At 34.5% G+C, this 676,063-nt stretch carries 530 protein-coding genes, 5 tRNA genes and 2 rRNA genes (1 of these 537 cut by a window edge); 286 read left to right on the top strand and 251 right to left on the bottom strand.

The features are described from left to right. Both HGP29_RS09190 and rrf read left to right on the top strand, forming a co-directional pair. Positions 1–976 (top strand): 23S ribosomal RNA (locus tag HGP29_RS09190); the annotation flags it as partial. 121 nt (positions 977–1,097) lie between these two features. Next, positions 1,098–1,209, top strand: a 5S ribosomal RNA gene (gene rrf, locus HGP29_RS09185). Between the two features lie 290 nt (positions 1,210–1,499). On the opposite strand, the gene HGP29_RS09180 is transcribed toward rrf, so the two are convergent. Continuing rightward, positions 1,500–1,940 carry an HNH endonuclease gene (locus tag HGP29_RS09180; protein ID WP_168882067.1) on the bottom strand — a complete coding sequence of 147 codons (441 nt, stop codon included), beginning with the start codon at positions 1,938–1,940 and terminating at the stop codon, positions 1,500–1,502. Positions 1,941–2,243: 303 nt separating this feature from the next. On the opposite strand from HGP29_RS09180, the gene HGP29_RS09175 reads away from it, so the two are divergent. From HGP29_RS09175 to HGP29_RS09075, 21 genes are all read left to right on the top strand, one after another. After that, positions 2,244–4,286 (top strand): sigma 54-interacting transcriptional regulator, encoded by a 2,043-nt coding sequence (locus tag HGP29_RS09175; RefSeq protein ID WP_168882066.1) that lies wholly within the window; start codon positions 2,244–2,246, stop codon positions 4,284–4,286. 431 nt (positions 4,287–4,717) lie between these two features. After that, positions 4,718–5,881, top strand: coding sequence for an arginase family protein (locus HGP29_RS09170; RefSeq protein ID WP_168882065.1), 1,164 nt, complete (start codon positions 4,718–4,720; stop codon positions 5,879–5,881). Positions 5,882–5,912: 31 nt separating this feature from the next. Continuing rightward, positions 5,913–6,683, top strand: coding sequence for an SDR family NAD(P)-dependent oxidoreductase (locus tag HGP29_RS09165; protein WP_044221200.1), 771 nt, complete (start codon positions 5,913–5,915; stop codon positions 6,681–6,683). Between the two features lie 74 nt (positions 6,684–6,757). Beyond that, positions 6,758–7,903, top strand: a complete 1,146-nt coding sequence (locus HGP29_RS09160) for an Ldh family oxidoreductase (RefSeq protein WP_168882064.1) — start codon at positions 6,758–6,760, stop codon at positions 7,901–7,903. Positions 7,904–8,043: 140 nt separating this feature from the next. Then, a complete protein-coding gene (locus HGP29_RS09155; protein WP_168882063.1) occupies positions 8,044–8,844 on the top strand; it encodes an SDR family NAD(P)-dependent oxidoreductase in 801 nt (266 codons plus the stop codon). A 57-nt stretch (positions 8,845–8,901) separates the two neighbouring features. Further along, positions 8,902–9,642 (top strand): SDR family NAD(P)-dependent oxidoreductase, encoded by a 741-nt coding sequence (locus HGP29_RS09150; RefSeq protein WP_168882062.1) that lies wholly within the window; start codon positions 8,902–8,904, stop codon positions 9,640–9,642. 21 nt (positions 9,643–9,663) lie between these two features. Further along, entirely contained in the window at positions 9,664–10,272 is a 609-nt protein-coding gene (locus HGP29_RS09145; protein ID WP_168882061.1) for a nucleoside deaminase, read from the top strand. 1 nt (position 10,273) lies between these two features. After that, positions 10,274–10,915, top strand: a complete 642-nt coding sequence (locus tag HGP29_RS09140; RefSeq protein WP_168882060.1) for a TMEM175 family protein — start codon at positions 10,274–10,276, stop codon at positions 10,913–10,915. A 9-nt stretch (positions 10,916–10,924) separates the two neighbouring features. Further along, positions 10,925–11,671, top strand: coding sequence for a hypothetical protein (locus tag HGP29_RS09135; protein WP_168882059.1), 747 nt, complete (start codon positions 10,925–10,927; stop codon positions 11,669–11,671). A gap of 33 nt (positions 11,672–11,704) precedes the next feature. Further along, complete coding sequence (locus HGP29_RS09130) at positions 11,705–13,090, top strand: diaminopimelate decarboxylase family protein (protein WP_168882058.1); 1,386 nt, start codon at positions 11,705–11,707, stop codon at positions 13,088–13,090. Positions 13,091–13,189: 99 nt separating this feature from the next. Then, positions 13,190–15,298, top strand: coding sequence for a CehA/McbA family metallohydrolase (locus HGP29_RS09125; RefSeq protein ID WP_168882057.1), 2,109 nt, complete (start codon positions 13,190–13,192; stop codon positions 15,296–15,298). A gap of 13 nt (positions 15,299–15,311) precedes the next feature. Beyond that, positions 15,312–16,946, top strand: a complete 1,635-nt coding sequence (locus tag HGP29_RS09120; protein ID WP_168882056.1) for an MFS transporter — start codon at positions 15,312–15,314, stop codon at positions 16,944–16,946. Between the two features lie 81 nt (positions 16,947–17,027). Continuing rightward, positions 17,028–17,237 carry a hypothetical protein gene (locus HGP29_RS09115; protein ID WP_168882055.1) on the top strand — a complete coding sequence of 70 codons (210 nt, stop codon included), beginning with the start codon at positions 17,028–17,030 and terminating at the stop codon, positions 17,235–17,237. Between the two features lie 50 nt (positions 17,238–17,287). Continuing rightward, positions 17,288–18,058: an NAD kinase gene (locus HGP29_RS09110; protein WP_211093236.1), complete on the top strand. Its 771-nt coding sequence runs from the start codon at positions 17,288–17,290 to the stop codon at positions 18,056–18,058. 3 nt (positions 18,059–18,061) lie between these two features. Continuing rightward, entirely contained in the window at positions 18,062–19,522 is a 1,461-nt protein-coding gene (locus HGP29_RS09105) for an alginate export family protein (protein ID WP_168882054.1), read from the top strand. Continuing rightward, positions 19,522–20,091 carry a hypothetical protein gene (locus HGP29_RS09100; protein ID WP_168882053.1) on the top strand — a complete coding sequence of 190 codons (570 nt, stop codon included), beginning with the start codon at positions 19,522–19,524 and terminating at the stop codon, positions 20,089–20,091. Before HGP29_RS09105 ends, HGP29_RS09100 begins: the two co-directional genes overlap by 1 nt. Continuing rightward, positions 20,092–21,192: a BamA/TamA family outer membrane protein gene (locus HGP29_RS09095; RefSeq protein ID WP_168882052.1), complete on the top strand. Its 1,101-nt coding sequence runs from the start codon at positions 20,092–20,094 to the stop codon at positions 21,190–21,192. Between the two features lie 84 nt (positions 21,193–21,276). Then, entirely contained in the window at positions 21,277–23,025 is a 1,749-nt protein-coding gene (locus tag HGP29_RS09090; protein WP_168882051.1) for a glycoside hydrolase family 9 protein, read from the top strand. Positions 23,026–23,161: 136 nt separating this feature from the next. After that, on the top strand, positions 23,162–23,632 hold the full coding sequence (locus tag HGP29_RS09085) for a hypothetical protein (protein WP_168882050.1): 471 nt from the start codon (positions 23,162–23,164) through the stop codon (positions 23,630–23,632). Between the two features lie 37 nt (positions 23,633–23,669). Next, the gene (locus tag HGP29_RS09080) at positions 23,670–24,137 is read left to right on the top strand and encodes a hypothetical protein (protein WP_168882049.1); all 468 of its coding nucleotides are present in this window, start codon (positions 23,670–23,672) and stop codon (positions 24,135–24,137) included. Between the two features lie 175 nt (positions 24,138–24,312). Then, entirely contained in the window at positions 24,313–25,704 is a 1,392-nt protein-coding gene (locus HGP29_RS09075; protein ID WP_168882048.1) for a PKD domain-containing protein, read from the top strand. A 41-nt stretch (positions 25,705–25,745) separates the two neighbouring features. Here HGP29_RS09075 and HGP29_RS09070 read toward each other — a convergent pair whose 3' ends face one another. Beyond that, complete coding sequence (locus tag HGP29_RS09070; protein ID WP_168882047.1) at positions 25,746–26,900, bottom strand: BamA/TamA family outer membrane protein; 1,155 nt, start codon at positions 26,898–26,900, stop codon at positions 25,746–25,748. A gap of 339 nt (positions 26,901–27,239) precedes the next feature. Here HGP29_RS09070 and HGP29_RS09065 point away from each other — a divergent pair, with 339 nt between their 5' ends. Then, positions 27,240–27,737 (top strand): GNAT family N-acetyltransferase, encoded by a 498-nt coding sequence (locus HGP29_RS09065; protein WP_168882046.1) that lies wholly within the window; start codon positions 27,240–27,242, stop codon positions 27,735–27,737. Between the two features lie 59 nt (positions 27,738–27,796). Here HGP29_RS09065 and HGP29_RS29065 read toward each other — a convergent pair whose 3' ends face one another. Beyond that, positions 27,797–31,075 (bottom strand): AsmA-like C-terminal region-containing protein, encoded by a 3,279-nt coding sequence (locus HGP29_RS29065; RefSeq protein WP_168882045.1) that lies wholly within the window; start codon positions 31,073–31,075, stop codon positions 27,797–27,799. A 268-nt stretch (positions 31,076–31,343) separates the two neighbouring features. Between HGP29_RS29065 and HGP29_RS09055 the strand changes: the two genes are divergently transcribed. From HGP29_RS09055 to HGP29_RS08975, 17 genes are all read left to right on the top strand, one after another. Further along, positions 31,344–32,063, top strand: a complete 720-nt coding sequence (locus HGP29_RS09055; RefSeq protein ID WP_168882044.1) for a hypothetical protein — start codon at positions 31,344–31,346, stop codon at positions 32,061–32,063. A gap of 148 nt (positions 32,064–32,211) precedes the next feature. Next, positions 32,212–33,195: an NAD(P)H-dependent flavin oxidoreductase gene (locus HGP29_RS09050; protein WP_168882043.1), complete on the top strand. Its 984-nt coding sequence runs from the start codon at positions 32,212–32,214 to the stop codon at positions 33,193–33,195. Between the two features lie 164 nt (positions 33,196–33,359). Continuing rightward, complete coding sequence (locus HGP29_RS09045; protein WP_168882042.1) at positions 33,360–33,728, top strand: DUF423 domain-containing protein; 369 nt, start codon at positions 33,360–33,362, stop codon at positions 33,726–33,728. A 1-nt stretch (position 33,729) separates the two neighbouring features. Next, positions 33,730–35,430, top strand: a complete 1,701-nt coding sequence (gene recJ, locus HGP29_RS09040) for a single-stranded-DNA-specific exonuclease RecJ (RefSeq protein WP_168882041.1) — start codon at positions 33,730–33,732, stop codon at positions 35,428–35,430. A gap of 41 nt (positions 35,431–35,471) precedes the next feature. After that, the gene (locus HGP29_RS09035) at positions 35,472–36,275 is read left to right on the top strand and encodes a rhomboid family intramembrane serine protease (protein WP_168882040.1); all 804 of its coding nucleotides are present in this window, start codon (positions 35,472–35,474) and stop codon (positions 36,273–36,275) included. A 249-nt stretch (positions 36,276–36,524) separates the two neighbouring features. After that, positions 36,525–37,445 carry a rhomboid family intramembrane serine protease gene (locus tag HGP29_RS09030; protein WP_168882039.1) on the top strand — a complete coding sequence of 307 codons (921 nt, stop codon included), beginning with the start codon at positions 36,525–36,527 and terminating at the stop codon, positions 37,443–37,445. Between the two features lie 233 nt (positions 37,446–37,678). Next, positions 37,679–39,139 carry an Asp-tRNA(Asn)/Glu-tRNA(Gln) amidotransferase subunit GatB gene (gatB, locus tag HGP29_RS09025; RefSeq protein WP_168882038.1) on the top strand — a complete coding sequence of 487 codons (1,461 nt, stop codon included), beginning with the start codon at positions 37,679–37,681 and terminating at the stop codon, positions 39,137–39,139. Between the two features lie 46 nt (positions 39,140–39,185). Then, positions 39,186–40,289, top strand: a complete 1,104-nt coding sequence (locus HGP29_RS09020; protein ID WP_168882037.1) for a redoxin domain-containing protein — start codon at positions 39,186–39,188, stop codon at positions 40,287–40,289. Between the two features lie 222 nt (positions 40,290–40,511). Beyond that, positions 40,512–45,695 carry a T9SS type A sorting domain-containing protein gene (locus HGP29_RS09015; RefSeq protein ID WP_168882036.1) on the top strand — a complete coding sequence of 1,728 codons (5,184 nt, stop codon included), beginning with the start codon at positions 40,512–40,514 and terminating at the stop codon, positions 45,693–45,695. A 305-nt stretch (positions 45,696–46,000) separates the two neighbouring features. Continuing rightward, positions 46,001–51,736 carry a fibronectin type III domain-containing protein gene (locus tag HGP29_RS09010; protein ID WP_168882035.1) on the top strand — a complete coding sequence of 1,912 codons (5,736 nt, stop codon included), beginning with the start codon at positions 46,001–46,003 and terminating at the stop codon, positions 51,734–51,736. Between the two features lie 128 nt (positions 51,737–51,864). Then, entirely contained in the window at positions 51,865–52,236 is a 372-nt protein-coding gene (locus HGP29_RS09005; protein WP_168882034.1) for a hypothetical protein, read from the top strand. 69 nt (positions 52,237–52,305) lie between these two features. Beyond that, positions 52,306–53,214: a bifunctional enoyl-CoA hydratase/phosphate acetyltransferase gene (locus HGP29_RS09000; RefSeq protein WP_168882033.1), complete on the top strand. Its 909-nt coding sequence runs from the start codon at positions 52,306–52,308 to the stop codon at positions 53,212–53,214. Positions 53,215–53,216: 2 nt separating this feature from the next. Beyond that, positions 53,217–54,296 carry a butyrate kinase gene (buk, locus tag HGP29_RS08995; protein ID WP_168882032.1) on the top strand — a complete coding sequence of 360 codons (1,080 nt, stop codon included), beginning with the start codon at positions 53,217–53,219 and terminating at the stop codon, positions 54,294–54,296. A 65-nt stretch (positions 54,297–54,361) separates the two neighbouring features. Next, on the top strand, positions 54,362–55,555 hold the full coding sequence (locus HGP29_RS08990; protein WP_168882031.1) for a class I SAM-dependent methyltransferase: 1,194 nt from the start codon (positions 54,362–54,364) through the stop codon (positions 55,553–55,555). Between the two features lie 13 nt (positions 55,556–55,568). Then, entirely contained in the window at positions 55,569–55,823 is a 255-nt protein-coding gene (locus HGP29_RS08985) for a hypothetical protein (protein WP_168882030.1), read from the top strand. A 151-nt stretch (positions 55,824–55,974) separates the two neighbouring features. Beyond that, the gene (locus tag HGP29_RS08980) at positions 55,975–56,439 is read left to right on the top strand and encodes an FKBP-type peptidyl-prolyl cis-trans isomerase (protein ID WP_168882029.1); all 465 of its coding nucleotides are present in this window, start codon (positions 55,975–55,977) and stop codon (positions 56,437–56,439) included. A 258-nt stretch (positions 56,440–56,697) separates the two neighbouring features. Then, on the top strand, positions 56,698–57,717 hold the full coding sequence (locus HGP29_RS08975; protein ID WP_449401706.1) for a phenylalanine--tRNA ligase subunit alpha: 1,020 nt from the start codon (positions 56,698–56,700) through the stop codon (positions 57,715–57,717). Positions 57,718–57,806: 89 nt separating this feature from the next. Here HGP29_RS08975 and HGP29_RS08970 read toward each other — a convergent pair whose 3' ends face one another. Further along, positions 57,807–58,340, bottom strand: coding sequence for an acyl-CoA thioesterase (locus HGP29_RS08970; protein WP_168882028.1), 534 nt, complete (start codon positions 58,338–58,340; stop codon positions 57,807–57,809). 209 nt (positions 58,341–58,549) lie between these two features. Between HGP29_RS08970 and HGP29_RS08965 the strand changes: the two genes are divergently transcribed. From HGP29_RS08965 to HGP29_RS08935, 7 genes are all read left to right on the top strand, one after another. Beyond that, a tRNA-Cys gene (locus tag HGP29_RS08965) sits at positions 58,550–58,620 on the top strand. Positions 58,621–59,225: 605 nt separating this feature from the next. Next, on the top strand, positions 59,226–60,476 hold the full coding sequence (locus HGP29_RS08960) for a c-type cytochrome (protein WP_168882027.1): 1,251 nt from the start codon (positions 59,226–59,228) through the stop codon (positions 60,474–60,476). A 60-nt stretch (positions 60,477–60,536) separates the two neighbouring features. Beyond that, positions 60,537–63,755, top strand: coding sequence for a TAT-variant-translocated molybdopterin oxidoreductase (locus tag HGP29_RS08955; protein ID WP_168882026.1), 3,219 nt, complete (start codon positions 60,537–60,539; stop codon positions 63,753–63,755). A gap of 67 nt (positions 63,756–63,822) precedes the next feature. Continuing rightward, entirely contained in the window at positions 63,823–65,250 is a 1,428-nt protein-coding gene (nrfD, locus tag HGP29_RS08950) for an NrfD/PsrC family molybdoenzyme membrane anchor subunit (RefSeq protein ID WP_168882025.1), read from the top strand. A 13-nt stretch (positions 65,251–65,263) separates the two neighbouring features. Further along, the gene (locus tag HGP29_RS08945; protein ID WP_168882024.1) at positions 65,264–65,878 is read left to right on the top strand and encodes a DUF3341 domain-containing protein; all 615 of its coding nucleotides are present in this window, start codon (positions 65,264–65,266) and stop codon (positions 65,876–65,878) included. Between the two features lie 26 nt (positions 65,879–65,904). Then, positions 65,905–66,600, top strand: coding sequence for a c-type cytochrome (locus HGP29_RS08940; protein ID WP_168882023.1), 696 nt, complete (start codon positions 65,905–65,907; stop codon positions 66,598–66,600). Positions 66,601–66,634: 34 nt separating this feature from the next. After that, entirely contained in the window at positions 66,635–67,981 is a 1,347-nt protein-coding gene (locus tag HGP29_RS08935; protein ID WP_168882022.1) for a flagellar basal body-associated FliL family protein, read from the top strand. Positions 67,982–68,055: 74 nt separating this feature from the next. Here HGP29_RS08935 and HGP29_RS08930 read toward each other — a convergent pair whose 3' ends face one another. The 8 genes from HGP29_RS08930 to pbpC form a co-directional block, all read right to left on the bottom strand. Next, the gene (locus tag HGP29_RS08930; RefSeq protein WP_168882021.1) at positions 68,056–68,655 is read right to left on the bottom strand and encodes a hypothetical protein; all 600 of its coding nucleotides are present in this window, start codon (positions 68,653–68,655) and stop codon (positions 68,056–68,058) included. Positions 68,656–68,742: 87 nt separating this feature from the next. After that, the gene (locus tag HGP29_RS08925) at positions 68,743–69,408 is read right to left on the bottom strand and encodes a hypothetical protein (RefSeq protein ID WP_168882020.1); all 666 of its coding nucleotides are present in this window, start codon (positions 69,406–69,408) and stop codon (positions 68,743–68,745) included. A 112-nt stretch (positions 69,409–69,520) separates the two neighbouring features. Beyond that, the gene (locus HGP29_RS08920; protein ID WP_168882019.1) at positions 69,521–70,660 is read right to left on the bottom strand and encodes an alpha/beta hydrolase-fold protein; all 1,140 of its coding nucleotides are present in this window, start codon (positions 70,658–70,660) and stop codon (positions 69,521–69,523) included. 85 nt (positions 70,661–70,745) lie between these two features. Further along, a complete protein-coding gene (locus tag HGP29_RS08915) occupies positions 70,746–72,401 on the bottom strand; it encodes a tetratricopeptide repeat protein (RefSeq protein ID WP_168882018.1) in 1,656 nt (551 codons plus the stop codon). Positions 72,402–72,418: 17 nt separating this feature from the next. Then, positions 72,419–73,714 (bottom strand): OmpP1/FadL family transporter, encoded by a 1,296-nt coding sequence (locus HGP29_RS08910; RefSeq protein WP_168882017.1) that lies wholly within the window; start codon positions 73,712–73,714, stop codon positions 72,419–72,421. Further along, positions 73,698–74,429, bottom strand: coding sequence for a type III pantothenate kinase (locus HGP29_RS08905; protein ID WP_168882016.1), 732 nt, complete (start codon positions 74,427–74,429; stop codon positions 73,698–73,700). The genes HGP29_RS08910 and HGP29_RS08905 overlap by 17 nt, the downstream gene beginning before the upstream one ends. Positions 74,430–74,544: 115 nt before the next feature. Further along, the gene (locus HGP29_RS08900; protein ID WP_168882015.1) at positions 74,545–76,365 is read right to left on the bottom strand and encodes a cation:proton antiporter; all 1,821 of its coding nucleotides are present in this window, start codon (positions 76,363–76,365) and stop codon (positions 74,545–74,547) included. A gap of 55 nt (positions 76,366–76,420) precedes the next feature. Continuing rightward, entirely contained in the window at positions 76,421–78,757 is a 2,337-nt protein-coding gene (pbpC, locus tag HGP29_RS08895) for a penicillin-binding protein 1C (RefSeq protein WP_168882014.1), read from the bottom strand. 252 nt (positions 78,758–79,009) lie between these two features. Here pbpC and HGP29_RS08890 point away from each other — a divergent pair, with 252 nt between their 5' ends. Then, complete coding sequence (locus tag HGP29_RS08890) at positions 79,010–80,602, top strand: hypothetical protein (protein WP_211093234.1); 1,593 nt, start codon at positions 79,010–79,012, stop codon at positions 80,600–80,602. 136 nt (positions 80,603–80,738) lie between these two features. After that, positions 80,739–82,010: a Glu/Leu/Phe/Val family dehydrogenase gene (locus HGP29_RS08885; protein WP_168882012.1), complete on the top strand. Its 1,272-nt coding sequence runs from the start codon at positions 80,739–80,741 to the stop codon at positions 82,008–82,010. Between the two features lie 37 nt (positions 82,011–82,047). On the opposite strand, the gene HGP29_RS08880 is transcribed toward HGP29_RS08885, so the two are convergent. Beyond that, the gene (locus HGP29_RS08880; RefSeq protein WP_168882011.1) at positions 82,048–83,214 is read right to left on the bottom strand and encodes a DUF4421 family protein; all 1,167 of its coding nucleotides are present in this window, start codon (positions 83,212–83,214) and stop codon (positions 82,048–82,050) included. Between the two features lie 131 nt (positions 83,215–83,345). Between HGP29_RS08880 and HGP29_RS08875 the strand changes: the two genes are divergently transcribed. The 3 genes from HGP29_RS08875 to HGP29_RS08865 all read left to right on the top strand — a co-directional run bounded on the left by HGP29_RS08875 (position 83,346) and on the right by HGP29_RS08865 (position 85,172). Further along, positions 83,346–83,969, top strand: coding sequence for a peroxiredoxin-like family protein (locus HGP29_RS08875; protein WP_168882010.1), 624 nt, complete (start codon positions 83,346–83,348; stop codon positions 83,967–83,969). Between the two features lie 32 nt (positions 83,970–84,001). Further along, positions 84,002–84,340 carry a hypothetical protein gene (locus HGP29_RS08870; RefSeq protein WP_168882009.1) on the top strand — a complete coding sequence of 113 codons (339 nt, stop codon included), beginning with the start codon at positions 84,002–84,004 and terminating at the stop codon, positions 84,338–84,340. Positions 84,341–84,422: 82 nt separating this feature from the next. Then, entirely contained in the window at positions 84,423–85,172 is a 750-nt protein-coding gene (locus tag HGP29_RS08865; RefSeq protein WP_168882008.1) for a cytidylate kinase-like family protein, read from the top strand. Between the two features lie 61 nt (positions 85,173–85,233). On the opposite strand, the gene HGP29_RS08860 is transcribed toward HGP29_RS08865, so the two are convergent. From HGP29_RS08860 to HGP29_RS08845, 4 genes are read right to left on the bottom strand one after another with little or no spacing between them, the layout of a single operon-like run. Then, positions 85,234–85,647, bottom strand: coding sequence for a cytochrome c maturation protein CcmE domain-containing protein (locus tag HGP29_RS08860; protein WP_168882007.1), 414 nt, complete (start codon positions 85,645–85,647; stop codon positions 85,234–85,236). Positions 85,648–85,658: 11 nt separating this feature from the next. Continuing rightward, on the bottom strand, positions 85,659–85,910 hold the full coding sequence (locus tag HGP29_RS08855; protein WP_211093233.1) for a CcmD family protein: 252 nt from the start codon (positions 85,908–85,910) through the stop codon (positions 85,659–85,661). 12 nt (positions 85,911–85,922) lie between these two features. Continuing rightward, positions 85,923–86,588, bottom strand: coding sequence for a cytochrome c biogenesis protein CcsA (ccsA, locus tag HGP29_RS08850; RefSeq protein ID WP_168882006.1), 666 nt, complete (start codon positions 86,586–86,588; stop codon positions 85,923–85,925). 24 nt (positions 86,589–86,612) lie between these two features. Continuing rightward, positions 86,613–87,287, bottom strand: coding sequence for a heme exporter protein CcmB (locus HGP29_RS08845; RefSeq protein WP_168882005.1), 675 nt, complete (start codon positions 87,285–87,287; stop codon positions 86,613–86,615). A 197-nt stretch (positions 87,288–87,484) separates the two neighbouring features. Between HGP29_RS08845 and HGP29_RS08840 the strand changes: the two genes are divergently transcribed. Next, the gene (locus HGP29_RS08840) at positions 87,485–88,453 is read left to right on the top strand and encodes a hypothetical protein (RefSeq protein WP_168882004.1); all 969 of its coding nucleotides are present in this window, start codon (positions 87,485–87,487) and stop codon (positions 88,451–88,453) included. 126 nt (positions 88,454–88,579) lie between these two features. On the opposite strand, the gene ccsA (HGP29_RS08835) is transcribed toward HGP29_RS08840, so the two are convergent. The 3 genes from ccsA (HGP29_RS08835) to HGP29_RS08825 form a co-directional block, all read right to left on the bottom strand. After that, positions 88,580–91,186: a cytochrome c biogenesis protein CcsA gene (ccsA, locus tag HGP29_RS08835; RefSeq protein WP_168882003.1), complete on the bottom strand. Its 2,607-nt coding sequence runs from the start codon at positions 91,184–91,186 to the stop codon at positions 88,580–88,582. Positions 91,187–91,339: 153 nt separating this feature from the next. Continuing rightward, the gene (locus HGP29_RS08830) at positions 91,340–92,521 is read right to left on the bottom strand and encodes a hypothetical protein (protein WP_168882002.1); all 1,182 of its coding nucleotides are present in this window, start codon (positions 92,519–92,521) and stop codon (positions 91,340–91,342) included. Positions 92,522–92,544: 23 nt separating this feature from the next. Beyond that, on the bottom strand, positions 92,545–93,537 hold the full coding sequence (locus HGP29_RS08825) for an OmpA family protein (RefSeq protein WP_168882001.1): 993 nt from the start codon (positions 93,535–93,537) through the stop codon (positions 92,545–92,547). Between the two features lie 183 nt (positions 93,538–93,720). Between HGP29_RS08825 and HGP29_RS08820 the strand changes: the two genes are divergently transcribed. Beyond that, on the top strand, positions 93,721–94,461 hold the full coding sequence (locus HGP29_RS08820) for an OmpA family protein (RefSeq protein WP_211093232.1): 741 nt from the start codon (positions 93,721–93,723) through the stop codon (positions 94,459–94,461). Positions 94,462–94,541: 80 nt separating this feature from the next. Here HGP29_RS08820 and sucD read toward each other — a convergent pair whose 3' ends face one another. Further along, positions 94,542–95,420, bottom strand: a complete 879-nt coding sequence (gene sucD / locus HGP29_RS08815; protein ID WP_168881999.1) for a succinate--CoA ligase subunit alpha — start codon at positions 95,418–95,420, stop codon at positions 94,542–94,544. 174 nt (positions 95,421–95,594) lie between these two features. On the opposite strand from sucD, the gene yidD reads away from it, so the two are divergent. From yidD to HGP29_RS08795, 4 genes are all read left to right on the top strand, one after another. Continuing rightward, complete coding sequence (yidD, locus tag HGP29_RS08810) at positions 95,595–95,816, top strand: membrane protein insertion efficiency factor YidD (RefSeq protein ID WP_168881998.1); 222 nt, start codon at positions 95,595–95,597, stop codon at positions 95,814–95,816. 97 nt (positions 95,817–95,913) lie between these two features. Beyond that, complete coding sequence (locus tag HGP29_RS08805) at positions 95,914–97,026, top strand: C1 family peptidase (protein ID WP_168881997.1); 1,113 nt, start codon at positions 95,914–95,916, stop codon at positions 97,024–97,026. A gap of 75 nt (positions 97,027–97,101) precedes the next feature. Continuing rightward, on the top strand, positions 97,102–97,554 hold the full coding sequence (locus HGP29_RS08800; protein ID WP_168881996.1) for a sugar 3,4-ketoisomerase: 453 nt from the start codon (positions 97,102–97,104) through the stop codon (positions 97,552–97,554). A gap of 183 nt (positions 97,555–97,737) precedes the next feature. Then, positions 97,738–99,066: a tetratricopeptide repeat protein gene (locus HGP29_RS08795; RefSeq protein WP_168881995.1), complete on the top strand. Its 1,329-nt coding sequence runs from the start codon at positions 97,738–97,740 to the stop codon at positions 99,064–99,066. Between the two features lie 53 nt (positions 99,067–99,119). Here the strand turns inward: HGP29_RS08795 and HGP29_RS08790 are convergent, their stop codons facing one another. Then, positions 99,120–99,851, bottom strand: coding sequence for a porin family protein (locus tag HGP29_RS08790; protein WP_168881994.1), 732 nt, complete (start codon positions 99,849–99,851; stop codon positions 99,120–99,122). A 113-nt stretch (positions 99,852–99,964) separates the two neighbouring features. On the opposite strand from HGP29_RS08790, the gene HGP29_RS08785 reads away from it, so the two are divergent. Further along, complete coding sequence (locus HGP29_RS08785; RefSeq protein WP_168881993.1) at positions 99,965–100,849, top strand: fructosamine kinase family protein; 885 nt, start codon at positions 99,965–99,967, stop codon at positions 100,847–100,849. Between the two features lie 240 nt (positions 100,850–101,089). Here HGP29_RS08785 and HGP29_RS08780 read toward each other — a convergent pair whose 3' ends face one another. Further along, complete coding sequence (locus HGP29_RS08780; RefSeq protein WP_168881992.1) at positions 101,090–101,950, bottom strand: NAD(P)H-binding protein; 861 nt, start codon at positions 101,948–101,950, stop codon at positions 101,090–101,092. A 272-nt stretch (positions 101,951–102,222) separates the two neighbouring features. Here HGP29_RS08780 and HGP29_RS08775 point away from each other — a divergent pair, with 272 nt between their 5' ends. The 5 genes from HGP29_RS08775 to HGP29_RS08755 all read left to right on the top strand — a co-directional run bounded on the left by HGP29_RS08775 (position 102,223) and on the right by HGP29_RS08755 (position 112,494). After that, positions 102,223–108,216: a starch-binding protein gene (locus tag HGP29_RS08775; RefSeq protein WP_168881991.1), complete on the top strand. Its 5,994-nt coding sequence runs from the start codon at positions 102,223–102,225 to the stop codon at positions 108,214–108,216. 264 nt (positions 108,217–108,480) lie between these two features. After that, the gene (locus HGP29_RS08770) at positions 108,481–110,388 is read left to right on the top strand and encodes a helix-turn-helix domain-containing protein (protein WP_168881990.1); all 1,908 of its coding nucleotides are present in this window, start codon (positions 108,481–108,483) and stop codon (positions 110,386–110,388) included. 103 nt (positions 110,389–110,491) lie between these two features. Next, positions 110,492–111,595, top strand: a complete 1,104-nt coding sequence (locus HGP29_RS08765) for an Mrp/NBP35 family ATP-binding protein (protein WP_168881989.1) — start codon at positions 110,492–110,494, stop codon at positions 111,593–111,595. 36 nt (positions 111,596–111,631) lie between these two features. After that, positions 111,632–111,886, top strand: coding sequence for a NifU family protein (locus HGP29_RS08760; protein ID WP_168881988.1), 255 nt, complete (start codon positions 111,632–111,634; stop codon positions 111,884–111,886). A 176-nt stretch (positions 111,887–112,062) separates the two neighbouring features. Next, a complete protein-coding gene (locus HGP29_RS08755; protein WP_168881987.1) occupies positions 112,063–112,494 on the top strand; it encodes a hypothetical protein in 432 nt (143 codons plus the stop codon). Positions 112,495–112,567: 73 nt separating this feature from the next. Here HGP29_RS08755 and HGP29_RS08750 read toward each other — a convergent pair whose 3' ends face one another. After that, positions 112,568–113,860, bottom strand: coding sequence for an aminopeptidase P family protein (locus HGP29_RS08750; protein WP_168881986.1), 1,293 nt, complete (start codon positions 113,858–113,860; stop codon positions 112,568–112,570). A gap of 108 nt (positions 113,861–113,968) precedes the next feature. On the opposite strand from HGP29_RS08750, the gene HGP29_RS08745 reads away from it, so the two are divergent. From HGP29_RS08745 to HGP29_RS08695, 11 genes are all read left to right on the top strand, one after another. Then, complete coding sequence (locus HGP29_RS08745; RefSeq protein WP_168881985.1) at positions 113,969–115,495, top strand: S8 family serine peptidase; 1,527 nt, start codon at positions 113,969–113,971, stop codon at positions 115,493–115,495. 31 nt (positions 115,496–115,526) lie between these two features. Further along, positions 115,527–116,099 carry a hypothetical protein gene (locus tag HGP29_RS08740; RefSeq protein WP_168881984.1) on the top strand — a complete coding sequence of 191 codons (573 nt, stop codon included), beginning with the start codon at positions 115,527–115,529 and terminating at the stop codon, positions 116,097–116,099. Between the two features lie 282 nt (positions 116,100–116,381). After that, positions 116,382–118,163, top strand: a complete 1,782-nt coding sequence (locus tag HGP29_RS08735; protein ID WP_168881983.1) for a DEAD/DEAH box helicase — start codon at positions 116,382–116,384, stop codon at positions 118,161–118,163. Positions 118,164–118,292: 129 nt separating this feature from the next. Continuing rightward, a complete protein-coding gene (locus HGP29_RS08730; RefSeq protein WP_211093231.1) occupies positions 118,293–118,682 on the top strand; it encodes a GtrA family protein in 390 nt (129 codons plus the stop codon). A 2-nt stretch (positions 118,683–118,684) separates the two neighbouring features. Then, positions 118,685–119,071, top strand: coding sequence for a hypothetical protein (locus HGP29_RS08725; RefSeq protein WP_168881982.1), 387 nt, complete (start codon positions 118,685–118,687; stop codon positions 119,069–119,071). A gap of 140 nt (positions 119,072–119,211) precedes the next feature. Beyond that, positions 119,212–121,056 carry a M1 family metallopeptidase gene (locus HGP29_RS08720; protein ID WP_168881981.1) on the top strand — a complete coding sequence of 615 codons (1,845 nt, stop codon included), beginning with the start codon at positions 119,212–119,214 and terminating at the stop codon, positions 121,054–121,056. Positions 121,057–121,075: 19 nt separating this feature from the next. Then, positions 121,076–121,390, top strand: coding sequence for an FtsB family cell division protein (locus HGP29_RS08715; protein ID WP_168881980.1), 315 nt, complete (start codon positions 121,076–121,078; stop codon positions 121,388–121,390). Positions 121,391–121,592: 202 nt separating this feature from the next. Then, entirely contained in the window at positions 121,593–122,873 is a 1,281-nt protein-coding gene (locus HGP29_RS08710; protein ID WP_235958278.1) for a M16 family metallopeptidase, read from the top strand. A gap of 38 nt (positions 122,874–122,911) precedes the next feature. Then, positions 122,912–123,967: an endolytic transglycosylase MltG gene (gene mltG / locus HGP29_RS08705; RefSeq protein WP_168881979.1), complete on the top strand. Its 1,056-nt coding sequence runs from the start codon at positions 122,912–122,914 to the stop codon at positions 123,965–123,967. A gap of 68 nt (positions 123,968–124,035) precedes the next feature. After that, positions 124,036–124,734: an endonuclease V gene (locus HGP29_RS08700; RefSeq protein WP_168881978.1), complete on the top strand. Its 699-nt coding sequence runs from the start codon at positions 124,036–124,038 to the stop codon at positions 124,732–124,734. Between the two features lie 110 nt (positions 124,735–124,844). Then, the gene (locus HGP29_RS08695) at positions 124,845–125,693 is read left to right on the top strand and encodes a hypothetical protein (protein ID WP_168881977.1); all 849 of its coding nucleotides are present in this window, start codon (positions 124,845–124,847) and stop codon (positions 125,691–125,693) included. 40 nt (positions 125,694–125,733) lie between these two features. Here the strand turns inward: HGP29_RS08695 and glgX are convergent, their stop codons facing one another. The 4 genes from glgX to HGP29_RS08675 all read right to left on the bottom strand — a co-directional run bounded on the left by glgX (position 125,734) and on the right by HGP29_RS08675 (position 131,514). Continuing rightward, positions 125,734–127,812, bottom strand: a complete 2,079-nt coding sequence (gene glgX / locus HGP29_RS08690) for a glycogen debranching protein GlgX (RefSeq protein ID WP_168881976.1) — start codon at positions 127,810–127,812, stop codon at positions 125,734–125,736. A gap of 98 nt (positions 127,813–127,910) precedes the next feature. Continuing rightward, positions 127,911–129,224 (bottom strand): UDP-N-acetylglucosamine 1-carboxyvinyltransferase, encoded by a 1,314-nt coding sequence (murA, locus tag HGP29_RS08685; RefSeq protein WP_168881975.1) that lies wholly within the window; start codon positions 129,222–129,224, stop codon positions 127,911–127,913. A gap of 265 nt (positions 129,225–129,489) precedes the next feature. Continuing rightward, a complete protein-coding gene (locus HGP29_RS08680; protein ID WP_168881974.1) occupies positions 129,490–130,128 on the bottom strand; it encodes a peroxiredoxin family protein in 639 nt (212 codons plus the stop codon). 180 nt (positions 130,129–130,308) lie between these two features. Further along, positions 130,309–131,514, bottom strand: coding sequence for a chorismate-binding protein (locus HGP29_RS08675; RefSeq protein ID WP_168881973.1), 1,206 nt, complete (start codon positions 131,512–131,514; stop codon positions 130,309–130,311). A 173-nt stretch (positions 131,515–131,687) separates the two neighbouring features. Between HGP29_RS08675 and HGP29_RS08670 the strand changes: the two genes are divergently transcribed. From HGP29_RS08670 to HGP29_RS08650, 5 genes are all read left to right on the top strand, one after another. Continuing rightward, positions 131,688–133,610 (top strand): DUF885 family protein, encoded by a 1,923-nt coding sequence (locus tag HGP29_RS08670; protein WP_168881972.1) that lies wholly within the window; start codon positions 131,688–131,690, stop codon positions 133,608–133,610. Positions 133,611–133,724: 114 nt separating this feature from the next. Further along, positions 133,725–134,480 carry an alpha/beta fold hydrolase gene (locus HGP29_RS08665; RefSeq protein WP_168881971.1) on the top strand — a complete coding sequence of 252 codons (756 nt, stop codon included), beginning with the start codon at positions 133,725–133,727 and terminating at the stop codon, positions 134,478–134,480. 176 nt (positions 134,481–134,656) lie between these two features. Then, positions 134,657–135,328 (top strand): CBS domain-containing protein, encoded by a 672-nt coding sequence (locus HGP29_RS08660; RefSeq protein ID WP_168881970.1) that lies wholly within the window; start codon positions 134,657–134,659, stop codon positions 135,326–135,328. A 2-nt stretch (positions 135,329–135,330) separates the two neighbouring features. Then, positions 135,331–136,230, top strand: coding sequence for an NAD kinase (locus tag HGP29_RS08655; RefSeq protein WP_168881969.1), 900 nt, complete (start codon positions 135,331–135,333; stop codon positions 136,228–136,230). A gap of 147 nt (positions 136,231–136,377) precedes the next feature. Then, positions 136,378–138,510, top strand: a complete 2,133-nt coding sequence (locus tag HGP29_RS08650; protein ID WP_168881968.1) for a M3 family metallopeptidase — start codon at positions 136,378–136,380, stop codon at positions 138,508–138,510. Between the two features lie 85 nt (positions 138,511–138,595). On the opposite strand, the gene recQ is transcribed toward HGP29_RS08650, so the two are convergent. The 6 genes from recQ to miaA all read right to left on the bottom strand — a co-directional run bounded on the left by recQ (position 138,596) and on the right by miaA (position 146,734). Further along, positions 138,596–140,770 carry a DNA helicase RecQ gene (gene recQ, locus HGP29_RS08645; protein WP_168881967.1) on the bottom strand — a complete coding sequence of 725 codons (2,175 nt, stop codon included), beginning with the start codon at positions 140,768–140,770 and terminating at the stop codon, positions 138,596–138,598. A gap of 288 nt (positions 140,771–141,058) precedes the next feature. Next, complete coding sequence (locus tag HGP29_RS08640) at positions 141,059–142,111, bottom strand: response regulator (protein ID WP_168881966.1); 1,053 nt, start codon at positions 142,109–142,111, stop codon at positions 141,059–141,061. An 11-nt stretch (positions 142,112–142,122) separates the two neighbouring features. After that, the gene (locus HGP29_RS08635; RefSeq protein WP_168881965.1) at positions 142,123–143,775 is read right to left on the bottom strand and encodes a sensor histidine kinase; all 1,653 of its coding nucleotides are present in this window, start codon (positions 143,773–143,775) and stop codon (positions 142,123–142,125) included. Positions 143,776–143,796: 21 nt separating this feature from the next. Continuing rightward, complete coding sequence (locus tag HGP29_RS08630; protein WP_211093230.1) at positions 143,797–144,225, bottom strand: response regulator; 429 nt, start codon at positions 144,223–144,225, stop codon at positions 143,797–143,799. Between the two features lie 52 nt (positions 144,226–144,277). Further along, complete coding sequence (locus HGP29_RS08625; protein WP_168881963.1) at positions 144,278–145,801, bottom strand: PAS domain-containing sensor histidine kinase; 1,524 nt, start codon at positions 145,799–145,801, stop codon at positions 144,278–144,280. Between the two features lie 27 nt (positions 145,802–145,828). Further along, the gene (gene miaA, locus HGP29_RS08620; RefSeq protein WP_168881962.1) at positions 145,829–146,734 is read right to left on the bottom strand and encodes a tRNA (adenosine(37)-N6)-dimethylallyltransferase MiaA; all 906 of its coding nucleotides are present in this window, start codon (positions 146,732–146,734) and stop codon (positions 145,829–145,831) included. Between the two features lie 134 nt (positions 146,735–146,868). On the opposite strand from miaA, the gene HGP29_RS08615 reads away from it, so the two are divergent. The 3 genes from HGP29_RS08615 (at position 146,869) to HGP29_RS08605 (ending at position 151,307) form a co-directional block, all read left to right on the top strand. Further along, positions 146,869–147,471: a thymidine kinase gene (locus HGP29_RS08615; protein WP_168882098.1), complete on the top strand. Its 603-nt coding sequence runs from the start codon at positions 146,869–146,871 to the stop codon at positions 147,469–147,471. 63 nt (positions 147,472–147,534) lie between these two features. Then, positions 147,535–150,777 (top strand): PAS domain-containing protein, encoded by a 3,243-nt coding sequence (locus HGP29_RS08610; protein ID WP_168881961.1) that lies wholly within the window; start codon positions 147,535–147,537, stop codon positions 150,775–150,777. A 59-nt stretch (positions 150,778–150,836) separates the two neighbouring features. Next, a complete protein-coding gene (locus HGP29_RS08605) occupies positions 150,837–151,307 on the top strand; it encodes a peptidylprolyl isomerase (protein ID WP_168881960.1) in 471 nt (156 codons plus the stop codon). A 151-nt stretch (positions 151,308–151,458) separates the two neighbouring features. Here HGP29_RS08605 and HGP29_RS08600 read toward each other — a convergent pair whose 3' ends face one another. Continuing rightward, entirely contained in the window at positions 151,459–151,800 is a 342-nt protein-coding gene (locus tag HGP29_RS08600) for a hypothetical protein (protein WP_168881959.1), read from the bottom strand. Positions 151,801–151,903: 103 nt separating this feature from the next. Further along, positions 151,904–153,562: an alpha-glucan family phosphorylase gene (gene glgP / locus HGP29_RS08595; RefSeq protein WP_168881958.1), complete on the bottom strand. Its 1,659-nt coding sequence runs from the start codon at positions 153,560–153,562 to the stop codon at positions 151,904–151,906. Between the two features lie 706 nt (positions 153,563–154,268). Between glgP and HGP29_RS08590 the strand changes: the two genes are divergently transcribed. After that, a complete protein-coding gene (locus HGP29_RS08590) occupies positions 154,269–157,310 on the top strand; it encodes a PD-(D/E)XK nuclease family protein (RefSeq protein WP_168881957.1) in 3,042 nt (1,013 codons plus the stop codon). A gap of 105 nt (positions 157,311–157,415) precedes the next feature. Next, the gene (locus HGP29_RS08585) at positions 157,416–158,681 is read left to right on the top strand and encodes a tetratricopeptide repeat protein (protein ID WP_168881956.1); all 1,266 of its coding nucleotides are present in this window, start codon (positions 157,416–157,418) and stop codon (positions 158,679–158,681) included. Between the two features lie 28 nt (positions 158,682–158,709). Here the strand turns inward: HGP29_RS08585 and HGP29_RS08580 are convergent, their stop codons facing one another. From HGP29_RS08580 to HGP29_RS08545, 8 genes are all read right to left on the bottom strand, one after another. Next, positions 158,710–159,474: a LytR/AlgR family response regulator transcription factor gene (locus HGP29_RS08580; RefSeq protein ID WP_168881955.1), complete on the bottom strand. Its 765-nt coding sequence runs from the start codon at positions 159,472–159,474 to the stop codon at positions 158,710–158,712. A gap of 9 nt (positions 159,475–159,483) precedes the next feature. Next, positions 159,484–160,518, bottom strand: coding sequence for a sensor histidine kinase (locus HGP29_RS08575; protein WP_168881954.1), 1,035 nt, complete (start codon positions 160,516–160,518; stop codon positions 159,484–159,486). A 101-nt stretch (positions 160,519–160,619) separates the two neighbouring features. Next, positions 160,620–161,951, bottom strand: coding sequence for a TolC family protein (locus tag HGP29_RS08570; protein WP_168881953.1), 1,332 nt, complete (start codon positions 161,949–161,951; stop codon positions 160,620–160,622). Between the two features lie 12 nt (positions 161,952–161,963). Beyond that, entirely contained in the window at positions 161,964–164,999 is a 3,036-nt protein-coding gene (locus HGP29_RS08565; protein ID WP_168881952.1) for an efflux RND transporter permease subunit, read from the bottom strand. After that, on the bottom strand, positions 164,999–166,054 hold the full coding sequence (locus HGP29_RS08560; protein WP_168881951.1) for an efflux RND transporter periplasmic adaptor subunit: 1,056 nt from the start codon (positions 166,052–166,054) through the stop codon (positions 164,999–165,001). The genes HGP29_RS08565 and HGP29_RS08560 overlap by 1 nt, the downstream gene beginning before the upstream one ends. Before the next feature lie 173 nt (positions 166,055–166,227). Beyond that, positions 166,228–167,028: a polyphosphate kinase 2 gene (gene ppk2, locus HGP29_RS08555; RefSeq protein WP_168881950.1), complete on the bottom strand. Its 801-nt coding sequence runs from the start codon at positions 167,026–167,028 to the stop codon at positions 166,228–166,230. Positions 167,029–167,059: 31 nt separating this feature from the next. Then, on the bottom strand, positions 167,060–167,707 hold the full coding sequence (locus tag HGP29_RS08550) for a ribonuclease H1 domain-containing protein (RefSeq protein ID WP_168881949.1): 648 nt from the start codon (positions 167,705–167,707) through the stop codon (positions 167,060–167,062). A gap of 29 nt (positions 167,708–167,736) precedes the next feature. Then, positions 167,737–168,249 (bottom strand): GNAT family N-acetyltransferase, encoded by a 513-nt coding sequence (locus tag HGP29_RS08545; RefSeq protein ID WP_168881948.1) that lies wholly within the window; start codon positions 168,247–168,249, stop codon positions 167,737–167,739. 217 nt (positions 168,250–168,466) lie between these two features. On the opposite strand from HGP29_RS08545, the gene HGP29_RS08540 reads away from it, so the two are divergent. Then, positions 168,467–168,613: a hypothetical protein gene (locus tag HGP29_RS08540; protein ID WP_168881947.1), complete on the top strand. Its 147-nt coding sequence runs from the start codon at positions 168,467–168,469 to the stop codon at positions 168,611–168,613. 86 nt (positions 168,614–168,699) lie between these two features. On the opposite strand, the gene HGP29_RS08535 is transcribed toward HGP29_RS08540, so the two are convergent. Then, positions 168,700–169,320, bottom strand: coding sequence for a response regulator transcription factor (locus tag HGP29_RS08535; protein WP_168881946.1), 621 nt, complete (start codon positions 169,318–169,320; stop codon positions 168,700–168,702). Positions 169,321–169,507: 187 nt separating this feature from the next. Then, complete coding sequence (locus tag HGP29_RS08530; RefSeq protein WP_168881945.1) at positions 169,508–172,474, bottom strand: sensor histidine kinase; 2,967 nt, start codon at positions 172,472–172,474, stop codon at positions 169,508–169,510. Between the two features lie 188 nt (positions 172,475–172,662). On the opposite strand from HGP29_RS08530, the gene HGP29_RS08525 reads away from it, so the two are divergent. Beyond that, complete coding sequence (locus tag HGP29_RS08525) at positions 172,663–173,982, top strand: MFS transporter (RefSeq protein WP_168881944.1); 1,320 nt, start codon at positions 172,663–172,665, stop codon at positions 173,980–173,982. 62 nt (positions 173,983–174,044) lie between these two features. Here HGP29_RS08525 and HGP29_RS08520 read toward each other — a convergent pair whose 3' ends face one another. Both HGP29_RS08520 and HGP29_RS08515 read right to left on the bottom strand, forming a co-directional pair. Then, positions 174,045–175,133 carry a transglutaminase domain-containing protein gene (locus tag HGP29_RS08520; protein ID WP_168881943.1) on the bottom strand — a complete coding sequence of 363 codons (1,089 nt, stop codon included), beginning with the start codon at positions 175,131–175,133 and terminating at the stop codon, positions 174,045–174,047. Between the two features lie 195 nt (positions 175,134–175,328). Continuing rightward, a complete protein-coding gene (locus HGP29_RS08515) occupies positions 175,329–177,014 on the bottom strand; it encodes a zinc-dependent metalloprotease (protein ID WP_168881942.1) in 1,686 nt (561 codons plus the stop codon). A gap of 132 nt (positions 177,015–177,146) precedes the next feature. On the opposite strand from HGP29_RS08515, the gene pyrH reads away from it, so the two are divergent. Next, positions 177,147–177,851 carry a UMP kinase gene (gene pyrH / locus HGP29_RS08510; RefSeq protein WP_168881941.1) on the top strand — a complete coding sequence of 235 codons (705 nt, stop codon included), beginning with the start codon at positions 177,147–177,149 and terminating at the stop codon, positions 177,849–177,851. A 47-nt stretch (positions 177,852–177,898) separates the two neighbouring features. Beyond that, on the top strand, positions 177,899–178,462 hold the full coding sequence (frr, locus tag HGP29_RS08505) for a ribosome recycling factor (RefSeq protein WP_168881940.1): 564 nt from the start codon (positions 177,899–177,901) through the stop codon (positions 178,460–178,462). 70 nt (positions 178,463–178,532) lie between these two features. Here the strand turns inward: frr and HGP29_RS08500 are convergent, their stop codons facing one another. From HGP29_RS08500 to mfd, 6 genes are all read right to left on the bottom strand, one after another. After that, on the bottom strand, positions 178,533–179,309 hold the full coding sequence (locus HGP29_RS08500; RefSeq protein ID WP_168881939.1) for a TerC family protein: 777 nt from the start codon (positions 179,307–179,309) through the stop codon (positions 178,533–178,535). 112 nt (positions 179,310–179,421) lie between these two features. After that, a complete protein-coding gene (locus tag HGP29_RS08495; protein ID WP_168881938.1) occupies positions 179,422–180,345 on the bottom strand; it encodes a universal stress protein in 924 nt (307 codons plus the stop codon). A gap of 101 nt (positions 180,346–180,446) precedes the next feature. Beyond that, positions 180,447–181,271 carry a purine-nucleoside phosphorylase gene (locus HGP29_RS08490; protein ID WP_168881937.1) on the bottom strand — a complete coding sequence of 275 codons (825 nt, stop codon included), beginning with the start codon at positions 181,269–181,271 and terminating at the stop codon, positions 180,447–180,449. Positions 181,272–181,337: 66 nt separating this feature from the next. After that, positions 181,338–183,614, bottom strand: coding sequence for a Tex family protein (locus HGP29_RS08485; protein ID WP_168881936.1), 2,277 nt, complete (start codon positions 183,612–183,614; stop codon positions 181,338–181,340). Positions 183,615–183,938: 324 nt separating this feature from the next. Continuing rightward, positions 183,939–185,168 carry a gliding motility lipoprotein GldJ gene (gene gldJ, locus HGP29_RS08480; protein WP_168881935.1) on the bottom strand — a complete coding sequence of 410 codons (1,230 nt, stop codon included), beginning with the start codon at positions 185,166–185,168 and terminating at the stop codon, positions 183,939–183,941. Between the two features lie 153 nt (positions 185,169–185,321). Next, on the bottom strand, positions 185,322–188,690 hold the full coding sequence (gene mfd, locus HGP29_RS08475) for a transcription-repair coupling factor (RefSeq protein ID WP_168881934.1): 3,369 nt from the start codon (positions 188,688–188,690) through the stop codon (positions 185,322–185,324). A 202-nt stretch (positions 188,691–188,892) separates the two neighbouring features. Here mfd and HGP29_RS08470 point away from each other — a divergent pair, with 202 nt between their 5' ends. Continuing rightward, positions 188,893–190,758 carry an LTA synthase family protein gene (locus HGP29_RS08470; protein ID WP_168881933.1) on the top strand — a complete coding sequence of 622 codons (1,866 nt, stop codon included), beginning with the start codon at positions 188,893–188,895 and terminating at the stop codon, positions 190,756–190,758. Between the two features lie 61 nt (positions 190,759–190,819). Here the strand turns inward: HGP29_RS08470 and HGP29_RS08465 are convergent, their stop codons facing one another. The 4 genes from HGP29_RS08465 to HGP29_RS08450 all read right to left on the bottom strand — a co-directional run bounded on the left by HGP29_RS08465 (position 190,820) and on the right by HGP29_RS08450 (position 192,654). Then, positions 190,820–191,461, bottom strand: coding sequence for a phosphatase PAP2 family protein (locus HGP29_RS08465; protein ID WP_168881932.1), 642 nt, complete (start codon positions 191,459–191,461; stop codon positions 190,820–190,822). Positions 191,462–191,517: 56 nt separating this feature from the next. After that, entirely contained in the window at positions 191,518–192,411 is an 894-nt protein-coding gene (locus HGP29_RS08460) for a diacylglycerol/lipid kinase family protein (RefSeq protein WP_168881931.1), read from the bottom strand. A gap of 77 nt (positions 192,412–192,488) precedes the next feature. Further along, a tRNA-Pro gene (locus tag HGP29_RS08455) sits at positions 192,489–192,563 on the bottom strand. A gap of 6 nt (positions 192,564–192,569) precedes the next feature. Continuing rightward, a tRNA-Ser gene (locus HGP29_RS08450) sits at positions 192,570–192,654 on the bottom strand. A gap of 245 nt (positions 192,655–192,899) precedes the next feature. Between HGP29_RS08450 and HGP29_RS08445 the strand changes: the two genes are divergently transcribed. Beyond that, on the top strand, positions 192,900–193,874 hold the full coding sequence (locus HGP29_RS08445; protein WP_168881930.1) for a vWA domain-containing protein: 975 nt from the start codon (positions 192,900–192,902) through the stop codon (positions 193,872–193,874). A 57-nt stretch (positions 193,875–193,931) separates the two neighbouring features. On the opposite strand, the gene prmC is transcribed toward HGP29_RS08445, so the two are convergent. Further along, positions 193,932–194,762, bottom strand: a complete 831-nt coding sequence (prmC, locus tag HGP29_RS08440; RefSeq protein ID WP_168881929.1) for a peptide chain release factor N(5)-glutamine methyltransferase — start codon at positions 194,760–194,762, stop codon at positions 193,932–193,934. Between the two features lie 201 nt (positions 194,763–194,963). Between prmC and HGP29_RS08435 the strand changes: the two genes are divergently transcribed. After that, positions 194,964–195,452 carry a hypothetical protein gene (locus HGP29_RS08435; protein WP_168881928.1) on the top strand — a complete coding sequence of 163 codons (489 nt, stop codon included), beginning with the start codon at positions 194,964–194,966 and terminating at the stop codon, positions 195,450–195,452. Positions 195,453–195,888: 436 nt separating this feature from the next. Here HGP29_RS08435 and HGP29_RS08430 read toward each other — a convergent pair whose 3' ends face one another. Beyond that, complete coding sequence (locus HGP29_RS08430; RefSeq protein WP_168881927.1) at positions 195,889–197,190, bottom strand: Y-family DNA polymerase; 1,302 nt, start codon at positions 197,188–197,190, stop codon at positions 195,889–195,891. 638 nt (positions 197,191–197,828) lie between these two features. Here HGP29_RS08430 and HGP29_RS08425 point away from each other — a divergent pair. From HGP29_RS08425 to HGP29_RS08415, 3 genes are all read left to right on the top strand, one after another. Continuing rightward, positions 197,829–198,194: a hypothetical protein gene (locus HGP29_RS08425; protein WP_168881926.1), complete on the top strand. Its 366-nt coding sequence runs from the start codon at positions 197,829–197,831 to the stop codon at positions 198,192–198,194. 128 nt (positions 198,195–198,322) lie between these two features. Further along, positions 198,323–198,823: a DinB family protein gene (locus HGP29_RS08420; RefSeq protein WP_168881925.1), complete on the top strand. Its 501-nt coding sequence runs from the start codon at positions 198,323–198,325 to the stop codon at positions 198,821–198,823. Further along, entirely contained in the window at positions 198,784–199,020 is a 237-nt protein-coding gene (locus HGP29_RS08415) for a hypothetical protein (protein ID WP_168881924.1), read from the top strand. Before HGP29_RS08420 ends, HGP29_RS08415 begins: the two co-directional genes overlap by 40 nt. On the opposite strand, the gene HGP29_RS08410 is transcribed toward HGP29_RS08415, so the two are convergent. The 4 genes from HGP29_RS08410 to HGP29_RS08395 all read right to left on the bottom strand — a co-directional run bounded on the left by HGP29_RS08410 (position 199,009) and on the right by HGP29_RS08395 (position 202,434). Beyond that, a complete protein-coding gene (locus HGP29_RS08410) occupies positions 199,009–200,283 on the bottom strand; it encodes a PP2C family protein-serine/threonine phosphatase (protein ID WP_168881923.1) in 1,275 nt (424 codons plus the stop codon). The genes HGP29_RS08415 and HGP29_RS08410 overlap by 12 nt on opposite strands. Before the next feature lie 255 nt (positions 200,284–200,538). Continuing rightward, positions 200,539–200,835, bottom strand: coding sequence for a DUF6787 family protein (locus tag HGP29_RS08405; protein ID WP_168881922.1), 297 nt, complete (start codon positions 200,833–200,835; stop codon positions 200,539–200,541). Between the two features lie 58 nt (positions 200,836–200,893). After that, the gene (locus HGP29_RS08400; protein WP_168881921.1) at positions 200,894–201,691 is read right to left on the bottom strand and encodes a hypothetical protein; all 798 of its coding nucleotides are present in this window, start codon (positions 201,689–201,691) and stop codon (positions 200,894–200,896) included. After that, entirely contained in the window at positions 201,691–202,434 is a 744-nt protein-coding gene (locus HGP29_RS08395; RefSeq protein ID WP_168881920.1) for a ThiF family adenylyltransferase, read from the bottom strand. The genes HGP29_RS08400 and HGP29_RS08395 overlap by 1 nt, the downstream gene beginning before the upstream one ends. A 267-nt stretch (positions 202,435–202,701) precedes the next feature. Here HGP29_RS08395 and lepA point away from each other — a divergent pair, with 267 nt between their 5' ends. Then, positions 202,702–204,495, top strand: coding sequence for a translation elongation factor 4 (gene lepA / locus HGP29_RS08390; RefSeq protein ID WP_168882097.1), 1,794 nt, complete (start codon positions 202,702–202,704; stop codon positions 204,493–204,495). Positions 204,496–204,571: 76 nt separating this feature from the next. Here lepA and HGP29_RS08385 read toward each other — a convergent pair whose 3' ends face one another. Both HGP29_RS08385 and HGP29_RS08380 read right to left on the bottom strand, forming a co-directional pair. Beyond that, positions 204,572–204,883: a hypothetical protein gene (locus HGP29_RS08385; RefSeq protein WP_168881919.1), complete on the bottom strand. Its 312-nt coding sequence runs from the start codon at positions 204,881–204,883 to the stop codon at positions 204,572–204,574. Positions 204,884–205,014: 131 nt separating this feature from the next. Beyond that, positions 205,015–205,383 carry a hypothetical protein gene (locus HGP29_RS08380; protein ID WP_168881918.1) on the bottom strand — a complete coding sequence of 123 codons (369 nt, stop codon included), beginning with the start codon at positions 205,381–205,383 and terminating at the stop codon, positions 205,015–205,017. 170 nt (positions 205,384–205,553) lie between these two features. Between HGP29_RS08380 and HGP29_RS08375 the strand changes: the two genes are divergently transcribed. Continuing rightward, positions 205,554–207,176, top strand: a complete 1,623-nt coding sequence (locus HGP29_RS08375) for an ArnT family glycosyltransferase (RefSeq protein WP_168881917.1) — start codon at positions 205,554–205,556, stop codon at positions 207,174–207,176. 9 nt (positions 207,177–207,185) lie between these two features. Further along, entirely contained in the window at positions 207,186–207,758 is a 573-nt protein-coding gene (locus HGP29_RS08370) for a phosphatase PAP2 family protein (protein ID WP_168881916.1), read from the top strand. Here the strand turns inward: HGP29_RS08370 and HGP29_RS08365 are convergent. The 13 genes from HGP29_RS08365 to HGP29_RS08305 form a co-directional block, all read right to left on the bottom strand. Beyond that, positions 207,755–208,606: a hypothetical protein gene (locus HGP29_RS08365; RefSeq protein ID WP_168881915.1), complete on the bottom strand. Its 852-nt coding sequence runs from the start codon at positions 208,604–208,606 to the stop codon at positions 207,755–207,757. The genes HGP29_RS08370 and HGP29_RS08365 overlap by 4 nt on opposite strands. After that, on the bottom strand, positions 208,581–209,384 hold the full coding sequence (locus HGP29_RS08360; protein WP_168881914.1) for an EI24 domain-containing protein: 804 nt from the start codon (positions 209,382–209,384) through the stop codon (positions 208,581–208,583). Before HGP29_RS08360 ends, HGP29_RS08365 begins: the two co-directional genes overlap by 26 nt. Positions 209,385–209,389: 5 nt before the next feature. After that, entirely contained in the window at positions 209,390–209,989 is a 600-nt protein-coding gene (locus HGP29_RS08355) for an IMPACT family protein (protein WP_168881913.1), read from the bottom strand. Between the two features lie 4 nt (positions 209,990–209,993). Continuing rightward, positions 209,994–210,827 carry an alpha/beta hydrolase family protein gene (locus HGP29_RS08350; RefSeq protein WP_168881912.1) on the bottom strand — a complete coding sequence of 278 codons (834 nt, stop codon included), beginning with the start codon at positions 210,825–210,827 and terminating at the stop codon, positions 209,994–209,996. Positions 210,828–211,240: 413 nt separating this feature from the next. Continuing rightward, complete coding sequence (locus tag HGP29_RS08345) at positions 211,241–213,109, bottom strand: DNA topoisomerase IV subunit B (protein WP_168881911.1); 1,869 nt, start codon at positions 213,107–213,109, stop codon at positions 211,241–211,243. Between the two features lie 152 nt (positions 213,110–213,261). Beyond that, complete coding sequence (locus tag HGP29_RS08340) at positions 213,262–213,768, bottom strand: C40 family peptidase (protein WP_168881910.1); 507 nt, start codon at positions 213,766–213,768, stop codon at positions 213,262–213,264. Positions 213,769–213,817: 49 nt separating this feature from the next. Then, positions 213,818–214,444, bottom strand: coding sequence for a C40 family peptidase (locus HGP29_RS08335; RefSeq protein ID WP_168881909.1), 627 nt, complete (start codon positions 214,442–214,444; stop codon positions 213,818–213,820). A 284-nt stretch (positions 214,445–214,728) separates the two neighbouring features. Next, complete coding sequence (gene rnc / locus HGP29_RS08330; RefSeq protein WP_168881908.1) at positions 214,729–215,472, bottom strand: ribonuclease III; 744 nt, start codon at positions 215,470–215,472, stop codon at positions 214,729–214,731. A 211-nt stretch (positions 215,473–215,683) separates the two neighbouring features. Beyond that, complete coding sequence (gene fabF, locus HGP29_RS08325; protein ID WP_168881907.1) at positions 215,684–216,937, bottom strand: beta-ketoacyl-ACP synthase II; 1,254 nt, start codon at positions 216,935–216,937, stop codon at positions 215,684–215,686. Between the two features lie 125 nt (positions 216,938–217,062). Further along, complete coding sequence (locus tag HGP29_RS08320) at positions 217,063–217,299, bottom strand: acyl carrier protein (protein ID WP_168881906.1); 237 nt, start codon at positions 217,297–217,299, stop codon at positions 217,063–217,065. A gap of 136 nt (positions 217,300–217,435) precedes the next feature. Beyond that, positions 217,436–217,861 (bottom strand): hypothetical protein, encoded by a 426-nt coding sequence (locus HGP29_RS08315; RefSeq protein ID WP_168881905.1) that lies wholly within the window; start codon positions 217,859–217,861, stop codon positions 217,436–217,438. A gap of 16 nt (positions 217,862–217,877) precedes the next feature. Then, on the bottom strand, positions 217,878–218,285 hold the full coding sequence (locus tag HGP29_RS08310) for a phage holin family protein (RefSeq protein ID WP_168881904.1): 408 nt from the start codon (positions 218,283–218,285) through the stop codon (positions 217,878–217,880). Between the two features lie 113 nt (positions 218,286–218,398). Next, positions 218,399–218,866 (bottom strand): hypothetical protein, encoded by a 468-nt coding sequence (locus HGP29_RS08305; RefSeq protein ID WP_168881903.1) that lies wholly within the window; start codon positions 218,864–218,866, stop codon positions 218,399–218,401. Positions 218,867–218,928: 62 nt separating this feature from the next. On the opposite strand from HGP29_RS08305, the gene HGP29_RS08300 reads away from it, so the two are divergent. From HGP29_RS08300 to HGP29_RS08290, 3 genes are all read left to right on the top strand, one after another. Further along, on the top strand, positions 218,929–222,468 hold the full coding sequence (locus HGP29_RS08300) for a caspase family protein (protein WP_168881902.1): 3,540 nt from the start codon (positions 218,929–218,931) through the stop codon (positions 222,466–222,468). Positions 222,469–222,569: 101 nt separating this feature from the next. Beyond that, on the top strand, positions 222,570–224,540 hold the full coding sequence (locus tag HGP29_RS08295; protein ID WP_168881901.1) for a 1-acyl-sn-glycerol-3-phosphate acyltransferase: 1,971 nt from the start codon (positions 222,570–222,572) through the stop codon (positions 224,538–224,540). A gap of 2 nt (positions 224,541–224,542) precedes the next feature. Next, positions 224,543–225,157: a GDSL-type esterase/lipase family protein gene (locus HGP29_RS08290; protein ID WP_168881900.1), complete on the top strand. Its 615-nt coding sequence runs from the start codon at positions 224,543–224,545 to the stop codon at positions 225,155–225,157. A gap of 40 nt (positions 225,158–225,197) precedes the next feature. Here the strand turns inward: HGP29_RS08290 and metE are convergent, their stop codons facing one another. Further along, positions 225,198–227,513, bottom strand: coding sequence for a 5-methyltetrahydropteroyltriglutamate--homocysteine S-methyltransferase (gene metE / locus HGP29_RS08285; protein ID WP_168881899.1), 2,316 nt, complete (start codon positions 227,511–227,513; stop codon positions 225,198–225,200). A 158-nt stretch (positions 227,514–227,671) separates the two neighbouring features. On the opposite strand from metE, the gene HGP29_RS08280 reads away from it, so the two are divergent. Then, positions 227,672–228,133: an Lrp/AsnC family transcriptional regulator gene (locus HGP29_RS08280; protein ID WP_168881898.1), complete on the top strand. Its 462-nt coding sequence runs from the start codon at positions 227,672–227,674 to the stop codon at positions 228,131–228,133. A 49-nt stretch (positions 228,134–228,182) separates the two neighbouring features. Here HGP29_RS08280 and HGP29_RS08275 read toward each other — a convergent pair whose 3' ends face one another. The 3 genes from HGP29_RS08275 to HGP29_RS08265 all read right to left on the bottom strand — a co-directional run bounded on the left by HGP29_RS08275 (position 228,183) and on the right by HGP29_RS08265 (position 229,861). After that, positions 228,183–228,485: a hypothetical protein gene (locus tag HGP29_RS08275; protein WP_168881897.1), complete on the bottom strand. Its 303-nt coding sequence runs from the start codon at positions 228,483–228,485 to the stop codon at positions 228,183–228,185. A gap of 118 nt (positions 228,486–228,603) precedes the next feature. Beyond that, positions 228,604–228,753: a DUF2256 domain-containing protein gene (locus tag HGP29_RS08270; RefSeq protein WP_168881896.1), complete on the bottom strand. Its 150-nt coding sequence runs from the start codon at positions 228,751–228,753 to the stop codon at positions 228,604–228,606. Between the two features lie 10 nt (positions 228,754–228,763). Beyond that, on the bottom strand, positions 228,764–229,861 hold the full coding sequence (locus HGP29_RS08265; protein ID WP_168881895.1) for an FAD-binding domain-containing protein: 1,098 nt from the start codon (positions 229,859–229,861) through the stop codon (positions 228,764–228,766). A 211-nt stretch (positions 229,862–230,072) separates the two neighbouring features. Between HGP29_RS08265 and HGP29_RS08260 the strand changes: the two genes are divergently transcribed. From HGP29_RS08260 to HGP29_RS08235, 6 genes are all read left to right on the top strand, one after another. Beyond that, complete coding sequence (locus HGP29_RS08260; protein WP_168881894.1) at positions 230,073–230,885, top strand: hypothetical protein; 813 nt, start codon at positions 230,073–230,075, stop codon at positions 230,883–230,885. Between the two features lie 89 nt (positions 230,886–230,974). Further along, entirely contained in the window at positions 230,975–231,595 is a 621-nt protein-coding gene (locus HGP29_RS08255) for a TerD family protein (protein WP_168881893.1), read from the top strand. 272 nt (positions 231,596–231,867) lie between these two features. Then, positions 231,868–232,431 carry a TerD family protein gene (locus HGP29_RS08250; RefSeq protein WP_168881892.1) on the top strand — a complete coding sequence of 188 codons (564 nt, stop codon included), beginning with the start codon at positions 231,868–231,870 and terminating at the stop codon, positions 232,429–232,431. Positions 232,432–233,100: 669 nt separating this feature from the next. After that, a complete protein-coding gene (locus HGP29_RS08245; RefSeq protein WP_168881891.1) occupies positions 233,101–240,852 on the top strand; it encodes a type I polyketide synthase in 7,752 nt (2,583 codons plus the stop codon). A gap of 408 nt (positions 240,853–241,260) precedes the next feature. Then, positions 241,261–248,196: a beta-ketoacyl synthase N-terminal-like domain-containing protein gene (locus HGP29_RS08240; protein ID WP_168881890.1), complete on the top strand. Its 6,936-nt coding sequence runs from the start codon at positions 241,261–241,263 to the stop codon at positions 248,194–248,196. A 298-nt stretch (positions 248,197–248,494) separates the two neighbouring features. Further along, complete coding sequence (locus HGP29_RS08235; protein WP_168881889.1) at positions 248,495–250,126, top strand: PfaD family polyunsaturated fatty acid/polyketide biosynthesis protein; 1,632 nt, start codon at positions 248,495–248,497, stop codon at positions 250,124–250,126. Positions 250,127–250,205: 79 nt separating this feature from the next. Here HGP29_RS08235 and HGP29_RS08230 read toward each other — a convergent pair whose 3' ends face one another. The 3 genes from HGP29_RS08230 to HGP29_RS08220 form a co-directional block, all read right to left on the bottom strand. After that, positions 250,206–252,359: a hypothetical protein gene (locus HGP29_RS08230; protein WP_168881888.1), complete on the bottom strand. Its 2,154-nt coding sequence runs from the start codon at positions 252,357–252,359 to the stop codon at positions 250,206–250,208. A 406-nt stretch (positions 252,360–252,765) separates the two neighbouring features. Then, the gene (locus HGP29_RS08225; protein WP_168881887.1) at positions 252,766–253,446 is read right to left on the bottom strand and encodes a hypothetical protein; all 681 of its coding nucleotides are present in this window, start codon (positions 253,444–253,446) and stop codon (positions 252,766–252,768) included. Positions 253,447–253,785: 339 nt separating this feature from the next. Then, a complete protein-coding gene (locus tag HGP29_RS08220) occupies positions 253,786–254,673 on the bottom strand; it encodes a LysR family transcriptional regulator (RefSeq protein WP_168881886.1) in 888 nt (295 codons plus the stop codon). Positions 254,674–254,787: 114 nt separating this feature from the next. Between HGP29_RS08220 and HGP29_RS08215 the strand changes: the two genes are divergently transcribed. Next, positions 254,788–255,522: an SDR family oxidoreductase gene (locus HGP29_RS08215; RefSeq protein WP_168881885.1), complete on the top strand. Its 735-nt coding sequence runs from the start codon at positions 254,788–254,790 to the stop codon at positions 255,520–255,522. A gap of 88 nt (positions 255,523–255,610) precedes the next feature. Here HGP29_RS08215 and HGP29_RS08210 read toward each other — a convergent pair whose 3' ends face one another. The 3 genes from HGP29_RS08210 to HGP29_RS08200 all read right to left on the bottom strand — a co-directional run bounded on the left by HGP29_RS08210 (position 255,611) and on the right by HGP29_RS08200 (position 257,275). Then, positions 255,611–255,901, bottom strand: a complete 291-nt coding sequence (locus HGP29_RS08210) for a DUF3817 domain-containing protein (protein WP_168881884.1) — start codon at positions 255,899–255,901, stop codon at positions 255,611–255,613. A 202-nt stretch (positions 255,902–256,103) separates the two neighbouring features. Next, positions 256,104–256,763: a hypothetical protein gene (locus HGP29_RS08205; RefSeq protein WP_168881883.1), complete on the bottom strand. Its 660-nt coding sequence runs from the start codon at positions 256,761–256,763 to the stop codon at positions 256,104–256,106. Then, positions 256,763–257,275, bottom strand: coding sequence for an RNA polymerase sigma factor (locus HGP29_RS08200; protein ID WP_168881882.1), 513 nt, complete (start codon positions 257,273–257,275; stop codon positions 256,763–256,765). The genes HGP29_RS08205 and HGP29_RS08200 overlap by 1 nt, the downstream gene beginning before the upstream one ends. Positions 257,276–257,615: 340 nt before the next feature. Here HGP29_RS08200 and HGP29_RS08195 point away from each other — a divergent pair, with 340 nt between their 5' ends. The 3 genes from HGP29_RS08195 (at position 257,616) to HGP29_RS08185 (ending at position 261,992) form a co-directional block, all read left to right on the top strand. After that, a complete protein-coding gene (locus tag HGP29_RS08195; protein ID WP_168881881.1) occupies positions 257,616–259,046 on the top strand; it encodes an MATE family efflux transporter in 1,431 nt (476 codons plus the stop codon). Positions 259,047–259,242: 196 nt separating this feature from the next. Continuing rightward, positions 259,243–260,391: a toxin-antitoxin system YwqK family antitoxin gene (locus HGP29_RS08190; protein WP_168881880.1), complete on the top strand. Its 1,149-nt coding sequence runs from the start codon at positions 259,243–259,245 to the stop codon at positions 260,389–260,391. A 245-nt stretch (positions 260,392–260,636) separates the two neighbouring features. Continuing rightward, on the top strand, positions 260,637–261,992 hold the full coding sequence (locus HGP29_RS08185; protein WP_168881879.1) for a hypothetical protein: 1,356 nt from the start codon (positions 260,637–260,639) through the stop codon (positions 261,990–261,992). 128 nt (positions 261,993–262,120) lie between these two features. Here HGP29_RS08185 and HGP29_RS08180 read toward each other — a convergent pair whose 3' ends face one another. Next, entirely contained in the window at positions 262,121–262,927 is an 807-nt protein-coding gene (locus tag HGP29_RS08180; protein ID WP_168881878.1) for a hypothetical protein, read from the bottom strand. A gap of 462 nt (positions 262,928–263,389) precedes the next feature. Between HGP29_RS08180 and HGP29_RS08175 the strand changes: the two genes are divergently transcribed. Beyond that, a complete protein-coding gene (locus HGP29_RS08175) occupies positions 263,390–264,091 on the top strand; it encodes a hypothetical protein (RefSeq protein ID WP_168881877.1) in 702 nt (233 codons plus the stop codon). A gap of 7 nt (positions 264,092–264,098) precedes the next feature. On the opposite strand, the gene HGP29_RS08170 is transcribed toward HGP29_RS08175, so the two are convergent. Next, a complete protein-coding gene (locus tag HGP29_RS08170; protein WP_168881876.1) occupies positions 264,099–264,482 on the bottom strand; it encodes a nucleoside 2-deoxyribosyltransferase in 384 nt (127 codons plus the stop codon). 183 nt (positions 264,483–264,665) lie between these two features. Further along, complete coding sequence (locus HGP29_RS08165; RefSeq protein WP_168881875.1) at positions 264,666–265,523, bottom strand: hypothetical protein; 858 nt, start codon at positions 265,521–265,523, stop codon at positions 264,666–264,668. 258 nt (positions 265,524–265,781) lie between these two features. Between HGP29_RS08165 and HGP29_RS08160 the strand changes: the two genes are divergently transcribed. Further along, positions 265,782–266,177 (top strand): hypothetical protein, encoded by a 396-nt coding sequence (locus HGP29_RS08160; protein WP_168881874.1) that lies wholly within the window; start codon positions 265,782–265,784, stop codon positions 266,175–266,177. A gap of 82 nt (positions 266,178–266,259) precedes the next feature. On the opposite strand, the gene HGP29_RS08155 is transcribed toward HGP29_RS08160, so the two are convergent. From HGP29_RS08155 to HGP29_RS08135, 5 genes are all read right to left on the bottom strand, one after another. Then, entirely contained in the window at positions 266,260–267,138 is an 879-nt protein-coding gene (locus HGP29_RS08155; protein ID WP_211093229.1) for a pirin family protein, read from the bottom strand. 91 nt (positions 267,139–267,229) lie between these two features. After that, complete coding sequence (locus tag HGP29_RS08150; protein WP_168881873.1) at positions 267,230–268,087, bottom strand: helix-turn-helix domain-containing protein; 858 nt, start codon at positions 268,085–268,087, stop codon at positions 267,230–267,232. A gap of 76 nt (positions 268,088–268,163) precedes the next feature. Then, complete coding sequence (locus HGP29_RS08145) at positions 268,164–270,812, bottom strand: glycoside hydrolase family 19 protein (RefSeq protein WP_168881872.1); 2,649 nt, start codon at positions 270,810–270,812, stop codon at positions 268,164–268,166. 149 nt (positions 270,813–270,961) lie between these two features. Beyond that, entirely contained in the window at positions 270,962–271,879 is a 918-nt protein-coding gene (locus HGP29_RS08140) for a zinc-dependent peptidase (protein ID WP_168881871.1), read from the bottom strand. 117 nt (positions 271,880–271,996) lie between these two features. Continuing rightward, on the bottom strand, positions 271,997–272,512 hold the full coding sequence (locus HGP29_RS08135) for a hypothetical protein (protein WP_168881870.1): 516 nt from the start codon (positions 272,510–272,512) through the stop codon (positions 271,997–271,999). Between the two features lie 182 nt (positions 272,513–272,694). Here HGP29_RS08135 and HGP29_RS08130 point away from each other — a divergent pair, with 182 nt between their 5' ends. From HGP29_RS08130 to HGP29_RS08120, 3 genes are all read left to right on the top strand, one after another. Next, positions 272,695–273,405, top strand: coding sequence for a Crp/Fnr family transcriptional regulator (locus HGP29_RS08130; RefSeq protein ID WP_168881869.1), 711 nt, complete (start codon positions 272,695–272,697; stop codon positions 273,403–273,405). Positions 273,406–273,550: 145 nt separating this feature from the next. Further along, positions 273,551–274,222 (top strand): recombinase family protein, encoded by a 672-nt coding sequence (locus HGP29_RS08125; RefSeq protein WP_168881868.1) that lies wholly within the window; start codon positions 273,551–273,553, stop codon positions 274,220–274,222. Between the two features lie 189 nt (positions 274,223–274,411). Continuing rightward, on the top strand, positions 274,412–275,815 hold the full coding sequence (locus HGP29_RS08120) for an MFS transporter (RefSeq protein ID WP_168881867.1): 1,404 nt from the start codon (positions 274,412–274,414) through the stop codon (positions 275,813–275,815). A 556-nt stretch (positions 275,816–276,371) separates the two neighbouring features. Here the strand turns inward: HGP29_RS08120 and HGP29_RS08115 are convergent. After that, positions 276,372–277,856, bottom strand: coding sequence for a Do family serine endopeptidase (locus HGP29_RS08115; RefSeq protein ID WP_235958277.1), 1,485 nt, complete (start codon positions 277,854–277,856; stop codon positions 276,372–276,374). A gap of 585 nt (positions 277,857–278,441) precedes the next feature. On the opposite strand from HGP29_RS08115, the gene HGP29_RS08105 reads away from it, so the two are divergent. Next, on the top strand, positions 278,442–278,771 hold the full coding sequence (locus tag HGP29_RS08105) for a thioredoxin family protein (RefSeq protein WP_168881865.1): 330 nt from the start codon (positions 278,442–278,444) through the stop codon (positions 278,769–278,771). After that, the gene (locus HGP29_RS08100; protein WP_168881864.1) at positions 278,764–278,904 is read left to right on the top strand and encodes a hypothetical protein; all 141 of its coding nucleotides are present in this window, start codon (positions 278,764–278,766) and stop codon (positions 278,902–278,904) included. Before HGP29_RS08105 ends, HGP29_RS08100 begins: the two co-directional genes overlap by 8 nt. A 27-nt stretch (positions 278,905–278,931) precedes the next feature. Here the strand turns inward: HGP29_RS08100 and HGP29_RS08095 are convergent, their stop codons facing one another. From HGP29_RS08095 to HGP29_RS08070, 6 genes are all read right to left on the bottom strand, one after another. Then, positions 278,932–280,362, bottom strand: coding sequence for a PepSY domain-containing protein (locus HGP29_RS08095; protein ID WP_168881863.1), 1,431 nt, complete (start codon positions 280,360–280,362; stop codon positions 278,932–278,934). Between the two features lie 2 nt (positions 280,363–280,364). Further along, complete coding sequence (locus HGP29_RS08090; RefSeq protein ID WP_168881862.1) at positions 280,365–282,659, bottom strand: TonB-dependent receptor; 2,295 nt, start codon at positions 282,657–282,659, stop codon at positions 280,365–280,367. Positions 282,660–282,889: 230 nt separating this feature from the next. Continuing rightward, positions 282,890–283,285 (bottom strand): hypothetical protein, encoded by a 396-nt coding sequence (locus HGP29_RS08085; RefSeq protein WP_168881861.1) that lies wholly within the window; start codon positions 283,283–283,285, stop codon positions 282,890–282,892. A gap of 213 nt (positions 283,286–283,498) precedes the next feature. Beyond that, on the bottom strand, positions 283,499–283,783 hold the full coding sequence (locus HGP29_RS08080; RefSeq protein ID WP_168881860.1) for a hypothetical protein: 285 nt from the start codon (positions 283,781–283,783) through the stop codon (positions 283,499–283,501). A 164-nt stretch (positions 283,784–283,947) separates the two neighbouring features. Then, positions 283,948–284,727, bottom strand: coding sequence for a porin family protein (locus HGP29_RS08075; RefSeq protein WP_168881859.1), 780 nt, complete (start codon positions 284,725–284,727; stop codon positions 283,948–283,950). 330 nt (positions 284,728–285,057) lie between these two features. Beyond that, on the bottom strand, positions 285,058–289,071 hold the full coding sequence (locus HGP29_RS08070) for an AAA domain-containing protein (protein WP_168881858.1): 4,014 nt from the start codon (positions 289,069–289,071) through the stop codon (positions 285,058–285,060). 145 nt (positions 289,072–289,216) lie between these two features. Here HGP29_RS08070 and HGP29_RS08065 point away from each other — a divergent pair, with 145 nt between their 5' ends. Then, the gene (locus tag HGP29_RS08065) at positions 289,217–290,251 is read left to right on the top strand and encodes an FAD:protein FMN transferase (RefSeq protein ID WP_168881857.1); all 1,035 of its coding nucleotides are present in this window, start codon (positions 289,217–289,219) and stop codon (positions 290,249–290,251) included. Between the two features lie 123 nt (positions 290,252–290,374). On the opposite strand, the gene HGP29_RS08060 is transcribed toward HGP29_RS08065, so the two are convergent. Continuing rightward, the gene (locus HGP29_RS08060) at positions 290,375–290,782 is read right to left on the bottom strand and encodes a DoxX family membrane protein (RefSeq protein ID WP_168881856.1); all 408 of its coding nucleotides are present in this window, start codon (positions 290,780–290,782) and stop codon (positions 290,375–290,377) included. Positions 290,783–291,050: 268 nt separating this feature from the next. Between HGP29_RS08060 and HGP29_RS08055 the strand changes: the two genes are divergently transcribed. Further along, positions 291,051–291,230, top strand: a complete 180-nt coding sequence (locus HGP29_RS08055) for a hypothetical protein (protein WP_168881855.1) — start codon at positions 291,051–291,053, stop codon at positions 291,228–291,230. Here the strand turns inward: HGP29_RS08055 and HGP29_RS08050 are convergent. Continuing rightward, entirely contained in the window at positions 291,227–292,282 is a 1,056-nt protein-coding gene (locus tag HGP29_RS08050; protein ID WP_168881854.1) for an MBL fold metallo-hydrolase, read from the bottom strand. The genes HGP29_RS08055 and HGP29_RS08050 overlap by 4 nt on opposite strands. Before the next feature lie 39 nt (positions 292,283–292,321). Continuing rightward, positions 292,322–293,242 (bottom strand): oxidoreductase, encoded by a 921-nt coding sequence (locus tag HGP29_RS08045; protein WP_168881853.1) that lies wholly within the window; start codon positions 293,240–293,242, stop codon positions 292,322–292,324. Positions 293,243–293,450: 208 nt separating this feature from the next. Between HGP29_RS08045 and HGP29_RS08040 the strand changes: the two genes are divergently transcribed. Next, the gene (locus HGP29_RS08040; RefSeq protein ID WP_168881852.1) at positions 293,451–294,638 is read left to right on the top strand and encodes a phosphoglycerate kinase; all 1,188 of its coding nucleotides are present in this window, start codon (positions 293,451–293,453) and stop codon (positions 294,636–294,638) included. Positions 294,639–294,701: 63 nt separating this feature from the next. Here HGP29_RS08040 and HGP29_RS08035 read toward each other — a convergent pair whose 3' ends face one another. After that, positions 294,702–295,187, bottom strand: a complete 486-nt coding sequence (locus HGP29_RS08035; protein ID WP_168881851.1) for a GNAT family N-acetyltransferase — start codon at positions 295,185–295,187, stop codon at positions 294,702–294,704. Next, positions 295,165–295,644 (bottom strand): YciI family protein, encoded by a 480-nt coding sequence (locus HGP29_RS08030; RefSeq protein ID WP_168881850.1) that lies wholly within the window; start codon positions 295,642–295,644, stop codon positions 295,165–295,167. The genes HGP29_RS08035 and HGP29_RS08030 overlap by 23 nt, the downstream gene beginning before the upstream one ends. Before the next feature lie 203 nt (positions 295,645–295,847). Between HGP29_RS08030 and HGP29_RS08025 the strand changes: the two genes are divergently transcribed. Then, the gene (locus HGP29_RS08025; protein ID WP_168881849.1) at positions 295,848–296,390 is read left to right on the top strand and encodes a DUF308 domain-containing protein; all 543 of its coding nucleotides are present in this window, start codon (positions 295,848–295,850) and stop codon (positions 296,388–296,390) included. Between the two features lie 61 nt (positions 296,391–296,451). Here the strand turns inward: HGP29_RS08025 and HGP29_RS28990 are convergent, their stop codons facing one another. Next, complete coding sequence (locus tag HGP29_RS28990) at positions 296,452–296,580, bottom strand: hypothetical protein (protein ID WP_262889525.1); 129 nt, start codon at positions 296,578–296,580, stop codon at positions 296,452–296,454. A 259-nt stretch (positions 296,581–296,839) separates the two neighbouring features. Here HGP29_RS28990 and HGP29_RS08020 point away from each other — a divergent pair, with 259 nt between their 5' ends. After that, positions 296,840–297,451: a response regulator gene (locus HGP29_RS08020; RefSeq protein ID WP_168881848.1), complete on the top strand. Its 612-nt coding sequence runs from the start codon at positions 296,840–296,842 to the stop codon at positions 297,449–297,451. A 37-nt stretch (positions 297,452–297,488) separates the two neighbouring features. Next, a complete protein-coding gene (locus HGP29_RS08015; RefSeq protein WP_168881847.1) occupies positions 297,489–299,318 on the top strand; it encodes a sensor histidine kinase in 1,830 nt (609 codons plus the stop codon). Here HGP29_RS08015 and HGP29_RS08010 read toward each other — a convergent pair whose 3' ends face one another. Then, on the bottom strand, positions 299,319–300,524 hold the full coding sequence (locus HGP29_RS08010; RefSeq protein ID WP_168881846.1) for a DEAD/DEAH box helicase: 1,206 nt from the start codon (positions 300,522–300,524) through the stop codon (positions 299,319–299,321). Positions 300,525–301,324: 800 nt separating this feature from the next. Here HGP29_RS08010 and htpG point away from each other — a divergent pair. The 3 genes from htpG (at position 301,325) to HGP29_RS07995 (ending at position 304,381) form a co-directional block, all read left to right on the top strand. Then, on the top strand, positions 301,325–303,199 hold the full coding sequence (gene htpG / locus HGP29_RS08005) for a molecular chaperone HtpG (RefSeq protein WP_168881845.1): 1,875 nt from the start codon (positions 301,325–301,327) through the stop codon (positions 303,197–303,199). Positions 303,200–303,382: 183 nt separating this feature from the next. After that, complete coding sequence (locus HGP29_RS08000) at positions 303,383–303,877, top strand: TlpA family protein disulfide reductase (protein ID WP_168881844.1); 495 nt, start codon at positions 303,383–303,385, stop codon at positions 303,875–303,877. An 84-nt stretch (positions 303,878–303,961) separates the two neighbouring features. Beyond that, entirely contained in the window at positions 303,962–304,381 is a 420-nt protein-coding gene (locus HGP29_RS07995) for a secondary thiamine-phosphate synthase enzyme YjbQ (RefSeq protein WP_168882094.1), read from the top strand. Here the strand turns inward: HGP29_RS07995 and HGP29_RS07990 are convergent. The 3 genes from HGP29_RS07990 to HGP29_RS07980 all read right to left on the bottom strand — a co-directional run bounded on the left by HGP29_RS07990 (position 304,368) and on the right by HGP29_RS07980 (position 308,154). Next, positions 304,368–306,131 carry a DUF748 domain-containing protein gene (locus tag HGP29_RS07990; protein ID WP_168881843.1) on the bottom strand — a complete coding sequence of 588 codons (1,764 nt, stop codon included), beginning with the start codon at positions 306,129–306,131 and terminating at the stop codon, positions 304,368–304,370. The two genes, HGP29_RS07995 and HGP29_RS07990, sit on opposite strands and share 14 nt — an antisense overlap. A gap of 88 nt (positions 306,132–306,219) precedes the next feature. Then, positions 306,220–307,173 carry a YeiH family protein gene (locus HGP29_RS07985; protein ID WP_168881842.1) on the bottom strand — a complete coding sequence of 318 codons (954 nt, stop codon included), beginning with the start codon at positions 307,171–307,173 and terminating at the stop codon, positions 306,220–306,222. A gap of 81 nt (positions 307,174–307,254) precedes the next feature. Then, positions 307,255–308,154: a LysR family transcriptional regulator gene (locus tag HGP29_RS07980; protein WP_168881841.1), complete on the bottom strand. Its 900-nt coding sequence runs from the start codon at positions 308,152–308,154 to the stop codon at positions 307,255–307,257. 224 nt (positions 308,155–308,378) lie between these two features. Between HGP29_RS07980 and HGP29_RS07975 the strand changes: the two genes are divergently transcribed. Both HGP29_RS07975 and HGP29_RS07970 read left to right on the top strand, forming a co-directional pair. Next, positions 308,379–308,768 (top strand): arsenate reductase family protein, encoded by a 390-nt coding sequence (locus HGP29_RS07975; protein WP_168881840.1) that lies wholly within the window; start codon positions 308,379–308,381, stop codon positions 308,766–308,768. A gap of 29 nt (positions 308,769–308,797) precedes the next feature. Beyond that, positions 308,798–309,913: a DegT/DnrJ/EryC1/StrS family aminotransferase gene (locus tag HGP29_RS07970; protein WP_168881839.1), complete on the top strand. Its 1,116-nt coding sequence runs from the start codon at positions 308,798–308,800 to the stop codon at positions 309,911–309,913. On the opposite strand, the gene HGP29_RS07965 is transcribed toward HGP29_RS07970, so the two are convergent. The 3 genes from HGP29_RS07965 to HGP29_RS07955 form a co-directional block, all read right to left on the bottom strand. Then, positions 309,894–310,601: a DUF2490 domain-containing protein gene (locus HGP29_RS07965; protein ID WP_168881838.1), complete on the bottom strand. Its 708-nt coding sequence runs from the start codon at positions 310,599–310,601 to the stop codon at positions 309,894–309,896. The two genes, HGP29_RS07970 and HGP29_RS07965, sit on opposite strands and share 20 nt — an antisense overlap. Before the next feature lie 90 nt (positions 310,602–310,691). Continuing rightward, positions 310,692–311,315 (bottom strand): hypothetical protein, encoded by a 624-nt coding sequence (locus tag HGP29_RS07960; protein ID WP_168881837.1) that lies wholly within the window; start codon positions 311,313–311,315, stop codon positions 310,692–310,694. A gap of 167 nt (positions 311,316–311,482) precedes the next feature. Further along, positions 311,483–313,480 (bottom strand): alpha-amylase family glycosyl hydrolase, encoded by a 1,998-nt coding sequence (locus HGP29_RS07955; protein WP_168881836.1) that lies wholly within the window; start codon positions 313,478–313,480, stop codon positions 311,483–311,485. 362 nt (positions 313,481–313,842) lie between these two features. Here HGP29_RS07955 and HGP29_RS07950 point away from each other — a divergent pair, with 362 nt between their 5' ends. Together HGP29_RS07950 and HGP29_RS07945 are read left to right on the top strand one after the other, a co-directional pair. After that, positions 313,843–316,251 carry an ATP-binding protein gene (locus tag HGP29_RS07950; RefSeq protein ID WP_168881835.1) on the top strand — a complete coding sequence of 803 codons (2,409 nt, stop codon included), beginning with the start codon at positions 313,843–313,845 and terminating at the stop codon, positions 316,249–316,251. A 120-nt stretch (positions 316,252–316,371) separates the two neighbouring features. Then, positions 316,372–319,302 carry a ligand-binding sensor domain-containing protein gene (locus HGP29_RS07945; protein ID WP_168881834.1) on the top strand — a complete coding sequence of 977 codons (2,931 nt, stop codon included), beginning with the start codon at positions 316,372–316,374 and terminating at the stop codon, positions 319,300–319,302. On the opposite strand, the gene HGP29_RS07940 is transcribed toward HGP29_RS07945, so the two are convergent. Both HGP29_RS07940 and HGP29_RS07935 read right to left on the bottom strand, forming a co-directional pair. Next, positions 319,295–320,257, bottom strand: coding sequence for a glycosyltransferase family 2 protein (locus tag HGP29_RS07940; RefSeq protein ID WP_168881833.1), 963 nt, complete (start codon positions 320,255–320,257; stop codon positions 319,295–319,297). The two genes, HGP29_RS07945 and HGP29_RS07940, sit on opposite strands and share 8 nt — an antisense overlap. Continuing rightward, the gene (locus HGP29_RS07935; protein ID WP_168881832.1) at positions 320,241–321,344 is read right to left on the bottom strand and encodes an AMP-binding protein; all 1,104 of its coding nucleotides are present in this window, start codon (positions 321,342–321,344) and stop codon (positions 320,241–320,243) included. The genes HGP29_RS07940 and HGP29_RS07935 overlap by 17 nt, the downstream gene beginning before the upstream one ends. Before the next feature lie 94 nt (positions 321,345–321,438). Here HGP29_RS07935 and HGP29_RS07930 point away from each other — a divergent pair, with 94 nt between their 5' ends. The 3 genes from HGP29_RS07930 to HGP29_RS07920 all read left to right on the top strand — a co-directional run bounded on the left by HGP29_RS07930 (position 321,439) and on the right by HGP29_RS07920 (position 323,695). Then, positions 321,439–323,010: a toxin-antitoxin system YwqK family antitoxin gene (locus HGP29_RS07930; protein WP_168881831.1), complete on the top strand. Its 1,572-nt coding sequence runs from the start codon at positions 321,439–321,441 to the stop codon at positions 323,008–323,010. A gap of 5 nt (positions 323,011–323,015) precedes the next feature. Next, the gene (locus tag HGP29_RS07925; protein WP_168881830.1) at positions 323,016–323,324 is read left to right on the top strand and encodes an RNA-binding S4 domain-containing protein; all 309 of its coding nucleotides are present in this window, start codon (positions 323,016–323,018) and stop codon (positions 323,322–323,324) included. Between the two features lie 125 nt (positions 323,325–323,449). After that, positions 323,450–323,695 (top strand): hypothetical protein, encoded by a 246-nt coding sequence (locus HGP29_RS07920; RefSeq protein ID WP_168881829.1) that lies wholly within the window; start codon positions 323,450–323,452, stop codon positions 323,693–323,695. On the opposite strand, the gene HGP29_RS07915 is transcribed toward HGP29_RS07920, so the two are convergent. After that, positions 323,692–324,177 (bottom strand): tetratricopeptide repeat protein, encoded by a 486-nt coding sequence (locus HGP29_RS07915; protein ID WP_168881828.1) that lies wholly within the window; start codon positions 324,175–324,177, stop codon positions 323,692–323,694. The genes HGP29_RS07920 and HGP29_RS07915 overlap by 4 nt on opposite strands. A gap of 159 nt (positions 324,178–324,336) precedes the next feature. On the opposite strand from HGP29_RS07915, the gene HGP29_RS07910 reads away from it, so the two are divergent. The 10 genes from HGP29_RS07910 to HGP29_RS07865 all read left to right on the top strand — a co-directional run bounded on the left by HGP29_RS07910 (position 324,337) and on the right by HGP29_RS07865 (position 345,349). Continuing rightward, on the top strand, positions 324,337–325,656 hold the full coding sequence (locus tag HGP29_RS07910) for a M28 family metallopeptidase (protein ID WP_168881827.1): 1,320 nt from the start codon (positions 324,337–324,339) through the stop codon (positions 325,654–325,656). A 148-nt stretch (positions 325,657–325,804) separates the two neighbouring features. Continuing rightward, a complete protein-coding gene (locus HGP29_RS07905; protein ID WP_168881826.1) occupies positions 325,805–326,932 on the top strand; it encodes a DUF3179 domain-containing (seleno)protein in 1,128 nt (375 codons plus the stop codon). 78 nt (positions 326,933–327,010) lie between these two features. Beyond that, positions 327,011–328,267, top strand: coding sequence for a glutamyl-tRNA reductase (gene hemA, locus HGP29_RS07900; protein WP_168881825.1), 1,257 nt, complete (start codon positions 327,011–327,013; stop codon positions 328,265–328,267). A gap of 254 nt (positions 328,268–328,521) precedes the next feature. Further along, positions 328,522–331,461, top strand: coding sequence for a T9SS type A sorting domain-containing protein (locus HGP29_RS07895; RefSeq protein ID WP_168881824.1), 2,940 nt, complete (start codon positions 328,522–328,524; stop codon positions 331,459–331,461). A gap of 94 nt (positions 331,462–331,555) precedes the next feature. Continuing rightward, on the top strand, positions 331,556–335,320 hold the full coding sequence (locus tag HGP29_RS07890; RefSeq protein ID WP_168881823.1) for a sulfatase-like hydrolase/transferase: 3,765 nt from the start codon (positions 331,556–331,558) through the stop codon (positions 335,318–335,320). 10 nt (positions 335,321–335,330) lie between these two features. Next, a complete protein-coding gene (locus HGP29_RS07885) occupies positions 335,331–335,969 on the top strand; it encodes a hypothetical protein (protein ID WP_168881822.1) in 639 nt (212 codons plus the stop codon). Positions 335,970–336,048: 79 nt separating this feature from the next. After that, positions 336,049–337,281 carry a threonine/serine exporter family protein gene (locus HGP29_RS07880; RefSeq protein WP_168881821.1) on the top strand — a complete coding sequence of 411 codons (1,233 nt, stop codon included), beginning with the start codon at positions 336,049–336,051 and terminating at the stop codon, positions 337,279–337,281. Positions 337,282–337,957: 676 nt separating this feature from the next. Then, positions 337,958–339,358 (top strand): sulfatase, encoded by a 1,401-nt coding sequence (locus HGP29_RS07875; protein WP_168881820.1) that lies wholly within the window; start codon positions 337,958–337,960, stop codon positions 339,356–339,358. Between the two features lie 582 nt (positions 339,359–339,940). Then, complete coding sequence (locus tag HGP29_RS07870; protein ID WP_168881819.1) at positions 339,941–344,608, top strand: sulfatase-like hydrolase/transferase; 4,668 nt, start codon at positions 339,941–339,943, stop codon at positions 344,606–344,608. A gap of 102 nt (positions 344,609–344,710) precedes the next feature. Next, complete coding sequence (locus tag HGP29_RS07865; protein ID WP_168881818.1) at positions 344,711–345,349, top strand: hypothetical protein; 639 nt, start codon at positions 344,711–344,713, stop codon at positions 345,347–345,349. A 43-nt stretch (positions 345,350–345,392) separates the two neighbouring features. Here HGP29_RS07865 and HGP29_RS07860 read toward each other — a convergent pair whose 3' ends face one another. The 9 genes from HGP29_RS07860 to HGP29_RS07820 all read right to left on the bottom strand — a co-directional run bounded on the left by HGP29_RS07860 (position 345,393) and on the right by HGP29_RS07820 (position 365,683). Continuing rightward, entirely contained in the window at positions 345,393–346,781 is a 1,389-nt protein-coding gene (locus tag HGP29_RS07860; RefSeq protein WP_168881817.1) for an endo-1,4-beta-xylanase, read from the bottom strand. A 63-nt stretch (positions 346,782–346,844) separates the two neighbouring features. Then, complete coding sequence (locus tag HGP29_RS07855; RefSeq protein ID WP_168881816.1) at positions 346,845–348,308, bottom strand: sulfatase; 1,464 nt, start codon at positions 348,306–348,308, stop codon at positions 346,845–346,847. A gap of 124 nt (positions 348,309–348,432) precedes the next feature. Then, positions 348,433–350,073, bottom strand: coding sequence for a sulfatase family protein (locus HGP29_RS07850; RefSeq protein ID WP_168881815.1), 1,641 nt, complete (start codon positions 350,071–350,073; stop codon positions 348,433–348,435). A 497-nt stretch (positions 350,074–350,570) separates the two neighbouring features. After that, on the bottom strand, positions 350,571–352,205 hold the full coding sequence (locus HGP29_RS07845; protein ID WP_168881814.1) for a sulfatase-like hydrolase/transferase: 1,635 nt from the start codon (positions 352,203–352,205) through the stop codon (positions 350,571–350,573). Positions 352,206–352,346: 141 nt separating this feature from the next. Next, positions 352,347–356,240, bottom strand: coding sequence for a hybrid sensor histidine kinase/response regulator transcription factor (locus HGP29_RS07840; RefSeq protein WP_168881813.1), 3,894 nt, complete (start codon positions 356,238–356,240; stop codon positions 352,347–352,349). 106 nt (positions 356,241–356,346) lie between these two features. Beyond that, on the bottom strand, positions 356,347–358,170 hold the full coding sequence (locus HGP29_RS07835) for a hypothetical protein (protein ID WP_168881812.1): 1,824 nt from the start codon (positions 358,168–358,170) through the stop codon (positions 356,347–356,349). A gap of 12 nt (positions 358,171–358,182) precedes the next feature. Then, on the bottom strand, positions 358,183–360,951 hold the full coding sequence (locus HGP29_RS07830) for a sulfatase-like hydrolase/transferase (RefSeq protein ID WP_168881811.1): 2,769 nt from the start codon (positions 360,949–360,951) through the stop codon (positions 358,183–358,185). Positions 360,952–360,966: 15 nt separating this feature from the next. Then, positions 360,967–362,505, bottom strand: a complete 1,539-nt coding sequence (locus HGP29_RS07825) for a RagB/SusD family nutrient uptake outer membrane protein (protein WP_168881810.1) — start codon at positions 362,503–362,505, stop codon at positions 360,967–360,969. A gap of 10 nt (positions 362,506–362,515) precedes the next feature. Then, positions 362,516–365,683 (bottom strand): SusC/RagA family TonB-linked outer membrane protein, encoded by a 3,168-nt coding sequence (locus HGP29_RS07820; protein ID WP_168881809.1) that lies wholly within the window; start codon positions 365,681–365,683, stop codon positions 362,516–362,518. Between the two features lie 471 nt (positions 365,684–366,154). On the opposite strand from HGP29_RS07820, the gene HGP29_RS07815 reads away from it, so the two are divergent. The 5 genes from HGP29_RS07815 (at position 366,155) to HGP29_RS07795 (ending at position 373,847) form a co-directional block, all read left to right on the top strand. Next, positions 366,155–368,533, top strand: a complete 2,379-nt coding sequence (locus tag HGP29_RS07815; protein WP_168881808.1) for a glycoside hydrolase family 3 N-terminal domain-containing protein — start codon at positions 366,155–366,157, stop codon at positions 368,531–368,533. 103 nt (positions 368,534–368,636) lie between these two features. Then, entirely contained in the window at positions 368,637–369,560 is a 924-nt protein-coding gene (locus HGP29_RS07810; RefSeq protein ID WP_168881807.1) for an alpha/beta hydrolase, read from the top strand. Between the two features lie 3 nt (positions 369,561–369,563). Next, positions 369,564–370,973, top strand: coding sequence for a sulfatase (locus tag HGP29_RS07805; RefSeq protein ID WP_168881806.1), 1,410 nt, complete (start codon positions 369,564–369,566; stop codon positions 370,971–370,973). A 31-nt stretch (positions 370,974–371,004) separates the two neighbouring features. Then, positions 371,005–372,423 carry a sulfatase gene (locus tag HGP29_RS07800; RefSeq protein WP_168881805.1) on the top strand — a complete coding sequence of 473 codons (1,419 nt, stop codon included), beginning with the start codon at positions 371,005–371,007 and terminating at the stop codon, positions 372,421–372,423. 2 nt (positions 372,424–372,425) lie between these two features. Next, the gene (locus HGP29_RS07795) at positions 372,426–373,847 is read left to right on the top strand and encodes a sulfatase (RefSeq protein ID WP_168881804.1); all 1,422 of its coding nucleotides are present in this window, start codon (positions 372,426–372,428) and stop codon (positions 373,845–373,847) included. A 59-nt stretch (positions 373,848–373,906) separates the two neighbouring features. Here HGP29_RS07795 and lgt read toward each other — a convergent pair whose 3' ends face one another. The 3 genes from lgt to tsaD all read right to left on the bottom strand — a co-directional run bounded on the left by lgt (position 373,907) and on the right by tsaD (position 376,206). Beyond that, positions 373,907–374,758 carry a prolipoprotein diacylglyceryl transferase gene (gene lgt / locus HGP29_RS07790; protein WP_168881803.1) on the bottom strand — a complete coding sequence of 284 codons (852 nt, stop codon included), beginning with the start codon at positions 374,756–374,758 and terminating at the stop codon, positions 373,907–373,909. Positions 374,759–374,853: 95 nt separating this feature from the next. Continuing rightward, complete coding sequence (locus HGP29_RS07785; protein WP_168881802.1) at positions 374,854–375,180, bottom strand: hypothetical protein; 327 nt, start codon at positions 375,178–375,180, stop codon at positions 374,854–374,856. A gap of 6 nt (positions 375,181–375,186) precedes the next feature. Then, a complete protein-coding gene (tsaD, locus tag HGP29_RS07780; RefSeq protein ID WP_168881801.1) occupies positions 375,187–376,206 on the bottom strand; it encodes a tRNA (adenosine(37)-N6)-threonylcarbamoyltransferase complex transferase subunit TsaD in 1,020 nt (339 codons plus the stop codon). Between the two features lie 104 nt (positions 376,207–376,310). Between tsaD and HGP29_RS07775 the strand changes: the two genes are divergently transcribed. Further along, the gene (locus tag HGP29_RS07775; RefSeq protein WP_168881800.1) at positions 376,311–376,760 is read left to right on the top strand and encodes a hypothetical protein; all 450 of its coding nucleotides are present in this window, start codon (positions 376,311–376,313) and stop codon (positions 376,758–376,760) included. Positions 376,761–376,820: 60 nt separating this feature from the next. On the opposite strand, the gene HGP29_RS07770 is transcribed toward HGP29_RS07775, so the two are convergent. From HGP29_RS07770 to HGP29_RS07740, 7 genes are all read right to left on the bottom strand, one after another. Beyond that, positions 376,821–379,001 (bottom strand): S46 family peptidase, encoded by a 2,181-nt coding sequence (locus HGP29_RS07770; RefSeq protein ID WP_168881799.1) that lies wholly within the window; start codon positions 378,999–379,001, stop codon positions 376,821–376,823. Between the two features lie 91 nt (positions 379,002–379,092). Then, positions 379,093–380,367, bottom strand: a complete 1,275-nt coding sequence (lepB, locus tag HGP29_RS07765; protein WP_168881798.1) for a signal peptidase I — start codon at positions 380,365–380,367, stop codon at positions 379,093–379,095. Between the two features lie 10 nt (positions 380,368–380,377). Further along, positions 380,378–381,103, bottom strand: coding sequence for a 4-hydroxy-tetrahydrodipicolinate reductase (gene dapB, locus HGP29_RS07760; RefSeq protein WP_168881797.1), 726 nt, complete (start codon positions 381,101–381,103; stop codon positions 380,378–380,380). Between the two features lie 8 nt (positions 381,104–381,111). Beyond that, positions 381,112–381,825: a DUF5683 domain-containing protein gene (locus HGP29_RS07755; protein WP_168881796.1), complete on the bottom strand. Its 714-nt coding sequence runs from the start codon at positions 381,823–381,825 to the stop codon at positions 381,112–381,114. Beyond that, a complete protein-coding gene (locus HGP29_RS07750; protein WP_168881795.1) occupies positions 381,825–382,772 on the bottom strand; it encodes a ParB/RepB/Spo0J family partition protein in 948 nt (315 codons plus the stop codon). The genes HGP29_RS07755 and HGP29_RS07750 overlap by 1 nt, the downstream gene beginning before the upstream one ends. 78 nt (positions 382,773–382,850) lie before the next feature. Further along, positions 382,851–383,630 carry a ParA family protein gene (locus HGP29_RS07745; protein WP_168881794.1) on the bottom strand — a complete coding sequence of 260 codons (780 nt, stop codon included), beginning with the start codon at positions 383,628–383,630 and terminating at the stop codon, positions 382,851–382,853. Between the two features lie 79 nt (positions 383,631–383,709). After that, positions 383,710–384,351 (bottom strand): polysaccharide deacetylase family protein, encoded by a 642-nt coding sequence (locus tag HGP29_RS07740; RefSeq protein ID WP_168881793.1) that lies wholly within the window; start codon positions 384,349–384,351, stop codon positions 383,710–383,712. 436 nt (positions 384,352–384,787) lie between these two features. On the opposite strand from HGP29_RS07740, the gene ilvE reads away from it, so the two are divergent. From ilvE to HGP29_RS07700, 8 genes are all read left to right on the top strand, one after another. Further along, a complete protein-coding gene (gene ilvE / locus HGP29_RS07735; RefSeq protein WP_168881792.1) occupies positions 384,788–385,681 on the top strand; it encodes a branched-chain-amino-acid transaminase in 894 nt (297 codons plus the stop codon). Positions 385,682–385,718: 37 nt separating this feature from the next. Next, positions 385,719–387,401, top strand: coding sequence for a dihydroxy-acid dehydratase (gene ilvD, locus HGP29_RS07730; protein ID WP_168881791.1), 1,683 nt, complete (start codon positions 385,719–385,721; stop codon positions 387,399–387,401). A gap of 38 nt (positions 387,402–387,439) precedes the next feature. Next, the gene (gene ilvB / locus HGP29_RS07725; protein WP_168881790.1) at positions 387,440–389,179 is read left to right on the top strand and encodes a biosynthetic-type acetolactate synthase large subunit; all 1,740 of its coding nucleotides are present in this window, start codon (positions 387,440–387,442) and stop codon (positions 389,177–389,179) included. 12 nt (positions 389,180–389,191) lie between these two features. Beyond that, positions 389,192–389,734 (top strand): acetolactate synthase small subunit, encoded by a 543-nt coding sequence (gene ilvN, locus HGP29_RS07720; protein ID WP_168881789.1) that lies wholly within the window; start codon positions 389,192–389,194, stop codon positions 389,732–389,734. A 58-nt stretch (positions 389,735–389,792) separates the two neighbouring features. Beyond that, on the top strand, positions 389,793–390,857 hold the full coding sequence (gene ilvC / locus HGP29_RS07715) for a ketol-acid reductoisomerase (RefSeq protein WP_168881788.1): 1,065 nt from the start codon (positions 389,793–389,795) through the stop codon (positions 390,855–390,857). A gap of 100 nt (positions 390,858–390,957) precedes the next feature. Next, positions 390,958–392,226: a threonine ammonia-lyase gene (gene ilvA, locus HGP29_RS07710; protein WP_168881787.1), complete on the top strand. Its 1,269-nt coding sequence runs from the start codon at positions 390,958–390,960 to the stop codon at positions 392,224–392,226. A 148-nt stretch (positions 392,227–392,374) separates the two neighbouring features. Beyond that, a tRNA-Asp gene (locus HGP29_RS07705) sits at positions 392,375–392,451 on the top strand. Between the two features lie 35 nt (positions 392,452–392,486). Continuing rightward, a tRNA-Asp gene (locus tag HGP29_RS07700) sits at positions 392,487–392,563 on the top strand. Between the two features lie 39 nt (positions 392,564–392,602). Here the strand turns inward: HGP29_RS07700 and HGP29_RS07695 are convergent. Next, positions 392,603–393,541: an RluA family pseudouridine synthase gene (locus HGP29_RS07695; protein WP_168881786.1), complete on the bottom strand. Its 939-nt coding sequence runs from the start codon at positions 393,539–393,541 to the stop codon at positions 392,603–392,605. A 50-nt stretch (positions 393,542–393,591) separates the two neighbouring features. Here HGP29_RS07695 and HGP29_RS07690 point away from each other — a divergent pair, with 50 nt between their 5' ends. Then, positions 393,592–394,785, top strand: a complete 1,194-nt coding sequence (locus tag HGP29_RS07690; protein WP_235958276.1) for a site-2 protease family protein — start codon at positions 393,592–393,594, stop codon at positions 394,783–394,785. Here the strand turns inward: HGP29_RS07690 and cas6 are convergent. The 4 genes from cas6 to HGP29_RS07670 form a co-directional block, all read right to left on the bottom strand. Then, the gene (cas6, locus tag HGP29_RS07685; protein WP_168881785.1) at positions 394,782–395,498 is read right to left on the bottom strand and encodes a CRISPR-associated endoribonuclease Cas6; all 717 of its coding nucleotides are present in this window, start codon (positions 395,496–395,498) and stop codon (positions 394,782–394,784) included. The two genes, HGP29_RS07690 and cas6, sit on opposite strands and share 4 nt — an antisense overlap. A 328-nt stretch (positions 395,499–395,826) precedes the next feature. Further along, complete coding sequence (gene asnB / locus HGP29_RS07680) at positions 395,827–397,716, bottom strand: asparagine synthase (glutamine-hydrolyzing) (protein WP_168881784.1); 1,890 nt, start codon at positions 397,714–397,716, stop codon at positions 395,827–395,829. 119 nt (positions 397,717–397,835) lie between these two features. After that, on the bottom strand, positions 397,836–399,002 hold the full coding sequence (gene chrA / locus HGP29_RS07675; RefSeq protein ID WP_235958275.1) for a chromate efflux transporter: 1,167 nt from the start codon (positions 399,000–399,002) through the stop codon (positions 397,836–397,838). 276 nt (positions 399,003–399,278) lie between these two features. Next, a complete protein-coding gene (locus HGP29_RS07670) occupies positions 399,279–399,785 on the bottom strand; it encodes a metallophosphoesterase family protein (protein WP_168881783.1) in 507 nt (168 codons plus the stop codon). A gap of 129 nt (positions 399,786–399,914) precedes the next feature. Between HGP29_RS07670 and HGP29_RS07665 the strand changes: the two genes are divergently transcribed. Beyond that, positions 399,915–400,529: a DUF4251 domain-containing protein gene (locus HGP29_RS07665; protein ID WP_168881782.1), complete on the top strand. Its 615-nt coding sequence runs from the start codon at positions 399,915–399,917 to the stop codon at positions 400,527–400,529. A 278-nt stretch (positions 400,530–400,807) separates the two neighbouring features. Continuing rightward, positions 400,808–401,314 (top strand): YciE/YciF ferroxidase family protein, encoded by a 507-nt coding sequence (locus tag HGP29_RS07660; RefSeq protein WP_168881781.1) that lies wholly within the window; start codon positions 400,808–400,810, stop codon positions 401,312–401,314. Here the strand turns inward: HGP29_RS07660 and HGP29_RS07655 are convergent. Beyond that, complete coding sequence (locus HGP29_RS07655; RefSeq protein ID WP_211093226.1) at positions 401,311–402,669, bottom strand: N-acetylmuramoyl-L-alanine amidase family protein; 1,359 nt, start codon at positions 402,667–402,669, stop codon at positions 401,311–401,313. The genes HGP29_RS07660 and HGP29_RS07655 overlap by 4 nt on opposite strands. 226 nt (positions 402,670–402,895) lie before the next feature. On the opposite strand from HGP29_RS07655, the gene tatC reads away from it, so the two are divergent. Further along, complete coding sequence (tatC, locus tag HGP29_RS07650) at positions 402,896–403,729, top strand: twin-arginine translocase subunit TatC (RefSeq protein WP_168881779.1); 834 nt, start codon at positions 402,896–402,898, stop codon at positions 403,727–403,729. A 56-nt stretch (positions 403,730–403,785) separates the two neighbouring features. Here the strand turns inward: tatC and recR are convergent, their stop codons facing one another. Together recR and HGP29_RS07640 are read right to left on the bottom strand one after the other, a co-directional pair. Beyond that, positions 403,786–404,391, bottom strand: coding sequence for a recombination mediator RecR (gene recR, locus HGP29_RS07645; RefSeq protein ID WP_168881778.1), 606 nt, complete (start codon positions 404,389–404,391; stop codon positions 403,786–403,788). A gap of 25 nt (positions 404,392–404,416) precedes the next feature. Next, complete coding sequence (locus tag HGP29_RS07640; protein ID WP_168881777.1) at positions 404,417–404,707, bottom strand: ATP-dependent Clp protease adaptor ClpS; 291 nt, start codon at positions 404,705–404,707, stop codon at positions 404,417–404,419. Positions 404,708–404,843: 136 nt separating this feature from the next. On the opposite strand from HGP29_RS07640, the gene HGP29_RS07635 reads away from it, so the two are divergent. From HGP29_RS07635 to porG, 3 genes are all read left to right on the top strand, one after another. Beyond that, positions 404,844–405,752: an SDR family oxidoreductase gene (locus tag HGP29_RS07635; RefSeq protein ID WP_168881776.1), complete on the top strand. Its 909-nt coding sequence runs from the start codon at positions 404,844–404,846 to the stop codon at positions 405,750–405,752. A 221-nt stretch (positions 405,753–405,973) separates the two neighbouring features. After that, complete coding sequence (locus tag HGP29_RS07630; RefSeq protein WP_168881775.1) at positions 405,974–406,744, top strand: DUF6089 family protein; 771 nt, start codon at positions 405,974–405,976, stop codon at positions 406,742–406,744. 83 nt (positions 406,745–406,827) lie between these two features. Next, positions 406,828–407,532: a type IX secretion system protein PorG gene (porG, locus tag HGP29_RS07625; RefSeq protein WP_168881774.1), complete on the top strand. Its 705-nt coding sequence runs from the start codon at positions 406,828–406,830 to the stop codon at positions 407,530–407,532. A gap of 62 nt (positions 407,533–407,594) precedes the next feature. Here the strand turns inward: porG and HGP29_RS07620 are convergent, their stop codons facing one another. Continuing rightward, entirely contained in the window at positions 407,595–408,194 is a 600-nt protein-coding gene (locus HGP29_RS07620) for an outer membrane beta-barrel protein (RefSeq protein ID WP_168881773.1), read from the bottom strand. Between the two features lie 172 nt (positions 408,195–408,366). Between HGP29_RS07620 and HGP29_RS07615 the strand changes: the two genes are divergently transcribed. The 3 genes from HGP29_RS07615 (at position 408,367) to HGP29_RS07605 (ending at position 411,124) form a co-directional block, all read left to right on the top strand. Then, positions 408,367–409,155, top strand: a complete 789-nt coding sequence (locus HGP29_RS07615) for a S1/P1 nuclease (protein WP_235958274.1) — start codon at positions 408,367–408,369, stop codon at positions 409,153–409,155. A 116-nt stretch (positions 409,156–409,271) separates the two neighbouring features. Continuing rightward, a complete protein-coding gene (locus tag HGP29_RS07610; RefSeq protein ID WP_168881772.1) occupies positions 409,272–410,456 on the top strand; it encodes an MFS transporter in 1,185 nt (394 codons plus the stop codon). Continuing rightward, on the top strand, positions 410,456–411,124 hold the full coding sequence (locus tag HGP29_RS07605; RefSeq protein WP_168881771.1) for an HAD family hydrolase: 669 nt from the start codon (positions 410,456–410,458) through the stop codon (positions 411,122–411,124). Before HGP29_RS07610 ends, HGP29_RS07605 begins: the two co-directional genes overlap by 1 nt. On the opposite strand, the gene HGP29_RS07600 is transcribed toward HGP29_RS07605, so the two are convergent. Next, a complete protein-coding gene (locus HGP29_RS07600) occupies positions 411,114–411,776 on the bottom strand; it encodes a histidine phosphatase family protein (protein ID WP_168881770.1) in 663 nt (220 codons plus the stop codon). The two genes, HGP29_RS07605 and HGP29_RS07600, sit on opposite strands and share 11 nt — an antisense overlap. A gap of 179 nt (positions 411,777–411,955) precedes the next feature. Here HGP29_RS07600 and HGP29_RS07595 point away from each other — a divergent pair, with 179 nt between their 5' ends. From HGP29_RS07595 to HGP29_RS07575, 5 genes are all read left to right on the top strand, one after another. Next, positions 411,956–412,339 (top strand): hotdog fold thioesterase, encoded by a 384-nt coding sequence (locus HGP29_RS07595; protein ID WP_235958273.1) that lies wholly within the window; start codon positions 411,956–411,958, stop codon positions 412,337–412,339. Between the two features lie 127 nt (positions 412,340–412,466). Further along, a complete protein-coding gene (locus tag HGP29_RS07590; RefSeq protein ID WP_168881768.1) occupies positions 412,467–413,000 on the top strand; it encodes a hypothetical protein in 534 nt (177 codons plus the stop codon). Between the two features lie 4 nt (positions 413,001–413,004). Further along, positions 413,005–414,195, top strand: coding sequence for a sensor histidine kinase (locus tag HGP29_RS07585; protein WP_211093225.1), 1,191 nt, complete (start codon positions 413,005–413,007; stop codon positions 414,193–414,195). Positions 414,196–414,690: 495 nt separating this feature from the next. Continuing rightward, a complete protein-coding gene (gene nadC, locus HGP29_RS07580) occupies positions 414,691–415,548 on the top strand; it encodes a carboxylating nicotinate-nucleotide diphosphorylase (RefSeq protein WP_168881767.1) in 858 nt (285 codons plus the stop codon). Between the two features lie 13 nt (positions 415,549–415,561). Beyond that, the gene (locus HGP29_RS07575; RefSeq protein ID WP_168881766.1) at positions 415,562–416,104 is read left to right on the top strand and encodes a hypothetical protein; all 543 of its coding nucleotides are present in this window, start codon (positions 415,562–415,564) and stop codon (positions 416,102–416,104) included. 50 nt (positions 416,105–416,154) lie between these two features. Here the strand turns inward: HGP29_RS07575 and HGP29_RS07570 are convergent, their stop codons facing one another. Next, complete coding sequence (locus tag HGP29_RS07570; protein ID WP_168881765.1) at positions 416,155–416,958, bottom strand: alpha/beta fold hydrolase; 804 nt, start codon at positions 416,956–416,958, stop codon at positions 416,155–416,157. A 63-nt stretch (positions 416,959–417,021) separates the two neighbouring features. On the opposite strand from HGP29_RS07570, the gene HGP29_RS07565 reads away from it, so the two are divergent. Then, positions 417,022–417,927 (top strand): MerR family transcriptional regulator, encoded by a 906-nt coding sequence (locus HGP29_RS07565; RefSeq protein ID WP_168881764.1) that lies wholly within the window; start codon positions 417,022–417,024, stop codon positions 417,925–417,927. Here the strand turns inward: HGP29_RS07565 and folB are convergent. From folB to HGP29_RS07540, 5 genes are read right to left on the bottom strand one after another with little or no spacing between them, the layout of a single operon-like run. Further along, positions 417,914–418,270, bottom strand: coding sequence for a dihydroneopterin aldolase (gene folB / locus HGP29_RS07560; RefSeq protein ID WP_168881763.1), 357 nt, complete (start codon positions 418,268–418,270; stop codon positions 417,914–417,916). The two genes, HGP29_RS07565 and folB, sit on opposite strands and share 14 nt — an antisense overlap. After that, positions 418,271–418,924: a DivIVA domain-containing protein gene (locus HGP29_RS07555; RefSeq protein ID WP_168881762.1), complete on the bottom strand. Its 654-nt coding sequence runs from the start codon at positions 418,922–418,924 to the stop codon at positions 418,271–418,273. A gap of 38 nt (positions 418,925–418,962) precedes the next feature. Further along, a complete protein-coding gene (locus HGP29_RS07550; protein WP_168881761.1) occupies positions 418,963–419,184 on the bottom strand; it encodes a hypothetical protein in 222 nt (73 codons plus the stop codon). A gap of 2 nt (positions 419,185–419,186) precedes the next feature. Next, positions 419,187–419,684 carry a hypothetical protein gene (locus tag HGP29_RS07545; RefSeq protein WP_168881760.1) on the bottom strand — a complete coding sequence of 166 codons (498 nt, stop codon included), beginning with the start codon at positions 419,682–419,684 and terminating at the stop codon, positions 419,187–419,189. Between the two features lie 5 nt (positions 419,685–419,689). Then, positions 419,690–421,156 carry a hypothetical protein gene (locus tag HGP29_RS07540; protein WP_168881759.1) on the bottom strand — a complete coding sequence of 489 codons (1,467 nt, stop codon included), beginning with the start codon at positions 421,154–421,156 and terminating at the stop codon, positions 419,690–419,692. A 177-nt stretch (positions 421,157–421,333) separates the two neighbouring features. Here HGP29_RS07540 and HGP29_RS07535 point away from each other — a divergent pair, with 177 nt between their 5' ends. Together HGP29_RS07535 and HGP29_RS07530 are read left to right on the top strand one after the other, a co-directional pair. Then, positions 421,334–422,209 (top strand): hypothetical protein, encoded by an 876-nt coding sequence (locus tag HGP29_RS07535; protein WP_168881758.1) that lies wholly within the window; start codon positions 421,334–421,336, stop codon positions 422,207–422,209. Between the two features lie 4 nt (positions 422,210–422,213). Continuing rightward, complete coding sequence (locus tag HGP29_RS07530; RefSeq protein WP_168881757.1) at positions 422,214–423,314, top strand: S41 family peptidase; 1,101 nt, start codon at positions 422,214–422,216, stop codon at positions 423,312–423,314. A gap of 223 nt (positions 423,315–423,537) precedes the next feature. Here HGP29_RS07530 and HGP29_RS07525 read toward each other — a convergent pair whose 3' ends face one another. Further along, entirely contained in the window at positions 423,538–425,202 is a 1,665-nt protein-coding gene (locus HGP29_RS07525) for a 2-oxo acid dehydrogenase subunit E2 (RefSeq protein WP_168881756.1), read from the bottom strand. 321 nt (positions 425,203–425,523) lie between these two features. On the opposite strand from HGP29_RS07525, the gene HGP29_RS07520 reads away from it, so the two are divergent. From HGP29_RS07520 to HGP29_RS07510, 3 genes are all read left to right on the top strand, one after another. Next, the gene (locus HGP29_RS07520) at positions 425,524–429,087 is read left to right on the top strand and encodes an LpqB family beta-propeller domain-containing protein (protein ID WP_168881755.1); all 3,564 of its coding nucleotides are present in this window, start codon (positions 425,524–425,526) and stop codon (positions 429,085–429,087) included. Positions 429,088–429,105: 18 nt separating this feature from the next. After that, a complete protein-coding gene (locus HGP29_RS07515) occupies positions 429,106–429,492 on the top strand; it encodes an Ig-like domain-containing protein (protein ID WP_168881754.1) in 387 nt (128 codons plus the stop codon). 95 nt (positions 429,493–429,587) lie between these two features. After that, a complete protein-coding gene (locus HGP29_RS07510; protein WP_168881753.1) occupies positions 429,588–430,271 on the top strand; it encodes a VOC family protein in 684 nt (227 codons plus the stop codon). Positions 430,272–430,301: 30 nt separating this feature from the next. Here the strand turns inward: HGP29_RS07510 and HGP29_RS07505 are convergent, their stop codons facing one another. Further along, the gene (locus tag HGP29_RS07505; protein WP_168881752.1) at positions 430,302–431,378 is read right to left on the bottom strand and encodes a M42 family metallopeptidase; all 1,077 of its coding nucleotides are present in this window, start codon (positions 431,376–431,378) and stop codon (positions 430,302–430,304) included. Between the two features lie 156 nt (positions 431,379–431,534). Between HGP29_RS07505 and pncA the strand changes: the two genes are divergently transcribed. Further along, the gene (pncA, locus tag HGP29_RS07500; protein ID WP_168881751.1) at positions 431,535–432,167 is read left to right on the top strand and encodes a bifunctional nicotinamidase/pyrazinamidase; all 633 of its coding nucleotides are present in this window, start codon (positions 431,535–431,537) and stop codon (positions 432,165–432,167) included. Positions 432,168–432,207: 40 nt separating this feature from the next. On the opposite strand, the gene HGP29_RS07495 is transcribed toward pncA, so the two are convergent. After that, a complete protein-coding gene (locus HGP29_RS07495) occupies positions 432,208–432,768 on the bottom strand; it encodes a ferritin (protein WP_168881750.1) in 561 nt (186 codons plus the stop codon). 246 nt (positions 432,769–433,014) lie between these two features. On the opposite strand from HGP29_RS07495, the gene HGP29_RS07490 reads away from it, so the two are divergent. Continuing rightward, positions 433,015–433,746 carry an electron transfer flavoprotein subunit beta/FixA family protein gene (locus HGP29_RS07490; protein WP_168881749.1) on the top strand — a complete coding sequence of 244 codons (732 nt, stop codon included), beginning with the start codon at positions 433,015–433,017 and terminating at the stop codon, positions 433,744–433,746. A 43-nt stretch (positions 433,747–433,789) separates the two neighbouring features. Beyond that, positions 433,790–434,743, top strand: coding sequence for an electron transfer flavoprotein subunit alpha/FixB family protein (locus tag HGP29_RS07485; protein WP_168881748.1), 954 nt, complete (start codon positions 433,790–433,792; stop codon positions 434,741–434,743). 236 nt (positions 434,744–434,979) lie between these two features. Here HGP29_RS07485 and HGP29_RS07480 read toward each other — a convergent pair whose 3' ends face one another. The 3 genes from HGP29_RS07480 to HGP29_RS07470 all read right to left on the bottom strand — a co-directional run bounded on the left by HGP29_RS07480 (position 434,980) and on the right by HGP29_RS07470 (position 440,604). Further along, positions 434,980–435,384 (bottom strand): tetratricopeptide repeat protein, encoded by a 405-nt coding sequence (locus tag HGP29_RS07480; protein ID WP_168881747.1) that lies wholly within the window; start codon positions 435,382–435,384, stop codon positions 434,980–434,982. 183 nt (positions 435,385–435,567) lie between these two features. Then, positions 435,568–439,146 carry a chromosome segregation protein SMC gene (gene smc / locus HGP29_RS07475; RefSeq protein WP_168881746.1) on the bottom strand — a complete coding sequence of 1,193 codons (3,579 nt, stop codon included), beginning with the start codon at positions 439,144–439,146 and terminating at the stop codon, positions 435,568–435,570. Positions 439,147–439,281: 135 nt separating this feature from the next. Further along, positions 439,282–440,604: a tetratricopeptide repeat protein gene (locus HGP29_RS07470; protein WP_168881745.1), complete on the bottom strand. Its 1,323-nt coding sequence runs from the start codon at positions 440,602–440,604 to the stop codon at positions 439,282–439,284. 205 nt (positions 440,605–440,809) lie between these two features. Between HGP29_RS07470 and HGP29_RS07465 the strand changes: the two genes are divergently transcribed. The 4 genes from HGP29_RS07465 to HGP29_RS07450 all read left to right on the top strand — a co-directional run bounded on the left by HGP29_RS07465 (position 440,810) and on the right by HGP29_RS07450 (position 444,217). Beyond that, entirely contained in the window at positions 440,810–441,223 is a 414-nt protein-coding gene (locus HGP29_RS07465) for a hypothetical protein (RefSeq protein ID WP_168881744.1), read from the top strand. Positions 441,224–441,283: 60 nt separating this feature from the next. After that, entirely contained in the window at positions 441,284–442,777 is a 1,494-nt protein-coding gene (locus HGP29_RS07460) for an acetyl-CoA carboxylase biotin carboxylase subunit (protein ID WP_168881743.1), read from the top strand. Positions 442,778–442,783: 6 nt separating this feature from the next. Next, positions 442,784–443,173: an outer membrane protein assembly factor BamE domain-containing protein gene (gene bamE / locus HGP29_RS07455; protein ID WP_168881742.1), complete on the top strand. Its 390-nt coding sequence runs from the start codon at positions 442,784–442,786 to the stop codon at positions 443,171–443,173. Between the two features lie 378 nt (positions 443,174–443,551). Beyond that, positions 443,552–444,217, top strand: coding sequence for an AlbA family DNA-binding domain-containing protein (locus HGP29_RS07450; RefSeq protein WP_168881741.1), 666 nt, complete (start codon positions 443,552–443,554; stop codon positions 444,215–444,217). Positions 444,218–444,252: 35 nt separating this feature from the next. Here the strand turns inward: HGP29_RS07450 and porX are convergent, their stop codons facing one another. Further along, positions 444,253–445,803 (bottom strand): T9SS response regulator signal transducer PorX, encoded by a 1,551-nt coding sequence (porX, locus tag HGP29_RS07445; RefSeq protein ID WP_168881740.1) that lies wholly within the window; start codon positions 445,801–445,803, stop codon positions 444,253–444,255. A 263-nt stretch (positions 445,804–446,066) separates the two neighbouring features. Between porX and HGP29_RS07440 the strand changes: the two genes are divergently transcribed. After that, the gene (locus HGP29_RS07440) at positions 446,067–447,284 is read left to right on the top strand and encodes a hypothetical protein (protein ID WP_168881739.1); all 1,218 of its coding nucleotides are present in this window, start codon (positions 446,067–446,069) and stop codon (positions 447,282–447,284) included. Between the two features lie 69 nt (positions 447,285–447,353). After that, positions 447,354–447,647 carry a Dabb family protein gene (locus tag HGP29_RS07435; protein WP_168881738.1) on the top strand — a complete coding sequence of 98 codons (294 nt, stop codon included), beginning with the start codon at positions 447,354–447,356 and terminating at the stop codon, positions 447,645–447,647. Between the two features lie 79 nt (positions 447,648–447,726). Here HGP29_RS07435 and HGP29_RS07430 read toward each other — a convergent pair whose 3' ends face one another. From HGP29_RS07430 to HGP29_RS07420, 3 genes are all read right to left on the bottom strand, one after another. Further along, entirely contained in the window at positions 447,727–448,374 is a 648-nt protein-coding gene (locus HGP29_RS07430; protein WP_168881737.1) for a hypothetical protein, read from the bottom strand. 222 nt (positions 448,375–448,596) lie between these two features. Beyond that, positions 448,597–449,310 carry a phosphoadenylyl-sulfate reductase gene (locus tag HGP29_RS07425; protein WP_168881736.1) on the bottom strand — a complete coding sequence of 238 codons (714 nt, stop codon included), beginning with the start codon at positions 449,308–449,310 and terminating at the stop codon, positions 448,597–448,599. 156 nt (positions 449,311–449,466) lie between these two features. Then, positions 449,467–450,654, bottom strand: a complete 1,188-nt coding sequence (locus HGP29_RS07420) for a hypothetical protein (protein ID WP_168881735.1) — start codon at positions 450,652–450,654, stop codon at positions 449,467–449,469. A 300-nt stretch (positions 450,655–450,954) separates the two neighbouring features. Here HGP29_RS07420 and HGP29_RS07415 point away from each other — a divergent pair, with 300 nt between their 5' ends. From HGP29_RS07415 to HGP29_RS07400, 3 genes are all read left to right on the top strand, one after another. Further along, positions 450,955–452,091 carry an SPOR domain-containing protein gene (locus HGP29_RS07415; protein WP_168881734.1) on the top strand — a complete coding sequence of 379 codons (1,137 nt, stop codon included), beginning with the start codon at positions 450,955–450,957 and terminating at the stop codon, positions 452,089–452,091. 119 nt (positions 452,092–452,210) lie between these two features. Then, positions 452,211–453,551, top strand: a complete 1,341-nt coding sequence (locus HGP29_RS07410) for a tetratricopeptide repeat protein (RefSeq protein ID WP_168881733.1) — start codon at positions 452,211–452,213, stop codon at positions 453,549–453,551. A gap of 649 nt (positions 453,552–454,200) precedes the next feature. Next, positions 454,201–454,671, top strand: a complete 471-nt coding sequence (locus HGP29_RS07400; protein ID WP_168881731.1) for a hypothetical protein — start codon at positions 454,201–454,203, stop codon at positions 454,669–454,671. A 46-nt stretch (positions 454,672–454,717) separates the two neighbouring features. Here the strand turns inward: HGP29_RS07400 and HGP29_RS07395 are convergent, their stop codons facing one another. Together HGP29_RS07395 and HGP29_RS07390 are read right to left on the bottom strand one after the other, a co-directional pair. Then, positions 454,718–458,074, bottom strand: a complete 3,357-nt coding sequence (locus HGP29_RS07395; protein WP_168882089.1) for a methylmalonyl-CoA mutase family protein — start codon at positions 458,072–458,074, stop codon at positions 454,718–454,720. A 37-nt stretch (positions 458,075–458,111) separates the two neighbouring features. After that, positions 458,112–459,245 (bottom strand): sensor histidine kinase, encoded by a 1,134-nt coding sequence (locus HGP29_RS07390; protein ID WP_168881730.1) that lies wholly within the window; start codon positions 459,243–459,245, stop codon positions 458,112–458,114. Positions 459,246–459,554: 309 nt separating this feature from the next. On the opposite strand from HGP29_RS07390, the gene HGP29_RS07385 reads away from it, so the two are divergent. The 5 genes from HGP29_RS07385 to HGP29_RS07365 all read left to right on the top strand — a co-directional run bounded on the left by HGP29_RS07385 (position 459,555) and on the right by HGP29_RS07365 (position 464,384). Continuing rightward, positions 459,555–461,774 (top strand): NADP-dependent isocitrate dehydrogenase, encoded by a 2,220-nt coding sequence (locus HGP29_RS07385; RefSeq protein WP_168881729.1) that lies wholly within the window; start codon positions 459,555–459,557, stop codon positions 461,772–461,774. Between the two features lie 261 nt (positions 461,775–462,035). Beyond that, positions 462,036–462,680 carry a class I SAM-dependent methyltransferase gene (locus HGP29_RS07380; RefSeq protein WP_168881728.1) on the top strand — a complete coding sequence of 215 codons (645 nt, stop codon included), beginning with the start codon at positions 462,036–462,038 and terminating at the stop codon, positions 462,678–462,680. A 40-nt stretch (positions 462,681–462,720) separates the two neighbouring features. Continuing rightward, the gene (locus HGP29_RS07375) at positions 462,721–463,254 is read left to right on the top strand and encodes an OmpH family outer membrane protein (protein WP_168881727.1); all 534 of its coding nucleotides are present in this window, start codon (positions 462,721–462,723) and stop codon (positions 463,252–463,254) included. 71 nt (positions 463,255–463,325) lie between these two features. After that, positions 463,326–463,841, top strand: a complete 516-nt coding sequence (locus HGP29_RS07370; RefSeq protein WP_168881726.1) for an OmpH family outer membrane protein — start codon at positions 463,326–463,328, stop codon at positions 463,839–463,841. A gap of 36 nt (positions 463,842–463,877) precedes the next feature. Further along, positions 463,878–464,384: an OmpH family outer membrane protein gene (locus tag HGP29_RS07365; protein WP_168881725.1), complete on the top strand. Its 507-nt coding sequence runs from the start codon at positions 463,878–463,880 to the stop codon at positions 464,382–464,384. 58 nt (positions 464,385–464,442) lie between these two features. On the opposite strand, the gene HGP29_RS07360 is transcribed toward HGP29_RS07365, so the two are convergent. After that, a complete protein-coding gene (locus HGP29_RS07360) occupies positions 464,443–465,309 on the bottom strand; it encodes an SDR family oxidoreductase (protein WP_168881724.1) in 867 nt (288 codons plus the stop codon). Positions 465,310–465,554: 245 nt separating this feature from the next. Between HGP29_RS07360 and HGP29_RS07355 the strand changes: the two genes are divergently transcribed. Further along, entirely contained in the window at positions 465,555–467,966 is a 2,412-nt protein-coding gene (locus HGP29_RS07355) for a TonB-dependent receptor (RefSeq protein WP_168881723.1), read from the top strand. A 45-nt stretch (positions 467,967–468,011) separates the two neighbouring features. Here HGP29_RS07355 and rsmH read toward each other — a convergent pair whose 3' ends face one another. Both rsmH and HGP29_RS07345 read right to left on the bottom strand, forming a co-directional pair. Next, positions 468,012–468,947 carry a 16S rRNA (cytosine(1402)-N(4))-methyltransferase RsmH gene (gene rsmH / locus HGP29_RS07350; protein ID WP_168881722.1) on the bottom strand — a complete coding sequence of 312 codons (936 nt, stop codon included), beginning with the start codon at positions 468,945–468,947 and terminating at the stop codon, positions 468,012–468,014. A 5-nt stretch (positions 468,948–468,952) separates the two neighbouring features. Further along, positions 468,953–471,268 carry a cache domain-containing protein gene (locus HGP29_RS07345; protein ID WP_168881721.1) on the bottom strand — a complete coding sequence of 772 codons (2,316 nt, stop codon included), beginning with the start codon at positions 471,266–471,268 and terminating at the stop codon, positions 468,953–468,955. Positions 471,269–471,575: 307 nt separating this feature from the next. On the opposite strand from HGP29_RS07345, the gene rimO reads away from it, so the two are divergent. Both rimO and HGP29_RS07335 read left to right on the top strand, forming a co-directional pair. Then, positions 471,576–472,892, top strand: coding sequence for a 30S ribosomal protein S12 methylthiotransferase RimO (rimO, locus tag HGP29_RS07340; RefSeq protein ID WP_168881720.1), 1,317 nt, complete (start codon positions 471,576–471,578; stop codon positions 472,890–472,892). A 137-nt stretch (positions 472,893–473,029) separates the two neighbouring features. After that, complete coding sequence (locus HGP29_RS07335) at positions 473,030–473,896, top strand: hypothetical protein (RefSeq protein WP_168881719.1); 867 nt, start codon at positions 473,030–473,032, stop codon at positions 473,894–473,896. A gap of 39 nt (positions 473,897–473,935) precedes the next feature. Here HGP29_RS07335 and HGP29_RS07330 read toward each other — a convergent pair whose 3' ends face one another. The 5 genes from HGP29_RS07330 to HGP29_RS07310 all read right to left on the bottom strand — a co-directional run bounded on the left by HGP29_RS07330 (position 473,936) and on the right by HGP29_RS07310 (position 477,732). Continuing rightward, positions 473,936–474,754: a hypothetical protein gene (locus HGP29_RS07330; RefSeq protein WP_168881718.1), complete on the bottom strand. Its 819-nt coding sequence runs from the start codon at positions 474,752–474,754 to the stop codon at positions 473,936–473,938. Then, the gene (locus tag HGP29_RS07325; RefSeq protein ID WP_168881717.1) at positions 474,754–475,800 is read right to left on the bottom strand and encodes a Rieske 2Fe-2S domain-containing protein; all 1,047 of its coding nucleotides are present in this window, start codon (positions 475,798–475,800) and stop codon (positions 474,754–474,756) included. The genes HGP29_RS07330 and HGP29_RS07325 overlap by 1 nt, the downstream gene beginning before the upstream one ends. A gap of 1 nt (position 475,801) precedes the next feature. Then, positions 475,802–476,167 (bottom strand): hypothetical protein, encoded by a 366-nt coding sequence (locus HGP29_RS07320; protein ID WP_168881716.1) that lies wholly within the window; start codon positions 476,165–476,167, stop codon positions 475,802–475,804. 1 nt (position 476,168) lies between these two features. Further along, complete coding sequence (locus tag HGP29_RS07315) at positions 476,169–476,372, bottom strand: hypothetical protein (RefSeq protein WP_168881715.1); 204 nt, start codon at positions 476,370–476,372, stop codon at positions 476,169–476,171. A 100-nt stretch (positions 476,373–476,472) separates the two neighbouring features. Next, positions 476,473–477,732 (bottom strand): asparagine synthetase B, encoded by a 1,260-nt coding sequence (locus HGP29_RS07310; protein ID WP_168881714.1) that lies wholly within the window; start codon positions 477,730–477,732, stop codon positions 476,473–476,475. Between the two features lie 245 nt (positions 477,733–477,977). Between HGP29_RS07310 and HGP29_RS07305 the strand changes: the two genes are divergently transcribed. Further along, a complete protein-coding gene (locus HGP29_RS07305; protein ID WP_168881713.1) occupies positions 477,978–479,210 on the top strand; it encodes an ABC transporter permease in 1,233 nt (410 codons plus the stop codon). Between the two features lie 792 nt (positions 479,211–480,002). Here HGP29_RS07305 and ndk read toward each other — a convergent pair. The 6 genes from ndk to HGP29_RS07275 all read right to left on the bottom strand — a co-directional run bounded on the left by ndk (position 480,003) and on the right by HGP29_RS07275 (position 489,458). Further along, the gene (ndk, locus tag HGP29_RS07300) at positions 480,003–480,476 is read right to left on the bottom strand and encodes a nucleoside-diphosphate kinase (protein ID WP_168881712.1); all 474 of its coding nucleotides are present in this window, start codon (positions 480,474–480,476) and stop codon (positions 480,003–480,005) included. 274 nt (positions 480,477–480,750) lie between these two features. Continuing rightward, positions 480,751–482,532, bottom strand: a complete 1,782-nt coding sequence (locus tag HGP29_RS07295; RefSeq protein ID WP_168882088.1) for an ABC transporter ATP-binding protein — start codon at positions 482,530–482,532, stop codon at positions 480,751–480,753. Between the two features lie 197 nt (positions 482,533–482,729). Continuing rightward, positions 482,730–484,145, bottom strand: a complete 1,416-nt coding sequence (locus HGP29_RS07290) for a SpoVR family protein (protein WP_168881711.1) — start codon at positions 484,143–484,145, stop codon at positions 482,730–482,732. A 40-nt stretch (positions 484,146–484,185) separates the two neighbouring features. After that, positions 484,186–485,370, bottom strand: a complete 1,185-nt coding sequence (locus tag HGP29_RS07285; RefSeq protein ID WP_168881710.1) for a YeaH/YhbH family protein — start codon at positions 485,368–485,370, stop codon at positions 484,186–484,188. A 72-nt stretch (positions 485,371–485,442) separates the two neighbouring features. Then, entirely contained in the window at positions 485,443–487,383 is a 1,941-nt protein-coding gene (locus HGP29_RS07280; protein ID WP_168881709.1) for a serine protein kinase, read from the bottom strand. 185 nt (positions 487,384–487,568) lie between these two features. Continuing rightward, complete coding sequence (locus HGP29_RS07275) at positions 487,569–489,458, bottom strand: WG repeat-containing protein (RefSeq protein WP_168881708.1); 1,890 nt, start codon at positions 489,456–489,458, stop codon at positions 487,569–487,571. 393 nt (positions 489,459–489,851) lie between these two features. On the opposite strand from HGP29_RS07275, the gene HGP29_RS07270 reads away from it, so the two are divergent. The 5 genes from HGP29_RS07270 (at position 489,852) to HGP29_RS07250 (ending at position 494,493) form a co-directional block, all read left to right on the top strand. After that, complete coding sequence (locus HGP29_RS07270) at positions 489,852–490,637, top strand: LuxR C-terminal-related transcriptional regulator (RefSeq protein ID WP_235958272.1); 786 nt, start codon at positions 489,852–489,854, stop codon at positions 490,635–490,637. Positions 490,638–490,646: 9 nt separating this feature from the next. Next, positions 490,647–491,453 carry a LuxR C-terminal-related transcriptional regulator gene (locus HGP29_RS07265; protein WP_168881706.1) on the top strand — a complete coding sequence of 269 codons (807 nt, stop codon included), beginning with the start codon at positions 490,647–490,649 and terminating at the stop codon, positions 491,451–491,453. Positions 491,454–491,642: 189 nt separating this feature from the next. After that, positions 491,643–492,512, top strand: coding sequence for an NHL repeat-containing protein (locus tag HGP29_RS07260; RefSeq protein WP_168881705.1), 870 nt, complete (start codon positions 491,643–491,645; stop codon positions 492,510–492,512). A 227-nt stretch (positions 492,513–492,739) separates the two neighbouring features. After that, positions 492,740–493,207, top strand: coding sequence for a hypothetical protein (locus HGP29_RS07255; RefSeq protein ID WP_168881704.1), 468 nt, complete (start codon positions 492,740–492,742; stop codon positions 493,205–493,207). Between the two features lie 173 nt (positions 493,208–493,380). Then, on the top strand, positions 493,381–494,493 hold the full coding sequence (locus tag HGP29_RS07250) for a DEAD/DEAH box helicase (protein WP_168881703.1): 1,113 nt from the start codon (positions 493,381–493,383) through the stop codon (positions 494,491–494,493). 74 nt (positions 494,494–494,567) lie between these two features. Here the strand turns inward: HGP29_RS07250 and HGP29_RS07245 are convergent, their stop codons facing one another. Then, positions 494,568–495,221, bottom strand: coding sequence for a hypothetical protein (locus tag HGP29_RS07245; protein WP_168881702.1), 654 nt, complete (start codon positions 495,219–495,221; stop codon positions 494,568–494,570). Between the two features lie 61 nt (positions 495,222–495,282). Next, positions 495,283–495,687 carry a hypothetical protein gene (locus tag HGP29_RS07240; protein WP_168881701.1) on the bottom strand — a complete coding sequence of 135 codons (405 nt, stop codon included), beginning with the start codon at positions 495,685–495,687 and terminating at the stop codon, positions 495,283–495,285. A gap of 358 nt (positions 495,688–496,045) precedes the next feature. Between HGP29_RS07240 and HGP29_RS07235 the strand changes: the two genes are divergently transcribed. The 13 genes from HGP29_RS07235 (at position 496,046) to HGP29_RS07175 (ending at position 511,968) form a co-directional block, all read left to right on the top strand. Continuing rightward, positions 496,046–497,035 carry a helix-turn-helix transcriptional regulator gene (locus HGP29_RS07235; protein WP_168881700.1) on the top strand — a complete coding sequence of 330 codons (990 nt, stop codon included), beginning with the start codon at positions 496,046–496,048 and terminating at the stop codon, positions 497,033–497,035. A 153-nt stretch (positions 497,036–497,188) separates the two neighbouring features. Beyond that, positions 497,189–498,583: a DUF1254 domain-containing protein gene (locus HGP29_RS07230; RefSeq protein ID WP_168881699.1), complete on the top strand. Its 1,395-nt coding sequence runs from the start codon at positions 497,189–497,191 to the stop codon at positions 498,581–498,583. A gap of 46 nt (positions 498,584–498,629) precedes the next feature. After that, positions 498,630–498,818: a hypothetical protein gene (locus HGP29_RS07225; RefSeq protein WP_168881698.1), complete on the top strand. Its 189-nt coding sequence runs from the start codon at positions 498,630–498,632 to the stop codon at positions 498,816–498,818. A 573-nt stretch (positions 498,819–499,391) separates the two neighbouring features. After that, positions 499,392–499,574 carry a hypothetical protein gene (locus HGP29_RS07220; RefSeq protein ID WP_168881697.1) on the top strand — a complete coding sequence of 61 codons (183 nt, stop codon included), beginning with the start codon at positions 499,392–499,394 and terminating at the stop codon, positions 499,572–499,574. Positions 499,575–499,653: 79 nt separating this feature from the next. Then, entirely contained in the window at positions 499,654–500,826 is a 1,173-nt protein-coding gene (locus HGP29_RS07215) for a BamA/TamA family outer membrane protein (protein WP_168881696.1), read from the top strand. Between the two features lie 140 nt (positions 500,827–500,966). Beyond that, entirely contained in the window at positions 500,967–501,164 is a 198-nt protein-coding gene (locus HGP29_RS07210) for a hypothetical protein (RefSeq protein ID WP_168881695.1), read from the top strand. 126 nt (positions 501,165–501,290) lie between these two features. After that, positions 501,291–502,718 carry a basic amino acid/polyamine antiporter gene (locus HGP29_RS07205; protein WP_168881694.1) on the top strand — a complete coding sequence of 476 codons (1,428 nt, stop codon included), beginning with the start codon at positions 501,291–501,293 and terminating at the stop codon, positions 502,716–502,718. Positions 502,719–502,966: 248 nt separating this feature from the next. Next, a complete protein-coding gene (locus HGP29_RS07200; RefSeq protein WP_168881693.1) occupies positions 502,967–503,509 on the top strand; it encodes a hypothetical protein in 543 nt (180 codons plus the stop codon). A 193-nt stretch (positions 503,510–503,702) separates the two neighbouring features. Continuing rightward, on the top strand, positions 503,703–506,042 hold the full coding sequence (locus tag HGP29_RS07195; RefSeq protein WP_168881692.1) for an Orn/Lys/Arg family decarboxylase: 2,340 nt from the start codon (positions 503,703–503,705) through the stop codon (positions 506,040–506,042). Between the two features lie 218 nt (positions 506,043–506,260). Then, a complete protein-coding gene (gene clcA, locus HGP29_RS07190) occupies positions 506,261–507,580 on the top strand; it encodes a H(+)/Cl(-) exchange transporter ClcA (protein ID WP_168881691.1) in 1,320 nt (439 codons plus the stop codon). 216 nt (positions 507,581–507,796) lie between these two features. Further along, positions 507,797–510,070, top strand: a complete 2,274-nt coding sequence (locus HGP29_RS07185; RefSeq protein ID WP_168881690.1) for an Orn/Lys/Arg family decarboxylase — start codon at positions 507,797–507,799, stop codon at positions 510,068–510,070. Between the two features lie 116 nt (positions 510,071–510,186). Then, positions 510,187–511,335 carry a hypothetical protein gene (locus HGP29_RS07180; protein WP_168881689.1) on the top strand — a complete coding sequence of 383 codons (1,149 nt, stop codon included), beginning with the start codon at positions 510,187–510,189 and terminating at the stop codon, positions 511,333–511,335. Between the two features lie 72 nt (positions 511,336–511,407). Further along, positions 511,408–511,968, top strand: a complete 561-nt coding sequence (locus HGP29_RS07175) for an HdeD family acid-resistance protein (protein ID WP_168881688.1) — start codon at positions 511,408–511,410, stop codon at positions 511,966–511,968. 43 nt (positions 511,969–512,011) lie between these two features. Here the strand turns inward: HGP29_RS07175 and HGP29_RS07170 are convergent, their stop codons facing one another. Next, on the bottom strand, positions 512,012–512,875 hold the full coding sequence (locus tag HGP29_RS07170) for a glucosaminidase domain-containing protein (RefSeq protein WP_168881687.1): 864 nt from the start codon (positions 512,873–512,875) through the stop codon (positions 512,012–512,014). 284 nt (positions 512,876–513,159) lie between these two features. Between HGP29_RS07170 and HGP29_RS07165 the strand changes: the two genes are divergently transcribed. The 3 genes from HGP29_RS07165 (at position 513,160) to HGP29_RS07155 (ending at position 516,112) form a co-directional block, all read left to right on the top strand. Then, on the top strand, positions 513,160–514,071 hold the full coding sequence (locus HGP29_RS07165) for a cation diffusion facilitator family transporter (protein WP_168881686.1): 912 nt from the start codon (positions 513,160–513,162) through the stop codon (positions 514,069–514,071). Positions 514,072–514,200: 129 nt separating this feature from the next. Then, a complete protein-coding gene (locus HGP29_RS07160; RefSeq protein WP_168881685.1) occupies positions 514,201–515,148 on the top strand; it encodes a helix-turn-helix domain-containing protein in 948 nt (315 codons plus the stop codon). Position 515,149: 1 nt separating this feature from the next. Beyond that, positions 515,150–516,112, top strand: a complete 963-nt coding sequence (locus tag HGP29_RS07155) for a helix-turn-helix domain-containing protein (protein WP_168881684.1) — start codon at positions 515,150–515,152, stop codon at positions 516,110–516,112. A gap of 39 nt (positions 516,113–516,151) precedes the next feature. Here HGP29_RS07155 and HGP29_RS07150 read toward each other — a convergent pair whose 3' ends face one another. The 8 genes from HGP29_RS07150 to HGP29_RS07115 form a co-directional block, all read right to left on the bottom strand. Continuing rightward, positions 516,152–518,242: an FUSC family protein gene (locus HGP29_RS07150; protein ID WP_168881683.1), complete on the bottom strand. Its 2,091-nt coding sequence runs from the start codon at positions 518,240–518,242 to the stop codon at positions 516,152–516,154. A gap of 178 nt (positions 518,243–518,420) precedes the next feature. Continuing rightward, positions 518,421–519,800, bottom strand: a complete 1,380-nt coding sequence (locus HGP29_RS07145; protein ID WP_168881682.1) for an efflux transporter outer membrane subunit — start codon at positions 519,798–519,800, stop codon at positions 518,421–518,423. A gap of 12 nt (positions 519,801–519,812) precedes the next feature. Beyond that, positions 519,813–520,949, bottom strand: a complete 1,137-nt coding sequence (locus HGP29_RS07140) for an HlyD family secretion protein (RefSeq protein ID WP_168881681.1) — start codon at positions 520,947–520,949, stop codon at positions 519,813–519,815. A gap of 37 nt (positions 520,950–520,986) precedes the next feature. Next, positions 520,987–521,193, bottom strand: a complete 207-nt coding sequence (locus tag HGP29_RS07135) for a DUF1656 domain-containing protein (RefSeq protein ID WP_168881680.1) — start codon at positions 521,191–521,193, stop codon at positions 520,987–520,989. A 459-nt stretch (positions 521,194–521,652) separates the two neighbouring features. Then, the gene (locus tag HGP29_RS07130) at positions 521,653–522,699 is read right to left on the bottom strand and encodes an autotransporter domain-containing protein (RefSeq protein ID WP_168881679.1); all 1,047 of its coding nucleotides are present in this window, start codon (positions 522,697–522,699) and stop codon (positions 521,653–521,655) included. Between the two features lie 235 nt (positions 522,700–522,934). Next, complete coding sequence (secDF, locus tag HGP29_RS07125) at positions 522,935–525,895, bottom strand: protein translocase subunit SecDF (RefSeq protein WP_168881678.1); 2,961 nt, start codon at positions 525,893–525,895, stop codon at positions 522,935–522,937. A gap of 131 nt (positions 525,896–526,026) precedes the next feature. Beyond that, complete coding sequence (locus HGP29_RS07120) at positions 526,027–526,410, bottom strand: hypothetical protein (RefSeq protein ID WP_168881677.1); 384 nt, start codon at positions 526,408–526,410, stop codon at positions 526,027–526,029. A 124-nt stretch (positions 526,411–526,534) separates the two neighbouring features. After that, a complete protein-coding gene (locus tag HGP29_RS07115) occupies positions 526,535–527,980 on the bottom strand; it encodes a caspase family protein (RefSeq protein ID WP_168881676.1) in 1,446 nt (481 codons plus the stop codon). A gap of 118 nt (positions 527,981–528,098) precedes the next feature. On the opposite strand from HGP29_RS07115, the gene HGP29_RS07110 reads away from it, so the two are divergent. After that, positions 528,099–528,830 carry an SGNH/GDSL hydrolase family protein gene (locus tag HGP29_RS07110; protein WP_168881675.1) on the top strand — a complete coding sequence of 244 codons (732 nt, stop codon included), beginning with the start codon at positions 528,099–528,101 and terminating at the stop codon, positions 528,828–528,830. On the opposite strand, the gene HGP29_RS07105 is transcribed toward HGP29_RS07110, so the two are convergent. Genes HGP29_RS07105 through HGP29_RS07095 form a run of 3 tightly spaced genes read right to left on the bottom strand, consistent with a single transcriptional unit; the run spans position 528,827 to position 531,468 of the window. After that, complete coding sequence (locus HGP29_RS07105; protein ID WP_168881674.1) at positions 528,827–529,948, bottom strand: glycosyltransferase; 1,122 nt, start codon at positions 529,946–529,948, stop codon at positions 528,827–528,829. The genes HGP29_RS07110 and HGP29_RS07105 overlap by 4 nt on opposite strands. A gap of 9 nt (positions 529,949–529,957) precedes the next feature. After that, positions 529,958–530,770 carry a lytic transglycosylase gene (locus HGP29_RS07100; protein WP_168881673.1) on the bottom strand — a complete coding sequence of 271 codons (813 nt, stop codon included), beginning with the start codon at positions 530,768–530,770 and terminating at the stop codon, positions 529,958–529,960. Between the two features lie 17 nt (positions 530,771–530,787). After that, positions 530,788–531,468, bottom strand: a complete 681-nt coding sequence (locus tag HGP29_RS07095) for a DUF4905 domain-containing protein (protein ID WP_168881672.1) — start codon at positions 531,466–531,468, stop codon at positions 530,788–530,790. 169 nt (positions 531,469–531,637) lie between these two features. Here HGP29_RS07095 and HGP29_RS07090 point away from each other — a divergent pair, with 169 nt between their 5' ends. Continuing rightward, positions 531,638–532,984 (top strand): NfeD family protein, encoded by a 1,347-nt coding sequence (locus HGP29_RS07090; protein WP_168881671.1) that lies wholly within the window; start codon positions 531,638–531,640, stop codon positions 532,982–532,984. A 168-nt stretch (positions 532,985–533,152) separates the two neighbouring features. On the opposite strand, the gene HGP29_RS07085 is transcribed toward HGP29_RS07090, so the two are convergent. From HGP29_RS07085 to HGP29_RS07065, 5 genes are all read right to left on the bottom strand, one after another. Then, positions 533,153–534,463: an ammonium transporter gene (locus HGP29_RS07085; protein WP_168881670.1), complete on the bottom strand. Its 1,311-nt coding sequence runs from the start codon at positions 534,461–534,463 to the stop codon at positions 533,153–533,155. Positions 534,464–534,649: 186 nt separating this feature from the next. After that, on the bottom strand, positions 534,650–535,750 hold the full coding sequence (gene aguA, locus HGP29_RS07080; RefSeq protein ID WP_168881669.1) for an agmatine deiminase: 1,101 nt from the start codon (positions 535,748–535,750) through the stop codon (positions 534,650–534,652). A 4-nt stretch (positions 535,751–535,754) separates the two neighbouring features. Then, positions 535,755–536,660 (bottom strand): N-carbamoylputrescine amidase, encoded by a 906-nt coding sequence (gene aguB, locus HGP29_RS07075; protein ID WP_168881668.1) that lies wholly within the window; start codon positions 536,658–536,660, stop codon positions 535,755–535,757. Between the two features lie 834 nt (positions 536,661–537,494). Continuing rightward, positions 537,495–537,941 (bottom strand): GNAT family N-acetyltransferase, encoded by a 447-nt coding sequence (locus HGP29_RS07070; protein ID WP_168881667.1) that lies wholly within the window; start codon positions 537,939–537,941, stop codon positions 537,495–537,497. Between the two features lie 95 nt (positions 537,942–538,036). Next, positions 538,037–538,345: a rhodanese-like domain-containing protein gene (locus HGP29_RS07065; protein WP_168881666.1), complete on the bottom strand. Its 309-nt coding sequence runs from the start codon at positions 538,343–538,345 to the stop codon at positions 538,037–538,039. An 86-nt stretch (positions 538,346–538,431) separates the two neighbouring features. Here HGP29_RS07065 and HGP29_RS07060 point away from each other — a divergent pair, with 86 nt between their 5' ends. Both HGP29_RS07060 and HGP29_RS07055 read left to right on the top strand, forming a co-directional pair. Continuing rightward, entirely contained in the window at positions 538,432–538,857 is a 426-nt protein-coding gene (locus HGP29_RS07060; protein ID WP_168881665.1) for an OsmC family protein, read from the top strand. A gap of 58 nt (positions 538,858–538,915) precedes the next feature. Beyond that, entirely contained in the window at positions 538,916–540,091 is a 1,176-nt protein-coding gene (locus HGP29_RS07055) for a trans-sulfuration enzyme family protein (protein ID WP_168881664.1), read from the top strand. Positions 540,092–540,162: 71 nt separating this feature from the next. On the opposite strand, the gene HGP29_RS07050 is transcribed toward HGP29_RS07055, so the two are convergent. Beyond that, positions 540,163–543,240, bottom strand: coding sequence for a GAF domain-containing SpoIIE family protein phosphatase (locus HGP29_RS07050; RefSeq protein ID WP_168881663.1), 3,078 nt, complete (start codon positions 543,238–543,240; stop codon positions 540,163–540,165). Positions 543,241–543,482: 242 nt separating this feature from the next. Then, positions 543,483–545,696 carry a RelA/SpoT family protein gene (locus tag HGP29_RS07045; protein ID WP_168881662.1) on the bottom strand — a complete coding sequence of 738 codons (2,214 nt, stop codon included), beginning with the start codon at positions 545,694–545,696 and terminating at the stop codon, positions 543,483–543,485. A gap of 441 nt (positions 545,697–546,137) precedes the next feature. On the opposite strand from HGP29_RS07045, the gene tig reads away from it, so the two are divergent. Beyond that, positions 546,138–547,472 carry a trigger factor gene (gene tig, locus HGP29_RS07040; RefSeq protein ID WP_168881661.1) on the top strand — a complete coding sequence of 445 codons (1,335 nt, stop codon included), beginning with the start codon at positions 546,138–546,140 and terminating at the stop codon, positions 547,470–547,472. Between the two features lie 153 nt (positions 547,473–547,625). Here tig and HGP29_RS07035 read toward each other — a convergent pair whose 3' ends face one another. Together HGP29_RS07035 and HGP29_RS07030 are read right to left on the bottom strand one after the other, a co-directional pair. Further along, complete coding sequence (locus HGP29_RS07035; protein ID WP_168881660.1) at positions 547,626–548,891, bottom strand: glycosyltransferase family 4 protein; 1,266 nt, start codon at positions 548,889–548,891, stop codon at positions 547,626–547,628. Next, on the bottom strand, positions 548,888–550,051 hold the full coding sequence (locus HGP29_RS07030) for a glycosyltransferase (protein WP_168881659.1): 1,164 nt from the start codon (positions 550,049–550,051) through the stop codon (positions 548,888–548,890). The genes HGP29_RS07035 and HGP29_RS07030 overlap by 4 nt, the downstream gene beginning before the upstream one ends. Before the next feature lie 253 nt (positions 550,052–550,304). Between HGP29_RS07030 and HGP29_RS07025 the strand changes: the two genes are divergently transcribed. The 5 genes from HGP29_RS07025 to HGP29_RS07005 all read left to right on the top strand — a co-directional run bounded on the left by HGP29_RS07025 (position 550,305) and on the right by HGP29_RS07005 (position 556,192). After that, positions 550,305–551,078: a hypothetical protein gene (locus tag HGP29_RS07025; RefSeq protein WP_168881658.1), complete on the top strand. Its 774-nt coding sequence runs from the start codon at positions 550,305–550,307 to the stop codon at positions 551,076–551,078. 144 nt (positions 551,079–551,222) lie between these two features. After that, positions 551,223–552,821: an NAD(P)/FAD-dependent oxidoreductase gene (locus tag HGP29_RS07020; protein WP_168881657.1), complete on the top strand. Its 1,599-nt coding sequence runs from the start codon at positions 551,223–551,225 to the stop codon at positions 552,819–552,821. A gap of 9 nt (positions 552,822–552,830) precedes the next feature. Continuing rightward, positions 552,831–553,472, top strand: a complete 642-nt coding sequence (gene pdxH / locus HGP29_RS07015; RefSeq protein ID WP_168881656.1) for a pyridoxamine 5'-phosphate oxidase — start codon at positions 552,831–552,833, stop codon at positions 553,470–553,472. A 299-nt stretch (positions 553,473–553,771) separates the two neighbouring features. Next, positions 553,772–555,082, top strand: a complete 1,311-nt coding sequence (locus tag HGP29_RS07010) for an ammonium transporter (RefSeq protein ID WP_168881655.1) — start codon at positions 553,772–553,774, stop codon at positions 555,080–555,082. Between the two features lie 204 nt (positions 555,083–555,286). Next, a complete protein-coding gene (locus tag HGP29_RS07005) occupies positions 555,287–556,192 on the top strand; it encodes a Ppx/GppA phosphatase family protein (protein ID WP_168881654.1) in 906 nt (301 codons plus the stop codon). A 49-nt stretch (positions 556,193–556,241) separates the two neighbouring features. Here the strand turns inward: HGP29_RS07005 and HGP29_RS07000 are convergent, their stop codons facing one another. From HGP29_RS07000 to HGP29_RS06980, 5 genes are all read right to left on the bottom strand, one after another. Beyond that, positions 556,242–557,297, bottom strand: coding sequence for a M23 family metallopeptidase (locus tag HGP29_RS07000; protein ID WP_168881653.1), 1,056 nt, complete (start codon positions 557,295–557,297; stop codon positions 556,242–556,244). Positions 557,298–557,512: 215 nt separating this feature from the next. Further along, complete coding sequence (gene trxB, locus HGP29_RS06995; RefSeq protein ID WP_168881652.1) at positions 557,513–558,451, bottom strand: thioredoxin-disulfide reductase; 939 nt, start codon at positions 558,449–558,451, stop codon at positions 557,513–557,515. Positions 558,452–558,480: 29 nt separating this feature from the next. Further along, positions 558,481–559,956, bottom strand: coding sequence for a trypsin-like peptidase domain-containing protein (locus HGP29_RS06990; RefSeq protein WP_168881651.1), 1,476 nt, complete (start codon positions 559,954–559,956; stop codon positions 558,481–558,483). A 51-nt stretch (positions 559,957–560,007) separates the two neighbouring features. After that, positions 560,008–560,616 carry a beta/alpha barrel domain-containing protein gene (locus tag HGP29_RS06985; protein WP_168881650.1) on the bottom strand — a complete coding sequence of 203 codons (609 nt, stop codon included), beginning with the start codon at positions 560,614–560,616 and terminating at the stop codon, positions 560,008–560,010. Then, positions 560,616–561,329 carry a pyridoxine 5'-phosphate synthase gene (locus HGP29_RS06980; protein ID WP_168881649.1) on the bottom strand — a complete coding sequence of 238 codons (714 nt, stop codon included), beginning with the start codon at positions 561,327–561,329 and terminating at the stop codon, positions 560,616–560,618. The genes HGP29_RS06985 and HGP29_RS06980 overlap by 1 nt, the downstream gene beginning before the upstream one ends. A 316-nt stretch (positions 561,330–561,645) precedes the next feature. On the opposite strand from HGP29_RS06980, the gene HGP29_RS06975 reads away from it, so the two are divergent. The 4 genes from HGP29_RS06975 to HGP29_RS06960 all read left to right on the top strand — a co-directional run bounded on the left by HGP29_RS06975 (position 561,646) and on the right by HGP29_RS06960 (position 565,016). Further along, positions 561,646–562,095, top strand: coding sequence for a GatB/YqeY domain-containing protein (locus HGP29_RS06975; RefSeq protein WP_168881648.1), 450 nt, complete (start codon positions 561,646–561,648; stop codon positions 562,093–562,095). 25 nt (positions 562,096–562,120) lie between these two features. After that, positions 562,121–562,681, top strand: coding sequence for a CvpA family protein (locus tag HGP29_RS06970; RefSeq protein WP_168881647.1), 561 nt, complete (start codon positions 562,121–562,123; stop codon positions 562,679–562,681). A gap of 71 nt (positions 562,682–562,752) precedes the next feature. Continuing rightward, complete coding sequence (locus HGP29_RS06965) at positions 562,753–563,319, top strand: anthranilate synthase component II (protein ID WP_168881646.1); 567 nt, start codon at positions 562,753–562,755, stop codon at positions 563,317–563,319. 224 nt (positions 563,320–563,543) lie between these two features. After that, positions 563,544–565,016 (top strand): hypothetical protein, encoded by a 1,473-nt coding sequence (locus HGP29_RS06960; RefSeq protein WP_168881645.1) that lies wholly within the window; start codon positions 563,544–563,546, stop codon positions 565,014–565,016. Positions 565,017–565,096: 80 nt separating this feature from the next. Here the strand turns inward: HGP29_RS06960 and HGP29_RS06955 are convergent, their stop codons facing one another. The 3 genes from HGP29_RS06955 to prfB form a co-directional block, all read right to left on the bottom strand. Beyond that, positions 565,097–565,507, bottom strand: coding sequence for a response regulator (locus HGP29_RS06955; RefSeq protein ID WP_168881644.1), 411 nt, complete (start codon positions 565,505–565,507; stop codon positions 565,097–565,099). Between the two features lie 262 nt (positions 565,508–565,769). After that, on the bottom strand, positions 565,770–567,320 hold the full coding sequence (gene amaB, locus HGP29_RS06950) for an L-piperidine-6-carboxylate dehydrogenase (RefSeq protein ID WP_168881643.1): 1,551 nt from the start codon (positions 567,318–567,320) through the stop codon (positions 565,770–565,772). A 110-nt stretch (positions 567,321–567,430) separates the two neighbouring features. Beyond that, a complete protein-coding gene (gene prfB, locus HGP29_RS06945; RefSeq protein WP_168881642.1) occupies positions 567,431–568,504 on the bottom strand; it encodes a peptide chain release factor 2 in 1,074 nt (357 codons plus the stop codon). A 214-nt stretch (positions 568,505–568,718) separates the two neighbouring features. Between prfB and HGP29_RS06940 the strand changes: the two genes are divergently transcribed. From HGP29_RS06940 to HGP29_RS06925, 4 genes are all read left to right on the top strand, one after another. After that, a complete protein-coding gene (locus HGP29_RS06940; protein WP_211093224.1) occupies positions 568,719–569,627 on the top strand; it encodes a hypothetical protein in 909 nt (302 codons plus the stop codon). Between the two features lie 153 nt (positions 569,628–569,780). After that, on the top strand, positions 569,781–571,133 hold the full coding sequence (locus HGP29_RS06935) for a peptidylprolyl isomerase (RefSeq protein WP_168881640.1): 1,353 nt from the start codon (positions 569,781–569,783) through the stop codon (positions 571,131–571,133). A gap of 192 nt (positions 571,134–571,325) precedes the next feature. Next, a complete protein-coding gene (locus HGP29_RS06930; RefSeq protein ID WP_235958271.1) occupies positions 571,326–572,306 on the top strand; it encodes an AAA family ATPase in 981 nt (326 codons plus the stop codon). 107 nt (positions 572,307–572,413) lie between these two features. Further along, positions 572,414–573,202: a formylglycine-generating enzyme family protein gene (locus tag HGP29_RS06925; RefSeq protein ID WP_168881639.1), complete on the top strand. Its 789-nt coding sequence runs from the start codon at positions 572,414–572,416 to the stop codon at positions 573,200–573,202. Here HGP29_RS06925 and HGP29_RS06920 read toward each other — a convergent pair. Continuing rightward, positions 573,173–573,580, bottom strand: coding sequence for a hypothetical protein (locus HGP29_RS06920; RefSeq protein WP_168881638.1), 408 nt, complete (start codon positions 573,578–573,580; stop codon positions 573,173–573,175). The genes HGP29_RS06925 and HGP29_RS06920 overlap by 30 nt on opposite strands. Positions 573,581–573,691: 111 nt before the next feature. Between HGP29_RS06920 and HGP29_RS06915 the strand changes: the two genes are divergently transcribed. From HGP29_RS06915 to HGP29_RS06890, 6 genes are all read left to right on the top strand, one after another. Further along, the gene (locus HGP29_RS06915; protein WP_235958270.1) at positions 573,692–575,203 is read left to right on the top strand and encodes a sodium-dependent transporter; all 1,512 of its coding nucleotides are present in this window, start codon (positions 573,692–573,694) and stop codon (positions 575,201–575,203) included. 42 nt (positions 575,204–575,245) lie between these two features. Next, on the top strand, positions 575,246–576,052 hold the full coding sequence (ispE, locus tag HGP29_RS06910; RefSeq protein WP_168881637.1) for a 4-(cytidine 5'-diphospho)-2-C-methyl-D-erythritol kinase: 807 nt from the start codon (positions 575,246–575,248) through the stop codon (positions 576,050–576,052). A gap of 358 nt (positions 576,053–576,410) precedes the next feature. After that, on the top strand, positions 576,411–577,085 hold the full coding sequence (locus tag HGP29_RS06905) for a succinate dehydrogenase cytochrome b subunit (RefSeq protein WP_168881636.1): 675 nt from the start codon (positions 576,411–576,413) through the stop codon (positions 577,083–577,085). Between the two features lie 58 nt (positions 577,086–577,143). Further along, positions 577,144–579,072: a fumarate reductase/succinate dehydrogenase flavoprotein subunit gene (locus HGP29_RS06900; protein ID WP_168881635.1), complete on the top strand. Its 1,929-nt coding sequence runs from the start codon at positions 577,144–577,146 to the stop codon at positions 579,070–579,072. Positions 579,073–579,182: 110 nt separating this feature from the next. Then, entirely contained in the window at positions 579,183–579,947 is a 765-nt protein-coding gene (locus tag HGP29_RS06895) for a succinate dehydrogenase/fumarate reductase iron-sulfur subunit (RefSeq protein ID WP_281614731.1), read from the top strand. A gap of 163 nt (positions 579,948–580,110) precedes the next feature. Beyond that, positions 580,111–580,338 carry a TM2 domain-containing protein gene (locus HGP29_RS06890; protein WP_168881633.1) on the top strand — a complete coding sequence of 76 codons (228 nt, stop codon included), beginning with the start codon at positions 580,111–580,113 and terminating at the stop codon, positions 580,336–580,338. 55 nt (positions 580,339–580,393) lie between these two features. Here HGP29_RS06890 and HGP29_RS06885 read toward each other — a convergent pair whose 3' ends face one another. From HGP29_RS06885 to HGP29_RS06870, 4 genes are all read right to left on the bottom strand, one after another. Next, complete coding sequence (locus HGP29_RS06885) at positions 580,394–581,209, bottom strand: aldo/keto reductase (RefSeq protein ID WP_235958269.1); 816 nt, start codon at positions 581,207–581,209, stop codon at positions 580,394–580,396. Continuing rightward, complete coding sequence (locus HGP29_RS06880; protein ID WP_168881632.1) at positions 581,209–582,366, bottom strand: AGE family epimerase/isomerase; 1,158 nt, start codon at positions 582,364–582,366, stop codon at positions 581,209–581,211. The genes HGP29_RS06885 and HGP29_RS06880 overlap by 1 nt, the downstream gene beginning before the upstream one ends. A gap of 173 nt (positions 582,367–582,539) precedes the next feature. Next, a complete protein-coding gene (locus HGP29_RS06875; RefSeq protein WP_211093223.1) occupies positions 582,540–585,095 on the bottom strand; it encodes a beta-mannosidase in 2,556 nt (851 codons plus the stop codon). Positions 585,096–585,453: 358 nt separating this feature from the next. Then, positions 585,454–587,862 carry a TonB-dependent receptor gene (locus HGP29_RS06870; protein ID WP_168881630.1) on the bottom strand — a complete coding sequence of 803 codons (2,409 nt, stop codon included), beginning with the start codon at positions 587,860–587,862 and terminating at the stop codon, positions 585,454–585,456. Positions 587,863–588,038: 176 nt separating this feature from the next. Between HGP29_RS06870 and HGP29_RS06865 the strand changes: the two genes are divergently transcribed. Next, complete coding sequence (locus HGP29_RS06865; protein ID WP_168881629.1) at positions 588,039–589,259, top strand: alkaline phosphatase family protein; 1,221 nt, start codon at positions 588,039–588,041, stop codon at positions 589,257–589,259. 58 nt (positions 589,260–589,317) lie between these two features. Here the strand turns inward: HGP29_RS06865 and HGP29_RS06860 are convergent, their stop codons facing one another. Next, entirely contained in the window at positions 589,318–590,265 is a 948-nt protein-coding gene (locus tag HGP29_RS06860) for a helix-turn-helix transcriptional regulator (RefSeq protein ID WP_168881628.1), read from the bottom strand. Positions 590,266–590,434: 169 nt separating this feature from the next. Then, positions 590,435–591,055 carry a hypothetical protein gene (locus HGP29_RS06855; protein WP_168881627.1) on the bottom strand — a complete coding sequence of 207 codons (621 nt, stop codon included), beginning with the start codon at positions 591,053–591,055 and terminating at the stop codon, positions 590,435–590,437. Between the two features lie 237 nt (positions 591,056–591,292). On the opposite strand from HGP29_RS06855, the gene asnS reads away from it, so the two are divergent. Then, on the top strand, positions 591,293–592,723 hold the full coding sequence (asnS, locus tag HGP29_RS06850) for an asparagine--tRNA ligase (protein WP_168881626.1): 1,431 nt from the start codon (positions 591,293–591,295) through the stop codon (positions 592,721–592,723). A 57-nt stretch (positions 592,724–592,780) separates the two neighbouring features. Here the strand turns inward: asnS and HGP29_RS06845 are convergent, their stop codons facing one another. Further along, positions 592,781–593,995: a TlpA family protein disulfide reductase gene (locus tag HGP29_RS06845; RefSeq protein ID WP_168881625.1), complete on the bottom strand. Its 1,215-nt coding sequence runs from the start codon at positions 593,993–593,995 to the stop codon at positions 592,781–592,783. A 149-nt stretch (positions 593,996–594,144) separates the two neighbouring features. On the opposite strand from HGP29_RS06845, the gene HGP29_RS06840 reads away from it, so the two are divergent. Continuing rightward, positions 594,145–594,489: a TfoX/Sxy family protein gene (locus HGP29_RS06840; protein ID WP_168881624.1), complete on the top strand. Its 345-nt coding sequence runs from the start codon at positions 594,145–594,147 to the stop codon at positions 594,487–594,489. Here HGP29_RS06840 and HGP29_RS06835 read toward each other — a convergent pair. Continuing rightward, positions 594,486–594,929 carry a hypothetical protein gene (locus HGP29_RS06835; protein WP_168881623.1) on the bottom strand — a complete coding sequence of 148 codons (444 nt, stop codon included), beginning with the start codon at positions 594,927–594,929 and terminating at the stop codon, positions 594,486–594,488. The genes HGP29_RS06840 and HGP29_RS06835 overlap by 4 nt on opposite strands. Positions 594,930–595,023: 94 nt before the next feature. Then, complete coding sequence (locus HGP29_RS06830; protein ID WP_168881622.1) at positions 595,024–595,488, bottom strand: hypothetical protein; 465 nt, start codon at positions 595,486–595,488, stop codon at positions 595,024–595,026. 335 nt (positions 595,489–595,823) lie between these two features. On the opposite strand from HGP29_RS06830, the gene HGP29_RS06825 reads away from it, so the two are divergent. The 5 genes from HGP29_RS06825 to HGP29_RS06805 all read left to right on the top strand — a co-directional run bounded on the left by HGP29_RS06825 (position 595,824) and on the right by HGP29_RS06805 (position 600,199). Beyond that, positions 595,824–596,300 (top strand): GNAT family N-acetyltransferase, encoded by a 477-nt coding sequence (locus tag HGP29_RS06825; RefSeq protein WP_168881621.1) that lies wholly within the window; start codon positions 595,824–595,826, stop codon positions 596,298–596,300. 1 nt (position 596,301) lies between these two features. Further along, the gene (locus tag HGP29_RS06820; RefSeq protein WP_168881620.1) at positions 596,302–597,258 is read left to right on the top strand and encodes a YheT family hydrolase; all 957 of its coding nucleotides are present in this window, start codon (positions 596,302–596,304) and stop codon (positions 597,256–597,258) included. Between the two features lie 10 nt (positions 597,259–597,268). Continuing rightward, positions 597,269–597,499, top strand: a complete 231-nt coding sequence (locus tag HGP29_RS06815; protein WP_168881619.1) for a hypothetical protein — start codon at positions 597,269–597,271, stop codon at positions 597,497–597,499. 219 nt (positions 597,500–597,718) lie between these two features. Continuing rightward, positions 597,719–599,599, top strand: a complete 1,881-nt coding sequence (locus tag HGP29_RS06810; RefSeq protein ID WP_168881618.1) for a glycoside hydrolase family 13 protein — start codon at positions 597,719–597,721, stop codon at positions 599,597–599,599. Positions 599,600–599,743: 144 nt separating this feature from the next. Then, entirely contained in the window at positions 599,744–600,199 is a 456-nt protein-coding gene (locus HGP29_RS06805; RefSeq protein ID WP_168881617.1) for a hypothetical protein, read from the top strand. Between the two features lies 1 nt (position 600,200). Here the strand turns inward: HGP29_RS06805 and HGP29_RS06800 are convergent, their stop codons facing one another. Then, entirely contained in the window at positions 600,201–601,004 is an 804-nt protein-coding gene (locus HGP29_RS06800; protein WP_168881616.1) for an inositol monophosphatase family protein, read from the bottom strand. Positions 601,005–601,157: 153 nt separating this feature from the next. Between HGP29_RS06800 and HGP29_RS06795 the strand changes: the two genes are divergently transcribed. Further along, positions 601,158–601,784 (top strand): DUF4251 domain-containing protein, encoded by a 627-nt coding sequence (locus tag HGP29_RS06795; protein WP_168881615.1) that lies wholly within the window; start codon positions 601,158–601,160, stop codon positions 601,782–601,784. A 57-nt stretch (positions 601,785–601,841) separates the two neighbouring features. On the opposite strand, the gene HGP29_RS06790 is transcribed toward HGP29_RS06795, so the two are convergent. Continuing rightward, a complete protein-coding gene (locus tag HGP29_RS06790) occupies positions 601,842–604,088 on the bottom strand; it encodes a transglycosylase domain-containing protein (protein WP_211093222.1) in 2,247 nt (748 codons plus the stop codon). 254 nt (positions 604,089–604,342) lie between these two features. Here HGP29_RS06790 and HGP29_RS06785 point away from each other — a divergent pair, with 254 nt between their 5' ends. Continuing rightward, entirely contained in the window at positions 604,343–604,933 is a 591-nt protein-coding gene (locus tag HGP29_RS06785; RefSeq protein WP_168881613.1) for an NAD(P)H-dependent oxidoreductase, read from the top strand. Between the two features lie 73 nt (positions 604,934–605,006). Here the strand turns inward: HGP29_RS06785 and HGP29_RS06780 are convergent, their stop codons facing one another. Next, positions 605,007–606,245 (bottom strand): aminotransferase class I/II-fold pyridoxal phosphate-dependent enzyme, encoded by a 1,239-nt coding sequence (locus HGP29_RS06780; protein WP_168881612.1) that lies wholly within the window; start codon positions 606,243–606,245, stop codon positions 605,007–605,009. Between the two features lie 232 nt (positions 606,246–606,477). Next, positions 606,478–610,728, bottom strand: coding sequence for a CHAT domain-containing protein (locus HGP29_RS06775; protein ID WP_168881611.1), 4,251 nt, complete (start codon positions 610,726–610,728; stop codon positions 606,478–606,480). 255 nt (positions 610,729–610,983) lie between these two features. On the opposite strand from HGP29_RS06775, the gene HGP29_RS06770 reads away from it, so the two are divergent. Beyond that, entirely contained in the window at positions 610,984–611,694 is a 711-nt protein-coding gene (locus HGP29_RS06770; protein WP_168881610.1) for an NUDIX hydrolase, read from the top strand. 67 nt (positions 611,695–611,761) lie between these two features. Here the strand turns inward: HGP29_RS06770 and HGP29_RS06765 are convergent, their stop codons facing one another. The 3 genes from HGP29_RS06765 to HGP29_RS06755 form a co-directional block, all read right to left on the bottom strand. Further along, on the bottom strand, positions 611,762–612,259 hold the full coding sequence (locus HGP29_RS06765) for a SanA/YdcF family protein (protein ID WP_168881609.1): 498 nt from the start codon (positions 612,257–612,259) through the stop codon (positions 611,762–611,764). A 248-nt stretch (positions 612,260–612,507) separates the two neighbouring features. Then, positions 612,508–612,885, bottom strand: a complete 378-nt coding sequence (locus HGP29_RS06760; RefSeq protein WP_211093221.1) for a group III truncated hemoglobin — start codon at positions 612,883–612,885, stop codon at positions 612,508–612,510. 5 nt (positions 612,886–612,890) lie between these two features. After that, a complete protein-coding gene (locus HGP29_RS06755; RefSeq protein WP_168881608.1) occupies positions 612,891–613,094 on the bottom strand; it encodes a hypothetical protein in 204 nt (67 codons plus the stop codon). Positions 613,095–613,274: 180 nt separating this feature from the next. Between HGP29_RS06755 and HGP29_RS06750 the strand changes: the two genes are divergently transcribed. Together HGP29_RS06750 and HGP29_RS06745 are read left to right on the top strand one after the other, a co-directional pair. Then, positions 613,275–613,979, top strand: coding sequence for a Crp/Fnr family transcriptional regulator (locus tag HGP29_RS06750; RefSeq protein ID WP_168881607.1), 705 nt, complete (start codon positions 613,275–613,277; stop codon positions 613,977–613,979). 121 nt (positions 613,980–614,100) lie between these two features. Beyond that, positions 614,101–616,032 (top strand): tetratricopeptide repeat protein, encoded by a 1,932-nt coding sequence (locus HGP29_RS06745; RefSeq protein WP_168881606.1) that lies wholly within the window; start codon positions 614,101–614,103, stop codon positions 616,030–616,032. Position 616,033: 1 nt separating this feature from the next. Here the strand turns inward: HGP29_RS06745 and HGP29_RS06740 are convergent, their stop codons facing one another. Further along, positions 616,034–616,828, bottom strand: coding sequence for a murein L,D-transpeptidase catalytic domain family protein (locus HGP29_RS06740; protein WP_168881605.1), 795 nt, complete (start codon positions 616,826–616,828; stop codon positions 616,034–616,036). Between the two features lie 301 nt (positions 616,829–617,129). On the opposite strand from HGP29_RS06740, the gene HGP29_RS06735 reads away from it, so the two are divergent. Continuing rightward, positions 617,130–617,513 carry a DUF4248 domain-containing protein gene (locus tag HGP29_RS06735; RefSeq protein ID WP_235958268.1) on the top strand — a complete coding sequence of 128 codons (384 nt, stop codon included), beginning with the start codon at positions 617,130–617,132 and terminating at the stop codon, positions 617,511–617,513. Positions 617,514–617,538: 25 nt separating this feature from the next. Beyond that, positions 617,539–618,336 carry a class I SAM-dependent methyltransferase gene (locus HGP29_RS06730; RefSeq protein ID WP_168881603.1) on the top strand — a complete coding sequence of 266 codons (798 nt, stop codon included), beginning with the start codon at positions 617,539–617,541 and terminating at the stop codon, positions 618,334–618,336. 102 nt (positions 618,337–618,438) lie between these two features. Here the strand turns inward: HGP29_RS06730 and HGP29_RS06725 are convergent, their stop codons facing one another. From HGP29_RS06725 to HGP29_RS06715, 3 genes are all read right to left on the bottom strand, one after another. Then, positions 618,439–618,897 carry a hypothetical protein gene (locus tag HGP29_RS06725; protein ID WP_168881602.1) on the bottom strand — a complete coding sequence of 153 codons (459 nt, stop codon included), beginning with the start codon at positions 618,895–618,897 and terminating at the stop codon, positions 618,439–618,441. A gap of 112 nt (positions 618,898–619,009) precedes the next feature. Further along, positions 619,010–620,014: a helix-turn-helix transcriptional regulator gene (locus HGP29_RS06720; protein WP_168881601.1), complete on the bottom strand. Its 1,005-nt coding sequence runs from the start codon at positions 620,012–620,014 to the stop codon at positions 619,010–619,012. Continuing rightward, positions 620,014–620,739: a tRNA1(Val) (adenine(37)-N6)-methyltransferase gene (locus tag HGP29_RS06715; RefSeq protein ID WP_168881600.1), complete on the bottom strand. Its 726-nt coding sequence runs from the start codon at positions 620,737–620,739 to the stop codon at positions 620,014–620,016. Before HGP29_RS06715 ends, HGP29_RS06720 begins: the two co-directional genes overlap by 1 nt. Positions 620,740–620,921: 182 nt before the next feature. Between HGP29_RS06715 and manA the strand changes: the two genes are divergently transcribed. Further along, on the top strand, positions 620,922–622,127 hold the full coding sequence (gene manA / locus HGP29_RS06710) for a mannose-6-phosphate isomerase, class I (RefSeq protein ID WP_168881599.1): 1,206 nt from the start codon (positions 620,922–620,924) through the stop codon (positions 622,125–622,127). A gap of 107 nt (positions 622,128–622,234) precedes the next feature. Continuing rightward, on the top strand, positions 622,235–622,681 hold the full coding sequence (locus HGP29_RS06705; RefSeq protein WP_262889523.1) for a BLUF domain-containing protein: 447 nt from the start codon (positions 622,235–622,237) through the stop codon (positions 622,679–622,681). 66 nt (positions 622,682–622,747) lie between these two features. On the opposite strand, the gene HGP29_RS06700 is transcribed toward HGP29_RS06705, so the two are convergent. The 3 genes from HGP29_RS06700 to HGP29_RS06690 all read right to left on the bottom strand — a co-directional run bounded on the left by HGP29_RS06700 (position 622,748) and on the right by HGP29_RS06690 (position 628,016). Beyond that, complete coding sequence (locus HGP29_RS06700; protein WP_168881597.1) at positions 622,748–623,401, bottom strand: LolA family protein; 654 nt, start codon at positions 623,399–623,401, stop codon at positions 622,748–622,750. A 74-nt stretch (positions 623,402–623,475) separates the two neighbouring features. Further along, positions 623,476–626,505 carry an FtsK/SpoIIIE family DNA translocase gene (locus HGP29_RS06695; protein ID WP_235958267.1) on the bottom strand — a complete coding sequence of 1,010 codons (3,030 nt, stop codon included), beginning with the start codon at positions 626,503–626,505 and terminating at the stop codon, positions 623,476–623,478. 41 nt (positions 626,506–626,546) lie between these two features. Continuing rightward, entirely contained in the window at positions 626,547–628,016 is a 1,470-nt protein-coding gene (locus HGP29_RS06690) for a nicotinate phosphoribosyltransferase (RefSeq protein WP_211093220.1), read from the bottom strand. A 148-nt stretch (positions 628,017–628,164) separates the two neighbouring features. Between HGP29_RS06690 and HGP29_RS06685 the strand changes: the two genes are divergently transcribed. Together HGP29_RS06685 and HGP29_RS06680 are read left to right on the top strand one after the other, a co-directional pair. Continuing rightward, on the top strand, positions 628,165–629,532 hold the full coding sequence (locus HGP29_RS06685) for a GAF domain-containing protein (protein WP_168881596.1): 1,368 nt from the start codon (positions 628,165–628,167) through the stop codon (positions 629,530–629,532). Between the two features lie 161 nt (positions 629,533–629,693). Further along, a complete protein-coding gene (locus HGP29_RS06680) occupies positions 629,694–630,203 on the top strand; it encodes a hypothetical protein (protein ID WP_168881595.1) in 510 nt (169 codons plus the stop codon). A 67-nt stretch (positions 630,204–630,270) separates the two neighbouring features. On the opposite strand, the gene HGP29_RS06675 is transcribed toward HGP29_RS06680, so the two are convergent. Then, positions 630,271–630,678, bottom strand: a complete 408-nt coding sequence (locus HGP29_RS06675) for a hypothetical protein (protein ID WP_168881594.1) — start codon at positions 630,676–630,678, stop codon at positions 630,271–630,273. Positions 630,679–630,925: 247 nt separating this feature from the next. Here HGP29_RS06675 and HGP29_RS06670 point away from each other — a divergent pair, with 247 nt between their 5' ends. The 4 genes from HGP29_RS06670 to HGP29_RS06655 all read left to right on the top strand — a co-directional run bounded on the left by HGP29_RS06670 (position 630,926) and on the right by HGP29_RS06655 (position 637,228). Further along, positions 630,926–631,078, top strand: a complete 153-nt coding sequence (locus HGP29_RS06670; RefSeq protein WP_168881593.1) for a hypothetical protein — start codon at positions 630,926–630,928, stop codon at positions 631,076–631,078. A gap of 103 nt (positions 631,079–631,181) precedes the next feature. Then, positions 631,182–632,363, top strand: a complete 1,182-nt coding sequence (locus HGP29_RS06665; protein ID WP_168881592.1) for a T9SS type A sorting domain-containing protein — start codon at positions 631,182–631,184, stop codon at positions 632,361–632,363. A 99-nt stretch (positions 632,364–632,462) separates the two neighbouring features. Next, positions 632,463–633,698, top strand: a complete 1,236-nt coding sequence (sbcD, locus tag HGP29_RS06660) for an exonuclease subunit SbcD (protein WP_168881591.1) — start codon at positions 632,463–632,465, stop codon at positions 633,696–633,698. Between the two features lie 5 nt (positions 633,699–633,703). Further along, the gene (locus tag HGP29_RS06655; protein ID WP_168881590.1) at positions 633,704–637,228 is read left to right on the top strand and encodes an AAA family ATPase; all 3,525 of its coding nucleotides are present in this window, start codon (positions 633,704–633,706) and stop codon (positions 637,226–637,228) included. Between the two features lie 37 nt (positions 637,229–637,265). On the opposite strand, the gene trhA is transcribed toward HGP29_RS06655, so the two are convergent. After that, positions 637,266–637,964 (bottom strand): PAQR family membrane homeostasis protein TrhA, encoded by a 699-nt coding sequence (trhA, locus tag HGP29_RS06650; RefSeq protein ID WP_168881589.1) that lies wholly within the window; start codon positions 637,962–637,964, stop codon positions 637,266–637,268. A gap of 266 nt (positions 637,965–638,230) precedes the next feature. Between trhA and hutG the strand changes: the two genes are divergently transcribed. From hutG to HGP29_RS06630, 4 genes are read left to right on the top strand one after another with little or no spacing between them, the layout of a single operon-like run. Beyond that, the gene (gene hutG / locus HGP29_RS06645; RefSeq protein ID WP_168881588.1) at positions 638,231–639,220 is read left to right on the top strand and encodes a formimidoylglutamase; all 990 of its coding nucleotides are present in this window, start codon (positions 638,231–638,233) and stop codon (positions 639,218–639,220) included. A 4-nt stretch (positions 639,221–639,224) separates the two neighbouring features. After that, positions 639,225–639,887 (top strand): uracil-DNA glycosylase, encoded by a 663-nt coding sequence (gene ung, locus HGP29_RS06640; RefSeq protein WP_168881587.1) that lies wholly within the window; start codon positions 639,225–639,227, stop codon positions 639,885–639,887. A gap of 23 nt (positions 639,888–639,910) precedes the next feature. Then, the gene (locus tag HGP29_RS06635) at positions 639,911–640,777 is read left to right on the top strand and encodes a cell division protein FtsX (protein ID WP_168881586.1); all 867 of its coding nucleotides are present in this window, start codon (positions 639,911–639,913) and stop codon (positions 640,775–640,777) included. Positions 640,778–640,804: 27 nt separating this feature from the next. Beyond that, entirely contained in the window at positions 640,805–641,161 is a 357-nt protein-coding gene (locus HGP29_RS06630; RefSeq protein WP_168881585.1) for a translation initiation factor, read from the top strand. A 35-nt stretch (positions 641,162–641,196) separates the two neighbouring features. Here the strand turns inward: HGP29_RS06630 and HGP29_RS06625 are convergent, their stop codons facing one another. After that, a complete protein-coding gene (locus tag HGP29_RS06625) occupies positions 641,197–642,504 on the bottom strand; it encodes a cryptochrome/photolyase family protein (RefSeq protein WP_168881584.1) in 1,308 nt (435 codons plus the stop codon). 126 nt (positions 642,505–642,630) lie between these two features. Between HGP29_RS06625 and HGP29_RS06620 the strand changes: the two genes are divergently transcribed. Then, on the top strand, positions 642,631–644,211 hold the full coding sequence (locus HGP29_RS06620) for a S8 family serine peptidase (RefSeq protein ID WP_168881583.1): 1,581 nt from the start codon (positions 642,631–642,633) through the stop codon (positions 644,209–644,211). 24 nt (positions 644,212–644,235) lie between these two features. Next, positions 644,236–645,264, top strand: coding sequence for a UDP-glucose 4-epimerase GalE (galE, locus tag HGP29_RS06615; protein WP_211093219.1), 1,029 nt, complete (start codon positions 644,236–644,238; stop codon positions 645,262–645,264). A gap of 54 nt (positions 645,265–645,318) precedes the next feature. Here galE and HGP29_RS06610 read toward each other — a convergent pair whose 3' ends face one another. Next, positions 645,319–646,197 (bottom strand): YicC/YloC family endoribonuclease, encoded by an 879-nt coding sequence (locus HGP29_RS06610; protein ID WP_168881582.1) that lies wholly within the window; start codon positions 646,195–646,197, stop codon positions 645,319–645,321. Positions 646,198–646,438: 241 nt separating this feature from the next. Between HGP29_RS06610 and HGP29_RS06605 the strand changes: the two genes are divergently transcribed. Beyond that, positions 646,439–647,278 (top strand): alpha/beta hydrolase, encoded by an 840-nt coding sequence (locus HGP29_RS06605; RefSeq protein WP_168881581.1) that lies wholly within the window; start codon positions 646,439–646,441, stop codon positions 647,276–647,278. 65 nt (positions 647,279–647,343) lie between these two features. On the opposite strand, the gene HGP29_RS06600 is transcribed toward HGP29_RS06605, so the two are convergent. From HGP29_RS06600 to HGP29_RS06575, 6 genes are all read right to left on the bottom strand, one after another. Beyond that, positions 647,344–648,966: an aspartate:alanine exchanger family transporter gene (locus tag HGP29_RS06600; protein WP_211093218.1), complete on the bottom strand. Its 1,623-nt coding sequence runs from the start codon at positions 648,964–648,966 to the stop codon at positions 647,344–647,346. A gap of 260 nt (positions 648,967–649,226) precedes the next feature. Continuing rightward, positions 649,227–650,147 carry a universal stress protein gene (locus HGP29_RS06595; protein WP_168881579.1) on the bottom strand — a complete coding sequence of 307 codons (921 nt, stop codon included), beginning with the start codon at positions 650,145–650,147 and terminating at the stop codon, positions 649,227–649,229. 174 nt (positions 650,148–650,321) lie between these two features. Further along, positions 650,322–653,465: a hypothetical protein gene (locus HGP29_RS06590; RefSeq protein WP_168881578.1), complete on the bottom strand. Its 3,144-nt coding sequence runs from the start codon at positions 653,463–653,465 to the stop codon at positions 650,322–650,324. Between the two features lie 141 nt (positions 653,466–653,606). Further along, positions 653,607–653,867 carry a hypothetical protein gene (locus HGP29_RS06585; protein WP_168881577.1) on the bottom strand — a complete coding sequence of 87 codons (261 nt, stop codon included), beginning with the start codon at positions 653,865–653,867 and terminating at the stop codon, positions 653,607–653,609. Between the two features lie 255 nt (positions 653,868–654,122). Next, positions 654,123–655,811 carry a DUF6909 family protein gene (locus tag HGP29_RS06580; protein WP_168881576.1) on the bottom strand — a complete coding sequence of 563 codons (1,689 nt, stop codon included), beginning with the start codon at positions 655,809–655,811 and terminating at the stop codon, positions 654,123–654,125. A gap of 228 nt (positions 655,812–656,039) precedes the next feature. Next, positions 656,040–656,789, bottom strand: a complete 750-nt coding sequence (locus HGP29_RS06575; protein ID WP_168881575.1) for a class I SAM-dependent methyltransferase — start codon at positions 656,787–656,789, stop codon at positions 656,040–656,042. 276 nt (positions 656,790–657,065) lie between these two features. Between HGP29_RS06575 and HGP29_RS06570 the strand changes: the two genes are divergently transcribed. Continuing rightward, positions 657,066–657,371: a Dabb family protein gene (locus HGP29_RS06570; RefSeq protein ID WP_168881574.1), complete on the top strand. Its 306-nt coding sequence runs from the start codon at positions 657,066–657,068 to the stop codon at positions 657,369–657,371. 4 nt (positions 657,372–657,375) lie between these two features. Here the strand turns inward: HGP29_RS06570 and HGP29_RS06565 are convergent, their stop codons facing one another. From HGP29_RS06565 to tgt, 3 genes are all read right to left on the bottom strand, one after another. Further along, a complete protein-coding gene (locus HGP29_RS06565) occupies positions 657,376–658,992 on the bottom strand; it encodes a hypothetical protein (protein ID WP_168881573.1) in 1,617 nt (538 codons plus the stop codon). A 187-nt stretch (positions 658,993–659,179) separates the two neighbouring features. Then, positions 659,180–659,737 (bottom strand): hypothetical protein, encoded by a 558-nt coding sequence (locus HGP29_RS06560; protein ID WP_168881572.1) that lies wholly within the window; start codon positions 659,735–659,737, stop codon positions 659,180–659,182. Between the two features lie 74 nt (positions 659,738–659,811). Beyond that, positions 659,812–660,948: a tRNA guanosine(34) transglycosylase Tgt gene (gene tgt / locus HGP29_RS06555; protein ID WP_168881571.1), complete on the bottom strand. Its 1,137-nt coding sequence runs from the start codon at positions 660,946–660,948 to the stop codon at positions 659,812–659,814. 410 nt (positions 660,949–661,358) lie between these two features. Here tgt and HGP29_RS06550 point away from each other — a divergent pair, with 410 nt between their 5' ends. Further along, positions 661,359–662,168: a hypothetical protein gene (locus HGP29_RS06550; RefSeq protein WP_211093217.1), complete on the top strand. Its 810-nt coding sequence runs from the start codon at positions 661,359–661,361 to the stop codon at positions 662,166–662,168. 34 nt (positions 662,169–662,202) lie between these two features. Here the strand turns inward: HGP29_RS06550 and HGP29_RS06545 are convergent, their stop codons facing one another. Next, positions 662,203–662,703 carry an acetyl-CoA carboxylase biotin carboxyl carrier protein subunit gene (locus tag HGP29_RS06545; RefSeq protein ID WP_168881569.1) on the bottom strand — a complete coding sequence of 167 codons (501 nt, stop codon included), beginning with the start codon at positions 662,701–662,703 and terminating at the stop codon, positions 662,203–662,205. A gap of 202 nt (positions 662,704–662,905) precedes the next feature. Between HGP29_RS06545 and HGP29_RS06540 the strand changes: the two genes are divergently transcribed. Both HGP29_RS06540 and HGP29_RS06535 read left to right on the top strand, forming a co-directional pair. Continuing rightward, on the top strand, positions 662,906–663,673 hold the full coding sequence (locus HGP29_RS06540) for an outer membrane beta-barrel protein (RefSeq protein ID WP_168881568.1): 768 nt from the start codon (positions 662,906–662,908) through the stop codon (positions 663,671–663,673). Continuing rightward, complete coding sequence (locus HGP29_RS06535; RefSeq protein WP_168881567.1) at positions 663,673–664,170, top strand: hypothetical protein; 498 nt, start codon at positions 663,673–663,675, stop codon at positions 664,168–664,170. The genes HGP29_RS06540 and HGP29_RS06535 overlap by 1 nt, the downstream gene beginning before the upstream one ends. Before the next feature lie 39 nt (positions 664,171–664,209). Here the strand turns inward: HGP29_RS06535 and HGP29_RS06530 are convergent, their stop codons facing one another. Next, on the bottom strand, positions 664,210–666,657 hold the full coding sequence (locus tag HGP29_RS06530; RefSeq protein ID WP_168881566.1) for a bifunctional UDP-N-acetylmuramoyl-tripeptide:D-alanyl-D-alanine ligase/alanine racemase: 2,448 nt from the start codon (positions 666,655–666,657) through the stop codon (positions 664,210–664,212). 231 nt (positions 666,658–666,888) lie between these two features. Here HGP29_RS06530 and HGP29_RS06525 point away from each other — a divergent pair, with 231 nt between their 5' ends. The 5 genes from HGP29_RS06525 to hemF all read left to right on the top strand — a co-directional run. Continuing rightward, complete coding sequence (locus tag HGP29_RS06525) at positions 666,889–668,271, top strand: MATE family efflux transporter (RefSeq protein WP_168881565.1); 1,383 nt, start codon at positions 666,889–666,891, stop codon at positions 668,269–668,271. A 4-nt stretch (positions 668,272–668,275) separates the two neighbouring features. Further along, positions 668,276–668,827, top strand: a complete 552-nt coding sequence (locus tag HGP29_RS06520; protein ID WP_168881564.1) for a 5-formyltetrahydrofolate cyclo-ligase — start codon at positions 668,276–668,278, stop codon at positions 668,825–668,827. Between the two features lie 86 nt (positions 668,828–668,913). Continuing rightward, positions 668,914–670,056 carry a phytase gene (locus tag HGP29_RS06515; protein WP_168881563.1) on the top strand — a complete coding sequence of 381 codons (1,143 nt, stop codon included), beginning with the start codon at positions 668,914–668,916 and terminating at the stop codon, positions 670,054–670,056. 703 nt (positions 670,057–670,759) lie between these two features. Next, complete coding sequence (locus tag HGP29_RS06510) at positions 670,760–675,322, top strand: translocation/assembly module TamB domain-containing protein (protein ID WP_168881562.1); 4,563 nt, start codon at positions 670,760–670,762, stop codon at positions 675,320–675,322. Continuing rightward, on the top strand, positions 675,303–676,063 hold the 5' portion of the coding sequence (gene hemF, locus HGP29_RS06505) for an oxygen-dependent coproporphyrinogen oxidase (RefSeq protein WP_168881561.1). Its footprint extends 151 nt past the window's final position; the window shows 761 of its 912 coding nt (coding positions 1–761); its start codon is at positions 675,303–675,305; the stop codon falls past the right edge of the window. Before HGP29_RS06510 ends, hemF begins: the two co-directional genes overlap by 20 nt.

Here is a 676,063-nt window from a genome sequence, read left to right as displayed (position 1 = left end):
GGCGGCCGTAACTATAACGGTCCTAAGGTAGCGAAATTCCTTGTCGGGTAAGTTCCGACCTGCACGAATGGTGCAACGATCTGGACGCTGTCTCGGCCATGAGCTCGGTGAAATTGAAGTAGCGGTGAAGATGCCGCTTACCCGCAACGGGACGAAAAGACCCCATGAACCTTTACTGCAACTTAACGTTGGCCGTTGGCCAGGAGTGTGTAGGATAGGCGGGAGACTGTGAAGGAGCGTCGCCAGGCGTTTTGGAGTCATTGTTGAAATACCGCCCTCTCCTGTTCGACGGTCTAACGGGCTTAAAGTCCGGACATTGTTTGGTGGGTAGTTTGACTGGGGTGGTCGCCTCCAAAAGAGTAACGGAGGCTTTCCAAGGTTCCCTCACGACGGTCGGCAATCGTCGGAAGAGCGCAATGGCATAAGGGAGCCTGACTGCGAGAGAGACATCTCGACCAGGCACGAAAGTGGGACATAGTGATCCGGTGGTACCGCATGGAAGGGCCATCGCTCAAAGGATAAAAGGTACTCTGGGGATAACAGGCTGATCTCCCCCAAGAGCTCAAATCGACGGGGAGGTTTGGCACCTCGATGTCGGCTCGTCACGTCCTGGGGCTGGAGAAGGTCCCAAGGGTTGGGCTGTTCGCCCATTAAAGTGGCACGCGAGCTGGGTTCAGAACGTCGTGAGACAGTTCGGTCTCTATCTGTTGCGGGCGTTGGAAATTTGAGAGGCTCTGACTTTAGTACGAGAGGACCGAGTTGGACACACCTCTGGCGTACCGGTTGTTCCGCCAGGAGCATCGCCGGGTACCTATGTGTGGAGCGGATAAGCGCTGAAAGCATCTAAGCGCGAAACCCACCTCGAGATGAGATTTCCTTATAAGGGTTGTTGTAGATGACGACGTTGATAGGCTTCAAGTGTAAGTTCAGAGATGGATTCAGCTGAGAAGTACTAATCGCCCAAAAGCTTTTCTACGGTTGCTACCTTTCTTGATGAGAGGTAGCGACAGAGTTTTTCCTTTTCGCTGTCAATGAAGTTATAGTACAACTTTATGATAGTGATTAGATTCAAAAAATCATTAGATCATTAAGAAATTGATGGTGCCAATGACGTAGGTGTTCACCTCTTCCCATTCCGAACAGAGCAGTTAAGCCCTACAGTGCTGATGGTACTGGGTTAACCCCCGGGAGAGTAAGTCGGCGCCACATTCATTAAATATAGAAGGTTAGTTAACACAAGATGTTAGCTAACCTTTTTTTTACATCAATTATTCACAGGTAAACTAAATAAGTAGTCTATTGTTGATAATTATGTTTAAACTAAAAAATCCTTGTTGATAACTTTGTGTATTATTCTTTTGTATACATAGTTTATCAACAAGAATTTAGAATAGATACTGATAATTTTACGATGAAATAAAGTTATCAAAATTATTGGTGTTGTTAAGATTGAACTTCACTGAAGATTGTGAATATCTTAAATTCAACTCCTACTATTATTAGAGGGTGAGATTTTTCTTAGCTACAGGCTTTTTAATTTTGCCAAATAGTTTTTCAGAAGCCTCTTGATAGGCTTCACTAGCTTCTTCAGCAGTTTTATAAACTCCTATATCTACACGGTCTCCATCGATGTAAAGCGTTGCCTTAAAAGAATTACTACTAAGTTGAGTAACACCCCTAAAACCTGTTTTATTACGATGTTTTTGCCTTCTTCGTAAATCAGCCATGGTAACCCATTCTAGATTGTCTTCTCTAAGATCTAGTAGATTACCATTTTTAATGTGTACAAAGAGTTTCTTATCGGAGTCTACCTTTGACACAAAGTGTTCTGCAATGATTTTATGGAGGTATAGTGTGATATTCTTGTATTTTCCATTAGGTTGAGGATAATTTTTTTGAAAGAAAACATACCCATTTGAATGTATTCTTAAATTTTCCATCAGATTTATCTTTTTAAAATAAGGGTGGTGTTCTAGTAATTCTAAAGTGTTTGTTGAAATAAGCACACTACTATCAATATTTTTCAATTTAATTCTACACAGCATATCTTGAAAGTTAGATTATTTAATACCAGTATTATTAATTGAACGATTGAATAGTGTTTAAGGATTCATACTTAATTATCTTTTAGAATTTTTTAATATCATATTACTCAATGTTATTGAAATCTATCAAAGAAGCTTGCTTTGTTACTTTATCATAGAGTATATTATATATTGTGTTAACCTGAACGAATAACCTGAATGAATTTTCTGCAACAAATAAATTTTATCCTTATTGGATTATTCTTATCCTTATCAATATTCTATTTCATATTTTTCTTGTTTAAGAAGAAGGAGAAAAATAAAATCATATATGCTGGCATGAGTATTATGTCGGCTATCTATATCTATTCTAGTACTCAGTTACATACCAAAACGGAAATATTGGATTACCAGAATTACTTGACAATAACAATGGTTATTTATTTGTCTTTAATTCAACTGGTATTTTTAGCACTATTTGATTTAACAAAATACAGAGTAAATAAATCATTTTATGGAATCACAGGGATTACGTTACTGTCGATTCTCTTAATTATTTATTTTAATAATGAATTTGTAATCACAGGAAATGAAACAATAAAAAGAATCGAAATTTCAGCCAATAGCTTTTACTATATTTTGGTAGGCAATACTAATGAAGTTTATGAGTGGGTTTCTTCTATTTTTTACCTGAGTTGTCTGGTTTTCTTTGTTAGGTTGATCATCTATTCTTACAAGAATTCTAAAGTCGTTTTTGTGAGTTGTTTATTTCTTTGTTTCACTTTAGGCGGAATATATGATGTAATGATTGATGTTGGTGAAATAGAGGGAGTATATATTTCTGAGTATATGACAGCTTTAATAGTGATGCTACTTTCGGTTGATCTACTTCTACATTTCAAGAAAAAAATTGATGCAAATAGAGTATTGTTGAACATCAATGGAAGTTACGAAGACCTTATTGAGAATATAGATTTATATGTAATTGGTCACGATCAGAATCAAAAAATTAATTACCTCAATAGATTTACAGAGAAGAAATTTTATGGTAAGAAATGGGAAATCATCAATAAGAACTTAAATACCTTTTTTGAGAAGGAAGAAAATTCAGAGAACCAAGGGAAGTTGCAGTTAACAAGTGACGAAGTGAGGAATATCGAATATTCAAAAGTCAAGGTATTAAGAGGTAAAGGAAAGTATGTAGATTTTATAGTAGGGTATGATATTACTGACAAGCTGAATGAACACAGACAATTGGAGCAGACACTGCTGCAATTAAAAGATGCTACAGAGAAACTTGAAGAAGAAAACACTTTTTTAAAACAGAATGCACAGCGTAAAAGTGTTTCTAATATATTATATGTAGAAAGTACTTTCGCAAAGTCAATAGATAAAGAGCTCGACCGAATTGCTAATTATAAAACAACAGTACTAATAGAAGGAAATAAGGGTGCAGGAAAAACTTTTTTGGCGAATGAGCTGATTAAGAAAGGAGACCGTAAAACGAAACCACAAATAGAATACCGTTGTCACAAAACTTTGAATGGGATATTTAGGTCCAAGTATTATGATGATAATACCTATAACCAAGGGTATAACAAAAGCATATTAGATGTAGCGAATGGAGGAACATTAATTCTAGAAGATATAGATGAGTTATCCCATGAGGATCAATTGGATTTATTGGACCTTTTGAAGCGACAGGATGATCTGGAACAGCAAGAATATGATGTTAGAATTTTAGCTACTACGACTAAAGACATAAGGAAGTTGGTAGAAGAAGATGAATTTAATGGAGAGCTACATAAATACCTTTCTATTTATAGAATTAATCTACCCGATTTAAAATACCGCATGTCTGATATTCCCTATTATGTAGATCTTTTTATTGAAGACTATTGTAAGAAAAATGCAATTCCTTCGCTGAAGGTTTCTTTAGCCACAATCAAAAAGTTACAGTCTTATGATTGGCCAGAGAATATCAAAGAATTGAAATATATCGTAAAGAAAGCGGCAGTGTCTTCTCATGGAAAGACATTGCGTCTTTTAGATTTTGATACTTATAAAGAAGAACACAAAGCAGTAGTTACTGAATTTTTATGTCTCGATGAGTATGAAAAACAATATATAACCAAGACGTTGGAGCATTGTAAGTGGAAGGTAAGTGGAAAGAACAGTGCATCGGAACTTTTGAAAATTAATGAAGCAACTTTGAGATCGAAATTGAAAAAATTGAATATTCATAAACCTAAGAAAATTTAGGTAAAGTACACTGTGTTTAAATACTTAAGTGATATATAACGAAAAAAGTCTACTTTTTTTTCATTATTATTTTAGTTAAGTGTCTGAAAATAAATTCAATACGAATTATTTAAGCTTTTTTTTAATTCTTTTTCATGTTAACAAATATTATTTATTAACATTGTGAAGTCATCGACATATTACGACAATCTAATTACGGCCCTTTTATATAAGGGAGATATTTATTGATAACCTACATTATTATTCAATGTTATTAAGAAATTTTTATAACCCACTTTTGAAACTTAATTCATCCTAAGACGTTATTGAAATTGAAATCGCTTTTAAACAGCGGTTTTTTAATCGAAGAATAATTAATTCGAACGATTGAATAATAATTTATCTTCTTCAAATACGGAATAAAATATTCATTACTATAAAATCATTCAACTATGAAAAAGGAAATCAAAAAGTACCCTGCTATCCCACAAGAGAGATTAGAAAAGTACCAAGACTTATGGAAGAACTCAACAAGTAGAGATGGTGTTCATCCAGACGTTAAAGCTCACTTGGAAAGAGTAAAAACTATGGGTGGCGGACAAGGTATCGAGTTTTTGAGTAACATCAACAAAGATTACCTAGGTGCTTTTATGGCTCCATTCTCAAGAGACTTGGAAGAAGCAGATATTGCTATTATTGGTATGCCATTCGAAAAGTCTGCTCCTATGAATGCTTCACATAAATATGGTCCAAAAGCATTAAGAGAATTATCGAAAAACTTCATGGGTACAACAGAGCCATGGATTAATGGTGAGTTCGATATTCCTTTCGATTTTGCTAACATTATTGACTATGGTACAATTGATACGTATGGTCAGTTTGATTTGTCAAGTGAAATGGAACATGCTATTGAACACTACAGAAAAATTGTTTGTGACAATCACATTGTTCCATTTATGTGGGGTGGTGACCATACTGTTTCAGTAGCTCCTTTAATGACGTTGGGTGAGACTTACGGTCCACTTTCAGTAATTCACTTTGATGCTCACTATGATTTGGTAACGGAAGCTGACTTCCCATATCCATATCACTCAGGTAACATGTTTACTCAAAACTTTGCAAAAGGTAATGTAGACCCTGAAAGAATGATCCAAATTGGTATCAGAGGTAGAATGACTGGTCTTGTAGGTGGTCACGCGAAAAACTTCGGTACTAATGTATACTTCGCTGATGAAGCTAGAGTAATGTCTCCAAGAGAAATGGCGGACAAAATTATCGAAGTAGTAGGCGACGGCCCAACATATATCTCACTAGACTTGGATTCATTAGACCCTGTATACAACTCAGCTTCTTCTGCTGTTGAGCCATTTGGTTTGGATGCCAATTGGGTACATGATGTATTGAAATTAGTGAGAATGTCAGGTAAAGTAAATCTTGTAGGTGCTGATGTTGTTGAATACGCTCCGCAAAATGACCCTGCGAAAACATTTGGTTACATCGCTGCAGGTCTTAGCTGGAAGATCCTTTGCTGGTTAGCGGCAGATGTGAAACGTAGAAATGGTGGTGAAAATCATCCTACAAACTGGCCTCAAGCGTTTGGTAACGTTACACTTTAATCACTCAGAACTTTAAAACATTAAATATATCATGGCAAATTTCTTTTCATTAGAAGGACAAGTTGCAATCGTAACAGGCGGTACTTCTGGTATCGGTTTGAAAACTGCTGAGCGTTTTATCGCTGCAGGAGCGAAAGTTGTAATCTCAGGTCGAAAAGACGGAACAGAGATCGCTGAAAAAATCGGAGCTACTTTCGTTCAATGTGATGTTTCTAGTGCGGAATCAGTAGAAGCGATGGTCAATAAAGCTGTTGAGACATACGGTAAAATTGATATTCTAGTAAATAACGCTGGTGCAAACTTTGGTTACGACACCATGATGGAAACAGACATCGAAAATTTTGATAAGAACTTTGCTATCAATACTAAAGGTGTTGTTCATGGTATCAAGTTCGGTGTTCCTCAGATGAACGACGGTGGTCGTATTGTCAATGTAGCTTCTGCTGCCGCAGTTCAGGGTGTGGCTTATTTAGCTCCATATGTAGCATCGAAGTGGGCAGTAGTAGGTATCACAAAAACAGCTGCAGTAGAATTGGGTAGCCGTGGTATCAGAGCTAACGTAATTGCACCAACTTCAGTAAATACACCAATGGCAAACACGCCAGAAGGTCAACCGCAATTGAGAATGGAGCACAAAGCAGTACCTCTTGGACGAATTGCTGAACCTGAAGAAGTAGCTTCATTAATCCACTTCTTATCTGCAAAAGACTGTGATTTTGTAAACGGTCAAGTAATTGGAGTCGATGGTGGCTTCACAGCAGGTATGAGTATCGATGCTTACAATACATTAGCAGCGGAATAATTAAAAAAATTAAAGGGTGTGGTTAAAAAGACTGCACCCATCAAAATATAATCTCAATCAAAAAAATTACTACTATGGGAGCACAAGGAAAAACTAAATCGACTAATGCTGATTTCTTAAGATATGCTTTAAAAAGAACTTGGATGGCAGCAGGTGCATCAGAAGAACATGGAGATGCGGTTGCAGATGCCTTAATGTTAGGTATCCGTCAGGGTAAATTAAACCAAGGTTTAGGTGTTTATGAGGCCATTGATATCATGCACCAATCAGGTTTATTAGATATTAAAGCTGAGCCAGAAGTTGTAGCAGAAGGTGATACTTGGGCATCAATCGATGGTAAAAGATCTTCAGGGTATTGGACGCTAACTAAGATGGCCAATATGGCAATCGAAAAGGCGAAAAAGCATGGTATTGCTATCGTTTTCGGTCATAACCATAACGACGCAGGTTCATTCGGTGCTTATACTTGGATGGCATCAAAAGCAGGTTGTGTAGCGTTAACTTCTAACAACTCAGTACCAATGTGTTCACCTCTAGGTGGTATGTCAAATACAATTTCTGTACCTCCGTTTGATGGTATCGGACCTGCAGGTGATAAACCTCCAGTATGGATGTCAACAAAACTTTGTGAGTGGTATGATGCAGATACTGCACAAGCGGTTCTTCAAGGGACAAAGTTAAAAGGTGATTATGTAATTGACCCTGAAACAGGTGCTTTATCAAATGACTTAGCTCCTTACGCTCAGCCAATCGAAGGTTACGGTCGTGTATACAACCAATCGGCTTTCCAACAACTTTCTAATCCAAGAGTATACATGTTGAACTTATTCAACGAATTACTTTCTGGTATCATTAACCCAGGTGGTATCATCACTCCAGAGGTTCCATCACTAGGTGATATTGTGGACAAAAAAGCTGACGGTACTTCAGTAGGTGGTTCTTACTTTATCTGTATCGACCCTTCAGTATTCGGTCCTTTAGGCGAAGTTTTAGCAAAATCAGACCGTTTTGCTCAAGCTATCGAAGATTCTCCTGCTCGTCCAGGTCAAAGAAAACCAGGTATGCCAGGTGCTAGAGGTTATGAATCAATCATCAAAAATGAGGAAATCGTTGAGGTATTGGATTCTCACTGGGAGCCATTCTTCCAAACTCAAGCAGGTAGATACGGTCTTTCTGAAGAGAGCTTAAGAGAAGAGTGGGAAGCACAAAGAAACAAATAATCAATCAGAAATAATGTAGGCTCTCAAGAGTTTCAATAGGTTTCAACCTGTTGAAACTCAAACTTCCACCACCTACGATTTCAATCGTGGGCACACAGAAGTATCTACAAAAGAAAGCCTTCAAAAAATATAAATCAGAAATGAAACTTCTTGAAAACAAAGTCGCTCTAGTAACAGGAGCAACAAAAACAAAAGGTTTAGGTAGAGCAATTGCTGAGAAATTGGCAGAGTTAGGTGCAAAAGTAGTTTTAACTGGCCGTAACAGCTCTAAAGAGGGGATGGAAGCAAACGTTGCAGCAATCAAAGCAAATGGTGGCGAAGCAATGGGTGTTTTAGTAGATGTTTCAGATGCAGCTCAAGTAGATGCAGCTATTCAACAAGTATTGGATGCTTACGGTACGCTTGATATCGTAGTGAACAATGCAGGTGTTGGTTTTGGTTCTGCTTTATTGGACGAAAACACTGACAAAGATTGGGATGCAAACTACGCTGTAAACGTAAAAGGTGCTTTAGCAGTTTGTAAAGGGGCTATTCCTGCCATGGAAAAATCTGGTGGTGGAGCCATTGTAAACGTTGCTTCAACAGCAGGTATCGCAGCGGGTATGGGTATGCCTTATCCTTATGTTGCAACAAAACACGCATTAGTTGGTGCGACTAAAGTTTTGGCTATTGAGCAAGCAGCGAAAGGTATCCGAGCAAATGTTGTCGCTCCGGGTGCAATCAATACAGACATGTTGCAAGAAGCTTATAAGGCAATTGCAGAAGCTGAAGGTTGTTCTGTAGAAGAGGCGGCAGCGAAAGAGAATGCAGGTATTCCATTGGGTCGTCCTGCTGAGCCAAGTGAAATTGCTGAAGCAATTGTGTACTTAGCTTCTCCTGCAGCGAGTTACATTACAGGTATTGTATTGCCGGTTCACGGTGGTATGGCACCAGGTTTATAAGATCTTATTTAGCATCATCGACTCTTAGGAGTTGATGATGTTTTAAAGAAACTGAAAATGAAGAAAGTTGCCTTAATTACAGGAGCTGCCCAAGGAATTGGATTCGAAACAGCAAGGCTTTTAGGAGAGAAAGGATATGCAGTGATACTAGCTGATGTTCAAGATGCTTCTTCAAAAGTCGAGGAACTAGAAGGGAAGGGTATTGAAGCCAAAGCCATATCGTTTGATTTAGGAGATAGTACTACTTTTCATCAAGTAGTGGAATTTATGGATAAGCATTTCGGTAGATTAGATGTATTGGTAAATAATGCAGCTATGTTGGTAGATATGGGAAAACATCCATCAGATTTATCAGAAGAACTATTTAGAAAAGTAATGGAAGTGAATTATATCGGACCATTCCTTTTCACTCAAAAGTTAGTTCCTCTTTTAAAGAAAAGTGAGGCAGGCAGAATCGTTAACCTTTCCACTCAAGTGGCACAATTGGCCCAATTATCTGATATGAATTCTCCTTTAAGAGATGATATCTGTGCCGCTTATCAAAGTTCTAAGATTGGAGTAAATGCCATGACAGTGCTTTTTGCGAAGGAGTTGGAAGAATTTGGTATCAAAGTAAATAGCTGTTGCCCTGGTTGGGTAGACAGTGCTATGAATACCGACGAACTACCTGATTACGGGGATGAGGCTCGACCAAAAACACCAGTAGAAGGAGCTGATACATCGGTATGGTTAGCTACGCTACCACAAGATGGACCAACTGCAGGTTTCTTTACAGATCGTGAAAAAATCAATTGGTAACTAAACATTAATCATTCTACTATGTGTAACAATACTGAAAAACCCGTTTTAAAGTTCGAAACTCCAAAATTCAATTACGATGAATTGGAGCAACAACTGAACGATTATGAAGCAAATCCAGAAGGTTATAAACATGATGGGCCATCGATTATTTCAGTTCGTCAGGGGATTCGTGCCGGAAGAGCTGGTAGTGTTGCAGTAGGAGGTTGTTTGCTTCATCATGATGAAGTTATTGCAGAAAATATGTCAAAGGCAAATTCACCTTATCATCGATTGGATTTACACGCAGAGATGGTGCTCCTGAATGAGTTGGAAGATAGATTATGTGATAATAAAACTCCTAGAATGAGAGACTACACTTTATTTACTTCCCAAGAACCTTGTCCGATGTGTTTGGCTAGAATCTGTTGCAGTCAAGTAGGTAAAACCTATTATGTCTACAGAGATGCGAATAGTATTGAAGCAGGTGCACAGACTAATTTCGAAAGACTTCCAGAAGGATTTCAATTATTAGGATCAAGGTTGGTTGTAGAAGAAGCAGATTGTTCTCCTAAGTTAAAGGAAATTGCTAGACAAGTATGGTTGAATTCCATTGATCACTGTGTTGATGAATGGTTAGAAAGATATTAATATGACATCACAAGAAACAAAACCTAGAGACCATACTTACTTTCTGGAATATGTCAGGCATTTGGGGATGCTCCTTTTCGCAATTAGTATGACTACCCCTGTATTAGGACTGATTGTATTCGATGTTGAAACAGAAATTGTAGAAGGTGAAAAAGTGATGGAATCTCAATTGATTTGGGATAAACCTTTTCTTCCTTATGTAGCCGGTTTCTTGATATTAGTAATCCATTGGTTCAAGTTCGTCGAAGTACATCATTCGATGAGAACGACCAATCTCAATCAAATATTAATCACCTTTGGTTATTTCTTTCTACTGTGTCTCTATCCTTACTTTGAAATGAACATTGAGTTCACTTCAGAACAGCCTCATTCCAGAGCTATATTCAGTGGTGTATGGGGATTACTTGGCATCTTTTCATATTGGAAGCTACATCATGCAAAGAAAAACGATATGCTAAAAGAAGACATGACCAATGAAAGAATCAAAGTATTATCCAATGAAATTTTAGCTGACCCGATAGTAGCCATAGCTTGTGTAGGATTATCTTATGTGAGTTTCTTGGCATGGTTGGCAGGCATGGTTGCTTTAGTACCTATTGCCAATTATTTATTAGCAAGAACCAGTATTCGAGCTGGTCATTAATTTACAATCATGAAAAAGTCTTTCATCTGTATCATTTTTCTACTTCTTTCTAACTTCCTTTTCGCACAAGACGAAGAAATAGACGCTTCAAAACCAACAAACTTTTATACTCAATTGTACAACCATTTAGAATACAACTATTCTAAAAATGGAGCAGATACTTATGGGTATAGAGCGGAGTTTATGTTTGCCCCGAGTGAAGCACATCTAATATTGGCAGAGATGCCATTGTTACATAACACCGAAACGGGAAAAACAGGAATTGGAGATTTTAGAGCGAGATATTTTTATCTCCCATACAAGAATTACGACAAGTTCCTTGGTGCATTTGGTCCTTCGGTTGACATTTTTGCTCCAACTGGAAATTACGATAGCGGTTTAGGTACAGGATCTTGGTTGATCCAGCCAGGTGTAACAGTAGGTTTAATGATTGCAGATTGGATTCAAGCCTTTCCAATTTTATCCTACCAATATACATCTTCTCCTGTAATTGAGCGCCCAGGTTTGTTTCAAGATCCTCAACATGGTATCTCTTTTCAAATAATCACACCGATTATCTTAAGTGAAAAGATGTTCCTACAGGTTACGCCAATTTATTCGGCAAGTAACATCAATCTGGAAAGAAACGACCGATATATACAAGAGTTTATTGCACAATATGCTTTGTCAGAAAAACTACAAATTAGCGGCTTTTATAGAGGTGTTTTTAAAGATGATAATCACACTGCTCGATTAGCCCTTGTAGTATTCCTTTAATCAGACATTAAAAAACTTTAAATACAAAAGACCATGAGTGATATCAAAATGAATCCGTTGTTAAGCGTGAAGGATGGTGATTTATACATCGAAGACGTTAACACTGTAGAAATTGCTGAAAAGTTTGGTACTCCTTTATTTGTTGTATCAGAAAATATTTTAGTAAAAAACTATTTAGCCTTCCAAGATACTTTCCAGAAGTTTTACCCTGAAGGGCGTATTCGAGTAATGGCAGCGGTGAAGGCAAACCCAACAGTTGCAGTAAGAAGAGTACTTACAAAAGCGGGTTGTGGATGTGATACTTTTGGTGCTGGTGAATTGGAAACAGCTATCAGAGGAGGTGTGCCTTACGAAGATATTGCTGTAAACGGTTCTATCAAACCTGATAGTATCATTCGTAAAGCGATTGATCTAGGTATTCATATCGTTTTGGACAACAAGGATGAGTTGGGGACATGTGAAAGAATTGCAAAAGAATTAGGTAAAGAAGCACATGTGATGTTACGTATCAAGCCTTACATGAAAGACTTGGATGAGCCATCAGATTTCTTCCCAGCTCGATTGATTCGTGAGATGACTCAAACTGTAAAGTATGGTATCCCTACATCGGAAGTAAGAGAAATGTTACCTCAATTTTCAGATTGTCCAAATGTAAAATTAGTAGGAGTTCATACTCATGCGGGCCGTCACTCTAAGAAGCCAATTTTCTGGCAATCATTAGTACAATCAGTTGTAGATATGATCAAAGAAATCCATGATGGTATTGGTAATAACTGGTCACCTGAAATTGTATCTGTTGGTGGTGGTTTCCCTGCTGAAATGGATAAAGAATCTAGAGTAGCAGTAACAGATTACGAAACACCTCATATGGAAGATTTTGCGAAAGTAATTACTGAAACTTTCAGAAATGGAATGAAAGCAATTGGTCTTTCTTCTGACGGTGTGATTCTTGAAATCGAGCCGGGTCGCGCGATGTACAATGAAAGTGGTATCCACTTATTCAAGGTACATAACATGAAACACGAGACGGCAAATGGTATGGATTATCAATGGGCTGAAACAGATACATCAGAGACTTTTTTAAGTGTTGGTGGTTTGAACGTTGTTCCTCCATTTGATTTGGTAGCATGTAACAAAGCTGATAAAACATATGATACTCCTGTTGATGTAGTTGGTATTACTTGTAACTATGATTGTTTGGCAGAACAGTACAAAATGCCTCAATTAGAAAAAGGAGATACACTAGCTTTCTTAAATACAGGTTCATATATCGAGCCTTATACATGTAACTTTAATGCTTTACCTCGCCCAGGAATGGTGATGGTCAAAGGAGATACCGTAGAGTGGGTGAAAACGCCGGAGACGCAAGAAGAGGTATTCTCAAGACACGTTGTACCAGAAAGATTGAAAGATATCTAATTCGAAAAATATGCTATGAAAACATCATTAACCCAGGACATATGTTCTGGGCTATTGATGTCTTAATAACCTCTCTATTTGATTACTACTAAGAAGAGAATGAAAAAAATACTACTAAGTTTATGTTGGTTGCTGACATTGCCCGCTTTTGCTCACCATCCTGATAATGCTTCAGGAACTTTTGAGTTAGACTGGCACACAAGTCAGATTGATAAAACCATTGCTACAGGTGTGTTCCAAACTATGGGATTACGTGTGGATAACGATCCATCAAGAGCAGGTGTAAAGGAAGAAGGAGGAGAAAAAATACTTTATGGTATCGCCTTAGGATTTAGTATTGCAGATCAGTTTGCATTTGATATTGATCAACAAGTAAAAGTTACTGTTGAGTTGAATGCAAGTAATTTAAATGAGTTTTTCTATGCTTATGATAGAAATGGCGTAGTAGAATCGGTACATAGGGTGGAGATTCCAGAAGGCACAAAGGGGTGGCAAACCTATGAATTTGTATTAGACCGAGCTCGTTTTGCAAATAGAGGTTATAGTGAAACGGATTTCGCTATTTCAGCAGGATTAGATATGTCAAATAAGCTACTTTTTATTCGAGATATTCAGTTCGAATTGATAGGGAAAGCAGCTAACCATAATCCTACAGGTAATCTTCAGCTAAATATCTTTGAAAAGAAATCAAAAGAAAGAATTGCTGCTCAAATCGGTTTGTATGATGCCACAGGAAGAATGCCACTTCCTACTGAAAATGCTATTGAACTACAGTTTTTTGAAACAAAAGTAAGATCTGTTGAAATCAGAGAAGAACTAGATCAGATTAACTGGCCAAATAAGAATCACTATACGATGTATGTGGATGGTTTCTATCAGGCAAATATACCAGCAGGTAAGTATACTCTGGTAGTGATGAAAGGACCAGAATATCCCATACTTCAAAAAGAAATCGAAATTAAAGAAGGCAAAGAAAACCCGATCAATATTCATCTAGAACATGTATTGGATATGCCTTCTAAAGGTTGGTACTCTGGAGATGTACATAACCACTTTTCAAGACAGAATGCAACTGCAAACCCGAATCAAATCGCTCATGCAAGAGCTGCAGATTTACATATGCATTGGCTGTATGCTTTGGGTAATTCGGTAACTACTCATTTTGATCAATATGCTTGGGGTAAAGAAGGACAATACAAAGAAAAAGATTACTTCATCGCTTCGGGGCAAGAAGATCCAAGAACAGACTTTTTAGGTCATGTATTGGCAATGGGACAAAATGAATTTGTCCGTTACCCTGATGAGTATTTCCATTATGATAAAGTATCAAAAGAAGTGCATAAACAAGGTGGTGTATTTGGAGTAGCACATATGGACTTTGCACAGTTCCAACAAAATATTGCTTTGGCCATGTTGGCGCCTGAAAATGAAATTGACTTCGTAGAAATTTTCCAATATCACTCACTTAACCTAAATGATTGGTATGCTTTCTTAAACTTAGGTTTTAAACTAAGTGCAGCTGCTGGATCCGATTGGCCTTATATGTCATTGCCAGGGGCAGTTAGAACTTATGTGAAGGTAGATGAGTTTACACCTGATAATTGGAACAAATCATTACAAGAAGGAAAGTCTTTCGTTTCTAATGGTCCTATGATCGATTTCAATGTGAATGGTCAAGATATTGGATCTACTTTAAAAGTGAAGAAAGGAGAGAATTTATCAATCAAAGCAAAAGGATATATTGTTCCTAGTTGGGATTTACTGAAGTATGCAAGTATCATCGTTAATGGTGATGTAGTGAAGGAGATCGAACTAGAAAAAGGACAAAAAGAAATAGATATTGATTTAGAATTACCGGCAGATAAAAGCTGTTGGATAGCGATAAAAGTGCATGGTGAGAAAGCACATGATATTGTGTTCCAAAGTGACTTCACCAAAAGAATCCAAGCCCATACTTCACCAATCTATATAGAAGTAGACGGTCAACCTACTTGGTCGAAAGAAAAAGCACCTCAGATTATTGATATGCTGATCGAAAGAATGGATCAAGTGAAGGAAATGAAGTATGAACGTCATGATAATGAAGCTTGGGAAAGTCCTGATCGTACCGAAGAAATGCTGGATGCTTTTCGTCCTTATTTAAGAACATGGATCGATCAGACCAAAGAGTTTTATATCAATAGAAAGAAAGAAACTGTGAGACCATAAATGAACTAAACAAATGAGCACACAAGAAAAAATGAATTGGAAACCGTTAATCGTAATCATCTTATCGATGGTGATGATGTACATTACATCCTTTAGTATTAACGTATTGATTGGACCAATTGTACAGGAATTAAATTGGTCGGTTTCTGGATTGCAGATGGTGATTGTATCTGCTTCATTGATCGCAGGAACATTAATGGTGACAGCGGGTAGATTAGGTGATAAAATAGGGAAGAAGAAAGTTTTCTTGATTGGTTCTATAATCTATACCATTGGTTTAACAATTGTGGTTCTAGCACCCAATTCTACAATTTTCAGTATCGCTTGGGCATTAATTTGGCCTTTCGGTATGGTGATGGTTATTCCAACGTCCATTGCCTTGATTATGTACTTCTACGAAGGAGCTCAAAGAGCTTCAGCATTCGCAATATATGGTGCAGTATTATCAATTATTTCAGCATTGGCACCAGTAGTAGTAGGTTATTTAGCTTCGATTGTATCATGGAGAATAGCTTTAGGTTTATCGCCAGCATTTGGTGTTTTGACCGTCATTGCAGCATTTACATTGCCTGAAACGGAGAAAGATTCTTCAATCAAAATTGATATTGTATCTGTATTCCTATCTGTTATTGCTTTCGGTACTTTCTTGATCGCAACAACAATGGCATCAGAGTTTGGATGGTTAATGGAAAAGCGACCGTTTGAAATTGGAGGAACAGTAATTCCTTTAGGTGGGTTATCGATTGTACCTATCATGTATGCGATTGCTGTTATTTTATTAGTCATTTTCTTCAAGAGAGGAGCAGCGTTAACAGCTAAAGGAGAAACTCCATTATTAAGTGCTTCTATCTTAAAGAACATTCCATTCTCAATTGGTATGACCGTTCAAGCTTTATTGTACTTCTTAATTGCAGCCGTATTATTTACAGTCTCAGTTTTTGTACAATCAGCTGCAGGGTTAGATTCATTTGATACAGCTTTAACCACTTTACCCATTTCAATTGGTGTGGCATTCACAGCTTTTGGAACCGCTAGTTTAGGGGAGAAAATTTCTCCAAAACTAATTGTGATCGTTGGTTTCATTATCATTTTGGGAGGATCATTCTTATTGACTCAACAAGCATCAGTAGATATGAGTTGGACTTCTACAGCATCTGGAGCCTTAGTTTTCGGTATTGGTTGTGGATTGGTTATGGCTCAAATTGCAACATTAACGATGATCAAAGTACCTTCATCACAAGATGGAGAAGCTTCAGGTTTGTCTGAAACGATGAAAGAAATTGTAGGGCAAGGATTTGCAATAGCCTTTGCTGGATCTATCTTATTTGGTTCTGTCTATTCAAATATGGTAGATGGTTATGAGACTACTGAAGAGTTACAACTTTCTTCTACAGATAAAGAAGAAATTATCATAGAACTGGAAGATACCTTTATGGAAATAACTCCAGAGCAAGAAAAAGTTTGGGTGGAAGAAAACTTACCGGAAAAAACAAAGGCAGCTTACCAAGAGATAGTGAATAACTCAGCGGAAAAAGCTTTCCAAGATACGTTTTTAATAGTAAGTATTTTCACTGTGATTTCTTTACTCCTGAGTTTCTTTTTACCTGGTGAAAAACTAGGTGCAACTGAAGAAGAGACTACAGCATAATAACTACCGTATCATAAGCCTTGGATGTATTTCTTTAGGCTTATGATAGTATATTTTTTCACAAAAAATCTCAGATAACTAATGAAAACATTCAAAGGAGTATCTATCATTGATACAGATGGCAAGAAAAAAGAATTTATTATTGGAGCTCCATTTTTAGGAGATGAATCTAGAGAGATCGAAGAAGTCTATGTAGAAGATTGGCATCAGTACCCGCTCGTTATTGTAAAAACAAGCCTAGGTGAACAACATTTTGCTGATGTAGCATTTGAAATGTTGTACGAAGAATAAACAATTTTTAAATAATACGATCCATTCAATCCATTCATTCAAAACTTATTATGAAATATCAAAAATTAGCATTCTTAAAGTCAGGAAGTCCAAAATCAGAAGAGGCCTATAATTTATTATTAGCAAAACATGAGAACCATTCTCCTGAAGATGCAGATGTAATTGTAGCCTTGGGCGGTGATGGCTTCCTACTACAGGTTCTGCATACTTATCCTCATTTAGATAAACCAATTTTTGGTATGAATCGAGGTACATTAGGATTCTTATTGAATGAGTATAAAGATGATGTTGATTTACTTGAAAGAATTAATCACTCGCAAGATGTTCATCTATGCCCGATTTCAGTAGATATTGAAGATGATCAAGGTGAGCATTTTCATTATAAAGCATACAATGAAGTATCCGTGATTAGATATTCTGGTCAGAGTGCTAATCTTCAAATTTCTGTGAATGGAAAAGTAACTTTAGAACATTTAAATGCAGATGGGGTTTTAGTGGCTACCCCTGCAGGAAGTACAGCATATAACTTCTCTGCTCATGGCCCTATTATTCCACTGAATGCAAATTTATTAGCACTCACACCAGTTTCGCCTTTTAGACCTAGAAGATGGAAAGGGGCATTATTACCCAACGATGTAACGATCGAAATTAAAAACTTAGATCCTACCAAACGCCCTATTGGAGCTGCGGCCGATTCTAAAGAAGTAAAGAATGCAGTTCATGCTAAAGTTTGGCAAGACAAAAAAGATACACGACACCTACTATTTGACCAAGATCAATCCTTAGAAGATAGAATAATGTTAGAACAGTTTAGTATCTAATTCATGGTAAACTCTAAATGGAATATTTGTTTCCTTCTGATTTTTTTGATTCCACTTTTTTCAGAAGGACAGGATAGTCTTTCTTGGCCTTTGGAAAGTTATCAGGATCGTCGATATAAAGAAAATTGGAAATTAGATGATTGGTCAGAAAGAAGATCAAGAGCACAAGATTGGTCTGATTTAATCAAGAATGTACCCCTTTCTAATAATCACAAGATATGGGCTTCTTTTGGTGGACAAGTAAGATTACGTTACATGCCTACAGTAAATGAAGAGTTTATGTCTCAGAATTCTGGATTGTTCACTTTTAGAACAAGGGCACATGCTGACATTCACTTTGGAGACAATTTTAGAGTATTTGCCGAAGGTATTTATTCCAATACTACCAAAGATAATAGCGACCGTTTAGGAGCAGGAACACCCGTAACTGATGGTGCTTTTTTAAATCTCTTTGCAGAATATAGATTTGATCTCTATAACAATACATTTATGGGTGTATGGGCAGGTAGAAGAGAACTTCAAGGCGGGCATGAAAGGTTACTTTCACCAGGAAACTGGCTTATTACAAGACGTTCTTTTGATGGGGCAGGGTTTTATGTGGGTAATAAAAGTGATAAGCTTGTTGCCTTTGTGAGCAAACCTGTCATTCCTGTTCCAGATGGATACACAACAAGAGATGAGAATACAACATTTTGGGGAGTAAGGTATGAATCTATGGATGTCGCTTACTCTACAACTGCTGGATTTGGAGTGCCAAGTTGGTCTTCTTTTGATCGTACCTATTTTGAACCTTACTTCTATGGTTTACATAGAAATAATGCTGTTTATGAAGAAGGAACTGCCAATGAACAAAGGTATACAGCGGGTTTTCTACTTGCGGGTCCTATCAAAAGAATCTTTAACTATGAAGTAGAAGCGATGTATCAATTTGGTTCCTTCGGAGATCAAAACATTAGTGCCTACTCAATCACAACAGAGTTTGGTGTCTCTTTTCCTAAAGTACCACTTCAACCTCATGTATGGGTAGGATTTGATTATTCTTCGGGAGATCAAAACAAAGGAGACAATACCCTAGGAACATTCAATCCACTTTTTCCACAAGTCGCTCAATTTTTTGGTGAACATGGAGCGATGGATAGAAAAAATCTGACATCTATTTCTGCAAATGTTGATTTTACTGTTTTCAATATTGTAAAATCGAGGTTGACCTATTGGAATTTTCAAAGGTCGAGCTTAAATGATGCGGTTTATAACACATCAAATGGTATATTAAGAACAGGGGAAAGTAATTCTAGAGATTTAGGCGATTCTATGCAATTGTCCTCAGTGATTACTTTAAACCGACATTGGGAGATTTGTGCAACTTATAATTTTTGGGTTCCTGGACAGTATTTCTGGGAAACACAATCAGGAAATGCACATACTCAACATTTCTTTATGCTTACAACACAGTTTACCTTTTAATGGATAAAAGACCAGTAAAAATCAATCAAAAGTATTTTAAGGAGTTCTTCTCTGTATTATTTGGGGTGATGTTCGCCTTATTTATCGATACTATGTGGAGTAATCACGAGCATAGTGTATTAGCTGAAAAAGCAACCCATGATATCTTGTTAGAAGTAAAAGAAAACCATGACAAGATGGATTCTTTAATCACTAGACATGAAGCAACCCAAAAAAAGATCCGACATCTGATAAAAGTAATTGAAGAAGAATTAGATACTGTGAATGTCGATAATGATTTGTCATTAGAATTTGAGTTGATAGAAGATACAGCATGGGAAACGGCTCAAATTTCAGGAGCGGTGACCTATATAAAATTGGAGAAACTTTCTAAATATAATTCACTCTATAAAATGCAGGCTCTTTATCTAAATTTTATAGAAAAGTTTATGGAGCACTCATTTACAGGAATGCAATTGTTGACAGAGAGAGAGAAATTGGGTCAAATGGACTATTTCATTGAAAATACATTAATGACAGAAAAACGATTACTGCTACAGTACGAAAAAATATTAGAAGGTAAAAAATAGATGAAATCCATCTGTGTACATATTTTTCTTTTTGTTTTAAGTATCACTTTGTCAAAAGCACAAGTAGATTCTGTAGAACAAAAAGTGTATAAGAATAATATCTTACCTTCCCCTACATTTACTTACAGTCCAAGAACTGATGTGGTGTTGGGGTTATACTTGTTGTATCAGTTTAAGTTTGATAGAAAAGATCACAACACAAGGCCTTCAAATATCAATATCTATTACGGGTCTTCGTATAAAGGGCAAAATTATTTGTCTTCCGAGCATACGATTTTGACCAATCATGAACAATATTATTTCAAAGGAATTTTTGAATATAAAAAAACACCTGAAAAACTATATCGCTTAGGCCCAGATAGCCCAAACGAAGAATGGGTAAATGCAGAGTATCATTCAATTGAATTTAAAGAAAGGTTTTTGAAACAGATCCAGCCCAAAATATTTATGGGAGCAAGAATACGATCTATCAATATTTTTGATGTCTCTTACCAAAAAGACTCTGGTGAAGCCATTGAACCTCCACCAGAATTACCTTATGCAGATGGTGGTAGTTATTTAGGAATTGGCCCTGTATTTATGTGGGACAAGCGAAACAGTATTTTAACTCCTACTAAAAATTACTATCTAGATGTAGCGGCTGTTTTCTATAAAAGCTTAATGGATAAAGGTTCCTTTTTTACCTTAGAAATAGATGGAAGGAGATATCATGATTTAACAAATGACGGAAAGAATGTATTGGCTTATCATCTACTTTTTAAGTCCACTTTTGGCGATGTTCCGTTTCATGAGCTTTCTATGATTGGAGGAAAACAGATCTTACGAGGATATGAATTAGGACGATTTCGTGATGACCATGCCATACAGTTACAAGCCGAATTCAGAAAGAATATTATAGGAAGATTTGGTGCTACTGCTTTTGTCGGTACCGGAACTGTATTTGATGAATTCCAGGATTTTCAACACCTAAAGGCTGCATTAGGAGGTGGATTAAGGTTTAATATCAATAGAAAAGATCCAACGAATGTCAGAATTGATTTTGCTTGGAGTGTAACAGATTACAATAAAGGTTTGTATATCACATTGGGTGAGGCCTTTTAAAAATGTAAGGCTTGTCATCAAAAATATCGCGATAATTGATCAAATTGCAAGGAAAACTAATGACAACTTTATCGTGAACTACTTATGAAGTCAAAACACCTTATTATCACTGTATTCGTACAACTTTTATTTATAACGAATATTTGTGCTCAGGAACACCTTTACTTATTTAATCAAGTGGGGTATTATCCTAATGCTAAAAAAATAATTACAGTCAAAACAAACAGTCCAAAGAAATTTAAGATTCTATCTGAAGATTTAAGCAAGGTGGTACTTAAAGGAACAACTACAGATATTGGACGTTGGAAGTATTCAGAGGAAAGTTATGGTATGATCGATGCTTCTTCCATTAAAAAAGAAGGAAAGTATATTATCGAATTGGAAGGAGAACAGGCTTCTTATCCATTCGAAATTGTAGAAAATGCAGGAGAAACCTCATTATTAGCTAGTATTCATGCTTTCTATTTACATCGATGCTCTTCTCCTATCTTGGAAAAATTTGATACTAAATATGCCAGAAATGGAGGTCATGATGACACCAAAGTATTGGTTCATCCTTCTGCATTAAGAAATGGTCAAGATCCATCGACCACTATTTCTGCACCAAAAGGGTGGTACGATGCTGGGGATTATAACAAGTATATTGTTAACTCAGGGATTACAACATACAGCATGTTATTAGCTTATGAGCAATACAATACTACTTTGAATCAATTAGATTATAGTATACCAAAAGAGGAAAGTACTTTACCGCATTATTTGGATCAAATAAAATGGAATTTGGATTGGATGATGGATATGCAAGACCCCGTGGATGGAGGAGTATACCACAAGCTGACCAATGCTAATTTTGATGGTTTTGTAATGCCCGATCATGCTCAAAAGAATCCTCGATATGTTATTCAGAAAACAACTGCTGCAGCATTAGACTTTTCTGCGGTGATGTCTGTGGCCGCTAGAACTCTGGGAAAATTCAATAAAGACCTAAAACAACAATATACGAGTGCAGCCGTAGCAGCTTATCAATGGGCATTAGAGAATAATAATATAATCTATGATCAGAATAAACTGAACGAACAGTATTCTCCTAAAATTACGACGGGTGCATATGACGACAAGTACTTAGCAGACGAGTTTAATTGGGCTGCAGTCGAACTTTATATTTTAACAGGTGAGGAGAAATATTATGAAAAAGTAGATTGGAAGAAAGGAAAGTATAACCAAGTACAATCTTGGAGTAATGTTTCTTATTTACCAGTATACTCGTTATTACTTCATCAAAAGGAATTAAAAACTTTACCAAAGGCAGATCTTAATTACGTGGAGAATGTCGTACTGAAGAAAGCCAATGCTTTGATAAAAGAATATGAGCAATCGCCGTTGAAAGTATCCATGGGACAATTAGAAAGTGATTTCGTTTGGGGATCTAATAGCGTGGCTAGTAACCAAGGGATGTTATTATTGAATGCTTATACCATTTCAAAAAATAAAAAATACTTAGAAGCTACAGTAGCATTATCGGATTACATTTTGGGAAGAAATGCATTAGACTTATGTTTCTTGACTGGTTTTGGTAAAAAATACCCGATGAACCCTCATCATAGGTTGTCATCTGCAGATGGTATCAAAGAGCCTGTACCAGGTTTTTTAATTGGAGGACCACAAAATAATAGTAATCATGATGGTTGTAATTATTCTTCAAATTTACCTGCGACAAAATATATTGATGAGGAGTGTAGTTATTCGACCAATGAAATTGCAATTAATTGGAACGCATCTTTTGTGTATATGATGTCTGGAATCAACAATTATTTTAATCAGAAAAAGAAATAAACTCATAAATAAGTGAGAAAAAGACTTCAAACCCATAAGTCTTTTTCTTAATGAAATTAAATAGTTCGAACGATTGAATAACAAAGCCGTTACTATTATTACAAACTCTCTTTGTTCAATGTAGACCTTAAAAGTCATGAAAAGATTAATAATAAATATCGTATTGGGTTTATGCTTTGGTTTCATTTTCACCTCTTGTGGAGGAAGAAATATCAACAGTGTAGTACCAAAAAGTACATCATTTGAATTTTCTCATGGAAGTGAACCAAGGTTAATTAAAGGACAAGTAAAAGACACCCTAATTACAACAATATATGTTCCTGGTAAGATTGTCTCTTTGGATGTAGAGATGCCTTACAAGAACGATTATTTACAGATAAATCTAGCAGAAAAAACAAAATCTCATTTCGAAGAGCAAGTACACAGCAGTTTACTTAGAAACAGAACGTACATGAATGTAAAAGGAAATGATGAGGCTGTAGTTTACTTAAATCCTGATGTTCTAAATGAATGGGAGGAAGGTAGACACTCTGTAACATTTGCCGTTTTAGATGAGAAAAACACATTTAAACAGATCGATTTATATGTAAATATTATTTCAAAATAACGCTTAAGATATCATTTAACCATTTATCATTATTACTATGAAAAAGATTCTAATTTCAGTACTTACTTTATTCACTTTAGTTTTTGCGTCGTCTTGTTCTAAAGATAACCCAACACCGAAGAATTCACCTACAATTAATTGTAAGACCATAGGTATATCTACTGCACAAGGTAATTTCACAAGAGGTATTTCTTTTGATGTACATGTGCCTAATCAAGTAGAAAACTTAATAGTTACATTCCCTACTTTGGCAGGGCATGAAAATATCGTCAATTTGGCATTACCACCACAAGACCAAGAAGAATTTGAAGCACATGATATTTTGCTATCTGGCAAAGTATATTTAGATGTTAAAGGAGCAAAATATGTGAACGTTGAAGTTCCTATGGAATATTTGAATAATCTGAAGCCAGGTGGATATCAAGTGATTCTTCAAGTAGAAGATAACCAACATGCTGCGGCAAAACATACAGTCGATTTAGCAATTAGTTCAAACTTGAATTAAGAGAACTTAATTTGATAATAAAAGATGGACGCTTACAATAGGTAGGTGTCCATTTTTTTGATATAGATCAATGTATTTTAAATAAAAGTTAGAATTTAAACAACATTTATTTTATTGAAGTCGTATACAATGTTACTACTACAGTTTACAATTACAAAAAATACTATTGTTGTTTATGAAACATATACTATACTTTATTGTTGGTGTTCTATCAATTTTCGCATTTTCATGTTCAAAAGATGAGCCACAGGCAAATTTACCTGCTAAAGCTCAAGCTACCTTAAGTGGAATAGATCATAATGCATTAGAATTAGTTTTAGAAAATAGATCAGAGAATCCGCCAGCTGAGGTTGATTATAAGTGGAATTGGGGAGATTCTGAAGAGTTTACCTCTGATAATAATATCAACGTATCTCATACTTATGAAACTCCTGGTGAATATATTGTCACATTAAAAATGATTGATATTGCCATTGATCAAGAAGTATCTTCAGTAACATATGATGTTACAATTGGCGAAGAGGTAAATGAGAATGGTATTCAAATTCAATTCAATCAATTGGAAGCAGGAGCATGGGATTACTCATTAAATTGGGAATATGTTCAAGGTTCTGAACCTAATCATGTTAAGGAAATGTATGTTAGTTTGGCAACTGATGAAGCATTTACCCAGTTATTAAACCCATTAAGAGGTATTGAAATAGGAGCAATTGGGGAAGAAGTAAAGGTAGAACCTTCTCAAGGCTTTGATGTTAATAATTTAGCTTCAGAGAGCACTTACTATTTCAAAATTAGATTTGTTGATATTTATGATCAACCTTCTGAGTACACAGTTGAATTGAATACAAGAAAAGTTGAAAAACCAACAATACGATTGGAAAATACAACGAATATGGTCCGTGTGTTTGTTCAGTCTAATAACCTCGTAAATAAATTAAACAAGGATTTTAATGAGATAATTGTTACTCCTAGTATAGATCTAGAGTTATTTGAAAAATCTGAAGACGGACTATCATTAACCTATTACAAGAATATTCAGGAGACAATTATTTTTGATGTTGAAGAGCAAGCCTATAATAGAGCTACAGTAGAAAAAGCAACAAGTTCTGATGGTATTCCTACGGGGTCTAAATCGTTATATTTTTCTCAGTCGGAGAATGGTCCATTAACAGAGACTTCTAAAGTAAGTTCTTTTGTAGAAGGAGATAAAAGGTTCATATATATTGGCGATGAAGAGAATAATAGCGCTACGTCAGCAGTCGGTATCTATTTCGAATTGAATGAGTCTTCTATTAAGAAAGGTGAAGTGATCGCGTTGAATTCTTCAAATACATTTGTGGTTACTGATGAAACTAATGGAGCACAAATAAGTTTGGAAGCGAACCCTGATGGTATAGAATCTTTCGGTTTAAGAATTATTGAAGAGGAAGAAAATACTTTTGATGCAGCTGTAGAATCAACTTCTAATGAGAATGGGAAAAATCACTTGCTTTATTTTTCTCAACAAGATATTGCTCCTAATGTAGAAGTGATGATCAACCAATTGATATTTCAGGTCAATAAATAAAAAAAAGTTCACTTGGTAATTATTACCAAGTGAACTTTTTTTTATCTAAACCAATTACTACCAATGGTTAAATACCAAGCCCAAATTTCAGGGCCTTTTGCCACATCTATACCGGCATGGAGACCATAATCACTAGCTATTAGGTATCGGAATCCGCCACCTCCAGCAACTTTAGGATCTCCAAAGTCGAAAGCATTAATTTTTGGAGCAACAAATCCTGCTCCTACAAATCCTACAGCACTCCATCTTTTAAAGACTTGCCACCTCCATTCTGTTTCTAGTGTTAAGGCATTATGTTCTTGATACCTCAAAGCAGGGATACCCCTTAATGATACAAATGGTAATTCATAAAAAGGAACATTGTCTCCCCATTTGCTATCAAACTTTACTCTATAACCAGAGAAGAGTTTTTCTTTAACGATCGGTTGATAGAAATAAGTACGGTGACTAAAGTTCCAATAGTCGTTATCCCCGCCTAATGCTTTGGCAAAAATACCAAACTCAGTAGCAGTCATTATCCCTTTAAAAGGTGTAAAAGTATTATTCCTAGTATCCCACATGGCTACTATATTCATTCCTCCAAGGTTGGTTTCATCCTGTAGGGGTTCTACTTCTGGAATTTGCGTATCGAAGGTAATATTGTTATTGAAGTACACATAGTTTAATCCAGTGAAAAAAGGAAGCTTTGCAACAGGTCGAAATAAAAATTCCTGAAAAGTAAGAAACCCTTTCATGTTGAAAGCATATTTATCTTCAGAAATAAGTCCTGCACCATAAAATGTAAGGTTAATGTTCATATAGCCCAAAGCACCTGTATACCTTAACCGGTCATTAAGGTAAGATCCTTGGTGCGCTAACATCGTTACCCAAGTTCCATTTTCTGTATACATGCCAGCAACTGCTGTTAATACTGGTGGTAGGTTTTTACTGTTTTCAAAGTTGTTTTCCCCTTCTTCTACTACTCTTTCTTTTTGATTACCATGGAAGTAGATACCAGCAAGTCCTCCACCAAAACCTACAGCAGGTTCGGTGATAACAATTGGAACAGGTAAGAAGCCGTACCCTGCATTTAGAAAACCACTTACATCAATAGCATGGTCGGTGGAATCGATAAAATATTCTTGAAATTTGCTTTGTGCTTTGATAAGCGTCGTCGCCACTAACAGTATACACAGAAGAAAGAAAGTTTTGTTCATATTGAAGTAAAACAATTAGGCAAAATGAATGATAAAGAGGAAGTATAAAGATAATCAACTATTAGAGATAAAAAATGCCTTTTCGTGATTTAGAAAAGGCATTAAATGTGTTTATTTATTTTGTTGTGATTGAATTCTTTTTTGATGATGGGACATAATATCAAAGGAGATGACAATGGCCTTACATGATAATGAAGCAATTTTAATACAATTAGAAAATATAGATTTCATGATTATTATTAATTATATAAATAGTATAGTATTATAGTGTATTGTTTTTTACGTTGTTAGTCGAACGATTGTTCAATTGAATTAATACTTTTAACATTAATTACCTAAATGATGCAAACAGACCGAGTAAAGCTTTCATTACTAACCGAAGTCGATTTAGATGAACTGATAGTATTATTTAAAGAACCTCATGTTATGGATTTCATCTTTCCAATGATTGATTTATCAGATGAGGAAAGAAAGAAAACACTTCAATCTAAAATAAAAGAGATAGAAACTGATGTGGGGTATTTCTGGACTGTTCGAGATCCAAAAACTAAAGAATTAATGGGAATTGTCAATTTAAATCCAATACCAAGAACTCCTGAGAAGATGCAAATTGGTTGGATTTTCAGCCCACGTTTTGGCGGGAAAGGTTTAGCCTATGAGGCATCAAAATTGATATTTGATTATGGAGCTAACATCAAAAAAGTATCTCCAATATATGCTGTCATTGAAGAAGGGAATTTACCTTCTGTAAAGCTTGCCAATAAGCTAGGTCTTACTTGGTTTGACTATTATATGGAAGAGGATCTTAAGGTCAATCTATATAAATGGGAAGTATAAAAAAGTCCACCTATGTACAATGAAACATAGGTGGACTTTATTTTATTACAGACTAAAGCTTATTTACTTTTTTTGTCTTTTTTCTTCTTGTCTTTTCCTTTACCAAGTTTAATGCTGTAGTCGTCGATATTTCCTTCGATACGGACAGCAACGTACTTACCTCCTTCATCTTTTTGGATTTCGTCTTCTTCATCATCTTTCTTTTTCTTACCTCCTGTCAGTGTATTCCAAGCCACTGATCGAACAAGTTTAAATGGTACCTCTACCATATACTTCATGTTCATATCCAAGTGTTGCTCGCCCGTAAGATAAATTTGTCCTATGGTAGAGGCGATATCCATTCTTGGAATATAGAAAACACCATCTTTAACAGTGAAGTTATTTTCTACCTTATCGAAACGGATATTACTCATATCTTTATTCCCAAAGTAACGAGCCATTGCTTCTAATGGACCAAAGTTAACAATACGTCCATCTTCTAAAGTCATATTAATATCTGCTGTAGTATGAGCTATATCTATAGTCAGATCATCATTTAAGCGAGCATTGGCCTTCATGGTACTATTTAAGATGCCATCAAAGTTTTTAGAGACATTGATCTTTTCACCTTCGTACTCTACTTCAAAATCAATTTTAGATAAATCGACATTTTTAAGAACGGCATCACCATCAAGGGTTACATTTTTAGGATCCTTCATATTTGCTAGGCCGGACATTTTCATGTTACCGATATCACCTAACTGTACTGAAATACCATCTAGTTTAACGGTCTGATCTCTCGAAGTAGATACTTTTCCATCAAAGTTTTTAATGTGCATATCCATTAACAGCATCTGATTTACTTTTACATCTAATTCTAGATCAGGATACTTGATCGCAAAAATGTCAACAGGTTCTTCTTCTTGTATTTCAGTAGAACGAGAGGAAGATGACTCGGCATAGGTTTCTTCAGGTAGTGTCAGTTTTAGTAGCTCGTTAAAGTTTAGCATTTTGGCATCAACCTGGAACTTACCACTAAAGTCTTTTCTTGTGCTATCAGAAACGTTGTATAATTGAGCATTGAATGTCATATCACTTTGGCCAACTTTACCTGTAAAGTCATTCAGCATAATATTATCCCCTTTCTTCACCAATTCAAATTTAAAATCTCTAAATAGAAGTGGAGTGATACTTAAACGCCATTTCAAACCTTTCATCCAAATTTTAAAATCAGGTACTTTTTTACCAGAAAACAATTCTTGGTTGATAATATCAATACCTCCTTGAATTTGGAAGTTATTCATTTTTTCATCCTTAAATGTCTTTGGCACCAATAGAGAATCTCCGTATGTAAAGAAATCAACTACTCGCATAGAGCTTGAACGAATGTCAAATCCCGCATGAATTTGAATTGTTGAATCCTTGTAAATTACTCCATCATAGTTATCAAAACCACCTCTAAAATAGAAATCTGATTTACCTATGTTTCCTTTTAAGTGATCGATACCAAGTGCTTTTGGAGTAATACCCATTAAACCAGAAACATTATGTATGGGCTGGAACTTGTCGAAGGATGTTTGAAGATTATTGATCGTTAATTTACCATAAGGTACGATCTTATAATTTTTTAAACTCTTACTGTTCGTTTCTAATGTAAAATCGATATCAATATCATGTAAGTTGTCGGCTAATGCGGCTGCAGCAGTATCTTGATACATCAAAAGTTCTTTTACTAAGAAGTGCTTCGACTGTAATTTTACATCAGCTTTAATATCAGTATCCATTCCTAATGCATAGAAAATCAGGTTATCGATATTACCGTTGAATTTAAAATCACTTCCCGCCATATTTGCGGATAAATCTTTAATACCTAAGTGGTTTTCCCAGATATAGAAAATACCGTTGATATTTTTAGGTACTAAACCTGTTGGTACGTGTCTAACATAGACATCATCAATTTTCAGATATATTTTTTGCGAATTTTTTCCCGTTTGTAAGAATTGCTTTTTCTCTACATCAATATCATACTTTACTTTCGCATTGAAAGTGATTTTACCACCAAGACTATCAAAAGGAATATCTGTTAATAGGTCGTCGAAGCTTTCAAGAGAAAGATTAGCATCCCAATCTAATTCGATGTGTGGCTGTTTGATACCATTGGTAACATCCAAGCTTCCTCTAGTGTATCCATTCGTTGTTTCTAGGTTAAACTTATCTAAATGGAATTGCAGTTGAGATAAATCTGTTGAATCTCCAGTATTCAATGAGGCAGTAAAACTAAAATCTTTTACCCCATACGGTGTTTTTAAACTCTGAAGCGTAAATTTATCTAGACGAACGTTGGCCACAACTTTTGGTAAAGTAGCTTTAGATTTACCTGTAATCTTAGCATCGAATTCTAAACCACCCAAAGTACTCGAGTAGCTTTCTTTAATTTTTTCAACATCCATTTTACCATTAGCCAATAGGTTAACGATGTTCAGGTCTTTTTGGGATGCTTTTACATTAATATCAAGATCGAGATCATTAGGGATATCTACTGTACCATCAAGATCAAACTCAGCTCCTTCAATAGCCATATGGCATTTTTGGATATTGATGATCTTTTGAAGGCGGTCAAAACTTAGATTTGTTTTCATTTCTAAGTGTTTATTACGCCACATCAATTTTTCTTTGTCTTTGATACCAAGTAATTCAACATTGACATTTAAAGTATTTGAAATAATATTCTCATTATACGTCAATGAAGTTTTGATCTTATTGACCTGCATTCCAATACCTTTTTCAGTCAGTCCATTGTAAGCAATCACTTTGATATTCTTAAGGGAGAACTTATCCAATTGAACCGCAAAAGCTGGAGGAGCCGCTGTTGTAGTATCCGCAGGCTCTTCAACTTGTGTTGTGTCTGTAAGATCAATACCTAATGCATTTGTTAAGTTGAAGGTACTGTCTTTATAAGAAAGTAAGTTCAATTCGCCATCATGTAGTTTGATCGCTCCGATTTTTACATCGCCTTCAATCAAGGCAACGACATCAATAGAGACAAAGAACTTATTTAATGCTGCAATAGGTCTCCCTTCTTCAGCTTCTGTTCTTATCGCTGCTTTCTTTTCATGATAGACAATACTATCTAACTGGAGAGTGAAATTGGGGAAATCCTCAAACGGAGCAATACCAATTTGCCCTATTTGTAAATCACCATTTTGTTCTTGATTGACGGCTTCAATAACTTTTGCCTTAATGGTAGCTCTATTAGCATAAAATAAAATGACGCCAATAATGAGTATCGCGAAAACGCCTAAAAGAGTAAAACCGAACCATTTTGCCAGTTTCTTTCCAATGCTGCTTTTTTGTTTCACAGTATAATATTTAAGGGTTTTATCTATTTGTGTTGATAGATTATTAAAAGTTCATTTATTATCATCAAAATAATAAATATCCTCGTTGTAGACATTTAAATTTAATACCTAAAGTGATTGATTACGAAGAGTGTGGTCATTATTTGATATAATTTTAATTTTGAAGAGGAATAATATTAGAAATTTATAAAATATATGTAATCGAAAAGAAGAATTTTTCGTAAAACACAATAGACATTACTCAAAAATCAACTTTTACCATTAAATAATGAGAAACTATACTAATCAATATGTTACTGAATCACAATCATCTAAAAAATGGAGCTGGAAATGGGAACTGACTAAATTTACTGTTCAGATTATCTTTATCATGTTTAGCCTTTCATTGCCTTTTTTATTTTTGATACGAGGTGCTATTTACTTATATCATGAGTACAATATAAATACTTGGATTGGCTTAATGGGAGGGATTACAATGTCAGCATTATGTATTTGGGCCTATTTTTCGATCATCTCTTTGATGATAGTGAATATTAAAAAAATAAGGTTCTCTCATTTAAAATGGTCAGCAATCTCTGTAGCATTAATAGTCTTATCCTATGTTGTTTTTGCTTTGTTTTCATTCACAGGTAATAATGCAAAAAATGAAAAGATAAGAGCAGAATATACACAATTGCACCCTTACCTTAAAATTAGTGTAAGAACTTTCCTGTTTCTTGATAAAGGGATGTTGATAACAGATCTGTCTCGAACTCCTGATGATTATACTTCTATGAGATTACAGAAAAAAGGCAGATCGCTACATTACAAACAAAATACTGGTTATGTACATGCTATGGATTTAAGAACTAAAAATAGACCGTTTTGGATGGTATGGATGGCACAGTTGTATTTTAAGTCTTTAGGGTTTAATGCGGTCCGCCATGGGGGTACAGGTGACCACCTCCACGTATCTCTATCTATTTATGAAAGGCAAGGTTCATGGTAAATAAGAACCATTGAAAATCAATAAGATTCAGTTCTATTTATTCATAATACCGTTTTTATTTTTTCTAAAAATTGTTGATCTTGTAGAAAATAAAATAGTATGCATGCATACTATTTTTTGATTAACTTACCAATTACACAACAACACTATGGAAAAAATTTCCACACCACTAACCGAGATGTTAGGGATTAAGTATCCTATCATAATGGCTCCAATGTTTCTTGTATCCAATGCTGATATGCTAATTGCTGCGATCAATAGCGGAATAACAGGTACAGTTCCAGCCTTAAACTATAGAACAGATAAGGAATTTAGAGCAGCTATTCAACAAATTAGGTCAGCAGCAGACGGTCCAATAGGGATTAACCTTATTGCTAACAAATCGAATGTGAGACTGAAAGAACAATTGGACACTTGTGTTGAATTGAAGGTAGATTACATCATCACTTCTTTAGGATCTCCAAGAAAAATTATTGAAAAGTGTAAGCCTGCAGGAATCAAAGTATTTTGTGATGTAGTAGATATACATTATGCTAAAAAAGTAGAAGAACTTGGTGCAGATGCTGTCATTGCGGTAAATAAAGAAGCAGGTGGACATGCGGGGCCAACAAAAGCGGCAGAACTTGTACCTGCTTTGGTAAACGCCTGTAACATACCAGTGATATCTGCTGGAGGGGTTGGAAATGGATTCCAATGGAAAGAAAAGTTGGATTTGGGAGCTGTAGGTATTTCTATGGGAAGCCCATTTATTGCAACAACCGAAGCGGGTGTATCACAAGATTACAAACAGGCATGTGTCGATTATGGTAGTAAAGATATTGTGATGACGACAAAGTTATCGGGTACGCCATGTACTGTAATCAATACTCCATACATGAAAGAGATTGGTACAAAGCAAAATTGGCTTGAATCAATTCTTAATAAAAATAAGACTCTCAAGAAGTTCGCTAAGATGTTGACTTTCTATAAAGGAATGAAAATGCTTGAAAAAGCAGCCTTTGGAGCGACTTATAAATCGGTTTGGTGTGCTGGTCCTTCTATTGAATATGTAAATTCAATTCGACCAGTAAAAGAAGTTGTTGATCAAATGGTAGAAGAATTTGCTTCTGTAGGTGTGAAAAATCAAGCATAGGAAGTAACTTTACTAGAAATAAGATATGAATAACATTTTTGAAAAACGATTTTCTTTCGAGGAAGTCGTTTTTCTTGTTTCATAAGAAGAATATATTGAATCCTATGTATCTTGCATGGTAAACTAAAAAGATTAATTCTTTCAGGACAGCAATAACAAACAAAATGAGTAGAAATATCATTATCGTAGGTAGCATTTTTTGTGCTTTAGCAGTAGCGATTGGAGCATTTGGAGCACATGGTTTAAAAGGAGTTCTCGAAGCCAATGGTCGTTTAGAAACTTTTGAAACAGGTGTGAAATATCATTTTTACCACGGTTTAGGACTCTTACTTTTGGGAGCACTGGCTGATAAAATAGAACAAAACTGGTTAAAATGGGCTGCTGTATTTATGGTGATTGGTATCTTAATTTTCTCAGGGAGTTTATACATTCTATCTATCACAGGCATTAATTGGTTAGGTGCGATTACTCCAATTGGAGGTGTAGGTTTTATTGCGGCATGGATTGCATTGGCATTAGGTGCAAAAAAATAATATGAGTAAAAAATGGAACGTGGCTGCAGAGCCAGAAGATAAATATATAAAAGAGTTGATGAAGCAACCTAATGTGCCCATCTTGATTACCAAGTTATTGGCACAAAGGGGAGTGAAATCTTTACATCAAGCAAGAGATTATTTTCGACCTACTCTAGAGAAGTTACATGATCCTTTTCTAATGAAAGATATGGATGTGGCCGTGGCGAGATTAACCTTAGCCATAGAAAAGGGGGAACGAATTTTATTCTTTGGCGATTATGATGTCGATGGCACTACGTCCGTAGCTCTTTTTATGCATTTCTTTAGAGGAGTTTATGATAATGTAGATTTCTATGTTCCAGATAAATATACAGAAGGTTATGGTGTTTCTGTTCGTGGTGTGGAGTATGCAGCGAAAACAAACTGTCAGTTAATTATTTCTCTGGATTGTGGTATTATGAGCCATGAAGCAATTGATAATGCTATTCATAGAAATATTGATTTTATTGTTTGTGACCACCACCAACTCGGAGATACTATACCTAAAGCTACGGCAGTTTTAAATCCTCAAAGACCAGATTGTGATTATCCTTTCAAAGGATTATCGGGTTGTGGTGTCGGATTTAAATTTCTTCAAGGATTTTGCCAGAAACATGGAATTGACCCAACGCCATTGTGGCAACATTTAGATCTTGTTGCTTTAGGTACAGCTTGTGATGTTGTACCCATGGTGGAAGAAAATCGAGTATTAGCACATCAGGGAATTTCTTACTTGAAAAAAAGTACTAAACCTGGAATTATTGCTTTACTACAAGTATTAAAAAAGGATCAAGCTACAGTTCAACTGACTGATTTAGCCTATAGTATTGGGCCAGTGATTAACGCAGCCGGTAGAATTGCTCATGCACAAATTGCAGCAGAATTATTGGCAACAGAAGATCCTAAAGAGGCTAATGAATTAGCCAATGAGCTGAATCGATTAAATCAGTTAAGGAGAAATTATGACCAAAAGATCACAGAAGAAGCACTAGAGATTGCTTCTAGTGAAGAGAGTAAGTCAGGATTAGTTTTGTACAAGGAAGATTGGCATAAAGGTGTATTGGGCATTGTTGCTTCTAAGGTAGCTGAGAAAATTGGAAAACCGACAGTATGTCTTACCTTATCACGAGGAGAAGTGACAGGTTCGGGAAGAGCGATCGGAAAATTTGATTTACATGATGTTTTAAATTCATGTGGTGACTTACTTTCTCAGTTTGGCGGACACACTTCAGCGGCAGGGTTGTCATTAAAAGAAGAAAATTTGTCAGCCTTTTCCGACAAATTTGATGAAGAAGTACAGAAAAAATTGAATGGAAAGGAATTTGTTTCTGAATTAAATATCGATTTGGAAGTTGAACTGACAGATATTACACTTTCCACTGCTAGTATCATCGATAAGATGAAACCTTTTGGGCATGAAAACCCAATGCCTCTGTTTGTTGCTAAGGGAGTAAAATCAACAGAAGTACCTAGGATACTAAAGGAAAGACACCTGAAAATGAAACTAATACAAAACGATGGAGATCAAGCCATCGATGCTATTGCTTTTAATCAGGCCGATCAATTAGAAATCATTACTTCAGGAAGTTTTGATATTGCTTTCAGATTAGAAATAAATGAATTCAGAGGAAGTAAAATACTTCAATTGAATATTAAAGAAATTCGTTCTAGTGTCGATTAACAAGTATATTAGAACTCATCTACGTTTACATATTACATTTTATGGGACAAAATCTCACTCCTAACGTTAAGATATTATTATTGATAAACCTGCTCATCTTTGGTGCAGTGAATTTAATTCACAGTATAGATGTAGTTGCTTTGTTGGGGTATCATTACCCTAAATCGGAATACTTCCAAGTGTTCCAACCATTTACATATATGTTCGTCCACAGAGATTTCGCACATATTTTTAGTAATATGTTTGCCTTATTCATCTTCGGACCAATGTTGGAAAATGTGTTGGGTTCAAAAAGATTCTTGATTTTATATCTTGTCACAGGTCTTGGTGGCGGTGCGTTGTATGGATTGGTCAACTTTGTTGAAATTCATCAAATGGAAGCTTCTGCAGCACAGTTTATTTTAAGTTCAACACCAGAAAACTTCTTGGCTTTCTGTCAAGATCATGCAGAAGTTTATTTACAGCACAATACAACTTTGTATAACTTTGCTGAGAGTATTTTCCCTGCAGACCCTAATAATCCTGGGTTACAAAAAGAAGCAGTTGAATTTGCCCGTAAGATTACAATAGATAGAATGAATATTCCTATGATTGGAGCATCAGGAGCGATCTTCGGTATATTATTTACGTTTGCGTACTTATTTCCAAATTTACGTTTGATGTTGTTGTTCCCTCCAATTCCAATAAAAGCAAAATACTTGGTAGGTGCTTATATTTTATATGAAACATATGAGCTTATCAATCAGAACCCAGCAGACAATGTTGCTCACCTAGCTCACTTGGGCGGTGCATTATTTGCTTATCTATTGATGAGACACTGGAAATATCAAAGTTACCAGAATTAGAAATACATAAAGTAGTGATATTCAAAGAACAATAATCTATGGATATCACTATTTTAAGAAAATTATTTGGGATATTTTTAAACAAATTATCTACAAATCAAATATCTAATAATAAACTGTACTTGTCCGATGATTGCATGAAATCACTTTTATTACTTGTTGATTTTATGTAAATTAAGTTACCTAATAAATAACCTTATAGAACAGTACAACATCACAGGTTGTCATTAAACCATTACAATATTACTTATGAACGGTTTTATCTCAGATTTAAAATATACATGGAACAAGCCGGGTAGTGGACTACTAAGATTGATCATTGTCAATGTAGTTGTTTATGTCTGTATGAGCTTACTGCTACTAGCACTTAAACTATCAGGTCTTGTTGACGTTTACTATGAATACATTTTTCCTAATGTAGCACTACCACCATCTGCTATTGACTTTGTTAAAGCACCTTGGACTTTAATCACATACTTCTTTATGCATAGTATGTCGGATTTCTTTCATATCCTTTTCAATATGTTAATCATGTATTGGTTTGGAATGATCTTCACAGAATTCCTCGGAGATAAAAAAGTGGTGGCTATCTACTTCCTTGGAGGTATTGCAGGTGGACTTGCTTATTTGTTTATGTACAATGTAATTCCATACTATAATGCTCGTATGGATATGGTAAGTGGACTTATCGGTGCCTCAGCAAGTGTATATGCTATTGTTGTCGGTTCTGCTGCAATTGCTCCAGATTATAAAATCAATTTACTATTTGTTGGCCCAGTAAAGATCAAATACTTGGCGGCGGTATATATTTTCTTGTCCTTAATTCAAACTGCAGGTGCAAACGCTGGTGGTGAAATTGCTCACTTAGGTGGAGCCCTAATGGGGTATGGCTATGTAGCTATTCTTAAAAAAGGAACTGATTTGGGAACGCCACTTTATAAAATTTCAGATTTCTTCTCTGATTTAATGTCTTCTGAAAAGAAATTGAAAGTAGTTCACAGAGGAGGAAAAAAGAAAGCAAGTAAGAAAACTACTACTGCTAAAACAGGGGCTCAACCATCACAAGCAACAGTAGATGAGATATTGGATAAAATTTCTGATAAAGGCTATGAAGGATTAACTCAAGAAGAAAAACAAATCCTTTTCAAGGCAAGTCAACGAAAACACTAGAAATTGTATTGAAAAATAGATATTTTTATTAATATTGTAATAAAATTCATTAAAAGTTATTTCTTTTTGTAAGGAATAACTTTTTTTGTTGAAAATATTTCAAATTGATTATCAATAGAACAGAAAAGAGGTAACCAAGGTTTAAAGATGTGATTATTGTCTAATGCTAACTACAAACGCTACAAATTACACTTCCTAAAAGGTTCATCTCTATTCGAGAAAAATATATAAGCATGATTGATCAGGCCATTTTAGAAAAGTATGAATTGGTTGTGGGTTTGGAAGTGCACTCACAATTAACAACAGCAAGTAAAATTTTTGCTTCAGATCCTACCACTTTTGGTGAAGATCCGAACGTAAATATTAGTCCAATCACTTTAGCTTTGCCGGGAACGCTTCCTAAGGTAAATAAAGGTGTGATTGAATCTTCTATTAAAATGGGATTGGCTTGTAATTGCCGTATCTCAGAATATCAGTTCTTTGATAGAAAAAATTACTTCTATCCAGACCTTCCAAAAGGATATCAAACAACACAAGATAAAACACCTATTTGTATTGGTGGGCATGTTGATGTAGTTACAAAAAATGGGGATCCGTTTACTGTTGTGCTTAACCGAATTCATATGGAAGAAGATGCCGGTAAGTCAACACACTTAGAAGGAAGTCCTGATACTTTGGTAGATCTAAATAGAGCCGGTGTTCCATTAATGGAAATTGTAACGGAACCTTGTATTCATGATTCTGCAGTGGCAGCTGCTTTTGTTGGTGAGATCAGAAAAACCGTTCGTTACCTTGGTATTGGTGATGGGAATATGGAAGAAGGATCTTTAAGATGTGACGCCAATGTTTCTGTTCGATTAAAAGGGTCTACTGAACTTGGAGAAAAATGCGAGATCAAAAACATGAACTCAATGCGTAATATCCAAAAGGCCATTGAATATGAAATGCAACGTCAGATTCAACTTATAGAGAAAGGCGAGGAGATCATTTCTGAGACAAGAACTTTCAATGTAGATACAGGAAAGACGTATGGTATGCGTACAAAGGAAACATTAAACGATTACCGTTATTTTCCTTGTCCTGACCTTCCTCCAATGATTGTAAAACAGGAGTTGGTAGAAAAGATCAAGGCGGAGATGCCTAGCTTACCAGCAGAATTGATTAAGAAATTTACATCAGAATATAAATTACCAGAGTACGATGCCCGTTTATTAACAGAGGCAAAAGATTCAGCTCAGTACTTTGAGGAACTATGTTCTTCTACAAAAAATTATAAAGCGGCTTCCAATTGGATGATGGGCCCTCTGAAATCATTATTAAATGAGACAGGTGGTGACTTTGATGCTTTTCCAATTCGTCCAAAACAAGTAGCGGAAATGATTGCATTGGTAGATGCTAAGAAAGTTAGCTTTGCCGCTGCATCACAAAACTTATTGAAAGCATTAGCTTCTAAGCCGGAAGTATCTGTAGAAGGTTTAGCCAAAGAATTGGATTTAATCCAAGATAGTGGCGATGATTTCTTACTTCCTTTAATTGATGAAGCAATTGCTAAATTCCCTGATAAAGCGAAAGCATACAAAAAAGGGAAAAAGAACTTACTTGGTTTGTTTATGGGTGAAGTCATGAAAATGGCAAAAGGTAAAGCAGATCCTCAAAAAACAAATCAATTACTTCGCGAAGCATTGGAAAAGTAAAGATCTGTGTATATTGCATAATAATAAATCATGTAAACAGACAGAAGTGAAAACATTTAAGTATAGTCTAATTTTATTACTAGCATTATTTGCTATTAGTTGCGGTTCTTCAAAAGAAAATGATACTAAAGCGGAATATCCTGCAAAGATTAGTATATCTGGTCAATTAGAAGGAATAGAAAAAGGTGCTAAAGTAATCTTATATTCAATTGAGAATGTTGGAGGCAAAAGAAACGTTGCTGAGACAACAGTAGATGAAAAGGGAAAGTTCTCTTTTGATTATACTGTTCCTAAAATTGGACTTTACACAATAAATATTGATAACCAAGCAGAAGAGATTCTGGTATTAGAAGATAAAGATTTATCTGTAAGCAGTGCTCCTGTAGGTTATGAAATTTCTGGTTCAAGAGAAAATGAGCTTCTTCATGGACTAAAAGAAATGTATGATAAGTACTCTGAAGAAGGTTCAAAACTTCAGCAGGAGTATGCGTCATCAGAAAATAAAGAAGAGGTAATCAAGAAGATAAAAGCAATGCAAGATGCTCAAAAGGCAGAATTGCAGCAGAAATTAAAGAAATTTGATGGTGCTTATGTATCTTTGGTGGTGCTTAACTTCTTAAACGATAAAGAAGCTTACTTTGATGTAATCAATGAAACTGTTGAAAAACTGGAGAAAAACTTTCCTGATGACCAATTAGTGAAAGAAGTATCTAAAAGTATTGATGCAATCAAAGCCACTAGAATTGGTGCTATGGCCACAGAGATTAATTTACCATCTGTTGAAGGTAAAAACATTGCGTTATCCGATTTTAAGGGAAATTATGTAATGATCGATTTCTGGGCATCTTGGTGTAGACCATGTAGAATGGAAAACCCTAATGTATTAAGAGCTTATAATAAATATAAGTCTAAAGGATTTGAAGTATATGGCGTATCTATCGACCAAGATCAAAATGCTTGGAAACAAGCAATTCAAATAGATCATATTTCATGGACTCAGGTGCATGATACAAATAATGAGGCCGCTAAAGCTTACGGTGTAGAATCTATTCCTTTCACTCTATTATTAGATAAAGAAGGAAAGATTATCGCTAAAAACCTGAGAGGTAATGCTTTAGAGGAGAAGTTAGAAGAATTACTAGGAAAATAAACATATGCTTTACAAATCACTGAGGTGGTTTGATGAATTTTAGAAAGGATATACTGTCACCATGCGGTATATCCTTTTTTGTTTTTGATCAGTTTCTTATTGTGGGTAGAGTGTGAAAAAAACTAAATTAAAGTAATAGCTTACGTAATAAATGTTATTGCATATGATTCATTTAATTTAGCTAAGACAATTTTTTCGCAAACTTTAAACATTTACCTACGAATGAGAGTAAATTCACTTTACTTACTCCTGTTCATCTTTACCATCAGTTTACCCGTTGACGCTTATAACGACATTACAATTACTGGTGATGCAACTATTGGAGGTTGGGATACAGACTACCCACTCACGGTACAAGATGACGATCCAAACATTTGGACACTTGAGAACTTTTCACTGAAAAGTGGATATTTAAAATTTAGAGCAGACTATTCATGGGATAATAATTGGGGAGGTGACACTTTCCCATCAGGAATCCTAGTCTCTTACGGAAATGATATTTATGTAGATGTACCCGGAAGGTATGATATCACTTTCGATTTAAATGATAATTCATATAACATCGTTTATGTTGGTGAATTAAAATACAAAGAAGGATTGCTATTGACGGAATACAATGCCTTAAAAGACTTGGTAGAAAACATCTATTCTATCCAAGATGCTCCTGGTTACAATTGGTTCGACCCTCACACTACAATCTACGGTTGGAGTGGCTTAACATTAAGAGATTCTGTCGATGAAGACGGGGTAAATTTTAGTGTAGTTGAAGGTATCGAATTTATTCAAAGTGATTTAGATGGTGGTGGATTTATGTCTTCAATAGGAGATCTTAAACACCTTAAATCTCTTCAATTGAACTTTAGAGGAGATGTATTTTTAAATGATTTTGATAATTTATCTGCTTTAACTCAGCTCAAGCATTTAAGGTTATCTGGATCATATATTGATACCAGCAATTTAAGCTTCTTGTATAGCTTTCAAAATTTAGAAACTTTAGATTTATCAAGATGCTACATTGATTTTGAGGCTATCAATTTATTGAATGAAAATGGAGTATTGGATAACCTTCAATCTTTCTTGTTTGACAAGGATGCTAATAACAGGTTTTGGCCAGATCATGAATCAAGTGGAGATAATGCTGCTGTTACTTTATCTGTCTCAGGATACCCTGAAGATGAGTATTTGGTGAAATGGTTTAAGAATGGAGAATACCTTTCTGGAGAAGATAGTACGCATTATACTTACTCTGTGAACGAAAACATTGGTAACGTTTATTATGCAAGGATATATCAGAATAGCCTTCCTGAATATGGGATTCCAACAAGAGAGTCGAAAGAAAGGGGAGCTTCTATAACGTTAATTATCGATGGTTTTCCAGAAAATACTCCTCAAGGGTATAATATCTCTATCATTGGTAAAGTAGGTATTGATCATGAAAATGATGTATACTTTGATTACAACGAAGACAGTACTCTATTAATAGGCTATACAAATAGAATTATTGGTAATAATACGCTTAGCATTAGTATTAATAATTTTACTCCTTTTGTAGAGGTAGATGATATAGGAAATCCGGTGACTAAAAACCTTTTATTAGATACTGTAGCTGATTTTGGGACAATTTACCTTGAAGATATTTATGCATGGAAAAACGTACCTACAACTCCTACTTCTACATGCGAAACTGCGATAGATATTTTAGCTGGTAAGAATGAAATATTAGGTACACCAAATTGGTATAAATATGTTGCACCTTTTGATGAGCATCTTACAATTAGATATTTAGATGATACAGAAACGATACACCAGATAGCTTATATCGATATCTTCAGCGACTGTGATGAAACTTATAGAGGTGGTGTATACGGTTTTAAGGAGCAAACAATGGAGGTGAGTGAAGGTGAAATCCTTTACTTTAAAATCAACGCTGCAGAGTATGTTGCTTTTGAATTGGAATTAGAAGAGAAAGAAATTATTCGTCCTTCGGTTACATTTAATTTTGATGAAATTCCTGCAAATACACCTTCCCTAGATCAAAATACTGTCTATGCTATAGGTTTTAGAGATGGAGTGGAATTTATTGAACCATTAAATATTAATGAAGACTCTACTGGATACCAATTGATATTTCCAGAGTATACAAATGAGGTGTCATTTAAGTTACATATCGAGAATGATGAATTGTATAGAGCAGTAGATTCAAATGGTGATGAAGCTTTCTACCTTGTGAATTTCTTCGAGGAAAAGCATCAAACACTTGAAATCACAGATTGGAATTTTATCCCAAGGTTTGACAACTCTTTCGAAAACCCTGAAGTGATAGCTGAAGGTAGTAATATTAAGACGTTTGGATTAACATCATGGTTCAGTTATCAAGCACAAGATGATAATATTATCACAATTGAAACTTTTGATAATACTTATAACAAAACACTTACAATCTATAAAAATGGAGGGTACGAATCCCAAAGTTTTGGAGCAGACCTAAAAGCATCATTGGATGTGAAAAATGGGGATGTTTTAATCTTTTCTTGGGGATATGATAATGAACCAAATTCGGTAATTCGTCCATTTGGCTTTAATCTAGAAGTAAAGAGTTATCCAACAATCGTTGTTCAGAATTTACCAGAGAATACACCAGAAAACACAAAAGTTTGGGCAACAGGTGACTTTGATGGATGGAACCATAATTTTGCAACTAAAGAGTTGATCTTTAATGCAGATAGTAACTACTATGAGATCAAACTTCCATTAACAGAAGATAATCCAAACTTTACTTTCTTCTTGAAAGGTGGATCAAAGTTTATTGAATTAGATCAAGAGAATGAGGAAGTGGTAAGAAATATCTTAGATACACCTTATGAACCAAGAGTCTTTGTAGACGATATCTATCAATGGGCGGCTTTACCACAAGCAGCAAACACATGCGAAACAGCATGGGATGTTGAATTGGGACCACAACATGTAGAAAGTACGGAACAATGGTATGCGTTTACAGCGCCTTCAGATGGAGAATATTACATTAGAGAGAAAGGTGTTAATGTTGTCAATGGTCACGTAATGGCAGAGCAAGTATCAATTTTTGCTAATTGTAATGATGACCAACCATTAGCATCAGCAAGAGGAGCTTTATTGTATACTTTATCTCAAGGGGAAACGGTTTATATCAAATGGGAACATTACCAAGGAGAGGATGTTGCTTTCGATTGGTGGTTAGAACTGTATGACTTGTCTCTTTTATCTGAAGCAAATGGCTATCATTGGTTACACCCTAAATTAATGACAAGAACTGGTGAAAACGAATACTATGTTGAGGAGTACTTTAAAGAAGGATCAGCTACATTCAACTTAAAAGATGTTTCTAATGCTTACATTGGTTATGATCAAGGTTCAGAGAAAATCGCTCAAGGTTTTTATGATAACATTCCGATGGAAATTGAAACATCAGGTATTTATGGGTTAACTGTAAATATTGCAGATGGTAGTTATTCTTATTCTTACATTAAAGAGTACATTACTCCTGTTTCTATTTCACCAAAATATTGGAGTCCAGATGAGGAAATAACTGTGACGATTGATTTAAAGCAGGAAGGTAGCATTCAGAATTATGAAGAGTTATATATATGGTCATGGGTTGATGCTGTAGATACAGTGTACAGTGCTATCACAAATAACGATTTTAATTTAAGTGATGTTGAAGCTCAGATGATGAAGAAAGAAAGAGGGGTATTTGAAATGACATTTATTCCTACTGAATTCTTTAATACAACAGCTTCAGAGATAAAAGATCATGGGTTTAAGTTCTTAGTAAAAGACCAAATGGGTTACGCTCAAACAGCTGATTTAGGTCCATTCTACAGCAGGGATATTCCTACAGTTACTGTTGATTTTAACCTAAATATGAATGTTTATATTACTGAGCAACTATTTGATACAGCGAGTGATCAGGTATCTGTTTTTGCTTCTCATGAAGATGGAACAGATTTCCTAATTATGCTGTCAGATACAAATAATGATGGTATTTACACAACTTCATTAGAAAATGTAAATATTGGTGACTTAGAGTACACCTTTAGACTGTATCAAGATAACGACAGTATTGAAAACAATTCATCGTTCGATGTAAGCTTAGAAGAAGGTAAAGATGAATCATTCACACATTACTTCAATAATAAATCAGAAGCCAACCCTGAAGTGATCTTGGCAGTAAATATGTCTAGACAAGTGGAGTTGGATAACTTTAATAAAGCTGACCATACTGTAGCAGTTGAAGTAACTATTGATGAGGAAAAACTCACATTACCTTTAGAAGAAGATCAAGACGGAAACTTCTCAACAACACTTTTCAGATTACCATCTGGAGAAACTTACCTATACAGGTTTATCACATTAGATACAGATGAGAATACAGTTTTAGAGGAGTCGGAAAATAGATCATTTGTAATTGGAACAGGACAGCAAACACAACTGCATTGGTTTAATGATGAATTACCAGAAGAGAAATTTAATGCAACTTGGCTTGTGAATGTCAACCCAGCTATTTTAACGGGACAATTTGATCCAGCTACAGGTACAGTAGAAATACTGGGTAGTTTCAATGGGTGGTCGGAAGCAATTTCTCTAACTAGAGTAGAAGAAACTTCTGTCTATACTACTTCCATGGATCTTCCAAGCACAGTGATTTACTATAAATTAATAGTAGATGGTGTCGAAGAAGAATTTATCGGCCAAGGTCAAAGTGACAATAGATCTCACTATTTAACTTCTGAAGATACTACAATCAGTGTAGTTCACCAGTTTGAAGAAACTGTAAAAGTAGATGAAGAACAGATCCAAGTAGTGACTTCTGATGATGGAACCGTACAAGTAGAAGTAGCGATTGAAGCTTTTGAAGAATTAGAAGGAGAGGTTACTTACCAAGTAATGTTAGCAGATGGTAGTCCATTGCCAGATTGGGTGATTTTTGATCCTGAAACTTTAACATTCTCTATTGACCCTTCTAAAGTTCCTTCTGGTACTAGAACGAATACTAGTATTGAAGACCTTGATATTATTGTATTAGCTAGTGATGAAGCAGGTAAGTCTGTGGCCGTAGAAGTCACATTGCCGACGGAATCAATTATTAGTGATGCAACAGATGAAGAAGATATTACATCTGTAGACGAATTATTTGACAACCCTTGGAAAGTATACCCTACTGAAGTGGATGCATCATTTAGTATTGAAAACCATACTAATGTAAATTATGAATATCAGGTTATTAATTTGAATGGTATAACATTGATTACAGGGTCTACAAATCAATGGAAAAAAGAGATTAATATCAGTACACTACCAAGAGGTATGTATGTGATTAAATTAAATAATGGAGACCAAAGTAATAGTTTTAAGGTGTTGAAAAAATAGAGACTTTTCGAACATTAAAATTATAAATTCTTATGGCAGTCTTATGATACATAGGGCTGCCATTTTTGTATCTAAACCTTTATTATTCACTATTTAAAGTCTTTGTTTTACTTATCTAAGGAAGTCAACAGCTTGTTTAGTAGTGTATTAAAAGATTTATTAAATTAAACTAACCCAAATTTTATCCCGGACTCAATCGTTCGACGAAGAATTGTATTTAACCTAATTTATTAACTCATTCCTTGTGACTGTTGTGGTTATGTTTAAAAAATCACAATGCACATTGTTAGACCTATACTCTACCCATGAAATTAACTCGCCAACAATGCTTAGGTGGAATCGTTGTATTCTTCCTATTGTTTGAGTTGACAACTATCTCAAATGCACAATCAACATCTCCTATCGATCACATAGAAGAAAAAGGGATGGTTTACTCAAAGTTCAAACGACAAAAAGATGACCCCGAAGCAAGAGCGAGGTTTGAACACATGCTGATTGAAAATCCCGAGACCCATCTGATTCCAGAAAATATAGAAGAACTAGAACATGCTTTTGCCGAAAGTGTGAAATGGAAAAATAAGAATTCTAGGTTTCGTTTAATCCCTCATTCACCTTGGAGACAAAGAGGACCGTTTAATGTAGGTGGTAGAACAAGAGCTTTGGCAATGGATAAATACAATGAAAATGTACTTTTTGCTGGAGGTGTTGCAGGTGGATTATGGCGTTCTATAGATGCAGGCAAATCATGGGTTAAAGTAACCACCCCAACCGATAGACAATCGATTACTTGTATAATTCAAGATCCCCGACCAAGTTATGCGAACATATGGTATTATGGTGCAGGAGAAATATATGGAAACTCAGCATCAGGTGGTGGAGCATCCTACAGAGGTAATGGAATTTTTAAATCAACAGATGGTGGTATTTCATGGAACCCAATAGCCTCTACAGAAAGTGATCCTACCATTACTGAAGGTAACTTCCAATATGTATCCAGAATAGATATTACAGGGAATGGAACGCTGTTAGTAGCTCATTCAAATGGAGTTTCTCGTTCTACAGATAATGGGAAAAATTGGGAGGTTGTTTTAGATTACGAAAGTGTCAGATTTACTGAAGTATTGGTAAGAGGTGAAGGTACCGTTTTTGCAACTATCGCTGGGTATGGAATTTTCAAATCAACTGATCATGGACAAACTTGGAACGATATCACACCAACAAATTTATTGTCAGGAAATTTCCAAAGAATAGTAATGGATTACGCTCGATCTAATCCAAATGTTGTTATGTTTTTTGCTCATACTCCAGGTGGGGGTATCAATAATCACAAGTTGCTAAAACTACTGGATAATACAGGCAGCTGGCAAGACTTATCTCAGAACCTTCCTGCATTTGGAGGATATGTAGGTAATCTATCACAAGGTTCTTATAATCAATATGTGAAAATTAAACCTAATAATGAGAATGTAGTTTTTATCGGAAGTACCAATCTTTATAGATCTGACAATGGTTTTACTTCACCCAATAATACGTATTGGATTGGTGGTTACTCTACAAAAAATAACGTAAGCATTTATGAAAATCATCATCCCGATAACCATGAACTGATCTTCTTTTCATCTAACCCTGACCGAGTGATCACCGCTCATGATGGGGGAGTATCGATTACTTCTAATGTGATGAATGAAAAAGTAGAATGGGAATATCTGAATAATGGTTATTATACTACACAAGCATATGCAATTGCTATTGATGAAAAAACGGCTGGAGATAATCGCCTTATGGCAGGGTTTCAAGATAATGGCAAATGGTATAGCAATACAACAGATATTAAAGCCAATTGGATTGAAGAATATGCAGGTGGAGATGGTTGCTATGTAGCAATAGTTCCGGGAGAAGATACGCGATATACAAGTACTCAGTATGGGAAAATATTAAGATTTAAAGGTGAAGATCCTCAAAACCCAACAGACTTTGATGGCATTCATCCTAGAGATGCAAGAGGACAGCTATTTGTTAATCCTTACATCTTAGACCATAATGATCATAATGTGATGTATTACCCTGCTGGAAATAAACTGTGGTTAAATAGAACTCTTGGAGACATCAACTCTGGGTATACATTTAATGGCACAAGATCTGGATGGAAACAATACAGTAATGTCGCTACAAGTGGAACAATTACCGCATTAGACGTATCCACTTCATCAGCAAATAAATTATATATAGGAACAACCAACGGGAGTATTTATAAAGTAGATAATTCACTGAGTGAAACATCACAAGTAAGTAATATATCTGTTGATAAAGGACTGTCTAAAGGGTATGTATCTTGTATAGCAGTAGACCCCAAAGATGAAGACCATGTTTTGGCAGTATTTTCAAACTATCAGGTGCGAAGTGTTTTCGAAACAAAAAATGCCGGACAAACTTGGGTACATGTAACGGGTAATTTAGAAGAAAATGAAGATGGTTCAGGAGCAGGACCTTCTGTTCGTTGGATTGCTTTCCATCAACCCGAAAATGGTGAGTCAGGAATATTTTTAGGGACTTCAGTCGGTTTATTCTATACCTCAGCTCTATCAGAAAATACGGTGTGGAAACAAGAAGGGGAGCAGGAACTTGGAGATGCTGTAATTAGCATGATTAAAACTAGAGAAGATGGTTTGGTAGCTATTGGTACTCACTCCAACGGAATTTATACGGCTTACTATGGGATTTCAGATGTTCCGCCATCAGTGAAGAATCAAATTAGTAAAAGAGAATATACTGTAGGTGATATTAAAGAATCTTTTTTATTGAGTGATTTATTTGAAGATCCTAATGCTGATAAAATTACTTATCAAGTATCATCATCTAATGATCAGGTTGCTACAGCTCAAATCAATGGTGAATATTTAGAAATAATTCCATCAAAAAATAATGTAGGAGAAGCAGAAATTACATTAACAGCATCTGCAAACAGCTTATCCACTGTGATGTATATTGATATAACTGTAAGTTCTATTACAGCCACTTTGGTGAGACAATCTTTGGATCAAGGATCAACCTATAGATCTCAATTTTTTACAGATTTTGAAGCTCCCATTTATAGTGCAGATGATTTTATAGTACCAGAAAATACAGAATGGGAAGTAACGGGAGTGAAAGCCTATGGCCATAGTTCAAACGATAATGAAACTATAGTAAGAGTATTTATTTGGGAAGATGATAATGGAAAACCATCAAGTAATGCCATCTACTCTTCAGATGATGTTACGATTACTCAAAAGACAGGTAGTGATATATTACATATGCTTGATACGCCAATTGTATTGCCTTCAGGGAAATATTGGATTACGGTCGCAGCCGTAATGTCTTATGCTAAAGATGGAAGCTGGTATTGGAAAGGGTATAATGGAGCATCTACAAAAGGCAGTCCTTTTCATATTATAGACCCTGCAGATTTATACAGAAGAGATTATATCCAATGGACTTCAAGTGCAGAAATATCGTATGCAAATACAGATTTAGCTTTTGATATTTTTGGAACATCTGAAAATGGAGAAAAACCATTAGCTATTTCTATCCTCAATGCTGTAGCTAGAGATAATGATGTTGTTGATTTATCTTGGGAGCATATATCAGAGGTTTCTGGGTATAATGTTTATAGATCATTCTCACCAGATAATGGTTTTGAAAAAGTAAGTACTGTAGATCCAACAAGCAATACTTGGGAAGATCTATCACAAAAGAATGAAGGAGCTACTTATTACTATCAAGTAAAGGCGTTTAATGCCAGTGGTGTTTCAAACACATCGCCAATTGTATCAGCAAGAATAAACCGAATTCCAAATCAAGTAACGGAATTGAAATCTTCTTTCTCATTAAATAGAATTGAAGTAGAATGGAAAGACGAAAGTAATGATGAAGATGGTTTTATTATTGAATATTCACTACACCCTAATAAAGGTTTTGTCCCATTAGAAAGAGCCAACAGAAATGCAACTTCATATGTAATAGATAATTTACCATATGGCGCGATGCAATATTACATAAGAGTTGCAGCATTTAATGGTGCGGGAGTATCAAGTTATAATTATACTTCTAGTTACTCATTGTTGGAAACACCTGGAAATATCTATTATGAAGAAATTTCTCCATCATCATTATTTATTTCTTGGAAAGATAATTCCGCTTTAGAAACAGGTTTTCTCATCGAATACTCCATTGATGAGGGAAAAACATTTCCATTTAGTTTTACGACGAATGTAAATACTGAGAATATTACGTTAACGGATTTACTTCCCAATATTACTTATTACTTCAGACTGAGTGCTATTAACGGAACAAATAATGGAGGTTTAAAAAGTCTGAGTCAGTTATTTGTGTATACAATGGGAGGAAGCTCAGGTCCACTAGCTCCGAAGAACCTGATTGCTTCAAAAAGTGCAGATAGTGTTCGTTTACTTTGGGATGATGTTATCATCAATGAATTGGGATTTACAGTTCTTAGAAAAGGTGTAAACGAGGTCGAATTTGAAGAAATTGCTGGATTGCCTTACAATACTACACAATTTACTGACCGCCAAATTGAAGAAGGTGAAATCTATGATTATAAAGTTAGAAGCTTTAATGAAATAGGAGAAGAGACTTCGGATACTATCACTGTTGAGTTGCCGATTTTCGCACCAACTGATTTTACTGTGATGCGAAAAAACAATGCTAATTATCTAAAATGGAAAGATAATTCTCAAAGAGAAGAAGAATACCGTGTTTACAGAAAGCACAGAGATGGTAGTTTTATGAAATTAAAATCATTACCTGCTTCAGAAGTTAGTTTTGTAGATTATGCCACCCAAGAAAATTCAGTGTATACCTATAAAGTCGTAGCACTATTTAATGGGGCAGAGGTTTCATCAAATACGTTTACGATTTCAACATCGGATAATGTGCCACAGGGGTTACATTCATTTAATGCAGTTGAAAATACTGATGGCAAGATAACACTAAGTTGGATCGATGATCAAAAAGATGGAGATACGTATAAAATCTTCAGAAAGATTCAGGGTAGTTCAGACTCAACTTTTATCGTTCAGTTGGAGGCTTCCCAAGTTACAGCTATAGACAATACTGCTGCTCCGAATATGACCTATATCTATTATATTATTGAATTTAATGGAGCAATGCCAAGTTCAGCAGTGTCAACATCTATCATGACCAATATTGATGCAACTTTACCATCAATGCCAGCAAATTTCACGGTTACCGAAGATGAAAATGGAGTGATGCTCACTTGGAAAGATATGGCTGAAAATGAAATGGGATATAATTTATACAGGGCCAATTTATCTGGAGGTACTGCCAAGAAAATAGCCAACCTAAATCCAAATGCTGAAAGTTACTTGGATATTTCTGCTGATAGGGATGATGAGTATAGATACCTTCTTACTGCTTATAATTCAAGAGGATATGCTCCACAAGTTGAAACAATTTTTAGTATGCGTACAGACGAAGATTTGGTATTAACACCACCATCAGGTTTTAAAGCAATTGATGCAAATACGTATGTACGTCTTGTTTGGGCAGATGATGTAAATAATGAGCATGGATTTAAATTGTATAGAAAACAGGAAGATGGTCAAGATACATTGTGGATCGGTTCAGTAACTGAAAATGTAAGAAGTTTCCATGATGAAGAAGAGCTCCTTATTGGGGACTATACTTACTATATCGCTTCATATAATGCTAAAGGAGAATCAGCCTTATCAGAATATAATTTCACTAAAGAAGCAATTTTAGCCAACGACGAATCGATGGTGATTGGAAGTTCTAAGATCTATCCCAATCCAAGTTCAGGTTATTTTAATTTGATTTTGAAAGATTCATGGAGCCAAGGAGCGTCTGTAGATGTTTTTGCAAATGATGGACGTAAGGTATTTCAACTAGATATATCCACTATGTTTGCTGAGTTAGACCTTAGTCATCTATACCAAGGAACATATATTTTATTAATTCATGATGGAGAAAATCAAGAGCATATAAAAATTGTGAAGGAGTAGAGGAATGTAATGGAAGGAAGTTATTTTTTATGAAAAAGAAGACTTCCTTTACTGCAAATAGTATTCAACATAATAAATGTATCAATTCCATATTTTTCTTACTTATCTTCGTGGCAAATATGAAAAATATGAGAAATAGACTTAAATGGTTATTTTTTGTTGTACTTATCATGATGATAAGTTGTAGGTCTGCATCCCAAGTACAAATCGTAGGAGGAAGCGATGCAGATCAAGTAACAGGAAACAACAAGGGATTAAGGGTATCTCCGGGAACATGTGTTTTTTATGGAGAATTACTGACTGTTGAAGGAAATGGTGTCATCATCGGAGTTCAGTCTTTAGATGGTTGTGGTCCAGGTGTTACCAGATATCCGAAAGTAGGCACTAAGATATCAGCCCGATTTAAAGGTGAACTTGGCGCCTCAGTAGGTCAAAAAGTTCATGTGAAAGTGATGGAATTTGAAAAATCATTTTCTATCCTAGAGATTATCCCATTATAATATAGAAACCATAGAGCACTTTCGCTCAAACATATAAGCATAAAACCATTTTACTAACCATTAAATATTATGTTGAAAAGCATTTCTGAACTTGTAGAAATTCTCAATAATCAAACTACAAAAAGAAGACTTGTTCTTTGTGCAGCAGCAGATGATAATGCCTTGGAAGCTGTATATAAGGCATACAAGGAAAATATCATTGAGCCAGTTCTTGTCGGTAATAAAGATGATATCAAAACTTTATGTGAAGAACTCGGATTTGAGTTCGGAAACGATGTTCAAATCATCCATAGAGTCGATTACAAGGAAATGGTGAAAGCAGCAGTTTCATTAATTCATGACGGTAAGGCTGACTTTTTAATGAAAGGTCATATTTCTACAGCAGAATTAATGAGGGGTGTTTTAAACAAAGAATGGGGACTTAAGAAAAGTAGAGTAATCTCTCATTTAGCTCTTTTTGATCTTCCAGCTTACCATAAGCCATTAGCTTTAACAGATGTGGCAATGAACATTGCTCCAGATTTGGATACAAAAATTGGTATCTTGAATAATGCGATCGGTTTCCTTCGTAAAATTGGTATCAAAAAACCTAAAGTCGCAGCTTTAGCAGCAGTGGAAATGGTTAACGAAAAAATGCCAGCCACTTTAGATGCTGCGCTTCTTACTATTATGGCCAATAGAGGGCAAATCAGAAATTGTGAAATTGATGGCCCATTAGCTTTTGATAATGCAATTAGTCAGGAATCGTCATCTCATAAAGGAATTAAAGGAGCTGTGGCAGGGAATGCCGATCTTTTACTTGTTCCAGATATCGAAGCCGGAAATGTTTTATACAAGGCTTTTGTCTTCTTTGCAAGTGCAAAAGTGGCGTCGATAATTTTAGGAGCAAAAGCACCGATTGTCTTAACATCAAGAGCTGATTCAATGGAAACTAAATTGAATTCTATCCGTTTGGCAGCTGCATCTATTGAGTTTTAATTATGAGTCATAAAATATTAGTCATCAATCCTGGATCCACTTCAACAAAAGTGGCGGTCTATGATGGTGAAAATGAGCTTTACACTCAAACATTACGACATTCTACTGAAGAACTGAACAAGTTTCAGGAAGAAGATGAACAACTAAATTTCAGAAAGCAAAAAGTGATTGAATTTTTAAAGGAAAAGTCTGTTGCTCTTTCTGATTTAGATATTGTGATGGCGAGAGGTGGCCTATCAAAACCTATTGAATCTGGGGTGTATCTAGTAGATGAAGATCTACTTCACGATTTAAAGGAAACACCAAGAAAGCATGCTAGCAATTGGGCGGCTAAAATAGCATTTGATATCGCACAAGAAGGAAATGTACAGGCATGTATCGCAGATCCAGTAGTCGTAGATGAATTATCAGATGTTGCTCGTATATCTGGACATCCTAAGTTTCCAAAAGTGTCTGTTTTTCATGCATTAAATCAAAAAGCTGTAGCTAGATCATATGCGAAAAAGATCAACAAATCTTATGATGAATTAAGATTAATTGTTGTTCATTTAGGTGGAGGTATTTCTGTAGGTGCACACCTTTTAGGTAAAGTGGTAGATGTTAATCAGGCATTAGATGGTTCAGGGCCATTTTCACCAGAAAGGTCAGGTTCTTTGCCTGTAGGAGATGTAATTAGAGCTGCATTTAGTGGTGCATATACTCAGGAAGAAATGATTAGCATGTTAGTAGGTAAAGGGGGAATGACCGCCTATTTAGGTACTAACGATGCAAAAGAAATAGAGGATAAAGCGAAAGTAGGTGAAGAGGAAGAGTTAGCGGTAATGGAAGCCTTGATCTACCAAGTAGCAAAAGAGATATGTAGTATGACTGTCCCATTAGAAAATAAAGTAGATGCAATTCTTATAACAGGGGGAATGGCCTACGGGAAATGGTTGACAGATAAGATTACAGAAAAAGTAGCTCATATTGCTGATGTTGAAATTTTCCCTGGGGAAGATGAAATGTGGGCATTAGCTCTGAATGGTAATAGAGTGTTGAATAATGAAACAACACCGAAGAGATACGGCTCAACTGAATTTTAGAAACTTATATACATCTGATGAAAATTTACACTGATCATCAGATGTATATTTATTTTTTATAATCAATGATAAACAAAGCAACCAAAGAATTTATTTTAAACAATGAAAAAGCCAATCCAACGGATGTGGTATTGATGTCTCAGAAACTAATTGATGTAGATAGCAAGGTAGCTGCACATCAAATAGTATCAAGACAAAAAGCCAAGAAGAAACTTCCGGCTTGGTATAACAACATTGATATAGAATATCCTGCAAAGGTACCTTTGGAACAGAGTTCATCAGAAAGAGCAGCAAGGCATAAAGCAAGCTTAATCAAAGGAAAAACACTTATCGATCTCACAGGTGGAATGGGTGTAGATGATTGGGCCTTTTCATATTCTTTTGATCAAGTGATATATGCTGAAAGACAAGAGGATTTATCAGAAGTAACACAAAGGAACTTTAACGTCTTAGGACGAGAAAACATTACTGTGATCAGTGGTGATAGTTTGCAGTGGTTAGCAGAAAGTGATGTTGAGTTAGATGCTATTTATATAGATCCGGCAAGAAGAGATAAGGAGAATAGAAAACTTGTTCGCATTGATGAATGTGAGCCAAATGTTTTAGAACACATTGACCTCTTTCAACAAAAGTCAGCGACTTTATTGATCAAGTTATCTCCAATGATTGATATAAAACACACTTTACGTCAATTAGAGAAAGTAACGGATGTTTGGGTAGTGGCAGTAGATGGAGAATGTAAAGAAGTTTTGTTCTTGGTCGATTTTCAAAATCAGTTGGATAAAACCAATATTCATTGTGTCGATTTAAAGGGAAAGGAAGAAACTGTTACTTTTTCGTTTATTCATGAGGATGAAGAGTACTTAGAAGTAGAATTGGCAAGTGAATTGCAACAATATTTATACGAACCAAATGCTTCTGTCATGAAAGGTGGTGGCTTTAAAGTAATCGCAAGTCAATTTGGCTTGAAAAAATTACACCTAAACACACACCTCTATACATCGGATACTCTTTTAGAAAACTTTCCTGGACGAAGGTTTTTAATCAATAAAACAGTGCCTGTACAGAAAAAAGCGGTGAAGAAAGAAATCCCTAACGCTAAGGCAAATTTATCTGTGCGTAATTTTCCTCAAACAGTAGATCAGTTAAAAGCAAAACTGAAATTAAAAGATGGGGGAGATACCTATATTTTCGCTACAACAATACTAAACAACGAGAAAATTTTAGTAGTATGCGAACGTGTTACAACATCACAGTAAACTATCAAATCTTATGTACAAAACGGTATACTTAAAAACAAAGAAAGAATCTAGACGTACTACTTCTGATCGTCTAAGATCAGTGAAAGTAAGCGGAGACGGTACGGCTACTTTATTAGAAGAATGTGTGAACAAATATGCTGCAAAAGGTTATAAACTTGTAAGTGTAACGCCAATATCTTCAGCAAGTTCATCGAACGTAGGTTCAGGTGGCTGGGGTTTCAGTTATACGGATGGTTTAGTAGTACTTTTTAAAAAGAAAAAGTAGTTAATTGATTGATTACTAGTGCTGAAGGGATAATTTTTCATTATACTTTTAAATAACTATTAATCAACTATTGTAAACCTTTGACATCTTTGTATTTTTGCACACGATTTTAGAGCGGGTGTTCGCTCTTAACATTCTAAAGTATAGACAAATGTCAGTAGCTGAAAAGGGAAAAAAAGTTAAAGTACATTACTTAGGTACTTTAAACAATGGTGATAAATTTGATTCATCTTATGACAGAAATGAACCAATCGCTTTCACTGTAGGTGCAGGTCAAATGATCAAAGGATTTGACGCAGCTGTAGAAGGTATGAAAGTTGGTGACAAGAAGTCAGTAAATATCCCATGTGACGAAGCTTACGGTCCTGCTCGTGAAGATTTAATCATCGAGTTCAAGCGTAGCGACATCCCTGCAGATATGAACCCTAACGTAGGTGATCAAATTGGTTTACAAAGCCCTCAAGGTCCAATTCCAGCAACTGTTGTTGAATTGACTGAAGAAATCATCAAAGTTGATGCTAACTCTCCAATGGCGGGTAAAGACTTAAACTTCGATATCGAATTAGTTGAAGTTTGTGACGACGCTGAGTGTGAGGACGGAAACTGCAACTGCTAGTTAAAGTGATTTATCGGGATTCGATTCCCTTTGAATATAAAAAACGCTTCATTACCGCTTGGTAAGGAGCGTTTTTTCTTTTTTATAAGAAAAGATTCATAAAAAAGTTGAACATAAATAGGTTTTTATGACCTAACTCGTGTTATACCATAAGAAAGTTTTTAAATTTGCGAGTTGAAGTGGGATGGTATTATATCTTACTTACTAATAAATTGAATTTTGTGTGGTTTGACCACTCTCAATATATAATTGGAAATTATGCTTGAGCAGATAAAAAAAATTGAAGAACAAATAGAGAAGGCTACAGCTGCAACTAAAGAAGAGCTGGAAGAATTCCGTGTAGGTGTTGTTGGTAGAAAAGGTATTATCGCTGATCTTTTTTCAAAAATGAAAGAAATCGCTCCAGAAGAAAGAAAGACTTTTGGACAAACAGTGAATGCTTTAAAAAACGCTGCTCAAGATAAATTTAATGAGCTTCAAGATACTTTAGAGTCTTTACAAGCTTCAGATATTGAGCACAGTGATTTAACGTTGCCAAATATTCCTAACGAAATGGGTTCTGTTCACCCAATTACAAAAGTTCGTGAGGAAATTTCAAGAATCTTCGAGCGTGTTGGCTTCAATATCTCTGAAGGTCCAGAAATCGAAGACGATTGGCACAACTTCTCTGCTTTAAATTTTCCTCCAAATCACCCTGCTAGAGAAATGCAAGATACTTTCTTTATCGAGAAAGATCCTGATATTGCTCTTCGTACTCACACTTCTTCAGTGCAAGTACGTGTGATGGAAAATCAAAAGCCTCCAATTAGAACTTTATCTCCTGGTAGAGTATACAGAAATGAAACTATTTCAGCTAGAGCACACTGTATCTTCCACCAAGTAGAAGGTTTATATATTGATAAGAATGTATCTTTCAAAGATTTAAAAGATACTTTATATTATTTCGCAAAAGAATTCTTCGGTCCTAATACTAAAATTAGATTAAGACCATCATACTTCCCATTCACAGAGCCATCAGCCGAACTTGATGTGAGCTGTACTGTTTGTAGTGGTAAAGGATGTAACATCTGTAAGTATACTGGATGGGTAGAAATTGGAGGATGCGGAATGGTAGATCCAAACGTATTAAAAGCTTCGGGTATTGATCCTGAAGAATATACAGGTTTTGCTTTCGGTATGGGTATTGAACGTATGACGATGTTGAAATACAGAATCAATGATTTAAGGTTATTTACTGAGAATGATCTTAGATTCTTACGTCAATTCTCAGCTTTATAAGCAAAATTATAAATTAGATGAAATTAAAAAGGTCACCTTGTAAAAGGTGACCTTTTTATATATAAGATTAATGGTGAAGAATAGCTTTTCTATTCCGCTCCATTCTTGTAATCTTCAAATATTGAATGTAATGATGTGGCATCTTTTGCTTTGATCCTACCAGCCATCATCAACCTAACTTCTCTTCTCTGTAAAGCCCCCTCATAGAGTCTTTTTTCTTCCTTTGTTTCAGGTATAAGCTTTGGTACTGTGATCGGTCTTCCAGATTGATCTACAGCCACAAATGTGAAAAATGCGTTGTTTGTTTCTACCTTGGTCCCATTCGGAATATTTTCGCTCCAGACCCTAATAAAGACTTCCATAGATGAGTTAAATGCTCTTGTTACATGAGCTTCTAGAGTAACTGTATCGCCTAGTGCAGGAGAATGTTTAAAAGAAACATTATCTACTGAAGCAGTTACGACAATTCTATTGGAATGTTTCTGAGCAGAAATAGCTGCGACCACATCCATTAAATGTAATAATCTACCACCCATTAGATTATTTAAAGGGTTCGTGTCGTTAGGAAGTACCATTTCGGCACTTGTTACAAATGATTCTTTTGCTTTTTTCTCCAATTTCATATGTGTTTAAATATATAGTTGGGCAAAAATAGATATTATAATTTAGTTCTAAATATGAATTATATCCCCGAATAACAATAAAATCAATTTATATACGAAATTACTGTTTTGGTATACAGAAACTTAAATTTTATTTACTCTTTTTTTTGAATATTCGTTTGGGAGATTAAAATTGATGTATTACTTTTGCATCGTCTTACAAGGTAAAGGGTGCCATGGCCGAGTGGCTAGGCATCGGTCTGCAAAACCGCGTACGGCGGTTCGAATCCGCCTGGCACCTCTACAAAGGCCCGATCTAGAAATAGTTCGGGCCTTTTTTATTTGCACTAATTTCTTTCCCGTTACACATTTTAAAGTGCAAAACATAAGTTGATTCAGTGAGGATTTTCTAAGTTGAAACTTAGTTCACTTTTAAAAAAAATGGAAGTATTATTTTAAGATATTGATAACTTATTAGAGTAGTATATTTAGTTTATAGTGTGTTCATTTCTTGCTTCCAAATTCCTTTGATTAGCGATATCAACCCGTTGTTATTTTCAATATACCCTGTTTTTAATCTATTAACTTGAATATTTGTTCAACCGAGTATTTAAGCTTGTTAGCAAAATTTAAGAGTGTTGACACATTTTACTGATATTGATTATTAGTAAAAAGATGTCAAATGTCATTAAATTTTGTAATTTGGAATTATTCTAAACAAGAAAATATTGCACTATTTTACTCGTAAGTTGCTGAAATGAAAATGATTAGCGGTTAATATTTGTGTTTTTATCATTAAATGCCAATTTGTTTACAAGTTTGAAATAAGTTGTACCCGTATTAGTTTTGCACTCGAATGTACAATTGCATATTTCATCTAATTTTTTGTATAAAAACTTCAATGGTATGAGTATCGGCAGAAGTGTATTAAGGTTGCGTTCTATATTGGCAGTAGTATGCGGATTACTCTTGGCAAGCACATCAGTGTTTGGACAGGGTGATGGCATTCCTACTGATGAAGCAGCAATCTCGGCCGGGATGGAACTTTTCGATGGAAACTGTTCTTCCTGTCACCAAGTACACGAAAAGGGCGTCGGGCCGGCGCTGAAGAATGTTTATGAGCGTCGTGATGTCAAGTGGCTGACTAACTTTATCAAACATCCAGGTAAAACAATTGAAAGTGGTGATGCTTACGCAGTAGCATTATACGATCAGTTCAAACCTACTATTATGCCTAACCAAGATCTTTCAGATGAAGAGATCTTACAGGTTTTAGCATATGTTAAAGATGCGACGATAAAAGGTCCAGCTAAACCGGCAGCTGCAGCAGCAGACGCTACAGGTGAGGCAGCAGCAGCTCCTCAAGGTATGGTAGTTTCTTCTAACTTATTAGTTGGAGTGATTATCGGTTTACTAGTTTTACTAGGTGTAGTCTTAATTGTATTAGTAGTTTTAGCTAACGTTTTAACTCAATACTTAAGACAACAAAAAGGTCTTGATCCAGAAGATGAGGCATACATCAATGAGAAGTTTAGCTTAGCAGCTATCTTCAAAAGCCAAATTTTCATCGGACTATCTTCTTTTGTATTCGTAATGGTAGTAGCTAAAGTAACTATTGATGCTTTATTCGCTATCGGTGTACAACAAGGATATGCTCCAGATCAACCAATCAAATTCTCACACAAGCTTCACGCAGGTTATTACGAGATTGATTGTAAGTACTGTCACACAGGTGTAGAAAAATCTAAAAACGCGAACATCCCTTCAGCGAACATCTGTATGAACTGTCACAACAGTATCCGTCAAAACTCGCCTGAGATCCAAAAAATCTATGCAGCGATTGAGAATGACGAGCCTATCCAATGGGTACGTGTTCACAACTTGCCAGATTTAGCGTATTTCAACCACTCTCAACACGTAAAAGTTGGTGGTGTCGAGTGTCAAACTTGTCACGGTGAAATCGAGAAGATGGAAGTAGTACAACAACATTCATTATTAACAATGGGTTGGTGTATCGACTGTCACCGTAAGACAGATGTAAACGCAAAAGGTAATGCGTATTATGACAAGATGGTAGAAATGCACGATGCTACTTCTAAAGAACCAATGAAAGTAAAAGACATTGGTGGTTTAGAGTGTGCTAAATGTCACTACTAATTTGTCGCTTTTTGGACCTTTTGTTCACTAAGCTTTCAACAGATTTTCTACAACAGAGAAATGGCAAAGAAAGAATATTGGAAGGGTGTTGAGCAACTAACCAACAACCCTGAATTTGTAAAATATGCTGACAAAGAATTCCCAGAGCACCTTCCTATTAAAGATGCTTACGGAGATAACTCGGAAGGGGAATTCAAAAGCAACAGACGAGACTTCTTAAAAGTAATGGGATTCTCTGTAGCTGCGGTTTCTTTAGCAGCTTGTGAGGCTCCAGTTAAGAAGGCTATTCCTTACCTAAATAAGCCAGAAAACGTTGATCCAGGTGTAGCAAACTATTATGCTTCAACTTTCTTCAACGGTTCTGATGCAATGCCTGTAGTAGTTAAGACTAGAGAAGGTCGTCCTATCTTTATTGAAGGTAACACATTCTCTAAGTATTCAAACGGAGCTATTACTGCTCGTGCGAATGCATCTATTATGGGACTTTATGATGAGTCTAGAGCAAAAGATCCTTCTAAGGGTGGTGTAAAAACTACTTGGAAAAAGGCTGATGCGGAAATCATCAAAGGTTTAAATGCAGCTGGTAAGGTAGCGGTAGTTTCAAACTCTATCGTATCACCATCAACTAAGAAAGTTTTAAATCAATTTGCAGATAAGTTTAATGCGGAAGTAGTAACATACGACCAAGACAACAACTCTGCAATTATTGAAGCGAATAAACAACAGTTCGGTAAAGCAGCTGTTCCTTCTTATGCATTCGGAAAAGCAGATGTAGTAGTTAGTTTTAATGCTGACTTCTTAGGAAACTGGGTAGCACCTGGTATTTTCTCTACAGACTTTTCTGCAACACGTAAAGTAGGACCAAACAAGAAGAAAATGTCTCAATTGTTCTCTTTTGAAACAATGTTGACATTAACTGGTGCTGCAGCAGATTACCGTTCACCTTTAAAACCTTCGCAAGAAGGATTAGCAGTAGCAGCTCTTTACAACGCAGTTGCAAAGGCTACAGGTAACGCTACTGTAAAAGGTACAATCAAAGACGCTAATATTTCACGTGCTGCTAAGGCATTGTTGAAAGCAAAAGGTAAGTCTTTAGTAGTTTCAGGTATCAATGATATCAATGTTCAACTTTTAGTGAACGGTATCAACCAAATGTTATCGAACTACGGTAAGACTATCGATTTAAATACTCCTCTTTACACTCGTCAAGGATCAGATGTTCAAATGAACAAATTTGTTGATTCATTGAAAGCTGGTAAATATGGTGCAGTTGTATTCTATAACTGTAACCCTGTTTATGATTACGCTAGAGGTAAAGAAATTGCAGCAGGTATTAAGAAAGCTAAGCTTTCTGTAGCGACAAATGATCGTTTAGATACAACAGCTGCTCTTTGTACGTTCAATGCACCTGATACTCACTTCTTGGAAGCATGGAATGATGCAGAATTTAAGAGAGGATATTTCAGTGTAGCACAACCTACAATCAACAAAATCTTTAATACTCGTCAAGCTCAAGATTCATTCTTAACTTGGATGGGTTCTGAAGAAGAGTATGATGAGTTAGTGAAATCATTCTGGAAAAAAGACATTTTTGCACTTCAGTCTAGCGAAGGAAATGCACAGTCATTCTGGGTGAGATCATTACACAATGGTATTTTCGAAACAGAAAATACAGGTAGCTATAAATCTGTTCATGATGCGGGCTCAAGTGATGTAGATTATTCTGCTTCATTCGATGCTGCTTCAGCAGGTAACAAAGTAGCTGCTAAATTTAAAACTTCTTCTGATTGGGAATTTGTAGCTTACTCTGCTTCAGTAATGGGGCATGGTGCAATGGCTAACAACCCTTATATTCAAGAAACTCCTGATCCAATCACAAAAGTGACTTGGGGTAACTTCGTAGCAATCTCTCCTGAGGATGCTAAAAAGTTAGAAGCTCATCAAGAGTTTGAAACTCAGAAGAAAGTTGTTGAGGTTACTACAAAAGCTGGTAAGTTTAAACTACCAGTAATTATGCAGCCAGGTCTTGCATCTGGTGTAGTTGCTGTAGCTTTAGGTTATGGTCAAGAAAAAGTAGGTAAAGTAGCTGCTGAGGCTGCTGGTTTCAATGCAATGTCATTATTATCAGCAAAAGGTCTTACTACTTATGCTATTACTTCAGGTGTTTCTGTTGTAGCAACTGGTGAAACTGAGCAAGTAGCTCAAACTCAAACTCATGAAACTATCATGAGCCGTGAGTCAATCATCCAAGAAACTACTTTAGCAGAATATGTGAAGAACCCTGCTGCTTCTCGTCATGAGGTAATGATTTCTACTTATAATGGAAAAGAAAAACCTACAGATATCTCAGCTTGGGATATTAATAATGACGGTTACAAGAAGGATGATCACAGACCGAAAGAACAAAAGCCAGGTACTGCATTATTGTGGAACTCTGTAACAGGAATCGAAGCTGATGTTCATGAATACCCTAATCACCACTGGGGATTAGCAATTGACTTGAACTCATGTGATGGTTGTTCGGCATGTGTAACTGCTTGTCATATTGAAAACAATGTGCCAATCGTAGGTAAAGAAGAAGTAATCAACCGTCGTGAGATGCACTGGTTACGTCTTGACCGTTACTACAGCCAACGTCCAGAAGAAGAATTTACTGAGGAAGAAAATGCATCATTAACGGATTATGCTAAAATGGAGCGTGCTGCACGTAACCCAGAAGTAGTATTCCAACCAATGATGTGTCAGCACTGTAACAACGCTCCTTGTGAGACTGTATGTCCAGTAGCTGCAACTACTCACTCTTCTGAAGGATTGAACCAAATGACTTACAACAGATGTATCGGTACTAAATACTGTGCGAACAACTGTCCTTACAAAGTACGTCGTTTCAACTGGTTCAAATACCATAACAATGAGGAGTTTGACTATCACATGAATAACGATTTAGGTAAGATGGTATTAAATCCAGACGTTACTGTTCGTTCTCGTGGTGTGATGGAAAAATGTTCTATGTGTGTTCAAAGAACTCAAGCAGGTAAGTTGAATGCTAAGAGAGAAGGCCGTCCATTGGTTGACTCTGACGTTTCAACAGCTTGTGCTTCTGCATGTGCGACTGGTGCAATCAAGTTTGGTGACTTGAATAACCCAGAATCTGGAGTTCGCCAACTATTAGAGGGTGAATTGAAAGAGCGTGCATACAATGTATTAGATGAAATCAATACACGTCCTAACGTTTACTACCTAGCTAAGGTAAGAAACAAAGACGCCAAGCACTCATAGAAACCTTCGAGTTAATCTCGAGGGTCTCGCAAATTAAGTTTAGTATTCATACTCTACATAAGATAAAATGCAGATTGTATCGAAAGTCCGTGAACCACTGGTAACTGGTGGTAAAACATACAAGGACATAACAGAAGATGTCTGTCGACCAGTAGAAGGTAACCCATCTATGGGATGGTTTGCTGGAATGGGCTTATCGCTTGTTCTTTTACTCGCAGGAGGTTACTATTTAGGTGACTTGTTGTGGTCAGGTATTGGTCGCTGGGGTCTTAACAAGACAGTTCAATGGGCGTGGGATATCACTAACTTCGTATGGTGGGTAGGTATCGGTCACGCAGGTACACTAATCTCAGCGGTATTGTTGTTATTCCGTCAAAAATGGAGAACATCAATTAACCGTGCTGCAGAAGCAATGACAATCTTTGCCGTAATCTGTGCCGCTATCTGGCCAGTAGTACACATGGGTCGTCCTTGGATTGGTGGTATTTGGGCATTACCATTGCCAAACACTTACGGTTCTCTTTGGGTGAACTTTAACTCCCCTTTACTTTGGGACGTATTTGCGATCTCGACGTATTTCTCGGTTTCATTAGTATTCTGGTTCATTGGTTTAGTTCCTGACTTTGCAACTATCCGTGACCGTGCTATTAAGCCAGTTCCTCGTCTGATCTACGGTATGCTTTCAATGGGCTTTAATGGTTCAGCGAAAACATGGATGCACTATGAAGCAGTTTCATTGATCTTAGCAGGTTTATCAACACCTCTAGTACTTTCAGTACACACAATTGTATCAATGGACTTTGCAACGTCAGTAATTCCAGGATGGCATACAACAATCTTCCCTCCTTACTTCGTAGCAGGTGCGATCTTCTCAGGTTTCGCCATGGTACTAACACTAATGTTAGTAACTCGTAAGTTGTACAAGTTGGAAGACTATATCACAATGGAGCACATCGAAATGATGTCACTAGTAGTAACAATTACTGGTTCTGTTGTAGGTATCGCTTATATTACAGAATTCGTTATCGCTTGGTACTCAGGTGTAGAATACGAACAATATGCATTCGTAAACCGTATGACTGGCCAATACTGGTGGGCATACTGGTCAATGATGGCATGTAACGTAATCTCTCCTCAAGTATTCTATGTGAAGAAATTAAGGACTAATATTCCATTTATCTTCTTTATTTCTATCGTAGTAAACATCGGTATGTGGTTCGAACGTTTCGTAATTATCGTAACTTCACTACACCGTGATTACTTACCATCATCATGGTTATACTTCCATCCAACGATTTATGATGTGATGTGTTATGTATTTACTTTTGGATTGTTCTTTACATTGTTCTTAGCATTTGCGAAGTACTTCCCAGTAGTAAACATGGCAGAGGTAAAATCAGTATTGAAAGATTCTGATTCTAAGGTGTACAAGTCTCGTCGTACTATTTCTAACGAAGTAGTTCCTGAGGCAGATAGAGTTCCAGTTGATCTATAAAAAGCATTTTGAGATGGAAAAAAACACAAATTATTTAGTAGGCGTTTTTGGTGATCAAGATGTACTTGTTAAAGCGGTAAAAGCTTTAAGAAAGAAAGGTGTGAAAATCTATGAGGTATTCACTCCATATCCAGTTCACTTCTTAGAAGATGCTTTAGGATATAAGCGTTCTTGGATGCCAAGAGCTGCTTTCGGATTCGGTGCTCTAGGTACAACTTGTGCTATCTTATTACAATCTTGGATCATGGGCTTTGATTGGCCAATGATTATCGGTGGTAAAGGATTTATCGCAATTCCTGACTTTGTGCCAATCACATTCGAATTAACAGTATTATTCTCAGCTTTTGGTATGGCGGGTTCGTTCTTCGTATCTCAAGATTTGAAACCTCACAAGGTTCCTCAAATTTTTGACCGTCGTCAATCTGATGATAAACATATTATGGCTATTGACTTAGCTACTAATTCTTTATCAGAAGATGAATTGAAAGCGTTGTTGCAAGAAGTAGGTGCTGAAGAAGTAAACAACAAAAGCTTCACTGAAAAAGAAAAGAAAGCCTCTTTCCTTGAGTATGTTGTTGACTTGTTTACTAAAGGAGTTACCGATTCTGCAAGAGAGTTAAAAGGATAATTGTTCACGAATTAAATTACGCAAACATGCGACGCAATAAAGTTGTAATGAAAGCGATAGCAATTGGTGCAGCAGCATTGGCGATGACAGGATGTAAGATTCAAGGTGACGGTAATTTTACTGGTCTTGAATATGCTCCTCAAATGTACCATTCTGTACCTTACGAGCCGCTTTCTCAGTTCACGTATGAGGGAATCGCGGGTGGCGTTTTGGAAGAGTTCTACTATCCAGACTTCATCAACTCAAACCCTTATAATGATTACTTCTCAAAAGGTGAGAAAAAAGTAATCAACGTTAAAGATCCAGTTGCTGGTACTGTAAAACGTCAAAACTTTACAGCAGTAACTAAGGAGGCTGCAGCTACTCCTGATCAAGAGTTATTATATTATATGGATATCTCAAAAGATCAAGCAGATTGGGCAGCAGAAAACTTGAAAAACCCATTGGAGGCAACTCCAGAGGTAGTAGCTCAAGGTAAGCACCTTTTCACAGCTTACTGTATGCCTTGCCACGGTGAGGCCGGTGACGGTAAAGGTAAAGTAGGAAAAGTGTACGGTGGTGTTGCTAACTTGAAAGGTAAGTCTATCAAGAAAGCCACTGACGGGCATATTTTCTTTGTAATTACTCACGGTAAAGGACGTATGTGGGCTCACAAGTCTCAGCTTAACCCACAAGAGCGTTGGGCTGTCGTGAAATATGTTAGAAAACTTCAAGGTAACTAGGTCGTCCCAACGATCCTAAACTATATTTAGAGATATGGCACACGTAGATGTAGATCTTAAGAATATTCAAGAACAGTTTTCTTTTGAAGGAAAACTGAAGAAGAACGTGTTGCTCATCGGCGGTATCGGTGTGGTACTGTTTGTGTTGGGTGCAATCTTCTTGATGATGGGCGGTGGTCATGATGATCATCATGCTGCAGTAGAGCATGCAACTGAGGTGGCTTCGGTTCACTCAGGTGACGCTCACGGTGACGCTCATGGCGGTGGACATCACGCTGAATTCCACTGGTATGATCGTATTATTGTTGATGTCTGGATGAGTGGTGTATTCTTCACAGGTGTAGCATTATTAGGATTTTTCTTCTTTGCTCTTCAATATGTTGCTAACTCAGGTTGGCCAACATTAATTATGAGAGTGATGTTGAACTTCCGTCAGTTTATTCCTGTAGGTGGTGTTGTTTTATTACTTACTTTTTTAGTAGGTTCTCATACAATCTTCCACTGGACACACGATGGTATTGCAGATCCTAATTCTCCTGCTTATGATGCGATCATTGCAGGTAAGACGGATTTCTTAAATACTAAATTCTTCTTGTTCAGAATGGTTCTATTCGTTTCTGTTTGGACGTTCTTCGGTTTTGTTCTTAACAAAATCACTAAGCAAGAAGATTTAGACATGTCAGGTACTACAAAGTACTTTAGAAAAGCTCAACGTATTTCAGTTGCTTTCTTAATTTTCTTTGGTATCTCAGAGTCAATCACTTCATGGGATTGGATCATGTCTATTGATACTCACTGGTACTCAACATTATTTGGATGGTATATCCTTGCAGGTTGGTTAGTTACAGCTGTGGCATTTATGTCATTGTTTGTAGTTACTCTACAAGAGATGGGATACTTGAAACATGTAAACGAGAATCACTTACACGATTTAGGTAAGTTCTTGTTTGGTTTCTCAATTTTCTGGTCGTACTTATGGTTCTCTCAATTCTTATTGATTTACTATGCGAACATTCCAGAAGAAACAATCTACTTTATTGATCGTTTGAGAAGCTCAACATATTCTCCTTTATTCTTCACTATCCTAATTACTAACTTCTTGTTCCCATTCTTCGTATTGATGACAAGAGATTCTAAGCGTAAGACTTTATTAATGAAAATTGTTGCTGTAGTAGTAATTTTCGGTCACTTCTTAGAATATGCGTTATTAATCATCCCAGGTACATTGAAGGAAAACGGTGGTTTCGGTCTTACTGAGATCGGTTCAGGTTTAATCTTCCTTTCTATCTTCTTATACTTGTACTTTACAGGTTTAAGCAAAGGCGGTTTAATTCCTCAAAATCACCCAATGATTGAAGAATCGGTTCATCACCATACTTAACAGGTGAGAACTTCGCTGATACTCAAAAAAACCTCATTCTCGTAAGAGTTTGAGGTTTTTTTTATTTCGAGATTTTAATTGAATCTAAAACCAGCACTTAGACCTATCATATTATAAAATCCTCCAGCATGTTTAATACTAGATATATTACTTAATACTCTCTGTCCGATATAAACATTTGCAGTAGGTACTAGTCTTAGAAGTTTAAGTTCATTCAATTCTATCCCAAAAGTCGCTCTATACATGATTCCCTCAAGGTATTTGTCCATAAAACAGCCTCCTAAATCAAGTTCTACATATAAACAGTATTTACTATCAAAATCATCTCCTGTTCTGAAATGTAGATAATAAGTATTCATAGGCGCGAGCATATCGCGACCAGTAAAATATTGATTTTGCCAACCTATACCTATTAGTGCGGCTTTATCAATCGTATAATTTAATTGGAAATCGAATCCTCCAGAAAAGAAAGCATGGGGAATGTCTTCTTCTTTTCTATCTTCTAATGGGATATTATACCAGTCTTCATCCTCGTCATCAAAAGGACGCCATTGACCAGCAATTTCTGTAATAGCGAGACAGCTAAAGCTGACAGAATTGAAAAAATCTTGCTTTTGTTCTTGAGCGAATAGAATACTCGAGCTGAATAAAAATAGAATAGTAATGGGTTTCATGAAGAGTTGTCTAAAAAGAGATTTATAATTCTACTTATTTAGACAACTCATACATTATATAGATCAAAAACTCCTTTAAGAAAATGTCTAAGAAGTTGTTTTTTTAGATATCTCAGTCTTTAAAAGGTTAATTTCTTCTTTTAAAATAGATATTTCTTTGACCAGTTGATCATATTCTAATTGATAATTATCTCTTTCTTTTTGAACTCTTTTGATATCAAATTCATACCATTCGGCAGAAGGGTTTTCATCAATGATTTTTTGATAATCCTCCATTCTAATTTGATATTGAGCAATTAATGAAGTGGTCTTCTTTTTTCCTTCTAGAGGCTTGATGTATTTTGTATTAATTGTAAGCGCCTGATCATTACTTGCTAACAAGGTATAAGTATGTTTTGAGTGATTAATGAGTTGAACGGTATCTCCTTGGTTAAAGAAATAATCCTTTTCTTCTTCTCTATTATTAATACTTATATCTTTTTTGATTGTTCCAAATACATGGTTGCTAGGAACAATAGAGGCTAAGTAATCTTGTACAGAATCTCTCTCTTGTTCGATGGTCTTTATTTGACGATTGAGTCCATAGATCATACTGTTTAGTGTAAGAGAATCAATACTGAAATGCTCTTGTAGCTCGTTAAGCTTACTTTCTTTTTCTGCTAATAGTTTCTCATTTGAACGGTAATTTTGAGCTTGTAGTGAACTAGTATATAAGCAGATAATGGTGAATATATAATATATATATTTTCTCATTTGATACTTTTTTGATGATATGAATTTTAAGCGGTACAGATAAGGGAATAAAATAAGCCCCTTAACTCTGCAAAATTAATAGAATTAAGGGGCTTATTGTTTGAAATAAAACTTATTGTTTCTTAAAAAATATTTCTATTGCTTTCGGAAAGCGTTTAGCCCAATCTCCTTCGGAATGTCTGGCTTGTTTATCAACAACTACGAACAAGTCTTTATTGAGCTTATATCCTTTGTTTAGTAAAACTTTTTCCATTTTCTCAACTCCAGGTTGAAGAACGATATCAACTTGTTTTCCACCGTTATCAATATATAAAACAAGGTCTTTTTTAGGATCTTTGATGATGGAGTTGATGTAATCAAATTCTTCATATTTGAATGCTGGTGACATACAAATGGCCCCTTTGAATACATCTGGATATTCCCATGCAATCATAAAACTGACCAGTCCTCCCATAGACGATCCTGCTACTAGTGTATTTTGCTTATCAGTCTTAGTTCTATAATTATCATCAATAAACTTTTTAAGATCAACAGCGAGTGATTTACGATATAATTTACCTTTTTCAGTATCGCCATAGTCATCTGTTCTATCTTGTGTACAGTAGGAGCCGACGATAATGATTTCTTCAAGTTGATTGGCTTGAATTAAACTGTCTACAGTTTCATCAACCTGCCAGTCTACACCAAATGAACTTGTTTTAGGGTCGATGATATTTTGACCATCATGCATGTAAAGCACCGGATACCTTTTATCTTTTTTCGTATTGTAAGAAGGAGGGAGCCAAACGATAATATCTCTGTCGATTAGACCATCATAATGAAATTTTTTATGGTATTTGACATGACCAGTAATTTGTCCTTGTATCTTTTTTTCTTCTCCTGTTGTCCATTGTGGAATATGAGTAACTATCGTAGTGTCCTTTTTAGGAGCAATAAACTCTTCATTTTGTTTTTCGACACCATTTCCATCAGCTGCTTGAAATTTCCAATCACCTAAAGCATATTTAAATTCAATTAATTTACCTTTTTCAACACTGTGGGTGAATTCCCAATGAAGTTCATCCACCTTTTTCATGGTAACCACTGAAGGGTTCCAATATCCAAGGTATTCTTGATTACCAACAATATGGATTATTTTATCGGTTGGGTGGTTTAATTCTACTTTCCATGTGACAGTAATCTCATCTTTATTGGAAGAGTTACAGCCAAAGAATAATATGAAAAGGAATGGTAGTATGTAATAATTTTTCATTTTCAATAGAGATAAAAGGTTATTAAAAGAAATAAGCCTCATACTGAAGTAGTATGAGGCTTATTAGATCTATTCAAATTTTGAATTATGGACGAAGACGGATAGTTGTAGTACCGCCAATCCAACATCCAACGTTGATTGTTTTACCTTCAGCATAACCCTTTGCAGCTAATGTAAATACATCAGATTTAGTAGGGAATTGCTTTTGAGCTTGAGCCATTTTAGAAGAGTTACCTGCTTTTTTGTACATATCGTACGCAGCTAAGTAACATCCTTTTTCTTGTACGTTGTCTTCAGAAGACTCGAAACATTGTTTGAATGAAGTCATATACAAGTCACCAATGAAAGTATAAGCTTCAGAAGCAATATTTGAATCGTACTCAACAGCTTTATAAGCTTGTGCGCGAGCTTGAGATTTTAAACCTTTCTTGTTGTAAAGTTTTGCAAGGTCGATAGAAGTTTCAGCTTGTTTAGCTGGATCTTCAGAATATAATTCGATTGCTTTCTCTTTCCACTCGATAGCTTTGTCAGTGTCACCTTTTTTGATGTATTGACCTGAGATTAAGTTTGCATATGCTGGAGTAGGCTCAGCATTGTAAACAACCTCTGCAGCTTGTAAGAAGTAAGGACCGTCCATACATTTCTTACGGATAGAGTAACCAACAATTTTCTTAGCAGTTGCTAAATCCTCAGGGTTAGCCTTGAATTTAGCACCTAATTTGTTGTTGATGAAGTCACAGTCAATGTTCAACATACCCATAATGTACTTGTCAGCCATTGTTTGGATACGTGACCATGCTTTTACGTCTTTTTCTTTTTTAGCTGCTTCAGCAATCTCTACGTTTTTAGTAGCAATTTCAGAAATGAAATCATACTCGTCCATTAACCAATCTTCGTTGTAAGACTTGTATTTTTTGAATTCTGGATCGTTTGCTTCAAAGTTTGCTTCTAAGTTTACTAACTCTTTTTCAGCAGCAGTTTTCTTAGCAGTATATTCTTTGATTTGAGCATCTGTATATTTTCCATCAGCATTTTCAATTACAGAGTTTGCAGTAAGAATTGCTGATTTTTGTGCTTTTGTCTTAGGATCTTTGTTGAAACCTTGAACAGCTTTTTTGTAAGCAACATGTAATTTTGCTACGATAGCAACGTATGCAGACATGTTAGAGTCGTCAGTTTTAACGCCATCTCTTTCTGCGATTTTGTGGTAGAAATCGTAGTAAGTAGGAAGGTTGTCGTTAAAGTCAGGACGATCTTTGTAATATCTGTAAAGGTATTTACCTTTTTCTGATTCCCATTTGTCAGCTGAACCGAAGTATTTACCTCTGTCATCATATAATTTAAGAACCATATCCTCATACTTAACGATAAGGTCTTTGTCCGCTGCATCCTTTTTCTTTGATTCCGAAGAAACTAAAGATTTATATAATTTTAATCCGTAGATATAAAGATTCTTGTGGATATATGGAGCGTTAGTATAAAGGTAATCGAAAGCATCTAGCGTTTCTTTGCTATAATTTTTTGCTTTCATGTTATCTGAGAAGAAAGTGTACTTAGATTTTGCTTCCTCTACATTTTCACCCCAGCAATAACCTCTTGCATCACATCCTTTTTTTACGCTACCATCGGCAGCTTTTTGTTCTGTTAAGCCATTATCTTTTGACTCAGTTGACTCCTCTTGTGCTTGAGCTACACCAGCTACAAACAAGAAACCTAATAGAAAAGTTGCTAACTTATTCATGTTTGAAATTCGATTGATTAGTTGATTCGACGCCTTACGAACCAGCGATCATTGATTGTTACACCTATATTTAATCTATAATGACGGTCTTCAAACGAAGAGACAGTTTGAATATCAGATCTCATCCATCCGTATTCACCAGATACTGATAGCGAAGAGAATCCCATTGGGAACTCAATACCTGCCGTCACTACATACTCTTTAATTTTTTCACCGTATGCTTGATAAGGGGTTTCTCCATATTGGAATCCACCTCTCCAAGTCAATCTCTTCCAATAACTTGAAGCTGATAAATAATCAGGAGTGTATTCAAAACCGAGGCCTACCTTAAAAGCATCGTATAAATCACTGGTACCGTCGTAATTAACGAACTCAGACCAGCTTTGTTTTTTGTAATCAATAGCGACTGCTAATTTTCCGACTAATTCGTAACTAATACCTACTGCGATTTCAGAAGGCATGGTTGCATTCTGAGAGTTATCAACAATAAGTGTATCACGATTTAATACTAAATCAGTTGTCGATCGTGTTTGTATATCCTCTAGACGTTTTACGCCAATTTGTTGCTCAAAAGTATATGTACCACCGAAGTTAATACGATGACCTTTTTCTTTAGGACCGAAGTGCTTTGAAAGATAGATACCAGGTTTATAAACCAACCCTCTATAATTTAGACGAATACCTCTTGCTGAAATGAAGTCACTACTTCCGTTTAGCAATTCAGTCTTCGTTACTTTTTCAATAACACCTACGTTATATCCTAACTCTAAACCAACAGATAGCCATTTTGCTACTCTAAAAGCATTACTGAAGTAAACTTGGTTAATACCTCCTTTACCTTCATTCTGGATACCGTAATATCCAGCAGGAATGTTTTGTCCGTTGATTGGAGCATATAAAGTATCTGCTTGTGAGAATTTATAACTAACAACAGAGTAAGGCTTAAAACCAACACCCATTGTCCATCTTTGACTCACTGGAAAAGCAAATGTCATGTAGCTAAGGCCTCCACCGTAATCTTGTTGTGTTTGACTCTCCGCAACTAAATCTCTTTGTTCCACATACATACCCACTTCGAATAAAGTAAGGTTGTTGTAAGTTAGAGTTGCAGGGTTTAACAAGTTAGAGTGACCATAACTAGCAAGACCTACACCTGTATATCCCATTCCCATATTTCTTACAGAAACAGGTTCTACTGGTTTACCTACTCCTAATGCTGTAAAAGGAGCGTTACCTTGTTGTGCTTCTACCTTATTAGTGAAAGCGATGAATGCAAGGCAAGTGATTATGATATAATTAATTCGTTTGTACATGTAATCTCAGAATACTATCGATTCCTTTGAGAACCAGATTTCGGTCAGCAAAGATGCTTGAATTTAATTTAGATTCAAAAGTATTTGCTACTCCACCACACAACAAAGTATTAATTCTGCCAAATTTTTTTTCATAACGAAGGATTGTTCCTTCTATTTCAGCAGTTAATCCATTGATAGCTCCAGAGAGCATACAATTTGTTGTGCTATTACCGACTAATTCTTGATCAAGATGTTCTACAGATATCATAGGCAATTTTGCCGTAAACGTGTGCATCGCCTTTAGTCGCATGTCAATACCTGGGGATATCGCACCACCAAGATATTCATTACCTTCTGTAATGAAATCAAAGGTTACACACGTTCCAATATCTATAACAAGACAGTTTGAATTAGGATAGATTTCTTGAGCAGCTGCAATTGCGGCTATTCTATCAACTCCTAAAGTAGTTGGAGTGGCGTATACATTCTTAAAGGGTAGGTGACTACCTGATGTTATCTCCAATACTTTGAAATCTTTTTTTAGCTGCTGAATCAAATTATTATCGTTTGAACCAACATTTGCGACCCCTATCCATTCACAAGAGAAACCATATAGTGCTTGAATAAGTTTAACGTCATCATCATAGACACCAACTTCTATTAATTCGTTGTCTTTGAAATAACCAACTTTAATCAAGGTGTTACCTATATCAATGGCTACTCTCTTGTTCATTCTTAACTATCTAAACTTATCTTATTGATAATTAGTAGTGTGCATTCTACATAATTACCTTTATCAAGTCTTTAATCAAAATTATTTCACACTAATTAACCTTAATAACAATGCTTTACGAATTTGTGAATTCTAAGTAAATTATTTCATCACCTTCGTTGATTTCACTTAAAGAATCCGTTACAGGAGTGATATAATGATTAGCGTGAAGTATAAATATTGGTAAATCAAATGTTGATAACAATTTTAATGATTCCTCTTGATCATAATACTGCTCTGATTTAACATTCTTTACAATATGTTTACGTCGTATAAGATGTGTTAAACCTATAAAGTCGTATTTGCCTTGGAATAATAGATGTTGGGGTTTTTGAAGCGTATTCATTCGAACTTCATTTCTCGAAGCAAGTCTAAAAACTTTGTTCATGCCCAATTCTGATGAGATCGTTCTATTACCGAGAATATTGATTTCATCGTTTGATGTAGTCGAGAAAAGTTGGCCATAAGCAGAGAAGTCAACAAATTCCAAAGCTCCTTCTGAAAGGATACTTCCTTCGTAAGTTTTAATTCCTTGTCCCTGGGCTTCTCGAATATTAGGTTTTGAAGTATCCGACATCATTACTGGAATGTCGTATTTCTTAAGAATTTTAGCAATGAATCGCCCTACTTCACTTGCTCCTAAGAATAGTATACCATTAGGTTCCTTTCTAGTTACCTTTAATGCTTTTGCTAATGGTTTTGCCGTAAGTCCTTGTATCACTACTGTACCCACAATAATCATAAATGTTAGTGGAAGAAGCATTTTGGCTTCCTCAACTTGCATTTCATTGATTGGAACACTACCTGTTGTTAATTTAATAGTAAACAATGAAGCGACACCTGCAGCAACAATCCCTCTTGGTGATATATAAGAGATGAAAATTCGTTCTCTCCAGGAAAGTGATGTCCCGATCGTACTACTTAGCACAACTAAAGGTCTTATCACATATATTATAACGATAAATAATAATGCACTTTTTGTGTTGACTAATGCCAAAAGGTCATCCACCTGCATTCTTGATGAAAGCATAACAAACAAGAAAGAGATTAGGATAACAGTAATATCTTCTGTGAAATGTAATATAGATTTAAGGGATGCAACTTTAGAGTTTCCTATAATCATCCCATATACCGTTACTGCTAATAACCCAGATTCTGCATGTAACATATCGGATAAGGCGAAAGTGCCAATTACAGCTCCAAGAATGATGGTGTTTTTTAAATGTTCGGGTAAAATATTCCGATCATTCAACATCTTTATGGTGATAAAAGAAGCTACTCCTCCAACAAATAACCCGGCTAATGTTAGAAGAATAAAACCTTTTAATGCGAAAAATGTGAATAACTCGTTGGGTTGCCCTGATAAGACAAAGTCAAAAATTAAGATGGCTGTAAGTGCCCCGATAGGATCTATTAATATACCTTCCCATTTGAGAATTGTATTTATTCTATTATTGGGTTTAATATTCCTTAGCATCGGTCCTACTACTGTAGGGCCAGAAACGATGATTAGTCCTCCGAATAAAAAAGCAATGCGATAGCTAAAGCCCATGATATAGTGGGTCGCTAATGCACCACCTATAAGTGTTATGATAGTACCAAAGATTAATATTCTCCATATCACGCCACCTAGGTTTTTGGTTTCCTTAATCTTTAATGTCATTCCACCTTCAAACAGGATTAAGCCTACTGATAAGTTGACCACATCGAACATTAAATCACCATGGAAAATTTTATCACCATCGATAAACTTAGCACCATCAGGTGTAAAGAGTGTAGATACTGGTCCAACTAGAAGACCAATTAAAATTAAGGGGAGGATAGCAGGTATTTTTACCTTCCATCCAAGCCATTGTGCAAAAAAGCCTAAGCCAATTAATGAGGCAAGTTCTACCATTCTAACTGATTAAGTAATAGTTTTTGTCTGATTTTAACGATAATGAAATCTATTCCTAATTAACAAATATAAAAATCTCGTTGGTTCTTCCCTTATCATCAGTGCAGGATATTTTATTTTTTCCCACTTCAAATTGATAAAAAAATGAAGATTCTATATTTACCTTAGCCACATATTGGTCATTTACATACCAATAAATATAATCTACATCATTAGCCGTAATCGCCTGCAATTCTAGTTCAGTATTATGATCTAGGATATAATAAGTACGACCATCTACAGGGCTTGAAATCGTAGGAGGTTTACCTGAAATTGTATATTTGCATTCAGGGTTATGAGGTGGAGGAGTTTCAAAAGGTATTTTTTCATCGTTATAAAAACGTACCAATTGTTCTGGATAATTGTTGTAAAACTTCTTTTTATACCCACCTTCTTTAGGCAAACATTTTCCACAATATGAGAAGGATTCTATCGGATTAATAAAATATAGTTTTCGATGTGAACATTTCTTGGTTAATGATACAGTAGGGATATAGCTATCTTCTATAGTATGATCACAGAAATATTCTGGAATTAAACCTGTACTGCTACATACTAATCTTTCGAAAAGTTGATCTGGTATTTCAAATTCTTCTTTTTTTGAATTTACTGTTGGATATAAAGTTCTGAAAATATTAAAAAGCAGTGGTGTCGCTGTCTCTGCACCCGTTAAATCAGGAGAACCTTCGTTATTGAAGTTACCACACCATACTCCAACAGTATATTCTTTATTGTAACCAATACTCCATGCATCTTTTCTACCATATGAAGTTCCTGTTTTCCAAGCAATGTTAGGAGCATTATTACTGTTTTGAGGATTATTAGGTAAATCGGGACGTTTTAAATTAGAAAGTATCTCATATATCATATAATTACTTTCAGGACTTATTATTTGATAGTTAGTGGAATCCTTGTCAAAAGTACTTTTTCTTAGGGAGGAATATGTTCCTTTATTTCCCAATGAGGCATATAAACCCGTTAATTCTTCTAAAGTTACACCACAACCTCCTAGTGCGACAGATAACCCCAATCTATTTTTTTGTTGTGCTATACTGTTAAAGCCAGCTGTGATTAATTTGTTAGTGAAATGATCCACACCAATTTCTTCTAATGTTGCTACTGCAGGTATATTCAAAGACTTTCCTAGAGCATCCTCAACAGTGATATAGCCTCTAAACTTTTCATCATAATTAAGTGGACTATAGTTTCCAAAATCCGTAGGTACATCTAATATTTTAGTTTTCGGTGTGATTAAACCTCTGTCGAACCCAATCCCATAAATTAATGGTTTTAATGTACTTCCAGGTGATCTTTTCGCCTGAATTCCATCAACCTGACCAGCAAATTTATCATCGAAGAAGTCTTGAGAACCAACATAGGAGATGACCTCTCTAGTATGATTATCGATAATGATTGCGGCAGCATTATTAATCCCAATACTCCTTAATCGTCGAGCATATTTTTTTACTAAATCTTGCGTTTTTAATTGTGTATTAATGTTGATGTAAGTTTTGATTCTAGATTCATCATAAAACCTGTTTGTCAGTTGTCTACTTAAGTGAGGAATTATTTTAGGGATACTTGTACGTTGAAGATTTATAGGTTCAACCTTTGCTGATTCTAAAGCATTCTCATCAATTAAACCACCTTGATAGTATCTTTCTAACCACTTATTTCTTTCTGAAACGATAAGGTCTTGCTGTTTTCCTAATGCTAATGATGTAGGGCGATTGGGAATAATAGAGAGCATACATGCTTCTGCAGGGCTTAGAATTCCAGGGTTCTTTTGTAGATATAAAACAGTAGCAGCTTTGATGCCTTCTATATTACCACCAAAAGGAATGATATTGATATACATTTCAAGTATTTCCTTTTTTGAGTAAGTACATTCAAGCTGTAATGCCCTAAACATTTCGATAATTTTATTGTAGTAGGTTCTTTCTTTTGGTTCTAGCAATCGAACAACTTGCATACTAATTGTGGATGCACCTGATGTTCTTTTATTACTATAAATATTATTGAAAAAAGCTCTAATTATTGCTAACGGATCTACACCTAAATGGTAATAAAAGTGTTGGTCCTCTTTGTGTAAAATATTATCAATAAATAAAGGGTCTACTTCATCTAGGCTAGAATATAATCTCCATTTATCTTCATTATTGAGTGTTGCACCAATAACTTCATTATTAGAAGAATAGAGTACTTGTCCATAATGTATTTTCTTTGGATAGGGAAAAAGGAAATGAACTACCCCGAAGATTAATAATTGTACTAAACTAAGAAACGTTAAAGTTTTAATTAGTTTTGTAGTTAACTGCTTGATTTTTATGCTTGTAAATTTAGTTTCTTTCAATATTACTCTTAATTTGAAGAATATCATTCTGTAAACAACAAGAGAGGAAACTTCTATTACTATGGAAGTAAACAAAGAATAAGAATAGTACAATTATCGTCAGTCTATAAAACAGCATACTATTCTCTTGTAAATGTACATATTTTTATTCTACCCTGTAATAACCTAGTTAATTATTCTCATCAACTATCACACGCTTGGCCCATGAAGACATCGATAACACGATACACAACTATTAGTATATTAACCTTAATGCTTATCTCATCATCATTATTCTCTCAGACTTTTGAAGAACACACTATTCAGTTTCCAATGTTACATGAATATGATGGTTCTTACAGGTTAAATGAAATGGGAGAACAAGGTTTACTCGTTTTAAGAAATCGCTACGGAGGAGAAAAGAAAAATATCATTTCAGATATAGAGGTTACTTATGTTCAAACTGATTTTCAGAAAAAGTGGACAAAGCAGATCAAATTAGACCATTATGGAGATGTAATTTCAGATGGTTACGATGATGATTATGCTTATTTCTTAATGAAATCATCAGAATTGAATTATCAGGTTCTAAGAATTAGATTAGCTGATGGAGCCCAAAAAGTTTTCTACTACAAGAACGTAGAGAAAATGAAAGTAGACTATTTCTCTGTTGAAGATAACATTGCTTTCTTAGGTGGTTCAGCAAACAATTTACCTATCATAACTCATTGGGATCTAGAAGTAGGAACGCGCAGAGTATTGTCATCAGTACACCAGATAAAAGGGGGAATTGTTTGTATGGAATACGATAGAGACGTCGATATGCTTACAGTTGTAATAAAAGCTCAAATGTCGAGTATACATCGAGGACTATATGTAATTGATTATTCTATAGATGGAAATATTCATAAACAATATTTTGAAGAAATTCAGAGAGAGTACAATTATCAAACTTTTAGACCTTATCATAATTCAAGAGGTGAATTAGTAATGATTGGTACTTATGGTTTAGGTAATGAATCTGAATCTACGCAAGGAGTTTATTCAATGATTTTATCAAATAGAGGTTATCGATTAAATCCAAAATTTTATGACTTCTCATTCTTTAATAATTTCTACAGTCACTTAGACCCAAAAACGAAAGAAAAGAGCCAAGAGAAATTCCAGAAAAGACGTGAAAAGGATAAAGTTGTTCCTTTACGTTTAGAAGTGATGCCTAATAGACTTCAGTTTATGAATGGTCAGGTAGTCTTTGTAATCAATGAAGTGAGTTTTATTTACCCATTTAACGAAACTGCAAAATATGCTGGTGATGGCTTTTATTCTAAAGCTGAAGTGCCCACTTTCTCAGGTTTTGTTCAGGATTATGACAATATGATTGTTAGAAAAGGGGAATACATTCCAAGTATGCTTGTGAATGAGAAGATGAAAGAAAACTATCCTTTCCCTATCGAATGTAATTTCAAAAGGGCTTTAGCTTGTGGTTTCGACTTTGAAACAGGAGAAATGCGTTGGGACAATACCTACTTGACAAGAAACCTGAAAACAGAACTACCTGTTGAACTTGTTGGTGCATATGCAGATAATAGAAAGGTAGCATTCTTACATGTTAGCAGAGATAGTTATTTCTATAAAGTATCTGAAAGATTAGAGTATAAACACGATTGTCAGGTGATTTCATACAAGGATTATTCACCTGCTTATGAAATTGAAAAATATACAAATGGAGGGTTGACGCATTGGTACGGTAATCATTTTATCCATACCGGAACTAAGAAAATTCAGAATCGATTATCGAAGAATGAATCCGATCAATACTTCTTTTTAACCTGTTTGTCCTACAGTAATAGATCATTAACTGATTAGTTTAATTAGTTGATATATAGACTTTTAAAATATTTGTTGATTGAAATTTTACTAAATAGTTTGTTTATGTGACTACTTTTTTGAGTAATTTGTGTTATAAACGTACTATTTACACATATATAAACACACACTTGCGATGGGTTACATTGAACCAGCTCCGATTACAGACAAGGAGAATCCCTTTGAGTCGATGATGGAGCGATTTAATATTGCCGCTGAAAAACTAGGTCTCGATTTAGAAACTTACGAAGTCTTAAAAAGTCCAGCAAAACAGGTAATTGTTTCATTACCGATTGTGATGGATGATGGACATAAAAAAGTATTTGAAGGATACCGTGTAATCCATTCAAACACTCTAGGTCCTTCAAAAGGTGGCGTCCGTTATGATATGGATGTGAACCTTGATGAAGTAAAAGCATTGGCAGCTTGGATGACTTGGAAATGTGCTGTAGTAGACATTCCATATGGTGGAGCAAAAGGAGGGATTAAATGTGACCCTTCGAAAATGTCTAAAGGTGAATTAGAGAGGCTAACAAGAGCTTATACGGTAAAAATGTATGAGATCTTTGGGCCAGATATCGATATTCCAGCTCCAGATATGGGGACAGGTCCTCAGGAAATGGCTTGGATTATGGATGAATATTCTAAAGCTCAAGGTAAAACTGTTCAGGCTGTTGTTACCGGTAAGCCTCTAGTATTGGGAGGATCTCTAGGTAGAGTAGAAGCAACAGGTAGAGGAGTGATGGTTTCTGCAATGGAAGCATTGAGAAAAATCAAAATCTCTCCAAATGATGCAACTTGTGCTGTCCAAGGATATGGTAATGTTGGTAGTAATGCTGCAAAACTTTTACACCAGAAAGGATTGAAAATTGTTGCTATCAGTGATCACACAGGAGCATTTTATAATCCTGATGGAATTGACCTCAGAGAGGCAAGTGAATACAGAGAAACATATAAAACATTAGAAGGCTTTACAGGTGGAGAATTGATCACAAATGATCAACTTTTAGAACTTGAAGTTGATGTTTTAGTACCTGCAGCAAAAGAAGATGTAATCAACAATAAAAATGCTGAGAATATTAAGGCAAAATTAATTGTTGAAGGAGCCAATGGTCCTACTGGAGCAAAAGCGGATAAGATTCTTCATGATAAAGGTATTGTTGTAGTGCCAGATATTCTAGCAAATGCTGGAGGCGTAACTGTTTCTTATTTCGAATGGGTACAAAACCGTTTAGGGTATAAATGGACTCGAGATAGAGTAAACAGGAGATCAGATAGAATTATGAAAGAAGCTTTTGAGAAAGTATTTAAGATTGCAGAAAAACATAATGTATCGATGAGAATTGCCTCATATATGGTAGCCATTACTAAAGTTGCTGATACTTATAAATTAAGAGGAAGCTTCTAAGAAATTTTAATAAATCAGTATGTAAGACCCTTTGGAGTTATTCTTCATTGGGTCTATTTCTTTTAGAATGAGTGCCTTTTCCACCCGTAAGCACTGTATTTATTGTGCTGTTGATAACATCATTAGCCCATAAAACAGCTTTGTGTAAATTAGGTCCCATGTTAAATCGATAACCACAATTGATCTCAAAACTTGTAAAGTAACTGATTGCTAAAAACTCTTGATTAAAAGTGTTAGGTAATGCACTATAACTAATTTCAGAGTTAATCTGCATCGTGATAAATAGCCTTTCTGTATTATATCCACCTGATGCTTTAAAGTCTAGTGCAGGAAGAAAAGAATAATGTCCATCACTGCCATCTTGTAAAGTGAAGGTTTGGTATTGACCTCCAGCTCCAATTCCAAGCATTCCTCCAACATAAAAACCTTTATACACTAGTACACCTGCAACACCTCCAATTGCTGTTAAATCAAACATTCTTAGCTTAGTCATTGTTCCATATGTAGAATCAGGGTTTCTAGCTAATGGAGGTAAGAATGGTTCTAGGGCATTATAGTTTTCAGATCTGAATCTAAATTTATAATAAGTAGTGAATGCACTTCTTAATTGAATTTCCTTCTGTTTGAAAATAGCCTTATAACTAAATTTCTTATTATTAAATCGTACACCATGAAGGTTAATCGATCTAGTAATTATATCATCTCTAATTAATGGGGCAGGTGTGGTTTGTAAACTATCATAATACTGAGGAGTAGAATCTAAGAATCCTGAGTAACGATAATATTCAGCATCTAAATACCATTTCTTTACAAAGCCATCTACTCTTAAACGGAAAACACTTGATTTGCCATAAATGCTTTCATCGTATTGGGAATAAGGCGTTTGAATACTGGCTCTTACTCCAAGGTTACCAAAAGAGAAACCGAGCCCAACCAAATAACTATTATTCGGTCTATAAACAATGTCATTGGGTCTATTTCTACGGGTTAAACCATCATTATCCCACCATGATTTTGGGGGGTAATTATTAAAAATAAGATTCAACTTTGAATTCGAGAAGTAAGCACTAAGACTTACTTTATCCATTATATCTCTAACATGAGAATTGTTTTGATGCAGCGAATCCATTGTACTTTGACCAAAAGTAGAACTTGTAGACAACCAAAATAGATAAAAAAGTAGCGTTTTAAGTATTTGCTGCATAATGGAAAAAATCAGAATACTCTCAAATTACATGATTTCATACTTTAATGAAAAAATATAAAAGATAATTTTTAACTTGATAAATAATTTTATAAACTCAATTACGGACAATAAAATAATCAGCTTATACCATGTTTAAACAATCTATCATTTCGATAACTTTTTTCCTGCTTTCATTCAATTTATTTGGTCAAGATGTTCCAACTAATGCTAATGATATATCGCCTCTACTAATTGGTGAAACTGTTCCACAAGTCTCCTTAAGAGATGTAGAGAGCAACTTGGTTGATCTATCAAAAATGATCAAGAAGAAACCTACAGTACTAATTTTCTACAGAGGGGGATGGTGCCCTTACTGTAATAAACAGCTTGCTGGCTTAGGAGAGGTATCAGACTACTTAGTGAGTATTGGTTATCAAATCATTGCTATTTCACCTGATACTCCAGACCATTTATCACTAACTTATGATAAACACATGATGAATTACATGCTTTTATCTGACAGTGATATGGAAGCTTCTAAAAAGTTTGGTTTGGCTTATGAATTGGATGATAAAGCATTCAAAAGATTTTCAAACTTAGGAATGGACATTGTTACAACTACTGGAGAAAAACACCAAATGTTACCAGTTCCTGCGGTTTTCTTTGTAAAACAAAATGGAGAAATTAGCTTTGAGTATATCAACCCTAATTTCAAAAAAAGAATCAGTTCTACATTATTAGTAACTGCAGCTGAAACAATGGGAGGAGAATAACGATTTTATATATATCATAATTTAATTTTCAAATGCAACAGTTAGATCAGGAAGAAAAACAATTAGGAGGGAAAAGCTTTATTTCAGAAGCTTTAGGAAGTCATTTAATGGGGCTAAAAGAAAATGAGTTGAATGATACACGTTTACTCTACCTAAAAAGAAACGGTTATAATGCTTCAAAATTAAGTGTGGCATATCAAAAACAACAAGAATTGATCGAACAACATAAAGAGGCTTTCGTAAAGGAGATGAATCCTCCGATTGAAGAACACATTCCTCCGATGATCAATTCTATGTTAAATCCCTTGATGATTGATATTTTTACTTCTGAAGAAGAATTAGGAAAATATATCTTAGATAAGATCATTTAGGTTTGGTGATGACAGTCAATGTAAAAAAGTATATAAGTGTTTAAATTACATTTATATAAAAACACCTTAAAACATAACTGTCATGAAAGCGAATGTCCTCAATCAATTGATTAAGAATCTTGAGATGGAATTTAATCGTTCTTCTCATTATCGACCTAACTCTCAAGGAATAGTATTAACGATCTCTAGAGAGTATGGCTCTTCTGTAAAAAAAGTAGCTCAACTTTTGGTAGATCGGTTAAATAAGGAAGAAATAGGGTTTGACCTTTGTCCTAAAAAGTGGCTCCTTATAGATACCTCTGTGATCAGAGATTTATCTGAAGAATTGCATCTTGAATACAAAGATATTGCAGAATACGTTCCACAAGAAAAGAAAGGACTTATTGAGCAGTTGATTCATTCGTTTAGTCCAAGCTATAATAAGTTGGATGGTAAATTGGATAGTACATTAAAGTCTATAATTCATGCCTACTTTGAAAGAGGTAATGTGATAATTTTAGGCAGAGGAGGAGGATTCTATGCTGAAGGGTTATCGAATGCTCTAAGGATTAAGGTGAATAGCAATTATCAATTTAGAGTTGCAAAGATTATGGAAAATCACAATTTGGGCTTTCAAGATGCAAAACTCAAAATGTTGAAGTACTCTAAATTGAGAAATGATTTTCTAGAGCATATCGGAAAAGGTAAGAGAGAATCTTATGATACTGTAATTGATAGAACAAGACTTGATGATAGTACTTTAGCAGATTACCTTTTATCTTTTACAAATGCAAAAGTGAAAGACCTGAGAAGAGAAAAAGAAAAGGAACAGAAGCAAAAAGTTTCTGTATAAAATAGATAAGGCTCAATACGTAAATTGTATTGAGCCTTTTTATATTCTAGTATTCTTTGTCTTAAAGTTGTGTCTCTTCGTATTTAGAAGGACATTTCATTAAGATTTCTGAAGCAATAAAATCACCGTCTTTCTTTGCTCTACCGATCACTACTACTTTTTCAGATTTTTCAAAATCTCTCATTGAAGCAGGAGGAGAATAACAAACGACTCTCTTCATTACATTCTTGTCATCGACAAGGTTAAAAGCCAAATAATTGGCGTCTTGAGCAGGATCGTATTGGATGCCAATAACGTTTCCATTTTTGTCTTTTTGAAGTTCACCAATAACATGAACTTTGTTTTCATCACCATCATGAGCTAATTCATAAGCTGTAGAGAAATCTACATATGCACTAGCATCTCCTGCAGTAACTACAAGGATACTAATCATAATACCAATGATGATCAAACCGAAAATATGTGACTTTTTCATGGGTGTAATTTTTATTTGTCGTTAACCAATTGTTCTAGCTTCTTTAATTTCTGGTCAGTATTGATCAAGTAAACAATCAATCCTACCCATAAAGTAACAATCACTGCAACTACTACATAGATTTTGCCATCAGCTCTCATAGCATCAGCCATTTCTACGCTATTATTTACATAATCACTTTCTGTTGTAGGGATTTTACCTTGAGCTAAGGTATTGACTATCATCATACCCCAAAGAAGTAAACTGGAAAATAACTTTTTCATCTATTATATACCTTAATCGTTTTCTAAAATAATATTCTCAATTTTTTTGGCTCTTACTCTTAATTGAGCGAACCAGACGCCTATTAGTGTCCAACCTATTACTGCAGGGTAAAATACCATACGTAATTTACTATCCATGTCATAAGCATTAAAACCAGGGTTTCCACCATTACCAGGATGTAACGAATCAGTTAAACGAGGTAAGACGAAAATTAGTGGAATAAAAACAGCAAAAGCGAAGATATTCCAAATAGCACTTATTCTTGCCTTTTGCTCTTCATCTTTAAAAGCACCTCTCAGAATTACATAAGCGAAGTAAAACATTAAACCACCAGCAGCGGCGTTTTGTTTAGGGTCTCCACTCCACCAGTCACCCCAAGTGTATTTGGCCCAAACGGCACCAGTTAAAATACCTAATATACCGAATACTATTCCTGTATTTGTTAATTCATTAGCCCAGATATCGTCCTCAATTCTGTGATGTCTCAAATATTTAATTGAATATACCATTGAACCTAGAAGAACGAGAATCATTCCGAACCACATTGGAACGTGGAAGAATAAATTACGAATCGTTTCATTTAAAATCGCTAATCTAGGAACGTCCATCAGGAGTCCGATAATCAGAGTGTAAGCGAGAAGAACTATTGCGGTGATTTTCCACCAAGCACTTTTCATTTGTGAATTGTTTAATTTATTAATTTAACTCCTCCAAAGATACGGAAAGAGGAGATAAGAAACCGTAATTACAATAACATCAATAGCAAAAATAACTAAGAATTCGTCCATACTTTGACTACGGGCTATTCCGTCCATCGCATTTTTAGAAATTTTAATAAGCATTAATATCATTGGAAGGATTGCTGGTAGCCCTAATATTGCCATTAATGTATTGTTTCCTTGAACCTTGGAAGCAATACCAGATACCATCGTCAGTGATGATGCAAAACCAATGGCTCCTAAACACACACTACCATAGAATAATAAAGGGTCTTGTACAGGGTTGCCAAGTACAACACTATAAACCCCTAATCCGAGGAATGCGATGATTAACATTAAGAAGGCATTGTAAATCATCTTGGACAAGATGATGGATTGGGGGCTTACCATTTGGTAGTAATAGAAGAATCGCCCTTTTGCCTCTTGGTTGAAACTTTTAGCTGCTCCATTTAAGGCAGCAAATAATTGGATAATCCAAAAAAGAGTATTCCAAGTAATTGGCGATAGCTCCACTCTTTTTTGATTGAAACTCAGGTAACAAACAAAAATAGTGCTTACTGTAAATAATAATAAACCATTAAGATTAGACCTTTCTCTCCATTCTAACTCAACCTCTTTTCGGACTAATATTCCTATTTCTGCTATTATTGATTTCATAATCTTCTTTTCTGCTTCGCAAATTACCAAAAAATCAACAATACATCCAATTACAAAGCAACTGAACTTTTTTTGGCACTTTATATGCGATGAACATTTAAATATTCTTTAAAATTGATAGAATATTTTTCTCATAATTTGATTGAAGCGGAAAACTCCATCAATTTTGCTGTTGTAATGGAGGTATTAAATATTTTATGAAACAAACTTTTTTATACTTTGGTATTGTCTTTTGCTTGCTATTAGATGGATGTGTGCCCAAGGTTTGCCCAGCCTATGTGAGTGTCTTCTATCAAAAAGATGATCCCAATAGTTTGTATTACGTGAATAAGGCATCTAACCCTGATGGCGACTATTTTCTTCCTTTAGGAGATGATTCGACCATGACGGTTAAAGGTTCGTATTCCTATATTAGCTACTTCGTAGATGACTCTACTGCGAAGGAAGAAGAACTGTATGCTTCAAGAGAAATGGAGTGGAGTGGTACAGTGAAACCTAGAGGAGGCTTCTATGGAAAGCTAACAAACAAAGAAGAAAAACTGAGCAGTAAAAATTATCCTAACTATATTATTGGTTTAACAAAGAACCCTTATCCAGTAGTTGATGAGGATTCTACCATTGAATTTATAGCAGAAGATAGTGTATACCTGGTAAGTTCTAGTGATTCTCTTGAAAACTTAATGTTTGGTGGAGGTCCAGGTTATGATGATTCTATTGTAGCAAAGGAACTTCCTGATCAAAATGATGATGATGAAGACCTTATTGTCAGTGACTCTATGCCTCCAATGATGTATGATGCAGAAGTATATCTACAGAAGTATGGTCATATTGTAGCAAGGGAAGATAGTATGAGAGCTGGTTTCTTTATTGTACCTGATTCAATGTATTTAGTAAAAAGAAAATGGTACGAGATCTGGAAACCTAAAAATTATATGATTCCAAAAAGGGTTCTGGATGAAAAATATAATAGTCAGTTAGCAAAATATGAATCAGATTCTTTATTGAAAGTAGCGAAAGAAGATTCATTAGAGCAGATCAGACTACAAAAGGAATTAGAAAAAGAGGAAGCAGCTGCAGCTGAAAGTCAAGAGGAAAATCCAATGGATAGTTTACCAGATGATGAACAAGATGCAAATACACCTGCTAAACCTGAAGAAGATTGGTAGTCAAAATATTTACTATTTCTTCTCAACTTAAGTATCCATAGGGTATTGTAGATACAAAAAAGAGCAATGAATTACTAGATTCATTGCTCTTTTTTATGTCTATTTATTAATTGAATGTTGTATAGATTATACTAACACATTCTCTTTTTTATCAGAATTGATAGCGTTTTTACTTCCTTTATTCTTCTGTTTTGCCTCTTTAAAGCGTCTGTATGAAGAAATACCTGTACCTATACCTAATAAGATAGTACCAATCCAAAGGATACTGATGAATGGTTTTTCAACAGCTTTCATGATTACCCAATCCTTTTGAGTAGTTTCAGCAGTAAATACAAAAGAGTTTTCTTTAGGGAGAATTTCTTTTAAGACAACTCGTAAACCAAGCTCTCTATCTGTTGAAGGTAGCATACCTGCTTCCCAATCTTCCATTACACCATCAATACCCATACGTTTTACTTTTGTAAGAATATATGAAGGTTTTAAATCGATACTTTTGTTATTTCCTACTAAAACTCTAAGTGTTGCTTGTAAAGCGACATCTTCTGGTTTGATGTTATAGCCTGGAGCTTTTTCAAGTGGTTTTACACCATCAAAAATTACTACATAATCATTTAGGTAGGTAGTATCACCTATAGACATTTTCAGAGGGTCTTGCATTGTCCATTCTACTTCTTCATCACTTACAGCTAAGTTTGTGATGTGAGTATACATGTCCTTGTTCCAGAATGAGGCAATATCTGGAGATGGGATAGGTCCCATATCTTCATTGTCTTGAACTCTAGGGAATAAGGAGAACATTTCTCCATCATCACTCTTATATTCGATCTCGTAGTAGATATTTTCATTGTAAATTTGGATTTCATCGCCAACTTGGGCTTTAGTTTCACCATCTACAATAATATCTTCAACAACTACTGCCTTATAAGGATCTGATGCCTTTTGCTTCACAAAGTCTTTATTGAAATATCCAGGGACATCTTGAGAAGTTAACCTTGGACCTTTGTATGTTAAGTAGTATTTACCCATTCTTTTCGAGTGACCTCTAAAAAGAAGGACATTCTCTTTGTTCATTTCCTCAGGGAATTCACTATTATAAATTCTACCTGAAGTATTCAACGAGATCACTTGTTCGTATCCAGAAGAACTTAAGATACCTAATAACATCAATGCAACCCCGATATGGCTGACAGAACCTCCAGATACAGCAATTTTACCTTTAGTATACTGAATCAATACTTGAGTATTTGCTACTAAACTGAATATTGCAGCGGTTAAAAGGATGATGTATGTAGGTTGGTGTACATTGCCTAAAATGATGATTAATGCTGTAATCAACATAGTTGCTACATAAGGTATTGATAATGTACTCCAGATGTTTTCTTTATTTAATCTCTTCCAGAAGAAGAATTGTGTTGTACCTGATACTAATGCTAATGCTACCGCAAACCAAAGTTGGAATTTAGTATAGAAAGCTACTGCATCAGCTGGAGGAGCAACATTTGATTCTATTCCAAAGTTAGAAAGAAGTGCATTCCAAGCAGGAATTGAAGTAGGTACTAACACTTGGAAACTCATAAGAGTTAATACTGTAGAACCTATGAATAACCAGAACTCTGGGCTATATGCAGATGCTTCTTCAGGATCTGAAGGCATACTTTTCCATCTTCCTACAAATAATACAATGGCAATTGCCGTAAAGAAGATAAGGTATAATAATAGTTGTCCTGAAAGACCTAAGTCTGTAAACGAGTGGACTGAAGCCTCTCCCAATACACCAGATCTTGTAAGAAAAGTTGAATATAAAATTAAGATAAAAGCACTTACCACTAGAATCATACTAGTTTTTAAAGCAGCAAAGCTCTTATGTTGAATGATCATTAAATGAAGACCTGCTACTAAAATTAACCAAGGTACATATACTGCATTTTCTACTGGGTCCCAGTTCCAATAACCACCAAAGTTTAAGGTTTCATAGGCCCAGTAAGCACCCATCATAATACCAATACCTAAAACGGAGATAGCTAGGATTACCCATCCCATACTTGGTTTAACCCAACCTTGGTAATCTTTTTTCAATAAAGCTGAAATTACAAATGCAAATGGAACCAATGTAAGAGCAAAACCCATAAATAAGGTAGGAGGGTGAATCACCATCCAAATATTTTGTAGTAGTGGATTTAATCCAGTACCATCTTCGGGAACAAAATTCGGATTAGTAGCGAATACCGGAGCTTCAATAGCGTCTCTTAATAATATAAATGGAGAAGAGCCTATTTTTGATCCAAAAACTGTAATACCAAGCACCATTGAAATAAGGAAAGCTTGAACAGCAGCGACAATGAACATAACATCAAATTCCCAATCACCAGACTTTCTAATGATGAAAAAGGCAATTAGAACATGCCAAAACGACCAAACTAAGAAACTACCTTCTTGTCCTTCCCAGAAACTTGATACTATATAATATGCCGGTAAGTTGTTTGAAGAGTGACTCCATACATAATGATATTCATAGTAGTGATTGAAAATCATGTAGAATAGAATACATACAATACTGAAAACGGAAATACCATGGATGGTAAAAGAGCCTCTAGCAAGACTTTTCCAGCGTTGTTTCTCAACCTCGTTTTTTTCTATTGCTGTAAGGCGATATGAAATGGCAGCAATTATTGCAGTAACGAAAGCTACAATAATTGAAATATGCCCTAAATCACCAATGAAAGAGTGAATCATTTTGATTGTTATTTGATCTTGTGGGGTGTACGATCCCTTTTTTACAAAACTACAAAAGAGGTCAATGAACCCCTAATACCCTATACGTTATTAACTTTCCTTTTGATTTGAAAGTTTGATTGTTGTTGTAACGACTACAAATATAACATTTGTTTAGTCTTCTTGTTCAAATGGAAGGAAAATAGAGTGCCCTTCGACAACTTGTGGATTGAATTCTTGTATCAATTGAATACCTTCCTTCTGATTGTCATAATACATATCAGCAATCTTTTTTAAAGTTTCTCCTTTTTGAACCAGGTGTGTGCCTTTTACAGGTACGATAAACCAGTTCTCATCCATTACCACTTTTGCTTCAATAGCTAATGGATTATAGATATTGAATTTTTCAGCTATCTGGATTCTGTTGAAACGACTTCTTGTATCTCTAAAAAGAGCATACATTCTATAGCGTTCGTTGTCAAAAGCATCAAAATCTCTTTCTGCGATAGATTGAATATGTTGTTTCTGATACCTTCTAAAAGCTTCAATTTCTTTTTCGGCTTTATTGAGTTTTGTCTGTAAAGAAGCTAACTCTTTATCTTTATTGGTGAGTTCTCCTTTCCAATTTACCTTATTTTGTGTGTACATGAAGATCACAAGGAGGGCAAAAAGTAAGAACCCAACAAAATTGTAGATTTGATTTTTCTTTTGATTGGGGTTTGCTAGTTTTTTGTCGGCTTCTTTTTCATATGGAAAAACTTCTTGAAGCGCTTTTTCTCTATTTCTACTTGGAGCATTATCTCTTAAAAACTCGCAAGGCAGAACTCCACAAAAAGCAATATTGTTATCCGTATTGTTCTGAATTAAGCTTTCGGCAATTACTTGCGGAAGGGAAGATGTGAATACCTGTTTTAAAGTCTTTGGTGGGGTATTAAAAAGTAGAGAAGCATTGCCTATAATTAGTATATCATCCTCATTTAATAAAAAAGGTGTAGCAACATTGGTGTTTTTTGTATGTGGAGGAGATAAAAAACGACCTTCTCTAAACACAAAAACTCTTAATTGACCATTTCTAGTGTGCCACATTCTACGGTCTTTTAAATAGACAAGCACATAGTCATCACCTGCAAAATTTTTAATCGTATTTGCGGCTTCCTTTAAGGCTAATTGTGGTTTCTTACTTTCTTTGAAAGCACTGTCAACCGTTGATCTAGTTTGTTCGTCGTTATTTTTTGAAAGCATACAACCGCCGATTACAAGGCTGTCGTTACTTTCTTCTTGTAGCCAAACATGGGTGATATCTGCATTAGATGAGCTATCACCTAGAGTATATTTTTGTGTGGTTGCGATCGTCATTCTTGATGTGAAAAAATAAGTAATTATTCTAAATCACTTATTGAAAACATATATTCCACTCTACGGTTTTCTAGGTGCTTTGCATTTGAACATTTTACATTGTTTTTGCACCCATTTAGCAAGCGGTTTTCTCCAAACCCATCTGCAATAATCCGCTGAGGTTTTATCCCATACGAAATTAAGCAGTTTTTGAGAGAGTTTGCCTGTTTTTTTGACAATTTTAAATTAAAATCGTCATCTCCTCTAGAGTCTGTATGACAGTTGATGATCAGTCGGTAATAAATATTTGACTTCATCTCACTAGCTATTGCTCTTAATTCTGTTTCTGATGATGCCGTTAACTTATCGGTATTAACTTCAAAAGGATACTCTTTAAGTTGTGTAAAGAGTGAAGTTGGTAGTTGAATATCATGATCTATCTTGGTAGCCTCCACTTTGATCCGTTCTTGGAAAAGTAACTCACCGTCTTCACTTTTTAGGATGATGTGATAAATTCCATAATGCCCTACAATAATCTCAAAAGCGTTATTGTTTGATAATTCGATTTGGAAGTATTGATTTAATCTTACATCAAAAAGAGTACATTTTATATTTTGTTTGGAAGGAGGGTTTATAATCTTACCAGTGATGTTTGCATATCCATCACTCTTCTTCATGATAAACTGAACACTAATTTTTTGTTGTGGGCTAATATTATTCGTATTGATACTAAAAGCATCGTTGGTAGTTTCCCATCCATTTTTTTGACATAAAATTACAAACTTCTGATGATGGGGTAATTCTAGATTGAATTTACCATTTTTATCAGACTTACTTCGTTGATAGACTTTTAGGCCATTGGTTCTTTGCGATGTATCTGCAACAAAAACAATCACATCTGCTTCATTTATAGATTTGTGTTTTTCAGAATAAACAGAACCAATAATTGAGATTTTTTGACTGCCAAAAAGTGAATTTGACGTAAGAGCAAAGGCTAAAAAGCAAAAAAAAGATAGGATTTTATATGAGTTAAACATTATCATTTATGGAGTCTGACTTATTTAAGCTTTCTTTTTTACCGTCTTTGGAAGATTTGAGAAAAGGCTGAATTGTAATAACTTGAGTAAGAAAATTTTATATATTACACAACTTATTATATTAACATACGTTATAAGTTTGTATATTTGACTTTGACTTCAAAATTATCCTATACCTAAAAAATGGTACTTTCTGTTATGCGATTTTCTCATTGTTATTATAGAAGAGCCCTACTTTTATGTGTTGCGTTGCTATCATCTTTTGCCTTAACTGAAGCTTCCAACAAAGAATTTACACTCAAAGGAATTTACGTTGATAGTGACAACGGGAATACCATTGAGGGCGTAAAGGTTTGCATTCAAAATATCAAAAGTGGTGCCAAGACTACGATCTATACCGACCAAAATGGACAGTTTGTGATTACTCTAGAAGGAGAGGCAGAGTTTAAAGTATATGGTACAAAACCATTGTATTTTGATCAAGAAGAACATAATCTGACAACTATAGGTCTAACAGACGAAGAAATTATTGAAATGTCTTTTGCTATCGAAGAAGTACATTTTAATACACTTTATACATTGACGAACTTAGAGTTCGAAATCAATAGTCATTTTAATGTCATCAATGGTGAAGAACAAATCACTTTCCTATCTGATTTATTAAGAACAAATCCAGATGTTAAGGTGACCATTCGAGTACACTCTGATTCAAGAGGTGCAGATATCTATAATAAAGAAATGACACAAAAGAGGGCAGATTATTTAAGAGAAGTCTTGATGTCCAAAAAAGTAGCTGCTTCAAAAATAGACGCTGAAGGAATTGGTGAGGAAGAATTACTTAATGATTGTGGAAATGGTATTAAGTGTTCAGCAGGAAAACATTTAGAAAATAGAAGAATAGAGTTTATTCTTAGTAAAGGGTAAATCAAAAAAATATATTTAATTCAATAAAAAAGACCTTGATTCAAAAATCAAGGTCTTTTTTCATGTGCAGAAACTAGTAATTAAGCTTCTACTAATAATTTTGCAAGTGTTTCTCCGATATCAGCAGGAGACTTAGAAACAGCGATACCACATTCTTCCATGATACGCATTTTTGCTTCAGCTGTATCCTCAGCGCCGCCAACGATAGCTCCAGCATGTCCCATTCTTCTACCTTTTGGTGCAGTTTGACCAGCGATGAAACCTACAACCGGCTTAGGGTTGCCTTGTTCTTGGATCCACTTAGAAGCTTCAGCTTCATAGTTACCACCAATTTCACCAATCATTACGATAGCATCAGTGTCAGGGTCAGCCATTAGTAACTTAACAGCTTCTTTAGTAGATGTTCCAATAATTGGATCACCACCAATACCGATAGCTGTTGAAATTCCGTAACCCGCTTTTACGATTTGGTCTGCAGCTTCATAAGTTAAAGTTCCTGATTTAGAAACGATACCTACTTTACCTGGCTTGAAGATGAAACCTGGCATAATTCCTACTTTAGCTTCGCCTGGAGTAATTACACCCGGACAGTTTGGTCCGATAAGAGTAACGTCTTTGTCTGCTAGGTAGTTTTTCGCTTTAACCATGTCTGCAACTGGGATACCCTCAGTAATTGCAATAATTACTTTGATACCAGCATCTGCAGCTTCCATAATCGCGTCTGCAGCAAATGCAGGAGGAACGAAAATGATAGAAACATTGGCACCTGCTTGTTCTACCGCATCAGATACAGTATTGAATACAGGACGATCTAGGTGAGTTTGACCTCCTTTACCAGGAGTTACACCACCTACTACATTTGTGCCGTAAGCAATCATTTGCTCGGCATGAAAACTGCCCTCAGATCCAGTAAATCCTTGAACAATTACTTTTGAGTCTTTATTGACCAATACACTCATGGTTGTGTTGGTTATTTGTTAGTAAATATTAATATTACCTTTTCGGTTGCAATTTATACAATTAGATTGTCAAAGTGAACAAAGATCATTCTTTTTCTTTGAAATTATCATTGTATAGTCGCTATATATGCGAAAATACGATTTTTAGTACAACTTATACCCGAATAAGCAAATATGAAAAAGGTTTTAACGCAGTTTTTTGTGATTTTAGTGAGAGGTTATCAATTATTAATCTCTCCTTATACTCCATCTTCTTGCAGATATACTCCGACTTGTTCTGAGTATACAATACAAGCTTTGAAAAAGCATGGTTTAATTAAAGGAGGAAAGTTAGCGATCAAGCGAATTAAAAGCTGTCATCCTTGGGGAGGAAGTGGGTATGATCCAGTGCCTTAACTTTTTTTGTGTTAATGATTAGAATTTAAGCTAACGTTTTTGTATTTTTAGTCTTATATCCATTAAATGTGATTATTTTATAGAAAAATATAAATAAATGAAGATTCTTTCGTTCAAAAACGTAATTGCTTCAGTTTTATTAGCCAGCGCATCAACATTGGGAGTAGTAGCCCAAGACAATTTGGTAGATGGGACTAAATTAAAAGTAGTTAACCAAGTCAAAACCACACCTGTAAAAAGCCAAGGAAGAACAGGTACATGTTGGAGTTTCTCAACAACGTCATTCATTGAGTCAGAATTAATGAGAAAAGGGAAGGGGGAATACGACCTTTCTGAAATGTACTTTGTAAGAAACACTTACCCTGTTAAAGCAGATAAATATGTTCGTCGTCAAGGGAAAACTCAATTTGGCGAAGGAGGATTAGCTCATGATGTCATGAACATTATTAAAGAGAACGGTTTTGTTCCTAATAATGTCTATGATGGAAAAGGTGGAAGCAAAGGTGGATATGATCATCAGGAACTTTTTGGTGTAATGGAAAGTATGTTGAAGACATTAGCTTCTTCAAAAACAGTTTCTCCAAAATGGAAAAATGCATTAGAAGCAGTATTGGATGCCTACATGGGAGCAACACCAACATCTTTTGAGGTAGATGGCAAATCGTATACACCTCAGCAATTTGCTGATGAAATGGATTTCAATCCAAGCGATTACATTGAGTTAACATCATTCACTAATTTTGACGATTATTCTCCATGTGTCTTAGAAATACCTGATAACTGGTCAAATGGTATATATTATAACTTACCACTTGCAGACCTGGAAAGAGTTATGGATAATGCTTTAGATAAAGGTTATTCTTTAGCTTGGGACGGTGATGTATCAGAGAAATCTTTTTCACACAAACAGGGAAAAGCAACCATTGAAGAAGAAAATGGTAAAGAAATAAAAGTAACTTCAGAATTAAGACAAGAAGCTTTTGATTCTTACGTTACCACTGATGATCATCTTATGCATATCGTAGGTATTGTAAAAGATAATGATGGTAAAAAATATTATGTCACTAAAAATTCATGGGGGGCTAACTCAAATGATTTTGGTGGATACTTATATATGTCTGAAGGTTATATTCAAATGAAAACTGTATCTGTTATGGTCCATAAAGATGCAATTCCTTCTGACATCAAAAAGAAAATAGGATTAATTTAATCTGTATAGCTACTTAAATTACACTGGGACATCGGTCTCAGTGTAGACTTTTTTAATTTTTAGTAATTACGTGCGATGACTCTCAAGAAAAAAAGAATGATGAATACTGTGCCTAGGGTGATTGAACTTGAAGAGCATGGGTCATATAATATGGGTTTTCTAACTCCTGTCAATGAAAATAAGCAAATACCATTTGCTATTAAAAGAGTTTTCTGGACACATGGAGCTAACAAAGATACAGTTAGAGGAAACCATGCACATAAAGAAACAGAAGAAGTAATTGTTGCTATTAATGGTTCTGTTGAGATTGAGGTAATTATGGAAGATATGAAGAGACAGGTGTTTATCTTAGATAATCCATGTCAAGCATTATATCTACCACCAAGAGTATGGAGAACTATTTATTTTAGCAAAGATGCAATTACATTAACTTTGGCATCAACTGACTACGATCCGGAAGATTATGAAAAGGATATGGTCAATTGGTTACAAAGAGACTATTCTGATGAGAAATTTTATGATCAATAATTGGATTTTGGAATAAAATTTGATTTTATTATTTAAATTTTCTTAATACTACTTCACTTAGGGCTGTATCGCTAGGTGTTTTTTTCCGGTAGAAAATTGCTATCTACCAATAATTAGTTTCGGTAACACATGAAATGAATTTATTTGAACTTATACATTCATGTTCTTTTCTTTAATTATACCATGACTAGGACACTATTATATAAGATATTACTTACCTCTACACTAACTTTTTTTACTTTGAATGCTGCATTCTCACAAGAAAGTAAAGCTTTAGAGCATTTTGTAGAGGCGGAAAACTTACGAAAAGGAAACAAATTGATAGAAGCTATCGATGAATATACTCTTGCCATCAAATACGATTCAATGCAAGAACAGTATTATCTGATGAAAGCTAAGTGTCAAGTTTCTGTTAATCAGTTTAATAATGCTATCAATACGTTTGAACAAGCGTTGGAATTCTTTCCTGAAAATGGATTTATGAATTATCAATTGGCTCGTTTATACATGCGTAAAGATTATTATGATGAAGCTATTGAGTATTATGATCAAGCTTATAAGCATTTATCAAATAGTAATAAGTCGCAGCGTATTAACTCCAAGAATCAAATCATTATGATTTTGTTTAAGGAGGAAGAGTACGATAAGATTCGTCCACATATCAACGACGTATTGAGTTTATCTGATAATAATTACATCGCATTATATTATTCAGGTAAGCTTCATAATATGAACGGTGAATATGAAAAAGCGGTTGAAGACATTAAACAGGCATTAAATTTCACTCCTAACAATAATAGTCAGACAGCAAGATTCTATTATGAACTTGGGTATGCTTATTACAACTTGGAGGAATATCAATTGCTGAATTCTGTGATAGAGAAAGCCAATTATGGATCATACCGAAAGTTAGTGGCTAAACTTACACCAGAATATAAGTATTGGATTGCAATGTGTTACTACCAAATATATGATTTTGATAAATCAACAAACTTACTGTTTGATGCATTGAAGCAAGATCATTCAAATGTTAAAGCACATGAACTTCAAATAAGAATTGCTGAAGTGACATCAGATAAGTCAGAACAGATTGATAAGGCATATATGATGATCGATAATCTTCAGGATAAGCATAGGAAATCAAAAATTTATGAAGATATTGCTAACTGGCAATTATCATCACAATTATATGATGAATCTGTTGAATCTTGTGATTCAGCATTAATCTTAGACGAATACAATTACAATGTGAAGTACACAAAGGCTGTAGCTTTATTTAAAATGAATAAACTACAAGAATCAATTGATGTACTGAACGAATTGGTAAATTATAATGGGTTGGATGTAAAGACGAAAGCAAAATATCACTTTACATTAGGAATTGCAGCAATGAAGAATGAGAAAGTTGATTTAGCGATCAACTCATTTAAAAGTGCAAAACTCGATAAGAATTTTAAGATTGCGGCAGATGATGCGCTTACTTACTTAGATACTAAAAAAGACAGTATCTAAAACTTTTACTATCAATAAAAAATCTCTCAAAATTAAAGTATGAGGGATTTTTTTTAGTCTCTTATTTCCCAACCACTATCTGAGGCTGGTTCTTCTTTTGGTTTTTCTTTCCAACCACTAATTGGTAAAATATAGGAGAGCGTTACTCCACCAACAGTTGCTGTGGTTCTATTTGTAGAAGATCTATCTGCATTTTTGAGAACATCTGTCATACTTGCAGCAAATCTGCCTTCAAATTGAAAATGCCCAAATTTTGTCAAAATATTAAAACCAACACCACCTGCTAAATAAACGACAGCAGGGTTAGCTTCTCTTTCGTAATAATCGTAACGTTGATCGTTCAAGTCGCCAATCACATCCTTTTGTTCTCCTACAAGAAAATCGAATTGCGGTCCTAATAGAATAACAAATTGAAAGTTCTTCTTTCCAATATAGATGTTGGTTAGTGCTGGGACGGATATATAATTCATTGAGCGATCATATACGAATTCCGTCAGATTTTCTTGATTATATTCTTTCCAGCCAATTTTATTGTAAGTTGCTTCTAGCTGTAACCCAAAAAACTTCTCAGCATTGTATTTAAAAACAACACCAAATGTTGGAGCAGCTACAGGAGCCTGACTAATAGGAGCAGTTGTAAAAGCAACAGCAGATGAATAATAACCTCCTTTTATGCCCGCAGCAATCCTAGGAGGATCTAACTTATTTTTTTGAGCATAAATGGTGGAGATACTTATCAAAATCAAGCCACAAGTAAAAAGAAACTTACGGAATATGGATTGCATGAATTAAAAAATCAAATTTGATGAACAAGTAAAGATAGTTATCTAATTAGTATATTCGTTAATACCGAAAGAAATTATTCTGATTTGAACCTCTAATTATTACTGAATCTTAGATGAACACCATAAATAAAGCAGACCTCTATCAAAAGATATTAAACCAACATTTTGGGAATGATGTAAGGCTATCTGATACTTCTTCAATTACTGGTGGTTGTATTAATGAATCGATAAAACTGGATACCAATCAAGGGTCATTTTTTATTAAGCATAATAATGAAATGCCACTCTCATTTTTTGAAGCTGAGCGTAAAGGTTTAGAGTTGTTGAAGAAAAACTCATCATTTACTGTACCTAACGTACTAGCATTAGGTGAAGAAGAGAGGTTTAGTTACTTAATATTAGAGTATGTTGAAAGTAAGCGATCGACAGAAAATTATTGGAAAGATTTAGGTGAGAAGTTGGCAGAGATGCATCAGGTATCGTCAGTAGAGTTTGGTCTAGATAGTGACAATTATATTGGGAAGTTACCGCAATCCAATACTACAACAAAAGAATGGCTTCCTTTTTTTATACATGAAAGGCTTTTACCACAAGTGCATTTAGGAATAAAAAATGGTTTTTTATCATCAAGCTATATTGATAAAATAGAGCGTTTAAGTGATCAATTAAAAGGTTATTTTCCAATTGAGCAACCCTCATTTTTACATGGAGATTTATGGAGTGGTAATACAATGGTAGGAAGCCAGGGTGAGCCTTGTTTAATTGATCCAGCTATTTATTTTGGCCATAGAGAATCAGAACTGGCTTTTACAACTATGTTTGGTGGTTTTGATGAGTCGTTTTTCCATGCTTACTACGATGTTTTTCCTTGGGAAGAGGGGATTAAAGAAAGATTAAAGGTTTATAATCTTTATCCTTTGTTAGTTCATCTCAATTTATTTGGAAGAGGCTATTTATCTGAAATTGAAGATGTTTTGAATGTTATAGATAAATTCTAGCTTTTTTATCGATATGATTTTGTTATTCATCGAAAAAAAGTGGCCCTTAACCGAAATTAAATCTTTGTAAATAAAATATAATGTACTTTTGAATATGCTTATTAGAAAAGCATCTAGGGTGACACCCGATGTAATGCTCTCTGTGGAGAATAGTTAAAAAAGATATTTAAGGATTATTTGGTTTAATTGTTAAGGGGAAAGAAACTTACTTTTTTAAGGTAAGTTTCTTTTATTTTTATATCATATAGAGTTTTCATTGTAAATAAACTCTAAAGGATTTTCGTAGATAAAATTAAACCCAATCTTATTGACAATTTTATCACTATTAATGATCTTGAAAGGAGGGGCTTTATCTTCCGAAGAAAAAGTAGGCATAATGTAATCACCATATTTTAATGATGCTTCATAAACAGATTTCTTTGGAGGATGTTCAGGAGCAACAACATTAAAGACCTTATTCCAGCTGTTATGATCATTTACTTCTAATATTTTCATAATTGATCTTACCGCATCATCTCTGAAAGTGTAGTTCACAGGAATATCACCATAGCTAAGGTCCTTTTTGCCATCAACATATTTTGCAGGAATTCTATCATATCCCATTAAACCTCCAAATCTTAAAATAGTAGCATCCAAGTCTGTATTGATCCTTAAGACTTCTTCGGCCATAGTAATTGCTTTGGATTTAGAGTGATGTGAAACTTCTGCATTCTCATTTATTTCCTTATTACTATTTTCATAAACACTTATAGAACTGCTATAAATTACCTTATTGACAGGCAAGTCTTCTATCAAGTCTTTAATAACTTTTATTTGTTCAGCATGATAAGTAACCATATTATGCTGTCTAAATCTTGGGGGTAGTAAAATAATGACTACATCAGTGTCTAGAAGGTCTTTTAGAGCCTCCATATCTTGACAAGTCGGAGTGAATTTTAGTAGATAAGCTTTTGCTCCTTTTGTGCGAATATCAATGAGTTTTTCTTCTGTACTTGTTGATGCTTTTACATTGTACCCTGCCTCTATTAATTGATCAATTAAAGGCATGCCCAACCATCCAGCTCCAATAATACTAACATTTTTTATTGCAGAGAATTCCATAATAGTCTGTCAAGTTTGAGTTTCTTATTTGATGTATGGAAGATAATAAATTCAGCATTACAAATTACCCTATCCTTCTGAAAAGTAACTGAAAACACTCAAAATGTATTAATTAGACCGTACCGGTTCTTCAAATGGTACGTTTTCATTTATCATGTACATCAAAAAATAATACCGGAGCGATTCAAGAAAATCAATCTTCTACATTGCGGAGTGTCCTTTACAATCCATGCCAACTGATTGGTATATCTTTTTAACTAAATGAAATGAAAATGAAAAAACTAACGAAAGGAGTGATAGGTATGCTCTGCTATTTGCTGTGCCTTTCCTATCAATCCGCTTTTGCTCAACAGGCAGATGGAACCGAAGTATATTTACAAGGTTTCCATTGGGAATCAGCAGATGCTGAGAAAATGGACTGGTGGGCAAACTTAGACTCTAAAGTAACGGCTATTAAAGCAGCTGATATTGATGGTGTGTGGTTACCACCTTCTTCTGATGCAGCAGATCGAGCAGGCTACCTTCCTAGAAAATGGTACGATTTAAATTCAAACTATGGTACTCAGCAAGAATTGATAGACTTAATTGCTCATTTAAAAAGTGAAGGAATTATTTCTATCGCAGATATTGTGATAAATCACAGAGTAGGCTGTACCAATTGGGCTGATTTCTGTGAACCTGCCTTGGGGTGTAATGCAATCACCCAAGATGATGAAGTAAACGAACAATTTCCTGGACAAGGATGTGGAGATTGGGATACAGGAACGCCTTATAGTGCTGCTAGAGACATCAACCATAATGATAATGAAACAAGACAGGCAATTAAAGATTGGATGAATTGGTTGATCTCTGATATTGGTTATGCCGGTTGGAGATATGATTTTGTTCATGGTTTTGGAGCAGGTTTCTTTGCTGAATACAATAATGCAACATCACCTTATATTTCAATTGGAGAAAACTGGACAGGTGATACACAAGCGATTGTTAATTGGATGGATGGAGCACAAGGTACTTCTACAGCTTTTGACTTTCCTTTGAAGTTCGCATTGCATGAAGCAATGACTGGTAATTATGGAGCTTTAAATAATGGTGGTAAAATGCCAGGTATTGCAGGCGTTTGGCCGCAAAACTCAGTAACTTTCTTGGAAAATCACGATACTGAGCCAGTACGTCAAGGTGATCATCCTGGTAGTGCTTTCCCTAATGATCCTTCTTCAAATTCTCAAATACTTCAAGGATATGCCTATATCTTAACACATGCTGGATCTCCAATGGTGTTCTATTCTCATTTATTTGAGTATGGTTTGTATGATGATATTGCAAATATGGTAGCCCTTAGAAAAGCGAATGGTATTCATAGCACAAGTGCTGTGAGTATCCAACAAGCTGATGGAAGCGGATATGCTGCAATTATTGATGATAAGGTGGCTGTGCGTTTAGGAAATACAAATTGGTCTCCTTCTGGATCAGGTTGGGTATTACAATCTGATGGATTAAATTATGCGATTTGGGATAAAGGTACAGGGGTCAATCAATCACCTATTGTAACAATTAACCCTCAAGTTTCTCAATCAGATAACCCTTTAGAAGTAGAATTAACAGTTTCTGATGATAGAGATACACAATTAGATATTTTTTATACGCTAGACGGTACAACGCCATCAGTGTCTTCAACAAAATATAATGGAACTTTTATGCTCGCTTCTACTACGACAGTAAAAGCAATTTCTTTTGATGCTGATGGTAGGTCAGGGTACGATGAAAAGAAATTCTACATTGGTGAGCAATTACCGGAAATGTCTGTTTATGTTCGAAAACCATCAGGGTGGGGAACATTATATGCACATCATTGGGCAGCAGTACCAGCAGGAGTTGTTGATGATACAGAGTGGCCAGGAGTTACAATGCAAAAAGTTGATGGTACTGCAAGCTGGTATAAAATTACTTTAGCAGGAGCTGAAAGTGCAAGCTTTGTTTTCCATGATTATAATGCCAATCAAGACGAAGATGTCACAATAAGTGGTTCATCATGGTATGATGGAGGAGTAGTAACTTCTACTTGCCCAGGAGACTGTCCGCCTATTGATGAAGATGTAACTGTTGAAGTGAATATTGCTCCATCATCAACTTCATTTGACAATCAAATAGAGGTTGCTTTAAGTGGAACCCAAGGAGCAACAATCCATTATACTTTGGATGGAACAACGCCTAGTTCATCATCAGAAAGTTATACATCCCCAATCATAATTACTGAGACAACTACAGTAAAAGCTTTAGCGGTTTTTGGAGAAAATACATCAGAAGTAATTACGGCAACTTATAGCAAGAATGATATTATAGAAGATGATAAGCCAATTGCAAAAACTTCAGGTTTTACTTGGGATAATGCAACGGTATACTTCACTATGACCGACCGTTTCTATGATGGCGATCCATCAAATAATAATTCTTATGGTAGAGGAATGAATGGTAATGGACAAGGTTATACTGACGATTCGTCTGCTGGTGAATTTCATGGAGGTGATTTGAAAGGTATGACAGCCAAGCTAAAAGAAGGTTACTTTGAATCGATTGGTGTCAATGCTATCTGGATTACTTCTCCAGTAGAGCAAATGCATGGATGGGTTGGTGGTAGTTCTGATGGTTCATTCAGACACTATGGTTACCATGGGTACTATGCAATGGACTGGACAGAAATTGATCAGAACATGGGTACTGAAGCAGACTTTCAAGAGTTTATTGATGAAGCACATAGCAGAGGAATCCGTATTGTAGTGGATGTGGTTATGAACCATACAGGATACGTAACGATGCATGATATGGAGCAGTACAATTATGGTACTGTAGATCCGGCATGGAGATCTTGGCAGCCGTCAGGTAGCGAATCTTGGCATTCGTATCATGAGAAGTTTATTAATTACGCAAATGGTGGTACTTGGATGACAAACTATTGGGGTTCTGATTGGATGCGTCATCCGGATATTGAAGGGTACGATGACTGTTCTTCAGGCGGAGGAATTGATAATTGTGTGGGTTTCTTACCTGATTTGAAAACAGAAGATATTGCACCGGTCAATATTCCTCCAATTCTTGTCAATAAATGGTCTCAAGAAGGAACACTTAGTCAAAAAACGGCGGAATTAGACGCCTTCTTTAATAAAACAGGTCTACCAAGAGTAGTGTCAAACTATATGATATTCTGGTTGACGGATTGGGTGAGAAAATATGGTATTGATGGTTTCAGAATAGATACAGCAAAGCATGTTGAATTAGAGAGGTGGTCAAGGTTAAAGCAATATGCTATCGCAGCATTGAAAGATTGGAAAGCTGAACATCCTGATCAGGCTATGGATGATGAGGAATTTTGGATGACAGCCGAAGTATGGGGGCATGGTAAGAACAAATCAGAGTACCATACTGTAGGTGAGTTTAACTCTGTAATCAATTTTAACTTAAAAAATGATGCTAGAGTAAAAAGTAGAGATGCTTCTTCATTAGAATCTTTATTTACAGAATATGCGACAATTAATGATGATCCAACGTGGAACTCTTTAAGTTATTTGTCATCGCATGATGTTGCTCCATTATTTGATAGAAATAGCTTGAAAGCTGCAGCTCCTGCTTTCTTATTATTACCAGGTGGTATTCAGATTTTCTATGGTGATGAATCGGGTAGACCTAGTGGTAATTGGGCTGATGAAGAGCAAAATACTCGTTCAGACATGAACTGGGGTAATTTTGATAATGCTCAACATGAAGTGTGGAAGAAATTAGGAACGTTCCGTAGAGATCACCCAGCAGTAGGAGCTGGTACCCATCAAAAAATTGGGGATGCACCATATACATTTGTAAGAGATTACAATAACCAAGAAAAGAGTATTGCAGATCGAGTAATAGTAGCAGTTGGAGCCTCAGGAAATGTTGAATTCAATGTTGGAGATTATTACATGGAAGGAGATACTATTGTGGATCACTACACTGGAGCAACTGATGTTGTAACTAATGGTAAGGTTCAATTTACTGCAGATGCAGAAGGAATTATACTATTGTATAATCGTAATTATGTATTTGTATCTCGTCCAGTTGTAAGTATATCTCCAGATTCACAATATGATCCGAATAGTATTACGGTATCAATTTCTGCAGTCGATGCGGATGATCCTAACCCTACTATTTACTATACAACTGAAGAGAATGCAGATGCATCTAATTATTTAAATTGGAATGTTTACACTGCTTCATTTGATCTAACAGCTTCTGCAACAGTTACAGCAGTAGCAGTAAATGCAGAAGGGAGGTCTGGTTCAGCTTCGAAAAAATACGCTATTGGTCAGATCGACCCTATCAACATCTACTATTATAAGCCCGCTGCTTGGGGTAATGCCAATATGCATCATTTTGATGCTACTCCTGTGGGTGTTACCGAGGATACTGTTTGGCCGGGAGTCAGTATGACGCCAATAGGTGAAGGCTGGTACCATGCTACTGTAACTGCCTTATCAACGGGTATAGTATTCAATGATAATGGAGGAGCACAATCAGATGACCTTTCAAGAGATAGAGATGGCTGGTATAAAGATGGTCAATGGACAGATACTTGTCCCGGAAATTGTCCAGGAGAACAACCTCCAACAGTTGCTATTTCTCCAAATGGAGGAAATTACCCAGAAGGGAATGTCTCAGTAGGTATTTCAGCTACAAATGATGGTATTATCTATTATACGATAGATGGAACAACACCAACAACGTCATCATCTGTTTACCAAGGTAGTATAGCGATCACTGGAAGTGAATTGGATGAAGTAACAGTTAAGGCAATTGCAGTCAATGAGGTAGGAACAAGTTCAGAAGTTGAAGCAACATTTACATTCAGACAAATCTCAACTCATATAGTTTATGTGAAGAACTATACACATATCTATTATTGGGATGTTGAAGAAGGTGGTGTTGTAACAGAAGCAAATCCTGTACAATGGCCGGGTATTGCCTTAGAAGATGCTTCAGAATTGGGTTCAGGTTGGAAAAAAATTACAATTGAAGGAGGTACATGTTCGAATGTTATTTTTAATAACTCGGGAAGTGCTCAGACAGGTGATTTATCTACTTGTGGAAATGAAGGTAAAGGATATGACAATGGGGTATGGGTTGAAATTGGAGAAGATACTACTTCACCTACTTTAGGTATGACTCCTTCCTCATCTTTTTCAGGTCAAGGAGTAGTGACAATCACAGCAAGTGATAATAGAACAACTTCACCGCAGATTTTCTATACAATTGATGGTAGTTCACCAACTACTTCTTCTTTGTCAGGTAATGGAACGGTTGAAATTACTTTAACTGAGGTTGGACAACATACAGTGAAAGCTTTTGCACAGGATGACGCTGGAAACGTTTCAGAGGTACAGTCTACTACTTACACTGTTGAAGAAGTTATTGGTGGTTTCAAAGTATATTTCCAAGGAGCTGAGAATCCATTGATTCATTATTGGAATGCTGAGCCAGTTGGAAGTATTGCTTCTACAACTTGGCCAGGAGTAAGTCTAACCGCCGGTACAGATGGATGGTGGTATTTTGAATTTCCATCAAATGTCACTTCTGTAAATTTACTTTTTCATAATAACTCAGGTTACAAGTCTGCAGATTTGTCAAGAGATAAAGATGGATGGTACCGAAATGGTCAATGGTACGATGTTAAACCTGTAGACCCAACAGGGTTAACAGTTCATTTTAAAAGTGGTTGGGGTGATGCTACAAAAATTCATTACTGGAACGCTTCAAATGGTGATGCAAGTGCATGGCCTGGAGAGAATATGATTTCAGAAGGAAACGGATGGTACCGTTATACTATTGAGGGAGCTACATCAGCAAATCTTCTATTTCATAATGGTAGTGGTTCACAAACTTCTGATCTATTCAGAGATATAGAAGGTTGGTATAAAGATGGCGTTTGGTACAATACTAATCCAGAAGATAGTGGTGCTAGATTAATCACTGCTTTACCATTGGAAGAAGAAATTGAATTAAACGTTTTTCCAACAATGGTAGACCACGAGTTATCGGTAAAATTAAAATTACCATTTGCTCAAGATATTGCATTATTTATGTATGACCTGAATGGTCATTTATTAGAAAAGAAAGAATATAACAATGTAGCACAAGGTGCTCATGTTTTCCAATTAGATATGAAAGATTTCACGACAGGAGTCTATATCATAAGGATGAGTTTGAATGATGAACTCATAACCAAGAAAATCATTAAGAAGTAATAGCTGAAGAGTGTACGGAATTTTTCTGTGCACTCTTTTTTATTTACCATGATTATGGAAGGTCTTGTATTGTAATATTTTACGTTGTTAAGAGTTACTCAAAAGACTGTTTTATTAAATTATTCATGTAATTATCACATCTAATAATTATTTATCGGAAATCTTTTGAAACAATACCAAAGAAAAGCTTAAATTGTGTAACATTTTGGAAATGAAATAACAACACATCCTCTTGTCTTTTTTGAAACTAACGGTACTTTTTGAATGAAAAGATTAACTACAATATTCCATTTTACGTTCACTCTCGTATTTTCTACTTTATTTTTCACCTCAACTTATGTGACTGCAGAAGATCGAATTATTTTAACAGTAAAACATCTTCCAGATTACACACCAGAAAACTCCGCAATTTATTTAGTTACCTCTTACAATAATTGGGAGCCTAGTGATGAAAAATTCCAGCTAAAGAAAAATAAAAATGATGAGTATTTTATAGAAATACCATGGAGAGATCAACCCTTCCAGTATAAATTTACAAGAGGTTCTTGGGAAACTGTAGAAGGAAATGATATCGGAGAAATCAAACAAAATAGATGGTTCGATCCAGAAGGGCCAGAAAACATAGATGTAGTTATCTTGTCTTGGCAAGATATGGCGAAGAAATACCTCAATAGAGTTAAGGTAGTAGTCACTTCAGTTCCCGAGTCAACACCCTATGATGCAACATTGTATTTAGCAGGAGATTTCAATAATTGGAATCCAAGAGATCATGAAAGTAAAATGTCTTTGCAACCCGATGGAACTTATACCCTCACTTTACCTTTAGGATTACATGAGTTTGATTACAAAGTCACAAGAGGTTCTTGGGAGTCTGTAGAAGGTAGAGCAAATGGTAGAGCAATTATCAACCGACATGTCAATATAAAAGAAGAAGGCTGGCGTTATGATATCAAAGTAAAAAGTTGGGAAGATCTTTCAGGAAACACCATGACTCCATACATGTTCTTATTACTGCTTGGAGCTTTTCAAGGAATAGTATTGATCTTATCCATGTTTGGAATTCAGGCCAATAACAGAGCTGCTAACGTAGTGTTAGCTACTTTAATTTTTATCACTTCAGTGGCATTGATTTCTAAGGTAGGAATGTATTATAGAGACTTCTTCCAGCAACTACCAAAAATGTATTTAATGCCTGAGTTGATTCTGTTTTTATACGGACCAATATTCTATTTATACATTAATCAATTGATAGTTACAGAAAGTGTATCTTCTAAAGATTATTTTAAAGGTTTAGCACCGTTTTTTATACAGCTTACAGTATACTCACCTTTGTTAGCCATGCCGAAAGATGACTTTATTGATGCAATTGTTAACTATGATCTTAATTGGATTTTTAAAGTTGTAGGAGGTTTGGGGCTAATTTTTAATGCATATTATTGGTGGAAATGTCGCCATGTATTATTACAGCAAGAAAGAAATAGTGTAGAGGTTTTATCTGAAGATAGAAACCTTAATTATCTAAATGGTGTAATGACAGTATATGCTGCATGTTTATGTATTTGGGTAATTCTATATGTTGTAGGTGGAATAGGCGAAATGTTATCTATGGATACTTTGCCATTAGTTGAATTACTTACAGATACGTTATGGTTAATCATTGCTTGTATTTCTTTTGTGATGGGATATTATGCTATGAATCAGCCTGAAATATTAAGAGTTTCTGAAGTGTTGTCATTAGATAAACTACCAATAAAAGAGAATACCACCGAAGAGGTTAAACCTGAGAAAAAAGCAGAAGGGCTAACACCGGAATTAATTGAGATTAAAGATGCCTTAGCAGAGGAAATGAAAACAAAGTATTTGTATACAAACCCTCGCTTAACGTTACCGGATCTAGCTAGAACATTAAATACAAATACTCACGATTTATCTAAAGTGATTAACGAAGGGTATAATAAGAACTTCTATGATTACATTAATGGTTATAGAGTGGAAGCATTTGTAAAAGAAGTGCTTTCAGACGAAGCTCAAGAACTTACTTATTTGGGACATGCGTATAACGTTGGTTTTAATTCCAAAACAGCATTTAATAGAGCTTTCAAAAAAGAAACAGGTAAAACACCAACGCAATATTTTAATCAAAAAACGACCTATTCGCCTGTATCCAAATAAATTATTGTTGTTTAAACAGAATAAATCTAAATAAAGGTAAGGTTTACAAATTGTTTTGTGTTAATTTTGTGGTAATTAAACTGCAAAGGAATAGAACATTAGCATGGCTTACACGCAAGAAGATATATTAAAGGCTTTATCCACTGTTGAAGAGCCGGATTTAAAGAAGGATTTAGTTACGTTGAACATGATACGTGACGTAGAAGTTGAAGGAAATAAAGTATCTTTTACTGTAGTATTAACTACTCCTGCTTGTCCATTAAAAGAGCTTATTCGTCAACGTTGTGAAGATGCGATTAAAAGAGATGTTGCAGAGGATCTTGAGATCACTGTAAATATGACTGCCGAAGTAACTTCATTACAACAGAAAGGTCCTGTTTTACCAGGAGTTAAAAACGTAATAGCTGTATCATCTGGTAAAGGTGGTGTAGGTAAATCAACTGTTACTGCTAACCTAGCATTAGCATTAGCAGAAACAGGAGCAAAAGTAGGTGTTATGGATGCTGATATCTATGGACCTTCTATTCCTACCATGTTTAATTGTGAAAATGCCCAGCCTGGTGTAGTCGTAAGAGACGGAAAGAATGTAATTATCCCAATCGAAAAGTATGGTGTGAAATTACTTTCTATTGGTTTCTTAACTCCTCCTGATAATGCTGTGGTATGGAGAGGACCAATGGCAAGTTCTGCAATTCGTCAGTTCTTTATGGATACGGATTGGGGAGACTTAGATTACCTTTTAATTGACCTTCCTCCAGGAACAGGTGATATTCACTTATCATTAGTTCAAACAGCTAAAGTAACAGGAGCAGTAATTGTTACTACCCCACAAAAAGTAGCCCTTGCAGATGCAGTTCGTGGTTACAAGATGTTTGCTTCAAAAGATGTAAACGTTCCAATTTTGGGTGTTGTAGAAAACATGGCCTATTTTACACCTGCTGAATTACCAGAAAATAAATACTATTTATTTGGTAAAGACGGAGGTAAAACTTTTGCTAGAAGATATGAAGTGCCATTTATTGGTGAAGTACCTTTAGTACAAAGTGTTCGTGAAGGCGGAGATGATGGTGTGCCAGTAGTAATGGAAGAAGGAAACCCAGCTGGAGGTGCCTTCGTAAAAATAGCTGAAGAATTAGCAAGAAATGTTGCTATTCGAAATGCAGAACTTCCTGAGACAGATAAAGTAGAAATTAAAACTTGGGAATAATTAAAACAGAATAACCACCTTTTGGGTACTATATATATGAGTCAAACACTATTAGAAAGAGTAGAGAAAGCTTTGGACACGATTCGTCCTTATTTAGAAGCTGATGGAGGGAACGCAAAGGTTGTTGAAGTTACTGAAGACGGCATTGCAAAAGTTGAACTTTTAGGTGCTTGTGGTTCTTGTCCAATGTCAGCAATGACTTTAAAAGCAGGAATTGAACAAGCTATCGTTAATGCTGTTCCTGAAGTAAACAAAGTAGAAGCAATTAATATGGAAGAGTTTGAAAGTTAATTTCATCTCAACATCATAATATATTAAAAGCATGTACGTTAAAACGTATGTGCTTTTTTTGTTTCAATATAATATGCTCGTAATCTGATAGTTTATGATTGTTTTATGAATGTTCTAAGCGTATGGATACCGTTGGATATAATACGTTTAGGATGAACATTTTACTATAAGATATTATGAAACAATTTTTGTTGCTGACTACATTTATATTTTTACAGCATTTCGGTTTTTCACAAGTGATTTCACAATTTAATTCTACAGAAGAACCGTATTATTTATTACAACATCCAGTAGTAAATGTCTTAGAAGATAATGCTCCCATTTCCACTTTTGATTTAGAATACATCAGCATTTATGGTAATGAGTTAATACTTATGGATTCTAATAAAGAATCAAAAGAAGTATTTACATTGGAATATATGTCTGATATTAAGTTTGGAGAGGAAGTAGATGTAGATTATAAATTGGACAATAATTTCCATCTAGTAGTAAAATACATACAGAAAGAAAACAATGTGAGTTGTGTGATCTCGATGTATGATGAAAATGAAGAATTAGTAATGAGAGTCAAATCAGACAAACTCTTTGATTCATTTTATTACATGTAGAATATAAATTCAATAAAAAAGCCTATTCAACTAAAATTGTTGAATAGGCTTTTTTTATTAAAGTGTGATTAGATTATTTGCCCATAATCGATTCGATATCACTTACTTCAATTGGAATATTCTTCATTAAATCGAATGGTTCACCTGATTCTTGAATCACATAGTCATTTTCGATTCTGATACCCATGTTTTCTTCGCGGATATAAATTCCTGGCTCAACAGTAAATACCATTCCAGCTTCAAAAGTTTTATATCTATGTCCATAATCATGAACATCAACACCAATATGATGAGATGTACCGTGCATAAAATACTTTTTGTATGCAGGCCATTTTGGATCTTCGTTAGCTACATCTTCTTTAGAGATTAACCCTAAACCAATAAGCTCTTCTGTCATCAACTTACCAACTTCTACATGGTAATCTACTAAGTTATTACCAGGTACAAGCATTTTTGCTGCCGCTTTATGTACTCTTAATACTGCATTGTAAACAGCTGCTTGACGCTCTGTAAACTTACCATTTACTGGGATGGTACGAGTTAAATCAGAAGCATAGTTACCGTATTCACAACCAAAGTCCATTAATAGTAAATCACCATCCTGACAGATCTGATCGTTGTCGATATAGTGAAGTACACATGCATTAAAACCTGATGCAATAATTGGAGTATATGCATGGCGTCTAGAACCATTACGAACAAACTCATGAGTTACCTCAGCTTCAATTTCGTATTCTTTCACACCTGGTTTTACAAATTCCAATACTCTTCTGAAACCTTTTTCAGTGATATCACAAGCTTTTTGCATCACATCGATTTCATATTGAGATTTCACCGTTCTAAGATCATGCATGATCGGAGAAAGGCGTTCATATTTATGAAGAGGGTACATTTTTCTACACTCTTCAATAAAACGATCGTCAGGAGTTTGAACAGTTGTATCTGCTCTTAGGTGTTCGTTGGTATTTAAATAGATATGCTCACTATCAAATACCAAACCTTTGAAGATAGTATTGAACTCAGACAACCAGAAAACTGTTTCTATACCAGAAACTTCAGTTGCTTGCTCTTTCGTTAGTTTTGCACCTTCCCAGATAGCAATCTCCTCATTAGTTTCAATAAGGAATAGGATTTCTCTATGGGCAGGGTCTTTCGCATCTGGGTTAATTACCAAGATACTTTTTTCTTGATCGATACCACTTAGGTAGAAGATGTCAGTATGTTGGATGAAAGGCATAGTACCATCAGCACTTGTTGGCATGATGTCGTTAGAATTGAAAACCGCAACAGAATTTGGTTTTAAACGTTCAACGAAGCGTTTACGGTTCTCAATAAACAAGTTTTGATCGATTTTATCGTATCTCATCGGAAACTATGTGTTTATATGATTTTATTTATTTATTTTACTTTGAATTCGAATTTACTTCTTCCATTGATTTTTTAAAACTACATGACTAATAGACTGAAGAAACCGATGAATATTTTTTACTCATCGAGTTCATTATTAAATACACTCTTTTTGCTATTTTCTTGCTTAATGATCAATACAAGTGCTTTTTCTGAAGAATCAGAGCGCTATTGGATCATTTTTCAAGATAAATGTGATACTGAAAAGTTAGATTTTTTTAACCAATCAGTTTGCCAAAATTATCTTGATAGTTTAAATAATATAGGCTTTCAAGAAGAAACAGTATCCAATTGGTTGAATGCTGTAACGGTAGACCATGTTTCAAAATCAGATGCGAAATATCTAAAATCACTGTCTTTTATCAAAGAAGTTCGATCAGTCAATACACAATGGAAGTTAGGAGTAACAAGTACTGAGGAAACTTTAAAGGAACAGAAGCAACAAGCGGCTTATGCCATCAAACAATTAAAACCAGATCCATTATATGAAGAACAACTGAATGGAGAAGGAGTAGCAGTTGGTGTAATTGATGCAGGTTTCTGGAATGCTAAAAAGAACGATTACCTAAAAACATTGTTTGATGAAGGAAGGGTAAAAGGATTTAGAGATTTTATAACTCCAGATAGACATGAGACCTCTTTTTATTTCACTAAAGAAACAGGAAGTGATAGCCATGGAACGACAGTTTTACGTATGATTGCTGGAAAAGAAGGAAATATGCGTTATGGTTTGGCAGATCATTCTTCATTTTACTTAGCAAGAACGGATCATGGCGATTCGGAAACGAGGACAGATGAAGAAAATTGGATTGCAGCATTAGAATGGATGGTTGATTCATTGCAAGTGAAATTGATCAATAGTTCTTTAGGTTATACCAATGGTTTTGATGATCCTTCAGATAATTACTCTCCTAAGGAAATGGATGGAAAAACAAGTATGGTTACTCAAGCAGCGGAGTTTGCTGTAGAAAATAAAGGAGTATTACTCATATTGTCCGCAGGAAACGAAGGTGATAACAATGCATGGAAAGTGATAAGTGCTCCGGCAGATGCTAAAGGAGTACTGAGTGTTGGAGCGACGACAAAGAGTGGATCTAAAGCTAGCTACAGTAGTATTGGTCCAAAAACGCTACCGTATGTGAAGCCTGAAGTCTCATGCTATTCTTTATTTGGGACATCTTTTTCAGCACCAGTTATTACAGGTTTAGCAGCTTGTTTATGGCAATATCAGCCAGAAGCTAGTGCAGAAGAAATTAAAGAAGCGATTATTGAGTCATCCAGTTTATATCCATATGCTAATAATTATATTGGCTACGGAGTTCCTGATGCAGGAAAAGCAATGCAGCTTCTAAAAGAAGAGAAACCTAAATCAGTAGTTAAAGAGTTAAAAGCAACAGGTAAGAAAAAAATTACTTTGGGGGCTATTCCTGAAGAACATAGTATGGCCGTTTTGTTTCATAAGAAAGAGAATACTATTGTTATTAAGCAGGAATTTATATATTTGGAAAGAGATTCATGGAAGATCAAAAAAGTGAAAAAAGCTGAAAGCACTACTTTATGGACAGGAAAAAGACATATAGAGGTTTTTTGGTAAAATAAACACAAGCTTAACTTAATTATTATTTATGCATTTGTTCGTTAGAATCAGCCTAATTATTACTAGCATCAGTTTACTAACCAATTGTTCACAACTAGAGACCTTCGATAAGCAAGATCAAGTTTATTATTTTGATTTGAAGGAAATTATTGAAAACACTTCTACAGCTTTAGCGTCTTCATCAGCAAAAGTGAACAAAGAGGTAGAATATGATGGTAAAAAGAATGTGATATCTTCTGATGAAATTGATTGGGAGAATGAATTAGAAATTTTTGCAGAAGCAGATATTAATCGTCCGATTTTTAAAGATAGTTATGCTGTCATAAAAAAAGAGGAGGGTAAAAACCATATCACAAGGTACGAAGCAAGTGGACCAAGAGAAAGTGTCCGTTGGCTCGAATTGAAAAAAAATACAGAAGGAAAAATCTTAAATGTTTCTTTCAAAATCAGAACAGATAATTCATTGTTTGAAACAGAAAAAAATGGTGAATTAGTTTTTGATGAGAATGAGATGCTTCAGCGTTATACACTCAAAGGGTCACAATCAATTGTGATATTAGGTGATAAAAATTATGAAATTATTGCTGATGTAGTGTATTAACAACGCTTTAGTTAAAACTGAAATTTCAGTTACCTTTTGAAAATATTTGATTAATGAAGGGCCTCAGAAGAGGCCTTTTTTTGTTAATAAGGAAAAATTTTGCCAATAATTTTACTGAAAAACAAACGATTGTGAAGCTTAGACCTAAAACCAATAATAAAACAATTACCTTTGTGGCCTATTAGATAAAATTCGTTAGCGCTTTTATCCGCATCTCATAGTTGTAGCTAGTCCGCTACAAACATAGCATTGTAAGGAGGGAAGCGTTCTAAAAAACACAACATGGCAAAATTTAGTGAATTAGGGCTGAAGCAAGAGTTATTAGACGCTGTTTCTGAGCTCGGTTTTGAACAACCAACACCAATCCAAGAAGAAGTAATTCCAACTCTTTTAACGGAGGAAACAGACTTGGTAGGTCTAGCTCAAACAGGTACTGGAAAAACTGCAGCTTTCGGCTTGCCTCTATTACATCGCGTTGATGTATCAGATAAAAGAACGCAAGGGTTAGTATTATGTCCCGTACGTGAATTGGGACTTCAGATCGCAAGAGACTTAGAAAATTTTTCAAAACAAATTCCTGGTTTAAGAGTAGTAGCTGTATATGGTGGCTCTCCAATTGACCAACAAATCCGTCAGATCAAAAGAGGAGCTCATGTAATTGTAGCAACTCCAGGTCGTATGGATGACCTTTTAAAAAGAGGTAAAGCAGACATTTCTCAAGTAGAGACAGTAGTTCTTGATGAAGCTGATGAAATGTTGAAAATGGGTTTCAAAGATGAGCTTGATGCAATCTTAGAAGGAACTCCAGAAGACAAAAACGTTTGGTTATTCTCAGCAACTATGCCTAAAGAGGTAGCTAGAATTGCTTCAAACTATATGTCTGAACCAAAAGAAGTAACTGTAGGTACAAAAAATACAGGTAACAAAAATGTAAAACATTATTGCTACTCTGTAAAAGCTAGTGATCGTTATGAAGCACTTAAGCGTATTGTAGACTACAATCCAAATATTTATGGTATCGTTTTCTGTAGAACACGTCAAGAAACTAAAGACGTTGCAGAAAGATTGATGCAAGATGGTTACAATGCGGATGCATTACATGGCGACTTGTCTCAAGCACAACGTGATTATGTAATGGGTAAGTTCCGTCAGAGAACACTACAATTACTTGTAGCAACTGACGTAGCAGCTAGAGGTCTTGATGTAAATGACCTTTCACACGTAATTAACTACAACTTACCTGATGATATCGAAACGTACAATCACCGTTCAGGTCGTACAGGTAGAGCTGGTAGAGATGGTACTTCAATTGCAATTATCCACATGCGTGAGAAGCACCGTTTAAGATCTATCGAAAGAGTATTAAAGCAAAGTTTCATTATGGATCCTGTACCAACAGGTCCTCAAATTTGTGAGCGTCAGTTATTCCACCTAGTGGATAGAATCCATGACGTTGCAATGGAAGAAGATGAAATTGCTGCATACTTACCAAAAGTATACGAGAAGTTAGAAGACCTAAGCAGAGAAGAAATCATCAACAGATTTGTTGCTTTAGAGTTTAACCGCTTCTTAGATTACTACAGAGGGGCTAGAGATCTTAATGTTCCTGACAGAAGAGATCATACAAACAGCCGCGAAAGAGGTGAGAATAATCGTAGAAATGCTGAATCAGGCTTTACAAGATTCTTTATTAACCTTGGTAAGCGTGATGAAATTAGACCAAAAGACCTTATTGATTTAATCAACAAAGGTGTACAAGGTGACCGTATTGATATTGGACGAATCGATCTTAAGCAGAATTTCTCATTCTTTGAATTAAAAGAAGGTAGAGAAACAGATGTTGTCGGTGGAATGAGCAAATTAGATTTCAAAGGCCGTAAGATTGATGTTGAAGTTTCTAACACTGGTGGTGGCGGTGGAGACCGTCGTCGTGGTGGCGGAGGTCGTAGAAGACCATTCAACGGAGGTGACCGCCGCGGAGGTGGTGGAGGTTACAGAGGTGGAGATCGTCGCCGTCAAGGTGGTGGCGGTGGAGACCGTGACCGTCGTCGCAGAAGCAAGTAATTATAGATAAAAGTAAATGATGGGTAGTTAACTATTCATCATTTACTTTTTTGTTTGAAATGTAAATTTCATCTATTTTTCTAGTTCAATCAAACTGATTTATTCTTCGATTTTTTTAAAATAAGAGAAATGCAAGGAGAGGTCTTGTTTTGGAAATTCATCAAATTTGGTATGGTGGGTTTTTCAGGTCTATTTGTGGACTTCGGTATTACTTATTTAGTTAAGGATATACTAAAAGGACATAAATATTTAGCCAATAGCTTAGGTTTTATTTTTGCGGCAACATCCAACTATATCTTAAATAGAATTTGGACATTTGAGAGTAATGCAACAGATGTTGGTGTTCAGTATATAAAATTCTTCTCGGTATCACTTGTAGGACTTCTATTTAGTAATGCTATTATTTGGATCCTTCATGAAAAAGTGAAGATGAACTTTTATTTAGCCAAAGTAGTTGCTATTGGTGTCGTCGTAATATGGAATTTCTTTGCTAACTTGTTATTCACATTCACGGAATAAACATGTTACAAGACAAAAGAGATTATATCAAAAGACTGATCAAAGATTTAGAGAAAATGATACTTCGTTTTCAAGGTCTTGATTGGGTAAAATATAGAGAAGAAGTTGCTACTTCAGTAGAAAAATATTTAAAAGAAATTGTACAAATAGACCAAGAAGATGATGCCAAGGAAATGGCACTGAAGGTAATGGATCTATCACCCAAACTTAGGTACAATGAAATTGAGCTTTTAGTAGACGCACTCATTATCAAAGGAAAAATAGAAAATGACCCTAAATTTCTAGAATCAGCATTAATGATTTTAGAAAAGTTAGAAGTGGTCGATGTAATGACTTTTTCCGTTGCCCGTCATCAAAAAATCGAAGAATTAAAAACACTCCTGACTTAATTCAATTAAAAAAATAAAAAATTAATATTGATTACATCAAATTTAAATGAGAAAGCACTGTTAACTATCCATCGAAGTGTTTTCTTTTGTATTTTGCGTGATCAACTTGATTAACAAATAAAAGAGGAACTTTCATTCCCATGAAGCAGTATTTTTTCGCAGCAGTATTATGCACATTTAGCTTGATAGGTTTCGCACAACCTGATCGTTGGCAACAAAGGGCCAACTACAAAATGGACGTAGAGTTAGATGTAAACACTAACCGATTCCAAGGAACACAGAAAATAGATTATTATAACAACTCTCCTGATACACTAACAAAAGTGTATTATCACTTATTCTTGAATGCTTTCCAACCTGGAAGTATGATGGATGTTCGTTCAAGAACAATTGAGGATCCTGATGGTAGAGTAAAAGACCGTATTTCAAAATTGAGCCCAGATGAAATTGGTTACGAAAAGGTTATTTCATTAAAACAAAATGGTAAACCTGTAAAACACCAAACTGTAGGGACAATTTTAGAAGTTACCTTGAATAAGCCAATTATGCCTAAGTCAAAGGTTACTTTATCAATGGAGTTTGAAGGTCAGGTACCGGTTCAAATCAGAAGAACAGGTAGAGATAACAAAGAAGGCGTAAGATATTCTATGTCTCAATGGTACCCGAAATTAGCGGAGTACGATTATGAAGGCTGGCATCCAGACCCATATGTTGGTAGAGAATTTTATGGTATTTGGGGTGATTTCGATGTGAAATTAACTTTGGATGCTAAGTATATGGTAGCCGCGACAGGTTACTTACAGAATGCAGAGCAAGTTGGACATGGTTACGAAGGTATCAAAAAAGGTAAGCCAAAAGATGGAAAGTTAACTTGGCACTTTGTTGCACCTGAAGTACATGATTTTACTTTTGCTGCAGATCCTGACTATCAACATAAAATTGTAAAAATGGATGATGGTCCGGAGCTTCATTTCTACTGGAAAAAAGATCAAGGTATTGATGATGTATGGAATAAATTACCTGCATACCTAGAGCAAGCCATCAAGTATACAAACAAGAGAGTAGGTAAATACCCTTATAAAGTTTACAATGTAGTTCAAGGTGGTGATGGCGGTATGGAGTATGGTATGCTTACGCTAATCACAGGAAAAAGAAATTTAAATAGCCTTGTTGGTGTAACAGTTCATGAAATGTTACATAGCTGGTTCCAGTTTGTATTAGCAACAAACGAAAGCCTTTATGCTTGGATGGACGAAGGTTTCAACTCTTACATTGGAAATGAGATAGAAGCACATGTGAATGGAAAAGAAAATGCACATGGAGGTTCATATAATTCATATTTCTATGTGGTAAAAAGAGGAATTGAAGAGCCGTTAAGTACTCATGCAGATCATTTTGAAAGAAATGCAGCTTATTCTATAGCATCTTATTCAAAAGGTGCCGTATTCTTACACCAGTTAAGCTATATCATGGGGCAAGAAACGTTTGATAAAGCATTCAGAAGATATTATGAAGAGTGGAAGTTCAAACACCCGAATGTAAATGATTTCATGAGAATCATGGAGAAAGAATCAGGACTTCAGTTACAGTGGTACAAGCAGTATTTTGTTTACAGTACTAAAACGGTGGATTATGGAGTAAAGAATACTTTCACTGAAGGAGATACAACGTATATCACTTTAGAGAGAGTAGGACAAATGCCAATGCCAACAGAGGTAAAAGTAACTTTAGATAATGGTGATGAAACAACATATTATATGCCTCTAAGACTAATGAGAGGAGGGAAAGAAAAGGAAATTGAAGGTAATTGGGTACAATTATCTGACTGGCCTTGGACACACCCGACATATACTATTGCGGTTCCAACAAAAGGTACTAAATTGAAAAGAGTTGAAGTTGACCCTACACACAAGGTGGCAGATATCGATAGATCTAATAATATCTTAGAGGTATCTTATGTTGTTGAAGAAGGGGCAGGCTTATAATTTTTGAAAGATATTCAGAATGGCAGAAACACCTAATAACCCGGAATGGTTAAAGTATTTCAAGAACTTTTATATAATAACTGGACTCTTATTTTTTATTTGGATAGCCTTCTTTGATAATGATAATTTGATAAAAAGAAGAAATCAGAAAAATAAAGAACAAGAATTGAAGAACCAGGAAGAATATTATGGAAAGGAGATTCTTGACTTAGAACGTAAGATGAAGGAATTAAAGTCTAATAATCAGACGTTAGAAAAGTTTGCAAGAGAAAAATACTTTATGCACAGAACAGGTGAGGATGTTTATGTGATAAAAGAGCTTGATGAAGATTAAATCAAGTAGATATAGAAAAGCCTTGTTTTTACTTAAAAGACAAGGCTTTTTTGTGTCTGATTACCAATAGATTTTATGAGCTTCTAAAATATTCATAACAAAAGAACTGAAACGATATTATTGATCTAATGTACTTCATTATTAAGATCTTAATAACTAAATTTGCAGGCTCATTAATGTGAGGTAGAGAATATAAAACCCAATGGATTGGGTTATTAACGGAGGGAAAATCAACTCGATGGATAAGAATTTTCAGATACACCGTCTTGATAACGGTATCAGAATCATACATAGACAAGTCAAAAGTACTAAACTGGCACATTGTGGTGTGGCTTTGAACGTTGGTAGTCGTGATGAAACCTTGGAACAACAAGGCATTGCACACTTTTGGGAGCATATGGCTTTTAAAGGAACCAATAAAAGAAAGGCGTATCATATTCTTAACAGTATAGATGCTGTTGGAGGTGAGTTGAATGCTTATACTTCTAAAGAGAAGATTCATTTTTATGCATCAACGTTAGTACAACATTTTGAAAAGTCGGTTGATATCTTATCGGACTTAACATTTAATTCTAGTTTCCCTCTAAAGGAAATTGAGAAGGAACGTTCAGTTATTTTAGAAGAAATGTCTCTTTATAGAGACGACCCAGCTGATGCGATTGGAGATGAATTCGATGAGATCATCTTCCCAAATCATCCTCTTGGTAGAAATATTTTGGGTACAATAGATAGCGTAAAGAGTTTCCAACAACAAGACTTTTTCGATTTCTTAGAACAGAATATTGATACGCATGAAGTCGTTTTTTCTTCTATCTCTAATCTTCCCTTCGAAAAGGTTGTAGCACTTTGTGAGAAATATTTTTCACATATTCCTGAAATGAGGAAAGATCGAACACGTATACCATTTACAGGTTATACACCGATCACAGTGGAAAGGAAAAAGCCTATTACACAATGTCATGTAATGTTGGGTGCAGAATCTTATGAGCTACACCACTCAAAGAGAATGACCTTCTTTCTTTTGACAAACCTTCTAGGTGGCCCTGCCATGAACTCTAGATTAAATTTAGGAATCAGAGAGAAATATGGATATGTATATGATATTTCTGCAGGATCTTCAGCTTATTTAGATAGTGGACAATTCAGTATCTATTTTGCTACAGAAGAGAAAAGTCTCAATAAATGTCTAAAACTAGTAGATAGAGAGTTGGGTAAGCTAAGAGATAAAAAATTGGGTGTTCAACAACTAAGGTCTGTAAAGCAACAAATAATGGGACAAATTGCGATGTCTGGCGAATCTAACCTATCTATAATGTTAGGTATGGGTAAAGCGCTGTTAGACAAAGAGAAATTTGAAACCATAGAAGAAGTATTTACGCAAATTCAGAACATTTCGGCGGAGGATTTATTAGAAGTTGCCAATGAAATGTTTGCAAAAGACCGCATAAGTACGTTGATTTACCGTCCTGAAACAAAACAGTAACCTCTAACCTAATTTTATAGAGGCTAAATAAGAGCAAAATGGTATCAAAGAACTTACGTATTTTTTTATTTGTAGGCTTTTCGGTGTTTACAATATCGATGATTGTCTATTTTTATCAAGTATTTTATACACCTAATGTTCAAGTAGGAAAACAAGCAGCAGTAATTAGAATTCCAAATGACGCAACGATAGATAATGTGTCGGATACCCTAATGAAGTACGATATACTTTCTGAGTTAGTTCCTTTCAGATTTGTATCAAAAGCTTTGAAATATAATGAGAATGTAAAACCCGGTTTGTATGTATTAGAGCCAGATATGACCAACATTGAGGCGGTAAGATATTTACGATCAGGGGCACAAACTCCCATCAAAATCACTTTCAATAATGCAAGAACATTGGATGATGTTGCCGAACGTTTTACACAGCGTTTAGAGATTACTCCAGATGAATTATTGGATGCAATGTATGATGAAGAATTAAAGGCAGAATTAGGTCTTGATTCTTTAACGATGAAAGTGATCTTTTTACCAAATACCTATGAGGTGTATTGGACAATCTCAGCAAAGAGCTTGGTGAAAAGAATGAAAAAAGAGTATGATAAGTTCTGGGATGACGCCCGTAAGAAAAAAGCGGAAGCCGTAGGACTTACTCCATTTCAAGTATCAGTGCTAGCATCAATTGTTGAATCTGAGACAATAAAGGCTGATGAAATGCCAAAAGTAGCTGGTTTATATATCAATAGACTAAACAAAGGTTGGGGCCTACAATCTGACCCAACTGTAGTCTTTGCAGCTGTTGAAACTGGAATGGTGAATGACTTTACTGATGTGAAAAGAGTTTTAAACAAACACTTAGCCATCAATTCTCCTTACAATACGTATAAGCATACTGGATTGCCTCCAGGACCAATTAGAATTCCTTCAACTCAAGCGATAAATGCAGTGTTAAACGCAACAAAACATAAGTACATGTATATGGTTGCTGAAGCAGATTTTTCTGGATATCACCATTTTTCAAAAACATTGAAAGAGCATAATTATTATGCTCGTAAATACCAGAATGCATTAAACAAAGCAAGAGTTTATAAATAAGAAATAAGAAAAAGCAGTAAGTTAATCCTACTGCTTTTTCCTTTTTTAGTAGAAGGGAAGAAGTAACTATGCGAAACCAAGAAAGAGATAAGGAACAAGAAGAATTAGCAGCTCAAGTAATTATATATGAAGACACAAATCACCGAATAAAATTTAAAGGAGAAGACGCTGTTTGTAGTATGGATGTGGCGTATACTGAAGATTGTGCTTTTGTCTCTTGTGATATTATTCGAGGAAAAACAGGTGAATGGATCAATACCTTTGTTACGGTTCATCCATTGCCGGCAACTCCTTATGAATCGGGTTATTTTGCATATTATGAAGGTCCATTATTAGAAGAATGCCTTCAGATTTTAAATAAGAAATATAAGTTTGTTCCTTCCCTAGTGATTGTAGATGGTCATGGATTAGCACACCCTAGAAAGTTTGGAATAGCTTGTTGGTTAGGTCTAAGATTAAATATACCTACTATTGGTGTTGCAAAGAAGCCAATGTTAAAGTACAATACTCAACTAGGAGATGGGAAAGGAAGCATTGCACCGATGCTGTTGGACGATGAAGTAGTTGGTGTTGCATTTCGCTCGAACAAAGGAGTAAAACCGATTTTTATCAGCCCAGGCCATCTGATTAGTTTAGAGACATCTATTTATATGATCAAGAGGTTTCATGGTGAGTATAGAATCTTCGAACCTATTAGAAGAGCGGATCAAGCAGTGCGAAAAGCATCAAAAGGAGAAGAAGGAGACTATGAACTTATTGATTATTAAGATTTTTTATTGCTAAAAACTTTAAATAGTTTAAACTGAAACTACTCTTTAGAAGTATATTTGTTGCATATCAATCAAAATGTACACTATCACGAAAAGAGCTAGTTACCATGTTTGAAGTTACAAAAAATAAAGAGGTAAAAAATAGTAAACCTCGCACTATCTATTCTCAAAAAAATAAGATCCCTAAAGAATATCAACCTTTTATATTAGCGGTTGTATATGCTTTATTGATAACTTTTACGTCCTTAATTTTCAATAGTATTCTTGAGGTGGTTTTTAATGAGTCAATTTTATTTAAAACACCATTCTATATCACAGTATTCTTTATTGTGACGATGAGTCTATTATTGCCCATAAAAAAAGGAGATGATTTAAGTGATGAACAGTTTCAAACAGAGGAAATAAAAGGATTTTCTGTTGAAATCAAGAAAGTATCAAATAGAAAAAAATGGACTTCTAAAGAAGTAATCACCAACTTGTTAGCTAGGTCTTTAACTATTTTCATATCCTTTACGGTTTTCCTTTATTTTTATATTGGAGGCCAGCAAGTAGATAAATATGAAAGGCTTACATTCCATAATGTACACATTAAAGGTGTAGACAGTGTACAAGTAGCGATACGATTGTCAAGAAATACAAGAGATTCAGCTACTCCAGGAAGGTTTAAGGTGTTTAAAGACCCTTCTGTATCAGAGAAAGGAACATATATTTATGAGGAATATACTTATGGTTTTCCTTATGAAATGATAGCTCCTGATAAAAACAAAGATGCTCAAAATGGTAAGAAATATCTAAAAGCCAAAAGAGCAAAAATCTTTGTAAAATGGTATGGTGAAGAATTATCTCCAGAGCAAGTGAAGGGAGCTTTGAAAGAAGTTTTACACAAAGAAGATATGAATAATTTACTACTTGAAAACTTTGGTGAAGTAGTAAAAATCGAGCATAAAACGATATAAAAATAAAAGGTCATCTTGCAATAAGATGACCTTTTATTTTTTAAGTTGATTTTAAAACAACAACCGACCTAGGTTGAAGATGTTTATGCCCTGGTTTAATAACAGGGGCATCATCATACTCAAATATATCATGAGGCATTCTGTTGCCAGTATCTACAATACATTTCCATTCGGGTTGACTTGTGAATATTGTTGGTTCTGGAATCTCAAAATCCAGTGCTTCCCAGAATGTGTTGACAATAATAAATATCTGCTCTCCAGTATTTGGAGAAGTAAGCATGTAGGCAATAGCATGCGAATTACCAGCCCAGTCAGGATTGTCGAAATCGACTCCATGCCATGTAATGATTGGACGGCGCGCTCTTGCTTTAGAACTCCAGAAACGCTCTGTTTGGAAGACCTGATGTTGTAAATTGAACTTGATAATTTTCTTTACAAAGTTCAACATCTCTTCATGGTGAATAGGATCATTCCAATTGAACCAACTCAATTCATTATCCTGACAGTAGGCGTTATTATTACCATTTTGAGTCCTTCTCACTTCATCCCCCATTAAGATCATAGGAGTACCCTGAGATAATAATAGCAATGTGAAGAAGTTCTTTATTTGCTTTTGTCTTAAGTGATCGATCTCTCCATTATCTGTATCACCCTCATGACCATGGTTCCAGCTGAAGTTATCGTTAGAACCATCGTTGTTATTTTCACCATTGGCCAAGTTGTGTTTTGAATTGTATGATACGAGGTCATTCATTGTAAAACCATCATGACAAGTGATGAAGTTGATACTTCTATTAGGATCTCTTTCTTCTTGATTTTGGAAAATGTGATGTGAGCCTTCAACACAACCCGCGAAAGAGCCAATAAGGTCATTATCTCCTTTTACAAATCGTCTTAAAACGTCTCTATAAACTCCATTCCATTCACTCCAACGATCACCAACAAAAGATCCTACTTGGTATAGACCAGCGGCATCCCATGCTTCAGCAATCATTTTAGTACCTGCAAGGATTGGATCAGATTCAATTTCCCATAAGATTGGAGGGTTGTCTGTCGGATTACCTTCTTCGTCTCTTGATAAAACGGAAGCTAAATCAAAACGGAAGCCATCAACATGCATTTCAGATACCCAATAGCGAAGAGAATCCATAATCATTCTTCTCACTACGGAGTGGTTTGCGTTGAATGAGTTTCCACAACCAGAGAAATCTAAGAATTTGTAGTTATTTTTCTTATCGAGGATATAGTATGTACTAGCATCTAATCCTTTAAAGTTTATCGTTGGCCCCTCTTCAGGGTTTACTTCAGTAGTATGGTTGTATACAACATCCAGAATAACTTCAATACCTGCTTTATGTAAAGCTTTTACCATATCCTTGAATTCTCTTACTGGGCTCGTTGGATCATTTTTATCCATAGCATAAAGAGAGTGAGGAGCAAAGAAGTTAATAGGACTGTATCCCCAGTAGTTGATGCGGTTTTTTGGAGCATCATATGGATCAAACTGATAAATAGGTAAGAGTTCAACTGCTGTAATGCCTAATTCTTGTAAATAAGGAATCTTCTCAATCAAACCTTCATAAGTACCTCTTTTTTCATCAGAAAGGCCAGAAGAGGGGTCTTTGGTAAATCCTTCAACATGCATCTCATAGATGATAGTTTTCGAATAAGGTTTTGATAACGGTTTATCTCCCTCCCAATCGTATTCAGAGTCGTCAATAACGATACTCTTTAGTGCATGTAAGCAATTGTCTCCGGGGCGAATGCATGCTTTTCTAGAGTAATTCTCTGTCATGCATACAGCCTTCGCATAAGGATCCACTAAAACTTTACTACCATCAAACCATGAACCTTTTTCTGGAATATAATCACCAAATGCTCTATATCCATAAACCTGACCATGTCCAACTCCCTCAACAAATACATGCCAATAATAAAAAGTCTTATTTGTTTCAGGGTTTAAACGGATCACATGAAACGGACGTGGACTATCCTTGTCTGCAAATAAGAGCAGTTCGATAGCGGTCGCACCTTTAGAATATATACAGAAGTTTGTTCCTTTATTAGTTACAGTAGCTCCTAAAGGGTAGCTCGAACCTTTGGAATGTTTAATGCTCATCGCACAATAATGTTTTAGTTAGTAATTGAGGCGCTTCTTATAAAAACGCCTCAATAAATATTTAGATAGCAAGTTTTATAATTGAATTTTGCTACTTCTTATCTTCTTTCGATTTTAGCTCCAAGAGCTTTTAATCTTCCTTCGATATCTTGGTATCCTCTGTCGATTTGATCAATATTAGAAATAACAGAAGTACCCTCGGCAGAAAGTGCAGCAATTAATAATGCCACACCAGCTCTAATATCTGGAGAACTCATTTTGATCCCTTTAAGATTTGACTGTCTGTTCATACCAATAACAGTAGCTCTATGAGGGTCATTTAAAATAATTTGTGCACCCATGTCAATCAGTTTATCCACGAAGAATAAACGCGATTCGAACATTTTCTGATGCACAAGAACAGTACCTTTAGCTTGAATGGCAGTTACCAATACAATACTTAAAAGGTCTGGTGTAAACAATGGCCAAGGACCATCTGCTACCGTTAGAATAGAGCCGTCGATAAAACGATCTAATTGATAAGATTCTTGAGAAGGAATATAGATGTCATCACCTCTAAATTCCATTTGAATACCCAAACGCTTGAATACGGTTGGAATTTGTCCAAGTTCATCAATACGACAGTTTTTGATAGTAATCTCAGACTGAGTCATGGCAGCTAAACCAATAAAACTACCAATTTCGATCATATCAGGAAGCATAGTATGAGTAGTGCCACCTAAACGTTCAACACCTTCAATCGTGATAAGGTTAGAACCATAACCTGAGATGTTTGCCCCCATTCGGTTCAACATTTTACACAACTGTTGGATGTAAGGCTCACATGCTGCATTGTAAAGAGTAGTTTTCCCTTTCGCCATTACAGCACCCATAATTACATTGGCTGTACCTGTTACAGATGGTTCATCCAATAAGATGTATGTACCATGCAAATCGGTAGCATCAATTTTAAAATACCCATCTTCAGTATATTCAAATTTTGCTCCTAGCTTTTTGAAGCCTAAGAAGTGAGTATCTAATCTTCTACGGCCAATTTTATCCCCACCCGGTTTAGGGATTTTACCCTGTCCGAAACGAGCTAATAATGGACCTAGTACCATAATAGAACCTCTTAATCTTGAAGCCTTTTGTGAATAGTCTTCAGAATGTAAGTGGTCAATATTTATATCTTTGGCTTCAAATTCATAAGAACCTTCACCTAACTTTTCAACTCTTACTCCAAAATCTGCAAGGATGTCAATTAATTTCATGACATCAATAATATTTGGAATATTATGTATAGTCACTTTTTCTTCGGTAAGCAGTACCGCACATAGAATCTGTAGTGCTTCGTTTTTTGCACCTTGAGGAGTAATCTCACCGCTCAAACGGTGTCCTCCCTCAACAATAAATTCTCCTTGTCCTGTTGACATAGTAGTTTATAATTATTTTGAGATGATATCGATTTCAATGAAAATTTGATGAGAATAATGATCCGAATAGGACTCCGACTACTGGGTGAATAGAAAAGAGTACAATCATTATTTATATCAATTTTCTTAGGTTTCTTCTAAACAAAAATGTGAGATACTCAACTTAACGAATATCTCACATCAATATTAATCAATTCATCAATAAAACACTATTTAGTGATTTAAACTTTTAACGAATTCACTCAAAATGTTTAATGTCTTCCTTTTATTCTGATGTTAATGCTTGTACAATGGCTGTAGGCGACATTCTGACAGAATATTGAGGGTTATATTGCTTGGCTATTATTTTCTGATCTTTTCCAATAATATATGTGGCAGGTACCGGCAATGACGCTTGATGTATCGCATTGTTTGCCGCGATATCGGTAAATAAAAAGGTCTTAATTTTCTTCTGATATTTTTCAGTTACTTCGAAAGTAACTTTATAGTTGTTCATGATACTCATGTCAACATCTGAGATCATCGGAAAAGTAAAGTTTTTCTTTTTAGCAAAGGCATCTAGGCTTTCTTTTTCTTCAGGACTTACCATAATTATTTTAGCACCAGTAGCATAAATATAGTCTAGAGAATCACGAATACTTTTAAGATGCTTATAACAAGAAGGACACCAACTACCTCTAAAGAAATTGACCACTACAGGACCTTCTTTAATGGCTTCTGATAAGGTAAAAGTATTTCCATCTTGATCAACTCCTGTAAAATCAGGTGCTATATCTCCAACTTCTAATCCTGGTTGTAATGTTTCTACTTCAATTCCATATTTAGCATAAATATCTTTTTCTTGTGCATAAGTAGAATATGTGAAAAGTAATGATAGTAAGATAAACTTGAGTAGTACTTTCATGATCTATGTCTTTAATCTGAATATTTAATGTAGGTGCATAATTTATTTATCAATTGACTTAGAAAGATAAATAAAAAGAACCGTAAGTATTAGTTAGACAACTAAAACCACGGTTCCTTACAAAATATCTTGAAATTTATTGATATAAAATATCAACGATCTGATAATCATGATTTAGGATTATGCATTCAAATGTTTGAGCATAGTATCCATTTTTAATTCTGTCTCCTTCCATTCTTTCTCCGGATCCGAGTCAGATGTAATACCTGCACCAGCATACAGTAATGCATGATCTGTGAATAATTGAAGACACCTTAAATTGACAAAAAGATGCTGACTATTTTCTAAACCAATAGGCCCGATATATCCACTATAAATGGATCTATTGTAATGCTCATTGTCTAGAATAAACTGTGTTGCAATATCTTTTGGCATACCACAAACAGCAGAAGTAGGATGTAATAAGTCTAACATCACTGTACCTAATTGTGGGAAGTTTGTAGCTTTTGTATCTACTTTAAAATCCGTTTTTAAATGAAGTAAATGAGCAGCAGCAACAGTACGAGGCCCTTTTTCTTCAAATTCTCTTAAACGTATTTTCTTAAAACAATTAATGATGTATCTGCTTACTAATGCTTGCTCTTCAATTTCTTTACTTTTCCAAGAAGCGTCCCTTGGGTGTATGCCATTACTAGCTTGAGTACCTGCTAGAGCTACAGTACGGAAAATACCATTTTCGTCAACACTAATTAATGTTTCCGGAGATGCTCCCATCCACAGTCCAACATTAGGTATATAGCACATTGATATAAATGCAGTCGGATAAGCTTCACTTAATCGGTGAAAGAAATCGATAGGGGAGAAATCATCTTTTAATCCAGCTTCTTTTGTTCTTGACAATACTACTTTTAAGAACTCTTCATTTTGCATTGCTTTGACACTCTCACCAACAATATTTACAAAATGTTCTTTGGAGGTTGGTGGGAAATGCTCTTTTAGCATGTTTCTTTTCCACTTTCTAAGTGGCTTAGAGGGATCAAAAGTGTTGATTGCTTTCTCTACTCTAACTTTGGTATCGTAATCATAATCATTAGAAAAATCGATATGATCCATTTCAGTGGTATAGTAGATGTCAGCGGGGATCAAATAAGCTTTTTTACTTGTATCATGAAAAGGATGTGCTAAAAAACCATTCGGTAACTCTTCTAGATCGGGAGTAACTCTCATGGCTTCCTTTTGCAATGAAACTACGATGCTTTTTGTATTTTCGTTTGGCATTTTCCAAGTAGCAAAGGGCTGTCCACTTTCGAGTGCAACGGATAATAAACTATCGAAGTCTAAAGTCTTTAAAACTATTTGATCTGTATGATGATAACTCTTTTTCAATTTCTTAGTAACGAAGTTCTATATTATTGTAACTTATAATTAATCTATAAGTTCAACTGATTTAAGAATTATTAGCCTAGTATTTGCAAATGTATTAGAATATCATCGATTATTGCTGATGAATCCTTCAATTCTTGTTAATCATCTACAGGATAAGAGTTTTTTAAGAAAAAATGAAATTCAATAAAATATATAAAGAGTTTTACTGGGAAAAAATTAGATTTCATTTCAGAAATCATTGGTTAAGGTATCTTCAATCTGCAATTCTTGTTTTTCTAATTGTATTAGTAAGTGATCGTATTAATACTTGGTTTTTCCGCCCATCCAAGATGTATACTTTATTGGATCGCTTCTTTTATGATTATACATTATCTCATCCTGAACTATTAACAAAAACGAAAGCATTTAAATGGCCCTATGCTTCTTCTTCTTTAGAGGGAAGCTTAAACAACGAGTCATTAATTCAGACTGAAAAAGATTTTGAATACCTGAAAGATGAGTTGGAATTCTTATCAAGATATGACAGAAAAAAATTAACGAAAGACGAAAAACTTTCAAGAGATATATTTGAGTTTTTAATGGAGGTCAATATTCTTGACCGTTGGATTTATGAGCATGTAAAATATCCAATTGATCATATTGAAGGCATTCAAGTCCAATTACCTCTTTTCATGATCAATTGTCATTCCATCGAAAATGTGAATGAAGCTTACAACTACATTTACCGTTTGGAGGAAGCTCAAGATAAAGTTTCAGAATTGATCTCTGGGAAGCCTTTGTTTCCTAGCGAGGTTGAAAACCGACAAACTTCAAAAGGAATTCTGTACAGAAGGGAAAATGAGTCGTTGGAAGAGGCAATACATCACTTTAATATTAACGAAGACCATGCTTTGCCTCCAAAAGTAATCCTAGCTTTAATTCACAAACAATTAGAGGCATTTTTAAGTGTACCATTAGAAGAGAATATCTTTTATAAAGATTTTATGTCTAAAGTAACACAACTGGATAATGATGATATCAAACAGAAACTTCCTGAGCTAGAATATCAATTGAAAAAGGCTATTGAAGGTAGTGTTATTCCCTCTTTTGATGCTTTAATGAGAACTGTCGATGAGGTGTATATGCAAGCCGAAGAAGAAATCACATTAATGCGATTTGAAAAGGAAGGAGATGATTATTACAGACATTTGATACAATATACTTGTGGCCTAAACCAAGAGGAAATTGAAAATGATTTTCGTCCTAGAAACCTTAATTATGAAGCAAGAAAATTAGTATCTAGAGAAAAGAAAAAATTAGGCGTTTTATTCGATTCTTTAGGCTTAGAAGGAACGACATTGAGAGAGCAATTTGAGTCCTTTTATCAAAAGCAAAATATCGATCAGAAATGGTTTGTCCACAATGATTTTCAGAAGTATTTTCAAGCTGCTCCCTTTATCAAAAACCAACACGAGCCAATAGAAATTCGAAGACTCCCTCATTTTATGAGCAACTTCGATCTTGAACCTTTTTACTATGAAGGTAGTTTTGATAGTAGTAGAGCAGGTAGAGTTTATCTATGCGATTCACTGAGTAAATACCAAGAGATGATGATGCCTGTTTTTGCAATATCTTCTGCAGCCCAAGACGAATGGTCAAAGTATAGATTAGAGAATAAAAAACTACCACTTTTCAGAAGAGAATTAAGTTTTAACTACATCGTTGAATTTTGGAAAAATATTTATCTATCCACATATTATAAAAGTGCAACGTTAGAAGAGAGAGCACTTTATCAAATTTGGAGATTAAATAACGCTATCATGATGCGTTGCGATTTGGGTATCCATCACTTTTTATGGACAAAAAGAGAAGCGGTAGAATATGTTTTTGAAAACTCAATATTAAATTTCAGAGATTCTGAAAAAATTGTAGAAAAGTCTACATCTCTTCCTGCAAGCTTTGTTGCTAAAGGCTTTGCTATGAAATTGGTAGATCAGATTTGTAAAGAACGTGACATATATATTGATAATCAGATAGGTAGAGAGGTAATGAGTGAGTTGTTTATTCAAGGAGGGTTAACATATAGTAGCTACAAAGAAATTTTAAAAGCAGAGTAGCTCAGATGATTGTCATCATATTCTTTTTGTCCTATTGATAAATAGTTCACAACTTAAAATTAAATCGTATCTTTGCACGTAATTTTTTAAGCAACGATTACAGTAAGAATTAATATGAATTTAACTGTTCGAGAAAAACACGGATTTAAATATATAGATGAAGGCGAGGGAGAAGTATTAATACTTTTACATGGCCTGTTCGGCGCATTGAGTAACTGGGCAGATGTATTAAGTTACTTCTCAGGGAGATACCGTGTACTCATTCCTATGTTGCCTATCTACGATTCACCAAGAAACGAATCTAATTTAGAAGGACTTGTAACTTACACTGAAAAGTTTGTTGCTGATTTCGAATTGGAAGAGTTCTCATTACTAGGTAATAGCCTAGGAGGACACGTTGCTTTAATGTATACTTTAGCAAATGCTGATAAAGTAAAGAAGTTAATTCTTACTGGATCATCAGGTTTATATGAATCAGGTATGGGATTATCATATCCTAAACGTGGTAGCTACGATTTTATTAAAGATAGAGTAGCTTATACTTTCTATGATCCTGAAGTAGCAGCTAAAGAATTAGTAGACGAAGTGTATGAAGTAACTTCAGATAATGCAAAGTGTTTACGTATTGTATACTATGCAAGATCTGCTCAGAAGCACAACCTTCGTGATGAATTAAAAAACATTTTGAGCCCTACATTGTTAATTTGGGGACTGAACGATACAATTACACCTCCTTCGGCAGGGCATGAATTCAACCGTTTAATACCAAACGCTGAATTACACTTTATTGATAAGTGTTGTCATGCTCCAATGATGGAACATCCGAACAGATTCAACATGTTAGTTGATGATTTCTTGAGAAATAACTAACAATAATGTAGTTTAGAGAAACCTTCACTCGATTTCTCTGGATTTACATCTTGAAATAGAGTCTGTGAGGAAACTCATAGTTTAAAATGGGAGGTAAATGTTGATGTATTTCAACACATTTATCTCCCATTTTACGTATATACACATATCTTTTCATCAAACTACTTATAGATGATATGCAAATAGCGAAAGATTTGTTGACAACGACATTACCAAGCATAACCCCAGATACAAGTTTGGAGTGTGTGTTTTCATATTATGAAGAATTAAATATTCTATCACTGCCGGTTATTAAGAATGATAAATATATCGGTATGGTGATGGAGCAGGATTTCTTTGACCTTGATTTATCTGAAGGAGTAAAATCTGTTAAACTACCATTATCAAACGAAGAAGTATCTGTTTTACCGACAACTCACTTGTATGACTGTCTAAGAATAGTTGATGAATTTGATGTTGAAATCATCCCTGTTGTCGATAAAGAAAATAAATACCACGGCACCATTATCGTAAAAGATATGATGGACGAAGTGGCAAGAATGCATGCTGACCAAATTGAAGGTAGTGTTGTAGCATTAAGAATAGAAGCTATCCATTACTCATTGGAAGATTTGAGCAGATGGGTGGAATCAAACAATGTAAAAATATTGTCAGCTTTTGTTGAAGTTGATACTAACGATGCCAAAATGGTAATCGTTACTTTGAAATTAAATACAATGAATGTAGAAGCTGTATTGGCGACATTTGAGCGTTTTAGCATGAATGTGATATTCTCTTCTGCGTTTGCTGAAGGAAAAGACGAAGGTCGTGATCGATTGGACAACCTGATGCGATACTTAGAACTGTAAAAATGAGAATTGCTTTACACAGCCGTAAACTAGAAAAAGAAAGAAGCGAATTTTTAATCAATTCTATTTATGAGATTATTAATCGTCCTGAATTGGAATTAATGATTTCTGATGGGTTAGCACTCTATCTTGAAAAAATAGAACCTGAACTTTTCAAACAGCTTGAAGTTTTTAGTACTACAGAAGAATTGAGAGGAATAGATTTCATGATCTCAATCGGAGGTGATGGTACTTTGCTGCAAGCACTTACTTATGTTCAGGAATTGGAAATTCCAATAGTAGGTGTTAATGCAGGTAGATTAGGCTTCTTGGCTTCAATAAGAAGAGAGAATTTTTCTCAAACGATTGATGCTTTGATTAATGGTTATTACTCCATTGAAGAAAGAACAATGCTTACAGTGGTCAGTGATAGAGAAGATCTTTTTGGAGGCATTAAATTTGGTCTAAATGAGTTTACGATTTTAAAAAGAGATACCTCTTCAATGATCGTGGTACATACCTACCTTAACGGTGAGTACCTTAATTCTTATTGGGCTGATGGATTAATCGTATCAACACCATCTGGTTCAACAGGATACTCACTAAGTGTAGGAGGGCCAGTAGTAATTCCAGGATCGGAAAACTTTATTATATCACCAGTTTGTCCCCATAACCTAAATGTAAGACCATTGATTGTGTCGGATCAAAGTGTAATTTCATTTGAGATCGAAGGACGAACGAAAAACTTCTTAGTTTCATTGGACTCTCGTTCAGAACCAGTAGATGCTACCATTGAATTGGCAGTAAAAAAATGTCCATTTAAAGCAAAATTGGTTAATACTGGTGGAGGTGAAAAATTTTTAGATACCTTGAGGAAAAAACTAAACTGGGGATTAGATAACCGGAATTATGCAAAAGAATAGGTAGATATTACCTGAATGAAAATAAAAAAAACGAGAAAGAGTCATCTATTATTTATTATGGATGACTCTTTTTATATTCGCCTTATAATCTTAAGTAGATTGAAGTAGCAAACAACCATCGAAACTTATTTTATTATTTAAACCATCATGAGAAAATCAATTTTATCTCTCATTGGAGGCGTGGCTTTAGCATGCTTAACAATAGGGTGTAGTGATCAACAAGAAAATCAGCATTCATCGAACAATATGCTATTACAAGAATGGAAAGGCCCGTATGGAGGTGTACCTGCTTTTGATAAAATGCAGTTATCTGATCTAAAAAGTGCGATTGAAGAAGGAATGGAAATGAAATTGGCAGAAATAGATGCAATTGCCAATAGTACAGAAGAACCTACTTTTGAGAATACCATAATCGAAATGGAAAAGTCTGGTGCAGCATTAGATAGAGCCTTTACTTATTATGGTATTTGGAGATCTAATAAATCCACTCCTGAGTTAAGAAAAATCAGTAAAGAATTAGCACCAAAGATCTCAGCATTCTCCTCTAAAATCAGTCAGAATGAACAACTCTTCAAAAGAGTGAAAGCGGTGTATGAAGCAAGCCAGAAAAAACCTTTAGAAGCAGAAGCACAAAGAGTAGTGGAGCTTACGTATAAAGGGTTTGTAATGAGTGGTGCAGATCTCGATCCTGCAAAGAAAAAACGTTATGCTGCCATTCAGAGTGAGTTGTCAACTTTGTACACAGACTTTTCTAATAATGTATTAGCTGATGAAGAAAACTATGTTGTTTATCTGAACAAAGATCAATTAAGTGGATTGCCTGATTCATTTATCAAGTCATCAGCAAAGCAAGCAGAAGATAGAGGCCATAAAGGAGAGTATGCAGTACCAAATACAAGATCTTTTATGGAACCGTTCCTTACGTACTCTGACGAAAGAGCTATCCGTAAAGAAGTTTGGACCAACTATATCAAAAGAGGCGATAACAGAGATGAGCATGATAATAATGCCATCATTGCAAAAATCCTTAAGCTAAGAGATGAAAGAGTGAAGCTGATGGGGTATAGTAATTATGCTGCATGGCGTTTACAAGATCGTATGGCAAAAACTCCTGATAATGCTATGGATTTGATGGAAAAAGTATGGGAAGCCTCAGTGGAGACAGTTCATCGCGAAGTGGCCGATATGCAAGCTGTAGCCAATAAGAGAGGAGATAAGATTACAATTGAACCTTGGGATTACCGCTACTATGCAGAAAAGGTCAGAAAAGCTAAATATGATTTGGACTCTGATGAGGTAAAACAATATTTACAGCTTGAAAAACTAAGAGAAGGAATGTTCTTTGTCGCAGGTGAGTTATTCAACTTTAATTTTAAAGAACTTCCAAAAGGAGAGATTCCTGTATTTGATGAAGATGTTCGTGTTTGGGAAGTAAATGACAAGTCTTCAGGTAAAGTAATTGGCCTTTGGTATTTAGATCCATATGCAAGAAAAGGTAAACGTTCTGGAGCATGGGCAACAACATACAGAAGTTTTACTTCTTATCAAGGAGAGAAGATTGTATTGGCATCAAATAACTCGAACTTTATTAAGCCAGCACCAGGTGATGTGGCGTTAGTTTCTTGGAGTGATGCAGAAACATTTTTCCATGAATTTGGACATGCACTGCACTTCTTATCAGCAGATGTGAAATACCCTACATCAAATAGCGGAGTAAGAGATTATACAGAGTTCCAGTCTCAATTATTAGAAAGATGGTTGCCGACTGATAAAGTTATCAATGGTTTCTTGACGAATGTAAAAACAGGTAAACCAATGCCTCAATCATTATTAAAGAAAATTGAAGCAGCATCTACTTTTAATCAAGGGTTCTCAACAACGGAGTATTTGGCGTCAGCTTTAATGGATATGAAATATCATACAACAGATCCTAAAAATATTGATCCAGTTACCTTTGAAAAAGAAACTTTAGAAGCTCTAGGTCTTCCTAAAGAAATTGTAATGCGTCACCGCTCTACGCAGTTCGGTCATATTTTCTCAGGTGAAGGATATGCAGCAGCTTATTATGGGTATATCTGGGCAGATGTGTTAACAGCAGATGCTGCAGAAGTGTTTGAAGCATCACCAAATGGATACTATGATAAAGAAATTGCAGATCGATTAGTGAAATACTTATTTGCTCCTAGAAATGCAATGGATCCTTCAAAAGCATACCGTTTATTTAGAGGTAGAGATGCTGATTATAAAGCATTAATGCGTGATAGAGGATTTATGAACTAAGAGTCAATTCAGTATATATGAAAAAGAGTTACCAATCAATGAATTGGTAACTCTTTTTTTATATCTCAAGAGGTTAAAATTTCTACTAGTTTGCTACTTCAGATAAGAACTTAACACGTACTAGTCGAATTTCATCTTCTCCGATATCTTCATCTAGCTCATCAAAAGCATCATCAATAGAATCGGATTCAGCAGACATGAAATAATCATAAATCTCCTCAATTCGATCATCGTCCATGATGGTTTCTATATAGTAATCAAGATTTAATTTTGTACCAGAATCACAGATGTTTTCAATCTCATCCAATACATCATCAAAAGATACTTTTAAGGATTCGGCAATATCTTCAATATCTTGTTTTCTATCTATTTGCTGAATGATAGCAATTTTAGATTTTGACTTATTGACTGTTGACTTTACTACTACATCTTTTGCCGTAGTAATCTCATTTTGCTCAACATAGTCTGCAATGATATCAATAAAAGGTTTACCAAACTTTTTAGCCTTACCTGCACCAACGCCATTAATTTGCATTAATTCTTCATTCGAAACAGGGTAAGTCGTTGCCATTTCTTCCAACGAAGGTTCTTGGAAAATAGCATAAGGTGGAATACCTTTTTGGTGTGCTAACTTCTTACGTTTTGCTTTTAATAAGTCGAATAACTCTTTATCGAAAGCATTGGTAACAACAGCTTCTTCATTTAAAGCTTCTAACTCTGAAGGCCACTGATAATCCTGAGTGTAATCAATATCAAAAGGACTCTTTTGGAATTTCTTCCCTTTTTCAGAAACCTTTATGATAGTAACATTATCAACATCTTTTCCCATGAAACTGTTGATCATGGATTGTCGGATGATGGATTCCCAATATTGTATATCATGATCGCTTCCTTTACCAAAAGTTTCAAGCTCATCATGATGATAACTAGTTACATAATCCGATTTAGTTCCTGTGATAACATTACAGATATGTTCAATTCCAAAACGTTCTTCTGTTTCCTGAACAGCTTGTATTGCAATAAGAATTTGTTCCTTAGCATTAAAGGAAGCATGTTTTGTTTTACAATTATCACAATGTCCGCAATTGTGCTCCACATCTTCTCCAAAGTAATGTAGAAGTTGTCTAGTACGACAAACAGAAGAGTTTGCATAGTAACTCATTTCCTGTAGGAGAATATGCACATTTTCTCTTTCAGTAACAGATTTGTCTTTGTGGAACTTCTCTAACTTAGAGATGTCATCAGGGCTAAAGAGCATCATACAGAAAGACTCTAAGCCGTCTCTACCTGCTCTACCTGTTTCCTGATAATAACCTTCCAGAGACTTCGGTGCGTCGTAATGTACTACGAACCTCACATCGGGTTTGTCGATACCCATACCAAATGCAATCGTAGCAACTACAACATCACAGTCTTCATTAAGGAAGGCGTCTTGATTTCCCATCCTCACAGAAGATTCCATACCGGCATGGTAAGGAAGTGCATTGATACCATTGATTCTTAAAAATTCAGCTACTTCTTCAACCTTTTTACGGCTTAAGCAGTAGACGATTCCTGATTTATTCTGATGTTTCCGAATAAATTTAATCAGTTGAACTTTAGGATCTTTTTTCGGGTGAACCTCATAATAGAGGTTATCTCTATGGAAAGAAGATAGGAAGATGTTAGCATCCTCCATCTTTAAGTTTTTCTGAATATCAGCCCTCACTTTAGGAGTTGCTGTAGCGGTTAAGGCAATAATTGGAAAATCACCAATTGCTTCTATTATTTGCTTAATCTTTCTGTATTCAGGACGGAAATCATGTCCCCATTCAGAGATACAGTGAGCTTCATCAATAGCGATAAATGAAATCTTAGACTTTTTAAGAAGTTGAATGTTGTCTTCTTTTGTTAAAGATTCGGGAGCAACATAAAGTAGCTTAGTTTTTCCTTCTAGTGTCTCTTCCTTAACTCTGTTTGCTTCACTTTTTGATAAAGTAGAATTAAGAAAACTAGCATGCACACCTAAAGCTTGAAGTTGGTCTACTTGGTTCTTCATTAATGCAATCAAAGGAGAAATCACAATTGCGGTTCCTTCTTTCATCATTGCAGGAAGTTGGTAACAAAGTGATTTACCAGCGCCAGTAGGCATGATGACAAAAGTATTTTTACCTTCAAGTATGTGCGTAATTATTTTTTCCTGATTACCGCGAAATTGATTGTAACCAAATACTTCCTTCAGTTTATCTTTTAACTGTGATTGTACCTTAGTACTAGCCATATAACTTCGTTGTCAATGAATTATTTGGCAAATAAACATAAGCCAAAATAATTGAATGTCTAATAGTTGTAAGTGGAATAAAAGTGTATTTTTTCTATAATTTCTTCATCCCGCATATGAATATACAAAATCAGTATTAGTTTTCATAGCAGATAATCTTAACCATTTTGAATAGTTGATTTTTTGTTTTGTTAACATTGCCGTTAGTTTAGAAAATGAGAGAACATTAAAAAAGGCTTGTGATAATTATTCACAAACCTTTTTGCTACATCAAATATAATGAAATTATTAATGACTTAGTCTTTCTAATTTCGCTAAATCGATAATTGTAATATTTTTATCCTTGATTTCAATAAGACGCTCATCTTTAAAATCAGATAAAGTACGAATCAAAGTCTCTTTTGCTGTACCAACGATTTTAGCCAAATCATCTCTAGTAATTGACATTCTTTCGTTTGGTCCTTGCTGATATCTCTTATCTAATTGAAGTAAAACTTCTGCTACACGTTGTCTTACAGAACCGTAAGCTAACTTTAAAAGTTTTTCTTCTTGCTCGATCACTTCTCTAGTTAATAGTTTAATGAAAGAGTGAGATACGTCTCTATTATTATGAATCAATGAGAAGAAATCTTCTTTTGGAATCATAGTGATTTCACATTCTTCCAATACCATGGCCGACTCTGGGTAAGGAACATCTTTTAGTAATGCTACATAGCCTAGGAAGTCGCCAGGTCCATGAATACCTGTGATATATTCTTTACCGTCTTCGTTTGTCTTATAAGTTTTAACTTTACCACTTACAATCTGAAGTAATGCGTTCGGGTGGTCACCTTCATAGAATAAAACACTTTTCTTTTTGTAAGAACGTGATTTTCTATTTTCAGAAAGTTTTTCCAAGTTATTCATACCGCGAGCATCGCTAATAAAAGAGTCAAACCCATCAGCAGACTGCTCGTAGCGTTTTTTCACTATGTCACTTTTCTTTAAACGGCTTTCAATAGCGTCCAATAATTCAACATCATCAAAAGGTTTTGAGATGTAATCATCAGCACCATGGCTCATGCCTTTTCTGAAATCAGATTTTTCAGCTTTAGCCGTTAAGAAAATAAATGGTATACTCGCTGTATTCGGATCTTTACTCAAAGCAAAAAGAACACCGTAACCATCTAATTCTGGCATCATAATATCGCAAATAATCAAGTCGGGGTTGGTTGTTCTAGCTCTTTCAACACCCACTTTTCCATTCTCTGCCGTAATAACATCATAATTAGATAACTCCAGAATCTCAGATGTATTCTCTCGCATTTCAGGGTTATCCTCTATCAGAAGTATCTTTTTCATTTTTATATTAATTAATTCGGTATTTGTATAGTGAAAGTTGTTCCTTCATCCTCTTTGCTTTCAAAAGAAATGTCTCCATTCAGCATTTCGAGATATTTAAGAACAATATTTAATCCTAGGCCAGTTCCTTGAATATTGATGGCATTTTCAGCTCTAAAGAATCGAGAAAATAAGTGTACTTGATCTTTTTTCGGAATTCCCATTCCCTCATCTTTAATACTGATTTTTATGTTGTCCTCACCCATTTCAGAATGAACCCAAATACGGTCACCTATGTTGGAGTATTTTATGGCATTTGACAATAGGTTGATGATAATATTTTTTAGAATTTGAGGGTCTGTTTTTATACTCGATCCTCCTTCATGCGAAATGAGAAATTTTTGCCCTTGTTTAGTCACAGGAATCATCTCATCACAGATACCATCTAAAAATGTATCTATCTGAACAGTTGATAAATGTACCTTTGCTTTTCCTTCCTCTAATTTACTAATAGAAAGGAAATCATTCAAAATTTGTGTAAGATTGTTAACGCTTGATTTGATACGTTTGATATGTTTCTCTCTTTTCTCTAGATGTGACTCCGAAGTATACCTAGAAATCAGTGAAACTGACGATAAAATCGTACTTAAAGGAGTTCTAAATTCATGAGATGCCATTGATACAAAACGGCTTTTCAATTCGTTGAGCTCTCTTTCTTTTTTGAGTGATTTTAGAATTTCTGTTTCTGCTTTTCTTTGCTGAGTGATGTTTAACATCACTACCAAAAGTTGTTTAGTCTGTTTCCTACTATTTTTAATAGGAACGATGATCGCAGAATAATTCAGGTCTTTATATCCAAATTCAAAAATGGTTTCCTCACCCGTGGTGATCACATCTTTAGCAAGGAAAAACTTTTGTTTGTATTCTTCTTTTTTAGAAGGGTCGTTACTGCTAAGGAATTGGAAAAACTGTGCACCAATAATTTTTTCTCCATCCAACTCAAGGTCTTTAAATCCTTTACCGTCTGCGAAAATGTATTTCAAGTTTTCATCAAGAACAGCAACAATACCGTATGGGAAATTATGTGCGATAATTTTATAGATCGCCTGGCTTTTCAGTAATTCTTCTTCTGCTTTTTTTCTTTCGCTGATTTGAAGCTCAAGATCTTCATTTGAGCGTTGTAAAGTCTTAATGGCTTTGTCCAATTGGCGGGTTCTGTCTTGAACACGTTGTTCCAATTGTTCATTAAGATCTTTAATATGATTGATGTGCTGACTATGTAAAATACTGTGACGAATAGCTCTTTCTAATTGTTGAGGAGTCATCTGTCCTTTTACTAAATAGTCTGAAGCACCAGCATTCATGGCTTCTTCATCCACTTTTACATCACCTTGACCAGTAAGTAAAATAAAAGGGACATGTTGTTCTCTGTCTGACAAAGACTCTTTGATCAGGTCTAAGCCGCTTTTCGCACCGAGTAAATAATCAACAACATATACATCGTGAGCACCTTTTTTAATGTACTCTAGTGCCGTTTCATAATTAGAAACCCAATCAAGATGGTATTCTCTATAGGGGATATCGTCCAAAATATCCTCTGTGATGATGTAGTCATCTTCATCATCGTCAATAAGGAGTACTCGAATGGTCGAACTCGGGTGCTCTATTAAATTAGAAAAAGGCATTTATAGTTATCTTTCTTTCAGTTATTTGTTTGGTAATCGAACGATCTGAAACCAGTACTGATTCAAGGATTTAACAATATCAACCATTGAATCAAATGTTACAGGTTTTGTGATGAACGAACTGACCCCTAAGTTATAAGTTTTTAGGACATCTTCTTCATTATTTGAAGTTGTTAATACAACAATTGGAATATTTTTTACTTCCTCGATTTCCTTTATTTCTTTTATACATTCTCTACCATCTTTTTTGGGCATATTCAAGTCCAAAAGAATCAGGTCAGGAAGTGGATATTCTTTTGTATCACTATATTTTCCTTCGTGATTAAGGTACTCCATTAATTCCTCTCCATCCTCTACAAAAAAGAGTTGAGATGCTAATTTACTTTCTTCGAAGGCCTCTTGTGTTAACATTCGATCTTCGGGATCGTCATCAGCATAAAGTATTGTCATTAGATTTTGTGAAAACATTATGAGGGTATATTTAAGTGTAATATTTAAAAAATTATGCGTTAATATCCAGGTTCTGATTCTCCAGGTCTGTTCTTAACGTAATATAAAAAGTGGTCCCTTTTCCTATATTGCTTAGTGCAGTGATATCACCACCATGTCGTTGTGCAATTTTTTTACAAATGGCTAATCCTATTCCTGAACCATTGTATTTTCTTCCTTCTAATCGTTGGAAAATTTGGAAAATTCTGTCGCTATATTTCTGATCAAAACCAATCCCATTATCTTTCACAGCAATTTGAATAACGTCTTCACCATGATCTTCTGGTAGGTACTTTACCTCAACAATTGGTTTGGCATCATCTCTTTTGAATTTAATAGCATTGGAAATGAGGTTTTGGAACAATTGTCTCAGCTGAGTACTGTCTCCTTTTAGGTTAGGTAAGTGATCGATACGAATTTCAGCTTCTGCTTCATTAATTGCAATTTCAAGATCAGAAATAACATCAGTTAACACATTGTTGAGATTAATCTGTTCGAAATCTTTGGCTTTTGAAGTGATTCTAGAAAAGCGTAATAAGTCAGAGATAAGTTGTTGCATTCTCTCTGCAGAACTCAACATTCTATCTATATAATCTTGTCCTTTCTCAGAAAGCTTTTCTTTCTCTTTTGTTTTTAGACGATCACCAAAAGCACGGATTTTTCTAAGTGGTTCCTGTAAATCGTGGGAACTCACATAAGCAAAGTCTTCTAGCTCTCTATTTTTTGCTATAAGCTCTTGAAGGTAGAGTTTTACCTTCTTTTCATTTTCTACTCTTTCTGTCACATCCTCAGCAAAAACAATAATGCCGCTAATTTCGCGATCATTATTATACCAAGGGTGCGCTTGCCATTCAATACAGGCCGTTTTATTGTCTCTTCGCTTTACATAGTCAAGTTGGATACCTGATTTTTTCCCTTTGACTACTTCTTCAAAAATAGGAATCCATTCTTGGGAAAAATATTCTATAGGATCAAAGATCTTCTTTCCAATTATTTCTTCATTGATGTCCCCTAAAAAGGTTTTTTTCCAACGCGTACTGGCTACAAGATATCTAAAATCTTTATCCAACATCGTAATCGCCGCCGGAGCATAGTCAGCATAATATTCTAAAAGCTGTCTTTGTTCGATTACTTCTTTCTCAGCTTCTTTTCTTTTAGTGATATCATTGATAAACGCAGCAACATGCAATTCTCCATCTAACTGTAATGAGCTGATGCTTATTTCAACAACAAACTGTTCTTTGTTTTTTCGTTGAGCTAAAAATTCTTTTCCGAGTCCTTTTGTTCTAGTCTTCGGGTTCTTGATATATCCATCTCTTAATCCGACATGCATTTTTTTCATACTGTCGGGTAAAAGAATTTCTAATGGTTCATTGATCAACTCACCATCTTCATAACCGAAAATTTTATCGGCCATAGGATTGGCTGTGACAATGATTCCTTTCTTATTACAAATGATAATTCCTTCAGATGCAGCGTTAAATAAAGCTGCTAATGGGTTTGAATCTTGATTAAAAATTGATTTAATGTCGCTCATTATTCAGTGATTGATTTCGTTTATTTATTAGGCTTTGTGGATAAACTCGATAGTCTCTTTTAATTGGTCTGGATGTACCCAAAATGTATTTTCATCTCGTCTAAACCAGGATAATTGTTTTTTAGCATATCTTCGACTGTTTCTTTTAAGTAGCTCAACAGCCTTGTCCCAATCGTGTTTACCATCCCAATGGTCAAATATTTCTTTATACCCTACAGTTTGTAGCGCGTTTTTATCTTTATGGGGCAACATACTTTTTACCTCTTCTACCAAACCATTGTCTAGCATTAAATCCATTCTGAGGTTAATACGATCATACAATTCTTGTCGATCACGATCTAAACCTATCTTGATGATTTTAAAAGGTCTTTTAGCAGTGTAAGTACTTCGTTGGCTAGAGTAAGGTTCTCCAGTTATAGCCATTACTTCTAGTGAACGGATAACTCTCTGGTAGTTGGCCCTGTCTACTTTATCGTAATATTCAGGATCTTTTTCTTTAAGCTCCTTTAGTAGCGGTTCTAGTCCTTCTTCCTCATACTTTTTGTTATAAGCATTTCTGATTGCAGGATCACTAGTTGGCATCGGATCGATACCTTTACACACAGCATCTACATACATACCAGAACCTCCAGAAAGTATAACATATTTATGATGTTGGAAAAGTTGTTCCAATAACGCTAAAGCATCTTTTTCATAATGTCCGAAACTGTATTCTTCGTCGATAGATAAGTGTCCAACAAAGTGATGAGGAACACCTTGCATTTCCTCTATAGTTGGCCTTGCTGTTCCGATTTGTATTTCCTTAAAAAATTGACGGGAATCAGCATAAACTACCTCTGTTTCTAATGATTTTGCTAACTGGACACAAAAATCTGTTTTACCTACCGCGGTTGGTCCAACCACTACGACTAATACATTTTCTTTATCTGACATTTAATGTGATTTGATACTGGATTTTTATCATCACACAAAGTTAACAATAACTAGGAAAGCATTTACAAATAATGTGAGGATTGATGCAAACAAAAGTGTACCTTTGCCCACTGAATTTTCAAGATATTAATACTATGTTTGTAGAACCTAGATTCCAAGACCGTACAGAAGAAAAGCAAATAGGTTGGATAGAAGTTGTTTGCGGATCTATGTTTTCTGGTAAAACAGAAGAGTTAATCAGAAGAGTAAATAGAGCAACAATTGCTAAGCAAACGGTTCATATTTTTAAACCTGCAGTCGATACCCGTTACCACGACTCAAACGTCGTTTCTCACAACTCTAATTCAATTATTTCCACTCCGGTTAAAACTGCTGACGAGATTACACAATATGTTAGCGAAAATGAAGTTATAGCTATTGACGAGGCACAATTTTTTGATAACAAACTCGTAGATGTTTGTGTTGAATTAGCCAACAAAGGTCATCGTATTATTGTATGCGGTTTAGACATGGATTTTCAAGGAAAACCGTTTAAACCAATGCCAGAACTTATGGCAATTGCAGAATACGTTACAAAATTGCACGCTATTTGTGTACAATGTGGTGAGCCGGCGTTGTATTCTTATCGCCTTTCTGCTTCAAAAGAACAAGTACTTCTAGGGGAAACAGATTCCTACGAAGCAAGATGTAGAAAGTGCTATCAAAAAGGAATGTCATCACGTCAAGCAGAATCATAATTGCAGAGTCTCAGTTTTCTACCTGATGACTCTACGTTATCAAGCTGAAAAATAGACTTCTCAATGAGAAAACAAATTGATAAAGAGACGCTTAGACGTCAGATAATACGTTATTTTAGTTTTAGGACAATCCAGGGTAGAAATGTGCTATTAACCGCATCCTACCTTCTGATTTTGATCACTTTTACTATTCTTGTAGTTTATCAAAATAAATTGGTAAGTGATGTTGGTGATAGGGTAATTCAAACTAGAAACCCTATCACTGTCATGACTTCAAGAATAAATGCAGGTCTGGATCGTGTTTCTGCGGCTCAAAGAGGTTATTTTCTAACAAAAGATGATAGCTACAAAGATGAAAGAAACTCACTTTGGGATACTGATATCCTGCCAGCATTAGAAAAACTCGAAGAATTAGGAAAACAACTGACTTCACAAGACCGACGTTCAATTGATGCCCTTGGTATCTTATTGAAAGAATACAAACACGGTCAAGATGACTTGGAATTATATTTTGAACAGCATATCACAGATTTTGCTGCTATTCAAGAAGACGTTGAGGAACTAGATTCCTTGACCTTAAGGCTCAAACTAGAAAGTTTTAAAAAGAAAACAGAAGTAGACGAATACATTGTAGACTACCTGTTAAATAATATCTCCCCACTAAAAGCAGAAATTCGAGAATATCTTGGTCCATTATCTCAACAGCAGCAAAAAGCCATGTTGGATGATGTTAAGAGAATTAATGAAGATATCGATAGTGCGAACTCATCTATTGCTTTTGTTACGGCATTCTTCGCCATTTTAGCCATTGGATCATCACTTTTAGTAATCAGAACATTAAATACCTCACTCCAAAAACCGATCGATCAGTTGGATAGATTGTCCGTTGGTGATTTAGGTGAATCAATTGATGAAACCACTGATGAGATGAATGATATCATTCTATCATCTAATAAATTGAGGGATAATTTGGATAGAGCCTCAGCATTTGCATTAGATATTGGTGAAGGGAATTTCGAAGCTAATTTCAATCCTGCTAGTGAGCATGATATGCTAGGTAATGCTCTTGTGCAGATGCGTAGTCGTTTGAAAGATGTAGCTGATGAGGACGAAAAGCGTAACTGGATTACAAAAGGTATGGCTCATTTTGGCGATATTCTTCGTCAGAATTCAGATATTAAAGAATTATCAAATTCCATCATTTCAGAATTGGTAGGTTATTTATCAGCCAACCAAGGAGAGCTTTACTTCATGGAAGAAACGGATGAGGGAGAGCACTTTCTGAACCTTGAAGCCACTTATGCTTTCGAGAGAAAAAGAATTATTGAAAAGAAAATACATATTGATGGCCGTTTTGCTGAAGGTTTACTAGGTCAGTCTTACCTTTTAGGCGAAACTATTTACCTCAATGATGTACCACAAGGATATACAGACATTACTTCCGGCTTAGGTGATGCAACACCAAGAGCAGTGCTTATCGTTCCATTGAAAATCAACGATGAGGTAGAAGGTGTTCTTGAAATTGCGAGCTTTAAAGAAATCGAGAAGTTCGAAGTGGAATTTGTTGAGAAAGTGGCAGAATCAATTGCTTCTACATTAAGAACAGCAAAGAACAACGAAAGAACTAAGACTTTACTACTTTCTTCTCAAGAGCAAAGGGACCACCTAAGAAGCCAAGAGGAAGAAATGAGACAGAATTACGAAGAACTTCAGGCGACTCAAGAAGAAATGGAACGTCGTCAGAAAGAACTTGAAACACTTCGTAATAATCTTCAAGAGCAGGTAAAAGAAAGAACGACAGAGCTAGAGAAAACATTAGAGCGTTTTGATCTTGCTTTGCAAGGAACAACAGAAGGTATTTGGGATGCAGCTTTAATTAATGGAGAGCTAAATAACGATACGCAATTCTGGTGGTCATCAAGATTTGAAGAATTATTGGGTTATGAAGAAGGTGAACTAGAAAATAGCTTAGAAACCTTTATTTCTAATATTCACCCATTAAATCGAGATAAGACTTTAAAAGTATTTAATAGCTTAATTGCAGACCATCTTGGTATTGCACAAAATGCTATCGATGTAGAGCTGAGAATGAAAGATGGTACTTATAGATGGTTCCATATTTCAGGAGCAGTAAAACATGATGAAGATGGCAAGGCGACTCGTTTTGCAGGTGCTATTAATGATATTTCTTCGACCAAAGAATTAGAACATAGTCAGAAATTACTTTCTATCAGAGAAGCGAACTTGAAAGCATTCTTGGATGTAACTCATGATTATGTATTAGCAATTGATCAGAAGATGGTCGTTACCTTGGTAAACAATGCGATGAAAGAGGCATTGAAATCAAGAGGATTACAAATTGTTGAAGGAGAAACAGTAATATTAGATATGGTACGTCCAGAAAATAGAGACAGATACCATACAAATATTAGAAAAGCATTAGACGGTAATATCTTTACCGATGAAATGGTCATTCAGGTAGGAACTTCTAAGCAGATTATGGATACAAGATACTATCCAATATATGCTGAAGATGGTTCTATCGTTGGAGCAACAGTAATGTTCCATGATATTACAGATACAAAAAATAGAGAAAGCGAATTAGAAGAATCAAGACGTCAGTTAAAGGCAATTTTTGATACTTATGATGCTGAAGTGTATATGAAAGATCTTGATGGTAAATACATCATGGCAGATCAAACCTATATACAATCTATTGATGTTGATTTTGATATCATTGGAAAAACAGATGTTGAGATCTTTGGACCAGAGAAAGGTGAAGAGATTTGGGAAATTGATGAAGCTATTTCTGAACAAGAAACAGAGATTTCATTTATAGACTCTCGAGAAGATGGCACAAAATACAAATGTGTGAAGTTCCCAATGGTGAATAGTGCAGGTAAGATTTATGCCATCTGTAGTATTGCTTCTAAACTAGAATTTGAAGGATCTATGGATTCTGGGGTAGAAAAAGTACCAGTACCAATTATATATAGAGATTCAAATAATCCATCACACATTGTGAAAAATGGGGGTTCTTGGAAAAACTTCTTTGGTGAAGACACTACTTTAGATAGATATGTTTCCTCTAAAGATCAGTTGAGATATGAAGTAGCGATGAATAATATATCAACTGCAATAGCAAATGGTAAGTCATACTTTGAAACCTACACACTGACTTTAGATAATAATGATAGAATCTTAGTATTGGAAAAAGGAAATTCTGTAGAAAGAACATATGATGATCAGAATGTTGTTGTTTCAGCAATGATTAACATCACACCTTTACGACCAAACCATGGTTAAGCGGTAGAATTTATTACCTTTGCAACGCTATTTTATTAATCATTTATAAAATTTTAGAAATGAAAGCAATCATCAAGACTGAAAAAGGAGACATGACAGCTGAATTGTTTGTGAACGATGCTCCAAACACAGTAGCAAATTTCGTAGATCTTGCAGAGCATAACTTCTATGATGGTTTAAATTTCCATAGAGTAATCCCTAACTTCGTAATTCAAGGTGGTTGCCCTAACGGTGTTGGTAATGGTGGTCCTGGTTACAGAATCGCATGTGAATTAGATGGCGATAACCAATATCATGATAGAGGTGTTCTTTCAATGGCACATGCAGGTAGAAATACAGGTGGTTCTCAATTTTTTATCTGCCACAGCCGTGACCAAACTTCTCACTTAGATCGTAACCATACTTGTTTCGGTAAAGTAATTGAGAATGTAGACATCGTTGATGATGTTCGTCAAGGAGATAAAATTCTTTCTATCGAAATCGTAAGAGAGGAAGGAGATCCTGAATTAGGAGAAGTAAAGAAAATGTAATATCAGCTTATTGATATATCATAAAGATATGAAAGCCGTCTCATTAGAGATGGCTTTTTTTATTTCAACTTATCAACAGAATACAACTTATTCACAATTAAGAAAGTGTAAATTGTTTGTGGTTTTGTTGATTTTAAAAAGTTATCAACATTTAGAGGTGTTTAAGCCATGAAAAACGATTCCTTGTTGATAAATAATTGATATTCCCCTCATTTTTGTAAGCTTCTCTTTCAAAACTAATATTTCTGTAAGCCTCATTAGAATTCTTGTGGATAACTAATCGAATGAAATACTCAATCACATACCACAAGTAGAAAAATATCAACAGTAATTCTTTTTGTTGTTCAAAATGTATCTTCTCGTGTCTGATAAGTATTTGCCAGCGCTCAGAGTGTTGATAACTTTTACACTCTGAACGGACAAATATAAAAGGATAAACAGCCATTGCGGCAAAACCCTTTACAGGAATAAGTTTGTTAAAAACTAAGAACATTTTTCAATTGGGCTGCGAATATAAAAAAAGCGAGCCTAATAAAATAGACTCGCTTAATATTAATAACAAATTGTACGATTTTAGCTTAAAAAACTAATAAATCTTACTCATTGTATAGTTTTTCATAGTACTGTAACGCCATACGGTTAGCGTCGAAGTAAGGAAGAACATCACGCATAGAGTTTTTCACACGCTCGTTCCACTTTTCTGGCTCATCATAATACATAGGAATGATTTCATTCTCTAAGATATCTAATAAGCTATTTAAATCTTGTTCGTCTTGTTCGTGAACAGGAGCATTCAAGTCAGCTAATGGAAGAACGAATGAGTTCTCACCGTTAGCAAATTCAGGAATCCAACCATCATCAGTAGAAAGGTTGATACCACCGTTCATTGCTGAAGTCATACCTGAAGTACCAGAAGCCTCACGAGGTACACGAGGGTTGTTCAACCAAACATCAGAACCTTGCTTTAACTTACGAGATAATTTCAATTCGTAACCTACTAATACAGCCATGTTACCATAGTCCTTAGAAAGGTGTACTAATTGGTTAAATACTGAAACAGCACCGTAGTCCATAGGGTAAGGCTTACCTGCCCAAATGATTTGAACTGGACGATCAGGGTTGTTCATGATACGGTTGAAACGCTCTTTATCACGAGTGATTAAATCAGCACGCTTATAAGCAGCGAAACGACGAGCCCAAACGATAGTTAAGACCTTAGGGTCCATTAATTTACCAGTTTGGTCAGCAACAGTTTCGAATAATTTCGATTTTAAGTATTGCTTACGCTCGATTAATTTATCGTCATCTTCTTTGTGAAGTGCAGAATAAAGTTGCTCATCAGCCCAGTAAGTACGGTTTTGAGCGTTTGTGATAGATGTGATACGGCAAATGTTACCATATTTGTTCCACATATCGTTAGATACCTCACCGTGTAGTTTTGATACACCGTTTGCAACTCTTGCAAGACGAAGACAAGCTAATGAGTGATCAAAAGTATCACCATCGATGCCAGTAATACGTCTTACTTCATCTAAAGAAATACCATTGAAGTATCCTAATTTATTAAGGAAGTGGATATCGTGTTTTTCGTTACCCGCTTCTTCTGGAGTATGCGTAGTGAATACTAATAAGTCTTTCACTTTTTGCATATCACCATCAAATTTCTTTGTTAAGTGGAATGCTGCAGGAAGAGCGTGAGCCTCGTTGAAGTGGTATACTTCAGCATTGTACTCTAACTCATCTAATAATTTAGCACCACCTAAACCAAGAAGCATATATTGAGCTACTTTCGCAGATGCATCAGCGTCATAAAGACGGTGAGAAATTGATTGCGATAAGTAATCGTTTTCTGGAAGGTCAGTTGTTAAGAAGAACATCGGCACAGTATTGAATACGCCTGGACGTAAATACTTAGCTGTAACCCAAACTGGGTGACCGTTTACTTGAATAGTAAACTTAATGTTTGTGTCTTCTAAGAAGTTGTTGATTTTCTCTTGGAAAAGAGCATCCATTTCTTGGTTACCCTTACGAACTTGATCGTAGTAACCATATTTCCAAAGGATACCAATTCCGATAAAGTTTTGGTTTAATTCAAAAGCAGAACGCATGTGTGAACCTGCAAGGAAACCAAGACCACCTGAATAGATTTTAAATGGTTGATCAATGGCAAACTCCATACAGAAATAAGCTACACGCTTTTTATACTTTGGATCGTATGCATATGGGTGTTTGAAGTTTTCTTCGAAACGTGACATATTATTTGAATTAGATGATTTTATGATATTACAAAACAAATTTTGCTAAGAGTTGTCGATTTGACATCTCTTAATGCACTTGCAATTTTTATAAATTTATTCTCTAATGTTATGATGTAGGTCACCAAAAAAAGAAAGATTTCCTGTAACCGGTTGCGAAACCGTTGTAATGTTGAAATACAAACATTTTTTCTAGAAAAATTTACATTTTTAAACATTAACATGATAAAAATTACAAATTTTAATTAATTGGAAATTTATAAATAGATGGAAAATGACATGTATTCACAATCTATTTATGAACTTTTTATTAATACTGGGATTTTTTCATTTTTGAAAGTGGATTGATAGAAGGATTTCACTCTAAAAACTAGCCCAATAATTAAAGCAAGTGTTGTCATAAACGTCCAAGCTACCATTTTCAAAATGTAGTTGATAATATAGTATACAATTCTAAAGATTGGAAGAAGTAGAAAAGATGCAATAACAATGATAATGCTACCTATTATTGTGCTTAAGTTCATGCGATAAGTGAGATGTCATAGTGATTATTAAAGAAACACAATTTTTAGAACGTATATATTTAATTAAAGTTTGGTTTTTTATACAATTTGTTACAAAAATTTAAATCCTTTCCTTTTTTAACTTCAATTCCGGTTCGTATTTTCGATGATTATTTAATTGAAAGACCTTCATACGAATCGATATGTCTCAACCTTATCAAATTCCATTTTTACAAACCGTTGCTCAAAAGATTCTAGATAATCACTCGGGAAATCTAAACAATATCCTTGTTGTGTTACCTTCTAGAAGAGCTGGGATGTATTTTAAGCAGTACTTTGGAAATGTAATTACGAAAGTAACTATAGCTCCTCCTGTTTTATCGATGGAAGGTTTCGCCGAAAGGTTTTCGAAATTGGTAAAGGCAGATAATGTGACCTTACTGTTTGAACTTTATAAAGTATATAAAGAAGAAAATAAGGATATCACAATCGAGAAATTTGCTCCTTTAGGAAAATCATTGCTTTCCGAATTCAACATGATTGATAATAACATGACGGAGGAAGAAGCTCAGAAAATGTTTGAACATTTAAATGAGTCAAAAGCGATAGATCATTGGGCAGAGGGACTTTCAGAAGAAGAAGCAGAATCGTTTAAAAAGAATTGGAAAAACTCTAATTCATCGATGACAGATTTTTTAGCCTTTTGGCAAAATTTGTCTTCTTCTTATACCAAGTTTAAAGCGTCATTAGCTGCAAAAGGGATTGCCTATGGAGGCATGCTTTTTAGAGAAGCTTATGACCACTTAGCAGAGAGAATCAATGAGTTAGGAATTGATAAAGTAATATTTGCTGGTTTTTCTCAAATGAGTGGTATTGAACAGAGTATTGTTCAGTATCTAACAGATTTAGGAAAGGCTCAAACCTATTTTGATACAGACAAAAGGTATCATCACTCTAATAAGAAACATGAGGCAGGTTACTATTTAAGAAGGTATGTTAATGGTTTTGCAGCACAGCACCATGATTATGCTGTCGATCAATTTTCATCGCATGAAAAGAAGGTCAATTTTAAGGCAGTAAGTAGTATTGTTGGTGAAGTGAAATTTGCAGGAGAATGGCTTGCTTCATTATTAGATACCCCAGATAAAAGAAAAGAGTTTGTAGAAACATTAAATCATACAGCGATTCTTTTACCTGATGAAACGGTTTTACCTGCGTTGCTAAAATCTCTACCTGATATACCGTTTGAGAACGGTAAAACGCTAGCAGAACTTACCAATATCACGATGGGTATGAGTTATGAAAAAACTCCTTTCTTTGATTTGATTACAGAGATTTTCAAGTTAAAAGAAAGAGTGATTTTTAAAGATGGTCAGTATTGTGCTTACTTTAAAAATGTACAGAATATACTCCGTCACCCATTCTTTAATAGTAATTACAGAGAGATTGACGTGATTACAGGTAGCATCCTTGAAGACATCACTAAGAAAAACTATATCAATGTACCTTTAGATTACTTGGTGGAAGCTTCGGGTAGTCTTGATATTTTTAAAGTAGTCTTTAAAAATTGGGGTAACGACTATGTTAGCTACATTGAACATTTCCAAGAGTTGATCAATGCATTATTAGAAATGTTTAAGGATGTTTTAAAAATAGAAGCTCCAGATCCTTCTCGATCAATCAAGATTTCTGATTCTACATTTAGTTATGAAGAAGAGTTGTTAAGTATTCTGTATGATCACCTTAAGCATTTGTACAGAGTGTTGCCTGCATTCTTTCCAGAGAAGAAAGAACTACCCATTTTTGTCTTTAAAACATTACTGATGGAGTTATTACGAGGAACGAAAGTACCTTTTACAGGGGTTCCAATTGCTCCATTACAAATTATGGGTATGCTAGAAAGTAGAGCACTAGATTTCAAAAATGTACTGATTTTATCATGTAATGAAGGAATACTGCCTACCAAAAAATCTGTAGAAGCAATTATTCCATTTGATGTTCGAGCACAATACGGTTTACCTACGTATCAAGATAAAAACGCAGCATTTGCTTATACTTTTTACCGATTATTCCATCGCTCAGAAAATCTAATGTTTAGCTACCTCGATGCCAATGCAGGAAACGACATTGGAGAAATGAGTAGGTTATTATTACAGGTAAAAGAAGAAATGTTGGATGATCCTCAATTTCGCCTAACTACTTCAGATACATCTGCCGCATGGATGTTGGCAAAAGCAGATAAAACTATGGGAGCCCCTGTAGAAATTGTAAAATCTGATGTATTGAAAGAAAAGATTCTTCGACGATTGAAAAGAGGTGTCAGTCCATCTGCCATAAATTCTTTTATTCGAAATCCACTAACATTTATCGATGAAAAAGTAATTGATTTAAAAGAAGAAGACGAAATCGAAGAAGACTTGGACAACCGTAGTTTTGGTAATCTAATTCACTTGTCTTTGGAATGGGGATTAAGAAGAATGGCAGGGCTAGACGATAAAGATGAAAACACCCCTTTTGTTTTAAGAAAAGAAGACTTTGATAAAGCATTAAAGGATAAAGAGTTTATTCCCAATGTAATTCAAGCAGCAGCTTTAGAAGAAAAGGTGGAGTTGGTGAAAGGGCAGAACTTATTACTTAAGGCTGTAGCAGAGAATTTACTCCAAAGGTATTTTAAAAAGCAAATTGAAGAGATTGAAAAATCGACCTCAAAAGCTATAGGAATTATAGGGCTAGAAAAATACGTGACGCATAACTTAAAGGTTGATGTGGAAGGTGAAGAAATTGAAATTCGTCTTTCGGGTATGGCAGATAGAATAGATGTTATAGACGGACAATTAAGAGTGGTAGATTATAAATCTGGGGGCTACCAAAGATCAGATATGGACGTTAGTGATTGGAATGATATTTTGGAGGACGATCATAAAGGTAAGTTTTTACAGCTTTCATTATATCAATATTTATTGACATCCGCATCGGCTGATAAATCTAATGAGGATTTTCATAAATTAATTGGTGCAGCAAACCGTGTTTTAGTAAAGAATGGGCTTCCAGAAGTTGACCTATCGCTAGCTATAAAATCAGGTTTTTACTTTTTCAGAAAAATCAATGATGGTTTGATTGTTTGTAAGGAAGGACAACCTATTGGAGGCGAAGAAATGGAGTTTTTACCTAAAACAGAGAAGCTCCTCGAAAATTGGACAAAAAGACTACTTGACACATCATCTATTATAGAAGATGTAATTTGAATTGTAAAAAAACTTAAAATATGACAGGTAGAGGAGGCAATTTTACTTGATTATTGTTTTAAGAATATATCTTGAGTAAGTCTTTGTAGTGACCATCTACCTAATATGTCTTCTATACCTATCGATACATTAAAATGTAAGTATAGTTTTGTCATCTATCTCATCACTTTTCTTGGTGTTTTTTCCTTCCAAGAAGCCAAATCGCAGACGAGTTTACCTGCTTTGGAAGATGTAGATATGCTAATGACAAATTTAACGGTGCAATTAGAAATTACATCGGGTATTGATGCTATGTACAACTTTGACTTTAAAGTTGCAGAAGGACAATTCCATTGGCTAAAAAGCCATTATCCAGAACACCCCCTCCCGTACTTTTTATTAGGACTGACTCAATGGTGGAAAATTGTTCCAAATATTGAGAACACAGCCTATGACGAAGCATTTTTTACTTATATGGATTCAGCTATCTATTATGCTGATATCATGTATAAAAAAGACAAAGATGATCCTGAAGCTTTATTTATCCTTGCAGGTACATGGGCTTTTGAAGGACGTTTAAATGGTGAAAGACATAATTGGACTAAGGCAACGTTTTCAGTTCGTAAGGCACTGAATTATTTTGATAAGCTGAAGTCTATGCCTAAATCCGAACTCACTCCTGAGCTTTTATATGGTGATGGCCTCTATAATTATTATGTAGAGTGGATTAAAGAAAACTACAAAATGCTTCGAGCAGTAATGTGGATGTTCGATAGTGGAGACAAAGAATTAGGAATCGAGCAATTAGAAACTTGTGGTAAAGAAGCATTTTATACCCGAATAGAAGCGATGTATTATTTAATGAAAGTACATTCTTCGAAAGGAGGAAAGATGATTCGAGCGATTCAGATTTCAGAATACTTGCATGAAAAATATCCCAATAACCCTTATTTCCAAAGGTATTATGCTAGGCTACTCTACTACAGTGGAAGATACCCTCAATTGTATAAAGTGAGTAAATCTTTATTGGAGAGAGTCGAACAACATCAGGTGGGTTACGAAGAAATGAGTGGCCGTTATGCTTGTTTCTATTTGGGTGCTTATTACAGGGACTACCTCGGAGATAGAAAAACGGCAGCAGAATATTATAGAAAAGCCATTGAGTATGTTGAGGCCATTAAAGATTATGGCTCGGGTTATTATCATTATTCATTGGCAGCTTTAGCAAGAGATGCTAAAAAAGATGGAGACTTTGAATTGGCCAATGAATACTACTCTAAACTACAAATGTATGCTGTAGGTAGAAAGAAACTACAAACAGAGGCTAAACAGTTTAAGAAAGAGTATAAGAAGCTTAGAAAGCAAAGAAAAAAAGAAGAAAGGAACAGCTAGTTTATTATCATTTAAATTAGCTGTTTTTTTATTGATCAATCCACATTTTAAAAGTATTAGCCTTTAATCGGCTTATCATAATTTCGGGTTGTTCTTTTGTCGTTAAAAATACAGCCAACTTACCTCCAAAATGATTTTCGAAACTCTTAATACTTTGAATATTCACAATACAACTTCGGTTAACTCTAAAGAAATCTTTAGGATCTAACTGGGATTCTAAGCTTTCCATAGTATGGTGAAGAATAAATTCTTTTCCGTTAAAAAGTACTGCTGTTGTGATGTTCGATTCACTTTTTAAATAAGCAATTTCGTTGACATCTAATTTATAAAATGCCTGTGCTCCTTGAATAAGAAAGCGTTTACGGTATTCCTTTTTCTCTCCTTGAATTGCAGATAATATCAATTGATAATCAATCTCGTCGGACTTATTGGTAGTGATACTCGCTTCTAGTTTATCGATAGACTTTCCTAGTTTAATTTCATCTACAGGTTTTAATAAGTAGTCTATACTATTTACTTCAAAAGCCTGAATGGCATATTGATTAAATGCTGTAGTAAAAATGATAGGTTGCGGGATATGTACTTGATCGAAAATAGAGAATGATATTCCATCTTTGAGCTGTATATCCATAAATATAACATCACAAGAGTTGGGATATTTTGTAAACCATGCAATGGCTGTACTTACTTTATCAATTTTTTCTACTAAAGTCCAATTTGGGCGAAGTGTCTGAACCATTAGTTCCAGCATTTCGGCATTATACATTTCATCTTCTATAATTAAATATTTCATTTTTATGGTTTAGACTAGTGGTAATTTTACGGTGAAATGGGTAGAGGATTTTTCTATTAAGATAGGTTTATCAACAAGAATCGCAAATCTATTCTTTAAGTTTTCTAGTCCCTTTTTCGTTGAGTAAGCAGAAGGTTTTTCATTCAACGTATTCTGAACGACCATCTGTTGATCATCTTCAAAAATCTTAATTTTTAAAGGGGTAGTTTCATCGGCTATATTGTGTTTGATGGCATTTTCTATAAGTAGTTGTAAAGTCATCGGGGGCAATTCTTTATTCAAGCTTTTATCAGAAAGTTCTATCTCTAAAACGATACTATTTTTTGCTCTTTCTTGATGTATAGATGTATACTGCTTTACAAATTCAATTTCTTCTTTTACTTGTATAGTTACCCAATCAGAATGCTGTAAGGCATATCTACTGATGTTGGAAAAATTGGTGATAAAGTCTTTGGCCTCTTCTTCTTTTTTCAGAAAAATCAATGATTTTAAGATACTCAGATTATTAAAAAAGAAGTGGGGGTTAAGCTGATCCTGTAAAGCCCTATAACTCATCTCAAGTTTCTCGACTTTCAATTTTTCTACTTCCGAAATCATTTCAATTCCTTTATTGATGATACGAAACAAAAGGAAGATAAAACTTATGGAAATAAATACGATAATGGAAACTAAGAAAAATAAAACTGTAGCAATGATGGTATCTCTTTCATAGTTCGGAAATCGAATTAATAGCATTAGAGCACATAAGATAATTATGGCCGAAATGGAAGAGTACCCAAGCTGACTAAGAATTCTTCTTCGAAAGTTTTTTGGCGTAAAAGGAATCTTTTTCTCTAATTGTTTATCAATCCATATAACAGATTCTACTAAGATTACATAAAATATGGTTCCTGCTATAAATGGGGTTAAAACATTTATTCCTTCGGGAGGTCCTCCCATTAATTCTAGTAGTCCATAGTTTGATATAATTCCTAATATCACTGTAAGTAATATTCTATTACAGATTGATTTATAGGTATATATATTATCAGGTTTGTGAATCATATTATCTAATTTAAAAACACTATACCAAAAGTAGAAAAACTTTCGGTATAGTGATATTTACTTACTTGGATACTACGATTATCTAAATACCAATTAAAAAATTAATTGATAGGAGGGTTTTCAATTTGTCCTGTTGCTCGAAGCCATTTTGTTTTTAGAACTTCGTGATTTTTTAATGCTAAGATTAATTCAAATTGCATTTTTAGTAACTCAGATTGAGATTGTAAAACATCTGTAGTTGTATTTAATCCTGATGAAAAACTGATTTTTGTTTCTTCCAAGCTCTCTTGTGCCTGTTCGATATTTTCTTTAGCAATGGCTATCGACCTTCTATTTTCTTCTAATTGATATCCAATTTGACGGATTTCAATTGAAATCATTTCTGTAGCATTGTCTTTATTATGGATAGCCTCTTGAGTTTTTAATCGGGCAACATTCATTTTTTCTTTACTTTCTTTGAAATGGAAGATGGGAATTTTTACTGCACCACCAACAATTCCAATAGGATCAATATTGTCGAGACCATTATTGCCATAGATATAGGCTCCTCCAGCCATTACCCCAACTTGTGGCAAATAGTCAGCTTTTGTAGACTTTTGTTCTAATACACTGATTTGAACTTGGTTCTCTAAAAGTTTCAGTTCAGAACGTTGAGATAATCCAGTTTCAATACCTTCTTGTACATCGACCTGAGTTATATTGTAGACTAAGTGATCTAGAAATTCTACCTTATTCTCATCTTCTATACCGATAATCTGGCTTAAAAACAGTTTGGCCAATTGTACTTGGTTTTCGGCTTTTACCTGTTCTAGTTCAGCCTGATTTTTTTGTACATTCACTTTCAGTTTTTCACTCAATGGAAGGAGCCCTTCTTCATACATTAAGTCCATCTGAGAAGCTAAGCTATCTAACATTTCTACATAAGTACGAGTAAGTTTTACTCCTTCTTTAGCAGCTATGACATTCCAATATGCTTCGTCTGTTTTTTCTATCAATTGGGTATAAGTCAATTTGTAGTTTTCCTGACTCATCGCCTTTCCTAATTTAGCTTGTTCATTAATGGCTTTTATTTTACCTCCAGTATAAACAGGCTGGACAGCAAAAACACCAGCAGTTAAAATACTAGGTTTGTCTACACCTATTGCAGGAATACTTGGACCACCAGGGATAGCCATTCCAGGAAAGAGTTCTAAATCTAATGTTGGCATCATTATACCTGTAGCAGAACCTTCTATACTTGGTAAGTAAGCTTTCTTTGCCAACTTATAATTGGCTTCTGCTTCCTGAATTTTTAAAGCAGCAGTCTTTAGATCTCTGTTATGTGATAAAGCCATGGCTCTACAATCTTCTAAAGACAAAGTTTCTTGTGCTTGTACATTTGAGGTGATCATTAACCACCCCAAAGTGTACAGCAATAATTTATAACTACTCATGATGTTTCTTAATTATTTAACTTCGATTCGGTACATAAATGCATAGAGTACTGGAATGACCATTAAGGTGATTAGGGTACCTACTAGTAATCCAGACATAATTGTTAGTGCTAATGCTCCAAACATTGGATCAGATAGTAATGGAATCATTCCTAGAATTGTAGTCATAGAAGCCATCATCACAGGACGCATTCTTGACATTGCAGCATCCACTGTAGCATCCAAACGACTTTTACCTTCTTCTAAGCCTAAATTGATTTCATCCAACAGTACAATTGCATTTTTAATGATCATACCAATTAAACCTAATGCTCCAATGATGGCCATAAAGTTGAAGAACATGCCCGTGAGGTTAAACCCTATACTAACACCAACAAAGGCAAATGGAATCATCATAAACACAATCAAAGACTGTTTCAGATTATTGAATAAGGCAATGGTTATGATTACAATAAGACCAATCGCTAAAGGGAAGTATTTGAATAAAGCTTTGTTCGCATCGTCTTGGACACCAACCATTCCACCATAAGTAATACTATAACCATGAGGTAAATTGATAGCCTCTATATCCTTCTTGATATCATTCAGTAATTCTACACCAGTACTTCCTTCTTGAACGTCACTTTCTACGCTCAGACACCTTGTTCCATCTTTTCTTTTGATAGCATAATCTTCTAATTCGACACGTACAGAATCTGTAACTTGAGCCAATGGAACACTAAATTGAGCTCGTTCTCCCCATACAGGAATACTCCCGATATTCTCAATATTTTTATCTAAGGTTGATTTACTTTTTAGAACAATAGGAACTTGGTTCTTTCCTTCGTATAGTGCTCCAATGGGGATACCTTCTGTCTGAATTTGTAAAGATCTACCTAAGTCTAACCTTGTGATACCTAAGCGTTGTGCATGTTCCAAAGAATATTCAGGCGTGATTCTTTTTGATTTATTACCCCAATTGTCTGTGACATTCTTAGACATTGGGCTTTCTAATAATATCAGCTTGGCTTGGTTGCCGAGTTCTCTTAACACAGCAGGGTCTGGTCCTCTAAATTCTATGGCTAACTCAGAACTTTCAAAAGAAGCTCCATATTCTAACAACCTATAGTTCGCATGAGGATAATTGTTATCTAAGTACTTTTGAACTTGTGGAATTACCTTGCCGACACTTTCTACGGTTTTAGTCTCAATAATAAATTCACCATAGTTGGATCCACCATTCGACATAGGACGCATTAGAGTAAATCTTGCTGGAGGTCGTCCTAAAGAAAGTGTGATATTTTTGATATCCTCTATTTCTCTAAGTTCGTTCTCAATAGCAGTCATTTCTTCCTCAACCGCTTCAAGATTACTTCCTTCCGGCAATTTATATTCAACAACAAATTGGTCGTATGGAATCTTTGGCATAAAGTCGACACGCATATATTGCATACCGTATAATGATCCTACTAATAAGACCGTAATACTACTCAAGAAAGCCTTATTGTATTTAAGTGAGTAGATCAAAGACGATTTAAACATCTTGTATATGCCATTATCATAAGGTGTGGTTTGTCCTTCTTTTCTTTTATTGCCTTCTTTTCTGTAGAAGAATTTTGCCATAAAAGGTGTTTGAATCATGGCAAATACCCAACTAAGCAATAAGGAAATAACTAATACTGTAAATAATGAGCTTAAAAATTCGCCTGCTGAGTGTGGTGCCATAGCCAATGGGAAAAAGGCAAGAATGGCAATTAAGGTTGCTCCTAAAAGTGGCAATGCTGTTTTCTTAGCGGTATTGACAAAGGCTAACTTTGGATCTACTCCTTTTTTAAGGTCTACTAAAATACCATCAGCAACAACAATAGAGTTATCTACTAACATTCCCATCGCTAAAATAATTGCTGCTAATGTTACTCTATGAAGGGGCAAATTGATCATTAACATGACAATCAATGTCCCAAGAATAGTAAATAGCAATCCACTCGAGATTAATAAGCCAGATCGGTAACCCATGGCCAAGAGTAAAATCACTATAACGATAGCAATAGATACTACAAGGTTAAATACAAAATCATTAACCGCTAATTCTACTCTTTGTGGTTGTGAGTATATTTCTTTGATTTGTATACCGGCAGGGAGTTCATCTTGTAATTCCTGCATTCTATGATCAAGACGTTCTCCTAATTCTACGACATTGATACCCGACTCATTAGAAAAACCTAAGGCAAGAGCTTGATCTCCATTGAAATAAACTCCTTCTCTTTTGGGAGCAAAGAACCCTCGTTTTACTGTAGCAATATCACTCAATCTAAACGATCCTCCTTGAGGAACCTGAATAATTAAATTCTCTACATCAGAAATATCATTGAATTTGCTTTCTACGTTAATACGCATGGATAAGGCATCTACCTCCAAGTTACCAGCATTAGCAATTTCGCTTTGGTTTTTCATCGCCAATGCAATAAACATTGGATTGATTTTCATACCGGCCAACTTTTCTTGGTTGAAAAGTATCTCGATTGATTCCGTTTGTGTACCAAAGATTTGTGACCTTCTTACACCATCAATTTTTAATATTTCTCTCTCAACTAATTCAGTATATTTCTGTAACTCTGGTAAAGTATATCCTTCTGATGTGATAGCATACAACATACCATATGTATCTGCGAAATCATCATTAACGATAGGAGTGTATGCTCCTTGGGGTAGAAACATTTCTACATCCTTCACTTTTCTCCTTAGGTGATCCCAAAGTTGAGGAAGGTCTTCTGTATCTACCGTTTGCTGGATATCAATTTGTATTACTGATAATCCTGCAGATGAAGTAGAAGTGACTTTATCTATATTTTCAAGCTTCATGATGCCTCTTTCTAGAACATCAGTAACTTCTAATTCTACTTCATGTTGTGTTGCTCCAGGGTAGGCTGTAACAACAATCGCTGATTTAATAGGAATTTCAGCATCCTCTAATTTTCCGATATTGAGGTAAGAAAATACCCCTCCTATAAGCACTGCTACCAATAAAGAAGTAATTAGTGCTTTTTGATCTAGTAATTTCTCTAACATTATAATAGCCCTCCAATATTAGTTTTAGATGCTTTTTGAATAGGTGCGACTTTCTGGTTTTCTAAAAGATCATAGACACCTGCGACCACAATTTTTTCATTGGTTTGTAATCCAGAAAGTACTTCAACTCTACCATCTTTTAAAGGCTTTCCTAAAACAACATTACGTTGCTTAAGTGTATTTCCCTTTTTTATTACCCACACAGAAGTCTTTTTATTTCCATCGAATACGGAAGAAAGTGGTACTGATAGAGGAGTGTTTTTGCTTTCAAGTTTTACAGAAGTAATCCCTAACATTCCTGATTTGATTCTCTCGTCTTTACTATCCAATAAGAAGGTTAACTCATACAAGTCGTCTTGCCCAGCTTTCTTGCTGATGGTTTTAAATTGTAAGGGCAAGTTTTCTAAATGTAAACTTTGGATATCTAGTTTTGCTTCCTTGATGTATTGTACTAGATATAATTGGGATGAAGGTACTTTTGTACTTACTTCTAAAGTCGATACATCGATCATGGAAACGACCGGAATACCAGGTCCAATTGTCGTATGGTCATTAATAAATTTTGCTGAAATATATCCTGAAATAGGTGCTCTTAAATCTGTATCATAAAGTTGATTTTGGGCATTTTCATAAGCGATTTTCGCTAATGTTACACCAGACTTTATTTTGTCATATGTATTTTCTGGAAGCTTATTTTTATCATAAAGCTTTTGATAACGATCTAATTCTTTTTGAGCCTGTAGGTATTGTGTTTTGGTTTGTTCTAACTGTAGTAAATAATCACGCTGGTCTATTTGAGCAATGATTTGCCCTTTTTTTACATAATCACCTTGTTTTACTCTAACTCTCTGAACGGGTCCACCTACTCTGAAAGATAAATTGATTTCGGTCTTTTCCTTTACCTGACTATTGAAAGTAATATTCGATGATAAATGATGATTCGAAATTGTTTCCGTTTTTACGTACTTAACTTTTTCTTGAGAAGTGTCTTCGGCTGCTTGATTGCAACTCATTATAAATGCTCCCATTAGTAGTAATCCAAGTATTTTTTTCATGATTGATATTTTTTGATCTGTCAATATGACGTCTCAAAAGTATCTGAATAGAGGGGAGTATTTTTTTGAAATTCACTGAAGTGATAGAATCGCTAGGTGAAGTGATAGAATTTTGAGTTGAAAAAAATCCTGTAAAATCATCTTTTGACTTTACAGGATTTATTACTGACATATTAATATTTATCCGGTACAAATGTTTGTTCATCCATTGGTGGTCGAACATACCCTTCTTTATTAATAGGTGGCAGCTTTATTTTTTTATACTTGATCTCTTTGTAAGGAACTTTTGATAGGAAGTGAGTGATACAATTAAGTCTGGCTTTTTTCTTATCATCTGCTTTAACTACATACCATGGAGATTGTTTGGTATCAGTGTAGGCAAACATATCGTCTTTTGCTTTTGAATACTCAATCCACTTTGCTCTAGACTCAAGATCCATTTCACTAAACTTCCAACGTTTGATAGATGAATTAATACGCTCAGCAAATCTTTTTTCTTGCTCTTCATCTGATACTGAGAACCAATACTTGATAAGGATGATACCTGATCGGATCAACATTTTTTCAAACTCAGGACATGTTCTTAAAAATTCTTGATATTGGGTATCTGTACAAAACCCCATCACTCTTTCTACACCTGCTCTGTTGTACCAACTTCTATCAAATAAAACAATTTCGCCAGCAGCAGGTAAGTGGGGTACATATCTTTGGAAATACCACTGAGATTTCTCTTTTTCTGTAGGTACACCTAAGGCAACTATTTTCGCTACTCTTGGGTTTAGTTTTTCTGTAATTCTTTTAATAACGCCACCCTTACCAGCAGCATCTCGGCCTTCAAAAATAACTACAACTTTTAATCCTTCTTGCTTCACCCATTCCTGCATTTTTACTAGTTCAGTTTGCAAGTGTTCAAGCTCAGCTTCGTAATAGCTTTTAACAAGTTTTCCTTTTTTGGTGTATTTTTCTTCTTTCATTGTAAGGCAACAGGAATTGATTGATAGAACTTTATTTTCTTCCAAAATCGGCAGGAATTTCACCCCATGCTTTTGTTTCCCATTTTCTGATTGGGTTCATGTAGGTATTGTTTTCTAGCCAATTTATTGCTCTATCAATATACTCAAAAAGAACTGCGTTTTTATCATTTTTAGGTAGGGTAGTTTTAATTTTTTTATCTCTTACCCATTTCATCGCTGTTCTACTATCTGTATAAATGATAGTACTATCATAACCGTGTTGTTTTAGGTAGGCCAATGCATGTACGATGCCTAAAAACTCACCAATATTATTGGTACCATCTTCATATGGACCTTTAATAAACAATTGTTGTCCTGTTTCAATCCATACGCCTCTATACTCCATAGGACCTCTGGCACCGCTGCAGGCAGCATCTACCGCTATACTATTGTTGGTGATAGGAAGACCAACTGATGGATCATAAGCTTTGGGAGTAGTTTTTCCATCTTTCTTTTTAAATATATATTTGGCAGGGTCGCTCTTAAAGGCCAATTCTGCATCTGCTTTGGAGTCAAATGATTTATATTTTGCTCCTTTTACACCTTGAACATGTTTTTGACAGTCTGCCCATGAGGAGTAAATCCCTGGAGTCCCACCTGACCAAACAACATAATATTTCTGTTTCTTACTTCCTGCCATTGTTTTTTTACTTTTGAGCGATGAATTTACTAAAATTCAATTTGATATTGATACCACTCATTTTGATTTTCTTCGAAGGATTTTAAAAATTGAAAACCAAGTTTAGCAATAACCTTTTGCGATGCTATATTTTCATGGTGACATCGAGCAATAATTTTATTGATATTCTGTGATTTACCCCATTCAAGGCAAGCAAGTCCTGCTTCAGTTGCATAACCTTTATTCCAATGTTTTCTGATTAATCTAAAACCTAAATCAACTTCTTTTGTATCAGGATGAAACTTTAGGCCACACCATCCTAGGTAATCATTATCGCTTTTCCTTCTTACAGTCCATCGTCCCATTTTAAATTCATGGTATGCTGTATATTGAAGTATAAACTTTTCAGCCTCATCAACAGAAATAAAAGGGTGATCACCAGTGTACTTCATCACTTCAGTATCATTGTTCATATCATAAAATGGAGGTGCGTCATCTATGGAGAATTCTGTAAGTAATAGTCTTTCCGTTTCAATTTTGAAGTTATTTTGCTCAGATGTCATCAATTGAAAAGTTAAAAATTAAAGAATAACAATTATTTATTTTCGATAAAATATTGAAAAACAGTAGCATTAAAGCACTTTTGTTTTAAAAAAATGAATTTTTTAGATATCTATTGTGTAAATGACTTGAACAATAGATAGATATAAGTTAAATTTGCACGCTCATAATTTTAGGATTATGATCTAAACTTTGTAATTGATTTAATAAAATATAGTCATGGGATATACAAAACTTATTAGAAAGAGTAGAAGAAACAAGACGATTGCTCTTAAGCGTGTAAATACTATCCAACGTATGAATGCTAAGCCAGTAATCAAGAAAGTTGACGTTGAGGCTGTAAAAGCTGAGTGGGCTGCAAAGTAATTTTTGCTTCTATTCTAAAAAAGCAGTTTGAAAAACTTAATTTTTCAAACTGCTTTTTTTTTTTATGCTTGTACTTTTCTTTAGGGCTAAATAAATCCTTCGCTTTTTGCTTTGGTAACTGCTTCGATCTTGTTTGATACTTGCAGTTTTAGGTATATATTTTTAATGTGGAATTTAACGGTGTCCTTAGATACTGAAATTTGATCTGCAATATCCATATAACTTTTACCTTCTGCTAAAAGGTTAAGAACATCTGTTTCCCTACTTGTTAGTGGAGACTCACTTTCTCTTCTAAATGATTTAACTACTAGTTTGGCAATATGTGTACTCATGGGAGCACCGCCTGCAGAAACTTCATCTAATGCTCTTAACAGCTGTGTATGATTACTGTTTTTAGTGATGTAACCTGTGGCACCTGCGCACAAAGCATCAAATACATATTGACTATTTTCATGTACCGAAATAATTAAGATGTCTGTTCGAGGTAAATTTTGACGAATATGTCTAGTTCCCTCAATTCCATTCATTCCGGGTAAATCAATATCCATTAATACGATGTCGGGTAAATCAGTTTCAAGGTTTTCAATTGCATCTTCACAAGTATCATAGGCTTTGATAACTTGGTAGTTAGACGTTTTTGTTTCTATTAGCAATTGAAATGCTTCTTGAACATCTTTATTGTCTTCTACGATGATAATCTTTTTCATATCCCTATAGTAATAAAAAAAAAGAGGTGAAACAATTATAGATGTCACCTCTTTTTTGAATTTCAACAATAAGAATGAGTTCCCCAACTCAGTTGAGGGTTATAGTCCGGATTTGTACTGCTTAACGATTCATTATTTCAAAGGTACTTGAATAAGCAATACTCCGTACTACCCTTTCGGGTAGTTTTTATTCGTAATTACCGAACTTCCTTGAAAAAGTGATAAAAACTGAAGTGCCTTTACCCTCCTCACTCTCAATATCAAAACTACTTCCAGTTATTTTTTTAGCTCTAGATTTCATGTTTTTTAGGCCATTCCCTTTGCTTTTATCAGGAATGTCGAAACCTAATCCATCATCTTTTACTTCAATTCTTATCATATCATCATCACTCTCAATAATGGATAAATACACATGTTTTGCTTGTGCATATTTGGCGATGTTGGTCATGGCTTCTTTAAAAATCAAGACCAATTGTAAACTCCAAGAATGGGGGAGAGTAAGTTGTTCGGTGTTATGTGAAATATTCTTTTTAGAATGATATCGAATTTCTAACTCATCAAAAAACTCTTCACCAAAATCTTTAATGTAATCGTAGATCATTCCTAGCTCGTCATTTTTCGCGTCAATCGACCAGATGAAATCTCGTGTTCCATTATACAATGACTTGGATTGTCCTTCAATTCTAAGAAGGATTTTTTCTGTATCAGCATCTTTTCCTTTTAGTTTCATAGATGCTAAATCGGCAAGCACTGTGATACTAGCGAGTTTATTACCCATTTCATCGTGGAAGTCTTGTGCAATTTCCTTCCTGATCCTTGCTAGCTTCTTCTGAGTTTCCGCCCTTGAGCGAATAATTTCTTTCAGCTTATCAGATTTGAGTTTTTCTTCTTTAATCTTAATGTTAGAATAGTAAATAATACCGCTCAGTAAGATCAGAATTATACTCACCTTAAAAATGTTACTTTCCCAGAAATAACCATTAATGATTAGTGCACTTTTAGAAGGTTTGCTCCATTCTGAACCAATCGTTTTACCTCTTAAGAAAAGGGGATACTCTCCGGGAGACTTATTGGTAATATTTAATCTGTCGGTATACGTAAAGTTGATCCAGTCGCCTGCTTTTCCAATTTTATATTGCAATCGAATAGATTCCATTTCACTTAACGAATTGGCAACTAGAGGCAGCTGTATAGTACTATATTTACTGTGTGATTTATAAACTTTGTCTTTCCAATGTACCGTTGGAGGAGCAATAGGCAGAGCAATCTTGTTGTTAGGCATCGACATAATTCCTTGGTGTGTACCAATCCAAAGGTTATGATCAGATGATTCAAATATTTCAGTAATGTAATTACTAATAAGACCTGACGACTTGTTATATCGCCTCTTTAAATTTCCGTTTCTTAATACACTTAGGCCATTTGAAGTTCCTACCCAAAGCTGCCCAAAGTGATCCTTGTATAGCTTAGTACAGTTTGTATTTTCCATAGAAGAAATCTTCTGTAGTAGAGCTTCTTTAGGGCGATTAGCATCTAATGTATAAAGACTATAATTGGTCGCCACCCACAGCAAAGTATCTTGTGGGTCTAAGAGAATATCATTGATACGTTCTCCACTTGCTAATTGCTCAATCCAAACATTTACAGAAGTCAGCTTATAATTGGGAGAATAATCATAATAACTTAAAGCTCCTTTTGTGGCGATCCATAATGAAGAATCACTAATGATGGCTTGTGATATCTTGGGCTGAGTAATTTTACCTTCAGGAAATTTATGGAAAGCTTTGATGATTTTATTTTTTTGATCAAACACCTTTAAAGTATCTTCTTCTATAAACCAACGACCTCCATAATTTCTTCCTACATATTTAGAATACTGAATATCGATAGAATCGCCACTTTCGAATATAGATCCATTATTCGAGGTAAATGCGATAGATTTATCTTCAAAAATATTGACTATGGCTCTTTTAGCAGGATATTTTATTTTAAGTTCTTCTTCGTTAGTGTTGTATTCATAAACTTGGTTGGTCGTAGAGAATAAGATGGTAGAGTCATTTTTCTCATTGATAGAAAGAATGTGAGGTATAGAAAGGTCTTCAATACCAATGTATCTACATTCTGTGTTATGTATAAGAAACAGACCATCACCTTGTGTAGAAACCCAAATACGATCTTTTTTATCAACTAATAATGAAGAACTTGAAGACTTACTTTTGACCAACTTTTCCAGTTCAATAATTTTTTTACTTTTCTTTTTGATCAAAATATTTTTCTGATGATCCATGGTCTTATTAATGGATGCGACCATATCACCAGTAGATAATTCATAGACATCGCTAGCATAAAAGGCAGGATCGAAATCGAACGTGTCTTGTATAATGCCTCTTGGTGAGAGTTTGATGATCTTCCCCATTGTACCAACTATCAATCCTCCATCTTTGGCTTGGTTAGCACAGGATAATACTATATCACCTAAAGCATTTTCAAAGAAGTCGTCAGTTACTTTATTACCTTCCAATACTTTTAAGCCTTGGGTATCATATCCCATGACCAATATTTTATTTTGGAATCGAACAAGATTAATAGGAACTAACGTTGTTTTCTTTATAATATAATGGGGTACGGGTTTATTAACTGAAAAGAATAATTCCTTTTTTCCATTTTCTTGTTTAGAATAGGGTGATAGTTTATATCCTTTTTTTGTGTTGGTATTGAAATGATAAATGTAGCTCCATTGCCACCCATAAACGTCATCTGATAATACAATTCCTTTATGAAGTTTATTGGCTGCTTTATGTTGTAGATATGGATAGGTATGTATCGAATCTTGTTCAGTGTTAAATACATGGATACCGCCTTTCCAGGTAAATAAGAAAAGTGAGTCACTATAATTTCTATTAAACCCAATAACATAAGGAGACTTAAGACCATCCTTAGTACTGTAAGTTTTAAACGAATGACCATTAAATATACTTAACCCATCATCCGTACCAATCCATAGCACATTGTTATCTTCTTTTAGATGATAAATGAAGTTGTGTGGTAATCCGTCTTTTGTGGTCCAATGGTGTATGAAAGCATCTTGTGCATTACACCAAAGAGATATAAAAAATACGATATGTAGAAAGCAATATTTGAATTTCACTGGCATATCTACCTAAAATAAAAAATATTTTTTTTAAAACGTTTTATGCAACCCGTTGTTATTTAAAATTATCAATTTATATCCTATTATATGCTAAATATCACTTATTTCAGTGCTTTGACTATATATATTTGTTTGAGAAATGAAAATGAAATAAACAACAGAACTTTAATGCCTATAAATAATTAAATGATATGCTAGAAATACAGAAAAAATTAAAATCTTCATTCTTTGTAATTTTAAGTTTACCATCAACCGCGATGGGTTTTGCTTTATCCATTCAAATAGCCGCATTAAGCTGGATTTTAAATACTAAATATGGTTTTGATATTCATGAAGTAGGTATTGTATGGGCAGCGGGTCCAATTGCAGGTATTATTGGTCAGCCTTTAGCTGGTTTGGCTTCAGATAAAGTATGGTTTCTAGGCGGTCGACGAAGACCATTTATATTAATTGGGGGTGTATTAACCGCTTTAATGCTATTAGCATTGCCCAATATCCATGTAATTTCAGATGCTTTAGGTTTTCAACCAACAAAAGCTGCAAGTGAGCTTGGAGAAGGACAAGTACCAGCGTCTATTTATGTAGCCATTGCAGTAGCACTAATTTTAGATCTATCCATAAATATTAGCTTTAACCCGACAAGATCAATAATAGCCGATGTAACAACAGATGATACAGTAACAAAAGGGTATACTTGGATGCAAACGATCTCAGGTACTTTTGGTGTATTAGCATATTTCATTGGTTCTGTATTAGGCAACATTGAATTGATCTATGTAGGTGTTATTTTAGTCTTCGTCTTTTCTGTGATTCCGGTATTCTTCATTGAAGAACCAGAAGTGTTAAGTCAAGGTGAAGAAAACAACGAAGAAGGAGGGAGAAAAGAAACAGATATTGCAGGTTTTGTAAAAGTATTACTGGCTCATGCACCTACTTGGGTAGGGATTCAAACGATGTTTGTATTTATGTTTGCTTATGTACAACAAGAATACCCGGATTTTAGTAGTAAAGAAGTTGGCTCTGTAATTAACTGGTCTTTCCTAATCTTTAATGCTGTTGCAGCAGTTCTACCGGCCTTCATTTTAGAGCCTATTACACATAAAATAGGTCGAGTGAAAACCCACGCTATTTGTATTGCTATTATGGCTGTTGGATATGCAGGGATGATTTTCCTAGGGAGTACATCAGAATATATGATTTATGGGATGATGGTTATTCTAGGTATTGGTTGGGCAGCAACAGTATCTCTTCCATTTGCGATTATGTCAGAAAAAGTAGCAAAAGCAAAAATGGGCTTCTTTATGGGTATCTTTAACTTATCTGTAGTATTACCACAATTAGCCGTTTCTGCTTTCATTGGTGGTATCTTAGCAGAAGCAGAAGATAAAACGTTGATGTTCTACATTGCGTCCATTTCATTAGCGATTTCAGCTGTATTATGGTTCTTTGTAAAGGATAATGGGCCTGTTGGGAATAGTAATTCGGCTCCATCAGGTGGTGGACATCACTAAGAATAAATAGAAAAAGGGAGCTTAATTGATTAACATTAAGCTCCCTTTTTATTCAATAAAGGTTAGATTCCTTTCATATCTTTAATGTATACCAACCCTTCGTCTATCTTTTGTTTTATCTGCTTAAATCTGTCGATGTATTCGTTGATTTTCATTTTTAATTCAGGTTCATCAACGTCGATATTATTGAAGATATCATAAGCGATTTCAATATTATCTTTGGCTTCGACAAGTTTTGCCTTGGCATTTACTGCAGACCACTTTTTTCCTTTAAAGTGTTTATTTCTCGCTTCAACATAGAAGTTGAAACCTTCGATAGCATTACTTCCCGCTTCTTTTCCTTTTTCTAAGAGTTCTCTGTTGCTTGTAACACCATGGATACTCATATTTCGAAGAGTTAACTTTCTCCATTCTTTCACAAGGTTTATCGTATTGCCTAATTCTTCTGATCTAGCTACTTCCGCTTCCATTCTACTCTTATCATCTTTTTTTAGATGCTCTGCTATAAGAGTATTGTAGTCATATTTTGGTTCTTGTGGAGTAGGAATGGTGTTTTTATTGAAGTTTTCATAAGTGTAAGGAGTATCCAATAATTGCCAAATGGGATCATAAGGCATATGTCTTTCAATCATTTTTTCAGGAGCTACATCGTACCAATTGAGATCGTAATTTTGATGAAATTTTTTACCATTCTCTACTGTTCCTGCACCCCAAGTTGGATCGTATAGCTTCCATTCTCCATTCACTTTAATAGCATTCCAAGTATGTCCAAAAGCACCTCCAATCGAACCATCTTTCCTTTTAGTGTATCCTTTGATGATATACGATTCATAACCCAGTTCCTTCATAATCACATCCAGTAATAAAGAGTAATCTTGGCATACTCCAGCTTTTTTCTTTACTACTTGATCAATAAGATAAACATTACGCTCATTTGTGGTATAGAACTTCATTTTACCGGTAGGACTTTTACCGTTTTTAATTTTCTGAAGTTTGTTGACATCATATTTGATGTTTTTTACGATCCAATCGAATACAGATTTTACTGTATCTTCTTGAATGTCGATTTTTCCAATGGTTTGACTTACTAGTTTGCTTTGTCCAAAAGAAACATGAGAAATTAGTAGACACAATAGTATAAGTTTTTTCATCACTTTTTGTAAGGTAAAATAATATTGAGTTTCTGAGAGTTTGTGGACGTGAAGATAGGAATGGAAATAAGGAATACAAAATTCATTTCCTGTGTAATGTGCCCTGAGGTAAATGATTTGACTTCGGATGTAAATGCCTTGTAATTGAGATAGTAAAAAAAGGCTACCTTTTTTAGATAGCCTGATAATATTTTTTTAATTTTTGATACACCTCTGTGTGAAGATACCAAGGTCACTACTAAATCGCATAATATAAGTTCCTCTACTTTGCTTGGAAAGGTCAACCTCAATTACCATCTCATCTACAGAAATATTTCTACTATAAATCATCTTTCCTGTGGTAGAATAGACTTCAAGAAGGCCATTCTGACTTACATAGTCTTGAAGATTGACTGTAAAGATACCTGTCGAAGGATTAGGGTAGATTTTAAATGCATCTTTTGTGACTTTATCTATTCCAACTACACCATTGGTAATGCTAACAATATTAGACCCCATAGAGAAGCCAGATGAATTTACAGCATATACTTTATATGAAATTTTCTTTGAAGTGTAGCTAGCCGATGGAAGTACATCTTTATATGATCGAACAGTATTGCTTAAGATCGTTGAGATGTATTGATATCCATTACCATCTACTTCTCTTTCTACAATATAACCGGCTATATCAATTTCTGAATTATTGACTTCTGACTGCCAAAAGATTTCATTGTATTCTGTATTCGAAACAGTTTTACTGTCCTCCATGGTGATACTTACATCTGGTGCTCCTTCATTTAATGTTCTACGGGCAGGAGATAAGGTTAATACAGTATCAACTCTGTATCTCTGATCAGCAGTGAAAAGCGTCATACAAGAATCGTTCGTATAATCCATGAAATTTTGATACATCGATGACGAGAAATTTTCCGTATCACATAAATACTGTGTCAGAAATTCTGTATCCTGATCACAGAAAATGATATTATTCGGATTGTCTGCATGTGTTCCGTTTACTCTTGGTGTGTCATCACAAAAGTCGTCTTTTGGAGTTTTCTCATTTCCATTTTCATCAACATAGGCATCTCCACCACAGTTACCTGCATTACCAACCCCCCATGGGTGTAGAATACCTAAATAGTGTCCTAACTCATGTGTTGTTGTTCTACCTAAGTGAAATGGGTAGTCGAGGTTGTAATCTCCTCCAAACTCATTAGAACCAAAGTATTCCGTATTAATCACAACACCATCAATATCATCTGAGGCTAATTCTCCCTGGCTAACCCATCTTAGTCCACCTAATTCTAGAAAATTCGGAAAGTAAGCATAGCCTAGTAAATCTCCGGATAATTTGATCACCCAGATATTGATATACTTTTCAGGGTTCCAGATATTATCTGAGATGATTTTATCTACTTCACTTGTAGTAAAATATCCTTTAGAACCAGGGTGTTTGTAGAATCTATTTACACCAGGTTCTTCCATTGTATTTCCATCTTCATCATACAATGCCATTTTGAGGTTGACTTGCATGTTGGATGCGACAGATTTGAATTCTTCTAAAGTTTGCTCTTTGTTGGAATTATCTCTGTTCCAATCTTTGTTAGTTGTTATAATCTGTGACCAAATTTGATCAGAACTAATGTTATCACCGGTTCCAATGTTAGCATTTTCTGTAGTGTAAATAACATGTACAACCGTTGGCAAATTGGCCTGGTAGAAGCGTTCTACGTTCTCAAAATAACGAGCTTGAGAGAAAGTTTGAGGTAAAGCAGATATATGGGTAGGGGCATGTAACGTATTACCACATCTTCTGAAAGGTGCTTTCTCTTGAGAAAAAACGGTGAAGTTTGAGATAAAAAACAGAGAAAAAAGCAGTATAAATTTATTAATTGATAACATATTTAAATGGTAACTTGTACGAAAAATGCTATATTATTGTATTGCAATATGATAAGTTTTTAGATAAGGTGCATATTTTATAACATCATTTCCTTGACTTTTTTATATTTGCAAAACTTCAAATTGCCATATATGAAATTCAAAAGAGTTCTCCTTAAGTTAAGTGGTGAAGCCCTAATGGGTGAGCAACAATACGGTATTGATCCAAAGCGTTTGGAACAATATGCAAAAGAAATTAAAAAAGTAGTAGACGAAAAAGTGGAAGTCGCTATTGTAATCGGTGCAGGAAACATTTTTAGAGGCATGCAAGCCGGCAAAATGGGTATCGATAGAGTACAAGGTGACCACATGGGAATGTTGGCTACTGTAATCAACGGTATGGCACTACAAAGTGCTTTAGAAGGCGAAGGTGTCTATACACGTTTGATGTCAGGTATACAAATGGATCAAGTTTGTGAACCTTTTATTAGAAGAAGAGCAGTACGTCACTTAGAAAAAGGTCGTGTTGTTATCTTTGGAGCGGGAACAGGTAACCCATACTTTACAACAGATTCTGCAGCATCTTTGAGAGCTGTTGAAATTGATGCAGATGTTGTATTAAAAGGTACTCGTGTTGACGGTATCTACACTGCAGATCCTGAAAAAGATCCCAATGCAGAAAAAATTGATGAGTTAACTTTTGATGAGGCTCTTCAAAAGAACTTAAAGATCATGGACCTTACAGCGTTTACACTTTGTAAAGAAAATGATTTACCTATCATTGTATTTGACATGAATAAGCCGAATAACTTATTTGAGTTAATGTCAGGAGAGCAAGTGGGTACAATTGTATCGTAAATTAGAATTTTATATAATCGATTTTTATAATCAAAAAAAATATAACAATGGAAGAGGAAATAGGAATGTACCTAGATGACGCGAAAGAAATGATGGATAAAGCCATCAGCCATACTGAAAACGAATTACAAAAAATTCGTGCAGGTAAAGCTTCTGCGTCAATGTTGGATGGTTTAATAGTTAGCTATTATGGTGCTCCAACTCCTATTAACCAAGTAGCTTCAGCTTCTACTCCTGATGCTCACTCTGTAGTGATCAAACCTTGGGAGAAAAATATGTTGGCTGAAATCGAAAAGGCAATCCGTGATTCTGATTTAGGTGTTAACCCAATTAATGACGGTGAGCAAGTTCGTATTAACATGCCTCCTTTAACTGAAGAGCGTCGTCGTGAATTAGTTAAAAAGGTGAAATCTGAAATTGAAAAAGGTAAAATCAGTATTCGTAATGCTCGTAAGGACACTAACGATGGCTTGAAAAAGTTATTAAAAGATGGTGCTTCTGAAGATGCAATCAAAGATGCTGAAGCTTCAGTTCAAGATTTAACAAACAAATACACTGCAAAAATCGATGCTGTATTTGTAGCTAAAGAAAAAGATATCATGACTGTATAATTCAGTTTTGGTTCCATATAAAAAGCCCCTGATCTTGATAGGTCAGGGGCTTTATTTTTATGATCATATTCTATGATTCTGTAATGTTATGATGTTGATGAGCAAGTTTAGTCCTATTTGGGTTTTTCTTTCTACTTCTGATATTTAATAGCTCAACAATAAAGGCAAATGCCATAGCGAAATATACATAGCCTTTTGGAACATGTACCCCAAAGGCTTCGATGACCAATAAGAACCCGATCATAACTAAGAATGATAATGCAAGCATTTTTATGGTAGGGTTACTATCAACAAATTGGGCAATCTTCTTGGAGAAGAAAAGCATTATACCTAATGAGATTACAACTGCAGTAATCATGATTTCAATCTCTTTTACAAGTCCAACAGCGGTGAGGATAGAGTCGAATGAGAATACGATATCAATCATGACAATTTGTAAAACACCACTCCATAGAGACTTGACTCTTTTGACTTGCATTTCTTCTTCAGGGTCTCCTTCTACATTGTTATGGATTTCACTTGTTGTTTTTGCAATTAAGAAGAGTCCACCACAAAGCAAGATTAAATCTCTTCCACTTAATGCTCCGTCTACATCTAAATGCTCAACAAATGGAATAGTAAAAAGAGGGTCTTCTAATCCCACTAACCATGAAATTGAAAATAACAAAGCAATACGTACAAATAAGGCAAGGATAATTCCTAGATTTCTAGCTTTATCCTGTTGTTCTTTAGGTAATTTACTACTGACAATCGAAATGAAAATCACATTGTCAATACCTAGAACAATTTCTAAAAGAGTTAATGTTACAAGGCTGATTAACCCAGCAGTTGTAAAAAGCGATTCCATAAGAATAGTTGAAAGTTGCAGAAAAAAATATTTACGTTAGTATATAAAAAATAAAACTCTTCAAAATGTAACGACTCACACTTTGAAGAGTTATTTAAAAAGTGTCCTTCGATTATATCTCTAATAATGCACCAAATAAACCTAGGTTTCTCACGCGGTCTTTTACCACTAATGTTGAAACGGTGGTATTATGTTGCTTCATTAAGTTTTCAGTAGTACTGCCAATAAATGTAGCTGCTAATGCAGAACGTCCTCTTGATCCCATAACAATTAGATCAGCATCTTCTACTAGAGAAATATTTGAGATGATCTTCGCTTCATTGTTACCATATAAATCAAAGTGAAGTCTGATTTTATACTTCACACCTTCCATATCAAACTGCTTTAAAAAGTTCTTACACCTCTTTTCGGCATGGAGGTGAAGTACAGAAGCATACTCTTCCGGAGTTTTACCAGAAGTATGATAACCGGTAGGAAGTGCATAGATATGCAAGATGATTAACTCCATATGGTTTCTCTTAGCGATTTCAATACCTTCCAGCATTGCTCTTTTCGACATTTCAGAGAAATCAATAGGAATAATAGCCTTTTTGATAGGTACTTGAGGGTTTTCAGATACCGTAAGTACTGTACAGAAAGCATATCTAGTTAGTAGTCTGGCAATATTACCACTACCTTCTGCGATATTCTTTTTACCCGCTATAATAAGGTCTACTTTATGTTTCTTAGAAGCCTTTAATATTTCAGATGTGACATCCTTAGCTTCTGTTATAATATATTCAAAAGTAATATTACGATCATTCAAATTGGCATGCTTCTCAACAAGGTCACGCATTTTTTGCTCTGCCATGTCTTTTCTTGTAAGCAATTTGCCGTTGTATTCTACCTCTTCACTTGCTGAATTATCAGTGAGGATATGCAATAGAATAATTTTCTCTACTAAAAAAACAGGTGAGGCTGTTAGAGAATATTTGATGATTGCATCATCGATATAAGTAAGGTCAAGAGGCAATAAAGCCGATAATTTCTTATCCATGATTAAGTTTTATGGTATAAGTAGTAAAGAAGTATTGTTCCGTAAACTCTTAGGTTTAACTACGCAATTAACGTGCTTATTTGAATAAGTTAACAATTAATTTAGAATTTTTGTATAATTCCACCAATTAATTTAGACAAATGAGGTTCTGCATTACGAGCGTTTTCTAGGATTTCTTCCAATTGAACAGGTTTTAAAGCTCCTTCGTAACAAAGGTCTGTTACTACAGATACTGCAAACACTGGAAGTTTCATTTGTACGGCAACAATTACTTCTGGTACTGTAGACATTCCGACTACATCCGCACCAATAATGCTTAAGTATTTATATTCAGCTTTTGTTTCCAAGTTAGGGCCTGTTACTGCAGCATAAACGCCTTCATGCACAGGAAGATTATTCTCTTTTACCACTTGGTTGGCAAGCTCTCTTAGTTGAGTGTCGTATGGCTCAAACATATCTGGGAAACGGTCTCCCCATTCATTGATATTAGTACCTGTTAAAGGATTCGCTGTCATTAGGTTGATATGATCATTTAAGATCATCAAATCACTTTTATTGTACTTAGGGTTGATACCTCCTGCTGCATTAGAAATAACCAATGCTTTGATTCCTAGTAGTTTTAATACTCGAATAGGGAATGTAACAGTTTTCATATCATACCCTTCGTAGAAATGAAAACGACCCTGCATAGCTACAATCTTTTTACCATTAAAATAGCCAAAGATTAGTCGCCCTTTATGAGACTCAACAGTTGATAATGGAAAATCATTTAGTTTCTCATAGGCTAAGTCGTATTTTATGTCAAATTCTTCTACTAACCCACCTAGGCCCGTACCTAAAACGATACCTACTTCAGGTTGAAATCCGTCTATTAGTGTCTGTATTTGTTGAACACATGCTTCAACTTTTTCTTTATATGCGATCATATGTTGAGACAGTAAGAGTAATATGAAAAAATGCCTGTACTTTTTAGGCACAGGCATCCTTGTTGTTTATTTAAAACGATTTTGTAACATCGCTAATTTATCAGCCATAGACATGTTTTCGTCGTTTTCTTCTCTCTTATTTTGTCTTTGAGAAGAAGGACGCTTATTTGTATTCGGCTTGCCTTTTGATCCTTTTGGAGCAGATGAGTTGCCGTCCATTCCTTTCATAGATAAAGCAATTCTTTTTCTTGCAATATCTACGTCTGTGACTACAACTTGTACCTTTTGGTGTACTTTCACTACTTCATTAGGATCAGAAATATAGCGATCAGCCATTTGACTTAAGTGAACAAGTCCGTCTTGGTGAACACCAATATCTACGAATGCACCGAAGTTTGTAATATTTGTTACAATACCCGGAAGCTTCATACCAATTGAAAGGTCTGAAATTTTTTCAACACCTTCTTGGAATTGGAATGCTTCAAACTTCTCACGAGGGTCACGACCTGGTTTGCCTAATTCTTTTAGAATATCAGTTAAAGTAGGAAGACCGACAGTGTCTGTTACGTAATCTTCTAACTTAATCTGCTTATGGAAGTTTTCGTCTGCCATTAACTCTTTAACAGTTACACCAAGATTTTCAGCCATTTTCTTAACGATATCATAGCTTTCTGGGTGAACCGCACTAGAATCCAATGGGTTTTTAGCATCTCTGATTCTTAAGAAACCTGCACACTGTTCGAATGCTTTTGGTCCTAAACGAGGTACTTTCTTTAGTTGTGCTCTAGATGTAAATGCACCATTTTCATTTCTAAAGTCCACAATATTTTTTGCGATACTTGGACCTAATCCTGAGACGTACGAAAGTAATTCTTTACTCGCAGTGTTCACTTCTACACCTACTGCGTTTACACAACTCATCACAACGTCATCCAAACTTCCTTTTAAAGCTGTTTGGTCTACATCATGTTGGTATTGACCTACACCGATTGATTTAGGATCAATTTTTACAAGTTCAGCAAGTGGATCCATTAGTCTTCTACCAATAGAAACTGCACCTCTTACTGTTACATCTTTATCAGGGAATTCATCTCTAGCTGTTTCAGATGCAGAGTAAATAGATGCTCCACTTTCATTAACAACAACTATTTGTACACCTGATAATCCTAAGTTTCTTGCAAAAGATTCTGTTTCTCTACTAGCCGTACCATTACCTACAGCAATCGCCTCGATATTGTGTTTAGCTACTAAATGAGAAATCAATGCAGCAGACTCAGCTACTTTTCTTTGAGGTTCGTTAGGGTAGATTACAGCATCTTCTAACAGTTTTCCTTGACGATCTAAGCAAACTACTTTACAACCTGTACGGAAACCTGGGTCTAATGCCAGTACTCTTTTTTGTCCTAATGGAGCTGCTAATAATAACTGACGTAAGTTTTCAGCAAAAACACCAATAGCTTCTTCATCAGCATTTTTCTTTGACGCTAAACGAGATTCTGTTTCCATTGATGGCTTCAGAAGTCTTTTATAAGCATCTTTTACTGCTAATTGAATTTGATCTGCTGATGGAGTTCTCTGATCTACATGTAGATCTTCTAATAAGAATAATGCATCTTCTTCTTCTGGTGAACAATCTAAAGAGATAATCATCTCTTTTTCTGCTCTTCTCATTGCTAAAACTCTATGTGATGGAGCTTTCTCAACATTTTCTGTCCAGTCGAAGTAATCTTTATATTTTGCACCTTCATTTTCTTTACCAGGAATTACTTTTGCTTTGAAGCTACCTTTTTTCATAAATAGCTTACGCATTTCTGCTCTAGTTTCCTGGTCTTCATTCAGACGTTCTGCAATAATATCTCTTGCCCCAGCTAAAGCTTTTTCTACATCTGTAACGTCTTTTTCTGGATCGATGTATTTTTTTGCTTCTTCAACAATATCTGTAGATAAGTCTGGTGAAGCAATAGTATCTGCTAAAGGTTCTAATCCTCTTTCTTTTGCGATACTCGCTCTAGTCTTACGTTTTGGTTTGTAAGGAAGGTACAAGTCTTCTAGCACTGACATTGTTTCAGTAGCAAGAATTTTATTTTTTAAAGCATCTGTTAGTTTGCCTTGATCTTCAATACTTTTTAGAATACTCTCTTTACGTTTTTCGAGTTCTCTAAGTTGTTGGGCTTTATCTCGGATTTCTGCTACCTGCACTTCGTCCAAACTTCCCGTTACCTCTTTTCTATATCGAGAGATAAATGGAACTGTAGCTCCATCATCTAACAATTCAAGTGTCGCAGACACTTGCTTCTCTGAAATGCTCAGCAGTTGAGCGATTTTTTGTGTGATATTCACCATGGTATACCGCGCTATCCAAAGGTTTTCAAAACAACTTTCTAAAAGTAGAAAGCTACGCTAAATCAATCAAATTTAGCTTATTTACAAACTACGAAAGTAAGGTTTTTCTTATGAAGAATGAAACAATATTAAAGAAGAATTTGAAGAAAAAACGTTAAGAAGAATAGGGGAGTTGGTAATAAAAAATAAATGCTTGAAACTGATGATGTAGAGGAGTAATTACAATTTCTTTCAAAGTGGTTATTTCTTATACATAAAAAAAGTCCTTACTCCATTGCTGAAGTAAGGACTCTTATATTTTAATCGCTTTAGGCGATGTGAATTCTAGTTTTCACCCGGGTTGATCATTGCACAACGGAAACCGATAGTTGCTGTTGCTGAATCTTGATCTAAGAAACGACGAGTACCTGCTGCCATCCAGTAAGCAACGTCTTTCCATGAACCACCTTTGTATACACGGATAGAGTTCGAGATGAACGTATTGTACTGACGTACATAACCGTATGATTGGTAGTTGTAACCGTGTTCAGGACCATCTAAGTAGTCATTCTTACGAACTGGGTTTAAATCATCCATATCAGAGTATGAAAGTGGACGGTAGATATCTTCAACCCATTCTGAAACGTTACCAGCCATGTTGTATAAGCCGAAATCGTTTGGAGGGTTGTCATAGATCCATGAAGTAATCATCGCACCGTCATTCAACTTACCACCGATACCAGCGTAGTCACCACGACCACGTTTGAAGTTTGCCATCATATCACCCATGTGCTCACCGTAAGGGTTACGAACTGAGTGACCTGACCAAGGATAGATACGACGCTCAGAGTAGTTTTCGTCGATATCTTGTAAACCAATCAAAGCTTGTGATGCATAATCCCATTCTGCTTCAGTAGGAAGACGGAATGCTGGTAATACCACACCTGATTCTAATGGAATTGGTTCACCGTTTTCTGCAGCTTCTGCTTCTTCATCAGTACCATTGTTAATTGCTAAGTTCTTATTAACAACGTTTGTACGCCATGCACAGAAGTTTTGAGCTTGAGTCCATGTAATACCTACTACTGGGTGGAAACGGAAACCAGGGTAACGTAAGTAGTGATCTACATACTGATCGTTAAATGCTAGTTGCTCTGCCCATACTGTTGTATCTGGAAGTGCCTCTTCATAAGATACACCTGATACTGATGAGTCAGTACTTACATAATGTAAATATTCTAACCAGTGAACGTTTGCTACTTCTGTTTCATCCATCCAGAACGATGCTACTGATACAGTTCTTTCTACATTATCACGAGATTTCATTAAGTCCTCTTCGTATGAACCTAATACGAAACGTCCACCCTCAATGTAACGCATGTTTGGTACTTCTGGCATACCGTTGTATTGGCGTACAGAGAAAGTATTGTCATCCTTTCCGTTATACTCTAAACCAGTCATTGTACTATAGCCTCCTGGATTGTTAGCGTCAGGTTTTGAACTTTTTGCACATCCTGATACTACAAGTGCAGATATCAATGCAGAAGCCAAATAAAGAAGATTCCTTTTGCTCATGATATTCAGATCTCTATTTTTTAAATACACAGTTAAGTGTAAAGTAATTTCAAAAAAAGCGTTTCCTCACCGTCGTGAAACGTCATCCAAAAACAATTATCCAATAATTGTACCCAAAAAGTAAAAGTGTGAATATTTTTAAAAATAAAGTCCTTATTTCTCTAGAATATGTAATACTTCTAACGCCCTATTTATGTCTGTAACTTCTTCTATATTAAGTATTAAACGCTTTTTTGTCTCCTTTATCTGACAAATTTTTGGATGTGATTGGACATACATCAAAATTTTACCAAATTCTTCAGATTGATAATAAGATGCCTGCGTATGCTCTAATAAATAGGCTTTTAGCATATCATTTTTAAGAATAAGCTTCTCAATTCCCAACTTTTGTGACACCCATCTCATTCTTACGGTTTTTAATAGATCCACTACAGGCTGTGGCATGGGGCCAAATCGATCTTGTAAGTCTTTGGAGAATTTTTCAATCTCTTTTTCATTCTTGAGTTTATCTGCTCTCATATATAGGTTTAATCTTTCAGAGATGCTAGATACATAAGAATCAGGAATTAAGATCTCAAAGTCGGTTTCAATGACAGTATTTACACTAACAGTTTGTGCTTGGAGCTCTTCTTTAAATAGGTCAGCAAATTCTGTTTGTTTGATTTCTTGAACCGCCTCTTCCAGGATGTGATTAAAAGTGTCGAAACCTAAATCATTAATAAAACCAGATTGTTCCCCTCCTAATAAATCTCCTGCTCCTCGAATGTCGAGGTCTCTCATAGCTACTTTAAATCCATCACCTAAATCAGAGAATTCTTCTAAAGTAGATAATCTTTTACGAGCATCAGAAGACAGTCCGATAGTTGGTGGGGTTAATAAATAGCAGTAAGCTTTTTTATTGGAACGTCCCACTCGGCCTCTCATTTGGTGCAAGTCGGATAAACCAAACATATGTGCTTGGTTAACGATGATAGTATTTGCATTCGGAATATCTAAGCCTGATTCAATAATATTAGTAGAAACCAATACATCATATTCTCCTTGAATAAAGCGTAACATTACTTTCTCTAATGTAGGACCATCCATTTGTCCGTGTGCATAAGTAACCCTTGCATCAGGTACTAGTCGCATAATATTATTAGCAAAGTGTTCGATGTCTGCTACTCTATTATGTACAAAAAAGGCTTGGCCGCCTCTCATTAATTCATGATGTACAGCATCTCTAATTACCTCATCGCTAAATGTAGAAATTTTTGTAGTGACCGGTTGCCTGTTTGGTGGTGGTGTTTCGATTACGGATAAATCACGAGCGCCCAATAATGAGAAGTGAAGTGTTCTTGGGATAGGAGTGGCTGTCAGTGTTAGTGCATCTACATTTATCCTCATTTCTTTGAGCTTCTCTTTTGTTTTTACACCAAATTTTTGTTCTTCATCGATGATCATCAAACCTAAGTCTTTAAACTCGACATCCTTACTAGTGATTCGATGTGTCCCGATGAGAATATCAACCTTTCCTTCTTTTACCTTCTTCAGTGTTTCTTTGATTTGCTTCGTTGTTCTAAAGCGGTTGATATAATCGATATTACAAGGCAAATCTTGCATTCTCGCAATGAATGTTTTGTAGTGCTGCATAGCAAGAATGGTGGTAGGAACTAAAATAGCTACTTGTTTACTATCACAAACAGCTTTGAAAGCTGCCCTTACTGCTACTTCAGTTTTACCAAAACCAACATCACCACAAACTAATCGATCCATTGGATATGGCTTTTCCATATCTTCTTTGACTTCTTGTGTCGCTTTTGCTTGGTCTGGTGTATCCTCGTAGATAAAAGAAGATTCTAGTTCTGCCTGTAAGTACCCGTCTTTATCAAATTGATAACCTTGGGATTCTCTTCGTTTTGCATATAAAGAGATTAATTCAGAGGCAATATCTTTAACTCTTTTCTTGGCTCTTTTCTTTTTATTCTCCCACTCTGGAGATCCTAATTTACTAACCGTTGGTTGTCTACCTTCTTGTCCAGAATATTTTGATATTTTATGGAGTGAATGTAAACTGAGGTAAAGTAAATCATTGTCTCTATACACCAAACGAATGCTTTCTTGTTCTCTGCCATTGACTTCCGTTTTTTCCATCCCTGCAAATCGACCCACTCCATGGTCCATGTGTACTACAAAGTCGCCCGCTTTTAGTTCTCTCAACTCTTTAAGCGTCATGGACTTCGATTTGGAGTATTTCTTTTTCGATTTAGCAGCATGGAATCGTTCGAAAATCTGATGATCTGTGAACAGAGCAATATCCATTTGGTTGTCGATAAATCCACCTCTTAAACTTAAGTTTAATTCTTGTACGAATAAATCTGGCTTGATCTCTTCAAAGATGGTTTGCAAGCGTTCTAATTGCTTCGGTAGGTCTGAGGCAATGATATTACGCGTTCCTGCTAACTGTTGTTTTTCTAAAGTTTCTCCAAGTAGATGGAAATTTTTATTGAAAGAAGGCTGTGGTTTAGTATCAAAAGTGATGGTTTGGGCAGAACGTAAGCCTTTTCTATTACCGAAAAGAACTCTGTTTATATTGCTAAGCCTTTTTGTGAAATCTTTTTTCGTTTCAAATATTTCTTCTGGAGAGTTGATAACTTGTGTACCATCACTCATGCTTAATATATCCTCGAAAGTTTCTGTGGCTTTCTCAAAATATTGATCAATGGTATCTACAAGTAACTCGTAGTCTTTGATCCACATTGTAGAAGTAGGAAGAAATTCTAATAATGATTCCCTTACTTCTTGCAATAATTTATTGTGGACGTTGGGAACAATTGGTGCATGATCCTTTTCCCCTTGAGAAAGCTGTGTGATGGGATCGAATGTTCTAATACTTTCAATTTCATCACCGAACAATTCTATTCTAAATGGCAGTTCATTGGCATAAGAAAAAATATCGATGATACCTCCTCTAATAGCAAACTGTCCTGCTTCGTAAACAAAATCAGAAGGTTCAAACCCATACTCTATGAGGAGCTCTCTAATAAAACTTTGGTCGATGTCTTCACCTACTCTTGCGACATAAGTGTTTTCAACTAAAGATTTTTTATTGATTACTTTTTCGGTTAAAGCTGCAGGGTGAGTCACTAAAATTGCTCCCTTGTTTTTTACTTCATTTAGAGCACTGAGTGTTTCAGCTCTTAGTAATACATTGGCGTTTTCTACAACAGTAAATTCAAAAGGTTTTTTGTAAGAAGAAGGAAAGTAAAAAATATCTTCTTTTGGTAGTAAGTTTTGTAGATCGTTGAGGAAATAAATGGCTTCCTCTGCATCATGCATCACAAAAACATGACATCCTTTCAATTCGTTATAAGTTGATGCCGCAATAATAGCATCCAAACTTCCTGCTAAACCTTTTAGGTATGTTGCATAAGGTTTATCTTCTTTTAATTGATTAATGAGTAATGCGGTATTGCTATCGTTTTTATAAGCTTTGATTAAGTCTTTTAACTCAATCTGACGAATGTGGTGTGACTCTGCCATGAATAACTTTTGATCTGTTGTATACACTATAAGTGTAATGACAAAAATAGGAGAGTTGTTTTAGTTTTAATATCATTTTCTGAATTCTTTTTTTTTACCTTTGAAAGCTTAAACAGGAAATAGAAATTTTCAAATTATTATGCTTCAAAATATAAAATCACAAAACATTTTCGGGGTAACCTTATATCGATTCATACTTATTATGCTCTTGTATACTTTAAGCAGAGCAATCTTTTACCTTTTTAATACTTCTTATTTTCCTGGAGCAGATCTTTTTGAATTATTCTTAGGCGGATTAAAGTTTGATTTGCCTGCAGTTATCTATACGAATGGAGTTTTTATTTTGATGAGTTTGTTGCCTATTACTGCTCGTTACAATAAAACCTATCAAAATGTAATTAAGTGGTTTGTGTATATAGTGAATGCTATAACACTTGCTGCTAACCTAGCAGATGTGATTTTCTTTAGATTTACTTCTAAAAGGACTACTGCTTCTATTTTTGATGAATTTTCTCACGAACAAAATGGAGCAACACTAGCTTTTAGATTTTTATTCGTTGATTACTGGTATATGACTCTAATCTGGGTTGCTTTGATGTTCCTGTTTGTTAAAGCATACTCATTAGTTGATGTAGAAAAACCAAGACGCAGAATCAAGATGTCCTCTTACCTGATGAAGCATGTTTCAATTTTATTGGTTTGTGGCGTATTGATTTTTGGAGGAGCAAGAGGTGGATTTGATGGGACTACCCGTCCGATTTCATTAAATAATGCAGGTGAATTTGTGAAGAAGCCTTTAGAGATGGCGATTGTTTTAAACACTCCATTTTCTGTACTTCGAACTTTAAATAAAAAGGTAGCAAAGAAACAAGAATTCTTCACTAAAGAACAGTTAGAGGAAGTATATTCAGCATATCATCATGGAATAACTGGAAAACCACAGAAGAAAATGAATGTGGTAACGATAGTGATTGAAAGTTTCGGTAGAGAGTATGTCAGTACATTAAATCAGAATTCATTAGATGAAGATTATAAAGGTTATACACCTTTTACTGATTCGTTGATTCAACATAGTAGAACATTTGCTAACGCCTTTGCTAATGGTAGAAAATCTATCGATGCATTACCATCAGTAGTTGCCAGTATTCCTGCATTTTATTCACCATATGTACTGTCTCATTACTCTACTAATACTATTAATAGTATGGCCTCGGTTTTAGATAAAGAAGGGTATAAGACGGCATTTTTCCATGGAGCCCCTAATGGTTCAATGGGTTTTCAGGCTTTTATGAATTTGGCGGGATACCAAGAGTATTATGGTATGACCGAGTACAATAATGACGATGATTTTGATGGGACTTGGGGGATTTGGGATGAACCTTTCCTGCAGTTTTTTGCTGAAACAATGAACACTTTTGAGGAACCTTTCCATACTTCTTTATTTACACTTTCATCTCATCATCCTTTTAAGATTCCAGAAGAATACGAAGATAGATTCAAAGGAGGACCGCTTCCATTAAATAGAGGTACTCAGTATACAGATTACGCTTTACAGCAATTCTTTAAAACGGCGTCGAAAATGCCTTGGTTTAAGAATACATTGTTTGTGATTACAGCGGACCATACCAATCAAGTGCATTATCAAGAGTATTCTACTAGTTTAGGCCTCTTTAAAGTTCCAATTATTTATTATGCACCTTCTGATGATGCTTTGGTAGGAATAGATTCGACGGTCACTCAACAAATAGATATCTTTCCAACAGTGATGGATTATTTAGGAGTAGAGCAAGATTTTGTGGCTTTTGGTTCAGATGCTATGGATTCTACAGCTTTACATTTTGCAGTGAGCTTTATTGGACCAAATGTTTTTCAGGTGGTTGAAGGAGATTATGTTTTAGGCTTTGATGGGAAGGAAGTGAAGTTTATGTATAATTTCAAAACTGACAGAATGCAAGAGCATGATCTAAAAAATACAGGACTACCTGAAGAGAAAAAACTAACCGACCTTGCTAAAGGTATTATGCAAGAATTCTCATCAAGAGCTATTGATAATAAGATGACACCTTAAAGCAAATGAGGTGTATATTAAAAAAGGGAAGTGACTTCAAAAATCACTTCCCTTTTTCTATTTATTTTTCCCAAGGTTTTAATTTTATCCAACCTTTTTTATCACAGATATACCAACATAGCCATACAATTGCGAAAGCGGAAATACCTCCAAAAGATACATCAACTAAGAAGTGTTGGCCTAGATACATTCTAGAGATAGCTACTATTAATCCATAAGACATACCAATAACGAAACCTTTCCAGTTGGGTATGATTAACATGAACATGGCACCAATAACAAATCCTGTTGTAGCATGTCCAGAAGGGAACGTATCGATTAAATGCATATGAACATCTAATATCTGATTAAATGCGTCTGCACCATGTAGCCCTGCGGGTCTTAATGCAAAGTCAGTTCCTTTTAAGATAATTTCTTTGCCAACATATACGAAAATACCATGAAGGGCAGAAGCCATTACCAAAACAGACCAATATTCTTTTCTAACGATTAATAATATTACTAAGAACGGGATCAACGCTAGACCATCTCCCAAGTTAGTAGTATACTTAAAGAAGTAATCAAAAAACTCTGTATGGTTATCATTCAGTAGATGTACACACCAGGCATTTTGAGTCTCATGTGTAACTAACGATATAATATAAGGTACAAACATGATCAACATTGAGTAGATCAATAGTTTTGATTCTTTGCTTTGTTGCATTTTCTTGTTTTTAGTGATAGCGTAAATATATTTATCTTTTTATTAATGTGATGAATTTATATCTCATCAGAATTTACAATAACATTTAGTGTTCTTCCTTCATTGATACTAAATTCCAATGGGAAGCTCCACTGATCTGGTTCTCCATCTCTATGACCGTTGACTACTTTTTCATCTGTTGTAGTATCAATAGTCAATTTTTTTGTGGAGAAGTATTTGGTATTTGGTCCTTTATGAATGTTTCCCATAAATAAACGGATACCCCAATTCATCGCTGTTATAAGTGATGGTTTCTTCAAGATTGTTACATCTAGTTGACCATCTTTGATAGATGCTAAGGGAGTAATTATCGCTTCGTTGCCATATTGAGCAGCATTACCCACAGTAATCACAAAAGCATGATCAGTTTCTGTTTGATTGTTATACGCTAAAGTGTAGTTGCCGGCTTTGTGGCTTCCATACTCTTTAAAAATGGCTTTAACATAATTCGATAGCCCACGTCCACTCATTTTACTAAAGACATGTGATATATGTGCATCGAAACCTATACCAGCAGTACAAAAAAAGTGTTTTCCATTAATAGTAGGAGTATCAATAGATGTTTTCTTTTCCTTGTCAATACACAGAGCTGCACTTTTGGTGTTCATTGGAATTTTTAGATGCCTAGCCAGACCATTCCCAGATCCAGTAGGTATTATTCCAAGTGTTTTGCCTGATTCGATTAAACCTTGAGCAACTTCATTGACAGTGCCATCACCACCTACTGCAACTACAATATCATATTGTTGGCTAAGATTTTGGGCAAGTGTAGTTGCATGGCCTGCATGTTTTGTGTACTCAATATGTACATCATGATTTTTCTGATCCAGTACTTCTTTTGTGAGAAGTGCGGCTTTTTTTGCTTTTCCTTGTCCTGAGATAGGATTGGCAATTAGAACAATCTTTTTCATATGTTTTAGGTTATGGTGCTATGAAAGAGATAGAAGGATATAAAAAAAGCGATCTCCTTACTAGAAGATCGCTTTTGTCGGGATGGCAGGATTCGAACCTGCGACCCCCTGGTCCCAAACCAGGTACACTAACCGGACTGTGCTACATCCCGAACTTGCGGAGAGTATGGGATTCGAACCCATGCATCGGTTTCCCGATGACGGTTTAGCAAACCGCTCCATTAACCACTCTGGCAACTCTCCTTGCACAACTTAGATCGTCATTTCTGACTGCCTTTTTGTTTAATGCGATGCAAATATGTTCGATGAGGTCGATTAATCCAAATCGTTTTAAATAAAAAAGTGTTAATTAAATTTATGTTTTATGCATTGTATTGATTGTCAATTATAAAAAACTTCAATTTTTTTTAGCATTTTCCTTTACATCAATAAATCTTTTAAATTAGCATACATTTTTACTGAAACAGGGTAAACACTTTATAACAAACATGACATTTGCAGGAGAGCTCAGTAGTGTAGAATTGCTTTTAATTGCAGTTTTTATCGTGCTTTATGGATTGTATCTGGTTCGAATCATTAGAGCTAGAAAATCTTTTAGAGCAAAAGGCGGCGCCACTTTATATAAATTGATCTTAAGATCGCTTTATTTTTCATTATTCATTTTTGCTCTTTTAGGTCCATCCTTTGGAGAGATGAAAAAAGAAGTAAAAGCGATTAGTAAGGATATTTACATATGTGTTGATTTATCTAAGTCGATGGATGCTGTAGATGTAAAGCCTTCGAGGTTGGCCAAATTAAAATTTGAACTAAAGCAGATCGTTAAATCATTCAATTCCGATCGTATCGGTTTAATTGTATTTACCAGCGACGCTTTTTTACAATGTCCATTGACATATGATGGTAATGCACTCAATATGTTTATTGAAACAATGAGTACATCACTTATCTCGAATACAGGCACTGACTTCGCTCCACCACTTGAAATGGCAATTACTAAACTTAATGATGCAGAAGAAGGACTTCCAAGTGCTAAAAAAGCATCGAAAGTAATTATCTTAATTAGTGACGGAGAGGATCATGGTAAAAATACCAATGATGCGGTGTACAACATCAAAGAAGAAGGCGTTCGTCTATTTACTTTGGGGATTGGTACAGAAGAAGGAAGTAAGATTCCTGCAGGTTACCGCTTTAAGAGAGATAAAATGGGGAATGATGTAATTACAAAACTCAACTCAGCCTCTTTAAAAGAATTAGCTAAAGAAACTGATGGTAAATATTTTGAGATTAGTGATAAGCAGAATGATATAAACCGTTTGATTTCGTCTATTAATGATATCGAAGGAGAGCTAAAAAGTTCTAGAATGGCCGATGTGGGTGCCAATAAATATTATTACTTCTTATTAGTTGGCTTATTATTGCTTGCATTGGATGTGATGCTAGCTGTAAGAGTAATTAAAATATAATCTAAGAGAAGGATAAAAAAAAGGGTAAGCTTTTCAATTGAAGCTTACCCTTTTTTATTACAGTATACCTTTTACTATTCTATCTTTTCCTTGGAAATCTTTGATAATTTCGATGTTTTTAAATCCATCTTTTTTCATCAAGTCTGCGGTTTCTTGACCGAACTGCTCATTGATTTCGAAATATAGCTTTCCTCTCTCTGTAAGTTTTTGTGATGCTAACATTGAAATCCGTCTATAAAAAATCAAAGGATTGTCATCTTCTACATAAAGGGCTAATTCTGGTTCGAACTCGACTACATTTTTATCCATCACCTCTTTTTCTTTATAAGTAACATACGGTGGGTTGCTTACGATAATATCTAATGGATCAAATGAGCTTAGGTCTTGTTCTAGAATGTCTAGTAATTGAAATTTTGTAGTGCTATTTAAGCTATGAGCGTTTTCTTTTGCCTTAGTTAAGGCAGATGCGCTCACGTCTATACCGAATGTAATGATGTCGCTTTCAAGCCCTATTGTAATAGGAATACACCCCGAACCTGTGCCAATATCTAACAACTGACCAGATTTATTTTCTTGTAAGATCAGGTGAACTAATTCTTCGGTTTCAGACCTAGGAATCAAAGTATCTTTATTTAGTTGAAATACCCGCCCATAAAAGTCCCCTTCTCCAATTATATACTGTATTGGCTCATGTTTTTGAAGCCTTTTAAGGTCTTGTTGAAATAGTTCTTTATTAAAATCGATGGCCTCTTTTTGTAGAATCACATCAGTACGGCTTAGCTGAAGCCTTTTTTCTAACCATAAATAAGCAATGCTATTTGCTTCATTCTCATCATATACTGTTTCAAGTGATGTATATATTAATTGATGTATTTCTTTCGCGGTCATTCTTTTTTCTTTACTGTTGATGTTCCAATCACCTATACAATGCTAGTTGTAGCAAAGTACAATAATGATGTTTTTAACAAAAATATTCTTTAGTAATGGTGTTTTTTTACATAAATTAAATGATATTTGAAACAATGTTTCATTTAATCTAATGAAAAGCTACAATAAGACAATACGATTATCTAATATACCTAATTGATTATGTTAAAAGTAAGAAAAAACGCTGCTCCTACTAAGGATGCTATGATTGAAATGTCAATTCAATACATTCTTGATGGTGGCGAGTGGTCGTTAAGAAAACTAGCAAGCCACTGTGGTACTACAACTAAAGTTTTTTATACTAGATTCGACGGAGAATACGGCCTTGTTGATTCTATTGTGAAACTTATTGGTGAGAAAAAAGCGAAACAATATAGAGAATTGGATCAGACTATTGAGTCATTCTACCGTTTTGAAATCGACTTTTTTTATGAGTACTCTACGATTATCCAATTCTTAGAATCGAAGGGTAGAGGTGGAAATCCTTTTATGCTTTATGTAAGGGATGCTTATATGAGCCTTTTTGATAATGATACTAATAAGATGATTTTTGCCGGTACTGTAATGCTCGGTGTACAATCTATGCTGTCTAAAGATATTGATGTTGATCACGATCTCATCGTCAACTATATGACAAAAGGTTTAGCGTAATAGCTCTCTAAAAAAAATAGGTATAAAAAAAGAAAAAGGTCGTGCTCATAGAGCAGGACCTTTAACAACTTAGCTAAAAACTAAAACCAATTAAAAATGAGTTCTTTATAAATATCCTTTCAATTTCTTGAAAGTACGTTTATGACTTGTTTCATATTGTACCTATCTAACTAGATTAATCTCCTTTTTGTTCCGTTTTTATCAAAACATTAGAAGCTATTAACCACTTCTTTGATAAGTACATCACAAAAGTGAGAAAAATCCTATGAAAAACAATGATTTTATACGAAAAAAAAGGAGGTATGTGATATTTCTGCGTTTTTTTAAGATTATCACAGCATATTATTGGGTAATTAAGCTTTTATTACTCTAATTTTTAACTAAAATTTTACAGGTAGATGTACTTTGTTATTCTGATTAAACCGAAGTAATTCAATTATCTAACAGACAGTAATTCATCGATTTTTGTTGTAAAACCTGCCGATTTGTGCTCCTGCTTCATGTCAAACGCATTTCTGCTTTCTATACGCTGAGAACCAAAGACTACTGTATTTTTTCCCATTTTTCGGTTAAGCTTGTCAAGTGTGTCTAACAATTTACTTCGCCGTGTAAGAATTTCCTCAGAACAGTAATTTTCTATAGATAACTGGCGAGAATAATTAGGAGTAATGTCCATAATATAGATACCAGCCTTTTTATAATTGTGTTTTTCGAAAAAAATCGACTTTAAAAGTGGGATAGCTACTTTTATCAATAAAGCGGTATCGTCTGTGGGTATATCGAGTTTTATACTTTTACTTCCGTAATAGGGATGTTGCTCTCTATGTTTGTCTGTTGATACAAAAACGGAGATGCGTTGGGTACAAGAGTTTTGTTTACGCAGCTTTTCCGCCACCAAGGCAACAAAGCCAGAAAAAATTTCTTTTAGCTTATCCCAATCATTGACAGGTTTAGAAAATGTCCTGGCTGTACCGATCCCTTTTTTAGCGGCGACTTTAGCAGAAAATTCATTACATCGCACCCCTTGAAGTTCCTTATAGATACGCCATACTGGAATATGCCATTGATTTTTGATTTTCCCTTCAGGAAGATCCATAAAGCTACCGATAGTTCGTACATTATATTCTTTTAGAGATAAGGTATGTTGTCGGCCAATCCCCCAAAGCTCATCGACACTCCAATGAGCAATGTACTGTTTGTCTTTGTAATAATTCTCAAACTCACATACTCCATTAAAGCGATCGTCTTTTTTAGCAACATGATTGGCCAGTTTTGCAAGTGTTTTGGTAGTACCAATACCCACAGCGACAGGAATACCGGTTTCTTCCCAGATACGATGACGTATAAGTTGTCCAATTTCCTCGCTGTTCTCTGTAGCTGTTAAATCTAAAAAAGCCTCATCAATGGAGTAGACTTCAATTGCATGAGCGTATTCTTTAAGGATACTCATTACTCGTTTAGAAAGGCTGGCATATAATGCATAGTTGGACGAAAAGACAGATACCTGATGTTTATGAATGATATTTTTGACCTTAAAGAAAGGTGTTCCCATTTTTAGTCCAAGCTTCTTTGCTTCTTTACTACCGGCGACAACGCATCCATCGTTATTAGAAAGTACTACTACAGGTAGGTGAGAAAGGTCGGGGCGGAAAACTTTTTCACAGGAAGCATAAAAACTATTACAATCCACAAGGGCATATTTATGTTGTGTTCTTCCTAGGGTATCTACTTTTGTCATTTCTTACTATCAAACATATTCTGAAAAAAAAACTCAAAAAGGTAGGGAGGGGTGTATTTACCTATTTTGATAATTATTTAAACAAAAATATGCATTAAAGTTTAAAAAAAACATCATAAGGTGAAATTTAATGTTTAAAATGTTGTCAATTTTATAATCTATTTGTGAAATGTTATAGTGTTGCTTTTATTTTATGTAATCAATTTAAATTTTAACAAATTTTTAAATATTAAAAGGTAGGGAGAGTTATAATTGAGGTGTATAAGTTATGTAATCAGATAGAAATAGTACTCAATTAAGTTTGAGTTGTAAAAATATTAGAGATGAGGTAATGTAGTAATTATCTCTATCCAAAGAGTATAGCAATGAGAAATAGTTAGTTTTTGGGTTGGAAAAGAGCTTTGCCTTGTGGAGCTCTTTTTTTTATTCCCTATTTTATCGGTTAAAAAAGTAAGACAACATATACTATGTTCTGAAATTCGGAGTTAATACAATAGAAACTGCGAAAAATAATACTTTTATATTGCATTGTTAATACAGATTAATAAACCGAACAGAAAACGATGAGATCAAGTTTAACTAATAGAAAGAAGATCAATCAGTCTTACAAATTATTGTTGCTTAAAAATTCTAATACTATGAATATCTCATCATCCTTTCTTGTTGAAGTTCTGAAAGAAAAATTCACAGAATATAGTCAAACAGCAGATTTAGTTGAAGGTCTAAAATTAGCTCAGGTAGCTCATGAGGGTCTTTCGTACGATGATCAGGAAGAGTTGAAGAAATATATCAAGGACAATAAGTTTCCACATTTAGATGCTATTATTGAAGAAATGGAGCGTCGAGTGACATTAAAAAGTAAATTGGCAGAATTACAACAAGAGTTGGATCGATTAGTCAATATACAGTTCAATAAAGACTTAGATTACGATGTAGAAAACGAAATAAACTTATTTATGGATAGGATCATTTTACTAGAAACATGCAAGATGAATGAAAACTAGTGAATTGATATTCAGTTAAAAAGCCTTTATTATTTTTGATAATGAAGGCTTTTTTATGTCCTAAAAAATTAGATGTAGAAAATAATTTTTGTACTTTAGACACTTGTAAAGTATAACCTCTATATCTTATGTTTAACACATCTAGAAAGCTGCGTAAACGCTTTATTTCTTTGGTAGAAAGTATGTCTATTGAAGATCTTAACTACATCCCAGAAGGCTACAATAATAATATTATCTGGAACTTTGGCCATAATATTGTTACCCATCAATTATTGTGTTACAACAAGTCCGGGCTTACCCCAAGAATCGACGAAAAATGGATCAAACTATTCAGGAAAGGTAGCAAACCCGAAAGAGACCTTACCGAAGATGAGATCCACGAACTAAAGAAACTCTCGATTACATTGCTTGAAAAACTGGATGAAGACCTTGTAAAAGGCGTTTTTAGAAAGTATGAAAAGTACGTATCTGGACTTGGAGTTACGATTACTACAGTTTCAGAAGCGATCAAATTTAATAATGTACATGAAGGTGTACATATTGGATATGCTTTAGGGATGAAACGCGTTATTGAGCATCAAAGAAAATCATGGGAAAATCAAACTCCGACAATAGCTATCGCCCAATAAGTTGTACAGTGTACGACCATTATGAAATATGGGCCATGAGAGGAACTCTATTGGCTATCTCGTACAACAACCACTCTGTACAAACGAAAATCCATACCTTAAAAGTAGTGGATAAAGTGGAATATGCTGTTTTGGATAACGGTGATACAGTGCGTTTGGATGAAATCGATAAAATAGCACCTGTATCAGAATCTTAAACCCATAACCAACACATCATCAACTTGGAAGGATGCTTTTGATGGGGTGTCCTTCCATTGTTTGAATTCTTGTTCAAGCATTATTTTTTGTTCATTACAAGTCTTGTGAGAAATGCCTTGAAGCAAAGTTCTAAACTGAGCAGCTTTATATTTTTTATTCTTTTCCCCACCAAACTGATCTTCAAAGCCATCAGAATACATATAGACAAGCATATCTTTTTCGATATTGACGGTATTGTTATGGCATTTTTCATGAAGGTCGATATCTCCACCTATATAGTATCTACTGCCTCTGAAGAATTCAACTTTCTCATTTTTTATGATTAGCAAAGGACTTTTGGCCCCTGCAAATGTGAGTGTATTCTTTGTGGTATCAAGTGGTACACAGATGATTGATAAAGCCATGCCATCATTGTTGTGCTCTGTGTTTTTAAGTAAGTGATTGATCTCTCTGTGCAGTCTTTCGATAATCACTTTAGGGTTATCCACTTTTTCTGTATTGACAATTCTGTCTAGTAGGGAGATACCTAACATACTCATTAACGCCCCCGGTACACCATGCCCAGTACAGTCTCCTGTAGCAATTACTTGATGCTCTTGAGTGGTTCCATGCCAATGAAAATCACCACTTACAAGGTGTTTTGGTCTATTGTAAAGGAAAGCGTCTTTTATTCTGGATAGTGTTAGGGATTGAAAAGACGGTAAAAGAGCACTTTGGATATTAGAGGCATACTTTAAACTGTCTTCAATTTCATGAAACTGAGAAGAAAGAAGGTTTTTCTGCTGCTCGATTTTAAAATTTTGCGTAACGAGTGTCTTGTTCTGATTCAAGGTGATGTCGTATAGCTTTTGATTTCTATTTCTTTCATTTTCTAGCAAACAATAGTTGACAAACCCTTGATAATGATTCTTGTTTTTAATGATAAAAATAAAAATCATCGCAATATGAATGGCTATGAAATTAGGCAGCAACGAAAAGGTCGATAAGATATGAAAGTTCACTTCTAGCAATGTAGAAAAGGTGAAAAGTCCTCCGAGAATAATACTAGTAATAACGGCAGATGGTAATACACTATATGTAAAGAAAACCATTTCCATCGCAGTGATAATGTAAAGACCAGCTTCAAATAGAGGGTGATTATATGCAAGGAAAGTGATAGCATATAAGCTATAAATAATAGAAGTTATAGTAATGCTGTAAAAGTATTGCCAATATCTGTGGGTACTATTTCTGAATTTAGGAATCCATGATAATAGAATCATAAAAATAGATAATAGTATAGAGGGGCTTCTTACAGCAGTAAAGTTTATTGGATTAGAAAAGCTGCTATAATCATTGTAGACAAAAAATGATATTATTAGTATGTAAATACTAAAGAAGTATGGTGATGCAGATTTAATCTTATGGATACACTCTAAACGGTATTTATGAAGAATGTATTTATGGTTGTTGTTATACTGATAGGTAATATTGAAAATCACAATAAAATGAATAAGGGTAAAGGAGGCAAAGTTGATTTATTTTTTTCCAATCATTCGTCTAAACATTCGTTTTTCAAATTCCCAGAAAAACTTGAATTGACCAAGTAATGTTCCCCAAATAAGTAGAAGTACTTGATAGCATGGAAGTCCTATAAAAAAGAAGGCTAAAATACGAACCCAAGTAGCACTTTCACTAGTAATCCCGAAGATTGGATATACATAAGGTTTGATAGTGTACATAAACGTAGTCCCTGTTAGTGCAAAGACTAAGAGGATGATGATAACATCTGTGTTACTCTTAACATTCCAACGTTTTTTTAGCTTATTTATCATTAAAGAATAATCTAGTACAAATGCAATATAAGTTATCTTCCTATCTTTAGTAAGAGAATTACTTTATTTTGTACCTCAAGAATTTTAAATATATCCAAACTTTAAGGAATGATCGTAGTGAAAATTCTCCAATTTGAATAACGTCCTCTTGTTTTTTATAATTTATCCAAAGTTTGCAAAATAGATTATACTTTAAGCTATCTGCTTTTGGAATTGAATCAAATGATGTATTAAATCCCATTTCTTGTGAAGATGATCTCAAGATAAAGCGCTTCTCATCAACAGTTATTGTCTCATTTTTTGGAAAAAACACATTAATATATTCCTTTTTTAAAGTTCTCAATATTGACCTATAATGCTTATTAGGAGTTCTAAGGTTTGCATTAGGAGATGGCCAAATATTTTTTCCTCCAAACTTAGAAAACGATTCAACTATAGACGGAGTACTTGTTATGTTAGTAGAAAAAAAGGAACGAACTTTTAGATGCTTGTAAACAAAAAAAGCATTTCCAGCGCCTAAAATAGAAATTGCATTATTTCCTAAATAATTGCGATTCATTACGATAAGACCTGCATGAAAAATATAAGTATCGTTGATTGGAGATTTTAATACAGGACAAAAAATAAATCCATTATACTTTTCTTTATAAGAAGTTAATGCAATAACCATATGTTTCGTCATTTCTCTAAATTGTTCAAGAGAATTGTTGACTGAAATTAAAGCATGGTTAATTCTGTCATTATTTATGTAAGTAATATTTTTTTGTAGTTGTTCTAATTCGATGTCATTTAGATACTGACCAGGGAATAAAAAACGCTCTACTATGACTTTGCCATATGATTCTGTCTTTTGCATTATTTTATAATCGATAATGGGTCAAATGATATTGTATCAGGGAATGTTTTGATATTTTCTCCTAATAATATAGAAACGATTGTTGTTGTAATTAATATGGAACAACTTAAAGAGGCAGAATGTAACTGAGGATCATGTTCAGGTGGAGAAGTTTTATACTCATTAAATTTAATCAGCATTTTTTCACTAAAGGAATTATTGATGACAACATCGTTAAGTATCATCATTTTTATTTTATTATGATCGGATGACTTATAATAATCATCCCAAGAAGGACTTGATTGTGTATTTAAGATTAAGCAACCTCCAAATCCTAAGTTAATGGGAAAGAGTTCATATTTTTTATACTTTTTACATAGAGTGTGGCATTCTAAAAATGCCGGTTGATCAAAATCAATTGTATTAATTACAAAATCAACAGTTAATATTAAAGCTTGGAGATCAGTTTTGACTAGAAACTTATTTACTATTTTAAGCTTGAGTTTTGGGTTAATGCTCAAAAGTCTCTTTTCCAGTGAATTAACCTTTTGTTCATTTAAATCATTTGATGTAAAGTTCTGACGGTTAAGGTTTGATAATTCTACTATATCGCCATCTGCAATAATTAGGTTACAAACACCTAAACGTACAAGGCTTTCTGCAACGACACTTCCCATACCTACTCCACAAAGTAAGATGTCAATTTGTGATAATTTTTTTTGTATTTCTTCTGGGATAAAGAAACTATTTCTACTGAAGTCCATAGGTGATTTGTATAAAATGAATAGTTTGTTAAAAGTTGATATAATAATAAAATAACACGAAAAAATACAAAACAGAAAATTTTTTTAATGTAAAATTAAATCAGTTTCACATAATAATGTAAGGTGAAGGTATGTTCAATTGATCTTTTCCCATATTTTTGTGATTATTTTTTCAGACACTGTATAATTTCGTTAATAGTTTTGTTAGATATATACAGAGTCATAGAGAGTTAGAGAAATACACGTAACTTTGTCATTATGGACAAGATGGAGAATATTCGCAACTTTTCGATTATTGCACATATCGACCATGGTAAGTCAACATTAGCCGATCGTCTTTTAGAGTCGACGCAAACTGTTGCACAAAGGGATATGCAAAGTCAGTTGCTAGATAATATGGATTTGGAGCGTGAGCGAGGTATCACTATCAAGTCGCACGCTATTCAGATGAACTACCTTCATGAAGGTGAAGAGTATGTTTTAAACTTGATTGATACACCTGGTCACGTTGACTTTTCATACGAGGTGTCAAGATCAATTGCAGCCTGTGAAGGAGCGTTACTAATTGTCGATGCTTCTCAAGGTATCGAAGCACAAACAATTTCGAACCTTTACTTGGCGATGGAACATGACTTGGAAATTATTCCAGTGATGAATAAAATTGACTTACCACATGCCAACCCTGAAGTGGTAGCGGATCAAATCATGGACCTTTTAGGTTGTGAGAGAGAAGATATCATTGAAGCGTCAGGTAAGACAGGTTTAGGTGTGGAGAATATTCTTGCAGGAATTGTAAATAGAATCCCTGCTCCAGAAGGAGATCCAAAAGAACCATTACAAGCACTAATCTTTGATTCAGTGTATAACTCATTCAGAGGTGTAGAAGTATACTACCGTATTTTGAATGGTACATTGAAAAAAGGTGACCTTGTAAAGTTTGTCAATACAGGAAAAGAATATAAAGCTGACGAAATTGGTGTACTTAAGTTAGAACAAGAATCTAGAAAAAGTATCTCCGCTGGTAACGTAGGCTATATCATTTCTGGTATTAAAGAAGCAAAAGAAGTAAAAGTAGGTGATACAATTACTTTAACAGAACGCCCTTGTGAAGAAGCAATTCAAGGTTTTGAGGATGTGAAGCCAATGGTATTCGCTGGTATTTACCCTGTAGATACAACAGAATACGAAGACTTGAGAGCATCTCTTGAAAAATTACAGCTGAATGATGCATCACTAGTATGGGAGCCGGAAACATCAGTTGCCTTAGGTTTTGGTTTCCGTTGTGGTTTCCTAGGTATGCTTCACTTAGAAATTGTACAAGAGCGTTTAGAGCGTGAATTCAATATGACGGTGATTACTACTGCTCCATCAGTACAATACCATGCATATATGAACAATGCTACTAAAGATGAAGTGGTTGTAAATGCTCCTTCTGATATGCCAGATCCATCTAAATTAGATAGAATCGAAGAGCCATATATCAAGGCGAATATTATATCTAAGGCAGAGTACGTAGGCCCAATTATGAGCTTATGTATGGAAAAAAGAGGAGAATTGAAGAATCAAGTATACTTAACAACAGATAGAGTAGAGTTGATCTTTGAAATTCCTTTATCAGAAATTGTATTTGACTTCTTTGATAAGTTAAAGACGATTTCTAGAGGATACGCTTCACTTGATTATGAATTGATCGGTTTCCGTCCATCTAAATTAGTGAAATTGGATATTCTATTGAACAATGATCCTGTAGATGCATTCTCTGCAATTGTTCATAGAGACGGTGCTTATGATCGTGGTAAGAAGATTTGTGAGAAACTACGTGAAGTAATTTCTCGTCAGCAATTCGAGATTCCAATTCAAGCAGCTATCGGAACAAAAATTATCGCCAGAGAAACAATTAAGGCTTTACGTAAGAACGTAATCGCAAAATGTTATGGTGGTGATATCTCTCGTAAGCGTAAGCTATTAGAGAAACAGAAAAAAGGTAAGAAACGTATGCGTCAGTTGGGTAACGTAGAAGTAACTCAAGAGGCGTTTATGTCAGTATTGAAGGTAGACTAATTTTACCGGAGAGTATATAACAAGAAAGCGATAGGAGAATTTAATCTTCTATCGCTTTTTGTTTTCTACTGATGATTTATCTTAATTTCTTTAAGAAAGAAATACCGTATTGAGTACGCATTCTTTCCAGTAGCCATTTTCTTGCTTCAATATTGTCATTTCCTCCTACCAAGTGATAATAGAGCCAATCCTCGGTATGAATATGACAAAATTTGTAGGTTCTACACATCGGTTTTTCATCGTAATTGTTGATGAAATAGTAGACATGCATATATAAAACACCCTTTATTTCATCTTTTCCATCGTGAATTAAACTAAACTCAACCCGGTTAACTTTTACCTCTCTATTTCCGCTTTCTTCTGTAGAAATAAAGTCTGTAACTTTCATAAAATAGTTTTCTAAAAGTATTTGAATCAAGAAGTTACATAATTAATTTTAATTCTCAAGGAAAAAAATAAAGTAATATTCTTGAATAGAAATACCTGAAGATCAAATTGTAATACTTTATGAAAATTGTACTATTTCACTTCTGGTGTAATAAATAAAACGGTCACTGAGTCTTCTTCTATAGGTACAATATATGTTTGATCTACCACGCCAATGCTTGGAGTATTGATGATCTCGGGGTCTGGAGTTTCATGAATTACTAAGTTTCCTATTACTTCATTAAAATTGATGCCCTCTTGATCTGGTTTTACAATAAGTTCTGCCGCAGCTGATTGATGTGAAACTCTTAATACTGCTGAATCTAAACCGGCAAGGTTGGCAGCAGACCAATCAAAGTTTACGCGTACTGTTCTTGGAGGGGTAGAGTTGACGTCATCAACGCAGGATACAAGAATACTTGTGATAAAAAACAGGAACAGAAATTTGACAGTAGATTTCATATGGGCTAGAAGTTTATTAATGAAAGTATAAAGAATTTAAGAAATTCATTAAGGTAACTTACGGATATAATGATGCAATGTTGACTATAGAAACATTTTTTAAGCTTTGTTGTTTTCGAAAAATTCAAAAAGTTCATGTGCATTGGCGAATAAAAAATTAGATTTGCAGCATGGAAACAAAAAGTATTACAGAAAGTAGAGCTACTAGCATTGTTCTTCGTTTGATTGTTATTAGTTCTATAGTCCGAGGATTTATTGGAGGGACTATGGAATTTAGTAATGATGAGGTGTATTATTGGACATACGCTTTATATCCTGAATTGAGCCATTTTGATCATCCTCCAATGGTAGGTTGGGTGATTCAACTTTTTACATTCAATTTAGCATTGCCCTACGAATTTTTTATGCGATTAGGAGGGGTTGTGTTTGCAGGGATAAATACATTTTTAGCATTTAAAATCGCATCCAGGTTAAAAGATAATATTGCAGGTATATATGCTGCTTTTTTATATACATCATCTATTTACGCATCGATTTTGGCAGGGATATTTATTATCCCTGATACTCCACAGACCTTGTTTTGGATGTTGAGCTTGTATTTTCTGATGGAATCTTTACCTAAAGAGAAAATCGATAGTAAGACAAGATTAAACTTGGTTTTAGGTGGTTTGATGATCGGTTTGGCAGGTTTGTCGAAATATCATGGAGCCTTTATCGGAATAGGTGTTGCTTTATATGCAATCATTGCAGATAGAAGATGGTTGAAAGATTGGAGCTTGTGGGCTGCGGGGTTAGTAGCCGTTTTATGCATGACTCCTGTGTTGTTGTGGAACTATGGTAATGATTTTATCAGTTTTACATTCCATACAGAAAGAGTAACGCCGGCTTTGGAAGTAAGATTAGACTACTTTTTTACTGAAGTAGGTGGACAAATCGCATACAATAATCCTTGGAACTGGTACTTGATTATCGCTGCATTGGTGGGTATTTTCAAAGGGAAGAAGGTGATGGAGAAGAAACAATTGCAAGTATTGTTATATAATGGCTTGCCATTGATTTTAGTATTTACATCTTTCGCGATTTTCAGAAGAACACTTCCCCATTGGACAGGCCCTGGATATTTACCATTAATCATCATTGCTGCAGTTTATTGGAGAGTGAAATTGATTGATTCAAAAGCGAAAAATGCTTGGAGACTTTGGAAACCAAGACGAATTGTCGGTTCAACTACCTTCTTAACTGTTTTATTAGCCATTGCATATTGGTTGATAAATTATAGTCCGATTCAATTAGGTAAAAATGATATCAATAAGCCGGAAGTATTTGGTGAGTATGACTTCACACAAGATATGTACGGTTGGAGGCAGATAAATAAGAAAATTATTCCAATTATTGATAAAGATGTAGAAGCCGGAAACATGCCTAAGGATGCCAAATTCGTAGGTTTCGAATGGTTCCCAGGTACACATATAGATTTTTATATTGCCTACCCTAATCATCATAAAATGATCATGATGGGCAATTGGGATCAGATTCATAAATATGCCTGGATCAATGAAGATAGAGGTGGATTGGAAAAGGGAGAAGATGTTTACTTTATCAATGTGACGAATTGGGAGAGAGACGTTCACAAACAGTTTGGTAACTATTTTGAAAAAATTGAAGAAGTAGATCGAGTAGAAGTAACAAGAAGTGGAGTATTGATGCGTTATGCATATCTCTATAGATTGAGAGGATATAAAGGAAATTACGACTTCCCGAATCCTCATGAAAAGAAACATAAACTCAAATAGATATTAGATATGCAGCCTTTTGAATGGGAAAGAGAACTATTCCTTTTTCTAAATGGACATCATAATGAAGCATCAGACGCTTTTTTTTGGTGGTTAACAACACCAGTTAATTCTTGGCCTTTGTATGTATTTCTTATAGGTTTTTCTTATTGGAAATTTGGCTGGAAAAATACTCTAATGACATTAATAGGTGTAGGAATAGCTATTGGTTTAGCAGATGTGATAGCTTCACAAATCTTCAAGCCATTAGTCAATAGACCAAGACCTTCGCATGATAGTGCAATAGCAGATTTGGTCCACACATTACATGGTTATAGAGGTGGGCCATTAGGATTTGTCTCTTCACATGCCTCTACTTCTATGGCAATAGCCTTGTTTTTCTTTCTGGAATGGAAGAATAAAGTAAAGGGAGCTGCTTTATTATTTATCTGGACAGCGTTGTATTCTTACAGCAGAATTGCCGTAGGTGTACATTTTGTTGGAGATATTTTAGGTGGATGGATAGTAGGTATTCTTGCCGTATACTTATCAAGACTTATTTTGAGAGAAGTCACAAAAAGGTATCCCCAGCTAAAAACTTAGAAAGGAGAGCTATCTCCCACATATGATATAGAATGAATGATCTGATGGAATGCACTATCCTGAATCGAATAAATCATTGAGATGGTTTTAGGGTAAGTGTATTCATTTAGGATTGATCGGAATTCTATTTTTGTACTGTCATTTCTCGTGAAATATCTATTGATATCATTTACAGAATGTGTTGATGTAGATAGTTCGTTTGTCAGACGATAATCCTCAATTTCATTAAGTATAAGAATAGATGATAAAGGTAAAAATGTAGCAAAGATAGAAGTACCGTAATTACTATAGGAGTAGACACTTCTTAAATCTGGAGCATTATCCAAATCATCAATAATTTCTAGAAAAATTGTTTTCTGGGCTAAATTACCGTCTTCATAAGTATAAAAGGTAGTAGTGTTAGTGCCCAAATTCTGAACACTATAAAGAAGATCTGAGTTACTATGGTAGGCAACATTCATATAGGGTTTGCCATCTTTTAAAACCAACGATCTTTTGTCTGTGACTTTGGTAAAAGAGTAATTGTGCAGGATAGTTCCTTGAACATTACTTACCTCTATATAATCTAATAAGTCATTGTCATCATAAGAGAAGAGCATAAAAGAAGAAGAATCGTTGATGAAGTTCTGCCCAACAGATAGTAGCTTATTACTATCATAAGTATAGAAAATAGCTCGTAATGCATCTCCGTCAGGATCTGCAAGATTGTATTCTAATTCTATCGAAGACACAATCTGTTCCACTAATTCACCAGTACCAGGAGTGTCATCTTCTTCAAAAGCACCACATGATGATAGTATAAATAGAACGGATAATAGGCAATTATATGTCGTTTTTGAAAGTCTCATAAACTTCTAATTCTTTTAATATTAACCCACCAGCAACGATGCTTAATGCAGGAGATAAAACTCCTCCAATGATAGGTATCATAGCAATTAAGCTTCCCCCAAGACCTGTACAGATCGATACTTTCTTATGAGAACGTATAAATCGCTTACTTTGATCTACTTTGATGTTCCAATTCTCAAAATAGTTATCTAAAACGTCAAAACCCAAATAATAGGCGTTGATCGATATAGATATGACAACTACTAACGGACCAATGACAGGGATAAAAGAAAAAGGAAGGAGAATCAAAGAATAGATAATACTCTTGAAAGCATTAGGAATTGTGATTTCAAAAAACATGTTCATCATTCGCTTGAGATTCATGCTTGAGGTCGCATCGGGTTCAAACAAAATGGTATTCACTTTCTCTGTCAAACTATCTAGAATAGGAAAAGTAATGGTATTGAGAATTACAGGGAAGACAAGAAACCCAGAAATGAGTATAGGAACTTCAATCAAGAAAAATAACGACCAATAAACTAAAGAGTCGGCAATAGAAGGAAAAGAGGAAGCTACCCATTCTTTAAAAGAAATGACCATACTAAACTGTTCAACTGCTTGTATAGTTTGATGACTCAGGTATAAACCACCACTGATAATCAGAAAACTTAAAAGAAGAGCAAAAAAACTGATGTAGATATAATACTTTGTCAGTTGATGTTCTTTGATAAACTGAAATGCTTTTGAATAATTCTTTAAGCTTAAAGATACCGTTTTATAGTAGTTTAATGGTTTCATATAGTTTACAATTCTGAAAAGATAAGTTCGTTAACGTCTTCTAGTTTTTCTTTCACCTGAGGGAATAAACTTTCCCTAACTAAAAATTCAATATGACAAAGTTCATCAAAAGATTGTTGTCCAAAGTCTAATTCGTATTGCTTGGCAACTTTCATTACATCATTCATCTCGGGGTAGGCAAATGTAATTTTAATCTTGCGTTGTACGAACTTCTCCTCGATATCTGCAAGTTCTAGAGCTTCGGCAGCCGACGTTTTGTAGGCATGAATTAGACCAGGAACTCCTAGTTTAGTCCCTCCAAAATAACGAATGACAACAACTAAGGTATCAGTGACATTGCTAGAGCGTAGTTGACCTAAAATAGGAAGACCTGCAGATCCACTAGGTTCTCCATCATCATTGGCCCTATACTTTGCTTTATCAGCACCTAGAATGTAAGCGTAGCACCAATGTCTAGCATCATAATATTCTTTACGGTAGCCTTTGACAATAGCTTTAGCTTCTTCCTCTGTAGTAACATGATGTGCTAGAGCAATAAACTTACTACCTTTTTCTTTGTAAAGGCCTTCGCTGGTACCTTTGATCGTTAAGTATGCGTCTTCCATAAATCTATTTTCCGAAATGCTCTAATACTTTATTGATAGCTACTTGTAAATGTTCAGGTAGGTTTTCTTCCGTCCATGGATGTTTGGATCCAAAGGTATGAGAAGCTCCTTCTATCACTACAGTTTCGGCATTGGGTTGAAAAGCTTTTAGCATATCTAGACTTTGTACAGGAACGGTTTCATCCTGATCTCCATGTATTAATAAGATAGGTGTTGCAACTTTACTGATATTTTCGCCGATCGATAAGCGACCTTTATTAGCATTAAAGTCTTCTACTGCTTGGTAAAAAAGAGGAAGTTCTTCTTGTGTTCTTCCATTAACAACATGAATAACACCTTCTGATTTCCATTGTTGCATTACTTCTTCAGAAAAAGAATCAACTCTCGGGATAGAGGCTAAAGTAGCTACTTTTTTGATACGTTGATCCTCGGCAGTTTTCAATAGAGAAACTCCGCCACCTCTACTGTGCCCTAAGAGATATAAAGCATTTGTATCAACACACGATAAAGGACAGCTTTCATGATGAAGCCAATCGATAAGTACACCGAGGTCGTCTAATTCTTTACTGAAATTATTGTTACCAAAAGCAGTATGGTCGACTACTTCGTAAGGCATATCGAGTGTTGTTCCATCGCTATGGAAGTTTAATTTAATGCAGCAGTATCCTTGTTGAGCAAAAGTATCGGCTATTAAATTAAAAGCACCCCAATCTTTGAAGCCTTTAAAACCATGTACAAGAATAACAGTTGGGAGTTTTCCTTCATTTATCCATCGAGCATCTGCTAAAAATCGTTGTTGATTATAGTTAGATGGTAATACAAATTCTATCTTTTTCATAAGTATAAAATTATGAAATAAATATTGAAGTCGAGAGTGTGGCCTCAAAATTACAAGTAGAAATTCATAAATAAATGCTTATGAAAAATGTACATTTTCGGACAAAGTGATTGGTAATGATACAGTGGTAAAACAGTGTTTAGAGTGATGAATATTTGTAAATATCTGAATATTAAATATTTGTTTTATTTAGACCAAACCTTGTATAAATAGGTAGTATAGTGTCATGAAAAAAAGTAGTATTAGTAATAAAAAGTTAAGCGAGCTTAACTCTCTAAAGATTTTAAATAGTTACACGTTAGTTATAGAGGGAAGACAGGATGTTTCATCTTACTCTTCTTAGTCCTAAAAAAAGAGGTAGTTCATTTCATTGAAATGACTACCTCTTTTTCTTTATATCATAAAAATGAAAATTAAGCTTCCGCTTCTTCTATTTCATCTTTTTCAACTCTTAAATTGTTGATGATAAATTTCTGACGATCCATAGTGTTTTTACCCATATAGTAAGTCAGAAGCTCTTTGATATTACTGTCTTGGCTTAGAATAACAGGATCCAAACGGATATCTTCGCCAATAAAGCCAGCAAATTCATCAGGAGAGATCTCACCTAGACCCTTAAATCGAGTAATCTCAGGCTTATTTCCTAATGCATTAATTGCTTTGTTCTTTTCCTCTTCAGAATAACAATAGATTGTTTTCTTCTTGTTTCTTACTCTGAATAAAGGTGTTTCAAGAATATAAACATGTCCTTTTTCTACCAAGTCAGGGAAGAATTGTAAGAAGAAAGTTAGAATAAGCAGACGGATGTGCATACCATCTACATCGGCATCGGTAGCGATGACAATTCTATTGTAACGAAGGCCGTCGATTCCATCTTCAATATTCAGTGCATGTTGAAGTAAGTTGAACTCTTCGTTTTCATACACCACTTTCTTCGTTAGACCAAAAGAGTTTAAAGGCTTACCTCTAAGACTGAAGACAGCCTGACTCTGAACATTTCTCGATTTTGTGATACTACCAGATGCAGAATCACCCTCGGTAATAAATAGAGTGGTATTTCTTTTATTTTCTTCTTCACCTTTTTTGTCGTTGAAGTGAAGTCGACAATCTCTTAGTTTTTTATTATGAAGATTGGCTTTCTTTGCTCTTTCATTTGCAATTTTCTTTACACCAGCGATTTCTTTACGCTCGCGTTCAGATTGCTGAATACGTTTCAAGATAGCCTGAGCTACTTCTGTATTTTTATGTAAGAAGTCGTCCAGTTCTTTGTGTACATATTCGTTGACAAAAGTACGAAGAGTAGGACCATCAGGAGCAATATGAGTAGAACCAAGTTTAGTTTTCGTTTGTGATTCGAAAACAGGTTCTTGAACTCTTACAGAAACAGCTGCAATAATAGATGCTCTAACATCCGTTGCATCAAAGTTTTTCCCGAAGAAATCTCTTACTGTTTTTACGATCGCCTCTCTAAAAGCAGATAAGTGAGTACCACCTTGCGTTGTGTTTTGACCATTAACGAAAGAGTGATAGTTTTCTCCATATTGGTTGGCATGAGTAAATGCAAATTCGATATCATTACTCTTAAAGTGAATGATAGGGTATCTGATTTGCTCAGCATTTGTTTTTCTTTCTAGAAGGTCTTTTAGACCATTTTTAGAAAAGAATGACTTTTGATTTAGTTTTAGAGTAAGTCCTGCATTTAAGTAGGCATAGTTCCAAAATAAATCATCTAAATAATCAGGAAGGAATCGATAGTTTTTAAAAATGGAAGCATCCGGTTTAAAGTAGATCGTTGTTCCATTTTTTTCATTAGAAGAAGCTACAGGGAAATCATTAATTAATTTACCTGCCTCAAATTCTGCTACTTTCTTTTCTCCTTCTCTTACAGATTGAACTCTAAAAAAGTTAGATAATGCGTTAACAGCTTTTGTACCAACACCATTAAGACCTACAGATTTTTGGAAAGCATTAGAGTCATATTTTGCACCTGTATTGATTTTAGATACACAGTCTACCACTTTTCCTAATGGAATACCACGACCGTAATCCTTAACCAAAACAGAACCATCCTCCACACTTACATCGATCTGTTTACCGAATCCCATCATGTGTTCGTCGATACTGTTATCGACAACTTCTTTTACTAGTACATAAATACCATCATCAGGAGCAGATCCGTCTCCTAATTTACCGATATACATACCAGGGCGAAGTCGTATATGTTCTCGAGGGTCTAGCGATTTAATGCTACTCTCGTCGTAATTATGCTTATTTTCTGCCATAGTTTGTTATCCTTACTACACAATAATAGCTTTAAAATTAAACAAAATAAACTCTCGACGGTTAAAATGTCTTATTATTTAGCATAATGGTGTAAGAATTAGAACCTAAATTTTGATTCGTAATTACTTTTCACCAATCGAAAAGAAATAGATTATCCTACTCTTTTGATAACGACTAACCTGTCTTTCCAGTAAGGAGAAAAAGCAGTTTCTTTTACACCATCTTTTGAAGAAGTGTAGATAAAGTTAAATCCTTGAGCTGTCTTTTTTGTAACGATACCACAAAGACTTACTTGTTTTCCGCCTTTATTTTGAGCAAAAAATACAAGGTCTCCAGAAGAAACTTGATCCATTACCACTTGCTGCCCCTGACGAGATTGTTCTTGCGCAATTCTAGCCAATTTAACACCTGCAGCTTTCCAAGATAACATTGTTAATGCACTTGCATCTACTCCTTCTTTATCAACACCTGCACTTTTGTATGGAGTACCGATATAATCTTTGGCAGTAGAAACAGCTAAAGCAGCTTTTTCTGTTTGAGCCATTGAAGACCCAGAGTTTGATGAAGTTTCGTTTGTTTTTTGGTTATCTCCACATGAGAAAATTACAAGACTAAAAAATAACCCAATGATTGCTTTTAATATGGTTGTCTTTTGCATAAAAAATAAATGATATGTTGTTGTTTTGTTTTAAAAAAGAGAGGGGTGATTAATCTACTCTACGCCCTAATTTGTAATATTTTTTCCAATATACTTCTGAGATTTCATCTTCTCTTACACCATGGCTACTAGCATGGATAAAGTAGTTTTTTCCATTGACCACTTTAGAAATCATTCCAACATGTTTGATGCTATTTGTACCTGGACCTGAGAAAAAGACAAGGTCTCCAGGCTTTAAGCTGGCAAAAGGAACATACTTTCCTGTTTTTGCTTGTTGTTGAGATGTTCTTGGTAACTCTACATTGGCTGCTTGCCATGAAACTAACATAAGTCCACTGCAATCCATGCCTTTTTTAGTTGTACCTCCAATTTGATACCTAACACCTTTGTAAGAATGAGCTGTTTTTAATGCTACCTCAGCTTTACCTTTTGCAGATAATGTTTTTACAATATCATCGGTAGTTGTCATCGTAGGAACATTGTCTTCTGTAGTTACAGATGCAGTATTTGTGTTAGCATTAGATTGATATCCAATTTCCTGTAACTGCTTTTGTTCTACATCTTGTATTCTATCTTGACGGGTAGTGTAAGTATATTGTTTTCCAAATTGGCATGATTGAAAAAACAGGGTGAAAAATCCTAAGGTAAGAGTAATATAGAGTTTGTTGATTTTCATATTGATCTTTGAATAAAAACTGAATTTTTTCTCGAAAGAAGCTCAATAAATGTACAAAAAATGAACTACAAGTGTCAAATCTCATGTGATGAAACTCTCTGTTTAATGCCATTTTAAGTAGATATAGTAGTATTATGTTGCTTTCTTTCTAGATAGTATTCTTCGTTTCCAATATAAATATTGAAAGCTGGAATGGGATGATTAAAGCAAAAATAATGACAAAATAAAAAGCCCTCTTAGATTTTTTTGATCTAAAAGGGCCTTCTTACTCATTTAGAGTGCCACTAAATTAGGGTTAGCGATTCGCAAGTTTTACGGGCAGCGTCTTGCTCGGCTTTTTTCTTACTATAACCGGCTCCTTCTGCTTGCACTTCTCCGTCAATTGTTAAGTTCACTTTGAACTGCTTTCCGTCTTTTCCTCCTTGCTTAGAAACAGTGAAATCAACTGCTTTACTGTTTTTCTGAGCCCATTCGATAATGAGGCTTTTAAAATTGGTAGTAGTGACAATCAACTCTTCAATATCATAATGTCTCATTAGAAGTTTATGAATAATGAAGCGCCTTGTAAAATGAAAACCTCTATCTAAATAGATAGCACCAATAAAAGCTTCCATCGCATCTCCATAAATTGATTTATGGCTAAGAGCGGAATTTTTTCTTCCTTCAAATGCTACCATTTGACTTAACCCAATCTTAACAGCTAATCGGTTTAAAGATTCTCTGTTTACAATTCTGGAGCGAATTTCAGTTAGAAACCCTTCATCTTTATAAGGGTATCTTTTAAAGAGGTATTCGGCAACGACAGCCCCTAGTACTGCATCACCAAGGTATTCCAATCGTTCATTGGATTCCTTAAACCCTTTTACTGAATTGTTCTCAAAAGCAACAGAAGTATGTTGCATTGCGAGATGATACAGCTTGATGTTGTAAGGTTTTTTACCTGTGATTTGTCGAACCACATGATCCAATTCTTTTTCCTTTTCATTATACGAAGAGACCCATCGTTTAAAGATTTTTCCTAAAATCATAAACAGATGTGTTCTTTGTCTCGATACATCTCGAGGAATAAAATTGATACTTCAAAAATGTAAAAAATATCTAAACTTTCAGTGTTTTTTCGAATAAATCTTTCATTCAAAAATAGTTGAAATACAATTATTAAGATTTTTGTACAAATTTAAAGGTAAAAAAAACCCGTTAGAAGTTGATTCTAACGGGTTGATCTATGTAAAGTCTAATTTACTCAGCGTACTTTTTGAATACCATTGAGAAGTTGTGACCACCAAATCCGAACGTATTAGACAAAGCGATATTTACATCACGCTTTTGTGCCTCATTGAACGTACAGTTTAATTTAGGATCAAGGTTCTCGTCAGGAGTTTCAAAGTTGATTGTTGGAGGAATAACACCTCTTTCAACCGACATTAGACAAGCTAATGCTTCAACTGCACCGGCAGCACCTAAAAGGTGACCAGTCATTGATTTTGTTGAAGAAATATTTACATCATAAGCTGCTTCACCAAATACTTTCTTGATAGCATTGATCTCGCCAATATCACCAAGTGGAGTAGATGTTCCGTGAACGTTGATGTAATCTACATCTTCTGGAGTAATTCCTGCATCTTTAAGTGCTTCAGCCATTACTCTGCTTGAACCTTCACCTTCTGGGTGAGGAGCAGTCATATGGTAAGCATCAGCAGTCATACCACCACCAATTACTTCAGCGTAGATTTTAGCACCTCTTGCTTTCGCATGCTCTAATTCTTCGAAGATAAATGCACCTGCACCTTCTCCAAGAACAAAACCATCTCTTGTAGCATCAAATGGTCTTGAAGCTGTTTCAGGAGAGTCGTTACGAGTAGATAATGCTCTTAAAGCATTAAAACCACCAATACCAGCCTCACATACAGCGGCTTCAGATCCACCTGTTACAAACAAGTCAGAAATACCAAAACGGATGTAATTGAATGCGTCTACCATTGCGTTTGTTGCCGAAGCACAAGCAGAAACGGTAGTGAAGTTAGGTCCTTTTAATCCCCATGTCATAGAAATATGGCCAGGAATTAAATCTGGGATCATTTTAGGAATGAAGAAAGGATTGAATCTAGGAGTACCGTCGCCAGTAGCGAAAGTAGAAACTTCGTCTTGTAAAGACTTAAGTCCACCGATACCTGAACCCCAAATTACACCAAAACGCTCTCTGTCTACTGCTTCAAGATCGATTTTAGAATCTTCTATAGCTTGTTTAGCAGTGGCAACACCGTATTGGCTTACAAGGTCCATTTTACGAACCTCCTTTCTGTTAATATAATCAGTTGCTACGAAGTCTTTTACTTCGCAAGCAAATTGTGTTTTGAATTTTGAAGCGTCGAATTTAGTGATAGGGGCAGCACCGCTAACACCTTTCTCTAGATTGTTCCAGTATTCTTCGACACTATTACCTAGTGGTGTGATTGCACCAATACCAGTAATAACAACTCTTCTCGGTTTCATGGAAATTTATCTTTTGGAATAGCCCAAAAATAAACAAACCTGACAGATTTAGCATCCTTTTTTCGAGGCGCTTGCTCTATCAGGTTCGCTAGCGTTTGATTCGCTTATTTTAAAGGGAGTGTAAACTAGTTTACGTTCTCCTCAAGGTATGCGATCGCGTGACCTACAGTTGTGATGCTTTCTGCTTTGTCATCAGGAATAGAAGTGTTGAATTCCTTTTCGAATTCCATGATTAACTCAACAGTGTCAAGTGAGTCTGCACCTAAGTCGTTTGTGAAGCTAGCTTCAGGAGTTACATCTGATTCTTCAACGCCTAGCTTATCAACGATAATTTGTTTTACTTTTTCTGCAATTTCGGACATCTTAATAACTTTTAGTTGACCAATTGAGTTGCAAAGAAATGAATAAGAATCTATAAGTCCAAATATTCAACCGAGAAACACCCCGATTATATTATGTATGCATACTTAAAGAAACTTAATTAACTGATAGTCAGTTTCATTTTTTACCCCTTCTTTCCTTTCTGGTTTGTAAATAATTTATTAGTTCTTCTTTAGCGACGCCCATTAGGAATACCATTGCTTCATCTCGAAGCATTTTACCAAATGATGGAACTTTGCTGTTTTTGATCTTTACGTCTCCTCCGGCAGCATTTTGGGCATTGGCTTTTGCTAATTTTTTAAGGTATTTCTTCTGGCTACGTTTATTACCAACTTTAAAAGCCCAATTCGAAAGATTGTAGGTAATAACCAATGCTGCACCATATGTAAGTACTTTCTTCACATCAGTACGCATGCCCGAAACAGTCTCAGAGGCAACATCTACTAAGTCGTCTCTATATTTTTTTGTGTCCTTTTTTAATTGAGCTTTCTCCTCATTGAGGCGATCTCTGATTTCGTTGGACTTATTTAATATATCACTCATATCTTTGGGAAATTGACTAATCGTTCTCTTCGTTAATACTGTCTACTGCTTGATCAATCCATATAAGGAATTGATTTCTAAGTTTCTTGGCGTTTTTAATGACAACACCAAATAGAGCTATACAGAATACACCAACAATACTAAAACCTGCAAATGAAGGCCAAGAGAATATATAATTTACAAATAAAGCAAATGCTAATGCGAAGAAACTAAAAGCAAGTGTTAAAAAGGTCAATAAGATGACGGCCATCGCTAAAATTGCCAGCATACCCGAAAGACCAGTTTTTAACTGAATAGTAAATAATTTCGCATACGTTTCAATCAGTTTCACAATAGACTGAATCACTTTGTCAAAGCGTTCTTTCTGAAACTGTTGTTCTTCTTCCGTAAAAATTCGACTTCTTAAAGATTTCCTTCCTGACATATCTTTTGTGGCCTTTCTAATTTTAGATAAAAAAATGAGAGGTTGATGTTTCTATTGTCAAAAATAGAAACTTCTAATTAAGATGAATAGGCTTGAAAGCATATTTATTCAAATTATTTTATCACAATAAAGTGATTCCGCTGTGGATGAAGGGGTGAACTTTCAATTTTCTTTCGGTTGTAAAATAGAATATTGATAAGTTCTGTTTGGTCTTCTAATGTATTTTTCTTTACTGAGATCGTGTCTATAATATCTTCATACTGTATGTAATACGTTTCCGTAGGATCGTTGATTTCTGATGTGAATATTCCTTTATAAGGAACTTTGCTTTTTAATGAATCACTAGAGACAATGTCATATTGAATATACTGTTTCTCCTTATTCTCCTTAATTCTGAAAATAGATAGATGTGAAATATGATTATTCTTTACCTCTTTTAATAAATTTTCGCCAAATTGATCATATAATTCAATTAAGATGTGGTCATCTACAAATGGAGCAGGTTCTTTAGAAGAAAAGCTACAAGCATCCAAACAGATTAAGAACAGAGATAAAGGAATCGTATACAATAGTTTCTTCATATGTAGGTGATGGGTATTACATCAATATACAAAATCTTCGGTATTCAAAGGACAAACTTGCAGTGAGAAAAACATTTTTTCTATATATCGTTTTATTGTTTTCAATCTCCCAACTTGCTACAGCACAGCGTAAACTTCATCTTACATTGTCACAAGGGCATGTGGGTGAGGTCGTTGATATGGCTTTATCAAATGATGCTAGGTTATTAGCAACAGTAGGAGAAGGTGGCGCTTTGAAAATATGGAACATCAATGAAAAGAGATTATTGGACACATTTTACCCTCATACTTATGGGGTAGCTACTTTATGCTTTTCAGAAGATGCAAACTATATGGCTACGGCCGGAAAGGACCATTCTATAAAGGTGTGGGACTTAAGTACCGGTGAAATGGTCTTTAATTATGATAATCTGCATGACGATGTTTTTAAAATGGAGTTTGTGCAGGAGTATTTACTCTTTATCACTAACGGTGGCGCGATCTATCGATTTGATTGGAATAATCAGGGTGATGCACCGGATGGTCAGGCAGTAAAGTCAGATTTTGGGAATTTTTCTGCAATCAAATATAACCCTCATGTAAAATGGTTAACTGCTGGTTATATGAACGGTAGTATATTGACTTGGAGAGGTTTTGATAAAGAAAATATTAGAAAGCAGTTACATACAGACTGGGTATCTGCCATCGATTTTATTGAAGAGGATTCATTAATTGTTACAGGATCATGGGATAAAACGATTAAAATTTGGGATATCAACAGCGATTCTATCCGTTCAGAATTGGCGTCGCCAGATGGGTTGCCTATCGTCGATTTAGTGTATACGTCTTATTTCAAAATTCTATGTGTAAAAACGAAAAGTAACAAAATATACTTTTATGAAGTAAAAGATGGTGTTATCAATCCGACGCCTGCAGGAGTGCGAGATGATTTTCTTTCAATGAAATTTACCCAAGATGCTCGGCATGCAGCATTTACCCATAGCGATGGCTCTTTTTCAGTCTGGTCTCTTGAAAAACAAGGGAAATCAGTAGAAGATATTCGTTGGAAACCTATGAAAGGATACCCTGTTGATGGCTTTCTAAATGGTTTAAATGGAGCACTGACGTTTCTGACTTCTAACGGAAATATCCATTTGTGGATTCCTAAAAAAAGAACAGTATCTATTGTAAAAAAAGCACATAGAGGAACGGGAGTAGCGTTGACATTTTCAGTAGAAAATGATGCGTATTTCACCTGTGGTACAGATAGTTTAATTAAACGCTGGGACCGTAAAGGAAACCTAGTAGATAGTGTGAAAATAAACTCAGTACCGACTTCAATAGCAGAAATACCTACGCGAGAAGAAATAGTTTTTGCAGATGAATCAGGGGATGTGTATTTATGGAATTCTGCAAAGGAAATTCTAGAGAAAGTATATGGACACCAAAGAGAAGTAATTAAAGTAGTTAATTCTAGAGATGGTAAATTATTAGCCTCGATCTGTAGTGATAGGACTTTGATTGTTTATGATATTGATGCCCATAAAGTTATTTTCGAGACTAAAATTCGAGATATATCATTGTACGATCTTAGTTTTTCAAGTAATGCCTCTAGTTTATTGGTTTCGGGTAAGCATAATCTATTTCTATACGATATCGATAACTGGCAACTGAAAAAACAGAAAGAGTACAATGAAGGGGCTAATATTATTAAGAACTACCCTTATAATAATGGTTGGGTGATTAGTGATCTATCAGGTACAATTACCTTATGGGATAATCAGTTAGAGGAAATATTGAATAAGTTCGATCAAAATTCGACGCCTATAATAGAACTTTTACCCTATGATGATCAACCGTCATTATTTGCAATCAGAAGAAATATGACTTTTGAAATCTGGCAGACACAATTGGATGAACAGTTAGGAAAAGTAGCCGTAACAGAATCTGGTGATTGGGTATTAGAGCATAAATCAGGATTGTTTGATGTAGGCGATCTCAATATGGATAATATCTATTATGTATATGGAGAGGAAACTATCGATTTTGAACAACTAAGAGAAAAGTATTGGGAACCTGGTTTGGCTATTCAGCTTTTAGAAGGAAAATCACTTAGAAAAGTACCTCCTTTGAAAAGTGTAGATCTGTTTCCTAAAACAACAATTCAAGAATTGGAAAACTACTTTTGGATTGAAGTCATTGATAGAGGAGGTGGAGTTGGTACTATTAGCTTATATGTCAATAATAAAGAGGTGATTCATGATTTAGAAAAATCTGCTCAGAAAGCGTTTCTAAATGATGAATTGTACTATAAAGTTAAATCAGAAGATATTGCGAAGCATTTTATCAAGGGCAAAGAAAACAAGATAAAAGTAATCGCGACCAATTCTCAAGGAACGTTATCAGGAAGAGGGTTAACCTTAAATCATAAAGATGATACAGGGTTGGAAGAAAGAGAACCAACAATGTATGGTGTAATGGTGGGTGTTTCTGATTATAGAGGCAGATTAATGGACCTTAAATATGCGGCCGATGATGCCTCAGCAATAGCTACTTCATTGGAACTGGGTAGTGAGAAGTTGTTTGGAGTTAAAAACACCAACATTTTATTACTTACAACGGACAGTGATTCTTTACAGCCGACTAAAGAAAATATTAAAAATGCATTTAAGAAAATATCGGAAGAAGCATCAGCCTCGGATATTTTATTTGTGTTTTTGGCAGGACATGGAGCGGTACAGAAGAATCATAATGGAAAAGATGACTTTCACTTTCTAACGAAAGACATGATCAACAGTGATCTAACGGATCCAAGTGTAAAAGAAAACTATACCATCAATGGAACAGAATTGATGCAATGGATACAAGATATACCTATTTCTAAACAGGTTTTTGTGATTGATGCTTGTCATGCGGGCTCTTTTTCTACGGAGTTGATTACTTCGAGAAATGATAACGAAGAAGGGATGAAAAAAAGAGCATTAGAAAGAGTGAGATCAAGAACAGGTATGTTTATGTTATCTGGTGCTTCTTCTGATAAAGTAAGTTATGAATCCAGCTTTCTGGAACATGGTCTTTTAACCTATTCATTATTAGATTATCTGAAAAGTGGAGACTTAAAAAATGGAAGGTTTATCGATGTTCAGGAGCTGTTTACCTATGCTGTAGAAACTGTACCAGAACTCGCTTCAGAAATGCAAGGAGAGCAACAACCAGAATATAGAATGCCTTTAGGAGCTGGCAGTTTTTATATCGGCGAACTGGACGAGGAGGATAGAGATAACATTTCTTTATCATCACAAAAGTACCTGATCTCAGATATAGATTTGGAAGATGGAGGAACATGGGCAGACCAATTAGAGTTAAGTAAAGCACTTATTCAGCGATTAAATATAGAAAGCGAGTTGAAATCGTTGAATTTCAAATTTAGAAAAGGAGCCCAAGGTACTTCTACTTATAAATTAAGAGGAAAGTACAAGGTGGTAAAGAATACCATTACAGTAAAACTTCATTTGATCCATGAGAAAGAAGTGATTCAGAAATGGCAGGTGAAGTCAAAAAATACAGAAGAATGTTTAAGAGAAATGATTCAACTTTTAGAAAACCATTTTTCAGAAAACTAGTCTAAAGGTAAGGTTAAGTGTATTTTGTCCTTTTGTTTATATGAAGTGAAGTGAATAACTTAAAGTTTCTAAAAACAACTAATCAACTATTTATACTGCAAATGACACTGACCAAGACTTTACATAATTTACCGTTTGCTGACAGATTAACTCAAAAAGATTTAGGACTTCTAGCCCAATTGGCTGAGCTAAAAAGCTACCAAAATGGAGAGGTCATTACCTTACAATTTGCGACTGCTGAAAAATTTTCAGTGCTCTTTAGTGGTGCTGTAACTTATCATTTAAATGTCGGTGACCAAAGAGGGGCATTGGAAGTAGGGAAGAGCAAAGAAAAATGGACTCCGATTGGTTGGTCAGGATTTAGAGAACCTTATCGTTTTGCGACAACAGCAATAGCATCTGGAGAGACGAAAGTAATCCAGTGGGATAATAAAGAACTAAGAGCATTATTTGATCAACACCCTGAGATTGGGATGCATGTTTTGTCAAGTAGTTTAATGCTAAGTACGAGCTTGTTGAGCGATGCCAGAGAAGCATGGATGTCGGGTGCAGTACCTTTAAATGCATCTGATTATCAAAATGCCATGTCCTATACTTCTTTTCAGGACAAAGGACCTCATGAAAGTACTATGGATTTTTTCCGTCAAAGTGCATTTTTCAATCCGTTTGCCGATTGGCACCTTACCAAATTGGCTGAAGTAAGTAAAACAATACATTACCAAGCAGGTAGTAAATTGCTTTGCAAGGGGCAGTTTTCAGATAAGTTTATGGTCTTAAAGAGTGGTAAGGTTGCGCTTAATTATGTAACCCAAAAAGGAGAATCGTTTACTTCAGATATCTTACAAGAAAGAGGTCAAGTGATCCTATGGAGTGGTGCCAGTTATGATCCTATTCCTAATAATATGGAGTTGATCGTATTGGAGCCTGTTGAAGTATTGGAGATCAATAGAATTGACTTATTAGTATTGTATAAAGAGTTTCCGACATTAGGAATGGTCTTTATGTACCGCTTACTGTGGTTGTTGGGTAGTGCATTAAAAGCGATTAGGGCACAGGTAATTACACAGACTTTTGACAGAGAATTATTAACGATACAGACGATGATCGAACAAGCAGGAGCCCAGATCTCAGTTTGTTCGGATTTATATAAATTACCTATTCTTTTAGCTGAGAAAGTAACTCAGGGAGATGCTTTTGATTTAATAGATAGATTAGCAGAAGAAGGAGAGAATATTGAAAAGAATTTAGCGAATCTATTTCGAAAGATCACAATGCCTCTCAGAAGAGAATTCTTATTTCTTGAGGGATTAAGAAGAATGACAGATCATGTGATTACAGCTCCCAAAGACATTTCGTCGGCTGAGTTGAGAAATCAATGTTCACAACTTTTTGAAAGAGCCGTATCATATGTAGATATTAAGATTGATGGACTAGAGAATATTCCGAAATCATCAGGCAATATTTTTATTTATAATCACTTACTCAATCATCCATATTATACTCTTCCCAATAGTTTTCAGATTACTCTGGATAGTCATTTTATTTCTATGCTACTGTATAAGTTTTATAAAGACTCAGGATTGAGAGTAGTGAGAATAGGAAAAGGGCCGGAGTATGGACACCAGGATTATTATAATAAATTAGGTCACCTTGGAGTAAAAACACAAGATTCTGATCCTACTCAACAAACTGCCGAAGAACGAAGACAAGTACGTAACGAGTTCTTTAAAGAGGCAGGGGACAAGTTGAGATCAGGAATGAATTTGATTTTAAGTCCTGAAGGTACAAGTAGAGAAACGCAGCAATCTCCTGTAGATTTTAAGCCTGGAGCATTTATGATCGCTGAAAAATCACAAATAGATCCTTTAATTGTTCCAGTTGCTATTGCCTTTTTTGATAAGAGAATCAGTAAAACTAAATTGGGAGTCGTTATTAAAAAACCTTTTAGACTTTCAGAAGTAATAGATAAAGAGAAACCTTTTAAAGAGGAATTAAGATCTTTTTTAGAAAGGTATTCTAAAGAATATAGAACATACGTAGAAGAAGCTATAGAATTAGCAGAAAAACAATAGGCATGACAGCAGAAGAATTTCAGTTTTATAAAGAAGAAGGATTGCCGGAATTGGCAGAAAACATTGACAAACAACCTAAGATAGAACAACCCATAGTTTTTTATGGAAGTTCGTCTTTCCGATTATGGTCTAAAGTTAGAGAAGACCTACAATGCGATCAAATCCTAAATATGGGATTTGGTGGTTCTACCTTAGAAGCTTGTGCCTATTATTTTGAGGAGTTATTTGAGCAAATAAAAACACCCAAAAAGATCTTTATCTATGCAGGCGATAATGATCTGGGCGGAGGAAAACAAGCAGAGGATATACTGTCTTATTACAATGATTTATATTCTAAAATAAGAAGTAGATATGGTAATGAGTTACCAATCATGTATTTATCAATAAAGCCGAGTCCAAGTAAAGACCATATTCAAGGTGAAATTGAAAAATCAAATGATTTGGTGAAGGAGAAGATTGTAGAACATGAAAATGTAACTTATATAGATATCTACCATCCAATGCTTGATGCAGAAAGAAAAAGTAGACCTGACCTTTTTGAAGAAGATATGTTGCATATGCGACCAGAAGGATATCAGATTTGGATTGATACCATTCAAGAATCGAAGGTTTTATAATAAAAAATCGGACATGAAAATACATCATGTCCGATTTTGTTTATACTGCGATTTCAAATAATTCTCTTGCTTTTTGTGTGGCTTCAACCATCACTTCCAATGCTGCTTTTGTTTCTTTCCAGCCTCTTGTTTTTAGTCCACAATCTGGGTTAACCCAAAGTTGATCAACAGGAATTCGCCTTTTTGCTTTATTGATGAAATCAATAATATCATATTTTGAAGGAACATTAGGCGAGTGAATATCATACACTCCAGGCCCAATTTCATTCGGGTACCTGAAATCAGAAAAAGCATCAAGCAATTTCATCTGAGCCCTCGAACATTCTATCGTAATTACATCAGCATCCAAATTAGCGATATGCTGAATGATATCATTAAACTGAGAGTAGCACATGTGTGTGTGAATTTGTGTCGCATCGTTTACTCCACAACTAGAAATTCTAAAGGCATTTACTGCCCAAGTTAGGTATTCTTCCCATGCATCTTTTCTGAGTGGTAACCCTTCTCTTAAAGCAGGTTCATCAATCTGAATGACTTTAATTCCTGCCGCTTCAAGGTCAAGAACTTCATCTCTAATCGCTAAGCTGATTTGTTCACATGTTGTTTTTCTAGGTTGATCATCTCTTACAAACGACCATTGTAAGATTGTAATGGGTCCAGTCAACATTCCTTTTACTGGCTTATTAGTAAGAGATTGGGCGTAGGAAGTCCACTCGACTGTCATTGGCTTTTTTCTAGAAACATCACCAAAGATGATTGGAGGTTTTACACACCTCGAACCATAACTTTGCACCCATCCAAAGCTGCTAAAAGTAACTCCTTCTAGTTGTTCTCCGAAGTACTCTACCATGTCATTCCTTTCAAATTCACCATGAACTAATACATCCATGTCAATCTGTTCTTGAAATAGAATAGCTTCTTTAATTTGCTCTTTTAAGAAAGTGTCGTATTCATTTTTTGTGATTTTACCTTTGATAAAAAGGTTACGTTGCTGTCTCACCTCTTTAGTTTGAGGAAATGATCCTATTGTAGTAGTAGGTAGTAGTGGTAACTGCAGTATATTTTTCTGTATTTCTTTTCTTTCTTTAAAAGGACTCGATCGAAGTGCATCAGTGTCTATCAAGGTGTCCACTCTATTTTTTACTTCTTGATGATGCACCTGATCAGAATCCTTTCTAGATTGAATGATTTCTTGATTTTTAATAAATAATGGGTGGGTGTAAATACTTCCACTTTCAACAATTTCTTGTAGCTCTTTCAGTTCTTGTAACTTTTGTTTTGCAAAGCTTAACCAAGGAATGATAGATTGATTTATTTTGGTAGATGATTCTTCTAGTTCCAAATCATAAGGAACATGTAATAACGAGCAAGATGTACTGATTTCAATTCTTTCCTTACCAACTACATCTATTGCAGAGGAAATAAACTGAAGGGATTTCTTAAAATCATTCTTCCAGATATTTCTTCCATCAACAACTCCTAACGACAGCGTTAAACTATTATTTAAGTATTGTGATGATAAGACATCTTTTAATTGTTCTCCACAACGAGTTAAATCTAAATGAAGTGAGCTAAGTGGTAATTGAAGAATAGTTGGTAGGTAATCGCCATAGCAATCGAAAAAATTAACAACGCACACATTGATTTTTGAAGCTCTTTTTTTGAACTCATTATAGACCGTTTTTAAGGCAAAATTGATTTCCTCATTATAATCTTTTGCTAAAATTGGTTCATGAAACTGAACTTCAGTAGCACCTAAGTCACATAATTTATTTAAAAGTTTGATGTACTCTTCTTTCAGTTGGTGGATGAGTTCAAGTCTATGGAATCCTTGCTCTTTTTCTTTCCCTAATAATAGAAAACTTAATGGTCCAATAAGAGTCACCTTAGTATCTATTCCTATGGCTTTAGCTTCGGTATATTCTTGAACTGCTTTGGGGCTTTCTGAGAGTTTGAAATGTGTTTTCTTATAGAATTCTGGTACGATATAATGATAATTGGTATCAAACCATTTGGTCATTGACATAGCGTTGATATTCAATTCGTTATCCTGGTATCCCCTTGCTAAGGCAAAATACTTTTGTAATGGACTAAGGTGATGAATAGGCTGAAAACGCTTGGGAATACAGTTAAAGTCAACGATCAGGTCTAGAACTTGATCATAGAAAGAAAAGTCGTTGGAGGTAGGTTGCTCCACAAGGTTTTCCTTTTGAATGTTCCAATGTTCTGCTTTTAATTCAGAAGCGACGGTTTGAAGTTCCTGTTCATTAATTTTCCCAGCCCAAAATTGCTCATTTGCTTTCTTAAGCTCTCTTTTTTTACCGATTCTAGGGTAACCTAATGTTGTGATTTTCATAGTATAATTAGTTTTAAACTGAGAGCAAAGTTATATTTGCAAAACTTTAAAACTGTTATCTCATATAACATTCAGAAATCAAAACTTATTTGGCGGGGACGAAGGGAAAATTAATCTTAATTTGCTCAAAATAACCACCCATAAAAGAAAAAATAACTATGAACGAACTAGACCAGATGGACTTAAAAATCCTGAGATTACTCCAATCTGATGCTAACATTACTAACAAAGAAATCGCAAGACGAGTACATTTATCTACGACACCTGTATATGAAAGAATCAAAAAACTAGAGAAGGGCGGATTTATTCAGAAATATGTTGCTGTATTAGATAAAGAAAAGCTGGATAAAGGATTGATCGTATTTTGTAATGTGACTTTAAAAGAGCATACAAAAAACATTGGACATCAATTTGTCAATGAAATTACTTCCTTGGATGAAGTAGTGGAGTGTTACAACATTTCCGGAGATTTCGATTTTCTATTAAAAGTAATAGTACAAGATATGAAGGCCTATCAGGATTTTGTCTTGAATAAATTAGGAGAGATAAAAAATATTGGTAGTGCACACAGTACATTTGTGATGAGCGAAATAAAGCAATCATTTAATGTACCGATATAAAAAATAAAAAAAGGATAGCTTAATGCTATCCTTTCTTTTTGTACAATGACTATTCTCCCTTGTTAAAGTAGTTAGGATTTTGTTGTAGAAATGTTTCCGCATCTTCTGGAGACATTCTGAATTTCTTCATAAGCTTTTCCATATCAGCAGTAATCACTTTCTTCGGAGCAGCTTTTCTTCTAGCAGATGTAGCTCTTTTCTTTGTCTCCTTGTTTTTCTTTTCTCTAGCAACAGATTCTTCAACTTCAGAGGTTACTACAGATCCACCACTTCCATCACATCTAACTAAATGTGATAAAAATTCTGAATCTGGGATTCTACCCTTACATCTTGGACAGGTTCTCGTAGACATACTTAAGAATTAATGATTTGATGAGTGTCTGCAAATATAAGTGATATTTTAAGGAAAATACGCCTCAAAATCTTCAACTTTAGAATCATTCAATAAATTGATTTTTATATACAATTTTTTAAATCTCAATTTTGATTTTCGATCTATTTGACCTACATCTTTTGCTACAGTATTGCACCTCTTCCCAAATGCTTTTCCATTTTTTTCTCCATGAGAAAGGGCGGCCACAAACTTTGCAAACTTTAGAAGGTAAATGTTGTTTTTTCATGTTTGAAAGATTAAACCAATACTTGCATTTCTTTTCTTACTTTTTTCCAGAATTTAAAGAAAGATGTGTGATAACCTTTTACCGAAGATATCCACTCTCTTTGTTCTTCAACTCCTTCATATAAATTCGCTAGTGGGTGTTCTTTATAATAAACAGTACTTTCACCAAGCAAAGGTTTTAATTCTCTAAACTCACCTACGAATATTTGAATCCCTTGTATGTTCTTGCTAAGATTCAAAATAAAGTCCATGACTTTGTTGCTTATAGGGTACTCGTTAAAATGAGAAGGTTCAAGAAGTAGGATCCTATTGGCAGAAATATGATTGTTCCATTTAGGATCCAGTTGGTAGCTATTGTATATTAAAGTAGGAAGGCTTTGGTCTATTATTATTTCATCACTGTCTGGTAATTCAGTATGTAATTCGAGTGACTGACTTTCCTTTAGTGACTGAGGTATTTCAATCTCATTCAAATGATCATAAGTAGTGTCTAAATAAGTGTTTAACTGATCGGAATGTGTATACTTATTAATATTGGATTGGTTTGCAAAATACTTTTTATTAGCATTGGCACCAGCAACCCATTGCCAACTTAAAGCATTACTTGCCCAATCTCCATCTAATAAATGGTAGTACATCCATTTTGCTGGTAACCACCAGTGAGACTGGCTTATATTACAGGTAACCATTGCAATATACATGCGCATGTGGTTGTGCATGTACCCAGTGTTATATAACTCTTCTACTCCTTTGTCAAGTGCATGGATTCCACTATTTGGAGTAACAATATTTTTTGGAATTCCATAGTGAGCAACATTTTCCTGGGCTCTTTTTAGGTCTTTATTAATTTGATCATTTTTCTCTATCCAGATCAATTGCCAATAGTCTCTCCATGCTAACTCTTGGATAAACTTTTCGATGTGATAAAAGTCGTACCCTTTTTTCATCATTAACTCAAAGACGTATTTTGTAGAGATCACTCCTCTGGAAATGTATGGAGATAAATAAGAAACATTCCCGTCGATATAATTTCTTGTCGCTCCGTATTTTACAGGAGAAAATCGCTCAATTCGTTCAATGATCTCTTCGTATGTGGTTGGAAATAGCATTACAAATAGTGATTATATTTTTCTTAACCTTTTCATTATTAATTAGTTGATCACTATTTTGTTTATAAAAATGGAAGAAATTGAAACATTATTATTAAATCAACGTCTTTTATTCTTAAACATTAATTAATCATGAAGTATATAAACACTAAATGAAAAATGAGTTTATAAAGTCAAACTAATCATTAGCTATAAAATGTATCAATAAAAAATGTGGAAGTCGATTAGGAGTATTTTAACCAATCATAAACTAGAGGATAAAAAAGTACTAGAGGAATTGGTTTATCAACTGAAACAGCAAAAGTTTAAAAAAGACAAGCAGTTAAAGGAGATAAAATACAACCACAAATTAATTCTTGATAAAGTCCCTGTTATTCAAAAACAGATAACTAAAGAGACTTTTGAATTAAAATCAAGGTTATCAAATAATGATCGGTCTTCAGCACTTTTGATACAGGATAATATTGCTAGACTTAATAAAGAAAAGGAAAGTTATGATCAGTTAAGTGATCAGTTACAACATGAGATTACTGATGTAGAAAGGCAAGTTCTCATTTTGAAGCTACAGATTGAAAAGATCGATTTTCAGGTTCTTCTATTAAGAAATAAAACAGATGATAGTTTTGATTTAGATGACTTTATGGGTGCTGTACAGGATATCGAACTTATGGATTATAACCATGACCTGACGTCCTTGGAAATTGACTTGGCATTAGAAAATTCGCCACAAGAAGAAAAGAATGAATCTAAAATTTCAGATTTCTTCGAAAAAGGTACAGCTAACAAGGAGCACATGACTCCAATGGAGGGTGAAGTAGAGTTAAAGAAAAAGCTTCAAAACTTCTTTAATACAGAGAGTGAAAAAGAAGATATAAAACATATTAAACTGAATAAACGTATTGCAGACTTCTTCCATCAAGAAGGAGAAAGCAAGTCAAATGATATAGAAAACAAAATAGACTCTTTTTTTAAGAACAAATCTTCGGACCAACAATCCAAGATCGATTCGTTCTTTAAAAAATAGGTCCAATTCATTGCGGAAAAACTAATTATAAACTCTTGTTACAGGGTTTAACGATTTAATTTTTTTTACTTACTTATAATACATCAATAATGAGCGTTACACTCACAAAAAAAACTGGCATTTCTCTTAAAAAAGGTAGTAGCATTTCTCTTATTAAAGATGAAGGGAACGCCATTGACTACTTAAGAGTTGGAGTAAACTGGGGAGCAATTGAAAAGAAAACACTTTTTGGTTTATTGAATACAAACTTACCTGTAGATCTTGATGCTAGTGTTACAGCATTTGATCATAACATGAAGGAAGTTTACACAGTATATTACAATAAACTAAGATCTACAGATGGTGCAATTATCCATTCTGGAGATGACTTAGATGGTGATATCGGAGGAGATGATGGTTACGATAATGAAACAATTCAATTAGAATTGGATAGAATAAACAAGAATGTCAGCCAAGTATTTTTATACTTGAATTCTTATCAAAAACAGGATTTTGCAGATATTCCATTTTCACAAGTGAGAATTTATTCAAGAGAAGATCAGATAGCTCACTTCGATCTATCTTCCACGAAAGAATATGCAGGACGTGTCTCTATGTTAATGGGGAGGTTGTATAAAATAGGTCAAAATTGGAAGTTTGAAGCGATCGGACAACCTATTGCAGCTTTGGATATCAATGAGACAATTCAGCATATTCAAAGAAACTATTAAATAGGTTTACTCTCATTTTGGGTTGAAAAACAATTTCCCAGAATGAAAAGTTATAATTATACGATGTTAATAAATTAAGATTCCAAGTTATCTAATTGTAGATAATGGAAAATTATTGAGTTGGAATAAAAATTATTTAATTTCGTTTGACATTTTAAATCAATTACTGAAAAGCTAAGCGACCAAATTCTATTAAATAACTGGTATGGTAGAATGGTTTTGCAATTACATTAATAATTACATCAACAAACATCTTATTTCACATTAGTATTATGGCTATCAATCTAAAAAAAGGGTCACAATTTAACCTGACCAAGGAGAATACCTCTTTAGACAAAATAATGGTGGGTCTTGGTTGGGACATGCATCTTATTAAGACGATAGACTTAGATGCATCTGTTTTTATGGTAGGACCAGATGGTAAGCTGCCTGCAGATGAGTTTTTTATCTTTTTCAATAATTTGAAATCACCCGACGGTAGTGTAGAACATACTGGTGATAACCGTACAGGTAAAGGAGATGGTGATGATGAAATGATATTGGCCAACCTATCAAGTATTTCAGAAGAAGTGACTGAGTTGATTTTTGTAGTATCAATTCATAATGCAGAAATTTTACATCAACACTTCGGAATGTTGGAAAACGCTTACATAAGAATCGTTGATATCGATACACAAAGAGAAATCTTAAAATATAAACTTGAAAGTAAAAACTTCAAAGGTGTAACGGATATGGAGTTTGGTCGATTAGTAAAAAGAGGAAACGAATGGACTTTCCATGCTTCAGGCAATGGAACAAAAATCGGTTTACAAGGATACGTTGATCAATACGCTTAAGAAGAAAATGTATTTATAAACTCAAGCCAACTGAGAAGATCTCGGTTGGCTTTTTTTATTTCTTGAATTTTTTTCATGCATTAAATACATAAAAATAACCTCATTTTATATGTTCTGAATCTATTCATTTAAGAAGAGTATAAGACAAGTAAAAGTTAGACCAATTCATGATATTATAAGTATGTAGTTACTGTACCTATTAACATTTTATGCTGTTGAAAAAGAGGTCTATTAAAACTAAAGTGGCACTGAAATCTATTTTGCTATACATATTTCCCAAGGATTGTGCTATTCCATATTATCAGGACATTTTTCTAAAATGTGACAAATTGAAATTATTTTCACATTTTTTAATTATTACCCTACTAATGTTAAAATAAAGGTATGAATGAATACTCACTTCTATAATGCATTTTGTAATAAATATTTATTGCATTTTTCCAATACATGAATGAAAGGTTATTCATTTTTTAATAATATCTAATTTTTATTTTTTTCGAAAAGTCTGTCACAAATTTGAAAAATGACTTGTTATACAAGCGAATTTCGAAATAACTGCGTAGTCAAATTGAACAAATAACAACAACTGATAGAGTGTATTTCGAACATACTTTAGAAAACTAATGAACCTTACAGTGTAAAAATTGTAAGATTCCAAGAATAAAAGATATGACAGACACAAACCAACTGCTCAAAGAAACACCGATTGCCATTGTAGGTATGGCATCAGTTTTTGCAGACTCTGAGAACCTAGAGAAGTATTGGGAAAACATCATCCAAGGTGTAGATTGTATCAAGGAAGTTCCTGACGATCGTTGGAAAATTGATGACTATTACGATCCCAACCCATTAGCAGAAGATAAAACTTACTGTAAAGTAGGTGGCTTCGTTCCAAAAATCGATTTTAATCCAATGGAGTTTGGTTTACCACCAAACATCTTAGAAGTAACTGATGCTTCTCAATTATTGGGTCTTGCTGTTGCAAAAGACGCTTTAATCGATTCAGGTTATGCTCCAGGTTCAGACGCTTTAAAAGCTGAATTAAGAGAAAGAACAGGTGTAATTCTTGGCGTTGGCGGTGGTCAAAAGCTAATTATTCCTTTGACAGCTCGTTTACAGTACCCTGTATGGAGAAGAGCATTAGAGTCAATGGGAATGCCAGAAGAGCAAATCGCAGTAGCTATTGAGAAAATGAAGGCAGCATTTGTGCCTTGGACAGAAAACTCATTCCCAGGTTTATTGGGTAACGTAATTTCTGGTCGTATCGCCAACCGTTTTGACTTTGGTGGTATCAACTCAGTAGTAGATGCAGCTTGTGCCGCTTCTTTATCTGCTATCAAAATGGCAGTAGCTGAATTGGTAGAAAAAAGAGCTGACATGATGATTACAGGTGGTGTTGACACAGATAACTCACCATTTATGTACATGTCATTCTCAAAAACTCCTGCATTCTCTCGTAAAGGTAGCATCCGTCCATTCGACCAAGATGGTGACGGTATGTTGATCGGTGAAGGTGTGGGTATGATGGTCATGAAGCGTTTAGAAGATGCTGAACGTGACGGAGACAAAATCTATGCTGTTGTAAACGGTATTGGTGGTTCTTCAGATGGTCGTTATAAGTCAGTATATGCACCTCGTCCTTCAGGTCAAGCTTTAGCGATGAGAAGAGCATATGAAGAAGCAGGTTATGATCCATCAACAGTTGGTCTAATTGAAGCTCACGGTACTGGTACTAACGCAGGTGATGCATCAGAAGGTGTATCAATGGGGATGGTATTCGGTGACGATGGTGTGAAAACAAATCATATCGCCTTAGGTTCTGTAAAGTCTCAAATTGGTCATACAAAAGCAGCAGCAGGTGCAGCAGGTATGATTAAAGCAGCTTTAGCCTTACACCACAAAATCCTTCCAGGTACAATCAATATCACAAAGCCGAACCCGAAATTAGAGATTGAGAAGAAAGCATTCTATATCAACTCTGAGACTCGTCCTTGGTTCCAAAAGGATTCTGCTACTCCGCTTAGAGCAGGTGTATCAGCATTCGGTTTTGGTGGTGTCAACCTTCACTTCTCATTAGAAGAGTATAAAGGTCAATCAATCGAGAAAAATAGAGTTCACAACATCCACAGACAATGGTTACTTTCTGAAGTATCAGCATCTGCTTTGGTTGCTTTGGCTCAAAAACATGTTGCAGGTCTTACAGGTGCAGATGCTAAAGCATACTACAAAGAAGTATCAGCAACAGCATTCGCAGAAAATGTTCCTGCTAACCAGCCAAGAGTTGGTTTCGTTGCTTCATCAATTGAAGAGGCTACGAAAAAATTAGAAGCATTTGTTGCAGCATTATCGAAAGATGCGAACGCAGCAGAGTGGAAAAACCCAATCTTAAATGTTTGGTATAGAAATGCCGCTTATAATGGTAAGGACAATGTTGCTGCTTTATTCGCAGGACAAGGTTCTCAATATACTAACATGGGTAACGAGATCGCTTGGTCATTCCCTCAAGTTCGTGAAGTATTCGCGAAAGTAAACGGAGAGTTCGAAGCGAGCAACAAAAAACCTTTAACTGAGACTGTATATCCGATTCCTGTATTCAGTGATGAGGAGCGTAAACAACAACAAGCGGTACTTACTCAAACGGAAAATGCTCAGCCAGCAATTGGTGCATTGAGTGTAGGTATGTATCACATTTTACAAAATGCAGGCTTCAAAGCAAACTATTTTGCTGGTCACTCTTATGGTGAACTTTCAGCATTATATGCATCAGGTGCCATTGACTTAGCGACATTCATCAAACTTTCGAAAGAAAGAGGACAAGCAATGTCAGCTCAAGCAGGTGTAGATGCAGGTACAATGATGGCTGTGAAAGGTGATGTAGTAGCTGTTCAACCTTACATTGGTAAATACCAAAATGTACAAGTTGCGAACATCAACTCAGGTACACAAACGATCTTAGGTGGTGCGAAGAACGAATTGGAAGCACTAAAAACGGAATTAAAAGCAGCAGGCTTATTAGCGACTATCCTACCAGTTTCTGCAGCATTCCATACACCTTACGTAGGTCATGCGTCTAAGCCTTTCGCTGAAGTATTAGATCACACAAATATCGCTGCCCCTCAAGGAAAGCTTTATTCAAATACTTTAGGTTCTGCTTACCCAGCACAACCACAGTTCATCAAAGAAACATTAAAGAGACACATCTTAAGTCCAGTTAAATTCAAAGAGCAAATCGAGAAAATGTACCAAGAAGGTGCAAGAGTGTTCGTTGAATTTGGACCAAAGAATATTCTATCCAACTTAACTTCTGAAATCTTAGCAGGTCAAGATCACCAAGTGATTGCATTAAACCCTAATCCTAAGAAAAACTCAGATGTTCAGTTGAGAGAGGCAGCTATCCAATTGGCTGTAATGGGTATCCAAATCCAAAACTTTGACCCTTATGCTAGACCAGTTCAAGCAGGTGGAGCGAAGTCTAAGATGAATGTTCAGATCTCAGGTACAAACTACTTGACTGATGGCTTCAAGAAGAGATACCAAGATATATTAGCGAAGGGAGGAAAAGTGCTTTCGCAAAAAGCACCGTTAGTTGAGGAAATCGAGACGGTGATTGCTGAGACAACAGACATGTCTCAAATTATTGAAGAAAAATTACGTCAGAAACAAAATTCAGCTTCTATGGCAGAGAAGGCAGTATTGGATCAAATCCAAGCAGATATTCAGCGTTTAACTGAACAACAAACTAGAATTGAGCAAATGTTGGCATCGTTGTTCAACATGCAAACAAATAATCAATTAGCTTCAGCAGCAGCTCCTGCTACAGAGCAGTTACAAGCTCCAGTTGAAGTGCCAACTCCAGCGCCAGTAGCTGAAACTCCAGCTCCAGCTCCTGCAGCGGCTCCAGTAGCAGCAGCACCTGCACCAGCTCAAGGTGGTGTGTCAAATGCAGAAATCGAAGCATCTTTATTAGAAGTAATCGCTGAGAAGACAGGTTACCCTTCTGAGATGTTAGAAATGAGCATGGATATGGAAGCTGACTTAGGAATTGACTCAATCAAACGTGTTGAAATCTTCGGTGCGATGACTGAGGCTAACCCATCAGTTCAAGGAGTAGATCCACAAGAATTAGCAGAGTTAAGAACATTAGCTCAAATTGCTGAATATATTTCAGGAAAAGCAGGTGCAACTTCAGCTCCAGCGGTAGCTCCTGCACCAGCAGCGGCTCCAGTAGCAGCAGCACCAGTTCAAGAAACTGCAGCACCAGCTCAAGGTGGTGTAACAAACGCAGAAATCGAAGCATCACTTTTAGAAGTAATCGCTGAGAAAACTGGTTACCCATCAGAAATGTTAGAAATGGGCATGGACATGGAAGCTGATTTAGGAATTGACTCAATTAAGCGTGTTGAAATTTTCGGTGCGATGACTGAGGCTAACCCATCAGTTCAAGGAGTAGATCCACAAGAATTAGCAGAGTTAAGAACATTAGCTCAAATTGCTGAATACATTTCAGGAAAAGCAGGTGCAACTTCAGCACCAGCAGCAGCCCCTGCACCAGCAGCGGCTCCAGTTCAAGAAACTGCAGCTCCAGCAGCTCAAGGTGGCGTAACCAACGCAGAAATCGAAGCATCACTTTTAGAAGTAATCGCTGAGAAAACTGGTTACCCATCAGAGATGTTAGAAATGGGAATGGACATGGAAGCTGATTTAGGAATTGACTCAATCAAGCGTGTTGAAATCTTCGGTGCGATGACAGAGGCTAACCCATCAGTTCAAGGAGTAGATCCACAAGAATTAGCAGAGTTAAGAACATTAGCTCAAATCGCTGAATACATTTCAGGAAAAGCAGGTGCAACTTCAGCACCAGCGGCAGCTCCTGCACCAGCAGCGGCTCCAGTAGCAGCAGTACCGGTTCAAGAAACTGCAGCTCCAGCAGCTCAAGGTGGCGTAACAAATGCAGAAATCGAAGCATCACTTTTAGAAGTAATCGCTGAGAAAACAGGTTACCCAGCAGAGATGTTAGAAATGGGTATGGATATGGAAGCTGATTTAGGAATTGACTCAATCAAGCGTGTTGAGATCTTCGGTGCGATGACTGAGGCTAATCCATCAGTTCAAGGAGTAGATCCACAAGAATTAGCAGAGTTAAGAACATTAGCTCAAATTGCTGAATATATTTCAGGAAAAGCAGGTGCAACATCAGCACCGGCAGCAGCTCCTGCACCAACGGCGGCTCCAGTAGCAGCAGCACCGGCTCAAGAAACTGCAGCTCCATCAGCTCAAGGTGGTGTAACAAATGCAGAAATCGAAGCATCACTTTTAGAAGTAATCGCAGAGAAGACAGGTTACCCAGCAGAGATGTTAGAGATGGGTATGGATATGGAAGCTGATTTAGGAATTGATTCTATCAAGCGTGTTGAAATCTTCGGTGCGATGACAGAGGCAAATCCATCAGTTCAAGGAGTAGACCCACAAGAATTAGCAGAGTTAAGAACATTAGCTCAAATTGCTGAATACATTTCAGGTAAAGCAGGTGCAACATCAGCACCGGCAGCAGCTCCTGCACCAGCGGCGGCTCCAGTAGCAGCAGCACCAGCTCAAGGTGGCGTAACAAATGCAGAAATCGAAGCATCACTTTTAGAAGTAATTGCAGAGAAGACAGGTTACCCAGCAGAGATGTTAGAAATGGGAATGGATATGGAAGCTGATTTAGGAATTGACTCAATCAAGCGTGTTGAGATCTTCGGTGCAATGACTGAAGCAAATCCATCAGTTCAAGGTGTAGATCCACAAGAATTAGCCGAGTTGAGAACGCTAGCTCAGATTGCTGAGTATATCTCATCGAAGGCGGGAGCGTCCACCCCCAGTGTAGAGGCGAATACTAATTCGTCAATCGAAAAAAAAAAGTCTACTAATGAAGTAGCTGAAACAACAGTAGCAGAAGATCATACTTCATTCCTTTCAGGAAACTATGATCGAGTAGCTCGTTATTCAGTTGCCTTGAAATATATTCCCGAGCCAGATCAATTGGTGATCGAGAAAAATGCAGATGCATGGACAGTCATTACAAATGATGGCTCGGGATTAACAGTTTCTTTAGCTCAAGAATTATTGGCTGAAGGAAGAAAAGTAGCTGTATTGACAATGCCAGCTTCATTGGTTCGTCAATCAGCAGTGACTTTACCAAACGAGGTAAAGGAGATTGCTCTAGCTGAAATTTCTGATGATGCGATCAAAGCAGCATTAGCACAAATCGGTGGAGTAGATCAATTTATTAATGTACATCCTCACTTTAGATTCCCGTTAGGTCAATGGGGTATGCACTTCGACAAGGAAAAAGAATTGTTGAAAGCGGCTTACTTATTGGCGAAGCACTTAAAACCTACTTTAAATGAATATGCTTCTAAATCAACTAGAGCTTCATTCATGACGGTAACACGTTTAGAAGGTGCTTTCGGAACGAAGAACCCTGGTAATGTTTCAGTAATCGGAGGTGGATACTTCGGATTAACGAAATCATTAAACTTAGAATGGACAAACGTATTCTGTAGAGGTGTAGACCTTTCTCCTCAATTGAAGGCGGAAGTTGCAGCGAAGAAAATCGTAGCGGAATTAAATGACGCTGACGTTTCTACTACTGAAACTTCTTACAACGATGAAGGAAAACGTTTCACTCTTGCAGCAGTTGAGCAAGCACATACAGCAGGTACAGTTCGTACTTCTGGAATCACTTCTCAAAACGTATTCTTAGTAACAGGTGGTGCCAAAGGTGTAACGGCGGATTGTGTTAGAGCAATGGCGAAAACGTACAAGTCTAAGTTTATCTTAGTAGGTCGTTCGGCATTGACTACAGAAGAGCCAACATGGGCACAAGGTGTAGCAGAAGAACCAATCTTGAAAAGAAATGCTATGATGTTCTTGAAGGAAAGCGGTGAGAAACCACTTCCTAAGACAGTGAACAGAATGGTAGGTGCGGTACTTTCTCAAAGAGAAATCCAAGAGAACTTAGCGTACATTCAAAGTGTTGGAGCGGAAGCACATTACACTGCGGCAGATGTTACAGATGCTGAAAAATTAAAAGCAGCTGTAGCGCCAATCGTTGCGAAAACAGGTGCCATTACAGGAATCATCCACGGTGCAGGTCGTTTAGCAGACAAACTGATAGAAAATAAAACAGCAACAGACTTCGATAACGTTTATGATGTGAAGATCTCTGGTTTATTAGCAGCGGTAGCCGCTGGTAGTATCCACGATATCCAACACGTTGTATTGTTCTCTTCTGTAGCCGGTTTCTACGGTAACGTTGGTCAAACAGACTATGCAATTGCCAACGAGGTATTGAACAGAGTAGCACACTTATTCAAGAAAAACCATCCAGACGTACATGTTGCTTCTATCAACTGGGGTGCATGGGATGCAGGTATGGTAAGCGGAGAATTAAAGAAATTATTCGAAGCGCATGGTGTTTCTCTAGTTCCTTCTGATGAAGGTCCTGTAGCAATGGTGGATCAATTAAGTGATGCTTTTAAAGCACAACCTCAAGTGATTTTAGGTGGTACTTTGCCACTTGCAAAAGCAGATATTTCAGGTGATTTGAAAAGTTTTACGATCAAGAGAAATATGACAGAAGAGAAGAATCCTTTCCTTCAACATCATATGATCCAAGGTAATGCAGTATTACCAATCGTAAACGCTTCTACTTGGATGGTACAAACAGCGACGGATTTATATCCTGGTTTCAATGTGCTAAGAGTAGATAACGCTAAACTTTTCAAAGGAATCGTATTTGATGGTACTCAGGCGGAAGACTACACAATTAAAGTAACAGAAACGTCAAAATCAGAAAATACTGTAACGTTGACAGTGAACGTTTCTAGTGAAAATGGAGGTAAACTTCCGCTGAACCATTACCAAACACAGATCACCTTAACTTCTGAGCCTGTTGAAGCACCAGTGATGGAATTACCTAACGGTTCAATTACACCAGCGGTAGCGGATGCAACTTCAGTATATACAGACGGAACACTTTTCCATGGAGCTGATTTCAACGGTATCAAGTCTATTCTTGAGATGAACGAAAACAGCATGTTGTTCAAATGTGAGCATGAAGGTGTCACTGAAGAACGCCAAGGTCAAGTGCCAGTGAAAAAGGTAAATCCTTACTTAATGGATATCATGTATCAAGGAGCAGTCGTTTGGGTACGTCGCTTCCACGGTGCAGCAAGCTTACCATTAAGCACTGATTACGTTGAGATCTTCGACGCTTTACCTTTCGGTAAGCCATTCTATGTGAAGATCGAGGTGAAAAAAGCAGATGACTTCTCAATGGTTTCAGATATCACAGCTTATGATGCTGAAACTGGAAAAGTTTATATGAAAAGTTACGGAGCGGCAATGACAATCAGCCGTGAATTAACTTGGTCGTAAGGCCACACACATCAAACAAAATCTGGTTCAAGTTTTAACGCTTGAGCCAGTAACTATAATGGTTCAGGTCTTTCGTTAGACCTGAGTCATCTAAGTGATAAAGTTGAAAAGCTGAATCATTTGTCTAAGTGAAAATCTTAGACACCAAAATTGAAAGTAGGAAGGAGTAATAACTTCATCTTATATCGCAAGTGTTAAGCCGAAAGGCGTCACTTGTGATGACACATTGACGAAGTCTCCTGACTTCGAAATGGATAAAGATGTAGTGATTATGTTCGAAGTCGGGAGACTTCGCCAATGATAAGTTCCAAGTGACGCTCACGCTTAACACTTGAAATATTGATGGAGATAACCTACCAATTAAACTTCTAATCTCATAAAAAGAGAAAGAAGAAAATAAGATATAGAATGAGTAAAAAAGACAAAATAGCGGTCATTGGTATGGGAGGTTTATTCCCAGGTTCATCCACACTAGATGGATTCTGGAACAACCTACTTGATAACAAAGACCTCGTAACTTTATCTGATGAAAAGACGTTTGGACAAGATCCCTTGCGACTTTATCATACAGAAAAAGGTAAACTGGATAAATGTTATGCGATTCGTGGTGGTTATGTTCGTGATTTCGAATTTGACCCATCAGACTATAAAATCCAGAAAAACTTACTAGCTAAACAAGATGATCAATTCAAATGGTCATTATATGTAGCTCAACAAGCTTTAAAAGATAGTGGTTACTGGCAAAACACACAGGATAAAAACTGTGGTGTTATTGTGGGTAACTTGTCTTTCCCTACGCGTCGTTCCCGTCAAATCTTCTCGCCTATATATGCTGATATGGCAGGGAAAGTATTCACTGAATTAACAGGAGAGGAAGTAAAAGTTCCTTTCGCAAATACGAACTACGATGCAAATATTCATGAGACATTATTGACGAATTCACCTTCTGCCTTGATCGCTCAAGCGGTAGGATTGACTTCGACCAACTATTCATTAGACGCTGCTTGTGCCTCTAGTTTATATGCAATTAAATTAGCAATTGATGAATTACAATTGGGTAAAGCTGACATGATGTTAGCGGGTGCTGTAAGTGGTGCCGATCCATTGTTTATTCACATGGGGTTCTCTTATTTCCATGCGTATGCCCGCATGAATGAGAAGTCAGCTCCTTTGGATAATACATCCGGAGGATTGACTTCATCTGAAGGTGCAGGTATGGTTGTATTAAAGCGATTAAGCGATGCAAAAAGAGACGGTGATAAGATTTTAGCCGTTATCGATGGTGTTGGTTTATCGAATGATGGTAAAGGTAAATTCCTTTTAAGTCCAAACCCTAAAGGACAAAAACTTTCTTTCGAGAGAGCTTACAAAGGAACTGACCTAACACCAGCTGAAATTGATTACTTAGAATGTCATGCAACAGGTACGCCTCTTGGTGATACGACGGAGATCAATTCAATTAGTGATTTCTTTGCACAAGAAGAAGTAAGACCTCCATTCTTAGGGTCTGTAAAATCAAACATGGGACACTTGCTAACAGCTGCCGGTATGACGGGTATGTTGAAGGTGATCCTTGCCATGCAAAAGAAGTTTATTCCAGCGACTATCAAAATTGATGGTGCTGTACATTCTAACGATCAGAAGGTAGGAAGAGACCAAATGATGTTAGAAAATAAAGAGTGGCCATTAAAAGGAGAGCAACCACATGCAGGTATTAATGCTTTCGGTTTTGGTGGTACCAATGCCCATATGATCTTATCGGCTTACGATGAGAAAGTAGAGGTAGCAAAAGAACAGATTACATCACCCAAACAACCTCTTTCAATTGTTGGTATGGATCTTCACTTCGGTGGATGTGCCAGCTTGGAAGATTTTTATTTATCTCTTTATCAGGGTCAACAATTCTTCAAAAACTTACCGGCTAACCGTTGGAAAGGAATGGAAGAGTTGGAGACTTTGAAGAAAGGGCTTGGGTTAGAAGATATAAAACGCTTGAAAGGAGCGTGGTTGGAAGAATTTGACTTAGATATTCTTCGTTTCAAAATCCAACCGAAAGAAGCAGAACGTTTAACGTTACAGCAGACTTTAATGCTTACTGTAGCTGATAGAGCATTGCATGATGCAGGCTTAAAAGAGCTGGAAGGTAAGGGAGCAAACATTGCCGTATTGACAGCAATGGAATCTGAATTAGAAATCCATCACCGTATGGGACGTTGGGATCTAATTTGGCAAGTAGAGAAAGCATTAGAAATGGCAGGTCTAGACATGGATGTGCAGAAGAAAGATTCACTTTCTGATGTTTTAAAGAACTCTGTATTCCAAGCTTTCGAAGATCACTCTCCATCGGAACATACTGGTTTTATCGGTAACATTATTTCGAGTAGAGTTTCTGCACTTTGGGATTTTACTGGTCCTTCATTCACTATTTCATCGAACGAAAATGCAGTATATAAAGCATTGGACGTAGCGAGAAATATGTTGGCTTTAGGTGAAGTGGATGCCGTAGTGGTAGGTGCGATCGACTTAGCTGGAAGTATGGAAGGTGTATTGAGCCGTCATGTTTTAAATCCTGTAAATACAGGAGATACTTCATTCGGTTGGAATACAGAAACGAATGGATGGAACATTGGTGAAGGTGCAGGTGCAATTGTAATCAAGAGAGCGGAAGATGCGAAAAATGATCGCGTGTATGCTCAAATTGATGATGTAGCGATTGTACAATCTGACTTATCTTCATTGAATGGTGAAATCAACAGTCAAGCAGTAGCGAAGGGTGCAGAAGAGTTATTACAAAGTAATGGTTTGGATGCTTCTGATATCGGATTATTAGAAGTATCAGCATCAGGTATTGCTTCTGAAGATAAAGCGGAAATTGAAGGTTTAACTTCAGTGTACCAATCAAAAGAAGAGAAATTAACTTGTGCCTTAGGTTCTGCGAAAGCAACTGTAGGTCATACATTCTCTGCTTCGGGTATCGCTTCTATCATTCGTTCAGCTTTAGCTTTATACCACAGATTTATTCCTGCTACTCCACAGTGGTCGGGTCCTAAGTTTGAGGAGAAATTTAAAAACACACCTTTCTACGTTCCTCAGGTTTCATCACCTTGGGTAATCGAAGAAGGAAAAGATACATTAAGAGCGGCGATTTCAGGTCTAGCGACAGATGGTTCTTCGGCACATGTTTTAATGTCTGAAGCTTCTCATCCGAAGTTAGATGATCGTAGCCCTTACTTAGCCAAAGGAGGAGAGCGTTTATTCCCACTTTCTATTGAAAGACCTGCAGGAATTAACGAACAACTTTTAGGTATTTTGACTGATGTAGAAACGTTAGGTTTCAATGAAACATCAGACAAACTTTGTGAAGCATTTAACCCTGCAGCACCAATTAAGCCTATTTTCGTTGCGAAAAACGAAAAAGAATTAATGCGTGATGTAGCGTTCTTCCAAGCACATATGAAAGATGCTTACAAAGGAAAGAAAGCTTTACAAATGCCAACGGGTAGCTACTACAATCCTAACCCAATTGCGAAGGATGGTAAAGTAGCCATGATGTACCCTGGTTCTGGTGCGGCATACCAAGGTTTTGGAGCTTCTTTATTACAGATGTTCCCTAGCTTGTATGATCACATCAAAAATTCTGTAAATCACCCGAACAGAGCGTTCTTTACAGAATATTTATACCCTAGAACATTGAAAAAGCCAACGGCTGAAGAAGTGAAAAAACAAGAGGAAAATCTTGGTACAAATGCACTTCCAGTAATGGCGATCGGTGTTGCCTTTGCTTCAGCTTACACTACACTTTTACAAGATGTATTAAAAGTGAAAGCAGACTCGTTAGCGGGTTACAGCATGGGCGAGACTTCAAGTTTATGGTATTCTCAAGGTTTCTGGGATGCTCATTTAGTTGATGAGAAATTCTTAGAGTCGAATATCTTCTCTGAAATTGTAGGTGGTGATATGACTATTCTTGGTGAAGAATGGGGCATGGATGCTGCCACTGCAAAATCGAAATGGAGAAGCCGTTTGATTACCTTAAATGCTAAAACTTTAGGGTATGCTACTTTAGAAGATTGGTTCAGAGGTGAAGTAGAAGGAAAGTACGAAAGAGTGTACTTGACATTCATCAACACAGATTCTGAAATCATCATGTCTGGTGATAATGACATCTTGGAAGAAATTATGCAGAAGCATGCTCTTTCATCGGTGACATTAACCATCAACAACTGTGTACATCATCCGTTTATCAGTCGCGTAACGGAAGAGTTTATCACTATGCATCACCTTCCATTACAGAAGGCGATTCCACAGACGGTATACTCTGGTGTAACACAAAAGCCTTTAGCTTTAAATGAGGATGACATCGCTAAGAATGCGAAAGATGTATGCTGTGAGGAAGTGAATCTTCCAAAGCTGATCAGAAGCATGAAAGAAGATGGTCACAAATTGTTTATTGAAGTAGGAGCGAATGCAACGCTTTCTAGATGGATCGGTGAGATCTTGAAAGGTGAGGAGTTTGCAACGATTGCAACAGACCGTAAGGGTTCTGATTCTTTAAAGAGCTTTATGGGAATGGTGGCTCAGTTATTAGGTCAGGGTGTTGAACTGGACTTAGGAGCTATCATTGCAAAGACTTCTGCGAAAGGTATTCAAAGAAAGAAAATCTATAAAACATTACATACTGGAGGTAACCGTTTTGAAGAATTCGCATTTACTGCGGAAAACAAAGCAGCCTTCATTAATTCTACAAACAGAGTCAACACAACAGAGCCTGTAATAGCAGGAGAAGAGTTTGACATGTTTGCTTTATCAGAAAAAGAAGAAGAACAAACAACAACCAAAGATATGGATAAGAATTCAGCCTTAGATGTGATTGAAAATAAGGTGAAACAAAAGATTGCTGAGAATGGCTTAGCGCTTTATGATTTCGATGCACCTGATTACAAAGCAAGCAAGAAAGATGCGATCTGGAACGAACAAGATCTATTGACTTTTGCTACTGGTAAAATCTCAGATGTATTCGGTCCTGAGTACTCTATCATCGACACTTACCCTTGTCGTGTAATGTTACCAATGCCTCCATACTTATTGGTGAGCCGTGTAACGAAATTGAATGCTAAGACAAATGAGTACAAGTCTTCAAGCTTAACAACAGAGTACGATATCCCTTACAACTCTTGGTTCGCAACTGACGGACAAATTCCTTGGGCTGTAGCGGTAGAGTCAGGTCAGTGTGACTTATTATTAATTTCATATTTAGGGATTGACTTCCAAAACAAAGGTGAGTACAAATACCGTCTATTAGACTGTACTCTTACTTTCTTGGATGATCTTCCTTTCGAAGGACAAACGTTACGTTATGACATCAGCATTGATAGCTATGTACGTAATGGTAACAACCTTTTATTCTTCTTCCGTTACGACTGCTATGTTGAGGACAGAATGGTGCTGAAAATGCGTGGTGGTTGTGCTGGTTTCTTCAACGAAGCAGACCTTGCAGAAGGTCAAGGTGTAGTATACAAGCCAGAGGAATTAGAAGAAAGAAACAACCGTAAGAAGCAATTCTTTGAGCCATTATTACACTGTGATAAAACTACTTTCAACCAAGAGGAGCTTTTAGCGTTAACTCAAGGTGATTTAGAAGGTGTATTTGGTTCGGATTACAATACATTAGGTAGAAACAAATCATTACGTCTTCCTCCAAAAGACATCTTAATGTTAGACCGTATCACTAAGTTAGATATCAAAGGTGGTCATGCTGGTCTAGGATGGATTGAAGCTGAGAAAGACTTGAAGGCAGACGATTGGTACTTCCCTTGTCACTTCAGAGATGACGAAGTTTTAGCAGGTTCATTACAAGCTGAAGGCGGTGGACAGTTATTACGTTTCTTAATGTTATACATGGGTATGCAGCGTTTAACTAAAGATGCTCGTTTCCAACCTGTATTAGACATCCCTCAAAAAGTAAGATGTCGTAAAGAGGTAAATGCCAAAGATGGTAAGCTAATTTACCGTATGGATGTGAAGGAAGTAGGTTTAGTTCCTGAGCCATACGTAGTAGCTGATTTAGAAATTATCTATGACGGATTGTCGTCTGTATACTTTGAAAACTTAGGTCTTCGTTTACAAGAAAAAGACAACCCTCAATATAAAAAGGACTTAGCGAACACTAATCATGGTGTGTATGTGAAGCCAGTGAACAAGCCAGTTCTATTAGACGAAGGTGATATCACTCAATTCGCATTAGGTCCAGTTTACAAGTGTTTCGGTGATGAGTACAAAGTATTCGAAGGACGTTCGTTATCGCGTCAGCCAAACACTGACCTACAAGTAATCTCTAGAGTTTTATCAATCAGCAATGAGAGACATGACTTTAGTAACAACCCTACAATCATCTCTGAATATGATGTTCCTGTAGACGCATGGTACTTTAAGCAAAATGCTTCACCAGTAATGCCTTATTCAGTATTGATGGAAGTAGCCTTACAACCATGTGGTTTCTTAGGTGCTTACTTAGGTTCTACTTTATCAGTGCCAGACAAAGACTTATTCTTCCGTAACCTTGACGGTGATGGTGAGATGTTAGTTGACATTGATCTAAGAGGAAAAACGATTACAAATAAAGTAGTAATGACGTCACATACAAACCTTGCAGGTACAGTATTACAACGTTATACATTCGAACTTTCAGTAGATGGTACAGTATTCTATGTAGGTCAATCTTCATTCGGATTCTTTACAGTAGCTGACCTTTCTAGCCAAGCAGGTCTTGACTCAGGTGAAAAAGTAGCAGCATGGAAAGACGTGACGGATTACGACAAGAAGAATGCTATCACTTTCAACTTAGATTCATTGTTCGGTAAAATGAAGTTGTACAAGTCGACCAACCCAGCTTCTCCAAGATTACACTTGGCAGAAGATCAGTTGAACTTGTTAGATAGTGCAACGATCATCAAAGAAGGTGGTAAGTATGGCAAAGGTTATATCCATGCCACTCGTGCCATCCATAACTATGATTGGTTCTTCACTTGTCACTTCTACCAAGATCCTGTAATGCCAGGTTCATTAGGTGTTGAAGCAATCCACCAAGCAGTTCAAGTTTGGGCGTTGCAAAACAACTTAGGTGAAGGCATGACAAACGTTGGTTTCAACCACCATGCACCAAACAAAACAGTTTGGAAATATAGAGGTCAAATCCTTCAAGGTGACCCAACAATGAACCTTGATTGCCATATCAAAGAAGTAACAAAGGAAAACGGTAAAGTCGTAATCCTTGTAGATGCGAACCTTTGGAAAGGTGATTTAAGAATCTATGAAATTACTGACCTTTCATTAGTGATCAGCTAATTTCTGAATCGAATAGATTCAAAATTGGGTTACCCATGACTGAAGTCATGGGCTAGTGATATAGGAAAACATTATCGACTGAAGTCGAGATGTTTTATGAGATGTAAGAACCGATGAAGACTTTAGTCTTTATAGGTAGAAATATTACCAGCCCACGACTTCAGTCGTGGGGTATATATCGAACCCGACTTTGGTTTACTTCGAAGTCAGGAGACTTCGCCAATGACTTAGTTCCAAGTGACGCTAACGCTTAACACTTGAAACATTTTGATAACACTTAATTATTCATTCAAACAAGATGAATACAACATTGATTAAAAATAGCGGCTTAAAATCGACAGCTAAATCTACTTCAAAGTGGTTTGGTGCTTCAAGCTTTGCAAAATATACAACGGAGGAGATCAAGCAGCAGTTTGAGAAATTAGACAAACAGCTTTTTGTGATCAGAAACCAAGAAGGTACAGTAGGTGTAGCGGATGGAATGGGAACAGCCACTTCATCGGATTTACAGTCTGCTGAATTATTAGCGAACATTCCAGCTTATGCTCCAGAAGCATTGGGTGATCCTTCATTCAGAGCAGCGTATGGTTTGAAATATAACTATATGGGCGGTGCAATGGCGAATGGTATTTCTTCGGAAGACCTAGTGATTGCTTTAGGTAAAGCAGGTATGTTATGTTCATTTGGTGCAGGTGGATTGATTCCTGCAAGAATTGAGCAGGCAATCGATAAGATTCAAGCGGCATTACCAAACGGACCGTATGCATTCAACTTAATTCACTCACCAAATGAGGTGGCCTTAGAGCGTGAAGCTTGTGAGTTGTTCTTAAAGCGTGGAGTAAAAGTGATTGAAGCGTCTGCATTTATGGACTTAACACCATTTGTAGTGAAGTTCAGAGCGGCAGGGTTACGCAAAAATGCGGATGGATCGATCCATATGGAAAACAAGATCATCGCAAAAGTATCTCGTTTAGAAGTAGCGGAGAAATTCATGCGTCCAGCACCAAAGTCGATCTTAGACAAGTTGGTAGAAGAAGGTCAGATTACTGCTGAGCAAGCAACATTGGCGTTATCAGTTCCAATGGCAGACGACATCACTGTAGAAGCGGATTCGGGTGGACATACAGACAATAGACCGTTGGTATCATTATTACCTTCAGTGTTATTGTTAAGAAACAGAATCCAAGAAGAATTGAACTACCCTGAGCAAGTACGTGTAGGTGCAGCAGGTGGTATCTCAACGCCTCAATCGGTATTAGCGGCTTTCGCTATGGGTGCGGCGTTTGTAGTAACAGGTTCAATCAACCAAGCATGTTTAGAGTCAGGTGCATCAGACCACTCTCGTAAGGTGTTAGCACAAGCGGGAATGACAGATATCATGATGGCGCCAGCATCGGATATGTTTGAGTTAGGAGTGAAATTACAAGTGTTGAAGAAGGGAACATTGTTCGCTTTAAGAGCACAAAAATTATATGATACGTACATCGCTTATGACGGTATCGATGCGATTCCTGAAAAAGAGCGTACAACGTTAGAAAAGACAGTCTTCCAAGATTCATTAGAGAACATCTGGAAGATGTGTATTGAGTTTTTCCAAGAGCGTGATCCAGAGCAAATCACAAGATCAGAAAACAATCCAAAGCGTAAGATGGCATTGATCTTCCGTTGGTACTTAGGTCTTTCTTCTTCATGGGCTAACCGTGGTGTGAAAGGTAGAGAGTTGGATTACCAAATCTGGTGTGGTCCTGCAATGGGTGCATTCAACGAGTGGGTAAAAGGTACTCCTCTTGAAAACTGGGAAAACCGTAAAGCAGTAGACGTTGCTCATGCATTGTTCAACGGCGCTGCGTACTTGTACAGATTGCAATACTTAGAAATGCAAGGCGTACAAATCGACGGCAAATTCAAAGCAGCAAGTGTGAAATATTAGGCATCACACTTCGCTGTTCATTCATATCTTATTTATTCTGATTGACCCCATAGCTTTTGGTTATGGGGTCTTTTGTTTACTAAGCTAGGTTTTTTAAATTTATTTTAACTTCTTTTAAATCTTTACAATCCTCAGGAATTTCTAAATTTTTTTTGAAGTTTTCAATGTTTGAATGATTTCTATATTTACCATATAAAGTTGGAATGGTAATTTTTGTGAGTATAAATCCAAAAATTGACATAATAATACTTATCCAAAAATTAGCTTTTATTTCTAAGATATCAGTTTGAACTTTATCTAGGCTAAAGTCAGAAGTCCAAAATAAATATAAAAACCAGCTAAGAACGATACCTACTAATAATAAAAATTCACCCCAACTTTTTAAACGCCATTTCATTAACTCTTTATGAATAAAATCTTTTCGTTTAATTTTTATTACTTTATTTTGTTCATCTAGTAATGCCTTTTCAAGAATATTGTTGTTTTTTTGATATTCACTAGTTTCTGCTTCTAATTTCTCTAATTTTTTCTTCTCTTTTTCTTTCTTTATTTCTTGTTCTCTAGTTTTAGCCCTTAATTTTTTTAATTCATCATCTTTTAGTTGATCATTTTTTTCTATTTTTTCTTTGGCATTGTAAAAATGTTCAGCTTTTTGAGCTAATTCATTTACTGATGCTTCAAGCATTTTAAACCTTTTATTATCTATTATTTGTTGCTTTTTAGCTTCTTCTTTAAGTCTGCGAACAAATTCTTCTTTATTATCACTTGCTAATGTATTAACTGATTCGATATCTTTTAATTGTTTACTAGTAATTCGAGTTGCAATTCTTAAGATGTCGTTATCCGAAATTTCAGATGATGAGTATTTATGAATATTATCATCTAATTCTCTAATTACTGAAGTGGCTGGTAATTCTTTATTTAAGGCTAATGATATTAAAGAAGATAAACCTATATCTGACAACTCATCGTCACTAATATCTATTGAGGATTGAGGGTTACTTAGCCATAATATATTTAATAAATCATCAGCTTTAATAGTTTCAGGTTGTTGTCCGTTAATTATATAACCACTTTCTCCTTCACGTGAAATAGAATTGTTTACAAACCAACAATTTACCTTGTCAAATTCATAAATCTTTTTTCCTCTTTTTTCTCTTACATAGACTAGAGCTGTAGCATCATGTAGTGCAGCTTTTTTAGTATTTCTATGCTCTATTAATGTGAAATATTCATTAGTGTATTTCGCTTTGTTTTGAATTTTAGAGGTATCATATATTACATCTATACCAAGTTTTCTTATCTCATCCTCTAAATTGTCAATAATTAATTCAATGTCAGCTTTATTTAATTTTCTTCTTTCACAGGCATTATATATATCTTCAGGATATACAACTTTTTGTAAAAAACTACTATTAAAGTTATTTGCTTTAGCCTTTAATAAGTTTGTAATTTCATCAATGGTTATGTTCATAACCTTACATATATAACCTTGATCTTTGGCTATTTTTAATAATGTAGTGCATGTATGAGTAGATTCTGAAGTATTAAGGTCTAATGCAGCAATTATAAAATTAGTATCTAATAAAAGTTCAACCTTTACAGATGCTTCAGAAGTATGATATTCAATATAACCAGAAATTATTGACCCTAAAAAAATTTTTTTTATAAGGTTGTAAACGGGAGTAATTGATCTAAAATAATCTATGAATTGAGCTTCAATAGAAAAATTATCCCTTATATCAGAATCCTTATTTGCTAAATATTTAGATAAATCTAATTTGCTCTTTTCTATAAAATCAAAAATAGATTTGTTTTTATACTCTTCAAATCCTGAAGAATCACAGAAATCTTTAAAAAGTTTTTCTAAACTTTTAACTTCTTGTTTATGATTTCTTATTTCTTCTTCAAATTCAGTAAAAACATATTGATTAATTTCAAAAGCTTTATCTTGGTAAAATGAGAATTTTATTTCTCCATCTATATTTACTTCTTTTTCAATTATCCTTAATATGTTTTCTATTACAGGTAATGGAAAGTCAAAAGAATATAGCCTGTCAGAATATGTTTTTATTTCAATAATACTTTTCCCACTAAATATTCCATCCTCATTCATTTTTGATAATACCCTTTTAATTAAGGGGACAAATATATCAAGAGGACCTTGGATTAAGGTTGAATTAGATCGAATATGCGATAAAAGACTGTAAGTAATAGCTTTGTTAATATTCATAAGAATAGTATTAGTAATAGTTTATATTTTGCCAATTAGAAAACTGAATAAGAGTTGAACAGGAAAGGATTTTGTGATTATTTTCATCTTTTGAAAAAATTCTTCACCTTCAATTCCAGATGTTAATGTTGAAAAAATTGGTTGTGCATTATTGTAATTTTCTTCTTATATCATTTTTAATCTTTTAACTGCTGAGTTGTAATAACTTTTTATTTCTAGAAATGAATTTTCAATTTTTTGTTCTGTTAACTCTATAAATTTATAATCAATAACACTGTTTTCATTAACTTGAAAAAATAAAATAACCGGAAGATTATATTCACAATTAAAATCAAACAATATTTTTAATGTTGGATAAATTTTCACACTTCTATGAAGGAGCTGTATTACCTTTGGTTACTATTTCTCAGATTATATAATTTTTTTTTATAATACCTGACTTTTTATCTACTTCATATTTTATACTTAATGTATTCTTATTTTCTAGTTCAATACTTTTACTTAATTCAATAGCATCTATTAATTGTCTTCGTGAACTATTACTTTTTAAGTAAGAAGATATACCATTAATTTGTTCTTGAATTACCTTAAAAGTTGTATCAGACATATACTCACCTGTAGAGTAACCAACACTTTTTGAATATAATGTTTTACCTAAGTTGGTTAGAATTGGTATTTTTGATTTCATGCATCTAGTTCCTAATTCACACCATAATCTAGAAATAATAGGATCAATTTTATAATTACCATTAGTTCTTACTTTGACTAAGGTCATAGCATTTTGAACCGTTACTATGATTGTATATGTTTTAATATTAATATCATCATGTTGATCTATATCATTCATGAATCTATCAATTTCTGCATTAAACCTATCATCTTTTTCATTTTCATATTTTTTTTCATCTAGATTGACAACTCTTTCTTGTTGATCAATACCCATTTTCATGATTTGATTTCTTTCATCTTGTAATTCTTTTACACTTTTAGCAATTGTATTACTTTCGTTACGTAAAAACCAATAGGCAAAACTACTTCCTATTGAAAAAATCAAAGCAATAATTGAAATTATGATTTCTAGATTCATTGTAATGTTCTATTATAAATGAGTGGTCTTAGAATGCTGTAAGGTTCTCTAAATTTACCCCAATATCATTAATAAAACAAAAATATCTTCGCAATACAAAAAATAGATAAAAAGTATTACACTAACGATTATTACTGTACACTATCATTCTATTAAAACAGTAAAGAATAAAAGATTATTATTCATCCCATTCCATCACCAGCTTCACAAAACCTTATTTCAAAGCAGCTTGTCTATCGTAAAAATGAGTAGCGTAACTCGGGTCAGTACTCATGCCTACAAAATGTTGTCTTGAAGGGAAAAAGACGATGCTGATTTTATTCTATCCCCATCAAAAAATCATTTCTGAAAAATAGACTTCAAAATAGTAAAGAAAGGTTCTTGTTTTTTATGTGCAATTAGATAGTAATCTCTGATTGGATAATCATTGGGTTCCCAAATTAATTGTAGTTGTTTCTGATCTAAAAATTCTTGAGCATTATGTTTTAATGTTACAGCGACCCCTTCGACTTCAGTTAATTCTTGTAACATGAAATATTCATTTGGGATGATATAGTTTGTGAAAATCTTCGGTCGCTTTTTGTTAAAGCAATGCATCCATAACAACTTAATAAATGGATTTGTAGACATGTGTGAAAACCAAACTTGGCCTTCTAACCACTTTTGAATTTTGTTCAATTCATTTTTACGAATGAAATCTTTGAGGTTATGGGTATCAATATTTGGGTGTCCAACTACGATTAATTGTGATTGCATAATTCTTTCAGACAATACATCAAACGTTTGTATATCCTCTTTAATTATAGCTGCATCAATTTGTTGATTATTGACCATGTCAAATAACTTTTGATTATCAGCTTCAAAATGTACGGTCAAGTGCTTGAAAGTTTCTAATAAGTCTTTAGAAACAAAGCTTTTATAAAGGTTTTCGTTAAGGCCGAAAATATATTGTTTGTCCTCTTTTTTGACTGATTTGCTATAGCTTGCCTCAACTTTTTCCAGCGTATCTAAAGATTCAATAATCAAATTATTCAGAAACTTCGCATGATCTGTTGGTACAACCCCTTTTGATTTTCTAGTAAATAATTTATGCCCAACTGCTGCCTCTAACATATTCATTTGATTGCTGACGGTGGGTTGCGTTAAAAATAATTCTTCAGCAGCTTTAGAGTAACTCTGATGTTTATATACTGCTTTGAAAGTTCTATACCATTCTAAATTAATCATAGTGATATTAATTTATTTATATCATGACTAAAATTAAACGATTTCATTTTATATCACAAGCCCTCTACATTTGTTACATCATCATTCAATCTTTAAATATTAAACTTTAGTAAAATGAAAAGAATAGCATTAGTAACAGGAGCGAACAAAGGATTAGGTTTTGAAACTGCTCGTCAATTAGGGGCAAAAGGTATCAAAGTACTGATGGCTTCTAGAGATAAATCGAAAGGAGAGACTGCAGTAGAAAAGCTGAAATCTGAAGGTTTGGACGTTGAATTAGTCCAATTGGAAGTGACCAGTAACTCTGAAATCAAAACGCTAAAAGGCTATATTGAAAGTCAGTATGGAAAGCTTGATATCTTGGTGAATAATGCAGGTATTATGCATCAAGATGAACCACTAGGAACGAACACATCAGAAAATATTTCTTCAAGTACTTTACAAAATACATTTGATGTCAATTTCTTCAGTGTAGTGAATTTAACACAGGAATTGTTACCATTACTGAAGAAAAGTGATGCAGGAAGAGTTGTCAACCTGTCAAGTATTTTGGGATCTAATACCGTACAAAGCGATACCGAATCTCCTTATTATAGTGTAAAACCGTTTGCTTATGATGCTTCAAAAGCCGCTCTTAATTCATTTACTGTTCATTTGGCAGCCGCTTTAGAAGGGACAAATGTCAACGTAAATTCAGCACACCCAGGATGGGTAAAAACTGATCTAGGTACAGACGGTGCACCAATGGAAGTAGTAGATGGAGCGAAAACATCAGTAAGTCTTTCTCTTGAAGAAGAAACAGACTTTAACGGTAAATTTATTCATATGGGCGAAGAAGTCGCTTGGTAATTTTTAGTTATATCATAAGTCAGTTTATGATGCTGACTTATGATATTTTTTTATTGTTATACTTTTGCTGGATTTGAATAACCAAAGTCTAGTTATCATAACCTTTAAATATCTTCTTATCTGCCACAAAAGTTCCAAATGGAATCAGTGATGCTGCAAATGCCCAAGCACTATTTTTGAAGCCCCATTTTATAGTGAAGTGAATGTATAAGACAATGGCTACATATAGAATAAATAATACGCCATGCCCCATTCCAATAATTTTATTTGGCTCATGTATATCTGCAATGTATTTCAATGGCATTGAAACAAACAGAATTAATAGGAAAGAGATCCCTTCTAGAAGACCTATAAAACGAATTGCTTTTATTCCTGACATATTTTTTAGTGGTTAAATAAGTTTGTTGTGGTGAGGGCAAATTTAGGGATAATTTGTGATTATATTCTTTGTTAGTCTTAACACAATACTTTCCCTCATCAGCCCAGGACTTAAGTCCTGGGCTGATGAGGGGGAAATAAATCTATTTCAACTCCCAATTCATAAAAAAGGAGCATTATTTTTCACTGTAAGATGTAAATATTTACTTCTCAAACTCCTCAATTTCGTTTATAGCTTCCAAAGCCTCCATTGTTTTAGAGCCAGTAAATACTTTGATTGTCGTTCTTACCCATTTAATATGTAAATTTTTGTGTGATAACTTATTAAAGGCCCATACAATTGGGATAACCAAAAGGAAATTGGCGATGAAATATCTTTGTACGAAACCTGGCTCTAAATAAGGATATAGATCCACTCCAAGGATGACATTAATACCTACAATTGCATAAGCCCACCAAACAGGAGTAGAAAGGAATATCAATTTTATAAATAATAAACCATGTGCATTAACAAGCTCCGTTTTTTTCCTGATTTCAACAATAGGTTTTGAGAAATCAATTTGTCGTAGGAGCACAACTTGGCCTATGCTTCCCACAAGAGCAACTATTGCAAATAGGTGTACAATAATTCCGCTGATAACTAAATGTGTTTGCCCCCAATGGTTAGCAATATATCCGCCCAATAATAGCACAATGATACTAAAAGTTGCTACTTCAATACTTCTAAATCTTACGATACGATCTCTATTTTTTTTAGATTTATCAAGTGGCAATGAATCGATTACAGCGTCATTTACCTGAAGCATTTTATCCAGCTTTGAATCGTATGCGGCGAATAATTTTTTTAGTTCTATATCTTCCATTATCTATTATTTTTTTGAAACTCTTTCTTTAATTTTAATTTAAGTCTACTGATTTTTGTCGCTACATTAGTTTTTGAGATACCTAAAATCTCTGCGATTTCAACGTACGACTTCTCTTCCAAATACAACAGCATCAGAGCTTTATTTAATTCATCTAAATCATTAATGAATTGTTGTAACAACTTTATATTGTTGTCTAACTCCGTCTCGTCTTCATTCTCATCAACGACATTGTAAATAGATTCTACGCTAGAAAAATCATTATTGGCTAGCCATTTCTTTTCCTTCCTGTAAAATGAAATAGCTACATTTAGTGCAATCCGATACATCCAAGTAGAGTATTTATATTCTGGGTTATACTTATCAAAAGCATTCCATAATTGAATGATGATTTCCTGCTCCAAATCTTTTCGATCTTCAATATCCTGACAATAAGAATTCACAATCTTGTAAATGATTTTTTTGTGTGAATTGATTGTCGATATGAATTTATTTTTTCTGTTTGTCTCCATTCAATTCGTTTTAGTTGAATGTGATTTTATTGTTTTCATGGTCTGAACTTTTAATGTTTATCTTATTATTCGCAGGGTTTTCTAAAAGTCACACTTTTCCTTAAATATTTTTTTGATAGGGTACTTCTTCTCCGAATAAGACTGTTCCTTTAGCTAATAATAGTTAAGCCGATCAGTCAAATTTTTTCCAACTATTGACAGTAATTTTAAAACTCCTATATTCGCGCCATCAAAATCTAGAATAGACCAAAAATAGCTTTAAATCAGAGTGTTAGGGTTTTGATTTTAGCCCGTTAAAATCTCAAATTTTTGCTTTAATAACCATTTTATCAATACAAAAATGTCAACAGGTGCAGTAGGAATACCTAAAGCTTCTATGAACACTAAGAGTGCATTCAGAAAGCAGTTTTATCGTTTTGCTTTGCCATCGGCATTAGGAATGCTTGTCAACTCATTATATGTGGTGGCAGATGGAATTTTTATCGCTAGAGGAATTGGAACTGAAGCCATCGCTGCAGTCAATGTAGGGTATCCAGTGATCAACCTGTTAGCCGCAATGGGTTTAATGTTTGGTGTAGGTGGGGCTACATTGGTGGCACTTCATCCGCATGAACAAGATAAGAAAAACCGCATTTTTACTTATACATTATTACTCAACCTTGCTGTATATGGTGTGGTTGCTTGTATCGTTTTTTTATTCCCAAATGAAATACTTTATGCATTTGGGGCTACAGACCGTTTGTTACCTTTGGTCAAGGATTATTTATACCCTTGCCTGTTAGCAGCATTCTTTTTGATGATTTCCTTTTCACTCAATGCATTTGTAAGAAATGATAATGCACCTAAAAAGGCTATGTACTCTTTAGTACTCGGTGCAGTAACCAACGTGATTTTGGACTACTTCTTTATCTTCCAATTGAATATGGGGATCAAAGGAGGTGCCTATGCTACTGCAATTGCACAAGTGGTTTCTGCTTTATACTTAGTGACTCACTTCTTTACATCTTCTTTTCAATTGACATTAAAAGGAAAAGGCATCGATTGGAAATCGATCTACAGAATCAGTAGCCTTGGTTTTTCTTCTTTTATCTTGGAAGCAGCTGTAATGGTAATTACAGTTTTAGTCAATTTAGCGTTGATCAAAACAGAAGGAGAAACTGGCGTTGCTGCGTTTGGGATTATCGCTTATGTTTTTGTGATTCCTCGTATGTTCTTTATCGGATTAGCTCAGGGTATCCAACCACTTGTAAGTAAATACTTTGGCTTAAAAGAATATAAGAGAGTAATAGAGATCTATAGATATGGACAAAAAGTCGCTTTTACATTGACGCTTGTCGTGTTGCTGTTAACTGTCTTTTATGCTGAATATATTGTTGGCGTATTTACTGGGGAGGAAGCAATTATTCCTTATACTGCCAATGGTCTTTTATTATACACAAGTGCAGTTGTTTTTGTAGGAGCCAACTTTATGAATATCTCCTATTTACAAGCAATGAATAGAGCTAGTTTAGCTAATGCGATTTCAATTTGTAGAGGAATTGTATTTATGGCCATTAGTATTTCTGTCCTTCCCAAATTTTGGGGAGTTAATGGGATATGGTTGGCGTTGCCTTTGGCAGATGTGCTTACTTTCTTGCTGACCATTTTTTTGTTCAAGGCATTGAAGATTAATGATAAATTGGTCTTACCAATAGTAGATGCTGCGAACATTCAAATTCCTCAACCAGATTTTGAAGGGTTGAAATTTCCTAGAAGAACAAAAATGTTTTAAGAGAACAAAGGTTTGAAAATGTTATTGATGCGTTTTACAAACCTTTTTTTATATCCTATACTCTGATAAATATCTGTATTAATGTAGTGTGTGTTAGTTTTCCATTTTATTGGAATGTTTTTTCAATGATGAGATGTTTTGATATTGATGTTAAAGCGATAAATTTAATTATTCATCACCCTCAATACTTTTCTATATGTGTTTTCAAAACAAATTCATTGGTTTTGTCTTTCTAGTTTTTTCTCTATTGTCTATTACCACTTACGGACAGGTTGTTCAAGATAGTTTAGAGGAACAGGTCAATTATACCGGAGGAAAACTGTTGAAATCAAAGGGAAATCTTTTGAACGGTCAAAAGCATGGAGAGTGGACGTATTACTTTAAATCTACTCAATACAACCACTTGGTTTATCGTATTGAAAACTATGATAGAGGAGTAAAACATGGTGTTTTTAAAAAATTCACCAATGAAGGAATTGTCATTTCAGAGAAAGAATATGATCATGATAAATTATCAGGTGATCATAAAAAGTATTATGATGATGGTACACTAAGGTACATGAGGCATTATGAAAATGGTATTCCTGAAGGGAAAAGCTACTACTATTTTGAAGATGGAAAAGTAGAAGAGCAATCGTACTTTAAAAATGGAAAGTTAGAAGGGGTGTATGTAAAATACTACAGTGATGGAAACCCCAAAGAGAAGATAAATTATAAAAATGGACTCAAAGATGGAAAGTATTTCTACTACAATAAAAACAACCAATTATTTGTAGAAAGGAAGTACAAGGAAGGAAAAAGAATGGGAACGGAATTAACGTATTATGACAATGGACAGTTGCAAGAGAGTATACGTTATGAAGATCAAAAGAAAGTAGGGAAGTACGAAGAGTTTCATAAAAATGGGAAAGTAAAAACACTATGTTTTTATAAAGAAGGATACATTGAAGGGGCATATCAATCATTCTATGATAATGGATTTAAAGATGTAGCATGTGAGTATCAAAAGGGTAAACTCGAAGGAAAATATATTGAGTATTCTGAGGAAACGGAGAACAAAGTGTACAGTGAGAAATTTTATAAGAATGGTGTATTAGATGGACAGGAAGTCTTTTACTTTGATAATACCAATACTTTAGAAACACTGATCACTTATTCAAAAGGTCTGAAAAATGGAGATAGCAAGAAATGGTATCCTTCTGGTCAATTAAAAATCCATAGAATCTATAACAACAATAACTTAGTTTACAATTCTTCTTACAACGAAAATGGAGTATTATTAAAAGAAGGTAAACTAGATAGTAATACGAATAAAATGATTTATAAATCTGGAGAAGATTTGTAGGAATCTAACTAGATGAATAGTTAAAATTGATTTACATGAAATCGAAATAATAGATAGTCACGATCCAAACTATAAAAAATAATAATTCTTGATAACAGAATAACATACTGCATATTCCAATGTGTGGTATGTTATAAATCAAGAAGTATACACTGTGAAATAACGATCAATTAAATTTATTGTATCACTTAATACATGTGTATATTTGCTGCATATCTAATTTTATTGAACTAACTCAGACTAAAATGACAAAGCAGATATTTGTATTACTAGTGATCGTATTCTCTTCATGTATATCATCATCTCAGAAGAACTTTAAGAAAACAGCATCTCTAAAAGGAGAAGTGGTTAAAATCATAGAAAAAAAATACGATACCAAGCTGAAAAAAGGGGTTTTTAGAATTGTCTACCAAGCAGACTTATCGCAAGATATCTATCATTATAACCAAGCGAATAGTATCACTCATACTCAATTTCTAGATTATAAAGGGAAAGAGATGTGGCGTTATGAAAATTCTTTCGACAAGAATGGGAATATCATATCGTCCTCAGTTTTTATGAAAAATGAATTAAATAATACCTTCGAAAATAAGTTTGTTGATGGTGAAAATATAGAGAGTGTATACCTTGATGCGGATGGTAAGAAATTATACACAACTTTGAAAGAGTATGAAGGTAAAGCACTCAGTAAAAAGACAAAGGTTAGCATTGATGGTGAAGTATTGTTGATTACTGAATATGATAATAAAGATGGGGTGTCAAAATCCATCACAGAAAAACTACCCAATGGAAAAGTAAAGCGTTTTACAAAGTATGAGTACAACCATTTTGGAGATCTGACGAAGGAAGAAGTTGTCATAGAAGATTTCAATCAAAAAGAGAACGACATAAGATATTTTGAATACGAATATGATCAGAATGGGAATTGGACCAAGAAGTTTTATTATAACGATGAAAGTGTATTAGAGGATGTTTCCATTAGAAATATATTTTATTCAGACGATCAAAAACTAAAACTATCGAAATCATTACTTCTTGGAGAATGGTTTGTATTTGGAAGAAAAATACAAAGCTTCGTCTTTAATGAGGACAATACATTTCAACTAATACATGAAAATAGATCTAAGGCTTCAGGTATTTGGTCTTTCGATGCGAAGAAAAGTAATATCACCTTAACACAAGAAAGTGAAAAAGACGAATTGGTTCTGAATTGCTTTTGGGCCGGAGGCTTATTACACCTTTATCCAGAAGACATTACTGACCAAGTGATGCAATTAGAAAGACGTACTCCTAATATCGATCAAAAGTTTACTCAAAAAGTGGCCGAAAAACCATTTCTAGGTAAATGGCAGGTCGTAGGAGAAGACGAAATGTATATTGAATTTACACCTGAGAATCACTTCTTGACTACTCAAAAAAGCAAAACTCCAAAGAAAGGAACATGGGAAATTAATATCGATAATCGTTTGATTACATTCACTGAGAACGGAAAAGAGGAGTCAAAGAAATACCATTACTTCTTCGAAGAGGGGCAACTTAAATTTTATAACTATTCATTAGAAGTAGTCCAAACCTTGAATTTTGTAGGGAACGAAATGTAGAATTGTAATATGTGACTCCACCTAATAATAATCTTACATTGACATTGTATTTGAAAGTTAGTTATTAGGTGGATTTGTAATGTTCCTCAGAATTTAAAGATACTATTGAAATACAATAGAGGTCCCTATTAATTTAATGATTGATAGATATAAGTAGCTCTCACAGTAACTTCGTTATCACTGTCTGTTGATGTTCTTGTCATAGTATATGAAATAGGGTAATTATCTTTATCATATTTATGATCATAGTTATCATAAATAGTAATATTAAGCTGAGAATTACTATTATATTCTTTGAATATAGATGATACAGTATTATTCTGTGACGAGAATATATTTGATTTATTTTTATTTGGGTTTAGTTTATTATCATAGGTTTTATCCCTTTCAAAGGATAGAAGATATCCAGAGCTAGTTTTATCAAAATACTCAACTTTAATTATATTTTCGTTTTGCCAGCTATATATTCTTTTTCCTACTTCAGATTCATTTATATATTCTTTTACTTCAATTGGTCGATCGTTTTCATCTAATAAAGTTATCGTTTTAGCTTTTGAAGTTGCTAAATTTGTTTCACCAATTCTTTGGTGATTGTTGTAATCATAAGTCACATATTCAGTAGTAGGACTAAGAGTACTAGTATATAGAGGCCAACTAGTCTCAATCTGATATGAAGAAACTCTACCATCTTCTAAATATTTATAGTTTGTCTCTTCTTCTATATACTCTAATTCGTCATTTGAATTAAACCTGTTGTGCGTAGTATGTGTTAATTGATTTTTCGAATTATATTCATATAAAGATTGAACTCTAAAATTATATGAATCATAATATGTATTTTTTTCAATTAGATTTTTTTGTTCCGTTATGCCATCTTGATCAGTACAAGACATTAAACAGATAGAGGAGATAAGTATTAAGAAGATATATTTCATGAGTGTAAGTTTACTTTAAGAGTTTAACAAAGAGAAATAATATAGATAGTAATTACATACTAAGGTTGAAGTCCATTTTCAGTTTAAACTATGTAATTATATAATGTGAAAAATAATTTAACTACATAAAAATAGTTATGTAGTAATCTATTTAAACAAGTGACTTTTCGCCTCATTTTGTCCTTGATTAAATGCCTCTATTAGCCCTTCATAATTAGTAATCACTTCAAATACAAAAACAGAGCAAATGCCTAAGGCGAATAGTAGAAGATCCCTTTTGGTTAGTTTTATTTTGTTCATAGTTCACTTAATTATCAGTTTATTTGTATTACAATTTATGATATTAAATTGAAATATTAAAAGCGTGAGGTTACTTTGCTCTATTTTCCGCCTTAGAGTGGTTGGATTACAATACAGTTCTTTATTATTGAGGAATAATTAATAACTAAAAAACAAACTATCATGATACAGAATTCTACTAATGAGGAAAAAGAAAATAACAATAATCATGAGCCAAAGATAGAGATGAGGCGTATAAGGCTAGTTCTTGGTTCTTTTGGATTACTACTTCCAGTATTATTATTTGTGGGAAACGGTAATCGTTTAATGCCTTCCATGAGTCATTTTTATTATACCCCTTCAGCCGTATTTTTGATTGGTATGGTGATGTCATTAGGAGTGGTATTAATCGCTTATAAAGGGTATAAGAAAACCGATAAAGAGTGGTTTAGTGATCATGCTATTACATCAACAGCAGGTATTAGTGCTATTGTTTTGGTACTGTTTCCTGCTTATTCTATCAATGTATGTTCAGAAGTATCTTTTCATGGATATCCTGCAGATAATTATTTGTTTGGTTCAATGAGTGATAAGTTCGTGAATACCATTCATTTTTTCTCCTCTGCTTTGTTTGTGATTTTACTAGGAGTGATGAGCTTTTTTAAATTCCCAAAATCTAAAAAGAACGTTTGGATTTACAGAACTTGTGGTATACTGATCGGGTTGTCTGTATTAGGTATTGGGGTATTGGAAACGGTGGAAAGCTTAAGGAAATATTTTCCCAACTATGTGTTTTGGCTAGAAACAGTAGCTGTTTGTTCATTTGCTATCGCGTGGTTAGTAAAGTCTAAGCCAATACAGACCTTTTTAAGTCTTTTCAAGTAAAGTAATCTTATACACCTAGGTCTTTAATTTCAATATCTTCAATATTATCATATTCAATAATGGTGCTTGCACAGCCTGCTGCAGTTGTAGAATATTCACTTCCTTTCTTAAGGAGGTAAACAACAGGTATTCCTTTTGCATAAGCGTATCCTAATTCAATTCCTACTCCAATAGCTTTTGTAGTTAACTCTGCAATAAATAGGTCAGAGTTATCAATTTCTTGAAAAGCCGTTGCCATCATTTCTTGTTCCTGCTGTGGTTGAAAATGGTAATGGTCAACAAAGACAAAAAGATGGTAGTTGTGTTGTTTTAGAAGTAATGATAAAGTTTCAATTTCTTTATCAAACTTTTTTCTATTTGAAAAGCTGATGCCTAAGTATGCCTTTTTCATGATAATCTAAATGTTTTATTCTAGATGATGTAATGGTAAAATTAATACTTCGTACTAGAATTTGAGAAGGGTTATAAAAAATAAAAGAGGTGAGAATAATAATAAATTCTCACCTCTTTTGATGATTGCTTTTTGTGCACTACATGATACGAAATAAAGTATGTAGCTCAACAATCTTATTGTTTATTCTTCCGTTTGATATTCAAATATTTTTTCATGCTCAATGATAAAATGATCACTCGAATGTGTTGCATTTCGTGAGTAACTATAGAAGTATGAAATAGGATACTCTTCTTTATCATATTCATATTGTAATGATGCACTTGATGTATACCCGTAGTCATCATTATAATAAGTCTCTAAGATAGTTAATGGATTATTTGTGGTTTTAAGGTTCTCTGTAGTATATCTAATTTCATTTAGATCTTTAAGGTAGGTATAAGGATTATGGTAGGTATCGTAAGTGATACTTACTTCTCTAACCAAGTATTCCTCCTCACCTGAGTACTCGTAATTTTTGATACTCGTAATGTTCCCATCTTTCCAAGTATATGTTTCTTTCGTTATAGGTTTTTCTAAATCGTAATATGTTACCTTTTCAACAGGTTGACCGTAAGTATTTAAAAAGATGTCAATCTTGTGGTTACCATAATCGTTGGTAACATATTCCGTAATGCTATTCTCATCATAAGATACCTTAACCTCTCGGATAGTATTTTTATGGGACTGATCTATATAAATTTGCTTCTGAATATAACTTATGATTTTTCCTTCTTCATCGTAGGTCATATTTGAAGTTTCGTTATAAAATCTTATTTCATCTTCATAGCCTGTTGAAAATCGATTAGATAGGATATTAGAAGGTTTTTTATTGGAGTTATACTCCACTGTTAGACGAGCTAGAATTCGACCTTTCGAATTATTTGTTGTGACTGTTTGTAGGTATTTGATTACAGGTTCTTGAGATATGAGTTCAGGCTCAGTATTATCACAAGAAAAAAATAACATACCGAAAAGTAAGCTAAAGATAAGTCGTTTCATTGTACAATAGTTTGCGAAGTTTTTTAGTAGTCCTTCAAAATTAATTACAAAAGAATAACATCAAAAGGAAAAAATAATAATAAGGCAGGGTAGCGTAAAAAAAACAGTGTACACTATCTAGGTAAAACTTCCGTTCGTTGAAAAAAACGGCCCTTTCGTTTAAAAACAGTCCTTTCATTTACACCTTTTTCGGCGGTAATGTATCTATCTTTTTAGAAGAGGCTATAGGCCTAAAACATTAATCAATCGAAATATATTATGCATTTAAAAGTGAGCATCACTACTCTATTTCTTTTCGTTTTTTGTTATGTAAATGGACAAAATAATGACCGTAAACCAATGGGAACACCGGAAGAAATGGCAACGGAAACATTAGGAAAAATAGAGGAGGAGGTAGAACTGACCAATGACCAAAGAAAAGGAGTATACGATATTCATGTTGCCTTTTTTACAGATGCACAAGAAGCAATGAAACAACGCGACAAAGAAAAAATGGAAGAATTGGAAACGGTAAGGAATGAACGGGTAAAAGAGCTTCTAGGAAAGAAATTATACCGAAAATATATTACTGTCATGGAAAGCAGTAAGCCACAGCGACCTTCAGGAGGAAGACCTGGTGGAAGAGGAGGAATGAGAGGAGGTCCTGGAATGTAGTACACCTATTGTCAATATCATATATTAGACAAGTCTTATTGTAGAGTAAACCCACCTGTTGTTAATAGGTGGGTTTCTATTTTTATACTTCCATTGGTACTTCCATCAATAAAACTTTAGCACCTTTATTGGCTTTCACAGTAAGTTTCTCCGTATCCCAAATACCAAATCCATCTCTTTTATTTAATTTCTGCCCATTAATTTCTATATCACCTTCTAAAACAAAAGCATACACACCATTGGCTTTATCGTTAATAGAATATTCAGTAGTGGTATCTTGATCAAAGGTCCCCATATTGAACCATGCATTTTGATGAATCCAAACCCCTTGATCTGCTTCATTGGGAGATAATATCTGGTTGAATTGATTTGGTTTAGATATCCCTTCTATAGATATCTGATCATATCTTGGTGTTACTCCTTTTTGGTTGGGAAATACCCAGATTTGAAGAAACTCAACATTCTTATTTAAGTTCTTATTGTATTCTGAATGATAAATTCCTGTTCCAGCACTCATCACCTGAATTTCTCCTTCTTTAATGGTTGCTATATTTCCCATACTGTCTTTGTGTTCTAAATCACCAGACATAGGTATAGAAATAATTTCCATATTATCATGTGGGTGTGTACCGAAACCTTTACCTTCAGCCACTTTATCGTCGTTTAATACGCGTAAAGCTCCAAAGTGTACTCTTTCTGGATTGTAATAATTGGCAAAGCTAAAGGTATGATGTGAATCTAACCATCCATGATTTGCATGACCTCTAGTATCGGCTTTGTGTAATACAGTATTCATTGTTTTATGTTCTTTATTTGGAATGTGATTAAAACCTACTTGCTTCATCAGTTGATCATAATCTGACTGCTTTAGTTTGATATTCTTTGCCTTTACCATTGCAGGAGAGACAATACCTAAAGCGGCAGATTTTAATGACGTTGAAAGGAATTTTTTTCGATTCATTTTCTTACTGATTTGATGTATTACAAAGTACGTACATACAACCAATGGAAGGAATATGAGAAAACGACAAGAACTTATGAAAATCCGTTATCTAGATATTTTTCTTGAATTGAGAGGGAGAAACACCTACACACTTCTTAAAAAATGCACTGAAATTAGCAGGTTCTGAGTAGCCCAATTGATGCCCGATTTCTTTATTACTTAAGTTAGAGAAATACAATAATCGTTTGGCAGCAATAATAATTCTACTTTGAATATGTTCTTTTGCTGATTTACCACTTTGTGATTTGACGACTTTATTTAGATGATCTGGAGAGATATGTAATACCTCTGCATAAGTACTTGTGTGATGCCACTCTTCGTAGTGCGTATTGATCAAGGCTTTAAATTCTCGAACAACATGGTTAGTATTTTGGATTTCTTCAGAAGGAAGGTCACAGGTATTGTAACAAAGAATCAGGATTAATTTTAGTAATGAACCTATGGCCTCTTCTTTAAATTGTAAGTCGGAGTGGTAAATTGAATAAATATCTTCTAGGTAGGATTGTATCTGTTGAAATCGCTCCTCTGTAGGGTATAGTGGAGGCGTTTCACTAAAATCATTGAACAGATTGAGATCCTGAATAAAGGAAACAGAGATATTATTGAGCATCAAAAAATCGGAAGTGAACACTAGGGCAAACCCTTCAGATTTCTCTTCTTCAATAATTTGATGTACCTGTCCAGGAGAGATAAAATAGATTTGATGACTTTCTAATGGATAGGATGTAAAGTCGATATTATGCTGTCCTTTTGCCTTTATTGTAAATATGAAAGTAAAGAAATCATGTCGATGGGGATCATCTACTTTACCATTTCTTTTCTCATAGATCTCCTCCATTTTGGAGATTCCAAAATGTGATTTATGATCATTTTTATTGACAGAGGCATAGGTTTTTACAGCTTTCATAAAATAAAAATATGACAATCTTTTGAATCATTCTACTGATTAAAGGATTGTCATATTTTTAATTGAAAAGAAGAGATTACTTAATCAACTTTTGTGATAGTATTCCTTCAGGTGTTTCAATTTTTAAAATGAATACTCCAGAAGGAAGGTGTTGAAGATTCAGTTGATGGTTTTTCTCAGATGTTTCAAATACTAATGCCCCCGTCTCATTGAAAATTTTCAACCCACTCCATGAAATAGAAGAGTTGATGATAATATAGTCTGAGAATGGATTAGGATAGCAAAGAGCATCAGCAGATCTTGTGTTGAAAGTGATATTTCTTGCGTTAGAACTTCCACATGGACCAATAGTTTTCCACCAATGTTCAGCAGTTCCTGGAGTAACATTATATAAATTATTTACAGCTGCTTCATAAAGGATACCATTGTAACTTACAATGTCACCACTTTGATAAATATTAGGGTAACCAGAATAAGTTGGTGTGTTATCACAAGTACTAGACACTTCTTCAGTTACAGTAATGACTACTGAAGAAACCCCTTGTCCACCCTCATTATCTGTTACAGTTGAAGAAATAGTAAATTCCCCAAATTGAGAGGGTGTAAATGAGAAATTAGAAATAGTATAAACGGACCCATCTACAGTTGTTGTATAATCAGTGATTTGTCCATCAGTATCAGCAGCTACAATTGAGACATTAATAGGCGACAGTGTGGATTGTATGATGTCAGTACCTCCGTCAACGGTAATTGATACAGTAGGAAGTTGATTTTCATTGACTTCTTCTACAAAGGAAACAGTTATACTTGAAGTGGTAGATTGACCTTTTGAGTCAGTAGCAGTAGCTTCAAAAAGGTAATCACCATATCCATTGGGTGTAAAATTGAATGTTGTGGACGTACTTACTTCTACTCCGTTTGCATTGACAACAATACTTGGCGTTCCTTTGTCATCTTCAGCAGACAATTGAATACCGATTGATTGAAGCCCTACTATTTGAGTAGTATTAGACGGAGTAATAAATGATAAACTAGGAGGAGTATCAACATCGCCACCACTTGAAGAACAATTGCCAAGCAATGTCCAAGTACTACTGTCTAAATCAGGCTGATTTCCAACCGACCACCATTTATTGAATACATAGATTTTCCCTTGAAAAACCACTTGCATACCATTGGTCTGATAAGTCTTAGAACTACTCCATTCTTCTATTCCTGTACAATCAAAAGTGAATCCAGGACATGTAGATTGTAGTTTCCAAACATTTGCTACACCCGGAACATCACTGCTTTTAGTTTCCCAACCTGCAGTATAGATAATTCCTTCATAGACTACTTCTTCATTGGCAGTATAAACTTTTTCTTCCCATGGAGTACCACAGTTTTCTTTAGGATCAATGACCTCAAAACTATAGTTTAAAGTACTTTCTTCTCCGCTATTATCTACAGCTTTTATTAGGAGTGTATAAGTTTTATAAGCATTTGGAAGAAATGTGGTAGAAGTGGTATTAGTAGCAATGGTAGTACCATCGATTGCAATACTTGAAGCCGTTAAGTTTTGATTGTCTTTATCTAAAATAGAAACGTCTATTGCGATCGCAGAGAAATTCTCTTGTCTGATTTCTGTGGATGCAGGACTTAATAGGCTGATTCTTGGTTTTACGGGAGTAGGTTCTGGTTCTATACCTCCAAAAGGCTTTTGTGATGCACAACCACAAGCATTACAACTAGATTGTCCGTCTAAATCCGTTGAAACACCAAGAATTTGTGAATGACGTTCATAATGTCCAATTCTGCTTAATACTTTACTTTTTTCAGTACCAGATCCACATTCTAGACCTCCATTAATGATATTAACAGTTACACCAAAACCAGGGTTACGGTTGTTTTCTAAATCAAAAGAAGTGGGAATCCAATTTCCTACCATAACATCATGAGCGGAAGGCTTAGGAAATTGTGGTGTCATCCAGAACCAAATGGCTGTTTGAAAAGCTAATGCTCCATCTTGGATCACACTTTCAGGGTTGGCCAAAAGGATGTTTTTGTCTCCATATAAAAACTGACTGACCTGACCATAATTGTAATTCCAAGATAGTTGAATTGGGCCTCTGCCATGGTAAGATTTACCCGCTACGGCAGGGTAATCTGGATGATTTTGTGCGACATATCCAATCAAATCAGTACCTTCATAACTTACTTCTTCTCTAAAGTATAATCCCCAAGAGTATTTTCCTCCCGGAGCGGTATCCCATCCGCCTGTAGTTTCTTGTGATATATTGGCTAAGAAAGCAGAAAGTTCTCGTTTTTGTTGATCAGCAGATCCTTCAGCTAAGAAGTTTCCATAATCTACTTCTTGTTGAATAATACTCTTTTGGCTATTCCAAGAGTCGTTAAATCCTTCATCTACACGGATTACTTTCTGTTCACCTGTAGTTTTATTTTCTCTTGTAACTCTATAAAGGTTTGTTCCCTCTCTTCGTTCCATATATACCTTAATTAGCTTCATTCGTTGAATAGCTTCTAAGAAGTTATCATAGGAATAGAAGTCGTTTTCAGGTAATAAAATATATCCACCATCTGGTGAAGGTTCTGTTCCAAAACGGTAAGGAAACAGCTCATTGTATTCTGCCTCAGTAAGAGGTGCTGTTTGAGCATTTGCTTTTTGGGAACAGAGTAGTAGAAGTCCCAAAAAGAGAGAGGTAGTAATTGTCGATAAATAATTCATTTCAAAAAAATATTACTGAAAATAGATAGTAATGAGTGGTGACTCATGTTCAGCAAACATCTTTGAAAAGTGAAGAATAATAAAAATTATATGGGGTACAATTAGGGTAACAATAAAGGAATTTTAGGGGTACAAAACTCTTATACAACTTAGTTATTCTCTGTCCCACAGCAGTTTTTGTACTTTTTACCACTACCACAAGGACAAGGATCATTTCTATTGATTTCAGTTTTTTTCTTATTCCTTTGATAATCTTTCTCCTGCTTGGCCATGTCTTGATTAAAAATCAATTCAAGCTTTTTATACAACTCAGGATGCTTCTTTTTTAGTAAGTTGGGGCGTTCAAAGAAATACTCTGAAGTGACCGTTAAAAATTCTTTTTCATTGGTGGCTCCATAAGGGTTAATATCAGATTCTTTTTCTAATATCTTCTGAGTTTCTTTATGCATTAGTTTGATCCAAGGAAGTGTGTAGCTTTTCTGAAGAAGTATTTCAGGAATACCGTCTGTTGATCCATCCGCCATATCTATCAAATGGACAAACTCATGAATACCAACATTCTTTTTATCATTGTCGTTTCGGAATCCTTCTCTTAATGCTCCTTTTGATAGCAACATTCTATTTTTCAATCTTCCTTCTCCTACCATTCCGAGTACATGTCCTTCTCCAAATTCTTTCACAAATACTGTATCATTAAGATCAGATTCAAGAATGATCACTTCTTTCAGATTAGGATATTCCCAATTCGGGTAGCCGAAAATGGGTATAATAGCACTACAACCCACTAATAAACGGTCTAGATCTTCAATCTCAGTTTCAATCGGAGTAATCTTAATATTATCTAGAAAATGAAGTACTCTTTGTTCGAAGTTATCCTGTTTTTCCTTGGGCAATTCGTTATAATAAACAACATGCTCTTTTAAAATTGACCTCCATTCAGAAGGGAATTCTTTTCTGGTAAACTTCTTTTTATCACGATCTTTTCTCGAAGTCTTAATTAAATACCTAAAGATTTCGATGATGATAATGATACTAAGCAGAGAGGCAACTAAAATTCCAATATTCATAAACTGTAGTAGTAAAAGGTTTAGAAAGTAAAGGAGGTAAATAGAAATTTGGTAAACACTCAAGATAATAAAAAAGCCTTCCATAAAGAAAGGCTTAAGGTCTCTAGCAAAATTGTTTTATTTCTTGAATTCAAGTCGGGTATCCGAAACGATGATCGAAGTAATCCCTGTTTGAACTCTCGTAATGTTAGTATTTATCGTTAAGACCATTTTATTTTCAGTAATCTTGTCTATTGTATATTCTTCAATACCTTCTATTGTAGTGAGAATTAGTTTCTCCTCATCGATTAACCAACTACCATTAAAAGTCGAAGGAACATTCTTTAGTTTGGTTGTATTCTCAATACCATTAATAAGACTAGTTACATCAATATTGGAAGCCCCTTTTGATGTTACAGAATTATCTTCCTTAAAGGTGGTTGTTACTCGGATATTATGGTGAGAATTTTTTGTCATAGTTTGTTCGCTGGTACCATTGATTTGAAAAGTATTCATCGTAGACGATTCCGCTGATACCAACTTCCATGAGCCAAGAATTAAAGAATGATTAGGGTGAATATCATCGTCTTCTGAACAAGATGATAGGAAGAATGCTAAGACAATAAGAGTAATGACAAATTTAGATTTTGACATAGTAAGTTTGCTTAAGTTACGATTATAAGATAGTGTTTGCTTTAGATTGATTATATAAAGATGTTCAATATTAATATATTTTCAAATCTTAAAGAATTATGTGTGCATAAAAATTGTCTTCTTTTATTTAAAATGTTAAATACGTATATTTACGTAATTAATTATCAAGACTTAACTAGCAAATGAATAATAAAGTTGATTGTCAAGCTTGCTCAAACGAGAATTGTATCATCAAACAAAACTGTCTGACTGAAGTAGCTAAACCGTTTTTGGAGAAGAAGCTAAACGTAAATGCAAGAAAAGGACAACCTTTTATTTTAGAAGGGGCTCCTGTACATGGATTATATTTTGTGCAAAAAGGCAAAGTAAAAGTTGGAAAAACGGGGATTAATGGCCGTGAACAAATAGTTAGATTATGTCATGATGGTGAAATTATTGGGCATAGAGGATTCGGCGTTGGTCAATTTTATCATATTAGTGCAGTAGCAATAGAAGATGTTGTATTGTGTAACTTCTCAAATGAAGTGATTAATGATATGTTGAAATCCATTCCAGAATTATCATACTCCATGATGCTCTTTTACGCGGAAGAACTAAATAGAAGTGAAAATAAAGTGAGGAAAATTGCTCAGATGACTGTACGCGAAAAAGTCATCGATGCTATACTATATATCAATAGAAAGTTCGGTATGACAAAGTCTTTCTTAAATATTCAATTGTCTAGAAAAGAAATTGCTGATTTTGCAGGAACCACTGATGAACAAGTAATTAGAGTGATTTCATCTTTGAAAAAAGAAGGGATTGTCGTTGCTCAAGGCAAAAAGATCGGTATTGTAAAACTAGATAAGCTGAAAAGAGAAATCGCAGAACATAATTTCTTTATAGATAGTTGACTGACAGATGTTTAATGTGATTTGATGAAAATGTAACACTTGAAATAGTGAAAAAATCAGAAAAAATCCGTAAAATGTGAAATCAAATGGCATACTCTAAAGTGTGTTTATTTTTTCGGCACTGAATCTTTATTTTTTAATCAGCATGTCAACTTTTACTTATCTAAGAGTATCTACAGTAGCTCAATCAAAGTTTCAACAACAGGCAAAGATCAAAGGAAAACCTTATATCGATAAATGTCCTGTTACACTTCCATTTGTAGAAAGACCTAGAGCAAAAGAATTGCTAGAGATTTTATCTGCAGAAGACACCTTATATATTGGAGATATAGATCGTTTAGGAGATAACCCTAAAGATATATTAGATGCCTTGAAAGCATTGTATGCGACAGAAGCAATCGTAAATATCTACAAGTTTGAAACTACGGACGAAGAAGCAAGAGTAGGTATAAAGGCTGTGATTTCTGCTTTTGAAACAATGCTTCATATGAAGGAATACCAGGTACATGAAAAAACTGTTGAAGGTATTGCTAGAGCAAAAGCCGAGGGTAAATATAAAGGAGGTAAAAAAGGCCGTAAGATGAATTACGATCGTTGGTCTGATAGAAATAAAGATGTTATAGAAGGGCTTCAGAGTGGTTTAACAACAAAAGAGATTTCGGAACTAACAGGTGTTGGTAAAACACAAGTCTCTAGAGTGCGTAAACGTTTAAGAGAAATTGAAGCTGAAAAAAGAGAAGCACTTCAAGAGCAAACACAATCACTACAAGATTCAATTGAAGAGTACCAATCTGAAAGAAATTTAATGGAAGTTTAAGTACCATTAATTATAAATAAGAAGACCATTTATACGTAGTAACGAGAGTTATTTACTTGTAAATGGTCTTTTTTTATACCCAAAATACGTATTTACGTAAAAAATAGGCTTAAAATGTTTTTAAAATAAGTAATAATACGTAGTATTGTGTACGTAAAGAAAACAAAGCGTAGAGAAATACTTACAATTATGCAATCAATCACATCAAATGAAAAAGCTACAAAGATCAACTTGTTTGATTTCAGTAGTATACAAATGAGAACATTTCACCTTAGCTGGATCGCATTCTTTTTATGCTTCTTTGGTTGGTTCTCTCATGCACCATTAATGAAATCTACAATCGCTCCAGATTTAGATTTAACTAAAGCACAAACAACTTTAGCATTTATAGCATCTGTTGGTGTGACCATTTTTGCAAGATTAGGTATCGGAAACCTTTGTGATAAAATTGGGCCAAGAAAAAGTTATGTATACTTATTAATCTTTGGTGCTTTTGCAGTAGCAGGTTCATCATTTGCAACGACATGGGAAACTTACTTACTTTCTCGTTTAGCTATTGGTGTAATCGGTGCTTCTTTCGTAATTACTCAATATCATACTTCAGTAATGTTCGCTCCAAACGTAATTGGTATTGCAAATGCAACTACTGCAGGATGGGGTAACTTAGGTGGTGGTGTTACTAACGCTACTATGCCATTAATTGCTTCTGGTGTTGCTGCATTTGGTTTAGCAGAAGCGACTGAATCATGGAGAATTGCTATGTACATTCCTGCTGCTATCATGTTGTTAGTAGCATACTTATATTGGAAATATACAACTGACTGTCCAAAAGGTAACTATACAGATTTACCAGAAGAAAGACCTCAATCTAAAAAAGGAGAGAAGAGTTTATTCTTAACAGCAGCTTCAGATAAAAGAGTTTGGATTTTATTCCTTATGTATGCAGGATGTTTCGGTATGGAACTTTTTGTAACAGGAAAAGCCTCTACTTATTACCAAGAAAAATTTAGCTTAAGCCAAGAAGCTGCAGGTTTTGTAGTATTATTCTTTGGTGCAATGAACTTGTTTGCTCGTTCAACAGGTGGTTGGATTGCAGATAAATTTGCTAAAAACTCAGGTTTGAATGGTAGAGTGAAAATATTAGTATATGTGGTTATTGCAGAAGGTTTAGCCTTATTAATATTCTCTCAGATGAATGTATTAGGCTTTGCGATTGCAAGTATGGTATTCTTCTCATTATTTGTACAAATGGCGGAAGGAGCAACCTATTCTGTAGTACCATTTATCAACAGAAAAGCTTTAGGAGCAGTATCTGGTATTGTAGGTGCAGGTGGTAATGTGGGTGCAGTATTATATGCACAATACTTATTAAGAAGTGGATCTTCTTTACAAGATGCTTTCTTCGCGTTCGGATTCGTAGTTGCAGCAGTAGGTTTCTTAGGATTATTAATTAAGTTCTCTGAAGCAGATGAGGCAGCAGCTATTGAAGAACAAAAGAAATTAGAAGCTTTTGAAGCTTCTTTAAAAGAACAAGAACTAATAAACAAAAATAGAATAGACGACAACATGGAAGGGCCTGCAGTTGCATTGTAGGTTCAAAGTAAAATAGTGTTCCGAGTAAAAAAATACTCTTATAATTCCAAATAGCAGCTTCATCCTTTTAGGGTGGGGCTGCTTTTTTATATCGAAAATTTAAGTGTAGTGATCCATAGAATACAAATGAGTATACTTTCACTGGAAGTATCAATAATAATGAGATATTAAAGGGAGTAATAAAACAAAAAACAAACAGTCTTCTGGTTGTGGTAGTAGTGAATTTTCATCGATGTTTTGTGCTCAAAAAAGTATAGACAAAAAAGAAGGGAACCCGCATCGCGAATACCCTTTCCCCATTACTTAAAGCAAACTATTGTGTCTTTTGTAAATCGATACCAATGTTCAATCATTGCTATCTATTACTAATGTTTTTGTCTTTCTGACTTACACTAATACAAACGTCAAAACCATGGTAAATAGTTTCATTTGATTAGTTAACAAGTGAAAATAGCAGAAAATATTTTTATTTCCTAATTTTTTCTTATCAAAATTCAATTTTTATAACACTGTACACGTAAAAACGTGTACAGTGTGCAATTTAGTAACGGAATTCTTATAATCCAATTCCTACGTACTCTCTTTGACCATCAGGGTACATTCCTTCGATTAATATACCTCCACTTTTGCCTCTTAAGGCATTTCCAAGATCATCAAGATTTGTTACTTCTTCTCTATCTACACTGGTAATAATGAAACCTTCTCTAATACCAGCATTATATAATTTTCCGTTCGGTTGAAGCTTTGTTACTGCAAGTCCTCCATTTAATCCTAGAGCTGCAGCCTGCTTCTCAGAAATAGGTTTTACATCAGCACTAAGTGCTGCAATAGCTTCACTAGAATTCTTTGGAGCAGAAACAATCTCTGTAGTATTATTGGTGTTCTTCAGTTTTACATTGAAGTCTTTCTCTTTACCACTTCTGTTAACCGTTACTTTTACTTCATCACCCGGACGTTTACGAGCAATATATTCTTGCAATTCAGAAACACTTTCAATCTTCTCATCATTGATCTTAATGATAATGTCTCCTGCTTCAATACCTGCTTCGTCTGCTGCACCTTGAGGATTTACATCTACGATAGCAACACCTGCAATGTCTTCGAGTTTTGCTTCTTCAGCAATTTTCTGATCGACATCTTGAATTTGAACACCAATTAGTGCTCTTTGAACCGCTCCATATTCTCTTAGGTCATCCATCACTTTCTTTACAAGTTCAGAAGGAACAGCAAACGAATATCCTGTAAAAGATCCTGTTTTAGAAGCAATCGCTGTATTTATACCAATTAATGCACCGTTTAGATCAACTAGTGCACCGCCAGAGTTACCTGGGTTTACAGCTGCATCTGTTTGAATAAATGACTCAACAGATAAACCGGTCTTTGATCTAAGAATATTAATGTTTCTTGCCTTTGCACTGACAATACCAGCAGTAACTGTAGAAGTTAATTCATAAGGGTTACCAACAGCAAGTACCCACTCACCAACTTTTACATTATCAGAGTTACCAAATGCTAAATAAGGAAGGGAATTATCAGTTTCTATTTTTAATAAAGCCAAATCTGTGGTAGGATCCGTTCCAATAAGATTGGCAGTATAAGTATGTTTATCTTCTAATACGACCTCTATTTTTGACGCTCCATCTACAACATGGTTATTGGTTGCAATATATCCATCTGCTGAAAGAATAACTCCAGAGCCAGATCCCAATTGACCTTCTCCATTTCCTCCTCTTGGATCTCCAAAAAACTCATGGAAGAAACGAGGTGTATTTCTTGGAACTCTTGAGGATACATCAACATACGTTTTAATATGAACTACGGCTGGAGTAGCTTTTTCGGCAGCACTAACGAAATTCATCCCATCAGGAATGACATAGTCAGCTCGTTTTGGAGAATTTTCGTATTTGGTAAATGCAACAGGTTTGTTTTCCTCTTTTTGTTGTATATCCATTTGTGGAGCAATAAAGGTAGTATAAGCTCCCACGGAGATGACTCCACCTATAATTGAGGCCGCCATCATGGAAAAGAATTGTTTTTTCATGATATGATAGTCTAATATGTTTTTAATTCTGAAACTCTGAGAGAGACTAATTGTTCAAGTCTAGAGTTTCTATTTGTACACTAGTATGTACAAGTAAGACAAACTCCATACAAAAAAACAGTCTATTAAAATTTTTTATCAAAAAAGTGGAGGAGTGCAAACAAATCTAAATTACCGTAATAAAGTGAAGTATCATTCAAGAATGGTGATGGTCATCAATATTTATTCAATTTTATTCCACCACATTTGTAATGTCATAAGCAAGAAAGCTTTTAAAATTTTATTGTTTAAAAGCATCTTATGTGATTCAAATACTTGTAATAAAGTATTGTTATAGAACTGAGAGTTTCTGTCCTGTTCAGAGGGCAGATCAATTTTCATAGTGTTTAAAGTTTGGGTGTAAATTGAAACGGGGCTCGTCAATGACGGGCCTTGTTTTTTGTATTTAGTTTTTTTGACAGACAAGTTGACTTATTTATTTATGACAATATGACACAAATAGCTTTCATTGTTATCAGTTTTGAACAGAATTAACTTTAAGTATTGAATTTGTGTTTATTGAATTGTTACTTACCAACGTAAAATATGTTTGAAATACCAAATACAGTAATGACTGTTCAAAATATAGATGAATTGAACTTGGCAATTCAGGAAAACAAAAAGGTAATTCTTGATTTCTCCACAGAATGGTGTCCGCCATGTAGAGTAATGAAAGGTACAATCAGTAATTTATCATTTGAGTTGGAAGGGGTTGCAAAAGTAATTAAGGTGGACCCAGAGAAATTGGAAGCTGTAGCGAAGAATTACAATATCAAAGGAATACCTTATTTTATTGGTTTAGTTGATTCAAAAGAAACGGGAAGGGCACATGGTATTGTTCCTATTCAACAATTAAAAAGATTAATTCATGAGTAAATCGAAATTAATCAGACATATAAGAGAATGGTTAAAGAGAAAATACCAATCTCCAAAAACATCTTACAATAGTTGCTGTACCGCTTCTGTTGAGAGGTTTGAAAAAGAAAAAGATAAAAGCCGTACTTATTGATATATAAGTACGGCTTTTATCTTTTTATTAAGAGACTAATACTTTGTCTCTCTTTCTCCCTTTTCTTTTCTTAGACTTTGTGTTGAGATACATCCAGAACCCCAAAATACCCACCATGAAATTACCTAAAGCAAAAAATGACATGATAGTATCTCTAATTGGTTTTCCTAGAAAATCAAAAACATGATATTTATGGAAATAGGCAAAAATAAACCCTGAGATAGCAGACTTATCTTCGATAATTGCTCCTACAAAACTTGTTTTGGTATCAATATACCACCTTGGGTTGCCTTCACCCTCAAATTGTACTTTTTGTACTGGAAGTAATTTGTTGATAAAGCCATACTCATTTGCAAACTTGTTTACCGGAGTGATATTTCTGATACTCTTTAATCCACTGTAACGTTGGGCTAAATGTACTGCATAGATACTATCTCCCTGTGAAAGCTCCTTCTGAGTTGCTACATTATAGTACCTTTTTGAGATACTACGTCCTTTTTTATAATGTACTTGATAGTACACTTTATCTTTTAATTTTATAGGTTGAATATTCATCCATCCTTTTGGAATACTATCAAAGTCGAAAGTAAGTTCTTCTGGCGTAAATGATGTTGGGCTAGTAAAACTAGTTTTATCGAGAGCATTGTATTTTGGTAACATGTGCATAAATGCACTGAAAGCAAATAGTAATAATGAAAATGATAAACCAATACCTAATGAGCGGTGCAACCTTCGTTGCCAAGGAACCTTGGATATCTGTTGACGCTGATAGGTTTTTCTAAATTTAGTATACACTAATATTCCAGATACACCTGCTAAAAAACAAATTGTAATAAATACTCCAAGAACAAATAGTCTAAATGTAGTATTGAAATCTAGGAAACTCCAACTATGAGCCCATAAGAAAAATGCTTGATAACCACTTCTCAATGTATTTGTAGCATACGTCATCTGATCTGTGTTTGTATCAATAAATACTTTTAGTCCATCCATTCTTTGATACTCGACTTTATATACGGGAAGGATTCTTGCAATTTTTACATACTCATTATTGAACGTTTTCTGTTCAGTGATTGTAGCGATTTTGTCTTCACTCTCACCAGAATATAAGCTGGCAAGATAGGAGATATAAACATTTTCTCCATTTGGAAGAATATCACCATTTTTTGTATTTACATAAATGTTACCTTCTGACTTTTTGAATTGGTAATATAAGTTAGAGTCAATATTAACCAAGCGGAAAGATTGTATGTCTTTCCAGTGATTAATTTTAATAATTGAATCTGCAGTAAATAGTAATTGATCCGCATCTTTTTCCTCTTGATTTACCACCAAACGTTGATTTACTTTTGGTTTAAAATTAGACATAAGAGGGTGCATTACTCCACTTAGTGTCCATGCTAATAGAGGTAATAATGCGATAAGACTTAACTTTCGATGAAATTGATACAAAGTCATGATTATTTATTCTTACTGATTGTATAGCCGATACCTAATTGGAAAGTACGAGGGGCACCTAAATTATAATTTTCTCCCCAAGATGACTTGGAAACTCTTGTGGCGTATAGCTCATCGGTTAAGTTCATGATGTTAAACCATGTATCTAAGCCTTTAAATTGGTAACCAAATCGTAAGTTGAATACATGGTATCCATCGTACTTTTTCGTATTCTGATTATCCATATAGTACACACTCACTTTTTGAAACTCTAATGATGTTCTAAATCCTTTTAGGAATCGAGGCTTAAATGTTAATTCCATGTTGGCAATCCAATTGGGAGCATTGGCCATTGTATTTCCTGAAAAGTCTTCTTTACCTGTATTAAATTCTTCAAAAGTATGCTCTGCATAGGTACCACCAACCCGAACAAAAAGTTGAGAAACGGGCTTAAAGTGTAAGGCCATTTCTACACCTTGATGATTGGTAGAGCCAGCATTCTGATTTTCATAAGAACCATCTTCCTGAAGTACTGAAACGATTTCGTTTTTACCCGACATATTGTAGTAAGCACCTTCCACATAGCCAAATCCACTTGGTAGGGTATACCATGTTCCTACTTCAAAGTTATTGTAATAAGAAGGTTCCAATGTAGGAACTTTTACACCTCTGTATAATTCTGAAACTTGTGGAGGCATAAAACCTACACTATAGTTAGAGTAGAAACCAAGTCCATTAAGCATAGTGTAAGTAGCACCTACTCTTGGAGTAATGGCATTAAAATAATTGACTGAATTTGGAGCACCTGAAAAAGCTTCCTCACCCAAGTTATTCGTATAGTCATACTTGAAATGATCCGATCGAACTCCTGCCGTAATAAATAATCGATCAATAGGATTAACTTCTACTTGAGCATAAAGGCCAGTATTCAATAAATTAGTTTGGTAATCTGTAAGTACAGAATCCGTTGAAGTGTACCCTACATATCTACCATTTTCATCTCTTTGTACATCAATGTAGTTTGCCCAGAAAGTAGTTGGACTGTAATCTACACTTGCTCCAACTCTTATTGTTGTTTTTAATGAAGGAATCTTTTGGTTATGTTGTATAACAGCTCCATAACTTTGGAAAGCACTTTCATTTACTTCTCCCTTAGCAACACTTGGATTTCCCCAATCATTCTTAATTCTGTAACTAGGAATTTGTCCTAATGTATTCGTACGGAAAAAAGCTTTAGCGACTGTTTTACTGTTTTCAGACCAAGTTTTATCAGCAGTGAAAGTTGATCTCCACAATTTAATTTCTCTTTTAGTAAAGTTGTGTAATGAAGTGAAATCTCTATCATAAAAAGATGTACTGTCTAAAGAAGAGCCCATATCTGAATAATACTTCATATAAGTAGTATTAGATTTTAAGACTAAACTTTCGTTGACCTTGTATTGTAAAACAGCGGTAACGATAGTTTTATCAAAATCACTGTGATCTAAGTATCCGTTCTCTCTTTTTGCAGCATAGCCTCCAATGCTAGCACCAAACTTACCATTTTTAGATGTTCCTTCAACTGTTACGTCAACTCTTCTGTAACCATAAGAATCACCTCTTAATTGTACTTGGGCAGTAGGCACTAGTGATGGAGTTTTTGTAATAAGATTTATCGCACCTCCAATGGCTTCAGAACCATATAATGCTGAAGCAGGCCCTCGTATTACTTCAATATTTTGAGCGACTGCCATATTCATCTCATTCAAGGCATTATGATTAAAAATACCTGTAGGACGGATAGGTAAACCATCTTCTAAATATAAGAAAAGGCTTTTTGTTGATATCGGTTGACGAATAGCCATCATATGTTGTTCGCTACCAAGATCGGCCATTAATACACCTGGAACTTTATTGATGACCTGATCTAATGACTGTGCTTTTGTTTCCTCAAGCATTGTCCTACCAATAGATGTAATAGCTATTGGTGCTTCCTCTCTTTTTTGAGCATCTCTACTGGCTGAAACAACAACTTGGTTAAGCACATAATCATCTTGAGATAAAGAGATGACAGATTTGATTGAACTGGCTTTCATCGTTGTACTTAAATAACCTAAGTACTTGAATTCAATCATATCATTTTGATCTACACTGATGCTATAATTTCCTTCGCTATCAGTGATAGTATACTTACTATCTTTTTGATTGATAACAATGACACCAACCAAAGCTTCTTTAGATAATTTGTCTTGAATTTTACCTGATAACTCTAAAGTTTGGGCATGAAGAGAAGGGATGCTCAAAATCAATAGAAGAGCTCCTAACAATTGCGATTTCATTACTGTTTTTTATTTGGACATAACGATTAGCTAACACTTTTGATAACACCAAAAAGGAGTGTTACCAATAGCCTAGTATTAATGTTATGCGATGATTTTTAAATTTTTGAATGTAACGACCTAGAGGTATAAAAAAGTTACCTCGAAAAAGTATTATTGAATGTCTTGACACAACAATACATCCATCAAAAAGAAATGATGTTTAAAAAAGTCGATAATTAGAAAAGCAATTATGCTATCGGAGGATGGAAGATTGAAGAAGTATAGTTTCCTTCCACTTTTTCGTCTATCAGCATTGGTAATTGATCGATAGAACGATGTACACTCTTTGTAGAAAACATAAAAATGGAAAGTGAAAGTGGTTCAGAAACTACTTCCTTGAGTTTGTTTTCTTTACTGCTACTTTCTGATTCTGGAGAAGTAGCATCAGCCAACTTAGACTTTAATTGACAGCGCCCACCACAAACCTGTGGAAGGTCTGTTCGGTTTTTATTCACGCACAAAACTTCGGCATAGAAATCCTTGCGCATATTATAATCCATCCAAATGAGAGGAGTAGATATGCATTGGATCAATACGATTGTTGCTAGAATAAATGTAACTGAGATGTTCAGTTTGTTCATCATTAGGGTGCTTATTTAAAGAGCTGTGCAAATATACAAACGTCCTTCAAATTCAATATACTTTGATGAATAATTTTTCATTGAAATACTATGTTTTCAATTTCGACTTTGTAGTAGGTGAAAATAATAATGTATAGAAGATAGTGGGGAGCATAAACAAAGAAGCCGTTTCTATAATTGATTACAGAAACGGCTTCTTTTTTTTAATAAAGTCTTTTACTTTTTGTTATTGATATATCGAGTAGAAATTAAATGACCACATTCTGTTTCGTGATAATTTACTCTTGCTTTATACTCAATTTTACCTTCTATATGTGGGATTTTTTTTACTTCAATTTGACTGCCTTTGGGCATAAAACCTACTCGTTTCATTTTGCCATCCACGACCTTATATAAGGGTGTTTTAGCTTTGGTCGTAATTGTTTCTACTTCATCTGCAAAAGATGCAAATGACAGTGACATCATCAATATGGAAGTTAGTACAGTTATTATTCTTTTCATAAATGTTTACTTTCAGTTTAGTATGTATAAATTTTATAATTGGTTTGTAGCATTTATACTTAATACTACCTTTAGTCTATCAAAAAGGTTGCCTATTTAGTGGTAAAAAAACAAAAAAAGGAAGCCAAGACTGACTTCCTTTCAATTATCTACTTCAATTTGACTTATTTATGTCCCCATAAGGCATAAGTAGCCGTAAATTGAATGTTCATATTGTTCATATAGTCTTTTCCATTTAGTTCTGGATCAGGACTATTGTTGATGTCAGTTAACCCATAATTTACTCTGAAATCAAGACCAAATGGTGAATCACCAAATTGGTAAGATGCACCAAATACTACAGAAATATCAATGTTTTTAAATTCTTGACCTTCTGCGACTGCTTGCATTTGTTCATCTGTGTAAGGAATCATCATTCCTGTTTGTTCATAGATTGCTTTTGCAGCTTCTGGTAGCATATGAGAGGCATCCTCACCATTAGCTGTCAATGTATATTCACCATCAGACCATTGTACATCCTGGCTTAATTTAAAGCCAATCTGTCCACCACCAAATAGTTTGAAGTTACCATTATCACCAAATGCATATTTTGCAACAATAGGAATATTGATGTAGTGTAATTTAATATCAGTTCTACCTGTCATTTGGTAAGATACATCTAACATTTGGTCGGGAGTCATTGGTATTGATCCTGCCATAGTTTCATCTGTTAAACTATACACTCCTTGTTGAGCATAATTTACCTCAATTCCCAAACTAAATTTTTGACTCATTGGAACATCATAAGTGATACCTCCAACAAATCCATGAACTAACCCGCCATTCGGATCTTCTACTAATAACCCAGAAGAAGATAAACCACCTCTGACTCCTAAAACTCCTTGTGCGTAGATAGATAATGTACAACCAAAAAATACGGTAATTAGCGTTAAAACTTTTTTCATTTCTTATTTAAATAGGATTCTAAAATTAGGTAAGATTGAATCGTCAACGTTTTCGATAACACAAAGGTATAGGCGTTTCTTTTAGGGCTACAAATTTTGATATTTAATAAGGGTAAACAATAAAAGCGCAGTTTTTTATGGTTATTGTTAAAATAAAAAAATGAGGTTTTTAATGCTGTTATAAAATATGAAATACATAAATACTATTTCATATAAATGATTAAATGTAAAATTATATTCTTTGAAATTATTTTCACGCAAAATAAATGAATGAATATTCATTTTAATTATTATTCTGTTTTTACTCAATTTGACATAAAAAAAGACCCATTAAGAGGGTCTTTCTTGATCAATATCTTCAACAAAAAGAGCAACGTTTTTCTTAAATTTCTTTTTGTTTTTCCAAAGGTTTCGACTGTAGAAACGATTAAATTTCCAATCCTTCTTTTTCAATTCGATAGGGAAATAACCATGAGCATCTTTCGCTGAAATAAACTGATGATAATTTTCATCATCGGTCATCAATAAAGCAGTAGGAACTGCATTTTGTACAACAGTTAATGAAGAGAAAGGAAGTTGTTCTGTCATATCTTCTTCTTTCTTAATTTTATCTTTTAGTGTTTTACCAAATTTCCAGCTTTCATCAGAATATGGAGTAGGTCTATATCCTTGCTCACTAACTTCTTTTGCATAGTGAAGAAATTCTTTCAGTAACTTAGGACCTTCATTCTTTACTTCCTCGGTTTTTAATTGATGGGGGAGAATGCTGCTAAATATATATTCTTTTTTTCTAGCTCTTGTAATGGCTACATTAAGCCTTTTTTCTCCTCCTTCTTGACTTAGAGCACCGAATTGTAAATTGAATTTTCCATTTTCATTAAAGGCATAAGTAACAGAAAGTAAGATATGATCTCTTTCATCTCCTTGAATATTCTCAATGTTTTTAACGATGGTATCCGAAGGCCAATTGACATTGATTCTATCCATGATCTCTTGAATCAATTCTTGTTGTTTATGATTGAAAGTGATAATACCAATGCTTTTTTCTCCTTCATCGACGAGTCTCTTGGCTTGTTTTACCACAGCCACAGCTTCTTCCTGGTTGACACCCTTCTTCCAAATTCCATTTTCTATATGATGAAACTCAATACCTCTATCGTTGAACTTCACCTTATTGTAATAAGGTATAAAGCGAAGTTTATTTTTATAGAAATACTTATTAGAGAAATCAATAAGATCAAACGATTCACTTCTGTAATGTCCCATCAGATAGTGTTCTGATAGATATTGCTTACCAAGATCTAGTAAACTATCGACTTCTAAGGCAGGGTCTAAATCGTATTCATCGTCTTCTTCCCACCTTGGCTTGTACAAGTCAAATGGAGGTAATTGTTGAGAATCGCCTAAGATAGCCACTTGTGCACCTCTATACATGGCAGGAATTCCCTTCTCGGCAAAACACTGTGATGCTTCATCAAAAATAACAAGGTCAAAGAACGGAATCAGAGGGAATATAGCTGATGCTGCCTCCGGAGAAGTTAACCAACAAGGAAGAAGGTCTAAGATTTCATCCTGGAACTTATGGAATGTTTTTCTTAAAGGCCAAATACTTCTTTTCTTATTTACTTGATGGTATAAGTCTCTATATGTGACTCTATTGTTTAATCGATTGTATTCTACTTTGTCGTACGTTCTTTCCTTTAATCGAACCAAAGTCATATCATTGGCAATAGATCTTTTTTCAAGAATAGCTTCCTGTAAGTTACTTTCCAATTGTTCCATCGCACCATTGGATACAATTCTTAATACAGGGTGTTTGGTTTCAATATGGTACAACCAGCTAATGTTAAGGCTATTTTCAAAATACTCGATCACTTCATCAATAGGGTATTTGTGTACCCCATTCATATGCCCATCTATCAGTCGGAGTGCAGCCCATTCATGTGGTTCAAATGATTCCTTTAAGGTATCAAAACGACAAATTTCATCGAAATCTTCTTCTAACGTTTCTTTTAGATGATCAAGCTCGATTTTATTATTTAGGATATCTTCAATTTCCAGTGGCGACAAGTATTTTTCCCATCGTTGTCTCGCTTCAGGAATTTTATTGATGACTTTGAAAAGTTGATCAATTTTAGTCCACAGTTCATCATAGCTAAAATTATGTAGTTCGATAAATTGGACGCTAGAACGAAGAGAAGTATAAATTTTTCTTGCTTCAATTGCTTTAAGGCCTGCTTTGAACCACTTGTCCCAAACACTTTCTTCAAATGCTTCTGGGAACTCTGTTAGCCATTGGTATTTACGCATCTCATTTTTATGATGCGTCAGGTTCATTCTATTTTCTAAACGATCTCTTAACTGTTGTAATCCCTTGACAGTATTAGGTAAGTTATTCCTTTCCAATAGGGTAATTACTTGTTTCTTATGTTTAGAGAATTGCCATTTAATAATCAGTAATGGGTTACTTCTATCCGAAATAGCATCCGTTACCCATTCGATGGTATTACCTAGCTCATCTTCACTGATGGTTTTTTCGATGTCAGTTCCTTTGTATGAAAAAGCAGAAAGACACCCCTTTTTATGATTATTCCAATCTTGTTGTGTCGGTACTCTCCCTCTTTTTTTGATGATGCTATTGAACATTTTATAGACATCAGGGTCGGAAATAATTTCCATAAATTTATTGACCTGTTCTTCCTGTCTTAAAATCCATAGGCATTCATCAAAAGACAATTCAACCTGAATATTGTCTTCTATCTTTTTTGCTACTTCGTCTCTGAAAGGAATTATTTCATCAATAACTTCTTTCATATGAACAATCGCACTACTATCAAAATGACTAAATGGAATTCTATCTTTCCATATGTAATCTTCATGATCTAGTTTTTGTGCGAACCCTAAATAGGTTTTCAGACGTTTTTTGTATAGTTCTAAGTCTGATAAATCAAATTCCTGATAACACCCTTTTAAATGTGTGTGCTCTGCTTTTAGGTTACATCTCAAATAAAGTTCTTTGGCAGAAATACCACATTCTTGTGTATCGTATAGTGCTTCTCTAAATTCTTCTAATTGTGTAAGAGAACTGTCGATTTGTTTAGACCTTAATGCAAAATTTCTTTCCAATTGCATTGCTCCAAGACTATTATTGTCTTCTCGGAATTTATCTAAAGCATCGATTTGATCTTTTATTTTTTGATAGATATACCCTCTGTCATATCGATGGTCATGTACCATGGCACAGAACGACCCCAAAGCGATATCTTTCATTCTTTTATAAACGACATCTAAAGCGGCTCTTTTTTGTGATATCACCAATACATTTTTCCCTCTTGTAGTAAAGTCAGCGATCAGATTACAAATTAGCTGGGATTTACCACTACCTGGAGGGCCTTGTACCACAACAGACTGTCCACCTTTTATTTCTTTAACGACCTTTTCCTGTGAAGCATCCATAGGATAAGGCGATAATAGTTCTTCTTCTTGGTTGGCTTTTCCAACATAGGTTTCTTTTAGCCCAAGTTCATCTAAATGATCACCTGCAGTTCCAAAAAAGCCTTCTAAATCTTTAATCTCATTTTTATTGAGAAGGTTATCATAATCAGGCATTAGGTAAGAATCCGATTGAGGGAAAATACCAATCAATGCTTCTGAAAATAACTTCATTTGCCCCTCACCATATTCCTCTTGGAAGTGTACTTTATTCAGTGGCTCAAATTCTTTGATAAACTCACCAAATGTATCTTGGTTAAAGTTTAATTCGAGATTGGATTCCTCTAAAGTATGATACAACATGGTAAGAAACTCTGTTGGATCTTTAGGGAAGTCTTCAAAAGTTAATTCCAGGAAGTCATCACTAAACTGTACATTATTGTGATGAGAAATGGCCAACAAAAGTGTTTTATTGAAAGTAACTTCCGTATCCTCTCGAAGCTGTAAATACCAATTACCATTATCTACTATTAATCGAATTGGAAAGAAAAGTAGTGGACCTCTAAGATTACCTCCTGTCATTAACCTACCATGAACAAAAGGGTACCCTAAAAATAGGTCGTGTCTACCGCCTTCTTCTAAGACAAACTTCGCAGTTTTACCCACCTTTCGGATTTGTGAACTCATCTTATTGGCTTGAGTATCTCTACTATCCGCAACAGGGCATAATGGAATATTTTTCTTACCACGAATTACATCTTTAATAATATCATGAGAAGGAGAATGCATTAAATGATCTAAATGAGCAAGATCAACATACTGTCCGGTGTAAGCCTTGGGCAAATACAAGGACTTGTTTCTAGCAGATAGATTAGCAAGCCTTTTTTGGTAGGTTTTTAAGGTCTTTTGCACAGTTTACTTCCTTTTGTTGGTTTTAAACACTGAATCTTTCCAAAAAAATGTAAAACAATAGGTAGATAAGTGTACACTTACGCACCTTTGTAGATAATTGATTCAGAATATTGATCAAGATACGCATTGATAAATTAAAATCGTAATGGATAACAGGAAGAAAAATATTATTTATTCGATAATTCTAATAGTTTTTATCGGACTAACTTATTTATACAGAAGTTACAATCCTCCAGTAAATACACATTTACATGTTCGAGGTGTTACTTTTGGTGTAGTTCCTTACAACGTTAAATATATAGATGAAAAAGGAAGAGCATTAGATCAAGAGATTAAAAATGTACTAGAGGATTTTAACCAGTCGTTATCCACTTATATTCCATCTTCAGAGATTTCAAGGTTTAACTCAGGAATGTCTTTCACTTATGAGACAGATTTCTTTTATCCTGTGTTGGAAGATGCTAAAAAAGTTTACGAAGCTACCAACGGTTCTTTTGATCCTACAATTCAACCTTTAGTAAAAGCTTGGGGCTTTGGACCAGGTAAAACACCGACTATTAAAGATGATCAGGTGGATTCTATCAAGGCATATGTTGGTTTTGATAAATATATCACATTTGATAAAAAGGAAGTAAAAAAGTCGAAGGCAGGAGTAGAGCTTGACTTTGGTGCAATTGCTAAAGGTTATGCTGTAGACGTTGTTGCTAACCTATTAAAAGCACAAGGAATTAAAAACTTTATGGTTGAAATAGGAGGTGAGGTAGTTTGTAGTGGTGTAAATGAAAAGGACACTACTTGGAAGATCGGTATTGATAACCCAAAGTTTAAAGAGGGTACAGGCGAAGCCATTTCTATTATTATTTCATTAGACAATAAGGCCTTAGCTACTTCTGGTAACTACAGAAACTTCTATGTAAAAGATGGAAAAAAATATGCACATACTTTGGATCCAAGAACAGGTTACCCTGTACAGCACTCGTTATTAAGTGCTTCAGTATTTTCATCTTCTTGTATGTCTTCTGATGCTTATGCGACTGCATTTATGGTAGCAGGATTAGAAGAAGCAATTAAAGTAGTAGAAAGTGATGATGATTTAGAGGCCATCTTTATCTACGATGATGAGGGTACAATGAAAAATTATATATCCAAGGGAGCTGAAAAATTTATCATTCAGAAATAGAAAAAAAAGACCGGACATTGAAACAACGTCCGGTCTTTTTGTAGTAAGCAGAAATGAGTAAATATATATTAAAAGCAATTATTATTCTTTGTTAGATAAGGGTTCTTAGGTTACAGGAAAGAGTTAGTTATTTACTTTATAAGCAATCTGATTGAAATAAGGAATACTGTCTTTTTCGTTCCAAAAAACAATACCAGCACTTAATTCTGTAATTAAAGCCAATAAAAATAACGTTCCTCCATCGCCGTTTACTTCTATACCTAATATGGTAAGGTGCATCATAATAGCTCCACCAATAATCCCTAAAGTGAGTACAGCTCCAAACCAAGTTGTACGAGGTATCAAAATAAGTATACTAGCTATTAATTCTAAAATGCCAATACTAATTCGTCCAAAAGGTTCTAATCCTACTGTTGTAAATATATAAACACTATCAGGGTGAGCTGTAAACTTAAATCTTAATGTTTGTATTAATATTATCGCTACTAAAAGCCTTAATCCTATTAACGCATATTTTTTTATGGTTTCCATCTTTTGATATTTTGATTGAGTAATAATTTCTATTACAAAGATGTAGGATAAGGTCTCCATGGTATGTGAACCACGTCACATTTGAGAAAAAATGTCAAAAAAAATCAATTGATTTGATGTATTTTGTTGTAAATAAGCTTTTTATGAATCAATAAAGCCGTTTTTTAATAAAGTCTTAACAGTTTTTAATGATCTCAGTCACTTTTTAAGATTTGCCGTTATAAAATTTACCTACACTTTATTATTCGTAATCACTTAACTTTTCACTATGCAGTTATTAGGTCAATTTAGAGGTATTCTTAGAACTTTATTCTTTTGGTTAAAATTAACGTTATCGTTAACAGCTAGTACTACGTTAGCAACAAATTCTAATAATGATGCTAACGCAGATGATAGCTTTTACATTGGAAAAAATGTAGTTGAAATTTTTAATTACGTAGTTGATTAATCCAAGACAGTCCACCAATCATAGAGTTCATCATTTTTACCCATTTCAATGATCTTTCCAATTTTTGCAGTGAAAATGGGTTGATCTTTTTTACGAGATTCATCCACAAATCTTTCTATAGGATCTTTCCAAGTATGTAAGGCCAAAGTAAAACCTCCCCAGTGTACAGGAAAAGCTTTTTTTACTTGAGCATCTTTAGCTGCTTGAATGCTCTCTTCAGGAAACATATGGATTAGATGCCAATTTTCATTGTATTGACCATTTTCCATAAATCCCCAATCAAAAGGACCTAGTTTCTCACCAATTTCTTTAAAGTGCTTACCATAGCCACCATCGCCACTCCAGTAAATTGAGTGGTTATTTGTTTTTATAACAAATCCACCCCAAAGAGATTTAGCCCTATCGTTGAGCCCTCTTCCAGAGAAATGTCGAGATGGAGTATATGTAATTTCAAAGTCTAATATATTTAGTGTATCCCACCAATCTACTTCCGTAATTAGTTTTTCATCATGTCCCCAAGATACAAGGTGTCTTTTAATCCCAAGCCCTACTACGTATTTCTTCACTTTACCCTTTAGTTTCTCATAAGAGTCTAAATCCAAGTGATCGTAGTGGTCGTGAGTTTGTAATAGGATATCAATATCAGGTAATTCATCAATCACCTTTAATGAGTCATTACTATACCTTTTGGTGTTTACAGGTCCAATTGGTGATGCATTGGAACCTAACATAGGATCAATAAGTATATTCTTACCATTTAGTTGTAGTAATAAAACCGAGTGTCCATACCATATACATTTTGGATTATCGAGTTCTTGGTTATATACTTCTGGATTAAAAGGAAGAATACATAGGTTATTTTTTGGAGCCCTTCCCGCTCTATTGGTTAATTGCTTTTTGAGTAACCCTGGAATATTCCGAATGTTGATATTCATCATCGTTTCTTCTAGGTTCTCAAATTTATCATCTTTCCAGTTTGGTGACTTTTCCAGCTTTTCTTTCTCTTCTTCAGTAAACTTTCCACCAAATTGAGGGCTAAGTAGATGTAACATATTTAGAATTTTAGTTGAGGTAATGAATTTAATAAATATCTATTGACTCACTTTAGTTTCTTGAATCATTTTTTCGGTTTCTTCCCAAAGTCTTTGTGCTAAATCAATACGATGAGAATACTTTGTTGATTTTACTTTTACCGCTTTACTTCCTTTGATCTCCGTAAATCCATTAGGACCGGTATAATCACCTCCTTTTATATCTGCACCTAATGCAGCATAAACAGTAGGCAATGCACCCATTTTGGAAGAATTAAGAAATGGTGCACCTATTTTCTCTACAATATTATTGATGAATTGTGGAGCATATTGTCCTAAATTCGTCATGGATCCACCGGGGTGAGCCACTACTGCAATTGTACTTTTTCCTTCTTTTTCAAGTCTACGTTGTAACTCATACGTAAACATCACGCAGGCTAATTTGCTCAATGAGTAAGCTTCGAATTTTACATACCTTTTTTCGGCATTAAGGTTGTCAAAATCTAACTTTCCTTGGCGGTGAGCTAAGCTTCCGAGGTTCACTATTCTTGCCTCAGGAGTATTATTTAGCAGTGGTAAAAGCAATTGAGTGAGATAAAAATGAGCAACATAATTTACCCCAAACTGACTTTCAAATCCTTCTTTCGTTCGTTGTAATGGCGGAATCATTAGACCAGCATTATTTATAAGAAGGTCTAACCGCTGATATTTCTGAGAAAATTGTTCAGTAAAAGTATGTACTGAATCGAGATCATTTAAATCTATTTTTAGGATATCTAAATCTGCTGTAGGGTAAGAGTTCTTGATATCCAATAATGCTGCTTCTGCTTTCTGTAAGTTTCGACAGGCAAGTACAACGGTAATATCTTTTTGAGCTAAATATCTGGCAGTTTCTAAACCTAATCCAATATTGGCCCCAGTAACAATTGCTACACGACCTTTTTGAGATGGAATTTTTTGAAAATCGTTTAAGTTCATCATTTAAAATTGATTCATTTTGTTTGATTGGTCTATTCTGATTAACAATTTATAAAAAATATAGCCTAATAGAATCAAAATCGTCCTTTTTACGCTTTATCGAATAATTTTTTTCCTCTGATTTTAGTCATTTTTTTAATGAAAATATAAGTCTAGTTTGCATCCGCAATTTAAAAAATCACATTATATCTATTAAACGTAGTTTATTAATATGAAAACTATCGATAATTATAATTTCGAAGGTAAGAAAGCGGTTGTACGTGTTGACTTGAACGTACCTTTAAATCCAGATTTTTCAGTTCGTGACTTTACTCGTATCAACGCAGTAGTAGCTACAGTTAAGAAAATCGTTGCTGATGGTGGATCTGCTATCTTGATGTCTCACATGGGTCGTCCAAAAGATGGTTTTGAGGATAAGTTCTCGTTAAAGCACATCGTTGCTCCTTTATCTGAAAAATTAGGTATTGATGTAAAATTCGGTGGTGATCCAATTGGTGCTGAAGCTGACGAAATGGCTGCAAACTTGCAACCAGGTGAAGTAATGTTATTGGACAACTTACGTTTCTACAAAGAAGAGAAGAAAGGTGACGAGGAATTTGCTAAGAAACTAGCTTCTCGTGGTGATGTTTGGGTAATGGATGCTTTCGGTACTGCACATAGAGCTCACGCTTCTACAGCAGTTATCGCTAAATTCGTAAAAGATAAAGTATCTGGTTACGTAATGGGTAGAGAAGTAGAAAACGCTAAGAAAATTACTGAAAACCCTGCTCGTCCTTTCACTGCAATTATGGGTGGTGCTAAGGTATCAGATAAGATTTTATTAATTGAGCGTATTATGGATGTTGCTGATAATATTATTATCGGTGGTGGTATGGCTTATACTTTCTTCAAAGCACAAGGTGGTACTATCGGTAACTCTTTATGTGAAGAAGATAAATTAGACTTAGCTTTAGAATTGATCGAAAAAGCAAAAGCAAAAGGTGTAAACTTGTTATTACCAGTTGACTCAGTTTGTGGTGATAAATTCGGTGAAGATGCAGCTGTAGCTTCTTACGATTCTAATGCAATCGCAGACGGTTACATGGGTCTTGATATTGGACCAAAAGCGGCTGAGGAATTCTCAAAAATTATCAAAGAATCTAAGTCTGTTCTTTGGAACGGACCAATGGGTGTATCTGAATGGGCTAACTTTGCTAACGGTACTACTACTGTTGCAACTGCAGTGGCTGAAGCTACTGAAGCTGGTGCGTTCTCATTAATCGGTGGTGGTGATTCTGCTGCTGCTGTAAACACTTTAGGTTTCGGTGACAGAGTATCATACATCTCTACAGGTGGTGGTGCAATGTTAGAATTAATGGAAGGTAAAGTTCTTCCTGGTATCGCAGCTTTAGAGGACTAATCATTGATTAGTAATTAATATAAAATCCCTGTTTAGTACTTCTAAACAGGGATTTTTTTATGGCTAAGGATAATGAATTTTTACTGCTGATAAAGTAGGTATTTCCAAACGTACATCAGTGGCTATACGAAACCCATGTCTTAGATAAAATGCCAATGGTGATACATATTTTTCTCCATCTAGCCTATAATATCTTTCATGGTCAATTACCCATCCATTTAAAGGAGCAAATTGCTTCTTGGCTAGTTTTATCAGGTCACTCCCTAAACCTTTTCGTTTATATTCATTGTTGATAAGGATAGCAAACCATCTTTCACCATCTCTTTCAAAGCTAAAGAACCAACCGATCACTTTATTTGTTGGAGTCTTTACAAGAATATGTTTTTTATGATGTAATGCAGTCAAATATTCCCTAATACAATCAAGATCTTTATAAGCTAATTGCATAGGGTATACACTATTCCAAAGTTGGAATAAATCATTAATTTCAAAAGGGTTTAGTTGTTCTGATAGATAGAACATTAAATTATCTTTCTCCTTCAGTAACATTTTTCTTTTCTAGTTTTTTGTGAAGGTCCGGGATTGCCATTACTGCAGCAGATCCGTACCACTCTTTTAAATCCATCACTAGACTACCTGCTTGAATTGCAGGGTCTGTTTTTGTTAATGCTTCTGCTTCTTCAATACTTTCCACATCAAATATATAGATTCCTCTAATATCACCATCTCCGAAAAAAGGTCCTGCGAGTACTAATTTTCCTTCTTCTGCCATTTTATTGATATTTTCTAAGTGAGCTTTCTGAAGTTGGAATGCGTCCTCTTTTGAGAGGTTCCTGTTCGGACCTTTCTTTAAAAATGCCATTACAAACTTTTTCATACCGTAATCATCAGCACCATACTTTAATGCTAAACTTGCATCATAATCATTATGATTGTTTGGTGATGTAGGTGTTGTGCATCCAATAAAAAAAGTAGATAGTAATAACAGGAGAAGAATATTTTTCATAGTATGAAGTGATTGATGATCTATTCATTACAACAATGCGTAAGATCTAACAAATGCTTCACAATTTCAAATTAAAGTAAATGAGACAATTGAGAAGATATGTTTGACGTTAAACCTTTGTTAAAAGTCTTGAAAAAGAAACTAATCCAACCTACTTACGTTAATAAATAGGTAAAATCAATAAGAATTAAATGAAAGCGGTCATGTTCAAACAAAGCAGGTTCTTATCATCTTCTCGAAATGTTATTTCTATTGTAGGAATATCATACCTGATTATTGGTACCCTGTTGTTAGTGATACCTTTTAGCAAAGAGTTTTCTTTAACGCCAATATTTGCGAGTTTATTAATTCCTGCAGGTGCTATTGAACTTTATATAAATACTAAGTATAGAGATCAGATTTATAGTTGGGGTGTAAGTGCTTTGAATAGTCTCAATGATATATTTATGGGATTAGCTTTAATTATTGCAGCAGGTAATCGATTAACTTTATTGTATTTTACGGGATTCTGGCTGATGATAAAGGCTATTTACGGCCTGAGCTATGCCTTACAGATGAAGAAAGCATCAATGCTTAAGCATATCACTTTCGTTGTAGGCATTGTTGTTTTGTTTGTTGCCATGTTTCTAGTTGTCAATCAACTTTTCCCATACGATAAGGTGAGATCATTAATAGGGCTTACGATGTTATTATTGGGAACACACCAATTATTAGGGTTTAAGCTCGACGATATCAAGAATTATTAGTTTTATACTTAATATATTAGATGAAAAAAAAGTGACCGATGTACGCATCGGTCACTTTTTTTTATTTGAATTTCTTTAAGATTGAGATGTATTGCTCTTTTGCCAAGTCCTTGTCAAAGTGCTCAAGGTTTTTAATAGCGTCATTAAACTTATTGATGTAATTGTTTTCTTTGTGTTTGTTTTTTTTCATATCCGTAGCTTTATTTATTCTTCTGCAATATAGGAAGCTGAAGAGAAAAATATATTGCTGAATTGTGAATAGGTTTTAAGGAATTGTAAATGATTGTTCATTCGAATGATTAGTCTGTTTTTCGTTGATTTACTAGAAATTGCACTTGAATAACATAGTGGTAAATAAAAAATAAGTATATTTACAGCTATTAACGAAAATCTATGTTACTACTATTATTTCTATTTCTATCTATTCTTCAACTTTCAAAAACATCAGCATGCCTACACCAAAAATTTTAATCGTTGATGATCACATTCTTTTTTCAATAGGTATAGAGCAATTTTTACAGAAAAGACTTAATGCTATTGTTGTGATTATAAACAATCCACTAGATGCTCTGAATGAACCATTGGATCAGTATGACATAGTACTTGTTGATATGGATATGCCTCAGATGAAAGGGTATGAGTTTATCAAAAGAGCAAGGCAACAGTTCGAGAATCAGCGTTTTCTGATAGTATCAATGCATAAGAAACAGTCGTTATTAAAGAAAGCGATGAATTCTAATGTCAATGGATATATCCTTAAAGATGACCATCCAGATAATTTTATAGATGCAATAAAAACGATTGTTGCAGGAGGCAAGTTTTTCTCACCAAGTTTAGAAATGCTTCTTCAACAACAAGATATACATCAATTGTTTCTCTCACCAAGAGAAGAAGAAGTATTGAGGTTACAGGCAACAGGTAAAAGTATGGCTGAAATCTCTGAACAGCTTTTTATCAGTCTCGAAACGGTAAAAACTCACATACGAAACATTAAAATTAAATTAGAGCTTGATAACAAAGCGGATGTAATTAAATATGCAATAGACAATCTATTAGTTTAAATCAACCAGCATTCCCCAAACCTAAATAATCTGATCAATGAGGAAAATACTTCATGTTTTTCTTTTAATTTTTTTTCTGCTAAAATATCAATCAATACCAGCAAAAACCATTTTAGTAGATACTGCAAAAACAACTGTAAACTGTACCAATGCTGTAGATATTTATCAAGATAAAGTACCGTTATTTATAGATAATGATCCTTTTTTTCTTGATGAATGGAATGATGTGCCTTTAGATGGCCTTTCAGAAGGACCTTTTAGTAAAGGAAATTGGCATCGACTAATATTGGAAAGTGAAGTGGATGTAGAAAAACTGATGTATTTTAATTATGTGTTGATACCCAATATTCATATTTGGGTGAAAGAAGAAGGAAATAACTCTATTGAATATTTTTCATTTGGGACGAACTCAGATTATTACACCACAGAACAATCTAGAGATTACCGGGGGTATGTAGTGCCACTTTCTTTTAAAGCAAACAAGATCAAAGAAATATACTTCTTTATGGAAGGACATGGTTGGCCTACCCATTCAGATATCTATTTATATGATCCTGGAGTATATCGTAATAATTTCGAGAGAGATAATTATGTACTTACTATTTTAAGAGTAGTAGTGCTAACAATGCTTACCATTGGATTGGTAATAGGTATCATTAGTAGGCAAAATGTTTTCTTATACTATGCTTTATCTTTTTATAGCGGAGTACTCTTTGCAGAAGTAGAGTTGGGAATTTTTGTCAAGTTTTTAGATGTAAATTACCATCACTTAAGTTATTATATCAGACACTTTGCTAACATTGCTTACATCACTTCATTGCTTTACTTTTATAAGTATCTAATAGGGAATGATAATTCGAGTTTCAATGCGGTTTTAAAGTGGTTTGCACCATTCATCCATATTTATTCTGTAATTACATTTTTACTTTTCTTATTCTCAGACAATCCAACAATGATCGCTATTATTTTCCTTTCGATCGTTGTCGTGTCATGGTTAAGCTTCCTGATCTGTTTTGTGTTGTTATTAAGGTCAGTTAGGAAGAATAATATCTATGCAAAATATGCGTTTTTCGTCTTGGTAAGCCGACTGATTGTTATTGCTATTTTTGTGTCATTACCTCATTTGGGCTTAATCGAAAGGTCAATTTATACAGACTATTTATATTACCTATTTATTGGTTATGAATCAGTATTCTATTTTATCATGCTGATGAAAAAGGTGATTAATATTTATGATGAAAGGATTGAACTGCTCTCAAAACAAAAACAATTAGAGAAAGCATATTCTGAAGCAGTACTTAAAGGCCAAGAAGATGAGCGTAACCGAATTGGTAGGGAGCTACATGATTATGTAGGAGGGAACCTTGCTTTGGTCAATAAGTCAGATCATCTTGATGGGGAAGAGGTTAAGAGTATAATTACTTCAACGATCAAGACCGTAAGGGAAATGAGTCATGGTTTAATCACCCCAACATTTAATGATGTACAAAATTTTGAAGATGCCATTTTCGATTTATCATCAAAGTACAATTCAGATGATATGAGTGTGTTTATCAAATTTGTAGATTGGCCTGACTCAAATAAAAAAGAGCTGTTGAACCATTGTTACAGAGTAGTACAGGAGTTACTTTATAATGCAGAAAAACATAGTGAAGCGAACTCTGTACATATACAGTTCTTTTCTGATAATAATATTGGAAGGATTTTCTATGAAGACAATGGAATAGGTTTCAATGTCAATGCTTCAAAGAATGGTGTCGGTTTGGCTAATATACGCTATAGATCCAATGCCATGGGAGGAAAATCCATTATTGAATCTTCCTCATATGGTACTGTAATAAGGATAGAAGATATCCACTTGGATTAATTATCGTCTAGATGACCTTCTATTATTCTTTTGTTTCTTCTTGATCATCCTATTGCGGTCTTGTTCCGCCTCCATCATTGGAAAGTCATGTTCTTTCACTTCTTCAATGGAGTGCTTAATTAGCTTCTCTATGTTTTTTAGACTATCTAATTCGGTTCCGTCTGCTATTGATATTGCTTGTCCAGATTTACCCGCTCTACCTGTTCGACCAATTCTATGAACGTAAGTTTCTGCAGCTGGTGGAATTTCATAGTTAATCACAAAATCTAAACTATCAATGTCAATTCCTCTAGCAGCGATATCAGTGGCTACCAAGATGTCAATCTTTTTCTTTTTAAAATAGGATAGCGCCTTTGTTCTTGCTTCCTGAGATTTATTACCATGAATTGCTAAACTTTTAATCCCAGCTTCACCTAAAGCCTTTACGATAAAGTTTGCTCCTCTCTTTGTATTAGTGAATATGAGTGCGTTGTTAATATTGTTATTCTTGATAACATCAATCAGTAGCCTTTTCTTATTTCTTTGATCGACGTAATAAATTTTTTCATCAATGGCTACAGCTGTTGAAGAGACTGGTGAAACCTTAATTTCTTGGGGTTGATTTAATAACTTACTTGCTACATCAAGAATTTTATTCGGCATGGTAGCAGAAAACAATAAAGTTTGATGAGTAGGAGATAGATAGGACTCAATAGTGAAGATTTCTTTCACGAAGCCCATGTCTAGCATTTTGTCAGCTTCATCCAAGACAAAATGTTTTACTTGTGACAGTTTAATATGTCCTTTTTTTACAAGGTCAATTAATCGACCAGGAGTTGCTGTAATTATGTTTACACCTTTTTTTAGCCTTCGAATTTGTTTGTCAGCAGGAATGCCACCAAAAATGACAGCTTGTTTTAATGGAGTTTGATGGATGAGTCTCCCTATATTTTCAGAGATTTGGGTAGCCAACTCTCTTGTTGGAGTTAATATTAAGGTAGAAACGGTTTTATTATGTGTGGTGTGCTCCTGAAGTAATTGTTGAATGATAGGTAAACAAAAAGCTAAAGTTTTACCTGTACCAGTTTGTGCACAACCAAGCACATCTCTATTTTCGAGGATTACAGGTATACTTTCCTTTTGTATAGGTGTAGGATCATTGTAGTCTAAAATGTAAAGCTTTTCTAGTAGATCCTCGTTATTTATTCCTATCTCTTCAAATGACATATCTCAAATTATTGTTTAATCGAACAAAAGTAAGTGATGGATTGTTTAAATCTTAGAATTTATTAGAACTTATAAATGACTTTAAGTTCTATTTAGAGAAAACACTATTAATTTTAATATCTTGATATAAGAAGATTAAATAACCCGATTATCAATTGAACTATCCCCAAAAAAAATACGCATAAAAAAAGCTGTCGAAATATTCAACAGCCTTTCTATTATGATGTGTGACTACTTATACAAATTTGAAAGGTAAGATGTAATTACATCTTACGACATATGAAATCTCATTGAATACTATAAACCAATAGGGAATAACTCACACAAGAAACAGTGGAGTTTAGATTCATGTTTATACGTTTAGAATGACATAATATTAAAAAGTGACAGTCAAAACGGTTAGCCCATTAGATTACATTTAGTAAGAGAGTATTTCATTTAATATTAGTGGCCTAAATTAATTAGACAGATTATTTTAGTTTTATTTTTTATGACACAAAGTAACTATGGATAGATTAGCATAGCAGTATATCGTTGTTAGTATTGTGTTGTAAAAATAATTGACTGTCTAATTGACGCCAATAACATTTACACAAATCTATGATTTTTTTTTAATGAAAACCAAAAGTTTCATCCTAGAATATAATATGATTGTCATTCTACTGACAATTCGACAGAAATAGTGTCAAATAATCATATTTTATCGGATTGGAATACAATTTGGAAAAAGGCTTAACTGTAAAACAATTTTTTTAGTTGTTTTTTAAACTGATTTATAATTAAAAAAAGACATAGATAACATGGCGGCAAAAGGTTCTATTTCAGTGAATACTGAAAATATCTTTCCTATCATCAAAAAATTCTTGTATTCTGATCACGACATTTTCTTACGTGAATTAGTGGCGAATGCAGTTGATGCGACTCAAAAATTACAAAAACTTGCATCGATGGGTGAATTCAACGGAGAACTTGGTGATGTAACTATCCAAGTAGACGTTGATACTGAAAAGAAAACAATCTCTATCACTGACCGAGGTATCGGTATGAGTGAGGAAGAAGTTGAAAAATATATCAACCAAGTAGCATTTTCTGGTGCGACAGAATTCGTTGAGAAATTTAAAGATGTAGATACATCTACAATCATCGGTAAATTCGGTTTAGGTTTCTACTCAGCATTTATGGTCGCTGACAATGTAGAAGTAATCACTAAATCATTCAAAGATGAGCCTGCAGTAAAATGGACTTGTGATGGTTCTACTGAATATGAAATCACAACTTCAGATAAAGCAGAAAGAGGTACTACAATCGTTCTTCATGTAAATGAAGACTCTGAGGAGTTTGTGGACGAAGCTCGTTTACGTCAAATTTTAAACCGTTACTCTAAGTACATGCCAGTGCCAATTCAAGTTGGTGTTGATAAGCGTACTGAAAAAGAAGGTGAAGGTGACGACGCAAAAGACGTAGAAATTGTTGAGCCACACGTAATCAACAAAACTGAGCCACTTTGGGCTAAAGATCCTAAATCTTTAACTGACGAGGATTACTTAAACTTCTATAAGGAGTTATACCCAATGTCAGAAGAGCCAATGTTCTGGATTCACTTGAACGTTGATTTCCCATTCGAGTTAACTGGTATTCTTTACTTCCCTAAAGTAAAAGAAGATGTAACTCCTCATAAAGACAAGATTCAATTGTACTCTCGTCAGGTATTTATTACTGACAATGTAGAGGAAATCATGCCTGAGTTCTTACGCTTGATGCATGGTGTAATTGATTCTCCAGATATTCCATTAAACGTATCTCGTTCGTACTTACAATCTGACGCTAACGTGAAGAAGATTTCTTCTTATGTAACTCGTAAGGTGGCAGATAAGTTAAATAGCTTATACAAAAACGATCGTGAGAACTTCGAGAAGAAGTGGGAGTCTATCGGATTATTCGTAAAATACGGTATGATGACAGACGATAAATTCTTCGACAAAGCGAAGAAGTTCTGTTTATTGGAGACATTGGATGGTAAATTATACAACTTCGAAGAGTATAAAGAGCAAATCCAAGCGAATCAAAAAGATAAAAACGACAAGTTCGTATTCTTATATTCAACAGATCAAGGTACTCAAGATACTTATATTCAAGCTGCACAGAAGAAAGGGTATAGCGTATTGAAAATGGATACATTGATTGACGCTCACTTTATCAGCAATACTGAGCACAAGTTCGAGGACATCACTTGGAAGCGTATCGACTCTGATACTGTAAATAACTTAGTAGAAACTGATGACAAAAATGAGTCAGTTTTAACTGAAGAAGAGTCTAAGAAATTGGTTGATATCTTCAAGAGAGCATTAAACGACGATAAATTGGAGCCTAAAGTTGAAGCAATGACTGCTGATGAGCTTCCAGTTATGATCACTAAGCCAGAGTTTATGCGTCGTATGGAAGAAATGGCTGCTATGCAAGGCGGCGGTATGGGAATGTTCGGTGGTTTCCCTGGTGGTGATACAATTACTATCAACGGGAACTCTGAGTTTGTTTCTCGTATCTTAAAAGAAGACAAGGAAGGTGAACAAGATAAGTTAGTAAAACATGCTTATGATTTAGCAAAACTTTCTCAAGGTAACTTGAAGGGAGCTGACTTAACGGCATTCATCAACCGTTCATTGGATATCCTATAATTTGAATCATACCATTGATTTATACATTAAAGGTCGGTAAGATTATCTTGCCGGCCTTTCTTTTTCGGGAAGTTTTCTGATATATTCGGGAAAAATGTACTGTGAAAAATAGAAGAATTGTATCATTTTTGTCGTTATGTAAACAAAAGGAAAGTACAATTATTCATAAATCATCAATTTGACATGAAAAATAAATTATTCTCAATTTTAGCACTCATTATCTCAGTTACACTATTTAGTTTTACAAATACACCCAAAGGAGACGGTGACAAAGAGTCATTATATGTATTTAAAGATTTAGAAGGTAATACTGTAGACTTAACAGAATTTGAAGGTAAATACGTATATATTGATGTTTGGGCATCTTGGTGTGGACCTTGTTTAAGAGAAATCCCTTCGCTTCAAGAGATTGAGAAAAAGTATGAAGGAAAAGATATTGTATTTGTTTCACTATCTGTAGATCAAAGTACTGATGCTTGGAAAGCAATGGTAAAAAAGAAAGACTTACATGGAAATCAACTTCATTTAGGTACAAACTTTAAATTCACAGATAAGTTTAATATCACTTCTATTCCAAGATTCATCTTATTAGATAAAAAAGGAAAAGTAGAAAATGCTAATGCACCTCGTCCGTCAGAAGAGGCGTTAGTAGCATTGTTTAAAGATCTTGGTTTATAATCCTATAATAAATTAAGTATCATAAGAAGCCAATGGGTTGTAGAACCTGTTGGCTTTTTTTAATTTCAAGATCAAAATTTATTGATTATGGTTATTCAAAAGACAATACGTTTACGTCCTTACTCTAGAGGTTATCATATTATCACAGAAGATGTGTTTGAACACCTTCCTGAGTTGAGAGGTAAGTCAGGAATTCTTCAGGTATTTATTCAGCATACTTCAGCCTCTTTGACGATTAATGAAAATGCAGATCCATCCGTTCGAGTAGACTTTGAGAGTCATTTTAATAAAGTATACCCAGAAAATGCACCTTATTATGAGCATACCTATGAAGGTCCTGATGATATGCCTGCACATCTAAAAGCATCAACACTAGGTGCGTCTGTAAGCATTCCTATTGGGAATGGAAGACCACTATTAGGTACATGGCAGGGGATTTACTTAGGTGAGCATAGAAATAGAGCTTCAGGAAGAAGTCTAGTACTTACTTTTATTGGTGAGTAGCGTGTTTTTTATGCTTCTTACTTGCTTTTTTTCTGTCTTTATATTTCTGTTTGGTTTCTTTTCGTTCTTCCTGAGGAATATGAGTATAGGTACCAACAACAGAAGTTTCTAGACCAGACATAATAGTATGAATGATATAATGAATGACAGATTTATATTGTACTCTTTTAAAGTATAGGGGAGCATGTCTTGCTTTGGGACCAGGATTGTTGTTTTTGTAAGCGACCATATTGTTGGCGGCAAAGTTGGCAATACTTTCAACAAAGTTAGATTTCTCATCATTCTTTCCTGTCAGCTTAATTTTTAGATCGTTATAATAAAAATCTAAGTTTCCACGACCTACCTGATCATAAAGATCGATATCAAAGTCAATAGATCTTGCTCTACCTTCTTGAAAAACAACTCCTGCATTATTATGGGTAAATGTATTGAAGTAAGACAATGGGAAGCCATCAATATGCCCTTTTACATCCATAAGGTTTTTAGCAGTACTGTCGGTATGTAATGTACAGTCAATCCTTGTTGGTGTTTTACCAAAGAGTTTACATTTAAGGTGAAGGGCAATATTTTCAATAGAATCTGTGTTGACTGTAGGGACGTCAATGGTAATATCTGTGAGTGTAATTTCACCTGGTAAGTTGGCATCCTTACTTTTTTCCTTATAGGTCAGTGAGCTATTAGTGACATTAAATTTATCTAAAGCAATCGTATAATTTAAGGCCTGTATTGACCGGTTGGGCAGATTTTTTACTACAGTAGTATCTTCAGGATAGTTTTTATCTCTATAGATTTGAGCTTGTAAGCTATCAATTTTTATGTCGTTAAGGTGAATTTTATTCTGATCGAAAAGTTCATCTGCATTAAAACCAATACCACTTACATACCCGATGGATAAACTCATCATGTCGGTTTGTTTACCGACAGTCTCAAAGAAATTACGCTCAGATAATTGAGGTTTTACATCCAACCCTTTTAATTCAAAAATATTCTTTTCTTTTGAAATGACGATGCTGTCAAATTTGTATTCATAGAGTTCATTGACACCCTTCATAAATGATGGCCCACACTCAAAAGCCAATTCATCAACATTGATGATATTCTTTTCTTTGTCTTCATCATATATTAATTGTATACCAGATATATGAAGGTCTTGAGAAGTATGAAACACATGTTTGTGTACACCACTTTTTGTGATTTGATAGCCATTGAACTTCATATCTGTGAGGTTGATAGAAGTCGCACCAATTTGTTTTAACCTTTGTCCTAATACACTAAAACGTATTAAAGGAGACTTACGGTCAGCAATCTTTTTACTTGGCTGCTTTTCTTTTGGTTGTGTTTTTTCTTTTTGAACAAGGCTATCTTTCCAGAAAAATTGGAAATTGGGTTTAGTAAGTGTCACCTCTTTTACCGTAAGGTTTCTAGAGAAAATGATTTTATGAAGTTGTGGTAACTTTATTTTAACGGTATCCACCGTACCATTTATCCAACTAATTTTTTCTTTTTCCTTATTGGGGATAATAACAATACCGGTAGCTCTTAGTTTTCCTTTAAACCAGTTGATATTGAAATTATTAAAAGTGACAAAATAACCATCTCCATTTTTACCAAGAGCAATTTCTTTGACTGTATTGGCAGCAAAGTCTTCTAATTTTTTCTGAGTATAATCTGATAAAAAGAAAAATAGTAATGGTATTAATATCAGAAGAGTAACTTTTATATTTTTAGATTGCTTTTTTGTAGGAGACATCAATATGAAGTGATAATAATGAGATAAAAAATTAACCCCTTATAATCAGATATAAGAGGTTATATAATTTACAAATTTTTATCGAAAACTAGAAGATATTCATCACAGCAATTAGTGAAATACTTGAAATAATTACCCATAATGAAATCCCTTGGTACATAGGTTTAGTACCTACATGTTTTACACTTTCAACATCTAAAGTACAGCCTACAGTGAATAATGCTAATGATAATCCTTTGTGAGCAATAAAATTGAAGACATGAGAATACTGTTGGAAGAAAGGAACGTAAGTATTCAATAACATGGCAATCACAAAACCAATAATAAAAGTAGGCATTGTCTTTAAACTAATTTTACCTGATTGAGTAAGTGAAGCAATTAATGAAACGGGAACAATCCATAATGCTCTTGTTAACTTGACTGTTGTTGCAATTCTTAGTGCTTCTTCACCATACGCCTGTCCTGCTCCCACAACAGCACTTGTATCATGGATTGCTAAAGCAGCCCACCAACCGAACTGCTCTTGTGTTAGATGTAAGTATTTACCAACTACAGGGAAAGTAACCAATGCAACAGCATTTAGCACAAAAACAGTAGCCATAGCGACTGAAATCTGTCTTTCATTAGCTCTTAATGCAGGTGCCATAGCTGCAATAGCACTACCTCCACAAATCGCAGTACCTGATGCAATTAATCGATAGATGGTCTTATCTAAACCTAATTTTTTACCTAAAAATGCTCCAAATAATAACGTAAAGACAATACTTGAAAAAGTGATTAATGAGCCTTCAGAACCTGTTTCTAAAGCATCGACTGCATTTAAGCCAAAGCCAAGGAAAACAACTGACCATTTTAATAAACTTGAACTAATTTTTTTATTTAATGTTGGGTTAGGGATTTTAAACAACAAAGCGAAAAATATTCCTGAGAATAAGGCAGTTGCTGTAGATACCCAAGGAGTTAAAGTAGATAAAGCTAAAAGGAAGTAAATAATTTTTGCTATTGTAGGATTTGATTGAAATGTCGTTAAGGTCTTTTTCATTTTCTTAATTGTTATACTTTTTGAACATTACAAATGTCCACACTTTGTATATGAAAATGAATTCCTAAACTGAATCAGTTATTACTTTTTGTTATAATGAAGCATGGCGTAATCCATAAAACGTTGCCCTAGGCCTATTGATCCCCCTTCCTTTATTACAAAATGTAAATCTCTATTGATTTCTAGGTGATCGATATCGATGATCTGAAGTTTATCTCTGTTGAGCTCATCCAAGATGGAATAGATAGACAGAATAGCATAATTAGGAGAGGCTGCGATATACCTTTTTATACTTTCTGTGGTATCTAAATACATAATGATATTTAGGTCATCTTCATTAATCCCTCGTTTCTCTAATTCATTCTCGATAATCTTTCTTGTACCAGACCCCTGTTCTCTCATCACAAGAGGCTTTTTGAGGAATTGAGGAATAGTGATATTATTATCCTTTGCATCATCAAATTTTGTTGAGGCTACTAATACCAATTCATCATTTAGAAAAGGAATGTATTTTAATCCACCTCTATGAGGATCTCCTTCAATCATTCCTATATCAATAATATCTTCTAACAGCCATTTTTCAATAGCTTCTGTATTTCCACTTTTTATTTCAATATTAACGTCCTTGATCTTTTGTTGGAAGTTGGCGATCACATCGGGGATGATATATTGAGCAATAGTTGTACTTGCTCCAATTCGGATTGTACCTCCTTGGTTATCTTTTATCGCATCAACATCAAATTTCAATTGTCTTTCAAGGCTAAAGATTTTCTCACAATAAGTTTTCAGCACTTCTCCAGCAGCAGTGAGATGAATAATCATCCCTTTTCTTTCTAATAAAGGAATACCGTATTCTTCTTCCAATGCTCTTACATGTTTTGTTACAGCAGGTTGAGAGATATGCAATGACTCTGCAGCTTTTGTAAAACTTTGTCTTTGTACCACTTCGTAAAAAACATGTAGTCTGAAATGTGATTTCATAAATTGATTATGATTTAAAAAATGTGTATTTTGTATTGATGAAGATAATAAACACTTTCTTTATTTGTTTTTTGTAGCCCAGTATATTTTCTATTCATTTTAACTTTAGTGACTTATATCAATTTTTGTAGATGACCAAAATGCCTGAAAACAATTTGATTAATCATTAATTTTAAATAAAAGTAAATAACACCACATAATTCACAGTCCAACAGATTATTTCTATGTCACTATCATTCACTAGCCCGAACAAAACTATCTTTATTTATGATAGCACTAAAACCTCTGAAGTTGCCTTATTGCAACATGTAAAAGACCAGACGTCAAAACTTACAGAAGTCCCTATTAATATTACTTCTGTAACACCTCAATTGCTCAATAGTATATTAACTAGAATGGAACCGGGTACTTCTAGTCTATTGATCAATAAGACCTCGCCATGGTACAGATGTTTTTGTGAAGATTTTAGCGAGATGAACGATTTCATCTTGAAAAAGACGTTTGTAAAATTTCCTTCATTGATTCAAACGCCAATCGTGATTCATCAGGATGAGGTATATGTAAATCCTTCAATGAAGCATATTTTTGATATTTATGAGGAAATCTACGTCTAAAATTGTATCTATGAGAAAATAATTTTTCTATGGAGATACCATTTCTATCGTTACATCACATTCATCAAAAAATTAGAACAGAAGCTTTGGCTGAATTCACTTCGGTATATGATTCTATGCATTATATACTTGGGGAGAAAGTCAAAGCTTTTGAGCATTTATATGCTTCGTTTTCTAATACAAAATATTGTGTTGGCGTAGGGAATGGCAACGATGCGATAAAGATTTCATTAATGGCATTGGAAGTAAAAGAAGAAGATGAGGTAATTATTCCTGCTTCAACTTTTTATGCTACATTACAAGCGATCTTAGAAATAAAAGCGAAGCCAATCCTAGTAGATGTAGATCCTTTTTCGGGGTTAATGGATTTAGAAAAGACAAAAGAGGCGATCACATCAAAAACGAAAGTGATTCTGCCGGTACATTTGTATGGGTATCCAGTAGATATGTCTACTTTGAGTGAGATAGCACAGCAAAACGATATTTATCTATTAGAAGATAACGCCCAAGCTCATGGAGCAAAATGGAACCATCATCCCACAGGCGGTATTGGAGATATTAATGCTACAAGCTTCTATCCAGGCAAAAACTTAGGTGCAATAGGAGATGGGGGAGCAATTACTACAAACAATAAAGATTTATACGAGCGTTGCCTTAAAATTCGAAACTATGGTTCTTCAGAGAAATATAGACATGAACTTTTAGGAGTGAATTCGAGATTAGATGAATTGCAAGCTGCTTTTTTAAGTGTGAAGTTGAAGTACATCACCGAATGGAACAAAGAAAGAAATAGTCTTGCACAATTATATCTAAAGTATTTAGAAGATATAGAGCAAATTGAAATTTTAAAACCAACCTCTAATAGCTATGCAGTATACCATCTCTTTACAATCCTGTGTGATGAACGAGATCGCTTACAAAACTATTTGAAGGAAAATGGAGTAGCTACCCAAATACATTACCCCATACCTATTCATTTACAAGAAGCTGCAAAAGATTTAGGGTACAAAAAAGGCGATTTCCCCATTTCAGAGAAAATCGCCCAGAAAACGTTAAGTCTTCCGATGTATATAAGTTTATCGAATATTCAGATTGAATATATTTGTTTGAAAATCAAGGAGTTTTTTATTTCTCAAAATCAATAGAGTGTCTTACTGCCAATCGTAAGATATTTGAATATCTTACAGACCCTTGTTGATGTTTAAAACTATCTTCTCGAATATATTGAGCCTCCAAAGATACTTTTTCACTAACCTGACGGTTGATCAACATGATAAAACGGTTTTTGTTAGTAAAGGGATCATTTGACTTATCTCTTAGAACAAAGAAGAGTTCAGTACCAATACCTGCCATCCATTTTTCTGCAAACTTTTTACGGAAAATGATAGAGTATCTAAGTCTATTGAGGTAATCTTTTTCATTTTGGCCTTCATAAAATATATCCATGATCTGTTGTTCCAGTCTGAATCTATATTTTACAAAGAAGGATTTATCTTTAGTAAGATTATGTTTACCAATAAAATCTTGCATTGGTCGGATTTCAGAAATGTTCTCACCTTCTGGATCAAAAACATAGAAATAACCTAGACCAGCACGAACAGAAAAGTTGTTATTGATCTTGTACGTTAAACCAGAACGAACCTGCAGCCTGTTGGCTGTTAGATCAAACATGTGTAAGTAGGCACCGTCAGTTGATAGGCTCCATTTGTCATTAAACTTAGCTTTGTTGAAATAGTGTAACCACAAACGAGGATCTCCCTGAGATTGAGCATGTACTAACTGATGCTGCCACACAAACAAAAAAGTCAGAAGTACAATCTTGATAAATTTCAAAATATTGATAGTTAAATGTTAATTTATTTAACTACAAATATATTGTACTCTTCTTTATAATCAGAAAGGTTTAACAATTAAGTGCTTTGATTAGAAGCATTTGCCAAAAGAAACACCTAAACTCCATGCATCATACACATTTCCTTTAATATCATATTGGAATGAAGGAGATAATGCCCAATGTCCAGGAAGTTCAAATTCTTTCTCAATAATGACTTTACCCACAAAGAAATTCTTATTTTTTTCTAGTTCGACACCTGGGCCAATACCGATATTCCAGCCTTCTAAAGGTGAATAGTAAAGTATTACAGCACCAACATAAGCAAATTCACGTTCTAGCTCTTCAGTTGCTCCTCCATGTTCACCATGGCTACCGCCTTCAGCAGGAATTTCGACCATATATTGTGCGATTTCAATATCGTTGACTACCCCAATTGAAAACTTTTTGGAAAGTTTATAAGTGTAGTCGATACCAAAAGTAGGTACTAAAAGAAGGTCATGTGAAGGAACAGCTTGGGGTACCATTGTATATCCCATATAGAAAGACACTTTATGTTTTTTATGTCCTTCATGCTCATTTTCATGTGATGCAAAATGATGCTCTGTTACTTGATGGTGTTCTTCAGATTTAGTATGATTTTCTTCAGTTTGTGCTTGTAAGTGATAGGACAATGTTGTGAGAATTGCCACTACTGATAGTATAATCTTATTCATATCAATTGCTCGGTTATTAATAGAACAAACTTAAAAGTTTGATTTTAAACTAAATATTATTTTAACCTAACAAAGTTCAATGATCATTAAAGAGTGTAAAGTAAAAAATAAAGCCCTTTTCTCAATTTTAGAGAAAAGGGCTTACTATTTATACTGAGGAATTAATCTCAGATAATTTTCTTGATTTCAATGATTAAACATTGACCTGCTTCTAATGTTGCAGACATCCAATTATCTACAAAACTGTATTCTTTTTGACCTAAAAAGTCCCAATAAGTACCATTATTAGTACCTGGAATATTTAGGTAGAAGTCTTGAGAATTGTTCCAGTCTGTATTAGCGATAACCAATATAGAATGATCAGGATGCCAAGGGTCGAAACGTTCAAAAGCGATAACACTTTCGTATTCTGTATCTGGATAATGAATAGTCATTGAGCTATCATTACCTCTCAAATGTTCATTATTTAACATCCATCCAAAGTGATTATAGATGTTATTAATGTACTTGATATACCCAATTAAGTTGTGATCATTATTCCAACGAAGTCCAGACTTGAAGAATAATGGTAACCTTTGTTGGCTATAATAATCAGTTTCAGATTGTAAGAAATTAAGACCAGTATTTACAGGCCATTCTTCTAACAATTCAAAACCTTGATGTATAAATGGAATTGAGTTCGGTAAGAACTTATTCAATACATAGGAAACTTTACAGTGAGGTTCTCCACCTCTCATCATTGCTCTTGGCGTATTGTGAGTTTCAGGAGTACCATAATATGGTAAAGCAAGGTATTCATTAGAATCTTGTACAATTCTTTGAAGACCATCTCTTTTCTCTCTAGCTGTTACTCTCCATTCATGACCTAATACTGCATTGAAACCTTTGTCTCTACTTTGTTGAGTAACATCAAAGTTTTCTTCACAGAAAGCAAAATCAGGATCGTTATTACGTGCCTTGTTGATGATTTCTTCCATCAATTGTTGAGGAAGTGCATGTCCCATATCAATCATTACACCGTCGATACCAAATTTTTGGTAATGAGGAATAACACCATTAATCTTATCCCAAAGTGGTCTATTGATATGTGGTGGTTGTGCCAACTCCGGATTATAATATCTAATCGTATCATAAGCGATGTAATTATAATCATTTGGAGTATGGTCGTAAGGGAAGTTGTACATTCTAAGGTACGTAACATCCGACCAAGCTGGCTGAATATCATCTGGCGGCCAGTCCGCAAAAGCACCAGGAATAATTAATTCACCTTCGTCTGTATAAGCAACGAATTTTCCATCCTCTACCTTAATTTGTTCAGGTGTAGGTGGTTTTTTGAATAGTGAACGGTATTCTTGACTTGGTGCGAAGTGGAAGCCTCCACCATCAGGAATTTTTTTGATTTCTGCTAACTCATGAGCAGGGAACTCTGGAGAATGGTATTCATGAGCTCTTTTTCTATCGATCCAGTAGAACCACTCAGGGTTAGAAGTTACCCAGTCTCCACCAAGAGAAGAAGTACGCAATACAAATTCCATAATTACTCTCATTCCCATCATATGGGCAGCTTCAACAAATGCCTCGAACTGTTCTTCAACAGTAAAAGGAACTAGTGGATCTGCCAAATTCGGGTCGATTTGATACTGGTCTTTAATTGCATAAGGAGAACCTAGGTCGCCACGGTTACCATCTTCACCAATACTAGTGATAGGTAACATATAAACTGTATTACAACCTAAATCTCTGATATATTTTAGCATAGCGATACATTTTAAAAGCGTACCGGTTTCACGGAAGCCATTATCGCTACTGGTAATGTCCATTCTATGTCCAGACCCAACATGACCATCATTATCATGATCATATGCAGCCGTTAGACGAGGGAATAAATTGTAGAAACTTGAGAAATATGTCCAATCTCCACCATTGCCATGTACATCATTTCTAAGCTTCGACAAAGAATGATTATAGTTGACATTTTTATCAGTTGGTGCTGTAATTTCTTTGATTGCGTTCTTAAAGAACGTCATTGGGTTGGTTTTAACAGGATGAGAAGGCCCCTGTTCTTGTCCGAGCCAAAGTGAAGGCACATAGTATTCTCTAGTTTCTTTTGCCTCATTTGCCTCTAAGTACTCAAGAATTTTGAGCAATTTAGATTCTTTTTTCATACTTACTTGTTCAAAAGAATTGAAGGTAAATCTTAGTAATTTTAATTACGTTGTAGTCTAATTTACAATCTTTTTATTGATAAGCTGAAGATAAAAATCATAGTTTTTGTTAACATTTGATTGCAACCCGTTTCGATACAGCTTTTTATTATAAAATTTATGTAAAAGATATTTAATAGCCGTTTTTTGGTCTACTTTCCTAGCATTAGTGAAGGTAGAACTACTTATGTGAAACTTTTTATTTAAACTTTATTAAAAAGGTCCTAAATATCTAGAGATTACCTTAAATGATTGATAACTTTGTGAGTTTGAATGTGAAAATAGATTTTACATCAGAATAACTATCAATAATTGAAGAACAATTGAATTCACAGTCGAGATCTATATGGGGGGTTATCGCTCTTACCACATTTAGTTTTCTGATCATAGGTTACAAAGTATACGAAAACGGTGGAAGTCAATCTAAGAAGCTTGCTTTTGAAGTTACAAAAGAAAGAGCTGTTAGATATGGTGAGACGATTGAATCCAGACTACAAACCCTTCTTTCCGAAATGCGATTGATAGGTAATACCATGCGACTTATCGGTGCCAATAAACAGGAAACTGATAATGTAATGACTGGTTTGCTTAACAATACTGTGGTTCATTATTCTAACATTGAGTACTTATGGATGGTCTTAATGGACAGTTCAGATAGTAACCAATTAGTGTACAATCCAATTTTCTATGATCAAGAAACCGAAAAATTGGATGGTAAGATTCATCATGAAATCCATCAAGGAGAGTTGGATTGGGATAATTTCTTCCTAAAAAAGAGGATTCTAGCTTCAAAAGAGTCTTTTGTTACCTTACCCAAACACATCAAGAAAAGTACAGAGAAAAATGCCTTCGCTGTCCATGTTGTTTTACCTTTTTTCAATGAAAACGAAACTTTTATTGGGGCAGTAGGAACGGCTATTCGATTATCATTTTTCCAAAACTTCATCCATGAAAGTGATCATATTGATCATCGTTATGTGTGTATTGCGGCACCCAATGGTCAGATTGTTGGTTCCGTTAATCCTGATGATATCGGAAAAAATGACGGTATACCAGCGTATTTGTTCGCATCCTTAAGAAATGATCAGAAAGTATCTAGGATCGTTGAAAATGCAGAAACAGAAGAAAGCTATTATGAAATGTTGTTCCCTATTAAAATACAAGGAATGACAGAACCATGGGTAATTACCACAAGAGTTCCGCTTAAATCTGTATTGAAAAGCTCTATACAATCCAGAAACTTTACAATGGCTTTAGTTTTCTTATTATGGATTGTCATTACTTCTTCACTGACATTTATGGTGAGTAAATGGAAGAATGAGCTAAAACAAAGAAAAATTGTAGCAGAAGAGTACAAGAAAACAAACGAACTATTACGTAATATTCTTGATAACTCGGACCATATTATGATGTATACTCTTGATCGAGATAAACGATTGTTGAGCTGTAACAATAAGTTTATGAAAATTACAGAGATGCTAACAGGTAAACGCTTGGAAAAAGGAGATTACCTTTTGGACATTTATAATGAGATCAAGGAAAACAATAAACACATTTTACAAGGGGAGTATTTCGATCGATGTATTAAAGGAGAAGACCTTGTAGTTGTAGATAAATTTAAAGGGTATTATTTCGAACAGTTCTTTAACCCTTTTAGAAATACCCAAGGGAACATTATTGGTGTAACAAGTTTCTTAGTAGATGTAACAGAGTTGAAAGATGCACAAAAGCAGTTAGAAGTGCATAAAAATCACTTAGAGTTATTGGTTGAGAAACGTACCAAGCACATCGAAAGACAAAATGATGCCCTAAGAACACAGTCTGATAAGTTAAGAATTGCCCATGATGAAATCAGGGTACAAAACGAAGAAATCCAGACGAAAAATGTGGCATTGCAAGACTCGTTAAAACAGACGGAGAAAACACTATTGCAATTAAAAGAAATGCAGGATCAATTGGTAAGTTCAGAGAAGCTTGCTTCAATTGGTCAATTAACAGCGGGTATTGCTCATGAAATTAATAATCCAATTAATTTTGTGGCAAACAACGTACTTCCGTTAAAAGATGATATTGAAGACTTGACCATTGCTTTCAATTTGTTGAAGAAACATGTGGAATCTGAAGTAGTTCAAGGGATAGAAGACGAGTTCGAAGTTTCTTTTGTCATTGATGAGATTAAAGACTTGCTTAATGGCATTGAAGAAGGTGCGAAAAGAACGACTCAAATTGTCATGGATCTGAAAACATTTGCAAGAATGGATTCAGCTTTATTCAAAGAAGCAAACCTTGAAGAAGGTATCGATACCTCATTGACTCTACTAAATAACAAACTGAAAAATAGAGTCGAAGTTCATAAAGATTATGGTAATATTCCATTGGTTTCTTGCAATGAAAGTAAGGTAAACCAAGTGTTTATGAATATCCTAAATAACGCAGAACAAGCCATTACCGATGAGGGTAACCTTTACATCAAAACTTGGAATGATGATGAGTTTGTATATGTACAAATTCAAGATGACGGTAAAGGAATGGATAAAGAAACGGTAAGTAAAATATTTGACCCTTTCTTTACCACTAAACCTGTCGGATTAGGTACTGGCCTTGGGATGTCAATCTCATTTGGTATTATTCAAGACCATCATGGAGACATAAAAGTAGACTCAGCAATAGGTAAAGGAACAACATTTACAATTAAGCTACCTATAAAAGGTATTTCAAATACTGACGCTTAATCTTAGAATGTTGATAACTTTTTGAAAACGATGAATGGAAATCAAAAAGTTATCAACATTTTTTCTTTTCTGTGAGATATTATTGTGAGTATGTGAATAAGTTTAAAGTAAGAACATTTCATGAATCGATTTTTACAACAAATAATAAATATTTTTCTCTTTGCTTTAAGTATTTCCTTTACTTATTCACAGTCCTTGGATTTTATCTACTATCCTGTTGATGCAGGATTGATTTCGGGGCAATTAAAATCGATTACACATACTTCAGACGGTATTATTTGGGGAGCAACAGATAATGGAATTTTAAGGTTCGATGGTAAAAAAGTAGACCTTATTAACCATACTCTTCCCAGTCATTATATCAAATCATTTACTCACCTAAAGGATGGAAGAGTGCTTATCGTTCATGATTTAGGTATTGGTATTCTTTCTTCAAATTATGATGAGTATTCTATTGAATCATTTATTGATGGATCTACAAATAGAAGTGACCAAACGAAAATACATTATCCCAAAAGTATTTATGTTCAAAATGATTCTACCTTTTGGATAGGTGAGGATTCTTCGATTGTCTATTATCAATTGGGACAGCCTATCAAGCGATATACACTTCATTTTAAATCGCAATCACCACATTATGTAAGAACGGTACTCTTTGAGATTGATGGCTTCAATAATCCATGGGTTTTTAGTTATAACGTTGGTATTTTCAAGTACGACAATCAAAAAGATATTTTTACCAAAGTGTCTCTTCCTCAAAAACTATCTAATATTTCATGGGTTGAAAAAGTGAGTTTTAAAACCTTTTGGGTAGGAGGTGAAGAAGGAGTCTTTGAAATGGAAGTAGATAGACAAGGAAATATCGTTAATTGGACTCAGGTAACTACCATTGAAGGAGTGTCATCTGGAAAGAAGATTGGAGATCATCAAATGATTATTGGTACTTGGTCTGATGGAGCTTATTTCATTGATTTTTCTAACTCAACACGCATCCAACATCCTATCGATTTACAAGGAGTGAAAGATATTCTTTCATTGGATTATCAAAAAGAACTTGGTTGGTGGATTGGTGGTACAGAAAGTATCGGATTGTTAAAGAAAGTACCTTTCCAATGGGTTGACTTAGTATCTAATCATGTATTGATTGAGGCGGCAAAAGAGACCCGAAAAGGGAATGTGATAATTTCTGAGGGTGATAGTCTTCGTCAGTTGGAGTGGTTAGAAAATCGATGGAAACAAACGTTCGTCTATCATTTTAAAGAAAGGGTACGAAGCTTCATTGAATACAACGGAAAGGTCTACATAGGAACTTATGAAGGACAGTTGTACTCTACATCCTATAATCAAAACTCATTTACAAAAGTAGAAGGCATTAAGATGAAAGGAGCAGTAGTTTCTTTCTTTATTGATGAAGAAAATCACTTGTGGTGTTCAGGGGAGTATCAGAATGGTGTTTTTAAGGTTGATCAAAATGATAATGCTCAACATATCCAAGGTGACGCACTTAATGGAGTCCAAGTAATTAAAGGAATTAATAATGGTACTTTCTATTTAGGGGGAGATAAAAGACACTGCTTGTTACAGAAATACAATTATACCAACCAGAAATTTGAAAAGGTCAATGTAGTTTTCCCAAGGGAAGTGGAGGAGAATATTGTCGTTTGGGACTTGTTGATTAAGAAGGATGTTATTTATTTGGCAACATCAGATGGTTGCTTTTATTTTTCTTCAAAATCTACACAAGAAAAAATTTTACTCAGCGAGCTTTTACCTGTTGGGCTTGATGCAAATACATCATTTAAAGCAATAGAAATGACGGATGATGGAGCACTTTGGTTGGCATCATTTAAAGGGTTGTATCGAGTGAAAAATGATGAAGCTCAATTATTTGATAAGACCAATGGTTTACCTTCGAATGCAATAAAAATCCAAGGATTATCAAAGGACTCAGATGGTAGGTTATGGATAGCTACTGAAAAAGGGTTAGTGGTAGCCACAGAAAGTAGGGACCTAGATAAAAAGACGAAAGCACCTGAAATATCAATGGTTATATTGAATGCTGATGGTTCTGAAACGTTAGTGAGTGATTTTACTGAAAAAATACCATATCAGAGTGATGTGGAATTAAAGTTTAATACTCAAAAGTTTCCCACATCAAATATCTCTTATCAATACCGAATGCTTTCTTCAGATACAGTGTGGGTGAATTTAGATAAAGTAGATCAATTGAGTTTTCTGAACTTGATGAATGGAAGCTATACGCTAGAAGTTAGAGCTACTTTAAAAGGATATCAATCCAGCGATATTTCAACCATGAAATTTGAGGTAAAAACACCTTTTTATAAAGCACCTGCATTTTATGTTATTCTAGTCTTATTATTGGCAGTACTGATCTTTTTTATTTTTAGACAACACAATAAGAACCTAATTGAAAAGGGTAAAAGGCTAGAACATCTTGTAGAGATTAGAGCAAAGGAAATTACTTCTCAGAAAACTAAGATAATGGAGCAGCAACAAGAGATCTATCAAAAGAAACAGAAGATCATTGAAGCTGAAAAATCAATTGCTGAAGCTGATTTAAAAAATGCACAATTGAGAGAAGAGAAACTACAGGAAATGTTGGAGCAAAAGAACAAACATCTAACTGTGGTAACGCTTAATATTGTGGAGAAAAATAACTTCATGCATACTTTAAAAAAGCAACTGAAAGATATAGAAGGGCAATACCCAGATGTGGCAAGTCCTATGAAGCACCTTTACAGAACTATAGAAAAGAGCGATAAAACAGATAAAGATTGGGAAGAATTTCAACACTATTTTGAGGGAGTACATCAGAACTTTAATCAACATCTTAAAGAAAAGCATCCGTCGTTAACTGCTCATGACTTAAGACATTGTGCTTTGATCCGATTAAACTTAAGTTTAATTGAATGTGCGAATCTTTTAGGAATCTCTCAAGACAGTATTAAGACCTCAAGATACCGATTGAAAAAGAAGTTGGCGTTAAGTGCAGAAGAGAATTTGCAGGATTATATTCTTGCTTTTAAATAATTCTGAAAAGCAGCTTTAAGATCATCTTAGGAACAAGTCTAAACGTAAGGAACACTTTTTCTTTTTGAGTTAAAGTGATGTATTGAATAAGTTTTTTAAAGTTGATGGAAGAAAGACAAACTTCACTCATTTGACAGATCGTTTGATACTCTTCAATAGAAAACTTCTTTCTATTTTTTTCAAGTTTATGTTGAGTACCATAAGCAATCATCAAACTACTTTTATCATTGATACTTTTGATACGTTCTGGTAATTCTACTTCTTTGATAAATCGGTCAAGTTCTATTTGTAACGTTAATAAATCTGTGATATTTCCGTTAATGATACTAGTTATTGATGAAGGATGTTGTCTGTAAAAATATGTCCCTTTATTGATACCAATTCTATTGGAATAATACAGTAATAGCCTCGCTTCAAACTCGTCAGCATGTATTCCAACAATCTGATTTTTTATCCTTTTTAAAAGCTCAGTTTTATAGATTCCAAAACTTGAAAGTTTCCAATTATCTAAGCTAAGAGATAATGCTTCTAGGTTTCCAAATATGGGAGTTGATGTATTTGTTACAAGATCAATATCACCTGTTGGGTAATGGTAAGTAAGTTGATATAAAGAGCAGTCTAAATTCTTAGTGAGTATATCATTCATCCCCAATGCTAAAGCATCTTCAGAGATAAAATCGTCACTATCAATCGAGGTGAAATAAGATGTGTTTACTTTAGATTGGGCATAACTTTTAGTAGCAATATTACCAGAATGTTCTTTTTGATATGCTCTTATTCTTTCGTCTTTTTGAGCAAACTCTTTAATAATATTCCAGCTATTATCTGATGAAGCATCATCCACAATAATCAATTCGAAGTCTTTATAGGTTTGGTTGAGCAAACTATAAAAGTATTGATGTAAAAACCTTTCAGAATTGTATACTGCAGTAATAACACTAAGCATCGGTTGCATCTAAGTATTGTTTGATGGTTTGTTTACGCTGAATTTTTAGGGTATTGGTTTTAACAAAACTACCTACTGATACCACTTTCTTTGGTAATTCATATCGACCTAACTCATTCTTTAATTTCAGTAATAACTGATGTTCATCTTCTGCAGATAAAGAAACTCCTTCAATAAATAGAGTGACTTCTTCCCCAAGTAGATCATTCGGAACACCTCCAACAAATAGGTTGATATTATGATATCCTAGATCAAAAAGGTGGTGTAAAGTAGCTTTTTCTACTTTTTCTGCCTGAACTTTTACACCTCCACTGTTGATGATATTATCAGCTCTACCAATCCATTGAAATGATGTTGAAGAAATAATCTTGACAATATCATTGGTTTGAATTTTCTTATTGTCAGTCATTGGTGCTGTAATATTTAAACAATTACGATGATCAACGCCAATTAGAACATTATTTAAGGTATGATACAGTTGGTCAGAAGTAGCTGAAACTTCTCTCAGTGCAATATGAGAAACCGTTTCTGTCATACCATATGTCATATATACTTTAGTATTTACCATCTGAAGTATGATTTCATCTTCTTGACTTTCTGCCATTGGAGCACCACCAATAATCAACTTCTTAGTATTTAGAAAACGATCTTTGGAGCCCACATCTTCTAAGCTAAGTTGTACTTGAATAGGAGCCATCGCTGTAAAATCAAAATCAACAGGAAATTGATGTTCTTTAAAAGGAGTTGAAGTAGGAGGTACGATCCAAGTATCTAATTTTAATTCTAACATACGGACCAACATCATTTTACCTGCAATATAATCAGTATTCATACAGATTAGAGCCGTATCGTTTCTCTGAAGTTTTAGTATAGCACCAGTTGCTTTGGCACTTTCATACATCTGTTGGCGTTTAACTGTAATAGTCTTAGGAGTACCGGTAGACCCAGAAGATTGCATGCTGAATGCTTCTTTACCATTGAGCCACTCAAAGCAAAAAATGAGAACATTATCAATGAATTCATCCCCTTCAAGTGAGAAGTTTCCATTTTTTAAATCATTGATAGTGAATTCTTTATTGAGTATGTGTAAAAGCATGTTATCTACTAAAATTTGTTTTCTCTATCGAATAAGTTGTCATTATAGGAATGATAATTGATCTTTGTCTTCTTAGAATAATCATAATTGCCTTATGGACACCATTAGAATCAACAAATATACCTTACTTATTTGTCTAATTACAATTTTTAAATTAACTGCAATTGCTCAGTCGAATCAAAAAACTTTGATTAAAACGTATTACGACGATTGGGCAGGGATTGTAGCCGAAGAATTTTATGTGATTGATGGAGACTCGAATCGCATAGATGGAGAGTATAAGCGATATTTCCCAGGTAGTGATAACCTAATTGTAAAATCGACTTATAAAGATGGTGTTTTGAACGGTCCATTCTTCGAATATTTCGAAAATGGGAGAGTGCATTTTAAAGCCAATTATAAAAACGGTTTAAAACAAGGAGGGTACACTTCATACTATGTAGAAGGTATGAAAAAGACAGAGGCTCAGTTTAAGGCGGATAAAATGGTAGGAACAATGAAGAAGTATTTTCCTACAGGTGTCGTTCAGATTGAACATAATATCAAAGCGAATATTTGGAAAGAGTTTTATCCTTCGGGCAAAATTATGTCTACTTCCGAGATGGAAGGTGAACTAAGAAACGGTTCAACTACTGTATACGATGAAGAAGGTAACATCAAACAAAAAGGCAATTATGTAGAGGGCAAAATTGATGGTATCTATTATACATATTTTCCAAAGTCTGAATCATTACAGAAAGAAAGTGCCTTCGTTTTGGGGGAACTTCAGGGGGAATCCAAAGAATATTATATTTCTGGACAGGTGAAACTTCTAATACCTTTTGATCATAATCTTGAACACGGTTTAAGAATAGAATATTATGAATCGGGGCAGGAAATGTCTGAAAACAAAATGGTCGAAGGGAAAAGTACTGGTAATTACAAAAACTACTATGAAAATGGTCAGTTAAAATCAGAGATGATTACAGCTTTAGGAAAAGAACAGAAAGGTGTTTTTAGAGAATATGCTGAAGATGGTACTTTATTGAAAGAGGGACATATGCAACAAGGAAAAATGCATGGTGTTACCAAAGTTTTTTATGCTACAGGTAATTTAAAACAAGAGTTTAATTATCAGAAAGGTATCAAGAAAGGTAACCAACAACTGTTTTATGAAGATGGTAAAAGTCTGAAACAATTAGAAATTTATGCTAAAAATGCTACTGAGGTAGCTTATAAAGCATATTTTGAAAATGGAAAAATTTCAGAAGAAGGACAGTACACCAAGAAACAAAAAAGTGGTCCTTGGAAAACATATTACAATGATGGTCAGTTAAAAATGACAAAGACTTTTGTAAATGGCTTTGAGGAAGGTGATGCGATGATTTATAATCATAAAGGCGCACTATTAACCAAAGAAAAATACCGTAAAGGTAGATTAGTGGGTATTCGTATCGAATATTTTGATGATGGGAAAACTGTATTAATGGAAACGCCTTACGATAAAGGATATATTTACGGAGTAGTAAAGAAGTACTATCGAAATGGGCAAATCAGAGAAATCGGGAAAAAATACAAAGAAAAGAAACTCGATACTTGGAAATATTTCGACGAAAATGGACTTCTGGAGAAAGAAGAAATTTATAATAAAGGTACTTTGCTAGAAGTGAAATACCCTAATGAGTAAAAAACATGAGAGTTGATAAATACTTGTGGTGTGTTCGAATTTTTAAAACTAGAACAATAGCTACAGATGCTTGTAAAAAGGAAGAAGTGATATTAAATGGAAGTATTCCCAAACCTTCTCAGAAAATAAGTGTTGGTGATATCGTTGAGGTGAAAAAAGCTCCTATTTGGCGTAAATTTAAGGTTTTACAAGTCATTGATAAAAGAGTTGGAGCCAGTTTGGTTGCGGAGAATGTAGAAGAAATTACTTCTAAGGAAGAACTCGATAAGTTGAAGGAGTATATCGATGAAAAGAGATTCTACCTCAATAAATAAGACAAATTATTAAATACAAAAAGGCAGTTTTTTACACTGCCTTTTTGTATTTATTTACATTTATTAATATATTCAAATTATAAATTACGATACCTACTGATGTAAACTTACAACCTAAAGAAATCATGGAATATTTACATATTATGTTGCTACTCATGTACTTCGCTATCGGTCTTGCTATTTGGTCTTTTTATCATACTTATCTTGAAAGAAAAGATTTTGACGATTCCTCATTTAATAGCAATGACGATGATGATAATAATGGCGGATGGCCAGTTTCACCTAATGAGCCAGATCTAGATTTACCTCCAGGTATATTTATCTTACCTCCAGGTGCTCCAGATCCAAGTAAGCGAGAAGTAGTGATCTAATTCTTTCGCAAATTTTTTCTGATATTCTTCGCCTGTAAGCTTAAGCCTTCCTTATTAGGAACAATACGCAATAACTTCTCGATAGTCATTAATGTATGTAGGTCCAATTTTAATTCTCTATAAATCGTACATAACCCAGATAGGGCACCGAAGTGTCTAGGCTCCAGAGATAATACTTTCTTAAGATCATCAATTGCTTTCTTAAATTCCCCTCTCATATAATAACAGATTGCTCGTTTATTATAGATTTCTGCATGATTCTTCGAAAAGATTAATGCATGAGAAAAAGTAGCAATGGCGTCTTTATATCTTTCTTTAGAAATTTGTTCTAAACCTAATGCGATAACATCGTTAATAAATGGATCATCGGTTTTCTGCCAAATCTCTAAGATTGAGTTTTCAATATCTGATATTTTATTTTTATCTGTAGCAAGTTTCAATTTCGAGAACAGTACGTCTACTTCCGTTGTATATTCTTTCATGATCGTTGATGCTTAATATTAAGTAAATTTCCTTTACTTTTATACTTTGAATCGTGTTTTATACGATGTGCCTGTCACATTATTAAATACACTTCCTAAAGTAAAAAGTTTCTAACAATTAAATTCATTAGGGAAAAACTTAACATATCTTCAAAGTTCATGAGAATAGTACAAACTTTTAGCCTTGTTTTTGCATTTTTCTTAGTCATACAAAAATCAGCTAACGCCCAAATTTCAGTTGCAAGAACCCAAGAAATCATTGATACGTTAGCTAGTGACCATCTCAAAGGAAGATATGCTGGTACTGAAGGGGAATATATTACTACGGAATACATCAAAGATCAGTTCGAAAAAGTCGGATTGAAACCTGCAGGTGAAAACGGAACATATTTCCAAACCATCACAAAATACTATAAGTCAGTTCAGGTCGAAGAACTGTTTCTTAATAAAATCTTGATCTCAAAAAGTGATTATTTTATAGACACGAATGAAAAGTTAGTCATCCTAAAGAAAGCCAAAGGCGTTAAGGTGGTTGACTTGCCTGAAGATCAGTCATTCTTAACTTTTAGAGACGAGTTGATTAAATCTAATGAGCTTACTCTAGTTTGGGTAAAAGGCGATCAGCACATTCAGGCCATGAGAAACTCAAAAGATAAAAACACAACAGGAAGATACACAGATAAACTGGAAGCTGACCATACTATTATCTGGGTGAAAGAAAACGAAAAGGTTAAAGAGAAATTCAAGAAAATGCTTTTGCATTACTCACAAAACGTTGAAGAAGTGAAGATGCGTAATGTAATGGCTAAAATTGAAGGAGGAGCTAAACCTAATGAAGTAGTCATGATTTCTGCACATCATGATCATATCGGTATTTTAAAACCTATTCAAGGGGATTCTATTGCCAATGGAGCCGACGATAACGCCTCTGGTGTATCTGCAGTGATTCAGTTGGCTGAACATTATGCTAGAAGAAAGATGAAATACCCTAGAACCATATTGTTTACAACATTCACAGCAGAAGAAATGGGCTTGGTAGGATCATCTTACATGGCTGACCATATGTCTGAAGAAGAGCTTAAGAGTATTGTAGCAATGGTAAATATTGAAATGATTGGTAAAACATCAGCTAACGGTAAACGTAAAGCATATATCACAGGCTATGATAAAACCAATTTAGGTAAAATCATGGCTCAAACGGTACTGAAGAATAAAATGAACTTTAAGTTCTTCCCAGATCCATACGATGAGCTTCATTTATTTATGCGTTCGGATAATGCTCCGTTTGCAGCAAAAGGAGTTCCTGCTCAAACCGTTTCTTCAACAGATATAGACTTTGATACCTATTATCATACGGTAAACGATGAAATTAAAACATTAAACTACCAAAATATCGTAGATGTGATCCAAGGGATCGCTATTGGTATTGAGCCTGTTATTAAGGGAAGAAGTACACCGACTAGAGTGAAACAAAAGTAGATAACACTTCCAAAAATATAGGATTACGGACATTTTCTATTTGACATTATCTTTTTAAAATTGATGTTAATTAACGAGAAGATGTCCGTAAATTTTTACCTTTGTATTTTTAGATTTTAGAAGTAAAAAACCTAATTGTTTTAGAACAATGAGAAAATTCGGTCTCCTTATATGTGTGATGATAAGTTACCTGAGTGTGAGTGCTCAAGTAAATCGAGTTGGCGTAAACAGTGAGTGGAGTACTGATATTAATAAAGCAAACTTCAAACTTTGGGAATATGAGTCTTTAGTCCCCAAAGATGCTTTTAAGGCCATAGATTATCCTCGTTTTTATAACGAAGAAAGAGCACAGGAAAAATACAACCCTAATGAAAATGTTGTGGTTGTTAGTAAAGGACGTGAACACAAGGCATATCCAATGGAAATATTGATGTTCCATCAGGTGATTAATGATAGAATTGGTGGAATGCCTATTGCTATCACATATTGTCCTTTGTCGGATGCTGTAAAAGTCTTTGAAAGAAGATTTGAGCATAAAGGTGTTCAAAGAGAGTTAGAGTTTAGTCCATCGGGAATGATAAGAATGAGTAACATTATTCTTTATGACAGACAGACGGAATCTTGGTGGCAACAATACAATGGCAAAAGTGATACAGGCTTTTTCAGAAATAAAGTTCTTACAGAAAGAATGGCAGTGCGTATGACCATGCAACAGTTTTATGATAACTGTAAATACGGATTGGTCTTACGAGACGATGAAAAAGATGCATTATTACCATATGGTGTTAATCCTTATTACAAGTACGATAATGTATTGGTAGAAAAGCCTTTGTACCTGAATCATATGCCAAGTGAGCGTTTGATGCCTATGGAGCGTATTCTAACAGTAAACCTTAGAGGCAAACATATGGTTTACCCTATGGAAGAGGTAAAGAAGCATAAGGTGATTAACGATACACCATTAGATATGTATGTAGCTATTTTCTACATGGAAGGTAGTACTTCTATGTTGGGAGATAGAGATATAAAGTCAGCAAAAGATATTGGGTCTGCTGTGGCTTATTCAGCTTTTTACGATGGACAATGGCTAACTTTTTCAAAAGAAGGAGATCTTTTTGTAGACGATAGAACGAGTTCAAAATGGAATTTTATGGGAAAATGTGTGGAAGGAAGTTACGAAGGAGGACAACTTGAAACCATATTATCTACCGAAAGTTTTGCATTTCCGGAATTAGAGTTTTATACTAATAGCCTTATTTACAGTATCAATTGGTAATCAAATTAAATAAAAAGAACAACTGACGATTCTAAGTATTAAATTTACAAACTAGAAAACACTTCTTTTTTAAACGGTATGAAAGATTTCAAAGCAATTAGATTATCTTATAAAAATACACCTTTGGAAGTAAGAGGTAAATTATCACTGTCTCAGGATGATTGTGAAACTTTATTGTCTAATTTTCAAAAAGACTCTCGTATTAATGAGCTTTTATTTGTTTCGACATGTAATAGAACGGAAGCTTATTATATCGCAGAAGAGGATTTATCAGATGACTTAATTTCACAAATCAGTACACTCAAAGAAGTTGATACTCAAGAATCCAATCAATATTTTGAATCATTATGTCAACCTAAGGATGTTCAAAACCATCTTTTTAGAGTGGCAATGGGATTAGAGTCTCAAGTTGTTGGAGATATTCAAATTTCCAATCAAGTAAAAAGAGCGTATCAATGGACTGCCGATTACAATATGGCAGGACCATACCTTCACCGTTTGATGCATACCATTTTTAACGCCAATAAAAGAGTTCAGATAGAAACTGAATTTAGAGATGGTGCTGCTTCTGTGTCTTATGCCGCAGTAGAAATGATTGATGAAATCACTACTGATATCAACGATCCAAAAATCTTAGTGGTTGGATTGGGTGAGATTGGAACTGATGCCGTTAGAAATCTTCAAAATACGGAGATTTCTGATGTAACTATCATGAACCGTACTTTCTCAGTAGCTGAAGAATTGGCAACAGAAACGGGTTATAAGACCAGACCTTTTGAAGAACTTTGGACAGCTGCAAAAGAAGCGGATGTGATTATCTCTTCTTTACCAATTGCCGATTACTTCCATAAAGAGAATGTTGCTGATTTAGATATTTTGGCGTTCAAGTGTTTCTTGGACTTGTCGGTACCTAGATCGGTTGCTGTAGATGTAGAGACAATCCCTGGAGTATTGGTATATACTGTAGACGATATCAATGCTAGAGCAACTAAAGCATTAGAAAGAAGATTAAATTCGATTCCTCAAGTAGAAACGATTATTGAAGCCTCTCTAACGGAGTTCAATAAGCGTACACAGGAAATGGAGTTTTCTCCAATTATTAAAGGGTTGAAAAACACACTTGAAGAAATAAGAGAAAAGGAAATTGAAAAGTACTCTTCAGATCTTTCTAACAAAGAGAAGAAGCAAGTGGATAAAATCACAAAGAACTTACTAAATAAAATCATGAAGGTTCCTGTTCTTCAGTTGAAAGCGACAGCTTCAGCCAATAAAAAAGAAGGACAAAAAATGGGTAAAATAATTACTGACCTTTTTGATCTAAATATCAATAGTTAATTGATAAAAAATAAATGAAAAGGCCTCTAATTCAGGAAACTGAGTTAGAGGCCTTTTTTATTGAAAATTTCATTGAAACGTCTCAAATCATGTCAAAATCAATGATTTAGCGATAATTAGAACCATTTTCAACCCTGTGAGAACGAAAAATACACCTGCTAAAAACGTTAATCCTCGACATTTGAGTCATCGATTATTACTTATAAACACAACAAAAACTTTAATCTCTCTAAGCATTTAAAACTAGTATGAATATGAAGAATATTATATCTACAGTATTTTTTTTATTGACCTTGATTTGTACTCAAGGTTTCTCACAAAATAATTTAATAGATAATGGGAATTTCGAATCAACAGAAGCTCCTTGGATTGTTACTAATAAGAGCGGTATTGCTAACCCACCTGTAGGTTCATTAATTACTCATAAAGACAATGCATCGGGTGCTTATCAGATCGCTATTCCGGTGAACGAGGAAAACGAAAAATTAAACCTCTCAAATATTCAGTTGAAGTCTGGAGGTTTTGTAAACTTTACAGAGGCATTGGCTGAAGAAACAGTTTTCCAATTATCTGCAGATGTGTACGGCTCACAAGAAGGAAGATTGAAATATATGATTCAGTGGGAGTCGGGATCAAATAAAATCCAGTCAGAAGAATTTACAATAACAACAGACAATCAGACATTCACGTCTCAGTTAGCGGTACCTGCAGGGGCAACAAAATGGATTGTTTTACTTCAGTTAGGAGGTACAGTTGATGATGTAGTTGTTGATAATATTGTACTAGAAGTTGCTCCAGAAAAAACGGATGAAGAATTAGTACAAGAAGCTATTGAAGATCTGAAAATTACTTTTGATAACAATGATCCAAAAGATGGTTTAGGAATTATGTATGATGTATCGCTACCTACTGTAGGACTAAATAATACAACAGTAGCGTGGGAGTCATCTCATTCTGATGTGATTAGTGCTAACGGAAATGTTGTGAGAGGAGATCAAACAACAGAAGTGACATTGACAGCTTCAGTAACACTAAATACGACTACATTAGATAAAGATTTTACAGTAAGCGTATTACCTTATACAGATGAAAGTGGTAATGCAATAATAGTAAATGCAGACCTTGAGTTAGGGGAGACTGTAGGTTGGGAAACAAGCTTTAATGCTGGACAAGTAAGCGAATCTGATTTTACGTACAGTAGTACTGTTCATGCAGAAAACGCTTCGAATGCTGGAAAGTTAGAAATCACAAATGGAGGAGCATCGTTACCTAACTTAGTGATAAGGACTCAATGGTACCCATTTAATGAGGCTACTTTAGAAAAAAAATATTTCGAAGTAACTTCAAATGTATATACAGCCATCGATGAAACGATCACTCTAAGATATCAGGTGTCAGGAAGAGATGCAGAAAGCAACTACATCAACAGTAACAGTAGAAACATGGAAGTTACGCCAACAGCCGCTGATGTTACTTCAGTAGTTGAAACACCTGCTGGTTTAACATCTTGGAGATTGTTATTACAAGTAGGTGGAAATACAGGAACATTTGTTTTTGATAATGCTGTTTTAAAAGAAGTAAGTGCAAATGAAGGGCAAGCAAAATTAGTAGCAGAGAGTTTATCACTCACTTTTGCAGATGGAGAAACAGCCACAACCATCGAAAGTGATTTTGAAGTGGTTATTACGGATGCATTAGGTTATGGTACTTCTATAGCTTGGGTATCTAGTAATACAGATGTTATTACAATTACAGATGGTTCTGCTGTGGTTACAGAAATTGTAGAAGACACAGAGGTCACATTAACAGCTCAAATTTCTCAAGGAGATTTTTCAATCAATAAAGAATTTAAATTAACTGTGTTAGCCTCAGACAATGCAAAATTAGCGGCAGCTAAAGAAGATGTTGCTATTGAGTTTGCTGAAGGTGATGCTGCTGATCAAGTATCTGAGGACATAGTATTGCCAACGACATCTTTATATGAGACAACAGTTAATTGGGAGAGTACTCATACAAACATCACTGCTGAAGGAGTAGTAACATTAGGTGATGAAACAGTAACAGGAAAGTTAACAGCAACAATTTCATTAGGAGATTTATCTACAACAAAAGAATTTGATCTGACTACAGTAAGAAGCAATTCTTCTTTGCTAAATGAAGCAGTAGAAGCAGTAGAAATTACATATGCCAATGAAGAAGATGCTCAATCAGTTGAGTCTGATGTTACGCTACCTAGCACAGGTTTAAATGAAACAACAATTTCTTGGGTCTCTGATAATGAAGAAGTAGTTACTTCTGCAGGTGTGGTGACCCCACAGACGACTAATCAAACTGTGAAATTAACTGCTACAGTGACTTTAGGAGAGTTGTCAGATACAAAAGAATTTACATTAACAGTATTGAATAATGCTTCAAAAGTAATCAGTGATAGCAAAGAACATTTACAAGTAGGATTTGCAGATGGTGAAGAAGCAAGTCAAGTAACTTCTGACCTTGAGTTGATCACTTCTGATGGTGATGTAACGATTACATGGGCTTCGTCAAATACAGATGTTGTTACAGCAGATGGAAAAGTAACACAGCAATTATATGATGAAACTGTAGAGTTAACCGCAACTTTAGTTTTAGGTGATGAACAAGAAACGAAGACTTTTACTGTAGTTGTCGCTAATAATGCAGAAGAGGTAGTTAACGATGCGTTAGCTAACGTTCAAATCACTTATGCTAACGGGGAAGATAATACTTCTGTAATCAGTGATATTACTTTATCAGGCGATGTAAATGAGGTGACAGTGTCTTGGTCTTCATCAGATGAAGAAGTGATCACAAACGCTGGTGCTGTAACGAGAGCAGAAGAAGATAAGAATGTAACAATGACGGCTACACTATCTGCAGGTGACGCGACAACTACAAAAACCTTCGATCTAACAGTATTAATGGAAGAACAAATACCAACAAGCGTAGAGGACGAATTACTAGAATTAGTAGTTTTTCCTAACCCATCATCGGATTTGATTACCATTAGATCAGAAGTACAAATTAACACTTTGGAAGTATTCGATATGTTAGGAAGACAGATTGAACTTTCAAAAGAAGGAACTGAATTCTTGAAGAAAATTAATATATCAGGTTTACCAAAAGGAAATTATATCCTTAAAGTAAATCAACAATCAAGAGTATTTATTAAACAATAATAGAAACTCTAGAAATAACGACACCGACACAAATCAGCTGTTGAGGCGTAAGCCTCAACAGTTTATTACAGACAAGAAATCAATTATTATTTGTATGAAAGAATTACTACTAACGTTATTATTATTATCATTTTTTACTAAAGACTACGCACAAACACCAGCACATGAAATGGCTACTCGACTAGGAACTGGCTACAATTTTGGTAATGTGATGAGTGCTAACAATGAAGGAGACTGGGCTGCCCCAATCGAAGAATTCATGATGGATGATGTGGCAGAAGCGGGCTTTGATCATATTCGACTTCCTGTGCGTTGGGGAAGTCATACTTCAGAAAATGCTCCATATACAGTAGATCCAGCTTGGTTGGAAAGAGTAGAAGAAGTGGTCGATTGGGCATTGGAGAGAAATCTTATTGTGGTTTTAAATGCTCACGGTGAACATTGGTTTATTGAGGAAGTGACGAAAGATGTAGATGTGTACCCTCATCCTGAAAAGTGGGATAGAATGTTAGAAATCTGGCGTCAAATCAGTACACATTTCAAAGGAAAAAGTCATGATATTGTTTTTGAGTTGATCAATGAGCCTTACTTCAATATGAACAAAAAGTTAGTGGATCAGCTAAATGTAGAGTTGTTGGAGATCGTTAGAAAAGATCACCCAGATAGAATTGTCATGCTAACGGGAGGTGGTGATAACGCTATTTATGCACCCCAACAAATGGATCCTGCTATTTTTGAAAATGACGATAAATTAATTCCTTGGTTTCATTTTTACTGGCCAAATACCTTTACAAAATATCCTGAAATTGAAGGGAGTAAACCTACTTGGGGATCCAAAGAAGAATATGAAAGTTTAAGAAGTGATTTTGAAAATGTAAAAAGTTGGGCAGACCAACTGAATGTCCCTTTATACCTAGGGGAATTTGGTTCTAATAATGTTTGTGATCCGGTAAGTAGAGCAAAATACCATAGTGCTATTGTAGAACTTTCTCAGGAGTTGGATTTTCCTAGAGCTATTTGGTGTGCAGGGCCAAAGGCCAATAAAATGATCTACAAAAGAGTAGAAGGTGAGTGGGATAAGGGACAGTTAGCTCCATTATTCCCTAAAGAAAATAAAAAGAATGTCGTATTAATCATGATTGATGATTTAAATACCGATTTATTCGCATTTGGTAATGAAGAGGTAATTACTCCTAACATTGATGCATTATCAGAACAAGGTATTCAATATACAAATACACAATGTTCATATCCTGTTTGTGGTCCTTCGAGAGCAAGTTTGCTTACAGGTACCTATCCGGAAAGAAATGGTGTAACGAATCTAACGTTACAACTAAATGAAACAGCTCCGGAATTAACAACCTTACCAGAGTTATTATCACAAAACGGATATAAAACAGCGGCAGTAGGAAAAATATTTGATCCAAGAAATGTAGATAATGGACATCATGAACAGGCTTGGACAAGTGATTATACAGACCCATCGCATTATACATATCCCGATGAATATGGAGACTTTGTCTCAGGGAATAAATACAGAGTTGAAGATGGAATGTCGTATGAAATTGGTCCTGAAAATGTAGGAGATGATGGGTACCAAGATGGTCAGTTTACTGAGCATGCATTAGAATTACTAGATGAGTTTTCTGCTTCATCACAACCGTTCTTCTTGGCAGTAGGGTATAAAAAACCTCACTTACCTTTCGTCGCTCCAAAAAAATATTTCGATCTATATGAAGGGAAGGACATTTCTTTAGCACCCTACCAAAAGATGCCTGAAGGAGCTGATGAGATTTCATATAAAGAACCAACCGAATTAACGGGTTATAAAGATATTCCAGAAGTATGGGAAGATACGTACCTAGAGTTTGAAAATGTATTGAATCCGGATAAGCAAAAGGAATTGGTTTTAGCATACTATGCTTGTGCTTCTTATATCGATGCACAGATTGGACAAATTGTAAACCGCTTAGAGCAACTAGGGGAAAAAGATAACACTTTGCTTATAATAACTAGCGATCATGGTTTTAACCTTGGTGACCATAATATGTGGGGAAAGCATAATTTATTAAGAAATTCTGCTCAAGTTCCTATGATAATTATTGATCCATCAGAGTTACTTCCTACAACTACAACAGATAGGGCTACTCAGTTAATAGACCTCTATCCCACGGTGTGTGACTTTACTTATACTCCAAAACCCTCATTTCTTCAAGGCAGTTCGTTGTTCTTGGGAAATGAGGTAACTACCCAGTACCCGTTAGATTTATCTGTAACATATTACAAGAAAAATAGTAAGAATGGTTACACCTTTAAAAGAGGAAATTATAAGTATACTTTATGGACCTCTGATAAAGGGATGACTCCAATGTTGGTGCCTTATCAAAATGTAACAGCTTATCACGAAGAATTTTATGTATACAATGGTATTCAGGATTTAGAAAGAGAAAATCAGATCAATAATAGTGCTTACGCATCAGAAATTGCAGCAATAAAAGATGATGTGGCTAAGTGGTGGTCGGTATACTTTTCACATGTAAATGCAGAGAGTTCATCTAATATTATTAGAATAAATAATGATTTTGAGCAAGGAGTGGAAACAGGTTGGACGGCAACTTTTAAGAAAGATTTTGGTATCGATTTTAGTTTGGTAGCAGAAGAGCATCCTGTAAATAAGACTACCGCAGCAACATTTCATATTACACAAAATGGAGGTAATTTTTCTAACCTTGCTTTAAGGTCTGAAGAATACTCAATAGGTTATACAACGGAAGAGGAAAAGACTGTAAAAGTTACTTTCGATGTCTATTCTACTACCGATACTGAAATCCGTTACCAGTTACAGTGTAATGAAAGTACGGTTAAACTAAACAGTGAAAATATTACTGTAGCTAAAAATCAACCTGTGGCTGTTGAAAGTGAGATTGTGATAGGAGAAGGTATTTCCACAATGCAGATTGCCATTCAAATAGGAAAAGTAACCGGTACATTCTATATCGATAATGTAGTCTTAAAAATTGATGGTGATGAAGATAAATCACAGAAGTTAAAGGAAGCTGTAGATGCAGTAGAAGTGACTTATCAAGGAGGAGATTCCAAAAATGCTGTAACCAATAATCTTATTTTATCAGAAAGCAGTTTGCATTCATCAACAGTAACATGGAAAAGTAGTAACTCCGATGTAATAAAAATCAATAATGAAGAAGGGGTAGTCACCAGACAAGATACGGATCAAACAGTGGTTTTAGATGCTGAAGTAGCTTATGAAAACCTAGTTGAGACAAAGACTTTTGTGGTTAAAGTTCTGGCGAAACCTACTGATAAGTTACAGGAAGCTTTGGATGAGATAAACATAACTTACCAAGGAGAGGATAACGAAAGTGCCGTAACACAAGATATTACTTTGGTGAATAGTAGTAATGATGAGGCTAAAGTGACTTGGACTTCCAGCAATAAGAATGTGATCGAAATTCTTGAAAACCAAGGTGTGGTGACTAGAGATGAAGAAGATCAAGAAGTAAAAATTCTAGCAAAGGTAGAACTTAATGGTGAGTCCGGACATAAAGAGTTTACACTTCATGTGGTAGGGACAAAAGAGGAAGCAGAGCCTCCAACACCACCGACTTCATTGGATCCTGAATTATCACAAATAAAAGTCTATCCGAATCCTGCACATCAGGTGGTACATATTATCACTGATCAACAGGCAGGGGAAGAGCTGAGACTATATAACATTAGAGGAGCATTAATCTTAAATCAAAAACATCAGTCCAAAACTCAACTGGATATCAGTGGATTACCGAAGGGTGTTTACATATTAAAAATAGGTTATCATATAAATAAATTAATAGTAGAATAAGTATAAACACATGAAAAAGTTATTATTTCTGATCTGTTTCATCTCATCTTTCAATGCTTGGTCACAAAATAAAACAGTAGAAACTGAAGCAAAGTATTTTACAAATTGGATGGATAAAATTATTCACCTATCTGTAGATCAAAAAAATGAGATGATAGCATTAAGAACCAATTATATTTTGGAGAAAAATGCTTTGAAAAAGAGTAAAGTGGCAACGACTTTTGATCGTCAGCAATTGGATAGAGATTATTGGAAAAAAAGAGATCGTATCCTAACAAGAGATCAAAGTATTCTTTTGGCAACTCACTTGGTGACAAGTAGAGAGGTGGAAGAACTTAATCACATTGTAGCTTTACATAAAGATCAGAAACAATCTTTTTATGATACTTATAAGATCGTTAATTATACCTTAATGAAAGACAAGAAAGATTATGGTAGATATAGCGATAAATATATTAAAACGGATCAATCAGCTATTGCTAGAAAAAAGGAGATCATTAATGATTTATTGATAGCTGAACAAAAAGAGACATATGATACCTACTTCGAGGATTTAAAGAAAAGAAAGAACAATGCTACTTTTCATGCTACCGAAGAGGAAGATGTAGAAATCGATGGTTATAATATCTTAGAACCTATTGGGTTTTAATTCTCTGAAATCTATTTTTTCTTCCAGATTATCTTATTATCATTGCTGAATATTAGCCAAATAATATTCTGATTACTGGATGAAAAATTTTGAAGAGAAATATAAATTGATAGTAAAAATAGGTAATGCGTTGCATAAATTTGGTTGTTCTTCATTAAGAGTGGAGACTTATATCCAAGATGTGGCCAAACACATTGGGGTAGAAGTTTCTTGTCAGGTAACAACCAACACCTTGAACTATCAGATAGAAGATCCGGAAACCAATGAACGACAGGTGATCTTACAATACATTCCTTTAGGAAGTAATGATCTCGGGAAATTGGCAGATCTTCATAAAAGATTAAGACAGGCTTTTAAAGATGACCATGACTATGAAACCATCACCAAGAACATTGATGAAGTAATGGTCTCTAAAAAGTTGTATGGGGAATTGTTACTTGCCTTTGCTTACACTGTAATTCCACCTTCATTTTTGGCCTTGATTGGTGGAAGTATAATTACATTACTCTTCAGTTTCTTAATGGGATTTCTAGGGTATGTAATAACGAAAGCAGTGGGCAAGTTCAATACCTCAAAGTATACCTTGGAGTTTTATACCGCTTTTATTTGTTCTATGATGGGATGTTTATGTAAATGTTTCATCCCAGAATTAGATGTAATAGAGCTCAGTTTAGCTTCAATAATTCTATATGTACCCGGACTTACAATATCCATAGCATTAGAGGAGATATCATTTAATCAATTTAATTCAGGAACAGGATTCCTATTTAATGCAGTGATGATTTTCTTAAAGCTTTTCATTGGGGTGTACTTAGGAATGTCAGTCGGCAATTACTTATTTGATCTTCCTGAAGATATATATGTGAATGAAATTCCAAAATGGGGCCACTATATCGCATTACCTTTCTTATCAATAGGATTGGGGATTGTCTTTAACACTAAGTTCAAAGACATGATGATAGGTTTGGTATTAGCTGCAATTGCTTTTTGGGGTCCGATGGTTTTTACAAATAATTTGGGGTGGATATTCGGAACATTTATTAGTGCTTTCCTTATCACATTTTTAAGTATTGTCGTAAGTAGATGGAGAGATGTACCTCCTTCGGTTTATTTGTTACAAGGTATTGTTATTTTGGTACCTGGTAGTAGATTATTTATGGGGTTATCTAATCAGTTTAATGATGATCCTATTATTGATAATCCAAGTATTGGTACTTCAGGACTGCTAATGTTCTGTGCAATTGTAGTAGGTATGCTGGTAGCATATAGTACGTACTATCCAAATCTAGATAATAGAAATGAAGTAGTATAGATGGACTTCATTAAATATATAAATCCCACCTTACATAAGTGATTGTAAGGTGGGATTTTTTGGTTAGGCCATTTTACCTTTTTTAAAGCTTAATTTTGCACTTTTTTAAGTATAGCTCACTTCTTACAGCGAAAAAAGTGGACTTTAATTAAAGACAAAAAGGTCTATTAATGCTTATTTTATCCCTAAAACATCATTATTTTTTATAACAAAATACACATCAACTTATTTACTGAATATCAATAAATTAAGTGTTTTTGTGTTTGGAATATTAATACTAAAATCCTAAATTAAACTTATAATCAATTACAAAATGTAGATACTTATTGATTAATAAACTGTGATTACTTACAATTAAATTTTCTCTTCACCTTTAAAATGATTATTACTTTCGATAACCATTTAATAATATGGTTGTCATTAAATTTATTCTTAATAACTTTCAAGTAGTTGACATCTGGATATATATATTAGTTTCAATTTTTGTCAATAGGTCCGTTATATTTTAGATAAAATTGACTGATTAAATAACCTTTTCTATTAGATGTTATTTTAAATGCACATATAAAAATATGTATGAAATCTTATATCCCATTGTTTTTGAAATGAGTGTATTATAAAACGAGGAGCACCATTTTAATTACTTCAACTACTTATGACCAAAAAATTCTATTGTATGAAAAAGCTATCATTATTTTTAGCTCTTTTGTGTACGAACTTTGTTTTTGCACAACAGAAAAATGTTGTCTTATTTTTAGTAGACGACTTAGGATACTATGATTTATCCCTTCATAATTCACCTTTATACGAGACTCCTAACATTGATCAGTTGGCTCGTGATGGTATCGATTTTAGGAATGCATATGTTGCTCATCCAAGGTGTTTACCTTCTAGGTACGGCTTACAAACAGGTAGGCATCCTGCAAGAGCAGGTATTCCAGCGAAGAACTCTAATACTATAAAAGGAAAGAAGTTTTATGACAACGAAAAGACCATCGGTCAGGCTTTTAAAGAGCAAGGCTATAAAACTTTTTTTGCAGGAAAGTGGCATTTGGGAGAAACTGAAGATGAATGGCCTGAGAATAAAGGTTATCATAAAAGTATTGGAAGTGGAGCAGCAGGTGCCCCACAGACCTATTTTTTCCCATATAACGAACCTGAAGATCCTAATAAATTAAATGGCAAAGCGTTAATTCCAGGATTAGATGAGGGAGAGGTAGGTGAATATCTAACTGATCGTCTGACAGATGAAACGGTGAAGTTTATTAAAAATAATAGAAATGAGCAGCCATTTTTCGTCATTTTATCTCATTATGGAGTCCATACTCCATTTGAAGGTAAACCTGATTATGTCAAAAAGTATAAGGAAAAAGTAAAAGGAATGACCTTTGAAGGACCAGAGTATTTGGATATAGATGGGGCTACAAAGACGCATCAAAATAATGCAGCTTATGCAGCTATGGTTCAATCTATTGATGAAAGTTTAGGTAAAATTGTCGAGATCTTAAAAGCCAAAGGGGTGTATGATAATACGATCATTGTTTTTACATCAGATCATGGAGGATTATCCAATAGGGCTAAGAAAAATACAAGAACTTTAGCGACTTCTAACTTACCGTTAAGAGGAGGAAAAGGGCATTGTTTAGAAGGAGGTATTAAAGTTCCATTAGTATTTGGAGGAGCAAGAATTTCCTCTCATTCTGAAAATTATCAGGTAACAACCAATACAGATTTATATCCAACTTTATTATCACTTTGTAATTTAAATCTATACCCTGATGAACATTTGGATGGAATAGATATCAAAGAGAATATAGTTACTGGAGAAACACAGAAAAGAAGGTTATTCTGGCATTCTTCAAGAGCAAGACCCAATTCAACAGGAGATTTGAACTGTTCTGTAATAAGAGACGGGAACTACAAAATGTATCATTATTTCGATGCAGGAATTTATGAGGTGTATAACCTTAAAAAGGATCCTGAAGAAGCAATAAACATCTTTGATCCTCAGAAAGAAAGACATATAAAAATGATGCGTATTTTAAATGAATGGAAAGATGAAGTTGATGCAAGTTAATATAGTAAATTATAATTATTTTAAACTGAAATAATATCATTATATATTTTAATAAATATTCATTAATTTAATTCAAAATAGTATTGATTTATTAGAATATTTATTTTAAATTAAATTAGTTAATCACGTAAATTTATTTGTCTTAATATTGATTATTTTATCTGTTATATCAATGAAATAATATTTAAATATTTGATCTTTATTCTAATCTACTTATTAAATTTTAATTACCAGTTATAAATGATGTGTGACTCTCTTTTCAATGGAATTAGCGCTGCCATTGATTCACTTCAGTTAGATCACTTTAAATCATTATTTCAGTTATAGCACATAAATAATAGTATCACAGTTTATCTATCTACACAACCATTAGAAATGCTCTCAAATAATCACTTAAAATGATTTATGCACTACTTGTCATGGCTTGATGAAATGAATGAAATAGTTACAATTCGCATACACTTCTTAAAACTATTGATAGCCAATGATAAGGTCATGTTATCTGAAAAGATAATTAATCACGACTACTTTCAACATCCTGAAATGGGATGTATAGAACACATCTTAGAAAATTAAATCGTTATGAAAGAATTATTATTCATACTATCATTGATCTTAATAGTAGATCACACTAACGCCCAAACTCCAGCACAAAGAATGGCTGATCGATTGGGAACAGGATATAATTTTGGAAATGTAATGAGTGCACCAGAAGAAGGACGGTGGGCTGAAGCAATCCAAGAAGGCAATGTTGAAGATATTGTAAACGCAGGGTTTAAACATATACGCTTGCCCGTTAGGTGGGATGGTTATACAGGTGCAAATGCTCCCTATACTATCGACGAAGATTGGTTAAATAGAGTCGAAGAAGTGATCGATTGGGCTACAGAAAGAGACCTGATTGTGATCTTAAATGCGCATGGAGAACATTGGTTTCTCAATGAGGTGACTAGGGATGATACTGTATACCCTGACCAAAATAAATGGAATAGAATGTTGGCGATGTGGGAACAAATCGGCCATCATTTTAGAAACAAAAGTAATGATCATTTGATTTTTGAACTGATTAATGAACCCTATTTTAAAATGGGACAATCTTTAGTAGATGAATTGAATGTTCAACTATTGGATATTGTTAGGACAGAGAACCCGAATAGAATAGTGATGCTTACAGGAGGAGGCGATAATGCTATTCATTCTCCACAGCAAATGAATCCATCTACTTTTCAGAATGATGATAAGTTGATCGCTTGGTTTCATTATTACTGGCCCAACAAGTTTACAAAGTATCCTGAAACTACAGGAAGTGTTGATACTTGGGGTTCAGATGCCGATTATGAGTTTATGGAGAATAACTTCCTAGAAGTAAAAACATGGGCTGATAATAATAATATCCCATTGTATTTAGGTGAGTTTGGTACTAACAATGAATGCGAGGAAGCTTCTAGAATTAAATACCATAGAGCAGTGGTTCAGACATCTGAAAATTTAGGTATACCAAGAACCATCTGGTGCGCAGGGTCTAAGGCAAACAAAATGATCTACAATAGAGTAGAAAGAGAGTTTGTACCAGGGCATGTAGAGGCGTTAACTGAATATACAAGAAGGTCAACGATGCCTGCTGGAAACAGAAATGTCTTATTCATTGTTGTTGATGATCTAAATACAGATTTATTTTCATTTGGAAATACTGAAGTGATTACTCCGAACTTTGATAGATTGGCACAAGAAGGAATTCAATATCAAAATGCACAGTGTTCTTATCCGGTATGTGGCCCGTCGAGGGCATCGATGTTAACGGGAACCTATCCAGAAAGAAATGGGGTCACAAATTTGTCAACCCTATTGGATGATGAATCTCCTGAGCTGACAACTTTACCAGAGTTATTAAAAGATAATGGATATAATACGGCTGCAATAGGAAAGGTATTTGACCCTAGGAATGTAGATGATGCACATAATGGAGATTCTTGGACAGAGGCATATAAGGATCCTAATTCTTATGATTACCCTCAGGAATATGGGGATTTTGTACAAGGATCAAAGTACAGAGTCCAAAGCGGTACTTCCTTTGAAGTAGGTCCAGATAATGTAGGTGATGATGGCTATCAAGACGGGCAATTTGCAAATCATGCTATGAATTACATTGAGCATATGGGAAATCAAGATCAACCATTCTTCTTAGCTGTTGGTTTCAAAAAACCACATTTACCATTTATTGCTCCCAAAGAGTACTTTGACCTTTATGAAAACGCTGAATTGTCATTAGCTTCAATTCAAGGCTTGCCAGAAGGGACAGCAGACTTTGTTCAAAAAGCACCTACAGAAATTAAAGGCTATTCAGATATCCCACAAGAGTGGAGTGAAACTTACAATGGGTATTCTCAGGTGCTAGAACTTCAAAAACAAAGAGATTTAATCAAAGCCTACTATGCATGTGCATCTTATATTGATGCTCAAATAGGCAAGGTGATCGATAAATTAGAAGAAACAGGACAGAAAGAGAATACACTGGTCATTATTACTTCTGATCATGGTTTTAATTTGGGTGACCATAATATGTGGGGAAAGCATAACTTATTACAAAATGCTGCTCAGGTGCCTATGATCGTTATTGATCCTTCAAATAACCTAAGATCATCTAATCGATCAGTGCAATTGATAGATTTATATCCTACTATTTGTGATTATACATCAATTGATAAACCAGAGTTTTTACAAGGTAACTCATTGTTCCATGACGATACTGATGCTACTTATTACCCGATGGATTTAGCGGTTACGTTTTATAAAACAGATGGCTCTAATGGATATTCTTTTAAAAGAGGTAATGAGCGATATACTTTATGGACTGATAGAAAAACCATGACGCCAGCAGGTGTAGAGTTTGAAGATATCACTATCCGTCATGAAGAATATTATAGATATTCGAATGCACAAGAGTTAGAATCAAGTAATGCTATAAATAATTCAGCCTATCAGAATAATATACAAGAATTAAGAGATCTTGCTGCTGTATGGTGGAATAAATATTATAACCATGCACATGGAATTCATACTGTAGAACAGCAAAAGATTGATCTTGGTGGTGAGATACCTGAAATTGTAACAGAGGTATTGGATCCGAATAATTTCATTCGTTTAAATCCAGGTTTTGAGATTGGTATTCAAAATGGTTGGACTTACTCAGCGAAAGAAAATATCGGAATTGTAGCATCAGCAAGTGCTGGGTATTTTCCGGGTACCGAGAGTAAAGCAGCTGCTTTTGAAATAGAAAGTAATGGTGGATCTTTTTCGAATATGACATTAAAGTCGAACCAGCATAATTTAGAAAATTCAGATGCACATGAGTTATTTATTGCTTTTGATGTTCACTCTACTTCAAATTTTGAAATGCGCGTACAGATTCAAGGGGATAATGAAGATAATGTAAATACAGAGCCTATTATTATCAATGCGAATACGACCCAGAGAGTGAATACTTCTATTATGACAACAAACGGGATGAATGCTTTTAAGTTCTACTTCCAATTGGGTAAAGCTGAAGGAAATGTTTATTTAGATAACGTCTATGTTTCAGATGTAGAAGAACAGACGGAGGTAGAGGAAGAGGTAAACCATGAAGAAGTACTTCTTGCCGAATTAAATGAGTTAAGCGATCAGTTAAGCATCACTTTTAATGCTCAAGATCCTCAAGATGGAAACGGTATTCAGTATAATATTGAAACTTTACCAGAAAGTATCGGAGATGCTACAATCACTTGGACTTCTTCAAATGATGAAGTGATTAATTCAAATGGGGTAGTAACACAATCTTCTCAAGAGGAGAGTGTGATACTCACTGCAAATATCGCAAAAGAAGGTTATGCTGTGAATAAGGAGTTTCCGATTACCGTACTTCCTAGAGAGGTTGTTGAAGAACCTGAACCAATCAATAATCTAATATTGACCAATGCGTCTTTTGAAGATGGTATTGATATTGGATGGGAAACTTCGGTAAAATCAGGGGTTGGAATAGAGTATAATGCTGCCTCAAGTACTTTCCCAAATACATCAGATTTAAGTATGAAGTATACCATTACGAGTGATGGTGGTAGTTTTTCTAGTTTCAATCTAAAATCTGATGTCTACCCACTTCCTTCTTCATCGGTTTCTAAAACACTGTATATTTCTCTGGAGGTATATACGAATAGTGCTACTCAAATTAAGTTGCAATTGAAGGGCGACAATGGAGAAAAGGTAGAAACTGAAGGAATTGATATTCCAGCTTCAGCAGTCACAAAAATAAACCGTTCTTTAGTGGTTTCATCAGCTATGAATGAGTTCCAGTTATTTATTCAGTTGGGAAAAACTACAGGAACAATCTACTTTGATAATGCAATCGTATCTACAGCACCAATCGCCGAAAACAATAATGTTTCTGATGGAGCTGTTGAGGAAGAGGAGGTTGTTGAAGAAGAAGTGGCTGATAATTCAACGGTGCCTGACAATGGTAATTTAATTCTTTATAATTCGGACTTTACGGATGGAACAAATAATTGGTACATCAATTATAATTCTAGTTTTATTGCAGAAAGTGATTTTGTATTCAAGAATGTAGAACATAAAGTTTCTGGCGATGCTGCTTTAAGAATTAATGTAGAGAATGGCGGACAATCAAAGTCAAATCTGATGGTGAAATCAGAGATATATCGTTTAGACCAAGTGAAACCTGTAACTAGACGATTTAAAGTAGTTGCCAACGCATATTCTTCAAAACAATCTGAAATAAGATTCCAATTAGAGTCTACGGATGAGAATGGAACAACCAATATGATCAAAGGAGAGAGCATTACTTTAACGTCTACTCCTATAGATATTGAAACATATGTGGAATTATCTCCTAATGCAGAGTACTTCCAATTGTTTGTTCAGATTGGTCAGAACATTTCCTATTTCACTTTCGATTATATCGAATTATATGAAGTGACAGAGAGTTCATCTAGCCGAACGACTGGGTTAGAGCATCAGATAGAGGATATATCAGAAGGTATTTTCCAGGTTTATCCAAATCCTGCTTCTCATACTATCCATGTTAAAACTTCAGAAGTTATTACAGAACTGAAGATATATGATTTACTAGGAAGGGAGGTGATGTCATTGGAAGACGACTTAGGTTCCAATTTATGGACAGTAGATATCTCGACCTTAAAAAGAGGAAACTACATTATTAAAGCTGTAAATAATTCATCCCTCTTCATAAAAAAATAAATAGTTAGTAAACTAAATACCAAGGGCTACACTACAGCTTAATTAATGTGTAGCCCACTTTTTAAGACAATTCAATTATCAGTCATATAAAAATCTTTACTTATGAAAAAGCTATTATTCTTAATCTGTTTTATAGCATCGATTAATGCATGGTCACAAAAGAAAACAGTGGAAAACGAGGCGAAGTATTTTACAAATTGGATGGATAAGATAGTCCATTTATCAGAGGAGCAAAAAAAGGAAATGATTACACTGAGAACCAATTTTATTTTAGATAAACATGCATTAAAAAATAGTAAAGTATCCACAACTCTGGACCGTAAGCAATTGAACAAGGAGTATTGGAAAGAACGAGATAAAATTCTAACGAAAGATCAGAGAATATTACTTTCCACTCACTTAGTAACTAGCCGAGAAATAAAAGAAATCAATGAAATTGTAAGTTTGGATAAAGATCAAAAGCAGTCTTTTTATGATACATATCAGATTGTAAATTTTAAATTAATGAAGGATAAGAAAGAATATGGCAGGTATAGTGATAAGTATATTGAAACGGCTCAGGTAGCTGCAATCAAGAAGAAAGAAATTATCAATGATTTACTATTAACAGGTCAGAAGAGTAAATATGATTCCTATTTCGATGATCTAAAACAGAGAAAGAAGCATGCAACTTTTGCTACTGCTGAGGAAGAAATTGAAATTGATGGATACAATATTTTAGAACCGATTGGTTTTAAATAAAAGATCCCTCATGATAAATGATATATCATGAGGGATTTTTATTTTATCCTTCATTTGGAAGGACTGGAGGGTTTTCTAATAATTTTTGAACTTCATAGTAGGATTGAGTAGGTTCCAATTGTCTATTCCATAACCCAATTTTTACCTTTGGAATTCTTGCTCTAGTATGATCTGTATTTTGTATACTCCAAATATTCCAAGTAACAACTCCAGTATGTCGATGTTCCAATAAAGTTTTGACAATACCACTAAAAATAGGTGCTTGTTCTTCTACTTTATTTTCATTCTCTGGTTTTACATGGATATTATTTTCTGTGACATGAAATTCTAAGTCATTCTGATGTGCCCATGAAATAAGCTCTGATAACTCTTTAGTATTGACCGAATTGGTTTCCCATTGGCTAGGATCATCTTTGATCAATTTAATATGAGCTTGCCAGCCAATACCGTCTACTCTTAGACCAATAGAGCGTAAATAAAGCACCATGTCTTTTACTTTATTCCAAGCAGATTCTTCCATTCCTAAATGTTGGTTCAGCACCAGCTTGATATCGGGTGCCTCTTTATTAGCAATTTGAAACGCTTGAACAATATATTTTGGAATACTATCTCCTAGGTGTTTAAATGTTGCAGGCGTTTTTATGTATCCCATTTTTTCCCAAGGAACCTCCCATGTAATACCAGGCATGGCTTGTTTCCATGTACCATCTGGATTAACAGTTTCGTTGACTACATCCATCCAAACTACATTTTTCTTGCCGTTATAACGTCTACATAAAGCAGTCATAAACTCTTGTAAGTTTTGTTCTAGTTCTTCAGGTTTTCTCTCATCATTCATTGCCCATTTAGAACATTGAGGAGAGATTGGTCCATGTATTCTTACCAGCTGATTGTTTTTTTCTGCAAATTCAATCCAGCCATCAGGGAAATCCCAATTCCAAACTCCAGGCTCTGGATGAATATGTGTTTGCTTGAATTCGTTGGCAGGGGTAATATATCTAAACTCTGAACTGAGTAGTTGACTAATAGGCCCTGTAGCCTCAAGAAATCCACTTGTTGCACCAACAAACACATTGTTGTTAGGGTATTTATCTTCAATAATTTCTTTGTAGCGTCTACCTTTAGGAGATGTAAAGGACTTGTTTAAATTCACCCATTCTAAAATAAATTGTTTATCCTCCTTAGAGAATTCCGATAACTCTTTATTTATGATTTTCAAGTCAACTTTTCGCAGTGCTACGATTTTAGTTTTCTTATTATAAGAAAAAATCTGAGCTCTAATCTTCCTTCCATTTTTTAATGAAAACGGTCTTACCACTAATTTACTTTCGACTGTATTTATTGAAGTGGTTTTTGAAATGATCTCTTTTTCTTGTGCTTCAATTTGAATAAAAGAGACAAAGAATAATAAGTATAGGATAGTTCTTTTCATTGGTATTCAATTTATTTCATCAAAGTTTGTAATCACACCTTCTCTTAAGAGAAGTACTTTTTATTACAGCCCTAAAATGTTTCGACCATAGCTACTATGTAACTGACGATGTAGCTGCCTTACAATGTCTGAGTGCTCAGGTAGTTCAGCTATATTTTCATTTTCATCAGGATCTTGGTAATGATCGTATAACATACGGGCAAATGTTTTATTATTTTCTGGATCGATATATTCTGTATAACTATATCTCGGTGTTTTTATCGTATATCCATTAGAGTTATTAATAAATACATGAGGCTTTCCTTTTGAGGTGAGATCATTTAAAATTGGTACTAAACTCTCACCTTCTAATTGATGATTAGGTAGATCTAATTGTGAAAGAGAAGCCAGGGTTGGAAAGATGTCTACCAACTCTACTAAAGCATCTGTAGTACCGGTATTATTAATAAAGGGCGAGGAAATAATTAGAGGAACTTGCATCGAAGTACGGTGACTTGTCCATTTTGCCCATTGGGCATGTTCTTGTAGGTTGTAACCATGGTCAGAAACTAAGACGACGATTGTATTTTTATCTAATCCTGTTTCCTCCAACTTTTTAAGAATTTTTCCCACTAAAGTATCTACATAGCTTACTGTTGCATAATAACCATGTATCAATTTGATAGCAGTAGTATCATTCACCCTTTCCCCCTTGGGAGGGATACCCGTATATTGTCGTAACTCATTAGAAGCACTAATGGATATTTTGGGGGCGTTAGTAGCTACGAAATTATTATACGGTTGTTTAATACTACTTTCCTCATACTTTTCCCAATGATGAGCTGGAGCATTAAATGGTAAGTGTGGACTGATAAACCCGGCAGTTAAGAAGAAAGGGGAATCATTTTCCTGAAGACGCTCTAAATCTTGAATTACTTTTTCTGTTAGGATGCCATCAATATATGCTGTATCACCTACATTGGCTTTTTCATAGGCAGGCCCTCTGTTCGTTTCCATATAGTGCTTTTTATTCTCTGGCAATTGATAATCTCTCCATAAGCTTTGCCACCAATCTGTAGGGGCAAGTCCTTTAGGGTTTTTATCAAAAGCATATGGACGCCACACTTCATTCCAATCTTCCATTCTGTCATCGAGGTGATGAAATACCTTTCCGTTGGAGATAGTTAAGTAGCCATTTTCTTTAAAAAATTGAGGAATGGTGATAGCATGTGGTGTATCATCTTGTACAAATACTTTGTAGTCTCTAAAAATATTTTTTGTTGGACGCATCCCTGTAAGCATGCTTGCTCTTGAAGCACCACAGACAGCTACATTACAATATGCATTGTTAAATAGAACACCCTCTTTCGCTAGTTTGTCAATGTTAGGTGATTGTATTTGGGAATAACCATAGCATCCTAATTGAGGGCGGAGGTCATCCATGTACAATAGTAATATGTTTGGTCTTGAAGTTTGAGTAGTCTCACATCCTACCAATAGCCACCCGAATAAAATGCCTGTCGATATTCTTAATAATAATTTTTTCATAAGATTATAATTCTAGTATATCCATTTCTATAGAGTTAGTGATGTTGTAGTAAGTAGTTTTATAAAAAAGCCACTTGCTATAAGCAGTGGCTTTTGTTTCAATGAAATGTAAACTATTATTGCTCTATTTCGAATATTTATTATGTTCATACACTCTGCCGATTTTTACATCAGTTTTGTGCATCATCTCTTCTTTTGAATCTTCTTGATACTCTTTCTGTAACTCTACAAGTTTAGCTTTTAGCTGAGCTGTAATTTCTTTGTATTCAGGGCGTCCATAAAGGTTATTCAACTCATTTGGATCTTTTTCTAAATCAAATAATTCCCAATCATTTTCTCTCCACTGATCCTTCGCAATTTCAGGATTATAGTAGTAGTGAATTAATTTATATTTTTCAGTTCTTACTCCGTAGTGAGGTAAAACATGGTGCCACCACGGGAACTCGTAGTAGTGGTAGTATACTGCATCTCTCCACTCATCTTCTCCGTTACCACCTTCTAAGATATTACGGAATGATTTACCTTGCATATCTTCTGGTACTTCAACACCAGCGAAGTCTAATAGAGTTGGAGCAAAGTCCACGTTCATAGCTAATTTTGTAGACTTAGATTTTGGTTGAATATGATTTGGATACTTGATGACGAAAGGCATTTTGAAAGACTCTTCATACATCATACGTTTATCAAACCAACCATGCTCACCTAAATAGAAACCTTGGTCAGAAGTATAGATCACTATAGTATTCTCTGCTAAACCACTTTCTTCTAAATAATCTAACATCTCACCGATATAGTGGTCAACACCTTTTACACAACCTAAATATTCTTTCATGTACTTTTGGTACTTCCACTTTTTCAAAGCCTGACCTTTTAACTCATCATTTGGAGACCAAGGCTCTTCATTGTTGTTACCGTATTTGTACCAAGCGTTAATTTCTTGCTTAGTCATTTTTTCAGGATGTTCTGGATGAACTTTAAGATCTTTTCTGTTTAAGTTTCTTTCAATAGTCATCCAAGTGTTACCTGCAGCAATTTTATTTTCGTAAGTATCATTGAATGTTTCTGGTTCAACAATTTCTACATCATCAAAGACATGTTGGAATTGCTCGTCAGGAGTCCAAGGTCTATGAGGTGCTTTAAATTGGTACATCAACATAAAGGGTTTTTTATCGTCTCTACCTTTTGTTAACCATTTCTTCGCATCTTCCCAAACTTGTCTAGATGAATGGAAACGTGTTTCTTTAATTGTATCTTGTCCATTCTCTAAGAATACTGTATTATGATATGTTCCTTGTCCACCATGGTTGATCATCACTTTCGAATAATCAAAACCTGTAGGAACTGTACCTAAGTGCCACTTACCAATTACTGCAGTTTGGTATCCTGCTTTTTGAAGAAGCTTAGGGAATGTTTGCTGAGAACCGTCAAAATCACCACCACTTTCATTCTTGAAAAATCCATTTTGGTGAGAGAATTTACCTGTAAGGATAGCTGCTCTTGAAGGTCCACAGATGGCGTTTGTACAGAAAGTATTTTGCATGATCATACCTTCATTTGCGATACGATCAATATTAGGAGTTAGGTCTGGGAATTGTTCCGCTAATCTTCCACCATAAGCACTGATTGCGTTAGTCGCATGGTCATCACTCATAATGAAAATAATATTTGGCTGCTTGTGCTCTGTTGTTTTTTGTTGAGTCGACGAACACCCAATGATAGACAATAATGATGTCCATCCAATAAGGTTGATAATGATTCGTTTCATTTGCATAATTTTAATATTCTCTTTTGATATTATCGATGTAAATAGTTCTCCACTTGATTCTGGAGCTTTACGTTTTGTTTGCGTTTAACTAATGAATCAATGAAATTCTCTTATGCAATATTAATAGATAGCTAGGTGTATAGTAGTTGAGAAATCGTTCTCCTATGTTAGTAAATAGTTCTCGATTGAATAGTTTGTTTTTGATAAAATGTTGATTTTGTGGTCAAAATATACCTTTTGAGAGGTTGATTGATTTTCTTACCTATATGAACAATAACTAACCATGTATATGTAAACACTTGTGTATATTTGAATATCAATAAAGCAGTTAGACTATAAAAGACACTGTAAGAATATATTTGTTGTGTGACGCTTAAAGGTGTGACTTGTAATAGAAAGAATATAATTTTTTCTATACAGTCACATTTTTTTTTACACAAAAAATCCCTCACTCAGAAAGCGAAGGATTTATATCGTATTCAATAACTATATGCTTGCTATATATGAGCTTTTCTTGGAAACTCTATTGCTAATTGATTCACAGTAGATTCTTTGTATCCAATTCGAATTGCCTTTGTTTCCAAAACACAATTCTTAGTTATTTTGATGGGTTCGTGGTATAGTAACCATTCCCCATTATTGATTCTGTATCCTATAGATGCACCACCTGTTTTACATGATAGCGTAATTGTTTGATCATGTTGATCGATGGTAACTTTCTCTGTAGAAGGTTGCTTACCATTCGGCCACATACGTTCAATCATTTTGGCTTCTGGTTCAATACACATATCAGGAGTATTTTTCCTCCATTTCGAAAGCTGTTTGCTTAATTTTTTTTGTATTGAAGCGTACTTAGGATCATCAATTAAGTTGATGGTCTCATAAGGATCCTTTTCTAAATCGAATAACTGTTCCTCTCCTGATAAAGGTGTAAACCATACAGATTGTATCTCATTGAGTGTGCCGTTATCATAAGCCTCTTTTAATACTTTCATGGTAGGTACTTGCATTCGGTATTCGATATCTTGATAAGGAGATGGAATAGGGAAGAGGTATTTTACATATAAGTATTTGCCATCTGTAATACTTCTTCTTGCCGAAGTAAATTCATCCATTCTATCTCTTGCTGCAAAAGAATATTTCCTTTCTTTTGAGAAAATACTATTACCCTGTAAATGCTTGGGAGGTTTTACTCCTGCGATTTCTAACATGGTAGGAGCAAGGTCGACAAAGCTGACAATTTGATCGGAGAAACCCGTAGTTTTACTTTCAGGGTACTTGATATAAAAAGGGACATGTAACCCAGAGGCTATGACTTCTCTTTTTTGTCTAGGCATCGGTCCTCCATGATCACTGAATAAGAAAATATAAGTGTTCTCATATAGCCCATCCTCTTTAAGTTGCTGAATGATTTTTTCCACTCGTTGATCAAATAACTCAATATTTGAATACATTCTTGCTAGATCTTTCCTCGTAACATCATTATCGAGGTAATATGGAGGAACATCAACTTGATCTTTATCAACTGTTAGAGGCAGTTTATTATGTTTCCAAATTTTAGATTCATGTGTTTCATTGAAGTTGAAAACTGCAAAGAACGGTTGATGATCAGGTCGGTTTCTCCAATGTGCTTTTGGGTCATTTTGATCCCATGCCGTAAAAGGGGCAGCAAATTGATAATCTGTTTTTGCATTATTGCTACAGTAATAACCTGCTGCTCGTAAATACTCCGTAAAGCATTTCACTTTTTCAGGTACTACAGCACTATATTCTCTAACATTATTTCCTTCTCTATCGCTTACATTTTTATTCTCTCTGTAAGTTTTCTGTCCTTGTCCCATGATATCTCTACCTGTACGCATATGATTGGTACCAATACTCATTGGGTACATTCCAGTAATGATAGCACTTCTACTTGGTGCACAAACACCAGCATTAGAAAAAGCTTGAGAATACACGACACTCTCTTGAGCTAATGCATCTATATTTGGTGTTTTAGCGGTACTATCACCATAGCTACTAAGGTAAGTTCCTGTATCCTCAAAAGTGATCCAGAGGATATTCGGTTTATCTTGTGCGGAACCTAAAGACCACACTAAGAATAGAAGTAAAGTTGTTTGTAATATTTTCATACGTTTCGACCAAGTAATAATTATTCAAAACAAATAAATAATTGTCGCTTAGTTGTAGAAAAAGCGTTCTAATAGGTTGGAAAATCGTATTCCCAAGAGCTACTAAAACGCTTTTCAAAATATTGATAATAGAATATGAAATTACTCTGCAGTTGTATTTTCTTTAGGTAGTTTTAAAAAGTCACTAGGGCTCATACCAAACTGTTTTTTAAATACCGTAGAGAAATATTTAGGATCAGAATATCCACTTTCATAAGCTATTGTACTAATGCTTTCGTTGGTTTCTATTAGTAGTTTCTTCGCATGGGTAAGACGTTTGGCTTGAATGTATTCTTTCGGAGAAAGCTTCGTTAACGCCTTGAGTTTTCTATATAACACAGGTCTACTCATACCAATATCTTTGCAAATCTCAGAAACATTATAGTTGGCGTTCATCAAGTTTTTCTCAATTAACCCATCTAACTCGTCTAAGAATTTTGAATCCAACGAATCTGCTTTTGCATGTATTTTTGTAATAACAATCCCATCCTGAATCTTATTCTGATAGAAAGTACTAAGTGCTTTTCTGTTTTCAATCAGACTAATGATCCTGTACTTCAACATACGGATATCAAATGGTTTGATGACGTAATGATCGGCACCATGCATATACCCTTCAGCTTTATACATTGATGCATTGAGTGCAGTCAATAAAATAATGGGTAAGTGAGAGGTTTCAATGTTGTCTTTGATTTTATCACACAATTCATAACCATTCATTTCAGGCATCATTACATCTGAAAGGACTAGATCATAATCGTTTTCTAATAAAGCATCATAACACACTTTACCATTTTCGAAGGTGTCTATTTGGAAACTATCAGATAATGATGATTGAATAAAGTTTCTTAGTTCTTCATTATCTTCAGCTACAGCTATGCGGTAATCGTATTTCTGTTTTTCTTTCTCTGAGAACTCTTCTCCATAATGAGAAATAGCACTAGGGACAGTATCGCTCATTAGTCCTTCTACTTTTATAGGAAGTTCTAGGAAGAAGGTCGTTTGTTTGTTCTCTTCACTTTCAAAATACAGTTTGCCATTCATCATAGCGGTGTATTTGTAAGAAAGTACCAAGCCTATACCAGAACCAATTTTTTGGTTTTTCATCACATTTTCAGCTCTATAAAACCTTTTGAAAATGTGTTTTTGATTCCCTTTAGGAATACCAATACCATGATCCTCAATACTAAAGTTTAGGTGTTCTCCAGTATGTGTAAGACTGATTTTAATATTATCACCTTCCTTAGAGTATTTGATAGCATTAGAAATCAAGTTATAAATGATTTTCTCTACCTTATCAAAATCAAGTTTTACAGGAAGCTCTTTTAATGAGGTAGTGATACCAATATGAATCTTTTTCTTTTGAAGCATTGGTTCATAATCTCGTATGAGCGTTTGTACCATCTTCAAGAAATCAAACTCTTTGACATAGAGTTCTTCATTTACTTGGTTTATTCTTTCGTAATCCAGTAACTGTGTGATTCGTTTGTTCAAACGGTCTAGGTTACTACGAATCATATTTAATAGCCTAGAGGCAGCATCATCCAAATTAGTTTCTTGCTCTAACTTCTGTAATGGTCCCTGCATCAATGTTAGAGGAGTTCTCAGTTCATGAGCGATTTCAGCAAAAACGGCATTTCTCGCTTTTAGATTCTTTTGCTGTAAGTAGTCATAGTACGATTTATACATCATCCATAAAAGGAAAGCTACAAAGATGAAGTACACCACTTTAGCCCAGGTGGTATTCCAGAACGGGGGTTTTACTTCTACTTGCAATGTTCTGGTTGCGAGCTTTTTCATCTTTCGAGAAGAAAACATCTGTACTTCCAGAGTATACGTACCATAGGGTAAATTCTGATAACTAATTTTTTGTGATGAAGTTTTTGAAATAAAGTTTTCTTCTAAACCCACAAGCCTCCAATTGTATAAAAGTGCATCGTTTCCGTATTCAGGCGATACCACATTCAGTGAAAACCCTTTATGAGGAGGAGATAAAACAATACTTTCAGTGCGATTGATGTTATCTTTTAAGATAGCATCATCTTCATCTGAAGGAACCATTATTTTATCATCTACGATTAGGTCGTCGAAAATGATTTGTGAGTTTCTAGAATAAGCATCTTTAAAGTTCAATGGGAACTGATAGAAACCATCATATGATCCTAAAATAATGGAATTGTTATTTAGACATGAAGCGCGTTGATGTGCTTCGAATTTGACGAGAATCTCTTGAATATCTTCAGCTTTTCCGTTGTTATAGTTGAAGGTGAAAAGTCCATTATCGCCAATTACAATGTACTCATTAAAGCCATTTTTGATAATCTGTTTCACATGTGATGGAAGTACATTGTTTTCTCCTTGATCTAGCGGAACTACTGTCTTTTTATTAAAATCGAAGATCAATAAACTTTGTGATTCTGAACCAAGGAGGAAGGTATTTTCATCTATAGCTACCATGTCTGTTTCTGAGACATTGTTCATTCTCACTAATGCTGTAATCTTGTCATTTTTTAGCATTACAATGCCATCATGGTTGCTGATCAGTAAACAGCTATGCTTTTCGTCGTATTGAATATAGGATACACTTCTGATAGGAATCTGTTTTAAAGAGTTCTCTTTTGTATCCATTTCAAAGACTAACCCTTTAATCAGCTTAAACCAAAGTTTATCACCATACAATTCTATTTGAACAATAAATTTACTACTGAACTCTTTTCCGTCAATATTAAATTTTTTGATACTTTTTAAAACCTTAAAGTTTTTTCCATCTAAGTAGAAGAGACCAAAACCATAACTAGAGACCCAAAAATTATGATGCCTATCTTCAATAATATTATTGATAACAAAGCTTTCGTTTTTGCTTAATTTCTTAATGAAGTGTTGTGGTCTTAAGAATCTTTTTTTACCATTTTTGTCTTTAATGACTAACCCTTTATTGGTACCTAATAGAAGTCTTTTTCGACTATCTCTATACGAGCTGTAACCATGGTTAGCAGCGGTATACGCATCTGGGTGAATATTGATTTTTCGTAGATAGGGTTTATGCGGATTGTGTAAAAACAAACCTCTACCGTAGCTACCTACCCAAAACCTTTGATGTTGGTCTATATTGATCTTATTGATAGGCATTCCCAGCAGAGTTTTTAGGGACGAATTACTGTCCTCATGGCCATCCATATCAAACACGATAATTCCATAGCCATCTGTTCCTGCTAGTATCTTATTTTTATAACTGGTAAAGCTTGAAATTTTATAATCAATATCTGGTTTTATGTGCTGGATCTTATTGTTCTTAATTAAGAAAATACCTTTGTTATATGTACCGATCCAAATACTATTGTCTGTGCCTTTATAAAGTGTGGTGATACCTGCTCCTTTAAGGTTGATTCCATACAAATGGAAATCTTTTACTTCATTATCTTTAATAAGTTGTAAACCATCAGGACTAGCGATTAGTAGGCCTTGAGCACCATAATCACATGCATCAGCAATACGTTTTTTTAAGAATATCTTTTTGAAATTATTGGTTTTAGGGTTCCATCTAACAAGCATTTGCCATGATATAAAATAGTAGTACCCATCATGTTCTTTTATAGAGATAAAGGCTTTTTCATTAAGTAATCCTTTAATCTTAAATTCAATGAATTGATCAATTTTGGGATCATATTTAAAGACTCCGAATTGGTTGTGAGTCCATAAAGTATTTTGCTTGTCTAAATAAAGGCCAGAGTTGTTTTTATAATAATGAATTGACTTCCCTGAAGCTTTGGTGATAGTATAGTTTTTAAATTGTGCACCATCAAAACGTTGCACACTGTTTGGAGTAATAATCCATGTAAAATCATTATTGTCGTTGACCATGGAATAAACAATGTGACTGCTTAGACCATTTTCAACATTGAAATTGTCGAATTGTAAATTTTCTTCCCACTGAGCAAAACTTAGCTGGTATATCAGTATAAGAAGGGTGGTTAGTAGTATTCTTTTCAATTTCATTTCTATTTAAGCATTGTCCTGAAATATGGCAAAATGCATTTTTGGCGAAAAAAGGGAAGAATAAAGGTAAACTTATTCTTCCCCAAATATAAAATTTAATTATCTATTATTCGATAATTGCTGAATACTTATCATAAACGGTAATTACAACGTTGGTAAATGCTAATGTATGTCCTGTCTTGTACTCATCAGGAGTGTTTTTCATGTCTTTATGTACAAGCCATGAGATATTTAATTTACCGCCTGTGTAGTACTGAGAAGGAATTTCTAAAAGACCTGAACTTGTCATTGGTCCTTCATCCATTTCATTACCAATACCTGTTGTAGAGAAGATGGCGTTCTCATCTTTATTCCAAGTAAAGCTATGAACATCACTGCCTCCGTCATAATCTGTAGAGTAATTAACACTAAAGAAATCTTCTTTGTAGGTACCATAATCGTTAAGATCTTTATTGACACCATTATCAAAAATTAGTGTAGCTCTCTTAATGTCACCTACTGAAAGGCTAAGTGCTAAATACGACCATCTTTGGTAATTACCACCCCAAACATTGGCTTGTGCTCTAGCAAATTCTCTATCAGCATTTGTATTAAGGTTGGCACCACTTCTTTCGTTGTCGTCAATCACATATTGATGACTTACATACTCTGCTCTTAGTTTACTGTCAGTGAAATCATCTTCGAATAGCACAGAACCTTTAGACTCAATGACAATTTGAACAAGGTTTTCTAAACGAGTGGTTCCTAAAGGAGTAGTAGCTACCATTGTGATATCATATGTAGCATCTGTGAAATTTTGATCCTCATCAATAGTTATCACACCAGTTGCAGCATCAAATGACATGCCTTCTGGTAGTACTGTTTCTAATGTTACAGTAGTATTTCTAGGTAATGAGAATAACTCTGGAGTTAATGTATATGGAGTCCAAGGTGATAATGTCACTTTATTCTCTGTAAATGAAACTTCAGGTTGAATTTCAGCAACAATTTCAATTGTCAATGCGTTTTCGAAAGTAAATTCTTGATCATCTAAAGTCGCTACAACATTAATTACATAAGTGTCGATAGCATTGTTGTGGTTCTCAGGTAATGAAATAACACCTTGAGCATCGATACTTAAGTTATTTAATGTTTTACCATCTTGAATGACTAATTCGTAGGTTGCACCCTCTAGGAAATCCTGAGAAGCAGGTGTAGCTACTAAATCATATTCAGGTTGGATCTTATATAAAGAAGGTTGGTAAACTAACTCAGGGTTCCCATATAATGAAAGTACTGCAGCTTCATCAATTACTGTAATACCACCTTCAGTAATTACTTGTACTGCAATGGTGTAGTCGCCAGCTTCCATAAATTCAGTTTTACTGATGTTACCTGTTTCACTGTCAATAGCTAAACCTTTAATAGGTGTGGCAAAACTGTAAGTTACTGCATTGTTGCCTTCTCCAAAGTAAGCACTATCTAGTTGGAATACTTCGCCTTCATAATAACGCTCATATTGTGTTTCAGAAGAAGAATAAAATAACTCACCAGATACTTCAGTAACTGACATTGTCCAAGCTTTTGAGTGGATACGTTTACCACTTACTGTGAAAGAAGAAATATCAGCATAATATTGTTTGTCTACTTCTAAAAGCGTTGGATCAAGAATTAAAATGACACCTGTTGTTTTATCAACGATAGCGTTTTCCCAGATCGAACTATCTGCAGGATCATCACTGTAGAATCTTTCTAGTAAGAAGTTAACTCCATAGGTATTTTCATACTCTGGTAAGGCTGATTCCATTGTATCTAATGGAAAGAACAATCCTGGAGCATAGTATAATGAATCTAAGTATTCTGTACTGATTTGATTCAATGGATCTTGTTTCTGACATCCTACAGCGGATAACAGAAGTCCTATTATTGTAGCGTAAAATAACTGTTTCATTTCAATGTCTTTTTAGTTGGCAAGTTCAGTGAGTTTTACTGTAATAGTATTTTCAGGCTGGTCAACTTTAAATACTTTTGTATATGTTTTCCCTTTTTTAGTGATGCTAACTTTATACGTTCCTTTATAACCTCTAAAATTTGCAACACCAGATTTATCTGTAGATAAGGTTTCTTTTGTAGACCATTCTGCTAATTGAGATTTCCATACTTCTGCTTCTGCTCTTGGATTACCATCCAAATCATAAAAGGCTTTTCTGTCTGTACCAAATGGAGTCCAAACATAAAGTCCTTCTACCATAGGGTGAGAGAAGTAAACAGTCATCACTTCTCTTGTGATGTTCTTTCTATCTTCTTCAGTAAACTTTTGATAGTTGGAATCGACAATCTCAAATTCAGTCCCTAGCATTGGTAAACCGAATTCAGCGAAGATATTTAGCCTGTCATAGATATCTGCAGGGTGGATGTGTTGTTTCATTCTAGATTGGAAGCCTAGCGCCTCCAATGGAGCACCTTCTGCAAGAATATCTTTTATGACTTTATAATGAAAAGAGATGTTTTTCTCGGCAGTTTTATATGGAGAAGAAATCACTTTGTTCTCATTTAAGTAGAACTTTACGTTTTCATTTGTTCTGATTTGTTCTGCATATTTAAACCAGTGAGCCCAAGAATTTCTTTTTGTTAAGTCTTGTACATCATGGCACTCTCTAGGTTCATTCAAAACATCCCATTCAATGACATTATAGTTTTCAAGACCAAACTTTACATACTCTTCTAAAGAAGCGATCAGTTGTGTTGTGTCTTTATCAGAAACAAACTTTTGAACTTCCTTCGGCATGTTCTTTTGTTTTTCCCAAACTAAAGCATGACCTCTTAGCGAGATATTGTTTTTCTTTAGAAAAGGATCAATTTGATCATGACGTTTTTCGAAAGCTTTCTTATGCTTAATCTTTAGAGCATTTTCATATCCTGCATGCTCAAAGACAGAGGCAAATGTTTCTTCGTAAATTTCTTTTTTATCACTAGTAAATAATTGAGAGTTGACAATGCCACCAAAACGAAATTGGTGGCCTATCTGTTCAACTTTTACTTCACCAGAAAATGGCTTTCCTTTCTTGTCCAAGACAGTTAAGGATACATCTCCTTTTCTATGTTTTTCGATACGAGCTTTAGCATCTTTTAACCAATTATCTTTAGAAGATTGAGTTTGTCCGACACTAAATTCTTTGTACTCTCTTTCGTTCATAAAGAAGTCTAAAAATAATGTACGCATTGCTTCTAACTTCTTTTTATAAGCTTTATGATTAGCTAGATTCTTTGTTTCCAAAGGATCTGCAGCGTAATCGTACAATTCTTCTGCAACTCTTTTAGAACCTTCTAAAGACTTTTTAGTACGAGGGTTTTTATCGTACCAAACTGTATACCTTAAGTCTCCAGATTTTAAAGAGTATCCAGTAATTTGTCCTCTGGCAATCTGAGTTACCGCATAATCTTTAACTACTTTTTCTGAACCATTTAATAATGGCTTTAAGCTAGTTCCTGATAAATGAGTTGGTACAGGAATATTTGCTAAATCAGAAAGGGTAGGGTAGATATCTACAAATTCAGTAACACTATTTACTTGTTTTACTGTTTTCTGAGTAGGATCTACAATCAACATTGGCGAACGAGTTGCCTGCTCAAAGTTGGAGTGCTTGTTCCATAGTCTATGGTCACCTAAATGCCAACCATGATCACCCCAAAGAATAATGATGGTATTTTTATCTAAACCGCTTTCTTTAAGTTGACCGATAAGTTTTCCAACTAATGCGTCTACATATGATGTAGCCGCGTAGTATCCGTGGATTAATTTTCTTTGGCCATCTTCTGAAATAACTGCTAAACCGTCTTCTTGTCCAACTTCTAAGCCTTCAGTTTTGTATCCTCTTAGTTCGTTGGAAGTATGGTAGGCTTTATCGTAACCACCTTCTACTTTGTGTTGGAACTTGGCTAGAGGTACTTCATTCTCTTGGTATAAATCCCAATACTTTGTTGGAGCAGAAAAAGGTAAGTGAGGTCGCTTATAACCTACAGCTAAAAAGAAAGGTTCTTTTTTGTTTGAAAGTTCTTTTATGTACTCAATACCTTGGTTAGTAATTGCTCCATCAATGTATGCATCATCTGGAACGTCAGCCTTTTCGTAGGCAGGTTTATAGCGGCTTTGTACCCACTTATTTATTTTCTTTTTCTCTATTCCCTTTGCTTCAGCTTCTTTACGTAAAGATCTAATCTTCTTAATATTTTCAGGGTTTTGGTAGTAAGAGAATACAGGCTCTTTAAACCCTTCAGGGTATTTTAAATTTTGAGGAAGTGTATACTCTGTCCAAGAGGTAGCGTCTTGTTGTTTATCAACACTTCTAGGATCGTAAATTTTACCTACACCATAAACCAAGTAACCATTATTCTTAAAATGTTGAGGTAGTGTTACAACATCAGGTCGCTTGTTACGAATCTTTGTTTTTAGATCCCATACTTTTACAATATCTGGACGTAATCCAGTTAATAAACTGGCTCTCGATGGACCACAAACAGCTTGCTGACAGTGGTTGTTCAAGAAGACAGTCCCTTCATCCGCTAATTTATCGATGTTTGGTGTGATGGCGTAATCATCACCAAAGCTACCTAAGGTAGGCTTAAGGTCATCGACAGCGATGAATAAGATGTTCTTTTTTTCCTGCTGCTGAGCATGGCCCAAAGACCATGCTGCAGTTAGTAGGAAAAAACTTAAAATATATTTTTTCATGATAATAAGTATCGATTAATAACCTGGATTTTGATCATCACTACCAATTTGTAAGTTGGTATTGATTTCAGTCAGAGGAATTGGAAGAAGCATCGCTTTTTCAGCATCATCATAAGTTACATCAAATCCTTGGTTGCCATCTAGAGCTACACGATCATTATGAACGTTTACTACTTGTGTCGTAAAATATTCTAGTCCTCTACGGCGGTTTCTAAACCATTCGCCACCTTCACCTAGAAGTTCATATTGATATTCTCTCATAATTCTCATTCTGAATTCATCTTGTGATAAACCAGTGATATTTTCTGGTTGAATACCGTCTCCTCCTTCAGAATTCCTAGCTCTTGTCAGTACTTCGTTAATGTAAGGCTCTGCAGCTGCAGGACCGTCGATCTCGTTAGTAATTTCAGCTAACATGATCAATAACTCAGAGTATCTCATGACTGTTAGGTTGGCATCAGAATAAGGTGTAGGAGTTTTAGGATCCCAGATCCAGAATTTACCTACAAACGGGAATGCTTTTGATTTACTTGTTCTTGCCACCATTGGGTAAATCTTTTGCTCACCATTCTCTGTTCCATCAGAATTGTACTTGATGTAGTTGTACATTACAGTAGCTTCAAAACGAGGATCGTTAGGGTATTGTCCCATGTGCTGATCAATTACTTCTGGGTTAAGTAAAACTCGTCCCCATGATTGGCCTACAAAAGCATTACTAGGTGTATGTAAACGAATTACATTACCACTATTCGCTTGGTTGTATTGGATTTCGAAGATTGATTCCGCGTTATTGTTTCTTGTGCCTTCATGCCAAAGTGTGTTGTAATCACTTACTAGCTGATAATGACCGTAAACTTTTAATGCTTCTTCTTTGGCCATTGCCCAATATTCTGAACCACTTTCGTTACCTGCTAAAGTAACATACACCTTAGCTAATAACATGTTGGCAGCTTGTTTACCCGGACGACCGATATTTTGAACTGATTTATCAAAAAGGTTCGTTTCAGCAAGTTTTAAATCACTGATGATTAATTGATAAACACTGTCTTTTTCAACTCTTGGAGCATCTAAGTTTTCAATGTTTAATTTATCCGTTCTTAAAGGTACATCGCCATATAAACGAACTAAATTAAAGTAAACTAGTGCTCTGATAAAGTGTGCTTGCCCCAATTCATTTAATGCAGTTTCCGAAGGGTCTTCTTGGAATTTGGCAATACCCATGATCGTTTCATTCGATCTGTTGATCGCTTGGTACGATGCTTTCCAAACATTCTCTACAAATGTATCATTAGGAAGCGGGTTTAAGGCTGCAATAGCGTTTTGATCTTGTGCTCTTGTAGATTGTAGCATCCCTGAGTGGAAGTCTACCAATTGCATTAAATCAGAACTATAGTAATTAAATCCAGCAATAGAAGAGTAAATACCGTTTACTGCTGTTTTTATTCCTTCATCTGTAGTGAATAAGTTTTCATCACTTAAAAATGGAGGATCTTCTTTTAAACAACTTGTGGATAAAAGTACAAACGATAAAAATATAATGATTTTATTTTTCATGCCTGTATGTTTAGAAAGTGACGTTTAGACCTAATGAGTATGTTTTTGCATTCGGGAATGAGTTCCAATCAACTCCCATAATACTACCATCGCTCATAAATGAAGTGACCTCAGGGTCATAACCAGAATAGTTAGTTAGAGTAAACAGGTTTCTTCCCGCAAAGAATACATTCATTCTTGAGATACTGTTTGATTTGATCGGTAGGTCATATCCAATTGTTAAGTTGGATAATCTTAAGTAGTTACCGCTTTCAACTATTCTATCAGTGAATAATGTGGCATCCGGATGATCTAATCTTGGAGCAGAAGCATCACCTACACCTGGTCTCCATGCATTGTAATATGCTTCAGGTCTTACGTTCTTATTATTTTGGTAAGCATCTGATTCGATCAATAAGTTACCGTTAACAATGTCGTTGCCGAATGAACCAGTGAACAATGCACTAATTGTAAGGTTTTTATACGTGATTTTAGTATTGAAACCGAAGATGAAATCAGGGTTAGGATCACCAATGATTGTCATGTCTGAAGCATCAATATTACCATCACCATTTTGGTCTACAAAAGCGATATCACCTGCAGAAGGAGCATTACCATTTACACTTGGACCATTGGCTGCATCTTCAGATGTTTGGTAAATACCGTTGGTTTGATATCCCCAGAATACACCTACAGGTTGTCCTACCATAAAGATGTTAGCAGGTTGCTTAAAGTAAGTACCCGTTGAGATGTTGTTGCCTAAGTAATAAGAGGCCATTTGCTCTTGACCGTTGATATATACAGGAGCTTCAGGAATACCTAAATCAAGTACTTTTGATCTAACTACAGAGATGTTACCACCTACCGTAATTGTTAAGTCTTTCTTAGAATAAGCAACTGTCTCTAGCATAAAGTCGATACCTTTATTTTCAATACTACCTCTGTTGGTTAAGTAACTAGTAAAACCTGTTGAAGTAGGAATCATAATCTCTTGAAGAAGGTCATCTGTTGTTTTATAGAAAGCATCAAATGAACCATAAATCTTTCCTTCAAATAAACCGAAATCAATACCTACGTTAGACTGCTGCGTTGTTTCCCATTTTAGAGTTTCATTACCGATGTTATTAGGTCCTGCACCAATGATAGTGTTGTTGTTGTAATCTGTGTAGTAAACAACACCGTAATTATCGTAAGTTTGGTAAGGAGTGATTGCTTGGTTACCAGTAAGACCCCAAGATGCTCTAAGCTTTAGGTTAGAAACAACGTCTGAAGTTTTTAAGAAATTCTCTTCAGAAATATGCCACGCTGCGGCCGCTGATGGGAAGTAACCAAATTGGTTTTGTGATTTGAATTTTGACGACCCGTCCGCTCTCATTGTAGCAGTTAAGGTATACTTATTATCATATGTGTATGAGAATCTACCTAAACCAGATAACAATAATTCTGAACTCGTCATTTCAGTGTAAGGAGTTACAATAGTTTGTCCTAATTGTGGGGCTCTTGCTTTTAATGTATGTACCGGGAAGTTTTCCGATTCTGAATTGGATTGAGTACTCGTTACACCATCTACAACAAAACCAACTACTGCATCAATTCTATGTTTCTTATTGAAGTTCTTATTAAACATAAATAAGTTATCAACCACATAAGAATATCTGCTTAATCCAGAAATACCTAATGCACCGTTTGTCTGACTACCTTTTTGAGTATTGCTACCGTACCAAATAGATCTTTCTTTCGATCTATAGTTAGTACCCGCTCTCATTTGGTATTTGAAATTCTTATTGAATGAATAAGTAGCATTCATTGAAGCGAATAATTTTAACTCTTGCGTTAAATCTTCGTAGTCTTCAATAAATGATAGTGGAGATGATAAACCAATGTCTGAGATTTCAGCATCATGCTCATAGAATGGTTGGAAGTTGACTACCGATTTTGTGAATGAACGGCTACTACCACCTTTTGAACCACTTTGAGCAAACTGACCTTGTGAGTAATACATCGACATACGGCCATCCACTTTTAACTTATCCGTTACTTTAGTTTGTAGGTTCATTCTTAAGTCTCCAGACTTCATATTAGAATTTTCTACAATACCATTCATGTCATTAAAACCACCAGAGATATAGTACTTTGTGTTATCAGTACCACCTGAAGCGGAAAGTTGAGCATTGGTACTTACACCTGGTTGGTAAATTTCATCTTGCCAATTTACTTGTGTCAATGGAACAGTGCTAATTGAACCGTTTCCATCTACACCGTAAATTTGACCATTATTGATGTGGTATTTAGGAAGCTGTCCTTTCATCATAGATACCTCGTTGGTCATTTGTGCAAATGCTTGGGGATCTAATACATCAATCTTTTTAGAGATCATTGCTACTTCTGTATTTACAAAAGCATTGATTTTAGCTTTTCCTTTATTACCTTTTTTTGTCGTGATTAAAACTACACCATTGGCACCTCTTGAACCATAAATAGCTGTAGCGGAAGCATCTTTAAGTACTTCTATCGATTCAATATCTCTTGGGTTAATACCTGCAAGACCATTTTGAACTCCTTGGTCTTCGTTTCCATCAGAAAAAGCAGAATTAGTATCTTCACCTGCTGAACTAATAACGATACCATCAACAATATATAATGGTTCGTTGTTACCTCTTAATGAGTTTGTACCTCGAATTTTTACACTAATACCCGAACCTGGCTGACCACTGTTACTAGTTACTTGAACACCGGCCATACGTCCTTGTAGTACTTCGTCAACACTATTGTATTGTCTCACTACATCGTCAGACTCTTTTAATTGTGATACAGAACCGGTAAGGTCACTGGCATTTTGACTACCATATCCTACTACGACGATTTCGTCTAATAATTCCATGTCCTCTTTAAGCACAATATCTAAATTTCTATTGGTTAAATCGAAAGGATTTACTTCGACTCTTTTCGTCTTCATACCTATGTAAGAGAAAACCAAAGTAGCGGTCTCTTCTAGGTTGATTGAAAATTTTCCATTGAAGTCGGTTTTGACTCCGTTCCTTGTTTCTCTAACGTATACATTCACTCCAGGTAGAGTGATTCCACTTTCATCTTTTACAATACCTTCTACAGTGTAAGTTTCTTGGTTTTGTGCAAAAGTGAAGTTATTGGATAGCGTTAGTAAAAACAGAATAAAGAGTAGATTTATACACTTCATCATACTATGTGTTATTCAACTGAAAAAAATCTGTTGAAGTTGATATCAATATTAACGTACTTATTTAATTCATTAAATTTTTTCTCGATTAGTTAGTAGTCTCGAAACTACTTGATTTAGCGATTTAATGAACTTGGCTGATTCTACATTACTGATGTTTCATTCCTTAAGGTAATAATTTTCCATGTGATTTCTTATTAATATTTTATAATTCATTTTGTTGGCCTTGATGTAACAAATGTATAAAGTGTATATATCACAATAGACGAGTAATAGTTCTTGTAGGTTTGAAAAACGTTCAATGTTTAAAAAAAGTAATAAAACCTTTATTTTGACTATATTAAGAGGGTTGTAAGTACTGTGAACGCTTTTTTATTGAACCATTTTTATAAGTGTAAGATTAATAATTAAACTACATTTTTTTAGATCTTTTCGAGATTTGTGATATCAATAATTTAATTTTTTGATACGACAATGAGAAACTTAATCAAAGGTGCTGTTGCTCTGGCATTAGCTGTTGGCATCATCGGATGTGAAACAAAAGCAAGCAACGATCAACCTATCTACAAAAACACAAACGTAGCGATTCAAGATCGTGTGGCAGACCTGATGTCTCAGATGACATTAGAAGAAAAAGTTGCCCAAATGGCCCAATATGTAGGCCTAGAACATATGAAAAAAGCAGAGGAAGATTTGTCTCCAGATGACCTGCATAATAATGATGCATTAGGTTTTTATCCTGGACTTCATTCTTCGGATATTGCAAAAATGACTGAGGAAGGAAAAATCGGTTCATTTTTACATGTTATCTCTGCTGAGGAAGCAAACCACTTACAAAAACTAGCTCAAAAATCTAGATTACAAATCCCATTATTAATAGGTATTGATGCCATTCATGGTAATGGTTTAAACTATGGAGCAACTATTTATCCTACTCCAATTGGTTTAGCAAGTACTTGGGAAGAGCAATTATCTAACAGAATTGGTGTAGAAACTGCCAAAGAAATGAGAGCTACTGGTTCGCATTGGGCATTTACGCCAAATATCGATATCGCTAGAGATGCCCGTTGGGGTAGAGTTGGCGAAACTTTCGGTGAAGACCCATACCTTGTAGGTAACATGGGTGTTGAAATGATTAAAGGTTTCCAAGGTGAAAACTTCACAGGAAATGAGAAAGTAATTGCTTGTGCAAAACACTTAATCGGTGGTGGAGAGCCTATGAATGGTACCAACGCTTCTCCATTAGATATCTCAATGAGAACAATTAGAGAAGTACATTTACCTCCTTACAGAAGAGCTGTACAAGAAGCGAATGTATTTTCTATTATGACAGCACATAACGAAGTAAATGGTATTCCATGTCATAACAGTAAGCTTTTAATGACAGATATTGTTAGAGAAGAATACGGCTTCCAAGGTTTCTATGTATCAGATTGGATGGATATTGAAAGAATTCATACACTTCATCACCAAGCTGAAACGATGGATGATGCCTTCAGAACTTCTGTAAATAATGGTATGGATATGCACATGCATGGTCCTAAGTTTACAGAATCGATCGTAGAAGCGGTTAAGAAAGGTATAGTTCCTGAAGAAAGAGTAAATGACGCTTGTGCTAAGATATTAGAAGTAAAATTCCGTCTTGGTTTATTTGAAAATCCTTTTGTTGATGAGAAAAAAGCAGAAGAAATTGTTTTCAACCAAGAGCATCAAGCAACTGCATTAGAAGTAGCAAGAAAGTCAATCGTTTTATTAAAGAATGATGGTATCCTTCCTTTAGCAGGAGGTAAGTATAAAAAAGTATTCCTAACAGGACCTAACGCTAACAATGAAACAATCTTAGGCGATTGGCACTGGTACCAACCTGAAGACAGAGTTGTTACTGTAAAAGAAGGTTTAGAAGCTGTTTCAAAGCAAAAAGGATTTAAATTAGATTACTATAATAGCGGTGAAATTATTGGTCAAACTTCTGATAAATCAATCAGAGAGGCGGCAGTAAGAGCATCTAAGTCTGATTTGGCAATTGTAGTTGTAGGAGAAAATTCATTAAGATACGATTGGAAAAACAAGACTTGCGGCGAAAATACAGATAGAGCTCATATCGATCTACCAGGTCGTCAGTTAGAGTTAATCAAAGCGATTAAAAAAACGGGTACACCAGTAGTAGCAGTATTAGTAAACGGTAGACCAATTGGTGAAGAGTGGTTAGAAGACAATATGAATGGTATTCTTGAAGCATGGGAGCCAGGTAGCTTTGGTGGTCAGGCGATCACAGAAATCTTATTTGGTGATGTGAACCCAACAGCAAAATTACCGATCACAGTACCAAGAACAGCAGGTCAAATCAAGTTATATTATAACCATAAGCCTTCACACTACTTCCATAAGTATAAGTTTACGGATAAAAATCCATTGTACTCATTTGGTTTTGGTCTTTCATACACTGAGTTCAAAACTTCAAATGTTGCCATTGATAAATCAACAATTAAAGGAGATGAGCCATTTACTGTCTCTTGTGATGTTCAAAACATTGGTAAAAGGGATGGAGATGAAATTGTTCAGGTTTATATCAGAGATAATTACTCTTCAGTAACAAGACCAATCAAAGAATTAAAGGCATACAAAAAAGTATCTTTAGCTGCAGGTGAGAAAAAATCAATCTCATTTGAGTTGAATACTCAAGACTTAGCCTTCTTTGATCAAGAAATGCAATGGATCGTAGAAAAAGGCGACTTCACAATTATGGTTGGTTCTTCATCAAGAGATAAAGATCTAACAAAGGTTAAATTGGAGGTTTCTGAAACAAAAAAATTAGACCTTAACAGTTACAAGCCGAATTATCCGGCCATGTAATCTGTAAGTATAATAAAGTATCAAAAATTAAAATGATTGAGGGTCCATAACTGTGTGACTATTTTAAATCATGGACCCTCACATTTTTTAACCTCTTTATGAAATGAAAGCAAAATTATTACTACTAGTTATCTCTGTATTTATCCAATTTTCTGTAGTTGGACAAACCATTCAACCTACAGAAAAAGAGGTATATAAAACAGTAGATGACCTACAACTATCATTACATATTTTTAAGCCAGAAAAACAGGCCTCTTCCAAAGGAGCAATTATTTTTATCCATGGTGGTGGTTGGAACTCTGGAAGCCCCAAAGCTTTCTATAATCAGGCAAAACATTTTGCAGATAGAGGTCTTGTTGTGTTCTGCCCAGAATATAGGGTAAGGAAGAGAAACAATACAACAATCTACGAAGCTGTCGAAGATGCACAAGAAGCAGTAGCTTTTGTAAGAAAAAATGCAAAGAAATACGGAATTAAGAAAAATATGATCGCTATTGGAGGCGGTTCAGCAGGGGGACATCTAGCAGCAAGTACTGCATTTATTGATCCATTGAGTACTTCCATTACGAAAAAAGATTACCAACCGAATTTACTATTGCTTTTTAATCCAGTATTGGATGTAAGTGATAAGGGTTATGGATTCCGTTTAGTAGAAAAAGAACTATCCGCAAAAGGTATTAAATGGGAAACATTTAGTCCAAGACCAAATATGAGTAATGCTTTTCCTTCCACTTTAGTACAGTTAGGGGACTTAGATAAGGTTATACCATTAGATATCGCAAGAGATTTTGAGAAGAGAGCACAAGAAGCAGGTGTAGATATAAAAATGATAGTTTACACTGGTGCAGAACACTCTTTTTTCAATAAAGGATATGGGAAAAAACAAGGATACCCAGCAGGAACGGTGAGTAGATGGTATTATGATACACTACAAGCAACAGATGATTTCTTAGTGGAGCAGAACTACTTAAAAGAGAATTTTAAAGTAGAGATTCCGTCTGATGCTATTTATCCAATAAGACAATAAGTGATGAGAACATTATTACTTTTTATATTCAGCTTTACTATTTTATCTTCTGTTTTTGCTCAGAAGAAAAATGTAGTTGTCTTTGTAGTAGACGATTTGGGATTTTATGATATTAGCCTTCATGGCTCCAAGTTTTATGAAACGCCAAATATTGATGCATTAGCTAAAGAAGGTGTAGATTTTTCTAATGCTTATGTTTCACATCCTAGATGTGTTCCTTCAAGATACGGATTACAGACGGGTAAATATCCTGCAAGAGTAGGTGTTCCGGGTTTCCAAGGGAAAGATGAATGTAACTTATCGGATAACGAAATAACAATTGGTCAAGCATTTAAAAACAATGGCTACACTACATTCTTTGCTGGAAAATGGCATCTGGGTAAACTACCAGAAACATGGCCCAACAATAGAGGGTATGATGTTAATATAGCAGGTTGTAGTGCAGGAGCACCAAAATCGTATTTTTATCCTTACAACACCCCAAAAGATCCAAAGAGATCAGGAAATCATAAGGTGATTGTAGGTTTGGAAGAAGGAAATGAAGGAGAGTATTTAACTGATCGCTTGACAAAAGAAACAGTTCAATACATTAATGGAGAACACAAAGATCCTTTTTTCTTGATGCTGTGCCATTATGGTGTACATACTCCATTAGAAGCGAAAGAACAGCTAGTTCAGAAGTATAAAAAGAAACTTAAGGGAATGTCTTTCGAAGGACCTGAGTTTATTCATAAAGATGGAGAAACAAAGCAACATCAAAATGATCCAGTTTATGCTGCAATGATAGAATCTGTAGATGAAAGTTTAGGTGCTATTGTGAAAGCATTGAAAGATAGGAACTTATATGATAACACAATTATTGTCTTTACTTCAGATCATGGAGGTTTATCGAACAGAGGTGTAGGTAACAAAAGGAAAATCGCTACTTCGAATTTACCTTTAAGAGCCGGAAAAGGACATAATTATGAAGGTGGAACTAAAGTACCTTTAATTATCGCAGGTAATGTTCCGAATGCATCACAAAAGTCGGAGCAATTGACAACAAATACAGACCTTTATCCTACACTTCTTGATCTTTGTGATTTGCCATTGATTCCTTCTCAACACAAAGATGGGGTGAGTATCAAAAAAGCGATCACAAAAAATAAGAAGATAAAAAGGACAATTTATTGGCATTCTCCAATGGCGAGACCTAGGTCTACGGGAGATACTAATTGTACTGTAGTGAGAGAAGATAACTACAAGTTGTTTTATTTCTATGATGAGGAAAGATTCGAAATGTATCAAGTAGATGAAGATCCTTATGAAGAGAATAATGTCTACCACGAAGATCACAAGGTAGCGAAACGATTGAAGGAGAAAATTCTAGCTTGGCAGAAAGACGTCAATGCAGTAAGAATACCTTCAAATTAAAATAAGATTAACAACATCAATTATATTAATCATGAGATATTTGAACTTATTATTTAGTTTATTTTTATTCTGTGCTAGCAGTGTAATAGCTCAGGACAAAAAAAATGTATTGATATTTTTAGTAGATGATTTGGGATACTTTGATATTTCACATCATGATGCTGATTTTTATGAGACTCCTAACATTGATGCCTTAGCAGAAGAAGGAGTAGACTTTACGAATGCTTATGTAGCTCACCCTAGATGTTTGCCATCAAGATATGCTTTACAGACGGGTCGTTATCCGGCAAGAGCAGGTATTCCAGCAAAAAATGAGAATACCATCAAAGGGAAAAAGTTTTATGATAATGAAAAGACAATTGGTCAAGCATTCAAAGATCAAGGGTACCATACTTTCTTTGCTGGTAAATGGCATTTAGGTCATGAGGAAGATGAGTGGCCACATAATAAAGGGTATGATATCAATATCGCAGGTTGTGCAGCTGGAGCTCCTAAATCTTATTTCTTTCCATATAACACTTCAAAGAACCCTAAAAAGATCAACAAGAAAGGCCATGGAACAATCATTGGATTGGATGAAGGTGAAGAAGGAGAGTATTTAACTGACCGTCTTACAGATGAAACAATTGATTTTATTACTGCTAATCATGATAAAAAGCCATTCTTTGCAATTTTAAGTCACTATGGAGTACACACTCCTTTCCAAGCAAAGAAAGAAATGATTAAGAAATACAAGACGAAATTGGAAGGAATGACATTTGAAGGTCCTGAGTACACTCAGAAAGATGGACAGATGAAAATGCATCAAAATAATCCTGTATATGCTGCCATGGTAGAGTCTGTGGATGAGAGCTTAGGAAGAATCGTTAAAACCTTAAAAGAGCAAGGTATCTATGATAATACGATCATTGTATTTACTTCTGATCATGGTGGTTTATCCAATAGAGGTTTAACAAGTAATAGAGATTTAGCTACTTCTAATTTACCATTAAGAGCAGGTAAAGGCCACTCTTATGAAGGTGGAACAAAAGTTCCTTTGATCTTCTCAGGAGCAAAGATTTCTAGACATAAAGTGATTGATCAGGTGACTACAAATACAGATTTATACCCAACTTTATTAGACTTATGTGATTTGAACTTATACCCAAGCGAACACCTTGATGGTATGAGTATTAAAACTAATATCGAAAAAGGTAGATCTAAAGACCGAGTATTGTTCTGGCACTCTTCAAGAGCAAGGCCAAACTCTACAGGCGATATTCATGTAACTGTAGCAAGAGACGGTGACCTTAAAATGATGTACTTCTATAAAGAAGAGCGTTATGAGTTATACGACTTAAGCAAGGATCCATATGAGGCAAATAATATTTTCAATGCCAACGATCCTAAAAATGCTGAGTTGATGAAAATGATTAAGAATTGGACTGCTGAAGTTAAAGCTGCTAGTTAGTTATGTATAAAAAAATTAAAAGTTTGATAGTAGGAGCAATGTTGCTACCTACTATCACCTTCTCTCAAGAGAAGCCGAATGTTTTATTAATTACAGTCGATGATCTTCGACCTGAGTTGGGGTGTTATGATAATAAAATAATTCAAACACCATCCATAGATGCATTAAGTAAGCATGCGACAACATTTTATAATGCGTTTTGTCAAGTGCCAGTTTGTGGAGCATCAAGAGCTTCTATGCATACAGGCGTAAGACCTACTGTAACTCGATTTGTAGATGCAGGAGCTAAAATTGATAAGGATTATCCTAATGCCGTTACCATTGGTCAACACTTTAAAGAAAACGGTTATTACACTTTTTCTGCAGGTAAAGTAATTCATGGTAAGAAAGATGCTGTTGAACGTTCTTGGACTGAATTTCATCCTGCAGAGGATATGTTTGAGTGGCATGACCCAGCTTTAGTAGCTGATAAGGAAAATCCACAGAAACCTTATAAGAAGTCATTACCTTATGAAATCGTAGAGAACAGTAAGGATACCGACTTTTTGGATGGTAGAACTGTTGATCTAGCAAAAAAGAAACTTAAAGAGTTCAAGAAAAAAGATCAGCCTTTTTTTATGGCAGTTGGTTTAGCTAGACCTCACTTGCCTTTCGTTGCTCCAAAACGTTTTTGGGATTTATATAATGAAGAGGAAATAGCCATGGCAGAAAATCCATTCTTGCCAGAAGGAATGCCTAACATCGCAAAAACGACATGGGGTGAACTTAGAGCGTACAGAACAGTACCGCGTAAAGGAAACGTGAGTGATGAAATGGCTAGAAAGCTAAAACATGGATATTATGCTTCTGTAAGTTTCTCAGATTACCTTTTAGGTGAACTTATTCAAGAACTTAAGGAGCAAGGTTTGTACGACAATACAATCATTGTACTCTGGGGTGACCATGGATGGCAATTGGGTGAACATACCTTCTGGGCAAAACACTCAACATTTGATATAGCGTTGAACGTTCCATTAATTATCAAGCCACAGTCTTCTAAAAAAACAAAGAAGGCAAAAGTAGAAGGCTTTGCAGAGATTGTAGATATCTTCCCTACGTTATGTGAATTGGCAGATATTAGCCAACCTCAACAATTACAAGGGCAATCTTTATTACCAATTTTAAAGAATCCTAAGGCATCAGTTAAAGACTATACTTTGAGTAGATGGAAACAAGGTGATTCTATTAGAACTAAAGGTTTTAGATATACATTATTCAAAAACAAACAAGGAGAAGTGATTGCTGAAATGATGTATGATTTAATCAAAGATCCTCAAGAAAATAAAAATATTGTGAAGGATCCTGCTTATGCAGATGAAGTAAATAAGCATAGAGATTTTTTAGCTTCAGCTTTACAAGAATATAAACTAGAAGAGTCTAGATAATTGAAGTATTGGATCAAATAAAAAACTCCACTGAAAATACATTCAGTGGAGTTTTTTATTTATTTCTTTTTTCCTTCATTAGGATTAACCTCTGGATATGGAGGAGGAGCAGCGGCAGGAGTTGTTGATCTCCAGATAAAGAATAAACCAGCTAATACAGCAGGAATACTCAACCATTGTCCCATGTTTAATTCCATATTTGCTTCAAAAGCAACTTGGTTTTCTTTAAAGAATTCCCAAACAAATCGCATACCGAAGACAAGTACTAGGAATAAACCGAATAACCTTCCTTGCGGTAATTTAGGACCTTCTTTTTTATAGATTGCACCTAAAATAAAGAAGATACATAAGTAAGTTAAAGATTCGTACAATTGTGCTGGATGACGTGGAGTCATAGGATCTTCAACATATGCTCTTTCAAAGATAAATGCCCAAGGTACATCCGTTGCTTTACCGATAATCTCAGAGTTCATCAGGTTACCAAAACGAATAAAACAACCCGCTAATGCTACTGGAATTACAATTCTATCCAGTATCCATAACCAAGGTTGATCAGGTCGGTTTTTAGCATAAAAATACAATGCGACGATAATACCAATCGCACCACCATGACTGGCTAAACCACCTTTCCAGATTTGAATAATTTCTATAGGGTGGGTTAAATAATAATCAGGTTGATAGAAAAATACATGGCCAAGTCTTGCTCCGATTATTGTAGCGGCTACCATGTAAATTAAAATTGCGTCTGCATCAGACTCAGGTCTATTTTCTCTAACAAAAATTTTGGCCATAATCCATGTGCCAATGAAAAATCCTAGTGAGAAAAGTAAACCATACCATCTCACAGGTAAAATACCTGGGAGGATCTCAGGATTGACATCCCAGTTTATGTATGCTAGTAGTGATTCCATACTACAAATATGTAAAAGCATTTATAAACAAAAAAGCCTTTTGATATGTAATCAAAAGGCAATTTTAAAATCAGTGAAGATGTATCGTATTACATTTACTTTTTATCAAGCAAAGAGGTATCACTGATCATATATTTTTCAGTTCCATTTTCTCCAATAGACAAATGTAAAATGCCCTCAGATCTCAGTTCTTCCAATTTTTTCTTTGCTGCTTTTGCAGAAGATTTGGTTTTAAGGCAGAGTGCCGCAACACTTATCCCGTCCTCATATTGGCTTGCTAAACTAATAACGTTGGCGTCGTTTAGTTCAGGTGTCGAAGTGTGGTCTGGAGAATTTAATTTATTCTTTTTTGCATTAATACTTAAATAAGAGCCTAGACCAATCGCTATAGCAAATGAAAATAGGACAATAAAAATGCTCATTAGTTCTTACTTTTCTGATCCTGTAAATTTTAATCGAGGATTAGGAGATGTATTTAAAGCTTCGAAATCTTTTCCTTCGTATTGATAGTGGGCAGCCATAGCAATCATAGCAGCATTATCAGTACAATGTTCAAATTCAGGGATAAAAACATTCCACCCTCTCTTTTTTCCTTCCTCTAATATAGTATTTCTTAGTGATGAATTTGCAGAAACACCACCGGCAATACCAATTTCTTTAATATTTAAATCCTTAGAAGCTTTAATCAATTTCTTCATAAGAATTTTAATAAGAGTGTATTGAATACTAGCACAGAGATCTGCCATATTATCTTTCACAAAGTTTTCATCCTTCTGAGATTCCTTTCTAAGGAAGTTCAAGAATGCCGTTTTAATTCCACTGAAAGAGAAATTATACTCTGGAATATTTACATTAGGGAATTCATATTTTAGCGGGTCACCCTCTTTCGCATATTTATCAATCAATGGACCACCAGGATAATCTAATCCCATGATTTTGGCTGTTTTATCAAAAGCCTCACCAACAGCATCATCTATTGTTTCACCTACAATTTCCATATTTAGAGGAGAGTGAACTACAACCAATTGAGTATGGCCTCCACTCACTGTTAAACATAAAAATGGGAAGTTCGGTTTTGGATCATCAATAAAATGAGCAAGAATGTGTGCTTGCATATGGTTTACTCCAATCAATGGAATATCAAGTGCCATAGCCATACCTTTAGCAAATGAAGTACCTACCAGTAATGCTCCAAGAAGACCAGGTCCTTTAGTAAAAGCAACAGCATCAAGGTCCTTTTTCTCAACACCTGCATCATCTAAAGCAGCACTGACAACAGGAAGAATATTTTTTTGATGTGCTCTAGAAGCCAATTCAGGAACTACACCACCATATTTTTGGTGTACTTCTTGTGTAGATACTATATTACTAAGTACAGTACCATTTTTGACTACTGATGCTGATGTTTCATCACAAGATGATTCTATAGCTAGGATTGTTCCGCTCATTCTATTTAACTTTGCTTTGAAAGGCAAAATTACTATTATAGTTTTGAACACCCTAACAATTTTCTCACACATTAACTGACATTGAAAACTATTTTGAAATAACTATGAGTGCACACAAAAAAACAGAAGAGCTCTACGCACAATATATAGCTACTAATAATGTTGACATTTCAAGAGAACATTTTCAGACACTATTTACTTATTTCCCATGTTTATTGATTGTTGCCTCTGATGGGGTAGTCGATGAAGAAGAATGGGTCTTTGTAAAGTATTTGTCAAAATTTATGGCTGATGCTTACAAAAGCTCTTTAACAAAACCTGAGTTGGATAGTCTCCAAAAAACATATTTTCAGGAGCTTGAATACTTAGTGAAATCTCTAGATAAGTGGAAAGAACCATTTTTGGATACTTTACATAGTTATCTGGAGGAAAACGATGATGAAAAAGAAGATATCTTGGATATCCTTCATTTGTTTGCTGAAGCTTCTGATGGAGTTTGTGATGATGAAGAAGAAGCAATTGAAGAATTGACAGAAAGATTAAATTTAGAATAAAAGAAAAAAGCCTTGATCGTAACATTAACGATCAAGGCTTTTTTATAAATGAAAATTAGATTACTGTTTCACTAATGTCATTTCTTCAATTAAACGAGGGCAGTTACCAAATTTATCCACAACAAATAAAACATAGCGGATATCAACAATAATGTTTCTACATTTCACTGGGTCAAACATTAAGTCTGACATTGTAGATTCCCAAGTTCTATCAAAGTTGATACCGATGAGTTGTCCTTCCGCATTAATTACTGGAGAACCAGAGTTGCCGCCAGTAGTATGGTTCGAACCTGTAATACAAACGATCATTTTTCCATCTTCTCCATACTGCCCATAGTCTTTTGATTTGTAAAGATCCATAAGCTTTTGAGGAACATAGAACTCATGTGTCATTGGTACATCAGTTAACCTTTTTTCCATAACACCTTCTAGAGTAGTGTAATATTTAAATTCTACACCATCACGAGGTTCAGAGCCTTCGATCTTGCCATATGTAACTCTAAGAGTAGAATTGGCATCCGACCAATATTTTTTGCTGGCTCCTTTGTTGTTAGCAACGTATTCTCTATTAGGGAAAACTTCTCTTAATGCTTTTACATATGTACGCATAGATAAGTCAATCTCTTCTGTCAATCTACGGTAATCAGGAACAATTTGAGTCGCATAGATGTCATAAATCTCTTTTGCTAAAACAAAAGCAGGGTCTTTTTTAATTTTAGCATAGATAGAAGCTTCAGAACCATCTAATAGTGTCATTAATTTCTCTTGATTAGCGAAAATACTCTTCTTATAAATAGATCCAGCTAGTTTATCAAATGACCCTTTTTCTTTAGCTTTTAAGAATTCATCTGGTAAGAAACTGGCATCGATTGCTCCAGAGTAAAGTGTAGAAGCAGAAACAAATATTTCTTGATCCGTTGCTTTATCATAGTTTTTATAAAAACCTTTTGCTTTATTCTTTAATGCAGCAATTGTTTTTGTCATTTCAGGGCTACCTGCTTGTAAAGATTTCAGTTCACTAAAACCTAGAGCAAAGCGTAAAACTTCTGGGCCATAATACATTTCTTCAATGTATAGGTCTCTGGCAAGTTGGTATTTTTCAACCTCAGCAAATTCTTTCTTGAAGCTTTCTAATAAAGAAGCATATTCTGGCTTATTTTTAACTGCTTCTTCGAACATTTTTTCTTGTTCTTCTTTCTTATTGATGGCATCAAGACGTTTTAGTCCTTTACTTTCACCAATCCATTTTTTATAAGCATTAGCTACTCTTGCTTTTTTAGCAGAATACTTGATTCTTACTTCGTCACTAGCAGCCATGTTTTTATCTAAAATCTCGATAGTTTTTTCACGCATCGCGATTTTAATAGGATTAGAAGTATTCACTACATAAGAAACGCCTTCCGATGGTAAGTACTGTTGCGTTCTTCCAGGGAAACCATAAACCATAGTAAAGTCGTCAGGTTTAACACCATTCAATGAAATTGGGAAATGGTATTTAGGTTTGTATGGTACGTTATCCTTTGAATATTCTGCAGGTTTACCATCTTTATCAGCATAGATTCTAAAGATAGAGAAGTCACCTGTATGACGTGGCCATACCCAGTTGTCGGTATCACCACCAAACTTACCAATTGAAGATGGAGGAGCAAACACTAAACGGATATCTTTGAAAGTTTCCATTGTAAACATGTAGTACTCGTTGCCATAAAAGAAAGGCTTGATGATGTAATTGTAATGTGTTCCTTTTACAGCTGCATCACCTACTTTTTTAATGTTTTCGTCTATAATTCCTTGACGTTTGTCTTCTGGCATTCCGTCTTTAACTCCTGCAAGAACTTTAGATGTTACGTCATCAATTCGAACTACAAAAGAAACTGTTAACCCAGAGTTAGGAAGCTCTTCTCCAAAAGATTGAGCAGCGAAACCATTTGTAAGTAAATCATCTTTTACAGTGGAATGCGATTGGATTTGTCCATAACCACAGTGATGGTTGGTTAAAATTAGGCCTTGATCTGAGACTACTTCGCCTGTACAACCTCTACCAAACCAAACCACAGCATCTTTCATACTGGACTTGTTTACAGAGTAGATATCTTCAGCAGACAATTTAAAGCCATTAGCTTTCATGTCTTCCTCGTTAAGTTGTTGTAGGAGTGACGGTAGCCACATCCCTTCATGTGCAAATACCGATGAAGGTACGATCACACATGCAAATAGGAGAATGTGAAAGTATTTTTTCATTTCAAATATTGTTGGTTATATATGATGGTTGTTGTGTAAAAAAGCCGAAGCTATTCTTCTAATAGCTTCGGCGTAAGTATAAAGTATTACCTTATAGGTTGTTGTTTTTCTTTCTATTATCTCTGATTGAGAAGAAGATAATCATTCCAAAGAATAAAGCTCCGATAATAAACTTCACTGCTACAGGAAGTTGGAAGTCACTATCAATGATGTGTAATAATCTGTTCCAACGGATGCTTCCAGTTTGAGGATTTGGATCGTTTGACATCCAAACCATCACAGCTTTACCAATAATATGATCTTCAGGAACAAAACCCCAGAATCTAGAATCCAGTGAGTTGTGTCTGTTATCACCCATCATAAAATAGTAATCTTGTTGGATGGTATAGCTTTCTTGAACCTGACCACCAATATAAAGTTTACCATCTTTAAATTGAGGGTTTTCATTTTCCTCATATTTTTGGATGATATCCTTGTAATAAGGCCAGTTACTTTCATTAATGCTCACCGTTTCTCCTTCTTTTGGAATATGTAATGGACCAAAGTTATCAGTTGTCCATTCGTTTACAGCATTACCAAAGATTCTGAAACGTGAATTGTCAATCATTTTTTCAACAGCTACAACAAGTTCAGAGGCTTTAAGAGCAGCCACTTGTTCATCTGTTAAGTTCAAGTGATGATATGTATAAATACCATCTTTAGATTTAGTCAAGTTACCATAGAAGTTGGTAGCACCTTGACGAATCATATATTCTCTTAATGCTGCCTCGTTCTGAAGAGTAGGGAACCTAGCTATATTGTCGATGTTGTAATAAAGGTTGTTGTCCTCTAAAAACTTAAGACCTAGCGGTTGTTTTGTTTTTACCGTATAATCAGTTTGTAGTTTGATATACTCAGGGTAGTCTACAACCTGACCATTGATAGAAACCACTTGGTCTTTGATTTGAATATCATCACCAGCAATACCAATACATCTTTTGATATAATTGGTTTTTAAGTCTGATGGATAATCATTTTCTTCAGCAGGGTAGTTGAATACAACTACATCATTGTTTTGTACTGAACTAAATCCAGGTAATCTAAATTGAGGCAATTGAATTAAATCAGAAAATGAATTAATGTCAGTTCCCCAGATTTTTTGATGTGTTAAAGGTACTTGAAGAGGAGTTTTTGGCGTTCTTGGTCCATAATGTAACTTACTTACAAATAAGTAATCACCAATGTAAAGAGACTTCTCCATTGATGAAGTAGGGATCGTAAACGCTTCAAAAGCAACCCAACGAATAAATGTGGCAGCAACTACAGCAAAAAGTAGTGCATCTCCCCATTCTTTTAAAAATCCTTTCTTAGTTTCTTTTTTACTCATTATCCCTTTATTATAAGTCAAGCATATCTTCCATTCCGAAAATACCTTCTTTTTGGTGTAACCATTCTCCAGCTAAAACAGCTCCTAAAGCAAAACCTTTTCTTGAATGAGCAGTATGCTTAATATCGATACGATCGATCTCAGATTCGTAAGTTACTTCATGGGTACCTGGTACCTCTGGTTCACGAACCGCTTCAATCTCAATACCATTGTCAACAGCAGCGTCTTCACCTTTTAATGTCCACTTGTCTACTCCTGCAAAGTTTTCAATTACACCTTCAGCTAGAGTAATTGCTGTTCCAGAAGGAGCATCTAACTTTTGCGTATGGTGAATTTCTACCATTGAAGATTTATATTCTTTATTGAATGCAGACATCATTTTTGCTAATTTTTTATTTAAAGCAAAGAAGATATTTACGCCTAAACTATAATTTGAAGCATAGAAAAATGCTGTCTTATTATTTTTAGTCGTTAATTCAATTTCATCTTTTTTATCTAACCAGCCTGTAGTACCAGAGACTACACGGATTCCTTTATCAAGACAAGTTTTAATATTGCCATATGCAGAGCTAGGTTGAGTAAATTCAATCGCTACATCTACAGTTGCAGGATCTAATGTCTCTAAATCAGCACGATTATCCATATCGATAACCATTACTACACGATGACCTCTTTCTTGTAATATACCCTCAATGGTTTTACCCATTTTACCGTAGCCGATTAATAAAAAATTCATTTGTTTTATTATTTAGTGTTCAATTGTAATGTTAACCTTGCGCCCAATGCAGGAAGTCCACTGTAAGGATCTTGAATAGCAGAAGGAGCAATTTTAAGTGATAAATCTTCACTTACATCATAGTATCTCATGTGTTGATCTACAGCAGCATCTAATGCTCCAAGTAGGTACCAACCACATGCTACAATAATCATGAAGTCTCTATCCCTACGAAAACGATCCCTTCTTGAGCTTAAGTTGTCTTCCGAAAGACCTCTATATTCTTCTGGAATAAGATCGTCGTTTGTCGGATCAGCATCCGATTTGTAAGCCAACCAATGACTACTCTGTATATAGTTGGTATGGTTGAACTTAATAAAGTATCCAAAGACAGCAAAACCACCATATAAGATAGGGATTTTCCAGGCTTTGTCGTTATAAATCTGACCGAGTCCAGGAATTACAATCGTATAAAACGATGCTTTCGTAGGCTCGGTCAGAGATTTGTACTGAGTCTTTTTCTTTCGCTTCCTCTCATTTGGATCAATATGATTCGGAACCTGTTTAATAGAGGTCAAGGAATCAATTGATTTTTGATTTAATTCTCTTTTTTCTTCCGCAGTTAACTCTTTCTCTTCTACTGTTGTTGAATCGGTAACAGTTTGAGAATAAGAGGAGTTAATAGTTAAAAAGAATAGACTAAATAATGATAGAATAATATAATAAGTGCGATTGCTCGACATCAGTGAGTTTTTAGAATGTCTAAAATACGGTTAAGGTCTTCAACAGATTGGTATGGAATTTTAATTTCGCCTTTACCTTCTGATGAGTTTTTGATTTTAATTTGTGTTCCAAAATGTGTAGATAAGTCTCTTTGTAATCGACTAAACTCAAAGTCTAAAGGTTGATTCTTCTGAGCTGTCTTATTATTTACAAGATCTTTACCTTGAATGACATCACGTACTAGGTTTTCAGTTTTTCTTACAGAAAGCTCATTTTTTACGATCATATCAAAAAGTGCCAATTGCACTTCTATACTATTTACATTTACTAATGCTCTAGCATGCCCCATACTAATAGTGCCTTTTCTTAAACCAGACTGAATTTCTGGTGGCAACTTTAATAAACGTAAGTAGTTGGCTACTGTAGATCTTTTCTTGCCTACTCTGTCGCCAAGTTCTTCTTGCTTTAGATCACATTCAGCGATAAGTCGTTGGTAGGAAATCGCAACTTCAATAGGGTTTAAATCCTCTCGCTGAATATTTTCAATCAATGCCATTTCTAGCATTTGTGTATCATTGGCACCTCTTACATAAGCAGGGATCTTTTCCAGTCCTGCCATTTTTGAAGCTCTCCAACGTCTTTCACCGGAAATAATCTGATATTGATTTTCCGTTAATTTTCTTACTGTGATAGGTTGAATTATGCCTTGAACTCGAATAGAATCGGCAAGTTCTCTTAATGCCTCATCTTGAAATTCAAGCCTTGGCTGAAATGGGTTTCTATCTATATGCTCAACAGCAATTTCATCTAGTTTCTCAACTATATTTACAGATACAGCTTCTGTTTCCTTTTCTGATGTTGAAGAGGAAGTAGATTCTGCTTTGTTTGAATCTCCAAGTAATGCACCAAGTCCTTTGCCCAATGCATTTCTTCTTTTTAATGTTTTCTTTTCTGGTTTATCAGGCATAATAATTCAGCCGAATCAATAAGTTAATCAAATTGTGTAAATAATCGCTGTACTATTTCAGGATCATTTTGGGGTTATTTAAGCTTTTACTTCGATCTTGTTTTTTGAAAGGATTTCCTGAGCCAAATTCAAATAGCAAACAGCTCCTTTACTAACAGCATCGTGTGCAATTACAGGAACACCAAAACTAGGTGCCTCACTTAATTTAATATTTCTAGGAATAATAACATCAAACACCAAGTCACCTAAGTGCTTTTTCACTTCTTCAATAACCTGATTGGATAATCTTAAACGAGTATCATACATGGTCATTAAAATTCCTTCTATTAATAAATTAGGATTCAAACGAGATTGAATCAGCTTAATAGTATTAAGTAATTTGTCTAAGCCTTCAAGTGCATAAAACTCACATTGTACAGGAACAATAACAGAGTCTGCAGCTGTAAGGGCATTTACTGTAATAAGGTTAAGAGATGGCGAACAGTCAATAATGATAAAGTCATATTTATCTTTAATTTGCTCTAAAGCTCTTAGCATTCTGTTCTCTCTGTCTTCAATATCAATCATTTCAATCTCCGCACCTACCAAATCGATATGTGAAGGGATAATGTCTAAATAATCAAACTCAGAGTTAACAATTATATCTTCTACATTGATGTCTTCCACCATGCAGTTATAAATACTTTTTCTTTCTTCTTTAGGATCAAGGTTTAATCCTGAAGTAGAGTTTGCTTGTGGATCGGCGTCTACCAATAATGCATTAAATTCCATGGCAGCAAAACTTGCTGCTAGATTAACTGCTGTTGTGGTTTTACCAACACCGCCTTTTTGATTAGCTACTGCTATGATCTTACCCATTGCGTATCCTTCTTAAATTCTTAGTAAACACAAATATAGTTTTTTTCACCATCTACTTTAAAAAATATATTCTCTTTATTTAAAGTGAGGCAAAATGATAACCTTTTTTAGAAAAATGAGCTAAAAATCGAGGTAAAACATACTTGAGATTCTTTTCTGCTTTAATACTATCATGAAAAACTACAATCGAACCGTCTTCAGTTAGCTTGATTGCAGTAGACAAACATTTCTCTTTTTTGAAGTTTTTATTATAGTCTCGAGTTAACACATGCCACATGATCATCTCATAGTTGGGTAGAATTTCTCGAATCATCTTTTTTCCAACTTGACCATGTGGAGGTCTAAAAAGATTCTTTTGTGATTGACCTTTAAATAAGGTGTTACTTTCTAGCCATTTTTGGCACTCCTCAATATTTTCTAAATATTTAGTTAGACCATTTTTCCAATATTGTAAATGATTGAAAGTATGATTGCCAACGGTATGTCCTTCACTTAATACTTTCTGATATATTTCAGGGTGTTTCCTAATATTATCACCCACACAGAAAAATGTGGCCTTAGCATTGTAATTAGAAAGTTGTTCAAGCACCCAAGGTGTGATCTCTGGAATCGGTCCATCATCAAATGTAAGATAGATTGTAGGCTGATCTGTTTGCTCTTTCTTCCAAGTTAGACTCGGGAATAGTTTATCTCTAACGATACTACCGACTTTTTGAATCATTTTTATAGTTTTTCTAATACACCTACAAATATAAGATCTTTAATATTAAGCTTAGGAATGATATTTATTTTTTGTTTAAAATGCTGTATATCAGTATTTGTAGTGTAAAAAATATGATAAAATACCCTTAGACTTCGTAATTATTTATAAAAACGGAGCGATTCCTAATTTGATTATTTGCAAATAAAAAAATAAGATCTTTATATTTGAATCAAACAATGATTGAAAATGTTGAATAAAACGCAAAATATCGTCCTAGTTATTATTAATATTACGATTGTCGTCCTGATTAAGGAGAGATAATGGTCCAGGATCGTATTTTGTTTTAGAAAATATATAGAGGCCATTGTCAAAGTAAAACTATCTTGACAGTGGTTTTTTTATTATCAGCATTTATAATAGTCGGAATTAGTAAAGTTTTAAACTCTTCATGCGAATGAAATATTATGATAAAGACACAGTAATTTTCCATAACGGAGAATTTATCAAGGCTGAAGAGGCAAAGGCAGATTTATTTTCTCAGTCTTTGCACTATGGGAATGGTGTTTTTGATGCCATGAGAGCTTATGATACAGCTCTTGGTCCACATATCTTCAAAGCAAAAGAACATATTACTCGTTTTATCGAAGCAGCAAAAACAATGCACCTCGATATTGACTATAATGTGGATGAGCTCGTTGGAGTGTCTTATCAACTACTTGAAGAAAATGGCTTTACTGATGCTTATATCCGTCCATTAGTTTATGCTGATGAGAATATGGATTTAACACCAACTAAAAAGCATAACTTATTCATTGCTGCTTTCCGTTGGGATAAATTCTTAGGAAAAGACTTGTTGGATATCACTATCTCAGCATATACTCGTCCTAGTCCATATTCATTTAATGTAGAAGCTAAAATTTCAGGTCACTACATTAATTCAATTGTTTCTATCGCAGAAGCAAAAGAAAGAGGTTTTGATGATGCGTTATTATTGGATGTAGATGGTTTCATCTCTGAAGGTACAGGTGCTAACTTCTTTTTTGAAAAAGGTGGAAAACTTTATACTTCTCAAAGAGGACACATTTATCCAGGTATTACAAGAAATGTAGTATTTGATATTGCAAAATCTTTAGGAGTTGAAGTAGTAGAAGGACAATACAAACCAGAAGATCTTAATGATATTGATGGAGCTTTCTTCACCGGAACTGCTGCACAAATCACAGGAATTAATAGTATTGATAAAAAACCAATGAATAAAGATTGGGAAAATACTATCGGTTGTGAAGTGTTTGAAAAGTACAGACAGTTCGTTACACAGAGTGAGTATGACAATTACTCAATTATCTAATTACGGAATTATAACAGACAAACAATAATCAGGAATTATGGCAGAGATGTTAAATAAGCACAGCCGCACTATTACTCAAGATGATACACAGCCTGCAGCACAGGCCATGTTATACGGTATTGGTTTAACTGAAGAGGATATGGATAAGCCTCAAATCGGTATTGCTAGTACTGGTTATGAGGGAAATACATGTAATATGCACTTGAACGGTTTAGCTGCAGAAGTTAAAGTTGGTGTTCAAAAAGCAAATATGGTGGGGTTAGTATTTAATACAATTGGCGTAAGTGATGGTATTACTAACGGTACAATTGGAATGCGTTACTCTCTTCCTTCAAGAGATATTATTGCTGACTCTGTTGAAACAGTTACAAACGGACAATTCTACGATGGATTAATTACTGTTGTAGGTTGTGATAAAAATATGCCAGGTGCTATGATGGCAATGTGTCGTATTAACCGTCCAACTATCATGTTGTATGGTGGTACTATTGCATCAGGTTGCTGGAAAAAGAAAAAATTAAACATTGTATCTGCTTTTGAAGCTCTAGGTGAAAAAATCGCTGGTACAATTTCAGATGAAGATTATAAAGGTGTAATTAAAAATGCTATTCCAGGAGCTGGTGCTTGTGGTGGTATGTACACAGCAAATACAATGGCTTCAGCTATTGAAGCAATGGGTATGAGTTTACCATATTCTTCATCTAACCCTGCAGTAAGTACTAATAAGAAAGATGAATGCCAGAAGTTAGGACCTGCTATTCGTAACTTATTAGAACTAGACTTAAAACCTTCTGACATCTTAACTAAAGCATCTTTCGAAAATGCATTAGCAGTAATTATGGCATTAGGTGGTTCTACAAATGCTACATTACACATGTTGGCAATTGCTAAAGCTGCAGACATCGAATTAACTTTAGATGATATTCAAAGAGTTTCAGATAAGGTACCATTCTTTGCAGATCTTAAGCCTTCAGGTAAATACCTAATGGAAGATGTGTTTGCAGTGGGCGGTATCCCAGCAGTAATGAAAACTCTTCTTAACTGGGGGTTATTAGATGGTTCTTGTATGACTGTAACAGGTAAAACAATTGCTGAAAACTTAGCAGATGTTGATCCTCTAGGTTCAGAACAAGACTTAATGAGACCTCAAGATAATCCTATTAAGAAAACAGGTCACTTACAAATTTTATATGGTAACCTTGCAACTGAAGGTTCTGTAGCAAAAATCACTGGTAAAGAAGGTGAGAAGTTTGTTGGTCCTGCGAAGGTATTTGATAACGAGTTTGCAGTTATCGATGGTATCTCAAACGGAGAAGTAGAGAAAGGTGATGTAGTTGTAATCCGTTATGAAGGACCAAAAGGCGGTCCTGGTATGCCAGAGATGCTGAAACCTACATCAGCAATTATGGGTGCAGGTCTTGGTAAAGAAGTAGCCCTAATTACAGATGGTAGATTCTCAGGTGGTACACACGGTTTTGTTGTAGGGCACATTACTCCAGAAGCTGCAGTAGGTGGTAATATCGCACTTCTTAAAGATGGTGATATGATTACTATCGATGCGGTAACAAACAAAATCGAAGTAGATTTATCTGACGAGGAATTGGCAGAAAGAAGAGCAAAATGGGTTGCTCCAGAGCCAAAATTCAAGAAAGGAATCCTTTATAAGTATATAAAAACAGTTTCTTCTGCATCTGAAGGATGTGTAACTGATGAATTTTAATCAGTGATTAAGAAGTAGTACGAAAAATTGTTTCAATAATGAGTACAGCGACAAAAGAGTTCACACAAGAACAAGGCGCCAAGCAGAAAACACCAAAAGTAACTGGAGCTGAAGCTTTATTAATGGCTTTAGTAGAAGAAGGGGTAGATACTATTTTTGGTTACCCGGGTGGAGCAATCATGCCTGTGTATGATAAGCTTTATCACTATGATGACAAGTTAAAGCACATTCTTGTGCGTCACGAGCAAGGAGCTACACACGCAGCTCAAGGATATGCTCGAGTCAATCATAGAGTAGGGGTTTGTATGGCAACTTCTGGTCCTGGTGCAACAAACTTAATCACAGGTTTAGCGGATGCAATGATCGATTCTACTCCAATGGTAGCAATCACTGGTCAAGTAGCATCTCACTTATTAGGTACAGATGCATTCCAAGAAACTGATGTTGTAGGTATTTCAACTCCTGTAACAAAGTGGAATTATCAAGTAACAAAAGCATCTGAAATTCCTGAAGCGATTGCGAAAGCATTTTACATCGCAAAAAGTGGAAGACCAGGTCCTGTGTTAATTGATATCACTAAGGATGCTCAGTTTGAAGAGTGTGATTTTAAATACAAACCTTGTACTAAAATCAGAAGCTATCAACCTGTTCAAACAGCAAAAGAAGAAGCTATTGATGCTGCAGCTGCTTTGATCAATCAATCCAAAAAGCCATACATTTTAGTAGGTCACGGAGTGATGTTATCAAAAGCAGAAAAGGAATTGATTGCATTTGCAGAAAAAGCAGGCATTCCAATGGCATCAACTTTATTAGGTTTATCAGCTGTACCAACCGACCATCCTCTTTATGTAGGATATTTAGGTATGCATGGTAACTATGGTACAAATGTAAAAACCAACGAATGTGATGTTCTTATCGCTGTAGGTATGCGTTTTGATGACCGTGTAACTGGCGATTTGAGTAGATATGCAAAGCAGGCAAAAGTGATTCATATTGAAATCGATCCTTCTGAGATTGATAAGAATGTGAAAGCGGATGTAGCTTTAATTTCTGATGCAAAAGAAGCGTTAGAACGATTGATTCCTAAAGTGAAAGAAGCAAAACACGACGAGTGGTTAGCAGAATTCCATGCTTGTGATGATATCGAAAAGAAAGAAGTATTAGACTATGCTTTGGGCGACAGTACTGAGAAAGTAAAAATGTCAGAAGTAATCAAAATGCTTTCAGATAAAACAAAAGGTGAGGCGATCATTGTAACAGATGTAGGACAGCACCAAATGGAAGCATCTAGATATTATGAATTTAAAATTACTGACAGTATTGTAAGTTCTGGAGGTTTGGGAACAATGGGTTTTGCCCTTCCTGCAGCCATGGGTGCAGCAGTTGGAGCTCCCGATCGTTTGGTAGTATCTATCTCAGGTGATGGTGGTTACCAAATGACTGTTCAAGAATTGGGAACAATATTCCAATATAAAATTCCTGTGAAGATTCTTGTTTTAAATAACAGTTTCTTAGGAATGGTAAGACAATGGCAAGAGTTATTCTTCGATAGAAGATACTCATTTACAGAGATGGTAAACCCTGATTTTGTAAAAATGGCAGAGTCTTATTACATCAAAGCTGACAAGTCTGAATCAAGAGAAGACTTAAGTGCTAAGATGGATCAATGGTTAGCTACTGAAGGGCCTTGTTTCCTAGAAGTAGTTGTTGAAAAAGAATCAAATGTATTCCCAATGATCCCTACGGGAGAATCGGTTTCAAATGTTCGTTTGAAGTAAAATCATAAGATCATGGAGGAGAAACAAAGATTTACCTTATCAATATTTACAGAAAACGTAGTAGGTCTAACGAACCGTATTTCAATCATCTTCACTAGAAGAAAATTAAATATTGAAAGTTTAACTACATCAGCATCAGAAGTGGACCATGTCCATAGATTCACTATTGTGTTTAACACTGGTAAGGATCAGGCTGAAAAGGTAGCAAAACAAATAGAAAAACAAATAGATGTACTTCGTTGCTATCTGTATGAAGATAGTGATACCATCTATCAAGAAATAGCTTTATATAAAGTGGCTGTGGATAGCCTTACAAACTCTGATGCAGTAGAGGAAATTGTAAGAAAAAACCACGCAAGAATTTTAGCCGCTAAAGCTGACTTCATAGTGATCGAAAAGACAGGTCATGAAGAAGATACTCACGCTTTATATGAGGCGCTTAAACCTTTTGGGTTGATGCAGTTTGGACGTTCAGGAAGAATTGCATTGTCAAAGGAACGTCAAGAAATCAGTGCATTATTGGCAGAATTTGAACAAGAGGATGCGATTGTATAGATCCATAGGGTCTTAAAATAACTTTCAAACTAATAAAGAATCACAACTTTTAATTATTATGGCAGAGATCAATTTCGGAGGAGTAGTAGAGAACGTAGTAATGCGTGAGGAGTTTCCATTAGAGAAAGCTCAAGATGTACTTAAAAATGAAACTATTGCAGTTATCGGTTACGGTGTACAAGGACCAGGTCAAGCGCAAAACATGCGTGACAATGGTTTAAACGTTATCGTTGGTCAACGTAAAGGTGGTGCTTCATGGGATAAAGCTGTTGCTGACGGTTGGGTACCAGGTGAAACACTTTTTGAAATCGGTGAAGCTGCTGAGAAAGGTACAATTATTTGTTACTTACTTTCAGATGCTGCTCAAATTGCAGTATGGCCACAATTGAAAGAGAAATTAACTCCAGGTAAGGCACTTTATTTCTCTCATGGTTTTGGTGTTACTTACCATGAGCGTACAGGTATCGTACCTCCAAAAGATATTGACGTAATCTTAGTTGCTCCAAAAGGTTCAGGTACTTCATTAAGAACAATGTTCTTAGAAGGTCGTGGTTTGAACTCTTCGTATGCAATCTACCAAGATGCTTCAGGTAACGCTTACAACAGAACTATCGCTTTAGGTATTGGTGTTGGTGCTGGTTACTTATTCCCAACTGACTTCAAAAAAGAGGTTTACTCTGATTTGACTGGTGAGCGTGGTTCATTAATGGGTGCTATCCAAGGTTTATTCGAAGCACAATATGACGTACTTCGTGAGAACGGTCACTCTCCATCAGAGGCGTTCAACGAAACTGTTGAGGAGTTAACTCAATCATTAATGCCATTAGTTGCTAAGAACGGTATGGACTGGATGTATGCTAACTGTTCTACAACTGCTCAAAGAGGTGCATTAGACTGGAAAGATAAATTCCGTGATGCAGTTCGTCCAGTAGTTGAAGATTTATATGAGTCTGTAGCAACTGGTGAGGAAGCTCAACGTTCAATCGATACTAACTCTCAACCAGATTACCGTGAGAAGTTAGACGAAGAATTACGTGTATTACGTGAGTCTGAAATGTGGAGAGCAGGTGCAGCAGTAAGATCATTGCGTCCTGAAAACCAAGAAGTAGAACAAGAAGCTTAGGCTTTAATCATATTCATTGAAAAGGGGGATTGCTTCGGCTTTCCCCTTTTTCAATCTTTAAGTATTAGTCTTAACTAATGCTTTGTAAAATATAATCCTTATGTCAGAAGTAAAAGAAGCAGTGGCTTTACCCAGTGTAGAGTCAGTTGTAAAAGCACATAGAAAGCTCAAAGATGTAGTGACAAGAACTCCTTTGATGCGAAACATGAATTTATCCGAAAGATATCAAGCAGACATCTGGTTGAAGCGTGAGGACCTTCAAATTGTACGTTCTTACAAGCTTAGAGGTGCTTACAACAAAATCTCCTCATTGTCTAAAGAAGAGAAAGAGAGAGGTATTGTATGTGCCAGTGCTGGTAACCATGCACAAGGTGTTGCTTATTCTTGTAAACAATTGGGTATTCATGGTGTGATTTACATGCCTGCTCCTACACCAAACCAAAAGGTAAATCAGGTAAGGATGTGGGGTAAGGACAAAGTAGAAGTTGTTCTTATAGGAGATACTTTTGATGATGCTTATGCAGCTGCAATGGAACGCTGTGAAAGCGAAGGACGTGTATTTATTCACCCTTTTGATGATCCAAAAGTAATCGAAGGTCAAGGTACTGTTGGCTTAGAGATATTGGAGGATGCTAAAGAAGAAATAGATTACTTAGTAATGCCTATTGGAGGTGGAGGCCTTTCTTCTGGTGTAGGTAGCTATTTTAAACAGATTAGCCCTAATACCAAGTTAATTGGAGTAGAACCTGAAGGAGCTCCAGCGATGAAAGCATCTATTGATAAGGGTGAGGTAGTAACGTTAGATAAAATAGAAAAGTTTGTTGATGGTGCTGCCGTTCAGAGAGTAGGAGATAACACTTTCCAAATCGCAAAGCAATTCTTAAAAGATGTAGTACTTGTTCCTGAAGGAAAGGTCTGCTCTACTATCTTAAGATTATACAACGAGGACGCTATTGTAGTGGAACCAGCGGGAGCTTTGTCTATCTCAGCATTAGATGCTATAAAAGACGAAATAAAGGGCAAAAAAGTAGTATGTGTAGTATCTGGTTCCAATAATGATATTGGACGTATGGAAGAGATTAAAGAACGCTCTTTATTATACGAAGGATATAAACATTATTTTATGGTAAGATTCCCTCAAAGAGCAGGAGCTCTTAGAGAATTCTTAGCAGAAGTACTTGGTCCAAATGATGACATTGTGCACTTCGAATACACAAAAAAGGTAAATAGAGAGAAAGCTCCTGCCATTGTTGGTATAGAAGTGAAGTACCCATCTGACTTTGATAGCTTAACTCAAAGGATGAAAAAAGGTGGTTATAAGTACGAATTACTAAATGAGAATCAAGATATGTTTAACTTTTTGATTTGATAAGTTACTGATTTAATATTGATCATCAGTATTTTATAATTTCATTAAGAATAGATTACATTTTTAATCTCTTTAATCCTTGTTTTATAAAAATCAAGGGTGCATATTTGCATCGCTTTTTAGGAAACCTCTCCTGTAAAAGCGAACTGGAGCAGTAGTTCAGTTGGTTAGAATACCTGCCTGTCACGCAGGGGGTCGCGGGTTCGAGTCCCGTCTGTTCCGCCAACAAGTCTTCATCAGACTTTCAAAAACAGATGACTGGAGCAGTAGTTCAGTTGGTTAGAATACCTGCCTGTCACGCAGGGGGTCGCGGGTTCGAGTCCCGTCTGTTCCGCCAACCAATTCAGAAAGGCAAGTTCATTTGAGCTTGCCTTTTTTATTTTATTAGATCTAACATTTCTTCAGGTAGGTCATTTTCAAATTTTAATAATTCTTTATTTGAGGGAGAAGTGAAATGTAATGTTTTAGCATGTAATAAATGTCTGCCTACCTTGTTTTGTAATGCATTGTCATATGTCAGCATGGGTACTTCATATCTTTTATCACCAACAAGAGGATGACCAATAAATTGCATATGTACTCTAATTTGATGTGTGCGTCCGGTTTCTAAACGACATTCCACCAATGAAAACTTCTTATGTTCCTTAATCACTCGATAATGTGTGATAGCTTCTTTTCCAAAAGATTTATCCTTTGATACTTCAATACTTCTCTCATTTGATGGATTGCGTCCAATGAATTCCTGTATCACCCCTTCTTTCTGCTTCAGTTGCCCCCAAACTATAGCTTGGTATATTCTGTAGGGTTTGAGTGATTTAAATTGCTCTGAGAGGAATTCTCTTGCTTCAATTGTTTTAGGAATAACAACTATACCGCTAGTATCTTTATCTAATCGTTGCACCAAGCAATCTTTAACCAGTGAATCTTTCTGATTAGATATTTGGTAATGGTGTAAAAGAGCGTTTTGTAACGTATGATCATAATGCCCCAATCCAGGGTGCATTGGCATTTGAGCAGGTTTATTGACTACGATAAAATCTTTTTCTTCATATATAATATCAAGAGGAAAGTCATAGGGTTCTAGTTCAACTCTTTTTCGGAAATATTCAAACCATTCAATTTTATCACTAGGTTTTAATTGATAGCTTGATTTAGATTTTTTACCATTAACTAAAACAAGTACATCTTTTATGTGTTTCTGAATTACATTTCTACTTTTGTTAGGAAGTTGTAAAGAGAGGAAGTGATCTAAACGCGTAGACTTTCCTCCGTCGGGAATAATAAACGATTCATGTAAATGTTTTACAGTAGGCATAACTTTATTTTAAAATGCTAACTTGCAAAGCTAATTTTTAGAATTGAAATATGGAGGAAAATAATAGATCTATTATCGATCAGAATAATAATATCAATAAGTCAAAAGCACCACAAAAGAAAAAAACAGTTGGAATGGTCTGGTGGAAACACCTATTGTTATTTATCTTAACAGTGATGGCAACTACTTTTGCAGGAGCTGAATGGATCTACGGTAAATCGGTGTTATTTTCTGAGTTAACACCCGAAGAATGGAAAGGGTCTTTAATGTACTCGATTCCATTTGTAGGTATACTCACGATCCATGAATTTGGACATTACTTTACAGCAAAGTATTACAAATTAAAAGTGACACTTCCTTATTTTCTTCCAGTATGGTTTTTAAGTTTAGGTCCTTCTTTAGGTACATTTGGTGCATTTATTAGTATCAAGAGTCGGTTAAAATCAAGAAAGGAGTTCTTTGACGTTGGAGTATCTGGCCCTATTGCAGGCTTTTTGGCAGCTTTAGTCGTCTTATTTTATGGTTTTACTCACCTTCCTCCTCCAGAATATATCTTTCAGATTCACCCTGAATATCAACAATGGGGATTAGACTATGCAAAATATGCCTACGAGAATTTAAATGAAGGAGAAAATTTAACTATTGGAACGAACCTATTATTTCAGTTTTTCACTTATTATGTTGCTCCGGACCCAAGTTTAGTACCTAATGGACATGAATTAATGCATTACCCTTTTTTATTTTCAGGGTTACTTGCTTGTTTCTTTACTGCATTAAATCTAATGCCATTTGGTCAGTTAGATGGTGGGCATGCTTTATATAGTATCATAGGAAGAAAATGGTTCAATAAGATCTTACCTTATACTTTTGCGGCATTGCTGTTTTGGGGAGGTTTAGGTTTATTTTCTGCGATAGATAGCAATGAAATATTAATTACCTATGCTCCTTTTTATGTGATTTATTTGTATTTGGTTTCGATGAAACTATTCAAAGATAAAATAACAATAGCTCTGTATGCGATGTCAATATTTACATTGCAATTTGTAATCACTACGATTTATCCTGATGTAGTAGGCTATGAGGGATGGTTATTTTGGGTATTTATTCTTTCTAGATTCCTAGGTTTACATCATCCACCTGCAATAAATGAAAAAGGTGTTGATACCAAACGTAAATTTTTCGGCATCATCACCTTGATCATATTTATATTATGTTTTACTCCAACCCCTTTTATTATTAATTAGGGTTGTTGTGTTTCTTCGTCAAAAATGTATGGTTGTTTACCTGGGTTGAAGTTAGGGATGTCTAACATACCAAAACCATGGGTAGTTAATTCTCCAAAACCATTGTTATAGATAAACTCTTGTACTTCTGGAGCAGCTAATACTTCAAAAGGAAGTGTGTAGCCTCTTGCTTCAAAGATTTCACCACCTTTAATAACAGAGTAAATACGGGCAAACTTCTTGTCCATACGATTAATTCTAGCCAAATACTGTTCATCAGGAATTACCTGAAAACGGAAAAATGAAGAAATCTGTTCTGTAGTATATTTTCCAGATTTTTCCATTCTAAACATTGTAGAATCGTAAAGCATATCAGAGAAGTCATCACTCATTGGATTGACGAACATTTTATTGTTCAAGCCTTCTATTTGGTGAAAAGGTACAATGGGTGAAATACATAAATACTTCATAGATTCTTTGAATGTAGGGGCATCTTCAATTTCTACAGAATCTGCTTGGAGCATTAAATTGCCTAACAAAATATGTGATTCTTGAAAAAGACCTTGAACTACTCTATCTATGAAAGTTTTACTAGGACTCGTTAAAACGATGGTTGCTTTTTTTGAAAAATAATGTAATCCTTCACGACCTACTTTAGTCTGACCTTTAAGACCAGAAAAAGTGAAATTCGAGGACTCAAATAACTCATTGTCAGCACATACTATTCTAAGCATGTTTTGAACAAGTTTTTGGTGATGAAAGGGTAATATTGCACCCTTATTTCTGAGATTGAAGATTATTCTTATGCGCACCTTCTAAAAAATTTGTAGTTGGTAACAAAAAGGATAAATCCTAATTAGATTAAAAAATTAAACATTTAGAGCTAAAAGCGATCAAAATATTAGGCTCTAACTAGATACTTTGTATATGCTTTTGATTAAGTGTACACTTGTTTAACGGGTAATTGTTAGAATAACAAAGTACGCTTGACCATTAATATCATTATATTAATCAAAAAAAAGTAATTTTTTCGATAAAAAGATAAAATAATTGCATTGAATGCTATGGATTATATTTTTTCCACCAATGTTGCAATACTAAAATACTCCAAACTTGGTTTTGGTCATAATTACTTGAATTGAAAATCATATTCTTTAATTGTTGAACGTAAATTGGATTAAAAATGTTCTGCTCCCTCACAAAATCATCATCCAACATTTCATTCACCCAAGATCTCAAGGCAGTTTTATAACCTTTCATTAAAGGTACTTCAAAGCCATGTTTAGGCCTTTTATAAAGTTCTTCAGGTAATAAATCCCTGAAGGAGTCTTGTAATATTCGCTTTTTCATTTGTCCGTTGATTTTGTATTCAGCTGGTAACTTCATCGCAAATTCAACGACATTGTGATCTAAGAAAGGAACTCTTACTTCAAGGCTATGATACATAGACATAGAGTCTACTTTATGTAACATATCGTTGACAAGTAGTCCTTGGATATCGGCTAATAAAACATCATTAATTCCATCTCCTGTGATTGATTGTGTAATAGTATTTTTTCTAGATAAAAAGGCTTCTTGATCTACAGAATTTAGAAAAGTATCAGAAAGGATTGAGTTTGTAGTAGGAGTATCTCTCCAGCAGCATTGAAACCAATACCTTTCTTGGGGTGATAACTTAAGTCCATCACCAAATTTTATAGCTTGTCTTACTTTATTTCCTAAAACTGAATTCCTACTATTTGGAAGTTGTTTTAGAATAGGTAAAAGTGAAGATATTACAGTCGCTAGTGTTCCTCCTTGTCGAGATTTCCATTCTCCTAAATGTTTATTGTACCCGGCAAACATCTCGTCGGCACCATCACCAGACAATGCAACTGTAACGTTTTTCTTCGTTTCTCTACAAAGTATATTTACGGCTAATGCGGAGGCATCAGCAAAAGGTTCACCATAATGATCCAACATTCCAAACAAGTGATTATAGAAATCATCTTGAGTTAATTTGAAGGCAGTATGTTGAGTTTTGTATTTTTTTGCAACTAGTTCTGCGTAATATGTCTCATCAAAAAGAGGTTCATCTTTATAGCCTATCGAAAAAGTTTGAAGCTGATCAGTATATTTTGATGCTAAAGCAACAACTGCAGAGGAGTCTATACCACCACTTAAAAATGCACCTAATGGAACATCTGACACCATTCGTTCTTGTATTGATTGATCCATAAGACGAAGCAACTCTTTTTGTGCAGCATCATATGAAATATTTAATGGTGTCGTTATTTTTTCCTCTATCGAATAGTATTGTTTTATTTCAACATTCTTATTCTTGATAAAGATATAATGCCCCTGTGGTAGCTTTTTAATCCCTTTGTAAATAGAATCGGGAGTAGGAATATACGTCAATTGTAATAATTGATAGATAGATGTAGGATCGATCTCTTTTTCTATTCCAAATTGACGTAAGGCATTCATTTCACTGCCAAATACTACTTTATCTTCATCAACAGCATATAAAAGTGGTTTTATACCTAATCGGTCTCTAGCAATTAGTAAACTGTCGTTTTCATTATCGTAAATAGCGAATGCAAAAAATCCATGAAGCATATCCAAACATTTTACACCAAAATGAATGTATGCTTCTAATAGAACTTCTGTATCTGATGTAGTAGTGAACTGAACGCCCTTTAATTCTAATTTTTGACGAATGCTTTTGTAATTATAGATTTCTCCATTGAATACAATAGAATACCTTTTTGAGGTACTGTGCATTGGCTGATTTGCTCCTTCAGATAAATCGATAATGGATAACCTTCTATGACCTAAATGTGCAAAATGACTATTGTATATCCCTGATGCATTTGGTCCTCGATGTGCAATGCTTTCATTGGCTTTGTGAAGGTGAATCGCTTGCATTCGACCTATTTCATTAAACGCATACAGTCCGGTAATTCCACACATAAACGATGAAAATCTATTGAGTATTTAGTTGAAAAAATTAGTTAGTTCGAAATTACAATAATTTATATTTAGATAATAAAAAAAGCACTTCTTTTGGAAAAGTGCTTCTCTATATCTTTTTATATAAGCTGAAGTAAATATCCTAAAACAGCCCCACCAAGTATCACATGCATTGCGTTTGCTTTTTTTACTTTGAAAGTGACAAATAAACTGAGACATGCTATAATTATACTTTGCCAATCTACCAATGATGCTTTACACATGGAAAGTAATACACTAATCATTAAAGCAACAGCAGCAACATTTACGCTGTCCAAGAAATATCCTACCTTTTTATTATTTCTTAATTTAGGTATTAACGGATTTAAGGCGATCACTAAAATAAATGAAGGAGTAAAAATGCCTAAGGTTGCTAAAATAGCTCCCTGAAATCCTCCAAGTTGATACCCAATAAAAGTAGCAGTAGATAAAACAGGACCTGGTGTAAATTGTCCCATTGCAATAGCATCCATTAATTCTTGTTGACTTAAGAAGCCTTGTTGTACTAATTCGGCATCTAAATAAGCAAAAAGAACATACCCACTTCCGTAGAGAACTGTTCCTACTTTTAAAAACTTGAAGAAAATGGTTGAACCTGATATAGTTTGTATTGTAGGAAGTGAAATTGATGAAAGTAATAAAGGTTGAAATGATTGTTTTATCTTCTTCTTTTCTTTGAATGAGAAATAGATGATGCCTAATAACCCTGTTCCCAACAAAGAAATAATTTCATCCACACCGAGTAAACTTAATATTAATGTGATTGCTCCTATGAACCCTAATTCTTTTGTCTTGATTGCTTTCTTGCCTAGTTTGAATATTGCAGCAATAATTACGGAAAGCACAGCTGGTTTAATGCCTAGTATAAATGGAGCGATATTAGGAGTTTGTCCATATTCGACATACAAAAAACCTAGAAAACCAGTAATTACTACTGCAGGGAAAATAAAACATAAGCCAGCAACAATTAGCCCTAAAATACCAGCTCTTTCATGGCCAGCATGCATTACCATTTCAGTAGAATTAGGACCAGGAATAAGATTGGTTGCACCTATTAAATCTAAAAAATGTTCTTGGGTAATCCACTTTCTTTTTTCAACAATTTCTTCTTCTAACATGGCAATGTGAGCAGCAGGGCCTCCAAATGCAAAACAGCCAAGTTTAAACATAACAGCAGCAACTTCACTGAGTTTATTTAATTGATTCATGATCGTTAATGAATTATCGTTAATTAGTTTGTAATGCAAAATTAGGGTAAAGAGAATAAAGTAGTGTTGGACATTTGAAAAAAATCACTGAAGAAATATACGATATAAAAAAACAGGCATAGAACACTTTTCCCGTTCTATGCCTGTCTGTGTCACGCTTTTAGAAACTGATAATTTTATTTCAAAATTCGTTCAGTTTGCTAGCATTATCTCATCTCATAACTTTCAAGTACAAATTAAGCGTAAAATGCACACATGACTTGATGATGTAGATTTAGTTTTTGTTGATTATTGTCATTGCTTTATTAAATAACATTAATCAATTGAAGCTCTTTTACCTAGCTCAACAACTTTTAGGTCTTTGGGTTTTCCATCATCCAATACCATTTTAATAATTGTTCTTTGATGATGGAACCCATGCCTCCCTGCTGCTCCAGGATTAATATGAAGTAAATTTCTTTTTTGATCTGGTATAACCTTGAGAATGTGTGAATGCCCACAGATAAAAATATTAGGATTAACTTCGTTTAATCTCTTTTTTAACTTTGTGGTATATCGAGGTGGGTATCCTCCAATATGTATCATATAGATTTTTAAACCTTCCAGTGTGAATATTTGTTCCTCAGGATACTCCATTCGAAGTTTTCCATTATCAATATTCCCATAAACAGCTCTTACTGGTGCAATTGCTTTTAATGCACTCATCACTTCTTCAGTACCTATATCACCTGCATGCCATATCTCATCACAATCTTTTAGATGTTCAATAATGCGGTCATCAATATAACTATGTGTATCAGATATTATTCCTACTTGTATCATTCAATCGATTAATAATAAATGTAAATATTGCCAACTCTAAAGACTATTCGAACGTTCAGTTAATTGTATTCGAAATAAAGTAATAACCTAGAGTTTGTTTTTTAGCAAGCTCGCAAAAATTGAATTACTATGAAAAATATAATCAAAATCTTCGTGGCAGTTTTTACTTTATTCTTTTCATTAGCAGTAACTGCACAAGATACTCTCGATATAAATAAAACACTCTCAAAGAAAGAAATTAGAGTTCAAAAAAAATTAGCAAGACAGAAAGCTAAAGAAGAAAAGAAAAGACAGGCTGAAATCTATGAAAGAATCTTACATGAACAAGCCGTGTCAGGAATAGATAGTCAAGCTTTTGTATTAGAAGCTACTCAGGTGTATGATAGATATGGTCATACAGAAAATGTTTCTAGTAATATCAACTTTGTAAAAGTATCAGGTGATGTTGCCGTTTTCCAATTAGGCTTCGATGGTGTTGTAGGGTTGAATGGAGTAGGAGGTATTACCATGGAAGGTAAAATTTCAGATTATCAAGTCATTGAAGAAAAAAACGGTAGAAAGACAGTAAAATTCAACGTTATGGGACCACTTATGTTAGCAAATATGCAATTCAGTGTCGATGGAGCTGGTAATTATGCTAATGTTAAAGTCAGAGCCCAAACAGAAAATATTGAGTTAAACTTTAGAGGTGTTGTTAAGCCAACAAACCATTCTACAGTTTACGAAGGCATGAAATTGTTTTAAGTTTAAATTATGTGTAGTAGATGATGTAAAATAAAAGAGCGACTTCTTTGAGGTCGCTCTTTATATATAGTTACTTTTCTCTTTTCATATTTCTACAGCAAATTTCTTCATTCTGACCTTGAGAAAGTATGATAACTAGAGTTTTTTTACATGATTGTCGTCATTGGTAGTGTTCTAGATATTGATGAATTTGACTTGTATAAAATACACTTGTATATTTATAATGAATTGTAAATAGGCGAGTTATGTAAATTTTTATACCCTTAAATGAAAATGTTATGAGACCATTAGAAGACTTAAGAGGTCTTTTCATACATCAAATGAAAGATCGCTATGATGCAGAAACTCAACAACTAGAAGTGTACCACCAGCTCAAGGATAAAGTACATTCGATTACTTTAAGAAGAGTGATTGAAACATGTGAAAACAGTGCCCAAAAACATTTAGAATTTTTAGACCAGCTTTTTGCTCAAATCGGAGAAAACCAAGTAGGAGATATTTGTGAGTGTAGCCTAGGATTGATCAAAGAAATGAATAAAGTGATTGATAGAGCAACCAACGAAAATGTTTCAGATATGGCCATTTTATCAACAATCAAACAATTACATTCCAACGATGTTGTAGGTTATCAAATTATATCCTCATACGCACATCAAGTTCATGATGATGCTATTATGGATATTTTAGATGTTATGCTAAGAAATGAACAAGACTTAGACCTTTTGTTAGATGAAACAATAACATCACTAATCGATAAAGAAATTGAAGAATTATCTATTGTTTAGTTATTCTTCGGAATATATTGATCTAAGGATTCTCTTGCCTCACTTTCTGGAACAGTAACGATAAAGGCATCAGGGAATCCTTTTTTTCTTACCTTCTCTTTTACTTTTTCTGCCTGAGACTTAACATAATACTTACCCACTAAAACTTGATATTTATATGGATTTTTAGAAGTGTCGTCGTCATCATAGAATAGATAGACTGCTTCTTCTAATTGAGTGAATTCCCTTTTGTTAAGGTCCAATTTTCTATCGGAAGACATAATCTGAATTCTATAAAATACCAACGAGTCGTTGACTACTCTCAATGAATCTGTTTTTTTTGCCAGTATAGTTGTTGTAGAGTCGCTGGCAGCAACAACAACTGGGGTAGCTTGCTCAACTACTTCTACTTTTTTGGGAGGAGGAGTAGTTTTGGTCTGTGGTTTTGAAGTTGGAGCATTAAATGTTCTCACATAAGCATCTTTAAAACCTTTCTTTTTTACTTCATCAAGTAGTTTGGTTGTATACCTTTTTTCATATTCTCTACCTACCAATAAACTATATTTCCCATTTTCTTTTAATGGGTCAATTTTCATATTTAGACGTTTATACTTTTTATAGGTAATCTCTTTTTTATTCGTTGTAGTTCCTATTTGAACTCTGTAATAAGGATATCTCTTATCTGGAGCTGGTTTGTGTGGTGAGTTTTCAAAGTCTCTAATTGCTCTATATAAAGCTGATGCAATGTATGTTTGTCCTTTTCCAGAGTTAAGGAATAATTCTTCCTTAGGGTTGCTCATAAAACCACATTCGATTAAGACGCCAGGCATTTCAGTGTACTGAATAACCTGCAAATTATGGCCTCTATCGTTTTGATCTTTTATACCTCTACTCGTTCTACCTGCTCTTTTAAATTGATAATCAAATGATTTAGCTAATCCATAGGAGGTAGGGAATTTCTTGCTTTGGATATGTACTTGAGTACCATGATAGCTTTTATTGTGGAGTGAGTTACAATGGATACTGATAAAGTAATCTGCATTAACACTATTTGCATAGTCAACTCTTTCATCTAAAGTTACTGTGCGGTCCGTTTTTCTAGTGTATAGGACTTCAACATTTTTGACCCTTTCTTCTAAATATCCTCCAAGTCGGAATGCGATATCTAAGTTTAGGTCAGCTTCGTTCTTTAGGTGTGTACTCTGACGGCTTTTGGGTTTTCCAACATCCTCACCACCATGTCCGGGGTCAAGTACAATCACTACTTTTCTTTTAAAAGAATGTTCTTTGTATTTCTCACTTTGTGCAAAAGAAGTGATTGTTGTCAGGATGATGACAAATGGTAATATAAAGTATGAGTTGATAAACGGTCTCAAAAAAATCATAATTTAAATGATGTGCTCTACATTCATTTCTATTTTCAATGAGAAATATGAATGTATTAATATCTTATGTTGAGTCTCTCAATATTGAAATTACGAAATTAGAAAGAATACTCTCTTATTTACAAGTATTCTAATATAGATATTTAGTAAAATTATGCGAATTGCCTCAAATTAACGACCTTTGCATCGTTTCACAAAAGTTGAAATAAACAAACAAATGGCAGAAAATAAAGAAGAACAAGAAATGTCGTTCTTAGATCATTTAGAAGAACTAAGATGGCATATTATGAGAGGGGTAGGGTCAATTTTCATCTTTTCAGTAATTGCCTTTCTTTCAAAATCATTTGTATTTAATGTAATTATATTAGGACCGTCTCGATTAGATTTTCCTACTTATCAATGGTTATGTGAATTGTCGCATTATATGAACACTGATGCTTTATGTATTCAGAGTCTGCCATTTACGATTCAGAGTAGGACAATGACCGGGCAGTTTGCTATGCATATAATGTCTTCGGTAGTGATTGGATTAATTTTCGCTTTCCCTTACACTTTCTGGGAGGTTTGGCGATTTGTAAAGCCAGCATTATATGATAATGAACAGAGTGCTACTACAGGAGCGACTTTCTTTGTAAGCTTCCTGTTTATCGTAGGGATTTTGTTTGGATATTATATTGTATCGCCATTAGCTATTAATTTCCTTTCGAATTATCAAATTGATGAAACGGTCTTAAATGAATTTGATATATCCTCTTACATTTCCACATTATCTATGATCGTTCTATCAAGTGGAGTAATGTTTCAATTACCAATGGTGGTTTTTGTGTTATCAAAATCAGATTTGGTAACACCAGAGAGTATGAAGGATTATAGGAGACATGCAATTGTGATCATTCTTATTATTTCAGCTATCATCACTCCTCCAGATCCTATCACACAGATATTAATTGCAGGTCCAATAATGTTATTGTATGAAATTAGTATTCATATTAGTGCAAGAGTGCTGAAAAGAAAAGAGAAGGCCGCAAAGAAAGCTTTAAGAAAAATCTAGAAATTAGAAATAAATAAAAAGCCGAACACGATATTAAAAGTGTTCGGCTTTTTACTTTATAGGTTTGTTCTTTCGGAGATCGACCTACCTAAGGTAAGCTCATCAGCAAATTCTAATGCTCCACCTACTGGAATACCTCTTGCGATGTTACTCATTTTCAAGATAGTAATAGGTTCTAATTGCTGACGAATAAAAAAGGCGGTGGTATCTCCATCTAAACTTGCGTTTAATGCAAAAATAACTTCATTAATGTCTTCATTATGTACTCGTTCAATGAGGTGTTCAATAGTTAAGTCAGCGGGTGTGATTCCTTGTAATGGAGATATTACACCATTTAATACATGGTATAAACCTTTGTAAGCACCGGTTGATTCTATTGCGAGGACATCAGACATATTTTCAACAACACACAAGGTATGGATATCCCTAGAGGGATTGCTACAAATTCCACAAATTTCATGATCAGAGATGTTGTGACATTTCTTACAGAACTTTACATTAAGCTTTAAGCTTGCAATTGATGTAGCTAAATCTTTAGCATATAATTCATCCTCTTTTAAAATGTGTAATGCCAATCTTAGAGCAGTTTTTTTACCTATACCCGGAAGTTTAGACAAATTTTCTACCGCTTGTTCTAACGATTTAGAAGGAAGGTTTAACACAATGGATGCAATTTATATGAGATAATTAAAGAATTTCGGCAGATATGCCACGATCAGACATAGATCTACGCATAGGAGCAAGTTCGTCGAAAGTACCGTTTTTAACAGCACATTTCCCATTATAGTGAATAATCCACGTACATTGTTCTGCTTGGTGTGTAGTGTGTTTACAAATTTGAATCAATGCATCAATAACATGATCAAAAGTATTCACATCATCATTAAAGACCACAAGTTCGCGGTTAAATTCTGAGTCAGTTTCTACCTCTTCTAACTCTTGAACTTCAGTATCACTTTGAGTTGCAAATTTTACCATAAGAAAGTAATAAGATTTGAAGTTGCAAATTTACAAATCATCATCATAAATTTCTAATTACACATACCATAACAATTATAATAATTGTATAGTTTGCGTTAATAGTACAAAATGATAAAAATTTAATTTACAATATATGGAAAATAGAGTACTTATCACAGGATCAAATGGTTTACTTGGTCAATCCTTACTGAAATTACTAAAATTAAGGGGAAATATAGAGGTATTTGCAACCGGAAGAGGAAAAGATAGATTTAATGAAAAAGGTTATAAATATCACAATGTAGACTTGGTTGATAAAGTACAGATTGATAATCTTATTCGTGAAGTGAAACCCGATGTGATAATTCATGGAGCTGCTATGTCTAGAGTTGAAGATTGTGAAGACAACCCAGAGCTAGCAATACAAGTAAATACAAAGGCAACCGAATTATTATTAAATGCTTCCCGCGATAACAATGTAAAACAATTTATTTTCCTTTCTACAGATTTTGTTTTTGAAGGAGATAAAGGCCCTTACAGTGAAGAGGATGATTGTAATCCACCCAATTTTTATGGTGAAACTAAATTAAAAGCCGAACAATTAATATTAGAGGATACCTCTTCGATCATTAAAACAATCATTCGTACATGTTTAGTTTATGGTCAAGTAAAAGACATGAGTCGTTCTAATATTATGCTATGGGTTAAGGGGAAGTTAGAAGCAAAAGAACCAATAAAAGTAGTGGAAGACCAATTGAGAACTCCTACATTTGTAGATGATTTAGCGGAAGGCTGTATACTTTCTTATGAAAAAAAAGTAGGGGGGATTTTTCATATTTCAGGGAAAGATAAATTAACTCCCTTTGATATTTCTTTAAAAGTGGCAAGTTTCTTAAATTTAGACGATAATTTAATTGAACCTGTTAATGCAAGTGTGTTTAAAGAGCATGGACGACGTCCTCTGAAAACCGGTTTTGACATTAGTAAAGCAATTGAAGTATTAGGCTATGAACCAATAGGCTTTGACGAAGGGATGTCGAAAGTATTAGAAAATAAAGTGTGACATTTAAGAAAAAAATAACTACTGAAATAATATATTTGCACTATTATGTGCATTCATTTGGCTTTTATTTTCTTCATCATCAATAGTTTTTTTGGGTAAAAGAGAATTTTTTTGGCACAAAACGTGTGTTATAATATAAACGGTGAATAATATAATTACTGTTTAGTCTGATTAAGCGTCCTTGAAATAAGGATTTAGAATAAAAGTTTATCTGTTCTAAAATGAATATCAAGAACTGTTATAAAGTTGTATTGTTCTTCGCAATTTTATTTTTCGCCATGTCTGAAGTTTCAGCACAAGGTGTAAAAGGTAGAGCGAGATTTACAGCTAAGAAAAGGTATTGGAGTTATGGTGGTATGATTACGACAACCAGTTTTATGGGAGACCTATCACCAACACCAAGTAAAGGTAGTATCGATTGGAGTAACACTAGAGCCAATTTTGGCGGTTTTGTTCAAAAGAGATATGCACCGAGAATTACAGCAAGAGCATCACTAGGTAATAACTTTTTTGCCGGTAGTGATAAAGATGCTGGAAGAAATGAAAATAGAGGCTTAGAGTTTAACTCTTATGCCGCCCAGTTAAACCTACAAGGACTTATTGATTTGTTTCCCAATGCAGGTGTATACTATAGAAGACCAAAAATTCCGATTCCATATATTGGTTTAGGTGTTGGTGCTTTGTTCGGTACGTCTACAGTGAAACAAAACCCTGACCCTAATTATCAAGGAGAGATACTTTCTGGAACACAAAAAGAATCTTTTGTTACTTATGTAATTCCTGTATCTCTTGGTATAAGATATAAATTATCAACACACATGGATATTGGTGTTGAGGCAGCGTTTAACTATTCTGGAAGTGATAAATTAGACGGAATTGATAACAGTATTAACGGTAGTACTTTTGAGGAACTTAATGACGTTTTTATGACATTAGGTGTGAATCTAAGTTACATCATGGGAGGTACGATTAAGATGCCTAAATTCCGTTAAACCTAAAAAAATTCAACACAAAAGTCCGTTCAGATGTTATCTGTACGGGCTTTTTTGTACATTTAAACTTTAAATGATTAAGTATGAAAAGAAGCTTTTTTAAATTATTACTATCAACTTTTTTACTTCTTCTTGGTTTTAATAATGTATCAAATGCTCAATATTGGGTTGTTGGAGGTGCGGTTGGTGCAACAGGATACTCTGGAGACGTTTCTCCGGTACCTCATCCCGCAGATTATAGAGTAGGAGTAAAAGCATTTGGAAAGTATAATATGAATAACTTTCTGCAGTGGAGAACAGACTTGAATGTTTCTTGGAATGCAGGGAGTGATATACATTTCGATAAACCTATACATCAAGGTAGACAAGCATCATTTCAGAATGTGATGATTAATGTTGCTACAGGTTTTGAATACAACTTTTTAGATTTCAGACAGGATAAAAGAAAGAAAGATAATTTTACTCCTTATTTCTTTATGGAATTAGGAGGTGGGGTATTCCCAGTTATTGAAACAACTTACAGTGGAGCTGAATTGCCTTGGGCTATTACACTACCTTTAGGTATTGGTTTTAAAAAGAGAATATCAACTTATTGGGACTTCGGGATGGAGTTTAGTATCACAAAACCGTTATGGACAGATAATACTGATACAATCTATCGAGGAGGACCAGATGCTCCAGTTGGAGAACAAACTGTCTACCCATCCTGGAGAGATAATTATTACTTCCTTGGCTTTACACTCAGTTATAACATACTCAATGTAAATTGTCCAGATACACCAAGATAAAAAAAGACCTTCTTGAAATAGATCTCAAGAAGGTCTTTTTTATTGTAATACTTTGTGGGTTTTTAGTCGTCTCCACCACCAAAGAACCAACCTAATGAAACAATCCATTGTGTTGACTTGATAGAAGGAGCACCAGTTTGTTCAGTAATTAAATCTGAACCTGCTTCATACTTAACGTCTACAGTTAATTTTCTGATATCTGCACCGATACCTGCTTGCCATCCCCAAACGAAGCTTTCAGTTTTGATGTCGCTTGAGATGTCACTAAAGTTGTCCGATAAGTTAGCTTGAGCTACAGCACCACCGAAAACTCTACCGCTAATTCCTAATAAACCAAATTTTAAACCTGCTACGATTGGCACATCAAATCTATTGATGTAAGTGTCTTGCTCAACACCACCAGCGATAGAGATTTTACCACCAACTCTTGAGTATAGTGCTTCTACCTGAGCATAAATTGGTAATACAGGAATGTTTGTTCTGAACATACCACCAACATGCCATGATGCTGTTCCTTCTGTAGAAACACCAGCAGCGTTGCTTAAGTCGTAGTTAGATGCACCAATACCACCTTTAACACCAAGGCTAATAAGACCTGATTGTGCATTGGCTGTCGCGCCGATTAAGAGTAATCCGCAAATAATTGCTAGAATTTTTTTCATGATTTTTAATAATAAATTGATAGAGTAATAATCTATACTAAGACAAATAGTTGTAACTATATGTCAATTTTACAAAGATTAATTGAATAATTCTAGGTTTTTTTTGATGGCCTATTACTACCCTTTATCTTGTGTCCGTTTTAAGAACAAAAATTTAACCAATCAATTTAAAATGTTCCGTATTAAATCTACATTAACCCTATTCTTTGCTTTTTTAATGATGTTAACAACAGATATGAAAGTATTTGCTTGGGGACAAAATGGGCATAGAGCAGTAGCTGAAATTGCAAATAATCACTTAAATAAAAAGGCAAAAAAAGCTTTACAAGAAATATTAGGTGACTCTGCATATTTACCAATGGTAAGTACTTGGATGGACGATATTAAGTCCGATAAAAAATATGCATTTATGTCTCCATGGCACTATTTCAATATCGATGAAGGGGAGAAATTTGAAGATGTTGAAAGAAACCCTAAAGGTGATATCATTAAAGCAATTGATGATATGGTAGCCATTTTAGAAAATGAAAATTCTACTAAAACACAAAAAGCTAGAGCAATTAAAGTGCTCACTCATTTAGTTGGAGACCTTCATCAACCCTTTCATGTAGGTCATAAAAGTGACTTAGGAGGAAATAGAGTAAAGGTAACTTGGTTTGGAAAGCCTTCTAATATTCATAGAGTATGGGATTCAGAAATGATTACCTCAAAAGAATTGAGTTTTACAGAGATTGCAAGATTTGCAGATCATGCTACTCCAGAACAAGTTGAAGAGCTACAAAAAGCAACAACAATTGATATGATGAATGAGTCCCATGCATTATGTACAAAGTTTTATGCTGAAGTAGGTGATGGAAAATTAGGATACAGATATATGTACGATCACTATAAAACTGTAGAAGAGAGAATAATGAAAGGTGGAATTCGATTAGCAGGTATACTTAATAAAGTACTTGGCTAAATAAGAAATATATCCTTTATCGGAAGAGGTAAGCAGCAATGTTTACCTCTTTTTTTATTAGTGTTTAAAATTATTTGTGCTAATATCTCAATTAATTTGTAGAGATTTGTGCCACTATGGAAAAACAAACAGTTCAGAATATCTACACATTACAATTCTGGTTACTTTGCACTAGTTCCCTATTATTTTTTACAAGCTTCAATATGATAATCCCTGAACTTCCGGATTATCTAACCTCATTGGGAGGAGAAGAATACAAGGGTTTAATCATTTCATTATTTACAGTAACGGCAGGGCTATCAAGACCTTTTAGTGGTAAACTGACAGATAGAGTTGGTAGAGTACCTGTAATGGTTTTTGGTGTATTAGTTAGTTGTGTCTGTACATTGTTTTATCCATTTGTAGGATCAGCGTTTGCATTTTTATTAATCCGTTTTTTACATGGATTCTCTACAGGGTTTAAACCAACGGGGACATCGGCATATTTAGCAGATATAGTACCTTTTGATAGAAGAGGAGAAGCTTTAGGAATTCTAGGTTTTTGTTCGTCAACAGGTATAGGGTTAGGGCCTATTATTGGTAGTTGGTTAGCAATGGAAACAAGCTTGGATATGATGTTTTATGCTTCCTCAGCAATATCATTAGTTTCTATTCTAATTTTATTTGGAATGAAAGAAACCTTAGAGAATCCAGAGCGATTAAAATTGGATCACTTTATTATTCGAAGAAATGAGGTGATCGATAAAAATGCCTTGCCACCTGCCATTGTAATGCTCTTATGTACCACTTCTTATGGAGTGATTCTAACATTGATTCCAGACCTTTCAAAACAATTAGGTATTGAAAATAAAGGGACCTTTTTTATGTTTTTTACTGGAGCATCTATGTTAGTTAGAGTTTTCGCAGGAAGGCTATCTGATAAATATGGAAGGGTACCCGTACTTAAGTTTTCTACAATCTTACTGGTATTTGCATTAAGTTGGATTGGAGTAGCTTCTTCTGCAACAGAATTATTTGCAGCAGCCATATTACTTGGATTGGGTATAGGAACGAACTCACCGACGGTTTATGCGTGGACAATAGATCGTAGTGATCCTTTGCATAGAGGTAGAGCTATTGCAACCATGTATATCGCTTTAGAAATAGGTATTGGTGTAGGTGCATTCCTTTCAGCTGAAATTTATAATAATATAGAAGAGCAAATAGGTTGGTCATTTATAGCTTCTGCTGTAGCCTGTATGTTTGCCTTTTTATATGTTGTAATGGCACCATTAAATGAAAAATCAATAAAAGATAAATAATGAAGTTTAGCTATTTTTTCTCCGATTGTGATGGAGTAATTATCGATAGTGAGATTATTGCGGCCAATGTAATGGTTAAATATATCAATGATTTTGGCGTTGAGATTGACCTTGATACCTATCTGAGAACTTGCTCGGGCAAGACCTTTAGTGGTATTATGACAAACTTATCTAAAGAGCATGGACTTGTATTAAGTGATAATTACTTAGATGAAATTACGTCACTTTATATGGAGGCTGCAAAAACTCAAGAAAAAGCAATTGAAGGAGCGAAAAAAGCTTTTGAAGAAATAGAGCTTCCCAAAGCAATTATTTCGAATGGCTTCAAAGCACAGATTAATCATGCAGTTGATTTAGTGGGCTTAAGAAACGAGTTTGAAGATCGAGTTTTTTCAGGGGTTGAAGATGTTGAAAACCCCAAGCCAGCACCAGATATATATCTTTTTGCAGCAAAAAAAATAGGGATAGACCCTAAAGAAATAATTGTAATCGAAGATAGTAAAAGTGGAGCAAAGGCTGCTGTGGATGCAGGCATGTATGTAATTGGATTTACTGGAGCATCTCATATTTTGGAGGGTCACGAACAAGTTTTGAATGATGTTGGTGTAAAACATGTTATTCAAAACATGTCCGATTTACCTCCTCTGATCAAAAAGATCAATGGTTAATAATATTATTTTTAAGTGCATGCTCTTTTTTAGTGATATGTGCTAAATGTCTAGTATCGTTACCTTGAATTATTCTGAACTTACCGTTATTGTATGCTAAATGATACAATGCCAAGTTAGAGTGTTCATACTGATCCATGTTTTTTAATGGCTCTTTCATTAGTAATGATACTAATATTTTCATGGCTCTACCATGAGTGACAATCAATACATTCTTTTCATCAGTATTGGAAAGAATGTGTTGCATTGTTTTATTTTGGCGATCTGCAACTTCGTTTGGTGATTCTGCATCATCTAATTTATAATCATAATTACCATTATTCCATTCAGAAAGTAATTTTGCATGATTTAAATTGTCTTGATCTGTTAGAGGTCTTCCTTCTTTTTCTCCCCAGCTAATTTCATTCAAACCTGCGTGGCTTTCAAATGGTATACCGGTATTGATAAATGGAAGAGCACTTTGATGTGTTCTTTTTAATGAAGAAGTATATATCTTATCAAACGAGATATGTTTATATTTTTCGAAAAATGCATTCGCCTGCTCTTTACCTAAATCATTTAAGTTAGAGTCGATACTGTTTCCTTGAACGTATCCTTTTTTGTTGAAATCAGTCTCGCCATGCCTGATTATGTAAATGTGTTTTGTAGCCATAACTTTTCTTTTTAATCTTTAATAAAATCATCCTTTTGTAATGATTTAAAGGTGAAACAATTGTAAAATTGCAGACAAGAAGTCCACACTATAATTTTACGTAAAAACTTCTTGTTTAGTATATAAATTTAATTGAAGCATGTATGTTTAATCACAAATTTACAATAAAATCCCTTAATATGCTCAGAAACAATATGCTTGGACATGTTGGAATAGAATTTTTAGAAGTAAAAGATGGATTTATTAGTGCCAAAATGCCTGTTGATAATAGAACGAAACAACCTATGGGTTTGTTGCATGGAGGAGCGTCTGTAGTGTTAGCTGAAACCCTTGGAAGTGTAGGAGCTTTAGCCCATATTGATTCGGAAACACAAGTTCCTGTAGGACAGGAAATCAATGCCAATCATATAAAAAGTGCAAAAGAAGGAGAAGTTGTTGGTGAGGCGACACCTATTCATATGGGAAAAAAATCTCATGTATGGGAGATTAAAATATATGATGAACAAAGAGATTTAGTTTGTATTTCTCGAATGACAGTGGCTATAATCACTAAGAAAAAGTAAAATTAGGTAGCATTTTTTTGTGATCATGTGATTTTTTTTATCACATTAAAGTAAGAATTTGGAACCATATCGAGAAATTATAATCTCCATTAAATAATTCAATTAAATTTTTTAACTAATCAATAGTATGTCTACAGGGTTTGGAAACCAGAAATGGTTATTTATTCTTTTAGGATTTATCAGTTTTGGTATTGTAGCAATCTTATCAGGAGTATTTGCAGATGTAGTGGTAAAAGAACAGAAGTCGGAGGGATGGACAATCATTGGAATTGAATATAACGGGGACTTAAACTCTAAAAAATTTATTCATTTATACGATTCAATCATTCAAGAAAAAGAAGAAGGGAAGCTAAAGGGTGAATTAGCAGTTTTGTTTTTTAGTCACCCAAAAGATGAAAAAAAGGGAAATGCTTTGGTTGGTGTAATTGATAAAGGAACTGATGAAGAGATTAAAAAGTCTTTTGTAAATTACCAACAAGGTCCATATAAAGAAGTGTACTCTGAAATTAATTTAGGAGAGTTATTTACTCCTAACCCTAATAATGTAATTGAAGAAATTGATTCATATATTTTAAAAAACTATGAAACAACTTCGGAAAAATACCTTGAATATTATCCTAAAAATGGAGTAGTTATACAATCTGCTATTCTTCAAAATTAACACATTGAAAGCTAGAATATATTCCAACCGAACAACATTAAAAGTTTTAGTAGTCGTAACAGGACTTGTTATTGGTGTCATCTCAATAATTTATACTGAATTATTGGTCGGAGAACTAAGACAAAGAGAGTACGATCAAATAGATTTCTTTGCCAAAGTACAAGCTAAAATGGCTACGATGTCAGGTCAAGACAATGCAGATGTTACTTTCCTATTGATGGAAGTAATAAAAGGCAATGATCTGATTCCTGTGATTCTCGCAGACGAGCATCAAAATCCTATTAGCTCGAAAAATATTGAGATACCCAAGCGGTTTTCGCAAGAAGAGCAGTTGGCCTTTCTTCGAAAACAAATCATTGAGATGGAAAAAGATTACAAACCCATCAAGATAGATTTTTCAAATGGTGAGGAGCAATACATTTATTATGCAGATTCCCATTTGGTAAAAAACCTTAGGTATGCTCCTTTGGTTCAAATATCACTTTTCGGAATTCTAGCCATTGCTGCTTACTTGGTCTTCTCAACCTCTCGTAGAGCAGAACAAAACCAAGTATGGGCAGGGTTAGCCAAAGAAACAGCTCACCAACTAGGTACACCGATTTCTTCTTTAGTAGCTTGGATAGAATACTTCAAAACTGATGATGATTTTGACCATAGTATTATTGAAGAACTGGAAAAGGATGTTCATAGATTAGAAATGATTACGGCGAGGTTCTCTAATATTGGATCTGAACCCGTATTAAAACCTAAAAACCTTGAGCCTTCTGTAAGAGGTGCAGTCGACTATATGTCGAAAAGGATTTCGAATAAGGTGAAAATGTCTGTCGAATACGATATTGATAGCCAAGTGCAAATAAATATCAGTAGACCATTATTTGAATGGGTAATAGAGAATTTATGTAGAAATGCTGTAGATGCCATGAACGGGGTAGGAAGTATTGACATTAAAATGTCACTTACTCAGCATAAGAATACAGCGGTTATCGATGTAAAAGATTCGGGTAAAGGAATCCCTAAAAATAAAATTAAGAAAGTATTCTCCCCTGGGTTTACCACCAAAAAACGTGGTTGGGGCTTAGGATTGACACTGGTAAAAAGGATTGTAGAAGAATATCATGGAGGAAAAATATTTATTTTGGAGTCAATACCTGGAGAAGGAACAACTTTCCGAATTATGATGCCTATAGTTGTCTAGAAGAGACTTGAATTGTTCCAAGTTAAGGCAGAGAAATACGACTAATGCAATACGGTAATTATATATAACGAATTACTTATTTTAATAGAGTAGACGTGTTTTTTTAACACATTTAGTGTGAATATTTCTTGAATCAATAATTGTAATTCATCAACAATTTTATGACATTTGTGATGGGTCGGTCACATATTGGATTTTTCAACGTGAACTAATATAAGGTGTACCGAGTTTTGAAGAGCAGGCCTCAACTTTACTTTGTAAAGTCATTCTTTTGAATGTTAACAGTGGAAGGTCGACATAATGAGGGAAGCCTAAACCTGTTATAAAAGGAGAAATTCCAACCGACCCTTTTTACTTTGAAAGCGATGCATTGCATGGCTTTTTTTATTGTTCGACAATTTTGTCGGTATTAACAAACATGAATTGAAGATATTTTTTGTTTTAACTCACCTGATAGTTACTGAACAATTAATTCAATTCATTACTTTTGTGTCCGTGAAACCAAAATACTTAACAGAACAGGCAATCGACGCCTTCATTCAGAGTGGATTGAAGGAAGATATCGGAGATGGAGATCATTCAACATTATCTGCAGTACCAAAAGATGCTGTAGAATCTGCTCAAATGATTTTCAAAGATGAAGGAGTGATCGCAGGAATCGAGGTCGCTAAACGTATTTTTTTATCGATCGATCCCAACATGGAGATCGAGACTTTTGTAGAAGAAGGCGATACCTTGAAATATGGAGATATCGTGATGAAAATTAAAGGTAATGCTCAGGCCATTTTAATGGGAGAACGCCTTGCTTTAAACTGTGCTCAAAGAATGAGTGGTATCGCAACTCATACCAATAGAGTCGTTAATTTAATCAAAGAAACGAATACTAAGATTTTAGATACACGTAAAACTACACCAAACTTCCGTCTAATGGAGAAGTGGGCAGTTCATATCGGTGGAGGACAAAATCATAGGTTTGGATTATACGATATGGTCATGCTAAAAGATAATCATATTGATTATGCAGGTAGCATTGAAAAAGCCGTTAGTGGTACAAAAGAATATTTAGCAGAAAAAAATAAAGATTTGAGAATTGAAGTAGAAACAAGAAATCTACAAGAAGTTCAAGAAGCAATTTCTGCAAATGTTGATGTTATCATGTTAGACAACATGGATTTGGAAACTATGTCGAAAGCAGTAAATATGGTTAACGGTCAGTGTCAAACAGAAGCATCTGGAGGTATTACTGAAGATGTTGTGCTCGATGTCGCAAAAACGGGAGTAGATTTTATCTCTCTTGGAGCATTAACACACTCAAGTTTAAGTAAAGATATCAGCTTAAAAGCTGTGAAATAAGAATTACAAAAAAATGACAATCAAAACAAAGAAGTATCAACTGGAAGCCAACACATATGTTAAACTAGGTTTAATGGGTGTAATGAAAGAATTATGGTGGTTCTGGTTAATTCCTGGTGCTATCGCAATTGCAGGTGCAGCTTGGGAGCCAGGTCGTTGGTGGTTAATTGGAGGAGCAATTTTTCTATCTGTATTATATGTTTTATTCTGGTGGGCTCAATTTATGGGAGCTACACAAATGGAACAATCTAAAGTGTTTTTCGAGAAATTATCATATGAAATCGATAGTAGATTTATCATGATGAAGAAAAATGCAAAAGAAGGAATGCCATTAAAATGGGAAATGGTAAAAAGCGTAAAAGTTGAAAAAGATGCTTTTGTATTAATTTTAGGTAACGACAATATTGAGGCATCAAAGATTCAAAAATTCTTTGCTTCAAAGTTAGGAATGCCATTATACCTTCCATTCTCTATTTTTAATAATGGACAAGAGAAGTTTATGATGAAATTATTAGAGCGTAAAGGATTTGTAGCAGCTACAAGTACTGAGGCTTAATAAAAAAGAATATATAAGAGAACCGTCATTTGTAAGAAGTGACGGTTTTTTTAGTCTTCATTTTTTAGGCGTTTTTCTTTAAACCACTGAAAGAATGAAGTGAGGACAGATACATGATTAGCAGGTAAGGCTATCACCCTATATACAGGTGCTTTTTTTGTGAATCCTCTTAGCTTTTTTGCTGTTATGATTTTATCAAATTTCCCTCTAACCAGAAAGTAGGGGGTATTGTATTCTTCGAGGTAGTACAATAATTTTGAATTAGAAATTTTAGCTTTTCTAAGAGCAATCCATGTATTTGCTACTTTCTGTGATTGTTCTTTTGATCCTATATTTTGTTGGGCAAATGATGACAAGGATGCTGAAATTACTCTAGTTTTACGGATGAGTTGAATACTTTTAATTAATAAGTCGCTTCGTTTCATCACTTTCTTAAATAAAGGATTAAACAAACGATGTGTTACAGTAGAGAAAAAGTAATTTTGACCAACTCCATCTGGAGCCACTAAATATAAGGCATCACACTTTTTGGGATTTTGTGTATAACAGAATTGTGCTAATCTAGCTCCAATTGAATAGCCACAAATTTCCCAGCTGTTGAATTGATGTTTCTTAGCGAAATATAAAATGAAATGATAGATCCCTAACGGGTAATTGACACTAAGCTTTCTATCCAAAGCATAGTTATCACTATGATAGGGTAGAGCAATAGATAACAGAGTGTACTTATCTTGCATCTTAGAAAGAGGGGAAAAAACATCTACTGTTTGACCATACCCATGAAAACAAATTAATAGTCTTGGACCTGTGCCCATTACACGGAATCCTTGAAAATTTGTTTGAATATTTTTCAATAAATAAAACAATTGATCGATTCTAGTTGTTTAGAGGTTATCAATTTTTAGTAATATAATAATATGAGTAACTATTCAATAAAAGACTTAGAACATTTAACAGGAGTGAAAGCTCATACTATCAGAATATGGGAACAAAGATACAAAATTATAACCCCGAAACGATCAGAAACAAACATTAGATATTACAATGATGACGATTTAAAATTGATGTTGAATGTGTCATTACTTAATAATAACGGATTCAAAATTTCAAAGATCGCAAAACTCACCGAAGCAGAAATTCATGAGGAAGTATTGAAGGTTGTTGATGTTAATGACAACTATTTTGATCAGATCAGTGCTTTAACAATGGCTATGCTTGAGTTCAATGAATCTCATTTCGAAAAGATTATTGCGAGCAATATTCTTAAAAGAGGATTTGAAGAAAGTATGATACACATTATCATGCCTTTTATGCATAGAGTTGGTGTATTATGGTTAACAGGTTCAGTGTCCCCCGCTCAAGAACATTTCATATCACACCTGATACGTCAAAAAATAATAGTCGCAATTGATGCACAAGTAGTCGATCCTGATCCTCAGAAATCGGAATTTATGCTTTTTCTACCAGATGGAGAGTTGCATGAAATATCACTTTTATTTGCTGCCTACATGATTAGGGCAAGAGGTTTCAAAGTGATTTATCTTGGTCAATCTCTTCCAATGGTTGAGTTAAAACAAGTGTACGACAGTAAAAAGGCTGATTTCTTGTTAACTGTATCTACTTCAATTGCACAAATCGGTGATATGCAAAAATATATTGATGACTTAGGTGATACATTCCCCGAATCGAAAATACTTCTTACAGGTAGACAAATTGTAGGCAATGACTACAAAATGAAAGATAATATGGAAGTACTTCCTTCACTACAATACTTTAGAGAATTACTTGAAAGTATCAGTGAAGTAGGAGTTACTGTTCGATAGTAATCACAGACGCTGTGCACACACCTCCGATAGGAGGGTTAAATTTTTTAATTTTTACTACTACTTTAAATACGTTGCTACTCCACTTTTCATACACATCATCTACAACATTCTGAGCAATGTTTTCTAATAGTTTTGTAGAAATGCTCATATGCTTCTTAATAATCTCATATAGATCCATATAGTTAATAGTTCCATCAAGATCATCCTCTTGGGCTGCTTTTTTAAAGTCAGTATCTACGAAGATATCAACCCCATATTTGTTGCCTATTTTTCTTTCTTCTTTAAAGAAGCCATGATATGCAAAAAACTCTAATCCTTCTAGAGCAATAGTATGTTTCATCTATGATTGCTTTGCTAAATTCAAATCTTCGAAAAAGCTTGTTTCAGTAGACTCATCTACTATCACTTTTTCTAACATTGTTTTTGTACGCTCTTTCTGAATTTTCACCGCTGCTTGGTTGTTGTGAGCCATATCTTTAATAGCTTGTAATCTACGAGCTTCAGATAAAGTCTTTTCAGCCATGTCGCTAAGTGCATTTAATAGTTTATCAGAATAATTATCGATCGCCTGATAATCTCTTTTCATTATAGTTGTGTCTTTACGAAGTTTATCCATTTCGCTTCTATAACGTTTTTGGACTTCATTCATCGCATGATCTGCTCTTTCTTCTGCCTCTTTTAGTATAAAATCAGCTCTTTGTTGTGCAGTTTTAATGATAGTATCTGCATGTTTTTCCACATCTCTTAGTGCCTTTTTCTTAGCTACTTCTGCAGAGTTGATAGAGTCTATCATTTTCTCCTCAAGTTTTTCAAACTGCCCTAGACGTTTTTTGTGATCATCCAGGTCCATCAATAGTCTATCGTTTTGTTCTCTTAAACCTTCGATTTCTTTTGCAACAGTATGTAACATGCGTGTTACATCTTTAGCGTCGTAGCCACCGAAAATTTTCTTTTTGAAGCTTTGATTTATTAGATCATTTGGTTCAATACTCATGGTTTTATTGTCTAGTAGTAATAGAAAGTACCTGTAATTTAACTGTCTTCATTACATTTCTCCAAATTTTTCTCCAGATCTTCCCAATAAGAAGTATCTGATTCTGGAACTGCAATTGCTTCGTTTCCTGTTTGGATTCTCCAGTAATTAGAATTGTACAGACACTTTTTCTGGTAGTCAGAAAGTTTATTGTATTGGGCAAAGTTTTTAGAATTACCTTTTTCAGATAAAAGCTTTAAATATATTTCTTTTGGTTTCATGATTAAATCAATCTATTTTTCAAGGTTAAGCGTTCAAATCCGACTTCAAATATACCTTCTTCAATCCAAAAACCTTCTAAAGTTTCATCATCAATACTTTTGTAGATCACTACTCCTTTGTAAGTCTGTTGGTTGTCTTTGTAGTCAAAATTCACAACAAAGAAATTTTTAATCCATTGGCCAGTACCTTTTTGATAATAGTCACTAAAACCTACTGTCCAATCAATGTGAAACTTATTTTTATCCAATTCCTGAATAGAAACATTGCCCGTATACTCACTTGTACTATCCCAAGGATTATGCCCAAAAACAGCATAGTTTCCAATGATGTTTGTAGGTTTACTGTTTCGTTCTCGAAGTTCTTTTTCGTCGTGTAGTAAATTATAAGAGGTTTGAAGTTCTTCAAAACGATGTCGAACATTATTTTCATCAAATTTTCCGTCCCAATAATTTACATCTTCTTTTTTGAAGAAACGAATAAACCTTTCCCAGATATTCATGCTGTTTATTTCTCCTGACCAATATTATAAGTAAATCCAAGAAACAAGCTGAGTGTATTTTCTCTCATATTCATGCTATTATTTCTATGACCTTGCAAAACTATTCGATCGGAAGGAGAAAATTCAACAGGTTCACTAAAATTAGCAACCTGTCTTAGGTTTTTACCTTGGGCAAATGACCATTGAATCCCTGTGATGATATCAGTTTTTAGAATTGTAAACTGTCCACCAATTGTAGTGTGATATTGGTCAACAGAGAATGTTGTAATTTTCGAGGGGTATTGATTATCATACCCGCCATCATATTTGTCGTAAGAAAAATCGGTTCGAAAACCAGCCATAAGCTCTATTTTATCTGTTAGAATATTCCTGTACCCAAAAGCAAAGTTGGTGACCTGATTGTTTTGAGCATAATAATCCAGCCAGTTGTCAGTCCTAATACTTAACTGATTGTTAGAAACGAATGGACCAGGAGCCATATCTTTGATATTTAAGTAGCTATCTAATTTTCCGAAATATTCTCCAGTGAAATAATAAGACGAAGTTTTATGTGAGAAAGTAGCTCCAAATGAGATACTGAATGGATCTTTAAAGTTAGTGACTAAATCTTCTTGATATTCACTGACTAACATATTTGGAATCAGTTCATTGTTTTGGTTGTGGACATTCTGTAGTGAAACTTCTCTGTAAACGTTAGACTCACCGGCGTATTTAATAGAAGGAGACTGTATCGCTAGACCAAAGTTCCATTTGTTCCATTCATACTTCAAACCCAGTTTAAACAAGAGCCTAGAGGTATATCCTGTGATACTTTGTGAGTTTTTGAATTGAGCTACATAAAATTCATCAGTATTTTGGTTATCTAAATTGTAGGCATTGGCTTCGATGATATAATCATATTTAATGGAGATATAAGAGTGATAACCACTTAGTCCAATGCTGAAATTATTGGAAAACTTTTTTGCAATACCAATACTTAACCAATAATCTTCGTAATCCATTCGATAATAATAATCTCCCAAATATTCTTCAGGCCCTGGGGTAATATCTATAAAATCTAATTGTTTGTTTGTTCTGCTTCGTAGTTCAGTATTTACATTGTCTCTGGTAAAACTTGCTAACTCAATACTAGTGTTTGTCCAGTTTTTAGGACGTAATAAGAAAGCTACAAATCTTGGTTGTACCTGAAAATTCCAATCCCCATAATGATTGCCTCCTCCCAGTCCGTTTTCATATCGGAAAATGTACATACTGAAGATATTGGCTGAAATAGAGAACTTCTGATAATCAATATCTGCGATTTGAGCAGGATTATAAAAAATGGCTGCAATACCACTACCGCCACCAACAACAGCCCCCGACAAAAGACTTGCATCAGTATTAAAGCTATTGGACCAATAACGTCCTGTTTGTGATTTTGATGTGAATGCTATTGATAATAGTAAGATGAATAAGATTTGTTTTTTAGGCATTAGATAGAGAGCTGTTAAGTAAAAGTCTTTCAAGAAAATTATTAAAAGAGATCAGAACATTCTTTTCATTTATCAAAACGTTCGTTATTTTAAATATATATTCTCTCAATTACAATAGAAAAAATCAGCTGAACTTTTCCAGTGATTTATTTTATTCAAACTATTATCAATACACTGATGAATAAATTATCAGGCTTTTGGCCTATAATATTACTACTCTTTTTGACCTGTTACTCAAATCTATTCGCTCAAGAAGAGAGTACTACTAGACCTAAAAAGACACATTATATTCTTCTAGGGGTAAATACAAATCCTAGCACTACTTCAAAGGATCAAGCTTTTTCACCATTAACCTACAAAGGTTTTGGTATAGGAGGTACGACCGGGTATTTGGCGACTTCAGATGATTTTGAATTTTTAATGGATGGAGGTTTTGATTTGGGACGTATGTTCACAGACCTTTCAGGAACCACAGATACAGGTGGTAACATATTTTATTATGTTCCTGTTCATATTCATGCATTATGGAAAGTGAACCCGGTATTTAAGAATACAAATAATGCATTTTTAAAAGTTGGTGGAGCAATAGACTTCTCTGGTAATTACAGAGGGAATTTCTCATATACTAACTCAGCTTTAAATTTTGAATATGTAAGTGGCTATGGTATATCAGGTCAGTTAGGATGGGATGTTTCTTTGAAACAGAATGGAAAGTTCTTTAGGAAGCGTGATAGAGATATGACATTTCAATGGACAATATCGCTTCCGCTATTTGGTACTTATATGCGGCCTAGTTATAATACGATTAGTGATTTTACTACAGGAGCTAATTTTATCTCTGGAGGAGGAAAACATGAATTCGCTTTTATTGGTGAACTAGTGCAGTTTGATTCCCGATTAGACTTCTATTATCATTTACATAATAAAAATGCCTTCCGTTTACAGTATGAGTGGAAATATTGGGCGGTTAATGAAGGCAGTAGTGGTAAAACTCAAGGAGCTTATCATAGACTCGGATTAGCATTTATGTTTAATGTAACAGGAAAGAAATAGAAACATGAAAAAGTTTAAAATATTAAGTATTTCATTATTTGCTCTCCTTATTACAAGTAGCTGTGAGAGTTTATTTATTGAAAAAGATCCATCCTCGGGTCATAGAGCATCTTTTGAGTATTTATGGCAAAAGACAAAAGACCAATATTCATATTTTGATTTAAAGAACATTGACTGGGATAGTGTGTATACAGTTTATAATCGTAGAGTTTCTGACGATATGTATGCAGAAGAATTTTTCCATGAAATGTTTAACATGATGAAAACACTGGAGGATGGTCATGTTAATTTATATTCTCCATTCAGTGTATCAAGGTATCCTGAATTAGCTGTTCCTGATTCTAATTATGATACAAGAACAATCAGAGCCAATTATTTAAGTGATCAATACTATCAGACAGGCCCTTTGACTAATGATCTTATCCACGTTATTGATACAGCAGATAATGAAAAGAAAATCTTAGTTAAAGAGATAAATGGTGAAAATAAAGGTATAGCATATGTGAGATATAGTAGTTTTTCTTCTATGATTTCTAGTTATGATATAGACTACGTTATCTCAAGGTATGGTTCTGTTACAGAAGGGATGATATTTGATGTGAGAAGTAATGGAGGAGGATCTCCTTTGAATATTTTTAAATTATGTAGCAGGTTTATTCCTAAAGATGCCGGTAATACTACTTTATACTATAGTAGAAATAAGGTGGGTCCAGGACCTAATGATTTTGATGATTGGATTCCTGCTGATATTGATCCTGAAGGCTTGTATTACCCTGGTAAAATTGTGGTATTGACTGATCGTGGGTGTTACAGTGCAACATCGTACTTTGCGACTGCATTACAAGCTGTAAAGAAATTAAGACCAGTGAAAATCATTGGAGTTCCTACTGGAGGTGGTTTGGGAGCTCCAAGAGGAGGACAGTTACCAAACGGATGGTATTACCGAATGTCTGTGACACAAACCCGTTCAGTAGATGGAGATTTAGATTTTGAATTGGGAGTTCCTCCAGATATTTATGTTACGCAGCAACCTTCTGATAATGAAAAAGGTAAGGATACTTTGGTAGAAGCGGCAATTCTAGAGATTTTCGAAGGGCAGTGGTAAATGTAATTTTTATCATTTTTTTCGTAACTTTTTCTTTGTAATACACGTTACTATAAATGCGAATAATACTATAAATTCTTACCGTCTAACGGACAGAACGATAATCCATTTCTAATAAGAGGCGCAACGTATGAAAATACGTTGCGTTTTTTCTTTGTCCATAAAAAAAACCGATCCCTTTTCAGGAATCGGTTTATATGTAGAAGTCTAAAGACTAATTTTCTTATACCAAGATTCTTACAGGATCTTCAAGTAATCCTTTTAATGTATGTAAGAACGCAGCACCGATAGCACCATCAACTGATCTATGGTCACAAGTTAAAGTAATCTTCATTACATTACCTGGAACAAGTTCACCATTCTTCACTACTGGCACTTGTTTGATACCACCAACAGCTAAGATACATGATGCAGGAGCATTGATGATTGATGTGAACTGCTCGATACCAAACATACCCAAGTTAGAGATAGTGAATGTAGCACCTTGCATTTCATCTAAACCAAGCTTCTTGTTTTTTGCTTTACCAGCCATATCCTTCACTGCTGAAGAAATTTGTGATAATGACATCATATCAGTGTGCTTGATTACAGGAACAACCAAACCGTCAGGAATTGCAACTGCAACACCAACGTTTACATGGTTTGCTACTCTGATTACATCACCTTCTACAGTTGAGTTCACCATAGGATGTTGCTTTAATGAAGCTGCAACAGCCTTAACAACGATATCGTTGAATGAAATTTTAACGTCAGGAAGTTCGTTCATAGATTTTCTTGCTTTCATAGCATTCTCCATGTCGATATCCATCGTTAAGTAGAAGTGAGGAGCACCAAATTGAGATGCGTTAAGGTTTCTAGTGATAGCCTTACGCATGTTGTTCATTGGTTGATCATCGAAGCTTTCAACACCTGCAGGAGCAGCAGCAACTGGAGCAGCGGCAGCAGTTTGCGTAGGAGCTGGAACATAAGCTTCAACGTCTCTCTTAATTACTCTACCATGCTCACCAGAGCCTGGAATCATAGCGATGTTAAATCCTTTGTCTTCAGCCATTTTCTTAGCTAAAGGCGAAGCAAATACACGCTTACCGTCATGTTCAGGAGCAGGAGCCGCATCTCTAGATTGAGCTACAGCTGGAGCAGCAGGAGCTGCCTTTGGAGCTGGTGCAGCTGCTTTAGGAGCAGGAGCCGCAGCTTTTGGAGCTTCAGCAGCTGGAGCAGGAGCCGCAGCTGGTGCTTCAGATTTTTGAGCCTCAGCTTTTAATAAAGTTTCGAAGTCAGCACCTGATTCACCGATGATAGCAATTACACCGTCTACAGGAACAGAACCTCCATCCTCAACAGCAACATAAAGAAGAGTACCTTCGTCATATGATTCAAGTTCCATTGTTGCTTTGTCCGTTTGAACTTCAGCAAGGATGTCACCTGCATTAACTTCGTCACCAACTTTCATTAACCATTGTGAGATAGTACCATCAGTCATTGTATCTGACATTTTTGGCATTTTTACTACAGTTGCATTGATACCTGAAACATCGATTGCTTCTGCAGCAGGTGCTGGAGCAGCAGCAGGGGCCTCAGCTTCAGCAGCTGGAGCCGCTTCTGCAGGTGCAGCAGCATTATTTCCATCAAGAAGAGATTGATAATCTTCTCCCTCTTCTCCAACAATTGCAATAATTCCGTCAATTGGAACAGCTTGTTTTTCTTCTACGGCGATGTACAATAAAGTACCATCCTCGTAGTTTTCTAATTCCATTGTTGCTTTGTCTGTTTCAACTTCAGCAATGACGTCACCAGATGAGATCTGGTCGCCTACTTTAACTAACCAAGATGCGATGACACCTTCTGTCATAGTGTCGGACATCTTAGGCATTCTGATTACTTCTGCCATAATCTTATTAAGACTTCTTTTTTATTTGTCTCTACATTTTTCGTTTTCGTGCCAAAAATAAACAGAATAATTTAATAATAAGTAATTAAAATGGATTTAGTCTCCAATAAATAATGATGTTAATCTGTTTCTGTGCGAACTTTTTAAAAAAACTATACCTTAGCATCGTTTTTTTTATTAATTTGAAATAGGCTTCAATGAAATTTTTTTGTAAATTTTTATTGATCACCTTATAGACTATGACTTATTAACTCTTGTGATCGTCAAGTACAGAACTATTGTACTTTTTTGATTAGCTATTTAATCTGACATCCTCTTTAGATGAGGCTTAATAATATGCACCAACAATACAAATTATTACTCTCTATTCTGTTCTTCTTTACGTTTATAGAAGCTCAGGCACAACATTTCTTTCATTTAGACAAATTTGGAAAGAACCGTGTTCAGTATGAAGTCTTCGATTGGAGCTATATTGAAACCGAACATTTCGAATTGTACTATTATGGTTATGGAATCACCATTGCAAAAATGGCAGGGGAGATTGCTGAGCGTGAATACCAAAGTATTACAGAGACTATTGGGTACGCTCCTTTCTATAAAACCAAAGTACTTGTGTATAATTCTGTTCAGGATTTAAGACAAAGTAATATTGGCCTATTTCAGCAAGGTTATAAAATCACTGGACAGACCAGTTTTATTCGTTCTGAGGTAGAAGTAGCATTTAGTGGTTCAAAACATCTTTATGAAGAGGACGTAAAAAGAGCAATTTCTGATGCATTGATTTTTGAAATGATGTATGGTGGGTCATTAAAAGATATGATCAAATCATCTTACTTAATGAATCTTCCCAATTGGTTTGTTGTAGGTGCTTCAGATTATATAGCAAGAGGCTGGTCTAGAGAAATGGACGATAAAGTAAGAGATTTCTTTTCTAGACACCCTAAAAAATTTCCCAATATCAGATATATAGAAGGAGAGAATGCAAAGATTGTTGGTCAGTCGATATGGAATTACCTTGTAGAAAAATATGGCAGAAGCAATATGGCCAGTATTCTTAATCTTACAAGGATTGTTAGAGATGAAAAGGTGGCGATCCAAAATACTTTAGGAATTTCTTATGAAGAGTTTATCCAAGGTTGGAAAGATTTTTATCTAAATGAGCAAGAAACATTAAATGCAAGCTATAAAGAGATTGATAGAAAAGAGGCCATCAAGAAAAATAGAAAATCTAGAGTTTACAATAAAATTAATGTAAGTCCTGACGGTACCCGATTGGCGTATACTGAAAATGAGAAAGGGAAATATAAAATCAATATTTATAACCTAGAAAAGAAAAAAGTACAAACAGTATTTAAGAGTGGTTATAAAGTAGTCAATCAACAAATTGATTATGATGTGCCATTAGTTGATTGGATTAGCCAAGATGAATTAGTGGTGTTCTCTCAGAGTAAAGGACAGAATCATATGTGGATTTATAACTTATCCAGAGGTGGTTTTAATACGTTTTTTAGGTACTTAAAGCGTAAGATTGAATTCAAATTTGATCATATCAATGATATAGCGGTGTCTCCTGACGGAAAAAGGATCGTGATGAGTGCAGAACGAAGAGGACAAACAGATATCTATGAGCATAACATTGCAAGAAGGCGTACAAGACAAATCACAAAAGACTATTTCGATGATTTGAGTCCGTCATATATGAACAATAGTACTGATATCATCTTTAGTTCTAACAGAACAGTAGATTCTACTAAAACTAGAAAAGGAGACATTGAGGATATTACTGCTACTTTCAACCTTTTCCAATACAGTAAAAGTAAGCCTGCAGAACTTAAAAGATTAACTAATAATCTTGGTCAGGATTTTAAGCCAAGAATGTTGAATGATTCTACCATACTATTTTTAAGTGATAGAAAAGGTATTACGAATTTCTTTGTGTATGATCTTGCAGATTCTTTGACAAGACAAGTATCTAACTTTAAATATTCAATTAAAGATTTTACTACCTATAAGAATCAAGTAGCATATGTTGCTTACAGTGATGAAAAGGAACATATATATACAGGAAGGGTCAATGCAACCAAAAACGTTTTTACGCCAAAAACAAAAAGGCAACAAATCATGGACCTTAGGGAACTAAGGGAAATCAAACGTAAGAAAGAACTTCAAGAAAAACGTAGAAAAGAAGAAGAGGCAAGAATGGCTCTATTTAGAGAGCAACAAAAGCAAAAAGAACTGAAGAGAATTCAAGATTCTATCTATCAAGCCAAATTGGATGAAGAGCAAGAGCGTTTATTATCTATGAGTGATAGTGTTCAAGAGGTTGATGGTTCTGATATCATGTGGGATGATTCTGAGGCGTCAGCTGCTCAAGATACAACTGTAATTCAAGTAGAAGAAAAAGTAGATCCATCAATTATTCAAGAAGAAGAGTTGGCTAAACTTGACGACAATAAAGATCCAATGGATGAAGAAATCGACATTGATAACTTTACTTTTGCAAGTGTGGAGGCAAAAAGTAATTCAGGAGCACCAGATTCTGGCTTATTACCTCAGAAACCTACTTATTCCGAAAGCGAAAATGGAGAAACAGCGAATACAGATAATTATAAGTTTTTCTCTTACAGTAAAACCAAACGAGATGCCTTTTGGGATAAATACAATAACAGGTTAAAAGCGAAAGAAGAAGCATCTTCTTCTAAATCAATGTTCTCCAAATCAAAAGATTATGAAACAAGGTTCTCTGTTGATGGTTTTAATACAAATATGAGATTTGATCCATTGTATGGTTCAGGCCTTCAGTTTGAAGTGATGTTGACGGATCAAATGGAAAACCATAAAATCAATGCAGGTCTATTTGGTACATTCTCTTTAAACAATGGTAACTTCTTTGCTGAATATTTGTATTTACAAAGACGATTGGATTTTAGTTTAAGGTTTGAAAGAAATACACTAGAAGTAGAACAACTTTTACATAAATACAGCAAAACATACTACGAAGGTGGTGTGTCATTACCAGTAAGTATCAGAAGTAGAATTGAGGTACAACCTTTCTTAGCCTTCACAAGGTTTACAGATACATCAATCAACCCTGGTTTAAGTACACCAGATGTTAAAAGAGCATGGACAGGTTTCAATTTGGAATATGTATTTGATAATAGTCTGGAACGAGGAAAAAACATGTTGATCGGTACTAGAGCAAAGGTACGCTATGAAAATTATGTGGGTCTTTCTAGTATTTCAGAAAGCTTCCAAAATATATCCTTTGATATAAGACATTACCAAAAAGTACTTCGCTCGATGACCTTAGCATTAAGAGGTTCGGCAGGTAAATTCTGGGGGCAAAATCCTCAGACATATAGAATGGGTGGTATGGATAACTGGGCATTCGGCCAGATGGATAATGATCCAAGAGGCGTACCAGTGGAAAATGTAAATGATATTCCAGATCTGACAGATTTAATGTTTACTCAATTTGTAATGCCAGTTAGAGGTTTCAATTGGAACAAATGGGAAGGAGAAAACTATATGGTAGCTAATGCAGAATTAAGAATGCCGGTGATGAAGTTTTTAACAAAGAAGCCTGTGAAATCTAAATTGTTAAGAGATTTACAGTTTACAGTTTTCTTTGATATCGGATCAGCATGGACAGGAGTAAATCCATTTGAGGAAGATAATGCATTAAATACTGAAGAGATAGGACCTGTCGGTTCATTTGATGCAACAGTGAAAAACTTCAGATATCCATTCTTAATGGGACACGGTGTAGGTGCTCGAACTACATTATTGGGCTACTATTTAAAATTGGATGTTGCATGGGGAATCGAAGATGGATTTAGACAATCAAAACCAAAGTATTATGTATCTTTAGGTCATGATTTCTAATCGAAAAAAAGTATTTTAATGAAAACAACTAACAAAATCACCTTATTCTTACTATTCGCAATAGTAATGATAGGATCATCATTTTCGATGATAGACAACAACACAGTGACTAAGCTTCTAGTAAATCCAATGCTTCAAGTAACCGTTCTTGATGCTAAAGGAAATGTTGTACAAGGAGCAGAAGTAACACTTTATGCAAATGAAGATGATGCTTGGGATGAAGAGAATGGCATTCCAGGAAAAAGTAAAAGTAACCAGAATGGTAGAGTGAAATTTACTAAAGGTTTAAAAGAGCAAACTTATTATATCATCGCAAAAAAAGGAAACTTGGTTTCAGAAGATGGATTGAAGTCTTCTAAGCTACAGAAAAATAAATTGAACAAGGTCAATGTAATAATTAAATAGTATGCGATATACTAGATGATTTTATCATTGATTTATCATACAAAGGATGTTTTTGCTTAATGTAGAAACATCCTTTTTTATTAAATGAACTTACTATGGAAATAAAGAGATTGGAATTGTTTTCAAGAGACATTAATGCTCAGAAAGAGTTTTATACCAAAATTCTTGAGTTACCATTAATTGAAGAACACTCTAAAAGCTTTACTGTGAAAATAGGTCACTCTGAATTACGGTTTTCAATGAATAAGAAAGCTACTCCTTATCATTTTGCTATTAATATTCCAACCAATAAAGTTTTAGAAGCAGTAACATGGTTAGAGGAAAGAGTAGTTTTATTAAAAGATGGTGATGATAAAATTATTGACTTTAGAGCATGGAATGCAGAAGCTTTATATTTCTTTGATAAGGATGAAAATATTGTGGAATTTATTAGTCGACATCGTTTGGAGAATCAGATCGAAAGCAATTTTTCATCAGAAGCATTATTAGAAATATCAGAGATAGGAATGCCCTTGAAAGATATTGAAAGTGGGTATAAGCAATTAAATGAAAAAGTAGCTCTTCCAATATTTGATGGTAGTTTTGATCGTTTTTGTGCTATTGGAGATGAAAATGGTTTATTTATATCGATCAATCCTGAAAAGAAAAAAGATTGGTATCCTACCAATAAAACTCCAGAACAATCAAGTTTTAATATCACCTTTAAGCAGGGGACAGATTTGTATGCTATGTCTTTTAATGAAGGAGAAATTGAAATAAAAAAAAGTAGTAACATTTAAGCTACTACTTTTTTCTTATCAAAAATGACTCTATTTGATATATCTAAAGTCGTGGTTATTTTCTAATTGCTTGATAAACTCATGCATTAATTTAATTATATTCTCAATATCATCAGCATGTGCAGTTTCTACAGTAGTATGCATATACTTTAAAGGTAATGAGATTAATGCTGATGGTACACCTCCATTAGAGTAAGCAAAAGCATCTGTGTCTGTTCCAGTTACTCTAGATGAGGCAGCTCTTTGGAAAGGAATTTCTTTCTCATTGGCAGTGTTGATCAACATCTTTAATAAATTGTTTTGAACTGCAGGAGCAAATGTTAATACAGGGCCTCTTCCTCCTTTAGTATCACCTTCCAGTTGCTTATTATACATTGGTGCAGAGGAATCATGACATACGTCTGTAACGATGGCAACGTTAGGCTTAATAGTCTGAGTAATCATCTCAGCACCTCGTAGGCCTACTTCTTCCTGAACAGCATTAACGATATATAGACCAAATGGAGGAGTGTAATCTTTTTCCTCTTTGATTCTTCTTGCCACTTCAGCAATCATAAATCCACCAATGCGGTTATCTAAAGCTCTACCAGAGTAGTAACGACCGTTGAAGAGTTCATGTAATTGATCTTCATAAGTAATTACTGTCCCAACATGGATTCCAAGTTCTTCAACCTCTTCTTTGCTTTCTGCACCAACATCAATAAAGATATTTTCTAAAGTAGGGTTTGCTTCTTTACCAGGTTTACGAGTATGGATTGCAGGCCAGCCAAAGATACCTTCTACAATACCTTTTTCACCATGTAAAAGCACTCTTTTAGAAGGAGCGATCTGATGGTCAGAGCCACCATTTCTGATCACATAAATATATCCTTCAGGAGAGATGTAATTGACGAACCAAGAGATTTCATCAGCATGAGCTTCGATGACCACTTTATATGGAGCATCTGGGTTGACTACACCTACTGCAGTGCCATAGTTATCTACAAAAGTATCGTCTACATAGGGTTTGATATAATCCAACCAGATTTTCTGTCCTTCCGCTTCGTAACCTGTTGGTGAGTGATTATTAAGGTATTTATATAAAAAGTCTTTACTGTGTTGATCCATATTAATTCTATTAAAAATCTAAAAAAATAAAACTTTGAACTTATTCTTTTACGTTAAGTTACATAGATCAATTTATTCTTATATCATCTTTATGAATTTTTTTGATGATATATTAAATTGAGCAACTGTGGAAATACATTAGACTAAAATAAAGATATGCGTGCGTTATTGATTGTTGATGTCCAAAATGATTTTATACCAGGTGGAGCATTGGAAGTTCCAGAGGGAGATCAGATCATTCCGGTCATTAATAGTATTATTCCAAAGTTCGATCTCGTAGTAGCTAGTCAGGATTGGCATCCTGCTGACCATAAAAGTTTTGCTATAAGTCATTCAGATCGAGATATTGGAGAAATTGTAGATTTAAACGGACTTCCTCAGATTCTATGGCCTGTTCACTGTGTAGAAGGATCTAACGGAGCAGAATTTGTCGATGCCTTAGATCAATCTTCAATTAAAAAGGTATTTAAGAAAGGGACAGATAAAGAAGTAGATAGTTATAGTAGTTTTTATGATAATGATAAAAGACATGATACAGGTCTAAATCAATATTTAAAAGACAACAACGTTGAAGAAGTGTTTATTGTAGGTTTAGCAACAGATTATTGTGTTAAGTATACCGCTTTAGACGCTAAGTCTTCTGATTTTAAGACATATGTGATCGAAGATGCTACAAGAGGGGTTAACTTAAGAGAAAACGATGTGGAAAATGCCTTTACTGATTTAAGGGTATCCGGAATCAAAGTAATTCAAAGCACAGCATTAGAAAGTGTTTTTGAAGGAGAATAAAAAAAAGCATTGAGAAGGTAATCTCAATGCTTTTTTTTATTTATTGGTTAATGTCTCCCATATCAGAATCAACACCTTCGGCACCAATTCTACCAATTTCTTGGTCGATTAACCATAACCCTTGAGGTGAATCTTCACCAATTAAATCAAAGGCATCTAATATAGTACGAGCTGTTTCTTCTTCTTCTCTTTGCTCTGCAACAAACCACTGTAAGAATTGGAATGTACTAAAGTCTTTAGATTGGAAGCAGCAATCTACGATTTCATTAATCGCTTTAGTTACTTTCACTTCATGCTCTAACACCAATTCAAAAACTTGACGTAATGAATCAAATTCATGTGGAACAGCTGTGATTTCAGCAGCCAATGCATGTCCACCTACAGCATTAATATATTTGAAGAATTTCAACATATGCTGACGTTCTTCTTCAGCATGTTCATATAAAAATTCCGCAGCTTTTACATATCCTTCTCTCTCACACCATGAAGCAAAAGATAAGTAATACTGTGATGACTGATCTTCTAATTGTACTTGTTGGTTTAACATTCTTTCGACTTCAGAGTTCAGCGAAGTCTGTAAACGTTTTCTTTCGTTTCCCATGTTATAAATTTTAAGTATCGGGTGTTTTTATCTTACCTCTTGTAAAATAAAGGTTTTTAGACCGATTTTGTTTTATTGATGTTCAGAAATATCTTTTCTAGAAGTTTTTTAATATTAATCTAAATAAAGTTTGGAATTTATTATGCTTGCATACTATTTTAGCTAAACCAATAAAACAGAAAGATTAAATATTACTTGTTTCTATACTTAAATTAGGCAAGTGATCACCAATTAACAACATAACACATGAAAATTTTAGTTTGCATTAGTCACGTACCTGACACAACTACTAAAATCAAGTTTGCAGATAATAAACTTGATACAAACGGAGTTCAATTTATCATCGGACCTTATGATGATTTCGCATTGGCTCGTGCCGTAGAAATCAAAGAAAAAGAAGGTGGTACGGTTACGGTTCTAAATGTAGGACTTGCAGACACAGAGCCATCTATCAGAAAAGCATTGGCAATTGGAGCAGATGATGCAGTACGTATCAATGCTGAGCCTGTAGACTCATTATTTGTTGCTAAACAAATTGTAGAGTATGCAAAATCACAAGATTATGATATGATCTTAATGGGTCGTGAATCTTCAGATTATAACTCTGGATTAGTACACGGTTTAGTAGGAGAACTAATGGATTGGCCATCGATTGCACCAACAATGCGTCTTGATATCGATGGATCAACGGCAAAACTGCACAGAGAGATTGAAGGTGGTCATGAAGAAGTTGAAGTGGCTATGCCTTTTGTTGCAGGTTGTCAAGAACCTATTGCAGAGTGGAAAATTCCAAATATGAGAGGAATCATGATGGCTCGTAAGAAACCACTTCAAGTTGTTGAGCCAGTAGCGGTAGAAGGTGTCACTACATACCAATCATTTGAGTTACCAGAAGAGAAAGGTGACTGTAAAATGGTAGATGCAGGACAGATGGATGAGCTTGTTGGTTTATTGAAAAACGAAGCACGCGTACTTTAATCCTTCTTATCTAAACTTAAACACACATAAAATCAAATTAGACATGTCAGTATTAGTATTTATAGAAGCAGATAATGGAGTGATTAAAAAATCTTCATTAGAAGCAGTTACATATGGTTCAAAAGTAGGAGATGTTGTTGCTGTGGCAATGGGAAGTATAGATGCTTCTGAATTGGCTTCAGTGGGAAAATATGGAGCATCTAAAGTGCTACATTGCTCTGATGAACGCTTAAATGATGGAGTAATTTCTGCAACAGCAAAACTTATTGCAGAGGCAGTAAACCAATCTGGAGCAGATTTAGTCGTGATGTCAAGATCATCTCTTGTTGATGCAGTTGCAGCTAGAGTAGCAATAAAAGTAGGAGCTTCTGTTGTTGCTAACGTTCAAGATTTACCAGACACTTCAAATGGTTTCGTTGTAAAAAGAGGTGTATTTACAGGTAAAGCGTTTGCTAACGTATCTATTCCAGAAGGTAAGAAAGTACTAACGGTTTCAAAAAATGTTGTTCCATTAGAAGAAACAGGAAGTGATGCTGTAGTTGAGGAATTATCAGTTGCATTTGCAGACAGCGACTTTGGTGTGAAAAGAATATCTGTACATAAGCAAGATGGAGATATTTTACTTCCAGAAGCTGATCGTGTAGTTTCTGCTGGTAGAGGTATGAAAGGACCTGAAAATTGGCAGATGATCGAAGATTTAGCTTCTACACTAGGAGCAGCTACAGCTTGCTCTAAACCAGTTTCTGATATGGATTGGAGACCACATCACGAGCATGTTGGACAAACAGGTATTAAGGTAGCTCCGCAACTTTATATTGCAGTAGGTATCTCAGGTGCTATTCAGCATTTGGCAGGGGTAAACTCCTCTAAAGTAATCGTTGCGATTAATAAAGATCCTGAGGCTCCTTTCTTCAAAGCTGCTGATTATGGGGTCGTAGGGGATGCTTTTGAAGTTGTTCCTAAATTGATAGAGGCTATAAAAAATAATCAGAATTAACTATTCTGTAAATAGATGTAAATAAATTTTAAAGTTTATTTGTTAATATTTAACGAATTTATTGATATTTATTAATAGTTCCCTATATTTGTAATACTTCGGAGATATTATTGTCTTATTTGAAGATTTTTTAAACTTAGTCGGATACTTTTTCCTTTTCTGGCGAACTACTGATGAAAATCGTATAAAGAACCTCAACATGAAAGTGTTGAGGTTCAGTTTTTTATAAAGTTTTTTTATTTCAAGCGATTTCTAATCCTTGTTAATTTCTTTTGGACTCTTTTCTTGTCTTTCTCCTCATCGTATTCTTCTTTATCAAATAATATCGCTTTTTGATAATGAATTATAGCTTCTTGAAGATCTCCAATTTTAACATAATAATCGCCTTTGATTTCTAAATTCAGATGGTTGATTTCTATATCCAAGCTGTGGTCTATCCACTCTAATGCTTCTTGTATCTTATTTTTATCATCAAGGCATTCTTTAGCATTATTCGCAAAAAAGTACCACTTACCATGATGAATAAGCTTAGATTTTCTTTCTCGTTTACTATTGTCCTTCAATGTATCATCTTGAAAATCAAAGGAACATAACAAAGGGAGCACACTTAATAATAGTAAGTAAAGGGACCGATAGTTCATCGCGTTAAATTTTGAGAGTAATTGTATAACATGAGTTTTAATACAATATCTAACTCAAAATCTATATGAAAATAATTTAACACACTGATAGTCAGATATTTATTTATTATTGATGATTGGTGTTAATGTACGTAAACGGACGTTGTTGTCAATTTAGTACACTTACTGTACGCTAACTCTCAGTTATTTAGAAGTGAATGCATCCAATTGAGGTGTATTTCTGATGTCTACAGGAACTACAGTAGTAACTCCTTGTTCGATCATCGTAACACCATAGATAACATCGGTAGAAGCCATAGTTCTCTTATTATGTGTAACCATAATAAATTGGGAATTTGATGAGAACTTATTAATAATTCTACAGAACTTATCAACATTGGCGTCATCTAAAGGAGCATCTACCTCATCAAAAATACAGAATGGGGCAGGCTTTAATAGGTAAATAGAGAACAATAATGCCGTAGCTGTTAGTGTTTTCTCACCACCTGATAATTGATTGATTGTTAAAGGACGTTTACCTTTTGGTTGTGCAAGGATCTCAATTTTTGAGTTAAGTGGATCATTGTCATCTGCCAATCTTAAATCACAGTTATCTTCTTCTGTAAATAGAGATCGGAATACCTCCATAAAGTTGTCTCTAATTTGGGTAAAAGCAGTCATGAACTTTTCTTGAGCGATATTATCTATATCTTCAATTGTTTTCATGAGTTGTTCCTTCGCTTTATTGAGGTCTTCTCTTTGTCCTAATATAAATGCATTTCTTTCTTTGATCTCATTAAATGCATCAATAGCAGTATGATTAATTGCACCTAATGAATTTAGCTTTCTTTTTGACTCCTCACTTATATGTTCTAATTCATGTATTGGAGTGTCTTTATATTCATTTTCCTCTTCCTGTTCTTCTTCAGAAGGTTTGATCAATAGTAATTGCTCAAGATCTACCTCAAACTCAACCGCAATTTTTTCTTTTACAGACGTCAATGAAAGTCTTAAAGCATTGATGCGTTCATTTGCTCCCATCAATTCTTGGTCAATACTTTCTTTTCTAGTTTGTTGCTGCTTAATCTCGATTTCTGTGTCTTCGATTAAAGCTTTGGTGCCTTTGTAGTTTTCTTCTGCTTCTAATACGCCTTGTTCAATATTCTGGCGTTCAACCTCCATCTTTTCAAGAGCCTCAGCACCTTCTTCATCAATAGAATCAGATTGAAGTAAATCTCTATCGACATTTTCAATTTCTTCTATATTCTGATCAATTCTATTCTGTGCCTTGACTAGCTCTTCATCTTTGAAGTCAATTTCTTTCCTAAGTGAATTGTATTGATTCTCTTGCTGTAAAAAATTGATATGAAGTTGATTGTACTTACTAGATAATTCGACTTTCTTCTCTTTTTCAATGGTCAAATTATCTTTCATTTCATCCAGTTGTTCCTCCATATACTCTAAAGAATAAGTTTCATCTTCGAGTAGAGGTTTACTTTCTGAAATAGTAATTTCGGCTTCTCCAATTCGCTCAAGTATTTCTTCTTTCTTGTTACTACTTTGTTCCAAGAATTTCGCAAATTCCTCTTTTTGAGTTTTAATTTTGATTAACTCCTGAGTAACAACTTGAGCATTATGTTGAGCACTTTCAAGTTCATGCTGTAGGTTGATTTGTAATAGCGATTTATGTTCCGCTTGTTTCTCAACCTTTGTGATATGTATGTCTTCTGCTTCCTTTTCTAAAGCATTAATTTCTTCAGTCAGCTGTTCTAAGTGTCGGATTCTACCTAAAGATTTCCCTTCAAAGGATCCTGTAGAGCCACCTGTAATTGCCGATTTCCTTCGGATAGCTCTACCATTTTTAGTGACTAGAATAACACTATCATTCTTTGGAAGGTTATTTTGATTCCTATGCACAATATAGACCCCATCTAACAAATACATGATAAGGTGTGCATACTTGTCGTCATAGTCTACTAATTCAAGTGCAGGAACAGCATCATCCACAGACTTTCTTGGAGAAGGTGAGTATCCTTCGAATTTATCTAAAAGAAGGAAATTGGCCTTTCCTTTTTTCATCTCTTCTAAAAGGTTGACTGCTCTCCAAGCTTCCTCTTCATTTTCTAATACGAAATAATTAAGATAGGGAGATAAATACCCTTCAATTGCTGCTCTATATTCATCTTCACAATGAAGTGTATCTGAAAGCATCGGAGCCTCTTTAGCCCATTCAGTATTTTGTTTTAAATACTTAATCGCTTCAGGATAGCCTTCTAAATTGTCGACTAATGACTTTGTGAGTTTATGTTCGTTTTTCTTGGCATCAAGAATTCTATAGATCTCAGATGAGCGATCTTTTATATTCTCAAGGTCTTCTCTACAAAGTTTAAGTTTTTCCTGATGTGCATTATATTTTTCTTTTACCTCTTCATATTCCGTAGTGGCACTTAAACGCTCACTTTCTAAAGAGGCAAACTGAGTATCAAATTCAGCAAGGCTTGAGGCTTTGTCAGATGATTCTTCATGTGCTCTTTCTAACTCTTGCTTCAGAGCTGAAAGTTGTACCTCGTTGATTTCAATTTTCTGTTTTAATTGGAAAATTGTTGCCTGTTTGCTTTTTACCTGTTGTTCAAACTCATTCGTCTGAACTTCTAGTTCATCGGACTTTTGTGTTTGACTATCTCTTTGATGTTGGGTAGTAGTTAATTCATTTTCTACTTCCATCACCATTTTCTCAATGGAGTTGAGTTGAATTTGCAAACCTTCAATCCCTTGTTGAGCTAATGCAATAGCTTCTCTATCAATAGTGGATTGATTTTGTAGGGTTGCCTTCTTTTCTTCTAAAAACTTGCGACGTTCTCCTTTAATACGCTTTTCAGATTCTATCTGACGCATTTTAAGGATATGTTCATTTAATGTCTTTTGTCTTGAGGCTAGAAGTTGCTCTTTATCAATAGACTCCTTTTTTTCTTTTGATATTGAAGCTTCTAATTCTTCAATTCTTTTAAGAGTATTGTTTCTTTCTTCATTACCATTCGTCATAGTATCAGCGAGCTTGTGCATTTCGTCAGCTTGTGTTGATACTTTTTTTATGGCTAATTGAATACTGGATTCTCTATATGTTTTCTTTAGTTTAAGATATCTCTGGGCTTGCTTGGCTTGTCGTTCGAGTGAACGCATATTTTTTTCAACCTCAAACAATAAGTCATCAACACGTTCTAAATCAGCATCGGTATCTTTTAGTTTTTTTAGCGTCTCTTTCTTACTCTTTTTAAACTTTGAAATACCTGCAGCCTCTTCAAAGAGTGTTCTACGGGCATTTTGAGTGTCATTAAGTAACTCATCAATCATTTTTAACTCAATGATTGCATAACTATCAGAACCAATACCTGTATCTAGAAATAAGCTATGAATATCTTTCAGACGACAAGGAACACCGTTGAGAGAATATTCACCTTCACCAGAACGATAGAATCTACGACCAATTGTTACTTCTGTGTATTCTGTCGGTAAAAGGTTTTTGTTGTTTATAAAAGTAAGGTAAACTTCTGCCATTTGTAATGGACGTCTAGACTTAGTACCATTAAAAATGATATTGTCCATTTTTTCAGATCGAAGAGCTTTAGTACTTTGCTCTCCCAATACCCATCGTATAGCATCAACAACATTGGATTTACCACTACCGTTGGGTCCAACTACAGCAGTAATACCTTTGTCAAAGTTTAGCGTAACTTTATCGCCAAAACTTTTAAAGCCTTTTATTTCTAGTTTCTTTAGTAACATTTGGTCTATTTAGTAACTACCAAATGTAACTAATCTTAGTTTTTATTGCACAACAAAGCCTCCCAAAATTGAGAGGCTTTTCTATAATTATTTAATTTAAGTAAGTATTATTAGGGATGTCTATGTGAATAGAATTTACTTCTTAGTGGTAGTGGCCCCACTATTTTCATATTTTGTGATAAATTTTATTTGCTCTCTTGCGGCAACATTAAATTCACCAGGATAATTCTGAGAGAAAGTCATTTTAGCTTCTTTCCATTGCCCTTCTTTGATCTGAACTAAGCCTAGTAAGAAATTCGCTTTATAGCTCGTTTTCGATACTTTATTGTTTCTCAAGTCCGTTAAGATCTCTGTAGACTTTTCATACTCATGGGCTTTCATGGCTGCAACGCCTTCCATTAAGCGTACATCTGGTAATGGAATCCCACATTGTTCAAATTCCTTAATGTGTTTATTGGCTCCATTGAGATCACCAAACTTTAATTCAAGATCAATAAGGTCAGCTAAGATTTTTACCTTTTGAGTGTTTTCAGGTTGAATGGAAACTTTATGCTCTAATAGAACAACAATATCATGTCTATTTAAACTGTTTTCTTTAATCTCAATTAGTAAATCATAAGCGGGTTCAAAGTTAGGATCCATCTTGATGACATTAGTTAAGATCTCTTCTGATTTTTGAATATCATACAATTGGTAATGAGCCCATGCGATCTGATATTGATATTCGGGAGTCATCGTATTCACCTTACTTTTTAACTTACCATCTGTTACTTCTTTAAAAGCAATATTCGCATTTTTATAATCTTCTAAAGAATGGTGTGCTACACCTAATTCATAGTAATAATGATCATGTGCCTTACCTTTTTCCTTCTCCATTTGAGCAATAGCTTGTTGCATACTGGCTTTTGCTAGTTCATGGTTTTTAGTGATGTAATTATTGTACTTTGCATCCATGTATAGGATGTAATCATCTTGTGGATTAATGTTTTTGGCGTCGGCGATGTGTGGTCCAGCTTTTTCAAATTGTTTAGTTTTATCAAGGATATTGATAATTCTTGTTTTGTACTTTAACTTTTTGTCTGAATCAGTGACAATAGAATATGCAGCATCTAAGTGCTCTACAGTTTTGTTGTAATCTTTTTTCTCTTTGTAGAGTAATGCAAGTTTAAGATGTGCATCTAAATAGTTGGGATCTACCTTCGTTGCTTTTTCAAAAGCCTTTAATGCATCTTTTGTCTTTTTCGTTTTTAGGTAGACGATACCAAGTTGATATTGGTATTTCGGGTTATCAACATCTTTAGCAATAGCGACCTCATAAGCCATAATTGCTTCGTTGAATTTTCCCATCTCCGCATAAACTTCTCCTTTGACAAAATAATCTTCAGCACTGGTATCTTGAGCATAAGAGAAATTAATTAGAATTAAAGATGCAAAAAGAAAAGAGTAAAGTTTTTTCATTTCGTGCTATTTTAGTGGATAGTATTGGATTATTTAAATATTAAAGTCTATATAATTATAACGTTTTTGGGTGTTATATCTTTCAGAATTTAATAAGAATTTTAGACTAAAGTATGATTTTAAGATAAAAGTTACTTTTTTAAATAATTGACTATTAATATTTTATGAAATAGTATCACTTGAGGAATATACTGAAGAAGAAGTTATGAGTTGGAAGGAAAGGTTTAATGAATTAGAAATTAAGACATATGATAAAAAAGCATTAGTAGACCTATTAGAACAGGTAGATCTTTATTTATCAAATCAACAAATTTCAGATAAAAATATTGTTGCAGGAACATGGGCTTCATTGATGTTGAAACCACCATTTTTTGGATTGATGCTACTCACTGATAACTCACTATATTTTGTTGGTGTTGATCAAAAAACAAAAAAGTTGGAGAGTTTTGAATGGATGTTCTCTGAAACGGAAAAAATAGAAAAATTAGAAGATTCTAAATTGGGAATCACTAAAGCTATCGATATATTTTTCGATGGAAAGCAAATTAGATGGGCTGGTATGAAAGGATTTATACCTTCATCTTTTATATTGAAACTAGAAAAGGTTTGGCATACTTAAAAGTAAAATCCAAATTGAAAACTACCAAAACATAACAACACATATACTTTACACACAAACATGAAGAAAATTAAAAGGTTGCTTATTGCTAACCGTGGTGAAATTGCATTAAGAATTATCAGGTCTGCAAGAGAAGAGGGAATCTACACTTTAGCGGTATACAGTGAGGCAGATATTGATGCTCCACATGTACTCGCAGCAGATCAGGCTGTTTGTATTGGTCCTCCTGCGTCTTCACAGTCTTATCTGGATATGGAGAAAATTTTAAAGGTTTGCCATGAATACAAAATTGATGCGATACATCCAGGATATGGCTTTTTATCAGAGAATGCCACGTTTGCAAAAAGGGTAGAAGAAGAAGGAATCACATTTATTGGACCATCACCAAAAGCTATTGAAGTGATGGGGAGTAAGCTGGAAGCCAAGGCCACCGTACAAAAGTTTAATGTACCATTAGTTCCCGGAGGAGATGAAGCCATCGATGATATAGAAAAAGCCGAGAAGATGGCTTTAGAGGTAGGTTATCCGATCTTAATAAAAGCCAGTGCTGGAGGAGGAGGAAAAGGAATGAGAGTGGTGGAAGATCCTAAAGATTTTACATCACAAATGGATAGAGCGGTGAGTGAAGCAATGTCTTCTTTTGGCGATGGAGCTGTTTTTATCGAGAAATATATCCAAAAGCCAAGGCACATAGAAATTCAGATTTTAGCTGATAAGCATGGAAATGTCGTTCATTTATTTGAAAGAGATTGTTCAATTCAACGTCGACATCAAAAAGTTATTGAAGAGGCTCCATCAGCAGTGTTATCGGATCAGCTTAGAGCAGAAATGGGAGAATGTGCAGTGAGGGTCGCCCAATCTTGTGATTATGTTGGAGCAGGTACAGTAGAATTTATTTTAGATGTTGACAATTCTTTCTATTTCCTTGAAATGAATACTCGTTTGCAGGTAGAGCATACTGTAACGGAAGAAATCACTCAGCTTGATTTAGTAAAAGAACAAATTAGAATTGCTGAAGGAGAGGAGTTGGGTTATGCACAAGAAGATCTCAAAATTCAAGGACATGCTATTGAAGTGAGAGTTTATGCAGAAGACCCTTATCAGAATTTCCTACCCGATACAGGTAAATTAATTCGATACCAAGAGCCTGCTGGTATGCGAGTAAGAGTAGACAGCGGTTATAGAGAAGGAATGGAAGTAAGCATGCACTATGACCCAATGATGGGTAAACTGATTGTTTGGGGCAAGGATAGAACTGAAGCAATTGCAAGAATGTTAAGAGCAATTGATGAATATAAGATCACAGGCCTTGAAACTACACTTCCTTTCTGTAAGTTTGTATTCCAACACGAGGCCTTTATAAGTGGAAACTTTGGGACTAACTTTGTGGGGGAATATTTTAAACCTGAATTTTTAGAAGAATCGTTATCAGAAGAAGAGGAGTTAGTAGCAATCGCTACAATTGCAGAACTTTTTTATAAAAAGAAAAAGTCAGAGGAAACATCTGAACTGACAAATTTGTTAACTCCATGGAAACTGAGAAGGTTGACATAGATAATAATGAAATATTTAAAACAGATTACTTTTTTAGGCTTAATTGCTTGCAACTCATTAATGTTTTCTTGTGCAAAACCATCTGGAATAACACAAGATGAGTTTGATATGAAAACATGGAAAAATGATCCGAATGCTTGTCATGGTGATAGAGAAAAATTAGAAAAAGACTTTATCTCTGTGAAAGATAAATTATTAGGATCAGGTATCTCTGAAGTAAGATCTGTTTTAGGAAAGCCTGATAGAGTAGATTTAGACAAACGTTCTACTAAACAATATGTCTATTATGTGACATCAGGTTCGCAGTGTGGATCAACGGGTAATGTAGAGGGGAAAAGGTATAAAATTTATTTTGATGCACTTGAAACTGTACGTGAAGTAGCTCCAATACTGTAAAAAACTATTCACTCTCAATACTTGGTTTGAATGAAATATGGTATTATAGAACGATAGAGAGTGAATAGTTTACTAACTAAATTGAGTGAAGTTATTAATCATCAAATTTACTTTCAGGACGTGTGATTTTTCTTTTTCGATGTTTGTCATACATCCAACAAATTGTAAGCTGACAGCTAATGAGAATTGATTTTAGCAGTGATACATAGTAAGTTGTTAAAGTATCTGTACGATTTCACATAAAAAATATGTGATGTTTAAAGTTCGATAAAAAAAATTAAACAATAAAGTCTTAATTAATATTATAATTGCTTTTTTGTTTATACATGAAATGTTACTTCGAAATGTATAATTAGTTGTTTTATTAATTATATCACAATGGATCTCAAGTTTTTAAAACAGTTGGTCAATCAAGGAGAGGGGTTTAAGATTGAGTTTAAGAAGAAAGCGGCCGACCCTTTAAAAATAATGAAAGAGGTAGTTGCCTTTGCCAATAAGTATGGTGGCTACTTGATAGTTGGTGTTGCAGACGATGGTAGAATAGATGGTTTTACTGATGTAGATGGAGAATTGTTTGTGTTAGAAAAAGCCATTAAATCAAGGTTGTCTGTAAAAATCGATTATACTGTTTATAAGGTACAAGTTTCTGCAATGCGTCAAGTATTGGTAATCGAAATCCCGCCAAGTACAAAGCAGCCTGTATTCTTACTATATAATCTAAAAAGAAGAATAGGTAAACCTTATATTAGGGTAGAAGATAAAAGTGTTCAGATGAGTAAAGTGATTCGAAGATTACTTAAAGAAAGAAGTAAATCGGAGGAACATGTTGTCTCATTTGGAGAAATTGAAAGGAAGGTACTCCAATTAATAGATCAGAAAGGGTATGTAACTGTTGATGAACTAGTAAAATTGGATATGGATGAAAGTGAAGTTGTTGAGGCCATCATTCATATGTGCCTAGCAAATATATTACAGGAAGTTCCTAGGGAAGTAAATGATAGGTTTATTATACATCCATCATCTAAACTTGCTTGGAATACATAAAAAAAGGAGTAGCTTTTAAACTACTCCTTTTTTTATTATTTCTTACCTAATTCAATAAATGGTATAATCATTTCATCAATAGAAATGCCTCCATGTTGGAATGTATCCTTGTAATAACTAACATAATAGTTGTAGTTATTAGGGTAAGCAAAGAAATAATCTTCTGTTGCAAAAACATATGAGGTAGATACTTCAGTTTTTGGCAAGCCAAAGTCTTCTGGATGTCTGGCCACTAAAACATTCTTTTTATTGTAAGAAAGGTTTTTACCTTGCTTGTACCTCAAGTTGGTATTGGTTTCTCTATCACCAACAATTTTGTAAGGTTTACGCGTTCTTACAGTACCATGATCAGTAGTGATAAAGACCTTACAATCTTTTTCTGAAAGCATTTTTAGCATTTCATAAAGTGTGGAGTGCTCGAACCATGATTTTGTGATAGAGCGGTAGGCAGCTTCATCTGGAGCAAGTTCACGAACCATATTGGTGTCTGTTCTTGCATGTGAAAGCATATCAACGAAGTTATACACTACAGCATTGAACTTCTTATGCATTAAGGCATTGATTTGATCATTTACCTGCTTGCCTTGTGAAGCTCTAATAATCTTGTTGTAAGAGTATTTATCTTTGATACCATGACGAAGTAGTTGTTCTCCTAAAAGTTCTTCCTCATAGTTGTTTTTACTTTCTTCATCGTTATCATTTACCCACCATTCAGGATATGTAGCTTCAATTTCTGATGGCATTAAACCAGAGAAAATAGCATTTCTAGCATACGCTGTGGTTGTTGGAAGAATTGGACAATAAACATCTTCTTTTATTGAGAATAAGTCTGCAACTAATGGCTCAATTACTTTCCATTGATCATAGCGAAGGTTATCTATCAGGATAAAGAAAGTACTATTGTCATTTTCTTTTACGTATGGGAATACTTTTTCGGCAAGTAACTCATGAGACAATATAGGTCTTTCATCTGGCTCTTCCATCCAGTCGATATAATTGTCTTTGATAAACCGACAGAAGTTATGATTCGCTTCATTCTTCTGCATTTCAAAGACCTCACTCATACTTTTATTTTCTGTCTGATTGATGGCAAGGTCCCAGTATACAATCTTTTTATAAGTTTCTACCCAATCTTCCCAATCCATATCATTCATGAAAGACATCATGATGCTTTGGAAATCTTGTTGATAGGCAGAATTGGTTTTTTCGTCGACTAATTTTTTCTTATCCAGTAGTTTTTTTACAGATAATAGTATCTGTTTTGGATTGATAGGTTTAATAAGGTAGTCAGCGATTTTTGCACCAATAGCATCTTCCATAATGTATTCTTCCTCACTTTTAGTGATCATTACTACAGGAAGACTAGGTTTAATTCGTTTAATCTGCTCTAAGGCTTCAAGGCCTGTCATACCAGGCATGTTTTCATCCAAGAAAATGATATCAAATTCTTCTTCCTCACATTTTTCGATTGCGTCGAGACCACTTAAAACAGGAGTTACATCATACCCTTTTTTAGTTAAGAAAAGAATATGCGGTTTTAATAATTCAATCTCGTCATCGGCCCATAAAATACGTTGTTGACTCATTCTTTTGGGATGGTTTATCTATAATTATTTTTTAATTATTACTTAAGACACGAACATAAAGTTTCGGTTGTAATATAAAAATATGGATTTATAACAAAATAAGAAATCTCTTAACTAATCCACTTAAAGATATTCGTAAAACGAAAATATTATTATCTTCTTAAAATTATTAGTAGAATATTGCGTTAGAAAAGAGAAGTGCTCGTCACTTGGTCAAAAACTAAGATAGAAAACCTACTTAAACCAAGAATAATAAAAATGTTATGGAGGAAAACTCAACAACCCCAAAGAAAAACTTACTCATCATCTTAGGTTCAGTTTTCGGTGGAATTCTCCTGATCACAACAATCGCTTTCTTTGTCTTTAGTGGAGACGATGATGAAATCCATCCGGATTTAGTGGTTATTGATGAATATATTAAAGACAATACAGTTTGGAACCTAAATGGAGATGCTGTAGAAGGTAGTGCGGTAGCTATATCTATGCGATTACCCAATATGAACATTCAAGAAGTGGAAGAAGCTGTAGAGAGAGCTGATCAGAATGTTCGACAGGTAGATGCAGACATCAAACAGTTAAAAGGTAACTTTGGCGATGATACAGGACAGTTGGAAGAAAGTTTAAGAAACCTTCAAGCAGAGCTGTCTAACATGTCTGATATTTACCATTATACTGAAATTTTATCCGATAATATATCACAAAGTGATGCAAGTGGTCAGAGTGGGGCAGTACAAGCTGCATTAACTAGATTATTAGCTACTAGAGATGGATATATTAGAGATATCAATATCATGCAGGAAAATATCGACAAGGTTTTATCTGCAATGGAAAGTATGAGAAACCAAAGTGGGACGATTGGAGGAACAAAAGAAGCTATAGAAGAGCTAGAAGTGGCTAATAAAAGACTTTTTGAAGAAGGTCGATCACTATTAAGAACACTTTTTTCTTTTGAATATATCTATAACCAACACCGAAAGGCAGGGGCCTCTGGGGAAAGTATTGATGTATTTTATATCGCCTTACAAGATTATCTGTATGATAGAATCATTGTAGAGAAATCACAGAAGAGCTTTTATGCTAAGAAAGGAAAGTTTGATCGCGTAGTAGAAGAAACTAAAAATAGATTAGGTTCACTTGATGAAATTGTTGCTTTACAGCAAAAAAGAGAAGTGAAACTAAGTGAATATAATAAGCTTTCAGAGCACTTGGGAGCCTTAAATGAACTGTATTCAGATGCAGGCATTACCTTAACAAGTAGTGGTTATAATGAAATGGAGTTTGTTACTGATGAAGATTGGGAGTTTTCTGTTTCAGATGATGGAGATAATTCTCCATTAGTGGTTGTTTACAGAGTAGAAGGAACTCCACTGACTTCAGGGCTAGTTGTTGCCAAGGCAAAATATAATTTATCATTTGAGAATGAAGACGGAGATGAACTTCTTTTAAATGGTAAACTAGAAAATGAAATAAGTGCACAGTAAAAAGCGGAGATTTATTGCTAGATTTGGGCTTATCGTTTGTAAATTCGCACAAACTAAAAGAACAATCATATGATAAATCACACGGTTTTATTTAAAATTAAAGATGAGGCAACTTCATCTCAAGTTACAGCAATGATTAATGCATTAAACGCATTGGGTAACAAAATTGAAGAAATTAAGGAAATCCACGTTAAAGAAAATTTCTCGGATAGAGCAAAAGGTTTTAGCGTAGTACTTTATTCAATTTTTGAAACTGAGGAAGCATTGAATAAATATCAAGTGCACCCTGCTCATGTTGAAGTTGTTACTGACCATGTAAAACCTATTCTTGAGGATATTTTAGTGGCAGATATTGATTACTAATAACTGCACAAATGATAAGGTTCCTGTTGCAAAATGTAACAGGAACCTTTCTATTTAAATAATGAACTAATCTAACTATTTATTTTCTTTTTCCACCTCTATGGTGTCCTTGTCTACCTGCTTGGCGTTGTTCCATTTCTGCTGCTAATTCATCAACAGATTTCGTTGGGTCCATTAGCAAGAACATAGGAGCTTTATTTTGGTCCATCATCATACCCATTTTACCATGACGACCTCCTTTGCCTCCTCTTTTACCTTCAGCTCCTTCAGGCTTGTATTTGTCAAAGATAGCCTTCATATCAGCTTTCCACTTTTCCGCATTTTCTTTGTTACCTTCTTTTAATGCTTCGAAGTCAGCTTCATGATTGTCTACAATTGCCCAAGCATCTGTCATGATTAAACGCATTTCTTTTTTAGCAGCTTCAAATGCTTTACGTTGTTCTTCAGTAGGCTCTTGTGAACGATCTCTTTTAGGCATATTTTCTTTTTGTGCCTTTAGGGTGTTGATTCTTGCTCTTAAAGATTCAATTTCTTTTTTCTCAGAAGATGAAAGCTTCTTATCCAACTCTTTACGTTGTTCAATCATAACTGGAAGTACATTCGCTTTCATATATGCATTGATTTCCTTTTTTGCTTCCTCTCTCTTTTTAGGATCTCCTTTACCTTGACAAAATGCGAAGAATGATACTGACACTAGAGCTAATACGATTAATGATATCTTTTTCATGGTATTTAATTTTTTAAGCAAAGAACCTTTTCTGTTTGTTCTTGCTGATTGAATGATTTAATTATTGATACTTCAAAGGTGGAGGAAAGGATGCATTATTTATAAATCTTTCAACGAACGATAAGTTTTTTTCAACGAACGAACCCATTCAGAAATAAAAAGGCAAAAAAAGAGGTCATCCTATTAAAGATGACCTCGATTGTTCCTTAAGTATTACGGTAGTTATTTTCCTAATGTAGTATGTAAACCACATTCTGTTTTACCTTGTCCTGACCAACGACCAGACCTGTCGTCAGACCATAAAGGTTTTGTAGGGTCTGCTTTTGCTGTACATGGCAAACATCCTACGCTAAAATACCCTTTAGCAACTAATGAGTGTAGCGGTAGTTTTCTTTCATTGATATATTGAAATATCATTTTAGAATCCCAATCTAAAATTGGATGATAACGTAACACACCGTGCTTACCTTCTTCTTCCTTCTGCATTTGTGCTCTAACTGCAGATTGACCTTTTCTAATGCCATTGATCCAAACGTCATGTTCTTTTAAAACATCTTCAATTGGTTCAACTTTATTAATGTGACAACATCTGTCAGGTTGGTTTTTATATAAAGGTTCACCATTCTCGTCTACTTGTTCTGAGACAGGAATGTTCGATTTAATATCAATTACGTTTATCCCTAGTTGTTCTGCTAGTTGATCTCTGAATTCTATTGTTTCTGGAAAATGATAATTTGTATCCAGGAAATAGACAGGAATAGACTTATCTATTCTACTGATAATGTCTAACAGAACTACGCTTTGTGGCTGAAAAGAAGAGCTAGCAAAAATACGTTTGCCCTCCGCTTTGTATTTCGCCAATTGCTCCGCAATCTCATCAATGCGTTCATCAAAAGATGTTGCAGAAGCTTGTGATATGATACTTTGCGATGACATAGCTGTTAACTTTTATTTAATCTACTAATTATATAGGATAAATGCGAAATAATGAAAAGTTCCTCTTTTTTCAAAATATTAGCACAAAAAAAAAGGATTCAATTGCAAATTATGTTGAATCCTTTTTTGGTATTTTTTTAGCTGTATATCAAAAGATTAAAAACCTCTTTTAAGTTCAATACTAGCTCTAATAGGCCTAGAAACATTGCCTGCGTTGTCCTTAAAGCGAATATAGACATGTTTCATTCCATCAGTTTCTCCTTTTAAAACCCAATTTTCAAATTTTGTTGATGCTTGCTGCCATTTTCCTCCGCTAAACGAAGAACTGTTGCTAATCATCATAAATTTTGCACCATCAGGTTGTATATCTAAAGTCACTTGCTTATTGATATCAGTGGTAGATTTTTCTCCATGGTTAATGCTCAAGCTGATGTTTTGTGGTGCTTGAGTGTCAATATCAATAGAAGCAGAATACGTCTGTGTCTGATTACCGGCTAAATCTTTATATCTAACGTAGATCATTTTTTTGCCATCACCATCTGTCAGTTTAATGGTTTTCTTTCCGTTGAACAATTCCCATTTACTATCAATAAATTTTGGATCTTGAGCAACGATCATAGAATCTACCTGACGACAAGTGAAGCTAACATTTACAGTACGATCTTGTCTGTTGGTGATTTTTGCACCGTCATTTATTTTTATGCCTCCAGCAAATGGAGCTGTTCTATCAACGGTAATTTCATCAGAAACAACAGGGGAAACATTACCTGCTTGATCTCTATATCTAGCATATATTTTTCTGATCCCATCATCGCCAGCAGTTAGTTCCCATTCTACGTAGTCATCTTGAATAAGACGCCACTTATTACCGTGGAAAGATGTTGTATTCCCTAATTGGTAATATTTTGCTCCTTTTGCAGAAAGAATCACACCTACTTTTAGACTGTTTTGGTCAGTTAAGTAATTAGAAGGAACATCCATCTTTACTCCAATGTCTGTAGGAGGTTCTGTATCTAAAATGATTTTTTTCATTAACGTTTTAGATTCGTTTCCATCTACATCCTTGAATTTGTAGTAAACGCTTTTAGTCCCGTCACCAGCAGACAATGTATAATTGAAAGGTGTTTGAAAACGGATCCATCTAGAACCTTCAAAAGATGGGCTGCCACTAGCCATCATTTGGGTAATTCCAGTTCCATGAATCTCAACAATAATTTTTGTTGAATTTGTATATTTTCCGGACTTATAAATTATTCTAGTTCTATCCAAAGGTGTTTGGGCAAAACTAATTTGACTACAAAGAATAAAGAATGAGAGAAAAATAATTCTCGTTAGAGTACTCATTTTAAGTATTTTTTATCAAATAAATGATGTAATTTTTCTAATTAACGTTTCAATAGCAAAAATAGTACTCAATTAAAACGCATTAACGGAACAAGATTTGTTAGTAATAGAAAAGAACAGAGGTTTACGCGGTTACACTATTATCATTATATCAATTTAACTAGCAGAAATTGACAGTAATGAGTAAATTTTAGAACTATTTTAAGTAAAGTACCGTATAAGTCTTATTAGTTTAGATAACAATTGTTAATTTATCAAGAGTTAGGTTATAACTAGTACTCTATTATTGGGATCATTAATATGATGAACAAAGAAAATATATTAAATATTTCATTAAGGTATTTAATAGTCTTTTTTACTGCAGTTTTCTTCTTTTTTGATTTAGAATCTCATGCACAGGAAGTGGTCGAAGGAGCGACATATTCACCGAGTTCACTTTCTCAGGAAGCAGTTTCAGTTAAAAGCGAATTATTTCCAACTAGCTCTGCAGAAGTAGGAGATACAACATTTACGATTTATGGAGATGCTTCTATTCCTTTTAAAATTTATTTTGTGAATGGAGCAGAGTATGACAACATCTTCAACCCCAATCCAACGGGGATAATATTGAATGGCAGAGAATTTAATTTCTTCTGTTCAATGGAAAAATCTATTAGACAAAATTACTCTAACGTTTTAGAGGCAAAAGAATTCGATTATTTAGGTAAATCTTATTTAATGCTGATCTCTTTTAGAGAAGATTGTTTAGGAGAAAATTGTAGATATCGTTGTTACAACGTTTTTGACATTACAGATAGAAATTCAATCCGTCAGACATCGTTCTCGAGTTTATTCCAAGGAACTGATAGTTTTGGTGACTTTAATAATGATGGTAAGCTAGATTTTGTTCGTGTGGCTCCTAAGCCTCCGAAAGATCATGTAGCTGGAGAGCCAGTAATTAATTATTTAGTTACAGCTTATACCATGAGAAGAGGTTTACCAAAACAACTTACGGATCAAGGAAATACATATTACCTATATGTAAAAGGAGATGAAGAAGCTACTTCGTTTTCTGTATTACAGGCATATTGGTTCTTCAATATCAAAGACTTTGAAGGAAAAGATGCTGAACCTACTACGTATTTTGCCGAGTACATCTCATTTGACCCAATGTACCGTTATTTATATAATCCTAACGGTGTGCGTATTGAGAAAAATAGATGGTCTGTCTTAATTACAGATGTGGGTGATTTAGAATCTGCTCAGGAGCAATGTCAAATTGTGAGGGAGTACGATATCGAGGATGTATATATCATGATTGATCAATACAGTGGAGATATCACTTATCAAGTATTTGCTGGAAATTTTGTAAGTAAGGAAGCTGCTGAAGCCTACCAAAGAAAATTAAATCAATATGGGGTAGATGGACAGCTTACTGATTTCTTAAATTCATATTAGTCTGGTAAATAACTGTACCGCTTATACTATTTTTTTATTTATTCAGTTGTATCATAAAAGGCATAAATTTTTCAAGCTTTTTATACAATAGAAAAAGAGTTCTTCAACATTAGAAATCTATGAAACTATCTAAATTTCATATCATCTTAAAGTTAGTTTGCTCCTTGTTAGTAGTGAGTCCTGCATTTTCACAAAGTGCTGCAGACTATTTAGAGAAAGCAGATTTTTTATTAGCAAACAACCGTTACAACGAGGCTTTGGATATGTTGGATCAAGCAATTAATGCTAGTCCAAATGATGGGAGTATTTACTTCAAAAAGGCAAACACATATTTAGCAGTTACAAAGTTTGGTGATGCGATCCAAACACTTGAAGCTTGTGTGAAAGCAGATCCAGGATTCTTTAGAGCTTATGAGATGTTGGGCGATTTATATTCTCAACGTAAGCAGCCAATTAAAGCTGTAGAGTTCTATGATTTGGCTTATCAAAAAGATGGAGCAATTGAGCAAAAATATCTATACAAATTAAAAATATTAGATATTCTTGATCAAGCAAATAGACACAGGTTCTCCAAAAAACATATTGATGACGTAAGAAAATTAAACCTTACAGAATCATTTGACTTAGACTATTATGAGTCGATGTATTGGAATGAAATGGGTCATCCTGAGAAAGCGGAAGAACTAATGGCTAATATCATTGGTGATATTGAACCTTTATCGGGTAACGAAAGATACTATTATCAGTACGTTTGGGCTTTGTTTGAGCAAGCTAAGTATGCTGAAGCAAAAGAGTGGATGGACAAGATTACTACAAGCGAAGCAGAATCTATGTTTATGATCTTCCAAGAGGATTACTACTTTAATTTAGCACAAACTTACTTTACTGTTATGGATTATGAAAAGTCGCAACATATGATTGACGTGACTTTAGGAATTAATTCATCTTATATAGAGGCCTTCGATTTACAAAAGCAGTTGGCTGCTATCAGAACTGATAAAACAAAAGTAATTGCTGCTCAAGATAGAGCTTTAATGGCTGAGAAAGACGTTAAAAAGCGTTCTGCTAAGTTGTTAGATTTAGCGACACTGAACTATCAAGCAATGGACTATGCAACAGCATATATTCATATGGAAGAGTTCCAAAAAGCATTGCCTCAAAATGAAAGAAACATTAATGTGATTTTCATGAAGACAATGTGTGAAAAGAACCTTAGTGAAATCGGAGTAGCTACAGAGAAATTAAAGAAGGTAATTCATAATCCTACTATTAATCCTCCAACAAAAGCGAAATACAATTTTGCAATTGCATTGGTTTACAAAGAAATTGGAGATTATAAAACTTCAGAGAGTTTCTTAAAAGCGGCATATGGCGGTTCATTTAAGAATGCAGTTCGATATGAGTTTGCAGATATTCAGAAGTTAAAAGATATCAAGGAGTTGGAAGCTTTAAATAAATAAAGTTCCAGACTTTTAAGAAAGGCCATCTCAATTCAATGAGGTGGCCTTTTTTTGTAGTGATATTTCTTATGGATTGATATTAAAATATAGATAATATACTCTTCAATTTTAATCAATTCATCTATTATGTTAGAACTTCAATTAAAACAATTTGGTAGCTTACTAAGAAAATCAAAATTATCCCTAATAGGGTTGTCAATTTTAAATATACTGATGATTTCTCTTGAGAATGGAGACTTATCAGAGAAGGTTATTTCTACTCTATTAAGCATTTTATACATAGTAGTTGCTTTACGGATGGGAAATCACCCGAAAGCATCATTGGTATTTTTGGTGATAGTACATCTACTATTTAATTCTTTTCTATTAAGTGTAGATGTAAGTTACTTTATTCAACAATGTGTTGGAACAGGGGTAGAGTTATTCGTCATCATATATTTTATTAAAAAAATTAACGCAATTGAACTATCAATTGTGTCCTTGGAGAAAATTTAATCTTATATAAATTCGTAATATTGAAAGAGTCACTTCCCTAAAGAAGTGGCTCTTTTATTTTTTTTGAAAAAAAATGAATTTATCAGGTGACATTTTAATGATTAGGAAATAAGTAAGTGAAAATAAAAACTCAATCATTAAAAAGTTTACAACAATGAAAAAAGCTTTATATCTATTCATCACTTTAATTACATTAAGCTTCTCAAATCTTTACGCTCAAGCTCCTGCAAATGGGGGAGGAAACTTTAAAGGTCCTGGTACTTTAAATATTGGTTTAACCACTGGTTTCTCAAATAATACCATAGGTTTTATGGCCGATTATGAAATTGCTCAGTTAGGGAGGGATTTTACAGTAGGTGCATTTGTTGATTATCAATCTTGGTCTGGAGACGGAAGTACTTTTGGTGCTGGTGCTAGATTTAGATGGTATGCAGATAGAGTATTAAATATTACGAATCCAAAATGGGATGTATATGCTGTGGGTGATATTGGATTTGATTTTGGTCATGCCAATCAATTACACTGGGGTATTGGTGTAGGTGCTAAGTATCATATCTCAGATAAAATCGGTATTCAAGGTAATATTGGATCTGGAGCACAGATCGGTATTAGTTTAGGTTTGTAATAAATAAAAAGGCCTCTGAGTAATTTCAGAGGCCTTTTTGTATCTATTACATATTTCTTCTGTATTGCCCACCAACTTCAAATAAAGCGGAGGTGATTTGCCCAAGAGAACAATATTTAGTGGCTTCCATTAAGGCTGCAAAAGTATTATTCTGATTTAAGGCATCTTCACAGAGCTTCCCAAGTGCTTTTTTACCATTACTCTCTAAAACTTGATGTAATTGTTCGAGCGCATGGATTTGCCCATTTTTTTCTTCTTTAGTAGATCTAATTACTTCATCAGGGATCACTGTTGGTGATCCATTTTTTGATAAGAAAGTATTTACACCAATGATAGGGAAATCTCCATTATGCTTCAATGTTTCATAGTATAGAGATTCCTCTTGGATTTTAGAGCGTTGGTACATTGTTTCCATGGCTCCAAGTACACCACCTCTTTCAGTAATTCTATCAAATTCAGCCATTACCGCTTCTTCAACTAAGTCAGTAAGCTCTTCAATGATAAAAGCACCTTGAATAGGATTTTCATTTTTGGTTAATCCCAACTCCTTGTTGATAATCAACTGAATAGCAACGGCTCTTCTAACGGATTCTTCTGTTGGTGTGGTAATCGCCTCATCATATGCATTTGTATGTAGTGAATTACAGTTGTCATAAATAGCATATAAAGCCTGAAGAGTGGTTCTGATATCATTAAAAGCAATTTCTTGAGCATGTAATGATCTACCAGAAGTTTGAATGTGGTACTTTAACTTTTGTGATCGATCACTTGCTTTGTATTTGTACTTTAATGCTTTTGCCCAAATTTTCCTGGCTACTCTACCTATTACGGCATATTCTGGATCGACTCCATTTGAGAAGAAGAATGAGAAGTTTGGAGCGAAATCATCAATCTTCATTCCTCTATTTAAATAGTATTCTATAAAGGTGAATCCATTTGCTAAGGTAAATGCCAATTGAGATATTGGGTTGGCTCCAGCTTCAGCAATATGATACCCTGAGATCGATACAGAATAGAAGTTTTTAATACTTTGATTAGTGAAATACTCTTGCATATCACCCATCAAACGTAAAGAAAACTCCGTTGAGAAAATACAAGTGTTTTGTGCTTGATCTTCTTTTAGAATGTCTGCTTGAACCGTACCTCTTACTTTCTGTATTGTGGCTTTCTTTATTTCCTCATAGACATCAGTTGGAAGTACTTGGTCTCCGGTGACACCTAAAAGCATTAATCCTAATCCATTGTGATTTTTTGGAAGTTCACCTCTATATTTTGGAGCTGTTGATCCTTGGTAGATTTCGTCAATTTTATTCTGAACATCTTTTTCAAGACCTTTTTCCTTAATATATAGCTCACATTGTTGATCAATGGCAGCATTCATAAAGAAAGCTGTCATAGCAGCAGCTGGCCCATTGATCGTCATAGATACAGATGTAGAAGGAGCACAAAGGTCAAAACCTGAATATAACCTTTTTGCATCATCTAAACTGGAGACGTTAACACCTGAATTGCCAATTTTACCATAAATGTCAGGTCTGAACGCAGGATCTTCACCGTATAAAGTGACCGAATCGAATGCTGTAGATAGTCGAGCAGCAGGTTGCCCTTCAGATAAATAATGGAATCTTCTGTTGGTACGTTCTGGGTTTCCTTCTCCTGCAAACATTCTAGTAGGATCTTCACCTTTTCTTTTGAAAGGGAATACACCGGCAGTATAAGGAAATTCTCCAGGTACATTTTCCTGCATTGACCATTTTACAATATCACCCCACCCTTTATACTTTGGTAAAGTCACTTTCGATATTTTATTACCAGACAATGTAGTTGATTTTGTATCCACATAGATATCTTTTCCTCTTACCTGATAAGTGAAAACATCACTAGCATAATTGTCAACTTTTTCTTTCCAACCTTCAATAATATCTAAAACTTCATGGTTGGTCTGCTTTTTAATATCTTCAAAAGCTTTTTGAAGTACACCTTTAGTTTGGTTGTCATGATCTACAACTTCAATCGCTTTTTGAAGTCCATAGAGCTTATCCGCTAATTCAGCTTGTTCGTCTACTGAAGCATTATAATTTCTGATTACCTCAGAGATTTCAGACAAGTACCTTACTCTTGAAGGAGGGATAATGTGAATTCTATTTCCTTCAATGTTATTTTCAACTTTTGATAAAGCAAGATCTTTCTTCTTTGCGTTAATTAGCTCAATTAATTTGTTGTAGAGTTGATTGACTCCTGTATCATTAAATTGAGAGGCCATTGTACCAAATACCGGTGTATCATCATCTGGTAATTCAAATAAGTTGTGGTTTCTACGGTATTGTTTTGCAACATCTCTCAGTGCATCTTGTGCACCTTTCTTATCAAACTTATTTAAAGCAATAACATCGGCATAATCCAGCATGTCAATCTTTTCTAATTGAGTTGCTGCGCCATATTCGGGAGTCATCACATATAATGAGACATCACTAAAGTCAATAATTTCAGTGCCCGACTGACCGATACCTGATGTTTCTAGAATAATCAAGTCGAACCCAGCGACCTTAACAAGGTTCAATACTTCTTGAATATGTTGTGATAAAGCGATATGTGCCTGTCTTGTTGCTAAAGAACGCATATACACTCTACCATTGGAAATAGCATTCATTCGAATTCTATCACCTAGTAGTGCTCCTCCAGTTTTTCTTTTGGAAGGGTCGACAGATATAATCGCAACTTGTCGATCATCAGATGAAAGGAGAAATCTTCTAATTAACTCATCTACTAATGAAGATTTACCAGCACCGCCTGTCCCAGTAATACCAAGGACTGGAGTAGTAATATATTCTGCTTTTTTAGCAAGATCACTTAAAAACTCTTGATGATTACTTTTGAAGTTTTCAATAGCAGAAATAACTCTACCAAGGTTTTTATGAGACTTCTTGTCAATATTTAGAGACTCCTTCTGTATATTTTTTCCAGTAGGAAAATCACATTGTATTAAAATGTCATTGATCATTCCCTGAAGGCCTAGTTTTCTTCCGTCATCAGGTGAATATATTCTATTGATACCGTATTGGTGGAGTTCTTCAATTTCAGTAGGTAAAATAGTACCTCCACCACCTCCGTAGATACCAATGGTGTCAGCTCCTCTCTCTTTCAGTAAATCATAGATGTATTTGAAATACTCTAAGTGCCCTCCTTGGTAGGAAGTGATTGCAATACCTTGTACGTCTTCTTGAATAGCACAATCTACAATCTCTTGAGCAGATCGGTTGTGACCAAGGTGAATGATTTCAGCGCCAGTTGACTGCATGATTCGACGCATGATGTTAATAGACGCATCATGTCCGTCGAATAAAGAACCAGCCGTTACTAACCTTATTTTATGTTTAGGTTGATACGGTTGACTCGAATTCATTTGTGAAGTCATTTTAGTGTGTTTAATGTTTAAGTGTTTATGATGTGTGTAATTCTAATGTAACCGAGAACCTATCATGGGTCTCATTGATGGTTAATATGTGTTTGTTTTTATACTGCAAGGTGAGACGTTTTTTTACATTCTCCAAACCAATACCGCCTTCTTTGTCTTTGCTTATTTTTCTTGAAGGTTTTGAATTGGAAACATTGAACAGTATAGTATTGTTTTTTTCGGTTTCTAATGAAATACTGATCCATCCATTTTGCTCATCTTCGATATGACTATGTTTGAAAGCATTTTCTATGAAAGGAGCAAAGAGTAGTGGAGCTATTTGTAAGTGATGTGATGAAATATTGATATCATATTTAACTCTTTCTTGTAGAGTGTCATCTTTCAATAAATGTAATGATATGAAATTTTGCAAATACTCAACTTCTTTTGATAAAGGAACAGTTTCAGTCCCAGTATGGTACAACATGTATCGTAACATGTCTGATAGTTGGAGTACTACATCAGGTGTTTTGTCAGATTTTAAGAAGGATAATGAATAGATATTATTGAGTACATTAAATAAGAAATGAGGATTGACTTGAGATTTTAGAAAACTCATTTCGGATTTTACCTTTTCTTCTCTTAATAATGTTGCTTCATTTTCTTTTTTTAAACTATATACTGTCATTCTATAGGCAGTACTTAATAATGCAACTACACTAAATAAGATGAAGTTGTAGAGTGATTCGAAAATTTTTGGAGGTGTAAAGAATCTTTTTGCTCTGTTTTCACCTCTCATTCGATTTCTATTGTATTGATTCTGTTCCTCTTCGGGAGCATCAAATGGAAACAATCTTTCAGATTTCGCTTCAACTCTCCAAGAATCCATTACTCTTTTTTCGCTTCTATTGTATAAGGTGGCAATGCTTAAAGTAATTATGAATAATGCAGCCCCATAAAATAGATACTTCTTTTTTAGTAAAAGTGATGGTATTAAAAATTTTAAATTGACCTGCCATAGTATGATTTGAGCTCCAATTAGAAGACCTGCTTTGATAAGTGCATAGGTGTGTCCGAACCTCTGATCAAAAAAGTTGAAGGTTAAAAAAAAGTAGGCTATCACTAAAAGGAATTGCCATACTTGGTCTTGTTTGATGTTATACTTCGACAAAAAACTCATACTGTAATAATCCTAATTATCTATAAAGATATAATTATTTATTCAATGAAAATCTAGTAAAGTGATAGTGAAAATGGTAAATGTTGTTATATATTAATAATCGCATAAACGAATTAAGAGGTTTATTAAAAATGAAACTTAAGTCATTTTTTCATTCCAAAATTGCAAACATTTATTAAATTCGCACATTGGAACAAAAAAATGCTCAATTGAGAGTTAATTACTTTATATAATTAGCTAGCGTAACAACAAATTTCAGCAATAGGTAGCATTACGTGTGTTTCCTTATCATCACATAAGTTAAAAGACATGACAAAAGCGAAAATTATCTACACCAAAACAGACGAGGCTCCAGCTTTAGCCACTTACTCTTTCTTGCCAATCGTAAAAGCATTTACAGGCGTTGCAGGAGTTGAAGTAGAAACTAAAGACATTTCCTTGACTGGACGTATTTTAGCGAATTTCCCAGAACAATTAACTGATGAGCAAAAAATCGGTGATGCTTTAACAGAGCTTGGAGAATTAGCAAAAACTCCAGAAGCTAACATCATCAAGCTTCCAAATATTTCTGCTTCTATTCCTCAATTACAGGCGGCAATCAACGAATTACAAGCACAAGGTTATAATGTGCCTGATTTCCCAGCTGAGCCACAAAATGCAGAGGAAGAAGAGATTAAAGCACGTTATGCAAAAGTATTAGGATCTGCTGTAAACCCTGTTTTACGTGAAGGTAATTCAGATCGTAGAGCTCCTAAAGCTGTGAAGAACTATGCTCGTAAACATCCACATTCAATGGGTGCATGGACTTCTTCATCAAAATCACATGTTGCAAGTATGCCTGCAAACGATTTCTACGGTTCAGAGAAATCAGTTACAGTTGATAAAGCAACTGATGTGAAAATCGAATTTGTAGGTGCAGATGGATCTACAAAAGTATTGAAAGAAAAAGTAGCCTTATTAGACGGCGAAATTATAGATGCAGCTGTAATGAACATGAAAGCTTTAAAAGCGTTTATTGCAGAGCAAGTAAAAGATGCTAAAGATAGCGGTGTATTGTTCTCATTACACATGAAAGCGACAATGATGAAGGTTTCTGATCCTATCATTTTTGGTGCTGCTGTTGAAGTATTCTACAAAGATGTATTCGAAAAGTATGCTACTTTATTCGAAGAGTTAGGTATTACTGCTACTAACGGTATTGGTGATGTTTATGCTAAGATTAAAGGTCATGATAAGCAAGCTGAAGTAGAAGCAGCTCTTGCTGCAGTTTATACAGATGCTCCTGATTTAGCAATGGTTGATTCTGACAAAGGAATTACTAACCTACATGTTCCTTCAGATGTGATTATTGATGCTTCTATGCCAGCAATGATCCGTACTTCAGGTCAAATGTGGAACAAAGCTGGTCAACAACAAGATACTAAAGCTGTTATTCCAGATAGATCATATGCAGGTGTTTACCAAGCTACAATCGACTTCTGTAAAGAAAACGGTGCATTAGATCCAACAACTATGGGTTCTGTTGCTAACGTTGGTCTTATGGCTAAAAAAGCAGAAGAGTATGGTTCTCATGATAAAACTTTCCAAATGTCAACAGCAGGTACTGTTAAAGTTGTTGACGCAGCAGGTACAGTATTGATTGAGCAGGCAGTAGAAGAAGGTGATATCTTCAGAATGTGTCAAGTGAAAGATCTTCCAATTCAAGATTGGGTGAAGTTAGCTGTGAAGAGAGCAAGAGCAACACAAACTCCAGCTGTTTTCTGGTTAGATGAAAATAGAGCACATGATGCTGAGTTAATCAAAAAAGTAAATACTTACTTAAAAGATTATGATACTGAAGGTTTAGAAATCCTTATCAAAGCTCCAGTAGATGCTACTAAATTCTCACTTGAGCGTATCGTAAAAGGATTAGATACAATTTCAGTAACAGGTAACGTATTACGTGATTACCTAACAGATTTATTCCCAATTTTAGAATTAGGTACTTCTGCTAAAATGTTATCTATCGTACCATTAATGAATGGTGGTGGATTATTTGAAACAGGTGCAGGTGGATCAGCTCCTAAGCACGTTCAACAATTTGTGAAAGAAGGTTACTTAAGATGGGATTCATTAGGTGAGTTCTTAGCATTAGCCGTTTCATTAGAGCACTTAGGTGATACATTTGACAACCCTAAAGCGAAAGTTTTAGCGGAAACTTTAGATGCTGCAACGTCTAAGTTCTTAGATAATGATAAATCTCCAGCTCGTAAGATTGGTAGCATTGATAACAGAGGTTCTCACTTCTATTTAGCTTTATACTGGGCACAAGAATTAGCAGCTCAAGATAAAGATGCTGAACTTAAAGCGAAGTTTGCTGAGTTAGCAGAAACGTTAACAAGCAACGAAGCGAAAATCAATGATGAATTGATCGGTGCTCAAGGTAAAGCACAAGAGATTGGTGGCTACTACCATCCTGAGTTTGGTGCAGCTTCTAAAGCTATGCGTCCAAGCTTTACTTTAAATGATGCTTTAAATCAATTGGTATAATTACCAAGTAGATATATTAAAACAAAACCCCATCTGTACAGATGGGGTTTTGCCCTTTTATACGATTTGCTTTTTGAGAAAGAAAACTGCTCTTTTTTGAACTTATTCAAGAAATAACGGTATTGATAGATACTTTCGATATGATTATTTCGTTCTAGTCAAGATAATCGAATTGAAGTAGTAAGCTTGCATAGTTTTTGACGTCAATTTGGGTGGAAAAATTTCCTGTCTGTACGTAATAAATTTTTTAAATCTCGAAATATGAAAGAGGGTAATGTTGCTTTCTATCAAAAGATGCCTCTAGATATCTTTAAAGGTTTTGCCGATCAAATAGGTTTAGCTGGTGGAGAAGATCTGCAACAAGTATACGCTACGATCCAAGAAGATGCTGTGATCATGGAGTTGGGTTCGGGTTACGGCCGAATCATTAATTCACTTAAAGCAAATAACTTTAAAGGTAAAATTATTGCTGTTGAGATCGTTGATACATTGGTCGACATCTTAAAGCAAAATTCCTCTGATGATATTCAGGTGGTACAAGCTGATGTTTGTGCCCTAGATTGGGAAGAAGAAAGTGTAGACATCATACTTTGGATGTGGTCAGGTATTCTAGAACTTTCTGCTGATGATCAGAAATTAGCTATTGAGAAAGCTTATAAATGGTTAAAAAAAGGTGGTAGAATGATCATTGAATGTCCTTATAACGATTCGATTTCCAAGGTAGGAATGTTATCAAATGATAAAAAAATTGTCGTAGAAGAGGAGTGGGGTGTCTTAAATGCAACACTTGTAGAAGAACAAGATGTGGCTTTTTATTCATCTAAAGCGGGTTTTAAGGAGTATTCATTAGATACTTATGAAACAACAACTCAACTTACACGCGCTATCTACACTTTGATAAAGTGAATAATATAAACATCTTTAAGGTGTATTAAACTAAGGAATAATGAAGAAAATACTCTTTGTAGGTCTGTGCTTTCTCATTAGTTTATCAAATTCATATGCCCAGCGATTTGGTTATATAGATTCTCAGGTCATTATTGAACAGCTTCCTGAATATAATGAGGCTGAACAAAAACTAAAGAAACTTACAGACAAATGGTTGACGCAATTGGATGGTATGAAAGCTGAGATTGCTGATTTGGAAAGAGCTTACGCTCATGAAGAAATCCTTTTAACTCCGGAAATGAAAAAGGAGAAATTGGATAAGATTGCAGACCTTAAAAAGGAAATGCGAGAGTTCCAAACCAATCATTTTGGTTACGAAGGATTGCTTTATTCGAAACGTATGGAATATATGAAACCCCTTCAAGATAAAATCGCTCAAGCTTGCCAAACTGTGGCTCGTCAAAAAAAGCTAAATTTTATATTTGATAAGGCTTCAGATATTACATTAATCTATTCAGATCCTAAATATAATTATACTGATTTCGTTTTAGACGAACTTGGTGAGGGAGATCCTGAGGATTCTCCAAGATAATTTATATTTTTGCATCGAAACTTTCCTTAGAGTATAGTTTTACATATAAACGAAGAAATTTTTAGTAAAAAATGAAGAAAATCTTATTTGCGATTTGGTCGTTGATGATGCTGTCTTCTGTAGCTATGGCCCAACAAAAAGTGGCTTATATTAACGAGGATAGTGTGATCACCTCAATGCAAGAGTTCAAGACGCAGCAAAAGATTATCGAATCTTATGCTAAGCAGTTTCAAACTCAAATTGAGATGAAACAGAAGTCTATGCAGGAGAAGTACCAAACGCTTATGCAGGGACAACAAACAATGTCTCCTCAGCAGTTGGAAGAAGGACAGAAGGAGTTACAAGAACTTCAATTAGAAGTAGAACAACTTCAGCAAAGAGCTCAAGAAGGGATTGCTAAAAAGCAAAATGAAGCTATGGCACCTCTTATGAAAAAACTTGAAGAACATGTTGCTGCTGTCGCTAAAGAAGGAGGATACTCTGTGGTAATTGCAGAAGGCATAATGGCAAGAGTGGGAGCATTCTTGATCGATGCTAATGGTGAAGATATCACAGGTAAGGTGATTGCTAAAGTGAATGGTCAATAATCTAAGTTAATATAAAAGACTTACAAACAAGAAATTATGAAATTAAGAATTTTATTCGCATCACTTTTCGCTGTGATGTTAATGGGTTTATCTACTGAGGGTACTGCTCAAACAAAAATATTTGCTTACGCTGACCTTGATAGCGTAGTACGTTCAATTCCCGAATTTGAAACAAAAATGAAAGAATTGGAAAGCTACCAAAATCAGTTGTATGCTTCAATGCAACAACAACAGCAAGAGTTCCAAACAAAATATGCTGATTTCCAACAAAACCAACAAAACTGGTTACCAGAAATTATTCAGCAAAAAACACAAGAGTTACAGTTGTTACAAAGAAACTTACAAGAGTTTCAACAAAACGCTCAACAAAACTTACAGAAGCGTCAATTCGAAGCTTTCACTCCACTTCAAGACAGAGCTAGAGCAGCTCTTGCAGAAGTAGCAAAAGCCAAAGGTTACCAATATGTAATTCCATTAGATATGTTATTATATAACGATGGTGCTGACGATATTACTGCTTCAGTAATTGAAAAAGTAAAATAGTAGGATAACTACTAAAAAAGCCGTTGATCATTTTATGGATCAACGGCTTTTTTATTTCTTATACTTTAATATCCCATTCTAGGTAATCGGAAAGTTCCTTTTGAGCTGATAAACACTCCTTGTTGATTGCTACTGTTCCAATACCTTTTAATAATGGATCAACTGTTGTTCTCAAGGGTCTTTTGCCTTTTTCCATTTCAATCAAATCCATAATCGCCTCAGGGATAAGTTGTGGACTTGGTAAAAAGTCTTTCTCTTCACCTGGGTTTCCCCAGATATCGTTGGGAGCATTTTTTAGTTCTCCATATTCTAAAAGGCGATCCCTATCATAGGGACCACTTTGTTTTGATTCGAAACTGGTTTTAAATCCTCCAGGTTGTAATAGGATAATATCGATACCTAAAGGAGCCAATTCATAATGATAGCTTTCTGTTAATCCTTCAAGGGCAAACTTAGAAGCAGTGTAAATTCCTGAATAAGGGAATACAACTCGTCCTTGAATGCTAGAAATATTGATAATCAACCCTTCTTTTCTTTCTCTCATACTGGGGAGTACGCCTCTCATCATTCTCTGTACACCAAATACATTTACATCAAAAATTTGTTTGTATTGTTCTTCGGGAAAAGCCTCAGTCCATCCTGTACCACCAATTCCTGCGTTATTTATCAATACGTCAATTTGACCTATCTCACTTTCAATTTGGGAAATTGCGAGATTGACAGAAGTAGTGCTAGTAACATCTAATTCAATAATAAATAAAGTACCTTTTGTCTGTTTGGAAAATGCCTCTAGTTCTTTAACTATCTGAATTCCTTTTGATTTGGAGTCTCTCATCGAAGCAATCACATTGTAACCACTCTTTAAAAGAGCCTCTGTAGTAACTCTACCTAAACCACTTCCTGCTCCAGTTATTAAAATATTCATATCATTTCTCATCATGTGTTTTTCAAATATAGCTTTAAGCAAAAGCAGAAATGTTTGTTTATATCGTTTGAAGTAAGGATGACGTAGTAAGGTGTAGGAATGTGATATTGTATTTCTAATTCAAACAGTTTTATCATTTGATAATGATCAATATTATTTAATGACAATGATCAATCGTTTGTGAAGATATCTTAAATACATTTGCTGTTATTAATAATTAATCTAAATAATAATAAGCTAATACTTTGAAAACTATCTTAAGATTCAATCTGTTACTACTATTTGTAAGCACTTCTGTATTTAGTAATACCATTAAGGTAAAAGGGCATATTACATGTGGAAATGAGCATATACCTTTTGCCAATGTTTCTATTAATGATGGACAGAAAGGTGTTTATTCAGATGATCATGGACATTTCCTTATTGAGCTAGAGGAAGGAAAAACGTATACTTTTTTAATCTCTGTAGTAGGGTATAAAGACATGATTAAGGAGTTTAAACCCACTCGAAGCAATCATGATATCCATTTTAATCTATCCAAAGACTATTTAGAACTTAATGAAGTGATCGTATCGAGTAGTAGAAGATCACAAAGCAGACAAGAAACCTCAAGTGTTGTAAATGTTGTTGGAAGTGATTTTCTCATTAAAAATAACTTTAAAGTTGTAGCAGAAGGATTAAACTACATTCCAGGTACAAGAGTAGAAAGTACTTGTGGAAATTGTGGCTCATCTCAACTTAGACTAAATGGTTTAGAAGGCCCTTATACCCAAATCCTTATTGACAGTAGACCATTATTTAATGGTTTAGTAGGTGTTTATGGTTTAGAACAGATACCTGTAGCAATGATCGATCAAATAGAAGTTGTTCGTGGTGGGGGATCCGTACTTTATGGAGCTAACGCAATAGGTGGTACGGTTAATATTATCACAAAATCTCCTCAATTTAATTCTTATGAGGTGGGGACAAATTTTGGGACAATAGATGGTAAATCACATGATTATAGTGCTTATTTCAACACTTCGTTAGTCTCTAAGAATGATAAAACATCTAGCTATATCTATGGATCTTATAGAAATAGAGATGCTTGGAATGCTAACCCGAATGATATTTATTATCGATTAGATGAGGATGGAAATACAATTGGTGAGCCAATAAAAGATGACTTTTCAGAATTAACAGCAATGAAAACACTTTCATTAGGGACTAAAGTATATCATCAATTTTCAGAGTATAACAAAGTATCCATGGATGTAAAATATACTCATGATAAAAGAAGAGGAGGTAATAAGTTAGATCAACCAAAAGAAGAGGCTGATATTACTGAAGCTATCGACATGCATATTGGTACTGCGATGCTAAATCATGATTGGTATAGTAAGTCAAATAAACTTCATCTGAATAACTATTTTAGTGGACAATATGTACACAGAGATAGCTATTATGGTGCACATCAGCAAAAAGATGGATTTGGTTTGACAACTGGGAAGACGATAGTAGCCGGATCTCAGTTGAATATTAATCTTGGTAATGTCTTGAATGGGAGATCCTATTTTGTAACAGGAGTTGAGTACATCAATGACCAAATTAATGATAAGAAGCTGTCTTATTTTGATGAAGAATTAGGGAAGGTAACGGATGATGCTACAGTTTCGGATCAGATATCAAATACTTATGCTGTGTTTGCACAAAATGAATGGATGAGCAACCGATGGTCTGTATTGATAGGTGCTCGTTGGGACTTTGTTGATATAGTTGATAATCAAAACCAACAAAATAATAAAAGTGTAAATTCTATTAACCCAAGGATAAATTTAAAATACAAACTGAATGATAATATGCAGTTGAGAGGAGGATTTGCTACAGGGTTTAGAGCCCCTCAAATGTTCTCTGAAGACTTGCATATTGAAGTAACAAGTGGTCAAGGAGTACGAACACAGTTGGATCCTAACCTGAAACCAGAGTCTTCTATTTCATATAACTTAGCTTGGGATTTTGATAAGACTTTTGGTCATGTTCAGACTTACTTTTTGATAGAAGGTTTTTACACAAAAATAAAGGATCGATTTGATAACCAATATGATTATTTGGAAGATGGAACACTGATTCTCTTCAAAAGAAATTCAACATCAGATGCAGTGGTTCAAGGGGTAAACCTTGAAGGTAGAATTGCTCCTAATGAAAAATTATCTTTTCAAGCAGCTTATACTGTTCAAACCTCTATGTATGAAGAGGAGAATCAATGGGGTGATGAAGAAACTAGTACTTCAAAACATATTTTGAGAACACCGAATCAATATGGGTCACTAAGTGCAGATTATAATATTACAAGTCAATGGTCAGTTTCAATGACTGGTGTTTATACAGGTAGTATGTACGTACCTTATCTTCCTGGCGGGTTTATCGATGGGGAGCTGACAACTGATGAAGAACTTATAGATACTGAACAATTTTTCGATATGGGGATAAAGGTTTCTTATTTAACAAAGTTATCGAAATCAGCTAATATACAGATTGGAGCTGGAGTAAAGAATATATTTAATCAAATGCAGTCTACATTTGTAAGTGGTATCGATAAGGATGCTGCATTTGTATATGGCCCAATTACTCCAAGAATGTTTTACATTGATTTAAGAATTGGAAACTTATTAAATTAAGAGACCAAACAAAAAAGCCTTTCTGTTATCGAGAAAGGCTTTTTTTTATATATCACTTTTAGGATTATTATTTTCTGCGAGTTTTACTCCAATCCTTAATTTTGCACTTCTAGCTCTTCTATTCTGAGCAATTTCAGCGTTAGAAGCAGTGATAGGTTTACTTTTTAAAGGTTTTAATGGACGAAGGATATTGCCATAAAAATCTTTTTCATGTTTACCTTCAAAGTTACCAGCTTTAAAAAAGTTTTTAACAAGGCGGTCTTCTAAAGAATGATACGATTCAATAACAAAATGACCTCCTTCTTCTAATACCTCAGCCCCTTGTTCTAACATCTCTCTGAGTGTTTCTAGCTCTTCGTTTACTTCGATACGAATCGCTTGAAATACTTGAGCAAAGAAACGGTTTTCTTTTCCTCTTGGAGCCATCGGTCGAAGAGCATTCATTAAGTCAAGTGTAGTTTCTATTGTTCCTGCACTTCTTGCATGGATGATTAAACTTGCTGCTTTTCCTGCATGTGTAATCTCTCCATACAACTTAAATATCTCTTTCAATTTTCCTTCGTCATATTCATTAATGACTTCTTTGGCTGAAATAGAGCCAGACTGTGCCATTCTCATATCTAAAGGAGCTTCTCCTCGAGTGGAGAATCCTCTAGATGTTTCATCAATTTGATGTGATGAAATACCTAAATCACCCAAAATACCTGCAACACTTTTAATGCCGTGAAGTCTTAAATAACGTTTTAAGTATCTGAAGTTAGCAGCACAGAATATTAAGCGATCATCATTGATAGCTTCTGCGTTTTTCTTAGCATCAGGATCTTGATCGAATACAACCAATTTTCCTGTTGTTAAGTGTTTTAATATTTCTCTTGAGTGACCACCACCGCCAAAAGTTACATCAACGTAGGTTTTGGTAGGGTCGATATTCAGTCCTTCAACACATTCGTGAAGCATTACAGGAACATGATAATCGCTCATAGTATTTATCTCTGTTTTTCTAATTCGTTATTACCTTTAATAGGAAGTGTAATGGTGAACTCAGTAAAAGATGAAGTATCTTCTTCATTGTCTTTTGGCTTACTTGAAACCATAATGCGACCACCATGTTTCTCGATAATACCATATGATATTGAAAGACCAAGACCGGTACCTTCTCCTACTTCTTTTGTTGTGAAGAACGGATCAAATATCTTGTCAATCACTGCTTGGTGCATTCCTTTACCATTATCTTTTATCGAAATACTGATATGGTCGTCACCTTGTGTGAATCTTGTCTTCACCTCAATGATCCCTTTATCTTCATCGACAGCTTGAATTGCATTGTTGATGATATTCATAAAGACTTGATTTACTCTACCTGGTAAACATTCGATTTCCGGTAGGTCATCTTGTAAATCAACATTGATGGTTACATCTTTCTTTTTCGCTTTATTATTAAGAATAGTCAAAGTAGACTGCATGCCGTCATTGATATTGGCATGTTTGAATGTATCCTCGTCTAATCTTGAGAAAGTTCTTAACCCTAAAACGATTTCTTTTGTTCTTTGTGCACCTTCTTCTATACCATTGATTAATTGCTTGATCTCATCGGTAAGAATATCCACTTCAATTTCTTCTGCCAATACATTGATCTCTTTTACTTTATCTTTAATGTCTTCACCCTTTTCATACATATTGATCAGGTGATTACATTGATGTAGTAAAGTGATGATATCGTCGATATCGTCTTTCAATGGTTGAACATTAGAAGACACAAAGTTAATGGGATTATTGATCTCGTGAGCGATTCCCGCTGTTAATTGACCTAAAGAGGCCATTTTTTCTGAATTAATCAGTTGAACTTGGGTCGCCTTCACTTCTTTCATGGCTTCTTCCAACTTCTGGTTAGTATAAAGGAGGCTTTCCGACTGTTGTCTTAGCTCTTCTTCAGAAGTTTGAATTTCATGGTAAGCTTCAATAATTTTCTTCTTATCGTTTTCTCTCTCGTCTAGCATTTTATTGGCTAGATTGGCCAATTGATCAAATTCTGCATAGGCTAAACGATCTTTATTGATCTTTACATGTTCTTTCGATGCTGTATCAAAGAAAGAAGCAAATTCATGAATATTATTTGTGATGCCTGTTGCTACTTTTCTTAACCTCCACCATAAAATAGCAATCAATAGTGTAGATAAAGATAGAATTCTAAACAACTCTGTGGTTAGCTCATTAATTAATAGAGTTCTTTTAGCTGCAATTTGTTCGTCTAATTCATCTAAATAAACACCAGCACCAATAGTCCAGTCCCATTCTTTGAAATAGAGGATATAGGAGAACTTTTTGGTGACCTCCTGACTGTTTGGTTTTCTATAGTTATAATAATAAAACCCTCCATTCTTTTTCTTATTCATCATTTCGAATGGGATATCTTTGAAATAAGTGGTATCGCCATTTTCGTCTGTGATAGGTAAAGAATTGAGTTGCTTTGGTGTGATGGTCTTAGCCTTTTCATAGTACTTCCATCTTTGAAGCAATGGATGTCCTCTTTTATTGACAAACAGGTAGCCATCTTTTCCAAAATGCACTGAAGACATACGTTCTAAAGCTTGTTTTTGCATGTCTTTAGTAACATTGTCCATATATTCTCCAGTACCTATGACTAAGCCTAAGGGCTTGAAATATCTTATATATGATGTTTTAGGATACTGTTCCTCGTCTTTTTGATCTGGTTTTTTCCAATAGTAATTGAAATAGCCACTACCTTTTGTCTTGGCAATTTCCATTTGTTCCCTAATAAAATAGTTTCCTTTAGCATCTTGGTAGTCGAGAATGTACTCACCGGCTGCATCTGGTTCTGAGGCATTCATTACAGAGTAACCACTAATGTGATCAATAAAATAATAACCTCTTTTATTGTTGAATCGGATAGGGTAAAGCGAGTCTTTTATCAATTCAACAATTACCTTTTTAGGGAGTTTGTTTTTATTTCTTTCGTAGATGTTAGTCATAATAAGATAAGCCTCATCTACTCTATTTTTTAATGTTTTCCTTAAATGCTTTTCAGTATTTTTTTCTAGGTAACGAATGTATTTGGCAGAGTTTTCAACCTCATTTCTAGTAACACGCTTTTGATTTTCTGTAAATTCGGTTTCAAGCCGCTCTACATCAGCTTTATAGTCACTTAATTCTTTAATAGACCATATGCCGACAAGGAAGGTAATTGCAATTACTGAAAGGGTCATTACAGGAATAAAGGTCGCTTCTGAAATGTGCTCTTTATTGTCCTGACTATTTATATTGTTTTGCTCAAAGAGCTTCATAAATTTATTTCAATGATTTCGTGATAGGCTAAAAAAATATTCCGATGTCTTAGAATAATCTAGTCGTTACAAAAATATCGCTTTTTTATAATATTGGATAACAAATAAGTTTAAAATCAACGTTTTTTAAGAATTATATAACTGGGCTAATTTAGTGAAGTCCGATAATTCTGATCAATTCCTTATTTTTTTTCTTAATTGAAGTAAATGATTTACATCTCTTTGACAAATAGGTTGTTAAGCACCTAATAATCTAATACTTTTGCAAATCGTAAATCGGAATTAGAATTCGTAAATAAGTAATCTCTTGAAAACCAGAACACTTAAAGAAAATAAAGTCAATATAATTACACTTGGATGTTCAAAAAACATTGTTGACTCGGAGGTAATTATGACACAATTGAAAGGAAATGGCATTGCCGTAGAACATGAGATGGAAGATGATAAGTTTAATATTGTCTTAATCAATACTTGTGGGTTTATCGGTCATGCGAAAACTGAATCTATTGAAACAATTCTTCGTTATGCTGAAGCAAAGAAGGAAGGTTTAGTAGATAAGGTGTATGTTTCTGGCTGTTTATCTGAAAGATATAAGGAAGATCTAGTTCAAGAAATTCCTGAGGTAGATGCATTTTTTGGAACAAGAGAAGTGCCTAATTTATTGAAAGCGTTAAAAGCTGACTATAAAAAGGAACTTCTAGGTGAAAGATTGCTGACTACAGATAAGCATTACGGCTACCTTAAAATTGCAGAAGGTTGTGATCGTCCTTGTTCTTTCTGTGCAATACCATTGATGCGTGGTAAGCATGTTTCAACACCTATTGAAGACTTGGTGAAACAAGCAGAAGATATGGTAGCGAAAGGAGTAAAAGAAATTTTATTAATCGCTCAAGACTTAACTTACTATGGTCTTGATATTTATAAGAAACGTCGTTTAGCTGATTTATTAAGAGCACTTTCAGATGTGGAAGGATTAGATTGGATCCGTTTGCACTATGCTTACCCAACTGGCTTCCCTATGGATGTTATCGATGTAATGAAAGAAAGAGATAATATTGCTAACTATCTTGATATTCCTTTACAACATGGTTCAACAGAAATGTTGAAGAGAATGCGTAGAGGTACTACTAGAGAAAAGCAAGAGGAATTGATTAATGAAATCCGTAAGCGTATTCCAGACATTGCTATTCGTACTACTCTAATTACTGGTCATCCAGGTGAAACAGAAGAAGAGTTCGAAGAAATGTTAGACTTTGTTGAAAGAATGAAGTTTGAAAGAGTAGGTGTATTTGCTTACTCTCATGAAGAAGATACGCATGCAGGAGACACTATGGAAGACACAATTCCTGATGATGTTAAACAAGAGCGCGCAGATGAGATCATGGCCATACAGGAAGATATTTCACTTACTTTGAATCAAGAAAAGATCGGTAAAACTTACAAAGTATTATTTGATAAGATTGAAGGAGGTTACTTCGTAGGTCGTACAGAATATGATTCTCCTGAGGTTGATAATGAAGTTTTAGTTCCGGTTTCTGAAGAAAATCACGTTCGTTTAGGTGATTTCGCAAATGTGAAAATCACGAACGTTGAACCATTTGATTTATACGGTGAAATCGTATAATACTTGAAAAAGTGATCAGAAAATCTTACAATAGATAATTATATAAGAAAGACGTGAAAAATGAGATATTCTCTCCCATTTTCACGTCTTTCCTTATCTATAAAATGATCTATAAGATTTTTTAACAATAAAGAGTTATGCACGCGATTCTTTCGTTACTCATCGTTTTAACTTTATTTTCTGACAATAACGGGATTTCAAGGATTGCTACTGTCAATAAACACAAGTCAGCAGCCGAATCAGCGTTTAAGTCGAAAGACTATAAGACAGCTATTTCAGAATATAGTATGCTTTTGGACTCTCTTGGTGAGAAAGATGATGCAGCTATGTTGGATTTAGCTCATGCTTATTTTATGTCCGAAGATTACGAAAATGCTACAAAACGCTATGCTAATATTCAGAATGCTGCAGACAAAAAAATAGCTTCTATTGCTAATCAGCAATTGGGAGTCATTAAGTCACAGGAGCAAAAGCTTGAAGAGGCATTAGAGTTTACTAAGGCAGCGATGAAGAAAGATCCATCAAATCTTCAGGCTCGTTACAATTATGAGTTGTTGCTTAAACAAAAACAGCAGCAAGACGAGCAAAACCAAGATCAGAATCAGGATCAAAATCAAGACCAGCAAGATCAAAACCAGGATAAGCAGGATCAGGAAGATCAACAACAAGATCAGAATCAGGATCAGCAAGATCAAGAAGATCAACAGGATCAAGAGAATAAAGATCAACAGCAGGAGAACGAAGATCAGCAGCAAAAAGATCAAGGAGAAAATAAACAGCAAGATGAGCAACCTCAAGATGAACCTCAAGAAACAGAAGAGGAGAGGGAGCAAAAAGAAAAAGAGCAGCAGCAAGAAATGTTTAATCAGCGTATGCAAGAAATAAATATGCCGAAAGAACAAGCTGAAATGATCCTTGATGCCTTAAAAAATAATGAAGTACAATACTTCCAACAACAGAAGAAACGATCTGGTAAAAAGTCAGAATCTGATCAAGATTGGTAGTTAGAAAAAAGGGATGTATAGAAAATATACATCCCTTTTTTATTTTGCTGTGATACAAAGGTGTTCTTCCTCTGGAGGAGAAGAGTTCTCTTGATAATAGGAGAAAGCTTGTTCTTTGATGATAAGTGGATGCATGGCCTCAGAATACTGTAATAAATGCCAATTTCTTCCTTTTCTTACTTTACCTTTTAGTCGAACAGTTTTTCCAATTAATTTTAAAATAGGAGTGTTGTCTATTTTTAGATTTGGATAGGTAATCACAAAATAAGATTCAAAACCATTTTCATTCCGGTGTACTAAAACAGCAGGTATATTCCCCGATAGGCAACGAATAGCACAAGATCTATGTATTTTCCCAAAACCAGGTTTCATAACTCCGAAATAGCACTTTGGATCTACAATTTCCCCTGTAACTTCCAAGACTCCTTGATTAATAAAGGTTGGTGGTTTAATATTAATCACTTTATCTGATGATTGAATATCGGTAACTTCCAATACATTTTGTCCATTAAAATAGATAAGGTGCCCGGTAATATCGACGGCACTGTTATTAAGATTTTTGATATCCATATCATCTTCAGAAATACCAAACTTTCCTTGCTTAACTAGCATGATATCTTTGAAGTATCCCTTCTCAATTTCTACTCGAATAAAAGGAAATGGCTGCATATATAGTTTTCCTGTAAAAGTAGTTTCTCTATTTATTTCGAAAACCCCATTGGTAAAATGCTCTTGGAAAAAGCCAAATGAAAAGCAACTAATAAATAAAAGTATAAGAAATGAAGCTGCACCAATGAGTGTAAACTTTCTATATTTTCCTTTTAATTGATTGATGTAACCAATGTAAAATCCTTTCATTATCGTATTGTTTTTGGGTTGGATGGTACTCCTTCGCCAAGTGGAACAGGGTGTACAAAAACTTCTTTACCTTTTAATTTTACATCATAGGTATTTATGGTTTCAGTAAAAGGAGGTGGAGACTGTCCATTTTCTGGGTTGTATTGGTAACCATGCCATGGACAAGTAATACAGCCGTCAATTATTTTACCTTCACCTAATGGACCATTTTGATGCTTACAAACATTTGACACCGCAGAAACTTTATTGTCATACTTGAAAATAGCAATTCTTTCATTTCCCAGTTGAACAACCTTTGCACAGTTTTCATCAATATCATCGATAAGGCAAATATAGATGTAGCCGTTTTTATCTACTCGATTATGTGACCTTAGAAACTCTCTGTCACTAGTCCATTCAGCAATACCTGTTATGAGATGTAAAGTGATCAATATTCCACTTCCAATGCCGACCTGAAGTATTAAATACAATTGGTGGTCTTGTTGATAAGCTCCTAACAATACATGAAAAGCTACCAAGGTATAAGCGATATAGACAAACATATGAAGCCTCTTCCATAATATAGCTCCTAGGTGTTTGTTCCAAAAATCATGACTTGTTGAAGCCATTAGGAATAATATAACAAGAGCAAAAAAGCCTAATGTCTGAAAAGGGAAATCACTAGAATGATCATAGTCTAAATTGGAAGTGAAAAGGGAGTTGATAATTCCCTCATTACCTAATGCATGGAATTGAATTAATGAAAATATACCATGAGTCAATGCCATAAAGAACATCGCAACACCCAAATGTCTTCTATTGTAGAGAAGGGGTAAGAAATAATGGGATAGTCTGCATAAAGGCCCAATGCACAATATTAGTTGAAGCATTGTTATACTTAGCGAACCAAAACTTCTTATGATCAGTGTTTCTATGGTACAATCTTTTTGTGTGATTGCTGTAAACCCTGCAAAACTTAATATATATATAATGATGCCCAATGCAATCCATGAATCATATCTCTTTTTTTGAGGATTCCATAGGACAGATTTATATTCAAGAGACATATTACCTTTTTAATGACAGTTGAATGAGAGATATTTTATTGTGTTGATCAAATACTTTTAATGAAATAGTATTACTCGGTATCTTGAAGTGAAAATTTCCTTTTGCTGTAACATCACCCAAAAAATGCTCTTTGTTGTTCTTTTCAATAGCATATAAAAACACAGTAGGAGCTTTAAATGGGTGAAAGACTTGAAAAGTGAGATGATTTCCTTCCACATAATAATTAACGTCTGAAGTTGCTTTTGAATTGTCAAAGTTCGAAAGGTATGAGGAAGGAATTTCTGTGGAAATAAGAAGCCCTGTAGGTAGAATAATAGCAATAATTAGCCATAAAAAAATATGTTGATTCCTTAATTGGGTGTTCATTTTATTTTCGAATTGTTTTTGGAAGTAAGTAAACCCATAATAATATCGTTGCAGGTATCCATATGATCTTTGCAACAATAGGAGCATTGCTATACTTGGTATCTAAGTTTTTTCCTCCTCTTAGGATAAAAAAGATAGCAAAGAGAATTCCTATAAATAGATAGAATTGAGAAACCTGAATAGTTATTTTGATGAGTTGTTCCATTGACTATCAAAATACTACTTTTTCTGTAAACATTAAAATAAAGAAAAAGCACTTGTCGATTTCCAACAAGTGCTTCGTATAGATAGTAGTAAAAGTAGTATCAGGTTTTTTGTTTCTTTTTCTTCGCGGCAGGGAAGAGAATGTTATTCAAGATTAATCGATAACCAGGAGAATTAGGATGAAGATTTAGATCTGTTGGCTCCTCACCAACAAAATGACGGTAATCTTCTGGATCATGTCCCCCGAAGAAAGTCCAAGTTCCTTTGCCATAAGTACCATGGATATATCTGGCTTCTTTGGCTGCCTCACATTCTCCTAAAATAATAACATCACTTTTTATTAAATGCTTTTTGAAAGCAGTTGTCTGTCCCATAAAACCTTTAACTTGTTTCTCATGGTTCTGAGTTAACATCGTAGGAACAGGATCCCATTTTGCAGAGAAAGTGAATAATTCAAAGTAATCATTTTCTTCTCTTAAGCCTCTTTCATAAGATTGGTTATCTATCTGTGAGTATTCGTATTGATAGGGGTCGAGTTTTATTTTAAAGTCTTTAAATGCGAAAGTGTTCTTATAATTTAATTTGTCATGAACATTTTCGTCAACACCATCGCCATCATACATGTAATCACAGATATCAACATTATCTGCTGCTAAAGCGATGTCATAAGTGTCTGTAGCAGAGCACATGGCAAATAAGAACCCTCCTCCTGCACAGAAATCTCTAATTTTCTTTACTACAGCACTTTTTAGGTGAGAAACTTTCTCAAATCCATGTCTTTTTGCTGATTCTTCAAATTGATTTTGTGCTTCAATGTACCAGGCTTCTCGTCCATAAGTAGCATAGAACTTACCATATTGACCCGTAAAATCTTCATGATGAAGGTGAAGCCAATCATATTTAGGTAAGAGATCTGCCATTACTTCATCGTCGAAGATGACATCATAAGGAATCTCTGCATATGTAAGTACCAAGGTTACGGCATCGTCCCAAGGTTGTTTAGAGGGCGGAGAGTAAACAGCAATACTAGGTACAGCGTCTAATCTCATTAGATCCATATTGGATTCTGGGTGTGCAATTTCTTCTTTAATTTGAATAGCTTGAGCGTCAGAAATCACATCATAACTTACACCCCTAATCACAAGCTCTTGTTCAAATAAGGGTAGATTTTTAAACATAAAACTACCACCTCTGTAATTGAGTAGCCAATCGGCTTCCACTTCTTGTCCAAGAACCCAAAAAGTGACTCCATAAGCCTTTAGGTGGTTAGTTTGTTCTTGATCCATTGGCACAAGTATATGAGATCCGAAAGTATGTAGTTGTGCCAATAGCAGAAAGCAAAGTGAGATAATGGTCTTCATGCATTATTGTTTAGTAGGGTTTTATAGTGTTAATTGGGGCTAAATAGACTAAATAGATTAACAGGAAAGTTAAACTGATTCTTTTTCAACTTTTTAACTATCTTTAAGTTACAATTGTTTTTTCTCTGATGACTTTAGAAAAAGTCACTTTTTGATGAAAATATTACATTGTACTTTTTGTTTGAAAATTCAAAAAAAGTGAAGGGAAATAAATTGTACTTAACTAAGAAAACCTGATTTATTCGATGAATATTTTAATTTATATATTTGAAGCTTTCAGTTCTGTAAAAGCAAATAAACTTCGCTCATTCTTGACATCTACAATGATTGCTATCGGTATTATGGCTTTGGTCGGAATAATGACAGCAATTGATGCCGTTAATGAATCTATAAATTCTGGTATGGCAGACTTGGGTGTAAATAATTTTGAAATCTCAGATGTAACTAGAAGAAGAGGTGCTTTTGGAAAAAAATTAGCAAAAAAGAATATCATTTCTTACGAACAAATGAAGAAATTAAAGGAATCATTACCTGTAGAAGGTAAGGTAAGCCTTGAAGCTTTGGTCGCTGGTTCATTGGAAATCAAAAGATTATCTAAAAAAACAACACCCAATTACAGTGTAACGGGTATCGATGATATGTACCTAAAAAATAATGGGTATAAGATAAAAGATGGTAGAGAGTTCTCAAATATCGAATTATCTCAAGGTCAAAATGTAGCAATTATCTCAAAAGAGGTTTATACTAACTTATTTGAAAAAGATGAAGACCCTATTGATAAGGCTATCGGTTTCAAAGGTAAAAAGTTTAGGGTGATTGGAGTCGTGGAAGAGAAAGGAGGTATTGGTGGAGGTGATGCCGATAGACAGGTGTTTATTCCTCTTCTTAATGCTAATAAGTTCGCTACACAGCAAAGTTTATATTATAAAGCAACAATAAATACTACAGATCCTAGAGGTATTGATTATGCTATGTCTGAAGCAAGAGGCACAATGCGAATCATCAGAAGAGATCAACTTGGAAAACCAGATTCCTTTGAGATAAAAAGAAGTGATTCTTTAAACTCTGAATTTAATGAAATGACAATGCAACTTAGAATCGGAGGTTTTGCTATTGCGATTGTGACATTGTTAGGGGCATCTATCGGTTTGATGAATATTATGATGGTGTCTGTAACTGAACGTACAAGAGAGATAGGCATTCGTAAGTCTTTGGGAGCAACACCTTTTGCAATTAGACAGCAATTCCTTATGGAAGCAATTTTTATCTGTTTAATTGGAGGACTTTTTGGGACGTTTTTTGGAGCCTTAATCGGTAATGTATTAGCTAAGTTTATGGATACCGAAGGTTTTATATTTCCTTGGTTCTGGTTAATTGTGTCAATAGTAGTTTGTGTTGTTGTAGGAGTTGTTTCAGGGTTTTACCCAGCAAATAAAGCATCAAGATTAGATCCTATTGAATCACTTAGGTTTGAATAAAACACCCTCATAGAATGCAAAACATTTATGAGGGCCAGGTAAAGAATCTAAGGTATAACACTATTAATATTGTGATACAAAAAACAGGTCAATTCATTTTATAATGATTGATTTCTTTGTATTAAATTTCTACAGGCAAAATGGTTCTGATTGATTTTCGGTACTACCGTAAATCATTGGATAATTTAAGTGATAAATAAGCGTTGGAAGAAATAATTTTCTTTATAGATAGCTGTTTTTGGTATTCATTTCTTTGTTGCTTTTGTATTTTGATACCTCAATTTATGCGTGTTGACCTGTTTTTACAACATTTGTAATCATTAATAAACGACGATTATAATATGTTAACAATATTAAGATGGTATTTGAAATAATTGATTTTCAGTTATTTAAAATGTTTTGTTTTTTCTTTGTTTAATACAAATAGCACCTCAATTTAATCTGACCTTTTTGGTAAAAACTTTGAACTTTAAAGCACAAACGGGTAGAGACTTAATGCGTTCAAATAGATATATCACAATTGAACAGAACTTAAAAATCTTAATATCATGAAGTCTCAAAAGAAAAGAACTATTTCAGACAATGAAGAAATAATAGATCACGATATAATGACGCAGGAAGATGTCAAGTTAATTTCATCTTACCTACTTCAAAAAAACAATAAGTAAAACAAAATTTTCATATCAATTTATTAAAGCTTTCAGAGATTCTCCGAATGTTTTTTATAAAAAAAGTAGTCACCCCTTTTGTCGACGTGACTACTTTTTATTTTTATATGAATGCTATTTCAGCTTAGTTACCCCATCCAAAGAAACAGTGTCCTTCATTGTTGTAACGTTCTCCCATAGAAAAGAAGAATGTTGCTTCCTCAGCTGCATTGTCATCAGAATCAGAACCATGAACAACATTTCTATCAGTTGATCTTGCAAAACGTTTACGGATTGTACCGTCTTCTGCTTTTGTTGGATCTGTTGCACCAATCAATTTACGGTAGTCAGCTACTGCATTGTCTTTTTCCAATACGGCTGCAACTACAGGTCCTGAAGTCATGTAATTTACTACATCTTGAAAGAACGGTTGGTCAGACAAGTGGCGGTAAAACATTTCAGCTTGTTTCGTACGTAACCTTACCATTTTCATTGCTTGGATACGGAAGCCTGCATCATGAATCATCGTTAAGATTTCACCAATGTAATCTTGGTTTTCTTCTCCAGGCTTAATCATAGTAAAAGTGAAAGTTCCCTTTTTAGGTGCGTAGTTTTCCATAATTTGTTTGTGTCTATTATTGTTATCGATTATTTTTTATGTGTTATGAATAAATAAAAAGCTATAGGGTTATGTATAGATGTGTTATTCATAATTTGTAAACAAACTTATATAGAAGACTAAAAATTACCAAATAAAAAATAAGGTTAGTTGATCGATGTAAATTTCGACCTCTAACCTTATTTTTAAATATCTATTAGCAGGTTTTTCTACTGCTTAATTATCAGTGATTTATGAGATTACTAGAGTAGTTTAACTCTTAAATTGCATTAATTTAAAATTCTTGAAGTTGGATCAACTTATTATATGCTCCATCTTCTTTTTCCATTAACTCATCGTGTTTACCGATTTCAGAAATCACACCATTATCTAATACCGCAATTTTGTGTGCATTTCTAATCGTCGATAAACGGTGGGCAATGATCAAACTAGTTCTGCCTTCCATTAGCGTCTCTAAAGCATCCTGTACTAACTTTTCAGACTCAATATCCAATGCAGAAGTTGCTTCATCCAAGATCAATATAGCAGGATCTTTTAAGATCGCTCTAGCAATTGCAATTCTTTGTCTTTGTCCACCAGATAGTTTTACACCTCTTTCACCTACAAGTGTTTCAAACCCTTCTGGGAAAGAATTGATGAATTCTAAGGCATTAGCTTTTTTAGCTGCTTCAATGATCATTTCCTTTGTCGCTTCTGGATTACCATAGCGGATATTTTCTTCAATAGAACCACCAAATAGTAGTACTTCTTGAGGAACAACTCCTACATGTTTACGGAATCCGATAAGGTTATAATCTTTGGCCGATTTATCATCAATGAGAAGATCTCCACCTTCAATTTCATAAAAACGTTGTAATAGGTGTGCCATTGTAGATTTACCTCCACCAGACTTACCAACAAGAGCAACTTTTTCACCTTTGCTTATATGTAGGTTGACACCTTTCAATACCTCAATCTCCTTTCTAGTAGGGTATGAGAAACGTACATCCTTGAAAGTAATATTTCCTTCTAATCTTGGAATGTTTTCTTTGTCAATTTCATGTTCAGATTCTGCTGCTAAAATTTCTTCAACTCGATCTGTTGCACCTACAGCTTTTTGTAAGTTGCCATAAATATCTCCTAAGCCACCAATTGAACCTCCAATGAACATCGTATACAATACAAATGAGGTTAAGTCTCCAATCGTGATTTCTCCTTGAGACACCATGTAAGTACCATACCATAATACTCCAATGATACCTCCCATCAATACGAAAATGATGAATGAGATAAATGTACCTTTATATGTTGCTGCTTTTAAGGCGATATTCACAACTCCCGATAAATTGCTGTTGTATCGGTTGACTTCAAAGTCTTCGTTCGCGAAAGTTTTTACAGTACCGATAGATTGAATAGTTTCTTCAACAATCACATTGGCCTTTGCTAATGCATCTTGTGTACCTTTTGAAAGCTTACGAATAAACTTACCAAAGATGATAGCAAAAATGATAAGTACTGGGAAAGTCAACATCATAAAGAACGTCAACTTTGGATTTTCCATGAATAAAATAACTACGCCAAAAACTAAAGTGGCAAGTTGCCTAAATAATTCAGCTAGAGTAGTTGAAAAAGTATCTTGAAGTACAGAAACATCAGAAGTAATTCTACTGAAAAGTTCGCCAGATCTATTCCTGTCATAAAAAGACATGGGTAGTGACATGAATTTTTGATATAAAGCACCTCGTAAATCTGCTATAGCATTCTCGTTTACTTTAGCGAAAAGATATACTCTTGCAAATGAGAATAAACTTTGAAGAAATAATACAGCGATGAGTGCAAAGCCTACTGAAGTTAAATCAGGTAGCCAAGGAATTGTGACAATACCTTGTGCTGTATCCATCAAAGTACCAATTAACTTTGGTAGTGCTAGTAAAATTGTACTTGAGAAGAAGAGACAGATTAAGCCGAGTGTGAAAATGCCTTTGTAGGGCATCATAAATCTAAAAACACCTCTTAATTTCTTTATACTTCCTTTATCTAAACGCGCTTTTTTCTCTCCAGAGTCCTTTCGCGACATATTTCTAAATACTCCCACAATGTTTAATGCTTGTTCGAATTGCAAATGAACGACATTTTTATGACTTATATTACCTTTTTTGTGGATATTCATTTAAAAAATATGAATGAAGTAAGAGTGGGAAGTTTTTTTGAAAATTTGAGGTAGTTGTTGTGAATAAAAAATGCTACAAATTTTACTTTGTAGCATTGATGCATTTAGATGTGCGTATATTCTGTTTCGGTTTCATCCCGATCTATACCTTCGACTCGAAACTCTTTGTTGGCGTATATACATGTTACTTCATGTCCATCGACAGTAGTTTCTAGTTTTACCGGAAAATCGGACCATAAAGTAGCGATATGTTCCATGGTTTTACTTACATATCCCAGTTCAAGTTCTCTACCGTCAAACTCATGTACAAGCATTAGTGAATTTGAAATAGGAGCAATTCCTTTCACTTTTATCACTGGTATACTACCTGTTCCTGTTTGAGCAATCAAAGTATCTCTAACATCTTTCCATCCTTTGAAGTCATCTGATGTATTAGAGACAGTGATTCTTCCTTGGTTTTTTTCGTACTCAAAAAGCCCCAACTCTTCCATTAATTCTTTGGTGAGGAATCTCCTTAAGAAAGAAGCATCTCTATCCACAGTTCTTACATCAAATATTTTAGGATTGATTTCATATTCGAAAGCGTCCTTTTTTCCTGCAAGGTGTGCCATTAAAGTAAATCCAATGTGATATGGATTAAGACCACCGACATGAGGACGTATCACTTGATTGTGGGATCTGATAAAATCCACATGCATAGCAGGAGGAAGGTTAAGTTTATGAAGTATAGTATAATGCCAGAAACTGGCCCAACCTTCATTCATAATCTTTGTTTCCATTTGAGGTAGAAAGTATAACGTTTCTTCTCTTACGATGCGTAGGATTTCTTTTTCCCAACTTTGTAGAAAGCGACTATTTTCTATAAGGAATAACATCAAGTCTTCTGAGAGGGCAGGAATAAAGTCCTCATCTTTTTCAGGTTTTTTGAGTTCGTCCCAATTGTCTTTTTCTCTATTTACATGTTGAAAATGTTGAATTCTTTGCTCTTCTTCAGACAAGCGCACAATGCGTTGGTTTCTGTCAACATGAAAACTAATAGCATGAGCAGCATCTAAAATTCTTTCAACACCTTCATATCCAATACTAGGTGTTTCATGAAAAGAACGAATACGGTCAGCGTTAAGTTTAAACATTTCTAGAGCATATTCAGCTCTTGTTTTAGAGAAATTTATATTGTTTTTGAAGAAGTCATTATGTCCATATACATGGGCCATTACCAAAATTTGCATTGATAACGGGTTGTCTATCATTAAATAGGCAAGACAGGGATTTGAGTTAATAACCATTTCGTAAGCTAGGCCACTCATTCCCAATTTGTACATGGTATTTTGTTTTTCAAACGATTTTCCAAAACTCCAATGGGGATATCTTGAAGGCATCCCTACGTAAGATTGGTACCCAAGCATGTCATGGTAATCACATACTTCAAATTCTTGAGGGTAATAGTCTAAACCACATTCTTGGGCAATTTCTTCAATCTTATCGTTCCATTTTGCTAAATCTTTTAATACCCAATCCATTTTTAATAGTTTATTTATGAAGGATATTCATAGCACTTACTTAATCCATAAGTGTATTACTTTTATCTTTTCTGAGAAATTTCTGAAGTGCAGGCCAAACGGCTTCTTTTGTTCTCATTCTTAAACAAATGAAGTTGTCTTCCTCGATTTTTTTGTATTCATCAATCATGGAAGACCATGAGTAACCGACATCAGGTTTAATTTCTCCATAGCCAAACAAGTTGCAGACATTACTTAGCTTCACAGCACTTTCGATAGCCTTCTTATTATCAGAAGAAAAGTTATCACCATCTGAACAATGGAAAGCATAAATGTTCCATAGTAGTGGATTATATCGTTCTTCAATAATTTCTAAGGCTTTGTTATATGCTGAGGAAATAATAGTACCTCCGGATTCTCCTTTGTGGAAAAACTCATCTTCGGTCACTTCTTTGGCTTCAGTATGGTGAGCGATAAAAATGATTTCAGTGTTTTCATACCGTGTCTGTAAAAAAGTATACAGCATAAAGTAAAAACTTCTTGCTAAGTACTTTTTTGCTTGATCCATAGATCCAGATGTATCCATAAGACAAAGAACAACTGCATTAGAATGTTCTTCAGTGTCAACTTGCAGCCTACGGTATACTAGGTCATCATTATGGAAAGGGAAAGAAGAATCTTTACTTTCATATAATGCTTTGCTATCAATGCCTTTAGCTTTCATACGCTTTATCCTATTCATCATAGTTTTTCGTTTTGAAAGTCGGGCTCTAATTCCTTTTTTCTGATAGCCAAGCAGTTTACGCATCACCTCAGTATCTGTCTGGAAGTACTTTTTCTGATCCATATCAGGTAATTCCAAGTCTTCAAACATAAACTGAATGGCTTCTTCTAGTGTGATTTCGGTTTCATAGATATCTTCACCAGGGTCACTGCCTGCTTCACCTTTTCCTTTGCCTTTTTGTTGTTGGGCATTTTGGTCTTGTATTACTTGCCCTTTTTGTTCTTTACCAGTGCCTTGTGCTGCACCTTTTCCTTTGTTAGACCCGAAGACAAATCGGTACTCTTTGATCCCTTTAATGGGAACCTTAATCTTTTTGTCTTTGTCTTGACCAATGATCGATTCTTCTGCTATAACATCAGCAATACCTTTCTTGATTTTTTCTTTTACAAGTTCTTTATGGCGTTGCCTATCAGCAGCAGAACGATCTCTTTTCTGTTTGCTGAATTCTTTAAAAATAGCCATGATGTAATTTTTTTGATAGGTAAAAGAGAGACAAGGCGGGGGCACCTTGCCTCTACAACCTATATGATGCTGCTAATCTTTCCATAGGTTGTTTGAAGCGAATGATAACACCGCTTCAACGCTTTCTTCATTATATCCCATATTTATCATTTGGGATACCATAGCATCATATTTTGATTTCTGTGAGTCGTCTCTAGTTTTGGCTTTAAGAATAATTCTGGTGATGTCTTTAACAGACGCCATCAATTTTTTCTCAATAGCTTCTTTTAGAGGTTCATAACTTGTGTAATGTAATTCTCCATTTCTTCTGAGAATATGCGTTACATAACTCATTACATCCTGACGGAATCCATCTGCAGCTGTTCCTGATATACCGATTTGTTGTTCAATGGACTCTAGGAACTTAACATCTGGGTCAAGTTCTTCATTATTGGCCCCTGTAACTTTTCTCTTCAGTACATAGGCTTCAACATGATCTAAATAGTTTTGGAATAATGATTCAGCCTGCTCATCATAAGCATGAACAAATGCTTTTGTGATATCACCTTCAAGCATTTTCAGGTATTCCTTATAAAGAATATCCTTAAGGATATGCATGTAGTGGTCCTTAATATCACCTGGCATAGGCTCTTCTTTCAATTTGTTTTGTAGAGCATCTAAAACAGCAATAGGATGGATTGTATTTGTTTCTGTGTCAGATAGGGCATTATCTAAAGACTTCATGATGAAACGGGTTGAAATACCGCTCATTCCTTCGTCTTCAACTTCTTCTTTAAGCTCCATCACGTTGATACGTTTGGATTGCCCATTTTCTGTGACTTCATCACCATTGTAAAGCTTCAGCTTCGTCAATAGATCGCATTTGTTGGTAGGCTTTAACCTAGTTAGAATGGCAAACATTGAAGCGATTTCTAACGAGTGTGGTGCGATGTGTGCATTGAAGTCCGATTTACCAATGATTTTTTGATAAATCTTGATTTCCTCCGACAGCTCTAGAACATACGGTACTTCGATTTTAACAATTCTATCTAAAATAGCTTCATTGGTATGGTCTGCTTTAAAACGATTCCATTCTGCTTCATTCGAGTGAGCAAGGATCACACCGTCAAAGTATATCATACCATGTTTACCTGGTGCTGGTATACGTTTTTCTTGTGTTGCGGTAAGCATTACATGTAGGTATTCAATTTCGTTTTTGAAAACCTCAATGAATTCAACTAAACCTCTATTTCCTACATTGAAAGCACCATTTAGAGTTAAAACTCTAGGGTCGTCTTCACTGTAACGGTCTAGTTTAGAAATGTCTTCGGAGCCAATAAGTACAGAGGTGTCTTGGTTGTTAGGGTCTACAGGTGGTACCATTCCGACTCCCATTCTTTTACGAATAGAGAAAGAACGTTTTACAACTTTAAATTTGGTAAAGTCGCCTTTAAAGTCATGGTCTAAGATGTGTTGAGTAACTGGGTCTAGTTCTCCTTCAATTTCAACGCCAAGGCGACTTTCCATTTCGGGACGTAAATCTTGTGGTATCGCACATAAAGGATTCGTATTCATTGGTGACCCTTCTAAGAAATAAAATGGCTTGGATTGTTCTAAACCACTTTTCAGCTTTTCAATCAGCGAAGATTTACCCGCCCCCACAGGTCCTACTAAAAATAATACCTGTCTACTTTCTTCACCTTTTAGGGATGCTGAGTGAAAATAACGGACGAGCTTTTGCAATACTTTTTCAATACCGAAAAACTCGTCCTTAAAGAAATTATAACTTTTTAGTTTGGAGTGTGGTCCAAAAATCCTTCTCAGTCGGACATCTTTCTCGGTATCAAGAACATTAAAGCCTTGGTTTGTAATTGCTTTAAACATTCTCTTGTGAGCTAGATCCGCTAAGTCGGTATCTTTTTGCACTTCTTCCAAGTAGTCTAGGAAAGACATGGTTTCCTCCTCTACCGATTTATTCTTTCGGTAGGCGGCAAAGAGCTTTTTAAACTCGTTTTGATCATTTGCAGCATTCATAGTTGTGTTCTTGGTTTTGTAATAATTATGGGTGTACACAATTGAATCGTTTTGCGTACTTTTTATTATGTTATGTGGATTATAGTTTCAGGTGCATTTTAACCGTTAGGTAAGGTTGTGAAATGCTTTAGTTCTTATAATCTACAAACAAAACTCAAGAAATACAACTATTAATGAATTAAATATCAGTTGTTTACGGTTAGTTCGTTGCCGTTTTTATCAAGGAAATGCTGTATCCCATTCTTATCTACCACAGGAATTATACCGTCTGAGATAGGGTGCACCTCTTGGAATTTTCCTATTGGAACGACCACTTCACCCTTAGGAGATAACATTCCTTCATTGAACATAAAGTCAGTTACTTTTATATAAGGTTCTTTTTCAGAAGCAAAAGAAACGGTAGCATAATTGGCAGGAACTAATTCTTTAAAATCTTTATCTAGGAACCCAATTCCAATTTCTCCATGACCATGATCGTTGACATACATGTATTCAAAATTATCAGGAGCAAACTCACTAAATTCGTAAGCTAGGTTTGTTTCCCAACCTAAATGTTTAGGGTTAAAATGTAAAGAACCTTTGGCAGCTCTTACTTTAACATCATAACCATTTATTACTTTACCCGTTAACTTATTTTCTTTAATCGAGTAGACATCTAATACTTTTGTCGATTGACTACCTTTTCCATTTTTCTCAAAGAATAATATTCCTTTATCCGCTGCCGTTGTATTGACTGTAGGAGTATATGTCATTTCTGAAATGACTTTATTAGTTTTTACATTATAGAAAGCATAGTTACCAATTTCATCTCCTAACATTATTAAGCCGTAATCTTTAAGATAAGGAGTGAAGATATAATCATACTTAGCTTCAATGATGTATTTTTTGTTATCTAGATCAAAAATACCTTGTTTATTCTTATCGGAGATGACTAAAGCCCAATGTTGATCTTTATTTATATCATCGTTGGAGTATGAAATCATCGTTGTGAAATTAGAAACGACCTCTTTACCTAAATCAGCATCTTTTTTATTGATAACTACTAATGATTTTGTTGATGTTCCGGAAGCAGGATTATAGTTTACACCTTGCAGATAATCTTTATTAAAACTGAACAGGCTATCGTAGCCTTCAGAAACAGTTTTATCTAAGTTTGTGATATAAAATTTATCGCCTTTTTGTAGGATTCCAAGACCATCGTAATCTACGGCCTTTAATTTATATTCTTCAATGTTCTTGACTTCAAAAGTATCACCAACAGCTAAGAAAATTTGATCTTCAGCAACATACATAGCATTCGAAGGTATATTGTAACCGTTAGCGTTATACAGTTCAATATCAATTTCTTCAATTTTTTGTGGAGACGAAGTATCAAGTAATACTTTACCTTCTTTGTTTAGAATGTTATAGCCTCCATCGGTTCTTACCACTGAGAAATCTGTCCAGTCATCAAAAACAACGGCTTTCATTGCAACACCGCCTCTCGTTTTATTGACTATAATTTGAGGTTCAGAAACTATTTGGAAATTTTCGGCATTTAAGAATCCTATTTTATTCGCTTGAGTAATTCTTAGTAGGCTATTTTCATCATATGCAATTTCGGTATACTTTACAGGTAAAATCCAATTTTGGTCGTTCGTATTATATAAACCACATTGGTTTTTGTTAAATACCAAATAATCACCTCTTTCATCAAATACAAAAACACTGTCGTATTTGGTGTTTAAAACTTTGTTTCCATTAGTGTGAATGATCCCTGATTTACCTTTTGATGTTGTTACAATAAATTCATCATTAGCTAATGTGGAAGTAATTTCATTGTATTTGTTACTGATGACCCAGTTTCCTTCTTGGTTGATAACACCATACTTATTGTTGCTACTTACTATGGCTAACCCGTTATCAAATAGTTTGGCGTCATCAAATTGGGGTTCGATGATAATGTTTCTAGAAAAGTCACAGTATCCCCAAAGTCCATTTTGTTCGATTGGGATAAGTGCTTTATTCTGGGCATTAGCACCCAAAGAAAGAAGTAAAGAAAATAAAAAAAATAAAATTGAGTTATTGTTTTTCATCTTGTAGAATAGCTGAAAATGATTGATTAAAAGATTTCGACGGTCTTGTTATACAAGTTAAAAGTTTTTAAGAGAAAACATGAGTAAAGTGATTGTTTTTACTTAAAAAATAACTTTGGGCGTAGATGTCGATTTAACATTTAGTAGTATAACGAAACTTAAAATTCTTTATTTCCTTTTGTTAGCTTTTATTAGGAAGATGTCTCACAATGGTAAAATATGAATAAGTACGCTTTGATAGGATGATCGATATTTGTTCAAGTTATTGATAATCTGATACATGTGTGTTGTTTTTTGTTTGATTACTAATGAAGTTCTATATCACTATTTGGTGGTAAAATGGGATTAATGCAATTTCAAGCTGATTTTATGAATGCTTAATTGGTAATGAAAATGGATCTCATTACTTTTGTTTTACTATCCGTAGAGATTGCACAATTTAAAGATGAGTGCCTTTACCTATTATATATTACTAGCATGACAAGTATTAACGACCTAGAGGAAGGGTTAAGAGGGAAGTATTTAAGTTTAGGTGACAACTTCTCTTATATATTTAACTGTTTTGACCGAAAATTTGAGAACGTTTCTGAGAATTTTACTTCAGTAACTGGCTACGCGAAAGATGAAATATTGAATGCTGATGGATTTACTATTGGAACAAAAGAATTTCAATCCACTTCATTGCCTAGAATAAAACAAATTTTAGAAACATTTTACGACATCTATAAGGATAACTTAAATGGTTTTAGATCCTTTTTTTCGTACCCCTTTGTTTATAAAGACGGTAGAGTAGAAGAGGTGTTTGCCGAAGTAACACAAGTTGATTTTGAAGATAAACAGATCGTTAGAATTACAGTATTTAATACCTTATTTGATGATACTTTAGATTCTGCCTTGAAAAAAGGTGTCACTTTTGTAAATTTAGAGAAGAATATTGCATTTAGTAATATCTCATCAGTTGAAGACTTAGAAACCTGTCACGCTATTTTATCATTAAGCAAACGAGAAATAGAGATCTTATCTTTAGTTAGCGAAGGATTATCTAATCAGGAATTAGCTGAAAAGATCAATGTGAGTATTCATACCGTCACGACACACAAAAAGAATATCGTTAAAAAGACAAATACAAAAAATATTATGGTTACCATTCGTTACTGTTTGCGACTCAATATTTTTTAGACTACTGAAATGAAAAAGGCTTCTCTTACATTTAAGGAACAATTGATACATATATACCGTCAGAAAGGGACGAGTAAGAAAGTACAGTCTAATGTTATCAAAGACTTAGATAATTATGATAAACTTCTAGAAGAAAGTAAGAGTTACCATTATCCTGGACCTACTTATTCATGCATTTTAGATGTTGAGCAGCAAACATTTCAAGTTCTAGCTGTTCAAGGAACATACTTTACTGATGATGTGCCTTCTGGGCCAGTAGAATATCTAATAGATTTAGTAAATGAATTTATATTGGATGATGATAGGCAGATGTATTTATATACCATTGATAAACTATTTAGTTATCATCTGTACTTGTACTCGACAAGAGGTAACAAGCCTTATAAATCAAGTTTTACTTTTAGAGGAATTAGTGAGGCAGGGAAAAAAGAAGTACTAATGCAACAAAACATTCCTATTCGTATTAAGAATGGTGAAGTGACGATGTATTTTATTAGTGTTACTAATATTTCTCATATCACAACAGATCAGAATTATACTATCAATTTCTATAACTCTGAGGAAAAAGAATCTGTCAACCTTAATGTGGAAGCGTATTGTGCTCCAGAAAAGCCATCTCATCTCATTGAATTATCAGATCGTGAAAAGGATATCCTGATTTTAAGTTCTGACGGTATGAGTGCTAAAGAAATATCAGGAAAGTTAGAAATTGCAGTGGAGACAGTTAATCGCCATAAAAAGAACATGATTAAAAAGAACAAGATGAAAAATATTATTCATTTGGCTTCAGAAGCAATCAAGAAGGGTGTTTTATAATGTAAACGAAATAAAAATTTTCACTAAAAAGGTCAATAATAAACAATGTTATTGACCTTTTTTGGCTCTTAATAATATTGAATATATCAATGATAGTATTTTATAACACTAAGTATTATGATACAGAACTAATTCTTCTTTTATATTTGTGCATTGATCGGGTTAACAAATAGAATAAATTGACGAGAAATGTATAGGATATTAATCAGTTTATTTTTGGTATTAGGTATCTCTCAAGCTGTAATAGGGCAGAGTGATGATTCCAAGAAAAAAAAATCAAAAGGAAAAAAAACAATTACTGCTGATCCAGACGCTAAACTACAAACACCACAAGATGTAGCTTTCGATGAAAAATCAGGACTTTTTTATATTTCATCACCTGGCAATAATGGAGTAATTAAAAGAGGCCGACGTGGAGGTGCTGTATTTGCAGTAAAAGGTTTAAACCATCCAAGAGGCGTAATGATTGAGTCAGGCATTTTATATGTAGCAGATTCAAATGCTGTAAAAGGATTTAACTTAAAGACAGAAGAAAAAGTTTTTGAACAAACTGTCGAAGGAGCTACTGCTCTTAGATCAATTTCTTCTGATGGAACAGATATCTTTGTTTCTGATAAAGAGGCGAACACTGTTTTTAAGATAAATATCAAGAAGAAAGATGTTTCGGTACTTACAAAAGACGTTATAGCACCTGCGGGGTTATTGTACAATAAAAAGTTGAAAGAAGTATTGATCTTAAGCTCTCAGGAATCTGGAGGAGGAATCTATTCTTGTTCATTAAAAGACAATACGGTTGAATTGGCCTTGTCTATTCCGGAGTATCCTTACTTGGAAGATATTACATTTAACGGATCAATGAGCTACTATTTAACAGCTTGGGGAGCCGATAAAAAAGAAAATGTGATTATTAAAGTAACAGATTCTTTAAAAAGAGAACCAAGAATTATTCAGTCAACAGCTGATGGTCCATGTGGTCTAAAATACATCAAAAGAACCAACGAATTAGCCATAGCAAATGCATATGGGGATAACCTAAATATTATCAAATTAGGTTATTAGAAATCAAATAGATATCATAAAAAGCACTTTAAGTACCTTTGTTTACTTAAAGTGCTTTTTTTACACAAATACTCTTCGATTTTTTATAATATTTCTGTAAAAATTCATAAATTAAAGCTCCGTTAAAAATTAATGAATTCAGGGATCGTACCAATTTAATTTCTCAAGCAAAAACTTTTAATGGATAGATTAACTTACTTGTACTCCACGATTTATAAACTTCTTAAATGAGACAAACTTTATTATTATTATCAATTCTATGTTTTTTTGGGTGTAGCACAAAAGATGAGATTGACACGACAGTACGCTATGAATCTATCAGAGGACACAATGAAGTAAAAATGACCGACTCGATTGGTGAGAAAGTGATTGACTTCGTCCATGCCGCTGATATCGGTAAAGCTAGTATTACTTTACCACAAGGGAACACTTGGTCTGAGAAAATAGTGGTTCGCTTGCCCTTTGACAGAGTAGAAGGTTTCAAAGCCTATACTGACACGGACAAAGAGCATATTTTCGAACGCTTTTACAGTTCAGACAGTAGTAGACCACAATATGTCTCAACGTACAAAGGTACAGAGATTAAAAAGATGGATAAGGCGACAGGCTACAACGAAATTGAGTTGCCCACATCAATGTTTGCTGACAACCCTCGTATAGTTTATCTAGAATGGGTTGATGTATATCGTTATTAAAAACGTAATACTATTATTAGAAAAGGACTGCTTCCCCACAGTCCTTTTTTTTATGCTCAATCAATGTTTTGATAGTCTTATTCTTAAAGAATCCTTACAAAATCTCTTCAACTCATAAAATCCCGATAAATCCACTTACCTTTGTGATCGAAAAATGAATCATTAAGATTATTATGACATTCAAGGATTTAGGAATTCATAGTGCAATTGTGAAAGCACTAAAGGAAAACGGCATTGAAGAACCGACCGCTATTCAGCAAAAATCAATACCGTTTTTAATGCAAGAGGGAACTGATTTTATTGGACAGGCACAAACGGGAACTGGTAAAACTGCTGCTTTTGGTTTACCATTACTTCATGCTGTAAACCCTAAAAATCCACAACCTCAGGCTTTAATTTTATCACCTACCAGAGAGTTAGGGCAACAGATACAAAAACAACTGTTCAGATTTACAAAGTACTATCATAAAGTATTTTGTGAAGCTGTATACGGTGGTGCTCCTATTGATATTCAAATCAATAAGCTAAAACGTCCTACACATATTATTGTGGCGACGCCAGGCCGTCTAATTGATTTGGTCAATAGAAATGCTGTAGATTTATCACAAGTGAAAACTGTAGTGATGGATGAGGCAGATGAAATGTTAAGTATGGGTTTCAAGGAGGATTTAAATAAAATTCTTCGCCTGACAACAAATAAAAAAGCTACTTGGTTATTCTCCGCTACTTTCCCTGCAGGGATTAAAGAGATTATTAAGAAGTATATGAAAAAAGATGCATTCAGAATTGAGGTGAACCCAATGAATGTGATCAATAAAAAAATCAAGTTCGAGTATATCATTACTGACCTGAAGCATAAGATGGAAACATTAAACTGGTTCGTACGTCAGCAAGGTGATGAAAGAGGTGTGATCTTTACTAGAACGAAAGCAGATGCTCAACAAGTAGCGAAACAGTTACATGGTAAGCAGATTAAAGCAGAGTCTATTCATGGTGACTTGTCACAAAATGAGAGAGACAAAGTAATGCGTGCTTTCAAATCTAAGAAGTTACAAATTTTGGTTGCTACAGATTTAGCGGCTAGAGGTATTGATATTGCAGACTTAGCTTATGTTGTGCACTATCAGTTACCGGATAAGTCTGAATACTTTACTCATAGAAGTGGTCGTACTGCTAGAGCTGGTAAGAAAGGACTTTCTCTTTGTATTCTTACGAAAAAAGATCTTAATCGCTTAACAGAGATTGAAGATGAGTTTGGTATCACAATGGAACAGATTTTTGATTAATCAAAATTCATAGCCAATAAAAAAAGTCCTTGGTATTTCGTATCAAGGACTTTTTTGTTGATATAGCGTTGTGATTAGAAACCGAATCCCATACCACCTGTACCAAATGTATTATACCCTTCAGTACTTAATTTATATGGTTTCTCGTACACTTTAGTTGCTTCAACTTCTAGCGTACCATTATTTTTCTTATCAACGATTTTGGCTCCTAGGATCATCTCGTCATCAGCTAAATCAATACCGATACGGTCTGTCATTACTTTTGTAAGGTTATGTAGACCTTTGGCAGCAAATTTAGGAGCACCGATATAAAGCTCTACTTCTAAATGATCTTTTGTGCCTTTGTAGATTTTACATTTTGTGTCAAGGATTTCTTTCTTTCCTTTTTTCACTTCTTCTACTTTAGCACCATCAATTCCCAAAACATCTAGTTTAGAAACATCTGCTTCAGATTCGACAGCGATTTTTTGCCCAAACTGACGCATTAAGATCAGATATTTATTTTTTTCAAAGTCAACAATGAAATATTGTGCTCCGGCATCTTCTTCTAAAACAGCTCTTGCTCCAATGGCTTCACTCTGACCCACCATAATCTTAATGGAAGGATATTCTTTTACGACACCATTTTCTTTTTGTTCGAAAATAATTTGTCTTTCAAATGGATAATTCTGAGCTAAAGTAGCGATGGAAGCAAGCAGTATCACCGCTAGAGTTTGTATTAATTTCATATGTTTAATGTTTATACCCTTTTTACAAAGATAATAAACATTTTAAGTGAAAGGTGCTGATTTACTTTCCTTTTGGATTTTCTAACAAATGGAAAACACCATGTTTAAGGTGATCCTGATCTACTAAAGTGTTATTGTCTTTGATATTCAAATGCACTTTACTTCTCTTAGGTTTGATATTTTTCAATTCAATTCCCATGTTCGTTTCACCATGCCCTTTGGTAAGATTTACTTCAACAGTTTTTTCATTTTTTGTGTAGGTACCTTCATATTCATAAAATGATCCATCACTAAGGTCTATAATATATTTTACCTTTCCGTTGTCACTAAAAGCAAATGCAGCAACACCGGCAGATGTATTATGGATATAAATTTTAGCTTCTTTATCTAGGCTAACAGGTTCATTAATAGCAAAACTGGAAAATGTTATAAATACTGTTAGTAGTACCGAAAGTATTTTTTTCATGTCGTATTGAGTTTGATGATATAATGAGTTAAACGTTATCTATCAGAAGGGAACAATCGATGTAAACAGTCATTAGTTAATAGTTAATTTCATTAACGTTTACATCATAATCTGAAGCTAAAAATTTTAAAAAATGCTTTTGAAAGTCGAATTATGAAACACTTTTACCGTTCTGTGAAAGTTTAAATCTCAAAAAGACACGTTTGGATAGTTGACGACGATAGTTAAGTGTTCATGTAAATTACCCATATGTTTAACGAGGAAGCCCTGTAATATAACAGTGGTTTATTTTTTTAGCTTAAGTACATAACACTGGTACTAAAATTTTTTAAATACTTTCTACTATAAAATACCTAATATGTCAAAATTGGAATTAACTCATGTAATGGAATCTTGGACCAAACTCTTTAATGGTAAATTGGAAGGACATAAAATGACTTTCAATAATGAGATTGGTAAGGGAGAAATTGAGGGGTTCAAATTGAATGATTCGATTGAATTAATCCGATTCGATTATAAATTAAATAAGACTTTAGATGTAGATGGTTATCAATTGGATGACTATGCTGAATATATACCTATTCTTTTTGGAGACCCTTTTACAACCTCAGTAGAAGTGACTTGTAATGTAAAGCAATCAAAAAAGAAGTATAAACTGAATACTACCGGAGCGTTTAGTATTAATTCTTCTGAAGCTTTAAGCTTTACAATTGAAGAAGGAAGAACAGTACAATACCTTTCTGTTCGTTTGGAGAAAGACTATTATCAAAAGTTTATTGACCAGAGTAAGGCATTAGCTGAATCACTGGATTTAGAAAAGCAGTTTTTTGTATTTGAAGAATTTGACCCAAGTATGAGAGACTTTTTCCAAAAGGCTTTTGAAGTAGAAAAAGGTAGTCTTTTTGAGAATGAATACTTAGAGATTTACGCCAAACATTTAGTTACAGTGTTCTTCTCGAATATTAATGATAGGGAGAAGATTGACGAATCTAATAAATATACATTTAGTGTAGAACCCGTATTTAAAGCAAGAGATATATTAAAAAACAGAATTAATGAGCAGATCATCATTGATGAGTTATCGAAAGAATGTGGCTTAAGTGAGAGTCGATTAAGGTTCTTATTTAAACAGATTTTCGGTACTACAATCCATCAATTCCACTTGGATGAGAGGTTAGACCATTCAAGAGTAATGTTAAGAGATGGAAGTAAAACAATGTCGATGATTGCTATGGATTTAGGCTTTTCTAGTGCTAGTCATTTTTCATCTGCTTTCAAAAAGAAATTTAACCTTAGCCCAAAACAATATAGAAAAGACTTTATCAACTCTGTACTTCAATCCGCTTAAACTTACAATACCAAGAGGTAGCTAATGCCTCTTGGTTTACTGGTTACTGGTATAATCGAATTATGAAAGATAATGATTGAAATATAAAATTCTGACTTTTTTATCCCTCGTTTTATTAGATATCTATGCTTAATACTATGAAAATTGTTTAGAATGAAGATCTCTAAATCCTCACATATACTTTTATTGGTACTTCTACTTTTAGGAGTTCTTGTTTTGGCTTCATGGAAGTTTAAAAAAGATGTTGTAGAAATGCAGCAAAAAGAAGAACTGTTTAAAGAAGTATATGCTTTTGGATTTCCAATAGTATTAATGGATTATACAAAGCGTTATTTCTTAAATCAATTTGAGGATAATGCAATCAATACTTTTCATCATTATCATAGGTTTCCAGATTGGGAATTTAGAAATGTAGTCAGACCCAATGTAGATACTTTCTATTCTATGTGTTGGTTAGACTTATCAGATGAGCCAGTTGTTGTTCATATTCCTGCTTCAGATCATTACTTTTTGATGCCTACAATGGATGCATTTTCTAATGTATTTGCTTCACCTGGAACTAGGACAACTGGAAACAAAGAACAGTTTATAGTATACACTGGTCCCAATTGGGAAGGAGAATTACCTAAGGGGATGATTCATATATCTTCACCAACAAATTCTGCTTGGATTCATGGACGTATTATGGTGAAGCAGTCGCAAAAAGATAAGGACGAAGTAATCAAATTCCAGAAAGGAATTACCGCGAGACCGTTAAGCCAATGGGATAATCAAGACTATACACCCAAAAAGGAAATGGTACTATATAAAGCCGATACTTACCCTATTAAGGCTGTTGAAGAATTGAACATAGAGCAATTCATGAATAGGTTATCGATGCTTTTATATCAGAATAAGCCATTAGATTCGGATTCCACTATGCTATCCAAACTTAAAGAAATTGGATTTCAGGCGGGGCAGAACTATGATATCACAAAGTTATCAGTAAAAGAAACGATTGTTTTTGAGTCTGTACCTAAGCAAATGCAATCAGAATGGTACTCTGAAAATAATACTTGTCAGAAATTCCCTTGGTTGTATAGTAACTCAGTAATCAAAAAATACAAAGACAAATATTCGAGTAGCGCCTATGTAGCTTTTACAAGGTTGGGAATGAACCAAAGGGAAGATGCAATTTATGCCGCTACAAGAATAGATAGTCGAGGTAAAGTACTTACCTCAAAAAGGAAATATGTATTGCACTTTACAAAAGAGCAATTACCTCAAGTGAATGCATTTTGGTCATTAACTTGCTACAACGAGAAAAACTTCCTAGTGAAAAACTTGATCAACAGATATAAAGTAGGAAGCCAGGATGGATTAAAATTCAATGAAGATGGATCATTAGACATCTACATTCAAAGTACTAAACCAGAAGTTGGTGCAGAAAGTAATTGGTTACCAACTCCAGAAAAAGGAAGGTTCTCTTTAATACTAAGAGAGTATTGGCCAAAAGATAGAGTACTTGAAAATGGTAATAACTTACCGAAAGTAACCCGCAGAAATTAATACTACTCAATAATAACCTATTTTTTAATACTTAATTTTTTATACTATGAATATTGTTACTAGAAAACCTAAGAAGAATTTTACGAAAGTAAAAAACACCTACTCAAAAGCGGAGAATATCAATTTCCATTTGGACCATCGTTTTAGTTCAGCTGCATTTCAGGAAACTAATGATGTATTTAGTGAATTCTATACTAATGCAGACTCTTATGAGTTGAATAGAATGTTCCGTTAGGCGAGAAATATTATTATAGAAAGAAGAGTGATACTAATCGATTAGTATCACTTTTTTTATATACTATATTCTGTCAACAAAAACACCCTAACGGCAGGGCTGATAGGGTGTAAACTCAATAAAATTTTACCTAATGTTTATTTTAATAATTCAATCCAACGAGTGTGATGTGGAATATTAATATCTTGATTTATGACATGACAAAATTAGTAAACTCAGTATTTTTGCATTAGTAGAAAACAGATGTATATTGGTAAATTATTTCCTTTTTTATTACCCAAAATATATGCTCTATTAGATTAATTTATATACTTTTTATACTGGTCTATTGTATTCTATTAAATGGATTTAAGGATCTCTATATATTATATTATTTGTATTTAACTTGTTGTATTTGAGTAGTTACTGTTGCTGTTTTGTGTGGTTTTTTTTATACGATTAAACTAAAGTGTAGTTGAAGGATTTGAATAATTCTTTTTTTACCAATTATCTATCATTTTTTACCATCTATTGGGAGAGTATTTCTAGACCTTTGTGTCATCATCAATTTATTCATCAAAAAGAAATACTACTATGAATTTACAAGATCAATTTATACCAACAGAAAATTATTATGGAAGTGAAAATTTAGAAACTTCTGAGGATTTCGAAAATATAGAATCGTCATTTTCAGAGGAAGAATTGGATGTTCTACATCGTCCTCTAGACGAACAGATTTTTGACGATTTAATTACTGACTTAGGTGATCAATATTAAGATTTTAGTTCAGGAAAATGAAGGACAAATTCCATTTCATTTAATAGAAATAGATTTATTGTATAGGAGCTAAGTAGCTATGAAAAAATTATATCATCATATTATCAGTAAATACTGTCTCTCTTTGTTGTTTGTACTATTTGCTACTCAAATATCTAGCGCCCAAAGTAAAATGAAGGCCTATTTGGAGAAACATAAAGAGAAGAAAAAGGAGGCAATTACTGCAGGAAAACCATGGTTATCACCTTTGTTTGGTCCTGGGTATACTGCAGATATAGGATTTTTGGTTGCTGGAGGTTTCTTATTGAGTTTTAAGACCGATAAATCAGATTCGTTAATTCAGAGATCTTCAATCCCTGCAAATATATTTTACAGTTCTTCGGGAGCTTTAGGGCTTCATTCCAATATCACAACTTTCTGGTTTCAAGATAAAATGAGAATCAACTCTGATGTCAATATCAATAAGAGATCCTTGGATTATTATGGTAAAGGTTATCAGGAGATCGATTCCAATTATAAGTCAGATTCAACTACACAGTATACCGAATCTAAAGTAGATGTAGCTGTTGATGTGATGTTCAAGTTAACAAAGAACTTTTATATCGGTCCATCTTTTGATTTCTTTTATGCTAACAATACCGATGTGAATCCAGTAATGTTAGACGACCCATATTATAACCAGTTCTCCTCTCAATACTTCATGAATGGTCTAGGTATAAATATCACTTATGATAGTAGAGACATAACTGTAAATGCATGGCAAGGGATCTATTTCAATCTAAAGTATATTAATTATGCAAAAGCATTAGGCAGCGCTTATCAAGCTCATGTAACATCTTTGGATTTACGTTATTACCGCACTTTTATCCGTAAAGGAAATGTAATCGCAGGAAGGGTATATTCTAGGAATGCACAAGGTGATGTGCCGATAAATATGCTTTCTGATATTGCAGGTTCTAAGCGATTAAGAGGGTATATCGTTGGCCAATATCGAGACAATACCTCTGCTTTTTTTGAAGTGGAATGGCGTCATACTTTTATGAAAAGAAATGGTGAACTAACAAAAAGTGGAATTGTGATGTGGGTAGGAGCTGGAAGTATTGCACCTGATATGAAATCACTGACACAATGGATGCAAAACTACGGAATAGGGTATCGATACGAATTACAACCTAGAATGAATGTGGGGATTGATATGGGATTTGGTCAATCCTCTCATGGACTTTATTTCAGCTTCACTGAGTCTTTTTGATTGTTAAAAAGTAACGTCGATTCTTTTTAATGTATTAATTCAGTTTTTTACCAATTAGCGTTGAGTTTTTACGAATGAAATGATCTGTCATTCAAGACCTTTGTGATATAATTAATCATCACAACAGAATACTATATACTATGAATTTACAAGATCAATTTATTCATCAAGAACTGCAGTTTGAAGTAAGTTTAATCGATAATAATGAGTTGTTTGAAGATATAGACTTTATCGATTCTCAATATTCTAAAGAAGAGGAAGCGGCAGTATACCAAGATATAGACGATCAGATATTTGAAGAGTTCATGAACACATTTGAAGATGACTTCATGATCTAACTTTTGATCATTTCTTTATAGAGAAGAGTTAATTCTCAACATTTTAAGATAGCATAGAACTCGTTTTGTATAGAGACATTCTATGAAATAATTAATCATCAATAATACATATTCATCAACAAAATTATGGAAAACAAATCTACAAAAGTAGGGTTAGCCGGTCTTGTAGCCATTGTATTTGGTTCAATGATTGGAGGTGGTATTTTTAATATACCACAAAATATGGCAGCAAGTGCCTCATTAGGAGCAGTAATATTATCATGGATTATATCGGGTATTGGAGTAGGCCTTTTAGTGTATACTTTTAAAACGTTATCCGAAGAACGATCAGATATAACTTCAGGTATTTATGGTTATGCAAAAGCTGGTTTTGGCCGTTATGTAGGTTTTAATTCAGCTTGGGGATATTGGATTTCTGCAGCATTAGGTAACGTAGCTTTTGCAGTAATGTTAAATGATGCATTAGGTGTTTTCTTTCCAGTTTTATTAAAACATGGTTGGCAAACTATCGCATTAGGATCTGGTATGATCTGGTTCATGAACTTTATATCTTTCTTAGGAACTGGTAAAACATCTTTCTTGAATACGATCTCAACAGTAGCAAAATTTGCAGGATTAGTGATTGTGATCGGTATTCTGATCGTTTCTTTCAAATATGACCTTTTAACAAAAGATTTCTGGGGTAATGCATATCACCTAGATGGTTTAGGATCTCAGATTAAGTCTACTATGCTTGTAACGTTATGGTGCTTTATCGGTATTGAGGGAGCGGTAGTTATTGGATCAAAAGCGAAGAAGTCTTCAGATGTAGGTAAGGCAACAGTTATTGGTTTTTTAGCAGCATTATCTATGTATGTAATTATTTCTGTTCTTGCATTTGGTATCATGCAACAGCCAGAACTAGCTAAATTAGCAGATCCTTCATCGGGAGCTTTATTAGAGGCTGCAGTTGGACATTGGGGACTTACATTTGTAAATGTTGCTGTGATTATCTCAGTAACTGGTGCATGGTTAGCGTGGACTATCTTGGTTGCAGAAGTTCCTCATGATGCTGCAAAAGATGGTGTGCTTCCTAAGTTATTCGTAAAAGAAAATGGTAATGGAGCACCTACAACTGCACTATATATTTCTTCAATCATTATGCAAATTGGTATGTTCTCTGTCATTTTTGCACAAGATGTTTATCTGGCTGCAATTGATATTGCCGGGGTAATGATTTTACCTTCATACCTTCTTAGTGCGATGTATCTATTTAAGGGAGCTAAGTCAAAAGAAATTCTTGCTAATAGTAAAAAACGTACTTTAGCCATTGCTGTGGGAGCAATTACTACATTATACTGCTTATGGTTAGTATACGCTGCAGGTATGAGCTACTTACTAATGGCAACTATCTTCTATGCTATCGGTATTCCTTTCTATCGATTAGCACATAAAGACGAAGTAAAAGCTGGTAAGAAAATATACACTAAAGGTGAAAGAGTAATTGAAATTGTAATTATGTTATTAGCAATTGTAGCTATCTACATGATTTCTACAGGTGCAGTTTCTTTCTAATCACATAAGTATAAAGAATATATATGATAACCACTTCTATTAATTAAGGAGTGGTTATTTTTTTTGTATACGATTTATAATCACTGAAAATCAATTGGTTGTTTTTTTATATAAACCGATTAAAAATTTACAGAGCTATCAAAATGAACGTCGTTATATATACTAATTACGGTGTTGAAATAAACAATAATTATTCTTTACACACCATCCTATTTTCACATTACACAAAATATTAAAATCAAAAAAACATGAAACTTAAATCATCTTTAGCATTTGGCCTATTCTTATTTGCCAACGTTACTTTTGCTCAGAAAGCAGTATTAAAAGTTGAACAAATTGGTGAAGAAGAAATTCCAGTAAACTTGGTGGAAGAAATCGAAGAAGACTATTCTGATTTCTATATTGATCAAATTACTGTTATGCCATCAACATTATTACAAGAAGATTTTAAAGTAGTTTATAAGAACAAGCCGGTTACTGGACTTTTCTCAAATACTTATGAGATCGTTTTAAAAACAGTAGACGGAACAGAGAAAATTTACATGAATAAGGATGGAGATGTTCTTATGGTAAAAAAAGATTTAGAAAATGTAGATCTACCTCAGTCAATCACTGATAAAATTAATAAAGACTACCCTGATTGGACTGTTTTAAAGACAATCGAAAAGGTAAGAACTAAATTAAATAAAGGTACTGAATTGTATATGGTTTACATCACAAAAGGAGAAGATAAGAATGTGATCTACTTCACTAAAACTGGTCAGTACATGGATAACAAACACACAAAATAAATACAAAACACACTCATCAATTCTAAATTATGATAGGTGAGTGTGTTTTTAAATTGCTTCATATCAGTCTTATAAAAGAAAGTAATTTACTAATCCTTCTCTCTTTTTTACCAATCAAACAAGATTATAATACGGACATTTGTAGTGTAATCAAACAAGATAAACCTATTCTTTATCATCAATCAAATCAATCATGAAATACAAAAATTTATACCAAGCATTAGTATTCCATAGCGAAGCAGGAAAGGATACTTATATTGGAAAAGTCATCTCTCAGATCGTAGCAAATATTGAATCTTACGGTTATAAAGTTATCCAAACTAACGATGCATTTGAAACAAGAATGGCCATTGAAAATGATGCTTCTATCGCATTATTATTATTAGACCATTCGGATGCAAATACTAAGAACTTAATAGAAAAAGTAAAGGAAAGAGGATTAGAGGCTCCAATATTCCTTTTGAATGAAACAGAAAAAATTACTGAACTTCCTAACGAAATCTTTGAAGAAATTACCGGTGCTTTATACCTACAAGAAGATACACCAGACTTTATGGCGAAACACGTTAGAAAGCATATGGAAGATTATCTTGAAAGTATCAAAACGCCTTTCTTCGGAGGTATGGTAGACTACGTTGAGAAAGGAAATGAAATGTGGTTAGCACCAGGTCATAATGGAGGTGTTTTTTACGAAAAGTCTCCAGTGGGTAAAGCATTTTTCGATCATATGGGAGAAAACTTCTTTCGCTCAGATTTTAATTTCGTTCCAGATTTAGGTGGTATTTTTGATCACTCGGGTGCTTACGGTGAAGCGGAAAAGCAAGCTGCTGAAATCTTTGGTGCAGATCGTACTTACTTCGTATTGAATGGTACTTCTACATCCAATAAAATGGTCAATAATGGTATTCTAACAAAAGGTGATTTAGTGTTATTCGATCGTAATAATCATAAGTCACATCACCATTCAGCTTTGATGTTATCTGGAGCTATTCCGGTATATATGCAAGATGACCGTAATCCATTTGGTATGGTGGGTCCATTAGCATCATCTACTTTAACGGAAGAACATATCCGAGAACAAATCAAAAATAATCCCTTAGTAAAAGATAAAGAAGCTTACAAAAAAGAACGTCCGTTCCGTATGGCTATCATTGAGAATTGTACTTATGATGGAACCATCTACAACGTTCAAGAAATCATAGATAGAATTGGTCACCTTTGTGATTATATCTTCTTTGATGAAGCTTGGGGGGCATTTATGAATTTCCATCCATTATATGCGGGTCACTTTGGATTAGGGTTGAAACAATTAAAAGACAATGACCCAGGGATTGTAGTAACACAATCTACACACAAACAATTGGCGGGCCTTTCTCAAGCTTCACAAATTCATATGAAAGATGATCACTTGGGAGAACAGAAACGTAGAGCTTCTCACCAACGTTTTAATGAGGTATATATGATGCACATGTCTACTTCACCATATTATCCAATGTTTGCTTCATTAGATGTTGGAGCACAAATGATGAAAGGTAAAAATGGTGAATGGTTATGGAATTCAGCCATAGAAATGTCGATTGAGATGGCGAAGAAAGTTAGAGCATTAGCAGCAGAATTCGCTACCAATGATGATTCTGATAAGCAATGGTTTGTAGACCCATTCGTTCCAGATGTAGTGAACATCAAAGATTCTAAATTCTTAGAAAATGGACAATACAAGTGGGAAGACATCGACACAAAAATACTTTCTAAAGAACAACAGGCTTGGTCATTTGAGAAAGGAGCAAAATGGCATGGATACCATGACATAGAAGATAACTATGTGATGAAAGATCCTACAAAATTATTGTTCTTAACACCAGGTTTAGATCGCCAATCAGGTGAATTTGCTGAAATGGGTATTCCTGCTCCAATTCTTAAGGAATACATGAGAGAGAAAGGTATTGTTGCTGAAAAAGCAGATTTCTACTCTATTTTATTCTTATTGACACCAGCTATTGAACGTACAAAAATTTCTACGTTAGTAGCAGAAATGGTGAAGTTCAAAGAGCTTTATGATAATGGAGCTTTGATGGAAGAAGCTCTTCCTGAAATGGCCGCTCAACATCCTGAATTTTACAAAGGGAGAACATTGAAAGAGGTTTGTCAGGAAATGCATGATGTATTAAAGAAATGGCAAGCAGATCAATTGCAAAAGGACATGTTCCAAGAGCAATATTTCCCAACGCCAGTGATGACTCCTTATGATGCTTTCCAAAAGTTCGTTCAGAATGAGGTGGAATATGTTCCAATGGAAGAAATATCGGGTAGAGTTGCAGCAACAATGGCACTTGTTTATCCTCCAGGTATAGGTGTTATTCTTCCTGGTGAACGATATGATGAGAAATGTGAGCCTACAATCAAATACTTCGAAATGTTCCAAGAAACAAATAAAAAATTCCCTGGTTTCGATAATGAAATCCAAGGAGCTTATGAAGAAGTACAAGAAGATGGTTCTGTAAAATACTATACTTATGTAGTGAAAGAAGATTAAGCAACCTTAATCGATATAGTTTATCGGCTGCCTCTTTGTTGAGGTAGTCGATTTTTTTATCTATTTATTTGGTCAAATACTCGGATAGAAACCAATTATTGATGATCACAAGTAGAGTTAGTATTGCAAAAAACTTGTGATATTAAGATATTAAATACTTCACTTTAGAAGTAACCAATTATAAAGAACAACACATTAAAGATGCTCAATTATTCATCATGGAATTACAATCACATTCAGAGACCGTTAAGGAAACGAGACTTTTATTGGTTCTTTCTTTATGCGTAGGAATACTAGTCGGTATAGTTGGAGGAGTATACAATTACTTAACCAATCATCTCGATGTCTTTAGAGATTTTGTAGAAGCACATTTATCCATTACAGGAGTTGTTATCGCTATGGCTTTAGGAACTTTTATCTCTTATGTTTTAGTGAAAAAATATGCTCCAGAAGCAGGAGGAAGCGGTGTTCAGGAAGTAGAAGGCACAATGATAGGCAAGCGGAAAATTAAATGGAAACAAGTAGTTCCTGTAAAATTTTTCGGAGGTATTGCGGCTCAACTGGGAGGAATGGTAGTAGGGAGAGAAGGACCTACAATACACCTCGGAGGAGCAATAGGTGAGATGTTGACGGGCTTTTGGAAAGGATCAAAATACAGTGAAGTAGACATCAGAAACCATTTATTAGCTTGTGGTGCAGGAGCTGGATTAGCCGTTGCTTTTAACGCACCTATTGCGGGAGTACTTTTGGTTATTGAAGAGATGCGTCCTTCATTTAAGTTTAACTTTAGGTCATACACAGGAATCATGATGGCTTCTTTTGTTAGTACTTGGATCGCTCAGTTTATTGTAGGTGATACTTTAGATATACCTGTGGGAGCTGATCAGATTTCAGTAATTCCTCAAGTACATTATTTATCTTTTGTATTATTTGGAGTGTTTATGAGTCTCACAGGTGCAGCATTTTTGTATGCAATTAAAGTGGGGTATAGCGTATTCGACTTTCTAAAAGCAAAAGTACCATATATCACTTTTATAGTGGTAGCCATTTCTTTTGCATTGCTTTTCCAAATCAACCCTAATTACAACAGTTCAGGTATGGATTTATTGGCGAATCATCTTAATGATGCACAATCTCTTCCTGAGTTAGCGAGCTTGATTATAGGTCGTTTGGTTGGAGGTACGATCTCTTTCTGTAGTGGTGTTGTTGGAGGTGTTTTTTCTCCAATGTTGTTTATCGGAGCTTCACTAGGAAAAGTATACGCCCTAATTGCTCCTGGTTTGCATATCTACTCTGCAGAATTGGCAATTATTGGCATGGCAGGGTTCTTTACAGCTGTTGTTGGAGCACCATTAACGGGAGTGATACTTATGTCGGAATTAACAGGACAATATCAATTATTACTTCCTATGGGGATAGTATGTATGGTCGCAGCCATGATGATGCGCTTTTTTGGAGTTAAACCACTCTATGAATCTTTATTAAAAAGGGACATTAGAATCTTTGGAGATGAGAGTCTTAAAAAAGCTAAAAACTAATTGATCACTTTTTTATAAAAATGAGGCATAAACTACAATTTGTGATAAAATAATCATCGTTTGAATAGAATGAGTGCTACTTATAGTAAAAAATACTCCAAGTGAGAAATTATGTTTTTTACCAATTGTAAGTAATTATATACCAATAAATTAAGTAATAATAAGACACCTTTGTGTCATAGAAAATACATCACTTATTCATCAAAATTATCAATCATGAATTTAACAGAATGGCCTTTATTAGTCGTAGCTGATCATCACAAAGATGAGTTTGAAAAAGAAAGATTAGGAGAATTAATACAACAATTAAAAAAGGATAATATTACAGTTATTCCTTCCATAAATATTGAGCACATTGTTGATTTATGTGCAAGTCAAAGAGATATTTCTGGAGTTTTGATCGACATTAATATGAATGCATCAAGAGCTTCAATTTTAGAAGCGGTTGTTGCATTGAGAAAAAGATTCCCTAGATTAAATATCTTTATTCTTGCAGAAAAAAGTTCAGCAGAAGAGTTACCTACTGAAATTTTAGAATCAACGAATGGATTTTATTGGTTAGATGATGATACAGTTACTTTTATGGCTGGTCGTTTATCTCATTTAATTAAAGAATATGCAGAAAGTAACTATGGCCCATTCTTTAAAGGATTGGTAAACTATGTAGATGAGTTCAAGTATGCTTGGCACACTCCAGGACATATGGGAGGGGAAGGCTTTAAAAAGTCTCCAGCCGGTACTGCATTTTATAACTTCTTTGGTGAAAATACTTTGCGTTCAGATTTATCCATCTCTGTTCCTGATTTAGGATCATTATTGGATCATTCTGGTCCAATTGGAGACTCTGAAAAGTTTGCCTCAGATACATTTAACTCCGACCAAACTTATTATATCTTGAATGGTACTTCTACGGTAAACCAAGTGATCTGGAGAAGTCAAGTATCAAGAGATGATTTAGCATTAGTCGATCGTAATTGTCATAAGTCATTGAATTATGCTATGGTTATTACGAATGCCAAACCAATGTATATGATGCCAAGAAGAAATGCTTTAGGTATTATTGGTCCAGTGAAAATGTCTGAGATGACTGAGATGACATCACTTCATAAAAAATCAGCTTCTCCAATTATTTCAGAAGAAGAATTAGGGAAAGATATTGTGATGTCAGCATTGACCAACTCAACATATGATGGTTTGGCTTATAACGTTCGTAAAGTTAAGAAAGAGTTAGGCAACCATGTTAACTATATGCACTTTGATGAGGCTTGGTATGCTTACGCTCGTTTCCACCCGATCTATGATGGTTTTTATGGCATGACGCCAGATGAAAATAAAGAACATCCTCCAGTATTTACTTCACATTCTACACACAAGTTATTGAATGCATTTTCTCAAGGTTCAATGCTTCATATTAAGAATGGTGATAAAGAGGCAATTGTTCCAGACGAATTCAATGAGGCGTATATGATGCATGCATCAACATCTCCAAATTACCCAATGATTGCTTCTTTAGATGTTTCTACTAAAATGATGCATGATAATGGCGTACAGATGAGCCATGATAACATTTTAGATGCTATAGAGCTTCGTCAGAAAATGGTTAGAATACAGAAAGAATTTCTTCAAAAAGGAGAATGGTTCTTTGGTATGTGGCAACCAACGGAATACAAAGGAGAAGCTTTTGAAAGCGTAACTAAAGATACGTTAGCAGAAAATCAAGACGCATGGGTATTGCAACCCAATGCTAAATGGCATGGTTTCGAAGATTTAGAGGAAGACTTCATTCTTTTGGATCCGATTAAACTGACGTTTACAACTCCTGGTGTGGAAGCTGATGGTACTTATACAGAAAATGGTATTCCTGCAGGTATTGTGGCAGATTATCTAATGAATAAAGGCATTGTTACTGAGAAAACAGATACTTATTCTTTCTTAATGTTACACTCTTTCGGTACTTCAAAAGGTAAACAAGGAGAGTTGTTATCAGCGTTATTGAATTTCAAAAAAGATTATGATAATAATACTTCGTTAGAAGTGGTATTCCCTAATCTTTTAGAAGAGTCTGATAAATATCAAGGTATGGGTCTTAAGGATTTATGCGACGCGATGCATCACTTTTACAAGGAGAATAACTTCTTGGCAGAGATGCAGAAAGCTTTCGAAAACCTTCCTGAACAGACCATGAAACCTGCAGATGCTTATGAGCAAGTGGTTCGTAAAAATGTGGAATATACTTACTTGGAAGACATGATGAACAAGATTCCTGCAGTAATGATCGTACCTTATCCTCCGGGAATTCCGGTAATGATGGGTGGTGAAATCTTAAACGATGCATCTAAGGCAGTATACAATTACTTGTCTATTTTAGAAAAATACGAAAACACATTCCCTGGTTACGAAAAAGATATTCACGGTGTTGAAAGAGACATTGTTGATGGAAAAATAAAATACAAAACACTCTGTATTAAAGAAACCAATTTAGGAGAATAAGCACATAAAATACAGTACACCTTTTGGGTGTGCTGTCCCTTACAATGAAACAACATCAATCACAATCTATTTGATATTCACTCACACAGTTCATCTTTATTAATCGATATCTAATCATGAAAAAAAATATTACATTTCTATTGGTGGCTTTCTTTGCTACCCTGGGATCTCTATGGGCTCAGGATTCTAAAACAGACAAGGATTCTGTAACAGTAAAAGACACTAAATACGGAGAATTCTTTAAAAATAATCTTTCTGTAACTATAGATGCTCGTATGGATTATAGAGCATATGGTGAAACCGGACAAACAGATGGATTTAGAGCAATGGATCAGAAATTTCAATTCTCTGATTTCCGTTTTGGAATCAATGGTATGCTTACTAAAAATATTGGTTTTAGTTTCTTGTATTCACCAACATCAACAGATATCGGAGAAAGTGGTATTTCTGATGATATTCAATATGCCAACCTTTGGTACCAATCAGATAATGGGCATTGGTTCTTCCAAGCAGGTAAAGGCTTTATGAATGTTGGTACTATGGAGCAGTACTATGATCCCAACGATGTTTACATGTGGTCAATTATGGGATATAACTTAGGAGTATATAAAACAGGAGTTACTGCTCAGTATACGACAACTTCGGGACAGTCTTTCGGAGCTCAAATCTTAAACTCTCAAGAAACGGATTCACTAGGTGATCAGCATAACTTTGAATACAACGTTTATTGGTATGGTTACCTTGTAAAAGACAAGATCACAACAACAGCGTCATTTACAGTTATCGATGATAAAGATGATTTAAATACAAGTACGCCATTCTCAGCCAATGTGGGTCTACAGTGGACATTCGGAGACTTTATCATTGATACTGACTACGCGATGTCGAAGAATATGCCGAACTTCCAAGATGATGCGTTGTATCAATCAATGCCTATTAAGGTGATGTACAATGGTAAACACTGGAAACCCTATGTAAAATATATTTATAACAACGTTCGTTTCGATCAACCTACCATGACGGTTGCTGATGGAGAGGCAGTATACGATGCTAATATCAATCAAATAGAAATTGCTTTACAATATTACCCATGGGAGGGCAAAAACATCAGATTCCATGTAGTAGGTATGTATATGGACGATGCTAATAGCTATTATGGTGATGGTATTGTTAATTCTAAACCTAACACATCACATTATCAAGGAGACTTTCAGGTAATGGCTGGTGTACGTATTGGTTTCGATGTTCTAAAAGGCTGGAAATAAATTTAATACAACAATAATTGAAGAGGTGTTTGTTAAAGTGCCTCTTCATTTTTTTCTATAAAGATCTTTATAATGAAAACTTCTTCTCTAAAATATTGGTTTGCTCCATTGGTATCAGGCCTATTATTGATCGTACTTAGCTTGTTTACATTAGCGTTTCCTTTGAGTAGTTTTATTTCCCTTTCTATCCTTTTTAGTGCAAGCTTATTTGTAGCAGGGATTGTACAATCTATCTTTGCTATTGAATTTAAACACAGTGGAATTAAATGGTTTTGGGAGTTTCTTTCAGGGTTAGTAGTGATGTTTATCGGTGCCTACTTAATCATGAACCAGGCGGAAAGTATGTTGGTATTAGCGACCTATACAGGTTTGTTTTTTCTATTCAAAGGAGTAGACTATTTAACAAGGGCATTAACAAGAAAAGAACATTTAGGAAATGCTCGAAATGTAATACTTCTGTTCGGGGTAGTAGAAATAATGATAGGTGTTTATTTAACAATGAATCTACTAGTTTCTGAAATATTTACAGTGTATTTATTGGCTTTTGCTTTAATGAATACAGGTGTATTGGAGCTCTACCTAGCGTATAGAGTAAAATGGATGATGAAAGCTCACCATGGAAAACTTTCTTAAAAAAAAGACCTTCTGACATTGAATTGGCAGAAGGTCTTTTTATTTACTTATTGATCTTAACGATCACTTCAGAAGTATTTTTCAATTTACAATGGTCAAATTCATTTAGGTGATAGATACTAATGACTTTTGTAATGGTTTGAATATACCGATCACCAGTTTCTGAATAATGTTTTAGTGCATTGACTAAATCAATACCATCAACAGGAATATTATTATTATTCGCCTGAATTCTTGTATCTCTTAGTTTTTTGTACGCTGGGTGAGTATTGATATTCAATTCATAATCACTAACGGCAGCATAAATACTTTCATAAGCTTGAAGAGCAATATTAGCTGCAGCTGCTGGCATAGAGTTCGGAGAACCTTTTTTTGTATGTTTACCGAAAAGTGCATTCCCCTCAATTGCAAAGCGACTAGTACCCCAACCACTTTCCACAATGGCTTGTGCAATCACTAAAGAAGGAGGTAACGGTAATAGCTTTACTTTTAATTCCTCAATGTTCTTTGCTCTATACTTTTTGAGTAAAGCTTGAATATCTTTTGATTGTTCTGTCTTACCACTTAGTAATAGCTGATTGAGTTGTCTTCGCTCTGAAAGAATATCATTATTAACTTCCAAAGTAGAAGAAAGAATCATCATTATAAAATTATCAACCTTAGTCTGACCGTTTACATCTTTTATAGATGGTTGGATATTATGAACAAAAATGGGTAACGTTTCTTGATACCCTCTCACTTTGTCAATAGACAAGGCATATGATTTAAATACACTATCCAGTTGGGTGTAACTATCGATATAAACGTAAGTGGTTTCTTTCTCTGAATCGTCAATTTTTCCGGGTTCATTGGCCGCATTGACCATAAATGATAAAACTGAGAAGGCCCACAAAAAAAGGTGTCTCATAAGATTACTGTAAAGCTTTAGTCATATAATTTATTTAGTTGCTAGGTGTTTAAGACGAAAAAATCACTTCTAAGACATATAAAAAATGTTTGAAAGCTTTAAATAAATATGTTTTTGAAGTAAAAGTAGAGTGATAGGTTTTTAGTAGTAATCAATCACAAAATGTAAGTAAAGCCACTTTGTCCTTTCGTTTAATAAAAGAGAAAGTTCATGTCTTTATGAACCAATATTTTACACCATGATGCATATACAAGCCTCAAGCTGTCTTTAATCGAATAACAATTATGGAAAAGAAACTAATGCGTTTGTCACTAGTGATGAATGCTGTTTTGGCATTCTCAGGACTATATTTTGGATATAAAGCTCACTCCTCAGCAATTTTGACTGATGGTATGTATTCTTCCTTATTGGCAGTGATGTCTTTCTTGTCTATGGGAGTATTACGCCTTATCCGAAAGCCTCAGTCTAAGACTCATCCTTTTGGTTATTCTGGTTATGAGCCATTGGTTAACCTCTTTAGAGGACTTATGATTTTAATGGTTGTTGTATTCGGTACTTTTGAAAGTATAGATTCTCTTATGCATGGAGGAAATATTATTGATTTTTCTAGTTCACTCATCTACTTTGTATTGTGTTTGTCTGGCTGTATAATCACTTACTTTATTTTCTATTTTCAAAATAGGAAACAGTCGTCTCCGATACTAAAAGTGGAAAAATCGAACTGGCTGATTGATACTTTACTGACTGCCGGAATGGGAATTTCTTTTATGGTAGCTTTCTTTTTGAAAAACTTCTTTCCGGAATTTATTGCTTATGTAGATCCGTTGGTGACAATATTATTATTATTGTCAATAGTGAAAATGCCTTTTGATACCATTAGAGGTGCATTGAAAGAACTATTACAAATGGCTCCGAGTGAAGATATTACCCATACCATCAATAGAGTGTTAAAACAATATTATACTCCTTCTGAAATTTCAGATTATAATCACATGATTACTAAAACAGGTAGGGAAATATATGTTCTAGCAGTGGTCTTACTTAATGAATCACAAGAAAAAGTAGATGGACAATTAAGGTTTGATACGATTGAAAAACATGATGTTTTTCGGGAAACATTATTTAATGATCTGAAATCAATTTACCCAACTATTCGCCTTGATGTCAGTTTCACTTTCGATGCTAAATGGTTATAAAGTGTTCTTCTATTTATATTATTAGAATGACAAATTTTCATATTCTACTAAAGCGATTCTTACCATAATAATAGATAGTATCCTTTATTTAAAATTGATTATTTTTATTAGTAACCTAATTAAATGGTCATGAAGCAAATTATATTAGAAAGTGCTAGAGGAGAGAACTATTTACAATATATCGCAGATAAATTTAATGGAACTACGTTAGGAGATCATGCGGTTTCTTTTGATAATGATACTCTAAAAGGTAGAACAGGTCTAATTCAAGGAGAAAATTATAGGGCAGTTCTTACTGCATATATTACAAAACAGGATTTGGATATTTCTTTCTCTCCTGATGAAACCTATCAATACATCGCTATTTTTTTTCCACAATGGGTTAATTATCATGGTGGGGAAAAACAACAAATACATTTTAATGCTCCTAATGGATTGGTTATTTTACGAAATACAGAAAACTTTACAAGTCTCGTTAGAAAAGGAGTAGAGAAAAAAATTGTATATATCTATTTTAATGAATCCTTTTTACCAAATCTAATTAGTGATAGATTGGAAGGTATTAAGGATTTTGTATATCACTTAGGTAATTATCATCTGGCAACTTGGAAAAAGAGTTTCTTTTTTGATTTAAGGGAACAGTTGCATGAAGACTTCATTGAAGAATATGTACAAGTTAAACTGAAAGAACTCTTCATTCTCTTTCATAATCTTATCTATAGTTATAATGAAACCAATAAGGAAGAGTTGTTTTCAGATTATGAAATAGAGACCATCTATTCAATAAAGGATGTGATAGATAAGAACTTAAAGGAAAAGCCAATTGTAAAACAACTCAGTAGAGATTTTGGAATAAATACAGGTAAAATGTCAAAAGTATTTAAATCCCTTTTTGGAGAGACAATCTATCAGTATTACAAAAAACAAAGAATTCAGGAAGTAAAAGAACAAGTAACCTATACGAATAAAACACTCACTGAAATTGCATTCGATTATGGATTTACGGATGTACAACATTTTTCTAAAAACTTTAAGCAAGCATTTGGAATAACACCTACAGATATTAGAAAGTCTTGAAATGATGGAAAGAATAATAGAATTTGAAAACAGAAGAGGAGAGAACTATCTAGAATATTTATCAAATAAGTTGGGTGGTCAGATAGTAAATGAAAACGAACTAATTATTGATCATGACAAAGCCAGAGGAAAGGTACTTGTAGTAGAAAAATCAAATTTTCGGTTAGTCATTACACAATACCAACCTTATGAAGACACTTATGTAAAGTTTAGCACTGATGAGAAGTACGAATACAATGCAGTGTTTTTCTCTCAGAATATCATTTATCAAAAAAATGAAAAAGAGTCTCTGCAGTTTAGTACGCCTAGAGGATTTATTCTAATGAAAAAATCAGAAAAGTTTACGGTACTAAATAAGGCCAATGAGTTTAAAAAGATAATTGTTATCTACTTCAATAAAGATTCTTTTCCGGAACAGCATCAACATAAACTTGAGAGCATTGATAATTTTGCCTATCATGTAGGAGACAGACATATTGGTATTTGGAAGAAAAATTTTGAAGTAAAAATTGTAGATGTAATACATGAAGATTTACAACGTCAATACCTAAAACTAAAGCTGGAAGAGCTATTTCTTTTATTCCAGAATATTCTTTTTACCCTAGAAAATAATGATAAGAAAACGTTGTATTCTGATTATGAGATAGAGTCTATTTATGCTATTAAAAAAGTAATTGATGCAAACTTATCATTAAAGCCTAATCTTAAAAAGTTGACCATTGATTATGGAATCAGTGCGGTTAAATTGAACAAGATTTATAAATTTTTATTTGGACAGACTGTTTATAACTACTATAAAGAACAGCGTATTCACAAAGCGAAAGATGAGGTGGTCCAGTCTCAAAAGAACTTGACAGAGATAGCCTACGATTATGGGTTTACAGACATTAATCATTTTTCAAAGAGTTTTATTGAAGCCTTTGGCATTACCCCATCAGAGCTGAAAAAGTCATTAAAAAAATAGCAGCAAGTCAAAACCTATCATTGACCTGCTGCTTTAATATTAAGAGAACCTTTCTTCTTTCAATGTAGATATTTTCAGAGAGTTATTGATGTGTATATATCCATACAATGCTTCATAGAAAATACTATAACTACTCAGTACATTAAGCGAATTGAGTTCTTCTTCATTAACACTAGTAGTAATCCGTTTATAAGACATCATTAATGTCGAAAAGATATCTTCTGTATCTCCTTTATTCCCTTTTGATAGAAGTTTCAACTGTTCAGAGATTTCTTCAACAAGTAAAGCCACTTCGTCTTCTAAGTCTTTCTGACAATACTTATTATTCTCATTTTTTTCGATCACATACTGTAGTCGTTTCGATACACTAAACAACATCATGATCAGTTGGTCTAGTTCTTCTTTTTTGACTTGGTTAAAGTATTGGTAATCGATTGAATCTTTGATGATATCTAAACTTTTAGGAATCGTTTTTATATCAGTAAGGAGTAGATTTTTATTAAAAAACGAAGTGTTATTTACAGAGTTTTCTAATAAGATATTGGCACTTTTAAAGAACCTATTAATTTTCTGAACAAACAGTTTTTCTGCTCTGGTAGAACTTAAGAAATAACCAATAACAATCACCCAAAATACATACAGTATATCGAATAAGTTAGAGTTGATAAAGTTATAAAAGTTATACTGCTGACCATTCGAAAAACCAATCATCATAAGACCTAGTGAAGCAGCTATATAGGCAAAACCTCTAAGGTACATATGCTGTAAAAACATATAGATAAATAAGATAAATGCTAAACCGGCAAAACTATTAAATTCAGGAAGAATTAGAGTGTATACGATCGTAAGGCCAATGCAAAGCCAAACGTAAGGCCATAACAGATCTTTTCCTTTCATTTGAGGAGTGTTGGCAATGGCCATAGCGTTTACTCCAGCAGAAGAATACCATTGTATATGGCCTGGAGGATTAAATAGTAGCCAAATAAGAAAACTACTTCCTGTAACAATGACCACATACATTGTTCTTTTCATATAATCTCTATTGATGGAAATAGATTGAAAGTATTCACTAATATATTCCTTGATACTAATTTTATCTTCTTTCTCTTTTTCAATAAAAATAAATGTGATCGAATCTTGTAGGTTTGATATTATACGATGAAGGTTATTGTATTCATTAACTAGTCCTTGTTGGTATACTTTCCCCAAATGACTGAGTGATTTATTAAAATTAGGAGTAGCAAATTGACCTAATGGTTTTACCTCAACAGTTTCTCCATCAATTATATCTTCCAAGTTTCTAATACTATCTTTCACTTGTTTGAAAATAGGGTCAAAATTAACTACTTCAGTCTTTTGATTGATATGGTATATATCCTTCTTGATGACCGAAATACTTGTTATAGTTTCTGTAATTTGTTTGACCTCTTTTAAAATTTGGTTCCACTTTTTCTTGTTGGAAGAACGTATTTTGTTATCAAATAAGCCCCCAGTAATTTCATCTTCAAGTACTATAATCGTCGATTCTAAAGACTTAATCTTAGTATAAAACTCTTCACTAATACTAGAATGACTTAAAGGAGTATTGAGATAGTCAAAAATTGAACTTACTTCTTTAAGGACTTTTTTTAGACTGTTCGAGGCACTACTTTTCTTAAAGTTCGGAGCTACCAATAAGGATACTACAGTATATACAATAATACCAGTAATGTTTTCCATAATTCTATACAAAGCATGTTGGTACATTGTACTTTCCGAATCAGTTACCGTAGTAGAGATAATGAGCATGGTAAAGCCAACGACATTCCAAAAGTAGCTATGCTTTTTATCAGCGATCATCATGTAGGTAGACAGGCCAATCCATATACATACAATGGCCATAAATAAAAATCGGTTTTGTGGTGCCAAACTAATCACAATCAATCCACCGATACTTCCAGGAATTGTTCCTAGAAATCTTAATAATGCTTTCTTTATGGAATCCTCTATCTTAAACATTGGCATAGCCACCATGGCCACGGCAAAGCCAGCCCAGGCAGGGTCATACCAGTTTTGTGATAAAGATATTCCATAAGCAATCACCAAAGCTAGAGCCGCTTTTAATGATTCTCTTATATTTTCTTTTGACATGTTGATAGGTTAATAGATGAATAATTGATCTTCTGTAAAGATATCTGATAATCAAGTTATTGGATGGTAGATTCGTTTCAAATATTGGTAAATAAATATTCTATGATGAAATTTTTGCTACTCAAAAAGCCGACCTGTTAAGATCGACTTTAACTCAAATAAAAACTGATAAACAGGTCTATTCTACCCAATTACCACCTAGTGATTGGTAAAGTGATATAATCTGACCAAGTAAATTTCCTTTTGTTTGTACCATTTCATTTTGTGCACTCAATAAGGATTGCTGAGAGTTTAATACTGGCTGATAATCAATCATACCTTGTCGATATTGATCCATCGAAATAGTAAAGGCATTGTTAGAAGCATCTACCGTTTTTTCTACCCAACCAAAAGCCTCTTTATATTCTTTGATGTTTGTTAAACTATTTTCAACTTCTTTCATTGCTGTAAGTATAGTATTCTGATAATTCAACTGAGCTTCTTGAAATTGTACCTTCGCTATCTGCTTTGATCGTTGTTTGTACATACCTTGGAAAATATCCCAACTTAAGGTAGGCCCCACATAATATGACATGGATTCATTGTTAAACCAAGTATCAGCAGAAACGGAACTAAAACCAATATTACCTGTAATAGCTAAGCTTGGTAACATTTCAGCTTTTGCAAGTTCTTCTTGAGCTACCATTCCCATCATGGCTTTTTCTGCAGATCGTATATCGGGTCTTTGCCTAACAACATCAACAGGTAATAACGTTTGTAATCTTTCAGGAATATTTGGTAACTCAGCAGACTGTAAAAGAGCCATTTTTAAGTTCTGAGGGTATTCACCAATATAAACTTGAATCAGGTTGACTTCATTAATTACTTGTGCCCTTAATGTATTGATAGAGGCTTTAGTGTTATAGATAATCGATTCAGATTGATAGACATCTAAGGCTGATGTCATACCATTTTGATATCGATCTCTTGCCAAATCCAATGCTTGCTGCTGTGATGTAATATTAGATTCAGCAACAATAATCTGGTTTTGATACATCCTTAACCTGATATAAGCCGATGACACTTCACTTAGTAAACTTACCATAACGGCATTTTTATCTTCTTGTGCTTGTTCATAAGAGTATTTGGCAACTTTTACCCCTTTTCTTACTCTACCGAATACATCAATTTCCCAGTTCATGCTTATGCCTGCGTTATATAATTCGGCATAAGACTTATCGTTTTCCTGAAGTTGAGTATTTTGTGTATTAGCTGAAATATTAAAAGCAAAAGAAGGGTAATAGCCTGACTGAGATTGTTTATATAACAACCTGCCTTGTTCAATTTTCTGAATGGCTATTTTAATATTTAAGTTATTCTGAACAGTTTTTTCAACCAATGCATTTAATACCGGATCATTAAAGATTTTCCACCAATTTGCTACCTGTTGAACTTCTTCAATAGATGTTGTATCCCTACCCCAATTTTCAGGAATTGAGTCCAACGTATGGGCGGATTGGGCATAATTGGTCAGGGGTAATAATAAGGCTATTACCCAAAAGTATATTAAATTTTTCATGATAGTAGACGATTATCTTAAGGGTGAAGGAGAAGCTACTAAGTCTGATGTGTTTCCAGCTTGATACTTTTGTTCTGTATTAACTAATACTGATGCTGTTGATCCTACTCTTAATTTTACATGCTTTGGAACATTGACTAATTTAACACGAACAGGAATTCTTTGCGCAAGTCGAATCCAATCGAAAGTAGGGCTGATACTAGGTAAAAGATCATTACCTGTACTACCATCTGATTGAGAAATACCCCAACCTATACTTTCAACATAGCCTTCAATAGGAGATTCACCATTCGACATCAGAGTAACGACAGCTCTATCGTTATCATCTATATCTTTTATGTCTGTTTCCTTAAAGAAACCATATACCCAATAAGAGTTGACATCTACCAAAGCTAAAGCCGGTTGATTTGCTACAGTGTTACTTCCGAGGCGTAAGTTTAAGTTGGTAACATATCCATCCACAGGGGCAACCACTTTCGTGAATTCTAAGTTTAACTCAGCTTGATGTAAATTGGCTAACCCAGCTTGAAATTGAGCGTTTTTACTCCCATGCTTGCCTAAGTTTGCGATAGATTCAGATAAGGCAGCTTTCGATTTAGCCAAATTGGCTTTTGACTGTTCTAATGATACCTTGACAGCTTTATACTGCTCAAGAATCACATCGTAATTACTTTTTGCAGCATCGAAGTCATGTTTAGAAGTAGAACCATTTTTTATACCTTTCGTCTGACGATCAAACTCAGCTTTCATGGATGGAATCTGTGCTTCAACTTCTAGAATATTACTTTTTGCTACATCTACACTTGCTTTGGCAACATCAACATCTGCTTTAGCGACTCTTATTTGTTCTTCTAAAGAGTGGACATTATCTCCAGTACTTTGCAATTGTGCAGAAGCTTCATCTAATGCAGCTTGAAAAGTTCTAGGATCTATCTCAAATAATAGATCTCCAGCTTTTACAAACTGATTGTCTTTTACATGTAACGTTACAATAGGTCCTGAAACCCTTGGCGTTATTTGAATGATATTCGCCATCACCTGACCGTTTCTAGTCCATGGATGTACGATATAATCATAATATTTTGTGGCTACTGCTGCAATTGCTATAGCTACAACGGCAGCAGTAAGAAGAATTTGATGCTTTTTCATTTTCGATATTCGTTGATTGATGAAATAGTATTAATATTTAAGAGAGTCCTAATAAACTATCTAGTAATACAGTAAATGTTACGACCAAACACATATAGACTAGAGGTGCATAATAGAAGTATTTACTGATTCTATATTTATTCATAAAGTAGGTGAGTATCTGTGTACAAACTAACCCTAGAATAAAAGAGACTAATAGTCTAGGAACATATAAGTCTCCAAACGGAATTTCATATGGCAGCATAATAATATTGTGATAATTTGAAGTTTTAATCTCTGTTACAAAGGTCCGGTTTTCATGTTTTTTTCTTTGGTAGAAAAAGATTTATGATTGGTAAATTCGTCTATATTATGTCCCGGAAACCCATTATTTAAACTACTTGATATTTTCACTAACGAAATAAGACATACCTGATCAAAGCAGATTCTTATTATTGTATAGCTATAGTATACTTAATGAGTAGTAAGTGATCCTAAGTTAAAATAACTGATCTCTATCAAATTGTGCTTTAACATTAATATGATCCAGTGATAAAACAAGTAACAATCGCAATTGGATATGAATTGTTACTTGTTCTATATTTCATTTATCTTCTTTTGGACTGTATATGTTGTAACTTTTTGAATTTCTTAATCAATGAACTTGATCGATAACTTAGTATTCCGATTAAGGTAAAATAAATAGCGTAGTCATTCATCTATTTTAGAATATATTTTTTAAATGATTACTTAATCTTTTTTCTCTTCTTTTGTACAAGCCAAATCTGTAGTTATAAGAAAATACTGCATTAACGTAACCATAACCCACAGCCGTTTCTGCTCTAAACATATGTCTGTTTTTATAGAAATATGATACACCAACGATAGCGGCAAAATTGCTCATCTTGTATTTATTGAATGAATAATAAAGCTTTTCCGGCATCTGGTGTTCTCCGACTTTATTCTGAACTGCATCAATAGCTTCAGATACGATTTTCTTCTCTGGACGACTTAAACCATCATACCATTCGTCGTATTTATTTCTAAGATTTTGTTTGGCACCTTGTACAACATCATTGTTAAGGAAATCTTTAATTTTTGAAGTTTTGATGGATCCCAATGAATAAGGAGACATATGTTGATATTGTACACCCACAGATGGAGCGATATGTCCATTTTTCCCTACTTTAAAGTTGCGGCCAAAACGAACTGAAATAATCTGAGACTTAGTCATGGTTTCTAACGCTTGGTTATCAGACCATGTAAAGTTAAAGTTCGCAGCCATAAACCAATCATTCCAGCCATAAGCAGTAGTAAAACCAAAGCCATAAGATTGTGTTTCAGGTGTTGTATTTACGGGGAAATTTAACGGGTCAGTAATTTGTACAGATCCTTCTGAAGTAGAATAAGCATAATTACCATAGACATTTAAAAAAGGTAATAACCATAAATCAAGCCTTACATTATAGGCCATAGTTTCTGAATGGGCAGGGGAGAACCCAACGAAATCCATATTGTGTAAATTATTAGGGTCTGTACCCATTTTAAAGTCTTCTAATCTAATATTTGATTGTTGGTATACATAATTAAACATTAAACCTGTAGGCATCGGTACAGAGTGTCCCATCTTCTTAATTTTCGATCCCATAGCAGGAAATAAATAGTCTAATGAATCGATATCTGCTTCTGTTCTAGCCGGATAATTATTTTGTGCAAATGATTGATTGAAAATGCCTAAAAAGACAATAATTGTGATGAATAGATTTTTCATTTTTTTATTGAGATAATTATTTGTGTGTATTGTTTTGATGATTGATGACACAAAAGTCTAGGTTTTTATCTCAACTTTTTGGTATAAAAAATCCAAAGATTAGTAAATTAGTAATTATGTTACTAATTAGTTTCTTTGTTGGTTTTGTTTTAGATTAAGTAGTAATTAATAAAAAAAGAAAGGCCATTCCGCTAAGCAGAATGGCCTTTTATATTTTCAGCTAAACTAGTCTAAACTATGCAGTAGCTGTTTCTTTCTTTTCGATTTTGCTTTTAGAAGTATCAAATACTACTGGAGCAGCAATGAAGATCGAAGAATAAGTACCTACCATGATACCGATCAATAATGAGAATGAGAATCCTCTTAATGCTTCACCACCGAAGATTAATAATACAGCGATTACTAATAAAGTAGTTAATGAAGTAATGATCGTACGGTTTAATGTACCATTAATCGCTTTGTTCATCACGCTAACCATGCTAGAACCTTCTGCAGCACCATCAGTTTCTTCACGAACACGGTCAAATACTACCACGGTATCGTTAATTGAATAACCAATTACAGTAAGGATGGCAGCAATAAATACTTGGTCTAATTCGAAACCAGCACCTAATAAGTTAGCAATACCGAACGCACCAAATACAACTAATGTATCGTGGAATAAGGCGATGATTGCACCTGCACCGAAGTTCCACTTACGGAAACGTAACCAGATGTATAAGAAGATACCAGTTAATGAGAATAATACTGCTTCTTCTGCACCATCTGTGATATCGTCTGCAATAGCAGCACCTACCTTAGAAGTTGAAGGAATTGTGAATGTAGATGCAGTAGCATTTTGCTGCTTAGAGTATTTAAGGTTAGTGAAACCTTCGATACCTTTTACAATTGCAGCTTGTACTTTAGCGTCTGCTTCAGTTGTTTCATCAGAAATTAAGTAAGCAGTAGTAACCTTTAAAGTATTTACGTTACCGTAAGTTTTAACTTCTACAGATTTACCTTCTACTTCTTTTACTAATGCTCCTTGTAATTTAGAAGGAACTACTTCTTGATCGAAGTTTACGATATATGTACGACCACCAGTGAAGTCTACACCTAAGTTAAGACCGTTTACTGTTAGTGCACCTAGACCTGCAACAATAACAATTGCAGAGAAGATATAAGCCATTTTACGCTTACCCATGAAGTCAAAGTTTAATTGACCTGCAAGGTTTTTAGATAAAGCAGTTTCGAAGTTCAAACCAGCATTTTCGCCTTTCTTCTTTGTGATTGATGAAACAATCAAACGAGAAATAAATACAGCTGAGAAGAATGAACAAACGATACCAATCATTAATGTTACTGCGAAACCTTTGATAGGACCCATACCAAATACATATAAGAATGCACCTGTTAATAATGTCGTTAAGTTAGCATCAAAGATTGTCCAGAATGCTCTGTCGTAACCATTATTGATTGCCTCTAATAGAGACTTACCGCTTCTTTGCTCTTCACGAATACGTTCGAAGATTAGTACATTGGCGTCAATCGACATACCAATTGTAAGAACGATACCTGCAATACCTGGTAAAGTTAAAGCTGCACCAAGCTCAGCTAAGATACCGAAGATAAAGAAGATGTTAGCAGCCAATGCAACGTCAGCAATAGCACCACCTTTCGCATAGTATACTACCATAAATGCGATTACTAAACCAAGACCAATCAAGATTGAAGTCATACCTTGGCTTTGAGCAACTTTACCTAGTGAAGGACCAACTACTACTTCCTCGATGATACGAGTAGGAGCAGGAAGTTTACCTGCTTTTAATACGTTAGCTAAGTCTTTTGCCTCAGCAATTTCGAAGTTACCAGTAATTTCAGAACGACCACCGTCAATTTCAGAGTTTACTACAGGAGCAGTATATACTTCATTATCTAATGCGATTGCAATTTGACGACCTAAGTTTTGGCCAGTCATTTTCTTCCACTTCTTAGCACCTTCTACGTTCATTGACATAGAAACTGCAGGTTGAGCTCTTTGATCGAAAGATTGGATAGCGTCTGTGATTACATCACCAGAGATTTTTGCTTCACGATCTTTCTTTACAATATATAATTCATAAACCTCAACACCGTCTTGAACAGTTCTTGGCTTGTGACCCCATAAGAATTTCATGTCTGAAGGAACAACTGACATTACTTCAGTATCACGTAACATTTTGTTTACTGCAGCTGTATCAGTATCAGCGAACATTAAACCGTAAGGAGAGAAACCTTTAACGATTGGAGAAATTGTAGTCTCGTCCACTTGAGCAGAATCCGCAGAAGCAACATCTGTAGAATCACCTTCGAATAATGAATCGTTAGATTTTTTCTCTTGAGCTTTTTCAACTGTAGGAGCATCACCCGCTAATTTCTTACGTGCTTCTTCTTTCTTAACCCACTCTTGGTTTAATTGGAAGATGTAAGGCTGAGCCTCTTGCATAGTCCATACTTCTAAGAACTCTAATTTTGCAACACCTTGTACTAAGTTACGTACACGTTGTGGGTTGTCAACACCTGGTAATTCGATAGAAATACGGTTAGTACCTTGTAAACGTTGGATGTTTGGTTGTGTAACACCAAACTTGTCAATACGAGTACGGATAATTTCGAAAGCTCTTTCTACTGCACCGTCAACTTCAGACTCTACTAAGTCTTGAACAGCTTGGTTTGGTGAGTTGAATGAAATACGATCTTTATTCGCAGATGAAGCGAAGTATGTAGCGAAAGGAACATTTGGAGAAACTTCTTCTAAAGCATCAAAGAAGTTTGCTGTGAATGATTCTCTGTTTTCTGCAGTTGTTGTTTTAGCAATTTTGATTGCTTCTTCAAATTTAGCGTCAACATTAGGACCTGCCATTGCAAGAATTACTTCTACTGGAGATACTTCTAATGTTACTGACATACCACCTTGAAGGTCAAGACCAAGAGCTAATTCTTTGTTCTTTACTTCTTCGTAAGTGTATTGCTTAAGACCTAAGTCGTAAACTGGAAGCTTCCAAACAGAATCGATGTAAGCTTGCTTTTTGAAATAATCTACATGACCTTCAGCATCCATTGCATACTCGTTTGCCTTATCTTGAACAGAGCGAGATACAAAAGAAAAAGATAGGTCGAATAAACTGAATAGGGTAACTACTACCGCTATAAACAGGATAAAACCTCTGTTTCTCATGATTAAGTAAAAATTATACTATATAAATAGTTAAAATGATATGATTAAAATATATGAACACACAGACCTACTATTGATGAATACAATAGAGTTCTGGCAATTGTGTTTACAAATTGGAATGAATTGTCTCCTTACGGGGCGTTAGGAGCAGAGTAATAGGTAAAGATACATTCTTCCTGAATCGAAATAGAAGATGTATAATAGTTTGTTGTAGTCTGATCGTTACAAACAGGAGGAACGATAAATCTAAAGTTTTCTTTCTTAGGGGCTGTTTTAATAAAAACATTACACCAATGCATTTTCTCAGAAGAATGTGGCAAAGCATCATGTTGATCCTTTAGGATATCAACCATAGATCTTTGCTGATCTTGTTCTTCTTGGTCAGAGGCGTTTTCAATCACTTGAGTCGCATCCATATTCATAGCATATGTTGTCTCAACGCCAATAACGAAGAGCATCAACACCGCCATAAAAAACGGGAATAACTTAAATGATATGTTTGTCTCTTTTTGCATATAAAGATTTAGATTATCGCAAAAATAGAAATCATTTGGTATAAAACACAATTTAGGGTACTCTTTTTTACACTTAATATTTAAGTCTATCTTAGAATGATACAATTAATCAACAAAATAAACTTTATTTTACATACCTAGATGGAGTACCATTGATTTGTGGATTTTGTGCTCTATTATTCAGACTTCTAGCCATATATGTCACATTATCATTGAGATATGTTGACATTTCTTCTACGGTAACTCTTCCATCTTGATCCTTGTCTGCAGCTCCTTGTAGCCCTTTAAGATAGAAGTAAGTAAATAGACCATGACTTTTATCCTCGTACCAAGAAGCAACTTGTTCAGAAGCTGATGCTGAGAAAATAAAAGCATTTTCATCTTGTAGAATCTTATTTTCAGTTTTTATAAATACAGGAGAAATACTTTTCAATAACATGCCCCCATCAGATGAGCCACTAAAGCAAGCGTCAATAACTACAGTTAAATTTCTGTAGGGTACAGCTGCAAGATTTTCATATAGGGTATTAACAGCATAGCCATTAAATTGAATCAATGATGGATCGGTGTCTACAGGAACAAAATAACCTTCTTGAGATTCAGGGTTGGGAGCACCATGTCCACTGTAATAGATAAATACATCAGACTCTTCTGGTTTTACATAATTGTATAACTTTCCTTTAGGATTACCTTTTATACCAAAAATAGCATTGAAGTCAGCTTGTGTTGCATCTTCAATATAAATAATGTTTCCTTCTCTGTATCCATAAAGTTGGGTAAGGTATTGTTTCATGATTTCAGCATCATGTATTGCGTATTTTACAGCAGGAACATCTGAGTTTCTATAATTCTTATTTCCAATAATTACAGCAACAGCATTTTCATTAGTTCCTCCTTTTGGTATGTTAATGTCAACATCAGAAGGAGTAATTGTAGCTCCAATAACTGGAGAAGTATTTTCTACAGGAGTTTCAACTTTTGGTTGTTCTTCCTTTTTTTCTTTTTTGGGAGGAGTTCTGATTGGTAATGTTAAAGATGACGTTGGTGCTATGTAAGTTTTTGAACGCTGTGCTCGTAATGCTTCCAACATTAAAGGTTGAATTACTTTTCTAAAAGCAGATTTGATTTGTTCTTTTTTATCAGAAGTAAACTGAGGAGTGGATTTTGATTTTATTGTAGCTAGTTTTTTCTTGACTTTGGCATCAATTACATCAGTAGTTACTTCTACATAACTGCCATTATAATCATTTTTGTAATCTACCTGTACTACTGTGAAGTAGATTAATTCATTCTGTTCTAGAAGTTTAGTCCTCACATGATCATTGCCTTGATAACAACCTCCTGAGATCGATAAATCATGAATGATCTTGGATGAGTTGATCACAAGGTATTTATTTTCTTTATATACTTCTTCAATGGCATTTACAGCAACTTTATTATCATAAATCTGAAAAGACGAACAAATGGAAGCCCCTTTTTCAACATTAGGCATTACCAGAATGTTCTTCTCTTGTCCAATTATTGATAATGATATACAGGCAATTAGTAGTGTAAGTAAGTATTTTTTCATGATGTTTTTGAGATGATCAAAAGCAAAGCTAAACGCTATTCTACTTAATAGACATATTTTTAAGTAAATATGACAAACATTTGGCAACTGAAAACAGTTATTAATAAAAATTACCACTATGAAAGCAAGTATTGTTTTACTGATGATTGTATTGTTTTGTGCTTGTAATGACAATGAAAATATTGTCCCTGTAACTAATGCATCATCAAATTCGCCCAATACTTCTAGTTATATAGTGCCGCAAAAATCTTTATCAATGTTGGCTTTGGGTGATTCTTATACAATAGGTGCAAGTGTTCTAAAAGAAGACCGGTGGAATGAGCAACTCAAAGTAGAATTAGAAGAGAGAAATTATAAGTTAAACGATATACAATACGTTGCAAGAACCGGTTGGACCACAAGAAACTTATTGAATGCTATCGCTGATGAGAACCTTTTGCCAAAGTATGATATCGTTACGCTTTTAATTGGGGTGAATAATCAATATCAACGCATAGATATCGAGGTATTTGAAGAAGAATATGAAGAATTACTCAATTTAGCTATTCAATATGCAGGTAATGATCCAAGCAAAGTCATTGTTCTTAGTATTCCAGATTATGGTTATACGTATAGTGTTCCTTCTCAAAGTATATCTCAAGAAATAAATCAATACAACAACTTAAAACAAAGTATTACAAATCGTAATCAAGTGGTTTTTCATAATATCACATCCTACACAAGACAAGTACAAAACAATCCTAGTTTAGTAGCTTCCGATGGATTACATCCTTCAGGAAATCTATACAAATTATGGGTAGATGATATTATCAATAAAGTATATGAGCAATTTTTAGTGCCTGCCAATTAATTGATAGAATTGATAAATTCGGTAAGGTATTTAGCAAAGCTGCTCCAAGACATATCTTTTTTTAATGCTCTAATATGTTCATGATAAACATTTAGATCATTATTAAAAAAATGAAGCAAGGTTTGATGTAATAAATCTACATCTGCCTTACTAACTATCTCTCCTGTTTGACCTGATACTACTAATTCTTTTAACCCCCCAACGTCTGTAGCAATCAGTGGTACTTCGTAGTGTAAGGCCACTGCTGTTACTCCACTTTGTGTAGCAGATCTGTATGGTAATACACATACATCTGCGACAGAGAAATATTGCCCTACTTCTTGATCAGCAATATATTGATTGAAGATGAAAATATTCTCTTTATTTTGGTTCTCATCTATTAGTGCTTGATACTCATCAAAGGAACCATAAACTTCTCCTGCTATGACCAATTGATAACTATCATCAAGTAAATCAAATGCTTTTATCAATAAGTCTAGCCCTTTATATTCTCTGATAAAACCGAAGAAAAGAAGAGTCTTTTTATTTGTTGCAATGCCTAATTTTTTTCTTGTAGCAACTTTATCTTCAATCTCTCCAAAATGATCGTATAATGGATGTGGTCTTTCTAAAGATGGTAATGTAGTGGTATATTTTCTGAGGTCTTTTTCAACAGCACTACTCATGGTAACAAAGCCATGATGCTGATTTAAAAAATATTTTGTGAAAGGTTTATCAAAAAATCTTCCTTCATGAGCGATGACATTATGCAAAATGCTAATCACCTTACACTGTTGCCCCACTAACTTCGCCACAGTTCCACAAGAAGGGCCAAAAAACGACATCCAGAATTGTGTAATCAATACATCCGGAGCGAATTTCTTGATGGCATTAGCGGTACTTATATAGGAGAGGGGATTGATAGAATCCAAAAGCTCTTCTGATTCAATAACATCGGTAGAATCACTTTCAGTAACATATTGCGATTTACCAGGAAACAAAAAGTCTGGATACTGACGAGAAAAAGTAAATGCTTTTACTTGATGACCTTCGGCTTCTAATGCATTATATAAAGCACCTCCATATTGAGCAATTCCTCCTCTTAATGGATAAAAAGTGGATAAAATAGCTATCCTCATGATTTTGTACTATTGATTGTACTCAACTCTCACTTTAAAATCGGGGTTTACCACACCAATTTTCTTAGCAACTTGTTCAGATACTCTAATGATAATTCCTTCTTCAATGGCATTTTCTGGTAGAGGAGCAACGACTCTCACTACTGCAACTCTATCATTGTTAGGATTAATTACTTTGATATATGCACCAACAGTTTCTTTACGGTGTAATGCCATCAGTTTACTTGTATTACTAGGTAGGTCGACAATTTGTCCATTACCTCTTTCAACTTTCTGCATCGGAATATCATATGTTTTAGCTTCTTCCTTTGTCAGGTCAGCGTAAGATTTAGACTGAACTTCGATTGCAGCTTTATCAAACTGATTTACGTTACCATTTAAGCTGACAACTATTTGTTGTCCTTCAGTTAACAAGTCATCCGGCATGATTCCGTTCCATACAGACAGGCTGTCTACCAATACTTGATAACTAAAAGCTACTGACCTTAATGTCTCTCCATCTTTTGCTCGGTAGTAAACAGGTGCACTTCCTTCGGGTAAATATACTGCCTTGGTATTTGCATTATCTTCAGCTACTTGATGAAAAGAATTTGCGGTATTCTGTACATCTTTAGCAGGTATTGTCAACGTTTGTCCAATCTTAATTACATTATCTTGGATGTTATTGGCGGTAGTAATTTCTTTTACTGATACATTGTATTTTCTTGATATTGAATACAGCGTTTCTTCTGCCTGTACAGTGTGAGTAGTAATGTTTTGAGCAAAAAGTAATGAAGTTTGACAACTCAGTAAAAAAAAGAGAATATAAAAATAATTTCTCATGTTATTGCTTTGGTTTGCTATATGGTTTTGTCAAGGGGTAGACCACATAAAATTTCTTTTTCCTTAATATAAAGAAGCATTTTATCGATCACAAAGAAGCTGTCCATAATTTGTTCGTTGACAACAGAATCCATTGCATCTTTGAAAATAATGTTTCCTTCAACATCACAAATTAATATTTTTCTTTGAAGTTTTTCTTCATTTTTAACCAAATACGCAAAAATGATCTCCGAAGTAGTTTCCATGTAGTGAATGTCACTATCGGCTACTTGAATATCCTTAGATTCTAAGAATTTTTTGAGGGTAGCGTGGTGTTCAGAATCAATCGGGTAAATTACGGGGGATGATACATCTTTAGCACTGCTGATATCCTTCGGGTCTTCAACATTATCTTCAATAATTAGTGCTTGAAGAATATCCAGTTTCTGTAATTTTTGAACCGTAGGCATACGATTGTCGGGGGCAAAATGTGTAAAATATAGCATACCGTCTTTTACTCCTGCCATTGTTACCCACCAAGACTCATCCATTTGTAATCCTTCCCAAAGTACATCACCTGAATATAGGTTTAAGGCAGCAAAAGAAACCTCTTTTTTTTCAGGATCTCTCATTTCTACTAATAGAGTTGAAATACTCTCGTCATACATCACTCTCCAAACCTGCCCATGAGCTTCGAAATTATACCTTGTTGTTTGCATCTATGCTTTACGATTCAATTAAAAAGTGGGTCAAAGATCACCAATTCATAGATTATATCAAATCATAAATGAGATTCGATTAGATAATTCGTTAATTTGTGAATGAGATAAAACAGAACCGATTTTTTATTCGTTTAAGTATATTAATACCTATCAGAACAAAACAACAATGAAAACATTTATCAAATCTTCCTTGAATTGGCTATTACTTATGTGTGTTTTCTATCCAGTAATGGCGGAAAACGTTCCTGTAGTTTTTGAATTTCCAATTAGAGAAGATATCGACCCAAGATCATCAAGAAAGGTATCACTAGCTTTAGAAGAAGCAACAAAAAATAAAGCAGATTATGTAATCATCAATATGAATACCTATGGGGGAGCAGTAAACGATGCTGATAAAATAAGACAACTTATTTTAGATTATCCTCAACCGGTATATGTTTTTATCAACAAAAATGCAGCAAGTGCAGGAGCATTAATATCTATCGCTTGTGATTCTATTTATATGGAGTCTGGATCAAATATAGGAGCAGCTACTGTTGTGATGGGAGGCTCAGGTGAAGCGGCTCCTGATAAATACCAATCATATATGAGATCTATGATGAGATCGACAGCAGAAACAAATGGTCGAAATCCTCAGATCGCAGAAGCCATGGTAGATCAGGATTTGGTTGTTGAAGGAATTTCTGAAGAAGGCGAAGTAATAACCTTTACAGTTGCTGAGGCATTGGAACATGGTTTTTGTGAAGCAGAAGTAACTGGAATTCCAGAAATCATGGAAAGAAATGGTATTAGTAATTATGAATTAGTTGAATATAGTCCATCATCTGTTGAAAACATTATTTCTATCTTTTTGAACCCAGCAGTAAGTAGTATTTTAATCTTAATTATTCTAGGCGGAATTTATTTTGAACTACAGTCTCCAGGTATTGGGTTTCCAATAGCTGCAGCAATTACAGCGGGTATTCTGTATTTAGTGCCTTACTATTTAAGTGGTATGGCAGCTAATTGGGAGTTGATCGTAATAGGTATTGGTTTTCTATTAATTCTACTCGAAGTTTTTGTCGTACCTGGATTCGGAATCACGGGTATTTCTGGGATAACATTTATGATTTTCGGCTTAACATTAGTGATGTTGGATAATGATTTTCTTGATTTCACTTTTGTTGCTCCAGAAAGAATCATGACTTCACTGATTAGTGTCCTTGCAGCCGTTTTTATTGGAGGTATAGGAGTGTTTGCTTTTGCCCATAAAATTGTTGATTCCCCTACTTTTGCGAAGGTGGGTTTATCAGAAAAAATGGATAGTGATCAAGGATATTCTGCTGACTTTTTGGGTACATCTTATATTGGTCAAACTGGTACAGCGCATACTGTTCTACGTCCATCTGGCAAAGTTAAAATTGAAGATAATTATTACGATGCTACCACAGAAGGAGGTTTTATATCTAAAGGAACAGCCGTTGAAGTGATTGAACAAAATGGATCTTCTTTAAAAGTAAGAGAGTTGGTTTAAACAGTTAAATAAAGGCTTAACTTTATTTTCTATTCTTAATACAAAGAGGCAAGATTTAATTTAAAATCTTGTCTCTTTTTTTATAATAAAATACATGGGTTTTGAGAGAATAAACTCAAGAAGACAGGATCTCCTTGAGTCCCAAAATTTCTCAATCAAAACAACATATTATATAAATTCTCCAACTTCAACGATATCTAGACCTTCTTCCTCTACTTTTTCAGAGACTCTAAACCCAACAGTTGATTTGCATATTTTGACGATCAAGAATGTCATTAATGCTGACCATGATACAGCAGCCACTAAGGCTGTTACTTGTACTCCTAATTGACTGATTACGTCAGTTACTCCATGGCCTCCAAACATTTCAGTACCTAAAAAAGCAACCATAATAGTACCCAGGATACCACCAACACCATGTACAGCAAATACATCTAAAGCGTCATCTATTTTCCATTTCTTTTTTACAACATCTACCATGTTGAAACAGACTAAGCTTGCAGTTATTCCGATGATAACAGCTCCCATTGGACCAATATTACCAGATGCAGGAGTAACTGTTGCTAAACCAGCAATCATACCTGTAACAATAGAAATTAATGTAGGTTTACCGTTCTTAGCCCATTCAAGTACTACCCAAGTGATACATGCAGCAGCTGCAGCTAAATGGGTTACTAGTAGGGTCATGCCAGCGGCTCCATTTGCATGTAATTGACTACCTGCGTTGAATCCAAACCAACCTACCCATAACATCGATGCACCAATCATTACCATTGGAATGTTGTATGGAGCTTTTTTCGAATGTTTATTTTTAATTCTAGGGCCAATTAAAACGGCTAATAATAAAGCAGCAATACCAGCAGTAGCATGAACGACAATACCTCCTGCAAGGTCAATTACACCCATTTGTTGTAACCAACCACCGCCCCATACCCAGTGAGTAACTGGAGCATAAACTAGAATTAACCAAAGTGCAGAAAACAATGCAACTGCTTTTAATTTCATTCTTTCTGCAAATGCACCAATAAATAAACCAGGAGTGATTACAGCAAATGTCATTTGAAAAACAGCAAATAATGGTTCAGGAATACTCCCATGAAGACTGTTTGCTGTTACTCCATTTAAGAACAATTTGTGGAAATCTCCCACAAAGCTTCCATCACCTGAGAAGGCAAGACTATAGAGTCCACCGAACCATAATAATGATCCAATACCTGTAATGACACAGATATTCATCAGAATGGATAAAACATTTTTTTTGTGTACCAACCCAGCATAGAATAATGCCAAGCCAGGTAACATCATAAATAAAACAAGAGCTGTAGATACTAATATCCATGCAGTATCTCCACTATTTAAAGCAGGAGTATTGGCTACTTGTTGTACTTCAGTAATGTTTATTATTTCTGTCGTTTGTGCTTGCACAGAAGTAAATGCCATTAGAAGTACGGACACGATGAGGTAAATATATTTTTTCATATATGATATGTTTTCAACGAGAAATTAACAATTGAACAAATGAATGTTGATTGAATAATTGAGAGATGCTTGATTGATAAAAAGAGAGATATTGGTTTGTTATTAACTTCTCAATGAATATGAATTGTTGAAAGATTTGATGGTGGCCATGAGCAGTTTATTATACCACTCATGACCTATATTTGATTAAACTTTAGGTTGTTGTTGTGTAATACAGTGAATATTACCACCTCCTAAAAGAATTTCTCTTGTTTCTACTTGTACAACTTTGTGATCAGGCATTAAGTCTTGTAAGATTTTTGCAGCCACATCGTCGTTTTCATCTCCATATTTTGGTAAGATGACACCACCATTACAGATCAGACAATTGATATAAGAACCAGCTAAACGGTCACCAACTTGTCGATTTTTAGCAGTTTCAGAAACATCAATTCCTTCAACATCTTTTTCTGTTGTTATCATTGGTGAAGGAACTGGTAATTTATGAACTGTGATTTTACGACCTTTTGCATCAGTTACACTAGTAAGGTAATTGTATGCTTCTAGTGAACGCTCATATTGAGGATCATTTTTATCATCTGTCCATGCAAGAACAACTTCTGTAGGACGAATAAAGAACGCCATATTGTCGATGTGTCCAGAAGTCTCATCATTATAGATTCCTCTTGGTACCCAAAGAACTTTCTCGACATTTAAATAATTTTTTAAATAGTCTTCCATTTCTTCTCTTGATAAACCAGGGTTTCTACCAGGGTTCATGAATACTTCCTCAACGATCATTACTGTACCTTCTCCATCAGTATGGATTGAACCACCTTCTGTTACAAAGTTTTCAGTTCTGTAACGATCAGCATTTTCTATGGCAAGTACTTTGTGAGCCACTTGATCATCATGATTAAAAGGGGCGTACAAACCATTGTAAGTACCACCATATGCATTGAACTTCCAGTCTACGCCTCTCAGTCCACCTTCATCATTTACTAAAAAAGTAGGACCAGAGTCACGCATCCATGCATCATCTTGAGTTAGCTCAATAACACGGATATTAGGGTGTGAAAGCATTGCACTAGCGTTCTCAAACTGGTTGTTAGAAGCACATACTGTTACAGGTTCAAACTCAGCGATCGCTGTTGCCACTTTAACAAATGCTTCCTGACCTGGCTTCGCACCCATACGCCATGTATCAGTACGTTCTGGCCAGTGCATCCAAGTTCTTTCATGCTCAGTCCATTCTGCTGGCATATAATAACCGTCTTTTTTCGGAGTAGAATTTAATAATGTTGACATGATCTTAGAATTTATTAGGGTGAACACCATCACTAGACGTAATTACTTCATAATATTCAGGTCTTCTATCTCTGAATAGACCCCATGAAGTACGAGTTTTTTCGATATCGTCTAAGTCGAAAGTATGTACTAATACTGCTTCTTCATCTTGTCCGGCTTCTTCTACTTTTTGTCCATGCTCATTTGCAATGAAAGAAGAACCATAAAATGTGATGCCCACTTCTTTAGCATCTTTATCAAAAACGTCTGTAGTAGTTTCTCTACCAAAACGATTGGCAGCAACTACTGGAGTTACATTAGCAGCAGCATGACCGCATTGTGTTGCTTGCCAGTGATCTTTTGAGATAAGGTTTGGATCTTGAGGTTCTGAACCAATCGCTGTCGGGAAGAATAAAACTTCAGCACCCATCAAAGCCATTGAACGAGCTGTTTCAGGGAACCATTGGTCCCAACAGATACCTACACCGATTTTCGCATAACGAGTATCCCAAACTTTAAATCCAGTGTCGCCAGGGTTAAAGAAGAATTTTTCAAAATAACCTGGGCTATCAGGAATGTGTGTTTTTCTGTAAACACCTAAAATTGAACCGTCTGCATCGATAATAGCGATTGAATTATATCTTGCATGGTTTTCTCTTTCATAAAATGAAATAGGTAAAACTACTTCTAATTCTTTTGCGATTTTTTGAAAGTGTTTTACTGCAGCATTTTCTTCAACAGGTTTTGCTAACTCAAAGTGTTTCTCATCTGGTTGTAAACAGAAATAAGGAGTTTCAAATAATTCTGATAATAAGATAATTTGAGCACCTTTTGATGCTGCTTCACGAACTAATTTTTCTGCTTTTCTAAGGTTATCTTCTTTGTCCCAAGTAAAACTTGTTTGTGTTGCAGATACTGTAACTTTTTTCATTGTTTTGATGATTTTGTGTAATAAAATTAAGATGATTCACACTCTAAGTAATGATATGTTTCACACCTGATTCGATTTAATTTAACGATGTTGATTACTGGTATTTCTATAAAAAAGCTATTACTTCTTTACATAAAATATTCAATTGTCAATTTGTTAAATTTGTACTCCGATTGAGTACATGACAAAAGTAGAGCATGAAAAAAGGAATGGTTGGTAAAAAACAGTAGAGAATTGGTAAATTATTGTTTTTCAATAGTTAGCATAGGTTTTTGTGTTTATGTAGATGATTGCAGTAAAAATCATTGGGTAAAAAAAAGAGTACATTATTCTGTTAAAATAAAGTACTCTGAAATTACTAATCTTTTAAGTTTAGGATTTCATCATCAATAATATTGATCCTTTTATGCATATAATACAAGCCAATAGGTATCACTAAGAGAATAAGATATTCGAATAGAAATGTACCTTTTGTAATACATACAACTAACCAAGAAAAGAATAGAAAAATGAACGAACCACTCATTAAATAGTAAAGTTGGATCATGTATTTCTTTTTCTTTTGTAAGTGGTCAATAATAGGGGTGTTAGTAGTGTTGTTCATAAAAAATATAACGGACAGTATGAATTGTTATAGTGGTTGCTACAATATACTTAAAATTAACTTTTGTTAAAAATTGTTAGTGGGATTTATTGATGAAAATTGAATTATCGATAACATAACAAAGCAAACGATATAAAAGGTGTTTGTTCTATACTGTCAATAAAGAAGTCAATACACAAAAAAAGGAACTATTTGATGTAAATAGTTCCCACTCCAAGAAATGATATTGATTAAATGGTTTGTACCATTAAAACATGTGGAATTCCATCTTCCATAAATTCATCTCCTTCTATATTAAAACCTTCTTCTTCATAAAATTTAGTTACATATGTTTGTGCATGTAAATAAATTTTTGAACCGTCTTCGGCAATATCTTCAATTTCAGATAATGAGGCTTGAATTAATGCATTACCAATTCCTTGGCCTCTAAATTCTTTTAATACGGCAAAACGACCCATTTTATAGCCTTCCTCCGTTTTAAAAAATCTACACACACCAGCAGGTCTGCCATTATCTAAAACAATTAAATGATAGGCTTCTACCTCGATATCATCGAACTCTAATGAAATATCAATTTGTTGTTCATCAACAAAAACAGTTTTTCTTATTTGCATAACTGCAGGCCAGAACTCTGATTCTGTTCCTTGGAAAATGACTACTGATAATGAATCTGACATATGGATTGATTTTGGTAAATGTCAACAATAAAAAAACCGACCTAATTCAATTAAGCCGGTGCAAATATCGTAAAAAAGTGATGATTTTTTATGATCTAGTCATCTAAACCAAAAGCGTCGATATACGCTAAAATACCACCCTCAAGATTTTCTAGGTTTGTATAGCCTTTCATACCTTCTAAAGCAGCAATAGCGTTAGCAGAACGCTTGCCACTACGACAGTGAATAATTACTCTTTTATCCTTGTCGATTTGATCTGCTTCATCGATAACAGTTGCTAAAGGAATAAGTAATCCACCAAGGTTTGCTTCGTCGTACTCATAGTCTTCACGTACGTCGATTAGTTGGAAGTCTGCGCCTGATTCTTGTAATTCTCTCAGTTCTTCTACAGTAATACTTTTCATAGTACTCTAATTTAGTTTCATTTTCGTAATTTTATCAAACCTTTTATAATTGAACAAATTTAGGCGAATAAAAAACATACAAACTTATGAAAATTGAATTACAAAGAGTGAATGAAGGTGTGCGTTTCGAAGCAACTTCTGAAGAAGGGAATACATTACATATTGATGCAGGTAAAGGAAAAATGGATGGTATGGGTGAAGGTTCTGCTTTTTCTCCAATGCAATTAGTTTTAACTGGAGTAGCAGGATGTGCAGTTTTCGACCTTATTCATATCTTAAAAAAACAACGTCAGGAAATTAAAGATGTGAAAATTTCTATTGATGGCGATCGTAAAGATGCTGTTCCTGCTCCTTTCGAAAAAGTACATGTTCATTTCAAGTTATTTGGTAATGTGGATGAAGCAAAAGCAAAGAGAGCAGTTGGTTTAGCAGTAGAAAAGTATTGTTCTGTTGCAGAAATGGTAAAATCTACAGCAACTATTACTCACTCTTTTGAGGTGATAGCAGAATAGTTTATTTTGCGATCTAAACTTTACTGACAAATTTTACAATCAAAAAGATTTTCTCATCATGAGCCAAGAAGAAAAGAACTTTGAGACCATTGCTGTGAGACAACAAACACAGCGTTCTCACAATAGAGAGCACTCAGTGCCGATTTATGCTACGTCAAGTTTTACTTTTGAGGATGCTGATCATGCAAATGCATTGTTTTCTGATGAAGTAGAAGGTAATATCTATTCTCGTTACTCTAACCCGAATAACGATGAGTTTATTGATAAACTGGTTTCTTTAGAAGGTGCTGAAGCTGGTATTGCTACCTCTTCGGGTATGGCTGCCATGTTTTTAAGTATTGCTTCTTTTGTAAGTCAAGGTGATCATATCGTTGCTTCAAGATCTTTATTCGGCTCAACTCACCAAATTTTAACGCAGTTATTACCAAAGTGGGGAGTATCTCATACATATGTTGATATTCATGATTTAGAAGGTTTTGATAAGGCAGTTCAACCGAACACTAAAATGATCTTTATCGAAACACCATCTAACCCAGCATTAGATATCATTGATATCGAAGCTTTAGCAAAAATTGCTAATAAACATGGTGTTTTACTGAATGTAGATAACTGCTTTGCAACACCTTACTTACAGAATCCAATTAAATTGGGAGCTCATATTGTTACTCACTCGGCAACAAAATTTATTGATGGACAGGGTAGAGTATTAGCTGGAGCAATCTTAGGACAGAAGGAAACGCTCGAAAAGGTGAAATTTATGTCTCGTCATACAGGGCCGGCATTATCTCCTTTCCATGGTTGGATCCTTTCTAAGTCTTTAGAAACGTTATCTGTTCGTATGGACAGACATTGTGAAAGTGCTCATACCGTAGCAAAAGCTTTAGAAGAGATGGAAGAAGTAGAATTGGTGAAATATCCATTCTTACCTTCACATCCGCATTATGAGCTGGCAAAAAAGCAGATGCGTTTAGGTGGTGCTTTAGTATCTTTTGAAGTTAAAGGAGGAGTGGAAGCAGGTAAAAAATTCTGGAATAGCTTAAAAATGATTTCTAAATCTTCTAATTTAGGAGATACAAGAACGATTGCTACGCATCCAGCATCAACAACTCACTCAAAATTATCAGAAGAGGAAAGATTAGCAGTAGGAATTACTCCAGGATTAATCAGAATCTCTGTAGGATTAGAACATGTAGATGATATAATTGCTGATATCAAACAAGCTTTGAAAGCATAATCATCTTATAATATAAAAAGGGGCAATACTTATATCATTAAGTATTGCCCCTTATTTTTATATCTAATTTCTTAGCTCAATGTTGGATTAAAACCTAGTACTAAAACATCATCAGTTTGAACCAACTCATGTTCCATCCAGTCGTTAAAGGCACGACGAATAGCTGTTCTTTGCTTAGATTTTTCTTCTTTATGATTACTGAATAATAACTTTAAGAAGTTCTCCTTACCGAATTCTACTTTCTCTTCACCACCTACTTGTTTTTGGTAACCATCTGTGAATAGGTAATAAGTAGCATCTTCAGTTAAGTCGAATGTATGTTTCTTATATTCAATCTCATTGAATTTTTCTTCATTGTATTCACCACCAATGCAAATAGGCATACCTTTGATAAGGAAGAATTTACCATCCTTAATTTTAGCCATTGAGGTGTTAGCACCAGCAAACTCTAAAGTTTTCTTGCTCTTATCCATTACTACAAGAGAAACATCTAAAGCATCAGTGTTTTCAGAGTGGTTTTGGTTCAAGTGTGATACAATACGCTCGTTCATCGCTTTAAGAATCTCACCAGGACAAACAACGCCTTGGATCTCTACGATTTCTCTAAATAACGATGTACCAATGATACTCATCATGGCTCCTGGTACTCCATTACTATTACAGTCAACAGTTGCAATATATACTCTTGAATCATGCTCAAAGAACCAGAAGAAATCACCAGATACAATATCTTTAGGTTTATGGAAAATAAACGAATCCGGTAATAACTGACGTATTAATGTACGGTTAGGAAGAATTGAACTTTGAATCTGCTTCGCATAACGTATAGATTCAGTTACTTTTTGTGAAGTTACTTGTAATTCTTCTTTTTGACGTTCGATTTTCTCATACGTTCCTGCTTTATCAATGGCAATTGCTGAGATAATGGCAATGTTTCGAAGTAAATCTACATGAAGTTCTGTATATGCATTCTTTTTGAAACTTTGCAAACTAATTACACCAATCAATTTATCCTCGGCTCTCATAGGAATATAGATAATTGATTGAGGCATTTCACCTACAGTAGGTACTTCATCTTGAGAATCTAAATATTGATAGATTTCTTTAGTGATATCATTGATAACAATCTCTTCATTTCTTTTCAGACAGATAGAAGATAAACGAGTATCATCAGACATAGAGTGAATAAAATCAGGTAGCTCTTTACCTTTTTCCATTGCACCTCTAAATTCAATTTGCTGTTTTCTGTGATTGTATATACCTAAACCGAAAGCATCACCTCCAATCAGTGTCTGAACATTTTCATATACTGTTTTGATAATACTTTCTGTACTTAAACTTGATGAAAGCGAAAGACCAATTTCTGATAATAACTGTACGTTTTTATAAGATTGCTCAATTTGGTCTCTATTGGCTTCGACCTCTTGCTTTTGCTTTTGTAGTTCAGCAGTACGGTCAGCTACAATTTCCTCTAATCCTTCATAAGTCAGGGCGTTATCCAAGGCAATACCAATATATATGGCAATGTTTCTCATTAAGTTTAACGCTCTTTCATCAAATGAATTTGATTGGTAGTTCTGGATTGTAATAAATCCTAAAGTACCTTCTTTACCAATTAGAGGAATATAAATTAATGATTGTGGTAGTTTAGAGGAATCCTGAGTAGGTAGCTCTGTATTTGGTACATGTTGATTATACTCAGAAATAAAGTCATTGATGATAATTTCTTTCAATGTTTTAAAACAAATCACTGAAAGCTTATTATTATCAGTTAAACGAATGGTTTTAGGAGGTAATTTTTCTCCATTTTCAATATTCGTTGAGATATCAAGAACTCCTCTTGCTTTATTATAGATACCCATTGAGAATAATGGAGCATCAATCATTGAATTTAAACTTTCGTATGCAGTATCTGCAATTCTTTCAATGGAAAGGTTGGAAGTAATGTCCTGTCCAATCTCACCAAGGTTTTTAAGTGTAGTATACGCTTGAGTTAATTCTTCCTCTTGCTCTTGACTACGAATATTTTGATTTTGCTTTTCTTTATTCAGGTTTAGGTTATCAATGGCAATTCCGATATACGAACTAATACCTTCGATAAGTAAACGATCCTGTTTAGAATATGCATTTAACTTTTCAGTTTGTACTGTAAATACACCTACAGGTTTACCTTTATACTGAATTGTCGCATAAATGATAGAGTTTACTTTCTTACCTACACGTTTTGGAGCGTTTAGGTTATAATCTGGAATGATAGAAAGGATCTCATTATCAAAATCGTTGATATGGATTGTTTTATTCCCTTTCAAACAAATTGTAGCCAAACGGTTTTCTTCGTCCAATTTGCAATAGTTGAAAGGAAGACGTTCACCATCCTCATAGGTACCAGGAAACTCTAAACGGTGACGTTCATTGTTTACAAGTCCGATATCTAGAGTTTGGGCATCTAAAACTGTGTTTATCTTTTCAAATACAGTTTCAGTCATATTCTCAATACTATCGGTAGATGCGATAATCTGACCGATTTCATGTATTGTTTTTAATGCGAAACTGTCTAGTTTTTGTACTTCTTGTGGTTCAGAAGTACTTGGTGTTGTAGGAGTTTCTTCAACAGTGGTAGCTTCTGCACCTTTAAAACTTTCAATTGCTACAGCATTTTGTAATAAGATAGCAATTTGAGGAGCCAAGACCTGTAAAAACTTAATTTGTTCAGATGGCGTATTGATGTTCTGATATTGTTCAATCATCAAAAAGCCAATAAGAGTATCATCATTCCATAATGGAATAAAGTTAAGGAAAGAGATATTATTCTCTTTGATATACCTTTCAGCTTTTACTTTATCGTTTACCTTGTTAATATCAACGACAATAACATTCTTAGGAGATTTAATCTGATGCAATACACTCAATGGTAAATCATGGTCCATTGCATAATCATTTCCTTCTTGGAATATTGTGTCACCACTATTTCTCTTCTGAGATGCTTTCAATATAAAGTTATCCCCAGACTTAATAATAATCGAGGTTCTTTCGGCAACTGTTTTCGAATTGACAGTATCTAAGATTTTGCGGCAAAGGCTTTTGATCGTTAAAGCTCTCGAAAGATCTTGGTATATCGATAAAGCTTGGTCTAGGTATCCTGTTTTCATGATGTATATGAAAAAATATAGAAAGCCAAAAAAGGTTGCTATAAAAATGTAGTTATTACAGTATCTGAGCATCGCTCAGATGATAATTAGTTTAAATCACTGATTATCGGTTCTATAACGAGCAATTTAACAATAATATTGCTTAAGTGCTAGAATTTGCTCGATTAGTACACTTTGTTTTAGGCAAAAAAAAAGCCACAATGCTTATTTTGCATTGTGGCGTAAGGTTTTTAAGAAAAAAATCAGGAATCTTTTCTCGTGATTCTTATAATTCCTTCAATTTCACTGATTTCGTTAATTACCTTTTCGAACTCATTAAGGTTTTTAACAGAAATCTCAATATTGCCTTTAAAAATTCCATCTTGAGTATCTATTGATATCGAACGTATGTTTACTTTCATACGACTTGTGATAATTCTCGTAACGTCATTGACTAAGCCTATTCTGTCTGTACCTTCGATAGCAATTTTTGAAATAAAAGAAGATTCTTTCTCTGAAGCCCACCTAGCTTTGATGATTCTATAACCATAATTGGCCATCATAGCGATAGAGTTAGGACAGTTTGTTCTGTGGATTTTAATACCATTATTAATAGTAATAAAACCAAAGATATCATCCCCTTGAATTGGATTACAACAGTTAGCAATAGAGTAGTGGACATTTTCCATATCCTCACCAATGACTAATTCATCGTCATCTTCTCTAATCGTTTTAATCTTCTTCTTGAACTCTTTAGCAGAGTCAGGAACCATCTTTTTCTTCTTAACATTGTTAGTTTGATCAAGGTGATCTTTGAACTTCTTAATTTCCTTGTGTTCAATGATGCCTTCGCCAACCTGATAATACAAATCAGTTTCACTGTTAAGACTGAAAAAGTCTCTTAATTGCTGAGCAACCTTATCATCGTATTTAATTTTAAGGTGCTTGAATTTTCTATCAATGATTTCTCTACCAATAAGCGCTACACGTTTGTGGTCTTCTTTTAGGTGAGATTTTATTTTTGCTCTAGCTCTAGAAGTTCTTACAATTTTTAACCAACCCTCGTTAGCTTTAGGCTGGTTGGCAGTCAAAATTTCTATTTGGTCGCCGTTTTCTAACTGATAACTTAATGGTACTAGCTTACCATTAATCTTGGCACCAAGACATTTTGCTCCAACCTCAGTATGAATATCAAAAGCAAAATCAAGAACTGTAGAACCTTGAGGGAATACCTTTAAATCGCCATTTGGTGTAAATACAAAGACTTCTTTATTAAATAAACTAGTTCTGAAATCATCAAGGAATTCTACGGCATTTACTTTGTCATTCTCCATAAGAGAACGAACTTCATTTAGCCACTGCTCAATACCCTTTTCTGAATCAGCTTCTCCTTGTTCTTTATATTTCCAGTGTGCTGCGTAACCTTTTTCGGCAATTTCATCCATTCTTTTAGAACGAATTTGTACTTCTACCCAGTGACCATTATGTCCCATTACAGTAGTATGCAATGATTCATAACCATTGGATTTCGGTACACTAATCCAGTCTCTTAATCTACTAACGTTGGGTGTATAGTAGTCGGTGACAATAGAATAGATATGCCAACAAGTTGATTTCTCGACTTGTCTAGGAGCATCGAAAATAATTCTTACAGCAAATAAGTCAAATACCTCTTCAAAAGGTACTTGTTGCTTTTTCATCTTATTTGCAATAGAAGTAATCGATTTAGTTCTTGATTTAATCGTGTATTTATACCCCTGCTTATCCATAGTTTCGATAAGTGGAGTCTTAAATTCATTCGTAAAGTGTTCGCGAGCTTCTTCAGATGCTTTTAACTTTCTTGAGATCTCATCATATAAATTTCTATCTGAATATTTTAGACATAAATCTTCTAATTCAGATTTAATATTATAAAGACCAAGACGGTGTGCTAAGGGAGCATAAATGTATTCAGTTTCTGCTTTTACCTTAAGTTGTTTGTCTTTTGGCATCGAGATCAACGTACGCATATTGTGTAGTCGATCTGAGATTTTAATAAGAACAACTCTAACGTCTTCAGAAATTGTCAGTAACATTTTTCTGAAGTTCTCAGCTTGTAGTGAACCGCCTTTTTGTGCGGCGCCAGATATTTTAGTTAAACCATTGACAATAAGGGCTACCTTTTCGCCAAAATGTTCTTCAATATCTTCTAACGTATAGTCTGTATCTTCTACTACGTCATGTAATAAAGCTGAAATAATTGAAGTGGTACCTAAGCCGATTTCTTCTGCGGCAATTGTGGCTACAGCCACGGGATGATATATGAAAGGCTCACCAGATTTTCTTCTCATGTCTTTATGAGCATCAGAAGCAAAAAGGAAGGCCTTTTTGATTTGTTTTATATCGTCTGGATCATTTAAAAAAGGTCGGGCTTTACGGAGTAAGTTACCGTACATTTTTAAAAGCTCCATCCTCTCTTTTTCTAAGTCGATCTTCATCTCCAAATGTTCAAACAAATTATTGTTACCATACAAATAGTCTAAGAACTATAAAAATAGGTAAAAAAGTATAGTGATCATAAAGAAAGCAAAGATAAGATTTAAAAAAAGATGTAACAGTTGTTTACATTTTTTTGGGTGAACATCAATGATTTTCAAAACGAGTTGATTACCTTTGCATCGCTTTAAATTAAAATACCTAATTTAGGTGTTTTGTTTATGGTTGAATTAGTTATTGATGGATGTGTAAATCACTTGAAATTCAAATGGTTAAATCATTGATCGAATAGCTTTTTAAGTAGAAGGGTTGTAGAGGTACTCCAACTTAGTTTTGGTAGATATTTACTTCTCTTTTGATAATAATATTGAAATAGGTGATCAATTTGACCCTTATTTCGGTAAAATAATTAAGAGTTTTGTCACACCAAAAATAATAAAACTTTGGAATTCAAATTAGATAAACAAGAGAACTCATACGGTTTGCTTACAGTAAATGTTGCTGAAGCTGATTTTATGCCTGAGTATAAGAGCAAATTAAAGCAGTACGCTAAAGGTGCTAATATGAAAGGTTTCCGTAAGGGTAAGGTACCAATGTCAATGGTAGAAAAAATGTACGGTAAGCAAGTAAAAATGGATACTTTCAACGAAGCTGTTGGAAAAGCTGTGGATACTTACTTAAAGGATAACAATGTTAAGCCATTGTTCCAACCAATGTACAAAGGTGATTTCATCACTCCAGAACAATTAGGTGCTGAGCAAACTGTAGAATTTGAATTATTACTTCCTGAGTTTGATTTAAACTTAGAAGGGATCAATGCAGATACTTTTAACTTGACTGTTACTGATGCTGATGTTGAAAGTACAATCACTAAGTTAAAAGAAGCTTACCCTACAAAGAAAGATGCTGAAGAAGCTGCAAAAGACGATTTAGTTACTGCAACTTTCAAAGCTGTAGAAGGAGAGTACTCTAAAGAAGGTGCAGCTTTTGAATTAGACGATAAATTAGCTGAAGGTATCGCTGCTCAATTCGAAGGTAAAAAAGTAGGTGATGTAGTTACTTTAGACATCACTTCAATGTATGAGGATGACAACCGTTTAGGTCTTATCTTAGGTACTGAAGATAAAGAGTCTTTCGTAGGTCAATTCTCTATCGAAATCACAAAAATTACTCGTAACCACGAGCCAGAATTAGATGTTGACTTCTTTAACATGGTAATCGGTCCTGATAAAGCTTCTAACGAAGAAGAATTCAGAGCTGAGTTAAAGAAAACAATCGCTGAAGTAAACCAACAAGCAATTGATAACTTAACAAACGAAAACGTTCGTAACGCAATCGTTGAAGCAACTACTATTGCTTTACCTGCTGAGTTATTAAAGAAAGTTTACAAGCAAAACAACCCTAAGGCAACTGAGGAAGAAATCGACGAAAACTTAGCTAAATTCGAAGAAGCAGTAAAATGGAGAGCAATCTCTGATAAAGTTGCTGAAGCTTCAGAAGTAAAAGTTGAGAAAGAAGATGTTGAAGCAGCTGCTTTAGTTCAAATCAAAGCTCAATTCGGTAACTTCATGGGTGATGAGGACGAGCGTATGGGTGAGTTCGTACAAAACTACTTATCAGCTGAAAACGGTAAGTACTTCGAGCAAACTTATGAGCAAGTTTACAACGAGAAAATCTTCGCTGCAGCAAAAGAAAAAGTAGCTCTTACTTCTGAGGAAGTGGATCTTGCTAAATTCGAAGAATTCTTAACAGCAAAAAATGAGCAAGCTGCGAAGTAATTCAAAGTTTGTCCTATAAAATATAAAAGCCTTGTATCTCTAAAGATACAAGGCTTTTTTGTATTTAATAATTCTCTATTAAGAGAAAAACCCATCAGTAAGTTATTGAAACATTACTGATGGGTTTAAATTATTATTTTTCAATAAGTGGTATTATTGAACCTTATTGTATTTCTTAGAAACATTAGGAGTGATATTCGTAATGTTCGTAATATCTTCTATTTCTTGTCCTGCAATAACTTCTTCTTTTTCTTCACTGGGCATGTACTCTTTATCATGTAATTTTGTGAGTATAAAACCTAAAATGATGAAAGTGGATAGGATGATTGAGACTGCTGTTGCTGCATAACCTAAGTCTAGTGTATTGATGTAATACGTAATGAAAGAAGTGATAATACTTAATCCATACAACATCATTACTGCATATTTAGGAGAAAACCCATATTTCACTAGCAGGTGAGAAGAATGATCTTTTCCTCCAACATAAATAGGTCTTCCTGATCTGATTCTATTAATTGTAACAAATGTTACATCAAAAATCGGATATGCCAATAATAAAATTGGTGTAATGATTGAAATATCAATAGAAGTAGTCTCCCAAGAAAGCATTACTCCAAGCATTGATAAAATATAGCCTAAGAACATACTGCCAGAGTCTCCCATGAAAATCTTTGCATTAGGGAAGTTGTTAGGTAAAAAACCAAACAGTACAGCTGCCAGTGCAAGGCTTAGTAATGCAGTGTCGTGATTGTTGAATAACACGATAGAAAACAGACCGAAGGCAAGTGCTGTAAATGCAGCAATACCTGGAGATAGGCCGTTCATGTTATCAATCAAGTTCAGTGCGTTAATTACCCCAATGATCCAGAAAAATGTAAAAACTTCACTAATTATAGGAGGTAAGAAATTGGCAGTGCCAACAATTAAAATAGCTATTGCTCCTGCTGTAATTTGGAAAAACAATTTCACTTTTGGTTCCATTGCTTTTGATTTGTCATCAAATGTTCCTGTGAAGAAAACAATCATCGCACCTGTAAAGAGCCAAGCTATTTTCTGATCGAATACATTTTCTCCATAAAGGATAAATAATGTGGCTACTCCTGCAATAATTGTAGTTACGCAAGAGATATAAGCTCTAACTCTTCTATTATTAAATAGTTGATAAATAGAGATTATAGTGCCTAATAATGTTATAACAGACCATGCTATTGGTAGTAGTTGTAATAAAGTTGCCACAACGATAAACGATACTACGATAGCAATTCCACCCATTAAAGCTGTTGTTTTTGTATGAAAACGATCCGCTCTAGGTTTGTCTACTATTTGGTACTTAATTGCTTGCTTAATCAAAATTCTGGTGACAATAAACGATATAATGGCACCAAAAGTTAGGCTGAGCAATAATATTGACTGATTCATGTTAATTCTTTGTAAGTCATCTTTAGATCGCTGACTAGACGATCATAGTTATATTTACGATAAGTAGATTCTTTGTGTTCTCTGATAAACAGGTTTTTATCATCTTCATAGCTTAATATTCTAACAGCGGCATTTTTCATTGCCTCGTCCTCATTGGGACCAACTAAGTAGCGTTTACCAAAAGAAGAAAACAAATCTGGAACTCCACCAACAGCGGTTGAAACCACACATGTGCCAGATGTCATAGCTTCAATAATTGATACTGGTGAGCCCTCGTTGTTAGAAGTAAGCAAAACTAAATCCAAACTGGCATAAATGCTAGGTAAATCCTTTAAAAATCCGGTAAATGTAATCTTATGATCGATATTTTCTTGTTTTGCATAGCTTTCAAGCATGTCACGATCTTCACCATCACCAATCATGAAAAAATGGACATCATCTTTTTCATTACTAATTAGTTTGGCAACTCTAATAAACATTTTTAGATTTTTAATCTGTGTAAACCTTGCAACGATCCCTACAAGTTTGGAGGTTTTTGGAATGTTATATTCATCATGTAGAAAGTTATTATTAGTGTTAGTGTAAAACCTTTTGAGGTCTAACCCCAAAGGTACCATTTTGTGTTGAGCCTTTTTTCCAATGCCCAGGTTAAGTATTTCTTCCTGTTGTTTTTCAGTAATTGTAATAATAGTATCTGTATACTTTGCTAAAAATTTTTCTATACCTAAAAACAACTTCGTTTTCATTGGCGAAAAATATCCATGAAAGACATGGCCATGAAAAGTGTGTACAGACTTAACCTTATTTTTTGAAAAAAAGTTCGCGACTATAGCTGCGGCTCTTCCAATAAAGCCCGCTTTTGCGGTGTGTGTGTGAATAATATCAGGTTGATATTCTCTTATTATTAAGAATAAGTCAAACAAGGATTTTAAATCATCTTTAAGAGAAAGTTCTCTCTGAAGGTGATTTAAGTAGTGGACCTTTAAGTTTCTTTCTTTAGCTAAATAAGACATGTCGCCTTCATTACTAGGTACATGCCCTGCAACTAATTTAGTGTCGTAGTGATCATCATTCATTTGATCGGTTAATAATACAGTATGTATTGCCGGTCCTCCGACATTTAACCTTGCAATCACTCTAAGAATTTTAGTTTTTTTCATTTAGGAATGATAAATGACGTCAATAAAAAAAGTATCCTTTGGTTTAATTAGGATTAATGGTACAAAAATCAATCGCCCGGTTGTTTGTTTTGTTTCAAATGCAAATGTATGTAAAAGTATTGTAAAATGGATGTATTAATAGTTAGTATTTCATTATAAATTACGAATTGAATCATCTATTTTTGATACTATTGTAAAAGCATTTACATTTGTCGTAACATTTAATAAGCGAAATTTGAACTGATTAATATTTATGAAATCGAAAATCAATAATACATTAAAGTTATTTTTAGTTCTAGCAGCAACTTCATTTACTTTTTCTTCATGTGGTGTACAAGAAGAAAATGATCAATTAAAAGCTGCAAATGCAAAGCTGCAAGAAGATTTGGCTAGAGCTGAGGCCGCTGCGGAAACATTAGACGAAGTAGGTGCTTTGATTGATTCAATCGATGTTTCTAGAAACCTTTTATATATCGATATGGAGAAAGGTATTTCTGGAAAAACATATGAAGAGAAAATTAGAGCTATTGATGCATACATGAAAGAGTCTGAGCAACGCATGGAACAAATGGAAGCAAGCTTAGCAAAATCAAATGCAAAAAATAGTGCTTATGCAAATACAATCAGAAAACTGAGACAACAACTGGATCAAAAGACACAAGAAATTGCAGATCTAAAAGAGAGAGTTGAGAAATTACAGTCAGAAAATAAAGCATTGATTAAGACAGTTGATTTACAAGCAAAAGAACTGTCAGATCAAGAAGTTGAAATTCAAAAAAATAACGAAGAGATTGCTCTTCAGAAAAATAGAATTCAAGAGTTAATGGTTCAAGCGAAAAAGACGGAGGCAGATGCATATTATGCTCAAGCTGAAGCACTTGAAGAAGCTGCAAATAGAACAAAATTAGCTCCAAAGAAAAAGAAAGCGACTTATGCTGAAGCTTTAGAACTTTACAAAAAATCTTTTGAAGCTGGTAGAAAAGATGCTTATGAAAAAGTACAAGAGTTATCCGAAAAAGTAAACTAATAGTACTTTGTTAATTTAATAAGGGAGCAGGCTAATGATATAGCCTGCTTTTTTTGTTAATGATCTTTTGTGTGCTACTTCCTAACTTCTTATTGTATAATTTTGTAGCATTCAGTTTGTTGAAGAATAAATATCATCCATTTAATGAAAAAAGTTTCACAATACGTTGTTCCTCCACATGTAGCTTTCGATGAGGATAACTTTAAATCATATGTAATTAAAAAGGAAAAGGTTGACAGAGAAGCCAACGCTACTGTACGTATGACGAGAAGGTCTGTGGATGCTCGTAAGAAAAAAGTGAAAGTAAATGTTGAAGCTGAAATCTTTGTTGATGAGTCTCCTACATTAAATATCTCTTATAAAAAAGATTACCCAAACGTTAGTGATGCTAAAAGGGTGGTCATTGTTGGAGCCGGTCCTGCAGGCTTATTTGCAGCATTAAGGTTTTTAGAATTAGGTATTAAGCCTATCATTATTGAAAGAGGTAATGATGTTCAAAAGAGACGAAGAGATCTGGCAAATATCAATAAAAAGAATATCGTCAACGAAGATTCAAACTACTGTTTTGGAGAAGGTGGAGCAGGTACCTACTCAGATGGTAAGTTGTATACAAGATCAAAAAAGAGGGGAGACTTTAGGAGAATCTGTGAAATTTTCGTTGCTCACTCAGCAAGTGAAGAAATTTTAATAGATGCTCATCCACATATTGGAACAAATAAATTGCCTAAGGTGATTGCTGAAATGCGTCAGAGTATTTTAGATGCTGGAGGTGAAGTACATTTTGAAACTCGAGTTGAAGACTTTAATATTTCTGGAAATGAAATAAAAGGAGTTGTAACCCAACAAGGTGATAAAATTGAAGGAGAAGCAGTTCTTTTAGCAACAGGACATTCGGCAAGAGATATTTTTAGACTTCTTCAGAAAAAAGAAGTAGAAATAGAGAGAAAACCTTTTGCTTTAGGTGTTAGAATTGAACACCCTCAAGGTTTAATAGATAAAATTCAATACCATTTAGATGATAGAGACCGTGGAGAATACCTGCCAGCAGCAGCTTATTCTTTAGTGTCTCAAGTTGGATACAAAGGTCAAAAGAAGGGTGTATTCTCTTTTTGTATGTGTCCAGGTGGGTTTATCGTTCCTTCCGCTACTGCACCAGGAGAAGTGGTGGTAAATGGGATGTCGCCTTCGAGAAGAGATTCCCAGTTCTCCAATTCAGGTATTGTTGTCAGTGTTGATGATGATGAATTCGGTCCATATATTAAGAAGTATGGAGAACTTGCAGCTATGGAATTTCAAGCGGAAGTTGAAAGAAAAGCTTGTGAAGTAGCAGGGGGTACTCAAGTTGCTCCAGCACAAAGATTAGGTGATTTTATAAATGGTAAAGTTTCTAACGATTTAAACGAAACATCTTACCAGCCTGGTTTGTTATCAGTAGACATGAGGGATGTTTTACCTCAGGCGATTGCACACCGTTTAAAATTTGGCTTCAAAGATTTTGGTAAAAAAATGAGAGGTTACCTGACAAATGAAGCACAAATTGTAGGAGTAGAAAGTAGAACATCATCTCCTGTTCGAATTCCAAGGGAAAAAGAAACTTGTGAACATACTCAGATAAAAAGGTTGTTTCCTTGTGGAGAAGGTGCAGGTTATGCAGGAGGTATTGCATCTGCGGCAATGGATGGAGAGTTATGTGCTAATCGTATTGCAGCATTATATTGTGGCGTAAAAGAGACAAGCAAATAATAGTATATCATGAAGTCAAAAATTGCAGACATACGTTTAGATTATTCAAAGAAAGATCTAAATGAATCTGATGTTTTGGATGATCCAATTAAACAATTTGAAATTTGGTTAGAAGAAGCAATTAGTGCTGAAGTGCATGAGCCAACAGCAATGAATGTAGCTTCTGTGTCAAAGGAAGGAAGTATTTCATCTAGAACAGTTTTATTAAAAGGTGTTGAAGACAAAGCTTTCGTTTTTTATACTAATTATAATAGTAGGAAAGGGAAGTCTTTGCAAGAAACAAAAAAAGCAGCGTTGAACTTTTTCTGGCCTGAATTAGAAAGACAGGTTTGTGTTGAAGGAACAGTAGAAAAAGTATCTCCTGAAATGTCTGATAAATATTTTGCTTCTAGACCATATAAAAGCAAAGTAGGAGCGTGGGCATCAGAGCAAAGTAGCCAAATAGATTCAAAAAATGTTATTGTAGCAAGATTTGCTAAATATGCTGCAAAATTTATTACACATGTCCCAAGACCCGAACATTGGGGGGGCTTTGCAATAAAACCAACACGTATTGAATTTTGGCAAGGCAGACCTTCAAGATTACATGATCGAATCCAATATCAGTTAAACGAACAAGGTGAATGGTTGAAATCTAGACTTGCACCTTAAAAAGTAGCTGGTTTTGACAGGAGAAATTAAAAAAAAAGACTCTATTCTTACGGAATAGGGTCTTTTTTTATTGTTAAGTCATTTTTTTGACTTTAATTTTATCTAAAAAATATTTTTTCTTGCGATTTGCTTAAAAAAAGAACCTGATAAGTATTTTTATTAATGTTTTTACGGTTGTTTAGATTAATTTCAATCCGTTGTTATTTTTTTATTTGTTGTAAAATTTGGAGTTTTAATTGTCATTCTATTAAATTTGTGACAATAAATTATAAATTTACTCACACTCACCTATTTAAATTATGATTTCGTTAAAAAACTTTGACGCTAAAAAATTAGCGTTATTAGTGGCTATTTTGGCTATGCCTACACTTGGCTTTTCACAGGATGGTACTATCAATTCTGGTGATACAGCTTGGATGTTGGTTGCTACAGCTCTCGTAATGTTGATGACTCCAGCTGGTCTTACACTTTTTTATGGAGGATTAGCACAACGTAAGACTGTATTGAATACCATTGGTATGAGTTATACAGCATTTTGTACAGGTACATTAGTTTGGGTCATCATCGGTTATAGTCTTGCATTTGGAAAAGGTAATGCATATATCGGAGACTTTACATCGTTCTTATTAGCAGATGTGAAGATTACAGATGTTGAAGGCTCAATTCCTAGAATCTTATTTATTATGTTCCAAGGTACTTTTGCTGCCATTGCAGTAGCATTAGTAAGTGGTTCAATCATTGAAAGAGTTAAATATTCTACTTGGATTATCTTCTCGGTACTTTGGGTAGCTTTAGTATATTCTCCAATTGCCCACTGGGTATGGGGTGGTGGATTTTTAAGTACTGATGGCGAGTTAGATTTCGCAGGTGGTACTGTAATTCACATTAATGCAGGTATTTCAGGCCTAGTTTTAGCCTTAATGCTTGGAAATCGTTTATCACATGGTGGTGAACAATCAAATAAGCCATCATCAATTAAATTGATGGTATTAGGTTCTGCACTTTTATGGTTCGGATGGTTTGGTTTTAATGGTGGATCACAATTAGCTGCAGATTTTATTGCTGCAAATGCTATGATGGTAACTAACGTTGCAGCTGCTGCAGGTGGTATTGGATGGTTATTATTAGAGTGGTTTACAGAAGAGAAAAAGCCAACATTATTAGGATCAGCATCTGGTGTGATTTCAGGTCTAGTAGGTATTACTCCTGCTTCTGGTTATGTAGATGTATCAGGTGCATTAGCTATTGGTTTAATTTCAGGTGCAGTTGGTTTCTACGGTGTAGTGAAATTGAAAGAGAAATTAGGATACGACGATACTTTAGATGTATTTGGTATCCACGGTTTAGTAGGTATTGTTGGTGCTATTCTAACAGGTGTTTTTGCTAACCCCGATGTAAATGGAGCAGCAGGTGCTTTATATGGTAACCCTGGTCAAGTATTAGTACAGTTAAAAGCTGTAGTTGTAACTATTGTTTATTCTGGTGCGGCATCATTTGTAATTTTCAAATTGTCTGCATTACTTACTCAAGGTGGTCGTGTTACTACTGAGGTAGAAGAAGAAGGTATTGATGAAGCTTACCATGGTGAGAAATCATTCGAATCTATGTAATATCAGATTCTGAGTAATCTTTATTTATAAATAAGAAAGAGGTATCCGAAACGATACCTCTTTTTTTGTATTCTTATGTTAAACCTCACCTCAAGAATATATTTTTTTGAGATGGTGTGAATTTTGCAACCGGTTTAAACGACTAATACTAATAAGTCGAACAGGTAATACTAATAACATTTCTTACAACTAGATTTTTTTATTTTGAGATTAGCATCAATTGACATCGGCTCGAATGCCATTCGTTTTCAAGTTGTAACAACACATGAAGGTAAAACTGGCGGAACAGTTTTTAAAAAAATTGACTATATGAGATTTCCATTGCGTTTAGGAACAGATGTTTTTAATGCTGGAAAAATCTTAAGACCAACAGAAGAGAAGTTTGTTAAACTCATGAGAGTATTCGCAACATTACTCGATCTTTATGAAGTCAATGATTATATAGCATGTGCTACTTCTGCAATGAGAGAAGCAAGTAATGGAAAGGAAATAGTAGAAAGAGTATACTATAAAGATGGTTTGCGTGTAGACATTATAGATGGCTCTATAGAGGCTCAAATGATCTCACTTGCATTAGGAAAATATATCCCAATGGGAAATGTAATTCATATTGATGTAGGTGGAGGTAGTACTGAACTGAATCTATACAGACATAAAACTAAGGTAGCATCTAGATCATTTAAGATGGGTAGTGTACGTAAATTGAACAAAGAAGAACGTACAAACATGTTTGATATTATTCGCCATTGGTACGAGCAGTCGTCTGCACCTTATTTTAACAGAGAGGAAGAAGTTATAGCCATTGGGACTGGAGGAAATATTAATAAGCTTTTTAACCTTTCGAAGCAAAAGAAGAGTGAAGATAAGATTACCTATCTATCCGAGCTTAGGAAAATTAGAGCTTGGTTGGAAGAGTTTACTTTTGAAGAAAGAGTAAAGAAACTGAGGCTCAATGAAGATAGGGCAGATGTTATTATCCCTGCGGCAAGAATTTATACAAATGTAATGGATATTGCTGGAGCCGAGAAGATCATTGTTCCAGGAGTAGGGTTAAAGGATGGTGTTTTGCATTATCTAATGAAGGAAAGAGGTTATAAGCCTAATCAATAATCAATAAAAAAGCCATCGTAGATGAATACGATGGCTTTTTTATTGAGTCTTATCTTACCCTTAAGGTTCGACCAACTCGTAATGTTGTTCTCTTCGACATGCCGTTAAGTCTGCATATTTTAGAAATACTAGTACCATATTTTCTGCTGATTTTCCATAACGAATCTCCGGGTCTTATACGGTGATAAACACTCTTCTTCGATTCAATTAATAACTCATAGTTTTTCGCTGTGAGGTCAAAATCTGCAGGGATATCTATTTCTTGGTTTGCAAAGTCAACCATATCAGATGGGTTAAACCCATAACCTTGATATCTGATTTCAAAATGTAGGTGTGGTCCGGTACTTCTACCAGTATTGCCGCCGAGTCCAATTACTTCACCAGCTTTAACCTCCTGACCTGCTCTTACTATATATCTACTCATATGGCCGTAAAGAGTTTCAAGACCATTTTTATGTCTTACCATTACGTAATAACCATAACCTCTTCTATTGTATTTGGCAATTCTTACGACACCATCAAACATCGATCGGATAGAATCACCGATAGCAACTTTAACATCGACACCGTGGTGAAACCTCCATCTTCTAAAACCATACTTAGAAGTGACTCTTTGTGGTTGATCTAGTGGGTATGCCCATTGCGTACTTGACGCTGTAGAATCATATAAATGAAGCTGTACGCTATCTGATAATACTTTAGATGAGATATTGTAAGGATTTACATTCCAGTTGTCCCAACTTTTATAATAGTCGAAGCCATTTAAATAGACAGCATCAACAAATTTTCCAGGTTGAATCTCTACTAAACTTTGGCATTGCTCAGTAGAATTCAAATTAATTCTTTGGTAGGGTGTTGGTAAGTTTTCAATTGCCTTATCTGTAGCACACGCAATTTCACCATTTGAAAGTAGGAAAGTGGAGATAGCCTCTTCTGTCTCTTCATTTAATGAAGTTATGGCAACATTTTCTTGTTTTTTTTCTTTGCCTTTAAACAGCTTTTTGAAAAAGCCTTGTCCATTAGCACTGCTTGAAAGTAAACATAGTGAAAAAAATGTGATAGCTATCGAAGTCTTTTGTTTTGATAATTTAAAGTTTAAAAACATGGTAACTTTACATCGTTAAGCAAACCAGATCAATCCTGTTTGCTTATAAATTTAATATTGATCTTACAACAATACTAAAGAAACACTTAAAAGACAATTCATTAACTTAAGTATTCTTCGAGATTAACGTATTTTTTTACTTCCCCGATAAATACAAAAAAGCGTTACCATATTTTTTATGATAACGCTTTCGTTTTATTCTATGATAATACAGACTAGTCTTCTAACTCTGTTAAGTATCTTTCTGCTTCTAATGCCGCCATACAGCCTGTACCCGCAGCAGTTACTGCTTGTCTGTAAACAGTGTCCTGAACATCACCCGCAGCAAAAACACCTTTAATATTTGTTTTTGTGCTATCAGGTTTAGTAACAAGATATCCAGCATCGTCCATGTCTAACTGACCCTTGAAGATATCAGTATTAGGTTTGTGACCGATAGCAACGAAGAAACCTGTAACATCAATTACACTTTCTTCATTGGTTTTGTTGTTGATTACTTTTACACCTTCAACAGCATCACCACCAAGAACTTCTAAAGTTTCAGAGTTCCAGTGAATTTCGATGTTCTCTTTCTTGATTACACGGTCTTGCATGATTTTAGACGCTCTCATCTCATCACGACGAACAATCATGTGAACCTTTGAACAAAGGTTAGATAAATAGTGAGCTTCTTCACAAGCAGAATCACCTGCACCAACAACAGCAACTTCTTGGCCTCTGTAGAAGAAACCATCACAAACTGCACAAGCAGAAACACCTGCACCATTTAAACGAGTTTCAGATTCTAATCCTAACCATTTTGCTGAAGCACCTGTTGAAATAATAATAGTATCAGCTGTAATTTCGGTTTCTTCATCCACTACTGCTGTATGAGGGCCATTATCACTTAATTGAACAGAAGTAACTAAACCCGTACGGATATCAGTACCAAAGCGAGTAGCTTGTTCCTGCATCTCCATCATCATTTGTGGGCCCATAATTCCTTTAGGGTAACCTGGGAAGTTTTCAACGTCATTTGTAATTGTCAACTGACCACCTGGTTGAGGACCTTGATATAATACTGGAGCTAGGTTCGCTCTTGAAGCATAAATTGCTGCTGTGTAACCTGCAGGACCTGACCCGATAATAAGGGTTTTTACGTGTTCCTTAGACATAATATGTTTTTGTTTATTAAATGCTAAATCTAAAAATAATAACTGTAGTACCTATGAGATAAATCTTTTTTGACAATTTCAAGAATTACTCTTCCTCTAATTTTTGAAAGAATTTTACTGAAATCTTTCGGGTCTTCAAGTGGATACCTGTTAATTGAAACGAGGATCATTCCTTTCTTTAAACCCATCTCTTTGATTAGCCCATTGTCAGATACTTCTTCTATTTTGATACCTGTAGAAAGCCCAAGCTTGGATTGCTCCAATTTGGAAAGCGCCGTAAATTTAGCACCAATTTCTTTGGCATCGTAGATATTTTTCTCTGAAATATTAGTTGTTCCGTCAATATTCGTTAAAACAACTGATTTTTCTATTTCTTTATTCTCTCTGATGATTGATAAAGTTATCTTATCTCCTGGTACGTAATAACTTAATTGTTCATCATAAGCAGCTTCAGAATCAATTTTGAAATTATCGATAGATGTAATAACATCACCGACTTTAAGATTGTTTTTCTCAGCTGCACCTCCTTCAATTTTTGTGATTACAACACCTTGTATATCCGTTAATTGAAGTTTTTCTGCTATATCTTCATCGACTTCTTTGATACTAGCCCCAAGAAATGCTTTTTGAACTTCTCCATATTTCTTTAGATCATTCACAACCTTGGCAACAATATCTGAAGGGACAGCGAAGCCATAACCTGCGTAACTTCCAGTTTTTGATAAAATAGCAGTATTAATACCTACTAAATCACCATGCATGTTTACCAAAGCACCACCACTATTACCAGGGTTAATTGCTGCATCTGTCTGTATAAAAGACTCGATAGGAAATACATCATTCATAATACCTATCTTTCTACCTTTTGCACTTACAATACCAGCAGTAACAGTACTTGTTAGATTAAATGGATTTCCTACTGCTAATACCCAATCACCAACTCTAACCGCTTTAGAAGAAGCGATCTGTATGGCAGGAAGGTTGTCCTTTTCAATCTTTAATAAAGCAATATCTGTTGATGGATCAATACCAATTAACTTTGCCTGATAAGATCTTTTATCATAAATCACTTCAATTTTATTCGCTCCTTTAACCACATGGTTGTTTGTGACGATATATCCATCATTAGTGAAAATAACCCCAGAACCTGAACCAACCGCAACATCTGATTGACCTTGTGATGGTGTGTTGAAAAATAATTCCATCCATGTTCTTCTATTACTATACCTGCCTTTTACATAAGTGACAATATAGACTACAGACTTTGTACTTGCAGAGGCAGCCTCAGCAAATGATGGTAAGGATGATATGTCGTTAGTAATAGTTTTCTTATAAGAAGATGTTTCTTCTGATGATCGTATTATAGGTGTATCTTCAGTAATAACATTGGATGCAAAACTGAAATCTTCTTGAGGCGTCGGCTGGTAGATATATTGTGTGTACAAAAATGCTCCAGCTAGACCACTCAATACGCTAATTAAAGTAGTAAGAAGTGTTCGTTTCATTTTCTGTTATTTTTTATGACTACAATATCAAGAAAAGTGCCTTTGCCGATATTATGACAGATTGACATAAGATTGCCAAAATACCTTGATGTTTTGTTGCAACAACTTCTGTAAAAGTTGCTGATTATTGCACTCAACTTGTATTTCTACAAGGTCTGATATTTCTTTTTGAACCATTTCTAAGTGGTGTAAATTTTGCTCTGATATGAGTATAGAATCTACACCTGCATGGTTAACTACTTGAATAATTTTTTGTATTTCGTCTTGATTGATTTCTGTTTTAGGTAATCGAAGTGTAATCAGAGTTTCTTTTTCATGTGCTGTTTGCGTCAATTGTAAAAACTCTATTTTACACCAAGTTGAGTTTGTTCTTAATGCACTAAGATTAATAGTTACAGACACTTCTTCTACACCGAGTTTTAATAACTCTTTTAGAGCAAACAACTTAATCTGTGTGAGGTCATTACCAGAGGCTTCTCCAATACTACTAATAACGGTAATATCTTTTTCCTTAAGATCCCGAATTACTTTCTTTGCCCAATAGTTAGGTACATGCACCCCTTTGAAAGGATGCTGTAAACATAAGTCGATAACTTTGTTTACAGCATCCTCAGATTGATAAGGATTATCCAAGTCACATATGATGTGCTTATACTCCATTATTTCAATTGCTTTAAATACAATTGGATAGTGTTCTCTAATCCATAATATAAGGCATCACAAACAAGAGCATGACCAATTGATACTTCATCTAAACCTTCAATATTTTGATGGAAGTATTGTAAGTTATCTAAATCAAGGTCATGACCAGCATTTAAGCCAAGGCCTAATTCAACTGCTTTTTTTGCAGCACTGATATATGGAGCTATTGCTTCCTCTTTGTTTTTATGAAAGTTAGCAGCATAAGGTTCAGTGTAGAGTTCTACTCTATCTGCTCCACAAGCCGCTGCACCCGCAACCATTTCTGGATCTGGATCAACGAAAATAGAAACTCGAATACCTTTAGCTTTTAATTCGCTTGTAACTTTCGTCAAGAATTCTTTATTCTTGATAGTATCCCATCCGGCGTTGGAAGTAATAGCATCGTCAGCATCAGGAACAAGCGTCGCCTGTTCTGGTACAACATCTAAAACTAGTTCCATAAACCTTGGTTCAGGATTACCTTCTATATTATATTCTGTTGTAACAACAGGTTTCAAATCGTATGTATCCTGACGAGTGATATGTCTTTCATCAGGTCTAGGGTGGATTGTGATCCCTTGAGCACCAAAACGCTCAGCATCTTTAGCCACTTTTACTAAGTTTGGATTATCACCACCTCTTGCGTTTCTGATAGTGGCAATCTTATTTACATTTACACTTAATCGTGTCATTGATTTGTTCTTTTTTTGGTTTGAGTTTACAAAAATGGAGAGAATCCTCAACACTTTCATAACAAAAATCAAATATCTTAAATCTTTATAGGACAAAATTATTTTTCTCAGTCTAGAAAATAGTCGTCCATAATTCCCGAAAGTTTATCATTTTATATTGGTTACTGTTTGGAGGTAACTCTAATTCAATGGGTTTTCATAGGATTTTATAATGATTTATGTATCTTGATAGTAATAGAGCAATAAGTTGTTATTTTTGTGTAGAGATTAGTTTTTGATAGTCCAATGAGACTTAATTATATTAAATCAACAGAAAATGACTTTAAAAGAGAAGATTCAAGACGCCATGAAGGTTGCGATGAAAGCAAAAGACAAAGCAACTTTAGGTACTCTAAAACAACTTAAAGCAAAAATTCAGTTAGCAGAAACTGCTGATGGCAAAAACGGTGTTTTAACATCAGAAGATGAGTTGAAACTTCTAATGAAAGAAGCAAAACAAAGAAGAGAATCTGCTGAAACTTATAAGTCTTCTGGTCGTGAGGATTTAGCAGAAACTGAATTAGTAGAATTAGCAGTAATTGAATCTTACCTTCCAAAGCAGATGTCTGAAGAAGAAGTGGAAGCTGCTGTAAAAGAATTAATTACTCAAGTTGGAGCAGAATCTCCAAAAGATATGGGTAAAGTAATGGGTGCTGCGGGCAAGAAATTTGCAGGTGTAGCAGATATGAAAGTAGTGTCAGCAAAAGTAAAAGCGGCATTATCTTAATTTGTCAAATAGATAATAATTCAAAGTGGAACAAGATTTAGGATTTTTTACATCATACATACGAGTAACAGATATTTTCCTTGCGGGGATGATTGTATATGGTGCCTATAAGGGTTTCAGAAGAGGTTTTTTATTAGAGATTATCTCTACTGTAGTTTTTGTAGTTGGAGCTGCCTTAATATTTTTTGGTGTTGCAGGAGCTTTTTCTTCATCAAAAACATATTTTGAAACACCTAAATCTACTGTCTTCTTTGCCTATGTAGTTCTTTTCTTTGGAGGAACGATGGGGTTGAATTTATTGGGCAAATGGCTTCAGGATAAAATTGATTATTCAGTATTAGATGATTTGGATAATGTAGCCGCTCTTTTATTAGGAGGCTTTAAATATGCTTTGTCATTGTCAGTGATTCTAGGTTTATTTAATTCTGCTGGATTAGGTTTGCCGAAAGAAGTTACAGAAGACTCTGTTGTTTATCCCAAATTATTAGAATTAAATGATTGGGTATTAGATGCAGGAGGTACCATAATGCCTAGTATGAAAAGGTACAGTAAAGAGATACACGAATTATTTGAAGAAAATTTATAAAGAAAAGGGAAGTTAAATGCTTCCCTTTTTTATTTTTGCAATCGAATTATAAAATTTCAATTAAAGACATAATGATTTTACTTCTAGACAACTTTGATTCCTTCACATATAATCTTGTAGATTACTTTACTCAACTAGGGCAAAAAGTTGAAGTTGTCCGTAATGATGCTCCTTTGGAGGAAATTACACCTTACAAGTATGAGGCAGTTGTTTTATCGCCTGGTCCAGAAACACCCAATAAGGCAGGTAATATGATGGAAGTGATTGATCATTATCACAAAACACATCCGATATTAGGTATCTGTTTGGGACATCAAGCAATTGGAGAATACTTTGGAGGGAAAGTGCATAAGGCAATAAAACCGATGCATGGAAAAATGTCTGAAATTGAATGTGATATCAATTCTACTCTATTCAATAAAATCCCCAAAGACCTGACGGTGGTTAGGTATCACTCGCTTATTTTAGATGAATTATCTGACGATATACTTATTACTGCAAAGTCAAAAGAGAATGAGGTAATGGCTATTCAGCATAAAACTTTACCTATTGATGGTGTGCAATTCCATCCTGAGGCAATTCTAACAGAATATGGATTGGATATTTTAAAGAATTGGATATCATCTTGGAAGGAATAACGCTGGAAATCAGTGTTTTTCCGAAAATGTACAAAAAAGACCCAAAATAGTACATACTAACTTACAAAATCAATGCTTATATTTATATGAAGATCATACGATATGATTTCGTTATGTTTATTTGTTGCTTTTACTGTTTCTTATTATTTCTTACCCCGCTAAGAAAATACTTTGTATAAAAGCATTTCTGAAAAAGATACCCGGTTGGACTCAAAACATATTATATGGCGAGGCTAAAACACATCATTAAACAATTATCTGAGAAAGATTACGAGGCAATTAAGAATAACTTAATTGAGAGTAATGCTGAAAAATCGGCTTACTTATTAACCTCGATGAGGGAGAAGAAAACTTCTGACCAGTCAATTATGTCAGAGTTGGATGTGAATACCAATGCATATTACACGCTTCGTTCCCGCTTAAACCAAAAAATAGAAGATTACCTACTTCAACAAATGGAAAGCCCTAGAGCAGATTTGTTGAAAAAAGTAGCGAATATTCATGAAATGGTTTTTACTAAAAAGAGAGCTATTTCTATTGTAACACTAAAAAAATTAGAGAAGGAATTATTGGATTACGATTTATCCAATGAGTTAACGGTAGTATATAAAGCCTTAAAACTTTTACACATTAATTCACCAGATTACTTTACTTATTCACAGCTTTATAATAAACATGTGGCGTATATGTTGGCTGTTGATAAAATTGAGGATATTCTGGCCGATTACTTCAAAAAATTTGGTGTGTATGCCTTCACTGGTGATGAAACGGACAAATTAGGTTTAGAATTATTGAACAAAGAGATGAACAATACCTGTAAACTTTATGAATCGCATAGGCCTTTTGTTTATCAGAGTTGTATGAATATTTTCCATCGTTTATTTGTAGAAGATGAAAACCAAGCAGCGTTTAATTCTTCAGGAAATGACGATGATGAACCAATAGAAGATATTTTCCATAAGATTGATCAGATTTTTGATCAATACCATATGGATTCGATCTATTACCACCTTCATAATGTATTTGAGTTCTTAAAATTAGAATATTATACACACTATGGAGTGTTTCGTAAGGCGAGTAAGTATTTTGATACGGTCAACGAAGATGTTGTTCCACTTTTGATGCATAGTAATCAATATACTTTCCCCTCACAATTCCTTCAGACAAAGTTGCAAAGAGCTTTACAAACAGATACTCATGTTGAGTTATTTGAATCTAATAAGTCAGTCTTTGAGGACTTTGAACCTGATACAGATGATATTCCAAACTATGTGTCTTATGTAGTTTATCGAGCAATTTCAGCTTATTATTCTACTGAGTTTGATGAAGCAGCAAGGTTTTTAAATAACTTATTGAATGAAATAAGTTTAAAGAAATTCCCTCATGCCTTTTTGGAAGTGAAATGTTTATTGGCCTTACAATATGTATGTATGAGAGATTACGAACTCTTTAATCAGTTAGCCAATAGCATACAAAGACAAATAAGATTAATGGGTAAAGAAACTTGTCCTTCGATTACTTTGTTCTTAAAGATGTTGAAGACAGGGATGTCAGAAGCAAAAAGAGACAAAATGTCTAAAGTATCGAATATTATAACAAGATATACTCAGATAAAATCTCCATATATATTCGCTCCAACCAGATCTATCCGAATGGATGATAAGTTTATCCGTTATGTGAGTGGAGAATTAGATTAAAAGAGACTATAATGTGCGCCCCAACAATAAAAGGCTATTTCTGTTAAGAAATAGCCTTTCGCTTTTTATAATAAGTAGAATTAAACCTCTAATGCAGTTAAATTTTTCTGAGTTAGCGGCTTATTAACGTATTTTTTCACGTAGCTATAGTTTTGAGATCTACTAATATCCTGTGGATTAATAGAAGAAGTCAACATAATGATTTTACATTTTTCTTTGGTCTTTTCATTTAACTGATCAAAGAGGTCTAGAAACTGAAAACCGTCCATTAAAGGCATGTCAATATCTAAGAAAATTAACTCAGGCAATACTTGATCAGCAATGTCTCCAAGCTTTTCGATATTTCGGAGGAATTCAATGGCACTCTTTGCTCCAGAATGAATAAAAATGTTATCACTGATTTTTGAGGCCTCAATCATTTTTTGATTGATGAGATTGTCAATCTCATTGTCATCAATCAGCATAACGGAATAGTATTTTTTTTGAGCCATTTGGTAAAAGTAAAGCTATATGGAATTCTTGTTAATGAAACATAGGTAATCCTTTACTAGGATAATATCTAGTTGCTTTTAAGCATCTATAATTTCTTAATCAATATAATTAAATGAAAGTGAACAACAAAGAATTCTGCTCTAATTTAATAGGTATAGCACACTAAATGATGTAATATTTATGGAAGTATGTCATGAAAATGAAAGCGTATCTCTAAAAATCATAAAAATATAATCTTTAGAAATACGCTTAATTATTAGATTAAATGTCGAATTTAATCCCTTGAGCTAGAGGTAATACTCTACCGTAGTTAATTGTATTCGTTTGACGTCTCATGTAAGCTTTCCATGAATCAGAACCGGATTCTCTTCCTCCTCCAGTTTCTTTTTCACCGCCAAATGCACCGCCAATTTCAGCACCAGATGTACCAATATTGATATTAGCAATACCACAATCAGAACCTGCTGATGATAGGAACGCTTCAGATTCTAATAAATGATTTGTAAATACAGCAGATGATAATCCTTGTTTTACATCATTTTGGATAGCAATGGCATTTTCAACTTCTCCAGAATACTTGATTAAGTAGAGGATTGGAGCAAATGTTTCTTCTTGAACGATTTCAAAATGATTTTGCGCTTCTACAATTGCAGGAGTAACATAGTTGTTGGATAAACCTTCATCAGTAAACGATTCTCCACCAATTAATACATTACCACCTTCTGATTTAGCTTTCTCTAGAGCTGCTTTGAAAGCTGTAACAGCATCTTCATCAATCAGTGGCCCAACAAGCTTAGACTCGTCTAATGGATTGCCAATTGATAAAGAAGGATATATTTTTAATAAACGATCTTTTACTTGATCGTATACTTTATCATGTACAATAAGTCGACGGGTAGATGTACATCTTTGCCCACAAGTACCTACAGCTCCGAATACTGTAGCTCTTACTGCCATTTCTAAATCTGCATTTTCAGTAATGATGAGTGCATTGTTACCTCCAAGTTCTAACAGAGATTTACCAAGTCTTGCACCAACAGCAGCACCAACTTTCTTACCCATTCTTGTAGAACCTGTTGCGGAGATAAGTGGGAAGCGAGAGTCGTGTGACATGCTAGCACCAATTTCTGCATCACCAATAATATAACTGAAGATACCTTCTGGGAGATCGTTAGCTTCTAATACTTCCTGAAGAATATGTTGACAAGCAATTGCAGTTAGAGGTGTTTTTTCTGAAGGTTTCCAAACACAAACATTACCACCAATTGCTGCAATCATAGAGTTCCATGACCATACCGCTACAGGGAAGTTAAATGCTGAGATAATTCCCACTAAACCTAGTGGATGCCATTGTTCAAACATTCTATGATCTTGACGCTCTGATTTCATCTCTAAACCATATAATTGTCTAGATTGTCCCACAGCAAAATCACAGATGTCAATCATCTCTTGTACTTCACCTAATCCTTCTTGGTAGATTTTCCCCATTTCATAGGTTACCAATTTTCCTAGAGGATCTTTATATTTTCTTAAAGCCTCTCCAATTTGTCTTACAATTTCACCTCTTTTTGGAGCAGGAAGTACTTTCCACGATTCAAAAGCTTCTTGAGAAACTTTGATGATGTGTTCTAAGTCTTCTTGAGTTGACATTTCCACTTCGGCAATTAATTGCCCATCAGTAGGAGAAAAGATCTTTCTTGTCTCTCTTGAATTGTCAAGTGTAGCAAATGTTCTTCCTGTAGAAAAAGCAGGGTTTCTTTCTTGAATACCTAGCTCTTTTAGGAAGTCCAAGTTAATTGAAGTCGCGTTCATGTGAATAAAATATGTGTTTATATGCGGTGTAAATTTGTATAAAAAAAGTGAGACTTATCAAATAAATCTCACTGAAAATTGAAAAAGTGTTATTTTTACAACAAAAAAGATTAATTCATCATTAAATATGCTTTGATAAAGTCATCTAAATCGCCGTCTAAAACTTTCTGAACATCAGTTTTTTCCACTGCTGTTCTAATATCTTTTACTAATTTATAAGGGTGCATGGTGTAGTTTCTGATCTGTGACCCGAAGTCAACACGCTTTTTACTGCTTTCTACTTTTGCTCTTTCTGCATTTCGCTTTTCTACTTCAACTTGGTAAAGCTTAGACTTTAACATCTTAATTGCTTTTTCTTTATTTTGAAGTTGAGAACGCTCTTGCTGACATTCTATAATAATTCCTGAAGTATGTCTTAATCTAACTGCAGTTTCTACTTTGTTTACATTTTGACCACCGGCACCACCTGAACGGAAAGTTTCCCATGTGATGTCAGAAGGGTTAACCTCAATACTGATCGAGTCGTCTACCACTGGGTAAACAAAGACAGAACCGAATGTAGTATGACGCTTTCCACTAGAATCAAATGGACTAAGACGAACCATTCTGTGAACACCAATCTCAGATTTTAGATAACCGTAAGCAAAGTCACCGTCAAATTCTAAAGTAGCTTGTTTCATACCAACAACTTCTCCTTCATGGATGTTGACAGTACGTACTTTAAAGCCATTAGATTCTCCCCACATTTTATACATTCTGAATAGCATTTCTACCCAGTCGTTGGATTCTGTACCACCTGCTCCGGCATTAATTTCCATCATTGCAGAAAGTCCATCTTCCTCCGCGTCAAGCATTTTCTTTACTTCTAATGCTTCAATGGCATCTTCAGTTTTCTTGCCTTCTGCGTCTAGTTCTTCTTCATCAACATCTCCTGCTTCAAAGAATTCAAATAAAGTTTCGAGGTCTTCTACCATAGAAAGTACTTCTTCGAATTTTTCAACCCAAGACTTTAACCCTTTGATCTCTTTTAGTAGTACCTCTGCTGCTTTTGGATCATCCCAAAAACCGGCAGCTGCAGTGAGTTCTTCCTTCTCAGCAATCGTTTCTTTTTTAACATTGATATCCAAGTACCTTTCTAAATCAGATACTCTTCCTTTCAATTCTTTTAACTGGGATGCGTTCATAAATATATTTTAGAAGCTGTTAAGCTATTATTTACTAATAAAATTCGAATGTCAAATATATAAGTTTTTTTTGAGCTGTGGATAATCCTTCTAGAACCTCTATTCTTGTTTTACCATCAACTTTAAAGAAATTTAAGATATTTTTTTATCCAAAATGCAAGTATTGTGTGTCGGGTATAATGTATGGCAATTCTAAATAATTAAATTTGCCGTTATGATTAGGAGAAATTTCTATAAACTCAGTTTTTTGTTCATTAGCTTAAGTGTCTTCTCTTGTGATAAAATAAAGGGAGTATTAGACAAAGCAGTGGAAGAGGAGAATATCAAGAGCTCTAGGGTTGCATTGGCAAAAGTAAACGATAAAGTACTTTATGATACTGAATTGAAAAGCTTATACAATGAACGTATGTCTCTAAAGGATTCTCTGAATATTCAAGAAAGATACGTGAATGCTTGGGTAAGAAAAACGATTACACTTGAGAAGGCACAATCACAAGTGGATGTTGAGAAGTTAGATATTCAAAGACGTTTGGATGAATACAAGTATCAGCTAATTATGCATGAATATGTAAGAGAATACATTTCATCAAATTTGGATACTGTTATTACTGATGAACAAATTAAGGCACATTATCAGCAGAATTCTGATGATTTTATCCTTAAGACAAACATTGTTCGTGGTAACTTTTTACGTTATCCTAACAATGCTCCTGATTTGAAGAAAGTGAGAAAGTTGATGCAAAGTACTAAACCGGAAGATCAAGAAAAGCTTAGATCGTCTGCTTATGCTTATGCTGACTTTGTTCATTTAGAAGATTCAGTTTGGTTGGATTTGGATGAGTTACTTTTTGGGACTCCATTTATGAAATCTCAATCTGAAGTAACGAAATTATTGAAAAGAGATAAATTCTGGGAAGTAAGTGATGAATCAAATACTTACCTCTACAGAATTGATGATTATAAAATTGTTGACCAAGTTCCTCCATTGCAATTTGTTCAGAAACAAGTGAGAAACGTAATTCTAGGACGACGTAAATTAGAATTAAGAACTCAATTGGAAGATGAACTTTACAATGAGGCTACTAGGAATAATAATTATGAGATTTATATCTCTGAAGAATAACTACTTGTCAATTATTATGATTGATCAAAATAACTACTTGAAGATTATTTCATAAGTTTATAGATCAATCAAATAGATAATAAGTTTACTTATTGTCAGCAGGATTATTCTTTAGACGCTAAACTATTAAAATAGTAAGTTTTAAATAAAAATATGAAGTTTAACTTTTTAGGCATACTGGGAATCATTTGTGTTCTTTTTTCTTCATCTGTTTTTGCACAAGATGATGCAGTGCCCGTTGATAAAATTATTGCCAAAGTTGATAATAACATCATTCTGCTTTCTGATGTAGAGGCAGGGTATCAACAAATGCTTTCAAATGGTCAATATCCAAAAGACAAGAAAAAGGCAAAATGTGATATCCTAAAAGGATTGGTTGTCAATAAAATTATGTATGCAAAGGCACAAATTGACTCTATCGAAGTTGATGATGCAAGAGTTGCCGACGAATTAGAGCGTCGTATGCAGTATTTTATCTTACAAGCCGGTTCTCAGGAAAAGTTAGAAAAGACATTAGGTGCATCTGTCAATGATTTACGTGACGATCTTCGCGATCAAGTAAAAGAGCAGATGACCGTTCAGACAATGCAACAGCAGATTATTGCTGGGGTAACCATTACTCCAAAGCAAGTGAAGAAATATTATGAGTCTATTCCTAAGGACAGTATTCCTTTCTTGGCTGCAGAAGTAAAAGTTGGGCAGATTGTTAGAGAGCCTAAAGTTTCTGAATCAGAAAAAGAAAAAGCGAGACAACAATTAGTAGACATCAAAAAGAGAATCGAAGCTGGTGAAGACTTTGGTGTTCTTGCGAAGCAATATTCTCAAGATTACGGTTCAGCTAGAAAAGGTGGTGACTTAGGATGGCATGGTAGAGGAGAACTTGTACCAGAATTCGAAGAGATTGCTTTAACAATTGATCCCAATGAAATCGCTGATCCAGTTGAGTCTGACTTTGGTTTCCACTTAATCCAATTATTAGAAAGAAGAGGTGGTCGTTTTAGAGCGAGACACATTCTAATCCGTCCTAAATCAAATTATCAAGATATTCAGGATGCGGTTACATTCTTGGATAGTATTAGAACATTAATTGCAGAATCGGATACATTAGGTTTCGAAAAGGCCGTGAACTTATACTCAGATGACCAACCTACAAGAGCCAATGCAGGTTATTTCAAAAACCAAGTAACAGGTTCTTCATATATGGCCACTGATGAATTAGACCCAGTAGTATTCTTTGCTATTGATACAATGAAAATTGGTAATACCTCAAAGCCATTAAAGTATCGTACAGAAGATGGTCAACAAGCGGTAAGGATTATTTATTATTCAAATTATAAGCCTCCGCATTATGCCAATTTAAAAGATGATTATCAAAAGCTACAACAAGCTACATTGAACTCTCAGAAAAATGAGATTTTAGAGAAATGGATCAAACAAGCTAAAAATGATGTATTCATTGAGATTGATCCAGAATATGATGATTGTAATTTATTGGATAGTATCTAATTGAAATCACATAGTTTCTAAGTGAATTGAAATAAATCTTAAAAGGGCAGCGAATTAGAATCGTTTGCCCTTTTTTTATTTCAAAAAATACTTTAATTTCAATAAACATAGACGTAGCCTAATAAACTTTCTAATACATTCTACCCTTATATTATTAGTAATTAGGCCTGAACTGGAATAACAATTTAGCACATGAACATGACATCAAACGTTAGTTTTGCTTCTGATAAGGAAGCAGCAGATGCATTACATCAAAAATATAAGCAATTAAAAGACGAGATTGGAAAAGTAGTCATCGGTCAAGAAGATACTGTTCATTTTGTTCTAAGTGCAATATTTAGCCAAGGCCATGCTTTATTACAAGGTGTACCTGGATTAGCAAAGACTTTACTTATTAATACTGTGGCTCAAGCATTGGATCTAGATTTTAGTAGAATACAATTTACTCCAGATTTAATGCCCTCTGATATCCTTGGTGCAGAAACAATGGACCAGGATAGAAAATTTAAATTCGTAAAAGGACCAATATTCTCTAATATTATTCTTGCGGATGAGATTAACCGTACTCCTCCAAAGACTCAATCAGCTTTATTGGAAGCAATGCAAGAATATAAAGTGACAATTGCCAATCAAGAATTTCAATTAGAGAAACCATTCTTTGTATTGGCAACACAAAACCCGATTGAACAAGAAGGTACCTACCCGTTACCTGAAGCACAATTGGACCGTTTTATGTTCAATATCATTTTGGATTATCCTTCTTATATGGATGAAGTTTCAGTAGTGAAATCAACAACCAATGATGAGAAGAAAACAGTAGAAAGAGTGATGGGTGCTGATGAGATTTTATATTTCCAGCATTTAATTCGAAGAGTACCAATTGCTGACAATGTAATTGAGTATGCTGTGAAATTAGTTCATAAAACTCGTCCAAATACTGAACATGCAGACGAAGTAACGAATAAGTATGTAGATTGGGGAGCAGGACCAAGAGCCTCTCAATACTTAGTGATTGCAGCAAAATGTCATGCTATACTATCTGGTAAATATACTCCGGATATTGAAGATATACAGGCAGTTGCTGTTTCAGTATTGCGCCATAGAGTAGTTAGAAACTTTAAAGCAGAAGCTGAAGGAATTACAATAGTAGACATCATAAATAAGTTATTATAATTTAAAAAGGGCTAGTAGATATTAAATTTATTAGCCCTTTTTTATGTCATCATGCCAATGATTCATTACTTTTAGAAGTATTTTAGATGAACATTTACTTCACAATAATGATATTAAACACATCCAAACTGCTCATTATAGCTTTATTATGCTTTTCCGCTTTTTCTACTAACGCACAAAAGAAGAAGAAAAACTATACTGAAACGATTGATCATGTATCTTTTGATATGATCTTTGTTAAAGGAGGTACTTTTGAAATGGGAGATAGAAAAGGGGACCTTCAGTTAGATACGGGAGAAAATCCTTCTTTGCCAATTCATGATGTGACAATCAGTGATTTCTTTGTGGGTAAATTCGAAGTAACACAACAATTGTGGGAAACAGTAATGGGATCTAACCCTAGTGAACATGTGAAAGGAGGGAGACCTGTTGAAAATGTTTCTTGGAATGATTGTCAAGAGTTCATCAAAAAGCTAAACACATTAACAGGCAATGACTACCGACTACTAACAGAATCTGAATGGGAATATGTGGTACGTGGTGGAAAAAAATATAATAAAACGAATTTAGGAAGAGAAAATATTCCAGAAAGAGCATGGATCTTATCTAATTCGGATAATACTTCACACACTGCTGGAACAAGGTTTCCTAATGAGTTAGGAATCTACGACCTACAAGGAAATGTATGGGAGTGGGTCAATGATTATTATGCTGTTGACTCTTACAAACAAGCAGAGCAAACGAACCCCCAAGGTGTTCAAAATGGAAAAGAAAGAGTGTACAGAGGTGGCTCATTTCTTAGCGATGAGAACTTTTGTCGTCCAGCTTATAGAAATTACGATATGCCAGATATCAAGCAAGGTTTCTTAGGCTTGAGGGTTGCTAGATCGCTTTAATTCCCTTTTTTTATTGTAAGCAATAAATAGAAAACCTAAAGGAGCAAATATGATGGTAGGTATTGTTGAAAGTTCAGGGTTTGGAGTTCCTTTCAGTGAATGAACTGTATAGGTAGCAATAATTGCAATACTTGAAGGTAATAGAACACCTATCAAAAATTTTCCTTTTGAAGTATAATTTTCACAGAGTGCCGATACATATCCACCAAAGATAAATGTATAGGCACTTTGTTTTAATGCGGCTGTCGTTGATGCGGTGACATCACCTGAGTCATAGTAATTGATACCAAATACCATGATGCCTAAAAATAGTGCTCCAGCAAGACCGTAACGTATGCTAATGTATGTTTTTATATAGTGCTTTATTTGTGAGAGCATAAATAAAATCTGTAAAATGCAGGTGGATAAAAGATAATTACTGACAAAACAATAACTATACTTTCATGAAATCTAATAGATGACCGTCGAAATCAATTCGCTAGTCGATCTATGAAATTACTTAAATTTATGACAAATCAAGAAAACAACCAGCAATTTAGTAGTAGGTGGGGAGTAATTTTAGCTTCGTTAGGAATGGCCATTGGTGCAGGAAACTTATGGCGTTTTCCACGATTAGCAGGGCAGTATGGAGGAACATTTATCATTCTTTGGTTTATGTTTTTATTTATTTGGTCCATTCCAATTTTACTTTCTGAGTTTTCAATCGGTAAAAAATTTAAGAGAGGAGTAATTTCTTCATTTGCCCAAGCTGCAGGAAAAAAGTATACCTGGATGGGTTTCTTTATCACTATATGTACTTTAGGGATCACATTTTATTATTCTGTTGTAACCGCTTGGGGTTTAAGCTATGTAGGTTTATCTACAAACTTAGTGTTAGATAATTCTCTATTAGAACAATTAAATCAACCTTTTTTAGAGAATTATTGGAAAAATATATCTACCGGAAATTTAAGGACAGTTAGTTTACACATTTTCTGTGTCCTATTTGCTGTTTTCATGTTGTACAAAGGAGTACAACAAGGATTAGAAAAAGTAAATAAGATTTTAATCCCATCGTTGTTGTTTCTGATTCTTTTGGTTTCTGCTGTTGCGTTATCAACTGAAAATGGTCCGAAGGGGTTAGTTTATATGTTTAGTATAGATGTAGATTTATTTTTTAATTCTAAAGTGTGGATTGAAGCGGTAACACAGTCGGCATGGAGTACTGGAGCGGGTTGGGGCTTAATGTTGACAATTGCTTCGTATTCTAGAGAGAAAGAAGATGTTACCTTTAATATATTAATAAGTGGTATTGGAAATAACCTGGCGTCAATTATTGCAGGTGTCGCGATATTGCCCTCCGTTTTTGCTATTGCTTCATCAGATGCACAAGCGATTGAGTTTCTAAAGTCAGGAAATACCGCGTTAACGTTTACCATAATTCCATTGTTATTTGCAAAAATTCCAAATGGAGAATTATTAGGTGTAGTTTTTTTTGTTGCCTTTGCCATGGCAGCATTCAGTTCTTTAATCAGTATGATAGAACTTTGTATTCGAACATTTACGGATTTAAAATTCAATAGAAATAAAGCAAGTTTAATTACCGCTATTCTGTGTATAGCAATGGGTTTTCCATCGGCATATAGTATCGACTTCTTTTCAAATCAGGATTGGGTTTGGGGATTAGGACTTCTTATTTCGGGTTTATTTATTGTGTTTGCAGTACATCGAAACGGTATCCAACAGTTTAAGGACGATTTTATTGATAAAGACTCATCAATTAAAGTACCAACGGTATTCTATAAATTTACCATGTTTATTAATATCCCTATAGGATTGTTTTTAATTTGGTGGTGGATGTCACAAGGCTATTCTGCAAATCCATGGTTTGATGAAAATGGAAACTGGAATGTAATGGATGTATATTCTAATGCAACTATAGTCACACAGTGGACTGTGGTAATACTATTTGGTATTATATTCAACAAATGGCTTTATCATAAGTTTGTTGATCATGAATAAAGAAACTATTATTGCGACAAAATAACCAAGTAACAAACTATAATGATTTCATATCCTAACGCTAAGATTAATATAGGATTAGCAATTACTTCCAAAAGACAAGATGGTTTTCATGATATCGCTTCATGTTTCTACCCAGTAGGCTGGAGTGATATACTTGAGATAATACCCTCTGAAGAATTATCCTTTCAAAGTACTGGGATAGATATTCCAGGTAATGCTGATCATAACTTATGTCTACAGGCTTACCATTTATTGAATAAAGACTTTAATATTCCGCCGGTACAAATGCATCTCCATAAGATTATTCCTATTGGAGCTGGTTTAGGAGGAGGTTCAGCTGATGGTGCTTTTGCATTGGTAATGTTGAATGAGATGAATAATCTTGGTTTATCCGATGAGCAATTAGAAGAATATGCTGCTCAAATGGGGAGTGATTGTCCCTTTTTTATAAAAAATAAACCTGTTTATGTAACAGGTCGAGGTGAAGTTTTCAATGAATTGGATTTGACTTTAAAAGGAAAGAAAATCGTTTTAGTTAATCCAAATATTCATATCTCTACAAAAGAAGCTTATAGTGGAGTATCTCCTAAAGCACTAGACTTTGAATTGAAAGCAACTTTAGAAGGAAATATTGAAGATTGGAAAGACCATGTGAAAAATGATTTTGAAGATAGCCTTTTAAAGAAATATACAGTGATTGATAAGATCAAATCAGACTTATACAAGCAAGGAGCAGAGTATGCAAGTATGACAGGTTCGGGATCTACAGTTTTTGGTATATTTTCTACTGAAATAGATCTAAGTAATTATACTGAGTATTCAGTTTGGTCAGGTGATTTAGATTAATTACACGCAACCGATAGATGAACGCCTACAAAAAATGAAAATTTTGTAGGCGTTTTTTTGTTTTTAGCGTTTTCAAAAAGATGACTTTTGTTATGTTCTTTTGGAAACATTTTTCTTGAACAACCTATTGATAAGGCGATAAGTGTAAATTTTTAACTATTTAAATCTCTGTAAATCAATGAATAAGTATGTAAATGATAGTTAACCGCCTAAGCGAATTTTCGCTTGTTTAGATTAATTCAAAATAAGCTTCTCATGATCATGATTATTGTATCTCGTTTAGTTGAGATATAATTTTGTCATGAAATAAATCAGAGAACTATCTCAAACAAATATTTTATCTAAACGTTAATTTTTTATGAGTTGGCAAAAGTCATTGAGTAGTACAATCGGGAGAAAATTTATGATGTCTCTCTCAGGTATCTTGCTCATCTTATTCTTAGCTGGACACGTGTCTGGTAACATGACATTATTAATGGGAAATAAAGAGGCGTTTAATGCGTATGCACATTTCATGTCTTCTAATCCGGCGGTACAATTATTAGCGAATGTATTTAAGCTATTCTTTGTAGGTCACATCTTCTATGCTGTAGTTCTTACGATTCAGAACAAAAAAGCGAGAGGATCTCAATCTTATGAAGTAACTAACAAGGACGGTTCTTCAGTATCTAAGTACATGGGTGTATTAGGTTCTGTAATTGCTGTGTTCTTAGTAGTTCACTTAAGCCAATATTGGGCAGTAATGCATGGTTATTTAGGAGAAGGTCTTACTCCAGATAAAGATGGCGTTAAAGATTTATATTCTGTAGTTTCTACATCATACCAAAACCCAATGATTGTAGGTGCATATGTTATTGCAATGATTGTATTAGCATATCACTTATGGCATGGCTTTGCCAGTGCATTCCAAACACTAGGTATCAATAACAAGAGATACACGCCAATCATTTCTTTCTTAGGAAAAGCGTACTCTATTATTGTTCCATTATTATTTGGAGCTATTCCAGTTGTGATGTTAATCAGAGGTTACTAATCTCTAAAACCATAACATTACAAGGTTAATTTATTTAACATTAAACGAAAGAATAGAAATGTCATTAGATTCAAAAATCCCTGCAGGCCCATTGGCTGAAAAGTGGGAAAAACATAAATTCAACGTAAAGCTTGTTAACCCAGCTAACAAAAGAAAATTCAACATTATTGTTGTGGGTACAGGTTTAGCTGGTGCTTCTGCAGCAGCAACTTTAGCAGAGTTAGGATACAATGTAGACGCATTCTGTTTCCAAGATTCTCCACGTCGTGCACACTCAATTGCTGCACAAGGTGGTATCAACGCTGCTAAAAACTATCAAAATGACGGTGACTCAGTTTTCCGTTTATTCTATGATACTATTAAAGGTGGTGACTATAGATCTCGTGAAGCAAACGTACACCGTTTAGCTGAAGTGTCTAGAGAAATCATTGACCAATGTGTAGCTCAAGGTGTTCCATTCGCTCGTGATTACGGTGGGTTATTGGATAACCGTTCGTTTGGTGGTGCTCAAGTATCCCGTACATTCTACGCTCGTGGTCAAACAGGACAACAATTACTTTTAGGTGCTTACTCTGCTTTATCTAAGATGGTAAACACTGGTAAAGTGAAATTACATACTCGTAAAGAGATGTTAGATGTTGTTACTATTGATGGAGCTGCTAAAGGTATCGTAACTCGTGATTTAGTAACAGGTAAAATCGATTCTCATGCAGGTCATGCTGTATTGCTTTGTACTGGTGGATACGGTAACGTATTCTTCTTATCTACAAACGCAATGGCATCGAATGGTTCTGCAGCTTGGAGAGCATACAAGAAAGGAGCTAAGTTTGCTAACCCTTGTTTCACGCAAATTCACCCAACTTGTATTCCTGTACATGGTGACTACCAATCGAAGTTAACGTTGATGTCAGAGTCATTACGTAACGACGGTCGTGTTTGGGTGCCAAAAGACGAGAAACATGCAAAAATCGCTGCTGCTGATGCGGTAAAACTTCCTGAAGAGGAAAGAGATTACTACTTAGAGAGAAGATATCCATCATTTGGTAACTTAGTACCTCGTGACGTAGCTTCTCGTAACGCTAAGATGGTATGTGATGAAGGTAGAGGTGTAGGTGTTACTGGTTTAGCAGTATTCCTTGACTTTGCTGATGCGATTAAGCGTGATGGTAAGAAAACAATCGAAGCTAAGTATGGTAACTTATTCGATATGTACCAACAAATCACAGACGACAATCCATATGAAGTACCAATGATGATTTATCCAGCGGTACACTATACAATGGGTGGTCTTTGGGTTGATTACAACTTATCGACAAACGTTCCTGGTTTATATGCTTTAGGTGAGGCTAACTTCTCAGACCATGGTGCAAACCGTTTAGGTGCATCTGCTCTAATGCAAGGTCTTGCTGATGGTTACTTCGTAATCCCTTACACAATTGGTGATTACATCGCAACTTTACCATTAGGTGTAGCGGTAGATAAGTCTAATCCAGCGTTTGCTGAAGCTGAAAAAGCTGCTCAAGCTCGTGTTGATAAATTATTAAGCATCAAGGGTAACCAAACTCCTGATGATCTTCATAAAAAATTAGGTCATATTATGTGGGAATACTGTGGTATGTCACGTAATAAAGAGGGCTTAGAAAAAGCTCGTGGCTTAATTCAAGAATTACGTAAGGAATTCCAAAAAGACCTGAAATTAATCGGTGTAAATGAGGAATTGAACATGACATTAGAAAAAGCACTACGTTTAGAGGATTTCTTAGAACTTGGTGAATTAATGATCATTGATGCTCATAACCGTTCAGAATCTTGTGGAGGTCACTTCCGTGAGGAATCTCAAACTGAAGAAGGTGAAGCACTTCGTAAAGACGAAGAATTCTCTTATGTAGCAGCTTGGGGTTATGCAGGTGAAGGAAACGATCCTGAGTTAACGAAAGAGGACTTAGTGTTCGAAAACGTGAAATTAACTCAACGTTCTTACAAGTAATTTAATCATCGGGTAAGTGGTGGTATCACCTCTTACCTGTCTGAAACAATTCAACGAACAAGTTGTTGAAAAAACAACTACTTAATTTGAAGATCATGGCAGGAAAAACAATTAATATCAAACTTAAAATTTGGCGTCAGGCTGGTCAAGACAAGCCGGGCAAATTTGAGTCATATGAAGTTAACGACGTATCAGTTGATATGTCATTTTTAGAAATGTTAGACGTTCTTAACGAGAACGAATTAAACAAAGGAAACGACCCAGTTCACTTTGATCACGATTGTCGTGAAGGTATCTGTGGTATGTGTTCTTTATATATCAATGGTAAACCTCACGGTCCTAAGCACGGTATTACAACTTGTCAGTTGCATATGCGTACTTTTAAGGATGGCGAAACTATCGTTGTTGAACCATGGAGAGCATCTGCATTCCCTGTATTAAAAGATTTGATCGTAGATCGTACTTCTTTTGATAGAATTCAACAGGCAGGTGGTTACGTTACAGTTTCTACTGGTGGTGTACCTGACGCTAACGAGATTGCAATTCCTAAAACTGTAGCTGATGAGGCTATGGATGCAGCTCAGTGTATTGGTTGTGGTGCTTGTGTTGCAGCATGTAAAAATGCTTCAGCAATGTTGTTTACAGCAGCGAAAGTATCTCAATTAGCAGTATTACCTCAAGGTAATGCAGAACGTAAGCGTCGTGCTTTAGCAATGTTAGAGCAACATGATGCTGAAGGTTTTGGTGCTTGTACAAACACTGGAGCTTGTGAGGCGGTATGTCCTAAGGAGATTTCTATCACTCACATTGCAAGATTGAACAGAGAGTATTCTAGAGCAGTATTCTCAGGTTCTGAAACAGACTACACGAACTAATTTAACGTTTAGTTATATTTGAAGGGTTAAGCACTTAGGTGTTTAGCCCTTTTTTTGTTATTTGATTTAGAGAGTTATAAGTAGAAACATTACTTTTCTTGCAACCAAGATCGGTAAAACACGTTATTATTATTAAGTGTCAAAAATTAAATAACATTAGAAAATGAAATCTTCAATAGTAGCCTATTTATTATGGTTCTTCTTTGGTTTACTTGGAATTCACCGTTTTTATCTTGGTAAAACTACTTCTGGTATTGTTTACTTATTAACAGGAGGAGTTTTTGGTATCGGTTGGATAATTGACCTCTTTCTTGTAGGAGGAATGGTAGATGAAGCCAATTACAAAGCAGGAAACATAGCTGCAATGGAGGAAAGGATGTATAATCGTTAAAATCCAATATAGATAAAAGCCTTACTAAATATATTTAGTAAGGCTTTGTTATTTTTTAGAAATCAAAAGTTTCGGGATCAGGACCCACTCTTTTGTGTTCGTTCATTTCGGCAATTTTTAACATGTCATCTTCTGATAATTCGAAATCGAAGATATCAAAATTGGCTTCAATCCTAGATGGTGTTACAGATTTAGGAAGAGCATTTACTCCTCTTTGTAAATGCCATCTTAGCATAACTTGAGCTGATGACTTACCATATTTTTCACCAATCTGATTTAGCGTTTCATCTTTGAATAAACCTGCTTGCATTAAAGGCCCCCAAGCTTGTACTAATATATTTCTTACTTCACAATACGTTTTTAAATCATTTTGTTGAAGCTTAGGATGGCATTCAATCTGGTTAACGACAGGTACTACTCCCGAAGCTTCAAGGTCTTGTAAATGGTGTGGGTTGAAGTTAGATACACCAATGGATTTTATTAATCCAGACTTTTGTAGCTTTATCATTTCATCCCAAGCCTTAGTATACCCTTTAGCTGGCCAATGAATAAGATATAAATCTATGTAATCTAGCTGTAGTCTTTTTAAACTTGCTTTTAACGCTTCTTCGATATTACCATTTCTAATATCCTCATTCCATAATTTAGTAGTAATGAAAAGGTCTTCTCTAGAGATGCCTGACGCTTTAATAGCTTCACCTACGCCTTCTTCATTCTCGTAGATCATAGCTGTATCAATATGTCTGTAACCAGCGTTTAGAGCAGCTAATACAGCCTCTTTTACTTCATCATTTTTAGATAAGAAAGTTCCAAAACCAAGACTAGGGATTTTATTCCCATCATTTAATTGCATCATTTTCATGTTTGTCATTATTTATTTTCATTTAATATTCTAATCAATTCTATAGTATGATAGGTAGATTTACCAATACTTCCTTTAAGTTCTGATGTAATAGGTTGATCCTCTTTTGTTACATAGAAATATTCACCACCATATTTTTTATCTTTAAAGGTATTGAAAAAGTACTCTTCAAGAAGTTGTTGTTCTTTCTCATATTTTCCTTCATAAAGTGATAAGGCAATAATTGCTTCGGCATGTTGCCACCAAGTTTTTCTATCGTCCAAAATTAATGAAGTATTCGGATTCACCTCAGAATAAAATCCATATTGAATATTATTATGATGGAAGATGTCTTTTTGTAATGTGATATCAATAATCTTCTTACCCAATTTTTTGTATTTTTCCTTGGTTGTGTCTGGCAGGAAAGTAAAATCTTTACTTCTTAATAGAAGTGCTGCCAACTGGAAATTATGCCCAGGTGTGACTGTGAAATTTAAGAAACCATCATTTTTTCTTTTGATAGACCAATCATCATTAAATTGTACATTCACCCAATTGGTACTATCGTTCCATCCAATTTGATATATAAGGCCCAAGTTTTCAGAAATATGGTTTTCGTAGAGCTCTTTATTTTCTTGATCAGCCATCCATAAGTTGATCATATATGCAGTAAGTGGATACATTAAAGATTGCAAGGATTTACTTCCGCTTACACCATTAGTATTAAAAGAATATTCACCCCAAAGACCACCTGCTTTTTGATCATGGAACCTAGTGATAAACCCTTGATGTAATTTATGTAACGTATGTAATAAATGAGGATCTTTAGTTTGTCGGTAAAGTTCTGAAAGGCCACATAATCCATAGGCCTGTTGCCATACATCTAATTTGCTTTGTGATTCAATAGAATCGTTAGTGATATATGAATGAGAATAATACTCATTCTCTTTTTGTATAAGTTTTTCTATTTGGAAATCGGCTACATTTTTTGCTCTATCGAGGTGCTCAGGAGAAAATTGTGATGCATAAGATAACCCATAAATTAAACGACTGCTCGCTACAGTGAAGATTTTATCAGATACTATCTTTCCTTGATTGTCCACCTCTGAGAAGTAAGTTGATAATTGCTGATCCCAAGCATTACGATCAAAGAAATTGATCAAGGTTTCCATCTTTTCTCGATGCATTATCTGTCTAGTTCCTTTTTTGTTGGTGCATTGAAATAGAAGAGAGGTAGTTATCAGTATAGCTAAAAGTTTAATTTTCATATTTAACGATAAGAATGTTCTTTAATTTATTCGTTCAAAGGTATAAAAAAGAGTACCTAATTAAAGGTACTCTTTGTCATCAAAATTATATTTTAAAGTGATTTCTTTTTCATTGTTTCTTGAAGGTGTTTAAACTTGATTTTTGTTCGATCAATCTTTTCTCCTTTTCTAGAGGTAATAGTGATTTGTTTTTGTTCACCTTTAATTAAATCAAAATAATTATCGGATAACTTGATTTGTTCTTGGTCTACCTCAATAAATAGATTTTTTACTAAAGCATTTGTTGAAATACTGATATATAGGTCATTATCATCTTCAGTATAATTAATATCAAGTTCTGGTTTTGGGAGTTGTAACTCTTTTTGATTCACAAAGTAATGTAAATCTCTATCAATAATTTCAGTCTTCTTTGAAGAAAGTGAAGAAATAAAGACCAGTTTCTGAGAGTCATTCTTTGAGATGATTTTCGATAGGTTACTCTCAAACACCTTTAATGTTTTATTTGCTGTTATATCTTTTAGAGGTATCGATTGATTCCATAAAGAATTTCCTTCAAAATCCTGTAGTTCCATTTGAAGTAAAACAGGTTCTTGTAGATTGATATCCGATGCAACTTTTACTTCCAATTGATGATCATCTGAATTGACAATCAAAGACGTATTTTTGTTCGCTTCTCTTGCGAAATATTGTAATGCTTTCCATTCTCCATAATAATCTATCGAAGACCACGAAGCGACAGGCCAGCAATCATTCAGTTGCCAATACAATGAACCCATGCAGTAGGGCATTTTCTCTCGGTGTGCTTGAATCGCTGAATATATACTTTCGGCTTGAAGCAATTGACCTACATATAGAAAATCTTCAAAGTTTGTAGGGACTTGATAATGATCTTCCATGTATTTTTTTATTCGTAGGTTTCCAATACCACTTCTTTGATGTGAAGCCATTACTTCAGATTCTATATCATAATCCTGAGGCTTTGTATATTTCTTTACTGATTTAAATTCAGGGAACGATTGAAAGCCATACTCACTCATAAAACGACCAATATACTTTCTGAAATCTGAAAATGGATGTTCACCATGCCATACTCCCCAATAATGCATGTCTCCAGACTTATGTTCGTAATGAGCAACTATATCATCACCTCCAGTTGGAGAAGAACGCCAGTAGAATTGATTGTCTGTATATTCCTCTACTACTTCTGGAAGAAGCTGATGAAATACTTTTTCATAATCACCCCAAATTTCTTTTTGTTGAGTTTTACTATACTGTTGTTTCCAACCCCATCCCATGTCATCTTTGCCGGGAGCCCAAGCCATTTCCATTTCATTATTACCACACCATAATGCAATAGACGCATGGTTTCTAAGTCTTTTGATGTTATCAACAGCCTCTTGTCTAACGTTATTAATAAATTGCTCATCTCCGGGGTACATAGAGCAAGCAAACATAAAGTCTTGCCATACTAAGATTCCTTTTTCATCACATAACTCATAGAATAAATCATTCTCATAGATACCTCCACCCCAAACACGTAGCATATTCATATTGGCATCAAGGGTAGATTGGATCAAATGTTTGTAAGTCGCTTTTGAAACTCTAGGAAGGAATATGTCATTAGGAATATAATTCGCTCCTTTAGCAAAAATAGGCTGCCCGTTAACTTCAAAATAGAAGCTTTTCCCTTCCCCATTGTCATCTTCTTTTTGAACAATTTTAATTGTTCTTAGACCAATCCGTTCTGTATGGACATCGATAAGTTGCTTATCATCGTAAAGCTCAATTGATAATTCATATAGGTGTGGTGTTCCAATGTTTGCAGGCCACCATAATTTAGGGTTTTCGATATCAAACGAAATAGTCTTACTTAATGAATTGGATGCAATTGTACTTTCTTTGATAACTTCTCCATCTAATTTAGCAAGGATGGTGAGTTCGTTCTCGCTTTGATTGTAGAATTGAGTGGAGACTTTTAATGCCGCTTTATCTGAGCTCGTTTTTTGCTGAACAAAGATGTTATCGATTTTAGTATTGTTCCAGTATTCTATATTTACATCTCTCCAAATTCCTGATGTCACCAATCGAGGTCCCCAGTCCCAACCGTAATGATATCCTGCTTTTCTAGTAAAGATTGATACTTGTTGATTACCTACTTCACCAATTACAGATTGGTCATTAATAGCTGGAAGCCCATACCCATGTTTTTTTAAGGCGTTAATACCATTTTCAATAGGAGATAATAAAACTACTTTCAGAGTGTTTTCGCCTTTGTGTATATGAGGTTTAATATCAAAATCCCATTCTCTAAACATATTATCTGTCGAACCAATCAATATATTATTGATATAGATCTCCCCATAAGTATCTACGCCATCAAAATGAAGTTGAATTTTTTGATGTTCAAATATTTTTTGGTCTATGGTGAATTTGGTTTTATACTCCCAATCTACTTTATCAACCCACTGAACGTCTCTTTCATTTAGTCGGTAATATGGATCAAGAATGATATTATTGCTTATTAAATCGGTGTGTACCGTTCCAGGAACTTCAGCTGGAAGCCATTCCTTTTTGTCTGTTTGTTTAAATTCCCAATGATTGTTTAATGAAATCTTTTTTAGGTCCATATCATTTTCTGTATTTATCATTTGACATGATGTTAATAAGAATACTCCCATCAAGATAGATAGCTGATGGAGTATCTGTTTTTTGAAAAATAAAGAAGTAAATCTCTTCATACTATATCGAGTTTTATTGTGGTTATGATAGGATGTAAAGTTATTTTTTCAAGAAAACTCAAGTATGGAATATTTAATTTCTGATGCGTATTATTTGTCTAGTGAGAAAATGTAGGGGAGTATTTTTTAGGTAAGAATATTACAATGCTGATGAAAATGTACCTGAAGAATTTTGGATGAATACCGATAAAAGAAAAAGGTGTAAGTAAAGAGAAAGCTTACGCTAACACTCTACCTACACCTTGATAGTAGAAATGAGAAATACGGTTTAGTTTAATAGATTGCCAATTTTTATTTCAATGAAATACATTCTTGGTGTAATTGGACCATAAACGAAAGCAGCATCTCTATCAGCACCACTAACAAATTGGTCTTGCATTTGATTGAAAATATTTTTCACTCCAGCACCAAATTGAATGTTTGCATTCTTTGATAATCTCGTTAAATAAGACACCTTCATGCCCATGTCGAAAAAGGTCTCAGTTTCGATTAAACTTTCATTTTCAACAGGTTGACCATTGATAAAACCACCAGGTAATAATGGTACATGCATGCTGCCTGTGTAGACTCCTGTTAAAGATGTAGTCCATTTTTGAGCAGGTTTATAGTTTAATGTTAATGAACCATACTGATTCGGCGTTCTTAAAATATATTTTGATGTAGATGTTTCTTCATCACCCCATCCATTTTCTTCTTCATATTCTGCTGTTTGGATAGTGTATGCACCTTGGAAATTCAACTTTTCTGAAGGAGCCACTTTTAATTCAGCGTTAATACCTTGTACAATTGCATCAGAAGTGGAGTTTCTTTTGTAATTGATTAAAGTACCATCATCTAAGTATTGGTATTGGTTGTCAAATCTATCTTTGATTCTAGTATGAAAACCTTCCAATAAGAAATAGGTCTGAACTGAACCAATTTGAGTTTCGTAATCCCAAGCTAAATTATATGATAATGAAGTTTCTGGTTTTAAATCTGGATCTAGTACTGTTCTAACAGCTTGTCCACCAGCAACCTCAATATGTAAGTCTTCTGAGAACATTTGTGGTGCTCTAAAACCTGTTGCAAATCCACCTCTTAATTGCATATCAGGAGTGATGTTGTATTTTAAATTCACTCTTGGGTTAAATGAAGGGACTTCTTTATTGTTGTCAGGATTTTCATTGTCTCGAATCATTACATAATCCATTCTTGCTCCAATTAAAACGGAAAGCTTTTTTCCTTTCCATTCATTTTGAGCAAATACAGCTACCGTTTGAGATTCTTGATTTGAGACCGGAGCATCTGGAACATATTGTCCATCGTTTCTATCGTTATAACCTAACTTTTTATCAAAAATATTGTCATAAATGTATTCAGTACCTGCTACAAAGTAAGAGTCAGCGTTGAACATTTTTCCAAAGTTTTGGTTGATCTGAGCACCTCCTACATAAGTGGTTCCTGTCGTTAAGCCGTATCCATCTTGTGCTTGGTTAGCACCATAGTAACTATCTCTATGTACATATTGCAAGCTAGAATATGCATTGATGTGAGTCTTTTTATCTTTACTGAACCAGTCATAGTTAACACTACCACTGGCAATACCCATATCGATCCATTCAGTAATATCTGTCTTTTCTGGAGCTTCATTAAGTTTATTACCACCTCTACGATCTTCATGAATATAACGTAAGTCAGCAGTTAATTTATTCTGGTCGTTAAAACTATGGTAGATCTTAGTACCAATAGAAGCCGTTTTAAGTCTAGGTAGTTCTGAAAAATCATCTTTTAATGGATCGCCATAAGCGTTGCCATCATCATCTACTTTGTACCAAATGTCATTAGGGTTAGCATTCCAAGCATCTCTGTGTCTGTATGAACCATAGATATATGCTCCCGTTTTATCATTTTTTGAAATAACTGATGTGTTGAAGTAGGCATTGTAGTCATTTGACTTTCCATCAATTGTACCCATGTTAGTGCCGACTTCATAAGAGTTAAATTGAGGGGCTTTAGTAATGATATTTACTGTACCACCAATGGCATTAGCTCCGAATAATACTGATCCACCGCCTCTTACAACTTCGATTTGGTCTACCATAGATACTGGAATCTGCTCTAATCCGTAAACACTCACTAAACCACTAAACATTGGTCTACTGTCCATAAGAATCTGTGTATACGGCCCTTCTAGTCCATTTAACCTTAATGATGCTGCACCACAGTTACCACAAGTATTTTCAACTCTGGCTCCAGAAACGAAGTTTAATCCATCAGCAACAACTTTAGAGCTGGATGCAACGAAAATTTCTTGACTCACAACATTGACAACTGCTGCGGTTTCTTTTCTACTTTGTTCTCTTCTGTTGGAAGAAACGACGACCTCATTAAGTTGAAGTAAGTCTTTCGTTAAGTTAAAGTGGATTTCTTGCTGGTTGTTTTTTGCTGTAAAGTTTAGTTCCTGTGGTTGGTAACCTACAGCAGAAACTAAGATTTGATAAGATTTCCCTTTCTCTAAAGACAGAAGGAAATGTCCGTGATCATCAGCGGATGTTCCAAATGCCCCATCATTTACAGAGATAGTAGCAAAAGGAATATGTTCTTTACCAGAAGTGATATGTCCTTTGATATTGATTTTATCTCCTGCTATTAACAATGATGTATAGAAAAGTAAAATGATAGTAATGTATGCCTTCATGGCTTGTAGTTATATTTTTTATAGTGTACTAATTAATATTTGATACAAAGCTAAAGAAAAAATTTAGACAAGCCTAAAAATAATTTATTATTAATAATTCCATAATGAAATTGAATACTAATTCGTATCTTATATTGATCTATTAGATTTGTGCTCTAATATTATTACACTACCGAATGAAAAAACTATTATACTTATTAGTCTTAATACCAATTCAATTTCTTTCTAGTTGTCAAGATCAATCATATCAGAATCAAAAAAAGAATACCGTTATTATGGTATCTATTGATGGGTTTAGATTTGACTATGCAGATAAATACAATACTCCGAATCTAGATAGAATAGCCAAAGAGGGTGTAAAAGCGAAATCGATGATACCATCCTATCCGAGTAAAACTTTTCCTAATCATTATGCTATTGCAACAGGTATGTACCCACAAAACAATGGTTTAGTTCATAATAACTTCTTTGACCCTGAGCGTAATCAGCATTATAGCATTGGTGTTGGGAAAAAAGATGGTTCGTGGTTTAAAGGAACACCAATTTGGAATTTAGCGGAACAACAAGGACAAAAAGCAGCATCATTTTACTGGCCAGTTTCAGATGCCAGAGTAGAAGGAATGCGGCCTACTTATTATTATAAATACAATAAGCCAACACCTTATTTAGAAAGGGTAGAGCAGATTAAAAAGTGGTTGGATATGGATCAATCTATTCGCCCAACATTAATTACTACTTACTTTTCATTGGTGGATACTCAAGGTCATGTATTTGGGCCTGATGCAAACGAAACAAAAGAAGCAGTAGAGTATATAGATACTGTCATTGGTCAATTATATGATATTGTTAAGTCGTATAAAGAACCTATAGATTTAATTATTGTATCAGACCATGGAATGGAACAAGTCGCTGTAGATGATGCGATCATTTTAGAAAGCCTTGGTCGTTTCAAAGATTTTGAATGTGTAAATGGAGGAGGGGTTCAATACCTGTTATATGCAAAAGAGGGAGCTGATATTGAGAAAACGTATCAGGAACTAAAAAAACAAGAGGACAAAGGCTTTGTTGTTTATAAAAAAGATTCCGCTCCAAATCAGTTACATTATTCTAAAGGTGTACGAATACCCGCAATTTTCTGTGAAGCAGTTCCACCAAAAACTTTTAAAAATTTAAGAGGTGGAGTAAGTAATGGTATGCATGGTTTCAATCCTTATAAAGTCAAGAATATGCATGCCATATTTTATGCGGCAGGGGATCACTTTAAAGAAAATGTATCCATTGAACCATTTGAAAATGTGAATGTGTATCCAACCATTGCAAAGATATTATCACTAAAAGTACCTGATAATATTGATGGAAATGAGAAGGTATTATTACCTGTGATGAAAAATTTATAAGATTTATTGCGGGATTCTATACATCGTTAGTAATACTAAGTATTGCTAACGATTTTTTTTAGCCCTCACTTTTATATTGACTTGGTGTAATACCGAATGTTTTCTTAAAGTTTTTAGACATATGGTTTACATCCGTATATCCATAATCATAGGCAATTTCGGTAAATGCTTTATTGGTTGATTTTATTTCATCTTGAACTTTATAAATACGTGCTTTTTTATAGAATTGGTATACAGTTTCCTTGAATAGATGTTTAAATACTTTTTCAAGCTTATTTAAGTTAATGCCGTATTCTTGTGCTAATTCAGAAACAACAGGTTTACTTTTTATATCTGTAGTGATAATATCTTTTATTTTAAATACACAGTCTAATTCATAATCGGTATATATTTTCTTTTCTTCCTTTGCATTGATTCTCCTGATAAGATTCTGAAATAAGAGATTCAATTCCGTCATTTTTAATACATACCACTCCTCCTTAAGGTCCTGGTCTATCACAACGGTATCATAAATAGATTTCTTCCACATTAGTAGATTACTATCTCCTTCATGAAATATAAAATTATCTAATTGCTTGAGGTACTCAATCGTTTCAGTTCTTAAAATATCTTTTGAAAAGTATATAGTAGCCTGCTGTACAATATCTCCTTTTTTGAAATTCATATCAATAGATTGAGTGTCTTTGAATATGAATAGGCCATTGGGAATAGAGATTTCAATAGACTCTGTTTCAGAAATTTGATATTGAAGGTTGTTTCCAAAGAATTGAGCGGTGAAATCCTTGTCATTTCGGTGAAAGAACTCAATGGTAATGTCCTGGTTTACTTTTAAATCGTTTATGACGAAATCCATATAGCCATTGGTGTGGTAATAAAAGTTGCCAGTGACGTTGTCATTATCTACGGCCAAGTGATTTTCATTTAATAGGGTGCCACCAATAGTATCTTGGATTCTTTTCAGTTGATTATCAAAATGCTGATGATTTAATTTTAGGTTATTGCTCATGTTTCCTGGTTCTATTTTTATATAAAATAGCAGGAAAATCATCAGTATCTATTGTTGTCTGTTTATAAGTTTTGGATTGAAGTATATTCTATAAAAAATTTCAAAATACGTCATGAAATAATTGTATAAAAATAAACCTACTCATTGAAATAAGTAGGTTGGCAATATATTAAATAGGTTCCTCTCCATAGAAATAGCTGATTTCAATAATTTCTATGTTAGGGTTTTCTTTTTTTACTTTATCGTTATACTCGACAATCATACGGTTCCACTTTTGGACTGCTCCATTATAATAACCTCTTGTGAAAATGTCTCGTGATGTCGCATCATTAATACTACCCATGAGCATGGCAGGGCGGGGGTATTGTTCAAAGCCATTTACTGAGGCTTCTAATTCTTTCAAAGCAAAAATTAGATCATTAATGCTATGGTCATATGCTAACATTTTATCATTATCTCCTAAAGTTGCATCATTGTAAAGCTTTTCATTTGCTTGTGTAATTGCATCTTCTACTGCTTTTCTTTTTGATGCATCCAGATCAACGCCTGATAAAATTAAATCTTCAATAATCTGTTTGGAGAAGTTTAATTTCATTTTTTCAGATGCAAAAGCGGCATTCTTTAATGAATCTATTTCAAGAAGTAATTTTTTTGAATCAACAGTACTAAGGTCTTCTTCAACCAAATCAATTTCTTCAAAATCTTCAGTTTCTGAAGAAGCTTTTTTCTCATTGGAACACGAGGCAAAACTTAGAAGTAGGGAAAGGAAAAGAAGGTTTCTTAATGTCATGATATTTCAGTGTTAGAATGAATTTTAAATGAAAAGTATCAATTTATAGACCAAAATGTAGACAATGTATCATCATTTAAATTTAAATAACTTTATAAAGATTAAATATTAACCACAGATCTGGATTAAATCCCTTGAAATCATCTTAAACTTGAGTAATCTTTATATATTTGTGGTCATTTTTATTGGCAAAGATTTTTGCCATTTTTATTGTTGAAAATTTAAACTACCACGCAAGTGAAAAGAATTAAAATTAAAGACTTGCTGGCATCCGGAGAAGTAGGTGCCAAAGTTAATGTAAAAGGATGGGTAAGAACATTTAGAAGCAATCGTTTTATTGCATTGAATGATGGTTCTACTATCAATAACTTGCAAGCGGTGGTAGATTTTGAAAATACAGACGAAGATCTACTAAAACGTTTAACTACAAGTGCTGCAATTTCAGTTGTTGGTACTGTTGTAGAATCACAGGGTAAAGGTCAAAGAATCGAAATTCATGTTGATGAATTAGAGATTTTAGGTGATGCTGATCCTGATGAATATCCATTACAACCTAAAAAACACTCTTTAGAATTCTTGCGCGAAAAAGCTCACTTACGTCCAAGAACTCAAACAATGAGTGCTGTTTATAGAGTGCGTAATGCTTTAGCATATGGTATCCATAAATTCTTTAACGAAAAAGGATTTATCTATATGCATACACCAATCATCACTGGTTCTGATGCAGAGGGTGCTGGCGAAATGTTTACTGTAACAAACTTCGATCTTAAGAACCCACCAAAAACAGAGGAAGGCGAAATCGATTACAAAGAAGATTTCTTCGGTAAGGCTGTAAACTTATCAGTATCTGGTCAGTTAGAAGCAGAAGTTGGAGCAATGTCTATGGGTGAGGTTTATACATTTGGACCTACATTCAGAGCAGAGAACTCAAACACTTCTCGCCACTTAGCTGAATTCTGGATGATTGAACCAGAGATGGCATTCTACGATCTAGATGACAACATGGACTTAGCAGAAGAAATGATCAAATACTTGATCAACTTCGCTATGGAGCAATGTCCTGACGATATTAAGTTCTTAGATCAGCGTTATGCTCAAGATCAAAAAACTAAACCTCAGAATGAGCGTTCAGAGCTTGGTCTATTAGAAAGATTAAACTTTGTTGCTGCCAACGAATTTGAGCGTTTAACTTATACTGAAGCAATTGAAGTATTAAAACGTTCTAAGCCATTCAAGAAAGGTAAATTCAAATATCCTGTAGAGTGGGGTATCGATTTACAATCTGAACATGAGCGTTACTTAGTTGAGAAAGAATTCAAAAAGCCAGTAATCTTAACTGATTATCCTAAAGACATCAAATCATTCTACATGAAGCAAAATGATGACGGGAAAACAGTAAGAGCAATGGACGTATTGTTCCCAGGTATTGGTGAAATCATTGGTGGTTCTCAAAGAGAGGAAGACTATGATAAGTTATTGACAAGAATGAACGAAATGGGAGTGCCTCAAGAAGAACTTTGGTGGTACTTAGAGCTTCGTAAATTCGGTACTGCACCTCACTCAGGCTTCGGTCTTGGTTTCGAGCGTATCGTATTGTTTGTAACAGGTATGGGTAATATCAGAGACGTAATTCCATTCCCTAGAGCTCCAAAAAGTGCAGAGTTCTAGAAACTGGTAATCATAAAAAAAGCCGTTAAGTATTATTCTTAACGGCTTTTTTTATATCTATTTTAAAAGTTGATTTCCCTTTGGTTTTACCTTATGATTGGTAATATCATTATTAACGCTCTCCGGATGTAGTGCCAACTCAATACTGGATGATAATCGATCTACTATATCTTTTTTATAGCCCACTGTATAATTAATATAATTTCCATTTTTATCAACTACCACATTTGTTGGATATAACGATACCTTAAACTTATTGATATACTCACCAGCATTATCCACGATCTGATACTTGAAGTTATACAAGTTATTAAACTCTTGTAATGCTACTTCTTTATCTAATGCTAAACTAAGGAAGACTACATTGGGGTTGTTCTTATATTTCTCATATAGTTCATTTAGCTTCATCACTTCTTGTACACTACCCTTGTTTTTAAGTGACCAGAAGTTGTAAACGACTACTTTACCATTATAGCTTTTACTGTTAACAGTGGTATGGTCGATTGTTGTACTTTTAAATGTTGGTGCTTTAGATCCGATAATCTTTTCGTTGGCGTGGTTTTGAACGATGAGACTCTTGTTTTTAATACTTTTCCTTTCGATCATGTATTCCTCTTTGGGTAGGATATCGTAGAAATCTAGATCGTATACTGTTTTTGATAAAGTTGTAAATGTTACTTCGTCTGCAACCAATCTGTAGTGGCCATATTTTTTACTATAGCGAGGGAGTTCCATACAAAACTCAATACCCTCTGTAATATAATTTTGAGTGTATTTTAAGCCAAACGCTTCAGTAGTATACATGTATTTTTTCTCTCCATGTACAATGACCTCATATTTTTTACATTCGTAACCGGCAATATATTTCTCATTACCTTCTACTCTAACGGCTTTTTTATAAGGATCGTTGAATCTTACATAGAATCCATCTCCTTTATTTTTGTTTCTATAAGAGTTAAGGTAATATGTTTTTTCCGATAGGAAGTCCATGTAGGTCAGCCTCTCCATATACTGGGCTCTAACATCTGTGTAGGATAACTTGCTCACTAATGTTGAAGAATTGAAGTATATGATACGTTCATCAACAAAATGAGGATCTTTTTTACTTATTTCACTAATGTCGTCTTCAAATATCATTTTGTATTTGATGATGACATCACCTTCCATTTTTTTGAAATCCTTTGTGCAATATTTTTTCTTCTGACCAAATAATAATAACGGAGAGAGTAGAAACACTCCTAACAAAAAGTTTCGTTGGTAATGAAGTAGCATAGTCAAAAAAAGTTTATAATCTAAAAAGTCACACTTATATTTTGAGGCAATATACAAAATATATCACTTCGATTTAACTAATCAGTATTTTAATTATATTAAAGGTATAGATTTGATAATATGGTTGTTATAAAAATAAATTGACTAAAATGGCATTTGATGAGTACCTAGGAGAACGTATTGATAGATGGTTTCAACAACAAAATGTTGACTATTTCCCTAAGAAGATGATGGGAGGTTTAGTGTTTATGGTGAACAGTAAAATGTGTTGTGGGATTCATATTGATAAAAAATATAAAGATTCACTTTTAATGGCAAAGATAGGTGAGGAGCAATATGCCAAAGAAATAACAAAAGAGGTAACCCTTCCAATGGACTTTACAGGAAGGCCAATGAAAGGGTTTATTTATGTTACTCCCGAAGGGTTTGATTTGGATAATGATTTAGAATATTGGTTGAGTGCTGCATTAAGATTTAATTTAGAACAGCACTAATCAAAAGCTTTAACCTTAGTAGTTCTGTTATCAACTGGTCTCCAACCAATTGTCTCAAACTTTTTATAAGTAAATTTCTTCCACCTAATTTTCCCAGTATCCTTATCTTCTTTTAAAATCCTCCAAATAATAATACAATCTTTGTTGTCGGTTGGGTCTTTATAAACTCTAATAAAATCTTTTCCTTCAACAAGGTTCTGAAATAGAATATTATCCGTTTCACTATCAATAAGCATAAAGTGTTTTCTTCTCTCTTTGATTAAATCTAAAGAAGACTCTTTTGCAACGCCTTGGATAAAAGGAGCATACCCAACTTTGGGTGCGGTGTTCATATAGTCGTATCCTTTCGTATCTTTTTTGATACCGTCTTCTTCCGGACCACCGGCTTCCGTATTGAACGTAATTAGTATAGGAAGAAGTATGGATATAAAGTTTTTCATTTGTCTAGTTGTTGTTCAAGACCTTATATCCAAAAATTGAAAATGTCACTATAAAAAAAGAGTAACAGAAACTGCTACTCTTCAATTTAATGTCTTATTTAAATGATTTGACCGCTGTAGTCATATTATCAACAGGTCTCCAACCCACAGAATCAAACTTTTTATAAGTATATTTTTTCCAGGTAATATTGCCTGTTTTTCTATCTTTTTTCTTCATACTCCAGATAATAATACAGTCTTTATTATCTGTGTAATCAGTATAGACACGTACGAAGTCTTTACCTTCTTTTAAGTTGTCGAATAAGATATTTTCAGATTCTTTATCGATCAACATGACGTGGTTTCTACCCTCTTTATATATTTCAACTGTACCATCTGCAGCAACACCTTTAATAAAAGGAGCAGCATTTAACTTTGGAGCAGTATGCATATAATCAAATTTTTCATTACTCTCTTCTGTTTTTTTTCCTTCTTCTTCTTTAGGATCATTATTAGAAGCATAAATTGAAGTAGATAATAAACACAATAAGGATAATATAATTAGGCTAATCTTTTTCATAGGTAAAAATGTTTGAGTTTAACCTGATTAACGTTAAGTGTGACGAAAAGATTAGTTTATTATAATATGTTTAACGTATTTAAAAATCATTAATAATCAGTGTTTTAAGTGTATTTTTGTCTTTTATTGATTTAAATGTATCAAAATAGTATCAATTAAGATTCATTTATGTTACAATGTAACGTCAATTTCTTAACAAAAAGTCTACTAAGTTTATAGGATTTGTGTTTAACCTAATTGTTTAAAAATTCTAGTTTTATTAAGAATATCACAAGTGATTTTTTTATGCTATACTATATTCGTTAATTTTGCTTTTTCACCTATGTTAGAATGCTATGGTAATTCGTACAATAGACTCCTCTGATAATGCGCAAATAGAAAATATCATAAAAACAGTATTGATAGAGCATAATGCCAATTTGCCTGGAACTGCTTTTTTTGATGAACAACTTGGTAGACTGAATACTGCTTATCAAGAAGAAGGCTCTGTCTATTATGTTGCAGAACTAGACGGAAAAGTTGTAGGAGGGGCAGGTATTGGAAGTATTCTTAATGGCCCTAATGATATCTGTGAGCTTCAGAAAATATATTTATCAGAGTCCGCTAGAGGTAAAGGTATTGGTGCTGCACTTTTAAACCAGTGTTTAACCTTTGCAAAACAGTTCGGATATAAGGCATGTTATTTAGAAACAATGCCCCAATTGGTAAAAGGATTAAAGTTGTACGAAAAAATGGGCTTTAGTATGATGGATGAGCCTTTAGGAGATACATCACATCATGCTTGTAATATCTGGATGATTAAACAATTGTAAGATGCCATTAGTCACTTCAACATATCGCCCTGGCTTTTTCTATAAAAATGGACATATCAATACCATTTTTGCTAGTAAAGTAAAACCCCAAGCTGATGCTCCTTATCAACGTAAAAGGTTTGAAACGCCTGATAATGATTTTTTTGATGTTGATACAATAGTAGGAGTACATAAGAAAGCATTAATTCTAATGCATGGTTTGGAAGGTTCTGCTCATTCTACATATATATTAGAAATGGCTAACTTTTTCTCTCCAGATTACGATATATGGGCGATGAATCACAGAAGCTGTAGTGGTAGTCTAAATTTATTGTACCCTTCTTACCATAGTGGGCATACCAAAGATTTAAAGCAATTGGTAAATACCCTTTCTGAAAAATATGAGGAAATCTATATAATAGGAGTTAGTTTGGGAGGAAACATCACCTTAAAATATCTAGGAGATGAAGGGAATAAACTTCCATCAGTAGTAAAAAAAGTAGCTACCTTATCTGTACCATGTCAATTGAACTCTTCAGCAAAAGTTCTACAGAAGAGAATCAATCTATTGTATCTCCAAAACTTTTTAATCTCTTTAAAAAGTAAAGTCGTTCCAAAGATGGAGGCTTTTAATATGAGTCAAACCTTAATTGATGAAGTACGATCAGCAAAAACATTTGTGGAGTTTGATGACCGTTATACTGGTCCGGCACATGGATTCAAGGATGCTGAGGATTATTGGTCCCAATGCAGTTCTAAGGAAGTATTGGATAGAATAATAGTCCCAACTTTATTAATAAATGCAAAGGATGACCCGTTCTTATCAGAAGAATGTTTTCCTTACGAAATTGCGGAGAAAAGTGAATTTCTATATTTAGAGACACCAGATTATGGTGGTCATGTAGGATTCCTTACATCATTATATAAACAGAGATGGTATTTATCTCGCATTAGAAATTTTTTATCGAAGCCTATTTAAATCTAAAGTAATGATTGGTTTTTTATTTACATTAATTGGAATTGTGGTTGCTGTAACTTCATGGATCATGTTCAAAGACGATGAAGTGATTCGTTATTCTGGAGTAGGTGTATCTTTCTTCTTTTTTGTTTATGGTGCTTATCTAAAGAATAAGTATATGGTAAAACTCAAAAGAGAAATGAATGAAAAAGTAGAAGAAGTAAAAAGAAAGAAAGAGTTGGAAAAAAATAATGTTTCTTAGTTGTAGAGGTGGTGTTTACCTGAAAATGTTGTTTTTTAGCCTATTTAACCCATTTTTATAATAGTTGTATACTTGATGGTATTCAATGTATACCACTTGTACCCTTATGAAAATTGTAATTTGATACTGAAAATCTCATGTTTGTAAAGTGTTCGGGATACATTAATTCACAAACACTAGAATTCGTATATTAGAGTTATTACTTCAATAAATATGAAAATGAGAAATATCAAGTCAGTATTAATTACTTTATTATTTGCCATCTCATCTGCAGTAATGGCAAAAAGTTCTACTGTCATTGACAGAGTTGAACCTGCCTTTTGGTGGGCTGGAATGGTTCATCCAGAACTTCAATTATTAGTTCATGGAGATGACATTTCAAACTTAAATGCAACAATCAACTATGATGGTGTTACTTTAGACCAAACCATTAAAGTTGAAAATCCAAATTATTTATTTTTAAACTTAACACTTGCTAAAGATGTTAAGGCTGGATCTTTTCCTATTGAATTTAAAAACACTAAAGGTAAGGTAGTATTTACTTACACTTATGAGTTAAAAGAACGTAGAAAAGATTCTGCAGCAAGAGAAGGGTTTAACAAAAGTGATATCATGTACCTAATTACTCCAGATAGATGGGTGAATGGTGATGAATCAAATGATAAAGTTCCTTCAATGAGAGAGGATGTAAACCGTTCTTTAGAAGGTGGTCGTCATGGTGGTGATATCCAAGGTTTAGTTAATAGCTTAGACTATATCGACGAAATGGGATTTACTGCAATTTGGGTAAACCCGTTGTTAGAAAATGATATGGATTCTTATTCATACCATGGTTATTCTACTACAGACTACTATAAAATTGATGCTCACTACGGATCAAATGAAGATTATGTGAATTTCGTAGCAGAGGCTAATAAAAAAGGAATCAAAATTATCATGGATATGATTGAAAATCACTGTGGTTTAAACCATTGGTGGACTAACGATCTTCCAACAAAAGATTGGTATCACTATTCTGATATGAAAGAAAAGCCTGTGACATCTCACCAAAGAGTAACAGTTGCTGACCCTTATGCTACAGAAGCAGATAAAGCGAGACACTCTGATGGTTGGTTTGTACAATCAATGCCAGACTTAAACCAAAAGAACCCGTTATTAGCCAACTACTTGATTCAGAACTCAATTTGGTGGGTAGAATATGCTAACCTAGGTGGTATTCGTCAAGATACTTATCCATACCCTGATCCAGATTTCATGACAGAGTGGACAAGAAGAATTATGCAAGAATATCCAAACTTCAATATTGTAGGTGAAGAGTGGACTTCTAATCCGGCATTAGTTTCTAGATGGCAAAAAGGTAAAGAAAATCAAAATGGATATGTTTCTTATTGCCCATCAATGATGGACTTCCCAATCCAAGAAGCATTAATCAATTCATTAAATAAAGAAGCAGCTCAATATACTCAGACATTTAATGAAGTATATGAAAAGTTAGCGATGGACTTCTTGTATTCTGATCCAGCGAACTTGGTTACTTTCCCTGATAATCATGATACTCCTCGTTACTGGAACCAAATCAACGAAGATTTTGATTTATACAAAATGGGACTAGTATATATCTATACAACTCGTGGTATTCCTCAAATTTTCTACGGTACAGAAATCTTAATGGGTGTAGATGATGAAACTCAACATCACAACCATGGTTTAATTCGTGAAGATTTCCCTGGTGGATGGAAAGGTGACAAGGTCAATGCATTTACTGGAGAAGGATTGACAGCACAACAAAAAGAAGCACAAGAGTTCATGAAGAAGTTAACGAACTTCAGAAAGAACAATCCTGTATTACACACAGGTGAATTGAAGCATTTCTCTCCTTACAAAGAGGTGTATGTAATGTTTAGATACAATGACTCTACTAAGATCATGTCTATTTTCAATAAAAATAAGCAAGAGACAAAAGTAGATTTAGGTCACTACCAAGAAGTATTAAAAGGAGCTACTAAAGCGACAGATGCACTTACTGGTAAAACTTATGACCTTTCAAACGGAACAATCACAGTACCAGCTGTTTCAGGTACTATGCTGATTGTAGAGTAAAGAATAAGTAATTAATAGGTAATATATATTGTAAAGAGGCACCTCTTCTGAAGTGTCTCTTTATTTTTATAAGAAAAAAATCTATTTTTGTTGTTCATAGGCTTAGTTTGATTGTCTATGAATGAGACTACTAACATAAAAGCAATGAATAAATTATACATACTTTTACTTCCAATAGTGTATCTATTCAGTGCCTGTGAACCAGTTAATGAAGATGGAGATATTTTAGAAGCAGACCCAGTTGGGAATGTTTTCCATGATGTTGAACCATTATTTGTAAAAGATTCGCTGAGTCAATTGGCAGTGAATGTGAAAATTTTAGGTTGGCAAAGAACGGAACGAGACAAATACACTTTACATTATCAGCTGATAAATGACTCAACATTAGAGACATTTGCAGAAGCATCCATTGCCTATAATGTATTGGAAATAAGAAACGGGTTTTTAAGTCATCACTTAGAGTTTGATGGTCTAGATAGTGCAACTAGGTATTATTTGGAGCTAGTCTCTCAGTATGAGCAACAATTATCGAATATCGATGTGTATGAACTTTATACTGGAGGGTATGACTTTTCTGAAGATTCAGTAGAAGTGGAATAGATTAACTATTCCACTTTTTGTATATAATAGACTGCATTTCTTTATGTATATCTGCAGGGGCAGCTATAATTTCTCTGTCCTCAATATAATTTTCAGTATTAGAGAATGTTGAAACCACACCACCAGCTTCTTTAACAATAATACTTCCACCGGCAACATCCCAAGCATTAAGGTTGTACTCAAAGAATCCTTCTAACCTTCCACAAGCTACATAAGCTAAATCAACTGCTGCTGATCCAAGTCTTCTTATGCCATGGCAACCTTCCATCATACCAGATAGAATATTCATGTATTGTGGCATTTTCTCAAAGTTATAATAAGGGAATCCTGTCGCAATTAATCCTGCTTTCAATTCTTTTTGAGGAGATACAGAAATTCTTTCACCATTCATATACGCACCACCGTCTTTCCATGCATAGAAACATTCATTGAGGTTGACTTCTCTCACTACACCGATGCAGTAATCATTATTGGAAACTAAAGCGATACTGATCGAAAAAATAGGTATACCGTGAATGAAGTTGGTAGTGCCATCTAGTGGGTCGATTATCCAAGTGAAACCATTTTCAGTAGGTTTATTGGTACCTTCTTCTCCTAAAAAGCCTGCACCTGGTAATATATTGGTTAGCCCTTCTACAATCTTTTTCTCTGCTGTTTTATCTACATAAGAGACAAGATCATTTAATCCTTTGTATTCAATTTTTGATGGGTCGAAGTTTCTGCGTTCTATAGCGATAAATTCGCCAACCTTTTCTGTAAGTTTGACAACCTTATGTGTAATTTCTTTTAATCTTTTTGCGTCCATTGTGGTGTGTTTATTTTGAAAGTTATAGAGTGTTGAGATTTTAGTGTTTTTATTCAAACTCAATATTAATCATAAATTGATATATTTTAGGTAATAATTAATGATATTCCTCTCGGATTCGATCGTTTTATTGTGTAAATTAAAACATACATTATGAAAAATTTATCTAAAAACATCAATCTTGCATTTGCATCTCTTTGTCTAATCTTATGCTGTTCACTATCAAGTTATGCACAAGATAGTACTTCAACGAGCTTAACGAAACAAGAGTTAAAAGCCCAGAAGAAAGCTGAAAAAAAAGCCAATAAAGAAAAGAAAAAAGCTGCAAAGTTAGCAGAGGAACAAGCGGATCATGATAAAGCTGTAACTGCTTTGGTTACAAAAAGTTTTACATTGCAAGCGAATCAGGCCTACGATAGAAGAGGTCAGACAATTAATGTTGATGCTAGTCTCAACTTTGTAAGAGTTGAAGGTGATAGAGCTGTGGTACAGTTGGCATTCCCTCAATTAGTTGGATTTAATGGAGTAGGAGGTGTTACTGTAGATGGTAATATTACAAACTATGAAATCAAGAAGAATGAAAAAACAGGTACAACATCTGTAACATTTCATGTTCAAGGACCTACAATGATGGCCAATGTAACCATTGACTTAGAAAAAGATGGAAATTGGGCCAATTCATCAGTAGAAGGAGATTTTAGTGCAGCTGAACTTAATTTCAGAGGTGTATTAGTCCCTAATTTTGATAGCGATAGTTACGAAGGAACAACTCGTTACTAGAAATACATTAATTAAAAAAAGAGGAGTAAGATGAACTATCATCTTACTCCTCTTTTTTTATTCAGATTTATATCTTTTTTCTCTTCTCTTTTTCCTTTTCTCTTTACGTTCTTCTTTTCTCTTTTTCTTCTCTTCTGCTGATTTTGTCTTGAAGATATTGTTGAAAAACATCTTTACATCTGTATCCTCTTTATAGTCTTCACAATCCAAGCAATTAGAAAGGTGGTGAGGTAAAGCAGGAAAAGGTAAAAAGTAGGTCGTACTTAATTGATGATCCTTCTGGATTTGTTGTAAAGTAAATGCTGTAATGGGTAAAGCTAACGTACTACCTGCTCCATAACTTCCTGAAGAAAAATGGACCGCATTGCTTGAAGCACCTACTCTTGTTACCATTACTAAATCTGGACTAAATGAGGCGAACCATGCATCACCATAATTTTGTGATGTACCTGTCTTCCCAGCTAAAGGCAAACGAATGCTGTAGCGACCTCTGATAGATGCTCCAGTACCCTGTTGAATACCTTTTTGTAAAATAGCACTCATTTGCATTGCAGTTTCCTCAGTGAAAACTTGTTTTGCCTCAGGATGCTGTGGTGCTTCATAGAGAATTTTGCCTTCAGGAGTTTTTATTGATAAGACAAATTCGGGTTGCACTGTTTTACCATGGTTAGCAAATGCAGCATATGCTTTACACAATTCATATACTGAAGCATCCATGGTGCCTAATGCGGTAGAAGGGAAGTCTTTTATTTCAGTAGAGAAGCCCAAGTTTTGCCAAATATTTTGCAAATCATCGAAAGAAGTTTGTTTGTATAAGTTTACAGTTGGAATGTTTAAAGACTTAGCTAATGAAGCGGCAACTGAATACATTCCACCTTCAGTTTTACTATAGTTGGCAGGTTTCCAATCGTCTTCATTTTCGACTTCATATTCATTTTTGAGGTACTTGCATGGTTTTGTCCCGTCTTCAATTGCAGTAGCATATAAAATGGGTTTAAAGGTGGAAGCCAATTGCCTTTTTGCTGTGATTTGATCGTAGGGATGACTATTGAAATCAATTCCTCCTACATAGGCTTTCACTTCACCTGTTTTCGTATCCATGGCCATAAATCCAGCATGTAGCAGAAGCATTTCTTTTCGTATACTATCCTTTACTGATAATTCTTCAGCTTTTTTTTCATCCCAATCAAAATATTCTTGCATGTATTTATCGTTGGGGCGGTTTAATTTTTCAAATACGGCATCTACTCTCAAGCTTAATGACCGTTTGTACTTTGCTAAATCATACTGCTTATTTAGTAGTTGTTGCATTCTACTTAAATGCTTTTTAAATGCATTTAATACATATTGTTGGAGCTCAATATTTAAGGTGGTTTCTATGAGAAGACCATCACTTTCAATATCATAATTGGTATTATGGGCTTCATTGTAAGCGTTTAATTTTTCTTGAGCATGCTTCTTTACTTGATGAAGGTAATAATCAGCTATTCCATCATTTACTTTATTAGCATAATCAAGCTTTAGAGGAAGTTTTGAAAGTTTATTGTATTCTTTTTGTGTGAGATAGTCATATCTAAGCATCTGATTTAAAACGACGTTTCTTCTTTTCAGTGCATGATCGGGATAAAGCCTTGGGTTGTAATATGTATTAGCCTTCAACATTCCGATTAATACAGCAGCTTCTTCTGTCTTAAGGTCTTCCACTTTTTTATTAAAAAACCGTTGCGATGCAGTACCAATGCCATAGATACTTTCACCAAATGGAACGGTATTCAAGTATAAACTTAAGATTTCTTCTTTATTGTAAAGTCTTTCTAATTGATGAGCAATCTTAATTTCGCCAGATTTATTAATCAACATACTAAACGGACCGTAATCCTTACGTCCATACATGTTTTTTGCTAACTGTTGTGTAATGGTACTACCGCCTCCACTACTTTTATCACCTAATAGGATACTTTTTACTAAAACTCTTAGAACACTTCTAGAATCAACTCCTTCATGTTCGAAGTACCTTGCGTCTTCTGTAGCGACTAACGCATGGACTAAAGCAGTTGGTAGTTCTTGGTATGAGACATTCGTTCTGTTTTCGGCAAAAAACTTACCGATGAGTTTGCCTTCATCTGAATAGACAAGTGAAGCTACCTCGTTTTCATAAGCAAGTAATTCCTCGTCGGAGTAAGAAGTGCCAAAAAATCCACCAAGGAAAAGTACCAGCATGAGGCACCCAAGACCAATTAGGCCGAGAATAATCCCTAAGACTTTCGTTTTATGGAGTAATAATATGTTTAATACATTTTTCATTGAAGGCTGAATTTTATTAGCCCACAATGATTTAATATGATCTATCATGATCAATGAATCGAAGTTTGTTGAAAGATGTAATTATACGGTTGGGGAACCTAATTTTAATGACAAAGGTAAACATTTTTTGAGATGTGTTTGTTGTGATTGGGTTTAAGCTTTCCAGAGAGCAGTTTTTTATATTAATAGATTTTAATAAGTGAATTGTATAGGAGTAGCTATACGTTTAATTGTTAAAAAACATCATAATTACTATGGACAAAATATTAGTTATTAACGCCGGACAGAAATTTATGAACAACGGAGGTACTTTAAATAATGCCGTTGCAGACTTTACAATAAACTATTTTAAGAATTTAGGAGGATTTGATATTAAGTATACCCATATCGAAGAAGGGTATGATATTGAAGATGAAATATCAAAAATGGTTTGGGCAGATATAATTATCTACCATACACCAATATGGTGGTTCTCTTTGCCATTTGGCTTTAAAAAATATTTGGATGAGGTGCTAACTTCAGGGTCTGGTAAGATCTACGCAAGTGATGGCAGACATAGAACTGCTCCTAAATTAAATTATGGTACAGGAGGATTATTAAAAGGGAAGAAATATATTCTAACAACAACATGGAATGCTCCTGAAGAAGCCTTCACAACAGAAGGAGAAATCTTTCAACAAACAAATGTAGATAATGGAGTAATGTTTGGATTCCATAAGATGAATTTGTTTATCGGCTTAGAAAATGCTTTTTCTTTCCATTTTTATGATGTTTTGAAAGATCCAAAAATTGAAGACGATCTTAAGGATTATCAAGTGAAATTAGATCACCAATTTAAGAAATAAAGCTTTTTAAAAAACGAAAAGGCCAATCATAAAAGAATATGATTGACCTTTTTATCTGTAAGCTAATTTGTGACTATTTAGCAGCAGCTAATTGTACACAAACACAAAGAACTCTCATTGCTAATTTAATCTCACCCATTGAAGGTAAAGTTGGTGCAATACGGATATTTTCATCTTTTGGATCATTCTTGTAAGGGAATGTTGCTCCAGCTGCAGTTAATTTAACGCCAGCCTCAGCAGCTAATTTTACTACTTCTTTTGCACATCCTTTAGGAACATCCAAACTAATAAAGTAACCACCTTTTGGTTGTGTCCAAGTAGCGATGTCTTTACCACCTAATTCTTTTTCAAGAATCTCAATTACCGCTTCAAACTTAGGAGCGATGATCTTAGCATGTTTCTTCATGTGTTTTTCAACACCTTTGAAATCTTTGAAGAAACGAGTATGACGTAATTGATTTAATTTATCTGGACCAATTGTAGACATTGATAAATGCCCTTTCATCCAATTGACGTTTTCTAAAGATGCACCCATAGCAGCAACACCTGCACCTGCAAAAGAGATCTTAGAGAATGATCCGTAGATCAACACTCTATTTTCTGTTCCAGCTTCTTTACAAGCGTCAAAAATGTTAGCTAATTCATCTTGGTCTTTCGATAAGTGATGAACTGTATAAGCGTTGTCCCACATGATACGGAAGTCTTTAGCAGCAGTTTCCATAGTTGCTAAACGCTTCACTGTCTTTTTAGAACAAGTAAATCCTGTAGGGTTAGAATATTTAGGTACTACCCAAATACCTTTGATACTTTTATCTTCAGCAACCAATTTTTCTACAACATCCATGTCAGGACCTTTCTCAGTCATTGGTACTGTAATCATTTCGATACCGAAGTGCTCACAGATAGAGAAGTGACGGTCATAACCTGGAGAAGGACAAAGGAACTTAACTTTTGATTGTTGTCCCCAAGGTTTTTTGCTTTCTGGGAAGCCATGAGTAATCGCATGAGAAATAGTATCATGCATTAATGTCAGTGATGAGTTACCTCCAACGATAATTTCATCAGTAGAAGATACTTCAAGAAAATCCTTGAAAATGGCTTTCATTTCAGGAATACCATCTAGGCCTCCATAATTACGAGTATCAGCACCAGCTACTGTCTTGTAATCTTTTGATGTTACAAGATCAAGCATAGGCAGTGATAGATCTAATTGTTCAGCACCTGGCTTGCCTCTAGTCATGTCTAATGCAAGTCCTTGCTCTTTGTACTCTTGGTACTTCTTCTTTAATTCTTTCTTTGTTAGTGAAGCCATGTTATTGGTTGATTAAATAATCTTCTTGAAACACTAATGTTTGTTCAAAACTAGGAGTATTTTCTGATAATTTAAATTATTTGACCAATAATTTGAGAGATATTTAATCAAACAAAGGTATAGTAACGAAAATTTAAATTATGGTTTGAATTATAACACCATTTTTAGGATATGATAAAAAAGGCCTATTGATCACTGATATCAATAGGCCTTTTTTTGAGTTGAAGTGGATCTAGATTTTACCAATCATGATAAATGCACCCCAGTATTTTGGTTCAGGATATTCTTCCCTTAATTGCTTCTTGGCTAATGAGAAGGCTTCTCTTTTGTTCTTTCCTTCTTTTAACCATAGATGATAGAAGTTAGTCATAAGCTTTTGTGTCGCTTCATCTGATACTTCAAATAAACTCATGATAATATTATCGGCACCAGCTACAAGGAATGATCGCTGTAAACCATATACTCCTTCACCTACCTTGTTATCACCTTTACCTGTTTCACATGCAGACAATACAACAAGTTCTGTGTTATCAAAGTTGAGGTTCATGGCTTCGTAAGCCGTTAATACACCTTCTTCTTTATTGAAAGCATAAACATTATCAGACTCCATTAAATCACCTGCATTGGTAAGTAATAGTCCAGAACGTAAAAGTGGGTTGATGTTTTCTTGAGTATTGAAAATTGACTTTGTTTCATCGTTTTCAATATCATCTAGGAAGAAACCGTGAGTAGCAATATGGAATACTCTAGGTGACTGTAGGTTCTTTACAGCTGTTTCGGTAGCATCTTTATGTAAATAAACCGCATCATTTGTATGATCTTCTGAAGATAATAGTTTATCCAAGGCAATGATTTCTTGATAAGTACCAGGAAGCTGAGTAATTGGCCTCATTGTGTACTTATTGTATTGCTCAGGCTTTAAATCTTTATAGAAGACAGGGTTGCCAAATAACGACACATTCATATTGTCTTGTTTAGTTCCTCCTTTAGTAAGTACCTCAGTGGTAGAACTTGTAAGTACGATGTGGTTCTGATCGATAACATAAGTTCCTTTGTCTAAATCTACAGGAATCGATTCTAAGTTAATTTGGTTATAAACTCCATCAGCAGAGAAATATACTGTAGTACCTTCACCAATCACTTCATAAATTGGTTTCCAGTACGTGTTGTACGATTCATCATCAGGGAAACTGAATATTAAGTTACTCTTATAATAACCTAAACCTTCAGATTCCAATAGAGTACCATTTGGAATAAGCTTAACAATAGGAGCAGACTTAGTTTCAGGAGTTAGAATTAAAGCAGCATAACAGATAGAATCTGTGTATACATTAGTAAATGCTCTGAAACGAATAATTTCTATAGCTGCTTCTCCTTCTTTCAATCCTTTTTGGATGTCCTTCCATTTGTATTCTTTCTTTCCAAGGTCATTAAATACACTAGACCTTTCACTCAATTCTTTTTCTAAAGTATTGATTTCTTTCTCTAGTGTTTTAACGTTTACTCCTTCTTCAGTTCTTTGTTCAACTGACATGGCAAATACCTTTGTCAGAATTTCTTTCTTCTTAACCCAATTTTCAAAATCTTTGATAAGTAATGAATCACCACTATTCATAATCTGATTTCTAATTTTTACTGAAGAACTCAATAAAAGTGGCTTTGTTGCTAATGCATAGTTATACATATCGCCATACTGCTTTTTCTTATTGTATTTTGTAGCGAGTGTATAGAAGAAGCTATAGTCCTTTTGGATCGATTGCCAGTATTTAGATTTTTCCTTAGCACTTAAAGTAGGGAAGTATTCGTTGATGAATATTTCATTTTGAGCTAAAGCCTTTTTAGCATATTTATTTGCTTTACTGTATTCTCCCATTGCATAATATGCTTGACTTCTCTTTAAAGTAGATTTTACATATAACGGGTGGTCTTTAGTAAATAAACGGCTGTAAATTTTTTGTGATCGTTCATAATAACCTTCTGCTTGATGATAGAACTCTCTTTTCATTTCAAGATCACCTAACAATGAAGTAATCTCAGCAGAGTTGGTGTTATTTTCAGTCTTCAATTTGTCTACCCAAATAGCATCAGCTTGTTTTAGTAAATCTTCTGCTTCTGCGTATTCATGTACTTGAAGTTTAGCAAGAGCCAAGTTTTTCAGTGTGATGGCGAAAACAGGATTGTCTTTCCCAAGTTGAACTGCGATAATATTAACAGCATCCTTAAAAAGGTGCATCACATCCTCGGCAGGGTACCCTAAATAAAGACCAATTAAGGCTAATTGCGTATAACCTTTTGCTACTTCTGTATGGCGTTCGCCATAGATTTTTTTACTTTGCTCAATTTGCTTTTGTGTATATTCTTGGGCCAATTCATAGTTACCCATTGCAACAGCAATCTCAGATTGAACTTCTAAAGGATCAATACTTTGTTTTGCTCCTTCACCAAAAGTCTTAACACTAATGTTGTAAGCATTTCTACCAATAGAATCAGCTGCTATATAATCACCCTTTAAATAAGAGAGTCTTGCTAATTGAGTATAAGGTACAATCAATAATCTACTTTCATCTCCAAACCTAGCTTTTCTGTGTTCAATAGATTTATTGATAATATTTTCTGCATCTGAGAAATATTCTTTCTTTAGGTAGACAAATGCATGGGTGTCTGCAAACTGAGAAGATGCAATCTTACCAGGAGAGTTTTTAGATAAACGATTGGCCTTCGATAAATTTTGTGTGGCTTCATCGTACTGACCAGTGATCGCCTGGAACCTTGCTGCAGTTTCTAAAACAATAGCATGAGTTGTATTTTGAGTTCCTTTTCTATAAGAGTGGTTCTCATATAAGTTCAATAACTCTGCAATTTGTCTATCTGCATCAGTATATTCTCCTAAGTCGATAGCATATGATGCAGTACTTTGTAATCCGGCTGCATATTCCAAGTGGTCTGTACCATAATAATCAGCATATGCTTTTTTGATACTAGCACTTAACACTGCAGCTTTTTTAGTATCACCCATTAAAGCAAAGTAATTTGCTCTTTCTTTTTCAGCCTCTAACCTTTTGTAGTGATGAGGGCTTAATCTTTCCTCTATAATAGGTAAGTGGTAAGCAAATAAGCTGTCTGCTCTTTGGAAATTATTAGAATGTAGCGTTAGGAATGTTGCTTCTTCTACTTTAGCGATATGAAAAGCAAGTGATTCTTTCCCGATTACTTTTTCGGTAGTATTGATATATTCTTGTAAAGCTTGCTCAGCCAATACTTCATTTTCAACAGCTAAGGCAACTTTATAAAGGAGTTCATTTGTAAGGATATACTCTTTGTGATTTTCAGGTAAGTTACCCTCTTGATAAGTATCTTTAATAATACGTAGCGATTTGTCAAAGTTACCTTTCAAGTATTCATCCTTGGCAATAAGTCGGTTTGACTTTGCTTGTTCCAAGCTATTTTTACCAAAGTATAAAGAAGTGTTTGTATCAAACTCCCATTGCGTTTTATCCCCTTTGAAGTGGAATCTTTGCCATGCATAGTAATCTACTAGGTCTTCTTGAATTTTGAAGTATAATTTATGGCTGATCCCTAATACTCTTTCTGCTCTATAAATGTTTTTCTCGAGCATTTTCTTAGGAGTTAATGGATCAATTCTACTTTCAATAAGATTTAAAGTTCTTTCATGGTAGTTGGCAATGTAGCTCTCGTCATCTTTTCTAATGTTAGTATCAATCCATCTTTCAGCATTGATCAATATAGAATCGGCCATAACATAATCCCCCATGAGGCGATATAGCTTTCCTTCTAATGTTAAAGATTGAGCAAATTGTCTTTCAAGACGTTTCTTTTCTCTAAAAGTATAGGTGTGTTCAGAGTGTTTGTTACTTCTGGTATGATAGATATTTTGGCTTTCAGAAGTCGCAAATTCTTTACAATATTCCTGATACTTGGCCATAAAGAACTGAGCGCTGTCATAAACACCTTGTTCTAGGTAGATATTCGCTCTTACTTTATTGTAAATTAAGTTAAAGTCTTTACCTCTTTCTGCTAATTTTTTAACATTTTGATCTTTTTCTGAGACCTTTTCTGCGGTTTCAAATAAGTTTTTTGCAGTGACTATATCACTGTAATCCAAGTACAAATCAGCTGCAAGAAGCAGTGAATATACGTACCCGAAATTTCCATTTCTTCTTTTCTGAGCAATCTCTAGAAATTGAGCAGTAGACTCTTCAAAATCTTTAAATTGTGTTAAAGCTAACTGATAATGTGCTCTGTAATAAAGTACATCTATAAGTGCGGAATCTCTTTTTTTAGCCAGATTTAATGCCTTAGAGTTCCATTCAAGGGCTTTTTTGTATTCACCGTCATCAGCATATTTTTGACTGATGCCAATAAAGTTGTCAATTTTGTCATTTAGTTTATCAGCTTGTACGCTTGATGGAAAAAAGTATAAAGTCAAACAGCTTAGGAGAAATATGTAGGCTTGTTTTGTCATAGTTGATTCAATTTTTAAGAAGCTTGATCTTATGAAAATAACTAATTTTCTCAAATCATAATGTAAATGTAAATAAAAATTAATAGAATCTTTTTAGTAATTAGATTTGAGTGAATAAGACGTAAGTATAACTGTTATATTCAAGGAAAATTTTATATTTACATTTAGAAAACGAAAAATCATAAAAATACTACACAGTTTAGGTAGTGAATAAACATTACAGAAATAGAATTTCTGCTAAAGAATATATAACATATGAACGAATATTATAACAGTGCCTATAAGCCACTTTTAGCAATAGATTGTGTAATTTTTGGATACGAACAAGGAGAATTAAAAGTATTATTGACTAGACGTAAAGTGGATCCTTACAAAGGGGCATGGGGTTTAGCAACAGGTTTTCTTCACTTTGGAGAATCTTTAGATTATGCAGCAGAACGTGTATTAAAAAAACAAACAGGTTTAGATAGAATTTATATGGACCAGTTAAGTACATTTGGTGAGGTTGACCGTGACCCTGAGGCGCGTGTAATTTCATTAGTGTACTACGCTTTAATTAAGGTTGAATCTCAAGACGAAGAAACGTTAGAGAGAAACCAAGCACAATGGTTCCCAATTACAGCTTTACCAAAATTAATGTTTGACCATGAAACAATGATTCAAATGTCTTGGGGTAAGCTAAGAAGAAAGTCAAGATACCAACCTATCGGTTTTGAGTTACTTCCAGAGAAATTTACTTTACCTGAATTACAATCATTATACGAGGCAATTCACCAAAAACAATTCGATAAACGTAACTTTAGAAAGAAAATTTTAGCTACAGGTCTACTTAAAAAATTAGATGAAAAGCAAAAAGGAGTGTCTAAGAAAGGTGCTTACTATTATGTTTTCGAAGAAGGTAAATACGATGAGTTGATCTCTCAAGGATTTAACTTTGAATTAAAATCTATGGCATTTGGTTCATAGTAATTATAAAAATTAAGGCACCGAATTTTAAAATACGGTGCCTTAATTTTTATTTCGAAAAGATCATCTACTGATCTTCTATTTTTTCTTTCTTGCCTAAGAACTTTGGTTCTTTGTGAATAATGTAAAGGTCTAAGAACATCTTCAATCGAGCAAATATTTCTCGGATGTGGACGTAATATCCTTTTTCGATAGGAACGTCATTGGCACAATATCCATAAGCATTTATTCCATGGCTTCGACCAATGAATATGGCTCTTTCAATGTGAAATTTTTGTGAAATAATGATGAACTTATCTTGACCAAAAACTTCTTTAGCTCTAATTACTGAGTCTAAAGTTCTAAATCCTGCATAATCCATCACTATCTTTTTAGGATCAACCCCCGCTGCAATGAGCGCTTTTCTCATTTGTTTGGGCTCGTTGTAATCTTCAGTCTTATTGTCTCCACTTACGATAATGAAATCTACTTTCTTATTCTTTATTAGGTGTACAGCAGCATCAACTCTGAAATTGAAATAAGGATTGGGTGATCCATTTCTCAGAAATTTGCTTGTTCCTAACATTAATCCAGTTTTACATGAGATCTCTGGATTTTTTGAGTTTAAGATGTAGGTGTCACTTTTATAACTAACGTAATAGCTGAAAAACACTGCAAACAAAAGAAGTAGTCCACAACTGAGAATGCTGCTAGTTAAAAGTAATTTTAAAATCGTATTTCTTTTCATTCAAAACTATATTCTACTATAAAGATAGTTTATGAATTCTAAAAATTGACCTAGAAACCCATTTTGCTTAAATATATTTTGAAAATTTAATCTCTAGCCTGGAATATTTTCATGAAAAGCATATGCGACATATTTCTAGCTCTAGATTTTAAAAGTTGAGCATTTTCACCATCAAATAGTTCGTCTATGGTATTAAACCATAATTGTAACCAAAACCCAAAGTGTTTTTGTTCAATGGTTCCCTTCTTGTCAACATTTTGATGTACAACAACTGGATTTCCTTTGTACTTGGAAACAAAGAATAAGTTGCTTTCCCAAAAGTCATACATTCTTGGAAGATGTGTGTCCCAATTAATTTTAACTATTTCGTCAAAGAAAGGACCTAATTCTTCATGTGCTCTTACTTTCTCATAAAATGTATTCACCAAGAGAATAACATCTTCTCTATCTTTTAAATCATGCATAATGTCTATTTATTTTGAGCATTTGTACTTTTGTCAGCCAACATACCTGTAAAACCTACAAAGCCAATTCCCAAGCCTGCACAAACCCATGTGATAAACATAACGGTATCAACTCCTGAGAACAGTGAGACTAAAGTGAGTACAATAGTAAAAGAAACTAATGTAAAAATGAATAAATAAAATAGAACTAATTTTCCTTGAGTATTCATAGTGTTAACTTTTTTGTGTTTTTATCATTTGATATCACAAAATTAGTAGATGTACTTCGGGAAAAATCTGTTCAATTTGCCATCAAAACCTGATAAAAATCAGAAAATGTGAATGTTATTCTCATTCAATCCACTTGATGTAAACTTTACTATTACATCAATTAATGATATATTGCTAAAATGAAGTTCAAAAAACCGGACTGTTTAAAATGCCCAGTAAGATCATTATCCATCTTTGAACATGTACAAGAAGATGATTTAGTTGAGATATCAACAACCAAAGGATTTTCTAATTATAAAAAAGGAGAGAATATTTTTAGAGAAGGGCAACCTGCATTAGGTATTTATATTTTACATAATGGAAAAGTAAAGATTACTAAAACAGGTGTCATGGGTAGAGAGCAAATTGTCTCATTTGCAAGGCAGGGTGAAATTATGGGGTATAGACCCATGCTTTTGGAGGAGTCTTACGACATATCCGCAATTGCCATAGAAGAATCAACAGTTTGCTTTATTCATAAGAATAAAATCCTCCAGTTGATAGAGCAGGATAAAGATTTTGCTCTGAAGTTAATCCGTACTGCATTACAAAGTTCAAAGAAAGTGACAGAAATTGTTTCTTCATTATCACAAAAAACGGTAAGAAGTAGAGTAGCAGAATCACTATTAATTATTAAAGACGAATTTGGTGAAGACGCTCAAGGTAATATCGATGTGGTATTAAGTAGAGAAGACCTTTCTGCCATGATTGGTACCTCATCAGAATCATATATCAGAATGATAAAAGAATTGATAGACGATGAAGTGATCACAAAGGAAGGAAAGAAATTTAAGATACAAGACGAACAAACTTTAAAAAGAATAGCGGAAAAGTATGATTACTAGAACTTTAAATTAAGTTAAATAAGTAGTAATGTTTATTAATAAGAACATCGATTGGTACCAATTGTGGGTTATTAATAATAGAATAAATCAAATTACTGCCCCGCTACTAAATTATTCATTTATGAAAGCTATTATTAAACATACTCTTACACTGATTGTTACATTTTGTGCCTCAATGCCCATTCTAGCTCAGAATTGGATGCAGGAAGGGTATGAACATGCTCAAAAAGGTGAAGTGGAGCAAGCAATAGCTTCTTTCAGCAAAGAAATTGATTTTAACCTGATGAATGATATCGCTTATTTAGAAAGAGCGAAAATGTATTTACAGGAAGAAAAATATGATGCTGCGATAGCGGATATCAACCAAGCAATAACAATTGATGCAGTTAGACCTGTCGGATACTACCTGAAAGGGTATATTCATATGAATACAGGAAATCTTGATGAAGCCATCAATGAGTTTACCATCGCAATAGATCTAGATTCTAATTTTGTCAATGCATATGTGTTTAGAGCCGAAGCATATTCTAACCAGTCAAAGTATGAAGAGGCTGTAAAAGATTATGACCAAGTTCTGAAGATAACACCTAATGCTGGGATGTATTATCATAGAAGAGGATATGTTTTAATGAAATTGCATCAGTTCAAAGATGCAGTGAATGATTTTAATACTGCGATAACTTATGAACCAGGGTTAATTGATGCTTACATTTATAAAGCCGAGATCTTTGCCCAAGAATCAAATATTGATTCAACATTAGAAAGTATTCAGGAAGGTCTGTTAATTGATCCTCAAAATATTAAACTTCTAAGTTTAAAAGGCGATTGCTTTGGGAGTTCATTAAATTATGATGAAGCACTAAATGCTTATAACCTTGCATTACTGTACCACCCTAATTATGCTTATGCATATTGTAGAAGAGGGGAGTTGTATGTGAAAATGGGAAAGGTTGAATTAGCTGAGTCAGACTTTAAAAAAGCAACAGATATTGCACCTGAATATAGTTATGCTTATTTAAATAAAGGAAAGCTAGCTAGTTATCTAAAAAGATATGAAACAGCGATTTCTGACTATGATTCAGCAATTGCTCATGCTCCCAATTATTATACAGCATATCTTGAAAAAGCAAAAGCACAATTGGCAATCAGAGAAATCGATTCAAGTATCTTTACTTTAAAAGAAGCCGAAAAAATCAATAATGATGAGGCGTATTTATACTCGCTGTTAGGTAATGCTTATTTAGCAAAAAAAGAGTTTAAAGTATCAATTACGGAGTTCTCAAAGGCAATAGAAATTTCACCAAAATACGGATATGCACTTCAGCAAAGGGGGTATACTTATTTCTTGAACAAGGAGTATGATAAGGCCTTAGCGGATTTAAATAGATCTATCGTCTTATCTTCTAATACAGCCAAAGTATATTCTTATAGAGGAGATGTTTTAATGGCAATGAAGAAAGTAGATGAGGCAATGAAAGACTATGATAAAGCATTGACTCTTTATCCTAATTTCAGTTATGTGCTGCATCAAAGAGCTTGGGCTTTTATTAAGACAAAAGAATATTCTAAAGCAATTTTAGATTTCTCGAAGTTAGAAACTTTAGGTAAATCGAAGTATGTGGATATGTACGGAAAAGGAGTAGCTTACATGGAAATGGGCGACCTCTCAGCATCGAACAAGGTACTTAAAAATGCAGTGGATATGTACCCTAATTATTCATCAGCAAGAGTTCTTTTAGGGTATAATCTTGCGATCATGGGCGAAAATAAATTAGCTAAAGATCAGATTGAAGATGTACTATTACTAAATAAAAACTCTAAAGAGATTAAAGGTGTACAAGGAATAGTTTCTTATAATGAAAGAAACTATAAGAAAGCCCTTAAGTACTTTAATGATATTTTAAAGAATAATCCTGATGATAAGCGTATCGTTTATTATAGATCACTGACATACGCAAAATTGGGAAGAAAATCTAAAGCAGAATCAGACTTACAAAAGGCAAATACACTAGGATACACTGGCGCTGAAGTATTGTCTTTGAATAAGAAATAAATTACATATCATCAGGTAAACCGATCGGTTGAACCTTTGAAGGGAAGGAAGCTGTATATGTCGATAATAACTCTAATGTATTATCCGGCAATGAATATAGGTTTTCTTCCTTTTTATATTCTTGATTAGTATAAATGTAGAATACACTACCTCCCTTTATTGCTTGTATGATGTCTTTGTGTTCTTTATACGGTACAGCAGGGCATCCATAAGATCTACCCATGTATCCATTACTCTCTAAGAAATGTTTGGATACATATTTTGCTGGATGCATCACTATCGCTCTTTCTCGAGCTTTATGATTAAGCTGTCGTTGTAAACCATCCAATTTCAGAGATAAACCATATTTGCCTCTATACGTTTCCGCAGCTTTGTAAAAACCAATACTACTCTTTCTGGAATTGATGATATTACTGAATTTCTCGGCATACATTAACCCGGAGTTTCTTCCATGAGCAACATATGTGTTGATCAGCAGTTCACCTTTCATTAAATCGAAAATATATAACCTTTTATTTTTGGATGGCTGCGAGAAATCAACAATGCTTAAAACTCTTGTATTCTTTATTTTATTCTCATTGATAAGATTAAGGTATCCTGTCATTCCTTCTAAAAAGGCATCAAAAGATAAACCATAATTCTCTGCATGAGTTTTTGTATACAGGTCTCGGATTAAATCTGTCGAATTTATGCTAGTGGTAATTTCTTCACTAAAGTTTGTTGTAGCCAAAGTTTCCATTGTATTACTGCTTAGCATAGTCCCAGCAATCAGTAATGTCCTAACAATGAAGTTCATATCTTGTATCAATCGTTAATATTAAGTGTTTCAAAAGTACGAAATGTTATTTGAAGAAAATATGATCTATGTTAAATAAAGGTCATTTTTAATTTTATTCTGTGATTTTTAAATAAAGATTAATAAATAAATAATAATTTTATATCTAAGAAGATCTAACTTTCCAATTTTTTTGTTTTATAAACGACGCTAAACTGTAATAATACCGTTGGACTTGTTGACAAAATACATATCACTGTTATCTATTAGTGCCTTAAAGTTTCTGTTTGGCCCACTCATGGGTTTTAGTACTGGATTAAGCATGATAGAAACCATAATTATCACCATCCTTGGGATGATGTTAACTGTGGTATCACTTACTTATGCAGGTACACCAGCAAGAAAAAAACTGATGGAATGGATGAACCGTGGTAAGAAAAAGAAACTCTTTACGAAACGAAATCGCCTTATTGTAAAGATTTGGCAAGAGTACGGTATGAAAGGTGTTGCCTTTTTTACGCCTATTTTATTCGGCCCTCCTATAGGAATGTTAATAGCTTTGTCTTTTGGTGAAAAAAAAGAGAGAATTATTACCTATATGTTTTTTAGTGCCGTATTTTGGTCTGTCGTAATGAATGTAGCAATTTACTATTTTGGTGAGTACATGGGTTGGGTACAAGATACCCAAAGTGTCTCTCTTAAGTAATCCAAGAATAAAAGTAACAAACAAAATGGCTTTCGATTTTCATGCGGATAAGCAAGTTTATTTTAACATGCAGACCGATAACGCAAATAAATATGTTATACCTTTTATTGAACAATCACTAAAGATTGAAAAAGGATTACGTGTTTTAGAAGTTGGTTGTGGCGAAGGAGGCGTTCTTAAAGCTTTTTTAGATAAAGGATGTTTTGGTGTGGGTGTAGAACTTAGTATGCCAAGAGTTGAATTGGCACATCAATTCCTAGAAGAATATATTGAGAAAGGACAAGCCCAAGTGATTGGGAAAAATGTTTATGATATAAATGTCGATAACGATTTTGAAGATAGATTCGACTTAATCATCCTTAAGGATGTTATCGAGCACATTCCTGATCAAGAGAAAATTATCCACTATTTTAGATCCTTTCTTAAAGAACATGGTAAAATTTTCTTCGGTTTTCCACCTTGGCAAATGCCTTTTGGAGGACATCAGCAGATTGTAGAAAGTAAAGTGCTGTCTAAGTTACCTTACTATCACTTACTTCCTAGGCCGATTTATAAGTTTATATTGGATAGGGGAGATGTGAGTAAAGGGTTGGTGAGAGAATTACTGGATATTAAAGAAACAGGGATTTCCTTAGAACGATTTGAACGTATCTGTAAAAAAGAAAAGTTCGGTATAATTGAGAAAACACTTTATTTCATCAACCCGATTTATGAATATAAGTTTGGTTTGAAACCGAGAAAGAAAATTCCTGTATTAGGAGATATTCCTTGGTTGAGAAACTTCGTAACAACAGCAGGATTCTACCTTGTAGAAAAGCATTAAAAAAGATAAGACCTTGATACAAAATATCAAGGTCTTATTAGTTATCACTGATTTATCGAGTTAAATTAATTGGTGTTAGTTGATAGTTAAGTTAAATACTATTTATTCTACTGGTATTAAAGCGGCAGCATTTACATCTACTGCTTCAGAGGCTAGTTTAGTAGCTAAGCCGTTCTCTTCATATTTTAAGGAAGCAAAGATTTGATAATCACCAGGAGAAGAAAAAGAAATCGTAGCAATCATTTGTGTTTTAAATCCTCCGTTTACCATCTCTGGAATAGGACCTAAAAGGTCAGTAACAATTGTCTCTCCTGTTTCAATATTTACGGCCGTTAGGTTTGCTGAGTAAAACTGCCCATCTTCTGAGATAGATACGTCAGTGATGATCGTACTTTCCTCTTCAAGAGTGAAAGTTTGACCTTCTTCGATATTCACTAGAGCGATGGCTGTTTTGATCTCTTCTGGTGTAACTTCATCATCAGATTTATTACATGAAGACATTGCAGCAAAAGCAAAAAGACCGATTAGGATAGTATGTATTCTTGATAAAGTAGATTTCATGATTAATATGTTTTTTTGTTTTAGTTACAGTTATATAAAACGCCAAAAACTATAATCAGATTTACTTATTTCGTCGGAATGTTTACCAATTTGGTCGGGGAGTTTTAAAAAATTATAAAGTGAGGGATTTTCTCAGTTCTGTAGGGGTATAGTCGTAATAACGTTTAAAAGCCGATGTAAACTTTGATAAATGATTGTAGCCTACTTTTGTACCTATTTCACCTATAGTAAGCTCAGTCATACGGATAAGGCGATGTGCATCCATCATTCGGTGTGATGTTATGAACGCAAAAATCGATTGATCAAATATTTGTTTGAATTCTTCTTTTAGTTTTGTTTCTCCAATTCCAAATTGATGGGAGATCATTTGGGTTGTAGGTATATTGCTGTAGTCACTGAGTATGTAGTCTTTTATTTTAAAGTAGGTTGACATATCATGCTTATTGATCTTTTTTTCTTTTTTTGAATGTAACCTAAGCATCATCTTTTTCAGAAGCTTTCCTGTGAGTTCTAGTCCTTTGCCAAAGATGATTGCGTTTCTAGCAATAGTGGTTTTTTGTATTTGAAAAATCTCTTCTATGATGTCTTCCAATTCAGGTGTGCTTTCTTCATAATAGATATGGTTAATGAGTTTTTCAAAAAAATGGCCAGTTTCTATATCTGGAATCCCTAATATTCCTTGAAAGTCATCTCTTTTTAACCTTACCCCAATCCAGCTTACTTCTTCATCCTTTTTCATATCCATAGACATTCCTCTTTGTCCTTGATGAAGGATAATGCTGAATTGTGCACCGCCATTGGCAATGGTTTTTGTTTCTTCATTTCCTTTTTGAACTCTTAATTTTGAGTTTTTTCGGAGAAATGTAATATAGATATGTGGTGTATTATGATCGTAGATACTTTGTACTACAACATCCTGGTTTAGTAAAACTCTATTGACACTGACTTTAAAACCCGATTGTATATCGAAGTTTTCAAGATGAATTTCGCCTATTTCCGTATTACCGATGAATTGATGGTCTAAGATATCACCTCCAACATCTTTTTGAAGTTTCTTGTACGTATTATCGAAGCTTGTCGCATCAAAATAGAGAATTCTAGGCTGTTGGTTGATCATTATAAAAAGGGATGAAAGTCTTTTGTTAATTCAATATACTCATCAGAGTATTCATTGGAATGTGGTTGACGGATATAAAAAGGTTTCTTGATCACTTTTTCAGGTTTTTGTTGATAACTGAAAGAAAGTAATACTCTTTTAGGCGACTTATTCACATTATGACTAACAGTTCTTTGTTTTACTAAATAAAAATCATGTAAAGCAGCAATTTTATAAATGTCTTCTAGTTGGTCAAAAGGGTAAATCATGAATAATTTTCCTCCTGACTTTAGAAGCCTTGCACTATTTTGAAATAAATCAGATAATGAAAGTGTATCGGTATGTCTTGCAGAATTTCTTTCGTCAGCATCAGACTTTAAGGAGTTTTTGAAAAAAGGTGGATTGGAGACGATAATATCATACTCTACATCACTTTTTACTTCTTGTAAGGATGATTTTTCTATCTGAATAGCTTTTGCCCATGAGGAACCATCAACATTGTCTTTTGCCTGCTCCACTGCTCCATCTTCAATATCTATACCTTTTATATTAGCATAAGGATTGCGTTGAGCTATCATTAATGAGATTAACCCTGAGCCACAACCTACATCAAGAATGTTTACAGTAGCCGGTGAATTCACATCAACCCATGCACCTAAAAGGATACCGTCGGTGCCAATTTTCATTGCACATTTCTCTTGTCCTAATGAGAATTTTTTAAAATCAAACTTTTGATATTTGTTCATTATGGTAATAAAAATCATTCAGCCATAAGGCTTTGTTAATAAGAGCGCAACCGATTTATTGTTATTTTTGCACCTTAAAAGGTCGATGCTACTAGCAAAAATATAATTTAGATAGGCTAAAATCAATTTTAGTAGCGTGACGCCATTATTTACCAGATTTTTTATACACAATACTACAAAAAATGTCTAACACGAAATTATTTTCTATTAAAGGGAAAGTACAGAACTACGCTTGGGGTGGAGCAGATTTCATCCCTGAAATGATTGGAATTCAAAAAGAAGATCAACCTTACGCAGAATATTGGATGGGTGCACACGATAATGCTCCAGCCAAAGTAGGCGAAGATCAGTTTTTGAATAATATGATCAAAACTTCTCCTGAGACTACGATTGGAAAATACATTAATGACAAATTCGGTCGACTACCTTTCTTATTTAAAGTTCTTGATGTGAAAGATGTACTATCTATCCAAGTACATCCGACGAAAGTTGAAGCAGAAAAAGGTTTTGCAAGAGAAAATGCAGAAGGTATCCCTGTAACTGCTTCGCATAGAAATTATAAGGATGACAATCATAAACCTGAGATTATGGTTGCATTATCTGAATTCTGGTTATTACATGGTTTTAAACCTAAAGCAGAATTAAGAGAGACTTTAGTTAATGTTCCTGAGTTTAATGATTTAACTGAGGTATTCGATAAAGAAGGATATTATGGTTTATATAAGACCGTAATGGAGTACTCTGCAGAAGAAATCAATACTAAGTTACGTTCGTTAGTAGATCGCGTAATGCCGCTTTACAACGAAGGTAAAATTGAGAAGTCATCACCAGATTATTGGACAGCTAAATCAGTAGCTTTAAACCCTGAAGGAACAGATCTTGATAGAGGGATTTATTCTATCTATTTCTTCAATATCGTTAGAGCAGATATTGGAGATGCTATTTTCCAAGATGCAGGTTTACCTCACGCATATATGGAAGGCCAAAATATGGAGTTAATGGCAAATTCTGATAATGTTCTTAGAGGAGGGTTAACTCCAAAACATATCGATGTTCCAGAACTTTTAAAGCATGTTACTTTTGAAGAGACTATTCCTAATATTATGAAAGGAGAGCTTCAAGAGAATGGTTTAGAAAGAATTTATAAGAGCCCAGCTCCTGACTTTGAATTGAGCCGTATTTCAATCACTAAAGACGATAAGTATCAGTATACTGCTAAAACAGCAGAGATAATTATTGTTTCTGAAGGTGAAGCAACAGTTGTTGAAGGAGATACTTCAATTTCTATTTCAAGAGGAGAAGTAGTATTACTTTTAGTGGATGCTAATTATACAATTACGACATCTAGTGATGCAGTATTGTTTAAAGCTACAGCACCTGTGAAATAGTATTTCTTTTTAAAGATATATCAACCTTGTTCTTGAAATAGAGCAAGGTTTTTTTTATCTCTACTTTTTTGTAAATTATTAAGACTACACGTTTAATATTATACGCTATGCCATTGAATTCAATATTATATATTAGTCAAAAGAAAAAGACCATGTCTAATACTGAGCTTAGCGAGATTCTAACTTCAAGTAGACTCAATAATAAGGATAAAAAAGTGACAGGAATCTTGTTGTTACTTAATAATACTTTTATTCAAGTATTGGAAGGAGAGAAGGAGGTAGTAGAATCATTGTACAATACTATAAGCCAGGATACAAGGCATGAAATGGTTCAACTGATCTATGAAGGAGAGATTAAAGAAAGAAACTTTGCTAATTGGTCGATGGGGTTTCAGACTGTAACTTGGGATGACCTTGAAAAAGTTGGATTTGAAAAAAACTTTGAGAAAAATATTACGGTCGGAGAATATTTTAGATATAAACAACATCAAATTCTTGATATCCTAAAGCAATTTAATGGTTTGGGAAACCTTAGTTTAAATATTCCTGAGTAAGATTTAGCAATAAAAAAACGACTTGATAACTAAATATCAAGTCGTTTTTTTCTATGTATTTTTTGACTATCGTAAGTCTACAACTTCAACATCAGGATGAGAAGCTGTGTCGAACATAAAATCTTTTTCAGTAACAGAAATATTCTTTTTGAAATTAGAAACAGTATATACATACTTCATTAAGTTTCCTTTTTCATACATTTCCCATTTTACCAATTCGTGTGTAGATGGTTTAATGAACATACGAATTCTAAAGAAATTAATATCAGAATCTTTTTCAGGTGACAAATCGATAATATCTAATCCACCTTCATTACCTGTATATAAATACTTGAAATTCTTTTTATATAATTGATAGATTTCAGCAGGAGAACTTGCTAAATCTCCTTCTGTGTCAGCTTCTTCTATCGTCACTTCTTCCATTTCTTGATCGAAACGGTAAACAGTTTTTGTATCACTGTAGATGACCTGTCCTTCTAACTCCATACGGTATTTATTACCGCTAATTAGAGCTTTGATATTCATATCACCAATAAGACCTTCATTGGTACTAATAGCTTCTTGATGGATATCAGCTGAAAAGGCAGATAAGTTGATGTAGAAATCACTCATCTGATCTAAGATCTTCTGCGCTTTTTCATCTTGTTGAGCAAAAACAGAGGATGTATTCATTAGAATAAAAGCGAAAATAGACAGTATTGATATATTTTTAAATTTCATTTTTTTAGTTTGTTCTGCTTGTAATAATTTGACAACGACTTTATTTAACGAGACTCACTATATAAAAAGTTTCATTAAAGTGTGCTTAATAGCGTTTCTAGCTCCATTTCAGTCTTTACATTTACTTGTCTGGCTTTACTTCCTTCAAAAGGACCGACAATACCTGCAGCTTCTAATTGGTCAATTATTCTACCGGCTCTATTGTAACCAAGACTAAGCTTTCTCTGAATTAAAGAAGTAGAACCTTGTTGATGTCTCACAAGAAGCCTAGCTGCTTCTTCAAAGAGGTCATCTCTATCGTCTACGCTACCGCCGCCGCTTTTTTGTGCAGGTTGCTCTTCTTCAAATTCAGGAAGCATATAAGCAGTATTAAACCCTGTTTGTTCTGATATGAAATCACAAAGCTTTTCTACTTCATCAGTATCAATAAAAGCACATTGTAAACGGGTAAGGTCATTACCTGTCGATAATAACATATCACCCATACCAATTAGCTGATCTGCGCCACCCGTATCTAAGATTGTTCTTGAGTCAATCTTCGATGTTACTCTAAAAGACAATCGAGCAGGGAAGTTCGCCTTAATCATACCTGTAATTACATCAACTGAAGGTCTTTGAGTTGCTACAACCAAGTGTATTCCAATGGCTCTGGCTAGCTGTGCTAAACGAGCAATAGGTCCTTCAATTTCCTTACCAGCGGTCATCATTAAATCTGCTAACTCATCGATAACTAGTACGATGTAAGGTAAGAAGCGGTGTCCTTTTTTAGGATTTAATCTTCTTTGACAGAACTTAGCATTGTATTCTTTAATGTTTCTAACTCCAGCTGCTTTCAATAATGAATAACGCATATCCATTTCTGTACATAAAGAGTTAAGAATATGAATTGCTTTCTTTGTATCCGTTACAATTGCTTCTTCAGCATCCGGTAAACTTGCTAAGAAATGTCTTTCTATTTTATTGAATAATGATAATTCTACCTTCTTAGGGTCAATCATCACAAACTTTAATTCCGATGGATGTTTTCTGTATAGTAAGCTGCTTAGTAAAACGTTAATACCAACAGATTTACCTTGACCAGTAGCACCTGCCATCAATAAGTGAGGCATTTTGGCGAGGTCCATTACAAATACTTCATTGGAAATCGTTCTACCAAAAGCAACCGGTAAAGCCATTTTTGCTTTGGCAAATTTCTCAGTAGCAATCACTGAAGAAATTGAAACCATCTCACGGTTATTATTAGGGACTTCAATACCAATTGTACCTCTACCAGGAATTGGAGCAATAATACGGATACCCAAAGCAGCAAGGCTTAAAGCAATATCATCCTCTAAGTTTCTGATTTTTGAGATTTTGATGCCTACTTCTGGGACAATCTCATATAAGGTTACTGTAGGTCCGATTGTAGCACTAATTGAGGCAATACCAATTTTGAAATGTCTTAAAGTATTGACAATTTTTTCTTTATTGGCTTCAAGTTCCTCTTTAGTAACTTTTGCTTTCGACTCTTTTGGTGGATGTAAAAGGTCTAAATCAGGATATCTGTAATGACTTAAATCTAATTTGGGGTCATACTCATCCATATCTTCCACATGAACCAATTCATCGGGCTCATCATCTATTGAGTTTAAGGCGTTAAGGTCAGCTTTGTCTACATTATCTGTGGTGTTCACTGAACTTAATGAATGTGGATCTACGGTTTTATCTTTTTTAGGAGGAGCACTTGGCGGATCAAGTTCAATAGTGGTCGGTTGAGCCGGTTCCTTATCTTCAATTTCAAAAATAGGAGGTGTATTTGGCGTTACCTTCTCTCGTTGAGGAGCAGGAATTTCTGCTTGTTTTTTCTCCTCTCTTATTTCTTTAGCTTCAATTTCTTGAGGGCTAGACTTCTTTTCTTTTGGAGGTAATGCTTTATTTGGCGCTCCTTGATGAACATGCTCTACCTGAATATTTACATCTACAGAAATAGGCTCTACTTTTATTGCTTGTGGAGCTTCTTCTTTCTTTTCCTCTTTTAATTCTGGAAGAGTATTATTAGAAGGAATAATAGCAGTGTCTTCAACGGTATTGTTTTGTTGCTGCTTCTCTTCTAGATCTTCCACAATTTTAGAAACAAGTTCTAAATCCTCTTCCTCAGGTTGCTCTTGTTCATCTTCGGTTTCTTCTTTTTCAGCGTCCTGATGAATTTGCTGATTTCTTTCGTATTCTTCAACAGCTTCAGCATTGAAACGGGCAATTTCAGAAGCGGGATCCAATGTGCTTTCAGCAGTATCATCATCCGACTCCACCGAAGAATCATTTAGATTATTTGAACTAGAGTTGTTATATCTATTCGTCGTTACTTTATCAATAACGTTAATTACTTTCTTGAATTTGGAGATGTATACAGTATGAATTAGTACCATTAATACCAAAAAGATGACCGTACCAAAACCAATCATACTATATAACCCTTCTGCAATAGTATAGCCTACGTTTCCACATAAAAAGCCTAGGATATTCGGAGTATCATTGACAACAACAAAATAACCAAGGAATAAACTCGTCCAAAGCATATAGAAAAGACAGATATATCCCATCTTTCTAAATCTAAAGATCTTTCCTTTATTCTGAGTGAATAATTGGTACCCTTCAGAAAATAGCATAGGAACCAATAATACAGCACCAATACCAAATAAGTTATAAACGAGTAGGTGAGAAAGTGCTGCACCTAGTAACCCTAACCAGTTTTCTACTTCTAATCCTGATGAAATAAGGTTAGAAATACCTCCCACATTTTCTATGATACTTTGATCGGCCTTTCCTGTAAACACAAAAGACAATAAAGCTAATAGAGTATATATTGATAAGAAGATAAGGGATAACCCAATACTAGTTTTAAATCTTGGATCGCTAAAGGCACCTTTACCTATTGAAACACTTGGTAAAGCAATACGTTTTGGACGTTCGTTTTCTTCTGCGTGAGGGGTTGCAGAGGAATTTGGAACGGCGGATGAAGGTTTGTATATATTTTTTCTAACGTTCTGTTTTTTTTCAGAAGCCATAATTTTCTTTTGAGGCTGATAGTTTAAAAAATTATCTACATTCGATAATGAATCATTCAAAAATAGGATAATTTACTATCAATTGGAATAATAAAATTGAATTACATCTTGATTTGATTAATAATATCGAGTTTCATCATGTGAAGTGATTTTTCTAGTCCTACAGGATATTCATGAGGGTTGTAAAATCTTTTGATACTATTGTCGATAAGAGTCAATTCTTTTAGTGTTTTACATTGAATCTCATGCAAAGTTGGAGATGTATACACTAATTTACCATTTTCAAAAATAGGAACTAGTAGATCGAAAGAATTTTCATCACAATTGATAGATTTTGTACGAAAACTATTGTTAGGGTCAATCATGACGCTGTTTTTTTCAAGTGGAGTATTTTCATTATACAACATATCGGCTAGATATTTACCATCTTTATGCTTCATGCGTCTTACTTGTAAAAAGCCTGGATTAGAAATTTTATTGATCTGTTCCGAGAGCTTTACTTTATATTCCCAATCTCCATTATCATTCTTTATTGCACCAAGTTTATATACACCACCCAAAGCAGGTTGATCATAAGCTGTGACTAACTTTGTACCTACTCCCCAAACAGAAATTTTGGCACCTTGCTCAATCTTAAGGCTATTGATAAGGTATTCATCCAAGTCATTACTAGCTACAATAGATGCTTTTTCAAAACCTGCATTATCTAGTAATTTCCTTGCTTCGATACTGAGGTAAGCAAGGTCGCCTGAATCTAGTCGAACACCAATCATCTCATGTCCTTTTTCTCTTAATTCTTTACCAGTTTCTATGGCTTTTTTTACCCCTTCTAATGTGTTGTAGGTATCCACTAGAAATATACAATTAGTAGGCATAGCTTCTGCGTATGCTTTAAAAGCTTTTAATTCATCATCATAAGACATAATCCAACTATGGGCATGAGTTCCTTTGACAGGTATTTTTAAAAGTTTTGCAGCCAATACATTAGAGGTAGCATCAAACCCACCAATATAGGCTGCTCTTGTGGCGCCTATAGATCCGTCTATTCCTTGTGCTCTCCTTAGGCCGAACTCTAATAGAACATCATCTTTGGCTGCTATTTTTAATCGGGCAGCTTTTGTTGTAATAAGGGTTTGAAAATTTATGATGTTTAATATTGCAGTTTCAATCAGTTGGCATTGTAATAATGGACCTCTTACTCGAATAAAGGGTTCGCTTGGAAATAATAACGTCCCTTCTTCTACTGCATCAATTGATAATTGAAAATCAAGTTGTCTGAGATAGTCAATGAAGCCTTCTTCAAACAAGGGTTGGTTGTCATTGTCTTTTAACGAAGATAAATATTCAAGGTCACTGTCATCAAAAGTAAAATTATTGAGATAATCTAATACATATTCCAAGCCTGCACATATAGTGAATCCGCCATTAAATGGATTTTTACGAAAATACCCATGAAAGATGGCTTCTTTTTCAGCATTTCCATTTTTCCAATAAGCATAAGCCATTGTAATTTGATATAAATCCGTAAGCAATGTTAGTGAGTGAGCGTAAAGATCTTTTGAAATATGCATTCTAGATTGATTTATTTTATACTAATGAAATTTAATTTACGTTAGAAAATCGAGGGATAAAATATCTAGCTCAATAATCTCCTCCTTACAATTAGCACATATATTGCATAGAGGAATTGTGTAAAGCAAAGCATACGATTTTTTTGAGATGAATCTAATTCAACAAATTTTTAAAATAGGTGTTACACCACAGTTGAAAGGTATCATGAAGGAAAAAGTGATTACTTCTAATCAGTTTGCCTTTTTCATGTTATTCTTTCATATTTTTTATTTGGTATTGTCAATTATTAGAGCTCCATCTCTAATTCAATGGCCACTTTTAGGTGTCTTAGGGAATTTAGTGGTATTGGCTTTTAATCATTTGCAGTTATTCCAATTATCAAGGGTTATACTGTGTATTGTTCCCATGTCTGTTGTAGTGGTGTATAATTCTTATATTACACCAGCAGATGCTATTCCTAGAATGACAGGATTTTTGATTGGGTTAGTTCACTTATTAATTCCTTTTTTAATTTTTGATGTTAAGGAGAAGATTTCACAATGGACGATGTTCTTCTTGCTTAGTACGGTGATTGTGTTGATGTTTCCATTAGGAGATTTATTAGTTGATCCATTGATTAATTACGATGTGATGTACTCTCCTAAATCAAAAAGAGGGGTTTACATTGCTTTAGCCGGATTAGCAATATTACTTTTCTTAATGCAAAAAGAGCGTTTACGTTATAGAGAAGAAAGTGAGCGTTTAAATAAGGAAAGTATTGAAAGGAATAAAGATTTAAAGGTTTCTGAACAAGAGCTTAGAGATGCTTTAAAGCAAGTACAAAGAACAAAAACAGAAGATGCTGAAAGAGCATGGACTACTCAGAATATTTCAGATTTTAATGATTTAACCCGTTCATTAGAAGATTTTGAAGACTTAATAGATCACTCCGCAAGTTTCTTAGCTAATGTGTTAATGCTAAATCAAGTAGCTATTTTTAATAGGATAGAAGAGGCTGGAGGGAGAGAATATTTAAGACGTCAGTCTGTTTACGCCTACGATAGAAAAAAATACTTAGACAATAATATTGTAGAAAAAGGAGAAGGTCTAGTTGGTCAATGCTTTATTGAAAGGAAACCAATTATTATCAAAGATGTACCACAAGGGTATGTAAATATTAGTTCAGGTCTTGGTGATGCTACTGCTACATTTGTCGCTATTTACCCATTATTGGCTTATGATAAAGTAGAGGGCGTTATTGAAATTGCAAGTTTTAAACCTCTTGAAGATTATCAGCTAGAGTTCTTAAAAAGAATTTGTGAGAGTTTAGCAATTACTATTTTGAATAAAATTGCGGGAGAGCAATTAAAAGGATTACTGAAGACTTCTCAAGAGCAAGCTGAGCAAATGAGATCCCAAGAAGAAGAGATGCGTCAAAACCTAGAAGAGATGACGGCTACTCAAGAGGAAATGTCAAGAAAAGAAGAAGAATATCAAAAAGAAATTACAAGACTAAGAGCACTTTTAGATCATTAAAAAACCTTTATTTTAATGATGTATTGGATGTTTTTTAAAAAAATACCTTAATACTCTTGTAAATTGGTAGACTTTATATACTTTTGTATTGTCAGCAACAAAAAATAGTAAAATATTTAACTGCTGATTTAATTAAATGTCCACGCAAAACCCAATGTCCAATGAGCGTAAATTTATTAAAAGAATCGGTTGTTCCAGTAGGAGAGAAATTAAGAAATACTCCCATCGGAGTTGTTTACTCATCAGATATTTATGGTGCAGGTGAAACTAAGCTCTCTATCTTTTCAGATGATCAGAAGAAAGAGTTAGATAAAATCTGTGATAGTATCTTAAAGAACCTAGCTGCGAACCCAGATAGAATTTATAGAATTTCTTTAGAAGGAAGAGGACAAGCTTCTGGTGAAGCTGATGCTAGAAACATCAAACTTGCTACACTAAGAGCAAAATACATGCGTGACATGGCTTACAAATACATGCTGAAGTATGAGCATAACGGTCAGAAAATAGCTTCACATGTTTTATCTGGTCAATTAACTTTAAGAGTAATTGATATCAAGCCTTTTTATGATTTAAACAAAGGAAGAATTCTTTGGGCTGATGGTGAAGCAGGAGATCCACAATACCAAAGATCAAAAGTGAATGTATACTATGAGTCCAAGTTGAAAAAGTAAATTTCAATAAGGACATATAAATTTTTGGACACAAAAAAGCCGTTTCATTTTAATGAAACGGCTTTTTTTATTTTATCATTTGGTAATTCTCTCCATTCCAAATAACTGAAAGCTTTCCTGAATATTCAGAAACTGACACATAAACATTATCATCTTGATGGCTATCATCAAAAGTAATAACACTAGGTGTATCTGTTTCCTTATGAGGTGAAACACTTTGTATCACTTCATGATGCATCGAACCATCAGTGTCTTTAAATTTTAGTGTGATTTTATTGGCAGCTTTATCGTATTCGATATGAGCATTTACATAATGCGACCTTCTAAACTCAACAATAAAAACATGAATATTATCTTCAAATACACCTCCATTTTTTATAAAACTTTGAAGATGGGTGTAGGGATCATCACTATTATAAGTAGGTGTACTGAATGATGAAAATAGAAGTACAGTAAAGAGTAAGGTAATAGGCATTTTCATAGGTATAACTGTTTTGGGTCTGATTATTAAACATCAAGTAGAATATTAAAATTCAGTATTTATGCTTTGTAATTTTAGGATAATAGAAATTGAACTAAGACGATCCAAATTAGTTGAATAAGCACCTATTTTTCAGATAAAACGAATCATTATCTTACTTTCTCATAAAAACATTTACATTCTCTTATTAAAAGGTGATATTTATCACTTATATTTGAAGTAACACTAAATACTTAAGACTATGGATGGAGGAAATATGGTTTATAAAATCTTATTTATTCTTACGTTAAGTACAGTTTTTCCTATGATTGGGTATTATTTGGACTACAGACATAAACGTAATATGTTTAAAGGTCAAAAGCCTGAAAACGAGACAAACAAAGAGAATAAATAAGAGAAAGGACTTCAGCAATTTTAAATGTTGAAGTCTTTTTTTTGACACAAATGAACTTAAAATTACATACGTATGTTTTCTAGATGTAACTATTTATATCGGAATGCATCACTCATCTTTAGTCCTTACACTATTTATTGTCTTGTTTTCTTTGAATTTACAAGGACAAACATGTACAGTTCCTTCCCCTTTAACTACTAATACTACTATTTCAAATTGTTCACTTGGATCCGGATCGGGTACACTTTATCTAGAAGGTGATGAAACAGCAGATACTTTATTTATATCTGGTACTGTTACTTGGGATTACGAAACTTTGATCATTTCTAAGTCAGCAACATTATACATTGAAGATGGAGCTACATTAAATTTTAATGGGAACCATATTGAAGTTAAATCGAACTCCTCTCTTATTGTAGAGGGGACAATTACCCAAAACCACTCGCTTATCAATTATGGAATTACTGTGTTCTACAATGATCATCAAGTATCAAATATTGCGAACTATCATAAGGTTTTCTCTAGGAATGACTTTACATCAATTGGTGCATTTACAAATTCCGATTCTTTAAAAGTAGGAGGAGACCTGAATGTAGTTGGAGCAATGTCTAATTACAATGCTTATGTTTTTGCAGGAGGAACCATTGCAGCAGGTGTAATGGGACATGTAGGAACCCAAAGAGATAATTACACTTTCCCTTCAGAAGATGAATATTGGGGATATTTTGGAGCAATGGACCTTCCTGTAGAATTAATTTCTTTTAGTGTAACAATGGTAGATGATGCAGTTACATTGAAATGGAGTACTGCTTCTGAGATTAATTGTGAACGGTTTATTATAGAGAAATCTTTGGATAAAAAATCATGGACAGAAATTGGAAACCAAAGTGGCCAGGGGACGACCTTTACCACTTCTGAATATACATTTATCGATAATTTTATTACACAATCTTCCTACTATAGACTACGACAAATCGACTTCGATGGGAGAGAAGAGGTTTTTGGACCAATACATCAACAACTAAATACAGGAAATTCGACTATCTCGATGTATCCAAATCATGTTGTATCAGGAGAATTTATTCATTTTCAGTCTTCTGATCAACAGCCTCTTTTTATTACTATCACCATATTTGATCGAAATGGACGAAAAGTTTATACTAGTGATCATCAAAACCAAAATGAACAGCTTTCTTTAGATACCAAAGATCTGAGGAATGGAATGTATTTTATTCACCTTCAACAAGGTATGGAGACATCAGTGAAAAAGTTGATCGTCAATTAAGTATGAATAAAATATAAACAATACTGATTTAATATTTTGACAAAAATTTCTTTTAGGGTAATTTTATTGGCATTAGTCATATAAAGTTACCCTATTTTAATGAAGATACTTCACACTGCTGATTGGCATATCGGTAAAAGGTTGCATAACTATTCTTTAAGTGATGATTTTGAAAGATTCAGCACTTGGCTTCAAAGCTATATTTTAGCAGAAAAAATAGATGTTTTATTACTGGCAGGGGATGTCTTTGATACGGGTTACCCATCATTATCAAGTCAGCAACAATATTTTAATTGTATTGCTACCCTTAAGAAAAAAGCACCTCATCTTCATATTATTATTACCGATGGAAATCATGATAGTACCACAGCCTTAAATGCTCCGAAGGAGTTGTTGAAGTACTTTGATGTACAAATAAGAAGTGGGTTGACATCATCACCTGAAGATGAGATAGTTGAGATAAAGGAAGATGATGGAACTATAAATTGTGTGATTTGTGCAGTACCTTTTTTAAGAGATAGAGATATCAGAAAACTTGTGGATCAGAGTGATTATGATGATCGAATCAATGCAGTAAAAGAAGGGATTAAGCAACATTATCAGGAACTTGCTGAATTAGTAAAAACTCGAGTTTATAAGGCTCCTGTGATAGCCATGGGTCATTTATATACACATGGTGTGAGTTCAGACCAATCTAGTGAACGAGAAATCCAAATGGGACATCAGGCAGGTGTAGAGGGGAATATCTTTTCTAAAGAGTTTGATTATGTGGCATTGGGACATATCCATAGTGCTCAACAGATAAAAGGTCAAGTACCCATTTTCTATTCAGGTTCTCCTTTTCCTTTAAGTTTTTCTGAAAGAAACTATGAGCATGGCGTCCGTCAATTAGAGTTTACTGATGGAGAATTAACATCAAAAAAAATAGCCATACCTAAATTCCGTCGTCTCATTAAAATTAAGGGAACCCTAGATGATGTGAGAACTAAACTATTTAGTATTGATACCGAAGAAGGAATGCTCAATAATCTAATTGAGCTTGAAATTATTGAGGAGAAATATAATCCAACATTACATATTGATATTGAAGAACTGATGAATGAACATGAGAAAAATTTCTCAACCCATCAGTCTATCATTATTAAGCATCGCTTTTCATTTAATAAAGAAATAAAATCCGCTTCAGAAATGTATGATGAGTCAGTTGATATCAATGACCTGACACCTTATGATGTCTTTAAACAACGACTAGATCAAGAAGATAAAATACAGATTGAAGAAGGGCTGAAACAACAATTATTAGATGCATTCTTAACGATTAACGAACAAGACTAACTAAGATGAAACTAAAAAGACTTTTTATACGCAATATAAATTCTTTAAAAGGGGACCATGAAATTGATTTTCAGTCAGCTCCCTTAAAAGATGCAGGACTGATAGGTATCGTTGGTAAAACAGGTGCAGGGAAGTCGACTCTTTTAGATGCGATTACATTGGCATTGTTTAACAGAATACCTCGTATGTCGAGTAAAATGACTGGAGACTTCATGGAGCAGACAGGCAGTATTTTGACTAGAGGGGAGATTTCTGCAATGACAGAAGTGGATTTTGAAGTGTTAGAAAATAATGTGCCTGTTACATATCGAAGCAAATGGACTTTATCGACGGTTTCAAGAGGTAAAAGAAGAGGACAAATTAATGATTACCATATGGAAGTATGGAATCTAGAAAGCAATAAACAGATCTCAGATAAAAAGGGAAAAGTACCAGAGCTAAATGAGAAATTGATTGGTTTGAGTTTTGACCAATTTGTGAAATCAGTTATGCTTTCTCAAGGACAATTTACCGCTTTTCTTAGTGCAAACGAGAAAGATAGAAGTGCCCTTCTTGAGAAAATTACAAGATCATTTGACTTTAGAGAGATCAGTATAAAAGTCTACCAACAATATAAGATGTTGGATGAGCAATATAAACGCTTAAAGACAAGAGTAGATGAAGTTCAGCCAAAATCTGAAGAAGAGCTACAAGAGGTCAACTCACAAATAAAAATGCTTAACGAAGAGATATCCAATGAGAAAAAAAATAGAGATTATTTATTTCAAGGGGTAGATCACAAAAAGCGAATTGAAGCGAATCAGCTTAATATAAAGGAGAAAAAAAACGAATTAAAAGCTTATCAACAAGAAGAGGTTTCAATAAATAATATTCGTAAAAAAGTTGAGGCTCATGAAAGGTTGCTTCCTATACTTCCGGTGTATCAAGAATGGAAGAATCAAAAAGAAAGTCTATATCAGGTAGAGCAGAAAAAGGGTTCTATTGAGAAGCAATTAGTTGAAAACCAAAATAAACAATCGGTTCAAAATGCTTTATTCACTTCTGCAAGCAAAGAGACACAACAGCTAAATCAGGAATGGGAGAAGGCTAACCTTTTGTGGAAGGAAGTAGATGAACTCGATCGAAATATTCAGTTAAAGAAAGAATCAGTTTATCACCTTAATGAGCAAAAAGATACTTCTGTTAAAAGAGGAAAAACATTAGAACAAAGTGAGATAGAATTAACAGAAAAGCTTACTCATTTAAGGTCTTCATTACAATCGGATGAGAATTGGGGACTTGAGCATCAATCACTTTCTACATTAGAAGATGATTTACCACTTATTAGATCACATGTTTCTCAAAAGCAAAAGCTAGACAGCAATTTTGAGGAAGCTATTCATATTGTCTCAGTAGGCATTCAACAAAAATTATCGCCATTAACTTATTCTCAGAAAAAAGAAACGATCGAAGGTTGGGAAAAATCAGGAAAAGCTACATTAAAGACATTAGAAGGTGCATTAAAATACCCTGATTTACCTTTTGAAGTATTGGATGACCGAATACAACTGTTCGACTCTTATGAAAAACAACTCCAATTAATTCAAGAGCAAGAACGTCAGATTCAAGTTTTGACATTGGAACAGGAAAATATTCAAACTCGAAAAAAATCAAATGAGGAAAGACTTTTAGTAACACAAAAAGAATCTGATTACCTAAAAGTTTTGATTGAAGAATTAGAAGTAAAAGTGAGACGATTGAGTCTTGAATCATCTGAAAATATCGAGAAATTAAGAAGTCAGCTGATTGAAGGAGAGGCATGTATGGTCTGTGGATCGGTACATCACCCTTATGCTCATGAGACTTCTTCTAAGGATGAATTAAAAGAAGTAGAACATCAGTTAGTAATATCAAAGAAAGAGTATCAAGAGAAACTCAAGAACCATCAAACAGAATTAAGTACAAAAGCAAAGATTGAAGCTACTGTAGAATCATTACTTCTTCAGAAAAATAAATTAAATATAGATCTCAATGAATTTAAAGAGGAGGGAAAATCTCTAGTTCTGAAGATCAATCAATTGGATATTCCACCTGACAAACAATCTGCGAAGGAATTTCAAGATGAGAAAAGTAGAATTTTAGAAATTCAAAGTAAAAAGAAAGGACTGGAAGAGATTAGTACCCTATATCAGATAGTATTACAGATTGTAGAGATTGATAAAGAGCTAACATCCTATATTACAAAATATAATAAGTATGTAGCTACTGAAAATGATTGGGAACAATTGGTGGCTTTAAAAACGAAATGGGATGATAAACAACAATTGATAAAAGAGTATCCAAAGTTAATTTTAGAAAAGGAAGAGCAAAAAGCTCAAAATAAGAAATTGATTTCAGATCATCTGCTAGAAGTACAAAAATTGAACAATGATATTTCTGATGTTAATTCTAATCTAGAGTACCAAGGAAAGGAAAGACATAGATTATTTGGAGAAAAAGAAATTGAAAAAGAACGAGCAGTACTTCTAGATAAAAAAACGGAACAGGATAGAAAAGTAAGACAGATTGAGCTTGAATTATCTAAACTTAAGGCTGAAATATTATCTTTTGAAAAACAAGTGATAGACTATTCCAAAGAAGAGAAATCAATTTCTACTTTACTCCTAGAAAGTAAAAGTAAATTGGATCTAAAATTAGCATCTGCTGCTATTACTTTATCGTCTTTTGAAAATGGCTTGTTAGAAGAAAATGAGTATCAGGAATTAAGTCTAAAAGTGAAGCATTATGACAATGCATTGACGGCTTTAAACTCTTCATTAGAGACACTTCTATCAGAAGTGGGTAAAGCTATTTCTGAAGATAAGTTTAAAGAACAGACATTAGAACAACTACAAGATTCTTTTGCGGAGCAAGAAATCAAAATACAATCAAAAGAAACAGAGTTAAGAGCTCTTGAAACTGAGATTTCTTTAAATAATGAAAAGGTTAAGGAACTTGAAGAAACACTAAAGAAAATCTCTACTATGAAACCTGAATATGATTTATGGAAAACCATGAATACACTCATTGGATCTTCAAATGGAGATGAATTTAATAAGTTTGCTCAAAGTATTGTACTGAGAAAACTATTGCATAAAGCAAACCATCATCTTAAAAAGTTTACTGATAGATATTTATTTGCTCCACCAAAAGTAAATGGTACTCAAGATTTATATATTTTAGACCGATATGCAGGTGATAAAGAAAGGGTAGTGAGTTCAGTTAGTGGAGGTGAATCTTTCTTATTGAGCTTGTCTCTATCCTTAGGTTTAGCTGATTTGGCTTCTAATAATGTAAAAGTGGAAAGCTTATTTATTGATGAAGGTTTTGGGACGTTAGATGAAGAAGCTTTGGATCAGGCCATATCTGCATTAGAAAAACTAAATGATCTTGGCGGGAAAACAATCTCCGTAATTTCCCATGTTCCTCAAATTAAAGAACGTGTTCCTGCCAAGATTCAGGTGATTTCAAATGGTTCATCAGGCCATAGTAAAATTGAAGTAACACAATAGTATTTAGAAGGAGTTTACATTGTTGTGAGCTCCTTTTTTAAAATACGTAATGATAGAAACCATAGTAGATACAAGCGGCTCCTGCCATCACAAAAATATGCCATATTGCATGGTTATAACGTAATTTCCTCCAAAGGTAAAAGGGAACTCCTAATGTATAACATAATCCTCCTGCAACTACCCAATAAATTCCATCACCAATTTCTTGTATCATTTCTGGTAATAGAAATATGCCAATCCAACCTGTAGCAATGTACATACTGACTGATAACCACTGAAAACGGTCTGCATATATAATTTTGAAAACAGTACCTATAAAGGCAACAATCCAAATAGAAATAAATAGCCAATGTCCACCTAAATGAGGAATCTTGATTAAGGCCATTGGTGTATAAGTACCCGCAATTAACCAATAGATAGCACTATGGTCTAAAATCACAAAAGTTTTAGTGTAGGCATCGTCTGTATGGATATGAAGTAAGGTAGAGCAAGTAAATAAGATAATCATACTGCCGCCGTAAAGCATGGCACTGATTACCATTCTGGGGTTTGATAGATCTATTCTGCTTAAAATTAACCATAAACCAATGACAGCTAACCCTGCTGCAATTCCGTGAGTTAAACTGTTAATCCGTTCTTCTTCTGGGGAGTCTCGTGGTATTTCTAATTCATTTGCAGTAGAGGGATGTTCAATTTTCGTTTGATTATAAGTAGAAGTATAAGGAACTTTTTTCATGGGAAAATTATATTTATTATGAGAGATAGTAAACTATTGGGTATTAGGTGATAGGTTATGTATATAAGACAATTTAGTTTCAATAGTAGCCAAAACAAATAGTGTTTATTTAAGGGTTAAGTATTAACTTCGCTTTAGTACTTAAAGAATCTACATATATATAATAACGAAATTTTTAATGATAATCAAGCTTTTTGTTTATTTGTAAGACTCTTAAAAATCAGTATTAAACACATATTAATCATTCTTCAAATAATACAATAAATATGACAGCGAAAACATATTTAGCTACCAATCCTAGTATTTGGACAGGTCGTGTAGATGGCGACACTTACGACGTTTACAGATGGCATCAGAAGGTAGATATTATAGATTTAAACGTTTCAGAAATCCCAGACCTATCTTTTGGACACCAAGGTATTGCCATTGTAGGCTTTATGTGCCAGGAAGGTGTAAAAAGAAATAAAGGTAGACTCGGTGCTGTAGATGGCCCATATGAACTAAGAAAAGCATGTGCAAACCTTCCTGTTCACTTTCCTCAAGAAATGAAATTAATTGATGTAGGAAATATTCAATGCATCAATGAAGATATGGAAGGAGCCCAAAAAGATTTAGGTGATATGGTGGCTCAACTTTTAATTAAAGGTTATAGACCTTTAGTTTGGGGTGGGGGACATGAGATTGCTTATGGACATTACCTTGGTGTTAAGAAATTTATTGAAGAAAAACATCCAGGTAAAACTTTAGGTATTCTTAATCTTGATGCTCACTTTGACTTAAGAGAGCCAGATCCATTACCAAGTTCAGGAACACCATTTTATCAGATGGGTATGGACTTTAAGAAGAAAGGAGAAGAGTTTAACTACTTAGTGATTGGTATTCAAAAGAATAGTAATACTCAGCGATTATATAATACTGCTAATGAATTGGGAGTAAAGTATATTTCGGGTAGAAGAATTACTGAGGCTGATAAAGTGGGGACTACACACAAATTGACTGCATTTGTAGATAAAGTAGATTTTATCTACCAAACAACATGTATGGATGTATTTGCCGCCCATTTTGCACCAGGTGTAAGTGCTTCAGCTTATAATGGTATTGAGCCGAATCCTACTTTTATGAAGTTATTCAAAAAAATCTATAAAAGTGGTAAGGTAATTTCTTCTGATATTGCAGAGTTGAACCCTTCTTTAGATATTGATAAAAGAACAGCAAAACTAGCTGCAGCTCTATCATTTGAGATTGTGAAAGCATAGAATAATGGATGTAAAGATAGAATCGTCTTGGAAAACTAGACTACAAACTGAATTTGAGAAACCTTACTTTTCCTCATTAGTAGAATTTGTAAAGGGTGAATACGCTTCAAAGAAAATTTTTCCACCTGCAGGTCAAATTTTTAATGCATTTGATCGTTGTACTTTTGACAATGTAAAAGTTGTTATCCTTGGTCAGGATCCATACCATGATGATGGACAGGCCAATGGTTTGTGCTTTTCTGTAGCAGATGGAATAAAACAACCACCTTCTTTGGTAAATATTTTTAAGGAAATCGAAGGAGATTTAGGGATTCCTAGACCTACTTCTGGTAATCTTGAGCGTTGGGCAGACCAAGGTGTTCTTCTTTTGAATGCAACACTTACTGTTGAAGCACACAAGGCAGGGTCTCACCAGAAAAAAGGCTGGGAAGAGTTTACTGATGCAGTAATCAAGAAAGTCTCTGAAGAGCAAGAAGGTGTAGTATTTTTCTTATGGGGTTCATATGCTCAAAAGAAAGGGAAAGTGATTGATACAAATAAGCATTTAGTGTTGAAATCTGTACATCCTTCTCCTTTATCTGCACACAGAGGTTTCTTTGGAAATCAACAGTTTAGTAAAGCCAATCACTACTTAAAGGAACAGGGTAAAAGCCCAATTAATTGGTAATTTTACAGTAGAAGAGACACCTTATGAAAAAGAAAATTGTAGGAAGTTATCCTTATACAAACGTATTGTTTAGTATTTCTGCAGCTTTATTTATGATCGCACTTTTTGCACTATTCGCTTTAGGGACTTCCCGTTTAGCGAAAAGAGTCGCTAGCGGTATCGAGATGCAGGTAGTATTAGAGAATAAAGTAGGTCCTACAAGTAGAGAAGCTATTGTTGATCAAATTGTGAGTATGGATTTTATTTCAGAGAATGATCCTCCACAATTTATCAGTAAAGAAGAGGCCGCTGAAATAATGATAGAATCTACCGGAGAAGATTTTGTTCGCTTTTTAGGTGATAATCCTCTTAGAGATGCTTATGCAGTTAGAGTCGGTATTGATATTCAAGATGATGAAGCACTAGAAATAGCAAAAAAACAACTTCAAGAGATTGAAGGAGTTTATGAAGTGGTATATACAAGTAGTGTTATCAGGAATGTTAGAACAAATATGAGAGCTATTGGTTCTGTGGTAGTGGTATTATCCTTGATTTTCTTCGCTACTGCCATTATACTGATCAACAATTCTATTCGATTGGCACTGTTCTCACAACGTTTTCTGATAAGGTCAATGCAACTAGTAGGTGCAACTCAAATGTTTATCAAAAAACCATTTTTAATCAGAGGTGCTATACAGGGGGCTGTTGGTGGAACTATTTCTTCGATATTTATTGCAGTAGTTAGTGCATCTGCATTCTCTAGTTTACCACAGTTTACTTACTTAATTAGTAGTGGAGATATTTGGTTTGTCTGTTTACTTTCAATAATTCTTGGAACCTTAGTAGTGGTTTCTAGCGTATACTTTTCTATCAGTAAGTATTTAAAAATGAAATTGGACGATTTATATTAAAAAAGTCGTTATTAAATATATAAAGTAATGGGTAAAAAAGATTCAGGAGATTGGAAAGATCGTTTGGGTGTAGTTTTCAGTACTGACCCTGATTATGATTACGATTATGATGGGGATGAAGAAGTAGAAACACTTCCTCCAAATCAACAAGATTTGAGAGTAATGCTTGATCGCAAAAATCGTAAGGGGAAGTCGGCAACATTAGTGACTGGTTTTGAGGGTTCTGATGATGATTTAAAAGCCCTTGCAAAAACACTAAAGTCTAAATGTGGCGTAGGCGGTTCAGCAAAAGATGGAGAAATTATCATCCAAGGAGACTTTAGAGATAAAGTACTTGAACTGTTAAAAGCAGCAGGCTATAAAGCAAAAAAATCAGGAGGGTAGTCTCCTGATTTATTGATATATGAAAGCACTCAATGTTATTCTGCATTGAGTGCTTTTTTGTAGGTGTCGATGGCTTTTAATCTTGCAGTTTTGTGCTCAACAATGGGTTCAATATAATTTTTTGGATCAAAGTTAGGAATCCATTTCTTGATGTACTTTAAGTCTTTATCAAATTTCTTCATTTGTGATTCTGGATTGAAAACTCTAAAGTAAGGTTGAGCATCTGTACCCGTTCCTGCAGCCCATTGCCAACTACCATTATTAGCGGATAAATCAAAATCTAATAACTTCTCTGCAAAATAGGCTTCACCCCATTTCCAATCAATCAGTAAGTGTTTACAAAGGAAGCTGGCAACAATCATTCTTGCTCTGTTGTGCATGTACCCTGTAGTGTTTAATTCATTCATGGCAGCATCTACGATTGGGTATCCTGTTTTGCCATTTTTCCACGCCTCAAAATATTCCTCGTTGTTTTCCCATATCACCTTATCGTACTTTCTGTTGTAGTTATTGGAAACCACATGTGGAAAGTGAAAAAGGATCATCATATAAAAGTCTCTCCATATGATTTGATTCATAAATACCTCATTCAATTGATAACTTTGTCTCAGTACTTCCCTTACACTGATAGTGCCGAAACGAAGGTGAATACCTAGGTGTGTAGTTCCCTTTATACTAGGGAAATCTCGTTGCTGATCATAATTCGTTACAATATCCAAGTCTAATGAAAGTGGAGGAATGACTTTACCTGAATTCTCAAATCCCATATCGCCCAATGATACCATTGCTTCAGGAGAACATGAGTAATAGTTCTCAACCAAACTGCAATCAAAGTGTTGTATTGCTTCAGGGTTTTCTTGCAGTCTTAATTTCCACTTTCTTGAGTAAGGAGTAAACACTACATAAGGCGATCCGTCATCTTTGGTAATCTCTTCTTTTTCAAAAATACATTGGTCTTTATGAGTGATAAAGGGAATTTGTTTGTCAGCTAAAATGGTATTTATTTCTTGATCTCTCTCTAATGCATAAGGTTCATAGTCATGATTTGTATGTACAGCACTAATATCATATGTACTCACTAATTTTTTCCAAGCATTAGTGGGAGTGTCATAAATAGTATAAAGAGTACTGCCGAGTTCCTCAAGCTGTTCTTTAATGCCGTTTAATTGCTGATGGATAAAATTGACTCTCGGGTCTTGTCTATCGTTTAGGTCTTCTAAGATATTTTTATCAAAAATAAATATAGGAAGTACATGCTTTGATGTACTTAATGCATGATGTAAGGCTACATTATCTACTAATCTTAAATCTCTTCTAAGCCAAACAATAGATATTTTTTCCATATAATTAAAATATTATCGAAATCTTTGTAATTACATTATTTAAGATAATAAACATTTCATCATATATCTTGTTTGATTTTTGCTAAATTATATTTAGAAATTAGCGATTTTATTAGAAATTAATTTATGAAGCTTATATATACTATTACTCTATTATTACTGACCATTCAATTATTCGCTCAAGAAAAATATTATCTCGTCGTTTTTGATGGAAAAGATGATACTACTTATTCATTAGATACTCCGGCGGAATACCTTTCTCAAGAGGCTATTGATCGAAGAGAGAAATACAATATTGCTATAGACTCCACAGATTTGCCTGTAGTGGCCTCTTATATCTCTGCAGTAGAAAATACAGGGGCAACAATTTGGCATCCCATGAGGTGGTTTAATGGCGTGATTGTGTCTGATGCTGATTCATCAACTATTTCAGCATTACCGCATGTGTCCAGTGTCCTTAACATGAGTGATAAATCAATGGGAGGAACCAATACTATTGATGACATTAAAGTGTCAACTGATTTTGGTAATGCTGAAATCCAATCGGAAATGATTGGCGTCGACAAAATGCATGAATTAGGATATAAAGGAGAAGGAATTCATATCGCTGTTCTAGATGCTGGCTTTAAGAATTATAATTCTATCGATCATTTTGAGAATACTTCTTTTGGAGAAATCTATGACCTTTATTCAAAAGATGAAATTGTAGAAGATGATCATAGACATGGCACAGAAGTATTGTCTACAATGGCGGCAAATATAGATGGGAATTTTGTTGGAGGCTCTCCATTATCTACCTATTCTTTGTATAGAACAGAATATGTAAATTCTGAAACAAGGATTGAAGAATTGATGTGGGTAGTTGCTGCTGAAAGGGCTGATTCTTTAGGTGCTGATATTATTCAAAGTTCATTAGGATATTATGACTTTGACGATCCCACTCAAAACTATACTCATGATGATTTAGATGGAGAAACGGCATGGATTTCATTAGGAGCAAACCATGCATTTACAAAAGGAATATTAGTAGTAGTTTCTGCAGGAAATGAAGGTTCGTACAATTGGAGAAAGGTTACTTTTCCGGGTGATTCCCCTTTTGTATTAACGGTAGGTTCTGTAAGTGCTGCAGGAAATAGAGCTTATTCAAGTTCTACGGGTAATACAGCTGATAACCGCATAAAACCAGATGTAATGGCATTGGGTCAAGGGTGCCAGGTGATTGATGAAAATGGAAATCAAAAAGTAAGTAATGGGACATCTTTTGCAGCGCCCCAAATGGCTAGTTTTGCAGCAGGTTTGTTGGAAGCCAGACCAGAACTTTCTCCAATCGAAGCAATTAGAATTATCAGGGCATCTGCAGATAGATATACTTCACCAGATTCGTTATATGGTTATGGAGTTCCTGATTTTGCTTTGGCTGTTAACATCACCGGAACAGATCAAGAACCTTCGATATTATCAATTAAAGCATATCCAAATCCTGTCGATGGGGAAACGGTGAAATTGGATTTACCCACAGAACTGATCAATAAATCCATAAAAGTAGTATGGCATGATTTATCAGGGAAAGCCATTAAAAAGAAGGAGTATCATCAACTCATTTCTACAATGGAAATAAAAGTACCTCAAAAATTGAGAAAACAATATGCTCTATTGCACATAGAATCTGAGAATGGAGCGACAACTTTAAAGTTAAAAATTAACTAACACATTTATTCTTAAATATTAATCATGAAACAGATACTTGTAACGGGTGGAACAGGCTATATCGGTTCACACACAGTAGTTGAATTACAAAATAAAGGCTACGAAGTCGTTATTGTGGATGACTTATCGAACTCAGAAAAAGATGTAGTTGATAGAATAGAAAAAATTAGTGGCATCCGTCCTATTTTTGAAGAGTTGGATTTAGTAGATGCAGCCGGTACTGATAAGATGTTTCAAAAGTATTCAAACCTTGAAGCAGTAATTCATTTCGCTGCTTTTAAAGCGGTGGGTGAGTCTGTTCAGGAACCATTAAGATATTATCAAAACAACTTGGTGTCTTTGATTAACCTTTTGAATTGTATGCGTAAGTATAAGGTTCAAAACATGGTCTTTTCATCATCTTGTACTGTTTATGGCCAGCCTGAGTCATTGCCAGTAACAGAAAATGCCCCTGTGCAACCTGCAGAGTCTCCGTATGGAAATACAAAGCAAATTTGTGAAGAGATCCTTAGAGATAGTGTAAAGGCATATCCTGAGATCAAAGCGATCGCTTTAAGGTATTTCAACCCAGTAGGTGCACATAAATCTGCTTTGATAGGTGAACTGCCTAAAGGAGTACCTCAAAATTTAGTGCCTTTTATTACTCAAACGGCTATAGGTTTAAGGGATCAACTTTCTGTATTCGGAAGTGACTATAATACTGTAGATGGTTCGGCAGTACGTGATTATATTCATGTGGTAGATCTTGCACAAGCACATATTATTGCTGCTGAAAGGTTATTGGAAGGCAGAAATGAAGAGAACTACGAATTCTTTAATCTTGGTACTGGAACAGGAAGTTCGGTTTTACAGGTGATTAATGCTTTTGAAGAAGCTAATGGTCTTCCGGTAAAATATAAGATTGTAGACCGTAGAGAGGGTGATGTAGAACAGATTTGGGCCGATACCACTATCGCCAATGAAGTCTTAGGGTGGAAAGCCAATCGAGGGTTGGATGATATGATGAGTTCTGCCTGGGCTTGGGAGAAAAATCTAAGAGAAGGAGATTGTTAATAGTATTGGAATATAAAAAAGGGGAATTGATTAGTATTCAATTCCCCTTTTTCTTTAAAGAACGTTTAAGTTTTGTTCTTTGATCTTTTCGAGTTCGTCTTTCATGTTAACGACTACTTTCTGAATATTTACATCATTCGCTTTAGAGCCAATCGTATTGATTTCTCTACCAATCTCTTGTGATATAAAGCCTAACTTTTTACCGTTTGATACTGGTTGTTCTAAAGTTTGAATAAAATATTTCAAGTGCTGTGTTAAACGGACTTTCTCTTCATTTATATCAAGTTTTTCAATATAGAAAATCAGTTCTTGTTCAAATCTACTTTGATCGAAATTGTCATTCTTTTCGAATTCAGCAACTTGATTCTTTAATTTCTCTTTTAGTCTTTCAATTCTTTGAGGATCTAATCTTTTCACTTCCTCAAGGTATTCAGTAATCTTTTCAATAGATGATCTTAAGGCCTTTTCTAATGCCTCACCTTCATGCTTTCTAAACTCGATAGTACGTCCGATAGCCGTTTTAATTGCATTATGAACAACTGGCCAGTCTTCAGCAAGAACATCTTCATTATTCTCTTTCGTATATACCTCAGGCATTCCCATGACAATCTGTAGTAATTGTTCATTACTTTCATCAAGGTCAGTAGAAATACTCTTTAAATCTCTGTAGTAGCTTTTGATTACTTCAGTATTCAATGAAGCCTTAAGAGATTCTTGTCTTTTTGATGTGTAATTTAATAGAAGAAGAATTTTACCTCTCTGTAAACTTGAAGAAAGTAAATTTCTTAACTCAATTTCTTTATCAGAGAAAGCCGATGACATTTTGATATTACAATCAGCGTTCTTTGAGTTTAATGTTTTGATCTCAATAGATACACTGAGTTGATCATTTTCTATACTTTCTTGGCCGAAGCCCGTCATCGATTGTATCATAAGATTAATATATAAGTGCTAAATACAAGTTTGTTTGAAGTCGATATTATTGTAATGGTACGAAAATACAATAACGCTATTATGGGTAAATATACTGTTTTCATTTTTCCGAATAATCATTCACTGAAATTATTATTCAATAAAAAGTATAAGAAAATGAAAAAATGCTATTTTGAAGTTAATTCTAAAGATTTTATGCTGTAAATACAATCTATCAATAAATCATATATTCAATAAACTAATGAAAACATTTGAATACAGTTGGCAAACCACTGATAAAGTAGATATCTATGGTAAATGTTGGTTGCCTGAAAACGATGAGAAATTAAAAGGTATCGTATGTTTGGTGCATGGTTTTGGTGAACATATTCAACGGTATGGTCATGTTGCTAATTTTTTTACGAGCCATCAAATAGGTTTTATTGGCTATGATCAAAGAGGACATGGGAAAACAACAGGGAAAAGAGGAGTAGTACCGAGTTATAACGATGTTTTGATTAATGTTGCCGAGTTTATGGCTCTAGTTAGTGAGAAATTTCCTGATGTACCTATCTATATTTATGGTCATAGTATGGGAGGGAATATTGTATCTTCCTTTCTCCTCAAGGAACAGCCTAAATATCTGAAAGGGGCTATTATTACTAGTCCTTGGTTACGTTTAGCCAATGATCCACCTGCATGGCAGGAAAAGATTGGAAAATTTGTAGGAGGATTAATTAAAGACTTTGTTATTCCATCCAAATTAAATCCAGAAGACCTTTCAACAGACCTTTCTGTAGGAGATGTTTATATGAAAGACCCATTAGTACATAATAAGATTTGTACAGCTTTATATTTTGGGGTAAAAGATGCTGGTGAATACAATATTGAACATGCAAAAGATCTTTCAGTAGATACTCTTTTAATGCATGGAGATGATGATAAAATCACATCGCATCAAGCATCAAAGCTATTTTCAGAAAATGCACCAAGTGATCTAATGACTTTTAAATCTTGGGAAGGATTAAGACATGAAATGCATAATGAAAAAATAAAAGCAGAAGTTCTGAACGAGATGCTTTCATTCATTGAAAAGAATTAAACACAAAAAAACACCTGTAGAATATTTCCTACAGGTGTTTTTATATATTGTAATTTCTATTTTAATTATAATCCTCCAATTATCTGAGCAACAATAATAATAGATACTAATGCGAATGGATAAACCGTCGCATAGGCTACTTGTGGAGCATCGCTCTCTGTCATATTGTCCATTGCACTTAGACCAGGAGTAGAAGTCATACCACCTGTTAAAGCACCCATTAGAGAAAGGAAATTAACTTTCAATACAAAGTGTCCAATAATTGTAACACACAACATAGGTACTAAAGTGATAACTGCACCAATTCCGAATAATTGGAAACCATATTCACTGATTGTGGCTACTAACTTTGTACCTGCTCCAACTCCTACAGGAGTTAAGAATAATAACAGTCCAAACTGACGTAATAGTGCATTGGCATTAGACGGTAAATGCCAGATAATTGGTCCTGTTTTACCTAATCTTGATAAACCTAATGCAGCCATTAATACACCACCTGTAAGTCCTAGTGAGAAAGCACTACCACCTGGTAATGGTACTTCAATTTTACCTAATAAAATACCAACGATAATACCCAATGCAACTGGAAGGAAACTTGGAGTTTCTACCATTTTGATACTATCACCAAATAATTCTGTAAGACCTTCTACGTTACCTTTTGTAGATGAGATTAAAATTTTATCACCAAATCTTAATCTTGTAGATGGACGGGGAGTTAAGTCTACACCTGCTCTTCTAACCCTAGTTACTGTAGCTAAATAGTTATTATGTAAATCTAATTCACCTAATGTTTTACCTACTACGTTTCTTGATGAAATCACAAACCAACGGATTTCATGTATACCAGAACGAGGAATTTTAGTATCAGTTTTTTCACCCAAAAGAATTTCAACACGTTTTAATGCATCTGCAGTACCTACAGCTTTCACTAAGTCGCCTTTATGAAGTACTGTTTCTTTGGTAGGTGGCTTACTTTCTTTATTAGGTTCCATGACTCTAGAAATATTGGCTTTTGTCATGAAACGAATATTTAAATCTCCAATTGTTTTACCATGAATATTGTCATTGGTAACAATGAAGTTATTGTTCATTAATTCTGGTGTACCTGCATTAGCTTCTTCTTCATATTTAAGCTCTTGCTGTTCTACACTAATGCCAAAAATCTTAGGGGCTAATTTTACAAAAAGGATAACACCAATAACACCAAATGGGTAGGCAATACCATAACCGATAGAGGCTAAAGGTGATTGAGAACTTTCAATGGCAGCGGCTAAACCAGGAGTTGATGTGAGTGCACCTGTAAGAAGACCTACTGCAATTTTAAAGTCTACATCAAATAAATATCCTAATAAAAATGTAACGAGACCTCCAGAAAATACGGCAATTACTGCAAGAATAATCAGCTTACTTCCTTGAGACTTGAAAGCTTCAAAGAAAGATGGACCGGCTTGCATACCGATAGTGAAGATAAATAAAAGAAGGCCTATTTTTTGGATAATTCCGGGTATAGCAAAGTCTTCCATGCCTAAAGCATTAGTAAGATAACCATAAAACATTGCCACGAAAATAACTGCTGACAATCCAAATGATACTCCTTTTACACTTACTTTACCTAATAATATTCCGAAAGCTATAATTGCGAATAATGCTACGTAATCTGATTGTAGTAGCGAATAAAACATCTCCATATAATGAAAGAATGTTAAGTTTGAGATTTTTAATTTATGTCGATACAAAAATGCACCTTAATAACTATAAAGATGCTTATAATTTTCTCTTAAATAAGATGATTTTCTTCACCCTTTTTTACATATTAATTTCTAATTTATTAAAGTGTTTAAAAGACATTAGTTATTAACTTTAAATAAAATAAGGGTTTCTATTGTAATGTTTGAAATTACAGTAGAAACCCTTATTGATTTTTATGATATTATCATTTTTGAGCATTCTAGATTCGATCAAAGAATGCAAAAATATCTTCAGTTTTTCCTTTGCTTTTATAAATTAAGATCGGTAAACCAATATCGGAAGCAAGTAAGTCTTCTGCAGTACTACTTAGTAACATAGAAGCCATCCAAGTTCTTGTTTTAGATCCAATAACGATAATATTGGCTTCTTCTTTCTTCGCTGTCTCATAGATCGTCTCTGCTACAGATTGACCATCTTTCATTAATATAGCTTTTGTTTCCACCAATTCTGGTTTCTTAGTTTTAGCAACAAAGTGGTCTAGTTTCTTTTGTGAGACTTCCTCTAGAACTTTAGCTACTTCTTCATAGCTTTTACCTGTGGTAGAGTATCCTGTAGGGACTTTATAACAGTTGATCGCTTTTACAAAAGTTGTATCAATCAGACTAGCCATCTCTTCAATTTGGTTTAGACAATCTTTTGATGATTCTGAAAAGTCTAATGGTAAAAGAATTTTTGGTTGAGTTGTTTTAATTAAATCAGGAGCAAATAATACAGAGCAAGGGGAGAAGGAAGCTACTTTTCTTGCAACGGCACCTGTTCTTGCAGCAATTGATTTTGTTCCGATGATAATTAAATCTGCTTGTTTCCTCTTAGTTACTTTAATGATGGTTTCGGCAGGGTCGCCTTCTTCAATGATAAGATCATAGTCAAAATTTTCAATATTAGGGATATGCTCATGAATAAGGTTATTCATCGTTGTTTTAATAGACTCATCTAACGGACTAAGCATATCTGGATATTTGCTTACAACGTCATCAGGTAATTCTAATGATTCTTGAACATGAATAAAATATATCTTTTCAGAGAGATTTTTTTGAATATATTCGTGGGCGTGTTTTAATAAAGGCTCATCTTTTGAAGATCCATCGAGTGCTACTATTATTCTTTTAAAAATTGACATTTTCAGTGACTTTAAAGGGTTTGATTTATTTTAATAAGTTTGGAAATTCTTATCGAATAATCAATGATGAACGTCAATTATGGTAAGGTATATTTATTAAAAAAGCATAAAGCCCTGAAGAGTTAACTTCAAGGCTTTATTGTATGTTGAATTCTTATAATTAGGAAAAACGAATTACTCTAATTTTCCTAAACGCATCATGGCTGCCGCATAGAAATTACCAAGTGGATACTTTCTGATGTAAGCTTTGTATCCTTCGATTGTATCAATTTCTTGTGCTTTTTTCCAATCGTCTTCTTCTTTTGCCTGAGAATCGTTTTTAAGTGCACTGATCTTCTCTTTTGCCTCTTTCCAGTACGTTTTCTTTGTCGTAAGGTTAAGGTAGTTGAAGTATGCTCCTAAAGTATTTTCTTCACAAGTGCTATTCCATAGATCTTCCTCATCAGTATCGATTTCTCCATTTTCAGAAGACTCAATGATTTCTTCTACTGATGTTGTTGTTTTCTCAATTTCAACAACTGAAGATTCAGAACCATTTAGATCAGATCCGAAAGACTCAATAGGAGCAGTTTCGGTTGTAATTTCGTCTATGATAGTATCTTCTGTTAAGATTGGATCATCCTCCGTAGGAATGTCTTCTAAAGAAGAATCATTGAAATCATCAACAGACGGAATAGGCTCAGATGTTATTGTATCCTCAACAATAGGTGTCGATTCTATTTCTGTTTCAGCGACTGGTTCATCTTGAACTACCTCTTCTCCATTTTGAAGAGTATTAATTCTAGAATAAGCATCAGCTAAATATGAATTTTCTTCTGTTCTATTCAAATACTCTTTGTAGCTGTCAATTGTATTGATTGAGCTAGCGGCATTCCAAAGTTCTTCTTCTGACATGCCATCAGTGAAAGATGAAGTTTCAGCTACTGGAACTGGTTCTTCAATTGGAGCTAGAGTTTCTTCAATAATTTCTTCTATCGTATTTTCAATAGAAGATTCTTCAACTGGTGTAAACTCTTCAGTTACAGGTGTAACAGTTTCGTTGCTAGATACTTCTGGAGTCTCACCTTGATCAATCTTATTAATTCTATAATAAGCTTCTGCAATCTGATCGGCAGTTTTAGAGTAATTAATATATTCTAAATAGCTGTCTTTTGTATTAATCGACTCGGCTCTTGCCCAAAGGTCTTCTTCAGAAAGTTGCTCTAGCTCTTCTTCGCTTTTTGCTGTAGCTACTGTATTGTTTTCAGGAGGAGTAGCAGTATCAAATGTAGATTCAATGATTTCATCTGTTACCTCAGTGATTTCATTGTTATTTTGTTCTTGAGCAGCAGTACTTAATTCTTGTGCTTCCTCAATACTAAACGAATCTTCAGAAACCTCAGTAACTTCTACATTATTGGTTGGATCGAATTCCATTCCTTCTTCTTCTTCAACTTCTCTGATGGCTTCCATCATTACGCTGTCCAATTCAGAAACGGGTTCATTACTTATTTCGATCTCTTCAATTTCATCACTCTCGTTCCTCTTAGCTAATTGAATTCTTTCCGTATCGGTCCATAAAAGTAATTCACCTTTAACACCTTTCGATTCTTCAATTTTAGCCAGAATATCTTCAATAGGCTCCATTCTAAGATCCATCAATAAAGCTCTGTCGATGCTGACTTCTTCTTTTGATGATTTTTCTTTTTGAACGGCTACAGGTTTTGGCTCAGGAGCTTTTTGTTCCTTGAGTTTCTCTGTAACGTGAATAGAGTTTAATTGATCAATACGTTGATTAGCTTTTGTGATGTATTTACCGTTCGGGAACATTGAAAGGTAGAATTGATATCCTTCAATAGAGTTCCAAACGGCTGTTTTTTGCCAAATACTTACTTCAAGTTCTTGATTTACTTCATCTTTTGCTTGAGGTAAAAGCTCACTCATCAATTCAACCTTTAGTTTTGATCGTAAGCTTTCTTCAATATCAGCTTCTTTCGCTTTGAGTTCAGTATTTACTTGCTCACTTAAGCGATCTTCAATTTCTTGACGTAGTTCATTACGAACTTCTTCTCTGAGTTCTTGCTCTCTACTTAGAACTTTTTCACACTCATCTTTTCTTCTAGCAACAACAGGGTCGTTTCTAAAAGTAAGAGCTTTTGTATAATGTTCTTTCGCTTCAGTGAAGTTATTATCGAAATATGCTCTGTCGCCTAGATCAACAAGGTTAGAGAACTGTAACTCATTATCACAGAATTCAATTCTGTTTTGATAAGCAGGGTTATCCTGATTAAGTTGAACTAGTTCGCTATATGTTCCTTTAGAACCAACAAAGTCTTTTCTATCAAATTGATCAACAGCAATTTTTTCTAAAGATGAAATAATGCCTTTGTAAGCTATTTTCTCCTTACGAATTTCATATGCTGCTTGGTATCGTTCTTTAGCAGCCGAGTAAGACTGGCTATTAAACATTTGATCGGCTTGCAATAGCGTTTCTACGAAAGCAGCAAGATTGTTGAACTCTTCATCATGTTCGAACAATTCTATCCCTTCTTTTAAGAAAGGAAGCGCCTCTTCGTATTTCTTTTCTTGGAAGCAGCGGTCAATTTCTAATCTTAGTTTCTTGGCAAGAGAGAAACGTTTGTTGTAACTGATAGGAGTTTCGTCTGCTCCATCAGAAATAAATAAAGTTTCCTCAAGGCCTTTTTGATTTCTGAAATATGCCTTTAAATCTGAAAGTGTAATGACCTCACTTTCTTTTTCAATCCCAGTTTGAAGTAGGTTGGTTAACCCTGCTGCAATTGTTTTGTCAGACTCTGTCTGATTTAACTCTGCTACGACAAAAGACTTCTTAGGACCAAATGGTTTAAGGTCTTCAATGGTTTTACGGGATAAAGCTTCGAAATCATCGCCGAAAGTAGAACAACGTCTATATTCTGCATCCAGAATTAGAAATGCTCTTTTCGCTTTGGACTCATTGACAATCTCTACGATCTCACTCAATGGAATACCATTAATGTGACATTGATTGATTGTTGTATGTGGAGATGAAAGAATAAGTTTACCTCTTCTTTCGATCAGATATCCAGAGTAAAAAAGCATTAAAGAATCTTCAGTAGTATTTGCAACTTCTGCGATTCTTTCTTTAATCATAGTGTTACCTTCAGAGTCAACAAGAGAAATAATATCTTTCTCATGTAAACCAATGATTTGTGGGTCAGTTAAGGTATCTCGTAGCTGGCTAATATCTTTATAGACATGCTCACGTCTTTGTAGACCATCGTCTTTTAAAAACGTGCCAATTCCAATAAGTATAGCTCGGGATTTTGATGAATCAAACATCAATGGCATATCAAATAAAAACTAAGAATTTCAACATAAAAATGTGTAATAAAATCTTTGTCAAAATTGACATTATAAATTACACTTCAAAAAAATAACGAACCTATTAGCGGTCTATTGTACAAAGAAGACTTAAAATAATTAATCTTCAGAGTTGTTAGCGTTAATTTCGCCTTTTTCGACCATATCATCATAATCATCTCTGATAATATTGATCTCAGCAAGAAAGTCGTCAGGGTAGGGATTACTTCTTTCTTCGTTAGAAAGTTTTTTCTTTTCTGCGTTGATTCTTTCTACATCAACTTTCTCCTCCTGCTTACTTCTACTGTTCTTATTATCTTCTGCTTCCAATGCATCCCAATCGATATCCTGGCTGGCAGATTCATTTTTAGAATTTCCCATAATTGTTTTAATTGATGTACAATTAAATAGATCAACTTTATGTTTAAGTTACCAATACTTTTGAGTAATTCCCAACGAAAGTTTTAGAATCAAAAACAAAAGCATGTGGCCAACGCAAATTTACATAATTTTGAGAGAAAGTAGAGACTTTCCACTTCATAAATTCCCAACTTAAATAGTCAAAAAATAAAAAAGTAGTACTATGTTCAAATGAACACAATACTACTTATAAATTTATGGTTCAAAGATGTTTATCTATTCAGATAATATCTTTTGAATGATTTTTAATGTAATCGCATAGGTTGGTCTTACACCTGTTAAACCTAAACTGCCATTGGCTAGTGTACTACCTGTTATTAAAGGGTTGTCAGAAGCGTAATATGCATAGCGAATTTTTACATCACTACTGATATTATTTCTAATTTTTGATGCCCCTTGAATTGCCTTTTGGTAGTGTGCACCTTCCATTTCAAGACCGATGGCTCCCCATGATGAATCTTTGAAGTATCTTAAGATATCTTTATTCTGTAGAGAAGTTCCCAGTACCGAAATCATAGGCCCTGCAACAATATTCAAGTCTTTTACATCCTTGAAATCTTCATCAGTAAGATCATTCTTGAAAGGGTAGTTGTCTGCTGTACCTTCAAATACATGAGCATTTGGTATCATGATATCCCCTTTATTCCCTTTAAGAATTCCGGCTTTACCCATAATTGAGATCGAACGGACATCCAGGTTGATATTCTCACTTTCAGTAGTATATGGTTTCAGTAATTCATCCATAGTCTCGAAAGCTTGTTCACCGAATGCATAATCCATTACAACAATTACAGGTGCATCATCAGAATTGAAGTCTGATTTTACTCCTAGTTCTTTTGGAAGATCATTTTTAGATAACTTCTTAGTGTCAAAGATCTGTACGGAGATATTTGTTCCAGACTCTTCTGAGATCTGAATCATGCCTCTTTCGTGTGCAATAACACTGATTTTTTCCCTTAAGTGACCATTTTCTGGTTGACTTACCGTCTTCATTAAGGATAAGAAGTCTTCTTTTTTATTTTTCTGACCAACTGCATCTTGTGCGTAGAATGTATTCATTACACTATGTAGGTTGGCACTGATAATGTGAATAGGTCGTTGTAATAGGCCGTTTTGTAGAAGAACTCTCTTGATTCTAGTTGCCCAACGGTCTCCATAAATGTGGTGGCCGATACGCTCTCTTAAAGTAGGAGAGAAGCTAATTACTCTAGAACGGTCTTCGTTTATTTCGTCCATCGCTAGCTTACCCATCCAATAGACAATATGGAAAAGGCCGTTGTTTTTTGAACTGTTTTTCAAGAATCTTTGGTGAGCATTCCTAGTCTCCTCATAGGTCTGACCTAGTAATGTAGCAAGATAAGTAAATGCAACTTCTTCATTGTGTGCACTCATTTCTTCTTCACCAAGTACAATTTCTTCTAACTGCAACCATTCTCTTAATGGTCTGCCTTTGTCATCTTGGGCGTGTTCTCTAATTTTCTGAGCTTCAATGTAGATGAAAGTCAAGTGGGTAAGAATGTCATAGATTTCACTTCTACCTCTTGTGATTTCAATAAACATTTGCTCTTCGTCAATTCTATAGCAATTTCGACGTCTTGCTTGAGGAATTATCTTTGTAAAAGAAGATTTTTCATAACCTTCTTCAGAAGTCAGTTTAATAAATCGCGTTTCTTCAATTCCTTTTGGAAGTCTGTCAAAAACATAGACTAGGCCATTTAAATCGACCTTTTGAGGGTCAGCCATAGATCCGTAGATTTCCGGTTGTAAGATCAGAAGATCTTGCATGATGGCATGTCCTGAAGCACCACCTGGCTTGTAATAGCCTCTGATAAATAGGTGTCTCATTACTACGTACATTCTTTCGATGGCTGTTCTCGATGCCTGTGCTCTTGTTAATTCGATCATATATTATGGTTATGGTTGAAAAATATTTATAAGTGTTTCGTGTATGGTTTGAACAATTATGTTCTTCAATTTCTAACTAAGGTGATTATAGTATTTGGATTTCACCTTAATACCTGTTTACTATCGTTTTGTCTACGATTTTAGTGATGAATCATATTCAACATCACTTATTTATATCTATATAAAAATAGTCTATATGAAATAGACTATTGTGAAATTTATGAAGATTTAATGATCATTTAATGTCAGAGAAACAAGATAGTGGTTTAGCTCTCCGACATGAATCAATTCTATATTGTAACCGGCGGTAGCAGCATACTCTTCCAGTACTGGATAGCTGACATAAAGCCAATCAAATTTATCTCCTTTAACTTCCTTGAACTCCATCCAATATTGGATTTGTCCGTAATATTCGGCGGTAAGATCTATTAAGTAAGATCCATCTTCATCTTCAAAGAGATGTATTATATCTGATGAGTCAAAAACAAGTTGTCCACCTTTATTTAAAAAGGATTTTGCTTTTAATAAGAAGTCCGCTAAACCATTTAAGGTACCTACTAAGCCAATACCATTCATAAGCATTAAAAGCGTATCGAACTTTGGCCCATCGTAGTCATATATATTGCCTGAAATGACTTTATTGACACCTCTTTTTCGCATGGTTTCAACTGCTAACGAAGAAATGTCCATGGCGGTTACATCTTGTCCTCTTTTTTGTAGTGCCATAGCATGCGAACCGGCTCCTGCACCTACATCTAAGATTTTACCTTTACAACGATCTAATGCAAGTACCTCGATTTCTGGCATGTCAGCTTCTTCTCGAAATAGTAAGGGGACAGGGATGTCGTCAGGCTCACTAAAATCAGAAAAAACTTTGACACATAAATCATCATTTTTACTCTCAAAAAAGGAAGAAATACCTGCACCCATAGGGTCTTTATCTTGAGGTAACGTATGTCCAAAAACTGACTTTGTCATTCAACTAAATTCTTTAAAACGCTAAAGTGTAAAATTTTCGCAAGTAAATAGGAAAATTGATGAATAGCAATTCAGTCTCGAAAATATCAACATTTATTAAGAAAAAGAAGATCTGAAGGTATTGCTGTTTATTGATAATCAAAAAGTTAATTTAATTGTTGGATGTGTACTACTTCTATTATTTAAGATGTAAAAATAAGCCTGTAATTAGTAAGAATAGGAGAAGCATTCAATGGTTTTCTCGTTTACATTTGGTTCAAATAACTAATTGAATTTATGTATAAGCACATTGTTTTGTGGAAGCTTCAAGAAGAAGCTCAAGGAAATTCTAAATCTGTTAATGCTGGTTTAGTGAAAGAAAAAGTTGAAGGGTTAAAACAGTTTATCCCTGAAATCGAAGACTTAGATGTGGGAATTAACATTGGGGATTATGGAGCATCATTCTTTGATGTCGGGATGTATATTACATTTCAATCAAAAGAAGACTTCTTAAAATATATCACTTATAAAGAACATGATGAAGTTGTTACTTTCATACAGAGTGTAATGTCCGCAGAAGAGATAGTGGACTTTGAAAGCTAACCTATTATTGAATCAATACTTTAAAAAAGATATTATTTTTTGAGTTAAATACTTTGATAAAAGAAAGTCCTTTTGATTTAATTTCAGGGATTTTAAAGCTGGTAACGTAACCTCCTTCAATATTAACAGAAAGGACTTTTTCTTTGATCACTTGGCCATTACTACTAATTAACGTAGCAATTACAGCATCATTGGCTGTTGATCCATCGACAACAATTGTAATAGTTGACCCTGCGGAAACAATATTTGGATATAAACTGACATTAAGTTGCTCATTAGGATCATTGAAAATTACGGGTCCATAAACTGTACTTTTTCCATCAAAATCGAATTGAACAAGTCGATAGTAGTCTCCTGCAGCAGTACTGTCTAAATAAGAATAATTTGTAGTGGTATTAACGTTTCCTTGGCCTTGAACCCTACCTATAAAGGTCCAATTTCTGTTGTCGTCAGAATATTCGATGTTATAATGGCTACAATTGATTTCTGTTAAGGTTTGCCATTGTAACAGGTTACCATCTTCTTCTTGCGTTCCATAGAAATAAGAAAGCTCAATGGGTAAATCTGCTGCTTCGATTCTTTCGCAAAGCTTTAGATTTGATGATGATTCATAGCATTGGTCATCAAGGATAATACACTGACTTTCATCTGGAAAGATAAATTGTCCCTTATAATGTACTGTCAAAGCATTACTACAAGAAAGATATAAATCTCCTCTAAGTTCAAAAAGGCCATTATCATCTATAGTGATTTTTTCACCTCCTCTAAGTGTCATGGATTGTTGAACATATAAATCACCTGAGATGAAAAATACACCACCGCCGCCATTTTGAGAAAAAACATTACCATTAATTCTGACAAATCCATCTTCATAGATGGTCATTTCATCACCTCCAATTCTTGTATAATCTTCTTCTACAGAGAGGTCTCCATAAATGTAATAATCAGACCCTCCACCTCCAGTGGTAATTAATGCTCCATCTATATTTAAAGTAGCATTTTTATAAACGTAATAGCTGTCGCCTTGAGAACTATTGAAATTGCCCAAAATATGGAAATTGCCATAGTTATGAATAGTTGATGTGCCGCCATTAGTAGCATTAAAACTTTTGTTGACTAATACATGGCCATTTTCACCGATAGTGAGTTTAAAAGCAGAACTAGTGAAATTTAAATTACCTGATGTAGCTACCTGTCCATCTACAAGCATAGTAGTTTGACTACCGGATAAAGTTAAATCACCTACTACATTTAAAGCTCCACTTACATTAAAAGTAATTCCTGAAGGTGTTTGTTGATAAAAGATAAATGTAGCTCTCCCATTGTGCCCTAAATCAAATTTCAATGCCTTCCGGTAATTAAATGACATTTGAGTACTGATTTTATCCAAGTCAAAGTTGATATAAAATGTATTAAGATTAGAACTCGTTGGAATTGTAATGATATCTCTTTGAGAAGGGTAGCCTAAAGTAGACGCCGTTTTAGTGATAGCCTTCCAATTGTCTTTGTTTTGCCAGTCTTTTACAGAATTATAAGAAGAGACTAATGGCTCAAATTGTGTCTGAGCAAAAGATGGTAAACAGAAAGATAGTAAGATAATAATAGAAAGAAATTTCGACATGGGTAGGTTTGAAATTACAGGTTACTTACTGAACATTAAATGTGTAATCGTAATACATTTTAGGTTCAATAATGTGGTTAAACAATTTCAGTATCAGTTTTAAGAAAAATGAACACACTTAAAATAATCAATTATATGATTACACTAGGCAAGTTTAATTAAAAAATGTGAATTGTTAAAAAATTAGTTAAAGTAATCCAACTAATCTGTAAAAGTCGATCATGGTTATTCTAAAGGCATTTCTTTCATCCATTGTAGTTAAAAAAGGAACGGTCTTATCTCCGAATCGAATTTCAAATGCGATATCATCTTGATTTAACATGTTGTAAATCTCAGTCGCAAAGCGAAACTGTTCTTGCATGCCTCCTTGTTTGTATCGAATTTCATCCCAAAGTCCTGTCTCAGTATTTGTCCATTTCACTGTATAATGCATATATCCTTCGAAATAGGGATTAGGGGATAGCATTACAAATACATTGTCTTGTGTGGGGTTGTATAAAAGATGAAGTTGAATGATAGCTTTGGTAGTGTCACTGACGCTTTTATCGTATTTATAGATAGTGACATCTGGGTGTTGTTTTTCTGCCTTAATGATATCGTAGTAGCTTGCCCTAATATTTTGAAAATACATACGAGTTTGATCATATGTAACAAACTTAGGTCGCAGAGGATCTATAATGACGTCTTTGTATGGTTGGCAAGCAATAGTGAGTAATGTAGAGAGAAGTAATATTAGCTTTTTCATAAAAAAATGTAAAGGATAACACCACTTATTAAACTCTATTGCTTGCCAAATGTTGCGTTTTTGTAAAGAAATATTTACAAACGTTGCATTAATGTTGGAATGATGGCATTTTTCCACTCTCTGAAGTCACCATCAATAATATGTTGTCTTGCTTCCCTAACTAACCATAAGTAGAAAGAAAGGTTATGTACACTTGCAGCCATACCACCTAAAGCTTCACCTGCTTTAAATAGGTGTCTTAAATAAGCTTTGGTATAGAAACTACTAGAATAACCTTCTAATCCTGGATCAAGAGGAGAGAAGTCATCTTCCCATTTCTTGTTTTTAAGGTTGATGATACCTTGTGTTGTAAATACCATACCATGACGTGCTTGTCTTGTTGGCATTACACAATCAAACATATCTACACCTAGAGCGATATTCTCAAGGATGTTTGCAGGAGTACCTACACCCATTAAATATCTAGGTTTATCCTCTGGTAAGATGCTACAAACAAGTTCAGTATGTTCGTACATCATTTCAGCTGGTTCACCTACAGACAAACCACCGATAGCATTACCTTCACAGTTATGTGATGCAATAGTTTCGGCCGATTGTGTTCTCAAATCTCTATATGTAGATCCTTGAACAATAGGGAATAATGCTTGATGGTAGCCATATAAGGGCTCAGTTTCATTTAATCTATCTACACATCTTTGTAACCAACGGTGTGTTAAGTGCATAGAGTTTTTCGCATACGTATAATCAGAAGGGTATGGAGGACATTCATCAAAAGCCATAATGATATCGGCGCCAATAGAGCGTTCAATATCCATTACTTTTTCAGGTGTAAATAAATGCTTCGAACCATCAATATGTGATCTGAATGTTACTCCTTCTTCTTTGATTTTTCTATTATTTGCTAAAGAAAAAACCTGATATCCACCACTGTCTGTAAGAATTGGTCTATCCCAGCCATTGAATTTATGAAGGCCGCCTGCCTTTTCTAAAATTTCAGTACCTGGTCTTAAGTACAAGTGATATGTATTACCAAGAATAATTTCTGCATTGATGTCTTCTTTCAGTTCTCTTTGATGAACTGCTTTTACGGTACCAACAGTACCTACAGGCATAAAAATAGGCGTTTTTATCTCACCGTGTGCTGTGGTGATTTTGCCTGCTCGAGCCTTCGTTTGAGGATTTTTATGCTTTACTTCAAATGTTAAACCCATATTTGTATTATATGTTTTTTGCCTAGAGCGTCTGCAAAGGTACAAAAGTATAGGAATCAAACACTTTTAATTTATTGTTATTAAGAGGCATCCTTGAAATAGTGAAATATATTATTGAAGTGGTGAAGGTGAGGAATTGACGAATTCTTAAATAAATTAGAAAACCCCGTCGATATTTTTAGAATAATTGTAATATTCCTAGGAAGATTTTCAAGAAATAGCGAAATACTTTTTTTTTGATGGAGCCTAATTTTAGATTAATCTAAATAATGGTTAATATTGTACTGATAAAATTTGCTATACAAACTAATTGTCGATTTCAATACTTTTTCTATGCTGTCAACAATTGGTCTTCTGTTGCCTTGAAGTTAATTACTATCTCTTTGAAACGAATAAAATTATCCAGTTTGATGATAAAGGATGTTTTACCATTACTGAACAAAACGCTTCTTTTCTCTCTATTGATTATGTTATTTTCACCTACACTAAAAGCACAAGATGGTGAAATGATCATTACCGGAGTTTATAAGGGAGCGAATCTCTATGTGGAAAATCCGATGTTAACTGATGGCTCTTTCTGTGTAAACAAAGTGCTCATCAATAATAGTGAAATGCAAAGATTGCCTAAGGCGAGTGCATTTGAGATTGACCTTTCTCATGTGGGAAAAGGAAATCACATTACTGTATTGTTATTTCACTCGAATGATTGTACTCCTCGAATATTAAATCCGAATGCAATTCGCGATAAAGGACATTTTCAGTTTATTGAATTGGATGTTACTGAGGAAGGTTTAGAGTGGGAGACTTCTGGTGAAGCTGCGGAAGGGCATTTTATGATCTTGCGTTATGAACATAATTCTTGGGTAGAAGAAATGATTGTTCAGGGTAAAAGCAGTGATAAATTAAACAAGTACTTTTATAAAGTATTACACCATAGTGGACTGAATAAGTACAAGATTAAATATATTGAAATTACAGGTAAAATCTACAACTCAGAGATTCTATCGCATGAATCTAGTTCAGAGCAAGTGAGGTTTTACCCCAATAGAGTTTCAAAGTTATTGTCATTTACAAGACCTGTGAAATACGAAATACTTGACCAATATGGAAAAGTTATTTTAAATGGTAACTCTAACGAAGTAGATTGCTCAGCATTAAATGGCGGGAAATATTACTTTGTGAACTATGATAATAAGACAGAACGTTTCTTTAAGAAATAAAAAAAGGAAGTGAGCAAATCACTTCCTTTTTTGTTTATTCTTCAATTTCTATCAGCAAACTACCTTTTTCTACAGACTCTCCTTCTTTGGCTGTGATCTTTTTGATTGTGCCACTTAAAGGAGCCTTAAGAATGTTTTCCATTTTCATTGCTTCAAGAATGATCAAGTTATCTCCAGTTGCTACTGAATCACCAACTTTACAAAGAAGTTCGATTACTTTTCCTGGCATTGGTGCTTTGATAATATTTTCAGCGACAACAGTACCTTTGTTCATTCCTAACTGATCTAACAATTCATCAAGCTTTGTTAGTGCTTGGAGTGATACTTTTTTACCATTGATTTTTAGTTCAACATGTTTGTAGCCAGGGTCTGATTTTAGGATTTCTATGTCGAAGCTCTTGTTATTGTAGAAGACCTGAAACACATTTTGATGTGTTTTGTTTAGGTCAATTTTTATTTTTTTGTTGTCAATGATCAAGGATTGTTTGTCTTTGATTACAGAATGATCATTCGACTTAGTTTTGATGGTAAGCATATTGTTTTTATGTGTTTGCCCTTTGAAGGGATAATATTGGATGTTTTGTAAATTATTAATTTTTACTCAAATACTATTCCTTCAGACAATTTATTTTTAATCTTTGATATTTTTCAATTCTTCATTAAAGCTTAGAGAAATTCAAAAATTATTATTTGCTTATTTTAATTACTACACTTTTCTAAACGTAACCACTGTAAAAATGGTCAAGAACAAATACCTGCGATTGAGTATTGTATTATCCTTACTTTTGGTATGCCCTTTAACTCTTTATTCTCAAACTGAGAACCAACAAAATACGAGTACTGGTACCCAGTATACAATTCAGCAACAACAAGAACCTACTCAGCAAACTCCTGTAGAACAACCTGTTTATAGAAAACCCAAAAGGGAAAATGAATGGGGTATCTTTATGGGGCCATCTTGGTCTATTCCAGTAGGGACAGTACCTCAGGTGAACACTCAAGTCACTTATGCTAATGAAAGAGCAAGAGCAAGAACGGGTTTTGATATTGGAGTAAAGTTCAACTTTTTCCTATCAAATGATGTATCTATAGAGTTTGATGTATTGTATACTTCATCAGGAAAAAATATTGAATACTCTGGGTTTTATCATGAATTAGGGTACTCAGATGAGTCTGTTACTTTTAAGGAGTCATTAGGTTATTTTACCTTCCCTATTTATGCGAACTACTACCTGACTGATAACTTCTACATAAAAGGTGGTTTATATGGTGCTGCTCTTACAAATGCTACAAGAAGAGAAGGAGGCATTTGGGGTGACCATACGGATGTAAGTTATTTATACAAAGGTGGAGACTTTGGTGTAAGTGCCGGATTAGGTGCTTCCATGAGAGTGTTTTTTATTGAATGGAGGTACAATAGAGGATTAATTGATATCTCATTCGATGATGATAAATTATACAATCAGACGGTTCAATTATTAGTAGGTTTTAAATTCGGTGGGTAATGAAAACGAGGTCATATTTTTTACTATTTATATTAGTTAGTTTCTTTATCAGTTGTACAGATGGTGATGAGGCTTCATTACCTGAAGAAGAAACTCCAGAAAAAGGAAGTTATATTTATAATTCAACTTCTGTTTATTATGATAAAATATTAGGTGATAGTGTCCATACTCAAGATTTTAGAGGCTATATCATTTATAAATCAAGTAATAGAGAGTTTGAAATTCACCCTGATGAAATAAATACTTGGAGTCTTTATTTGGCAGATAGCGTACATTCAAATGGTACTGTATATTGGACTATCAGAGAAGATCAAAATGTATATGTTGGAGAAGATGAGTTCTTTGTGGATGGTTTAGAAGTAGCCGAAATTGATGGTATTACTTATCATGCATACATCAAAGGGAATACTTTATATTTTAAATATAGATCCTATACTTTCGATAAAGACACCCCAATTCAATATACTGAAACGAGGGTTACTGGCGAAAAATTCTAAAAAAAAGAGTGATGTTTCATTAAAGCATCACTCTTTTTTTTAACCTTCCATATAGTAGACTCTCTTCACTCTCGAACTGACTGAAGTGAGAATTTCATAAGGTATGGTTTCAATATCTTTTGCTAACTGAGTAATAGGTCTTTCTTTTCCAAAGATAACCACTTCATCACCTACTTCAGCTTTCATTCCTGTAATGTCTATCATAGTCATATCCATACATACATTGCCAATTACAGGAGCTTGCTTACCGTTGACGATTACTTTTCCGATTCCATTGCTGAATTTCCTGTTAAATCCATCTGCATAGCCTATCCCTATAGTCGCAATTTTCTTTTCTTTTTGTTCGACTACACCTTTGCGTCCATAACCTACTGTTTCCCCAGGTTTCATATGTTTAATCTGAGCAATGACAGTTTTAAGTGTAGACACTGGTTGGAGGTCTTCTTGTTTGAGGTCGTTTACTTCAACTCCATGCAGGCCGATGCCAAGTCTAACCATATTCATTTGAGCATCTGGGTAGCGTACTATTCCTGCTGAATTTAAGCAATGCTTTATAACGGAATACCCCAATTGAGCTTCCAATTGCTTTGTCATTTTCTTAAATAAAGCAATTTGATTTTTTGAATACTGATCATGAATATCTTCATCTGCACCGGCCAAATGAGTAAATACTCCAGTTACCTTAATTTTATTTTTGATGCGATTTAAGGTGTTGAATAGTAAATCCATTTCATCTTCATTGAATCCAAGACGGTGCATACCCGTGTCAAAATTAAGCTGAATGGCAAATGGTTTTTCATTAGCATCTTCAGAAAGGTAATCTTCTAAAGCTTGAAGCATTTCGATATTATAAATCTCTGGCTCAAGGTCATGCATTCGCATGGTTTCAAAAGAATCTGGCGATGGTGTTAATACCATAATAGGAGTACGGATCCCATTTTCTCTTAATTCGACACCTTCATCGGCAAATGCTACACCTAAGTAATCTACAAGGTGGTATTGTAAAGTGTGTGCTAGTTCGTGTTTTCCACTACCATAGCCCAACGCTTTAACCATTACCATAATTTTGGTTTTGGGTTTTAATAAAGAGCGATAGAACATTAAATTATGAACTACGGCATCCAGATTAATTTCTAATTGAGTACTGTGGATTTTCCTTTGAAGTAATACGGCAACTTTTTCAAATTCAAATTTACGGGCACCTTTTAAAAGGATCATTTCTTTAGAAAAAACTAGTGTCCCCTTTTTTATAGCATTTCTTAATGCTGCTGTTGTCTTGTAAAATTCTTTGTTCTCAACTTTGATGTTATTTTGTGACTTATTCAAATGTTCACCAATACCAATGAACCTCTGAATATCATATTCCTCACAAAGTTCATTTACTTTTTGGTAGAGAGCATCATTATTATCTTTTCCTTGTAGTAAGTCAGATAAAATTAATGTTCTTGGTAACTGCTCTTGATTTTGTCCCATAAAGCCCAAGGCGATCTGCAAACCTCCTAAGTCATTATTATAAAAATCATTGATGAGAACGGTGTTATTAATGCCTTCCTTCCTTTCAAGGCGCATTGGAATGCTTTTAAGTCGATTGATTCTTGCGTCAATTTCTTCAAAAGAATATCCCAAGTGATACATTACAGTGACACAATGCATTGCATTTTCAAAGGATGCTGCATCAGAGAAAGGGATAGTAAGCTCATGCGAGTTGCTTTTCTCTTTAATAAGCACTTTGTGAGCTGTGTGTTCAATTATTTGTAATGTGGCATCTGTGGCTTTACCCCAAGTAATTTTATTTCCGTTCTTTAACTGCATTTCATGATCAATAAGTTCATGGTCTTTGCAGTAAATAATATCCTTACAATGATCGAATAGTAATCCTTTTTCTTTTACTTTTTGTTCAAGACTGTCAAATTGTTTGTCATGTGCTGAGCCTATATTTGTAAAAAGACCAATCGTAGGGGAAATAATATCAGCTAAATTTTTCATCTCATTAGGCTGAGAAATTCCTGCTTCAAAGATTCCTAATGTATGTTTCTTATTGATTTGCCATACGGACAAAGGAACTCCAATTTGTGAATTATAACTCTTTGGACTTTTAACCACATTATAATCGGCATCAAGAAGAGTATATAACCATTCTTTTACGATAGTTTTTGCGTTGGATCCTGTGATACTTATTACAGGGAGTGATTTAAACTTTTGTCTGTGAAAAGTAGTTACTTCCTGTAGTTTCTTTAAAGTATCATCACAATAGATGAAACTGGCTTCTTTGTATTTATAACCATGCTCAAATGCATCTGTCACCACAAATTTTCTAACACCTTTGTTATAAAGGTCTTCTATGAAATCAGTGCCTTCTCTTTTCCTGCCATTTAAGGCAAAAAAGATGGTCTGACTTGGTGCAGTTAATAGTCTACTATCAATCAGTAAATATTTTGCATTCCAAAAATCGGTGTTAAAATCTATTTGTGTAGATGATTGAGTCATTTTCTGTACAAGGTTAAAAAACAAAGTTAATGTTTAAACGATAGAATAAAATAGGAGGTTTATAGATTAATAGAGTTTAAGAAGATACTAGCTGTTAATCATTGTATATGAATGTGATAAAATTGAAAAAACACTCGTACTTTTGTATGCTAAACGATTTGAATTCTATTCCACTATTTCCGTCGTTATCAATTCATTAACACTCATAACAAGATTTTAATACGATCATAAATGCGTAAGATTTTAAATAAATACTCTGCTCATTATCAGGATACTCTGAAGATTGCATTACCAGTGGTTATCTCCCAAATTGGTCAAAACCTGACAAATATTTTGGATAACGTAATGGTTGGGCACTATGACACCGTGTCTTTGGCAGGAGCAGGTTTTGCTAACAGTTTATTTGCCATTTTCCTAGTTTTTGGGATTGGATTTGCTGTTGGTGTAACTCCTTTAGTTGGTAAGGCTCACGGTCAGAAAAACTATAAGGAAATGGGTAGTTTGTTTAAAAACTCCATTGTAGTGAATGCCATTTTTACATTGGTAATCCTTTCTGTTCTTTTAGGGCTAACAACAATGATGGATTTTATGGGACAACCACCAGAAGTTGTACAAGTAGCTCGTCCATATTTATTGATCAATACTTTTTCGTTAATTCCGATGATGGTATTCTTCACTGCTAAACAATTTGCAGAAGGAGTGAAGTACACAAAAGCAGCAATGTATTTTACATTGATCGCTAATATTGTCAATGTTGTGATCAACTATATCCTTATCTATGGAAACTTCGGTGCACCTGAAATGGGATTGTTAGGAGCAGGTATTGGTACTTTTGTTTCGAGATTAGTAATTGGTATAGGAATGATGATGTATGTATTTAGAAATAAATCATTCCAATTATTCTTAAGTGGTTTCGCAGAAGCTAAAGTAAAATCTTCTAAACTGATAGAACAATTAAAGATGAGTTTGCCTATCGGCTTACAATCCTTAATGGAGGTTGGAGCATTTGGTGTTGGTTCAATGATCATTGGAACGGTAGGAACAAACCCTATGGCAGCACATCAAATTGTAATGAGTATGATCTCATTGACGTTTATGATGGTAAGTGGAGTGGCTTCAGCAGTGGCTGTGAGAGTGAGTAACTTTTATGGACAGGATGACTGGGAAGAGGCAAGAAATGCAGGGTTTACTGGTTTAGTATTCGCTATGTTTGCTATGGCAATTTCTGCGATAACCTTTGCTTCCTTTAATCACTTCTTACCTTCATTGTATACATCAGATCCAGAGGTAATTAAATTTGCTGCGTCTATGTTGTTGTTTGCGGCATTATTCCAACTTTCGGATGGAGCACAAGTGATTATGACAGGAGCATTAAGAGGAATTTCAGAAGTGAAAATGCCAACATTGATCTGTTTTATTTCTTATTGGGTAGTAGCTCTTCCAATGGGATATATTTTAACGACAAGTACAGATTGGAGCTTCTTAGGAGTATGGATAGGTTTAACTTCAGGACTGACATTGTCTGCCGGATTATTGTTTGCTAGATTTACATGGAAAACAAAACATGAAATAGAACGTCGCATTGAGATAAAACGCGAGGTGGTAAACGCATAATACATTGAAGTTAGAAAAAGCCGCACTAAGAAAAGAAGTAATAAAGAAAAGACTGGAGCTGTCTGAGCAACAAGTAAAGTCAGCTGAAAAATATATAGCAGCAGCATTTTGGGAGAATACTCCTGAGGATGTTGCTGTTTTGCATACATACATTCCTATTAATAATGAGGCTTCAACTTTAGCAATAATAGACAAAGCATTAAAGCTAGGTTGGAAAGTGGTAGTACCTAAAACTTTACCGGGGAGGAAATTAAAAAATCTAGTTTTACACAGCTTGGAAGATCTCAAAGAAGAACGTTTTGGGACATTAATACCCAATGTAGAAGAGGAGTATACGGGAACCTACGATTATGTATTGGTACCGGGTGTAGCTTTTTCTGAAGAATTAGGAAGAATGGGTTATGGTGGTGGATATTATGATACCTTTTTGAGTCAACATTCTAATAGTAAAAAAATTGGTATTACATATTCTTTACAGATGAATGATAATTTACCATTAGAAGAACATGATGTGAAGATGGATCACTTAATAATCGCTCCTGTAAACGAAAGTTGAACAATTTATGAAGGATGTAAGTGATTGTTTTTCGAGAAGATTTGATGAATAAATTTGCCATAACAAACAAAACATCATCAAAAAAAATGAAAACAAAAGGACTTATACTATTAGCATCGTTTGTATCATTAATACTGACGAACTGTGAGACATCACAAAAGAAATATAAAGATCCGAGAGAACATGATAGTGCTATGAAAGAAGCCTATCAGTTACAATCTACTATCAACTATTCAATAGAAGCTGACTTTGAAACTATTCCAGTTGCAGCAGGTGTTATGGAAGATGCTGCCGATGATCCAGCATTTTATTATAACTCAGAATCTCCCGAATCATCTTTAATCATTGGTACAGATAAAAAGCATGGACTTTATGTATACAATTTAGATGGTGAGGTGTTGCGTTTTTATAAAGTAGGTCAGGTAAATAATGTAGATATCCGCCAAGATGTAGCAGTTGGAGAACAAAAAGTAAATATTGTAGCCGCATCTAATGAAGATACTAATGGAGTATCTGTTTTTCAATTAAAGGGTGACTCCTTAATCACTTTGAATATAGAGAATCCGTTAATGTCAAATAAAATGGATGAGGTATATGGTTTCTGTATGTATAAAAATGCAGAGAATAAAGTGAGTTTGATCGCTAATGCAAAGAATGGTCGCATTGAAGTATACGCATTAAACTTGAAAGAAGACTTATCAGGTAAGTTAGAACTAACAAATACATACCAAGTAGCTTCTCAACCAGAAGGAATGGTGGTAGATGACGTAAACAATATGCTATATATTGGCGAAGAGTCTAATGGTATTTGGAAAGTAAACCTATTGGATAGTACAAGTAAATTAAAGTTGATAGCCTCTTCTAAAATATCTAATAATAAAAATATAGAAGCTGATATTGAGGGAATTGCATTGTATAAAACTTCGAAGGATACTGGGTATCTAGTAGCATCGAGCCAAGGAAACTTTTCTTATGCTTTATTCTCTATTGAGGATGAAAGATATATCACAAGCTTTAAAATTGTTGATGGCCCAATGGTAGATGGAGTAGAGGAAACAGATGGCTTAGAAGTATGTAACAAGCCTATCGGTTCAAATTTTCCAACTGGAGCTCTAATTGTTCAAGATGGGTTTAACTACGATGGAGATTCGTTAAAAGCACAAAACTTCAAGGTGATTTCTTGGGAAAAAATTCAAACCATTATTGATCACCAGAATTCAGGTTTATAATCGCAGAAGTATGTAATTATTTTACATGCTATGTGAGTGTTGTAAGTAAATATGGAACAACTGCTTGTTACTTTGTGACAGGCAGTTTTGCTTTCATCTAGTTTTCAATACACTACGATTAGTTCTAAAATTTGTCATGCATAATTTGTTTTATAGGAATACAATACACAAATTGCATCCACTTAATGTATAAAACTATTACTGTAACAGAACTAATTAAAAATATCTCTAAACTTTTTATGCTCCTGTAGCTGGGAGAATCCTCTATTTTATATCTAAAAGAAATTTTGGAAGTAATCTTTATTACTTTCACTGTATTCTATTATCTAAATAGTAATACTGAAAATATTTTTAAACCTGAATTACAAGAAAACTGCATCATTTTATGATGCTTTTTTTTTGATTAAACTTTATTTAGTACAATTTTTAGAAAGAAAAAATACCTCCAATGTTTTAACAAAATACAATTTACTTTCCGGATCATGTTATCATAATAGAATTAACCCTATTTTTGTAGATCAAGGGGTTCTTGAAATTTAGAGTCTTGGGTTAAAAGTTATCAGTGAAGTTCAATTTTTTTGCACATAAAACATCTTCTTTTGCTAGAAAAAGACAGCTTTTTAAACTTAAAAATGCTGCTAGATTTATGCGTGTGTGGTTTTTTCGATTACAATCACTCCTGATTTTCTTTTGGCTAATTATTATGTCTTTATCTCAGTTGCCATTTGTGCAAACCATGATAATTCATGAGATCACTGATTTTATCACAAAAAAATGGCAACATCCGACAACAATTGAATCTGTAAAGTTAGATTGGTTTGATCGATGGCGTTTGGAAAAAGTACAAATTTTAGATAAAGATTCGGTACCTCTTATCAAAGCGGATGAACTGACATTAAACTTCTCCTTTATTGAGCTATTGTACAACAACGATCATTACATTCATATAGAAGACGCGTTGGTTGATGGTGGTAGTGTGGAAATGGTAATGGATTCTAGATTGGACTCCATGAACAATATGACAAAATGGATCCGACATATGGCGGGAGATCCAAAAGGAATCCACCGATATGATCTCAAAGATCCAAAAGATGTTCATATCATTTTTGAAAAAGTAAGATTAAAGAACACTAAATATATACTGCGTAACCCTTGGGTAGAACTCAGAGAAAAAGGCAAGTTCGATGTCAATGACATGGAGTTTGATAATATTCAGGGGGAAGTCACAAATCTTAGAATAGCACGAGATACAATAGGTATGGAAATCAAAAATCTCCATGCATTTGAACGAAGAAGTAAACTCGAAATACAGGATGTTGATACCCATTTTGCTATCTCAACAACAGGTCTAATTCTAGATCATTTATACGGAAAAATGGGTTCGAGCTATATCGTAGGTAAGGTGAAGTTTAACTATGATGACTATACAGATTACAATGATTTCTATTACTGTGTAGACATGGATGTTAACCTAAAGAATAGCACATTACATACAGATGATCTGTCTCTGTTTTTTACCTATTTTGATAGTATCCATGATTATATTTCTGGTGATGTAAAACTTCAAGGAACCGTTAATGATCTAAAGGCAACCAAAACCAACCTTAGATTTGGAGGTGGTAGTACAGTTAGAGGTGATTTCTCGTTTGACCACATAATTGAAACCCAGAGAACAGTCATGGACCTTCAGTTCAAAGACAGTTATTATTTTATTGAAGACTTAGAGCCTTATGTGCCAAACCAGTTTAGGGAATATGTAGAGTTATTTGGTGCAGTTGCCTTAGAAGGAGAGTTTAAAGGAACGTTGGATGACTTTGAACTGGATGGTGTGTTGAACTCAGAATACGGTGTGATCACTCCAAAAATGGACATTTCAATACCTAAAGAAACATATACGGGATATCTAAAAACAGATAGCTTGGATGTGGGTAGAGTCTTCGATGTAGAGCAAGTTGGTATCGTAGATTTTGAAGGTAATGTAGATGGAAAAGGGTTTGATATTCACTCTATAAAGCTAAATGTTGATGCTAAAATGAGTAGGCTGGATCTTAATGATTATTCTTACCAAAATATTTACCTAGATAGTACCTACATGAAAGAAGGGTACTTTAATGGAGGATTAAGAGTGAATGACCCCAACTTGAAAATGTTTGTTGATGGGTTATTAAACTTCCGAGACAGTACCTTCCATTTTAAATCAGGAATCCTAGCACCTGACCTTAATACCCTGAACTTAACAGAGAAGCATGTTGGTTTGCAAACTGGAATGGAAGCTTCCTTCGATAAAGTAATTGGAAATGGAATATCAGGAGGAGTATTCTTCCAAGGGACTCGCTTATACAATAAGAAAAGAGAGTTAAATATTGAAGAATTGATGATGTTGACGAATGTTGATGCATCAGGATTACGTTTATTGAATATTGAAGCAGACTTTCTGAAATTCAACATGGCAGGCTTCTTTAGTGTGACAGATCTATCTCGCGATGTGATGGAACTAATTAATGAAGCGAATATCGATCTATTTAAAGAAGACGAAGTTGTTGAAAAGTACTATGAAGAGAAGGTAAAGAAACGCGAAAAGAAAGGAGAGAATAACTACTCAGTGGATGCTGATCTGCAAATCACAAATATCAATGACCTCTTAAGCATCTTTTCAGACAGTATTAAAATAGCAGATAATACTAGAGTAATTCTTTCGGGAAATTTTGGTAAACAGCAAGCTTTCGATGCTAAACTTTTTAGTGATCATTTAGAGTTTTATGATGTTCTGTTAGACTCCAATATGCTGAGTTATCACACAGAAAAAAATGGATACCAAAGACAATTTAATACATCAATAAAAGCAAGTTCAGGATCACAAACGATCAATGGAGTACTTTCTGAAGACTTTGAGTTCAATGCATTTTCTGTAGATAGAAACATGATGTTCGAAACAGAAGTGAACTTCACCAATTACAAAACGATACTGCAACTAAAAGGTGATGTTGAACTTTTTAAGGATAAACTGATTTTCCAATTGCCTCAATCACAAGTGAAATATGGTGAGGAAACTTGGACAACAGCGTCCACCTATCCATCAAAAATAACCGTTTACCCCGATGGTGTTGAGTTTGATAACTTCAACTTGTCAAATAATGATGAGTTGCTTTTCTTAAATGGCTACTTACAGAAAGATAACCCGAAGCCACTTCATATTACTGCCGATAATCTAGATCTTAAGTATCTATCTCAGTATTCTACCCAAAACTATGAAGGTGAGGTAGATAGCTTGGATGTATATATAGAAAATGTATTCTCTGATATCCGAGTATATGGCCATGTTGATGTCAAAGACTTAGAAGTAGATGACTACTTCCTTGGTGATTTATCAGGAAAGTCTCAATGGACCAAAGATGAGTTAAATGTAGATTTTAATATCACAGATTCACTTTCAGATAAGTTTACTTTGCTAGGGTCTTACTATCCCAATAAGGTAGAAGATCAATTAGACATGAAACTTCAGGTAAAGAAACTGCCTCTGGGTATTTTCCAGCCTTATGTGGATGAGGTGGTCAGTGTTTTGGATGGTGTGGCTACCGGTTGGATTAAGATATCCGGAAAGAAAGAAGCACCTAAACTATGGGGTAATGTTATTGCAGAGGAAGGGAATATCCGATTAGTCTTTCTGAATGTGGACTACCTATTTGGAGAAGAGGGAGAAAGTACGAAAATAGAAGTTCGTCCAGATAAAATTACTACAACAAACTTTAAAGCAATAGATGAATATGGTCATTATGCTTACCTGAATGGGGGTGTTTATTTTGACGAAGGCTTTGAGAATACTGTTGTCGATTTAAATGTTAGATTCGATGACTTCTTCATTATGAAAAAGCAGGAAGAAGGTAACGATTTGTTCTACGGAACAGCATTTGGAACCGGTGATATCTCCATCAAAGGTCCATTTGATGATATCAATATTGATGTGACAGCAGCGACGAATAAACGGACAAAAATCTATATCCCACTGAACGCGATAGATTATTCTGAAAGTGACCCCTACATCGTTTATGTAAAATCGGATTCCATTACTCAAGATGAAATGGAAGAAGAATTAGATGAAGAAGAGGTGATTGAAAATGACGTTGCCAACTTCCAGGTAAACATGAACCTAGATATTACGCCAGATGCTTACTGTGAACTAATTTTTGATAAAAAATCGGGTGATATCATTAGAGGAAATGGAGAAGGAAAGCTTCAAATGAAGATTGACAAGAACCGTAATTTTGAGATGTTTGGTAATGTCGAAATTGTGAAAGGTGCCTATAACTTTACCATGAAAGTGGCTGAGTTTAACCTTGTCGATAAGAAGTTTGTGATTGATCCCGGTTCAACACTTTCATGGAATGGTGATCCATATTCAGCACAAATGGATATTGTAGCAAAATACGAACAGAGAGTGAGTCTATTACCTCTAATAGATTTACAAGACAGTACGATTAGAAATGCTCCAGAGATCACCAAGCGTTATCCAACAGATGTAGACTTAATGATCAAAGGAGATTTGTCTGCTCCTCAATTAGGTTTTGATATTGATATTCATGATTATCCTGCAACGGTAGCTACTGAGGCAGGTCCTGTTTCTTTAGAATCTTACGTAGCAGGTTTTGAAGAACGTATTCATAGAGATGAACAAGAATTAAATAGACAAGTATTCGGCTTAATCGTATTACGTCAGTTGTTGTCTAATGATGCCTATACTGGTTTTGGACAAACGGCTTCTAGTTCCGTTTCTGAGTTATTGACCAATCAATTGAGTTATATCTTATCTCAGGTGGACGAAAACTTTGAGGTAGACTTGGATATGAGTGGTCTGGACAAAGAGGCATTACAAAATCTACAAATGCGTTTGTCCTATACTTTTGCCCAAGGAAAGGTAAGGGTAACTAGAGATGGTGGTTTTACAGATAGTCAAAATCAGACCACTGCGGCATCCGTATTAGGTGATTGGACTGTAGAAGTGGTAATATCACAGGATGGAGCTTTGAGAATGAAGTTCTATCAGAAATACCGACAAGATGTCTATTATACTTCTACCAATCAAGATAATACATCATTGACAGGGGCGAGTGTAATGCATACCAAGAGTTTTGATGCTTTTAGAGACATTACACAAAGTCCAACAAAAAGAGAAATGACGAAAAAGCCTAAAGGCTACAAGAAATACATCCGAAAGAAAAAAAGAGAAGAAAAAAAGAAAAAGAAACACGATGAAAAACATACCGAGTAGTGAAATTATTGCCTGGTTTAAAGGGCTTCAAAATGATATATGTAGAGACCTTGAGTTAATTGACGGTAAAGCCAAGTTTGAAGAAGACTTATGGGAGAGGCCAGAAGGAGGCGGAGGTCGCACCCGAGTAATTAAAGGCGGAAATATTATAGCAAAAGGAGGAGTTAACTTTTCATTGGTAGAAGGTGATCTTTCTGAAGGAATGGCGAGAGCTTTAAAAGTAGATAAAGCTGATAAATTTAAAGCTACGGGTGTTTCTATCGTACTTCATCCACAAAGCCCAATGGTTCCAATTATCCATATGAATGTTCGTTATTTTGAACTTTCTAATGGGACTTACTGGTTTGGTGGTGGTATAGATTTGACACCACATTATGTAGAAAAAGAAGGTGCAGCTTTATTCCATGAACATTTGTTTGAAGCTTGTGAAAACACAAAGGCAGGTTATTACGATCGTTTTAAGAAATGGGCCGATGATTACTTCTTTATTCCTCATAGAAACGAAACGAGAGGTATTGGAGGTATTTTCTTTGATCGTTTGAAACACGAAGAAGAAGGCTTAAACCCTGACCAATTGTGGCACTTTGTTCAAGATGTAGGAGAAGCCTTTATTCCTGCATACAAACAACAAGTAGAAAGAAATAAAGATAAATCTTTTGGAGAAAATGAGTTGTTGTGGCAAAGACTAAGAAGAGGTAGATACGCTGAGTTTAATTTAGTCTGGGACAGAGGAACAAAGTT

This window comes from Flammeovirga agarivorans (assembly GCF_012641475.1).
Lineage (GTDB): Bacteria > Bacteroidota > Bacteroidia > Cytophagales > Flammeovirgaceae > Flammeovirga > Flammeovirga agarivorans.
The sequence above is the reverse complement of the archived record's forward strand: the minus strand, read 5'-3'. Positions and strand labels throughout refer to the sequence as shown.

Bases quoted from the DNA above. Each gene is read 5' to 3' on its own strand.
- HGP29_RS09180 (WP_168882067.1), bottom strand. From the start codon at position 1,940: ATGGAAAATTTAAGAATACATTCAAATGGGTATGTTTTCTTTCAAAAA.
- HGP29_RS09175 (WP_168882066.1), top strand. From the start codon at position 2,244: ATGAATTTTCTGCAACAAATAAATTTTATCCTTATTGGATTATTCTTA.
- HGP29_RS09170 (WP_168882065.1), top strand. From the start codon at position 4,718: ATGAAAAAGGAAATCAAAAAGTACCCTGCTATCCCACAAGAGAGATTA.
- HGP29_RS09165 (WP_044221200.1), top strand. From the start codon at position 5,913: ATGGCAAATTTCTTTTCATTAGAAGGACAAGTTGCAATCGTAACAGGC.
- HGP29_RS09160 (WP_168882064.1), top strand. From the start codon at position 6,758: ATGGGAGCACAAGGAAAAACTAAATCGACTAATGCTGATTTCTTAAGA.
- HGP29_RS09155 (WP_168882063.1), top strand. From the start codon at position 8,044: ATGAAACTTCTTGAAAACAAAGTCGCTCTAGTAACAGGAGCAACAAAA.
- HGP29_RS09150 (WP_168882062.1), top strand. From the start codon at position 8,902: ATGAAGAAAGTTGCCTTAATTACAGGAGCTGCCCAAGGAATTGGATTC.
- HGP29_RS09145 (WP_168882061.1), top strand. From the start codon at position 9,664: ATGTGTAACAATACTGAAAAACCCGTTTTAAAGTTCGAAACTCCAAAA.
- HGP29_RS09140 (WP_168882060.1), top strand. From the start codon at position 10,274: ATGACATCACAAGAAACAAAACCTAGAGACCATACTTACTTTCTGGAA.
- HGP29_RS09135 (WP_168882059.1), top strand. From the start codon at position 10,925: ATGAAAAAGTCTTTCATCTGTATCATTTTTCTACTTCTTTCTAACTTC.
- HGP29_RS09130 (WP_168882058.1), top strand. From the start codon at position 11,705: ATGAGTGATATCAAAATGAATCCGTTGTTAAGCGTGAAGGATGGTGAT.
- HGP29_RS09125 (WP_168882057.1), top strand. From the start codon at position 13,190: ATGAAAAAAATACTACTAAGTTTATGTTGGTTGCTGACATTGCCCGCT.
- HGP29_RS09120 (WP_168882056.1), top strand. From the start codon at position 15,312: ATGAGCACACAAGAAAAAATGAATTGGAAACCGTTAATCGTAATCATC.
- HGP29_RS09115 (WP_168882055.1), top strand. From the start codon at position 17,028: ATGAAAACATTCAAAGGAGTATCTATCATTGATACAGATGGCAAGAAA.
- HGP29_RS09110 (WP_211093236.1), top strand. From the start codon at position 17,288: ATGAAATATCAAAAATTAGCATTCTTAAAGTCAGGAAGTCCAAAATCA.
- HGP29_RS09105 (WP_168882054.1), top strand. From the start codon at position 18,062: ATGGTAAACTCTAAATGGAATATTTGTTTCCTTCTGATTTTTTTGATT.
- HGP29_RS09100 (WP_168882053.1), top strand. From the start codon at position 19,522: ATGGATAAAAGACCAGTAAAAATCAATCAAAAGTATTTTAAGGAGTTC.
- HGP29_RS09095 (WP_168882052.1), top strand. From the start codon at position 20,092: ATGAAATCCATCTGTGTACATATTTTTCTTTTTGTTTTAAGTATCACT.
- HGP29_RS09090 (WP_168882051.1), top strand. From the start codon at position 21,277: ATGAAGTCAAAACACCTTATTATCACTGTATTCGTACAACTTTTATTT.
- HGP29_RS09085 (WP_168882050.1), top strand. From the start codon at position 23,162: ATGAAAAGATTAATAATAAATATCGTATTGGGTTTATGCTTTGGTTTC.
- HGP29_RS09080 (WP_168882049.1), top strand. From the start codon at position 23,670: ATGAAAAAGATTCTAATTTCAGTACTTACTTTATTCACTTTAGTTTTT.
- HGP29_RS09075 (WP_168882048.1), top strand. From the start codon at position 24,313: ATGAAACATATACTATACTTTATTGTTGGTGTTCTATCAATTTTCGCA.
- HGP29_RS09070 (WP_168882047.1), bottom strand. From the start codon at position 26,900: ATGAACAAAACTTTCTTTCTTCTGTGTATACTGTTAGTGGCGACGACG.
- HGP29_RS09065 (WP_168882046.1), top strand. From the start codon at position 27,240: ATGATGCAAACAGACCGAGTAAAGCTTTCATTACTAACCGAAGTCGAT.
- HGP29_RS09055 (WP_168882044.1), top strand. From the start codon at position 31,344: ATGAGAAACTATACTAATCAATATGTTACTGAATCACAATCATCTAAA.
- HGP29_RS09050 (WP_168882043.1), top strand. From the start codon at position 32,212: ATGGAAAAAATTTCCACACCACTAACCGAGATGTTAGGGATTAAGTAT.
- HGP29_RS09045 (WP_168882042.1), top strand. From the start codon at position 33,360: ATGAGTAGAAATATCATTATCGTAGGTAGCATTTTTTGTGCTTTAGCA.
- recJ (WP_168882041.1), top strand. From the start codon at position 33,730: ATGAGTAAAAAATGGAACGTGGCTGCAGAGCCAGAAGATAAATATATA.
- HGP29_RS09035 (WP_168882040.1), top strand. From the start codon at position 35,472: ATGGGACAAAATCTCACTCCTAACGTTAAGATATTATTATTGATAAAC.
- HGP29_RS09030 (WP_168882039.1), top strand. From the start codon at position 36,525: ATGAACGGTTTTATCTCAGATTTAAAATATACATGGAACAAGCCGGGT.
- gatB (WP_168882038.1), top strand. From the start codon at position 37,679: ATGATTGATCAGGCCATTTTAGAAAAGTATGAATTGGTTGTGGGTTTG.
- HGP29_RS09015 (WP_168882036.1), top strand. From the start codon at position 40,512: ATGAGAGTAAATTCACTTTACTTACTCCTGTTCATCTTTACCATCAGT.
- HGP29_RS09010 (WP_168882035.1), top strand. From the start codon at position 46,001: ATGAAATTAACTCGCCAACAATGCTTAGGTGGAATCGTTGTATTCTTC.
- HGP29_RS09005 (WP_168882034.1), top strand. From the start codon at position 51,865: ATGAGAAATAGACTTAAATGGTTATTTTTTGTTGTACTTATCATGATG.
- HGP29_RS09000 (WP_168882033.1), top strand. From the start codon at position 52,306: ATGTTGAAAAGCATTTCTGAACTTGTAGAAATTCTCAATAATCAAACT.
- buk (WP_168882032.1), top strand. From the start codon at position 53,217: ATGAGTCATAAAATATTAGTCATCAATCCTGGATCCACTTCAACAAAA.
- HGP29_RS08990 (WP_168882031.1), top strand. From the start codon at position 54,362: ATGATAAACAAAGCAACCAAAGAATTTATTTTAAACAATGAAAAAGCC.
- HGP29_RS08985 (WP_168882030.1), top strand. From the start codon at position 55,569: ATGTACAAAACGGTATACTTAAAAACAAAGAAAGAATCTAGACGTACT.
- HGP29_RS08980 (WP_168882029.1), top strand. From the start codon at position 55,975: ATGTCAGTAGCTGAAAAGGGAAAAAAAGTTAAAGTACATTACTTAGGT.
- HGP29_RS08975 (WP_449401706.1), top strand. From the start codon at position 56,698: ATGCTTGAGCAGATAAAAAAAATTGAAGAACAAATAGAGAAGGCTACA.
- HGP29_RS08970 (WP_168882028.1), bottom strand. From the start codon at position 58,340: ATGAAATTGGAGAAAAAAGCAAAAGAATCATTTGTAACAAGTGCCGAA.
- HGP29_RS08960 (WP_168882027.1), top strand. From the start codon at position 59,226: ATGAGTATCGGCAGAAGTGTATTAAGGTTGCGTTCTATATTGGCAGTA.
- HGP29_RS08955 (WP_168882026.1), top strand. From the start codon at position 60,537: ATGGCAAAGAAAGAATATTGGAAGGGTGTTGAGCAACTAACCAACAAC.
- nrfD (WP_168882025.1), top strand. From the start codon at position 63,823: ATGCAGATTGTATCGAAAGTCCGTGAACCACTGGTAACTGGTGGTAAA.
- HGP29_RS08945 (WP_168882024.1), top strand. From the start codon at position 65,264: ATGGAAAAAAACACAAATTATTTAGTAGGCGTTTTTGGTGATCAAGAT.
- HGP29_RS08940 (WP_168882023.1), top strand. From the start codon at position 65,905: ATGCGACGCAATAAAGTTGTAATGAAAGCGATAGCAATTGGTGCAGCA.
- HGP29_RS08935 (WP_168882022.1), top strand. From the start codon at position 66,635: ATGGCACACGTAGATGTAGATCTTAAGAATATTCAAGAACAGTTTTCT.
- HGP29_RS08930 (WP_168882021.1), bottom strand. From the start codon at position 68,655: ATGAAACCCATTACTATTCTATTTTTATTCAGCTCGAGTATTCTATTC.
- HGP29_RS08925 (WP_168882020.1), bottom strand. From the start codon at position 69,408: ATGAGAAAATATATATATTATATATTCACCATTATCTGCTTATATACT.
- HGP29_RS08920 (WP_168882019.1), bottom strand. From the start codon at position 70,660: ATGAAAAATTATTACATACTACCATTCCTTTTCATATTATTCTTTGGC.
- HGP29_RS08915 (WP_168882018.1), bottom strand. From the start codon at position 72,401: ATGAATAAGTTAGCAACTTTTCTATTAGGTTTCTTGTTTGTAGCTGGT.
- HGP29_RS08910 (WP_168882017.1), bottom strand. From the start codon at position 73,714: ATGTACAAACGAATTAATTATATCATAATCACTTGCCTTGCATTCATC.
- HGP29_RS08905 (WP_168882016.1), bottom strand. From the start codon at position 74,429: ATGAACAAGAGAGTAGCCATTGATATAGGTAACACCTTGATTAAAGTT.
- HGP29_RS08900 (WP_168882015.1), bottom strand. From the start codon at position 76,365: ATGGTAGAACTTGCCTCATTAATTGGCTTAGGCTTTTTTGCACAATGG.
- HGP29_RS08890 (WP_211093234.1), top strand. From the start codon at position 79,010: ATGCTTATCTCATCATCATTATTCTCTCAGACTTTTGAAGAACACACT.
- HGP29_RS08885 (WP_168882012.1), top strand. From the start codon at position 80,739: ATGGGTTACATTGAACCAGCTCCGATTACAGACAAGGAGAATCCCTTT.
- HGP29_RS08880 (WP_168882011.1), bottom strand. From the start codon at position 83,214: ATGCAGCAAATACTTAAAACGCTACTTTTTTATCTATTTTGGTTGTCT.
- HGP29_RS08875 (WP_168882010.1), top strand. From the start codon at position 83,346: ATGTTTAAACAATCTATCATTTCGATAACTTTTTTCCTGCTTTCATTC.
- HGP29_RS08870 (WP_168882009.1), top strand. From the start codon at position 84,002: ATGCAACAGTTAGATCAGGAAGAAAAACAATTAGGAGGGAAAAGCTTT.
- HGP29_RS08865 (WP_168882008.1), top strand. From the start codon at position 84,423: ATGAAAGCGAATGTCCTCAATCAATTGATTAAGAATCTTGAGATGGAA.
- HGP29_RS08860 (WP_168882007.1), bottom strand. From the start codon at position 85,647: ATGAAAAAGTCACATATTTTCGGTTTGATCATCATTGGTATTATGATT.
- HGP29_RS08855 (WP_211093233.1), bottom strand. From the start codon at position 85,910: ATGAAAAAGTTATTTTCCAGTTTACTTCTTTGGGGTATGATGATAGTC.
- ccsA (WP_168882006.1), bottom strand. From the start codon at position 86,588: ATGAAAAGTGCTTGGTGGAAAATCACCGCAATAGTTCTTCTCGCTTAC.
- HGP29_RS08845 (WP_168882005.1), bottom strand. From the start codon at position 87,287: ATGAAATCAATAATAGCAGAAATAGGAATATTAGTCCGAAAAGAGGTT.
- HGP29_RS08840 (WP_168882004.1), top strand. From the start codon at position 87,485: ATGAAACAAACTTTTTTATACTTTGGTATTGTCTTTTGCTTGCTATTA.
- ccsA (WP_168882003.1), bottom strand. From the start codon at position 91,186: ATGATTCACTCTTTCATTGGTGATTTAGGGCATATTTCAATTATTGTA.
- HGP29_RS08830 (WP_168882002.1), bottom strand. From the start codon at position 92,521: ATGACGATCGCAACCACACAAAAATATACTCTAGGTGATAGCTCATCT.
- HGP29_RS08825 (WP_168882001.1), bottom strand. From the start codon at position 93,537: ATGTTTAACTCATATAAAATCCTATCTTTTTTTTGCTTTTTAGCCTTT.
- HGP29_RS08820 (WP_211093232.1), top strand. From the start codon at position 93,721: ATGGTACTTTCTGTTATGCGATTTTCTCATTGTTATTATAGAAGAGCC.
- sucD (WP_168881999.1), bottom strand. From the start codon at position 95,420: ATGAGTGTATTGGTCAATAAAGACTCAAAAGTAATTGTTCAAGGATTT.
- yidD (WP_168881998.1), top strand. From the start codon at position 95,595: ATGAAAAAGGTTTTAACGCAGTTTTTTGTGATTTTAGTGAGAGGTTAT.
- HGP29_RS08805 (WP_168881997.1), top strand. From the start codon at position 95,914: ATGAAGATTCTTTCGTTCAAAAACGTAATTGCTTCAGTTTTATTAGCC.
- HGP29_RS08800 (WP_168881996.1), top strand. From the start codon at position 97,102: ATGACTCTCAAGAAAAAAAGAATGATGAATACTGTGCCTAGGGTGATT.
- HGP29_RS08795 (WP_168881995.1), top strand. From the start codon at position 97,738: ATGACTAGGACACTATTATATAAGATATTACTTACCTCTACACTAACT.
- HGP29_RS08790 (WP_168881994.1), bottom strand. From the start codon at position 99,851: ATGCAATCCATATTCCGTAAGTTTCTTTTTACTTGTGGCTTGATTTTG.
- HGP29_RS08785 (WP_168881993.1), top strand. From the start codon at position 99,965: ATGAACACCATAAATAAAGCAGACCTCTATCAAAAGATATTAAACCAA.
- HGP29_RS08780 (WP_168881992.1), bottom strand. From the start codon at position 101,950: ATGGAATTCTCTGCAATAAAAAATGTTAGTATTATTGGAGCTGGATGG.
- HGP29_RS08775 (WP_168881991.1), top strand. From the start codon at position 102,223: ATGAAAAAACTAACGAAAGGAGTGATAGGTATGCTCTGCTATTTGCTG.
- HGP29_RS08770 (WP_168881990.1), top strand. From the start codon at position 108,481: ATGAAAAGATTAACTACAATATTCCATTTTACGTTCACTCTCGTATTT.
- HGP29_RS08765 (WP_168881989.1), top strand. From the start codon at position 110,492: ATGGCTTACACGCAAGAAGATATATTAAAGGCTTTATCCACTGTTGAA.
- HGP29_RS08760 (WP_168881988.1), top strand. From the start codon at position 111,632: ATGAGTCAAACACTATTAGAAAGAGTAGAGAAAGCTTTGGACACGATT.
- HGP29_RS08755 (WP_168881987.1), top strand. From the start codon at position 112,063: ATGAAACAATTTTTGTTGCTGACTACATTTATATTTTTACAGCATTTC.
- HGP29_RS08750 (WP_168881986.1), bottom strand. From the start codon at position 113,860: ATGAGATACGATAAAATCGATCAAAACTTGTTTATTGAGAACCGTAAA.
- HGP29_RS08745 (WP_168881985.1), top strand. From the start codon at position 113,969: ATGAATATTTTTTACTCATCGAGTTCATTATTAAATACACTCTTTTTG.
- HGP29_RS08740 (WP_168881984.1), top strand. From the start codon at position 115,527: ATGCATTTGTTCGTTAGAATCAGCCTAATTATTACTAGCATCAGTTTA.
- HGP29_RS08735 (WP_168881983.1), top strand. From the start codon at position 116,382: ATGGCAAAATTTAGTGAATTAGGGCTGAAGCAAGAGTTATTAGACGCT.
- HGP29_RS08730 (WP_211093231.1), top strand. From the start codon at position 118,293: ATGCAAGGAGAGGTCTTGTTTTGGAAATTCATCAAATTTGGTATGGTG.
- HGP29_RS08725 (WP_168881982.1), top strand. From the start codon at position 118,685: ATGTTACAAGACAAAAGAGATTATATCAAAAGACTGATCAAAGATTTA.
- HGP29_RS08720 (WP_168881981.1), top strand. From the start codon at position 119,212: ATGAAGCAGTATTTTTTCGCAGCAGTATTATGCACATTTAGCTTGATA.
- HGP29_RS08715 (WP_168881980.1), top strand. From the start codon at position 121,076: ATGGCAGAAACACCTAATAACCCGGAATGGTTAAAGTATTTCAAGAAC.
- HGP29_RS08710 (WP_235958278.1), top strand. From the start codon at position 121,593: ATGGATTGGGTTATTAACGGAGGGAAAATCAACTCGATGGATAAGAAT.
- mltG (WP_168881979.1), top strand. From the start codon at position 122,912: ATGGTATCAAAGAACTTACGTATTTTTTTATTTGTAGGCTTTTCGGTG.
- HGP29_RS08700 (WP_168881978.1), top strand. From the start codon at position 124,036: ATGCGAAACCAAGAAAGAGATAAGGAACAAGAAGAATTAGCAGCTCAA.
- HGP29_RS08695 (WP_168881977.1), top strand. From the start codon at position 124,845: ATGTTTGAAGTTACAAAAAATAAAGAGGTAAAAAATAGTAAACCTCGC.
- glgX (WP_168881976.1), bottom strand. From the start codon at position 127,812: ATGAGCATTAAACATTCCAAAGGTTCGAGCTACCCTTTAGGAGCTACT.
- murA (WP_168881975.1), bottom strand. From the start codon at position 129,224: ATGTCAACAGGACAAGGAGAATTTATTGTTGAGGGAGGACACCGTTTG.
- HGP29_RS08680 (WP_168881974.1), bottom strand. From the start codon at position 130,128: ATGAAAGTACTACTCAAGTTTATCTTACTATCATTACTTTTCACATAT.
- HGP29_RS08670 (WP_168881972.1), top strand. From the start codon at position 131,688: ATGAAATTCAATAAAATATATAAAGAGTTTTACTGGGAAAAAATTAGA.
- HGP29_RS08665 (WP_168881971.1), top strand. From the start codon at position 133,725: ATGAATTTAACTGTTCGAGAAAAACACGGATTTAAATATATAGATGAA.
- HGP29_RS08660 (WP_168881970.1), top strand. From the start codon at position 134,657: ATGCAAATAGCGAAAGATTTGTTGACAACGACATTACCAAGCATAACC.
- HGP29_RS08655 (WP_168881969.1), top strand. From the start codon at position 135,331: ATGAGAATTGCTTTACACAGCCGTAAACTAGAAAAAGAAAGAAGCGAA.
- HGP29_RS08650 (WP_168881968.1), top strand. From the start codon at position 136,378: ATGAGAAAATCAATTTTATCTCTCATTGGAGGCGTGGCTTTAGCATGC.
- recQ (WP_168881967.1), bottom strand. From the start codon at position 140,770: ATGGCTAGTACTAAGGTACAATCACAGTTAAAAGATAAACTGAAGGAA.
- HGP29_RS08640 (WP_168881966.1), bottom strand. From the start codon at position 142,111: ATGAAAAAGATACTTCTGATAGAGGATAACCCTGAAATGCGAGAGAAT.
- HGP29_RS08635 (WP_168881965.1), bottom strand. From the start codon at position 143,775: ATGCCTTTTTCTAATTTAATAGAGCACCCGAGTTCGACCATTCGAGTA.
- HGP29_RS08630 (WP_211093230.1), bottom strand. From the start codon at position 144,225: ATGACAATACTTTATGCTGATGACGATCCCGAAGATCGAATGTTAACA.
- HGP29_RS08625 (WP_168881963.1), bottom strand. From the start codon at position 145,801: ATGAGCGACATTAAATCAATTTTTAATCAAGATTCAAACCCATTAGCA.
- miaA (WP_168881962.1), bottom strand. From the start codon at position 146,734: ATGTCAGATAAAGAAAATGTATTAGTCGTAGTGGTTGGACCAACCGCG.
- HGP29_RS08615 (WP_168882098.1), top strand. From the start codon at position 146,869: ATGTTTGTAGAACCTAGATTCCAAGACCGTACAGAAGAAAAGCAAATA.
- HGP29_RS08610 (WP_168881961.1), top strand. From the start codon at position 147,535: ATGAGAAAACAAATTGATAAAGAGACGCTTAGACGTCAGATAATACGT.
- HGP29_RS08605 (WP_168881960.1), top strand. From the start codon at position 150,837: ATGAAAGCAATCATCAAGACTGAAAAAGGAGACATGACAGCTGAATTG.
- HGP29_RS08600 (WP_168881959.1), bottom strand. From the start codon at position 151,800: ATGTTCTTAGTTTTTAACAAACTTATTCCTGTAAAGGGTTTTGCCGCA.
- glgP (WP_168881958.1), bottom strand. From the start codon at position 153,562: ATGTCACGTTTCGAAGAAAACTTCAAACACCCATATGCATACGATCCA.
- HGP29_RS08590 (WP_168881957.1), top strand. From the start codon at position 154,269: ATGTCTCAACCTTATCAAATTCCATTTTTACAAACCGTTGCTCAAAAG.
- HGP29_RS08585 (WP_168881956.1), top strand. From the start codon at position 157,416: ATGTCTTCTATACCTATCGATACATTAAAATGTAAGTATAGTTTTGTC.
- HGP29_RS08580 (WP_168881955.1), bottom strand. From the start codon at position 159,474: ATGAAATATTTAATTATAGAAGATGAAATGTATAATGCCGAAATGCTG.
- HGP29_RS08575 (WP_168881954.1), bottom strand. From the start codon at position 160,518: ATGATTCACAAACCTGATAATATATATACCTATAAATCAATCTGTAAT.
- HGP29_RS08570 (WP_168881953.1), bottom strand. From the start codon at position 161,951: ATGAGTAGTTATAAATTATTGCTGTACACTTTGGGGTGGTTAATGATC.
- HGP29_RS08565 (WP_168881952.1), bottom strand. From the start codon at position 164,999: ATGTTAGAGAAATTACTAGATCAAAAAGCACTAATTACTTCTTTATTG.
- HGP29_RS08560 (WP_168881951.1), bottom strand. From the start codon at position 166,054: ATGAAAAAAATACTTGGATTACTACTAATGGGAGCATTTATAATGAGT.
- ppk2 (WP_168881950.1), bottom strand. From the start codon at position 167,028: ATGAAAGAAGAAAAATACACCAAAAAAGGAAAACTTGTTAAAAGCTAT.
- HGP29_RS08550 (WP_168881949.1), bottom strand. From the start codon at position 167,707: ATGGCAGGAAGTAAGAAACAGAAATATTATGTTGTTTGGTCAGGTGGG.
- HGP29_RS08545 (WP_168881948.1), bottom strand. From the start codon at position 168,249: ATGACATCTGAGCAAAATAACTTCAAAATTGAAACGGAAAGACTATTA.
- HGP29_RS08540 (WP_168881947.1), top strand. From the start codon at position 168,467: ATGGGATATACAAAACTTATTAGAAAGAGTAGAAGAAACAAGACGATT.
- HGP29_RS08535 (WP_168881946.1), bottom strand. From the start codon at position 169,320: ATGAAAAAGATTATCATCGTAGAAGACAATAAAGATGTTCAAGAAGCA.
- HGP29_RS08530 (WP_168881945.1), bottom strand. From the start codon at position 172,474: ATGCCAGTGAAATTCAAATATTGCTTTCTACATATCGTATTTTTTATA.
- HGP29_RS08525 (WP_168881944.1), top strand. From the start codon at position 172,663: ATGCTAGAAATACAGAAAAAATTAAAATCTTCATTCTTTGTAATTTTA.
- HGP29_RS08520 (WP_168881943.1), bottom strand. From the start codon at position 175,133: ATGAAAAAACTTATACTATTGTGTCTACTAATTTCTCATGTTTCTTTT.
- HGP29_RS08515 (WP_168881942.1), bottom strand. From the start codon at position 177,014: ATGTTATCAATTAATAAATTTATACTGCTTTTTTCTCTGTTTTTTATC.
- pyrH (WP_168881941.1), top strand. From the start codon at position 177,147: ATGAAATTCAAAAGAGTTCTCCTTAAGTTAAGTGGTGAAGCCCTAATG.
- frr (WP_168881940.1), top strand. From the start codon at position 177,899: ATGGAAGAGGAAATAGGAATGTACCTAGATGACGCGAAAGAAATGATG.
- HGP29_RS08500 (WP_168881939.1), bottom strand. From the start codon at position 179,309: ATGGAATCGCTTTTTACAACTGCTGGGTTAATCAGCCTTGTAACATTA.
- HGP29_RS08495 (WP_168881938.1), bottom strand. From the start codon at position 180,345: ATGGATAAGAAATTATCGGCTTTATTGCCTCTTGACCTTACTTATATC.
- HGP29_RS08490 (WP_168881937.1), bottom strand. From the start codon at position 181,271: ATGATCGCATATAAAGAAAAAGTTGAAGCATGTGTTCAACAAATACAG.
- HGP29_RS08485 (WP_168881936.1), bottom strand. From the start codon at position 183,614: ATGGTGAATATCACACAAAAAATCGCTCAACTGCTGAGCATTTCAGAG.
- gldJ (WP_168881935.1), bottom strand. From the start codon at position 185,168: ATGAGCAAAAGGAATCTTCTTTATTTGGCTTCTGCATTGATATCTGCA.
- mfd (WP_168881934.1), bottom strand. From the start codon at position 188,690: ATGGCAGAGTCACACCACATTCGTCAGATTGAGTTAAAAGACTTAATC.
- HGP29_RS08470 (WP_168881933.1), top strand. From the start codon at position 188,893: ATGCTCTTGTATACTTTAAGCAGAGCAATCTTTTACCTTTTTAATACT.
- HGP29_RS08465 (WP_168881932.1), bottom strand. From the start codon at position 191,461: ATGCAACAAAGCAAAGAATCAAAACTATTGATCTACTCAATGTTGATC.
- HGP29_RS08460 (WP_168881931.1), bottom strand. From the start codon at position 192,411: ATGAAAAAGATTGTTCTAATTGCCAATCCTATCTCAGGACAAGGAAAA.
- HGP29_RS08445 (WP_168881930.1), top strand. From the start codon at position 192,900: ATGACATTTGCAGGAGAGCTCAGTAGTGTAGAATTGCTTTTAATTGCA.
- prmC (WP_168881929.1), bottom strand. From the start codon at position 194,762: ATGACCGCGAAAGAAATACATCAATTAATATATACATCACTTGAAACA.
- HGP29_RS08435 (WP_168881928.1), top strand. From the start codon at position 194,964: ATGTTAAAAGTAAGAAAAAACGCTGCTCCTACTAAGGATGCTATGATT.
- HGP29_RS08430 (WP_168881927.1), bottom strand. From the start codon at position 197,190: ATGACAAAAGTAGATACCCTAGGAAGAACACAACATAAATATGCCCTT.
- HGP29_RS08425 (WP_168881926.1), top strand. From the start codon at position 197,829: ATGAATATCTCATCATCCTTTCTTGTTGAAGTTCTGAAAGAAAAATTC.
- HGP29_RS08420 (WP_168881925.1), top strand. From the start codon at position 198,323: ATGTTTAACACATCTAGAAAGCTGCGTAAACGCTTTATTTCTTTGGTA.
- HGP29_RS08415 (WP_168881924.1), top strand. From the start codon at position 198,784: ATGGGAAAATCAAACTCCGACAATAGCTATCGCCCAATAAGTTGTACA.
- HGP29_RS08410 (WP_168881923.1), bottom strand. From the start codon at position 200,283: ATGATTCTATTATCATGGATTCCTAAATTCAGAAATAGTACCCACAGA.
- HGP29_RS08405 (WP_168881922.1), bottom strand. From the start codon at position 200,835: ATGATAAATAAGCTAAAAAAACGTTGGAATGTTAAGAGTAACACAGAT.
- HGP29_RS08400 (WP_168881921.1), bottom strand. From the start codon at position 201,691: ATGCAAAAGACAGAATCATATGGCAAAGTCATAGTAGAGCGTTTTTTA.
- HGP29_RS08395 (WP_168881920.1), bottom strand. From the start codon at position 202,434: ATGGACTTCAGTAGAAATAGTTTCTTTATCCCAGAAGAAATACAAAAA.
- lepA (WP_168882097.1), top strand. From the start codon at position 202,702: ATGGAGAATATTCGCAACTTTTCGATTATTGCACATATCGACCATGGT.
- HGP29_RS08385 (WP_168881919.1), bottom strand. From the start codon at position 204,883: ATGAAAGTTACAGACTTTATTTCTACAGAAGAAAGCGGAAATAGAGAG.
- HGP29_RS08380 (WP_168881918.1), bottom strand. From the start codon at position 205,383: ATGAAATCTACTGTCAAATTTCTGTTCCTGTTTTTTATCACAAGTATT.
- HGP29_RS08375 (WP_168881917.1), top strand. From the start codon at position 205,554: ATGGAAACAAAAAGTATTACAGAAAGTAGAGCTACTAGCATTGTTCTT.
- HGP29_RS08370 (WP_168881916.1), top strand. From the start codon at position 207,186: ATGCAGCCTTTTGAATGGGAAAGAGAACTATTCCTTTTTCTAAATGGA.
- HGP29_RS08365 (WP_168881915.1), bottom strand. From the start codon at position 208,606: ATGAGACTTTCAAAAACGACATATAATTGCCTATTATCCGTTCTATTT.
- HGP29_RS08360 (WP_168881914.1), bottom strand. From the start codon at position 209,384: ATGAAACCATTAAACTACTATAAAACGGTATCTTTAAGCTTAAAGAAT.
- HGP29_RS08355 (WP_168881913.1), bottom strand. From the start codon at position 209,989: ATGGAAGACGCATACTTAACGATCAAAGGTACCAGCGAAGGCCTTTAC.
- HGP29_RS08350 (WP_168881912.1), bottom strand. From the start codon at position 210,827: ATGAAAAAGATAGAATTTGTATTACCATCTAACTATAATCAACAACGA.
- HGP29_RS08345 (WP_168881911.1), bottom strand. From the start codon at position 213,109: ATGGCAGAAAATAAGCATAATTACGACGAGAGTAGCATTAAATCGCTA.
- HGP29_RS08340 (WP_168881910.1), bottom strand. From the start codon at position 213,768: ATGCAAAAGACAACCATATTAAAAGCAATCATTGGGTTATTTTTTAGT.
- HGP29_RS08335 (WP_168881909.1), bottom strand. From the start codon at position 214,444: ATGAAAATCAACAAACTCTATATTACTCTTACCTTAGGATTTTTCACC.
- rnc (WP_168881908.1), bottom strand. From the start codon at position 215,472: ATGATTTTAGGAAAAATCTTTAAACGATGGGTCTCTTCGTATAATGAA.
- fabF (WP_168881907.1), bottom strand. From the start codon at position 216,937: ATGAAACCGAGAAGAGTTGTTATTACTGGTATTGGTGCAATCACACCA.
- HGP29_RS08320 (WP_168881906.1), bottom strand. From the start codon at position 217,299: ATGTCCGAAATTGCAGAAAAAGTAAAACAAATTATCGTTGATAAGCTA.
- HGP29_RS08315 (WP_168881905.1), bottom strand. From the start codon at position 217,861: ATGAGTGATATATTAAATAAGTCCAACGAAATCAGAGATCGCCTCAAT.
- HGP29_RS08310 (WP_168881904.1), bottom strand. From the start codon at position 218,285: ATGTCAGGAAGGAAATCTTTAAGAAGTCGAATTTTTACGGAAGAAGAA.
- HGP29_RS08305 (WP_168881903.1), bottom strand. From the start codon at position 218,866: ATGAAGAAACTATTGTATACGATTCCTTTATCTCTGTTCTTAATCTGT.
- HGP29_RS08295 (WP_168881901.1), top strand. From the start codon at position 222,570: ATGACACTGACCAAGACTTTACATAATTTACCGTTTGCTGACAGATTA.
- HGP29_RS08290 (WP_168881900.1), top strand. From the start codon at position 224,543: ATGACAGCAGAAGAATTTCAGTTTTATAAAGAAGAAGGATTGCCGGAA.
- metE (WP_168881899.1), bottom strand. From the start codon at position 227,513: ATGAAAATCACAACATTAGGTTACCCTAGAATCGGTAAAAAAAGAGAG.
- HGP29_RS08280 (WP_168881898.1), top strand. From the start codon at position 227,672: ATGAACGAACTAGACCAGATGGACTTAAAAATCCTGAGATTACTCCAA.
- HGP29_RS08275 (WP_168881897.1), bottom strand. From the start codon at position 228,485: ATGTCTACGAGAACCTGTCCAAGATGTAAGGGTAGAATCCCAGATTCA.
- HGP29_RS08270 (WP_168881896.1), bottom strand. From the start codon at position 228,753: ATGAAAAAACAACATTTACCTTCTAAAGTTTGCAAAGTTTGTGGCCGC.
- HGP29_RS08265 (WP_168881895.1), bottom strand. From the start codon at position 229,861: ATGCTATTTCCAACCACATACGAAGAGATCATTGAACGAATTGAGCGA.
- HGP29_RS08260 (WP_168881894.1), top strand. From the start codon at position 230,073: ATGTGGAAGTCGATTAGGAGTATTTTAACCAATCATAAACTAGAGGAT.
- HGP29_RS08255 (WP_168881893.1), top strand. From the start codon at position 230,975: ATGAGCGTTACACTCACAAAAAAAACTGGCATTTCTCTTAAAAAAGGT.
- HGP29_RS08250 (WP_168881892.1), top strand. From the start codon at position 231,868: ATGGCTATCAATCTAAAAAAAGGGTCACAATTTAACCTGACCAAGGAG.
- HGP29_RS08245 (WP_168881891.1), top strand. From the start codon at position 233,101: ATGACAGACACAAACCAACTGCTCAAAGAAACACCGATTGCCATTGTA.
- HGP29_RS08240 (WP_168881890.1), top strand. From the start codon at position 241,261: ATGAGTAAAAAAGACAAAATAGCGGTCATTGGTATGGGAGGTTTATTC.
- HGP29_RS08235 (WP_168881889.1), top strand. From the start codon at position 248,495: ATGAATACAACATTGATTAAAAATAGCGGCTTAAAATCGACAGCTAAA.
- HGP29_RS08230 (WP_168881888.1), bottom strand. From the start codon at position 252,359: ATGAATATTAACAAAGCTATTACTTACAGTCTTTTATCGCATATTCGA.
- HGP29_RS08225 (WP_168881887.1), bottom strand. From the start codon at position 253,446: ATGAATCTAGAAATCATAATTTCAATTATTGCTTTGATTTTTTCAATA.
- HGP29_RS08220 (WP_168881886.1), bottom strand. From the start codon at position 254,673: ATGATTAATTTAGAATGGTATAGAACTTTCAAAGCAGTATATAAACAT.
- HGP29_RS08215 (WP_168881885.1), top strand. From the start codon at position 254,788: ATGAAAAGAATAGCATTAGTAACAGGAGCGAACAAAGGATTAGGTTTT.
- HGP29_RS08210 (WP_168881884.1), bottom strand. From the start codon at position 255,901: ATGTCAGGAATAAAAGCAATTCGTTTTATAGGTCTTCTAGAAGGGATC.
- HGP29_RS08205 (WP_168881883.1), bottom strand. From the start codon at position 256,763: ATGGAAGATATAGAACTAAAAAAATTATTCGCCGCATACGATTCAAAG.
- HGP29_RS08200 (WP_168881882.1), bottom strand. From the start codon at position 257,275: ATGGAGACAAACAGAAAAAATAAATTCATATCGACAATCAATTCACAC.
- HGP29_RS08195 (WP_168881881.1), top strand. From the start codon at position 257,616: ATGTCAACAGGTGCAGTAGGAATACCTAAAGCTTCTATGAACACTAAG.
- HGP29_RS08190 (WP_168881880.1), top strand. From the start codon at position 259,243: ATGTGTTTTCAAAACAAATTCATTGGTTTTGTCTTTCTAGTTTTTTCT.
- HGP29_RS08185 (WP_168881879.1), top strand. From the start codon at position 260,637: ATGACAAAGCAGATATTTGTATTACTAGTGATCGTATTCTCTTCATGT.
- HGP29_RS08180 (WP_168881878.1), bottom strand. From the start codon at position 262,927: ATGAAATATATCTTCTTAATACTTATCTCCTCTATCTGTTTAATGTCT.
- HGP29_RS08175 (WP_168881877.1), top strand. From the start codon at position 263,390: ATGATACAGAATTCTACTAATGAGGAAAAAGAAAATAACAATAATCAT.
- HGP29_RS08170 (WP_168881876.1), bottom strand. From the start codon at position 264,482: ATGAAAAAGGCATACTTAGGCATCAGCTTTTCAAATAGAAAAAAGTTT.
- HGP29_RS08165 (WP_168881875.1), bottom strand. From the start codon at position 265,523: ATGAAACGACTTATCTTTAGCTTACTTTTCGGTATGTTATTTTTTTCT.
- HGP29_RS08160 (WP_168881874.1), top strand. From the start codon at position 265,782: ATGCATTTAAAAGTGAGCATCACTACTCTATTTCTTTTCGTTTTTTGT.
- HGP29_RS08155 (WP_211093229.1), bottom strand. From the start codon at position 267,138: ATGAATCGAAAAAAATTCCTTTCAACGTCATTAAAATCTGCCGCTTTA.
- HGP29_RS08150 (WP_168881873.1), bottom strand. From the start codon at position 268,087: ATGAAAGCTGTAAAAACCTATGCCTCTGTCAATAAAAATGATCATAAA.
- HGP29_RS08145 (WP_168881872.1), bottom strand. From the start codon at position 270,812: ATGAATTATTTATCGACAATTACTACCTCTCTCTTTTTGGGACTTCTA.
- HGP29_RS08140 (WP_168881871.1), bottom strand. From the start codon at position 271,879: ATGAATATTGGAATTTTAGTTGCCTCTCTGCTTAGTATCATTATCATC.
- HGP29_RS08135 (WP_168881870.1), bottom strand. From the start codon at position 272,512: ATGTCAAAATCTAAATTTGTCATTACTCTTATTGTCTTAGCATTCTTC.
- HGP29_RS08130 (WP_168881869.1), top strand. From the start codon at position 272,695: ATGAATAATAAAGTTGATTGTCAAGCTTGCTCAAACGAGAATTGTATC.
- HGP29_RS08125 (WP_168881868.1), top strand. From the start codon at position 273,551: ATGTCAACTTTTACTTATCTAAGAGTATCTACAGTAGCTCAATCAAAG.
- HGP29_RS08120 (WP_168881867.1), top strand. From the start codon at position 274,412: ATGCAATCAATCACATCAAATGAAAAAGCTACAAAGATCAACTTGTTT.
- HGP29_RS08115 (WP_235958277.1), bottom strand. From the start codon at position 277,856: ATGAAAAAACAATTCTTTTCCATGATGGCGGCCTCAATTATAGGTGGA.
- HGP29_RS08105 (WP_168881865.1), top strand. From the start codon at position 278,442: ATGTTTGAAATACCAAATACAGTAATGACTGTTCAAAATATAGATGAA.
- HGP29_RS08100 (WP_168881864.1), top strand. From the start codon at position 278,764: ATGAGTAAATCGAAATTAATCAGACATATAAGAGAATGGTTAAAGAGA.
- HGP29_RS08095 (WP_168881863.1), bottom strand. From the start codon at position 280,362: ATGACTTTGTATCAATTTCATCGAAAGTTAAGTCTTATCGCATTATTA.
- HGP29_RS08090 (WP_168881862.1), bottom strand. From the start codon at position 282,659: ATGAAATCGCAATTGTTAGGAGCTCTTCTATTGATTTTGAGCATCCCT.
- HGP29_RS08085 (WP_168881861.1), bottom strand. From the start codon at position 283,285: ATGATGAACAAACTGAACATCTCAGTTACATTTATTCTAGCAACAATC.
- HGP29_RS08080 (WP_168881860.1), bottom strand. From the start codon at position 283,783: ATGAAAAGAATAATAACTGTACTAACTTCCATATTGATGATGTCACTG.
- HGP29_RS08075 (WP_168881859.1), bottom strand. From the start codon at position 284,727: ATGAAAAAAGTTTTAACGCTAATTACCGTATTTTTTGGTTGTACATTA.
- HGP29_RS08065 (WP_168881857.1), top strand. From the start codon at position 289,217: ATGGATAACAGGAAGAAAAATATTATTTATTCGATAATTCTAATAGTT.
- HGP29_RS08060 (WP_168881856.1), bottom strand. From the start codon at position 290,782: ATGGAAACCATAAAAAAATATGCGTTAATAGGATTAAGGCTTTTAGTA.
- HGP29_RS08055 (WP_168881855.1), top strand. From the start codon at position 291,051: ATGCAGTTATTAGGTCAATTTAGAGGTATTCTTAGAACTTTATTCTTT.
- HGP29_RS08050 (WP_168881854.1), bottom strand. From the start codon at position 292,282: ATGTTACATCTACTTAGCCCTCAATTTGGTGGAAAGTTTACTGAAGAA.
- HGP29_RS08045 (WP_168881853.1), bottom strand. From the start codon at position 293,242: ATGATGAACTTAAACGATTTTCAAAAAATTCCATCTCAAAAAGGTCGT.
- HGP29_RS08040 (WP_168881852.1), top strand. From the start codon at position 293,451: ATGAAAACTATCGATAATTATAATTTCGAAGGTAAGAAAGCGGTTGTA.
- HGP29_RS08035 (WP_168881851.1), bottom strand. From the start codon at position 295,187: ATGTTACTGAAGGAGAAAGATAATTTAATGTTCTATCTATCAGAACAA.
- HGP29_RS08030 (WP_168881850.1), bottom strand. From the start codon at position 295,644: ATGAAAAATATTCTTCTCCTGTTATTACTATCTACTTTTTTTATTGGA.
- HGP29_RS08025 (WP_168881849.1), top strand. From the start codon at position 295,848: ATGTTCAAACAAAGCAGGTTCTTATCATCTTCTCGAAATGTTATTTCT.
- HGP29_RS28990 (WP_262889525.1), bottom strand. From the start codon at position 296,580: ATGAAAAAAAACAAACACAAAGAAAACAATTACATCAATAAGTTTAAT.
- HGP29_RS08020 (WP_168881848.1), top strand. From the start codon at position 296,840: ATGCCTACACCAAAAATTTTAATCGTTGATGATCACATTCTTTTTTCA.
- HGP29_RS08015 (WP_168881847.1), top strand. From the start codon at position 297,489: ATGAGGAAAATACTTCATGTTTTTCTTTTAATTTTTTTTCTGCTAAAA.
- HGP29_RS08010 (WP_168881846.1), bottom strand. From the start codon at position 300,524: ATGTCATTTGAAGAGATAGGAATAAATAACGAGGATCTACTAGAAAAG.
- htpG (WP_168881845.1), top strand. From the start codon at position 301,325: ATGGCGGCAAAAGGTTCTATTTCAGTGAATACTGAAAATATCTTTCCT.
- HGP29_RS08000 (WP_168881844.1), top strand. From the start codon at position 303,383: ATGAAAAATAAATTATTCTCAATTTTAGCACTCATTATCTCAGTTACA.
- HGP29_RS07990 (WP_168881843.1), bottom strand. From the start codon at position 306,131: ATGTCTCCTACAAAAAAGCAATCTAAAAATATAAAAGTTACTCTTCTG.
- HGP29_RS07985 (WP_168881842.1), bottom strand. From the start codon at position 307,173: ATGAAAAAGACCTTAACGACATTTCAATCAAATCCTACAATAGCAAAA.
- HGP29_RS07980 (WP_168881841.1), bottom strand. From the start codon at position 308,154: ATGAAATCACATTTCAGACTACATGTTTTTTACGAAGTGGTACAAAGA.
- HGP29_RS07975 (WP_168881840.1), top strand. From the start codon at position 308,379: ATGTCACTATCATTCACTAGCCCGAACAAAACTATCTTTATTTATGAT.
- HGP29_RS07970 (WP_168881839.1), top strand. From the start codon at position 308,798: ATGGAGATACCATTTCTATCGTTACATCACATTCATCAAAAAATTAGA.
- HGP29_RS07960 (WP_168881837.1), bottom strand. From the start codon at position 311,315: ATGAATAAGATTATACTATCAGTAGTGGCAATTCTCACAACATTGTCC.
- HGP29_RS07955 (WP_168881836.1), bottom strand. From the start codon at position 313,480: ATGAAAAAAGAATCTAAATTGCTCAAAATTCTTGAGTACTTAGAGGCA.
- HGP29_RS07945 (WP_168881834.1), top strand. From the start codon at position 316,372: ATGAATCGATTTTTACAACAAATAATAAATATTTTTCTCTTTGCTTTA.
- HGP29_RS07940 (WP_168881833.1), bottom strand. From the start codon at position 320,257: ATGCAACCGATGCTTAGTGTTATTACTGCAGTATACAATTCTGAAAGG.
- HGP29_RS07935 (WP_168881832.1), bottom strand. From the start codon at position 321,344: ATGCTTTTACACATACTCAATAAAGAATTCACTATCAATGATTTAAAA.
- HGP29_RS07930 (WP_168881831.1), top strand. From the start codon at position 321,439: ATGGACACCATTAGAATCAACAAATATACCTTACTTATTTGTCTAATT.
- HGP29_RS07925 (WP_168881830.1), top strand. From the start codon at position 323,016: ATGAGAGTTGATAAATACTTGTGGTGTGTTCGAATTTTTAAAACTAGA.
- HGP29_RS07920 (WP_168881829.1), top strand. From the start codon at position 323,450: ATGGAATATTTACATATTATGTTGCTACTCATGTACTTCGCTATCGGT.
- HGP29_RS07915 (WP_168881828.1), bottom strand. From the start codon at position 324,177: ATGAAAGAATATACAACGGAAGTAGACGTACTGTTCTCGAAATTGAAA.
- HGP29_RS07910 (WP_168881827.1), top strand. From the start codon at position 324,337: ATGAGAATAGTACAAACTTTTAGCCTTGTTTTTGCATTTTTCTTAGTC.
- HGP29_RS07905 (WP_168881826.1), top strand. From the start codon at position 325,805: ATGAGAAAATTCGGTCTCCTTATATGTGTGATGATAAGTTACCTGAGT.
- hemA (WP_168881825.1), top strand. From the start codon at position 327,011: ATGAAAGATTTCAAAGCAATTAGATTATCTTATAAAAATACACCTTTG.
- HGP29_RS07895 (WP_168881824.1), top strand. From the start codon at position 328,522: ATGAAGAATATTATATCTACAGTATTTTTTTTATTGACCTTGATTTGT.
- HGP29_RS07890 (WP_168881823.1), top strand. From the start codon at position 331,556: ATGAAAGAATTACTACTAACGTTATTATTATTATCATTTTTTACTAAA.
- HGP29_RS07885 (WP_168881822.1), top strand. From the start codon at position 335,331: ATGAAAAAGTTATTATTTCTGATCTGTTTCATCTCATCTTTCAATGCT.
- HGP29_RS07880 (WP_168881821.1), top strand. From the start codon at position 336,049: ATGAAAAATTTTGAAGAGAAATATAAATTGATAGTAAAAATAGGTAAT.
- HGP29_RS07875 (WP_168881820.1), top strand. From the start codon at position 337,958: ATGAAAAAGCTATCATTATTTTTAGCTCTTTTGTGTACGAACTTTGTT.
- HGP29_RS07870 (WP_168881819.1), top strand. From the start codon at position 339,941: ATGAAAGAATTATTATTCATACTATCATTGATCTTAATAGTAGATCAC.
- HGP29_RS07865 (WP_168881818.1), top strand. From the start codon at position 344,711: ATGAAAAAGCTATTATTCTTAATCTGTTTTATAGCATCGATTAATGCA.
- HGP29_RS07860 (WP_168881817.1), bottom strand. From the start codon at position 346,781: ATGAAAAGAACTATCCTATACTTATTATTCTTTGTCTCTTTTATTCAA.
- HGP29_RS07855 (WP_168881816.1), bottom strand. From the start codon at position 348,308: ATGAAAAAATTATTATTAAGAATATCGACAGGCATTTTATTCGGGTGG.
- HGP29_RS07850 (WP_168881815.1), bottom strand. From the start codon at position 350,073: ATGAAACGAATCATTATCAACCTTATTGGATGGACATCATTATTGTCT.
- HGP29_RS07845 (WP_168881814.1), bottom strand. From the start codon at position 352,205: ATGAAAATATTACAAACAACTTTACTTCTATTCTTAGTGTGGTCTTTA.
- HGP29_RS07840 (WP_168881813.1), bottom strand. From the start codon at position 356,240: ATGAAATTGAAAAGAATACTACTAACCACCCTTCTTATACTGATATAC.
- HGP29_RS07835 (WP_168881812.1), bottom strand. From the start codon at position 358,170: ATGAAACAGTTATTTTACGCTACAATAATAGGACTTCTGTTATCCGCT.
- HGP29_RS07830 (WP_168881811.1), bottom strand. From the start codon at position 360,951: ATGAAAAAATATATTTTAAGTTTTTTCCTACTAACTGCAGCATGGTCT.
- HGP29_RS07825 (WP_168881810.1), bottom strand. From the start codon at position 362,505: ATGAAAAATAAAATCATTATATTTTTATCGTTTGTACTTTTATCCACA.
- HGP29_RS07820 (WP_168881809.1), bottom strand. From the start codon at position 365,683: ATGATGAAGTGTATAAATCTACTCTTTATTCTGTTTTTACTAACGCTA.
- HGP29_RS07815 (WP_168881808.1), top strand. From the start codon at position 366,155: ATGAGAAACTTAATCAAAGGTGCTGTTGCTCTGGCATTAGCTGTTGGC.
- HGP29_RS07810 (WP_168881807.1), top strand. From the start codon at position 368,637: ATGAAAGCAAAATTATTACTACTAGTTATCTCTGTATTTATCCAATTT.
- HGP29_RS07805 (WP_168881806.1), top strand. From the start codon at position 369,564: ATGAGAACATTATTACTTTTTATATTCAGCTTTACTATTTTATCTTCT.
- HGP29_RS07800 (WP_168881805.1), top strand. From the start codon at position 371,005: ATGAGATATTTGAACTTATTATTTAGTTTATTTTTATTCTGTGCTAGC.
- HGP29_RS07795 (WP_168881804.1), top strand. From the start codon at position 372,426: ATGTATAAAAAAATTAAAAGTTTGATAGTAGGAGCAATGTTGCTACCT.
- lgt (WP_168881803.1), bottom strand. From the start codon at position 374,758: ATGGAATCACTACTAGCATACATAAACTGGGATGTCAATCCTGAGATC.
- HGP29_RS07785 (WP_168881802.1), bottom strand. From the start codon at position 375,180: ATGAGCATTTTTATTGTCCTATTTTCATTTGCTATAGCGATTGGTCTA.
- tsaD (WP_168881801.1), bottom strand. From the start codon at position 376,206: ATGAGCGGAACAATCCTAGCTATAGAATCATCTTGTGATGAAACATCA.
- HGP29_RS07775 (WP_168881800.1), top strand. From the start codon at position 376,311: ATGAGTGCACACAAAAAAACAGAAGAGCTCTACGCACAATATATAGCT.
- HGP29_RS07770 (WP_168881799.1), bottom strand. From the start codon at position 379,001: ATGAAAAAATACTTTCACATTCTCCTATTTGCATGTGTGATCGTACCT.
- lepB (WP_168881798.1), bottom strand. From the start codon at position 380,367: ATGAGTAAAAAAGAAACTAAGAAAGGATTTTTAAAAGAATGGGGAGAT.
- dapB (WP_168881797.1), bottom strand. From the start codon at position 381,103: ATGAATTTTTTATTAATCGGCTACGGTAAAATGGGTAAAACCATTGAG.
- HGP29_RS07755 (WP_168881796.1), bottom strand. From the start codon at position 381,825: ATGTCGAGCAATCGCACTTATTATATTATTCTATCATTATTTAGTCTA.
- HGP29_RS07750 (WP_168881795.1), bottom strand. From the start codon at position 382,772: ATGCCTGATAAACCAGAAAAGAAAACATTAAAAAGAAGAAATGCATTG.
- HGP29_RS07745 (WP_168881794.1), bottom strand. From the start codon at position 383,630: ATGGGTAAGATCATAGCAGTAGCTAATCAAAAAGGCGGTGTTGGTAAA.
- HGP29_RS07740 (WP_168881793.1), bottom strand. From the start codon at position 384,351: ATGATTCAAAAAGTCGGTAGTATCGTTAGAGATAAACTATTCCCGAGT.
- ilvE (WP_168881792.1), top strand. From the start codon at position 384,788: ATGAAATATTATGATAAAGACACAGTAATTTTCCATAACGGAGAATTT.
- ilvD (WP_168881791.1), top strand. From the start codon at position 385,719: ATGGCAGAGATGTTAAATAAGCACAGCCGCACTATTACTCAAGATGAT.
- ilvB (WP_168881790.1), top strand. From the start codon at position 387,440: ATGAGTACAGCGACAAAAGAGTTCACACAAGAACAAGGCGCCAAGCAG.
- ilvN (WP_168881789.1), top strand. From the start codon at position 389,192: ATGGAGGAGAAACAAAGATTTACCTTATCAATATTTACAGAAAACGTA.
- ilvC (WP_168881788.1), top strand. From the start codon at position 389,793: ATGGCAGAGATCAATTTCGGAGGAGTAGTAGAGAACGTAGTAATGCGT.
- ilvA (WP_168881787.1), top strand. From the start codon at position 390,958: ATGTCAGAAGTAAAAGAAGCAGTGGCTTTACCCAGTGTAGAGTCAGTT.
- HGP29_RS07695 (WP_168881786.1), bottom strand. From the start codon at position 393,541: ATGCCTACTGTAAAACATTTACATGAATCGTTTATTATTCCCGACGGA.
- HGP29_RS07690 (WP_235958276.1), top strand. From the start codon at position 393,592: ATGGAGGAAAATAATAGATCTATTATCGATCAGAATAATAATATCAAT.
- cas6 (WP_168881785.1), bottom strand. From the start codon at position 395,498: ATGCTTAGAATAGTATGTGCTGACAATGAGTTATTTGAGTCCTCGAAT.
- asnB (WP_168881784.1), bottom strand. From the start codon at position 397,716: ATGTGTGGAATTACCGGACTGTATGCGTTTAATGAAATAGGTCGAATG.
- HGP29_RS07670 (WP_168881783.1), bottom strand. From the start codon at position 399,785: ATGATACAAGTAGGAATAATATCTGATACACATAGTTATATTGATGAC.
- HGP29_RS07665 (WP_168881782.1), top strand. From the start codon at position 399,915: ATGAAAAATATAATCAAAATCTTCGTGGCAGTTTTTACTTTATTCTTT.
- HGP29_RS07660 (WP_168881781.1), top strand. From the start codon at position 400,808: ATGAGACCATTAGAAGACTTAAGAGGTCTTTTCATACATCAAATGAAA.
- tatC (WP_168881779.1), top strand. From the start codon at position 402,896: ATGGCAGAAAATAAAGAAGAACAAGAAATGTCGTTCTTAGATCATTTA.
- HGP29_RS07640 (WP_168881777.1), bottom strand. From the start codon at position 404,707: ATGGTAAAATTTGCAACTCAAAGTGATACTGAAGTTCAAGAGTTAGAA.
- HGP29_RS07635 (WP_168881776.1), top strand. From the start codon at position 404,844: ATGGAAAATAGAGTACTTATCACAGGATCAAATGGTTTACTTGGTCAA.
- HGP29_RS07630 (WP_168881775.1), top strand. From the start codon at position 405,974: ATGAATATCAAGAACTGTTATAAAGTTGTATTGTTCTTCGCAATTTTA.
- porG (WP_168881774.1), top strand. From the start codon at position 406,828: ATGAAAAGAAGCTTTTTTAAATTATTACTATCAACTTTTTTACTTCTT.
- HGP29_RS07620 (WP_168881773.1), bottom strand. From the start codon at position 408,194: ATGAAAAAAATTCTAGCAATTATTTGCGGATTACTCTTAATCGGCGCG.
- HGP29_RS07615 (WP_235958274.1), top strand. From the start codon at position 408,367: ATGTTCCGTATTAAATCTACATTAACCCTATTCTTTGCTTTTTTAATG.
- HGP29_RS07610 (WP_168881772.1), top strand. From the start codon at position 409,272: ATGGAAAAACAAACAGTTCAGAATATCTACACATTACAATTCTGGTTA.
- HGP29_RS07605 (WP_168881771.1), top strand. From the start codon at position 410,456: ATGAAGTTTAGCTATTTTTTCTCCGATTGTGATGGAGTAATTATCGAT.
- HGP29_RS07600 (WP_168881770.1), bottom strand. From the start codon at position 411,776: ATGGCTACAAAACACATTTACATAATCAGGCATGGCGAGACTGATTTC.
- HGP29_RS07595 (WP_235958273.1), top strand. From the start codon at position 411,956: ATGCTCAGAAACAATATGCTTGGACATGTTGGAATAGAATTTTTAGAA.
- HGP29_RS07590 (WP_168881768.1), top strand. From the start codon at position 412,467: ATGTCTACAGGGTTTGGAAACCAGAAATGGTTATTTATTCTTTTAGGA.
- HGP29_RS07575 (WP_168881766.1), top strand. From the start codon at position 415,562: ATGACAATCAAAACAAAGAAGTATCAACTGGAAGCCAACACATATGTT.
- HGP29_RS07565 (WP_168881764.1), top strand. From the start codon at position 417,022: ATGAGTAACTATTCAATAAAAGACTTAGAACATTTAACAGGAGTGAAA.
- folB (WP_168881763.1), bottom strand. From the start codon at position 418,270: ATGAAACATACTATTGCTCTAGAAGGATTAGAGTTTTTTGCATATCAT.
- HGP29_RS07555 (WP_168881762.1), bottom strand. From the start codon at position 418,924: ATGAGTATTGAACCAAATGATCTAATAAATCAAAGCTTCAAAAAGAAA.
- HGP29_RS07550 (WP_168881761.1), bottom strand. From the start codon at position 419,184: ATGAAACCAAAAGAAATATATTTAAAGCTTTTATCTGAAAAAGGTAAT.
- HGP29_RS07545 (WP_168881760.1), bottom strand. From the start codon at position 419,684: ATGAATATCTGGGAAAGGTTTATTCGTTTCTTCAAAAAAGAAGATGTA.
- HGP29_RS07540 (WP_168881759.1), bottom strand. From the start codon at position 421,156: ATGCCTAAAAAACAAATCTTATTCATCTTACTATTATCAATAGCATTC.
- HGP29_RS07535 (WP_168881758.1), top strand. From the start codon at position 421,334: ATGAATAAATTATCAGGCTTTTGGCCTATAATATTACTACTCTTTTTG.
- HGP29_RS07530 (WP_168881757.1), top strand. From the start codon at position 422,214: ATGAAAAAGTTTAAAATATTAAGTATTTCATTATTTGCTCTCCTTATT.
- HGP29_RS07525 (WP_168881756.1), bottom strand. From the start codon at position 425,202: ATGGCAGAAGTAATCAGAATGCCTAAGATGTCCGACACTATGACAGAA.
- HGP29_RS07520 (WP_168881755.1), top strand. From the start codon at position 425,524: ATGAGGCTTAATAATATGCACCAACAATACAAATTATTACTCTCTATT.
- HGP29_RS07515 (WP_168881754.1), top strand. From the start codon at position 429,106: ATGAAAACAACTAACAAAATCACCTTATTCTTACTATTCGCAATAGTA.
- HGP29_RS07510 (WP_168881753.1), top strand. From the start codon at position 429,588: ATGGAAATAAAGAGATTGGAATTGTTTTCAAGAGACATTAATGCTCAG.
- HGP29_RS07505 (WP_168881752.1), bottom strand. From the start codon at position 431,378: ATGGATCAACACAGTAAAGACTTTTTATATAAATACCTTAATAATCAC.
- pncA (WP_168881751.1), top strand. From the start codon at position 431,535: ATGCGTGCGTTATTGATTGTTGATGTCCAAAATGATTTTATACCAGGT.
- HGP29_RS07495 (WP_168881750.1), bottom strand. From the start codon at position 432,768: ATGGGAAACGAAAGAAAACGTTTACAGACTTCGCTGAACTCTGAAGTC.
- HGP29_RS07490 (WP_168881749.1), top strand. From the start codon at position 433,015: ATGAAAATTTTAGTTTGCATTAGTCACGTACCTGACACAACTACTAAA.
- HGP29_RS07485 (WP_168881748.1), top strand. From the start codon at position 433,790: ATGTCAGTATTAGTATTTATAGAAGCAGATAATGGAGTGATTAAAAAA.
- HGP29_RS07480 (WP_168881747.1), bottom strand. From the start codon at position 435,384: ATGAACTATCGGTCCCTTTACTTACTATTATTAAGTGTGCTCCCTTTG.
- smc (WP_168881746.1), bottom strand. From the start codon at position 439,146: ATGTTACTAAAGAAACTAGAAATAAAAGGCTTTAAAAGTTTTGGCGAT.
- HGP29_RS07470 (WP_168881745.1), bottom strand. From the start codon at position 440,604: ATGAAAAAACTTTACTCTTTTCTTTTTGCATCTTTAATTCTAATTAAT.
- HGP29_RS07465 (WP_168881744.1), top strand. From the start codon at position 440,810: ATGAGTTGGAAGGAAAGGTTTAATGAATTAGAAATTAAGACATATGAT.
- HGP29_RS07460 (WP_168881743.1), top strand. From the start codon at position 441,284: ATGAAGAAAATTAAAAGGTTGCTTATTGCTAACCGTGGTGAAATTGCA.
- bamE (WP_168881742.1), top strand. From the start codon at position 442,784: ATGAAATATTTAAAACAGATTACTTTTTTAGGCTTAATTGCTTGCAAC.
- HGP29_RS07450 (WP_168881741.1), top strand. From the start codon at position 443,552: ATGGATCTCAAGTTTTTAAAACAGTTGGTCAATCAAGGAGAGGGGTTT.
- porX (WP_168881740.1), bottom strand. From the start codon at position 445,803: ATGAGTCAACAACGTATTTTATGGGCCGATGACGAGATTGAATTATTA.
- HGP29_RS07440 (WP_168881739.1), top strand. From the start codon at position 446,067: ATGGAGGAAAACTCAACAACCCCAAAGAAAAACTTACTCATCATCTTA.
- HGP29_RS07435 (WP_168881738.1), top strand. From the start codon at position 447,354: ATGATAAATCACACGGTTTTATTTAAAATTAAAGATGAGGCAACTTCA.
- HGP29_RS07430 (WP_168881737.1), bottom strand. From the start codon at position 448,374: ATGAAAAAGATATCATTAATCGTATTAGCTCTAGTGTCAGTATCATTC.
- HGP29_RS07425 (WP_168881736.1), bottom strand. From the start codon at position 449,310: ATGTCATCGCAAAGTATCATATCACAAGCTTCTGCAACATCTTTTGAT.
- HGP29_RS07420 (WP_168881735.1), bottom strand. From the start codon at position 450,654: ATGAGTACTCTAACGAGAATTATTTTTCTCTCATTCTTTATTCTTTGT.
- HGP29_RS07415 (WP_168881734.1), top strand. From the start codon at position 450,955: ATGATGAACAAAGAAAATATATTAAATATTTCATTAAGGTATTTAATA.
- HGP29_RS07410 (WP_168881733.1), top strand. From the start codon at position 452,211: ATGAAACTATCTAAATTTCATATCATCTTAAAGTTAGTTTGCTCCTTG.
- HGP29_RS07400 (WP_168881731.1), top strand. From the start codon at position 454,201: ATGAAAAAAGCTTTATATCTATTCATCACTTTAATTACATTAAGCTTC.
- HGP29_RS07395 (WP_168882089.1), bottom strand. From the start codon at position 458,074: ATGAATTCGAGTCAACCGTATCAACCTAAACATAAAATAAGGTTAGTA.
- HGP29_RS07390 (WP_168881730.1), bottom strand. From the start codon at position 459,245: ATGAGTTTTTTGTCGAAGTATAACATCAAACAAGACCAAGTATGGCAA.
- HGP29_RS07385 (WP_168881729.1), top strand. From the start codon at position 459,555: ATGACAAAAGCGAAAATTATCTACACCAAAACAGACGAGGCTCCAGCT.
- HGP29_RS07380 (WP_168881728.1), top strand. From the start codon at position 462,036: ATGAAAGAGGGTAATGTTGCTTTCTATCAAAAGATGCCTCTAGATATC.
- HGP29_RS07375 (WP_168881727.1), top strand. From the start codon at position 462,721: ATGAAGAAAATACTCTTTGTAGGTCTGTGCTTTCTCATTAGTTTATCA.
- HGP29_RS07370 (WP_168881726.1), top strand. From the start codon at position 463,326: ATGAAGAAAATCTTATTTGCGATTTGGTCGTTGATGATGCTGTCTTCT.
- HGP29_RS07365 (WP_168881725.1), top strand. From the start codon at position 463,878: ATGAAATTAAGAATTTTATTCGCATCACTTTTCGCTGTGATGTTAATG.
- HGP29_RS07360 (WP_168881724.1), bottom strand. From the start codon at position 465,309: ATGAATATTTTAATAACTGGAGCAGGAAGTGGTTTAGGTAGAGTTACT.
- rsmH (WP_168881722.1), bottom strand. From the start codon at position 468,947: ATGAGCGATTATCATGTTCCTGTAATGCTTCACGAATGTGTTGAAGGA.
- HGP29_RS07345 (WP_168881721.1), bottom strand. From the start codon at position 471,268: ATGAAGCTCTTTGAGCAAAACAATATAAATAGTCAGGACAATAAAGAG.
- HGP29_RS07335 (WP_168881719.1), top strand. From the start codon at position 473,030: ATGCACGCGATTCTTTCGTTACTCATCGTTTTAACTTTATTTTCTGAC.
- HGP29_RS07330 (WP_168881718.1), bottom strand. From the start codon at position 474,754: ATGAAAGGATTTTACATTGGTTACATCAATCAATTAAAAGGAAAATAT.
- HGP29_RS07325 (WP_168881717.1), bottom strand. From the start codon at position 475,800: ATGTCTCTTGAATATAAATCTGTCCTATGGAATCCTCAAAAAAAGAGA.
- HGP29_RS07320 (WP_168881716.1), bottom strand. From the start codon at position 476,167: ATGAACACCCAATTAAGGAATCAACATATTTTTTTATGGCTAATTATT.
- HGP29_RS07315 (WP_168881715.1), bottom strand. From the start codon at position 476,372: ATGGAACAACTCATCAAAATAACTATTCAGGTTTCTCAATTCTATCTA.
- HGP29_RS07310 (WP_168881714.1), bottom strand. From the start codon at position 477,732: ATGAAGACCATTATCTCACTTTGCTTTCTGCTATTGGCACAACTACAT.
- HGP29_RS07305 (WP_168881713.1), top strand. From the start codon at position 477,978: ATGAATATTTTAATTTATATATTTGAAGCTTTCAGTTCTGTAAAAGCA.
- ndk (WP_168881712.1), bottom strand. From the start codon at position 480,476: ATGGAAAACTACGCACCTAAAAAGGGAACTTTCACTTTTACTATGATT.
- HGP29_RS07295 (WP_168882088.1), bottom strand. From the start codon at position 482,532: ATGTCGCGAAAGGACTCTGGAGAGAAAAAAGCGCGTTTAGATAAAGGA.
- HGP29_RS07290 (WP_168881711.1), bottom strand. From the start codon at position 484,145: ATGGATTGGGTATTAAAAGATTTAGCAAAATGGAACGATAAGATTGAA.
- HGP29_RS07285 (WP_168881710.1), bottom strand. From the start codon at position 485,370: ATGGCTATTTTTAAAGAATTCAGCAAACAGAAAAGAGATCGTTCTGCT.
- HGP29_RS07280 (WP_168881709.1), bottom strand. From the start codon at position 487,383: ATGAATGCTGCAAATGATCAAAACGAGTTTAAAAAGCTCTTTGCCGCC.
- HGP29_RS07275 (WP_168881708.1), bottom strand. From the start codon at position 489,458: ATGAAAAACAATAACTCAATTTTATTTTTTTTATTTTCTTTACTTCTT.
- HGP29_RS07270 (WP_235958272.1), top strand. From the start codon at position 489,852: ATGGATCTCATTACTTTTGTTTTACTATCCGTAGAGATTGCACAATTT.
- HGP29_RS07265 (WP_168881706.1), top strand. From the start codon at position 490,647: ATGAAAAAGGCTTCTCTTACATTTAAGGAACAATTGATACATATATAC.
- HGP29_RS07260 (WP_168881705.1), top strand. From the start codon at position 491,643: ATGTATAGGATATTAATCAGTTTATTTTTGGTATTAGGTATCTCTCAA.
- HGP29_RS07255 (WP_168881704.1), top strand. From the start codon at position 492,740: ATGAGACAAACTTTATTATTATTATCAATTCTATGTTTTTTTGGGTGT.
- HGP29_RS07250 (WP_168881703.1), top strand. From the start codon at position 493,381: ATGACATTCAAGGATTTAGGAATTCATAGTGCAATTGTGAAAGCACTA.
- HGP29_RS07245 (WP_168881702.1), bottom strand. From the start codon at position 495,221: ATGAAATTAATACAAACTCTAGCGGTGATACTGCTTGCTTCCATCGCT.
- HGP29_RS07240 (WP_168881701.1), bottom strand. From the start codon at position 495,687: ATGAAAAAAATACTTTCGGTACTACTAACAGTATTTATAACATTTTCC.
- HGP29_RS07235 (WP_168881700.1), top strand. From the start codon at position 496,046: ATGTCAAAATTGGAATTAACTCATGTAATGGAATCTTGGACCAAACTC.
- HGP29_RS07230 (WP_168881699.1), top strand. From the start codon at position 497,189: ATGAAGATCTCTAAATCCTCACATATACTTTTATTGGTACTTCTACTT.
- HGP29_RS07225 (WP_168881698.1), top strand. From the start codon at position 498,630: ATGAATATTGTTACTAGAAAACCTAAGAAGAATTTTACGAAAGTAAAA.
- HGP29_RS07220 (WP_168881697.1), top strand. From the start codon at position 499,392: ATGAATTTACAAGATCAATTTATACCAACAGAAAATTATTATGGAAGT.
- HGP29_RS07215 (WP_168881696.1), top strand. From the start codon at position 499,654: ATGAAAAAATTATATCATCATATTATCAGTAAATACTGTCTCTCTTTG.
- HGP29_RS07210 (WP_168881695.1), top strand. From the start codon at position 500,967: ATGAATTTACAAGATCAATTTATTCATCAAGAACTGCAGTTTGAAGTA.
- HGP29_RS07205 (WP_168881694.1), top strand. From the start codon at position 501,291: ATGGAAAACAAATCTACAAAAGTAGGGTTAGCCGGTCTTGTAGCCATT.
- HGP29_RS07200 (WP_168881693.1), top strand. From the start codon at position 502,967: ATGAAACTTAAATCATCTTTAGCATTTGGCCTATTCTTATTTGCCAAC.
- HGP29_RS07195 (WP_168881692.1), top strand. From the start codon at position 503,703: ATGAAATACAAAAATTTATACCAAGCATTAGTATTCCATAGCGAAGCA.
- clcA (WP_168881691.1), top strand. From the start codon at position 506,261: ATGGAATTACAATCACATTCAGAGACCGTTAAGGAAACGAGACTTTTA.
- HGP29_RS07185 (WP_168881690.1), top strand. From the start codon at position 507,797: ATGAATTTAACAGAATGGCCTTTATTAGTCGTAGCTGATCATCACAAA.
- HGP29_RS07180 (WP_168881689.1), top strand. From the start codon at position 510,187: ATGAAAAAAAATATTACATTTCTATTGGTGGCTTTCTTTGCTACCCTG.
- HGP29_RS07175 (WP_168881688.1), top strand. From the start codon at position 511,408: ATGAAAACTTCTTCTCTAAAATATTGGTTTGCTCCATTGGTATCAGGC.
- HGP29_RS07170 (WP_168881687.1), bottom strand. From the start codon at position 512,875: ATGAGACACCTTTTTTTGTGGGCCTTCTCAGTTTTATCATTTATGGTC.
- HGP29_RS07165 (WP_168881686.1), top strand. From the start codon at position 513,160: ATGGAAAAGAAACTAATGCGTTTGTCACTAGTGATGAATGCTGTTTTG.
- HGP29_RS07160 (WP_168881685.1), top strand. From the start codon at position 514,201: ATGAAGCAAATTATATTAGAAAGTGCTAGAGGAGAGAACTATTTACAA.
- HGP29_RS07155 (WP_168881684.1), top strand. From the start codon at position 515,150: ATGATGGAAAGAATAATAGAATTTGAAAACAGAAGAGGAGAGAACTAT.
- HGP29_RS07150 (WP_168881683.1), bottom strand. From the start codon at position 518,242: ATGTCAAAAGAAAATATAAGAGAATCATTAAAAGCGGCTCTAGCTTTG.
- HGP29_RS07145 (WP_168881682.1), bottom strand. From the start codon at position 519,800: ATGAAAAATTTAATATACTTTTGGGTAATAGCCTTATTATTACCCCTG.
- HGP29_RS07140 (WP_168881681.1), bottom strand. From the start codon at position 520,949: ATGAAAAAGCATCAAATTCTTCTTACTGCTGCCGTTGTAGCTATAGCA.
- HGP29_RS07135 (WP_168881680.1), bottom strand. From the start codon at position 521,193: ATGCTGCCATATGAAATTCCGTTTGGAGACTTATATGTTCCTAGACTA.
- HGP29_RS07130 (WP_168881679.1), bottom strand. From the start codon at position 522,699: ATGAAAAATCTATTCATCACAATTATTGTCTTTTTAGGCATTTTCAAT.
- secDF (WP_168881678.1), bottom strand. From the start codon at position 525,895: ATGAGAAACAGAGGTTTTATCCTGTTTATAGCGGTAGTAGTTACCCTA.
- HGP29_RS07120 (WP_168881677.1), bottom strand. From the start codon at position 526,410: ATGCAAAAAGAGACAAACATATCATTTAAGTTATTCCCGTTTTTTATG.
- HGP29_RS07115 (WP_168881676.1), bottom strand. From the start codon at position 527,980: ATGAAAAAATACTTACTTACACTACTAATTGCCTGTATATCATTATCA.
- HGP29_RS07110 (WP_168881675.1), top strand. From the start codon at position 528,099: ATGAAAGCAAGTATTGTTTTACTGATGATTGTATTGTTTTGTGCTTGT.
- HGP29_RS07105 (WP_168881674.1), bottom strand. From the start codon at position 529,948: ATGAGGATAGCTATTTTATCCACTTTTTATCCATTAAGAGGAGGAATT.
- HGP29_RS07100 (WP_168881673.1), bottom strand. From the start codon at position 530,770: ATGAGAAATTATTTTTATATTCTCTTTTTTTTACTGAGTTGTCAAACT.
- HGP29_RS07095 (WP_168881672.1), bottom strand. From the start codon at position 531,468: ATGCAAACAACAAGGTATAATTTCGAAGCTCATGGGCAGGTTTGGAGA.
- HGP29_RS07090 (WP_168881671.1), top strand. From the start codon at position 531,638: ATGAAAACATTTATCAAATCTTCCTTGAATTGGCTATTACTTATGTGT.
- HGP29_RS07085 (WP_168881670.1), bottom strand. From the start codon at position 534,463: ATGAAAAAATATATTTACCTCATCGTGTCCGTACTTCTAATGGCATTT.
- aguA (WP_168881669.1), bottom strand. From the start codon at position 535,750: ATGTCAACATTATTAAATTCTACTCCGAAAAAAGACGGTTATTATATG.
- aguB (WP_168881668.1), bottom strand. From the start codon at position 536,660: ATGAAAAAAGTTACAGTATCTGCAACACAAACAAGTTTTACTTGGGAC.
- HGP29_RS07070 (WP_168881667.1), bottom strand. From the start codon at position 537,941: ATGTCAGATTCATTATCAGTAGTCATTTTCCAAGGAACAGAATCAGAG.
- HGP29_RS07065 (WP_168881666.1), bottom strand. From the start codon at position 538,345: ATGAAAAGTATTACTGTAGAAGAACTGAGAGAATTACAAGAATCAGGC.
- HGP29_RS07060 (WP_168881665.1), top strand. From the start codon at position 538,432: ATGAAAATTGAATTACAAAGAGTGAATGAAGGTGTGCGTTTCGAAGCA.
- HGP29_RS07055 (WP_168881664.1), top strand. From the start codon at position 538,916: ATGAGCCAAGAAGAAAAGAACTTTGAGACCATTGCTGTGAGACAACAA.
- HGP29_RS07050 (WP_168881663.1), bottom strand. From the start codon at position 543,240: ATGAAAACAGGATACCTAGACCAAGCTTTATCGATATACCAAGATCTT.
- HGP29_RS07045 (WP_168881662.1), bottom strand. From the start codon at position 545,696: ATGAAGATCGACTTAGAAAAAGAGAGGATGGAGCTTTTAAAAATGTAC.
- HGP29_RS07035 (WP_168881660.1), bottom strand. From the start codon at position 548,891: ATGAATCAGTCAATATTATTGCTCAGCCTAACTTTTGGTGCCATTATA.
- HGP29_RS07030 (WP_168881659.1), bottom strand. From the start codon at position 550,051: ATGAAAAAAACTAAAATTCTTAGAGTGATTGCAAGGTTAAATGTCGGA.
- HGP29_RS07025 (WP_168881658.1), top strand. From the start codon at position 550,305: ATGAAATCGAAAATCAATAATACATTAAAGTTATTTTTAGTTCTAGCA.
- HGP29_RS07020 (WP_168881657.1), top strand. From the start codon at position 551,223: ATGAAAAAAGTTTCACAATACGTTGTTCCTCCACATGTAGCTTTCGAT.
- pdxH (WP_168881656.1), top strand. From the start codon at position 552,831: ATGAAGTCAAAAATTGCAGACATACGTTTAGATTATTCAAAGAAAGAT.
- HGP29_RS07010 (WP_168881655.1), top strand. From the start codon at position 553,772: ATGATTTCGTTAAAAAACTTTGACGCTAAAAAATTAGCGTTATTAGTG.
- HGP29_RS07000 (WP_168881653.1), bottom strand. From the start codon at position 557,297: ATGTTTTTAAACTTTAAATTATCAAAACAAAAGACTTCGATAGCTATC.
- trxB (WP_168881652.1), bottom strand. From the start codon at position 558,451: ATGTCTAAGGAACACGTAAAAACCCTTATTATCGGGTCAGGTCCTGCA.
- HGP29_RS06990 (WP_168881651.1), bottom strand. From the start codon at position 559,956: ATGAAACGAACACTTCTTACTACTTTAATTAGCGTATTGAGTGGTCTA.
- HGP29_RS06985 (WP_168881650.1), bottom strand. From the start codon at position 560,616: ATGGAGTATAAGCACATCATATGTGACTTGGATAATCCTTATCAATCT.
- HGP29_RS06980 (WP_168881649.1), bottom strand. From the start codon at position 561,329: ATGACACGATTAAGTGTAAATGTAAATAAGATTGCCACTATCAGAAAC.
- HGP29_RS06975 (WP_168881648.1), top strand. From the start codon at position 561,646: ATGACTTTAAAAGAGAAGATTCAAGACGCCATGAAGGTTGCGATGAAA.
- HGP29_RS06965 (WP_168881646.1), top strand. From the start codon at position 562,753: ATGATTTTACTTCTAGACAACTTTGATTCCTTCACATATAATCTTGTA.
- HGP29_RS06960 (WP_168881645.1), top strand. From the start codon at position 563,544: ATGGCGAGGCTAAAACACATCATTAAACAATTATCTGAGAAAGATTAC.
- HGP29_RS06955 (WP_168881644.1), bottom strand. From the start codon at position 565,507: ATGGCTCAAAAAAAATACTATTCCGTTATGCTGATTGATGACAATGAG.
- amaB (WP_168881643.1), bottom strand. From the start codon at position 567,320: ATGAACGCGACTTCAATTAACTTGGACTTCCTAAAAGAGCTAGGTATT.
- prfB (WP_168881642.1), bottom strand. From the start codon at position 568,504: ATGAACGCATCCCAGTTAAAAGAATTGAAAGGAAGAGTATCTGATTTA.
- HGP29_RS06940 (WP_211093224.1), top strand. From the start codon at position 568,719: ATGATTAGGAGAAATTTCTATAAACTCAGTTTTTTGTTCATTAGCTTA.
- HGP29_RS06935 (WP_168881640.1), top strand. From the start codon at position 569,781: ATGAAGTTTAACTTTTTAGGCATACTGGGAATCATTTGTGTTCTTTTT.
- HGP29_RS06930 (WP_235958271.1), top strand. From the start codon at position 571,326: ATGAACATGACATCAAACGTTAGTTTTGCTTCTGATAAGGAAGCAGCA.
- HGP29_RS06925 (WP_168881639.1), top strand. From the start codon at position 572,414: ATGATATTAAACACATCCAAACTGCTCATTATAGCTTTATTATGCTTT.
- HGP29_RS06920 (WP_168881638.1), bottom strand. From the start codon at position 573,580: ATGCTCTCACAAATAAAGCACTATATAAAAACATACATTAGCATACGT.
- HGP29_RS06915 (WP_235958270.1), top strand. From the start codon at position 573,692: ATGAAATTACTTAAATTTATGACAAATCAAGAAAACAACCAGCAATTT.
- ispE (WP_168881637.1), top strand. From the start codon at position 575,246: ATGATTTCATATCCTAACGCTAAGATTAATATAGGATTAGCAATTACT.
- HGP29_RS06905 (WP_168881636.1), top strand. From the start codon at position 576,411: ATGAGTTGGCAAAAGTCATTGAGTAGTACAATCGGGAGAAAATTTATG.
- HGP29_RS06900 (WP_168881635.1), top strand. From the start codon at position 577,144: ATGTCATTAGATTCAAAAATCCCTGCAGGCCCATTGGCTGAAAAGTGG.
- HGP29_RS06890 (WP_168881633.1), top strand. From the start codon at position 580,111: ATGAAATCTTCAATAGTAGCCTATTTATTATGGTTCTTCTTTGGTTTA.
- HGP29_RS06885 (WP_235958269.1), bottom strand. From the start codon at position 581,209: ATGACAAACATGAAAATGATGCAATTAAATGATGGGAATAAAATCCCT.
- HGP29_RS06880 (WP_168881632.1), bottom strand. From the start codon at position 582,366: ATGCATCGAGAAAAGATGGAAACCTTGATCAATTTCTTTGATCGTAAT.
- HGP29_RS06875 (WP_211093223.1), bottom strand. From the start codon at position 585,095: ATGATAAATACAGAAAATGATATGGACCTAAAAAAGATTTCATTAAAC.
- HGP29_RS06870 (WP_168881630.1), bottom strand. From the start codon at position 587,862: ATGAAGGCATACATTACTATCATTTTACTTTTCTATACATCATTGTTA.
- HGP29_RS06865 (WP_168881629.1), top strand. From the start codon at position 588,039: ATGAAAAAACTATTATACTTATTAGTCTTAATACCAATTCAATTTCTT.
- HGP29_RS06860 (WP_168881628.1), bottom strand. From the start codon at position 590,265: ATGAGCAATAACCTAAAATTAAATCATCAGCATTTTGATAATCAACTG.
- HGP29_RS06855 (WP_168881627.1), bottom strand. From the start codon at position 591,055: ATGACATTAAGAAACCTTCTTTTCCTTTCCCTACTTCTAAGTTTTGCC.
- HGP29_RS06845 (WP_168881625.1), bottom strand. From the start codon at position 593,995: ATGCTACTTCATTACCAACGAAACTTTTTGTTAGGAGTGTTTCTACTC.
- HGP29_RS06840 (WP_168881624.1), top strand. From the start codon at position 594,145: ATGGCATTTGATGAGTACCTAGGAGAACGTATTGATAGATGGTTTCAA.
- HGP29_RS06835 (WP_168881623.1), bottom strand. From the start codon at position 594,929: ATGAAAAACTTTATATCCATACTTCTTCCTATACTAATTACGTTCAAT.
- HGP29_RS06830 (WP_168881622.1), bottom strand. From the start codon at position 595,488: ATGAAAAAGATTAGCCTAATTATATTATCCTTATTGTGTTTATTATCT.
- HGP29_RS06825 (WP_168881621.1), top strand. From the start codon at position 595,824: ATGGTAATTCGTACAATAGACTCCTCTGATAATGCGCAAATAGAAAAT.
- HGP29_RS06820 (WP_168881620.1), top strand. From the start codon at position 596,302: ATGCCATTAGTCACTTCAACATATCGCCCTGGCTTTTTCTATAAAAAT.
- HGP29_RS06815 (WP_168881619.1), top strand. From the start codon at position 597,269: ATGATTGGTTTTTTATTTACATTAATTGGAATTGTGGTTGCTGTAACT.
- HGP29_RS06810 (WP_168881618.1), top strand. From the start codon at position 597,719: ATGAGAAATATCAAGTCAGTATTAATTACTTTATTATTTGCCATCTCA.
- HGP29_RS06805 (WP_168881617.1), top strand. From the start codon at position 599,744: ATGAATAAATTATACATACTTTTACTTCCAATAGTGTATCTATTCAGT.
- HGP29_RS06800 (WP_168881616.1), bottom strand. From the start codon at position 601,004: ATGGACGCAAAAAGATTAAAAGAAATTACACATAAGGTTGTCAAACTT.
- HGP29_RS06795 (WP_168881615.1), top strand. From the start codon at position 601,158: ATGAAAAATTTATCTAAAAACATCAATCTTGCATTTGCATCTCTTTGT.
- HGP29_RS06790 (WP_211093222.1), bottom strand. From the start codon at position 604,088: ATGAAAAATGTATTAAACATATTATTACTCCATAAAACGAAAGTCTTA.
- HGP29_RS06785 (WP_168881613.1), top strand. From the start codon at position 604,343: ATGGACAAAATATTAGTTATTAACGCCGGACAGAAATTTATGAACAAC.
- HGP29_RS06780 (WP_168881612.1), bottom strand. From the start codon at position 606,245: ATGGCTTCACTAACAAAGAAAGAATTAAAGAAGAAGTACCAAGAGTAC.
- HGP29_RS06775 (WP_168881611.1), bottom strand. From the start codon at position 610,728: ATGACAAAACAAGCCTACATATTTCTCCTAAGCTGTTTGACTTTATAC.
- HGP29_RS06770 (WP_168881610.1), top strand. From the start codon at position 610,984: ATGAACGAATATTATAACAGTGCCTATAAGCCACTTTTAGCAATAGAT.
- HGP29_RS06765 (WP_168881609.1), bottom strand. From the start codon at position 612,259: ATGTTAGGAACAAGCAAATTTCTGAGAAATGGATCACCCAATCCTTAT.
- HGP29_RS06760 (WP_211093221.1), bottom strand. From the start codon at position 612,885: ATGCATGATTTAAAAGATAGAGAAGATGTTATTCTCTTGGTGAATACA.
- HGP29_RS06755 (WP_168881608.1), bottom strand. From the start codon at position 613,094: ATGAATACTCAAGGAAAATTAGTTCTATTTTATTTATTCATTTTTACA.
- HGP29_RS06750 (WP_168881607.1), top strand. From the start codon at position 613,275: ATGAAGTTCAAAAAACCGGACTGTTTAAAATGCCCAGTAAGATCATTA.
- HGP29_RS06745 (WP_168881606.1), top strand. From the start codon at position 614,101: ATGAAAGCTATTATTAAACATACTCTTACACTGATTGTTACATTTTGT.
- HGP29_RS06740 (WP_168881605.1), bottom strand. From the start codon at position 616,828: ATGAACTTCATTGTTAGGACATTACTGATTGCTGGGACTATGCTAAGC.
- HGP29_RS06735 (WP_235958268.1), top strand. From the start codon at position 617,130: ATGATAGAAACCATAATTATCACCATCCTTGGGATGATGTTAACTGTG.
- HGP29_RS06730 (WP_168881603.1), top strand. From the start codon at position 617,539: ATGGCTTTCGATTTTCATGCGGATAAGCAAGTTTATTTTAACATGCAG.
- HGP29_RS06725 (WP_168881602.1), bottom strand. From the start codon at position 618,897: ATGAAATCTACTTTATCAAGAATACATACTATCCTAATCGGTCTTTTT.
- HGP29_RS06720 (WP_168881601.1), bottom strand. From the start codon at position 620,014: ATGATCAACCAACAGCCTAGAATTCTCTATTTTGATGCGACAAGCTTC.
- HGP29_RS06715 (WP_168881600.1), bottom strand. From the start codon at position 620,739: ATGAACAAATATCAAAAGTTTGATTTTAAAAAATTCTCATTAGGACAA.
- manA (WP_168881599.1), top strand. From the start codon at position 620,922: ATGTCTAACACGAAATTATTTTCTATTAAAGGGAAAGTACAGAACTAC.
- HGP29_RS06705 (WP_262889523.1), top strand. From the start codon at position 622,235: ATGCCATTGAATTCAATATTATATATTAGTCAAAAGAAAAAGACCATG.
- HGP29_RS06700 (WP_168881597.1), bottom strand. From the start codon at position 623,401: ATGAAATTTAAAAATATATCAATACTGTCTATTTTCGCTTTTATTCTA.
- HGP29_RS06690 (WP_211093220.1), bottom strand. From the start codon at position 628,016: ATGCATATTTCAAAAGATCTTTACGCTCACTCACTAACATTGCTTACG.
- HGP29_RS06685 (WP_168881596.1), top strand. From the start codon at position 628,165: ATGAATCTAATTCAACAAATTTTTAAAATAGGTGTTACACCACAGTTG.
- HGP29_RS06680 (WP_168881595.1), top strand. From the start codon at position 629,694: ATGAGCGTAAATTTATTAAAAGAATCGGTTGTTCCAGTAGGAGAGAAA.
- HGP29_RS06675 (WP_168881594.1), bottom strand. From the start codon at position 630,678: ATGCCTATTACCTTACTCTTTACTGTACTTCTATTTTCATCATTCAGT.
- HGP29_RS06670 (WP_168881593.1), top strand. From the start codon at position 630,926: ATGGATGGAGGAAATATGGTTTATAAAATCTTATTTATTCTTACGTTA.
- HGP29_RS06665 (WP_168881592.1), top strand. From the start codon at position 631,182: ATGCATCACTCATCTTTAGTCCTTACACTATTTATTGTCTTGTTTTCT.
- sbcD (WP_168881591.1), top strand. From the start codon at position 632,463: ATGAAGATACTTCACACTGCTGATTGGCATATCGGTAAAAGGTTGCAT.
- HGP29_RS06655 (WP_168881590.1), top strand. From the start codon at position 633,704: ATGAAACTAAAAAGACTTTTTATACGCAATATAAATTCTTTAAAAGGG.
- trhA (WP_168881589.1), bottom strand. From the start codon at position 637,964: ATGAAAAAAGTTCCTTATACTTCTACTTATAATCAAACGAAAATTGAA.
- hutG (WP_168881588.1), top strand. From the start codon at position 638,231: ATGACAGCGAAAACATATTTAGCTACCAATCCTAGTATTTGGACAGGT.
- ung (WP_168881587.1), top strand. From the start codon at position 639,225: ATGGATGTAAAGATAGAATCGTCTTGGAAAACTAGACTACAAACTGAA.
- HGP29_RS06635 (WP_168881586.1), top strand. From the start codon at position 639,911: ATGAAAAAGAAAATTGTAGGAAGTTATCCTTATACAAACGTATTGTTT.
- HGP29_RS06630 (WP_168881585.1), top strand. From the start codon at position 640,805: ATGGGTAAAAAAGATTCAGGAGATTGGAAAGATCGTTTGGGTGTAGTT.
- HGP29_RS06625 (WP_168881584.1), bottom strand. From the start codon at position 642,504: ATGGAAAAAATATCTATTGTTTGGCTTAGAAGAGATTTAAGATTAGTA.
- HGP29_RS06620 (WP_168881583.1), top strand. From the start codon at position 642,631: ATGAAGCTTATATATACTATTACTCTATTATTACTGACCATTCAATTA.
- galE (WP_211093219.1), top strand. From the start codon at position 644,236: ATGAAACAGATACTTGTAACGGGTGGAACAGGCTATATCGGTTCACAC.
- HGP29_RS06610 (WP_168881582.1), bottom strand. From the start codon at position 646,197: ATGATACAATCGATGACGGGCTTCGGCCAAGAAAGTATAGAAAATGAT.
- HGP29_RS06605 (WP_168881581.1), top strand. From the start codon at position 646,439: ATGAAAACATTTGAATACAGTTGGCAAACCACTGATAAAGTAGATATC.
- HGP29_RS06600 (WP_211093218.1), bottom strand. From the start codon at position 648,966: ATGGAGATGTTTTATTCGCTACTACAATCAGATTACGTAGCATTATTC.
- HGP29_RS06595 (WP_168881579.1), bottom strand. From the start codon at position 650,147: ATGTCAATTTTTAAAAGAATAATAGTAGCACTCGATGGATCTTCAAAA.
- HGP29_RS06590 (WP_168881578.1), bottom strand. From the start codon at position 653,465: ATGTTTGATTCATCAAAATCCCGAGCTATACTTATTGGAATTGGCACG.
- HGP29_RS06585 (WP_168881577.1), bottom strand. From the start codon at position 653,867: ATGGGAAATTCTAAAAATGAATCTGCCAGCCAGGATATCGATTGGGAT.
- HGP29_RS06580 (WP_168881576.1), bottom strand. From the start codon at position 655,811: ATGATCGAATTAACAAGAGCACAGGCATCGAGAACAGCCATCGAAAGA.
- HGP29_RS06575 (WP_168881575.1), bottom strand. From the start codon at position 656,789: ATGACAAAGTCAGTTTTTGGACATACGTTACCTCAAGATAAAGACCCT.
- HGP29_RS06570 (WP_168881574.1), top strand. From the start codon at position 657,066: ATGTATAAGCACATTGTTTTGTGGAAGCTTCAAGAAGAAGCTCAAGGA.
- HGP29_RS06565 (WP_168881573.1), bottom strand. From the start codon at position 658,992: ATGTCGAAATTTCTTTCTATTATTATCTTACTATCTTTCTGTTTACCA.
- HGP29_RS06560 (WP_168881572.1), bottom strand. From the start codon at position 659,737: ATGAAAAAGCTAATATTACTTCTCTCTACATTACTCACTATTGCTTGC.
- tgt (WP_168881571.1), bottom strand. From the start codon at position 660,948: ATGGGTTTAACATTTGAAGTAAAGCATAAAAATCCTCAAACGAAGGCT.
- HGP29_RS06550 (WP_211093217.1), top strand. From the start codon at position 661,359: ATGATAAAGGATGTTTTACCATTACTGAACAAAACGCTTCTTTTCTCT.
- HGP29_RS06545 (WP_168881569.1), bottom strand. From the start codon at position 662,703: ATGCTTACCATCAAAACTAAGTCGAATGATCATTCTGTAATCAAAGAC.
- HGP29_RS06540 (WP_168881568.1), top strand. From the start codon at position 662,906: ATGGTCAAGAACAAATACCTGCGATTGAGTATTGTATTATCCTTACTT.
- HGP29_RS06535 (WP_168881567.1), top strand. From the start codon at position 663,673: ATGAAAACGAGGTCATATTTTTTACTATTTATATTAGTTAGTTTCTTT.
- HGP29_RS06530 (WP_168881566.1), bottom strand. From the start codon at position 666,657: ATGACTCAATCATCTACACAAATAGATTTTAACACCGATTTTTGGAAT.
- HGP29_RS06525 (WP_168881565.1), top strand. From the start codon at position 666,889: ATGCGTAAGATTTTAAATAAATACTCTGCTCATTATCAGGATACTCTG.
- HGP29_RS06515 (WP_168881563.1), top strand. From the start codon at position 668,914: ATGAAAACAAAAGGACTTATACTATTAGCATCGTTTGTATCATTAATA.
- HGP29_RS06510 (WP_168881562.1), top strand. From the start codon at position 670,760: ATGTCTTTATCTCAGTTGCCATTTGTGCAAACCATGATAATTCATGAG.